879 protein-coding genes, 17 tRNA genes, 4 pseudogenes, 2 riboswitches and 1 other annotated feature (1 of these 903 cut by a window edge) are annotated in these 903,610 nt (G+C 58.7%); of the genes and pseudogenes, 455 read left to right on the top strand and 445 right to left on the bottom strand.

Annotation, left to right across the window (positions count from 1 at the left end):
- The 8 genes from nusG to rpoC all read left to right on the top strand — a co-directional run.
- A protein-coding gene (nusG, locus tag ACQZ6D_RS04500) for a transcription termination/antitermination protein NusG (protein ID WP_003519353.1) crosses the window boundary here: on the top strand, positions 1-47 show its final stretch. Its footprint begins 484 nt before the window's first position; only the last 47 of its 531 coding nucleotides appear in the window; its start codon lies off the left edge, out of view; the stop codon is at positions 45-47.
- Positions 48-191: 144 nt separating this feature from the next.
- On the top strand, positions 192-623 hold the full coding sequence (gene rplK, locus ACQZ6D_RS04495) for a 50S ribosomal protein L11 (RefSeq protein ID WP_003519352.1): 432 nt from the start codon (positions 192-194) through the stop codon (positions 621-623).
- Between the two features lie 2 nt (positions 624-625).
- Entirely contained in the window at positions 626-1,321 is a 696-nt protein-coding gene (gene rplA / locus ACQZ6D_RS04490; RefSeq protein WP_065702391.1) for a 50S ribosomal protein L1, read from the top strand.
- A gap of 357 nt (positions 1,322-1,678) precedes the next feature.
- On the top strand, positions 1,679-2,197 hold the full coding sequence (gene rplJ, locus ACQZ6D_RS04485) for a 50S ribosomal protein L10 (protein ID WP_003519348.1): 519 nt from the start codon (positions 1,679-1,681) through the stop codon (positions 2,195-2,197).
- 59 nt (positions 2,198-2,256) lie between these two features.
- Positions 2,257-2,634, top strand: coding sequence for a 50S ribosomal protein L7/L12 (gene rplL, locus ACQZ6D_RS04480; RefSeq protein WP_003519347.1), 378 nt, complete (start codon positions 2,257-2,259; stop codon positions 2,632-2,634).
- A gap of 29 nt (positions 2,635-2,663) precedes the next feature.
- On the top strand, positions 2,664-2,831 hold the full coding sequence (locus tag ACQZ6D_RS04475) for a hypothetical protein (protein ID WP_153793990.1): 168 nt from the start codon (positions 2,664-2,666) through the stop codon (positions 2,829-2,831).
- 64 nt (positions 2,832-2,895) lie between these two features.
- A complete protein-coding gene (gene rpoB / locus ACQZ6D_RS04470; protein WP_013636439.1) occupies positions 2,896-7,032 on the top strand; it encodes a DNA-directed RNA polymerase subunit beta in 4,137 nt (1,378 codons plus the stop codon).
- Between the two features lie 180 nt (positions 7,033-7,212).
- Entirely contained in the window at positions 7,213-11,418 is a 4,206-nt protein-coding gene (gene rpoC / locus ACQZ6D_RS04465) for a DNA-directed RNA polymerase subunit beta' (protein WP_003519344.1), read from the top strand.
- A 101-nt stretch (positions 11,419-11,519) separates the two neighbouring features.
- Here rpoC and ACQZ6D_RS04460 read toward each other — a convergent pair whose 3' ends face one another.
- On the bottom strand, positions 11,520-12,644 hold the full coding sequence (locus ACQZ6D_RS04460) for a helix-turn-helix transcriptional regulator (protein WP_083211508.1): 1,125 nt from the start codon (positions 12,642-12,644) through the stop codon (positions 11,520-11,522).
- A 264-nt stretch (positions 12,645-12,908) separates the two neighbouring features.
- Positions 12,909-13,202, bottom strand: a complete 294-nt coding sequence (locus ACQZ6D_RS04455; RefSeq protein ID WP_003519341.1) for a hypothetical protein — start codon at positions 13,200-13,202, stop codon at positions 12,909-12,911.
- A 530-nt stretch (positions 13,203-13,732) separates the two neighbouring features.
- On the opposite strand from ACQZ6D_RS04455, the gene rpsL reads away from it, so the two are divergent.
- The 31 genes from rpsL to rplQ all read left to right on the top strand — a co-directional run bounded on the left by rpsL (position 13,733) and on the right by rplQ (position 33,481).
- The gene (rpsL, locus tag ACQZ6D_RS04450; protein WP_003507760.1) at positions 13,733-14,104 is read left to right on the top strand and encodes a 30S ribosomal protein S12; all 372 of its coding nucleotides are present in this window, start codon (positions 13,733-13,735) and stop codon (positions 14,102-14,104) included.
- Between the two features lie 77 nt (positions 14,105-14,181).
- Entirely contained in the window at positions 14,182-14,652 is a 471-nt protein-coding gene (gene rpsG / locus ACQZ6D_RS04445; RefSeq protein WP_003507761.1) for a 30S ribosomal protein S7, read from the top strand.
- Positions 14,653-14,686: 34 nt separating this feature from the next.
- Positions 14,687-16,786 (top strand): elongation factor G, encoded by a 2,100-nt coding sequence (gene fusA, locus ACQZ6D_RS04440; protein WP_003519335.1) that lies wholly within the window; start codon positions 14,687-14,689, stop codon positions 16,784-16,786.
- 66 nt (positions 16,787-16,852) lie between these two features.
- Positions 16,853-18,028: an elongation factor Tu gene (tuf, locus tag ACQZ6D_RS04435; protein WP_013636434.1), complete on the top strand. Its 1,176-nt coding sequence runs from the start codon at positions 16,853-16,855 to the stop codon at positions 18,026-18,028.
- A gap of 313 nt (positions 18,029-18,341) precedes the next feature.
- Entirely contained in the window at positions 18,342-18,650 is a 309-nt protein-coding gene (gene rpsJ, locus ACQZ6D_RS04430; RefSeq protein ID WP_003507767.1) for a 30S ribosomal protein S10, read from the top strand.
- Positions 18,651-18,816: 166 nt separating this feature from the next.
- On the top strand, positions 18,817-19,458 hold the full coding sequence (gene rplC / locus ACQZ6D_RS04425) for a 50S ribosomal protein L3 (protein WP_003516149.1): 642 nt from the start codon (positions 18,817-18,819) through the stop codon (positions 19,456-19,458).
- Positions 19,459-19,470: 12 nt separating this feature from the next.
- Entirely contained in the window at positions 19,471-20,091 is a 621-nt protein-coding gene (gene rplD / locus ACQZ6D_RS04420) for a 50S ribosomal protein L4 (RefSeq protein WP_003516147.1), read from the top strand.
- Positions 20,088-20,381: a 50S ribosomal protein L23 gene (locus ACQZ6D_RS04415; protein ID WP_003495178.1), complete on the top strand. Its 294-nt coding sequence runs from the start codon at positions 20,088-20,090 to the stop codon at positions 20,379-20,381. The genes rplD and ACQZ6D_RS04415 overlap by 4 nt, the downstream gene beginning before the upstream one ends.
- A gap of 43 nt (positions 20,382-20,424) precedes the next feature.
- Positions 20,425-21,261 (top strand): 50S ribosomal protein L2, encoded by an 837-nt coding sequence (rplB, locus tag ACQZ6D_RS04410; protein WP_003516146.1) that lies wholly within the window; start codon positions 20,425-20,427, stop codon positions 21,259-21,261.
- 15 nt (positions 21,262-21,276) lie between these two features.
- Positions 21,277-21,555, top strand: a complete 279-nt coding sequence (gene rpsS / locus ACQZ6D_RS04405; protein ID WP_003507772.1) for a 30S ribosomal protein S19 — start codon at positions 21,277-21,279, stop codon at positions 21,553-21,555.
- A gap of 2 nt (positions 21,556-21,557) precedes the next feature.
- Positions 21,558-21,947, top strand: coding sequence for a 50S ribosomal protein L22 (gene rplV / locus ACQZ6D_RS04400; RefSeq protein WP_003495184.1), 390 nt, complete (start codon positions 21,558-21,560; stop codon positions 21,945-21,947).
- Positions 21,947-22,678 carry a 30S ribosomal protein S3 gene (gene rpsC, locus ACQZ6D_RS04395; RefSeq protein ID WP_003516138.1) on the top strand — a complete coding sequence of 244 codons (732 nt, stop codon included), beginning with the start codon at positions 21,947-21,949 and terminating at the stop codon, positions 22,676-22,678. The genes rplV and rpsC overlap by 1 nt, the downstream gene beginning before the upstream one ends.
- Positions 22,679-22,716: 38 nt before the next feature.
- Positions 22,717-23,130 carry a 50S ribosomal protein L16 gene (gene rplP, locus ACQZ6D_RS04390; protein WP_003516136.1) on the top strand — a complete coding sequence of 138 codons (414 nt, stop codon included), beginning with the start codon at positions 22,717-22,719 and terminating at the stop codon, positions 23,128-23,130.
- A 12-nt stretch (positions 23,131-23,142) separates the two neighbouring features.
- Positions 23,143-23,343 (top strand): 50S ribosomal protein L29, encoded by a 201-nt coding sequence (gene rpmC / locus ACQZ6D_RS04385; RefSeq protein ID WP_003495193.1) that lies wholly within the window; start codon positions 23,143-23,145, stop codon positions 23,341-23,343.
- 11 nt (positions 23,344-23,354) lie between these two features.
- Positions 23,355-23,591, top strand: coding sequence for a 30S ribosomal protein S17 (gene rpsQ, locus ACQZ6D_RS04380; protein WP_003495195.1), 237 nt, complete (start codon positions 23,355-23,357; stop codon positions 23,589-23,591).
- Positions 23,592-23,825: 234 nt separating this feature from the next.
- Positions 23,826-24,194, top strand: a complete 369-nt coding sequence (gene rplN / locus ACQZ6D_RS04375) for a 50S ribosomal protein L14 (protein ID WP_003495199.1) — start codon at positions 23,826-23,828, stop codon at positions 24,192-24,194.
- A 12-nt stretch (positions 24,195-24,206) separates the two neighbouring features.
- A complete protein-coding gene (gene rplX / locus ACQZ6D_RS04370) occupies positions 24,207-24,515 on the top strand; it encodes a 50S ribosomal protein L24 (RefSeq protein ID WP_003516133.1) in 309 nt (102 codons plus the stop codon).
- The gene (gene rplE, locus ACQZ6D_RS04365) at positions 24,508-25,062 is read left to right on the top strand and encodes a 50S ribosomal protein L5 (RefSeq protein ID WP_003495201.1); all 555 of its coding nucleotides are present in this window, start codon (positions 24,508-24,510) and stop codon (positions 25,060-25,062) included. The genes rplX and rplE overlap by 8 nt, the downstream gene beginning before the upstream one ends.
- A 33-nt stretch (positions 25,063-25,095) precedes the next feature.
- On the top strand, positions 25,096-25,401 hold the full coding sequence (rpsN, locus tag ACQZ6D_RS04360) for a 30S ribosomal protein S14 (protein WP_003495202.1): 306 nt from the start codon (positions 25,096-25,098) through the stop codon (positions 25,399-25,401).
- A 12-nt stretch (positions 25,402-25,413) separates the two neighbouring features.
- The gene (gene rpsH, locus ACQZ6D_RS04355) at positions 25,414-25,812 is read left to right on the top strand and encodes a 30S ribosomal protein S8 (protein ID WP_003516131.1); all 399 of its coding nucleotides are present in this window, start codon (positions 25,414-25,416) and stop codon (positions 25,810-25,812) included.
- 43 nt (positions 25,813-25,855) lie between these two features.
- Positions 25,856-26,389: a 50S ribosomal protein L6 gene (gene rplF, locus ACQZ6D_RS04350; protein WP_003516129.1), complete on the top strand. Its 534-nt coding sequence runs from the start codon at positions 25,856-25,858 to the stop codon at positions 26,387-26,389.
- A gap of 12 nt (positions 26,390-26,401) precedes the next feature.
- On the top strand, positions 26,402-26,764 hold the full coding sequence (gene rplR, locus ACQZ6D_RS04345) for a 50S ribosomal protein L18 (protein WP_003516127.1): 363 nt from the start codon (positions 26,402-26,404) through the stop codon (positions 26,762-26,764).
- Positions 26,765-26,982: 218 nt separating this feature from the next.
- Entirely contained in the window at positions 26,983-27,552 is a 570-nt protein-coding gene (gene rpsE / locus ACQZ6D_RS04340) for a 30S ribosomal protein S5 (protein WP_003516126.1), read from the top strand.
- A gap of 11 nt (positions 27,553-27,563) precedes the next feature.
- Positions 27,564-27,770: a 50S ribosomal protein L30 gene (rpmD, locus tag ACQZ6D_RS04335; RefSeq protein WP_003495212.1), complete on the top strand. Its 207-nt coding sequence runs from the start codon at positions 27,564-27,566 to the stop codon at positions 27,768-27,770.
- 16 nt (positions 27,771-27,786) lie between these two features.
- Complete coding sequence (rplO, locus tag ACQZ6D_RS04330) at positions 27,787-28,266, top strand: 50S ribosomal protein L15 (RefSeq protein WP_003516125.1); 480 nt, start codon at positions 27,787-27,789, stop codon at positions 28,264-28,266.
- Positions 28,267-28,599: 333 nt separating this feature from the next.
- On the top strand, positions 28,600-29,940 hold the full coding sequence (gene secY, locus ACQZ6D_RS04325; protein WP_003516124.1) for a preprotein translocase subunit SecY: 1,341 nt from the start codon (positions 28,600-28,602) through the stop codon (positions 29,938-29,940).
- Positions 29,937-30,527, top strand: coding sequence for an adenylate kinase (locus ACQZ6D_RS04320; protein ID WP_003516123.1), 591 nt, complete (start codon positions 29,937-29,939; stop codon positions 30,525-30,527). Before secY ends, ACQZ6D_RS04320 begins: the two co-directional genes overlap by 4 nt.
- Before the next feature lie 307 nt (positions 30,528-30,834).
- Positions 30,835-31,203: a 30S ribosomal protein S13 gene (gene rpsM / locus ACQZ6D_RS04315; RefSeq protein ID WP_003516122.1), complete on the top strand. Its 369-nt coding sequence runs from the start codon at positions 30,835-30,837 to the stop codon at positions 31,201-31,203.
- A gap of 138 nt (positions 31,204-31,341) precedes the next feature.
- Positions 31,342-31,731 carry a 30S ribosomal protein S11 gene (gene rpsK, locus ACQZ6D_RS04310; protein ID WP_003495225.1) on the top strand — a complete coding sequence of 130 codons (390 nt, stop codon included), beginning with the start codon at positions 31,342-31,344 and terminating at the stop codon, positions 31,729-31,731.
- A 195-nt stretch (positions 31,732-31,926) separates the two neighbouring features.
- Complete coding sequence (locus ACQZ6D_RS04305) at positions 31,927-32,937, top strand: DNA-directed RNA polymerase subunit alpha (RefSeq protein ID WP_003516121.1); 1,011 nt, start codon at positions 31,927-31,929, stop codon at positions 32,935-32,937.
- 118 nt (positions 32,938-33,055) lie between these two features.
- Positions 33,056-33,481 carry a 50S ribosomal protein L17 gene (gene rplQ, locus ACQZ6D_RS04300; RefSeq protein ID WP_003495230.1) on the top strand — a complete coding sequence of 142 codons (426 nt, stop codon included), beginning with the start codon at positions 33,056-33,058 and terminating at the stop codon, positions 33,479-33,481.
- Between the two features lie 78 nt (positions 33,482-33,559).
- Here the strand turns inward: rplQ and ACQZ6D_RS04295 are convergent, their stop codons facing one another.
- On the bottom strand, positions 33,560-33,883 hold the full coding sequence (locus ACQZ6D_RS04295) for a hypothetical protein (RefSeq protein WP_003516119.1): 324 nt from the start codon (positions 33,881-33,883) through the stop codon (positions 33,560-33,562).
- A gap of 219 nt (positions 33,884-34,102) precedes the next feature.
- Positions 34,103-34,975, bottom strand: a complete 873-nt coding sequence (locus tag ACQZ6D_RS04290) for a DUF817 domain-containing protein (protein WP_025593944.1) — start codon at positions 34,973-34,975, stop codon at positions 34,103-34,105.
- Between the two features lie 57 nt (positions 34,976-35,032).
- On the opposite strand from ACQZ6D_RS04290, the gene ACQZ6D_RS04285 reads away from it, so the two are divergent.
- Positions 35,033-35,461, top strand: a complete 429-nt coding sequence (locus ACQZ6D_RS04285) for a ribosomal maturation YjgA family protein (protein WP_448729623.1) — start codon at positions 35,033-35,035, stop codon at positions 35,459-35,461.
- Here ACQZ6D_RS04285 and msrQ read toward each other — a convergent pair.
- Positions 35,415-36,062 carry a protein-methionine-sulfoxide reductase heme-binding subunit MsrQ gene (gene msrQ, locus ACQZ6D_RS04280; RefSeq protein ID WP_448729622.1) on the bottom strand — a complete coding sequence of 216 codons (648 nt, stop codon included), beginning with the start codon at positions 36,060-36,062 and terminating at the stop codon, positions 35,415-35,417. The two genes, ACQZ6D_RS04285 and msrQ, sit on opposite strands and share 47 nt — an antisense overlap.
- Positions 36,063-36,064: 2 nt before the next feature.
- Positions 36,065-37,006 carry a protein-methionine-sulfoxide reductase catalytic subunit MsrP gene (gene msrP / locus ACQZ6D_RS04275; protein ID WP_025593942.1) on the bottom strand — a complete coding sequence of 314 codons (942 nt, stop codon included), beginning with the start codon at positions 37,004-37,006 and terminating at the stop codon, positions 36,065-36,067.
- A 312-nt stretch (positions 37,007-37,318) separates the two neighbouring features.
- On the opposite strand from msrP, the gene ilvD reads away from it, so the two are divergent.
- The gene (ilvD, locus tag ACQZ6D_RS04270) at positions 37,319-39,154 is read left to right on the top strand and encodes a dihydroxy-acid dehydratase (RefSeq protein WP_065702537.1); all 1,836 of its coding nucleotides are present in this window, start codon (positions 37,319-37,321) and stop codon (positions 39,152-39,154) included.
- A gap of 264 nt (positions 39,155-39,418) precedes the next feature.
- A complete protein-coding gene (locus ACQZ6D_RS04265; RefSeq protein WP_065702396.1) occupies positions 39,419-40,420 on the top strand; it encodes a serine hydrolase domain-containing protein in 1,002 nt (333 codons plus the stop codon).
- 3 nt (positions 40,421-40,423) lie between these two features.
- Here ACQZ6D_RS04265 and ACQZ6D_RS04260 read toward each other — a convergent pair whose 3' ends face one another.
- The gene (locus ACQZ6D_RS04260) at positions 40,424-40,777 is read right to left on the bottom strand and encodes a lysozyme inhibitor LprI family protein (RefSeq protein ID WP_065702397.1); all 354 of its coding nucleotides are present in this window, start codon (positions 40,775-40,777) and stop codon (positions 40,424-40,426) included.
- A gap of 174 nt (positions 40,778-40,951) precedes the next feature.
- On the opposite strand from ACQZ6D_RS04260, the gene ACQZ6D_RS04255 reads away from it, so the two are divergent.
- The gene (locus ACQZ6D_RS04255; protein ID WP_065702398.1) at positions 40,952-42,358 is read left to right on the top strand and encodes a DegQ family serine endoprotease; all 1,407 of its coding nucleotides are present in this window, start codon (positions 40,952-40,954) and stop codon (positions 42,356-42,358) included.
- Positions 42,355-43,671: a replication-associated recombination protein A gene (locus ACQZ6D_RS04250; RefSeq protein ID WP_013636427.1), complete on the top strand. Its 1,317-nt coding sequence runs from the start codon at positions 42,355-42,357 to the stop codon at positions 43,669-43,671. The genes ACQZ6D_RS04255 and ACQZ6D_RS04250 overlap by 4 nt, the downstream gene beginning before the upstream one ends.
- 81 nt (positions 43,672-43,752) lie before the next feature.
- Here ACQZ6D_RS04250 and ACQZ6D_RS04245 read toward each other — a convergent pair whose 3' ends face one another.
- Complete coding sequence (locus ACQZ6D_RS04245; protein WP_013636426.1) at positions 43,753-44,067, bottom strand: DUF1883 domain-containing protein; 315 nt, start codon at positions 44,065-44,067, stop codon at positions 43,753-43,755.
- 251 nt (positions 44,068-44,318) lie between these two features.
- On the opposite strand from ACQZ6D_RS04245, the gene ACQZ6D_RS04240 reads away from it, so the two are divergent.
- From ACQZ6D_RS04240 to ACQZ6D_RS04220, 5 genes are all read left to right on the top strand, one after another.
- Positions 44,319-46,133: a methyl-accepting chemotaxis protein gene (locus ACQZ6D_RS04240; protein WP_065702399.1), complete on the top strand. Its 1,815-nt coding sequence runs from the start codon at positions 44,319-44,321 to the stop codon at positions 46,131-46,133.
- 304 nt (positions 46,134-46,437) lie between these two features.
- Complete coding sequence (locus ACQZ6D_RS04235) at positions 46,438-47,706, top strand: extensin-like domain-containing protein (protein WP_025593934.1); 1,269 nt, start codon at positions 46,438-46,440, stop codon at positions 47,704-47,706.
- Between the two features lie 400 nt (positions 47,707-48,106).
- On the top strand, positions 48,107-48,928 hold the full coding sequence (locus tag ACQZ6D_RS04230; RefSeq protein WP_013636424.1) for a sulfite exporter TauE/SafE family protein: 822 nt from the start codon (positions 48,107-48,109) through the stop codon (positions 48,926-48,928).
- Between the two features lie 105 nt (positions 48,929-49,033).
- Positions 49,034-49,960 (top strand): ABC transporter ATP-binding protein, encoded by a 927-nt coding sequence (locus ACQZ6D_RS04225; RefSeq protein ID WP_019567066.1) that lies wholly within the window; start codon positions 49,034-49,036, stop codon positions 49,958-49,960.
- Entirely contained in the window at positions 49,957-50,718 is a 762-nt protein-coding gene (locus tag ACQZ6D_RS04220; RefSeq protein ID WP_003516094.1) for an ABC transporter permease, read from the top strand. The genes ACQZ6D_RS04225 and ACQZ6D_RS04220 overlap by 4 nt, the downstream gene beginning before the upstream one ends.
- 115 nt (positions 50,719-50,833) lie before the next feature.
- On the opposite strand, the gene ACQZ6D_RS04215 is transcribed toward ACQZ6D_RS04220, so the two are convergent.
- Genes ACQZ6D_RS04215 through ACQZ6D_RS04205 form a run of 3 tightly spaced genes read right to left on the bottom strand, consistent with a single transcriptional unit; the run spans position 50,834 to position 52,537 of the window.
- Positions 50,834-51,541, bottom strand: coding sequence for a TIGR02281 family clan AA aspartic protease (locus ACQZ6D_RS04215; RefSeq protein WP_111782414.1), 708 nt, complete (start codon positions 51,539-51,541; stop codon positions 50,834-50,836).
- Positions 51,538-51,732, bottom strand: a complete 195-nt coding sequence (locus tag ACQZ6D_RS04210) for a DUF1289 domain-containing protein (RefSeq protein WP_065702401.1) — start codon at positions 51,730-51,732, stop codon at positions 51,538-51,540. The genes ACQZ6D_RS04215 and ACQZ6D_RS04210 overlap by 4 nt, the downstream gene beginning before the upstream one ends.
- A gap of 19 nt (positions 51,733-51,751) precedes the next feature.
- Positions 51,752-52,537, bottom strand: coding sequence for an adenosylcobinamide-GDP ribazoletransferase (locus tag ACQZ6D_RS04205; RefSeq protein WP_083211509.1), 786 nt, complete (start codon positions 52,535-52,537; stop codon positions 51,752-51,754).
- Between the two features lie 131 nt (positions 52,538-52,668).
- Between ACQZ6D_RS04205 and cobT the strand changes: the two genes are divergently transcribed.
- On the top strand, positions 52,669-53,703 hold the full coding sequence (gene cobT, locus ACQZ6D_RS04200) for a nicotinate-nucleotide--dimethylbenzimidazole phosphoribosyltransferase (protein WP_065702403.1): 1,035 nt from the start codon (positions 52,669-52,671) through the stop codon (positions 53,701-53,703).
- Between the two features lie 8 nt (positions 53,704-53,711).
- Positions 53,712-54,116, top strand: a complete 405-nt coding sequence (locus ACQZ6D_RS04195; RefSeq protein WP_065702404.1) for a diacylglycerol kinase — start codon at positions 53,712-53,714, stop codon at positions 54,114-54,116.
- 16 nt (positions 54,117-54,132) lie between these two features.
- On the opposite strand, the gene pdhS2 is transcribed toward ACQZ6D_RS04195, so the two are convergent.
- Entirely contained in the window at positions 54,133-55,668 is a 1,536-nt protein-coding gene (pdhS2, locus tag ACQZ6D_RS04190; protein ID WP_112674091.1) for a two-component system sensor histidine kinase PdhS2, read from the bottom strand.
- 48 nt (positions 55,669-55,716) lie between these two features.
- Positions 55,717-55,902, bottom strand: a complete 186-nt coding sequence (locus tag ACQZ6D_RS04185; protein ID WP_448729763.1) for a hypothetical protein — start codon at positions 55,900-55,902, stop codon at positions 55,717-55,719.
- On the opposite strand from ACQZ6D_RS04185, the pseudogene ACQZ6D_RS04180 reads away from it, so the two are divergent.
- The 4 genes and pseudogenes from ACQZ6D_RS04180 (at position 55,858) to ACQZ6D_RS04165 (ending at position 58,822) form a co-directional block, all read left to right on the top strand.
- Positions 55,858-56,369, top strand: a pseudogene (locus ACQZ6D_RS04180) (thermonuclease family protein). The gene ACQZ6D_RS04185 and the pseudogene ACQZ6D_RS04180 sit on opposite strands and share 45 nt — an antisense overlap.
- On the top strand, positions 56,362-57,006 hold the full coding sequence (locus ACQZ6D_RS04175; protein WP_162719818.1) for a uracil-DNA glycosylase family protein: 645 nt from the start codon (positions 56,362-56,364) through the stop codon (positions 57,004-57,006). Before ACQZ6D_RS04180 ends, ACQZ6D_RS04175 begins: the two are co-directional and overlap by 8 nt.
- Positions 57,007-57,076: 70 nt before the next feature.
- A complete protein-coding gene (locus ACQZ6D_RS04170) occupies positions 57,077-57,565 on the top strand; it encodes an Lrp/AsnC family transcriptional regulator (protein ID WP_003507846.1) in 489 nt (162 codons plus the stop codon).
- A 291-nt stretch (positions 57,566-57,856) separates the two neighbouring features.
- On the top strand, positions 57,857-58,822 hold the full coding sequence (locus ACQZ6D_RS04165) for an aliphatic sulfonate ABC transporter substrate-binding protein (protein WP_448729621.1): 966 nt from the start codon (positions 57,857-57,859) through the stop codon (positions 58,820-58,822).
- A gap of 95 nt (positions 58,823-58,917) precedes the next feature.
- On the opposite strand, the gene ACQZ6D_RS04160 is transcribed toward ACQZ6D_RS04165, so the two are convergent.
- From ACQZ6D_RS04160 to ACQZ6D_RS04140, 5 genes are all read right to left on the bottom strand, one after another.
- Entirely contained in the window at positions 58,918-59,742 is an 825-nt protein-coding gene (locus ACQZ6D_RS04160; RefSeq protein WP_025593927.1) for a class I SAM-dependent DNA methyltransferase, read from the bottom strand.
- A gap of 84 nt (positions 59,743-59,826) precedes the next feature.
- Complete coding sequence (locus ACQZ6D_RS04155) at positions 59,827-60,093, bottom strand: usg protein (RefSeq protein WP_003516070.1); 267 nt, start codon at positions 60,091-60,093, stop codon at positions 59,827-59,829.
- Positions 60,094-60,261: 168 nt separating this feature from the next.
- On the bottom strand, positions 60,262-61,092 hold the full coding sequence (locus ACQZ6D_RS04150; RefSeq protein ID WP_448729620.1) for an ABC transporter permease: 831 nt from the start codon (positions 61,090-61,092) through the stop codon (positions 60,262-60,264).
- Entirely contained in the window at positions 61,089-61,892 is an 804-nt protein-coding gene (locus ACQZ6D_RS04145) for an ABC transporter permease (RefSeq protein WP_003516067.1), read from the bottom strand. Before ACQZ6D_RS04145 ends, ACQZ6D_RS04150 begins: the two co-directional genes overlap by 4 nt.
- A 113-nt stretch (positions 61,893-62,005) precedes the next feature.
- Entirely contained in the window at positions 62,006-62,779 is a 774-nt protein-coding gene (locus ACQZ6D_RS04140) for an ABC transporter substrate-binding protein (RefSeq protein ID WP_065687228.1), read from the bottom strand.
- Between the two features lie 341 nt (positions 62,780-63,120).
- Between ACQZ6D_RS04140 and ACQZ6D_RS04135 the strand changes: the two genes are divergently transcribed.
- Positions 63,121-65,349 carry an OmpA family protein gene (locus ACQZ6D_RS04135; protein ID WP_174047451.1) on the top strand — a complete coding sequence of 743 codons (2,229 nt, stop codon included), beginning with the start codon at positions 63,121-63,123 and terminating at the stop codon, positions 65,347-65,349.
- A 202-nt stretch (positions 65,350-65,551) separates the two neighbouring features.
- Here the strand turns inward: ACQZ6D_RS04135 and ACQZ6D_RS04130 are convergent, their stop codons facing one another.
- Positions 65,552-66,475 carry a pseudouridine-5'-phosphate glycosidase gene (locus ACQZ6D_RS04130; RefSeq protein WP_003516064.1) on the bottom strand — a complete coding sequence of 308 codons (924 nt, stop codon included), beginning with the start codon at positions 66,473-66,475 and terminating at the stop codon, positions 65,552-65,554.
- A gap of 31 nt (positions 66,476-66,506) precedes the next feature.
- Positions 66,507-67,448 (bottom strand): carbohydrate kinase family protein, encoded by a 942-nt coding sequence (locus tag ACQZ6D_RS04125; RefSeq protein WP_065702408.1) that lies wholly within the window; start codon positions 67,446-67,448, stop codon positions 66,507-66,509.
- Positions 67,449-67,694: 246 nt separating this feature from the next.
- Between ACQZ6D_RS04125 and recA the strand changes: the two genes are divergently transcribed.
- The 3 genes from recA (at position 67,695) to ACQZ6D_RS04110 (ending at position 72,140) form a co-directional block, all read left to right on the top strand.
- Positions 67,695-68,786 (top strand): recombinase RecA, encoded by a 1,092-nt coding sequence (recA, locus tag ACQZ6D_RS04120; protein ID WP_003516062.1) that lies wholly within the window; start codon positions 67,695-67,697, stop codon positions 68,784-68,786.
- A 231-nt stretch (positions 68,787-69,017) separates the two neighbouring features.
- Positions 69,018-71,681, top strand: a complete 2,664-nt coding sequence (gene alaS, locus ACQZ6D_RS04115; protein ID WP_065702409.1) for an alanine--tRNA ligase — start codon at positions 69,018-69,020, stop codon at positions 71,679-71,681.
- A gap of 75 nt (positions 71,682-71,756) precedes the next feature.
- Complete coding sequence (locus ACQZ6D_RS04110) at positions 71,757-72,140, top strand: VOC family protein (protein ID WP_026331055.1); 384 nt, start codon at positions 71,757-71,759, stop codon at positions 72,138-72,140.
- 77 nt (positions 72,141-72,217) lie between these two features.
- Here ACQZ6D_RS04110 and ACQZ6D_RS04105 read toward each other — a convergent pair whose 3' ends face one another.
- Together ACQZ6D_RS04105 and ACQZ6D_RS04100 are read right to left on the bottom strand one after the other, a co-directional pair.
- Positions 72,218-72,844 carry a glutathione S-transferase family protein gene (locus tag ACQZ6D_RS04105; protein WP_003516054.1) on the bottom strand — a complete coding sequence of 209 codons (627 nt, stop codon included), beginning with the start codon at positions 72,842-72,844 and terminating at the stop codon, positions 72,218-72,220.
- Positions 72,845-73,179: 335 nt separating this feature from the next.
- Positions 73,180-74,394: an NADP-dependent isocitrate dehydrogenase gene (locus tag ACQZ6D_RS04100; protein WP_003516051.1), complete on the bottom strand. Its 1,215-nt coding sequence runs from the start codon at positions 74,392-74,394 to the stop codon at positions 73,180-73,182.
- A gap of 216 nt (positions 74,395-74,610) precedes the next feature.
- On the opposite strand from ACQZ6D_RS04100, the gene ACQZ6D_RS04095 reads away from it, so the two are divergent.
- From ACQZ6D_RS04095 to ACQZ6D_RS04065, 7 genes are all read left to right on the top strand, one after another.
- Complete coding sequence (locus ACQZ6D_RS04095) at positions 74,611-75,141, top strand: hypothetical protein (RefSeq protein WP_003516050.1); 531 nt, start codon at positions 74,611-74,613, stop codon at positions 75,139-75,141.
- 175 nt (positions 75,142-75,316) lie between these two features.
- Positions 75,317-76,159: an RNA methyltransferase gene (locus tag ACQZ6D_RS04090; protein WP_003516049.1), complete on the top strand. Its 843-nt coding sequence runs from the start codon at positions 75,317-75,319 to the stop codon at positions 76,157-76,159.
- A complete protein-coding gene (murI, locus tag ACQZ6D_RS04085; RefSeq protein ID WP_065702410.1) occupies positions 76,143-76,964 on the top strand; it encodes a glutamate racemase in 822 nt (273 codons plus the stop codon). Before ACQZ6D_RS04090 ends, murI begins: the two co-directional genes overlap by 17 nt.
- 380 nt (positions 76,965-77,344) lie before the next feature.
- Positions 77,345-77,584, top strand: coding sequence for a DUF1127 domain-containing protein (locus ACQZ6D_RS04080; protein WP_013636401.1), 240 nt, complete (start codon positions 77,345-77,347; stop codon positions 77,582-77,584).
- Between the two features lie 445 nt (positions 77,585-78,029).
- Complete coding sequence (locus ACQZ6D_RS04075; RefSeq protein WP_025593915.1) at positions 78,030-78,668, top strand: LysE family translocator; 639 nt, start codon at positions 78,030-78,032, stop codon at positions 78,666-78,668.
- Between the two features lie 37 nt (positions 78,669-78,705).
- A complete protein-coding gene (locus tag ACQZ6D_RS04070; protein ID WP_013636398.1) occupies positions 78,706-79,593 on the top strand; it encodes an O-acetylserine/cysteine exporter in 888 nt (295 codons plus the stop codon).
- Between the two features lie 126 nt (positions 79,594-79,719).
- The gene (locus ACQZ6D_RS04065) at positions 79,720-81,237 is read left to right on the top strand and encodes a helicase HerA domain-containing protein (protein ID WP_065702411.1); all 1,518 of its coding nucleotides are present in this window, start codon (positions 79,720-79,722) and stop codon (positions 81,235-81,237) included.
- Between the two features lie 3 nt (positions 81,238-81,240).
- Here ACQZ6D_RS04065 and ACQZ6D_RS04060 read toward each other — a convergent pair whose 3' ends face one another.
- Positions 81,241-81,759 carry a hypothetical protein gene (locus ACQZ6D_RS04060; protein WP_065702412.1) on the bottom strand — a complete coding sequence of 173 codons (519 nt, stop codon included), beginning with the start codon at positions 81,757-81,759 and terminating at the stop codon, positions 81,241-81,243.
- A gap of 131 nt (positions 81,760-81,890) precedes the next feature.
- On the bottom strand, positions 81,891-82,874 hold the full coding sequence (locus tag ACQZ6D_RS04055; protein WP_003516041.1) for a TerC family protein: 984 nt from the start codon (positions 82,872-82,874) through the stop codon (positions 81,891-81,893).
- Positions 82,875-83,325: 451 nt separating this feature from the next.
- Between ACQZ6D_RS04055 and rpsD the strand changes: the two genes are divergently transcribed.
- The 5 genes from rpsD to ACQZ6D_RS04030 all read left to right on the top strand — a co-directional run bounded on the left by rpsD (position 83,326) and on the right by ACQZ6D_RS04030 (position 87,619).
- Positions 83,326-83,943, top strand: a complete 618-nt coding sequence (gene rpsD, locus ACQZ6D_RS04050) for a 30S ribosomal protein S4 (RefSeq protein WP_003516040.1) — start codon at positions 83,326-83,328, stop codon at positions 83,941-83,943.
- Positions 83,944-84,012: 69 nt separating this feature from the next.
- Entirely contained in the window at positions 84,013-84,942 is a 930-nt protein-coding gene (locus ACQZ6D_RS04045; RefSeq protein WP_003495341.1) for a glutaminase, read from the top strand.
- 63 nt (positions 84,943-85,005) lie between these two features.
- Positions 85,006-85,920 carry a tRNA 2-thiocytidine(32) synthetase TtcA gene (gene ttcA / locus ACQZ6D_RS04040; RefSeq protein WP_003516038.1) on the top strand — a complete coding sequence of 305 codons (915 nt, stop codon included), beginning with the start codon at positions 85,006-85,008 and terminating at the stop codon, positions 85,918-85,920.
- 16 nt (positions 85,921-85,936) lie between these two features.
- On the top strand, positions 85,937-86,764 hold the full coding sequence (locus tag ACQZ6D_RS04035) for an inositol monophosphatase family protein (protein WP_003516037.1): 828 nt from the start codon (positions 85,937-85,939) through the stop codon (positions 86,762-86,764).
- 30 nt (positions 86,765-86,794) lie between these two features.
- A complete protein-coding gene (locus ACQZ6D_RS04030; RefSeq protein ID WP_003516036.1) occupies positions 86,795-87,619 on the top strand; it encodes an inositol monophosphatase family protein in 825 nt (274 codons plus the stop codon).
- Positions 87,620-87,693: 74 nt separating this feature from the next.
- Here the strand turns inward: ACQZ6D_RS04030 and ACQZ6D_RS04025 are convergent, their stop codons facing one another.
- From ACQZ6D_RS04025 to ACQZ6D_RS04015, 3 genes are all read right to left on the bottom strand, one after another.
- Entirely contained in the window at positions 87,694-88,902 is a 1,209-nt protein-coding gene (locus tag ACQZ6D_RS04025) for a multidrug effflux MFS transporter (RefSeq protein ID WP_026331057.1), read from the bottom strand.
- A 138-nt stretch (positions 88,903-89,040) separates the two neighbouring features.
- Positions 89,041-89,376 (bottom strand): Grx4 family monothiol glutaredoxin, encoded by a 336-nt coding sequence (grxD, locus tag ACQZ6D_RS04020; protein WP_003516034.1) that lies wholly within the window; start codon positions 89,374-89,376, stop codon positions 89,041-89,043.
- 170 nt (positions 89,377-89,546) lie between these two features.
- A complete protein-coding gene (locus ACQZ6D_RS04015; RefSeq protein WP_013636391.1) occupies positions 89,547-89,798 on the bottom strand; it encodes a hypothetical protein in 252 nt (83 codons plus the stop codon).
- A 109-nt stretch (positions 89,799-89,907) separates the two neighbouring features.
- Here ACQZ6D_RS04015 and ACQZ6D_RS04010 point away from each other — a divergent pair, with 109 nt between their 5' ends.
- A complete protein-coding gene (locus tag ACQZ6D_RS04010; RefSeq protein ID WP_111782424.1) occupies positions 89,908-91,056 on the top strand; it encodes a hypothetical protein in 1,149 nt (382 codons plus the stop codon).
- Between the two features lie 136 nt (positions 91,057-91,192).
- Here ACQZ6D_RS04010 and ACQZ6D_RS04005 read toward each other — a convergent pair whose 3' ends face one another.
- From ACQZ6D_RS04005 to ACQZ6D_RS03990, 4 genes are all read right to left on the bottom strand, one after another.
- Positions 91,193-91,426, bottom strand: coding sequence for a BolA family protein (locus ACQZ6D_RS04005; RefSeq protein WP_003516012.1), 234 nt, complete (start codon positions 91,424-91,426; stop codon positions 91,193-91,195).
- A 16-nt stretch (positions 91,427-91,442) separates the two neighbouring features.
- Entirely contained in the window at positions 91,443-93,677 is a 2,235-nt protein-coding gene (gene purL, locus ACQZ6D_RS04000; protein WP_003516011.1) for a phosphoribosylformylglycinamidine synthase subunit PurL, read from the bottom strand.
- Between the two features lie 114 nt (positions 93,678-93,791).
- Entirely contained in the window at positions 93,792-94,382 is a 591-nt protein-coding gene (locus tag ACQZ6D_RS03995) for an acyloxyacyl hydrolase (RefSeq protein WP_003516010.1), read from the bottom strand.
- 107 nt (positions 94,383-94,489) lie between these two features.
- Positions 94,490-95,908 (bottom strand): aminotransferase-like domain-containing protein, encoded by a 1,419-nt coding sequence (locus tag ACQZ6D_RS03990; protein ID WP_003516009.1) that lies wholly within the window; start codon positions 95,906-95,908, stop codon positions 94,490-94,492.
- A 93-nt stretch (positions 95,909-96,001) separates the two neighbouring features.
- Between ACQZ6D_RS03990 and ACQZ6D_RS03985 the strand changes: the two genes are divergently transcribed.
- Entirely contained in the window at positions 96,002-96,307 is a 306-nt protein-coding gene (locus tag ACQZ6D_RS03985; RefSeq protein ID WP_003516008.1) for a DUF1127 domain-containing protein, read from the top strand.
- Positions 96,308-96,439: 132 nt separating this feature from the next.
- Here the strand turns inward: ACQZ6D_RS03985 and ACQZ6D_RS03980 are convergent, their stop codons facing one another.
- From ACQZ6D_RS03980 to ACQZ6D_RS03915, 14 genes are all read right to left on the bottom strand, one after another.
- A complete protein-coding gene (locus tag ACQZ6D_RS03980) occupies positions 96,440-96,847 on the bottom strand; it encodes a hypothetical protein (protein ID WP_019567095.1) in 408 nt (135 codons plus the stop codon).
- Between the two features lie 83 nt (positions 96,848-96,930).
- A complete protein-coding gene (purQ, locus tag ACQZ6D_RS03975; protein ID WP_003516005.1) occupies positions 96,931-97,602 on the bottom strand; it encodes a phosphoribosylformylglycinamidine synthase subunit PurQ in 672 nt (223 codons plus the stop codon).
- 20 nt (positions 97,603-97,622) lie between these two features.
- Complete coding sequence (gene purS / locus ACQZ6D_RS03970; protein ID WP_003495372.1) at positions 97,623-97,865, bottom strand: phosphoribosylformylglycinamidine synthase subunit PurS; 243 nt, start codon at positions 97,863-97,865, stop codon at positions 97,623-97,625.
- A 55-nt stretch (positions 97,866-97,920) separates the two neighbouring features.
- Entirely contained in the window at positions 97,921-98,685 is a 765-nt protein-coding gene (purC, locus tag ACQZ6D_RS03965; RefSeq protein ID WP_003516002.1) for a phosphoribosylaminoimidazolesuccinocarboxamide synthase, read from the bottom strand.
- 183 nt (positions 98,686-98,868) lie between these two features.
- A complete protein-coding gene (locus ACQZ6D_RS03960; protein WP_003516000.1) occupies positions 98,869-99,432 on the bottom strand; it encodes an alpha/beta hydrolase in 564 nt (187 codons plus the stop codon).
- A 69-nt stretch (positions 99,433-99,501) separates the two neighbouring features.
- Positions 99,502-100,809 carry an adenylosuccinate lyase gene (gene purB, locus ACQZ6D_RS03955; RefSeq protein ID WP_025593893.1) on the bottom strand — a complete coding sequence of 436 codons (1,308 nt, stop codon included), beginning with the start codon at positions 100,807-100,809 and terminating at the stop codon, positions 99,502-99,504.
- A 107-nt stretch (positions 100,810-100,916) separates the two neighbouring features.
- Positions 100,917-101,453: a hypothetical protein gene (locus ACQZ6D_RS03950; protein WP_013636387.1), complete on the bottom strand. Its 537-nt coding sequence runs from the start codon at positions 101,451-101,453 to the stop codon at positions 100,917-100,919.
- A 61-nt stretch (positions 101,454-101,514) separates the two neighbouring features.
- A complete protein-coding gene (rpe, locus tag ACQZ6D_RS03945; protein WP_003515995.1) occupies positions 101,515-102,192 on the bottom strand; it encodes a ribulose-phosphate 3-epimerase in 678 nt (225 codons plus the stop codon).
- A gap of 132 nt (positions 102,193-102,324) precedes the next feature.
- Complete coding sequence (locus ACQZ6D_RS03940; protein ID WP_065687399.1) at positions 102,325-103,404, bottom strand: ABC transporter substrate-binding protein; 1,080 nt, start codon at positions 103,402-103,404, stop codon at positions 102,325-102,327.
- A gap of 885 nt (positions 103,405-104,289) precedes the next feature.
- Entirely contained in the window at positions 104,290-104,709 is a 420-nt protein-coding gene (locus ACQZ6D_RS03935) for an NUDIX domain-containing protein (RefSeq protein WP_065702415.1), read from the bottom strand.
- Between the two features lie 32 nt (positions 104,710-104,741).
- On the bottom strand, positions 104,742-106,256 hold the full coding sequence (locus ACQZ6D_RS03930) for a DEAD/DEAH box helicase (RefSeq protein WP_019567097.1): 1,515 nt from the start codon (positions 106,254-106,256) through the stop codon (positions 104,742-104,744).
- Positions 106,257-106,475: 219 nt separating this feature from the next.
- Positions 106,476-107,792, bottom strand: a complete 1,317-nt coding sequence (locus ACQZ6D_RS03925) for a peptidoglycan DD-metalloendopeptidase family protein (RefSeq protein WP_038491369.1) — start codon at positions 107,790-107,792, stop codon at positions 106,476-106,478.
- Positions 107,793-107,881: 89 nt separating this feature from the next.
- Positions 107,882-108,712: a ferritin-like domain-containing protein gene (locus ACQZ6D_RS03920; protein ID WP_065702416.1), complete on the bottom strand. Its 831-nt coding sequence runs from the start codon at positions 108,710-108,712 to the stop codon at positions 107,882-107,884.
- A 14-nt stretch (positions 108,713-108,726) separates the two neighbouring features.
- Entirely contained in the window at positions 108,727-109,194 is a 468-nt protein-coding gene (locus tag ACQZ6D_RS03915; RefSeq protein ID WP_065702542.1) for a peroxiredoxin, read from the bottom strand.
- 118 nt (positions 109,195-109,312) lie between these two features.
- On the opposite strand from ACQZ6D_RS03915, the gene ACQZ6D_RS03910 reads away from it, so the two are divergent.
- Complete coding sequence (locus tag ACQZ6D_RS03910) at positions 109,313-112,696, top strand: YhdP family protein (protein ID WP_065702417.1); 3,384 nt, start codon at positions 109,313-109,315, stop codon at positions 112,694-112,696.
- Positions 112,697-112,741: 45 nt separating this feature from the next.
- On the opposite strand, the gene tyrS is transcribed toward ACQZ6D_RS03910, so the two are convergent.
- Positions 112,742-113,995 carry a tyrosine--tRNA ligase gene (gene tyrS, locus ACQZ6D_RS03905; RefSeq protein WP_065702418.1) on the bottom strand — a complete coding sequence of 418 codons (1,254 nt, stop codon included), beginning with the start codon at positions 113,993-113,995 and terminating at the stop codon, positions 112,742-112,744.
- A 150-nt stretch (positions 113,996-114,145) separates the two neighbouring features.
- Here tyrS and ACQZ6D_RS03900 point away from each other — a divergent pair, with 150 nt between their 5' ends.
- Positions 114,146-115,267 carry an anhydro-N-acetylmuramic acid kinase gene (locus ACQZ6D_RS03900; protein ID WP_065702419.1) on the top strand — a complete coding sequence of 374 codons (1,122 nt, stop codon included), beginning with the start codon at positions 114,146-114,148 and terminating at the stop codon, positions 115,265-115,267.
- A 73-nt stretch (positions 115,268-115,340) separates the two neighbouring features.
- Here ACQZ6D_RS03900 and ACQZ6D_RS03895 read toward each other — a convergent pair whose 3' ends face one another.
- The gene (locus tag ACQZ6D_RS03895) at positions 115,341-116,018 is read right to left on the bottom strand and encodes an alpha/beta hydrolase (protein ID WP_003507952.1); all 678 of its coding nucleotides are present in this window, start codon (positions 116,016-116,018) and stop codon (positions 115,341-115,343) included.
- A 211-nt stretch (positions 116,019-116,229) separates the two neighbouring features.
- On the opposite strand from ACQZ6D_RS03895, the gene ACQZ6D_RS03890 reads away from it, so the two are divergent.
- From ACQZ6D_RS03890 to sufA, 7 genes are all read left to right on the top strand, one after another.
- Positions 116,230-117,399 carry a cysteine desulfurase family protein gene (locus ACQZ6D_RS03890; RefSeq protein WP_448729619.1) on the top strand — a complete coding sequence of 390 codons (1,170 nt, stop codon included), beginning with the start codon at positions 116,230-116,232 and terminating at the stop codon, positions 117,397-117,399.
- 200 nt (positions 117,400-117,599) lie between these two features.
- Entirely contained in the window at positions 117,600-119,069 is a 1,470-nt protein-coding gene (sufB, locus tag ACQZ6D_RS03885; protein WP_065702421.1) for a Fe-S cluster assembly protein SufB, read from the top strand.
- Between the two features lie 72 nt (positions 119,070-119,141).
- A complete protein-coding gene (sufC, locus tag ACQZ6D_RS03880; protein WP_003507958.1) occupies positions 119,142-119,897 on the top strand; it encodes a Fe-S cluster assembly ATPase SufC in 756 nt (251 codons plus the stop codon).
- A gap of 24 nt (positions 119,898-119,921) precedes the next feature.
- On the top strand, positions 119,922-121,193 hold the full coding sequence (gene sufD / locus ACQZ6D_RS03875; RefSeq protein WP_065702422.1) for a Fe-S cluster assembly protein SufD: 1,272 nt from the start codon (positions 119,922-119,924) through the stop codon (positions 121,191-121,193).
- Positions 121,186-122,436 (top strand): cysteine desulfurase, encoded by a 1,251-nt coding sequence (locus ACQZ6D_RS03870; RefSeq protein WP_003515973.1) that lies wholly within the window; start codon positions 121,186-121,188, stop codon positions 122,434-122,436. The genes sufD and ACQZ6D_RS03870 overlap by 8 nt, the downstream gene beginning before the upstream one ends.
- 23 nt (positions 122,437-122,459) lie before the next feature.
- Positions 122,460-122,843, top strand: a complete 384-nt coding sequence (locus tag ACQZ6D_RS03865; protein WP_003515972.1) for an SUF system Fe-S cluster assembly protein — start codon at positions 122,460-122,462, stop codon at positions 122,841-122,843.
- 112 nt (positions 122,844-122,955) lie between these two features.
- Entirely contained in the window at positions 122,956-123,345 is a 390-nt protein-coding gene (gene sufA, locus ACQZ6D_RS03860; protein WP_003515971.1) for a Fe-S cluster assembly scaffold SufA, read from the top strand.
- Between the two features lie 21 nt (positions 123,346-123,366).
- On the opposite strand, the gene ACQZ6D_RS03855 is transcribed toward sufA, so the two are convergent.
- The 4 genes from ACQZ6D_RS03855 to ACQZ6D_RS03840 all read right to left on the bottom strand — a co-directional run bounded on the left by ACQZ6D_RS03855 (position 123,367) and on the right by ACQZ6D_RS03840 (position 126,941).
- Positions 123,367-123,648: a hypothetical protein gene (locus tag ACQZ6D_RS03855; RefSeq protein ID WP_065702424.1), complete on the bottom strand. Its 282-nt coding sequence runs from the start codon at positions 123,646-123,648 to the stop codon at positions 123,367-123,369.
- A gap of 62 nt (positions 123,649-123,710) precedes the next feature.
- Positions 123,711-124,919, bottom strand: coding sequence for an ABC transporter permease (locus ACQZ6D_RS03850; protein ID WP_003515968.1), 1,209 nt, complete (start codon positions 124,917-124,919; stop codon positions 123,711-123,713).
- The gene (locus tag ACQZ6D_RS03845; RefSeq protein WP_065702425.1) at positions 124,909-125,628 is read right to left on the bottom strand and encodes an ABC transporter ATP-binding protein; all 720 of its coding nucleotides are present in this window, start codon (positions 125,626-125,628) and stop codon (positions 124,909-124,911) included. Before ACQZ6D_RS03845 ends, ACQZ6D_RS03850 begins: the two co-directional genes overlap by 11 nt.
- 14 nt (positions 125,629-125,642) lie before the next feature.
- Positions 125,643-126,941: an efflux RND transporter periplasmic adaptor subunit gene (locus ACQZ6D_RS03840; RefSeq protein WP_065687401.1), complete on the bottom strand. Its 1,299-nt coding sequence runs from the start codon at positions 126,939-126,941 to the stop codon at positions 125,643-125,645.
- 236 nt (positions 126,942-127,177) lie between these two features.
- Between ACQZ6D_RS03840 and ACQZ6D_RS03835 the strand changes: the two genes are divergently transcribed.
- Together ACQZ6D_RS03835 and ACQZ6D_RS03830 are read left to right on the top strand one after the other, a co-directional pair.
- Positions 127,178-127,333: a hypothetical protein gene (locus ACQZ6D_RS03835; RefSeq protein ID WP_003515963.1), complete on the top strand. Its 156-nt coding sequence runs from the start codon at positions 127,178-127,180 to the stop codon at positions 127,331-127,333.
- A 64-nt stretch (positions 127,334-127,397) separates the two neighbouring features.
- On the top strand, positions 127,398-128,135 hold the full coding sequence (locus ACQZ6D_RS03830) for a DUF429 domain-containing protein (RefSeq protein WP_065702544.1): 738 nt from the start codon (positions 127,398-127,400) through the stop codon (positions 128,133-128,135).
- 7 nt (positions 128,136-128,142) lie between these two features.
- Here ACQZ6D_RS03830 and ACQZ6D_RS03825 read toward each other — a convergent pair.
- Together ACQZ6D_RS03825 and ACQZ6D_RS03820 are read right to left on the bottom strand one after the other, a co-directional pair.
- Positions 128,143-128,219: transfer RNA gene (locus ACQZ6D_RS03825), tRNA-Arg, on the bottom strand.
- A 51-nt stretch (positions 128,220-128,270) separates the two neighbouring features.
- On the bottom strand, positions 128,271-128,576 hold the full coding sequence (locus ACQZ6D_RS03820) for an ETC complex I subunit (RefSeq protein WP_003495468.1): 306 nt from the start codon (positions 128,574-128,576) through the stop codon (positions 128,271-128,273).
- 265 nt (positions 128,577-128,841) lie between these two features.
- Here ACQZ6D_RS03820 and ACQZ6D_RS03815 point away from each other — a divergent pair.
- A tRNA-Pro gene (locus ACQZ6D_RS03815) sits at positions 128,842-128,918 on the top strand.
- 54 nt (positions 128,919-128,972) lie between these two features.
- Here the strand turns inward: ACQZ6D_RS03815 and ACQZ6D_RS03810 are convergent.
- Positions 128,973-130,115, bottom strand: coding sequence for a ceramide glucosyltransferase (locus ACQZ6D_RS03810; protein ID WP_065702426.1), 1,143 nt, complete (start codon positions 130,113-130,115; stop codon positions 128,973-128,975).
- Positions 130,116-130,698: 583 nt separating this feature from the next.
- Positions 130,699-130,968, bottom strand: coding sequence for a DUF982 domain-containing protein (locus ACQZ6D_RS03805; protein WP_003515956.1), 270 nt, complete (start codon positions 130,966-130,968; stop codon positions 130,699-130,701).
- Between the two features lie 211 nt (positions 130,969-131,179).
- Here ACQZ6D_RS03805 and ACQZ6D_RS03800 point away from each other — a divergent pair, with 211 nt between their 5' ends.
- Positions 131,180-131,428 carry a BON domain-containing protein gene (locus tag ACQZ6D_RS03800; RefSeq protein WP_003515953.1) on the top strand — a complete coding sequence of 83 codons (249 nt, stop codon included), beginning with the start codon at positions 131,180-131,182 and terminating at the stop codon, positions 131,426-131,428.
- 59 nt (positions 131,429-131,487) lie between these two features.
- Here ACQZ6D_RS03800 and ACQZ6D_RS03795 read toward each other — a convergent pair whose 3' ends face one another.
- Together ACQZ6D_RS03795 and ACQZ6D_RS03790 are read right to left on the bottom strand one after the other, a co-directional pair.
- Positions 131,488-131,973 (bottom strand): DUF192 domain-containing protein, encoded by a 486-nt coding sequence (locus ACQZ6D_RS03795; protein WP_019567113.1) that lies wholly within the window; start codon positions 131,971-131,973, stop codon positions 131,488-131,490.
- Complete coding sequence (locus ACQZ6D_RS03790) at positions 131,973-132,551, bottom strand: cold-shock protein (protein ID WP_013636345.1); 579 nt, start codon at positions 132,549-132,551, stop codon at positions 131,973-131,975. Before ACQZ6D_RS03790 ends, ACQZ6D_RS03795 begins: the two co-directional genes overlap by 1 nt.
- Positions 132,552-132,741: 190 nt before the next feature.
- Here ACQZ6D_RS03790 and ACQZ6D_RS03785 point away from each other — a divergent pair, with 190 nt between their 5' ends.
- From ACQZ6D_RS03785 to ACQZ6D_RS03775, 3 genes are all read left to right on the top strand, one after another.
- Positions 132,742-133,182, top strand: coding sequence for a VOC family protein (locus ACQZ6D_RS03785; RefSeq protein WP_003515949.1), 441 nt, complete (start codon positions 132,742-132,744; stop codon positions 133,180-133,182).
- A 157-nt stretch (positions 133,183-133,339) separates the two neighbouring features.
- Entirely contained in the window at positions 133,340-134,596 is a 1,257-nt protein-coding gene (locus tag ACQZ6D_RS03780) for a D-Ala-D-Ala carboxypeptidase family metallohydrolase (protein WP_448729618.1), read from the top strand.
- A gap of 143 nt (positions 134,597-134,739) precedes the next feature.
- The gene (locus ACQZ6D_RS03775; RefSeq protein ID WP_065702428.1) at positions 134,740-135,483 is read left to right on the top strand and encodes a glycosyltransferase family 25 protein; all 744 of its coding nucleotides are present in this window, start codon (positions 134,740-134,742) and stop codon (positions 135,481-135,483) included.
- A gap of 11 nt (positions 135,484-135,494) precedes the next feature.
- Here ACQZ6D_RS03775 and ACQZ6D_RS03770 read toward each other — a convergent pair whose 3' ends face one another.
- The 3 genes from ACQZ6D_RS03770 to ACQZ6D_RS03760 all read right to left on the bottom strand — a co-directional run bounded on the left by ACQZ6D_RS03770 (position 135,495) and on the right by ACQZ6D_RS03760 (position 137,499).
- The gene (locus ACQZ6D_RS03770; protein WP_236735813.1) at positions 135,495-136,004 is read right to left on the bottom strand and encodes a pyridoxamine 5'-phosphate oxidase family protein; all 510 of its coding nucleotides are present in this window, start codon (positions 136,002-136,004) and stop codon (positions 135,495-135,497) included.
- 527 nt (positions 136,005-136,531) lie between these two features.
- Positions 136,532-137,113 carry a DUF1003 domain-containing protein gene (locus tag ACQZ6D_RS03765; protein ID WP_065702429.1) on the bottom strand — a complete coding sequence of 194 codons (582 nt, stop codon included), beginning with the start codon at positions 137,111-137,113 and terminating at the stop codon, positions 136,532-136,534.
- Between the two features lie 310 nt (positions 137,114-137,423).
- Positions 137,424-137,499, bottom strand: a tRNA-Lys gene (locus ACQZ6D_RS03760).
- Positions 137,500-137,840: 341 nt separating this feature from the next.
- Here ACQZ6D_RS03760 and ACQZ6D_RS03755 point away from each other — a divergent pair.
- Together ACQZ6D_RS03755 and ACQZ6D_RS03750 are read left to right on the top strand one after the other, a co-directional pair.
- A complete protein-coding gene (locus tag ACQZ6D_RS03755; RefSeq protein ID WP_025593718.1) occupies positions 137,841-138,587 on the top strand; it encodes a cytochrome c biogenesis CcdA family protein in 747 nt (248 codons plus the stop codon).
- A 35-nt stretch (positions 138,588-138,622) separates the two neighbouring features.
- Entirely contained in the window at positions 138,623-139,561 is a 939-nt protein-coding gene (locus ACQZ6D_RS03750) for an AEC family transporter (protein WP_003515770.1), read from the top strand.
- On the opposite strand, the gene ACQZ6D_RS03745 is transcribed toward ACQZ6D_RS03750, so the two are convergent.
- The gene (locus ACQZ6D_RS03745; protein WP_174047448.1) at positions 139,545-140,753 is read right to left on the bottom strand and encodes a UbiH/UbiF family hydroxylase; all 1,209 of its coding nucleotides are present in this window, start codon (positions 140,751-140,753) and stop codon (positions 139,545-139,547) included. The two genes, ACQZ6D_RS03750 and ACQZ6D_RS03745, sit on opposite strands and share 17 nt — an antisense overlap.
- 209 nt (positions 140,754-140,962) lie before the next feature.
- Here ACQZ6D_RS03745 and pcsA point away from each other — a divergent pair, with 209 nt between their 5' ends.
- The 10 genes from pcsA to ACQZ6D_RS03695 all read left to right on the top strand — a co-directional run bounded on the left by pcsA (position 140,963) and on the right by ACQZ6D_RS03695 (position 152,320).
- Positions 140,963-141,688 carry a phosphatidylcholine synthase gene (gene pcsA, locus ACQZ6D_RS03740; RefSeq protein WP_025593712.1) on the top strand — a complete coding sequence of 242 codons (726 nt, stop codon included), beginning with the start codon at positions 140,963-140,965 and terminating at the stop codon, positions 141,686-141,688.
- A 212-nt stretch (positions 141,689-141,900) separates the two neighbouring features.
- Positions 141,901-143,457 (top strand): ABC transporter ATP-binding protein, encoded by a 1,557-nt coding sequence (locus ACQZ6D_RS03735; protein ID WP_003515765.1) that lies wholly within the window; start codon positions 141,901-141,903, stop codon positions 143,455-143,457.
- Positions 143,447-144,538 carry an ABC transporter permease gene (locus tag ACQZ6D_RS03730; protein WP_065702431.1) on the top strand — a complete coding sequence of 364 codons (1,092 nt, stop codon included), beginning with the start codon at positions 143,447-143,449 and terminating at the stop codon, positions 144,536-144,538. The genes ACQZ6D_RS03735 and ACQZ6D_RS03730 overlap by 11 nt, the downstream gene beginning before the upstream one ends.
- Positions 144,538-145,458: an ABC transporter permease gene (locus ACQZ6D_RS03725; RefSeq protein ID WP_019566110.1), complete on the top strand. Its 921-nt coding sequence runs from the start codon at positions 144,538-144,540 to the stop codon at positions 145,456-145,458. The genes ACQZ6D_RS03730 and ACQZ6D_RS03725 overlap by 1 nt, the downstream gene beginning before the upstream one ends.
- Positions 145,459-145,495: 37 nt before the next feature.
- Complete coding sequence (locus ACQZ6D_RS03720) at positions 145,496-146,569, top strand: BMP family ABC transporter substrate-binding protein (protein WP_003515759.1); 1,074 nt, start codon at positions 145,496-145,498, stop codon at positions 146,567-146,569.
- Between the two features lie 232 nt (positions 146,570-146,801).
- On the top strand, positions 146,802-147,539 hold the full coding sequence (locus ACQZ6D_RS03715; protein WP_003515757.1) for a FadR/GntR family transcriptional regulator: 738 nt from the start codon (positions 146,802-146,804) through the stop codon (positions 147,537-147,539).
- Between the two features lie 206 nt (positions 147,540-147,745).
- Positions 147,746-149,107 (top strand): bifunctional UDP-N-acetylglucosamine diphosphorylase/glucosamine-1-phosphate N-acetyltransferase GlmU, encoded by a 1,362-nt coding sequence (gene glmU, locus ACQZ6D_RS03710; protein WP_019566111.1) that lies wholly within the window; start codon positions 147,746-147,748, stop codon positions 149,105-149,107.
- Between the two features lie 204 nt (positions 149,108-149,311).
- Entirely contained in the window at positions 149,312-151,138 is a 1,827-nt protein-coding gene (gene glmS / locus ACQZ6D_RS03705; protein WP_003515753.1) for a glutamine--fructose-6-phosphate transaminase (isomerizing), read from the top strand.
- Positions 151,135-151,638 (top strand): GNAT family N-acetyltransferase, encoded by a 504-nt coding sequence (locus tag ACQZ6D_RS03700; protein ID WP_065702432.1) that lies wholly within the window; start codon positions 151,135-151,137, stop codon positions 151,636-151,638. The genes glmS and ACQZ6D_RS03700 overlap by 4 nt, the downstream gene beginning before the upstream one ends.
- Positions 151,639-151,651: 13 nt before the next feature.
- Positions 151,652-152,320 (top strand): DUF502 domain-containing protein, encoded by a 669-nt coding sequence (locus ACQZ6D_RS03695; protein WP_003515749.1) that lies wholly within the window; start codon positions 151,652-151,654, stop codon positions 152,318-152,320.
- A gap of 3 nt (positions 152,321-152,323) precedes the next feature.
- Here the strand turns inward: ACQZ6D_RS03695 and ACQZ6D_RS03690 are convergent, their stop codons facing one another.
- Genes ACQZ6D_RS03690 through recG form a run of 4 tightly spaced genes read right to left on the bottom strand, consistent with a single transcriptional unit; the run spans position 152,324 to position 155,406 of the window.
- Positions 152,324-152,707 (bottom strand): type II toxin-antitoxin system VapC family toxin, encoded by a 384-nt coding sequence (locus ACQZ6D_RS03690; RefSeq protein ID WP_035198363.1) that lies wholly within the window; start codon positions 152,705-152,707, stop codon positions 152,324-152,326.
- The gene (locus ACQZ6D_RS03685) at positions 152,704-152,961 is read right to left on the bottom strand and encodes a type II toxin-antitoxin system Phd/YefM family antitoxin (protein ID WP_003515745.1); all 258 of its coding nucleotides are present in this window, start codon (positions 152,959-152,961) and stop codon (positions 152,704-152,706) included. Before ACQZ6D_RS03685 ends, ACQZ6D_RS03690 begins: the two co-directional genes overlap by 4 nt.
- A gap of 54 nt (positions 152,962-153,015) precedes the next feature.
- Positions 153,016-153,288, bottom strand: coding sequence for a hypothetical protein (locus tag ACQZ6D_RS03680; protein ID WP_003515743.1), 273 nt, complete (start codon positions 153,286-153,288; stop codon positions 153,016-153,018).
- A 12-nt stretch (positions 153,289-153,300) separates the two neighbouring features.
- On the bottom strand, positions 153,301-155,406 hold the full coding sequence (recG, locus tag ACQZ6D_RS03675; RefSeq protein ID WP_003515741.1) for an ATP-dependent DNA helicase RecG: 2,106 nt from the start codon (positions 155,404-155,406) through the stop codon (positions 153,301-153,303).
- Positions 155,407-155,593: 187 nt separating this feature from the next.
- Between recG and ACQZ6D_RS03670 the strand changes: the two genes are divergently transcribed.
- The 3 genes from ACQZ6D_RS03670 to ACQZ6D_RS03660 all read left to right on the top strand — a co-directional run bounded on the left by ACQZ6D_RS03670 (position 155,594) and on the right by ACQZ6D_RS03660 (position 160,112).
- On the top strand, positions 155,594-155,905 hold the full coding sequence (locus tag ACQZ6D_RS03670) for an FAD assembly factor SdhE (protein WP_003515739.1): 312 nt from the start codon (positions 155,594-155,596) through the stop codon (positions 155,903-155,905).
- Positions 155,906-155,908: 3 nt separating this feature from the next.
- The gene (mfd, locus tag ACQZ6D_RS03665; protein WP_065702434.1) at positions 155,909-159,406 is read left to right on the top strand and encodes a transcription-repair coupling factor; all 3,498 of its coding nucleotides are present in this window, start codon (positions 155,909-155,911) and stop codon (positions 159,404-159,406) included.
- 373 nt (positions 159,407-159,779) lie between these two features.
- Complete coding sequence (locus tag ACQZ6D_RS03660; protein ID WP_448729617.1) at positions 159,780-160,112, top strand: hypothetical protein; 333 nt, start codon at positions 159,780-159,782, stop codon at positions 160,110-160,112.
- A 57-nt stretch (positions 160,113-160,169) separates the two neighbouring features.
- Here ACQZ6D_RS03660 and ACQZ6D_RS03655 read toward each other — a convergent pair whose 3' ends face one another.
- From ACQZ6D_RS03655 to ACQZ6D_RS03645, 3 genes are read right to left on the bottom strand one after another with little or no spacing between them, the layout of a single operon-like run.
- Complete coding sequence (locus ACQZ6D_RS03655) at positions 160,170-161,102, bottom strand: DMT family transporter (protein ID WP_003515734.1); 933 nt, start codon at positions 161,100-161,102, stop codon at positions 160,170-160,172.
- Positions 161,103-161,153: 51 nt separating this feature from the next.
- Positions 161,154-161,822 carry a DsbA family oxidoreductase gene (locus tag ACQZ6D_RS03650; protein WP_003515731.1) on the bottom strand — a complete coding sequence of 223 codons (669 nt, stop codon included), beginning with the start codon at positions 161,820-161,822 and terminating at the stop codon, positions 161,154-161,156.
- Positions 161,823-161,861: 39 nt separating this feature from the next.
- Positions 161,862-163,709, bottom strand: coding sequence for an extracellular solute-binding protein (locus tag ACQZ6D_RS03645; protein WP_065702435.1), 1,848 nt, complete (start codon positions 163,707-163,709; stop codon positions 161,862-161,864).
- Positions 163,710-164,031: 322 nt separating this feature from the next.
- Here ACQZ6D_RS03645 and ACQZ6D_RS03640 point away from each other — a divergent pair, with 322 nt between their 5' ends.
- Positions 164,032-164,685, top strand: a complete 654-nt coding sequence (locus tag ACQZ6D_RS03640; RefSeq protein ID WP_013636323.1) for an invasion associated locus B family protein — start codon at positions 164,032-164,034, stop codon at positions 164,683-164,685.
- 128 nt (positions 164,686-164,813) lie between these two features.
- On the opposite strand, the gene hspQ is transcribed toward ACQZ6D_RS03640, so the two are convergent.
- From hspQ to ACQZ6D_RS03620, 4 genes are all read right to left on the bottom strand, one after another.
- Entirely contained in the window at positions 164,814-165,143 is a 330-nt protein-coding gene (gene hspQ / locus ACQZ6D_RS03635; RefSeq protein ID WP_003515726.1) for a heat shock protein HspQ, read from the bottom strand.
- A gap of 89 nt (positions 165,144-165,232) precedes the next feature.
- Positions 165,233-166,156, bottom strand: a complete 924-nt coding sequence (locus ACQZ6D_RS03630; protein ID WP_075807527.1) for a DMT family transporter — start codon at positions 166,154-166,156, stop codon at positions 165,233-165,235.
- A gap of 98 nt (positions 166,157-166,254) precedes the next feature.
- Entirely contained in the window at positions 166,255-167,664 is a 1,410-nt protein-coding gene (glnA, locus tag ACQZ6D_RS03625) for a type I glutamate--ammonia ligase (protein WP_003515722.1), read from the bottom strand.
- 74 nt (positions 167,665-167,738) lie between these two features.
- Positions 167,739-168,077: a P-II family nitrogen regulator gene (locus ACQZ6D_RS03620; RefSeq protein WP_003515720.1), complete on the bottom strand. Its 339-nt coding sequence runs from the start codon at positions 168,075-168,077 to the stop codon at positions 167,739-167,741.
- A gap of 89 nt (positions 168,078-168,166) precedes the next feature.
- On the opposite strand from ACQZ6D_RS03620, the gene ACQZ6D_RS03615 reads away from it, so the two are divergent.
- Complete coding sequence (locus tag ACQZ6D_RS03615) at positions 168,167-168,322, top strand: hypothetical protein (protein ID WP_003515718.1); 156 nt, start codon at positions 168,167-168,169, stop codon at positions 168,320-168,322.
- A 113-nt stretch (positions 168,323-168,435) separates the two neighbouring features.
- Positions 168,436-169,911, top strand: a complete 1,476-nt coding sequence (locus ACQZ6D_RS03610; RefSeq protein WP_448729616.1) for an NAD(P)H-hydrate dehydratase — start codon at positions 168,436-168,438, stop codon at positions 169,909-169,911.
- 161 nt (positions 169,912-170,072) lie between these two features.
- Here the strand turns inward: ACQZ6D_RS03610 and ACQZ6D_RS03605 are convergent, their stop codons facing one another.
- Complete coding sequence (locus tag ACQZ6D_RS03605) at positions 170,073-171,110, bottom strand: GlxA family transcriptional regulator (RefSeq protein WP_003515714.1); 1,038 nt, start codon at positions 171,108-171,110, stop codon at positions 170,073-170,075.
- Between the two features lie 272 nt (positions 171,111-171,382).
- Positions 171,383-171,601, bottom strand: a complete 219-nt coding sequence (locus ACQZ6D_RS03600; protein ID WP_025593690.1) for a DUF1127 domain-containing protein — start codon at positions 171,599-171,601, stop codon at positions 171,383-171,385.
- 239 nt (positions 171,602-171,840) lie between these two features.
- Here ACQZ6D_RS03600 and ACQZ6D_RS03595 point away from each other — a divergent pair, with 239 nt between their 5' ends.
- Positions 171,841-172,779, top strand: coding sequence for a LysR family transcriptional regulator (locus ACQZ6D_RS03595; RefSeq protein WP_003515711.1), 939 nt, complete (start codon positions 171,841-171,843; stop codon positions 172,777-172,779).
- A 64-nt stretch (positions 172,780-172,843) separates the two neighbouring features.
- Here the strand turns inward: ACQZ6D_RS03595 and ACQZ6D_RS03590 are convergent, their stop codons facing one another.
- Together ACQZ6D_RS03590 and ACQZ6D_RS03585 are read right to left on the bottom strand one after the other, a co-directional pair.
- A complete protein-coding gene (locus ACQZ6D_RS03590) occupies positions 172,844-173,764 on the bottom strand; it encodes a methylenetetrahydrofolate reductase (RefSeq protein WP_448729615.1) in 921 nt (306 codons plus the stop codon).
- 105 nt (positions 173,765-173,869) lie between these two features.
- Positions 173,870-174,646, bottom strand: coding sequence for a formyl transferase (locus ACQZ6D_RS03585; RefSeq protein ID WP_448729760.1), 777 nt, complete (start codon positions 174,644-174,646; stop codon positions 173,870-173,872).
- Between the two features lie 192 nt (positions 174,647-174,838).
- On the opposite strand from ACQZ6D_RS03585, the gene ACQZ6D_RS03580 reads away from it, so the two are divergent.
- Positions 174,839-175,000 (top strand): entericidin domain-containing protein, encoded by a 162-nt coding sequence (locus ACQZ6D_RS03580; RefSeq protein WP_003515706.1) that lies wholly within the window; start codon positions 174,839-174,841, stop codon positions 174,998-175,000.
- A 134-nt stretch (positions 175,001-175,134) separates the two neighbouring features.
- Positions 175,135-175,902: a phosphodiester glycosidase family protein gene (locus tag ACQZ6D_RS03575; protein WP_065702439.1), complete on the top strand. Its 768-nt coding sequence runs from the start codon at positions 175,135-175,137 to the stop codon at positions 175,900-175,902.
- A gap of 1 nt (position 175,903) precedes the next feature.
- On the opposite strand, the gene ACQZ6D_RS03570 is transcribed toward ACQZ6D_RS03575, so the two are convergent.
- Both ACQZ6D_RS03570 and ACQZ6D_RS03565 read right to left on the bottom strand, forming a co-directional pair.
- Positions 175,904-176,254, bottom strand: a complete 351-nt coding sequence (locus ACQZ6D_RS03570) for a hypothetical protein (protein WP_003515702.1) — start codon at positions 176,252-176,254, stop codon at positions 175,904-175,906.
- Positions 176,255-176,644: 390 nt separating this feature from the next.
- Positions 176,645-176,911, bottom strand: coding sequence for a hypothetical protein (locus tag ACQZ6D_RS03565; protein ID WP_162696596.1), 267 nt, complete (start codon positions 176,909-176,911; stop codon positions 176,645-176,647).
- Here ACQZ6D_RS03565 and ACQZ6D_RS03560 point away from each other — a divergent pair.
- The gene (locus tag ACQZ6D_RS03560) at positions 176,910-178,313 is read left to right on the top strand and encodes an L-serine ammonia-lyase (protein WP_448729614.1); all 1,404 of its coding nucleotides are present in this window, start codon (positions 176,910-176,912) and stop codon (positions 178,311-178,313) included. The two genes, ACQZ6D_RS03565 and ACQZ6D_RS03560, sit on opposite strands and share 2 nt — an antisense overlap.
- 65 nt (positions 178,314-178,378) lie before the next feature.
- Entirely contained in the window at positions 178,379-178,816 is a 438-nt protein-coding gene (locus tag ACQZ6D_RS03555) for a DUF1489 family protein (protein ID WP_013636312.1), read from the top strand.
- A 94-nt stretch (positions 178,817-178,910) separates the two neighbouring features.
- Here the strand turns inward: ACQZ6D_RS03555 and ACQZ6D_RS03550 are convergent, their stop codons facing one another.
- The 3 genes from ACQZ6D_RS03550 to ACQZ6D_RS03540 all read right to left on the bottom strand — a co-directional run bounded on the left by ACQZ6D_RS03550 (position 178,911) and on the right by ACQZ6D_RS03540 (position 181,633).
- Complete coding sequence (locus ACQZ6D_RS03550; protein WP_019566128.1) at positions 178,911-179,519, bottom strand: transglutaminase-like cysteine peptidase; 609 nt, start codon at positions 179,517-179,519, stop codon at positions 178,911-178,913.
- A gap of 755 nt (positions 179,520-180,274) precedes the next feature.
- Positions 180,275-180,892 (bottom strand): PilZ domain-containing protein, encoded by a 618-nt coding sequence (locus ACQZ6D_RS03545; protein ID WP_003515693.1) that lies wholly within the window; start codon positions 180,890-180,892, stop codon positions 180,275-180,277.
- 183 nt (positions 180,893-181,075) lie between these two features.
- Entirely contained in the window at positions 181,076-181,633 is a 558-nt protein-coding gene (locus ACQZ6D_RS03540) for a PAS domain-containing protein (protein WP_013636309.1), read from the bottom strand.
- A 359-nt stretch (positions 181,634-181,992) separates the two neighbouring features.
- On the opposite strand from ACQZ6D_RS03540, the gene ACQZ6D_RS03535 reads away from it, so the two are divergent.
- Both ACQZ6D_RS03535 and ACQZ6D_RS03530 read left to right on the top strand, forming a co-directional pair.
- Positions 181,993-182,766: a rhomboid family intramembrane serine protease gene (locus ACQZ6D_RS03535; RefSeq protein ID WP_013636308.1), complete on the top strand. Its 774-nt coding sequence runs from the start codon at positions 181,993-181,995 to the stop codon at positions 182,764-182,766.
- Positions 182,767-182,920: 154 nt separating this feature from the next.
- Positions 182,921-183,355, top strand: coding sequence for a CBS domain-containing protein (locus ACQZ6D_RS03530; RefSeq protein WP_003515681.1), 435 nt, complete (start codon positions 182,921-182,923; stop codon positions 183,353-183,355).
- Between the two features lie 136 nt (positions 183,356-183,491).
- On the opposite strand, the gene ACQZ6D_RS03525 is transcribed toward ACQZ6D_RS03530, so the two are convergent.
- The 3 genes from ACQZ6D_RS03525 to folE all read right to left on the bottom strand — a co-directional run bounded on the left by ACQZ6D_RS03525 (position 183,492) and on the right by folE (position 185,623).
- On the bottom strand, positions 183,492-184,418 hold the full coding sequence (locus ACQZ6D_RS03525) for a patatin-like phospholipase family protein (RefSeq protein WP_013636307.1): 927 nt from the start codon (positions 184,416-184,418) through the stop codon (positions 183,492-183,494).
- A 98-nt stretch (positions 184,419-184,516) separates the two neighbouring features.
- Positions 184,517-184,969 carry a phosphoribosyl-AMP cyclohydrolase gene (gene hisI, locus ACQZ6D_RS03520; protein ID WP_013636306.1) on the bottom strand — a complete coding sequence of 151 codons (453 nt, stop codon included), beginning with the start codon at positions 184,967-184,969 and terminating at the stop codon, positions 184,517-184,519.
- 27 nt (positions 184,970-184,996) lie between these two features.
- The gene (gene folE, locus ACQZ6D_RS03515; protein ID WP_003515674.1) at positions 184,997-185,623 is read right to left on the bottom strand and encodes a GTP cyclohydrolase I FolE; all 627 of its coding nucleotides are present in this window, start codon (positions 185,621-185,623) and stop codon (positions 184,997-184,999) included.
- A gap of 283 nt (positions 185,624-185,906) precedes the next feature.
- Here folE and ACQZ6D_RS03510 point away from each other — a divergent pair, with 283 nt between their 5' ends.
- The 4 genes from ACQZ6D_RS03510 (at position 185,907) to thrS (ending at position 189,369) form a co-directional block, all read left to right on the top strand.
- Positions 185,907-186,353, top strand: coding sequence for an iron-sulfur cluster assembly scaffold protein (locus ACQZ6D_RS03510; RefSeq protein WP_025593674.1), 447 nt, complete (start codon positions 185,907-185,909; stop codon positions 186,351-186,353).
- A 3-nt stretch (positions 186,354-186,356) separates the two neighbouring features.
- Complete coding sequence (yidD, locus tag ACQZ6D_RS03505; RefSeq protein ID WP_065702441.1) at positions 186,357-186,716, top strand: membrane protein insertion efficiency factor YidD; 360 nt, start codon at positions 186,357-186,359, stop codon at positions 186,714-186,716.
- On the top strand, positions 186,713-187,234 hold the full coding sequence (locus ACQZ6D_RS03500; RefSeq protein WP_065702442.1) for a DUF1697 domain-containing protein: 522 nt from the start codon (positions 186,713-186,715) through the stop codon (positions 187,232-187,234). The genes yidD and ACQZ6D_RS03500 overlap by 4 nt, the downstream gene beginning before the upstream one ends.
- A gap of 131 nt (positions 187,235-187,365) precedes the next feature.
- A complete protein-coding gene (thrS, locus tag ACQZ6D_RS03495; protein WP_065702443.1) occupies positions 187,366-189,369 on the top strand; it encodes a threonine--tRNA ligase in 2,004 nt (667 codons plus the stop codon).
- 57 nt (positions 189,370-189,426) lie between these two features.
- Here the strand turns inward: thrS and ACQZ6D_RS03490 are convergent, their stop codons facing one another.
- Positions 189,427-190,407, bottom strand: coding sequence for a hypothetical protein (locus ACQZ6D_RS03490; RefSeq protein ID WP_003515664.1), 981 nt, complete (start codon positions 190,405-190,407; stop codon positions 189,427-189,429).
- A gap of 110 nt (positions 190,408-190,517) precedes the next feature.
- Between ACQZ6D_RS03490 and ACQZ6D_RS03485 the strand changes: the two genes are divergently transcribed.
- From ACQZ6D_RS03485 to ACQZ6D_RS03475, 3 genes are all read left to right on the top strand, one after another.
- Positions 190,518-191,099 (top strand): nitroreductase family protein, encoded by a 582-nt coding sequence (locus tag ACQZ6D_RS03485; RefSeq protein WP_025593669.1) that lies wholly within the window; start codon positions 190,518-190,520, stop codon positions 191,097-191,099.
- Complete coding sequence (locus tag ACQZ6D_RS03480) at positions 191,099-191,710, top strand: flavin reductase family protein (RefSeq protein WP_065660862.1); 612 nt, start codon at positions 191,099-191,101, stop codon at positions 191,708-191,710. Before ACQZ6D_RS03485 ends, ACQZ6D_RS03480 begins: the two co-directional genes overlap by 1 nt.
- 109 nt (positions 191,711-191,819) lie before the next feature.
- Positions 191,820-192,974: a DUF2336 domain-containing protein gene (locus ACQZ6D_RS03475; RefSeq protein ID WP_065702444.1), complete on the top strand. Its 1,155-nt coding sequence runs from the start codon at positions 191,820-191,822 to the stop codon at positions 192,972-192,974.
- Positions 192,975-192,977: 3 nt separating this feature from the next.
- Here ACQZ6D_RS03475 and ACQZ6D_RS03470 read toward each other — a convergent pair whose 3' ends face one another.
- Positions 192,978-193,412, bottom strand: a complete 435-nt coding sequence (locus ACQZ6D_RS03470) for a hypothetical protein (RefSeq protein WP_003515657.1) — start codon at positions 193,410-193,412, stop codon at positions 192,978-192,980.
- 107 nt (positions 193,413-193,519) lie between these two features.
- Between ACQZ6D_RS03470 and ACQZ6D_RS03465 the strand changes: the two genes are divergently transcribed.
- The gene (locus ACQZ6D_RS03465; protein WP_025593662.1) at positions 193,520-193,975 is read left to right on the top strand and encodes a GNAT family N-acetyltransferase; all 456 of its coding nucleotides are present in this window, start codon (positions 193,520-193,522) and stop codon (positions 193,973-193,975) included.
- Between the two features lie 154 nt (positions 193,976-194,129).
- On the opposite strand, the gene ACQZ6D_RS03460 is transcribed toward ACQZ6D_RS03465, so the two are convergent.
- On the bottom strand, positions 194,130-195,368 hold the full coding sequence (locus tag ACQZ6D_RS03460; protein WP_003515654.1) for an AI-2E family transporter: 1,239 nt from the start codon (positions 195,366-195,368) through the stop codon (positions 194,130-194,132).
- A 229-nt stretch (positions 195,369-195,597) separates the two neighbouring features.
- On the opposite strand from ACQZ6D_RS03460, the gene ACQZ6D_RS03455 reads away from it, so the two are divergent.
- Entirely contained in the window at positions 195,598-197,331 is a 1,734-nt protein-coding gene (locus ACQZ6D_RS03455) for an ABC transporter ATP-binding protein (protein WP_019566142.1), read from the top strand.
- Positions 197,332-197,353: 22 nt separating this feature from the next.
- Here the strand turns inward: ACQZ6D_RS03455 and ACQZ6D_RS03450 are convergent, their stop codons facing one another.
- The gene (locus tag ACQZ6D_RS03450; RefSeq protein ID WP_013636298.1) at positions 197,354-197,578 is read right to left on the bottom strand and encodes a hypothetical protein; all 225 of its coding nucleotides are present in this window, start codon (positions 197,576-197,578) and stop codon (positions 197,354-197,356) included.
- A 397-nt stretch (positions 197,579-197,975) separates the two neighbouring features.
- On the opposite strand from ACQZ6D_RS03450, the gene ACQZ6D_RS03445 reads away from it, so the two are divergent.
- Positions 197,976-199,301, top strand: a complete 1,326-nt coding sequence (locus tag ACQZ6D_RS03445; protein WP_019566143.1) for an Nramp family divalent metal transporter — start codon at positions 197,976-197,978, stop codon at positions 199,299-199,301.
- Between the two features lie 9 nt (positions 199,302-199,310).
- Here the strand turns inward: ACQZ6D_RS03445 and ACQZ6D_RS03440 are convergent, their stop codons facing one another.
- The 7 genes from ACQZ6D_RS03440 to ACQZ6D_RS03410 form a co-directional block, all read right to left on the bottom strand.
- Positions 199,311-199,643, bottom strand: a complete 333-nt coding sequence (locus ACQZ6D_RS03440; RefSeq protein WP_019566144.1) for a helix-turn-helix domain-containing protein — start codon at positions 199,641-199,643, stop codon at positions 199,311-199,313.
- 46 nt (positions 199,644-199,689) lie between these two features.
- The gene (locus ACQZ6D_RS03435) at positions 199,690-200,319 is read right to left on the bottom strand and encodes a DUF4145 domain-containing protein (protein ID WP_196811689.1); all 630 of its coding nucleotides are present in this window, start codon (positions 200,317-200,319) and stop codon (positions 199,690-199,692) included.
- Between the two features lie 106 nt (positions 200,320-200,425).
- The gene (locus ACQZ6D_RS03430; protein WP_448729613.1) at positions 200,426-204,244 is read right to left on the bottom strand and encodes a vitamin B12-dependent ribonucleotide reductase; all 3,819 of its coding nucleotides are present in this window, start codon (positions 204,242-204,244) and stop codon (positions 200,426-200,428) included.
- Between the two features lie 382 nt (positions 204,245-204,626).
- Positions 204,627-204,899, bottom strand: coding sequence for a hypothetical protein (locus tag ACQZ6D_RS03425; protein ID WP_153793569.1), 273 nt, complete (start codon positions 204,897-204,899; stop codon positions 204,627-204,629).
- A gap of 22 nt (positions 204,900-204,921) precedes the next feature.
- Complete coding sequence (gene gpt, locus ACQZ6D_RS03420; protein WP_003515641.1) at positions 204,922-205,419, bottom strand: xanthine phosphoribosyltransferase; 498 nt, start codon at positions 205,417-205,419, stop codon at positions 204,922-204,924.
- A gap of 113 nt (positions 205,420-205,532) precedes the next feature.
- On the bottom strand, positions 205,533-206,378 hold the full coding sequence (locus ACQZ6D_RS03415) for a universal stress protein (RefSeq protein ID WP_003515639.1): 846 nt from the start codon (positions 206,376-206,378) through the stop codon (positions 205,533-205,535).
- Between the two features lie 87 nt (positions 206,379-206,465).
- Complete coding sequence (locus tag ACQZ6D_RS03410; RefSeq protein WP_013636292.1) at positions 206,466-207,257, bottom strand: competence/damage-inducible protein A; 792 nt, start codon at positions 207,255-207,257, stop codon at positions 206,466-206,468.
- Between the two features lie 277 nt (positions 207,258-207,534).
- On the opposite strand from ACQZ6D_RS03410, the gene wrbA reads away from it, so the two are divergent.
- The gene (gene wrbA / locus ACQZ6D_RS03405; protein WP_019566148.1) at positions 207,535-208,134 is read left to right on the top strand and encodes an NAD(P)H:quinone oxidoreductase type IV; all 600 of its coding nucleotides are present in this window, start codon (positions 207,535-207,537) and stop codon (positions 208,132-208,134) included.
- Positions 208,135-208,643: 509 nt separating this feature from the next.
- Here wrbA and ACQZ6D_RS03400 read toward each other — a convergent pair.
- Both ACQZ6D_RS03400 and ACQZ6D_RS03395 read right to left on the bottom strand, forming a co-directional pair.
- On the bottom strand, positions 208,644-208,889 hold the full coding sequence (locus ACQZ6D_RS03400; RefSeq protein ID WP_003515635.1) for a DUF982 domain-containing protein: 246 nt from the start codon (positions 208,887-208,889) through the stop codon (positions 208,644-208,646).
- A gap of 83 nt (positions 208,890-208,972) precedes the next feature.
- Positions 208,973-209,254, bottom strand: coding sequence for a hypothetical protein (locus ACQZ6D_RS03395; protein ID WP_003515633.1), 282 nt, complete (start codon positions 209,252-209,254; stop codon positions 208,973-208,975).
- 699 nt (positions 209,255-209,953) lie between these two features.
- Between ACQZ6D_RS03395 and ACQZ6D_RS03390 the strand changes: the two genes are divergently transcribed.
- The 8 genes from ACQZ6D_RS03390 (at position 209,954) to exoR (ending at position 218,787) form a co-directional block, all read left to right on the top strand.
- A complete protein-coding gene (locus ACQZ6D_RS03390) occupies positions 209,954-210,106 on the top strand; it encodes a DUF3309 family protein (RefSeq protein ID WP_003515628.1) in 153 nt (50 codons plus the stop codon).
- A gap of 240 nt (positions 210,107-210,346) precedes the next feature.
- A tRNA-Cys gene (locus ACQZ6D_RS03385) sits at positions 210,347-210,420 on the top strand.
- 245 nt (positions 210,421-210,665) lie between these two features.
- Complete coding sequence (locus ACQZ6D_RS03380; RefSeq protein ID WP_448729612.1) at positions 210,666-211,337, top strand: protein-L-isoaspartate O-methyltransferase family protein; 672 nt, start codon at positions 210,666-210,668, stop codon at positions 211,335-211,337.
- Between the two features lie 355 nt (positions 211,338-211,692).
- Positions 211,693-212,652, top strand: a complete 960-nt coding sequence (popZ, locus tag ACQZ6D_RS03375; RefSeq protein WP_448729611.1) for a cell division protein PopZ — start codon at positions 211,693-211,695, stop codon at positions 212,650-212,652.
- Between the two features lie 193 nt (positions 212,653-212,845).
- Positions 212,846-215,689, top strand: a complete 2,844-nt coding sequence (locus tag ACQZ6D_RS03370; protein ID WP_065702446.1) for a valine--tRNA ligase — start codon at positions 212,846-212,848, stop codon at positions 215,687-215,689.
- Positions 215,690-216,138: 449 nt separating this feature from the next.
- The gene (locus tag ACQZ6D_RS03365; RefSeq protein WP_448729610.1) at positions 216,139-217,428 is read left to right on the top strand and encodes an outer membrane protein transport protein; all 1,290 of its coding nucleotides are present in this window, start codon (positions 216,139-216,141) and stop codon (positions 217,426-217,428) included.
- Positions 217,429-217,697: 269 nt separating this feature from the next.
- Positions 217,698-218,006: a hypothetical protein gene (locus ACQZ6D_RS03360; protein WP_233283652.1), complete on the top strand. Its 309-nt coding sequence runs from the start codon at positions 217,698-217,700 to the stop codon at positions 218,004-218,006.
- Positions 217,993-218,787, top strand: a complete 795-nt coding sequence (gene exoR / locus ACQZ6D_RS03355) for an exopolysaccharide production regulator ExoR (RefSeq protein ID WP_003515620.1) — start codon at positions 217,993-217,995, stop codon at positions 218,785-218,787. The genes ACQZ6D_RS03360 and exoR overlap by 14 nt, the downstream gene beginning before the upstream one ends.
- A 119-nt stretch (positions 218,788-218,906) precedes the next feature.
- Here the strand turns inward: exoR and xth are convergent, their stop codons facing one another.
- On the bottom strand, positions 218,907-219,704 hold the full coding sequence (xth, locus tag ACQZ6D_RS03350; protein ID WP_065702447.1) for an exodeoxyribonuclease III: 798 nt from the start codon (positions 219,702-219,704) through the stop codon (positions 218,907-218,909).
- Positions 219,705-219,926: 222 nt separating this feature from the next.
- Positions 219,927-220,259 carry an iron-sulfur cluster insertion protein ErpA gene (gene erpA, locus ACQZ6D_RS03345; RefSeq protein ID WP_003515615.1) on the bottom strand — a complete coding sequence of 111 codons (333 nt, stop codon included), beginning with the start codon at positions 220,257-220,259 and terminating at the stop codon, positions 219,927-219,929.
- A 229-nt stretch (positions 220,260-220,488) separates the two neighbouring features.
- On the opposite strand from erpA, the gene ACQZ6D_RS03340 reads away from it, so the two are divergent.
- The 13 genes from ACQZ6D_RS03340 to ACQZ6D_RS03280 all read left to right on the top strand — a co-directional run bounded on the left by ACQZ6D_RS03340 (position 220,489) and on the right by ACQZ6D_RS03280 (position 236,310).
- Positions 220,489-221,706 (top strand): deoxyguanosinetriphosphate triphosphohydrolase, encoded by a 1,218-nt coding sequence (locus ACQZ6D_RS03340; RefSeq protein ID WP_065702448.1) that lies wholly within the window; start codon positions 220,489-220,491, stop codon positions 221,704-221,706.
- 76 nt (positions 221,707-221,782) lie between these two features.
- Positions 221,783-223,540 carry an arginine--tRNA ligase gene (gene argS, locus ACQZ6D_RS03335; protein WP_038492845.1) on the top strand — a complete coding sequence of 586 codons (1,758 nt, stop codon included), beginning with the start codon at positions 221,783-221,785 and terminating at the stop codon, positions 223,538-223,540.
- Between the two features lie 66 nt (positions 223,541-223,606).
- Positions 223,607-226,612: an SPOR domain-containing protein gene (locus ACQZ6D_RS03330; protein ID WP_065702449.1), complete on the top strand. Its 3,006-nt coding sequence runs from the start codon at positions 223,607-223,609 to the stop codon at positions 226,610-226,612.
- A 242-nt stretch (positions 226,613-226,854) separates the two neighbouring features.
- Positions 226,855-227,871, top strand: coding sequence for a beta-N-acetylhexosaminidase (gene nagZ, locus ACQZ6D_RS03325; RefSeq protein ID WP_003515605.1), 1,017 nt, complete (start codon positions 226,855-226,857; stop codon positions 227,869-227,871).
- Positions 227,872-227,929: 58 nt separating this feature from the next.
- The gene (locus ACQZ6D_RS03320) at positions 227,930-228,778 is read left to right on the top strand and encodes a segregation and condensation protein A (protein ID WP_013636280.1); all 849 of its coding nucleotides are present in this window, start codon (positions 227,930-227,932) and stop codon (positions 228,776-228,778) included.
- Positions 228,768-229,514 carry an SMC-Scp complex subunit ScpB gene (scpB, locus tag ACQZ6D_RS03315; protein WP_019566157.1) on the top strand — a complete coding sequence of 249 codons (747 nt, stop codon included), beginning with the start codon at positions 228,768-228,770 and terminating at the stop codon, positions 229,512-229,514. The genes ACQZ6D_RS03320 and scpB overlap by 11 nt, the downstream gene beginning before the upstream one ends.
- A gap of 130 nt (positions 229,515-229,644) precedes the next feature.
- Positions 229,645-229,851 (top strand): twin-arginine translocase TatA/TatE family subunit, encoded by a 207-nt coding sequence (locus ACQZ6D_RS03310; protein ID WP_003515599.1) that lies wholly within the window; start codon positions 229,645-229,647, stop codon positions 229,849-229,851.
- A 54-nt stretch (positions 229,852-229,905) separates the two neighbouring features.
- Positions 229,906-230,634: a Sec-independent protein translocase protein TatB gene (gene tatB / locus ACQZ6D_RS03305; RefSeq protein ID WP_065702450.1), complete on the top strand. Its 729-nt coding sequence runs from the start codon at positions 229,906-229,908 to the stop codon at positions 230,632-230,634.
- A complete protein-coding gene (gene tatC / locus ACQZ6D_RS03300) occupies positions 230,631-231,434 on the top strand; it encodes a twin-arginine translocase subunit TatC (RefSeq protein ID WP_003515595.1) in 804 nt (267 codons plus the stop codon). The genes tatB and tatC overlap by 4 nt, the downstream gene beginning before the upstream one ends.
- Positions 231,435-231,538: 104 nt before the next feature.
- Complete coding sequence (gene serS / locus ACQZ6D_RS03295; protein ID WP_065687302.1) at positions 231,539-232,822, top strand: serine--tRNA ligase; 1,284 nt, start codon at positions 231,539-231,541, stop codon at positions 232,820-232,822.
- Positions 232,823-232,978: 156 nt separating this feature from the next.
- Positions 232,979-233,749, top strand: a complete 771-nt coding sequence (gene surE, locus ACQZ6D_RS03290; protein ID WP_013636276.1) for a 5'/3'-nucleotidase SurE — start codon at positions 232,979-232,981, stop codon at positions 233,747-233,749.
- A gap of 8 nt (positions 233,750-233,757) precedes the next feature.
- Positions 233,758-234,399: a protein-L-isoaspartate(D-aspartate) O-methyltransferase gene (locus tag ACQZ6D_RS03285; RefSeq protein ID WP_029658770.1), complete on the top strand. Its 642-nt coding sequence runs from the start codon at positions 233,758-233,760 to the stop codon at positions 234,397-234,399.
- 345 nt (positions 234,400-234,744) lie between these two features.
- A complete protein-coding gene (locus tag ACQZ6D_RS03280) occupies positions 234,745-236,310 on the top strand; it encodes a LysM peptidoglycan-binding domain-containing M23 family metallopeptidase (RefSeq protein ID WP_019566161.1) in 1,566 nt (521 codons plus the stop codon).
- A 190-nt stretch (positions 236,311-236,500) separates the two neighbouring features.
- On the opposite strand, the gene mobB is transcribed toward ACQZ6D_RS03280, so the two are convergent.
- The 5 genes from mobB to moaA form a co-directional block, all read right to left on the bottom strand.
- Positions 236,501-237,016, bottom strand: a complete 516-nt coding sequence (gene mobB / locus ACQZ6D_RS03275) for a molybdopterin-guanine dinucleotide biosynthesis protein B (RefSeq protein ID WP_448729609.1) — start codon at positions 237,014-237,016, stop codon at positions 236,501-236,503.
- Positions 237,013-237,639 (bottom strand): molybdenum cofactor guanylyltransferase MobA, encoded by a 627-nt coding sequence (gene mobA, locus ACQZ6D_RS03270; protein ID WP_065702451.1) that lies wholly within the window; start codon positions 237,637-237,639, stop codon positions 237,013-237,015. The genes mobB and mobA overlap by 4 nt, the downstream gene beginning before the upstream one ends.
- The gene (locus ACQZ6D_RS03265) at positions 237,636-238,835 is read right to left on the bottom strand and encodes a multidrug effflux MFS transporter (protein ID WP_065660876.1); all 1,200 of its coding nucleotides are present in this window, start codon (positions 238,833-238,835) and stop codon (positions 237,636-237,638) included. The genes mobA and ACQZ6D_RS03265 overlap by 4 nt, the downstream gene beginning before the upstream one ends.
- Position 238,836: 1 nt before the next feature.
- On the bottom strand, positions 238,837-239,805 hold the full coding sequence (locus ACQZ6D_RS03260) for a DMT family transporter (RefSeq protein ID WP_065702452.1): 969 nt from the start codon (positions 239,803-239,805) through the stop codon (positions 238,837-238,839).
- A gap of 153 nt (positions 239,806-239,958) precedes the next feature.
- A complete protein-coding gene (gene moaA / locus ACQZ6D_RS03255) occupies positions 239,959-241,056 on the bottom strand; it encodes a GTP 3',8-cyclase MoaA (RefSeq protein ID WP_448729608.1) in 1,098 nt (365 codons plus the stop codon).
- 85 nt (positions 241,057-241,141) lie between these two features.
- Between moaA and ACQZ6D_RS03250 the strand changes: the two genes are divergently transcribed.
- The 3 genes from ACQZ6D_RS03250 to ACQZ6D_RS03240 all read left to right on the top strand — a co-directional run bounded on the left by ACQZ6D_RS03250 (position 241,142) and on the right by ACQZ6D_RS03240 (position 244,205).
- On the top strand, positions 241,142-241,510 hold the full coding sequence (locus ACQZ6D_RS03250) for a gamma-butyrobetaine hydroxylase family protein (RefSeq protein WP_003515573.1): 369 nt from the start codon (positions 241,142-241,144) through the stop codon (positions 241,508-241,510).
- Positions 241,511-241,732: 222 nt separating this feature from the next.
- Positions 241,733-243,544, top strand: coding sequence for a monovalent cation:proton antiporter-2 (CPA2) family protein (locus tag ACQZ6D_RS03245; RefSeq protein WP_019566167.1), 1,812 nt, complete (start codon positions 241,733-241,735; stop codon positions 243,542-243,544).
- Between the two features lie 52 nt (positions 243,545-243,596).
- Positions 243,597-244,205 carry a pyridoxamine 5'-phosphate oxidase family protein gene (locus ACQZ6D_RS03240; protein ID WP_065702453.1) on the top strand — a complete coding sequence of 203 codons (609 nt, stop codon included), beginning with the start codon at positions 243,597-243,599 and terminating at the stop codon, positions 244,203-244,205.
- A gap of 238 nt (positions 244,206-244,443) precedes the next feature.
- On the opposite strand, the gene ACQZ6D_RS03235 is transcribed toward ACQZ6D_RS03240, so the two are convergent.
- The 8 genes from ACQZ6D_RS03235 to ACQZ6D_RS03200 form a co-directional block, all read right to left on the bottom strand.
- The gene (locus tag ACQZ6D_RS03235) at positions 244,444-245,514 is read right to left on the bottom strand and encodes a GGDEF domain-containing protein (protein ID WP_065687305.1); all 1,071 of its coding nucleotides are present in this window, start codon (positions 245,512-245,514) and stop codon (positions 244,444-244,446) included.
- A gap of 500 nt (positions 245,515-246,014) precedes the next feature.
- The gene (locus ACQZ6D_RS03230) at positions 246,015-247,232 is read right to left on the bottom strand and encodes a molybdopterin molybdotransferase MoeA (protein ID WP_065702454.1); all 1,218 of its coding nucleotides are present in this window, start codon (positions 247,230-247,232) and stop codon (positions 246,015-246,017) included.
- On the bottom strand, positions 247,233-247,724 hold the full coding sequence (moaC, locus tag ACQZ6D_RS03225; protein WP_065702455.1) for a cyclic pyranopterin monophosphate synthase MoaC: 492 nt from the start codon (positions 247,722-247,724) through the stop codon (positions 247,233-247,235).
- Positions 247,725-247,731: 7 nt separating this feature from the next.
- Entirely contained in the window at positions 247,732-248,547 is an 816-nt protein-coding gene (gene trpC, locus ACQZ6D_RS03220; protein WP_003515561.1) for an indole-3-glycerol phosphate synthase TrpC, read from the bottom strand.
- Positions 248,548-248,566: 19 nt separating this feature from the next.
- Positions 248,567-249,601 carry an anthranilate phosphoribosyltransferase gene (gene trpD, locus ACQZ6D_RS03215; RefSeq protein WP_013636264.1) on the bottom strand — a complete coding sequence of 345 codons (1,035 nt, stop codon included), beginning with the start codon at positions 249,599-249,601 and terminating at the stop codon, positions 248,567-248,569.
- A gap of 16 nt (positions 249,602-249,617) precedes the next feature.
- Entirely contained in the window at positions 249,618-251,510 is a 1,893-nt protein-coding gene (locus tag ACQZ6D_RS03210) for a peptidylprolyl isomerase (protein WP_013636263.1), read from the bottom strand.
- Positions 251,511-251,780: 270 nt separating this feature from the next.
- Complete coding sequence (locus tag ACQZ6D_RS03205) at positions 251,781-251,915, bottom strand: hypothetical protein (protein ID WP_003515556.1); 135 nt, start codon at positions 251,913-251,915, stop codon at positions 251,781-251,783.
- 41 nt (positions 251,916-251,956) lie between these two features.
- Positions 251,957-252,136, bottom strand: coding sequence for a hypothetical protein (locus ACQZ6D_RS03200; protein ID WP_003515553.1), 180 nt, complete (start codon positions 252,134-252,136; stop codon positions 251,957-251,959).
- Positions 252,137-252,554: 418 nt separating this feature from the next.
- Between ACQZ6D_RS03200 and coaD the strand changes: the two genes are divergently transcribed.
- From coaD to ACQZ6D_RS03170, 6 genes are all read left to right on the top strand, one after another.
- Entirely contained in the window at positions 252,555-253,049 is a 495-nt protein-coding gene (gene coaD / locus ACQZ6D_RS03195) for a pantetheine-phosphate adenylyltransferase (RefSeq protein WP_003515552.1), read from the top strand.
- Between the two features lie 29 nt (positions 253,050-253,078).
- Positions 253,079-253,648 (top strand): peptidylprolyl isomerase, encoded by a 570-nt coding sequence (locus ACQZ6D_RS03190; RefSeq protein WP_019566173.1) that lies wholly within the window; start codon positions 253,079-253,081, stop codon positions 253,646-253,648.
- A 36-nt stretch (positions 253,649-253,684) separates the two neighbouring features.
- Positions 253,685-254,194 (top strand): peptidylprolyl isomerase, encoded by a 510-nt coding sequence (locus tag ACQZ6D_RS03185; protein ID WP_003515547.1) that lies wholly within the window; start codon positions 253,685-253,687, stop codon positions 254,192-254,194.
- 195 nt (positions 254,195-254,389) lie between these two features.
- A complete protein-coding gene (gene queA, locus ACQZ6D_RS03180; RefSeq protein WP_065702456.1) occupies positions 254,390-255,472 on the top strand; it encodes a tRNA preQ1(34) S-adenosylmethionine ribosyltransferase-isomerase QueA in 1,083 nt (360 codons plus the stop codon).
- The gene (gene tgt, locus ACQZ6D_RS03175) at positions 255,472-256,602 is read left to right on the top strand and encodes a tRNA guanosine(34) transglycosylase Tgt (RefSeq protein WP_448729607.1); all 1,131 of its coding nucleotides are present in this window, start codon (positions 255,472-255,474) and stop codon (positions 256,600-256,602) included. The genes queA and tgt overlap by 1 nt, the downstream gene beginning before the upstream one ends.
- 36 nt (positions 256,603-256,638) lie before the next feature.
- Complete coding sequence (locus tag ACQZ6D_RS03170; protein WP_174047444.1) at positions 256,639-257,796, top strand: aminodeoxychorismate synthase component I; 1,158 nt, start codon at positions 256,639-256,641, stop codon at positions 257,794-257,796.
- Between the two features lie 113 nt (positions 257,797-257,909).
- Here the strand turns inward: ACQZ6D_RS03170 and ACQZ6D_RS03165 are convergent, their stop codons facing one another.
- The 5 genes from ACQZ6D_RS03165 to ACQZ6D_RS03145 form a co-directional block, all read right to left on the bottom strand.
- Positions 257,910-259,187 (bottom strand): type III PLP-dependent enzyme, encoded by a 1,278-nt coding sequence (locus ACQZ6D_RS03165; protein WP_065659340.1) that lies wholly within the window; start codon positions 259,185-259,187, stop codon positions 257,910-257,912.
- Positions 259,171-260,703 (bottom strand): AMP-binding protein, encoded by a 1,533-nt coding sequence (locus ACQZ6D_RS03160; protein WP_065702459.1) that lies wholly within the window; start codon positions 260,701-260,703, stop codon positions 259,171-259,173. Before ACQZ6D_RS03160 ends, ACQZ6D_RS03165 begins: the two co-directional genes overlap by 17 nt.
- Positions 260,700-260,963 carry an acyl carrier protein gene (locus tag ACQZ6D_RS03155; protein ID WP_003515534.1) on the bottom strand — a complete coding sequence of 88 codons (264 nt, stop codon included), beginning with the start codon at positions 260,961-260,963 and terminating at the stop codon, positions 260,700-260,702. Before ACQZ6D_RS03155 ends, ACQZ6D_RS03160 begins: the two co-directional genes overlap by 4 nt.
- Positions 260,964-261,051: 88 nt before the next feature.
- Positions 261,052-261,810 (bottom strand): hypothetical protein, encoded by a 759-nt coding sequence (locus ACQZ6D_RS03150; RefSeq protein WP_065702460.1) that lies wholly within the window; start codon positions 261,808-261,810, stop codon positions 261,052-261,054.
- 276 nt (positions 261,811-262,086) lie between these two features.
- Entirely contained in the window at positions 262,087-263,214 is a 1,128-nt protein-coding gene (locus tag ACQZ6D_RS03145) for an S-(hydroxymethyl)glutathione dehydrogenase/class III alcohol dehydrogenase (RefSeq protein WP_065702461.1), read from the bottom strand.
- A 543-nt stretch (positions 263,215-263,757) separates the two neighbouring features.
- Between ACQZ6D_RS03145 and ACQZ6D_RS03140 the strand changes: the two genes are divergently transcribed.
- From ACQZ6D_RS03140 to ACQZ6D_RS03130, 3 genes are read left to right on the top strand one after another with little or no spacing between them, the layout of a single operon-like run.
- Entirely contained in the window at positions 263,758-265,035 is a 1,278-nt protein-coding gene (locus tag ACQZ6D_RS03140) for a pilus assembly protein (protein WP_448729606.1), read from the top strand.
- The gene (locus tag ACQZ6D_RS03135) at positions 265,022-265,555 is read left to right on the top strand and encodes a TadE/TadG family type IV pilus assembly protein (RefSeq protein ID WP_111804527.1); all 534 of its coding nucleotides are present in this window, start codon (positions 265,022-265,024) and stop codon (positions 265,553-265,555) included. The genes ACQZ6D_RS03140 and ACQZ6D_RS03135 overlap by 14 nt, the downstream gene beginning before the upstream one ends.
- A complete protein-coding gene (locus tag ACQZ6D_RS03130; protein WP_448729605.1) occupies positions 265,552-266,130 on the top strand; it encodes a TadE/TadG family type IV pilus assembly protein in 579 nt (192 codons plus the stop codon). The genes ACQZ6D_RS03135 and ACQZ6D_RS03130 overlap by 4 nt, the downstream gene beginning before the upstream one ends.
- 43 nt (positions 266,131-266,173) lie before the next feature.
- Here ACQZ6D_RS03130 and trmFO read toward each other — a convergent pair whose 3' ends face one another.
- The 3 genes from trmFO to ACQZ6D_RS03115 all read right to left on the bottom strand — a co-directional run bounded on the left by trmFO (position 266,174) and on the right by ACQZ6D_RS03115 (position 268,694).
- The gene (trmFO, locus tag ACQZ6D_RS03125) at positions 266,174-267,631 is read right to left on the bottom strand and encodes a methylenetetrahydrofolate--tRNA-(uracil(54)-C(5))-methyltransferase (FADH(2)-oxidizing) TrmFO (RefSeq protein WP_448729604.1); all 1,458 of its coding nucleotides are present in this window, start codon (positions 267,629-267,631) and stop codon (positions 266,174-266,176) included.
- Positions 267,632-267,927: 296 nt separating this feature from the next.
- Positions 267,928-268,071 (bottom strand): DUF1127 domain-containing protein, encoded by a 144-nt coding sequence (locus tag ACQZ6D_RS03120; protein ID WP_003515516.1) that lies wholly within the window; start codon positions 268,069-268,071, stop codon positions 267,928-267,930.
- A gap of 476 nt (positions 268,072-268,547) precedes the next feature.
- Entirely contained in the window at positions 268,548-268,694 is a 147-nt protein-coding gene (locus tag ACQZ6D_RS03115; RefSeq protein ID WP_003502992.1) for a DUF1127 domain-containing protein, read from the bottom strand.
- A gap of 659 nt (positions 268,695-269,353) precedes the next feature.
- On the opposite strand from ACQZ6D_RS03115, the gene ACQZ6D_RS03110 reads away from it, so the two are divergent.
- Positions 269,354-269,436 (top strand) — tRNA-Leu (locus tag ACQZ6D_RS03110).
- 240 nt (positions 269,437-269,676) lie between these two features.
- A complete protein-coding gene (gene tig / locus ACQZ6D_RS03105) occupies positions 269,677-271,155 on the top strand; it encodes a trigger factor (RefSeq protein ID WP_003515514.1) in 1,479 nt (492 codons plus the stop codon).
- A 138-nt stretch (positions 271,156-271,293) separates the two neighbouring features.
- Here tig and ACQZ6D_RS03100 read toward each other — a convergent pair whose 3' ends face one another.
- Positions 271,294-272,283: a carbon-nitrogen hydrolase family protein gene (locus tag ACQZ6D_RS03100; protein WP_083211511.1), complete on the bottom strand. Its 990-nt coding sequence runs from the start codon at positions 272,281-272,283 to the stop codon at positions 271,294-271,296.
- Positions 272,284-272,582: 299 nt separating this feature from the next.
- Between ACQZ6D_RS03100 and ACQZ6D_RS03095 the strand changes: the two genes are divergently transcribed.
- Together ACQZ6D_RS03095 and ACQZ6D_RS03090 are read left to right on the top strand one after the other, a co-directional pair.
- On the top strand, positions 272,583-273,122 hold the full coding sequence (locus ACQZ6D_RS03095) for an AAA family ATPase (protein ID WP_065702546.1): 540 nt from the start codon (positions 272,583-272,585) through the stop codon (positions 273,120-273,122).
- A 254-nt stretch (positions 273,123-273,376) separates the two neighbouring features.
- Positions 273,377-274,027: a hypothetical protein gene (locus ACQZ6D_RS03090; RefSeq protein ID WP_013636246.1), complete on the top strand. Its 651-nt coding sequence runs from the start codon at positions 273,377-273,379 to the stop codon at positions 274,025-274,027.
- A gap of 201 nt (positions 274,028-274,228) precedes the next feature.
- On the opposite strand, the gene sthA is transcribed toward ACQZ6D_RS03090, so the two are convergent.
- From sthA to ACQZ6D_RS03075, 3 genes are all read right to left on the bottom strand, one after another.
- On the bottom strand, positions 274,229-275,632 hold the full coding sequence (sthA, locus tag ACQZ6D_RS03085) for a Si-specific NAD(P)(+) transhydrogenase (RefSeq protein ID WP_003515506.1): 1,404 nt from the start codon (positions 275,630-275,632) through the stop codon (positions 274,229-274,231).
- A 542-nt stretch (positions 275,633-276,174) separates the two neighbouring features.
- Positions 276,175-276,708, bottom strand: coding sequence for a DUF1003 domain-containing protein (locus ACQZ6D_RS03080; RefSeq protein ID WP_003515504.1), 534 nt, complete (start codon positions 276,706-276,708; stop codon positions 276,175-276,177).
- Between the two features lie 109 nt (positions 276,709-276,817).
- Positions 276,818-278,758 (bottom strand): LTA synthase family protein, encoded by a 1,941-nt coding sequence (locus ACQZ6D_RS03075; RefSeq protein WP_162686643.1) that lies wholly within the window; start codon positions 278,756-278,758, stop codon positions 276,818-276,820.
- 231 nt (positions 278,759-278,989) lie between these two features.
- On the opposite strand from ACQZ6D_RS03075, the gene ACQZ6D_RS03070 reads away from it, so the two are divergent.
- Positions 278,990-280,669: an NAD+ synthase gene (locus ACQZ6D_RS03070; RefSeq protein ID WP_448729603.1), complete on the top strand. Its 1,680-nt coding sequence runs from the start codon at positions 278,990-278,992 to the stop codon at positions 280,667-280,669.
- A gap of 149 nt (positions 280,670-280,818) precedes the next feature.
- Here ACQZ6D_RS03070 and ACQZ6D_RS03065 read toward each other — a convergent pair whose 3' ends face one another.
- Positions 280,819-281,196, bottom strand: a complete 378-nt coding sequence (locus tag ACQZ6D_RS03065) for a VOC family protein (RefSeq protein WP_111782479.1) — start codon at positions 281,194-281,196, stop codon at positions 280,819-280,821.
- Between the two features lie 192 nt (positions 281,197-281,388).
- Here ACQZ6D_RS03065 and ACQZ6D_RS03060 point away from each other — a divergent pair, with 192 nt between their 5' ends.
- Positions 281,389-282,219 carry a TolB family protein gene (locus ACQZ6D_RS03060; protein WP_065702470.1) on the top strand — a complete coding sequence of 277 codons (831 nt, stop codon included), beginning with the start codon at positions 281,389-281,391 and terminating at the stop codon, positions 282,217-282,219.
- Positions 282,220-282,346: 127 nt separating this feature from the next.
- Positions 282,347-282,532, top strand: a riboswitch (cobalamin riboswitch).
- 98 nt (positions 282,533-282,630) lie between these two features.
- Positions 282,631-283,347 (top strand): 5,6-dimethylbenzimidazole synthase, encoded by a 717-nt coding sequence (gene bluB, locus ACQZ6D_RS03055; protein ID WP_025593576.1) that lies wholly within the window; start codon positions 282,631-282,633, stop codon positions 283,345-283,347.
- A 69-nt stretch (positions 283,348-283,416) separates the two neighbouring features.
- Here bluB and ACQZ6D_RS03050 read toward each other — a convergent pair whose 3' ends face one another.
- On the bottom strand, positions 283,417-284,517 hold the full coding sequence (locus tag ACQZ6D_RS03050) for a DUF2865 domain-containing protein (protein WP_065658610.1): 1,101 nt from the start codon (positions 284,515-284,517) through the stop codon (positions 283,417-283,419).
- 134 nt (positions 284,518-284,651) lie between these two features.
- The gene (locus ACQZ6D_RS03045) at positions 284,652-286,967 is read right to left on the bottom strand and encodes an NADP-dependent malic enzyme (protein WP_003515491.1); all 2,316 of its coding nucleotides are present in this window, start codon (positions 286,965-286,967) and stop codon (positions 284,652-284,654) included.
- A gap of 229 nt (positions 286,968-287,196) precedes the next feature.
- Here ACQZ6D_RS03045 and ACQZ6D_RS03040 point away from each other — a divergent pair, with 229 nt between their 5' ends.
- Positions 287,197-288,033, top strand: a complete 837-nt coding sequence (locus ACQZ6D_RS03040; protein WP_025593573.1) for a UDP-2,3-diacylglucosamine diphosphatase — start codon at positions 287,197-287,199, stop codon at positions 288,031-288,033.
- A 245-nt stretch (positions 288,034-288,278) separates the two neighbouring features.
- Here the strand turns inward: ACQZ6D_RS03040 and dgcA are convergent, their stop codons facing one another.
- The gene (gene dgcA, locus ACQZ6D_RS03035) at positions 288,279-289,262 is read right to left on the bottom strand and encodes an N-acetyl-D-Glu racemase DgcA (RefSeq protein ID WP_013636238.1); all 984 of its coding nucleotides are present in this window, start codon (positions 289,260-289,262) and stop codon (positions 288,279-288,281) included.
- Between the two features lie 143 nt (positions 289,263-289,405).
- Between dgcA and ACQZ6D_RS03030 the strand changes: the two genes are divergently transcribed.
- From ACQZ6D_RS03030 to ACQZ6D_RS03010, 5 genes are all read left to right on the top strand, one after another.
- Entirely contained in the window at positions 289,406-290,566 is a 1,161-nt protein-coding gene (locus ACQZ6D_RS03030; RefSeq protein ID WP_003515483.1) for an ABC transporter permease, read from the top strand.
- A gap of 10 nt (positions 290,567-290,576) precedes the next feature.
- Entirely contained in the window at positions 290,577-291,413 is an 837-nt protein-coding gene (locus tag ACQZ6D_RS03025) for an ABC transporter ATP-binding protein (RefSeq protein WP_025593570.1), read from the top strand.
- Between the two features lie 8 nt (positions 291,414-291,421).
- Complete coding sequence (locus tag ACQZ6D_RS03020) at positions 291,422-292,792, top strand: MCE family protein (RefSeq protein WP_003515479.1); 1,371 nt, start codon at positions 291,422-291,424, stop codon at positions 292,790-292,792.
- Positions 292,793-292,807: 15 nt separating this feature from the next.
- Complete coding sequence (locus ACQZ6D_RS03015; RefSeq protein WP_019566194.1) at positions 292,808-293,413, top strand: ABC-type transport auxiliary lipoprotein family protein; 606 nt, start codon at positions 292,808-292,810, stop codon at positions 293,411-293,413.
- Between the two features lie 102 nt (positions 293,414-293,515).
- Entirely contained in the window at positions 293,516-294,484 is a 969-nt protein-coding gene (locus ACQZ6D_RS03010; protein WP_111782497.1) for an alpha/beta hydrolase family protein, read from the top strand.
- A gap of 24 nt (positions 294,485-294,508) precedes the next feature.
- Here ACQZ6D_RS03010 and ACQZ6D_RS03005 read toward each other — a convergent pair whose 3' ends face one another.
- On the bottom strand, positions 294,509-294,943 hold the full coding sequence (locus tag ACQZ6D_RS03005; protein ID WP_013636234.1) for a PACE efflux transporter: 435 nt from the start codon (positions 294,941-294,943) through the stop codon (positions 294,509-294,511).
- A gap of 641 nt (positions 294,944-295,584) precedes the next feature.
- On the opposite strand from ACQZ6D_RS03005, the gene ACQZ6D_RS03000 reads away from it, so the two are divergent.
- Positions 295,585-295,836 carry a hypothetical protein gene (locus tag ACQZ6D_RS03000; RefSeq protein ID WP_003515471.1) on the top strand — a complete coding sequence of 84 codons (252 nt, stop codon included), beginning with the start codon at positions 295,585-295,587 and terminating at the stop codon, positions 295,834-295,836.
- Between the two features lie 73 nt (positions 295,837-295,909).
- Here the strand turns inward: ACQZ6D_RS03000 and ACQZ6D_RS02995 are convergent, their stop codons facing one another.
- From ACQZ6D_RS02995 to ACQZ6D_RS02980, 4 genes are all read right to left on the bottom strand, one after another.
- Positions 295,910-296,098, bottom strand: coding sequence for a hypothetical protein (locus tag ACQZ6D_RS02995; RefSeq protein WP_003515469.1), 189 nt, complete (start codon positions 296,096-296,098; stop codon positions 295,910-295,912).
- 296 nt (positions 296,099-296,394) lie between these two features.
- Positions 296,395-296,619, bottom strand: a complete 225-nt coding sequence (locus ACQZ6D_RS02990; RefSeq protein WP_003515467.1) for a hypothetical protein — start codon at positions 296,617-296,619, stop codon at positions 296,395-296,397.
- Positions 296,620-296,814: 195 nt separating this feature from the next.
- Complete coding sequence (locus ACQZ6D_RS02985; protein ID WP_019566197.1) at positions 296,815-297,066, bottom strand: hypothetical protein; 252 nt, start codon at positions 297,064-297,066, stop codon at positions 296,815-296,817.
- Between the two features lie 169 nt (positions 297,067-297,235).
- Entirely contained in the window at positions 297,236-297,568 is a 333-nt protein-coding gene (locus ACQZ6D_RS02980; RefSeq protein WP_003515455.1) for a hypothetical protein, read from the bottom strand.
- Positions 297,569-297,975: 407 nt separating this feature from the next.
- Between ACQZ6D_RS02980 and ACQZ6D_RS02975 the strand changes: the two genes are divergently transcribed.
- Positions 297,976-298,455 (top strand): energy transducer TonB, encoded by a 480-nt coding sequence (locus ACQZ6D_RS02975; RefSeq protein ID WP_236768927.1) that lies wholly within the window; start codon positions 297,976-297,978, stop codon positions 298,453-298,455.
- A 133-nt stretch (positions 298,456-298,588) separates the two neighbouring features.
- Here the strand turns inward: ACQZ6D_RS02975 and ACQZ6D_RS02970 are convergent.
- Together ACQZ6D_RS02970 and ACQZ6D_RS02965 are read right to left on the bottom strand one after the other, a co-directional pair.
- Positions 298,589-298,664, bottom strand: a tRNA-Lys gene (locus ACQZ6D_RS02970).
- Positions 298,665-298,819: 155 nt separating this feature from the next.
- Positions 298,820-299,074, bottom strand: a complete 255-nt coding sequence (locus ACQZ6D_RS02965; RefSeq protein ID WP_003515453.1) for a GlsB/YeaQ/YmgE family stress response membrane protein — start codon at positions 299,072-299,074, stop codon at positions 298,820-298,822.
- A 123-nt stretch (positions 299,075-299,197) separates the two neighbouring features.
- Here ACQZ6D_RS02965 and ACQZ6D_RS02960 point away from each other — a divergent pair, with 123 nt between their 5' ends.
- From ACQZ6D_RS02960 to ACQZ6D_RS02940, 5 genes are all read left to right on the top strand, one after another.
- Positions 299,198-301,867, top strand: a complete 2,670-nt coding sequence (locus tag ACQZ6D_RS02960; RefSeq protein ID WP_065660903.1) for a mechanosensitive ion channel family protein — start codon at positions 299,198-299,200, stop codon at positions 301,865-301,867.
- Between the two features lie 90 nt (positions 301,868-301,957).
- Entirely contained in the window at positions 301,958-302,281 is a 324-nt protein-coding gene (locus tag ACQZ6D_RS02955) for a hypothetical protein (RefSeq protein ID WP_233283645.1), read from the top strand.
- Positions 302,278-302,520 (top strand): hypothetical protein, encoded by a 243-nt coding sequence (locus ACQZ6D_RS02950; RefSeq protein WP_065702474.1) that lies wholly within the window; start codon positions 302,278-302,280, stop codon positions 302,518-302,520. Before ACQZ6D_RS02955 ends, ACQZ6D_RS02950 begins: the two co-directional genes overlap by 4 nt.
- Positions 302,521-302,531: 11 nt before the next feature.
- Positions 302,532-305,045, top strand: coding sequence for a GcvT family protein (locus tag ACQZ6D_RS02945; RefSeq protein ID WP_003515448.1), 2,514 nt, complete (start codon positions 302,532-302,534; stop codon positions 305,043-305,045).
- 162 nt (positions 305,046-305,207) lie between these two features.
- Positions 305,208-306,041 (top strand): response regulator, encoded by an 834-nt coding sequence (locus ACQZ6D_RS02940; protein WP_003515447.1) that lies wholly within the window; start codon positions 305,208-305,210, stop codon positions 306,039-306,041.
- Positions 306,042-306,072: 31 nt separating this feature from the next.
- Here ACQZ6D_RS02940 and ACQZ6D_RS02935 read toward each other — a convergent pair whose 3' ends face one another.
- The 3 genes from ACQZ6D_RS02935 to parE form a co-directional block, all read right to left on the bottom strand.
- Positions 306,073-307,629 (bottom strand): phospholipase D family protein, encoded by a 1,557-nt coding sequence (locus ACQZ6D_RS02935; protein ID WP_065702475.1) that lies wholly within the window; start codon positions 307,627-307,629, stop codon positions 306,073-306,075.
- A 90-nt stretch (positions 307,630-307,719) separates the two neighbouring features.
- Positions 307,720-308,610, bottom strand: a complete 891-nt coding sequence (locus ACQZ6D_RS02930) for an NAD-dependent epimerase/dehydratase family protein (RefSeq protein ID WP_174047441.1) — start codon at positions 308,608-308,610, stop codon at positions 307,720-307,722.
- A 64-nt stretch (positions 308,611-308,674) separates the two neighbouring features.
- Positions 308,675-310,795, bottom strand: a complete 2,121-nt coding sequence (parE, locus tag ACQZ6D_RS02925) for a DNA topoisomerase IV subunit B (RefSeq protein WP_013636223.1) — start codon at positions 310,793-310,795, stop codon at positions 308,675-308,677.
- 209 nt (positions 310,796-311,004) lie between these two features.
- On the opposite strand from parE, the gene ACQZ6D_RS02920 reads away from it, so the two are divergent.
- The 4 genes from ACQZ6D_RS02920 (at position 311,005) to ACQZ6D_RS02905 (ending at position 315,236) form a co-directional block, all read left to right on the top strand.
- Complete coding sequence (locus tag ACQZ6D_RS02920; protein WP_065702477.1) at positions 311,005-311,889, top strand: alpha/beta hydrolase; 885 nt, start codon at positions 311,005-311,007, stop codon at positions 311,887-311,889.
- A gap of 214 nt (positions 311,890-312,103) precedes the next feature.
- Positions 312,104-312,874, top strand: coding sequence for a triose-phosphate isomerase (gene tpiA, locus ACQZ6D_RS02915; protein ID WP_003515430.1), 771 nt, complete (start codon positions 312,104-312,106; stop codon positions 312,872-312,874).
- A gap of 115 nt (positions 312,875-312,989) precedes the next feature.
- Complete coding sequence (gene secG / locus ACQZ6D_RS02910) at positions 312,990-313,448, top strand: preprotein translocase subunit SecG (RefSeq protein ID WP_065702549.1); 459 nt, start codon at positions 312,990-312,992, stop codon at positions 313,446-313,448.
- A gap of 150 nt (positions 313,449-313,598) precedes the next feature.
- Entirely contained in the window at positions 313,599-315,236 is a 1,638-nt protein-coding gene (locus ACQZ6D_RS02905; protein WP_035198927.1) for a CTP synthase, read from the top strand.
- 66 nt (positions 315,237-315,302) lie between these two features.
- Here ACQZ6D_RS02905 and ACQZ6D_RS02900 read toward each other — a convergent pair whose 3' ends face one another.
- A complete protein-coding gene (locus ACQZ6D_RS02900) occupies positions 315,303-316,235 on the bottom strand; it encodes an alpha/beta hydrolase (protein ID WP_065702478.1) in 933 nt (310 codons plus the stop codon).
- A gap of 208 nt (positions 316,236-316,443) precedes the next feature.
- Positions 316,444-317,835 (bottom strand): class II fumarate hydratase, encoded by a 1,392-nt coding sequence (gene fumC / locus ACQZ6D_RS02895; RefSeq protein ID WP_026330925.1) that lies wholly within the window; start codon positions 317,833-317,835, stop codon positions 316,444-316,446.
- Positions 317,836-318,243: 408 nt separating this feature from the next.
- Here fumC and ACQZ6D_RS02890 point away from each other — a divergent pair, with 408 nt between their 5' ends.
- A complete protein-coding gene (locus ACQZ6D_RS02890; RefSeq protein ID WP_083211496.1) occupies positions 318,244-320,181 on the top strand; it encodes a L,D-transpeptidase family protein in 1,938 nt (645 codons plus the stop codon).
- Between the two features lie 235 nt (positions 320,182-320,416).
- On the opposite strand, the gene ACQZ6D_RS02885 is transcribed toward ACQZ6D_RS02890, so the two are convergent.
- Positions 320,417-321,118, bottom strand: a complete 702-nt coding sequence (locus tag ACQZ6D_RS02885; RefSeq protein ID WP_448729602.1) for an HAD family hydrolase — start codon at positions 321,116-321,118, stop codon at positions 320,417-320,419.
- Between the two features lie 192 nt (positions 321,119-321,310).
- Here ACQZ6D_RS02885 and rpiA point away from each other — a divergent pair, with 192 nt between their 5' ends.
- From rpiA to ACQZ6D_RS02865, 4 genes are all read left to right on the top strand, one after another.
- On the top strand, positions 321,311-322,006 hold the full coding sequence (rpiA, locus tag ACQZ6D_RS02880) for a ribose-5-phosphate isomerase RpiA (protein WP_003515412.1): 696 nt from the start codon (positions 321,311-321,313) through the stop codon (positions 322,004-322,006).
- Between the two features lie 16 nt (positions 322,007-322,022).
- The gene (locus ACQZ6D_RS02875) at positions 322,023-322,589 is read left to right on the top strand and encodes a DUF2059 domain-containing protein (protein WP_013636215.1); all 567 of its coding nucleotides are present in this window, start codon (positions 322,023-322,025) and stop codon (positions 322,587-322,589) included.
- Positions 322,590-322,757: 168 nt separating this feature from the next.
- Entirely contained in the window at positions 322,758-324,146 is a 1,389-nt protein-coding gene (gor, locus tag ACQZ6D_RS02870; RefSeq protein WP_065702481.1) for a glutathione-disulfide reductase, read from the top strand.
- 250 nt (positions 324,147-324,396) lie between these two features.
- Positions 324,397-325,773: a class II 3-deoxy-7-phosphoheptulonate synthase gene (locus ACQZ6D_RS02865; protein WP_003515403.1), complete on the top strand. Its 1,377-nt coding sequence runs from the start codon at positions 324,397-324,399 to the stop codon at positions 325,771-325,773.
- 67 nt (positions 325,774-325,840) lie between these two features.
- On the opposite strand, the gene ACQZ6D_RS02860 is transcribed toward ACQZ6D_RS02865, so the two are convergent.
- The 6 genes from ACQZ6D_RS02860 to ACQZ6D_RS02835 all read right to left on the bottom strand — a co-directional run bounded on the left by ACQZ6D_RS02860 (position 325,841) and on the right by ACQZ6D_RS02835 (position 332,483).
- Positions 325,841-327,580, bottom strand: a complete 1,740-nt coding sequence (locus ACQZ6D_RS02860; RefSeq protein ID WP_065702482.1) for a TadG family pilus assembly protein — start codon at positions 327,578-327,580, stop codon at positions 325,841-325,843.
- A gap of 1 nt (position 327,581) precedes the next feature.
- Positions 327,582-328,004: a TadE/TadG family type IV pilus assembly protein gene (locus tag ACQZ6D_RS02855; RefSeq protein ID WP_003515401.1), complete on the bottom strand. Its 423-nt coding sequence runs from the start codon at positions 328,002-328,004 to the stop codon at positions 327,582-327,584.
- Between the two features lie 146 nt (positions 328,005-328,150).
- Entirely contained in the window at positions 328,151-328,996 is an 846-nt protein-coding gene (radC, locus tag ACQZ6D_RS02850; protein WP_013636211.1) for a RadC family protein, read from the bottom strand.
- A gap of 12 nt (positions 328,997-329,008) precedes the next feature.
- Entirely contained in the window at positions 329,009-329,842 is an 834-nt protein-coding gene (map, locus tag ACQZ6D_RS02845) for a type I methionyl aminopeptidase (RefSeq protein WP_025593534.1), read from the bottom strand.
- 31 nt (positions 329,843-329,873) lie between these two features.
- Positions 329,874-330,593, bottom strand: coding sequence for a DNA/RNA nuclease SfsA (gene sfsA, locus ACQZ6D_RS02840; RefSeq protein WP_019566219.1), 720 nt, complete (start codon positions 330,591-330,593; stop codon positions 329,874-329,876).
- 30 nt (positions 330,594-330,623) lie between these two features.
- Positions 330,624-332,483, bottom strand: a complete 1,860-nt coding sequence (locus tag ACQZ6D_RS02835) for a PHA/PHB synthase family protein (RefSeq protein ID WP_019566220.1) — start codon at positions 332,481-332,483, stop codon at positions 330,624-330,626.
- Positions 332,484-332,621: 138 nt separating this feature from the next.
- On the opposite strand from ACQZ6D_RS02835, the gene ACQZ6D_RS02830 reads away from it, so the two are divergent.
- Complete coding sequence (locus ACQZ6D_RS02830) at positions 332,622-333,044, top strand: hypothetical protein (RefSeq protein WP_003515396.1); 423 nt, start codon at positions 332,622-332,624, stop codon at positions 333,042-333,044.
- 384 nt (positions 333,045-333,428) lie between these two features.
- Here the strand turns inward: ACQZ6D_RS02830 and fnrN are convergent, their stop codons facing one another.
- Positions 333,429-334,154 (bottom strand): transcriptional regulator FnrN, encoded by a 726-nt coding sequence (fnrN, locus tag ACQZ6D_RS02825; RefSeq protein ID WP_003515395.1) that lies wholly within the window; start codon positions 334,152-334,154, stop codon positions 333,429-333,431.
- 212 nt (positions 334,155-334,366) lie between these two features.
- Here fnrN and hemN point away from each other — a divergent pair, with 212 nt between their 5' ends.
- The 8 genes from hemN to ACQZ6D_RS02785 all read left to right on the top strand — a co-directional run bounded on the left by hemN (position 334,367) and on the right by ACQZ6D_RS02785 (position 342,479).
- Positions 334,367-335,716, top strand: coding sequence for an oxygen-independent coproporphyrinogen III oxidase (hemN, locus tag ACQZ6D_RS02820; protein ID WP_115063116.1), 1,350 nt, complete (start codon positions 334,367-334,369; stop codon positions 335,714-335,716).
- A gap of 114 nt (positions 335,717-335,830) precedes the next feature.
- Complete coding sequence (locus ACQZ6D_RS02815; RefSeq protein ID WP_019566223.1) at positions 335,831-336,115, top strand: acyl carrier protein; 285 nt, start codon at positions 335,831-335,833, stop codon at positions 336,113-336,115.
- Positions 336,116-336,204: 89 nt separating this feature from the next.
- On the top strand, positions 336,205-336,684 hold the full coding sequence (locus ACQZ6D_RS02810; protein ID WP_003515392.1) for a hotdog family protein: 480 nt from the start codon (positions 336,205-336,207) through the stop codon (positions 336,682-336,684).
- A 209-nt stretch (positions 336,685-336,893) separates the two neighbouring features.
- A complete protein-coding gene (locus ACQZ6D_RS02805; RefSeq protein WP_003515391.1) occupies positions 336,894-338,090 on the top strand; it encodes a beta-ketoacyl-ACP synthase in 1,197 nt (398 codons plus the stop codon).
- Positions 338,091-338,102: 12 nt separating this feature from the next.
- Positions 338,103-339,386 carry a beta-ketoacyl-ACP synthase gene (locus tag ACQZ6D_RS02800; protein ID WP_003515389.1) on the top strand — a complete coding sequence of 428 codons (1,284 nt, stop codon included), beginning with the start codon at positions 338,103-338,105 and terminating at the stop codon, positions 339,384-339,386.
- A gap of 152 nt (positions 339,387-339,538) precedes the next feature.
- Complete coding sequence (locus ACQZ6D_RS02795) at positions 339,539-340,567, top strand: zinc-binding dehydrogenase (RefSeq protein ID WP_065702487.1); 1,029 nt, start codon at positions 339,539-339,541, stop codon at positions 340,565-340,567.
- Positions 340,568-340,571: 4 nt separating this feature from the next.
- Positions 340,572-341,501, top strand: coding sequence for a lipid A biosynthesis lauroyl acyltransferase (locus ACQZ6D_RS02790; protein ID WP_019566226.1), 930 nt, complete (start codon positions 340,572-340,574; stop codon positions 341,499-341,501).
- 279 nt (positions 341,502-341,780) lie between these two features.
- Positions 341,781-342,479 (top strand): hypothetical protein, encoded by a 699-nt coding sequence (locus ACQZ6D_RS02785; RefSeq protein WP_013636202.1) that lies wholly within the window; start codon positions 341,781-341,783, stop codon positions 342,477-342,479.
- A gap of 43 nt (positions 342,480-342,522) precedes the next feature.
- Here ACQZ6D_RS02785 and ACQZ6D_RS02780 read toward each other — a convergent pair whose 3' ends face one another.
- On the bottom strand, positions 342,523-343,326 hold the full coding sequence (locus ACQZ6D_RS02780; protein ID WP_448729601.1) for a TSUP family transporter: 804 nt from the start codon (positions 343,324-343,326) through the stop codon (positions 342,523-342,525).
- Positions 343,327-343,505: 179 nt separating this feature from the next.
- Here ACQZ6D_RS02780 and ACQZ6D_RS02775 point away from each other — a divergent pair, with 179 nt between their 5' ends.
- The 5 genes from ACQZ6D_RS02775 (at position 343,506) to recJ (ending at position 349,682) form a co-directional block, all read left to right on the top strand.
- Positions 343,506-344,465 (top strand): nucleoside hydrolase, encoded by a 960-nt coding sequence (locus tag ACQZ6D_RS02775; RefSeq protein ID WP_019566228.1) that lies wholly within the window; start codon positions 343,506-343,508, stop codon positions 344,463-344,465.
- Positions 344,466-344,765: 300 nt separating this feature from the next.
- Positions 344,766-345,986 carry an LL-diaminopimelate aminotransferase gene (locus ACQZ6D_RS02770; protein ID WP_003515379.1) on the top strand — a complete coding sequence of 407 codons (1,221 nt, stop codon included), beginning with the start codon at positions 344,766-344,768 and terminating at the stop codon, positions 345,984-345,986.
- Positions 345,987-346,047: 61 nt separating this feature from the next.
- Positions 346,048-347,358, top strand: a complete 1,311-nt coding sequence (locus ACQZ6D_RS02765; protein WP_003515377.1) for a homoserine dehydrogenase — start codon at positions 346,048-346,050, stop codon at positions 347,356-347,358.
- Between the two features lie 187 nt (positions 347,359-347,545).
- Positions 347,546-347,770 (top strand): hypothetical protein, encoded by a 225-nt coding sequence (locus ACQZ6D_RS02760; protein WP_448729600.1) that lies wholly within the window; start codon positions 347,546-347,548, stop codon positions 347,768-347,770.
- A gap of 103 nt (positions 347,771-347,873) precedes the next feature.
- A complete protein-coding gene (gene recJ / locus ACQZ6D_RS02755) occupies positions 347,874-349,682 on the top strand; it encodes a single-stranded-DNA-specific exonuclease RecJ (RefSeq protein WP_083211497.1) in 1,809 nt (602 codons plus the stop codon).
- A gap of 129 nt (positions 349,683-349,811) precedes the next feature.
- On the opposite strand, the gene ACQZ6D_RS02750 is transcribed toward recJ, so the two are convergent.
- The 6 genes from ACQZ6D_RS02750 to ACQZ6D_RS02725 form a co-directional block, all read right to left on the bottom strand.
- Positions 349,812-349,886: transfer RNA gene (locus tag ACQZ6D_RS02750), tRNA-Glu, on the bottom strand.
- Between the two features lie 451 nt (positions 349,887-350,337).
- A tRNA-Glu gene (locus ACQZ6D_RS02745) sits at positions 350,338-350,412 on the bottom strand.
- 446 nt (positions 350,413-350,858) lie between these two features.
- Positions 350,859-351,632 carry an amino acid ABC transporter ATP-binding protein gene (locus ACQZ6D_RS02740; RefSeq protein ID WP_003515372.1) on the bottom strand — a complete coding sequence of 258 codons (774 nt, stop codon included), beginning with the start codon at positions 351,630-351,632 and terminating at the stop codon, positions 350,859-350,861.
- Positions 351,633-351,644: 12 nt separating this feature from the next.
- Positions 351,645-352,802 carry an amino acid ABC transporter permease gene (locus tag ACQZ6D_RS02735; RefSeq protein ID WP_111783032.1) on the bottom strand — a complete coding sequence of 386 codons (1,158 nt, stop codon included), beginning with the start codon at positions 352,800-352,802 and terminating at the stop codon, positions 351,645-351,647.
- A 3-nt stretch (positions 352,803-352,805) separates the two neighbouring features.
- Positions 352,806-354,002: an amino acid ABC transporter permease gene (locus tag ACQZ6D_RS02730; RefSeq protein ID WP_003515368.1), complete on the bottom strand. Its 1,197-nt coding sequence runs from the start codon at positions 354,000-354,002 to the stop codon at positions 352,806-352,808.
- A 107-nt stretch (positions 354,003-354,109) separates the two neighbouring features.
- Complete coding sequence (locus ACQZ6D_RS02725; RefSeq protein ID WP_003515366.1) at positions 354,110-355,132, bottom strand: amino acid ABC transporter substrate-binding protein; 1,023 nt, start codon at positions 355,130-355,132, stop codon at positions 354,110-354,112.
- Between the two features lie 376 nt (positions 355,133-355,508).
- Between ACQZ6D_RS02725 and ACQZ6D_RS02720 the strand changes: the two genes are divergently transcribed.
- Positions 355,509-356,696, top strand: a complete 1,188-nt coding sequence (locus ACQZ6D_RS02720) for a cystathionine beta-lyase (protein ID WP_111783033.1) — start codon at positions 355,509-355,511, stop codon at positions 356,694-356,696.
- A 2-nt stretch (positions 356,697-356,698) separates the two neighbouring features.
- Here ACQZ6D_RS02720 and ACQZ6D_RS02715 read toward each other — a convergent pair whose 3' ends face one another.
- Together ACQZ6D_RS02715 and ACQZ6D_RS02710 are read right to left on the bottom strand one after the other, a co-directional pair.
- Positions 356,699-357,868 (bottom strand): FAD-dependent monooxygenase, encoded by a 1,170-nt coding sequence (locus ACQZ6D_RS02715; RefSeq protein WP_448729598.1) that lies wholly within the window; start codon positions 357,866-357,868, stop codon positions 356,699-356,701.
- 29 nt (positions 357,869-357,897) lie between these two features.
- Positions 357,898-358,143 (bottom strand): zinc-finger domain-containing protein, encoded by a 246-nt coding sequence (locus tag ACQZ6D_RS02710; protein WP_003495891.1) that lies wholly within the window; start codon positions 358,141-358,143, stop codon positions 357,898-357,900.
- 170 nt (positions 358,144-358,313) lie between these two features.
- Here ACQZ6D_RS02710 and ACQZ6D_RS02705 point away from each other — a divergent pair, with 170 nt between their 5' ends.
- The 3 genes from ACQZ6D_RS02705 (at position 358,314) to ACQZ6D_RS02695 (ending at position 360,413) form a co-directional block, all read left to right on the top strand.
- On the top strand, positions 358,314-359,090 hold the full coding sequence (locus ACQZ6D_RS02705) for an alpha/beta fold hydrolase (RefSeq protein ID WP_025593509.1): 777 nt from the start codon (positions 358,314-358,316) through the stop codon (positions 359,088-359,090).
- A 143-nt stretch (positions 359,091-359,233) separates the two neighbouring features.
- Positions 359,234-360,058, top strand: coding sequence for a serine O-acetyltransferase (gene cysE, locus ACQZ6D_RS02700; protein WP_003515358.1), 825 nt, complete (start codon positions 359,234-359,236; stop codon positions 360,056-360,058).
- A 151-nt stretch (positions 360,059-360,209) separates the two neighbouring features.
- Entirely contained in the window at positions 360,210-360,413 is a 204-nt protein-coding gene (locus ACQZ6D_RS02695; protein WP_003515356.1) for a DUF3126 family protein, read from the top strand.
- Positions 360,414-360,467: 54 nt separating this feature from the next.
- Here ACQZ6D_RS02695 and ACQZ6D_RS02690 read toward each other — a convergent pair whose 3' ends face one another.
- Entirely contained in the window at positions 360,468-361,862 is a 1,395-nt protein-coding gene (locus tag ACQZ6D_RS02690) for a cytochrome P450 (RefSeq protein WP_065702490.1), read from the bottom strand.
- Between the two features lie 111 nt (positions 361,863-361,973).
- On the opposite strand from ACQZ6D_RS02690, the gene ACQZ6D_RS02685 reads away from it, so the two are divergent.
- Complete coding sequence (locus tag ACQZ6D_RS02685) at positions 361,974-362,639, top strand: TetR/AcrR family transcriptional regulator (RefSeq protein ID WP_065702491.1); 666 nt, start codon at positions 361,974-361,976, stop codon at positions 362,637-362,639.
- Positions 362,640-362,735: 96 nt separating this feature from the next.
- Here the strand turns inward: ACQZ6D_RS02685 and fdhA are convergent, their stop codons facing one another.
- Both fdhA and ACQZ6D_RS02675 read right to left on the bottom strand, forming a co-directional pair.
- Positions 362,736-363,926: a formaldehyde dehydrogenase, glutathione-independent gene (fdhA, locus tag ACQZ6D_RS02680; protein WP_025593503.1), complete on the bottom strand. Its 1,191-nt coding sequence runs from the start codon at positions 363,924-363,926 to the stop codon at positions 362,736-362,738.
- A 304-nt stretch (positions 363,927-364,230) separates the two neighbouring features.
- Positions 364,231-365,103: an ATP-binding protein gene (locus ACQZ6D_RS02675; RefSeq protein ID WP_065702492.1), complete on the bottom strand. Its 873-nt coding sequence runs from the start codon at positions 365,101-365,103 to the stop codon at positions 364,231-364,233.
- Between the two features lie 207 nt (positions 365,104-365,310).
- Here ACQZ6D_RS02675 and yajC point away from each other — a divergent pair, with 207 nt between their 5' ends.
- From yajC to ACQZ6D_RS02650, 5 genes are all read left to right on the top strand, one after another.
- Positions 365,311-365,658 carry a preprotein translocase subunit YajC gene (gene yajC, locus ACQZ6D_RS02670; RefSeq protein WP_003515350.1) on the top strand — a complete coding sequence of 116 codons (348 nt, stop codon included), beginning with the start codon at positions 365,311-365,313 and terminating at the stop codon, positions 365,656-365,658.
- A gap of 79 nt (positions 365,659-365,737) precedes the next feature.
- Entirely contained in the window at positions 365,738-368,302 is a 2,565-nt protein-coding gene (gene secDF, locus ACQZ6D_RS02665) for a protein translocase subunit SecDF (protein ID WP_065702493.1), read from the top strand.
- Positions 368,302-368,694, top strand: a complete 393-nt coding sequence (locus tag ACQZ6D_RS02660; RefSeq protein ID WP_003515346.1) for an Mth938-like domain-containing protein — start codon at positions 368,302-368,304, stop codon at positions 368,692-368,694. The genes secDF and ACQZ6D_RS02660 overlap by 1 nt, the downstream gene beginning before the upstream one ends.
- A gap of 23 nt (positions 368,695-368,717) precedes the next feature.
- Entirely contained in the window at positions 368,718-369,563 is an 846-nt protein-coding gene (locus ACQZ6D_RS02655) for a phytoene/squalene synthase family protein (protein ID WP_019566236.1), read from the top strand.
- Positions 369,564-369,723: 160 nt separating this feature from the next.
- Positions 369,724-370,158, top strand: a complete 435-nt coding sequence (locus ACQZ6D_RS02650) for a hypothetical protein (RefSeq protein ID WP_065702494.1) — start codon at positions 369,724-369,726, stop codon at positions 370,156-370,158.
- A 38-nt stretch (positions 370,159-370,196) separates the two neighbouring features.
- On the opposite strand, the gene ACQZ6D_RS02645 is transcribed toward ACQZ6D_RS02650, so the two are convergent.
- The 3 genes from ACQZ6D_RS02645 to lipB form a co-directional block, all read right to left on the bottom strand.
- Positions 370,197-371,132 (bottom strand): DMT family transporter, encoded by a 936-nt coding sequence (locus ACQZ6D_RS02645; RefSeq protein WP_038491061.1) that lies wholly within the window; start codon positions 371,130-371,132, stop codon positions 370,197-370,199.
- A 75-nt stretch (positions 371,133-371,207) separates the two neighbouring features.
- Positions 371,208-372,275: an NAD(P)-dependent alcohol dehydrogenase gene (locus tag ACQZ6D_RS02640; protein WP_003515339.1), complete on the bottom strand. Its 1,068-nt coding sequence runs from the start codon at positions 372,273-372,275 to the stop codon at positions 371,208-371,210.
- Between the two features lie 69 nt (positions 372,276-372,344).
- A complete protein-coding gene (gene lipB, locus ACQZ6D_RS02635) occupies positions 372,345-373,076 on the bottom strand; it encodes a lipoyl(octanoyl) transferase LipB (RefSeq protein WP_065702552.1) in 732 nt (243 codons plus the stop codon).
- Between the two features lie 189 nt (positions 373,077-373,265).
- Between lipB and ACQZ6D_RS02630 the strand changes: the two genes are divergently transcribed.
- Positions 373,266-373,350 (top strand) — tRNA-Leu (locus tag ACQZ6D_RS02630).
- A 558-nt stretch (positions 373,351-373,908) separates the two neighbouring features.
- A complete protein-coding gene (locus ACQZ6D_RS02625) occupies positions 373,909-374,334 on the top strand; it encodes a PAS domain-containing protein (RefSeq protein WP_003515332.1) in 426 nt (141 codons plus the stop codon).
- Between the two features lie 77 nt (positions 374,335-374,411).
- On the opposite strand, the gene ACQZ6D_RS02620 is transcribed toward ACQZ6D_RS02625, so the two are convergent.
- Positions 374,412-374,579, bottom strand: coding sequence for a Thivi_2564 family membrane protein (locus ACQZ6D_RS02620; protein WP_003502827.1), 168 nt, complete (start codon positions 374,577-374,579; stop codon positions 374,412-374,414).
- Between the two features lie 121 nt (positions 374,580-374,700).
- On the opposite strand from ACQZ6D_RS02620, the gene ACQZ6D_RS02615 reads away from it, so the two are divergent.
- A complete protein-coding gene (locus ACQZ6D_RS02615) occupies positions 374,701-375,129 on the top strand; it encodes an OsmC family protein (protein ID WP_003515329.1) in 429 nt (142 codons plus the stop codon).
- 3 nt (positions 375,130-375,132) lie between these two features.
- Here ACQZ6D_RS02615 and ACQZ6D_RS02610 read toward each other — a convergent pair whose 3' ends face one another.
- From ACQZ6D_RS02610 to ACQZ6D_RS02600, 3 genes are read right to left on the bottom strand one after another with little or no spacing between them, the layout of a single operon-like run.
- Positions 375,133-375,627, bottom strand: coding sequence for a peptide deformylase (locus tag ACQZ6D_RS02610; protein WP_065702495.1), 495 nt, complete (start codon positions 375,625-375,627; stop codon positions 375,133-375,135).
- A gap of 17 nt (positions 375,628-375,644) precedes the next feature.
- Positions 375,645-375,947, bottom strand: coding sequence for a hypothetical protein (locus ACQZ6D_RS02605; RefSeq protein WP_013636181.1), 303 nt, complete (start codon positions 375,945-375,947; stop codon positions 375,645-375,647).
- Positions 375,948-375,960: 13 nt separating this feature from the next.
- Positions 375,961-378,264 carry an FdhF/YdeP family oxidoreductase gene (locus ACQZ6D_RS02600; RefSeq protein ID WP_065702496.1) on the bottom strand — a complete coding sequence of 768 codons (2,304 nt, stop codon included), beginning with the start codon at positions 378,262-378,264 and terminating at the stop codon, positions 375,961-375,963.
- 370 nt (positions 378,265-378,634) lie between these two features.
- Here ACQZ6D_RS02600 and mgtE (ACQZ6D_RS02595) point away from each other — a divergent pair, with 370 nt between their 5' ends.
- The gene (mgtE, locus tag ACQZ6D_RS02595; protein ID WP_111783046.1) at positions 378,635-380,062 is read left to right on the top strand and encodes a magnesium transporter; all 1,428 of its coding nucleotides are present in this window, start codon (positions 378,635-378,637) and stop codon (positions 380,060-380,062) included.
- 85 nt (positions 380,063-380,147) lie between these two features.
- Positions 380,148-380,534: a MerR family transcriptional regulator gene (locus ACQZ6D_RS02590; RefSeq protein ID WP_003515319.1), complete on the top strand. Its 387-nt coding sequence runs from the start codon at positions 380,148-380,150 to the stop codon at positions 380,532-380,534.
- A gap of 159 nt (positions 380,535-380,693) precedes the next feature.
- Here ACQZ6D_RS02590 and ACQZ6D_RS02585 read toward each other — a convergent pair whose 3' ends face one another.
- Together ACQZ6D_RS02585 and ACQZ6D_RS02580 are read right to left on the bottom strand one after the other, a co-directional pair.
- Positions 380,694-381,659, bottom strand: a complete 966-nt coding sequence (locus ACQZ6D_RS02585; RefSeq protein ID WP_003515315.1) for a heparan-alpha-glucosaminide N-acetyltransferase — start codon at positions 381,657-381,659, stop codon at positions 380,694-380,696.
- 69 nt (positions 381,660-381,728) lie between these two features.
- Complete coding sequence (locus tag ACQZ6D_RS02580) at positions 381,729-382,421, bottom strand: DUF599 domain-containing protein (protein ID WP_013636176.1); 693 nt, start codon at positions 382,419-382,421, stop codon at positions 381,729-381,731.
- Between the two features lie 505 nt (positions 382,422-382,926).
- Here ACQZ6D_RS02580 and cobU point away from each other — a divergent pair.
- From cobU to ccoP, 5 genes are all read left to right on the top strand, one after another.
- On the top strand, positions 382,927-383,448 hold the full coding sequence (cobU, locus tag ACQZ6D_RS02575) for a bifunctional adenosylcobinamide kinase/adenosylcobinamide-phosphate guanylyltransferase (protein ID WP_111783047.1): 522 nt from the start codon (positions 382,927-382,929) through the stop codon (positions 383,446-383,448).
- A 243-nt stretch (positions 383,449-383,691) separates the two neighbouring features.
- A complete protein-coding gene (gene ccoN / locus ACQZ6D_RS02570) occupies positions 383,692-385,314 on the top strand; it encodes a cytochrome-c oxidase, cbb3-type subunit I (RefSeq protein WP_003515308.1) in 1,623 nt (540 codons plus the stop codon).
- A gap of 10 nt (positions 385,315-385,324) precedes the next feature.
- Positions 385,325-386,056 carry a cytochrome-c oxidase, cbb3-type subunit II gene (gene ccoO, locus ACQZ6D_RS02565; protein ID WP_003515307.1) on the top strand — a complete coding sequence of 244 codons (732 nt, stop codon included), beginning with the start codon at positions 385,325-385,327 and terminating at the stop codon, positions 386,054-386,056.
- Between the two features lie 12 nt (positions 386,057-386,068).
- Complete coding sequence (locus ACQZ6D_RS02560) at positions 386,069-386,221, top strand: CcoQ/FixQ family Cbb3-type cytochrome c oxidase assembly chaperone (protein ID WP_003502810.1); 153 nt, start codon at positions 386,069-386,071, stop codon at positions 386,219-386,221.
- Between the two features lie 3 nt (positions 386,222-386,224).
- Complete coding sequence (gene ccoP, locus ACQZ6D_RS02555) at positions 386,225-387,088, top strand: cytochrome-c oxidase, cbb3-type subunit III (protein ID WP_003515305.1); 864 nt, start codon at positions 386,225-386,227, stop codon at positions 387,086-387,088.
- A 48-nt stretch (positions 387,089-387,136) separates the two neighbouring features.
- Here ccoP and ACQZ6D_RS02550 read toward each other — a convergent pair whose 3' ends face one another.
- Positions 387,137-387,493 carry a VOC family protein gene (locus ACQZ6D_RS02550; protein ID WP_003515303.1) on the bottom strand — a complete coding sequence of 119 codons (357 nt, stop codon included), beginning with the start codon at positions 387,491-387,493 and terminating at the stop codon, positions 387,137-387,139.
- 11 nt (positions 387,494-387,504) lie between these two features.
- Positions 387,505-387,909 carry an SRPBCC family protein gene (locus ACQZ6D_RS02545; protein WP_065702499.1) on the bottom strand — a complete coding sequence of 135 codons (405 nt, stop codon included), beginning with the start codon at positions 387,907-387,909 and terminating at the stop codon, positions 387,505-387,507.
- 120 nt (positions 387,910-388,029) lie between these two features.
- Here ACQZ6D_RS02545 and ccoG point away from each other — a divergent pair, with 120 nt between their 5' ends.
- The 5 genes from ccoG (at position 388,030) to gndA (ending at position 394,142) form a co-directional block, all read left to right on the top strand.
- A complete protein-coding gene (ccoG, locus tag ACQZ6D_RS02540) occupies positions 388,030-389,613 on the top strand; it encodes a cytochrome c oxidase accessory protein CcoG (protein WP_065702500.1) in 1,584 nt (527 codons plus the stop codon).
- Complete coding sequence (locus ACQZ6D_RS02535) at positions 389,610-390,110, top strand: FixH family protein (RefSeq protein WP_003515295.1); 501 nt, start codon at positions 389,610-389,612, stop codon at positions 390,108-390,110. The genes ccoG and ACQZ6D_RS02535 overlap by 4 nt, the downstream gene beginning before the upstream one ends.
- A complete protein-coding gene (locus tag ACQZ6D_RS02530; protein WP_083211499.1) occupies positions 390,107-392,398 on the top strand; it encodes a cation-translocating P-type ATPase in 2,292 nt (763 codons plus the stop codon). The genes ACQZ6D_RS02535 and ACQZ6D_RS02530 overlap by 4 nt, the downstream gene beginning before the upstream one ends.
- The gene (gene ccoS / locus ACQZ6D_RS02525; protein ID WP_003515291.1) at positions 392,395-392,553 is read left to right on the top strand and encodes a cbb3-type cytochrome oxidase assembly protein CcoS; all 159 of its coding nucleotides are present in this window, start codon (positions 392,395-392,397) and stop codon (positions 392,551-392,553) included. The genes ACQZ6D_RS02530 and ccoS overlap by 4 nt, the downstream gene beginning before the upstream one ends.
- A gap of 158 nt (positions 392,554-392,711) precedes the next feature.
- Positions 392,712-394,142, top strand: a complete 1,431-nt coding sequence (gndA, locus tag ACQZ6D_RS02520; RefSeq protein WP_003515289.1) for an NADP-dependent phosphogluconate dehydrogenase — start codon at positions 392,712-392,714, stop codon at positions 394,140-394,142.
- A gap of 68 nt (positions 394,143-394,210) precedes the next feature.
- On the opposite strand, the gene ACQZ6D_RS02515 is transcribed toward gndA, so the two are convergent.
- From ACQZ6D_RS02515 to ACQZ6D_RS02505, 3 genes are all read right to left on the bottom strand, one after another.
- Positions 394,211-394,537 carry an RcnB family protein gene (locus ACQZ6D_RS02515; protein ID WP_003515287.1) on the bottom strand — a complete coding sequence of 109 codons (327 nt, stop codon included), beginning with the start codon at positions 394,535-394,537 and terminating at the stop codon, positions 394,211-394,213.
- A gap of 192 nt (positions 394,538-394,729) precedes the next feature.
- Complete coding sequence (gene mgrA / locus ACQZ6D_RS02510; protein WP_115063145.1) at positions 394,730-395,761, bottom strand: L-glyceraldehyde 3-phosphate reductase; 1,032 nt, start codon at positions 395,759-395,761, stop codon at positions 394,730-394,732.
- A 123-nt stretch (positions 395,762-395,884) separates the two neighbouring features.
- Positions 395,885-398,350, bottom strand: coding sequence for a beta-mannosidase (locus ACQZ6D_RS02505; protein WP_448729597.1), 2,466 nt, complete (start codon positions 398,348-398,350; stop codon positions 395,885-395,887).
- Positions 398,351-398,849: 499 nt separating this feature from the next.
- Here ACQZ6D_RS02505 and ACQZ6D_RS02500 point away from each other — a divergent pair, with 499 nt between their 5' ends.
- A complete protein-coding gene (locus tag ACQZ6D_RS02500) occupies positions 398,850-399,902 on the top strand; it encodes a LacI family transcriptional regulator (protein WP_448729596.1) in 1,053 nt (350 codons plus the stop codon).
- A 21-nt stretch (positions 399,903-399,923) separates the two neighbouring features.
- Here ACQZ6D_RS02500 and znuA read toward each other — a convergent pair whose 3' ends face one another.
- Positions 399,924-400,910 (bottom strand): zinc ABC transporter substrate-binding protein ZnuA, encoded by a 987-nt coding sequence (znuA, locus tag ACQZ6D_RS02495; RefSeq protein WP_111790240.1) that lies wholly within the window; start codon positions 400,908-400,910, stop codon positions 399,924-399,926.
- A gap of 104 nt (positions 400,911-401,014) precedes the next feature.
- Between znuA and znuC the strand changes: the two genes are divergently transcribed.
- The 3 genes from znuC to zur are packed head-to-tail and all read left to right on the top strand — an operon-like array spanning position 401,015 to position 403,144.
- Positions 401,015-401,932 carry a zinc ABC transporter ATP-binding protein ZnuC gene (gene znuC, locus ACQZ6D_RS02490; protein ID WP_065687360.1) on the top strand — a complete coding sequence of 306 codons (918 nt, stop codon included), beginning with the start codon at positions 401,015-401,017 and terminating at the stop codon, positions 401,930-401,932.
- Positions 401,925-402,743 carry a zinc ABC transporter permease subunit ZnuB gene (znuB, locus tag ACQZ6D_RS02485; RefSeq protein ID WP_013636161.1) on the top strand — a complete coding sequence of 273 codons (819 nt, stop codon included), beginning with the start codon at positions 401,925-401,927 and terminating at the stop codon, positions 402,741-402,743. The genes znuC and znuB overlap by 8 nt, the downstream gene beginning before the upstream one ends.
- Positions 402,740-403,144: a zinc uptake transcriptional repressor Zur gene (zur, locus tag ACQZ6D_RS02480; RefSeq protein ID WP_025593459.1), complete on the top strand. Its 405-nt coding sequence runs from the start codon at positions 402,740-402,742 to the stop codon at positions 403,142-403,144. Before znuB ends, zur begins: the two co-directional genes overlap by 4 nt.
- Positions 403,145-403,183: 39 nt before the next feature.
- Here zur and ACQZ6D_RS02475 read toward each other — a convergent pair whose 3' ends face one another.
- From ACQZ6D_RS02475 to ACQZ6D_RS02460, 4 genes are all read right to left on the bottom strand, one after another.
- A complete protein-coding gene (locus tag ACQZ6D_RS02475) occupies positions 403,184-403,717 on the bottom strand; it encodes a gamma carbonic anhydrase family protein (protein WP_013636159.1) in 534 nt (177 codons plus the stop codon).
- A 37-nt stretch (positions 403,718-403,754) separates the two neighbouring features.
- A complete protein-coding gene (locus ACQZ6D_RS02470; RefSeq protein ID WP_065702504.1) occupies positions 403,755-404,444 on the bottom strand; it encodes a fumarylacetoacetate hydrolase family protein in 690 nt (229 codons plus the stop codon).
- Positions 404,445-404,791: 347 nt separating this feature from the next.
- Positions 404,792-405,286 carry a YciE/YciF ferroxidase family protein gene (locus tag ACQZ6D_RS02465; RefSeq protein WP_003515270.1) on the bottom strand — a complete coding sequence of 165 codons (495 nt, stop codon included), beginning with the start codon at positions 405,284-405,286 and terminating at the stop codon, positions 404,792-404,794.
- 370 nt (positions 405,287-405,656) lie between these two features.
- The gene (locus ACQZ6D_RS02460) at positions 405,657-406,913 is read right to left on the bottom strand and encodes a TylF/MycF/NovP-related O-methyltransferase (protein ID WP_236761502.1); all 1,257 of its coding nucleotides are present in this window, start codon (positions 406,911-406,913) and stop codon (positions 405,657-405,659) included.
- A gap of 560 nt (positions 406,914-407,473) precedes the next feature.
- Here ACQZ6D_RS02460 and dusA point away from each other — a divergent pair.
- On the top strand, positions 407,474-408,490 hold the full coding sequence (gene dusA, locus ACQZ6D_RS02455) for a tRNA dihydrouridine(20/20a) synthase DusA (RefSeq protein WP_083211500.1): 1,017 nt from the start codon (positions 407,474-407,476) through the stop codon (positions 408,488-408,490).
- Between the two features lie 5 nt (positions 408,491-408,495).
- Here the strand turns inward: dusA and ACQZ6D_RS02450 are convergent, their stop codons facing one another.
- Positions 408,496-409,296 (bottom strand): DUF72 domain-containing protein, encoded by an 801-nt coding sequence (locus ACQZ6D_RS02450; protein WP_065702507.1) that lies wholly within the window; start codon positions 409,294-409,296, stop codon positions 408,496-408,498.
- Between the two features lie 55 nt (positions 409,297-409,351).
- Entirely contained in the window at positions 409,352-412,273 is a 2,922-nt protein-coding gene (gene uvrA, locus ACQZ6D_RS02445) for an excinuclease ABC subunit UvrA (protein ID WP_448729595.1), read from the bottom strand.
- 265 nt (positions 412,274-412,538) lie between these two features.
- Between uvrA and ACQZ6D_RS02440 the strand changes: the two genes are divergently transcribed.
- On the top strand, positions 412,539-413,114 hold the full coding sequence (locus ACQZ6D_RS02440; RefSeq protein ID WP_003515262.1) for a single-stranded DNA-binding protein: 576 nt from the start codon (positions 412,539-412,541) through the stop codon (positions 413,112-413,114).
- Between the two features lie 65 nt (positions 413,115-413,179).
- On the opposite strand, the gene ACQZ6D_RS02435 is transcribed toward ACQZ6D_RS02440, so the two are convergent.
- A complete protein-coding gene (locus tag ACQZ6D_RS02435; RefSeq protein ID WP_065702508.1) occupies positions 413,180-414,328 on the bottom strand; it encodes an HPP family protein in 1,149 nt (382 codons plus the stop codon).
- Between the two features lie 123 nt (positions 414,329-414,451).
- Complete coding sequence (locus tag ACQZ6D_RS02430) at positions 414,452-415,081, bottom strand: MarC family protein (protein ID WP_065702509.1); 630 nt, start codon at positions 415,079-415,081, stop codon at positions 414,452-414,454.
- A 217-nt stretch (positions 415,082-415,298) separates the two neighbouring features.
- On the opposite strand from ACQZ6D_RS02430, the gene gyrA reads away from it, so the two are divergent.
- Positions 415,299-418,091 (top strand): DNA gyrase subunit A, encoded by a 2,793-nt coding sequence (gene gyrA, locus ACQZ6D_RS02425; protein ID WP_025593447.1) that lies wholly within the window; start codon positions 415,299-415,301, stop codon positions 418,089-418,091.
- Between the two features lie 94 nt (positions 418,092-418,185).
- Here gyrA and ACQZ6D_RS02420 read toward each other — a convergent pair whose 3' ends face one another.
- The 3 genes from ACQZ6D_RS02420 to ACQZ6D_RS02410 all read right to left on the bottom strand — a co-directional run bounded on the left by ACQZ6D_RS02420 (position 418,186) and on the right by ACQZ6D_RS02410 (position 420,904).
- Entirely contained in the window at positions 418,186-418,446 is a 261-nt protein-coding gene (locus ACQZ6D_RS02420) for a hypothetical protein (protein WP_003515258.1), read from the bottom strand.
- A gap of 84 nt (positions 418,447-418,530) precedes the next feature.
- Positions 418,531-420,045 (bottom strand): D-alanyl-D-alanine carboxypeptidase family protein, encoded by a 1,515-nt coding sequence (locus ACQZ6D_RS02415; protein ID WP_003515257.1) that lies wholly within the window; start codon positions 420,043-420,045, stop codon positions 418,531-418,533.
- A gap of 148 nt (positions 420,046-420,193) precedes the next feature.
- Positions 420,194-420,904, bottom strand: a complete 711-nt coding sequence (locus tag ACQZ6D_RS02410) for a hypothetical protein (RefSeq protein WP_065702510.1) — start codon at positions 420,902-420,904, stop codon at positions 420,194-420,196.
- Between the two features lie 137 nt (positions 420,905-421,041).
- Between ACQZ6D_RS02410 and ACQZ6D_RS02405 the strand changes: the two genes are divergently transcribed.
- The 4 genes from ACQZ6D_RS02405 (at position 421,042) to ACQZ6D_RS02390 (ending at position 422,222) form a co-directional block, all read left to right on the top strand.
- Entirely contained in the window at positions 421,042-421,305 is a 264-nt protein-coding gene (locus ACQZ6D_RS02405; protein ID WP_003515255.1) for a hypothetical protein, read from the top strand.
- 15 nt (positions 421,306-421,320) lie between these two features.
- A complete protein-coding gene (locus ACQZ6D_RS02400) occupies positions 421,321-421,548 on the top strand; it encodes a hypothetical protein (protein WP_065702511.1) in 228 nt (75 codons plus the stop codon).
- Between the two features lie 343 nt (positions 421,549-421,891).
- Positions 421,892-422,044, top strand: coding sequence for a hypothetical protein (locus ACQZ6D_RS02395; RefSeq protein ID WP_034502322.1), 153 nt, complete (start codon positions 421,892-421,894; stop codon positions 422,042-422,044).
- 88 nt (positions 422,045-422,132) lie between these two features.
- Positions 422,133-422,222: transfer RNA gene (locus ACQZ6D_RS02390), tRNA-Ser, on the top strand.
- A 210-nt stretch (positions 422,223-422,432) separates the two neighbouring features.
- Here the strand turns inward: ACQZ6D_RS02390 and ACQZ6D_RS02385 are convergent.
- Complete coding sequence (locus tag ACQZ6D_RS02385; protein ID WP_065702512.1) at positions 422,433-423,488, bottom strand: acyltransferase family protein; 1,056 nt, start codon at positions 423,486-423,488, stop codon at positions 422,433-422,435.
- Between the two features lie 284 nt (positions 423,489-423,772).
- Positions 423,773-424,111 (bottom strand): hypothetical protein, encoded by a 339-nt coding sequence (locus tag ACQZ6D_RS02380; protein WP_065702513.1) that lies wholly within the window; start codon positions 424,109-424,111, stop codon positions 423,773-423,775.
- 319 nt (positions 424,112-424,430) lie between these two features.
- Here ACQZ6D_RS02380 and ACQZ6D_RS02375 point away from each other — a divergent pair, with 319 nt between their 5' ends.
- The 9 genes from ACQZ6D_RS02375 (at position 424,431) to ACQZ6D_RS02335 (ending at position 434,634) form a co-directional block, all read left to right on the top strand.
- A complete protein-coding gene (locus tag ACQZ6D_RS02375; protein ID WP_065702554.1) occupies positions 424,431-425,519 on the top strand; it encodes a septal ring lytic transglycosylase RlpA family protein in 1,089 nt (362 codons plus the stop codon).
- Positions 425,520-425,595: 76 nt separating this feature from the next.
- Positions 425,596-426,768 (top strand): D-alanyl-D-alanine carboxypeptidase family protein, encoded by a 1,173-nt coding sequence (locus tag ACQZ6D_RS02370; RefSeq protein ID WP_003515250.1) that lies wholly within the window; start codon positions 425,596-425,598, stop codon positions 426,766-426,768.
- 137 nt (positions 426,769-426,905) lie between these two features.
- Entirely contained in the window at positions 426,906-427,580 is a 675-nt protein-coding gene (gene tmk / locus ACQZ6D_RS02365; RefSeq protein ID WP_065702514.1) for a dTMP kinase, read from the top strand.
- The gene (locus ACQZ6D_RS02360; RefSeq protein WP_038490997.1) at positions 427,573-428,598 is read left to right on the top strand and encodes a DNA polymerase III subunit delta'; all 1,026 of its coding nucleotides are present in this window, start codon (positions 427,573-427,575) and stop codon (positions 428,596-428,598) included. The genes tmk and ACQZ6D_RS02360 overlap by 8 nt, the downstream gene beginning before the upstream one ends.
- A 104-nt stretch (positions 428,599-428,702) precedes the next feature.
- Positions 428,703-430,253 carry a methionine--tRNA ligase gene (gene metG / locus ACQZ6D_RS02355; RefSeq protein ID WP_003515246.1) on the top strand — a complete coding sequence of 517 codons (1,551 nt, stop codon included), beginning with the start codon at positions 428,703-428,705 and terminating at the stop codon, positions 430,251-430,253.
- An 11-nt stretch (positions 430,254-430,264) separates the two neighbouring features.
- Positions 430,265-431,047 carry a TatD family hydrolase gene (locus tag ACQZ6D_RS02350; RefSeq protein WP_065702555.1) on the top strand — a complete coding sequence of 261 codons (783 nt, stop codon included), beginning with the start codon at positions 430,265-430,267 and terminating at the stop codon, positions 431,045-431,047.
- Between the two features lie 2 nt (positions 431,048-431,049).
- A complete protein-coding gene (locus ACQZ6D_RS02345) occupies positions 431,050-431,880 on the top strand; it encodes an MBL fold metallo-hydrolase (protein ID WP_065702515.1) in 831 nt (276 codons plus the stop codon).
- A gap of 21 nt (positions 431,881-431,901) precedes the next feature.
- Positions 431,902-433,683 carry a chloride channel protein gene (locus ACQZ6D_RS02340; protein WP_013636093.1) on the top strand — a complete coding sequence of 594 codons (1,782 nt, stop codon included), beginning with the start codon at positions 431,902-431,904 and terminating at the stop codon, positions 433,681-433,683.
- Positions 433,684-433,860: 177 nt separating this feature from the next.
- Positions 433,861-434,634, top strand: coding sequence for a class I SAM-dependent methyltransferase (locus ACQZ6D_RS02335; protein WP_065702516.1), 774 nt, complete (start codon positions 433,861-433,863; stop codon positions 434,632-434,634).
- Positions 434,635-434,699: 65 nt separating this feature from the next.
- Here the strand turns inward: ACQZ6D_RS02335 and ACQZ6D_RS02330 are convergent, their stop codons facing one another.
- The gene (locus tag ACQZ6D_RS02330; protein WP_003515241.1) at positions 434,700-435,080 is read right to left on the bottom strand and encodes an RDD family protein; all 381 of its coding nucleotides are present in this window, start codon (positions 435,078-435,080) and stop codon (positions 434,700-434,702) included.
- A 118-nt stretch (positions 435,081-435,198) separates the two neighbouring features.
- Between ACQZ6D_RS02330 and ACQZ6D_RS02325 the strand changes: the two genes are divergently transcribed.
- The 12 genes from ACQZ6D_RS02325 to ACQZ6D_RS02270 all read left to right on the top strand — a co-directional run bounded on the left by ACQZ6D_RS02325 (position 435,199) and on the right by ACQZ6D_RS02270 (position 447,655).
- Entirely contained in the window at positions 435,199-435,672 is a 474-nt protein-coding gene (locus ACQZ6D_RS02325) for a ribonuclease H family protein (RefSeq protein WP_448729594.1), read from the top strand.
- A gap of 300 nt (positions 435,673-435,972) precedes the next feature.
- The gene (locus ACQZ6D_RS02320) at positions 435,973-436,995 is read left to right on the top strand and encodes a substrate-binding domain-containing protein (RefSeq protein ID WP_003515239.1); all 1,023 of its coding nucleotides are present in this window, start codon (positions 435,973-435,975) and stop codon (positions 436,993-436,995) included.
- Between the two features lie 119 nt (positions 436,996-437,114).
- The gene (locus ACQZ6D_RS02315; RefSeq protein ID WP_065702518.1) at positions 437,115-438,608 is read left to right on the top strand and encodes a sugar ABC transporter ATP-binding protein; all 1,494 of its coding nucleotides are present in this window, start codon (positions 437,115-437,117) and stop codon (positions 438,606-438,608) included.
- Entirely contained in the window at positions 438,605-439,549 is a 945-nt protein-coding gene (locus ACQZ6D_RS02310) for an ABC transporter permease (RefSeq protein WP_019566277.1), read from the top strand. The genes ACQZ6D_RS02315 and ACQZ6D_RS02310 overlap by 4 nt, the downstream gene beginning before the upstream one ends.
- A 1-nt stretch (position 439,550) precedes the next feature.
- The gene (locus ACQZ6D_RS02305; protein ID WP_003515236.1) at positions 439,551-440,519 is read left to right on the top strand and encodes an ABC transporter permease; all 969 of its coding nucleotides are present in this window, start codon (positions 439,551-439,553) and stop codon (positions 440,517-440,519) included.
- 3 nt (positions 440,520-440,522) lie between these two features.
- The gene (locus ACQZ6D_RS02300; protein ID WP_003515235.1) at positions 440,523-441,545 is read left to right on the top strand and encodes a LacI family DNA-binding transcriptional regulator; all 1,023 of its coding nucleotides are present in this window, start codon (positions 440,523-440,525) and stop codon (positions 441,543-441,545) included.
- 33 nt (positions 441,546-441,578) lie between these two features.
- Positions 441,579-442,628 carry a sugar phosphate isomerase/epimerase family protein gene (locus tag ACQZ6D_RS02295; protein WP_065702519.1) on the top strand — a complete coding sequence of 350 codons (1,050 nt, stop codon included), beginning with the start codon at positions 441,579-441,581 and terminating at the stop codon, positions 442,626-442,628.
- An 11-nt stretch (positions 442,629-442,639) separates the two neighbouring features.
- Positions 442,640-443,809, top strand: a complete 1,170-nt coding sequence (locus ACQZ6D_RS02290) for a Gfo/Idh/MocA family protein (RefSeq protein WP_065702520.1) — start codon at positions 442,640-442,642, stop codon at positions 443,807-443,809.
- A 128-nt stretch (positions 443,810-443,937) separates the two neighbouring features.
- Complete coding sequence (locus ACQZ6D_RS02285) at positions 443,938-444,792, top strand: sugar phosphate isomerase/epimerase family protein (RefSeq protein ID WP_065702521.1); 855 nt, start codon at positions 443,938-443,940, stop codon at positions 444,790-444,792.
- Between the two features lie 153 nt (positions 444,793-444,945).
- Complete coding sequence (locus ACQZ6D_RS02280; protein ID WP_065702522.1) at positions 444,946-446,631, top strand: GMC oxidoreductase; 1,686 nt, start codon at positions 444,946-444,948, stop codon at positions 446,629-446,631.
- Positions 446,631-447,191 carry a gluconate 2-dehydrogenase subunit 3 family protein gene (locus ACQZ6D_RS02275; protein ID WP_065702523.1) on the top strand — a complete coding sequence of 187 codons (561 nt, stop codon included), beginning with the start codon at positions 446,631-446,633 and terminating at the stop codon, positions 447,189-447,191. The genes ACQZ6D_RS02280 and ACQZ6D_RS02275 overlap by 1 nt, the downstream gene beginning before the upstream one ends.
- 68 nt (positions 447,192-447,259) lie before the next feature.
- Complete coding sequence (locus tag ACQZ6D_RS02270) at positions 447,260-447,655, top strand: c-type cytochrome (protein ID WP_065702524.1); 396 nt, start codon at positions 447,260-447,262, stop codon at positions 447,653-447,655.
- 160 nt (positions 447,656-447,815) lie between these two features.
- On the opposite strand, the gene ACQZ6D_RS02265 is transcribed toward ACQZ6D_RS02270, so the two are convergent.
- The 9 genes from ACQZ6D_RS02265 to ACQZ6D_RS02225 form a co-directional block, all read right to left on the bottom strand.
- On the bottom strand, positions 447,816-448,976 hold the full coding sequence (locus tag ACQZ6D_RS02265; protein ID WP_065702525.1) for a glucoamylase family protein: 1,161 nt from the start codon (positions 448,974-448,976) through the stop codon (positions 447,816-447,818).
- Between the two features lie 224 nt (positions 448,977-449,200).
- Complete coding sequence (locus tag ACQZ6D_RS02260; protein ID WP_013636078.1) at positions 449,201-449,584, bottom strand: response regulator; 384 nt, start codon at positions 449,582-449,584, stop codon at positions 449,201-449,203.
- Positions 449,581-451,893 carry a GAF domain-containing protein gene (locus tag ACQZ6D_RS02255; protein ID WP_065702556.1) on the bottom strand — a complete coding sequence of 771 codons (2,313 nt, stop codon included), beginning with the start codon at positions 451,891-451,893 and terminating at the stop codon, positions 449,581-449,583. The genes ACQZ6D_RS02260 and ACQZ6D_RS02255 overlap by 4 nt, the downstream gene beginning before the upstream one ends.
- A 33-nt stretch (positions 451,894-451,926) precedes the next feature.
- Positions 451,927-452,352, bottom strand: a complete 426-nt coding sequence (locus ACQZ6D_RS02250) for a response regulator (RefSeq protein ID WP_065702526.1) — start codon at positions 452,350-452,352, stop codon at positions 451,927-451,929.
- Between the two features lie 11 nt (positions 452,353-452,363).
- Positions 452,364-453,473 (bottom strand): PAS domain-containing protein, encoded by a 1,110-nt coding sequence (locus ACQZ6D_RS02245; RefSeq protein ID WP_003515223.1) that lies wholly within the window; start codon positions 453,471-453,473, stop codon positions 452,364-452,366.
- 232 nt (positions 453,474-453,705) lie between these two features.
- Positions 453,706-454,482: an ABC transporter permease gene (locus tag ACQZ6D_RS02240; RefSeq protein ID WP_038490962.1), complete on the bottom strand. Its 777-nt coding sequence runs from the start codon at positions 454,480-454,482 to the stop codon at positions 453,706-453,708.
- A complete protein-coding gene (locus ACQZ6D_RS02235) occupies positions 454,469-455,236 on the bottom strand; it encodes an ABC transporter ATP-binding protein (protein WP_034502326.1) in 768 nt (255 codons plus the stop codon). Before ACQZ6D_RS02235 ends, ACQZ6D_RS02240 begins: the two co-directional genes overlap by 14 nt.
- 63 nt (positions 455,237-455,299) lie before the next feature.
- Positions 455,300-456,301 carry an ABC transporter substrate-binding protein gene (locus ACQZ6D_RS02230; RefSeq protein ID WP_003515219.1) on the bottom strand — a complete coding sequence of 334 codons (1,002 nt, stop codon included), beginning with the start codon at positions 456,299-456,301 and terminating at the stop codon, positions 455,300-455,302.
- Positions 456,302-456,349: 48 nt separating this feature from the next.
- Complete coding sequence (locus ACQZ6D_RS02225; protein WP_065702528.1) at positions 456,350-457,432, bottom strand: 4-oxalomesaconate tautomerase; 1,083 nt, start codon at positions 457,430-457,432, stop codon at positions 456,350-456,352.
- Between the two features lie 105 nt (positions 457,433-457,537).
- Here ACQZ6D_RS02225 and ACQZ6D_RS02220 point away from each other — a divergent pair, with 105 nt between their 5' ends.
- From ACQZ6D_RS02220 to ACQZ6D_RS02185, 8 genes and pseudogenes are all read left to right on the top strand, one after another.
- Complete coding sequence (locus ACQZ6D_RS02220; protein ID WP_003515217.1) at positions 457,538-458,434, top strand: LysR family transcriptional regulator; 897 nt, start codon at positions 457,538-457,540, stop codon at positions 458,432-458,434.
- Between the two features lie 817 nt (positions 458,435-459,251).
- Positions 459,252-459,677 (top strand): annotated as a pseudogene (locus tag ACQZ6D_RS02215) (ISNCY family transposase); the annotation flags it as partial.
- Between the two features lie 63 nt (positions 459,678-459,740).
- Positions 459,741-460,028, top strand: coding sequence for a hypothetical protein (locus ACQZ6D_RS02210; RefSeq protein WP_075807477.1), 288 nt, complete (start codon positions 459,741-459,743; stop codon positions 460,026-460,028).
- A 223-nt stretch (positions 460,029-460,251) separates the two neighbouring features.
- On the top strand, positions 460,252-460,818 hold the full coding sequence (locus tag ACQZ6D_RS02205; protein WP_038490955.1) for a YceI family protein: 567 nt from the start codon (positions 460,252-460,254) through the stop codon (positions 460,816-460,818).
- A gap of 111 nt (positions 460,819-460,929) precedes the next feature.
- Positions 460,930-461,319, top strand: coding sequence for a COG4315 family predicted lipoprotein (locus ACQZ6D_RS02200; RefSeq protein ID WP_065704576.1), 390 nt, complete (start codon positions 460,930-460,932; stop codon positions 461,317-461,319).
- Between the two features lie 5 nt (positions 461,320-461,324).
- Entirely contained in the window at positions 461,325-461,831 is a 507-nt protein-coding gene (locus ACQZ6D_RS02195) for a sigma-70 family RNA polymerase sigma factor (protein ID WP_065704579.1), read from the top strand.
- Positions 461,828-462,607 carry an anti-sigma factor family protein gene (locus ACQZ6D_RS02190; RefSeq protein ID WP_065704581.1) on the top strand — a complete coding sequence of 260 codons (780 nt, stop codon included), beginning with the start codon at positions 461,828-461,830 and terminating at the stop codon, positions 462,605-462,607. Before ACQZ6D_RS02195 ends, ACQZ6D_RS02190 begins: the two co-directional genes overlap by 4 nt.
- A gap of 3 nt (positions 462,608-462,610) precedes the next feature.
- Entirely contained in the window at positions 462,611-463,252 is a 642-nt protein-coding gene (locus tag ACQZ6D_RS02185) for a cytochrome b (RefSeq protein WP_153793406.1), read from the top strand.
- On the opposite strand, the gene ACQZ6D_RS02180 is transcribed toward ACQZ6D_RS02185, so the two are convergent.
- Positions 463,253-463,903 (bottom strand): pyridoxamine 5'-phosphate oxidase family protein, encoded by a 651-nt coding sequence (locus tag ACQZ6D_RS02180; protein WP_013636066.1) that lies wholly within the window; start codon positions 463,901-463,903, stop codon positions 463,253-463,255.
- A 298-nt stretch (positions 463,904-464,201) separates the two neighbouring features.
- On the bottom strand, positions 464,202-464,852 hold the full coding sequence (locus ACQZ6D_RS02175) for a glutathione S-transferase family protein (protein ID WP_112681806.1): 651 nt from the start codon (positions 464,850-464,852) through the stop codon (positions 464,202-464,204).
- 268 nt (positions 464,853-465,120) lie between these two features.
- Here ACQZ6D_RS02175 and ACQZ6D_RS02170 point away from each other — a divergent pair, with 268 nt between their 5' ends.
- The gene (locus ACQZ6D_RS02170; RefSeq protein WP_003512980.1) at positions 465,121-465,777 is read left to right on the top strand and encodes a peroxiredoxin; all 657 of its coding nucleotides are present in this window, start codon (positions 465,121-465,123) and stop codon (positions 465,775-465,777) included.
- A gap of 63 nt (positions 465,778-465,840) precedes the next feature.
- On the opposite strand, the gene ACQZ6D_RS02165 is transcribed toward ACQZ6D_RS02170, so the two are convergent.
- The gene (locus tag ACQZ6D_RS02165) at positions 465,841-466,293 is read right to left on the bottom strand and encodes a DUF5680 domain-containing protein (protein WP_065704585.1); all 453 of its coding nucleotides are present in this window, start codon (positions 466,291-466,293) and stop codon (positions 465,841-465,843) included.
- Positions 466,294-466,459: 166 nt separating this feature from the next.
- On the opposite strand from ACQZ6D_RS02165, the gene ACQZ6D_RS02160 reads away from it, so the two are divergent.
- Genes ACQZ6D_RS02160 through fghA form a run of 3 tightly spaced genes read left to right on the top strand, consistent with a single transcriptional unit; the run spans position 466,460 to position 468,467 of the window.
- A complete protein-coding gene (locus tag ACQZ6D_RS02160; RefSeq protein ID WP_003512976.1) occupies positions 466,460-466,915 on the top strand; it encodes a YaiI/YqxD family protein in 456 nt (151 codons plus the stop codon).
- Positions 466,916-466,940: 25 nt separating this feature from the next.
- Complete coding sequence (locus ACQZ6D_RS02155; protein WP_065704588.1) at positions 466,941-467,600, top strand: DUF1345 domain-containing protein; 660 nt, start codon at positions 466,941-466,943, stop codon at positions 467,598-467,600.
- Between the two features lie 33 nt (positions 467,601-467,633).
- A complete protein-coding gene (fghA, locus tag ACQZ6D_RS02150; protein WP_065704590.1) occupies positions 467,634-468,467 on the top strand; it encodes an S-formylglutathione hydrolase in 834 nt (277 codons plus the stop codon).
- 108 nt (positions 468,468-468,575) lie between these two features.
- On the opposite strand, the gene ACQZ6D_RS02145 is transcribed toward fghA, so the two are convergent.
- On the bottom strand, positions 468,576-468,974 hold the full coding sequence (locus ACQZ6D_RS02145) for a RidA family protein (RefSeq protein ID WP_013636059.1): 399 nt from the start codon (positions 468,972-468,974) through the stop codon (positions 468,576-468,578).
- A gap of 165 nt (positions 468,975-469,139) precedes the next feature.
- Here ACQZ6D_RS02145 and ACQZ6D_RS02140 point away from each other — a divergent pair.
- Positions 469,140-469,723: pseudogene (locus ACQZ6D_RS02140) on the top strand (TetR/AcrR family transcriptional regulator).
- 24 nt (positions 469,724-469,747) lie between these two features.
- On the opposite strand, the gene ACQZ6D_RS02135 reads toward ACQZ6D_RS02140, so the two are convergent.
- From ACQZ6D_RS02135 to crcB, 5 genes are all read right to left on the bottom strand, one after another.
- Positions 469,748-470,236 (bottom strand): hypothetical protein, encoded by a 489-nt coding sequence (locus tag ACQZ6D_RS02135; RefSeq protein WP_013636057.1) that lies wholly within the window; start codon positions 470,234-470,236, stop codon positions 469,748-469,750.
- A 60-nt stretch (positions 470,237-470,296) separates the two neighbouring features.
- Positions 470,297-471,091: an ATP12 family chaperone protein gene (locus tag ACQZ6D_RS02130; RefSeq protein WP_003512964.1), complete on the bottom strand. Its 795-nt coding sequence runs from the start codon at positions 471,089-471,091 to the stop codon at positions 470,297-470,299.
- 30 nt (positions 471,092-471,121) lie between these two features.
- Positions 471,122-471,790, bottom strand: coding sequence for an HAD family hydrolase (locus ACQZ6D_RS02125; protein WP_003512962.1), 669 nt, complete (start codon positions 471,788-471,790; stop codon positions 471,122-471,124).
- A 6-nt stretch (positions 471,791-471,796) separates the two neighbouring features.
- Positions 471,797-472,786, bottom strand: coding sequence for an RluA family pseudouridine synthase (locus tag ACQZ6D_RS02120; protein WP_003512960.1), 990 nt, complete (start codon positions 472,784-472,786; stop codon positions 471,797-471,799).
- Between the two features lie 66 nt (positions 472,787-472,852).
- Positions 472,853-473,230, bottom strand: a complete 378-nt coding sequence (crcB, locus tag ACQZ6D_RS02115) for a fluoride efflux transporter CrcB (RefSeq protein WP_013636055.1) — start codon at positions 473,228-473,230, stop codon at positions 472,853-472,855.
- Positions 473,231-473,432: 202 nt separating this feature from the next.
- Between crcB and ACQZ6D_RS02110 the strand changes: the two genes are divergently transcribed.
- The gene (locus tag ACQZ6D_RS02110; protein WP_448729593.1) at positions 473,433-473,723 is read left to right on the top strand and encodes a hypothetical protein; all 291 of its coding nucleotides are present in this window, start codon (positions 473,433-473,435) and stop codon (positions 473,721-473,723) included.
- Between the two features lie 119 nt (positions 473,724-473,842).
- Positions 473,843-474,271, top strand: a complete 429-nt coding sequence (locus ACQZ6D_RS02105; RefSeq protein ID WP_003512955.1) for a plastocyanin/azurin family copper-binding protein — start codon at positions 473,843-473,845, stop codon at positions 474,269-474,271.
- A 62-nt stretch (positions 474,272-474,333) separates the two neighbouring features.
- On the opposite strand, the gene ACQZ6D_RS02100 is transcribed toward ACQZ6D_RS02105, so the two are convergent.
- Positions 474,334-475,317, bottom strand: a complete 984-nt coding sequence (locus ACQZ6D_RS02100) for a copper chaperone PCu(A)C (RefSeq protein ID WP_113157665.1) — start codon at positions 475,315-475,317, stop codon at positions 474,334-474,336.
- A gap of 88 nt (positions 475,318-475,405) precedes the next feature.
- A complete protein-coding gene (locus ACQZ6D_RS02095; RefSeq protein ID WP_111783085.1) occupies positions 475,406-475,786 on the bottom strand; it encodes a hypothetical protein in 381 nt (126 codons plus the stop codon).
- Positions 475,787-475,959: 173 nt separating this feature from the next.
- Between ACQZ6D_RS02095 and ACQZ6D_RS02090 the strand changes: the two genes are divergently transcribed.
- From ACQZ6D_RS02090 to ACQZ6D_RS02070, 5 genes are all read left to right on the top strand, one after another.
- Positions 475,960-476,145: a DUF3008 family protein gene (locus tag ACQZ6D_RS02090; RefSeq protein WP_003496099.1), complete on the top strand. Its 186-nt coding sequence runs from the start codon at positions 475,960-475,962 to the stop codon at positions 476,143-476,145.
- A gap of 124 nt (positions 476,146-476,269) precedes the next feature.
- Positions 476,270-476,357: riboswitch (glycine riboswitch) on the top strand.
- A 154-nt stretch (positions 476,358-476,511) separates the two neighbouring features.
- Positions 476,512-477,651 (top strand): glycine cleavage system aminomethyltransferase GcvT, encoded by a 1,140-nt coding sequence (gene gcvT, locus ACQZ6D_RS02085; protein ID WP_111783086.1) that lies wholly within the window; start codon positions 476,512-476,514, stop codon positions 477,649-477,651.
- Positions 477,652-477,679: 28 nt separating this feature from the next.
- Positions 477,680-478,042, top strand: a complete 363-nt coding sequence (gene gcvH, locus ACQZ6D_RS02080) for a glycine cleavage system protein GcvH (protein WP_003512948.1) — start codon at positions 477,680-477,682, stop codon at positions 478,040-478,042.
- Positions 478,042-480,906 (top strand): aminomethyl-transferring glycine dehydrogenase, encoded by a 2,865-nt coding sequence (gene gcvP / locus ACQZ6D_RS02075; protein ID WP_003512945.1) that lies wholly within the window; start codon positions 478,042-478,044, stop codon positions 480,904-480,906. The genes gcvH and gcvP overlap by 1 nt, the downstream gene beginning before the upstream one ends.
- Before the next feature lie 159 nt (positions 480,907-481,065).
- On the top strand, positions 481,066-481,869 hold the full coding sequence (locus ACQZ6D_RS02070; protein ID WP_065704606.1) for an endonuclease/exonuclease/phosphatase family protein: 804 nt from the start codon (positions 481,066-481,068) through the stop codon (positions 481,867-481,869).
- Between the two features lie 46 nt (positions 481,870-481,915).
- On the opposite strand, the gene ACQZ6D_RS02065 is transcribed toward ACQZ6D_RS02070, so the two are convergent.
- Positions 481,916-482,419, bottom strand: a complete 504-nt coding sequence (locus ACQZ6D_RS02065; protein ID WP_013636046.1) for a hypothetical protein — start codon at positions 482,417-482,419, stop codon at positions 481,916-481,918.
- A 133-nt stretch (positions 482,420-482,552) separates the two neighbouring features.
- On the opposite strand from ACQZ6D_RS02065, the gene ACQZ6D_RS02060 reads away from it, so the two are divergent.
- Positions 482,553-483,893, top strand: a complete 1,341-nt coding sequence (locus ACQZ6D_RS02060; protein ID WP_029658762.1) for an MFS transporter — start codon at positions 482,553-482,555, stop codon at positions 483,891-483,893.
- 60 nt (positions 483,894-483,953) lie between these two features.
- Here ACQZ6D_RS02060 and ACQZ6D_RS02055 read toward each other — a convergent pair whose 3' ends face one another.
- The 5 genes from ACQZ6D_RS02055 to cysG form a co-directional block, all read right to left on the bottom strand.
- On the bottom strand, positions 483,954-484,766 hold the full coding sequence (locus ACQZ6D_RS02055; protein WP_003512938.1) for a ferredoxin--NADP reductase: 813 nt from the start codon (positions 484,764-484,766) through the stop codon (positions 483,954-483,956).
- A gap of 146 nt (positions 484,767-484,912) precedes the next feature.
- Complete coding sequence (locus ACQZ6D_RS02050) at positions 484,913-485,419, bottom strand: DUF934 domain-containing protein (RefSeq protein ID WP_038492802.1); 507 nt, start codon at positions 485,417-485,419, stop codon at positions 484,913-484,915.
- Positions 485,420-485,429: 10 nt separating this feature from the next.
- Positions 485,430-487,100, bottom strand: a complete 1,671-nt coding sequence (locus ACQZ6D_RS02045) for a nitrite/sulfite reductase (protein WP_003512935.1) — start codon at positions 487,098-487,100, stop codon at positions 485,430-485,432.
- Between the two features lie 8 nt (positions 487,101-487,108).
- A complete protein-coding gene (locus ACQZ6D_RS02040) occupies positions 487,109-487,423 on the bottom strand; it encodes a DUF2849 domain-containing protein (RefSeq protein WP_003512933.1) in 315 nt (104 codons plus the stop codon).
- On the bottom strand, positions 487,416-488,879 hold the full coding sequence (gene cysG / locus ACQZ6D_RS02035; protein WP_065704609.1) for a siroheme synthase CysG: 1,464 nt from the start codon (positions 488,877-488,879) through the stop codon (positions 487,416-487,418). Before cysG ends, ACQZ6D_RS02040 begins: the two co-directional genes overlap by 8 nt.
- 262 nt (positions 488,880-489,141) lie before the next feature.
- On the opposite strand from cysG, the gene ACQZ6D_RS02030 reads away from it, so the two are divergent.
- Complete coding sequence (locus ACQZ6D_RS02030) at positions 489,142-489,729, top strand: deaminase (protein ID WP_065661048.1); 588 nt, start codon at positions 489,142-489,144, stop codon at positions 489,727-489,729.
- A gap of 64 nt (positions 489,730-489,793) precedes the next feature.
- Positions 489,794-490,639 (top strand): nucleoside triphosphate pyrophosphohydrolase, encoded by an 846-nt coding sequence (gene mazG / locus ACQZ6D_RS02025; protein ID WP_025593370.1) that lies wholly within the window; start codon positions 489,794-489,796, stop codon positions 490,637-490,639.
- A 202-nt stretch (positions 490,640-490,841) separates the two neighbouring features.
- Here the strand turns inward: mazG and hflX are convergent, their stop codons facing one another.
- From hflX to dusB, 8 genes are all read right to left on the bottom strand, one after another.
- Complete coding sequence (gene hflX, locus ACQZ6D_RS02020; protein WP_236761495.1) at positions 490,842-492,209, bottom strand: GTPase HflX; 1,368 nt, start codon at positions 492,207-492,209, stop codon at positions 490,842-490,844.
- Positions 492,210-492,374: 165 nt separating this feature from the next.
- Positions 492,375-492,617 carry an RNA chaperone Hfq gene (gene hfq / locus ACQZ6D_RS02015; protein ID WP_003496145.1) on the bottom strand — a complete coding sequence of 81 codons (243 nt, stop codon included), beginning with the start codon at positions 492,615-492,617 and terminating at the stop codon, positions 492,375-492,377.
- Between the two features lie 184 nt (positions 492,618-492,801).
- A complete protein-coding gene (gene trkA / locus ACQZ6D_RS02010; RefSeq protein ID WP_003512920.1) occupies positions 492,802-494,178 on the bottom strand; it encodes a Trk system potassium transporter TrkA in 1,377 nt (458 codons plus the stop codon).
- Between the two features lie 50 nt (positions 494,179-494,228).
- Complete coding sequence (gene ntrX, locus ACQZ6D_RS02005) at positions 494,229-495,593, bottom strand: nitrogen assimilation response regulator NtrX (protein WP_448729592.1); 1,365 nt, start codon at positions 495,591-495,593, stop codon at positions 494,229-494,231.
- A complete protein-coding gene (locus ACQZ6D_RS02000) occupies positions 495,583-497,844 on the bottom strand; it encodes a sensor histidine kinase NtrY-like (protein WP_003512916.1) in 2,262 nt (753 codons plus the stop codon). The genes ntrX and ACQZ6D_RS02000 overlap by 11 nt, the downstream gene beginning before the upstream one ends.
- A gap of 149 nt (positions 497,845-497,993) precedes the next feature.
- On the bottom strand, positions 497,994-499,445 hold the full coding sequence (ntrC, locus tag ACQZ6D_RS01995; RefSeq protein WP_003512914.1) for a nitrogen regulation protein NR(I): 1,452 nt from the start codon (positions 499,443-499,445) through the stop codon (positions 497,994-497,996).
- A complete protein-coding gene (locus ACQZ6D_RS01990; protein WP_003512904.1) occupies positions 499,442-500,590 on the bottom strand; it encodes a two-component system sensor histidine kinase NtrB in 1,149 nt (382 codons plus the stop codon). The genes ntrC and ACQZ6D_RS01990 overlap by 4 nt, the downstream gene beginning before the upstream one ends.
- Positions 500,587-501,573 (bottom strand): tRNA dihydrouridine synthase DusB, encoded by a 987-nt coding sequence (dusB, locus tag ACQZ6D_RS01985; RefSeq protein ID WP_255610144.1) that lies wholly within the window; start codon positions 501,571-501,573, stop codon positions 500,587-500,589. The genes ACQZ6D_RS01990 and dusB overlap by 4 nt, the downstream gene beginning before the upstream one ends.
- 305 nt (positions 501,574-501,878) lie before the next feature.
- Here dusB and ACQZ6D_RS01980 point away from each other — a divergent pair, with 305 nt between their 5' ends.
- Both ACQZ6D_RS01980 and ACQZ6D_RS01975 read left to right on the top strand, forming a co-directional pair.
- Positions 501,879-503,066, top strand: coding sequence for a bifunctional 2-C-methyl-D-erythritol 4-phosphate cytidylyltransferase/2-C-methyl-D-erythritol 2,4-cyclodiphosphate synthase (locus ACQZ6D_RS01980; protein ID WP_448729591.1), 1,188 nt, complete (start codon positions 501,879-501,881; stop codon positions 503,064-503,066).
- Positions 503,063-503,572, top strand: coding sequence for a CinA family protein (locus tag ACQZ6D_RS01975; RefSeq protein ID WP_448729590.1), 510 nt, complete (start codon positions 503,063-503,065; stop codon positions 503,570-503,572). The genes ACQZ6D_RS01980 and ACQZ6D_RS01975 overlap by 4 nt, the downstream gene beginning before the upstream one ends.
- Here ACQZ6D_RS01975 and ACQZ6D_RS01970 read toward each other — a convergent pair.
- Together ACQZ6D_RS01970 and ACQZ6D_RS01965 are read right to left on the bottom strand one after the other, a co-directional pair.
- Complete coding sequence (locus tag ACQZ6D_RS01970) at positions 503,554-504,009, bottom strand: type II toxin-antitoxin system RatA family toxin (RefSeq protein ID WP_003512897.1); 456 nt, start codon at positions 504,007-504,009, stop codon at positions 503,554-503,556. The genes ACQZ6D_RS01975 and ACQZ6D_RS01970 overlap by 19 nt on opposite strands.
- A 9-nt stretch (positions 504,010-504,018) precedes the next feature.
- On the bottom strand, positions 504,019-504,588 hold the full coding sequence (locus tag ACQZ6D_RS01965; protein WP_065704613.1) for a P-loop NTPase family protein: 570 nt from the start codon (positions 504,586-504,588) through the stop codon (positions 504,019-504,021).
- Positions 504,589-504,840: 252 nt separating this feature from the next.
- On the opposite strand from ACQZ6D_RS01965, the gene ACQZ6D_RS01960 reads away from it, so the two are divergent.
- From ACQZ6D_RS01960 to ACQZ6D_RS01950, 3 genes are all read left to right on the top strand, one after another.
- Positions 504,841-505,017 (top strand): hypothetical protein, encoded by a 177-nt coding sequence (locus ACQZ6D_RS01960; protein WP_003512893.1) that lies wholly within the window; start codon positions 504,841-504,843, stop codon positions 505,015-505,017.
- 114 nt (positions 505,018-505,131) lie between these two features.
- On the top strand, positions 505,132-505,866 hold the full coding sequence (locus tag ACQZ6D_RS01955) for an AraC family transcriptional regulator (protein ID WP_448729589.1): 735 nt from the start codon (positions 505,132-505,134) through the stop codon (positions 505,864-505,866).
- A gap of 95 nt (positions 505,867-505,961) precedes the next feature.
- Positions 505,962-506,939, top strand: a complete 978-nt coding sequence (locus tag ACQZ6D_RS01950) for a DMT family transporter (RefSeq protein WP_065704616.1) — start codon at positions 505,962-505,964, stop codon at positions 506,937-506,939.
- A 30-nt stretch (positions 506,940-506,969) separates the two neighbouring features.
- Here the strand turns inward: ACQZ6D_RS01950 and lipA are convergent, their stop codons facing one another.
- The 11 genes from lipA to ACQZ6D_RS01895 all read right to left on the bottom strand — a co-directional run bounded on the left by lipA (position 506,970) and on the right by ACQZ6D_RS01895 (position 518,360).
- Positions 506,970-507,941 (bottom strand): lipoyl synthase, encoded by a 972-nt coding sequence (gene lipA / locus ACQZ6D_RS01945; protein WP_065688311.1) that lies wholly within the window; start codon positions 507,939-507,941, stop codon positions 506,970-506,972.
- Between the two features lie 104 nt (positions 507,942-508,045).
- On the bottom strand, positions 508,046-508,294 hold the full coding sequence (locus ACQZ6D_RS01940; protein ID WP_003512885.1) for a GlsB/YeaQ/YmgE family stress response membrane protein: 249 nt from the start codon (positions 508,292-508,294) through the stop codon (positions 508,046-508,048).
- Positions 508,295-508,375: 81 nt separating this feature from the next.
- On the bottom strand, positions 508,376-509,821 hold the full coding sequence (lpdA, locus tag ACQZ6D_RS01935; protein ID WP_013636031.1) for a dihydrolipoyl dehydrogenase: 1,446 nt from the start codon (positions 509,819-509,821) through the stop codon (positions 508,376-508,378).
- Positions 509,822-509,879: 58 nt separating this feature from the next.
- Positions 509,880-510,524: an SGNH/GDSL hydrolase family protein gene (locus ACQZ6D_RS01930; protein ID WP_003512881.1), complete on the bottom strand. Its 645-nt coding sequence runs from the start codon at positions 510,522-510,524 to the stop codon at positions 509,880-509,882.
- A 12-nt stretch (positions 510,525-510,536) separates the two neighbouring features.
- Positions 510,537-511,907: a pyruvate dehydrogenase complex dihydrolipoamide acetyltransferase gene (locus ACQZ6D_RS01925; protein ID WP_013636029.1), complete on the bottom strand. Its 1,371-nt coding sequence runs from the start codon at positions 511,905-511,907 to the stop codon at positions 510,537-510,539.
- Between the two features lie 14 nt (positions 511,908-511,921).
- Positions 511,922-513,343: a pyruvate dehydrogenase complex E1 component subunit beta gene (locus tag ACQZ6D_RS01920; protein WP_003512876.1), complete on the bottom strand. Its 1,422-nt coding sequence runs from the start codon at positions 513,341-513,343 to the stop codon at positions 511,922-511,924.
- 17 nt (positions 513,344-513,360) lie between these two features.
- Positions 513,361-514,404: a pyruvate dehydrogenase (acetyl-transferring) E1 component subunit alpha gene (gene pdhA / locus ACQZ6D_RS01915; protein WP_003512874.1), complete on the bottom strand. Its 1,044-nt coding sequence runs from the start codon at positions 514,402-514,404 to the stop codon at positions 513,361-513,363.
- 153 nt (positions 514,405-514,557) lie between these two features.
- Complete coding sequence (locus ACQZ6D_RS01910) at positions 514,558-514,875, bottom strand: FtsB family cell division protein (protein WP_003512872.1); 318 nt, start codon at positions 514,873-514,875, stop codon at positions 514,558-514,560.
- Between the two features lie 336 nt (positions 514,876-515,211).
- A complete protein-coding gene (gene eno, locus ACQZ6D_RS01905) occupies positions 515,212-516,486 on the bottom strand; it encodes a phosphopyruvate hydratase (protein ID WP_448729588.1) in 1,275 nt (424 codons plus the stop codon).
- A 147-nt stretch (positions 516,487-516,633) separates the two neighbouring features.
- Positions 516,634-517,479 carry a 3-deoxy-8-phosphooctulonate synthase gene (gene kdsA / locus ACQZ6D_RS01900; protein WP_065704620.1) on the bottom strand — a complete coding sequence of 282 codons (846 nt, stop codon included), beginning with the start codon at positions 517,477-517,479 and terminating at the stop codon, positions 516,634-516,636.
- The gene (locus ACQZ6D_RS01895; RefSeq protein ID WP_065704622.1) at positions 517,479-518,360 is read right to left on the bottom strand and encodes a VOC family protein; all 882 of its coding nucleotides are present in this window, start codon (positions 518,358-518,360) and stop codon (positions 517,479-517,481) included. Before ACQZ6D_RS01895 ends, kdsA begins: the two co-directional genes overlap by 1 nt.
- A 210-nt stretch (positions 518,361-518,570) precedes the next feature.
- On the opposite strand from ACQZ6D_RS01895, the gene lexA reads away from it, so the two are divergent.
- Positions 518,571-519,293, top strand: coding sequence for a transcriptional repressor LexA (gene lexA, locus ACQZ6D_RS01890; RefSeq protein ID WP_003512859.1), 723 nt, complete (start codon positions 518,571-518,573; stop codon positions 519,291-519,293).
- Positions 519,294-519,731: 438 nt separating this feature from the next.
- The gene (locus tag ACQZ6D_RS01885) at positions 519,732-520,415 is read left to right on the top strand and encodes a glutathione S-transferase family protein (protein WP_065704624.1); all 684 of its coding nucleotides are present in this window, start codon (positions 519,732-519,734) and stop codon (positions 520,413-520,415) included.
- Between the two features lie 16 nt (positions 520,416-520,431).
- Here the strand turns inward: ACQZ6D_RS01885 and ACQZ6D_RS01880 are convergent, their stop codons facing one another.
- Positions 520,432-522,867, bottom strand: a complete 2,436-nt coding sequence (locus ACQZ6D_RS01880) for a ComEC/Rec2 family competence protein (protein WP_065704626.1) — start codon at positions 522,865-522,867, stop codon at positions 520,432-520,434.
- A 306-nt stretch (positions 522,868-523,173) separates the two neighbouring features.
- On the opposite strand from ACQZ6D_RS01880, the gene gltA reads away from it, so the two are divergent.
- Positions 523,174-524,463 carry a citrate synthase gene (gene gltA / locus ACQZ6D_RS01875; RefSeq protein WP_003496202.1) on the top strand — a complete coding sequence of 430 codons (1,290 nt, stop codon included), beginning with the start codon at positions 523,174-523,176 and terminating at the stop codon, positions 524,461-524,463.
- Between the two features lie 130 nt (positions 524,464-524,593).
- Here the strand turns inward: gltA and lpxB are convergent, their stop codons facing one another.
- The 15 genes from lpxB to ACQZ6D_RS01800 all read right to left on the bottom strand — a co-directional run bounded on the left by lpxB (position 524,594) and on the right by ACQZ6D_RS01800 (position 538,917).
- A complete protein-coding gene (gene lpxB / locus ACQZ6D_RS01870) occupies positions 524,594-525,775 on the bottom strand; it encodes a lipid-A-disaccharide synthase (RefSeq protein ID WP_111828834.1) in 1,182 nt (393 codons plus the stop codon).
- The gene (locus tag ACQZ6D_RS01865; protein ID WP_003512855.1) at positions 525,772-526,653 is read right to left on the bottom strand and encodes an LpxI family protein; all 882 of its coding nucleotides are present in this window, start codon (positions 526,651-526,653) and stop codon (positions 525,772-525,774) included. The genes lpxB and ACQZ6D_RS01865 overlap by 4 nt, the downstream gene beginning before the upstream one ends.
- Positions 526,654-526,656: 3 nt before the next feature.
- The gene (lpxA, locus tag ACQZ6D_RS01860) at positions 526,657-527,472 is read right to left on the bottom strand and encodes an acyl-ACP--UDP-N-acetylglucosamine O-acyltransferase (protein WP_013636021.1); all 816 of its coding nucleotides are present in this window, start codon (positions 527,470-527,472) and stop codon (positions 526,657-526,659) included.
- On the bottom strand, positions 527,469-527,936 hold the full coding sequence (fabZ, locus tag ACQZ6D_RS01855; RefSeq protein ID WP_013636020.1) for a 3-hydroxyacyl-ACP dehydratase FabZ: 468 nt from the start codon (positions 527,934-527,936) through the stop codon (positions 527,469-527,471). Before fabZ ends, lpxA begins: the two co-directional genes overlap by 4 nt.
- Positions 527,929-528,996, bottom strand: a complete 1,068-nt coding sequence (gene lpxD, locus ACQZ6D_RS01850; protein WP_013636019.1) for a UDP-3-O-(3-hydroxymyristoyl)glucosamine N-acyltransferase — start codon at positions 528,994-528,996, stop codon at positions 527,929-527,931. Before lpxD ends, fabZ begins: the two co-directional genes overlap by 8 nt.
- 49 nt (positions 528,997-529,045) lie before the next feature.
- Complete coding sequence (bamA, locus tag ACQZ6D_RS01845) at positions 529,046-531,370, bottom strand: outer membrane protein assembly factor BamA (protein WP_065704631.1); 2,325 nt, start codon at positions 531,368-531,370, stop codon at positions 529,046-529,048.
- 199 nt (positions 531,371-531,569) lie between these two features.
- Positions 531,570-532,691 (bottom strand): RIP metalloprotease RseP, encoded by a 1,122-nt coding sequence (gene rseP, locus ACQZ6D_RS01840; RefSeq protein WP_019565535.1) that lies wholly within the window; start codon positions 532,689-532,691, stop codon positions 531,570-531,572.
- A gap of 49 nt (positions 532,692-532,740) precedes the next feature.
- Positions 532,741-533,574 carry a phosphatidate cytidylyltransferase gene (locus tag ACQZ6D_RS01835; RefSeq protein ID WP_003512845.1) on the bottom strand — a complete coding sequence of 278 codons (834 nt, stop codon included), beginning with the start codon at positions 533,572-533,574 and terminating at the stop codon, positions 532,741-532,743.
- The gene (locus ACQZ6D_RS01830; protein WP_065704633.1) at positions 533,574-534,317 is read right to left on the bottom strand and encodes an isoprenyl transferase; all 744 of its coding nucleotides are present in this window, start codon (positions 534,315-534,317) and stop codon (positions 533,574-533,576) included. The genes ACQZ6D_RS01835 and ACQZ6D_RS01830 overlap by 1 nt, the downstream gene beginning before the upstream one ends.
- Before the next feature lie 64 nt (positions 534,318-534,381).
- Positions 534,382-534,939 carry a ribosome recycling factor gene (frr, locus tag ACQZ6D_RS01825; RefSeq protein WP_003512840.1) on the bottom strand — a complete coding sequence of 186 codons (558 nt, stop codon included), beginning with the start codon at positions 534,937-534,939 and terminating at the stop codon, positions 534,382-534,384.
- 66 nt (positions 534,940-535,005) lie between these two features.
- Positions 535,006-535,728, bottom strand: a complete 723-nt coding sequence (gene pyrH / locus ACQZ6D_RS01820) for a UMP kinase (RefSeq protein WP_035218853.1) — start codon at positions 535,726-535,728, stop codon at positions 535,006-535,008.
- Between the two features lie 97 nt (positions 535,729-535,825).
- Positions 535,826-536,752, bottom strand: a complete 927-nt coding sequence (gene tsf, locus ACQZ6D_RS01815; RefSeq protein WP_003512838.1) for a translation elongation factor Ts — start codon at positions 536,750-536,752, stop codon at positions 535,826-535,828.
- A 361-nt stretch (positions 536,753-537,113) separates the two neighbouring features.
- On the bottom strand, positions 537,114-537,881 hold the full coding sequence (gene rpsB, locus ACQZ6D_RS01810; RefSeq protein ID WP_003512836.1) for a 30S ribosomal protein S2: 768 nt from the start codon (positions 537,879-537,881) through the stop codon (positions 537,114-537,116).
- A 6-nt stretch (positions 537,882-537,887) separates the two neighbouring features.
- Positions 537,888-538,013: a hypothetical protein gene (locus tag ACQZ6D_RS01805; protein WP_003512833.1), complete on the bottom strand. Its 126-nt coding sequence runs from the start codon at positions 538,011-538,013 to the stop codon at positions 537,888-537,890.
- Between the two features lie 61 nt (positions 538,014-538,074).
- Positions 538,075-538,917 carry a cell envelope integrity EipB family protein gene (locus ACQZ6D_RS01800; RefSeq protein ID WP_019565533.1) on the bottom strand — a complete coding sequence of 281 codons (843 nt, stop codon included), beginning with the start codon at positions 538,915-538,917 and terminating at the stop codon, positions 538,075-538,077.
- Between the two features lie 116 nt (positions 538,918-539,033).
- Here ACQZ6D_RS01800 and ACQZ6D_RS01795 point away from each other — a divergent pair, with 116 nt between their 5' ends.
- The 4 genes from ACQZ6D_RS01795 to ACQZ6D_RS01780 all read left to right on the top strand — a co-directional run bounded on the left by ACQZ6D_RS01795 (position 539,034) and on the right by ACQZ6D_RS01780 (position 541,995).
- On the top strand, positions 539,034-539,504 hold the full coding sequence (locus ACQZ6D_RS01795) for a RidA family protein (RefSeq protein ID WP_003512829.1): 471 nt from the start codon (positions 539,034-539,036) through the stop codon (positions 539,502-539,504).
- Entirely contained in the window at positions 539,501-540,241 is a 741-nt protein-coding gene (locus ACQZ6D_RS01790; RefSeq protein ID WP_019565532.1) for a glycerophosphodiester phosphodiesterase, read from the top strand. Before ACQZ6D_RS01795 ends, ACQZ6D_RS01790 begins: the two co-directional genes overlap by 4 nt.
- Complete coding sequence (locus ACQZ6D_RS01785; protein WP_065704634.1) at positions 540,238-541,437, top strand: GNAT family N-acetyltransferase; 1,200 nt, start codon at positions 540,238-540,240, stop codon at positions 541,435-541,437. The genes ACQZ6D_RS01790 and ACQZ6D_RS01785 overlap by 4 nt, the downstream gene beginning before the upstream one ends.
- Before the next feature lie 126 nt (positions 541,438-541,563).
- Positions 541,564-541,995 carry an HIT family protein gene (locus tag ACQZ6D_RS01780; protein ID WP_019565530.1) on the top strand — a complete coding sequence of 144 codons (432 nt, stop codon included), beginning with the start codon at positions 541,564-541,566 and terminating at the stop codon, positions 541,993-541,995.
- Positions 541,996-542,171: 176 nt separating this feature from the next.
- Here ACQZ6D_RS01780 and ACQZ6D_RS01775 read toward each other — a convergent pair whose 3' ends face one another.
- On the bottom strand, positions 542,172-543,023 hold the full coding sequence (locus ACQZ6D_RS01775; RefSeq protein WP_448729587.1) for an urea carboxylase-associated family protein: 852 nt from the start codon (positions 543,021-543,023) through the stop codon (positions 542,172-542,174).
- 110 nt (positions 543,024-543,133) lie between these two features.
- Between ACQZ6D_RS01775 and ACQZ6D_RS01770 the strand changes: the two genes are divergently transcribed.
- A complete protein-coding gene (locus tag ACQZ6D_RS01770) occupies positions 543,134-544,024 on the top strand; it encodes a LysR family transcriptional regulator (protein WP_065704636.1) in 891 nt (296 codons plus the stop codon).
- Here the strand turns inward: ACQZ6D_RS01770 and ACQZ6D_RS01765 are convergent.
- The 7 genes from ACQZ6D_RS01765 to ACQZ6D_RS01735 all read right to left on the bottom strand — a co-directional run bounded on the left by ACQZ6D_RS01765 (position 544,003) and on the right by ACQZ6D_RS01735 (position 552,497).
- Positions 544,003-544,953, bottom strand: coding sequence for a phosphatase PAP2 family protein (locus ACQZ6D_RS01765; RefSeq protein ID WP_065704639.1), 951 nt, complete (start codon positions 544,951-544,953; stop codon positions 544,003-544,005). The genes ACQZ6D_RS01770 and ACQZ6D_RS01765 overlap by 22 nt on opposite strands.
- Positions 544,954-545,023: 70 nt before the next feature.
- Positions 545,024-545,368 carry an AzlD domain-containing protein gene (locus tag ACQZ6D_RS01760; RefSeq protein WP_003512818.1) on the bottom strand — a complete coding sequence of 115 codons (345 nt, stop codon included), beginning with the start codon at positions 545,366-545,368 and terminating at the stop codon, positions 545,024-545,026.
- The gene (locus tag ACQZ6D_RS01755) at positions 545,365-546,123 is read right to left on the bottom strand and encodes an AzlC family ABC transporter permease (protein ID WP_065704642.1); all 759 of its coding nucleotides are present in this window, start codon (positions 546,121-546,123) and stop codon (positions 545,365-545,367) included. Before ACQZ6D_RS01755 ends, ACQZ6D_RS01760 begins: the two co-directional genes overlap by 4 nt.
- A 158-nt stretch (positions 546,124-546,281) precedes the next feature.
- Complete coding sequence (gene clpA, locus ACQZ6D_RS01750; RefSeq protein WP_065704645.1) at positions 546,282-548,798, bottom strand: ATP-dependent Clp protease ATP-binding subunit ClpA; 2,517 nt, start codon at positions 548,796-548,798, stop codon at positions 546,282-546,284.
- Positions 548,799-548,808: 10 nt separating this feature from the next.
- Positions 548,809-549,162, bottom strand: coding sequence for an ATP-dependent Clp protease adapter ClpS (clpS, locus tag ACQZ6D_RS01745; RefSeq protein WP_003512812.1), 354 nt, complete (start codon positions 549,160-549,162; stop codon positions 548,809-548,811).
- 293 nt (positions 549,163-549,455) lie between these two features.
- Complete coding sequence (gene cckA / locus ACQZ6D_RS01740) at positions 549,456-552,044, bottom strand: cell cycle histidine kinase CckA (protein WP_003512808.1); 2,589 nt, start codon at positions 552,042-552,044, stop codon at positions 549,456-549,458.
- 165 nt (positions 552,045-552,209) lie between these two features.
- Positions 552,210-552,497, bottom strand: coding sequence for a hypothetical protein (locus tag ACQZ6D_RS01735; RefSeq protein ID WP_448729586.1), 288 nt, complete (start codon positions 552,495-552,497; stop codon positions 552,210-552,212).
- Between the two features lie 232 nt (positions 552,498-552,729).
- Between ACQZ6D_RS01735 and ACQZ6D_RS01730 the strand changes: the two genes are divergently transcribed.
- On the top strand, positions 552,730-553,968 hold the full coding sequence (locus ACQZ6D_RS01730; RefSeq protein WP_448729585.1) for a flagellar biosynthetic protein FliO: 1,239 nt from the start codon (positions 552,730-552,732) through the stop codon (positions 553,966-553,968).
- Positions 553,969-554,095: 127 nt separating this feature from the next.
- On the opposite strand, the gene dksA is transcribed toward ACQZ6D_RS01730, so the two are convergent.
- Entirely contained in the window at positions 554,096-554,515 is a 420-nt protein-coding gene (gene dksA, locus ACQZ6D_RS01725) for an RNA polymerase-binding protein DksA (protein WP_003512796.1), read from the bottom strand.
- Positions 554,516-554,783: 268 nt separating this feature from the next.
- Here dksA and ACQZ6D_RS01720 point away from each other — a divergent pair.
- The 4 genes and pseudogenes from ACQZ6D_RS01720 (at position 554,784) to ACQZ6D_RS01705 (ending at position 558,671) form a co-directional block, all read left to right on the top strand.
- Positions 554,784-555,295, top strand: a pseudogene (locus ACQZ6D_RS01720) (SixA phosphatase family protein).
- Positions 555,296-555,426: 131 nt separating this feature from the next.
- On the top strand, positions 555,427-556,905 hold the full coding sequence (locus tag ACQZ6D_RS01715) for a YcjX family GTP-binding protein (protein ID WP_019565517.1): 1,479 nt from the start codon (positions 555,427-555,429) through the stop codon (positions 556,903-556,905).
- Entirely contained in the window at positions 556,902-557,981 is a 1,080-nt protein-coding gene (locus tag ACQZ6D_RS01710) for a YcjF family protein (RefSeq protein WP_065661071.1), read from the top strand. Before ACQZ6D_RS01715 ends, ACQZ6D_RS01710 begins: the two co-directional genes overlap by 4 nt.
- Before the next feature lie 129 nt (positions 557,982-558,110).
- Positions 558,111-558,671 (top strand): hypothetical protein, encoded by a 561-nt coding sequence (locus tag ACQZ6D_RS01705; protein WP_003512790.1) that lies wholly within the window; start codon positions 558,111-558,113, stop codon positions 558,669-558,671.
- A 14-nt stretch (positions 558,672-558,685) separates the two neighbouring features.
- Here ACQZ6D_RS01705 and folK read toward each other — a convergent pair whose 3' ends face one another.
- The 3 genes from folK to folP all read right to left on the bottom strand — a co-directional run bounded on the left by folK (position 558,686) and on the right by folP (position 560,434).
- Positions 558,686-559,201 carry a 2-amino-4-hydroxy-6-hydroxymethyldihydropteridine diphosphokinase gene (gene folK / locus ACQZ6D_RS01700; protein ID WP_083211653.1) on the bottom strand — a complete coding sequence of 172 codons (516 nt, stop codon included), beginning with the start codon at positions 559,199-559,201 and terminating at the stop codon, positions 558,686-558,688.
- A 4-nt stretch (positions 559,202-559,205) separates the two neighbouring features.
- Complete coding sequence (gene folB, locus ACQZ6D_RS01695) at positions 559,206-559,571, bottom strand: dihydroneopterin aldolase (RefSeq protein ID WP_013636000.1); 366 nt, start codon at positions 559,569-559,571, stop codon at positions 559,206-559,208.
- A 77-nt stretch (positions 559,572-559,648) separates the two neighbouring features.
- The gene (gene folP / locus ACQZ6D_RS01690) at positions 559,649-560,434 is read right to left on the bottom strand and encodes a dihydropteroate synthase (RefSeq protein ID WP_081308532.1); all 786 of its coding nucleotides are present in this window, start codon (positions 560,432-560,434) and stop codon (positions 559,649-559,651) included.
- A gap of 179 nt (positions 560,435-560,613) precedes the next feature.
- On the opposite strand from folP, the gene ACQZ6D_RS01685 reads away from it, so the two are divergent.
- Positions 560,614-561,240, top strand: a complete 627-nt coding sequence (locus ACQZ6D_RS01685; protein ID WP_003512784.1) for a DUF922 domain-containing Zn-dependent protease — start codon at positions 560,614-560,616, stop codon at positions 561,238-561,240.
- Positions 561,241-561,548: 308 nt separating this feature from the next.
- Here the strand turns inward: ACQZ6D_RS01685 and ACQZ6D_RS01680 are convergent, their stop codons facing one another.
- Positions 561,549-561,869 carry a 2Fe-2S iron-sulfur cluster-binding protein gene (locus ACQZ6D_RS01680; RefSeq protein WP_003512782.1) on the bottom strand — a complete coding sequence of 107 codons (321 nt, stop codon included), beginning with the start codon at positions 561,867-561,869 and terminating at the stop codon, positions 561,549-561,551.
- Between the two features lie 127 nt (positions 561,870-561,996).
- Positions 561,997-562,365 carry an Hpt domain-containing protein gene (locus tag ACQZ6D_RS01675; protein ID WP_003512780.1) on the bottom strand — a complete coding sequence of 123 codons (369 nt, stop codon included), beginning with the start codon at positions 562,363-562,365 and terminating at the stop codon, positions 561,997-561,999.
- Between the two features lie 479 nt (positions 562,366-562,844).
- Here ACQZ6D_RS01675 and ACQZ6D_RS01670 point away from each other — a divergent pair, with 479 nt between their 5' ends.
- On the top strand, positions 562,845-569,396 hold the full coding sequence (locus ACQZ6D_RS01670) for an apolipoprotein A-IV repeat region-like domain-containing protein (RefSeq protein WP_448729584.1): 6,552 nt from the start codon (positions 562,845-562,847) through the stop codon (positions 569,394-569,396).
- A gap of 104 nt (positions 569,397-569,500) precedes the next feature.
- On the opposite strand, the gene ACQZ6D_RS01665 is transcribed toward ACQZ6D_RS01670, so the two are convergent.
- Positions 569,501-570,418: a PhzF family phenazine biosynthesis protein gene (locus ACQZ6D_RS01665; RefSeq protein ID WP_025593313.1), complete on the bottom strand. Its 918-nt coding sequence runs from the start codon at positions 570,416-570,418 to the stop codon at positions 569,501-569,503.
- A 306-nt stretch (positions 570,419-570,724) separates the two neighbouring features.
- On the opposite strand from ACQZ6D_RS01665, the gene ACQZ6D_RS01660 reads away from it, so the two are divergent.
- Together ACQZ6D_RS01660 and ACQZ6D_RS01655 are read left to right on the top strand one after the other, a co-directional pair.
- Positions 570,725-571,498 carry an NAD kinase gene (locus tag ACQZ6D_RS01660; RefSeq protein WP_003512774.1) on the top strand — a complete coding sequence of 258 codons (774 nt, stop codon included), beginning with the start codon at positions 570,725-570,727 and terminating at the stop codon, positions 571,496-571,498.
- Positions 571,499-571,519: 21 nt separating this feature from the next.
- The gene (locus ACQZ6D_RS01655; protein WP_065688310.1) at positions 571,520-572,020 is read left to right on the top strand and encodes a hypothetical protein; all 501 of its coding nucleotides are present in this window, start codon (positions 571,520-571,522) and stop codon (positions 572,018-572,020) included.
- An 80-nt stretch (positions 572,021-572,100) separates the two neighbouring features.
- On the opposite strand, the gene ACQZ6D_RS01650 is transcribed toward ACQZ6D_RS01655, so the two are convergent.
- The 4 genes from ACQZ6D_RS01650 to ACQZ6D_RS01635 all read right to left on the bottom strand — a co-directional run bounded on the left by ACQZ6D_RS01650 (position 572,101) and on the right by ACQZ6D_RS01635 (position 577,917).
- On the bottom strand, positions 572,101-572,571 hold the full coding sequence (locus tag ACQZ6D_RS01650; protein ID WP_111789266.1) for a cysteine hydrolase family protein: 471 nt from the start codon (positions 572,569-572,571) through the stop codon (positions 572,101-572,103).
- Positions 572,572-572,644: 73 nt separating this feature from the next.
- A protein-coding gene (gene prfB, locus ACQZ6D_RS01645) for a peptide chain release factor 2 (RefSeq protein ID WP_097102382.1) occupies positions 572,645-573,776 on the bottom strand; the annotation gives its coding sequence in 2 pieces (ribosomal slippage) (positions 572,645-573,706 and positions 573,708-573,776; 1,131 coding nt in all).
- A 98-nt stretch (positions 573,777-573,874) separates the two neighbouring features.
- Complete coding sequence (locus ACQZ6D_RS01640) at positions 573,875-576,319, bottom strand: penicillin-binding protein 1A (protein WP_003512768.1); 2,445 nt, start codon at positions 576,317-576,319, stop codon at positions 573,875-573,877.
- 326 nt (positions 576,320-576,645) lie between these two features.
- The gene (locus ACQZ6D_RS01635; protein ID WP_065704658.1) at positions 576,646-577,917 is read right to left on the bottom strand and encodes an N-acetylmuramoyl-L-alanine amidase; all 1,272 of its coding nucleotides are present in this window, start codon (positions 577,915-577,917) and stop codon (positions 576,646-576,648) included.
- Positions 577,918-578,562: 645 nt separating this feature from the next.
- Here ACQZ6D_RS01635 and ACQZ6D_RS01630 point away from each other — a divergent pair.
- Entirely contained in the window at positions 578,563-581,520 is a 2,958-nt protein-coding gene (locus ACQZ6D_RS01630) for an Rne/Rng family ribonuclease (protein WP_065704662.1), read from the top strand.
- A 206-nt stretch (positions 581,521-581,726) separates the two neighbouring features.
- On the opposite strand, the gene ACQZ6D_RS01625 is transcribed toward ACQZ6D_RS01630, so the two are convergent.
- The 3 genes from ACQZ6D_RS01625 to ACQZ6D_RS01615 all read right to left on the bottom strand — a co-directional run bounded on the left by ACQZ6D_RS01625 (position 581,727) and on the right by ACQZ6D_RS01615 (position 583,267).
- On the bottom strand, positions 581,727-582,431 hold the full coding sequence (locus tag ACQZ6D_RS01625) for an SDR family oxidoreductase (protein WP_065704664.1): 705 nt from the start codon (positions 582,429-582,431) through the stop codon (positions 581,727-581,729).
- Between the two features lie 147 nt (positions 582,432-582,578).
- Positions 582,579-582,944 (bottom strand): antibiotic biosynthesis monooxygenase family protein, encoded by a 366-nt coding sequence (locus ACQZ6D_RS01620; RefSeq protein WP_065704666.1) that lies wholly within the window; start codon positions 582,942-582,944, stop codon positions 582,579-582,581.
- A complete protein-coding gene (locus tag ACQZ6D_RS01615) occupies positions 582,941-583,267 on the bottom strand; it encodes an NIPSNAP family protein (RefSeq protein ID WP_065704670.1) in 327 nt (108 codons plus the stop codon). Before ACQZ6D_RS01615 ends, ACQZ6D_RS01620 begins: the two co-directional genes overlap by 4 nt.
- 74 nt (positions 583,268-583,341) lie before the next feature.
- On the opposite strand from ACQZ6D_RS01615, the gene ACQZ6D_RS01610 reads away from it, so the two are divergent.
- Positions 583,342-584,025, top strand: coding sequence for an ArsR/SmtB family transcription factor (locus ACQZ6D_RS01610; RefSeq protein ID WP_038490782.1), 684 nt, complete (start codon positions 583,342-583,344; stop codon positions 584,023-584,025).
- Between the two features lie 31 nt (positions 584,026-584,056).
- Here ACQZ6D_RS01610 and ACQZ6D_RS01605 read toward each other — a convergent pair whose 3' ends face one another.
- Complete coding sequence (locus ACQZ6D_RS01605) at positions 584,057-585,214, bottom strand: pyridoxal phosphate-dependent aminotransferase (protein WP_041694532.1); 1,158 nt, start codon at positions 585,212-585,214, stop codon at positions 584,057-584,059.
- Between the two features lie 171 nt (positions 585,215-585,385).
- Between ACQZ6D_RS01605 and ACQZ6D_RS01600 the strand changes: the two genes are divergently transcribed.
- The 5 genes from ACQZ6D_RS01600 (at position 585,386) to aat (ending at position 589,205) form a co-directional block, all read left to right on the top strand.
- The gene (locus ACQZ6D_RS01600) at positions 585,386-586,153 is read left to right on the top strand and encodes a DsbA family protein (protein ID WP_038490779.1); all 768 of its coding nucleotides are present in this window, start codon (positions 585,386-585,388) and stop codon (positions 586,151-586,153) included.
- A 124-nt stretch (positions 586,154-586,277) separates the two neighbouring features.
- Entirely contained in the window at positions 586,278-586,715 is a 438-nt protein-coding gene (gene aroQ, locus ACQZ6D_RS01595) for a type II 3-dehydroquinate dehydratase (protein ID WP_019565501.1), read from the top strand.
- A gap of 25 nt (positions 586,716-586,740) precedes the next feature.
- A complete protein-coding gene (gene accB, locus ACQZ6D_RS01590) occupies positions 586,741-587,226 on the top strand; it encodes an acetyl-CoA carboxylase biotin carboxyl carrier protein (protein ID WP_003512759.1) in 486 nt (161 codons plus the stop codon).
- A gap of 12 nt (positions 587,227-587,238) precedes the next feature.
- Positions 587,239-588,585 (top strand): acetyl-CoA carboxylase biotin carboxylase subunit, encoded by a 1,347-nt coding sequence (gene accC, locus ACQZ6D_RS01585; protein ID WP_013635980.1) that lies wholly within the window; start codon positions 587,239-587,241, stop codon positions 588,583-588,585.
- A gap of 5 nt (positions 588,586-588,590) precedes the next feature.
- Positions 588,591-589,205 (top strand): leucyl/phenylalanyl-tRNA--protein transferase, encoded by a 615-nt coding sequence (gene aat / locus ACQZ6D_RS01580; RefSeq protein WP_003512757.1) that lies wholly within the window; start codon positions 588,591-588,593, stop codon positions 589,203-589,205.
- A 16-nt stretch (positions 589,206-589,221) separates the two neighbouring features.
- On the opposite strand, the gene ACQZ6D_RS01575 is transcribed toward aat, so the two are convergent.
- The 5 genes from ACQZ6D_RS01575 to gatB form a co-directional block, all read right to left on the bottom strand.
- Positions 589,222-589,659: a DUF2155 domain-containing protein gene (locus ACQZ6D_RS01575; RefSeq protein ID WP_013635979.1), complete on the bottom strand. Its 438-nt coding sequence runs from the start codon at positions 589,657-589,659 to the stop codon at positions 589,222-589,224.
- A gap of 145 nt (positions 589,660-589,804) precedes the next feature.
- Entirely contained in the window at positions 589,805-590,203 is a 399-nt protein-coding gene (locus ACQZ6D_RS01570) for an NADH:ubiquinone oxidoreductase subunit NDUFA12 (protein ID WP_013635978.1), read from the bottom strand.
- 109 nt (positions 590,204-590,312) lie between these two features.
- Positions 590,313-590,786, bottom strand: coding sequence for an N-acetyltransferase family protein (locus ACQZ6D_RS01565; RefSeq protein WP_448729583.1), 474 nt, complete (start codon positions 590,784-590,786; stop codon positions 590,313-590,315).
- On the bottom strand, positions 590,783-591,280 hold the full coding sequence (locus ACQZ6D_RS01560; protein WP_013635976.1) for a GNAT family N-acetyltransferase: 498 nt from the start codon (positions 591,278-591,280) through the stop codon (positions 590,783-590,785). Before ACQZ6D_RS01560 ends, ACQZ6D_RS01565 begins: the two co-directional genes overlap by 4 nt.
- 159 nt (positions 591,281-591,439) lie before the next feature.
- The gene (gatB, locus tag ACQZ6D_RS01555) at positions 591,440-592,945 is read right to left on the bottom strand and encodes an Asp-tRNA(Asn)/Glu-tRNA(Gln) amidotransferase subunit GatB (RefSeq protein ID WP_065704674.1); all 1,506 of its coding nucleotides are present in this window, start codon (positions 592,943-592,945) and stop codon (positions 591,440-591,442) included.
- Positions 592,946-593,096: 151 nt separating this feature from the next.
- On the opposite strand from gatB, the gene ACQZ6D_RS01550 reads away from it, so the two are divergent.
- Positions 593,097-593,429, top strand: coding sequence for a DUF1294 domain-containing protein (locus ACQZ6D_RS01550; RefSeq protein ID WP_065704676.1), 333 nt, complete (start codon positions 593,097-593,099; stop codon positions 593,427-593,429).
- On the opposite strand, the gene ACQZ6D_RS01545 is transcribed toward ACQZ6D_RS01550, so the two are convergent.
- On the bottom strand, positions 593,411-593,920 hold the full coding sequence (locus ACQZ6D_RS01545) for a GNAT family N-acetyltransferase (RefSeq protein WP_065704678.1): 510 nt from the start codon (positions 593,918-593,920) through the stop codon (positions 593,411-593,413). The genes ACQZ6D_RS01550 and ACQZ6D_RS01545 overlap by 19 nt on opposite strands.
- A 297-nt stretch (positions 593,921-594,217) precedes the next feature.
- Here ACQZ6D_RS01545 and ACQZ6D_RS01540 point away from each other — a divergent pair, with 297 nt between their 5' ends.
- On the top strand, positions 594,218-594,475 hold the full coding sequence (locus ACQZ6D_RS01540; protein WP_065688241.1) for a YjhX family toxin: 258 nt from the start codon (positions 594,218-594,220) through the stop codon (positions 594,473-594,475).
- Positions 594,476-594,534: 59 nt separating this feature from the next.
- Here ACQZ6D_RS01540 and gatA read toward each other — a convergent pair whose 3' ends face one another.
- The 3 genes from gatA to ACQZ6D_RS01525 form a co-directional block, all read right to left on the bottom strand.
- A complete protein-coding gene (gene gatA / locus ACQZ6D_RS01535; protein WP_003512742.1) occupies positions 594,535-596,016 on the bottom strand; it encodes an Asp-tRNA(Asn)/Glu-tRNA(Gln) amidotransferase subunit GatA in 1,482 nt (493 codons plus the stop codon).
- A gap of 55 nt (positions 596,017-596,071) precedes the next feature.
- The gene (gatC, locus tag ACQZ6D_RS01530) at positions 596,072-596,359 is read right to left on the bottom strand and encodes an Asp-tRNA(Asn)/Glu-tRNA(Gln) amidotransferase subunit GatC (RefSeq protein WP_003512734.1); all 288 of its coding nucleotides are present in this window, start codon (positions 596,357-596,359) and stop codon (positions 596,072-596,074) included.
- A 125-nt stretch (positions 596,360-596,484) separates the two neighbouring features.
- Entirely contained in the window at positions 596,485-597,189 is a 705-nt protein-coding gene (locus tag ACQZ6D_RS01525) for a metal-dependent hydrolase (protein WP_003512733.1), read from the bottom strand.
- Positions 597,190-597,273: 84 nt separating this feature from the next.
- On the opposite strand from ACQZ6D_RS01525, the gene ACQZ6D_RS01520 reads away from it, so the two are divergent.
- Both ACQZ6D_RS01520 and ruvX read left to right on the top strand, forming a co-directional pair.
- Positions 597,274-597,576 carry an alkylphosphonate utilization protein gene (locus tag ACQZ6D_RS01520; protein ID WP_003512732.1) on the top strand — a complete coding sequence of 101 codons (303 nt, stop codon included), beginning with the start codon at positions 597,274-597,276 and terminating at the stop codon, positions 597,574-597,576.
- A 15-nt stretch (positions 597,577-597,591) separates the two neighbouring features.
- Positions 597,592-598,071 carry a Holliday junction resolvase RuvX gene (gene ruvX / locus ACQZ6D_RS01515; RefSeq protein ID WP_003512731.1) on the top strand — a complete coding sequence of 160 codons (480 nt, stop codon included), beginning with the start codon at positions 597,592-597,594 and terminating at the stop codon, positions 598,069-598,071.
- On the opposite strand, the gene ACQZ6D_RS01510 is transcribed toward ruvX, so the two are convergent.
- The 5 genes from ACQZ6D_RS01510 to ACQZ6D_RS01490 form a co-directional block, all read right to left on the bottom strand.
- A complete protein-coding gene (locus tag ACQZ6D_RS01510; RefSeq protein ID WP_003512730.1) occupies positions 598,023-598,340 on the bottom strand; it encodes a DUF6105 family protein in 318 nt (105 codons plus the stop codon). The two genes, ruvX and ACQZ6D_RS01510, sit on opposite strands and share 49 nt — an antisense overlap.
- The gene (locus tag ACQZ6D_RS01505) at positions 598,337-598,498 is read right to left on the bottom strand and encodes a hypothetical protein (protein ID WP_013635969.1); all 162 of its coding nucleotides are present in this window, start codon (positions 598,496-598,498) and stop codon (positions 598,337-598,339) included. Before ACQZ6D_RS01505 ends, ACQZ6D_RS01510 begins: the two co-directional genes overlap by 4 nt.
- 258 nt (positions 598,499-598,756) lie before the next feature.
- Entirely contained in the window at positions 598,757-599,401 is a 645-nt protein-coding gene (locus ACQZ6D_RS01500) for a TetR/AcrR family transcriptional regulator (protein WP_003512728.1), read from the bottom strand.
- A gap of 135 nt (positions 599,402-599,536) precedes the next feature.
- The gene (locus ACQZ6D_RS01495; protein ID WP_065704680.1) at positions 599,537-600,148 is read right to left on the bottom strand and encodes a GNAT family N-acetyltransferase; all 612 of its coding nucleotides are present in this window, start codon (positions 600,146-600,148) and stop codon (positions 599,537-599,539) included.
- Positions 600,149-600,287: 139 nt separating this feature from the next.
- Positions 600,288-601,940 carry an acyl-CoA dehydrogenase family protein gene (locus tag ACQZ6D_RS01490; RefSeq protein WP_025593276.1) on the bottom strand — a complete coding sequence of 551 codons (1,653 nt, stop codon included), beginning with the start codon at positions 601,938-601,940 and terminating at the stop codon, positions 600,288-600,290.
- A gap of 129 nt (positions 601,941-602,069) precedes the next feature.
- On the opposite strand from ACQZ6D_RS01490, the gene ACQZ6D_RS01485 reads away from it, so the two are divergent.
- Genes ACQZ6D_RS01485 through dprA form a run of 4 tightly spaced genes read left to right on the top strand, consistent with a single transcriptional unit; the run spans position 602,070 to position 606,127 of the window.
- Complete coding sequence (locus ACQZ6D_RS01485) at positions 602,070-603,011, top strand: aspartate carbamoyltransferase catalytic subunit (protein WP_003512724.1); 942 nt, start codon at positions 602,070-602,072, stop codon at positions 603,009-603,011.
- Entirely contained in the window at positions 603,008-604,300 is a 1,293-nt protein-coding gene (locus tag ACQZ6D_RS01480; RefSeq protein WP_448729582.1) for a dihydroorotase, read from the top strand. The genes ACQZ6D_RS01485 and ACQZ6D_RS01480 overlap by 4 nt, the downstream gene beginning before the upstream one ends.
- Before the next feature lie 48 nt (positions 604,301-604,348).
- Positions 604,349-604,966, top strand: coding sequence for a glycerol-3-phosphate 1-O-acyltransferase PlsY (gene plsY, locus ACQZ6D_RS01475; RefSeq protein ID WP_003512722.1), 618 nt, complete (start codon positions 604,349-604,351; stop codon positions 604,964-604,966).
- A gap of 21 nt (positions 604,967-604,987) precedes the next feature.
- Positions 604,988-606,127, top strand: a complete 1,140-nt coding sequence (dprA, locus tag ACQZ6D_RS01470; RefSeq protein WP_448729581.1) for a DNA-processing protein DprA — start codon at positions 604,988-604,990, stop codon at positions 606,125-606,127.
- On the opposite strand, the gene ACQZ6D_RS01465 is transcribed toward dprA, so the two are convergent.
- Positions 606,083-606,313: a hypothetical protein gene (locus ACQZ6D_RS01465; protein ID WP_019565491.1), complete on the bottom strand. Its 231-nt coding sequence runs from the start codon at positions 606,311-606,313 to the stop codon at positions 606,083-606,085. The two genes, dprA and ACQZ6D_RS01465, sit on opposite strands and share 45 nt — an antisense overlap.
- A 259-nt stretch (positions 606,314-606,572) precedes the next feature.
- On the opposite strand from ACQZ6D_RS01465, the gene topA reads away from it, so the two are divergent.
- From topA to rpmG, 6 genes are all read left to right on the top strand, one after another.
- On the top strand, positions 606,573-609,257 hold the full coding sequence (topA, locus tag ACQZ6D_RS01460; protein ID WP_111788236.1) for a type I DNA topoisomerase: 2,685 nt from the start codon (positions 606,573-606,575) through the stop codon (positions 609,255-609,257).
- Positions 609,254-611,608: a ribonuclease R gene (gene rnr, locus ACQZ6D_RS01455; protein ID WP_065704686.1), complete on the top strand. Its 2,355-nt coding sequence runs from the start codon at positions 609,254-609,256 to the stop codon at positions 611,606-611,608. Before topA ends, rnr begins: the two co-directional genes overlap by 4 nt.
- A 46-nt stretch (positions 611,609-611,654) precedes the next feature.
- Positions 611,655-612,098: a DUF983 domain-containing protein gene (locus ACQZ6D_RS01450; protein WP_003512717.1), complete on the top strand. Its 444-nt coding sequence runs from the start codon at positions 611,655-611,657 to the stop codon at positions 612,096-612,098.
- Positions 612,099-612,118: 20 nt separating this feature from the next.
- The gene (locus tag ACQZ6D_RS01445; RefSeq protein ID WP_065704967.1) at positions 612,119-612,787 is read left to right on the top strand and encodes an NUDIX domain-containing protein; all 669 of its coding nucleotides are present in this window, start codon (positions 612,119-612,121) and stop codon (positions 612,785-612,787) included.
- Positions 612,788-612,804: 17 nt separating this feature from the next.
- A complete protein-coding gene (locus ACQZ6D_RS01440) occupies positions 612,805-613,968 on the top strand; it encodes an MFS transporter (RefSeq protein WP_019565488.1) in 1,164 nt (387 codons plus the stop codon).
- 89 nt (positions 613,969-614,057) lie between these two features.
- On the top strand, positions 614,058-614,225 hold the full coding sequence (rpmG, locus tag ACQZ6D_RS01435) for a 50S ribosomal protein L33 (RefSeq protein ID WP_003496403.1): 168 nt from the start codon (positions 614,058-614,060) through the stop codon (positions 614,223-614,225).
- An 879-nt stretch (positions 614,226-615,104) separates the two neighbouring features.
- On the opposite strand, the gene ACQZ6D_RS01430 is transcribed toward rpmG, so the two are convergent.
- Positions 615,105-616,475, bottom strand: a complete 1,371-nt coding sequence (locus tag ACQZ6D_RS01430) for a PleD family two-component system response regulator (protein ID WP_019565487.1) — start codon at positions 616,473-616,475, stop codon at positions 615,105-615,107.
- Between the two features lie 18 nt (positions 616,476-616,493).
- Entirely contained in the window at positions 616,494-616,865 is a 372-nt protein-coding gene (locus ACQZ6D_RS01425; protein ID WP_003496409.1) for a response regulator, read from the bottom strand.
- 131 nt (positions 616,866-616,996) lie between these two features.
- Here ACQZ6D_RS01425 and ACQZ6D_RS01420 point away from each other — a divergent pair, with 131 nt between their 5' ends.
- The 3 genes from ACQZ6D_RS01420 to ACQZ6D_RS01410 all read left to right on the top strand — a co-directional run bounded on the left by ACQZ6D_RS01420 (position 616,997) and on the right by ACQZ6D_RS01410 (position 620,062).
- Entirely contained in the window at positions 616,997-617,305 is a 309-nt protein-coding gene (locus tag ACQZ6D_RS01420) for a DUF3572 domain-containing protein (protein ID WP_019565486.1), read from the top strand.
- Positions 617,306-617,374: 69 nt separating this feature from the next.
- Positions 617,375-618,658 carry a DNA polymerase IV gene (locus ACQZ6D_RS01415; RefSeq protein WP_065704689.1) on the top strand — a complete coding sequence of 428 codons (1,284 nt, stop codon included), beginning with the start codon at positions 617,375-617,377 and terminating at the stop codon, positions 618,656-618,658.
- A 165-nt stretch (positions 618,659-618,823) separates the two neighbouring features.
- Positions 618,824-620,062 carry a L,D-transpeptidase family protein gene (locus ACQZ6D_RS01410; RefSeq protein ID WP_065704691.1) on the top strand — a complete coding sequence of 413 codons (1,239 nt, stop codon included), beginning with the start codon at positions 618,824-618,826 and terminating at the stop codon, positions 620,060-620,062.
- A gap of 12 nt (positions 620,063-620,074) precedes the next feature.
- On the opposite strand, the gene dnaE is transcribed toward ACQZ6D_RS01410, so the two are convergent.
- From dnaE to ACQZ6D_RS01280, 26 genes are all read right to left on the bottom strand, one after another.
- Positions 620,075-623,575 (bottom strand): DNA polymerase III subunit alpha, encoded by a 3,501-nt coding sequence (gene dnaE / locus ACQZ6D_RS01405; RefSeq protein WP_019565483.1) that lies wholly within the window; start codon positions 623,573-623,575, stop codon positions 620,075-620,077.
- Positions 623,576-624,058: 483 nt separating this feature from the next.
- Positions 624,059-624,742 (bottom strand): ABC transporter ATP-binding protein, encoded by a 684-nt coding sequence (locus ACQZ6D_RS01400; RefSeq protein WP_013635957.1) that lies wholly within the window; start codon positions 624,740-624,742, stop codon positions 624,059-624,061.
- Between the two features lie 15 nt (positions 624,743-624,757).
- Positions 624,758-626,065, bottom strand: a complete 1,308-nt coding sequence (locus tag ACQZ6D_RS01395) for a lipoprotein-releasing ABC transporter permease subunit (protein WP_003512696.1) — start codon at positions 626,063-626,065, stop codon at positions 624,758-624,760.
- 122 nt (positions 626,066-626,187) lie between these two features.
- Positions 626,188-627,510 (bottom strand): proline--tRNA ligase, encoded by a 1,323-nt coding sequence (gene proS, locus ACQZ6D_RS01390; protein WP_065704693.1) that lies wholly within the window; start codon positions 627,508-627,510, stop codon positions 626,188-626,190.
- Between the two features lie 686 nt (positions 627,511-628,196).
- Positions 628,197-628,502 (bottom strand): DUF1467 family protein, encoded by a 306-nt coding sequence (locus ACQZ6D_RS01385; protein WP_003512694.1) that lies wholly within the window; start codon positions 628,500-628,502, stop codon positions 628,197-628,199.
- Between the two features lie 148 nt (positions 628,503-628,650).
- Positions 628,651-630,318 carry a ribonuclease J gene (locus ACQZ6D_RS01380; protein WP_003512693.1) on the bottom strand — a complete coding sequence of 556 codons (1,668 nt, stop codon included), beginning with the start codon at positions 630,316-630,318 and terminating at the stop codon, positions 628,651-628,653.
- A 207-nt stretch (positions 630,319-630,525) separates the two neighbouring features.
- Positions 630,526-631,266 carry a biotin--[acetyl-CoA-carboxylase] ligase gene (locus ACQZ6D_RS01375; protein WP_065704969.1) on the bottom strand — a complete coding sequence of 247 codons (741 nt, stop codon included), beginning with the start codon at positions 631,264-631,266 and terminating at the stop codon, positions 630,526-630,528.
- A 26-nt stretch (positions 631,267-631,292) separates the two neighbouring features.
- Positions 631,293-632,735 (bottom strand): NADH-quinone oxidoreductase subunit NuoN, encoded by a 1,443-nt coding sequence (gene nuoN, locus ACQZ6D_RS01370; RefSeq protein WP_003512691.1) that lies wholly within the window; start codon positions 632,733-632,735, stop codon positions 631,293-631,295.
- An 18-nt stretch (positions 632,736-632,753) separates the two neighbouring features.
- Positions 632,754-634,265 (bottom strand): NADH-quinone oxidoreductase subunit M, encoded by a 1,512-nt coding sequence (locus tag ACQZ6D_RS01365; RefSeq protein ID WP_013635953.1) that lies wholly within the window; start codon positions 634,263-634,265, stop codon positions 632,754-632,756.
- Positions 634,265-636,262, bottom strand: a complete 1,998-nt coding sequence (gene nuoL, locus ACQZ6D_RS01360) for an NADH-quinone oxidoreductase subunit L (RefSeq protein WP_013635952.1) — start codon at positions 636,260-636,262, stop codon at positions 634,265-634,267. Before nuoL ends, ACQZ6D_RS01365 begins: the two co-directional genes overlap by 1 nt.
- 7 nt (positions 636,263-636,269) lie before the next feature.
- Positions 636,270-636,578: an NADH-quinone oxidoreductase subunit NuoK gene (gene nuoK / locus ACQZ6D_RS01355; protein ID WP_003496445.1), complete on the bottom strand. Its 309-nt coding sequence runs from the start codon at positions 636,576-636,578 to the stop codon at positions 636,270-636,272.
- 29 nt (positions 636,579-636,607) lie between these two features.
- Positions 636,608-637,222, bottom strand: coding sequence for an NADH-quinone oxidoreductase subunit J (locus ACQZ6D_RS01350; protein ID WP_003512680.1), 615 nt, complete (start codon positions 637,220-637,222; stop codon positions 636,608-636,610).
- A gap of 141 nt (positions 637,223-637,363) precedes the next feature.
- Positions 637,364-637,855, bottom strand: a complete 492-nt coding sequence (gene nuoI, locus ACQZ6D_RS01345; RefSeq protein ID WP_003512679.1) for an NADH-quinone oxidoreductase subunit NuoI — start codon at positions 637,853-637,855, stop codon at positions 637,364-637,366.
- Between the two features lie 36 nt (positions 637,856-637,891).
- On the bottom strand, positions 637,892-638,938 hold the full coding sequence (nuoH, locus tag ACQZ6D_RS01340; RefSeq protein ID WP_013635951.1) for an NADH-quinone oxidoreductase subunit NuoH: 1,047 nt from the start codon (positions 638,936-638,938) through the stop codon (positions 637,892-637,894).
- A gap of 12 nt (positions 638,939-638,950) precedes the next feature.
- On the bottom strand, positions 638,951-641,032 hold the full coding sequence (nuoG, locus tag ACQZ6D_RS01335) for an NADH-quinone oxidoreductase subunit NuoG (RefSeq protein ID WP_041694373.1): 2,082 nt from the start codon (positions 641,030-641,032) through the stop codon (positions 638,951-638,953).
- 155 nt (positions 641,033-641,187) lie between these two features.
- Complete coding sequence (gene nuoF / locus ACQZ6D_RS01330) at positions 641,188-642,492, bottom strand: NADH-quinone oxidoreductase subunit NuoF (protein WP_003502381.1); 1,305 nt, start codon at positions 642,490-642,492, stop codon at positions 641,188-641,190.
- Between the two features lie 10 nt (positions 642,493-642,502).
- A complete protein-coding gene (locus tag ACQZ6D_RS01325; protein ID WP_019565474.1) occupies positions 642,503-643,612 on the bottom strand; it encodes an NADH-quinone oxidoreductase subunit E in 1,110 nt (369 codons plus the stop codon).
- A 16-nt stretch (positions 643,613-643,628) separates the two neighbouring features.
- Positions 643,629-643,889 carry a hypothetical protein gene (locus tag ACQZ6D_RS01320; RefSeq protein WP_025593255.1) on the bottom strand — a complete coding sequence of 87 codons (261 nt, stop codon included), beginning with the start codon at positions 643,887-643,889 and terminating at the stop codon, positions 643,629-643,631.
- Positions 643,889-645,079, bottom strand: coding sequence for an NADH-quinone oxidoreductase subunit D (locus ACQZ6D_RS01315; RefSeq protein ID WP_003512668.1), 1,191 nt, complete (start codon positions 645,077-645,079; stop codon positions 643,889-643,891). Before ACQZ6D_RS01315 ends, ACQZ6D_RS01320 begins: the two co-directional genes overlap by 1 nt.
- Position 645,080: 1 nt before the next feature.
- Complete coding sequence (locus tag ACQZ6D_RS01310) at positions 645,081-645,509, bottom strand: GFA family protein (protein WP_038490727.1); 429 nt, start codon at positions 645,507-645,509, stop codon at positions 645,081-645,083.
- On the bottom strand, positions 645,506-646,108 hold the full coding sequence (locus tag ACQZ6D_RS01305; RefSeq protein WP_003512657.1) for an NADH-quinone oxidoreductase subunit C: 603 nt from the start codon (positions 646,106-646,108) through the stop codon (positions 645,506-645,508). Before ACQZ6D_RS01305 ends, ACQZ6D_RS01310 begins: the two co-directional genes overlap by 4 nt.
- Positions 646,109-646,129: 21 nt before the next feature.
- Positions 646,130-646,714 carry a NuoB/complex I 20 kDa subunit family protein gene (locus ACQZ6D_RS01300; protein WP_003512655.1) on the bottom strand — a complete coding sequence of 195 codons (585 nt, stop codon included), beginning with the start codon at positions 646,712-646,714 and terminating at the stop codon, positions 646,130-646,132.
- Positions 646,705-647,070 carry an NADH-quinone oxidoreductase subunit A gene (locus tag ACQZ6D_RS01295; protein ID WP_003512653.1) on the bottom strand — a complete coding sequence of 122 codons (366 nt, stop codon included), beginning with the start codon at positions 647,068-647,070 and terminating at the stop codon, positions 646,705-646,707. Before ACQZ6D_RS01295 ends, ACQZ6D_RS01300 begins: the two co-directional genes overlap by 10 nt.
- A 435-nt stretch (positions 647,071-647,505) precedes the next feature.
- A tRNA-Asp gene (locus tag ACQZ6D_RS01290) sits at positions 647,506-647,582 on the bottom strand.
- A gap of 41 nt (positions 647,583-647,623) precedes the next feature.
- Positions 647,624-647,700: transfer RNA gene (locus tag ACQZ6D_RS01285), tRNA-Asp, on the bottom strand.
- Positions 647,701-647,789: 89 nt separating this feature from the next.
- Positions 647,790-647,921: a hypothetical protein gene (locus tag ACQZ6D_RS01280; protein ID WP_003512651.1), complete on the bottom strand. Its 132-nt coding sequence runs from the start codon at positions 647,919-647,921 to the stop codon at positions 647,790-647,792.
- A 226-nt stretch (positions 647,922-648,147) separates the two neighbouring features.
- Between ACQZ6D_RS01280 and ACQZ6D_RS01275 the strand changes: the two genes are divergently transcribed.
- Together ACQZ6D_RS01275 and ACQZ6D_RS01270 are read left to right on the top strand one after the other, a co-directional pair.
- Positions 648,148-648,223: transfer RNA gene (locus ACQZ6D_RS01275), tRNA-Val, on the top strand.
- Positions 648,224-648,534: 311 nt separating this feature from the next.
- On the top strand, positions 648,535-648,675 hold the full coding sequence (locus ACQZ6D_RS01270) for a hypothetical protein (RefSeq protein ID WP_153793414.1): 141 nt from the start codon (positions 648,535-648,537) through the stop codon (positions 648,673-648,675).
- 208 nt (positions 648,676-648,883) lie between these two features.
- Here the strand turns inward: ACQZ6D_RS01270 and ACQZ6D_RS01265 are convergent, their stop codons facing one another.
- From ACQZ6D_RS01265 to clpP, 5 genes are all read right to left on the bottom strand, one after another.
- Positions 648,884-651,082 (bottom strand): esterase-like activity of phytase family protein, encoded by a 2,199-nt coding sequence (locus tag ACQZ6D_RS01265; protein ID WP_448729580.1) that lies wholly within the window; start codon positions 651,080-651,082, stop codon positions 648,884-648,886.
- Between the two features lie 358 nt (positions 651,083-651,440).
- Entirely contained in the window at positions 651,441-651,734 is a 294-nt protein-coding gene (gene hupB, locus ACQZ6D_RS01260; protein WP_267884607.1) for a DNA-binding protein HupB, read from the bottom strand.
- 270 nt (positions 651,735-652,004) lie between these two features.
- Positions 652,005-654,422 (bottom strand): endopeptidase La, encoded by a 2,418-nt coding sequence (gene lon / locus ACQZ6D_RS01255; RefSeq protein WP_003512645.1) that lies wholly within the window; start codon positions 654,420-654,422, stop codon positions 652,005-652,007.
- Positions 654,423-654,834: 412 nt separating this feature from the next.
- Positions 654,835-656,112, bottom strand: a complete 1,278-nt coding sequence (gene clpX / locus ACQZ6D_RS01250; RefSeq protein WP_003512644.1) for an ATP-dependent Clp protease ATP-binding subunit ClpX — start codon at positions 656,110-656,112, stop codon at positions 654,835-654,837.
- A 291-nt stretch (positions 656,113-656,403) separates the two neighbouring features.
- Positions 656,404-657,036 carry an ATP-dependent Clp endopeptidase proteolytic subunit ClpP gene (clpP, locus tag ACQZ6D_RS01245; protein WP_003496491.1) on the bottom strand — a complete coding sequence of 211 codons (633 nt, stop codon included), beginning with the start codon at positions 657,034-657,036 and terminating at the stop codon, positions 656,404-656,406.
- A 455-nt stretch (positions 657,037-657,491) separates the two neighbouring features.
- Between clpP and ACQZ6D_RS01240 the strand changes: the two genes are divergently transcribed.
- Together ACQZ6D_RS01240 and ACQZ6D_RS01235 are read left to right on the top strand one after the other, a co-directional pair.
- Complete coding sequence (locus ACQZ6D_RS01240; RefSeq protein ID WP_065704702.1) at positions 657,492-658,739, top strand: GGDEF domain-containing protein; 1,248 nt, start codon at positions 657,492-657,494, stop codon at positions 658,737-658,739.
- Between the two features lie 85 nt (positions 658,740-658,824).
- A complete protein-coding gene (locus ACQZ6D_RS01235) occupies positions 658,825-660,078 on the top strand; it encodes a cytochrome P450 (protein ID WP_065704705.1) in 1,254 nt (417 codons plus the stop codon).
- A 58-nt stretch (positions 660,079-660,136) separates the two neighbouring features.
- Here ACQZ6D_RS01235 and ACQZ6D_RS01230 read toward each other — a convergent pair whose 3' ends face one another.
- The 4 genes from ACQZ6D_RS01230 to ACQZ6D_RS01215 all read right to left on the bottom strand — a co-directional run bounded on the left by ACQZ6D_RS01230 (position 660,137) and on the right by ACQZ6D_RS01215 (position 662,956).
- Positions 660,137-660,505: a cupin domain-containing protein gene (locus ACQZ6D_RS01230; RefSeq protein WP_003512641.1), complete on the bottom strand. Its 369-nt coding sequence runs from the start codon at positions 660,503-660,505 to the stop codon at positions 660,137-660,139.
- Positions 660,506-660,520: 15 nt separating this feature from the next.
- Positions 660,521-661,804: an O-acetylhomoserine aminocarboxypropyltransferase gene (locus ACQZ6D_RS01225; RefSeq protein ID WP_003512640.1), complete on the bottom strand. Its 1,284-nt coding sequence runs from the start codon at positions 661,802-661,804 to the stop codon at positions 660,521-660,523.
- A 73-nt stretch (positions 661,805-661,877) separates the two neighbouring features.
- Positions 661,878-662,312, bottom strand: a complete 435-nt coding sequence (locus ACQZ6D_RS01220) for a CoA-binding protein (protein ID WP_025593243.1) — start codon at positions 662,310-662,312, stop codon at positions 661,878-661,880.
- Positions 662,313-662,809: 497 nt separating this feature from the next.
- The gene (locus ACQZ6D_RS01215) at positions 662,810-662,956 is read right to left on the bottom strand and encodes a hypothetical protein (protein ID WP_162163069.1); all 147 of its coding nucleotides are present in this window, start codon (positions 662,954-662,956) and stop codon (positions 662,810-662,812) included.
- Positions 662,957-663,195: 239 nt separating this feature from the next.
- On the opposite strand from ACQZ6D_RS01215, the gene ACQZ6D_RS01210 reads away from it, so the two are divergent.
- From ACQZ6D_RS01210 to ACQZ6D_RS01185, 6 genes are all read left to right on the top strand, one after another.
- Positions 663,196-664,032: an EamA family transporter gene (locus ACQZ6D_RS01210; protein WP_065704708.1), complete on the top strand. Its 837-nt coding sequence runs from the start codon at positions 663,196-663,198 to the stop codon at positions 664,030-664,032.
- 251 nt (positions 664,033-664,283) lie between these two features.
- Positions 664,284-664,748 carry a 50S ribosomal protein L13 gene (gene rplM / locus ACQZ6D_RS01205; protein ID WP_038490710.1) on the top strand — a complete coding sequence of 155 codons (465 nt, stop codon included), beginning with the start codon at positions 664,284-664,286 and terminating at the stop codon, positions 664,746-664,748.
- Between the two features lie 2 nt (positions 664,749-664,750).
- Entirely contained in the window at positions 664,751-665,218 is a 468-nt protein-coding gene (gene rpsI, locus ACQZ6D_RS01200; protein ID WP_003512631.1) for a 30S ribosomal protein S9, read from the top strand.
- A gap of 131 nt (positions 665,219-665,349) precedes the next feature.
- On the top strand, positions 665,350-666,303 hold the full coding sequence (gene speB / locus ACQZ6D_RS01195) for an agmatinase (RefSeq protein WP_003512629.1): 954 nt from the start codon (positions 665,350-665,352) through the stop codon (positions 666,301-666,303).
- Between the two features lie 71 nt (positions 666,304-666,374).
- Positions 666,375-667,307, top strand: a complete 933-nt coding sequence (argC, locus tag ACQZ6D_RS01190) for an N-acetyl-gamma-glutamyl-phosphate reductase (RefSeq protein ID WP_065704711.1) — start codon at positions 666,375-666,377, stop codon at positions 667,305-667,307.
- 10 nt (positions 667,308-667,317) lie between these two features.
- Positions 667,318-668,163 carry an aminoglycoside phosphotransferase family protein gene (locus ACQZ6D_RS01185; protein WP_065704713.1) on the top strand — a complete coding sequence of 282 codons (846 nt, stop codon included), beginning with the start codon at positions 667,318-667,320 and terminating at the stop codon, positions 668,161-668,163.
- A gap of 6 nt (positions 668,164-668,169) precedes the next feature.
- Here ACQZ6D_RS01185 and ACQZ6D_RS01180 read toward each other — a convergent pair whose 3' ends face one another.
- Positions 668,170-669,273, bottom strand: coding sequence for a COX15/CtaA family protein (locus ACQZ6D_RS01180; RefSeq protein WP_025593237.1), 1,104 nt, complete (start codon positions 669,271-669,273; stop codon positions 668,170-668,172).
- A gap of 242 nt (positions 669,274-669,515) precedes the next feature.
- On the opposite strand from ACQZ6D_RS01180, the gene ACQZ6D_RS01175 reads away from it, so the two are divergent.
- Both ACQZ6D_RS01175 and uppA read left to right on the top strand, forming a co-directional pair.
- Positions 669,516-669,728: a DUF2842 domain-containing protein gene (locus ACQZ6D_RS01175; RefSeq protein WP_003512618.1), complete on the top strand. Its 213-nt coding sequence runs from the start codon at positions 669,516-669,518 to the stop codon at positions 669,726-669,728.
- 98 nt (positions 669,729-669,826) lie between these two features.
- Complete coding sequence (gene uppA / locus ACQZ6D_RS01170) at positions 669,827-671,059, top strand: polysaccharide biosynthesis GNAT family N-acetyltransferase UppA (protein ID WP_065704715.1); 1,233 nt, start codon at positions 669,827-669,829, stop codon at positions 671,057-671,059.
- 21 nt (positions 671,060-671,080) lie between these two features.
- Here the strand turns inward: uppA and uppB are convergent, their stop codons facing one another.
- A complete protein-coding gene (uppB, locus tag ACQZ6D_RS01165; protein WP_065704717.1) occupies positions 671,081-673,345 on the bottom strand; it encodes a polysaccharide biosynthesis protein UppB in 2,265 nt (754 codons plus the stop codon).
- A 209-nt stretch (positions 673,346-673,554) separates the two neighbouring features.
- On the opposite strand from uppB, the gene uppC reads away from it, so the two are divergent.
- The 6 genes from uppC to ACQZ6D_RS01135 all read left to right on the top strand — a co-directional run bounded on the left by uppC (position 673,555) and on the right by ACQZ6D_RS01135 (position 679,439).
- A complete protein-coding gene (gene uppC, locus ACQZ6D_RS01160) occupies positions 673,555-674,127 on the top strand; it encodes a polysaccharide export protein UppC (protein WP_448729579.1) in 573 nt (190 codons plus the stop codon).
- 17 nt (positions 674,128-674,144) lie between these two features.
- Positions 674,145-675,287, top strand: a complete 1,143-nt coding sequence (gene uppD, locus ACQZ6D_RS01155; RefSeq protein WP_065704719.1) for a polysaccharide biosynthesis type 4 glycosyltransferase UppD — start codon at positions 674,145-674,147, stop codon at positions 675,285-675,287.
- Positions 675,288-675,508: 221 nt separating this feature from the next.
- Complete coding sequence (gene uppE / locus ACQZ6D_RS01150; RefSeq protein WP_065704721.1) at positions 675,509-677,062, top strand: polysaccharide biosynthesis glycosyltransferase UppE; 1,554 nt, start codon at positions 675,509-675,511, stop codon at positions 677,060-677,062.
- Positions 677,059-678,300, top strand: a complete 1,242-nt coding sequence (gene uppF / locus ACQZ6D_RS01145; protein ID WP_065661100.1) for a polysaccharide biosynthesis O-antigen ligase family protein UppF — start codon at positions 677,059-677,061, stop codon at positions 678,298-678,300. The genes uppE and uppF overlap by 4 nt, the downstream gene beginning before the upstream one ends.
- 78 nt (positions 678,301-678,378) lie before the next feature.
- Positions 678,379-678,528: a hypothetical protein gene (locus ACQZ6D_RS01140; protein ID WP_003512607.1), complete on the top strand. Its 150-nt coding sequence runs from the start codon at positions 678,379-678,381 to the stop codon at positions 678,526-678,528.
- A gap of 269 nt (positions 678,529-678,797) precedes the next feature.
- Positions 678,798-679,439, top strand: a complete 642-nt coding sequence (locus ACQZ6D_RS01135; protein WP_173994991.1) for a hypothetical protein — start codon at positions 678,798-678,800, stop codon at positions 679,437-679,439.
- A 96-nt stretch (positions 679,440-679,535) separates the two neighbouring features.
- On the opposite strand, the gene ACQZ6D_RS01130 is transcribed toward ACQZ6D_RS01135, so the two are convergent.
- Positions 679,536-680,072 carry a DUF1269 domain-containing protein gene (locus tag ACQZ6D_RS01130; protein WP_003512604.1) on the bottom strand — a complete coding sequence of 179 codons (537 nt, stop codon included), beginning with the start codon at positions 680,070-680,072 and terminating at the stop codon, positions 679,536-679,538.
- A gap of 219 nt (positions 680,073-680,291) precedes the next feature.
- Here ACQZ6D_RS01130 and ACQZ6D_RS01125 point away from each other — a divergent pair.
- The 3 genes from ACQZ6D_RS01125 (at position 680,292) to ACQZ6D_RS01115 (ending at position 681,141) form a co-directional block, all read left to right on the top strand.
- A tRNA-Pro gene (locus ACQZ6D_RS01125) sits at positions 680,292-680,368 on the top strand.
- A gap of 138 nt (positions 680,369-680,506) precedes the next feature.
- Positions 680,507-680,767: a hypothetical protein gene (locus tag ACQZ6D_RS01120; protein ID WP_003512603.1), complete on the top strand. Its 261-nt coding sequence runs from the start codon at positions 680,507-680,509 to the stop codon at positions 680,765-680,767.
- 170 nt (positions 680,768-680,937) lie between these two features.
- Positions 680,938-681,141 carry a hypothetical protein gene (locus ACQZ6D_RS01115; RefSeq protein WP_013635930.1) on the top strand — a complete coding sequence of 68 codons (204 nt, stop codon included), beginning with the start codon at positions 680,938-680,940 and terminating at the stop codon, positions 681,139-681,141.
- Between the two features lie 59 nt (positions 681,142-681,200).
- Here the strand turns inward: ACQZ6D_RS01115 and ACQZ6D_RS01110 are convergent, their stop codons facing one another.
- From ACQZ6D_RS01110 to ACQZ6D_RS01080, 7 genes are all read right to left on the bottom strand, one after another.
- Entirely contained in the window at positions 681,201-681,698 is a 498-nt protein-coding gene (locus ACQZ6D_RS01110; protein WP_003512602.1) for a ferritin, read from the bottom strand.
- A gap of 116 nt (positions 681,699-681,814) precedes the next feature.
- Positions 681,815-682,270, bottom strand: a complete 456-nt coding sequence (locus ACQZ6D_RS01105; protein ID WP_065661104.1) for a pseudoazurin — start codon at positions 682,268-682,270, stop codon at positions 681,815-681,817.
- The gene (locus ACQZ6D_RS01100) at positions 682,267-683,088 is read right to left on the bottom strand and encodes an ABC transporter ATP-binding protein (protein ID WP_065704725.1); all 822 of its coding nucleotides are present in this window, start codon (positions 683,086-683,088) and stop codon (positions 682,267-682,269) included. Before ACQZ6D_RS01100 ends, ACQZ6D_RS01105 begins: the two co-directional genes overlap by 4 nt.
- Positions 683,085-684,137, bottom strand: a complete 1,053-nt coding sequence (locus ACQZ6D_RS01095; RefSeq protein WP_065704973.1) for a FecCD family ABC transporter permease — start codon at positions 684,135-684,137, stop codon at positions 683,085-683,087. Before ACQZ6D_RS01095 ends, ACQZ6D_RS01100 begins: the two co-directional genes overlap by 4 nt.
- A 120-nt stretch (positions 684,138-684,257) precedes the next feature.
- Positions 684,258-685,352 carry an ABC transporter substrate-binding protein gene (locus ACQZ6D_RS01090; RefSeq protein WP_035198131.1) on the bottom strand — a complete coding sequence of 365 codons (1,095 nt, stop codon included), beginning with the start codon at positions 685,350-685,352 and terminating at the stop codon, positions 684,258-684,260.
- Positions 685,353-685,664: 312 nt separating this feature from the next.
- The gene (locus tag ACQZ6D_RS01085) at positions 685,665-686,219 is read right to left on the bottom strand and encodes a dual specificity protein phosphatase family protein (RefSeq protein WP_065704727.1); all 555 of its coding nucleotides are present in this window, start codon (positions 686,217-686,219) and stop codon (positions 685,665-685,667) included.
- Positions 686,220-686,357: 138 nt separating this feature from the next.
- Positions 686,358-686,945, bottom strand: coding sequence for a YqaA family protein (locus tag ACQZ6D_RS01080; protein ID WP_003512594.1), 588 nt, complete (start codon positions 686,943-686,945; stop codon positions 686,358-686,360).
- A 515-nt stretch (positions 686,946-687,460) separates the two neighbouring features.
- Between ACQZ6D_RS01080 and ACQZ6D_RS01075 the strand changes: the two genes are divergently transcribed.
- Entirely contained in the window at positions 687,461-688,105 is a 645-nt protein-coding gene (locus tag ACQZ6D_RS01075; protein ID WP_003512591.1) for an exopolysaccharide biosynthesis protein, read from the top strand.
- 3 nt (positions 688,106-688,108) lie between these two features.
- Here ACQZ6D_RS01075 and ACQZ6D_RS01070 read toward each other — a convergent pair whose 3' ends face one another.
- Positions 688,109-688,387, bottom strand: coding sequence for a hypothetical protein (locus ACQZ6D_RS01070; protein ID WP_013635921.1), 279 nt, complete (start codon positions 688,385-688,387; stop codon positions 688,109-688,111).
- Positions 688,388-688,563: 176 nt separating this feature from the next.
- Between ACQZ6D_RS01070 and ACQZ6D_RS01065 the strand changes: the two genes are divergently transcribed.
- Positions 688,564-688,638, top strand: a tRNA-Asn gene (locus tag ACQZ6D_RS01065).
- 90 nt (positions 688,639-688,728) lie between these two features.
- On the opposite strand, the gene ACQZ6D_RS01060 is transcribed toward ACQZ6D_RS01065, so the two are convergent.
- Positions 688,729-689,121, bottom strand: a complete 393-nt coding sequence (locus ACQZ6D_RS01060) for a DUF2934 domain-containing protein (protein ID WP_448729759.1) — start codon at positions 689,119-689,121, stop codon at positions 688,729-688,731.
- Positions 689,122-689,290: 169 nt separating this feature from the next.
- On the opposite strand from ACQZ6D_RS01060, the gene ACQZ6D_RS01055 reads away from it, so the two are divergent.
- Positions 689,291-689,530: a hypothetical protein gene (locus ACQZ6D_RS01055; RefSeq protein ID WP_013635919.1), complete on the top strand. Its 240-nt coding sequence runs from the start codon at positions 689,291-689,293 to the stop codon at positions 689,528-689,530.
- Positions 689,531-689,599: 69 nt separating this feature from the next.
- Here the strand turns inward: ACQZ6D_RS01055 and ACQZ6D_RS01050 are convergent, their stop codons facing one another.
- The 3 genes from ACQZ6D_RS01050 to ACQZ6D_RS01040 all read right to left on the bottom strand — a co-directional run bounded on the left by ACQZ6D_RS01050 (position 689,600) and on the right by ACQZ6D_RS01040 (position 691,133).
- Positions 689,600-690,043 (bottom strand): TIGR02594 family protein, encoded by a 444-nt coding sequence (locus ACQZ6D_RS01050; protein ID WP_025593218.1) that lies wholly within the window; start codon positions 690,041-690,043, stop codon positions 689,600-689,602.
- A 113-nt stretch (positions 690,044-690,156) separates the two neighbouring features.
- Complete coding sequence (locus tag ACQZ6D_RS01045) at positions 690,157-690,714, bottom strand: methylated-DNA--[protein]-cysteine S-methyltransferase (RefSeq protein WP_065704975.1); 558 nt, start codon at positions 690,712-690,714, stop codon at positions 690,157-690,159.
- A 131-nt stretch (positions 690,715-690,845) separates the two neighbouring features.
- Positions 690,846-691,133: a DUF982 domain-containing protein gene (locus ACQZ6D_RS01040; protein ID WP_003512562.1), complete on the bottom strand. Its 288-nt coding sequence runs from the start codon at positions 691,131-691,133 to the stop codon at positions 690,846-690,848.
- Positions 691,134-691,322: 189 nt separating this feature from the next.
- Here ACQZ6D_RS01040 and ACQZ6D_RS01035 point away from each other — a divergent pair, with 189 nt between their 5' ends.
- The 4 genes from ACQZ6D_RS01035 to sseA all read left to right on the top strand — a co-directional run bounded on the left by ACQZ6D_RS01035 (position 691,323) and on the right by sseA (position 696,110).
- Positions 691,323-692,762 (top strand): cryptochrome/photolyase family protein, encoded by a 1,440-nt coding sequence (locus ACQZ6D_RS01035; protein ID WP_448729578.1) that lies wholly within the window; start codon positions 691,323-691,325, stop codon positions 692,760-692,762.
- A 122-nt stretch (positions 692,763-692,884) separates the two neighbouring features.
- A complete protein-coding gene (locus ACQZ6D_RS01030; RefSeq protein ID WP_003512558.1) occupies positions 692,885-693,922 on the top strand; it encodes a cysteine synthase A in 1,038 nt (345 codons plus the stop codon).
- Positions 693,923-693,934: 12 nt separating this feature from the next.
- A complete protein-coding gene (locus tag ACQZ6D_RS01025) occupies positions 693,935-694,672 on the top strand; it encodes an alanyl-tRNA editing protein (RefSeq protein WP_003512557.1) in 738 nt (245 codons plus the stop codon).
- A 16-nt stretch (positions 694,673-694,688) separates the two neighbouring features.
- A complete protein-coding gene (sseA, locus tag ACQZ6D_RS01020) occupies positions 694,689-696,110 on the top strand; it encodes a 3-mercaptopyruvate sulfurtransferase (protein ID WP_025593211.1) in 1,422 nt (473 codons plus the stop codon).
- A 136-nt stretch (positions 696,111-696,246) separates the two neighbouring features.
- On the opposite strand, the gene ACQZ6D_RS01015 is transcribed toward sseA, so the two are convergent.
- Both ACQZ6D_RS01015 and ACQZ6D_RS01010 read right to left on the bottom strand, forming a co-directional pair.
- Positions 696,247-696,891, bottom strand: coding sequence for a dihydrofolate reductase family protein (locus tag ACQZ6D_RS01015; RefSeq protein WP_115064065.1), 645 nt, complete (start codon positions 696,889-696,891; stop codon positions 696,247-696,249).
- A 54-nt stretch (positions 696,892-696,945) separates the two neighbouring features.
- On the bottom strand, positions 696,946-697,830 hold the full coding sequence (locus tag ACQZ6D_RS01010; RefSeq protein ID WP_013635909.1) for a DUF4344 domain-containing metallopeptidase: 885 nt from the start codon (positions 697,828-697,830) through the stop codon (positions 696,946-696,948).
- A gap of 162 nt (positions 697,831-697,992) precedes the next feature.
- Here ACQZ6D_RS01010 and ACQZ6D_RS01005 point away from each other — a divergent pair, with 162 nt between their 5' ends.
- The 3 genes from ACQZ6D_RS01005 (at position 697,993) to ACQZ6D_RS00995 (ending at position 701,097) form a co-directional block, all read left to right on the top strand.
- Complete coding sequence (locus ACQZ6D_RS01005; RefSeq protein ID WP_065704737.1) at positions 697,993-698,460, top strand: DUF1203 domain-containing protein; 468 nt, start codon at positions 697,993-697,995, stop codon at positions 698,458-698,460.
- Between the two features lie 98 nt (positions 698,461-698,558).
- Positions 698,559-698,894, top strand: coding sequence for a PilZ domain-containing protein (locus ACQZ6D_RS01000; RefSeq protein WP_003512551.1), 336 nt, complete (start codon positions 698,559-698,561; stop codon positions 698,892-698,894).
- 214 nt (positions 698,895-699,108) lie between these two features.
- Positions 699,109-701,097, top strand: coding sequence for a bifunctional 2',3'-cyclic-nucleotide 2'-phosphodiesterase/3'-nucleotidase (locus tag ACQZ6D_RS00995; protein ID WP_448729577.1), 1,989 nt, complete (start codon positions 699,109-699,111; stop codon positions 701,095-701,097).
- Positions 701,098-701,142: 45 nt separating this feature from the next.
- Here ACQZ6D_RS00995 and ACQZ6D_RS00990 read toward each other — a convergent pair whose 3' ends face one another.
- Positions 701,143-701,694 (bottom strand): DUF2087 domain-containing protein, encoded by a 552-nt coding sequence (locus tag ACQZ6D_RS00990; RefSeq protein WP_065704740.1) that lies wholly within the window; start codon positions 701,692-701,694, stop codon positions 701,143-701,145.
- A 200-nt stretch (positions 701,695-701,894) separates the two neighbouring features.
- Positions 701,895-702,863 (bottom strand): LysR family transcriptional regulator, encoded by a 969-nt coding sequence (locus tag ACQZ6D_RS00985; RefSeq protein WP_013635904.1) that lies wholly within the window; start codon positions 702,861-702,863, stop codon positions 701,895-701,897.
- 149 nt (positions 702,864-703,012) lie between these two features.
- Between ACQZ6D_RS00985 and ACQZ6D_RS00980 the strand changes: the two genes are divergently transcribed.
- Complete coding sequence (locus ACQZ6D_RS00980; protein WP_003512545.1) at positions 703,013-703,630, top strand: FMN-dependent NADH-azoreductase; 618 nt, start codon at positions 703,013-703,015, stop codon at positions 703,628-703,630.
- A 42-nt stretch (positions 703,631-703,672) separates the two neighbouring features.
- Here the strand turns inward: ACQZ6D_RS00980 and ACQZ6D_RS00975 are convergent, their stop codons facing one another.
- From ACQZ6D_RS00975 to ilvA, 3 genes are all read right to left on the bottom strand, one after another.
- Positions 703,673-704,938 (bottom strand): GGDEF domain-containing protein, encoded by a 1,266-nt coding sequence (locus tag ACQZ6D_RS00975; RefSeq protein ID WP_065704978.1) that lies wholly within the window; start codon positions 704,936-704,938, stop codon positions 703,673-703,675.
- Between the two features lie 117 nt (positions 704,939-705,055).
- A complete protein-coding gene (locus ACQZ6D_RS00970) occupies positions 705,056-705,364 on the bottom strand; it encodes an HlyU family transcriptional regulator (RefSeq protein WP_013635901.1) in 309 nt (102 codons plus the stop codon).
- Positions 705,365-705,440: 76 nt separating this feature from the next.
- Entirely contained in the window at positions 705,441-706,715 is a 1,275-nt protein-coding gene (gene ilvA, locus ACQZ6D_RS00965) for a threonine ammonia-lyase (protein WP_029658759.1), read from the bottom strand.
- A gap of 79 nt (positions 706,716-706,794) precedes the next feature.
- Between ilvA and ACQZ6D_RS00960 the strand changes: the two genes are divergently transcribed.
- Together ACQZ6D_RS00960 and ACQZ6D_RS00955 are read left to right on the top strand one after the other, a co-directional pair.
- The gene (locus tag ACQZ6D_RS00960) at positions 706,795-708,252 is read left to right on the top strand and encodes a TrkH family potassium uptake protein (protein ID WP_003512541.1); all 1,458 of its coding nucleotides are present in this window, start codon (positions 706,795-706,797) and stop codon (positions 708,250-708,252) included.
- 107 nt (positions 708,253-708,359) lie between these two features.
- Complete coding sequence (locus ACQZ6D_RS00955) at positions 708,360-708,614, top strand: heavy-metal-associated domain-containing protein (RefSeq protein WP_003496638.1); 255 nt, start codon at positions 708,360-708,362, stop codon at positions 708,612-708,614.
- Between the two features lie 391 nt (positions 708,615-709,005).
- Here ACQZ6D_RS00955 and ACQZ6D_RS00950 read toward each other — a convergent pair whose 3' ends face one another.
- From ACQZ6D_RS00950 to ACQZ6D_RS00875, 16 genes are all read right to left on the bottom strand, one after another.
- On the bottom strand, positions 709,006-710,499 hold the full coding sequence (locus ACQZ6D_RS00950; protein ID WP_065704742.1) for an ABC transporter substrate-binding protein: 1,494 nt from the start codon (positions 710,497-710,499) through the stop codon (positions 709,006-709,008).
- A gap of 240 nt (positions 710,500-710,739) precedes the next feature.
- Positions 710,740-711,750, bottom strand: a complete 1,011-nt coding sequence (locus ACQZ6D_RS00945; protein WP_065704744.1) for an ABC transporter ATP-binding protein — start codon at positions 711,748-711,750, stop codon at positions 710,740-710,742.
- 12 nt (positions 711,751-711,762) lie between these two features.
- Complete coding sequence (locus ACQZ6D_RS00940) at positions 711,763-712,827, bottom strand: ABC transporter ATP-binding protein (protein ID WP_448729576.1); 1,065 nt, start codon at positions 712,825-712,827, stop codon at positions 711,763-711,765.
- A gap of 141 nt (positions 712,828-712,968) precedes the next feature.
- A complete protein-coding gene (locus tag ACQZ6D_RS00935) occupies positions 712,969-713,874 on the bottom strand; it encodes an ABC transporter permease (RefSeq protein WP_013635895.1) in 906 nt (301 codons plus the stop codon).
- The gene (locus tag ACQZ6D_RS00930) at positions 713,864-714,808 is read right to left on the bottom strand and encodes an ABC transporter permease (protein ID WP_003512536.1); all 945 of its coding nucleotides are present in this window, start codon (positions 714,806-714,808) and stop codon (positions 713,864-713,866) included. The genes ACQZ6D_RS00935 and ACQZ6D_RS00930 overlap by 11 nt, the downstream gene beginning before the upstream one ends.
- A 72-nt stretch (positions 714,809-714,880) precedes the next feature.
- Complete coding sequence (gene cueR, locus ACQZ6D_RS00925; protein WP_013635893.1) at positions 714,881-715,369, bottom strand: Cu(I)-responsive transcriptional regulator; 489 nt, start codon at positions 715,367-715,369, stop codon at positions 714,881-714,883.
- 11 nt (positions 715,370-715,380) lie between these two features.
- Positions 715,381-716,403: a 2Fe-2S iron-sulfur cluster-binding protein gene (locus ACQZ6D_RS00920; RefSeq protein WP_065704746.1), complete on the bottom strand. Its 1,023-nt coding sequence runs from the start codon at positions 716,401-716,403 to the stop codon at positions 715,381-715,383.
- 12 nt (positions 716,404-716,415) lie between these two features.
- Positions 716,416-718,920, bottom strand: coding sequence for a heavy metal translocating P-type ATPase (locus ACQZ6D_RS00915; RefSeq protein WP_065704980.1), 2,505 nt, complete (start codon positions 718,918-718,920; stop codon positions 716,416-716,418).
- A gap of 247 nt (positions 718,921-719,167) precedes the next feature.
- Positions 719,168-719,253, bottom strand: a tRNA-Leu gene (locus ACQZ6D_RS00910).
- 141 nt (positions 719,254-719,394) lie between these two features.
- Entirely contained in the window at positions 719,395-720,123 is a 729-nt protein-coding gene (locus ACQZ6D_RS00905; protein ID WP_013635890.1) for a hypothetical protein, read from the bottom strand.
- Positions 720,124-720,239: 116 nt separating this feature from the next.
- Positions 720,240-720,773, bottom strand: a complete 534-nt coding sequence (locus ACQZ6D_RS00900; protein WP_003512531.1) for a MerR family transcriptional regulator — start codon at positions 720,771-720,773, stop codon at positions 720,240-720,242.
- A gap of 275 nt (positions 720,774-721,048) precedes the next feature.
- Positions 721,049-721,387 (bottom strand): integration host factor subunit alpha, encoded by a 339-nt coding sequence (locus ACQZ6D_RS00895; RefSeq protein WP_003512530.1) that lies wholly within the window; start codon positions 721,385-721,387, stop codon positions 721,049-721,051.
- A 243-nt stretch (positions 721,388-721,630) separates the two neighbouring features.
- Positions 721,631-722,602 (bottom strand): beta-ketoacyl-ACP synthase III, encoded by a 972-nt coding sequence (locus ACQZ6D_RS00890; protein ID WP_003512529.1) that lies wholly within the window; start codon positions 722,600-722,602, stop codon positions 721,631-721,633.
- 4 nt (positions 722,603-722,606) lie between these two features.
- Entirely contained in the window at positions 722,607-723,668 is a 1,062-nt protein-coding gene (gene plsX, locus ACQZ6D_RS00885) for a phosphate acyltransferase PlsX (RefSeq protein WP_003512528.1), read from the bottom strand.
- 99 nt (positions 723,669-723,767) lie between these two features.
- Complete coding sequence (locus ACQZ6D_RS00880) at positions 723,768-724,331, bottom strand: YceD family protein (protein ID WP_003512527.1); 564 nt, start codon at positions 724,329-724,331, stop codon at positions 723,768-723,770.
- Between the two features lie 8 nt (positions 724,332-724,339).
- Positions 724,340-724,879, bottom strand: a complete 540-nt coding sequence (locus tag ACQZ6D_RS00875; protein WP_019565431.1) for a ubiquinol-cytochrome C chaperone family protein — start codon at positions 724,877-724,879, stop codon at positions 724,340-724,342.
- A 270-nt stretch (positions 724,880-725,149) separates the two neighbouring features.
- On the opposite strand from ACQZ6D_RS00875, the gene ACQZ6D_RS00870 reads away from it, so the two are divergent.
- Positions 725,150-725,680 (top strand): outer membrane protein assembly factor BamE, encoded by a 531-nt coding sequence (locus ACQZ6D_RS00870; RefSeq protein WP_065661135.1) that lies wholly within the window; start codon positions 725,150-725,152, stop codon positions 725,678-725,680.
- A 75-nt stretch (positions 725,681-725,755) separates the two neighbouring features.
- On the opposite strand, the gene ACQZ6D_RS00865 is transcribed toward ACQZ6D_RS00870, so the two are convergent.
- The 12 genes from ACQZ6D_RS00865 to ACQZ6D_RS00810 all read right to left on the bottom strand — a co-directional run bounded on the left by ACQZ6D_RS00865 (position 725,756) and on the right by ACQZ6D_RS00810 (position 737,997).
- Positions 725,756-727,894, bottom strand: coding sequence for a sodium-translocating pyrophosphatase (locus ACQZ6D_RS00865; protein ID WP_035251686.1), 2,139 nt, complete (start codon positions 727,892-727,894; stop codon positions 725,756-725,758).
- Between the two features lie 219 nt (positions 727,895-728,113).
- Entirely contained in the window at positions 728,114-729,337 is a 1,224-nt protein-coding gene (locus tag ACQZ6D_RS00860; RefSeq protein WP_025593088.1) for an MFS transporter, read from the bottom strand.
- Positions 729,338-729,358: 21 nt separating this feature from the next.
- Positions 729,359-729,856 (bottom strand): transcription antitermination factor NusB, encoded by a 498-nt coding sequence (gene nusB / locus ACQZ6D_RS00855; protein ID WP_013635887.1) that lies wholly within the window; start codon positions 729,854-729,856, stop codon positions 729,359-729,361.
- A gap of 4 nt (positions 729,857-729,860) precedes the next feature.
- The gene (ribH, locus tag ACQZ6D_RS00850; protein WP_025593086.1) at positions 729,861-730,307 is read right to left on the bottom strand and encodes a 6,7-dimethyl-8-ribityllumazine synthase; all 447 of its coding nucleotides are present in this window, start codon (positions 730,305-730,307) and stop codon (positions 729,861-729,863) included.
- 164 nt (positions 730,308-730,471) lie between these two features.
- The gene (locus tag ACQZ6D_RS00845) at positions 730,472-731,104 is read right to left on the bottom strand and encodes a LysE family translocator (RefSeq protein ID WP_065704748.1); all 633 of its coding nucleotides are present in this window, start codon (positions 731,102-731,104) and stop codon (positions 730,472-730,474) included.
- A 262-nt stretch (positions 731,105-731,366) separates the two neighbouring features.
- The gene (locus ACQZ6D_RS00840; RefSeq protein WP_003512512.1) at positions 731,367-731,978 is read right to left on the bottom strand and encodes a riboflavin synthase; all 612 of its coding nucleotides are present in this window, start codon (positions 731,976-731,978) and stop codon (positions 731,367-731,369) included.
- Positions 731,978-733,114 (bottom strand): bifunctional diaminohydroxyphosphoribosylaminopyrimidine deaminase/5-amino-6-(5-phosphoribosylamino)uracil reductase RibD, encoded by a 1,137-nt coding sequence (gene ribD, locus ACQZ6D_RS00835; RefSeq protein WP_065704751.1) that lies wholly within the window; start codon positions 733,112-733,114, stop codon positions 731,978-731,980. Before ribD ends, ACQZ6D_RS00840 begins: the two co-directional genes overlap by 1 nt.
- A 2-nt stretch (positions 733,115-733,116) precedes the next feature.
- Positions 733,117-733,596 carry a transcriptional regulator NrdR gene (gene nrdR / locus ACQZ6D_RS00830; protein ID WP_003512508.1) on the bottom strand — a complete coding sequence of 160 codons (480 nt, stop codon included), beginning with the start codon at positions 733,594-733,596 and terminating at the stop codon, positions 733,117-733,119.
- 12 nt (positions 733,597-733,608) lie between these two features.
- Entirely contained in the window at positions 733,609-734,898 is a 1,290-nt protein-coding gene (gene glyA / locus ACQZ6D_RS00825; protein ID WP_003512506.1) for a serine hydroxymethyltransferase, read from the bottom strand.
- A gap of 210 nt (positions 734,899-735,108) precedes the next feature.
- Complete coding sequence (locus ACQZ6D_RS00820) at positions 735,109-736,440, bottom strand: L,D-transpeptidase family protein (protein ID WP_003512501.1); 1,332 nt, start codon at positions 736,438-736,440, stop codon at positions 735,109-735,111.
- A 375-nt stretch (positions 736,441-736,815) separates the two neighbouring features.
- Complete coding sequence (gene ldtR, locus ACQZ6D_RS00815; protein ID WP_025593036.1) at positions 736,816-737,325, bottom strand: transcriptional regulator LdtR; 510 nt, start codon at positions 737,323-737,325, stop codon at positions 736,816-736,818.
- Positions 737,326-737,559: 234 nt separating this feature from the next.
- Positions 737,560-737,997, bottom strand: a complete 438-nt coding sequence (locus ACQZ6D_RS00810) for a DUF6163 family protein (protein ID WP_003512497.1) — start codon at positions 737,995-737,997, stop codon at positions 737,560-737,562.
- A gap of 181 nt (positions 737,998-738,178) precedes the next feature.
- On the opposite strand from ACQZ6D_RS00810, the gene hemB reads away from it, so the two are divergent.
- The 5 genes from hemB (at position 738,179) to ACQZ6D_RS00785 (ending at position 741,390) form a co-directional block, all read left to right on the top strand.
- The gene (gene hemB, locus ACQZ6D_RS00805) at positions 738,179-739,192 is read left to right on the top strand and encodes a porphobilinogen synthase (protein WP_003512495.1); all 1,014 of its coding nucleotides are present in this window, start codon (positions 738,179-738,181) and stop codon (positions 739,190-739,192) included.
- A 115-nt stretch (positions 739,193-739,307) separates the two neighbouring features.
- Positions 739,308-739,766: an RDD family protein gene (locus ACQZ6D_RS00800; protein ID WP_003512493.1), complete on the top strand. Its 459-nt coding sequence runs from the start codon at positions 739,308-739,310 to the stop codon at positions 739,764-739,766.
- A gap of 176 nt (positions 739,767-739,942) precedes the next feature.
- On the top strand, positions 739,943-740,710 hold the full coding sequence (locus ACQZ6D_RS00795) for an arginyltransferase (protein WP_065704982.1): 768 nt from the start codon (positions 739,943-739,945) through the stop codon (positions 740,708-740,710).
- Between the two features lie 72 nt (positions 740,711-740,782).
- Positions 740,783-741,004 (top strand): AbrB/MazE/SpoVT family DNA-binding domain-containing protein, encoded by a 222-nt coding sequence (locus ACQZ6D_RS00790; protein ID WP_038490623.1) that lies wholly within the window; start codon positions 740,783-740,785, stop codon positions 741,002-741,004.
- On the top strand, positions 741,001-741,390 hold the full coding sequence (locus ACQZ6D_RS00785; protein ID WP_065688205.1) for a type II toxin-antitoxin system death-on-curing family toxin: 390 nt from the start codon (positions 741,001-741,003) through the stop codon (positions 741,388-741,390). Before ACQZ6D_RS00790 ends, ACQZ6D_RS00785 begins: the two co-directional genes overlap by 4 nt.
- Before the next feature lie 64 nt (positions 741,391-741,454).
- On the opposite strand, the gene parC is transcribed toward ACQZ6D_RS00785, so the two are convergent.
- Positions 741,455-743,707, bottom strand: a complete 2,253-nt coding sequence (gene parC / locus ACQZ6D_RS00780; protein ID WP_013635880.1) for a DNA topoisomerase IV subunit A — start codon at positions 743,705-743,707, stop codon at positions 741,455-741,457.
- Between the two features lie 230 nt (positions 743,708-743,937).
- Here parC and ACQZ6D_RS00775 point away from each other — a divergent pair, with 230 nt between their 5' ends.
- Positions 743,938-745,128 (top strand): hypothetical protein, encoded by a 1,191-nt coding sequence (locus tag ACQZ6D_RS00775; protein WP_003512485.1) that lies wholly within the window; start codon positions 743,938-743,940, stop codon positions 745,126-745,128.
- Positions 745,129-745,171: 43 nt separating this feature from the next.
- Here ACQZ6D_RS00775 and ACQZ6D_RS00770 read toward each other — a convergent pair whose 3' ends face one another.
- The 3 genes from ACQZ6D_RS00770 to aspS all read right to left on the bottom strand — a co-directional run bounded on the left by ACQZ6D_RS00770 (position 745,172) and on the right by aspS (position 750,358).
- Complete coding sequence (locus ACQZ6D_RS00770) at positions 745,172-746,653, bottom strand: SulP family inorganic anion transporter (protein WP_003512483.1); 1,482 nt, start codon at positions 746,651-746,653, stop codon at positions 745,172-745,174.
- Positions 746,654-746,727: 74 nt separating this feature from the next.
- Positions 746,728-746,783: a sequence feature (sul1 is cis-regulatory element that is thought to sense ions involved in sulfur or methionine metabolism; They are found in Alphaproteobacteria), on the bottom strand.
- A gap of 76 nt (positions 746,784-746,859) precedes the next feature.
- The gene (creD, locus tag ACQZ6D_RS00765; protein ID WP_065704984.1) at positions 746,860-748,314 is read right to left on the bottom strand and encodes a cell envelope integrity protein CreD; all 1,455 of its coding nucleotides are present in this window, start codon (positions 748,312-748,314) and stop codon (positions 746,860-746,862) included.
- A 256-nt stretch (positions 748,315-748,570) separates the two neighbouring features.
- Positions 748,571-750,358 (bottom strand): aspartate--tRNA ligase, encoded by a 1,788-nt coding sequence (gene aspS / locus ACQZ6D_RS00760; RefSeq protein WP_003512477.1) that lies wholly within the window; start codon positions 750,356-750,358, stop codon positions 748,571-748,573.
- A gap of 180 nt (positions 750,359-750,538) precedes the next feature.
- On the opposite strand from aspS, the gene ACQZ6D_RS00755 reads away from it, so the two are divergent.
- The 8 genes from ACQZ6D_RS00755 (at position 750,539) to ACQZ6D_RS00720 (ending at position 758,342) form a co-directional block, all read left to right on the top strand.
- Entirely contained in the window at positions 750,539-751,810 is a 1,272-nt protein-coding gene (locus ACQZ6D_RS00755; RefSeq protein WP_065704757.1) for an MFS transporter, read from the top strand.
- 82 nt (positions 751,811-751,892) lie between these two features.
- A complete protein-coding gene (gene rnd, locus ACQZ6D_RS00750) occupies positions 751,893-753,053 on the top strand; it encodes a ribonuclease D (RefSeq protein ID WP_448729575.1) in 1,161 nt (386 codons plus the stop codon).
- A 137-nt stretch (positions 753,054-753,190) separates the two neighbouring features.
- Complete coding sequence (locus tag ACQZ6D_RS00745) at positions 753,191-753,805, top strand: hypothetical protein (protein WP_448729574.1); 615 nt, start codon at positions 753,191-753,193, stop codon at positions 753,803-753,805.
- Between the two features lie 185 nt (positions 753,806-753,990).
- Entirely contained in the window at positions 753,991-755,019 is a 1,029-nt protein-coding gene (locus ACQZ6D_RS00740; protein ID WP_003512469.1) for an adenylate/guanylate cyclase domain-containing protein, read from the top strand.
- A 149-nt stretch (positions 755,020-755,168) separates the two neighbouring features.
- Positions 755,169-756,524, top strand: a complete 1,356-nt coding sequence (locus ACQZ6D_RS00735) for an esterase-like activity of phytase family protein (RefSeq protein WP_065688201.1) — start codon at positions 755,169-755,171, stop codon at positions 756,522-756,524.
- Positions 756,525-756,683: 159 nt separating this feature from the next.
- On the top strand, positions 756,684-757,031 hold the full coding sequence (locus ACQZ6D_RS00730) for a YunG family protein (protein WP_003512467.1): 348 nt from the start codon (positions 756,684-756,686) through the stop codon (positions 757,029-757,031).
- Positions 757,032-757,207: 176 nt separating this feature from the next.
- The gene (locus ACQZ6D_RS00725) at positions 757,208-757,522 is read left to right on the top strand and encodes a hypothetical protein (protein WP_080798841.1); all 315 of its coding nucleotides are present in this window, start codon (positions 757,208-757,210) and stop codon (positions 757,520-757,522) included.
- Between the two features lie 187 nt (positions 757,523-757,709).
- Positions 757,710-758,342: a DapH/DapD/GlmU-related protein gene (locus tag ACQZ6D_RS00720; protein ID WP_025593022.1), complete on the top strand. Its 633-nt coding sequence runs from the start codon at positions 757,710-757,712 to the stop codon at positions 758,340-758,342.
- Positions 758,343-758,389: 47 nt separating this feature from the next.
- Here the strand turns inward: ACQZ6D_RS00720 and ppx are convergent, their stop codons facing one another.
- The 4 genes from ppx to ACQZ6D_RS00700 all read right to left on the bottom strand — a co-directional run bounded on the left by ppx (position 758,390) and on the right by ACQZ6D_RS00700 (position 764,077).
- Positions 758,390-759,913 (bottom strand): exopolyphosphatase, encoded by a 1,524-nt coding sequence (gene ppx, locus ACQZ6D_RS00715; protein WP_003512464.1) that lies wholly within the window; start codon positions 759,911-759,913, stop codon positions 758,390-758,392.
- Complete coding sequence (locus tag ACQZ6D_RS00710; RefSeq protein WP_075807550.1) at positions 759,910-762,108, bottom strand: RNA degradosome polyphosphate kinase; 2,199 nt, start codon at positions 762,106-762,108, stop codon at positions 759,910-759,912. Before ACQZ6D_RS00710 ends, ppx begins: the two co-directional genes overlap by 4 nt.
- A gap of 98 nt (positions 762,109-762,206) precedes the next feature.
- Entirely contained in the window at positions 762,207-762,935 is a 729-nt protein-coding gene (gene hdaA, locus ACQZ6D_RS00705) for a DnaA regulatory inactivator HdaA (protein ID WP_141193673.1), read from the bottom strand.
- A gap of 2 nt (positions 762,936-762,937) precedes the next feature.
- On the bottom strand, positions 762,938-764,077 hold the full coding sequence (locus tag ACQZ6D_RS00700; RefSeq protein ID WP_013635868.1) for an AI-2E family transporter: 1,140 nt from the start codon (positions 764,075-764,077) through the stop codon (positions 762,938-762,940).
- A 296-nt stretch (positions 764,078-764,373) separates the two neighbouring features.
- Between ACQZ6D_RS00700 and purM the strand changes: the two genes are divergently transcribed.
- From purM to ACQZ6D_RS00685, 3 genes are all read left to right on the top strand, one after another.
- Entirely contained in the window at positions 764,374-765,447 is a 1,074-nt protein-coding gene (purM, locus tag ACQZ6D_RS00695) for a phosphoribosylformylglycinamidine cyclo-ligase (RefSeq protein WP_113157610.1), read from the top strand.
- Positions 765,444-766,118, top strand: coding sequence for a phosphoribosylglycinamide formyltransferase (gene purN / locus ACQZ6D_RS00690; RefSeq protein WP_113157609.1), 675 nt, complete (start codon positions 765,444-765,446; stop codon positions 766,116-766,118). The genes purM and purN overlap by 4 nt, the downstream gene beginning before the upstream one ends.
- Positions 766,119-766,251: 133 nt before the next feature.
- Positions 766,252-767,187, top strand: coding sequence for an omptin family outer membrane protease (locus ACQZ6D_RS00685; RefSeq protein WP_448729573.1), 936 nt, complete (start codon positions 766,252-766,254; stop codon positions 767,185-767,187).
- Positions 767,188-767,599: 412 nt separating this feature from the next.
- Here the strand turns inward: ACQZ6D_RS00685 and ACQZ6D_RS00680 are convergent, their stop codons facing one another.
- Together ACQZ6D_RS00680 and ACQZ6D_RS00675 are read right to left on the bottom strand one after the other, a co-directional pair.
- A complete protein-coding gene (locus tag ACQZ6D_RS00680; protein ID WP_025593009.1) occupies positions 767,600-768,226 on the bottom strand; it encodes an NUDIX domain-containing protein in 627 nt (208 codons plus the stop codon).
- A 66-nt stretch (positions 768,227-768,292) separates the two neighbouring features.
- Positions 768,293-770,512: a molybdopterin-containing oxidoreductase family protein gene (locus tag ACQZ6D_RS00675; RefSeq protein WP_448729572.1), complete on the bottom strand. Its 2,220-nt coding sequence runs from the start codon at positions 770,510-770,512 to the stop codon at positions 768,293-768,295.
- Positions 770,513-770,541: 29 nt separating this feature from the next.
- Here ACQZ6D_RS00675 and ACQZ6D_RS00670 point away from each other — a divergent pair, with 29 nt between their 5' ends.
- Positions 770,542-771,405, top strand: a complete 864-nt coding sequence (locus tag ACQZ6D_RS00670) for a 23S rRNA (adenine(2030)-N(6))-methyltransferase RlmJ (protein ID WP_003512446.1) — start codon at positions 770,542-770,544, stop codon at positions 771,403-771,405.
- A 4-nt stretch (positions 771,406-771,409) separates the two neighbouring features.
- Here the strand turns inward: ACQZ6D_RS00670 and ACQZ6D_RS00665 are convergent, their stop codons facing one another.
- Positions 771,410-772,351, bottom strand: coding sequence for a lysylphosphatidylglycerol synthase domain-containing protein (locus ACQZ6D_RS00665; protein WP_448729571.1), 942 nt, complete (start codon positions 772,349-772,351; stop codon positions 771,410-771,412).
- 199 nt (positions 772,352-772,550) lie between these two features.
- Between ACQZ6D_RS00665 and ACQZ6D_RS00660 the strand changes: the two genes are divergently transcribed.
- Together ACQZ6D_RS00660 and ACQZ6D_RS00655 are read left to right on the top strand one after the other, a co-directional pair.
- A complete protein-coding gene (locus ACQZ6D_RS00660; RefSeq protein WP_065704772.1) occupies positions 772,551-773,324 on the top strand; it encodes a ribonuclease T2 family protein in 774 nt (257 codons plus the stop codon).
- A 33-nt stretch (positions 773,325-773,357) separates the two neighbouring features.
- Positions 773,358-773,954, top strand: coding sequence for a glutathione S-transferase (locus ACQZ6D_RS00655; protein ID WP_003512441.1), 597 nt, complete (start codon positions 773,358-773,360; stop codon positions 773,952-773,954).
- A 115-nt stretch (positions 773,955-774,069) separates the two neighbouring features.
- Here the strand turns inward: ACQZ6D_RS00655 and ACQZ6D_RS00650 are convergent, their stop codons facing one another.
- Positions 774,070-774,726: an outer membrane protein gene (locus tag ACQZ6D_RS00650; protein WP_003512439.1), complete on the bottom strand. Its 657-nt coding sequence runs from the start codon at positions 774,724-774,726 to the stop codon at positions 774,070-774,072.
- A 347-nt stretch (positions 774,727-775,073) separates the two neighbouring features.
- Here ACQZ6D_RS00650 and ACQZ6D_RS00645 point away from each other — a divergent pair, with 347 nt between their 5' ends.
- From ACQZ6D_RS00645 to ACQZ6D_RS00625, 5 genes are all read left to right on the top strand, one after another.
- Positions 775,074-775,862, top strand: a complete 789-nt coding sequence (locus ACQZ6D_RS00645) for an SDR family oxidoreductase (protein ID WP_003512437.1) — start codon at positions 775,074-775,076, stop codon at positions 775,860-775,862.
- On the top strand, positions 775,859-777,910 hold the full coding sequence (gene uvrC, locus ACQZ6D_RS00640; protein WP_013635857.1) for an excinuclease ABC subunit UvrC: 2,052 nt from the start codon (positions 775,859-775,861) through the stop codon (positions 777,908-777,910). Before ACQZ6D_RS00645 ends, uvrC begins: the two co-directional genes overlap by 4 nt.
- A 102-nt stretch (positions 777,911-778,012) precedes the next feature.
- Positions 778,013-778,600: a CDP-diacylglycerol--glycerol-3-phosphate 3-phosphatidyltransferase gene (gene pgsA / locus ACQZ6D_RS00635; protein WP_003512433.1), complete on the top strand. Its 588-nt coding sequence runs from the start codon at positions 778,013-778,015 to the stop codon at positions 778,598-778,600.
- Positions 778,600-778,854: a molybdopterin converting factor subunit 1 gene (gene moaD / locus ACQZ6D_RS00630; RefSeq protein WP_019565410.1), complete on the top strand. Its 255-nt coding sequence runs from the start codon at positions 778,600-778,602 to the stop codon at positions 778,852-778,854. Before pgsA ends, moaD begins: the two co-directional genes overlap by 1 nt.
- 4 nt (positions 778,855-778,858) lie before the next feature.
- Positions 778,859-779,314: a molybdenum cofactor biosynthesis protein MoaE gene (locus tag ACQZ6D_RS00625; RefSeq protein ID WP_013635855.1), complete on the top strand. Its 456-nt coding sequence runs from the start codon at positions 778,859-778,861 to the stop codon at positions 779,312-779,314.
- A 60-nt stretch (positions 779,315-779,374) separates the two neighbouring features.
- Here ACQZ6D_RS00625 and ACQZ6D_RS00620 read toward each other — a convergent pair whose 3' ends face one another.
- Positions 779,375-780,271 carry a branched-chain amino acid ABC transporter permease gene (locus ACQZ6D_RS00620; protein ID WP_112959019.1) on the bottom strand — a complete coding sequence of 299 codons (897 nt, stop codon included), beginning with the start codon at positions 780,269-780,271 and terminating at the stop codon, positions 779,375-779,377.
- A gap of 59 nt (positions 780,272-780,330) precedes the next feature.
- Here ACQZ6D_RS00620 and ACQZ6D_RS00615 point away from each other — a divergent pair, with 59 nt between their 5' ends.
- Complete coding sequence (locus ACQZ6D_RS00615) at positions 780,331-780,882, top strand: CGNR zinc finger domain-containing protein (protein WP_113157604.1); 552 nt, start codon at positions 780,331-780,333, stop codon at positions 780,880-780,882.
- The gene (locus ACQZ6D_RS00610; protein ID WP_013635853.1) at positions 780,879-781,391 is read left to right on the top strand and encodes a hypothetical protein; all 513 of its coding nucleotides are present in this window, start codon (positions 780,879-780,881) and stop codon (positions 781,389-781,391) included. The genes ACQZ6D_RS00615 and ACQZ6D_RS00610 overlap by 4 nt, the downstream gene beginning before the upstream one ends.
- Positions 781,392-781,685: 294 nt before the next feature.
- On the opposite strand, the gene ndk is transcribed toward ACQZ6D_RS00610, so the two are convergent.
- Positions 781,686-782,108, bottom strand: a complete 423-nt coding sequence (ndk, locus tag ACQZ6D_RS00605; RefSeq protein ID WP_003502118.1) for a nucleoside-diphosphate kinase — start codon at positions 782,106-782,108, stop codon at positions 781,686-781,688.
- A 103-nt stretch (positions 782,109-782,211) separates the two neighbouring features.
- Complete coding sequence (locus tag ACQZ6D_RS00600) at positions 782,212-782,907, bottom strand: glutathione S-transferase family protein (RefSeq protein ID WP_083211660.1); 696 nt, start codon at positions 782,905-782,907, stop codon at positions 782,212-782,214.
- A gap of 256 nt (positions 782,908-783,163) precedes the next feature.
- Here ACQZ6D_RS00600 and ACQZ6D_RS00595 point away from each other — a divergent pair, with 256 nt between their 5' ends.
- Positions 783,164-784,210 (top strand): GGDEF domain-containing protein, encoded by a 1,047-nt coding sequence (locus ACQZ6D_RS00595; protein WP_065704987.1) that lies wholly within the window; start codon positions 783,164-783,166, stop codon positions 784,208-784,210.
- Positions 784,211-784,280: 70 nt separating this feature from the next.
- Positions 784,281-786,164 carry a ribosomal protection-like ABC-F family protein gene (abc-f, locus tag ACQZ6D_RS00590; protein ID WP_019565405.1) on the top strand — a complete coding sequence of 628 codons (1,884 nt, stop codon included), beginning with the start codon at positions 784,281-784,283 and terminating at the stop codon, positions 786,162-786,164.
- Positions 786,165-786,189: 25 nt separating this feature from the next.
- Here the strand turns inward: abc-f and ACQZ6D_RS00585 are convergent, their stop codons facing one another.
- The gene (locus ACQZ6D_RS00585; protein WP_065704989.1) at positions 786,190-788,127 is read right to left on the bottom strand and encodes an EAL domain-containing protein; all 1,938 of its coding nucleotides are present in this window, start codon (positions 788,125-788,127) and stop codon (positions 786,190-786,192) included.
- Positions 788,128-788,875: 748 nt separating this feature from the next.
- Between ACQZ6D_RS00585 and ACQZ6D_RS00580 the strand changes: the two genes are divergently transcribed.
- A complete protein-coding gene (locus ACQZ6D_RS00580; RefSeq protein WP_003512408.1) occupies positions 788,876-789,802 on the top strand; it encodes a Gfo/Idh/MocA family protein in 927 nt (308 codons plus the stop codon).
- Between the two features lie 42 nt (positions 789,803-789,844).
- On the opposite strand, the gene ACQZ6D_RS00575 is transcribed toward ACQZ6D_RS00580, so the two are convergent.
- The 3 genes from ACQZ6D_RS00575 to ACQZ6D_RS00565 all read right to left on the bottom strand — a co-directional run bounded on the left by ACQZ6D_RS00575 (position 789,845) and on the right by ACQZ6D_RS00565 (position 792,999).
- Complete coding sequence (locus tag ACQZ6D_RS00575; protein WP_003512406.1) at positions 789,845-790,873, bottom strand: sensor domain-containing diguanylate cyclase; 1,029 nt, start codon at positions 790,871-790,873, stop codon at positions 789,845-789,847.
- A gap of 157 nt (positions 790,874-791,030) precedes the next feature.
- The gene (locus ACQZ6D_RS00570) at positions 791,031-791,480 is read right to left on the bottom strand and encodes a DNA polymerase III subunit chi (RefSeq protein WP_003512404.1); all 450 of its coding nucleotides are present in this window, start codon (positions 791,478-791,480) and stop codon (positions 791,031-791,033) included.
- A 25-nt stretch (positions 791,481-791,505) separates the two neighbouring features.
- The gene (locus tag ACQZ6D_RS00565) at positions 791,506-792,999 is read right to left on the bottom strand and encodes a leucyl aminopeptidase (protein WP_065704783.1); all 1,494 of its coding nucleotides are present in this window, start codon (positions 792,997-792,999) and stop codon (positions 791,506-791,508) included.
- A gap of 313 nt (positions 793,000-793,312) precedes the next feature.
- On the opposite strand from ACQZ6D_RS00565, the gene ACQZ6D_RS00560 reads away from it, so the two are divergent.
- The 7 genes from ACQZ6D_RS00560 (at position 793,313) to ACQZ6D_RS00530 (ending at position 801,736) form a co-directional block, all read left to right on the top strand.
- On the top strand, positions 793,313-794,482 hold the full coding sequence (locus tag ACQZ6D_RS00560; protein ID WP_003512402.1) for an LptF/LptG family permease: 1,170 nt from the start codon (positions 793,313-793,315) through the stop codon (positions 794,480-794,482).
- A complete protein-coding gene (gene lptG / locus ACQZ6D_RS00555) occupies positions 794,479-795,567 on the top strand; it encodes an LPS export ABC transporter permease LptG (protein ID WP_003512400.1) in 1,089 nt (362 codons plus the stop codon). The genes ACQZ6D_RS00560 and lptG overlap by 4 nt, the downstream gene beginning before the upstream one ends.
- Positions 795,567-797,948 (top strand): LPS-assembly protein LptD, encoded by a 2,382-nt coding sequence (locus tag ACQZ6D_RS00550; RefSeq protein WP_003512398.1) that lies wholly within the window; start codon positions 795,567-795,569, stop codon positions 797,946-797,948. Before lptG ends, ACQZ6D_RS00550 begins: the two co-directional genes overlap by 1 nt.
- Before the next feature lie 297 nt (positions 797,949-798,245).
- Positions 798,246-799,193 carry a SurA N-terminal domain-containing protein gene (locus tag ACQZ6D_RS00545; protein WP_013635843.1) on the top strand — a complete coding sequence of 316 codons (948 nt, stop codon included), beginning with the start codon at positions 798,246-798,248 and terminating at the stop codon, positions 799,191-799,193.
- A 19-nt stretch (positions 799,194-799,212) separates the two neighbouring features.
- Positions 799,213-800,235: a 4-hydroxythreonine-4-phosphate dehydrogenase PdxA gene (gene pdxA / locus ACQZ6D_RS00540; protein ID WP_448729570.1), complete on the top strand. Its 1,023-nt coding sequence runs from the start codon at positions 799,213-799,215 to the stop codon at positions 800,233-800,235.
- On the top strand, positions 800,235-801,065 hold the full coding sequence (gene rsmA, locus ACQZ6D_RS00535) for a 16S rRNA (adenine(1518)-N(6)/adenine(1519)-N(6))-dimethyltransferase RsmA (protein WP_013635841.1): 831 nt from the start codon (positions 800,235-800,237) through the stop codon (positions 801,063-801,065). Before pdxA ends, rsmA begins: the two co-directional genes overlap by 1 nt.
- 56 nt (positions 801,066-801,121) lie before the next feature.
- Positions 801,122-801,736, top strand: coding sequence for an alpha/beta hydrolase (locus ACQZ6D_RS00530; RefSeq protein WP_448729758.1), 615 nt, complete (start codon positions 801,122-801,124; stop codon positions 801,734-801,736).
- A gap of 27 nt (positions 801,737-801,763) precedes the next feature.
- On the opposite strand, the gene gmk is transcribed toward ACQZ6D_RS00530, so the two are convergent.
- The 7 genes from gmk to fabD all read right to left on the bottom strand — a co-directional run bounded on the left by gmk (position 801,764) and on the right by fabD (position 808,851).
- Entirely contained in the window at positions 801,764-802,426 is a 663-nt protein-coding gene (gene gmk / locus ACQZ6D_RS00525; RefSeq protein ID WP_003512388.1) for a guanylate kinase, read from the bottom strand.
- A 4-nt stretch (positions 802,427-802,430) separates the two neighbouring features.
- On the bottom strand, positions 802,431-803,318 hold the full coding sequence (locus ACQZ6D_RS00520; RefSeq protein WP_065688184.1) for a YicC/YloC family endoribonuclease: 888 nt from the start codon (positions 803,316-803,318) through the stop codon (positions 802,431-802,433).
- A 68-nt stretch (positions 803,319-803,386) separates the two neighbouring features.
- Positions 803,387-804,607, bottom strand: coding sequence for an endolytic transglycosylase MltG (mltG, locus tag ACQZ6D_RS00515; protein ID WP_003512383.1), 1,221 nt, complete (start codon positions 804,605-804,607; stop codon positions 803,387-803,389).
- A 365-nt stretch (positions 804,608-804,972) separates the two neighbouring features.
- Complete coding sequence (gene fabF, locus ACQZ6D_RS00510) at positions 804,973-806,235, bottom strand: beta-ketoacyl-ACP synthase II (protein ID WP_065661575.1); 1,263 nt, start codon at positions 806,233-806,235, stop codon at positions 804,973-804,975.
- A gap of 246 nt (positions 806,236-806,481) precedes the next feature.
- Positions 806,482-806,718 carry an acyl carrier protein gene (locus ACQZ6D_RS00505; protein WP_003502080.1) on the bottom strand — a complete coding sequence of 79 codons (237 nt, stop codon included), beginning with the start codon at positions 806,716-806,718 and terminating at the stop codon, positions 806,482-806,484.
- A gap of 350 nt (positions 806,719-807,068) precedes the next feature.
- Positions 807,069-807,806, bottom strand: a complete 738-nt coding sequence (gene fabG / locus ACQZ6D_RS00500; RefSeq protein WP_003512379.1) for a 3-oxoacyl-[acyl-carrier-protein] reductase — start codon at positions 807,804-807,806, stop codon at positions 807,069-807,071.
- A 100-nt stretch (positions 807,807-807,906) separates the two neighbouring features.
- Entirely contained in the window at positions 807,907-808,851 is a 945-nt protein-coding gene (fabD, locus tag ACQZ6D_RS00495) for an ACP S-malonyltransferase (protein ID WP_065661162.1), read from the bottom strand.
- A 222-nt stretch (positions 808,852-809,073) separates the two neighbouring features.
- Here fabD and ACQZ6D_RS00490 point away from each other — a divergent pair, with 222 nt between their 5' ends.
- The 5 genes from ACQZ6D_RS00490 (at position 809,074) to rplI (ending at position 812,884) form a co-directional block, all read left to right on the top strand.
- Positions 809,074-810,117, top strand: a complete 1,044-nt coding sequence (locus ACQZ6D_RS00490) for an aldo/keto reductase (RefSeq protein WP_025592963.1) — start codon at positions 809,074-809,076, stop codon at positions 810,115-810,117.
- Positions 810,118-810,407: 290 nt separating this feature from the next.
- Complete coding sequence (gene rpsF, locus ACQZ6D_RS00485) at positions 810,408-810,869, top strand: 30S ribosomal protein S6 (protein ID WP_003512373.1); 462 nt, start codon at positions 810,408-810,410, stop codon at positions 810,867-810,869.
- A 13-nt stretch (positions 810,870-810,882) separates the two neighbouring features.
- On the top strand, positions 810,883-811,131 hold the full coding sequence (rpsR, locus tag ACQZ6D_RS00480) for a 30S ribosomal protein S18 (RefSeq protein ID WP_003496832.1): 249 nt from the start codon (positions 810,883-810,885) through the stop codon (positions 811,129-811,131).
- A 188-nt stretch (positions 811,132-811,319) separates the two neighbouring features.
- A complete protein-coding gene (locus tag ACQZ6D_RS00475) occupies positions 811,320-812,294 on the top strand; it encodes a YybS family protein (protein ID WP_025592960.1) in 975 nt (324 codons plus the stop codon).
- Positions 812,295-812,308: 14 nt separating this feature from the next.
- Complete coding sequence (gene rplI, locus ACQZ6D_RS00470; RefSeq protein ID WP_003512362.1) at positions 812,309-812,884, top strand: 50S ribosomal protein L9; 576 nt, start codon at positions 812,309-812,311, stop codon at positions 812,882-812,884.
- Positions 812,885-813,153: 269 nt separating this feature from the next.
- Here the strand turns inward: rplI and ACQZ6D_RS00465 are convergent, their stop codons facing one another.
- From ACQZ6D_RS00465 to ACQZ6D_RS00450, 4 genes are read right to left on the bottom strand one after another with little or no spacing between them, the layout of a single operon-like run.
- On the bottom strand, positions 813,154-814,221 hold the full coding sequence (locus ACQZ6D_RS00465) for an HlyD family secretion protein (protein WP_003512361.1): 1,068 nt from the start codon (positions 814,219-814,221) through the stop codon (positions 813,154-813,156).
- Positions 814,222-814,239: 18 nt separating this feature from the next.
- Positions 814,240-815,940, bottom strand: coding sequence for an MFS transporter (locus ACQZ6D_RS00460; RefSeq protein ID WP_065704792.1), 1,701 nt, complete (start codon positions 815,938-815,940; stop codon positions 814,240-814,242).
- Positions 815,937-816,392, bottom strand: a complete 456-nt coding sequence (locus tag ACQZ6D_RS00455) for a MarR family winged helix-turn-helix transcriptional regulator (protein ID WP_003512359.1) — start codon at positions 816,390-816,392, stop codon at positions 815,937-815,939. The genes ACQZ6D_RS00460 and ACQZ6D_RS00455 overlap by 4 nt, the downstream gene beginning before the upstream one ends.
- 40 nt (positions 816,393-816,432) lie before the next feature.
- Entirely contained in the window at positions 816,433-816,645 is a 213-nt protein-coding gene (locus tag ACQZ6D_RS00450; RefSeq protein WP_127966030.1) for a hypothetical protein, read from the bottom strand.
- A 57-nt stretch (positions 816,646-816,702) separates the two neighbouring features.
- Between ACQZ6D_RS00450 and ACQZ6D_RS00445 the strand changes: the two genes are divergently transcribed.
- Complete coding sequence (locus tag ACQZ6D_RS00445; protein WP_003512358.1) at positions 816,703-818,199, top strand: replicative DNA helicase; 1,497 nt, start codon at positions 816,703-816,705, stop codon at positions 818,197-818,199.
- A 91-nt stretch (positions 818,200-818,290) separates the two neighbouring features.
- On the opposite strand, the gene ACQZ6D_RS00440 is transcribed toward ACQZ6D_RS00445, so the two are convergent.
- From ACQZ6D_RS00440 to ACQZ6D_RS00430, 3 genes are all read right to left on the bottom strand, one after another.
- Entirely contained in the window at positions 818,291-818,593 is a 303-nt protein-coding gene (locus ACQZ6D_RS00440; RefSeq protein ID WP_003512357.1) for an AzlD family protein, read from the bottom strand.
- Positions 818,590-819,294, bottom strand: coding sequence for an AzlC family ABC transporter permease (locus ACQZ6D_RS00435; RefSeq protein ID WP_065704794.1), 705 nt, complete (start codon positions 819,292-819,294; stop codon positions 818,590-818,592). The genes ACQZ6D_RS00440 and ACQZ6D_RS00435 overlap by 4 nt, the downstream gene beginning before the upstream one ends.
- A gap of 92 nt (positions 819,295-819,386) precedes the next feature.
- Positions 819,387-820,244 carry an AraC family transcriptional regulator gene (locus ACQZ6D_RS00430; RefSeq protein ID WP_065704796.1) on the bottom strand — a complete coding sequence of 286 codons (858 nt, stop codon included), beginning with the start codon at positions 820,242-820,244 and terminating at the stop codon, positions 819,387-819,389.
- 86 nt (positions 820,245-820,330) lie between these two features.
- Between ACQZ6D_RS00430 and alr the strand changes: the two genes are divergently transcribed.
- The 13 genes from alr to rarD all read left to right on the top strand — a co-directional run bounded on the left by alr (position 820,331) and on the right by rarD (position 832,375).
- Positions 820,331-821,506, top strand: coding sequence for an alanine racemase (alr, locus tag ACQZ6D_RS00425; protein ID WP_065704798.1), 1,176 nt, complete (start codon positions 820,331-820,333; stop codon positions 821,504-821,506).
- A gap of 65 nt (positions 821,507-821,571) precedes the next feature.
- Positions 821,572-821,838 carry a type II toxin-antitoxin system ParD family antitoxin gene (locus ACQZ6D_RS00420; protein ID WP_448729569.1) on the top strand — a complete coding sequence of 89 codons (267 nt, stop codon included), beginning with the start codon at positions 821,572-821,574 and terminating at the stop codon, positions 821,836-821,838.
- 197 nt (positions 821,839-822,035) lie between these two features.
- Positions 822,036-823,436 carry a DNA repair protein RadA gene (radA, locus tag ACQZ6D_RS00415; RefSeq protein WP_003512347.1) on the top strand — a complete coding sequence of 467 codons (1,401 nt, stop codon included), beginning with the start codon at positions 822,036-822,038 and terminating at the stop codon, positions 823,434-823,436.
- Between the two features lie 95 nt (positions 823,437-823,531).
- Complete coding sequence (locus ACQZ6D_RS00410; protein WP_003512345.1) at positions 823,532-824,119, top strand: CvpA family protein; 588 nt, start codon at positions 823,532-823,534, stop codon at positions 824,117-824,119.
- Positions 824,120-824,257: 138 nt separating this feature from the next.
- Positions 824,258-825,751 carry an amidophosphoribosyltransferase gene (gene purF, locus ACQZ6D_RS00405; RefSeq protein ID WP_003512343.1) on the top strand — a complete coding sequence of 498 codons (1,494 nt, stop codon included), beginning with the start codon at positions 824,258-824,260 and terminating at the stop codon, positions 825,749-825,751.
- Between the two features lie 150 nt (positions 825,752-825,901).
- A complete protein-coding gene (locus ACQZ6D_RS00400; protein ID WP_065704804.1) occupies positions 825,902-826,642 on the top strand; it encodes an SDR family NAD(P)-dependent oxidoreductase in 741 nt (246 codons plus the stop codon).
- A gap of 225 nt (positions 826,643-826,867) precedes the next feature.
- Complete coding sequence (gene cysS, locus ACQZ6D_RS00395; RefSeq protein ID WP_065704806.1) at positions 826,868-828,253, top strand: cysteine--tRNA ligase; 1,386 nt, start codon at positions 826,868-826,870, stop codon at positions 828,251-828,253.
- Between the two features lie 259 nt (positions 828,254-828,512).
- Entirely contained in the window at positions 828,513-828,881 is a 369-nt protein-coding gene (locus tag ACQZ6D_RS00390; protein WP_083211673.1) for an endonuclease domain-containing protein, read from the top strand.
- Positions 828,878-829,354, top strand: coding sequence for a GFA family protein (locus ACQZ6D_RS00385; RefSeq protein WP_065704808.1), 477 nt, complete (start codon positions 828,878-828,880; stop codon positions 829,352-829,354). Before ACQZ6D_RS00390 ends, ACQZ6D_RS00385 begins: the two co-directional genes overlap by 4 nt.
- Complete coding sequence (locus ACQZ6D_RS00380) at positions 829,351-829,815, top strand: GFA family protein (protein ID WP_003512324.1); 465 nt, start codon at positions 829,351-829,353, stop codon at positions 829,813-829,815. The genes ACQZ6D_RS00385 and ACQZ6D_RS00380 overlap by 4 nt, the downstream gene beginning before the upstream one ends.
- Positions 829,812-830,285: a GFA family protein gene (locus ACQZ6D_RS00375; RefSeq protein ID WP_065704810.1), complete on the top strand. Its 474-nt coding sequence runs from the start codon at positions 829,812-829,814 to the stop codon at positions 830,283-830,285. The genes ACQZ6D_RS00380 and ACQZ6D_RS00375 overlap by 4 nt, the downstream gene beginning before the upstream one ends.
- Before the next feature lie 9 nt (positions 830,286-830,294).
- Positions 830,295-831,251 (top strand): prolyl aminopeptidase, encoded by a 957-nt coding sequence (gene pip, locus ACQZ6D_RS00370; RefSeq protein WP_065704813.1) that lies wholly within the window; start codon positions 830,295-830,297, stop codon positions 831,249-831,251.
- A 215-nt stretch (positions 831,252-831,466) separates the two neighbouring features.
- The gene (gene rarD, locus ACQZ6D_RS00365; RefSeq protein WP_003512314.1) at positions 831,467-832,375 is read left to right on the top strand and encodes an EamA family transporter RarD; all 909 of its coding nucleotides are present in this window, start codon (positions 831,467-831,469) and stop codon (positions 832,373-832,375) included.
- Positions 832,376-832,432: 57 nt separating this feature from the next.
- Here rarD and ACQZ6D_RS00360 read toward each other — a convergent pair whose 3' ends face one another.
- Together ACQZ6D_RS00360 and ACQZ6D_RS00355 are read right to left on the bottom strand one after the other, a co-directional pair.
- A complete protein-coding gene (locus ACQZ6D_RS00360) occupies positions 832,433-834,193 on the bottom strand; it encodes a peptidoglycan D,D-transpeptidase FtsI family protein (protein ID WP_038490500.1) in 1,761 nt (586 codons plus the stop codon).
- 194 nt (positions 834,194-834,387) lie between these two features.
- Positions 834,388-835,008, bottom strand: coding sequence for an LOG family protein (locus tag ACQZ6D_RS00355; RefSeq protein ID WP_065704815.1), 621 nt, complete (start codon positions 835,006-835,008; stop codon positions 834,388-834,390).
- 156 nt (positions 835,009-835,164) lie between these two features.
- Between ACQZ6D_RS00355 and ACQZ6D_RS00350 the strand changes: the two genes are divergently transcribed.
- The 6 genes from ACQZ6D_RS00350 (at position 835,165) to ACQZ6D_RS00325 (ending at position 842,919) form a co-directional block, all read left to right on the top strand.
- Positions 835,165-837,168 (top strand): LysM peptidoglycan-binding domain-containing protein, encoded by a 2,004-nt coding sequence (locus ACQZ6D_RS00350; protein WP_065704817.1) that lies wholly within the window; start codon positions 835,165-835,167, stop codon positions 837,166-837,168.
- Positions 837,169-837,277: 109 nt separating this feature from the next.
- Complete coding sequence (locus ACQZ6D_RS00345) at positions 837,278-839,164, top strand: ABCB family ABC transporter ATP-binding protein/permease (protein ID WP_065704819.1); 1,887 nt, start codon at positions 837,278-837,280, stop codon at positions 839,162-839,164.
- A gap of 125 nt (positions 839,165-839,289) precedes the next feature.
- On the top strand, positions 839,290-840,027 hold the full coding sequence (locus ACQZ6D_RS00340; RefSeq protein ID WP_076844018.1) for a phosphatidylserine decarboxylase: 738 nt from the start codon (positions 839,290-839,292) through the stop codon (positions 840,025-840,027).
- A 23-nt stretch (positions 840,028-840,050) separates the two neighbouring features.
- Positions 840,051-840,920, top strand: coding sequence for a CDP-diacylglycerol--serine O-phosphatidyltransferase (pssA, locus tag ACQZ6D_RS00335; RefSeq protein ID WP_003512304.1), 870 nt, complete (start codon positions 840,051-840,053; stop codon positions 840,918-840,920).
- Positions 840,921-841,092: 172 nt separating this feature from the next.
- A complete protein-coding gene (locus tag ACQZ6D_RS00330) occupies positions 841,093-841,224 on the top strand; it encodes a hypothetical protein (RefSeq protein WP_003496883.1) in 132 nt (43 codons plus the stop codon).
- Between the two features lie 402 nt (positions 841,225-841,626).
- Positions 841,627-842,919, top strand: a complete 1,293-nt coding sequence (locus ACQZ6D_RS00325) for a GGDEF domain-containing response regulator (protein ID WP_013635817.1) — start codon at positions 841,627-841,629, stop codon at positions 842,917-842,919.
- A 75-nt stretch (positions 842,920-842,994) separates the two neighbouring features.
- On the opposite strand, the gene ACQZ6D_RS00320 is transcribed toward ACQZ6D_RS00325, so the two are convergent.
- The gene (locus ACQZ6D_RS00320; RefSeq protein ID WP_025592926.1) at positions 842,995-843,756 is read right to left on the bottom strand and encodes an SOS response-associated peptidase; all 762 of its coding nucleotides are present in this window, start codon (positions 843,754-843,756) and stop codon (positions 842,995-842,997) included.
- Between the two features lie 10 nt (positions 843,757-843,766).
- Positions 843,767-844,090 carry a YnfA family protein gene (locus ACQZ6D_RS00315; RefSeq protein WP_065704994.1) on the bottom strand — a complete coding sequence of 108 codons (324 nt, stop codon included), beginning with the start codon at positions 844,088-844,090 and terminating at the stop codon, positions 843,767-843,769.
- 106 nt (positions 844,091-844,196) lie between these two features.
- On the opposite strand from ACQZ6D_RS00315, the gene ACQZ6D_RS00310 reads away from it, so the two are divergent.
- The 9 genes from ACQZ6D_RS00310 to ACQZ6D_RS00270 all read left to right on the top strand — a co-directional run bounded on the left by ACQZ6D_RS00310 (position 844,197) and on the right by ACQZ6D_RS00270 (position 850,339).
- Positions 844,197-844,613, top strand: coding sequence for an NUDIX hydrolase (locus ACQZ6D_RS00310; protein WP_013635814.1), 417 nt, complete (start codon positions 844,197-844,199; stop codon positions 844,611-844,613).
- Between the two features lie 178 nt (positions 844,614-844,791).
- Complete coding sequence (locus tag ACQZ6D_RS00305) at positions 844,792-845,232, top strand: TIGR02301 family protein (RefSeq protein WP_013635813.1); 441 nt, start codon at positions 844,792-844,794, stop codon at positions 845,230-845,232.
- Between the two features lie 105 nt (positions 845,233-845,337).
- Positions 845,338-845,595, top strand: a complete 258-nt coding sequence (locus tag ACQZ6D_RS00300; protein ID WP_003496894.1) for a hypothetical protein — start codon at positions 845,338-845,340, stop codon at positions 845,593-845,595.
- A 14-nt stretch (positions 845,596-845,609) separates the two neighbouring features.
- Entirely contained in the window at positions 845,610-846,377 is a 768-nt protein-coding gene (locus ACQZ6D_RS00295; protein ID WP_026330794.1) for a hypothetical protein, read from the top strand.
- 190 nt (positions 846,378-846,567) lie between these two features.
- Entirely contained in the window at positions 846,568-847,416 is an 849-nt protein-coding gene (gene ygfZ / locus ACQZ6D_RS00290) for a CAF17-like 4Fe-4S cluster assembly/insertion protein YgfZ (RefSeq protein ID WP_065704996.1), read from the top strand.
- A gap of 2 nt (positions 847,417-847,418) precedes the next feature.
- The gene (locus ACQZ6D_RS00285; RefSeq protein WP_065704821.1) at positions 847,419-848,039 is read left to right on the top strand and encodes an HD domain-containing protein; all 621 of its coding nucleotides are present in this window, start codon (positions 847,419-847,421) and stop codon (positions 848,037-848,039) included.
- Positions 848,036-848,554 carry a tyrosine phosphatase family protein gene (locus ACQZ6D_RS00280; protein WP_019565367.1) on the top strand — a complete coding sequence of 173 codons (519 nt, stop codon included), beginning with the start codon at positions 848,036-848,038 and terminating at the stop codon, positions 848,552-848,554. Before ACQZ6D_RS00285 ends, ACQZ6D_RS00280 begins: the two co-directional genes overlap by 4 nt.
- A 79-nt stretch (positions 848,555-848,633) precedes the next feature.
- On the top strand, positions 848,634-849,455 hold the full coding sequence (locus ACQZ6D_RS00275) for a mechanosensitive ion channel family protein (RefSeq protein ID WP_025592915.1): 822 nt from the start codon (positions 848,634-848,636) through the stop codon (positions 849,453-849,455).
- Between the two features lie 200 nt (positions 849,456-849,655).
- Complete coding sequence (locus ACQZ6D_RS00270; protein ID WP_038490476.1) at positions 849,656-850,339, top strand: metal-binding protein ZinT; 684 nt, start codon at positions 849,656-849,658, stop codon at positions 850,337-850,339.
- A gap of 118 nt (positions 850,340-850,457) precedes the next feature.
- Here the strand turns inward: ACQZ6D_RS00270 and ACQZ6D_RS00265 are convergent, their stop codons facing one another.
- The 3 genes from ACQZ6D_RS00265 to ACQZ6D_RS00255 form a co-directional block, all read right to left on the bottom strand.
- On the bottom strand, positions 850,458-851,276 hold the full coding sequence (locus tag ACQZ6D_RS00265; protein WP_003512280.1) for an ABC transporter permease: 819 nt from the start codon (positions 851,274-851,276) through the stop codon (positions 850,458-850,460).
- Positions 851,273-852,061 (bottom strand): ABC transporter ATP-binding protein, encoded by a 789-nt coding sequence (locus ACQZ6D_RS00260; protein ID WP_065704823.1) that lies wholly within the window; start codon positions 852,059-852,061, stop codon positions 851,273-851,275. The genes ACQZ6D_RS00265 and ACQZ6D_RS00260 overlap by 4 nt, the downstream gene beginning before the upstream one ends.
- Positions 852,062-852,149: 88 nt before the next feature.
- Positions 852,150-853,193 carry an ABC transporter substrate-binding protein gene (locus tag ACQZ6D_RS00255; RefSeq protein WP_065704825.1) on the bottom strand — a complete coding sequence of 348 codons (1,044 nt, stop codon included), beginning with the start codon at positions 853,191-853,193 and terminating at the stop codon, positions 852,150-852,152.
- Positions 853,194-853,485: 292 nt separating this feature from the next.
- Here ACQZ6D_RS00255 and ACQZ6D_RS00250 point away from each other — a divergent pair, with 292 nt between their 5' ends.
- The 4 genes from ACQZ6D_RS00250 to ACQZ6D_RS00235 all read left to right on the top strand — a co-directional run bounded on the left by ACQZ6D_RS00250 (position 853,486) and on the right by ACQZ6D_RS00235 (position 859,546).
- Entirely contained in the window at positions 853,486-855,039 is a 1,554-nt protein-coding gene (locus ACQZ6D_RS00250) for a VOC family protein (protein WP_065704998.1), read from the top strand.
- Between the two features lie 241 nt (positions 855,040-855,280).
- Positions 855,281-858,052, top strand: coding sequence for a DUF2339 domain-containing protein (locus ACQZ6D_RS00245; RefSeq protein WP_065704826.1), 2,772 nt, complete (start codon positions 855,281-855,283; stop codon positions 858,050-858,052).
- Positions 858,049-858,693: an HD domain-containing protein gene (locus ACQZ6D_RS00240; protein ID WP_097102068.1), complete on the top strand. Its 645-nt coding sequence runs from the start codon at positions 858,049-858,051 to the stop codon at positions 858,691-858,693. The genes ACQZ6D_RS00245 and ACQZ6D_RS00240 overlap by 4 nt, the downstream gene beginning before the upstream one ends.
- A 10-nt stretch (positions 858,694-858,703) precedes the next feature.
- Positions 858,704-859,546, top strand: a complete 843-nt coding sequence (locus ACQZ6D_RS00235) for an MOSC domain-containing protein (RefSeq protein WP_038490464.1) — start codon at positions 858,704-858,706, stop codon at positions 859,544-859,546.
- Positions 859,547-859,577: 31 nt separating this feature from the next.
- Here ACQZ6D_RS00235 and ACQZ6D_RS00230 read toward each other — a convergent pair whose 3' ends face one another.
- Positions 859,578-860,312: a class I SAM-dependent methyltransferase gene (locus tag ACQZ6D_RS00230; protein WP_065661182.1), complete on the bottom strand. Its 735-nt coding sequence runs from the start codon at positions 860,310-860,312 to the stop codon at positions 859,578-859,580.
- 176 nt (positions 860,313-860,488) lie between these two features.
- Here ACQZ6D_RS00230 and ACQZ6D_RS00225 point away from each other — a divergent pair, with 176 nt between their 5' ends.
- A complete protein-coding gene (locus ACQZ6D_RS00225) occupies positions 860,489-861,703 on the top strand; it encodes an MFS transporter (RefSeq protein WP_111789340.1) in 1,215 nt (404 codons plus the stop codon).
- Between the two features lie 2 nt (positions 861,704-861,705).
- Here ACQZ6D_RS00225 and recO read toward each other — a convergent pair whose 3' ends face one another.
- The 11 genes from recO to rpoZ form a co-directional block, all read right to left on the bottom strand.
- Positions 861,706-862,470 carry a DNA repair protein RecO gene (gene recO / locus ACQZ6D_RS00220; protein WP_003512253.1) on the bottom strand — a complete coding sequence of 255 codons (765 nt, stop codon included), beginning with the start codon at positions 862,468-862,470 and terminating at the stop codon, positions 861,706-861,708.
- A 56-nt stretch (positions 862,471-862,526) separates the two neighbouring features.
- Positions 862,527-862,904, bottom strand: a complete 378-nt coding sequence (locus tag ACQZ6D_RS00215) for a response regulator (RefSeq protein WP_025592901.1) — start codon at positions 862,902-862,904, stop codon at positions 862,527-862,529.
- A 136-nt stretch (positions 862,905-863,040) separates the two neighbouring features.
- Positions 863,041-863,793, bottom strand: coding sequence for a Crp/Fnr family transcriptional regulator (locus ACQZ6D_RS00210; protein ID WP_003512249.1), 753 nt, complete (start codon positions 863,791-863,793; stop codon positions 863,041-863,043).
- A gap of 182 nt (positions 863,794-863,975) precedes the next feature.
- A complete protein-coding gene (gene era / locus ACQZ6D_RS00205; RefSeq protein WP_013635798.1) occupies positions 863,976-864,926 on the bottom strand; it encodes a GTPase Era in 951 nt (316 codons plus the stop codon).
- Positions 864,927-865,009: 83 nt separating this feature from the next.
- A complete protein-coding gene (gene rnc, locus ACQZ6D_RS00200) occupies positions 865,010-865,723 on the bottom strand; it encodes a ribonuclease III (RefSeq protein WP_003512245.1) in 714 nt (237 codons plus the stop codon).
- Positions 865,720-866,466 (bottom strand): signal peptidase I, encoded by a 747-nt coding sequence (gene lepB / locus ACQZ6D_RS00195; protein ID WP_003512243.1) that lies wholly within the window; start codon positions 866,464-866,466, stop codon positions 865,720-865,722. The genes rnc and lepB overlap by 4 nt, the downstream gene beginning before the upstream one ends.
- 211 nt (positions 866,467-866,677) lie before the next feature.
- Complete coding sequence (gene acpS, locus ACQZ6D_RS00190) at positions 866,678-867,082, bottom strand: holo-ACP synthase (RefSeq protein WP_003512241.1); 405 nt, start codon at positions 867,080-867,082, stop codon at positions 866,678-866,680.
- Positions 867,079-867,657, bottom strand: a complete 579-nt coding sequence (locus ACQZ6D_RS00185) for a DUF2062 domain-containing protein (RefSeq protein WP_065704830.1) — start codon at positions 867,655-867,657, stop codon at positions 867,079-867,081. Before ACQZ6D_RS00185 ends, acpS begins: the two co-directional genes overlap by 4 nt.
- Positions 867,658-868,103: 446 nt before the next feature.
- Positions 868,104-868,250 (bottom strand): hypothetical protein, encoded by a 147-nt coding sequence (locus tag ACQZ6D_RS00180; RefSeq protein ID WP_003496944.1) that lies wholly within the window; start codon positions 868,248-868,250, stop codon positions 868,104-868,106.
- A gap of 196 nt (positions 868,251-868,446) precedes the next feature.
- On the bottom strand, positions 868,447-870,681 hold the full coding sequence (locus ACQZ6D_RS00175; protein WP_003512236.1) for a RelA/SpoT family protein: 2,235 nt from the start codon (positions 870,679-870,681) through the stop codon (positions 868,447-868,449).
- A 132-nt stretch (positions 870,682-870,813) separates the two neighbouring features.
- Positions 870,814-871,206, bottom strand: a complete 393-nt coding sequence (rpoZ, locus tag ACQZ6D_RS00170) for a DNA-directed RNA polymerase subunit omega (RefSeq protein WP_003512234.1) — start codon at positions 871,204-871,206, stop codon at positions 870,814-870,816.
- Between the two features lie 391 nt (positions 871,207-871,597).
- On the opposite strand from rpoZ, the gene ACQZ6D_RS00165 reads away from it, so the two are divergent.
- Positions 871,598-872,167, top strand: a complete 570-nt coding sequence (locus tag ACQZ6D_RS00165; RefSeq protein ID WP_013635795.1) for a LabA-like NYN domain-containing protein — start codon at positions 871,598-871,600, stop codon at positions 872,165-872,167.
- A 224-nt stretch (positions 872,168-872,391) separates the two neighbouring features.
- Positions 872,392-873,891, top strand: a complete 1,500-nt coding sequence (locus tag ACQZ6D_RS00160; RefSeq protein ID WP_065704832.1) for a globin-coupled sensor protein — start codon at positions 872,392-872,394, stop codon at positions 873,889-873,891.
- Positions 873,892-874,050: 159 nt separating this feature from the next.
- Here ACQZ6D_RS00160 and smpB read toward each other — a convergent pair whose 3' ends face one another.
- A complete protein-coding gene (gene smpB / locus ACQZ6D_RS00155; RefSeq protein WP_003512228.1) occupies positions 874,051-874,533 on the bottom strand; it encodes an SsrA-binding protein SmpB in 483 nt (160 codons plus the stop codon).
- A 162-nt stretch (positions 874,534-874,695) separates the two neighbouring features.
- Positions 874,696-875,580, bottom strand: a complete 885-nt coding sequence (gene dapA / locus ACQZ6D_RS00150; protein ID WP_003512226.1) for a 4-hydroxy-tetrahydrodipicolinate synthase — start codon at positions 875,578-875,580, stop codon at positions 874,696-874,698.
- A 387-nt stretch (positions 875,581-875,967) separates the two neighbouring features.
- On the opposite strand from dapA, the gene ACQZ6D_RS00145 reads away from it, so the two are divergent.
- Positions 875,968-878,040: a lytic transglycosylase domain-containing protein gene (locus ACQZ6D_RS00145; protein ID WP_065704834.1), complete on the top strand. Its 2,073-nt coding sequence runs from the start codon at positions 875,968-875,970 to the stop codon at positions 878,038-878,040.
- A gap of 163 nt (positions 878,041-878,203) precedes the next feature.
- Here ACQZ6D_RS00145 and ACQZ6D_RS00140 read toward each other — a convergent pair whose 3' ends face one another.
- The 4 genes from ACQZ6D_RS00140 to ACQZ6D_RS00125 all read right to left on the bottom strand — a co-directional run bounded on the left by ACQZ6D_RS00140 (position 878,204) and on the right by ACQZ6D_RS00125 (position 881,778).
- Positions 878,204-879,250, bottom strand: coding sequence for a porin (locus tag ACQZ6D_RS00140; RefSeq protein ID WP_065704838.1), 1,047 nt, complete (start codon positions 879,248-879,250; stop codon positions 878,204-878,206).
- A 264-nt stretch (positions 879,251-879,514) separates the two neighbouring features.
- Entirely contained in the window at positions 879,515-879,805 is a 291-nt protein-coding gene (locus ACQZ6D_RS00135) for a hypothetical protein (protein ID WP_142851133.1), read from the bottom strand.
- A 37-nt stretch (positions 879,806-879,842) separates the two neighbouring features.
- Positions 879,843-880,910: a porin gene (locus ACQZ6D_RS00130; RefSeq protein ID WP_013635790.1), complete on the bottom strand. Its 1,068-nt coding sequence runs from the start codon at positions 880,908-880,910 to the stop codon at positions 879,843-879,845.
- 777 nt (positions 880,911-881,687) lie between these two features.
- Positions 881,688-881,778 (bottom strand) — tRNA-Ser (locus ACQZ6D_RS00125).
- A 163-nt stretch (positions 881,779-881,941) separates the two neighbouring features.
- Here ACQZ6D_RS00125 and ACQZ6D_RS00120 point away from each other — a divergent pair.
- Together ACQZ6D_RS00120 and ACQZ6D_RS00115 are read left to right on the top strand one after the other, a co-directional pair.
- Positions 881,942-882,283 (top strand): hypothetical protein, encoded by a 342-nt coding sequence (locus ACQZ6D_RS00120; protein ID WP_003512218.1) that lies wholly within the window; start codon positions 881,942-881,944, stop codon positions 882,281-882,283.
- 95 nt (positions 882,284-882,378) lie between these two features.
- Positions 882,379-882,555 (top strand): hypothetical protein, encoded by a 177-nt coding sequence (locus tag ACQZ6D_RS00115; protein WP_013635788.1) that lies wholly within the window; start codon positions 882,379-882,381, stop codon positions 882,553-882,555.
- Between the two features lie 3 nt (positions 882,556-882,558).
- On the opposite strand, the gene ACQZ6D_RS00110 is transcribed toward ACQZ6D_RS00115, so the two are convergent.
- Together ACQZ6D_RS00110 and ACQZ6D_RS00105 are read right to left on the bottom strand one after the other, a co-directional pair.
- Positions 882,559-883,359 carry an aldolase/citrate lyase family protein gene (locus ACQZ6D_RS00110; RefSeq protein ID WP_448729568.1) on the bottom strand — a complete coding sequence of 267 codons (801 nt, stop codon included), beginning with the start codon at positions 883,357-883,359 and terminating at the stop codon, positions 882,559-882,561.
- Positions 883,360-883,366: 7 nt separating this feature from the next.
- The gene (locus ACQZ6D_RS00105; RefSeq protein WP_026330594.1) at positions 883,367-884,584 is read right to left on the bottom strand and encodes an NAD(P)/FAD-dependent oxidoreductase; all 1,218 of its coding nucleotides are present in this window, start codon (positions 884,582-884,584) and stop codon (positions 883,367-883,369) included.
- Positions 884,585-884,912: 328 nt separating this feature from the next.
- On the opposite strand from ACQZ6D_RS00105, the gene ACQZ6D_RS00100 reads away from it, so the two are divergent.
- Both ACQZ6D_RS00100 and ACQZ6D_RS00095 read left to right on the top strand, forming a co-directional pair.
- Positions 884,913-885,260 (top strand): hypothetical protein, encoded by a 348-nt coding sequence (locus ACQZ6D_RS00100; RefSeq protein WP_013635784.1) that lies wholly within the window; start codon positions 884,913-884,915, stop codon positions 885,258-885,260.
- A gap of 159 nt (positions 885,261-885,419) precedes the next feature.
- Entirely contained in the window at positions 885,420-886,532 is a 1,113-nt protein-coding gene (locus ACQZ6D_RS00095) for a pyridoxal phosphate-dependent aminotransferase (RefSeq protein WP_448729567.1), read from the top strand.
- A gap of 413 nt (positions 886,533-886,945) precedes the next feature.
- Here ACQZ6D_RS00095 and ACQZ6D_RS00090 read toward each other — a convergent pair whose 3' ends face one another.
- The gene (locus ACQZ6D_RS00090; protein WP_003496982.1) at positions 886,946-887,212 is read right to left on the bottom strand and encodes an SEL1-like repeat protein; all 267 of its coding nucleotides are present in this window, start codon (positions 887,210-887,212) and stop codon (positions 886,946-886,948) included.
- A 481-nt stretch (positions 887,213-887,693) separates the two neighbouring features.
- On the opposite strand from ACQZ6D_RS00090, the gene ACQZ6D_RS00085 reads away from it, so the two are divergent.
- From ACQZ6D_RS00085 to vapC, 7 genes are all read left to right on the top strand, one after another.
- The gene (locus tag ACQZ6D_RS00085) at positions 887,694-888,032 is read left to right on the top strand and encodes a DUF2147 domain-containing protein (RefSeq protein ID WP_013635782.1); all 339 of its coding nucleotides are present in this window, start codon (positions 887,694-887,696) and stop codon (positions 888,030-888,032) included.
- Between the two features lie 121 nt (positions 888,033-888,153).
- Positions 888,154-888,750, top strand: coding sequence for an AAA family ATPase (locus tag ACQZ6D_RS00080; protein WP_448729566.1), 597 nt, complete (start codon positions 888,154-888,156; stop codon positions 888,748-888,750).
- 159 nt (positions 888,751-888,909) lie between these two features.
- Positions 888,910-889,092: a hypothetical protein gene (locus ACQZ6D_RS00075; RefSeq protein WP_013635780.1), complete on the top strand. Its 183-nt coding sequence runs from the start codon at positions 888,910-888,912 to the stop codon at positions 889,090-889,092.
- 10 nt (positions 889,093-889,102) lie between these two features.
- Complete coding sequence (locus tag ACQZ6D_RS00070; RefSeq protein ID WP_003509979.1) at positions 889,103-889,276, top strand: hypothetical protein; 174 nt, start codon at positions 889,103-889,105, stop codon at positions 889,274-889,276.
- A 102-nt stretch (positions 889,277-889,378) separates the two neighbouring features.
- Positions 889,379-890,884 (top strand): AMP nucleosidase, encoded by a 1,506-nt coding sequence (gene amn, locus ACQZ6D_RS00065; RefSeq protein ID WP_003512205.1) that lies wholly within the window; start codon positions 889,379-889,381, stop codon positions 890,882-890,884.
- 66 nt (positions 890,885-890,950) lie between these two features.
- Positions 890,951-891,181, top strand: coding sequence for a type II toxin-antitoxin system VapB family antitoxin (locus tag ACQZ6D_RS00060; RefSeq protein WP_013635779.1), 231 nt, complete (start codon positions 890,951-890,953; stop codon positions 891,179-891,181).
- Positions 891,178-891,567, top strand: a complete 390-nt coding sequence (gene vapC / locus ACQZ6D_RS00055; protein WP_013635778.1) for a type II toxin-antitoxin system VapC family toxin — start codon at positions 891,178-891,180, stop codon at positions 891,565-891,567. Before ACQZ6D_RS00060 ends, vapC begins: the two co-directional genes overlap by 4 nt.
- A 4-nt stretch (positions 891,568-891,571) precedes the next feature.
- On the opposite strand, the gene ACQZ6D_RS00050 is transcribed toward vapC, so the two are convergent.
- The 3 genes from ACQZ6D_RS00050 to ACQZ6D_RS00040 form a co-directional block, all read right to left on the bottom strand.
- Positions 891,572-892,042, bottom strand: coding sequence for an OsmC family protein (locus tag ACQZ6D_RS00050; RefSeq protein ID WP_038490422.1), 471 nt, complete (start codon positions 892,040-892,042; stop codon positions 891,572-891,574).
- A gap of 59 nt (positions 892,043-892,101) precedes the next feature.
- On the bottom strand, positions 892,102-893,478 hold the full coding sequence (locus ACQZ6D_RS00045) for an aspartate aminotransferase family protein (protein WP_013635776.1): 1,377 nt from the start codon (positions 893,476-893,478) through the stop codon (positions 892,102-892,104).
- A 211-nt stretch (positions 893,479-893,689) separates the two neighbouring features.
- Positions 893,690-894,598, bottom strand: coding sequence for a diacylglycerol/lipid kinase family protein (locus ACQZ6D_RS00040; RefSeq protein WP_448729565.1), 909 nt, complete (start codon positions 894,596-894,598; stop codon positions 893,690-893,692).
- A gap of 235 nt (positions 894,599-894,833) precedes the next feature.
- On the opposite strand from ACQZ6D_RS00040, the gene ACQZ6D_RS00035 reads away from it, so the two are divergent.
- Complete coding sequence (locus ACQZ6D_RS00035) at positions 894,834-896,078, top strand: MFS transporter (protein ID WP_013635774.1); 1,245 nt, start codon at positions 894,834-894,836, stop codon at positions 896,076-896,078.
- 286 nt (positions 896,079-896,364) lie between these two features.
- Complete coding sequence (gene mgtE, locus ACQZ6D_RS00030) at positions 896,365-897,738, top strand: magnesium transporter (protein WP_448729564.1); 1,374 nt, start codon at positions 896,365-896,367, stop codon at positions 897,736-897,738.
- Positions 897,739-897,806: 68 nt separating this feature from the next.
- On the opposite strand, the gene ACQZ6D_RS00025 is transcribed toward mgtE (ACQZ6D_RS00030), so the two are convergent.
- Positions 897,807-898,643: an undecaprenyl-diphosphate phosphatase gene (locus ACQZ6D_RS00025; protein WP_003512187.1), complete on the bottom strand. Its 837-nt coding sequence runs from the start codon at positions 898,641-898,643 to the stop codon at positions 897,807-897,809.
- Between the two features lie 120 nt (positions 898,644-898,763).
- Positions 898,764-899,153 (bottom strand): winged helix-turn-helix transcriptional regulator, encoded by a 390-nt coding sequence (locus ACQZ6D_RS00020; protein WP_013635769.1) that lies wholly within the window; start codon positions 899,151-899,153, stop codon positions 898,764-898,766.
- Positions 899,154-899,256: 103 nt separating this feature from the next.
- Here ACQZ6D_RS00020 and ACQZ6D_RS00015 point away from each other — a divergent pair, with 103 nt between their 5' ends.
- Positions 899,257-900,273 carry a zinc-binding alcohol dehydrogenase family protein gene (locus tag ACQZ6D_RS00015; protein WP_013635768.1) on the top strand — a complete coding sequence of 339 codons (1,017 nt, stop codon included), beginning with the start codon at positions 899,257-899,259 and terminating at the stop codon, positions 900,271-900,273.
- 55 nt (positions 900,274-900,328) lie between these two features.
- Here the strand turns inward: ACQZ6D_RS00015 and ACQZ6D_RS00010 are convergent, their stop codons facing one another.
- Positions 900,329-901,069 carry a pentapeptide repeat-containing protein gene (locus ACQZ6D_RS00010; RefSeq protein ID WP_003512182.1) on the bottom strand — a complete coding sequence of 247 codons (741 nt, stop codon included), beginning with the start codon at positions 901,067-901,069 and terminating at the stop codon, positions 900,329-900,331.
- A gap of 300 nt (positions 901,070-901,369) precedes the next feature.
- Positions 901,370-903,034, bottom strand: coding sequence for an electron transfer flavoprotein-ubiquinone oxidoreductase (locus tag ACQZ6D_RS00005; RefSeq protein WP_003512172.1), 1,665 nt, complete (start codon positions 903,032-903,034; stop codon positions 901,370-901,372).
- Positions 903,035-903,610 lie beyond the last annotated feature (576 nt).

Genomic DNA, 903,610 nt, shown 5'->3' with positions numbered 1-903,610 from the left:
GCGCTACGCCGGTCGAGCTGGAATACAGTCAGGTCGAGAAGGTCTGACTGGAGGGGTGAAACCCCAATCGCGTGGAAGGCAAACGGGCTCCCATAGCCGGGGCAGGGCGCCGCACCACGCAACCGCAGCCGCCGGAGCGATCCGGCTAGAGAGAAGCCGGGAGACCGGTTTGAATTGAAAGGCAGAGAGATATGGCTAAGAAAGTTATGGGCCAGCTCAAGCTGCAGGTGAAGGCAGGGTCGGCCAATCCGTCCCCGCCGATCGGTCCTGCACTTGGTCAGCGCGGCATCAACATCATGGAATTCTGCAAGGCGTTCAATGCCGCCACGCAGGAAATGGAAAAGGGTATGCCGATTCCGGTCGTCATCACCTATTACCAGGACAAGTCCTTCACCTTCGTCATGAAGCAGCCGCCGATGACCTATTGGCTGAAGAAGGAAGCGAAGATCACCTCCGGCTCCAAGACGCCTGGTAAGGGCGCCAAGGTTGGCTCCATCACCAAGGCTCAGGTCAAGACGATCGCTGAAGCCAAGATGAAGGATCTGAATGCTGCCGATATCGAAGGCGCAATGGCAATGGTTGAGGGCTCTGCCCGCGCCATGGGCCTGGAAGTAGTAGGTTGATCATGGCCAAGGTAGCAAAGCGTATTCAGAAGATCCGCGAAGGTGTGGATCCTAACAAGCTCTACGTTCTCACCGACGCCATTTCGATGGTCAAGGAACGTGCGATCGCCAAGTTCGACGAAACCGTTGAAGTTTCGATGAACCTCGGCGTTGACCCGCGCCATGCGGACCAGATGGTTCGCGGCGTTGTCAACCTGCCGAACGGCACGGGCCGTGACGTTCGCGTTGCCGTTTTTGCACGTGGCGCCAAGGCTGATGAAGCCACGGCTGCTGGTGCTGACGTTGTTGGCGCAGAAGAGCTGGTTGAAATCGTTCAGAGCGGCAAGATCGACTTCGATCGTTGCATCGCGACCCCGGACATGATGCCGCTCGTCGGCCGTCTCGGCAAGGTACTCGGCCCGCGTGGCATGATGCCGAACCCGAAGGTCGGTACGGTGACGATGGATGTTGCCGGCGCCGTCAAGGCGTCCAAGGGTGGCGCTGTCGAGTTCCGCGTCGAAAAGGCCGGTATCGTACACGCTGGTATTGGCAAGGCTTCGTTCGACGCCAAGGCTCTTGAAGAAAACATCAAGGCTTTTGCCGATGCGGTCATCAAGGCAAAGCCGACGGGTGCCAAGGGCAACTACGTCAAGCGCGTTGCCATCTCCTCGACCATGGGTCCGGGCGTCAAGATCGAACCTTCGTCGGTTACGGCTTAATCAATTCTCGTGCTTCCCTGTCGGGGAGCGTGATTAAAAGAATTTCCGGCTCTCAGGGAGCCGGAGATTTCCGGGGAAACCCGGAACTCCTGTCCGAGATTGCGGGTGGCCATGTCCTTCGGGGTTTGGCCTTAATCATTCAACCTGCATGAGACGGGTGAGGCTGGATTTGAGGCATCGCAGATGCCTGACTGTCCGGTTCGAACCTGGTGTGCCTGTGCCTGAAGCCGTTTGCGGCGACAGAGCGGGGGACAGGATCCTCGAGCGTCGCTCGGGATCTTTGTAAAAAGGTCCCTTGGGGCAAAGGCAAACCCGACGGGTTCACACTTATGTGGCCCCGTCTACTGGAGACAGACAGTGGAAAGAGCGGAAAAACGCGAATTCGTCACGGAGCTGAACGAAGTCTTCAAGGCTTCCGGTTCGGTTGTCGTGGCCCACTATGCTGGTGTCACCGTTGCGCAAATGAACGACTTCCGTTCGAAAATGCGCGCTGCCGGAGGCACCGTCAAGGTCGCGAAGAACCGCCTGGCCAAGATCGCTCTTCAGGGCACGGAGTCGGAAGGGATGACAGATCTCTTCAAGGGCCAGACGCTGATTGCATACAGCGTCGACCCTATGATTGCTCCGAAAGTCGTCATGGATTTCGCAAAGACCAACGATAAAGTCGTTGTTCTCGGCGGTTCCATGGGCGCAACCACGCTCAACGCCGAAGCAGTCAAGTCGCTTGCGACCCTGCCTTCGCTGGACGAGCTGCGCGCAAAGCTGCTGGGCCTACTCAACGCCCCGGCAACTCGCGTCGCCACGGTTGTCGCAGCACCTGCAAGCCAGCTTGCACGGGTGTTCTCGGCTTACGCCAAGAAGGACGAAGCCGCTTAAGGCGGTTTTTCGCTGTAATTATTCAAACTGGTTCGAACTGAACAAAAGGAACTATCAAAATGGCTGATCTCGCAAAGATCGTTGAAGACCTCTCCACCCTGACCGTTCTGGAAGCTGCAGAACTGTCGAAGCTTCTCGAAGAAAAGTGGGGCGTTTCCGCCGCTGCTCCGGTAGCTGTTGCTGCTGCTGGCGGTGCTGGCGCTGCTGCTGTCGTTGAAGAAGAAAAGACCGAATTCGACGTGATCCTGGTTGACGCTGGCGCCAACAAGATCAACGTCATCAAGGAAGTCCGCGCTATCACGGGTCTCGGCCTGAAGGAAGCTAAGGACCTCGTTGAAGGCGCTCCGAAGGCTGTCAAGGAAGCTGTTTCCAAGGCTGAAGCTGCTGACCTCAAGAAGAAGCTTGAAGACGCTGGCGCCAAGGTCGACGTTAAGTAATCTTGCGATTGCTGGCGGGAAGGGGCTTCATGCCCCTTTCCGTCGTCATCGTTTTAAAACTTATTACCCAAAAGCCGCGTGAAAATGGCTTTTGGGTAATGGGTTCTTCAAGAGAATGGTTCCGAACCGGCTCATCTAGGCAATCCGGCCTGATCGATCCGGGATGTGGAACGAGATTGATGACACCCATTGCTTGACGGGATCGACTGGCCATCGGTTCCCGTCCGTTGCAGGCCCGGATGCAATTTTAAAGGAGCGACGATGGCTCAGACCCTTTCGTTTAACGGTCGCAGGCGCGTACGCAAGTTTTTCGGCAAAATTCCAGAAGTAGCGGAAATGCCGAACCTCATCGAGGTTCAGAAGGCTTCGTATGACCAGTTTCTCATGGTTGACGAGCCCAAGGGTGGCCGTCCCGACGAGGGATTGAATGCCGTATTCAAATCCGTATTCCCGATCACCGATTTTTCCGGCGCATCCATGCTCGAATTCGTATCTTACGAATTCGAAGCGCCGAAGTTTGACGTCGAGGAATGCCGTCAGCGCGATCTGACCTACGCAGCGCCGCTGAAAGTGACGCTGCGCCTCATCGTGTTCGATATCGACGAGGATACAGGCGCGAAGTCCATCAAGGACATCAAGGAACAGTCCGTATACATGGGCGACATGCCGCTCATGACCAATAACGGCACTTTCATCGTCAACGGTACAGAGCGCGTCATCGTTTCGCAGATGCACCGTTCGCCGGGCGTATTCTTCGACCACGACAAGGGCAAGAGCCATTCTTCCGGCAAGCTTTTGTTCGCTGCCCGCGTCATCCCGTATCGTGGTTCCTGGCTCGACATCGAGTTCGACGCCAAGGACATCGTCTATGCGCGCATCGACCGTCGCCGCAAGCTGCCCGTGACCTCGCTCCTGATGGCGCTTGGCATGGATGGTGAAGAAATCCTGTCGACCTTCTACAGCAAGGCTTCCTACGAGCGCTCCGGCGATGGCTGGCGCATTCCGTTCCAGCCTGAAACGTTGAAGAATGCCAAGGTCATCACCGACATGATCGACGCCGACACCGGCGAAGTCGTTGTCGAAGGTGGCAAGAAGCTGACTCCGCGTCTTATCCGCCAGCTCGTCGACAAGGGCCTGAAGGCACTTAAGGCGACTGACGAAGACCTCTACGGCAACTTCCTTGCCGAAGACATCGTCAACTACTCGACGGGTGAGATCTATCTCGAAGCCGGCGACGAAATCGACGAAAAGACGCTTGGCCTCATTCTTCAGTCCGGCTTTGACGAGATTCCGGTCCTCAACATCGACCACGTCAATGTTGGCGCCTATATCCGCAACACGCTGCATGCGGACAAGAACCAGAACCGCCAGGAAGCGCTGTTCGACATCTACCGCGTCATGCGTCCGGGTGAGCCGCCGACCATGGATTCGGCAGAAGCGATGTTCAACTCGCTGTTCTTCGATGCAGAACGTTATGATCTCTCGGCTGTTGGCCGCGTGAAGATGAACATGCGTCTCGACCTCGACGCGGAAGACACCGTGCGCACGCTGCGCAAGGAAGACATCCTCGCTGTCGTCAAGATGCTGGTCGAACTGCGCGACGGCAAGGGCGAAATCGACGACATCGACAACCTCGGCAACCGCCGTGTGCGTTCGGTCGGCGAGCTGATGGAAAACCAGTACCGCCTCGGCCTTCTGCGCATGGAACGTGCGATCAAGGAACGTATGTCCTCGATCGAAATCGACACCGTGATGCCGCAGGACCTGATCAATGCGAAGCCGGCAGCTGCCGCCGTTCGCGAATTCTTCGGTTCCTCGCAGCTGTCGCAGTTCATGGACCAGGTGAACCCGCTTTCGGAAATCACCCACAAGCGCCGTCTTTCGGCTCTTGGACCGGGTGGTCTGACCCGTGAGCGCGCCGGCTTCGAAGTCCGCGACGTTCATCCGACCCACTACGGCCGTATTTGCCCGATCGAAACGCCGGAAGGCCCGAACATCGGTCTGATCAACTCGCTTGCCACCTTTGCCCGCGTCAACAAGTACGGCTTCATCGAAAGCCCGTACCGCAAGATCATCGACGGCAAGGTGACGACCGACGTTATCTACCTCTCCGCCATGGAAGAGGCCAAGTACTACGTCGCACAGGCCAATGCCGAGCTCGATGGCGAAGGCGCCTTCACTGAAGAGTTCGTTGTTTGCCGTCACTCGGGCGAAGTTATGCTCGCACCGCGCGACAACATTAACCTGATGGACGTTTCGCCGAAGCAGCTCGTTTCGGTCGCAGCGGCTCTTATTCCGTTCCTGGAAAACGACGACGCCAACCGCGCTCTCATGGGCTCGAACATGCAGCGTCAGGCCGTTCCGCTTCTGCGGGCGGAAGCGCCGTTCGTCGGCACAGGCATGGAACCGATCGTCGCCCGTGACTCCGGCGCTGCCATCGCGGCTCGCCGCGGCGGTGTCGTCGACCAGGTGGATGCGACCCGTATCGTTATCCGCGCTACGGAAGAACTCGATGCCGGCAAGTCGGGCGTCGATATCTACCGTCTGCAGAAGTTCCAGCGTTCGAACCAGAACACCTGCGTCAACCAGCGTCCGCTGGTCGCTGTCGGTGACATCATCTCCAAGGGTGATATCATCGCTGATGGTCCGTCGACCGACCTCGGCGATCTGGCGCTCGGCCGTAACGCGCTCGTCGCGTTCATGCCCTGGAACGGCTACAACTACGAAGACTCGATCCTGATGTCGGAACGTATCGTTTCCGATGACGTGTTCACCTCCATCCACATCGAAGAATTCGAAGTGATGGCGCGTGACACGAAGCTTGGTCCGGAAGAAATCACGCGCGACATTCCGAACGTTTCGGAAGAAGCGCTGAAGAACCTCGACGAAGCCGGTATCGTTTACATCGGTGCGGAAGTTCAGCCGGGCGATATCCTCGTCGGCAAGATCACGCCGAAGGGCGAAAGCCCGATGACGCCGGAAGAAAAGCTTCTGCGCGCCATCTTCGGTGAAAAGGCTTCCGACGTTCGCGACACCTCCATGCGCATGCCTCCGGGCACGTTTGGTACCGTTGTGGAAGTCCGCGTCTTCAACCGTCACGGTGTGGAGAAGGATGAGCGCGCGATGGCAATCGAGCGCGAAGAGATCGAACGTCTGGCAAAGGACCGCGACGACGAACAGGCAATTCTCGACCGTAACGTCTACGGCCGCCTGATCGACATGCTGCGTGGTCACGTTTCCATCGCCGGTCCGAAGGGCTTCAAGAAGGGCGTCGAGCTTTCCAACGCCGTCGTCTCCGAATATCCCCGCTCGCAGTGGTGGATGTTTGCAGTCGAAGACGAGAAGGCCCAGTCCGAACTGGAAGCACTTCGCGGCCAGTACGACGAATCCAAGTCGCGCCTTGAACAGCGCTTCATGGACAAGGTCGAGAAGGTCCAGCGCGGCGATGAAATGCCTCCTGGCGTCATGAAGATGGTCAAGGTCTTTGTCGCTGTGAAGCGCAAGATCCAGCCGGGCGACAAGATGGCCGGCCGTCACGGTAACAAGGGCGTCGTCTCGCGTATCGTTCCTGTCGAGGACATGCCGTTCCTCGAAGACGGCACGCATGTCGACATCTGCTTGAACCCGCTCGGCGTGCCTTCGCGCATGAACGTCGGCCAGATCCTCGAAACCCACCTCGCATGGGCATGCGCTGGTATGGGCAAGAAGATCGGCGAGATGCTCGAAGAGTATCGCAAGACGATGGACATCAGCGAGCTTCGCACGGAGCTTACCGAAATCTATGCGAGTGAATCGCATGACGAGGTAAAGCGCTTCGATGACGAATCGCTGGTCAAGCTTGCCGAAGAAGCCAAGCGCGGTGTTTCCATCGCGACCCCGGTCTTCGACGGTGCGCATGAACCCGACGTTGCCGCGATGCTGAAGAAGGCAGGTCTGCATGAATCCGGTCAGTCCGTTCTTTATGACGGTCGTACCGGCGAGCCGTTCGACCGCAAGGTCACCGTCGGCTACATGTACATGATCAAGCTGAACCACCTTGTTGACGACAAGATCCACGCTCGCTCGATCGGTCCTTACTCGCTCGTTACCCAGCAGCCGCTGGGCGGCAAGGCGCAGTTCGGCGGACAGCGCTTCGGGGAAATGGAAGTCTGGGCTCTGGAAGCATACGGCGCGGCTTACACGCTGCAGGAAATGCTCACCGTCAAGTCGGACGACGTGGCGGGCCGCACCAAGGTCTACGAGGCGATCGTCCGTGGCGACGATACCTTCGAGGCCGGTATCCCCGAGAGCTTCAACGTTCTCGTCAAGGAAATGCGGTCGCTCGGTCTTTCGGTCGAACTGGAGAACTCGAAGGTCGAGACCCAGCCCGAGGATCAGCTGCCCGACGCAGCGGAATAAAGATGAGAGAGGCGGGCGCCGTGTTGGCGCCTGCCGTTTCCCCGGCGACCAATGGTTGCCGCGGGACACTTTCGCCGCATTGTGCGGTTAATCCGTATTTAAAGCTCTGGACGGTGACCCGGGAAGAAGCCGGTCCAGATGCAAACAGGGGCAGCAGCTAGCCTCTCAAGGAGACAAGGCATGAACCAAGAGGTCATGAATCTTTTCAATCCTCAGGTGCCTGCGCAGCATTTCGATTCCATCCGGATTTCGATCGCTTCGCCGGAAAAAATCCTGTCGTGGTCCTACGGCGAGATCAAGAAGCCGGAAACCATCAACTATCGTACGTTCAAGCCGGAACGCGATGGTCTCTTCTGCGCGCGCATTTTCGGACCTATCAAGGACTACGAATGCCTGTGCGGCAAGTACAAGCGCATGAAGTACAAGGGCATCATCTGCGAAAAGTGCGGCGTTGAAGTTACGCTGTCGCGCGTTCGCCGTGAGCGCATGGGCCATATCGAGCTCGCAGCGCCCGTTGCCCATATCTGGTTCCTGAAGTCGCTTCCCTCGCGTATCTCGACCTTGCTCGACATGACGCTGAAGGATGTCGAACGCGTTCTCTATTTCGAGAACTACATCGTCACCGAACCCGGCCTCACCTCGATGAAGCAGAACCAGCTTCTGTCCGAGGAAGAGTACATGATCGCCGTTGACGAGTTCGGCGAAGACCAGTTCACCGCCATGATCGGCGCTGAAGCCATCTACGAGATGCTGGCTTCGATGAACCTCGAAAAGATCGCCGGCGACCTGCGTGCCGAGCTTGCCGAGACCACCTCGGATCTCAAGCAGAAGAAGTTCATGAAGCGTCTCAAGATCGTTGAGAACTTCATGGAATCCGGCAATCGTCCGGAATGGATGATCATGAAGGTCGTTCCGGTTATTCCGCCGGACCTTCGTCCGCTGGTTCCGCTGGATGGTGGCCGTTTCGCGACGTCCGACCTTAATGATCTCTATCGCCGCGTCATCAACCGTAACAACCGTCTGAAGCGCCTGATCGAGCTTCGCGCGCCTGGTATCATCATCCGCAACGAAAAGCGTATGTTGCAGGAATCCGTCGATGCGCTGTTCGATAACGGCCGTCGCGGTCGCGTCATCACGGGTGCGAACAAGCGTCCGCTGAAGTCGCTTTCCGACATGCTCAAGGGCAAGCAGGGCCGCTTCCGCCAGAACCTTCTCGGCAAGCGCGTCGACTATTCAGGCCGTTCGGTCATCGTGACCGGTCCGGAACTGAAGCTGCACCAGTGCGGCCTGCCGAAGAAGATGGCGCTCGAGCTGTTCAAGCCGTTCATCTATGCCCGCCTCGACGCCAAGGGTTACTCCTCGACCGTCAAGCAGGCCAAGAAGCTGGTTGAAAAGGAAAAGCCTGAAGTTTGGGATATCCTCGACGAGGTCATCCGCGAGCATCCGGTCCTTCTGAACCGCGCACCGACGCTGCACCGTCTGGGTATCCAGGCCTTCGAACCCATGCTGGTTGAAGGCAAGGCCATTCAGCTGCATCCGCTCGTCTGCACTGCTTTCAACGCCGACTTCGACGGCGACCAGATGGCCGTTCACGTGCCGCTGTCGCTTGAAGCCCAGCTTGAAGCCCGCGTGCTGATGATGTCGACCAACAACATCCTGCATCCGGCAAACGGCCATCCGATCATCGTTCCTTCGCAGGACATGGTTCTCGGCCTGTATTACCTGTCGATTATGAACCAGAATGAGCCCGGCGAAGGCATGGCCTTCTCGGACATCGGCGAATTGCATCACGCGCTTGAAAACAAGGTCGTGACGCTGCATGCCAAGATCCGTGGTCGTTTCAAGACCGTGGATGCTGACGGCAAGCCGGTTTCCAAGATCCATGAAACGACGCCTGGCCGTATGCTGATCGGCGAACTTCTGCCGAAGAACGTCAACGTGCCGTTCGACGTCTGCAACCAGGAAATGACCAAGAAGAACATCTCCAAGATGATCGACACGGTCTACCGTCATTGCGGCCAGAAAGACACGGTCATCTTCTGCGACCGGATCATGCAGCTCGGCTTTGCTCACGCTTGCCGCGCCGGTATCTCGTTCGGCAAGGACGACATGGTCATTCCGGACAGCAAGGTTAAGATCGTCGGTGACACCGAAGCCTTGGTGAAGGAATACGAACAGCAGTATAACGACGGTCTCATTACCCAGGGCGAAAAGTACAACAAGGTTGTCGACGCCTGGGGTAAGGCAACCGAAAAGGTCGCCGAAGAAATGATGGCGCGCATCAAGGCTGTGGAATTCGACCCGGAAACGGGCCGCCAGAAGCCGATGAACTCCATCTACATGATGAGCCACTCGGGCGCCCGCGGTTCACCGAACCAGATGCGTCAGCTGGGCGGCATGCGCGGCCTGATGGCTAAGCCCTCGGGCGAAATCATCGAGACGCCGATCATCTCGAACTTCAAGGAAGGCCTGACCGTTAACGAGTACTTCAACTCGACCCACGGTGCCCGTAAGGGTCTTGCAGACACCGCCTTGAAGACGGCGAACTCGGGTTACCTTACCCGCCGTCTCGTCGACGTGGCACAGGATTGCATCGTCAACTCCGTGGATTGCGGCACCGACAAGGGCCTCACCATGACCGCCATCGTTGATGCCGGTCAGGTCGTTGCCTCGCTCGGCGCACGTATCCTCGGCCGTACGGCTCTTGATGACATCGACAATCCGGTAACTGGCGAAAACATCGTCAAGGCCAGAACGTTGATCGACGAAGCCGACGTTGCAATCATCGAGAAGGCTGGCATCCAGTCCGTCCGTATCCGCTCGGCACTGACCTGCGAAGTGCAGGTCGGCGTTTGCGGCGTCTGCTACGGTCGTGACCTTGCTCGCGGTACTCCGGTCAACATGGGCGAAGCCGTTGGCGTCATCGCCGCACAGTCGATCGGTGAACCGGGCACGCAGCTCACCATGCGTACCTTCCACCTTGGCGGTACGGCAAACGTGGTCGACCAGTCGTTCCTGGAAGCTTCGTACGAAGGCACGATCCAGATCAAGAACCGCAACATCCTGCGGAACTCCGATGGCGTTCTCATCGCAATGGGCCGTAACATGTCGGTCACCATTCTCGATGAGCGCGGCGTGGAACGTTCCTCGCAGCGTGTCGCTTATGGTTCGAAGATCTTCGTTGATGACGGCGACAAGGTAAAACGCGGCCAGCGTCTTGCAGAGTGGGACCCCTACACCCGTCCGATGATGACGGAAGTGGAAGGTACCGTTCACTTCGAGGACCTCGTCGACGGTCTTTCCGTTCTGGAAGCCACCGACGAATCCACCGGCATCACCAAGCGTCAGGTCATTGACTGGCGTTCGACGCCGCGCGGTTCGGACCTCAAGCCCGCGATCATCATCAAGGATGCTTCCGGCGCTGTCGCAAAGCTTAGCCGCGGTGGCGAAGCCCGCTTCCACCTCTCCGTGGACGCGATCCTGTCGGTTGAGCCTGGTTCGAAGGTCTTCCAGGGTGACGTGCTTGCACGTTCGCCGCTGGAAAGCGCCAAGACCAAGGACATCACCGGTGGTCTGCCGCGCGTTGCCGAACTGTTCGAAGCACGTCGTCCGAAGGATCATGCTGTCATCGCTGAGATCGATGGTACGATCCGCCTCGGTCGCGACTACAAGAACAAGCGTCGCGTGATGATCGAGCCTGCGGAAGATGGCGTCGAGCCGGTCGAATACCTGATCCCGAAGGGCAAGCCCTTCCATCTTCAGGAAGGCGACTACATCGAGAAGGGCGAATACATTCTCGACGGCAATCCGGCACCGCACGACATTCTGGCAATCAAGGGCGTAGAGGCTTTGGCTTCCTACCTCGTGAACGAAATCCAGGAAGTCTACCGACTGCAGGGCGTTGTGATCAACGACAAGCACATCGAGGTGATCGTTCGCCAGATGCTGCAGAAGGTCGAGATCACCGATGCGGGCGACAGCCACTACATCGTTGGCGACAATGTCGATCGTATCGAGCTTGACGACAACAACGACCGCCTGATCGAAGAAGGCAAGAAGCCCGCTTATGGCGATCCGGTTCTTCTCGGTATCACCAAGGCATCGCTGCAGACGCCGTCCTTCATCTCGGCCGCATCGTTCCAGGAAACCACCAAGGTTCTCACGGAAGCTGCGATCGCCGGCAAGACGGACACGCTGCAGGGCCTCAAGGAAAACGTCATCGTCGGCCGCCTCATCCCGGCCGGTACCGGCGGCACCATGACGCAGATCCGCCGCATCGCCACCTCGCGCGACGACCTCATTCTCGAGGAACGCCGCAAGGGTACGGGTGCAGGCTCTGCAACACAGATGCTGCAGGACATGACGGATCCGGCTCCGGCCGAATAAGGTCTGCTCAAGGGCAGGGGCTTTACGAAGCCCCGCCAAAGTTCAGTAAAAAAACGCCCGGAGCAATCCGGGCGTTTTTTTGTTTTGGTCGGGTTAGAAGGTCAGATCTGGTCCTTCATATGGCCAGTCCCGTCTCGGGGTCTTTCTTGCTCACCGATGGTGTAGCGCGTCAAAACGGAAAGCCGGCGAACGAGATCGGTCTGGCCCGTACTGCCGGTCTTTGCATAGATAGACTTGGCGTTGCTGCGAACCGTTTCGTGCGAGATCTGAAGTTGCTTTGCCACGGAGGGAAGTGAAAGGCCCTTCAGGATTTCCAGCGCGACACGGGCCTCGCCCTTGGTGAGATCGTATAACCCTTTCAGAAGCGGCGTGACGTCGGCAACGGTGTCCGATGGTTGCGATATCAGCACGATGGCGCTGCCGTTAGGGGATAAATCCAGCGCGTCCTTGCGCAGCGGTATGACGTGAAGGATGCACACCCCGTCTCCGCCTGTCGGCAGGGGTAGGGAACTGACACTGCCGCCGGCTAGCGCCTTGTAGAGCAGCCGGTTTATTCTCTCGTCCAAGATCAAGATCCTGTCGCGGGCGCGGGTGGAAATACACTTTTTGGTCGCCTCGAACAGGGTGTTTGTGGAAAGAACGCGTCCGCTTGCCTGGAGCACCGCCGCCGGCGCACCGATGGCGTTGAGGCCGAGCGTGATGGCATCTGCTTTCTGGCGTTGCAGCCCTGTTGCGAGGGTGAGGCTGCGGGCGATATGCGGCCTCAGCCGGCCAAGTGCCGCCATGGTTTCCGGACCAATGACTCCTCTGTCGAGCTTGCGTTCGAACAGGAGAGTCATTTCGGGATGATCCGGCGGCGCAACCTGCGTTGCCACCCCATATCCCAGTCCACGCGGCATCAGGAAATCGCGGACGATTGGCAGCCCCGCCCATTCGTCAGGGGTAAAGATATCGAAATCATGCACGAAGGAAAATTGGCCCTCGCGAACAGCGCGTGTGAGGCGATCGTTGCGGTGGTTCCAGCCGCCCTTCATGAAGGCTTGCATGAGTTCCTGGAAATTGGGCGGATAGAGCCATGCTTCATCCTCGCCTTTGCCCCAGGTGAGCGCGCCGCCCCAGAAATCGAGCCGGTGGCAGATTGCGGCTATCACGTTCGCCCAGCGATCGGGAAAAAGTGCTGCCTCGTAAATGTCATCTATAATGTCTGCCGAAGATATATTATCCAACCCGCCACCGAAATCATGCGTCGGGATCAATTTAATCTTATATCTTCGTATATTTCAACGGAAATACAAATAATACTATTATATTTAAAGTATATAATCTATCAGTGACTTAATATATTGGAATTTACCAAGGTCTTTTGCAGCAAAGGGTGGCTGCACGCAAGATTTCGGCCTTGGCATCAAGTCCTGGAAGACAACCGCCCTGGTGTGGGCGGGTGCCGTTTTTATCGGTGGCGGCGCATTTGTCGCGGTGAGGGCGGTCCCTCAGGCGAAACGGATGATGGCGACTTCGCCCTCCAGGGCGCCCTGATAGGCGGAAGCGTGCGGCTCTTCGTCCGGAACTTCAGTCAGCATGCCGATCTGGTCGAGGTCGGCTTCGATGAAACCTTCCTCCGAAAGCGCGTTCAGCGTTTCGCGTACGGCGGTGTCGTCGTCCGGCGCCCGCAGAATGACGTGGATGTCGATGCCTTCGGAATTGTCGTGTTCGTAAGCCTTGCCGATGACGATGAAGACCATCGGCTCGTCGCGTCCGTTGTCGTTGTCGGGGAGGTTGGTCATGACGCGGTTCCTTGATATGTCGTTGTGGAGTATGCGGGCCGGACGGAATCGGTCTTGCGCGCGGCGGTGCCAGCTCCGGCCCGCTTGAGGGAATCAATAGACGGATTTTGTGAAAAGCCAAAGGCCGGAGGTCAAAATCGCTGTTGCCGGCTGTGACTTATGTTAGAAGGAGAGGGCAAAGGGTCTGTCCGCAGGCTTTGTGGCCTCGGGTGCCAGCGCAAAATGCGGATTCGCCCTTGACGAAAGCTGGCTAAAACAGTAGTACGCCCGCCATCGGAGCCTCTATCTGTGCTGGCCGTTCGGAAACGTTTTTCCCGGACATCATCTCAAATGAAGCTTCATTGCACGTAGAAGACACGAATGTTGCACGCAAGACGCCTCATCCGGCGTCCTCTGCTCTTGGTGGTCCATCCGTGAAAACGGATCGGGCCACGTTTTGCGCATGAGGATATATGCGTGCTTCGTCGCCGGAAACGGCATAGCCGCCACCCGTGAGGGTGGCTAAAGTAGTTTTTGCAAGGGATGGTTATATGCCTACCGTAAACCAGCTGATCCGTAAGCCCCGCCAGGCACAGGTAAAGCGCAACAAGGTTCCTGCACTTCAGGAAAACCCGCAGAAGCGTGGTGTTTGCACCCGCGTTTACACGACGACCCCGAAGAAGCCGAACTCGGCTCTGCGTAAGGTTGCCAAGATCCGTCTCACCAACGGCTTCGAAGTCATTGGCTACATTCCCGGCGAAGGTCACAACCTTCAGGAACACTCCGTGGTCATGATCCGCGGCGGCCGCGTAAAGGACTTGCCGGGTGTGCGTTACCACATCATCCGCGGTGTTCTCGATACCCAGGGCGTCAAGAACCGCAAGCAGCGCCGTTCGAAGTACGGTGCGAAGCGTCCGAAGTAATTTTCGGCAACAACAATCAGGCGCTGCGCGAGGTTCTCCGCGTGGTTTAGCGTCAATAACATTGAGAGACAAAGAATATGTCCCGTCGCCATAGTGCAGAAAAGCGTGAGATCAACCCGGACCCGAAGTTCGGCGATCTGGTCGTCACCAAGTTCATGAATGCCATCATGCTTCACGGCAAGAAGTCCGTCGCGGAAAGCATCGTTTACGGCGCGTTCGACGTCGTTCAGGGCAAGACGAAGCAGGAGCCGCTCGGCGTGTTCCACTCCGCCCTCGACAACGTTGCTCCGCACGTTGAAGTGCGTTCGCGTCGCGTTGGCGGTGCTACGTATCAGGTCCCGGTCGACGTTCGTCCGGAGCGCCGTCAGGCTCTCGCCATCCGCTGGCTGATCACTGCTGCTCGCAAGCGTAACGAAACGACCATGGTCGATCGCCTCTCCGGCGAACTCATGGACGCTGCGAACAACCGCGGTTCCGCCGTCAAGAAGCGTGAAGACACGCACAAGATGGCCGACGCAAACCGCGCATTCTCGCATTACCGCTGGTAATCTTAAACGGTCGCATATCGAAAGGCAGTCCATTATGGCTCGCGAATATAAAATCGAAGACTACCGCAATTTCGGTATCATGGCGCATATCGACGCCGGTAAGACGACGACCACCGAGCGTATTCTTTATTACACCGGTAAGTCGCACAAGATCGGCGAAGTTCATGATGGCGCTGCCACGATGGACTGGATGGAACAGGAGCAGGAACGTGGTATCACCATCACGTCCGCTGCGACCACGACCTTCTGGAAGGGTCGCGACGGCAAGATGCGCCGTTTCAACATCATCGACACCCCCGGCCACGTTGACTTCACCATTGAAGTCGAGCGTTCGCTGCGCGTTCTCGACGGTGCCATCGCTCTTCTCGACGCCAACGCCGGTGTAGAGCCGCAGACGGAAACCGTCTGGCGTCAGGCTGAGAAGTACAACGTTCCGCGTATGATCTTCTGCAACAAGATGGACAAGACCGGTGCTGACTTCTACCGCTCGGTAGAAATGATCAAGACCCGTCTCGGCGCTACCGCCGTTGTCATGCAGCTTCCGATCGGCGCTGAGACCGAGTTCAAGGGCGTTATCGACCTGATCGAGATGAACGCACTCATCTGGCGCGACGAATCGCTCGGCGCTCAGTGGGACGTCGTCGAAATTCCTGAAGACATGAAGGCCAAGGCTGAAGAATATCGCGAAAAGCTGATCGAGACCGTTGTCGAGATCGACGAAGAAGCGATGGAAGACTACCTGAACGGCATCATGCCCGACAACGAGAAGATCCGTTCGCTCGTTCGCCGCGGCACCATCGACGTGAAGTTCCACCCGATGTTCTGCGGTACCGCGTTCAAAAACAAGGGCGTTCAGCCGCTTCTCGACGCCGTCGTCGACTACCTGCCTTCGCCGCTGGACATTCCTGCGATCAAGGGCATCGACTTCAAGACGGAAGCCGAAATCGAGCGTCATGCCGATGACAGCGAGCCGCTTTCCATGCTCGCGTTCAAGATCATGAACGACCCCTTCGTCGGTTCTCTGACCTTCGCCCGCATCTACTCCGGCAAGCTCGAAAAGGGCACGTCGGTCATCAACACGGTCAAGGACAAGCGTGAGCGCGTCGGCCGTATGCTGCAGATGCATTCCAACAGCCGTGAAGACATCGAAGAAGCCTTTGCCGGCGACATCGTTGCTCTGGCTGGCCTCAAGGAAACCACCACTGGCGATACGCTCTGCGATCCGCTGAAGCCGGTTATCCTCGAGCGCATGGAATTCCCCGAGCCGGTCATCCAGATCGCCATCGAGCCGAAGACCAAGGGCGACCAGGAAAAGATGGGCCTCGCGCTCAACCGCCTGGCTGCTGAAGATCCTTCGTTCCGCGTCAAGACGGATGAAGAATCCGGTCAGACGATCATTGCAGGCATGGGCGAACTTCACCTCGACATCCTCGTTGACCGTATGCGTCGCGAGTTCAAGGTTGAAGCAACCGTCGGTGCTCCGCAGGTTGCCTACCGCGAAACCATCACGCGTCAGCACGAAGAAGACTACACGCACAAGAAGCAGTCCGGTGGTACCGGTCAGTTTGCTCGCGTGAAGATCATCTTCGAACCGAACCCTGAAGGCGAAGAATTCAAGTTCGAATCCAAGATCGTCGGCGGTGCTGTTCCGAAGGAATACATCCCGGGCGTTCAGAAGGGTATCGAAAGCGTTCTGTCTTCCGGTCCGCTTGCTGGCTTCCCGATGCTAGGCGTCAAGGCGACCCTGATCGACGGCGCATACCACGATGTCGACTCCTCGGTTCTGGCGTTCGAAATCGCATCGCGTGCCTGCTTCCGTGAAGCAGCAAAGAAGGCTGGTGCACAGCTTCTCGAGCCGATGATGAAGGTCGAAGTCGTCACCCCTGAAGATTACGTCGGTGACGTGATCGGCGATCTGAACTCGCGTCGCGGTCAGATCCAGGGTCAGGAATCGCGTGGCATCACCATCGTGATCAGCGCACACGTTCCGCTCGCGAACATGTTCAAGTACGTCGACAACCTGCGCTCCATGTCGCAGGGCCGCGCGCAGTACTCGATGACGTTCGATCACTATTCGCCGGTTCCGTCGAACGTGGCGCAGGAAATCCAGGCAAAGTACTCCGGTCAGAAGTGATCGGGGTACGCCCCATCAGAGATTTGAAGATTATTCCCCTCAAGGGACAAGAATGGAGAGCCACTAATGGCAAAGAGCAAGTTTGAGCGCAATAAGCCGCACGTCAACATTGGCACGATCGGTCACGTCGACCACGGCAAGACGTCGTTGACTGCTGCGATCACGAAGTATTTCGGCGAGTTCAAGGCGTACGACCAGATCGACGCTGCTCCTGAAGAAAAGGCTCGCGGCATCACGATCTCGACGGCGCACGTCGAATACGAAACGCCGAACCGTCACTACGCACACGTCGACTGCCCCGGCCACGCCGACTACGTGAAGAACATGATCACCGGTGCTGCCCAGATGGACGGCGCGATCCTGGTTTGCTCTGCAGCTGACGGCCCGATGCCGCAGACGCGCGAGCACATCCTGCTTGCTCGCCAGGTTGGCGTTCCGGCGATCGTCGTGTTCCTCAACAAGGTTGACCAGGTTGACGACGCCGAGCTTCTCGAGCTCGTCGAACTGGAAGTTCGCGAACTTCTGTCGTCCTACGACTTCCCGGGCGACGATATCCCGATCGTCAAGGGTTCGGCACTTGCTGCTCTTGAAGATTCCGACAAGAAGATCGGTGAAGACGCAATCCGCGAGCTGATGGCTGCTGTTGACGCCTACATCCCGACGCCTGAGCGTCCGATCGACCAGCCGTTCCTGATGCCGATCGAAGACGTGTTCTCGATCTCTGGCCGTGGTACGGTTGTGACGGGTCGCGTTGAGCGCGGTATCGTCAAGGTTGGTGAAGAAGTCGAAATCGTCGGCATTCGTCCGACGTCGAAGACGACGGTTACCGGCGTTGAAATGTTCCGCAAGCTGCTCGACCAGGGCCAGGCTGGCGACAACATCGGTGCTCTCGTTCGCGGCGTTACCCGTGACGGCGTTGAGCGTGGTCAGATCCTGTGCAAGCCGGGTTCGGTCAAGCCGCACAAGAAGTTCATGGCAGAAGCCTACATCCTGACGAAGGAAGAAGGCGGCCGTCATACGCCGTTCTTCACGAACTACCGTCCGCAGTTCTACTTCCGTACGACTGACGTTACCGGTATCGTTTCGCTTCCAGAAGGCACGGAAATGGTTATGCCTGGCGACAACGTCACTGTTGAAGTCGAGCTGATCGTTCCGATCGCGATGGAAGAAAAGCTGCGCTTCGCTATCCGCGAAGGCGGCCGTACCGTCGGCGCCGGCATCGTCGCTTCTATCGTCGAGTAATTTCACGACGTTGAAATTCAGACCGGCGGCGGTGTTACCCACACCGCCGCCGGGCTTTTAGTAAAAAAGCCTGGCGGCGTTGCATTTTTAGTGCTTGAAAAATTCGGTGAAAGCGCGTAAACGCGCATTCACACTCACCCGCTGGATTCGCAAGCAATTGCGGAGCGCGGTGTTTTAGCAATACAGACTACTGAAATGATTGGGGTGCGACGCGCATCCCTCTCGATTTTTGAAAATCTGCGGCGCCACGATCAATAGAAGTTCATGTGTTTCCGCGTGCGGAAACGAATAACAAAGAACAAGGACAAGACGAATGAACGGCCAGAATATCCGTATCCGCCTCAAGGCGTTCGATCACCGGATCCTCGATGCCTCTACCCGTGAAATCGTGTCGACCGCAAAGCGCACCGGCGCCAGCGTTCGCGGCCCGGTTCCGCTCCCCACCCGCATCGAAAAGTTTACCGTCAACCGCTCTCCTCACGTTGATAAGAAGAGCCGTGAACAGTTCGAAATGCGGACGCACAAGCGTCTTCTCGATATCGTTGACCCCACCCCGCAGACCGTCGATGCTCTGATGAAGCTCGACCTGGCTGCCGGCGTTGACGTTGAAATCAAGCTCTAAGACTGGCCTGACCTCATCCAAGTGAGGGCCATATAACAAGGAAGGTACGTGGAGAAATCCAACGGCTTCCAATCCGGAGACCGGAAACATCGTGAGATGTCGAAGGGCACTCCTTAACAAAGGCCAAAAAGGGTTTTCCCTTCAAGGCTCGCAAGAGGATGAACCAATGCGTTCAGGTGTGATTGCACAGAAAGTGGGTATGACCCGCGTCTACAACGACGCTGGTGAACATATTCCAGTAACAGTATTGCGGATGGATAACGTACAAGTCGTTTCCCAGCGCACGGAAGACAAGAATGGCTACACCGCAGTTCAGCTCGGTGCCGGCCAGTCCAAGGTCAAAAACACGACGAAGGCGCTTCGCGGTCATTTTGCCGCTGCCAATGTCGAACCGAAAGCAAAGCTCGTCGAGTTCCGGGTTTCCCCCGAGAACCTGATCGATATCGGTGCAACACTGACCGCAACTCATTTTCAGGCCGGCCAGCTGGTCGACGTAACGGGAACCACGATCGGTAAGGGTTTTGCCGGTGCTATGAAGCGTCACAACTTCGGTGGTGGTCGCGCTTCGCACGGTAACTCCGTATCGCACCGTGCGCACGGTTCGACTGGTAACAACCAGGATCCGGGCCGCGTGTGGAAGGGCAAGCGAATGGCTGGTCATATGGGCCAGACGCGCGTTACGACCCAGAACCTCGAAGTCGTTTCGACCGATGAAGACCGTGGCCTGATCCTCGTTAAGGGTGCAGTTCCCGGTTCCAAGGGCGCCTGGATCATCGTCCGCGACGCCGTCAAGTCGGCCGCGAAGTAAGGGAGCCTTATCATGGAATTGAACGTCAAGACCCTCGAGGGAAAAGACGCCGGCAAGGTTTCTCTGTCGGACGAGATTTTCGGCCTCGATCCCCGTCAGGATATCCTGGCCCGTATGGTTCGCTGGCAGCTTGCAAAGAAGCAGCAGGGAACGCACAAGACCAAGACCCGTGCGGAAGTTTCCCGTACTGGTGCGAAGATGTACAAGCAGAAGGGTACGGGCCGCGCTCGTCACCATTCGGCTCGCGCACCGCAGTTCCGCGGCGGCGGCAAGGCCCACGGCCCGGTCGTTCGCAGCCACGCACACGACCTTCCCAAGAAGGTTCGCGCGCTTGCTCTGCGTCACGCCCTGTCTGCAAAGCTGAAGGCTGAAGATTTGATCATCGTCGATCAGCTCGTCGCGTCCGAAGCAAAGACCAAGGCTCTGCTGGGCAGCTTCGCTTCGCTTGGCCTGACCAACGCTCTCGTTATCGGTGGCGCAGAACTTGATGGCAACTTCAAGCTCGCAGCTCAGAACATCCCGAATGTGGACGTTCTGCCGGTTCAGGGCATCAATGTTTACGACATCCTGCGTCGTGGTAAGCTCGTGCTTTCCAAGGCTGCTGTAGAGGCTCTGGAGGAGCGGTTCAAATGACGGATCTTCGCCACTACGATGTGATCGTATCTCCTTCGATCACGGAAAAGTCGACGCTGGTATCCGAACAGAACCAGGTCGTATTCAACGTCGCCAAAAGCGCTTCCAAGCCTGAAATCAAGGCTGCCGTGGAAGCTCTCTTCGGCGTCAAAGTCACGGCTGTGAACACGCTTATCCGCAAGGGTAAGACCCGTCGTTTCCGTGGGTTCGCCGGTAAGCTGAAAGACGTCAAGAAAGCCGTCGTTACGCTCGCCGAAGGTCAATCCATCGACGTGTCCACCGGACTCTAAAGGTTAGGCCCAAGCGGGCAAAGACCCAAAAGGGAACAAGAATATGGCATTGAAAAGTTTCAATCCGACCACGCCAAGCCAGCGTCAGCTGGTTATCGTGGACCGCGCTTCGCTCTACAAGGGCAAGCCGGTAAAGGCTCTCACCCAGGGCCTCAGCTCCAAGGGTGGCCGCAACAACCAGGGCCGGATCACCGTCCGGTTCCAGGGTGGTGGTCACAAGCGGACCTACCGTCTGGTGGACTTCAAGCGTCGCAAGTTCGACGTTGAAGGCACCGTTGAACGTTTGGAATACGACCCCAACCGCACCGCGTTCATCGCGCTGGTTACGTATACCGACGGCGAACAGGCTTACATTCTCGCGCCACAGCGTCTCGCTGCCGGTGACAAGGTGATCGCCTCCGACAAGGCAGTGGACGTGAAGCCCGGCAACACCATGCCGCTTCAGTACATTCCGGTCGGTTCGATCATCCACAACGTCGAGATGAAGCCAGGTAAAGGCGGTCAGATTGCCCGCTCCGCCGGTACGTACGTCCAGCTCGTCGGCCGCGATGCCGGTATGGCTATCCTGCGTCTCAACTCGGGCGAACAGCGTCTGGTGCACGGCTCCTGCCTCGCATCGATCGGCGCAGTTTCGAACTCCGATCACGGCAACACCAACGACGGCAAGGCCGGTCGTTCGCGTTGGCGTGGCAAGCGTCCGCACGTTCGCGGCGTCGTCATGAACCCGGTCGACCACCCGCACGGTGGTGGTGAAGGTCGCACGTCGGGTGGTCGTCACCCGGTTACTCCGTGGGGTAAACCCACGAAGGGCAAGCGCACCCGTTCGAACAAGTCGACCGACAAGTTCATCATGCGTTCGCGCCATCAGCGCAAGAAGTAAGAGGAGAAGTCTCAAGTGGCTCGTTCAGTTTGGAAAGGTCCGTTTGTTGACGGCTATCTTCTCACTAAGGCTGAGAAGGTGCGCGAAAGCGGACGCAATGAAGTAATCAAGATCTGGAGCCGTCGCTCCACGATCCTGCCGCAGTTCGTCGGATTGACGTTTGGCGTCTACAACGGCAGCAAGCATGTGCCCGTCTCTGTCAATGAAGACATGGTCGGACACAAGTTCGGTGAATTCTCTCCGACCCGTACCTATTACGGTCACGGCGCGGACAAGAAGGCAAAGAGGAAGTAATCATGGCGAAGGCTAAGACCGAACGCCGGCTGAAGGACAATGAGGCTCAGGCCATTGCCCGTACGCTCCGCGTCAGCCCCCAGAAACTGAACCTGGTTGCCGCTCTTATCCGTGGCAAGAAGGTTGATCGCGCTCTCGCCGAGCTCGAATTCTCCCGCAAGCGCATCGCAGGGACCGTCAAGAAGACGCTCGAATCTGCGATTGCCAATGCGGAAAACAACCATGACCTCGACGTCGACGCTCTCGTCGTCGCCGAGGCCTATGTTGGCAAGTCCATCACCATGAAGCGTTTCCACGCTCGTGGCCGTGGTCGTGCATCCCGCATTGAAAAGCCGTTCTCTCACCTCACGATCGTTGTTCGTGAAGTTGAGGAAAAAGGGGAGGCCGCATAATGGGTCAGAAAATCAATCCGATCGGCTTCCGCCTCGGCATCAACCGTACCTGGGATAGCCGCTGGTACGCTGACACCGCTGAATACGGCAAGCTGCTGCATGAAGACCTGAAGATCCGGGCTTACCTGATCAAGGAACTCAAGCAGGCCGGTATCGCCAAGGTGGTCATCGAGCGTCCGCACAAGAAGTGCCGCGTTACGATCCATTCGGCTCGTCCGGGTCTCATCATCGGCAAGAAGGGCGCGGACATCGAGAAGCTTCGCAAGAAGCTTTCCGAGATGACCAACTCCGAAACGCACCTCAACATCGTTGAAGTGCGCAAGCCGGAAATCGACGCGACTCTCGTCGCTCAGTCGATCGCCCAGCAGCTCGAGCGCCGCGTGGCTTTCCGCCGTGCGATGAAGCGTTCGGTTCAGTCCGCAATGCGTCTTGGCGCCGAAGGCATCAAGATCACCTGCGGTGGCCGTCTCGGTGGCGCCGAAATCGCTCGTACCGAATGGTACCGCGAAGGACGCGTTCCGCTGCACACGCTGCGTGCGGACATCGACTACGGCACAGCTGAAGCGGAAACCGCGTTCGGCATCTGCGGCATCAAGGTCTGGATCTTCAAGGGCGAAATCCTTGAGCACGATCCGATGGCTTCTGAGCGTCGTGGTCTCGAAGGCGATGCTCAGGGCCCTGCAAGCCGTGAGCGTGGCGATCGTCCCGATCGTCGTCGCGAAAACGCTTGATTGACGCTGGCGAAAGATAAGCTCGGAGAAGTAAGAAAATGTTGCAGCCAAAGCGTACTAAGTACCGCAAGCAGTTCAAGGGACGCATCAAGGGCGTCGCCAAGGGCGGCTTTGACCTGGCATTCGGTGAATTCGGCTTGAAGTCGCAGGAACCGAACCGCGTGAACGCACGCGAGATCGAAGCGGCCCGCCGCGCGATCACGCGTTACATGAAGCGCGCAGGTCGTGTGTGGATCCGCGTATTCCCAGACGTTCCGGTAACGGCAAAGCCGACCGAAGTTCGTATGGGTAAGGGCAAGGGTTCGGTCGAATACTGGGCATGCAAGGTCAAGCCCGGTCGTATGATGTTCGAGATCGACGGTGTGTCCGAGGAGATCGCCCGCGAGGCGCTTCGTCTCGGCGCTGCCAAGCTCTCGGTCAAGACGCGCTTCGTACAGCGCATCGCAGAGTAAGGAGCAAGGCACATGAAAGCCGATGAAGTTCGCGGCCTCAGCGCCGACCAGCTCAAGGACAAGCTCGCCGATCTGAAGAAGGAGCAGTTCAACCTGCGCTTCCAGAAGGCGACTGGCCAGCTGGAGAAGTCCTCGCGCATCAACGAAGTCCGCAAGGACATCGCCCGCGTTAAAACCATTGCCCGCCAGAAGGCGGCAGAAGCCAAGGCCTAAGGAAAAATAATATGCCGAAACGCATTCTGCAGGGCGTCGTAGTGTCCGACAAGAACGAGAAGACTGTTGTAGTCCGGGTTGAGCGCCGATTCGCTCACCCGCTGCTCCAGAAGACCGTTCGCCGTTCGAAGAAGTACAAGGCACACGACGAAAACAATCAGTATAAGGTCGGCGATGTCGTTTCCATCGAGGAATGCGCACCGATCTCCAAGGACAAGCGCTGGACGGTCGTTTCCGCCCAGGCTTAATTTCATCAGAATCGCGCCAGGTCTCTTGTACTTGGCGCGAAATACTGTATGAAGCACCGCAAGGACGCTCGTGAATCGAGCGTCTTTTGCTTTGATGCGCACGGAAGGTCCTTCGGGAAACCACCCTGTCACGACATTTCCGCGCAAAAAAAGAGACATTCATAAGCTGGGGCAGGGGGCTCACTCGGGAGAGTTTGCCCAACCGTTCCGGTAACAACAAGAAGGCGACCTGACATGATTCAGATGCAAACAAACCTCGACGTGGCGGATAATTCCGGCGCACGTCGTGTCATGTGCATCAAGGTGCTGGGCGGCTCGAAGCGCAAATATGCTTCTGTTGGCGACATTATTGTCGTTTCCATCAAGGAAGCTATTCCGCGCGGCCGCGTCAAGAAGGGCGATGTGATGAAGGCGGTTGTCGTTCGCACCGCCAAGGACATCCGTCGCGCTGACGGCAGCGTCATCCGTTTCGATAACAACGCAGCCGTTCTTATCGACAACAAGAAAGAGCCCATCGGCACCCGTATCTTCGGACCGGTTCCGCGCGAACTTCGCGCCAAGAACCACATGAAGATCATCTCGCTGGCTCCGGAAGTACTGTAAGGAGCGTATGCGATGCAGAAAATTCGTAAAGGCGACAACGTTGTCGTATTGACCGGTAAGGACAAGGGCCGTACCGGCGAAGTAATCCAGGTTTTGCCGAAGGAAGATCGGGCCGTTGTGCGTGGCGTTAACATGGTGAAGCGTCACCAGCGCCAGACCCAGGCTCAGGAAGCTGGCATCATCAACAAGGAAGCGTCCTTGCACATCTCCAACATTGCCATCGTCGATAAGGATGGCAAGCCGACCCGCGTTGGCTTTACTGTTGTAGACGGCAAGAAGGTCCGCGTGGCCAAGCGTTCGGGAGAAGTGATCGATGGCTGATAAGTACGAGCCGCGTCTCAAGACGGAGTACGTTTCCCGTATCCGTGGCGCCATGCAGGAGAAGTTCTCCTACGCCAACGTGATGATGATCCCGAAGCTTGAAAAGATCGTGATCAACATGGGTGTTGGCGAGGCAACTGCCGACTCCAAGAAGCCAACCATTGCTGCCGGTGACCTGGCTGCGATTGCCGGCCAGAAGCCGGTTGTTACCCGCGCTCGCAACTCGATCGCTGGTTTCAAGGTTCGCGAAGGCATGCCGATCGGTGCGAAGGTTACCCTTCGTGGCGCCCGCATGTATGAATTCCTTGATCGCCTGGTCAACATCGCGCTGCCGCGCGTTCGCGACTTCCGGGGTCTGAACCCGAAGAGCTTTGACGGCCGTGGCAACTTCGCCATGGGCATCAAGGAACACATTGTGTTCCCTGAGATCAACTACGATAAGGTTGATCAGATGTGGGGCATGGACATCATCGTTTGCACGACGGCGACGTCGGACGACGAAGCACGGGCTCTGCTTACAGAGTTCAACTTCCCGTTCCGTCACTAACCGTAACGACGAGCGTAGAAAAGGAACTCCGATATGGCGAAAACAAGCGCAGTTGAAAAGAACAAGCGCCGCCGCAAGTCGGTCGCCCAGCAGGCCACCAAGCGGGCTGCACTGAAGGCGATCGTGATGAACCAGTCCCTTCCGATCGAAGACCGGTTCAAGGCCACTCTGAAGCTCGCTTCGCTGCCGCGTGACGGCTCGAAGACGCGTATCCGCAACCGCTGCGAAGTAACGGGCCGTCCGCGCGCGTTCTATCGCAAACTCAAGATGTCGCGTATCGCGCTTCGTGAGCTGGGCAATTCCGGCAAGGTGCCGGGCATTGTCAAGTCGAGCTGGTAAGGAGACGGGCACATGACCATGACTGATCCTTTGGGTGATATGCTCACCCGCATCCGCAATGGTGCTGCTCGCCGTAAGTCTTCGGTAAGCACGCCTGCTTCCAGCCTACGCGCACGCGTTCTCGACGTGCTGCAGGCTGAAGGCTACATTCGCGGTTATTCCAAGGTCGATTTCGAAAACGGCAAGGCCGAATTCACGATCGAACTGAAGTACTACGAAGGCGCGTCCGTGATCCGTGAGATCGGCCGCGTTTCCAAGCCGGGCCGCCGAGTTTATGTCTCGGTTAAGTCCATTCCGCAGGTCGCGAACGGCCTCGGCATCACCATCCTTTCGACCCCGAAGGGCGTGATGGCCGATCACCAAGCTCGCGAACAGAACGTTGGTGGCGAGGTTCTTTGCTCGGTCTTCTAAGACCCGAGCACGGATCTCCATAACGAACAGACAGGATTGAACAATGTCTCGTATCGGTAAAAAGCCCGTTCAGGTTCCAGCAGGTGTTACGGCCAATGTCGACGGCCAGAAGGTCACTGCTAAGGGCCCGAAGGGTGAACTGTTTTTCGTCGCTAATGACGACATCCAGCTGAAACTCGAAGATAATGGCGTTTCCGTAACGCCGGCCAACAACACCAAGGAAGCTCGTTCGAAGTGGGGCATGTCCCGCACGATGATCGAGAACATCTTCAAGGGTGTTAAGGACGGCTACGAACGCAAGCTCGAAATCAACGGCGTCGGTTACCGTGCCGCCCTGCAGGGCAAGAACCTGCAGCTGGCTCTCGGTTTCAGCCACGATGTAGTTTACGAGCCTCCGGTCGGCATCACCATTGCCGTTCCGAAGCCGACGGAAATCATCGTTTCCGGCATCAACAAGCAGCAGGTTGGCCAGGTTGCCGCGGAAATCCGTGAATACCGTGGTCCCGAGCCCTACAAGGGTAAGGGCGTGAAGTACGCTGAAGAGCGTATCGTCCGCAAAGAAGGCAAGAAGAAGTAAGGATCACGCGAAATGGCTAGCAGGAAAGAAGCACTTGCACGTCGCGCGAGCCGTGTGCGCCGCCAGATCAAGGCGGTTGCCAATGGCCGCCCGCGCCTGTCGGTTCATCGCTCGTCGAAGAACATCTACGCTCAGATCATCGATGACGTTGCTGGCAAGACGCTTGCGTCTGCCTCCACGCTCGAAGCCGATCTGCGCGGCTCGCTCAAGACCGGCGCCGACGTTGCAGCAGCAGCTGTCGTAGGCAAGCTGGTGGCAGAGCGTGGCGTCAAGGCTGGCGTCAAGGATGTCGTATTCGACCGTGGCGCATTCATCTATCACGGCCGTATCAAGGCTGTGGCAGAAGCTGCCCGCGAAGGCGGTCTGAACTTCTGAGTGCTTGACCCTTTCGATTGTTCGCAATCGAGAGAAAGGGTCATGCACCACTCAAGATCCTGCAGCGTCCTTTGCGTGTCGGTTTCGACACGCGGCGCTGCAGTTTCCGCCCTGACAACGATCCGGGCGGAATTTCACCGGGCCATGCGGGTCTCTTCATCGAGGCCGGTGGTCTTTTCGTTTGCCGTTCCACCCGTAAAAGAAAAAGGACAAGGACAATGGCACAGGAAAAAAGAGGTTCTCGCGACGACCGCCAGAACCGTGAAGAACGCGATAGCGAATTCGTCGACAAGCTGGTCGCGATCAACCGCGTTGCAAAGGTTGTTAAGGGTGGCCGTCGCTTTGGCTTCGCCGCTCTCGTCGTCGTCGGCGACCAGAAGGGCCGCGTTGGCTTCGGTCACGGCAAGGCTCGCGAAGTTCCGGAAGCCATCCGTAAGGCAACCGAGAGCGCAAAGCGCGATCTGATCTTCGTTCCGCTGCGCGATGGCCGCACGCTGCATCACGACGTCAATGGCCGTCACGGCGCAGGCAAGGTTCTGCTGCGTTCGGCCAAGGCCGGTACCGGTATCATCGCCGGTGGTCCGATGCGCGCTGTTTTCGAAACGCTGGGCGTTCATGACGTTGTTGCCAAGTCGACCGGTTCTTCGAACCCGTACAACATGGTTCGCGCAACGTTCGACGCTCTGAAGCATCAGGTTCATCCTAAGGACATCGCTGCACAGCGTGGTCTCAAGTATGCGACCCTTCAGTCTCGTCGTGCCGCTTCCGGCAACGCTTCTGAAGAATAAGGAGCTGGATCATGGCCAAGAAGACTACTGAAGCCAAAAAGACTGTTACGGTCGAACAGATCGGCAGCCCTATCCGCCGCCCGGCAATCCAGCGTCAGACGCTGGTCGGTCTGGGTCTCAACAAGATGCACCGTCAGCGCACCCTGGAAGATACTCCTGCGGTTCGCGGCATGATCCGTGCGGTCCAGCATCTCGTTCGCGTCGTTGACGAGAAGTGAGACGGAGTAACCTATCATGAAACTCAATGAAATCAGAGACAACGAAGGCTCCACCAAGGACCGTATCCGCGTAGGTCGCGGTATCGGTTCCGGCAAGGGCAAGACCGGTGGTCGCGGTGTGAAGGGTCAGAAGGCTCGTTCGGGCGTCGCCATCAACGGTTTTGAAGGCGGTCAGATGCCAATCTACCGTCGTCTTCCGAAGCGCGGTTTCAACAACATTTTCGCTTCCGAATTTGCTGTTGTATCGCTCGGCCGCATTCAGACCGCCATCGACGCCAAGAAGCTCGACGCTTCCGCAACGATCGATGCTGCTGCTCTCAAGGCTGCTGGCGTTATCCGTCGCACCAAGGACGGCGTTCGCATTCTCGCTGACGGCGAACTGACGAGCAAGGTTGCTTTTGAAGTTGCCGGCGCTTCCAAGCCTGCACTCGAAAAGATTGAGAAGGCCGGCAGCTCTATCAAGCTTCTCGCAGTTGCAGCTGAAGCTTCCGAGTAATATATAGACTTCAGACGCCCGGGGCATAGTCGCTCCGGGCGTTTGCGCTCCCTGGCTTATGGTGCTCTCGATTTAAATCGATTTATTGTGGCATCATGGCAAACTCTTCGCGGTGCAGCTGTTATGCGCGCCACATGCGGCATAAAGTGCCGCAGGGAGAGCCTCACAGTTCTTGAACTTCCTTGAGGGAGGGGATAGGACATAAAAAAACAGGGTGAGGCATGATGGCGGCGCAACGCCGTGTTCGTCCGAAGCCCGTTTTTGAACCGGTATTTTTAGACCTTTCCGCATTGGCCGGTTTCGCTGGCCGGCAAGGGTCATTCGGAGAAATTTATGGCTTCAGCAGCGGAACAACTGGCTTCGAACCTGAATTTTTCGACCTTCGCTAAGGCGGAGGATCTGAAAAAGCGTCTCTGGTTTACTCTTGCCGCACTTCTCGTCTACCGTCTTGGTACCCACATTCCGCTTCCGGGTCTGAACCCAGAAGCCTATGCGCAGGCCTTCCGTGGCCAGGCCAACGGTATTCTCGGTCTTTTCAACATGTTTGCGGGTGGCGCAGTCGAGCGTATGGCGATCTTCGCCCTCGGCATCATGCCTTACATCTCCGCTTCGATCATCGTGCAGCTCATGACCTCGGTCGTGCCTTCGCTCGAAGCGTTGAAGAAGGAAGGCGAAGCCGGACGCAAGATCATCAACCAGTACACGCGCTACGGCACGGTACTGCTTGGCACCCTGCAGGCCTACGGCATCGCTGTCGGCCTTGAGAGTGGCAACGGCCTCGTGGTCGATCCTGGCCTGTTCTTCCGTATTTCCACCGTCATCACGCTGCTCGGCGGCACGATGTTCCTGATGTGGCTTGGCGAACAGATTACCTCGCGCGGCATCGGCAACGGTATTTCGCTCATCATCTTTGCCGGTATTGCCGCAGGTCTGCCCAAGGCGCTTGCCGGCACGCTGGAACTCGGCCGCACCGGTGCGCTGTCGACGACGCTCATCCTCATGGTCGTTATCGTGGCAATCGGCGTCATCGCGCTGATCGTTTTCGTGGAGCGCGCCCAGCGCCGTCTGCTGATACAATATCCGAAACGCCAGGTCGGCAACCGGATGTTCCAGGGCGATACCTCGCATCTGCCGCTGAAGCTCAACACGGCTGGCGTTATTCCCGCGATCTTCGCATCCTCGCTGCTGCTTCTGCCTGCGACGGCTGCCGGTTTTGCCGGAAACACCAACCTGCCGGGCTGGGCAACCTCGATCATCGCGTCGTTGCAGCATGGACAGCCGCTGTTCATGGCGCTCTACGGCCTGCTCATCGCGTTCTTTGCATTTTTCTACACGGCTATCGTCTTCAATCCGAAGGACACGGCCGATAACCTCAAGAAGCATGGCGGCTTTATTCCGGGCATTCGTCCGGGCGAGCGCACCGCGGAGTACATCGATTACGTTCTGACCCGTATCACGGTTGTCGGCGCTGTTTATCTTGTCTTCGTGTGTATCCTTCCTGAGACACTTATCGCACGTACGGGCATTCCATTAGCCCTTGGTGGTACTTCGCTTTTGATCGTTGTCAGTGTAACTCTGGACACGGTTGCGCAAATTCAGGGACACCTGATCGCGCAGCAGTATGAAGGACTGATCAAGAAGTCGAAGTTGCGTGGAGGAAAGAGGGGACGATGAGACTGATATTTTTAGGTCCGCCGGGTGCGGGCAAGGGAACCCAGGCCAAACGCCTGACTGACAAGTACGGGATCCCGCAGCTTTCCACCGGTGACATGCTTCGCGCTGCGGTTAGCGCGGGCACGGAAATAGGCAAGCGCGCCAAGGCCGTCATGGACGCCGGCGGGCTCGTTTCCGACGATATCGTCAATCAGATTGTTTCCGAACGCATCGAAGCTCCGGACTGTGCCAAGGGTTTCATTCTCGATGGCTATCCGCGCACCGTTCCGCAGGCCAAGGCGCTTGCCGAGAACATGCACAAGAAGAATGTCGCCCTCGATGCCGTCATCGAACTGAAGGTGGACGAGGAGGCGCTGATTCGCCGAATCGAAAATCGCGTTGCGGAGACCATCGCTGCCGGTGGCACGGTTCGTTCCGACGACAATCCGGAAGCCTTCCGCAAGCGGTTGACGGAGTATCGCGAGAAGACTGCGCCGCTGTCGCAATATTACAGCGAGCAGGGCGAACTTGTGACACTGGATGGCATGGCTGATGTCGATGCCGTCACTGCGGCCATCGAACGGGTTCTGGAAAAGGCCTCGGCCTGATGGTTGGAGCGGGATGGTGAAAACCGCAGGCGGTTTTCCCGGCAAATCCTGGGCTCCTGATACGGCGTATCCTTTGGATCGCAAAAGAATCTTGGCGGAGCCGGTTGCTTTTTAGCGCTGATTCCGTTAAACACCGCGCCAACTCGCGACATCCCAAGCGACTGGCGCGGATTTCCCTTAAGGGAGGGAAATCCGGGTTCGGTCGTTTTGACTTGTCACGGACATCAATTTTGAACTGGCGGTCGTGTCGGCCGCTCGAATGGAATCACCACTTGCCGGATGGCAACTGGAACCAAGGAGAAAAGACGTGGCACGTATCGCTGGCGTCAACATCCCGACTGCAAAGCGCGTTGTTATTGCGCTGACGTATATTCACGGGATTGGTCCGAAATTCGCGCAGGAAATCATGGACAAGGTCGGTCTTCCGGCTGACAAGCGCGTTCATCAGCTTACGGATGCTGAAGTTCTTCAGATCCGCGAAGCCATCGACCGCGACTATCAGGTCGAAGGCGATCTTCGTCGCGAGACCTCGATGAACATCAAGCGTCTGATGGACCTCGGCTGCTACCGCGGCCTGCGTCACCGTCGTGGCCTTCCGGTCCGCGGTCAGCGCACGCACACCAACGCCCGCACCCGTAAGGGTCCGGCGAAGGCTATCGCTGGTAAGAAGAAGTAATTTTCCGGTTCTCCGGAAAGGAGAGGCTGGTGCGGTCTGCGCCAGCCTTTCTGAGTTTGGCGTGAAGCTCGGAGACGGGTCGATCGCCGGTGTAGCCGCTGGTGTTACGGCGGTGAAGAGATCAATGAAAGGTATAAAATGGCCAAGGAAGCCGCACGCGTTCGCCGTCGCGAACGTAAAAATATCACGTCGGGCGTCGCGCATGTCAACTCGACCTTCAACAACACGATGATCACCATCACCGACGCACAGGGCAATGCTATTGCCTGGTCGTCTGCTGGTGCCAAGGGCTTCAAGGGTTCGCGCAAGTCGACCCCGTTTGCTGCCCAGATCGCTGCTGAAGATTGCGCGAAGAAGGCTCAGGAACACGGCATGAAGTCGCTTGAAGTTGAAGTTTGCGGTCCGGGTTCCGGCCGTGAATCGGCACTTCGCGCTCTGCAGGCTGCCGGTTTCATGATCACTTCCATTCGCGACGTGACGCCGATCCCGCACAACGGTTGCCGTCCGCGCAAGAAGCGCCGCGTCTGACGCGACCGTGGTTCGGAAATTCCGCCTTTCCTTCGGTCTGGCGGAATTTTCGTGTATCTGGCGTGTGCGCGTCGATTTCGATCGACGGACTTGCGCTCAAGAACCCACTGATGAACCGCGGAATTAGGTTCCTCTCAGTGTTTTCATGCTCGGTCCGTCACGATTGGATGGTGGCGGCGAACGGAAGGTTTAAAGATGATTCAGAAGAACTGGCAGGAACTTATCAAGCCGAACAAGGTCGAGTTCACCTCGTCCAGCCGCACCAAGGCAACGCTCGTTGCCGAGCCGCTGGAGCGTGGTTTCGGTCTTACCCTCGGCAACGCGCTGCGTCGCGTTCTGTTGTCTTCTCTGCGTGGTGCCGCTGTTACGGCCGTGCAGATCGACGGTGTCCTGCACGAATTCTCCTCCATCCCCGGCGTTCGGGAAGATGTGACGGATATCGTGCTCAACATCAAGGAAATCGCCATCAAGATGGATGGTGACGATTCCAAGCGCATGGTCGTGCGCAAGCAGGGTCCGGGTTCGGTAACCGCTGGTGACATCCAGACGGTTGGCGACATCGAGATCCTGAACCCCGACCACGTGATCTGCACGCTGGACGAGGGCGCTGAAATCCGGATGGAATTCACCGTCAACAACGGCAAGGGTTACGTACCGGCTGAGCGCAACCGCGCGGAAGATGCCCCGATTGGCCTCATTCCGGTGGACAGCCTGTATTCTCCGGTCAAGAAAGTGTCCTACAAGGTGGAAAACACCCGTGAAGGTCAGGTTCTCGACTATGACAAGCTGATCATGACGATCGAGACCAACGGTTCGGTTTCCGGCGAAGACGCCGTTGCCTTCGCCGCTCGCATTCTTCAGGACCAGCTCGGCGTCTTCGTCAACTTCGACGAGCCGCAGAAGGAAGCAGAAGAAGAATCGGTTACCGAACTCGCGTTCAACCCGGCGCTTCTCAAGAAGGTCGACGAGCTGGAACTGTCCGTTCGTTCGGCAAACTGCCTGAAGAACGACAACATCGTCTATATCGGCGACCTGATCCAGAAGACCGAAGCCGAAATGCTTCGCACGCCGAACTTTGGTCGCAAGTCGCTGAACGAAATCAAGGAAGTTCTCGCTTCCATGGGTCTGCACCTCGGTATGGAAGTACCGGCATGGCCGCCTGAGAACATCGAAGATCTCGCAAAGCGTTACGAAGACCAATACTAACAAACAAGAAGGCAGACCTTAAAGACTGCCTTTCCCCGTCAAACAGCAGATAAGTCATCTGCATGTGCCAGGAAACGGCAGGCCTTAGAGAAGGCACCTGCGTAGAAGGAGAATAGCAATGCGCCACGGTAATTCAGGCCGCAAGCTCAATAGAACCGCCAGCCACCGCAAGGCAATGTTTGCCAACATGGCTGCTTCGCTCATCACCCATGAGCAGATCGTCACCACCCTTCCTAAGGCGAAGGAAATCCGTCCGATCGTCGAGCGTCTCGTGACGCTTGGCAAGCGCGGCGACCTGCACGCTCGTCGTCAGGCGATCTCGCAGATCAAGGATCAGGACGCTGTTCGCAAGCTGTTCGACGCAATCGCTTCGCGTTACGCAACCCGCAACGGCGGCTACCTGCGCATCATGAAGGCTGGCTTCCGCCAGGGCGACAACGCGGCTCTGGCCGTTGTTGAATTCGTCGAGCGTGACGTTGACGCCAAGGGCGCAGCCGACAAGGCTCGCGTTGCTGCGGAAGCTGCTGCTGCCGAAGCCGCGTAAGGTCTGACGCCTTCAGGCGTTGTGAATTAAAAAGCCGGGTGAGAGATCACCCGGCTTTTTTATTTTCCAAAAGAATAGTCATGAACGACGCAGATAGTAACCGTCAGTGCCGTCGTCACCTTCGATCAACTCGACTGTCCGATTGAGAAGCCATCTAATTCCCTTACCTTCGGCACCAAATTCAGCATTGGATGTGTTCCAAAGATCTCCAATCAAGCTATCTGAAACATCAGAGCGCAACAGGGATGCAAGGAATGTATTGAGCTCGTTTCGCTCCTTTTTGGTTAAGTGATACAAACCTAAAAGTAAGACGCCATCCAAGCTTTCGAACATTTCGAAGTCTTGGATCATATAGCCTGTAAATTTCAGGAATACGGGTGCGGGTGTAATGGTCTTTTTCACAATATCGGCGTTCCGAGGGTAAGCTGTATCAACATAGAAGCCATTAGGGCGGCTGGCGTCGTGAACAATAAATACGCCAACTTCGTAATTTTCGCCTGTCTTGTATATCGCCCGATAGATTTTTTGGCAGGATTTACTTAATGATATCTAAGTTATTGCTCTCTATCGGCTCGATGTCCTGCAATCGTCGTTTTTAACGATGCTTGGAAAGCGCTCGCTTCACTCCGGAACGTGGATGCGGGCCTTGATGTGCTTGAGTTGCGCGACAATCGTAAACGTCATGATGACCAGCAGCGACCACGAACTCCACTTGCCGATATGGACGACGGACCATGCGCCGATCTGATCGGGATATTTCCAGATACCGAAGAATGTGGAGATGTTTTCCGCCAGCCAGACGAAAAACCCTATCAGGACGAAGGAGAGAAGCAGCGGCATCTTTCGATCCCGATCATAGGGACGGTAGACCACTGTTGCGCGGGAATAGAGGCCGATCGCGCAGGCGGCGATGTACCAGCGGTAGTCACCGATAAAGTGGTGGGTGAAGAAGTTGGCGTAGATGGCGATGCCGATCAGCGTTGCCATCCAATAGGTGGGATAATTGCGAATGCGCACATCCAGCAGGCGCCACGCCTGGATGATGTAGCTGCCGACGGCGGCGTACATGAAGCCGGAAAAGAGCGGCACGCCGAGGACCTTGCTATAGGCGAAGTCGGGGTAGGACCAGGACTGGATAGCGCTTGACGTCTTGAACACCTCAAGCGCGAAGCCCACGATATGGAACAGCAATATGGCCTTGGCCTCGTCAAGCGTTTCCAGCCTGCTCCAGATCATGAAGAACTGGATGCCGAGCGCGACGATCAGCAGCACGTCATAACGCGGAATGCCAAATACCCCACCATGCGGCACCACGAAGATGGAAATGAAGAACAATCCCGCAAACAGGCAGGCACGGGCTTCCTTGATGCCGAAATAGAGAAATTCGATGACAAAGCGCCTGATGCCCTTGAGTTCGCCCCAAGGATAGGTATCGCACAGAAGATTGTCCAAAACCGAGAGGCGGGTTGCGGCTGGGCCTGTTGCTGTGCTCATGTTCGCGCCTCGATTTGTATCCGTTAAATTTTCATACGAAAACCGGAAGGAACTCGCATGGGTCCGTCACGCCTTTCCCCGCCTTATTTTGCCCGCATCCGGCTTTTGGCGGCGGCCATGATTGTGATCATTGGCGGTCTTTGCTTGCGGGCGTTCGGCTACGAGGTGGGATTGCCGTTCGTGGCGGTAAAATATGGCGGATCCGTGCTCTGGGGGGCGATGGTCTATCTGCTGCTGGCGGCCATCCTTCCGTCCCGCTGGTACGGTTACGAGGTTTACATCGCCGTCATCGCCGTCATCGTCGTGGAATTGATCCGGCTCGTTCATTTCCCGGCGCTGGACGCGTTTCGCGCAACGGCGGCCGGAGCTTTGCTGCTCGGCCGCGTTTTCTCGGTGTGGAATATCGTCTGTTATATCGGCGGGATCGCGGTGGCGTCCTTTACGTTCGGACGGGGCTTGCGCGCCTTGCCCTCTTCGCCGCCATGATCGAGGGCCGCACCAGCCGATACCCGAGCAACACCACCATCGTACTGATATAAAACACCGGCTCGAGCGTGATCGATTTTCGCGCCAACACGAAATGCAGTACGCCGACGATGAGCACGAGATAGACGAGCTTGTGCAGCGTGTTCCAGCGGCTGCCGAGCTTGCGGATCGACCAGCGGTTGGAGGTGAGCGCGAGCGGCAGCAGCATGACGAGCCCCGCCATGCCGAACATGATATAGGGCCGCTTGAGAATATCAGCGGCGATGGAGCTGAAGACCAGGCCGCGGTCCAGAACCAGATAGACGCTGAAATGTGCCAGCACGTAATAGAAGGCGATCAGTCCCAGCGCCCGGCGATAGGCGATGAGGTTGACGTTGAAGAGATCGCGCAGCGGCGTCACCAGCAAGCCGAGGCACAGAAAACGCAGCGCCCAGATGCCGAGCAGGTGCTCGAAATCCTTGACTGGGTTGAAGCCGAGGCCGCCGGTTGCGGCGAGGTAAAAATACCAGAGGCCGGGACAGAGGCCGATGACATAAAGCGACCAGATGGCTGCCGACTGGTAACGCTTCGGCAGTGAGGGAAGCGAAAAGGCGAGGGCCATGATCAGTAATTCGCCTTTAGATCGAGGCCGGTATAGAGGCTTGCCACCTCGTCGTAGCCGTTGAACATCAGGGTAGGGCGGTTCTGGGTGCCGAAAAAGCCGCCTTCGCCGATTCGCTGTTCCGTCGCCTGGCTCCAGCGCGGATGGTCCACATGCGGATTGACGTTGGAATAGAAGCCGTATTCGCGGGCGTTGGAGTTTTTCCACGTCGTTTCCGGCTGTTTCTCGACAAGCGAAATACGGACGATGGATTTGATGCCCTTGAAGCCGTATTTCCAGGGAACGACGAGGCGAATGGGCGCGCCATTCTGGTTCGGCAGGGTTTCGCCGTATAGTCCGACGGCAAGAATGGTCAGAGGATGGCGGGCCTCATCTAGGCGCAGACCCTCGACATAGGGCCAGGACAGAGGCTGGAACAGGCCGCTCTGGCCCGGCATTTCCTCCGGCCGCACCACGGTTTCGAAGGACACGTATTTCGCGCTGCCGAGTGGCTCCACCTTGTCGAGAAGTGCGGCGAGAGGGAAACCGATCCACGGAATGACCATCGACCAGCCCTCGACGCAGCGCATGCGATAGGTGCGCTCCTCTAGCTGATATTTCATCAGCTCTTCGATGCCGAATTCCTGCGGTTTGGAGACAAGGCCATCCACCTTTACCGTCCAGGGGGTGGGCTTGAACTTGCCGGAATTTTCCTTCGGGTCGGATTTGCCCACTCCGAACTCATAGAAATTATTGTAGCTGGTGACGGCATCGAGCGGGGTGAGCTTCTCATCCAGCTTGTAGGCGCCTGCTTTGGCAGCAAGCGGAGTGGCGACAGCCTCGCGGCCGGAAAGCCCGATTGCCGCAAGCCCCGCCGCCGTGCCCAGGAAGCCACGTCTCGAGAGGTAGATATTCTTCGGCGTGATTTCTCGTGCCGGGATGAGGGGCGGACGATAGGCGGGCATTTCAACCTCCACAAAAGCCGGGTGCATCGGCGATAAATCGATTATGATAGGCTATACGGCCGCTGCACAGATATGTTTCAGCACTCTGCGCAAAAACAGCGGCCGGGCGGCGAAAATCGCGCATTTGTGATGACAGGCCGCGCGAATTGCAACATTCAAACCGGGCGTACCGTACCGAACCGTACTGTTTTGCCCGAAGGTGACAGTGACAGGGCTTACGGTTTGCGCTAGAAAAACCGCAAAATAGGGCGAGGGCATTTTGACCGCGGTGCGGGAATGCGCTCTTCTGCCCAAGAGATCGAGGAAAACACCATGCCAGTCTATCGCTCCAGAACGACAACCCACGGCCGCAACATGGCGGGCGCGCGCGGCCTATGGCGCGCCACCGGCATGAAGGACAGCGATTTCGGCAAGCCCATCATCGCGGTGGTCAATTCCTTCACGCAGTTTGTGCCGGGCCATGTGCATCTGAAGGATCTCGGCCAGCTCGTTGCGCGTGAAATCGAAGCGGCCGGTGGCGTTGCCAAGGAATTCAACACCATCGCTGTCGATGACGGCATCGCCATGGGCCATGACGGCATGCTTTATTCGCTGCCGTCGCGCGAAATCATCGCTGACTCGGTCGAATACATGGTCAATGCCCATTGCGCCGACGCGATGGTTTGCATCTCCAACTGCGACAAGATCACCCCCGGCATGCTGAATGCGGCGATGCGCCTCAACATCCCCGCCGTCTTCGTTTCCGGTGGTCCGATGGAAGCGGGCAAGGTCGTTCTGCATGGCAAGACGGTCGCGCTCGATCTGGTTGACGCCATGGTCGCAGCTGCCGATGACAAGATTTCCGATGAGGACGTCAAGATCATCGAGCGTTCCGCTTGCCCGACCTGCGGTTCCTGTTCCGGCATGTTCACTGCCAATTCCATGAACTGTCTGACCGAGGCGCTCGGCCTGTCATTGCCCGGCAACGGTTCGACGCTTGCCACCCATTCGGACCGCAAACGCCTGTTCGTCGAGGCCGGTCACCTGATCGTCGATCTGGCGCGCCGTTATTACGAGCAGGACGACGAGACCGTTCTGCCGCGCACCATTGCCAACAAGGCTGCGTTTGAAAACGCCATGTCGCTGGATATCGCCATGGGCGGTTCCACCAACACGGTGCTGCATATTCTGGCGGCAGCGCATGAGGGCGGTGTCGATTTCGGCATGGAAGACATCGACCGTCTTTCCCGCAAGGTTCCCTGCCTTTCCAAGGTCGCGCCTGCCAAGCAGGACGTGCACATGGAAGACGTTCACCGCGCCGGCGGCATCATGCGCATTCTCGGCGAGCTGGATCGTGGCGGTCTCCTCAATCGCGATACCTACACGGTGCACGAGGCGACGCTGGGCGACGCCATCGACCGTTGGGACATCACCCGCACCAACAGCGAAACCGTGCGGCAGTTCTTCAAGGCTGCCCCTGGCGGCGTGCCGACGCAGGTGGCCTTCAGCCAGTCGTCGCGCTGGGACGATCTGGATACGGACGGTGAAAACGGCGTTATCCGCTCGGTTGAAAAGCCTTTCTCCAAGGATGGCGGTCTGGCCGTGCTTTATGGCAACATCGCTCTTGATGGCTGCATCGTGAAGACGGCGGGTGTCGACGAATCCATCCTGAAATTCAGCGGTCCGGCGGTTGTTTACGAAAGCCAGGACGCGGCGGTGAAGGGTATTCTTTCCAACGAGGTCAAGGCAGGTGATGTCGTCGTCATTCGTTACGAAGGACCGAAGGGCGGACCCGGAATGCAGGAAATGCTCTATCCGACCAGCTACCTCAAGTCCAAGGGCCTCGGCAAAGCCTGCGCGCTGATCACCGACGGACGTTTTTCGGGCGGCACATCCGGCCTGTCCATCGGCCATGCCTCGCCGGAAGCGGCGCAGGGCGGCGCTATCGGCCTCGTGCGTCAAGGCGACTTGATCGAGATCGATATTCCCAACCGCACGATCAACCTCAAAGTTATGGATGCGGAACTGGCAGCCCGCCGCGCCGAGCAGGATCAGCTCGGCTGGAAGCCTGCGGAGTTCCGCAAGCGCAACGTCACGACAGCGCTGAAGGCCTATGCGGCTTTTGCGTCCAGTGCCGACAAGGGTGCTGTTCGGATTTTGCCGGAGTAATCTGGCGGGCAGGGTCCTACATTGCAGGCAGCCTGAGCCGCTCTTCTGAGCGGCTTTTTCTTGTTCTGACCCAGATTACGCGCGTCGTTAAGAAACAGATTCAATTGCCTCAGAGCTTGATTCTCCAAGCTCGCGCAACACGCTGTTTCTGCACCGCAAATTCTAAACCATCCGGCCGTCCACCCTCCATGCCAGCAGTCACATTGGAGTGATGTTCCGTCACTTGCCCTTTTCCAACGCGCCGCGATGCCTAACTTCAGCACCATGAAAAGACGAACCGCACTCGGCCTTATCGCATCCCTGCCTTTCGCCCGCCTTGCCCACGGGCAAACACCCGGCAATGGCGCCCGCTTCAGTCCATTGCTCAACGAGGCGGATGGGCTTTCGAGCCTGAAAGCCGTCATCGTCAGTATTGACGGCGAGGAGGTGGCCAGCCGTGCCTATCACGGCGCCAGCCTTATGGGTTCCACCAACATCAAGTCGGCCTCGAAATCTGTGATTTCCGCGCTGGTCGGCATGGCGATCGACCGCAAGATATTGGCCGGGGCGGATCAGCCGATTGCCACGATCCTGCGCAGCGATTTTCCGCCGAACCCCGATGCGCGTCTGGAAAGGGTAACCATCGGCAACCTGCTTTCCATGCAATCCGGTCTGGAACGAATGTCCGGCCCGAACTACGGCCGCTGGGTCGCCAGCCGCAACTGGGTGCGAATGGCGCTGGGGTCGGGTTTTGCCGGAGAGCCGGGCGGTGGCATGCTTTACTCCACCGGTTCCACGCATCTGCTTTCGGCGATTTTGACCAAGGCATCCGGCCGTTCGACGCTGTCGCTGGCGCGCGACTGGTTCCGGCCGCTGGAGGGCTTCTCAATCGGCGGCTGGGAGCGCGATCCGCAGGGCATCTATCTGGGCGGCAACCAGATGGCGATGACGGCGCGGTCGCTGCTGGCTTTCGGCGAGCTTTACCGGCTGGGCGGGTTAACGCCAGGCGGCGAGCGTTTGATTTCGCAGAGCTGGATCGATCAATCCTGGCAGCAACGCACCAATTCCGTCTTCAACGGCGATGGTTACGGCTATTGCTGGTTCATCAAGGAGATGGCGGGCGAGACGGTTTATTATGCCTGGGGCTACGGCGGGCAGATGCTCTATATCGTCCCCGCCAAACGGCTTTCGGTGGTTATGACGTCCCGCGAGGATGCGCCTTCGGCGAGAACCGGTTATCGCGACCAATTGCATGGGCTGATGGAGAATATCATTCGCGTTGCGTGAAAATCAGAGCGGTCTGTTTATGCTCTGAAAAGCTTCCCCGAGCCGCTTCATGCGCTCCTCATAGGCACTTGTAATGCAGGCGACATCCGCATTGCATTCCTGGCGCTTTTTCAACCATTGGCTCTGTTCTTCGCGCAAGGTGTCGCGTGCGCCCATCGCCATCAGTTGTGTCAGGATGTCGAAGGTGGTGACCATCTTCACGTCCTGATCGTTGAGGGCTCGGTTGTCGCAGATCGCCTTTTCATCCGAGGCCAGATCAGGCTTCGTGCAATCGAAGCTGGCGGCGTTGGCGGGCGAACCCAATGAAGCGCAGGCGAGGAGGATGCCGGAGGCAAGGATTGTCTGTTTCATGTGCATGGGTCGTCTCATTTTGAGGACAGGCTCGTGTGGGTGAAACCGAAATGGGGTGCTGTTGGTTCCACCTGCACAAGCCGGTCATCGCATGAAAAAGATCGGCCATCATCTTGCCGCGCTTTGCTTTATAGGCTTTCACGTTATAACTCCATCATACTGATGAGGATGAGGAATCACATGCAGAGCGTGCTGAAGTATCTGTCCACCGGCTTTCTTGCGGCGCTGCTTCTCGTTCCGGTCGGAGCGCAGGCGCAGGACAACAAGACCGTGCCCGCAAGCCACATGGAAATGCAGCTTTCCTTCGCGCCGCTGGTCAAGCGTACCGCGGGCGCTGTGGTGAATGTCTATGCCGAACGCATCGTGCAGCGGCGCTCGTCGCCCTTTGCCGGCGACCCGTTCTTCGAACAGTTCTTCGGCCAGCAGATGCCGAACCGCACGGAGAAACAGTCCTCGCTTGGATCGGGTGTGATCGTGACGGCCGGCGGCCTCGTGGTGACCAATAATCACGTCATCGATGGCGCCGACGACATCAAGGTGGCGCTGGCGGATGGGCGTGAATTCTCCTCCAAGGTGCTGCTGAAGGACGACCGGGTCGATCTTGCCATTCTGCAGATCGACGCGAAGGAACAGTTTCCGGTGCTTTCGCTTGGCAATTCGGATGCCATTGAAGTCGGCGATCTCGTGCTTGCCATCGGCAACCCCTTCGGTGTCGGCCAGACGGTAACAAGCGGCATCGTCTCGGGGCTGGCGCGCAACCAGGTGACGCAGGGCGATTTCGGCTTCTTCATCCAGACCGACGCCTCCATCAACCCCGGCAATTCCGGCGGCGCGCTGATGAACATGGCGGGTGAGTTGATCGGCATCAATACTGCCATCTTCTCGAAGGGCGGCGGGTCGAACGGCATCGGTTTTGCCATTCCCGCCAATCTGGTCCGCGTTTTCGTTGCCGCCGCCGAGCGTGGCGACGCGAACTTCCAGAGGCCCTATATCGGCGCAACCTTCGATCCTGTCACCTCCGATGTCGCCGAGGCGCTTGGCCTGCACCGCGCGCGCGGTGCGCTCGTCGTCAGCGTCGTCAAGGGCGGCCCGGCGGAGAAAGCTGGCATCGAGCCGGGGCAGGTCGTAACGGCGGTCAACGGTTTGGAGGTGGAGCATCCCGATGCACTCGGTTATCGCCTCACGACTGCTGGCATCGGCAAGTCCGCCGAATTGACGCTGGTGGAGAAGGGTAAAGAGAAGAAGGTGACCATTGCGCTCGACACGGCGCCGGAAACCGCGCCGCGTGACGAACGGCTGCTGGAGGGACGCAATCCCTTGGCGGGCGCGACTGTCGCCAATCTTTCGCCGAAGCTTGCGGATGAACTGCGCATGCCTTCGCAGGTGACCGGCGTCGTCGTCACCGATGTGAAGCGCGGTTCGCCGGCCTATCGGGTCGGTTTCCAGCCGAAGGACGTCATCCTATCGCTGAACGGCTCGGATATCGGCTCCACGGCTGCGGTCGAAAAGGCGCTGGATGACAATCCCGGCTTCTGGCGGGTGGAAATCCTGCGTGACGGTCAACGTATCCGGCAGTTCCTGCGATGAGCGATGACCTCTTTGCCCCACAGGTGCCTGTCGAGGTCGCCAACCGGCGGCCTCTTGCCGACCGCCTGCGTCCGAAGACGCTGGCGGAGGTGACCGGGCAGCCTCATCTGACGGGTGAAGAGGGCGTGCTGCGCCGTATGATCGATAGCGGCTCACTCGGATCGATGATCTTCTGGGGACCGCCCGGCACCGGCAAGACAACGGTCGCCCGTCTGCTTTCGGGCGAGGCCGGGCTGGCTTTCGAACAGATCTCGGCGATCTTTTCCGGTGTCGCCGATCTCAAGAAGGTTTTCGAGGCAGCACGCACACGCCGGATGAACGGCCGGCAGACGCTGCTTTTTGTTGATGAGATCCATCGTTTCAACCGTGCCCAGCAGGACAGCTTCCTGCCGGTCATGGAAGACGGCACCATCATTCTTGTGGGTGCAACCACCGAAAACCCGTCCTTTGAACTGAATGCCGCTCTTTTGTCGCGGGCGCGTGTCCTCACGTTCGGTTCGCATGACGAGGAGAGCCTGGGCGAGCTTTTGAAGCGCGCCGAAGAGGCGGAGGGCAAGCCTCTGCCGCTGACCGAGGAGGCGCGTGCCAGCCTGATCCGGATGGCCGATGGCGATGGCCGCGCCGTGCTGACGCTTGCCGAAGAGGTCTGGCGTGCGGCGCGCAAGGACGAGACTTTCGATACCGAAGGGCTGACGCGCATCGTGCAGCGGCGCGCGCCGGTTTACGACAAGGGACAGGACGGCCACTACAATCTGATTTCCGCGCTGCATAAATCGGTGCGGGGTTCGGACCCGGATGCGGCGCTTTATTATCTCTGCCGCATGTTTGACGCCGGCGAAGACCCGCTCTTTATCGGGAGGCGGCTGGTGCGCATGGCGGTGGAGGATATCGGCCTTGCCGATCCGCAGGCGCTTGCCGTCTGCAATGCCGCCAAGGACGCCTATGATTATCTGGGGTCACCGGAAGGCGAACTGGCGCTGGCGCAGGCCTGCGTCTATCTCGCCACCGCGCCGAAATCGAATGCCGTTTATACAGCCTTCAAATCGGCGATGCGGGCGGCCAAGGAAAACGGCTCGCTGGTGCCGCCAAAACATATTCTGAACGCGCCCACAAAGCTGATGAAGGGCGAGGGTTACGGTGACGGTTACCGTTACGACCATGACGAGCCGGATGCCTTTTCGGGACAGGACTATTTTCCGGAAAAAATGGGTCGCAAGACGTTTTACGATCCGCCCGACAGGGGTTTCGAGCGGGACATCCGCAAGCGTCTCGACTGGTGGGCGAAGCTGCGCCGCGAGCGCGGTTCGCGTTAAAAAGCTTTCTTCACAAAAAGAATCAGGCGCTTGCCAAAGTGAGTCGTAACACCGCGCCATCCAACTGTTTCCAAAGGGAAATCAGGATGCCTTCCGGTGTTGTATGACCTGCGACGGCGCAGGCAGCATCTTGACCGAGGATTCCGCCAGACCACTGTGCCCTTCGGCATCGATCACCAGATGCCAGTGCAAGGTCTCGGGAATGCTGATGCGGATCGGCGATTTTTTCGCGACGCCGCCGAGATATTTGAAATCGAGCAATTCTGTGAAACGCTGGAAATTTGCGCCTGTCATCAGCCGTACATTGTTGACGGCCGAAAGGGACACCTCAATGGTCGTCCCAGCCCGCAATTCCTTCAGGTCATAGTGTGTAAAGCGGAAATTCGGCCGTGACATTGCGCGTCTCCCTGTACCTGTATTTTGGCAAAAGAGGATAGGACGTCAGGGTTAACGAGCTCTTTAAAACGGCAGCACCCTGTAGAATTTCGGGTCGCTGCGCCGGCTTTTAAGGGCCGTGGAGAGTATTGGCGGGTTGGGAGGAGGAGGTCTGGAATAATACTAACGTATAATAAGCGTATTCAGTTATAATAAATTTTTTAACTCTAACATAGGCTGGTCGAAGTGCCGTCAGCGGCGTTGGGGGGAATATGAAAAACGTCACGATATCTATGCGCCTTTATGCGCTCGTTGCATTGTTTCTGGCAATATTGACTGCGGCACTTACATTCAGCCTGTTCGAGACCTTTCATGAGATGGAACGCGAGCGTAAAGCGGGGCTCGCATCCATGAACGAAACGGCTATCGCCATTCTTGAGCAATATTACCGGCTAGAGCAGGGTGGCACCCTGACGCGTGAGGCTGCGCAGCAACAAGCCAAGACCACGATTGCGGCGATGCGCTATGGCAACGGCAGCGGCTATTTTTGGATCAACGACATGCATCCCAAGATGGTGATGCATCCGATCAAGCCCGAGATGAACGGCAGCGATCTCACTGCCAACAAGGATCCGAACGGCAAGGCGCTGTTCGTCGAATTCGTCAATACGGTGAAGGCGGGCGGCCAGGGCTTTGTCGATTATTATTGGCCCAAGCCCGGCGCGCCGGACCCAGTCGAGAAATTTTCCCATGTCGCCGGTTTCGCGCCCTGGGGATGGATTGTCGGCACTGGCGTCTATGTCGACGATCTTGAGGCGGTTTTCTGGAGCAATGCCTATTTCAACATCGCAGTGTGTGTTCTGTCCGGCGTTCTGGTGATCGGCGTGGCTGCAGCCGTCGTGCGCAGCGTGACACGGCCTATCGATCGCATCCGGCAGAGTATGAAGCGGATCGCTGATGGTGACGGCGAGGCGGAAATTGAATTCGCCGACCGTCGCAACGAAATCGGCGCCATTGCCAAGACGTTGCTGGTGCTGCGTGACAGCGTCAACGAGCGCAGCGCCTTGCAGGCCCGCGAGGCGGAGCAGCAGCGGGCGCTGGAGGAGGCGCGGCATGGCAACGAGATGGCGTTGCGCTCCGCATCCGAACGTCAGGCTCATGCCATGAATGAGCTCGGCAGTTCGCTGGAAGCACTCGCCAATGGCGATCTGACCGTCGAGCTTGCCGATATCGGCGGCGAATATGAAAAGCTGCGCATGGATTTCAACCGCGCCGTCGGCGCGCTGCATGGGGCGATCGAGGCGATCGCCAGAACCGGCCATGTCGTCAACGATAGCGCATCTGACATCAGCGGTGCGACCGGCAATCTTTCGCGCCGGACAGAGCAGCAGGCAGCGGCGCTGGAGGAGACGGCGGCGGCTCTTGACGAAATCACCGCGACGGTGCGCACCGCTTCCGAACGGGCGAACGAGGCCCGACAAATGGTGCAGGATACAAAAACGAGCGCAGGCCGCTCGGGCGAGATCGTGCGCAATGCCGTCGATGCGATGGGCCGTATTGAGGAATCTTCGCGGCGCATCGGGCAGATCATTTCCGTCATCGACGAAATCGCGTTCCAGACCAACCTTCTGGCGCTGAATGCCGGTGTCGAGGCCGCAAGGGCAGGCGAAGCGGGACGCGGTTTTGCCGTGGTGGCGCAGGAGGTTCGCGAACTCGCGCAACGCTCTGCCAATGCCGCCAAGGAGATCAAGACCCTTATCAATCGTTCCGCGGAAGAGGTCGGCGGCGGTGTCGCACTCGTTCGCTCCACGGGCGATGCGCTGGATGAGATCGTGACGCTGGTCAACCGGGTCGACGGCCATGTCAATTCCATCGCCACGGCGGCGCGGGAACAGGCCACCGGCCTGCAGGAGATCAACACCTCCGTCAACCACATGGACCAGATGACCCAACAGAACGCCGCCATGGTGGAAGAGACGACGGCGGCCAGCCAGACGCTGGCCGAAGAAAGCCGGCAGCTCCGCGCGCTGCTGTCCCGTTTCGAACTCGGGCATGGGGCAGGGCGCGAGGTTTCGCGGGCGGCTTGATTTTTATCCGCTTGAGATAGTTTACAGGGCGCGGCTTTGGCTGCGCCCTTTCTGTTTCGAGGAAGTGCGACAAGCTCTCCTCCGTCGTGCCGGACCCGTGGTGTGTCTGCATCGTGAGAGGCGTTGGTTTGCAGAGCTTTGCTCACACCTTTGATATGATTTCGGTCGAGGCTCCCGCATTTCCCGCTTCACGGAACAGCCCGGTTCGTTATTTCTCCCAACCAATAAGGATTCGTTTACCCCGTTTCTTTAAAATTTACCTGTATTGCCGCGGGTAGCGGCCGCTGAAGGTACAGGTTCTCGTATGGCGTATGTTTCCCTTCCGCGTCGTCTTGTGACGTTGTTGATGATTTCCACGGTCATGGTGTCGTGTTCGGCGGAGGGGCTTGTGCCGCCGGCCGAGGTTGACGGCACGACACGTGTCGGCGCCATCCGGTCGTCGCGGCAGCAAGGCTACAGCGCGCCGCCGGGTGCGGTCTATCAGGCCGAGCGGACCGGGCAGGCCACCAATTATCCCGCAGCCGTGTCGCAACCGATGCCGGAGCCTTATGCCTCGCAGGATCCCCTGCTGCAATCGCCACAGGGCGGCCAGGGCTATTCCACGCTGGATGGCCAGCATCAGGCGCGGATGGCCGCGAACGGCCAAAGCATGGCCTCCCCAGCCATGCCCAACCAGCAGGGCGCCGCAAATCAGATCGCCGAAGGCGAGGGCGGGGTGAACATGGATTCCATGCTGGGCGTGGAGCCGGTTCGCGGACTTGCGGAAGAGCAGGACGCCGATATTGCCGAAGGCGCTTCCGCCCAGCCGGTGGTGGACGGCATCGGCACCGACAATCCGGTTGCCGTTTCTCCCGCTCGCCGGCAACAAAGTGCGGGTCAGTCGCGGTTGATACCGCCACCGCCGCCGGGGTCTTCTTCCCGCCGCCAGCCGGTGGAGGAGGTCGCCATGCTGATGCCCAATGATCCGATGGCCCGCGACGGATTGCAAAGCAACCGCTCGGCTATGCCGCCCGGCGTCATGCCATCCTCGGAAGTGGCCTGTCGCTCCGAGCTGCGCCGTCTCGGCGTCGCCTTCCGCGATGTTGCGCGCATTGCAGATGGTCCGACCTGCGGTATCGACTATCCGATCGAACTCAGCGGGCTTGCCAGCGGCGTTGCCATCCGCCCGGCAGTGAAGCTCAATTGCCAGGTCACGCTTGCCTTCGCCAAATGGGTAAAGTTCGAACTCGTGCCGTCCTCCCGCTTCCGTTACCTCTCAGGCGTCGGGCGCATCACGCCCATGGGCGGTTATTCCTGCCGCAAGATGAATTCGCGCTCCAGCAATCCATGGTCCGAACATGCGCGCGGCAACGCCATCGATATCGGCACCATAACGCTGAACAACGGGAAGGAGATTGACGTTCGCAGCAAGAACTTCTTCGCCTTCCGGGAAAAGGCGCTGCTGAAGGCAGTGAGGTCCGATAGCTGCAAATATTTCTCAACGGTTCTCGGGCCGGGCAGCGATCCCAACCACTGGAACCATTTCCATTTCGACCTGCGCACCCGCAAGTCCGGTTACAGGCATTGCGACTAGGGGCGGCTAGACGACACGGTGGTGCATGACGATAGGCGTGAGGCATTAGTTGTGGTGCGTTACGTCGACCAGTAACTTCCCGTCCGTCCCGGAGCTACCCGGAATGACGGAGTGGGGGATGTGGCCACATTACAATTTGGGCCTGTTGGGTTTGGTGCTAGCCGCCCAAAAAAAGACCGGCCCTAAGGCCGGTTGAAGAAGACTGCCTAAATCGGGGGATATCGGCGTCTTTGCAAGGGCATGCAATGGGAAGAAATCCCATAAAACGGTCCATCCGGTGCGGATATCCGGCAAAAAACATCGCGCCGTACTGACCTGCGGCCAACATGGCTTGCCGCCCTTTTCTGATACGCTATGAGCGTCACATGTTTGTGACAACGGCCCCCGGGAGCCTGCTTTCATGCCCCCTGTTTCAGAGATACTGATCTTTGCTTCGGCGCTTGCGGCCGCGGGCGTGGTCGCTGGACTTCTGGCGGGGCTGTTCGGCATTGGCGGCGGTGCTGTGCTGGTGCCGGTGTTCTACCATGTGTTCGGGCTTCTGGATGTGCCGGAGGCGGTGCGCATGCATCTGTCGCTTGGGACTTCGCTCGCCATCATCGTGCCGACCTCCATTCGTTCCTTCCTGACGCATCGCCAGAAAGGTGCCGTTGATATCGATCTCCTGAAGGGTTGGATCGTCGCCGTGCCGCTCGGCACCATCCTCGCATCTGTGGTGGCTGCGCATGCCTCGAGCGTCGCCCTGCGGCTGATCTTCGCTTTCATTGCGCTTGCGCTCGCCTTCCGGATGATCTTCAACCGGGCGAGCTGGCATCTCGGTTCAGACCTGCCGAAAAATCCGGTCCGCTTTCTGGTCGGCACCGGCATCGGCCTTCTGTCTGGCCTGATGGGTGTGGGCGGCGGGGTGATGAATAATACTTTCATGACGCTTTACGGACGCACCATCCATCAGGCGGTTGCCACATCCTCCGGTGTCGGAGTGCTTATTTCGCTGCCGGGTCTCCTCGGCTATATCTGGGCCGGCTGGGGTGATGCAGGTCTGCCGCCTTTTTCCACCGGCTTCATCAACTGGATCGCCGTCGCGCTGCTGATCCCCATCACGCTTGTCGTCGCGCCCTATGGCGCGCGGCTGGCGCATGCACTCAGCAAGAAGCAGCTGGAGCGGGCCTTCGGGGTGTTTCTGGTCTTCGTCGCGGCCCAGTTTTTCTACAGCGTCTACAGCTGATTTTCCCTCTCCGCCGAATGCAGTGTTCAGGCCGTTGGGCTGGCAATTGCGGGTTGTACGGCCTATATGGCGTGCATCTTACTCGTTTTTTTCGAAAGATTCGCGATGAATGCCATTGTTTCGATACGGAATCTGACCAAATCCTACTCAAATGGCTTTCAGGCGCTCAAAGGTGTCAGCCTCGATATCAGGGAGGGGGAAATCCTTGCTCTTCTCGGGCCTAACGGAGCCGGCAAGACGACGCTGATCTCTATCATCTGCGGGCTTGTCAATCCGGGTGAAGGCTCGGTTCTCGTTGGCGGATATGATGTGGTGAAGGATTTTCGCCAGACGCGTGCCCTGATCGGCCTTGTGCCACAGGAACTGACGACAGACCAGTTCGAGACCGTGTGGAACACGGTCAGCTTCTCGCGCGGTCTGCATGGGCAGAAGAAGAACCCGGAACTGATCGAGCGCGTCCTGAAATCGCTGTCGCTCTGGGACAAGAAGGACAATATGCTGCGGGAGCTTTCCGGCGGCATGAAGCGACGCGTGCTGATCGCCAAGGCGCTTGCGCACGAACCGAAGGTCCTCTTCCTCGACGAGCCGACGGCGGGTGTGGATGTTACCTTGCGCCGCGACATGTGGAATGTCGTTTCCGAGCTGCGCTCCAAGGGCGTCACAATCATTTTGACCACGCATTACATCGAGGAGGCGGAAGAGATCGCCGATCGAGTGGGCGTTATCAATGGCGGCCAATTGTTGCTGGTGGAAGAAAAGACCGCGCTGATGAAGAAGCTCGGCCGCAAGCAGCTTTTCCTTGAACTTTCGCAGCCGGTGGAGGCGTTGCCGGATAGTCTCTCATCCTTCGGCCTTTCGCTCTCGGATGACCGCAACACCATCACCTACGAGATCGAGGACAACGGCGAGCAGGGGCGCATTGCCGATCTGCTGACTGCGCTTTCCGGTGCCAACATCCATTTCAAGGATATTTCGACACGTCAAAGCTCTCTTGAGGATATTTTCGTCTCGCTGGTAGGAGACCAGAAATGAATTTCGAAGCTGTCAAGTCCATCTACCTGTTCGAAATGGCGCGCACCCGCCGCACCCTGTTGCAGAGTGTCGTGTCGCCGGTCATTTCCACCTCTCTCTATTTCATCGTTTTCGGAACGGCGATCGGTTCAAGGATTCAGGAGGTTGGCGGGGTTTCCTATGGCGCGTTCATAACGCCCGGCCTGATCATGCTGACGCTTTTGACGCAATGCATCAGCAACGGCTCTTTCGGCATCTATTTTCCGAAATTCACCGGCACGGTCTACGAGATATTGTCTGCGCCAGTGGCGATGACGGAAATTGTTGCCGGTTATGTCGGGGCGGCGGCGACCAAGGGGCTGATGATCGGCACGATCATCCTGATAACGGCCTCCTTCTTCGTGGATATCACCATCGCCCATCCGTTCATGATGATCCTGTTCTTTGTGCTGACGGCGGTGAGCTTCAGCCTGTTCGGCTTCATCATCGGCATCTGGGCCACGAATTTCGAGCAGTTGAACCTCATCCCGATGCTGGTGGTGCCGCCTCTGACATTCCTTGGCGGCAGCTTCTACTCCATCGACATGCTGCCGCCCTTCTGGCAGACGGTCAGTCATTTCAACCCGGTGCTCTACCTCATCAGCGGTTTCCGCTGGAGCTTCTACGAGATCGCCGACGTTAATCCCGTCATCAGCCTGGCGATGATCACGCTGTTCCTTGCGCTCTGCCTCGGCGTCGTCGGCTGGATGTTCAAGACCGGTTACCGGCTGCGCAACTGACCGGAAAGAGGTTTGCCGTGAATGTGATACGCCCGGTTTGCACCGGGCGTTTTCGTATTCGGACAGCGAGACGTTATTTTTTGATCTCGAGCAGGAACTGTCTGCCCGGCAGGTTTTACCTGTCTCGCAATCTCAACTCATCGGTCTGCATCTGCATCGAACCAAGCGTCGACAGGAAGCTCATGCCGAGCAGGCTCTGGCCCAGTTGGCCATCCTGCGCGACGAGGGCGGGGATGTTGTTCCGCGCGATCGGGCCGATGCCGATCTCGGACAGGGTGACGGGCGCTGCCGCCGTGCGGCCGTTCGCGGTCATCACCGGCACGGTGTAGCGCAGTTTCGTGGTGTCGATGCCGATGGCGGCGGCATCGGCATTGGCCAGCACCACGGAGCTCGCGCCGGTATCGACCAGCATGTGGATCGTTTTGCCTTCAATGCTGACATTCGCCTCGAAATGGCCGCTCATCGATTTGTGCAGTATGATCTCCTGTTCGCCGCCAGCGGTCGTCACCACCACCGCGCGGCCGGGCATCAGGCCACCCAGCAGCCGGTCGGCGAAGGATTGCAGGTCGTAGCGATAGAGATAGACGGATACGAGGCCGAGGATAATCACGAGCCAGATGGCGAGTTGCCGGACAACGCTTGCGAAGCTGCCGCGGCTTCCCGCCAGAATGCCGACGGATAGCAAGCCCGCAATCGGCAGGAGATAGACGATCTGCCCGAATTTCTCGTTGTCGATGCCGAAGGTGCGGCCGCTGTCGTGATTGACGAGAAGCAGGCCGAGACCCACGGCCAGCAAGAGGAGAACGAAAGTCAGCCTGTTCATGCGGTGTGCGTCTCCCTGAAGGTGTCCTTGCCTGTTTTTGCCAGTCTTTCGGGAAGCGCCTGCATGATCATGCGGCGCTTTTCGTCGCTATAGGTTGCCCAGCCGCCGATCTCGTCCAGCGTGCGTCCGCAACCGATACAGAGGCTGTTTGTGGCGTCGAGGGAGCAGATATGAATGCAGGGTGTTTCCATGGGGATCTATATCAGTCTGTCACGTCGCAAGGGCAAGAGCGACGAGAGTAACGATCTCCGTGATCTGCTGGCTGGCGCCGATGGTGTCGCCGGTGTGGCCGCCGATCTTGCTGACACAGAGCCTGCCGCACAGCATCGTCGCGAGGCAGGCAGCCGCCAGAACGACTACGATCGACACAAAGGGCAGGGCATGCAGCGTGAAAAGCACAAGCAGCAGCAACCCTGTTGCGAGCGCGATGTTGCGCTCGCTTTCCCCGGGTTGGCCGGCGCCGGCGGCGATGCCGGAGGTTTTGGCGGCGGGCAGTGACTGCCAGTGCCATACCATCAGGGCGCGGCTCACCACCAGCGCGGCAATCAGGCAGGCGGCGGCGGTTTTGGCAGGCAGGGTTTCTATAAGCGATGCGAGTGCCGTGGCGCGCAGTGCAAAGGACAGGACCATGGCGATCGTGCCATAGCTGCCAATGCGACTGTCCTTCATGATCTCAAGCGTTTTCGACTTGTCCTTGCCGCTGCCGAAGCCATCGGCCATATCCGCCAAGCCGTCTTCGTGCAACGCACCGGTTATGAGCGCGGTGACGGCGATGGCAAGCCAGCCGGTGAGCTGCGGTGAGGCGTCGAACTTCGCTAATGCCACCACGAGCACAGCAGCGGGCAGGGCGATCAGGAGGCCTGCTGCGGGAAAAGCGCGTGCTGTCCGGCGCATCGATGGACCGTCACCTTCACCGAAAAAGCGCGATGGGACCGGCAGGCGGCTGAGAAAGGCAACGGAATGCATGACATCTGTTATAAAATCCCCGGCCTTCATGCTCTCTCCGCTGCTGTGCTTGCATTTCCGGTTGTTCCGCGGCGCGTCCGCGATTATGAGAGGCGCAACAAAGACCGATTTGCCGGAAAACACAAGTTTCCGCCAACCCGACGACGAGAAAGACAGATACCATGAGCATGAGCGGATTGCCCTTCGACGATTTCCGCGCGCTGCTGCGCGAGCTTCCCGGCCCGGATACGCATGCGCTGGTCGCGGCCAAGGAGCGCAATGCGCAACTGACGAAACCGGCCGGTTCGCTCGGTCGGCTGGAAGAAATCGCCATGTGGCTTGCCGCATGGTCGGGCCGCTCGCCCGCCGTCACCCGTCCGCTGGTGGCGATTTTCGCCGGTAATCATGGCGTCACCCGGCACGGCATCACGCCCTATCCGACATCCGTGACGCAGCAGATGGTGGAGAATTTTGCGGCAGGCGGTGCGGCGATCAACCAGATTTGCGTCACCAACGATCTCGGTCTGAAGATTTTCGATCTGGCACTTGACTACCCGACCGGCGACATCACCTGCGAGCCTGCCCTTTCCGAGCGCGATTGCGCCGCCACCATGGCCTTCGGCATGGAGGCGATTGCTGGCGGTACCGACCTTCTCTGCGTTGGCGAAATGGGCATTGGCAACACCACCATCGCAGCGGCGATCAATCTGGCGCTTTATGGCGGTACGGCGGAAGAGTGGACCGGTCCCGGCACTGGCTCTGAAGGCGAGGTCATGGCCCGCAAGATCGCGGCGGTGAAGGCTGCCGTCGAGTTCCACAGGGACCATCTGTCCGATCCGCTCGAAATCATGCGCCGTCTCGGTGGTCGTGAGATTGCGGCGATTGCCGGCGCCATCCTTGCCGCCCGCGTGCAGCGCATTCCCGTGCTGATCGACGGTTATGTGGCGACTGCCGCTGCCGCGCTGTTGAAGGCTGCCAATCCTTCCGCGCTCGACCATTGCCTGATCGGCCATGTCTCCGGTGAACCGGGCCATCTGGCTGCCGTCGAGAAACTTGGCAAGACGCCGCTTCTGGCGCTGGGCATGCGGCTTGGCGAGGGCACGGGTGCCGCTTTGGCCGCCGGCATCGTCAAGGCTGCCGCCGCCTGCCATTCCGGCATGGCGACTTTCGAAGCTGCCGGTGTCGATACTGGTACCCATTCCCACACTGAGCATTGAGGGCGAAGATGGACGCAACGCCGCATAAGAAGCAACCGGAACCTGCCTTCCGTAAGGAAAAGGGATGGCGGCATCTTTTTGCTGCTGCCCGCTATTCCTTGCAGGGGCTTGGACGGCTGTGGCAGGAAGCGGCGTTCCGGCACGAGGTTCTCGCCTTCGGCGTCGGCCTTGCCCTGCTTCTGGTCGCTGGCACGCCGTTTGCGCATCTTCTCGTCTTTACGGTGCTGATGCTGCTTTTGTTCGCCGTCGAGGCGCTCAATACCGCGATTGAGGAGTTGGTGGATCGCATCTCGCCGGAAATCTCTTCCGTCGGGCGGCACGCCAAGGATCTCGGTTCTTTCGCCGTCTTCTGCCTTTTGACGGCAAACGGATTTTTCGTGCTTTATTCGCTGGTGACGACGCTGTTCTTCTGAACGGCAGATTTGATGCTTAGGCGAAGGACCGGCGGCGTGGCTGGATGGCGTGGGTTTCCTCCACGGCTGGCAGGCTTTGCAGCACACGTTTTGCCGGCAGGATGGCGATGCCTTCGGTGCCTTCACGCAATTTCGATTTCAGGATGAACTGGCCGTCATGCTTGGCAAGGATGGCCTGAACGATGGGCAGGCCGAGCCCGGTTCCCTGTTCGGCGCTCTTGATCGCGATCGATCCCTGACCGAAGGCAGACAACACCACGGGGATTTCTTCCTCTGGAATACCGGGGCCGTTGTCCTTGATCGACACATATTGCCCGCCACCCGCCGTCCAGCCAGCCTTCACGAGGATTTCACCGCCCTGCGGGGTGAATTTGACGGCGTTGGAGAGCAGGTTGAGGATGACCTGGCGGATCGATTTTTCATCCGCCCAGACCTGCGGCAGGCTGCTCTCGAACTGCTGCGAAATCCTGATGGACTTGGCGCGGGCGCGAAGCTGGATCATGCCGATGCAATCTTCGGCGATTTCAAGCATCGAGACCGCTTCCTCATTGAGGTCGTAGCGGCCGGCCTCGATACGCGACAGGTCGAGGATTTCGTTGATGAGGTCGAGCAGATGCTGGCCGGAACGGTGGATGTCGCCGGAATATTCCTTATAGAGCGGATTGTTGAGCGGACCGAGCACCTCTGCTGACATGACTTCGGAGAAGCCGAGAATGGCGTTGAGCGGGGTTCGCAGCTCGTGCGACATGGAGGCGAGAAAGCGCGATTTAGCCAGATTGGCCTCTTCCGCACGCCGCCGCGCCTCATCCGACATTGAGTTGGCGACCTCGAGTTCGGCGATCAGATCATCTTTTTCAGTCTGCGACGACAGCAGCTTGATGCTGGTCTGGTAAAGCCTGCTGGTGATGCGATGACAGAAGAGGATCGCCATGCCGAACATCAGGGCGAGGCCAACATCGAAGGGATCGCGGGAGACGACGGAGGTGACGCACAGCGCCGCCAGCACCGGCAGGAAGGTCATGAAGGTGGCCCGCCGCAGCATGAAATTGGCCATGGCGGTAAGCGAAAGCGCGATCAGCAGCGTCGCGCCCTTGAAGAAAATAACGAGTGTCGGGTTGTTGCGCACCGGTTCGGCCAAGGCGAACATTGCCCAGGCGCAACCGATGAGGATCTGCATGGCAAGGAAGAGATTGCGCCACTTCGGCAGATTTTCGGCCGTTATCCCCTGTTTGGCGGCTCTTTTGGCCAGCACCAGAGACATGGCATGGAAACTCAGTGCAATGAGCGACCAGATGATCAGCCCTATGTCACCCGTGATATACAAACCGATGATAGAGGCGAATACGATGAAAAGCGGCATGATCATCGCGCCCTGAAGGGCTTCTGCGATGTGCATCGTCAGCATTTCACGTTCATAGGCTTCGCTGCCGCCAGCGCCTTGCTGCAAGCGTTCACGCGTCGTCTTCACCGTGTCGAAAACAGCCTTGTTACGGTGCTTTCGTGAACGGTCGACGATGATCTTATCGGTGGACGTGCTGACGCTTTTACTCATTGTTACAACGCAGGTGACATGAACCCTTTGCAGGCTACGCACAAAATCTTAAGAAGATGCTGCCGTGAAAGGATTTGTTTGCCATTTCTGACAAGGGTTTGTTGTGACATGAGACGAAATGGAGGCAGGCGCGGCTTTTTCTCGACGTTTCGCGACGGCGGGCTTTTCCTTGCCACCGTTTTTCTCGGCATTCTGATTGCCGCCAAGCTCGATCAGATCAATAGCGAGACCCATACCGGCCGTTTCTTCGGATCGATGGCGATACGCTTTCAAAGGGCGAGGACCGGTTCAGGCTGCTCGGCATCGATGCGCCGGAGCTTTCGCAGACGTGCCGACGCGGCAGCGAAATCTGGCCATGCGGCGCGGAGGCGCGCCGCGTTCTGCAACAGATGATCGAAGGCACGACCTTTTCCTGTTCCGGCAGTTCCAGGGACCGTTACGGACGGCTGCTGGTCTATTGCTCGGCGGGAGACCGGGATGTGTCCTCGGAAATGGTGGCGTCGGGTTTTGCCATCGCTTCAGGTTATTTCCAGTTCTCCGGCGAACAGGCGCTGGCGCGCAAAGAAGCTCGCGGCATATGGGCCGGAGAATTCGAAAAGCCGGCAGAGTGGCGGCGCGAACATCGCGCAGCGGATTTGCAAACGCCCGCAGCGGGTTTCCTCACCATCATCCGTCATCTTCTGGGATGGAATCATGGCTGAGGCGGATCGAGCCCTGCCGATGAATGACGACGGGTTGGACGGGCTGCGGGGCGCGATTGCCCTCTGTCGCATCTGTCGCGACACCCCAACCTACGGACGCCTGCCGCACGAACCCCGACCGGTCGTGGTGATGTCGACCAAGGCGCGTATCCTGATTGCAGGGCAGGCGCCCGGGCTTCGCGTGCATGAAACGGGTGTGCCTTTCAACGATGCCTCCGGCGACAGGCTGCGCCAGTGGCTGAATGTTGATCGTGAGACATTCTACGATCCGGACCGCTTCGCTATTGTGCCTATGGGGTTCTGTTTCCCCGGCTATGACGACAAGGGCAGTGACCTGCCGCCTCGACGCGAATGTGCGCCGCAGTGGCGGGAGAAGGTGCTGGCGGCGATGCCGCAGGTGGAGCTGGTCCTTGCCATCGGTCAATATGCCCAGGCCTTTCATCTCGGGGAAAGACGGCGGAAAACCATGACCGAGACCGTGCACGACTGGCGCAGCTATTTTCATTCAAATTCGGGACCGGCCATTTTGCCGCTGCCGCATCCAAGCTGGCGCAACACCGGCTGGCTGAAGAAGAATCCGTGGTTTACCGAGGAGCTGCTTCCTGTTCTGCGACAACATGTGGAAATGCGACTTTAGTGAAACAATTTTCTGTTTTTCTCTAAAAATTAGTGTATTGAAAGGAAATTAATTCAGGAGGGTAGACGCATTGGATCGCCTAGACCGTAAGATTTTGCGCATTCTGCAAGAGGATTCCACGCTGGCTGTCGCTGATCTGGCGAAAAAGGTCGGCCTTTCCACGACGCCCTGTTGGCGGCGTATCCAGAAGATGGAAGAGGACGGTGTCATCCGCCGGCGCGTGGCGCTGCTGGATCCGGTCAAGGTCAACACCAAGGTCACCGTTTTCGTCTCCATCCGCACTGCCTCCCATTCCATCGAATGGCTGAAGCGGTTTTCCGAGGTGGTGTCCGAGTTCCCCGAAGTCGTCGAGTTTTACCGCATGAGCGGCGATGTCGATTATCTGCTGCGCGTTGTCGTGCCTGACATCGCGGCCTATGACGCTTTCTACAAGCGCATGATCGCCAAGATCGAAATTCGTGACGTGTCGTCTGCCTTTGCGATGGAACAGATCAAATATACGACGGAACTGCCGCTCGATTACATGCTGCTGGATAATCCCAAATCCGGCGAGGAATGATCCCGGCTGATCAGGCTTTTTGAATAATGCCCTTTCCGGCTGCCGGGGAGGGCATTTTTCGTTGCGCAGTTTGCTTTTCCGCAAGCACTCAAGTCGGCCATCCGGCGGTTGTCCGGGGAATGCACACTCCTGGCGTGCCGAGGCGGACAGGCAATCTTATTCCGCCTGCGACGGCAAATTAGCACATTCAATTCTCTTTGCACTCGCGCCGCGCAAAGTGGGATTTTGATAAAATCACTCGAATATCTACGCTTTGTATATCTGATGATGGCAACAGCGAAGGATATCCACATGCTCACACGACGCGGAACATTGGGACTGATTGCGGGTGCAACGGGGGCGGCGTTCCTGCCGCATATCCGGCGGGCTGGAGCCGCGACCACCACGTTACGGATCGGCTGGCAGAAGAATGGCGTGATCGCTTTGGCAAAGAGCCAGGGCGCGCTTGAAGCGCTGTTGAAGGATCGCGGCATTGAGGTCAAATGGTCGGAGTTCTCCTCCGGGCCGCCGCTTCTTGAAGCGTTGGGCGCAGGTGCGCTGGATATCGGACCGACGGGCGATGTGCCGCCGCTTTTCGCGCAGGCTGCCGGTGGCAATCTGCGCTATGTGGGAACTTACAAGGGCGCTGCCGGCGGATCGGCAATCCTTGTGCAGAAGGATTCGCCGCTGAAGACGCTGGCCGACCTCAAGGGCAAGAAGGTGGCTTTCAAGCGCGGCTCCAGCGCCCATAACGTTACTGTCAAAGCATTGCGAAAGGCCGGTCTGACGCTGAACGACATAACATCCATCGACCTTGCCCCGCCGGATGCGGCGGCCGCTTTCCGAAGCGGCAGCATCGATGCCTGGTCGATCTGGGATCCTTATTTTGCCGTGGCGGAAAAGGAGCCGACGACACGGGTTCTCACGACTGCCGAAGGTATTGTCGATCCCTGGAGCTATTTCCTCGCCAATGGCGACTTCGTGGAAAGCAATCCCGACCTCGTGCCGCTGCTCCTCAAGGAACTCGCAAGCGTCGGCGCAAAGGCTCAGGCCAACATCGATGAGACTGCAAAATTGCTGGCGGCGATAACCGGCGTCCCGCAGGATGTAACCAAGGTGTCGCTCACGCGTCCGGGAGCGGATCTGGGGCGTGTCTCGCTGGTTTCGGATGAGGCCATCAGCTATCAGCAGGCGCTGGCCGACGAGTTCTACGATCTGAAAATCGTGCCGAAGAAACTCAAGGTTACCGATATCGTCTGGCGTTCGAAAGCGAGTTAAGCCGGGCGAAAGCTGAGTCTCTTCAATCGTCTGGCTGTTGTTGCTGAGAGATTGATTCAGGCAAGCGCTCCATTTCAGGAGCGCTTGCCTCTGCCTCAGCCCTTGAGCCTGGCAATCACCAGATGACCGGGTGTGGGGTTGCCGTCCTGCATGCGCACGTTAATGTCGGTGACTTCGACTATGTCGAAACCGGTCGCTGCCAGTCTTTCCCGAACATAGGTTTCCGCGTGGGCGAAACGCTGGTGCGGGCCGACCATATAGGGGCGTCCGGCCATGGTTGCCTCGGGCAGCGTTTCCGACGAGAAGATCAGCAGGCCACCAGGGACGAGGTTTTCAGCGGCGCCGAAAAACAGCGGTTCCAGCGCGCCGAGATAGGGCAGCACATCGGTTGCGGTGATGATGTCGAAGGGCTCGTCGTCATTGTCCTCGAGAAAGTCCTCGGCTTCGGCGACATAAAGCGTCTCGTAGAGGTCCTTCTCATGGGCGATCTCGACCATGTTTTCGGAAATGTCGATGCCGGTGATGTCATCAGCCATGTCGCGCAGCGCTTCGCCGGTGAGGCCGGTGCCGCAGCCGAGATCGAGCAGGCGCTTGAAGGGGCCGAGATCGAGCGTTTGCAGGCGCTGGCGCACCATCATCGGCACTGCATAACCGAGCTGTTCGACAAGAATATCCTCGAAGGCTTCGGCGTGCTGGTCGAACAGGGTTTCGACATAGGCGTCGGGCGCTTTGGAAGGCGGTTCGCCGCGGCCCATGGCGGCGATGCGAACGGCTGCGCCGCCGTGATCGTCCGGATCGATGGCCAGAACCTCTTCATAGGCCTTCACCGCCGCGTCAACATCGCCGGCTTTCTCAAGCGCGAGCGCGCGGTTATAGGCTTCGGCAAGCGCCTCTTCGTCAATTTTCTGGTTCTTCGTCATCGTGCGGTATCCGTCAGCATCTTCAGTTGAAGTCTGCTGTAAGCCGCAAGACGGACGGGCGCAATGCTTATGTGGCGATGGGCCTCAGTGGAGAATGAACTCTCCTTTCAATGCGCGCCATTCCTGCGCCGAGATCACCTGCCGGTGCACATAGCGGACCGAGTGCAACGGACCGTCTAGCTTTTCCTGCCAGAATTTGAGGAAACCGTGCATTTCGGGGAAATCCGGGGCGAGATCATAGTCCTGCCAGACATAGGTCTGGAGAACCAGCGGATGGTCCGGCATGCGATAAAAAATCTGGGCAGTGGTGAGGCCGTAGCCCCTCAGCATCATTTCCATTTCCTTGTTCATGTCGGCTGTTCCCGTTCTCATGATTGCCGATCACAGCGTTGTCGCTGTATCTGATATGGGAACACGACAGGGTTAACCCAACCTTGCCAAAGGTCTGGGTTGTCACAAAATAGTTATATTTTTCAAAATGTTGGCAGTCTTCTCTGTTGAGTGCTGCCAACCGTGCCCCTAGCGCTTGAGATGGCGTGTCAGGCGGGCTTCGAGCCATGCCCAGACATGCCGGAGCGTCTCGACGATCGTCAGGTAGAAGATCGCCGCCCAGAGATAGGCCTGATAATCGAATGTGCGGGAGAAGGCGTAGCGCGTCTGTCCCATCAGGTCGAAGACCGTGACGATGGAGACCACTGCCGAACCTTTGATCATCAGGATGATCTCGTTGCCGTAGGGGCGCAGAGCCACGATGAGGGCCTGCGGCAGAATGACCTTGCGGAAGGTGATGAATTTCGACAGGCCGAGCGAGGCGGCACCTTCAATCTGGCCGCGTGGCACGCTTCGGATCGCGCCCCTCAGAATTTCGGCCTGATAGGCGGCGGTGTTGAGGGTGAGCGACAAGAGGCCGCAATACCAGGCCTCGCGGAAGAACCACCACAGGCCAACGGTTTCCAGCCCCTGACGGAAACTGCCGAGACCGTAATAGATCAGGAAAAGCTGCGCCAGCAGCGGGGTGCTGCGAAAGACGTAGACATAGGCATAGGCCAGCGCGCTGATGACGCGATTTTCCGACATGCGGGCGAAGGCGATCGGCACCGAGAGAAGTGCGCCGAGGATGATCGAACTGCCAACCAGCGTAACGGTGGTGGTGAGGCCATCGATATAACGCGGCCCGTAACGTTCGAATTTCGCCCAGTCCCAGCCTTCGATCATCGCAAAAATCAGCCCGGCGGCCAGCAGCAGCCAGAGCGTTATGACGCCGATGCCGACGACGCGCGATATGTTGAGGGGCTTGTCTGTGGCGACCGGCGCGGGGCGCGGCGGGATGAGTTCCTGAACATGGCTCATCGGCTTGCCTCCGACTTGCGCGACCAGCGATCGATGAAGCCGATGCCGATGGAGGAGAGCAGAGCTAGGATGAGGTAGAGCAGGCAGGCGATGCCGTAGAAGAAGAAGGCTTCCTTGCTGACGCGGGCAGCGATGCCGGTCTGGCGCACGATATCGGCAAGGCCGATGATCGAGACGTAAGAGGTATCCTTGAGCAGGATGACCCAAAGGTTGGTCATGCCGGGCAGGGCGATCCTGACCAGCTGCGGGATGATGACAAGCACCATGGTGTGGCCGCGCGAGAGGCCGAGTGCATGTCCAGCCTCATATTGGCCCTTTGGGATGGCCTTGAAGGCGGATAGCAACACTTCCGAGGAATAGGACGAAAACACCACTGACAGCGCGACCATGCCCGCCACGAAGGCGTTGATCTCTACCGGGCCGGTTATCCCGACATAACCGGCGGCCGATTGCAGCAGCATCTGTATGCCGTAATAGACGATGAACAGGGTCAGGAGTTCCGGCAGGCCGCGGAAGATGGTGGTATAAACACCGGCCGCCAGCCGCAGCGATTTTTCCTCCGATTGCGCGGCGAGCGCAATGAGGAAACCGATCACAAGCCCGACGGGCAGGGTGGCGAGCGCCAGCGAGATCGTGACCTTGACGCCGAAGGCGATTTCGTCGCCCCAGCCGGCATCGCCACAGGTGACGAGGGTGCCGTTTCCGAAAAGCGTGAAGAGACCGACCGGCCCACAGAAAGGGTCGAGAAGTGTCGAGACATAGGTCCAGAACGCACCTATGGCGGAAAATGCTCCGCTCATGCCAGTTTTCCCCCGCGGTCTTAAGCCGCCGTGATTGTTATGATTACGTTTTCAAACAAAAATGGCGGAAGGGCAAGCCTTCCGCCACCAGATTTCAACAGGCGACGCGCCGCTTACTGGCCGTAAACGTCGAAATCGAAGTATTTCTTGTTGATTTCCTGGTACTTGCCGTTGGCGCGGATACCGGCGATGGCAGCCGTGAACTTGTCGGCGAGAGCCGTATCGCCCTTGCGAACGGCTACGCCTGCACCATTGCCGTTGATCTCGACATCCACCGGAAGCGGCGTCAGGATCTTGCAGCACTTGCCTGCATCCGATTTCAGCCACTCCGACAGGACGACGATATCGTCGATGACGGCGTCGATGCGGCCGTTGGCGATGTCGAGCTTATATTCGTCGGCGGTCGGGTACATTTTCAGGTCGGAACCCGGGAAGTGCTTTTCTGCATAGTTGGAGTGGGTCGTGGAACCCTGCGCGCCGAGCGACTTGCCCTTCAGGTCGTCGACGGACTTGATCGGCGAATCCTTCGGTACGGCGATTGCCGGCGGGGTGTTGTAATATTTCTTGGAGAAATCGACCTTCTGGAGACGCTCCGGCGTGATCGACATGGACGCGATGATGGCGTCGAATTTCTTTGCCTGCAGGGCGGGGATGATGCCGTCCCAGTCATTGGTGACGAAGGTGCATTCAGCCTTCATTTCGACGCACAGCGCCTTGGCGATGTCGATGTCGAAGCCGGTCAACGTACCGTCGGCTTCCAGATTGTTGAAGGGCGGGTAGGCGCCTTCCGTGCCGATGACGATCTTGTCCTGCGCGAGGGCCGCGCCGGAAAACAGGGAGATGGCGGCAATCGATGCGGCTGCGAGCAGACGGGTGGAAATAGGCATTTCGATCCTCTCTTTTGGTCGTTCATCCGCAGTCTGTTGTTGTTTTCAGTGCGGACGTCGTGAGCGCAGGCGCAACAGAACGGGTTGCCATTCGTGGCCTTCAGCGCGCGGCAATTATTCGTCCGGTTGGTCAAAAAATGCAACTGCAATATTAGCGCCCTCTTTTTCGTCGCGGAGCTTTCACGAAATGGCCTTGATCTGTTCATTTCCGGTACAGAACGCTTTGGTCATCATGGGAACCGAAGCGTATGCAAGGCGTTGACCAGCGCCTGCACGCGCGGCCGGATTCACAATGTCGCGGCATAAGCGGCGTACAACGATTGGCAGATGAGGAAGCACCGATGCTGAAGAAGAACACATTGCTGACGGGGGTGGTTTTCCCCCTCATGTCGCTGGCGATCGCGGTGGAGCCGGCCGCCGCCGGTTATGCCGGCGCCGCACGGACGCAAACGCAAATGCCCCAGGCAAAGGCCCCGGTGATATTGGCACAGGCGCAGCCGCAGGCGGAGGAGCAGAACCCGGAAGAGCTGCTGCGCAAGCAACGCCAGCAAGCAGAAGAGGCGCAGCCGAAGCCAGAGCCAGAGCCGAAAAAGCAGGAGCAGGCTCCGGAACCGCAGCGCGAACAGCCGAAGGCTGAAGCCGCACCGGCCGAACCGCGTCCTGAACCCAAGCGTGAAGCTCAGCCCGAGCCGCAACGCGAGCCTCAGCCGGAACCGAAACGGCAGCCGCAGCAGCGCGAAGCCCAACCGGAACCGGCGCCAGCTGAACAGCCACCCGCCCGCAAGCAGCGCCCGCAGCCTGAGCCCGAAGCCGCACCTGCACAAGCCGAGCAGCAGCCGCAGGAACGGCCGCGCAAACCGGCTAGAGCCGAGCAGCCGGCAGGTGAGGGCGAGCAACGCCCCGCGCGTCCGCGCAAGCCGGAGCCGGCGGCCGAACAGCCAGCCGCACGCCCTGAAAATACCGAGCAGCCGGCGAAACAGCGCGAGCCCGCCGCCGAGAAAAAGCCGGTAGAGGAAAAGGCGCCCGCTCCAGCACCGGAACCGAAATCGGAACCCGCCGAAAAGGCCGTTCCGGAGAAAAAGCCAGCGGCTCCTGAGCCAGCTGTAAAGGAGGCTCCTGTTCCAACGGAAGCGCCGACACCGGCACGGCCACCGGCTCCGGAAGCTCAGCCCAATCCTGCGCCCGGCCAGCAGCCTTCTGAAAAGCAGCCGGTAGAAGGCCAGGGCAAGACGGAGCCTGCAGCGCCGCTGCCGGGTACTCCGACACCTCCGCCGCCAAGCGGCGCCACGACAGGACAGGCGCCTGCCGGCGAAGCCGTTCCTAATCAGGTCGCCATTCCGCAGACGGAAGCGCCTCCGACGACGAAGCAGGAACTGGACAAGGCCAAGGCTATCGCCAAGGACCCGTCCAAGACTGCCGACACCGTCATTCTGCCCGTCGACAAGGGTGCCGCCGTTCTCGACAGCGACAAGGAAGTGGAGCGCTCCGGTAACAACCAGGCACGCGAGCAACGCCGCCGCGAGCGTGAGCAGGCCGGTGACGTGAAGGTGCCGACTTCCGACGCCGAAGCGCAGCGCGCCGGTGCTGCCGGAGGCAAGGCTCCGCCGCCCGTGAAGATGGAGGCGATTACCTCTCAGCAGGGTGAGCGTGTCGACCGCCGTCCGCAATATGACCGGCCGGAAGGTGCGCGGGAATGGCAGCCGCGCGAAGGTGGCCGGCGCGATCAGGATCGCGATGCGCCGATCATCCTGCAATTCGGTGACCGCGTGGTTGTGCGCGGCGACGACAATCAGCGCTTCATCCGCGATGGCGGCGAGCCCTATTACGAGCGCCTACCCGGCGGACGTGTCCGCGAGACCGTCGAGCGTCGCGACGGCACGCAGGTGGTGACGATCCGCAACCGCTATGGCGACGTCATCCAGCGTTCGCGCATCGACGACCGTGGCCGGGAATATGTTCTGTTCTATGCACCGGAACTGATGGACGAACCGGACCGTGAATATGTCTATCGCGATCCCGGCCTCGACCTGCCGCCGATGCGTCTGCGCATTCCGGTTCGTGACTACATCATCGACACGTCGAGCGATCCGGACCGCGATTACTACCGCTTCCTGGAGCAGCCGCCGGTCGAGCCGGTGGAGCGTGTCTACTCGCTGGATGAAGTGCGTTATTCGGCCCGTATCCGCGACAAGGTGCGCCGTATCGACCTCGATACGATCACATTTGCCACTGGAAGCGCTGACATTCCGATGGCGCAGGCCCGTTCGCTGCGGAAGGTAGCGGATGCGATCAACAAGGCGCTGGCAAAAAACCCGGCGGAAACCTTTCTGATCGAAGGCCACACCGACGCCGTTGGTTCGGATGAAAGCAACCTTGTTCTTTCCGACGAGCGTGCCGCTTCCGTCGCCAATGTCCTGACCGATGTTTACGGCATTCCGCCGGAAAACCTGGCGACGCAAGGCTACGGCGAGCGTTACCTGAAGGTTCAGACACTCGGCCCGGAACAGCAGAACCGCCGCGTCACCATCCGCCGCGTGACACCGCTGGTAAGACCGGTCGCCCAGAACTGATAAGGTTCAGGAACTGAAAAATGAAAGCCCGGAAAGCGCAAAGCTTTCCGGGCTTTTTTATTGGTAGCAAAGTTCCCAGGCCGACACATTATCCGTAACTCCGGACCAGATGCGGGGTCCGGCGTGATCAAATCCGGCATGACTGGGATGCTTCTCACCCTGCCATCATCCTCAAATTTGAGGATAATCCAGCCTCTAACGCTTAGTTAAGCGCCACAGCAATCTCTGCTGCGAGCTGGGCATTGTTGCGTACCAGCGCGATATTGGTCGCGAGGCTGCGGCCGTCGGTCAGGCGGAAGATATCGCCGAGCAGGAAGGGCGTGACGGCCTTGCCGGTGATGTCCTCGCGCTCGGCGTGGGAAATGGCGCGATTGATGTAGATTTCCATCTCCTCGCGCGGAATTTCGTCCTCTTCCGGCACGGGATTGGCAATCAGCATACCGCCATCGATGCCGAGCTGTTCGCGGGTCGTCTGAAAATTGGCGATGGCTGCAGGGCTGTTGAGCGACAGCGGGCTGGGAAGGCCCGAAGAACGCGACCAGAAAGCCGGGAACTCTTCCGAACCGAAAGTCACGACAGGCACGCCGTTGGTTTCGAGAACTTCCAGCGTCTTTGGGATGTCAAGAATGGCCTTGGCGCCGGCGCAGACGACGATCACGCCGGTTTTGGCAAGCTCGGTCAGATCGGCCGAAATATCGAAGGTCTCCTCCGCGCCCTTGTGCACACCGCCGATGCCGCCGGTGGCGAAAACGCGGATGCCGGCGCGGGCAGCGGCAATCATGGTGGCTGCCACTGTCGTGGCACCGGTGCGGCGCTCGGCAATCGCAAAGGCAATATCTGCGCGCGAGACCTTCATGGCGTCGGTGGTCTGGGCGAGCGCTTCGAGCTGCTCCTTCTCGAGGCCGATATGCAGCGTGCCGTGAATGACGGCGATGGTTGCCGGAACGGCTCCCTGATCGCGGATGATCTGTTCGACGCCTTCAGCCATCTCGATATTGCCGGGATAGGGCATGCCGTGGGTGATGATGGTCGATTCCAGCGCGACGATCGGCGCGCCGCGCTGTTTGGCAGCGGCAACCTCTTGCGAATAGACGATGGGCAGGAGCGGGGAGATGGGGCGGGTCATTCTGTTTGTTCCAGACTATAAGAAAACGGGTTCATGCCAGCATTTCGGCCTTGGGGACAAGCCCCAACATGGTCTCGACACTGTCTTTTGACAGGTCTTGGGCGGTGGCGAAAGGCGATTGCACGGTGATGGCGGCCGCAGCGGCACCCAGTCGCAGGGCCTCAGTGATGGTTTTGCCCTCCGCAATCGCCGCGAGATAACCTGACGCCATGGCGTCTCCGGCCCCGGTTACGTCTTTCACCTCGCGGATGATGGGTGGGTGGAGGCTTGCGGTTTGCGTCGCGTTGAAGGCTACCACTTCGCTTGCGCCACGGGTGATGACGCCGCCGGCAAGGCCTGCCCTGCGGAGAATGCCCGGCCAGTCGCGAACATTGTCTGCCGTCTGTCCTGTCAGCGCGCGCGCCTCTGCCTCGTTCATGAAGAGAATGTCGATATCGGCGAGCATGTCCTTCAGCTTCACCGCCTTGGCGGGCGAAATGGCGATGGCCGCAAGCGGCTTTTGGCAGGCGCGGGCAATGAGACCGAGCGCCTTCAACGTATCCTCCGGCAGATTGGCATCGCAAAGCAGAAGGTCGCTCGCGGTAATCGCGTCACGCACCGCGCGAACTTTGAGGCGGCGCGGCGAAAACAGCTTGTAAAGGTCCATATCCGCGAGTGCGATGACAAGATTGCCGTCGCGCTCCAGAATGGCGGTGTAGCTTGGCGTGCGGCGATCGAGGAAAACGAAGGGCGTATCTTCCACGCCCGCCTGCCTTGCTGCCTCGGCCACCGCTTCGCCGGTCACGTCACCGCCGCGCGGCGCGATGATACGGACGGCAAAACCGAGCCGGGAAAGATTGCGCGCCGCATTGAAACCGCCGCCGCCAGCCTCTTCCATCCATGAGCCAGGATTGCTGGCGCCGGGCGCCGTTTCAGTCTCGATCATGCCGCGCCTGTCTATATGCGCGCCGCCCAGAACGAGTATTTTCTTCACGCTTGTGTTTCCCTCTTTCGCGGATGGAAAAGGTGGACGATTCGCCCCAATCTTTTGTTTGTTCCCCTTCACATCCGGTCCGCAGCGATAGGCCGGACACGGAAAAACGAAAGCAGAACAAACCACTTATCGCTATTTGTTTTCAATATGCTGGCTGCGCCTTGCGATATGAGAACAAATAGAGTACATCCTATTTCCATACTGCTTCATTGCCTGTGCGGCTTCAATAACCTAAAGGTGGATCGGATGGCACAAAATTCTTTGCGTCTCGTAGAGGATAAATCGGTGGATAAAAGCAAGGCACTGGAAGCGGCGCTCTCCCAGATCGAACGGTCGTTCGGCAAGGGATCGATCATGAAGCTCGGTTCCAATGAAAACGTGGTTGAAGTAGAGACCATTTCGACGGGTTCTCTCAGCCTGGATATAGCGCTCGGTATCGGCGGTCTGCCGAAGGGGCGTATCGTTGAGATTTACGGCCCGGAAAGCTCCGGTAAGACGACGCTTGCGTTGCAGACGATCGCGGAAGCCCAGAAAAAGGGCGGCATCTGCGCCTTCGTGGATGCAGAACACGCGCTCGATCCGGTCTATGCCCGCAAGCTCGGTGTGGATTTGCAGAACCTTCTGATCTCGCAGCCGGATACGGGCGAGCAGGCGCTTGAAATCACCGATACGCTGGTGCGCTCCGGTGCCGTCGACATTCTGGTGGTGGACTCGGTTGCGGCGCTGACGCCGCGTGCCGAAATCGAAGGTGAGATGGGCGACAGCCTGCCGGGCCTTCAGGCACGTCTGATGAGCCAGGCGCTGCGCAAGCTGACCGCCTCGATCTCCAAGTCGAAGTGCATGGTGATCTTCATCAACCAGATCCGCATGAAGATCGGCGTCATGTTCGGTTCGCCGGAAACGACGACGGGTGGTAATGCGCTTAAATTCTACGCCTCGGTGCGTCTCGACATTCGCCGTATCGGCGCCGTCAAGGAGCGTGAAGAGGTTGTCGGCAACCAGACCCGCGTCAAGGTCGTCAAGAACAAGATGGCACCGCCTTTCAAGCAGGTGGAATTCGACATCATGTATGGCGAAGGTGTTTCCAAGACCGGCGAGCTTGTCGATCTCGGCGTGAAAGCCGGTATCGTCGAGAAATCCGGTGCATGGTTCTCCTATAACAGCCAGCGTTTGGGGCAGGGGCGTGAAAATGCCAAGACCTTCCTGCGCGACAATCCGGAAATGGCAAGCGAGATCGAACTGGCGCTGCGCCAGAACGCCGGTCTGATCGCCGATCGGTTCCTGCAGAATGGCGGCCCGGAAGCCGGCGAAAGCGACGACGGTCCCGACGAGGGCTGATGCATTCGAAGGTCCGGGCGTTCGCGCCCGGTGGCTTTGCCGGCGTGAGCCGGTATGGATCAAAAGGGTCGTGCGATTTTCCTCGCGTGGCCCTTTTTCTTTGCCTAGACGCCTTGGTGCGCCTCCATGGCTGGACAGGGCAGGATGCGGACGATAAAAGCCTTTGATTTTGCAAGATAGCCATCATTCGGGATGGCGGTGATGGACTCCAGCTGTGAGCGGTGTGTGGGCATGAGCGGTGTGAATGAAATTCGGTCGACCTTTCTCGACTACTTCAAGAAGAACGGACACGAGATTGTGCCCTCCAGTCCGCTGGTGCCGCGCAACGATCCGACGCTGATGTTCACCAATGCCGGCATGGTGCAGTTCAAGAACGTCTTCACCGGTCTCGAAAGCCGTCCTTATTCCACGGCCGCTTCCGCGCAGAAATGTGTGCGCGCCGGTGGCAAGCATAACGACCTCGACAATGTCGGTTATACGGCGCGTCACCATACGTTCTTCGAAATGCTCGGCAATTTCTCCTTTGGCGACTATTTCAAGGAAGAGGCGATTACCCATGCCTGGAACCTGATCACCAAGGAATTCGGCATCGATCGCAACCGTCTGCTGGTCACGGTCTATCACACCGACGACGAGGCTTTTAATCTCTGGAAGAAGATCGCCGGTTTCTCTGACGATCGCATCATCCGTATTCCGACCAGCGATAATTTCTGGGCCATGGGCGATACCGGTCCGTGCGGTCCCTGCTCGGAAATCTTCTATGACCACGGCGATCATATCTGGGGCGGACCGCCCGGTTCACCGGAAGAGGATGGCGACCGTTTCATCGAAATCTGGAACCTCGTCTTCATGCAATATGAGCAGCTGACGAAGGAAGAGCGCATCGATCTGCCGCGCCCGTCTATCGACACCGGCATGGGTCTCGAGCGCATTTCGGCGTTGTTGCAGGGCAAACACGACAATTACGACACCGATCTGTTCCGGGCGCTGATTTCGGCCTCCGTCGAAGCGACCGGCGTTCCGGCAGAGGGCGAGAAGCGCGCCAGCCACCGCGTCATTGCCGATCATCTGCGCTCCTCCGCTTTCCTGATCGCCGATGGCGTCCTGCCGTCAAATGAGGGCCGTGGTTACGTTCTGCGCCGCATCATGCGCCGCGCCATGCGCCATGCCGAGCTTCTCGGTTCGCGCGAGCCGCTGATCTACAAGCTGCTGCCGGCGCTGATACAGCAGATGGGCCGCGCCTATCCGGAACTGGTTCGCGCCGAGGCGCTGATCTCCGAGACGCTGAAGCTTGAGGAAACCCGTTTCCGCAAGACGCTGGAACGCGGCCTGTCGCTGCTGTCTGACGCGACCTCGACCCTGCACAAGGGCGACATGCTGGACGGCGAAACCGCCTTCAAGCTTTACGATACCTATGGCTTTCCGCTCGATCTGACGCAGGATGCGCTGCGCGCCCGCGAAATCGGCGTCGATATTTCCGGCTTCACCGATGCCATGCAGCGCCAGAAGGCGGAAGCACGCTCGCACTGGGCTGGTTCTGGCGACAAGGCGACCGAAACGGTGTGGTTCGAACTGAAGGAAAAGCTCGGCGCGACCGAATTCCTTGGTTACGACACTGAAACAGCCGAAGGCGTCATTCAGGCGATCGTCAAGGACGGCAAGTCGGTGGATAGTGCTGCCGAGGGCGAGACGGTGCAGATCGTCGTCAACCAGACGCCATTTTATGGCGAGTCCGGCGGTCAGATGGGCGATACCGGCGTAATCTCAGGCGATAACGGCACCTTTACCGTTTCAGAAACCCAGAAGAAGGGCGAGGGCCTTTTCGTGCATTCCGGCACGGTGTCCAAGGGTGGATTGAAGCTCGATGACGCCGTGCAGCTGACGGTCGATCACGACCGCCGCTCGCGTCTGCGCGCCAACCACTCCGCCACCCACCTGCTGCATGAGGCGCTGCGCGAGGTTCTTGGCACGCACGTTGCTCAGAAGGGTTCGCTGGTCGCACCCGAGCGTCTGCGCTTCGACGTTTCGCATCCGAAGCCGATGTCGGCCGAGGAGCTGAAGGTCGTCGAGGAAATGGCAAACGAGATCGTCTTGCAGAACTCGCCTGTCGTGACGCGTCTGATGAGCGTTGACGACGCCATCGCCGAGGGTGCTATGGCACTGTTTGGCGAAAAATACGGCGATGAAGTCCGCGTTGTCTCCATGGGCACCGGTGTTCACGGTGCGAAGGCCAACCGTCCGTACTCGGTCGAGCTTTGCGGCGGCACCCATGTTGCCGCAACCGGCCAGATCGGCCTTATCCGCATTCTCGGCGAAAGTGCTGTCGGTGCGGGCGTGCGCCGTCTTGAGGCCGTAACGGGTCAGGGCGCGCTTGCCTATCTCTCCGAGCAGGATGAGCGCGTAAAGGCACTGGCCTCGTCGCTGAAGGTTCAGCCGGGCGATGTACTGTCGCGTGTCGAGGGACTTCTCGACGAGCGCAAGAAGCTGGAGCGCGAGCTTGCGGATGCCCGCAAGAAACTCGCAATGGGCGGCGGCTCGTCGGATGCCGGCGCAAACGACGTACAGCAGGTTGCGGGCGTCAATTTCCTCGCAAAATCCCTGTCCGGCATCGATGCCAAGGACCTCAAGGGTCTTGCAGATGAAGCCAAGGCAAATATCGGCTCCGGCGTCGTGCTGCTGATCGCCGTGTCCGCAGACGGCAAGGCAAGTGCTGTTGCTGCCGTGACCGAGGATCTGACTGGCCGTTTCAGCGCCGTCGATATCGTCCGCACGGCCTCTGCGGCCCTCGGCGGCAAGGGCGGCGGTGGACGCCCGGATATGGCGCAGGCCGGCGGCCCCGATGGCGCCAAGGCACAGGACGCCATCAACGCGGTGGCAGCGGCCCTGGCGGCCTGATCTGGATGAATTGAAAAAAGGCGGGGTTCTACCCCGCCTTTTTGATTCTGGATGTTGAAATCCGAAAGGAACGTGATGCGCTTTGTAAATCCCATCCCTTTCGTGTGCGATATCAACCGCTCCAGGGAGTTTTATCGTGACCGGCTCGGCCTGAAGGTTTTGGACGATTTCGGAAATTTCGTCCTCTTTGAAAGCGGCTTTGCAATCCATGAGGGGCGTTCGCTCGAACAGACGGTCTGGCGGACATCGCCGGACACGGACAAACCTTACGGCAGACGGAATCTGCTGCTCTATTTCGAACATGAGGATGTCGATGCGGCATTTCGGAATATTGCGCCGCATGTGGAGTTGATCCATCCCGTTGAACGGCAGGCATGGGGACAGAGAGTGTTCCGTTTTTATGATCCGGACGGGCATGCAGTCGAGATCGGCGAACCACTCGCCCAGTCCAACGAATAAGCCCGCTTCCAAAATCCGTTTTGTAACCCTTGCGAGCGCTGGTGCTCCGCTTTCAGGCGAAATGCCTGTCAGTTTCCTCAACCCGCCGCCTGCATATCCTTCGCTGCCGCTTCGTCAAGCTGGGTGGCCCGCTTGAAGGCGGGGCGGTCGGTCAGATGCGCCATATAGTCCGTGAAGGCCGGACGTTTTTCGATTGTGCCGAACTGCAGGCCCCAGCCGACATGGGCACCTACATAGACATCCGCCGCAGTGAAGTGATCGCCGGCAATGAAGCGGTTTTCGCTGACGGCACGTTCGAGCGTGTTGATCGCATCCGCATAGCTGCCGCAGCCAGCCATACGCAGCTTTTCCTGCGGCACCTCGAAACCCATCGCCTTCATGCTGGTTGTCATTTCCAACGGACCGGCAGCAAAAAACATCCAGCGGTAATAAAGTCCGCGCGCTTTCGGCGTCGGCGCAAGGTTGGCGCCCGGAAAGGCATCCGCCAGATAGGCGCAGATCGCTGCCGCTTCGGTGACAATGGTGTCGCCGTGTTTGATGGCGGGCACCTTGGCCATCGGATTGATCAGCCGATAGGCCGGCGATTTCATCGACGTCGAGAAGCCCAGTATCTCTGTCTTGTAGGGAACGCCCACTTCCTCGAGCATCCATCGCGCAATGCGTCCGCGCGACATGGGATTGGTGTAGAAGATCAATTCACTCATTGCTTTGCCTCCCCAAGCAAAATTGCAAAAGCATCATTGAAAACCCGCGCGCAGTTCGCGCTGACACGGTGCGTTTTTATAGTCCACAGCATTATCTGTTTTCCCGAAGGATCGCGCTGGTAACCACATGAATTTTTGACTGTGCCGGACAAGTTATGTGTCGTTTTATGCTGTTTCAGCTATATATTTTTATTTTTCTGACTGCGGCACGCTGTGGAATCGAAGTCTGCGCCTAGTGCAACATCTAAGCAAGATACTGTGAACAAAAAAAGAAACCCGGCGTTGCGGCCGGGTTTCCTTTTGTCGATATTTCAAACGGGCAGTGCCCCGTTCTTTTAAGCCGCCATCGCCGTCTTGAGGTTTTCATCGATCTTGTCGAGGAAGGCGGTGGTGGAGAGCCAGGGCTGGTCCGGACCGATGAGGAGCGCGAGGTCCTTGGTCATGAAGCCGCTTTCGACGGTGTCGACGCAGACGGTTTCGAGCGTTGCTGCGAACTTTGCGAGTTCTGCATTGTCGTCCAGCTTGGCGCGGTGGGCGAGGCCACGGGTCCAGGCGAAGATCGAAGCGATCGAGTTGGTCGAAGTTTCCTGACCCTTCTGGTGCTGGCGGTAGTGGCGCGTGACCGTGCCGTGTGCCGCTTCAGCTTCAACCGTGCGGCCGTCCGGCGACAGGAGAACGGAGGTCATCAGGCCGAGCGAACCGAAGCCCTGGGCAACCGTATCAGACTGCACGTCGCCATCGTAGTTCTTGCAGGCCCAGACGTAACCGCCGGACCACTTCAGAGCGGAGGCGACCATGTCGTCGATCAGGCGGTGTTCATAGATGATGCCGATTTCATCGAACTTCGCCTTGAACTCGGTCTGGTAGACTTCTTCGAAGATGTCCTTGAAGCGGCCGTCATAGGCCTTCAGGATGGTGTTCTTGGTGGACAGGTAAACCGGCCACTTGCGCATCAGGCCGTACATCATGGATGCGCGGGCGAATTCGCGGATGGATTCGTCAAGGTTGTACATTGCGAGTGCAACGCCAGCGCTCGGAGCGTCGAAGACGTCCTTTTCAATGACCTGACCGTCTTCACCGACGAACTTGATCGTCAGCTTGCCCTTGCCGGGGAACTTGAAATCGGTTGCCTTGTACTGGTCGCCGAAGGCGTGGCGGCCGACGACGATCGGCTTCGTCCAGCCGGGAACGAGGCGGGGAACGTTCTTGCAAATGATCGGCTCGCGGAAGATGACGCCGCCCAGAATGTTGCGGATCGTGCCGTTCGGGCTCTTCCACATCTGCTTCAGGCCGAATTCCTCGACGCGCTGCTCATCCGGCGTGATCGTCGCGCACTTGATGCCGACGCCGTGCTTCTTGATGGCATGTGCCGCATCGACGGTTACCTGGTCGTTGGTAGCATCGCGGTTTTCGACCGAGAGGTCATAATATTCGATGTCGAGATCGAGGTATGGCAGGATCAGCTTGTCCTTGATGAGCTGCCAGATGATACGGGTCATTTCGTCGCCGTCGAGATCGACGACTGGATTGGCTACCTTGATCTTTGCCATGAATTCCTCACCTTCGAAGCTGTGGCGCCTGGTGACGCCGGTATTCGGAAAAATATCCGGTGCGGCTATAGCATCGCGCGCGCCTGAGGCAAAGCCATGGGGGGCGCTTTTTTGGCGCGGTGCAATAACGCTTTGCGCATTGCCAAACCATATTGCCGGAATACAGTCAGGCGAATCGCTTCGCCCGCGCGTCGGGCCTACCTCCGGGATCACATCATGCGGAATATTCTGCTTCTGACTGCCGCCGTCCTCTTTTCCCACAGCGCCCTTGCGGCCGGCCCCGCCGATCCCGTCCAGAAGGTGATGGACATTACCGTCAAGAACTGGTCCGGCGATGCGGAAAACTGGAAATACATCTTCGACGAGGACATGCTGACCAGCCTGTTCAGCAAGGACTTCGTTGCCCAATACCGCGAAGCTTCCAAGAAGCCGGCCTACGAGGCGGAAAGCGGCGAGACCGGCGATCCCTTCGGCTACGATGTGGTGACCAACTCGCAGGATGGCTGTCCGCTGGTGGATGTTTCGGTAACGCCCGGTGAGGTGAAGGACGGCGTGACTGACGTGACGGCGAAGTTCAAGCTCTGGGCCTGCATGGATGAGGCAGAGATGAAGGCAACGGTCGACGAGGTGCATTTCGATGTCATCGAGGAAAACGGCCAGCCTGTCATCAGCGACATTCACCGGGTTGGAGACGAGGGCAGGGATTCGCTGCGCGCAGAGATGGCGGCGATCATCAAGGGCGAATAACAGGGCGTTCTGCCTGCCCCGGCTTTGATTTTGGCGCCGATCTGTGCCAGTGAAGCGCGATTTAGAGCATTTTCAGGAAAAGCGGCGACCGGTTTTCAGTCTGGAAATGCGCGAAAACCATAAAGCGCATCGGCCTGAAAAATCGATGCGGCGCTTCAGAAACTGGAAAACGACGATGGCAGGCACAAACAGCGAGCTTGAACTTGTGGCGGAAGGCCCGGCGATCATTCTGGTCGAACCGCAGCTCGGCGAAAATATCGGCATGGTGGCACGGGCAATGGCCAATTTCGGTCTTGCCGAACTTCGCCTCGTCAAGCCGCGTGACGGCTGGCCGAACGAGAAGGCGCGCGCCGCCGCTTCCAAGGCCGATCATGTCATCGACGGGACGAAGGTGTTCGAGACGCTGGAAGAGGCGATCAAGGATCTCAATTTCGTCTATGCCACGACCGCGCGGGAGCGTTACGGTTTCAAACCGGTTCGTGCCCCCGTCACCGCAGCCGGCACGCTGCGCGCGAAGTTCAAGGCGGGTGAAAGAACCGGCATCCTGTTCGGGCGTGAGCGCTGGGGCCTTACCAATGAAGAAGTGGCGCTGGCCGATGAGATCGTGACATTTCCGGTCAACCCCGCCTTTGCCTCGCTCAACATCGCGCAGGCCGTGCTTTTGATGTCCTATGAGTGGATGAAATCCGGCATGGACGATCTGGACGAGACGCTTTTCCAGCCCATCGAGCAGCGGCCCTCGACCAAGGAACAGGTCTTCGGCCTGTTCGAACACATTGAGGAGGCGCTCGATGCGCGCGGATATTTTCATCCGCCCGAAAAAAAGCCGAAAATGGTGGACAATCTGCGTGCGGTGCTGTCGAGACGCGGCTTTTCCGAGCAGGAAATCAGTGTTTTCCGTGGCGTGATCAGGTCACTCGATCGTTTTCCCCGGCAGTGGCCTAAGCAGGCAGGCCGGGCCGGAACGGCGGAGGGACCATTGTCGGAGAGGGCTGGGGAGAATGCTGAAGACGACTGAGGCTCTGGCCGATGTTCTCAAACCGGTGCTGGTATTCGATTCCGGCATTGGCGGGCTGACGGTACTGCGCGAGGCGCGCGTGCTGATGCCCGAGCGCGGTTTCATCTATGTGGCCGACGACGCCGGTTTCCCCTATGGCGGCTGGGAAGAGGAGGCGCTGAAAGCGCGCATTCTTTCGCTCTTCGAAAAGCTGCTTGAAGACTATAGCCCTGAAGTCTGCATCATTGCCTGCAACACCGCCTTCACACTGGCAGGCGCCGACCTTCGGGCGCGCTTCCCTGATATGACTTTCGTCGGCACCGTTCCAGCTATCAAACCTGCGGCCGAACGTACCCGTTCCGGTCTCGTTTCCGTGCTGGCAACACCCGGCACCGTCAAGCGCGCCTATACGCGCGATCTCATCCAGTCATTCGCCACGCAATGCCATGTTCGCCTCGTGGGGTCGGAAAATCTGGCGCGTATGGCCGAAAGCTGGATCAGGGGCGAACCGATCTCCGATGAAGCCGTGCTGGCGGAAATCGAGCCCTGCTTCATCGATAACGACGGCAAGCGCACCGATATCGTTGTTCTCGCCTGCACTCATTATCCCTTCATGGCCAATGTGTTTCGCCGGCTGGCGCCATGGCCGGTGGACTGGCTCGATCCGGCGGAAGCGATTGCCCGTCGCGCGCGCCACCTGGTGCCACTGCCGCAGGATGCGGAGCATCCAGATGGTTTCGATTTCGCCGTCTTCACTTCCGGCAAGCCGGATTTCGCCACACGGCGGCTGATGCAGGGTTTTGGCCTCAGCGTCTCGCTGAGCTGAACGGCTTGTTGCATTTTTGCATCTATTCTGCCGGACTTTTGCAATTCGAGATTGCGACCTCTTGTCGCGTCCGGCATCTCGTGTAAGATACATCTTGTCTGTAACCGCTATAAAAAGGAGGCGTGGAATGACTGACTATATGAATATGCGCCTTACCGGCATGTCTGGCTTTTCCGGCATGGTCGTCGGCGGTTACATGTCCCGAGGCATCGACCTCCGATAAGGCTTCCTGCCTGATTTCCCTGCCGTTTGGCATCTTCACTTCGTCTGACAGCTGAATTGTGCGTCCGCGCTACCGCGTGTTGCGCCCGCCGTTCCTGCATGTCGTTTTATCATCGATAAAGGACCTGGCTGCTTCGCCGCGCCGGGACGGATTTCCCATGCAGAAAAATCAACCATTGGTAGCATATGCGCTGCCGGATGCGGTCGACCGCCTGTTCGTCACATTCGGCGTCTGGAAAACCCTGAAAGCGGTTCTCGTCGCGGCAATGGTGCCGCGCCCGCCGCCGACCGATCTTTCCGATCTGCCGGAGCGTCTTCTGGATGATATCGGCCTGGAGCCGTCCGACCGCAAAATGCGGCGGGAGTGGGCGCCTCCTTACTGGGCGCCGCGGTTTTGATGGCGACAGTCTCTCCGGCGAGAAAATGCCGGGGAGGCTCCGTCGTCCGTTTCACACTTCTAATGATGTTCGAAATGCGCGCCTCCGTCATGCGGGACTCGACCCGTCGTCCACCCACGGCGCGTCTGCGAGGAGTTCATTGCCGCACTTCAGTTTTCCGTAACGGAAGCTGCGGAAAGGCCTGGCATATAGCGCGTTGCACTATTCTCGGGAACGTCCAGGCGGGCGTTACCCCTGATCTTGCCCTGCGGCTGGAGCGGGCAGGGGGCAGCGCGGCGCGGCATGGCTTGCCGTGCCGTCAAATTACGATCTTGCACAGGCGATGAAGCTGCGGCAGCAGCCTGTCGTCCGCTGGATGACAAAGCGGCATAGTCCCCGAAAATCTGGCTTGATACCGGGCGCTTTTGGTGGCTTGCTCCAAAGACCGAACGGGGGAAATTGCATCATGCCACTGGAGAACTGGCTGGCCTTCGTGGCCGCATCCGCCATCATGCTTGCCATTCCGGGGCCGACGATCCTGCTGGTGATTTCTTATGCTCTGGGGCATGGACGCAAGGCGAGCACCGCGACGGTGACGGGTGTGGCGCTTGGTGATTTCACTGCGATGACGGCCTCCATGCTGGGGCTCGGCGCGCTGCTTGCCACATCGGCGGCCCTTTTTACCGGTCTGAAATGGATAGGCGCGGCTTACCTCATCTATCTCGGCATCAAGCTGTGGCGTTCGCCGGTTGGCGTTGAAGGTGGTGAAGCCGCAGGCGTAACCGGCCGTGAAAGGCCGCTCAAAATCTTCCTGCATGCCTATGTCGTTACGGCGCTGAACCCCAAGAGCATTGTCTTCTTCGTCGCCTTCCTGCCGCAGTTTCTGGTGCCGACGCTGCCTTTCTGGCCGCAGGTGCTGATTTTCGAAGCGACATTCCTTGTGCTTGCCAGCTGCAATGCGGCCCTTTATGGACTTCTGGCAAGTGCCGCCCGCAATACGATCCGCAAACCCAAGGTTCAGCGCATCGTCAACCGCACGGGCGGCGGTCTCCTGATCGGCGCCGGTCTCATTACATTTGGCTGGAAGAGGGCGGTTTCGGCGTAAAACGCCCGTCGATCGCCTGAAATTCGGACATAACAAAATGGCGTTGCCGCATATTCTTCTTGCCCTGATCACCGTGTTTTTGTGGGGCTTCAACTTCGTTGCCATCAAGATCGGCGTCGCCGACATGCCGCCTCTGTTTCTGACGGGGGTGCGCTATCTGTTTGCAGCCGTGCCGTTGGTGTTCTTCCTTCCCAAACCCAATGTGCCGTGGCGGCATATGATCGTTTACGGCATGGCGATGGGTTTCGTGCAATTCGGCCTGCTTTACCCGGCCATCAAGCTCGGCCTGCCGGCTGGGCTTGCTTCGCTCGTCATGCAGTCGCAGGCCTTCTTCACGCTGGCGCTGGCCGTGGTGTTTCTCGGCGAGCGGCCGTTGCCGTCACAGATCGTCGGCGCAATCGTTGCCTTTGGCGGGCTGGCGGTCATCGGCGTGGAGCGCATGACGGCTGCAGCGTTGATACCGCTGCTGATGGGCGTCGGCTCGGCCATTGCCTGGGCCTGCGGCAACATCGTCAATCGCCGCATCGGCCAGGTGAATGCGGTCTCCTTTGTCGCATGGACGAGCCTTGTACCCGTTCTGCCGTTGGTGCTGCTTTCGCTGGTGGTGGAGGGACCTGATGCGATTGCGGAAGGGCTGCACAATGCGACGCCTACGATGGCTCTCGTGGTGATCTACATGGCCTATGGTGCGACCATCGTCGGCGCGGGTATCTGGAGTTACCTGCTTCTGCGTTACCCGGCCGGAACGGTGGCACCGTTTTCGCTGCTGGTGCCGATTGTCGGTTTCGTCAGCGCCTATCTCGCTTTTGCGGAGCATATTACCGTCTTCGAAGTGGTCGGTGCCGCATTGGTCATCATCGGGCTGATGCTGAATGTGTTCGGCAGGCGGCTATCATTTTCGCGCGTCTCGTCCGGGGCCGCATAGATGTGGCGCAATTGCCTGTGCATTATCGGCACGGGGCAGACGCAATTGGTGATTTTTTGGTAAAGAGCATGTTCGGCCGCCGTTACGGGAATCGGCCGGATGACATGCAGCACGAGGAACGGAACATTGCAGGTCGGCATCGACATGGGAACCCTATCGGGCGGGCAGCAGGCCAAGCTCGATATTGAGGAATTGCTTGCAACGCGTTTGCTGGTGCAGGGCAATTCCGGGTCCGGCAAGTCACACCTTCTGCGCCGGCTCCTGGAGCAATCGGCGCAATGGGTGCAGCAGGTCATTATCGATCCCGAGGGTGATTTCGTCACGCTGTCCGACAAGTTCGGCCATGTGGTGGTGGATGGAGAGCGCACGGAAGCCGAGCTTGCGGGCATTGCCAACCGCATCCGCCAGCACCGCGTTTCCTGCGTGCTGACGCTTGAAGGTCTTGATATCGAACAGCAAATGCGGGCCGCTGCCGCTTTCCTCAACGGCCTGTTCGATGCGGATCGCGAATTCTGGTATCCCGTGCTTGTCGTTGTGGATGAGGCGCAGATGTTTGCGCCCTCCGTCGGCGGCGAGGTGACCGAGGATGCGCGCAAGGCGTCGCTGGGCGCCATGACCAATCTGATGTGCCGTGGGCGTAAACGCGGGCTTGCGGGCGTCATCGCCACGCAGCGCCTTGCCAAGCTTGCCAAGAACGTAGCGGCGGAAGCCTCGAACTTTCTGATGGGCCGCACCTTTCTCGATATCGATATGGCGCGCGCTGCCGATCTGCTCGGCATGGACCGGCGGCAGGCGGAAATGTTCCGCGATCTGCAGCGCGGCAATTTCGTGGCGCTTGGACCGGCGCTGTCGCGCCGCCCGTTGCCCATTGTCATCGGTGCGGTGGAAACCTCGGCGCGGTCTTCCTCGCCGAAACTCATGCCGCTGCCGGATGCACCGCAGGATGTGGAGGATCTGATCTTCACGCCGGACCCGGAAGAGTTCACGCGACCCGCCACGCGCCGCACGCCGCCAGCGCCGCGCCCGACAACCGATATTCTCGCTGAACTCTCCCGCTCCACCCCCGCCGCCGCCGGTCCTTCACCGGAGCAGTCGCCGCGTGCAGGTCAGCCGGAGCTGACGCCGGAGGAGCGCGAAGAGAAGATCGCGGCAGTGCTGGTCGAAATTCTCGACGATCCGCAATCGGCCTATCGAACCGACGCCGTGCTGTACCAGGATTTTCTGGTGCGCGCCCGCATGCGCCGTATTCCCGGCACGCCGATGACGCTGGCGGATTTCCGCCGGCAGGTGGCGATTGCCCGCTCCGGCGTGGATACGGCAATGGCGGCCAGCGAAGGTTGGGAGAAGGCGCTGGAATTGTCGATGTCGGTCTCCGACGATCTGCAGGGGGTTTTCCTGCTGTTGGTCAAGGCGGCGCTCAATGAGGAGCCTTGCCCATCCGACGCCCGTATTGCCCGCGCTTACGGTACCCATTCCGCCCGCCGTGCGCGCCGTCTTCTCGGTTATTTCGAGGAGAAGGAGCTTGTGGTGGTACACGCCGATTTCTCCGGCAAGCGTATCGTGGCGTTCCCCGATCTTGACGCGAAGACCGCACCCGGCGATGCGGATGCGGCTGAGGATGATGCGAGGCTGGCGGCGGAGTAATCGCTATTCAGTCAAAGTCCGCACTGCGAAACTGATCGTCGTGTAGAGACCACTGAGGCTCAGAGCCAGTACGCAAACAATAACGGCTATAAACAGTGCCGAGGTCAATCGATGCGGCCGTTGATAGGGGCGGGTGCTGACATGTGTTTGCAAGGGAGCGAGCCGGGAGAGCTGGGTCGCTGTCCATCCGTCACGTTCGAATTCCGGCGAAGCGATAAATTCAGCAAGATGCCGTTGTCGTCTAATGGAAGAAGGCAATTGCGCCAGAAAGCGTTGCGGTTCATGCCTGTTGCTTCTTGACAGGAATATAGTGATCGCTTCCCTGAAACGCTCGTCGCGTGCGCCTGAGCAGAACAACATCCGTCCCGCTTCAATGAGATCGTTCATCTCAAGCAGCACTTCACCGTATTTTTGAAAGAGTGCCAGATCGACGTCAGGATGGCTGAGCCTGCCCTGAAGGATTTCCTTCGCTCGCCAAAGTTTCTTTTCTGAGATTGCCTGATCAACGGTTTCAAAAGTCATTTTTGCGATGAATTGGACGTTTGTTTTAATATTGAGAAAATAGATTTCGCTCTAGCTAACAATAATACAGATTATATATTTCATCATCAAAAAAGAAGGAGGAGGCGTAATCGCCTCCTCCTTGCTCATCATTACTCGATAGCCTTTGTTTCCTTGCGCGTTGCAATCAGCGAACCGATGATGCCTGTTGCGAGGATGGCGACGGTGACGCCGAGCGAGACGGCGGGCGGGATCTTGGCGATGCCGAGCATATCCGCGACGAAAATCTTCGAGCCGACGAAGACCAGAACTGCAGCCAGCGCATATTTCAGATAGGCAAAGCGGTGGATTAGGGCGGCAAGTGCGAAATAGAGGGCGCGCAGGCCGAGGATTGCGAAGATGTTAGAGGTATAGACGATAAACGGATCGGTGGTGATCGCGAAGATCGCCGGGATCGAATCGACCGCGAAGATAAGGTCGGCGATTTCGACCATGATGAGCGCCAGAAACAGCGGCGTCACAAAGGTCTTCAGCTTGCCTGTGGCAGCATCGGTCTCCTTGACGAAGAATTTCTCGCCATGCAGCTTCTCCGTTACCGGAAGGCGGCTGCGCAGGAATTTCAGGATGCGGTTATTGCCGATGTCGTTCTCGTCATGGTCGGATGAAAACAGCATCTTGAGGCCCGTGAAGACGAGGAAGGCCGCAAAGAGATAAAGCACCCAGTGGAAGTTTTCGACAATTGCGGCGCCGCCGGCAATCATGATGCCGCGCAGAACGATCACGCCGAGGATGCCCCATAGCAGCACGCGGTGCTGATATTGGCGGGGAATCGCGAAATAGGAGAAGATCATCGCGATGATGAAGATATTGTCCATGGCGAGGCTTTTTTCGACCACGAAGCCGGTGACATATTCCATCGCTGACTGTTCACCGGACTGGTACCAGATCCATCCGCCGAAGGCCAAGCCGATGGCGATATAAAAGCCGGACATCAGCAAGCTTTCACGGATGCCGATTTCCTTGGAATTCTTGTGCAGCACGCCGAGATCGAGCGCCAAGAGGCCAAGGACGAGAGAAATGAAGACCGCCCACATCCATGTGGGGGTACCGAGAAAATCGTTGAGGAGGAACTCCATCAGTCAACCTTTAGCCGGACGAGGTTGGCTTTGCGGATGGGGACGCGTATCAGGAATAAACATGGGCCCCAACCTTCAAGAGACTCGACATCGCGTGTTGTCCGGTAACACGCCAGAGGGGCCCGAGTCCTGATTACGGCTTAGAAGTGGGTGGGCCTTCCAGCTTTTCAAGGGCTAGTTCGAGAAAAAAGCGGCGGGCTTTGTTTGACAAATTTGTAAAACGTGTTTAGAAGCCGCCCCAACGCCGGGCAGTCATGTCCGGTGTGTTTCGTTGACTGCCTTGCAGTTTATAAGCTGACGTTCGGCGGTCAACATCACCGACATGTCCCGTGGTCTCTCCATTCGCATGTGAGAAACCTGTCAGAGGTCCTGAAACGGGCTTCAGAGGAGGGCGTGTTTCCTCAAACCGGTTTGGCAACAAACCGGCATAACCTATTGAGAAGGAAATACGATGAGCAAGCGCGAATCGGCTAAGTATAAAATTGACCGCCGTATGGGCGAAAACATCTGGGGCCGTCCGAAGTCCCCGGTAAACCGCCGCGAATACGGCCCGGGCCAGCACGGTCAGCGCCGCAAGGGCAAGATGAGCGACTTCGGCACGCAGCTGCGCGCCAAGCAGAAGCTCAAGGGCTACTACGGCGAACTGCGCGAAAAGCAGTTCCGCGCCACCTACGACGAAGCAAACCGTCGCAAGGGCGATACCTCCGAGAACCTGATCGGCCTGCTCGAGTCGCGTCTGGACGCCATCGTCTACCGCGCCAAGTTCGTTCCGACCGTTTTCGCATCGCGTCAGTTCATCAACCATGGCCACGTCACGGTTAACGGCGTTCGCGTCAACATCGGTTCTTACCGTTGCAAGCCGGGCGACGTTATCGAAGTTCGCCAGAAGTCCAAGCAGCTGGTGACCGTTCTCGAAGCTGTTCAGCTCGCAGAACGCGACGTTCCTGATTACATCGAAGTCGATCACAACAAGATGGTTGCGACCTATGCTCGCATCCCGGCTCTGTCTGACGTTCCGTACCCGGTCGTCATGGAACCGCATCTGGTCGTCGAATTCTACTCGCGTTAATCGGCGCGTTTCAGTATTGAGAAAGCCGCCCCTCGGGGCGGCTTTTTTGTTTGCTGGGGAAGGCTTTGCATGCAGGACATTCAGGCGATCGTCGATTCCATTTACGACAGCATGGTGCCGCGCCTGGGCGAGGGCAAGGTTGCGGATTACATTCCGGAACTCGCCAAGGTCGATCCGAACCAGTTCGGTATCGCCATCACCACTGTCGACGGAACCACCTATACGGCTGGCAATGCGCTCACGCCGTTTTCGATCCAGAGCATCTCCAAGGTCTTCATGCTGACGCTGGCGCTCGGCAAGGCGGGCGAGACGGTATGGAACCGGGTGGGGCGTGAGCCGTCGGGGTCGTCCTTCAACTCTATCGTCCAGCTGGAGCACGAGCACGGCATCCCGCGCAATCCCTTCGTCAATGCCGGTGCCATCGTGGTGACGGATATCGTTCTTTCCGGCCACCAGCCGCGCGAGGCGATTGGCGAGCTTCTGCGTTTCGTCCGTTATCTCGCTGATGATGACACGATCAGCATTGATGACACCGTGGCGAAATCCGAGCAGGCGACGGGTTTCCGCAATTTCGCACTTGCCAATTTCATGCGGTCCTTCGGCAATCTGCATCACCCTGTTGAATATACGCTGGGCGTCTATTTTCATCAGTGCGCGCTGTCCATGACCTGCGCGCAGCTTTCACGGGCCGGTCTTTTCCTTGCCAATCGCGGCCGCAATCCGCTGAGTGGTCATACGGTTGTGTCAGACCGACGCGCGCGGCGCATCAATGCGCTGATGCTGACCTGCGGCCATTATGACGGATCGGGCGATTTCGCCTATCATGTCGGCCTGCCGGGCAAGAGCGGCGTGGGCGGCGGCATCATGGCAGTGGCGCCGGGCAAGGCGTCGATTGCGGTCTGGTCGCCGGGTCTGAACAAGGTCGGGAATTCGGCGCTTGGGTCGCATGCGCTGGAAATGCTGGCGACGAAAACCGGCTGGTCGGTATTCGGGGCTTGATATTGCGGGCGGATGCGGGCATTTCCAGCATTGAAAATGGCTGAATGCCAGAGCGGGCTAATCATGAACATTGTCACCAGCATCGCAGATGAGGTCGAGGCCGATCAGGACCTGGCCGGAGAAAATGGCGCTTCGCATCCGCTGTTCGACGCGGCACCCCGTTCTGTCTCCTTCAACAAGCTGCGCAAGCGGCTGTTGCGCAATGTACGTCAGGCCTTCGGGGATTTTGGCATGCTGAACGGCCAGAAGCGTTGGCTGGTAGGCCTTTCCGGCGGCAAGGACAGCTACGGCCTTCTGGCGCTGCTGCTTGATCTGAAGTGGCGCGGCCTTTTGCCCGTGGAACTCATTGCCTGCAATCTGGATCAGGGCCAGCCGAATTTCCCCAAGCACGTCCTGCCGGAATATCTGGCGAAGATCGGCGTCGCACATCGCATCGAATATCGCGACACTTATTCCGTTGTGAAGGAAAAGGTGCCGGCGGGTGGAACCTATTGTTCGCTCTGTTCGCGGCTGCGGCGCGGCAATCTCTACCGTATTGCGCGGGAAGAGGGCTGCGACGCGCTCGTGCTCGGCCATCACCGCGAGGATATTCTCGAGACCTTCTTCATGAACTTCTTCCATGGCGGCCGTCTGGCTGGCATGCCGGCAAAGCTGATGAACGACGAGGGCGACCTGATGGTGCTGCGTCCGCTTGCCTATTGCGCCGAAGAGGATATGGCGAAATTCGCGGCGGCGATGGAATTCCCGATCATTCCCTGTGACCTCTGCGGCTCGCAGGACGGGCTTCAGCGCAATGCCATGAAGGAGATGCTGGCTGACATCGAAAGGCGTATGCCGGGCCGCAAGGACGTGATGCTGCGGGCGCTTGCCCATGTCAATCCATCGCATCTGCTCGACCCGAAGCTTTTTGATTTCTCGGCGCTCTCTGTCACCGGCGCGTCACCTGAAGAGCGTACGGAGGCCAGCCCTCCCTTATGAAGAAGTGCCCTTAGCGATGACCCTTTCCGATAAAGATATCGACTTTCTGATTTCCACCGTTGCCGCTGCCGGCCGCCAGGAAATCATGCCCCGCTTCCGCAATCTCGACGCAGGCGCGATTTCCGAAAAGACCTCTGCGGTCGATCTCGTCACCGAGGCGGATATTCTGACGGAAAAGGCGATAACCGCCGCTCTTCTGCAACGGTTTCCGAAGGCCCATATTGTCGGCGAAGAGGCCTATGACGCGGATCAATCCGTTATTCCTGCCCTTGCCGATGCACCATTTGCCTTCGTGATCGATCCAATCGACGGCACTTTCAACTATGCTTCCGGTTTTCCAGCTTTCGGCACGCTGCTCGCCGTCACCGTCAAGGGTGAGACGGTCGCAGGCATCATCCACGATCCTGTCATGGGTGATACCATCCTTGCTCTCAAAGGCGAGGGCGCTTATCTCCACCGCAAGGACGGCTCACAGGCAAGGCTCAAGGTTGCCGATCCCCTGCCATTGTCCGAAATGGTCGGCATATTTTCCTGGGGTCACAGCCATGAAGATCGCCGCCCGGTGATCGCCGCCAATATGGCCAAGATCAAGATGGCGCTTTCAATCAATTGCTCGGCTCATGAATATTGGCTTGCCTCGACTGGCAAGCTGCACTTCATCGGCCACGAAAAGCTGATGCCCTGGGATCATCTCGCCGGCGTTCTCATTCATCAGGAAGCGGGCGGCTACACGGCCCGTTTCGACAATACGCCCTACCGGCCAGGACAGACGACAGGCGGCATCCTGTCGGCACCCGACAAGGAAAGCTGGAAGATGCTGCGCCGGGAAATCGTGGCCTTATAATATTGATGCTTAAATAGAAGGATACCGCCCATGGCTATCGAACTCGACATCGCCTCTCTCGCCAATGCGCTTCAGGAGGCGGCGGCAGTGGAAATCCTGCCGAGGTTCCGTAATCTGGGTGAGGGCGACGTCAGGATAAAGAGCGAGGCGATAGACCTCGTAACCGAGGCTGACGAGGCTGCTGAGCGGCTGATCCGCGCCCGCGTGCAGGAAATCATGCCGCAGGCGCTGTTCATCGGTGAAGAGGCCGTTGCGGCGGATGCCTCGCTGCTTGGCAAGCTTGCGGATGCGGATCTTGCCGTGGTGGTCGATCCGATCGATGGCACCTACAACTTCGCGTCGGGCCTGCCGCTGTTTGGCGTGATGATGAGCGTCATCTCCAAGGGCGAGACCGTTGCCGGTCTCATTTTCGATCCGATGGGCAATGACTGGGCGATTGCCGAAAAGGGTTCCGGCGCATGGCTTTGTGCCGCCGATGGTTCGCAGACGCAGATGTCCGTCGTGCCCGCACCGGCACTGTCGCAGATGGTCGGCATCGCCAACACCGGTTATTTTGACGTGGAGACCCGCCGCAAGATTCTCATGAACCTCGCGGATGTGCGGCTCTTCACCAGCTACCGTTGTGCTGCGCATGAATACCGCGTGTTCTGCGGCGGCCACATGCATTTCCTGATGTACAACAAGCTTATGCCCTGGGATCATCTCGCTGGCACCCTGCTTTCGCAGGAAGCGGGCGCCTACGCCGCCCGTTTTGACGGCTCGCCTTACCTGCCGCGCCACCTTGAAGGTGGCCTGCTGCTTGCTCCTGATCAGGAGACATGGGAATTGCTGCGCGAGAAGATTTTCACGGTTTGAGTGAAGTTCGGCTTTGATCAACAAAAAAGGGCGCGGAACCGAGTTCCGCGCCCTTTTTATTTGTCTGTCCGCCCTTAGTGCGTCGGCTTGTTGTGGGCCTGAAACAGTACGCCCTTTTCTCCGATAAGCACGAAGACGAGGCCTATAATGGAGACGGCGAAGAAGCCGGCTACCATTGGCAGCGCCGTGCCATCAAAAGCCTGACCGATAACGGCACCGATCAGCGAACCGCCGACGGTTCCCATGAAGCCAATAACGGACGAGGCCGTGCCGGCGACATGGCCGAGCGGCTCCATGGCGAGCGAGTTGAAGTTCGAGCCGATCCAGCCGAACTGGAACATGGCAAGCGCGAAGAACACGATGAAGATCGCAAAGGGCATCGGTTCCGGCCCGACCATCTGTACCACCAGCCACACGAAGGTGATGGCGATGAAGCCGAGCAGCGACCCGTGCGACAGCTTGCGCATGCCAAACCTGCCGACAAGCCTTGCATTGATGAAGGACGAGAAGGCCATGAACAGGGCGACGCCCGCAAAAGCGGCCGCAAACCATGCGCCCAGGCCGTAGATGCCCTTATAGACCTGTTCGGCGGAATTGATGAAGCCGAACAGCGCACCGAAGATGAATGTGCTGGAGAGCGTGTAACAGAGCGCAATACGGTTGGTGAGCACGATCTTGAAGCCACCGAGGATCGAACGAACCGTGAAAGGCCTGACGTCATCGGCATGCAGGGTTTCCGGCAGGCGGAAATACATCCAGGCGGTCACGACGGCGGCAATTCCGGCCATGAAGGCGAAGATAAGGTGCCAGTCACCGAAAAACAGCACGATCTGGCCAGTGCCGGGTGCGATGACCGGAACGACCATGAATACCATCATGATCAGCGACATGACTTCCGCCATCTGACGTCCGCCATAGATGTCGCGCACGATCGAAATGGTGATGACGCGCGTCGCCGCAGAGCCGATGCCCTGAATGAAGCGCAGAACCAGCAGGCCAGTGAATGACGGTACGAAGACGACGGCAATGGCCGAGACGATGTAGATTGCCAGCCCGACGAGCATCGGCTTGCGGCGCCCGAAACGGTCCGAGATCGGTCCGTACAGAAGCTGGGCAATGCCGAAGCCTAGAAGATAGCTGGAAATGACGTATTGACGGTGGTTTTCATTCACGACGCCAAGTGACGCGCCGATTTCCTGAAGGCCGGGAAGCATGATGTCGATGGCAAGCGCATTCAGCGCCATCAGCATCGCGGCAAGCGCGATGAATTCCGTGCGCCCCATCGAAACGGCGCGCGAAGTGGTGGATTGTGAAAGTTCTGTCACAGGATTGCCCCAAAAAGAACGGCAAAGGCGTTGCATGAAGCAACGCCTGGCATAAGTTTTCTGACAATCAGGGTGGGCCGGATGAACCGGCCGAAATCAGGCCGCGCCGCGGACGCTGATACCCTGTTCTTGGAAGTGATTTTGAAGTTCACCGGACTGGAACATCTCTCTTACGATGTCACAGCCGCCGACGAATTCGCCCTTGACGTAGAGCTGCGGGATGGTCGGCCAGTTGGAATAATCCTTGATGCCCTGACGGATGTCGGCATCGGCGAGCACATTGACGCCCTTGTAGTCGACGCCAAGATAGTCGAGAATCTGTACGACCTGACCGGAAAAACCGCACTGCGGGAATTGCGGGGTGCCCTTCATGAAAAGAACGATGTCGTTGCTCTTCACTTCACTGTCGATCATATCGTGAATGCCGCTCATAGGCCTATTCCTTTCACATGCGGTTCAAGGCCGCTGCTTTGACTTTGTCCCTAAATAACATGTCGCGGCGCGATTTCCACCCGGGAAGCGTAAAAAATACGCTGCTGTGTAGTCGCAAAGTGACGGCCGAAACCTTGGCTACCAGGTGGGAAGCACGCTGAGGTGATGCATCATCGAAGCCGCTGTCTGCTGCGCGCGGCGGCGGTGCGTCTTTTGCTCACCTGTTTTTTGGCCGGCTTGGGTTTGACGGCTGCTTTGATTGCCGCTTCCAGCACGGAGCCGACGATGCCGCCTGCGAGGGACGTGTTACTTTTGGTCCGGCGGCGGATGCGGCGGGTTTTGCGAAGGCCTGTCTTGGCGAGGACTTCGGACAGAGCGCCTTTGACGACGCCGTTTAGCAATTGATCGACGATCCCAGACAAAATTCCCTCGCAACAAATAAATCATATTTCCGTCGCGTTTTTTACTATACGTGCATCGCCCACTGTATCAAGCGATCCTTTCGGGTGTCTCCAGCCCGAGGGTTTATGCATGCCGACCGTCAAGTCACGACTTGTTCTTTATTTCCCGGGCTTCGATCCGCTCGATGCGGCTGCGCATCATCTGCGCTATCAGCGGGCGGCAGCGCTTGCTGGCAAGACGTGGGATGTCAATTATGCCGTGGGTGCGCTGGAGAACTCGCCGGCTGGCGAAACATTCTCGGTGGAGGCCTCGGCCGGCGACTGGCGGACGCGTTCCACCATCTTCGTCTACGACCACAATGCTGTGATATCGCGCCTGCGGGATGCGCCACTCTGGCGGCAGATCGCACTAGGCTTTGCGGCTGCGGCCGGTATCGTCGCGGAAGGTGGTGCAGGGCGTTACCTCCGTCATGCCTGGCGTTTCGGCCTGTTCTTCATTTTCCCGTTTCTGCTGATGCTGGTGGGGGGTGCGCTTGCGGCGGGGATCGCGCTCTCGCCATGGCTGTTCGGTTTGCCGCTCTGGTTGCTTGCGATCAGTCTTCCCGCTGCGGCCTTGTTCTTCGTGAAGGCGTTTCTGCCTTTCGCCGAGCGGTTTCATACGTTGCATCTTTATGCCGATTGGCGCTTTGCGCTGGCCGTCGGGCGCGATGAGCCGATTGCCCGCAACTGGATCGAAGAGAAGGCAGCCCTCGTTCTCAAGGCGCTGGAGCAGCCGTCTGAGGAGGTTCTGGTCGTGTCGCATAGCATGGGCGCCAGCCTGGCGCTCGCCGTGATAGGCCGTGTGCTGGAACTGCGGCCAGATGCGCTGGATGGCCGGAAGCTTTCCTTTGCGACGCTCGGTGGCGCTGCGCTGCAATGCGCGCTGCTGTCGAGTGCGGACAGGCTTCGCCAGAGCGTCGGCGTGATTGCGCGTCACCCTGAAGTGACATGGTTCGATATCCAGTGCCTGACGGATCCGATCCACCTCTACCGCTGCAACACCGTGGCGCTGACCGGGCACAAGGATGCGCCGCAGCCGAAGATCGTGCCGATCCGTTTCAAGCACTCGCTTTCACCCGACCGCTACAAAAAGAACAAGCGCAACTTCCTGCGCATGCACCGGCAATATGTTCTGGGGCCGGACCGCAAGTCCGGTTACGATTTTACCCTGCTGACGGCTGGGCCGTTGCCGGCTGCCTCCTTTGCCGATCTGGAATCGCAGCAGCCACCTGTTTTGTAAGCGGCACGCGCCATTTGCCGGAAAAGAAAAGGCCCGCGTGACAGTCTCCCGCGGGCCTTTTTCAATCCATGGCTTCAAGCGTTGCCGCGGCAAGGACAGTGAAACCGTCCTGCCGGAGACGCTTTTCCGGGCGCAGTCATTCGGGAGCCGAGGTCTGCAGGGCAAGGGCGTGCAGAACACCGCCCATATTGCCCTTCAGCGCGTCATAGACCATCTGGTGCTGCTGCACGCGGGTCTTGCCCTTGAAAGCATCCGCGACGACTTCCGCCGCGTAATGATCGCCATCACCGGCCAGATCGCGGATCGTGACCTTTGCCCCGGGAATTCCCGCCTTAATCATGTCTTCAATGTCGCCGGGTTTCATGGGCATGGTGTATCTCCTTAATTCATTCTGCGGCGATTAGAGTTTCGCCATCCATGAATTGAGGGAACCACGATTCATAGGCCAAGTGCAATTCTTTAATCTCGATAGCGCGTGCCGTGCCCAGCTTTACGCTTGAGCCGCCGGTGACGCCGATCGCCGGGCAGGAAACGCCCGCTGCCTTCGCTGCCGCGCGCACTTCATCCAGATCGCTCTTCTTGACGGTCAGCACATAACGGCCCTGATCTTCGCCATAGAAGGTGAGGACGGGATTATGGCCCTCGACCGCGTCGATCGTCGCGCCGATGCCGGAGGAAATTGCCATTTCGGCAACCGCGAGAGCCAGGCCGCCCGAGGAGCAGTCGTGAACCGCTGTGGCAAGACCGTCTGCGATAAGGGCGCGGACGAAATCGCCATTTCTCTTTTCAGCTTCCAGATCGACATGCGGTGCCGGGCCATCGATGCGGCCATGCACGTCGCGCATGTAGACGGACTGGGCAATATGGGTGCCAAGACCGGCAGGCGCGCCCGCCAGCAGCACGACTTCGTCCGCGGCGGCAAAGCGGATGCGCGCCATACGGCCCCAGTCCTTCAGCAGGCCAACGCCGCCGATGGTGGGGGTGGGCAGGATCGCCTGACCGTTGGTCTCGTTGTAGAGCGAGACGTTGCCGGAAACGATCGGGAATTCCAGTACGCGGCAGGCTTCGCCGATGCCCTTGATGGCATGGACGAGCTGGCTCATGATCTCGGGCTTTTCCGGATTGCCGAAATTGAGGTTGTCGGTGGCCGCGAGCGGCAAAGCGCCGGTTGCGGTGATGTTGCGCCAGCATTCGGCCACGGCCTGCTTGCCGCCTTCAAAGGCGTCTGCCTCGACATAACGCGGTGTCACGTCGGAGGAGAAGGCGAGCGCCTTCTTGTCATGGCCTTCAACGCGGACAACGCCGGCATCGCCACCCGGCAGCTGCAGGGAATTGCCCTGGATCAGCGTGTCATACTGTTCGTAGACCCAGCGGCGCGAGGAGTTGTTGGCCGAACCGACCAGTGACACCAATGCGTCGGCAATGTCTGCATCAGGAACGTCGTTCTCCGCAAGCGGAGCCTGAACCTTGGCGGGCGTCCACGGGCGGTCGTATTCCGGAGCCTGATCACCGAGATCCTTGATCGGAAGGTTGGCGACTTCCTCGCCATTGTGCAGCACGCGGAAACGCAGGTCGTCGGTGGTCTTGCCGACGATGGCGAAGTCCAGGCCCCATTTGACGAAGATCGCCTTGGCGACTTCTTCCTTGGAGGGCTCGAGAACCATGAGCATGCGCTCCTGGCTTTCCGACAGCATCATTTCGTAGGCCGTCATGCGCTCTTCGCGCACCGGTACGGCGTTGAGATCAAGTTCGATGCCGAGATCGCCCTTGGCGCCCATTTCGACGGCCGAGCAGGTAAGGCCGGCGGCACCCATGTCCTGAATGGCGATGACTGCGCCTGTTTTCATCAGTTCGAGGCAGGCTTCCAGCAGGCACTTTTCGGTGAAGGGGTCGCCGACCTGAACGGTTGGGCGCTTTTCTTCGATCGACTCATCAAATTCGGCAGAGGCCATGGTCGCGCCGCCGACGCCGTCGCGGCCGGTCTTCGCACCGAGATACACCACCGGCAGGCCGACGCCCTTGGCTTCCGAAAGGAAGATCGCATCGGACTTGGCAAGTCCGGCGGCAAAGGCGTTGACGAGGATGTTGCCGTTATAGCGGGGATCGAATTCCACTTCGCCGCCGACGGTCGGCACGCCGAAGGAGTTGCCGTAACCGCCGACACCGGCGACGACGCCAGCCACGAGGTGGCGGGTCTTCGGATGGTCGGGTGCGCCGAAACGTAGCGCATTCATGGCTGCGATCGGGCGTGCGCCCATGGTGAAGACATCGCGCAGGATGCCGCCGACGCCGGTTGCCGCACCCTGATAGGGCTCGATGTAGGACGGATGGTTGTGGCTTTCCATCTTGAAGACGACGCAGTCGCCATCATCGATATCCACCACGCCGGCATTTTCGCCGGGGCCTTGAATGACACGCGGGCCCGTGGTGGGCAGGGTCTTCAGCCATTTCTTGGAGGACTTGTAGGAGCAGTGCTCGTTCCACATGGCCGAGAAAATGCCAAGCTCGGTAAAGCTCGGCTCCCGTCCGATCAGGTCGAGGATACGCTGGTATTCGTCGGGCTTCAGCCCGTGGGATGCAACGAGTTCCGGGGTGATCTTGATGGAGTTTGGAATCGACATAGGTCTCACGCGGTTCGAGCCGAGGAAAGTTTCCGGTTCTTTAGCGCAAGAGGCCTCTCCGTGCGACAGGAAAATGCGCAGTTTTGCCAGCAAAACGCTGCTTTGTTGGGTTATTCAGAACTTGTAGCCGACCATAAGTCCGACACGCGTCAGCCCGTCATTGGGGCCGTCGCACAGATTGGCATGGGAGGCATGTTCGATCTGGGTCGAAATATTCCAGTTGCTGTTGAAGCGATATCCGATGGCGGCATATTCATGAAAAAGCACGCGGCAACCGAATTCCGCGCCAGTTTCGCCCGGACCATTTCTCAGCCTGCCGTCATGCCACAGGCCGCCAAAGCCGAGGTCGACGAAAATCTTCGGATTGAGATCGAAGGTCCAGTTGATACCGCCGTAAATGGTATTTGCTTCGCCCTCGGTGCCGATTTCCGCACCCAGATGCAGACGCGGTCGGGCAAGTTTTTCGCCAAAGGTGACCGCCGAGGCGCTCGCGAAAGGATCGAAATAGGCAGTGAAAGCCGGGAAGACACCATCTTCGCCGCCACCATTGCGATCGGCGAGCGAGGTTGTGACCCCGAAACGCAATTCATCGAACACCGTGCCGTCTGCGGCGGCGGCCGGCGTCATGTCACTCAACACACATGCTGCGAAAACCATCGCGAGAGCAACAAATGCCCTGGCGGATATGGAACTGAATGCTGCCATCGAATCATTCCCCGCTCCGAAGTAGGGAAAGGATGGCAGATTCGTCGGCGTGGTAAATAATGAGTTACTGAATTAGGGGGCGTGTTGCAGGAAAGACTCGTTCCCGCTCACGCCTCGCTTTCGTAGCCGGCTGAACCATTGTCGAGCAAATGCCGCAGGATACCAAGGGCATGCTTCAGTTCTTCCTGGTTTGACGGCCCGGAAAGGCTGATGCGGACACGGTGGTAAACCTTCTCCGTGCGCCCGGCCTTAAACTCGTCCTCGTCGTCTATCAGCACACCTTCCTTCATGGCAGCGCTGCGGAAGGTTCCAGACAGCCACGGTTCAGGCAGCCTCAGCCACAGAAAGGCGATGTCTGGCAGGGAGTTGAATTCCAGCCCTGCAAAGATGCGTCTGGCGAGGGCCTCGCGCTGGTTGATCTCGGCGATACAGTCCTTGCGGATGTCGTCTGCGTCGCCGCTGTTGACGAGGCGTGCATTCAGTTCGGCCAGCATAAACGGCAGTCCGCCGGTTATCATCGAATGCGAAATGCGAATTCTCGAGGCGAATTGCGCCGGGCAGGCGACCCAGCCACCCCTGACGCCGGCGGAAACGGATTTCGACAGGCCGCCGACAACGAAGGTAAGATCGGGCGCGAATTCCGCAATGAGTGGGATCGCATCCCGCGTCATGGCGCCATAGAGATTGTCCTCCACGATCCATACGCCGTATCTGCGGGCGATATCGGCGATCGCCCGCCGCCGCTCCTCGGGCAGGGTGGCGCAGGTCGGGTTCTGGCCCGCCGACATCAGGAAGATCATTTTTGGATGCTGTTGGGCGCAAACGCGCTCGAAATCATCGGGGATAATGCCTTTCTCATCCACTTCCACCAGTGTCACCCGCCGTCCGGCAAGGGCGGCGCTGCGGCTGATATGGGAATAGGTGAGGGGTTCGAAAACGATACGGTCGCCCGGCGCGGTCATTGCCGTTACCACACTCATCACCGCAGCATGTGCGCCAAGCGTCGAAACGATGTTTTCCGGTTTCGGCGACCAGCCGTTCTGGGAAAGCCAGCGAACGCCCGCCATGCACCAGTTGTCGGGAAAGGAGCGGGTGTAGTTGGAAATTTCGAACGGATGCTCTCTCGTCACGGCCTCGACGTGTTTGCTGACCAGTGCGCTCTGTCCGACATCGGGAGCAGCGGTGGTGTTCAGGCGGAATTCGGCGCTGGTGTCCACCGCGTAGCGCGTGCCGCCGAATGCCGATGCCGTCGGTTCCACGCGTGATAACGGGGCGGCAGCCTTACGCTCGTTGACATAGGTGCCACGGCCGACTTCGCCGCTGACGAGGCCGCGTTCGTGGATGAGGGCATATGCCCGGCTGATTGTACCGATTGTAACGCCCAGATCGAAAGCGAGATTGCGTTGCGGCGGCAATTTCGACCCGGCCTGCAAGATGCCATCCGAAATTGCGCCTTCGATCTTGTCCGCGAGGCGAAGGTAGATGGGGCCGTTGCCCTCGGTGATATCGGGAAGCCAATTTGTCATGGTGACAATTTATGCATTGTATCTATCCGCAAGTCAATTGTATTCATCGGATGCAGTCAATGAGATCAAACGCACGGAGACAATAGGTGCAATATGCGCAAGATGGATCAATACCTTTCGACAGCGGATACGCTTTATCCTGACGGCTACGAACGGGAACGCGTGTTCCGCGATACCGGCGACATGGTCGCACCGTCGCCCTTTCCGGCCCGGATCGCTCACACGCTTATTGGCCGCCTGATTGCGGGATTGTCCAACTGGCATGGCAAACGTCAGGGACGGCTTGCCTTGCGGGAATTGTCCGACGATCTTCTGGACGATATCGGCGTTACGCGGGACGAGGCCTTGAAGGAGGCCGCGAGATCGCAGCTGTTTTCATGGCCGTCGCGGCCGCTTTGATTTTCTGCCGGAGAGCGGCGCCATCTTTCCCCGGTGCCTGAACAGCCATTCGGCAGGCCCGCCACGCCAGTCCCAACCGGCGTCGGCGGGTCTTTTTTGTATTTGGCCGGCTTTTAGCGCAGTTTTGCCCGATCAGCAGCCCTTGCCGCCATTCGCCCAGCGTTTGACGTCGGTTGCGATGCGGCCGGAGATGGCTTCGTTCATAACGGGGCCGAAGGCGTCGAGCTTTGCCGGGTTGCCTTCTGCCTGAATAACCAGCATCGGGCGCGATTCCGGGCTGTTGCGCGGTACGAGCAGAATGCGCGGACGGCCCGAGAAGGAGTTGAGTTCGGGCGCCAGGCGATAGGCCTTGAACGCCGGATCGCCCGATTTGAACCAGCAAGCATTGGCGCCAAGCGCGATTCGCTCCATCGTCGGTAATGCCGCACGGGATGCGGAGGACGATGCCGGTTGCGGCTTGGGCTGGCACGCAGCAAGCGCTGCTGCGGCGAGAAGCAATCCAGCGGCCTTCGGGGCGTGGGAACGGAGCAGGCGTTTCATCGCGTCATCCAAGGTAAGGGCCAAAAACTGGAGCCATAAAAAGCATCATCGGGAAGAGGGCAGGCGCATGGCCCGCCCGCTTGTCAGGCTGCGATAACGCCAAGCGCCGAGGCGAAGAGGCCACGGCCGTCATTGCCGCCATGGGCAGCTTCGATCAGGTTTTCCGGGTGCGGCATCATGCCGAGAACGTTACCCTTGGCGTTGATGACGCCGGCAATGTCGTTCAGCGAACCGTTCGGATTGGTGCCATCTGCATAACGGAAAACGACCTGACCGTTGTCTTCGACGGACTTAAGCTCATCCGTATCGAGGAAATAGTTGCCATCGTGGTGGGCGACGGGGCAGCGCAGAACCTGGCCCTTGTCATAGGCGCGGGTGAATTCGGTGTCGTTGTTGACGACTTCGAGTTTCACTTCGCGGCAGACGAATTTCAGTGAGGCGTTGCGCATCAGCGCGCCCGGCAGCATGCCCGCTTCGACCAAAATCTGGAAGCCGTTGCAGACGCCGAGAACCTTGACGCCCTGCTCAGCCTTTTCGCGAATGGCCTGCATGACCGGCATGCGTGCAGCAATCGCACCGCAACGAAGATAGTCGCCATAGGAAAAACCGCCCGGAATGACGATCAGGTCGACATCCGGGATAGTCGTCTCCGTCTGCCAGATGGTGACGGGCGCCTTGCCGGAGATTTTCGTGAGTGCCGCGATCATGTCGCGATCGCGGTTGAGGCCGGGAAGTTGGACGACAGCGGATTTCATGGTCGGCGGCTCCTGCGGCTTTAGAGAATGGCGATAGAGTAGTTTTCGATAACCGTATTGGCCAAGAGCTTTTCGCACATCGCCTTCAGGTCGGTCTCGGCCTTGGCCTTGTCTGCACCTTCCAGCTCCAGATCGAAGACCTTGCCCTGACGGACATGGCCGACGCCACCGAAACCGAGGCTGCCGAGCGCGCCTTCGATTGCCTTGCCCTGCGGATCGAGAACGCCGTTCTTCAGCGTAACAGTCACCCGTGCCTTGATCACCTGATCTTCTCCTGATTTTACCTTGCTAGGCCGATATTGTTTCACGAGGCCGAAATTACTTTACCAGGACAGGGCCGGTGCCGCGGATCGGTTCGTTTTCATTGATGATGCCGAGACGGCGTGCCACTTCGGAATAGGCTTCCACGAGGCCGCCCATGTCGCGGCGGAAAAGGTCCTTGTCCATTTTTTTCTGGGTCTCGATGTCCCACAGGCGGCAGCTGTCGGGCGAAATCTCGTCGGCGAGGATGATGCGCATCATGTCGCCTTCAAACAGGCGGCCGCATTCGATCTTGAAGTCGACCAGCTGGATGCCGACGCCCAAGAACAGGCCGGACAGGAAGTCGTTGACACGGATTGCCAGTGCCATGATGTCGTCAAGCTCGGCAGGGTTGGCCCAGCCGAAGGCCGTGATGTGCTCTTCGGAGACCATCGGGTCTTCCAGCTCGTCGGACTTGTAGTAGAACTCGATGATGGAGCGCGGCAGAACCACGCCTTCATCGATGCCGAGTCGCTTCGACAGCGAGCCGGCGGCGACATTGCGCACGACGATCTCGAGCGGGATCATCTCGACTTCCTTGATCAACTGCTCGCGCATGTTGAGGCGGCGGATGAAGTGTGTGGGAATGCCGATCTTGTTCAGATGGGTGAAGACATATTCACAAATCCGGTTGTTCAACACACCTTTGCCGTCGATGACTTCGTGTTTTTTCTTGTTGAAGGCAGTCGCATCGTCCTTGAAGAACTGGATAAGCGTGCCTGGCTCCGGACCTTCGTAGAGGATCTTGGCCTTGCCTTCGTAAATACGGCGGCGACGGTTCATAATGGCAGGTCTCTTGGTTCACGCCGATTCTGGTGGCGTTGCGTTTCTGTCTTTGAGCGGTCCCATAAAGGAAAAGAGTGCATTCTACAATGCGGCTCGCATATCTTCCCTTCAATTCTTGTGTCGGGCGGAAGAATGTTGCCCGGCCGAAAATCGACCGGCTTCAGCGGCTGGCCGCGATGGTCAGGGCTCGTTCACCTTGAGGCGGCTCAGGAACTGGGCAAATACCATGCCACCCTCGGGCCAGGGGCCATGGCCAGACTCGGCGTTGATATGGCCGGACATGCCTGCATCCACCAACATGGCACCCCAGGCCGCGGCAATATCGTCGGCATGTTCGTAGGATCCGAAGGGATCGTTGCGGCTGGCAATTGTGATTGCCGGAAACGGCAATGGATCGCGCGGATAGGGACCGAAGGTCATCAGATGTTTCGGCCTGATATCGGGATTGGCGACATCCGGCGGCGCCACCAGAAGCGCGCCTGCAACCTTCTTGCCGATTTCCGGAAGGGCGTGGATGACGGTCGGCACACCCAGCGAATGGGCGACGATGACAACGGGCTTGGTCGAGGCGTTAACTTCTTCCACCAGCCGCGCGATCCAGTCTTCCTTCACCGGTTTTGACCATTCAGCCTGCTCGACGCGGCGCGCTGTCGAAAGCTTGCGCTCCCAGCGTGTCTGCCAGTGGTCAGGACCGGAATTGGTGTAACCCGGTACGATGAGAATATCTGCTTCTGAAACTTTCATGGGCCCATATCTGTGGTTTCATGCCGTCGCGATCAAGGTCGCGATGGCATTAACTTCGGGAGCCTCGCCTCAGGCGTTGCCGAAGACGCGGGCGAAGATCGTGTCGACATGCTTGGTGTGGTAACCGAGGTCGAATTTTTCACGGATGACGCTTTCGGGAAGGGCGGCGCGCACTTCCTCGTCGCCCAGCAGTTCCTCAAGGAAATCCGCACCCTGTTCCCAGACCCTCATGGCGTTGCGCTGCACCAGACGGTAGGCGTCCTCGCGGGAAACGCCGGCCTGCGTCAGCGCCAGAAGAACGCGCTGCGAGTGCACGAGGCCGCGGAACTTGTTCATGTTCTTCAGCATGTTGTCGGGATAGATCACCAGCTTTTCGATGACGCCAGCAAGGCGGTTCAGCGCAAAATCGAGGGTGACTGTGGTGTCGGGGCCGATGGCGCGCTCCACGGAGGAGTGGCTGATGTCACGCTCATGCCAGAGCGCCACGTTTTCAAGCGCGGGAACGACCGACATGCGCACCAGGCGGGCAAGGCCCGTGAGGTTTTCGGTGAGAACCGGGTTACGCTTGTGCGGCATGGCCGACGAACCCTTCTGGCCGGGAGAGAAGAACTCTTCCGCTTCCAGAACCTCGGTGCGCTGCATGTGGCGGATTTCGATGGCGACGTTTTCGATCGACGAGGCGATGACGCCGAGGATGGCGAAGAACATGGCGTGGCGGTCACGCGGGATGACCTGCGTGGAGACCGGCTCGGGCACGAGGCCGAGCTTTGCGCAGACATGTTCCTCGACGCGCGGATCGATATTGGCGAAGGTGCCGACAGCACCGGAGATCGCGCCCGTGGCGATTTCCGCGCGCGCATTGACGAGACGCTCGCGGTTGCGATGCATCTCGGCGTAGAAGCGGGCGAAGGTCAGGCCCATCGTGGTCGGCTCGGCGTGGATGCCGTGGCTGCGGCCGATGCGTACCGTGTTCTTGTGTTCGAAAGCGCGGGTCTTGAGCGCCGCCAGCACGCGGTCCATATCGGCCAGCAGCAGATCGGCGGCGCGGACGAGCTGGATGTTGAGGGTTGTGTCAAGCACGTCGGACGAGGTCATGCCCTGATGGATGAAGCGGCTGTCGGGACCGACGAATTCCGCAAGGTGCGTCAGGAAGGCGATGACGTCGTGTTTGGTGACGGCCTCGATCTCGTCGATGCGGGCGACGTCGAAAGTCGCGCTGCCGCCTTTTTCCCAGATGGTCTGTGCGGCCGATTTCGGAATGACGCCGAGTTCGGCCAGCGCGTCACAGGCATGCGCCTCGATCTCGAACCAGATGCGGAATTTTGTTTCCGGCGACCAGATGGCGACCATTTCCGGCCGGGAGTAACGAGGGATCATGGCAATGACTTTCTTTGTGGAGGAATTTTGCTGCCCGTTTAGCAAAGTGTTCCGCGAATCTCAATCTATCAAGCCTTCGCATCGGCTCGATGCGTACATTCAAAATGCTAGAGCGTCCGGTGTACGTCCGAACGGACGCGTGGCGCTCTGTGCGCACGGCGGCAAAGGATGGCGCCTGCCAGCGCAAGCGGAATGGCGGCAAAAGGAAAATAGAGGCCGAGGCCGAGAATGCAGAACTGGTAGATCGCGCCAAGCGAGGTGAAAAATTGCTGGAAAAACCAGATGCGGGAAAATGCCGGCGCGTGCCATTGCGCATAAAAGATGCGGTACTGGAGCGCGAAAAATGCCGCCGCGACCGCGATCGTGAAAAAAGCGATGGCAAGGCAGCTTGCCGCAAAACGCAGCGGCAGGCTGGTGGATGCGGGCAGGAAGCGCAAGGCAACCATGGCCAGCGGCCAGCCCAGGAGACCGCCGAAGAAGAACAGCACGGCGATATCGGCGGCATGATCGGTTTCCAGCCGGTTGCGGAGATAGAGGCCGAGGGTAGCGGTGGCTGCCGAGATGGCGGCCCAGACAAGCGGAGCGAGGAGCGAAAACAGCGCTGCCGGGATGACGTCGTGGAAATTTCGCCGGTCGCTGTTCATCAAAGCCCCCACCCAAACGCCCTGCCGTCCCGTCTCCGGTGTATCCGGCTGCTGTGGCGGGTCAGGACCGGGCGGCTTCCGACACCGAGCGCAACAACGAAACCGTCTTGCGATAGTCTGCGACACCATCGCCCTTGAAGACGGCCGAACCGGCCACCAGTGCGTTGGCACCGGCTGCGACGATGGCGCCGGCTGTCTCCGCCGTCACGCCGCCGTCCACTTCAAGTTCGATCGGCCGGTCGCCGATCATGGCCTTTGCCGCACGGATCTTGTCGAGCATGGCCGGAATGAATTTCTGTCCGCCGAAACCGGGATTGACGCTCATGATCAGCACGAGATCGACATCGTCAAGCACGTTTTCGATGACCGAAAGCGGCGTGGCGGGGTTGAGCGTCACGCCGGCCTTCCTGCCGAGCGTGCGGATGGTCTGGAGTGAGCGATGGAGATGCGGGCCTGCCTCCGCATGGACGGTAATGCCGTCGCAGCCGGCCTTGGCGAAGGCTTCGAGGTAGGGATCGACGGGGGCAATCATCAGGTGGCAGTCGAAAAAGGCATTGCTGTGCGGGCGGAGCGCCTTGATGACGTCAGGACCGAAGGAGATGTTTGGCACGAAATGGCCGTCCATGACATCGAGGTGGATCCAGTCTGCGCCCGCTTCCGTCACATCGGCGACTTCCTGTCCCAGCTTGGCGAAATTGGACGCCAGAATGGACGGTGCAATCCGGATGGGCAGGGACATGGGGCAAACTCCTCTCGACGCGTTGCGTAAGCTGCCTTTAGCATCAAGTATCAGGGTTTGAAACGGCTTGTCGCGCGGTTGCCGCCGGTTTTCAGCCGCGGATTACTGAATTTCCAGCGATACCGGCTTCACCTATTGTCTTTCGGCCTTGTCCGCCTGTTCGAAACGCTGGCCGTTCCAGCGCTGCAGGCGATAGGGATTGTCTGCAAGCTCATGCGAAGGGTTGAAAGCGATATCGCCGAGCACGGTTTTGAAGACGGTACCGTTCGCCAGTATCTCCGGTGCGGGTTTCCCTTGGGATTGGGCTGCTTCGGCAAGCGCCGCAGTCAGTTCCGCAGCCGCATAGGAGGGAAGGACGTAACCTTCCGGCTCGATATTGGCGGCACGCAATTCGCCGGCGACGGCCTGTGCCGAAGGCAATGTGTCATAGGCCGGGCGCGTGACCGCTAGCACATTTGCCGCAAGTGGCACGGGGTTGTTTGCCGCATTCATGGCGTCGCCGCTCATGATGGTGAGCGGAATGTTTTCGGAGCCGGCGTCTCTGGCGACAATCGCGACGTCGTTGCGTTCCGCGCCGATGAACACATGGGTGATGCCGGTGCGCCCCAGCCGGCGTACAAGCGCCACCTGTTGCTCCTGTGCCGGGCGCAGCGTATCGGTGAGTGTCGGTTTCAGCCCGTTCTCCTCCAGCGCCGAACGGATGCGATCTACCAGATCGCGACTGAAGATCGTGCCATCATCCACGAGCCCAATGGAATGTCCCTTCCAGTCGCGCAGGATGATTTCTGAGGCCCGGTCCGATTCGGCCTTGTCCGATGGCGCTAGGCGGAAAAGCGGCCAGCTATATTTCAGAGCGTCTTCCATCAGGATCGGGGCACGGCTGGAAAGCGTGATTGCTGGAATGGCGGCTGATTTCAGAGGCGGCAGAACGCCCTGAAGCGTTTCCGTGCACAAAAAACCGATTGCCGCGCTGACCTTGGCGGCCACGAGACCATCGGCAATCGCGCCGCCGCTGCCGTCTTCGCAGCTTTCATGGATTTCGACGACATCTAGCCCGAGCTTGGCGGCCGCGGCCTTCGCGCCCTGCCTGACCTGTTGCCCCAGCAGTTCGTATGGGCCGTTCTGTGGGGCAACGATGCCGATCGACGCCGCGCATGCTGAGCCCGCAAAGGCAAAACCGGCGATGATCGTTAGCAGGCGAAGTGAAAGCATGACGTGCGCGAAATCCTGTTGTCCCGGTTTGATGTTTATCGGCAACAACTGGTTTTCCAAAGGAAAAATCGCTGATACCCATCATAATCGCACATCATCGTTCACTGCACGGCGGTTTTGATCGCAACTCATCCAATTTGAAACAACAGTCTGCAATGACGCGTTATGGTTGTATATATTCAATGTGATCGCGCGCGATTATTTTTTGCCGAGATTCATCTTTTTTAAGGTCGGCAATTCACTCTGTAATTTCATAAGAGCGGAAGTACTGCTCGTCATGGTTTAGAGCATTTTTACTTTATAAAACTGTAACATGCAGTGCGTATAAGCACAGTTTTATAAGGGCGGGTTTGCGATTTTGCCTTTTATAGTGCACCCCAATAAAATGCACATTTTATTTCCACTTATCTAATTTATTGATTTAAAAAGAGAATATACATATTTCTCTGCGCTTTATTTGTGCTTTGCCATGTTTTTTTCGCATTTGCGAGAAGATCTGCTTGACGAAAAGTAAATGGTTAGATTAGATATAGGTGTTTCAGGGGACGACTGAAATTGGCTGTAACAAGCCTCGGAAGTGTTCCGAACTTAAGCACTGCCAAACTATATTACATTCTATATTCTATTATTTTCATTACGTATAAACCGCTTCGGGCAACCGGGGCGGTTTTTTATTTGATGCTAATTTAAGCAATTTTAAATTGCATTCAAAACGCTTCCCGAAAAGATATTCTTCCAGCATTGGGTTTTCCGAAAGCAAATCGCGCAGGAGCGTCGCGTCTGTCGCAGGCGAGGCCTGTTTTTAGTGTAGCTCAAGACGCCGTTGAGTGCCGCGAAAAGCCCACGCCGCTCAGCGCTGATGCCGTTTCCGTCCGCTATGCGGCTTTATTTCGTCAGAGCAGCCAGCGCGTCTTTTGCAAAGGCGGAGATGGGTTCGGGAAGGTTATCGGGGTCGAACCAGCCGATATCGGAAAGCTTGTCCGGTTCTGTCAGTACCGGCTCACCCTGCGTGTCGCAGGTGACGAAGATCAGCGAGACCCAATGGTGCCGGTCTGCGACATTGATATATTCGCTATGACAGAGAAATTCGACCTTGCCGATTGTCAGCCCGGTCTCTTCTTCAGCTTCTCGCCGTGCTGCGGCGAGGGATGATTCAAGGTGATCGACTTTGCCGCCCGGAATATTCCAGTATCCGGCTTCCGGCGCTTTCAAGCGCCGGCATAAAAGCAGGCGGCCATCACGCAATATGGCGAGCCCAACGCCGACGCCTGGAAAATCTTGTCCTGGCTTGATCGTCGGCGTCATGCGTATTGTTTCCTGCGTCAGGCCATCGGGGTTCAGCCCTTGGCGTTGGCCACGATCAGCATGAATGCGGGAATGTCATCGCCGAAACCAACAGGCGTCGGGCCATCGTCATGGTCACGGTAATGGCGGCGACGGTCGCGGTTGTCGTCATTGGCGTGCAGCGGGTTCAGGTTGCGGCTGTTGCGCTCGGAATTGCGCGGGGTCTTTTCCGGTCTGCGTTCTGCCTTCACCTTGTCTTCTCCGTGAGCCGCGATGTCCGTATCCACAGTGGTGGATTGTGCACCCTGATTGATGTTTTCTACCGGCGATGCAGGTGCATCGCGACGGTTTCTGTCGCGGCCTCTGCCGCCACGTTCCTTGGTGCCCCGGCGGCCGGTATTGCTTTCAAAGCTTTCCATGGGCGCGGGGAGGGAGGACAGGTCACCGTTCAGCCATTCGACCTTCTCGGTGATCAGCTTTTCGATCGCGTCGAGATATTTCGCATCGCTCTTGGTGACGAGGGTGAAGGCCTTGCCCGAACGGCCAGCACGACCGGTACGGCCAATGCGGTGGACATAGTCTTCGGCATGAATGGGAACGTCGAAGTTGAAGACGTGGCTGACATCGGGAATATCAAGACCGCGGGCTGCAACGTCGGAAGCGACCAGCAGCGTCAGCTGACCGTCCCGGAAGTTCTGCAGCATGGTCGTGCGCGAACGCTGGTCCATGTCGCCATGCAGCGCGCCAACGGAAAAGCCGTGACGATCCAGCGAACGGAAGAGGTCGGCAACGTCCTTTTTGCGATTGCAGAAAATGATCGCGTTCTTGAGTTCGGCTTCTTCGGCACGGACGAGATCGCGCAGGACAGCGCGCTTCTCATAGTCCTTGTTGTGCGAAGCGACGATGCGCTGGGTAACGGTCTTTGCCGTGGAGGAGGGCTTGGCAACCTCGATACGGGTCGGGTTTTGCAGGAACCTGTCGGCAAGCTTCTGGATTTCCGGCGGCATGGTGGCCGAGAAGAACAGGGTTTGCCGGGTAAAGGGAATCATCTTGGCGATGCGTTCGATATCGGGAATGAAGCCCATATCCAGCATGCGATCGGCTTCATCGATCACGAGGATTTCAACGCCGGTCATCAGGAGCTTGCCACGCTCGCAATGGTCGAGAAGGCGGCCGGGCGTGCAGATGAGAACATCGGCACCGCGCTCAAGCTTGCGGTCCTGATCTTCAAAAGAAACGCCACCAATCAGAAGGGCGACGTTCAGCTTGTGATTCTTGCCGTATTTCTCGAAGTTTTCGGCTACCTGTGCCGCCAGTTCGCGGGTCGGCTCGAGGATCAGCGTGCGCGGCATTCTTGCGCGTGCGCGGCCTTTTTCCAGCAGTGTGAGCATCGGCAGAACGAAGGATGCGGTTTTCCCCGTGCCGGTCTGTGCGATACCGCAGATATCACGCTTTTCGAGAGCGGGCGGAATTGCGCCAGCCTGAATGGGTGTCGGCGTCGTGTAGCCGGCATCTGCAATAGCGGAAAGAACTTTTTGGCTCAGGCCAAGATCAGAGAATGTTGTCAAAGGAAGAACTTTTTCCGTTCTGGTTCGGTAAGAATACCTGCGTGCCGCTGCGACACTTGCAAAGACTTGGCGCGGGGATATGCCCAAATTGCCAGAAAGTCAAGGAAACAACCGGAAATGCGCGCGAAACGGCGAGACGTTGGCGAGGCTTTTGAGCCTTGGACGCGGTTTCGGGCGATTTATCGCAAAAAGGGCGAAAAAAGCGTTAAAATCGGACTGCTATTTGAGATAGGTTTTAAGCTCGGCCCCGGCGACCAGAAACCGCATCGGATCAACAGGCGTGTCGTTGCGGCGGACCTCGTAATGTACGTGCGGACCGGTGGAGCGGCCGGTGCTGCCGGCACGGCCAACGATGTCGCCGGCCTCCACCTTGTCGCCGGCTTTGACCAGAATGGTGGAGAGATGGCCGAATCGCGTCGATACGCCCTGGCCGTGATCGATCTCGACCATATTGCCGTAGCCGCCGGAATTTTCCGCAACCGTCACCTTTCCAGCGCCCGTCGCCTTGACGTCGGCGCCTGTTTCGGCGCGAAAATCGATGCCGGTATGTAAGGCAGGCCGTCCAAGGAACGGGTCGAGCCGGTTTCCGAATCGGCTGGTGATCGCCCTGCCGGGGGCCGGATTGCCAAAGGGCAGGGCGGTTGCGGTTTCTTTCACGATATCCAGCCGGTTGAGCGCATTGTCTAGATTGGTCAGAGACATATTGAAGGGATCGGTTTCATTCCCCTGCGGGTCCGCATAGGGGCCGCCGACACCGTCCGTGCCACTTTCGTCGATTTTCAGACCCGCCTGCCGGATGATATCCTGCATCGCGCTCGCCTTGTCCTCGGCGTCGCTGGTCAGTCTGGCGATCCGTGATATCTGCTGGCGTTCGATATCCTTCAACGACAGCGTGACCTTGGAAAACACGCGGTCGGCGCGGTCGGAAGGCGTTTCGCCGTTTTCGGGCACATAGGACGCCCGCTTGTCGGTTCCGGCTGGCTTTTCCGGCTGCGACGGGCGGGGCGCCATCAGATTTTCTATGGCGGAGAGGCCACCTGTCAGATCGGCGCGTTTTTCCGGTGCCATCGCGTTCGAGAGCGAGGAGGGCGCGGTTGGAATGGGGGCCGTGGCCGTGGAGGCGGCGATGCCGGAATTTTCCGCGCGCTCCAGCAATTCGCTCATCCGCCCGTGTCTGGACGTGAGTGCCGCCTGCTGTTGCAGCAGTTTTTCCACTTTCTTTTCAACCACCTGCTGGTCGAGCAATTGTCTTGAGGTAACGCGGTCCACCTGCGCCCTCAGCGCGGCGATACGGTCTTCGTAATCGTGCTGCATGCGGGTCTGGCGCGCCATGGTCGCGCCGATCAGGTCGTCACGCAGGATGAGATAGCCGGTGGCGCCCAGATAACCGAGCGAGAAAAGGCCGATCGTGCAGCCGGCAAGCGCCGTCATCCAAGGCCGGATCGTCATGTGCCGGACCTTGTCACCGCTTGCCAGCACCAGAACGTGCTGCTGCCGCTTTTTGCCGAATACCCGGTTTTCCGCTGTATCAGTCAAAATCTCTCTCCGGACTGGCCGATTTCTCACAGGAAATCATACTTCGTTAAGGTTAACGAAGTTTTGCACCATGCGCCGGGCTGCGGGCGTCAGCCGCTGTTGCTGACAGCGGTGAGGGAGCGGTAAAAGGATGGCGTCAACCCGGCTTCGGCGCGGGCGAGGTCGTTGAAGGGCGGTTTCAGCGGTCCGCGGAAATTGGCACGTACCAGTTGTCTGAAGGTTGCTGCCGGGTCCTTCTTTTCACGGGCGCACAGGAAGCGAAACCATTTGGCGCCGATGGCGACATGGCCCTTTTCGTCATTGTAGATGACATCGAGAACGGCGGCGCTTTCAAGGTCTCCGGTTTCGCGCATCTTCGCCTGCAGGGAGGGCGTCACGTCCAGTCCGCGCGCCTCGAGGATGAGCGGCACGACTGCGAGCCGCGCGGTGAGGTCGTTGCGGGTTGAATGCGCCGCCTGCCAGAGCCCGTCATGGGCGGGCAGATCGCCGTAATCCGCGCCGAGGTTTCGCAGCCTTTCCCGCACCAGCCGGAAATGTTTCGCCTCCTCGAAGGCAACCTGCATCCAGCCGTTGAAAAAGGAATGCGGCACCGGCTCGCTGGCATAACGGGCGGCGATGTCGAGCGCGAGGTCAACGGCGTTCAGCTCGATATGGGCGATGGCGTGCAGCAGCGCTATGCGACCCTTGACGCTGTGGAGGGAGCGGCGCTCCACGGCGGTCGGCGGAACGAGTTCCGGTTTATCCGGCCTGCCCGGACGTTCGGGCAGGGGTGGATCTAGGGGGGAGCGCAGCGACAGGCGGCGCTCGAACCATCGTGTCGCCGTTTCCTGCGCCAGTGCGGTTTTTCTGTCGAGATCGGCGCAGGCAATCGCCTCGGTGGCGCCGCCGCGCAGCGAGATGATCCTGAAGGTGGGCGTCACGACAGGGGCGTCTCTCAGAGCTTCCGTGCGGCGTCGAGAACGGCCTGTGCGTGGCCCGGAACCTTCACCTTGTTCCAGATTTCCGCGATCGTACCGTCAGGTGCTACGAGGACGGTGGTGCGTTCGACACCCATGTATTTTTTGCCATACATGCTTTTTTCCTTCCAGACGCCGTAGGCCTCAAGAGCCTTCTGTTCCTCGTCGGCGGCCAGCATCACCGAAAGCTTGTGCTTTGCAGCAAACTTGTCGTGGCTTTTGACGCTATCAGGGGAAATGCCGATGACGACAGTATTGGCGGCCTCGAATTCCGCGCCAAGGGCACTGAAATCTATCGCTTCGGCGGTGCAGCCGGATGTGTCGTCCTTCGGGTAGAAATAGAGAACGACCGCCTTGCCTCGCAGGCCGGACAATGTCACCGTTCCTTCACCGTTGCGGGGCAAAGTAAAATCCGGGGCAGGGCTGCCAATCGTCAGTTCTGTCATAATCATCTTTCTTTCGCCGGGATGTTGAGTGAAAGTCGCCACATTCGATATATAGCGAAACCGGGCGTCGTCCAGTGTTGAGGCGAAACAAAAGCTATTCAGGGGCAAACACGGGCGTATGGCTGAAGTAAGGGGTGAAAAGGTCAAGTTCAGCAAGCGCGATATCGTTGCGCTGCATGATCTTCCTTCGGCGCAGGCCGAAGATCCTCTCATCGTGCATTGCCCGGCGCCGCGCTCCATGGCGCGTGCTCTCATCAAGATTTTCGCTGCTCTTTTCGTACTGGCCTTCCTGTCCATCGGCGGCATCATTGTCTCCGTCGAAACCGGATCGATCGACAATGCCCTTTCCAGCCAGGCGCAGCAGGCGCTCGAACGGGCGCTCGGACCCCACTACAGCGCGCGAATCGGTTCTTCGGCCATCAGGTTCTCGACCGGGCTGCGGCTTGCGCTGGTGGCCGAGGATGTGGATATCGTCGAGAAGGAATCCGGCCAGCATTTGAGCCGGGCAAGGGCTATCGGCATGGCGCTCGATCCGCTAGCGCTTTTGACCGGACGCGTCTCCGTGCAAAGCCTCGAGGCCGACGGGATGGAACTCGATACGGCCCTTTTGCCCAAGGGTAACGGTTTCGATCTCGCCAGCATCCGGCTGGACGCGGTGCCGCAGCAGTTGCAGGCGGCGTTTTCCCAGCTAGACAAATTGGCGCAGGCGTTTTTAAGCAGCGGAACCGAGGAAATCGATATTTCCAGCGTTTCGATCCACTTGCCACCGAGCGAAGCCGGCAAGCCACGCGTCGTCGAAGTGCGTGAACTTTCGTTGACCCCTGACCAGCAGGGCGGATATTCGCTTGAGGGTGAAACGCTGTTTAACGGCGAAATCGCGAGCCTGTCGCTAAAGACATCGGGATCAGGCGGTGTGATCGACGGTTTCGACGCGCGCATCGACGGTTTCGACATCGGTCCTTTTCTGGAAAAATTCGATCCTGAAGGCAATCTTCATGAGGGGCTGAACGTCAAGACCGGTGTCAGCATCCTCGCCCGGCGTTCCATGCCCGGACATGAGCCGCGGCTGGAAATCTCGCTCGGCATGGGCAATGGAATGCTTCTTATCGGCGGCGAGGCTCAGCCCTTCACGGCCGGCACCGTCAACGCGCGCTACGATTTTCAGAAAAACAGTCTTGTCATTGGGAATTCGCGGATCGACCTTGGGCGAACGGCTATTCCGGTCACTGGGGAAATCACGGATACCCAAGAGGGCTTCGGTCTTTCGCTGCGGATCGACAATGCGGTTGCCTCGGCCGAAGCCTCTGGCGAAGACCCCGTTCCTTTCAGCTTGAAGGCGGACGGGCAATTCAATGTCGCGACCAGGCAGCTCGAGGTTCCCTCGCTATACGTTACCGGCCCGCTTGGAGACATGGCAGGCTCGCTGAAAATCCGCTTCGGCCAGGGCTCGCCTGAAATCAGTTTTGCCGGGCAGATTCCCAAGATGGAGGCCACGGCGGTCAAGCAGCTCTGGCCGTTCTGGATGGCGCACAAGCCGCGCGAGTGGGTGGTCTCCAATCTTTATGGCGGCACGGTCACGAACGGCTCGATTGCGATCTTCATTCCTCAGGGACGGATGTGCGGTCCCGGTTGCCCGCTGGTGCTGGGCGAGAGCGAAATGCAGATCCGCTTCGATATCGACGGTACGCGTCTCAATACTACCGGCGACATTCCGCCGCTGCGCGACGTTGATGCGCATTTCAATCTCGTCGGCGGTCGGATGAATGTCGATCTCAAGAACGCGACATCCTATTTCGCCTCCAATCGGTCGCTTGCGCTGGAGGACAGCCGGTTCTCCATGTCCGACGTCTATGCAAAGCCCCTGCTTGGAAATCTCGAGTTGAACGTTTCGGGCTCGGCAGATGCCGTGGCGGAGCTTGCGACGCTGAAGCCTATCAATGCGCTCAAGGATACGCAGTTCAAACCGGATGACTTCACCGGCGACGTGACGGCGAATGCAAAGCTGACCGTCGGCATGCTTTCCAGCCAAAATCCACCGCCGCCGGTTTGGACGGCCGATCTCGATCTGAAGAACCTGTCGCTGACAAAGCCGTTTGCCGGCCGCAAGGTGACCGCGCTTGACGGTTTCATGTCCATCAACGACCGGCAGCTCAAGCTTGAAGGCAAGGGCCGGGTGGACGATGTGCCGATGTCTATCGAGATGACGGAGCCGGTGCGCAAGAACAGCGACGTTGCTCCAACGCTGTCGCTGAAAGCAACCCTGAACGAGACGCAGGTCGCCAAGCTTGCACCGGAGCTTTCCACGGTTCTTGGCGGCACGACCGTTGTGGAAATCGATGGCGCGGATACGAAAAGTCAGGAGATACAGCTCGATCTGGCGAAGGCGTCTATCATTCTGCCGGGGCTTGGATGGAGCAAGGGCGTCGGTATTCCGGCAAAAGCGACCTTTACCCTGGAAAGCAGCGATGGCCGCACGACGATCAGTGATTTCTCCCTAACCGGGGACGGCTTCGGCGCTGCCGGAGATGTCACCTTCACCAAGAACGGGCTGATTTCGGCCGATCTCAGCCGCGTGCAATTGTCACCTTCCGACAATTACGCCGTCGCCGTCACTGCCTCCAAAAACGGATACAGCATCAACGCTTCGGGAAAATCGGCCGATCTCCGGCCTTTCCTCTCAAAGCTTCGCAGTTCCTCAGGGGCAGGTGACGGCACATCGCGTTCGCAGCCGTCCCTTGCCATCAAGGCGCAACTCGACAAGGTCTACGGCTTCAACGACGAGATCCTTTCCAATGTCAGTGCCGATGTCAGTGTGCGTGACGGCAAGGTCCGTTCGGTTGATTTTCGCGGCGTCACCGGCAGGGGCCAGGCGGTTGTGGCGCAGACGACCAATCGCGGCGCGACGGGAACCGTGACGCTTACCAGCAGCGATGCCGGTTCTCTTGCCCGTTTCACCAATATCTACACCCGCATTCGCGGTGGTCTTCTCAATCTCGCACTCTCGACCGTCAACGGCAGCGACTGGAGCGGTTCGCTCGATCTGCGCAATTTCGCCGTTGTCAACGAAGCGAAGCTTCAGGATATCGTCGCCACGCCGACGGGCGATGACGGCCGGAGCCTCAACACGGCGGTCCGCCGCAATATCGATGTCAGCTCGGAGAAATTCCAGCGCGGTTTTGCCCGGCTCGTTTACGTCAACGGCTCGGTTGCGGTGGAAAACGGCGTGGTGCGCGGCGAACAGATCGGTGCGACCTTCCAGGGCCTGCTGAAAGACCAGAACGGCCGTATGGACATGACAGGCACCTTTATGCCCGCCTATGGCCTGAACCGGCTGTTCGGCGAGTTGCCTTTCATCGGCATCTTCCTCGGCAACGGCCGCGACCGCGGGTTGCTCGGCATTACCTTCAAGCTTTCCGGACAGACGGACCAGCCGAAGCTGACTATAAACCCGCTGTCACTGATAGCGCCGGGCGTCTTCAGGCAGATTTTCGAGTTTCAATAAAAAGGGCCGCTTCCGCGGCCCTTCATCTGATGATTTGCGCGGGTGTTACGCCGGGCGAACGAGAACGTGCTTCTTCTTGCCAACCGAAAGCTTGATGATGCCATCGCCGGTGATCTCGGCGGAACCGATCATCTGGCGATCGTCGGATATGCCCTTGTCGTTGATCTTTACCGCGCCGCCCTGAACGTGACGGCGGGCTTCGCCATTCGAGCCGGCAAGGCCAGCGCGGACGATGAGCGACAGGACGCCGACGCCGGCATCGAGTTCGGATGCCGGAACCTCGATGGAGGGCAGGTTTTCAGCAAGCGCGCCTTCCTCGAAAGTCTTGCGCGCCGTTTCGGCTGCTTCTTCGGCAGCGGCACGGCCATGCAGAATGGCCGTGACTTCGGTTGCGAGGATTTTCTTCGCCTCGTTGATCTCAGATCCGCCAAGGGCGGCGATGCGTGCGATCTCATCCATCGGCAGCGTGGTGAAGAGCTTCGCGAAGCGAACCACGTCCGCGTCTTCCGTGTTGCGCCAGTATTGCCAGAAATCATAGACCGGCAGCAGGTCCTTGTTGAGCCAGACGGCACCGGACGCGGACTTGCCCATCTTCGCACCCGAAGAGGTGGTCAAAAGCGGGGAGGTCAGCGCATAGAGCTGCGGTGTCCCCATGCGGTGACCTAGATCGATGCCGTTGATGATGTTGCCCCACTGGTCAGAGCCGCCCATCTGCAGGCGGCAGCCGGTACGCTGGTTCAGCTCCACGAAATCGTAGGCCTGGAGGATCATGTAATTGAATTCGAGGAAGGACAGCGACTGCTCGCGGTCGAGGCGCGTCTTCACGCTGTCGAAGGACAGCATGCGGTTGACCGAGAAGTGGCGGCCGACGTCGCGCAGGAATTCGAGGTAGTTGAGCCCACGCAGCCAGTCGGCATTGTTGATCATCAGCGCCGGATTTTCCGCGCGATCGTAATCGAGGTAGTTGGCGAAGACGTGCTTGAGCGAGGTGATGTTGTCCTCGATCATGTCGATTGTCATCAGCTTGCGGGCCTCCTCCTTGAAGGAGGGATCGCCAACCATGCCGGTGCCGCCGCCCATCAGCGAAATCGGCTGGTGACCGGTCTTCTGCATCCAGTGCAGCATCATGATCTGGGTGAGGTGGCCGACATGCAGGCTGGAGGCCGTCGGGTCATAGCCGATATAGGCGGTCACGGTTTCCTTGGCGAACAGTTCGTCGAGACCCGACTCGTCGGAGATCTGGTGAATGAAGCCGCGCTCATCGAGCGTGCGGAGGAAATCGGACTTGAACCTGGACATAACCTTTTTCTTTCTGGTTGGACCTTTGCCGTCATTGTCTGTCAATGAACGCGGGGGGCTTTACCATTGTTTTTTGAAAAGTGCACCCGTTTCGGCCATGAATAACGGCGATTCATCTCCGCATGATTCGATATTGAAAGGGAGCAGCGCGTGGGCGAGGTCAAAACGGCAATCGGGCTGATGAGCGGGACGTCGATGGACGGCATCGATATCGCCCTGTTGCGCACGGATGGCGAAAACGTGGTCCGGCATGGGCCGAGCGGTTATTTCCCCTATGATCCGGGCCTGCGCGCCACGTGGCAGAAGGCGCTGGTTACGGCCAAAGCCATTCGCGAACGGCGCGAGCGTCCGGGTGACCTCGCGGATGCGGAACGCAAGCTGACGCTTGCCCATGCGGCGGCAGTCAAATCCTTCCTCCACCGCCACCGGCTTGAAGCCAGCGATATCGACGTGATCGGTTTTCATGGCCAGACGGTGCTGCATCGGCCGGATGAGGCGTTGACCGTGCAGATCGGCGACGGCGCGCTTCTGGCCGAGGAAACCGGTATCGATGTGGTTTACGACATGCGTGCCAACGACATGGTGCATGGCGGGCAGGGCGCACCGCTCATTCCTGCGTACCACATGGCGCTCTCCGCCAATCTGCCTGATGGCTTCGAAACGCCCGCCGTCTTCGTCAATATCGGCGGCATATCCAATCTCACCTATATCGGCGAGGGAGGGCGGCTTGCGGCTTTCGACAGCGGTCCCGGCAATATGCTGATCGACCAGTGGATCGAGGCGCATACGGGCAAAGCCTTCGACAAGGGCGGCAGGACGGCGGCGGGCGGCAGCGTCGTTGCCTCTCTAGTGACGCGCTACATGGAAAGTCCGTTCTTCTCGGCCAATATCCGCCGCTCGCTTGACCGCAGCGATTTCGTGCCGCCGCAAAAGGGCGAGGTTTCGCTGGCGGACGGCGCACGCACGCTGTCGCATCTGACGGGTACCGCGATCCTCAAATCGGCGAGCTATCTGCCGGAGGCGGCTAAGACCTATGTGATCTGCGGCGGCGGGCGGCTCAATCCTGTTATCATGGAAGAGTTTGCGAGCCTTGCTGCCAAGCAGGGTGCGCGGGTAATCGCGGCGGAAGAGGCGGGGTTCGACGGCGGGGCGATGGAGGCGGAGGCCTGGGCGTATCTGGCGGTGCGATCGCTGAAGGGGCTGCCGCTAACATATCCGGGGACGACCGGTGTGAATGAGCCGGTTACGGGTGGGGTTTTGGTCAGGGCGTAATAGACGACGGCGAGCCAAGCCCGCCGTCGATCATTGTAGGTAGATCAACAATGACCTAAGCTGCGCTCCTAAATCACCGAATGCGCTTCGCGGCCGGTTCCGGAACCAGTTCGCCATTCAGGCGGCGGTCGAGGTAGTCCTCGCATTCGCTCATCAGCTCATCAACCTTGCCGTTGAAGAAGTGGTTGGCGCCGGGAAGGGTGCGGTGGGTGATGAGGATGCCCTTCTGGGTCTTCAGCTTTTCGACCAGACCGTTGACGTCCTTCTCAGGCGCGACCTTGTCGGCGTCGCCATTGATGATGAGGCCGGAAGACGGGCAGGGGGCGAGGAAAGAGAAGTCGTAGGTGTTGGGCTGCGGCGCAATCGACATGAAACCTTCGATTTCCGGGCGACGCATCAGAAGCTGCATGCCGATCCAGGCGCCGAAGGAATAACCGGCGACCCAGCAGCTTTTCGAATCGGGATGCAGGCTCTGCACCCAGTCGAGAGCGGATGCGGCATCGGAAAGCTCGCCGGCGCCATGGTCAAACTCGCCCTGGCTGCGGCCGATGGAGCGGAAGTTGAACCGGAGCGTCGTGAAACCGCGCTTCTGGAAAAGATAGAAGAGCTGATAAACGATCTGGTTGTTCATCGTGCCGCCGAACTGCGGGTGCGGATGAAGGATGATCGCTATCGGCGCGCTCTTTTCCTTGGAGGGTTGATAACGGCCTTCGAGGCGACCCGCAGGGCCGTTAAAAATGACTTCGGGCATTGGTACTCCGGTCGTGTTTTTTCATTCTCCAACCGCATTCTTCCGACGAGAAGACTTGACGAACTGTGTCATCTTTTCTAGAACGCAGTTTAGAATAATTCGAAACTTTGCGTGTGCTTAAGCACTCGGACCGTGTCATAAGGCAAGCGCAACTGTAATTTCAAGAAAAATGCGTTTTGGCGCATGGAAGATTGAGCGAAGCTTTTCCGCGATGACGGTTTTGACGCGCACATATATGGACTGGAACGCCACGGCGCCGCTTTTGCCTGCCGTGCGGGATGCTCTTGTCCGCGCTCTCGATATCACGGGTAATCCGTCCTCCGTACATCGGGAAGGGCGCGCAGCCCGTGCGGCCGTCGAGGCCGCGCGTCGTGACGTTGCTGTGGTCTGCGGTGCCCAGGCGTCGCATGTGACCTTTACGAGCGGTGCGACCGAAGCGGCCAATCTGGTGCTTTCGCCTGAATTCAAGATGGGGCGCGCTCCCGTACGCTATGGTCGTCTTTACGTTTCGGCGATCGAACACCCGGCTTTTCGCGAAGGGGGCCGGTTCGACAAGGCTGACGTTACGGAAATTCCCGTTACGTCAGCGGGTGTCATCGATCTTGCGGCCCTTGAGGCGCTGCTGTCAGCGCACGACAAGTCCACTGGTCTGCCGATGGTCGCCTGCATGCTGGTCAATAATGAGACCGGCATTCTTCAGCCGGTGGCTGAAGCGGCGCGGCTTGCACATGCAGCAGGGGGATTGATGGTCGTCGATGCCGTGCAGGCTGCTGGCCGCGTTCCGCTCGATATCAATGCATTGGATGCCGATTTCCTTGTGATCTCGTCCCACAAACTTGGTGGCCCGAAGGGTGCTGGGGCGCTGGTGTCCCGCGGCGAGGTGATGATGCCAAAGCCGCTGATCCATGGTGGTGGCCAGGAAAAGGGACATCGTTCCGGTACTGAAAATACCCTGTCGGTCATCGGTTTCGGTGCCGCCGCCGCTATTGCTGCGCAAAACCTCGAGACCGAAGCGACGCGTCTTGCAGAGCTGCGCGCAAGGCTGGAAGACGGCATGCGGGCAGTCACGCCTGACGTGATCATCTACGGTGAGGATGTCGGCCGTGTCGGCAATACCACGTTTTTCACCTTGCCCGGTTTGAAGGCGGAAACGGGCCAGATTGCATTCGATATCGAAGGCATTGCGCTCTCGGCCGGTTCGGCCTGCTCTTCCGGCAAGGTGGGTGAAAGCCATGTGCTGACGGCGATGGGACGCGATCCCAAGCTTGGCGCACTCAGGATTTCCCTTGGTCATGCGACTGATGAGGCGGATATCGAGCACGCGCTCGCAGCCTTTACGAAAATTGCCGGGCGGCGCAGGCTGACCGGTCAGGCCGCTTAAAATGCGGCAAAGAATTGCGGAATAGCAATTTTCCGCTTGCCGGGATGTGTGAAAAGCGCCATCCCGCACTTACATGGGTATAAGCTCCGCCCCGTTTATACGGGCCCGGATTATTTGCCCGAAGATGGATGAAGGCGGCTATCCGCCTTGATACGTTGACAAGCCACCGGACCTTGGCTCCGGCGAGATTGGAGAACGACATGGCAGCGGTTCAGGAAACGATCGATCAGGTTCGCCAGATCGATGTGGACCAGTATAAATACGGCTTCGAAACCGAAATTGAAGTCGACAAGGCCCCGAAGGGCCTTTCGGAAGAGGTGATCCGCTTCATCTCGGCCAAGAAGCAGGAGCCGGAATGGATGCTGGAATGGCGTCTTGAGGCTTACAAGCGCTGGCTGACGATGGACGAGCCGACATGGGCGCGCGTCAGCTACCCCAAGATCGACTTCAACGATCTCTATTATTATGCCGCACCGAAAAGCACGCCCGGCCCCAAGTCGCTGGACGAAGTCGATCCGGAGCTGCTGAAGGTTTACGAGAAGCTGGGCATTCCGCTGAAGGAACAGGAAATCCTGGCCGGCGTGGAAAACCGTCGTGTGGCCGTGGATGCCGTGTTCGACAGCGTCTCCGTTGTCACCACCTTCAAGGCGGAACTGGCAAAGGCCGGCGTGATCTTCATGTCGATCTCCGAAGCCGTGCGCGAATATCCTGATCTGGTGAAGAAATATCTCGGTTCGGTCGTGCCGCAGACGGACAATTTTTACGCAACGCTGAACTCGGCCGTCTTTACCGATGGTTCATTCGTGTTCGTGCCGAAGGGCGTGCGGTGCCCGATGGAGCTTTCCACCTATTTCCGCATCAATGAAAAGAACACCGGACAGTTCGAGCGCACGCTGATCATCGCTGAAGAGGGCGCCTACGTCTCCTATCTGGAAGGCTGCACCGCGCCGCAGCGCGACGAGAACCAGCTTCACGCCGCCGTGGTCGAACTCGTGGCACTCGACGATGCCGAAATCAAATATTCCACCGTCCAGAACTGGTATCCGGGCGACAAGGACGGCAAGGGCGGCATCTACAACTTCGTGACCAAGCGCGGCGATTGCCGTGGCAACCGTTCGAAGATTTCGTGGACGCAGGTTGAAACCGGCTCGGCCATCACCTGGAAATACCCGTCCTGCATTTTGCGCGGCGACGACAGCCGTGGCGAATTCTATTCGATCGCGGTTTCCAACGGCCATCAGCAGATCGACAGTGGCACCAAGATGATCCATCTCGGCAAGAACACGTCGAGCCGCATCATCGCCAAGGGCATTGCCGCCGGTTTCTCGGAAAACGTCTATCGCGGGCAGGTCTCGGCTCACCGCAAGGCGACCAACACGCGCAACTTCACGCAGTGCGACTCGCTTCTGATCGGCGACAAGTGCGGCGCGCATACCGTGCCCTATATCGAGGCGAAGAACTCGTCTGCTCATTTCGAGCATGAGGCGACCACGTCGAAGATTTCCGAAGACCAGCTGTTCTATTGCCTGCAGCGCGGCATCCCCGAGGAGTCGGCGATCGCACTGATCGTCAATGGCTTTGTGAAGGATGTTATCCAGCAGCTGCCGATGGAGTTTGCGGTTGAAGCGCAGAAGCTGATCGGCATTTCGCTGGAAGGTTCGGTCGGCTGATCGTCATACGAATACGCACTTTGAGTGCGCGGTTTCGCGCACCTTCGCTCACACTATTCTTAGGATAAAACCATGCTTGAAATCATCGACCTGCACGCAAAGATCGCCGATACCGAAACCGAGATCATCAAGGGCCTCAACCTGAAGGTTGCTGCCGGTGAAGTTGCGGCCATCATGGGCCCGAACGGTTCCGGCAAGTCGACGCTGTCCTACATCCTGTCGGGCCGCGAAGACTATGAAGTCACCTCCGGTGACATCCTCTATAACGGCGAAAGCATTCTGGAACTGGATGCCGCCGAGCGCGCTGCCAAGGGTATTTTCCTGGCCTTCCAGTATCCGGTCGAAATTCCGGGTGTTGCCACCATGCAGTTCCTCAAGGTTGCTATGAACGAGCAGCGCAAGGCGCGCGGCGAGGCCGAGCTGACGACACCGGACTTCATCCGTCGCGTCAAGGAAGCTGCCGGCGATCTGAAGATCGACATGGACATGCTGAAGCGTCCGCTTAACGTTGGTTTCTCCGGCGGTGAAAAGAAGCGCGCCGAAATCCTGCAGATGGCGCTGCTGGAGCCGAAGCTCTGCGTTCTCGACGAAACCGATAGCGGCCTCGACATCGACGCGCTGAAGATCGTGGCTGATGGCGTCAACGCGCTGAAGTCGCCGGATCGCGCCACTGTCGTCATCACCCACTACCAGCGCCTGCTCGATTACATCGTGCCTGATAGCGTTCACGTTCTTTACAAGGGCAAGATCATCCGTTCGGGCGACAAGGCCCTGGCGCTGGAGCTGGAAAACAATGGTTACGCCGACATCATCGGTGAAGCGGCCTAAGCCAGAGGCCAGGAGGTGATGTCCATGAACATTCAAACGACCAATCGGCTGACGCCAGCGGAAACCGCGCTGATCGACGCCTATACCGCCAAGTTCAGCGAATTGCCGGGCAATGGTGCGGTTGTCGCCGCCCGTGACGTGCTGTTCGACGATCTGAAGACCGGCGGTCTTCCGACCCGCCGCATCGAGGCGTGGCACTATACCGATCTCAAGAGCCTGTTGCGTGCCATTCCCGAGGACCAGCCCGCACCTGTTATCGACAAGCAGGCGTCTGTTGTCGCCGGCTCGTCCGTCGCCTACGTGCTGCATGGCACGGCCAATGTGGGCAAGATCGAAGACATCAGCGTTTCCAGCTTTGCCGAGAGCCTGCTTGACGGCTCGGCCGCCACAGGCCTTGCGGAAGCCAGCAAGGACGACGTGATCGGCCGTATCAACGGCAGCTTTGTGCGCGACGGCCTGATGCTCGACATTCCCGCTGATGCCGAGATCGAAAAGCCGATCGAATTGCAGGCGATCCATGGCGCAGGTCAGGTTCACAGCCGCTTCCCGGTGCGCTTCGGCAAGGGTTCCAAGGCGACCGTCATCGAGCGTCACCTTTCGGTGACTTCGGATGCCGCCCTGGTTTCCTCCGTCACCGACATCGTTGTCGAAGACGGTGCGGAAGTGACCTGGATCATCCTGCAGCAACAGGGCGCGGCCGATATTCATCTTGGCCAGCTGCGCATGAAAATCGGTGCGGACGCCAAGATTCGTCTATTCGTCATCAATGCCGGCGGTAAGCTGGTGCGGCAGGAACTGCGCATCGACGTGGACGGCGAGGGTACTGACCTCATCGTTCGCGGCGTCAACCTGTTGGGCGGCGAAACCCATACCGACGTGACGATGGTTCTTGGCCACAACGTGCCGAACACGACCTCGACGGAAGTGTTCCGCAACGTGGTCTTCGACCGTGCAAAGGGCATTTTCCAGGGCATGATCCGGGTTGCCCCCGATGCCCAGAAGACCGATGCGAAGATGGCGTGCAATACGCTGCTGATGTCTGACGATGGCGAGTTCTCGGCAAAGCCGGAGCTTGAAATCTTCGCCGACGACGTTCAGTGCGGTCACGGTGCGACGGTTGCCGATATTGACGACAACCATCTCTATTATCTGATGGCGCGCGGCGTGCCGCGGGCAAAAGCGCGGGCGATGCTCGTCAATGCCTTCGTCGCTGAGATCGCCGAGGAACTGGAAGAAGAAAATCTGGTAGAGGCGCTAGAGACTATCATCTCCGGCTGGCTGGAACATCATGCCTGAGAGCGAACGCGCCGCATTGGCGGCCCCTTATGACGTTGAAGCCGTGCGGAAGGATTTCCCGATCCTGTCGCGCGAGGTCTATGGCAAGCCGCTGGTCTATCTTGACAACGGCGCGTCCGCTCAAAAACCGCAGGTGGTGATCGACGCCGTTTCGCATGCCTATTCCAATGAATATGCGAATGTGCATCGTGGCCTGCATTTCCTCTCCAATGCCGCAACCGACGCTTATGAGGCGGCGCGCGAAAAGGTGCGCCGTTTCCTGAATGCCGGTTCGGTGGACGAGATCGTCTTCACCAAATCCTCCACCGAGGCGATCAATACGGTTGCTTACGGTTACGGCATGCCAAAGATCGGCGAGGGCGACGAGATCGTCATCTCGATCATGGAACATCACTCCAACATCGTGCCGTGGCATTTCATTCGCGAGCGGCAGGGCGCCAAGCTTGTCTGGGTGCCTGTCGATGATGACGGCGCGTTCCATATCGAGGCTTTCGAAAAAAGCCTGACGGAGCGCACCAAGCTCGTTGCCATCACCCATATGTCGAATGCGCTGGGCACCATCGTGCCGGTCAAGGAAATCTGCCGCATCGCCCATGAGCGCGGCATTCCGGTGCTTGTCGATGGCTCTCAGGGTGCGGTTCACATGCCGGTTGACGTGCGCGATATCGATTGCGACTGGTACGTCATGACCGGCCACAAGCTTTACGGTCCCTCGGGCATCGGCGTGCTCTATGGCAAGGCTGACCGCCTGAGCGAGATGCGGCCGTTCCAGGGCGGCGGCGAGATGATCCTCGACGTGTCCGAAGACAATGTGACCTATAACGAGCCGCCGCATCGTTTCGAAGCGGGAACGCCGCCCATCGTGCAGGCTATCGGTCTTGGCTATGCGCTTGATTATATGGACAATCTCGGCCGTGCCGCGATTGCAGCCCACGAGGCTGATCTTGCGGCCTATGCTGCCGAGCGGCTGCGCGAGGTCAACTCACTGCGAATCATCGGCAATGCGCCTGATAAGGGCGGTATCTTCTCCTTCGAACTCGAGGGCATCCATGCCCATGACGTGTCGATGGTGATAGACCGGCGCGGCGTTGCCGTGCGTGCCGGCACCCATTGTGCCATGCCGCTCTTGAAACGGTTCGGCGTCACCTCCACATGCCGAGCATCGTTCGGCCTTTACAATACCCGCGCCGAAGTAGATCGTCTTGTCGAGGCGCTTGATTATGCGCGCAAATTTTTCGCCTGATATCAGGATTGAGGTTCAGGACCATGACTGCCGAAGCCACTGCAAAGACCCATGATGTGACCGAAGACGCTGCAAAGCCGTCTTCCATTGCGCCCGACGAACTGGCGCGTCTTAGCGACGACGTGATCGCGGCGCTGAAAACCGTGTACGATCCGGAAATTCCGGCCGATATTTTCGAACTCGGTCTCGTTTACAAGATCGATATCGAGGACGACCGGATGGTCAAGATCGTCATGACGCTGACAGCACCGGGCTGCCCGGTTGCCGGCGAAATGCCGGGCTGGGTGGAAAATGCCGTCGGCGCGGTCGAAGGTGTTTCCGGTGTCGAAGTGTCGATGACCTTCGATCCGCCGTGGACGCCGGACCGCATGTCGGAAGAGGCTCAGGTCGCCGTCGGCTGGTATTGAGACTGACGTGATTTTGACAGGCGTCATCCCTTGATGGCGCCTTCAAGCACTATTAAATTGAAATCCATAAACATCGAGCCTTGAACTCGATTGTCGAAGGAGAATTAAGCCCATGGGCTTTGCGATCATGACCATGACCGGGGCTGCTGCCTCGCGCGTTAAAGCAATCGTCGAGAATTCCGGCCCTGACGCCAAGGGTGTGCGCGTCGGCATCAAGAAGGGCGGCTGCGCGGGCATGGAATATACCATCGACCTCGTGACGGAAGCGGATGCGAAGGACGATCTGGTCGAATTCGATGGAGCCAAGGTGTGGGTTCAGCCCTCCGCCGTGCTCTATCTGCTCGGCACCCAGATGGATTTTGAAGTGACCAAGATGCGCTCCGGCTTCACCTTCAACAACCCGAACCAGACATCCGCTTGCGGCTGCGGTGAGTCGGTGGAACTGAAGCCTGCCGATCTGGCGGCGCTGGCGAAGCAGCGCGAGGCTGAAGCCAGCGTTTGATTGGCTGCGCCATTTTTCCGATCAGAGGGATGTTTGCTGTTTCAGCGTATCGATAAAATCCGCCAGCGGATGAATCGATGGCGTCGTTGTCAAAAGCGGCTCGAGAGCTGCTGCAATCTTCCCGCAATCCTCCTCGGCAAGTGGTCGAAGGCTGGAGCTGACTTTGTTGTAGTCGGGCGTTCCGCGTGACGCGAGGGAGCGATTGATCACAAACAGTTCCGTTTGCCCGTCAATTCGTTCCACGAAGAGCGCAAGCGAACCGCCGTCTGCAGCAGCGGCGCTATCCGATACCGATTTGAACATCGAAACTCTCCGTAAATCATGAACCTTTTCCGTTGAGGCCGTTGCAGCCTCGACGGCTCGTTTCACTCGTGTCGCAGCGCCTCGATCGGGCTCAAACTCGCTGCCCGCCGCGCCGGGAAATAGCCGAAAATCACGCCGATGGCAGCCGAGAAGGCGAAGGCGAGGAAGATGATTGACGGGCTGGTGACGAAGGGCACGTTGAGGAAGCTGACGACGCCATAGGCAAGGCCAAGGCCCGTCAAGATGCCGACCGTGCCGCCCAGGGCAGAGAGCATGACGGCTTCCACCAGAAACTGCGTCAGTACCTGTTTTTCCAGTGCGCCGATGGCGAGGCGAATGCCGATCTCGCGGGTGCGCTCGGTTACCGAAACCAGCATGATGTTCATGATGCCGATGCCGCCGACCAGCAGGCTGACGGCTGCAACCGCACCCAGAAGCCCTGTGAGCAGCGTCGTCGTGCCGGTCATGGCCGAGGCGATCTGCGTCATGTCGTTGACGGTGAAATCATCCTCGCGGCCAATGTTGATGCGCCGCCGTTCCCTTAGCAGGTTCTGCAGGTCGCTTTGCACCTTGGCGGTGGAAACGCCGTCCTGCGCGGAGACCATGATGGAGGAAATGGTGGTGGTGCCGCCGATGCGCCGCTGGTGGATTTTGAGCGGCATGATGATCGTATCATCCTGATCGTCGCCGAGGCCGGATTGGCCTTTTCGGGCGAGAACACCGATGACGGGGCAGGAGATGTTGCTGACGCGGATCGTCTGGCCGACAGGGTTTTCCGCACCGAACAGTTCCTGCCGCACCGTTTCGCCGATGATGCAGCCTATCTGCCCGCCGCGATCTTCGGCCGGCTGGAAGTCACGGCCCAGCGCAAGCGTCCAGTCCTGTGCCACAAGATAATCATTGGTGGTGCCGATGACGCTTGTCTGATGGTTCTTGCCGCCGAAAATGACCGTTGCGGCGGAGCTGCGGTTTTGAGGAGCAACGGCGCGCAGGCCGCTGATCTGGTTGCGGATCGCCTCAACATCGCGATCATCGAAACGTTTGGCTTCCGTGCTGGCGCGGCCGGGCCCGAACTGGCCGGGGCGCACGAACAGCATGTTGGTGCCGAGCCGCGACAATTCCGATTTCACCTGTTCAGTCGTGCCGTTGCCGATGGTTACCATGGCGATGACGGCGGCAACACCGATGACGACGCCGAGCACGGTGAGGAAGGAGCGGAGCAGGTTGCGGCTGATGGCGCGCAGCGCAAGACGCGACGTTTCAAAGAACATCGGAAGTCTCCTTGTTTTCCGCTGCGCTGTCGGAGGCGAGATGGCCGTCCAGGAAACGCAGAAGGCGTCCCGCATGGGCAGCGATATCCTCTTCATGCGTGACCATGACGACCGTAATGCCCTTGTCGCGGTTGAGCGTGGTGATCAGCTCCATGATCTCGGCGCTGGTTTTGGTGTCGAGGTTGCCTGTGGGTTCGTCGGCCAGAAGCAGAGCGGGGCGGGTGACGATGGCCCGCGCAATGGCCACACGCTGCTGCTGACCGCCGGAAAGCTCCTGCGTCGTGTGGTGCTCGCGGCCATTCAAACCCACCTGTGCCAGCGCCTCCATGGCGCGCGCGCGCCGTTCCGAGGCTTTCATGCCCCGGTACACGAGCGGCAGCTCGACATTTTCCACCGCCGAGGTCCGCGACAGGAGGTTGAAGCCCTGAAACACGAAACCCAGCATGTGGCGGCGCAGCAGCGTCAGATGTTCATTGTCGAAACCGCTGGTCGGCACGCCCTGAAACAAATATTCGCCCGATGTCGGCACATCCAGGCAGCCGATGATGTTCATCGAGGTGGATTTGCCGGAGCCGGATGGCCCCATGATGGCGACGAATTCCTTCTCGTGGATCGACAGGCTGACGCCGTCAAGCGCGCGGATCGTCGCTTCGCCCCGGCCATATTGCTTGACGACATCGCGGAATTCTATGAGCGGCGGCTGTTGCATGTGGTTTTCCTCCGTCAGCCGGCGTTGCGGGCTGAGGCGTCGGTAATCACCAGATCGTCGGCCTTCAACTCGCCCGATTTTACCACGGTATGCTGGCCATCGGTGGAGCCGGTTTCGATCGAAACCGAGACTGGTGTGTTGTTACGCAGCACCCACACCGTTCTTTTGCCTGTCGCGGCCGGACCGGCATCGCGGTTCTGCGACCGGCCCATGCGGGGAGGGCGGAACAGGCTCATCAAGCCACCGCCACGGGAGGCGGATTCGCGCGGCGGCGTATATCGGAGCGCGGAATTCGGCACAAGCAGCGTATCCTTGATCTCCTCGACGACGATATTGGCGGTTGCCGTCATGCCGGGGCGCAGCAGCAATTCCTCATTGTCCACCGTCAATATGCCCTTGTAGGTCACTACGTTAGACACGGTCTCGGAGGCGAAACGCACGGTCTCTATTTCAGCCGGGAAGCTACGGTCGGGATAGGCATCGACGTTGAAGGTGGCCTTCTGCCCGGTCTCGACTTTGCCGACATCCGCCTCATCCACCGACACCTGCAATTCCATATGGCGCAGATCGCCAGCAATGGTGAACAGCACGGGAGCGTTGAGCGAGGAGGCAACGGTGGCGCCGGGATCGACACTGCGGGTGAGGATGACACCATCGATGGGCGAGACGATCTTCGCCTTGCCGAGATTGACCTCGGCCAGCCGCAAATCCGCTTCCGCCGAAAGCACGGTCGCCTCGTTGACCTGTAGCGTGGCGCCGGCGGCATCGTGGTTGAACTGCGCGGCATCCAGATCCTGCTGGCTGGAGACCCGGCTCTGGACGAGGGACCGCAGACGCTCCATCGATGTTTTTGCCGAGCCGAGATCGGCGCGCGCCTTCAGCACATTGGCCTTGGCGGAGGCAAGCTTGGCGCGGGCGCTCTGCACGTCGGCCTCCAGCTTGTTGGTGTCCAGTTCCGCCAGAATATCGCCTGATTTGACCGGGCTGTTATAGGTAACGTTGACCTTGCGAATGGTGCCGGACAATTCGCTCGATATGTCGACCTGATCGGTCGGCTGGACTGAGCCGGTGGAGGTTACGATGACGGAAAGGTCGCCCTGTCTCGCCGCTTCCGTGGTGTAGGTATAGGCGACGCCTGCGGCACGCGACTGGTAATAATAACCAAGGCCCCCGCCGATCAGCACCACGGCTGCTGCGGCATAGAGATAGCGGCGCGACTTCTTCTTTCTACCTGACCTGCTGGTACCCAGAATGTCCCGCAGATCGGGCTGGCTGTTTTCCGTGTCGCGGCCATTGGTGTTGGCGTCATTCATTTTCGTCACCCGCAAAATTCAAAATACCACAGAGGATTGTTTCCAACCCCTGTTTCCGGTCCGTCTGTCGCTGTTTGTATTCCTCTGATTGTGGGAAGTGACATAGCTTGCCCAAAGGGGGAAGTGAAAACTTGGTAATATTTATGATAGCTCTGGTCTGCTAGAGATAAATCCGAAAAGGCCGATGCCATTGATGTGGCGCCGGTTTCAGCAGCGACATGCAGGACGATGATATAATGAACGACAATGTGGTGAAGTTCCGCAAACCGGCGCCCCCGAAAAAGCCGCGCCAGCCGCTTGGGCCAAAATCGAAAAAAGCCCTGACGATCGCCGCCATCATCGCTTTTTTCGCCGCCGCCTGGGGGTATTTTACGCTGTTCGGGCAGGGGTGACGCTCTGAAAGCCGTATTGGGTATAGACGCCGCATGGACTGTTACCCAGCCAAGCGGGGTCGCCTTGGTCATCAACGATGGAACAGGCTGGACGCTGCGTGCCGCCGCATCTTCCTACGTAGGCTTCCTTGCTTGTGGAACCGATATCCCGGTTCTCGCTGATCGCCCAAGGGGATCAGTTGCCGAAGCATCGGCGCTTCTGGCGGCCGCAGAAGCCCTTGCGGGATGCAAGATCGATCTCGTTACGATTGATATGCCGCTCTCGCATCAACCGATTACTGCCCGCCGTGCTTCTGACAATCTGGTGTCTTCCGCCTATGGTTCCCGGCAATGCGGCACCCACACCCCAAATGCAATCAGGCCCGGCAAGGTCAGTGATGATCTTAAAATGGGGTTTGAACTTGCGGGATATCCGTTATTAACCAGGGAAATCAGCAGTCCCGGTCTGCTCGAAGTCTACCCGCACCCTGCGCTTGTTGAACTGACCAACGCCGCGAAACGGCTTCCGTATAAGCAGGGAAAAGTCGGCAGCTACTGGCGGTCGGATACGTCCGCAGACCGTCGCGCCAAACTCCTCGAGGTCTGGTCTTCCATCATCGCACATCTGGATCGACGGATAGGTGGGGTTGCCGATGCACTCATCATTCCCGCGACGAACGCAAAGGGATGGGAGATGAAGGCTTTTGAGGACAAGATGGATGCCGTCGTGTGCGCCTGGGTCGGGATTTGTGCTTTGGAGAGTGAGGCAGTGCCGTATGGCGACGACATTTCCGCGATCTGGATCCCGAAAGCGGCAGTTTAGATGGAGATGGCGACCCCTGCAGGATTCGAACCTGCGACATTCGACTTAGAAGGTCGACGCTCTATCCAGCTGAGCTAAGGGGCCGTCGTGCCGGACTATTATTGCTCCGGCTGAAAATCGTTCAGTGCGTCTTCTTCAATGCGTCCAGGGCTGGGTGCGGTTGAAGCGGAAATTATCCGTGTAGGATACAACCTTGCGGGTTGCTTCCTTTGGCTGGATGACGCGGTATTCGATGCCCTTGCGCTGCGCATAGGCTTCGGCCTGTTCCTGCGTCTCGAATGTCAGCTTGACCTGCTGCTTCATGTCGGATGTCGAGGTGTATCCCATGATCGGATCGATCTTGCGCGGGACCTCAGCGTCGAATTCCAGAACCCAGACATTGGTTTTCGCCTTGCCGGATTGCATGGCGGTCTTTGCAGGGCGGTAAATCTTCGCAGACATGTCGAAACTGCTCCGGTTGGGCGGTGGGGCATGCGCCCCGGATTACTATTCACGTACCTGAATAGAATAACCAAATCGTGTCAGGAACGCTGAATTTGAAATGGACCGACTCCATGTGAGAGTCAAGACGATTATCCCTTGCGGCCTCTTCACGGTCCCATCGCGTTGCATGAGTTTTCAACAATCGAGACAATGGGCTCAACAAAGATGAATTTCCCTGTTGCGGACTGCGGGTGAACCGTGTATTCCCCAGCCATCGCCTCGGCGGAGTGTAGCGCAGTCTGGTAGCGCATCTGGTTTGGGACCAGAGGGTCGGGAGTTCGAATCTCTCCACTCCGACCATTTAAAGCGAAACATTCGCTTGTCGGTGTAACCCCTTCAAATAAAAGCTTCCGTTCAGTCCGCTGAAGGTCCGGCCAATGTGCTTTCGGCCGTGCCGATCGTCATGACATTGCCGCGCCATGCAACCGCGCTGCCGATCCAGCTGCGTACCCAGACGAATGGCATGATGACATCCCGCGCGACCATTGCCGGAAGGGTATAGAGGGATACCGGCCACCGGTTGAGAGCTGCGAGCGCCAGTTCCGGGCCATACATGATGGCGAGTACGGCAATCGCGGTGACGGCAAGGTTCACATCCGCGGCAACGGCGGCAGCGAGTGCGAAGAGGAGCGGGGGAAGCGCGCCGGTGAGGATTTCCGGGGCGAAATATTGCGGGAAGGTGACGCGCCGCAGCCGCGCCCAGCGGGTCTGCCGCGACCAGATCTCACCGGCATGGCGCTGTCCGAGCGGCTGCTCGAACGGGGCCGACACCAGGTGTACCTTGCGGCCGGCATTTCTGACCAGCTTCGTGGAAGCGGCATCTTCGGCGATTTCGGCGGCGAGCGCGCGGATGCCGCCGCGCTCTTCCAGGAATGGCTTGTTCCACAACATCGATTTGCCCTGCGCGAAGCCCATGCCGATGGCTTCCGCCGCATATTGCCAGCGGCCTTGCGAGCCGTTGAGGAAGGCGCATTCCACGTGCGCCCAGAAGCCATTCGGCCGGGAGCCGAGCGGTGGCGAGCAGACCAGTCCGCTATCCGGCCGCCAGGCCGACATCATGGTTTCGATATAGGATTGCGGCATCAAAACATTGGAATCGGCCAGAATGACCCATTCGTGCCGGGCAGCACGCCAGCCCTTGACGCAATTGTTCAGTTTGGGATTGGCGCTGATGCGATCATCGCCGATGAGCAATTGCGCTGAAACTGCGGGGAAGGCCGCGCTTGCCTTGCGCACTTCCTCGATCACGGGATCGAACTCGTCGGCGACGCAGAACAGAAGCTCATAGTCCGGCCAGTTGAGCTGGAAGGCGCGCGACAGCGTCAGCGGTGTGAAAGTTTCGATGCCGCGCAGCGGCACCACCAGTGATACCGGCGGTTTCTGCCGGACAAGTGCGTTGTCCGTATCGCATCTTTTCAGCCGCCAGCCTGCCAGAACGACGCCGAGAAGATTGAAGGCGAGGAGCAGAATTGCGCAAAGGGCAAAAACAGTTTCCATGCTGGCCAGTTCCACTCCCAAGCTTTCAGCGGTTTACCCGCCAACCGATTCCATGGAATTCGTCATTGCGGATTATAACGTTTGCATGACAGTTACATGTCATGTTCCGCAGGCAGGATCCGACTTCGGTCGTTCATGCGCCCCTGGCGCACGGGTCGATGCCGCGTTTGTTACCGAGAAAGCGTGAACGGTTTTTGCAGACTACCTCTTCGCTAGGGGAGACGGTCGTTTGCCTGGTTGAATGCCATAACGACGAAGCGGGCGTGTCGCGCTATCAGGAATAGTCACGTCGAAACACCGATTGTAAGACAGAAATCTATCCGAGTATTGACTGCCGGTGCATGGGGAAAATTAAGACGGTGTATCTCACAGCAACCTCCCGATCCCTGTGCGCCCGGCCATTTGAATAGGACGAAGCTCAGGCTTCAATCAAACGGGCGATCCACGCAGGTGGATTGCCCGTTGTTTTGACCTCTGGAGCCATGTTGATGAACGCAGATCGACTTGCCGCTCATCCGGTTGTCATCACCGTAAGTGATTGATATTTAGTCGATAATATTCACAAAGCTTTCCGCTTGACGAGCTAGTGGATGTTCAGAATATGCGCGTGGCTGCTTGCGACCAGAAACGATTCCCGCGCTTTTTCGATGTCGCATTTTCCGGCGATAGCATCGAGACAGTTCCTGCGTGCGTCCTCATATTCCGGTCCGTGTTCGTCCGGCCAGCGGTACATCAACATGTCCAGCGCCACCAGAGGGCTGTAGATTTCCACCGCTGCGGATAGCGGCAGGTGGATCGCCACCGGCTTCATCCACGAGGCGTGGTGACACGGCTCCGTTTTGTTAATCAGCATGTCATTCTCCTCCCTGTTTCATGCGCCTTGACGGCAGATTTCACTCCCATGCGCGAAATGCTCACCTCACAAAATGGTTCCCGATCACCTAAAATGTGATCGGGCAGGGGGTTCCAATTTGCCAAGATGAATGGAAGATGAACGAATTGATGAACCGGAGATGAACAAAACCGTGATTCGGGCGTTGTAACAGCCAAGAAGGAGAACGCACATGTTCAATTTGTCAGGCATTCAGGAAAGCTTTTTTGGAGACCGCATGGCGGGTGTGTGCGAGGCCATCACCTCTGCACTGGCTTTCGAAAACGGTCTCGAGAAGTCGCGGATTTCCGCAACCGTCGAAAATGACGTGATCTATCTTGAAGGGACGGCGGATTCGGTCGAGGCAATCGACATTGCCATCAATCTTGCCGCATCCATTTCCAATTGCCGGATTTTGAGCCATATCGAGCCGGTCTACTGAGATCTTGCCGGCCGGGCGAAACGTCGTCCGGCCTTTTCAGACGCAGTAACGCGGCAATGTCATTTCCGGTTGCCGATTTGTGCACTGCGAACCACATCGCCCGGTTTGATGCCGTAGCGTTTGGCAGTGCCGCCATTCAGTTCAAGCACGAATTTGACCGACCCACGGGAGCTGATGATCGCTTCTGAATGTGGCACGGCGTTTTCGTGGATATGGGTTATGCGCCCGTCCCGTGCGATGAACAGCATGTCGAGCGGAATGAGAGTATTCCTCATCCACATGGCTACATCCCGCTCCTTGCCGAAATCGAACAGCATACCGCTTCCAAGCGGCATGGACTTGCGAAACATAAGGCCCTGTTCGCGCTGGGCGTTGTCCAGCGCCAGTTCCGCAACAAATTCGTGGGTTTCTCCGGAGGCGGTCTCTATCGTCAGCGGTTCGGATTGAAACGTCTGCTGTTGTTGAGCCTGTGCTGCGCTTGAGAGCGTGAAAAAAAGAAGCGCCAGAACGGCGCTCTTCATCAAGTTGCGAAACACAGCGGCCATCAGTGCGACATCCCGATCGGGGCCGGGTTGTCGGGGTGGATTTCCGCCGCCATCAAACCCTTGTCGCCATCGCCGAAGCGCACCAGCACCACTTGGCCCGGACGCAGTTCCGTGAGGCCGAAACGGCGCAGCGTCTCCATATGCACGAAAATATCTTCAGTGCCTTCGCCGCGCGTCAAGAAGCCAAAACCCTTGGTGCGGTTGAACCACTTGACGATTGCACGCTCAAGCCCGCTTGACGGCGTAACCTGCACATGGGTGCGCACCGGCGGCAGCTGCGACGGGTGAACGGCGGTGGACTGATCCATCGACAGGATGCGGAAGGCCTGAAAGCCGCGGTCACGCCGCTGGATGAGGGCAACGATGCGCGTACCCTCGAGAATGGTCTGATACCCATCGCGACGCAGGCAGGAGACATGCAGCAGCACGTCCTGCATGCCATTGTCAGGCACGATAAAGCCGAAACCCTTGGCAACGTCGAACCATTTCACCGCGCCGGTGATTTCGGTCAGGTCCACGGCATCGGCCGAAAGGTCCTCGACATCGACTATCGTTTTCGATGACATCCTATCAGCCATATCCTGCCAACCCCTCGATTACGCGCCACACACCGGTCAACTGATTCCTGTGTACCAGATTAACATCTTGGTAACGGTTCCACGCAAGCCCTAGTTTTTGATTTGCGTAGCTGCTTTTATGTCGCCGTCCTTGTCCGGGGCTTGCGATCATGCGTTTATGGCCCGGAAAAGCGTATTGGAGAGGAAGAAAATGCGGTATCTGCACACGATGGTTCGCGTCAAAGACCTTGGCGAATCAATGAAATTCTATTGCGACCTGATGGGTCTCGAGGAAATACGCCGGATCGAAAACGAAAAAGGCCGTTTCACTCTGGTTTTTCTTGCAGCGCGCGACGATATCTCTGCGGCGCGGGAAAAAAAGGCGCCTTCCCTTGAACTCACCTACAACTGGGACACCGAAGATTACACCGGCGGCCGCAATTTCGGGCACCTGGCCTATGAGGTCGACAATATTTACGACTTCTGTGCCCACCTTCAGCAAAATGGCGTCGTGATCAACCGGCCGCCGCGTGACGGTCACATGGCCTTCGTTCGTTCGCCCGACGGTATTTCCTTCGAAATCTTGCAGAAGGGCGAAAGCCTCGCGCCAGCCGAACCGTGGATATCTATGCAGAATACGGGTTCCTGGTAGGGGTTTTCCCGACCAGAAGCGACGATTTCGGTCACTCTTGCCTTGTCCGGATGGGTTGAGGCATAGTCCGCGAATCGAAACGGCATGTCCTGTTTTGAAAAAGCAGACGATTCCGTTCCCGTGCTGCTGTTGTAAATGCAAGATACGGAGGCCACCCATGAAAGCTGTCGATAGCGCGAAAGGACGCGTTGCCTGTCAGCGTCTTGTTGTCGCGGTTTCGTTGCTCGGGCTTGCCGGATGCGTTTCAGCGGTGACGGATGACGACATGGCTGCCAACAGCAAAAAGCCGGCGATTTCCGCCGAGCAGAAGGCGCAGGCGGCATCGGCGGTTCATAGTCCGGCCGCCAAACAGCAGCAGGGGCATTACGTGGATCCCGCCGTGGCCTCCGCAACCGGCGGGGCCGTTGCGGCCCAGCCGCAGGCGCCCGGTGGCCCCGCACAAGGCTACGGTGCCGCCGCCGATATTGGCGGCCTGACGACGCAGCCGACGGCGATTTCCGCGGGTACATCAAGCATATATTCAAGCAGACCTACCGTTGCGGCGGGAGCTACAGCCGCAGCGGGCGCACCTTCCCAGGGGATCGCGCCCGCCGTCAGCAGCGTCTATTCGGCACCAGTGCAGGCGACACAGCCGCAACCGGTATCCGCAACGGGACAAGTGCCGACTGCCGTGCCGGTACCGGCAGAACAGCACAGCGAAAACCGTCAGGCGGTTCCCGTACCAGCGCCGCAAAATGCGTCGGAACAGCTCGCAGCTGCTTCAGCACAGTCTTCTGGAGCCGCAAAACGGGCAGGCGAGGGGCAGGAAAGTGAGGGCACAGTAGTGCCGCTGGCAGCTTTCTTCGCCGGTGCGGCCAAGAAGCGCCTTCCGAAAATGATCGAAAACGGTACGGCGGAGAATACGCAGGTTGCGGCGCTCTCCGGCGGATCGGACAGGACGATGGGTATAGCGCTTTCCGGCCGTTCGATGATGTCTGACGAATTCGACGATGCGCATCTCGAAGACGAGGATGACCAGCCGGCCGGCCTGATGAAGCTTGCCTCGCTCTCCGGCCTCACCCGAGTTTCTCCGAACGGGCTTTTCCTGCAGACCGATCATGTTGAAGTCGGTTGTTTCAAGCCGGAACTGGTGCGCATGATCAAGGATGTCGAGCGCCACTACAACAGCCCGGCCATCGTCACCTCGGGTTATCGCCCGCCAAAGGGCATAAGGCAGGGTTCCAAGCACTACACCTGCGATGCAGCCGACATCCAGATCAAGGGCGTTTCCAAATGGGAGCTTGCGTCCTATCTGCGCTCGATGCCGCAGCGTGGTGGTGTAGGCACCTATTGCCACACCGAATCGGTTCACATGGATACGGGCGAAGCCAGAGACTGGAACTGGCGCTGCCGCCGCACCGCCCCGCGTAAATAATCTCGCGCCGCATTCTCGAACCATCAAAGCTTGCGCGTTGCTCGCCCGAAATTCTGCCGGCATGGAAATCACGGCATGCAGACAGGGTGCGCCACATGCTGTAGGAGACGGTTTCCCGACCCTATGCGCATGGTGCTTTCCGAATGCTGCCGATATCCGCTTTTCCCGTTTACATCATCTCCATCGCCAGAGCGCGCGCCCGTCTTGAAAAGATGCTGAACGGAGCATCAGGTCTTGGGCTAGATTTGCGCCCGGTGGAAGGTGTTGACGGTAAGACCATTCCCGCTGCCGAATGGACGGATTTTAACAGGCGCGGCTTTGAGCTTCGCAACGGCCGTCATGCCTTGCCTGGGGAGTATGGCTGTTATGCCAGCCATATCAAGGCACTGGAGATATTCCTCGCCACGGATGTGCCGGTTGCCGTGATCGTTGAGGATGATGTTGCCTTCACGCCTGACTTCTCCGATCGGGTCAAGGCAATGATCGCGATCATGCCTGAGAATTCCATCGTAAAGCTGACCAATCACCGCCACAGAGGTTTCAGAGCTAGGAAGACCAGCGCTCTCGGAGACAAGCTGGGGCGCTGCATATACGGGCCACAGGGATCGTCGGCCTGCTATATCATCTCACGCGGTGGAGCGGAGAAGTTTCTGAAAGCGGCAAGGGTGATGACGCTGCCTTTCGACCGGGCGCTGGAATGCGGCTGGGGTTACGGCACGCATGTATACGTCACCGAAAAAGATTTTCTGCCTTTCGGCGATCCGGACACGCTGGTCGGCACGCGCGCGGAATATCGCGGCAGCAAATTTGCCCGGTTGAACCGGGTGCCAGCCTATCTCTCCAGTTTTTATGACAATATTGCGCGGTATGTGTACGCCTATCTGTAGAGGGAGGCCGCTTAACGCACGAAATCTTCCCTCTGGACCGCTTTGCGGCCCGTGAGGCTTTCTTTTTGGATGCTGAAGAAAATCGGCTTGGTGGAGTCTGTTCCATTTTCGTGCGGATGGATCGTTGAGCCTCCCGGCTCCCACCAGTTCGGGTGTTTCTGGATCAGAGACCAGGCGTAGATCCGCTCGCTTTGCCATTGCTCGTTATCTTCAAGCTCCTGATAGAGGCCATGGAGAATTACGCTTGTCCATGTGCTGGTGTTTTTGACCTCATCAACCTGAAGGCAAACATGAGGGTTCAGGCGCATATTCTCTATCTTGGCTCCCATCATCGAGAAGCTGTAGACTCCACCCTCGTGAAACACGAAATGGATCGGCACCACATAGGGCCTGTCATGATCGATACAGGCAAGATGCCCGAAGCTCATCCGGGAAAGGAATGCGATGCATTCCGCCGATGTCATTTCTTCCAGATGGACACTTGACGCCATGATGATCACTCCGTTCTGGGCAGGCGACAACGATCATCTGATCGCGCCGCCTTCATTTTCCCATCTCTCGACAGCCGGGCTTCCGGATTTTTGGGTAGACTGAAATATGTCCCGGTTCTTATGGTGAGGAGCCGACGCAGCCGGGATTGGTTTACGCCTGCCGGAACCACGTCGAATGGCGGCGATCAGAACTGGCCTGCACGCGTCGAATTTCGACGAACCGCATAACGTTGCAGCACCCTTTTCAAGCCTGTCGATCGCCTTGACGAGCAGTGGCGCACGATCTGGATCGACATTTCGTTTTCGATTGGTGGAAGACATTTCGTCCTCCTTTGGTTGGGGCCAAGGCAGATGCACCTTTACATAACAGCGCCCGCTTCAAATGCTGCCATTGATTTATTCTGCGCTCTATATGAGGGATGCGCAAGCACATAGCTTGTCTGGAAACCATCCATGAAGTGCTGCAGCTGCTACTGTACCACCGGCACACAAAGCGCGTTCCGTTGCACATGGAATCGGCGCGCGGGCGCGATTTTCCGTATTTTGTCGTAAATTTTCTAGCCTGGTTGTTTCAGCACGAGTTTTGTCAAAAGGTCGATCTGCTGCTGCTGTTTATCGACGAGGGCTTTCAGCTCGATAGAGCGCATCCGATCGAACTTATCGTGCAGCGCCATTATTTCGATCTCTGCCTTCAGATTGACCTCGTAGTCATGTGCGGCGTCGATCCGATCCTTGGCCGCATGTCGGTTCTGGCTCATCATGATCACCGGCGCCTGAACCGCTGCGAGCATGGATAAGATGAGGTTGAGGAAAATGAACGGGTAGGGATCGAAGGCGTTCGAAGCCGCGATGATGTTTGCGCTCAGCCATATCGCAAGCAAAGCCGCAAATATAAGGATAAAGGTCCAGGAACCACCGAATTTGGCAACCGCATCCGCAAGCCGCTGGCCGGGCGTCAGTCTCTCGTCGAAAACCGCATTCGCGTCCGCCGAGATGGTGCGCCTTGCTGCAAGACGACGAAATATTGCTTTTTCCCTGTCCGGCAGCAGCTCAAGCGGTTTCCCCAGATAACGGCTCGCTCCCTCCGCCAGGTCCTGAGGTATGAGCATGTCACTGTCGTCTTCGATACGGGTTGCCATCGTTCTTTCTCCCTTGGCTCGCGTCACTCCGACGACCGCCTCCGGACCGAAGGTCGCCCCTACACGGATCAGGTATTAGCACACGCCATCGTACCATGCTTTGCATTGAGCTGCCTTATCGGCCGGTTCGCGAGCCAGGGGACGGCGTGTCAGGGAGGGCGGCGATTTGCGTTCTTCTGGGAGGCAGTTTCAGGGACGAGATCTGTCGTAACGCAACTTCAAGTCACGCGGCGCAAGCGCATATCGTTACCGCCAGCGAACATATCGATGGGCATTATGCGTCTTAACTTACTGATATCTTTGATAAAGGTGGTGAGAGCGCAGGGATTCGAACCCTGGACCTACTGATTAAAAGTCAGTTGCTCTACCGGCTGAGCTACGCTCTCCCGTGTCGGGGCTGGGATGCCCTTCGGAAGTGCGCGGAACATAGGTAGAGCGATCCGTTCGGTCAACCCAAAAAAAGCGCTTTCTACAATCAATCCGGTTTTTTTTGTCGCACCCCCGAAAAGGTGATTGGAGAGAGGGGGCGGCTGGGGATAAAAGCGGCTTCAGACATGTCTGGCAAACGGGTGAAATCGTTTTGCGGCAATGGCATGCGCCAAAATGAGAGCGTGAAACGCGGCGAATCTCGGGAATCGCGACGTGCCTTGCTGATCTTTTTGCGCGTGACGTTATCCCAAAACCGATTCCCGCTTTTGGGAGACATGCGTCAATGCGGAGTTCTTTCTTGTCGATTGCCGATATTTCCCTGTTCAGCGCGCTTCTGGCCGGTGCCCTTTCATTTCTGTCGCCCTGCGTCCTGCCGTTGGTGCCGCCTTACCTCTGCTATATGGCCGGTGTTTCGGTGGAGCAGTTCAGGACGGAGAATACCGCGCCGCGGCCTGAAATCCGCAGGGCCGTGCTGTTTTCGGCTTTCTTCTTCACGCTCGGTTTTGCCACGGTCTTCGTGGCGCTGGGTGCCGGTGCTTCGACGATCGGCACGCTGTTGCGCCAGAACCTCGATATTCTCGCCAAGATTGGCGGTTTCATCATCATCCTGATGGGCCTTAACTTTCTCGGTGTTTTCCGCATTGGCCTGTTTTCGCGTGAGGCGCGGTTTCAGGGGGCGGGCAAACCGGCTACGCTTTCCGGCGCCTATGTCATGGGCCTTGCCTTTGCCTTCGGCTGGACGCCCTGCATCGGTCCTGTCCTCGGCGCGATCCTCGGCGTTGCCGCCTCGCGTGACACGGTTGGAGATGGCGCGATGCTGCTTGCGGTCTATTCGCTTGGCCTTGCGGTGCCATTCTGGATTGCTGCAGCCTTTTCCGGTTCCTTCATGCGTTTCCTCGTCCGTTTCCGCCGCCATCTCGGTCTTGTGGAAAAGCTGATGGGTGTGTTGCTGGTGCTCACCGGCCTCGCTTTCATGACCGGTTTCATCACCAATGTGGCGATCTGGTTCCAGGAGACCTTTCCGATCCTGATGAAAATCGGCTAAGCCTCCCCGCGTATTTCATACGCGGGGGAAAGACTGTGGCCGATATCGTCGGATTGCTTTTGCCGTTTTTCGGCCTGATCTTCATCGGCTACGGCGCGGCGCGCATAACGAAACAGCCGGTCGAGGCGATGGGCTGGCTGAACACCTTCATCATCTATGCGGCGCTTCCGGCGCTGTTTTTCAAGCTGGTGTCGAAAACGCCGGTGGAAGAACTGACGCGCATGGATTTCGTTGCCGCCAGTCTTGCCTGCACCTACGGCATTTTCTTGGCTGTGTTCCTGATCGGCCGGTTCGTGAGAAAGAACAATCTCGCCGAAACGACGATCCAGAGTTTCGCGGCAAGCTACGGCAATATTGGCTATATGGGTCCGGGGCTTGCGCTTCTGGCGCTCGGTGAAAAAGCGGCAGTGCCCGTCGCGCTGATCGTCTGTCTCGAAAACGCCGCCCATTTCATCGTCGCACCGGCGATGATGGCGGTTGCGGGCGGTGACAAGCGCTCTGCAGCAAGGCTTGCGCTGGATGTGGCGCGCAAGGTCATTACTCACCCGTTCATCGTGTCGGTAATCGCCGGTTTTCTGGCCGCTTCGCTTTCATGGCAGCCGCCGGAGGCGGTGCAGCGGCTGGTGGATTATCTGGCGCAATCGGCGGCACCCTGCGCTCTGTTTGCCATGGGTGTCACGCTGGCGCTGCGGCCAATGAAGCGGGTGCCGGTCGAAATCAGCTATATCGTCCCGGCAAAGCTTATCCTGCATCCGCTTGCCGCTTATCTTGTGCTCTCGTCGCTCGGGCGGTTCGAACCGGTATGGATCTATTCCGCCGTGCTGCTTGCGGGCTTGCCGACCGCGACAAATGTCTTCGTCATCGGCCAGCAATATCACGTCTGGCAGGAGAGGGCGTCGGCGACGATCCTGATCTCGACGGTGCTTTCGGTCTTCACGCTGACGGGCGTGGTTTATTTCATCCAGCCTTTTTGAAGCTGCCGAACAGCAGCGAGGGCAGGGCCTTCAGCCCGCGCCCCGGCTCGATGCCTTCGCGCATGACCATGCTTCTGAGCGTGCCGATGCCGGATAGCACATGCAGACCAGCCGCACGCGCCATCTGCACCGGCAGTAGATCGGAAAGCAGCGACCGGTTGAGGAGATCGACGCTGAGGGTGCGGGTGTAGACATCCGCCCGCCGCTTGCGGTCGAAGCTACTGCCGGCATCCGCCGCAATCGGGCGGTCGGAGACGGCGCCGAGCAGGTCGGTGAGGGCGATGATGTCGCGCAGGCTGAGGTTCAGACCCTGTGCGCCGATGGGCGGGAAACCATGTGCAGCCTCGCCGATCAGGGCGACGCGGCCCTTGCCGAAGCGATGCGCGGTCATGGAAGACAGTGGCCATGCCTGCACGCTGTCTTCCACCGTAACGGCGCCGAGCATGGATTGCATGCGCTCCTCCACCCTGAGGCTGAGCGCTTCAAGCGGCAGTGCCGTCAGCTCTTCCGCTTGCGCTGGAGTGACAACCCAGACGAGGCTGGAGCGGTCGCCGGGCAGGGGAACCTGCGTGAAAGGTCCCGTGGGCGTATGGAATTCTGTCGAGACATTGCCGTGCGGCCGGCTATGGCTGAAGTTCAAAACGATGGCCGTCTGCGGATAGGACCAGGATTTGACGCCAATTGCGGCTGCATCCCGCACCATCGACTTCCTGCCATCCGCGCCGATCAGAAAATCTGCGGAGAGCGCTTCACCATCGCCAAGTGTTAACGATACACGGTCGTTGCCGATATCAATCGTCTCGGCGGTGGTTTCGAAGCGGGTAATATTGTGTTCCTGTTCGACCGCTTCGCTAAGCACGCCAAGCAGCGCCTCATTGGGAATATTCCAGCCGAATGCATCCAGCCCGATTTCAGAGGAGCGGAACTGCACGGTGGGCGCGCGCAGCAGGCGGTCGGTGCCGTCAATGATCTGCATGGTGGAAAGACGGGCTGCGGCAGGGGCTATGCGCGACCAGAGGCCTAGGCGGTCCATGAAGCGGATCGACTGGTCCATCAGCGCCGTCGTGCGCCGGTCCTTCTTTTCGCTGGGGGGCGCAACAAGCGCCACGTGGCGGCCCGCCCGCGCAAGCGCTATGGCCGCAATCTGGCCCGCAAGTCCCGCACCAGTGATGGCGATATCGAAGTGTCTCATGGTCCTGATCCGTTGTTATTTCCAAGGCATCATAAAGGCTTTGCGCGGGTAAATCCACTTTGACCCCGGAACATCCCGGCGTAAACATTCGTTGGTTGTACCGCTATATTAGTCCTAGGATAAGCCAGATCAGCCGGTTGCAAAGCGTGGTGAATGGCCGCATACCGGAATGAACAGGGCGGATGAAAAGCGGGGCGCAGACGCTGACCATGAAAATTTTCAACTACAAGCGTGTTCCCTACGCGGAAATCCGCGCCTTTTCCGTTCATATTTTGACGGCATCCGGGTCGTTTCTGGCTTTTCTTGGCGTCGTCGCCGCTTCCGAACACCGCTTTGTCGACATGTTCTGGTGGCTGGGGCTTGCGCTGCTGGTGGATGGCATTGACGGGCCCATCGCCCGCAAGGTTCGGGTGAAGGAAGTTCTGCCCAACTGGTCCGGCGATACGCTCGACAATATCATCGACTATGTCACCTATGTGCTCTTGCCCGCCTTTGCGCTTTACCAGAGCGGCATGATCGGCGAGCCGCTATCCTTCGTTGCGGCTGGCATGATCGTGGTGTCGAGCGCCATCTATTACGCCGACATGGGCATGAAGACGGACGAATATTTCTTCTCCGGCTTTCCGGTGGTGTGGAACATGGTGGTGTTCACGCTGTTCGTCATGGATGCCAGCGCCACAACAGCCATGACTGTCGTTACCGTCTCGGTGTTCCTGACATTCCTGCCGATCAATTTCCTGCATCCGGTGCGCGTGAAGCGATTGCGGCCGCTTAATCTGGCAATCGTATTCGTCTGGTGTGCGCTTGGCGGTTATGCGTTGCTGATGCATTTCGAAACGCCGACCTGGGCGGTGATCGGCTTTGTAGCGAGCGGGCTTTATCTCTATTGCATCGGCGGAATATTGCAGTTTTTCCCCGCGCTCGGCGCGAAATAAGAAAAGCGTAAAGCCGTTTATTGCTTGTGCAAATTGCATTTAAGCAACGTCTTTTTCAGTTGTGCGCAGCAGCAAAACAGTTATCAATAAATCATGATCGCGCAGCATTGCATACGTGTTGTAGCCTGATTGGGAACAATGACCACGGTTGCTGAAATGCTTCGAAGAAAGCATGGGTAGCCGGTGTAGAGAGGGAATTCGTGACTGGAACTATGGCGCCGGAGGCCGTGCCTCTCCTGTCCGTTCGCAAGCTGACCAAGCTGTTCGGCAATTTCGCCGCATGCAACGGCATCGACCTCGATATAGCGCCGGGCGAAATCCACGCGCTTCTGGGTGAAAACGGCGCGGGCAAGTCCACGCTCGTCAAGATGCTGTTCGGCGTGCTCTCGCCGAGCGAGGGTGATATCGTCTGGCAGGGTCAGCCGGTTTCCATAGGTTCGCCAAGCGAGGCCCGCAGGCTCGGCATCGGCATGGTCTTCCAGCATTTCTCCCTGTTTGAGGCGTTGACGGTTGCTGAAAACATCGCCCTGTCGCTGGACCCGAAAATTTCATTGAAGGAAATCGCCAAGGAAGCGGAACAGCTTTCGCGCGCCTATGGCCTGCCGCTCGATCCCAATGCGCATGTCGCCGATCTTTCGGTTGGCGAGCGCCAGCGTATCGAGATCGTGCGCGCCCTGTTGCAGAACCCGCGCCTTATCATTCTCGACGAGCCGACTTCGGTTTTGACACCGCAGGAGGCGGACAAACTGTTCGAGACGCTGGCGAAGCTGAAGGCCGAAGGCCGTTCGGTGCTTTATATCAGCCACCGGCTGGAAGAGGTGCAGCGTATCTGCGACCGCGCCACCGTTCTGCGCCATGGCAAGGTTACGGGCGCCTGCGATCCGCGCAAGGAAACACCGGCATCTCTGGCGCGCATGATGGTGGGTAGCGATGTCGCAAGCGTTTCGCGACCGACGGGCGATGCCCTCGGTCAACCGCAGATCGAAGTCATGGGGCTTTCCGTTGCGCCACGCACGCCCTTTGCCGTGGCGTTGAAAGCGGTTTCCATGACTGTGCGCGCCGGCGAAGTGCTGGCGATTGCCGGGGTCGCCGGAAACGGGCAGGGCGAGTTGTTCGATGCGCTTTCGGGCGAATATCCCGTCTATAATAATGATGCGATCCATCTCCGCGGCAAGCCGGTCGGTCGTATCGGCATCAATGGCCGACGGCTGATGGGCGCCGGTTTCGTACCCGAGGAGCGCCACGGCCATGCCGCCGTTCCCGGCATGAGCCTTTCCGACAATCTTCTGCTGGCGCGGGCGCGCTCCGACCGCAAGGCATTTCTGACGGGTGGTTTTCTGCGCATCGTCAGGGGCTCGGCTATCAAGGCGGCGGCGCGGCGCATATCGGAAACCATGGATGTGCGCAAAAGCGGGGCAGATCCGCTGGCGGGATCGCTGTCAGGTGGCAATCTGCAAAAATTCATCGTCGGGCGCGAACTCGATCGTCAACCGGCCGTGCTTGTTGTCAACCAGCCGACATGGGGTGTGGATGCGGGGGCGGCGAGCCGTATCCGGCAGGCGCTTGTCGATCTCGCCAAAGCCGGCTCTGCCGTCATCGTCATCAGCCAGGACCTAGATGAAATCTTCGAGGTCGCCACCAATATCGCGGTCATTTCCGATGGGCAGCTTTCGCAGGCCTATCCGGTGGAAGACATGACGCTTGAAAAGATCGGCCTGCTGATGGGCGGCGTCCACACACAGTCAGGAGCCGCCCAGCATGCGCATTGAGCTTGAAAAACGGGCAGGGATCTCGAAGCTATTTACCCTTCTCTCGCCGCTTCTGGCACTGGTGCTGACGCTGCTCGTCGGCGCCATCATGTTCGCCATACTCGGTAAAAATCCGCTTGATGCGCTTTACGCCTTTTTCATCGAGCCACTGCTGGAGGTCTGGTCGCTGCATGAGCTGGCGATCAAGGCCGCACCGCTGATCCTGATCGCGGTTGGCCTGTCTATCTGTTATCGCTCCAACAACTGGAACATCGGCGCGGAAGGACAATTCACCATCGGCGCGATCACCGGTTCCATCCTGCCGGTGCTTTATCCGGACTGGCATTCGCCACTCATCCTGCCGTTGATGCTGGTTATGGGCGCCATCGGTGGCGCACTCTATGCCGGTATTCCGGCGCTGTTGAAGACGAAGTTCAACACCAACGAAATCCTCGTCAGCCTGATGCTGGTCTATGTCGCGCAGCTTTTTCTCGACTGGCTGACGCGCGGCATCTGGCGCGATCCGGGCGGCTATAACTTCCCGCAGACGAAACCCTTCAACGAGAGCGCAGTGCTGCCGGAAATGCTGGCATCGGGCCGGGCGCATTGGGGTTTCGTGTTTGCCATCGTAGCGGCCATCGCGCTGTGGTTCATGATGCGTTACATGCTGAAAGGCTTCGAGGTTACGGTTCTTGGCCAATCGGCGCGGGCAGGGCGTTTTGCCGGTTTCTCATCGAGCCGCATGGTCTGGTTTTCGATGCTGCTTTCCGGCGCGCTTGCCGGGCTTGCGGGCATTTCGGAAGCCTCCGGCTCCATCGGCCATCTTCAGCCCAGCATTTCTCCGGGTTACGGCTTCACCGCCATCATCGTCGCCTTTCTAGGCCGCCTCAATCCGCTCGGTATCATCCTCTCCGGGCTGGTGCTTGCACTGACCTATCTTGGTGGTGAGGCGGCGCAGCTTTCCATCGGTGTGTCTGACAAGGTGACGCGTGTGTTTCAGGGGCTGATGCTGTTCTTCGTACTCTCCTGCGATACGTTGATCTTCTACCGCATCAAGGTCGTCTTCACCGGCAAGGCGCATAACAGCCAAGGAGCGGCATGATGGATATGCTTCAGGCCATCCTTCTCACGGTCATCACTGCCGCCACACCGCTCGTCCTTGCCGCCTCGGGCGAGCTGGTGGCGGAACGCTCCGGCGTCCTCAATCTCGGCGTCGAGGGCATGATGATCATGGGTGCGGTCTGCGCTTTCGCTGCCGCGCATATGACCGGTTCGCCCTATCTCGGCATTCTGGCCGGTATCGCGTCGGGCGCGGTTTTCTCGCTGCTCTTCGGTTTCCTGACGTTGACGCTCGTTACCAACCAGGTGGCGACGGGCCTTGCGCTGACCATTCTCGGTCTTGGCGTTTCCGGCATGCTGGGCGAAAGCTTCGTTGGCCTGCCGGGCGTCAAGCTGCAGCCCATCGTCTTTCCGGTGCTGTCGGAGATACCATTCATCGGCCCCTTGCTGTTCCGGCAAGACCTGATCTTCTACATGTCCATCGCGCTCGTTGCCGGCATAAGCTGGTTTCTGTTCAAGAGCCGCACGGGTCTCAAGATCCGCGCCATCGGCGACAATCACGGTTCTGCCCATGCGCTTGGCATCAACGTCATCCGCACACGCTATCTGGCTGTCATGTTTGGCGGTGCGTGCGCGGGGCTTGCTGGTGCGCAGCTTTCGTTGGTCTATACGCCGCAATGGGTGGAAAACATGTCGGCCGGGCGTGGCTGGATCGCACTGGCGCTCGTCGTCTTCGCGTCCTGGCGTCCATGGCGGGTGCTGGCAGGCGGTTATCTGTTCGGCGCTGTCACCATCGGGCAGTTGCACGCCCAGGCATTCGGCATTGGCGTGCCGTCGCAACTGCTTTCGGCGCTGCCCTATATCGCAACTATTGTCGTGCTGGTCATCATCTCGCATAATCGCCGCACGACCTTGATCAACACGCCGGCATCACTGGGTAAATCCTTCGTGCCGGACCGGTGAGAAAAACTTCCAGTCTCCAAACCAAACAGGGGTAAAAATGAAAAAACTGGTCATCGCACTTGCTGCTTCCATAGCGGCTCTTGGAGGCGTCGTTTCTTCGGCTGAGGCCGCCGACGCAAAGAAGGTCTGCTTCATCTATGTCGGCAGCCGCACCGATGGCGGCTGGACGCAGGCGCACGAAATCGGTCGCGAAGAGCTGCAGAAGCATTTCGGCGACAAGATCGAAACGCCGTTCCTCGAAAGCGTTCCGGAAGGCCCGGATGCCGAACGCGCCATCGAGCGCATGGCACGTTCCGGCTGTGAGCTGGTCTTCACCACTTCCTTCGGCTTTATGGATGCGACCGTTAAGGTTGCCCAGAAGTTCCCCAAGGTGAAGTTCGAGCACGCCACCGGCTTCAAGACCGCCGAAAACGTCGCGACCTACAATTCGCGTTTCTATGAAGGCCGCTACATTCAGGGCCAGATCGCCGCAAAGATGTCGAAGAAGGGTGTTGCCGGCTACATCGCTTCCTTCCCGATCCCGGAAGTGGTGATGGGCATCGACGCTTTCGTTCTTGGCGCGCAGTCCGTCAATCCTGAGTTCAAGGTCAAGGTTGTCTGGGCCAACACCTGGTTTGACCCCGGCAAGGAAGCCGATGCCGCCAAGGCGCTTATCGACCAGGGCGTCGATATCCTGACGCAGCACACCGATACGACGGCTCCGATGCAGGTTGCAGCCGAGCGCGGCATCAAGGCCTTCGGTCAGGCTTCCGATATGATCAAGGCCGGTCCGGAGACACAGCTGACCGCGATCAAGGACACCTGGGGCGCTTATTACATCAAGCGCACGCAGGCCCTGCTTGACGGCACGTGGAAGTCCGAATCCATCTGGGACGGCCTGAAGGACGGCATCCTGACCATGGCGCCTTACACCAACATGCCTGATGACGTGAAGAAGATGGCTGAGGAAACCGAAGCCAAGATCAAGTCGGGCGAGTTGCACCCCTTTACCGGTCCGGTGAAGAAGCAGGACGGTTCGGAATGGCTGAAGGCGGGTGAGAAGGCTGAAGACGGCGTTCTGCTCGGCCTCAACTTCTACGTTGCCGGCGTGGACGACAAGCTGCCGCAATAATGTGACACGCAGGTACTAGCTGCTAACGGGACCGCGCATGCAATTCATGCGCGGTCTTTGTTATTTTGATGTGTTTTATTGTTCGAACGAAGTTTGGCTTTGCTTTTCACGCGCGTTGATGTTTTTCACTGTATTCTGCGTTGAAAATCGGGCTGCTTTCCTGGATTACACAAGTCAGGCGCGATTTTTACATCTTCAACCGAACGGAAGGACATGGAATTTGCAGCGCGGAATGCTCGATGCGGCGATCGGTTTTCGAAAGTTGCGGACAAATCATGCTCAGGTCGTTCACAAGCTCGGTCTCGATATCGTGTCCGGAGTTTTCAAGACGGGTGACATCCTGCCGGGCGATGCCGAGCTGATGGAGCGGCTGAAAGTCTCTCGAACGGTGCTTCGCGAGGCGATGAAGACGCTCACCGCCAAGGGCATGATCTCCCCCAAGGCGCGCATCGGTACCCGTGTGACGGAGCGCGAAAGCTGGAACATGTTCGACAGCGAGGTGCTGCTCTGGCACTTCGAGGCTGGTGTCAGCGAGGAATTCCTGCTGCATCTCTACGATATCCGCCAGGCGTTCGAACCCTATGGCGCGGGTCTTGCTGCCGCCAGGGCAAAAGACGCCGATATCGCAAGGCTTGTCGCTTACGCCAACGAGATGGGCAACACGGCTTATTCCAAGGAAAAGCGCGCGCTTGCGGATATGAATTTCCACGTTCTCATCACCGAAATGTCCGGCAACCCGTTCATGCGCACCGTCGGTTCGCTGATAAAGGCGGCGCTGGCGGGCATTTTCCGGATGAGCAACCCGGAAGCCGATCCCAACGAGATTTCCGACGTGTCTGCCTCTCACCTGCGACTCGTTGAAGCGTTTCGCCTGCGTGATGAGGGGGCAGCCCGGCGCGAGATGGAAAGGCTGATTGAAAACGGCCGTCAGCAGATACTCGAATTCACGGCCCGTAACTCCCGCCCATAGATCATGCCAGCCTGCCGCTGATCACGTTTGATGAAAATCGGCGTGGAAATTTGGTGGAGATTTGCATGGTTTCTTAAGTGGGGCGCCGTTATAGCAGTGCCGGAAAGAAATCACCCATACGCCCGTCCGCAGTGCTGGCCGGCGTAAAGTCAAACATTGCCCCTGTCCGGGCCGCCTGTGGCCGGTGACGGGGTGTTGGAGGTCTTATGGAGCGCAGCTCTCTAGCCGTTATTCTCGCAGCGGGCGACAGCACGCGCATGAAGTCTTCGAAGTCCAAGGTGCTTCATCCGGTCGCTGGACGCCCGATGATCGGGCATGTGGTGGAGGCTGTTGCTGGAGCGGGCGTCGGCGCGGTGGCGCTGGTGGTCGGGCGCGATGCCGACAATGTCGCTGCTGCGGCAAGTCTCAAGGGCCTGCAGGTCGAGGCTTTCCTGCAAAAGGAACGCAAGGGCACCGGGCATGCGGTTCTTGCCGCACGCGAGGCGATCGAACGCGGTTTTGACGATGTCATCGTCGCTTATGGCGATGTGCCGCTCATCACCTCAGCCACGCTCGACAGGGCGCGCGAGGCGATTGCCGACGGTGCCGATGTCGCCGTTATCGGGTTCCATACTGACCGTCCCACGGGTTACGGGCGGCTTCTGGTCGAGAATGGCGAGCTGGTCGCGATCCGAGAGGAAAAGGACGCCACCGACGAGGAGCGCAAGGTCACCTGGTGCAACAGCGGATTGATGGCCATCAACGGCCGCAATGCGCTGGATCTGCTGGATCGGATCGGCAACAGCAATGTGAAGGGCGAATATTATCTGACTGACATCGTCGAGATCGCCCGTTCTCTCGGCCGCCGCGCCATTGCCATCGATGCGCCGGAAAAGGAATTGACCGGCTGCAACAACCGCGCTGAACTCGCCTTCATCGAGAGGCTCTGGCAGGAGCGCCGCCGTCACGAATTGATGGTCGACGGCGTTTCGATGATCGCGCCTGAGACAGTATTCCTTTCCTTCGATACGAAGATCGGTCAGGATGTCCTGATCGAGCCCAACGTCGTTTTCGGTCCCGGCGTGACGATCGAGCCGGGTGCGATCATTCATGCATTTTCGCATCTGGAAGGGGCCTATCTGGCCCAGGGTGCGGTTGTCGGTCCATTTGCGCGGTTGCGTCCGGGTGCAAACCTGCACGCCAACGCCAAGGTCGGCAATTTCTGTGAGGTCAAGAAGGCCGAGATCGGCGAGGGCGCAAAGGTCAACCATTTGACCTATATCGGCGATGCTTTCGTGGGTGCAGGCAGCAATATCGGCGCGGGTGCCATCACCTGCAATTATGACGGTTACAACAAGTCCGAAACGCGGATCGGAGCCAACAGCTTCATCGGCTCGAATTCGTCGCTGGTTGCTCCCGTCTCCATTGGAGAGCGGGCGTATATCGCCTCCGGCAGCGTGATTACCGATGACGTGCCTGCCGATGCGCTGGCTTTCGGGCGCGCGCGCCAGGAGGTGAAACCGGGCAGGGCGGTCGCGTTGCGCGAGCGGGCGAAAGCGCTGAAGGAAGCGAAGAAAAAATCCTCTTAGATGACGTTACCGAGCGATACTGAAAGTGACCGGCGGGATAATTGCCGATTTCAGAGAAACGGTTAAAGCATTTCCAGTAAAGGTGCGCAGCGGTTTTACGTCCGGAAATGCATCAGAACAAAAAGGTGGTGTATTTTCGCATTTCAGGGAAAGGCGGAAATACTCTGGAAGTTTCGGTGAAGAGATCGCCGTCTGGAGAAATATATGTGCGGAATTGTCGGAATTGTCGGAACGCAGCCCGTTGCTGAACGGCTTGTCGATGCGCTGAAGCGCCTCGAATATCGCGGTTACGATTCGGCGGGTGTCGCCACCATCGACAATGGCGCGATGGACCGTCGCCGGGCGGAAGGCAAGCTGTTCAATCTGGAAAAGCTGGTCTCTGAAAAGCCGCTGCCAGGTGTCGTCGGCATCGCGCATACGCGCTGGGCGACGCATGGCGTGCCGAACGAAACCAACGCCCACCCGCATTTCGTCGAAGGCGTTGCCGTCGTTCATAACGGCATCATCGAAAACTTCTCTGAACTGCGCGAGGAACTGAGCGCCGAGGGTGCAACCTTCACCACCCAGACCGACACCGAAGTGGTGGCGCAGCTTCTGGCAAAATACACCCGCGAAGGGCTTGGCCATCGCGAGGCGATGCTGAAGATGCTGAACCACGTGACCGGTGCCTATGCGTTGGTGGTGATGTTTCAGGACGATCCCAATACGCTGCTTTCGGCGCGCTCCGGCCCGCCGCTTGCCGTCGGTTACGGCAGGGGCGAGATGTTCCTGGGGTCCGACGCAATCGCGCTTTCGCCTTTCACCAATGAGATCACCTATCTGGTGGATGGCGACTGCGCCATTGTGACCCGTGACGGTGCGGAAATCATCGATTTCTCCGGCAAGCCGGTGAAACGCGAGCGCCAGATTTCGCAGGCGACGGCTTTCGTGGTCGACAAGGGCAACCACCGCCATTTCATGGAAAAGGAAATCTATGAGCAGCCGGAAGTCATTTCCCATGCGCTCAGCCACTATGTGGATTTCGCCTCCAAAACCGTGAAGGATGCCGATAAGGCAATCGATTTCGCCAGGCTTTCCGGCCTTGCCATTTCCGCCTGCGGCACGGCCTATCTTTCCGGCCTGATCGGCAAATACTGGTTCGAACGTTACGCGCGCCTGCCGGTGGAAATCGATGTCGCATCGGAATTCCGTTACCGCGAGATCCCGCTCGTTCCCACGCAGGCCGCGCTGTTCATTTCGCAATCGGGCGAAACCGCCGATACGCTGGCGGCCTTGCGTTACTGCCAGCAAGAGGGACTGAAGATCGGCGCAGTGGTCAATACACGTGAATCGACCATGGCGCGCGAATCGGATGCGATCTTTCCGATCCTCGCCGGCCCGGAAATCGGCGTGGCCTCCACCAAGGCCTTCACCTGCCAGCTTGCCGTGCTCGCTTCGCTCGCGGTTGCCGCGGGCAAGGCGCGCGGCACGTTGAAGCCAGGCGAGGAAAAGGAGCTGGTGCAACAGCTTATCGAGATGCCGCGCATCATGAGCAAGGTGCTGAACCTCATCCAGCCGCAGATCGAGGCGCTGTCGCGCGATCTGTCGCGCTTCAAGGATGTACTTTATCTCGGCCGCGGCACCAGCTTCCCGCTGGCGCTGGAAGGCGCACTGAAGCTCAAGGAAATTTCCTATATCCACGCCGAAGGATATGCAGCCGGCGAGCTGAAGCATGGGCCAATCGCACTGATCGACGAGAACATGCCTGTCATCGTCATCGCGCCGCATGACCGCTTCTTTGAAAAGACCGTTTCGAACATGCAGGAAGTGGCCGCGCGCGGTGGCCGCATCATCTTCATCACCGACGAGAAGGGCGCCGCTGCGTCCAAGCTCGACACCATGGCGACGATCACGCTGCCCAATGTCGACGAGCTGATCGCGCCGATGGTCTTCTCGCTGCCGATCCAGCTGCTGGCCTATCACACCGCCGTCTTCATGGGCACGGATGTGGACCAGCCACGCAATCTGGCGAAATCGGTGACGGTGGAATGATCATCCGGCCGGAGCGGCAAGGTGATGAAGAAGCGATTGCTCGCGTTACGGAAGATGCCTTCCGTAACGTCGACTACAGCGACAAGACGGAACATGTGATCGTCGAACGGCTTCGCAAGGCCGGTGCGCTGACTGTTTCTCTGGTTGCCGAGGACAGCGAAGGCATCATCGGCCATATCGGTTTTTCACCGGTAACACTGTCGGGCGGCGAGACCGGCTGGTTCTGTCTTGCGCCCTTATCGGTGGCGCCGGACCGGCAAAGGCAGGGTGTCGGCTCGGGGCTGGTTCGGGAAGGGCTTGCCGCGCTGGACCGTCTGAGTGCTTCTGGCGCAGTTGTCGCTGGCGATCCGGACTATTACGGCCGCTTCGGTTTTCGCCATGTTGAGGGCCTGAGCGGCAAGGGGATTCCTGACGAATATTTCACAGTTCTTCGCTTGCATGGCGGAACTCCATCCGGCATTGTCGGTTTTCATCTGGGTTTCGATAGCGACAACGCTTAATTCCGAACGGTAAATGACCGATATTCCAGTCAAAATTTCATTCGCAGCCCGTCTGCGCAACAGCTTCCTCACGGGCGTCCTCATCCTTGCGCCTGTCACCATCACCATGTGGCTGGTATGGAGCTTCCTGCAATGGGCGGATAGCTGGGTTAAGCCCTATATTCCCGCCCGTTACGATCCCGAGCAATATTTCGATGTGGCGATCCCCGGCTTCGGCCTGCTGATCGCCGTCATCGGCATCACACTCATCGGCTTTCTCGGCAACAACCTCATTGGCAAATGGATCGTCGGCGTCGGCGAATCCGTTCTCAACCGCATGCCGCTGGTGCGGCCGATCTACAAGAGCATCAAGCAGCTGTTCGAATCCGTCCTGAAAGAGCATTCGAACTCTTTCAAGAAGGTCGGCCTGATCGAGTTTCCGTCACCCGGCACTTGGGCGATGGTATTCGTATCCTCGGAGGTCAAGGGAGAGCTTGCCCATCGCTTCAACGAGATGGGCCAGGAGATGGTTGCCGTCTTCCTGCCACCGACTCCGGTGCCGACGGCGGGTTTCCTGCTGTTCGTGCCGAAGGACAAGATCGTGATGCTGGACATGACACCGGAAGACGCGGCGAAACTGCTGATTTCAGGTGGACTGGTGGCTCCGGATTTCACGCCGCCGAAAATGATTGCGCCGGTTTGAGCCTTACAGGAGGCCGCTGATATCTGTTTGCGAAAAGTCGTTGCCGACATAAAGCAAAGGGCAGCCTTCAGCTTTTGCCAGCTCATAGGCAAAGCAGTCTCCGAAATTCAGCCCGGCGGGGTGGATACCCTTTCCCCAGATGCGATAGGCTTCCGAAATGCCACGGATTGATTTAGCAGTAACGGGTTTGATTTCGACGCTCAGCCCTTCGATCAGCATCTCGAGTTCCCGGCTGCGGCCACGTCTTTGCGCTACGATCACAGCTTCGGCAAGCGTACCGGCGGATATCAGCAATGGTTCATCCGTATCGAGAGCCATGGCACATGCATCTGCTGTGGGTTCATCAAGCAGGATTGCAAGCAGAGCAGATGTATCGATGACCATCATTTTGGAAGGCCGTGCTCGTCGTAAAGGAAATCCTGACTATGCGCGGCATCCGGGCCATCGTCGCTCTTGGTCGCGACGGCCGCGCGCACTTTATCAAGCACGGCCCTGCGGGATTTTTTATCCGCCACAACAACCACTGGAACCAGCCGCACTGCTGCATGACCATGCCGGGTGAGAATGATTTCGTCCCCGGCCTCGGCGCGTCGTACCAATTCTGTCAGTTGGCCTTTTGCATCAGTTACGGATATCTGCATGGCTAACCTTAAGCGTTAAATCTCGCTTTAGATTAGTCTATTGAATGGACCAAATCAATCCTCGTCATCGAGATCATCCACCTCTGTTCCCGTCGTGGTCGCATGGAACACGGGGACGAAAAGCCGCATGTAGACCAGCCGCACGCTCCAGCCCTGTTCCAGTGCCTCTGTCCATGCCTTCTTGCGGCCTGGCTTTTTGAAGGCCTTGCCGATCGCTTTCTTCTGGCTTTTGGCGAAGGTGTCGGGTTGCAGGATGTTTTGCGGTGAGCAGAGCGCGTAGCCCTTTCTGAAGGCGGGCGGTGGGCGGCGTGGGTCGATCATGTTCATGGCGGTTCACTTTCAGCCGGCGTGCAGGAAGCGGATAGCTTCGTCGCGGCGGTGCAGATAGAGCAGGGTGCGCAGGCTTTCGCCGCGCGGGCCGGTCAGTTCGGGGTCGCGCTCGATGACATAGGCGGCGTCCTTGCGGGCGATTTCCAGGAGGTCGGCATGGGCTTCGAGGCTGGCGATGCGGAAGCCCGGGGTGCCGGACTGGCGGGTGCCGAGGAGTTCGCCTTCGCCGCGCAGCTTCAAATCCTCTTCCGCAATCAGGAAGCCGTCCTCGCTGTCGCGCAGGATGGAAAGTCGGGCGCGGCCGTTTTCGCTGAGCGGCCCCTTGTAGAGCAGGATGCAGGTGGAGGCCTCGTCACCGCGTCCAACCCGGCCACGCAGCTGGTGAAGCTGAGCCAGGCCGAAACGTTCGGCATGTTCGATGACCATGATCGTGGCGTCCGGAACGTCGACACCCACTTCCACCACTGTCGTTGCCACCAGCAGCCGGGTTTCGCCGTTCTTGAAAGCCAGCATGGCGGCGTCCTTCTCCGGGCCGCTCATGCGCCCATGGATGAGACCGATATTGACACCGAGCATCTGCGAGAGAACCGCATGTCGTTCTTCCGCCGACATCAGGTCGGACTCTTCCGTCTCCTCCACCAGCGGGCAGATCCAGTAGGCCTTCTTGCCCTCCTTCAGCGCGGCGCGCAGCCGCTCGACGATGTCGCCGATGCGCTCTGTGGGGATTGTCACGGTCTGGATGGGTTTTCGGCCAGCCGGTTTTTCGGTGAGTTTTGATACATCCATGTCGCCGAAGGCGGCCAGCACCAGCGTGCGCGGAATGGGCGTGGCGGTCATAACAAGCATATGCGGCGTGATGCCCTTGGCGGTGAGACGCAGGCGCTGGTGTACGCCGAAACGGTGCTGCTCATCCACCACGGCCAGCACGAGGTTCTTGTAACTCACGCTGTCCTGGAACAGCGCGTGCGTGCCGATGACGATCTGTGCCTCACCGGAGGCCACGCGTTCTTCGATCTCGCGACGCTCCTTGCCCTTGGTGCGGCCGGTCAGCACCTCAACCGTGATGCCCGCGGCATTGGCGAGTTTGGAGATGGTGGCGAAATGCTGCCGGGCAAGAATTTCGGTCGGGGCCATCAACACCGCCTGTCCGCCGGCCTCGACGGCGGTTGCCATAGCCATCAGCGCCACCAGCGTCTTGCCCGCGCCGACATCGCCCTGCAACAGCCGCAACATACGGTCCTCGCTGGCCATATCGGTCAGGATATCTTTCACCGAGGCATTCTGGCTCGGCGTCAGGGAGAAGGGGAGTTGCGACAGGATTTTTGCAGCAATGTCCCCCTTGGCGCGGATCGGCTGGCCCGCGACCTTGCGCAGTCTTTGCCGCACCAGCGCCAGTGACAGCTGCCCGGCCAGAAATTCGTCGTAGGCGAGCCGTCTGCGTGCCGGGGCCTGAGGATCGATATCGGCGCTGTCGCGCGGATCGTGCAACTCACGGAAGCTCGATGCCACGTCGCCGAACCCCTGCCGGGTCTTCAGCGTTTCGTCGATCCATTCGGGAAAGACCGGCAGTTTCGAAAGTCCGCCTTCAATTGCCCGCCGCAGCACCTTCGGAGACAGCCCGGCTGTCATTGGATAAACGGCTTCGACCAGCGGCAGGTTCTCGGATTCGGAAAGCTTCACCATGAAATCCGGATGCACCATGGAGGCGCGGCCGTTGAACCAGTCCACCTTGCCGCTGACGAGAACCTCTTCATCGACGGGCAAGGCCTTGGAAAGCCAGTCTCCCTTGGCGCGGAAGAAGGTCAGCGCCAGTTCCCCGGTCTCGTCATGCAGGAAAACACGGTAGGGCGCGGAACGATTGCCTGGTGGAGCTGGCTGATGCCGGTCGACACGTCCCTGAATGGTGACAATGGCGCCGGGAGCGGCAAGCGCGATGCCCGGGCGGTTGCGCCGGTCGATGACGTTTGATGGCGCGTGGAACAGAAGATCGATCACGCGGGTGTCGTCGGCATTTTCCCGGCTCAGCAGTTTGGCCAGAAGGTCGGCAAGCTTCGGCCCCACACCGGCAAGGGTGGAGACGGAAGCAAATAGCGGATCGAGAATGGCGGGACGCATGCTCAGCAAAATCGGGGAAGGGGACGCGTTATGCAAGACGTGGCGCCCGACAAAGGCTGTTTATCACCGGCAGATTTTAGCCGCCGTGGCATTATTTCGATAAAAACCGGTTCCAAGCGTTCGCCTCCTGTTCTATAGGAGGGCGCAATCAACATCCTGTTGAATAGCCAACCGAAAGGTGAATGCGATGACTGGACTGGTGCGCACGAGCGCCGACCTCGATCCGAGGCGCAGGCGGATACTTTACCGCTGCTGGCACCGGGGCATTCGCGAGATGGATCTGGTGCTCGGGCAATTTGCGGAAGACAATATTGCCGGGCTTTCCGACGATCAGCTTGACGAGCTGGAAATCATCATGGCGGAAGAGGATAACGACCTCGTCAAGATGGTGACAGGTGCCCTGCCGGTGCCGGAAAAATTCCAGACCCCGTTGTTCGAGAAGATCGCCTCTTACCGTCCCGATTTCGATCTCGTCACAGCCGAAACCCTGAAGGCCTGAAACATGATAGCCGGATTCGATGCAAAGCTGGTGGCGTCGGCCGATACGCCGCTGACCATCGGAAACGTGCCCTCCGGCATGGAAGCCCTACTGCTCGCCGATATGGCGCGGGCGGGAACATCGGTGGCTTACGTGATGTCGGACGGCCAGCGGGTCGCCGATCTCGAACAGATTCTTGGTTTTGTCGCGCCGGATATTCCGGTGTTGACGCTGCCGGCCTGGGATTGTCTGCCTTATGACCGCGTGTCACCGAGTGCGGACACCTCGGCGCGCCGGCTCGCGGCACTTGCCGGCCTCATCAATCACGCCAAGAAACCGCATCCGGCCATCGTTCTCGTCACCGTCAACGCCATGCTGCAGAAGATGGCGCCGCGCGACGTTATCGAGAGCCTGGGCTTTTCGGCCAAGCCCGGCAACCAGATCCGCATGGAGGACATCGCCGCGCGGCTGGAGCGCAACGGTTTCGACCGGGTGGCGACGGTGCGTGAAGTGGGTGAATTCGCCGTGCGCGGCGGCATTCTCGATGTCTTCGTGCCGGGCACCGAAGAGCCGGTGCGGCTCGATTTCTTCGGCGATACGCTGGAAAGCATCCGCACCTTCGATCCGGCCAGCCAGCGCACCATCGCACAGGCGCGCTCGCTTGATCTCAATCCGATGAGCGAAGTGACGCTGACGCCGGATACGATCGGCCGGTTCCGAAAGAATTACCTGTCGCTATTCGGTGCGGCGACGCGCGACGATGCGCTTTATCAGGCTGTCTCCGAAGGTCGCCGTTATGCCGGTATGGAGCACTGGCTGCCGCTGTTTTACGAGGAGCTGGAAACCGCCTTCGATTATCTCAGCGGTTTCCGTATCGTCACCGACCATACGGCGCGCGAGGCGGCGAAGGAACGCTCCAAGCTGGTCCTCGATTATTACGAGGCGCGGCGGGCTTCCGGCGAGACCAAGGGCTCGACGCAGGGCGCGCCATACAAGCCGGTATCGCCTGGGCAAATCTATCTCGACGGCAAGAGCTTCGAGGCGGCGCTTGCGAGCGTCAATGCGGTGCGGCTGACGCCCTTCAACGAACACGATAGCGAAGGCCGCCCGGTTGCGACGCTTGATGCCCATGTTGGTCCGCGCTGGGCACGTCCACCGACGGAAGGCGACAGCGAAGAGCGGGTCAATGTTTTCGATCTGGCGGTAAAGCACATTGCCGAGCGCCGGGCCAAGGGCTGGAAGGTTTTGATCACCGGCTGGTCGGAAGGTTCGCTCGACCGGCTGTTGCAGGTCTTGAACGAACACGGGCTTGAAAAGATCAAGCCGGTGACATCGCTGAAAGAGGTGGAGAAACTCGGCAAGGGTGAGGCGGCTTCGGCAGTGCTGAGCCTCGAAGCCGGGTTTGAGACCGGAACGCTCGCAGTCATCGGCGAGCAGGATATTCTTGGCGACCGCATGGTGCGCCGTTCCAAGCGCCGCAAGCGCGGCGCGGATTTCATCGCGGAAGTGGCGGGGCTGGACGAAGGCTCGCTCGTGGTTCACGCCGAACACGGCATCGGTCGCTTCGTCGGTCTCCAGACCATCGAGGCAGCGGGCGCGCCGCGCGCCTGCCTGGAACTGCATTATGCCGACGACGCCAAGCTGTTCCTACCGGTCGAAAACATCGATCTTCTCTCGCGTTATGGTTCTGATGCCGCGGAAGCCACGCTCGACAAGCTCGGTGGCGGCGCATGGCAGATGCGCAAGGCCAAGCTCAAGAAGCGCCTGCTCGATATGGCCGACGAGCTTATCCGCATTGCAGCCGCGCGTCTGGTGCGCCACGCGCCGGCGCTTATCGCACCGGACGGGCTTTACGACGAGTTTGCCGCCCGTTTTCCCTATGACGAGACCGAGGACCAGCTGAACGCCATCGACGCTGTTCGCGACGATCTCGGTGCCGGGCGGCCGATGGATCGCCTGATCTGCGGCGATGTCGGTTTCGGCAAGACCGAAGTGGCCTTGCGCGCCGCTTTCCTTGCCGCCATGAATGGCGTTCAGGTGGCGGTGGTGGTGCCGACCACGCTTCTGGCGCGACAGCATTTCCGTACCTTTTCCGAACGGTTTCGCGGTCTGCCGATCCGGGTGCAGCAGGCCTCGCGCCTTGTGGGTTCGAAGGAGCTTGCGCTCACCAAGAAGGAAGTGGCTGATGGAAAGACCGACATTGTCGTCGGCACCCATGCGCTGCTCGGTGCGGGCATCAGCTTCGCCAATCTCGGCCTGCTGATCATCGATGAGGAGCAGCATTTCGGTGTGAAGCACAAGGAGCGGCTGAAGGAGCTGAAAAGCGATGTGCATGTGCTGACGCTGTCGGCAACACCCATTCCGCGCACCTTGCAGCTGGCCATGACCGGCGTGCGCGAGCTGTCGCTCATCACCACGCCGCCAGTGGACCGCATGGCGGTTCGCACCTTCATTTCGCCCTTCGATCCGCTGGTAATCCGTGAAACGCTGATGCGCGAGCATTATCGCGGTGGCCAGAGCTTTTATGTCTGCCCGCGCCTTGCCGATCTCGCTGACATCCATGCATTCCTGCAGTCGGATGTGCCGGAACTGAAAGTGGCGGTGGCGCATGGCCAGATGGCGGCGGGTGAACTCGAAGACATCATGAACGCCTTCTATGACGGCAAATACGATGTGCTGCTTTCGACCACCATCGTCGAATCCGGCCTCGACGTGCCGACCGCCAATACGCTGATCGTGCACCGTGCCGACATGTTCGGTCTCGCCCAGCTTTACCAGCTGCGTGGCCGTGTCGGTCGTTCCAAGGTCCGCGCCTTCGCGCTGTTCACCCTGCCGGTCAACAAGGTGTTGACGACGATGGCGGAGCGGCGGCTGAAAGTGCTGCAATCGCTCGACACACTCGGCGCCGGTTTCCAGCTTGCCAGCCATGATCTCGATATTCGCGGCGCGGGCAATCTGCTTGGCGAAGAACAGTCCGGCCACATCAAGGAAGTCGGTTTCGAGCTTTACCAGCAGATGCTGGAAGAGGCCGTGGCCGAAGTGAAGGGTGACGAAGAGGTGCGCGACAGCGGCTGGTCGCCGCAAATCTCGGTCGGCACCTCGGTCATGATTCCGGAAGATTATGTCCCCGATCTGCATCTGCGCATGGGTCTCTACCGCCGTCTCGGCGAGCTTGCGGATATAGGCGAGATCGACGGTTTCGGCGCAGAAATGATCGACCGTTTCGGCCCGCTGCCGAAGGAAGTGCAGCATCTCCTCAAGATCGTCTACATCAAGTCGCTCTGCCGCACGGCCAATGTCGAGAAGGTGGATGCCGGGCCGAAAGGCGTGGTTGTGCAGTTCCGCAACAAGGAATTCCCCAATCCGGCAGCGCTTGTCGGTTACATCGGCAAGCAGGGATCGATGGCGAAGATCCGCCCGGACCACAGCCTGTTCCTGAACCGCGATCTGCCGACGCCGGAAAAGAGGCTGGCGGGTGCGGCGATGGTCATGACGCAATTGGCGGAGCTGGCTCGGTCGTAGATTTAAGCCTTTGTGGGGGCGGTGGGTGGGGCTTACCCCCCGCTGCCCTGCGGGGCATCTCCCCCACAAGGAGGGAGATCGGCAAGACGCGCTGTCACCACTTCATTCTCTAACGTTGATATAGGCAAAACCTTGCCGCATATCGATCTCCCCACCTGTGTGGGAAATGCCCGGCAGGGCAGAGGGGGGTAAGCCACCCATCGTCGGCTCATTTCCATCAGCCAATCCCTCGAAAACTCCACTCACTGCCTTCAGCGAAAATTACCGCGATGTAACGAAACGGACATGTATCGGTAGTCTTCGCGGGCGTAATCTTTCCTTCATACCCGGTGCGGCGGATCGTAAAGCCGCCGGGTCTTGAAGGAGCAGGACGATGTGGACCAACATCAACAGGTTTGCCACCGCTGGTCTGGTTGCTTTGACAATTGCGGGCACCACAATTGCCACCACCAGTCAGGCGGAAGCGCGCAATAATTTCGGCCGCGGCCTTGCCGCCGGGATCGCAGGAACGATCATTGGCGGAGCGCTCATCGCCGGGGCAAGGCATCCCGGTTACGCTTATTATGCACCGGCCTATGGTCCACCCGTCTACGCCGCGCCAGCTTATGGACCGCCTGTTGTTTACCAGCCGGTTTATCCTCGCTGCCATGTGGCCTGGCGACAGAACGCCTGGGGCGACATGTATCGGGTCAGGGTTTGTGATTGATCGAATGCCATGCCAGCGACGCAAACATGCGTCGCTGGTTCTCATGCATTTTCGACTTTAGCGCTCGTCTTCCGGCGTGATCCCGACAGCCACATTCTGGTCAGTTGCGGCGATGGAGGCGGGAAGCGGCACTTTTCGCTGCTTCTCGCGGATCAGCGTCAGCAGGCCGGAGCCGACGATCAGGGCGATGCCCATCAACATCCAGCCATCAATGCGGTCGCCGAAAATCAGGTAACCGAACAGAATCGCCCAGAGCATCTGGCTATATTGCGTTGGGCCGATCATGGCGGCGGGCGCATATTGGGCAGCATACATGACAAGCACGTTGCCAAGCGCGCCGAGCAGGCCGTATCCCGCCAGCAGCAACCATTGTTCGCCGCCCGGCATGATGAAGGTCGGCACCATGGCGATGCCGCTAATGGTAAGACAGCCCAGTACGCCGGCCCCATACAGCGAGACGTTCTTTTCCGATGGGCCCATGGCGCGGAAGATGACGATGCTGAGTGCGCCGCTGAAGCCACCGATGATGGCGCCGATATGGCCGATGCCGAGTTCACGGAAACCCGGCCGCAGGATGACCAGCACCCCGAGGAAACCGATGATGACCGCAGACCAGCGGCGGATGCCCACCTGTTCCTTCAAAAACACCACCGACATGATGGTGACGAAAGAAGGAAGAAGGAAGATCAACGCGAAGGCTTCGGCCATGGAAAGATGGGTGAAAGCGGTGACGCTGCCGACGGCACCCGTACCGGCGGCAAAAAATCGGATGATCCATAAAGGCCGGTTGGTCGTCTTCACCACATCCACCCAGCGATCATTGCGCTTGCGGATGAAGGGCAGGGCGATGAGGCCGAACAGGGCGCCGAAGAAGGCCGATTCGATCGGCGAAATCTGGCCTTCTATGAGTTTAACGCTCGCGTCGCTCCAAGCGTAGGCAGCGAAGGCGGCAAAGGCAAGCAGAATGCCTTTCAGGGTCTGGTCGGACACGGGAAAACACCAACAGTTTATCGATTACGGCAAGCTGCCGGTGTTCGACCGTCAGTTCATCGACTTATGCTCGTCCGCCTTGATTTTTGCAATATCCCGCAGTGCAGCAATCAATACATCAGGCGTTTGTGCACCGCTGATGGCGTATTTCTGGTCAACGATAAAGAACGGTACGCCGGAAACACCCATTTGCTGCGCCGCGTCAATTTCGGCAATCACCGTGTCCTTGTCCGCATCCGACGCCAGAAGCCGTGTTACCACCTTGGCGTCCATGCCCGCCTTTTCGGCGATATCGGTCAGCACGGCGTGATCGCCGATATTGCGGCCTTCCTCGAAATTCGCCTTGAACAAAGCGGTGACGATCCTCTCCTGAACGTCACGGCCTTCAGCATGGGCCCAGAGCGACAGGCGATGTGCGTCGAGCGTGTTCGGGCCAATCTTGATTGCATCGAAATCGTAGTGGATGCCGACCTGTTTTCCGAGTTCCACCAGCGAGGCATGGGCCTGCTCGAGACGCTCCTTGCCGAGCTTTTCCTCAAGCGCGGCCTTCTGGTCAACGCCTTCAGGCGGGTAATCCGGGTTGAGCCGGTAAGGTCGCCAGTTCACGTCGACGCTGATTTCGTCCTGCACCTCGGCAATGGCAAGATCGAGCCTTGCCTTGCCCAGATAGCACCAGGGGCAGACCATATCCGATACGACGTCGATAACGATGCGTTCCATGGCTTTATCTTCCGTTGTCTTGGACCGAGCAGGGGCGGGTTATTGCGCCCTCGCATCCCACCAGGTCTGTTTCTGATTGCCTGATATCGGGGTCATATCCGGGCGGTCGATATATTTCCAGCGGGCTATCCATTGCGCGCCGATGTAGTAGAGCGGAATGACATAGTGGCCGGCGACGAGAAGACGATCATAACCACGCACTGCCGCCTGAAAATCCTCCGTGGATCGGGCCTGCAACAGGGCCTCGATCATGCGGTCGATGTCGGGGCTGGCCGCACCCGCATAGTTGAAGCTGCCCTGCGCATCCCGCGACAATGAACTCCAGCGGTTGAGCTGCTCGGCGCCCGGCGAGAGCGATGAGGGCAGGGACCGGATGATCATGTCGTAATCGAAGCTGTTGGAGCGTGCCTGATATTGGCCATCGTCAACGGAGCGGATGCCCATGGCGACGCCGATCAGGTTCAGCGAACGCTGATAGGCAAGCGCTATGCGTTCCTGCGCCGGGTTCTGCGTCATGATTTCGAATGCGAGCTGGCGGCCATTGGCATCGGACATCCTGCCGTTCTTGATGCTGTATCCGGCCTCTTTCAGCTTATCGACGGCGAGCTTCAGGACCTTGCGGTCCGCGCCGGTTCCGTCGGTGGTGGGCATGGCGTAGGTTCCCGCCAGAAGTTCCGGCGGCATGCTCTTGGCCGCATCGCCAAGCAGCGCAAGTTCGCGCTCATCTGCGGCATTGCCATAGGCACCGAGCGCGGAGTTCTGCCAGTAGCTTTGCGTACGCTTGAAGGCGCCGCCGAGAATGTTCTTGTTCATCCACTCGAAATCGAGTGCATAGGACAGGCCCTCGCGCACCTTTTCGTCAGCAAAGACCGCGCGGCGGGTATTGAAGACAAGGCCGAACATGCCCGATGGCAGACGTGGCTGGAACACATCCTTGACGATATCTCCGCGATGAACGGCGGGGAAGTTGTAGGCCTGGCCCCAATGGGACGTATCGGAGGTGCCGTTGATGGCGTCGCCTTCGGGATAGATGTCGATATCGCCTTTCTTGAAGGCCTCGAACATGGTGGTGACCTGAAGGAAATAGGTGATGCTGATCTCGTCGTAATTCTCGAAGCCGACCTTGCTCGGGATATCCTTGCCCCAATAGTCCGGGTTTCGCTCCCAGATGATTCGTTCACCCGGCCGCAATGTCTTGATTCGGTATGGACCCGAGCCGACGACAGCGCCGAGGCCCGCCTGTTCGAATTTTTCCGGATCGATCGCGTGTTTAGGCAAAATGGGGGTGGAAGAGGCGAGAATGAGCGGCGTTTCGCGGTTCGCCTTGTCGTTGAAGGTGAAGCGGACGCCGTGTTCGCCGATCTTTTCCAGCTTCGCCACGCCGTCTAGACGGCTGTTGAACGGCGGACGGCCTTTTTCCTTCAGGAGATTGAATGTGAAGATAACATCGTCAGGCGTCACCGGCTCGCCATCCGACCACTTGGCCTTGGGATTGATGTTGAACTGGGTGAAGGTGCGTTCCTCGTCCCACTCCACGGTTTCCGCAAGCAGGCCGTAAAGGCTGAAAGGCTCGTCGCTCGAGCGCTGCATCAGCGGCTCGTAAAGGAGATTGCCGAATTCAGGGTCCCAGACGCCGCGCGCCGTGGTGCGCATTCCCTTGAGAACAAAGGGGTTGAGGCTGTCGAAGGTGCCGACGACACCGTATGATATGCGACCACCTTTTTTCACGTCCGGATTGACATAAGGGAAGTGCCGGAAGTCGGCGGGAAGTGCCGGCGTGCCGTGCATGGAAATGGCGTGAAGCGGCTGCGCCACGGCAATTTCCGGAGAAAGCAGGGCCGTTCCCCAAAGAAACAATGCGGGGATGAGGGCCGCAAGCTTGCGCATGTCACTATCCTGTCTCAACTGTCGGTCCGTTTTGTCGTCGTGGTCGGTTATCGTCATGATTGGTTTTTTGTTATGATTCTGGCGAATATGTAGCACAAGCCCATGGCTGGACCCATGCGAGGGCGGGAAATCTTGGGTTGCCTCAAGAAAAAGTTAAAGAAGTGCTGGATATCGCCGCGAACGGCATGTAACAGGGTGGCCGGAAGAGACGGGTCACGCATTTGCCTCATTTAAACGACAGTTGAACGGGCAGAAGGATACCGCCATCGGCGAGCAGGACCCGCGGTTCTGTTCTGGCAGACATTCAGGAGACGGAACTCTTATGATGCAAAAGGCAAACACATTCACCCGGACAGCTCTGTCCGCTCTCGTTCTTTCCCTGGGCGCGGTTTCCGCTCCGGCCATCTCGCAGGCACAGGATGCTCCCGCCAATCAGGGCGCTGGCGCTCCGCCGCTCGGCTGGTTCAAGACCTGCTCGAAGCAGGAAGACAACGATGTCTGCGTCGTGCAGAACGTGGTTCTTGCCCAGAACGGCCAGATGATCACTGCCGTCGGCCTCATCACTGTCGAGGGCAAGGTCAACCGCAAGCTGCTCCAGGTTTCCGTTCCGACCGCGCGCCTCATTCCCCCGGGTGTGATGATGCAGATCGACGGTGGCAAGGGTCAGAAGCTCGATTACGCTGTTTGCCTTCCCGACAAGTGCACGGCCGAAGTTCCGCTGACGGACGCCATGATTGCGTCGCTGAAAAAGGGCAACGAGATCGTCTTCACCTCGATCAACTTCCGCCGCGCGCCGAACCCCATCAAGATCGCGCTTACCGGCTTTACCGGCGCTTATGACGGCGCGGCTATCACCCAGTCGCAGCTCGCAGAAAGCCAGCGCAGCCTTCAGGAAGGCATGCAGAAAAAGGCTGAAGAGGCTCGCAAGAAGCTGGAAGCTGCTCAGGACGCCGCAAAGGGCGCGCCGAAGCCCTGATCTCTTTACGAGAACACGAAAAAACCGGCCTGTTTTCAGGCCGGTTTTTTTTATGCGCGGTTTTGATCCGACGTATTTTCAGTCAAAGCGCACAGCGCCCTTATGACTGTTGTCAAATCGGGCGTGCGCTAATGCGCGAGCGACATCTTCGGCCGCCACTCGCCGTTGGGCGCCTTGTCGAACATCCGCTCGATATTGCGGTTGCGGAGCGGCGCCTCGTTTTCATCGTGGACGAGGTTCTGTTCGGAAACGTAAGCGACATATTCCGTCTCATCGTTTTCCGCCAGAAGATGGTAGAAGGGCTGGTCGCGCTCCGGGCGAATATCGGCGGGGATGGCGTTCCACCACTCTTCCGTATTGGCATATTCCGGATCCACGTCAATCACCACACCGCGGAACGGAAACACCTTGTGGCGGACGATCTCGCCAAGCGTAAATTTTGCGTCTCTTTGTTTCATGGTATGAACTTCCTTTCCCACTAATAGTTGGGTGCGGATTGGGAAATATCAAGGGCTAGCGGTATCCGGCCCTTTTTCCCGTGATGCTCTTAAGCGACCCTGCGGCCGATCGGTGCGGTGGCGATGACGACGCCGCCGGTAACCAGCACGATGCCGATGGCGTGATATGTTTCAAACGTTTCACCAAGAAAAAGCGTGGCCATGACAATCGAGACGGGTGGCATCATGTAAAGCGTGATGCCTGCCGTGGCGGGGCCGAAAACGCGGACCGTATGGGTGAAGCAATAAAAGGCAAGCAGTGAGGCGAACAGGATGATGCCGCCGATCTTGGCCCAGGCGATGGCCGTGGCCGGCAGCAAGCCACCATGCGCCAGTTCGACCGCTGCCGGCGGGAGCAGGACCAGCGCGCCGGAGAAGGCGATGAGGCCGAAAAGGCTGAACGAGGCCATCTGCCGCGCCGCGGGATCGCGCAATAGCAGCGAATAGACCGCAAAGGCAATCGCTGCCGTCAGAATGGCAAAATCGCCAATGTTGAATTTCATCTGCCAGAGAGCGGACATATCGCCCTTGAGCACGATGGCCGCCACGCCCGCAAAAGCGATGATCATGCCCGCCACTTCGAGCCTGCGGATCGGGCGGCCCTGAAAGATGCGCTGGAACAGGATGATGAATAGCGACGAAGTCGTATAGATCAACGTACCGTTGGCAGCCGTCGTCATTGTGAGGCCCCAATAGACCACGCCACCGCAGACGCCCATGCCGAGAATGCCAAGAACGAGCCAGAGCAGCGTTTTCTGGCGCACGAAGGCGAGGCAGTTCCGCCAGTCGGCGATCATGAACGGAGCGATGATGAGGCTCGATCCGATCCAGCGAATGAAGGCGGCAATGAAGGGCGAGACCTCGCCGATGACGCCGCGGCCGAAAATGATGTTGCTGGAGAAAAAGAACGGTACCGCCAGAAAGATGAGCCAGTCCGTGAGGCGCGTTTGCTGAGAGGCTGGCTTGATCGACATTGTTCGCGACATGGCTGGGCATCAAAAGAAAACGGCGGCTTTCCAGGGGAAAACCGCCGAGCGGGAAGGGACGCCTCTAAAGGCGTCCCAAATGCCGGTCAGGCAGAGTAGTACATGTCGAATTCGACCGGATGCGGGGTCATTTCGAAGCGCATGACTTCCTGCATTTTCAGCTCGATGAACGAGTCGATCTGGTCGTCGTCGAACACGCCGCCGGCGGTCAGGAACTTGCGATCCTTGTCGAGGCTTTCCAGCGCTTCGCGCAGCGAGCCGCAGACGGTCGGGATCTTTTTCAGTTCCTTGGCAGGAAGGTCGTAAAGGTCCTTGTCCATCGGCTTGCCGGGATGGATCTTGTTCTTGATGCCGTCGAGGCCGGCCATCAGCATGGCTGCAAAACCGAGATAGGGGTTCTGGGTCGGGTCCGGGAAGCGGACTTCGACGCGCTTCGCCTTCGGGTTGGAGCCGAAGGGAATACGGCACGATGCGGAGCGGTTGCGGGCGGAATAGGCCAGCAGAACAGGAGCTTCATAACCCGGTACCAGACGCTTGTAGGAGTTGGTGGTGGGGTTGGTAAAGGCGTTGATGGCCTTGGCATGCTTGATGATGCCGCCGATGTAGTACAGGCAGTTTTCAGACAGGCCGGCATATTCGTCGCCAGCAAAGGTCGGCTTGCCGCCCTTCCAGATCGACTGGTGCACGTGCATGCCCGAGCCGTTGTCGCCGAAGATCGGCTTCGGCATGAAGGTTGCCGTCTTGCCATAGGCATTGGCGACCTGGTGCACGACGTACTTGTAGATCTGCATCTTGTCGGCGCTGGATACCATGGTGTCGAACTTCACACCCAGCTCGTGCTGCGCGGAGGCGACTTCGTGGTGGTGCTTTTCGACGACGACGCCCATTTCAGCGAGAACCGTCAGCATTTCGGAACGCATGTCCTGCAGGCTGTCGATCGGGGGAACCGGGAAGTAACCGCCCTTGACGCGCGGACGGTGGCCGAGGTTACCGGTTTCGTAATCCGTGTCGTCGTTGGACGGCAGTTCCGACGAGTCCAGCTTGAAGCCGGTGTTGTAAGGGTCTGCCTTGTACTTCACGTCGTCAAAGACGAAGAATTCCGGCTCGGGGCCAACGAAGATGGTGTCGCCGATACCGGAGGCCTTGAGGTAGGCTTCGGCCTTCTTGGCGGTGCCGCGCGGGTCGCGGTTATAGGCTTCGCCGGAAACCGGGTCGAGAATGTCGCAAAGGATGACGAGGGTCGACTGGGCGAAGAACGGATCGGTATGGGCAGTTGCCGGATCGGGCATCAGCACCATGTCGGATTCGTTGATGGCCTTCCAGCCGGCGATCGAGGAGCCGTCGAACATGACGCCATCGGCGAACATGTCTTCGTCTACGCAGACAACATCCATGGTGACATGCTGCAGCTTGCCCTTGGGGTCGGTAAAGCGCAGGTCCACGAACTTGATGTCGTTATCCTTGATCTGCTTCAAGATATCGTTTGCGGTCGTCATTTAAACGTTTTCCTTGAGTGTGGTGGTGACGAGGTGAAAAACCTGAGCCTCCCCGGCTCAGGACCTGGTTCCGATTATATGGCGTCCACGCCTGTTTCACCGGTACGGATTCGGATGACTTCCTCGACGTTGGAAACGAAAATCTTTCCGTCGCCGATACGTCCGGTCTGTGCCGCATTGCGGATAGCCTCAATGACGGCTTCCGCATTTTCGTCCGCCAGTACGACTTCGACTTTCACTTTCGGCAAAAAGTCCACAACGTACTCTGCTCCGCGGTAGAGTTCCGTGTGGCCCTTCTGACGACCAAAGCCTTTTGCTTCCGTGACCGTGATTCCCTGAAGTCCGACTTCCTGAAGGGCTTCCTTCACTTCATCGAGCTTGAAAGGCTTAATGATCGCTTCGATCTTTTTCATGAGAAAATATCTCTCCGCTTCTCCCGTTAAAGCAGGTTATTCCCGCTCTGCCACAAGAATGCACGTATTGTGCCAGATCGGAAGCGGGCTTGAAGAAAAAACTTCGCTTGCCCGGCTTTCTGGCACAAAATGCATTCGCTTTTTGTGGTTTTCCAGCCAATTTCTCGCCAAAACCCGAAAAATCCGTCATCAATTCTGTCGGTTTTCCTTATTTTAGTTATGTTGAATATTTCGGAATGCACTGACGGCGTTTTGTTGATTTGTTTATATTTTATGCATTTGATTATTATTTCGCCGCAGCCATTTGCTTATTTTTGTATCGATTGCCTTTCCGGCGTTTTGAAGGGAAGATCGCTCCATGAAATCCTTATTGAATCTCTCTCTTATCGACCCTGCTGTGATGGCCCGCATCGATGCGGCCTCAGGCCAATCCGGCATTCCCCTATACGATCTTATGGAGCGGGCAGGGCAGGCGGTCGCTGCTTCGGCCCTTTGCCACTATCCGGACGCGCTGCGTTTCGTCGTGCTCTGCGGAGGCGGCAATAATGGCGGTGATGGTTACGTTGCGGCACGCTCGCTTGTGCAAAGCGGGGCGACAGTTGCGGTTCATCATCTTGGCCACGTCACGGCGATGAAAGGCGATGCCCGCACGGCTTTCGAGGTTAGCGGCGTCACAGCCCTGCCGCTTGGCGACTATGTGCCCATGGCTGGTGACGTGGTGATTGACGCGGTGTTCGGTGCCGGATTGTCCCGCGAGATTCCGTCGGAGCTCCGGCGCGTGATCGATGCGGTGACGCAGGCAGCCGTGCCGGTTCTCGCCGTCGATCTGCCGTCTGGTCTTTGCGGCAGGAGGGGCGTGCCTCTGGGCGCATCGTTCAAGGCGGAGCGGACCGTGACCTTCATGGCGCGAAAACCCGGCCATCTGTTGATGCCGGGGCGGGAACTGTGCGGGACGCTTGAGGTGTTCGATATCGGTATCCCCTCCCGTATTCTCGCCGCTCATGCGGGATCGGTTGCGGAAAACGATCCACTTGTCTGGCGCGACGCCTTGCCCCGCTCCGAAATGGAAACGCATAAATTCCGCCGTGGGCATCTGACCGTCTTTTCCGGACCGCCACATGCGACGGGAGCAAGCCGCATGACGGCAATTGCGGCGCTGAAGGCGGGGGCGGGCATCGTCACCATTGCCGCGCCGAAGCAGGCGCTCGACGTGCTTTCGGTGACATTGACGGCGGTGATGAGCTTTGGTCTGGATGATGCGGACGATCTGCGCCACTGGCTGGACGACAAACGCCACGGCGCTTTCGTCCTCGGTCCCGGTTTCGGCGATCTCGAAAAGGCGCGGCAATTCGTGTCCCTGCTCGGGGACAAGGTGGTGGTGCTGGATGCCGACGCGATCACCGCTTTCAAGGACTGCCCGGAAACCCTCTTCGACCGGGTGATTTCAGGCGCGGGGAAATTCGTATTGACGCCGCATGAGGGCGAGTTTGCTCGGCTCTTTCCCGATCTCGCCGCTGACACGTCACTGAGCAAGATCGAGAAGGCGCAGACCGCATCGGCGCGCAGCGGCGCAGTGCTGGTCTACAAGGGTGCGGATACGGTCATCGCCACGCCGGACGGCCGCGCGCTGGTCAATACCAATGCGCCGTCGAGCCTTGCGACGGCGGGGTCAGGCGATGTGCTGGCTGGCATCATCGGCGCATTGCTTGCGCAGGGAACGCCTGCCTTTGAGGCCGCCGCTGCCGGTGTCTGGCTGCATGGCGTGGCGGGCAGCAGGGCGGGTGCAGGTATGACGGCAGAAGATCTCGCCCACGCGGTGCGGCCTTTTGCGTGACCTTGAGTTGGTGTCCACTCCGTCACCGGACTTGATCGCAGGAGATACCTTTCACTGCGCATACACGCCGTGGCTGGATGCCGGATCTAGTCCGGCATGACGGAGGAGAGGTTTTCATTCCTGAGGCGAGGGCTTTTTCGCCCTAGAGGTTTAAAGCCGCGTCAGTGCGCGGCTTTGCCCTGGCTTGCGGTTGCCATCCGTGAAGCGCTGATCAGCAACTTGCGTTCCGCCCGTTCCTGTTGCGGCGTTCGATTGTAGATTTCGCGATAACACTTGGAGAAATGCGAAGCGGAGACGAAACCGCAGGCAACGGCAACCTCGACCACCGGCATGGCCGATTGCACCAGCAGGTGGCGGGCGCGGTCCAGGCGGATTTCAAGATAGTAGCGGGCGGGTGAGCGGCCCATTTCCTGCCGGAAGAGACGCTCCACCTGTCGGCGCGACAGATCGGCCGCATCGGCGATGTCGAGCAGCGACAGCGGCTCGGACAGATTGCCTTCCATCAATTCGATGATCGACAGGACCTTGCTATTCTGAACGCCGAGGCGCGCACGCAGCGGCAGGCGCTGGCGGTCGTTGGGGCTGCGCACCCGGTCCGTCAATTGCTGCTCGCAGACGCGGTTGACAAGATTTTCGCCGAAATCCTGACCGATCAGGCTCAGCATCATATCGAGCGATGCGGTGCCGCCGGCGCAGGTATAGATGTTGCTGTCCACCTCGAAGAGATCGGCATAGACTTCCACCTGCGGGAAGGCTTCGGAAAAACCAGGCAAGTTCTCCCAGTGGATCGCACAGCGTTTGCCGTTCAAGAGACCAGCCTGCGCGAGGATATGCGCGGCGGTACAGAGGCTGCCGATGGCGATGCCGCGATTATAGGCTTCACGCAGCCAAGCATTGACGGATTTGTTGATGTGCTGGTCGACATCGATGCCCGAACAGATGATTGCCATTTCAACGCGGTTTTCGCCGCTGACATATCGTCGCTCATCGGCAAGACAGGTGTCGACCTCAAGACAGATGCCGCTTGATGACATGACCTTCTGGCCGTCGAGCGAGGCGAGGCGCCATTCGTAAGCCTGATACCCCAGCATGCGATTGGCGATGCGAAGCGTTTCAACCGCTGCGGCGAACGGCAGCATGGTAAATTGCGGAATGAGAAAAAAGACGATTGAGCGTTTCTTCTGGGAGTTCCTGCTCATTTGCCCGTGCTCCGTTGCGAATACGCAATTCCTCCCTTGGAATCGGTCTTCTGGATGTCCTGTTTCCGACATCTTTAACGAAAAATACGCCGTGAAATCCGGGCTGTCAAAAAATAGCTTTTGAAATATGCAAAATTTGCGACAAGCCTTTTTAAAGGGCGTCGTGTCGCATGTAAAACAGGCAGGTCATTTTACGCCTCTGCCGGCGCGTCTCGGGATTGACGGGGATGGCTCGCAAGTCCTGAGACAGTTGCGAGCCATGGGGTTACGCATCATTTGCGGACGACCCTGATGCGGTTGCTGTCGGTTGTCGGCCATCCAATGTCCTTCAATGTTTCAGGCGGCAAACCTTCCAGCGCGCGGAGCATTCTTGCGCGCTTCCATGACGTATGGAGAGCGGAAATCTGGCCGGACAGGCGCTGGAGCCAGCTACCGGTCGAGGGGCGTTGCGATGAACGGCTCGCTGCGGGGTGATAATGTATCATGGCCATGTCTTGATCCTTTCGTGAACCACGATCCTGTTTACGACTTCGGTATGCGCTTACATATCTCATCAAACAAGAGAATGAATTTTATGTCATTCATCAGTTTTAGGAATGACTCGCGCTCGCCGCCTGCCGGAATTCCTGTCGTTCCGTGATGGGCCAGCGCTTCATTCCGACAAGGCGTTAGTTGCCCTGTCATTCGATGTCCCGGATTGTGCGCCTGTGTTGACATTCAATCAAACGAAATGATATCCATCTATAAATCAAAATATTTGAAGGTTCGTGCCATGACCGTAACTTTCCGCCAACCGCTGCCGCTGCTGGATAACGACATTCTGAGAACCTTCGTCGCGATTGCCGAGACCGGGAACTTCTCCACCGCTGCAGAGGTGGTGTTCAGAACGCCGTCCGCCGTTTCCATGCAGATAAAGAAGCTGGAGGAACAGCTGAAGACGACGTTGTTCCTGCGCGATGCCCGCTCGGTTACTTTGACGGCGCATGGCGAAACGCTTCTTACCTATGCGCGCCGCATGATCGCGCTGTCTAACGAGGCCGTGTCGCGTTTCGTCATGCCTGAACTGTCTGGCGTCGTCAGGCTCGGTGCGCCGGAAGATATTGGCGAGCGCGGTTTGCTCCCGGGTATCCTCAAGCGTTTTGCCGAGGTTTTCCCCGGCATCATGATCGATGTCACGATCGATTCCAGTTCCAATCTCTACAAGCGCATGGATGAACGGCGGCTGGATCTGGCACTGGTCAACTGTGCGTCGCATCCGCTGCGGGATACGGGCGAGGTGCTGATGCGCGAACGTCTCGTCTGGGCCGGGGCAAAATGCGGTACGGCCTATCTGCGCGATCCGCTGCCCATATCGATCTGGGAAGAGGGCTGCATCTGGCGTTCGGAAGCGATCAACTCGCTTGAAAAGCGGGGTCGCAATTTCCGCGTGGCCTATCTCAGCGGCCATACCATGGCGCAGCGCGCAGCAATTGCCGCCGATCTCGCCATCGCGCCCCTGCCGCGCTCCTATGTGCAGAACGACATGGTCATTCTGAGCGACAAGGAAGGCCTGCCGGAACTTGGTTATTTCGATATTCGCCTGATCACGGGCGAAAGACCCTCGCGCCCCATCCTTGCGGTCGCGGAAAGCATCCGCAACGCCTTTGTCGAGGTCGCCAAGGCGGCCTGAGGTAGATCTTTATAACGGGAATGCGCGACGGCGAGCGTCCGTCGCGCCATAGGCAAAGGTGGGCCTAGATCGCTACCGTGCCCCGCTTTGCAGAAAAGTCCGCATCGCCGATTTGCCAACTTCCACGACCGGCCAGCCAGTCTGCCGAATTCTGTAGCCCACCAAATGGGAAAACGTGGATTTGCCGGATCGGCCCTGCCGGATTTGCCTGCCAGTGCCGTTCGATAGGGCCGACCACGCTTTCCGGTGAATGCCCCTTGGCCAACGTCGTCAGGGAGAGCGCGTTCTTTTTCAGATAGGCAATGGAATTGCCGACGCCGCAGAGTGCTGCATATTTCAGCAGCGTCGTGATCCTGGCCGGACCGGAGACGCCGATATGCACCGGCAAGTCGATGCCGGAGGCGGCAAGTCCTTCCGCCCAGGCGATGAAGCGCGCGGGGTCGAAGCCGAACTGGGTGACGATGCGCATTGCCGCATCGCTTCTTTCGGCAAAATCATACTTCAACTTCAAGGCGGCCGTCGCCGCCTCTTCGCTGAAATCGGGGCTGCCTTCGGGATGGCCGGCGATTGCAATCTGATTGATCCCGCAGCGATCGAAGATGCCGGTCGACAGCATATCCATGCTGGATGCGAAGGGACCAGCCGGCGTGGCGACGCCACCGCCGACTACCAGCACATCCGACACACCCGCTTCGCCTGCCAGCCGCTTCACCTGCTCCTCGAATTCCACGCCAGACGATATGCGCCGTGCCGCGAGATGCGGCACTGGTGTGTAGCCGAGATCGCGAAGATGTTTTGCAGCGTCGACCAGCCTGTCCTGCGAGGCCTGTCCGGTGTCTGTCAGATAAACACGCACGCCCTGTGGAAAGATACCGGCAAGACTTGCCGGGCCGAGCACCTGTGCGGGTGAGGCTTCAATGGAGGCGGCAATGGCGGGAGAGGTCGAGATATCGTGCAATTTGAATTTGGTCCTTTTCCTTATCATGCACCGCTTTTTTGCCCACGTCTTTGCCTGTTGCGGCAAGACAGCCCTGCATCTGCGACGAAGCTTGATTTCATGCGTTTGGTTGGCGGCAATGGCTGGTTGTTCTCACCAGACACGTTTGGTGAGGCCGTTCCACAGCCATGTCCAGATCGTCGGCGGAAACCGCAGCACCGATTTGCCAGGCAAGGGCGGTTGCGGCGCAAGGCTGCCGGAAAGGGCGTCCTCGATAGCGCTGACCGCAATATCGACCGAGGCGGCGGTCAGAAGCAGGGGGTAGGTGGCAATGGTATCGGAAGGCGAGGGCTTCAGCCGCTTTTCGTAAAGGGTTGCGCCGGTATCCACGCCCTTGTCGACCAGATGCACGGTTGCGCCGAAATTACCCCGGTCCTTTTCCACCAGCGCCCAATAACCGCCCATCTGGCCGCGATAGGCGGGATTGATGCCGGCGTGGAAATTGATGACCGGGCAGCGCAGGGCTTCAAGCGTTGCCGGTGTCAGAAGGCGGCAGGAAATGGTGAAGATCGCCGCCGGTTGCAAGTTGTTGATGGCCTTGTGGCACTCTTCGTCGTTCAGGGAGGCAACGTGTGTAACAGGAACTGCCTGGCCGAGATCGGCAGAGAGGCCATGTTCGGCAATGATCTCAGTGGTGCGCCGAACAGTGAAGCGTTTGCCGAGCCGGGAGGCGATCATCGTCGCCATCTGGCCTGCGGCTGTCATCCAGCCGAGCCGCCGCGCCCGTCTTTTCAGAATGGCCGATTTGCTTTCCGCCTGCTCCACGATGACATGGATATCCGGAAACCGGGCGGCCAGCGCATTGATCATGACATTGGGGTTCAGCCCGCCCGCCGTCATCACCAGTAGCCGATTGTTTATCTCAGTCATGTCATCCACACGATTTTCCCGATCATGATCCCTGCGCTCGAGTTTCCCTAGCGAAGTTCAAAACCATGTTAATTTTCACCGACGGGATTTTTTCAAACGCCGGTGGAACCGATTTCCAATGCTCACGTTATTGTGACGCATATCACATCGGCGCTTGCCTTTGGACGGCAAGTCATAGGGGAGTTATTTCAAATGATCACACGTATTCTTTCGACAGTTTTCGTGGCTTTGTTGACCGTCGTGACCTTGAGTTCCTGCGGTAATACTATTCGCGGCGTTGGCCGGGATACGGCAAATGCAGTGGACGCCACGCAGGACGCAGGTCGTAGCGTAGACCGCGCCGCGCGTCGCTAAGTCTCTCCCCTCCAAGGTCTGGCGTCTCCCTGAATGAAGGGGACGCCTTTTCTTTGACCTGATTTCACCGTCACAGTTCATGTGTAAGAATCGCGCCGTACTAAGATGGGGCGAGAGGGCATGAGCGGGCGTTGATGAAAAGACTGGTGACGAAAAGACTGATTAGCTTGCTGCTGCCATTGCTTTTGCCGTTTTCGGCTAAGGCGGGCGGACAGGTGGATTTCTGCAAAACCATGGAGCATGCGGGCGGACGTTACATCGTCTGCAGTTTCGATCCGGCGAAAAGCATGATCCGGATTTACGACCGCGATCATGTTTCGGGTGAGGGATATCGCTCCTTCTCCGATCTCTCCTCCGCCCTGTGGCGGCAGCACATGTTCAGCGTCTTCGCCATGAATGGCGGCATGTATCATTCCGACTATTCTCCCGTTGGCCTCTTTGTCGAAAACGGCGTCGAACGTTCGCCGATTATTACCGGCGGCGGGTGGGGCAATTTCCATCTTCTGCCGAACGGCGTGTTTTATCTGAAGGGTGCAATGGCGGGCGTTCTGGAAACGCAGGCCTATGTCTCTGCCGGCTTGAAGCCGGATTTTGCCACCCAGTCCGGCCCGATGCTGGTGATCGATGGAAAGCTGCATCCGCGATTTCTGCCCGATAGCGACAGCCTGAAACGCCGCAACGGCGTCGGCGTGTCGCGCGACGGCATGGTGCATTTCGCGATTTCGGAAAACACCGTGCGTTTTTACGACTTCGCGACGTTGTTCAGGGATGCGCTGGATGCGCCAAACGCGCTGTATCTCGACGGGACGATTTCCAGTGTCGACATTCCCGCGATGAAAAGGCGCGATTCCCTGTTTGCCATGGGGCCGATTATCGCTGTCGTCGACAGGGTGCCTGACTAAGTCAGATCGGCGCCTTCGGGTAGGCTTTTTCGAGGCCTGCCGATGCCGTCAGTCCCTTGCGGAAGGCCAGATAGGCAGGATGCTGGCTGGCCTTGGCCGCTTCCGTGATGCGTATCTGCAGGCGGGCAGGGGCGTTACAGCCCAGCCATTCGCCTGATGTCTCCAGTTTCAGACTGTTGAGGAAGCGGGCATTGGCCTGTTGATCGAGATAGAGATTGAGGCCGGCCAGCAGGTTTTCATCCTGCAACACGTTTTCCATCAAAAGCAGCACCCACGCCTTGTCCTCGCTTGCAAGCGAGGCAAGTTTCGATGCGACCGTCTCGCGGTCCGGAAAAGATGATGCTTGCTGCATGTAATGACGAATCCCGTTGCCGTTTTCTGTCGATAAGGCACAGCCGAAAGGCTTTCAAGGCACAACAGTCCGGACACTGAAATTCAACTCTGGAATGCCGATTGCCGCTGGCTTCAACAGGTGTTTGTGCGAAACCTTCATAAACCGGTTACACTTTGGTTCAAATTGAGGCGAACGGCAAAAAGGGGTAACCCGAAAGCCCCGATCTAACGCCTTGTTTTTTCACACACCTATGCAACTGACGAATGGCAGCCCGTCAAAAACGCCTTCATTTAGCCGCTTTTTGCATTTGCGTTCTGCGCCGGATTTTAATAAATGCTTCCCCCAACGGGCCCGGTCTTGAAGATCGCCCGGAGAGTGAATAGCTGGAGTAATCATGGAAGAAACCGCTCAGAAATCCTGTTGGGCCGTCACCTTGCGCGCGCTTGCAGGCTTTGCCGCATTTCTCGCATTGACGTACATTTTTGGCAGCCCATAAACACTTCTCATGAATGACGGGTTTTGAAACGGCGCGGTTTCCTCTGGAAACCGTGCTGTTTTCGTTTCTGCGGCCCGCATGTCGCAGCTGCAAAAGCCGGTGCCGCTCTTTTGTGGCGATCCGTCGCGGCTTTGGATATGATGGCGGTGGAATCCATTCTTATTCAAGGTAAGCCTCATGTTTCTTTCGGTCTTCGACGTCTTCAAGATCGGTATCGGTCCTTCCAGCTCGCATACGATGGGGCCGATGACGGCGGCGAACCGCTTTCTTGCGCTTATCCTCGGTGATGAATGGCCGCGTCCGGCGGGCGCTTCCGTGTCGCGCCTGAAGGTCAGCCTGCACGGTTCGCTTGCCTTTACCGGCATTGGCCACGGCACCGGCCGTGCGGTCATTCTCGGCCTGACGGGCGAGCGGCCGGATCTCGTCGACCCCGACGCCATGGACCCGATCATCGAAAAGGTTGAAAAGGCGGGCACCGTGTCGCCACCCGGCCACCCCTCCTATGAGTTCAACCCAGCCGAGGATCTGGTCTTCGACAAGAAGAACCCGCTGCCCGGCCATGCCAACGGCATGACCTTTTCCGCCTTAGACAATCAGGGCAGGCTGCTTCTCAAGCGCATCTATTATTCCGTCGGCGGCGGTTTCGTCGTGACCGATACGGAACTGGAAGCGATCAAGCAGCGCGGCAAGACCATCGATAATGGTCCGCGTGTGCCTTATCCTTTCGCCACGGCGCGGGAAATGCTTGAGATGGCGGGCCGCTCCGGCCGCACCATCGCCCAGATGAAGCGCGCAAACGAAGAAACGGTAATCTCCCGCGACGAGCTGAACGAGCGCCTCGACCAGATATGGGAGGCGATGAACGGCTGCATCGAGCGCGGGCTGAAGGTGGACGGCATCATGCCCGGTGGCCTGAAGGTCCGCCGCCGTGCCCGCTCCATCTACGAGAAGCTGAATGAGGAATGGCGCAGCAACCGGCTCAATCCTGTCATGGCGAATGACTGGTTGAGCGTCTATGCCATGGCCGTGAACGAGGAAAATGCTGCGGGCGGGCGCGTGGTGACAGCGCCGACCAACGGTGCTGCGGGCGTCGTTCCGGCCACGGTCCGGTATTTCCGGCATTTCCACGAGGATGCGACCGTTGACGATGTTCGCGATTTCCTGCTGACGGCCGCCGCGATCGGCGGCATCATCAAGCATAATGCATCTATTTCAGGTGCCGAGGTCGGCTGTCAGGGCGAGGTTGGGTCCGCTGCCGCCATGGCGGCCGCAGGCCTTGCCGCCGTCATGGGCGGTTCGCCCGAACAGGTGGAGAATGCCGCCGAAATCGCGCTCGAGCATCACCTCGGCATGACCTGCGACCCGATCGCCGGTCTGGTGCAGGTGCCCTGCATCGAGCGCAATGCGCTGGGTGCGGTGAAGGCGGTAACGGCGGCTTCCCTGGCGTTGAAGGGTGACGGCCAGCATTTCGTGCCGCTCGATGCCTGTATCGAAACCATGCGCCAGACCGGCAACGACATGAGCGACAAGTACAAGGAAACTTCCACCGGCGGTCTTGCCGTCAACGTTGTGGAATGCTGAGCGGGCAGGGCGTCAGGCATGGTCCACATGCTTGACGCCCGACGCAAAAAGGCATTGATAAGCATATGCCTCTACATCTTATAAAACTTTGCGTCGGCGCGGATTCACTCCAGGATTTGAGAGACTGGGTCGCGCATCGCTCGCTGACCGCGATCGCCGCTGGCCTTGAGCCGCACAGCGTCCACACCACGCGGATGATCCCGAAACGGCTTGACGAATTGCTGGAAGGCGGTTCGCTCTATTGGGTCATCAAGGGCCAGGTGCAGGCACGGCAGAAACTTCTCGACATACGTTCCTTCAAGGGCGACGACGGCATTACCCGCTGCGATCTCATTCTCGGCCCCGAGGTGATCGAGACGTCGCCTGCGCCGAAGCGGCCGTTTCAGGGCTGGCGCTACCTCAAGGACAACGAGGCCCCACGCGATCTCGGCGGCGGTGATTTCGGCGGCGAGGAGATGCCCTCCGACCTCAAGCGGGAACTGGCCGAACTAGGCCTGCTCTGATCGTCAACGGATGTGATTGAAATGAAAAGCCGGCTTCCTTGCGGAGCCGGCTTTTTCATTTGGGGAGACGGTATTTGCGTGGGTTTGGATGGCTTCAGTTGATGCCGCCAACCGCAGTGGTGGCGCGGCCATCCTGTATTTTCACCCAGCGTCCGGGATTGGCGGTGTCCTGACGCTTCAGGTAGGTATATTCGGTCTCCGACCAGTTCATGACCTTGTTGCGCATGTTGTCGAGGACGAAATCACCGCGATCGGTGCGAACGGTTAGAACTGCATGGCCTTCGCCATTCGGCTGCAGAACAACCGTGATCAGCAGGTTGTTGGCGGAGAAGCCCTTGTTCATCAGCATTTTGCGCTTCAGAAGCACGAAATCTTCGCAATCGCCGACCGTGGTGGGGTAGGCCCAGCGCTCTTCGACGCCGTAGATTTCCATGTCGGTCATCGGCGTGATCGTGGTGTTGGCGGTATAGTTGACGTCCAGCATCGTCTTCCAGCGCTCTTCGGTCAGTTTCATCGGGCCGTTGTCCAGCGATGTCGGCTGGCATTCGCTCTGATAGGTCTGGCAGAACTCGTAGTGGCCGATCGGCGGGTTGGCCTTGCCAATCACGCGCATGGCGGCGGATGGCGAAGCGCTGGCCTGATGGGCGATGGCGCTGACGATGAATGCGATCAGAAAGAAACCGAAACGGTTGTTTTTGTTCATTGCTTGTCTCCCCGTGTTGAGGAGACACTCGCATGTATATTTTGACCCCGCGGAAAGATGCGCGTGTCAATTTGAGCTTATATTTCAGCAAATTAGCGCTTGTTTTGAACTGTATTCGAGTTAGTTTTTACGCGTTTTTGAAGCAAATTTTATTACAATTTTACGCATCTCGACCTTAAGTTTTTGGTAGCCATTTAGGCCGCTGTATTGAAAGCGATTTTCGCCACAGAGATATTTTTGCGATGCTGGGTAGTCAGGCCGCGGAGCGTATCGAAGACGCGCATTTCCCGTTTTGGGATTGGTGTTTCAAGTCGGGACAGGGCAAAAAGGCAGCGAAAAAAACTTCAAGAAAACTGTTTTTTTCTTGGAAAAAATGCCTGGAGCGGGATTTTCCAGTGCGGTTTTGCGCAAGAACTAACGCGAAATGGAGTGCGCCGGGCACTCTGACCGGATAGCACGGAAGTCAGCTTCAACGGAATCCACAATGCGGGAAAGCAGTATTTTAAACTGTCAGCGCAAATGCACGAGCGGCATTTTTGTAGACGAAAGCAGTCTGCTCCCATCATTCCGGCCTTGAGCCGGAATCGGATCGATGTGCGCCTGCGTGGCGGGAAAAGCTCTTTAGGCGCAGAGACCTGTGCTGGCTGTATTTCGGCTCACGGCCGGAGCGCCTGAAAGCGATAGCCGTGACAAGATCTGGCGAATGCCGCACTTGCCGCACGGACATACCGCTCCATGGTATTACGGGAAATGACCTAGAGAAATTCGATCAGGGCGTCGGGCGACTGGACCCGGTCGAATTCGACCGCAACGCCTTCCATGAAGTGGCGTACGATCTTGCCGCTCATGTTCTTGCCAAGCTGGACCCTGGTGCCGAGTGGAGGCCGGTTTTCGATCTCGATGGCTGCGCCCGACAAGGAAAGGTCGATCAGCCGGCAGGCGAGAAGCACGCCGTCTTCCAGCATCAGATGTGCCCGGGTATTGCGTGGTGTCAGGCGGTCGTGGCGGCGGTCTTCCGGCAGGCCGAGCAGCTGGCGCTTGGCGATCCATGCGAGCTGGGCGGCCAGCTTTTCCCGCTTGCGTTCGGGCGCATTGATGGCAATGACGAAGCCTGACGCGGTAAGCGCCGTAACCGTTCCTTCGATGCGACCGATATGCTGCAGATAGGAGATGACGCGATCACCGTTGCGCGCAATGCCCGAGCAGGCGAACAGCGCTCTTTCGGCGGTCATCTCGGTTGCGGTGCAATCATATTCCTGGTGATCGGGCAACATGAGGCGGCCGGTGAAGGACACACGGACGGGATCGTCGAAGTGAACCTCTTCAACCGGACGCAGGGTTTGGGCAGTGTTGACCGAACGTGATGAGAACATGGCAGCGCAATTGTAACCAGTGATGATGACAAATCTCTACGCCGCCCGGGTTAACAGACTGTATTGTTTAACCCTTACAATTTTTGCAATCGTCAAAATCGTTACAGCTTTGACGTATTTCGTACGAAATTCCGGCGCGATCATACGCGATCCACCCTCACCATGCGGGGTGGGATGCGGCAGTCAGCGGGTTACCGCATGCGGCATGACAGCGGTTCGCGCATTCGTAGAATACGTTGTCGGCGCGATATCCATGCGTAGCAGGCGGCTGCTTTTCATGACGAGGCAACTGATCGGTGCTGCGAATTCGTGACGGGGCCGTTCCGGCAGCAGCGCTCCGAGCAATCTCGGGGCTGTGTCATTATCCGAACTTAGTGGCAAGAGCAGCATTTCGAAAGCAAGCGGCGCCGCGCCATGGTCGTCCTCCGCTTCGATATCGAACACCACGGGCAATTGATGTTGCAGGATGCCGCGTGCGACACGGCAGGGGAAGGTGGCACTTGCCGCTGGCCACAGATCCGAGAACGGGCTGTCGCGCAATTCCCGGCCGAACAGGTCGCACAGGTGCGTGCCTGCAAGGCGGAAGAATGGCGTTCTTTCTCCCTTGTCCGTCAGGATAAAGAGGTCGCCGAGATGATGTTTCAGCTTTGCGGGATCGAAGTCTTCTCGGCGGGGCGCAGGTTTATTGCCGCGCAGCGTGTCCCAATAGGCATATATCTCCAGTCCGGCCATGCTCTTCATAGCATCGTTCTCCATGTTCGTTTTTGGGACATCATGTCCATCCGAACGTCTGATACTTGTGGTGTAGCGAATTTCATGCCAACCGATTTTGTTAAGGTTAACAAATGGTTGAGATTGCGCGGCGACCAAGGTCGTGGCATCGCTGCGGCCATGTCGGGGACATGCTCCCAGTCAGCACAATTGATGCTTTCGCCCGTAACTTTACGGCGGGCGCGCAGGCCGGACTGCCCCTGGGTACAGGCGCTTGAACCGATTGCGGTTTTTGCGTCGTGGCTCGAAAGGCAGGACGGCTTTTTTTTCGCCTGGGCTTCCTATATTGCTCGGGGGACGCAAATTTCCACAAAAACAGGGATGGAATCATGTCCAACGGCGACGGCGAACAGCCGCCGGTTTCGGAAAGTCAGGAACTGAAAGAGGACGCACATAATCCCGTCTTCAACCTGCCGCCGCTTCTGGTCGGCATATTGGCGGCGCTGCTCTTGGCCTTCGTGGTTCCGGCCTATCTTCTTTCGGAGGATGGCAACGGCTGGTTCATCTTCACCTTCGGCTTCATTCCGCTGCGTTACGCGGTGCCATTATCCCAGCAGGGGCTGGAATGGCTCTGGACGCCAGTGACATATTCTTTTTTGCACGGCGGCATCGAGCATATTCTTTTTAACGGATTGTGGTTGATGGCCTTTGGCGCGCCGGTTCTGCGCCGGATCGGAACGCTTCGCTTCGTGCTGTTATGGTGCATATCCGCCGCCGTTTCAGCTTTTGGCCACGCGGCGCTGAACTGGGGCGATGTGACGGTTCTGATCGGAGCATCTGGTGTCGTTTCGGCCCTGATGGGAGCCGCATGCCGTTTCGCTTTCCCGTCGCGCGGCGGCTACAGCGCCTCTTTCGGCCATCTGATGCCGAGGCAGAGCATTGTCGCGGCGCTTTCGAACAGGACCGTGCTGATCTTCACGCTGATGTGGCTTTTCGGCAATGTCCTGATCGCGGTCGGCGTGCCGCTGTTTGGCGATGTCGGCGGCGAAGTCGCCTGGGATGCCCATGTCTTCGGCTTTCTGCTCGGCTTCCTGTTCTTCGGCCTGTTTGATCGCCCGATCCGCGGGAACCTTTCCAGTGGAAGTGTGGAACACCCGCTCTAGGGCGATCACGCTCCTTGTCGGCCGTGGCGCAAATTTGCTTGTGCAGGTCCCATCCGGGATTGCATTCGCATAGGCCTCAGCGCACCATGTTCCATGATTTGCAACCGCGGAGAGACTTCGCCGCGTTGCAGATTGCTGACAGGAGGAGGAAGGCATGGCAACATTCGTAAAAGATCTTCTCGACCGCAAGGGCCGGAATGTCGTGACTGTGGGACCGAGCGTAAGCATCGGCGAGGCGGCAGCAACGCTGAATGCGCACAAGATCGGCGCACTCGTCGTGACCGATGCCGACGGCGTTGTTCTCGGTATTTTCACGGAACGCGATCTGGTGAAGGTCGTGGCAGGCGAGGGCGCTGCCTCCCTTCTGCAATCCGTTTCGGTGGCCATGACGAAGAACGTCATCCGCTGTCATCACAATTCCACCACCGACGAATTGATGGAAATCATGACCGGAGGGCGGTTCCGCCATATTCCGGTTGAGGACGACGGTCGTCTGGCCGGCATCATCTCCATCGGTGACGTGGTAAAGGCGCGGATCGGCGAGATCGAGGCGGAAGCCGAACATATCAAGGCCTATATCGCCGGATGAGGTTTCGTTTCCGGCGCGTCCGCAATAGTCATTTCGAAACGACTCCGTCATTCCTGTGACACGCGCAGGAATGACGGACTAGGAGGCTGCGGCTACCGCAAGCTGGAATGCTCAGCACGAATATTTGTAGTGTACGTTAGCGTCGGAACGCCTGCTGCATGCGCTCCAGCTCGGGAACGCGGGCGCGTGTTTCCTCGTATCCCCTGTCGATGGCTTCGCTGGCGCGATGGAATTCTGACAGGCCGATATCGTTGATACGGGGATGCAGCATAAGGTCGGGCGGGTCGCCCGCCAGACGCGAGCGCGAAATCCGGTCCTGAATGATATTGAAGGCCTGCACCATGACACCCGGCAGGCCGGGGCGCGGCGGACCTTCCAGGGAAGGTGCTGCGCCATTCGGGGGCGAAGAGGAATGTTTGACCACGGCAGAGCGGCCGAACAGATCGTAATTGAGATTGACGGCGACGACGAGCGCCTGCTCATAGGCCCTGCAGACCGAAACCGGCACGGGGTTGACGAGAGCGCCGTCGATCAGGGTGCGGCCGTTGCATTGCACGGGCTCGAAAATGCCCGGCAACGCATAGGATGAGCGCAGTGCGGTGACGAGGTCGCCCTGGTGAATCCAGACCTCGTGTCCGGTGCGCAATTCCGTGGCGACGGCGATGAAAGGGTGCTCGAGGTTTTCGACGCGCAAGCCTTCGAGATGCTCCTGCATGCGCTTGGTCAGCCGCATGCCGCCGAAGAGACCGCCGCCGCCAATCGTTAGATCGAGCAGGCCGGCAATGCGCCGCATCGTCAGCGAACGGGCAAATTCCTCCAGCTCGTCGAGCTTTCCGGCGAGATAACAACCGCCGACCAGCGCGCCTATCGAGGTTCCGGCAATCATGCCGATTTTTACACCGGCTTCGTCTAGTGCCCTCAGGACGCCGATATGTGCCCAGCCGCGCGCAGCGCCACCGCCGAGCGCAAGCGCAATCCGGCGCGTATCAACGATCTCGTTGACGATTGTTTCGGTGCTGCCAGCCGCAAGAGCACTATGACGATTGCTTCCCCAGCCCAACATGACCGTACACTCCCTGCCTGCTCCCAGGACCCGGTCTGTTCCTCCCCGAATCCTGAATTATTGGTAGCAAATTGGTGCGGCGGATGGAAGGTGGCCGTTCACGTGCCTGAATAGGTAGTCGCCGGGTCGAAATGGCGGGTATCGTCGGTGATTCTGGTGACGGCATTGCCATCGGCCAACTCGACCGTGCGGTAGAAGCAGGAGCGGCGGCCGGTATGGCAGGTTGCGTCATGACCGGCGACGGAGACCTTCAGCCATACGGCGTCCTGATCGCAATCGGTGCGGAATTCCTTCACCGTCTGCAGGTTGCCGGAGGTTTCACCCTTTTTCCAGATCTTGTCGCGCGAGCGGCTGTAATAGTGGGCGATGCCCGTTTCCAGCGTCAGCGACAGGGCTTGCGCATTCATATGGGCGACCATCAGCAATTCACCATCACGCGCATCGGTGACCACGGCGGTGACAAGGCCGTGGGCATCGAATTTCGGTGAGAAGAGACCTGAATTTTCAAGCACTTCCTTGTCCGCAGGCGCAGACGGAAACGAAATGGACATTGCTACCCCGGGGAAAAAGCGGAACCGTCAGCGGTTCCGCACCATGGTCATGAAGCGCACCTGCTCCGCCGGGTCGTTCTTGAAGGTGCCGGTGAAGCTGGTGGTGAGGGTCGTGGACCCCTGCTTGTTTACGCCGCGCATGGACATGCACATATGTTCGGCGTCGATCATGACGGCCACGCCGCGCGGCTTCAGGGTTTCCTCGATGGATCTTGCGATCTGCGCGGTCATGTTTTCCTGCGTCTGCAGGCGGCGGCCAAAGATTTCAACGACGCGGGCGATCTTCGACAGGCCGAGCACGCGCCCAGCCGGAAGATAGGCGACATGCGCCTTGCCGACGATCGGAACCATGTGGTGTTCGCAATGGGAGAAGAAGGGGATGTCGCGCACCAGCACCACATCGTCATAACCGCCAACTTCCTCGAAGGTCGTGCCGAGAACGTCCTGGACGTTCAGCTCGTAACCGGCGAAGAGTTCGCGATAGGCCTTGGCAACCCGCTTCGGCGTGTCCAGGAGTCCTTCGCGGGCGGGATTTTCTCCTGCCCAGCGCAGAAGAACGCGCACTGCTTCTTCCGCTTCCGTCTGGCTTGGGCGAGCCTCTGCCACATCGGGTTTTGCGCCAGCGCCGGGGAAATTCTTCACGATCGCATCCATTCCGTCTCTCCCGATGCGGGTCAAGGCCGCACCTGAACTTTGTTTTTCGTAGCGGGGACTTCGTCCACCGTTGCTGCTATCTGGTTGTTTTACAGCATTTTGGCAAGGCCGATGCTGATATTTCGGTATCGGAGCCGTTAATTTCATATCGGCTTGATGTCCAGAAAGCTCGTTAGCATATAATGGGAATGAAGGGCAGGAAAGCTCCACTGCGACAAACGCTGTGTTTGAAAAAAATATCCTGTCCCGTTTTTGGGCATTCTTGAACGCCGGATACCTGATGATGGACGATATCTACAACAACCGAATTCTGGAATTTGCCGGAAATATTCCGCTGACCGGCGTGCTTGATGATGCCGATGCCAGCGCTGAAAAACACTCGCGGCTGTGCGGCTCCAAACTCAAGGTCTATCTGAAGGTGGAAGGCGGCATTGTCACGGCTTTTTCACATGAGGTTCGCGCGTGCGCGCTCGGCCAGGCATCCGCCTCGATCATGGCGCATCATGTCGTCGGCGCTTCCAGCGGTGAGATCCGGCAGGCGCGGGAAGACATGCTTGCCATGCTGAAACAGGGCGGCGAGGGGCCGACAGGCCGTTTCGAGGATATGCGGGTGCTTTCACCCGTCCGGGATTTCAAGGCACGCCACGCCTCGACCATGCTGACCTTCGAAGCGGTCGTCGATGCTCTCGACCAGATCGAAGCCCGGCCGGTTCTGAACGCTGCGGGTTAGGCGATGTGCGGTGAACCGGACTGCGGACATCAGAAGACGGGGGATAAGGTCGGGCGATCCCGCAACTGGGGGGGAGTGTTTGCGAAGACCCCAGGCCGTCTTTTCGGCGTTGGCTTCATCCGGCTCTATCAGCTGACTTTGTCGGGTTTCGTCGGCAATTCCTGCCGCCACATTCCTACCTGTTCCGAATATGGGTATGAGGCGATCGCCCGCCACGGCCTTTGGCCGGGCGGGTGGATGACGCTATTTCGCGTCGCGCGTTGCGGTCCGGGCGGCACCAGCGGGCTGGACCCCGTGCCGGAAACGCTGGCCGCTGACAAGCACTGGTGGACGCCCTGGCGGTATTGGATGCTGCATCGATGACCTATGTCGCTCTTCTGCACAGCATCGTGCTCGGGGCGGGCAAGCGGCTCATCATGGCCGATCTGCGTGAAATGGCGCAGGAGCTGGGCTTTGAGGAATGCAGGACGCTGGTTGCGACCGGAAATCTGGTCTTCCGTGCACCGGAGGCGCCTGTCTGCGAAATCGAGGAGGCGTTGGAGCGTGCCTTTGAAAAACGGTTCGGCAAACACGTCGATATTCTCGTTCGCTCAGCGTCTGATTGGCTGGCCCTGACTGCCACAAACCCGTTTCCGGATGGCAATCCACCGGATGTCTGCGTAAGGGTGATGCGCAAGCCGCTTGCCGGGGATTATCTTGGACTCTTGGAGAAGTACCGCCAGAAGGAAAAGATCGCCATTGTCGGCGGTGACCTGTGGATCGACTTTTGCGGCAAGCCAAGCGAAAGCCGGCTTCTCTCTGCGTTGACCACGAAGAAGCTCGGCATCGGCACGACCCGCAACGCCAATACCGTCAATGGAATTGCCGAAATGCTTCGCTGAGCCGCCGTTCACCTTTGACTGGAACGGCAAAATTCTTTATCAGCCTGCCTGCCCATCTGCGAAAGAGGGCGTTCTTTTTATTCCAACACCACCCGCATTCGTTGGCGGGACTGGATCAGGAGCATTCGACGATGTCACAAACCGTTTCCCTTACATTTCCCGATGGTTCCGTACGCAGCTATCCCGCCGGCACGACCGGCCGCGAGGTCGCCGAATCCATCTCCAAATCGCTTGCGAAGAAGGCTGTCGCCATTGCGCTTGATGGCACCGTGCGCGATTTGTCCGAGCCAATCACCGATGGCAAGATAGAAATCGTCACGCGTGAGGACAGCCGCGCGCTGGAACTCATCCGCCACGATGCCGCCCACATCATGGCCGAGGCCGTGCAGGAGTTGTGGCCCGGCACGCAGGTGACGATCGGCCCTGTCATCGAGAATGGCTTCTATTACGACTTTGCCAAGAACGAACCTTTTACGCCGGAAGATCTGCCGAAGATCGAAAAGCGGATGAAGGAGATCATTCAGCGCAACAAGCCGTTTACCCGCGAAGTCTGGTCGCGCGAGAAGGCCAAGGAAGTGTTTGCCGCAAAGGGCGAAAACTACAAGGTTGAGCTGGTCGATGCCATTCCCGAAGGTCAGGATCTGAAGATCTATTATCAGGGCGACTGGTTCGATCTTTGCCGCGGCCCGCATATGGCGTCCACGGGTCAGGTCGGTACGGCCTTTAAGCTGATGAAGGTAGCCGGCGCCTATTGGCGTGGTGACAGCAACAATGCGATGCTGTCGCGCATCTACGGCACCGCCTGGGCGACGCAGGAAGAGCTGGACAATTACCTGCACGTTCTGGCCGAAGCCGAAAAGCGCGACCACCGCCGTCTTGGCCGGGAAATGGACCTGTTCCATTTCCAGGAAGAAGGTCCGGGCGTGGTCTTCTGGCACGGCAAGGGCTGGCGCATGTTCCAGACGCTGACGGCCTATATGCGCCGTCGGCTTGCCAATACCTATCAGGAAGTCAACGCGCCGCAGGTGCTGGACAAGTCGTTGTGGGAAACCTCCGGTCACTGGGGTTGGTATCAGGAAAACATGTTCGCGGTGAAATCCGCCCATGCCTTTACCCATCCCGATGACGAGGATGCGGACCAGCGCGTCTTTGCCTTGAAGCCGATGAACTGCCCCGGCCACGTGCAGATCTTCAAGCATGGCTTGAAGTCTTACCGCGAAATGCCCGTTCGCCTTGCTGAATTTGGCAATGTCCATCGCTACGAGGCTTCAGGTGCACTGCATGGCCTGATGCGCGTTCGCGGCTTCACGCAGGACGATGCGCATGTCTTCTGCACGGAAGAGCAGATGGCTGCGGAATGCCTGCGCATCAACGACCTGATCCTCTCGGTCTATGAGGATTTCGGTTTCAGCGAGATCGTCGTCAAGCTTTCGACCCGCCCGGAAAAGCGTGTCGGTTCCGACGATCTCTGGGACCGTGCCGAAAGCGTCATGATGGAGGTTCTGAAGACCATCGAGGAACAGTCCGGCGGCCGCATCAAGACCGGCATTCTGCCGGGCGAGGGCGCTTTCTACGGGCCAAAGTTCGAATATACGCTGAAGGATGCCATCGGTCGTGAATGGCAGTGCGGCACGACGCAGGTGGACTTCAACCTGCCGGAACGTTTCGGCGCCTTCTATATCGACCAGAACTCCGAAAAGACGCAGCCGGTGATGATCCATCGCGCCATCTGCGGCTCGATGGAGCGCTTCCTTGGTATCCTGATCGAGAACTTTGCCGGTCACATGCCATTGTGGTTCGCGCCGCTTCAGGTCGTGGTCGCGACGATCACTTCGGATGCGGACGATTATGGCCGCGAGGTTGCCGAAGCACTGCGCGAGGCGGGCATGGCTGTCGAAACCGACTTCCGCAACGAGAAGATCAACTACAAGGTCCGCGAGCACTCGGTGACCAAGGTGCCGGTCATCATCGTCTGCGGACGCAAGGAAGCGGAAGAGCGCACTGTCAACATCCGCCGTCTCGGTTCCCAGAACCAGACGCCGATGTCGCTCGAAGACGCGATTACAAGCCTCGTGGAAGAGGCGACGCCGCCGGATGTAAAGCGCAAGCTTGCGGCGAAGAAGCAGGTTGCGTGACAAAAGACAACGGCCCCTTCGGGGGCCGTTTTCGTTACTGGCTGAGGGTAGTGAGGCCTATTCGAAATCGCCGGTCATGTCTTCCGGCGCCTGATCCTTCATCAGCACTTCCACATCGGCGTCCCGGCCGGACGTGACCTTGAAGTTGCGCTGGTAGACCTTGTCCTTGTTTCGGGCCATGGCGGTATATTCGCCTTCCGCCAGAACCATGGTCGAAAACGCGCTGACGCTTTCGTTCACAACGTCGCCGCCGCCGTTCAACACTGACCAGGCCGTATCGGCAATTGCTTCGCCGCCCTGTTCGGAGACGAGCTTGAGCGTGATCTGTGCCGCCTGATGCTGCAGGGTCGCTTCGGTCAGCTTGCCTGCCTCCACCTGAATATCGGCGCGCACCACCGCATTGACGTTGCCGTATTCGGAAACGACATGATAGGTGCCGGCATTGAGGCGAACGACGGTGTTGGGCTTGATGTCGGCCATGACAAGGCCGCGCTCGCCATCCGGTCGGGCGTCGGAGGAATAGACGGAAAATTTGAGCTGGTTAGCGGAGATCTGTTTGTCGGAACCCGCGATCGCATTCAGAACGAAACCGCCAGCATCGAGAATCAGCACCTGTTTCTGGACATTACCGGAGCTCGGAACATTGAGTTTCTTGGTAACACCTGCGCGCCCGAAGGCAACGTTGACGAAATATTCGCCGGGTACCAGATGGAACTGCGCCGAACCACCCTCGGAGCTTGCCAGCATCGGCAATTTGCCGTCAGCGCCCGGAATGGGGCTGAAGACGCGCCAGGAAAGGCCTTCCTTCACCGCTTCGCCTTCACTCGTCAGTTTCGCTTCCATGTCGATATCACGGGCGGTGCTTGCGGGGGCATTCGGGGCAGTAGGAGCGGTGAAAGCATTGAGTTTCGGCATTTTAGGCGTGCCGCCAAGCTGCTTGAAGTCCTTGAAAGCGTCTTGCGAAAAGGCTGCCTGTGATAAAACGCCGATCGCGGCGAACGCAATGGCCAGACGTGCCGCGATTTTGATTGCCGACATTTTCGATACCGATTGACTTCTTGATTTTCCCGCATCACTTCAAAACCAATGCCGTGGCTATTTCAAGGCCCATAATTTCGCGATGACAGCACAATGGAAGAATTTTGATCATGACAAGTGACATCAAGCTCCTCGACTATCTCAAGGTTCGCCGCTCCACCCCCGCCCTGCAACTTGCTGAGCCGGGTCCATCGAAAGCGGAAATCGAGGAAATCCTGCGCCTTGCCGTGCGCGTGCCTGACCATGGCAAACTGGCGCCGTGGCGCTTCATCGTTTATCGCGGCGAAGACCGCGTGCGTCTGGGGGAAGAAGCGCTCCGGATCGCGCTTGAGAAGAACCCGGAACTGGACCTGCAGCAGCAGGACGCGGAGCGCACCCGCTTCACGCGCGCTCCCGTCGTCATCGCCGTCATCAGCACCGCCAAGCCGCATTTCAAGATTCCGGAATGGGAACAGATCATGTCCGCCGGTGCGGTGTGCCTCAATCTCATCTTCGCCGCCAACGCCAATGGTTATGCGGCGAACTGGCTGACGGAATGGCTTGCCTTCGACCCGGCCTTCCTGTCGGAACTGGGGATTGCCGCAGACGAGAAGGTCGCCGGATATATTCACATCGGCTCAACGACATTCCCGCTTGTGGAGCGGCCGCGGCCGGAGCTTGCGGATGTGGTAACCTGGGTTGGGGACGTCTGATGTTCTATACCACCGACACCAACCAGCACGGCCTGCCGCATGATCCGTTCAAGGCTATCGTCGCGCCCCGGCCGATCGGCTGGATTGGTTCTAAAGGCCGGGACGGCTCTTTCAACCTGTCGCCCTATTCGTTTTTCAACGCGATTTCGGACCGGCCGAAGCTGGTGATGTTTTCCTCCAGCGGGCGCAAGGACAGCCTTCGCAATGTCGAGGAGACCGGTGTCTTCACCGCCAACCTCGTCAGCCGCCACCTCGTCGACCGGATGAACGCGTCTTCTGCGCCGGTGAACTATGATGTCGACGAGTTCCGGCTTGCCGGTCTGACTGCCGTTGACGGGCGGGTGGTGGATGCGCCCTTCGTGGGGGAGGCGCTGGCCGTTCTGGAATGCCGCGTGACCGAGATCATCCAGCTGAAGGACATCGACGGCACGCCGGCGGACTCGTGGATGGTGATAGGGCAGGTCATGGCTATTCACATCGACGATACGATCATTCGTGATGGTCGCATCGATATGGGACTGGCACGTCCGGTGGCCCGTATGGGTTACATGGACTACTGCGACGGCGGCAGCGACGTGTTTCAGTTGAAGCGTCCGTCTACTGCGCCGTAGAACTTCTTCGCCGGCAACTGTTAAATTTTATGGTGAACCAAACGTAAACTATTTGCGCCTAGAGTTTTATACATGGCGGCGGCAATGATGCCGTCGTCCATTGTTGCGAATGTGTTTCGAGGCTCAGGTGATCGTACAGGCATTTCTTCGCTGGTCTGAAAAGGCTGGATCGACCGAGCGGGCGAAGGCCGCCAATGCGCTTGGCCGTGCCTATCTGCATTCAGACATGGCGCGGGAGAACCGTGACGCCGCCTATATGGCGATGACCTATCTTCTCGACGACCCTTCTCCGCGCGTGCGGCTGGCACTTGCCGAGGCGCTGGCGGATGATCCCGATGCGCCGCGCGCCATTCTCGTTTCGCTTGCCGAAGACCAGCCGGAGATTGCCTGCACCGTGATTGCCCGCTCGCCGGTTCTTGGCGAGGCCGATCTGGTCGATCTTGCCGGGCGCGGCGAGAGCCTGACACGCGCCTTCATTGCGGCAAGGCGGGGCCTGCCGCGCGGTGTCTGCGCAGCACTTGCCGAAGTCGGTGATCTGCCGGAAACGATGATCCTTCTAGAGAACGACGACGCCTTCATCACACCGTTTTCGCTGCGCCGCATTGCCGAGCGGCATGGCTGCAACGCCGACATTCGCGACCTGCTGCTGTGCCGAGAGGTGCTGCCCGCCGATACCCGCCATCTTCTGATGGCGCGCGTCAGCGAGGCCCTGGCAGGTTCGGCGCTGGTTCATGCCCTGATCGCGCGCAACCGCGCCGACAGTATTTTCCGCGAAGCGGAAGATTCCGCCACCATCCTCATCGCCGCCAATGTTTCGTCGCCGGAGTTGCCGGCGCTGGTGGAGCATCTGCGGCAAAGGCTGGAACTGACACCGGCGCTTCTCATCCATGCCGTCTGTTCGGGCAGGCTGGAGTTTTTCACGGCGGCGATGGTCAATCTCTCAGGTCTCGATGACAGCAAGGTGCGCGCCATTCTGGCGACCGGACGGCCGCACGCGCTGAAGGCGCTGTTCCAGTCCGTCGGTCTTTTGGGCGATGTGGTTGATGTCTTCATTGAGGCGACGCTGATGTGGCGCCGTGCCGCCCGATCGCATCTGTCGCAGGCCGCAGCCTCTGTATCGGCAGAACTGCTTGCGCATTTCCGCAACGTCGATGGTTCCGAAACGCTTTTCGAGCTCTTGCACGCCGTGCGTAAACTGACCATTGCCGAGGAACGGCAGAAAGCGCGGCACTATGCGGAAGCGCTGACGGTCGAGGCGGCCTGAGGCTTACTTCTCGAACCGCTTGGCAATCCACGAATAGCTGTTTTCCACCATTCTGACCGGCGTTCCGAGCAGGTGCTTCACGCCTTCAGTGGAAGGCAGGATGCGGCTGACGCGGCTGATCGCCTGTTTTGTCAGGCTTTCTTCCTCCTTTTGCGTGACCTGTGCCGGTGGCTCCTCTGTTCCGGCCGGGGCCGTTGCGGCGGGAGGCTGCGTTGCGGGCGCGTTGCCCGCAGTCTGGGGCGTCTGCTCGCCCGGTGTCTGGCACACGGCCACCACGACCGGGTAGGACGCATTTGCGAAACGTTCCAGCTCTTTCTCCGACACGGCGTCGCATAGTTCGATGCTCGTCCAGCGCTGCTGCGAGGTGGCGAGGTAATGGCAATCGGTGGCGGTGTCGTCACAGCCTAGGAAGGTCATGAGAACGAGGGCTGTTTTCATGGTGTGTGTTGCCTCTGTCGGGAATTATGCTCTAGAAACTCATCTATCCCGATTGCAGTGACATTACGACGAAATACGCATTTTTTTGAGAGAAAGCAGGCATCGCATTGGCCCCCGAAATCAAGCTTGAAACACCCCGGCAGGAAGCGGTTCTGCGCCTTATCGATCTGTCTAACGTCTATATGGCGTCGCTTTATCCCGCCGAAAGCAATCATCTGGTCGATATCGGCCAGCTGGAAAAGGACAATGTCTCCTTTTTCGTGGCGCGGCATGATGGCCGTGTCGTTGGCTGCGGCGCGCTGGTGGAGGCGGGTGACGGTACGGCGGAGGTCAAGCGCATGTTTGTCGATCCGGAGGCGAGGGGATTGCGGATCGGCAAGCTGATCATGGATACGCTCATTGCGCGCGGCGCCGAGCTCGGGCTTACCGCCATCCGGCTTGAAACCGGCATCAGCCAGCCGGAGGCGATTGGTCTTTACCGCAAGGCGGGGTTTGTCGAGATTGAGGCGTTTGCGCCCTATAAGCCGGACCCGCTCAGCCTGTTCATGGAGAAGACGCTTTAAAGGCGAGGCGGGCGCTATCGGCGCGCTTTGCAGAACACTCGATGCCGCCCTTGGCGATGTCATCCTCGGCCTCGTGCCGGGGATCTGCCGACGTCTGGTAACATCGTTGGGTTGCAGATGCCAGGGACAGGCCCGAGCATGACGAAGACGAGGTTTAAGACGCTGCTTTTCGGAACGCCGTCGCTTCGTTGCTATCCTCTTCACGCGCAACGATGTCGTCGAGCGGGTCATTTTCAGCTGTAGGGGTCGGCGGAACGTCGACGGTGGCGCCAGTGGAGATTTCCACCTCTCGCACCCATTCCCGCCAGATTGCCACCAGCAGCGCCATCAGCACCGGGCCGATGAAGAGGCCGAGGAAGCCCATGGTCTTGACGCCGCCGACGAGGCCGAAAAAGGTCGGCAGGAAAGGCAGCTTGATCGGGCCGCCAACGAGTTTCGGACGGATGGTCTTGTCGACGATGAAAAGCTCTACCGAACCCCAGATGAATAGCCCCAGGCCATAAGCGGGAGAGCCGCTGGCGACCAGATAGATCGATACGAGAGTGAAAGAGAGCGGCGCGCCGCCCGGGATGAGCGCCATGACACCGGTGAGCACGCCGAGTGTGACGGGCGAGGGGACGCCGGCAATCCAGTAGGCGATGCCGAGGATTATGCCTTCGCCGATGGCGATCAATGTCATGCCGGTGACGGTGGAGCTGATGGTGGCTGGCACGACGCGGGAAATGCGCTCCCACCGCGTCGGCAGTATGCGTTCTCCCACAAGATCGACCTGATGGGAGAAGCCGGCACCGTTGCGATAGACAAAGAACAGCGCGATCAACATGAACAGCAGGGTCAGCACCAGGTGGAACGCGCCGTTGCCCGCGGCGAGGATCGCCCGGTAGATATTGCCGATATTGGCACCGCTGACGAGCTGGATCACTTCGCCGATCGCACCCGGTGTGCCGATATATTTCACCCACTGCTCGCCGAGCCAGGAGCCTACGCCGGGGAGCGCCGCGATCCAGTCTGGCACGGGTGCGCCCACCTTGTTGACATGCACCGCCCAGCCGAACCATTCGCGGATTTCGCTGGCCGTATAGGAAGCGGCGATGAAGATAGGCACCACGAGGAAGGTGAGGATGAGGATGATGGCGATGGAGGCGCCGAGCGTGGTGTTGCCGCCCACCTGCCGCAGAAGCCGCGTATAGACCGGCCAGCTGGCGAAGCCGATGACAAGGGCCGCCAGAACCGGAACGAGAAAGCCGTGGAAGAAGTAGATGCCCGCAAGGGCGACGAGAACCAGCAGCCAGCGCGCAGCCGATATTGGCGGGATCAGAGCGATCCGCGTCGGGCTTGCAGGACCAAGCCATCTCGGTTCGCCACTGGGCTTACGGCTGTCAATATTACTCACGGCAGGCTCTTTCTCGCATTCTCCCCGAAGGGTGCATTCACTCTGTCACACCAATACATATAAGTGCAATATAGCCGTATCACATTACCGTTGTGTGTTTATCGCTCAGCCTATTGAACGATTTTGGTAAAAATAGAACATCGGTCTTGGCGCGCGCATTGAAATATGACAATTGAACTCCGTTTTTATTGCGGCCTCCGCTTGCCGCGCCCGCTCTTCAGGTCACGCCATGCTGCGCCGTTTCTTCGCCTATTACCGTCCCTATCGCGGTCTGTTCATTCTCGATTTTTCCTGCGCGGTTCTGTCGGGCGTGCTCGAACTCGGCTTTCCGATGGCGGTGAAGGCCTTTGTGGACGTGCTGTTGCCGGGTGGCGAATGGGGCATCATCCTCGCCGCATCGGTCGGGCTGCTCGTCATCTATGTCCTGAATACGGGTCTGATGGCGACCGTCACCTACTGGGGACATATGCTCGGCATCAATATCGAGACCGACATGCGGCGGCTTGCTTTCGACCACCTGCAGAAGCTCTCCTTCCGCTATTTCGACAACCAGAAGACCGGTCATCTGGTTGGCCGGCTGACGAAGGATCTGGAAGAGATCGGTGAGGTGGCCCATCACGGCCCCGAGGATCTGTTCATCGCCATCATGACCTTCATCGGCGCTTTCCTGCTGATGCTGTCGGTCAATGTGCCGCTGGCGCTTGTCACCGCTGCCGTCGTGCCTGTCACCGCCTGGGTGACGAGCCGTTACGGTGGCCGTATGACGCAGAACTTTCGCGCGCTCTACGGTCGGGTAGGCGATTTCAACGCCCGTATCGAGGAAAATGTCGGTGGCATGCGGGTGGTGCAGGCCTTTGCCAATGAGGACCACGAACGCGCGCTGTTTGAGAAGGACAACCAGAAATACCGCCGCACGAAGCTGGATGCCTACAAGATCATGGCTGCCAGCACTTCGCTCAGCTACATGAGCATGCGGCTGACGCAGATGATCGTGATGATCTGCGGCGCCTGGTTCGTGCTGCATGGCGGCCTGACGGAAGGGGGCTTCGTTGGCTTCCTGCTTCTGGTCGGCGTGTTTTTCCGCCCGGTGGAAAAGATCAACTCGGTCATCGAGACCTATCCGAAGGGCATTGCCGGTTTTCGCCGCTTTACCGAGCTTCTGGACACGGCGCCGGATATCACCGACGCACCGGATGCGATCGAGGCACCGGCGCTTTCCGGCGCCATTGAATATCGCCATGTCGGTTTCGGTTATGCCGAGGGCAAGCAGGTTCTCGACAATATCGACCTGAAGATCAATGCGGGCGAGACGGTGGCTTTCGTCGGGCCTTCGGGGGCGGGCAAAACGACGCTTTGCTCGCTGCTGCCGCGCTTTTATGATGTCACCAGCGGTTCGATCACCATTGACGGCATCGATATCCGCAAGATGAAGCTTGCCTCGCTGCGCAACCAGATCGGAATCGTGCAGCAGGATGTGTTCCTGTTTGGCGGCACGATCCGCGAGAATATCGAATATGGCCGGCTCGGCGCTTCCGATGTCGAGATCATGGATGCGGCTCGGCGTGCCCGGCTCGATGGCGTCATCGAAGCGATGCCGATGGGACTCGACACCGTCATCGGTGAGCGTGGCGTGAAACTTTCCGGTGGACAGAAACAGCGTCTTGCCATCGCCCGCATGTTCCTCAAGAACCCGCCTATCCTCATTCTCGACGAGGCGACCTCGGCGCTGGATACCGAAACCGAGCGGGCCATCCAGCAATCGCTGACGGAGCTTGCCAAGGGCCGCACAACGCTCGTCATCGCTCACCGGCTGGCAACGATCCGCGATGCGTCACGCATCGTGGTAGTAGACCAGACGGGTATTGCCGAAACCGGCGCGCATGCCGAGCTTCTGGCCGCCAAGGGCCATTACAGCCGCCTGCATGAGGCGCAGTTCAGCGGGCATCTTCAGGGTCTGAGTTAAGCGGCGCATCTTGCGCCGCATATCAGGCGTTCTCCGCTGCGTTTTCCTCGATGATGCCGGTATTCGGCTCGGGCTTGCCGGGATGGCTGGTGACGAGATAACCCATGGCGACAGCGGCGGCGACGATGACCAGCAGCACCACGCCGCTGATGGTCATCAGCCAGTCGCGCGGCCTTCGCTGCGCCATGATATATTTCGGCCACCGGTAAGGCTGGTTCGCCACGCTGAATTTATTGCCGTCTCGCATGAACTTCCCCGGACTATCGTTGCTTCGTGACAGACAAACGCGGGCATGCACGCGGCTGTTCCGCAATGGCGGGGCAGAGCGATGACAACGCCGTGAGGTTTCGCGGTAGGATTGGCCGTGGGTTGCCGTTGTTTACTGGCTACTACGCCGCGTAGAAGAGTCTTTTCAGCCCAGAGACCTTGGCTGGCTGGCTTCCGGCTTAAGGCTGGAATGACGGAGGAGGGGTCTCATTTCATTAAATCCATGACGCGCTGCGCCGATGGTTGCGTTCAGGCCGAATGTTACTGCGGCCTCTCGCGCCGGCACACAGCTTCGAAACTCCGCTTGCCAGTCCACACCCTTTTATGCGAATGATTTGCAATTGCATTAATTCAATTTCCATTTGAAAGTTCGCAAGATGGACAAGCCTGTCTTTGGATGGCGGCGGAATGGCGACGATCTCTCGCTGTCCGACGTTCACAGCTCGATCAAGATAAGCCCGAATGCCGGTACGTTTCGCCGGGCGATGGCGTTCTTCGGACCCGGATATCTCGTCGCGGTCGGTTACATGGACCCCGGCAACTGGGCAACGTCGCTCGCCGGTGGCTCCAAGTTCGGCTACACGCTGCTGACGGTGGCACTGATATCGAACATCATGGCCGTCGTTCTACAGGCGCTCTGTGCCCGTCTGGCGATTGCTTCCGGGCGCGATCTGGCGCAGGCCTGTCGCGATGCCTATCCGAAACCGGTGGCGATTGTGCTCTGGCTGCTGGCCGAAATCGCAATCATCGCGACTGATATCGCCGAGGTCATCGGCACGGCGATCGGCCTCAACCTGATTTTCGGCATTCCGCTCGAACTCGGCGTCCTCATCACGGCGCTTGACGTGTTCCTGATCCTTTATCTGCAAAGGCTTGGCTTCCGCTGGGTGGAGGCGCTTGTCATCACGCTTCTCGGCGTCATCGCGGTGTGTTTCGCCATTCAGCTGGCGCTGGCCGATCCCGACTGGAGCCAGGTGATTCGTGGTTTTGCGCCGACGACGGAGATCGTCACCAACCCCGAGATGCTCTATCTGGCGCTTGGCATTCTGGGCGCGACGGTGATGCCGCATAATCTCTATCTGCATTCAGGGATCGTGCAGACGCGCGCCATCGGCGAGACGCTGGCCGAAAAACGCGAGGCGCTCAAATTCGCGACACTCGATTCAACCATCGCCCTGACGTTTGCTCTCGTCATCAATGCCGCGATCCTCATCCTCGCAGCGGCGACCTTCAACAAAACGGGTCAGACGAATGTTGCCGAACTGGGTGAAGCGCATAGTCTGCTCGCGCCGCTGCTCGGCCTTGCGATTGCGCCGACGCTGTTCGGGGTGGCGCTTTTGTGCTGTGGCATCAACTCCACTGTTACGGCAACGCTTGCGGGCCAGATCGTGATGGAAGGTTTCCTCAAGATGCGGCTTGCCCCGTGGCTGCGCCGCCTTATCACCCGCGGCATCGCCATCATCCCCGCCGCCGGCGTCACCATCGCCTTCGGCGAAAGCGGCACGTCTCAACTGCTGATACTGACGCAGGTGGTCTTAAGCCTGCAACTTTCCTTCGCCGTCTTCCCGCTGGTCATGTTCACCGCCGACCGCGCCAAGATGGGCGAACTGTGCGCCCCGCGATGGCTCTCGGCGTTTGCATGGCTTATCGCGGTGGTAATTGCGGCGCTGAATGTGAAGCTGCTGTTTGATTTTGTGGGGTGAGGGAAGGAGTCAGGCCGCGCCTCTACGGAGCGCGGCTGCCGTTCCCTCGGGATCGACGGCGATGGCTTTCAGATAGGCGCGGGCCGGTTGATCCGGCTCGCTGCGGCCCTGTTCCCAATCACGCAAGGTGCCAAGCGGAATATGATAACGGGCGGAAAACTCTTCCTGCGTCAGTTTCAGTGCTCGGCGGATTATCTTGATGCGGAGCATTCTCGAGGCGGAGGCGAGCTGTTCGGCGGAAAGCGGTGGATTGTCGGGGTCAGCAAGCGCGTTGGTTTCCGCTTCTTCGTCGGTCATTGCGTGAAGACGCGCCCAGTCGGTTTGATCGGTTTTACCAGCCATTGTCGTCATATTCCTTGCGCTCTGCGCGCGTCGAATGTGTTGACTGCTACTTCGATGGTGGCTTTCCTGCTGCTGCCAATTTTGCGTCCAACGCGGCTTTTTTCTGAGCTGCGATTGCGGGACGTTCGTAAAAGTGTTCGAACAGCTCTTCTAATATTTCAAGGCACCATTCGGCTTCTTCTGCCTCAACATCAATCACTTGCAAGGTTGTTTTTTCATCTATTGGATGAGCTGAGAAGTTTCCAAAATTACGGATAGCATCGACCGTTTCGTGTAATCCAATCGGTAACGCTTTTTTGGGATCCGTCTCATTAATTAATGCGTCGATCTGTTTTGCTAAATCCGTCGCCTTGTAATCTAGGCTGTTTAGAATGTTTTGCAGGCATCTCCGGGAAAGAGCTGCTGAAGCTTTGGCGCTAATGGGAAGAACATCGCACGCTTCTAGGTAATCTCGAGTAATGTCATCTGGAACAAATTGCGAAATTGAGCCGCGGTTGGGACTCATTGGTTCAACCATCCGTGCGTTACCGGATGGGCTTTCGATAACAATAGTCAATTTTTTGCAGCTTGGACATACAGCCGTTTCGTAGGACCAGTTTGTAACATAACCGTTGCGGCTAAAGCTGCCAGGAACCCAATTTTCATGGAAATTAATATTGCAATGTGGGCAGCGCATATATGCCTCCAATAAAAAGTCCCGCAGTGAACCTTAATCACTGCGGGACATATTCACTTCACCTTCCAAGACTGGAAAGTGGATTCACCACTTATCCATGTATTTCTTAAGAGCAACCGCTCGTCGCACCGCAAGTATCGCACTTCTCGCAGGTGCCGTTGCGCACCATCGTGAAGTTCTGGCATTCCGAGCACATGTTGCCGGTATAGCCTTGCGCGATCGAGCGCATGCGGCGTTCGTTTTCCTTCTTCTTGGCTTCCGCCTTGGCCGATGCCGCGTCGGCGGCGGCCTTGTCGGAGAAGAGGGCGGTGGCGGTCTGCTTGGCTTCCTGAACCACGTCGTCGATTACCTCTTCGGCAATCTCTTCCGCCAGTTCCTTGGCGCGTTCTTCATAATCGCGCTTGAAGGAGACGATTTCCGAGGTGGAGATCGCGACTGTCGGTTCCAGCTTGCGGGCGGCTGAGCCTGCAAAGGAAGTGACGTTGGCCGAGGCGCGGGCGGGGGCTGCCGTTGCCGAGCCCTTGGGTTCGGAAGCAGCACGTTCGCCTTCGTTGTTGGAAACCAGCGTCGGCTTGTAACCGCGTGTCCAGCCGGTGGAGAGCAGATTGGTCTTGCCTTCCTGGATACCCTTGCCGAGTGCGGTATTGGAGAAGTCAGACGTATCGACATGAGCAAGGTCGTGGCGGCCGAGATAGGAGACGGCGAGTTCGCGGAACACGTAGTCAAGGATTGACGTGGCGTTCTTTATCGCGTCGTTGCCCTGCACCATGCCGGCCGGCTCGAACTTGGTAAAGGTGAAGGCCTCCACATATTCTTCCAGCGGCACGCCATATTGCAGGCCAAGCGAAATGGCGATGGCGAAGTTGTTCATCATCGCACGGAAGGCAGCGCCTTCCTTGTGCATGTCGATGAAGATTTCGCCGATGCGGCCGTCACCGAATTCGCCGGTGCGCAGATAGACCTTGTGACCGCCGACCGTTGCCTTCTGGGTGTAACCCTGACGGCGGTTCGGCAGCTTTTCACGCTCGCGCGATACCCGCTCGATGACGCGCTCGACGATCTTTTCGGTGATCGTCACGGCCTGCTGGGCGAGCGGCTGCTGGATCAGTTCTTCAACGAAGTCTTCGTCGTCCTCATCTTCCACCAGCGAAGCGTTGAGCGGCTGGGAAAGCTTGGAGCCATCGCGGTAAAGGGCGTTGGCCTTGAGCGCCAGCTTCCAGGACAGCATGTAGGCTGCGCCGCAATCTTCCACGGTTGCATCATTCGGCATGTTGATCGTCTTGGAGATCGCACCCGAAATGAACGGCTGTGCTGCCGCCATCATGCGGATATGCGATTCGACCGAGAGATAACGCTTGCCGATCTTGCCGCAGGGGTTGGCGCAATCGAATACGGCCAAGTGCTCGTTCTTGAGGAACGGTGCGCCTTCCAGTGTCATCGCACCGCAGACGTGCACGTTGGCCGCTTCGATGTCCTTTTTGCTGAAGCCGAGGTGCTCCAGCAGGTTGAAGCTCATGTTGGACAACTGCTCATCGGAAACCTTGAGCGTGCCTTTGAGGAAATCGGCGCCCAGCGTCCACTGGTTGAAGACGAACTTGATGTCGAAGGCGCTTTTCAGTGCGCCGTTGACGGCTTCGATCTTCTCATCGGTGAAGCCCTTGGCCTTCAGCGACGAGGGATTGATGGCAGGTGCCTGGTTGAGATTGCCGTGGCCAACGGCATAGGCTTCGATTTCGGCGATCTGGCTTTCCGAATAACCGAGCGAACGCAGGGATTCCGGCACGGCGCGGTTGATGATCTTGAAGTAGCCGCCGCCGGCGAGCTTCTTGAATTTCACCAGCGCGAAGTCCGGCTCGATGCCGGTCGTGTCGCAATCCATCACAAGGCCGATCGTACCTGTCGGCGCGATAACGGTGGTCTGGGCGTTGCGGTAGCCGTGCTTTTCGCCAAGCTCCAGCGCCTTGTCCCAGGCGGCGGTAGCGTGGGCCACAAGGTCCTGATCCGTGCAATCGGAATGGATGAGGGCAACCGGGTTCACCGACAGGCCTTCATAACCGTAGGAAAGGCCATGGGCGGCGCGGCGGTGGTTGCGGATGACGCGCAGCATGTTGTCGCGGTTCGGCGCGAAGCCCGGGAAGGGGCCAAGCTCGCCTGCCATTTCAGCCGAGGTGGCATAGGAAACGCCGGTCATGATGGCGGTCAGCGCACCGGCAATGGCGCGGCCTTCGTCGCTGTCATAGGGAATGCCCGAGGACATCAGCAGGCCGCCGATATTGGCGTAACCGAGGCCGAGCGTGCGGTATTCGTAGGAGCGTTCGGCAATCTGGCGCGAGGGGAACTGCGCCATCATGACCGAGACTTCGAGAACGACGGTCCACAGGCGAACCGCATGTTCGTAATCGGCGATGTCGATGCGCTTCGTTGCCTGATCCTTGAACTGAAGCAGGTTCAGCGAAGCAAGGTTGCAGGCCGTGTCGTCGAGGAACATATATTCCGAGCACGGGTTGGAAGCACGGATAGGGCCTTCGGCCGGCGAGGTGTGCCAGTCGTTCATGGTGGTGTTGAAGTGCAGGCCGGGGTCGGCCGATGCCCAGGCGGCGTGGGAGATCTTTTCCCAGAGGTCGCGGGCCTTCAGCGTCTTCATGACCTTGCCGTCCTTGCGGGCGGTCAGGTTCCAGTCACCGTCGTTTTCAACAGCGCGCAGGAAGTCATCCTTCAGCGATACGGAGTTGTTGGAATTCTGGCCTGAAACCGTGAGGTAGGCTTCGGAATCCCAATCCGTGTCGTAGGTTTTGAACTGGATGTCCTTGTAACCCTGCTGCGCGAACTGGATGACGCGCTTGACGTAGTTTTCCGGCACCATGTCCTTCTTGGCAGCGCGGATTTCGCGCTTCAGGGCAGGGTTCTTGGCCGGGTCGAAGCAATCGCCGTTATCTGCCTCGCAATTGACGCAGGCCTTCATGATTGCCTTGAGATGCTTGGCAACGATCTTGGAACCGGTGACGAGAGCGGCAACCTTCTGCTCCTCGTTCACCTTCCAGTCGATATAGGCTTCAATATCGGGATGGTCGGCATCAACGACGACCATCTTGGCCGCACGGCGGGTGGTGCCGCCAGACTTGATTGCGCCGGCTGCCCGGTCGCCGATCTTGAGGAAGCTCATCAGGCCGGAGGACTTGCCGCCGCCGGAAAGCTTTTCGCCTTCGCCGCGCAGGTAGGAGAAGTTGGAGCCGGTACCGGAACCGTATTTGAACAGGCGCGCTTCACGCACCCACAGGTCCATGATGCCGCCTTCGTTGACCAGATCGTCTTCGACAGACTGGATGAAGCAGGCATGCGGCTGCGGATGTTCGTAAGAGGACTTGGACTTGGTCAGCTTGCCGGTGAAGGGGTCGACGTAGAAGTGGCCCTGGCCCGGGCCGTCGATGCCATAGGCCCAGTGCAGGCCGGTGTTGAACCACTGCGGGCTGTTGGGGGCTACACGCTGGGTCGCCAGCATATAGGCAAGCTCGTCGCGGAAGGCGAGTGCGTCTTCCTCGGTGGAGAAATATTTGCCCTTCCAGCCCCAGTAGGTCCAGGTGCCAGCCAGGCGGTCGAAAACCTGACGCGCATCGGTTTCGGAGCCATAACGCTCACCCTCGGGGAGGTCCTTCATGGCCTTCTCATCGGCAACCGAACGCCACAGGAAGGAAGGAACATCGTTTTCCTCAACCTTCTTAAGCACCTTCGGCACGCCGGCCTTGCGGAAGTATTTCTGCGCCAGAACGTCGGTCGCGACCTGGCTGAACTGCGCGGGAACGTCGATATCCGCCAGACGGAACACGATGGAACCGTCCGGGTTCTTGATTTCACTGACGGCCTTGCGGAATTCGATTTCCGCATAAGACGATTGGCCGGGCTTCGTGAAGCGGCGTTCGATGCGCATGGTTTCGTGTCCTCGTCCATTGGGCGCCCGGCAAAGGGCGCAAAAATTCGTTCCAGCCGTGCGAACTATGCGCGCAGCCGGTTTTTGCCGATCTGTAAGGGATGTTCATCCTTGGATGTGATCCCTGTATCTCGTGGCTTATTTGGCTGCAAGAGTCATGTGAGTACTAAATATAGTATCAACAGCTTCCTGCCGCCAGTCCCCGCGTCATGTTTTTGGCGGTATCCGCAAGGCACGCAAAATCCACCGGCGAACCGCCCCCTGATGGTCGGGACGCCCCTTCTGGACTTGCGAACTGAGATTGAAAGGAACCGGCCTCGTTACTTTCCGGTCCGTTGCCGCCGCAACATAACTGTCACTTTCCTCCTGCGGCATAGATTCGTCAAGCCATAGATTGAAACCGTTTTTTAACCACAAGATATTGTGTGCAGCGCCTGTGGAAAACGGGGATAGCAAAAGCGTTCAAAAAAATCAGTGACTTGGCGCGAGACTTTGAAGCTTGCGCGAGGCTGGTTTCCGCAGCGGAAAGCGAAAACCCCGCATTTCCGGGGTGCGGCATAAAGGCGACACTGCGGTTTTTCCGTGTTTTTTTGCCGTTACCAAAAAAGCATTTCCACACAAAAAAACCGCCCCGAAGGGACGGCTTTTCAGGCATGGTTTTGGGTTGCGACAGGCGATCAGCCGCGCGATCCCTTGGCGATCGGTTCCTGATAGGTGAAGCCCATGTCCCAGGGAAAATAAATCCAGGTGTCCTGGCTGACCTCGGTGACAAAGGTGTCAATGGTGGGCACGCCCTTCGGCTTGGCGTAAACGCAGGCAAAATGCGCCTTCGGTAACATTTCGCGCACTTCCAGTGCGGTCTTGCCGGTGTCGGTCAGATCGTCAACGACGAGCACGCCTTCGCCGCCGTCGGACATCAGCTCCGGCGCCACGCCCTTCAGGAGAACCGTGTCGCCCTGGTTGACGTAATCGTGGCGGGTGGCGATGCAGACCGTATCGATCAGGCGGATGTTCAGCTCGCGGGAAATGATCGCTGCCGGCACGAGACCGCCGCGGGTGATACAGACGATCGCCCGGAACTCCCGGCCAAGGCCGGCAAGACGCCACGCAAGCGCGCGGGCGTCGCGGTGAAACTGATCCCAGGTTACGGGAAAGGCTTTATCGGGAAGGGACATGTCGTCTACCATCTGGTCAAAATTGTCGATGGCTTTGGCTAATAGCCGCAAGACCCGCAAAAAGGCAAGCATTGCGCGCAGGCTCTTGCGGCTTCATCCACGGCTACCGGTGTTTAACGCGACAAAAGCGTCATCGCCGTCATGGAATCGAGCAGCGTGCGCGTCACGCCGCCGAACAGCAGTTCCCACCAACGGGAATGGCCGTAGGCGCCCATGACCAGAAGGTCGATGCTGTGGTCTGACAGCCGGTTTTCGATAGCCGCCTGCGGCGAGATGCCGGCGATTTTTTCCTGCGAGGTTACCGTGACGTTGACGCCGTGGCGGGCGAGTGTTGCGGCCAGTTCGGTTCCGGCAAGTCCAGACGATTGCGTTTCGCTCTCGGCCTGATCGACGGAGAAGATCTCGACGCTCTCGGCTGCAATCAGGAAGGGCAGGGCATCGAAGGTGGCGCGTGTTGCCTCGCGGGAGCCGTTCCAGGCGATCAGTACACGCTTGACCGGTTTGGCAACCGTCAGCACATGCGGAACGAGAAGAACAGGGCGGCCGCTTTCATGGAGAAAGCCGTCTATATCCGAGCGGCTGTCGGAGAGTGCGGAGGAGTTGCTCTGGCGGGCGACGATGAGATCGGCGCAGCGCGCGCTATCGATTGCCGATGACGAGGCGTAACCCACCGAGGTTACAAAGCTGCGCCACTCATGCGAGATGCCATTGGCAGACAGCGTGTGTTCGAAGAGGTTTCCAACATCCGTGGTTTCTTTGTGCGCCACGTCCTGAAGCACCTGAACGGTAGCGGGGTCGGGAATTTCCATCGGCGCGACGAGCGGAACGGCGGCCAGCGTTTCCATGTGCAGGCCAATCACATGCGAGGAAAACTGGTTGGCAAGACTTACCACGAAATCGCCGAGCTTTTGCGTGTTCTCCACATTGTCGATCACTGCCAGTATCGTTTTGTAACCCATTTTTTAGCTCCTCGGTGACGCGTCGTTTTGGGGAGAGTGGCTGCCTTTGCCGGGTACCACCTTGATTTTGGTCAATCCGCTTCCGTCTCAGGCGGTTGCATCGCCCTTGCTGGCCGACAGTGTTTTTTCCTGACCAATGGTTTCGATCATCGTCGCCACTGCATCCGCCGCCGCTTTCAGCACGGTGGCATCACGGGCGCGCACGACGATCTCCGTCGAAAAGCGTTGTCCGTCATATTTCGGGTAGGAGCCGATGCTGGTTTCCGGGTGCGCTTTCTGGATTGCGGTCAGCGGCGTGCCGATGTCACCTTCGCCATAGGGAGAGCGCACCGACTGCGACATGACTTTCGCGCCGGTGCGCAGCGTTGGCATGACATTGTCCAGCATGGCCTGAAACACCTGCGGAACGCCGGCCATGACGTGGACGTTGCCGATGACGAAGCCGGGGGCGACCGAGACGGGATTGGCGATGTGGCTTGCCCCCCTTGGCATGCGGGCCATGCGCTTGCGCGCTTCGGTGAATTCCATCTCGCGTACACGGTACATGTCACCCAATATCCGCAAAGCCTCGGCATCGTGCTCGCAGGGCAGGCCGAAAGCCACGGATACCGCATCAGCGGTGATGTCGTCATGGGTCGGGCCGATGCCGCCGGAGGTGAAGACATAATCATAGCGGGCGCGTAGCGCATTCAGCGCTTCGACGATTGCGTGCTCCTCGTCGGCGACGATGCGCACTTCCTTCAAGTCTATTCCGGACATGGTGAGCACATCCGCGAGGTGCCCGATATTCTTGTCCTTGGTGCGTCCCGACAGCAATTCGTCGCCGATGGCGAGCATGGCGGCGGTCACGACGGATGGGGTGGGTGAGGGATTGGACATGGGGGTACTCGTCAGCTGTTTTGTCCGACGTTAGTCCGCCGCCCGGTGAATGCAAAGCGGTTTTGAAAAAATGTCTATCTGTGAAAGGTTGACGTTCCGGCGTTTCGTTCACTGATTGCGAACAGTGCGTATGCGGATGCACCGCTGGTGTGGGACCGGCCTCTGGGCTACCTTTGCATCACATGCTTGTAACTGGTCACCACTAATGATCATCGCGTTCTTAAAAAGGCTTCTGGCTGGTACGCCTGAGACGATTAACCCTAAGGATACAAAGAAAATGACAAAAGTTCTGGTGCTTTATTATTCATCTTACGGCCATATCGAGACGATGGCATATGCCGTTGCCGAAGGCGTGAAGTCTGCCGGCGCGGAAGTTGTCGTCAAGCGCGTTCCGGAACTGGTTCCTGAGGAAGTCGCCAAATCCTCGCACTTCAAGCTCGATCAGGCTGCCCCCATCGCGACTGTTGACGAACTGGCAGAATACGATGCCATCATCGTCGGCGCCGGCACCCGCTTCGGCACGGTTGCCTCACAGATGCGCAATTTCTGGGACCAGACCGGCGGTCTGTGGTTCGGCGGCAAGCTTGTCGGCAAGGTCGGCTCTGCCTTCACCTCGTCGGCCACGCAGCACGGCGGTCAGGAATCGACCATCCTTGGTTTCCTCCCCACCTTCCTGCACCACGGCATGGCCGTTGTCGGTCTGCCCTATGCCTTCCAGGGCCAGATGGGCGTCGATGAAATCAAGGGCGGCTCGCCTTATGGCGCCTCCACCATCACCGATGGCGACGGCTCGCGTCAGCCTTCCGCTATCGAACTGGAAGCCGCACGCTACCAAGGCGCACATGTAGCCAAGCTGGCCGCCAAGCTTTCTGCTTGAGCCTGCATTGCTGGAAAAAGAAATGCGGCCCGAAAGGCCGCATTTTCTTACTCCGGCATCTAACGTCGCCGGTACCGCAGGGAATGATTTTTAAGGCGGGTCAGATCGGCAGGTTGACCATGAAAAGGCAGCTTGCAATCACGACGCCGAGCATGGAAATTTCGAGAAAACCATTCAATCCGTCACGCATTTCAATCCTCCTTGTTGATCGAAGAGAGAACGGAAAAGATTTATCGCGGTTCCATAACAGCAGAATGAAATTTAGGAAATTTTAATGCCCTGCCGCTCCGTCACAATACGGAGTGGACATCGGTGCTTCAGCCGGTAACGACGAAGGCGACCACGAGGTGACCGAGAAGGCCGATGGCGAGGCAGGAGAGGAGAAATATGAACAGGGCTTTTTTCATGTTTCCAGAAGCTTCCATCTGTTTTTACCCTTTAAACCTGTTGTCCTGACTTGTTTCGCCTCAGGACGCCATTTTAATTCTCGACCATGGGTCTTGATGCCGTCAGGCCTTGATGTCGAGGCCAGCCTCGATTGCGGCGGCGATGAAGGCCTTGCGCGCATCCTCCGGCTTTTTCCTGCCGGCATCGACGGCGGCGCAGACCAGCAACGCCGCGTCCAACGCATCGCCGTCCTCTATCGGCCAATCCTCGATCATGGCCCAGGACGCCGCCTGCGTGGTCTCGATGCTCGTATAGTCGCCCGGCGTTTCGAACGCGATCAGGACGGGTTTTTGCCAGCGCGTGTTCATCGCTCATCCGTGTTGGTTATCGTGCCCGGCTCTAAACCAAGCGGGCAGGATGCGCAATTGGTTTCGGTTGGCTCGCGGTGCGGTCAGTCGTCGCGTCCGAACAGCCAATCGCGAATGATGCGGCGGTCTATGAGTTCGAGCGAGCGATCGGGCGCAATGCGATAGGTTTCCACCGCCCTCGTGCTGCCGTCGATGCGGAACTCGTGGCTGAAGGTGCTGCCGATCGGCGATTTCGTCAGCTTGGTGCGCGGCTGGCCCTTATAGGTGATGCTGCCGGGGATCGGTTCGACATAAGCGGCCGGGCCTGAGGTCGTGCAGCCCGCAAGCGTAAGCGCGATTGCGGCCAATGATACGAGCGTTTTCATCCTGTCCTCCGAAGTGCGTCTGCGAAAACGATATGGAGGCGCAACGGTTCCCCGCGAGTGATAAAGGGCAGAGCTATTCGCAACTGCTACTTGCGTCTCGGATTTTGAGTGTCGCGCGCGACCCAGCGGAAGAAAGCGTAGACGAGCAGGCCGAAGATGAAAAGCGGGATGAGGTTCGCAAAACCGGACATATGATTCTCATTTCTCCCTCCCGATCCGGGGTCTAACCGGAGAGAAAGAGGCAAGGCAAGCGTGGCGTGCAGCGCCGCAGGTAAAATGTCCGTGTGCCTGTTTGGGGAACGGTTTGCGTGCGGCGGGAAGATCGCCGGAGAAGAAGGAAACAGGTGAGACCTGGCGCACTGCCAGTGATACCAGGTCTCCCAGTCCCCCGCCAGTTTCAGGGAACGGGTGACTTGATTTAGTATGACGAACGGCACCCGATATACATAGACTGAGAAATTACCTCGAATAAATCGCTACCATGGTCGATCACCCCGGGGCCGGAGCGTGGTGCGTCGCCAATCGCAGCCGCCGTGCGCGCGCACGACCCTCCGCGTTGTCCGCAAATGCCGTTTAACCCGTTGAATCGGCTGGAGATGAATTCTTCGGCCCACGCCATAAGAGGATGGGGGAAAAGGAACTTTTTGCGTGTTTGATCATTAAATACAGCGCATACTTATTATTCATGGAGGGCTAAACATGATCGGCACCATTCTCGTTATTCTCATCATTCTTTTCCTGATCGGTGCTTTGCCAAGCTGGGGTTACCACAATTACGGTTATGGTCCCTCGGGTGGCCTCGGACTGGTTCTGGTCATCGTCCTCGTTCTAGTTCTGCTGGGTCGCATCTGATCGATCCGCATTGAAGATGCAGCGACTGCCCGCACCCGCGCAAAGCGCCGGCTGCGGGCATTGTTTCTTCTGGAATATGAGTGAGATAAAAAAAATGTCGGAATCCGAAGGGCTTAGGACGTGGACGATTGCCCTTTGTTCATCGGATCGGAAAAAACAGCACATTCGGAACGAACCCTCTTGCGCGCATAATGGATTCGTTCTAAATGCCCGCCATCGCTCGAATTCATGAGCGTGTGAGGCCTCGTGGCGGAGTGGTGACGCAGAGGACTGCAAATCCTTGTACCCCGGTTCAATTCCGGGCGAGGCCTCCAAAAACTTCACCGAATAGAACCTGTTTTTTTGAACCTTTGGCCCACCTTGCGGTCATCGGCTGCCCTTGCTGTTCTAAAAAATCCCGGCCATTTCGCTTTTTCCAGCACTTAGGGCTCACCGCGCTTGAAAGCGCAGGCTTGGGCAATTATGAGATTGTTTAAAGGCGAGGGGAGACCCGTGCCGTTTTGAGCTTTTGGGGCCGAGGCTTCCCGACCGGCATCCGCGAAATTGAGGCGATAACGATATGATGGATTTCGAAACCGCACGCGCCAATATGGTCGACAGCCAGTTGCGCACGACCGACGTGACGTCGCATTCGGTGCTGAAGGCGTTTTTGAGCGTGCCGCGCGAAGCTTTCGTGCCGGCGGGTGTGCGGCAGATTGCCTATGTGGACGAGGATCTGCAGATCTGTCCCGCCCGGGATGGTCGCCCGGTCCGTTACGTCATGAAGGCCTCGCCGCTGGCGAAGCTTTTGCAGCTTGCGGCGGTGACCAAGGAAGACGTGGTGCTGGAAGTCGGCGGCGGCGCCGGTTATACCGCGGCCATCCTGTCCCAGCTCGCCGGTTCGGTGGTTTCGCTCGAATGCGACGAAACGCTGGCGGCTGAGGCGACGGAGACGCTGGCCTCGCTCGGATATGACAATGTTGCTGTTGTCACCGGCGATCTCGAAAAGGGTTATGCGGGCGAAGCACCCTATGACCTGATTTTCATCAACGGCTCTGTTGAGGAAGTGCCGGCGGCACTGACCGACCAGCTGCGCGATGGCGGACGTCTGGTTGTCGTTGTCGGATACGGTAACGCTGCCAAGGCAACCGTTTACCGTCGCGATGGCAACAGCACATCGGCTGCAACCTCTTTCAACGCGTCGATCAAGCCTCTGCCCGGTTTTGCCAAGGCGGCCGAATTCGTTTTCTGATCTTTAAAAGCGATCATTGTTTTGGACGCCGGGGTGGACTTTTCGCCCCGGCGTTTGTTTTTGCGGGTGCCGCACCGGCAGACCCGCTTCGCCCACCCAATTGCCCCAAAAGACCATTCTCACAAAGCTGTGCATCACGGCGAAACTTGTCGAATCAGTGATTTAGTTCCTGACTATGCTGCCCTAGACTAAGGGTGATTCGGGGTGTGCGTATTTCTACCCCTTTTCAGGCCATCGGCCCGAAAACCGGAAGCGATTTTCGACAGGAACGGTGTGCAGATTTAAAATGTTGGAGCGTCCTTTGGGCGTCCGTATGGACGCAAGGCGGTCTAGAGAGTGGAAACCGGGGATTGATATGGCTCAGCCAAGCGTAGCGCGTGAACCGTCCATGGAAGAGATCTTGGCGTCCATACGCCGGATCATCGAAAGCAACGAGACCGGGCCTACCGCCGCGTTTTCCGGGCAGTTGCCGCCTGTCTATGACGACGAAGACGATGGCGCAGGCGAAGCGCCCTTCGTGACGGAGGCCATCAGCCCGCCGGCGCGCGTTCCTCCCGCCGCAAACCAGGCATTTGGCGCAAGGCCGGTGCAGGATTTTTCCGCGGTCTCCGAAAAGCAGACGCCAGAACAGCAGGAAATCTCGGCCGAGAAAAGCATGTCGCTTGCCGATGTTGCCGCGCGCGTTCGCGCTGCCGCCGACCGCAACGCTGCCATGGGGCCGCAGGCATTTGCCGCCCAGGCGCAGCGTGAGCCCGCGCAGGCAGCCCCGGCCGCTCATTCCTCCAGCGTACCGCAGCCTTCGGCTGCGCAACAGGTTGAACGCCCTGCGCCGCAGCGCCCGACGGATGTGCGGCCGCTGCTGGCGGCCGCTGCCGCGAGCACCAGTGAACAGCCGGCAGCTTTTGCCGCCGAGGATCGTGCTGCTGCTGCTGCTGTCGAGAGCGCAGCTTTCGAGAACCGCTTCGACCAGCTGACGCTGCGTGGCGCCATCGAAACGCCTGTAGCCCAGGATCATTTTGAGATTTCGGTGCAGGAACCTGCTGTCGAGATGCCTTCATTCGATCTGGCCGAACCCAAGGAAGAGGGCGGTTTGTCGCTCAACCTCATTTCCGAGGCTGCCGGTGCGCAGATCGCCCGTTCCTTCAGCGAACTTGCGGAAATTTTCGATGGCGTCGAACGACGCTCGATCGAGGATATGGCCGCCGAAATGCTGCGTCCGATGCTGCAGGACTGGCTGGAAGACAATCTGCCGACGCTGGTGGAGCGTCTCGTGCGTGAGGAAATCGAACGTGTGGCGCGCGGCTCGCGCCGCTAGGCTCTGTTCGTCCGCATCTTGTAACATGCGCGAGATAATGAAACAGAGGCCGCTCCGGCACCGGGGCGGCTTTTTTGTTGAAGATGAAGGCGCTATGGGGTCATAGTCGCTGACGGGTCGGTTTCTGTTGACTCTCGACCATCCATCCTTATTTAAAAAATCCACACAAGAACTCTAAAATTCAGGTCAGGAAATGCTCGAAAAGACCTACGATTCCGCATCCGTCGAACCGAAAATCGCCAAAGCCTGGGACGAGGCGAACGCTTTTCGTGCCGGCGCCAACGCCAAACCGGGCGCGGAAACCTTCACCATCGTCATCCCGCCGCCGAATGTCACCGGCTCACTGCATATGGGCCATGCGCTCAACAACACGCTTCAGGACATATTGGTCCGCTTCGAGCGCATGCGCGGCAAGGACGTGTTGTGGCAGCCGGGCATGGACCATGCGGGCATCGCCACGCAGATGGTCGTCGAGCGCAAGCTGATGGAACAGCAGCTTCCGGGCCGCCGCGAAATGGGTCGTGAGGCCTTCGTGGACAAGGTCTGGGAATGGAAAGCCGAATCCGGCGGCTTGATCTTCAACCAGCTGAAGCGTCTCGGCGCGTCCTGCGACTGGTCGCGTGAGCGCTTCACCATGGATGAGGGGCTGTCCGAGGCCGTTCTCGAGGTGTTCGTCACCCTTTACAAGCAGAACCTGATCTACAAGGACAAGCGCCTCGTCAACTGGGACCCGAAGCTGCAGACCGCGATTTCCGACATGGAAGTCGAACAGCTGGAAGTGAAGGGCAACCTTTGGCACTTCCGTTATCCGCTGGAAAAGGGTGTGAGCTATCAGCACCCGACCGCATTTGACGAGGAGGGCAAGCCGACCGAGTTCGAAACGCGCGATTACATCGTTGTTGCTACCACGCGGCCAGAGACCATGCTCGGCGATACCGGTGTTGCGGTGAACCCGGAAGACGAGCGTTACAAGGGCATCATTGGCAAGCATGTCATCCTGCCGATCGTTGGCCGCAAGATCCCGATCGTTGCCGATGACTATGCCGATCCGACGGCCGGAACTGGCGCCGTGAAGATCACGCCTGCGCACGACTTCAACGATTTCGAGGTCGGCAAGCGTTGCGGTCTGCGCGCCATCAACGTCATGAATATCGATGGCACGATCTCCATCAAGGAAAACGAGGATTTCCTCGAGGGCCTCAATCATCCGGCGGCGCTGCACGGCGCATGGGACCGCCTGGAAGGACAGGATCGTTTCTTCGCCCGCAAGGTCATCGTCGAAATCTTCGAGGAAGCCGGCCTGCTCGACAAGATCGAGCCGCACAAGCACGTCGTGCCGCATGGCGACCGTGGCGGCGTGCCGATCGAGCCGCGCCTCACCGACCAGTGGTGGGTGGACAACAAGACGCTGGCTCAGCCGGCCATTGCCTCGGTTCGCGAAGGCCGCACCAATTTCGTGCCTAAGAACTGGGAAAACACCTATTTTCAGTGGATGGAGAACATCCAGCCCTGGTGTATCTCGCGGCAATTGTGGTGGGGACACCAGATTCCGGCATGGTACGGCCCTGACGGGCAGGTCTTCGTTGAAAAGACCGAGGAAGAGGCGCTTCAGGCCGCTATCCAGCATTATATTGCCCATGAAGGTCCGTGGAAGGCCTGGGTCGAGGAGAAGCTTGAAAACTTCAAGCCGGGTGAAATTCTGACCCGTGACGAAGACGTTCTCGATACTTGGTTCTCATCGGCGCTGTGGCCGTTCTCGACGCTCGGCTGGCCGGAAAAGACACCGGAACTGGCGCGGTATTATCCAACCAATGTGCTTGTCACCGGTTTCGACATCATCCCGTTCTGGGTCGTCCGCATGATGCAGATGGGTCTGCATTTCATGAAGGACGATGCCGGCAATCCGGTCGAGCCGTTCAGCACCGTCTACATCCATGCGCTCGTTCGCGACAAGAACGGCCAGAAGATGTCCAAGTCCAAGGGCAACGTCATCGATCCCCTGGAACTGATCGACGAATACGGTGCGGATGCGCTGCGCTTCACGCTCGCCATCATGGCGGCGCAGGGTCGTGACGTGAAACTCGATCCGGCACGTATCGCCGGTTATCGCAACTTCGGCACGAAGCTATGGAACGCCACGCGTTTTGCCGAAATGAACGGTGTAAAGCGCGATCCACATTTCCTGGCCGAAACCGCATCGCTGACGATCAACCGGTGGATCCTTACCGAGCTTGCCAACACCGCGCGCGATGTGACGGCGGCTCTTGAGAACTTCCGGTTCAACGATGCATCCGGTATCCTCTACCGTTTCGTCTGGAACCAGTTCTGCGACTGGTACCTGGAACTGCTCAAGCCCGTGTTCGGTGGCGAGGATGAGGCGGCAAAGGCGGAATCGCAGGTCTGCGCGGCCTATGTTCTGGATGAGATCTACAAGCTCCTGCATCCCTTCATGCCTTTCATGACGGAAGAGCTGTGGGCGCATACGGCGGGCGAGGGCGAGGAGCGGGCTGATCTTCTCTGCCTTACCGACTGGCCGACTCCGGAATTCCGCGACGATGCCGCGGCTGCGGAAATCAACTGGCTGATCGATCTGGTTTCGGGCATCCGCTCTACGCGTGCCGAGATGAACGTGCCGCCGGGCGCCACCGCATCGCTGGTGGTGGTCGGTGCCAATACCTCGACAGAAGCGCGGCTGGACCGCCATGCCGCCGCCATCCGGCGCCTGGCGCGTGCCGATGAAATCCGTGGTGCCGATGTGGCGCCAAAAGGTTCCGCGCAGATCATCATCGGTGAGGCCACGGTCTGCCTGCCGCTCGGTAACCTCGTCGATCTCGCGGCCGAAAAGGCCCGTCTCGAAAAGGCGATCGGCAAGGTGGATGCGGAGATGGAACGCATCGACAAGAAGCTGTCGAACGAAAAATTCGTGGCCAATGCCGATCCGGAGGTTGTGGCCGCCGAGCGCGAGCGTAAGGCGGAACTGGAAGTTCAGCTGACAAGTCTTCGAACCGCCCTGCAGCGGGTCAGCGAAGCAGGATAAGGTTCCTGTTGCGTGTAAAATCAAAACGCCCCGTGAAAACGGGGCGTTTTGCGTTCTGTCAGGGCCGGCTCAATTCATTGCTGCGTTGCAATGGCGAATCATGCACTGCGTGATAGCGCGATTATTTCTGCCGCGAGGCGCACAAAACCGCGCGGGAAGACGAAAAAGATCAATAAAAACGGCCTGATAAGCGATTTTCTTCGGAAACGTCCAACTGTGGTTATTTGGCGACATTTCCGGTGTGGATTGGGAGTTTGTTTCGTTTTGTGTCGTTTTTTCTAATTGGATTAGAATAATAGCCTAAAATGATTATGTAAGATGCCAAACATCAAAAACTTACGTAAAAAAATGGCCATCCGGTGGCAACCGCGCCGCGCCACGGCAGATTGTCATTTGCCGCAAAGCATTTCACTCTCTCAATGATCACATTGCCTTGATTGGGGAGAGAGATGGCAAAAACTGCATTTTTTCGCGGCGCAGTATGTTTCGTAGCCAGCATCGCGGCGGTCACGCCTTCACTGGCGGGCGGCCTCGAGCGCGGTGGCTACAATATCGACCTGCTGTTCGACCCGTCGGACTATGTTCTCGACAGTTCCGCTACATTCGTTGCGCCACAGCGCAAGGTTGAGAATGCGCGTGACAATCCGCTGAAGAGCGGTCCGCTGCCTGCGACTTGGTCAAGGAGCGCAGATGACTCTGAAAACTTCTGGTCGACCCGCATCGGCGCCAAGGCGGCAATCGGCGATTTCGGCGACTGCATGTTCGATTATTCGCAGCCTTGGGGCGCGCACCTCAATCCGGGCATCTGGCAGGGATCGAGCTACAATATCGAAACCAAGGTAAAGTCGCACAATTACGCCACCACCTGCCGTGTGAAGTTTGATCTTGGCAAGGGCGACTTCTCGATTATTGGCGGCGGCTTTTACCAGGAGATCAGCGGTTATAAATACCGTCAGGTTCTTGGCCCAGCTGTTCTTGGCCTCAATCCGGCCTGGTCCAGCTTCAGCGGCGTCGGCAAACTTGAGATGGAAGGTGACGGTTGGGGTTGGCGCGCCGGCGTTGCCTACGAAATCCCCGAGGTCGCCTTCCGGGCGAGCCTTGTTTATAACAGCGCCGTCGATCATGACCTGACCGGTTTCGCCGACGTCAGAGGAGTTCCGCAGACGCCGCCGTCCATCTCTCCGACGCTGGCGAAATACGGCGGCAAGCTGGTGCCGATCTATGGCTCCGTTTCGATGCCAGACAGCATCGAACTCAAGGTGCAATCCGGCATAGCGCCGGACTGGCTGGCTTTCGGTTCGGTGAAGTGGACTGACTGGAGCCAGATTGAGGTCATTCCTTTCTGCGCGGTAGGGACGTCTCCCTGCGTTCCGAGCGGTGCTGACACGCTGAACACGCTAGACCTGTTTTATCGTGATGGCTGGACGATTTCCGGCGGCGTTGGTCACAAGTTCAACGAGCAGTGGAGCGGTGCTGTGAGCCTGACCTGGGATCGCGGTACATCGACTGTTATCGGCACCCAGACCGACACCTGGACGCTGGGCACGCAGATCGTCTACTCGCCGAACAAGAATATCGAGTTCAAGGTTGCCGGTGCTCTCGGCCTCCTGACCTCCGGTAGCTCATCCATCAACGGTGGACCTTGCGGTGCGGGCTTCACCTGCGGCAACGAGGCGGGCTACGACTTCGGCAACGATCTCGTGGCTGCGATCTCTACGGGCGTCAAGGTCAAATTCTGACACCATTCGCCACACCTGAACGAAAAGAAAGGTCCGGTTTACCAACCGGACCTTTTTTCATTCCCGACTATGATTCCTGCTCGATAAAAATTTCTAGCCCGAAAGTTTTGTGACGATTTGGCAACACTTTTCTGCAAGCGTGGTGCCGCGTTGGAATGTGGGCATATCTGTCCATTTCCCGCCACAAACAAGGTGCTTGGCTTCTGTTTATGGACGCGGGGATGGAAGAACATGCAGGCGTTTGATGTGGGCCTGCGGAGTTGCGAAGAGTGAAAACGGGTTTGGATTCAGGGTTTAAGCAAGTAATACGGGAATTTGATCCGGGTTTCTTGTTTGGCGCTGACCGGCAGGCGGTCAAACGCCGTTATATTGCCGGAAATTATGCCTATATCTGTCTCACTGAAAATTTGGAGCAATTACCGCATATGACCACCGGCAGTGCGCTGGAAAGTGCTGCCGGAAAGACGCAGTGTGTTCGAAAAATCGCGACCCGGCGGGGTTCAGCTTTGCAGTATTCCGCAAGTATTGGCTATATGCCGGGAAGAGTGAGAGAAGTTCGCCTAAATGCTGAAATGTGAAGCACATGTTCTAAAGCCGCTCATCATGAGCCTTTTGCTTGCGTCGCTCGCAATGCCGGTGCTGGCTTTTGACATCAACGCAGGCGTTACCAAGGAATCCGGGCCCTTCGACCTGTTCAAGTTCGGCTTCAAGGCCTACAAGAACGGTAACAAGGACGAAGCCGTCGAGGCCTATCGCTATGCGGCCGAAAAGGGCCATACCGGCTCGCGCTGGGCGCTTGCCAATATGTATGCCTTCGGCGATGGCGTTGCCAAGAACGACTTCGAAGCTTTCAAGATTTACAGCGAAATTGCCAGCCAGGGCGTCGAGCCGGGCTCCGAGGATACCGGCTTCTTCGTCAACGCGCTGCTTTCTCTTGCCGATTATTACCGCCACGGCATTCCCGGCACTCCGGTAAAGATGGACCTGTCGCAGGCCCGCCAGCTCTATTTTCAGGTGGCTTCCACCTTTGGCGTGGCTGAGGCCCAGTTCCGTCTGGCGGAAATGATCCTTGCGGGTGAGGGCGGCCGGGCGGATGTGCAGCAGGCCAAGAAGTGGCTCAATCAGGCACGCAAGCACGGCCATGCCGGCGCCATGTCGATTTTCGGTAATCTGCTTTTCCAGGAAGGCCAGACGACGCAGGGGCTCGCCTTCATGACGGCCGCGCTCGACAAGTGCACGGCGGTGGATTGCACCTGGATACAGACCCTTCAGGAACAGGCTTTTTCGCTCGCGGGTGAAAACGATCGCCGCGCGGCCATCGCGCTGGCGCAGAACATGCAGATCGACGATCCGAACTGACAATTTTGGCTGAGGCGACTAGAGCACGTCCTGTTTAAACGGAATCGTTTGACGTGCTCTAACTCTTTGTTTCGGCGCACTTTTACCGGAAATTCTCTAACTCGCCCGGCGAGCGCCGTTCAATTGATCGGCGTAAAATTGAAATAACCGCAGACCGGTACGTGGTCGGACGGTTTTTCCCAGGCCCGCACATGTTTTTCGATGCTCACCGATTCCAGCCTGTCGGCCGCTTCCGCCGACAGCATCAGGTGATCGATGCGGATGCCGTTATTCTTAGGCCATGCGCCAGCCTGATAATCCCAGAAGGAATAAAGTCCGGGTTCATCCGTCGTCGCGCGTGCGGCATCGGTAAAGCCGAGATTTTCCAGCCTGCGGAATGCCGAGCGCGTCTTGGGCAGGAACAGCGCATCGCCAGCCCAGACCCGCGGATCGTGGCAATCGAAGGGTTCGGGGATGACGTTGTAGTCACCCGCCAGAATAAGCGGCTCCTCAAGCGCAAGGCGATCTTCGGCAAAGCGGCGCAGCCGCTCCATCCATGCGAGCTTGTAGGGATATTTGACCGGATCGTCAGGCGGATTGCCGTTCGGCAGGTAGAGCGAGCAGACCCGGATCACACCGCCATCAACGGAGAACACGCCCTCGATGAAGCGCGCCTGTTCATCGGCATCGTCGCCCGGCAGGCCGCGATTGATCTCGTCGGGCTTCATCTTCGACAGAAGGGCGACGCCGTTGAAGCCCTTCTGGCCATGGGTCTCGACGTGATAGCCGAGCGCTTCCAGCTCAAGGCGGGGAAAGCCTTCGTCAACCGACTTGATTTCCTGAAGGCAAACGATGTCGGGCGATGAATCCTTCAACCACTGGCAGAGGTTTTCGATACGCGCCTTGACGCCGTTGATGTTCCAGGTGGCAATCTTCATCGGAGTTTCCCTTTTGTGAGGTTACTTTTACCCGATGCAAAAGCGATTGCCACCGTTTTTGGAAACGGCTGGTGAGGATGTGGTGGATAGAAGCCGGGGCAGGGTAGATCAACAGCTATGGATGCACCGCAGCTCCCCAAACCCTCATTCCTGTGACGAGCGCAGGAACGAGGGCGGAGAGAAAGGCGTGAATGATCTCAAGCTTGGCGCTTGATATCACCATCAAATAGAAAAGCTGGTGCCGCAGCCGCAACTTGCGACCGCGTTCGGGTTCTTGATCTGGAAGGACTGGCCGAGCAGATTGTCGACGAAGTCGATTTCAGAGCCGGCCATATAGACAACCGACAGGCTGTCGATCAGCACCTTGGCGTCGCCACGCGCAATCACGATGTCGTCATCGGCGGGGTCTTCCGCCAGATCGAACTTGTAGGAGAAGCCCGAGCAGCCGCCGCCTTCCACCGAAACGCGCAGAGCCTGCTTGCCCGCATCCGCTGCGACGATCTGGGCGATTCGCTTCGCTGCGGCTTCCGAAAGTGTAATGTCGCTGTTTTCCATGTCGTTCCTCGTGCCGGGGTCAAGAACCGGAGAGCAATAGATTTGTCGCCACCATTATAAACCAGTCAAATAAACGGTCTATAGCGATGTCCGCAACGGCCTTTGCAGCGATGATGCTTTGCGCCGACCTTTGCGATAGGTATGAAGGGTGGATGAAAAGGTCAATGGTCAAAGGCCATGGACTTCGGGTCAAAGGAAGTCCCGGCCAGAGAACAGTACAGGTGGATGAATGATTATAGACCAGCGCGCATTGGGTTTCGGAAGTGGCGAGAGGGCGGTTTTCGCCTCTGATCCATGGACCACGCGCGGGCGTCTTTTTGCCGAGGAGGGGAGCCTGACGCGCTCGGAGTTCCAGCGCGACCGGGACCGCATCGTCCACACCACGGCCTTTCGCCGGCTTAAACACAAGACGCAGGTTTTCATCAGCCCTGACGGCGACCATTACCGCACCCGGCTCACCCACACGATTGAGGTTGCGCAGATTGCCCGCGCACTCGCACGTGCTCTGAAGCTGGACGAGGATCTGGCCGAGGGCGTGGCTCTGGTGCATGATTTCGGCCACACGCCGTTCGGCCATACTGGTGAGGATGCGCTGGATGCGGTGTTGTTGCCCTATGGCGGCTTCGATCACAACGCGCAGTCGCTGCGCATCGTCACCAAGCTGGAGCGCCGCTACGCCGAATATGACGGCATCAACCTGACATGGGAGACGCTGGAGGGGCTGGTGAAGCACAATGGCCCGCTGGTCAATGCCGAGGGCGAGGGCGTGAAGGGCCCGGTTCCGCTGCCCATCCTCGAATATTGCGAGCTGCAGGATCTGGAAATCGGCAGCTATGCCAGCCTTGAGGCACAGATGGCGGCTATTGCCGACGACATCGCCTATAATACCCATGATATCGATGACGGCCTGCGTGCCGGTTATCTGAGCTTCGAGATGCTGGAAGAGGTGCCTTTCCTCAGCAAGCTGATGGCTGAGGTACGTGCGAAATATCCCGTGCTCGACAAGGAACGCTTCGCCAATGAAATCATGCGCCGCCAGATCACCCATATGGTCGAGGATGTAATCGGGGTCGCGCAGCAGAATCTTTCCCGGCTGAAACCGGAGAGTGCGGCCGATATCCGCGCCGCTGATTTTACCGTCGCGACTTTCTCGCCGGAAATGGCTGAAACCGACAGGCAGATCAAGAAACTGCTGTTTGCCCATATCTACCGGCATCCGGAAATCATGCGCATCCGCGCCGGCGCTACGCAGATCGTTACCGACCTTTTCCACCGTTATATGGAAGTGCCGGCAGAGATGCAGAGTCACTACTGGGTGGACAGCATTTCCGGTATGAGCAAGGCCGCAAAAGCCCGCCATGTGGGGGATTATCTGGCCGGTATGACCGACAGTTATGCACTGCGCGCCCACCAGCGGCTGTTTGACCACACCCCCGATTTGCGATAGGGCAGCGGGCGATCGCGAAGCCAACCCGGTTATGATGGCCGGACATGAACAGAAGCCCTTCGCGCAGGTTGGAACGATGAACATTTTTGCCGATTTCGATACCAGGATCAAAAACGCGCTCGAGACTCTCGATCTCGTGAAAGAGAACCGCGAAAAGGTCGATTTCAGTCGAATTACGGTCGAATCCCCGCGCGATCTCAGCCATGGCGATGTCGCAACCAATGCCGCTATGGTTTTGGCGAAGCCGCTCGGCACCAATCCGCGGGCGCTGGCCGAACTCATCGTGCCAGCACTTCAGGCCGATGGCGATGTCGATAGCGTCAACGTCGCCGGTCCCGGCTTCATCAATCTCAAGGTCTCTGTCGGTTACTGGCAGCGTCTTCTTGCCGACATGATCGGGCAGGGCATCGATTTCGGCCGCTCGAAGATCGGCGCGGGCCAGAAGATCAACGTCGAATATGTCTCCGCCAACCCCACCGGTCCTATGCATGTCGGCCATTGCCGTGGTGCTGTCGTGGGTGACACGCTGGCGAACCTGCTCGCCTTCGCCGGTTATGGCGTGACCAAGGAATATTACATCAACGACGCCGGCTCGCAGATCGACGTGCTCGCGCGTTCGGTCTTCCTGCGTTACCGCGAGGCGCTTGGCGAAGATATCGGCGCCATTCCGTCGGGCTTCTACCCCGGTGACTATCTCGTTCCAGTCGGCCAGGCGCTGGCGGATGAATATGGCATCAAGCTGCGCGCCATGCCCGAGGAAAAGTGGCTACCTATCGTCAAGGACAAGGCGATCGCCGCAATGATGGTGATGATCCGTGAGGATCTGGAGACGCTGAACGTCAAGCACGACGTGTTCTTCTCGGAGCGCACGCTGCATGAGGGCAATGGCGGACCCATTCTCTCGGCCATCAACGATCTCACCTTCAAGGGCCACGTCTACAAGGGCACCCTGCCGCCGCCGAAGGGCGAGTTGCCGGAAGACTGGGAAGACCGCGAGCAGACGCTGTTCCGGTCCACCGAGGTGGGCGACGACATGGACCGCGCGCTGATGAAGTCGGACGGTTCCTACACCTATTTTGCCGCCGACGTTGCCTATTTCAAGAACAAGTTCGATCGCGGTTTTTCCGAGATGATCTATGTGCTCGGCGCCGACCACGGCGGCTATGTGAAGCGGCTTGAAGCGGTTGCGCGCGCCGTCTCGGAAGGCAAGTCGAAGCTGACGGTTCTTCTGTGCCAGCTCGTGAAGCTGTATCGCGATGGCGAGCCGGTGAAGATGTCGAAACGCTCAGGCGATTTCGTCACGCTGCGCGATGTGGTGGACGAAGTAGGTCGCGATCCCGTGCGATTCATGATGCTCTATCGGAAGAATTCCGAGCCGCTGGACTTCGATTTTGCGAAAGTGACCGAACAATCGAAGGATAATCCGGTCTTTTACGTGCAATATGCGCATGCCCGTTGCATGTCCATCTTCCGCCAGGCGCAGGAAGCGTTTCCGGGTCTTGCGCTCTCGCAGGACGACATGTCGTCTTCCGTTGCTTTGATTAGCGATATCAACGAGTTGCAGCTGGTTGCAAAGCTTGCTGAGTACCCGCGCCTGATCGAATCCGCAGCCCTTGCACACGAGCCGCACAGGCTTGCTTTTTACCTCTATGATCTCGCCAGTTCCTTCCATGGACACTGGAACAAAGGTAAAGACCATCAGGAATTACGTTTTATTAACGATAAAAACCGAGAATTGAGCATTGCCAGACTCGGGCTGGTGAATGCTGTCGCGAATGTTTTGAAGTCTGGTCTTACGCTTTTAGGAGCGGACGCGCCTGACGAGATGCGATAACATATCACCATTATTTGCTCACAATACGCTGGCAAGAGCTGCAATGCGTAGATGGTGGAACACGTAATGGTCGAAAAAAATGTCGCGTATAACCGGGACGCCCGGTCTGAAGGGTTCGCTGACAACGATCCTCTGGCAGAACTGGCGCGTATCGTCGGTTTCGATGAGCGTCCTTCGCATGCGGGTTCCGAAGCTGCGCCACGCGCCGGCTCTGCGGCAACCCGCCGCGAACCCGAATTCAATCTCGAAGACGAGCTGCTTCGAGAGTTCGAGGTTTACGATGCGCCGCATGCCGATCCGGTCGTTCTTGACCCGGCAAACGATGTGCGTGCGGGCATCCACCCCAGCGACTTCATGCAGCGCGTCGAATCGGTTTTCGCCCGGCGCGAGCCTGAGCTTGCGCCAGCGGACGAACCCGTGTTCGAGGCAAGCCCCGCACCCGAAGTGAGCCAGGAGCCACTTCCCGAGGCCGATCAGGCCTACATTCACAATTACGTCGAGACGTCGACGCAGGACATCCGCGCGGATTTCCGTGACGATGCCGGTGCGGTTGCCGAGGTTTTCGATGTGCATTCGCGCCAGTCGCGCCCTGCCGAGCCGGTGGTTTACCAGCAGGCTGCATGGGAAGAGCCGCAGGCTGTCGAGCCGGCTCAAAGCACCTGGCACGCCATGCCTGAGCTTCCGGCCGATGTTTCGAGCAATATTGCGCATTCCGATCAGAGCCATGCGCCTGAGCCGCAGTCTTTCGATCTTGCCGATGAGGTAGAGATCGCCGTCGCCGAAGCGCCGGCGCCGATTTCCGTGCGTCCGCCTTTGCATGGTGGCCGTTCTTCGCTGGAATTTTCCAGCCTGCGTCTGCCGCTTGCCAATTTCGGCGCGCGCCGCGATGTTGCGGCAGGTGATCCCAAGCGGATCGAGCCGAGGGCCGAAGCGCTGCCTGCAGCCCGGATCGAGCCACAGGCCGAACCAGTTCCGGCGCCTGAGCCCGTCTTCGTTCAGGCGGAAGAAACTGCACCTACCTTTGCTCCTTCGGTTGCAGAGAAGCCGGTTGAAACAAATCTTTCGCCGATGGACGAGCTGATCTACGGCGTTGCGAAATATTCCATTCCCGGACGCGGCGAAGAGCCTGTCGTTCAGGATGCCCCCATCGCACAGGCTGCGCCTATCGTTCCGGCTGCAAGAGTGGAGCCGCCTTTGGTTGCCACGGCGCCGGTTGCCGCAGCCCCTGTAAAAGCAGCCCCGGTCGTAGCAGCGCCGCCCGTTCAGGAGCCGGACTTTGGGGATTTCGCAGGTTTCAACGACGATGATTTCGAGCTTGCGCTTGATGATCTCGATCTTGACCTCGACCTTTCCGAAATCGCTGCAGCGGAAGTCGCACCTGCGCCTGTGCCGCAGCCCGTTCGCCAGCAGCCGGTCGCTCCGGTAGCGGTTGCTGCCGCCGCGCCGCAGCCGGTGCGGGAACAGCCAGCACCTCAGCCGCGCCCGGCCCCGGTTGCTGCAATTCCGGTAGCCGCGCCTCCGGTTCAGCCGCGTCCGGTCGCAGCCGCACCGCAGCCGGTTGCACCACAAACGCTTGAAAGCCTGCCTTTCGATCCCTCGCAGATCGGTGAGACGGAAGAACATCCGGAAAATATTACCGAGATGGACGTGCCGGAATTGCCGGTCGGCGTTTTCGAACCCAAGCCTGTCGCCCGTCGTCACGAAGAAGACCTCGATATCGACACCGAGCTCGCAACGCTGTTTGCCCCGGCGGTTGCCGGTGGTCTTGACCGTCACAAACATGCGGAAAACCGGGCTGCTGCCCCGCAGGCGCGTCCTCAGGCACAGGGTCCGGAGGAGGTCGACGAATTTGAGCGGGCGCTGGAAGAAGATTTCCGCCGCTCTATGCAGGAGGCTGCTGCCTCGCGTGGCAATGCGCCGCGCGATGCCGAGAATACCTATGTCGACCATCAGCCGGCCTATCGCGAAGAAGAACGCGGCGGTCGCCGCTGGATCATGCCGGTTGCCGCAGCAATCGGTCTGGTGCTTGTCGGTGGTGGTGTTTACGCGCTGATGTCGGGCGGTTCGTCCGGAGCGGGCTCCAATGGCGCGCCGGTCATCATTTCCGCCGATAACGACCCGATGAAGGTGGTGCCGGAAAATCCGGGTGGCCGCGTCGTGCCCAACCAGGACAAGGCGGTTTACGACCGCGTGGCCGGTGGTAGCGCTGCCGATCCGAAGCAACCGGCGCTGATCTCCAGCAACGAAAAGCCTGTCGATGTGGTCCAGCGTACGCTGATACCCGAACAGCTGCCGCTGGAAGGTGAAAACGACGCGGACATGGAAGCCACCGGCACGCCGGTTGGCGAGACTGAAGATCCGCGCCTGCTTTCGCCGGAAGAAAAGGCCAGCCAGAACGAAGGTGCCGGTGCGACGGGCGTTTCGCCGCGCAAGGTCCGCACCATGATCGTCAAGCCTGATGGTACGCTGGTTGCACAGGAAGTCGATGCGCCTGCTGCCCAGCCACCGAAGGCCGACAAGGTCGCGGAGCTTGCTGCACCGCAGGCAGCCAAGCCGGGTGAGGGCGCTCCCGCCGTCATCGCCGCTTCGCGTGTTCCGGTTGCGCCTGAACACCCGCAGGCCAATACGCCAGCCGCTTCCTCCACACCGGCCTCGCAGTCGGCTGCGCCCGTTCCTTCGGCGCGTCCGTCTGCACAGCCTTCCAATGTGGTGGCAACGGTGACCAATCAGGGCAACGTCCGTCCTGCTGCAACTGCTCCGGCCCAGCCGCAGGCTGCACAGCAGCAGACAGCCGCCGCCATGCCCGCAGCAACGAGCGCGCCGTCTTCGGGTGGTTATTACATCCAGATCGCGTCCCTGCCGAGCCAGGCGGAGGCCCAGAAGTCCTACCAGAACATGTCGGCCAAGTTCGGTTCGGTCATTTCTGGTCGGGGCGTCGACATCAAGGCCGCTGAGATCGCCGGCAAGGGCACGTTCTACCGCGTCCGCATCCCGGCGGGGGACAAGAACGAAGCCGTGGCGCTGTGCGAAAAGTTCCGCGCAGCTGGCGGCAGCTGCCTGGTGGCGCGCTGATCGCGGCTGATCCGGTTGAGTGAAGATTGGGGCTGCCGTCTAAGGCAGCCCTCGCAGTGGGGAAAGGCTTTCCTCACATTCGACGTCATCCTCGGCCCCGTGGCGAGGATCTGCCAACGTTTCGCCAACCGTTCGGTTGCAGATGCTCGGGAAAGGCCCGAGCATGACGGCGGAGGGGTTGTCGACTTATCCCCGACGCCTTGCGGTATAAGGCCATTTCCCCATTCTGTGAGCGTGACATCATGACCGATTGCAAAGCTATGATCCTCGGATGCGGCGGGCTTACGCTTTCCGCTGACGAGATTGCCCTTTACCGCAATGAGCGGCCCTGGGGTTTCATCCTGTTCGGGCGCAATATCGGTGATGCGCAACAGATTACCGATCTCGTCGCCTCAATGCGCGATGCCGTCGCGCGGCCGGATGCGCCGGTTCTGATCGATCAGGAAGGCGGGCGCGTTCAGCGCATCAAGCCGCCGCTTTTGCAAGCCTATCCGAATGCCCGCATTCTTGGCGAGATATACGAGCGTGACCGCGAGGAAGGCCTGCGCGCGGCGTGGTTGATGTCGCGTCTGCATGCCTTCGATCTCATGAAATTCGGCATCAATATCGACTGCCTGCCGGTGCTCGACGTGCCGGTGGAAGGCGCCAGTAACGTCATTGGCAACCGGGCCTATGGCTACAGCCCGACCATGGTGGCGGAGATGGGGCAGGCGGCGGCTGACGGTCTCAAGGCGGGCGGCATGTTGCCTGTCATGAAACACATGCCGGGCCACGGTCGCGGCATGGTGGATTCGCACCATGAATTGCCTGTTGTCGATGTGCCGCTGGACGAGCTGGACGCCCATGATTTTGTGCCATTCCGCGCGCTGAACCGTGAATTGATGGCGATGAGCGCGCATCTGGTGTTCAATGCCGTCGATCGGGAGCGTCCGGCAACGACCTCGCCAAAGGTGATCGAGGAGATCATTCGTGGGCGAATCGGCTTTGACGGTCTGTTGATGTCCGACGACAGTTCCATGAATGCGCTGAAGGGCACGCTTGGCCAGCGTGCCGCGAATATTGTTGCGGGTGGCTGCGATATAGTCTTGCATTGCAACGGCGTGATGGGTGAAATGCTTGAGGTCGTGAAGGAGGTTCCCGTTCTTTCCGGCCGTTCGCTGGAGCGGGTGCGGGCCGTGGAAGCGGGTTTTCCCGCCACTGATGCCTCCGACGAAGCTGAACTGAGAGCCGAATTCAACGCCATGTGGGCCGTTTCCTGACAATCGGGCGGCGGCCCGGTACTCGGGACGACAGGCCGGACGCCCGGCGGATGGAACAATGGCAGCAGACAAGTCTCGCACTTCAACGCCTATGGACAAGCTCTGGCAGGATGTGACGCCGGAGCGGTTGACGGGCGAGGCCGGGCTGGTGATCGATGTCGCGGGTTTCGAAGGCCCGCTCGATCTGTTGCTACACCTTGCTCGCACGCAGAAGGTCGATCTTTCGCGCATTTCGGTGCTGGCGCTTGCCGAGCAATATCTGCAATTCGTGGAAACAGCCCGCCGCGTGCGCATCGAGCTTGCTGCCGACTATCTGGTGATGGCGGCCTGGCTTGCCTTCCTCAAGTCCAAGCTTCTCATTCCGCAGCAGGCGAAGGATGACGGCCCCTCCGGCGAAGAAATGGCCGCGACGCTGGCCTTCCGGCTGAAGCGTCTGGAGGCGATGCGGGAGGCGGCTGAACGCCTCGTCAACCGCGCCCAGCTTGGCCGCGATATTTTCGCCCGTGGCGCGCCGGAGCATATTCCGCATATCAACCGCTCGGCTTACGAGGCGAACCTCTACGATCTCCTGAGTGCGTATGCCAATCTGCGGCAAAGGCAGGCCATCACCCAGGTCACGATTGAAAAGCGGCAGGTCTGGTCGCTTGTGGAAGCCCGGGAACTTCTGACCAGTCTGCTCGGGGATGTCGGCGAGTGGACGGTGCTCGACCAATATCTGCTGCAATATGTGCCTGACCCCGCGATGCGCGTGACGGCAATCGCCAGCGCTTTCGCCGCCTCGCTGGAGCTCGTGCGCGAGGGATCGCTGCAAATCCGGCAGGAGGGCGCGTTCCAGCCCATCTATATGCGCAGGAGCGAGCGAGATGACCGCGCGCCGAATGCGGAAAGGACTGATAATGACGCATGACGACGAGACCGGCGAAGCCGCCATCGTGGCAGATGGGGCGGCGGATGTGGTTGGGGCCGAGCCCGCGGTATTTTCCGAGCGTCAGCTGAAGGAAGCCGAGCGCATTGCCGAGGCGCTGGTCTTTGCCTCGGCCGAACCGGTTTCAGTTGCCTTCATTGCCGAGCGGCTGCCGCGCGGCATGGATGTCGTTGCCATACTCCACGGGCTGAAGGCCGCTTATGGCGAGCGGGGTGTCAATCTGGTGCAGGTGGGCGGGCAATGGGCGTTCCGCACGGCCGGCGATCTCTCCTTCGTCGTCCATTCTGAGGAAAAGGAACCTAAGAAGCTATCGCGTGCGGCGCTGGAGGTTCTGGCGATTGTGGCGTATCATCAGCCGGTGACACGCGCCGAAATCGAGGAAATCCGTGGCGTGCAAACCTCACGCGGTACCCTCGATGTGCTGATGGAAGCGGGTTGGGTGCGTTTCAGGGGCCGCAGGCGCACGCCGGGCAGGCCGGTGACGATCGGCACCACGGTGGAGTTTCTCGACCATTTCGGCCTTGAGGAATTGCGGGACTTGCCGGGCCTTGAGGAACTGAAGGGTGCGGGCCTGCTTTCGGGCCGTATTCCTTCCAATTTCGGCGTGCCTTTGCCGATGATGAGCGACGAATTGCGCGAAGACGAAGACCCGATCACGCAGCTCGATCTGGAAGAGTTGGGCCTGCTTGCACCTGGTGGCGGCGATGGCGACGATTGATATCGTCTTCATGCGGATGACAAGGCACGAAAACTTTATGCCCACAGCCTGTTGAAGCATCGATTTGTTGTTTGAAAAAGCCTTTCAAACGTCTTACATCGTCTGAAAGCGAAATTCAGGAGTTTCAGTTATGGGTTCTTTTAGTGTGTGGCATTGGCTGATCGTGCTGGTGATCGTTCTCGTTCTCTTCGGACGCGGAAAGATCCCGGAACTGATGGGCGATGTCGCCAAGGGCATCAAGAGCTTCAAGAAGGGCATGGCTGACGAAGATCAGACTCCGCCGCCGGCCGATGTCAACGCGAAGACTGTTGACCACAAGGCTGACGAGATCAAGTAAGCGGCTTGAACCTGCTTGTTTTGAGACTGGCGCTAGGGTCTCGGGAGCGTTTTGATGTTTGATATCGGTTGGAGCGAGCTTCTGGTGATCGCGGTCGTTTTGATCGTGGTCGTCGGCCCCAAGGACTTGCCGCCCATGATCCGCGCCTTCGGTAAGACGATGGCCGGCCTTCGCAAGATGGCGGGGGATTTCCGCACGCAGTTCGACGAGGCCTTGAAAGAGGCAGACATGGACGATGTGCGGCAGACGATCTCCGATGTGCGCAATCTCAACCCGACCAACTCGCTGCGCGATGCTATGAACCCGCTTCGCCAGCTCGGCAACGAAATCAAGTCCGATCTCCAGAAGGCGACAGCCGCTCCCGATGCGATGTCGTCGACAGCAGCACCTGCAACAAGTGAGCCGGTGGCTCCTCTTGTCAGTGTGCCGGAGCCCGAGATGAAGCTTCCGGATGTGGCGCCTGCGGTGGTTCCCACGCCTTCTGCGTCTTCGCCGGTTACTGCGGTTGCTGCTGCGGAAGAAAAGCCGAAGCGTGCGCGTGCGAAATCTGTTGCGACCGTTGAAGCCGAAGCGGTTGCCGCCAAGCCGAAGCGCACCACCCGCAGCAAGCCTGCCGCAGCGCCTGTTGAAGAAGCTGCTGTCTTGAAGCCGACCGTGAAGGCTGTCGCCAAAAAGGTTGCTGTCAGGAAAGCGGCAGCGGAGAAGGCGGTTGCCGTTGCGGATGCCAAACCGGCCAAACCGGCAAGAACCAAGGCTGCAAAGCCCAAAAAGGATGAAGCATGAGCGGGGACATCGAGGACAAGCCGCAGCCGCTTATCGAACATCTCATGGAGTTGCGCACGCGGCTGATCTGGTCGCTCGGCGCGTTCTTCGTCGCCTTCATCGCCTGTTTCGCCGTTGCCAAGCATCTCTTCAACCTGCTCGTCATTCCCTATAAGTGGGCGGTCATCTGGGCGGGGCTGGATGTGGCGAAATCATCGCTGATCTATACGGCGCCGCAGGAGTTCTTCTTCACGCAGATCAAGGTTGCCATGTTCGGTGCCATGGTGATCTCCTTTCCGGTGATTGCCTCGCAGCTCTATAAATTCGTGGCGCCGGGCCTCTACAAGAACGAGCGCGCCGCCTTCCTGCCGTTCCTGATCGCGTCGCCGATCCTTTTCCTTATCGGCGCGGCGCTCGTCTATTTCTTCTTTACGCCCATGGTCATGTGGTTCTTCCTCGCCATGCAGCAATTGCCAGTAGATGGCGAGGTGGCGATTTCCCTGATGCCGAAGGTGTCGGAATATCTCAGCCTCATCATGACGCTGGTTTTGTCCTTCGGCCTGGTATTCCAGCTGCCTGTCGTCACCACGCTTCTGGCGCGGGTCGGGATTCTGACCAGCGACTGGCTGCGGGAAAAGCGCAAGTTTGCCATTGTCATGGCCTTCGTGGTTGCGGCCGTGCTGACGCCGCCAGACCCCATGTCCCAGATCGGTCTTGCGCTACCTGCGATCATTCTCTACGAGATTTCCATCTACATGGCTCGACTCGTGGAGAGGAAACGTGCTGCGGAATCCAAAAGCACGGAGCTGGAAGAGACCTGACGCTTCGCCACGGTCTTCCTGCTCATCAAATCTCCTCGCGCCGGGCCTTTCGCCCGGCGTTTTGCTGATAAAACGCGAGCGACCAACAATAGTCTGGAACGACGATGCACGACATTAAATGGATACGCGAAAACCCCGAAGCCTTTGATGCAGCACTTGCACGGCGCGGCGCAGAGCCTGCCGCAAGCAGCCTGATCGCTCTCGACGAAAAGCGCCGTTCCGTCATCCAGTCCCTGCAGGACATGCAGTCGCGTCGCAATGCCGCTTCCAAGGACATCGGCGCCGCCATGGCGCAGAAGAACATGGAGCTGGCGGAAAAGCTGAAAGCGGAAGTCGCCGACATCAAGGAAAACATGCCGCGCGCCGAGGAGGAGGACCGCCAGGTCACCGCCGAGCTTAACGACGCCCTGTCGCGCCTGCCCAACATGCCTTTCGACGATGTTCCTGACGGCAAGGACGAACACGACAATGTGGTGACCCGCGTGGTCGGCCAGAAGCCCGGCTGGAACCATGAAGCAAAGGAGCACTTCGAGATTGGCGAAGCGCTCGGCTACATGGATTTCGAGCGGGCTGCCAAGCTTTCCGGCTCGCGCTTCACCGTGCTGACCAGCCAGCTGGCGCGTCTGGAACGGGCGCTCGGCCAGTTCATGATCGACCTGCACACCTCGGAACATGGCTACACGGAAGTCTCTTCGCCGCTGATGGTGCGTGATGAGGCGATGTTCGGCACCGGCCAATTGCCGAAGTTTTCCGAGGATTTGTTCAAGACCACTGATGGCCGCTGGTTGATCCCGACGGCGGAAGTGACGCTGACCAACCTTGTCTCCGGCGAAATTCTCGAGCAGGAAAAGCTGCCGCTACGCTTCACGGCACTTACGCCGTCCTTCCGTTCGGAAGCGGGCTCTGCCGGCCGCGACACACGCGGCATGCTGCGCCAGCACCAGTTCTGGAAATGCGAACTCGTCTCCATCACCGACGCGGAAAGTGCTGTTGCCGAGCATGAGCGCATGACGGCCTGCGCCGAAGAAGTGCTGAAGCGTCTTGGCCTGCATTTCCGCACCATGACGCTGTGCACCGGCGATATGGGTTTCAGCGCGCGCAAGACCTACGATCTGGAAGTGTGGTTGCCCGGCCAGAACACCTACCGCGAAATTTCGTCCTGCTCCGTCTGCGGCGATTTCCAGGCGCGGCGCATGAATGCGCGTTATCGCGGCAAGGACGACAAGGCGACGAAGTTCGTGCACACGCTGAACGGCTCCGGCACCGCCGTCGGTCGCTGCCTCATCGCGGTCCTCGAAAATTACCTAAACGACGACGGTTCCGTCACAATTCCAGACGTGCTGCTGCCCTATATGGGCGGTCTGACACGAATCGAGAAGGCGGCCTGAGGGAGCGCAGCGTCGTGCTATTGGAAGGAGAATCTCCCAATTACGCCGACGTCATCCTCGGGACAGGTCCGAGGATGACGTTGAGAGAACTGCACACCTCACTGCCGGTGGGGAGGATGCTCCGTCCCGGAAGATATGAAAAGCGGAGAGAGAAACATGCGGATTTTGCTGACCAATGACGACGGTATCCATGCCGAAGGGCTGGCGGTGCTGGAACGTATCGCCCGCACGCTGTCCGATGACGTCTGGATCGTGGCGCCCGAGACCGACCAGAGCGGTCTTGCTCACTCCCTGACTCTCTCCGAGCCGCTGCGGCTGCGCAAGGTTTCCGACAAGCATTTCGCGCTGCGCGGTACGCCGACCGATTGCGTCATCATGGGCATCCGTGAAGTTCTGCCGGAAAAGCCCGATCTCGTACTCTCAGGTGTCAATGCCGGTGCCAATATGGCTGACGATGTCACCTATTCCGGCACGATTGCCGGCGCCATTGAAGGTACGCTGCAAGGGGTACGCTCCTTCGCACTCAGCCAGGCTTTCAGCCATTCCGAAGGCCGCGTCGTGCCGTGGGAGGTGACTGAGACCCATGCGCCGGATCTGCTGCGCAAGCTGATGAATGTGGAATTGCCTGATGGCACCTTCCTCAATCTCAATTTCCCCAATTGCGCACCTGATGATGTGCAGGGTGTCTCCGTTACCGGGCAGGGCAAGCTCGATTTCGGCCTGACGGTAGAAGAACGCCAGGATGGCCGCGGTCTTCCTTATTACTGGCTGCGCTTTGGCGAACGCCTCGGCACCTTCCTCGAGGGCACGGATATCCACGCTTTGAAGCACGGCAAGATTTCGGTCACACCGCTAAAGCTTGACCTTACGGATTACACGGTCAAGGATCGGGTTGCGCAAGCACTTGGATTCGGAGTCGCCGATTGAAATCCGCAATGGTTGAAAAGGAAGGTTTTGCCGCTCTCGTTCTCCGCTTGCGGGGCGAGGGGATTTCCGACCTCGACCTTTTGACGGCGGTCGAACAGACGCCGCGCTCCAGATTCGTGCCGCCGCAATTCGCCGCTGATGCCTATTCCAGCCGTACAATCCCGATCGACTGCGGCGCCTTCATGGAAGGCGCTGACATGGCGGTGAAAATCCTGGCCCGCCTGCAATTGAAGCCGGGCCAGCGCGTGCTGGAAATCGGCACCGGCAGCGGTTTCATGACGGCGATCATCGCGCGCCGGGTGGAGCGGGTCTTTTCGCTGGAGCGATACAAGACGCTAGTGCAGCAGGCGCAGAACTGTCTGGACGATCTTTCCATCCGCAATGTCGTCATCCGCCAGGCGGATGGCAGCAACGGTCTGGTCGGCGAGGGCACCTTCGACCGAATCGTCGCCACCGCCGCCTTTACCACCATGCCCCGCTTTTTCGCCGAGCAGATCGTCTCCGGCGGCATGATGATCGCGCCGATCATTCTGGAAGACGGGCGCTGCGTGATGACGCGCTTCTCCAAGACCGGCAGCCGCTTCGAGAAGGAAGAGCTGTTCGAGACGCCCTATCTGCCGCTTGGCAGCCATATTGCCCGGCATTTGTGACAAAATGAAAATATCGAAGGCGATTAATTTTCGTCTTAGAATATTCTAAATCATCACAACCAACTGATTTTCCATCATAATATTGTTCCGACATGACACATGCCGTTTTCGTCATGGTTATCGAAGTGTCAAAAAAGCGCCGAGCGGCTTAACGTTTTAACGGCGTGGTAACACTAACGCGCTTTAATCATAAACATCGACGCATGGTTTTTCCGGGATCGGGAAATGGGCCTTGCAAGAAGTGAAATTTGTGCCGGATCGACCTCGATGCGGCGGGTTGGCGTCAGTGTAGATCGAGTTATGCGTATGAGACATTCGTCTAAAATCGGAAAATCAGTCGCAAAAATGTTCGCAGCGGCATTGCTGGCAAGCGTCGCAACGGGCTGTAGCTCGGATGCAACGCGGTTCAGCGGCCTCTTTTCCAGTGGACCGGATCGGATGACGACAGCGTCAATTCCAGCCCGCCAGGGCGGCGGTGCTTATGGGCAGGCCCCGGTCCCGCAAGGTGACATGAACGGTGGTTATGCCTCTGCGGCTCCCCAGGGCGGCTACGCCAATCAGAACATGGCGGCCAACTCCTATCCGTCTTCCGGCGGTTACGGCGGTGGCGTTCAGCCTTCGACGGCCCGTTCGGCTTCGGCCTCTCCGGTGCAGCGCTCCGAGCTGTCGGCTCCGCCGGCGGTAGCAAGCCGCGACCCGTCGACCCGCAACGAAGCCATGGCCCAGCCTTTCCCGTCCGCACAACGACCAGCCGCTCCGTCTCTCGCAGCACCTGCACAGCAGGCTGCCGCTCCCGTCGCCGACAATCTCACCACCGCAACCGTCCGTTCCGACAAGAACGGCTGGCATACGGATGGCGCCTCTTCGGTAACGCTGCGTCCGGGTGAAAGCATCGCGACTATCTCCAACCGCTACGGCGTTCCCGAAAAGGAACTGCTGCGGGTCAACGGTCTGAAAACCGCGGCGTCCGCGCAGGCTGGCCAGTCGATCCTTATTCCGAAATTCGGTCAGGTCCGCAATGCCGCCAAGGCTGCGGCTGGTGACATTGCGCTCAACCGCAACGGCGACGAGCCGAACCCGCTGCGTGGTCCAGACCAGAAGGTAGCCGTGCTTCCCTCGCAGAGTGTTGCCCGCGACAAGGTTTCGGCTGAAAACGGCAAGCTCACACCTCCCGGTGGCAAGCCTATGCCGCCAGCCGGTGGTTACAAGGTTCAGCCGGGCGACAGCCTGGCAAAGATCGCCCGTGAAAACGGCGTTTCGGTTGCAGCCCTCAAGGCCGCGAACGGCATTTCCACCGAAAGCATCCGTGTCGGCCAGACACTCGCCATGCCGGGTGCTTCGACCGACGCCATTAAGACAGCCTCCGTACCCGCAAAGGAAGCGGCCAAGGCAGTGGAAACCGCATCCGCCAAGCCGGAACCCTACAAGGCTCCTGCCGCAGCTGCGACCGTACCGTCCGCTCCTGCCGCAACGGCAAGCGTCGGCGATATCGAGAAGAAGTCCGATATGGCCTCGCTCGCTCCGGAATCCACGGGCATCGGCAAATATCGCTGGCCGGTTCGTGGCGCCGTCATCAACAATTTCGGCGACAACGTCGAAGGTAGCCGCAACGATGGCATCAACATCTCCGTTCCGGAAGGCACGCCGATCAAGGCCGCCGAAAATGGTGTGGTCATCTATGCGGGCAATGGCCTTAAGCAGCTCGGCAACACGGTTCTTGTCCGCCACGACGACGGCAAGGTCACCGTTTACGGCAACGCCGCCAATCTTGACGTGCAGCGCGGCCAGAAGGTTCAGCGCGGCCAGACCATCGCCACGTCAGGCATGACCGGCAGCGCCAAACGTCCTCAGGTTCACTTTGAAGTTCGCAAGGATGCGACGCCGGTGAACCCCTCCGGTTTCCTTGAATAGGTATTGCGTCTCAAGGAATGATGAAGCCGGGCCGAACGCCCGGCTTTTTCATTTTTGGGGGTAGGCCAAACGTCCTCACACATTCGACGTCATCCTCGGGCTTGACCCGAGGATCCATGGTACGGTCGGTTTGCGGGCCCCCGGGTCAAGCCCGAGGATGACGGAGGAGAAGAGTTTGCCGAAACGGCAGTTACGCCCTCACCAACCCAACCGTCTTCTCGATGAAGTCCGCAATCGTGGCGGTATCGTCGAGATCGAAGACGGGAAGGGTGGCGTCGGTCACCGCGTGGTCGGCGGCAATTGCGATGATGTGCGGATCGCTTCCGGCAAGCGGTTCGGTCTTGGCAGCTTCCAGTCGGCGCGCCTCGATCTTCGGCACCGGCTCGTATTTGTAACCCTCGATCAGTACGAGATCGCAAGGGGCGAGGCGGGAGAGGATTTCCTCGAAAGACGGTTCGGCTTCGCCGCGCAATTCATGCATGATGGCAAAGCGGGTACCGGAGACGATGGTGACCTCGTGCGCGCCCGCCTGACGGTGACGCCAACTATCGGCGCCAACCTTGTCGATATCGAAATCATGATGGGCATGCTTGATGGTCGAGACCCGATAGCCGCGCGCCGTCAGCTCGGTGACGATGCGGACCGCAAGGCCGGTCTTGCCCGAGTTTTTCCAGCCGGCAATACCGAAGACCTTTTGGCTCATCATGGTTCCATGCTCTCCAGATAGCTTCGAGCGAGCGCCAGTTCATCCGGCGTGTTGATGTTGAAGAACGGATCGAGGCTGCCCTTGGCCGTTTCCAGCGGCGGGAAGGCGATACCGATCGTGACGTGTCGTGCAAGATAGGCGCGGATGCGCCGGTTTGCATCGTTCTTCAGCCATTCCTCCAGATCGTCCGCGAGCGCCACGGGCCATAGCGCGAAAACCGGGTGCAACTGGCCGCTGGAGGCGGCGATGACGATTGCGTCTTCGGCCATGTGTTCGCAGAGGCGGTCGACGAGATCTTCGGGAAAGAACGGGCTGTCGGCGGGCACTGTCAGGAAGTGGCTTTTCCGGGCGCGATGGTTCTGGAAATGCCGCATGCCGGCGAGAACGCCAGCGAGCGGCCCGGCATGGCCGTTCACGGTGTCAGGCAGCAACGGCAGGCCAAAGCTTTCGGCCCAGCCATTCGCGGCATTGATGGCGACATCCGACACCTGTGGCGCGATGCGGCGCACGACATGGGAAAGCAGCGGTTCGTCGCCCAGCATCACGGTCGCCTTGTTGGTGCCCATCCGTCGCGACAGGCCGCCGGCAAGCACAAGACCGGGTATTTCAAATCGCGCCGTCATTGCCGCTTTTCCTGCAGCCTTACGATATAGGTGGTGAGGAGGGCGACAAGGCCGGTCGCCAGCATCACGAGAAGAAGCGGCCAGGTTCCGTCCTCTTTGGACAGAACCGAGGAGGCAAGCACGGAAAGTGCCGCACCGCCGCCGATGGTCATGGCGCCGCCAAGACCGGAGGCGGAGCCTGCCAGATGCGGCTGGACGCTGACCATGCCTGCATTGGCACTTGGCAGGGTCACACCGTTTCCGACACCAATGAGCGCAAGCGGCACGAAAAACGCATAGGGGCTTTCCGCCCCGGTGAATATCAGCGCTATGGCTGCGACAATCCCGGCGATGGCGACGACATTGCCCGACAGCATCATGCGGGTGATGCCGATCTGGCTCGCATAACGGCCGGAGACGAAGTTGCCGAGCATGTAGCCGCTGGCCATGAAGAAGAATTGCAGGCCGAGCATGGCCGGGGCAAGGCCATAAAGCACGCTGCCGACGAAGGGTGCGCCGCCGAGAAACGAAAAGAACATGCCCGACGAGAAGGTCGAGGTCAGCGCATATCCCCAGAAGAGTGGCGAGCGCAGAAGTTCCGGCCAGGCGTGGAACTGCTGCGAGAAGCTTGCCGATCTGTTGTGATTGGTTTCGCCGAGATCAAACCAGGCGAGCACCAGAATGCCGACCCCGAGCAGGGCAAGAAGCGCAAAGCTGGATTGCCAGCCGGAGATATCGTTGAGCAGACCGCCGACCGTTGGGCCGACCATCGGCACCACCGACATGCCCATGGTCACATAGCCGATCATCGAAGCGGCTTGTTCCATCGGCACCATGTCGCGCACGATGGCGCGCGCCAGCACGAAGCCGGAAACGACGGCCGCCTGCGCCACACGCCCGAACATGAAGACGGTGATATCTGGCGCCAGCATGCAGACGAGCGTGGCGACGATCATCATCGCGATGCTGGCAAGCATGACGGGTCGGCGTCCGAAGAGATCGGATAGCGGGCCGATGAGGAGTTGCAGGCAGGCGGTGGCGGCAAGATAGCCGGACACGGCAAATTGCATCACGGCGTAATCGGTCTCGAAATGGAGCGCCATCGCTGCAAGCGAGGGCAGGAACAGGTTCATGCAAAGCGCCGCGACGCCGGCGATAACGACGAGCGTGATGATGTGGGGCGGGGTGGTGCGATCCAGAAAGCGGGCGTTTTTCATGTCATTCTCCCGCTTTTTCCGTAACGGCAGCTTTCGTTACGGACGCTGGCCGCACGGTGGTCGCGGCAGTGGGCGTGGCGGCGGAGCGCTTGGCCATCTGCGAGCGCTTGCGCAGGCTTTCACGGTAGAAGGTGTAGAGGCCCGAGCCGATGACGATCACGGCGCCGACGATCGTGAAGCTGTCGATCTTTTCATTGAAGAAGAACACGCCGATCATGAAACCCCAGAGCAGGCTGGTGTAACGGAATGGCGCGACGAAGGAGATTTCGCCGGTTCGCATTGCCAGAATAATTGCCTGGTAACCGACCAGCACCAGAACGGCAGAACCGGCCAGATGCGACAGGATCATGAAGTTCATGGGCTGCCAGCCGCCGAAGGGCTGGATCAGCAGGCCACCCACCGCCATGTTGACGGAGGCGGTAACGAAGGTGATGGCAAGCGAGGGGACATCCGCATACATCTTGCGGGTCAGAAGATCACGCGCGGCGGTGACCGCCAGCGAGGCGACGACCAGCAGCGCGCCTGAGGTAAAGCCTTCCGGGCCGGGCCGGATGATGACGAGCACCCCAATGAAGCCGACGATGATCGCCGCCCAGCGCCGCCAGCCGACGGGCTCGCGCAGGAACAGTGCCGCACCCAGCGTGACGATCAGCGGCAGGGACTGCAATATGGCCGAGGCGTTGGAAAATTCTATGAGTCCAAGCGCCGTCAGATAGAGAACGGCGGCTGTCACTTCGCAGAGACAGCGCAGGATGATGATGGGGCGCATCAGGGTTTTCAGCGGCCGGAGCGCGCCGAAGTGCCGGGCGGCAATATAGATCAGCACCACCGTCATGATGCCGCGCACGAACATGATCTGGCCGGTATTGATGTAGGGGGTGACGGATTTCGTCAGGGCGTCGTTGGCCGTAAAGCTTGCCATGGCGAGCGCCATCAGAAGGGCGCCGCGCGTATTGTCCGTCAATGCCATTTCATACTGTCCCAGACCATGCACAGCCTAACCCCAAATTCCTCTCAGGGGTCGCCCGCCGGGCGGGACCGCGCATTCCTCCATGCCAAGAGACCTGACACGGCCAAGCCGGCATTTCAACCGCTTAAATGGGTGGGTGGACGAGAAACAGGTTCAGCCGCCGGTCACACTCATATGGCGGGCGACAGCGGGGCGCTTGTGGGTGCGGTCAATGATGAAATCATGCCCTTTCGGCTTGCGCAAAATGGCCTCGTCTATGGCGCCCGAGAGATAGGCGTCGCTGTCGGAAGCGCGCAGCGCCGTGCGAAGGTCGGCGGCATCGTCCTGCCCGAGACACATATAGAGCGTGCCGGTGCAGGTGAGGCGGACGCGGTTGCAGCTTTCGCAGAAATTATGGGTCATGGGTGTGATGAAACCGAGCCTGCCGCCGGTTTCCTTCACCGTCACGTAGCGGGCAGGGCCGCCGGTCTGGTAGTCGTTGTCAACAAGCGTGAAGCTTTGTTCCAGATCGGCGCGCAGCCTGGAAAGCGGCAGGTAGCGATCGGTACGATCTTCCTCGATCTCGCCCATCGGCATGGTCTCGATGACAGTCAGGTCCATACCGCGACCATGGGCGAAACGCATCAGCTCGGGAATTTCAGTCTCGTTGAAGTCCTTCAGCGCGACAGCATTGAGCTTGATCTTGATGCCGGCGGCCTGCGCGGCATCCAGCCCTTCCATCACACGGTCGATATCGCCCCAGCGGGTGATCTCGCGGAATTTCTTCGGGTCCAGCGTATCGAGCGAGACGTTGATGCGCCGCACGCCGCAATCGGCGAGTTCAGCGGCGAATTTCGCAAGCTGCGAACCGTTGGTGGTCAGCGTCAGCTCATCCAGCGCGCCGGTGCCAATATGGCGGCCGAGGTTCCTCACCAGCATCATGATGTTCTTGCGCACCAGCGGCTCGCCGCCGGTCAGCCTCATCTTGCGCACGCCCCTTTGAATGAAGACGGAACAGAGCCGGTCGAGTTCCTCCAGCGTCAGAAGGTCCTTCTTCGGCAGGAAGGTCATGTGTTCGGACATGCAGTAGGTACAGCGGAAATCGCAGCGGTCTGTCACGGAAACGCGCAGATAGGTTATGGACCGGCCGAAAGGGTCCACCATCGGTGCTTTGTTTTCCGTCAGGGACTGCGCTCTTTCGAGCGATCCGGGGAAACTGTTCACGTCTCCGTCCTCACTGCGCGATGCGCCGGGCACAAGATTGCCGGGCATGTGCTTTACAGGTGATGTAGTGACTTGCCTATCGCGAGGCAAGTCCGTAATTCTGACGCATAAGACGAGCTTGCGGAAGTGAAAAATGAGTGATGCCTGGCCGACTGAACTGCTTGTGTCGAAAGACCGGCGGCAACTGACCGTTTCCTTCGATGATGGAAGCGTCTATCGGCTTGGTGCCGAGATGCTGCGCGTGCTTTCACCCTCCGCGGAAGTGCAGGGCCACGGGCCGGGCCAGAAGGTCACTGTTCCCGGCAAGCGCAACGTGACGATCCGCTCCATGATGGCGACGGGCAATTATGCCGTGCGCATCGTCTTCGACGACGGCCATGACAGCGGCATCTTCACCTGGAGATATCTGAAGGAACTGGGAGAGACCGGCGACGCATCGTTTGCCGATTATGAGCGACAGCTCGCCGAAAAGGGCTTGAGCAGGGAACCGCTGTCCCGGTAGGCGGGCGCAAGGCCTGCGGACACTCCCCACCCTCATTCCTGTGACAAGCACGGGAATGAGGGGAGAAGGGCAGCGGCATCTGAAGCCCGCAAGCCTTATGGACAAATAACCCGTTGAATCTGCGCATCGTCCTTCTGTAAAATCATTTTCGATTTTCATACTGATGCGCTAGGAAGTGACGGAGGGAACACCCTCGTTCTATCAATTTAAACGGGGTGATGTGTGGCGGTCGAAGCGAACGGGAATGATCTGGCCCAGGTGGTCGTGCTTTTGGCGGCGGGCGTGGTGGCCGCGCCGATTTTCAAGCGCATAGGCCTCGGTTCGGTGCTGGGTTATCTGGCCGCCGGTCTGGTGATCGGGCCATATGGCTTCGGCTTCTTCTCCGATTCGCAGGCGATCCTTCATATCGCCGAACTCGGCGTGGTGATGTTCCTGTTCATCATCGGCCTTGAAATGCAGCCGTCACGGCTGTGGTCCATGCGGCAGGATATTTTCGGGCTTGGCGCGCTGCAGGTGCTGGTCTGTATGGCGGGTCTGACGATGGTTGGCGTCAGTCTCGGCTTTCCGCTCATCATGTCATTTGTCGCCGGTACCGGCTTCGTGCTGACTTCCACGGCAATCGTCATGCAGATGCTGCAGGAACGCAACAGCATGTCCAGCCTCAAGGGCCAGCGCATCATCGCCATCCTGCTGTTTGAGGATCTCGCCATCGTGCCGCTTCTGGCGCTCGTTGCCTTCCTCGGTGCTGGTGGCGAGCACGTCACACCGTCGGAGCGCTGGATTTCCGTCGGCATCGCGCTTGCCGCCGTCGGCGCGCTCATTCTGGCCGGGCGTTATCTTCTCAACCCGTTCTTCCGCCTGCTGGCGGCGTCCGGTGCGCGCGAGGTAATGACGGCCGCGGCCCTGCTCGTGGTGCTCGGTTCGGCGCTGTTGATGCAGGTCAGTGGTCTTTCCATGGCGATGGGCGCGTTTCTGGCTGGTGTGCTGCTGTCCGAATCGTCGTTCCGCCATCAGCTGGAAGCGGATATCGAGCCGTTTCGCGGCATTCTGCTCGGCCTGTTCTTTCTCGGCGTCGGCATGGCGATCGATCTTGCCGTCATTGCGTCGAACTGGCAGCTCGTGGTCGTCAGCGTCGCAGGTTACATGCTGCTCAAGGCATTCCTGATCTACGGCGTGGCGCGGGCGCTCGGCACTACCAGGCGCGAAAGCCTGGAGCGGGCTGTGTTGATGGCGCAGGGTGGCGAATTTGCCTTCGTGCTCTATTCCGCCGCTGTCAGCGCCGGCATCCTCGACCGCGAAGCCAACGCCATCCTGACGGCGACCATCATCATCTCGATGGTGCTGACGCCGCTGATGGTCATTCTGCACGACCGGCTGGTGCCGGCGGCCGTTCCCAAGACCGATGATCTCGATGTGCCGGAAAATGTCGAGGGCAGCATTCTGCTGATCGGTTTCGGGCGTTTCGGCCAGATTGTCAGCCAGCCGCTTCTCGCGCGTGGCTACACGCTGTCGCTGATCGACAAGGATGCCGACTTTGTGCGCGATGCTGCGGAATTCGGTTTCAAGGTCTATTATGGCGATGGCTCACGCGCGGAAATCCTGCATGCCGCCGGGGCAAGCACCGCGCGTGCGGTGCTGATCTGCGTCGATGACAAGGAAGCCGCTGTGCGGATCGCGGAGATCGTCAAGCATGAGTTTCCGCTGGTTCCCGTTCTTGCCCGTGCCTATGACCGTGGCCACGCAATCGATCTTGTGAAGGCTGGCGTGGATTACCAGATCCGCGAGACTCTGGAATCGGCGATGAATTTCAGCGAGGAAGTGCTTGGCGCCATGGGTGAGGAGCGTGAAGATGCTGCCCGCTTGGTGGAGGAGTTCCGCGACCGCGACGAGGAACGTTTCGCGATGGAAGTCGTCGGCGGTATTTATGCGGGCCGGTCGCTGATCCGCGGCAATTCCCAGCCGGCGGACCTCGTTGCTGCACGCACCGCGCGCGAGCGGGCGGAGCGGGAAAAAGCGGAAGCGGCAGAGGAATAACGCGCCCTGATTTATGGGTGGGGCAGATTGATTGCAGGAGTTGGAGCGCACAATGACGGTCATTCGCACGGTTGAGGAATTGAAGGCCATCTACGATGGCACAAGCGAGGCATCTATCGCGAAGGTGACAGCCACGCTGACCGCCGAATACCGGCAGATGATCGAGGCTTCGCCATTTCTGGCGCTGGCGACTGTCGGGCCGGAAGGCATGGACTGTTCGCCGCGCGGCGACAAGGGCGGTGTGGTAAGGGTGGCCGACGACAGGACGGTGCTTTTGCCCGACTGGCGCGGCAACAACCGCGTCGATTCGCTCTTGAACATCGTCCGCGATCCACGCGTGGCGCTGATGTTCCTGATCCCGGGCTCGAATACAACGATGCGCATCAACGGCCGCGCTGTCGTTTCGGTCGCACCCAATTTGCTGCAGAGCTTCGAGATGGACGGTAAACACCCGCGCACCGTCATTGTGGTCGAAATCGACGAGGTCTATTTCCAGTGCGCGAGGGCCTTGATGCGTTCGGAACTGTGGAACCCCGATAACTTCGTGGAACCCGCGTCACTGCCCACACCCGGCAGCCTGCTCAAAGCCGCCAAGGCGGAGTTCGATCAGGAGACTTATGACCGCGAATGGGCGGTGCGGGCGGCGAAGACCATGTGGTGAGGGGTGGCGGTGCGGCTTTCGTCCTGACGAGACCAGCACATTCGCCCGTGAGCCATTGGCTTCTCTCCGCCCTCATTCCTGTGCTTGTCACAGGAATCTAGCCGACGCGCGTCGGCGCGGCGAGAGAGGCTCTTTTCAGCCCAAGGACTTGGTCTGGCTAGATTCCTGTGACAAGCACAGGAATGAGGGAAGAGGAGAGCGTCCGTTAACTGCGCCCCCGATAAGGACGCACGACGCCCTAGGTACGGTAGATCAGCCAGTTCTTGCCGATATAGTTCTTCTGCATGCCGTCCTCGTAAATGACGGAACGGTTCCTGCCGGTTTCCTTGGCGTGGTAAAGTGCCATATCGGCATGTCCGTAAAGTTCGCCCGGATTGTTTGCCTGCGAGGCGGAGGCGAAGCCTATCGATATCGTCACCGTACCGTAGTCGGCGCCCGATCTTGAATTGCGGAACGGCGTGCTTTCCAGCGACAGGCGGATGCGCTCACAGATCACCATGACTTCTTCCGGCGTGTTGCCATCAAGAATGATGGCGAATTCCTCGCCGCCGCTTCTGGCGACGAAGCCGTCCTTGCGGACATTGGCGCGGATGACGGAGGCGACGGTGGCCAGTATCTTGTCGCCGACCGGGTGGCCGAACGTATCGTTGATCCGCTTGAAATGGTCGATGTCGAGCAGGATGAGCGTCGTATATTGCAGGCCGATGGAGCTGTTGTAGACGGAGGCCAGCCTGTCATCGAAAGCGCGACGGTTGGAAAGGCGCGTCAGCGAGTCGGTATTGGCGATGCGCTTGTATTCATCCAGCTCCAGACGCACCTGTTGCATTTCCTCGGCATGGCGGTTGACGTCGTTGAACGCCTTTTCGCCATCGATGATTTTCGAGCCGGTGGCCTCTGCCAGCAGCGAGACCGCATTTTTCAGGATATTGGTGCTCGATACGGTCTTGTCGTCAATCCGCTGACGGGTTTCGCCGAGAATTCTGTTGTAGTTCTCGATGGAGGACTGTTCGCGCCTCAGCGTTCCGAGAAGCGCCTCCAGTTCACGCCGCAGCTTCTCGTGCGCGTCGTCGATCGAGGCGATGGGATTGCCTTCCCCGTACCGCGCGGACAGTTCGTCCAGATCCTCCTGCGTCACCCGGTTTCCCAGTGCCGCCAGATCCCTCGTCAGCGCCGGGTTCGAGCCGATATAGGCTTCGTAAAAAAGGCTATAGTTGCGCGGGATCGGCGACACACCCATGCTCCGCATGGCGTAGGCAATCTGCCCGGCGATGTCGGGCCCCGTGGATTTGGGCGTGGATGCCGTGTTCATCAAGAAACTCCAGTGAGTCTGCTTATCGACTATGATTATTATTATGTAGGCCGTTTTGAAAAGCTTAATTTATGGGAAACTAATTTTTGTTCCCTGAAATTTGATCTTCGGCAATTTTTATCTTATTTAGCTGATAATTATAAGTAATTCTCATTTCGAGGAAGTTCCGGAGTTTTTTGATTTCTACTGCTCGTCTTGGTGCCAGCTTCGTATTTATTCTGTCAATCCCGATAGTGATTTTAGGGTGATTTATTTCGGCACAACAACGCAGGGTGATAATCGGGAGATGGTTGAGGCACGGAGTTTTTCATCTGGCAAGACGCCGCTTATAAGCAACGAACTTCTTCGCGCATGTCCGGATACAGCAACGTTACATTTTTTATTACGTCGTCTCAACAGGAGTGGCTGCAGCCCGTCTCATTTCTGTGACTACTTGCGGTGGAAATTGCGCAAGATTTTGAAACAATGCGTTGTTTTGTGCGCCGCCGGAATATGTCCCGTCAGGCTCTAAGCCGTATCACCGAGCATTCCGCACCTGCGTCAACTGCCGGCGCATTTGGCGGGCGCACGATCAGGCCGTCTGAATGTGCCAGTATGTTCATCATGGATGAATCCTGTTTGGCATAGGCTTGCGCCACCAGAGCGCCGTTGTCATCGGCGCTGAAACGGGCGCGAAGATAATCCTGCCGGTGATCGTTCGCCTTCAGCGGTGTGGCGGTTCGGGCCGTGGTGACGCGTTGCGGCGGAATGCGGCGGGCGATTCTGTGGAGCAGTGGCTCGAGGAACAGCAGGCCGCAGACGAGGCTCGCGACTGGATTTCCTGGCAGGCCCAAAACCTGCATGGCATCGATGGCACCCACCATCAGCGGTTTTCCAGGACGCATGGCAATGCGCCAGAAATCGAGCTGCATGCCTTCGGCCTTAAGCGCCGCCTGAACGAGATCATGGTCGCCGACAGAGGCGCCGCCGAGCGTCACGAGCACATCGGCCTTTGCCGCGACAGCCTTGCCGATGGCGGCGCGGATCAGCGTGTCGTTGTCGGGTATAATGCCGAGATCGAGAACCTCCGCACCGGCTGCCCGCGCAAGTGCGGCGACACCGAAGGTGTTCGAGGCGATGATCTGGGCGGGAAGGGGCGTGCTTCCGGGCGGCAGCAATTCGTCGCCGGTGGCAAGGATGGCGACCAGTGGCTTGCGATAGACTGCAAGCGTTGCGTGATTCATCGCCGCCGCAACGGTGAGATCGGTGAAGCAGAGTTCGCGGCCGGACTTCAAAACGGTGTCGCCCTCGGCAAAATCCTGTCCGCGCGGGCGAATGTGGCGCCCGGCGGTGATGTCGAAAGCGGTGCGGATTTTGCCCTCGCCGAGAAGCTCGGCATCTTCCTGAATGAGAATGGCATCCGCACCCGCTGGCACCGGTGCGCCGGTAAAGATACGCACGGCCTCGCCTTTACCCACCGTGCCCGCGAAAGCGTGGCCTGCGGCAGCCTGGCCTATGACGGTGAGGACTGACCCGATTTGTGGCGCATCGGTACTGCGCAGCGCATAGCCGTCCATGGCCGAGGCATCGAAAGGCGGCTGGGTAAGACGCGCCGCAAGGTCAGCCGCAAGGACGCGGCCATCGCATTCGGCGAGCGGAAGGGTTTCGCTGTCAACCACAGGAACCGCCGCCTCCAGAAGGCGCGTTACGGCCTCATCCACGGGCAGCAGTGGCTTCATTCAGGTCTCCTGTCGCCGGAAATCGCCCGAATTGCCGCCGCTCTTTTCGAGAAGGCGGATATTGACGATCTCCATCGCCTTGTCGGCGGCTTTGGCCATATCGTAAATGGTCAGGCAGGCGATGGACACGGCGGTCAGCGCCTCCATCTCCACGCCGGTCTTGCCGGAAAGCTTCACCATTGCCTCCACCCGCAGGCCGGGCAGGGCAGCGTCTTCGGTAATGTCCACCGCAACCTTGGTCAGCATCAGCGGGTGGCAGAGCGGGATGAGGTTTGCCGTCTGCTTGGCTGCCATGATGCCCGCGAGCCGGGCTGTGCCGATGACGTCACCCTTCTTGGCATTGCCATCGCGGATGAGCGCCAGCGTTTCCGGCTTCATCTTCACGAAGCCTTCGGCAACGGCGACACGGACGGTCTCGGCTTTGTCGCCGACATCGACCATATGGGCCTCGCCGCTCGCATTGATATGGGTGAGCTTTGTCGCCTCGCTCATCGGCGCATCATTCCGCCGCCAGGACGCCAGATTGGCCGGTTAGCAGGGTTTTGGTAGCTGCCGTCACATCGTCCTTGCGCATCAGGCTTTCGCCGACGAGGAAGGTGCTGATGCCGCTCTTTTCGAGGCGCTGGCAATCCTCATAGGTGAAGATGCCGCTTTCGCCGACAAGCAGCTTATCGGCGGGCACGAGGCCAGCCAGTTTCTCGCTGGTTTCGAGGCTGACCTCGAAAGTGCGCAGATTGCGGTTATTGATGCCGAGAAGCGGCGAGGCGAGCTTCAGCGCCCGTTCGGTTTCTTCCGCATCATGCACCTCGACCAGTACGTCCATGCCGAGTGAAAAAGCCTCGTCTTCAAGGCGTTTCGCCTCATCGTCGGAAAGAGACGCCATGATGAGCAGGATGCAGTCCGCGCCCCAGGCGCGGGCCTCATGCACCTGATAGGTATCGAACATGAAATCCTTGCGCAGCGCAGGCAGCGCGCAGGCATTGCGGGCAGCCGTCAGAAATTCCGGCGCCCCCTGAAAGCTCGGCGTGTCCGTCAGCACGGAAAGACAGGCGGCGCCACCAGCCTCATAGGCGGCGGCCAGTGCCGGCGGATCGAAATCCGGGCGGATCAGCCCCTTGGAGGGGCTGGCCTTCTTGATTTCGGCAATCAGACCGAATTTGCCCTCAGCCTGCTTTGTTCGCAGCGCTTTGTAAAAACCGCGCGGCGCAGTCTGGCCTGCGGCCATCGCCTTGAGATCGGCAAGTGAAACCCTGGCCTTGGCGGCGGCAATTTCCTCGCGCTTGTAGATCTCGATATTTTTCAGAATGTCGCTCATGGTTTCGCTCTCATTCCTTTTAGTGGTCGGCCTGCCCGGAGACTGTTTCATTGGAGACGGCGACCAGGCGGTCGAGCGCTGCTGCCGCCGCGCCGCTGTCGAGCGCTTGGCTCACGGTCGTCATCGCCTCGCCAAGCGTTTCGGCCTTGCCGGCAATGACGAGGGCTGCCGCGGCGTTGCATAGCGATACGTCGCGATAGGCGTTGCGCTTGCCGGACAGAACCTCGCGAAGTGCCGCTGCATTGGCAATGCCGTCGCCACCTTTGAGGTCTGCCATGGAAGCGGGTTCAACACCGAAATCCTTCGGCGTCAGGTCGAAGGTGCGGATCTTGCCGTTTTCAAGCGCCGCCACATGGGTGACGCCTGTCGTCGTGACTTCATCCATGCCGTCGCCATGTACGACCCAGATGCTTTCCGAGCCGAGATCGCGCAGCACTTCGGCAAGCGGCACCAGCCAGCGCGGCGAAAAGACGCCGAGCAATTGGCGCTTCGCGCCCGCCGGGTTGGAAAGCGGGCCGAGCAGGTTGAAGATGGTGCGCGTGCCAAGTTCGACGCGGCTTGGACCGACATGGCGCATGGCGGAATGGTGCAGCTGCGCGAACATGAAGCCGAGTCCCGCCTCACTGATGCAGCGGGCGATAAGGTCAGGGCCGATATCCAGCTTCACGCCGAGTGCGGACAGCGCATCCGCCGTGCCGGATTTGGAGCTTAGCGCCCGGTTACCGTGCTTGGCAACGGGAAGGCCCGTGCCGGCAACGATGATCGAGGCGAGCGTCGAGATATTGTAGGTGCCGATGCCGTCACCGCCGGTTCCGACGATGTCGATCGCGTTTTCGGGGGCCGAAACCGGCAGCATGCGCGCGCGCATGGAGGAGACGGCGCCGACAATCTCGTCCACCGTCTCGCCGCGCACGCGCAGTGCCATGAGGAAACCGCCGATCTGCGACGGGGTTGCTTCGCCCGACATCAGAATGTCGAAAGCGGCCCGCGATTCCTCACGGTTCAGGCTTTCCCCGTTTGCGACCTTTGCGATCAGCGGTTTCAGTTCGGCCATCGTTTCCGCCCCCCGGTTAGAAGCCGACCATCGCCTGATCGGCGAGGGCCTGATTGATGGTCACACCGTAGTCGTTCTGCAGGCGGTTGACCATCTGGTCGAGCATGTCGTCGCCGGCCGCGCGGGCGATGGCGGCGAACTGCTGATCGTCATTGGCAAGCGCATCGGCAGGCGCGTTGGTGTCGACTGCCGTGACCTTGAAGAGGATGCGGCTGGAACCATCGGCGTCTGCCGCTGTGCCCGTCATGCCTTCAGCGCCGGAGAATACCGCCGTAATCGTCTGGCGACCGAAAATCGCGTCCTCGCTGGTGCGGCGCAGGCCGGATTTCTGCTCGACGGCAAGCCCGAGTTCGCCAGCCACCGCTGCCAGTGTCTCGCCCTTTTCAACGCGTGCCTTCAGCTCGTCGGCCTTGGTGGCAAGCGCCGTGCGCTGCTGCTCTGCCGTCCAGTCGGCCACGACATCGTCGCGCACTTCGGCAAGCGTGCGGTCGCGGGCGGGGATGATCTGATCGACGTCGAACCAGATGTAGCCTTCGCGGCCAAGATTGATCGGCAGGGCTTCGGTGCCGGGTTCGGTCTTGAAGACTTCCTGGGCAAGCTGCGGCGAGGGCAGGTCCTGAATGGCGTCGCCCTTTTCATCAAGACCGGCGGCATCGATGGCGTCGATGGTGACGGGCTTGAGGTTCAGCTGCTTTGCCGCATCTGCAAGCGAGGAGCCACCGGCACGCAGGTCTTCGTAACGGTCATGCACATTGGTGACTTCTTCGGCTGCAGCAGCGGTGGCGAGGTCCTTGCGGATGTCCTCTTTCGCTTCTTCCAGCGTGCGGGTGGTTTCCGGCTTGATGCCGGTGATGCGCAGGATGACCGGGCCGAAGGAGCCTGCCACGACCGGAGACACGCCGCCATCCTTCTGGACGGCGAAAGCAGCATCGGCAATCGACTGGTCGGGGATCGTGTCCTTGGTGAATTCGCCAAGCGTCACGTCGGAGGCGGTCTTGCCCTGATCCTTAACCACCTGATCATAGGTGGTGTTGCCGAGGCGGATCTGCTCCGCGGCGGCTTCTGCCATTTCCTTTTCCGGGAAGGTCAGCTGCTCGACGGTGCGGCGACCGGCGGTGCGGAAGCTGTCCTTGTGGCTGTTGTAATAGTCGGCGATCTGCGCATCCGTCACCGAAGCCTGATCGGCAATGTCCGATGGTTCCAGCTTCACATAGGTGAACTTGCGGAACTCGGGCGCGCGATATTTCGCCTTGTTGGTTTCAAACCAGGGTGCAAGCACGTCGTCGCCCGGCGCCTTGACCGGCGCAATGACGGCGTTGGACAGGATGACGTAATCGACCGAGCGCTGTTCGTTGCGGTATTGCTTGAGTGCGTCCACCAGTACCTGCGGTGCCTTGAAACCATCGGAAACGGCCTCAACGATCTGGCTTCTGACCGCGACCTTGCTGCGTTCCTTGATATAGTCGTCTTCGCGCAGGCCGGAATTGCGCAGCCGTTCGGTGAACAGGGTGCGATCGAACTGGCCATTAACCGATTTGAATGCCGGGTCTTCGGCGATGAGATTGGCGAGGCGGTCTTCCGAAAGGCCGAGATTCATCTTCGACGCCAGTTCATCCAGCGAGGCACCCGCCGCAAGCTGGCTGAATACCTGGCGGTCGATACCGAAGGCCTTGGCCTGTTCGGTGGTCAGTCTCGCGCCGAACTGGCGGCTCAGATCGGAAACCTGACGCTGATAGGCGAGGCGGAATTCCTGCGGGCTGACCGTCTGGTCGCCGACGGTCATGACCGCATGCGAATTGGAGGTGACGAGTGATGCGGAGACGCCCCAGACGCCAAACGAAACAACAAGCAGGAGAAGCAGCAGCTTGGCTGCCATGGTTCGAGAAGCATTTCTCAGGGAATCGAGCATCGTTATGCAAACCTCACAGGAACGTCATTGCGGTCGCCAGCCGTCCGGCCCGCAACGTATCGGCGTTCCTTAAATCAATCCAATGGGAAATTGAAGGGAATTTGCCTTGGAAAAACGGGGTTTTGAAAACGCTTATGTGATTGGGGCTAGGTTTTTACGCCTTCATCTTCGCCATACTGGCCGTTAAGGCGGCAAAATAAAACCGCCCGGAGCGTCCAGGCGGTTGCGGAGAATCATATTCTGAAAGACGGCTAAGTCTGATGGTTGCGGTCAGAACGCGCGGTTGCGTCTTACCGAGGCCTTGAATTCCTCGTCTTCCCGTCGCATCTCGGCGACGGCGGAGATCATTGACGTCACGAACATAATGCTGATCAGGGCAAGAAGCAGAGTCAGGAATGTGAACATGATATCATCTCCGTTGGTAGCGAGGAAATCCTAGTTCCTCATCAGTAATAGGTCATGGACTGGTAGCGGGCGGTCATCTGTGGATAGTCCGGTCCCTGGGCGGCAGGCTTCTGATCATAAAGGCTAAACGTTGTTGCTACCATTGCGATGACCAGTACTGTCCAGGCGGTGCTGATGACGCTGATTTTTGCCGAAGTAGACTGTTTTTCTCTTACAAACATCTGTCTGTTCCTTTGGTTTGATATTAACGCGCCACGTCCAATCATGTTCCGCGTCAACCTTAAAAATCGATTAGCATCGCGCCTGTGAAACTTCCTTGAATGGCTTGTTCATCTGGCGTTCAGGAAACCGGCGACTGGCCTCATTCGAGGAAAAGATACTCGGCTGCGAATGATGCGATGACCGAAAAGACGATCATAAAGGCCAGCATTTTCATTTCTCCGGGGGCTTAACGAGGTGAGGGGCATTTCGGTTTCCCGATGCCGTGTATTTATATAAATGAGCCCTGAAACCGCACTGAACGGCGCATTCATCCGTTGTTCAGACCGCACCGGGAGGGCGTCCGGGTTGTAAAAGTCTTGCGCCGCGCCCATCTCCGTGACAAAAGGCGGCACATAACGCCCACCACTTGAGAGCGATATGACGATTGCCTTTTATCCAGGATCCTTCGATCCGATGACCAACGGACATCTGGATGTGCTTATCCAGGCGCTGAACGTGGCGTCCAAAGTCATCGTCGCCGTCGGCATCCATCCCGGAAAAGCACCGCTGTTCAGCTTCGAGGAGCGGGCGACGCTGATAAGCCGGGCGCTTTCTGAAAGCCTGCCCGGTGAGGCGGCGCGCGTTGAGGTCGTTTCCTTCGACAATCTGGTCGTCGATGCAGCCCGTCAACATGGCGCGCGCCTTCTTCTGCGCGGCCTGCGTGACGGCACCGATCTCGATTATGAAATGCAGATGGCCGGCATGAACCGCCAGATGGCACCTGATATACAGACCGTGTTCCTGCCGGCGGGTACGTCGTCGCGACCCATTACAGCCACATTGGTCCGGCAGATCGCCGCCATGGGCGGCAATGTGGATGCCTTCGTTCCCAAAGCCGTGCTTGAAGCCCTCAACGCCAAGCTGAAGCGCTGACTTCAGCCTCAGATTCCGGAGCCAATCCAATGAAACTCGTTCGATTTGCCTTTGCCGGCGCCCTGTTTGCGGGCGCGCTTGCCGCCAGCACCTTCGCTTCGGCTGCCGAATTCCTGACCGTCCAGCTGAAGGACGGCCCCGTCGTCATCGAACTGATGCCGGAAGTCGCGCCCAAGCACGTGGCGCAGATTGAAGCGCTGGCGAAAAAGGGCGCCTATGACAACGTGGCCTTCCACCGCGTCATTGACGGTTTCATGGCGCAGACCGGCGACGTGCAGTACGGCAACATGGAGAAGGGCTTCAACGCCCAGCGTGCCGGCACCGGCGGCTCTGACATGGCCGACATTCCGGCTGAGTTCTCCAAGACACCGTTCACGCGCGGCGTTGTCGGCATGGCCCGTTCCAGCGATCCGAATTCCGCCAATTCGCAGTTCTTCATCATGTTTGCCGACGGTCCGTTCCTGAACGGCCAGTACACCGTGGTCGGCAAGGTCGTGTCCGGCATGGAAGCCGTGGACAAGATCAAGCGTGGCGCCGGCGGCAACGGCGAAGTTTCCAACCCCGACCGGATGATCAAGGTCACCGTCGGCAAGAAGTAAGGTAGGGCAATAGAGCCCGAACAGAGGAGAATAATCATGGCCGAGATCAAGGATCCGGAAAACACCATCATCATGGAAACGACGACCGGCAAGGTCGTGATCCAGCTGCTTCCGGAAGTTGCTCCGGGCCACGTTGCCCGTATCAAGGAACTGGTATCGGAAGGCGCTTACGACGGCGTCGTGTTCCACCGCGTCATCGAAGACTTCATGGCCCAGACGGGCGATGTGAAGTTCGGCAAGAAGGGTTCGGAAAGCTTCAACCCGGCCCGCGCCGGCATGGGCGGCTCCGAGAAGCCTGACCTCAAGGCTGAATTCTCGGCTATTTCCCACGTACGCGGCACCTGCTCGATGGCCCGTTCGCAGAGCCCGAACTCCGCCAACTCGCAGTTCTTCATCTGCTTCACCGATTCGCCGTGGCTGAACAAGCAGTACACCGTATGGGGCCAGGTCATCGAAGGCATGGAAGCCATCGACAAGGTCAAGCGCGGCGAGCCTGTGAAGGACCCCGATTCGATCGTTTCGATGAAGCTTGCATCGGCGGCCTGATAATAGCGTATAAAGTGTTTACCCGCTCCGCAGGAAACTGCGGGGCGTTTCACATTGATGATGGCGTCAACCTCCCAGACCTCATCCTCGCGACAAGCCCGAGGATGAGATCGAGTGTAGTCGGAAGCCTTGTCATCACCCACCACCCGCCCCATGCCATGCAGGGCGGGTTTTGATATTTCGAGAGCCCTTGCAATGCGCGTAGACCTGTTCGATTTCGATCTCCCCGAGGACAATATCGCCCTTCGCCCGGCGAACCCGCGCGATAGTGCGCGTCTTCTCGTGGTCGATCCGAATGCGAACCACATGGAAGACCGCATCGTATCCGACCTGACTTCCTTCCTGAAGCCCGGCGACGCGCTGTTATTCAACGACACCCGCGTTATTCCAGCCCAGCTTGAAGGCGTGCGGCTGCGCGAAGGTGCGCCTGAAACGGCAGTTTCAGCCACGCTGCACATGCGCGCCGACCAGTCGCGCTGGAAGGCTTTCGCGCGGCCGGGCAAGCGCATCAAGCAGGGTGACCGCATTCGTTTCGGTTATGAGCGCGACAATGCCTGCGGCCTTGCCCATCTGGAGGCCACCGTCGAAGAAAAGGGTGAGGAGGGCGAGATCACGCTGCTTTTTGACGTTTCCGGACCTGTTCTGGACGAGGCGATCGCCTCCGTCGGCCATATTCCTTTGCCGCCCTATATCGCCGCGAAGCGCCCGGAAGATGCGCAGGACCAGACCGATTACCAGACAATTTATGCCCGCGAGAAGGGCGCCGTTGCCGCACCCACTGCCGGCCTGCATTTCACGCCCGATCTGTTTGCGGCGCTGGACGAAGCCGGCATCGAGCGACATTTCGTGACACTTCACGTTGGGGCAGGCACCTTCCTTCCAGTTAAGGCCGACGATACCGACGATCACAAGATGCATTTCGAGATCGGCCATGTTTCGCAAGAGACTGCAGCAAAGCTCAATGCCGTCAAGGCGCGCGGCGGACGGATCGTTTCTGTCGGCACCACTTCGCTGCGGCTTATCGAAAGCGCCACTGATGAGAATGGCGTTATTCAGCCATGGTCGGGCGCGACGGGCATCTTCATCACGCCCGGATACCGTTTCCGCGCGGTCGATATTCTGATGACCAATTTCCACCTGCCGAAATCGACGCTGTTCATGCTCGTTTCGGCTTTTTGCGGTCTCGAGACGATGCGTGCCGCTTATGCGCATGCCATCGAAACCGGATACCGTTTTTATTCCTATGGCGATTCAAGCCTGTTGTTCCGGAAGAACTGATGCACGACAAATTCACCTTTACCCTGAAAGCCACGAGCGGCGGCGCCCGCCTTGGCGAAGTCGCCATGCCGCGCGGTGTCATCCGCACACCTGCCTTCATGCCTGTTGGCACTGTCGGTACTGTCAAGGCCATGTATCTCGACCAGGTGCGCGAGCTCGGGGCCGATATCATTCTCGGCAACACCTATCACCTGATGCTGCGGCCCGGCCCGGAGCGCGTGGCAAGGCTTGGCGGGTTGCATGAGCTTATCCGCTGGCCGCATCCGATCCTCACCGACAGCGGTGGCTTCCAGGTCATGTCGCTTTCAGGCCTGCGCAAGCTGGACGAGAAGGGTGTGACCTTCAAGAGCCATGTGGACGGTTCGCTGCACCATATGTCGCCGGAACGCTCGATCGAAATTCAGGGCATGCTTGATTCGGACATCCAGATGCAGCTCGATGAATGCATCGCGCTGCCGGCCGAGCGCAAGGAAATCGAGCGCGCCATGGAAATGTCGCTGCGCTGGGCGGAGCGTTGCCGCGTCGCCTTCGGTGAACAGCCCGGCAAGGCCTTGTTCGGCATTGTGCAGGGCGGCGACCAGCCGGATCTGCGCATTCGCTCCGCCGAAGGGCTGAAGCAGCTTGATCTCAAGGGTTACGCTGTCGGCGGCCTTGCCGTCGGTGAGCCGCAGGATGTGATGTTGGGCATGCTCGACATCACGCTGCCGGTGCTGCCCACCGAAAGGCCGCGTTACCTGATGGGCGTCGGTACGCCTGACGATATTCTGAAATCGGTGGCGCGCGGCATCGACATGTTCGACTGCGTGATGCCGACCCGTTCCGGTCGTCACGGGCTTGCCTTCACCCGTCGCGGCAGGGTCAATATCCGCAATGCCCGCCATGCGGAGGATATGCGGCCGCTCGATGAGCAGTCAAACTGCCCGGCCTCGCGTGATTACTCCCGCGCCTATCTGCATCATCTTACGCGCTCCAACGAGGCGCTGGGCGGTATGCTGCTCTCCTGGCACAATCTTGCCTATTATCAGGAGCTGATGCAGGGTATCCGCAAGTCGATCGAGGAAGGCCGTTTCGCCGATTTTTATGCGGAAACCATAGAGATGTGGGCGCGGGGCGACATAGACCCGATCTGATTTTTCCCGACCCTTTCTCCTGTTCGGACGCTTTCCTTGGCACATGCGCCTTACGTTCTTTTCCGGGATGACACGACCGGCACGGTGACAGCCTTCACCGAGCCGGAGGAGATCATCGTCGCGGATGAGCCAGAGGCGTTTTTCGCGGCGCTGAAACGCATGGAGCAGCTGCGCCGCGCCGGGAAATACCTTGCCGGCTATATGTCCTACGAGGCGGGTTTCCTGTTCGAGCCGAAACTTGCGGACTTTGCTGCCGAGCCTCGCAACGTGCCGTTCCTTCGCTTCGGCGTCTTTTCCGGCCCACAACCGGATGAGGGGCGATTTGCGCGGCCCGAAAGTCTGCCGGATGCCGATGCGTTCCTGGCCGATCCCGCGCCCGCATGGAGCCTTGAAGACTATTGCCAGCGCTTCGAGCGGCTGCACGGGCATCTGCGTCGCGGCGACTGTTATCAGGGTAATCTGACGATGCCCGTTCATGCTCGCTGGAGCGGCGATCCGCTCACGGCTTTCTGGTCATTGGTTGAGCGCCAGCCGGTTAAATATGGCGCGCTGGTCGATCTCGGTGGACCGGTGATCCTGTCGCGCTCACCGGAACTGTTTTTCTCAGTTGACGGGGAAGGTTTCATCGAAACCCATCCGATGAAGGGAACGACGCCGCGCGGTGCGAATGCGCAAGAGGACCGGGCGATCATCGCGGCGATGCTTGAGGATGAAAAGACGCTTGCCGAAAACCGCATGATCGTCGATCTCCTGCGCAACGATATTTCCCGCATCACCGAGGTCGGCAGCCTCCATGTGCCGCGACTGTTCGATATCGAGACCTATCCCACCGTGCACCAGATGGTCAGCCATGTGCGCGCGAAGCTTTTGCCTGATGTGACGGTGGAGGATATTTTCGCGGCGCTTTTTCCCTGCGGTTCGGTGACCGGCGCGCCGAAATTGTGGGCGATGAAGATCCTGCGCGAACTGGAACAGATGCCGCGCGACGCCTATTGCGGTGCTATCGGTTTCATGTCTCCGAATGGAGAAATGCGTTTTTCGGTGGCGATCCGCACGCTGACCCTGTTCGATGGCGGCCGCGCGATCTTCAATGTCGGCGGCGGCATCGTTTTCGATTCGGATGCCGAGGCGGAATATGATGAGTGTCTGCTGAAATCCAAGTTTGCGGTTGGGGACAGGCTGTTACGGGGGTGATCTCCTTTCCTGTGACAAGCACAGGAATGAGGGAGGTTGGAGGAAGCTCCAATGTCAGCAGGCGGATATGCGTCCGTAAGAAAACCGGCTACGGTTTTCGCTGCCAAACGTCCTCAGCGCCCTATCACCTTAAACGCACCATTCTCCACCAGCACTTCCTTCGCCACCGGATGGCTGAGAAAACCCGAAGGGCTGGCGGTGACGCCATAGGCGCCCGATTGCAGGATTGCCAGGAGATCACCAGCCTTCAGCTTCGGCAGGGCCGCATTGCGGGCCAGCGTGTCGAGTGGTGTGCAGAGCGGGCCGACGATGGTTGCCGTTTCCTCATTGTCTGCCTGCATCATGGCCGGTGCGACGATGGGGTAGTTGCGCTTGACGATCTGGCCGAGATTGCCGGAGGCTGCCAGATGGTGATGCATGCCACCATCCGTTACCACGAAGGTGGTGCCGCGCGAGGTCTTTACCGAATTGACTTCCGCCACATAGATGCCGCCGGGACCGGCGAGGAAGCGGCCGGGTTCGACGATGATGTGAGCATTCGCAATCAGCGGATGCGCATGCATCAAGGCCTTGAGATCGGGAATGGCGGCACTGACCGCTGCAAGATCGAGCGGCGTTTCCCCGGCGAAATAGGGGATGCCGAGGCCGCCGCCGAGATCGATGGTTTCAAGTGGCCTGCCGAGCATTTCGGCCATGCGTGCGGCAAGCAAAATGGAGTGTCTCCATTGGGAGACAAGCATGTCGGCATCGAGGATTTGCGTGCCGCCGTAAATATGGACACCGACGAGATTGATATGCCTGATGTCCCTGAACAGCGGCAGGACGTTTTCGAGTTCTTCCTCGTCGAAACCGAAGGCGGTGGCCTTGCCACCCATGCGCATGGCGCCTGCCTGCGCATCCGGCACCGGATTGATGCGGATCGAAGCCTTGACCGGTTTGCCGATGGCTTCGATACGGGCAATTTCCTCGGCGCTCTCGATATGGATTTCGCCGATACCGCCCTCGATCACCTCAAGCAATTCGGCCTGACGCTTGCCGGGGCCGGCGAAGATGATCTTTTCCGGCGGTATGCCCGCCTTGATGGCGGCGCGATATTCACCGACAGAGGCGATTTCCGCGCCAGCGCCTTCTTCGCGGAAAAGCGAGATGATGGCGGGCAGGGGATTGGCTTTCACCGAATAAAAGATATTGGCAAAACCACTGAGCGCGGTTGCGAGATCGCGATAGGCGCGGCGCATGGCGCTCGCGTCATAGAGGAAGCACGGCGTTCCGGTCTCAGCGACGATATCGCGCACGGCAAGGCCGCCGATGACGAGATCGTTTTCGTCGACTGCGAATTGCGCGGCGGCAAGGGCAGGGCCGTGGCTTTGGGGTTTATCCGTGGGCGCCATTGTCCGTCCGTTCGCGCACCAGCGCGCGGTAATCCACCTTGCCATTGGCCGTCACCGGAAGCCGGTCGACCAGTTCGATGGCGCGCGGAATCATGAAGGGGGCAAGCATTTCGGCGGCTTTTTTGAGAGCTGCGGAAACATCGATATTTTCGTTGGCGGCGGTTGCCACGGCATGCACCTTCTCGCCTGCAAAGGGGTCCGGCAGGCCGATGACGGCGACCTGCTGGAAAAGGCCAGTCGACATCAGGCTTTCCTCCACCTCGGTCGGGCTGATGCGATAGCCTGACGATTTGATCATCGCATCGTTGCGGGCAACGAAACTGAAAAAGCCGTCCTCGTCTTCCACCGCCAGATCGCCGGAATAACACACGGTCTCGCCGCCGCGTGCAGCCGGAATGAAAGGGTGAGGGCGCAGCACCTTGGCGGTATCTTCCGGCCGGTTCCAGTAACCCAGCGACACGGTCGGGCCGCGATGGACGAGAATGCCGGGCTCACCCGGTTTTGCCCTCTGTCCCTCGGCGGTGACGATGAAGATTTCACATTCCGGGATTGCCTTGCCGATGGAAGTCGGGCGGCGGTCGATTTCATCAGGCGGCAGGAAGGTGGAGCGGAAGGCCTCGGTCAGGCCATACATCAGATAGATTTTCGTTCCCGGCAGCTTTTCGCGCAACGCCCTCACGGTTTCCTGCGGCACGCGTCCGCCGGAGTTGGTGATGTATCGCAACTGCGGCAGCGGCGTTTTCGCCAGCAACGGCGCGGCCCTCGTCAGGATCGCCCAGACAGTTGGTACGCCGGCAAGCCCGGTGATGGCATGGTCGCGCAAGTCCCTGACAATGTCGTCGCCGAGCCTGAAGGTGGAGATAACAGTGGTCGCACCCTGTTCAACCGCCGTCAGCAACTGGTTCAGGCCGTAATCGAAACTGAAGGGCAAAATGGAGAGAAGGCGGTCTTTTCCGGTGATCTCCAGATAGGTGCGCACGATGCGCGCTCCGGCCAGAAGATTACGGTGCGACAGCATCACGCCCTTGGGCGAGCCGGTGGAGCCGGATGTGTAGAGGATTGCTGCAAGGTCCTCGCCAATTGATGGGGAGACTTTGGCAGGCACGGGCGGGCGGCGGTCGATTTGTTCCGCCAGCAGTACAGTGACCTCGGGCAGGTCTTCCACAGCCGCGTTCAGCTCATCCATCATCGTAGCACTGCTGATAACGATTTTTGCGCCGCAATCCGCGACGATATGGCGGATTTGCTGCGCCTTCAAAAGCGCGTTGACCGGCACGAAGACGCAGGAAGCCATGCTCACGCCGAAGATCGACCAGCATTCCTCGATGCCGCGCGGCAGGAAGATGACGACACGGTCGCCGCGCTCCGTTCCGGCCTCCTGCAATGCCGCCGCACAACGTGCGGCCGCTTCGGAAAATTCGCGATAGCTCAGTGATTTTTCTTTGTAGACAAGCGCCTCATCGCCGCTTTCCGCCCGCGCGGTGAGCAGGTGGTGCAGCAGGATGTGGGTTGTCATCTGCGCCGTTCCTGCGTGACGAAGGCAATCAGATCGGCCGGCGTGCTGAGATTTTCCGGGGTGAAATGTTCATCATTGAGAACGATGCCGAAACCTTCGCCGAGAAAGATCATCAGTTCGAGAAAACCGAGCGAATCGATCACGCCGCCTTCGAGCAATTGCGTATCTGCGGAAAACGGTGCATGAGCCGGGAAACGCTGCGAGAGGTAGGAATAGATGGTCTCGGAGACATCGACTTCCCTGGGTTTCGCTGAAAGCATGCTTATTCTCCGCTCGTTCGCGCAGTCGGGACTAGTCTCGGCCGAAGCGCATTTTCTTCTTTTCAGGCAAGGTTTAAGCGCGCGTCTTTTAAGAGCGTCCCAATACCCAGGGTGGCAATAACACCAATTCTGAATATGTTTCGTTAATAAACCGTGGGTTCCATGCTCCCTTTACTTGTATTGGCGAGGATTTGAGTATGGCAAATCCGCCGGCGTCTCGCTTCTCATCGGAAGCTGCCATGGTCAATGCAAGCCGGCCTTTGCCAAGAAGATGGCGGGCAATTGCCGAAATGTGCCTCTGGGCGACTTGCCTGTCCTCGCAATAGATGAGGCGGGCGGAGGGCAGCCTTTTGGTTATGGTTTTTAAAAACACCAGCGGATAATGGCTTCCATCCGCCTCCATGACTGCCACGATGCAGCCGAAACGCGCATGATCTTCCAGCATGTCGCGCGTGGCGGCAGACAGCGTGCCCTGCGGCACTTCGGCAAGCGGGCGCAGCCGCGCCCTGGCCGGGCCGAATGCCTTTAAAGGCAGGGGATAAAAAAGCGTGCAATTCGTTATCGTTGTGAACCCCAGTCTCTCGTTCAGCTTGCAGGCTTCTGGAGACGGGGTGAGATCGGTGAAGATGTCTTCTTCGGAGGATGTCGCCATTTGCAGCATACGCGGTGCAAACCAGCGGCTGGAAGGTTCGACATACCAGCTGGACAGGTTGACGACTGTCCTGCCGGTCTCGGCCAAGCGGCTTCGGATCGTCAGAAGAACGCCAACGGCATCGTCGCCCTTCATCAGCAATTGCCCGATGGTGCCGAGATCCTGCCGCTGATGATGGTCGCTTATAAGGGACACGCCGAGCGCCCAGAAAGCCTCGCTCTTTTCCGGAAAACCTTTCGTCAGAAGTGCAACGGCAGCGACGCGGTTTCCGTTGTCGATCGGTACGGTTCTCAGAGGTCGCTCCCGCTATCTCGCGTCGTTTCGGGCAGGGAGGGATTTTTCAACTCCACCGCGCAATATCGGCATACGACGATAGATTTACCGTCCCGTTAATCGGCACGGCTGTAAGCGGAAAGGTCGGTCAATTCATATGGCAGACGCGCGGTGCGCGCCTGCCATTTTGTCAGCCGATCAATAGATTACGACGCCGCGGATGCTCTCGCCCTTGTGCATCAGGTCAAAGCCCTTGTTGATGTCTTCGAGCGGCATCGTGTGGGTGATCATCGGATCGATCTGGATCTTGCCTTCCATGTACCAGTCGACGATCTTCGGCACGTCGGTGCGGCCACGCGCGCCGCCGAAGGCCGTGCCCATCCAGTTGCGGCCGGTGACCAGCTGGAACGGACGCGTGGAGATTTCCTGGCCCGCACCGGCAACGCCGATGATGACAGACTTGCCCCAGCCGCGATGCGAAGATTCCAGCGCCTGGCGCATGACCTTGGTATTGCCCGTGCAGTCGAACGTATAATCCGCGCCGCCGATCAGGTCGCCATTGCGCTTCGTCATGTTGACGAGATAGGGCACGATGTCGTCGCCCACTTCCTTCGGGTTGACGAAGTGGGTCATGCCGAACTTCTCGCCCCAGGCCTTGCGGTCATTGTTGATATCGACACCGATGATCATGTCAGCGCCGGCAAGACGCAGGCCTTGCAGAACGTTGAGACCAATGCCGCCGAGACCGAAGACGATTGCCGTCGAGCCGATCTCCACCTTGGCGGTGTTGATGACGGCGCCGATGCCGGTCGTCACGCCACAGCCGATGTAGCAGACCTTGTCGAAGGGCGCATCGGGATTGATCTTGGCAAGAGCGATCTCGGGCAGGACGGTGAAGTTCGAGAAGGTCGAGCAGCCCATATAGTGGTGGATTTTGTCCTTGCCGATCGAGAAGCGCGAGGTGCCGTCAGGCATCACGCCCTGGCCCTGGGTGGCGCGGATGGAGGTGCAGAGATTGGTCTTGCGCGATGTGCAGGAATAGCACTCGCGGCATTCCGGCGTGTAGAGCGGGATGACATGATCGCCCTTCTTGACCGAGGTGACGCCGGGACCGACATCAACGACGATGCCTGCACCCTCATGGCCAAGGATGGCCGGAAACAGACCTTCGGGATCGGCACCGGAGAGGGTGAAATCATCGGTGTGGCAGATACCTGTCGCCTTGACCTCGACCAGCACTTCGCCAGCGCGGGGACCTTCGAGTTGAACGGTCATGACCTCAAGCGGTTTTCCTGCCTGAATGGCAACTGCGGCGCGAACGTCCATATTCTATCTCCTGGCATGGTCTCGTGATTGGATAGGGCTGTTTTGCCCGAGCTTGGCGGCAGGGGCAAGGTACAAATCCGTCTTGCCGTATTCAAAAGACGGCAATGCCCGTCACACCTGTGAGGAATTTGCGCACCGTCGCGGGCCTGCCATCAGGGCAATGTTTCGCGTTGTCTTTATATGGTTTACTTCAGCTATTCTAAATTATGAATACGTGATTTAAGTGTATGTTTTTACATATATTTTTCGGAATAAAGGTGACTATTAATTTACAAATTTGGTGTTTATACCACACTATAGAATTTCGAATGGAGCATAACCCGCAGTCGGCGCTGTATTTCGGCGGCTGTTATTAGTTTTTGCATCTTTTGCTTGCAAGTGGCTCGGCTCATTTGCCGCGTGCCGCCATGATCGCGGTGCATCAGCCTTTGCTGAGTTTGTTTGCTGCCGCCCCAATATTCCCTCCGGCTGTGGCGTTGTGTCTGTCCGGAGGCGTGGAGGGAAACTGGGTGATTTATTTTAAGGCGGGTGATAGCCAATTTCATGAAGCGGCATTTTCAAATGTTGAATTTTAAGACAAAACTGGACGGTCTGGCGGAGATTTTCGGGGCGTTTTTGCACGACCGGAGGGCCAGTTTCGCCATTATGACGGCGTTGCTGTTGCCGGTTTTCCTGCTTTTTTTCGGGTTTCTTTTCGAAGGCGGCCGGGCGTTGGCCTATTATAGCCAGTCGAAGCGGGTGGTTGCACAGGCCTGTGAGCGTTCGACAAAACCGACGCGCACGAACGTACCCCTGGATGAGGTGCGCCGTAAAAACGTGCTCGACACGTTCGACGCACTGATCCGTTCCACCAAACAGAATGTGGTCAGTCGCGATGTTAAAATCGACTGGCTGACGACGGATATAGACGCAAAGTTCAGCTACAAAACCGTGTTCAGTGGCATGTTCGGGGTGAAAAAACTGGACTATCAGCTGTCGTATCGTTGTGGCGGTATACCGCCTTATCCACATGACGGTGAGGTCGTTGTCAACAACACCTTCGAAAAGACGCTGAACGGCACGGAACGTATGCTGAAAAACGGCAGAACCGCCAAAACACCCAACGGTTGCTGGGGTGTTTATACCTATGCCGAACTGGGATGGGATGGCGGTACGGGGCCGGGCATAGAACTTCAGGATTGGAGCAATGCGGATTGCCGGAAGAACCATGGCTGGCAGGGCTACGGGGATCAGGAAAAGGAGAAAGAGACAAGCGCCGGGATGACATGCACCCCAAAGTCACAGGCTACTCTTCCCAAAGAAAACAACGATTCGAAAAACGGCAGCAAGGCGCAAACGGATGGCAAGGACGCCTTGAATTCCGAGCAGGAGCAGCAGTGTACTACAGAAGAGAAGAACAACACGCCCTCGATGCGCAACGGCCAAAATGAGCGAATACCGCCAACCCGCTACGCTGTCGAACTTGACAGTCACTGGGAAGGGCAAAAAAGACGCGACGCCAACAGTTCGATCTTCAAATATGTGGAAATGCATCCCGGCAAATACGAAATCTCGGTCTGGTACAACGGGCGAAACCAAAATTACGAAGGCTCGAACGACATCGATATTTCGCTGCAGGTGTTGCGGCCCCAAATGGGTGTAGAGAAAAAAATTATCCAGATGAGCCAGAAGGCGAATGAAATTCGATGGGAGCGCCGAAGCTACGAGGTCACTGTCGATACTTATTCGCTGTACAAGCTGTCGATCGCCGCCGCTGGAACGAGCGACAGTCTGGGTGGCATCATAACGGCATTCGAGGTCACTTATCTTGACTCGTTTTAAGATATCGCATTGTGACTTCCCCAGTCTCATCCGGTCGCTTGCCACGGATATCCGTGCGGCTACCGCCGTAGAGTTCGGTTTGCTTTTGCCGGTCTATCTCCTGCTGATCTTCGGTATCATCGAAGTTAGTCTCGTGCTTTTCTTCAGCCTCAATATGTCGACGGCGGCCACTGCCGGGACTGAATATCTGCGCAAGGCGGCGGCTGGCCGAACGTCCGTTACCGCGGCGGAGTTCAGGCAGGTTATTGCCTCGAATTTCCTGCTCGCGACAACTGAAGATGACCTGAAAATATCGCTCATTGCCATTGCTGATGCCAACCTTGCTACTACACCGGTGACATTTCCGGTCGAGAACAAATTCGAGGCGCCAAGCAAGGCCGCCGGGCAATATCTTCTGGCGCTGGGGTATGACTGGAAATTCATTCTTCCCACCACCCATCTGCTCGTTCCCAGTTCCGGGGGCAAGCCGCAATTGCAAAATCTCTCTCTGGCGATCACCGCAGTTCGGGTGACGGAATGATTGGTAAGAGATTGAAATATCTATCCATCTCGCTGATAAGTTCGCGCTCTGGCGTTGCCGCGTTGGAATTAGCGCTATTGATGCCTTTGCTCATTCTAGTACTGGCGATGGTGATCGAAATCGGGCGTGGCTGGATGAGCTATGACCGTTTCGTAACAGTAGTGGACAATACGGCCCGTTGGTCGGCCCGATTCCCGGAATTTGAGGAGCGCGTCAGGACTGGCGTCAAATCCTTTGTCATGGCTGCCGGGCGCCCGCTCGAATCTGAAAAGCTTGATCTGACGCTCAGAAGCGCCAAGCTTGTGGGTGGGGTCGCCGTGACCGAGTTCGCCCCATACAATTTTTTTGGCAACGCCGAAAACGTGAAGTGGGACAAGATATTGACGCAAGGAAACTTCAAGACCGAAGAAGCGGTAATCGTAATTTCGGGGCGTTACAAATACCGCCCGCTCATTTCTTTGCTGGGCAATACGGATATCGAGTTCGAATACGTGACGGCGGTAAACCCGTATTTCTCCCGACACTACAAATATCAGAAGGAAAAGTCGGACTGGCTTTTCTGGAATGTTCGCTGACGGCATTGGTCAGGGGCTTCACCCTAGCCAATGCCGTGGCGTTTCAGCGATAATGATCGGTGACGGTTTCTAGGATGACCTCGCCCCCGTTCAACCACGTCGCACAATCCCTCAACGCCCGCGCTGCAACGAGCTGGCGTTTCATGATTGTCTTGTCCTTGCCGCGAAAACGTTTCACGCCTTCCGGCTTGACGATGGAGCCTGGCTCCAGTTCCGGGAAGAGGCCGAAATTGATGTTCATCGGCTGGAAGGAACGTTTGCCCGGCTCATCATTCGAGGAAAGATGCCCGCCGGTGATGTGGTTGAGAAGTGAGCCGAGGGCTGTCGTTGCGGGCGGCAGGCTCGGGGTCTCGCCTTTCCGTTCGGCGGCAGCGAAACGGCCGGCCAGAAGTCCGACGGAGGCGCTTTCCACATACCCTTCGCAGCCGGTGATCTGGCCTGCAAAACGCAGGTCAGGCCGGGATTTCAGCTTCAGCGATGGATCGAGCAGGATGGGGGAATCGATATAGGTGTTGCGGTGCAGGCCGCCCAAACGGGCGAATTCCGCATTTTCGAGACCCGGGATCATGCGAAATACATCCGCCTGCGCGCCGTATTTCAGTTTGGTCTGGAAACCCACCATGTTGTAAAGCGTGCCGAGCGCATTGTCCTGGCGAAGCTGGACCACGGCATAGGCCTTGACGGTGGGGTTGTGGGCGTTGGTCAGGCCCATCGGTTTCATAGGGCCGTGGCGCAGCGTCTGGCGGCCGCGTTCAGCCATGATCTCGATTGGCAGGCAGCCGTCGAAATAGGGTGTGCCTTCCCATTCCTTGAAACCCACCGTGTCGCCGGCGATCAGCGCGTCGATGAAGGCGTTGTATTGCTCCTCGTTCATCGGGCAGTTGATGTAGTCCTTGCCCGTGCCGCCGGGGCCAACCTTGTCGTAACGCGACTGGTACCAGCAGATATCCATGTTGATGCTGTCGCGGTGCACAATGGGGGCAATGGCGTCAAAGAATGCCAGGGCATCCTCACCCGTCTCGGCCTGAACCGCCGCCGCCAGATCCGGCGAGGTGAGCGGGCCGGTGGCGATGATGCTGCTGCCCCATTCCTTCGGCGGCAGGCCGGAAACCTCTTCGCGCAGGATCGTCACCAGTGGGTGACTTTCGAGCCGGTCTGTTACGGCCTGAGAAAATCCGTCGCGATCGACGGCAAGCGCGCCGCCGGCAGGTACCTGATGCCTGTCGGCGCAGGCCATGATCAACGAGCCGGCAAGCCGCATTTCCGCGTGGATGACGCCCACTGCATTGGCGGTCGCATCGTCGGAGCGGAAGGAGTTGGAACAGACCAGTTCCGCCAGAGTATCGCCCTTGTGCGCTTCCGTGCCGCGCACGCCGCGCATTTCGTGCAGGATGACTGGAACGCCGCTTTCACCGATCTGCCAGGCGGCTTCCGAACCGGCCAGTCCGCCGCCCACGACGTGAATGGGAGAATAGGTCTTGTCTTGCATGCTGGCGCCCATAGGCCGCGTGGGGGCAAAAGCTCCCCTCCGGCGGCTGTCTTTCGAGTGATTGTTCCGCGCGGGTCCCGAAGGACGCGTTTTTCAGGGCGATGCACTACCATGCATGGCTGCGACAGCCAAATGTTTTTGCGGGTGGCACGATTGGGGCGGAGGGAATGTGGTCTCTATGCTTGTAAGCCAAAAATCTCCGGCGAATACCGCCAGAATCAAAAACGGCGCCAGAGGCGCCGCTTTCTTTTACCTGTCGCTCAATCGTCGCGCCCTGGAGGTCGGGCAGCGGGACGATCTTTTACGCCTTAGCGGAACGAACGGGAAGCTACGTTACGGATGTCGTAACGTGTCAGGCCGATGTCGCTCAGGGCCTGGTTGGACAGGCTGCCAAGTTCGTTGATCGTGCGACGGTAGGAGATCCAGTTCTTTGCGATGCGGATAGGGTTCATGATCGTTTCCTCAATCTTTCTTTGATTTCGTCGGCCGGCTCAGTGTTTCTGTGCTCTCGGCTGTTGAGGTTTTATATATAGACATTGAGCCATGTTGTGCAGTGCAGAATTTAGGCGACTGCCATGCATTTGTGCACTATGTCGGCTAAATTTGCGGCTTTGACTACCGTATGAGCAAAATATGAGCGGAAATGCCTGTCTTTCGGGCGGTTTTGAAGGGGTTTGCGGCCATTGGCGGTGATAGACCGGCTTTTTGCTCCCCTCAGCGGTGCTTGAAGGGCGTTCGGGCTCTCCAGATATGCCGGATGCAGCCGCCTAATCGATGCATTTTTCATCTGTTTGTCACGCGCACATGCCGGTGGGGCGGCGCGGCTCGATCCCGAGAGGGTGCCAGAACGAAAAAAAGGCCGGAGGTGGGAGCCTCTGGCCTTTTGGGAGGGGCGTCTCGCATCCGCCGCTTCAAGCGGCGAAGCGTATTAGATGCCGACGGCGGTGCGTGCGACGCGACGGATGTCCTGACGGCCAATGCCGAGGTCATTCAGTTCGCGGTCGGTCATGCGGCCTAGTTCGGTTACGGTCTGACGATACTTGCGCCAGTTGGTGAGCGAGCGTGTAATGTTCATTGTCATCTTCCTCTTCGTGCTGTCCAGCGTTTCCGGCCCGTCTTGGGAGGATTAGGCTCGGGGCTGAACTCGATCTCTGTATGACCATGAATATAATCGGTTTAATAAAAACAAAAACAGACAAAGCAAGATGCCACCTATGCATGGAACGCAAAGCAAGCCGGTAAACGACCCCAATTGCGGCGGCTACTGCATAATTTGTGACCAATTTGTGTGCTTTTAGTGAACTTGGCGGCATCTGTCGCTGCCAAGCCGTGCGGTCCGGCTGAATACCAGGGGTCGGGCAGGGCAGAGGCAAGGGTGGAGATGCAAAGGTCGTTCGTATAAGGGATTCGGCTGGAGGCGCGCGTTCTCGTAAAATGACGGGCGGCATGTCCTATATATAATGTCATGTAGCCGCATAAATGTTGCGCGTTTTTCCTGTCGGAACATGTGAAGCCGGACGGGAAAGAGGGAGACGGCGCGCGCAGTTTTGCGGCCCCTCGTGTCATCGTCTGCGGGCGCGCCGTTCCCTTTCATGCGGGCACGAAACGGCAAGAATGTACCGGCCGGCTTTTGCGGCTGGGGCGGGGACCCAAGAAAAGTCCGGGCGAAACGGGACGCGGCGATAAGGCGTGCTTGACCCTTCCAGAACATTGTGACATACCGCCGCCCAACGTGCGGGTATGGCGGAATTGGTAGACGCATTGGTTTTAGGTACCAACGCTTCGGCGTGGGAGTTCGAGTCTCTCTACCCGCACCACAAGTAAAGCATGGCTGTGCCACGCTTGTGCCAGAGTGCATCCTTAGTGATGCAGGGAGCTTTGGGGTTCATCATCCCCTTCGCGCCCTTGTCTCCGGCGCGAGCGCAATTTTGTCCGGCAGGCGCTTGTGTAAAGAAATAATGGAAGCCACGGCCGGGGAACGACGTTTCCGGCGCAGTGCTCGAAAGTAAACCAACGGCTGTCTGAGCACCGCCGCCATGATGTGAAGGTTTGAGAAAATGCAGGTTATCGAAACGCTGGCTGAAGGCCTGAAGCGCGAACTCAAGGTCGTTATCCCGGCTGCCGACATGAAGGCCCGTCTGGACGAGCGCCTGGTTGACGCCAAGGACAAGGTTCGCATCAACGGTTTCCGTCCCGGCAAGGTGCCGATGGGCCATCTGAAGAAGATGTATGGCAAGTCCATCATGGCCGACCTCGTCAACGAGCTGGTTCGTGAAAAGCCTTCCGAAATCCTTTCCAGCCGCGGTGAGAAGTCTGCAACGCAGCCGGCCATCTCCATGACCGAAGACGAGCAGGAAGCCGAAAAGATCCTTTCGGCTGAAACCGATTTCGAATTCACCGTTGCCTACGAAATCATTCCGGCCATCGAACTGAAGGCCAATGACGGCATCAAGGTTACCCGCGAAGTTGTTGAAGTCTCCGAAGACGAAATCAACGAGCAGATCCTCAAGATCGCTGAGAGCGCCCGTACCTTTGAAGCCAAAAAGGGCAAGGCCGCCGAAGGCGACCGCGTCACCATGAACTATCTCGGCAAGGTTGATGGCGAAGCCTTCGATGGCGGCGCTGCTGAAGACGCTGAACTGGTTCTCGGTTCTGGCCGCTTTATCCCCGGCTTCGAAGACCAGCTCGTTGGCGTCAAGGCCGGCGACGAAAAGACCATCACCGTGACTTTCCCGGCTGACTACCCGGCTGCGAACCTTGCAGGCAAGGAAGCCAACTTCGACATCACCGTCAAGGAAGTTGCTGCTGCCGCTGCTGTTGAAATCAACGACGAACTGGCGGAAAAGCTCGGTCTCGAATCGGCTGAAAAGCTGAAGGAAATCGTTCGCGGCCAGATCGAAAGCCAGTACGGCAACGTAACCCGCCAGAAGGTCAAGCGTCAGATTCTCGACCAGCTCGACGAAATGTACAAGTTCGACACGCCGGCTGGCCTCGTCGATGCCGAATTCGACAACATCTGGCGCCAGATCAACACCGATCTTGCCCAGTCCGGCAAGACATTTGCTGACGAAGACACCACGGAAGAAGAAGCCCGCGAAGAATATCGCAAGCTCGCTGAACGCCGCGTTCGTCTCGGCCTCGTTCTCTCCGAAATCGGCGAAAAGGCTGGCGTAGAAGTGACCGAAGAAGAAATGCAGCGCGCGCTGTTCCAGCAGCTGCAGCAGTTCCCCGGCCAGCAGAAAGAAATCCTCGATTTCTTCCGCAACACCCCCGGCGCTTCCGCTTCGCTGCGCGCTCCGATCTTCGAAGAAAAGGTCATCGACAAGCTGCTCACGGAAATCTCGGTAACGGACAAGACCGTTTCCAAGGAAGAGCTTCTGGCTGACGACGGCGAAGAAGCAACGGAAACCAAGAAGAAGGCGCCTGCCAAGAAAAAGGCTGCTGCCAAGGCTGACGACGCCGCTGAAGGCGAAGAAGCCGCTCCGAAGAAGAAGGCTCCGGCCAAGAAGAAGGCCACTGAGGCCGACGCCGAATAATCTTGGCGGGCGAAAGCTGAATGAATGGAAGGGCCGTGGCGAAAGCTGCGGCCTTTTTTGTTTCGTCTGGCGATGCGGTCCATCCGCCTTGGGCGGTGGCCAGCGGACCCAAACCGCGCCGCTGACCGATCTCGCCTGTTAAAATTGCTCCCGGCTATCGCTTCTGGGATCATTATTCACCTGATGAGGCGCATATAGATCGCTGCGGGCTTTTCGCCGCCATGGTCGTGCGGGATTTTCACGATCGATAGCAATGTCTGCTATTGCGATAGCCGGTAAACCGTTCATCGGGCATTGCGCCACCCAACGGCCATCCGGTGCGGCGATTCCCGAGGGAGCAGCTGTACTCTGAGCCGCCAAGGTGGAATAGCTGGCCCAATAGGTGTTGCTCACCGCATGCCCCAATATTTCGGCTGCAAATGCCGGGGCATTGGACGGGCCATCACCTGCGGTGGAAAACAGCACGCAATCGACGTTCAGCTTCTCGTATTCCATGAATATTTCTGGGTAGTGCGCCTCCATGCCGAGCGCGCAACCAAAACGGAAGCCATCGATTTCAAACGTCACCGGTACAGTTCCCGGCGAGTACATGAACGAGATTTTGGTGTTCGACAGCAGGCGCTCATCGTAGCGAGTTATAAGCTTCCCGCGATCGGAGATGACGTACAGGCTGTTATACGGTCGATGTGGCGGAGTAAGCTGATGGACGGAACCGAGAATCGTCCAAAGCTTCAGCCTTCGCGCCAGTTTTCTGGTCGCTTCCAGTTCTCTGCGCAGAGTTTCCCATTCAAAGCGCGTCCAGTCGGAAGGCCCGATTTCTCTCGGCCCAGTTTCGGACATGATGCGTTTATTGGGCCAGCACGTTGCCCCTTCCGGAAAATGGATGAGACGGGCGCCGGCCTTATGGGCATCGCACATGAGGCGACGCATTTCTTGCCCGGCTGCTTTCAGTGCCGAAACCATACGAGGGTCGTCGACCAGCGACGTTTGCGCGACAGCCATTCGTAAAGAAGGGCTAACTGGCATGTCGGGAGTTCGGCGGATATGCTTGAGCGCCGCCGTATAGGACTCGCCGGTTTTCGCTGCACGAGCTCTTACGCGGCGTTTGAAATTATTATTTTGCGTCATGATCAGGCCTTTCACGTCCCGGACGCGATTCCCCAGCAACCCGCCCGAAACGATCGGACCAAGACAGTAGCCTGAGACAACGACAGTCCCTTTGCCTCCGTTCAAGACCATGCTGGGGAAGGTCTGGGAGGTTAGGCGCAGGCTTCGCCTTTTTGTCACTATCAGTGGGAAAACGTTGAGTCGTCAAGCTACCGCAATTCCGCATTACATGAACCGGAGAATTCGACACTCCGACATCTTCACGTCTTTCTCGACTATTATCTTCAGAAGGCATGACAGGGCTTTGGGCAGTCGCGGCGATGGGCAGAAGAAATTATTTGATTGAGGGTATCTCCGGGGCTGGTAAAACCTCGGTTGCAACGGAACTTCAGCAACGCGGCCTTCATGTGATTCACGGCGACCGTGAACTGGCTTACAAAGGCGACCCCGAAACGGGCGAACCCATGGATGTCGCGCTGTTTCAGGGCGACGACACAAAAATCGCCTTCCGTCACCGACATCACATCTGGAATGTCGAAAAAGTTCGGCAGCTTGTGGCTGATCAAGAGCACGCCGTCACCTTCTTCTGTGGCGGATCGAGAAATTTTCGACGCTTTATAGATCTGTTCGATGAGGTCTTCGTTCTGGATGTCGACGCAGCGACCTTACAAAGACGGCTGGCTGCCAGGCCGGAGGATGAGTTCGGTGGCAATCTGGCCGAAAGACAATTTGTCCTGCAACTCCACGCAACGAATGAAGACCTTCCAGTCGGTGCATCTGCCATTGATTCATCGAGGTCTTTGGGAGTGGTGGTGGATGATATTCTGGCTCGTTGCAATGTTCCGAAGGCAGGAAATTAACACGCTGCGGTTCCCGTCACCTTCGTTTTGATCACAATGCGGTGCAGCATGATTTTTTGCTGCATCTGCTCTTGTTCATCTCCCGTTCATCTGGCACCCTGCGCAGCATGATTTGCCTTGGCTGCCGGTGCAGCCGTCAAGGAAACATGGCCGCCAACGCGCGGCTGTCATCGCTGCCAAAACCTTTGGCCTTAAGCTTTTACCGTGCCTGCCGGGTTCACCCGGTGCGCCCTTAATTTGCCAGGGGACAAGATATGTCGCCACGAACGGGCTTCGCCCTGTTGTTTTCTCTGTTCGCCGCGATTGGCACCAACGCCCGTGCCGATGAGCCGGAGTTGATCTGGAAGCCGGTCAAGAATTCCGATCGTTCCTATACGGCGCGTATCGGTGCGAAGCTGCCGGTCGAGACGCCGATCCGGGCGGGGCTGGAAATGGGCATGAATGCCTCCAGGACGGGGCAGGTGGTGGATACGCCAGTAAGGTTGTGGGGCAATGTCACGCTGCTGGCGGAGCAGCTGCCCGGCGTGTCGCTTGCCCGTGATGTCGGTGTCCTCTTCAACGCGTTGACGGGGTCGAGCAGCGTTTCCATGACGTCGCGACAGAAACGCATTGTTACGCCGGAACTGGATATCGAGGCCAACCGCAATTTCACGGTGCGTTATGACGGCACGGCGCAGCAATGGAACGGGCTGGACGTATCGCAGTCGCTGCGCCTTTCCCGCTCGGAAACCGGCACGGCTTTCGTGCTGACGGGGGCAAGCCGCAACAGCTTCAACGAGTTCAGCAGCGGCGTGGCCGTGGAGCAGAAGATCGGCGATCACCTGACAGTGCGCGGAACGCTCGATCAGGGATATGCGGATCATTTTCGGCCGGGTGTGAGTGCGCGGTATAGTATTCGGTGGTGAGGGGCGTCACCGGTTATCGTATGGATGAGCAGAAGGTGATAGACGTTCTTGCGCCGCATTCGGCGTCATCCTTGGGCTAGTCCCATGGATCTAATCACGTCGCATAAAATCGCGACGTTGCAGAGGCTCGGGACAGGCCCGAGCATGACGGAGGAGAGGTTTGCGCACATTGCAAACGATCTCCACCCGCAACAGCCAGCCTCAATCCTTCTTCAGCTCACCCATGCGGTTCCACGCGTCGAGACCGGCAATCTTGTAGGCCTCGGCAAGCGTGGGATAGTTGAAGGTGTTCTCGACAAAATATTCCACCGTACCCTTCAGGTTCAGCACCGCCTGGCCGATATGCACCAGTTCGGTGGCACCTTCGCCGACGATGTGGACGCCGAGCAGACGGCGGGTTTTCAGCGAGAAGATCATCTTCAGCAACCCGCTGTCGAGACCCATGATATGGCCGCGTGAGGTTTCGCGGAAATGGGCGATGCCGCATTCATAGGGAATGTGGCGTTCGGTGACTTCTTCTTCCGTCAGGCCGCAGGTGGAGATTTCCGGAACGGCATAGATGCCGTAAGGGAAGAACTGCGGCGGTTCACCGGCCGGTGCACCGACCGCGTGGCGGGCGGCGATACGGCCCTGTTCCATCGAGGTGGAGGCGAGGCTCGGAAAACCGATGATATCGCCGGCGGCGTAAATGTTCGGCACTGTTGTCTGGAAGGTCTCGGGATTGACCTTCAGGCGGCCGCGGCTGTCGGCTTCCAGCCCACAGGCGGAAAGATTGAGCGTATCGGTTGCGCCGACGCGTCCGGCGGCGAACAACACCGTCTCGGCTTTAAGGACGCGGCCGTTGCTGAGCGAAACGAGGCACTTGCCGCTGTCGTCGCGCTCCACCTTTTCCGCTTTCTGGCCGAAGATCAGCTTCATGTTACGGTCGCGCAACTGATAGGTGAAGTCCTCGACGATTTCCTTGTCGATGAATTCCAGCATGGTTTCGCGCGGTTCCACCACCGTTACCTGCGTGTCGAGCGCACTGAAGATCGTGGCATATTCGATGCCGATGACGCCCGCGCCGACAACGACCATGGAGCGCGGCAGTTCCTTGATCTCGAGTATCTCGTCCGAGTCGAGCACTGCTGCGCCGTCGAAGGGAATATGCGGTGGCCGGTAGGGCCGCGTGCCGATGGCGAGCAGAATGGAAGCGCCGGTGACGTTCATGACTTCACCGTCGTTCTTCACCACCTTCACCGTGTTGGCATCGACGAAGCTTGCCGTGCCGCGAATGTGCTGCACGCGGTTGCGGGCGAACTGGTGTTCCAGCACCTCGACCTCGTGGTCGAGCGTGATCAGCAGGCGGCGGCGCAGATCGTCCGCGTCGATCTCCTGCTTGACGCGGTAGGAGCGGCCGTAAAAACCGCGTTCGCGCCAGCCGGTGAGATTGAGCGCGGTTTCGCGCAATGTTTTGGAAGGGATGGTACCTGTGTGCACCGAAACGCCGCCGACGCGGCTGCCCTTCTCGATGACCAGAACCCTCTTTTCGAGCTTGGCGGCCTGGATGGCGGCGCGTCTTCCCGCCGGACCGCTGCCGATAACAATCAGATCGAACTGGTACATGAAAACCCCGGAACAGAATGTATTGCAATGACCGGATGTCGCATCCGGGATGGCGCTGCCGCGAAATGGTCGTGATGCCATTTTGACCAGGGGAAGTGATTCCCTTGTCAGCCTTGCACACGAGAGTGCAATGCAACAAACGCCTGCGTCAATCTGTAGCGCAATAATCTGACGGATTCGTAACCGTTTTGCCCGCTCGTCGTTTTGCGACGCAAAGATGCGCCTTTGCGCCCGGCACGGCCTTCGCCGTCGGGTTTTCGTAGTTTAAGACGGGTTGTGCCCGGTCACGCTCTGATTGGGGTTGGAGTGGACGGATGCTTGCGCGACCGGGCATTCCAGAAAGCCGTATTTCGCAAGAGGCAGTGCACGGCCTTTTGCGAAATGGTCCTGTCACCATGAACGTGCCACCGTTCCCACCACCAGGACCGTCCTTCGGTTTACGCCACGTCTGGCGTCTACCCGGCAGGACTGCATTCAAGATAACAGGGTAAGGCGGGGCGGGGAAAAGCGGGGATGGATTTTCGCGCGCCGGTTCTTTTTCGTCAGTCTTCTTTCCGGGTCACATGGCGGTGAAGGGCAGCGAGGTCCTGCCTGAGTGCTGCCAGTTCGGCCAGTACCTTCACGTCGATCTTTTCGTGCAGAGACAGCACCTCAAGCTCGGCTTTCAGGTTCACCTCATAATCCTTGGCGGCCTCGAAGCGGTCGCGGGCGGCCTGCCGGTTCTGCGACATCATGATGATCGGCGCCTGAATGGCCGCGAGCATCGATAGCAGAAGATTGAGGAAGATGAAGGGGTAGGGGTCGAAGGCCCGCGTCGTCAGCACGATGGTGTTGATGATTGCCCAGAACACCAGGAAAAAGCAGAAGCTGAGGATAAATCCCCAGGAGCCGCCAACCCTTGCAATGCTGTCGGCCAGCCTGTCGCCCAGGTTTGCCCCGGCGGAAAATTCCGCATTGGTGTCGGTCGAGACCAGCTTTTTCTGGTGCGACAGTTCCAGAATACGACGCTCGACCTCGCCGATTTCCCGGGAGGAGCGCTTGAAGTGCGAAACGATATAGTCGGAGATGTCTGACACGGTGCTTCTCGTGGTGCTGATGGTTCGGTAAGGCCCTGTCGAGATAAACCCGCATGGCAAAGGAATTCAAACGATTTCCGCTGCCATGCCGTTTAGGCGTCCAGACCCATCAGACGGAGGGCGTGGCGTCATTTACCCAGTTGAAGCCGGGGAAGAAGCGCTCTCGGCCATATTGCTCGCCGAACATCATGTCGAATTGCAGCAGGCGGTAATTGCGCACCACGTCCGGAATGGAATTGGGTGAAATCGACCAGTCGGGCAGGGCCTTGCCATCCGTCGCCACGAGCATGTGCCGGTCGACAACGGAAAACGCATCCTGCACTTCACCCAAGGTCCCCGTATAGAAGGGGTCTGAGAAACCGGCTGTTTTCAGTACGTGATAGGGCAGCAGCGCCGGGCTGATGGTGCCGATATTCTTGCGCACGCCCGTCTTCGAGGACCAGACGACAAGCGGCGTCTCGTGTTCCTTTTTCATGACTTCCAGCGGCGCGCGGCGGCTGGCTACCATGCCCGGCATGTAGCCGCTTTCCACGAATGTCTGGCCAAGGGGCGGCAGGTGATCGCCGAAGAGCACGATGATGGTTTCGCGCTCGCGCTTTTTTGCCCAGCGCATCAGCTTCAGAAGGGCGTCGTCGGCCTCCGCCACGCCCTGCGCATAGGTACCAAGCGCCTGCGATGCGGAAGCGGAAAGATCGCCCTCTACGCCGATGGTGTCGCTGGCATAACGGCCCGCCTCGTAAGGTCCGTGTCCCTGGAGGGTGACGGCGAAGAGGAAGAGCGGGTTGCGCGCATCGTCCGCGGCCACCATGATCTGGTCCATCAGCGCGTCGTCGGAGGCGAAGTTGCCGCGCTTTTCCATGGGCGGCAATGTCTCTTCCGAGCGGAACTCCTCGAAGCCGAAATTCCTGTAGACTTCCTTGCGGTTCCAGAACCATTCCTGAAACGGATGCATGGCGATGGCCGAATACCCTTCGCCACGGAAGAAGCTGGCAAGCGAGGGCACCGGGCGGCGGATATATTGCTGGTAAGGAATGCTGCCATAGGGCAGGAAGGCGTTGGAAAAGCCGGTCAGTGCCTCGAATTCCACATTCGCCGTCATGCCGCCGAATTCCGGCGAGAACACGTGGCCGGACTGCTTGGCGCGGATGTTGGGCATCGGATCGGCAGAGAGCTTCACGTTTTCAAGCCGTGTCGGATCCCACAGCGATTCGCTCATCAACATGATGACATCAGGGTAATCGCCCGTGTTGGCGGCAAAGGCGGCGGGTTCCGAGGTCAGGTCCGCAATGCTGTTTTCGCCGTAACCCTGCGGCGCCGAGACGTTGGCCATGGGAATATTGAAGGCAAAGGCCATCAGGAAACCGTTATGGCGGTAATTCTCCTGTTGATCCCACATCATGGGGATGATGTTGAGACGATCGCGCACCCACGAATAATGCGAATAGTCCATGAGCGAGGCGAGGCCGGCCAGAAGCGGCAGCGCCAGCACAAGACCTGCGGCGCGTTCGCGCCAGCTCAAGCCGGGCGAATAACGCCGCGCCAGCAGCCACAGGGTGGAAAGGGCCGCAACCGTGGCGCAAAGGCCAAGGCCGACCAGCACGGCCGTCAGCGGCTGGGCTTTCAGCATGGTGGGCAGAAGCTCGAGGATCTGCCGGCCGAACAGCAGGTCGGAGGGATAAAGCGGATCGGAGAGATAGGTCTGTTTCTGCGCGGAAATCAGCCCTGTCAGCGCGCAAAGCGGCGCAACGGCGATGAGCGACAGGTAACGGCGGCCGAGGATGGAATCCAGCGCTACGAGCAGCAGCAGCACGGCGGCGATGGTGGTCATGCCGGGGCGGGCGGATGAGGTGAGGAAGGTGCCGACATCAACTAGCGAACCGCGGGCGATCCATTCCAGCGCGACGACAAGCACGACCGAGGAAAACGTTAGATTGGCAAGCGTGTAGGCCTTACCCGAAAGCTTGGAAAGGCTCCGCGTCCATGCAGGCGAAAAGACAAAATCAGCCTTTTCGGAAGCCGTTGTTTTTGGCGCCGAATTTCTCAAACTCATACTCCGGTATTACGAGGCAACACCGCGCAATTCGGGGAGGTGAATCGGGGCGTCGCAAAACTGTCATGTAACTGTCACATAAGCGCGATGAACGCGACATGAACTTTGCGGGGTGTGGCCGGTGCGGTGATAACCTTAGCGTGAATGCCGGTTGCGGCTTCATCCTATCAAGGTGGTGCGGCATGCAATTGCCGCGTTGCGGAGCGGGCACGGGCGCGGTATTGAAAAGCCATGAGCGACAGACACGACATCAAAAACCATCTTCGAATTGCCGTCGGGCAGTTCAATCCGACTGTTGGCGACGTGGCGGGCAATCTCGCCAGGGCGCGCGAAGCACGGGCCGATGCGGCGACGCAGGGTGCCGATCTCCTGCTTCTGACCGAGCTGTTCATATCCGGCTATCCGCCGGAAGACCTGGTATTGAAGCCGGCTTTTCTGAAAGCGTGCCTGAAGGCCGTGGAAGAACTGGCGGCGGAAACCGCCGATGGCGGGCCGGGCGTCGTCATCGGTTTTCCGCGTCAGGGCGAAACGGGCCGGCACAATTCGGTTGCGCTTCTGGATGGCGGCAGGATCATCGCGCTGCGTGACAAGATCGACCTGCCGAATTACGGCGAGTTCGATGAAAAGCGTGTTTTCGCCGAAGGTTCGATCTCCGGTCCCTATAATTTCCGCGGTGTCAGGATCGGCATTCCGATCTGCGAGGAAATCTGGAACGATATGGGTGTGTGCGAAACGCTTGCCGAAAGTGGGGCGGAAATCCTGCTGGTGCCGAATGGTTCACCCTATTATCGCGGCAAGCTGGATGTGCGCCATCAGGTGGCGCTGAAACAGGTAATCGAAAGCGGCTTGCCGCTGGTCTTCGCCAATCAGCTTGGCGGGCAGGACGAGCTGGTTTTCGACGGCGCGAGCTTCGGTTTCAATGCCGACAAGACCCTTGCCTTCCAGATGAGCCAGTTCGAGGCGACCCTTGCCGTCACCGATTGGAAACGCACCGCAGAAGGCTGGCGCTGCGAAAGCGGTCCTTTCTCGAAAATCCCTGAAGGCGAGGAGGCGGATTACCGCGCCTGCATGCTGGGCTTTCGCGATTACGTCAACAAGAACGGCTTCAAGAGCGTGGTTCTCGGCCTTTCCGGCGGTATCGATTCGGCGATCTGCGCTGCGCTTGCTGTTGATGTGCTGGGCGAAGAGCGGGTGCGCTGCATCATGCTGCCCTATTGTTACACCTCCGAGGATTCGCTGAAGGACGCAGCCGATTGCGCCAGGGCGCTTGGCTGCCGTTACGATATCGTGCCCATTGCCGAACCGGTGGATGGGTTCCTGTCGGCGCTTTCGGAAATGTTCGAGGGCACGGAGGAAGGCATTACCGAAGAAAACCTGCAGAGCCGTACACGCGGCACCATTCTCATGGCTGTTTCCAACAAGTTCGGCTCGATGGTGGTGACAACAGGCAACAAGTCGGAAATGTCGGTGGGGTATGCGACGCTTTATGGCGACATGAATGGCGGTTTCAATCCCATCAAGGACCTCTACAAGATGCAGGTCTACGCCATCTCCAGTTGGCGCAATTCCCATGTGCCGCCGGGCGCGCTCGGGCCGTCCGGCGAAGTGATCCCCGCCAATATCATCTCCAAGGCGCCATCCGCCGAATTGCGACCCAACCAGACAGACCAGGATTCGCTGCCGCCCTATCCGGTGCTGGACGATATTCTGGAGTGCCTGGTGGAAAAGGAAATGTCGGTCGAGGAAATCCTCGCGCGTGGCCATGATATCGCGACGGTGCACCGGATCGAGCATCTGCTCTATCTCGCCGAATACAAACGCCGCCAATCCGCGCCCGGGGTGAAGATCACCAAGAAGAACTTCGGCCGCGATCGCCGTTATCCGATTACCAACCGGTTCAGGGACAGGTAGTCGAAGGAGGGCATGGAGGGAGCTTGCTGGACCCCGAATCTAGTTCGGGGTGATGGAGTGCGGATGCTGCGGCTTCGCCAAATATCGATGGCGAAGAAGCATCCTTTTCCTCCAACGGCGCGGACACGCCGCGCCGTCTCCCTATCTCGTTAAATAACCTGCCCCACATCGATGCGGTTACCATCCGGGTCTTCGAAAACGAAGGCCCGCAGGCCATAATCCTTGTCCTGCAGACTTTTGATGATGCGAAGCCCGTGGCTTTTGCAAAGCGCGTGCAGCGCGCCGGCGTCGCTGACCAGCATATGCGCCACATTGAAGGGGGCCGGTTTGTGCGTCGACTGCAATGTCAGGTGCAACTCGGCATTACCTTGTTTCAGGATCATGAAACCGACAGGGTTGCCGTTTTCGAAGGTCTTTTCGAAGCCCAGCACACGGACATAAAAGTCATGGGCCTTCTCGATATTCTTGACAGGAAGCATTGCGGCGATCCGACCGAAGCGGATGCCGTGAACGGCGATGGTGTTCATCGCGGAACCTCGGATCTGGGAGAAACGGGCAGGGGAGCGGGCGGTGCCGGAACGCTGCTGTTTTTTCCTATTTGAATTTGCAGGGCGGTGCCTGCGGCAATAGGATCATAATCACGGCGGTGGCGGATGCAAACGGAATGTTTGTGCCATTCAACGCTCCACGCCAGACGATCGACAGGCCCGGGAGGCAGCATGCGCAGTTCCATCGAAATCTTCAACATCCGCACTCGGCAGATGCGGGTGGTCTGGCAGACGCCGGAGCTGTTCGAGGCTCCGAACTGGTCGCCGGACGGGAAATACCTGCTTCTGAACTGCGACGGTCTGCTTTATCGCCTGTCACTTGCCGGCGACCCTTCGCCGGAAAAGGTCGATACCGGCTTTGCGACAATCTGCAACAATGACCACGGCATTTCGCCTGACGGTTCGCTTTATGCCATTTCCGACAAGGTGGAGTTCGGCAAGAGTGCCATCTATCTGCTGCCTTCGACGGGCGGAACGCCGCGTCTGATGACTAAGAACCTTCCGTCCTACTGGCACGGCTGGTCGCCGGACGGGAAAGGTTTCGCCTATTGCGGCATTCGCGATCAGGTTTTCGATATTTATTCCATGGACATAGACAGCGGTGTTGAGACACGCCTTACCCATGGTGAGGGCCGCAATGACGGGCCGGATTATTCGCCGGATGGAGAATGGATCTATTTCAACTCCAGCCGCACCGGCCAGATGCAGATCTGGCGCGTGCGGGTGGATGGCTCGGCCGTCGAGCGTATCACCGACAGCGCCTATGGCGACTGGTTCCCGCATCCGTCCCCCAGCGGTGACAAGGTCGTCTTCGTCTCCTACGACGCCGATGTCTTCGACCATCCGCGCGACCTCAACGTGCGCGTGCGGCTGATGGATATGGATGGCGGCAATGCCGAAACGCTGTTTGACCTTTTCGGCGGGCAGGGAACGATGAATTCCCCCAACTGGTCACCGGACGGGGATGAGTTCGCTTATGTGCGGTATTTTCCCGTTGGGTGATGCGGTAGGGGTGCTTCAGCTGGCGCGCGTCTGCGCGGCGGCTGAAGGCCGCAATACGCCGGTGAGGTGGCCACGGTCACATTGCCGCATCGCTGCGCAAGATACTTGTATTTGCAATCTTTGTTGCTCATAAGCTTCTTCGTCAGGTGCCTGCCCTTTAGGGCGGGAGAATCGGGAATCCGGTGCAAGACCGGAACGTGCCCAGCGCTGTGAGGCGGATGCCCTTTTTCTTGATGCCACTGAATCCATTCGGGAAGGCGAAAGTGGGCGGATGAAGCCGAGTCAGAAGACCGGCCTGACAGGATAGACCAGACCGCGTGGACGGCGGCAGGTTGTTGCAGCAGCGCGTCGTGCAGGCGAAAACCGGAGCCGGTTTTCGTGGCGGCGCGCCAGCATTGTTGGGGATAGACGATGCCGACCGATCCACTCGCGACCAGTTCGCTCGACGCAAATGCATTCGATCACGCGCTTTCGCCCGCCTACCCGTTTTCCGAGGGGGAGCGAGAGGCGATCTACCGTGCCATCGAAACCCGCCGTGATGTGCGCGACCAGTTCCTTCCGGATCCATTGCCGGAAGATGTGGTCGAGCGCCTGCTGAAGGCGGCGCATTCCGCGCCCTCGGTCGGTTTCATGCAGCCGTGGAATTTCACGCTCGTCACTGACGGTGCGGTCAGGCAGGCAGCCTGGGTTGCCTTCAGCCGCGCCAATGGCGAGGCGGCGGCGATGTTCGAGGGGGAGCAGCAGGCGCTTTACCGCAGCCTCAAGCTTGAGGGCATCCGCAAGGCGCCGCTCAGCATCTGCGTCACCTGCGATCCGACGCGTGGCGGCAAGGTGGTGCTGGGCCGCACCCACAATCCGCGCACCGATGTCTATTCCACCGTCTGCGCCATCCAGAACCTCTGGCTTGCAGCGCGCGCCGAAGGCATCGGCGTCGGCTGGGTCAGCATTTTCCACGATAGCGACATTCGGACCATTCTGGAAATCCCGGACCACATCGAGATCGTCGCCTGGCTATGCCTCGGCCGCGTCGATACACTTTATACCGAGCCGGAACTGGCGGTGAAGGGTTGGCGGCAGCGCGTGCCGCTGGAGGAGCTGGTGTTTCGCAATCGCTGGGGCGGGCGGTAAAGAGAACACGCGACCGCCTTGTGAGTGAGATAGAGCGTTGCCAACTCCATACCGCGTGCTTGATGGGAGCTATTGCTGCGGCTGAATGCCCTTCAGCGCCGGGTTCTTCAGGTCGATCCGGCCTGTCTGGTCGGGCAGGAATTTAGGGCCGATGACGCGGACCCTGCTGTTGTTCGGGTCATAGTCGCGTTCCGGAACCGGTTGTTCCGGCGGCTTTGCGGCCTGCTGCAGTTCGGTGGGTTTTTTGGAGGTGTCACCTTGCGGTGATGGAATGGTCGTGATGCTTGAATAGGGTTTCTCAGCTTCCGGCCGCGCAGCCTCCTGCTGCTTCATCTCCTCGTGATAGGCGGCCATGTTGCAGGCGCAGCCTGGGGCTTTGGTTGAGGCATTTCGATAGGCAAAGGCGGTCGGCAGGTCCTTATAGGGCTTTCCTGTTTCAGCCGAGACCATGTCAGCCGTTTCCTGCTCCGTCATGGAGTGGAAATAAAGCTCCGTCTGCGTACCCGGACACATTTTCTGGCATTGTTCGGCCTGCGCACGGAAATCGAGCGGCGAGGCATTGGAAGCGATGGGGAAGAACGAGCCGTCGCAGGTGCGCACGCACAGCGTCCTGAGCCCGCCTTCAGCAGCGGCATTGGGGTAGGGCGAAAGCCCTGCCTGTCCCGGCGGATTGCTCTGTTCGCCGAAGGCGTCGGGGTAACGTGTCACATCGGGTGCCGTCGGCTGGCGCGCTTCCGTTTCCGGAATGGCGCTGCAGCCATTGGCGTCGAGTGCGGCGAGAATGCGCTGGCGTCTGATGTCGCTATCATCGCTGCCCTGGGCCGCCATGGCATAGTCGCGGTCACGGATGATGGCATCGCGTTCGCTCTGCGCATCCGCCATCGCGTCGCTGATCTCTGCGCAGAGTTCGGCATTCGGGCTGCCATAAACGGTGACGCTTGCGGATGAACAGCCGTAACGGCGCAGATCGTTCCTGATCCTGCGGATCTCGATGTTCTGGCGGGTGAGCGCATTGGCGTAACGCCGTACCTCGGCGGTGTTGCCGATGACACGCGGCGGTTCGCGCAGCTGCGCATAAAGCGTATCGCAGACCTGATCCGCGAAAGCAGCGGCCGGGGCGATGAAAACAAGGGGAAGCAGGAGGCCGATAATGCTGCGGCGCCGGGTCAATGGTGCGATCCGTTCGATGTCCCCGGCCGGTGGCGAGGGTGTTATGCTTCGGGAAATCCGTGTTCAGGAAGATAACATAAGCTGTTGCCGCAATGCGGCAACAGCATGTTCAAAACTGCGTTAATACGCCTTCATCACACCGAAGGGTGCGATGCCTGCACGACGGCAAAGGCCGCCATGTTGACAACGCCGCGCGAGGTGACGCTGGGCGACAGGATATGGGCGGGAAGAGCCGTGCCAAGCAGGATGGGGCCGACATGCAGGCCCTCCGTCAGCGTGCGGGTGACGCCGAGCGTGATGTTTGCGGCATCGAGGTTCGGGAAGACCAGCAGGTTCGCTTCGCCGGTAAGCACGCTGTTGGGCATGGCGCGCTTGCGCAGCGCTTCCGAAAGTGCCGAGCCGCCCTGCATTTCGCCGTCCACTTCCAGTTCGGGTGCCGCTGCCTGCACGATCTTCAGGGCGCGGCGCATCTTGCGGGCGCTTTCCGAATCGCGCGACCCGAAATTGGAGTGGCTGGCGAGCGCGATCTTCGGCGTGATGCCGAAGCGGCGGATTTCCTTTGCCGCGAGAATGGCCATTTCGGCCACTTCTTCGGAGGTCGGATCGTTGTTGACGAAGGTGTCGGTGAGGAACAGCGCGCCCTGCTGGGTGATGAGCAGGCTGAGGCCTGCGAAAGAGCGAACGCTTTCCTGCTTGCCGATGATCTGGTTCACGTCGCGCAGGTGCCGGTCGTAACGGCCTTCCAGACCGCAGATCAGCGCATCCGCCTCACCACGCTTCACCGACAGCGCGCCGATGACCGTGGAGTTGGTGCGCACGATGGTGCGGGCCGCCTCCGGGTTGATGCCAGCGCGGCCGACCAGTGCGAAATAATCATCGACGTAGTCGCGGTAACGCGGATCGTCTTCGGGATTGACCACCGCAAAATCGGTATTCGGGCGGATACGCAGGCCGAAGCGCTTCAGGCGCGTTTCGATGATCTGCGGGCGACCGATGAGGATCGGGATGCCGGTGCCTTCTTCCAGAAGCACCTGTGCGGCGCGCAGCACGCGCTCGTCTTCGCCTTCAGCAAAGATGATGCGCTTCTTTTCGGCAACCTTGGCGGCGTTGAAGACCGGTTTCATGATGAAGCCGGAACGCCAGACGAAGCGGTTGAGCTGGTCGAGATAGGCTTCGAAATCGCTGATTGGCCGGGCGGCGACGCCGCTTGCGGCGGCAGCACGGGCAACGGCCGGCGCGATGCGCAGGATGAGGCGCGGATCGAAAGGCGAGGGAATGAGGTAGTTCGGGCCGAAGATCGGCGTTTCGCCGCTATAGGCCTTGGCGGCGACTTCCGAGACTTCTTCGCGGGCAAGCTCGGCAATGGCCTGCACGGCGGCCATCTTCATTTCCTCGTTGATCGTGGTTGCGCCGCAATCCAGCGCGCCGCGGAAGATATAGGGGAAGCACAGCACGTTGTTGACCTGGTTCGGGAAATCCGAACGGCCGGTGCAGATCATCGCATCCGGGCGGGCAGCACGGGCCACTTCCGGCATGATTTCCGGATTGGGGTTGGCAAGTGCCAGGATCAGCGGATTTTCCGCCATGCGCTCCAGAAGTTCCGGCTTCAGCACGCCTGCCGCCGAAAGACCGAGGAAGACATCGGCGCCGTCGATCGAGTCGGCCAGAACCCGCTTGTCGGTCTTTTGCGCGTAAACTTCCTTCCACTCGTCCATCAGCGAGTTGCGGCCGTCATAAACGAGGCCCTCGATATCGTGGACCCAGATGTTTTCTTTCTTTGCGCCCATGGCGACAAGCAGATTGAGGCAGGCAAGGGCTGCCGCACCGGCGCCGGAGGCAACGATCTTGACGCTCGAAAGCGATTTTCCAGCCAGTTCCAGCGCGTTGGTGACGGCGGCGGCGACGATGATCGCCGTGCCGTGCTGATCGTCGTGGAAGACCGGGATGTTCATCTTCTCGCGCAGCTGGCGCTCCACCTCGAAACATTCGGGCGCCTTGATGTCTTCAAGGTTGATGCCGCCGAAGGTGGGTTCCAGCGCTGCGATGGTGGAGACCATGTCGTTGATGCCGGGCGCATCGATCTCGATATCGAAAACGTCGATGCCGGCGAATTTCTTGAAGAGGACGGCCTTGCCCTCCATAACAGGCTTGGACGCAAGCGGGCCGATATTTCCAAGGCCAAGCACTGCCGTACCGTTGGAAATCACTGCAACGAGATTGGCGCGGGCGGTATATTCCGCTGCCATTTCCGGATTTTCATGGATGGCGAGGCAGGGGGCGGCGACACCCGGCGAGTAGGCAAGCGCCAGATCGCGCTGGTTGCCAAGGGGCTTGGTGGCCTGGATTTCCAGCTTGCCGGGGCGCGGGTAGCGGTGGAAAAAGAGCGCCTGTTCCTCGATGTCGGCCTTTGCCGTGTTGGCGGGCGTGTTGTTCTTATCGTGAGAGGTCATGTCTTCCACCGTCATGTCTGGTTCAATTCCGGCCCTCTGAATACAACAAACTTTCCCGTGGTACAGCCGTTATTTGCCGCCCGCTTATGCAAATGCGGGCATGGCTTATTCGCGTTTTCGTGATGCCATCAGTCATATTCCATACAAAAACCGGCCATTGTCATGTTGCTGCAACACGAGTCTGGTTCTGAGAGGGAAGAAAGCCGCAGGGACGCAACCGAACAAGGGGATTAAATCCGTGGCCGGTCAAATTGAAACCAGACAGTTCAGAACGCTTTTCATTTCGGATGTCCATCTCGGTTCCAAGGCGGCCAAGACGGATTTTTTGCTCGACTTCCTGAAACATCACGAGGCCGATACGATCATCCTGGTCGGTGACATCATCGACGGCTGGCGCCTGCGCCGCAGCTGGTACTGGCCGCAGGGCTGCAACGACGTGGTGCAGAAGTTGTTGCGCAAGGCCCGCAAGGGAACACGTATCGTTTACATTCCCGGCAACCACGATGAATTCCTGCGCGAGTTTCCGGGCATGCATTTCGGCGGTATCGAAGTGGCCGAGCGCATGATCCACGAGGCTGCAGACGGCAAGAAATATCTCATCATCCATGGCGACGAGTTCGACGTGGTGGTGCGCAATGCCCGCCTTCTCGCCTATCTCGGTGACTGGGCCTACGACGCGGCGATTGCGATCAACATCGTCCTTGCTGCGGTGCGCCGCCGCATCGGCCTGCCTTACTGGTCGTTCTCGGCCTGGGCGAAATTGCAGGTCAAACACGCCGTCAACTTCATCGGCGAGTTCCAGCGCGTAGTGGCCGACGAGGCGCGCCGCAACAATGTGGATGGTGTGATCTGTGGCCATATCCACCACGCCGTGATGGAAGACATGGACGGCATCCGCTACATCAACACCGGCGACTGGGTGGAAAGCTGCACGGCGATTGCCGAAAATGCCGATGGCACTTTCGAGCTGATCACCTGGATGCAGACGAGCGATGTCCCTTCGCAGACATCGGACGAGATGGAGCCGGTGGATATTCCAGGTCTGATTGGCAAGCACGCGGCCTGATTGGGGTTGGTTCAGCAGGCAGGGCGATCCCTAAGCGCGGGATGGTTCAGCTCTCTGTCGTCATCCTTGGGCTTGTCCCAAGGATTTGCAACCGATTGATTTCGCGCGACGTGGATAGATCCTCGGGACAAGCCCGAGGATGACGTCGAGTGTGAGGCGAGGCTGGTCATACAGTTTACGTGATACTGCAAAGATTATTGCGATGTTCGGCGTAGTGCTTTCACACGAAACCCGAACGACGGCTCTTATCCCCACAACTCCGGCTGCGGCGGATAAACCAGCGACCCCTCGTAAACGAGGCCCGGCTGCCGGTCCTGCCTGAGAATCAGCGGGCCGTCGAGATCGGAGAAGGCGGCTCCCTGGGCGGCCAGAACGGCGGGGGCCATGCCGAGCGAGGTGCCGAGCATGCAGCCGACCATGATGATGAAGCCTAGCCGCTCCGCCTCTGCCTTCATGACAAGTGCTTCCGTGAGACCGCCGGTCTTGTCCAGCTTGATGTTGATCGCATCGTAACGGTCGCGCAGGTCTGCGAGGTCCTTGGTGGAATGCACGCTTTCATCGGCGCAGATGGGGACCGGGTGGTCGATGCGGGCCAGGATGGCGTCCTTGCCGGCGGGAAGCGGCTGTTCGATGAGTGCGATGTTCAGTTCCGCTGCGAGTTTCAGATAATATTCGATATTATCGTCGTTCCAGCCCTCATTGGCGTCGATGATGATGCGCGCGTCAGGTGCTGCGGTGCGCACGGCCCGCAGGCGCGCCTCGTCATCCGCCGTTCCTGTCTTGATCTTCAGCAGCGGGCGGCCAGCGTTTTCCGCCGTTTTAGCCGCCATGGTCTCGGGATCGGCAAGCGAGATGGTATAGGCGGTAACGAGCGGTTTTGCCGCGTGTCCGAGACTATGTTCGGCAGCACTTTTGCCACTCATCTTGGCTTCGAGGTCCCATAGTGCGCAATCCACTGCATTGCGGGCGGCGCCGGGTTTCATCACCTGCTGCAATTCATGCCGTGTCAGGCCGCCGGCAATCTGCTCAGCCATTGCTTCGATATCGGCGATAACGCCTTCGATGCTTTCGCCATAACGCGGGTAGGGCACACATTCACCTCTGCCGGTAAAGGAACCATCGCGGATGGTGCACGTTACGACATCCGCATGTGTGCGAGTGCCGCGTGAAATAGTGAAGCTGCCAGCAACGGCGAAACGTTCTGTTGTGGCTTGAAGGTAACGGGGCATGTTTTTTCACTTCCTGACAGGCGTTAAAAGACACATGACGCCAAATTTATCGCGAATTGTCGGCTGTCACTGTGGCTTGCCGAAGGCCAAACCGTTATGAAACCTTTAAGAATCTCGTGACGGCTGCACTCGCTCGGAGCATTATGCAAGAACAGGATATACGGCAACAGGCGAACCCGGCCGCAATCACCGAAGACGACGCCGTCTCCGGCGGCGGCCAGCGGTATGCCTTGAGCGGTTCCTGGCGTAACAGCAATCTTTCAGGCATTTTTGCACGCCTCGAAAACATCGAGAAAAGCGGCCCTGCCGGTCCGGTGGAGATCGATCTTTCCTCGGTGGAGGCAATCGACACGACCGGCGCCTGGGTCATCCGGCGATTGCGCGAAGATATGGAAGCGAAGGGCGTTACTGTCACGCTTACCGGAAACGAGCGAATCGAGGATCTGATCGGCCAATTGCCGGATAAAGCGGCGATGGAGGGCGAGCCTGCCGCCAAGGTGGGACTTGCCGAACGCTTCTTCTCGCCGATCGGCCAGGCTGTCGTCCAGAATGGTGCGGATTTCCTCGCGGGCATGTATATTCTGGGTTCTGCCGTGCGCGGCGCGCAGATGAAGCTCGGGCGCGGCCGTGGCGTCTCGCCGGCGGCCATCGTCAACCAGATCGACCATATGGGCGTGCGCGCCGTGCCGATCATCATGCTGATGTCGTTTTTGATCGGCGCCATCATCGCCCAGCAGGGCGCTTTCCAGCTGCGGTATTTCGGCGCGGAAGTTTTCGTCGTCGATCTCGTCGGCATCCTGCAATTGCGAGAAATCGGCGTGCTTCTGACCGCAATCATGATCGCCGGTCGCTCCGGCAGTGCGATCACGGCGGAAATCGGCTCGATGAAGATGCGCGAAGAAATCGACGCGCTGAAGGTGATCGGTCTCAACCCTGTCGGCGTGCTGGTGTTTCCGCGTCTCGTGGCGCTGACAATCGCACTGCCGCTTCTGACCATCCTTGCCAATTTCGCCGCACTTTTCGGCGCGGCCATCGTCACACTTCTCTATTCCGGCATCACCTTCGAAGTGTTTCTGTCGCGTCTGCATGGCGCGGTCGAGGAATCGACCATCGCCGCCGGCATGATCAAGGCGCCGTTCATGGCGCTGATCATCGGCATCGTTGCGGCGGTTGAGGGTATGAAGGTCGGCGGTTCGGCGGAATCGCTCGGCAAACACGTCACGTCGTCGGTGGTCAAATCGATCTTCGTCGTCATTCTGGTGGATGGCCTTTTTGCCATCTTCTACGCAGCCATCGATTTTTAAGGAGGGCGCGTTGGAAACTTTGGACCAGAAGCCGCAAGAGACAAAAACTGCAAAGGACGGCCGTGAGACGGTTCTTTCCGTCGAGGGTGTGACTGTCGGTTTCAACGGCAGGAACGTGCTTGAGAATCTCGATCTGGATGTCTATCGCGGTGAAATCCTTGGCTTCATCGGCCCATCCGGCGCGGGTAAATCCGTCCTGATGCGTGCGATCTTGAGGCTTCTGCCACGCCAGGCGGGTGCAATCCGCATTCTCGGCACCGATTACGACAAGGCCAGCGAAGACGACCGCATGATGCTCGACCAGCGGCTCGGCGTGCTGTTCCAGCAGGGGGCGCTGTTTTCCGGCCTGACGGTGAAAGAAAACATCCAGCTGCCCATGCGGGAATATCTGGACTTGCCGAAAAAGCTGATGGACGAGCTTGCCTATCTCAAGATCGAGATGGTGGGCCTGAAGCCCGATGCGGGCGACAAATACCCGTCGGAGCTTTCCGGCGGCATGATCAAGCGTGCCGCGCTTGCGCGCGCGCTGTCGCTCGATCCCGACCTTGTCTTCCTCGATGAGCCGACATCCGGCCTCGATCCCATCGGGGCGGCGGAATTTGATATGCTGATCGCGCGCTTGCGCGATTCGCTCGGTTTGACCGTGTATATGGTGACGCACGACCTCGACAGCCTGTTCTCCGTCTGCGACCGCATTGCGGTGCTAGGGCAGAAGAAGGTGCTGGTGGAAGGGACCTTGCAGGACATGTTTGCCTGTGAAGACCCCTGGGTGCAGTCCTATTTCCGTGGCAAACGGGCGCGCTCTGTCGTTCTTCCGGACGACAGACACGAAAATCCGGTGGAGTAACAAGAAGCATGGAAACCAAGGCGAACTACACCATAGTCGGAATTTTCACGCTGATCGTGATCGCCGCCGCATTCGGCTTCGTTTACTGGATGGCGGAATTCGGCCGGGGTGGACCGACGGCGCAGCTCGTGGTGCGTATTCCCGGCTCGGCAAACGGCCTTTCCGTCGGCTCTCCGGTACGCTTCAACGGCATTCCTGTCGGCACGGTGCGCGGTCTTGCGATCGACCGTGACGATCCGGCCTATTCCATCGCCTTTACTGAAGTGCAGGCGGACGCGCCGGTTTTCCCGTCCACCCGCGCCGTGCTTGAAATTCAGGGCCTGACGGGCGCTGCCTATATCGAGCTTTCCGGCGGCAACAAAGATGGTGAGCGCATTCTGCAGAAATCCGTCGAAAGCGGCGTTCCCGCCGAGCTGACGGCCGATCTTTCCAGCGTCACCAACCTTCTTGCCACCGCCGACAAGATCCTGAAACGCGCCGATGGCGCCATCGGCGAATTGCAGGGTTTCGTGCAGGATGCCCGTGGGCCGCTGACGCAGACGGTGCGTAACGCCGAGAAATTCTCCGATGCGCTGGCCGCAAATTCCGATGGTATCAAGAGTTTCATCGCCAGCCTCAGTTCGCTTTCCACCACCGTTCAATCGGTCTCGGTGCGCCTGGACGGCACGCTGACCGCTGTCGAAGATCTGGTGAAGGCGGTGGATGCCGGCAAGATCGATTCCATCCTGTCTAATGTCGACAAGGTGACGAAGGACGTCGCTTCCGCTTCGAGCGATATTCAGGGCATCATGGAAACGGTGCAGAGCACGGCGCGCAACTTCGAGGCGGCGAGCACGGAAGTGCAGACGGTGGTGAAGCGCGCGGATGAGCTTTTGGCGTCGGTCGATCCCGCAAAGGTCAGCACCGTGGTGGGTGATGTTTCCGCAGCGACTGCCGATGCGCGCGATGCCGTCGCGAACTTCAAGCGGATTGCCGACGATGTCGGTGCGCGCCGGGCCGATATCGACCAGGCGGTCTCCGATTTCACCGACATGGGCCGCAAGCTTAACCTTGCCTCAAGCCGTGTCGATGGCATTCTTGCCAAGGTGGACGGCATGCTTGGAACCGACGATGCCAATTCGCTGTTTGCAAAGGCGCGCGAGACTTTGACCTCGTTCAAGGCCGTGGCCGACAATCTCAATGCCCGAATAGGGCCGATTGCCGACAATCTCACGCGCTTCTCCAGTTCGGGCCTGAAGGATTTCCAGGCGCTTATCGGCAGCACGCGGCAGACGGTCGACAATCTCAACAATGCGATCACCAATATAGACCGCGATCCGCAGCGGTTGATTTTCGGCGGCGAAACCGTGAAACAATATGACGGCAGAACAAGGCGCTAAAAGGGGTATGGGCCAATGACACGATTGATGAACGGCCATAAGCGCCGTGCCCTGCTTTTGGCTCCGCTGCTTGCGGTTGCGATGGCGGGCTGTGCGGGAACCCCATCGAACGATACGTTCGACCTTTCCGTCTCTTCGGCGACTGTAACGCAGGGGCCGTCGCTCAAAGGCCGGCAATTGCTGATCGCCGATCCGACGGCGCTGAAAGCGCTTGATAGCGAAAACATCGTGGTGCGCCTTTCCGGCTCGGAAGTGCAATATCTCGGCAATTCGCAATGGAGCGACCGCCTGCCGCGCATGGTGCAATCCAAGCTGGTGCAAGCATTCGAGGATACCGGCAAGCTCGGTGGCGTCGGCCGGCCGGGGCAGGGGCTGGCGATCGATTACCAGGTGGTCAGCGATATTCGCACCTTCGAAATCGATACGGCAAAAAACACCGCCGATATCGAGATTTCGGTGAAGCTCTTGAACGATCGCAACGGCACGGTAAAGGCGCAGGAAGTATTCCGCGCCAGCGCACGCGTCAGCGGTTCCGGAAATGCCAATTTCGTCAAAGCGCTAGACCAGGCTTTCGCCGCCGCCACCCGCGAAATCGTGGCCTGGACGCTGAAGTCGCTCTAAGTCTGACGACGGTCATTTCCGCTACAAGAGATTGCTCTATGTTGCGGGTGAGGCCTGTTGGTGACGGCCTTGCATTCAATGTTTCCGATCCGCGGGTCGGTCATGCGATTTCTGGTATTGCTTTGCCTTTCCCTTGTTTCCGCCATGTGCGGAACGGGCACCGTTCTGGCAGCCGGTCTTCGGTTGATCGAGATTCCCTCGGCAGGCGGCAAGCCTTTCATGAGGGCGGCGGTGTGGTCGCCCTGCGCGGCGACTCCGGTGGAGACCCGCATCGGCCCCTTCGCTCTGCAGGCGGTGCGTGATTACCCAGTTGCCGATGGGCAATATCCGCTCGTCATCATCTCCCACGGTTTCGGCGGTACGTATTTCAGCCATCGGGATACCGCGGCGGCGCTGGCGGATGCCGGCTTCATCGTCGCGGCGATCAATCATCCCGGCGATAACGCCATCGACATGAAGCGGGCAGGCGATCTTTCCGCGCTGACCGAACGACCGGCCGATATCGTCCGTCTGCTCGACCATATGCTGGCGAACTGGAACGATGCCCGTTTTATCGATGCCGGAAGGATCGGGGTGTTCGGATTTTCGCGCGGCGGTTATACGGCGCTGGTACTTGCCGGCGGCGTTCCGGATTTTCCAAATACCGGATTGCCGTGCCCTGATGGGCAGGCGGCGGTGTGTGCTCAGATGCTGGAAAGGTCTGCTTCGCCTGAGGACCGGGTCTACGATGCGCGGGTGAAGGCTGTGGTTGTTGCAGACCCCCTCAACGCCTTTCCAGGGCGGGCCGATCTGCGAGATATCAAAATCCCCGTTCAGCTCTGGAGTTCAGAGCGCGGCGGCGACGGTGTGGCGCCGGAGGATATTTTAAGGCTGCGCGACGACCTGCCGGCAAAACCGGACTATCAGACGGTGAAAGGGGCAGGGCATTTTTCGTTCATAACACCTTGCCCCGCCGAGATGGAAAAAGCCCTGGCCCAGATATGCGGCGATATTCCGGGGTTTGACCGGGCGGAGTTTCATCGTCGACTGAACAGCGAAGTCATCCGCTTTTTCACGGCTTCGCTACGCTGACGCACACGCCGGTGCCGCCGCCGATCAGACGGCGTCCTGCGACTGCCATTCCGGCAGCGGGAAAAGCCGGTCGTAGCCCCAGTTGAAGACGAAGGCATAGACTACGTAGAACAGCGCAAACGAGATATCCATCACCAGCGCCTGGGCAAGGCTGATGCTGAGATACCAGGCGATGAAGGGCATCAGCACGATCAGCAGACCCAATTCGAACAGCAGGGCATGGGCGACGCGGATAGCGGGCGTCTTCAGCGTCGTGCCTTTCAGGCGCTGCATGGCATGGTCGAAGCCGAGATTGTAAAGATAGTTCCAGGCGGTGGCGAGCGTGGCGCTGACCAGACCGACAATGCCGATATCTTCCATGGGCATGTGAAATACGAATGCACCCAGCGGCACGACCAGCAGAAGGCCGATGATTTCGAAGCTGAGAGCGTGGCGGATACGATCAGGCAGGGAACGCAATTTATTCTCCGGTATGTGACCGGGCCGTCCCGCATGCTGTCGCCATAATGGCCGAGGTCGTCCTCTCGCAAAGCCATATAGCGGTTTCGGGCAAAATTTCAAGCCTTGGGTCATGGTTGGGTTTGGGAGCGCTCTTCTCAGCGGGAGCGGAATGAGGCGGCGAGGCCGGAGCTATGCGGCAAGACTTTGCCCTCATCCGACTATTCGTGTCACCATCTCACCGGCGTGGAGACGAAGCACGCGGCGGTGCCTTATTTTTTCAATTGTCCGCCGTTTCGCCGCTGCGGAACAAGACCGCTGTTTTTTCGTTATCGCTCATGGAAGGAGGCGTGCCATGCAGCATAATTCTCCAGATGGACGAACGATAAAGGCCGCCAACGCGGCACAGGCCACGACTTACAAGCCTAGCCTCATTTCCCTGAAGGGAAGTTATGTGGCGATGATATTCCGCAGGCCGCTTTGCCAAAATCCGCTGGATTTGCGGAAAAAATAAAGCGGCACGCCTGACCCATTGCCCCATGGCCGACCGATGACGACTGCCGCAATGACAGAGAGCTTTAGATGTCTCTAAAGTGTGATTTTCAATCCGGACCGTCTCCCCTTAGATTGGGAGATCGCCACGAAAGCGAAGGGAGAATGACATGAAATCAGTTCTCATTATCGCCGCTGTACTTGGTTTTTCCGCCAGTGCAGCGTTGGCGGAGTGCGCAGGTCATGAAAAGATCAACGCTTCCGTTCCTGCTGTCGACCGTGAATTCAAAACTGCAAGCATCGTTCCGCCGACGGATCCGGTGGACAAGCCCATCGTCATACTGAAAAAGACCGATCGCCTTCCGGCGGCAACGGTTGCGACGACTGGCGAACCCGAAGCCGCAATGCAACGCATGCAATAAGACAAGACAATGATCGTTTCATTCTGAAAATCCCGTGTGTGAGGTAATCCGCACGGGATTTGCTTTTTGCGATCTAGCTGTCGAGTTTTAGCGACAATTGCTTCGGGCCTTCATTCTTTTTCAGCACGTAGAGCGGCCGGGCGATGATTACTTCCGTTCGCCGCTGCAATTCCCGTCGTCTCTCGAGCGCGCGCTCGCGCATATCGCGGGAGCGGGCGACCACGGACAGGGCATTTTCTATGGTTGCGTCTGCTGCGTTCATCGCTGACCTCCATAATGTTCACTTTATGTTCTCATTATCGGTCGCTTATGTCAACACTGTGGCAGCGATAGTTAAAGGGCAGCTGAAATGCCCTGGAGACGGTCTGTGACGGGGACACTACGGGCTGCGTTGAGGGGGCAGGGCTTCGCGTGGAGCGTTTTCTCCCCAAGCGCTTGCGACGGAGCATCGAACGCCCTTGCGGGCGCGACGGGGGATACTCCGGCCTGCTCAATCAATTTTCGGGATGCTTTGGCAATCATGCCGGGTGCTGATCAGCTCCGGCGGGCGGGAGGCTGTCAGGACAGGGGGCGTTGATCGGGTACGGTGAGGCCTGGAAGCAGGTCACTCAGATGTTCACTGGCGAGCGCGACGATGGCAAGCGCGGCCTGCTGACGGTTCCAGCCAGCGTCTTCCGCTTTTTCGATCAGCCCTTGAATGGAGGGCTCCAGCGCGAACTGGCACTCGGCCTGATAGTCCATGGTATCGATAGAAAGCGATGGAGAATTAATTGCGGCCCGCATCGTTTGGTCTCCCTGTTTTCCGCCATGCACGTCGTTAAGCGACGCGCAAATCGGAAACATGCACATTCAGAGGCCTATGATATCGGGCAGGCCCGTATATCAATGGCAGCGAATCCCCCAGCAGGCGGGACGTTAACGGCAAGTCTCGATGGCTGTCAACGAACGTCCGGTAGCGACGGCGCTGTCTTACCTATTTCAGAGCCTTCCGTTCCGGAAAGGTTTTCGTCTCCAGACCAGCAATGCCATGACATAAAGCGCAAAAAGCACGAACCATGTGACGGGCAGCACCATGAAAAGCGCCGCATAGGCACAACTTCCCTCGAAACAGGAACCGAGAAATCCGGAATCGGCAAGCGTCCCCGACAATAGAAACGCACATACGCCGCTTCCGACTGCGCCGAGGGCGAAAAGCAATATGTTGACGATCAATCTCATCACCCCAATCATAGGCATGATTAAGACCGCTTTGCGGAGCGGGTGGCACTGCCGCGCTGATATTTCGTCGTTTCAGTAGCTGTGTTGCAAAACCGGCGTTGCGGGAGCGGCTGATTTTTTTGAAGGCCGCTTGTTGGTGCAGGCCCCGCCATGATCGGGCAGGGCCGTTATTGCCGGATTCTTACTCGGTGATGGTATACTCGCCGAGTTCGCACAGGTTCTGCGTATCCTCGAGGTCTTCCAGCTCATCGCCCTGGAATTCGAAACGCATGTCGTATTTGCACACGCGGCGGCCATCGGCGATGGTGATCTCCATCGTTTCGCCCGGACCAAGCGCCTTCTTCCCGAACACGTCGTCTTCCCAGTCATCGACGCCGACCGGCGAGGTGTAGAAGGCATTGAGAACGGAGTTCGTTCCGTTCTTCAGCGAAAAGACGAGGTCGTCCGCCTGCGCTGCACCCGCAACCGTCAACGTAGCCCCGAAAAATACCGCCGTTACCCATTTTGATGTCATGATATCCCCCTTTTGCGCCATCGTTCTGGCTGGGCAATGCATACAACCAAACCAGTGGCTTGCAATGCAAACTGCGGGTTTTGGTTAAATTGCGAAGGGTTCGTTATGGGTAACTTTTCGAGATATCCAGTCTATTTTAAATATTACAAATACATATAAATAAATATTTCGAATTTTTGCCTTTATTTGTAATTTTATTTCTATGAAACAAATATATTATTCTTCTATTTCGAAAATATTTTTTTATTTTCAATTGTTTTTTCATTTATTTTGATTTTTATTTTGATGTATTTATGATTTTTCTGTGTGTATCGTGGACTTTATTATTTTGTATATATCGATTGCTGAATCAGCGAAGAGTTTTTACTGACAAAAATATTTTTTCAAAAAATGACGTTAATTGGTGGATGGGCTGGCTGATCGCTTTCCGACATAGGATAATGGATTTGATCAAGCGTTCGTTTTTATTCTTCTGCGGCCTCAAGCTGCCGGGTATCGTGGCACTGGCCACCCTGTACGCGGGTTTTCTGACGCAGGCTTTGGGCCAGTCGCGGGTCTGCAACGATCCGACTCCGACCAGCAACCTCAACGAAATGTTCGATGCGATTTACGCATGCTGGGTGCCGCCGGAAGACACGGAGGGGCTTGTCGTGACGCTTCAGTTCATTCTGCATAAGGATGGGCAGATAAGGGGCAAGGTGGTCGTCACAGCCGCGCGCCCGCAGGAAGACAGTCCAAGACGGCAAGCCTTTATCGATTCCGCCATCGACGCGGTGAAGCGGGCAGCGCCTGTTCCTTTCACCGAGGAATTCGCAAGCCGTATTGCCGGGCGGCCCTTGGGGCCACGTTTTATCGGGACAAAAATCATACCCGAAACGAAGTTGTAGGTTGTCTTGGGAGCTAGGTCCGCTGTCGCGGCCGCATGTTTGGGGCGCCGAATGCGAACTGTTTTTTCAGTCCCCGGCGCCGAAGGCGATGCTTTAACTTAGCACCGCAACGTCTTGTCATTTTTGAAGAATTTGGTGGGTGATGTAGGGCTCGAACCTACGACCCGCTGATTAAGAGTCAGCTGCTCTACCAACTGAGCTAATCACCCGACCGACACCGTGTGGCGGTGTGAGGGGGGCTATAAAGGGGAAGTTTCGGCTTGTCCAGCGCGGAAATGAAATTTCTTCGATTTTTGTGACGAAAAAATTTCAGTCGCGCTGGAAAAGGCTGGAAATCCGGGATTTTACGGATTTTTGTCTTTTGCTATCCTCGCCGGAAGGCTCTGCCGATGACGATGAGGATGCAGGCGCCGATGAAGCCGGCGATGAGATAACCGATCCATCCGGTCAAAACGATTCCGAATACCGAGAGAATGGCGTTGGCGACGATCGCGCCGACGATTCCAAGTAGGATGTTCATGAAAACACCCATATTGCTTTTCATGAATTGTTCGGCGAGCCACCCGGCGACACCACCGATGATGATAGCTGCGATCCAGCCAATACCAGCAGATTCCATGATTTCCTCCCATGATTGCTGCACTATTGAAGGTGATGATTCTCCGGGTGAAAAGCAAGGTAAACTCCCGAAAACCTCGCTTTTTGCGGGTGGTTTTCCGCGCGGCAGGCGATAAATAGCCTGATGCTGGGTGAAGATATGAAAGGCATGGATGTGCGGTTGATGTTTGGCGGAATGATTGACGGTAGGCGGATGTTCGGCGGGCCTTTATCCGGCCGGCGGCGAAAGGCCGCCCTGGCTGCAATAATGGTCGCGGTATTCACCCTCCTTGGCAGCTTTCTGTCGTCCGCAACCTTGGCGTCGGCGCAGGATGCGCCAGCGGCCGCACCAGTCGCTATCCAGGCTTCCATCGTCGAGCAGGCGCGCACGGATCTGGAAAAATGGAAGGCCGATATTTCGGCAATCGCCAAACAGGTTGAGGCGGGCGGCAGCGATGACGTGCAGCTGGTGGACCTGAAGGGACGCGCCGATACAATTGCAGCCGATGCTGCCGCCGCCAACACCAAGTTGCGGACCCGCCTGGACCAGATCAAGACGCGTCTCGACGCGCTTGGTGCTGCCCCGGCGGAAGGACAGCCGCCCGAAGCGAGCATGGTGACGGAGGAGCGCTCCCGGCTGACGGCGGAGCGTGCCGAGGTGAATGCCATTGCCGGCGAGGTGGAGAGCACTGCCACCAACGCCGCGCAGATTTCCAACAACATTACGGCGGTTCGGCGGGCGCTTTTTGCCGCGACCTTGTTCAAGCGCACCGAAGTCTCTTCCCAGACGCTGGGCGACGCCTCTTCCGCCTTCGTGAGCGAGCTGACCAATCTCAACAACGCCTTCAGCAGCTGGGCGGGTTTCGTCTGGAACTACAAACGCCTGCCGATGTTCGGGGCGGTGATGCTGTCGATCATGGCGGCGCTGTTGTTTCTGGTGGGCGGTTATCGCTTTTTCGGCAGCCGCATGGAAAGGCGGGCCTTTTCCGGCGAGCCTTCCTATCTGCGGCGGCTTTCGGTGGCCTTCTGGTCAACCATGGTGCAGTCGCTGTCGCTTTTCCTGTTTCTGGTAACCTCGGCGTTTTTCCTCGATAATTTCAACGTTCTTCGTTCTGATATCGCGCCGATCCTGTTCGGGGCCATGGCAGTTACTGGTTTCGTCTATTTCGTGTCGCGGCTGAGCTACGCTATCTTTGCGCCGACGCAGCCGGAATGGCGTCTGTTGCAGGTTTCCAATCGCGGAGCGCACACGCTGTCCTCGGCCGTGCTTTTGATGGCGCTCGTCAACGGTCTCGATTATCTGTTTGGCACGATCAGCGAGACGCTCTATTCGCCGCTGATCGTCACCGTTGCCAAGAGCTTCATTGCCTCCATCATCATTGGCATCATCCTGCTCACCGTGTCGTTCCTGCGCCCGGTGATCGGTGAGGGGCAGGACTACGAGACCGGCAACCAGCGCCTGCCGCGCTGGCTGGTCATTCTGCTCAGGGTCGGCGGGCTTGTTCTGATCGGTGCCTGTCTGACGGGTTATGTGGGGCTGGCGCGGTTCCTTGCCACGCAGATCGTCGCCACCGGTGCGGTGCTCGCAACGATGTATATCGGCATTCTTTCCGGCAAGGCGATTTCGCGACAGGGCGCCTTTTCCGAATCCCTGGCCGGGCGTTATCTCGGGCGGCGCTACGGTCTCGGCCCGGTTGCGCTGGATCAGGCCGGTCTTGCGGCGGGGCTCGGCATCTATGTCATCGCACTCGCCTTCGGCGTGCCGCTCATCCTGTTTTCCTGGGGGTTCCAGCCGGGCGATATCGAAAGCTGGGCCTATCGTCTGCTGACCGGCATCACCGTCGGCAATGCCTCCATCTCACTGATCGGCCTGTTCGGCGGCGTCCTTGTCTTTGCCATCGGCTATATCATCACACGCTGGTTCCAGAAGTGGCTGGACAACAACGTCATGGCGCGCGGGCAGGTGGATGCGGGCGTGCGCAACTCGGTCAAGACCGGCATCGGTTATCTCGGTATCGCGGTTGCGGCCATTTTCGGCGTCTCTTCCGCCGGTCTTAACCTCTCCAGCCTGGCGCTGGTGGCGTCTGCCCTTTCGGTCGGTATCGGTTTCGGCCTTCAGAACATCGTCTCGAACTTCGTCTCCGGCCTCATCCTGCTGGTCGAGCGTCCCTTCAAGGTGGGTGACTGGGTGGTGACAGGCACGACGGAAGGCACCGTCAAGCGGCTTTCGGTGCGCGCGACCGAGATTGAAACCTTCCGCGGTCAGTCGATCATCGTACCGAACTCGGAATTCATCAATTCCTCGGTCGGCAACTGGACACACCGCAACCGTATTATGCGTGCGGAAATTCCGGTCTCCGTTGCCTATGAATCCGATCCGCAGCAGGTGATGGATATTCTGCTGGAACTGGTGCGCACCCAGCCGCCCGTACTGCGCAACCCCGAACCGCACGTGGAATTCCTCCGTTTCGGCGACTTCTCGCTGGATTTCGAATTGCGTTTCCACCTCGCCGATCTTTCGAATGGGCTTGGCGTGAAAAACGCGCTGAGGATCGCGATCCTGAAACGCTTCCGCGAAGAGGGGATCGCCATCCCGTTCCCGCAGCGTAACCTCAACATCCACGTGGAAGGCGATGCAAATCCGCAAATGCTGGCGGCGCTGCTTTCGGAAGAGGGTGACAAGGCGGTGGCGGCGCATACGGGCGCGGCGGCGCCTGCCGCGGCAACTGCACCGGAAAAGGATGCGGGCAAGGCGGGTGACAAAACCGTGGTGGAGCCGAAGGCGACGTTGAAGGCGGCCGGCAAGGACAGTTAATCTGCGGCTACCGCGGCTGCGGCGACGCAGCCGATACGGGCGTTGACGGGCGCGGGGAGTTATCCTCGCGCCCTATTTGCATAGTGGCGGATGAGACGCCCGGGGGGAAACAAAGGCGACGTCCAGAAGACTGTGGATGGCGCGGACGTTGCCGCGACCACAGGCCCGCAGGGCCAGCAGCCGGCGGCCGAAAACATGGCCGGCAATGACAACACCATTCGCAGCACGAACAGTTCCGGCCTTTTTTCCGATAGCCAGTTTGCGAGGCCGCTCGTCATAGGCATCAACAGCGTTTCCATCGGTATGCGCAACAGCACGCCCGCATGGCTGGACGCCACGGCAAAAGCTGCCTCTGGGAAGGACCTAAAAGACCGCGCCAAGATTTGTGCATCTTCGCAGGTGGTTGCGAAATGAGACTGGCTATTTTTCTCTTCGGTATGTTTTTCCGTTTCTGGCAAATGCGCAGGATATGTGCGCCACCGTCGTCTTCAAAAGGCGACGGTGGTTTGAAACCCGCCTCCAGCGACGGCATTTTCTCCCCTGTCGCAGCACCCTATGGCCATGTCGCAATCAGGCGGCTGAACGGCCGCCGGGCGCTTCATATTCCATCCCATCGATTTGGCAGCACGACAGGCAATGCCGGCGCTTTTTAGGGGTTCTGTAAATGAAGACACATGCACGGGCGGTGGTGATCGGTGGCGGCGTCGTCGGCGTTTCGACGCTTTATCATCTTGCCAAGAAGGGCTGGAGCGACAGCGTCCTTATCGAGCGCAAGGAACTGACCTCCGGTTCCACCTGGCACGCAGCCGGTCTTTTGCCGCTGTTCAACATGAGCTACTCGGTCGGCCAGATCCACAAGTATTCGGTGAAGTTCTACGAGGAGCTTCAGGAAGAGACCGGCATGAATGTCGGTTTCTCCAAGGTCTCGAACATTCGTCTCGCCCGCACCAAGGATCGCTGGGACGAATATATGTATTATGCCGGCATTGCCGAGACCATCGGTGTGCGGGTCAACATGCTGACGCCTGAGCAGGTGAAGGAAATCTGGCCGCTTTGCGAGACGGACGGCCTGCTGGGAGCCATCCAGCACCCCGATGATGGATATATCCAGCCCGCCGACCTGACGCAGGCGCTGGCGAAGGGCGCGCGAGACCGTGGCGCCACCATCTATCGCAACACCACCGTCACCGCCATCGAGCAGCTGGAAGACGGTCACTGGAAGGTGACGACGGATAAGGGCGAGATCATCGCCGAACATATCATCTCCTGCACCGGCTCCTTTGCCCGCAAGACCGGCGAGATGGTCGGCATCAATATTCCGGTCATCCCGGTTGAGCACCAATATATCGTCACCGAGCCGCATCCGGCCATTCTGGAGCGCCGCCGTCAGGGTCTGCCGGAAATGGGCGTTCTGCGTGAATCGGATTCGGCCTGGTACATGCGCGAGGAGGCCGGCGGTCTGATCCTCGGCCCTTACGAAGTCGGCGCTCCGGTCTGTTATGTCGACGGTCCCTCTGACGATAGCGAATATGAGCTGTTCCAGGAGGAACTCGACCGGCTTATGCCGCATATCGAAACGGCGATGGTGCGCGTTCCGGCTTTCGGTGAAGTCGGTATCAAGAAGGTCTATAACGGCGCTATCGCCTATACGCCTGATGGCAACCCGATCGTCGGTCCGGCACCGGGCCTGAAGAATTTCTGGCTGAATGAAGGCCACTCGTTCGGCATCACCGCTGCTGGTGGTGCTGGCTGGCAGCTTGCCGAATGGATCGTTGATGGTGAGCCTACACTCGATCTGATGGGTGTCGATCCGCGCCGCTTCGGCCCTCACGCAACGGAAGGTTACCTCATTGCCAAGAATGAGGAAGCCTATGCCAACGTCTTCACCATGCATTACCCTGATGAAGAACGTTCCGCTGCCCGTCCGCTGAAGACGACGCCGGTTTACGACCGTCTGAAGAAGCTTGGCGGCGTGTTCGGTTCCGTTTACGGCTGGGAGCGTGCCAACTGGTATGCGCCGGAAGGTTATGCGCTGCGCGAAGAGGACCTCGGCGTCGGTGCGGATGTCATCACCAGCCACAACTATGCGCCGCCACTGGATGATGGCCGTATCGTTGAGAAGTGGTCGTTCCGCCGCTCGAACTATTTCGAACATGTCGGCAACGAGGTGAAGAACGTCACCCAGAATGTCGGCGTGCTTGACATGTCGGCCTTCGCCAAGATGGAAGTTTCCGGTCCCGGCGCGCGCGCCTGGCTGGACAGCATTCTCGCCAATATCGTGCCGAAGAAGCGCGGCCGTATTGCGCTGACGCACCTTCTGACGCCGAATGGCGGCGTGAAGGTGGAGTTCACCGTCTATGAATGGGCGCCGGGCCGGTTCTATCTGGTGTCCGCCGGTGGTCTTGAAGCGCACGATCATGACGTGCTTCAGCGCCTTGCGCCCACCGACGGTTCCGTCGTGCTGCAGCCCATCACCCAGAAATACGGCGTGCTGGTGCTTGCCGGTCCGAAGTCGCGCGATCTCCTGAAGAAGCTGACCCGTACCAGCCTCGAGAACAAGGATTTCCCGTGGCTGACGGCGAAGCAGATCTCCGTGGGTGTGGCGACGGCGCATGCGTTGCGCGTCAACTTCGTCGGTGAACTGGGTTGGGAGCTGCACCATCCTATCGAAATGCAGAACTACATCTTCGACCGGCTGATGGAAGCGGGCGCCGAATTTGGCATCAAGCCATTCGGTATTCGTGCGATGGTGTCGATGTCGCTTGAAAAGTCGTATCGCAACATGGGCCGCGAGCTTTCGGTCGAATATAACGCCTATGAATCAGGTCTCGACCGTTTCCTGCGTCCGGAGAAAAACTTCATCGGCCGCGATGCGCTGGTGGCATACAAGGAAGCCGGCTTGAAATCGGTGTTCTCGACGCTGACCGTTTCGGGCAATACGGATGTGGATGCGCGTGGTTCTGAAGCCATCTTCGATGCAGATGGCGCACTTGCCGGCCGTGTGACGAGCGGCGGCTTTGGCTGGCGTATCGGCAAATCGATTGCGCTTGCCATGCTGAAACCCGAATATGCCACGATTGGCACAAAGCTGAAAATCCGCATTCTCGGCACGCTTTATGATGCCGAGGTGGTGGAAGAAAGCCCCTTCGATACGGAAAACGCGCTGCTGCGCGCCTGAGGGATTTTCCTGGAAGCATTCGAAACACGGCCCTCCCTCGGGGGCCGTGTTTTCTTTTGGGTAAGCATGTATGCCGACTGTTTTCGGGCAAAAGTGTTATTAATCATTCTGAAAAATACGCCTGCTAATTTCCCGTGAAAGACGACGGGGGACTGGGACAAAATGAATTTTCTGGGCATTACGGGCATGCAATATTCGGGTGTGCCATTTACCAATTGCCGCATTTTGCTTGCGGAAGATACCAATGTGTTCACCCAGATGGTGAGCATGCGCCTGAAGGAATTGCTGGGCGTTTCCGTGGAGGTGTGCCGTAACTTCGAGGAGTTGCAGGCGTGCTACGAACACTCGGCCGAACCCGTGACGCTTGCGATTTCCAACATCAATCTTCCGGGGGCGGAGAACGGCGAGGCGCTGGAATATCTGATCGATCTTTCGATCCCTACCATCGTTTTCACCAGCACGTTTCATGAGGCGACCCGCGAGACGCTGATCGCCAAGAATGTGGTCGACTACATTCTGAAAGACAATATCTTTGCCGTGGACATGCTGACGGAATCCATCTGTCGGTTCCTCACCAACCACCGCCACCATGTGCTGATCGTGGATGACAGCCCAACGGCGCGGGCGCTGCTTTCCAGCCGCCTCAAGCGTTATAATTTCCGCGTCAGCCTTGCCGATAGCGGTGCGAAGGCGCTCGAAATCCTGAAGGCCAATCCCGATATCGGGCTGGTGGTGACCGACTACAATATGCCCGATATTGACGGTTTCGAACTGACACGGCGCATCCGCACCGTGCGCGGTTCGCACGAGTTGCGCATCATCGGCGTTTCCTCTTCCACCAACCGGCTTTTGTCGGCGCGGTTCCTGAAGGCGGGTGGCAACGATTTCATGCTGCGGCCCTTCATCGACGAGGAATTTTATTGCCGCGTCAACCAGAACCTCGACACGCTGGTGCAGATACAGCTGGCCAAGGCTGGCGTGAGACCGGCGGCCTGACCGGACTTTTCGTTATCAAAGCCGCGATAAGTCAAAGCTGAGACTCGAGCGGCAGGAAACGCATGATGCCCGCGACGATCCGGCGGCTGATGGCAGCGTCCGGTTCGCGTCGGTATGTCTTCGGCTGGCCGTGTTCTTCGGTCATCCAGACGATGCGATTGCCGTTGTCTATATCCAGCTCGAAGCTCATCGAGCGGCGGATCTCTTCGCTGAATATCTCGTCCATGCGCGCAACCAGCGGGGCTGAGGTGAAAACGACGCCCATTTCCGTGTTGAGAGAAGCAGAGCGCGGATCGAAATTGAGCGAGCCGATATAGCCGGTCTTGCCGTCGCGGGAGAAAGCCTTGGTGTGGAGGCTCGCCTGTCCTGAACCTCGAAGCGTAAAGCTTGGCTGGTCCGCCTGTGCACGCAGTTCATGCAGTCGCACCCCGCCCAGTAGAAGCGGCTTTCGATACCGTGCGTAACCGGCGTGAACGGCGGCAACATCTGTTGCAGCCAGCGAGTTGGTGAGGATGGCAACCGAGACGCCGCGCTCGGCAAGGTTTGCGAAAATGTCCAAGCCCTGTTTGCCGGGAATGAAATAAGGGGAGGTGATGTGCAGGCTGTCATTTGCCGCCTGCATCAGCGGCAGCAGGCTCTCCATCAGGAAGTTGTGGCCGTTGCGGCGTTTTCCCGCTGCTTTTTCCGGCGGGTCGGCAAGCACGTCGGCTTCATCGACCCAGTGCAGGCGGTCCGACATCAGGAAATGACCGCTGCCATATTGGTTTTCGACGCGCTCGAGATAGGGTTTGGCAGCCTCGCTTTTCGGCAGCGCAGCAAGCTCGCGTCTTAACCTGGCAAGCTTGCTCGGCCTGCGAGCCAAAAGCGAGCGCACGGGAACGGAAACGGCGCTGTTCCAGTAGTCGTCGAAGATTTCGGTGGCATCCGCAACGATCCTGCCGAAACCGAGAATGTCGAAATCATGGAAATTGGCTCGTTCGGCGGCGTCGAAATAGGCGTCGCCAATATTACGGCCGCCAACGATCGCGGCGCGTCCGTCGGCAATCCACGCCTTGTTGTGCATGCGCCGGTTGACGCTTCGGAACCGGAGGACCAGTTCCATGCTTCGATACAGGATGTTTTCCCGCGCCCTGGTTGGGTTGAAGAGCCGCAGTTCGATATTGGGATGGCTGTCGATGGCGTGGAAGATGCGGTCGGACATCGAGACGCCGAGATCGTCCAGAAGCAGCCTCACGCGCACGCCGCGATCAGCCGCTGCAATGACCTCGCGCATCATCAGCCGACCGGTCAGGTCGGCATTCCACATGTAATACATCAGATCAAGGCTGCGGCCGGCCGCCCGCGTCGCCGCCATGCGCACTGCAAAGGCATCCAGATTGGAATGCAGCAGGCAGAGCGCGTTTTTCTCGTTCCAGCCATTCCTTATCGACTGCCAGTGGCGGTCGAGCCCGGTCGCATCCTCGGCAACGGGCAGGGCAGTTGAGGGGCGTTTGGGAATGGCCTTTTCCCGCTGCTTGCCGATCACGACAACCACGCTGGTTCCTATGACCAGGAAAAGGATGATGATGAAGACCCAAAATGCAGTCACTTGTTTTGATCGCTCCCGCCCCGAAGAGTATCAGGCGCCGTGAAAACGCGCGAGGGGGGAAAGCGTTCACGCAGGCCGTGCCTTGGTACGCTATTCGGATTTCCTGTTGATAGCCGCACCCACAGGCAGCACCTCCATGCTGCGGCGGCTAAGTTGGGCGAGCACCTCTTCGAAGCTATAATGGGAGGTCCAGCCGAGCGATTTTTTGGCCTGCAAAGGCGAATAGATGCGGTCGATGGTTGCAGGCAGCGCCCATGCCCTCTGCGCAAAAGCGTCGGCTAGGGCAGGCACCCGCTGCCGCAGGATTGAGGCTGCGTCGCTTGCGAGGTCGCTGCAATCGCAAGCGGAAAACGGCGTTGCACCCGATATGATATAACGCTGGAAATCGTCGCCCGTATTGGTGAGTGCCAGTAGATGGGCGTCGGCCACGTCGCGGATATCGACGCCGCGATGCAGCCTGTAACTTGCCATCACATCAGCAGGCTCCGGGAAGCTTCTGGACATCCGCAGAACGCGTACGGCGAGATGCGGACCAGCGATTTTCTCCAGCGCCTGCTCGGCTTCTAGCTTGCTGCGGTGGTAGATGCTCCTTGGCCGGGGCGGCGTGTCTTCGTTTATGAAGGTGCAGGTTCCGGCAAAAACGGCCTCGCCATAAAGCGCGGTGGTGCTGGTGAAGACGAGACGTGGTACGCCTGCATCTATCGCCGCTGCCGCCAGCAGGCGGGTGCCTTCGACATTGATGCGCCGGAACTCCGCGTCGGGAACGACGCCGACATGCGGCGCGTGCAGCGCTGCGGTATGGATCACCGCATCCGCCCGCGTCATAGCCGAACGCAACAGTCCCATGTCGGCGAAATCGCTGACAATGTGGGTGGTGGAAAAGGGAGAGCGGTCGATACCGATCACCTCATGTCTGCTGGCAAGAGCGCTGAAAATCGCGCGGCCGACCCGACCTGAGCTACCCGTCAGCACGATCCGCACGATGTTGCCTCCACATCACCCCTGAAGGCGGCGCCGGGCGCCGCTTTTCACGGTTCTTTCGAGCTTAGATATCCAAATTATCCGCGAAGGCAGCGCGTTCCTGAATGAAGCGGAAGCGGGCATCCGCCTTGGTGCCCATCAGATTGTCGACCGCCTCGCGGGTGCCTTCGAAATCCACGTCGTCGATCTCGACGCGCAGCAGGGTGCGCTTTTCGGGATCCATGGTGGTTTCCTTCAACTGTGCCGCCATCATTTCGCCAAGGCCTTTGAAGCGGCCGATTTCGACCTTCTTGCCCTTGAAGACGGTTTCCATCAATTCGGCGCGGTGGGCGTCGTCGCGTGCATAGGCGCTCTTGGCACCCTGACGGATGACGTAGAGCGGCGGCACCGCGAGATAGAGGTGGTTGCCACGAATGAGTTCCGGCATTTCCTGATAAAAGAAGGTGATGAGCAGCGAGGCGATGTGAGCGCCATCGACGTCGGCATCCGTCATGATGATGATGCGTTCGTAACGCAGATCCTCTTCGCGGTACTTGGTGCGCGTGCCGCAGCCCAGCGCCTGGATGAGATCGGCGATCTGCTGGTTGGCGGAGAGTTTTTCACGGCTGGCGCTGCCGACGTTGAGGATCTTGCCGCGCAGCGGCAGGATGGCCTGATTGGCGCGGTTGCGCGCCTGCTTGGCCGAGCCGCCAGCCGAGTCACCCTCGACGATGAAAAGCTCGGCATTCTCAGCCGTGTTCTGCGAGCAGTCCGCCAGCTTACCGGGCAGGCGCAGCTTGCGCACCGCGGTCTTGCGGTTGACTTCCTTTTCCTTGCGGCGGCGCAGGCGTTCTTCGGCGCGCTCGATCACCCAGTCCAGCAGCTTCGCCGCTTCGCCCGGATTGCCGGTGAGATAATGGTCGAAGGGGTCGCGTAGCGCGTTTTCGACGATGCGCTGGGCCTCGACGGTCGCGAGCTTGTCCTTGGTCTGGCCGACGAATTCCGGCTCGCGGATGAAGACGGAGAGCATGCCCGCTGCCGAGATCATCACGTCATCGGTGGTGATTTCCCTGGCTCGCTTGTTCTGGGTCAGCTCCGCATAGTTCTTCAGGCCCTTGGTGAGTGCGATGCGGAAACCGGCCTCATGCGTACCGCCTTCAGGCGTCGGGATGGTGTTGCAATAGGAATGGATCTGCGTGTCGCCGCCATACCAGGTCACAGCCCATTCCAGCGCGCCGTGGCCACCGGTCTTTTCGGTGCGGCCGGAGAAAATCTCGCGGGTGACAGTGAATTCCTTGCCGAGCGTGGCGGCCAGATAGTCCTTCAGACCACCGGGGAAATGGAACACGGCCTTTTCGGGGATTTCGCCACCGGCGGGCACCATGCCGGGATCGCAGCTCCAGCGGATCTCGACGCCGCCGAAGAGATAGGCCTTGGAGCGGGCCATGCGGAAAATACGGGCCGGTTCGAATTTTGCGTGATCGCCAAAGATCTGCGGGTCCGGATGGAAACGCACGCGGGTGCCGCGTCGGTTGTGCACGTCACCCAGTTCTTCGAGACCGCCAATCGGCGCGCCGCGCGAAAAGCGCTGGCGGTAAAGCTTGCGGTTACGGGCGACTTCCACTTCCAGAAGATCGGACAGCGCATTGACCACGGAAACGCCGACGCCATGCAGGCCGCCGGAGGTCTCATAGGCCTTGCCATCGAACTTGCCGCCGGCATGCAGCTTGGTCATGATGACTTCGAGCGTCGACTTGCCCGGAACCTGCGGATGGTTTTCCACGGGAATGCCGCGTCCGTTATCGGTGACGGTGAGGAAACCCTCGGTATCGAGATGGACCTCGATGAAATTGGCGTGGCCTGCGACGGCCTCGTCCATGGAGTTGTCGATGACTTCGGCAAAGAGGTGGTGCAGCGCCTTCTCGTCGGTGCCGCCAATATACATGCCGGGCCGCATGCGCACCGGTTCCAGCCCTTCGAGCACGCGGATCGACGAGGCACCGTAATCGTCACCGGACGGGGACACGGGCGCTGGGGGCGGGGGCGTCGTGACGGCCGCAACGGCTGCTGGTTTCGGCTGCACGTTCACGTTCGCGGCTGCGGACACCGGGGCCTTCACGGGTTTTGCCGTGTCCTCGTTCTTTTCCGTTTCGCTGTTTGGTGCCACCGGAAGACCGGAGAAGAGATCGTTGCTATCGTCCATCATGTCCAAGGTTCAAAAAAGCGTGTCGTCAGAATTTCGCCAAGCGAATCAGTATGCCAATAGGGGCGAGTATAGCGCCAAACGTGCAGGGCGTGTGGCCTAACGCGGCGCACCCTATGCCACGACTATGTCAGGGTTTCGCAACAGGAGGATTGCGCTGCCGCCCTGGCAATGGCAAGTCTCGCAGCCACGAATGAACGGTTAACCAAGTCATGTCCACAGCTCATTTCACGTTTTGTACTCTTTTCTGCCTGACTGTTGCGGCGATGCCGGGCGGCGCCGGGGCGGCGGACGGGCCGCTGCGGCCGTTCAAGGACGAGCTGTTTTCCAGCCAGACAGTGCTTTCCACGGCCGATGGCGGCGCATCTGAGGTGATCGATTATCAGGAGATGCGCGATATCAACGGCCGCGACGAGGTACCGGAACGCCGGGTGAAGCGGCAATATGTGGATATGGCGCCCAAGACAGCGCAGGCGATGGAATCCGTGGCGGTTGAGGGCAGGGCGCTTGAGGTGGGCCGCGTCGGGCCATCATCCGGGCAGGCCTTCACCGTGATCTTCATTCACGGGCGCGGCGGCGACCGGCGGCTTGGCATGAACGACTATACGTTCGGTGGCAATTTCAACCGGCTGAAAAATCTGGCTGTCGCCAATGGCGGCACCTATTATGTGCCGAGCGTACGATCCTTCGATGCCAATGGCGTTGCCGACGTTTCCGCGCTGATCGCCTATGCTGCTAGCAAATCCGGCGGCAAGCCGGTGGTGTTGGCCTGCGCCTCCATGGGCAGCTTCATCTGCTACGGCATCAGCCGCGACAAGGCGACGGTCGGCAATCTCAAGGGCATGGCGATCCTTGGCGGCGCGGTCGATCCCGACTTTCCGAAGAGCGCCTTTGCGAAAGCCAAAAAGCCGGTGTGGTTCACCCATGGCAGCGCCGACAAGGTCTATTCCGCCGACAGTCAGGCGACCATCATCTTCCGCACCTTGCTGAAGGCGGGAGAGCCGGCGCGCTTCACGCTTTTTGAGACAGGCACGCATGGAACGCCGGTGCGCATGACCGACTGGCGGGCGGTTTTGAACTGGATTTTGAGCCGATGAGGTCCAGTTTTGGTTCGACAGGCGCGAATTTCGGCAAATTGACCGACGTTTTGAAGCTTATGACTGCTTTTTTGTACCAATTGTCATCAGCTGCGTTTAAGGAAATATTCCGGGATTTCCGGCAGGGTTTCTGTCGCGATTAGGGGCCGCCTGGCGGCTGAGGTAAGGGGTGTTCGCGCAAGCGGCTCTCCGAGACAAAGGGAATGGGATACGCATGACGCCGAATGTTCGACCGCTTGTAGCCGGAAACTGGAAGATGAACGGCACCCGTTCGTCGCTCGATCAGATCAAGGCCATGGCAGAGGGCGTCAAGGGCGCGCTTTCCGAAAAGGTGGATGCGCTGATCTGCCCGCCATCGACGCTTCTTTATGTGGCAACCGCGCTCTGCGACGACAGCCCGCTGATGATTGGCGGACAGGATTGCCACCAGAATGTTTCCGGCGCGCATACGGGTGACATTTCCGCCGAGATGATTGCCGATTGCTTCGGCACCCATGTCATCGTCGGCCACTCCGAGCGCCGCACCGACCATGCCGAGACGGATCATCTGGTCCGTGCCAAGGCCGTTGCCGCCCACCAGGCCGATCTTATCGCGATCGTCTGCATTGGCGAGACGGCGGATGAGCGCAAGGCGGGCCAGACGCTCGATATCCTCAAGCGCCAGCTCGCCGGATCGCTTCCGGACGAGGCAACCGCCGAAAACACCGTCATCGCTTATGAGCCGGTCTGGGCCATCGGCACGGGTCTGACGCCGACCACGCAGGATGTACGCGAGGCCCATGCCTTCATGCGCGACGAGCTGGTCAAGCGCTTTGGCGATGAAGGCAAGACCATGCGGATTCTTTACGGCGGCTCGGTGAAGCCTGCCAATGCGCTGGAACTGATGGGTGTCGAGAATGTCGACGGCGCACTGATTGGCGGCGCGAGCTTGAAAGCCTCCGACTTCCTTTCCATCTATGCGGCATACGAGCAACTGACGGCTTGAGACACGCTTTCCTGCCACAGTGGCGGGAAAGGGACTTGGAATAAGCCTTCGCCTCATGTAAAGAGCCGCGAAACCTTCTTTGTAGTGCTCCGCGCGGGGCATGGAATGGATTGTCATGCAGACCGTTTTGATTGTTATTCACCTCATGATCGTGCTGGCGCTTGTCGGCGTGGTTCTGATCCAGCGTTCCGAAGGCGGCGGCCTCGGCATCGGCGGCGGTTCGGGCTTCATGTCCGCGCGCGGAACGGCCAATGCGCTGACCCGCACGACGGGTATCCTTGCCGCGCTGTTCTTCGTGACGTCGCTCGGACTTGGTCTTCTGACCCGGTACGAATCGCGCCCGACGGATATTCTGAACCGTATTCCGGCCACGCAGGGTCAGGGCAACGGCATTCTCGACACGCTCGGCCCGGCACAGACGCCGGCAACGCCGGCTCCGGCTGAGAATGGCGTTCCGACCAACAGCGGCGCTGCAGCACCTGCGCAGACCGGGCCTGCGCCGGCCACTGCTGGTGAAGCCGCTCCGGCACCGGCCAAGCCCGCCGATCCGAACGCAGTTCCGACCGGTCAATAAGCCCGGTTATGATTTAACGCTCCGGCAGGCCAAAAGCCTGCCGGTTTTCTTTTGTTCGCATTTCGCCACATCCCATTGCCAATTCGTCAACAGCGAATTTGCAACAGCATGAAATTTGGGCTGGCGGAATCAGAGGTAAAAAGGTATCCGGTGAATCCCATGGCGCGATATGTATTCATCACAGGCGGCGTGGTCTCCTCTCTCGGTAAGGGCATCGCAGCTGCGGCACTCGGAGCATTGCTGCAATCCCGTGGTTATCGGGTGCGGCTTCGCAAACTTGACCCCTATTTGAACGTCGATCCCGGCACGATGAGCCCGACACAGCACGGCGAAGTGTTTGTGACGGACGACGGTGCCGAGACGGACCTCGACCTTGGCCACTATGAACGCTTTACGGGGCGTTCGGCGACCAAGACCGACAACATCACCACTGGTCGCATCTACAAGAACATCATCGACAAGGAACGCCGCGGCGACTATCTCGGCGCGACCGTTCAGGTCATTCCGCATGTCACCAACGAGATCAAGGATTTCGTGACCGAAGGTAATGACGAGTACGACTTCGTCATCTGCGAAATCGGCGGCACAGTGGGTGATATCGAGGCGATGCCGTTCATGGAGGCGATCCGCCAGCTCGGCAACGACCTGCCGCGCGGCACCGCAATCTATGTTCACCTGACGCTGATGCCTTACATTCCGGCGGCCGGCGAATTGAAGACCAAGCCGACCCAGCATTCCGTGAAGGAGCTGCAGGCGCTTGGCATTCATCCCGATATCCTGCTGGTGCGCGCCGACCGGGAAATCCCGGAAGCGGAACGCCGCAAGCTTTCGCTGTTCTGCAACGTGCGTCCTTCCGCCGTCATTCAGGCGCTGGATGTTGCCAACATCTATGACGTTCCGATCGCCTACCACAATGAAGGTCTCGATTCGGAAGTGCTGGCCGCTTTCGGTATCGAACCGGCGCCGAAGCCGCGTCTGGAACAGTGGGAAGAGGTCTGCAACCGTATCCGCACGCCGGAAGGCGAGGTAACGATTGCGATCGTCGGCAAATATACCGGCCTCAAGGACGCCTACAAGTCGCTGATCGAGGCGCTGCATCACGGTGGTTTTGCCAACCGCGTCAAGGTCAAGCTGGAGTGGATCGAGTCGGAAGTCTTCGAAAAGGAAGATCCGACGCCCTATCTCGAAAAGGTCAACGGCATTCTGGTGCCGGGCGGTTTCGGCGAGCGCGGTTCGGAAGGCAAGATCATGGCGGCGCAGTTCGCCCGTGAGCGCAACGTGCCCTATTTCGGGATCTGCTTTGGCATGCAGATGGCAGTCGTGGAAGCGGCGCGTCATCTGGCCGGCATCGAGAATGCCTCCTCCACCGAATTCGGTCCGACGGCTGAGCCCGTCGTTGGCCTGATGACCGAGTGGGTAAAGGGCAACGAGCTGGAGAAGCGCTCCACCAAGGGCGATCTAGGCGGCACCATGCGTCTCGGCGCTTACAAGGCAGCGCTGAAGAAGGACACGAAGATCGCCGAAATCTACGGTTCCACGGATATTTCCGAGCGCCACCGCCACCGTTACGAGGTGAATGTGGACTATAAGGACCGGCTGGAAGAGTGCGGCCTCGTCTTCTCGGGCATGTCTCCTGATGGTGTGCTGCCGGAAACGGTGGAATATCCTGACCATCCCTGGTTCATCGGTGTGCAATACCACCCGGAACTCAAGAGCCGCCCGCTCGACCCGCATCCGCTGTTTGCCAGCTTCGTTGAAGCGGCGGTGGAGCAGAGCCGGCTGGTTTGATGGTTTGAATGATACGGAGAGGGCCGCTTTTGCGGCCCTTTTTTATTGGGGTGCGCACAGAAGGCGTCAGGCCAGAAGGTTGTGCTTCCTCAGCCATGCCTCATACCATCCAGGCCATTCTTGCGTGGGGGTTCCGGGCTTGCCCATGCCGAAGCCGTGGCCGCCAGAAATGATTGGGTGAAATTCGACATCCACATCCGCCTTCTCGCACGCCTGCTGCATGATACGGCTATTGGCGGGATTGGAAATCCGGTCGTCATCCGCCTGCGTGAGGAAGACCGGAGGGCAATCTTTGCTCACATGGCTTTCCACTGACCACTCTCGTGTTGCCTCGTCTGTCGGGTGCCTGCCGATAAGTGACCTCCGGGTCGATGTATGGTCATAGGGCGCTGCAAGCGTGATGACCGGATAGATCAGGGCCGCAACATCCGGCCGGGCTGATTGCCTGTCGATGTCATCGACTGCTTCGTAAGACGCAAAAGCCGAGCGGGCGGCGGCCAACCCCATCAAGTGCCCACCCGCAGAAAACCCAAGTGCGCCGATCCTGTACGGATCGATCTGCCGGTCCGAAGCGCGTGCACGCACCAGACGAAATGCGCGCTGCGCATCCTGAAGCGGTGCCAGCGGTCCAGCAGCCCATCCTTCAATCGGCAGACGGTAGGTGAGGACAAAAGCATAAATGCCTCTGGCCGCGAGCCAGCGTGCGGCGGGATAGGACTCCTTGCCTTCCTCGATGCGTTTATATCCACCGCCACCTGCAATGATCATTGCGGAACCATTTGGCTTTGCGGGAGCGAACACCTCCAGGCTCGGTACGGCAATGTTGGTGACAGCGCCTTTTTTGCTTATATCCGGGACGCCGTTCGGACCACTGCCTCCCGGAGGCGGGCCGGGCCAAAGCGAGATCCATTGCCGATCGCCTTGCGCAAACAGACTTGGGACTTTCATGGCCGTGGCGAGGAAGGCACCACCAAGAAGCAGGCTGCGGCGGCAGATCATGATGTCATCCTCAATCGTGCACCTGGTTTCGGCATTCTCTGCGGAAGAACAGCTTACGGGGACGATTTAAAAACACCAAGAGTGGTCAGTACAGGGACATCCCAATGCTTTGACCCTACACCACGGTCTCATCGCTCATCCGTCAATCGAACAAACAAAAAACGGGCCCGAAGGCCCGTTCTCTATGCCAGCGATAATCCCGACCGGCTTACTTCGGGCCGATCATGTTTTCCGGGCGCACATACTGGTCGAATTCCTCGTTCGTGAGGTATCCGCCGCCGACGGCCTCGTCGCGCAGTGTCGTGCCGTTCTTGTGCGCGGTCTTGGCGATCTTGGCGCAGATGTCGTAGCCGAGCTTGCTGTTGAGAGCCGTGACGAGCATCAGCGAGTTCTCGACGCCCTTCCTGATGTTGTCTTCGCGGGCTTCGATGCCGACGACGCAGTTGTCGGTGAAGGAGACGGCGGCATCGCCCAGAAGCTGGACCGACTGCAGGAAGTTGTAGGCCATCATCGGATTATAGACGTTCAGTTCGAAGTGCCCCTGCGAGCCTGCGAAGGAGAGCGCGGCATTGTTGCCGAAGATGTGGGCGCAAACCTGCGTCAGCGCTTCCGACTGCGTCGGGTTGACCTTGCCCGGCATGATCGATGAGCCGGGTTCGTTTTCCGGCAGCGACAATTCGCCAAGACCGGCGCGCGGGCCGGAGCCGAGGAAGCGGATGTCGTTGGCGATCTTGAACAGGGCTGCTGCTGCGGCATTGATCGCGCCATGCGAGAACACCATGGAATCGTGCGAGGCAAGCGCTTCGAACTTGTTCGGCGCCGTCACGAACGGCAGGCCGGTGATCTTGGAAATCTCTTCGGCAACCTTTTCAGCGAAACCGACGGGGGCGTTCAGGCCCGTGCCGACCGCCGTGCCGCCCTGGGCAAGCTTGGAAAGTGCGGGCAGGGTGAGTTCGATATTGGCAATCGCCGAGGCGACCTGCGCGGCATAACCGGAAAACTCCTGGCCGAGCGTCAGCGGCGTGGCATCCTGCGTGTGGGTGCGGCCGATCTTGATGATCTTTTCGAACTGCTTGACCTTGGCTTCCAGCGCCGTGTGCAGGTGCTTGAGGGCCGGCAGCAGGTGGTGAACGATCTCTTCCACGCAGGCGATGTGCATCGCCGTCGGATAGGTGTCGTTCGAGGACTGGCTCATATTGACGTGGTCGTTGGGGTGAACCGGCTTCTTGGTGCCCATTTCGCCGCCGAGCATCTCGATTGCGCGGTTGGAAATCACCTCATTGGCATTCATGTTGGATTGCGTGCCGGAGCCGGTCTGCCAGACGACCAGCGGGAAATGTTCAGTCAGCTTGCCGTCGATGACTTCCTGTGCGGCTGCGATGATGGCGTCGCCTACCTTGGGGTCGAGGCCTGCAAGCGCCATGTTTGCACGGGCGGCGGCCTGCTTGACGATGCCGAGCGCGCGAACGACAGAGGCGGGCTGCTTTTCCCAGCCGATCTTGAAGTTGCCGAGCGAGCGCTGCGCCTGCGCGCCCCAATAGCGATCGGCCTGAACTTCAATGGGTCCAAATGTATCGGTTTCCGTCCGTGTGGCTGTCATCAATCTTGCCTTTTTACTCGTTTTCCTCCGCCAAAACGGCACTTCGCCCGCCTTGCGCGCGCCGATATATAGAATCATCGCGCTGGCAATGAAAGCGTTGCGAGGCATGCCTGGCAGATATTTCCCTTGGGACAGGGCGATTTTGGCGCTCATCCTGCCCGGTTAAGAAAAAGACCTTGGCGTGTCATTTTTACTACGTCGATAAAAGCCCGGAAAACTGGGGTTTCACCGGCTTGGAACGGCTTGGCCAACCACGGCAAAGTGAATGAAATAAATAGAAATTTAACCATTCTCGCCAATTCTGGAAATTACGTTTTTATGGTTTTGGCCGTAATATGAGGTTCATTTCGGGTGCGTTCTGGACTTCGGCGTTTTCTTTTCAACGGGCCGTCTATCGGCTAGACAAGCATGAAACTGGATGCTCCGTCTTCGTTGGCGGCGCTGGGTGCTACGAGGATCAAATTGCAAGTCACATCTGGAAAAACATCGGCAGCGCTGGTGCTGGCTCTCGGTCTTTCCGTTTCCACCGCTCTTCCCGGCAGCGCCGGCGCGGTAACGCTGATGGACCTTTTGCGTGGCGGGCCTGGCAAGGTTGCGCGCGATCGCGGTGAAATGCCGCCAGCCGGTATCGTCACCTCGCCGCCGACGGTCGGACCGAGCGCCGATGCATCCGATCCCGAGCCTCTGCCGCGTGTTTCCGGTCCACGTTATTACGATTACAAGGCCGATACCGCACGCGCTGTGAACACCGCCAATTTCGGCGATGGTCTTGCCAATGTGAAGTTCAGCGCCACCCCCGAAATTGGCAAGGCTCTGGAAGCCTATTACGGTGCCGGCGGCAAGGCGCTCTGGGTTTCGGAAGGCGAGCTGACTGCCCGCGCGAACGCCGTCATGGCGTTTTTGGAGACTGTTGGCGAAAGCGGCCTCGATCCGGCCGATTACAGCATTTCAGTACCCGCAAAGGACGTAACCGCCAGCATCAGCGCAGGCGCGAACGCATCCGGCACGCCGGTGGAAGTGGCTTCCGCATCGACCTCCGACGCCTATCAGCGCGCGCAGATGCAGTTCGAGCTTGCGCTTTCCGCCAAGGTTCTGGCCTATGTGCAGGATACGACGCGTGGCCGTGTCGATCCGAACCGGCTGTCCGGTTACCACGATTTCAAGCGCAAGACGGTGAACCTTGCGCCCGTGCTGAAGCTTGCAGGCCTCAGCCCCGATATCGCAGCCTATCTGCGCAGCCGTGAACCTTCGAACGCCGAATATCTGGCGCTGAAGGCCGAACTGGCCCGGTTGCGCAGCGAGGGTGATGCGGCCAACACGGTCAAGGTTCCCGCCGATCTGGTGCTGAAACCCGGCAACAGCAGCGGCGACATGGCGAGCGTCGTCAAGGCAATCGAACATCGCGCTTCGCCTGCCTTCAAGGCGGAACATGCGGCGATCATTTCCGGCTACCAGCAGACGCCGGGTTATACGCCTGATCTCGTTGATCTGGTGAAGGCATTCCAGAGCGAAAACGGCCTGAAGGCCGACGGCGTCATCGGCCGCGCGACCGTGCGTGCCATGGTCGGCGAAAGCAACGACGCCCGGATTGCCAAGGTGCAGGTGGCGATGGAGCAGATCCGCTGGCTGCCGGCCGATCTCGGCCAGCGCTACGTCTTGATCAACCAGCCCGCCTTCATGGCCTATTACCACAATGACGGACAGGAACAGTTCGGCATGAAGGTGGTAGTCGGCTCCAAGGCCAACCAGACCTACTTCTTCCAGGACGAAATCCAGACCGTCGAATTCAACCCCTATTGGGGCGTTCCGCAGTCGATCATCGTCAACGAGATGCTGCCGAAGCTGCGCCGCGATCCGTCCTATCTCGACCGTCTGGGTTATGAGGTACAGGTGGGTGGCCGTGCGGTTTCTTCCACCAGCGTCAACTGGTTCGGCTCCACCAACGCCATTTCGGTGCGTCAGCCGCCAAGCAGCGACAATGCGCTGGGCGACCTGAAAATCCTGTTCCCGAATGCGCATGCCATTTACATGCATGATACGCCTGCCAAGAGCTTCTTCAACCGCGATATGCGGGCGCTGAGCCACGGCTGTATCCGTCTGGTCGACCCGCGCCGCATGGCGGCCGCTGTTCTTGGCACCAGCGTCGACAAGGTCAACGAGCAGATTGCAGCGGGCAAGAACCGCGCCGTGCAGGTGCCGGTGAAGATACCGGTCTACGTGGCCTATTTTACCGCCTGGCCGGACAAGGCCGGCAAGGTGCAGTTCTTCGACGACGTCTACGACCGTGACAGCTACGTCCAGAAGGCGTTTGCGGTAACGACGAAGGCGCGGGCCGCGTCGATTTGATAGAAATCACATTGAGAAAAAGAAAGCGCCGGAAACGGCGCTTTTTTTGTTTGATGGCAAAGTCGCCACATGAATGGTGGCGTTAAACGGCAGCATCCGCACTCCGCCATCCCGGACTTGGTCAGGGGTCCAGTGCGATCAGGTCTTTGATCGCGAAAGAGTTGTATCACGGCGCAGACGCGCCGTGGCTCGATGCCGGATCAAGCCCGGCATGACGGTGGAGAACAGCTCCGTCTCAAGCCGCAGCGGCGCCCTTTGAGACCAGCTGCTCGAACAGCGCGGGCGTCAACGCAGTGAAGTCATCTATCACGACATCCGGTTCGAGTTCGGCCATCGGCACATCCGAATAACCGAAGGTGACGCCGATCGAGGGGACGGCCGCATTTTTGGCGGCGAGAATGTCGTTGATGCTGTCACCCACCATGACCGAGCGCTGCGGGTCGCCGCCAGCCTTTTCGATGGTGCCGAGAATATGGCGTGCATCAGGCTTGCGGAAAGGGAAGGTGTCGCCACAGGTGATGGCGGCGAAATATCGGGTGAGATCCAGTTTTTCGAGCAGCGGGAGCGTAAGGATTTCGGTCTTGTTGGTGCAGACCGCGAGCGTGATGCCAGCTGACGAAAGCGCATCCAGTACGCTGACGATGCCGGGGTAGGGGCGGCTGTCGCCGGGCATTTCCGCGCGATAATGGTCAATGAAACGCTCGTACAGCGGCTCCAGTTCGGCTTCCGGCAATTCTACCTGACGCAGCGCGAAGGCCCGCTTGATCATCACGCGCGCGCCCTGGCCGACGAGATGCGTCAGGTCGTCATAGGTAACGGGGGCAAGACCAGCTGCGGCGATGGTGTGGTTGAGGCTCGAAACGAGATCGGCGGCGGTGTCGACGAGCGTACCATCGAGGTCGAAGATGGCGAGCGGGGAGAGCGGGCGGGATGTCACGGGAACTGGCCTCTTGAGAGAATGCTTTTGGCGATGATATCGGTGCGTTCGTTGTGGCCAAGCCTAGGCAAACGGCTTTGTCTTTGCAACCGCGCCACAACGTTCTGTTCGTTGCCTGCAAAAATGCTTTCGTTTGGCTTTCGACCCGTGTAAACAGCACGGCGACGACAAAGCTACCGGAGTTTCAGGCACATGGATGCCCGCCAGATGAAGATCAAGGCCGCCGAGGCCGCATTGTCCCATGTGCAAGACGGGATGCGACTTGGTATCGGCACGGGCTCTACAGCTGAGGAATTCGTCAGGCTTCTGGCGGAAAAGGTTGCTGCCGGCCTGAAGGTCGAAGGCGTGCCGACATCCGAGCGTACCGCGCGCCTTTGCGTGGAGCTTGGTGTGCCGCTGAAATCCCTCGATGAGTTGCCGGAACTGGACCTTACCATCGATGGCGCGGACGAAGTGGATCACGGCCTGCGACTCGTCAAGGGTGGTGGCGGTGCGCTTCTGCGCGAAAAGATCGTGGCGGCGGCATCCGCCCGCATGATCGTCATCGCCGACCAGAGCAAGGTTGTGGAGACGCTTGGCGCCTTTCCGCTTCCCATCGAAATCAATCCGTTCGGTCAGGTGGCGACACAGATAGCCATCGAGAAACTGGCGGCGCGGTCCGGCCTGTCGGGCGACCTGACGATGCGTTCGTCGGGCGACGGCGCCTTCATGACGGATGGTGGACACCTCATTCTCGACGCATCTTTTGGCCGTATTCCTGATGCAGAAGCGCTTGCACGCGAGCTGAACACTATCCCCGGTGTTGTCGAGCACGGACTTTTCATAAATTTGGCATCGCTTGCCATCATTGCGGGTCCTGAAGGCGCCCGCGTGATGCAGGCAGTATAACAGGAGCGAGATTTTCATGATCAAACTAGCGGGACTGGGCAAAGCTGCCGCTGCTTCGATCCTCATTTCCGGCATCGTGTTCGGTACTGCCGCACGCGCTCAGGAAATTTCGGAAGCGCATATCGCTGCCGCACGGCAGGCGATCGCCTCTCTTGGCGTTACTGACCGTTTCGATGATATCCTGCCGGGTCTGGCGGAACGTCTGAAGGCCGAACTCATTCAGGCATCGCCGAATGTGCAGGACGCGATCACCGCGACTGTCGACGCCAAGGCACTTGAGCTTGCGCCGCGCCGCGCCGATCTGGAACGCGAGGCAGCACTCACCTACGCGCGCGCCTTCTCCGTCGAAGAGCTGAACGCCATCTCCACCTTCTACAGCAGCGAAGCCGGCAAGAAGCTTCTGAAGGACGGCCCTATCGCCACGCGCGAACTGATGAAGGCTGCCGACATCTGGGCCGCGGGCATCAACCGCGATCTGAACACCTCCAGCATGACCGAATTGCAGAAGGTGGCCGGCGCTGATCTGAAGCCGCTTCCGGCCGATCAGGGCAACACCGGTGGCGCTCCGGCTCACAAGCCCTGAGTGAAATAGATAGAGCGTCGGGTCCCAAAGCTCACGTTCAGAAATATTCAAAGCCCGGCCGCAAGGTCGGGCTTTTCATTTGTGCATCGCAGCACCTATATGTGCCATGAATACGCCACAGCCCGCCTTGAGGCCGATGGCACGTGGTTTTGATCAGGGGTTTTGACTATGACAGCTTATGACTACGATCTTTTCGTTATCGGTGGCGGCTCGGGCGGCGTTCGCAGCGCTCGCGTTGCCGCCTCACTCGGCAAGCGTGTGGGAATTGCCGAGGAATACCGTTACGGCGGAACCTGCGTCATCCGTGGTTGCGTGCCGAAGAAGCTGTTCGTTTATGCCTCGCAATTTCCGGAGCATTTCGAGGATGCCGAAGGTTTCGGCTGGAGCGTTGGCGAGCGTCGTTTCGACTGGAAAAAGCTGATCGAAGCGAAAGACAGGGAAATTACCCGTCTCGAAGGGCTGTACCGCAAGGGTTTGGATAACGCCAAGGCCGATATTTTGGACAGCCGTGCAGAGCTTGTCGATGCGCATACCGTGAAGCTGACGAAGACTGGTGAGACCTTCACGGCCGAGCGTATCGTGATTGCCGTTGGCGGTACGCCGAACGAACACAAGGCGCTGCCCGGCCACGAGCTGACGATCTCCTCCAACGAGGCTTTCGACCTGGAAGAACTGCCGAAATCGATCCTGATCGCTGGCGGTGGTTACATCGCCGTGGAATTCGCCAATATCTTCCACGGACTCGGTGTCGAAACGACGCTGATCTATCGCGGCAAGGAAATCCTTTCGCGCTTCGATCACGATATGCGCAAGGGCCTTCATGAAGCGATGGAAGCCAAGGGCATTCGCATCATTCTTGAAGACGTCATTCAGGAAGTGAGCAAGGACGGTGCGGGCGGCTTTGTGGCACGCACGAAGCAGGGCAACTCGCTGCATGTCGGCCTGGTGATGCTGGCGCTCGGTCGCGATCCGAATACGCATGGTCTAGGCCTTGAAAATGCCGGTGTGAAGGTGGATGCGCGCGGCGCGATCATCGTAGATGAGTATTCGCGCACGAACGTTCCTAGTATCTTCGCACTGGGTGACGTCACCGATCGGGTACAGCTGACGCCGGTGGCGATCCACGAGGCCATGTGCTTCATCGAAACCGAGTACAAGAACAACCCGACCAAGCCGGACCACGAGCTTATTGCCACTGCGGTGTTCTCGCAGCCGGAAATCGGCACGGTTGGACTTTCTGAAGAGGAAGCGGGCAAGAAATACCCGGAACTGGAAGTCTATCGCGCGCAGTTCCGTCCGATGAAGGCAACGCTGTCCGGGCGTCAGGAAAAGACGATCATGAAGCTGATCGTCAATGCCGCCGACCGTAGGGTCGTCGGCGCGCATATTCTCGGCCACGAGGCGGGCGAAATGGCGCAGCTCCTCGGCATCACGCTGAAGGCCGGATGCACCAAGGACGATTTCGATCGCACCATGGCGGTTCATCCGACAGCGGCCGAGGAACTGGTGACGATGTATTCGCCAAGCTACCGCGTGGTGAACGGCGAGCGCGTGTAACGCCGTCGCTTGCGCGACGTGATCACGTCTCCGCCTTGCTCGCCACCACTTGAAAACCGTTGTTTTCCGGGTGGTGGCGGGTTTATTAAATCGTTTGAATTGACTTTTATGCACGTTAAACGCCCAAAACGGGCGGAATGGGCCCGATGGCCCTGACATCGGCTATGCAAAGCCTGTGCTTGGAGCTATAAGCCGCTCAATTTTTCGAGGCGGTCGTGCACAAATGCGCGGGCGAGAAAAGGGTAAGGACATGGCACAGAATTGGACACCCGGCAGTTGGCGGCAGAAACCGATCCAGCAGGTTCCCGAATATCCTGACGCGGCAGCGCTTGCGGCGACGGAAGCCACGCTTGCGACCTATCCGCCGCTCGTTTTTGCCGGTGAAGCCCGCCGCCTGAAAAAGCAGCTTGCCAATGTGGCAGACGGCAACGCCTTTCTGTTGCAGGGTGGCGATTGCGCCGAAAGCTTCCTCGAGCATGGCGCGGATAATATCCGCGACTTCTTCCGCGCTTTCCTGCAGATGGCTGTCGTCCTGACCTATGGTGCGCAGCTGCCGGTGGTGAAAGTCGGTCGTATTGCCGGTCAGTTCGCCAAGCCCCGCTCTTCGAACGTGGAAGTGCTCGATGGCGTGACGCTGCCGTCCTACCGCGGCGACATCATCAACGGCATCGAGTTCAATGAGACCTCGCGTGTGCCGAACCCCGAGCGTCAGCTCGACGCGTACCGCCAGTCGGCGGCGACGCTTAACCTGCTGCGCGCTTTCGCAATGGGCGGCTACGCCAACCTTGAAAACGTCCACCAGTGGATGCTCGGCTTCATCAAGGACAGCCCGCAGGCGGATCGTTACCGCAAGCTGGCTGACCGGATTTCCGAGACCATGAACTTCATGCAGGCAATCGGCATCAGCGCAGAAAACAATCCTAGCCTGCGCGAAACCGATTTCTTCACCAGCCACGAGGCTCTGCTGCTCGGTTACGAAGAGGCGCTGACCCGCGTCGATTCGACCTCCGGTGACTGGTATGCCACGTCGGGCCACATGATCTGGATCGGCGACCGCACGCGTCAGCTCGACCATGCGCATGTGGAATATTTCCGCGGCATCAAGAACCCGATCGGCCTGAAGTGCGGACCGTCGCTGACGCCGGATAATCTGATCGAGCTGATCGACGCGCTGAACCCTGCAAACGAGGCCGGCCGTCTGACGCTGATCTGCCGTTTCGGCCACGACAAGGTGGCGGACAGCCTGCCGAAGCTCATCCGTGCCGTGGAGAAAGAGGGCCGCAAGGTGGTCTGGTCCTGCGATCCGATGCATGGCAACACCATCACGCTCAACCACTACAAGACGCGTCCGTTCGAGCGCATCCTGTCGGAAGTCGAAAGCTTCTTCCAGATCCACCGTGCCGAAGGCACACATCCGGGCGGCATCCACATCGAGATGACCGGCAAGGACGTGACCGAGTGCACCGGCGGCGCCCGCGCCGTAACGGCGGATTCGCTGTCGGATCGTTACCACACCCATTGCGATCCGCGTCTCAACGCCGATCAGGCACTGGAGCTGGCTTTCCTTCTGTCCGAGCGCATGAAGAGCGGCCGGGACGAGAAGCGTCTGGCAATTGCTACTGCCTGACAGAGGCAGATCAAACAAAAAAGCCGCCGGATACTGCCGGCGGCTTTTTTTATGGTTGTCGGCCTGATTACTGGACGAGTGCCGGCTGCTGGCAGCGAACGTCGGTGACGCGCACATCGGCTTCGCCGATCTTGACGCCGAGTACCAGCAGCACGTTGTAGAGCAGCTGATCCACGGGCGCCGTGACTGCCGCGAGCGTGTTGGCAAGCGCTGACTGGATGCCCGCCAGACCTCCCAGATCGATATTAAGGAAGAGAAGCCTGATATCCAGATTGAGGTTCTTCAGCAGTGAACTGACAAGAGTGGTAACGGTATCCTTGGTGGAAACACTCTTGATCTTGGCCTGGGTGATATCCGACTGGGTAAAGGTCAGCTTGGTCTTCGTCATGTTCGTGGCATTGATGAGGGCGCTGCCATTGATGGCGAGCAGGGCCGAATCCACGATCGCCGTCTTGGTGACGCGCGGATCCTTGCCGAAATTGGCAAAGGCCGTGGTATCGACATTGCCAAGCGCGATTTCTGCGACGCCGGGAACGACTTCGACATCGACCGTACCCTGTCCGCCGCCCGTGCAGCGAATGTCGGCGAGCCGCGCTTCGGCATGGGCGACTTCCACATAGAGCGGAATATTGACCTTCAGACCGGCAATCGCCTGAAGCCCGTCAACCACGACACTGACCGCCAGACGGGTTTGTGCGGTGCGCACCACCGTGCCCTGGCCGCCGACGGCAAGCGACGGCGTTTCGACGGGTGGCTCACCGATGGCGAGCGTCGTCTTGACCGAGGCGAGACCGAGAAGATTGGCGTTGAGGTTGAGCGCCAGCTGGTTGCCGCCATTGCCTGCCACGGCAGCGGCGTTGAGAAGATCGAAGACGCCTGCGGTGACCTTGAGGTTTTCGCCGCTACCGATCAGCTTGTCCGAGAACGGGCCGAGATTGAGGATTTCTTCAAGCTTGAGCTTGATGTTGCTCTTGTTAGCGGTTTTTGCCAGCGTCTTCAGAATGTTGGCCACAGCCGGCTGCAGGCCGGTGGTCTTCGTCAGCGCGTCCAGGAATTTGCCGTAGGTGATTTCCGTCTTCAGGACATCCTTGTAGGTGCTGGCTGTCAGGTTGAGATCGACAGCCAGCGCTTCGACGACATGCAGCGCGTTGACATCAGCAGCCACAAGCGCCTGGTAATCCATAACCTTGAGCGAGACCGTGGTGCCGAGCAGGCCGCCGAGCAGGCTGTTCAAAATGCCTTCATCGAGGCTCGCCAGTCGCGAGCCCACCGAAAATGCCGCGATCTTTTGGGATGAGGCCGTTCCGGCCGCGGAAATCTTGGGCGGCGTGGTGAAGGCGGAAGCAAAGAATATCTGACCCTTTTCGACGATATTCACTTTCATCGCATTGGTGGGAAGTGCATTTTCGACGAAACGCTGGCCGACAGGCAGGGTCGCGTCCGGCTCATAGTGACCTTTGACGACTTCGGCATAACCGTTGCTCTTGGCAAATTCGTTCAAGGGGTCGAAAGGTTGAAGACCGTCCACGGTCAAGAGGCCATTCGGTGTCTTGACCCCGAGATTCATGCCGTTGAGGGCGAAATATTGCTGGACCGCCTTTTCGGGATCAGCGGCATTGGCCGCCGCTGATATGGCCGCAAGATCGGCGGTCTGCTGCAATTGCCGCTTCTGCAGGGTCAGATAGCCATAGTCGACGCCAAGCGCCAATATGCCGATGAAAAGCGGTGCGGTAAGCCCGGCCGAGATGGCGATGTTGCCTGTGCGATCCTTCAGGAAACGGGGAAGCAAAGAAGAGATATTTTGCATGTCATGCTCCTCCGATCCGGATTGTGGAAAAACGCCGAATGACCGGCTCTGGCAGGGTGTAGCTGTAGAGGCTCCAGATCGGCAGATCACGGGCGTCATATTCCACCTTGACCGTGAATTGGTTGGCATTGGCGGGATCGGTGGCGACGTTGACCGTGAAACGCGTCTTGTCCATGAAGGCGTAGCTGAGGTCACTTTTGGTGACGAAATCACGGGCCAGCTGCTGGCGCTCGGTCGTATTCAGTCCGGCAACTGCCGTCCTTGCCGCGTCGGCGGCGATCTGCTGCACAGAATAGGCGGCCATCAGGTAGATACCGTAGGCAATCATTGTCAGCAGGACGAGAAAGAAAATCGGCGCGACGATGGCGAACTCGACAGCGGACGAGCCGGATCGATCACGAAGGAAATGCACTCCATTACGCATAAAGCACCCCCGTTTCTTCAGGCACCAAAGTCAGATGCCTTTATTCTTATTTTCGGAAATGCTAATTTATAGGTGTTAATTTTGTATTGATGTCGCTCTTATGGGTTGCAGGCCGGGAAAGGCCTTCGCGTTGATACCCATGGATTTCAGATCAGCCGAAGCCCTTTGAAGCTGGCGTGGCCGTCTTTGCCGATGATGATGTGGTCGTGCACTGCTATCCCCAGCGGCTTTGCCGTATCGATGATGGTTTTGGTCATCTCGATATCGGCACGCGAGGGGGTAGGGTCTCCACTCGGATGATTATGTATTAAAATCAAAGCTGTAGAGGAAAGTTCGAGGGCGCGGCGCACCACTTCGCGCGGGTAAACCGGCGTGTGGTCCACGGTTCCCTGACCCTGCACCTCGTCGGCGATCAGGACGTTGCGCTTGTCGAGGAACAGGATGCGGAATTGTTCGCGGGTTTCATGGGCCATGGCGGCATGGCAATAGTCGATGACGGAAGACCAGGAGCCGAGAATCTGCTTGTTGCGGATTTCGCCCTTCAGCATGCGCTGGGAAACGGAGGCGACGAGCTTCAGATCGAGCGCCACGGCCTCACCCACGCCCTTCACCTCCTGCAACAGCGGCAGCGGCGCGCCGAGCACCCCGCCAAGGGTACCAAAGCGGGCGATCAACGCTTTGGCGATGGGTTTGGTATCACGCCTCGGTATCAGCCGGAAAAGCAGAAGCTCCAGCAGTTCGTAATCGGCAAGGGCGGTATCGCCGCCGTCGCGATAACGCGCCCGCAGCCTGTCCCGATGGCCGTGATAGTGTGCGATCTCCGCTTCCGGCTCCGCAACGGCTGCGGGGTGTTCCGAGGTCTTCTTCACCGCACTTCGCGGTTCGGCAAAGAAGCCGCGCTCATCCGTTCCGTCGAACAGATCGCCGTTTCCCGCCTGAAAGCCGGAGGTCGATGGAAGATCGGCGGAAGGCGGGGCAGGGCGTTTTGCCATGGCGGTCTGGCCTTATGCGAGTGGCGGCAGGCCCGGACGGTCAAAGCCGCCCGGCGACAGTGTGAAGATTTCGCAACCGGTCGCGGTTACGCCGACCGCATGTTCGTATTGTGCGGAAAGGGAGCGGTCGCGCGTGACTGCCGTCCAGCCATCGGAGAGCACCTTCACATGCGGCTTGCCGAGGTTGATCATCGGCTCGATGGTGAAGATCATGCCCTCGCGAATCTCCGGGCCTTCGTCCGGGCGGCCGTAGTGCAGGATATTGGGGGTGTCGTGGAACAGACGTCCAACGCCGTGGCCGCAGAAATCACGCACCACCGAGCAACGTTCCGCCTCGGCATAGGCCTGAATAGCCGCGCCGATCGCGCCGGTGCGCGCACCCGGTTTCACTGCCGCGATGCCGAGCATCAGGCATTCATAGGTCACTTCCATCAGACGTTCAGCCGCGCGCTTGATCGTGCCGACCGGATACATGCGGCTCGAATCGCCGTGCCAGCCGTCCAGAATATAGGTCACGTCGATATTGACGATTTCGCCTTCGCGCAGCGGCTTTGCGTCCGGAATGCCGTGGCAGACCACATGGTTGATAGAGGTGCAGACGGACTTGGTATAACCGCGGTAATTCAGTGTTGCCGGCAAAGCGCCATGGTCGGCGCCGAACTCGAAGACGAAACGGTCGATGGCGTCAGTCGTCACACCCGGCTTGACGATTGCCGCCAGTTCGTCGAGGCAACGCGCCGTCAGCTGGCACGCCTTGCGCATCCCGTCGAAATCCTCAGGGGTATAAAGGCGGATGACGCCGGTATTCTTGAGGGGGGCGGAGGCTGCGTCGATATAGGTGACCATCATAGTGCTTTCTGTCTCTTTACGTCCCTGTTCATAAAACAGCCGGACGCCATTCGTCCATCTTAACCGTTCCCGTGACTGAAATTTGTGCCGGGGAAACGTCGCATTTCACCGCATAGGCCTCCACGCCGCGCGACATGGCCCGCTGAAACGCCAGCGCATAGACCGGATCCAGATCATCGCAGATGCGCATCTGGTCGCAATCGTTGCGCTGAATGAGATAGAGCATCACCGCGCGGTGACCGGCCTCTGCTGCGTCGCCCAGCTCCTCCAGATGTTTGGCGCCGCGTTTGGTGGCGGTATCAGGGAATTCGGCCAGACCTTTTTCGCGCATGAAATGCACGTTTTTTACTTCCACATAGGCATCCGGCCGCCCAATTTCGGAAAGCAGGAAATCGATGCGGGAATTGCGGCCGTATTTCTGCTCGCGCCGGATCGTCGAATAGCCGGCAAGCTGCGGGATGCGGCCATTGAAGATCGCTTCTTCCGCCAGCCGGTTCGGCATGCCGGTATTGATGCCGACCACGGTGCCATCGGCCTCGACCATTTCCAGCATATGCCGGTACTTGCGGGTTGGGCTGTCATGCTCGGACAGCCAGATACGCGAGCCGGGCGTGGTCAATCCGCGCATGGAGCCGGTATTGGGGCAGGAGCCTGTAATCGCCGTGCCGTCCTCCAGAACAGCGTCGAAGAGGAAACGCTTGTAGCGGGCGATCAGCGTGGCGGGAACGAGTGGGGGCGTGAAGAGCATGTGGCCTGAAAGATGAGAGGTGGGGGCTGGTCAGGACAGGACGTAGGTTCCGGGGGCATCGCCGAGCACTGGTCGGTTGCCGTCTCCCGGCGCCCTTGCCTTTACCTTTTCGCCATTCTGGCTTTCGATCCAGTTTTGCCAGTGCACCCACCATGATCCCTTGTGGGCCGTGGCTGCGGCCTGCCAGGCATCGAAGTCTCCGGATGGTGATGCGCCTGTCCAATATTGGTATTTTTCGGATTGCGGCGGATTGACCACACCCGCTATGTGGCCGGAAGCGCCGAGCACGAATTCCACGGGGCCGCCGAACAGTGCCGCCCCCGTGAAGACCGATTTCGCTGGCGCGATATGGTCGTCGCGGGTTGCGAGATCATAGACGGGGATTTTTATGTCGCCGAGGTTGATCCGCTTGTCCGCCACGCGCATCAGCCCGCGGGCGAGATTGTTGTCGAGATAACAATTGCGCAGATAGAAGGAATGGCAGGCAGCGGTCACCCGGGTAGAATCGGAATTCCAGTAGAGGAGATCGAAGGGCAGGGGTTCCGTGCCGCGCAGATAATTATCGACCATATAGGGCCAGATAAGATCGGAGGCGCGCAGCATGTTGAAGACTGTGGCCATGATCGAGCCATCGAGATAACCGACGGCCTGCATGTGCCTGTCGAGCGCGGCGAGCTGGCCTTCGTCGATGAAGACCTTGAGGTCGCCCGCATGGATGAAATCCGTCTGGGCGGCGAGAAGTGTGGCGCTGCGAATGCGCTCATTGCCTTCCTGCGCATGCAATGCCAGAGCCGAAGACAAAAGCGTGCCGCCGACGCAATAGCCGATGGCGTTGATCTCTTTTTCGTCGGTTTGCTCCTCGATCGTGTCGAGGGCGAAATCGATACCTTCGCGGATATAGTCCTCCCAGCCCTTGTCGGCCAGCCTGGCGTCCGGGTTGATCCACGAGACCATGAACACGCTGTGACCCTGATCGAGACACCATTTAACGAAGGATTTCTGTGGGTTGAGATCGAGGATATAAAATTTGTTGATCCATGGCGGCACGATGAGCAGCGGCCGTTTGAGGGCCTTTTTCGTCGTCGGCGCGTAATGGATGATCTCGCAGAGCGGGCTTTTGGCAACCACCTTGCCTGATGTGATGGCGATGTTCTGGCCGATGACGAATTTGCTGTAATCGGTCTGGCGCAGTTTCAGATGGCCGTGGCCGGCCGCGACATCTTCGGCAAGCTGTGCCATGCCCTTGACGAGATTGGCCCCGCTGGACGCGACCGTCTCGCGGAAGACCTGCGGATTGGTGAAGACGAAGTTGGCCGGCGAGAGGGCTTCCGTCATCTGGCGCATGTAAAACAACGCCTTGGTGCGGGTGTGCTCGTCCAGCCCTTCGGCTTCCATAACCATCCGGTCGGCAAAACCGACGGTAGTCTGATAGGCTTTGAGGAGAAAATCGAAAAACGGATTGGCCTGCCAGTCCGCGTCGGCAAAACGCCTGTTCTTTCGCTCTGCCGGGCCGGTCTCCGCGGCCTTTTCCGAGCGGGAATCGGCATCTTCCGAAAACTGTGCCACCGATTTTGTCCACAGATCGAAATAGCTGGAAAGCAGATGGGTCTGGGCTTCGAGTGAGCGCTTCGGTTCAGCCATCCAATATTCGGCGACGTCGGACAGCGTCTTGACGAGGTCGGTCATCGGATCGGCGCTGGTCTGCGGAATTTCACCGCGTTCGCGGGGTGCCAGCCATTCGGACGCGGCTTTGCCGAGGTTTTCCAGCGCGCGGGCGATGTTGACCGCAAAGGCTTCCGGGTCGCGGATCAGGTAAGCCTCGGCGGATGTGGCGTCGAAACCGGGCGTTTTGCCACCCTTTTTCTCTGCCCCGCCGTCAACACCTGCCATGCGCTGTCCTCCACCAAATTTGTGTTTGCACATTCTGCATGAAAACGAATACAAGTTCCACCAGCAAGGGGAGGCCACGAAGAGCCGAACCGCAGTCGAATTCGATATCGGCGATATCCTTACAGGCGGAACATGACGATGGGCAAGCACATGGGTACATGGGGAAGATTTGCGGAAAACGCTGGAAGGATCGCCCTTCTTTCGCTTTCCGGCGCCATGCTCGTTACAGTACTTGCCGCCTGCAAGACCCCGGCACCGATCGTCGCACCGGCCCATATGCCCCACCCGCAAGCCCAAATCGTCGGCCCGCGCCCCGTCAGCGACAATGTGGTGAGCCAGAGACGCGATACCGGCACCTATCCAAGCTTTTCAGCGCCTATTACGGCTGCCGGCAGCCAGATGGGGGATGATGAAGCGTCCAAAATGGAATCGAACCTGTCGCGCCTGGGTGCTGCACGCCGCAACGGCCAGATTTCGGAAGCTGAATACAAACGCCGAGTCGCGGAATTGCGGGCGCTTGGCGAAAACCAGAAGCCGGTTGCGACGCCTGTTACGCAGTAAGGTTCTTCCGTTCGTCGTTCTGGGGCCTTTACCGAGAATCGACAACCTGTGGATCTCGGGATTCGCTCGGCACAAGGCCGAGGATAACGGCAATCCTTGTGCTTCATTCTGTACCAAGCCGCTCTCATAACCCCTTATTTACCCTGCATTTGAACCATCTGCTTACTGAAGATGTTAAGCGGATGGATGCGCTTTGCCGCCTATGATGCGGTCATAACAAACAGGCCGCTGAAAAAGCGGTAGACAGGATGAAATATCATGAGATGCATCGCTGCTTTGCTGGTTCTTGCCGGTTTTGCGCTCGCACCCGCGCAGGCGCGGGCGCCGTACATCAACATCGGAACGTCAGCGCCTCAGGGACGATGAAAAGTTGAAAAACGCCGGTCAGTCGTTTCCGGCGGCTTCGCTGAGCATATCGAGGTCCGGCACTGTAATATGACGGTTGTTCTCGATGCTGATCGTGCCTTCCTTGCGCAGCTTAGTCATTTGCCGGCTAACTGTTTCGATGGTGAGACCAAGGAAATCGGCTATATCTGCGCGCGATAGCGGCAGGTCGAACGTTGATTTATCGTCCTTTTCCGGATCGATATGCGTGGCGATCATATAAAGGAAGCTGGCAACCTTTTCCTGTGCCGATTTTCGGCCAAGTGTCAGCATCCAGTCGCGCGCCTCATCCAGTTCCTTCAGAGACTGGCTGTGAAGCTTGCGTTCCATATCCGGCACTTCGGAAACCATGCGGTCGACGATACGGCGCGGGAACAGGCAGATTTCCACATCGGTTGCGGCTTCCGCCGTCATCTTGCTTTCCGCCATGAACGGGCGGCCGAGAAAATCCGGTGCAAATTGCAGGCCGACGATCTGCTGGCGGCCATCCGACATCATCTTCGAGAGCTTCACCACGCCGTTGAGAATGTTGCCGTAGGAGCTGACGAGCTCCCCCTGGGCAAGCAGCTCGTTGCCCGCTTCCAGCTTCTTACGGCTGGAATGACGGTTGAGGTCGCAGAGCTGCTGCGGCGTCAACGTGCTGCAAAGACCACCGTGACGCGCCTCGCAGGAGCGGCATACGACGGGATATTCCGAATTGTGGATGGTCTTCTGTAGCGTGTCCATCAGCCTTTTCCGATGCTGGCTTTAAGGGACGAATGCGACCGCAGGTGTAAAATCCGGTCTTTTCGAAGGCTTGCGCCGCGTAGTCGTCGCCCCCGCGTCTACTTTAGCAAGAACTTAAGGTGCAATTTGATTGAAGTCAAAGTTGCAAACTGTCGCAGCCGTTACTGAAGGGGAGGAAATCGACATTTTCTTGATAAAAGGCAAATCCGGGGATGAATACCGAACTTCTTCGCAAATATTCGGGCGCCGTGCCGCGTTACACGAGCTATCCTACCGCGCCGCACTTTCACGAGGGAATCGATAATGGCACCTATCGCCGCTGGCTCGGCGAGCTTGGCCACCGGAACCGGATATCGCTTTACCTGCATATTCCCTATTGCGACCGGCTGTGCTGGTTCTGTGCCTGCCACACCAAGCACACGCTGAAATACGAGCCGATTGCCGTTTATCTTGAGGCACTTAGGCGGGAGATAGCAGCCGTCGGCTCGCTTGTTTCCCCCGATGCAGTGGTCAGCGCGGTGCATTTTGGCGGCGGTTCTCCCACTATGCTGAGGCCTGAAGACATGATGGGCCTGATGGACTGTCTAAGACGCCATTTCACCTTTGGTCTGGCGCCCGAAATCAGCGTGGAAATGGACCCGAACGATCTTGACGAAAGTCGCTATGACGCGCTTGCCGTCATCGGCATGACGCGCGCGAGCCTCGGTGTGCAGGACTTTGATGACAAAGTGCAAAAAACCATCAACCGGATTCAGACCTTCGAGCAGACGGAATCGGTGGTAGATGCCGTGCGGGCAAGGGGCGTTCACTCGGTCAATTGCGACATTCTCTATGGCCTGCCGTTCCAGACCTGCGAGACATTGCAACAGACGGTTGACCAGATCATCTCACTCGACCCCGACCGGATCGCGCTGTTCGGTTATGCGCATGTTCCGTGGATGAAAAAACACCAGTCGCTGATCCCTGAGCAGGCATTGCCAGATATTGCCGAGCGCTACCGCCAGATGACGATGGCGGCGGATATGCTCGGCAAGGCGGGTTACAGGGCAATCGGGATCGATCACTTCGCCAAGCCCGCCGACACTCTGAGCCGCGCGGTCGAGACGGGGGAGCTGCGGCGGAATTTTCAGGGCTACACCACTGACACGGCTGATGCCCTGATCGGGCTTGGTGCATCCGCGATCGGCCGGTTGCCCCAGGGCTACGTGCAGAACATGGTGGCGACGGGGGAATATCAGCGGATGGTGGGCGATGGTGGTTTCGCGGTTCTAAAGGGAATAGAATTGTCCGAGGACGATCACCTGCGCTCCTATGTCATCGAGCGGCTGATGTGCGATTTTTTGCTCGATCTGGGCGATTTGAAGCGGCGTTTCGGCAGGGCCAGCCATTCCGTCAGCATGGAGGCGCAGCTTTTCGCTGGCGGCGACAGGGACGGTGTGGTGCGGATGGATGGCGATGTTTTTGCCGTGACAGAGGCGGGAAAACCCTTTGTCCGTCATATTGCGGCAACCTTCGACGCCTATCTCGGCAGCGGACGCGGCCGTCATTCGGTTGCTGTTTAGGCAACAGTTTCAAGGCAAATTTCAAAGTTACGTCACGAAACCATTGGCTTTTTTGTGCGACTTGCCTATGTGGTGCGTCAGACAGGATATTTAATACGAACGACAATAAGGATTATGGGCGTGACAGCTACATTCGACAAGGTTGCCGACATTATCGCCGAAACCAGCGAAATCGACCGCGAAACCATTACGCCGGAAAGCCACACGATCGACGATCTGGGCATCGACAGCCTCGACTTTCTGGATATCGTTTTCGCCATCGACAAGGAATTCGGTATCAAGATTCCGCTCGAGCAGTGGACGCAGGAAGTCAACGAAGGCAAGGTTACCACCGAAGAATATTTCGTGCTGAAGAACCTCTGTGCCAAGATCGACGAATTGCGCGCAGCCAAGGGCTGAGGCGATAATGCCCGCTTCGAGCGGGCATTTCTTTTTCTGGACCTGACCTTCAGGGACGGGTCGTAACCGACCAGAAACGGGCCGGACGGATGCTGCTTGAATATTTTCAGATGATCGACAAGGTCGAAGCCGTGGACATGGCGACGCGCACATTGAAGGCGCGGTCTGTCGTTCCCGACAAAAGCCCGGTTTTCGAGGGACATTTCCCCGGCATGCCGCTGGTTCCGGGCGTGCTTCTGATCGAGACCATGGCGCAGGCTTCCGGCATGATGGTTCTGGCGTTCAGCGATTTTTCCGCCATGCCCTTCCTGATGTCGGTTGACGGCGCCAAGATGCGCACCTTCGTGGAGCCGGGCGCGGTTCTCGATATCGAGGCGGTGCTGGAACATGACGGTTCGGGTTTTGCAGTCACCAAGGCGAAGATCACTTGCGAAGGCAAGAAGGTCTGCGATGCGCAGCTGAAGCTCAGGACAATGCCTTTCAGCGAAATTCCGCTCGCGCCTATCGTCAGGAAGCGGGCCGAGGAAGTCGGCCTGATGGCGGCGATTGTCGCGGATGCGCAAAAATAAGCGCTTCCGCTGATGCCGGGAGACGGCATTTTTCCCCTAGACCCGGTTTTGATTCACGAAAATCGTGGGCTTGTGCTGGCGGATCGGGCCTTCACCATTGCCAATCCGCATCGCGCGCTTTATTCCGCAACGCATGGAGTGGTCGTTTGCGACCGCTGTTGGATAGCCGTGACCGCTTCAATGGGTCAGGCTGCAAAGGATGACAGACGATGAAATCTGACAATGATGTGGTGATAACCGGGGTCGGCATCGTGACCTGTCACGGCGTCGGCAGCCAGGCGCATCTTGCGCTTCTTTCGGGAACTGCGGCGCCGGCAACGGTGATCGAGACCGAAAAGTTCAAACCCTATCCGGTTCATCCCATGCCGGAGATCGACTGGTCCACGCAGATTGCCAAGCGCGGCGACCAGCGCCAGATGGAAAACTGGCAGCGTCTCGGCGTTTTTGCCGCCGGCCTCGCGCTTGATGATGCAGGGCTGAAGGAAAACCCGGAAGCCTGCGCTACCATGGACATGATCGTGGCTGCCGGCGGTGGCGAGCGCGACATCAATGTCGATACGCTGATTGTCGATGAGGCGCTGAAGCGCAACGACCGCGAAGTGCTGCTCAACGAGAAGCTAACGACGGAATTGCGTCCGACCCTGTTTCTCGCCCAGCTTTCCAATCTGATGGCCGGTAACATTTCCATCGTTCACAAGGTCACAGGGTCCTCCCGTACCTTCATGGGCGAGGAAGCAGCCGGCATTTCCGCAGTCGAGACTGCGTTTCACCGTATCCGTTCCGGCGAATCCAGCCACGCCCTGGTGGGCGGCGCCTTCTCGGCCGAGCGCCCGGACATGATCCTGCTGTTTGAAGCGATCGGCGCGCATGCGCAGGGCGATTGGCAGCCGCTTTGGTCGCGTGGCGGCCAGGACGGCGGCGGCATGATTTCCGGTTCGCTGGGAGCCTTCCTGGTGCTGGAATCGCGCAAGCACGCCAGTGAACGCGGCGCACGCATCTATGCCCGCATCGACGCCATCGAGGGCGATCGTGGTAGCCGTGATGACGGCAAGATGGAAAAGCGCATGGAACGGCTGCTTGCCCCTGCAAAGGACAGTGCTGCGACCGTCGTGTTTTCCGGTGCGAGCGGTTACGACGCCGTGACGCAGCGTGAAAAGAATATTCTCGAAAAAGCTTTGCCGCAGGCCGTCATTCGCGGTTTCGGCGGTATCACCGGCCATGGACTTGAAGCACAGTTCCCGCTTGGGCTGGCGCTTGCTGCCCTGACGCTTGAAAGCGGCGCGAAGGTTCCTACTTTCGATGGCGCCGCGGAAAAGCCTATGGGCGAGGCGGCCAGCGAAGCGGTCGTCACCACCGTCGGCCATGTTCGCGGCGAAGGTGTCGCCGTTCTGTCCCGTGACGTGTGAGGAGAAAAGACCATGACTTCCAACTTCAAGGATCATCTCGGTCGCCCGATCGTTGCAGTCACCGGTATGGGCATCATCACATCGCTCGGGCAGGGTCTTGCCGATAACTGGGCGGCTCTGACTGCGGGCAAGTCGGGCATCCACAAGATTACCCGCTTCCCGACGGAGGGGCTTTCTACAAGGATCAGCGGCACCGTCGATTTCATCGACATCCCGGTTCCGAATTCCGTCGAGCGCTCTTATGCCTTTGCACGCGAGACAACCATTGAGGCTTTGGCGCAGGCCGGCATATCGGGCGATTTCGATGGCCCGCTGTTTCTGGCTGCACCACCGATCGAGCCGGAATGGAGCGCGCGTTTCGAGCTTGCCGACCGGTCTCCGCCGGCCGCCCAGCCGGGTGATGCCTATGAACGGTTCCTGACGGCTTTCCGTCAACGTCCGGACCCGGCGTTTCAGGAAGCGGCTCTTTTCGGCGCGATTTCGGAGCGTCTTTCGGACCGCTTTGGTACACGCGGCCTGCCGGTCACGCTCTCGACGGCCTGTGCATCCGGCGCGACCGCAATCCAGCTTGGTGTCGAGGCTATCCGCCAGGGCCGCACTGAGCGCGCGCTGACGGTTGCTACAGACGGTTCGGTCAGCGCCGAAGCGCTGATCCGCTTTTCGCTTCTTTCGGCGCTGTCGACCCAGAATGAGCCGCCGGAAAAGGCATCCAAGCCGTTCAGCAAGGACCGCGACGGTTTCGTGATCGCCGAAGGTGCGGCAACGCTGGTGCTGGAATCGCTGGAATCGGCAATTGCGCGCGGCGCGAAGGTTCTCGGCATCATCAAGGGCGCCGGCGAGAAGGCCGACAGCTTCCACCGCACGCGTTCCTCGCCAGATGGCGGCCCGGCGATCGCGACGATCCGCGCCGCACTTGCGGATGCGGGTGTTGCTGAAAGCGATATCGGCTACATCAACGCCCACGGCACCTCGACGCCGGAAAACGACAAGATGGAATATGGCTCGATGCTTGCCGTCTTCGGCGAAGGCCTGAAAGACATTCCGCTGTCATCCAACAAGTCGATGATCGGCCATACGCTGACGGCGGCCGGTGCTGTGGAGGCGGTGTTCTCGTTACAGACCATGCTGACCGGCACCCTGCCGCCGACGATCAACTACAACAACCCCGATCCGACCATTTCGCTCGATGTGGTGCCAAATGTGAAGCGGGACGCGACGGTCAATGCCGTGCTTTCCAACTCCTTCGGGTTCGGCGGGCAGAATGCCAGCCTTGTCATGACGCGTGAACCGGCTTAACCGGTTCCGCCAGAAGACAGGGGCGTTTCCGGCCTGAACGAAGCCCGGGAACGCTCTCGCTGGTGTGACTACACATTCCGACCGCAAAACCGTTACAGAGTTTTGCTGGAATTACTCTTGAGATAGACGCCTCCGGGCGAAGGACTAAAAACATGCGCGCTCTTCAACTCGTGGACGACCGGAAGCTCGAAAAAGTGGACCTGCCTGAACCCGATGCACCAGGTCCGGGCGAGGTGACGCTGCGCATCAAGGCCGTGGCGCTGAACCACATCGACGTCTGGGGCTGGCGCGGCATGGCTTTTGCCAAGCGCAAGATGCCGCTGACCATCGGTGCTGAGGCTTCGGGCGTAGTGGAGGCCATTGGCCCGGGCGTTTCGAATGTGCTGCCTGGCCAGCTCGTCGCGATCTACGGCGCGCGCACCTGCGGGATCTGCAAGCCGTGCCGTGAAGGCCGTGACAATCTTTGTGAACATGTTCAGGGCGTGCACGGTTTCCATCTCGACGGCTTTGCGCAGGAAAAGATCAATATTCCCGCCCGCCAGCTCGTTCCGGCGCCGCATGGCGTCGATGCCATCGGCGCGGCTCTGGCGCCTGTGACCTTCGGCACGGTCGAGCACATGCTGTTTGACAATGCCAAGCTGGAATCGGCCGAAACGATCCTCGTGCATGCCGGCGGTTCCGGTATCGGCACGGCGGCGATCCAGCTGGCCAAGAAGATGGGCTGCACCGTCATCACCACCGTCGGCTCCGACGACAAGATCGAACGGGCGAAGGCCCTGGGTGCCGATCACGTCATCAACTACCGGACCGACCGTTTCGAAGGCGTCGTGCGAAAGCTGACGAAAAAGAAGGGTGTAGACGTGGTGTTCGAGCATGTCGGCAAAGACACCTGGGCGGGATCGATGTTCTCGCTGAAGCGTGGCGGCCGTCTCGTCACCTGCGGCTCAACCTCAGGCGTATCGACCGATATCAACCTGATGATGCTGTTCCAGCAGCAGCTGAAGCTGCTCGGCTCCTTCGGTTGCCGCATGGAAAACATGGCCAACGCCATGCAGAAGATGGCGCGCGGCATCGTTCATCCTGTTATCGACACAGAAGTCACCTTCGAGGATATCGACCGGGCGCTGGAGCGCATGGAAACGCGCCAGGTATTCGGCAAAATCGTTCTGCGGATGGATTGACGCCTTGAAACTGTTCATTACGCGGATCGTCCTGAAGCTGGACCATTTCCGGCAATGGCTGATTGCGACGTTTGCCTTCGGCCTTCTCAATCTGCTGAAGATATTTCCAGCTGACGCGGGAATTCGCGCTGCAGACAGGCTGGCGCGCTTCGTGGGGCCGAAAACTGGCCGCCACAAGCTGATGCTCTACAATCTGGCGCGCGCCTTTCCGGAGAAATCCGAAGAGGAGCGGCTTACCATCGCAATGGACAGCTGGGGCAGCATGGGGCGGCTTGCGGCGGAATATGTCTTTCTCGACAGGCTGTTCGATTTCGATCCGGAAAATAGCGAGCCGGGCCGTATCCGGGTCGAGGGTATTTCGACCTTTATCGAGCTTCGCGACAACCCGCGGCCCTTCATCGTATTTACTGCCCATAGCGGCAATTTCGAATTGTTGCCGGTGGCCAGTTCTGCCTTCGGTCTGGATGTGACGGTGCTGTTCCGGCCGCCGAATAATCCTTTCGTGGCCGACAAGGTGTTCAAGTTCCGCAAGGAACGCATGGGCAATCTCGTGCCGTCGCATGCCGGCTCTTCCTTCGCGCTTGCGCGGCAGCTGGAAAGGGGCGGCGGTGTCGGCGTGCTCGTCGACCAGAAGTTCGGCAAAGGCTTGACGACGAAGTTCTTTGGCCATGAGGTGCGCACCAACCCGCTTCTTGCCAAGCTGGTGCGGCAGTTCAATTGCGATGTCTATCCCGCCCGTTGCGTGCGTCTGCCTGATAACCGCTACCGGCTGGAAATAGAGCCGAGGGTTGAAATTCCGCGCGATGAAAAAGGAAATGTCGATATTCAGGCGACGGCGCAGCTTTTGAATGACAAGGTGGAAAGCTGGGTCCGCGAATATCCCGAACAATGGCTGTGGTATCACGACCGTTGGGACGTTAAACACCAGATCTGATTATTTGCAGCGCGGCCGAATTTCTAGTGATTTTTTACAGAATTCGGCCGTAAAATTGCGTTTTTAAGTATTTTTACTTATTAGTGGAACCTTATTTTTCGTTCATGGATAATCGAAATTGAAAAAATAGCAGTAGCTATGATATTTTAGAGATTAATCCCTGCGGCGGTCCTGCGTGTCGTTACGTCATTTTTTAATGCACAGACGCTACAATGAGGGGATAAGTGTCTATCCATTCGGATTGGGAGCGGGCTGTTTGCCCGTTCAGGGAGAGTTGGGTTGAAAGATTTGATTGAGCTGTTCTGGCTGCGTTATACGGAACTGCAATCAGCGGTTGGTAAGAACGAGGCCGACAAGATCGCAGTGCTGGAGCGTGAACTGGAGCTGCTGCTTGATCGGGTCATCGGGCGTAAGACCGGCAGTTCCGAGGACATTCGTGAGCAATTCCGTTTCGCCATCGACCTCCTTAATCACGAGGCGGAAGATCTCGGCTGCGTGCAGCGCAATTCCGATCTTTTGAGAACGCTGGTCGACCGCTATGTCGGCATGCCGCTCAAGGCAAAGGTGATCGGCGACGAGGACGAGGACATCCTGGAGTGGCATCACCGCCATCTCATTCTCGATGAGGATATGCTGAACGACCTCGACGAGCCGGTGGTCGTCGTTTCTCCCGGTTATCGGGTGTCATTCTCCAATGGTATCGATGCTTTTCCGCGCAATACGCCGGAAGGGCCTTTGGGATGTCATATCGCCGAGCTTGTCGGAGTGCACCGTTTTCAGAACGATCTGCGGGAGAGGCTCGACAATTGCTTCAAGGGCGGTACGTCGAAATACACCTATGCCGAAGATCATGACGGCCATACGATCGTAAAATCGCTGGAAATGTCGCCCTGCTATTCCTCCAACTACAAGCTGGTTGGCGCAATGGTGGTCATCCGCGAAATCGCCGATCGCAGGCGCCGTCGCGCCACGGCATAAATTCACGGTTCGAACGCAAGCGTCGAGCCGTGTCCTTTTCCTGTCATTTCGGGAAGATGGTTTCCCAGATCGTGGCGATTGACCATGCGGATGATGCATCCGCAAGAAGCTTCGTCGCCATTGCCAGACAGGAAAGAACCAAAAGCGGGCGGATGATCTTCGCGCCGTTTTTCATCGCAAACCGCGATCCGATCTGCGCGCCGACGAACTGGCCGATGCCCATGGCGATGCCAAGCTTCCAGAGAACCGCGCCTCCAGCCGCAAAAACAACAAAGCCGCCGAAGTTCGAACCCAGGTTCAGAAGCTTGGTATGGGCGGTTGCCTTCAGCATGCCGAAGCCGGCAAGCCCCACGAAGGCAAGCATGTAAAAGGAACCCGCGCCGGGGCCGAAAACGCCATCATAGAAACCCACGAGCGGTGCGGCGGTGAGGCCGAACACGAAAGGCGTGATGCGGCGATGGCTGTCGATATCACTGAGCTGCGGCTTGAAGGCGAAATACAGGGCAATCGCGATCAGCAGGAAGGGCATGATGGTACGCAGGAGGTCTGACGGCACGAAGGCGGCGGTGAAAGCACCGAGCCCGCCGCCGATCATCGCCATGATCGCCATCGGCAATTGTTCCCTCAGATCGACATGGCCGCGGCGGGCATAGGCAATGGTGGCCGACGCCGAGCCGAACTGCGATTGCAGCTTGTTGGTGCCGAGCGTATCGAGCGGCGGAATTCCCATGATCAGCATGGCCGGGATGGTGATGAGACCGCCGCCACCGGCGATGGAATCGATAAATCCGGCAAAGATGGCGACGCAGAAAAGAACGAGAAAAACGTTGAGGGCGATGTCTTGCACTTGGCATGTCCAGACGGGCTTAAGGGAGAGGGCCTCTTCTTTCACCGAAAAGATCGCCACGCAATATTTTTCTCTCCGATCCGGGACGGGCAGGGGGATTGCGGTGTTGCCGCTTATGGGTATGTTTCCGTGGCGCACCGCCAGACGCGGCGATGACGAGACATCAGGATGAGGGCATTATGCATAAAGTGATATTCGATACGGACCCCGGTGTAGATGATGCCATGGCGCTTCTTTTCCTGCACCGTCACCCCGATATCGATCTGATCGGCGTCACCACCGTCTTCGGCAACGCGCCCATCGATATCACAACTCGCAATGCGCTCTTCCTGAAACGGGAATGGCAGATGACGGCGCCGGTAGCGAAAGGTGCGGGCGTGACCTTCGATCCGGCCCGCAAGGAAGGCCACTGGCCGACTTTCATCCATGGCGAAAACGGTCTCGGCGATATCGATATTCCAGAGACCATCGATCTGCCGCTCGATCCGCGTCCCGCGCATCGCTTTATTATCGAGACGGTCAAGGCCAATCCCGGCGAGGTGACGCTGATCGCTGTTGGTCGCATGACCAATCTGGCCTTGGCGCTGCGCGAAGAGCCGGATTTTGCGGCGTTGGTGAAGCAGGTGATCGTCATGGGCGGCGCCTTCGATATCAACGGCAATGTGTCGCCGGCGGCCGAGGCCAATATTCACGGTGATCCGGAAGCGGCCGATCTCGTCTTCACCGCGCCCTGGCGCGTGGTCGTCGTCGGCCTGGACGTGACGACGAAAACGGTGATGACCAGCGCCTTCATGGCCGAGATGGCAGAGGCGGGCGGCAAGCCGGTGCAGCTGCTTTCCGATCTGTCGCAATTCTACATCGATTTCTACAAGACCCGCACCGGCGATGGCATGGTGGTGCATGACAGCTGCGCCTGCGTTTACCTTGTTGCGCCCGAACTGTTCGAGACCCGCAGCGGCCCTATACGCGTCGTCTGCGGCGGGCTTGCCGATGGCCAGACCATTCAGAAGCCGGATGGCCGCGCCTTTCCGCCGGGCGACTGGGACGGGCATCCGAGCCAGCTCATCTGCACCGATATCAAGCCGGAGCGGGTGCTTTCCGTCATTCGCGCGGCAATTGTGAAGGGCGAGCGCGACTGAACGGCCGGAATGGCCGTTCTTGAGCATGGTCTGCCTTGCAATTTCCAAGAATCTGGCGTTATGCAGGTTTCCTGATTACATTGCGCAATTCGACATGCCTGTGGTCTGAAAAGGCCGCGCCGGAGCCACAAGGCGGATGATCGCGATGCCGCGTGGACCGAGAAAACCGCTGTAGGTTTTCTTGTGCTTTGCGGTACAATGAATAGCGCCCGCCGGATCGGTTCGTGTCGGCGGCGTTTAACAACAAGAACGAACTTCGTTATGGGCCGGCAGAACCGGTCCATTTCCATGAGGAAAGTGATGGAAGAGTTTCATAAGGTCCGGCGTCTGCCGCAATACGTCTTCGAACAGGTCAACCGTTTGAAAGCGAGCGCGCGAGCGGCCGGGGCCGATATCATCGATCTCGGCATGGGCAATCCCGACCTTCCGACCCCCAAGGCGATCGTCGACAAGCTGTGCGAAGTCGTTCAGGACCCTCGCACCCATCGCTATTCCTCGTCCAAGGGCATTCCCGGCCTTCGCCGCGCGCAGGCTGGTTATTATGCCCGCCGGTTCGGCGTGAAGCTGAACCCCGATACGCAGGTCGTCGCGACCCTTGGTTCCAAGGAAGGTTTCGCCAATATGGCGCAGGCCATCACCGCGCCTGGTGACGTGATCCTGTGTCCGAACCCCACCTATCCGATCCACGCTTTCGGCTTCCTGATGGCGGGCGGCGTTATCCGTTCCATGAATGTGGAGCCGGACGAGAGCTTCTTCGGGCCTCTGGAGCGGGCGGTGCGCCACTCCATTCCGAAGCCGCTGGCGCTGATCGTCAACTATCCGTCGAACCCGACGGCGCACGTTGCCTCGCTCGATTTCTACAAGGACGTGATCGCATTTGCGAAGAAGCACGAAATCATCGTGCTTTCCGACCTTGCCTATTCGGAAATCTATTTCGACGACAACAATCCGCCGCCTTCGGTTCTCGAAGTTCCCGGTGCAATCGACGTTGCGGTGGAATTCACCTCCATGTCGAAGACCTTCTCCATGCCCGGCTGGCGCATGGGCTTTGCCGTTGGAAACGAGCGGCTGATCGCGGCGCTGACCCGCGTGAAGTCCTATCTCGATTACGGTGCCTTCACGCCGATCCAGGTTGCGGCGACGCACGCGCTGAACGGCGACGGCTCCGACATCGCGGAAGTACGCAGCGTTTATCGCCGCCGTCGCGACGTCATGGTCGATACGTTCGGCAAGGCGGGCTTCGAAGTTCCACCGCCGGCGGCAACGATGTTCGCCTGGGCGAAGATCCCGGAAAAGTTCCGCCATCTCGGCAGCCTGGAGTTTTCCAAGCTTCTGGTTGAGAAGGCAGACATTGCCGTTGCTCCCGGCATCGGCTTCGGCGAAATGGGCGATGATTACGTCCGCCTCGCGCTCGTTGAAAACGAGCATCGAATTCGTCAGGCAGCGCGCAATCTGAAGCGTTTCCTGTCGAGTGCTGACGAAACGATGCACAATGTCGTTTCGCTCAATGCCCACAGATAAGGGCAACCGAAGGCGGCCGGGCCCCGGCCGTCACCATCACCAGCAAATCAGGAACATACCCATGGCAGATTCATTGAGAATCGGCATAGCGGGGCTCGGCACTGTCGGCGCTTCGCTCGTGCGCATCCTCCAGCAGAGAAGCAACGAACTTGCGATTACCTGCGGACGCGCGATTGAGATTATTGCAGTGAGCGCGCGCGACCGTTCGCGTGACCGCGGCATCGATCTCAAGGGTATTACCTGGTTCGATACGCCGGAGCAGCTTGCCAACGAAGCCGATATCGACGTGTTGGTGGAGCTGGTCGGCGGTGCTTCCGGCCAGGCGGAAAAAGCTGTGCGCGCGGCACTTTCGCGCGGTCTCCATGTGGTGACAGCCAACAAGGCGCTGCTTGCCAAGCACGGCGTCGAGCTGGCGACGATTGCCGAAGACAAGGGTGCGCTTCTCAATTTCGAAGCGGCTGTGGCCGGCGGTATTCCCGTCATCAAGGCGCTGCGTGAATCTCTCACCGGCAACAATGTGTCGCGCATCTACGGTATCATGAACGGCACCTGCAACTACATCCTGACCAAGATGGAGAAGGAAGGGCTGTCGTTCGAGGTTTGTTTGAAAGAAGCGCAGCGGCTGGGTTATGCCGAAGCCGATCCGGCCTTCGATATCGAGGGTAACGACACCGCCCACAAGCTCGCCATTCTGACGACGCTTGCCTTCGGCAACAAGATTTCGGCCGACGACATCTATCTCGAAGGCATCACCAACATCTCCAGCGAGGACATTCAGGCGGCCGCCGAGCTCGGTTATCGCATCAAGCTTCTCGGCGTTGCGCAGGTGACCGAATCCGGTATCGAGCAGCGGGTGCATCCGACCATGGTGCCGCTCGATTCCGTTATTGCGCAGGTTGATGGCGTCACCAATGCGGTGGCGATCGAGTCCGATATTCTTGGCGAACTTCTAATGGTTGGCCCAGGTGCGGGTGGCAACGCCACGGCGTCTGCCGTGCTCGGTGACATCGCCGATATCGCCAAGAGCCGTCCCGGTGCCCAGCAGGTTCCGGTGCTCGGCCGTCCAGCGAAGTCGCTGACCGATTATCGTCGCGCCAAGATGAAGAGCCATGAAGGCGGCTATTTCATCCGGCTGACGGTGAAGGACCAGGCGGGCGTCTTCGCTTCCATCGCTACCCGCATGGCGGATAACAACATCTCGCTGGAATCCATCGTGCAGCGCCAGCGCGTGCATGTGGAAGGCGCGCCGCAGACGATTATCCTCGTGACCCACGCGACGATGGAAGATGCGATCCGCAAGGCCGTCAAGGCGATCAAGAACGAGAAATATCTGGTCAGCGAACCGCAGGTTATCCGCATCGAGCGGACCTGAGACGCTTTACGATTTTTCTGAATTTGAGGGCCGCGCCACCACATGGAGGCGCGGTCTTTTTTCTCCCGAAACCCGTTTTGGCGACCACCGGATAAGCCGCCATAAAATTTGAGGGGATCGCCTCAGAACCGCTGGAAAACAACGCGATTCGGCTCTATGGTTAATCATGTTACCAAGCGAGGGAGGCGTGGCTGTGACATCGATTATCCTTTTCAAGGACAGTAAGCGCGAAAGCTTTCTGGCCGCCCATCATCGGGCGCGGCCTCACAATGCCAACGACAATATTCGAGGCATGGAATTCGATATTGCCGAATATGAGCGCAACTGGTGTTCACTTGCGGTGTTTTCCCTGTTGCTGCTGGTCGGCGCGGTATCGATCGTCAGCCCGTTTTTCTCGATTTTCTCGGTGTGAAACCTCATACGGGCGTTTTTGCTTGAAAAAGGCGCCATCGCCATTTAGCCCGTTGTCATGACAAGGCGCGGATACGCATTCGCATGACAGGACGATGGACAGGATGGCAATGATGGAGCCGGCCGATACGGTGGTCCGCGCATTTCTAAGCGTGGAGCGGTCGGCGACAGACCAACGTTGGGTTTCGCGGCTGGATCAGGCCGCACAGAACCGTGCGCTGGCCATGTCCCAGATCCATGCTATTCCCGAACTGATTGCCCGGGTGCTGGCCGGGCGAGGGGTGGGGGTGGATGAGGCTCTCGCTTTCCTCGATCCGACCATTCGCTCATTGATGCCCGACCCGCATGTGCTGACAGATTGCGAAAAGGCTGCCGAAAGGCTGGTCCATGCCATCGAGACCGGCGAGAAGGTGGCGATCTTCGGCGATTATGACGTCGATGGCGCCGCGTCTTCCGCGCTGATGTATCGGTTTCTCGCGCATTTCGGGCTGACGCCGGAAATCTATATTCCAGATCGTATTTTCGAGGGTTATGGGCCGAACCCGGCGGCGATGCAGCAGCTTGCCGCCAATGGCGCGACCCTGATCGTGACGGTCGATTGCGGCTCCACCAGCCATGAATCTCTGAATGCCGCAAAGGATGCGGGAACAGATGTGGTGGTGATCGATCACCACCAGGTCGGTTCGGAACTGCCGCCGGCGGTGGCGCTGGTCAATCCCAACCGCGAAGACGATCTTTCGGGGCAGGGGCATCTCTGCGCCGCAGGCGTGGTGTTTCTGGTTCTGGTCGCCACCCTCAGGCTGTTGAAGGACAGGCGCAACAGACAGGCGTTCACGATCGATCTGCTGGCGCTGCTGGATATAGTCGCACTCGCAACCGTATGCGACGTGGTGCCCTTGAAGGGGCTGAACCGCGCCTATGTGGTAAAGGGGTTGATTGCCGCGCGCCATATGAACAATGCCGGGCTGGCGGCGCTGTTCAGAAAGGCGGGGTTGGGCGGGCCGGTGACACCTTATCATTTCGGTTTCCTGATCGGGCCACGAATAAATGCCGGTGGCCGTATTGGCGATGCCGCACTGGGTAGCCGTCTGCTTACACTCGACGACTCGTCACAGGCGGACGTGATTGCCGAAAAGCTGGATGAGCTGAACCGCGAGCGACAGGCGATGGAAGCCGTGATGCTGGCGGAAGCCGAAGCGGAAGCGCTTTATGAGTATGGCGACGGGTCTGGCGCTGGCGTCATCGTTACCGCACGGGAAAACTGGCATCCTGGCATCGTTGGACTGCTCGCCTCACGCCTCAAGGACCGTTTCCGCCGCCCGGCCTTTGCCATCGCTTTCGATCCCTCTGGCAAGGGTACAGGCTCCGGCCGCTCGATCAATGGTTTCGATATGGGCAGAATGGTCCGCGCCGCTGTGGATGCCGGCCTGCTGGTCAAGGGTGGCGGTCACGCCATGGCCGCGGGCCTGACGGTGGAACGCGCCAATCTCGGCAAACTCCGAACCTTCTTCGAAGAAGCTGCCGCAAAGACGGTGAGCGAGCTGGTGGAAAGCAGCGTGCTGAAGATCGACGGTGCGATTGGCGCGTCTGGCGCGACCCTGCAGCTTGTCGATCAGCTGGAACAGGCTGGTCCTTATGGCTCCGGCCATTCTCAGCCCATTTTTGCCGTACCTGCCCACCGGCTGCGTGATGTGCGTCTGGTCGGCACCTCACACGTCAAGATCACGCTGGAGGCCATGGATGGTTCACGGCTGGACGGCATCGCATTCCGCGCCGCAGAGGCCCCTCTGGGGCAGATGCTGCTGAATGCGCGTGGCAGGTCCATCCACGTGGCAGGCACCGTGGGTGCCGATCTCTGGCAGGGCCAGAGGCGTGTGCAGCTGCGTGTTCTGGACGCGGCTTTCGCGCCCTGACAGTCGGCACAGATCGAGACTTGATTTTACGGGAAAAGCTGAAGGACGGCCGGAAACGGCATGCATTCTCTATCTCACACATCACGTGAAGACTTGAACGCATAATACTGATTTTCAAGGAGAAGCAAGTGGCACGCCCTAGGGGAGTCGAACCCCTCTTTTCAGAATGAAAATCTGACGTCCTAACCGATAGACGAAGGGCGCGTGCGCTTGTGGTGTGGCGCCCTTATAGTCAGGCTCCCTTTGCTCCGCAAGCGGAAAAATTGATTTTTTCCGCTTCGTGACGAGTTTTTTTATGGAGGCCGGACCGGCTGTGGAAAACTGCGCCGGGACTGGCCAAGGCCTTGAAATTTCGCCGCTATCACGGCGCGCCGGCAATGCCTTCATTACTCGTGGAAGGCCTCGGGACGTGGTTTTCCAACCCTTAGCTGGCATCTGCTGCCCGCCAGAATGAACCGACACTGTGATTTGGCTGGAAGGGGAAAGGCAAGCCGGTCGATTTGCCCGCTGGCGATTCATCCGGCTTGCCTTCCATCGGGGGGACAGCACTCAAACGTATCGCCCGGGAATCGGTTCCGGCGCATCGATCACGCGTGACGAATTCGCTGTCTGCGAAGCTGCTTTATATTTTCGAAGGTGGAAACACGAAGGCAAGTGGCACGCCCTAGGGGAGTCGAACCCCTCTTTTCAGAATGAAAATCTGACGTCCTAACCGATAGACGAAGGGCGCGTGCGCTTGTGGTGTGGCGCCCTTATAGTCAGGCTCCCCGTGGTCCGCAAGCGGAAAAATGCATGATTTGACAAAAAAATGACATTGGCTGTCAGAACCCTTGGAAAACAAGGATTTCCGTTTCGTAACAAATGGTTAAACCGAGGTCGGCTTGGCAGTTTCAGTGCTTCTCGCGGATGAAGAACAGTGTGAAACGACGATTTGCCGGGGCCGGTGATTCACTCAACGGGGCTTATGGTGCGAAAGAAGCCATCAAAATGAATGGCGAACCTTGCCAAACATTCCGGCGTCACCCTTGGGTTTTTCCCGAGATCTGCAACCGCTCGATTTTGTTACTTAGATCCTTAGGACAAGCCCATGGATGAGGTCGAGCGTGGAGAGGTTGTCGTCAAATGAAAACGGGGCCGAAATGGCCCCGTTCCATGATGTTAGCTGATTGCAGCGTCTCAGTGCAGGATCTGGCTGAGGAACAGCCTCGTGCGCTCGTGCTGGGGATTGTCGAAGAATTCGGCGGGCGAATTCTGTTCGACGATCTGGCCCTGGTCCATGAAGATGACGCGGTTTGCGACCTGGCGGGCAAAGCCCATTTCGTGGGTCACGCACAGCATCGTCATGCCGTCTTCGGCAAGGCTGACCATGGTATCAAGCACTTCCTTGACCATTTCCGGGTCAAGCGCCGAGGTCGGCTCGTCAAACAGCATGATCTTCGGCTTCATGCACAGCGAGCGGGCGATTGCCACGCGCTGCTGCTGACCGCCGGAGAGCTGGCCAGGGTATTTATGCGCCTGTTCGGGGATCTTGACGCGCTTCAGATAGTGCATCGCCACTTCTTCGGCTTCCTTTTTGGGCATCTTGCGAACCCAGATTGGCGCCAGCGTGCAGTTTTCCAGAATCGTCAAATGCGGGAAGAGGTTGAAGTGCTGGAACACCATGCCGACTTCACGACGCACCTCATCGATCTTCTTCAGATCGTTGGTGAGTTCGATACCGTCGACGTTGATCGTGCCCGACTGATGTTCTTCCAGCCGGTTGATGCAGCGGATCATGGTCGATTTGCCTGATCCCGAAGGACCGGCGATGACGATACGCTCGCCCTTCATCACCTTCAGGTTGATGTCGCGCAGGACGTGGAAGTCGCCATACCACTTGTTCATGCCGACGAGTTCGATTGCCACGTCCGTTGTCGAAACGGCCAGTTTTTTTGTTTGGGTTTCTGCCATTTTGAGCGTCCCTTATCGTTTATGCCCGGTGTCGAGGTGCCGTTCCATGAACAGCGAATAACGCGACATGCCGAAGCAGAATATCCAGAATATGAACCCGGCGAAAATATAGCCCGTCATTGCGGTGACAGGTGTCGCCCAGTTCGCATCCGATTGGTTGAGTGTGACAATGCCAAGCAGGTCAAACATGCCGATGATCGAGACCAGCGACGTGTCCTTGAAAAGACCGATGAAGGTGTTGACGATGCCCGGAATGACGAGCTTCAGCGCCTGCGGCAGCACGATCAGCCGGGTTTTCTGCCAATAGTTCAGGCCGAGCGAGTCTGCCCCTTCATATTGCCCCTTCGGGATGGCCTGCAAGCCGCCACGGATCACCTCCGCCATATAGGCGGACGAGAAGAGCGACACGCCGACCAGAGCGCGCAGGAACTTGTCGAAGGTCCAGCCGTCGGGAAGGAACAGCGGCAGCATGATGCTGGCGAAGAACAGGACGGTGATCAGAGGAATACCTCTGATAACTTCGATGAAAAGCACGCACAGCATTTTTATTACCGGCAGGTTCGACCGGCGGCCAAGCGCCAGAAGAATGCCGAAGGGCAGGGACACTGCAATTCCGAAGAAAGACAGGATCAGGGTGACCATCAGGCCGCCCCAGAGCTGCGTTTCCACCACCGGCAGGCCGAAGACGCCGCCGATGAGGAGGAAAAACGCAATGACTGGCAGGATGATGAAAAGCGCCAGCGCATTGAGCCGCTTGAACGGCGCTTTCGGAATGAGCATTGGCACCAGGAGGATGGTGAACATGACCATCACAAGGATAGGACGCCAGCGCTCATCGATCGGGTAACGGCCGAACATGATCTGGCCGAACTTCGCCGAAACGAAGGCCCAGCATGCGCCGGACTGGTCATCGGCCAGCGCACCGCCCTGGGAGGCGGTGAGGCAGGCGATGCGATCCGTACCGGTCCATACCGCGTCTACGAACAGCCACTTGAAGATTGGTGGCAAAAGATAGGCGAGGAACGCGATGGCAAGAACCGTAAGGACGGTGTCCTTCGGCGTGGCGAAAAGTTTAGTGCGCAGCCAATGGCTGATACCAACCGCGCTTGAAGGCGCGGGTTTGGCTTCTTCAATGGTGTGGCGCACGAACGCGTGATTGCTGATCGTCATCTATTATCTCTCCACCAGGGCCATTTTCGCGTTCAACCAGTTCATGACCACGGCCGTGAGAATGGACAGCGAGAGATAGAGAACGAGCCAGATAGCGACAACTTCGACCGCCTGTCCCGTCTGGTTCAGAATCGTGCCGCCAACGGAGACGATGTCGGCGAAACCGACCGCGACCGCAAGCGATGAGTTCTTGGTCAGGTTGAGATACTGGCTTGTCAGTGGCGGGATGATGATGCGCATCGCCTGAGGAACGACAATCAGACGTGTCGTCGTGCTGGCGCGAAGCCCCAATGCCTCCGCTGCCTCGGTCTGCCCTTTTGCCACGGCCTTGATGCCGCCGCGAACGATCTCGGCGATAAAGGAAGCGGTGTAGAAGGAGAGCGCCAGAAACAGCGACATGAATTCAGGTGCGACGACCGAACCGCCCGCAAGGTTGAACCGCCCGGCAATCGGGTAATCGAATGTCAGGGGTGAGCCGAGCGCGAGGAATGTCGCAGCCGGAAGGCCGATGATGAGAAGTGTTGCGGTGATGCCGGTGCGGAACTGCTCGCCGGTTCTTTCCTGCCTGGCCTTCGCCCAGCGATAAATGAACACGCTGATGACGATGGCGACCACAAAAGCGAGCGGTATCAGCCACGTCCCTTCGCCCCAGAGAGGCTTTGGAAAGAAGAAGCCGCGATTGTTGAGGTAGGTCCCAAGTGGAAGCTGCAGCGAATCGCGGGCCTGCGGCAGAACGGAGATGACGCCCTTGTACCAGAAGAAGATGACGAGCAGGGGCGGGATGTTGCGGAAGATTTCCACATAGGCCTGCGCCAGCTTCGAGATCAGCCAGTTGTTGGACAGCCGGGCGATACCGACGATGAAACCGATGATCGACGCGGCGATGATGCCGAAAAATGCGACCTGAATTGTGTTGAGAATACCAACGAGCAATGCCCGGCCATAGGTCGCATCGCTGGTGTAAGCGATCAGCGACTGGCCGATATCGAAGCCGGCTCTTCCATTGAGGAAGCCGAAGCCGGACGAAATGTTTGACCGTTGAAGATTTGTGATCGTATTCGTCACGATGATCCAGACGAAGGCGGTCAGGATGACGACTGTCAGAACCTGATAAAAAATTCCGCGTATGCGTGGATCGTAAATGAGTGACGACGCGCTTTGCGCGCGCGATCGTTGCGAACTGACCGCGTTGCCTGCCATAGGCACCTTTCCCTTTTATATGCTCTTTGCGAGCTTATTCTATAATTTCAAGTGGAGGCCGGGCATTGCCCAGCCTCCCTTCAGTCCTTAGCCAACGATAGTGCCGATCAACGAACCGGCGGTGCGTATTGCAGGCCGCCCTTGGTCCAAAGCGCGTTCTGGCCACGCTCGATCTTCAGCGGCGAGCCGGCGCCAACGTTACGGTCGAAGACTTCGCCGTAGTTGCCGACCTTCTTGACGATGTTGTAGGCCCAGTCGTTCGTCACGCCGAGATCGGTACCGATCTTGGTGCCTTCTTCAGTGCCAAGCAGACGCTTGATATCAGGGTTGGCGCTGTTCTTCTGCTCGTCGACGTTTTTCGACGTGATGCCCAGCTCTTCGGCGTTGACCATCGCGTAGTGAACCCACGTGACGATGTCGAACCACTGGTCGTCGCCCTGGCGAACGGCCGGTCCAAGCGGCTCCTTGGAGATCACTTCAGGCAGAACGATGTTGTCATCGGGGTTCTTCAGCTTGAGACGGATAGCGTACAGACCGGACTGGTCGGTGGTGTAAACGTCGCAACGGCCGGAATCATAAGCCGAAGTCGCATCGGATTCCTTTTCGAAAACAACCGGGTTGTACTGCAGGTTGTTGGTCTTGAAGTAGTCGGCAAGGTTGAGCTCGGTGGTCGTGCCGGTCTGAACGCAGACGGCGGCGCCGGAAAGCTCAAGCGCGGACTTCACGTTGAGGCCCTTCTTGGCGATGAAGCCCTGGCCGTCATAATAGTTGACGGTACGGAAGTTGAAGCCGAGCGATGTGTCGCGGCTGATCGTCCAGGTGGTGTTACGGGTCAGAACGTCGACCTCGCCAGACTGGAGAGCCGGAAAACGGTCCTTGCTCGAAAGAGCGACAAATTTAGCCTTTGTAGGATCGCCGAAAACCGCAGTGGCAATACCGCGGCAATAGTCCACGTCGATGCCGGACCATTCGCCCTTGTCATCGGGATTGGAAAATCCCGGAATGCCAGCGCTCACGCCGCAGGTGACGAAACCTTTCGACTTCACGTCCTGAAGCGTCGCAGCCGAAGCGACCGAGGCTCCTCCCAAAACTGCTGCGCCGATAACGGCCGACAGAATTGCCTTTTTCATTTTTCCCAACCTTTGTTTGTTATCGTCAATCGGAAGAGGACCGGCATATTGTTTTTGCCCCAGCTCCCCCCTTCAGCAGATCTTTTCGATCCGCTTTTTCTATCACAATCGTAATTGGCAGCGGGGTCAAGACATGCTGACAATAATTGTGCCTATAAAACGGAATTTTCCAAATTTTGGTCGGGAAGTGTGCAAAGGGTGAAAATATAAGCATATTTTTGCGGAAAAATACACTTGCACGAATTTTGTATACTTCTTGTATGCTGTTGACGGGTGGATCAATCCTCTCATCTACGAATGTTCTGCGGGACTTGACCTTGCCTCCGGCTCTCCGCATTGTCGCTCGCGTCAATATCCCTTCGAAAGCTGATCTGAAATGACCAAGACCAATGACCTGCTTTCCACCGCAGGTATGAATACGCGCCTGACCCATGGCGGCAACGATCCCGCCGACTGTTTCGGTTTCGTCAATCCGCCCATCGTGCGCGGTTCTACCGTGCTTTTCCCCGATGCCGAGACGCTTTCGACCGAAAACCAGAAATACACCTATGGCACCCACGGCACGCCGACGACCGATGCGCTATGCAATCTCGTCAATGAGCTGGAGGGTTCTTTCGGAACCATTCTCGTGCCATCGGGCCTTGCGGCGATCACCGTGCCGTTCCTCGCCTATCTTGGCGCCGGCGATCATGCGCTGATCGTCGATTCGGTTTATTTTCCCACACGCCGCTTTTGCAACACGATGCTGAAGAAGCTTGGTGTGGAGGTGGAGTATTACGACCCGGCGATCGGGACGGGTATCGAAGCGCTGATCCGCCCGAATACCAAGCTGGTGCATCTTGAAGCGCCGGGTTCCAATACCTTCGAGATTCAGGACGTTCGGCTGATCACCGAGATTGCCCATAGGCACGATTGCGTCGTGACGATGGACAATACCTGGGCGACACCGCTTTATTTCAAGCCGCTCGATTTCGGTGTCGATGTTTCCATCCATGCCGCCACCAAATATCCGTCAGGTCATTCCGATGTCCTGATGGGCTTTGTTTCCGCCAATGAAAAGCACTGGAAGACGCTTTATCAGGCGAACACCAATCTTGGCATCTGCGTGACGCCTGATGACGCCTATCAGATACTGCGCGGCATGCGCTCCATGGGCATTCGACTTGCGCACCACCAGAAAAGCGCCCTCGACATCGCCACCTGGCTGGAAAGCCGCGACGACGTCGTGAGCGTTCTGCATCCGGCCCTGCCGAGCTTTGCCGGGCATGAACTCTGGAAGCGCGATTTCAAGGGCGCGAGCGGCGTATTTTCCTTCGTGCTGAAGGCCGAAGAGGGCAAATACAAGCAGACTGCGGCGGCATTCCTGAATGCGCTGACCTTCTTCGGGCTCGGCTATTCCTGGGGTGGATACGAATCGCTTGCCGTGTCGGTGTCGCTTGTCGACAGGACGATTGCCAAAGGCCCGTCGGAAGGTCCGGTCATCCGTCTGCAGATAGGGCTTGAAGATATCGCCGACCTCAAGAAGGATCTCGAGGCCGGGTTTGCGGCGGCAGCCGGGGTTTGACCTCAGCCTTTGGCGCGGTAGCCGTATAGCCAGTCGAAGTCCTTCAGGAAGGCTTCCCTCGGACGTGTCGAAAAGACGAAGTTCCGGGCAAGCCGAACCGGGCCTGTGGCGTGATAGGCGAAACGATTGAGAGAGGCCCGCTTGCGGGCCTTTTCTATGCGCGGCAGACGCAGGGCTTCGAAGGCGGCAAGGGCCTGTGGTACGGGCAGGGATGTTCCGGTCAATGTGCCCGCCAGTTCAAAAGCATCCTCGATGGCCATCGCCGCCCCCTGTGCGGCAAAGGGCATCATCGCGTGGGCAGCGTCGCCGATCAGCACCGTATCGCGACCATTGTGCCAGCGTCCGGCACCGGCCTGATAAAGCGGCCAGAAGGTCGGATTTTCCGACGATGCCAGCAGCCGAACGATATCCGGGCTCCACCCGCGAAACTGCGCAAGCAGCATGGCTTTCTGTTGGCCGCTCGATTCCGCCCGCCATGTTGCGCCGGGATCGGCGCCGAGTGCGATGGCCACAATGTTGAAGCCGCCGACTTCCTTCAGCGGGTAGGCGACGATATGGCCACCCGAACCGAGATAGGCGGTGACGGCGCTTTTGTTGATGGCTGATGGCACATCTTTTGCCGCGACCGTGAAGCGCCAGGCAATATTGCCGGAGAAGGTGGCAGTGGGGGCGGAGGGGACAGCGAAACGGGCCGCGGACCAGACACCGTCTGCGCCGACGATCAGGTCGTGATCGCGGAACGTGGTTGCAGCGATGACGTCTGTCGTCGCGTTTTCGATACGTTTGCCAAGATGCAGGCGGCAGAGCGGATTGCGCGTTACCGCATTGAGAAGCGCGTTTTGCAACGTCGAGCGATGCAGCACGCCGTAAGGTGCGCCCCAGCGTGTGCGGGCCGTCGCACCCACGGGTAAGGACAGCAACGTGGCAAGCGATTTGCCATCGGCCAGATCGACACTGACCGGCTCGGTCCAACGCGCCTCTACCTCAGTCATCACGCCGAGTTCGGCAAGGATGCGGGCGGCATTGGGCGATACTTGCAGGCCCGCACCGACTTCCGTCAGTTCGCCGGCCTGTTCAACGATGTCAGAGCTGACGCCCTGGCGGGCAAAAGAAAGCGCTGCGGTGAGACCGGCGATGCCGGCACCGACGATGGCTACGGATTTGATGGGCATGTCGCGCCCCGATCAGGAAAGGTGGAAGGTCAGGCGGCCTTCACATGGAAGACGCAGCCTGGAGGATTGGTCTGCTCGGCCTTCAGCGACGGATTGTAGCGGTAAAGGGTGGAGCAATAGGAACAGACCTTCTCGTTGTCGTCGCCCATGTCGATGAAGATGTGGGGATGATCGAAAGGCACCGAAGCGCCGGTGCACATGAATTCCTTGACGCCGATCTCGATCACGCTGTGTCCGCCATCGTTCTGGAAGTGGGGAATGGAATGCCCGGCCATGTTCGTCTCCAAATGCAATATCGTGGTTAAGCCGCAGGTCGTCATCGAGCATGGGCTTATTGCTGCGGATATGTAGCCTCAAACGCATTGCATCTCCATAAAAATCGTCAGGAAAACATGTTCAAAATTTCGATTTCCTGCCATATGGTCCGGCAAAAAGGATGTCCTTGATGAATCTCAACATGCCGCAATTTTCCGATTTTTCCCATGACGGCCTTCGCCTTGCCTATTTCGATGAAGGTGATCCGGCGGGCGATCCGGTTCTGTTGATTCACGGCTTTGCCTCCAGCGCCAACGTCAACTGGGTGCATCCAGGCTGGCTGAAAACGCTTGGTGACGCCGGTTACCGGGTGATTGCTATCGACAATCGCGGCCATGGCGCAAGCGACAAGCCGCATGATCCGCAAGCCTATTATCCGCCCGTCATGGCCGGCGATGCGGTGGCGCTGCTTAATCATCTCGGCATCGCGGAGGCTCATGTGATGGGCTATTCCATGGGCGCACGCATTTCGGCCTTTCTGGCGATGGCACATCCGGAGCGTGTCCGCTCACTGGTTTTCGGCGGACTTGGCATCGGCATGGTGGAAGGTGTGGGCGACTGGGATCCGATCGCTGAAGCGCTGCTGGCCCCCTCGCTCGATGTCGTCACGCATGAGCGCGGCCGCATGTTCCGCGCCTTTGCCGACCAGACGAAAAGCGACCGGCTGGCACTCGCCGCCTGTATCGAGACGTCGCGTGTCCTCGTCAGCCGCGAACAGGCCGCAAAGATAGATGCGCCGACGCTGATCGCGGTCGGAACCAATGACGATATCGCCGGATCGGGTGCCGAACTTGCGGCGATCATGCCGCATGCGCGCGCTATCGACATTCCCGGCCGTGACCACATGCTGGCCGTTGGCGACCGGGTGTTCAAGGCGGCGGTTCTGGAATTTTACCGCAGCCTTTGATGGGTGGCGGCAAGAAACGGTTTTTCATGCTGCATGAAGAAAAACTGAAGCCTTGCCGCCTTTAAAGTCGTCATTCGAATCCCATTTCTTATGCACGTCTTTTTCTGTATAAAGAACGACTACTGCAAACGAGGAGACCATTCATGGTCGCACGTACCGAGGCCCGTCAGCCGGAACAGCTGGCGATCGTCGATCCGATCTGGGGCAGCTTGCTGCATGAAGCGCGAAGCGCCGTGGCGCAGGACCCGCTGCTTTCGGCTTTCCTTTATTCGACAATCCTCAATCACCGGTCTCTGGAAGAATGCGTGATTTATCGCATCTGTGAACTCCTCGATCATCCCGATATGCAGGCCGTTCTTCTGCGCCAGACCTTTCAGGACATGCTGGATGACTGGCCCGAATGGGGCAGCGTGCTGCGCGTCGATATTCAGGCGGTTTACGATCGCGATCCGGCCTGCACGCGCTTCATGGAGCCGCTCCTTTATTTCAAGGGGTTTCAGGCCATCCAGACGCATCGCCTTGCCCATTGGCTGCTGCAAAAGGGCCGCAGGGATCTGGCGCTTTATCTGCAAAGCCGCTCGTCCAGCATTTTCCAGACGGATATCAATCCGGCAGCACGCATCGGCAAGGGTATCTTCCTCGATCATGCCACCGGGCTTGTGGTCGGCGAGACGGCCGTTATCGGCGACAACGTTTCCATCCTGCATGGCGTGACGCTTGGCGGCACCGGCAAGGAGGGGGCGGACCGTCATCCGAAGATCGCCAATGGCGTGATGATCGGAGCGGGCGCGAAAATCCTCGGTAATATCGAGATCGGCAGCTGCTCGCGCATCGCCGCCGGTTCTGTGGTGCTGAAGCCGGTCCCGCCGAAGACCACCGTTGCCGGTGTGCCGGCGCGGGTGGTGGGAGAGGCAGGGTGTTCCGAACCCTCGCGCCTGATGGATCAGGTCATCGGAGCCGATATCTGACGGGTCCGATATTTTCTCAATTGTCCGTGTGGAAGGCTCCGCGTGAAAGACATGGCCTGTGAAAGACATTGGCGATGTGCCGCTTTCACTTTACTTTCGCCTTTGTCCCATGCCAAAAGCGGCGCAACCCGAACCGCACAGGAGAATAGTGGTGAAAGCCGACGAAATCAAAAAACTCGACGCCTATTTCAAGCGCACCTTCAATGAAAAGATGGTTGTGAAGGCGCGTCCCCGTAAGGACGATTCCGCCGAAGTGTATCTTGGCGAAGAGTTCCTTGGCGTTGTCTACATCGATGACGAGGACGGCGACCGCTCGTACAACTTCTCCATGGCAATCCTCGACGTCGATCTTTGATCGTCACTGCCCGGTGACGGGTGTTTTCCCGGATTAATGGTCGCCCGCGGTGGTTCACGCCGCGGGCGATTTGTTTTTGCGGTCGGTGATACGCATCATCAAGCGGCTTTGCGGCCGCAACGTCACCCTCATCAGTGGCTCTGCCGGACTTGCCGATCTGTTTTCGAGATGGACGTTCTGCAACAGCACCGCCAGGATCGACACGGCCTCCATCATCGCAAATGCGTTGCCGATGCAGACACGCGGACCTGCACCGAAGGGCATATAGGCGTAACGGTGGCGCGCCTTGGTCTTTTCCGGCTCGAAGCGGGAGGGGTCGAAACGTTCCGGTTCGTCCCACAGCGCCGTGTGCCGGTGGACAGCGTAGATCGGCACATAAAGAACGGTTCCGGCAGGAATATCATGGTCGCCGAGCTTGAAATCCTGCAACGCCGTGCGGGTGACCACCGGGGCAGGTGGGTAAAGCCGCATCGCCTCGGAAAATACCTGTCTGGTATAGGTCAGTTGGGCGATGTGCTCTGCGGCGACGGGATTTGCACCCGTGACGGCTGCGATTTCCTCAACGACTTTCCGCTCCACGTCGCTGTGTTGCGACAGCAGATTGAACGTCCATGCCAGACCGAGCGCAGTCGTTTCGTGACCGGCGGTGATGAAGGTGAGCAGATTGTCGATGATTTCCTTGTCGCTCATCATGCGTCCCGTCTCGGGGTCCTTGGCCTGAAGTAGCATGGACACCAGATCGTTTCTCTCGACAGGGTTCTGCCGCCGGTCCGCAATCACCGTCGACAGGCTGGAGCGCAGATAACCGACAGCGGCCCGGGCCTTGCGCCGACCGGGGTGAGGGAGCCATTCCGGTGCGCCCAGCATGGCGAGCGCGAAGGTCCAGCCTGTCGGTTTCAGATAGTCGGTGATGCTTTGCTCCACGCGCCCGATATCGATCCCGTGGCCGCCGGACATCATGGTCTCAACGATGATGTCGAAGGTTGTCCGCATCATTTCATGGCCGATATCGATGTCACCGAAAGGAGATGCGCGCCAGCGCCTGCCGGTTCGCTCCGCCGCCTCGATCATGACGGGCAGCAGTTCCAGCAGCTTTTCGTGCCGGAAGGCGGCGGCAACGGATTGCCGTTGCCATTTCCAGTGATCGCCATCGGCGGTCAGAAGGCCCTGTCCGAGAGCGGGGCCAAGCGCGCGGCGCACGTCCTCACCCTTGCCGAGCAGATGGGCGTTCTTGACGAGGGCCTCATGAATAAGGACAGGATCGGCAAGATGGACGCGCATCGTACCGCCGACACGGATAAACACCGCCGGTTCGTTGAAAATCTCCGGTGGCAATGCGTTCAGCGGATTGCGGATGAGTGAGAGGGCCAAACGTGCTGTGGCGAATTTCGATACGGGTGCCGCAGCGGATGTATCCGGGGGCGGGGTGCGAAGGTCGGTTCCGGGCATGGACAGGTCCTTTATTCGCGTTGAACACTCAAATTTATTTGTTAAGGTGTGTACCTTATTTTATTCATTTAAGGTGTGCACCTTAGGTTTCAATAGCGGGGTCCGATATCAATGAATAAAAGCGAGGCCGGACGATCGACGGGGCGTCCTTCCCCCACACGACAGAGAATAATCGCTGCCACACTCCAACTATTTAACGAGAGGGGGCCTGATCACGTAACCACAGCCGAGATCGCGAGGGCAGTAAATATCAACGAGGGTAATCTTTATTATCATTTCCGCACCAAGGAGGCATTGGTGCTGGCGCTGTTTGCCCTGTTCGAGACCGACGCGCTGGCGGTTGTCGCAAAGATTGACGAAGAGGACGAAGTTGCCGCATCGACATATGCTGGCGTTCTGCGGCTCTGGTTTTCGCTGGTGTGGAACTACCGCTTTCTGTTTCGTGATTTTGTCGGCCTTCTTTCCTCCGCGCCTGCGCTGGTGGAGCCGGTTCGCGGCATAAGCGCGGCAATGCGACTTGCCGTTGATGATATCGTCAGCCGGATGGAGAGGGCAGGGCTTGCAGAGATTCCAGAAACCGAGCGGGCGGCGCTGCTTACAAATCTCTGGATCGTCTCGACCTATTGGGCGGCTTATCTCAACCTTCAGGAAGGGGTCACCGAATTCGGGCCGCAGCAACTGGACTGGGGACTTCGGCAGGTGTCCAGCCTGTTTCGACCCTATCTCTCACCATTGGCCACCTCCGAGCTGGAGGCGATGCTTGAAGTTGATCCATGATTTCACCTGATGGTGATAATGTGGATGCGGGCAAAAACGCCCGCGACAATATCTGTCGCGGGCGTTTCCCATCTCGGGGGTCTTAAGCCGCCGATATCAGGCCGACTTCAGCAGATCGCCGTGCGGATCGAGCACGAACTTGGTTGCGGCACCCTGGTCGAAGCTTTCATATCCCTGTACGGCGTCGTCGAGTGCGATGATCTTGGCATTGACGATGTCGGCAATGGGCAGGCGGTCGTGCAGGATCGACTGCATGAGCTGGCGATTGTATTTCAGCACCGGCGTCTGGCCGGTATGGAAAGATTGTGCCTTGGCCCAACCGAGACCGAAGCGAAGCGACAGGCTGCCCTGTTTTGCTGCGGCATCGACCGCACCTGGGTCTTCGGTGACGTAAAGGCCGGGAATGCCGATCGAGCCGGCGGCACGGGTGATTTCCATCATCTGGTTAAGAACGATGGCCGGCTGTTCGCCGCCCGAATGGCCACGCGCTTCGAAACCGACGGCATCGATGGCGCTATCGACCTCGTTGGTGCCGACGATCTCGGCAATCATGTCGCCCAGCCGGTCACCCTTGGAAAGATCGACGGGCTCGAAGCCGACCTTGGCGGCGTGCGCGAGGCGATCCTTGTTGAAATCACCGATCATGACGACGGCGGCACCGAGAATACGGGCAGACGCGGCAGCCGCCAGACCGACCGGACCGGCGCCCGCGACATAGACCGTGGAGCCGACACCGACGCCGGCCTTGACCGCGCCATGAAAGCCGGTCGGCAGGATGTCCGAGAGCATGGTAAGGTCGCGGATCTTGGACATCGCCCTGTCGCGGTCGGGAAATTTCAGAAGGTTGAAGTCGGCATAGGGAATGGTGACGTATCTGGCCTGTCCGCCGATCCAGCCGCCCATGTCAACATAACCGTAGGCGCCGCCGGCACGGGCGGGGTTCACCGTCAGGCACACACCGGTATCCTGCGACTTGCAGCAGCGGCAGCGACCGCAGGCGACGTTGAACGGCACCGAGACGATATCGCCGATATCAAGCATCTCGACGTCGACGCCTTTTTCAATGACTTCGCCGGTGATCTCATGGCCAAGGACCAGGCCGGGCATCGCCGAGGTGCGGCCGCGCACCATATGCTGGTCCGAACCGCAGATATTCGTGGAAATAACCTTGAGAATGACACCGTGCTCGATACGGCGGCCATCCGGCGCCTCCAGCTTCGGATCATCGATGTCGCGGACCTCGACCTGGCCGGGGCGCAAATAGACGACGCCTCTGTTTTTGCTCATATCCATCTCCTCCTTGGGTTGAACACCAATACCGGCCCGCTCCTCCGCGGACAGGATATCGTCAAAACTCATGCGCGGACCCGTATGCGGCTCGCGTGGAATCTCAATCGGCGAAGGGATGGAAAGAAGAACAATCGGCGCGTCTGGACAAACTTCGCCTGCCTCTTGATCACCGCCCGCCGCAGATACCCGGCATTACGCCGAATATGTGCAGCAAACCATTTGGCGGGCGATGTGGCGGTCGGGAATACGACAACGCCTATATCCGCAACGACACCGGCTCTCGCCAGATGTCACGGTGGCGTTATCTGTCGATTGATTTTCTCAGGCGCCCGGCGGCATCCTGAATATATTGCCAGGCGACGCGACCGGAGCGGCCGCCGCGCGTGGTCGCCCATTCCAGCGCCTCGTGATGCAGGGTTTCGCGATCAAGGCCGAGATCGAAATGTTCGGCATAGCTGTCAATCATCGTCAGATAGTCTTCCTGGCCGCATTTGTGGAAGCCGAGCCACAGGCCGAAGCGGTCCGACAACGAGACCTTTTCCTCAACAGCTTCCGAAGGGTTGATGGCGGTCGATTGCTCGTTCTCCATCATGTGGCGCGGCAGAAGATGACGGCGATTGGACGTGGCATAGAACAGCACATTGTCCGGACGCCCCTCTATGCCGCCATCGAGGGCTGCCTTCAGCGACTTGTAGGCCGTGTCGTCGTGATCGAAGGAGAGGTCGTCGCAGAAGACGATGACGCGTTCGCCGGAAGCTTTCAATATATCCAGCAAGGCGGGCAGGGTGTGGATATCTTCGCGATGCACCTCGACCAGCTTAAAGGGAACGCCGCTTGCGGCGCGCACATCTTCGTGAACGGCCTTGACCAGCGAGGATTTGCCCATGCCGCGTGCGCCCCAGAGCAGCACGTTGTTGGCGGGAAAACCATCGGCAAAACGCAGCGTGTTCTCGTGCAGGATATCGCGCACATGATCGACGCCGCGAATGAGTTTCAGCGCAATGCGGTTCGGACGCGAGACCGGCTGCAGAAAGGAATTGACCGGCGTCCAGACAAAGCAATCCGCCGCATTCCAGTCGTTCACGGCAGGTGCCGGGCCTGCCAACCGTTCCATGGCGACGTTAAGCCGGCGCAGTTCGGCAAGAAGCAGGGTGGCCGTCTCTTCTCGAATCATGGTGTTTCTTCCGCTTATCCGATGTTCATAACGATGTTTTCAACCCGGCCTAGCATGGCGTTTCAGGCCCATAAAGGTTAAGAGGTCCGGAATCGGTACGGCGTGGCTTCTGCATCTGTTGCATTCCCGGCGTTCCCCACTATATTCCGGCGGCTTGAAAGCTGGGGCGGCATACGAGGTCGTGCTGTAATCGTTGAGGAGTTTTATATGTTCATTAGTCAAGCTTTTGCCCAGGACACGGCGGGCGGCGCGTCTGCATTCGGTTCCGGCCTTGAGATGCTTTTCCTGTTTGCACCGCTTATGGTGGTCTGGTACTTTTTCCTCATTCGCCCGCAGCGCGCGCAGATGAAGAAGCGTCAGGAAACGTTGACCAATATTCGCCGTGGCGATCAGGTCGTTCTTGGTGGCGGCATCGTTGGCAAGGTGACCAAGGTCATCGACGACAATGAACTCGAAGTCGAAATCGCCGAAGGCGTGAAAATCCGTGCCGCTCGTGCTTACATTGCCGAAGTGCGCGTGAAGGGCGAAGTGGTCAAGACGGAAGCCGCTTCCTGATCCTGCCGGATAATTGAACGTCCGCTTCCGAATTTGACGGGTTGCGCATCGCGCAACCCCAACCCTGACCGAGATCGAAATGCTTCATTTTTCCCGTTGGAAAACAGTCTTTATCTGGTTGCTTGTGCTGGCAAGCGTCTTCATCGCATCTCCCAACCTGTTTTCGGACAAGCAGCTGGAGGGCATGCCTGCCTGGTACAAGGACAACAAGGTAACGCTCGGTCTCGACCTTCAGGGCGGCTCGCACATCATGCTCAAGATCGAGCGTTCCGACATCGTCAAGGAACGGCTTGAAACGATCGTGGGTGACGTGCGCACGCAGCTTCGCGACGCCAACATCCGCTATTCGGGGCTTACCGGCAACGGCCAGCAGATCCAGGTTCGCATCAGCGATCCCGCTCAATATGAAGCGGCGAAAACCGCGCTTCGCGACCTGACGCAGCCGGTGTCCGCCGGAACGCTGGTCGGCGGTTCCATCACAGAAGTGACGATGAACGACGGCGGCGACAATCTGCTGCGGCTCAACCTGACCGATGAAGGCGTGGATTATCGCCTGTCCTCGGCCGTATCGCAGTCCATCGAAGTCGTGCGCCGCCGCGTTGACGAAGTCGGCACCACCGAACCTCTCATCCAGCGTCAAGGTTCCGACCGCATCATCGTACAGGTGCCGGGCCTCCAGGATCCGCAGCGCCTGAAATCGCTTCTCAACCAGACGGCAAAGCTGTCCTTCCGCATGGTCGATACCACCATGCCGGTGCAGGAAGCGATGAATGGCCGTCCGCCCGCGACCTCAGAGGTTCTTTATTCGCAGGACGATCCGCCGGTTCCCTATCTGGTGGAACGCCGCGCGCTCGTTTCCGGCGACAACCTCGTCGATGCGCAGGCAAGCTTCAACCAGCAGACCAACGAACCCGTCGTCACCTTCCGTTTCGACAGCCGCGGTGCGCAGCGCTTTGCGCAGGCGACGCAGCAGAATGTCGGCAAGCCTTTCGCCATCGTGCTCGACAATCAGGTCATTTCCGCACCTGTCATCCGTGAGCCGATCATCGGCGGTTCGGGACAGATTTCCGGCAGTTTCTCGGTTCAGGGCGCCAACGACCTTGCAGTCCTGTTGCGTGCGGGCGCACTTCCGGCCACGCTGACCGTGGTTGAGGAACGCACCGTCGGTCCGAGCCTTGGTAACGACTCCATTACCGCCGGCCTCACGGCAAGCGCCATCGGCGCCGTCGGCGTCCTCATCTTCATGTTCGTCTTTTATGGCTTCTTCGGCCTGCTTGCGAACATCGCCCTCATCGTCAACGTGGTCATGCTGATCGCCGTCCTCAGTGTGATCGGATCTACGCTCACCTTGCCCGGTATTGCGGGTATCGTCTTGACGATCGGTATGGCGGTGGACTCCAACGTTCTGATCTACGAGCGAATACGCGAAGAGGTGAAGAGCGGAAAACCGCTGATCCAGTCACTGGATAATGGTTTCACGCGCGCCTTTGCGACCATTATCGACGCCAACCTGACGACGCTGATCGTTGCAAGCGTGCTGTTCTACATGGGCACGGGTCCGGTCAAGGGCTTTGCCGTCACGCTTGCGGTCGGTATCATCACCACCGTCTTCACGGCCTATACGCTGACGGCCTGGATGTTTGGCTACTGGGTTCGCCGCAGCCGTCCGAAACATCTGCCGAAGGGTGTACGCACCGCCATGTTCGACGGTCGCGACATTCCGTTCATGCGTTATCGCCGTGTGGTTTTCATGATCACCGGTGTGATCATGCTCGCCTGCGTCGGCGGCTTCATCGCCAAGGGCCTGAACCTCGGCATCGATTTCCAGGGCGGCTCGGTTATCGAAGTGCGCGCCAAGCAGGGTGAGGCCGATCTTGCAGATATTCGCGAGCGTCTGAACCAGCTGAACCTCGGTGAAATCCAGGCACAGAATTTCGGCACGCCGCAGGACGTTCTCATACGCATTCAGGCGCAGGACGGCGGCGAAAATGCCGAGCAGTCGGCAATCACCCTGGTGCGCGGCGAGTTGCAGGACAAGTATGATTTCCGTCGCGTGGAAGTCGTTGGTCCGGCCGTGTCCGGTGACCTGACCGTGACCTCCACGATCGGCGTTGTGCTCGCCATGGCGGCGATCATGATCTACATATGGGTTCGCTTCGAGTGGCAGTTTGCACTGGGTGCGGTCATTTCGATGGTGCACGACGTGGTCTTCACCATCGGCCTGTTCGTCTTCCTGGGTATAGAGTTCAACCTGACCAGTATCGCGGCGATCCTGACGATCATCGGTTATTCGCTGAACGATACGGTGGTCATCTACGACCGTGTCCGTGAAAACCTCCGGCGATACAAGAAGATGCCACTTTCGATGATCATCGACGTATCGCTGAACCAGACCCTTTCGCGCACGATCCTTACCGGTCTGACCGTGCTTCTGGCACTGCTGGCCCTGTATCTGTTCGGTGGCGAGGTCATTCGTTCCTTCACCTTCGCAATGTTGTTCGGCGTCGGTATCGGCGTTTTCTCCTCGGTCTATATCGCGGCTCCGGTGCTGATCGCCTTCAAGCTGCGTCCCGACAGCAAGGATGCGGAAGACGAGAAGGATGAGAAGTCCGGCAATGCCATCGGCGGCAAGCCTGCCGTCTGATGGCCGGCGGGATTGAAATACGCCCGGCCCATTTTCCCGGCCGGGCGCCCATCGATGCCTATGGCAATGGCGGTTTCCGTTTCGCAGACATGTCGCACCGCGGCTCTCTCCTGTTGTTGCCTTCCGGCATTCACGGCTGGAGCCCGGTTGATGTGAAAGAATTGACGCTTGAGCATTTCGACAAGGTTCTGGCTGATGCGCAGGATATCGAAGTTCTTTTGATCGGCACGGGTGATGGCATGCGGGTCTTGCCGAAGGAATTGCGCGAAGCCTTCAGGCAAGCGGGCATTTCGGTCGATCCGATGAGCACGGGTGCTGCCGTTCGCACCTATAATATCATGCTTTCGGAATCGCGCGCCGTGGCTGCGGCGCTGATTGCCGTCGAAGGCTGACAGGACGTTTCGCGCGGGGAAACATGGCACCCACAGAGAATCTAGACGTCTGCCTCGCGACGCTGCGCGACACCGATCGCGACCGCTATCTCGCGTGCCTTCTGTCTCCGGCCGACAAGCGCGCAGCGCTTGCCGCGCTTTACGCCTTCAATGCCGAAATTGCCCGAATCCGCGATTCCGTGCGCGAGGCGCTGCCTGGCGAAGTTCGTATGCAATGGTGGCGCGATCTCCTTGATGGCAATGCGCATGGGGACAGCCAGTCTCACCCCGTTGCTGCCGCTCTTTCGTTGGCGATCGAGCAACATCGCCTGCCGCGACCGGTTCTTGCCAATATGATCGAGGCGCGCATCTTCGATCTTTATGACGATCTGTTCGTGGATCGTAACGCGCTCGAAGGCTATGCGGGGGAGACCGCCTCGGCACTGATCCAGCTGGCGAGCCTTGTGCTTTCGCCGGAAGACACTCCAGCAAGTGCGGAAGCTGCGGGACATGCGGGGGTTGCGCAGGCCATGGCCGGCATTCTAATGCTGATGCCGCTGCACCGTCGTCGTGGGCAGGTCTACATTCCCGCGGATATGCTTGCAGCTGCCGGGCTTGATCGCGAGACGTTTCTAGAAGGCGACGACAAACAACGCATCGGCATCGCCATCGAGATTTTTGCAACGCACGCGCTTGATCACATCGAGAAGGCGAGACGCGCCAAGATGTCCCGGAATGTCTTTGCGGCCTATCTTCCCGTTGCCTTGTCCGGCCCGGTCATCGCCGCTGCCAGAAAGGCGGGAGCGGGCGTGTTTGAAGGCGAAGTGCAACTGTCGCAGCTTCGCCGGCAATGGCTGCTGGCAAAGGCGTCTTTCCTCAAGCGTTTCTGATCGCTCGAACTGCACATCGCGCAGACAGATCGGAGCAATTTTCGCGTCGAGGCCGAAGAGCCACACTTCACGCAAGCCTCGGTGTTTAAGAGCTTGAGCCGGGTTCGCATCGTTTCGATTCGCGAATCGCGATGTTTCGGTGCTGAGGGAGCCTTCCCGCATGAATATGGCGGTCTGGATAATCGTTTTCGTGCTGCTTGCGGTCTTCGCTGTTTATGCCTGGCGCATGACACGGGCAACGGATGAGGACAATAACCACGATGTGGGGCAGGCGATCATGGATTTTGCCCGCGCGTTTCCCACCGAGGCGATCAGAAGCCTGCATATGACGGTGGATGGCGGCGCAGCCTTCGTGCGGTTGCACGACAACAAGGCCGGCTTCATGCGCAATATGGGATCCCATTATGTGTGCCTGATGATCGATCCCGAGCGGATAAGGGTCGAAAGTCTGGAAAGCGGTGACGGTTTCGTCGTTACGTTTTTCGATACGCCGAAATATAGCGGCTCATACCGCTTCAAATCCGCCGGAGAGGCCGCCGAGGTTTCGCTGTGGCTGCTCGGTAGCCTTGTGGAGGCGCAGGACCATCACGACTAAGGACCGCAGCCCTCGGGCGCCTGAAAGCGTTCTGGGTGTCATTGTCCGTCGAGCGGCGGGTTCGCTTCCGTCTGTACACGCTCGCGCCAGATGATGAAAAGGCCGGATGCAACGATGATAAGGATGCCGAGCCATTTCGATGGCGTCGGAAAATCCGAAAACAGCGCATAACCGAGAACCGTCGCCGAGATGATTTCGAAATACTGGAATGGTGCCAGAAGCGACAGCGGCGCCAGCCTGAAGGCCCTGACGATCAGGAGATGCATATAGCCGGATATCGACCCTAACACGATGAGCAGGGTGAGGGTGAAGCCGGATTGCGGAAGCGAGATCGCGAAATCCTTGTCACCGTAGGCGTCGCCGGCCAGAAGGGCTGCCGCCATGAACACCGTGCCGGCAATGCCGGACATGGTCTGCATGACAAGCGGACTGTCGGCATCGCCGATAGCGCGGTTAAGGAACAGGTAGAGCGTGTAGAGAAATGCGCAGGCGACCGGCAGGAGCGATGTCCAGCCGAAAATCTCAAAACTCGGCTGAATGACGATCAGAGCGCCGCCGAAACCCACCGCAATCGCTGTCCAGCGTTTCCAGCCGACCCTGTCGCCGAGGAAAAGGGCCGACATCATCGTCAGCATGAATGGCTCGACGAAATAGATGGCAAAGACATCGGCGAGTGGCATGTATTTGACGGCGGCGAAGAACATCAGGCTGGCACTGGCATGCAGCACGCCGCGCAGGCAGTTCATCCACGGTCGTCTGGCGCTGAACAGCGCTTTGGGTGAGACCAGCAGCAGCAGGGGCAGGGTGCACAGAAGCTGGAAAAAGAAGCGGTAGAAAGTGACCTGCGCCGGTGACATTCCGCCGCTCACCGCCATGTATTTGGCGATGGCATCCATGACGGGCAGCACGAACATGCAGCCCGCCATGATCATCATGCCCTTGGCGACATCGTTCAAACCGGTCTGGCTGGTCATGGGTAGGGCTGCGCTTTCAACCAAAAGGTCTGACGAGGAAACAGGAGCGCCAGAGGGCGCTCCCCCTCGACGAGGTCAGGCGGCCTTCTGGCGTGGCAGGCTCTTCATATCAATGACGAAGCGATAACGCACATCGCTTTTTATCATGCGTTCATAAGCCTCATTGATCTGATCGATATTGATCATCTCGATTTCGGCGGCGATGCCTTTTTCGGCGCAGAAATCCAGCATTTCCTGGGTTTCGGGAATGCCGCCAATCATCGAGCCGGCGAAGGTCTTGCGGCCGGGGATGAGGCTGAATGCGTGCACCGATAGCGGCTTCTCAGGCGCTCCGACCTGCACCAGTGCGCCATCCCGCTTCAGCAACGCAAGATAGGCGTTGATGTCGTGATCGGCGGCAACCGCGTCGATGATAAGATCGAGGCTGGAAGCCGCTTTCTTCATCTGGTCGGCATCGCGTGAAACGATCACCTCATGGGCACCGAGCTTTTTCGCGTCTTCTGCCTTGCCGGGGGAGGTGGTGATCATCACGACCGTAGCGCCCATGGCATTGGCGATCTTGACTGCCATATGGCCGAGGCCACCGAGACCGACGACGCCGATACGCTTGCCGGGACCTGCATTCCAGTGCCGCAGCGGCGAATAGGTGGTTATGCCGGCGCAGAGCAGGGGTGCTGCGGCTGCTGGATCGAGCCCTTCGGGGATCCGCAGCACATAGCGATCATCGACGACCACATGGGCGGAATAACCACCAAGCGTATGTGCGCCGCCGCCCATGGCCTTGTCAGGCGAGTTATAGGTGCCGGTCATGCCGTTTTCGCAATATTGCTCCAGCCCTTCGGCGCAGCTTGCGCATTCACGGCAGCTGTCGACGATACAGCCGACGCCGACGCGGTCACCCGCCTTGAATTTCGTGACCTGCGCGCCCACCCGACCGACGCGGCCGATGATTTCGTGGCCGGGGACGCAGGGGTAGAGAGAACCCGGCCATTCGCTGCGGGCCGTATGGATATCGGAGTGGCAGACGCCACAGAACTCGATTTCGATTTCGACATCGCGCGGGCCGGGATCGCGACGCTTGATGGTCGCGAGCTTCATCGGCGAAGAACCGTCATCGCAGGCATAGGCTGACGTTGTGAACATTGTCGTTCCTCCTCTTGTGGTGATCGATATTGCATGCACTGGCAGGCGATAAAAAAGTTGCGGCGGGTTTCAGCCGCCGGAGCCGGCTTCGGGCACTGCCGGGCCAAAGACCTCCTCAAAGGCTTCTCGCAGCAGAACATCGACATCGCCGATCATAACCGGCAATCCAAGATCGACAAGGCTGGTCACGCCATAGGCGCTGATGCCGCAGGGAACGATGCCGGAAAAATGCGCGAGGTCGGGATCGACATTGATCGACAGCCCGTGAAAGCTCACCCATTTGCGCAACCGGATGCCGAGCGCGGCGATCTTGTCCTCGGCCATGCTACCATCGGGAAGCAGGGGTTTTTCCGGACGCCTGACCCAGACACCAACCCGGTCTTCGCGCCGTTCGCCATGGACATTCATCTTGTCGAGCGTGCGGATGATGACATTCTCCAGCGCGGCAACATAGGCGCGGACATCCTGGCGCCGGCGTTTCAGGTCGAGCATGACGTAAACGACGCGCTGTCCCGGCCCGTGATAGGTATATTCGCCGCCGCGACCGGTGGCGAAGACCGGAAAACGCTCCGGCTCGATGAGGTCGGCAACATCGGCGCTGGTGCCTGCCGTGTAGAGTGGCGGGTGCTCCAGAAGCCACACGAGTTCGTCGGCCACGCCATTGGCTATGGCGGCAACTTCGCGTTCCATCTCTTCTATTGCCAGTTCGTAAGGCACGAGACCTTCCGAGATTCGCCAGCGAACAGGCGGCGAGCCGGGAACGGGCAGCATATTTGTCTCGATATCCGTGCGTGTGAGCATGAAAAAGTCCTTTCCACAGCCTTCTCGCAAAATGATGAGAAGGCTGCAACCCCAGCATTTCCGGGCTTCCTGCATATAGGGTGGGCCAGGCCGATTTTTAATTTCAAAAAACTGTCACGACGCTCTTGTGCACCCAAAATCCTTTTGCTACATGCACCCCCGTCGGCGCAAGTCGACGCCTACCACGATGCGGTCGTGGCGGAATTGGTAGACGCGCAGCGTTGAGGTCGCTGTGGGGCAACCCGTGGAAGTTCGAGTCTTCTCGACCGCACCAAAGAAACCCGCTTCGGCGGGTTTTTTCTTTTTCTGCCAATTGTTTGGCTTTGCTCCTCCCAAAAAAGAAGAAGCAGTTACGTCGATTAAATACGCCTCGGGCGACTTCGACTTGTTTCGTCTCGGCAGCCCGGGCTGTAAAATTTCAGGGCGTCAGACTATCGATCTTGCCGCCATTCGGATGAGATGTTTGCGGCTTAGCGTCTCCCCGCGCGATTGCCGTCACCGACCCGGTAGGGGTCGCCATCCATGACCTGGTCCATCCGCCATTCGTTTCCGCGATAAGGGCTTTGCCACGTCTGGCAGCCAGCTAGAAAGACAGTTGCCGACAGCAACCCAAAAGTAAGAGCGGTTCGCAGCATATGAGCATCCTTCGACATTTCATCTTGCAGTCATGTAGGTGCAAGCGGTTGGCTTTGCGACGCTTTTTTTTGAAATTGTCGTGCTTTCGAAACCGGCATCCGGATCAGGCGCCATTAAATTTCGGTGGATATCGATACACGTTGTAGTAGCCGGTTAAATACCCCCTCAAAACAAGGGGTGGAATATTAGAGGTCTGATGTTAGCGTTTGTCAGAAAAAAAGGTCTGGAGGTTTTCGTGCAGGGGGACAAGGCGGATTCAGACAATGCGCTCGGCTATTATATGTGGAGCATTTCCGACAATAGGTTGATCATGGACACCGTCACTGCGGAGTGTCATGGCTTTTCCGAAGCGGTGGCATCGCGAGGTGTGTCGATTGAGGATATTCTCGAAAGAATAGATGTGGAAATGCGCGATCAGGTGGCGCGGGCAATTTTCGAAAGCATCACTACCGGCGTGTTTTTCGACCAGCGTTACAAGGTGCATCTGCCAGATGGTTCCATCCGCTGGATCGTGGCGAAGGGCAGGGCGATTTTCGATGCTGAAAATACGCCGTTTCTTGGTCTCGGCAGCGTTCGCGATATCACTCTCAAAAAAACCTACCAGTTCGAGCCGCGCCAATAGCTATCGAGTGTCATGAAAAATGGCGCAAAAAAGAGGCGGCTTTCGCCGCCTTTTTCTGTTCGCACGCTACCGGGATATCAGAAGACGGCGAGATATTTCAGCAGCGAAATAATGCCGATGATGATGACGATGACTTGCGCGATCTGTTTCGCGCCGCCGCCGACGGGCAGTCGTGCGATGAGCCACAAGACGAGCACGATCACCAGGAAGGTGATCAGAATGCTGACGAGCGTAGATGTAACCATAGGTCCCAGCTCCCTGTATAATAAAGGTTCAACGGTCGTTCACCGTTGTGTGAGTAAAAAGCGCCAGACAGGTTTTGGTTCCATGCGATTGGTTGCACGCGATTAAATTAGGAATATTAGAATGATAGATGGTGGAAAGGTGAAGTTAAGGCCGGTTGGCGCCACCGCCAAGGTCGGGCGGCTTGGTCGCCCACTGATTTCGACAGTGACCGGCGGCGCCCTGGAAATTGTTACGGGTGTCTCTGAGCCGGGCTTCAATCCGATCGACCTCCTTTATTCGTCGCTTGCGGCATGCCTGGCGCTCAGCGCCCGCATTGCGGCGAGCCGCATGGGGTTGCTGGACGGCTTCGAGAGCGTGCTCGTTGACGTTTCCGGTGAGAAATCCGCGCAGGAGCCCTATCGCATCATCCGTTTCGATATCAGGATGGAGATTGCCGGGAGTTTCGATGAGGCGACGCGCGCCGCAATTGCCCATGCGGCCGAAGATATCTGCACCGTCAGCAACACTTTGAAGGGCGACGCGGACTTTGCTCTTTCGATCGCTAGCTGATCGTCACGGCTTTCGGGATTTTTCCCATTTCTTCACAAGCCGGTCGCGTTTCAGCTTCGACAGGCGCTTCAGCCAGAACACACCATCCAGCTGGTCGATCTCGTGCTGGATGCAGATGGCGTGAAATCCCTTGGCGCTCTCTCGATGTTCCACGCCCGCTACGTCCTGAAACCTCACCTCGACCTCAGACGGACGTTCCACCTCCTCGGTGAAGCCCGGCATTGAGACGCTGCCTTCCACATGCCGCATGGTCTGCGCGGAGTGACTGACGATTTCGGGATTGATGTATGTCAACACGGTTCCCGGCGTCAGCTCAAGCACGAAGACGCGCTGTTTTACACCGATGTGAGCCGCGGTGATGCCGACGCCGGGGGCGGCGCGCATGGTGTCGATCAGGTCCGTGACCAGATTTTGCAGGTGGTCGTCAAAAACAGTGACCGGCGCGCAAATCTCGGAAAGGCCGGCATGGGGGTAGGACAGGATCGGCCTGATTGCCAAGGAATGCTCCGTTCGTTTCAGGTTTGAGAGGATAGCGCGGCGAGCGCCTGTCCTTCCGCTGTGACCTCCAGCCAACTGCGCTGGGTGCGGGCGTCGCGTTTCGTCACCCGCACAAAGCGCGGTGACAGGGCGGAGATTTCGCGCAGGACGAGGGCATGCGCAAGTCCCAGCCGATTGGCGATGCTGCGGCTGTCGGTGGCGATATCCATATTGATGGCAAGAAGGATCGCCGCGCACGTGGCCGAAAGCGCCTGCGACGATCCTTGCACGATCTGCTCCACCGCTGCCATGAAAGCCGCTGCAGATTGTTCCTCACCCATCAAGCCATCCTGTTCAAGAGGCGGAACCGGCAAGCAGGCGGAAGGAGACGAGTACCGATTTCGACGTTGGCGTGAAGCTGCCTTCGCCATAGCTTGACAGCGGCACCAGCACGTTCAGTTCGGGATAATATCCGCCGACACTGCCGCGCGGAATATTGTAGGGGACCAACCGGAAATTTTGGGCGATCCGCTCCACGCCATCGCCATATTCGCCGATGACATCGACCCGCTGGCGGGAGTGGGCGCCCAGCGCCTCCATATCCGCAGGATTCATGAAGATGACCTGGCGTTCGCCATAAACGCCGCGATAACGGTCGTCCATGCCGTAAATCGTGGTGTTGTATTGGTCGTGGCTGCGGAATGTCTGCAGCACGAAAAGATTGTCGCCCGTGAGCGCCTGCTGATGCTCAGTCTGTTCGGGAAGCGGGCCGCTATAAAAGACGGCCTTTTTTGCCGGCGTGTTCCATTCCCGTTCGGAGGCCGTGTTGCGCAGGCGAAAACCGCGCGGCACGCGGACGCGTTCGTTGAAATTGTCGAAACAGGGGATGACCCGCTCGATCATGTCTCGGATGAGATCGTAATCCTCGGCAAGCGCTTTCCAGTCGACCTGCGCATTGCCAAGGGTCGCTTGCGCAATGCCGGCAACGATGGCGACTTCGGAGCGTAGTTCCTCCGAGGCAGGCGGATTGATGCCGCCGGAACCATGCACCATGCTCATGGAATCCTCGACCGTGACGATCTGCGGCTTGCCCGCAGAATTACGGTCGATTTCCGTTCGGCCAAGGCAGGGCAGCACGAAGGAGATTTCGCCCGGCACCAGATGCGAATGGTTGAGCTTGGTGGCGATATTGACCGTCAGTTTCTGATTTTCAAAAGCCTTGACGATCAGCGGACTGTCGGGCGTTGCCCGCATGAAGTTGCCGCCGAGCGCGATGAAGGTTTGCGCCTCGCCAGCCAGCATGGCGGCTACTGCTTCGACGGTGTTGTGGCCGGGTTTGCGCGGCATGGCGACGCCGAGTTCTTTTTCCAGTGCGTCTAGCAGCGCCGGCGGCGCTTTTTCATCGATACCGACCGTGCGATCACCCTGAACGTTGGAATGGCCGCGTACCGGGCAAAGACCGGCACCGGGGCGGCCGATATTGCCGCGCAGCAACATGAAGTTGGTGATTTCGCGAACCATGATGACAGAGTGGCGATGCTGGGTGACGCCCATGGCCCAGGTGGCGATGACGGAGCCGGCATTCATGTAGATGCAGGCGGCTTCTTCGATTTCTGCGCGGGTGAGGCCGGACTGGTCGAGAATGCTTTCCCAGCTGGTTGCCTCGACGGCATCACGATAAGCCTCGAACTCGACCGCATGTTCGGCGATGAAGTCGTAATCGATGATGGCAGATTCTCCGGCAGTCCTTGCGGCGTCGTCGGCTGCAAAGATCGCCTTGCTCATGCCGCGCACCACCGCCATGTCGCCGCCTTGCCGGGGCTGGTAATAATTCGTGGCGATCTTGGTGTTGCCGCCGGTGATCATCTCGATCTTGTCCTGCGGATCGGCGAAGCGCTCCAGACCCTTTTCCTTGATCGGATTGAGGACGACGATTTTCGCGCCGCGAAGCGCTGCCCGGCGCAGGTCGCCCAGCATGCGCGGGTGGTTCGTGCCGGGATTTTGGCCGATTACGAAGATCGCGTCTGCCTGCTCGAAGTCTTCCAGGAGCACCGTGCCCTTGCCGACGCCGATCGAGGCTTTCAGGCCGACACCGCTTGCCTCGTGGCACATGTTGGAGCAGTCGGGAAAATTGTTCGTGCCGTAAAGCCGAACCATCAATTGATAGATGAAGGCTGCCTCGTTGGAGGCGCGGCCGGATGTGTAGAATTCCGCCCGGTCCGGGCTGTCGAGGCTGTTGAGAACGCCGCCGATTTCGGCAAAGGCGTCGTCCCAGGAGACCGGTAGATATTTGTCGCTCGCCCGGTCGTAACGCATCGGGTGGGTGAGGCGGCCCTGTTTTTCCAGATCGTAGTCAGACCAGCCGCGCAGTTCGGAGACGGTGCGGGTGGCGAAAAAATCCGGCGGCACCCGGGCTTCCGTCGCTTCCCAAGCGACCGCCTTGACGCCGTTTTCGCAGAATTCGAAGGAAGAGCCATGCTCCGGATCGCCCCATGCACAGCCCGGGCAATCGAATCCATCCGGCTGGTTTGCCTTCAGCAGCGTGCGTGCGCCGGAAATCGGCGCGCCGGATTCCATCAGCCGTTTGCCAACGCTTTTAAGCGCGCCCCAGCCACCTGCGGCGGCGGAAGCCTTGCCGATGAAATCTGTCTTGCTCATTGTCGTGATTTTCCTGAAATTTTCCTGGCCGCCCAGGGATACTTACCGTTTGGCAACGGCCAATCATATATAAAAAAAGCTCTTTCAGAATCGTCTATGGGCGACATATGTCAATCTCTATCTTACCGGTTCCGACGGAACGGCAAGGGCGTTCCGGACGTTGTGCGGATTGAGGTGCACTGCCTGCCGCTGCATCATCATGGAGTGCTGCGCTCTTCGATCATGGTCTTGCGAAAGGGCGCTCCATGCCATTTTCGTCGCAGTTCCGAAGCCCGTTGTTTTTCACCTATCCGGTTGTTGACAATATACTTTTTAACGCCATTCTGCCTGCAAATTCGTGCACTGCGGCATTTAAAGAAGGGGACGCCAGATGACAGACCGTGACGACGATCTTCTCGCGCCCGAAGAGTCGAAACCGACAGAGGCACCCTCCGATATCTACGCCGAGGACGGCTCTGTCCGCTCCGACTTTCTGGCGATGGTGGGGGCAGCGATTGCCGACCGCGATCTGCTTTTCCTGCGCAAGAATGTGGCGCGACTGCATGAGTCTGAACTCGGCGACGTGCTGGAGTCGATCATGCCGGAGCAGCGCCACGCGCTCGTGCGGTTGCTGGGTTCCGATTTTGACATGACGGCGCTGACCGAGGTGGATGAAGGCATCCGTCTCGATATCGTCGACCAGATGTCGAATGAGCAGATCGCTGCCGGTATCGGCGAACTGGATTCGGACGACGCTGTCTACATTCTCGAGGATCTCGACGACGAGGACCGCGAGGACATCCTCTCGCAACTCCCGTTCACCGAACGGGTGCGGCTGATGCGGGCGCTGGATTATCCGGAAAGCTCTGCCGGCCGTCGCATGCAGACGGAATTCGTTGCCGTGCCGCCGTTCTGGACCGTGGGACAGACCATTGATTATTTGCGTGAGGAGGAGGAGTTACCGGATTCCTTCACGCAGATCTTCGTCATCGACCCCACGTTCAAGCTAGTCGGCGCTCTCGATCTCGACAAGGTGCTGCGCGCCAAGCGTCAGGTGAAGATCGAAACGATCATGCACGAGACCAACCACTCCATTCCGGCCGAAATGGACCAGGAAGAAGCGGCGCAACTTTTCGAACAATACGACCTTCTATCCGCCGCCGTGGTGGACAATAACGGCCGTCTGGTTGGCGTGCTCACCATCGATGACGTGGTCGACGTCATTCAGGAAGAAGCCGAAGAGGATTTGCTGCGCCTTGGCGGTGTGGGCGACGAAGAACTGTCTGACAGCATCACCAGCACCTCGCGCTCGCGTGTGCCGTGGCTTGCGGTCAACCTCCTTACCGCCTTTCTGTCTGCCTCCGTCATCAGCCTTTTCGATGCGACGATCCAGCAGATCATTGCGCTGGCGATTTTGATGCCGACGGTTGCCGGGATGGGCGGCAATGCCGGATCGCAGACCATGACCGTGTCCGTGCGGGCGCTGGCTACCAAAAGCCTAGATATTCACAACGCTGCCCGCATTATCAGGCGTGAAGCGGGCGTTGGCATCCTGAACGGGTTGTTGTTCGGCTGTGCCATCGGCATCGTTGCAGGCGTGTGGTTCCAGGATGTCCATATCGGTGGAATCATTGCTGCCGCCATGTGTCTCAACATGCTGGCGGCGGCGCTGGCAGGCATTCTCATTCCGCTGGTTCTCGACAGGTTCGGGGCAGACCCCGCCGTTTCCTCTGCTGTCTTCGTGACGGCGGTAACGGACATTGTCGGCTTTTTTTCGTTTCTGGGCATCGCGACCTGGTGGTACGGTATTTCGGGATAGGCCAGAACAGGCGAAAGCGGCAGGAAAAATTGACTTTTACGTGAAGGTCAAATAATAATTGTCCGGTTATGAATCGGATAGGCCCTTGGACAAGTATTATAGCATAACCGAACTGACGCGCGAATTCGGTGTTTCCACCCGCACCTTGCGATTTTACGAGGATGAGGGCCTCATTCACCCTGAGCGACGCGGGCGTACGAGGCTTTTCAGGTCTGCGGATCGGCGTCTCATTCAGGAAATCCTGCGCGGCCGCCGTATCGGTTTCACGATCGCAGAAATTCGCGAGATCATTCACGTCTACAAGGAGCCGCCGGGCGAATCAGGCCAGCTTGTGCTTCTGATGAAGAAGGTCGATGAGAAGCGCGCCGATCTCAGGCAAAAGCGCAAGGACATCGAAGAGACGCTGGCTGAACTCGACAATGTCGAAGAGGCCTGCCTTACGCGCCTTGCCGAAATCGGCGTAGGGACCTGATGCAGGTTTCCCGCCGTCGCGCTTGACGTGATGGCCCTGGATTTCCCGCGGAGAGGAAAACCTCTCACTCCGTCATGCTTTTGATTTTACGCGACGTGGATAGATACTCGGGTCAAGCCCGAGAATGACGCCGAGCGTAGATTGGGCGTGTGTCGTTCTTTACTGCGCCTCAACCGTGCACTGTTGCGCCACGTCGCTGACTTTCGTCTGCTGCTCCGCACTGAGCTTGCCTTCCATCATGATGTCAAACAGGCTTTCCGCTTGCAGCTTTTCAAGCGTGCAGCCGCAGAAACGTTGGCACAATTCCTGCCCGTTAGCCTGCTGGACGCAGCTTTTTTCACAGCTCGATTTGTAAAGCTCCACCTGGTCGACAGGAGGAGGCGGTGCCACAAGTGATACCGCGTAGACGAGGCCAATCAGCGCCGGCTGATGAATGAGGTAAAAGGCAAGGCTGTGACGGCCCGCTGTTGCTATCAGATTGCGGGGGGAGCTTGGGTTGCGAAAACGGTCCAGCCAGCTGCGCGGTGTGACGAATTGCGAAACCGCAAGTCCGGCAAGAAAGGGCGCGAGCCACGGCAAGAGCGGCACATAATCGTTCGAGCGCGGCGGCATGGTGGAGAAACCGACCCATGCCAGCCATTTGCTGTTGAAAAAATCCGACTGGACGTATTGCGGCAGCGCAAAGGCAAGAGCCGCGAAAAGCAGCGTCACCAGCGGGGGGGCCCGCAGGAACAGCAGCCCGACAAGGCTTGCAGCGGCTATGTTGTGCAGGATTCCGAAAAAGATGAAGCTATCCGGAAAGGCGACATAGGTAGCGATGGTGATGAGCAGCGCCGAGCCCGCCACCATTGCAAAACGCTTGCCGAAGGACGGCCAGTTTATGGCTTTGCCATGGGCGAGAAACAGGCTGAAACCGGCGAGGAACAGGAACGAGCTGGCAATGGCGCGCGCATAAAGCTTCCACAGGCCGGTGGTTGCCGTACCCGGCTCCAGATAGCCGAAATACTCCAGATTCCATGTGAAGTGGTAAGACGCCATGGCGATGAGCGCCAGCCCGCGCAGTGTATCGAGACCGCCCATGCGGCCTTTGCGGCGGGTGTCGATTGCAGCTGTTTCTGTTTCCATAATTCCTGCTGTTTCAGCTGTCTGAAGCCGTTGTCTACACAAGGGCTTGGCCCGTGAAGTAAGGCTATTTCAAGGCCCGGGCCTGTCCATGATGGCGCGGCGGGCCTCGGAGAAGAACTGGCGGCGCAACAGCGCCACTATGATGATGACCGTGCTTGCGATGAAGACATAGGGGCTGATGAACCAGCCGAGATAACCGATCGACAGGAAGATCGTCCGCAGCCCATCATTGAAGTTCTTAGCAGCGATGATGTTCATCTTTATGACGTTTTCAGCGGCACGCTCGGCAGCGTCGCGATCCGCGTTGACATCATGGACCATGGGTATGGCACCGAACAGGATCGTGCAATAATTGAACAGGCGGTAGGACCAGCCGAACTTGAAAAACGAGTAGCCGAAAAGGCAGGTTAGCCCCATGACCTTCAGTTCGAAGGCCGTGCGCCCGGCATACTGCACGAAGGGCAGGTCGCGAAACACGGTTTCGACCCGATCTGTCGCCCCCAGAAGAGCAAAGCAGCCGCCGATAGCAAAGATCGAGGTAGACGCGAAAAAAGCGGTACCATTCTGCAAACCCGCCATGATCTGTGTGTCGATCATCTTCAAGTCGCGTTTGAGAGAATTGTAAATCCAGTCGCGTCGACGCTCCGCCATGGCCTGATTGAGGCTGGTTCGCGAAAACAGCGTCGTTCCCGTCGTGAGGTGGGTATAGGTGGCCCATAACACGATAAAAACGACGATCGAGATATAGTCCATGACGGTCATCACGGGCAGGTCACCTTGCTGTTTGCGAATCTTCGCGGCCATATTGATTTGAAGGCCATGGCAAGGCAATGGCAGCGGCCTCCATGGGCGAACATTCTCCCGCCGCGTTGCAGCTTCGTCATTTCGTTTTCTGCTAACGTTCCGGTAACCAAGTGGCTTTATCAATCCCGTCGCGGACGGAAAGGTCTGCCGGTTCCGGGTCAAGGTTTTGCGTACCGGTTCCGCTTGATTTTTCGTAGACACCGCTCGCCGATTGACAGAATGACCGTTCGCACCTAGCTTTTTGTCAGGACCGGTGTTTCCGGCATCCGGAGTTGCCAAGGCTGTCAATGTCCCGCATCGTGCGGACAGGTTTTGTCGTCTCCGACCCGGTATCATCGGCAGTCCGGCATGAGTAACCGGGGGACGCCTTTTTCTACGAATCGTTCCCTTCATGTACGGCTGTCTCTGGCTTGCGACACCGCAATGATGCCGGTCCGTCTTATTCTTTTCTTCCAGGTTCTTCATGACAGATAAAAACCGCTCCGTTTTCATTCTAGGCGGCGCGCGCTCCGGCAAGTCCCGTTTTGCCGAGGACCTTGCGGGCAAAGCCGACGGGCACCTGCATTATCTGGCCACCGGCCGGGCATGGGATGACGAGATGCGCGATCGCATCGACCATCATCAGGCCCGGCGCGGCGAGGAGTGGACGACACACGAGGCGCCCGTTGATATCGCTGCCGTGCTCGCGCGGCTGGATGCGCCGGACAATGTTATCCTTATCGACTGCCTGACATTGTGGCTCACCAATCTTATGATGGAGAACGCCGATATCGAGACGGCGTTCGCCACCCTGGCAGCGGCAATCGCGTCCACCAAGGCGAAACTGATTCTCGTCTCTAACGAGGTCGGCCTTGGCATCGTGCCGGAAAACCGCATGGCGCGCGAATTTCGCGATCACGCCGGAAGGTTACACCAGCGCGTCGCGGCCATCGTCGATGAAGTCTATTTCGTCGCAGCCGGGCTGCCGCTGAAAATGAAGGGCTGACGCAAGCCCTATAAAGCCGGTGTCGCGCGTCGGCGTCCGTTCTTTCAGTTTCTATGTACTTTTTATCGCCAAATCCCGGCTCGGTTTTGCCGGTGCTGCGACAGCTTCTCTTTCTTGATCTGGATCAAGGTGGCTTCCCCACGCCGGTGGCAATGCTCCAACCGACGCAAAGGCCCGTTTCCGCTTCGTAAAGCGCGCGCCAAGCCTTTCGTCGGTCTGCTTGCACGTTGGGGGAAACCAACAATGAATTACACGTTAGAAACCGCGATCGTGGCCCTTGGGGCTTTTCTCGCGCTGCTCGGGGCTGCTTTCGCTCACGACAGTCTTTTCGCCGCCCATATGTGGGTGCTGTTCTTTACGCTTCTGGTCAGCACGGTGCTTCTGCTGCGCCGTGTTTCTTTCGCGCCTGTCGATCAGGCCGCGCGCGCCCGGCTGAAATCCGAATATTTCGATGAGGTCGTGAAATACGGCGTCGTCGCTACCGTGTTCTGGGGCGTGGTCGGGTTTCTGGTCGGGGTCGTGGTGGCGCTTCAGCTTGCCTTTCCCGATCTCAACATCGCGCCCTATTTCAATTTCGGCCGGATGCGGCCGCTGCACACCTCCGCGGTGATCTTCGCTTTCGGGGGAAATGCGCTGATTGCCACGTCATTTTACGTGGTGCAGAGAACCTGTCGCGCACGCCTGTTCGGCGGCAATCTCGGCTGGTTCGTCTTCTGGGGCTACAACCTCTTCATCGTCATGGCTGCCACTGGCTATCTGCTTGGTATCACGCAGGGCCGTGAATATGCCGAGCCGGAATGGTATGTCGATATCTGGCTGACGATCGTCTGGGTCGCCTATCTCCTCGCATTTCTCGGCACGATCCTGACGCGCAAGGAGCCGCATATCTATGTGGCAAACTGGTTCTATCTGAGCTTCATCGTGACGATCGCCATGCTGCATATCGTCAACAACCTCGCCATTCCGGTGTCGTTCCTCGGCGTCAAGAGCTACTCCGCTTTCTCGGGCGTGCAGGATGCGCTGACGCAATGGTGGTACGGCCATAACGCCGTCGGCTTTTTCCTTACCGCCGGCTTCCTCGGCATGATGTATTATTTCATTCCCAAGCAGGTGAACCGCCCGGTCTATTCCTACCGCCTGTCGATCATCCACTTCTGGGCTTTGATCTTCATGTATATCTGGGCCGGTCCGCACCATCTGCACTATACGGCGTTGCCGGACTGGGCGCAGACGCTCGGTATGGTGTTCTCGATCATGCTGTGGATGCCCTCGTGGGGCGGCATGATCAACGGCCTGATGACGCTTTCGGGCGCCTGGGACAAGATCCGCACCGATCCCATCGTGCGTATGATGGTAATGGCGGTGGCCTTCTACGGCATGGCGACCTTCGAGGGTCCGATGATGTCGATCAAGGCCGTCAACTCGCTCAGTCACTATACCGACTGGACCATCGGCCACGTGCATTCCGGCGCTCTCGGCTGGAACGGCATGATCACCTTCGGTGCCATCTATTATCTGACGCCGAAACTGTGGGGCAGGGATCGTCTCTACAGCCTGCAACTGGTCAACTGGCACTTCTGGCTCGCCACGATCGGCATTGTCATCTACGCCGCCGTGATGTGGGTGGCCGGCATCCAGCAAGCCTTGATGTGGCGCGAATACGATACGCAGGGCTTCCTCGTCTATTCCTTCGCGGAATCGGTCGCAGCGCTGTTCCCCTATTACGTGATGCGTGCGCTGGGTGGCCTGATGTTCCTCAGTGGCGCGCTGATCATGGCCTACAACGTCACGATGACCATCCTCGGTCGTCAACGCGAGGAGGGCGTCCGCAATGACGCCGCACCTTCGCTGCAGCCCGCTGAATAAGGAGAGGCCGATGTCCATACTCGACAAACACGGCGTCATCGAACGCAACGCCACACTGCTTTTGGTCGGCTCGCTGCTCGTCGTCTCAATCGGCGGTATTGTGGAAATCGCGCCGCTTTTCTATCTCGAAAACACCATCGAGAAGGTGGAGGGCATGCGGCCCTACTCGCCGCTCGAACTGGCCGGGCGCAACATCTACATCCGCGAGGGATGTTATGTCTGCCACAGCCAGATGATCCGGCCGTTCCGCGACGAGGTGGAGCGTTACGGGCATTACAGCCTGGCGGCGGAATCCATGTACGACCACCCGTTCCAGTGGGGTTCCAAGCGCACGGGGCCGGACCTCGCACGCGTAGGCGACCGCTATTCGAATGAATGGCACGTGCAGCATCTGGCCGATCCGCGCTCCGTCGTGCCGGAATCGATCATGCCGTCCTACGCGTTCCTCAAAACCACGCCGTTGAAGATTACGGATATCTCGATGGAGCTGAAGGCTAACCGCGCCGTTGGCGTGCCCTATAGCGACGAGATGATCGAGAAATCAGCGGCTGATCTTCACGCGCAGGCCGATCCGAACGCCGATACGACCGAGCTTCTGGCGCGCTATCCGAAGGCGAAAGTCGGCGATTTCGATGGCGATCCAGCCAAGCTTACCGAAATGGATGCGCTGGTTGCCTATTTGCAGATGCTCGGCACGCTGGTCGATTTCTCGACCTATGACGATGCCGCCGGATATCGGTGAGGAGGCGATACGATGGAAACCTACACGGCCATGCGCCACTTCGCCGATAGCTGGGGCCTGCTTGCCATGACCCTGTTCTTCGCCGGCGTCGTCGTTTTCACCCTTCGTCCCGGATCGAAAAAAGCTGCGGACGACGCCGCCAGCATTCCGCTTAAGGAGGACTAGGATATGTCCGAAAAACACATTGATGACATCAGCGGCGTCGAAACCACCGGCCATGAATGGGACGGTATTCGCGAGCTTAACAATCCGATGCCGCGCTGGTGGGTCTGGACCTTCTACTTCACGATCCTCTGGGCCATCGGCTACACCATCGCCTATCCGGCATGGCCGCTGATCAATGGCGCAACGCAAGGGTTGCTCGGCTGGAGCAGCCGTTCCGAGATCGCTGCCGATATGGCGGACGCCAAACAGGCGCAGAGCGTCTATTCCGACAGAATCGCCAGTTCCTCGCTCGCCGAGATTGAGGCCGATCCGACGCTAAGGCAATTTGCGCTTTCCGGCGGTGCCGCCGCCTTCAAGGTCAATTGCATCCAGTGTCACGGTTCGGGTGCGGAAGGCGGGCAGGGATATCCCAACCTCAACGACGATGACTGGATGTGGGGAGGCAGCGTCGAGGATATCTATACGACGGTAAAGCACGGCATTCGTTTTGCCGACGATCCCGATACGCGCCTGTCGGAAATGCCGGCCTTCGGCGATATCCTCAAGTCCGAGGAAATCCGCGAGGTCGCCGCCTATGTCGTCAGCCTGACAGGAACGCCTTCCAACCCGGCACTCGTAGAACCCGGTAAACAGATTTTCGCCGACAATTGCGCCTCGTGCCACGGTGAGAACGCCAAGGGCAACCGCGAGTTCGGCGCGCCCAACCTGGCCGACGCGATCTGGCTGAAGGCCAGTGGCGAGCAGGGGATAGTTGCGCAGATACGGTCGCCAAAACACGGGGTCATGCCCGCCTGGGGTGAACGGCTTGGTGATACCACGGTCAAGCAGCTTGCGATCTTCGTGCACTCGCTGGGCGGTGGCGAGTGAACGTCACAGCCAACAAATGGAAAGGGCCGCCCGATGCGGCCCTTTTTCTTAGCGATCAGACCAGACGGCCAGTTCGTATCCATCCGGATCGGTGAAATGAAAACGGCGTCCGCCGGGAAAGGCGAATATGGCGACGCTGATCTGCCCACCGGCTGCCTCGACACGCCGGTGCGCATTCTCGATATCGGCGGCGTAAAGAATGACAAGCGGTCCACCCTTGGCTGACACGGGTGCCGTGGTGGTGAAACCGCCGGTCAGCCGGCCGTCGGAAAACTCGCAATATTGCGGGCCGTAATCCTTAAAGGACCAGCCGAAAGCGCCGCCGTAAAATTCCTTGCTGCGCTCGATATCGGCGACGTTGAATTCGACATAGTCGATGCGCCGATCATTCGTATTCGTGGTCATCGTTTTATCCTTCAATCCGTTTCGAGCAGCGACTTCAGTGTTTCCAGATCGACCCGGACCATCTCCGCATCCCGTTCGAAATCCTCGTCCGTCATGTCCGGCAGGCGAAGCAGGGTAAAGCTGACTTCGGCACCGCTGCCATTCGGTGTTACCCGCAGCGCGTTATACACCTTCATGCCATCCGGCAATGTCACGACGTGGTCTATCACGCCGAATTCGTTTAAGGGCGCGAAATTGACGCGGACCTCACCCAGCGGGCCGCCATCGGCGATCCAGTCCTCGCCGTCTGGTTTAAGACCGCCTGCTAGACCGGCGGCCCAGTGCGGCATGTTTTGCGGGTCGGAGGTGAAATCAAAGACATGGCTCCATGGTTTTTCCACCGACAGATGAATGATTTTTGACTGCATGACTGGCATCTCATCCTCCCTGTTTAATGCAGGCCGCAGGCTGCGCCACTTTGTCCGCGCTTGATGTAAGTCAAGGATGTTTCGCCGGTGAGATGGGAGAAAGCAAGGAGATAAAAACGGACTGCAATCATGAACATCTATCCCGTCGGACAGGACCGCCCGCAACAGCCCGTCGAAAGGCTGGAAGCGGAGGCTGTCAATTCCGCAAAAACGCGTAAACCCCTTTATGAAGCGCGCAAGAAAATTTTCCCGAAGCGCGCGGAGGGCCGGTTCCGGCGGTTCAAGTGGCTGGTCATGCTGGTCACGCTCGGCATTTATTATCTGACGCCGTTTCTGCGCTGGGATCGCGGTCCCTATGCGCCCGACCAGGCGGTGCTGATCGATATTGCCAACCGGCGCTTTTATTTCTTCTTCATCGAAATCTGGCCGCAGGAGTTCTTTTTCGTCGCGGGATTGCTGGTCATGGCGGGTCTGGGGTTGTTTCTCATCACCTCCGCCGTGGGACGCGCGTGGTGTGGTTATACCTGTCCGCAGACCGTCTGGGTGGACCTGTTTCTGGTCGTCGAGCGGGCGATCGAGGGCGACAGGAATGCCCGCATGAAGCTCGATGCAGCACCTTTCACTTTCGGCAAGCTGCGCAAGCGGGTGATGAAACATGCAATCTGGCTGGTGATCGGCGTTCTGACCGGCGGGGCATGGATCTTCTATTTTGCCGATGCACCGACGCTGGCGAGAGAGTTCATGACGGGGCAGGCACCGATGATCGCCTATACGACCGTCGCGATACTCACCGCCACGACCTATGTTTTCGGCGGGCTGATGCGGGAGCAGGTCTGTACTTATATGTGTCCCTGGCCGCGCATTCAGGCGGCGATGCTGGATGAGAACTCGCTGGTCGTGACCTATAATGACTGGCGCGGTGAACCTCGCACGAGGCACGCCAAAAAGGCTGCGGCCACAGGGGAGAGCGTCGGCGATTGCGTCGATTGCAATGCTTGTGTCGCAGTCTGTCCCATGGGCATCGACATCAGGGACGGGCAGCAGCTGGAATGTATCACCTGCGCGCTCTGTATCGATGCCTGCGATGGGGTGATGGACAAGATTGGTAAGCCACGCGGGCTGATCGCCTATGCGACGCTGTCCGAATATCAGTCCAACATGGCGCTTGCGACCGGCAACGGTCAGCACGCAATCCGGCCTGCGAATGTGCGCGACGAGGACGGCGGGTTCAAAAACAGCATTCGCCATTTCGACTGGCGCATCGTCTTTCGCCCGCGCACGCTTCTTTACACGGCAATATGGGCTGCAGTCGGCATCGGCTTGCTGTTTGCGCTGGTGACGCGCGAGCGGCTGGCTCTGAACGTGCTGCACGACCGCAACCCGCAATATGTGCTCGAATCGAACGGGTCCATCCGCAACGGCTATACCGTTCGCATTCTCAACATGGTGCCGCAACCGCGCATAATGAGCCTGACGATAGAGGGCATTCCAAGTGCGGTGATGAAGATAAACGGCGTGCCGGATGCAGCCTCTCGCAGCTTCGAGGTGATGGTGGAACCTGACGAGGCGACAACGCTGAAGGTGTTCGTCACCCTGCCGGGCAGTCACGTCGCGCGGGCTGCTGAAAATTTCGAATTCATCGTCAGCGATACGGGCGGCCATGAGACGGCCCGTTACGACGCCGTCTTCAACGCTCCGGGAGTGAAAAAATGACAACGACCAATCGCCAGACGTCCGGTTTCATTTTCACCGGCTGGCATATGCTGGGTGTTATGGTGATGTTTTTCGGCATCGTCATCACCGTCAACATGGTGATGGCCTGGAACGCTGTCACCAGCTGGAGCGGGCTGGTGGTGCCCAATACCTATGTTGCCAGCCAGCAGTTCAACGCCAAGGCCGAGGCCGCCAAGGCAAGGGCCGCCACCGGCATCAAGGGCAGGCTGGTGGTGGATGAAAAGACCGTGCGCTACGAGGTGTTTCATCCAGATACCGGCCCTGTGGATACGGATTCGGTAACGGCGCGTTTTCGCCGGCCGGTCGGCGAGCACCAGAATTTCGACATGGAGCTGACCCCGGTGTCTACCGGGGTCTTCACCGGCCCGCATGACATGCTGCCCGGCCAATGGATCGTCGAGGTCACTGCCGTAAAAGACGGCAGGATCATCGTGCATGAAGGCACGCGGATCGCGGTGATCAGGGGGCGTCAATGAGCTGCTGTGCACCGGGAACGGAAGGGTCGCTTCAACTCGGCGAACCGGTCAACCCACCATCATCAGAGGAGCTGATGCTGGCAAGCCGCGATCTGGGGCAGGGGCTGCGCCAGACAGATCTCAGCGTGCCCGGCGTTTATTGCGGCGCCTGCATCACCACCATCGAAACGGCGCTGCGCCGTCTCCGCCAGGTGGAGCAGGCGCGCGTGAACCTGTCCTCCAAACGGGTGGCGATTGTCTGGAAAGAGGATGTCGATGGCATCAGGACAGATCCCGCCGAACTTGCCCGCGCAATCCTTGCAACCGGATACCGGACGCATCTTTTCGCGAGCGGACAGGATGCTTCGGACGTGTTGCGCTCGCAACTGATCAGGGCGGTGGCGCTCTGCGGCTTTGCTTCCGCCAATATCATGCTGCTGTCCGTGTCCGTCTGGTCCGGGGCCGATGCCGCGACGCGTGACATGTTCCACTGGATTTCGGCGATGATTGCCGCGCCGGCGCTGATCTATGGCGGCCGGTTCTTCTATCAGTCGGCCTGGAATGCGCTGAAGCATGGCCGCACCAATATGGATGTGCCGATCGCGCTCGCCATCACGCTATCCTACGCAATCTCGCTGTGGGAGACGATTCATCATGGCGAACATGCGTGGTTTGACGCGACCGTGTCGCTGCTGTTCTTCCTGCTGATCGGCCGCACGCTTGACCATATCATGCGTGACAGGGCGCGCTCGGCAATTGCAGGCCTGGCCCGGCTTTCACCACGCGGCGCAACCGTTATCGGTGAGGACGGAACGCGGGAATATCGCCCGCTTGGCGATGTGCTACCCGGTATGACGATTGTGATTGCTGCCGGTGACCGGGTGGCGGTGGATGCGATGGTCATTAGCGGAAGCAGCGATCTCGACATGTCCATTGTCAACGGCGAAAGCGCGCCGCGTCGGGTGGAGGCGGGTGATCTGCTTCAGGCAGGCACGCTCAATCTCACCGGTTCGCTCGCCGCGCGGGTGACCGCATCGGCAAAGGATTCGTTTCTGTCGGAAGTGATCGGGCTGATGGAGGCGGCGGAAGGGGGGCGGGCGCGCTATCGGCGGATTGCCGACCGTGCCGCGAGCTATTATTCGCCCGTCGTACATCTTCTTGCTCTCATGACCTTTCTCGGTTGGGGCGTTTTGGGCGGTGACTGGAAGCAGGCGATGCTGATCGCGATTGCGGTTCTCATCATCACCTGCCCCTGTGCGCTTGGCCTTGCTGTTCCGGTGGTGCAGGTGGTGGCGGCAGGCCGGCTCTTTCGGCATGGCATCATGGTCAAGGAAGGCTCGGCGATGGAGCGACTGGCCGAAATCGACACCGTGCTGTTCGACAAGACAGGCACCCTGACGGTCGGGAAGCCGCGACTGGTGGAAACCGGCGATGTGAACCCCGCCACGGTGGCGATTGCGGCTGGCCTTGCCGCCCATTCACGCCATCCGCTGTCCAAAGCCCTGCATGCAGCCTATGGCGGAATTTTATCGGTCTACGAAGCGGTGCGTGAAATTCCCGGCTCCGGTGTTGAGGCTCTCACGCCGGCGGGAACCTACCGGCTTGGCAACCGCCGTTTTGCCTGCCCGGATGAATCGCAAATGGAAAACGGCGACGCGCGATCGGAAGTGGTGCTTTCGCTTGACGGCGGGTATCTGGCGAGTTTCGGTTTCGAGGACAATCCGCGTCCTGGCGCCGTACAGGCACTGCGCAGCCTTTCTGTACAAGGACTGGTGCTGGAAATCGTGTCCGGTGACCGGGTCCCGGCCGTGAAGGCCATGGCGCAGCGTCTGGGCATTGCGAAATGGAACGCCGACCTGTCGCCGAAAGACAAGGCGGGGCGCTGTGGGGCACTGGCAGGCGAGGGACGCAAGGTTCTGATGGTGGGCGACGGTATCAATGATGCGCCTGCGCTGGCTGCAGCACATGTTTCGATGGCACCGGCAACAGCCGCCGATATCGGCCGGCAGGCCGCCGACTTCGTGTTCATGCACGAGAATCTGGATGCCGTTCCTGTCGCCATCGAGACATCGCGGCGGGCCGGACGGCTTATCCGGCAGAACTTCGCGCTTGCCATCGGCTACAATGTCATTGCCGTGCCGATTGCGATTGCCGGTTATGCGACGCCGATGATCGCGGCCATCGCCATGTCGACATCGTCGCTCATCGTTGTTGCAAATGCGCTGCGTCTTGCCGGAACGGCTGAAGCCGTTTCTGCGCAACAGAGCGTGCCGACCGGATTTGCGGGCGAGGGGGCGCAACCGGCATGAACATGTTGATCTATCTCATCCCCGTCGCCCTGTTTCTCGGAGCGCTCGGGCTTTTCGCCTTCCTCTGGTCGGTGCGATCAGGGCAATATGAGGATATGGACGGCGCTGCCTGGCGAGCGCTGGACGATGGCGACGACCGGCCACGACCTTCCTAGGGGAGGCGCGTTGGTTACGACCTTCCCCCGACCTGTCGCAAATATGCAAAGCTGATTTGCGTCATCAAAATTTAATCGTTTCAGTCGCCCCTAGCCTTGCCGTTTGTTCATTACAGTGCCACAACACGACCACCTAAAAGCAAGATGGAGGCACATCCGTGGAACAGGCAGAAATCGGTTTGATCGGTCTCGGCGTCATGGGCTCGAACCTGGCGTTGAACATCGCGGAAAAGGGCAACAAGATTGCCGTATTCAACCGAACCCCTGAAGCGACGAAAAAATTCTACGCCGAGGCTGGGGACTTGCAGGGGCAGTTGATCCCTTGCGAAACCATCGAGGAATTCGTCGCCGCCATTCGTCCTCCGCGCCCGATCATTATCATGATCAAGGCCGGCGATCCGGTTGACCAGCAGATGGAAATCCTGAAGCCGCATCTCTCGAACGGCGACATCATGATCGACGCCGGCAATGCGAATTTCCGCGATACGATCCGCCGTTTCGACAATCTGAAGGATAGCGGTCTGACCTTTATCGGTATGGGCGTTTCCGGCGGTGAAGAAGGTGCGCGTCACGGACCGTCGATCATGGTCGGCGGTACCGAAGATAGCTGGAAGCGCGTCGAGAAGGTTCTGACCTCCATTTCCGCCAAGTATAATGACGATCCGTGCGTGGCATGGCTCGGCAATGACGGTGCCGGTCATTTCGTCAAGACGATCCATAACGGCATCGAATATGCCGACATGCAGATGATCGCCGAAATCTACGGCATCCTGCGTGACGGCCTGAAGATGAGTGCGTCTGAAATCGCCGATGTATTCGGTGAATGGAACAAGGGCCGTCTCAACTCCTACCTGATCGAAATCACCGAGAAGGTTCTGCGCGCTGCCGATCCGATCACCGGCAAGCCGATGGTCGATCTGATCCTCGACAAGGCCGGCCAGAAGGGCACAGGCAAGTGGTCGGTTATCGAGGCGCAGAACATGGGCGTCGCCGCAACTGCCATCGAGGCCGCCGTGGCTGCCCGTATCCTGTCGTCGCAGAAGGACGAGCGCGAAGCTGCCGAGAAGATCTTCGGCCTGCCGACCGTTGCAGCTGCACCGGCTGACAAAAAGGCCTTTATCGCCGATCTGGAAAGCGCGCTTCTGGCCGCCAAGGTCGGTGCTTACGCACAGGGCTTTGCCGTCATGTCGGCCGCATCGAAGGAGTTCAACTGGAACCTGCCGATGCCGACGATCGCCCGCATCTGGCGCGCCGGCTGCATCATCCGCTCAGAATTCCTCGATGAGATCACCTCGGCCTTCACCAAGGATCCGCATGTGGCAAACCTCATCGTGACGCCTGCCTTCTCCGGCATCGTCAAGGACACCGACGCCGCCCTGCGCCGTGTCGTTTCCTACGCGGTTCTCTCCGGTCTGCCGGTTTCGGCACTCGCTTCCGCGCTTGGTTATTTCGACGCCTATCGTCGCGCCCGCGGCAGCGCAAACCTTATTCAGGCGCAGCGCGATTTCTTCGGGGCGCATGGCTTCGAACGCACCGACGGTGTCGACAAGCCGCATGGCCCGTGGGGCAGCGGCGCCGACATTTTCTGATCGGCTATAACGATAAACGACAAAAGGCCCGCGCAAGCGGGCCTTTTTCATATCATCCGTCGATTTACTCAGCGTGCCGCAGAAAGGCCGACGATCAGGCCGGTGACGGCGTTGATGAGCAGGAACTGGTTGTCGACGCGTACCCAGCGCTGGTCGCGACGCGGCTCTGCCAGACGGTAACGGCGATAGTCGCGGCGGTCGACGAAATGACGACGCTCTGCCGGGGAGAGGCGCTGACCGCGATCCCAACGGTGCTTTTTGACGATGACCTTTTTGGTGGTCGTGTGACGCTCGACGGTTACACCGCGATGACGATCGTCGTGGCGGCTTTGTGCCTGGGCCATTGGAGCAGCAAGAACAGTTGCAGCCAGAAGAATGGTGACGAACTTTTTCATGAATGTTTCCTCTCGTGTTTCGATAAGGAGAACTTACGAATAAACGAATGAACGGAAACTGAATTTAAAATTACATTTATGTAATGGTTGTTAATGGTTAGACGGGGACGTTAATCTTTCTGTTGGAGATTTCAGTCCAGTTTTTGCGTCGATCAGGCTGCCCGTTGGAAACCGGGCAGCCTGTTTCAAGTATTAGACGCGTTCAGCGGATTTTGCCCAAAGGTTGATATCCGCGTCCTTTGCGTAACCGTCGATTTCCGCAAGCTCCTCTGTGGAGAAGTCGGCATTGTCGAGTGCCTTCACGCAATCCTCGACCTGTTCGACACGGCTCGCACCGATGAGCGCCGACGTGATGCGACCACCGCGCAGCACCCAGGCGATTGCCATCTGCGCGAGCGTTTGGCCACGCCGCTCGGCAATGCGATTGAGCGCGCGGATGTTTTCGACATTGCGCTCGTTGAGGAAGGCGGGGTTGAGTGACTTGCTCTGCGATGCACGGCTGCCATCAGGCACGCCACCCAGATATTTCGTCGTCAGCATGCCCTGCGCCAGCGGCGAAAAGACGATGGAGCCAATGCCAAGATCTTCCAGCGTATCGACCAGACCGTCTTCCTCGATCCAGCGATTGATCATGGAGTAGCTCGGTTGGTGGATGATGCAGGGCGTGCCAAGATCTTTCAGGATCGCGGCGGCCTCACGGGTGCGTTTCGAGTTGTAGGAAGAGATGCCGACATAGAGCGCCTTGCCCGAGCGCACGATCTGGTCCAGTGCGCCGCAGGTTTCCTCAAGCGGCGTGTTGGGATCGAAACGGTGGGAGTAGAAGATATCGACGTAGTCCAGCCCCATGCGCTTCAGGCTCTGGTCGCAGGACGATATCAGATATTTGCGGCTGCCCCATTCACCGTAAGGACCGGGCCACATGTTGTAGCCCGCCTTGGACGAGATGACCATTTCATCGCGGTAGCCTCTAAAATCCGTCTTCAGAATTTCGCCGAAGGCAGTTTCGGCGCTGCCGGGTGGTGGGCCGTAATTATTGGCGAGATCGAAATGGGTAATGCCGAGGTCAAAGGCGCGGCGGCAAATGGCCTGTTTGGTCTGGTGCGGTGTGTCGTTGCCGAAATTGTGCCACAGCCCGAGCGAGATCGCCGGCAGCTTCAGGCCAGTCTTTCCGCAATGATTGTATTTCATGGATGTATATCGGTTTTCGGCCGGTTGCCAAACCATGGGTCTTCCTCCACTTGCTGATGAATGGTTGCCGGAGAAGCCGGCAAACCTTTGAAAGATGAGGGCAGGCGCAACGTTGCCTGCCGTTCCGCTAAGGATGGTTAAGCCTTTCGCCGCGTGGTTTCAATGCGAGGATTGGCAGGTATAAAGATCGAAGATACGGAACTGCGGCTGCCCGCTGCCCGCCTTCGGGGTGAAGATGATCCGGCGTGTTTCGCCCGCTGCGAGATCGAACAGATTGTCGGAATAACGCCCGGGCTGATCGGCCTCCAGCATGACGAAGAGGGCAAGACCGGCTGCGGTGACATCGATTTCGAGCTGGCCGTTTTTCAATGTGGCGGTGGAGAACGTCAGTCCAGCGCGCTGGAGCTCCAGAGACTTGTAGGTGTCGCGCACATGATGGCCTTCGCCTGTCATGCCGTTGGATGCTATGAAGTTCCAGGCAAGGATGGAACCATCAGGCAGGCTGTCCATGTCGATTTCTGTCAGCGTCGCAGCCTTGTCCGTTGCGCACGTGCCGTTGGCGGATTTCAGCGGCACGCGGTTACCCTCCATCGTGAGGGCGACAATATTCATGTCGATCTCGACATCTTCCGCCGTGTCGTTGACCATGGAGAAACTTAACCGGCGTCCGTCTTCCGAGGGAATGGCGGAAACCGAGACCGGCTGGAAGAACCGGCGGGCAGCATAATGCAGCGCCTTCCAGCCGCCGCCGTAATCCAGGCTCGACCATGAGGCAACCGGCCAGGTGTCGTTGAGCTGCCAATAGAGCGTTCCCATGCAATGGGGTTTCAGCGAGCGCCAGTAGTCGACCGCGGTTCGGATGGCCAGCGCCTGCTGTACCTGGCTCAGATACACGAAATTTTCGAAATCCTTCGGAAAGCGGAAATAGCGGAACATGGTGCCAGCGATGCGCTCATTGCCGCCGACATTCTTCTGGTGCAGTTCGATCACCGGGGAGGCGATGTTCATGTCTTTCTCTTCCGCATAGGTGCGGATGACAGGCATGGAGGTGTAGGACTGAAAACCGAATTCGGAGCAGAAGCGCGGCTTGACCGAGCGGTAATTGTCGAACGATTTGTTTTCGTGCCAGACGGACCAGTAATGCATGTCGCCGGAACCATCCGCATGCCAGGCATCACCATAATCGAGGTAGCCTGAAGCCGGGCTGGAGGGCCACCAGAGTGCTTCGGGGGCGGCTTTTTTCAGCGCCTTTTCGATAGTGCGGTTGAGGCGGTCGTAAGCCACGAGATAACGGTCGCGGTTGTTGCGGGGCTCCTCGAACCAGGTGAGGGCACCCACCAATTCGTTGTCGCCGCACCAGAGCGCGATGGACGGATGGGAGGACAGGCGTTTTACCTGATAGTCGACCTCGTGTTCGACATTGTCGAGAAAGTCTTCGCTGCAGGGGTAAAGGTTGCAGGCGAACATGAAATCCTGCCAGACCAGAAGACCGAGACGGTCACAGAGATCGTAGAACCAGTCTTCCTCGTAAAACCCGCCGCCCCAGACGCGGATCATGTTCATATTGGCCTCGACGGCCGAACACAGAAGGTCTTCGGTTTTTTCGTGGCTGGTCAGCGAATAAAGCGCATCGGATGGAATCCAGTTCGCGCCACGGCAGAAGATTTCCCGGCCGTTGATGCGGAAGGCAAATCGGCTACCGGCCTCATCCTTGTCCGTCAGAAGTTCAATGGTCCTGAAGCCGATCCTGCGGGTGAGGGTTTCATCCGGCAACTCCACCGTCAGCGTGTAGAGCGTCTGTTCGCCGCTGCCCGCCGGCCACCAGAGCGCGGGATCTTCCACGAAGAAGACGTGGCGCACCACCGTCTCACCCGCACCCACGCCGCAATCAAGCCGCAGTCTTTCGTCGTTGAGGGAAAGGTAGAGCGGAAGGCTCGCCGGACCTTCGGCAAACAGCGTGATTGCCACATGCAGCTCGACGCCGCCCTCGACATGATGTTGTGAGGTGACGACGTGTTCGACCCGTGCCGTATCGAGGCGCTTCAGCAGGATTTTGCCGTAAAGGCCGAGCGGAGCAATCGCGATATTCCAGTCCCAGCCGAAATGGCACTGTGGCTTGCGCAACATGTTGCCGTTGGCAATCGGCGAGTTGCCCTCATGATAGGGAATGTAAAAAGGTTGTCGCGCCTGCCGTTTCGCCCCGGCTGCGATGTTGGAGTGGAAATGGATACGAATGGTGTTTTCACCGGGCCGCACGGCGCGAGACACATCGGGACGGTAACGTCGGAAGCAATTGTCCGAACTCAAGACCGGGACATCGTTGACGAAGACGATCGCGACGGTGTCGAGATAATCGATATCGAGATACCAGCTGGCATCGGCGTCATCGAGGATGAAGGTCCGCTCTATGATCCAGTCCCGATGCGCGACCCATTGCACCGCATTTTCATTGGCACCGTGATAGGGGTCTGGAATGATGCCCGCGTTTTTGAGTGCGCTGTGAACGTCTCCCGGCACGGTAAGGTCGGTCGTGTAGTCTCCTTCCAGCGAGGTCAGGCGCCAGAGCCCGGCCAGATCGATGACGGTTTCGGGCGTGGAGGAAGAAATCATGATGGGACCCTGCATGGACGAATTCAAATAGGATAAGCTGGCCATTATGACGCAGGCTTGTGTCGGAATCTGGGGAAGATGCATGCCCGCCAGCCAGCCGTTATCCAGCTCGCTCAGCTCGGCAATCTCCTCCCTCCGGCAACGTTACCGTAAAATGATCGTTCCGTCATGTCTTCGGAGTGAAACTTCATGCGCGAAAAATGCCCGTTGGTACTATTGGAAAACCACGCGTACGGGTGCCTTGATATTTATTGACTTTTATTTATATATATCAAATAATTATTGTTACTATTTAATCTAGTTTATTGGCATTGTTTCTCTCTTGAGCGGAAGTTTCGCGAGCGCGTAAGGTCGGTAATCAGGGATAATCCCGTTCGATATTTTCCACGCCCTACATCGTTATAGCCAAAGGCCCGAAGACCGGATCGGGTGTGATGGCGACCGGCGACGTTTGCCTTTGCAAGAAACGAAAAGCTATCTATGATTATTGTTCTGCAAAGCGTGGCGAAATGACATGAACGATACTGGTAATTCTGGCAGGGACGAAGCGAAGGCGACGACAGGTGAGCGCCCGACCTTGAAGACCATCGCCTACATGACGGGTCTTGGCATCACCACCGTGTCACGCGCGCTGAAGGATGCGCCTGACATCGGCGCGGAAACCAAGGAGCGCGTGCGGCTGATTGCCCAGCAGATCGGTTACCAGCCGAACCGAGCTGGTGTGCGCCTTCGCACCGGCAAGACCAATGTGATCGCGCTGGTGCTGAGCGTCGACGAGGAATTGATGGGCTTCACCAGCCAGATGGTATTCGGCATCACCGAGGTCCTGGCGACGACGCAATATCACCTCGTCGTTACCCCTCACACCCACGCCAAGGATTCCATGGTGCCGATCCGCTACATTCTCGAAACCGGTTCGGCGGACGGGGTCATTATCTCCAAAATCGAGCCGAACGATCCGCGCGTCCGTTTCATGACGGAGCGCAAAATGCCCTTCGTTACCCATGGGCGGTCCGACATGGGCATTGAGCACGCCTATCACGATTTCGATAACGAGGCTTATGCCTATGAGGCCGTGGAGCGGCTGGCGCAATGTGGGCGAAAGAGGATCGCCATCATCGTGCCGCCATCGCGGTTTGCGTTCCACGACCACGCCCGCAAGGGGTTCACCCGCGGTATCAGGGATTTCGGCGTTTCCGAATTCCCGTTGGATGCCATCACCATCGAGACGCCGCTCGACAAGATCCGCGATTTCGGCAAGCGCCTGATGCAATCAGACGATCGCCCTGACGGCATTGTCTCCATCAGCGGCAGCAGCACTATTGCGCTTGTGGCGGGGTTTGAGGCAGCCGGTGTCAGGATCGGCAAGGATATCGATATCGTGTCGAAACAGTCCGCCGAATTCCTGAACTGGATCCAGCCACAAATCCACACAGTCAACGAGGACATCAAGCTTGCGGGCAGGGAGCTTGCCAAGGCTCTGCTGGCACGCATCAACGGTGCGCCGCCAGAAACGCTGCAAAGCATCAGCTGCCCGGTCTGGTCCTCAATGGCGCCGAAGCCTTGATAGAAGGAACGCATGTCCGGATCAGGACAGGCAATCCTTCAGCGAGCCGGCGATGCCGCGCATCATCTTGAAGTATAGATCGGGACCCGGTTCAAGCGTGGCCGCTTCGGGATCGAGCGTCGCAGACTTTGCCGCCGTGCCTTCGGTTATGACGGAGATCAGTTTCGGCTCGAATTGCGGTTCGGCAAAAACGCAGGTCGCGCCAAGTTGGCGAACCTTTTCCTGCATCTCCCTGACGCGATCGGCACCGGGCAGGGTTTCGGGGCTAACGGTGATCGATCCCGCCGTTTTTACGCCGTAGCGATGCTCGAAATATTGATAGGCATCGTGGAAGACGATGAAGGGCTTGTCCTTCACAGGCTTGACCGTTTCCGCAATTTCGCTGTCGAGCGCATCGAGATCGTCGATCAGTTTTTTCGTATTGGCTTGATAGGTTTCCGCATTGCCGGCATCGGCGGCAATCAGTGCGGTTTCTATCGTCTGGGCCATGGCCTTGGCGTTGGCCGGATCGAGCCACAGATGAGTGTCGTACGCGCCGTGTTCATGGTCGCCGTCATCGTGCGCATGATCATGAGCATGAGCGTCTTCGCTGTCCGAATGGCCTGCATGTTCTCCATGGGCCTCTTCGCCATCGTCATGCGCCTCGAAAGGGCCGCCTTCGCGGAAGGGAAGCTTTTCCAGCCCCTTGGCGTCTTCCAGTTCGACCACTGTTGCCTTGCTGGTCAACGCCTCCAGCGGCTTCTGCAGAAATGCCTCCAGTCCAGGCCCGACCCAAAAGACCAGATCTGCCTTTTCCAGCGTGCGGGCATTGGAAGGCCGCAGATTATAGGTGTGCGGTGAGGCTGCGCCGTCGACAATGAGTTGCGGTTCGCCCACGCCACGCATGATTGCCGCGACGAGGGAATGGACAGGCTTGATCGAGACCACGACATTTGGGGCGGCGGTGGCGCCGGAGGCGGCCGCCGCTATTGCTACCGATGCCATGAGCGGGATCACGAACGATCTCATGAAATGCACTCCACTTGAAGAAGTATAGTTATGTTATTACATTTATTGCGTAACTCTATAACGTATGCGATAGCGGTAAGCAACATCGCCGATCGGACAATCCCATGCTTCATTCCGCCCATGAGGGCAAAGAGATACTGGTGTCACTTTCCAATGCCGGCGTGCAGCGCAACGGTCGCTGGCTCGTGCGCGGCGTGGAGTTTTCCGTCAGCAAGGGTGAGATCGTCACGTTGATCGGGCCGAACGGTTCGGGCAAATCAACCAGCGCGAAAATGGCGATCGGTGTCTTGAAGCCGAGCGAAGGCGCGGTATCGCGCATTGCCGGTCTGAGGGTCGGGTATGTGCCGCAGAAGCTTTCGGTCGACTGGACCATGCCGCTTTCTGTGCGCCGGTTGATGACGCTGACCGGGCCGCTTCCCGCGCGCGAAATCGACGCCGCGCTGAACGCCACGGGTATCGCGCATCTGGCAAACGCGGAGGTGCAGCATCTTTCTGGCGGAGAGTTCCAGCGGGCGCTTCTTGCCCGCGCCATTGCGCGCAAGCCCGATCTGCTGGTTCTCGACGAGCCCGTGCAGGGCGTTGATTTCTCCGGGGAGATCGCGCTTTATGATTTGATAAAAAATATCAGGAATTCAAACAATTGTGGAATTCTGTTAATCTCGCATGACCTGCATGTGGTCATGGCGGAAACCGATACCGTGATATGTCTGAACGGCCATGTCTGCTGCCGGGGAACGCCGCAGGCGGTGAGCCAGAGCCCGGAATATATGCGGCTTTTTGGTGGGTCGGCCGCCAAGGCGCTTGCTGTTTACAGCCACCATCACGACCACACCCATCTGCCCGATGGCCGGGTGCAGCACGCGGATGGTTCGGTGACCGAACATTGCCACCCCGATGATGGCCATCATCATGCGCATGAGCAGCATCACGACCATAATCATGACCACGGGGACTGCGGCTGCGGCCACGAGCATGACGGACACGCCACTTCAAGCCACCAGCAGGGAGAGCGGCATGTTTGACGATTTCTTCGTTCGCGCCATGATCGCCGGCATCGGTGTTGCGCTCACCGCCGGGCCTCTTGGCTGCTTCGTTGTGTGGCGGCGCATGGCCTATTTCGGCGATACGATGGCCCATTCGGCACTACTTGGCGTTGCGCTGTCGCTGCTGTTGCAGATCAACCTCATCGTCAGCGTCTTTCTTGTAGCCTCGGCGGTTTCGATCCTGCTGATTTTTCTGCAACGGCGGCAGGCGCTTTCCGCCGATGCGCTCCTCGGCATACTCTCTCATTCGGCGCTGGCGATCGGCCTCGTCATCGTTGCCTTCATGAGCTGGGTGCGCATCGATCTCGTCTCCTTCCTGTTCGGGGATATTCTGGCCGTTACCCGCAGCGATATCGCGCTGATCTGGGGCGGCGGGCTGGTGGTGCTGGTTTCCATGGTGTTCCTGTGGCGGTCTCTGCTGGCCTCCACAGTCAATACCGAGTTGGCCGAGGCCGAGGGGTTGAACCCGGAACGCGCCAAGCTCATCTTCACGCTGTTGATGGCGCTGGTGATCGCCATCGCCATGAAGGTGGTCGGCATCATGTTGATCACATCGCTGCTCATCATACCGGCGGCGACAGCCAGACGTTTTTCTTCCACGCCTGAGGTGATGGCTGTGGTCGCGTCTCTGATCGGAGCGGTTGCCGTCGTTGGCGGTCTGTTCGGATCGCTGAGTTACGACACGCCATCAGGACCGTCCATCGTGGTTGCCGCCGTGATCCTGTTCGTTATAAGCCTGTTGCCGGCACCGGGTTTTTCCCGCTCCGCAGATGAAGGAGGCAAGTCATGAATGCGCAGAACCTTACCAAAAACCAGTCGCTGGTCATGAATGCCCTGTCGAATGCGCATGCGCCGCTCAGCGCCTATGTGATCCTCGACAAGCTGCGCGATGATGGTTTTCGCGCGCCGCTGCAGGTCTACCGGGCGTTGGAAAAGCTGGTGGAATATGGTCTCGTGCACCGGCTTGAAAGCCTCAACGCCTTTGTTGCCTGCACCCACACGCAGGCAGAATGCTGCTCGCATCATCATGGCACCGTCGCCTTTGCCATTTGCGAATCCTGCGGCCAGGTGAACGAGTTCCACGATCACGAGATCGACCATCGCCTCGAGCGCTGGGTCAAGGACAGCAAGTTCAAGGCGGAAAAGACCACTATCGAAATTCGTGGTCTGTGTGCCGCCTGCGCGGGGTAACTCCGTTTGGCGACAGCGGGCGTTCTTGCCCGCCATCCGTCATTCTTCGATGACTTCCAGATCCTTCGAAAAACGCTTCCAGTTTTCGATGTAATTTTCCGCCGAGCGGCGGATGCTGGCGACGGCCTCGTCATCCAGCGTTCGGACGGCACGCGCCGGCGATCCGACGATCAGGGAATTGTCGGGAAACTCCTTGCCCTCCGTCACCAGCGCATTGGCGCCGACCAGGCAGTTGCGGCCGATCTTTGCGCCGTTCAGGATCGTTGCGCCCATGCCGACGAGCGAATTGTCGCCGATGGTGCAGCCGTGGATGATGGCGTGGTGGCCGATAGTGCACATTTCGCCGATCGTGGCGGCAAAACCGAGATCGCTGTGCACCATCACGCCGTCCTGAATATTGGTGCCGCGACCGATGCTGATTGGATCATTATCGCCGCGCAGCGTCGCGCCGAACCAGATGCCGACATCCTCGGCAAGTATCACCGAGCCAATGACATTCGCATCGGGTGCGACCCAGTAGCGATCCGTGGCAGGGGTCTGCGGCACCCGATCTGCGAGGCGATAAAGCGGCATGGCGGTTCTCTCCCTTTCGATTATGCGCCGATAGTGATCAGGCGACCGTTACGGACAGAGTGCCGACACCGTCTACACCACACTCGATCCGATCGCCGCGCACGATAGGGCCGACGCCCGCGGGCGTGCCGGTCATGATGACATCGCCAGCGGCAAGCGTGAACAGCTTGGAAAGCTCGGCAATCACTTCCGGCACTTTCCAGATCATCTGCGCAAGATCGCCTGTCTGCTTGCGCTCACCATTGACATCGAGCCAGATCGCACCGGTCGACGGATGGCCGATCTTGTCTGCGGGAACGATGGCGGAGACCGGCGCGGAATATTCGAACGCTTTTGCGCCCTCCCACGAGCGTCCCATCTTCTTCAAACCATCCTGAAGGTCGCGGCGTGTCATATCGATGCCAACCGCGTAACCCCAGACGTGGCCCAGCGCATCGCTTGCCAGAATATCCGTACCGCCGCTTTTCAACACCACGACGCATTCGACTTCGTAATGCACGTTCGACGACAGCGAAGGGTAGGGGAAATCCTGACCCGCAGGCAGAAGGTTGTCCGGATTTTTCTGGAAATAAAACGGCGGTTCCCTTGAAGGATCGTGGCCCATCTCGATGGCGTGATCGGCATAATTGCGGCCGACACAATAGACCCGCCGCACGGGGAACATCTCGTTTGTGCCCTCTACAGGCAGAAGAACGGGTTCTGGAACTGGAATGACGGTGGCGGCCATGGGATTTCCTGTCGTCTTTTTTAGAACTGCAAGTCTTGTCCCGCGATTCCTGGGCGATTTCCAGTTCAAAATGACCGCAGCCGTAAAGAGGTAGTTCCGGTACAGACAAGCGCTTGCAAACGGCGAAAAAATCTTAGCCTTGGCACCCGATGATCGAATTTGGTCAGTGAAAATAGCAGCTCTTACAGGTCTCTCGATTCGGGGGTAACAAGTTGTGAAATGTAGGCTCGCGTCGAGGATGCAGTAAGGTGGGCTCAAGATGAGACTTGAAGGAGGGGTAGGGCTCGCGTTTTAAGTGTTCATAAAAGTAAGGTCTCCCAAATTGGGGAGACCTTCGCAAACGCGAGTTACGCAGCTTTCTTGGCGGCGGACGTCTTATTGATGGCCGTCACCGCAAGGTTAGTCAGCTTGTTGTTGGTTGCTTTCTCCTGGTCGAGGATTTCGCTTAGAATTTTGTGGGCTTCATCGTGGCCGAGATCCTTCGCCCATTCGCGGAGCGAACCATAGCGGGCGATCTCGTAGTGCTCGACTGCCTGGCAGGCCGCCAAGAGGCCAGCGTCGAGCGCAGTTCCTTCTGCCTCCTCCATGAGACCTTCGGCCTCCTTGATCAAGCCCTCAATGGCGTCGCACTTTTCCCCGGAGGCTTTCTTGCCAATGGATTTAAAGACCTGGTCAAGCTTCTTGATCTGATCCCTGGTCTCTGCAAGGTGATCCTCGGCGGCCTTCTTTAGTTCGGCACTTTTGGCTGCCTTCGCGACTTTGGGCAACGCTTTCGTTATAGCGTTCTCCGCGTAGTAGACGTCCTGCAATGTGTGCTCGAAAATGTCCGCAAGTGTTTTCATGGGATTCCTCCGGTTTGTTGATTACCATTTAGACAACGCGCAGTTGCGGGCTTAGTTCCCTTCCCGTCACTACCTGGTAGCCGAAACACAAAGACAATCACATATTCGCGCCCGACCTCCTTGTTAGACGAATTCCCGGCTGGCCGACCGAACTTAATCTTCTTTTGCGGCAGGAGCAGGTGGGTACCGCCAGCGACCAGACGATCGTTCAGAGGCCGAGTTCTCCGCCCTGATATATGTGCGAGTTTGCAAGACGATCGCTCGGAAAACTCAATCGTTGATCATTGCTTGCCGGTAGCGTACCCCGTCAGAAAAGCCAGCGGCAAAAAAGACCCGAGACCTTCTCGAAATGGGGCAATGGCCAGTTTCTCTACTCAACCTCTATCTTCAATTTGTGAATCGCAAGTCCAAGTGGACGCGTATCCTCACTAGATGGCTTCAGGGAATGTGGAGATGTAAAAAACTCGGGTCTAAATTCGAAGAAGATTGTCGGGGGAGATTCATCATTCTGGTCCCTTTGCAGCAAGTGTAAAGGAATGATCAATTCCCGATCGCCACGTTTATTTTTGGATGTAAATTTCCACTCGGCAACATTGGTACCATCGACCAGAACGGCAACAGTCTGCTCTATCTGTCTGCCAAGTAAGAGAGCATCGACATCAAATATTAGTCTAATGGCCGTTTCCGGTACGAATGGAATTATCAAGGACATCGTATGGCGTTCGCCCAGGCCCCAGACGCCCCAGTCTTCAACGTCCGCCCATCCGTCTTTCAAATAAGTCTTTAAAAGTCGGGGGGGAACCCAGGCTCCTACCGACAAATCATGAAGTCGCTTAATTCGCCAATTGTTGAATTTATCGGAGGATGCCCGTGCCTTTCGCACTATCGCACTGCCGCCGCTGTCCGCTAATGGTATCAAACATTCAGGCTTGTCTGAAAAGAACTCGTCAGCTGCATTCTCGGCGCCGTCCCAGTGCAAGCTCGAATAATCATGGACAATGATAAACCCACCTTCGACCATTCTTGGGTAGAAATAGTTCAGCGCACTCATCATCGGATTGTAAAGGTCGCAATCAAGATGAACGACGGAAAACGTTAGGTTGTCCGGAATTTGCGTAGCCGACTCTGGAAAATACCCTTTTACGTAGACGACATTGTCCTCGCCTACAAATTCCCGCACCGTTTCAAGACTGGTATCGGAAAACTGCAAAGGGATCGATGAATCAATGCCCTGGATATCTTTCGGATCGAAGCCTTCGAACGTATCAAACAGATATGCAGTACGCCCCAGCGCCCTTGCGAAATTCGCTAATATATACGAAGTGTTTCCCTTATATACTCCAAGTTCAGCGATATCACCCGATATATTTTCTTTTTTTATTTGATCATATATGAGGCAAAACGTGAAGAAGCGGTTCATGTCACGTTTATGATGCTCTTCATTGTGAGTAAAGCCGCTCGACAATTCTTTGGGATCGAGCTGATCCTCTATCTTTTTGTACCTGTGAAGATTTACGGAATAGCGATGTGGAACAGTTGAGTAAAAATCAGTCGGCCATGATTTTTCAAGCTCCCCCTCACGAGAACTTTGAAACAAACTTTTCAAAAATTTCGAACCAAAACTCATCCGCGCCCCACAAAAATTAATATTACGTCGATCAGAGAATACTGGTCAGGCGATTATATAATTTCTCATTTCGGAACCGAACTTCGGTCCGACTCTATGAGCCCGAAAAGTAATCTGCATTAAGAATTGGACGACGCCCGCGCTGCTTGGCGTATTGGTACGTGTTTAGTGCCGTCTACGACCACTAATGCGCGACCTTGGGAATTGTTCCCAGAACGAGCTGAGGCTCGTGACGAGCGGCAGCATCGCCCACAATTTTTGACCTAGCGGTCGCTCGCATCGGATAGCGATAAGCGATCCGAATTCAACCGTTCAAGCCCACCAGCCTCATCGATTTCGGTCTAGAGAAACCGTGTGTGCTTCAGCATTAGGGTTGTGGTCGAATTTCTTCGCCTTGTTAAAAACTACACGCTCGCCTTTTTTTCAAAGGATCTGCGCGGTATAATCAATCGAGACGTCTATTATCTTCTCGCCGTGATAGTGACCGACAGTCATGAACATTGGTGCTGCTCAATGAAAAACTATCACAGAATTTTACCCTAGTAAGCGAGCGTAAATAGTTGAATTTCTATAAAAAAGCGGTGACATCAGGGTCTCGCATCTTTGCCGTGGCCCCGATGATCGATTGGACGGACACGAGGTGCAGATTTCTGCACCGGCAATTGTCGAAGCGTGCGCTGCTTTATACGGAAATGATCGTTGCCGACGCCATCATCCATGGCCAGCGCGACAGGTTGCTCAACTATCATACTCAGGAACATCCGGTTGCACTGCAACTCGGTGGGTCGGATCCGGTAAAGCTTTCGGAGGCGGTGCGGATCGCCAGCGATTATGGCTATGACGAGATCAACCTCAATGTCGGCTGTCCTTCGGACCGGGTGCAATCCGGCACTTTCGGCGCATGTCTGATGCGCGAGCCCGAGATTGTCGCGCAATGCGTGACGGCGATGAAGGCCGTTGCGAAGGTGCCAGTCACGGTCAAATGCCGCATCGGCGTGGACGATCAGGAGCCGGAAGCCGTGCTGCCGGATTTTCTTTCGCGGGTTGTGGCGGCGGGCGCGGATGCGGTCTGGATCCATGCGCGCAAGGCTTGGTTGCAAGGTCTTTCGCCGAAGGAAAACCGTGAAGTGCCGCCGCTCGATTACGATCTCGTCTATCGCATGAAGCGGGAAAATCCTGACATCTTCATCGGCATCAACGGCGGTATCTCCGATCTCGATCAGGCAAGCCTCCATCTGCACCATATGGACGGCGTGATGCTGGGCCGTGCGGCCTATCACAATACGTCCATCCTTGCTGATGTCGACCATCGCATTTATGGCGAAGAGGCCCGGCAAGCTGACTGGATGGGGCTGCGTGATGCGATGATGGCCTACGCCACCGACTACATCGCCGCGGGCGGGCGTCTCAACCACGTTACCCGCCACATGGTCGGCCTGTTTCAGGGCATGCCTGGCGCGCGCCGTTTCCGGCAGATCCTTTCCAGCGACGCCACACGGCCGGGCGCTGGAACCGAGGTGATCGAGGCGGCGTTCGCGGCAGTCGATTTCAATCCGGCGAAAGAAATGGCTGGCTGAGCCAGTCAGACCAATTTCTGCAATACCTGTGCGCCGTTTGGTGCATTGACCTTGCCGCCGGTGATGAAGAAAGCGAAGACATCGCGAGGGGTCTTCTCTACTTTTCTATCGGGAGCGATCAGCGGCAGGTCATCCGGAACACCGCCCGCCGCATAGGTCTTGACCCGTTTTGCCCAATGGTCAATCTCGGCCTTCGGATAACAGGTCTCGATATCATCTTCGCCCTTTTGCAGGCGGCAATAGACGAAATCGGCAGTTACGTCAGGCAGCATCGGATAATCGTAATGGTCGGCGCAGACGACCGCGACCCTGTGTTTGGCGAGAAGATCGATGAATTCCGGCACCTGAAATGTCGGGTTTCGCACTTCGACCACGTGGCGAAGGCTGATGCCGTCCTGTTTGTCGGGCAGCAATGCCAGAAACGCGCCGAAATCCTCCGCGTCGAATTTTTTAGTCGGCGCGAATTGCCAGAGAATCGGGCCGAGATGGTGGCCGAGTTCCGTCAATCCCTGCGTCAGGAACTTCGTCATGGATTCACCCGCCTCGGCCAGGACCTTGCGGTTGGTGACGAAACGGCTTGCCTTCAGGGAGAAAACGAAGTCCTCAGGCACGTCCGCCGCCCATTTGGCGAAGGTCTCGGGTTTCTGGCTACTATAATAGGTGCCGTTCACCTCGATCGCCGTCAATTGCCGGCTGGCATGTTCCAGCTGGCGTTTCTTCGGCAGTTTTTCCGGATAAAACGTGCCTTCCCACGGCTCGAAAGTCCAGCCGCCGATACCGGTGCGGATCGTGCCTGATGTCGACATATACTGTTCCTCCTCGGGCTATCGGCCTTACGTACCTTGCTGCGAAGGGCGCGGATTACTCCGCAGCCTCGCGTTTTCCGGCTGGCCGGCGTTCCAGAAGTTCCTTCAGGAAATGGCCGGTATAGGAGCGCTCGTTCTTGACGATGTCTTCCGGCGTTCCGGTTGCCACCACTTCGCCGCCGCCCGTGCCGCCTTCGGGGCCAATATCGATGATCCAGTCGGCCGTCTTGATGACTTCGAGATTGTGCTCGATTACCACGACGGAATTGCCCTGATCCACCAGCGCCTGCAGCATTTCCAGAAGCTTGTTGACGTCGTGGAAATGGAGACCCGTCGTCGGTTCATCGAGGATGTAGAGCGTGCGGCCGGTGGAGCGTTTTGACAGTTCCTTGGCGAGCTTGACGCGCTGCGCCTCGCCGCCGGAGAGCGTATTGGCCTGCTGGCCGACCTTGATGTAACCAAGGCCGACATCGAACAGCGCTTGCAGCTTGTCACGCACGGCCGGAACGGCGGCGAAGAATTCAACGCCTTCTTCCACCGTCATATCAAGCACGTCGGCAATGGACTTGCCCTTGAAGGTCACATCCAGCGTCTCGCGATTGTAACGCTTGCCGTGGCAGACGTCGCAGGTGACATAGACATCAGGCAGGAAGTGCATCTCGATCTTGATGACGCCGTCGCCCTGGCAGGCTTCGCAGCGGCCGCCCTTGACGTTGAAGGAGAAACGGCCAGGTGCATAACCGCGCGCCTTCGCCTCCGGCAGACCGGCGAACCAGTCACGGATCGGCGTGAATGCGCCGGTGTAGGTGGCGGGGTTTGATCGTGGCGTGCGGCCGATTGGCGACTGGTCGATATCGATCACCTTGTCGATGAATTCGAAACCATCGATGCGATCATGCTCGGCCGGAATTTCGCGCGCGCCCATCACGCGGCGTGCTGCCGACTTATAGAGCGTCTCGATCAGGAATGTGGATTTGCCACCACCCGACACGCCGGTAACGGCGGTGAAAACACCAAGGGGAACGGCCGCAGTCACATTCTTCAGGTTGTTGCCGCGTGCGCCAAAAACCTTGATTTCGCGGCCCTTCTTCGGCTTGCGGCGTTCTGCCGGCACGGCGACGCCGAGTTCGCCGGATAGATATTTGCCGGTCAGCGATTTCGGATTGGCCATCACCTCCTGCGGCGTGCCTTCGGCGATGACCTGACCACCGTGAATGCCGGCGGCGGGGCCGATATCGACAACGTAATCCGCCGTCAGAATGGCATCCTCGTCGTGTTCGACCACGATCACCGTATTGCCGATGTCGCGCAGGTGCTTCAGCGTATCGAGCAGGCGGGCATTGTCACGCTGATGAAGGCCGATGGACGGCTCATCCAGAACATAGAGAACGCCGGTGAGGCCGGAGCCGATCTGCGACGCAAGCCGGATGCGCTGGCTTTCTCCGCCGGAAAGCGTGCCGGAGTTGCGTGACAGGCTGAGATAATCCAGCCCGACATCGTTGAGGAATCGCAGACGTTCGCGGATTTCCTTGAGGATGCGAACCGCGATCTCGTTCTGTTTGGCGTTCAGATTTTCCGGCAGCGTCTCGAACCAGTCGCGTGCCATACGGATCGACATCTGGGTGACTTCGCCGATGTGCATTCTGTTGATCTTGACGGCGAGCGCTTCCGGCTTCAGGCGATAGCCGGCGCAGGCCGGGCAGGGGGCCGCCGACATATAACGCTCGATTTCCTCGCGCGCCCAGGCGCTGTCGGTCTCTTTCCAGCGACGCTCCAGATTGGGAACGATGCCTTCGAAATTCTTCACCGTCTTGTAGGAGCGCGCGCCGTCCTGATAGTTGAACTCGATCTTGTCGTCAGTGCCCTGAAGAATGGCGTGCTGCGCCTCTTTCGAAAGGTCCGTCCATTTGCTCGACAGCTTGAAACCGAAGGCCTTGCCCAGCGCCTCCAGCGTCTGGTTGTAATAGGGGGAAGACGACTTGGCCCAGGGGGCGATCGCGCCATCCCGCAGGGTGCGTGCAGGTTCGGGCACGATCAGGTTTTCGTCCACCTTCTGCTGCGAGCCGAGACCGTCACAGGTGGGGCAGGCGCCGAAGGGATTGTTGAAGGAGAAAAGCCGGGGCTCGATTTCCGGGATGGTGAAGCCGGAGACCGGGCAGGCGAATTTTTCCGAAAACAGCATACGCTCGTGGGTCTCATTGAGCGATTTGTTTGCGGAGCCGCCAGCCGAGGTTTCTTCCGGCGGCAGGGGCTTGTCGGCAAATTCGGCCACTGCCAACCCGTCGGCGAGCTTGAGGCAGGTCTCGAGACTGTCGGCAAGGCGTGCTGCCATATCCGGGCGCACGACGGCGCGGTCCACCACCACATCGATATCGTGTTTGTACTTCTTGTCGAGGACGGGAACGTCAGCGATCTCGTAGAACTGGCCATCCACCTTGACGCGCTGGAAGCCCTTCTTCATCAGCTCGGCGAGTTCCTTTTTATATTCGCCTTTGCGGCCGCGCACGATCGGCGCGAGAATATAAAGGCGCGTGCCTTCCTCGAAGGCAAGGATACGGTCGACTATCTGGCTGACCGTCTGGCTCTCGATCGGCAGGCCCGTCGCCGGCGAGTAGGGCACACCGACACGCGCAAACAGCAGGCGCATATAGTCGTAGATTTCCGTGACCGTGCCGACCGTGGAGCGCGGGTTCTTCGAGGTGGTTTTCTGCTCGATGGAAATCGCCGGAGAAAGCCCCTCGATGCGGTCTACATCCGGCTTCTGCATCATTTCGAGGAACTGGCGCGCATAGGCCGAGAGGCTCTCGACATAACGGCGCTGGCCCTCGGCATAGATTGTGTCGAAGGCGAGCGACGACTTGCCCGAGCCGGAGAGCCCGGTCATGACGATCAGCTTATTGCGCGGTAGATCCAGATCGATACCCTTGAGGTTATGCTCACGGGCACCACGGATGGAAATCGTCTTCAGTTCACTCATGATAAAGCTCGGACAAAATTAACAGGCCTGATGGCGGCGCGTCCTTATGTAGTGACGCAACCGGACGTGTCGAGGTTTATTCCCTATCGATCGATGGCTTTTCGGCTCACTTGACTCGAATTTCGTGATTTAATAGAACAAAAAAGGAACAAATTGCAAGTGCGAATATACTCTCTGAGAAAGTCGGGATTATTCGCTGTGGATTGTTCCCCGTTGCGGTGCCCTTTGCGGGCGGCGATGGTTATTGTGTGCGGGATTTTTTGAAATGCAATTGCCGGTCACGATGGCTGGCGGACAGGATGACGAGATGGCTGGTAGCGTAAACAAGGTAATTCTGATTGGGAACGTTGGCGCCGATCCCGAAATTCGCCGGACGCAGGACGGCCGTCCGATCGCCAATCTGCGCATCGCCACCTCAGAGACGTGGCGGGACCGCAACAGCGGCGAGCGCAAGGAAAAGACAGAATGGCACACGGTCGTCGTTTTCAACGAAGGCCTGTGCAAGGTTGTCGAACAATATGTGAAAAAGGGCGCCAAGCTCTATATCGAAGGCCAGCTGCAGACGCGCAAGTGGCAGGACCAGACCGGTAACGACCGTTACTCAACCGAAGTGGTACTGCAGGGCTTCAACTCCACGCTGACGATGCTCGACGGTCGCGGCGAAGGTGGCGGCGGCAGCCGCAGCGGTGGCGACATCGGCGGTGGAGATTATGGCAGCGGCGGCGGTAACTACGGTGGCGGTTACGACCAGCAGCCGGCGGCCCGCGGCGGTGCCTCGCGTGGCGGCAGCCAGCCTTCCGGCGGCTTCTCCAGTGACATGGACGACGATATCCCGTTCTGATCGGGACCGTGATTGACGGGGCGGGGGCCGGTCGAACCGGTTGCCCGCTTCAAGGTCGCGACGACCTATGCCGCGGCTTTGTCCGCCAGCATCGCAACCATGACATCGGACTGCGAAAGAATACCCACCATTTTGCCGTTGGCGTCGATCACCGGCAGGTAATGCAGGCCTTCCTCCGCAAAGCGGATGATTGCTTCCTCGATCGCCGTTTCCGGCTGCACGGTTCTAACAGGCGATGTCATGATATCCTTGACGGTATCGTTGGGTGCGCTTGTGCCTGAGAGAATAAGGCGCAGGCGCTGCAGGAAACCGATGGAAGGGCGGCCGTTTCTCCAGCTAGCCTTTTCAAGAAAATCCGTCTGAGTGACGATGCCAAGGATTTCGGCCCTGTCGTTGGTCACGGGCAGAGCCTTGAAATGGCGGTTGCGCATCAGTGAATGGGCGTGGCGCAGACTATCATCCGGGGCGACGCCGACCACATCGCGCGACATGACGCTGGCGCAATCGAGATGGAGGGCGCGGCGGCGCCAGGAGCGCAATTCCGTCTTGCGCAAAATCATCTCCAGCACATCGCGATCAATATCGAGAACCTCGTCATATTCCTTCAGCACCTCGTCCAGATCGGCTGAGGAAAAGCCGATTTTCTGTATCGGCGTCGGGTCTGCCGTGCCGTGGCTGGCCTTTCCCAACCTCAGGCCGTGCGGATAGGCGCGGCCGGTGGCATTGTTATAAACGAGCGCGAGGATGAGAAGGATGAGCGAGTTTCCGGCGACCGGCCAGAGAATAAAGCCATAGCCGAGACCATGCACGGCGGGACCGCCGAGAACGGCCGTCAGCGCCACCGCGCCGCTGGGCGGGTGCAGGCAGCGCAGCGCCATCATGGCAGCAATGGCAAGGCTTATGGCAAGCGCGCTGGCAAGGAAAATATCCGGAACGAGTAGAGCCACCGTCACGCCCACGAAAGCCGACACGATGTTGCCGCAGAGGATCGACCAGGGCTGCGCAAGGGGGCTGGATGGCACGGCGAATAAAAGCACCGCCGAGGCGCCCATCGGCGCGATCATGGCGGGCAGGCTAGGGTCTAAGCGGAAAGCAAGGCTGCCCAGAAGTCCGGTCAGCGAAATGCCGACGAAGGCGCCCGCCGCAGCGCGCAGCCTTTCCCGGTTACTGACGGGAGCGGCATCCGGGATGAGGCGGCGCAGCGTGGATCGCATGGAGAGAGCTTTCTGATGCGGAAAAAAGATGCGCGTCTTTTAACCGAGGCAGGAGCCGGATTCAAAGGGCGGATTTTTCGCAAATCCGGCCGGTTGCGGCATTTTGTTGTGAACCGATGGTCGTCAGAATGCGAAGGCCGATTTTATGCCGTCCACTACGAACTGCACGGAAAGCGCGGCAAGAAGGACGCCGAGCAGCCTTGTCAGGATCGCGCGGCCGGTATTGCCGAGAAAACGGTCCATGCGTTCCGAGACGATCAGGGTGGCGTAGACGAGGGCCATGGCGAAGGCGAGGATGAGAATAAGCACGACCATTTCGAGCGTCGTCTTCATCGTTCCCGCCAGGAGCACGGTCGCGGAAATGGCGCCAGGCCCGGCGATCAACGGCAAGGCGAGCGGAAAGACCGCCAGATTATGCAGATGGTCCTTTGTGATGGCGATCTCCGAGGTCTTTTCCTTGCGCTCCTGGCGTTTCTCGAAAATCATCTCGAAGGAAATCCAGAACAGCAGCAGGCCACCGGCGATGCGAAAGGCACCCAGCGAAATGCCGAGAAGGTTGAGGATGGTGAGACCGAACAGGGCGAAGATGGCGAGAATGCCGAAGGCGATGATCGAACCGCGCAGGGCCACCTGGGCGCGCTGGTCGCGCGTCACTCCAACCGTGAGTGCGAGAAATACGGGCGCGAGACCGGGCGGATCGAGCGTGACCAGAAGTGTTGTAAGCGCGTTGATGAGCGTTTCGCTGCTGGCCATTCTTTCCCCACCTGTTTTGTTTTTAGGCCGGAGCCTACGCAAGTCGTACTCGCTTTGAAAGGGAGCGGCGTCGCTTTTGCCAACCTAAATGGCGAAAAGCGGGGTATGTCTTGCAAATGACGCAAAAGACTGTTCAAAACTCGCCGGGAAATTGGCTTAACGTGGCTGTTTCCGCTATAAAAATCCATCCGATTCTTAACAGAGAATGTGATCCGTTTTGACTGACCAGAGCCCCCCCGGCGGCGGAAAACTTCCGCCAGGCATTGAACCGATTTCCATCATTGAGGAAATGCAGCGGTCCTATCTCGATTACGCCATGAGCGTTATCGTTTCCCGCGCGCTTCCCGATGTCCGTGACGGTCTGAAGCCGGTTCATCGCCGTATTCTTTACGGCATGTCCGAACTCGGCATCGACTGGAACAAGAAATACGTCAAATGCGCCCGCGTCACCGGTGACGTGATGGGTAAATTCCATCCGCACGGCAATGCGGCGATTTACGATGCGCTGGCGCGCATGGCGCAGGACTGGTCTCTGCGCCTGCCGCTGATCGACGGACAGGGTAACTTCGGCTCCATCGACGGCGATCCGCCGGCGGCCGAACGTTACACCGAGTGCCGTCTCGAAAAGGCAGCGCATTCGCTTCTCGACGATCTCGACAAGGAAACGGTGGATTTCCGCGATAACTATGACGGCACCTTGCATGAGCCGGTCGTCATTCCCGCGAAATTCCCGAACCTTCTGGTCAACGGGGCGGGCGGCATCGCCGTCGGCATGGCGACGAACATTCCGCCGCACAATCTTTCCGAAGTCATCGACGGCTGTATCGCCCTCATCGACAATCCGGCGATCGAGCTGCTTGAACTGATGCAGATCATTCCTGGCCCGGACTTCCCGACCGGCGCGCTCATCATGGGCCGTTCCGGTATTCGCTCTGCCTATGAGACGGGTCGCGGATCGGTCATCATGCGCGGCCGTGCAACCATCGAGCCGATGCGCGGCGACCGCGAGCAGATCATCATCACTGAGGTTCCCTATCAGGTGAACAAGGCGACGATGATCGAGAAGATGGCCGAACTGGTCAAGGAAAAGCGCATCGAGGGTATTTCCGATCTGCGCGACGAGTCCGACCGCCAGGGTTATCGCGTCGTCGTCGAGCTGAAGCGCGACGCCAATGCCGAAGTCATCCTGAACCAGATCTATCGCTACACGCCGCTGCAGACCTCCTTCGGCTGCAACATGGTGGCGCTGAACGGCGGCAAGCCTGAACAGATGACGTTGCTGGACATGCTGCGCGCCTTCGTGTCCTTCCGTGAGGATGTCGTCAGCCGCCGCACCAAGTATCTGCTGCGCAAGGCGCGCGACCGCGCGCATGTGTTGGTCGGTCTGGCGATCTCGGTTGCCAATATCGACGAAGTCATCCGCGTCATTCGTCATGCTCCCGATCCGGCTTCGGCCCGTGAGGAGCTGATGACGCGGCGCTGGCCGGCGCAGGATGTGGAAAGCCTGATCCGTCTCATCGACGATCCGCGCCACCGCATCAATGAAGACGGCACCTACAATCTCTCCGAAGAGCAGGCACGCGCCATTCTCGAATTGCGCCTTGCCCGCCTGACGGCGCTTGGCCGCGACGAAATCGGCGACGAGCTGAACAAGATCGGCGCGGAAATCAGCGAATATCTCGAAATCCTGTCTTCACGGCTGCGCATCATGCAGATCGTCAAGGATGAGCTTATTGCCATTCGCGACGAGTTCGGCACGCCACGCCGATCCGAGATCGTCGAAGGCGGTCCTGACATGGATGATGAAGACCTCATCTCCCGCGAAGATATGGTCGTCACCGTTTCGCATCTCGGCTACATCAAGCGCGTGCCGCTGACCACCTACCGGGCACAGCGTCGCGGCGGCAAGGGCCGTTCCGGCATGGCGACGCGCGACGAAGATTTCGTCAACCGTCTCTTTGTCGCCAATACCCATACGCCGGTGCTGTTCTTCTCCTCGCGCGGCATCGTGTACAAGGAAAAGGTCTGGCGCCTTCCGATCGGTACGCCGCAGTCGAAGGGCAAGGCCCTCATCAACATGCTGCCGCTGGAACCCGGCGAGCGCATCACCACCATCATGCCGTTGCCCGAGGACGAAACGACCTGGGAAACGCTCGATGTGATGTTCTCGACGACGCGCGGCACGGTTCGCCGCAACAAGCTCGGCGATTTCGTGCAGGTCAACCGCAACGGCAAGATCGCCATGAAGCTGGAGGAGGAGGGCGATGAAATCCTCTCCGTCGAAACCTGTACCGACCAGGATGACGTATTGCTGACGACGGCACTCGGCCAGTGCATCCGCTTCCCGGTGGACGATGTCCGCGTCTTTGCCGGCCGCAACTCGGTTGGCGTGCGCGGCATCAACATGGCCGATGGCGACCGCATCATCTCCATGACCATTGTGGGCCATGTGGAAGCTGAACCGTGGGAGCGTGCGGCCTACCTCAAGCGTTCGGCCACCGAGCGGCGTGCCGCCGGGGTCGATGAGGAAGATATCGCACTGGTTGGTGAGGAAGTCGCGGAAGAAGGCGAACTCAGCGAAGAGCGTTATCAGGAACTGAAGGCACGCGAAGAATTCGTGCTGACCGTCTCTGAAAAAGGCTACGGCAAGCGTTCTTCGTCTTACGACTTCCGCACATCGGGTCGTGGCGGCAAGGGCATCCGCGCCACCGATACCTCGAAGACGACGGAAATCGGCGAACTCGTTGCGGCTTTCCCGGTGGATGAAGGCGACCAGATCATGCTGGTTTCCGATGGCGGCCAGCTGATCCGTGTGCCGGTAAACGGCATCCGTATCGCAAGCCGCGCCACCAAGGGCGTGACGATCTTCTCCACCGCCAAGGATGAGAAGGTGGTTTCCGTGGAACGTATCAACGAGCCTGAAGGCGACGAAGAGGCGGAAAACGGCAATGGCGAAGATGTGGCAGACACTCTGCCGGATACGCCAGAGGCACCGGAGAGCGAGGCGTAAGCCGCCTCGTTTCTTCATCGTCAATCAACAAAAACCCCGCGGTGCACAGGCTCCGCGGGGTTTTTCTTTGTCTCGTCCGGTTATGTTCGGTTTGTCAGCGGATCCGGATATGGACCGGTGCACGCCCGGAGCGGCGGCCGACATGAAGGTGGATATTGGCTTCCGGCTGATTGGCACGCCAGGCGCGGGCGCCGTGCGACAGAAGCAGGCTGACGAGATCACGCGTCTTTGCCTTGGAGCGGTTAAGACCGAGATCGGCAATGCGCATTGCCGCCTCGTGAATGGGATGCAGAACCGACAGACTGCCTTGCCCGTTGCCAGACGCAATGTCCGAATAGTTCTCGTTAACTGCCATCTTGGAAAGCCTCGCTACACATTACACAATTCGAGGAGACAGGCGATGTTTCAACAAATAAGCCACCGCCTGCGCGAACGTCGATTACTGGAGTGACGCCCAGCAGCTGACGCCTTTCTTTTTCAATGCATTGCATGCATTTACCGCGGCGGCCTGGCCGTCGAAGCCGCCGAAGCGGGCGCGGTATACCTGGGAGCCTTCTCTGCTGAAGGCCACCGTGAAGGGTTTTGCGGACCGAAGGGCGGCGCCGCCTTTTTCCTGCGCATTCTGCAACAGGCCACGTGCCGAGTTTTCATCCGGCGATGCGCCAATCTGGATCACCCAACCGCCCTGCGGAGCTTCAGCCTTTGCCGAAACGGAAGGGGTGGAGGGTACAGATGCCGGCGTGGACGCGGTGACGATATTGTCCACCTTGGTCGAGTTGGTAATCAACTTGCGGTCAGGCGCGACGGCTACCTGAGAAATAGGATCCTTGCCCTTCTGCCAGGTGGCGGCTTCCATGGCCTTTACGGCCGCATTGGAAGAGGAGCCTGCAAAGGCGGTAACCGGCGCGTCCTCGTAACGGGTCTGCGGTACGGGGCCGGCATGCGGCAGGCCGGAATCTGTCGCAGCGACAGCTGCGGACGGAGCCGCGACTGCCACAGGTGGAGCAGCAACAGCCACAGCGACCGGCTCTTCGACAGGTGCCGATCTCGTCTGCGCAATCAGGTTGCTGTTGCCGCTGCGGGAGGCCTGCGGCAGGTAGGTCGCAACAAGCTTGCGCATGGTCGCGTCACGGGCAGCGCTCGAGCGGCCGCCAAGAACGACGGCGACGATGGAGCGACCGTCTAGCTGTGCCGATGTTGCAAGATTGCTTCCGGCAGCACGGGTATAACCGGTCTTGATGCCATCTACGCCGCGCACGGTTCCCACTAGACGATTGTGGTTGCCGATGACCTGCTTGCCGAAATTGAAGGTGCGCGTGGAGAAGTAGCCGTAATATTGCGGGAAATGCTGGCGAAGGGCGATGCCAAGGCGTGCCTGGTCACGCGCCGTCGTCATCTGCGCCGTGTTAGGCAGGCCGTTGGCGTTACGATAGGTCGTGCGGGTCATGCCGAGCGCACGGGCCTTGGCGGTCATCATTCTGGCAAAACGGTCTTCGGAGCCGCCGATATATTCACCGAGTGCGGTGGCCATGTCGTTGGCGGAACGGGTGACGAGCGCAAGAATTGCCTGCTCGACTGTGATGCTGCCGCCGGCGCGCACGCCGAGCTTGGAAGGAGGCTCCTTGGCGGCGTTGGCCGAAACCGGCACCTTGGAATCGAGCGAAATGCGCCCGGAATTGAGCGCCTCGAACGTAAGATAAAGCGTCATCATCTTCGTCAGCGAGGCAGGATAGCGCAGGCCATCCGGATCCTCGCCATAGAGAACCTTGCCGGTCTTGGCATCAATGACGATGCCCGCATATTTCGGGTCCGCCTGTGCGGTGCCAACGGATGTTGCGGTTATGAACGCCGCAGCAAGGGTCAACGCAACGAACCTTACCAAAGACGTCGCACCCGCTTTGCGCGAATCTGCCCCAAATAGACTTTTCAACACTGCTGAACTCTTCAATCGCATATTTCTGTTCCGCTCGGACGCGCCCCGCCCGAGTGCTCCGGGAAGAAACTTTATCGGGATGGCGTTACCAAGTGGTTTATGAAAGGTATCCACGCTCCATAAAATGCGACTTTTCGGGCGCAATCTGTCTCACGCCTTTTCACGGATTTCAGTCTTTTACGAGGCGCTGCTCGATGTAGCGTTTCACGCCTGCGTCGAGTTCTTTCCATTGTGGCAGCAAGGTTGCGGAGAATCGGTAGAACAGGCTGAGGTCCTGGCCGGCGTGGATATCCCTCTGGCAGTCGCTGCCCGTCGACGCCTGCTGGGTTTGCGGCAGAAGGCAGCGCACGACATAGTCGCTTTCGCCCTCTCGCTGCCCGGTCAATATGACTTCCTTGCCGTAACCTGCGTCGGCACGCAGGCGGTGCAGTGTGAGGCCGTGTTTCAGCGGCACAGGCTCTCCTTCCGTCAACCGGGCATAGATCGGCCCGAAACGGCCGGACATGTCCTCAGACATCGTGCTTTGCGATAGCTGGATGAAAATAAGCCCTGCTGCCTGCGCCGGATCATCGAAAACAGCGCGATTGGAGTCTTCATATCCCTTGAGATCCGGCCAGGTGAGATAAAGATCGGCCCGCTCTCGCTCTCCATCATGGCGGTCGGAAGGTACACGCAGCGTGTTTTTCGCAAGTTTCAGCCGGTCATTGCCGATTGTGATCTCCACCGCGTCGGTTGCTGTCGTGTGGCCCGCCTGAAGGATCCGCTCGCCGTACCATTTAACGCCGATATTGAGGGCAGCAACAAAGCATATAATAATGACGGCAATGATGATTGCGCGCCGTATCAGGGAGGATGAAAGCAGGGGGGCTTCGTTGTGCATGAGCTTCCGACTTGTTCTTGCCACTGGACGCGTTTTCCACACTGAAAACAGACGGGCAAAGCTTTAACCTGCGGCGATCGCCATTGAAATGCTGTTTTGCCGCTGCTACTTGATAGGGTGCAAGCAAAGGACGGCATATGGCAGCGCGCGACAGATATTCCCGGAAACTCGAATGTTCCAAATGCGGTCATCAGGGTTTTGCCGAGGTGTCGGAATCGGATGAGAAAGACCGCCGTAACCTTGATTTTCGCGTTGATGAAATGCCGCGTGGCTTCCGCACCGAGCGTGCCTCGGTCGATCCAACGGAATTCATGATCCGCTGCGGTCAGTGCGGTAACATATTCCGTTTCCTGCAAAAAACCGCCTATGCGCCGGGAGGCGAACCGCGCGTCAAGGCCTGAACGGAAGGTGCCGGGATGACTGTACCGCAACAACCCAATGGGGCGCCGCCTAGGCGCAAGCCAATCTGGCCGTGGATCATGCTGCTGGTGCTGACACTTTGCGCCATCTATTCCTACAATCGCGCCAACGAGATCATACTAGAGCTGTCCGACACGTTGCCGCCGGCGCTGCTGAACCTTTTCGAGGATATTTTCCGGGGCGGTTTTCGGCACGGCGATGGCGGACCGAGCATCGGTGTCTAAACCATAAAGCAGGTAACTCACCCCCAGCCTTTATCCGACGGTCGCAGTTTTTCGGTAGTATAAAAGAAAAAAGCCCCGCAAACGGGCGGGGCAGGTTGATCGCTCGGGGAAAGTTGGGCAATGCCCGGGAGCGATGCGGCTATATAAATGACAATATTACTGACGCGATAGGCCACTTCCGTCCCAAACAGTACGCCGACGCATAAAATTTGCTCAAGCAGGAAGAATTTAGGAATATCAACTGTCCAAATCTGTCAGGCAACTTGACAGGAGGTCGTTTTATTCTTCGATTGCCTCGAATTGCACATATTCGCGCCTAACATAACGGGACATGAGCAGACGCATGGATAAATCCGGAATCTTCTTCGTGGCGCTTTTATTGGTGCTTGTGGCAATCGTGCTGAGTCTGGCGCTATTCCACTCGCCTCAGCAAAGTCCGGCACTTCCTTCGGGCGAGGGGTCTCTGCTGCCGCCGGCAACGACACAAGGACAATGAGTTGCTGACGGATGCGAAGAGGCTGTGCGCGCGTGCGCCATCGGGATTGACGGCCTTTTTCAAAACGCTATAAAGCCTCACCACCGATGGATGGGTGTCCGAGTGGTTTAAGGAACCGGTCTTGAAAACCGGCGTGCGTGAGAGCGTACCGTGGGTTCGAATCCCACCCCATCTGCCACTTTTGTTTCGCATATGTTCTCATTGGCCCTTGCGCGGCTCCCGTCGCAGCAGGTTCCAAACCCTGCGACCACGATCCTCTTATCGTCCAGCGCGTGCTTATCACTGAGGGATTGCCGCCGAAGGGACTGCTTGCGGTCTGAGATGGCATCCTCATTTCGCGATATTGTCACAGTTCCACCCGTTGTCGATCGACATCGCTACGTGTGGCCTAAGCGGTGGCACTTATTGTCCGATGCTCCTGTGCCGCCGGCTTGAGACGCTTGGCCAAAGGCCGCTCGACAAATCTCTCGAAGACATAAGCCGCGGCAACGACTATCAGGGGGAAAGTCAGCCAAAGCGTTAAGTACGCGCCATCCGTCCTATCTAGACCAGCAATTCTTCTGATGATTGGGAAATAGACGTAGATCATCGGAACGTGCAGCAAATAGATTGCGAAAGATAGACGCCCGAGGGCATGCATGAGCCTCCCACTGCGTAGATCAGAACATAGTAACACTAGCCCCGACGTCAGCAGCAAGATGATAGTGTCTGCTATGGCTCCTGACGATGAATGCGCGACGATTAACGCAAAGATTACCAAGAAAATGGCGCGCGTGCCCCGATTTTTTATGTGCAGCGATCCAATCGCCAGTGAAAAATGGCCTAATATCGCCCCGTAGAAAAAAAGCGGTATGGCGCGAACAAGAGCCAAGTGCTCATGTAAGTGCGCAATCGACTTTCCTAATAAAACAAAAACGACGATCGCCGCTGCAGACAACCAAAAAGTAGCTCCCACCAAGATATGGTGCGGACTGCCAACCTTTGGGAAATAGGGAATGGAAAAGGCATAGATCGCGTAGCAGACTAAGAGTGCAGACAGCGTCCACGTGGGTACGTTCCAAGCCTGATCCGTAAAAATAAAACTATTAGTCAGGAATAGTTGCGACACGAATGCGGAGGGCGCAAAAAATGAAGGGTCGTTAGTTGTAAATCCAGCCGCCTTTGTGAGCAGAAAGTAACATAGAAAGAGCATCATGATTATTGCGTGTGGTGGCCACAAGCGAAGTAATCGACCCCTCATGAAATCACCGGGAGAAAGTTTTTTCGATTGGAGTTTTTCTTTATATGCTATTGCTATGATGAAACCCGACAAGATTATAAAGAAGTCGGTTCCGATCCAGCCTTTGTGGAAAATTGGAGAGACCACCCGCAAATCCCACGGTGAAACCACCAGCATGTGATAGACAACAATATACAATGAAACCAAAAATCTAAGTGCTGACATAATAATTACCTCAAATATAAGTAATATATTAAATCAGCATTTTCTTACGGGTCAACATCTTTCACTAGGCGCTTGATCGCATCGCAATATTCTTCGCATGGACGATTTCAACGCGGTAGGGGCTTAAACGTGACAGACACCCTATCTGCCATAAATTCCAAACAGACAGTTTGAAATCAACAGAACCGGCAGCGTTAGCGACGCGTGGTGCTTTTAGCTTGGAAATTTCTTGTATCACCGAAATGAAGAAACCCGCCTGTCGGCGGGTTCCGTTGATTAATGTATTAGAGTTCTGGACAGCCGCGTTCGTTCGCGAATGTGATGCGCTCCGGTCCTCGGCGGGTGAAGCCTTGGACGACGACGCGACCGGGGGTGACGCGCACGATTTCGGGGTCGCGCAGGCCTGCCTCGCGGGCGGCGGCGCGGGCTTCGCGTTCGCCGCAGCCACGCATGCGCGGAGGTCCTCGTCGGTCCATGTCGCGGTCGCGATCACGTATAACCGGGCGAACGCCGTCGGGGCCGATCCGCAGCTCCATGTCCTGCGCACTTGCGTGAATAGGCGCGGCAATGGACACCAACGCGATGCCGAGTGCCAGGCCGGCGGTTTTCATTGACTTGATCATGTTCCCTCACTCAGCCGAAAACCGGCGGAAGCTCGTGTGTTTGCGAGGGGAAAACGCGGTCGGGCTTCGTTTGTTCCTTGAGCAGGAGACATCTCGAGACCGCGCGTTTACAGGCGCGTCGGGCTTCCCGCGCTGCGGAAAAGACATAAATCGTTAACCACGTTCATTACAATTTTATCGAATTTGCAGAAGTCGTTCGCATTTTTGCCACGTTATGCACAAGATTAAGCGACTGTTAGGTGCTTCGATGGCAGGGGCATGCATCGAGGCAAATGAGGGTGCGGTTCTCCGAGCCTGCAAGCAGCGTGGGGCAGACGATTTGAAATCTACGGTCAAGAAACTCGGCATCAACGCCAGATCGGGCGTGAAGTGGCTTGCAATTTCCGTGCTTTGCGCCGCGACAGCCTCGTGTTCCACCACCTCTGAGACCAAACCGAAGCAGAAGCGCAGCAAGGAATATTTCTCCGAATCGGAATATGGCGTCAAAGCCAGCCCGCGCGTGGCCGACGGCCAGAACATTCCCAAGGGCGGCGGGCGTGAGCTTCTCGGCAATGCATATACCGTCAAGGGCCGACGTTATTTTCCGAAGGAAGAGCCGGGTTACAACAAGACCGGTCTTGCCTCCTGGTATGGTTCCGCCTTCCACGGCCGCCTGACGGCAAATGGCGAGGTCTATGACAAGGAACATCTTTCCGCTGCGCATCCGACATTTCCCCTACCGAGCTATGCGCGCATCACCAATATGGAAAACGGTGCATCGGTTCTGGTGCGCGTCAACGATCGCGGACCCTTCCATGAAGGTCGCCTGATCGACGTTTCCAGCAAGACCGCAGATCTTCTCGACATGAAGGGCACTGGAACGGCGAATGTGCGGGTGCAATATGCAGGCCGCGCGCCGCTTGATGGGCACGACATGCCTTATCTGATGGCGTCCTATGTTCCGAAGGGCTCTCGTTCTCCGGGTGTTGCGCCGGAAGGGCAGATCGCGACTGGTGTCATGGTGGCTTCGGCTTCGCCGAATTTCGTGCCGGCCCCGACATCAAACCCGAATTACGGTGCTTCGACGCAGACGGCGCTGGTTGGTACCAAAAAGAATGCAGCGCTCCAGGCCATGCCGCTGGTCAACGGCCCCGCACCGGCCTTCGAACAATTTGCAATCCTGCCGGAAATCGGTCCGTTCCTGGCGGAACGCCCGGAAGGCAATTTCACGCGTGAGCCGGCAGCACCTGGCGGCAACTATCTGCGCGTGCCAACGCCGTCGTCCAAATATGCAGCGGCTTATTCCGAGGAGTCCTCTGCGGTTTCGAGAACCTCACGTGCGTTCGACAGCGTGCTCGTCGATCGCGGAGCGCTCAACGAGGATTCCATACTTGCCCATGCGAAGCGTCAGCAGGCGAAGACGCGCTGACGGGTTGAAGAGTTTATGGCTGACTTGCGTTTTCGTCGCGAGCGGCGGGTTGCGGCAGGGAAAGCTGGGCGGTTTCATGCACAAGGCCATTCATCGTTCTTTTCTCCCGGTCGCGGCAGCGCTCGCATTTGCGTTTTTTGGTAACGGTCCGGCGCAAGCGCAAACGCAAACAGCACCTTTCATCGCCAAGGCCGAACAGGCCTATATGATCGATGCCGAAACCGGCACGGTGCTGCTTTCCCAGAATGAAAATCAATCCTTTCCGCCCGCTTCGCTTGCCAAGCTGATGACTGTTGAGGTGATGCTGGATGCGCTGGCCAAAGGGCAGGTAACGCCCGAGACAGCTTATCCCGTTTCTGAATATGCCTGGCGCACGGGTGGTGCGCCGTCGCGGACCTCGACCATGTTTGCAGCGCTGAAATCTTCCGTCAGCGTCAACGATCTTCTGACTGGAATTATTGTGCAGAACGCGAATGATGGCTGCATCATTGTCGCCGAAGGCATGGCAGGGTCCGACTCCGCTTTCGCCAAGCGCATGACGGTGAGAGCCGGCGAACTCGGCATGAACCGCAGTGTCTTTGCCAATTCGACGGGTCTTCCCGATCCGGGCAACCAGACGACCGCGAAGGATATGGTGCTTCTCGCCCAGCATCTGCGCGATACCTATCCCGATCGCTATGGGCTTTTCACCAAGCCGGATTTCGAATGGAACCGGATTTTCCAGCGCAACAAGAACTCTCTGCTGGGTAACGGCATAGACGGTCTCGGGCTTGGTTTTGCGGAAGGCAGCGGTTTCGCAGCTGTCGTTTCGGCCGAGCGGGAAGGGCGCCGGGTCTATCTGGCGCTTGGCGGCATCGCCGACGACAAGACGCGCCAGGACGAAGCACGCCGGGTGGTTGACTGGGGGCTGACGGCCTTCGAAAAACGCCATCTTTTTGCAAAGGACGAAGCTGTAGGTTCGGTCAGCGTCTACGGTGGCGATGTCTCGCATATAGACCTGTCGCCCCGGGAAGATGTCAGCGTGCTGGTACCGGTCAATAATCCCGAGCGTATTTCCGGGCGGATCGTCTATCGCTGGCCGCTCAATGCACCGCTCGACACTGGTGCGAATGTCGGCACACTCAAGGTTTTTTCGGGCGAAAGGCTGTTGCGGGAAGTGCCGCTTTACACGAGAACGGCAGTCGGCAAGGGCACGTTGACGCAGAATGCAGCCGGGGCGCTCAAGGAATTGCTGCTGTTCTGGCTCTGATGCCTATCCCGCAAGCCGCAACTTTCCCTATGCTTTTGTTCAGACATCGGATTTTCTGAAAAGCGCTTCACACTTTTCGGTTCGATGCTGTAAACAGGCATTTCGATATTTCTGAGAATTCCTCACAGGACGTGACATTGGACGAAAAGACCGGATTGTTCATCAGCTTCGAGGGCGGCGAAGGCGCTGGCAAGTCGACGCAGATTCGCACGCTTGCCGAGGCGCTTCGCGACCGTGGTTTCGATGTGATCGTAACCCGTGAGCCGGGTGGTTCGCCGGGGGCGGAGGCCGTTCGCCATGTTCTGCTGTCGGGTGCTGCCGAATCCTTCGGCGTGCGCATGGAGGCAATCCTGTTTGCGGCAGCGCGCAACGACCATGTCGAGGAGGTCATTCGCCCGGCACTGGAACGTGGCGCAATCGTGCTTTGTGACCGGTTTCTTGACTCCTCACGTGTCTATCAGGGTACGACCGGCAATCTGGAGCCGGATTTCATCGAGACGCTGCAACGCGTTGCTATTGATGGCGTTGTACCGGAACTGACGTTGATCTTCGATATCGCCGCCGAAAAGGGCCTTGCCCGGGCCAGAAAGCGTGCGGATGAGGGTGCCGCACCGGACCGTTTCGAAAAAGAGCAAATCGAGACCCACGAGAAGCGGCGTGAAGCCTATCTGGATATTGCGCTTGCCGAGCCGCGTCGTTGTCGGATCGTCAATGCCGATCAGCCGGAAGACAAGGTGACGGAAGACGTCATGTCATTTGTCGAGCCTTTGCTCGAGCGGCTGGAGACTGCGGCGGGCACGGCGCATGAGTGAGGTTCAGGGCGTTCTCGACGGCGCAATTGCGCCGCAGCAGAACACGAAGCTTTTCGGCCATGGCGAAGCGGAGGCGTTTCTTGCGCAGTCCTATCGCTCCGGCAAGGGCCACCATGCGATCCTGATCGAAGGCCCTGAAGGCATTGGTAAGGCAACACTCGCTTTCCGTTTCGCCAACCACGTACTTACCCATCCCGATCCAGCCACAGCACCGGATTTCCTGGCCGATCCCGATACGGAATCGCTTGTCAGCCGGCAGATAACGTCGGGTGCGTCGCATAATCTGCTGCATCTGACCCGCCCGGCGGATGAAAAGACCGGCCGCGTGAAATCCGCCATCACGGTGGATGAGGTGCGGCGGGCAGGGCACTTCTTCTCGCAGACCTCGGGCACCGGCAATTGGCGTATCGTCATCATCGATCCGGCTGACGATCTCAATCGCAATGCCGCAAACGCCATTCTGAAAATACTGGAAGAGCCGCCAAAGCGGGCGATGTTCCTCGTTTTGTCGCATGCGCCGGGCAAATTGCTGCCGACCATCCGCTCGCGCTGCATGCCGCTCCGGCTGCTGCCGCTTTCGGATGCGGATATGGTGCAGTCGCTCGATCATCTCGGTATCAGCCCGGCTGGCGAAAAGCGGGATGCGTTGCTTTCCGCCTCCAAGGGCAGCGTCGCGCAGGCGTTAAAACTGATGAATTACGGCGGCTCCGACATTGTGGAGGCGCTCGCCTCCGTCATGACGGCCGAAGGGCCCGGTGCACGCAAGCAGATGCACAAGCTTGCCGAAGTTCTGGCACAGAAGGATGGCGATATCGTTCTCGGCTTCTTCATGGAGCACGTGACGGAGGAGTTGATGGCGCGTGCGAGAGCGGCGGCGATGGCCGGTGATATCGCGGCGGCAGAGAAACATGCGCGCCTTTCGTCGACGCTTTCGGAACGCATTACCGTGGCGCAGGCCTATAATCTCGACAAGAAGCAGATGGTGCTTTCCATTCTGGAAGATGTTCGCGGCGTGTGAGACCCAAGAGATCGAACGGGACGTACGCTTTTGCTTTCGCTGTTGCGAACAATCGTTTAAGAGCGGTCTATCCAAAAAACAGCCTGTAAAGTCGATAGACCGTCATGACAGACAAGACACCCTTCTACATCACCACCGCAATCTCCTATCCTAACGGCAAGCCGCATATCGGCCATGCCTACGAACTGATTGCGACGGATGCCATGGCACGCTTTCAGCGCCTGGACGGAATGGATGTTTTCTTCCTGACCGGCACCGACGAACACGGCCAGAAGATGCAGCAGACAGCGCGGGCGGAAGGCATTTCGCCGGAAGAGCTGGCGCAGCGCAATTCCGACCAGTTCCGCGAGATGGGCAAGCTGCTCAACGCCTCGAACGACGATTTCATCCGCACCACGGAAGAACGTCACCACGAGACCTCGCGCAATATCTGGAACCTGATGGCCGACAGCGGCGACATCTACAAGGACAGTTATGCCGGCTGGTATTCAGTGCGCGACGAGGCCTATTACGGCGAGGACGAGACGGAAGTGCGCGCCGACGGCGTTCGCTATGGGCCGCAGGGCACGCCCGTCGAATGGGTCGAGGAGGAGAGCTATTTCTTCAAGCTCTCGGAATATCAGGACAAGCTGCTGAAGCTCTACGAGGAGAACCCGGATTTCATCGGTCCCGCTGAGCGTCGCAACGAGATCATCTCCTTCGTCAAATCCGGCCTCAAGGACCTGTCGATTTCCCGCACGACATTCGACTGGGGCATCAAGGTTCCTGATGATCCGAAGCACGTCATGTATGTCTGGGTCGATGCGTTGACCAACTACATTACCGCTACGGGTTACATCGAAGACAAGAACGGTCCGCGCGCAAAATATTGGCCGGCCGACGTGCATATCATCGGCAAGGACATCATTCGCTTCCACGCGGTCTATTGGCCGGCCTTCCTGATGAGCGCCAAGCTGCCGCTGCCCAAGCGGGTTTATGCGCACGGCTTCCTGCTCAACAAGGGCGAGAAGATGTCTAAGTCGCTTGGTAACGTCGTCGATCCGGTCAATCTGGTCAACCATTTCGGTCTCGATCAGGTCCGCTATTTCTTCATGCGCGAAGTCTCCTTCGGCCAGGACGGCAGCTATAGCGAAGAGGGCATCGCCACCCGCATCAACGCAGATCTTGCCAATGGCATCGGCAATCTGGCCAGCCGCTCGCTGTCGATGATCGTCAAGAATTGTGACGGACAGATCCCGACGCCCGGGCCGTTGACCGATGAAGACAAGGCGATGCTCGCCTCCGCCGACGGGCTTCTGGCACTCTGCCGTGAGGAAATGGGCAAGCAGCTCATCCATCGCGCGCTTGCGGCCATCATCGCCGTCGTTTCGGAAACCGACCGCTATTTCGCGTCGCAGGAGCCGTGGGCTCTGAAGAAGACCGACCCAGAACGAATGGGCACCGTTCTTTATGTGACGGCGGAAGTCGTCCGCCAGATCGGCATTCTGTTGCAGCCCTTCATGCCGGGATCCTGCGAGAAGCTGCTCGATCTCGTTGCTGCCCCTGCCGACAAACGGGATTTTGCCGCACTCGGCGAAGCCGGACGTCTGGTTCCGGGAACGCCGCTTGAGGCACCGAAGCCGGTCTTCCCGCGTTACGTCGCACCGGAAGCGTGAAGGCGACGACCATGCTGATCGATACGCATTGCCATCTGGATTTTCCCGATTTCGAGGCTGAGCGCGACGATATCATCGCCCGCGCCCATGCTTCCGGCGTTGCCCAGATGGTGACGATCTCGACCCGGGTGCGCCGTCTGCCCGAGCTTCTAAAGATTGCGGAAAAATATCCGTCGGTTTTCTGCTCGGTCGGCACGCATCCAAACAATGCCGACGAAGAACTCGACATTTCGGCCGACGAGCTTGTGCGGCTTGCCGAGAGCCACGACAAGATCGTGGCGATCGGCGAGGCGGGGCTGGATTATTTCTACGACACGCAAAAGCCGGAAGACCAGAAGACCGGCCTCGTTCGCCACATCGAGGCGGCAAGGAGAACCAAGCTTCCGCTCGTCATCCACAGCCGCAGCGCTGATGAGGACATGGCTGCGATTCTGCGTGAAGAAAGCGACAAGAGTGCTTTTCCCTTTATTCTGCATTGCTTTTCCGCAGGTCCCGATCTCGCCAAAACCGGCGTCGAACTTGGCGGTTACGTATCCTTTTCCGGCATTCTGACGTTCCCGAAATCGCAGGATATCCGCGATATTGCAGCCACCGTGCCGCTCAACCGTCTGCTGGTGGAAACGGATGCGCCTTATCTCGCGCCCAAGCGTTGGCGCGGCAAGCGCAATGAGCCTTCTTATGTGGTGAACACGGCGGAAGTGCTGGCCGAGGTACATGGCATCTCGTTCGAGCGCATGGCCGAAATCAGCACCGAGAATGCTTTCCGCTGCTTTTCGAAGATGACAAGGGTGTAGGCGTGGCAATCTACCGTCGCCGCTTTACGGTTCTCGGATGTGCGTCGTCTCCCGGCGTGCCGCGCATCAACGGCGACTGGGGCGCCTGCGATCCTGAAAACCCCAGGAATCGGCGTACTCGTGCGGCCTTCATGGTGGAGCAGATCGGACCCGATGGCGGTAAGACCACCGTCGTCATCGACACCGGGCCTGATTTTCGCGAGCAGATGATTGCCGCCAAAGTGGAGGCAGTCGATGCGGTTCTATACACTCATGCCCATGCCGACCATTTGCACGGTATTGACGATCTGCGCATCTATTTCGCCATTCAGCAGAGCCGCATTCCGATCTATGCCGATCCAGTCACCATGGCGCGCATCTGGGATGGTTTTGCCTATTGCCTGGAAACGCCTCCGGGCAGCAATTATCCGCCGATCGTCGAGCCGCGGATCATCGCCGATATCGACGCGACCCTGATCATCGACGGGGCAGGCGGGTCGATACCTTTCAACGTGCACATGCAGCAGCATGGTGACGTGCACTCGCTCGGCTTTCGGATTGGCAATGTCGCCTATTGCACCGATGTCAGCGATTTTCCGACCGAAAGCGTGCCCAAGCTTGCCGGTCTCGACGTCCTCGTCATCGATGCGCTGCAGCACCGTTATCACCCCAGCCATCTCTCGCTCGAACAGGCGCTCGGCTGGATCGATAGATTTGCACCCAAAAGGGCGATCTTGACCCATATGCACATTCCGCTCGATTATGACACGGTGATGCGCGAAACGCCTGATCATGTTGAACCGGCTTACGACCAGATGCGTTTCGAAGTCGAACTTGAGATTGAAGCGCCCTAATACCGCCTGAAAAGGAACAGCATGTCGACCCGGCCTTTCCGTGCACCCAGTATGGCGAGCTTCTTCGACAATCTGCGCTCCAGTCGCCTGCGGGCGATGTTCCGGCGCGGCGAGCTGGGGCTGGTGGCTCTCGCCGTCCTCATCGGCATTGCGGCCGGCCTTCTGGTGGCGCTGATCGGTGGATTGAGTACGGCCCTTCATGTGCTGGTCTTCGGTGTCGAGCGGCTGAGCAGCAGTGAACTCTCCGGCTGGATCGTGCTTGCCGGGCCAGTCATTGGCGGCATCGTACTCGGCCTGATCCTCTTCATTCTTTCGAAAACCCGCAAAAAGCCAATGGTCGACCCCATCGAGGCAAATGCGCTGCATGGCGGCCGCCTGTCGCTGACGGACAGCATCATCGTCTGCGTGCAGAACATCGTCTCAAACGGTTTCGGCGCATCTGTCGGGCTTGAGGCAGGCTATACGCAGATCGCCAGCGGTGTCGCTTCCAAGATCGGCATCAAGCTAAAGCTGAGACGAGGAGACATGCGCATCCTCGTCGGCTGTGGTGCTGCTGGTGCCATTGCCGCTGCCTTCAACGCGCCTCTGACCGGGGCATTCTATGCCATAGAACTCATCATCGGCACCTATACCGTCGTGACACTCGCGCCGCTCATTGTCTCGGCGCTGGTGGCCAGCATCGTGGCAGGGCTCATCGGCGGACATGGCCTGTCCATCGATATCTATGATGCCAGCCGTGTGACGCCGCCGGATTATGTACCGGCCATCTTTCTCGGCGTGGTATGTGCGTTTATCGGCATCGTGCTGATGCAGACGGTCTCCCTTATCGAGGAAACGGCCCGCAAAAGCGCCATTCCCGGCTGGCTGCGTCCAACAATCGGTGGCGTGGCGGTGGGCGCACTTGCGCTGATTTCACCGCAGGTCCTGTCGAGCGGCCACGGTGCGCTCCATCTCAACATCGATGCCGATCTGACGATTTACGGGCTGGCCGGGCTTTTCCTGCTGAAGGCTGCGGCGAGCGCGATTTCCATCGGCTCGAATTTCCGCGGCGGTCTGTTTTTTGCCTCGCTGTTCATGGGCTCGCTGGTCGGCAAGATTTTCGCACTCTGCGCACCCTATATCGGCTATGGCTCGACAGCACCCGTGGTCTACGCCGTGGTCGGCATGAGTGCTTTTGCCGCCGCCATTATCGGCGGTCCTCTGACGATGACGTTTCTGGCGCTGGAACTGACCGGAGACTTCCAGATCACGGCTTTGGTGCTGGCGGCCGTTATCACGACATCGCTCGTGGTACGCACCACCTTCGGTTACTCCTTCGCCACCTGGCGTTTTCATCTGCGGGGCGAAAGCATTCGCAGCGCCCACGATATCGGCTGGATCCGCGACCTGACGGTGGGCAAGATGATGCGCGCCGATATTCGCAAGGCCAATGTCAGCATGGGTCTTCCCGCCTTCAAGGAGAAGTTTCCGCTAGGCTCGACGCAGCGGGTTATCATGACACATGACGACGGGCGTTATGCCGGCATGGTCCTGGTGCCGGAAATCTACGCCGATCCGATGGATCGCGATCCCTCCAAGATCAGCCTCGAGACCTACCTAAATTACAAGAACGACGTGCTGCTGCCGGCGATGAACGCACGTCAGGCGGCGGCAGCCTTCGATGCTACCGAAAGCGAAGCTCTGGTTGTCGTCAACGACAAGATCGAAAACCGACCCGTGGGCCTGCTGACGGAAAGCCATACGCTGAGGCGGTATAGCGAAGAGCTCGAGCAAAGGCGCCGGGAGGCATCAGGAGAGTTATAAATCACATCAGGAAACTGCGCTTATATGTTGAAATAAATAGTTTTATCGCGGTTTATATCTTGGGAAACAGACTTGTGATTTTCCAGTGATGTCGCATGGGCTAACTTGGCATCACATTGTGAAGCAAGCTGTCATTCGCCGCAGCGGATGCGATTTGAGTAGTCAAAGGAATAGACCATGGATGGCGGCAACTTCGATCTCAAGGAGGAAATCCGCGATTATTGGTCGAAAAGATCAGAGACTTTCGATCTGGCCTTTGGACACAAGATAGCAGCCGGCGCCGAGGCCAATGCATGGCAGAAGCCGATCCGCGACCTGGTGGGATCTGAGCCGAAACATATCCTTGAACTGGCCTGTGGCACCGGCGAGGTGACGCGGCTTATTCATGATCTCGGCCACGAGGTCACGGCACTCGACTTTTCAGAAGCGATGTTATCCGTAGCGCGCGCCAAACATGCGGGAAAACCAAGGCTACGTTTCGTGATGGCGGATGCCGAAAACACCATGGAGCCGGATGCGTCCTATGATGCGATCATCTGCAGGCATCTGGTCTGGACACTGACGCAGCCTGAGGAGACCTTCCGCGAGTGGTTCAGGCTGCTTCGTCCGGGCGGTCGGCTCTTGTTTTTCGATGGTGACTGGGCAACGCCAAAACCGGCAGGGCGTCTCGCCAGCCTTTTGATCCGGCTCATCGATCTTTCGGTGGGGGCCGACAAGAATTACGATGGTGCCCAAAGCAGCCATCATGCCGCAATCATGAAGGCGCTTCCGTTCGGGCAGGGGTTGCGCCCGCAGATGCTGACGCCGCTCCTGATCGCCGCCGGCTTTACCGGCATCGAACTGCACTCACATGCCCCGATTGCGAGAGCGCAGCGGAAAAACACCAACCTGCGCAACAGGCTGCGAACTTTCGTCTACCGTCGTTTCATCCTGACCTGCCGCCGTCCTTGAAACGGGACTGGTAATGGGAAACGGGAAAGGTGAGGGGCCGAATGTGAAATCACACAACCACAAACTCAGCGGTCCTTTACAATAGCACCACCCGAGAAATGGTCGCGGTACCAGGGCAGAAACCATATTGCGAGCGGGCCGAAGACCATGCGATAGAGCGCTTGCGTAAAAGTCAGTCTTTCGCCGGTGCGCCGGACGACCTTTAATCGCATTAGCAGTTTTCCGGGAGTTGCCATGAAGGCGCTGCTTTCGAAGGCCGGGAAATAGCAAAACAACACGGATGCCAGCCATAAAAGCGTTACGCCCATCAGAGGTGTCGGCGGTTGCCCCGCTGGAGCGTCCATATATTGCGGTAGCCACTCTGCGGCGATGAATGTCGGTGCAAACGCCACACTGATGAGCAAGATGAGATCGACTATTCCTGCGACGATGCGTTTGAAGACCATGTTTCATCCCTGGACGTGAATCTGACTCGAATAAGATGATTGTACAAGCTATCTACAGAAAACACCCGAAAGCGCTGTCATTCTTTCCAAGCGCCTTTGACGCAAGGAAACGAGCTCCATGACTGCTCCACTCGTCATCTACGCGGATGGTTCGTACGACCCCGTTGCATTATCGGGAAGCTGGGCGTTCATCGTGTTTGAAACCGAGCGGCAGATCCATGCTGCGCGAGGAACGGAAATCGGACTTACGAACAATTCGTTTGAAGTCATGGCGGTCATGAATGCACTTTTATGGCTCGATGCACAGGCTCCAGGCCGGCCAGCCAAGCTCTGGACAGACTCCGCTCACGTGATGGAAGGTTGCCATCGCTGGCGCGAAATCTGGCGGAGCAACGGGTGGAAACGCATCAATCCAGATTCGCGAAAACGCAAACGACAGATACCAGATGACGGTCTGTGGCAGAATGTGGATCGTTTGCTCCTTTGTAATCCGAACGTCGAGATAGCGTGGTGCAAGGGACATTCCGGTATAGCCGGGAACGATCTCGCGGATGCTTTGGCCCGTGCCAAGATGGTGGATGGGGGCAATTAGTCTCACGCCAACCGGTCTATAGACGCCCGCCAGCAGCTTGTTCTTGTTGAAGTAGCGGAGCTTCAAGCTGTCCGTGCATGAACAAAATTGGGGCGTTATCAGCCCTGCAATCCACGCCAGTATGGTGCCGCTGTTCCTCCTTAAATTGCCGTCCCATCTCTCCGCCAAGGCTCGGCAATTCGTTGTGGCAACGAGAGCATAAAAAATCCCAGCTGGGTTGACTCATTTATGAAACCGGTTACATTTCCTCATGTAAACGGTTTCATCGGTTAAAAACCGTGCTTGGAGGAGCAAATTTTCATGTTTAAACATTTGATGGCTGCTGCCGCTATGGTGCTGGCGGCGGGCACGTCCGTGCATGCTCAGGAACAGAGCTTCAAGATCGGTCTTTCCAATTCTTTCGTCGGCAGCGAGTGGCGCACGCAGATGATCGAGGAAGCTCAGGCTGCCGCAAAGGCGTGGGGCGAAAAGGGCGTGAAGGTCGAAGTCGTCGTTCAGAGCGGTAATGTCGATGTGCAGGGGCAGATCGGCCATATCCGCAATTTCATGAACCAGGGCGTTGATGCGATCCTCATCAATCCGGGCAGCCCGACTGCCTTTGATCCGATCTTCGCTCAGGCGAAGGCACGCAACATTCTCGTCATCGCAACCGACGCGGAAGTGTCTTCTAAGGACGCGATCTATGTCGGCATCGACCAGAAGGCCTGGGCGGCACAGTCCGCACAGTGGCTTGCGGATTCGCTGAAGGGCAAGGGAAGCGTCGTCGCGATCAACGGTATCGCCGGCAATCCCGCCAACGAAGCCCGCGTCGCCGGTTACCGCGAAGTGTTCAAGAAATATCCTGATATCAAGGTGCTGAACGAAGCCAATGCGAGCTGGGATCAGGCGCAGGGCCAGCAGGCGATGCAAAACCTTCTCGCCACGTATCCCGATATCAGCGGTGTGTGGGTGCAGGACGGCATGGCCGACGGCGCATGGCGCGCAATCGAAGCCGCCGGCAAGACCAAGGACATCGCCGCGACAGGTGAAATCCGCAAGGACTTCATGACGCGCTGGGAGAAGGAAAAGTTCAACTCCGGCGCCTCCGTCAATCCTCCGGGTGTCATGGCCAGCGCGCTCAACGTTGCGGTTCTGAAGCTGCAGGGCAAGGAATTCAAGGACGGCATTTTCGGCGGTACCTACGGCAACGCCATCTATATTCCGATCCCCTTCGTCAGCAACGACAACCTCGCGGACAACATCAAGTCCGCCGAAGGTAAGCCGGGCTATTGGTCCGTCACGGCAACCGTGACGCCGGAACAGGCTGGCGAGTTCTTCAAGTAAGATCAGTCTCGGGCTGGCCGCAAACGCCAGCCCGAAACCTGAAATTCGAATGTGGACCGCGTATTGCGCGCGTCCGCCAGTGACGAAGCACAATGACAAGTAAAATTCGGGGACATGCGATGGCGAACGCTCTGGAAGCGGCCGGCATACAGAAGAATTTTGGCGCCGTGCGTGCGCTTTCCGACGGCAGGCTGACCGTTGGTCGCGGTGAAATTCACGCGCTGCTCGGTGCGAATGGTTGCGGCAAGAGCACGCTGTGCAAGATCGTTGCAGGTGCGGTCGCGCCGACCAGCGGCACCATCCGGTTCAAGGGCGAAAACGTGCGCTTCAAAAGCCCGCGTGACGCCGAAAATGCCGGCATTGCGCTGTTTTATCAGGAGCTAAGCCTCATTCCGCAGCTTTCCGTCGCTGACAATATTTTTCTCGGTCGCGAACCGAAGCGCGGCGTTTTTGTCGACAGCAAGGCCCTGAAAGCCGAGGTGCGCAGGCTGATCGCGCTGTTTGACGGTGTTGCCGGCACCGGTCTGGAGCCGGATGCGATCGTCGGCAATCTGCCGCCCGATCAGCGCCAGCTCGTCGAAATCCTGAAAGTTTTCGCCCAGAATGCCAGCCTCATGATCATGGATGAGGCAACGGCGGCACTTGATGGCCGCCAGTCCGAGCGTTTTTTTGAGATACTCAGAGCCAAGAAGGCGGACGGTATCTCCACCATCATGATTTCCCACCGGCTCGATGAGGTTTTTGCTGTCTGCGACCGCATCACCGTCATGCGTAACGGTGCGACCATTTCGGAACTCGACACCGCCGCTACCACCCGCGAGGCCGTGGTACATGACATGGTCGGCGATGTCCGCGCCGCGCCTGCCCGCCAGCAGGGACGCGCAGGTGCAGCGCCCAGCCTGAAGGTGACGGACGTTGCGGGCGAGGGTGTTCGCGGTGTCAGTCTTGAAGCCTATCCGGGTGAAATCGTCGGTTTGGCGGGATTGCAGGGGCAGGGCCAGTCGGCCTTGCTGAAGGGCCTGTTCGGCGCAAGCCCCTTTGCCGCCGGGCAAATCCAGTTCGAGAGCCGTGATGTCGCCATCGGCAAGCCTTCGCAGGCGGTTCATAACGGTTTTGCCTATGTATCGGGCGACCGCGGGCGTGATGCCTCGCTTCAGGGCCGGTCGATCTTCGAAAATCTTGTTGCAGCTCTGATGGTGCGCGAAAAGATGAGACTGGTCCGGCCCGCGACGCTGAAGCCGCGAGTGCAGAAGGTCGCGGACGACATGAAGACGAAGTTTGCCGGCATGGATATGCCTATCGGCACGCTCTCAGGCGGCAACCAGCAGAAAATCTTCATTTCCCGCTGGCTTGCCACCGCGCCGAAACTGCTGCTGCTCGATGATCCGACCAAGGGTATCGATCTTGGCGCCAAGGCCGATCTCTTCGCGCTGATGCGCCAGCAGGCTGACGCGGGCGCGACCATTCTTCTTTATTCCTCGGAAGATGCGGAAATCCTCGAATATGCCGACCGCATTCTCGTGTTCAACGGCGGACGCATTTCTGCGGAGCTGACCGGAGCCGACATGACATCCGTCAACATGACCCGCGCCGCCTATGGAGACGCCGCATGAATTCCCTCGGTTTTGTGCGCAAGCAACCCTGGATCATAACTCTTGTGGTTCTGGCCGTTCTCATCGGCGTCAACACGTTTCTGCAGCCGTCTTTCGTGCAGCCGGCCGTATTGCAGTCGAACCTGACGACATTTCTTCCCCTGATCCTGGTCGCCATCGGCCAGACCTATGTCATTCTGGCGGGGGATATAGATCTGTCGGTCGGAAGCATCGTAGCGCTCGCCAATGTCGTTACCGTCAGCGTCATCGCTGCACTTGGCGGAACGGCAGGTGCCGTCGTTGCAGGTATGGGAGCGGGTGTTGCGGTCGGACTGATCTGTGGGCTGGTCAACGGCCTGTTCATATCCGGCCTGCGTTTCCAGCCCATCGTCACCACCTTCGCGACGGGCATCATCTTCGCCGGTCTGGCGATCTGGGTTCTGCCGCAGGCCGGTCTTCCCGTGCCCGAAGCCTATTGGCAGACCTATTCCGGCAGCTTCATCGGTTTGCCTTTCGTGCTGTGGATGCTGTTGGCTGGTATTGCCTTTACGCTCGTTGTGTCGCGCATTCCGTTTCACGTGCATTTGTTGGCCGTGGGCGGCAATCGCACGGGCGCTTTCCAGACGGGCCTGCGCCTCTCCGGCATTCGCATTGGCGCCTACATGATTTCCGGTCTGTTTTCAGCGCTCGCAGCGCTGTGCCTGACGGGCGAGACCGCCTCCGGCGACCCCTTGCTCGGTGCAAGCCTGGCGCTCTCCTCCATTTCGGCGGTCGTTCTTGGCGGCACAGCACTTTCCGGCGGCTTCGGCAGCTCGACAGGATCGATCGCCGGCGCGCTGGTGCTGGGCATGATCGGCAATGTGATTTTCTTTGCGGGCTTGCCCTTCGAGTACCAGACATTGGTGCAGGGGTTGATCGTGCTGACGGCACTTGCCGGCGGCGTTCTGGTGACGAGGCGTTGAGATGACAAATTCCGGTTTGAAAATCAAATCCATCATCACCGATCCGCTGACCATTGCGATTGGCGCGTCAGTCTTCCTGCTGCTGGTCGGCGAACTGTTGTCGCCCGGCTTCGCACAGGGGTCGCAGATCGTGCGGCTGCTGACGATCGCCGCCATTCTCGGCATCGTCGCGGCGGGCCAAAATCTTGTGATCCTCGGCGGACGCGAAGGCATCGATCTTTCCGTCGGCGCGATGATCTCGCTCGGCGCGGTCCTTGCCGGCAACATGATGAACGGACAGAATGTCGGAATACCGCTCGCCATACTGGTCGCAGGTGGCATTCCCTTCCTGATCGGCCTCATCAATGGCCTCGGCATCACCTTCGTTCGCATTCCGCCGCTGGTCATGACACTGGGCATGACAGCGGTGATCCAGGGCGGGCTTGTGGTCTATTCGCAGGGCGTTCCATCAGGTGCGGCGGCGCCGCTTCTGGCGGGTTTCATCAACCGGCCTCTCGTTTTCGGTATTCCCGGCGTCCTCTTCGTCTGGCTTGGCATTGCCGCGATCATGCTGTTCGTGCTGCGCCGCACGGCCTTCGGCTTCTCCATTTACGCCATCGGCTCCAACGAGCGGGCGGCGACCTTGGTCGGATTGCCCGTGTCTTTGATCCGCACGCTGCTTTACGGCCTGTCCGGCCTGTTTGCCGGTCTGACCGGGGTCTGCGTGATCGGTTATACCGGCACCTCCTTCATTTCTGTCGGCGACCAATATGTCCTTCCATCGATCATCGCTGTTGTCATCGGCGGCACTTCGCTTGCCGGTGGTGCGGGCGGATATATCGGAACCATGGCCGGGGCAGTTGCGCTCACCATTCTGCAAAGCGTACTGATAACGCTCAACCTCGATGTATGGGCCCGGCAGATCATATTCGGTGTCACGTTACTTGCGCTGATGCTGCTTTATGGCCGCCAAAAGCAGTTGCGTGTGTGACAGATGAGCAAAGACCAAGGTTCGAATATCAGGGAAGTTGCAGCTCTCGCGGGCGTTTCAATTGCGACCGTGTCACGGGCGCTGCAACAACCCGACAAAGTCCGCCCGGAAACGAGGAAGAAGGTTTTCGATGCCGTCAGGCAGGCAAACTTTGTTCCCAACGCCCAGGCCGCAAGCTTCAGGCGTCAATCCAACAATACCGTCATTCTTCTCGTTCGCGATATCGGCAACCCGTTTTATCTCGAGATCTACAAGGGCGTGGAGGAAGCGGCGGGGGAGGCGGGCTTCAAGGTGCTCATGGGCGACGCCCGTAACGACGAAAACCGCGTGGCGACACATATCGACATGGTCAGGCAGAAACATGCTGACGGCCTCATCCTGATGACCGGCCAGTTTCCTTCAGAGCTTCTCGGTCAGGGTGACGCGCTGCCGCCGATCGTCATCGCTTCGGAAACCGTGCCAGGCATCGCGCTGCCCACCGTCAAGGTCGATAACCGCGCCGCGTCCAAAAACGCCGTGCATCATCTGATCGAAGCAGGGCACACGAAGATCGCACATCTCGCCGGACCTTTTCCGGAAAGTCTGGCACAGGAGCGTTTCGAGGGCTACCGCGACGCGCTTGAGGAAGCGGGTATCGGTTACGCGGATGAACTCGTCGTGACAGGCGATTACAGCATCGAAGCCGGTAGACAGGCGATTGCCGGACTTCTCGAAAACGGCATTTCCTTCACCGCCATCTTCGCCTCGAGCGACCAGATGGCGATTGGCGCGATCAGCGAGCTGCGCGGGCGCGGGCTGTCCGTGCCGACCGATGTCTCGGTTATTGGCTTCGACGATATAATTTTCGCCAATGCTTTCGAACCACCGCTAACTACAGTGCGCCAGCCCCGGCAGGAAATGGGCCGCAAAGCCATGGCGCTGATGGTCGACCGGCTTAATGGCAAACGCACGGCCGAAACCATCGTGCTGGATACGGAACTGGTGGTGCGCGGCTCGGTCGCGCCCTGCCGTTCGCCGCACCGGTAGCGGCCAGACTGTGAATGCAAGGAGTGTAAGGACATGAAGACGATCAAAGGCCCGGCGATTTTCCTCGCGCAATTTGTCGGGGACAAGGCACCCTTCGACACGCTCGACAATCTCGGCCAATGGGCGGCTTCCCTTGGTTACAAGGGCATTCAGGTGCCGACCGATCCCAAGCTCTTCGATCTTGAGAAAGCTGCCGCTTCCAAGGCTTATTGCGATGATATCAAGGGACGTCTGGCCGAGACAGGCATCGAGATCACCGAGCTTTCAACCCATATTCAGGGTCAGCTCGTCGCTGTTCATCCTGCCTATGACGAGATGTTCGACGGTTTTGCGCCCGCCGAACTGCGCGGCAAACCGCAGGCGCGTCAGGAATGGGCGGTCAACCAGCTGAAGTGCGCGGCGAAAGCCTCGCAGCATCTGGGCCTCAAGAGCCATGCGAGTTTTTCCGGCGCGCTGGCGTGGCCTTTCGTTTATCCGTGGCCGCAGCGCCCCGCAGGTCTTGTCGAAATGGCCTTTGCTGAACTCGGCAAGCGCTGGACGCCCATTCTCGATACATTCGAGGAGAATGGCGTCGATCTCTGCTACGAGCTGCATCCCGGCGAAGACCTGCATGACGGCATTACCTTCGAGCGTTTTCTCGAAGCCACCGGCAATCATTCGCGCGCCAACATCCTTTATGATCCCTCGCACTTCGTGCTTCAGGCGATGGATTATCTTGATTTCATCGATATCTACCACGAGCGCATCCGGGCCTTTCACGTCAAGGATGCCGAGTTCAATCCGACCGGCCGGTCCGGCGTCTATGGCGGTTATCAAGGCTGGGTCGACCGGCCGGGGCGCTTTCGCTCACTCGGCGACGGGCATGTCGATTTCGGCGCGGTGTTTTCCAAGCTCACCCAATACGACTTCGAAGGATGGGCCGTGCTGGAATGGGAATGCGCGCTGAAACACCCGGAGGACGGGGCGCGTGAAGGTGTTGGCTTCATTGAAAATCACATCATCCGCGTGACTGAGCGGGCTTTCGACGATTTCGCCAAAAGCGGCGTCGATGATGCCGCCAACCGTCGCCTTCTCGGGCTTTGAAAGGGATAGACATGTCCTCCGCAACAGCAAGATTTAATAGCCGCCGCATTCGTCTCGGCATGGTGGGTGGCGGTCAGGGTGCCTTTATCGGCGCGGTGCATCGTATCGCCGCGCGGCTCGACGACCGTTACGAATTGGTCGCCGGTGCGCTTTCCTCCGACCCGGCACGCGCCAGCGCTTCGGCAACCCTGCTCGGCATTGCGCCCGAGCGGTCCTACGCTTCTTTTGAGGAGATGGCGTCGGCCGAGGCCGGTCGTGAAGACGGTATCGAGGCGGTCGCCATCGTCACTCCCAATCACCTGCATTTCGCCCCGTCCAAGGTCTTTCTCGAATCTGGCATCCACGTCATCTGCGACAAGCCCGTCACAGCGACGCTGGAGGAGGCCAAGGAGCTGGCGAATATCGTGAGGGCATCCGACAGGCTGTTCATCCTCACGCATAATTACACCGGCTATGCCATGTTGCGGCAGATGCGGGAGATGGTTGCCAACGGTGCCATAGGCAAGCTGCGCCATGTCCAGGCCGAATATGCGCAGGACTGGCTGACCGAAGCGGTTGAAAAGACCGGCGCAAAGGGAGCGGAATGGCGCACCGATCCGAGCCGCTCGGGCGCGGGCGGGGCAATCGGCGACATCGGCACCCACGCTTTCAACGCCGCCGCCTTCGTGACCGGTGAAATTCCCGCGAGCCTCTACGCAGATCTCACTTCCTTCGTTCCGGGCAGGCAGCTGGATGACAGCGCCAATATTCTGCTGCGTTACGAAAGCGGCGCGAAGGGCATGCTCTGGGCAAGCCAGATCGCTGTCGGCAATGAAAACGCCCTGTCGCTCAGGGTCTATGGCGATAAGGGCGGCCTTGAATGGCACCACCGCGTGCCGGACGAGCTGTGGTTCACACCTTACGGCGAGCCCAAGCGGCTGATTACGCGCAATGGCGCGGGCGCAGGCGCTGCCGCCAACCGCGTCAGCCGTGTGCCATCAGGGCACCCGGAGGGATATCTCGAGGGTTTTGCGACGATCTACCGTGAAGCCGCAGACGCAATCATCGCAAAAAGGGAGGGAAAAGCAGCCGCCGGGGATGTGATTTATCCCGGCATAGAGGACGGCCTTGCGGGTCTCGCATTCATCGATGCGGCCGTGCGGTCCAGCCTGACCTCGTCCTGGGTAGAGATCGACATATAGATCACTGGATATCGGGGACTGACGACGCAGGGCATCGGAGGTTGTGCCCAGCATTACCCGACTGATTGTTCGGAAGAGCACGGGCAGGCGTGTCGTCATATTGATCAAACGGAAAGGGAGTCACGCGTTTGAAAACGTTCAAGTCAAAATTCGCAAAGATGGCATTCGTCGTCGGACTGGCGGCCGGTATCGCAAATCCGGTTTTTGCCGATGACAGCAAGACGCTGCCGATTGCCGCGCAGATGTACACACTGCGCAACGCCGGAACGCTTGAGGAGCAGCTTGCCATCCTCAACCGCGCGGGCGTTTCCGCCGTGGAAACGGTGGATATGCAGAAGGTCAGCGCCAGCGAGCTGAACGCGCTTCTGGAAAAGCACAAGATCAAGGTCATTTCCTCGCATGTGCCGATCGACAAGCTTCGCGGCAATCTCGACGATGTCATCACCGAGCAGAAGGCTGTCGGCAATCCGGTCGTGACCGTGCCGTTCCTCAAGCCCGAAGACCGCCCCAAGGACGCCGCAGGCTGGACAGCCTTCGGCAAGGAACTTGGCGGATATGCCGACAAGCTTTCCGCGGCTGGCCTCTCCATGGCCTATCACAACCATGATTTTGAAATGGTCAAGTTCGACGGCAAGACGGCGCTTGAACTGCTGCTCGATGCCGCGGGCCCGAAACTGCAGAGCGAACTCGACGTCGCCTGGGTGGCGCGCAGCGGCAATGATCCGGCTGAGTTCCTCGGCACTCTGAACGGTCGGGTTTTTGCAATCCACGCCAAGGACAATGCACCGGCCGGCACGGCCGAAAACGAGCGCGGCTTTGCAACGATTGGCACCGGCGTTCTCGACTGGAAGACGATCCTGCCGGCGGCCAAACATGCCGGTGCACAATGGTTCATCCTTGAACACGACCTTCCGCTCGATGCCGAAGCGGTCGTGACCAAGGGCAACGCGTTCCTGAGCGAGCGCCTGCCGACCATTCAGTAAACACTACCAGTAAAACCAGAACCGCACCCCGGCGGCCGGTTTCGCCGGGGCGCATAAGGTTCGACAGACGCATGATGAAGTTTCCGCCGCGTTGCGACGGGGAGCGCATTGTCTCGTCGACTTTTTACCCAAGTACCAATCGGAGGAGTTATCATGGCGGACAATCATTATGATGCGATTGTTGTCGGTTCAGGCATAAGTGGAGGCTGGGCTGCAAAGGAACTCACGGAAAAAGGCCTGAAGGTTCTGCTGCTGGAGCGCGGCAGAAACATCGAGCACATTACCGACTATCAGAATGCCGACAAGGAAGCCTGGGACTATCCCCATCGCAACCGCGCCACGCAGGAGATGAAGGCGAAGTATCCGGTGCTCAGCCGCGACTATCTGCTGGAAGAGGCCACGCTCGGCATGTGGGCCGACGAGCAGGAAACGCCCTATGTCGAAGAAAAGCGTTTCGACTGGTTCCGTGGTTATCACGTCGGCGGCCGTTCGCTGCTGTGGGGACGCCAGACCTACCGCTGGTCGCAGACCGATTTCGAGGCCAATGCCAAAGAAGGGATCGCCGTTGACTGGCCGATCCGTTATCAGGACATTGCTCCCTGGTATGATTACGTCGAGCGTTTCGCCGGCATTTCCGGCAGCCGCGAAGGCCTGGACATTCTTCCTGATGGTGAATTCCTGCCGCCTATTCCGCTGAATTGCGTTGAAGAGGATGTGGCACGCCGGTTGAAAACCGCCTTTAAAGGCACGCGACACCTCATCAATTCGCGCTGCGCCAACATCACCCAGGAACTTCCCGATCAGGAGCGCACGCGCTGCCAGTTCCGCAACAAGTGCCGGTTGGGCTGTCCTTTCGGCGGCTATTTCAGCACGCAGTCATCGACCCTGCCGGCGGCAGTCGCCACCGGAAATCTTACGCTCCGGCCTTTCTCCATCGTCAAGGAAATCCTTTACGACAAGGACAAGAAGAAGGCGCGCGGTGTCGAAATCATCGATGCCGAAACGAACCTGACCTATGAATACACCGCCGATGTGATCTTCCTCAACGCTTCGACGCTCAACTCGACCTGGGTTCTGATGAACTCGGCCACAGACGTGTGGGAGGGAGGGCTCGGCAGCAGCTCGGGCGAACTCGGCCACAATGTGATGGACCACCATTTCCGCATGGGCGCCACCGGCGAGGTGGAAGGTTTCGAAGAGTTTTATTTCAAGGGCCGCCGCCCGGCGGGATTCTATATTCCCCGTTTCCGCAACACCGGCGACGACAAGCGGAGCTATCTGCGCGGTTTCGGTTATCAGGGATCCGCCAGCCGTTCGCGCTGGGAACGGGAAATCGCCGAACTCAACATCGGAGCCGACTACAAGGAAGCGCTGACCCAGCCGGGCGCCTGGACTATCGGCATGACTGCCTTCGGTGAAATGCTGCCTTATCACGAGAACCGCGTGAAGCTGGACCACGACAAGAAGGACAAATGGGGCCTGCCGGTCCTGTCGATGAATGTCGAGATGAAGCAGAACGAACTCGATATGCGCGAAGACATGGTCAATGACGCAGTCGAGATGTTCGAAGCGGTCGGCATCAAGAACGTCAAACCGTCGAGGGGCAGCTATGCGCCGGGCATGGGCATCCATGAAATGGGTACGGCTCGCATGGGACGCGACCCCAAAACTTCCGTGCTCAATGGCAACAACCAGGTCTGGGATGCGCCGAACGTCTTTGTTACTGACGGTGCCTGCATGACTTCGGCCTCCTGCGTCAACCCGTCGCTTACCTACATGGCGCTGACGGCGCGTGCCGCGGAATTTGCCGTTTCCGAACGCAAGAAGGGGAATCTGTGATGAACAGACGTGAACTGCTGAAACTGATAGCCATTGCCTCCGGTCTTCCGCTGATCGGCGCTGACGTGGTCACTGCGGCGGAAAACGCCGCCAAGCCCTCCGGCGACGTCCACGTGTTCAGCCCGGAGGAAATCCGGCTTCTGGACGAGGTGGCTGAAACGATTATCCCTCGCACATCCACCCCGGGTGCGAAGGACGCTGCCGTTGGCGCATTCATGGCAGTCTATGCGGCGGATTGTTACACGGGCGAACAGCGGAAACTCTTCCTCTCCGCTATGGCTGACATCGAAAACCGCAGCCGGACGGAATACAAGAAGGCGTTTCTGGAGCTGACGTCGCAGGAGCGGCAGACGCTGATTTCTGCGCTGGACAAACACGCCCGGGCGGAACAGACACCGACCGCACCGCATCCCTTCACACTCGTCAAGCAGCTGACGCTGCTCGGTTTCTTCACCTCGAAGATCGGCGCCACCGAGGTTCTCGTTTACGACGAAATCCCCGGCGGCTTTGAGACCTGCGTTCCCTACAAGAAGGGTACGCCCGCCTGGGGCACGACCTGAATTGAGAACAAGCCGCCCGCCTGCATTCGCAGGCGGGCGCGTTCATACGGCAGAACAAGGATGACACGATGCGCAAGAGAATGATCATCACGGCGGCAATGCTGGCAGCAAGCGCCATTCCCGCTTTTTCAGAGGGCGATGTTGCCAAGGGGGAGGCGGCCTTCAAGCGCTGTTCCGCCTGTCACGCCATCGGCGAGGGCGCGAAAAACAAGGTCGGCCCGCAGCTTAACGGGATCATCGGCCGCACTGCGGGCGGCGATCCGGACTATAATTACTCGAATGCGATGAAAAAAGCAGGCGGGGAAGGGATGGTGTGGACACCGGAGGAACTGCGAGACTTTCTCAGCGCTCCCAAGAAGAAAATCCCCGGAAACAAGATGGCCTTGGCGGGCATCAGCAAACCGGAAGAACTGGATAATCTTATCGCCTATATCGAAAGCGCGTCTTCGAAACCAGCCGAATGACAGCACGCCGTTTATCGAACATCAAAACTCCTGCAGTTTTGAGACGATGACCACGACTTTACCCCAGCATATCCTGCGCGCCGAAGGCCTTGCCAAGGAATTGCCAAGGCCTTCCGGCGTTGTCTTCAAGGATGCATTTGCGCTACTCAAACACCGGTTCTCAGGGGTCGGTCCGTCCTTCCTGCAGGCCAGACTTTTCGAAAGACCTGTCCTGATGGAAGCCCAGTTTGGCCAAGCCGTTTTTCACCTCCGGTGCGTTCATGAATAAATCCCAGATCAGGCCGCTGCGATAGTTTTCCATCATCGCAACAACAGGCCCTTGATTGATCGCAAGATGCGTTCCGGACACCCAGCCGGTTGAGGGCTGGAATGAATCCATGAGGCCAAAGCGGCCGATGAGTGCACCATTGTTCCATTGCAGAAAACGCAACGCCGCCTCGCGTGAGCGATGAGAAAAGAAGGGCATGCTAGAGAGGGCTGCCGTTGTCGCAATGATGCCGTCATCGTCGGTCGGAGAATTTACGACATAGCCCTTTGGCCCATCACACGCAGACAGACCCCACCCGGCCTCACTTGGGTAGCGCGTGTGGCAGTAGCGGTAATTGATCATGCAATGCGCGTGAACCTGATCGAGATAGTCGTGACAATAAACATCGCCGAGACCGCGCGGATCGAGTGTGCAGAAGGAATAGTGCGAAAGGAAAAGCGGTCCTCCATACGGCTGGCCAAGCGGCAGCCGAACACCGAGATACATCGATCCGTTCCGGATTTCGCCATCGCTTGCCCATCCGGAATGATAAGACTCGGCGCTGATTGCATGCGTCGTTGATCCTGCCGCGAGCACATAACAGACAAGGGCCTCGTTCCAGCCCACAATCGGCAAGTTTTTCGCCCAGGCATACCGACGGCTCCAATGCCAGAACAGCGGCCCGGGCTTTCCCCTGGTAAACCAGCCCCACTCCACCGTCTCGACGATTTCATTTATGGACCGGCGTAAATCGATTTGGGAGGATGTCTGCGCGCCAAAAAACTGCCTGACGCAGATCAGCGCCTGAACCAGAAGAGCGGTTTCAACGAGATCTCCGCCGTCGTCGAATTTCGCGAAGGGTATCGTTCTTCCGCTGGACGCGTCGATAAAGTGAGGGAAGGCGCCATGAAAACGCTTCACACTTGCCAGCGATCTCAACATCCGGCTCGCCCGGGCGATGGCTTCCTGTTCGGTTATCCAAGAACGGCGGACACCAACAATGAGCGAAAGAAAACCAAACCCGATCCCGGAGACCGACGCGATCTCATGGATCGCAAGACCATCGGATCGCATACGATCCCGCGGTAGGCCACTCTCCGGATGGCTCCCGGACCAGAAATATTCAAAGGTATTGCGATGCAAACCATCAAGTTCAGCAGGTAATTTATCCGTCAATTCCAACCTCAGGGACCAGCGGCAATCAGTCGGCAGATCGACTGCCAAGCCTTATCCGACTCTGTCACCATCTCCAAATTTCAAGCGGAGCGGTGAATGCCGGTAGCCGCAAAAATTCTCGGCTACCGCAGCATCTGTCTTATCGTCTCCACGATCTGCTCTTCGCAGTAAGGTTTCGTAAAGAAAGCCGTATCAGCCGCGATCATATGACCGGGATCTTCGAGATGGCCGGAAACCAGGATAACTTTAATAGGGGGCCACCTGTCACGAATAATGGCTGCCAGTTGCAGGCCGTCGACGCCGCGTGGCATATCGATATCAGTGAAGACGATCCGAATGTCTGCGCGTGCCTCAAGGATATTAACCGCCTCCGTAGCATCTGCCGCAGCAAGCGCTGTGTATCCTGCGGTTTCAACCAGATCCACGGCGGCAAGGCGTAGCAGCGGCTCATCCTCGACGACGAGTATTGTTGCCACATCGGCAGCATTCGAGGTCACGGTCATCATGACTGTCTCAAATGGGAAACCAGTCCCTGCATCGTTACCCGCAGGCCGTCAGGGTCAAAATTGACCTCGACACCGCCTGTACCCATCAGACCAAGCTGGATGAGCTTCGATCCGAAACCTTTACCCGATGGAGCGGTCACCGGCGGGCCGTCCTGCTCCTTCCATTCCAGAACAAGCGCGTTCTCGCCGCCTGCATCTTCTATCGTCCATGAAATAACGACGGTTCCGGCATCAGAAGACCAGGCTCCATATTTCAAGGCGTTTGTGCCAAGCTCGTGCATCAGGAGAGCCAGCGACAGTGCAGTCCTGGGCCCGATTTCCATGTCGGTGCCCGATATGCGGTATCGCTCGGGAAGAGAAAGTTGGCGAAGCACGGAATCGATCACTGCCACCATGCGCGCCGACGACCAGTCCTGGTTCAGGAGAACCTCATGCGCATTGGAAAGCGCGCGCAATCTGCTCGTGAAGGCTTCGACAGGGGCTCTGTCGGTGACGGGGCGAAGCGTCTGTGTCGCAATCGCCTGAACCATGGCCATCGTGTTCTTGAGCCGGTGGCTGATCTCGTGATTGAGAACCTGCTGTTCCTGCTCGGCCCGAATCCTGGAGATCGCCTCACGCGTACGGTCCGCTATCGCACGCACAAAATCACGCTCCTCGGACGAGAATTCATGCGGCTTGTCGTAGTGTACGAACATGACCCCCGCGAATGCACCTCTTTCGATGATTGGCACATTCACGAGGACGGAGATGCCTAATGAGTGTAGAAGCTCGGCTGAAGCGGAGGTTCTCGGATCTGTCGCCACATCGGGTATGATGACCGTCTCGCCGCGCTTCAAATCCTGGATGTAGGATCCGTAATTCCTGAAATGATGGAGCCCCGCGACGGTGAACATTCCCTCCGCACACCAGTCGGGAAGCATCTGCACCGTCTCGGCGATAGGGTCAACGATGCCGTAGCCCGCCCGCGTCGCGCCTCTCAGACTCCGTGCCAAAATCTCGGCGGCGGCAAATGCCACTTCCGCAACAGTATCCAGCTCGCGGATCTTTTCGCCGAGTTCCAGGAATGCAAGCTGCCTGTCCTCCGACAGTTTTTGAGCGGTGGCGTTGCGTGCGACCTTGATATATCCCGGGACCTTGGGCGACGAATGGTTGGACATCGGCCGGATCGTGCCGTCCAAAAAGATGCTGGAGCCATCGGCAGCGAGGTGCCATCGGCGGTCGGGTGCAACCCCTTCGGACGTGGCTCTGCTCACTTCAGCCGCAGGAACGCCCGCTGCCCGGTCCTCCTCAGTAAAAATCGACTCAAACGGCCGTCCGAGCATCTCGGCTTCCGACCAGCCAAATGTCTCCTGCGCTCCACCGAACCAGCTTGTAATGCGCTGGTCTTCATCGATCGTCATGATAATATAGTCTTTGGCGCCTTCGACGATCAGGCGAAGCTTCGTTTCGCTGTCGCGTAAAGCCTCCTGGGCTTGCATACGGTCAGTGACTTCAACGAACATGATGACGAACGTATCTTCACCAGTGGCTTGAACATAGCCGTCAAACCACCGGTCCATCGATCCGATCTTGCGGGTGAAACGCTTGCTTTGTTGGGTCTCGACGGCCTCCACCACATCGGAAACCCACTCATTCTCGAATTCTGGAAAGAGTTCGCGCATGGTTCGACCAGGCACATCATCGCCTGGTAATCCAAGAAGAGTGCTCCATGCGGGATTGACCGTCTCGTACCGCCAATCGACAATCGTTCCGTCGACGTCACGGATCACCGAGCCTACGACGATGCCTTCCTCCAATTGCTGGAAAAGCGCACCCCAGCGCCGCTCGGAAAGGAAGGTCGCAATCTGGTTCGAGGCGACCCTTCCGATCTGGTTCAGTAACTGCAGCTCGCTTTCCGTCCATGTGCGTGGTTCGCCATCGATTGCTGCGAGCGCGCCGATCACCATGCCATCAGGGAGTGTTACAGGCACTCCCATGTAGGAGATCACGCCCAGATCGGTTATGGCCAGATTATTTCTAACGAGATCATGAACCGTCGCATCCCCGATAATCAAAGGCTGTCTGTCGCGAACCACATGCTGACAGAATGAATGCGTGAGTGGCGTTTCCGCTGCTTCAGCCCATTTGGGTGGCAACCCGACATGAGCGATGAAAACCTGCCGGTGCTCGTCCAGAATGGAGATCAAAGCCACTGGGCATTTCAGGCCGGTTTTGACGACCTCGATAATATCCTGGAATTCGGGTGGGCTCTGGACATCAAGCAGCCCAGAGTTTCGAACTGCGTCAATGCGTTCCGACGGTGAATTCAAGGTCAATCCTTATCCGCACAGGGGCGGCGTTGGTCAAGACGACAAGGCGGCAAGCAGTTTGGGCGAAACAACAAGGCTGGGAGGAGGGGTAGCGGAGCGCTCTGCGCCAATAACGATGCCTTCAATGAACTGCAAGGCATTTTGCAAACCGTTCATCGTGTAGGGTTTCTCGATCGCTCCAAGTGCGCCTGCAAAGTCCTCAGGTATTCTCTTCAGGTTACCCGAAACAAAAACATAGGGGATGGAGCTCGAGGAAAGATATCGGCCGACTTCTATGCCCGTTGGACCATCCAGCAATTGAATGTCTACAAATGCGAATTGCGGCAGTGCCTTATTGGCAAGCTCGATAGCTTCCTTGCTGTCGGCAGCGATCCCCACAATCTCGTGTCCGGCATCTTCCACTTCGCTTTCAAGTTCCATCGCCAGCAGAGCTTCGTCCTCTACGATCAAGATTTTCACAGGAGATCCTTTCAGTCTTTTACAGAAAGCGTGACACGAACATCCGAGAGGCAACCTTCAACCGTCCGAACTATCGTAGCACGCAATTGTTTTACGCACGCTTCCAGCATCTTTTTGCTAAAGGCTGCTTCTTCCTTGTCCACTTCGCCCGGCGTGACGGTATCGGCAACCCTGACAAGGAAGTGGCCGTTGAGGCGCTTGACCTCCAGGTGCAATTGCCCGCCACGGTCCTTCAATCCTCTGCGAATGGCGTCGCCGATGAGTTCGTTGATGATCAACGCAAGGGGGGAGGCCTTGGTCGCCGGAACCACAACCTCGTGAAGATCGGTGGTGAGGATGATGTCGGTTCGCTTCAAGGCGCCGATCTTATCGAGCATCAATGTATTGGCAAAATCTGCGACATCGAAATGCCCTACATCTTCATCGTTCAGAAGCTTGCGCTGAACGGTGCTGAGTGCTTCGACCCTGTTCAGCACAGACATCAATGTCCGCTCCACAACATCGTTATCAGTCATCCGCGCCTGAAGCTTCACGATTGAGGCGATTGTCAGGAGGTTGTTTTTTACGCGATGATCAACTTCGTGGACGAGGGTTGTTTTTGCCCGCAATGCCTCAGTCAAATCCGCCGTTCGCAGCGCCACCTCTCCCTCCGCGATGTGGCGGGCGCGAGCGAGTTCGGCTTCCTTGCTCTTGATATCGGTGAAGTCGAGTTGCGAGGCGAAAAAATAGATGACGGTTCCGGCAGCATCGCGAACAGGACTTACGAAGAGAGCATTCCAAAACTCTGATCCGTCCTTGCGATAATTAAGGATGTCGATCGCCAAATCCTGCTCGGCTGCGATTGCCTCACGCAGCTTCGTAACTGAGCCAGGATCCGTGTCTGGACCTTGGAGCAGACGACAATTTTGACCAACCAGCTCTTCGGCGGAATAGCCCGTCAATCTGCTGAAAGCAGCATTGCAGAAGATGATTGGATTGTCGTTGAGGAGTGGATTTGTGATGATCATGGGCATGCGGGTGGCCTTGAAGGCTGCCGCAAACGGATCTTCAGAAGCGTGGCCAGATACTAGACGCTCTCCAGCGTCTTGGGCATCCTGCCGGAGGAGATCATTATCTTTCATGCAAGGTCCTGAAGGTAACGGTCCCCTAAAATGTTTGAATGGGAATTTGGTTCCAACGACAAAGTGAATTATTCCTGTTTTACAGGGTAGGGGATCCACCATCTTTTTGCATATTGTCCGTGAGCAGGTCTGTCGGCGTCCGATAGCCGAGAGATCGGCCTGATGACGTCAGTAGAACAAAAACGGGGCGACCAACTGGCCGCCCCGCTTGATGTGAGACTGGGTCGAAACCTCAAGCAGGCCGTTCTTCGCCCGCGTTCGGCCTCCAGGTGATCAGCTTTCTTTCGGCGACATCGAGAATGAGATCGATGACGAGAACAAAAATGGCGAGAATGATGATACCGGCGAAAACGCCGACCGCGTCGAAGTTACCTTCAGAACGGGCGATCAGGTAACCGAGGCCTGCGGAAGACCCGAGATATTCGCCGATGATCGCGCCAACCACCGCAAATCCGACGGATGTGCGCAGCGACGACAGAATCCAGCTGGCTGCCGCCGGAAAATAAACATGACGCAAGAGATCAGAGCGCTTTGCACCGAGAATGCGCGTGTTGGAAAGCACGACGGGGTTCACTTCGCGAACACCTTGCATGGCGTTGAAGAACGTCACGAAGAAGACGAGGGTGACCGCAAGAGCGACCTTTGACCAGAGGCCAAGCCCCAGCCAAAGGACGAAAATTGGCGCGAGGACCACACGCGGGATGGCATTCACGGCCTTGATGAACGGATCCAACACACGGGCCACAAAGGGACTGAGGCCCAGCCAGACACCGGCGCCGACGCCGAGACCTGTACCGATGAGGTAACCGAGAACCGTTTCACTCAAGGTGATACCGACATGTTTGTAAAAGCCGGCATCGGCAACCCAGGTGGTGACCTGCTTAACGATGTCGATGGGTGCCGGGAAGAAGAAGCGGTCGATCGCCCCGGAGCTTACCCCGAGTTGCCACCCACCCAGGAGCACGACCAGAAGCACGATCTGGATGATGCGAACATTAACGGCTTGCATAGCTTTTCTCCACTTCGCCGCGCAAAGACGCCCATATATCGCGATATAGGGTCATGAATTTCGGATCGAGCTTGATTTCGGCCACGTTGCGGGGCCGTTCCAGATCAACCGGGAAGCTCTCGATAACCCGGCTCTTGGGGCCGGCCGCAAGGACGACAACCCGGTCCCCGAGTGCAATCGCCTCTTCGAGATCGTGCGTGATCATGACCACTGCACGGCGATCCTCTTGCCACAATCTCAGGAGTTCATTCTGCATGAGGTGGCGCGTGTGAATGTCGAGTGCGGAGAAGGGCTCGTCCATCAGGATAACCTTCGGCTCGGTTATAAGCGCCTGCGCCATCTGGACACGTTTGCGCTGTCCGCCTGAAAGTTGATGCGGAAAGCGCTCTTCAAACCCCTTCAGGCCAACTTTTTCCAGCCAGGCCAGAACTTTGGTACGGCGCTCATGTTCGGATACGCCGCGGAACAGCAGGCCAAGCTCGACATTCTGATAGGCCGTTTTCCAGGGAAGCAGCGCATCCTGCTGGAAGAGATATCCAATGTTGTTCTGCACGCCCTGCACGGCCGAACCATCGATGGAGACCTTTCCCTGCGCCGGTTTCAGCAAGCCCGCGATGGCATTGAGAATGGTGGACTTGCCGCATCCGGTTGGGCCGACAATCGAGAGAAACTCACCATCTCCAACTTTCAGGTTCACATCCTGGACCGCAACGAACGCGCCAAAGGCCATTGTTACGTTCTCGATTGCCACCATTGGCTGAAGATTGAGTTCCGCCACGGGTTCTAACTTTCTAATTGGCAAAGACATTGAAGACCCTCAGTTTACGCCCTTCGAAGCCGCAGCCTCGACGAACTTGTTGGTGTAGGTCGTGTTGAGATCGATCGTGGCCTTCGCGACTGCGTCGTTGAAGCTTTTCAAAACCGCCAACGGGGTTTCCAGATCGGCCTGGTTGAAGGTTCCATCTTCGGAGAAGATCGCCTTGGCGGCTTCGACGGCCTTGATGTAGGTCTGTTTGTCGCCGGACACGAAATCATCAGGAAGCTTTGCAACAATTTCCTCGGCCGAATGCTCCTTCATCCAATGCAGCGCCTTTACCGTGGCATTGGTAACCTTCTGGATCACCTCGGGATGTGCATCGATGTATTCCTGCGTCGCATACAAGACGGAGGTGGGGTAGATCCCGCCGTAGACGTCCTTGGCGCCCTGATCGCTACGGGCATCGATCAAGATCTTGCCAAGACCACGCTCAACCACGATCGTCGCAGCCGGATCGTAATTGACCAACAGGTCAATCTTGCCCTGCTGCAGAGCGGCAACAGCAGCAGCGCCAGAGCCAACGCCGATGATGGCGATGTCGTTGTCGCTCAGATTGTGCTGCTTCATGTAATAACGAATGAAGAAATCGGACGAAGACCCGGGCGAGGTGATCCCGACCTTTTTGCCCTTGATGGTTTCAGGTTTTGCCGGATCGAAGTCTGTATCGTTCTTTCCTGCGAGAACCAGCCCGGAATTGCGGGCAAGCTGAACGAAGCCAACCACGTGCTTGTTCTGGGACTGCATCTGGATCGTGTGATCGTAGAAACCGACGGCTACATCCGTGGACCCTGCGACGAGCGCCTGCAGGACTTTCGAACCGCCTTGGGCAAAGTTCTCGGTCGTCACCTCAAGGCCCTCGTCCTTGTAGAAGCCGAGGCTGGCCGCCACCGGAAAAGGCAGGTTGTTGAGGTTGTACGAACCAACACTCATTCTGACAGATTCTGCATTTGCCGACGCTGCCAGCGCACAGAGCGCCGCTGTTGCAAGCAAGTATTTACGCATGAGGGTCTCCTCCCAGTTTTGCTATGTTTTGAGCCAGTATGGCTTTGTCTAGGCTGCGTCTTCAATCGCAGCGTTTGGCTTGGCGAAGGCAAAGCCTTCGAAAAGTCTGCGGGCCGTTCTCACAAGCCCGGCTGTTATTGCTCCGTTCCGCATCTCAAGTTGCACGTCCAGCCGACCGGCGGGATGCTCGATGCAGATCTGGGTCGGAACAGATCGATTTCCCGCTTGTTCAAATGCCACGGAGCCTTCCGTGATCGCTGCGGTTGCTATGCCAACGGCGCCGGTCGTTGCCAGGGCAGGGTGGCACTCATTGGGCATGAAGTATCGGACAGACAGAGTGCCTCCCTTGCGGGCCGGCGCTACGATCACGGGTTTTGGTATGACCATATCCGTTACATCCCCCATCCCCATCAATTTGCCTGCCTGAATGCGAATGCGGGTCAATCGTTCGATGAGATCGCTATCGGAAGTCAGGGTCTGCGGATCTTCATATCCCGTGACGCCGAGGTCCGCTGCACGCATTAGGACCATCGGAATTGCGCAGTCTATCGCTGTCACATCTATTCCCTCAACCGTGTCGACAGGGTTTCCGGTCGGCAACAGTTTTCCGGTTTTCGCACCCGCCGCATCCACGAAAGTCAGGGCGATCGGTGCAGCCAGACCCGGAACGCCGTCGATGGATGCGTCTCCGAGATAAATTACTTCGCGACCACGCGTCGGCACCTTTGCCTCGATCAATTTTCCGGTGTTCACGTTGTGGATGCGAACCACGGTATCGCTTCCCCGAGCCTCTACAAGTCCAGCTTCGATCGCAAAGGGACCGACCGCGGCCAGCATATTTCCGCAATTGGGCGAATAGTCGACATACTGCCTGTCGGTACGAACCTGTGCGAACAGATAGTCGATGTCTGCACCTTCGACGGTGGAAGGACCTATGATCGCCACTTTCGAGGTGACCGGATTGCCGCCTCCAATCCCGTCTATCTGCAGCGGATGACCGGAACCCATGATGGACAAAAGTGCCGCATCCCGTTCCGCTCGATTACGCGGAAGGTCAGACGCCAGGAAGAACGGTCCACGAGATGTTCCGCCGCGCATCAGCACACAGGGTATCTTAAGCAGGTCGTTCATTTATCGCCTCAATCTTGCATTTGGTGGATCAATCCGCCTTGTTGTTGCAATATGAGCAAAAGAATCTAATCTGTTAAATGCAATGTTCGGAGGTATTATTGCAATATGAGCATCAATTGCGAAATTCTGGATCTAAGAGCATTTCAAGCAGTAGTTGAGCTTGAAAGTTTTCATAGGGCTGCCGACGCGTTGCATATTTCGCAACCGGCGCTTACCCGGCGCATCCAGAAACTGGAACAGGCCATTGGCGCGCCACTCCTGGAAAGGACCACACGCCACGTTGCCCCGACAGCGATGGGTCAGGAGGTAATGCCGCTTGTCCGGCGCATGCTGGAAGAGTTCGACGGATCGCTTTTTGCGATGAAAGATGGTGCACATCGGCGCGGCCTCATCACGATGGCCTGCGTTCCAACCGCAGCGTTTTATTTTCTACCCACCGTGATCAAAACATTTAGCAAGCAATATCCGCATATTAGGCTGCGTATCAGAGACCTTACGGCAAACGAGGGGCTGCAGGCGGTTGCGCGGGGCGAGGTGGAGTTCGGGATAAACCTCATGGGTAATTCTGATCCAGACCTGGCATTCGAACCTCTTATCGATGACCCATTTGTGCTGGCGATGCGGAAAGACCACCCTCTGGCGGCTTTCGAAACGATCCAATGGAATCAACTGGAGCCTTACCCGCTGGTTGTCGTCGATCGCTCCAGCGGCAATAGAACGCTTCTGGATGGCGCACTCGCGCGGCACAATCTAAAGCTGAACTGGTTTTATGAGGTGACCCATCTCAATACCTCGCTTGGCCTGGTGGAGGCTGGGTTGGGGATTTCCGTGTTGCCGCGACTGGCTACCCCACAGGATGACCATCCTTTCCTCGTCACGCGGCCGATCGTTAATCCCGTGGTCTCCCGAACCATCGGTATCGTGCAAAGAAGAAGCAGTGCCTTATCTCCCGCCGCGGAGAAATTCGTGGAAATGCTGTTGAAGACCTGGAAAACGCCTTAGGGTTTGCAGCCGTTCATATCACCGTAAAGGGTTGGGTCTGACGCCACTCGGTGTAAGGTCGAGAAACGGGCGAGGGTGACGACGTCTTCTCAGAGATGGTTGCGTCGTCACGCCGCCTTACCGGCTCTTCTAATAGCGGACCGCCTTGGCGTTCTGGGTCATAGATATGGGTTTTACTGTTGCCATTTTCGCTGTTGAAGGAAACGGCGATGTGCGCCGCGCCGATTGACGTCAGCAAGCTCAATACTGATCAACCGTACAATGTAGATGTGGTTGAAGATCATAGCCTGCTTATCGACTGACAAGGCATACTCGCAGCAAGAGCGACCTCCATCAGTATCGCTTGAGGCAATAATGTGAGGCGGAAATTGAGTGGTGTTTTGTTTAGAGAGAAAGGATTCGTTACGCTTCGACTCAGCGCGATAACGCGACAACCAGATAAGGTTCAAAACGAGTTCTGAAGGTTGCCTAAAGAGTCATTTGGACTGAAAACGCAAGACATTTAAACCAGAAAAAGTTCCATAATCTATCTTATGCGATTATCGTATGTAGCGGCTATTTAGTAATGCGACAGTTGGGCCAGTTAGAGATGCGACAGTCTCGCCTCTCGATGTTCTGGTCAATGCCAACGTTGGGAGCAAGGATGACGACCTTCAACCTGGTCGAGACCATGTGCGGTCGGAGTCGTCATGTCCTGTTTGATCACCATGTCGCAGAAAGAATTGCATCGCCTCGAAGTTATTCAGAAGATCCGTGATCAGCGCCTGTGCGTCGTCCAGGCCGCTGAGCTGCTTGGCCTCAGCCGAAGTCAGGTGCACAGTACGACGTGTTATTTATCCTCGATCCAACAGAACAGGCCAATGCGCTGGCGGGAAAGAAGGTCGTCGTCTGCGACTATCCGGACGGTCGCCTCGAGATCATGCACGAGAGCTTCACCCTACCCTACAGAACCTTTGATAAGTTGCGATCAGTGCACCGATCCGAAGTGGTCGAGAACAAGCGGCTGGACGACATGCTGTTGATCGTGGCCGAGATGCAGGCCGGGCGGGAACAGCAGCGCAGCAAGAGCGGCCCTCGCCGCACCGGCCAGACGGATCATATGTTCGGCATTCGCGATGGCAGCCAGAGCAACGGTTATCAGAAGCGCGGCCGCAAGCCCGGCCGGCGGACGGACTTCATGAACGACCAGGAGGTGATTGCCAAAAGGCAGAAGGCGCTGGCGCGGATAGAAGCGGCGGAATGAACTGGCGACGTTGAATGCCAGCGGTCTATTGCAGACGTCAGCGGCGCATGCGAGTTTCGCGTTATGAAAGACGAACAACAAACTTCTTCCGATCATACACAAATCCACCTTGCTCCAGACGAAGCTCTGGTTCTTTTTGAGCTTCTTTCTCGTTGGTGCAAAGAGAGCAGCGCTCCCACGCCAAGCGCGTCCTGTTTCGAGAGCCCTGCCGAATGCGCTGTGCTGCACGGACTGCTTGCCGGTCTCGAAAAGCAGCTGGTTGCACCCTTCAGGGCAGACTACCTTGACCTTGTAAAAGAGGCCCGTCGCCGTTTGCAGTCATCGTGGGATTATCCTGCACTTAGGGTTTGATCTCATACCCGGAATGCCTGTTGATTGCCAAGGCAGATTATGCACCCTGCTGAGGAAGCTAAAGCCGAATAGGCATTCCCTCACCCGCCCCCCGCTGACGAAATGCCCATGCATTGGCTGATGCGGCAAAGATTTTGATGATCTGTCGGAACTGATGGGGATTAAATAGTGGCCAGCGGTGTTCTCACGGGTACGACCACGTACTCATGAAGGAGCCTGCGCCGTGAAGCACCTCTACTCCATCACGCTCGTTATTGCCACATTGGCCTGCACGCCTGTATCTGCAAGCCCGTTTTCGTCCGCCGCCGGACGTTACCGTATCGATCCCGCCTCGCACATCGGATTTTCGATTGCACAGGTTGCCGGTCCGGGCATCAACGGCACTATTCCCGATATATCCGGCCGCTTCGATATCGATCCGGACCAACCGTCCAAGTCCTATGTGGAAATCAGTTTGAACCCTTCCAGCGTGAAGACAGGCCAAGAGCGGGTGGAAAATTTCCTGCGGTCCAGCGCAGTTTTCAACATCGCCGCCTATCCGCAGATCGTGTTTCGCTCCAACCGCGTTACGCAAGACGGGCCGCGCAGCGCGGTGGTTGAAGGTGTGCTCACGGCCCGAGGCGTCTCCAGAGCCGAGACGTTTCACGCAACATTCGTTGAGCAGCAAAAGGGTTCCGTCACCTTCCATGTCACCGGAAATATCCCCCGCCTGCCCTATGGCATGGGCGTTGGCGTGCCGCTCTATTCGAACACGGTTGCCTTCGACATAGATTTGAAGGGCGTCAGATAAAAACGACGGAACGTCAAAAAAATCGGCGGGACGGGATTAATTGCCGCTGGCCGGTGTTCTGTCTTGTATCGGACATGGTGTCCGCACCGTTACCTCTCAAAGGACGATCTCATGCGTGAACATCATTTCATTCTGGCAGGCGCTCTCGCGCTCGCCTCCACTGCCGCGCTTGCCGAACCATACGCCGGTGGCGCGGTGGTTGAAACGGCGACGGCAAAGGGCACGATCCTGACTGACACCAAGGGCATGACCCTTTATACGTTCGACAATGATGGCGATGGCTCGTCAGCCTGCTATGACGGCTGCGCGAAGAAATGGCCGCCGCTTGCGGCTGCCAAAACCGAAAAGGCGGATGGCGACTACAGACCACTCGCCCGCAGGGATGGCACGATGCAGTGGTCGCATGATGGAAAGCCGCTGTATCATTGGCAGATGGACAAGAAGCCCGGCGATGTCACGGGTGATGGTATTGGTGGCGTCTGGCACGTTGCCAAGGAATAGCACCCATGCCTGATTTTCTTGACGAGATCACAAGTTGCATACCGGCGCTTCGACGTTACGCGAATGCGCTCACGCACGACCGTGACACGGCTGACGATCTCGTTCAGGACTGTCTGGAAAGAGCGATCCGCAAAAAGGCGCTGTGGCGGCCGCAGGGGCCGTTACGTCCATGGTTGTACCGGGTGCTGGTCAACGTTTACCGCAACAATCTGCGCGGCAGAAACCGCCGGCCCTCGCAAATCCCGATTGATGATGTTGCCGAACAGATGTTTGTGCCGGCGCCGCAGACGGGCCGGATCGCGCTTGCCGAAATGGCCCGTGCCATCGAAAAGCTGTCATGCGAGCACCGTGAGGCCCTCCTCCTCGTCGTCGTCGAAGGCCTGAGCTATGCGGAAGCGGCAAAGGTTCTGGAAATTCCGTTGGGTACTTTGATGTCCCGTCTGGGGCGCGCCCGAACAGCCTTGGCCCGCATGACCCAGGAAGACCAGCCAAATCTCAAGGTGATAAAATGACTGGCAACGAGCCGCAGATAACCGAAGCCGATCTGATATCCTATGTCGACGGGCAGCTCGAAGACCAGCGACGTGATGCCGTTCGCTCCCACCTCGCCTCCAATCCAGCCGATGCGCGCAAGGTCGAGATATGGCAGCGGCAGAATGCGACACTTACGGCTCTCTATCGCCCTGCTGATGTCGATGTTTTACCCGAGCGCCTCGATGTTTATCGGATGGAGCGGCGCTTGCGATCGGAGCGTGCAAATTGGCGCAATCTGGCAGCGGCATCCGTTCTCGTTCTGGCAGTTGGACTGACAGGTGGCTGGTTCGGGCGCGGACTTGTGTTGGAGGTCGAGGCACCTGCCCATTCCATCGTGGCGGATGCGACACAGGCGCACAAGTTGTTTGCAAGCGAGGTTCTGCACCCTGTCGAAGTTCGGGCTGATGCCGAGAACGCCTCCAGTCTGCCGAAATGGCTGTCAAAACGGCTCGACCGTAAACTGAACGTGCCGGACCTCACCCGCCATGGCTTGTCCCTTGTCGGCGGCCGGGTGCTGCCCAGCTCCGAAGGCGCCGCAGCTCAGCTGATGTATGAAGACAAAAGTGGGCAGCGTGTCACTCTTTACATCGTGGCTGCGGCTGAAACGAGCGATACCGCCATGCGGCGCTCCAATGTCGACGCGCTGGAAACAGTGTCCTGGGATGACGAAACAATCCGCTGCGCTCTGGTCGGCAGCCTGCCGTCCGACCGCATGGACGCTATTGCCAAAGACACCTATCAACAGCTGAGTTAGCCGATGCAATATCTCAAGGGGCATTCCGATAGAGCGACGAGCGGCGTAAGGAGATGGCGAAACACGTCCGCCTCCTTTGGTTTGGTGGCGATCGTTTTCCATTGGACGATCGCGCTCCTATTCCTCGCGCAGCTTGCGCTGGGATATCTCATGAGCCGCGACATCGATCCGGTGCTTCAGTTCAATCTTTTTCAGTATCACAAGTCGATTGGGTTTCTGGTTCTGGCCCTCGCCCCCCCCCGCTTCATCTGGTCGGTTTTCAGCAGGAAACCGCGGGCTCTGGATGGTGAAGGGATGGCTTCGAGGTTGGCCGCACGGGCGGCTCACGCCGCACTGCTGTTCCTTACTCTTGCCGTTCCCCTTGCCGGTTGGGCCGTCGCGTCGACGTCTCCTCTGCAGATCCCCAGTTACGTCTTCGATCTTGTCGTCGTGCCGGGACTACCCATGGCGATCTCCGACCAAGCCGAGGCCTTCTGGACTAAGGTTCACGCCACTCTGGCCTATCTTGCCGCAGTTATCGTCGTTCTTCATGTGGCAGCGGCGCTGTGGCACCATTTCGTCCGCAAAGATCCAACGCTTCGGCGCATGATCGCTTTCAGGGCTGCTGCAGACAACAGGAGCCGCACCGCCTCCCCTCGAAAATAGCTAATAAAGTGTTCTCTGGTAGTCCTTTTCCAGATCGTCATCCAATTTCCGCATCTCATCCTTGTTGCTGGGCGCCCCCGTCGTTTCGTCAAGGATGATTTTGATGAGCGACGGCATCTCGGAGCGATCCTGAAAATGATCCGGGCTCCACAAATGAGACCGCCGAAACGCCTTGGCGCAATGCATGAAAACCTCACTCACCCTGACGACAATCGCGAGTTTGGGCGCACGATCATTGATGCTCATGCTTCTCAGAAGTTCCGGGTCGGTTGCGAGCTTTGCCTGCCCGTTCACACGCAACGTGTCGTCAAATCCCGGTATGACAAACAACAGCCCGACGCTTGGATTGGCAATGATATTGGTCAACGTATCCAGACGATTGTTACCCGGCCGATCCGGTATCGCGAGTGTGCGTTCATCAAGAATCTTGACGAACCCCGCAGGGTCGCCACGAGGGCTTACGTCAGCACTTCCCGCCAGATTCTGCGTTCCTATGCACAGGAACGGAGAGCGTCTGATAAATTCCCGCGCATGCTCGCCAATGGTGTCCTGACACTTCAATATCGCCAGCGCGTGGGTCGCCTCGAACAATCCTCGAAGCGATGGCTCATCTGTTATTGCAAATTCCGGATCAAGTTCAAACGCCGTCATCATCCTCACCCTTGTGACGTTGCCCCGTTGTTCCCATCAGCTTCACCAGACGAAAACGCCTGGATATTGCTGACATATCGATTGTTCTTCTCTGTCCGCATTTGAGCTGCTTCAAAGTTTGAGGTACGTACCTCAATATTAGCACTATCGCAGATTTCAATTTCAATCAAGAAGTAGAACCGGCGCCGATAGAGGCACAACAATCACCGAAACGGCTGCGGGAGCCTTTGAGGGCGGGCAATCCTGTACAGACCGTGTAGTTTGTTCTTACCTTAAGGCCCTCGCTATTCACCGACGTTCAGCCGGTCGAAGCGGCCTTGAAGACGGCAAGCTGGTCGGCAAAGGCGCGTTGATAGGCCGGACGCGCCTCACCGCGAGCCACATAGGCTGAAAGGTTTGGATATTCGTCGAGGATGCCTGAGCTTTTTATCCTTTGCAGCACCGATATCATCAACAGATCTCCAGCGCTGAACGCACCGTCGAGCCAGTAGTCGTCACCGAGGCAGCGGGAGAGTTCGCCGAGCCGCTTGCGGATATTTTTATCGATCATCGCTAAGCGCTCTTCGTACCAGCTCTTGTCGCCCTCCAGAAATCGGGCAATCGAGCGGTCAACTATTGGCGGCTCCACCGTGTTGAGCGCGGCGAACATCCAGGTTATCGCCCGTGCCCGCGCATTCACATCCCGCGGCAACAGGCCGGCATTGCGCTCCGCGATGTGGAAAATGATCGCGCCGGATTCGAACAGTACAAGGTCGCCCTCCTCATAGGTCGGGATTTGTCCGAATGGCTGAAGTGCCAGATGCGCAGGTTCCCGCATCGCCTTGAAGGAAAGAAGGCGAACATCGTAGGACAGTCCCGCTTCCTCCAGCGCCCAGCGGACGCGCATGTCGCGTGCCAGACCCTTGCCGCCATCAGGCGAGCGTTCAAAAGCGGTGATCGTGATCGTCATTGCTGTTCCCCATCGCGTCTGTTTGGAGACTATTGGCTCATTTTGGTCGAGCATCAGCTTTTTGCGCCGGCCGGAAAAGGCAGCGCGTCAGAATAGGCGTTTGCCAGAACGAAAACAATCCTTGTACGTTTCAATGACAGGTCATTAGCGTGCCGTTTGCCGTGGAAAGGGCTGGCCATTTCACGCAAAAACTCTAAGCTCCTGCGCCGGACGCGGATTGCCAAAACCTTCAGGATTTCAATTTAAATCATTAGGGAGAAACCATCAGATGAGCCTGCGTATAAACGACATCGCACCCGATTTCACCGCCGAGACCACACACGGTCCGGTGAGCTTTCACGAATGGATCGGCGACGGCTGGGCGGTCCTGTTTTCGCATCCGAAGAATTTCACGCCGGTCTGCACCACGGAACTCGGCGCGATGGGCGGCCTGCAGCCGGAATTCGAAAAGCGCGGCGTCAAGATCATCGGCATTTCGGTCGATCCGGTCGAAAGCCATGAGAAATGGAAAAACGACATCCGCACCGCGACCGGCTTTAATGTCGATTATCCGCTGATCGGCGACAAGGACCTGAAAGTCGCGAAGCTCTATGACATGCTGCCGGCGGGCGCTGGAGACAGTTCCGAAGGCCGCACGCCGGCCGACAACGCCACCGTGCGCTCCGTCTTCGTTGTCGGTCCCGACAAGAAGATCAAGCTGGTCCTCACCTACCCGATGACCACCGGGCGGAACTTCGACGAAATTCTTCGCGCGATCGATTCCATCCAGCTGACTTCTAAACATCAGGTGGCGACACCGGCAAACTGGAAACAGGGCGAAGACGTCATTATCACCGCCGCCGTCTCCAACGAGGATGCGATTGCCCGTTTCGGCTCTTATGACACTGTTCTTCCATACCTGCGCAAGACGAAGCAGCCCGGCTGATTTGAAATCGATAAAGGGGCGATGGATCTCCATCGTCCCTGTTTGATCTTACTCGCGGCGCGGCTACGGCTTTATCACGCCGCCGTGGTAGTCGAGCCGGTACACCTCAACGCTGTCCCGATATATGCGCTCCACGCCGGTAAAAGACCGGAATTCGCCCTCATTGGTATCGACATAGATCATGTCTTCGACCTCGTGGGTGAAGCCGCCGAGGAAGCGCCCTTCCCTGTATAGCGTGGAAAGCGATCGCTGGATCACCCTGCCCGCCACCGTGCCGTCGATTAGCTCAGGGCGGATGATGCGGCCGTAATAATTCATGGCCCAAAGTGGAATTCCCTGATGCCAGACGACCTCCTGACCGATGAAGTCGGTTCCGCCGAAATAGCTATCGATATAGTTCCAGTCGCCACTTCGAAAGCCGAGGTCGTGTGAGCCGATGCGGGTGGGTGTCGAGGATTTGTTGCCGCCGCCCACATAAGTGGCGGACTTGGCCTGCACGATGAATTCTTCCAGCATCGGGAATACCTCACATCAGGAACATAAAGTGAACATACTGGACTTGTGTGAAGGTCGCAAGCGTATTCCTTACCCTGCCTGTCGCCATATTTTCACAGATGGCGGGCTTGGTAATCGCAGCGTTTGCCCTTAAAAGCGATGCATAAATGATCCTCGAAGAGTGCCCATGTCGCAGACCCCGCAAATCTATGTCGATGCCGACGCTTGCCCCGTGAAACCCGAGATTCTCAAGGTGGCGGAACGGCATGGGCTGGAGGTGACTTTCGTTGCGAATTCCGGTTTGCGCCCGTCGCGCGATCCGATGGTAAAAAACGTGATCGTATCGGCCGGCTTCGATGCGGCGGATGACTGGATTGCGGAGCGTGCGGGCGAAAACGATATCGTCATTACCGCCGATGTGCCGCTCGCCGGGCGTTGCGTTGCCAGGGGCGCGCTGGTGACGGGACCGACCGGCCGCGTTTTCGACCAAACCAACATCGGCATGGCAACTGCGATGCGCGACCTTGGCGCACACCTGCGCGAAACCGGTGAGAGCAAGGGATATAACGCGGCTTTCTCGCCGCGCGACCGGTCTGCTTTTCTGGAGACGCTTGACCGTTTCTGCCGCCGTGTCAAAAAATGACCGCGTAAACAGGAAGGCGCAGCCCATGACCCCGGCCAATCCGCAGAGCAACACCTATAGCCGCCATAAGCCTTTCTTCGTCGCTCTTTTTGTTGGCGCCTTCGGCCTTGGCTTGGCGCTGGCATTCGCACGGCCGCTCGCCATCGAAATTGCAGCCATTCTGTTTTTCCTGACCTATCTCGGGCTGGTGGCCTTTCGGCTTCCGAAATTAACGGCCCAGCACCTGAAAGCGCATGCCGATAGTGATGACCTGCCGGCAATGGCCATCATCGCCATTACGCTGATCGCTGCCACCGTCGCCGTCGTTTCACTTTTCCAAGCACTCAACCATTCCGGCGAAACCGTCTGGACGCTGCTGCTCGCCTTCGGCTCCGTGATTTTCGGGTGGCTGACAATCCACACCATGACCGCCTTGCACTACGCACATCTTTACTGGCGTCCGGAAATCGTTGATGGCAAGCGCAAGCATCGCGGCGGCATGGATTTCCCGGCAACGAAGGAACCCTGCGGTTACGACTTCCTCTATTTCGCTGTTGTCATCGGCATGACGGCGCAGACCTCGGATGTTGCTGTAACCACGACACCGATGCGCAAGGTCACCCTGTTGCACTCCATCGTCTCCTTCTTCTTCAACACGGTTCTGGTAGCAGCGGCGGTCAATGCTGCGGTCGCGCTTGCGGGCTGAACCGGAAAAAACTCTTCATAAAGGAATGGCTTCATGAATATCATCTCGCAAAATACGGCCTTTGGCGGCATGCAGGGCGTATTTTCGCACCCATCCGAAACCCTGAAATGCGAGATGACCTTTGCAGTCTATGTGCCGCCGAAGGCGATCAGCGAGCCGTGCCCGGTTCTGTGGTATCTTTCCGGCCTCACTTGCACCCACGCCAATGTCATGGAAAAAGGCGAATATCGCCGCATGGCATCCGAACTCGGGCTGATCATCGTTTGCCCGGATACCAGCCCGCGTGGCAACGATGTGCCTGATGAAGTGACCAACTGGCAAATGGGCAAGGGCGCGGGCTTTTATCTCGACGCCACGCAGGAGCCTTGGTCGGAGCACTACCATATGTACAGCTACGTGACGGAAGAGCTGCCAGCCTTCATTGGCCAGCATTTCCGCGCGGATATGAGCCGTCAGGGCATTTTCGGCCATTCGATGGGCGGCCATGGTGCCATGACGATTGCGCTTAAGAACCCAGACCGCTTCAAGAGCTGCTCCGCCTTCGCCCCAATCGTCGCCCCCTCCTCTGCCGACTGGTCCGAACCGGCGCTGGAAAAATATCTCGGAACGGATCGTGCCGCATGGCGGCAATACGACGCCTGCTCGCTGGTCGAAGACGGCGCCCGTTTTCCGGAATTCCTGATCGACCAGGGCAAGGCCGACAGTTTCCTCGAAAAAGGCCTGCGTCCCTGGCTGTTCGAAGAGGCGATCAAAGGAACCGATATCGGCCTGACGCTGCGCATGCACGAGCGTTACGACCACTCCTATTATTTCATCTCCAGCTTCATGGATGACCATCTGAAATGGCATGCCGAGCGACTTGGCTAAGGCTGCGAAAGGGGAAGCTTAACCTGCGCGGTTTGGATTCGTCCGACATCTTGAACAGCGACGTGACGGCGTTTTTAGTACGCCGTCTTCGCTATGGCTTTCGGAGATTTATGCATCCAAAGGAATGCGGGCGATGACCTTGATCTCGAAATCGAAGCCCGCGAGCCAGTTCACGCCTATTGCAGTCCAGTTCGGGTAAGGCTTCGTGCTGAAAATCTGCTGCTTGACGGCCATGATGGTTCCGAACTGTTTTTCGGGGTCCGTATGGAATGTCGTCACGTCGACAATATCATCAAATGTACAGCCCGCTGCATGCAGCGTGGCTTTGAGATTTTCGAAAGCCAATTGTACCTGACGTTCAAAATCGGGTTCTGGCGTTCCATCGGAAAGGCTGCCCACCTGCCCGGAAACGAACAGAAGGTCCCCGGATCGGATAGCCGCCGAATAGCCGTGCTCCTCGTAAAGAGCATGTCTGTTTGCGGGAAAGATTGCTTCGCGCTTCGCCATTTTTAAATCTCTCTTCTTTGTAATCAAGTGCACTCTCTGGGCGGAACGTTACGCTTCGAGCGCTTCACACAACGCCTTATTTGATATACGGTGCGTATTTGAATTTGGTGGCATACGTTCCGTATGTCAACCCGTATACGTCACGTATGTGAAATTGAGGAGAGTATGGCGAAAAGACGCGCGGAAACGATGGAGGAAAATCGCGTAAAACTGATCGCGGCTGCACGAAAGATTTTCGCCGAAAAGGGATACTCTTCCGCATCAATGGACGAGTTGACTGCTGAGGTTGGTCTGACGCGTGGGGCGCTTTATCACAATTTCGGAGATAAGCGTGGGCTGCTGGCGGCGGTGGTCGATCAGATCGATTCTGAAATGGCGTCTCGCGCTCAAGAGATCGGGGCATTGGCCGAGGACGATTGGCAAGGTTTGCTCGCCGAGGGCGCCGCCTATATCGAAATGGCGCTTGATCCGGAAGTACAACGCATCGTTCTGCTCGACGGGCCTGCGGTCCGTCGCAGTGGCCTAGCCAGAGCAGTTGTCTGCATGCGACCAAGCGAACGGTTCAGAGCCTCATCGAACAAGGGGTCATCAAGTCAGTCGATGCGGAAGCTGCTGCCCGGCTTCTAAGCGGCGCTGCACTTAATGCTGCGCTATGGATCGCCGCCAGTGACGATCCCGTGAGGGTGCTGCCGAAGGCTGTCGAGGCTTTCCAGTCCATGGCCACCGGCCTTCTTGTGAAACCAGTTTAAACTCTATCTGGAAACCATATTTGTTCACGGAAACAACGCCGTCGCGAGCGTTGTCGGTCCGGGTCGGCTCAGCCGGAACTCGCGGATCACGCGCTCCGCGACGCCGTAAGCGAGATCCTGCTCGATCGACTGATTGTCGAAGCTGACGACGGTGGCTGTGAATTTGGCCTCGGCGATCACCTCGCCCGTCGCCACGGCGGCCGCACGAACGATGACACGGGCCGATGCCCGTTCTCCAAACAGGAAGGGGCCGCGGGTGACGGATGCGAGGCGAATGGTCAGCACAACGCGCGGTCTGATTTCGCCGCGTGCCGTCGTTTTGATGGCATTCTGTAGTTGCGCATGAATGGATTGCATCAATGCCGGCGCTACATCCGGCCGTGCCGCTACAAAGGCGCCGCGCACATCATAAAGCAGCCGGTCGGCATTGGTCGCCTCCGGTTCCAGCCTGAAAGACATGAGCGTGAAACACGCCAGCACAACAATGCCAAGGCGTTTCAATCGAGTGTTCATGATCTGCGGCTCCCCTAACGTGAGGTAACCGCATATTCGGTCATCAGGGTTAGAAAAGCGTTAAGGCGCGCTCTTCAACGCCTCCAGAACGTTGAGTGCTGCACGCATGTCGATGAGCCTGGTGGCGCGGCGCTCCAGCGCCTCCTCGTCCTCGCCCCAATGTTCGGCGGTCCAGTCCTCGTCAAGATGGGCCAGCGCCCAGGTTTCCTCCAGCGTCAGCTGCCCTTCCGCCAGTGCCAGCGCCAGAATGGCGGAGCCGGTCAGCGACGTCATGGTGTGCAGGGCGGCAAGCGCGATCGGCGTATCGTATTTTTTGAGCGTCACGGCAAAGGCTGCAACGGCTTCCCGAGGCTGATCGCGATGCATGACGCCTTCGACGAGAATGAAGCGTGCGCCGAGAACATTGGCCGCCCAGTCGATCACCGGATCCCAATGGTCCGCCTGCCGCGCCACAAGCGCTTCCGGTTGACCTGCGCGGTAGCACAGGAGATCGGAAGAGGAAAAGCGCAGTATGTCCTCGAAAACCGCCTGGGTGTCGCTGGCGATGCCGTCGATGGCGGTGTTCACATGCCGCGAGACCGGCATGACGACCGGGTTCACCACTTCTTTCTGCGCATCCCATTCATCGCGAAGCAGGTCCGCAAGCGCCTTCGAGGGCAAGACAAGCGGCTTCTTGGCGGGCGTTCGCAAAGGTTTGCCATCGAGATGGATGGTGAAGCCGCCGTCTTCCACGTCAGCAACGGTAACGTCCTTATAGAAACGTTTCGGCAGGGGCCGCTGCATCTGGATTTGGGCGCGAAGGATCGGATCGGGGTGGCTGAGGCCTTCCGAAAGGTCGTTCAGGAGATCACGCATGGCACGTCCTCATCAGTCGAATAGAAAGGATCATTCAAGAATATCGGCGGGAACATGGGCCGGAATTTCGCTCGGATGGCTGACGACGGCGTCTGCGCCGGCCTTCCAGAGATCATCGACCGAGGCGTAGCCCCAGGCAACGCCGATGGCCTTTGCGCCGGCGGCCTTTGCCATCTGCATGTCATAGATAGCATCGCCGATGACGACAGTGTCGGCCGGAACCATGCCGGTTTCATGGCAACATTCCATCACCATGGCCGGATGCGGCTTGGAAGGGCAATCATCCGCCGTGCGCGACACGATGAAATGCTCGGCAAAACCATGCGTTTCGAGAATATGGGTCAACCCGCGACGGCCCTTGCCGGTGACCGCGCCGATCAACACCTCATCCCGCCTGGCGAGCGTGTCGATCAAGGGCGCGATACCGTCGAACAGCGGCTCGATCATGCCAGGTCGGGCGCGGATCGGGTGATAGATTTCCCGATAGCGCTCAGTCATCGCGCGCGCCTCGTCATCCACATGCGCCTTACCGAGCATGCGGGCGATGGCGATGTCGAGCGTCAGGCCGATAATTGCCTTGGTCTGTGCAATATCAGGCCGTGGCTTTCCGAAATCGGCGAAGGTATCCACCATGACGGCATGGATAAGGCCGGCGCTGTCGACCAGCGTGCCGTCACAATCGAAAAGAACGAGTTTCATCTGATATCAGCCTTCCCTGTCGCCATCGGCCACGTCGAGGCCGAGCAGGTTCCAAGTCTGTACCATATGCGGTGGCAAAGGCGCGCTGACGCGAAGCCGGCCGCCATTCGGGTGCGGAATGTCGATATGGCGTGCATGCAGGTGCAGACGCTTTTGTACACCGCCCGGAAAATCCCAGTTCGGATCATCGATGTAATATTTCGGATCGCCGATAATCGGGTGCCCCATATGCAGTGCGTGAACGCGCAGCTGGTGGGTACGGCCGGTATAGGGCTCCATTTCCAGCCAGGCGAGGTTCTGCGCGGCGGTATCGATGACACGGTAATAGGAAATGGCGTGATCTGCCCCCTCTTCGCCGTGCTTGGCAATGCGCATGCGGTCGCCGTCGGGGGTCTGCTCCTTGACCAGCCAGGTGGAAATCTTGTCCTGATGCTTGCGTGGTACGCCGCGAACCAGCGCCCAATAGGTCTTCTTGGTATCGCGCTCGCGGAAAGCGGCCGTCAGCTTTTGTGCAGCACCTCGGGTGCGGGCCACCACCAGCACGCCCGACGTGTCACGGTCCAGACGGTGCACCAGACGCGGCTTTTCGCCCTTCGGGCTGGTCCATGCTTCCAGAAGCCCGTCGATGTGACGGTTGACGCCCGAGCCGCCCTGCACGGCAATGCCGGCCGGCTTGTTGAACACCAGAACCTTGTCGTCCTCATGCAGCAGCATGCGCGCCAGAAGTTCACCGTCTGCCGAATGTTTGAGGTCCCTGGATCCGATCGGTCCGCTTTTGACCTTGAGGTCGGAATCAACAGGCGGCACACGCACCATCTGTCCCGGCTGCACCCGTGCGTCCGTCTTCACCCGGCCGCCGTCCACACGCACCTGTCCGGAGCGCAGAAGCTTTTGCAGCTGCCCGAACCCCAGACCCGGATAGTGAATCTTGAACCAGCGATCGAGGCGCATACCGGCCTCGTCGGCCTCGACCTTGATATGCTCGATACCTGCCATGAAATTTCCAGTCTCTCTGTCTTGATCGCGCGCCCTGTTATCCGGCGCACCGTTTGGAGCAAGCCTTTAGAACAAACTGCGGCCCAAGGCCAGCCCGGCGAAAACCGCCGCGATGGAAACCACCAGGCTTGCCGTGATGTAAACCGCCGAAAGGCCGAGCGCGCCGCGTTCGAAAAGCGCTACCGCATCCAGCGAGAAGGACGAAAAGGTGGTGAAGCCACCGAGAACGCCGGTGACCAGAAACAGGCGCATCTCCATGGACGCGTTCAGCCGCCTTGCAACAAGCTCAACCAGGAAACCGATGAGAAAGGATCCGACCACATTCACCGCCAGCGTTCCCCAAGGGAAAGTCATACCCACAAGGCGCACACTCAACAGACCCACGAGATAGCGGAAAACCGAACCGATTGCGCCGCCTGCTGCGACAAGAGCGATATTCAGCATTTGGGGAATGTCTCCGGAGAAATACCCGACGGGTCTGTTGAAGACGTTTTCTAGAACATAGCCACGGGTGGTGAAACCCCCTCGTCCCGACCTTTTTTCGATTAAAACTCGATTAAATTGCACGTCCGCGATTTAGGCTTCCAACAAGACGCAGCTGCTAATCTGCGGTTTTACGGGTCGGCGAAGGATGGCCGGAGGTTGGATGACACAGGTTCTTTCCGTTTCTGCAAACACTGCGGCCTACGCACTGGAGGCCGTGAAGCCGTCGCAGCGTGTATCGCGCAGAAGCGAGGTTGAGGAAGCCATTCACGAATTGGCGCGCAAGGCCGAACAGGGAGACGATTTCCAGTTGAGAGCCTTGCTCACCGCCATCAAGCCGCCGGCCTTGACCCTCTATTTCCTGACAAGCGCCAGCCATCGCAACGCCCCCCAGACAACACTCGATCAGGCCGTGCAGGCCTACAAGGAAAACCAATCCAATAAAAACTTATAATATCAATCTGATATCCATACTTATTAAATCGATTTATAAGTTTTTTAGTGCGCATTTCGCCCGTTCAGGTTGTTGTCAGATTCAAATTTTAGTCCTTCGGTACCAACTGGAGGAAGATCATGATTTCTATTGCCCGTCACGTCACAGCCACCACGATCGCGCTCCTTGTTTCGGCGCCGGCTTTCGCGGCCACGACCATCAAGGTCACCGAAGGCGGTGAAGGTGGCGGACCAATGACACTCGTGATGGACCAGACGACGGTCAAAGCCGGTGAAGCCGTGTTTCATGTGCATAACGATGCCATGAGCGAGCAGCACGAAATGGTGCTCGTCAAGCTGAAGTCTGCAGACGAAAAAATACCGCTCAATACCGCGAAACACCGTGTCGATGAAAAACAGCTTAAAAGTCTTGGCGAAGTGGCCGACCTGAAGCCCGGCGGCGATGGTCAGCTCAAGGCAAAGCTTACGCCCGGCACATATCTCCTCTTATGCAACATAAAAGGTCACTACGAAGCGGGTATGCAGGCCAAGCTGACTGTTACAAAATAATATTGGTCGAACAAGCTGAGGCTGCCGGATGAGTATTGCGTTCCGGCAGCCTCTTTTTTGCGTCAGTTGTGCTGGTGAGCGTTCTTGTCGTCACCACCCTTGGCCGAGCCTGCGGAAAGCACAATCTCGACCTTGCCAGCCTTTTCAAAGATCAGCGTCACCGGTACCTTGTCGCCTTCGGCGAACGGCTTCTTCACGTTGAAGAACATCATGTGCAGGCCGCCGGGCTTCAGCTCCACTGTCTCGCCGGCGGGAATGACGATGCCGTCATCCAGCTTGCGCATCTTCATGACGTCGTTGACCATGGCCATTTCGTGAATTTCCGCACGGCCGGCGGCGGAGGATTCGACGCCGATCAGCTTGTCGTCGCTGGAACCGGTATTCTTGATCGTCACATAACCGCCGCCCACAGGCTGACCGGGCAGCATGGCCTTTGTCGCGCCAGCCGAAAGCTCGAGACTGCCAGCCTTCACCACGTCCATATCCATGGCCATAGCGGAATGGTCATGCCCGCCGGCATGGGCTTTTGCGGTAACGCGGATGGTCGGCGCCGGGCTTTTCAAGGAATGCGGATCGACGCCTGCGGCCGCCACCTCGTCCCAGGAAACCTTGCCTTTGTCGCCGCAAAGCTGCGTTACCTTGAAGGGAAGGTCCTGCCCGGCCTCTATGCCGGAGATTTTTCCCTGAACGGCAAAGGTGTCATAGAATTCATCCGGCAGATTGCCGCCCTTCCAGCGGATTTCGACCGCGCCGCTTTTGATGTCCTTTCCGTGGTTCTTGTAGGCTTTCTGATAGTCGCCCTTGATGACCTCAAGGTCCCAACCGGCCTTGGGCTGCGGCTTGGCAGTGATGAAGCCTTCCGGCAGCTTGATCTGCACTTCTGTGGTGGCAAGTCCGCCATCGCAGCCATGCGGCACCTGAAGTGCGGCAACGATGGTGCTTTCCTGTTCGGCCGAACCGTCAACGAAGGTCGTATGGGCCAAGGCCTGCGCCGTGGAGACGGAGGCGACGAACAGGGTGCAGGTGATGATCTTGGTGGTTTTCATTTGTTTGTCCTTGCGACTGCGGCGCCATTGGCCCGGGCAGCTGCTCCGTGCCGCCACCCGGCGGCGATGATCCTGTGAAACGAAGAGGTCAGGCGGACAGGGATGGCGGGCCGCGTGCGGACGGTTTGCGGATCGTCTGGACCGAGTGAAAGCCCCATTCCGCGGTCAGGCGATTGTCGAGCCAGGCGAATTCCGTCCTCAGCCAGCCGGCCGCATCGGGCACCGGCAAGAGAATGGACGAGGCCAGCAGGCAGGCCTCGCAAAACAGGATCGCATCGCTTGAATGGGCGGGGCCGTCATTGGGGTGCGAGGCATTTACCCCGCCGCTGTGGCCAAGGCAGATTTCGGCAAAGGTGCCGTCCGGCAGCCGGTAACTCTCATCCAGAAGAACGGCAGGTGCCGCGGCGAGCGCGGGCTTGTGGGCAAAACCAAGCGACAACATCAAAAGCGCGCAGAAAATGCGAAGCATTTTCTCCACCCTTGTCAGCGGTCGTTTTCGATTTGCGTCCATCTTCTGGCGATACCCCTCTTTCCTTCCGATTTCAAAGGGGAAATTTGCCGCAGGCCCAATCGCTCAAAGGAACAATCGATACAGGGCGGCATTTCCTTTCCAATACGGATCGTTTCGGAAGGAGTACCGACATGCCAGCCAAATCGAAAGCCCAGCAGAAAGCCGCAGGTGCGGCGCTGGCCGCCAAACGCGGTGAAGTCAAGAAATCCAGTTTACAAGGTGCTTCAAAAAGCATGGAGAAGTCCATGACAGAAAAGGAACTTGATGAACTGGCGTCGACAAAGCGCAAGGGTCTGCCGGAGAAAAAATCAGACTGACGGCACGCTTCGTGCATGGAACTCGCCGTGTATCTAGCCAGCGATGGCGCAGATGGAGCAAAAATCTGTTCAGATGCGTCATTTCGTCCTTGCCAATGACCGGGCTTCGAAGATAATGAGCCTCGCATCATCGTTGGGAGAAACCGCTTCATTGCGGTGCCGAAGGAGCAACCGCCCCGGAAACTCTCAGGCAAAAGGACCACCGGTGACGACGGAACTCTGGAGAGAAGCCACCTTTCATAAGGACGGCTCGCCGAAGGGATAACAATCTCAGGCGACAAGGACAGAGGGGGCTCTTGAACCCGGCGCGTTTTTCGCGTCATGACCTGAGCCCGCGCGATCTTTCGCGCAACCCTGGAGGCGTCCTTGGACGATACCGCCGAGCTTAAAATCACGCCGCTCCATTCCCTGCATGTTTCCCTTGGCGCCCGCATGGTGCCTTTCGCCGGTTACGACATGCCGGTACAATATCCGGCGGGCGTGCTGAAGGAACATCTTCAGACCCGTACCTCTGCTGGCCTCTTCGACGTGTCCCACATGGGCCAGGTTATCGTGAAGGCGAAGTCGGGCAACAATGCCGACGCTGCAATCGCGCTTGAAAAACTGGTGCCGGTTGACATTCTCGGCCTAAAGGAAGGCCGCCAGCGTTACGGTTTCTTCACCGATGAAAACGGCTGCATCCTCGATGATCTGATGATCACGAATCGTGGCGATCACCTTTTCGTCGTCGTCAACGCGGCGTGCAAGGACGCTGATGTCGCCCATATGAAGGCGCATCTTTCTGACACTTGCGACATTACCCTTCTCGATGATCGAGCGCTGATTGCGCTTCAGGGGCCACGCGCGGAAGCGGTTCTGGCCGAGCTTTGGGCCGGTGTTTCCGAAATGAAGTTCATGGACGTGCTGGAAGTTCCGCTGCACGACGTTCCCTGCATCGTTTCCCGTTCCGGTTATTCCGGCGAGGATGGTTTTGAAATCTCCGTGCCTGCCGAAAAGGCGGAAGAGATCGCCAAGGCCCTGCTTGAGCACCCTGATTGCGAGCCGATCGGGCTTGGAGCGCGCGATAGCCTGCGTCTTGAAGCTGGCCTTTGTCTCTACGGCAACGATATCGATACAACGACCTCCCCCATCGAAGCCTCGCTTGAATGGGCGATCCAGAAGGCGCGCCGCGCCGGTGGTGATCGCGAAGGCGGTTTCCCTGGGGCAGAGCGTATTCTCGGTGAACTCAAGGACGGCACATCGCGTCGTCGCGTCGGCCTGAAGCCAGAGGGCAAGGCACCGGTGCGCGGTCATTCCAAGCTTTTCGCGGATGCCGAAGGCAAGACGGAAATCGGCGAAGTGACTTCCGGCGGCTTCGGTCCGTCGGTCGAAGGTCCCGTTGCCATGGGTTACGTCCCTGCGGCCCATACTGCTCCCGGCACGGCGATCTTTGCGGAAGTGCGCGGCAAATATCTGCCCGTCACCGTCGCTGCCCTGCCCTTCATCAAGCCTACCTACAAACGATAATCTTCATCCCATCTCCGGAGAGAATACGATGCTGAAATTTACCGCAGAACACGAATGGCTGAAGTTCGAAGGCGATATCGCCACCGTTGGCATTACCAGCCACGCCGCTGAACAGCTTGGCGACCTCGTCTTCGTCGAATTGCCGGAAGTGGGCGCCACCTTCTCCAAGAATGGCGACGCGGCGACCGTTGAATCCGTCAAGGCGGCTTCCGATGTCTATTGTCCGCTGGATGGCGAAGTGGTGGAAATCAACCAGGCCATCGTCGACGATCCCTCGCTGGTCAATTCCGATCCGCAGGGTGCCGGCTGGTTCTTCAAGCTGAAGCTCTCCAACGCCGCGGATGCCGATACGCTGCTCGACGAGGCAGCCTACAAGGAGCTGATCGCGTAATGACGACGCCCACGGAATTCCATTTCACCGACTATCAGCCCTATGATTTCGCCAACCGGCGTCACATCGGGCCGTCGCCGTCGGAAATGGCGGAGATGCTGAAGGTCATCGGCTACAAGAGCCTCGATGCCCTGATCGACGCCACCGTTCCCTCCTCCATCCGCCAGAAGGTGCCGCTGACCTGGGGTGCAGCGCTGACCGAACGCGAGGCGCTCGACCGCCTGCGCGAAACGGCCAACAAGAACCAGGTGCTGACCTCGCTGATCGGCCAGGGCTATTACGGTACAATCACCCCGCCCGTGATCCAGCGCAACATTCTGGAAAACCCGGCCTGGTACACCGCCTATACGCCTTACCAGCCAGAAATCAGCCAGGGCCGTCTTGAGGCGCTGCTGAACTACCAGACCATGGTCTGCGATCTGACCGGCCTCGATGTCGCCAATGCATCGCTGCTTGATGAAGCGACCGCCGCTGCCGAAGCCATGGCGATGTGCCAGCGCGTCGCGAAGTCCAAGGCAACCGCCTTCTTCGTCGATGCCAATTGCCATCCGCAGACCATCGCGCTGATCGAGACACGTGCGGCGCCACTCGGCTGGAAGGTGATCGTTGGTAATCCCTTTACCGATCTCGATCCTGTCGACGTGTTCGGCGCGATCTTCCAGTATCCGGGCACCCACGGTCATGTCAGCGATTTCTCGGGCCTGATTTCCCGCCTGCACCAGACGGGTGCCATCGCTGCCGTTGCCGCCGATCTTCTGGCGCTGACGCTGTTGAAGTCACCCGGTGAAATGGGTGCGGATATCGCCATCGGCACCTCGCAGCGTTTCGGCGTTCCGGTCGGCTATGGTGGTCCGCATGCGGCTTACATGTCCGTCAAGGATGCACATAAGCGCTCCATGCCTGGCCGTCTGGTCGGCGTCTCAGTCGATGCGCGCGGCAATCGCGCCTATCGTCTGTCGCTGCAGACCCGCGAGCAGCATATCCGCCGCGAGAAGGCTACCTCCAACATCTGCACCGCGCAGGTGCTGCTTGCAGTCATGGCGTCGATGTATGGCGTCTTCCATGGCCCGCAGGGCATCAAGGCGATTGCCCAGCAGACCCACCAGAAAGCCGTTTTGATGGCCAAGGGCTTGGAGAAGCTTGGCTACGTCATCGAGCCGGAAACCTTCTTCGACACCATCACCGTCGAAGTCGGCCATATGCAGGGCGTCATCCTGCGCTCGGCCGTTGCGGAAGGTGTGAACCTGCGCAAGGTCGGCGCGACCAAGATCGGCATGAGCCTTGACGAGCGCACGCGTCCCGCGACGCTTGAGGCGGTCTGGCGCGCATTCGGCGGCAATTTCTCGATCTCGGATTTCGAGTTGGAATATCGCCTGCCGAAGGAACTGCTGCGCACCAGCCAGTACATGACGCATCCGATCTTCCACATGAACCGTGCCGAAAGCGAGATGACCCGTTACATCCGCCGTCTTTCGGACCGTGATCTCGCGCTCGACCGCTCGATGATCCCGCTCGGTTCCTGCACCATGAAACTGAACGCAACTGCGGAAATGCTGCCCATAACGTGGCCGGAATTTTCCGACATCCATCCCTTCGTGCCGGCCAATCAGGCGCTCGGCTACAAGGAAATGATCGATGACCTCTCGGAAAAGCTGTGCTCGGTCACCGGTTACGACGCCTTCTCCATGCAGCCGAATTCCGGCGCGCAGGGTGAATATGCGGGGCTCCTGACCATCCGCAACTACCACATCGCCAATGGCGGTGCACATCGCGACGTTTGCCTCATTCCAACCTCGGCGCATGGCACCAATCCAGCGTCCGCGCAGATGGTTGGCATGAAAGTGGTGCCGGTGAAAGTGCGGGAAAATGGCGACATCGATATCGACGATTTTCGAGCAAAAGCAGAGCAGTATGCGGAAAACCTCTCGTGCTGCATGATCACCTATCCGTCCACCCATGGCGTGTTTGAGGAGACGGTTCGCGAGATTTGCGAGATCACCCATAAACACGGTGGTCAGGTCTATCTCGACGGCGCCAACATGAACGCCATGGTCGGTCTTGCCCGTCCCGGCGATATCGGTTCCGACGTCAGCCACCTCAACCTGCACAAGACCTTCTGCATCCCGCATGGCGGCGGCGGTCCGGGCATGGGGCCGATCGGCGTCAAGGCGCATCTTGCTCCCTATCTTCCCGGCCATCCGACGACGGACGGTCGTGAAGGTGCGGTTTCGGCTGCCCCCTTCGGCTCGCCGTCGATCCTGCCGATTTCCTGGAGCTACTGCCTGATGATGGGCGGCGAAGGGCTGACGCAGGCGACCAAGGTTGCGATCCTCAACGCCAACTACATCGCCGAACGGCTGAAGGGCGCTTACGACGTGCTCTACAAGTCCGAAACGGGACGTGTGGCGCATGAGTGCATCATCGACACCCGCCCGCTGGCAGACAGTTGCGGCGTGACGGTGGACGACGTTGCAAAGCGCCTCGTCGACTGCGGTTTCCATGCGCCGACCATGAGCTGGCCGGTTGCCGGCACGCTGATGATCGAGCCAACGGAATCCGAGACCAAAGCGGAAATCGACCGTTTCTGCGATGCCATGCTGGCGATCCGCGAGGAAGCCCGCGACATCGAGGAAGGCCGTGCGGACAAGACCAACAATCCGCTGAAGAACGCGCCGCACACGGTGGAAGATCTCGTCGGCGAGTGGGATCGTCCCTACAGCCGCGAACAGGGTTGCTTCCCGCCCGGCGCCTTCCGCATCGACAAATACTGGTCGCCGGTAAACCGCATTGACAATGTCTATGGCGACCGCAACCTCATCTGCACCTGCCCGCCGATGGAGGCTTATGCCGAGGCCGCCGAATAAAGGCATCGGTACGAACGAACTTATGAAGGCCCGGAGCGATCCGGGCCTTTTTCGTTCCGGACACAAGCCCCAAGACCGGGCGACCACGTCACATGCGATTGATCGTAACCCGTTCCATGCTAAACCGGATGCTGCAATTTAAGCGGTGATGGAGTTTGAATGCGTTTGATTTGCCTGAATGGTTGGGGCGGAAAGCTCCATGACGAGCTTGTTCCCTATATCTCCGCGTCCGATCCCGACATTCTATGTTTGCAGGAAGTGGTGCATACACCGGCAGCCGAAGAGGACTGGCTGAGCTATCGCGATGACGGTAGGGATCTGCCGCAAAGGGCGAACTTTCTTCGCGATGTCGAAGAAGCCCTACCCGATCATCTGGCAATCTTTTGCCCGGCGTCACAGGGGGACCTCTGGCACGGGGAGACACGATATCCCTCTCAATGGGGGCTGGCGACTTTCGTGCGTAAATCCATCGCGATTGTTGCGCAGGCTCAAGGTTTTGTGCACGGCTGCTTTTCTGCGAATGGATACGGAGATCACCCGCGTTCGCGCACGGGCCATGCTGTCAGGGTTTTCGACTTCACGACCGGCCAGCCAGCCGTCATCGCCCATATGCATGGGCTGCGTGACCCCAACGGTAAACACGATATTCCCGCCCGTCTGATGCAGGCAAAACGCCTCGTGAAACTCGTCAAAGACATCGCGGAGGATGGTGACCGGATCATCGTGTGCGGCGATTTTAATGTTCTGCCTGAGAGCGACACCTTCACGGTATTGAAGGAACTGGATCTCATCGAACTCGTCACGACACGTGGTTTCACAGACACGCGCACCTCGCATTATGCCAAACAAAACCGTTTTGCAGATTACATGCTGGTCAACCCAGTTGTGCAGGTCGATCATTTCGATGTGGTGAGACAGCCAGAAGTCTCGGATCATTGCCCCTTGCTGCTCGAATTCAGCTAGAGGCTTAAGCCGCCTTATCGGTCGTTGTCTTCATCTCACAGTTTGGTCAGCGCACGAGCCGGATATCGCTCGTCACCACCGTCTTGCCGGTCCTGCCGTCCTTGTCGGTGGTGCGAAGCCGCAGGCCGTTTTGCCCGACTTTTTCGATTGTCATGGCTGCGACGCGGTCGCCGTTGATGTCGCGGTTCCAGCGAACCGTCAGATTGATTGCATTTCCCTGCCGCGTACCGGAAAGGGCAGACGGTCGGCCGGAGGGTCCGGTGTAAGCGCCGCTGTAACGTCCACCTTTCTCCGACAGGTCGGCTGCAATTGCGCGCCTGACCACTAGAAGGCCACGGCATGTGCCGGACATATTGAGCGACGAGGTCCCCGCTTTGGAATTCAGCGTACAATTGACGTTGATTGGCGGCGTGCCAATGCGGGTGATCACGGTTCCCTTACCCGCCCATGTGCCTTTCAGCGACGAGAGGAATTCGCGTTCGTCCGCTAATGCCGGCTGCACACCGAGCAGCCCTGCAAAAAATAAACTCGTGATAGCCGTCGTTTTCATGGCGCGTATCCAATTTTTCACGAAGACTAACTCGCTTGCACCGTCAAACGTTCCTCCGGTTTATTTAGCAACTGTCAAAAAATTCGAGAGGCTCATGTTTCTATCGTGCCGATGCAACCAAATGCAGGCATAGATGTTTCTCGCCAGCGTCGATCAATTTCTGATCACCTACCGCATATTTTTCGGAGCATATTTCATGACGACGATCGGCGTTTTGGCACCGCGCGGCAGCCTCCCCTCCGGCGGTCTGCCTCGCAGCGGTGGTATGTCAGACCGCACGCTTTTTGCCCTTGCGGCGCTTAATTTCTTTCTGGCCGATGCCCGCGACGGGCTAGGGCCGTTCCTGGACGCATTTTTGGCGACACAGGGCTGGTCATCGCTTTCGCTGGGGATGATTGCCACGGTCGGTGGCCTTGTCGGTCTGCTTGCCACACCGCTCTGCGGCGCGTTGGTGGACGGCACGACGTGGAAAAGAACGTTGATTGCCATCCCCGTCGTTCTCGTCACCGTCGGCGCGCTGATTACGCTGATCTTTCCCGATGCGTGGATCGTCTGGACCGGCCAGATCATGACTGCGGTTGTCGGCGCCGTCGTTGGACCGGCTCTGGCCGGACTGACGCTTGGTCTGGTCGGTGAACGCCTGTTCTCCCGTCAGATATCGCGAAACGAATTCTGGAACCATGGCGGCAATTTCGCATCGCTCTTCGCCACTTACGTTGCCGTTTCCTTCTTCGGCCTGCATGGCGTCATCGGACTGATGCTTCTGACGGCTGCCGGCGCACTTGTTGCCGCCGCCGCCATCGACCCCGACAGGATCGACCACAAGGTGGCGCGAGGCCTTGGCGAGGACAAGGGCGAACCGGGGCCTTCAGGCATCAACGTGCTGCTTCACGAACGCGGTCTGATATTCCTCGCGATCATTCTTCTTATCTTCCACTTCGGCAACGCGCCGATGGGGCGGCTTATCGCGCAGAATTTTGCCATCGAACTGCAGACACCATTCCGCACGACAGCGATCATTACTGGCGTCGCGCAATTTGCCATGATCTTCGTTGCGGCCCTGGCGCCGTGGCTGATCCGTCGCTTCGGTCTTGCGACGGTGTTCCTGATCGCGCTTGCGGCCCTGCCGATCCGCGGTCTGCTGGCTTCCGCCTTCACCGATTTCTGGGTAATCTTTCCGGTACAGTTGCTTGACGGTATCGGTGCCGGCCTTCTGGGCATCGTGACGCCTGTGGCCGCCGAACGCATTCTCAAGGGAACAGGCCGGTTCAATGTCGGCCTTGCAAGCGTCATGATGGTGCAGGGCATTGGTGCGTCCCTCAGCAACGTCGTTGCCGGCTGGCTGGTCACCAAAGGCGGTTACGCCCTTTCGCACTTGGTCGGCGGCGGGATATCGGCCATCGCCATCGCTCTCTTCTTCATCTACCGAAACGAGATCGCCCCGAAGCAGGCCGACGAAGCGCTGCCTCAGTAAACCGTACAAATAAAAAAGGAGGCCTCGGGGCCTCCTTCATCCAACTTGCGCAAATGTCGGTTATCCGACGAAAGCGCGCTCGATGACGAACTCGGCAGGCTTGTTGTTCGCACCCTCGTTAAGCCCGGCCTTTTCAAGAAGCTCCTTCGTGTCCTTCAGCATGGCCGAAGAACCGCAGATCATGCCGCGATCGATCGCGGGATCGAGTGCGGGAACACCCAGATCCGCAAACAGCTTGCCGTTCTCAATCAGCGAGGTGATGCGGCCCTTGAAGGGATAATCCTCGCGCGTGACAGTCGCATAATGCTTGAGCTTGTCGCCGACGATCTCGTTCAGGAATTCATGGTTCCTGATTTCCTCGACCAGATCGAAACCGTATTTCAGTTCGGCCACATCGCGGCAGGTATGGGTGAGGATGACCTCTTCAAACTTTTCATAGGTCTCGGGATCGCGGATCAGGCTTGCGAAAGGTGCAATGCCGGTGCCGGTCGAGAACATATAGAGCCGTCTGCCTGGTGTCAGCGCATCCAGAACCAGAGTGCCTGTCGGCTTCTTGCGCATAAGCACGGTATCGCCGGGCTTGATCGCCTGAAGATGCGAGGTCAGCGGGCCATCCGGAACCTTGATCGAGAAGAATTCAAGTTCCTCGTCCCAAGCAGGGCTGGCGATGGAATAAGCGCGGTAGATCGGCTTTTCGCCGACCATCAGGCCGATCATGGCGAATTCGCCGGAACGGAAGCGGAAGCCGGCCGGACGCGTCATGCGGAAACGGAACAGGTGATCCGTATAGTGCTCCACCGACAAAACTGTCTCGGCGTAAACACCATCAGGTATCTTGATCGCGAAATCTTCCGTCTTGGCTGGCGCGTTCATTTCAGGTTCCGTCCATTCATTCGATAAGCGACATTCTTCGACCGGGCAATTATACCATTTTTGCCGCGGTTTGAAGGCATGAGAATATCAATACTGCCATGCGCGCAGAAAATATGCATATAAAACTCATATTTCCGCGCAACGCGTCATTGGGCCGCACGGCGGCGCCAGCTATAGGCCTCTCCACCGTTGGCCGGAAGGGCCGTCGGCTGGTAATAGACCGGGATTTCCGGCAGGCGATTTTCGGACAGGCGGCGGATCGCCGTCTCGTTCGTCACCGCAAAGCTGGTGAAGCCGGTGCGCAGCATCAGCGGCACCTGGTCGATCAAAACATCGCCAACCGCCCTCACCTCGCCGGCAAAATCAAGACGGCTGCGCAGCAACGAGGCATGGCTGAAACCCCGCCCGTCATTGAAGGCCGGGAAGCTGACGGCGACAAGGTCGATACGGTCGAGATAGGGCTCGAGCCGGGTGACATCGTCGGCAGGCGCAATCAGAACGCCGAGGCCGACATCATTGCTTTCAGCCGCACGGACAAGGAAATCAGCAAGCGACAGCACCGGTTTCTGCTCGGCAGTTGCCTTCACTTCTTCCGTTTCGATCACCCAGGGATCATTTTCCACGAAGCCGTCGCGGTTCCAGATTTTCGTCATGGCAATCTCCTCAGGCGGCTTCAGCGGCGGAACCGTAGAGCGCATCCTTGAACGGCTGCGGTCCAACGCGGCGATAGGCTTCGAGGAAGGTTTCTTCCTTCGAAAGACGCAAGCCCAGATAGGTGTCGACGATGGTTTCCACCGCGTCGGTCACTTTTTCCGGCTCGAAACCACGGCCAATGATCTCACCAATCGACGTGTTTTCATCACCCGATCCGCCAAGCGTGATCTGGTAGAGTTCCGCCCCCTTCTTCTCAACACCCAGAAGGCCGATATGGCCGACATGGTGATGGCCGCAGGCATTGATGCAGCCGGAAATCTTGATCTTAAGCTCGCCGATTTCCGCCTGACGTTCCGGCGCGCCAAAACGGGTAGAGATTTCCTGCGCCACCGGAATGGAGCGCGCATTGGCAAGCGCGCAATAGTCCAGCCCGGGACAGGCAATGATATCGGTGATCAACCCGGCATTGGCAGTCGCCAGTCCGGCTCCTACAAGTGCGCGATAGACCGGCTCGAGATCGGCCAGTGCCACATGCGGCAGGATGATGTTCTGCTCGTGGCTGATGCGGATTTCGTCAAACGCGTATTCGGCGGCGATATCGGCGACGAGTTCCATCTGCTCGTCGGTCGCATCGCCGGGAATGCCGCCAATCGGCTTCAGGGAAATCGTCACCATGCCGTAGTCCGGATGCTTATGCGGCTGGACGTTCTGCTCGACAAAACGGGCAAAACCCTCATCCGCCCGCTTCCAGCGCGCCAGGCTCTCCCAGCCTTCAGGACGGTCCTTAAGTGCTGGCGGTGCGAAATAGGCGGTAATGGCCGCAATGTCGGCATCCGGCAGCTTCAATTCCGTGTTTTTCAGCTCCGCGAATTCAACCTCGACCTGGCGGGCCAGTTCTTCTGCGCCGGTTTCATGCACGAGGATCTTGATACGCGCCTTGTACTTGTTGTCGCGGCGGCCGTGCAGGTTGTAAACGCGCATGACGGCCGTGGTATAGGACAGCAGGTCTTCTTCCGGCAGGAAGTCGCGGATCTTCTTGGCGATCATCGGCGTACGGCCCTGCCCGCCGCCGACATAGACGGCAAAACCGATCTCGCCCTTGTCGTTCTTTTTCAGATGCAGGCCGATATCGTGAACCTGAATCGCGGCGCGGTCGCGCTCGGCGCCCGTTACAGCGATCTTGAACTTGCGCGGCAGGAACGAGAACTCCGGATGCACGGAAGACCATTGACGCAGGATTTCCGCATAAGGACGCGGATCGGCGACCTCGTCTGCGGCGGCGCCCGCGAAATGGTCGGCGGTCACGTTGCGAATGCAGTTACCCGAGGTCTGCAGCGCATGCATTTCCACGCTTGCCAGTTCGGAGAGTATATCGGGCGTGTCGGACAGGCGCGGCCAGTTGTACTGAATGTTCTGGCGGGTTGTGAAGTGGCCGTAACCCCGGTCATATTTGCGGGCGATATGGGCCAGCATCCGCATCTGCTGCGAATTCAGCGTGCCGTAGGGAATGGCGACGCGCAGCATATAGGCGTGGAGCTGGAGATAGACACCGTTCATAAGGCGCAGCGGCTTGAACGCGTCCTCGGCAAGCTCGCCGGACAAGCGGCGCTCGACCTGATCGCGAAACTGTGCCACGCGGCCTTCAACAAATGCGTGATCGAACTCGTCGTAACGGTACATATTCTTCCTCAGACTGCGATGAATGCTGCATCGGCCGGCTTGAAGCCGTTGGCATAGTGCATGGTCGGGCCAGCGGCGCGAATGCGCTCACGAAGCCGCGTCGGCCAAAGCTTGCCATTCTCCTCCACCACGTCGATGACATTCACGTCAACGACCTTGTTGGCGGAAAAATCCCGCTTGCCGATTTCCTCGAACGAAGCGACGGCCTCTGCGTGGCGGGCGACGATTGCGTCCTGCAGGTTCTCCGTCCATTCGCCATTGGCATCGAGCCATACAGCGATCCCATCGCCCAGGCGGTTGGCGGTCAAAACCTTGTCAGCCATTTGCATACTCCCTTTTAAGGTTCGCTGGCCGCGCAACAAGCGCGAGCGCCTCGGACCTGTCAAAATTGGCGCCCGCCACCGCATCGCCGATGATGACCATGACCGGACCGGTCAGTTCGTCGCGATGTTCGAGGTCGGGCAGATCGTTCAAAGTGCCATGCAGCAGGCGGCGATCCGCGCGGCTGGCATTTTCGATGACGGCTACGGTCGTTTCCACGCCGAGACCTGCCTCTATCAGCCTCGTCGCGACCGACGCGGCAACGCTGCGGCCCATATAGACAGCAATGGTAGCGCCGGAGACGGCAAGCCGCGCCCAATCCGGCAGGACATCGCCGGTCAGATCGTGGCCGGTGGTGAAAATCAGCGACGAAGCGACACCGCGCAGCGTCAAGGGCAATTCGAAATCCGCAGCAGCGGCGAAGGCGGAGGTAATGCCCGGAACGATCTCGTAACCTATACCGGCATCGCGCAGCGCCGCCATCTCCTCTCCCGCCCGGCCATAGACCAGCGGATCACCGGATTTGAGGCGCACGACGCGCTTGCCGTCTTTACCAAGACGCACCAGCAGGCGGTTGATCTCATCCTGCGACTTGCTGTGGCAGCCCTTGCGTTTGCCGACGGACAGCCGCTCGGCGTCGCGGCGCCCCATGTCAACGATTGCCTGCGGCACTAGCGCATCGTAGACGATCACATCCGCTTCCATCAGCACGCGCTGCGCGCGCAGCGTCAGCAAATCTTCGGCACCGGGACCAGCGCCCACAAGCCAGACGCGGCCTTCGCTGCGCTCGGGCGATTGCAGCAAACGGTCAGCGGCATGGCGGGCGGATGATGTATCGCCGAGAGCGACGGCATCTGCGACAGCACCGGAAAAGAACCGGCGCCAGAAATTGCGCCGCAACGCGCCCTTGGGAACATTCTGCTCGGCGGCGTCACGATATTGCACGGCGAGGCGCGCAAGCTTGCCCAGCGACGGAGACAGCATCTGGTCGATGCGTGCACGGATCATCTGGGCAAGAACCGGGCCTGCGCCTTCGGTGCCAATGGCGATGGCGACGGGTGCGCGGGCGACGAGTGCCGGCGTGAAGAAATCGCAGAACTCCGGCTGATCCACCGCATTGGCAGGGATTTTCTTGGCGCGCGCAGCCAAAACGATCTCACGGTCCAGTGCCTCGTCTCCAGTGGCGGCAAAAACCAGCGTTGCGCCTTCAATCAACTGGCTTGCGAAACCCATGGCCCGATGATCGATGCCGTTTTCGCTGATATAGCGCGCAAAATCCGCTTCCGGCTGGTCGGCATAAGCAATGATATGTGCATTGGTATTGGCAAGCAGCCTTACCTTCGCAAAGGCCTCGTCACCATTGCCGAAAACAGCGACCCGCCGTCCTTCAACCCGGAAGAACGCGGGGAAGGTCGAAAGGCGATCGCCAGAAGCGGAAAAATCGTGTTCCTTGTGCATCGGGCATTTATCCCGCATTGCGGCGCAAGATTGAAGAAACAGAAATTCAAGCCTTTCCGACACCTGGATTTTTATTTCTCGAACACCCCTGTTTTTGAGGAAAACTAACCGGCGCACCTTTATCAACCCTGTCGAACGCCTCTAAATCCCATGAGAATCCCTTGACAAACCAGGCCCTCGCGCCGAACAAGAAGGGACTATTTTCGTCGATATCTCCATGCAAAAACCGCTTCGCCCTGAGGCGGTACGAAGGATCAGACCCTTGACCAGCTCGACAATTGCCGCCCGTCTTCTCGATGTTATCGAACAAGATATCCTGCCCCTGACGGCGCGCGGCGTCAGCCTCGGCAACAAGGTTTTCGGTGCGGCGATCCTGCGTAAATCCGATCTGTCGCTGGTGATCGCAGAGACGAATAACGAGTTGGAAAACCCGCTCTGGCATGGTGAAGTGCACGCGCTGAAGCGGTTTTACGAGCTGGGTGAGAAGCCGAACACCAAGGAATTGATTTTCCTTTCCACCCATGAACCCTGCACCATGTGCATGTCCGCCATCACCTGGGCCGGCTTCGACAATTTCTACTCCTTTTTCAGCCACGAGGATTCGCGCGACGCTTTCGCCATTCCGCACGACCTGAAAATCCTCAAGGAAGTTTTCGGGCTGGAGCCGGGCGGGTACCGCCGCAGCAACGCCTTCTGGAACTCTTTCTTCATTGCCGATCTGGTGGAGAGCGAAGACGATCCGCTGAAGACCGAGCTGAAGGCGCAGACGGCCCGCATCAAGGCTGCCTATGACGAGCTTTCCACCAGCTATCAGTCATCGAAGAGCGGCAACGATATTCCGCTGAACTAGAGCATTTCTAGACGGTTTTCCGCCTGGATATGTATGAAAATAAAGAACGAAGGTTTGAAAGACTATGGAAGCCTCGAAGGATATTTCCCGCCTGATCGAGATCATGGAAGCCCTGCGCCAGCCGGAAACCGGCTGCCCCTGGGATGTCGTCCAGACCTTCGAGACGATCAAGCCTTACACCATCGAAGAGGCTTATGAGGTTGCCGACGCCATCGAGCGCAAGGATATGGACGATCTTTGCGAAGAACTGGGCGACCTCTTGCTGCAGGTGGTTTTCCATGCCCGCATCGCCGAGGAACGGGGCGAATTCGCCTTTGGCGACGTGGTTGAGGCCGTGACGTCCAAAATGATCCGCCGCCATCCGCACGTCTTTGCCGTTTCCGCCGCCAATACGCCTGACAGCGTCAAGCTGCAATGGGACCAGATTAAAGCCGAGGAAAAGCGCGAGCGCGCGGAACGGCGCGCCCGCCGCGGTATCACCGAGGATTTCAAGGCCGGCTTTTTAGGCGGTGTGCAGCGTAGCCAGCCGGCTCTGACCGAGGCTCTCAAGTTGCAGGAACAGGCTGCGCGCGTCGGTTTCGATTGGTCGGATCCAGCCCCCATTCTCGACAAGATCGAGGAGGAAATCGCCGAACTGCGTGAAGCGCTGGCGGAGGGAAAGCCGGAGAAGGTCTCTGATGAACTTGGCGATCTCATCTTCGCGCTGGTCAATATCGGCCGCCATGTCAAAGCCGATCCGGAAGACGCGCTGCGCGGCACCAATACGAAATTCCGCAGACGTTTCAATCACATCGAGACGTCGCTCACCGAAAATGGCGAAACGCTTCAGGAAGCGAGCCTTGAGAGAATGGAAGACCTGTGGCAGGCGGCAAAACGCATAGAACGCTCGCTGGATATGATTTCGTCCTGATCACCCGGATATGCTGAAAAACTCAGAGCGCCCGGTGCTTTCGACAGTGGTGACGAAAACCTAGAACCTCTCCTGCGTCACGCTCGGGCCTGCCCCGAGCATATGCGACGTCCTGATTGTATCTTGTGTGTCTAGATCCTTGGGACAAGCCCAAGGATGACGTTGAGTATAAGGGAACATACCGCAATCGTTCTCGGAGCGCTTACTGCTCCCAGTCTTCCCGCTCGCGGATGGTTGCCTTTCCAAGCTTCCGTTCCAGCTCGGTGGCCTGCGCTTCCGACAGGCGTACATCAAGGGAAACCGAACCGTCCTCATTGTCTTCGCGGCTATCCACGATGGAGTTGCTATAGACCCATGAGATCAGCGGCAATTGCTCGACGGAGAGGACTACAGTCGTTTCCGTCAGGACACCTGACAGACGGCCGGAAATCTCGTCCATCAGGGCATCGACGCCCTCGCCCGTGACCGCCGAAACGGCACGAATATCGGAGCGGCCCTCGGCACGTTCAATGATGGCGTCATGCGCTTCGGGTTCGAGACGATCGACCTTGTTCCAGACCTCGATGATGCGCTTTTCGGCTTCCTTTTCGTCGATGCCGAGATCGCCAAGAATGCGCAGCACATCGGCCGACTGGGCGGCATTATCCGGATCGGACATGTCGCGCACGTGCAAAATAAGATCGGCTTCCAGCACCTCTTCCAGCGTTGCGCGGAAAGCGGCGACGAGATGTGTCGGCAGATCGGAGATGAAACCGACGGTATCGGACAGGATAACCGTGCGGCCATGCGGCAGCTTCATGCGGCGCAAGGTTGGATCGAGCGTTGCGAACAGCATGTCTTCCGCCAGAACGCCAGCGCCGGTAATACGATTGAACAGGGTGGACTTGCCGGCATTGGTATAACCGACCAGCGCCACGATCGGATGCGGCACCTTTCGGCGCTTGGCGCGGTGAAGCTGGCGGGTGCGCACGACCTGCTCCAGCTCGCGCTCGAGCTTGACGATGCGATCCTGCAGCAGCCGACGGTCGGCCTCGATCTGCGTTTCACCCGGACCGCCCATGAAGCCCGCGCCACCGCGCTGGCGTTCAAGGTGGGTCCAGCTTCTGACGAGGCGGCCCTTCTGATAGTTCAGATGCGCAAGATCGACCTGCAACGTGCCTTCCTTGGTGGAGGCACGGCGGCCGAAGATTTCGAGGATCAGGCCCGTCCTGTCGATGACCTTGGCATTCCACTGCTTTTCAAGATTGCGCTGCTGCACCGGGGTCAAAGGATGATCGACGATCACCAGACCGGAATTGGTTTCATCCAGAAGATGGCCGATTTCCTCGATCTTGCCGGTTCCAAACAAAGTCGCCGGACGCGGCTGGTTGACCGGCACGACAAGACCTTGCGTCACCTCAAGATCAATGGCGAGCGCCAGCCCCTTTGCTTCCTCAAGCTTGGCCTCAACAGACCGTACAGGAGAAACCGGACCCGCCACCGCATCACGGCTTTCGCGCTGCTGCTTGAGGACAGGCACGATGACCACCGCACGCATGTCGTCGCGGTGCTTTTCCTGTTCGGGGATCATCGATTCGTTCGAGGTGTCGCGCGTCGTAATGGGTTCAGCCTTATCAAGAAATGAATTTGCAGCCGACCGCATCCGTGCGGACGACTATGTGGATTAACCTGATTGAACCGGAAATGTTCCCGGTTCAGGTCAGCTTATATCGAAGATACCGTTGAGGGAGCCTGATCAGGCTGCGCCTTCTTCGCTCTCGAACATCTGCATCGGCTGGCCGGGCATGATGGTGGAGATCGCATGCTTGTAAACAAGCTGCGAGTGACCGTCACGGCGCAGAAGCACGCAGAAATTATCGAAGGAAGTGACAACGCCCGTCAGCTTGACGCCGTTGATCAGGAAAATCGTGAGCGAAATCTTTTGCTTACGAACGGTATTGAGGAAAAGATCCTGAAGGTTTTGAGAACGTTCCGCCATGGCGCCGCTTCTTTCTTTTTTGCCGGCAGGGATACCGGAAAATAATCAATCAATAATAAGCCGGCCGAGTCTAGTCCCCCGCTTGGCCGACCTGCAACTCTGGTATCAAATCGTGTCCTGTTCCGCAACGGCGAAAACAGCCGAATGAGTACGAGTATTGACCTGCTTTTTCGATTCGAAACAGTCAGAAATATTGTATCGAAACCCGGAAAAGCTGTTCCACGTCGCGCACCGCATCGGCAGATGCAAACAGCACGACGCGGTCCTTCGCCTTGATCTTCGTGCTGCCGTCCGGGCGGATCACCACACCGTCGCGATAGATCGCGCCGATGCGCACGCCATCAGGCATATCGATGTCACGGAAGGACTGGCCGACCAGCGGCGAAGTCTCCAGCGCCTCTGCCTCGATTACCTCCGCCGAGCCGCGCTGAACGGCATAAACCGACCGGATACGGCCCTTGCGCACATGCTGGAGAACGCGCGAAATGGTAACGGCCCGGGGATTAATATAGGCGTCGAGACCGAGTGAATCCGCAACCTCGTGAAAGGACGAGCTGTTCAACAATGCAAGGTTGGATTTGCAGCCGAGCTGCTTGGCCATCACCGCCGCCAGTATATTGGTCTGATCGCTGTTGGTCAGCGTCACGATCAGATCCGCATCCTGAATATCGGCCTGCAGCAAAATCTTCTGGTCCAGCGCCGAACCATGCATGACAATGGTGTTGCTGAGCTGTTCCGATGCGGCAATAGCCCTGTCGCGATCCGCCTCGATGATCTTTACCCGCGTCTTAGGCTGCAACTCCTCGATCTTCTGCGCGACGAAGTGGCCAATATTGCCGGCGCCCGCAATGACGATGCGCTGCGCCTCCTGCTCCTCATGGCCGAAGAGGCCAAGGGTGCGGCGTGCGTGCTGGCGCTGACAGATGACATAAGCGAGGTCGCCGACGCGCAGCTGCTCGGAGGAGTGCGCGACCTTGAGGATGCCGTTCCGGTAGACACCCACCACGGTTGCGATAAGGTCCGGAAAGAGGTTGGAAAGCTGCTGGAGCGGCGTATTGATGACCGGGCAGTCCTCCATGCACTCGATTGCCAGCATGAAGACCGTGTCGTCGGCGAAACGCACGACATCGGTGGCACCCGGAAAGGCGATGCGCCTGAGTACCATCTTGCCGACTTCGACTTCAGGCGAAATCGTCACGTCGATCGACATGTTTTCGCGGCTGAACAGATCGGCATATTCCGGTTTCAGATAGCTTTGGTCGCGGATGCGGGCGATCTTGGTCGGAACGCTGAACAGCGCATGCGCAACCTCGCAGGCGACGATATTGATCTCGTCATGCAGGGTCACGGCGATGATCATGTCGGCCTGGTCCGCACCCGCCTTTGCCAGCATGTCGGGATGGGCGCCATGGCCGACATAACCGCGCACATCCAGCGTCTCTGTAATGGCGGTAATGAGGGTCGCGGAGGTATCGATGACCGATACCTCATTATCCTCGCGCGACAGTTGTTCGGCAATGCCGTAACCCACCTGCCCTGCGCCGCAAATGATGACTTTCATGCTGTCTCTCTGACGGAATAATCGATTACGACGACTTGGGCCTTCGTCTCTTATACGCCGAGAGATTTCAGTTTGCGATGCAGTGCCGATCTTTCCATGCCGACAAATTCCGCCGTTCGTGAAATATTGCCGCCGAAGCGGTTGATCTGGGCGACCAGATAGTCCCGCTCGAACATTTCACGTGCTTCGCGCAGCGGCAGGGTCATGATGTGCTGATCGCCTTGCGCCGAAATCTTCGGCAGCATGTCGCCAATATCCGCCGGCAACATGTCTGCCGAGATTGGTGCCTCACCGCCTTCGGGGCGTGCCAGAATCATCAGCCGCTCGATATTGTTGCGGAGCTGGCGAATGTTACCCGGCCAGTCATGCGTCTGGAGAACGGCCATGGCGTCATCGCCGATCTTGCGCGGGCGGATGCCGGCCTGTTCGGAAATCTGCCGCATGAACATGTCTACGAGGAAAGGAATATCCTCACGCCGCTCGGACAGCGCCGGCACCTTCACCGGCACCACGGCGAGGCGATGGTAGAGATCTTCGCGGAACTGGCCTTCGGCGATCAGGCCTTCGAGGTGATGGGCGGTTGAGGAGATGATGCGCACATCCACCTTTACCCGCTTGCCGCCACCGACACGCTCGAACTGCTGATCGACCAGCACGCGCAGGATCTTGTTCTGCGTTTCGCGCGGCATCTCGCCGACTTCATCGAGATAGAGAACACCGCGATGGGCCTCTTCCAGAGCGCCCACCTTGCGCGGCTGCCCGGGCAGGCCTTCCGTGCCGAACAAGGCGATTTCCATGCGGTCCGGCGTGATGGTCGCAGCGTTCAGCGCAACGAAAGGTCCTGTAGCACGCGAGGATTTCTTGTGCACCATGCGCGCCACCAGCTCCTTTCCGGAACCGGAGGGGCCGAGAATCATGATGCGGCTGTTGGTGGGCGCCACGCGGTCAATGGTCTGGCGAAGTTGGGAAACCGCAAGCGACGCGCCGACGAGTTCAACCGCATCGCCAGTGCGCTTCTTGAGTTCCTGCACCTCCCGCTTCAGCTTGGAGTTCTCCAGCGCGCGTTCGGCAATCAGGATCAGGCGGTCTGCCTTGAACGGCTTCTCAATGAAATCGAACGCGCCGCGCTTGATGGCGTTGACGGCGGTTTCGATGTTGCCGTGACCGGAAATCATCACAACAGGGATATCGGGATGGCGGCTCTTGATCTCGTCCAGCAGGGCCAGACCGTCGAGCTTCGACCCCTGCATCCAGATGTCGAGAAAGATGAGACGCGGAACGCGTTCGGAAATGGCGGCCAGCGCGCTGTCGCTGTCGAACGCCATGCGCGTCTCGTGGCCTTCATCGGAAAGAATACCCGCTACGATTTCGCGAATGTCCGCCTCGTCATCCACGACCAGAATATCAGACGCCATATGCTGCTTCCTTGTTATTTTTGCCGCCGACCGCCTCGATATAGGGCAGCAGCACTCTGATCATGGCACCGTGGCCATGGTCGAACTCCGGCGGGGCATCGTGGAGTTCCAGATACCCGCCATGCTCTTCGATGATTTTCTTGACGATGGCGAGGCCGAGGCCCGTACCCTTGTCCCGCATCGTCATATAGGGTTCGAGAATGCGGTGACGGTTCTCGACGGGCAAGCCTCTGCCATTGTCGATGATGTCAGCCACGAACCGCGAATTGGCCTCGTCGAAGGATGCGCGCACCAGGATTTTACCTGGCCGCTTTTCGCCTTCCACCGCTTCGATCGCTTCCGTTGCATTCTTGATGAGATTGCCGAACGCCTGTCCCAGCATGCGGGCATCGAACATGCCCTCCAGCGGGACATCGCCAAATTCCGTCGAGAATTTCGTGTCTGCGGCGCTTATTTCGCGCAGGAATGCCGCGTCCTTCAAGATCGAACGCAGGTCCGACTTTTCCTTCGTGGGCTTCGGCATGCGCGCAAAGGCCGAGAATTCATCCACCATCCGGCCGATGTCACCAACCTGCCGGACGATGGTGTCCGTACACTGGTCAAAGATGGCGCGATCGTTCTCGTCGATCTGCTTGCCGAAGCGGCGTTTGATGCGCTCGGCAGAAAGCTGGATAGGTGTCAGAGGATTCTTGATCTCATGCGCAATACGCCGCGCGACGTCGGACCAGGCGGTCGAGCGCTGGGCAATGACGAGATCGGTGATATCGTCGAGCGTGATGACGTAGCTGTCGCGGCTGTCGCGCGCATCCTCACGGGTCACCTGCACATTGAGCGTCCGTTCCGTGCCGCGCCGCATGATGTTGATCTGCTTGCGGAAATTGCCGCGCGACCAGGTGTTGGCCTCGGTCACGACCTCTTCGATTTCAGGCGCGATATCAGATAGTTGCGCACCGATAAGCTGGTCGGAGGAAAGCGCCACGAATTCTTCAGCCGAAGGATTGACGATGGTGATCCTGCGGTTTTCATCAATGCCGATAACGGCGGCGGTAACGCCCGACAACACGGCCTCGATGAAGCGGCGGCGATCATCGATGTCGTCTTTCGCTTCAATGATCTGTTCCTGTTGGCTGCGCAGTTCCGAGACCATCTTGTTGAAGGTGCGCGACAGGCGGCCAACGTCGCCATCGATGGCGCGAACGGGAACCAGCACATGCATGTTTCCGGTGGCGACACTGTCTGCGGCGCTGATGAGGAGACGGATAGGACGCACGATACGGTCGGCCACCGCAATCGCGGTCCAGATCGCCGCCAGAAGCACGATCAGCGCGAAACCGAGATAAAGGATTGCAAACGCAATCTGCAACGGCGCACGGCCGGCCTCCATCGCCTTGTATTCGGCGCGGTTCTCTTCCATCAGCCGCATCGCGCCCATCACCTTGGGATCGACGGCACGCACGGTATAAAGAAACGTACCGCTGATGCCCTCGAGCTTGATGATGGCGCCGACGAGATTGGTGATGCCAGGCGGAATAAGGGTTGGCTGACCAGCGGCGGCCTTTTCAAGCGCATCGTGCGGAATGGCCGGAAGCGGCTTTTCCGTCTTGATATCGGCTTGCGCGACGGCGTCGCCGTCTTCCTGCACCAGGAATGCGCCGAGAAGACCACGGCCCTTGGCCTGACGGGTCATGAGATCGACGAAGCCGGTGCGGTCGAGATAAAAGAGCGCGCGATTGCGGTCGAGGTCGGTGGCCATCGACAGGGTCTGTCCCTGAAGATAACCGGCATTCTCCATCATATAGGCCTGGGCGATATTGCTGGAGGAATCGACGATCGACTGGGTACGTAGCGCAAACCAGCGGTCGAGACCGACATTCAGCGTCAGACTGGCGAAGATGGCGACAAGAACGGCCGGTGTAATCGCAACGATGGAAAACAGCACGACGATGCGCACATGCAATCGTGCCGCCGCCCTGCCCTTTTTCCGCGCTTTCAGCAGGCGGTTGATTTCCCGACCGATGAGAAAGATCAGTCCGATCACAAAGACCGAATTGATGACGACCGAGGCGATGACGACATTCGATGTCGGCGCAATCGGTGTTACGCCCAGAAGCACGAAAAGTGTCAGTATGGCGCAAACAAGGGCGACACCGGCAAGCACCAGCCCCGGCAGAGCGAAAGACATCCTGCGATCGGCTACCACCATTCCCGCTGCGTCTTCGGCAACGGCTTTTTCGGCGGCGGGTTTCCGCATGCATTTCTCCCAATCGCTGGCTAGCCAGCACCACATTCATGAAAATGGGCGAATCCGCCTCGTGCCGGCGAATCTCTCTCCATCCTAGTGTTTTCCAAGCAACACAATGTGGCGAAAATGCAACGACAACCGCGGCCTTGTCAACATTCTCAGCTGGGGCGGGAGCTGCGATACACGGAAACGCCAAGCTCGCGAATCTTCTTGCGCAGCGTATTGCGGTTGAGGCCAAGAAGATCGGCGGCCTTGATCTGGTTACCGCGCGTCGCCGTCAGGGCGGCAAGAATAAGCGGATATTCCAGTTCGCGCAGAACACGGTCGTAGAGACCCGGCGGCGGCAGGCCTTCGCCGAAACTTGCGAAATAATCCCGCATGTTTTCCTCGACCGCCTGCGAAATGGTCAATGAGCCGGTGCGAACCGCCATCTTGTCGAGCGGGCTGTCTGGAACATCCGACTGCAATTCCTGCTCGATGATCTCGCGGGTGATGACTTCCTGCGGATAAAGCGCCATCAGGCGACGGATCAGGTTTTCGAGTTCGCGCACGTTGCCGGGCCAGGCATAGGCCTTCATGACTTCCAGCGCCTCGGTCTCGAAGCGCTTTCCTTCCAGCCCCTCCTTCTCACCCGTCTGGATGAAATGGCGAACCAGATCGGGAATATCCTCAGCGCGGTCGCGCAGCGGCGGTAGGCGCAGCGGCACGACGTTTAGGCGGTAATAGAGGTCTTCGCGGAAAAGGCCCTGGTTGATCGACTGCTTCAAGTCCTTGTTGGTGGCGGCGACGATACGAACATCGGTCCTGATCGGCGTGCGTCCACCGACCGTCGTATATTCGCCCTGCTGCAATACGCGCAGCAGCCGCGTCTGGGCGTCCATTGGCATATCGCCGATTTCGTCGAGAAACAGCGTGCCGCCCTCGGCCTGTTCGAAACGGCCGGTCGAGCGGTTCTGCGCGCCGGTGAAGGCGCCCTTCTCATGGCCGAACAGTTCGGATTCGATCAGATCACGCGGGATTGCCGCCATGTTGATGGCGACGAAGGGGCCGTTGCGGCGCTTGCCGTAATCATGCAGCGCGCGCGCCACCAGTTCCTTGCCGGTGCCGGATTCGCCGGTAATCATTAGCGTCAGGTCGGTTTGCATCAGGCGGGCGAGAACCCGGTAGATTTCCTGCATGGCGGCCGAGCGGCCGACGAGCGGCATGCCGTCCTGCATATCGTCGTCCAGTTTGGCGGGCTTGCGCTTCGGCTCCGACAAGGCGCGGCCGATGATGGCAATCAGCTCCGTCAGGTCGAAGGGCTTGGGCAGGTAATCGTAAGCGCCCTTTTCCGAAGCCTTGATCGCGGTCATGAAAGTGTTTTGGGCACTCATCACCAGAACCGGCAGGTCCGGGCGAGCCTTCTTGATGCGCGGAAGCAGATCGAAGGCATTTTCATCGGGCATCACGACATCGGTAACGACCAGATCGCCCTCGCCGGCAGAAACCCAGCGCCAGAGCGTTGCGGCATTGGACGTGATGCGCACATCGTAACCGGCACGGCTGAGCGCCTGATTAAGCACGGTGCGGATTGCGGCATCATCATCGGCGACGAGGATAGTAGCTGTCATCTGTCATTTCCTGTCGAGTTCGGCAAGATGCGGTCGTCCAACGCCACTTCAGGCGAGACGGGCATCAATACGCGGAAAGTCGTGCGATGGTTCTGGCTGTCGCATTCGACGATGCCGCCATGGGCGCCGATCAGTTTGGCGACAAGCGCCAGACCCAGGCCCGAACCATTCGTCTTGGTGGTAATGAAGGGGTCGAAGAGATGCGGCAGGAGATCGGCCGGCACTCCCGGCCCATTGTCATGGACGCAAAACTCAAGCGGCAGCGAGATGCGTTCGCGGCTGCCCGCCACGGACATGCGCATGCCGGGACGATATGCCGTCGTCAGCACGATCTCGCCCTCCGACTGATTCCCGACGGCTTCCGCCGCGTTTTTCACCAGATTGAGAAAGACCTGAACCAGCTGGTCGCGATTGGCATAAACCGCCGGCAACGATGGATCATAATTCTCGGAAATCTTGATGTTGCGGGCAAAGCCAGCCTTGGCTATGGCCTTCACATGGTCGAGCACCGAATGGATGTTGACTGGCACGCGGTCCACCGGACGCTCGTCGGAGAACACTTCCATGCGGTCAACCAGCGAGACGATACGATCGGTCTCGTCGCAGATCAGCCGCGTCAGCGCACGGTCCTCATCGGCAACCGATGTCTCGAGAAGCTGCGCGGCACCACGAATGCCCGAAAGCGGGTTCTTGATCTCATGCGCCAGCATCGAGGCAAGGCCGGTGACAGAGCGTGCAGCAGCCCGATGGGTCAATTGCCGGTCGATCTTGTCAGCCATCGACCGTTCCTGGAAGACGACGACAACAGACCCCGGCTCGCTGACAACAGGCGCGACATAGAGATCGACGAGCTTGTCCTGTCCAAGCCGGGGGGAGCTCAGATCGACCCGATATTCATTTACCGGCGCGCGGCGTTCCCGCACCTGATCGATCAGCGCAAGCAGCGGACTGCCGAAGGGAATGAAGGTGGAGACGCGGTAGCGGGCGAGATGGGAGGCGCTGGCCCCGAAAAAAGCTTCTGCTTCCCAATTGGCAAAAGCGATGAAACCTTCGGCATCCACCAGAATAACGGGATTCTGCACCGCGTTCAGAACCGCCATGGCGAGCGGGTTCGCATCTGCCGGGCTGTGTTTATCAGCGCTCATGCGGCCTTCCTTGCGGCTTCTTCGCCCGCATTGTCGCAAAGGGCGGAGCGCAGCAGATCAGCCACTTCCCCCGTATCACGCGATGTCATGATTTTAGCCTTGTCGGTGGTGGCGATCTCCGTCGCGAAACGGTCGAGATACCAGCCCAGATGTTTGCGGGCATGCCGAAGACCGGCTTCCCTTCCATAAAATTCGAGCATCATGTCGTAATGTTCGACGGCGATATCGGCAATATCGGCGCGTTGCGGCGCTGCATGTCCGGCCAGTACCGCCGGCAGCCAGGGTTGACCCTGTGCACCGCGACCGACCATAACGGCATCCGCGCCGGAACGGCTGAGGATTTCACGCGCATCTTCGGCGGTCTCGACATCGCCATTGGCGATCAGCGGCACGGAAATCACCTCGCGCACGGCGCGAATGGCATCCCAGTTCGCCCGTCCTTCGTAAAACTGCATGCGGGTGCGGCCGTGAATGGTGATGAGCTGGACGCCAGCGGCTTGAGCGCGGCGAGCAATTTCGGGTGCATTGATGGTGTTTTCATCCCAGCCGAGCCGCATCTTCAGCGTCACGGGCACATCGACCGCGCCGACGGTCGCCTCGATCAACGACAGCGCATGGTCAGGATCCCGCATCAAGGCTGAACCGGAGTACCCGCCCGTCACCTTCTTGGCCGGACAACCCATATTGATGTCGATGATGCCAGCGCCATTGTCAGCCGCAATTTTTGCCGCTTCCGCCATAAAATGCGCTTCGCGCCCGGCGAGCTGCACCATATGCGGAACCATCCCGGCATTTTTCAGCCGCGCCCAGGATTCCCCACGATTGGCGACAAGTTCCCGGCTTGCGACCATTTCAGTCACCACAAGGCCCGCGCCGTAACGCCAGGCGAGCTGACGGAAAGGCAAATCTGTCACGCCCGACATAGGCGCCAGCACTGCGCGATTACGGATCGCGACTGAGCCGATGCTGAACGGGACTGACAACTCCGGAAGGGGCAAGTGATGATCTTTCGTGCAGAAGAGTTATATGCATTATTTTTAGACAGTGTTTGCGCAGTTGCCAAGCACTTTTACAGGGTTGCACCTTTTATTTGCGCGTGGCCTGCCTGCCTGTTTTGCTGGCGGCGGCAATTTGTGCAGGTTTGAACAAACGGGATGACCGATCCTGCGGCATGTGGGTGCGGGTGGGCGGCTTATCGGGCTGGCCATTCGGGTTTTGAAACGCTAGAGCAGGACTGTCAACCATTAAGGGTTGCGCACAAAGCATAAGACCAATGCAGGAAAGTACTATGAAACTCGGCATCGTCGTTGTCGCCGCAGGACGCGGAGAAAGAGCCGGCTCCCCCGAGGAAGGGCCGAAACAATATCGCCCGATCGGTGGCAAGGCCGTGATCGAGCATACATTGTCGACCTTTCTTGCCTGGGCAGACACATCCCCTATCGTGGTCGTTATCCATGCCGACGATGCGGCGCTCCTGTCACCAATCCTTGAACGGCTGAATGCCGGGGAGCGGATCGTCACCGTCACGGGCGGCGCAACCCGGCAGCAATCGGTGCTCGCTGGTCTGGAAGCGCTGGCCGCGCAAGACCTCACACATGTGATGATCCACGATGCCGTGCGGCCTTTCATCGCCGTGGACATGCTGGAACGCATCGTGGCGCTGCACAAGGCGGGCGCTGTCGGCGTTCTGCCTGCCCTGCCCGTCACTGATACGCTGAAGCGTGGCGCAGGCGATTCTGTCGCGGAAACGGTTTCAAGGCAGGGTCTTTATGCGGCGCAGACACCGCAAAGCTTCGGCTATGGCGAAATCCTCGCCGCGCATCGCGCTGCTGCCACATCTGGAAAAGCCGACTTTACCGATGACGCCTCGATCGCCGAGTGGGCAAGTCTACCTGTGACGCTGACCGAAGGCTCGGTCGACAATGTGAAACTCACTCTCAAGCGGGATATCGCCATGGCCGATGAAAAGCTCTCCTACGGACTGCCTGACGTGCGCACCGGCAATGGTTACGACGTGCACCAGCTAGAAGCCGGAGACGGCGTGACGCTGTGCGGCGTCTTCATCGAACACGACCAGAAACTCAAAGGCCATTCGGATGCCGATGTGGCGCTGCATGCGCTGACGGATGCCCTGCTCGCCACCTGCGGCGCTGGCGACATAGGCGATCACTTCCCGCCTTCCGATCCGCAATGGAAGGGTGCTGCTTCGCGCATCTTCCTCGAACACGCGGCCAAGGTAGTCCGCGGCAGTGGCGGCACGATCATGAATGCCGATGTCTCGCTGATTGCCGAAGCGCCGCGCATCGGACCGCATCGGCAGGCCATGCGTGAGGCGCTTTCCGACATGCTCGGCATCGCGCTGGAGCGCTGCTCGGTCAAGGCGACCACCAACGAGACGATCGGCTTCGTCGGCCGCCGCGAAGGTATTGCTGCGATTGCCACTGCCACTGTGGTCTACAAGGGCAGACCGCTATGAGCCTGTTTCCTGCGGATATAGAAGAACTGGCGCGGCGGGTCATTTCTGACTTTACCGCCGGCGGCTTCATGGTCTCGACGGCGGAAAGCTGTACGGGCGGCCTGATTGCTGGTTCGCTGACGGAAATCGCCGGCTCTTCTGCCGTCGTCGATCGCGGCTTCGTCACCTACACGAACCAAGCCAAGATGGACATGCTTGGGGTTGGAACTGAGACGCTGGCGAATTTCGGCGCCGTATCCCGACAGACCGCGCTGCAAATGGCGCATGGCGCGCTATTTCGTTCCCGGGCGGATTTTGCCGTAGCCGTGACCGGCATTGCCGGTCCGGGCGGAGGTTCGGCTGAAAAACCGGTGGGGCTGGTGCATCTGGCCGCCAGGTCGCGCAGCGGTAAAATCCTGCACCATGAAATGCACTACGGAGAGATCGGGCGCACGGAAATCCGTCTTGCGACCGTCAGGACGGCGCTCGAGATGCTGATTACCCTCAATCAGGCTGGGTCCGCGTAGATTTTATCGGCGCGGGTCTCGAAGGCTTCGGCGAACATGCGGAAGGCCCTGTCGAACATCGATCCCATGACCGCACCGAGCAGCCGGTTCTTGAATTCATACTCGATGAAAAAATGAATGGCCGAGCCGCCCTCTGCGGAGGCTTCAAAACGCCAGCGATTGTCGAGATATTTGAACGGGCCGTCGATATATTTCACGTCGATAGCGCGCTCTGCCGGGTTCAGCAGCACCTGCGTGGTGAAGGTCTCGCGAATGGCCTTGTAGCCCACCGTCATATCTGCCACCAGCAGGGTCTTGCCGTCCCGCTCCTTGCGCGAGCGGATGACCAGCGCTTCGCAAAGCGGCAGAAACTGCGGATACTTCTCCACATCGGCGACGAGGTCGTACATGCGGTCGGGCGAGTGTTTTACAAGGCGATGCGTTTCGAACTGTGGCATGAGCGGGAGTTAATCCTCGATAACAAGAAGATCAAGAAGGCGGCGAAGCTGTTTTCGGCTTTTAAGCTGGAATACCGGCACGTTGGGACCATAAAGCGCGAAATTCTGCTCGAAGATCGGAGCGTGGCGGCGTTCGAAATTCCAGATATAGCGCAGGAAATCGAGATCCAGTCTTTCGGGGCACCCTTCAGCCATTTCAGGACGCGCCTTGCCATACCCCTTGGCAATCCGGGTGATGGCGCCCCAAAGGCAAAGCCAGCGCGGCATGCGCACCCAAAGGACGATGTCGGATCTCGGCAGACGCATGTCGAAAGACGATGGATTGCTGCCGTCCATCAGCCACCGGTCTTTGGCGACGATAGCGGCAATCCTTTGTCGCTGTTCTTGGCGCGGGCGTGCCTGCCAGCCAGGCAACCAGAAAATATCGCGATCCATGGAAATGTATTCAAATCCAAAACGCCTTACGAGCTTCCGGGAAAGCGTCGATTTTCCGCCTCCGGAGCAACCGACGACCGAAATACGCTGTGCAGATGCGATAATCGCAGCCGCGTCCTCCACGTTTTCAAGATAGTTCGGCATCGAATAAACCTCGTCTTCGCCACCATGCCATTTTTAAATAGCGCGGCTATTATTCTGCGGCGGCATGGCCGCGGCGTCCGATGTTACGGAAATTTAACTATTGCAACCCCCTCGCAGGGATTGCTATTTATTTGCGACTAATATTACACCCATGGGATGCAACGGCGCTGGAACCTCCCATTTTCACCGCGCTTATTCATCCCTGGGTTCACACCCACACACATAACCCGCTTTGAGCCACTGAGTGAGCCGATGGACGATTTTTCCAACATCATCAACCTTCTCGAATCCGCCAAGCAACTTGCATCGATGAACGAAATGCCGATGCTTGCCTATCTCATCGACGTTGCGAAATGCGAGGCGAGAGAGAACAAGCCGGTTTTGCGCAAGCGCAAACGCGGCGAATCGACCGCCAAGGAAGAATGTTAGACGCCGGCTCGATAAAGCCGGCTGGCCCAATCTTCAAGACGATGTCATAATCAGGACTGAAACCGGCCGCTTTTCGAGGCGGCCGTTTCTTTTCACGATGGAAATGACAATCTCATGATCGCCGCATCCGCCGATATCAGGACCTATACGCAGGAAAGACCGAAGGAACGGCACGGCTTCGTGCAGATCGTTCTTCCGGTCTCGGGATGTCTGCGGATCGATGTAGCAGGGCTACAGGACGAATTGTCCACCGGGCGCGCGGTCTTCATTCATCCCAACACATCGCACACACAGGAAGCGACGACGATCAACCGGTCGCTGGTGGTCGATATCGACGAAACTGCTGTTCCCGAACAGGTGCTGGAGAGATTTGTCCACAAGCCGTTTCTCGATATCGCACGGGATACACGGCAGCTGATCGCTTACATGCGCGGCGTCATCGGATCGGATGGGCCGCGTGCGGATATTGCCAACCTCTGGGCACCGCTCCTGATCGACAGCCTTGCGACTGAAAAGACCGATATCCGCCACCGCCTGCATGCGCTGGGCGAGATCGTCAGAGCGGAGCCATTTTTCCCCTGGACCATCGAGACGCTCGCATCCTGCGCCGCGATCAGCGATAGCCGCCTGCATGCGCTGTTTCTGGAAGAGTTTAGCCTCCCTCCTCACCGCTGGCTTGCAGAGCTGCGCATGGACAAGGTCTGCGCATTGCTGCGCCACTCCACATTGCCGATTGCGGAAATTGCCTTGCGGGCCGGCTTTTCCGACCAGACGGCACTGACGCGCGCCATGCGCAACGCGATGGGCAAAACGCCTGCTGCTTATCGCCGGGCCTTCGGAATTCACTGAAAGCACAGCACCTCTCCTCTCAGGAGTTTTTGTCAAGACAGCCGTACTTGGCTGTGGCACATCGCGGGCAATCGTGAATGCGGATGTGACATGACATGAACAAGACAAGCCTAGGTGTTATCTACGGCATGATGGCGGGCGCTCTCTGGGGTGCGATCTTTCTCGCCCCGAAACTCGTACCGGATTTTTCCGCCCTGCAACTGTCGACGGCCCGTTACCTGACCTACGGGCTAATTTCGCTCGTCATCATAGGACCGCGCCTGAAACGGGTATCTGCCCATTTCGGTGCGCGCGAATGGATCGCGCTCGGCTGGCTGAGCATGATCGGCAACATCGCCTATTATGTCTTCATATCAACGGCGGTGAAACTGAGCGGCGTTGCCTTCACGTCCATCATCATCGGCTTCCTGCCGGTTGCCGTCACCATCATCGGCACGCGCGATCATGGCGCGGTATCGCTCAAGCGTCTGTGGCCGTCGCTCGCCTTTGGCGCAATCGGCATTATCGGCATATCCTGGCAGTCGTTGACGGAAAGCGATACGGGGCTGGATGTCTCCCGCCTGATCGGGCTGGCCTGTGCGCTTGGCGCGCTCGCCTCATGGACGGCCTTTGCGGTTGGCAATGCCCGCTGGCTGTCACGCCTTCACGATGTCAGCGCCGACGACTGGAACATGATGACGGGTGTGGTGACCGGAGGGCTGGCGCTGGCGCTCGCCATACCGGCCTTTGCTTTCGGCGGGGAAGGCCATAGCTCCGAGGACTGGCTGCATTTTGCGGCCATCGCCGCCGGTCTCGGTTTCACCGCATCCATTCTCGGAAATGCTCTCTGGAACCGCATGAGCCGCCTGCTGCCGCTCACCATGGTTGGGCAGATGATCCTGTTCGAGACGCTCTTTGCCTTGCTCTATGGTTTCCTCTGGGAAGGTCGTGGGCCAACAATCGTAGAGGTCCTGGCGATTTCCTCAGTCGTGCTGAGCGTCATCCTGTGCATGCGCGCGCATCGGCCGGAGAAGGTTGTGGCCGGACTTCAGGTGAAAGCAGCAACGTCATCCTCGGGACAAGCCCAAGGATGACGCGTGAGAGAAATTGCCCGCCCCGCCCACTTACTCCGCAGCGGCCAGAATCTTCTTCTCGCGGGCTGCGCGCAGGCGTGCAAAATCGTCGCCCGCATGGTGGGAAGAACGCGTCAGCGGGCTGGAGGAGACCATCAGGAAGCCCTTGGTATAGGCGACCGTCTCATAGGACTTGAATTCCTCCGGCGTGACGTAAGCCTCGACCTTGTGGTGCTTGCGGGTCGGCTGCAGATACTGGCCGATAGTCAGGAAGTCCACGTCAGCACTGCGCAGATCGTCCATCAACTGCAGCACTTCGTTGCGCTCTTCGCCAAGGCCGACCATGATACCTGATTTGGTGAACATGGTGGGGTCCAGTTCCTTGACGCGCTGCAACAGGCGCACGGAATGAAAATAACGCGCACCGGGGCGAACCGTGAGGTAATTGCCGGGAACGGTTTCCATATTGTGGTTGAAGACATCGGGCTTCGCCGCGACGACACGCTCCAGCGCGCCGGGCTTCTTCAGGAAGTCCGGGGTCAGAATTTCGATGGTGGTGTTGGGAGACGCAGCGCGGATCGCCCAGATCACCTTTTCGAAGTGCTCCGCGCCGCCATCGGCGAGATCATCGCGGTCGACCGAGGTAATGACGACGTGGCTGAGGCCCATCTGCTTGACGGCCTTGGCGACGTTTTCCGGCTCGTCCATGTCAAGCGCATTGGGCTTGCCGGTCGCGACGTTGCAGAAGGCGCAGGCGCGGGTGCAGATCTCACCCATGATCATGAAGGTCGCGTGTTTCTTGTCCCAGCATTCGCCGATATTTGGACAGCCGGCTTCCTCGCACACCGTCACCAGCTTGTGACTGCGCACCAGTTCGCGCGTCTCGTGGTAGCCTTTGGATGTCGGCGCCTTGACGCGGATCCATTCCGGCTTGCGCATGACTTCGGTATCGGGCCGATGGGCCTTTTCCGGGTGGCGGATACGCTTTTCTTCGGACGAAGTCCTGTCGAGAATAGTGACCATAAGAAACCTGTTTCTATCGCTTGCCGCGATCATCACATTTATTGACGCGATGCTTTAGAACAATTCCAGAAAAAGCGTAAGCCCCTTCCGTGCACGAAGCCTAGTCAGCGCCGTACCAGCTTAGCCATGAACAACAACAGGCTGGCGCCGATGAAGGACGTTACGAAATAACCGAGCCTGCTGTCCTGCACGAAAACGTCGAAGGTTCTCAGCACCGCAACGGCAACCACCGAACCGACGATGCCGAGAACTATATTCATGAAGATGCCGAAACGCATATCCATGAGTTTGCCGGCGAGCCAGCCGGCAAGACCGCCGATGATGATTGCCGCAATCCAGCCGATATTTTCCATTCCCGCGCTCCCTTATAGAACCAGCGTTGAGACATATGGGACACCCGGCATGGTTAGACAATGCCGGGCATCACGGGGCACTCATGCGTTCAGCACACGTCCGTAGGCGTCGAGCACGCTTTCCTTCATCGACTCGGAAATGGTCGGATGCGGGAAGATCGTGTGCATCAGTTCTTCTTCGGTGGTTTCGAGGTTCATGGCGACCACGAAGCCCTGAATGAGTTCGGTGACTTCCGCACCAACCATGTGCGCGCCGATCAACTCGCCCGTCTTCTTGTCGAAGATGGTCTTGACCATGCCCTGATCTTCACCGAGCGCCACGGCCTTGCCGTTGGCCGCAAAGGAGAAGCGGCCGACGCGAATATCGCGGCCCAGTTCCTTCGCCTTGGCTTCGGTGAGACCAACAGAGGCGACCTGCGGGTTGCAATAGGTGCAGCCGGGGATCTTGAGCTTGTCCATCGGGTGAACATTCGGCAGACCGGCGATCTTTTCAACGCAGATCACGGCCTCATGCTCGGCCTTGTGGGCGAGCAGCGGCGGGCCGGCGACATCGCCGATGGCGTAGACGCCAGGCACGTTGGTCTTGCCGTAACCGTCGATGACGATGAAGCCGCGATCGGTCTTCACGCCGACGGCCTCAAGGCCGATGCCTTCGATGTTGGCGACGACGCCGACAGCCGAAATCATCCGGTCAGCGGTGATCTTCTCGGACGAACCGTCCTTCTTCTCGAGCGTCGCAGTAACCGAATTCGCAGCCTTCTCGACCTTCGCAACCTTGGTTTCCAGATGGAACTTGATGCCCTGCTTCTCCAGCTGCTTCTTGGCGAAGGCAGAGATCTCCGCATCTTCGACCGGCATCACCTGGCTCATGATTTCAACGACGGTAACGTCGACACCCATGGTGCGGTAGAAGCTGGCGAATTCGATGCCGATGGCGCCGGAACCCATGACGAGCAGCGACTTCGGCAGTTCTTCCGGCTTCATTGCCTCGAAATAGGTCCAGATCAGCTTGCCATCCGGTTCGATGCCTGGAAGCGCGCGCGGGCGGGCGCCTGTGGCGACGATGATGTGCTTGGCGGTATAGGTGCCCTCGCCCAGCGTGTTCTTCGGAACCGGGCCCATCGGTTCGACGGGCTTCTTCTGGGTCTTGGAAACCACGATTTCACCGGGCTTGGTGATCTTGGCCTCGCCCCAGATGATATCGACCTTGTTCTTCTTGAACAGGAAACCGACGCCGTTGTTCATGCGGTGCGCGATGCCGCGCGAACGATCAACGATCGCCTTGACATCAGGCTTGATCGAGCCTTCGAGCGTCAGGCCGTAATCCTTGGCGTGCTGAGCCGTATGCAAGACATCGGCAGTACGCAGCAGCGCCTTGGTAGGAATGCAGCCCCAGTTGGAGCAGATGCCTGCAAGGTGCTCGCGCTCGACCACGGCAACCTTCATGCCGAGCTGGGCTGCGCGAATCGCGGCAATATAACCGCCCGGTCCCGAACCGATGATGATGACGTCATAAGATTGAGCCATAGGTATCCTGCCTTGTCCTATCGGGTCACGGCATGCCGTTCCGAAACGAGAATTGTTGTCAAAGTCCGAGCATCATGCGAACGACGGGCTCCAGCCCGCGCCCGATGGCCCGCGTGTTTTCAGCATCGAGATGAACGCCGTCCACGGGCGTCGTGCGGGCAACTGACCCCGCATCGAAAAATCCGCAATCGAGATCGTCGGCCAAATCCCGGTAGACCGGGGCGAGCATCGCCGATTCATCGATCGCATCGCGAAAGATAGCGCCCATCACGGGGTTGGCCGTTTCGCACAGTTGCGGCGGCGCGACGATCAGAACATCCGGCGCTTCCCAGTCCGGCACCTGCCAGACATGGTTGCGCACCAGTTTGACCAGCCGCTCCACACCCTTCATCGCGACGATGGCCGAGCCATGAATCGACGGTTTCAAGTCGTTGGTGCCGAGCATGATGATGACCAGATCAAGCGGCGCGTGGCTGTGCAGAAGCGTCGGCAAGAGCCTTGCGCCGTTGCGATCGCAATCAGCGGTATGGTCATCATAGGCGGTGGTTCGTCCACCCAGCCCTTCGTGGATCACCTTCACATCAGGCCCGAGCGCCTTTTGCAAGACGCTCGGCCAAAGATCGTCATGGCTGTGCCGGCCACCCGTTTCCGCATCTGATCCCCATGTGAGGGAATCGCCAAAGCAGAGGACCGACTTCACCATCTCACTCTCCGATCAAACCAGCATGCCCATCGGGTTTTCGATATAGCGCTTGAAGGCGCCGATCAGTTCGGCTCCGAGCGCGCCATCGACGCAACGGTGGTCGGTAGAGAGCGTAACCGTCATGACATTGGCGATCTTGATCTCGCCGTTCTTCACGACAGCACGCTGTTCGCCCGCGCCGACTGCCAGAATGGTGGCATGCGGCGGGTTGATGACGGCGGAGAAGCTCTTGACGCCCATCATGCCCATGTTGGACACGGCCGTCGTGCCGCCCTGATACTCCTCGGGCTTCAGCTTGCGCTCCTTGGCGCGCTTGCCGTAGTCCTTCATCTCGTTTGAGATGGTGGAGAGCGACTTCTCTTCCGCCTTGCGGATGATCGGCGTGATCAGGCCACCCGGAATGGAAACGGCAACGCCGACATCCGAATGCTTGTGCTTGACCATGTTGCTTTCCGTCCAGGAGACGTTGGCATCAGGCACATCGCGCAGCGCGAGAGCCAGCGCCTTGATGACCATGTCGTTGACCGAAAGCTTGTAGGCGGGCTTGCCGTCCTTTTCGGGAGCGGCGGCGTTGAGCTGGGCGCGCAGCGCCAGAAGCGTATCCAGTTCGCAATCCACCGAAACGTAGAAATGCGGAACGGTCTGCTTGGATTCGACCAGACGCTTGGCGATGACCTTGCGCATGCCGTCATGCGGCACCAGTTCGTAAGAACCGGGTTCGAACAGCTTGAGAACAGCTTCTTCGGACGGGCCCTTGGCAAGTGCGGCAGCCGGTGCGCCTGCGGATGCTGCGGCGGCAGGAGCTGCCTTCGCACCACCGGAAGCGGCGGCCTTTTCCACGTCTGTCTTGACGATACGGCCATGCGGGCCTGAACCGGACACGGCCGTGAGGTCGAGACCGGCTTCCTTGGCGAGACGACGGGCAAGCGGCGAAGCGAAGATGCGCTCGCCGGACTTTGCAACCGGGGCCGGGGTGGAAGGTGCGGAGGCCTGGTCGGCAGCTGGCTTTTCAGCCTTGGCCGGAACAGCTTCTTCCTTTGGCGCTTCAGCCTTCGCAGCTTCCTGCTTCGGAGCCTCGGCTTTGGCCTGGGACGCGGCAGGAGCAGCATTGCCGCCCTTTGCTGCCTCAGCCACATCCTCGCCATCGGCGGCGAGGATAGCGATCAGGGCGTTGACCTTGACCGCTTCCGTGCCTGCGGGAACCACGAGCTTAGCGACCGTGCCCTCATCGACGGCTTCCACTTCCATGGTTGCCTTGTCGGTCTCGATCTCGGCGATCACGTCACCGGGTGCGACCTTGTCGCCTTCCTTGACCAGCCACTTGGCCAGATTGCCCTCTTCCATGGTGGGAGAAAGGGCAGGCATGGTGATGTTTATCGGCATCGAAACGCCTCCCCTTACTTGTAGCAGACGGTTTTGACGGCCTGAACGACTTCATCGACGTTCGGCAAAGCCAGCTTTTCGAGGTTTGCCGCGTAAGGCATCGGAACGTCTTTGCCGGCAATCGTCAGGATCGGCGCATCGAGATAGTCGAAAGCGGCACGCATGACCTGGTTGGCGATGAAGTCACCAACCGATGACTGCGGGAAGCCTTCCTCGACGGTGACCAGACGACCGGTCTTCTTGACCGATTCGATGACGGTGGGCAGATCCATCGGGCGGATGGTGCGCAGGTCGATCAGTTCGACGTCGATGCCGAGCTTTTCGAGTTCCGCAACAGCCTTGATTGCGTAGGTCATGCCGATGCCGAAGGAAACGATCGTCGCATCCTTGCCCTTGCGGTGAATGCGCGCCTTGCCGATCGGCAGCACGAAATCGTCGAGCTTCGGCACTTCGAAGCTCTGGCCGTAGAGAATTTCATTCTCAAGGAAGATGACCGGGTTCGGGTCACGGATGGCTGCCTTCAGGAGACCCTTGGCGTCCGCTGCCGTGTAGGGCATGACGACCTTGAGGCCCGGAATATGGCTGTACCATGCGGCGTAACATTGCGAATGCTGAGCGCCAACGCGGGCAGCAGCACCCGAGGGGCCACGGAACACCATCGGCGCACCCATCTGGCCGCCCGACATGTAAAGCGTCTTCGCCGCCGAGTTGACGATCTGGTCGATCGCCTGCATGGCGAAGTTGAAGGTCATGAATTCGACGATGGGCCGCAGGCCCGTCATTGCCGCACCGACGCCGATACCGGCAAAACCGTGCTCGGTGATCGGGGTGTCGATGACGCGGCGTTCGCCGAATTCCTGCAACAGGCCTTGGGTAATCTTGTAGGCGCCCTGATATTCGGCGACTTCCTCACCCATGACGAAGACTTTTTCGTCGGCGCGCATTTCTTCGGCCATCGCGTCGCGCAGCGCTTCACGCACCGTCGTCATCACCATTTCGGTGCCTTCAGGAATATCCGGATCGGCAGCGACTTCGATCTTAGGTGCTGCCGGAACCTTTGCAGCTTCCTTGGCAGCGCTCGGCTCCTCGGATGCTTCGCGGGTCTTGCCGCCTGCGGCATCCGAATCGGAATTTGCAGCTTCAGCCTTCGGCTCTTCTTTCTTGGCGGAAGAAGAAATGTCGGCAGCGCTTTCGCCTTCCTGGATGAGAACGGCGATCGGCGTGTTGACCTTGACGCCTTCGGTGCCGGCGTCGATCAGCAGCTTGCCGATAACACCTTCATCCACAGCTTCCACTTCCATGGTCGCCTTGTCGGTCTCGATCTCGGCAATCACGTCGCCGGAAGTGACCTTGTCGCCTTCCTTTTTAAGCCATTTGGAAAGCGTGCCTTCCTCCATGGTCGGGGAAAGGGCGGGCATAAGAATTTCTACTGGCATGGGTTTCCCTTTCCCGATCAGAGCAGAATGTCGGTGTAGAGCTCGGATACATCCGGCTCTGGGTCGTTCTGGGCGAAGTCTGCGCTATCGGCGACGATATCACGGACATCCTTGTCGATGGCCTTGAGTTCGTCTTCGCTTGCCCAGCCCTGCTCCAGAAGCCGTGCCTTGACCTGCTCAATCGGGTCATGTTCGGAGCGCATCTTCTGCACTTCGTCTTTCGAACGGTATTTCGCCGGGTCGGACATGGAGTGACCGCGGTAACGGTAGGTCAGCATTTCCAGAATGATCGGACCCTTGCCAGAGCGGCAATGTTCCAGCGCCTGATCGGCGGCGGCCTTTACGGCGCGCACATCCATGCCATCCACCTGAATGCCGGGAATGCCGAAGGACTGGCCACGCAGCGAATAGTTCGACTGTGCGGTGGCGCGGGCGGTCGAGGTGCCCATGGCGTAACGGTTGTTTTCAACGATATAGATGATCGGCAGTTTCCAGAGAGCGGCCATATTGAAGCTCTCGTAGACCTGACCCTGGTTGGCGGCGCCGTCACCGAAATAGGTCACGGAGACATTGTCGTTGCCGCGATATTTATTGGCGAAGGCAAGACCGGTTCCGAGCGAAACCTGCGCACCGACGATGCCGTGGCCGCCGTAGAAATGCTTCTCCTTGGAGAACATGTGCATCGAGCCGCCCTTGCCTTTCGACAGGCCGCCCTTGCGGCCGGTCAACTCAGCCATGACGCCACGCGCGCTCATGCCCAGAGCCAACATATGGCCGTGGTCACGGTAAGCGGTGATGACCTGATCGCCTTCCTTCTGAGACATCTGCATGCCGACAACAACGGCTTCCTGACCGATGTAGAGGTGACAGAAACCACCGATGAAGCCCATGCCGTAAAGCTGGCCGGCTTTTTCCTCGAAGCGACGGATGAGAAGCATCTCACGATAGGCGTGAAGCTCTTCTTCCTTCGAAAAGTCCGGGCTGTTCTTACCGGTGAATTCGCCTGCAGCCTTTGCCGTTGTCTTTCGGCCGGATACGGACGCGGTTTTTCGCGGCGCCATTCATCCCTCCCTGAGTTGCCGTTTGAATGGATAGATTGGCGCGTACCATATGCAAGAAAATGCCATGCAGCAATGCTTTAAACGCATGGCACATATTCACGCTAAAGTGCTGTGAATAAATCACAAATCATTAATTAACTTGATTTCGGTTAATTAGAAGTAGGTATTCATGATGACAATTTCGTCCGTACGGGACATATTCAACTGATAACGGGAAATCTCGTCAATCATGTCACGTTCGAGAGAACCGTCGCTCAATAATTCGACCTGCCGCTCCAGCGCAACGCGCGCCTGCGTCAGCTTGGCAAGCTCTGCCGTTCTGGCAATACGCTGCCGCTCCAGCCGCTCCGTCGCCTGAAGGCCGAAGTCGCCGTGGATGGAATGATACCCGAAATAGGAAAGAAAAGCGATCGTAATGGCCGGAACGATCAAACGGCCGAATCGTCTCTTTTTATGATGTCTGGTCCACATGCCGGAGAGAAGCCTTAAAACGCATAATGTGAGTCTCGAGACTAATGCGGATTGTTTAACTATCCGTTGACCTTAAATTCCGCGCGACTGATAGACACAAAAAAGCCCGCCAGAGGCGGGCTAATAATGACGACGATATCAGAGAGAGTTCGTTATGCCGAGCGTGATCCGGCATCAAGCCACAGCGCGTCTTCGCCGTGAAAAGAGTCCTTTCAACCCAGGGACCTGGGCTGACTAAACCCCGGATCAACTCGGGAGTGAGCAGTGCGGATAAACCGCCCATCCCTGAGACTGGCCCGCCAGGCGGCGGGCCATATCGCGAAACCCGAACGCGAATTATCCGCGCAGGATCGAACGGCCGGCGTAAGCAGCCTGTGGGCCCAGCATCTCTTCAATGCGGATAAGCTGGTTGTACTTTGCGAGCCGGTCGGAACGGGCAAGCGAGCCGGTCTTGATCTGACCGCAGTTGGTTGCGACCGCGAGATCGGCGATGGTGGAATCTTCCGTTTCGCCCGAACGGTGCGACATGACGGCGGTGTAACCTGCCTTGTGCGCGGTTTCGACTGCGTCCAGCGTCTCGGAAAGCGAACCGATCTGGTTGACCTTGACGAGGATGGAGTTGGCGACACCCATCTTGATACCGTCGCGAAGGCGGGCGGAGTTGGTGACGAAAAGATCGTCGCCCACCAGCTGGCACTTGTTGCCAATGAGATCGGTCAGCGCCTTCCAGCCATCCCAGTCGTCTTCAGCCATGCCGTCTTCGACGGAGATGATCGGATATTTCGCCACGAGTTCGGCCAGGTATTCGGCCTGCTCGACCGGCGAACGGGTCTTGCCTTCGCCTTCATAAACGTAATTGCCGTTCTTGAAGAACTCGGTCGCCGCACAGTCGAGACCGATGAACATGTCGTCGCCCGGACGGTAGCCAGCCTTTTCGATCGACTTCATGATGAAATCGAGTGCTGCCGGCGCGCTTTCGAGACCCGGTGCAAAACCGCCCTCATCGCCGACATTGGTGTTGTGGCCCTGTGCGGACAGTTCTTTTTTCAGCGTATGGAAGACTTCGGAGCCCATGCGCACGGCTTCGCGAATATTTTCTGCGCCGACCGGCAGGATCATGAATTCCTGGAAGTCGATGGGGTTATCGGCATGCGCGCCGCCGTTGATGATGTTCATCATCGGAACCGGCAGCAGATGCGCGTTCGGGCCGCCGACATAGCGGTAAAGCGGCAGGCCGGAGGCTTCAGCGGCAGCCTTCGCAACGGCGAGCGACACGCCGAGGATGGCGTTGGCGCCGATGCGCGACTTGTTCGGCGTGCCGTCGAGCGCGATCATCATCTGGTCGATCTGGATCTGGTTTTCAGCGTCGAAACCGCCAATCGCGTCGAAGATTTCTGTATTGACGGCTTCGACCGCCTTTTCCACGCCCTTGCCGAGATAACGCTTGCCGCCATCGCGCAGCTCAACCGCCTCATGCGCGCCGGTGGAGGCGCCGGAGGGAACGGCGGCACGGCCCATGGAGCCGTCTTCGAGATAAACGTCGACTTCAACGGTCGGATTGCCGCGGCTGTCGAGAATTTCGCGCGCGATGATATCGGTAATGGCAGTCATGGTCTCTCCCTTGGGAATGGAACAGATATTTTCCGTCGCCTGTCTTAGACGATGGCGAAGAAATTACAATGACGGTGGGCAGCGGAAACGGCCCGCCCGCCATTAAAATCGATTGGCACAAAAGTGCCCGCCGTCACGGTCAGCCGATCAGGCTTTCGTAATCGCGTCGAAAGCCAGAAGCTTTTCGAGCATTTTCGGCATGTCCTTCAGATGGACCATGTTAGGGCCGTCTGACGGCGCATTGTCCGGATCCTCATGCGTCTCGATGAAGAGGCCGGCCACGCCAACCGCAACGGCCGCACGCGCCAACGTCTCGACGAATTCGCGCTGGCCACCTGTGGAGCCGCCCTGCCCGCCCGGCTGCTGCACCGAATGGGTGGCATCGAACACGACAGGTGCGCCGAGCGCTGCCATGATCGGCAAAGAGCGCATGTCGGAAACCAGCGTGTTGTAACCGAAGGACGCGCCGCGCTCGCACAACATCACATTCGGATTGCCGCTCTCATTGAGCTTGGCAAGCACGTTCTTCATGTCCCAGGGCGCCAGAAACTGGCCTTTCTTGACGTTGATGACGCGGCCGGTTTTGGCGGCAGCAACGAGAAGATCGGTCTGGCGGCTGAGGAACGCCGGGATCTGCAGCACGTCCACTACCTCGGAAACGATGGCGCATTGCTCTTCCGTGTGGATGTCGGTCAGAACAGGAAAACCGAATTCCTTTTTGAGATCGGTAAAAACCTGCATCGCGTTATCCAGGCCGATGCCGCGTTTTCCGGAAAGCGAAGTGCGGTTCGCCTTGTCGAAAGAGGACTTGTAGACAAGCCCTATTCCCAGCTTGTCGCAAAGCTCCTTCAGGACGCCAGCGATCATGAAGGCATGTTCGCGGCTTTCCATCTGGCAGGGACCGGCAATCAGCGAAAACCGCTCAGTATTCGAGAAGGAAACCTTGCTGGCGCCGTCGCCGGCAGTGACTTTAAGATTGTTCGTAACGCTCATCATTTTTCCTCGAAGGCGAAGGCAACGCCCTGACCGGGTGCTGCGGGCACCACCAGACGGCCGTCCGCTTTTGCGCAGGACACGCCATTAGCAGCAAGCACCGCCTCTGTCACGGCAAGATCGTGTGACGAAAAGACGATGCCCGCGCCGCGCAATCCGCCTTCGTTGCCATCCTGAGCACTCAGGGCCTGCCCGCCGAAAGGCGGTTTTCCGGTCAATCTGATGCTGGCATTGCCGGTCGCGAAAACCATATCACCGCGCGGAGACCATTTACCTTCACAGCCAAACACCGTCTCGATCAGGCCCGCCACCTTCGCATCGCCGCCGGTAAACAGGACGATTTCACTCAGGCCGGTGACACCATTGGCGTGGCGCTCAAGCATGGTGCGATCGCCCGGAAGGGCTTGAAGCCGTTGACAACTGAACAAAAAGAAATCCGCGGCCGCCCCGCTTGCCGCAAAAGCCAGCCGGAACGCCGCCTCGCCTTGCGAGCCATCCGGCATCCGAACAGGCCGCGAAAACTCGAAAACATCGCCCGCCGAAAGGCCGGCTGCCCGAAACCGCTCATGGTCAACCAAGGCGTCTTTAGTCCTGGCGACAAGAGCCGAAAAACCCTCCTGCCCGTCCCGTTGCCGGAAGGCCACATCCCTGCCGGTGAACACATCACCCCCCTCTATTGACGCATTATATTTAGCCGGATCAGCAATTGCGAGCGGCTCCAGATAGGTGCCATCGGCGAAAAATACGCAGGCATTTTGGGTGCCGAAAGGGTGCAGAGCCTCCGGCGCAACCGTAAAGCCAAGACTGACGAGGCGCTTCACGGCGACGCCTATGACTTCCACGGGCAAAACGAGATGGTCAACGCTATAGGGTTTCGTCATGACATGTATCCTGCTGGCCTTCCGCCCGGAGCATGCCGGGACGGTTTTGACCGCACAAAAGCACAATTGCGTGCTATGAGGCAAATCATCACAGCAATAAATGGCACCTTCACGAAATTTTAGGGGATTGCAGAACACATATGGAACATATAGTGTTCGTTCTGTATTTGTTTCGCGACTTCCACTACGATTCTAAAGGGTGTTTTCCTCATGCTCACGCGCAAACAGCAGGAATTGCTTCTCTTCATTCATGAACGAATGAAAGAGTCCGGCGTGCCGCCCTCCTTCGATGAAATGAAGGACGCACTCGATCTTGCTTCGAAATCCGGCATCCACCGCCTGATAACCGCTCTCGAAGAGCGCGGGTTCATTCGTCGGCTACCGAATAGAGCTCGGGCGCTGGAAGTCATCAAGCTGCCCGAGGCTTATACGCCGGGCGCAAGGCCGCAGCGCGGCTTTTCGCCAAGCGTTATCGAAGGCAGCCTTGGCAAACCCAAAACGCCGGAACCGGCCCCTGCCCCCAAGACGCCGGCCAACGATCTGGGCGGGGCTGTCACCGTGCCGGTCATGGGCCGCATCGCTGCGGGCGTGCCGATTTCCGCCATTCAGAACAACACCCATGATGTGGCCGTGCCAGTAGACATGCTTGGCACGGGCGAACATTACGCTCTTGAGGTCAAGGGTGATTCGATGATCGAGGCCGGCATTTTCGACGGCGACACAGTCATCATCCGCAACGGCAACACCGCCAATCCCGGGGATATCGTTGTGGCTCTGGTGGATGACGAGGAAGCCACGCTGAAGCGCTTCCGCCGCAAGGGTGCCTCCATTGCGCTCGAGGCGGCAAACCCAGCCTATGAGACCCGTATTTTCGGGCCCGACCGGGTGAAAATTCAGGGCAAGCTGGTGGGGCTGATCCGCCGCTACCATTGATCTTATCGAACCGAACGTGCTCACTTTACATTAGGCGTCATCGTGAAGATGGCGCCTATATATGGTTTGGCTGTTTCCAAACGTGGCGTGCTTTAGCGGGTGCACGAGGATATGCGCCATTCAGCCTATGCGCGTTGCCCTTTCCAAACTAAGTTCCTGCTCCATAAAGATGCTTCGGTTTCGCTACAGGCGTGGTGGCGAATGGGCTGTTCGCTGTAATTGTCGAAGCGATCCCATCCGCTGTTTTTTAGCGACGTTGTTCTGTCGTGTTGCGCAGTCAGTTTAGTGGTCACCAAAGGGTGACTTATCGCAAGGCGCGCTCTCAGTGACCCCACATCACCATTCATCAACGGCGTTTATGGGAGCCATGGATAATTTTCGATATTCCGTGAACGCTTGGCAGGTGTAGAAATACGCGTCATATCCGGGAGATACGCCATGTACGATCTTTATATAGCCAACAAGAACTATTCTTCATGGTCGCTGCGGCCGTGGGTATTGATGCGCACGCTCGGTATCGCCTTTGATGAAAAGCTCATTCCGTTCGGCGAAGGCGTCTCCTTCTCCTCCTTTTCGCCGACGGGCAAGGTGCCCTGCCTGGTCGACGAGGGTATGACGGTTTGGGAAACGCTTTCGATCGTCGAATATCTTGCTGAAAGACACCAGAGCGTCTGGGCAAGCGACAAGCATGCGAGGGCCTGGTCGCGTTCGGCCGCAAGTGAGATGCATGCCGGCTTTTCCTCGCTGCGCAATCTCTATCCCATGTCGGTGGGCATTCGGGTCAAACCCAGGGGCGGCGATTCCGGGCTTAAAGCCGATATAAAGCGGATCGATGCGTTGTGGAGCGAGGGTCTCACAAAATTCGGCGGGCCATATCTTGCCGGTCAAAAGTTCACGGCGGTCGATGCTTTCTTCTGCCCGGTTGCATTCCGTTTCCAGACCTATGGCAGCGCGGATCTTTCGCCAGCAGCGAAAGCCTATTGCGACCGGCTGCTCGCCCTACCTGCCATGCAAGAATGGTACGAGGCCGGTTTGAAGGAGAGCTGGCGCGACGCTGGTCATGAAGAGGAAGTTGGCGGGATCGGCGAATTGACTGAAGATTTGCGCGCCAAGGCCCGATGATCCATGCTGACGGCGGTCATTGCGACGCCGCCAGCAGCCGGACGATGGGCTGCGGCAGATCACGGTCGAAACGTCCGCTTTTCCAGTCGTAATAACGGTGCTGGCTCCAGGGCCTGTCCGTTCCGGCGATTGCGGCGCGCAACCCGCTCGCCACACCCTCCTCCCTCTTGTCGGCAAAATCTATTTCCACAGAACCGAGACGCCGCAAGATGTCACGGCTGAGCAGGAGTGCACCCGAGCGGCACTTAGAAAAAGAGGTTCTGCGGGAAACAACGACGATATCGGCAATATCGCAGGCTTTTCCCGCGAAGCGGCCATCTTCCAGAACGACGATCCACTCTCCGCTTGCGGCGCTCGCTACGCACCATATGTCTTTCCTGCAGGTGAAGACGCCAGCTTTGGCGTCTTTGAGCGCCGCCGTCATCTCGCGTACCACGACAGCCATGTCTTCCGGCGACAGTTTCGATCTCGAGTCAGAACCAGCAGTATTTGCCATGCTCTCACCATTTATAAAATCTGGCGGCACGGTTTTTTCCGGCAGCAGCAGCGCCCTTTGCCACTGGCCGTAAACGAAGCCCTGCGGACGGGCTTTTGTGGTTGAGACCTTGCCGTCCTCCAGGAGTGCCACCAAGTCGCCGTCCTCGTGAATCAATAGATCCGGCAGATCACGATAGGCCGTAACTGCCGACACACCGAAGGCGAAGAGCAGAAACGGGATGCCAAGAAGCGCAAGCCGGCTGCGCAGCAATGTCAGCAGCAGGAAACCCACCGAAGCCAAACCGATAAACCAGCCGTGCGGACGCCCAGTCGCTGCGCTGCCGCCCCAGGAGGCCACCTCGTTTGCAACCTCGATGACGAGTGCCATGCCATAACCCATGATCTTCAGGAACGGCGCATCGAGCCCGAAGGGCATCAGCAGCATGGCGATAAGAGCGAATGGCATGACGATCAGCGACATGAGCGGCATTGCAGCCAGATTGGCGAACAGTCCATAGGTGGTGACACGGTGAAAATGTTCGGCCGAATAGATCGCCGTAGAAAGGCCCCCGATCAGCGACGTCGTGATAACGCCGCCAATGACCGCGCCCATCATTTCCGCCACCTTCAGCCATGCGGGCTTGCGCCCGATGAACAGCCGCTCGCGATCCGTGCGCCAACGGCTCCAGAAGGCATAGGCCGAAACAAGCGCTATGGTGGCCGCAAATGACATCTGAAAACTCGGACCCATGATTTCCGAGGGCGAGAAAGCCAGAATGATCAGGGCGGAAATGGCAACGTTTCTGAGGCTGAGTGATGGCTGATCGAAAAGGACCGCGATCAGCATCACAGACATCATCAGCCAGGCACGCTCGGCGGAAACGGCGAAACCGGAAATCAGATAATAGGCAAGCGTCATCAGCAGTGCCGCGAAAGCCGCGATCTTCTTGACCGGCCAGCGCTGCGCAAAGGCGGGAAACAGGCTGAAAGCCAGTCTCAGGCCAACAAAGAATATGCCGGAGGCCAGTGCCATGTTGAGCCCGGATATGGCAACGATATGGGCAAGGCCGGAGAGCCGCAACGCCTCCATCGTCTCCGCCGATATGGCCTGTCTCTCATCGGTGATGATGGAGGCGGCGAAGGCTCCGGCATCACCGCCGATGGTGGTGCGGATGCGTTCGGCAATTGCGCTGCGAAGGCCGTAAAGCCGCATATCGGCCCATTCCAACCAACCCTTGTCAGGCCTTGCGTCACCAACGGGTGATACAAGCGCCTGCGGTGATTTATAAAAGAAACCGGTCGCGCCTATGCCTTTGAAATAGGACGTGAAGGCGAAGTCGTTCAGTCCCGGTAAGGCCGGGCCGGATGGCGGCGAGAGGCGGACCTTGCCGCGAAGGGTTGCGCCGAGTGCGATCGGCTCGCCTCCGCCACGCGAAAGCACCGATATCCTCTGCGGCGGACGCGACAATGTCGGGTCCGCTGTTGCGGTCAGATCGACGACATATCGCCAGTAGCCGCGTGCATCGACCTCCCGGCGCGCCACGGTGCCGGTGATGGTGGTGGTGACGGGGGTATCCAGCACCACGGTCCCTGCCCTTCGGGTTTCGAAATCTGCCAGAAGCATGCCCAGCAATAGAAAAGCGAAAGGGCCGCAAACCGCCGCCGCAATGCCAGCTTTATATCTCACAAAGAGCGCCAGAACGGCGACAAAAAGAAATGTGGCAATCAAAACGACCGGGGAAGGCGTGGCATCTAGAGAAAACCAGAGTACCGCGCCGCAGCCGATGGAAACGGGAATGAAAAGAAAATCGTGGCCGAATGCGCGCTCCTCGGCCAGGCACATGGCGATTTTTTCGGCCACGGTAGTGTTGCGGTTAATCTCGGGAATAATGGCGGGAGTGTCATATGTTGCCGCATCACTGCTTCGGCGGAGAGGAAACAGAATTTCCCGTGTGCCGGGCAAGTCTCCCTGCATCGTTTTAGCATATTCGAAATGCTGTTTTTCCCCTTGACCGAGCAATCCCCACCGCCCCTTGCCGCACCAAAAACAGGTTTGCAGACCAGCGCTGGGGATTGCAATCCTTTACTTTAACGATGCGTTGACCGAGATTGAATTGCTGCTGCCGGGAAAGCCTGAAGCAACGCGATTGCGTTTGCCGCAATGCACAATTTGACCTTTGGATAGCTTGGCATCCGCGCAAGGATCATATAGCTAATCGGTAGACGCTTAACCGCGGGGCGTATCTCAACGCCCCCACCCGCATGTTTTCGGAGGATCAGTATGACGGAAAAAAGCGCTACAGTGACACTTGGCGAAAAACAGGTCGAACTCCCGGTCAGGGAAGGCACGATTGGACCAAGCGTCGTCGATATCGCCACGCTGTACAAGCACACGGGCTCCTTCACCTACGACCCCGGCTTCACCTCGACAGCCTCCTGCGAATCCAAGATCACCTATATCGATGGTGACGAAGGCGTTCTTCTGCACCGCGGCTTCCCCATTGAGCAGCTTGCCGAACAGGGCGACTTCCTGGAAACCTGCTATCTGCTGCTTTACGGAGAATTGCCGACAGCTGCGCAGAAGAAGGACTTCGACACCCGCGTAACGCGCCACACCATGGTGCACGAGCAGATGAGCCGCTTCTTCACCGGCTACCGTCGCGACGCACATCCGATGGCTGTCATGTGCGGCACGGTCGGCGCTCTGTCGGCCTTCTATCACGACTCGACGGACATTACGGATCCGCACCAGCGCATGGTCGCTTCGCTGCGGATGATCGCGAAAATGCCGACGATCGCCGCCATGGCCTACAAGTACCATATCGGCCAGCCCTTCGTTTACCCGAAGAACGACCTCGATTACGCTTCCAACTTCCTGCACATGTGCTTTGCCGTGCCTTGCGAAGAGTACAAGGTCGATCCGGTTCTGGCTCGCGCCATGGACCGCATCTTCATCCTGCATGCGGATCACGAACAGAACGCTTCCACCTCCACGGTGCGTCTTGCCGGTTCGTCGGGTGCAAACCCGTTCGCCTGTATTGCAGCGGGCATCGCCTGCCTCTGGGGTCCGGCACATGGCGGCGCCAACGAAGCGGCGCTCAACATGCTCAACGAAATCGGCACGGTTGACCGCATTCCGGAGTACATTGCCCGCGCCAAGGACAAGAACGATCCGTTCCGCCTGATGGGCTTTGGCCACCGCGTGTACAAGAACTACGACCCGCGCGCCAAGATCATGCAGAAGACGATGTACGAAGTGCTGGAAGCCACCGGCAACTCCGACGATCCGATCATGCAGGTCGCGCTCGAACTCGAAAAGATCGCTCTTTCCGATCCTTATTTCGTCGAGAAGAAGCTGTACCCGAACGTCGACTTCTATTCGGGTATCACGCTGAAGGCGCTTGGCTTCCCCACGACCATGTTTACCGTGCTGTTCGCACTGGCCCGCACCGTCGGCTGGATCGCGCAGTGGAACGAAATGATCGAGGATCCGCAGCAGCGCATCGGCCGTCCGCGCCAGCTCTACACGGGCGCCGGCAAGCGTGACTACGTTCCGGTTTCCAAGCGTTAAGCCGGGAAACCAACCAACATAAAAAAGCCGGCGGGTTTTATCCGCCGGCTTTTTTGTTGGATATGATCATCGATAAGAATAGCGAAACCTGCCCTGCCGACCCCAGGAAGCAGACAGGATCGCTACCGGTTCAGCCTTGCCGTTTGCGGCTGTTCAGCACATCGAGAAGGATAAGGGCGCCGGTTTCGCCAGGAGGCACTTCTGTGTGCAAACGCTCCTGCACAAGAGCATAGCCTTCCAGCATCGCCCGCCGTTCGGTGGTGTCGGATGAGAGCCGCTCGGCCCAACGCAACATCGACCCTGCCCGTACCACCTCGTTGAAATATTCCGGCACCACGACATAGTCGGCAATCAGGTTCGGAAGCGCACCTGTCCAGGTTTTCACCCGCTTGCTCAGCATCGTGAAAATCCAGTCGGTCTTGTAGACCGATATGGTTGGTACGCCGACGAGCGCGAGCTCGAGAATAACGGTGCCGGACGCGGCAATCGCCGCATCGGCGCGCGCAAATGCATTCCACTTGAAGGCGGGATCGATGCCGATTTCAGGCCTGATATCCTGCGGCCATGTTGCCGCCAGTTCGCGGATGCGGTTTTCCTGGCGCGGCACTGTCGGCAGCAGAAACTTCGTCGGGCCGTTGCGCTCGACATATGCTTTTGCCGCTTCCTGAAACGGCTCCATCAACCGGGTCGTTTCGGTGGAACGTGACCCCGGCAGGAGCAGAATAGTTTTCGGTTCGCCGTTGGCAGGCAGGGGCCGCTCAGCCCGCCTCTGCCGCACGGAGAGCACGTCTTGATCGACGCTGAGGCGATGGCCGACAAAGGTTGTCGGTGGGCCGCCGAGACGCCGCATCGCCTCCGGCTCGAATGGAAGCAGGGCCAGAACGTGATCGACATAGGACAACATCGCAGTGGCGCGATATTCCTTCCACGCCCAGACGCTGGGGCAGACATAATTGACGACCGGCAGATGCGGCAATTGTTTGCGGACTTTTTTCGCAACACGATGGGTGAAATCCGGGCTGTCGATGATCAGCAGAATATCCGGCTTTGCGACAATGATTGCCTGCGCAGTCTGGTTGATCCGCGAAATCAGCTTCGGCAGCTTCTTCAGAACCTGCGTGAAGCCCATGATGGAGAGTTCGGAATAATCGAACAGCGAAACCAGCCCCTGCGCCTCCAGAGCCTCACCGCCGACGCCCATCAGCTCGACAGAACCCGAATAATGGCCTTTCAGGGACCGGATGAGATCGGCACCCAGAAGATCGCCGGATACCTCGCCGGCTATAACCGCCACCTTCAATGTTGCCGTCATCCCACCATGTCTCCGCCCATCATGTCTTCACCGAGTGACGTATCGATACCGCACACGAATATGCCGGCCTGATCTGCCGCCTTCAACATCTCATCGCGATCAAGTACCAGCGCGCGCCCGGCTTCAACGGCGATCCCCGCCAGCCCGGCCTTATGCGCGTTCTCCACCGTTTCCACGCCGATGGTCGGCAAGTCAGCGCGGATATCCTGCTGCGGCTTGCAGAGCTTCACCAAAACACCCTTGCGACGGGTCGAGATGCGGCCCTCAGCGCGTAATGCCGCGACACGCGCCAGCATCGCGTCTGTGCCCTCGACGCCCTCCAGTGCAACGATACGGCCGCCAACGGCGACTGCACCCTGCCCGACATCAAGCGTGCCGAGTGCCAGTGCGGCCTGCGCGGCCTTGCGTATGTCGCGCAGATCGTCTTCAGCAGGTTTATGCGCACCGAAAGGGCCGGTCGTAGCAAGCAGACCGGGTGCGATCTCGTGGGCGCCAATGACTTTTGCCCCAAGCGTGCCGATGACCTTGATGACCATCTGTAAAACGGCGTCATCGCCGCTCGACAGCAGGGTGCGGACGATGGATGGCAGTTTCAGCAATATGCCGATCGTGGGGCGGATTTCCCGCCATTCAGGGCGCCGCGCCACGGCGCCGGAAAGCACGACGCGGTCCACCTGGTTTTCGCGCAGCAGGCGACCAAGCCCGGCGACATCGCCGACGCTAATCACCGCATTGTCGAAACCGCTCCAGTCAAACTGGGAATCATCGCGTAGCTGTACAATGAAGGGGTTCTCCCCCATCTCGCGCGCGGCCGCCGCGACATGCAGCGGCAGCTGGCCGCTGCCGGCCACGATGGCGAGACGCCCGCCGCCTGTCACGGCTCACTTGCCCCGGTTTGGCGAAGAAAGCGCGCGGTCGCTGTCCGCACCGATGAAATCGAGGATTTCGATGACCTGGGGGCAATCGAGATATTCTGCGCGGTCAATCGCAGCCGCATTGCTGCGGATGGCGCCTTCGCCTTCGAATATCTGCTTGAAGACACGCCTGACCTTGTGAATATCCGCGCGGTCGATACCGGAACGCGTCATGCCAACGACATTCAGCCCGCCGAGAATGCCGGGATTACCGTTCAGCATGCCATAGGGAATGACGTCATAATTGACCGCCGACAACCCGCCGATAAAGGCCTGACGACCGATTCGAGTGAACTGGTGCACGGCACAGCCGCCGCCCAGGATAGCGCGGTCCTCAATGGTGACATGTCCCGCCAGCATCACATTGTTCGACAGGATGATATGGCTGCCGAGGCGACAATCATGCGCCACATGCGAATTGGCGAGGAACAGGTTGTCATCGCCGACAATCGTCTTGCCGCTGCCGTCGGAGCTGCCCGCATTCATCGTAACGCCTTCGCGCATGATGCAGCGCGCACCGATCTCGAGCGTCGTTTCCGAGCCATCGTGGCGAATTGCCTGCGGTGTACCGCCAATAACGGCCATTGGATGGATGACCGAACCACGGCCAATGACGGTGAGACCGGAGACGACGGCATGATTGTGCAGCGTGACCTCGTCTTGCAGAGTAACTTTCGCGCCGACATAGCTCAGGGCACCGATGACGACATTTTCACCGATAACCGCGCCGTCTTCTACAACGGCGGTCGGGTGAATTTTTGCCGAAGCCGCAATAGTGCTCATTGCTGGTCCTCGGGGATCATCATCGCACCGACGTCAGCTTCCGCCACCAGCGCGCCTTCGACCTTGGCCTCGCAATGAAATTTGAAGACATTGCCCCGCTGGCGCTGCTTGACCACGTGAATTTCCAGACGATCGCCGGGAACGACGGGTCTGCGGAAGCGCGCGTTGTCGATTGTCATGAAATAGACGAGATAACCGCCCTCACCCTGGCTGCGGGCGCAGATCGCACCTGCCGTCTGGGCCATGGCCTCGACGATCAAAACGCCCGGCATGATCGGGCGATCCGGGAAATGACCGGTGAAATGCGGTTCGTTGACCGTCACGTTCTTGATGCCAATCGCCGAATTATTACCATCGATCTCGATGATCTTGTCGATGAGCAAGAACGGGTAACGATGCGGCAAAAGCTTCATGACTTCCAGAATGTCAGCCGCGCCGAGCGTCGTCTTGGTTTCTTCAGTCATCGTTTTTTTCTCCTGTTTTTTTATCACGCCCTTCAGCGCGTGCCAGAATATCGGCCATGTCGCGCAGGAAATACTTCATCGGACGCGCTGGCGTCCCACCATAACGGGCGCCGGCCGGAACGTCGGCGACAACACCGCTCATCGCCGCAATCTGCACGCCGTCACCAATAGTGATATGGCCGTTGATACCCGCCGCGCCGCCGATCATCACACCATCGCCGATGCGGGTGCTGCCCGCAATGCCGACCTTGCTGACGATGCCGCAATGGCGGCCGATGCGGACGTTGTGGCCGATCTGAACCTGATTGTCGATCTTGGTACCTTCGCCGATGACCGTATCGTCCATCGTGCCACGGTCGATCGTCGTATTAGCGCCGATCTCAACATTATCCTGAATGATAACCCGGCCGATCTGCACGATTTTCAGCATGCCGCGCGGACCGGGCGCATAACCGAACCCGTCCTGACCGATGCGCGCTCCGTTGTGAATAATCACATTGTTGCCGATGAGAGCGGCAAGAATGCTCGCGCCGCCGGCAATCGTGCAATCACGCCCCACCTGAACATCCGCGCCGATGATGACACCAGGCCCGATCCGCGTACCGGCGCCGATATGGGCACCAGCGCCAATCACGGCGAGCGGCTCGACAATCACGCCAGCTTCCAGCTTTGCAGACGGATCGACATGCGCGGTATGGGAAACTTCAGCTTCCATCACCACAATCGTACCGGGACGCATCGCGGCGGGATGCAACAAGGCACCTACCTGCGCAAAAAGCGTGTGCGGGTTTTTCGATATCAGCGCCGGGATGTGAGACGGCAGCATATCCGCAAGTGCGGCGTCACAAATGACGGCGCCAGCCTCACAGGTCGGCAACTCATCGCGGTTCTTGCGAGAAAGAATATAGCAGAGCTGGTCGGGTTTTGCCCGGTAGACCGGCGCAACGGATCTGATGATCCGTTCTCCCGCCGCCTCATCAGACAGTTCCGCCCCAAAACGGTCTGCGATGTCTTTCAATCGCAGTCCCTCGTGGGGCGGAAAAAACGCGTTGTATTCCATTAGCCGGACACTCCAGAACGTTCAAAGTTGCAGTTCTGGACTGCCGATATCAGAAAGTGTTGGACATGCCAAACCGGAAACGCTGTTCCTCGTCGTAGTCTTCCTTGGCGATCGGAACCGCATAGTCGACGCGGATCGGGCCGAAGGGCGATGCCCACATCACGCCGATACCGGCGGATGCGCGGATGGAGTTGTCATCCTTCACGCCTGCGCTGTTTGCAACCTTGTTGCCGTACAGCGTACCGGCATCGACGAAACCGGCGAGACGGAGGCCGAAATCTTCCGGAACACCTGGCATCGGAGCCGTGACTTCAGCAGAAGCCGCGAAGTAGGTCGTGCCACCGATGGAGTCGGAACCGATACGCGGGCCAATACCATCGTTCTTGAAGCCACGAACCTGACGACCACCGAACTTGAACTGATCGAACACCAGCAGATTGTCGCCCGTCGGAACGACGTGACCCGCCTGACCGGTGAGCGAGCCGATAACATCGTACTCGTCCGAAAGCGTGTAGTAGAAGCGCGCCTTGGCGTAGATCTTGTAATATTCGGAATCGCCGCCGAGGCCTGCAAATTCGTTCGTCAAGGCAGCCTGCCAGCCTTCGCGCGGCATGTTGCGGTCGTCGAGCGTATTGTAGTTCAGCGTGTTGGAGATGATGGACTGTGTCCAGTCACCGCCACGGATCAGAGCCTTATAGGGCTCGGCAAGATTGCTGCCGGTTTCCCAATCGCCCTCACCGTCGTAGTTGAGCTGCTTGTAGGTGTACTTGAACGTCGTCGAGAGGTTCTCGGTGATCGGCGCAGTCACGCGCAGTGCGAAGCCCTGCTCGTCGTAATCGTAATAGTCTTCGCTGCGGCTCTGGCTCTTGAACAGGTCGAAACCTGCGGCCAGACGGTAACCAAGGAAATACGGCTCGGTGAAGGACAGCGTGTAGCTGCGTGCATCGTCTTCACCCGCACCGGCGGCGAGACGAATGTACTGGCCACGACCGAGGAAGTTCTTCTCTTCGATCGATGCTTCAAGCAGCACACCGTCGTTCTGCGAGTAACCCGCACCGATACCGAACGAACCTGTCGACTGATCTTCAACGTCGACAACGATGACGACGCGATCAGGCGCGCTACCGCCGGCAGTCGAGACATTGACCTTCGAGAAGTAACCGAGCGCTTCAAGACGGCGCTTGGCAGCCGTGATGACCGTCTGGTTGAAAGCATCGCCTTCGGAAATATCGAACTCGCGGCGAATGACGTAGTCACGCGTACGCGTGTTGCCACGGATTTCGATACGCTCGACATAGGCGCGCTCGCCCTGATCGACGATATAGGTCACACCGATGGTGTTACCGGACATATCGCGGTCGCCGCGCGGCGTTACACGGGCGAAAGGATACCCCTCACCGGCAACGCGCTTGGAAATCGCTTCCATGCTCTGCTGGACTTCCTTGGCGCTGTAGCTAGCGCCCTGGCGGGTTTCCACGAGACCCTGAAGCTCGGAGCCGTCAATACCCGGAACAGTCGATTCGACTGCGACGTTGCCGAAGTCGTACTTCTTGCCTTCGTCGACCGTGATGGAGATGGTGTATTCGTTCTTGGACTCATCAAGCACAGCGTCGGACGACACGACCCGGAAGTCGGCATAACCACGGTTGTAGTAGAACTGGCGCAGCGCCTCTTCGTCGGCGCGCAGCTTGTCCTCGTTATAGACGTCCTTGCGTGTCAGGAACGACAGCATGTTGGACTTCTTGGTATTGATGACAGCGGCCAGACGACCGTCGCTATAGGAATTGTTGCCGACAAAATCGATGCGGCCGATCTTCGTGCGCTCGCCTTCGTTAATGACGAAAGCGATGTTCACACGGCCCTGACCAACGGAAACGGTCTGGGTGGTGATTTCGACGTCGCTGCGGCCGATCGCGGAATAGGCTTCCTTGATGCGCGCGATATCGGCAGTAACGATTGCCTGATTGAACGGGCCGAGCGGCTGGGTCTGCACGACGCCAGCGAGCTTGTCGTCCTTGATCTTGCGGTTACCGTTGAAAACCACCTGATTGACGAGCTGGTTTTCGTTGACCGTTACAACCAGCGTGCTGCCGGAAACGCGCATGGAGACATTCGAGAAGTAACCGGTGGCGTAAAGACGCTTCACCGATTCATCGATGTCCGAATTGGAAAAGTTCTTACCCGGCGCAATGGTGATGTTGGAGCGTACGGAGTCCGCACCGGATCTCTCAGCGCCACGAACATCAATCTTGCTGATGACGGCTGCATTCGCAGCACCAGCAGAGGCAAGCACGCCGAGGCCCGCAACCGAAGAAACACCAGCAGACAGCGCAACCGCCGACACCGCGTTCAAAAATCTTGAACCAGCCTTCATTTCAATTCTTACCTTTTTACGTTGTCCCTCAGCGGGCGGAACCCGACTCCGGCCATGTGCGTCGTTTTACCTGCTTTTCCCCTACAAGCAAGTCAGAACGTTAAATTCTGTTTACTTCGTGATCCAGAGTGGCGCATTCGCCACTTCGGGATAAAAACAGGGTAAACAATCGACTAACAAAACCGTTAAAACACTATCCTCAGCCAATCAAGCTGCTGATATCATTCCATGTTGCAAAAACCATAAGACCCAAAATCATTGCCATGCCGATACGGAACGCAACCTCCTGCGCACCGGCACCAAGCGGTCTGCCGCGGATGGCCTCGATTGCATAAAACACCAGATGTCCGCCGTCCAGAACCGGCACAGGCATCAGGTTCAAAAGACCGATCGATACGGAAAGAACCGCTGCAAGCTGGATGACAGCCGAAATACCGAGCGTCGCCATCTGACCGGAAGCCTGTGCTACGCGGACTGGACCGCCCAGTTGATCGGCGTTCATGCGCCCGGTCACGAGGTTACCGATGTAGTTGAAAGTACCGGTGATGACGTGGCCAGTTTCACGCACGCCCTCAAGCAGCGCCTCAGACGGCGAATACTCGATGTGGCGGAAATTGCCGCTGTTCTGGTCGGTGACAATGCCGATGATGCCCATTTCCAGTTTGTTGCCGAACTGGTCCGTGGTTTCGGTGCGGGTCGGAACCATCGGAAGCTTCAGCTCCTCGCCTGCCCTTTCGACGGTCACGGTGATCGGCGTGCCCGGACGGATGCCGACATAACGGCGTACGTCCTCGAACGTCTTGACCTTTTCACCGTCGATCGCAACGAGGCGGTCACCGGGGTGCACGCCGGCGGCCGCAGCCGCGCTGTTTTCACGCACTTCCGCCACGACCGGATCGGCGATCATACGGCCATAGACACCGAACAGGACCGCGAAGATGAGAATGGCGAGAATGAAATTGGCAATAGGTCCGGCGGCAACCGTCGCCGCCCTTTTCCACAGCTTAGCGCCGGAAAGCGTCTGCGCCCTCTCCTCAAGCGACATGTGCGACAGGCCGGAACTATCCGGCTTGCTGGATGCATCCTCGTCGCCGAAGAATTTTACATAGCCGCCGAGCGGTATGGCGGAAATCTTCCACCGCGTGCCGTGCCTGTCGGTAAAGCCAATCAGCTCCGGGCCGAAACCGATGGAAAAGGCCGTGGAGCGAATGCCGCTCCAGCGGCCGACAAGGTAGTGGCCCATTTCATGGACGAAAACGAGCAGGGAAAGTACGAGGACGAAGGGCACGATATAGCCGGTCAGAAAACCGGTCGCCGCCATTACTGTGTTCATGACAATCTGCCCTTTATTTCATGACCTTGCGTGCCGCTTAAAAGCCCGGCAACAGGCCGCCGCCCGATCCGGGCACGTCGCCGGTTGCCGCCGCATGCACGAAAGCAATGAGGAATACCGTAAAGCAGGCGAAAACAAGACCGTCAACCCGGTCCATGAAGCCGCCATGGCCGGGAATGAGATGGCTCGAATCCTTGACCTGAAAACGCCGTTTCACGAAGGATTCGAAGAGATCGCCTATCTGGCTGAACACCGAAAGAATGAGAGCGAGCCCAAGCAGCAGCAGGCTGATCCTGCCGTGATAGGCAAGAGACACCGCGCCGCCGCCGATCAATGCGGCGACCGCTCCGCCGATTGCGCCTGACCAAGTCTTGCCCGGTGAAATCGACGGCGCAAGCTTTGGCCCGCCGATGGCGCGCCCGACGAAATAAGCGAGAATATCCGTTGACCAGACGACAGCGAAAATGAACAGGATGGCGACGAAACCGGTCAGCTCATCGCCGCGAATGGCGGCCAGCGATATGCCGCTCAGACCCGCATAAACGATGCCGCCCACCAGCCACCAGTTTCTGCCACGCAACACGGGAAAAAGTGCCGCCGTCAGCGTGAAGCCGGAGAGTAGAGGCAGATCGAGCGAAGGTTCGCCGAAAATCGTGTTGCCGGCGATGACGGCAACCGCAAACCAGCCCCAGGCATTGCCGGTGGAATTGGTTTCCGACATGCGGGTGATTGTCGCCCATTCATAATAGATGAGGATCGCCAGCAGACCGGCCACGATGCGGAACAGAATGCCGCCATACCAGGTCGCAGCCAAAATGACCGCCGCCATGACGATTGCGGATATGATCCGCAGTCTGAGTTCACGGCTCATCAGGCGCCTGCCACGGCAACCTGCTCGGCCAGAGCGCCAAAACGGCGATCACGCGTTGCATATTGCTCGATTGCGGAAAAAAACCGCTGCCGGTCGAAGTCGGGCCAATATTCGGGAACGAACAGGAACTCGGAATAGGCGGCCTGCCAGAGCAGGAAGTTCGACAGCCGTTCCTCGCCGCTGGTGCGGATGATCAGATCAGGATCCGGTATGCCTGATGTATCAAGTCTTGTCGAAATAATCTCCGGCGTGATCGATTCTGCATCCAGCCGGCCTTCGGCGACATCGCGGGCAATCGCCATTGTCGCGCGGGCAATCTCGTCGCGGCTGCCGTAATTGAAGGCAATCACCAGCGTCAGCCTGGTGTTATCAGCCGTCATATGTTCCGCTTCTTCGAGAAGACTGCGGATATCGTTTTTCAGCCCCTGCCTATCGCCGATGATGCGCACACGCACGTTTTCGCGGTGCAGTTCCGCAAGGTCGCGCCTAATGAAAGCCTTCAAGAGCCCCATCAGGTCGCTGACCTCGGATTCGGGCCTGCGCCAGTTTTCCGACGAGAACGCGAAAAGTGTGAGATAGCGGACACCGCAGTCGCCGGCCGCGCGCACCGTTTCGCGCACAGCCTCGACCCCGCGGCGATGCCCCATCACGCGCGGGAGACCGCGCTGTTTTGCCCACCGCCCATTTCCATCCATGATGATGGCGACGTGCTCGGGTATTGAGGAACGTGTCGTCGTCGGCATATCGATCCAGTAACAGGCAGCGCGGAATTAAAACGAATAAAATACAGGTCTATCGCAAGCGATACTAGACCTGCATGATTTCCTTTTCCTTCTCGCCAAGCAAGCGCTCAATTTCCGAAATCGTGTCGTCGGTGATTTTCTGCACTTTTTCCGACTGTCCACGGCTTTCGTCCTGACCGATATCACCGTCTTTTTCGGCTTTTTTCAGACCATCCATGCCATCGCGACGCACGTGACGAATCGCTACCTTGGACTTCTCGGCGTAGTCATGAGCTACCTTGACGAGCGATTTGCGGCGCTCCTCGTTGAGTTCTGGCAGCGGGATACGCAGGTTCTGACCATCAACGATCGGGTTGAGGCCGAGATTGGATTCGCGGATGGCACGGTCGACGGCGTTCACCATCGACTTGTCCCAGATGTTGACGCCGAGCATGCGCGGCTCCGGAACCGTGATGTTTGCGACCTGGTTTAGCGGAACGCGCGAGCCATAGGCCTCGATGGTCACCGGATCGAGAATGTTGGCCGAAGCGCGGCCAGTGCGCAGCGATGCGATATCGCTTTTGAATGCATTGATGGCACCATCCATGCGGCGCTTGATATCGTTGAGGTCAATACCACTCATCTTGATACTCCATCTCTATCGGCCGTGGCGGCCGGAATACGCCACAGGGGCGACATCGTTTTTTGATTATTTGTCGTGCACGATGGTCTTGCGGCCGCCGCCGGTCAATATCTGCGCGAAACCGCCCTTCTCGTGGATCGAGAAAACAATGATCGGGATGTGATTCTCGCGGGCAAGCGCGACAGCTGCAATATCCATGACCGCCAGTCCCTTGCCTAGCACTTCGCTGTGGGTCAGCTCGTCGAAACGGGTGGCTGCCGGGTCCTTTTTCGGATCGGCGGAATAGATGCCGTCCACCTGGGTGCCCTTGAAGATTGCTTCCGCACCCATTTCCGCGGCGCGCAGCGCTGCAGCGGAATCGGTTGTAAAGAAGGGGTTGCCCGTGCCGCCGGCAAAAATCACCACGCGGCCCTGCGCCAGATGGTGGAGCGCTGCACGCTGCGAGAAGCTCTCACAGATTTCCGGCATCGCGATTGCGGACAGAACGACGGTGTCAATGCTGAGCTTGCGCAGGGAGGTTGCGAGCGCCAGCGCGTTGATGACGGTGGCCAGCATGCCCATATGGTCGCCGGTAACGCGATCACCGCCCTTGGACGCCACGGCAACGCCGCGGAAAATATTGCCACCGCCGACGACAACGCCGACTTCAACGCCCATCGCCCTCGCCTCGGCAATATCGGAGGCGATACGGTCTGCAACCGCCACATCGATACCGAAACCCTGATCGCCCATAAGGGCTTCGCCGGAAGCCTTGAGAAGAACACGTTTGTAGATCGGCTTGGAAGACATCATGACTCCTCGGAAATGTAACCGAAACGCGGATACACGAAGGGCACCGCGTTGTCACGCGATGCCCTCCCGTTTTCCCAAGATTGGGTAAATATAATCAGCCCTTGGCGACTGCGGCGACTTCTGCTGCGAAATCGCTTTCTTCCTTTTCGACGCCTTCGCCGAGCAGCAGGCGAACCATGCCCGTCACTTCGATGGCAGCACCGGCTTCCTTTTCAGCTTCCTTGACGGCAGCGCCGACAGTGATGTCGGGATTGATGACGAAAGCCTGCGACAGAAGAGCGACTTCTTCGAAGAACTTGCGCATACGGCCATCAACCATCTTTTCGATGATGGCTTCCGGCTTGCCGGATTCGCGGGCCTGCTCGATGAAGACGTTGCGTTCGCGCTCGGCCACGGCTGCGTCAACTTCCTCGGCGCGGATGGCGAGCGGGTTGGTTGCAGCGATGTGCATGGCGACCTGGCGGCCGATGGAGCTCAGAACGGCCTTGTCGCCGACCGACTTCAGGGCAACGAGAACGCCAAGCTTGCCGATGCCTTCGCCGGCAGCATTGTGGATGTAGGTCGCGACAACGCCGTGCTCGACTTCGAGTGCTGCCGAACGGCGCAGCGTCATGTTCTCGCCGATGGTGGCGATCGCGTCCTTGATGCTGTCGGAAACGGACTTGCCGGTTGCCGGATAGGTGGCGGCGCTGACGGCTTCAACGGTGCCGTCGGTGGAGAGCGCTACCTGGGCAATGCCGCGAATGAGATCCTGGAACGCGTCGTTGCGAGCAACGAAGTCGGTTTCGGAGTTGAGTTCGACAACAACAGCCTTGTGACCCATGGTGGCGACGCCGATCAGACCTTCGGCAGCCGTACGGCCAGACTTCTTGTCGGCCTTTGCGATGCCCTTGGCGCGCAGCCAGTCGATCGCCGCTTCCATGTCGCCATTGGTTTCAGCAAGAGCCTTCTTGCAGTCCATCATGCCTGCGCCGGATTTCTCGCGCAGTTCCTTCACCATTGCGGCTGTGATTTCGGTCATTGTTTGCCTCTTATCGGTTCGATCGGTCAGCCGGCTGAATTCGCCGTGCCGAAGTTCTGGGTGATGAGTGTACCCGGCCGCACACCCTTTGAAACCGGGACGATTTCGGAAAGGGGCATGCGCATTCCCAAGTGCTGCGGCGTCTCCATACATCGAAACGATGGGTGCCGCTCAAGTGTGACAGCGTTATGAAGGCTGCCACCGGATTTCATCCGCATCAAAACGCCAGAGACTTCACCGAAGCCCCGACGGAGCGGTTTGAAACGAACAAGGCCGTCAACCCATTTAAGGTCTTTGACGGCCTTGTCATATCCTGGTCGAGGAGACGGCGACAAGAAATCGCCGCCAGACAGGGCCTATATCAGGCGCCAGCCTCGTCTTCGAGCGCGGGCTCGATCGGAGCTTCTTCCGAAGCGCCGATGTCACGGCCGGACGAACCCTGCTGACGCAGGATGCCGTCGATGGCGGCGCGGGCGATCAGGTCGCAATAGAGCGAGATGGCGCGCGATGCGTCGTCGTTACCCGGGATCGGATAGTCGATGTGATCCGGATCGCAGTTGGAGTCGATGATCGCAACGACCGGAATGCCAAGACGCTTGGCTTCTTCGATCGCGATCTTTTCCTTGTTGGTGTCGATGATGAACATCAGGTCCGGAACGCCGCCCATATCGCGGATACCGCCGAGAGCCTTTTCAAGCTTTTCGCGTTCGCGCTCGAGGGTCAGACGCTCTTTCTTGGAATAGCCGGTGCCTTCCGAGTTCAGGATCTCGTCAACCTTGCGCAGACGCTGGATCGAGTTGGAGATCGTCTTCCAGTTGGTCATCATGCCGCCGAGCCAGCGGGAGTTGACGTAATACTGGGCCGAACGCTTTGCGCTGTCGGCGATGATTTCAGACGCCTGACGCTTGGTGCCGACGAACAGAACGCGGCCGCCACGAGCAACGGTGTCGGACACGACCTGAAGGGCGCGCGACAGCATCGGAACGGTCTGAGCCAGGTCGATGATGTGGATGTTGTTACGGTCGCCGAAGATGTACGGCTTCATCTTCGGGTTCCAGCGATGCGTCTGGTGACCAAAGTGAACACCAGCTTCCAGAAGCTGACGCATAGAAAAATCGGGCAATGCCATGCCTAGTTACTCCTTTTCCGGTTTAACCCCCGCGAAGCGAACAGCGCCGATTTTCATCGACACCACCGGGCGGAACGGACCGGATTTCTCCCGGAACATCCCAAGCTTCGCGTGTGGAATGGTGAGGCGCATACAGTCGCCTCAGATAAAAAGCAAGCATTTCTGCGAAAAAACCACGCAAACGGTCCGTCTTTTAGCGAACCGGCTTGTTTTCGCAGGTTTCCGGCTTGAGGATATCAAGCTTCGCGAGCTTGCCGGTCAGAACGAAATCGCCGTAATCCATCGTCAGATCGCGGGTGATTCCGTTATCGTAAAGCTTGAACGACATGCGGTAGATCGGCAGGGCGTCGGTGCCGGTCTTGTCGTTGTAATAAGCGATCGTCACCGGCCAGAACGCGGCTTTGCCGAATTCGCCCGCCTTGCCGGCCTCGGCATCGCCGTCCTTCGGCATCTGCGCCTTTCCGACCAGCGTCGAAGTGATCAGGCTTTCATCGCCGTCATCCGAGCCGTCGAAAATACGGGATTCGAAGATGCGCTTTCCCTGCTTGGCGTTTTCAATGACCTGAAACATGTGCTCGGTCGGAAATTCGCTGGCGACGAGATCGATCTGACGGGGGTCCGGGCGGGTCAGATCAACCTTCACACCCTCTTTGTTGTCGATTGCAGCGCCCTGCACTTCCTTGTCCAGCTTGTCGTCGGTGTAGGACTTGGTCTCGAAGGTGAACTTCCTGGCCGCCAGGTCCTCGAAGGTCGTCGTCTGCTGGTCGGTCATGCGGACCGCGTCGCCGGTGTTGATCTGTGTCACGAAACGGAAATCCGTCTTGTAACCCTGACACGCAGAGCCAGTGAATTCATAGACCATTCGGCCCGTCATGCCCTCGATACCGGAACGATCCGTCGCGTCCTTGAGTTCGAGATCGTAGACGGCGCGATGGGCGATGAGGTCCGGAACCGTGACGGGCAAGGCATTGGCACCGTTCGACAGGCCGGTCATGAGCCCTGTGGCGGCAACGAAACCAAGCGTCCTGACAAACATTCAATATCTCCTGTTGGACTCGCTGCTCATATTGTACAAGCAACCGCCCGGCTTTTGGATCAACATCTTCTGAATGCCGGATTCTTGAAGGATTTACAACAAAACCGGAGACGAAAATGTCTGATGTCATCGAAGGCCGCCTCAAGGAACTGGGCTTTACTCTTCCCGTAGCGGCAGCACCTGCCGCAAACTACGTTCCGTTCACCATCAGCGGCAATCTTCTTTATGTATCGGGTCAACTGCCGATGGAATCAGGCAAGATTGCGGTGACGGGCCTCGTTGGCCGCGATGTTGACGTTGCAACCGCCCAGCGCGCCGCCGAATTGTGCGCCGTCAACATTCTCGCACAGGTCAAGGCTGCCTTGAACGGCGACCTCTCGAAAATCCGTCGTATCCTCAAGCTGAACGGCTTCGTTGCCTCGGTTCCGGAGTTCGTTGAACAGCATCTCGTCATTAACGGCGCCTCCAATCTGCTCGCCAACGTTCTGGGTGATGCCGGCAAGCATGCCCGCGCCGCCGTCGGCATGGCCTGCCTGCCCTTCAATGCCGCCGTCGAGATCGACGCGATCGTGGAAATCGACGTATGACCCTTAAACTTTCCTGGCTTACCGCCCAGCCCGTCGCCCATCGCGGTTATCATGACCTGAACAAGGCGGTATGGGAAAACACGCTATCCGCATTTTCGCGCGCCATCGACGCTGGTTTTGCCATCGAATGCGACGTGCAGCTGGCCGCCGATAGCGTGCCTGTGATTTTTCACGACGACGACATGGCCCGGCTGACGGGTATCAAGGGCGACGTGCGAGAACATACCGCCAGTGAATTGTCTCTGCTTTCGGTCGGTCAGACCAAGGACCGCATACCGACGCTGAAACAGCTTCTGACGCTATGCGCCGGCAAGGTGCCGCTGGTGATCGAACTGAAAGGACGCCAGGGCGAAGGCGTCGATGACGGGTTTGCCGAAGCGGTGCTGGAAGATCTCGAGGGCTACAAGGGCCAGGTGGCGCTGATGAGCTTCGACCATCACCTGCTAAGAGACCTGAAGGCTGCAGGCTCGCCCTGGCCGCTCGGCCTTACCGCCGAAGGCGCCAAGCCGGAAGACTTCTTCAAACACGACGAGGCGATGCAGATCGGTGTTGATTTCATCTCCTATCATTGGGGTCATTTGCCCAACAGTTTCATCGAGGCGCAAAGAAAACTTGGGCTTCCCGTGATTACCTGGACTGTCAGGGATGAAAATGCGCGCGAGACTACCTATAAATATGCGGACCAGATGACATTCGAAGGTTTCGACCCGAGAGAGAACCCCTCCGCCACGGCATGACAGAAGACTATTCCATACGCGTTGCGCAATCCCTGAGGGATATTGATCCGGACAGCTGGAAACGGCTTTCCGGAACATCACGCAATGTGTCAGGAAAACCGTACAATCCTTTCATTTCCCACGCATTTCTATCCTCGATGGAAGATTCTGGATCGGCCACTGCCAAGACCGGCTGGCTTGGGCACCATCTGCTTCTCGAAAACGCGTCGGGTGAACTCGTCGGAGCCGTTCCGGCCTATCTGAAGAACCACAGCAAGGGCGAATATGTCTTCGACCATGGCTGGGCGGATGCCTTTGAGCGAGCCGGCGGCCATTATTATCCGAAGCTGCAATGTTCGGTGCCGTTTACGCCGGCGAGCGGGCCGCGGCTGCTGGTATCCGAAACCGAAGACGAGACGCGCTTCAAACCGCTTCTGGCATCCGGCCTTGTCCAGGTGACGGAAAAGATCGGCGTTTCTTCCGCGCATGTCACGTTTCTGGAAGACGCCGACCTATCCGCGCTTCTGCCCCGGGACTTCCTGCACAGGACCGATCAGCAATTCCACTTCATCAATGACGGCTATCGCGATCACGACGATTTTCTCGATGCCCTTTCATCGCGCAAGCGCAAGGGGCTGAAAAAGGAACGTCGGGCAGCGCTGGAAAACGGCATCGAGATCGACTGGTTGACCGGAAGCGACCTGACAGAGGAGATCTGGGACCAGTTCTTCGCCTTCTACATGGATACCGGCAGCCGCAAATGGGGACGGCCCTATCTGACGCGGGAATTCTATTCGCTGATCGGCGAGCGCATGCCTGACGACGTTCTGCTGGTCATGGCCAGACGCGAGGGACGCTATATCGCCGGTGCAATCAATTTCATTGGCTCGGATGCGCTTTACGGCCGACACTGGGGATGTATCGAGGACCATCCCTTCCTGCATTTCGAGGTCTGTTACCATCAGGCGATCGATTTCGCGCTGTCGAAGGGTTTGAAGCGGGTGGAGGCGGGTGCGCAGGGTGAGCACAAGCTGGCGCGCGGTTACGTGCCGGTCACCACCCATTCAGCGCATTTCATCGTTCATCCGGGTCTGCGCCGCGCGATTGCCGATTATCTTCAGCGCGAGCGTGAAGAGGTCGAACATATTGGCGACTATCTGGAAGACCACACGCCCTTCCGCAAGGGTGAGCGACAGGAACACGAGCCGGATGCATAAAGCTGTCGCGATCTTTCAGATTCGCTGCCTACGCTTTATGCCTTTGTTTTGTCGCATGTCGTTATCGCAAAACCGCTACACGCTTTTAGGCGACATGCTTTAGTCCGTTACGAGGAGAGACCACCGATGACCGCCAGCGCCTATGATGACAACAATATCTTCGCGAAAATCCTGCGCGGCGAAATTCCGAGCCACAAGCTCTATGAAGACGAGCATACGCTGGCTTTCATGGATGTGATGCCGCAGGCACCCGGCCATCTTCTGGTCGTTCCGAAAACCGGCTCGCGCAATCTGCTCGATGCCGACCCGCAAGTGCTGGCAAAGACCATTGCCGTGGTGCAGAAACTGGCAGTCGCAGCAAAGGAAGCCTTCGACGCTGATGGCGTCTTTATCGCCCAGTTCAACGAACCGGCAGCCGGCCAGACCGTGTTCCACCTGCATTTCCACGTCATTCCGCGCAAGGAAGGCGAACCGCTGAAGCCACATTCCGGCGCTATGGCCGATGGCGAAGTGCTGAAGGCCCATGCGGAAAAGATAAAGGCAGCGCTTGCCTCGTGATGTTTGCCAAGACGCCCACGCGTTTGGCAGAATGGCGGCATCCGCACACCGTCACCCCGGAGCTTATCCGGGGTGCGGCGCGATCCAGTCCTTGATCGCGCGATATTCCTCTCGGCGCAGACGCGCCTTGGCTGGTTGCCTGATCTAGTCCGGCATGACGACCGTGGTGTTTATTATCATTCCACGGGACGGTAGGCATTCCTCTCCGGCCAGGGCCAGCCTTCAAGCACCGCCATATCCGGCCGGAATATCTCCACCTTCAGGGGATAGCACGGGACCGCGTCGCTCGAATGGCTGGCGCCACAATCGCCGCCGGGGCAAGCGGAGAGCGCGCCGATGAGATCAATTTCCGCGAAGAGTTCCAGATAGTCGCCCGGCCGCACCGGGCTTGCCTTCATGAAATACTGATGCGTATCGCGGGTGAAACCCGTGCACATAAAGACGTTCAGAACATCGTGCACATGCGGTTCCGCCTCGCCGAATGACAGGCCTTTGGCCGCGGCGAGCGCATTGGTGAGGTTCGAATGGCAGCAATGGTGATAGTCGCCGCCGCTCAACAGCTTGTTGGTGTAGGGATCGCACCGGGTGCCGATCACATCATGCACGCCACCGCCATCTTCATCCCAGCCATACCATGACAAAGTATCATGGGTGATGGTCGCCATCGGCCGCAGGGACGGCAGATTGCTCCACAGCCGGTTGCCTACGGAAACATGGGTCGCATGCAGGGCGCGGGTTTTGCCGCTGAAAAAGCGCTCCGTAAGATCATGGGCATTCCAGAGGTTCAAATCCCCCACCTGTGGGCCTTCGGTGCTGACGATGCGGAAAAAGTGTCCCTTCGGAACATTGAAAGTGCCGCCCTCGCGCGGTGGCACGATGACTTCGTCTATCTTCACCATGGCTTTTTTAGCCTGTTCAAGACGCGCAAGGCCCGGTGTCTGAAGTGTGCCGTTCGGATAAACGACGACGGGACGGACGGCGCGGCGCGCGGTGGCATCAATGGGTTCGGCGGCGGACACGGGGGTCATGAAATCCTCGGATGGATGAAAATGTGAAGCGAAATTGCGGTATGAATGGCGTGATGACAAGACGGGTTTTTCTTGCGCTCAGACCAAGTCTGACTTAGCCTCGCAGCATCATGAAACTGCCACCGCTCGCCACCCTCCGCGCGTTTGAAGCTGCGGCCAGAAGGACAAGTTTTTCCCTGGCCGCGCAGGAACTCGGCATGACGGCGACGGCCGTAAGCCAGCATGTGCGCAATCTGGAAACATGGCTCGGCGCGCCGCTTTTCGAGCGCCATGCAAGAGGCGTGAGACTGACGCCGGCGGGTCAGGAATTCGGCATGACGGTTTCGTCCGGCTTGGGGCAGATCGCTTCCGGTGCGGAACGGATCAGCCGGGGCCGAAACCGCATCACCGTTAGTCTGGCCAGCCTGCCTTCAGTGGTTGCGCATTTTCTGACACCCCGCCTGCCCCGTTTCCGCGCGCTCTATCCAGACATACAGGTGTCAATCAGCTATTCCGGCAGGAATGAGACCACGCAGCCCGATCTCAGCATCACCCACGGCCCACGCCCTGCGCAAAAAGCCGTGGCGCTTTTCAGTGCCGAGACGCGCCCGACATGCGCACCCGCTTACGCCACGAAGTCCGGTCCCTTCAACGATGTCTCAAGCCTGCTGCGGGCCGAATTGCTGCATGACGCCACCGAGACGGCATGGCGGGACTGGCTGGCGACTGCTGGCCTATCCCTGTTCCAGGGCACGGGCCCAATCTTTGCGGACTTCAATCTGCTCGTGACCGCTCTCAAGGCGGGACACGGCATCGGCCTTTGCCCAACAGCGCTTCTTCGCGACGAAATCGCCGACGGTCAATTGACCGTGCTTTTCGATCGGGCGGCCGATGCGGACAAATATTACTGGTTGATTGAAGCAGAAGAGATGACCGCATCAGCCCGGCTCCTGTCGGACTGGCTTGTCGATGAGGCGCGCGAGAGCGGAAACCGGGGCGATTACTCCGCCGCGATGACTTGAGTCGAAGCGCGAGCCTTCTCTTCGTTTCTTTCCCTTACCGAAAGCCACTTGAGCAGCCAGGCTGAGGCTGCACAGACGATTGCAAACGCGACGAGACCGCCGAAAACATCAGACAGATGATGACCGCCCTGAACGAGAACGGCGGGCAACATCAAGAGATTGATCGGTAAGATTACCGCCATCACCAACCAGTGACGCGGAACAAACCAGACGGACATCGCCGCCATGAAGGTGTGGAACGATGGGAAACTGATTAAACCTAGAACGTTTCGCGGAGATATATACGCTACTCCCTCCTGACCCAGCCTTATGGTCTCACGACCGTACGCAGGATCAAGTGCGATGGGAATGGTTTCCGAAACCCATTGTGGGAGTTCGTTATATGCTGCGGCTCCGTAGGTTGGAAAAAAAATCCAGAAGATGATGCTCGCAAAGGCCCCAAGCACCCCTGTTACCAGAAACTGGTGCAGCATCCGGTCCTTGCCGGTAAAGCCCAGAATTATGATTATTGCCAAAAGCTGTGGCAACGACGTCGCGTAGACCAAAAACAGGATTTTTCCGATCCATGGGTATGTTGCAGCCCATATGACAATGCCTGTCCAGCTATAACCGAAGGCCGCGTCCACGCGGAAAAGCAAGTGATCGATTGCCGGGAAAGAGACGGGCAGAAACATGTAATTAAAGACGGACGCGACAAGCGTAAACAGAATGAACAGTCCACCAGAAATCAGAGCGGCGGCTATGCGCAGATCGCGGCCGCTTGTGCGATAGAACTGACCGAGGATAAAAATGCCGGCACCCGCGAGTCCGCATAAAAAATATCCGGCGTAATCGACATGAATATCTTTGGCAAAGATCAATACTGTATCTGTTAAGAACAAGATGGCGACAAAGCCAAGTACAAAACGTTCTGCCGCAAATAGTCGCATTGAATTGACGCCCCGGTTCAAGCCAGCAGTAAACTAGAGTAGAGCGCTTAATATTCGGATAAGACGAGTACTAAAAGCCAAGCACAAATAACCCGGCTGCCAAAAGTGCGATAGGCACGGCTACGCCGACAATGACGCGTTGGCCGGCCGCCAGGAACGCTGTGAAACCGAGTGCTGCCGCGCCGATGCGTAGCCATAGCGGTGAAGCTTCAAGCGTTCCGGTTGGAAAGACGATCAGCTTGGCGGTGACGGCCATCACGAGCGCGGTGGCGACTGCCCTCACCCAGTATAGCGCCTCGGAATCCTCCTTCAGCCGGTTGCCGGCGAGCACGCCGAGCCAGCGCCAGAGATCGGTCGCCAGCCAGCCGGCAATGGCGATGAAGAGGTAGGGCGCCCACCACTGTTCGGTCATCATGGTTCGCTCTCCGGTGAGACGGGAATGATCTTTCGACGAAAGACGAAACGGTCGATCAGATAAGCCACCGTCCCGCCACCGATCCCGGCATAGAGAATGTCGAATTCCGGCGCGATTACCGCAAAGACCGGCCCCGCGATCACACCGATGATGAAGGCGACCTTGACGACGGAATGGCGGGCGGTCGCCCAGATCGACGCTATGAAATAGACAGGCGTCAGAAAAAACAGCACGCCTGCGACAAGGGGTGGAAAAGCCGCGACGACGCCGTAACAAAGGCCGACAATGATAGCGTTGACGACGGTAAGGGTAATGCCGAAACCGGCAAACCACGCAGCCCGTGCTTCGCGCGGTATTTTGGAAAGGTTTTGCGTGGCGAAGACCCAGGCGGTGATCGCCACGAAGTGGGAGAGGAACAACAAAATCCATGTCGGCGTTTTTGCGCCACGCATCTCCGGAACGATGGAGGCAACCATGGGCATCATTCGCACCGATGACAGCGTCACCGCCAGAAAACACGCGGCAAGATTGGCGCCGCCGACCATCGAGCCGATCAGGATCATCTTGGCCGGCAAAGCCCAGATAACCAGCGTCATAAACACCGCTTCCCCACGTTGAACGCCCGATTCCAGCGCGAAGGCGCTGAAACCGACGAAGGATGTCATGAGAATAAGCGAGGGCAGCGAGAATATGCCCCGCATTCCCCTCAAAAACCAGCCGCGCAGGGGGATGGTATCGCTGTCTGCTGATCGCATTGCTGGTCCACTAATGCATGTCGTCCGAAAGTGCGCAGCGGTTTCGGAATGACGAGAAAAATAAAGCGCGTTTCACGAATCCGGTAAAATGCGAGGCACTTCAGGCATGAAAATGCCGGGCTTTCGCCCGGCACCGTTTGTCGGTCGGAAGACCGTTATCATTTCTTCTTCGGCACCTTCGGCACCGTATTCGCCTTGCGGCGCGGCTTGCTATCCTCGTCGGGCTTGCTCGCCTCGGCAACCAGAACATCCGCTTCCTCATTGGCAATCGCTGCCTTCGAGGCGGGCTTCGCCTTGGTCTTAGACGCCTTGCCCGGAGACTTGGCAGCATTGAGCTCTGCTTCCGGCTTCGGCTTTACCGGCGCTGTTTCCGGCAGAACCTCGAGCTTGAGGCCGTCGGAACCATCGTCCTTCTTGCCGACGGTGACGCTGACGACACCGCCCTTCTTGAGCTTGCCAAAGAGGATTTCGTTGGCGAGCGGCTTCTTGATGTGCTCCTGGATCACGCGCGACAGCGGGCGAGCGCCCATCTTTTCGTCGTAACCCTTTTCCGCCAGCCAGGAGATCGCGTCTTCGTGCAGATCGAAGGTGACATTCCGCTCGGAGAGCTGGGTCTCGAGCTGCATGACGAACTTCTGTACCACCTTGTGGATAACGGCAGTCGGCAGCGGCGAGAACGGAATGATCGCATCCAGACGGTTGCGGAATTCCGGTGTGAACAGGCGATTGATCGCCTCTTCATCCTCGCCCGTGCGTCGCGAAGAACCGAAACCGATGGCCGATTTCGCCATTTCGGAAGCACCCGCATTGGTCGTCATGATGAGAATGACGTTGCGGAAGTCGATCTTCTTGCCGTTATGGTCGGTCAGCGAGCCATGGTCCATCACCTGCAACAGGATGTTGTAGATGTCCGGATGGGCCTTCTCGATCTCGTCCAGCAACACCACGGAATGCGGATGCTGATCGACGCCATCGGTCAAGAGACCGCCCTGATCGAAGCCGACATAACCGGGAGGTGCACCGAGCAGACGCGAAACGGTATGGCGCTCCATATATTCCGACATGTCGAACCGCAGCATCTCGACACCGAGTGAGGCGGCGAGCTGCTTGGCCACTTCGGTCTTGCCCACGCCTGTCGGGCCGGAGAAGACATATGAGCCGATCGGCTTGTTCGGTTCGCGCAGACCGGCGCGTGCCAGCTTGATGGCGGTGGCCAGCGCCTCGATGGCGATGTCCTGACCATAAACGACCGAGCGCAGTTCCTTTTCGAGGTTGGCGAGAACCATCTCGTCATCCTTGGAAACGGTCTTCGGGGGAATGCGGGCCATCGTCGCGATGGTTGCTTCGATTTCCCGTTCCGTGATCAGCTTGCGGCGCTTGGACGCCGGCAGCAACATCTGCGCCGCACCGGTCTCGTCGATTACGTCGATCGCCTTGTCCGGCAGCTTACGGTCGGAAATGTAGCGGGCCGACAATTCGACCGCAGCCTTGATCGCTTCGTTGGAATATCTGAGGTGATGATAATCCTCGAAGTAAGGCTTCAGGCCTTTCATGATCGCGATAGCATCATCGATCGACGGCTCGTTGACGTCGATTTTCTGGAAGCGACGCACCAGCGCGCGGTCCTTCTCGAAGAACTGGCGATATTCCTTGTAGGTGGTTGAACCGATGCAGCGGATCGCGCCTGACGACAGCGCCGGCTTCAACAGGTTCGATGCATCCATTGCGCCGCCAGACGTCGCACCCGCACCGATGACGGTGTGGATTTCGTCGATAAACAGGACTGCGCCGGGATATTCCTCGAGCTCCTTGACGACCTGCTTCAGGCGTTCCTCAAAATCACCACGATAGCGGGTTCCGGCCAGAAGCGTGCCCATGTCGAGCGAGAAGATCGTGTCATTGGCCAGCGCTTCAGGCACCTTGCCTTCAACGATACGCTTGGCCAAACCTTCGGCGATCGCCGTCTTGCCCACGCCCGGATCGCCCACATACAGCGGGTTGTTCTTGGAGCGGCGGCAGAGGATCTGGATGGTGCGGTTGACTTCCTCATGACGGCCGATCAACGGGTCGATCTTGCCGTTTTTCGCCTTTTCATTGAGGTTGACGCAATAGGCCTTCAGCGCATCCTGCTGTTTCTTGGCGGATGAGCCTTCTTCCTCGGGATTGCTGCGTGCAGCCTTGGGGTCTGCTTCCGGCTCGTCTGCGCCACGCGGAGCGCGGGTCTGCGACGTGCCCGGACGCTTGCCGATGCCGTGGGAGATATAATTGACCGCATCGTAACGGGTCATTTCCTGCTCCTGCAGGAAATAGGCAGCGTGGCTTTCGCGCTCGGCGAAAATGGCCACAAGCACGTTCGCTCCGGTCACTTCCTCGCGGCCGGACGACTGAACATGAATGACAGCCCGCTGGATAACCCGCTGGAAGCCGGATGTGGGCTTGGAATCCTCGTCATAACCGGTCACGAGGTTGGTCAGTTCGTTGTCGACGTAATCGCTGACAGTCTTGCGAAGCGCATCGAGATCGACATTACAGGCGCCCATCACGGCAGCGGCATCCGCGTCGTCGATCAGCGCCAGAAGGAGATGTTCCAGCGTCGCATATTCGTGGTGACGCTCATTTGCAAAGGTCAGTGCCTGGTGCAGCGCCTTCTCGAGACTTGGGGAAAAAGTTGGCACGTTGCGATCCTCATTTCTTTTCCATGACGCATTGCAGCGGATGCTGGTGCTGTCGGGCGAAATCCATGACCTGGCTTACTTTCGTCTCTGCGACCTCATATGTAAACACCCCACATTCTCCTACGCCGTGCTGGTGCACGTGCAGCATGATGCGGGTCGCCGCTTCGCGATCCTTCTGGAAAAAACGCTCCAGAATATGAATGACGAACTCCATTGGAGTGTAATCGTCATTCAGTAAAAGAACACGGTACAAATTCGGTCTTTTCGTCTTTGGCTTGACGCGGGTTATAACGGACGTTCCGCGGTTCGTACCGCCGTCTTCCCCGTCGCCCTCGCCCTGCATGTAGATCGGCTCAGCGATCATCTTTCATCATTCTCCAAACCGTTCTCAAACCGGCAGTCATCACCAGGAGGGAGAACTTCGCCTCTACATATCTAGGTCGTTAAGATCGGATTTTAAGCCCCCTGTGAAACGGTGCAATCACTATTGCGTTTGCGAAGAGGCAAACCTTGGGAAAAACAGGGGGCTTGCGATAGCACTGCGGGAAAGCGCGGTGCTATCCGCCTTTCCTGACGTGGTTTGAGCCTTGACGCGAAGCGCCTGCAAGGGAATCGCGAGCAACAGCGGACCTAATCTCACGCCCGCGCCATCCGCCGTCATTCCTTGTTGTCGAGCATTTCGCGAACGGCGATCGCCAACTGTTTCAGCGAGAAGGGTTTTGGCAGGAAGCCGAACTTGGCATCCGCCGGAAGGTTTTTCGCAAACGCGTCCTCGGCATAACCAGAAACGAAGATGAATTTCAGGTCGGGATAGGATTTGCGCAATTCCCTCAGGAGTGAAGGACCGTCCATCTCGGGCATAACGACGTCCGACACGACGATATCGACCTTGCCTTCCAGCTCTTCCATCACCTCCAGCGCCTCGACACCCGAACCCGCCTCATGAACGGTGTAACCACGGGTTTCCAGCATGCGTTTGCCGCCGCGCCGCACTGCTTCCTCGTCCTCCACCAGAAGGACGACGGCGGAGTTGCCGGTCAGATCCAGCGGCTCTTCCTTCACCGGTTCGGGCAGAGCCACAGGGGCGAGTGCCGCTTCACCGGGCTGCTGGCCCGGAACGTGCACCACTTCCACCACGTGGCGCGGCAAATAGATGCGGAACGCAGTGCCTTTGCCCACTTCCGATTCGGGATAGATGTAACCGCCGGACTGCTTCACGATGCCATAGACCATCGACAGGCCGAGACCGGTGCCCTTGCCGACATCCTTGGTGGTGAAGAAAGGCTCGAAGATCTTGTCCATGATCTCCGGGGGAATGCCGGTTCCGTTATCGGCGACCTCCACCATAACCATGTCTTCCGCCGGGACTTCCGGCCGACCGAGCGCTGCGGCTTCATCCGCATCCACATTGCGCGTGCGGATGGTGATCTTGCCGCCATCGGGCATGGCATCGCGCGCGTTGACGCAAAGATTGATCAGCACCTGCTCAAATTGCGACAGGTCGGTCTTCACCGGCCAGAGATCGCGGCCGTAATCCACTTCCAACTTGACATTGGTGCCGGAAATCAACCGGTCTACCAGCATGCGCAGGTCGCCGATAACGTCGGTCAGGTTGAGGATCGCCGGGCGCATCGTCTGTTTGCGCGAGAAAGCGAGAAGCTGTCGCACCAGCACCGCCGCGCGGTTGGCGTTGCGCTTGATCTCCATCAGGTCGGCGAAGCTCGGGTCTGCGGGCCGGGCCTGCAACAGCAGATGGTCTGATGACAACAGGATCGCAGTCAGCACATTGTTGAAATCGTGGGCGATGCCGCCTGCCAGCGTGCCGACGGCGTTCATCTTCTGCGTCTGCGCCATCTGGGTTTCGAGCGCCTTCTGCTCCGTCACCTCGATCGCATAAACGATTGCAACCTCTTCGGGCGCCTCGTCGTCCTGATCGATGACGGCATTGACGTAGAAACGGAAATGGCGGCCCTCGTCGCTCGGATGGCGGGAATCGAACGGGGCGATATCGCCCTGCCGGTCTTTCGCCTCGGCCAGCGCCTGCTCAAGCCTGGGTTTCTCATTGTCGTGGATGATGGCTTCGAGGGCAACGCCGCGATCGATATCGTCACGCCCGACGACGCCGGAGAACAGCTTGAGGAATGGCGCGTTGATACGAAGAATGCGGCCTTCGCCGTCGAGCGAGGCAATGGCCATCGGCGTATTGTTGAAGAAACGCGTGAAGCGCATGGCGGACGAGGATTCCGTATCCTCCTGCCCTTTCGGACGCATCAGAACAATTGTCCGGCTTTCGCCGGGCGCGCCGTCCTTCGAGGTAACCTGATGCACGAGGCGGGCCGGCATGCTCTGGCCGTTGACCCGGCGCATGTCGAGATCGAGAATCTCGGTGCGCTTGGCTGAACCCTGCGGATGGACGGATTCGATCAGCGCCATACCCTCGCCGGCGACGATGTCCGACACAGTCATCGAACCGGGCGAAAATTGCGCGAGATCGATGCCGAGCCATTCGGACAGGGTGGCGTTCAGATAAACGATCTCACCCTTGCGACCTGCGGAAAAGAAACCGGCCGGCGCATGGTCGAGATAATCGATGGCGTTCTGCAATTCGCGGAAGAAGCGTTCCTGATCTTCCCGCTCAGGCGTGATGTCGGCGATCTGGAAGACGTGCAGCGCCTCGCCGCCCGCATCCTTCAGCACCCGACCTTTCAGCCGGTACCAGTGCGGCCCGCCGGAAGTGGCCTCCCCGAGCGGCTTGAGCAGACGGAACTCCTCGTAACCGTCACGCCCCTCCCGCAAAACATTGATGAGGCGATAGAGCGCCTCGGTCGATTCCCGGCTGCGCGAGAGCAGCGTCTCCAGGCTCTGGATATCGCTCGCCTTCGTGGTGCCGCTCATCCGGCAATAGGTGGCGTTGGCGTAGACCATATGCCCCTTGGCATCGGTAATCAGTGTGCCGTCCGGGTGTGCCGACAGGAAACGGCGGGCCAGCCCGTCCGATTGCGACTGCGGCATGACCTCGATGAAACCGATGATCGACGACACCAGAAAAAAGATACCCATCATCGCCAGCACGCCGAGAATGCCGAGCACGATTTCGTTTTCCAGCGAATCCTTGAAATAGACGAAAGCAGCAGCGGCAGCGATGAGCACCAGCGCCAGCAGCAGAATCCGCAAAACCGTGCCGGAACGGGCACGCCTGTCCACCAGCGGAAGGTCGTTGTCGCTTGTCTCGCGCACCCGTGTCATCTTGGCCTCGCAGTCCTGCAGGTCGTCATTCGGTCAGCCCTATTTCCTCAACGGAATCGGGCAGTAGAATTTCTTGTAGCAACTCGCTTGACCGTCAAAAAGCTCCGCTGCACCACAAAGGCTTAAAATCGCACAGAGAAACGGCCCTAAAGAGGCGCAAATGCCTCAGAAGTCTATTTTGCGGCTGCAGGTCAGCGCTTTAACCTGGCATTGAATGCGCGGCGCGGAGCAGACGATATTGCCATCCGCAACCGTGCAAACCGAGCATCCATCCGTGAAATCGATACAGGATGGATTGTCTCTTACGAACTCAATCATGTTCGCAGGATTTTCGGACGCCTTGTCATCCGCCGTCGCGGCCTGAGCGGGAAAAACAAATCCCGGCAATCCAAATAAAACACCAAAAATGAAAACTCTTACCGGAAACCCGTCAACCAGCAATTTCGCAAGCATTTACAATCGCTCCTTCGAAGAGAGAATTGCAACCTTCATTGCTCCCCGGCATTGAAGGGAAAGATATGGCGCTTTGGAGGCGCACGGCCGGCTGACGAGACGATCCTATGAAGCGATCCTGGGGACGAAATGAATAAACCTTGTATCACGCTTTAAAAAATCGTCTTTTCCTGCTTGACGTTCACATTATAAGAACCACGGCAATATTAATTGCACGAAAAAATCTGAAGGGATGATCTCCATGATGGAAGATTTTATCGGCACCTATGGAAACAATCTCATCGTCGCCGTCGTCGGTGTCGGTCTCGCCCTGCTTGTTCTGGCAATTGTTCTCTGGATACTGCGCAGGCGCGGCGGGGCGGCCCCGTTTATCCGTGGCGGTCGCAACCGGCAGCCGCGCTTGCAGGTTCTCGATGCGACGGCGGTGGACGCCCGGCGCCGTCTGGTGCTGGTGCGCCGCGACAATGTCGAGCATCTTGTCATGATTGGAGGTCCAACCGATATCGTCATCGAGAGTGGTATCGGCGCGATCCCAATCGTCAGGGAAGTGCGCGAACCGCAGGAAGCGGAACTCAAGGCGCTGCCGCGTCAGGACAGCGAACCTAAAAGGGCTGAACCGCCGATCCCTCGCGAAAGCCGCCCAGCTTTGCCACAGCAGCCAATCGCAGCGGCATCTCCAGCCTCCTTGCCGGAAGAACCCGTAAAGCAGCCGCAGCGGCCGGAACCGCCTGCCCCGGCTGCTCGTGCAGCACCCACCCCTGCATCGGCCGCATCGCTGCCACCACGTCCGTCTACGCCGCCGCAACCCGTATCCACGCCCACGACGGCACGCGAGCCCGTTGCACCGATAAGACCAGCCGCTCCGGAAAGGGATATTACCCGTCCTGCGCCACCACCGGCATCGGTCATTGCGGCACCGGCCGCCGCTGTTCTGCCTCTCGCCGCCGCATCACTCGACATGCCCGCCGAGCGACCGGAACAGCGTCGCCCTGATCCCTTCGCGCCGGCTCCTCTACCCTCGGCGCCGCCCGCACCGCCTGTCCAGGCAACGGTTCCTGAAGAACGGCCGACGGTCGTTGCGCCGCCGGTTTTTGCCGCGCGCGAACCGGTCATCGACCAAACGAATGCCGCAGATTTTCTGGATGCCGCGCGCGAGCGCGTTCTACCCGGCCTGAAACCAGGGCAAGATGCGCCTGCGCCCTTTGCGCCAAAGCCCGAAAATCCGCCCGTCGTCTCCGCTAATGCCGAGCCGAAATTTTCCGATGACCTTGCCAGCGATTTCGAAAGCTTTCTTGAGGCGGAGATCGCCAAGAGCAAGGATGCGGATAGCGAACAGGCAGTCGCCGCTGCTGCGGAAAAGCCAAAAACCGAACCCGTCTCGCCGCCTGTTACCGGTGCAACGCCGGATGGCGACATGCAGAAGGAAATGGCGCGTATTTTCGGCGAACTTTCCGTTACCCGCGACCGCTGACAGGTTCACATCTGTCGGCAGACAGACATTCAAAACAAAAAAAGGGCGCGGAAACAAATCCGTGCCCTTTGTCATTTTGGTTTTGTTCATTGGCCGGCTCGCCGAAGCGCCCGGAACAACGCTGGCTTTATTCGTCGCGGTAGACTTTTTCACGACGCTCGTGACGTTCCTGCGCCTCGATGGACAGGGTCGCTATCGGTCGTGCGTCGAGGCGCTTGAGGCCAATAGGCTCACCCGTTTCTTCACAGTAACCGTAAGTGCCGTCATCAATCCGCTGAAGGGCAGAGTCGATCTTGGAGATCAACTTGCGCTGGCGGTCACGGGCGCGAAGTTCGATCGCCCGGTCAGTTTCCGAAGATGCCCGATCGGCTAGGTCGGGATGGTTGGCGCTTTCTTCGGCGAGATGTCCGAGGGTCTCGCGCGCTTCTCTCAGGATGTCGTTTCTCCAGGCCACCAGCTTCGCGCGGAAGTAGGCACGCTGGTTTGCATTCATGAACTCGTCGTCTTCCGAGAGCACATATTTGCTAAGATCGATCTTCTCACTCAACGCGATTCTCCTCGAAGAACATCTCAATGCGGCGGTGTATACTCCAATGATATAGGCTGATTCAAGTCTACAGATCAGTTTTCAGGCATTTTTAAAACTGACACAAAAATCATCTAAATGACTAATTTTTATCCTTTATTCGTATTCAAGCGATCTCTTCTTAAATCACTTAAACGCGACTTACCAACAGGAAAGAGGACTTGCGGTCATGCAACCCTATCCTGTAGCATTCCTCCATTGCCTCCCAATCGAACGTCGGTCCCCGCCCTTGACAGCATCTTCTCCGAGCCGAGTGTATCTTTTGCGCCACGCCAAGGCCGCCTGGGCGGCACCGGGAGAACGCGATTTCGACCGGGGATTGAACGAGGCCGGTTTTGCCGAGGCGGAGATCATCGCCGACCTTGCCGCAGACCGGCGCTACCGCCCGGACGTGCTCTTGTCTTCCACGGCCACGCGCTGCCGGCAGACCACGCAGGCCTGGCAGCGGGGGCCTTCAACGAGGGCATCGACATCGTCTATATCGACGAAATGTACAATGCGCGCAGCGAAACCTATCTTTCTCTCATCGCCGCGCAAACGGACGCACAGTCCGTGATGCTGGTCGGGCACAACCCCACAATGGAGGCGACGCTGGAGGCGATGATTGGCGAGGACCTGCTGCATGCCGCCCTGCCCTCCGGTTTTCCGACATCCGGTCTTGCGGTTCTCGATCACGACGACAGTGCCGGGAATGGTAAAAATCGCTGGCGGCTGGTCGATTTTCTCTCGCCCGGCAAATAGCCGCAGCAGCGTGTGACCAATGCGTTGCCGACGCCGGACTCGTTGAAAATCCATTGGCGCGCTTCTTTTTTGGGCAACCGCCCCTTCCTATATTGCAGCTGTGACCGTGAAAAATAGCTGGGAAACTGCCATTGCCGCCTTCTCTTACGTCCCTGACAGACAGTGCGCTCATCGCATTCGACAATCTGGCCGACCGTGCGAGCACCCTTACAAATCCGACATTGCGGCTTGGCGTCACCGGTCTTTCGCGGGCGGGCAAGACGGTTTTCATCTCCTCGCTCGTCCACAATCTTCTGAATGGCGGTCGTCTGCCGCTGTTTGAGGCCATGCGTTCCGGGCGCGTCTCGAATGTGCGTCTGGAGCCGCAACCGGACGATGCCATTCCCCGGTTTCAGTATGAGGATCATATTCAGGCTCTGGTACGCGACAGGCTCTGGCCGGATTCGACACGGGCAATCTCTGAACTGCGGATCACGCTCGACTACCAGAGCGCAAGCGGTTGGGGCCGTTGGTTTTCCGCGGGCAAGCTCTCCATCGATATCGTCGATTATCCCGGCGAATGGCTGCTCGACCTGCCGCTGCTTTCGCAGGACTACAAGAGCTTCAGCGACAGTACCGTCGCGCTGGCGCAAAATGGCATCCGCGCCGAACTCGCGCAGGAATGGTTGGCAATAGCCTCCTCGCTCGACATCAATGCGCCCGCCGACGAGATGACGGCGCGACGCCTCGCGGAAAGCTTCGCCGCCTATCTGAAGGCCTGCAAATCCGATGAGCGGTCGCTCTCCACCTTGCCGCCGGGCCGTCTGCTGATGCCGGGGGATCTCGAAGGATCACCGGCGCTGACCTTTGCGCCCCTGCCGGGCCTGACAGACGACAAGGCACCAAAGGGGTCGCTGCGCGCCATGATGGAGCGGCGCTACGACGCCTACAAGGCAATCGTGGTGAAACCCTTCTTCCGCGAACATTTCGCCCGCCTCGACCGGCAGATCGTGCTGATCGACACTCTTCAGGCGGTCAATCGCGGCCCCGAGGCGGTGCAGGATCTGGAACGGGCGCTGGGCGATGTTCTCGCCTGTTTCCGCCCTGGCACCAACAGTCTTTTGTCATCACTGCTGGGCCGGCGTATCGACAAGGTGTTGATTGCCGCTACCAAGGCCGACCACCTGCATCATGAAAGCCACGACCGGCTGGAACGGCTAACCCGCCGTCTGGTGGACCGCGCCATTACCACCATCGGCATGAATGGCGCCGGCATCGAGGTCATGGCGCTGGCTTCCGTGCGCGCTACGCGGGAAGCAAGCGTGAGACAGGACGGTCACGAGCTTCCGGTCATCGTCGGCACGCCGATGGCGGGTGAAACCATCAACGGCGAGATATTTGACGGCAACCGTAAGACGGCGATCTTTCCCGGCGACCTGCCCGAAGACCCGGAGCCGCTTTTCCGCAGCATCGACAGGGATGGCGACAAGGCGACGTTGCCGGACGTCAATGTCGTGCGTTTCCGCCCGCCCAATATCGATGAACCGGGCAGCGGCGGCATCCGGCTTTCCGTTCCCCACATAAGGCTCGACCGCGCCATGCAGTTCCTGTTTGGAGACAAGCTCGCATGAAGGCTCCCACACCAAACGATCCGCAGGCACGCCGCCCGGCGGCTTTCACGCTCGAAACCGAAGAAACGGCACGGCCAACCGTCGCGCAAAAACGCGCACCGCGCAGCTTCGACACCGAGATTTCCCTCACGCCCGATGAGGATGATCCATTTTTAGCACCTGAAGAGACGGATGCCGCCGCATTGCCGGTGGCCGTGCCAAAGAAAGGCCGCTTCTCCTTCGGCAAGCTCGCGCTTGGTGCACTCGGCGTGCTGTTCTCGCTGGCCTTCGGGCTCTGGGCGGATCAGCTTATCCGCAATCTCTTTTCCCGCTCCGACTGGCTGGGTTACACGGCGAGCATTGCGCTCCTTGTTGCGCTTTTTGCCGTCCTCGTTCTGGTCGGACGAGAAGTGTTCGGCATCATGAGGCTCAACGCCGTTCAATCGCTGAAAGCCGATGCGGAGACAGCCAGCCTCGACAAGAGCTCGAAACCCGCCCGCGCCATCGTTACCCGCCTCAATGCAGTTCTCTCCCACCGCGCGGAAACTGCCAAGGGGCGCGCCGCACTCAAGGACACCGAAAACGACGTGATCGACGGGCCGCATCTGATCGAGCTTGCCGAACGCGAATTGCTGGTGCCGCTCGACCGGCAGGCTCGCGCGCTGATCCTCAACTCCTCCAAACGCGTCTCCGTCGTTACCGCCGTCAGCCCACGCGCCGTGGTCGATCTCGCCTATGTGCTGTTCGAGGTGACAAGGCTGGTGCGCGCCATGGCGGAACTTTACGGCGGCCGGCCGGGCACGCTCGGCATGCTGAGGCTTTTGCGTGACGTCGTCGCTCATCTCGCGGTCACAGGTTCGATCGCCGTCGGTGATGGGCTTGCCCAGCAGGTTCTCGGTCACGGGCTTGCCTCAAAACTCTCTGCACGCCTGGGTGAAGGTGTCATCAACGGTCTGATGACGGCGCGAATCGGCATTGCGGCGATGGATCTGTGCCGCCCGCTACCCTTCAAGGCGGTAAAGCGACCCGGCATAGGTGATTTCATGTCTGACCTCACGCCCGATCTTGGTGGCGGAAAAACCGGTCAAAAAGCCTGATCAGCCGGACTTGTACGGCTCAAAAGGTTACGGACAAAGCTGTAAATAAAGCCGAAATAAACCAAGCATTAACCATTCCGCCGGTAGATTGCCGATTATCGAACAGGCTTCTTCGCCGGGGAAAGTATCATGTATTCGCGCTTCTTTTCGCTTGTGGGCGGACTTGCCGCCATATTGTCCGTCAGCGGCAGCTTCGGCCTGTCTGACGTCCATGCCGCATCGCGCGATCGCGACGACGTGTTTTTCCGTTCCGTTGCGGGAAGCTGGAAAGGTCCGGGCGAAATCGTCGCCGGCAAGTACAAGGGTACCAAGTTCACCTGCGACCTGACGGGCGAACCGCTCGACGACAAGCAGACGGGCATCAAGCTCGCCGGCACCTGCCGCGTCGGCGTCTTCAGCCAGCCCATGTCCGCGGTCATCAGCCAAAAGGGCGGCTCTTACGAGGGCAAGTTCCTAGACGGCGCCGAAGGCAAGGGACTGGACATCATTTCCGGGCAGGTCAGCGGCGACAAGGTCGTTGTGGGCATCAATCGCGCCAAGCTCAACGGTGCCATGGTCGCCCGCGTCTCGAACGATAATTCGATGAACATCACCATTTCCGTCAAGGTCGCCGACCAGATGATCCCGGTTATCGGCGTCACACTCGCGCGCGACATCGACCAGATCGCCGTCGGTTCGATCAAGCCGTAAAACCCGCGACTTCTTCAGCCATCGCCAAGCGGGAGTGTCCACCACTCCCGTTTTTCGTTTGCGCTGATGATGCCGGTTTTATCCGCCTGCCGCAGCCATTCCCGCACGGGCTTGCCCCGGACATCGAGATCGGGTGCGATATCGGCTAGCGGCATCAGCACGAAGGCACGCTCCGTCATGCGCGGATGCGGCACTTCAATGCTTTCCGTAACGACAACATCATTACCATAGGTCAGCACGTCGATATCGATGGTGCGTGGCCCCCAGCGCTCCGTTCTGACCCGTTTCATGCCCTTTTCGATATCGAGGCACAATTGCAGCAGTGCGGGTGCTGAAAGCGAGGTTTCGACCAGCGCACAGCAATTGAAAAAATCCGCCTGGTCCGTCTTACCCCAGGGCGGCGTGCGATAAAGCCCGGAGACAGACAGCACCCGGCAATCGCCGTGTGCATCCAGTTCGCGCAAGGCTCTGGCCATTGCAGCGGCGGGGTCACCGATATTCCCGCCAAGGCCTAGTGCGGCAACTGTCATCCTGTCAGGCACGGTGTTCAACACTCACCTGCGCATAGTCGAGAATGCCGGGAACCGGCGCAGAGGGCTTGCGAACCGTGATACGCAGCCAGACAATCTGCGGATAACGCGCGCGCAGGGCCTTGGCGATATCGTTCGCGAGGGCCTCGATCAGGTAACGGCGCTGGCCGACGACGATCTTTTCGATAACGGCGAAGGCGACGCCATAATCGACGGTATTTTCGATATCGTCGGTCTCGAGCGCGTTACCCGCTTCAACCTCCATCTCGGCATCGACGAAAAAGCGCTGGCCCAGCACCTCCTCCTGCTCGAGAAGGCCATGACGGGCGAAAAAGGAACAGTTTTTCAGAATAATGGTGTAGCGGCTCATCGCATCGCCTCCATGGCGGGGTTATACCGGAATAGCCGGCCTCTTTTAAGGCATGCGGCACTCCGGCATCTATTGATCTATGCATCGGGCCTTGCCGACGCTTTGGCAAGAACCGCGTCGGCAATTGCCAGCGCATCGCGTGTTACGGCGACATTGTGCACGCGAAAAATCGCGGCACCCGCCAGCCTGAGGATCACTGTCGTCGCTGCTGTTCCGATATCGCGTTCGTGGGCCGCATCCCTGCCCGTCAGCGACCCGATGAACCGCTTGCGCGACGTCCCGGCCAGAACAGGCAGGTCAAACGCGGCAAGTTCGCCAAAGCGCGCCATCAGCTCGACATTTTCACGCTCGTCCTTGGCAAAACCGAAACCGGGATCGAGCACGATGGCGTCGCGGGCGATTCCCGCAGCTTCCGCCATCTCAAGCGAACGATTGAGGAATTCGAACTGATCCTCGATAACATCGGCGCGCTTCTGCCTGTCGCGCCCGGTATGCATGATGCAGACGCCCGCGCGCGCGGCGGCAACCACGCCCGCCATGTTCCCGTCCTTCTGCAGGCCGAAAACATCGTTGACGATATGGGCGCCCGCCTCGATCGCCAGCCTTGCTGTGGATGCGCGGTAGGTGTCGACGGAAATCAGAACATCAGTCTCGCGACGGAGCCGTTCGATAACCGGCAGCACGCGATCCTGTTCCTCACCCTCGGTCACCTCGGCCGCGCCAGGGCGGGTGGATTCGCCGCCGATATCAATGATATCCGCCCCCTCCTCAACACATGTCAGAGCATGGGAAAAAGCCGCATCAACGGCAAGATAACGGCCGCCATCCGAAAAGGAATCGGGCGTCGCATTGACGATGGCCATAATACGGCCACGTCCATCAAGTTTCAGGGAGCGACCATGGGCCGCTTGCCACACATTGCTGCCGGCTGTTATCACGTAACACGCGCCTTTCGGGAATAACGGAGTGTTATGCCAATTCTTATAAGTTCCGCTCCGCCTATGCAGCAAACGTTTTTCAAGTTCAACCGGAAGGCCGGGTTATGACCATATCTTCACGTGCTCTTTGCGCCGTTTTCGCTGGCGCATTAGCCCTTTCCATGCCCGGATCGGCCTTTTCCGAAACCATCGTCAGCAAGACCTATTCCTATTTTTCGATCAGCGGTAAAACCGCCGCTGACCTCGACAAGCAGCTTTCCAAGCATGGCCCGCTGACGCGCAACACCGGCGCACGCCATCCCGGAGCCACCGAGATCAAATTCGGCGGCGAACTCACCTATGTCGAGAAAAACGGCATGTGCAGCGTTGGAAGCACCAAGGTGTTGCTGAACACCCGTATTCTCCTGCCGCAATGGAAAAACCGCCGCCGCACCACGGCGGAACTGGCCTTCATCTGGGATACGTTGCTTGCAGATATCAAGCGCCACGAGGAACGGCACGCGGAAATCGCCCGCACCCATGCCCGCTCGCTCGAAAGGCAACTGACGGCGCTTCGTCCGCAAAAAGACTGTGAAACGCTACAGGCAATGGTCGGCAAGATCACCCAGACCGTCATGGACGAGCACGACAAGGATCAGTTGAGGTTCGATATCGTGGAATCCAAAAACTTCGACGCGCGCATGACCCGGCTTTTGAAGAACCGGATCGAACAGGGCCAGAACCGGCGCTGAGCCGCCTTTCCGCCCATACTCCCCTGGACGCGAAACGCAACGCTAACATGACGTTACGTCATGTTCGATATCACCCGTGACTTCTCGTCATGGTGCGGTCAACGAGACTCATTGTAGCTTGTTCACATGGTTTTTAACGGTGGTGATCCGCAGGGGTCCGGCGTTCGAAACCACCTCCGGTTCTCCCGGTGCGCACTTGAGGCTCGCAGGTGTTTCCTCCCTCGCTTGCATGCTGCGTACCCGCCTCGCCCCGCTCCCCGCTAACAGGTGAGCGGGGCTTTTTCTGTGCCGTATAATTCGGCTTGCCGTCAGCCCTGACGTTCGGGAACGTGAACGACTAGGCCGTCAAGCTCGTCCTTCATCTTGATCTGACAGGAAAGACGCGAGGTAGGGCGTACTTCGAAGGCGAAGTCCAGCATGTCCTCTTCCATCGGCTCGGGTCCGCCGACACGTTCCGCCCATGCGTCATCCACATAGACATGACAGGTCGCACAGGCACAGGCGCCGCCGCATTCCGCATCGATGCCGGGTATGGAGTTGCGCACGGCATTCTCCATGACGGTGGAACCGTTGCTTACGTCGAGTTCATGGGGCGTGCCGTCAAAGGCAACAATGGTCAGTTTTGTCATGCCGGAGATCCAAAATGGTGTCTAAGAACTGTTCTAAACAAACACATAGAAAGGCCGGTTCGCCTTGGCAACCCGCTTCTCGCAGGCGCCAAGCGCAACCGGCCCTGTAAAACAGACTGGATTCGCCTTAGCGGCAGAGCTTGAGGATGAAATTTTCCGCTTCGACAATCGCTGCCGCAAGTCTGGCTACGGCCGCGCTATCGTTGCCCTTGTCCTCCACTGCCGCCGCCGCCGTGGAAACGGTGGAGGCACCAACCGCCTGCGCGGCCCCCTTCAGACGATGGGCAGTTGCCTTGACGGTCTTGTCGTCAGCGCCGGCCATTTCATGCAGAGCAGCACGGGCGTTACGGCTGAAGAGTTGCAGCACCTCGATTTCAAGTTCCTTGTCGCCCATCGTCTGGCGCGCGAGATGTTCGAAATCGATTGGTCTTGTCGCGGCGGCCGGCGCACCACCAAAATTATCCGGAGCTTCGAAAGCAATACTGACGGCTGCCATATCTGAAATTCCTTTGTCTCGCCGTTTCCTGTTTCGTGTCACATCTGTGTCGTATTTACGCATTGAAGCCGGTGCTATCAGCTTAAATTACGGCGTGACGCGGGCGAAAATCTTCTGCTATGGTTAATTTATGCTAAACTTATGCGAAACAAGGCGTTCAGCGTGAAACTCAGGTTTAAAAACTGTTAAAAAGCCGACACTTCGCTGCTGCGGCAAACCCGCATTAATTGTTTCGAACACCTAAATGTGTCACTACGGTACTGCCGTTCCGACGAGGCTTATGCTCAAGCTTTGTTATTCCGGCACAGTGATGTAATTTCGCCCGAAAGCTGGACCACCAGCAATTCGGGATTGGTAATGGCGGAATTGTTCTCTTTAACGGGATAATGTTCCGCTGGCATGATGGCGGCAGTCCATTTGCGGGTCGCAGATGGTCAAACGGCATGAAGCCGGGCGTATGTGTAACGAGGCGTAACCGCATGGCGAATAACAAGATCAGCGACTCTGTCGACGAGACTGCATTTCAGGCGTTGGAAGACGCCCTGCAGCTTGGTGCTTTCGAAGACAAGCCGGAATCGCGGAAGACGACAGCGCCAAAGCAGCCGGAGGCCAGATTGAAGGAAGCAAGCAGACAGCCCCCTGCTCCCGAGGCCGCGCGCGCGCCTGCCGAACAGGCGCCCAGATCCCCCAATCTGGAAGCTGCCAACGACGGCTCCAAGCGCAGCCCGGCCATGATCCTGAAATCGCTCGAAGGCGGCTCCATCGGCGGCGCGCTCAGAAACGCGACGATCATGTCGGTGATCTGGGCGCTCGGCGGCCTCGGCATCGCGCATCTTATCTACGGCAGTGCACTCTGGAACATCGGCTCGGTTGCCGATCTCGCCGCAATACCTGGGCTGATGGCGATCGTCGTCGGCATCGTCGTTCCGATCATGCTGTTCTTCGCCTTCGCGATCATGATGGCGCGTGCCCGCGATCTGCGCAACGCTGCCCGGTCGATGGCAGAAGTCGCCCTTCGTCTTGCCGAACCCGAAACTGTCGCCTCCGACCGGATCATGTCCGTCGGCCAGGCGGTTCGCCGAGAAGTCTCGGCCATGAACGACGGCATCGAGCGCACCATTGCCCGCGCGACCGAACTCGAAACGCTCGTCCATTCTGAAGTCAACGCGCTTGAGCGCAGCTATGCAGACAATGAACTGCGCGTGCGCAGCCTCGTGCAGGAACTGAGCGCCGAGCGTGACGCTATCGTCAACCATGCGGAGCGCATCCGCTCCTCCATTGTAGGCGCGCAAGAACAGATCAAGGAAGAGCTTTCCATCGTCGGCGAAGAGCTTTCGATGCGGCTTTCCACGACCGGTGAGGCCTTCGCCTCGATGATCGACACACGCTCGGCCGCGCTGCTCGAAAAATCGCGCGCCTCGACCGAGGCGATGGGCAGCCTGATTGCCGCCAAGACCGAAAACCTGCTTCAGGCACTGAATTCCTCGGGCGCAACGCTATCGAGCGAATTCGACATGCGTCTGCACAACCTCACCTCGACGCTGGACGAGCGCGGCGAAGTGCTGCTGGAACGCTTCGCGATCCACGCCTCGACGCTGGACAGCGGCGCGGAAAGCCTCAACAGCGCACTCGAGGAACGCACCCGCCAGCTCAACGAGACCCTTTCCACCCGCACGCTCGAACTCAACCGCAATATCGATCGCGGCCAGCAGATCATCGGCGGTTCGCTGGATAACGTGCTCGACAAGCTGTCCACGACGCTTGAAGAAAAAGGCCTGTCTTTCCGCCAGAGCCTGCAAAGCACGGCTGATGACGCGATCATGGATCTCGATCTTCGCTCGGGCCTCTATGAAGAACGCCTGCAGGCGACGGTCGGCCAGGTCAACTCCGCCTTCGACGAACATGTGGCGGATTTCGCCAGTGCCTTCGACCAGCGCGCCGGCAGCCTCGACAGTAAGCTGATGGAGAGCCTCGCCCGGATCAACGAAACCGTTGCTGGCGGCTCCGAAGCCCTCGACACCATGCTGACCAGCGGACTTGAGCGCATCGGCAACACCATGACCGACCAGTCGCTTGCTCTTGCAACCGCACTGGGCACCGGCCAGGAAATGCTCGAAAGCGCGCTTGAGACCCGTACCCGCGCGTTCAGCGACGCAATCGGCCAGCGCACCGCTGAAATCACCGATGCCTTCGCCAATTCGCACGAGAAGATCGACGGCGTGCTGGCGGAGCGCAGCAATGCCCTGTTTGGCGCGCTTTCGGCAAGCCAGGACCGTTTCGACGAGGCGCTCGCCAGCCGTTCGCTGGCCATTACCGGCTCGGTCTCCGGCACGGCGGAACGTCTAGCCGCGATGCTTGAGGAGCGTGCAGCCGCAATCAACAGCGTCGTTGCCGATGTCGAGCGCCGTCTTTCGGAAACGCTCGAAACCCGCGCCGCCGCCATCACCGGCACCGTTTCCGGCATTGAGGACCGCATTTCCGATACGCTGGAAAGCCGCACGGCTGCCCTGCACGACGTCGTATCCGGTGCGGAAAACCGTATTGCCGAGACGCTGGATGGCCGCACGGCCGCTCTTTCCAGCGCCATTTCCGGCGTCGAGGAACGCATCGCCGACACGATGGACAGCCGCACGCTGTCGCTCGACATGACCTTCGCCAATGTCGAGGAGAGGCTGTCGGAAACGCTCGACAACCGTACCTCCGCTCTGTCCGGCATTGTGGCAAGTGCCGAAGAGAGGATTGCGGGCGCACTCGACAGCCGCACGTCCACCTTCGGCGACGTGGTTGCCGGTGCCGAGAGCCGTATCGCGGAAACGCTTGATGGTCGCACGGCAGCACTCAACGCCGTCGTTTCGGGGGCTGAAGAACGCATTGCGGATGCACTCGACAGCCGCACCATGGCACTCGACATGGCGTTTTCCGGCGCCGAGGAAAAAATTACCGAAGCACTCGATACCCGCACCGCCGTCCTTGGCGAATTGGTGGCCGGTGCAGAGACCCGTATCGCAGAAACGCTTGATGGCCGCACGGCGGCGCTTAACGCCGTCGTCTCCGGCGTTGAAGAACGCATTGCAGATGCACTCGACAGCCGCACCATGGCATTTGACATGGCGTTTTCCGGCGCCGAGGAAAAAATTACCGAAGCGCTCGATACCCGCACCGCCGTTCTTGGCGAATTGGTGGCCGGTGCCGAGACCCGCATTGCCAGCGCACTCGACAGCCGCACGGCTTCGCTCAAAAACGTCGTATCCGGCGCGGAAGAGCGGATCACGGACGTGCTCGACAGCCGCACCATGGCGCTCGACCTGAGCTTCTCCGGTGTCGAGGAAAAGATCGCCGACATCCTCGACGGACGCACTGCTGCGCTTCACTCGGCGGTTTCCGGGGTCGAAGATCGTATTGCCGATGCCCTGGACAGCCGCACTGCCACCCTTTCCGGCATTGTCTCCAGTGCGGAAGAACGCATCGCGGACGCTCTCGACAGCCGCACCATGGCGCTCGACATGACGATTTCTGGCGTTGAGGAGCGTATCTCCGAGGCGATGGATGCCAGAACCGCATCACTGTCGCTCGCGGCCGCAGGCGTCGGCCAGCGACTGGAATCGACGGCTTTCACGCTTGAAAACGCACTCGCCAGCGGCCACGAGCGGCTGGAGACCATGCTCGGTTCGCAGGCCGAACGCATTGCCGGCTCGCTTGAGCGCAATAGCGGCCTGATCGAGCAGAGCGTCTCCGGCGCGGCCAGCCGCATCGAAAGCGTCGTGGAAGACGGCAGCAGCCGTTTTGCGCAGACGGTGGAAGAAGGCGTCTCCCGCCTCGAAAACAACCTCTCGCAATCGCATGAAGACATCCGTACCGCGCTCGAGCAGCGCCAGGCGGATATCGCCGCGACGTTGAGCTCAGCCACGACCCAGATGGGCGACATGCTCTCCGAGCAGGCGATGATGATCGGCACCACCGTTGCATCCAGCGCCAGCATGCTCGAACTCTCGCTCGAAACCCAGCAGGAGACGTTACAGAAGGCCATAGACGGCAGTGCAGCCACGCTGGAACAGCGTCTTCGCAACAGCGCCGGTGATATTGCCGTCAAGATCGGTGAGGCCGCCCGCGAAATTGGCGGTGCGACCGATGCTCTCTCCTCGCGGATCGAAACCTCGATCGGAAGCGTCACGGGCAGGCTCGACGAGACCGGCACCCGCATCGAGACCTCGCTCGGAGCGCTGCAGGAGCGTGTGTCGAGCGATCTCGGCAACGTCAACACGTCGATCGAGGATGCCGGACGTCGCTTTGCCGACGCGCTGGAAGACAAGACAGCCGCCTTCGCCCGCACCAGCGACGATGCTGCTCAACGTATCACCGGCATTCTGGACGAGCAGACGATACGGGTTGCCGACACCTTCGAAAGCCGCACCAGCCGTCTGGCGGAAACCTTCGATGCCGGTTCGGCCCGCATCGATGAACGCCTCGGCACCATGGACCGCGCGCTGACGATCGGCCTCGAAAACGTCAACCGAACCATCGAAGGCAAGGCGAGTGAGCTTGCGGTCGGCCTGCGTGGGGCGGTCATTTCCGCCACCCAGAGCATCGACGAGGAAGCCGTTCGCTCCACTGCCCTGCTTGCGAAAACCGGCTCGGAATTCGCCGAACAGGTGCAGGCGCAGAACGACGCCTTCACCAAGGCGATCGAAGAACGCTCCGGCGAGATCGTCAATCGCATCTCGGATGCACAGACGCGCCTGTCCGGCCAGGCGGCAGCCGTCGCCCAGACCTTCTCCGAGGCGGGCAACATCATCGTCAACAAGGTTGCCGAGGCCGAAGCGGTCGTGCGCTCGCAGGTGGGCGTCATTTCCGAGACCCTGACCGGTGTCGAATCCGCTCTCGATGCGCGCGGCGAATCCATCCGCTCGGCGCTGGACAACCGCACTCGCGAACTCAACTCGATGCTGGCCAGCCGTTCTGCTGAACTGTCGCGCCTGATCGAAGAGAAGGCAAAGCCTGTCGTCGACGAATACGCCACCATCGGTCGCGAAGCCGCCGAAAAGATCGTCTCCGCCGCCCAGCAGAGCGCCGAACTTCTGTCGCAGAGCAACAGCGGCATGGTCGGCATGGTGGAACAGGCGATCAGCGATTATGCCAACGCCGGAAGCGAGGCAGCAAGCAAGCTTGTCGCGGCAACCCGCCAGAGCACGGACATGCTGTCGCAGACGCATACGGCCATGGCCGACGCCGTCGAAGAAGGTATCGACAAATACACCCGCACGGGCAGCGATGTGGCAAACAAGCTTGTCGCCGCCACGCGCCAGAGCACGGATATGCTGTCGCAGACCCATAACAGCATGGCCGAAATCGTCGAAAAGTCGGCAAACAACTTCAACTCTGCGGTTGAGCGCGCCGCGCAGGAATTCGGCACGGCCGACGAAGCGTTGAACGCATCGGCCACCCGCTTCTCCGAATCCGCCTCGCAGGCCGCCGACATGGTGTCCAGCTCCAGCCGTCTGCTGGAAGGAAAGATCGATCGTCTGTCGAATATTTCCGGCCAGACACTGGCGCAGGTTGCCGGCATCGTCGGACGTTTCGAGGAACATTCGAAGGTTCTCAGCCAGGCGTCCGAACTGCTCAATGCCGCGCAGTCGAGCCTTGTCGGTACGCTGGAAGAGCGTCAGGATGCACTTCGCAGCCTGTCTGTCGGACTAGTCAAGCGTTCCGAGGAAATCGAAACCGCCATGCGCGGCGTCGTCAGCGTGGTGGAAACCACGCTCAACGAGGCCGAGGAGCGTTCGCAGAACGTCGCCGGCAACCTGCGTGACAATCTGCAGGCATCCTTCTCCGATATCGGCCGTTCGCTCGACGAGACGGAACAGCGCGCCCGCTCGGCAGCACAGACCATGCGGGGTGCCCTCCTCGCCGCTGGTCAGGATGCCAGCCGTTCGATCGAGAGCACGCTTTCCGACGCGCAGAAATATTCCGACGAGCTGGTCAACCGCCTGCGTGGCGGTGTCGAATCCTCGCTTTCGGAAGTCGACAACTTGCTCGGCAGTGCCTCGGAAAAATCCAATGCCGCCGCCGCCAACCTCAAGGAAACGCTGCGTCAGGCAGTTGAGGAAGCTGTCAGCCGTTTTGCCGGCGCGACGGACGAAATCCGCCGCTCCAGCCACGATATCCGCCGCGAGCTGGATGCGACCCGTGCCGAACTGAAGCGTGGCGCGTTCGACCTGCCGGAAGAGGCCAAGGAAAGCGCCGCAGCGATGCGCCGCGCCGTTTCCGAGCAGATCAAGGCCCTGCAGGATATTTCCCAGCTTGTCGGTCGCTCGACCCAACAGATGGAAGTTTCCGAACCCGTCGCCCGCGCCATTGCCGCGACCCAGCCTGCCGCTGAACGCCGTGTCGAAGCGCGTCCGCAGCCGGCAGCAGCCACGCCGGCACAGCCACCACGCCCGGCTCAGCCGCAGCCGGCAGCCGCACCCGCCTTGCGTGGCACCCTGCCGCTTGAGAACCGCCAGGTCGAAAACCGTCAGGCGCCTGCCCCGTCCCAGGCAACTGCGGCTCCTGCCGCACGCCGCGAAGAAGGCGGTGGCTGGATCAGCGATCTTCTGCGCGGCGCCTCGCAGGAATCGGCCGCCGCTTCCGCACCCCGCGCAAGCGGCGATCAGCAGCCGACCCGTGCTGCCGATACCCGCAATCCGCGTCACATGGTGGAATCGCTGAACTCGCTGTCCGTCGACATCGCCCGCGCGATCGACCACGATGCCTCGGTGGAACTGTGGCGCCGGTACCAGCGCGGCGAACGTGACGTCTTCACCCGTCGCCTCTATACGCTGAAGGGCCAGACGACGTTTGACGAGATCAAGCGCAAATACGAGCGGGAGGCCGAATTCCGCACCGCCGTGGACCGCTACATCACCGATTTCGAAAAGCTGCTCGCTGATGTCGCCCGCACGGACCGTGACCGGACAGTCACCCAGTCCTACCTCACCTCCGATACCGGCAAGGTCTACACGATGCTTGCCCATGCGGCGGGTCGGTTCAACTGATCTCTGGTTAAGACCAGAAACAATAAAACCCCGGTCATGGCCGGGGTTTTTCTTTTTGGTCGGCAGGTAGCTTTTTGACTGTAGTTCAGTCGCTCACGTTGAAATCAGATCTCGAACGTACCCGATGCTACACGGACCGCGTGGCCACCGATGCGGGCGCGGGCGATTTCGTTGTCCTTGATGTCCATGCGCAGATGGATGTGGGAAGGACGTTCCATCTCCACGCCCTGCTCTATCAAGAGCGGATAGTGACCGTCTGTCAGGCCGTCGAAATGATGGATTGCACCGGAAAGGGCGGCGGCGGCGGAACCGGTGGCGGGGTCTTCCGAAATCCCCATTTCCGGGGAAAACATACGGGCATGGAACTTTGCCGCGTGATTGACGCCGCCGCGACAGTAGATATAGGCCGCCGTCAGGCGCCCCTCCACCAGCGGTGCGGTGCGCAGCCAGAGATTGGCGTCGAAATCCATTTCGCTGATAGCGGCAATATTGTGCAGCGGCACGAGCAGGAACGGCACACCGGCCGTCCAGATCGACGGTACGTGGTTCTCAAAGCCTAGATGGCCTTCGCTCACGCCCAGCGCATCGGCAAGTGCGGCATGATCGAGCGGCAGGGTGACGCGGGACGATTTGCGCGGCAGGTCGAATTCGGCGAAGCTGACCGCACCGGCGCGCATTTTCACCGCACAGCGGACCGGACCCACCTTTTCCTCCAGCACACAGACCATATCGATATCGTCGTCACCTTCATTGCGATTGCGCTCGGCAATAGCGATCGCTGCGCCAACAGTCGGGTGGCCCGCGAAAGGCAACTCGCCCGAAGGCGTGAAGATACGCAGCGAAGCCGCGTGGGCCGGGTTGCCCGAGCGGTTGACGAAAACGGTCTCGGAGAGGTTCATTTCTCTGGCTATCGCCTGCATCGTCACTTGGTCGAGGCCATCCGCGTCATACATGACCGCCAGCGGATTTCCCGCCATTTTGGTCTCGGTAAAGACATCGTAGATATTGTAATTCAGCACCACGCCCGTCTCCTGCCACTCGCCGTTCCGCTTGTTTCGCGCAAGTTGCCTCACGTCGCGCCGCATCGCAACCCTTGTCGAAGGCCGGAAACCAAGAAGCTGTGGACCGCACGCGGGTAAACCCGCCTGCTGCGAACGCCTGTCCGCTGGAAAGGCCTTGTCGCCTGCTGCCGTCTTCATGTACCAAGGATGCGTCTTGTGGCTTGCGATCGACCGTTTTATCGACGTTTGGAGATTATGAGCTGCTTCAACAGGTTACAGCATCGTCCGCATATCGATTCCGGTATGCGTCTTTGCCGAGGGAAGCGAATGTCGCATTCTAACTGTTCACTATCCTTCGTCGCCTCCGCAACCGAGGAGGCGCAGAGGGCGCTGGAGGAGCTGAAAGGCGCTTACGGCAACACGCCCTTCGACGAGGCGGAAGTGATCGTGGCGCTCGGCGGCGATGGCTTCATGCTGCAAATTCTCAACGAAACGATGAATTCCGGCAAGCGGGTCTATGGCATGAACCGGGGATCGGTCGGCTTTCTGATGAACGACTACCGGGTAGACGGCCTGGTCGAGCGTATTGCGGTGGCGACCGGCAATGATTTTCATCCGCTGCGCATGACGACGACGGATTCCGACGGCGATGAATTTACGGCGCTTGCCATGAACGAGGTCAGCCTGTTCCGGCAATCGCATCAGGCCGCCAAGCTTCGTGTCGAGGTGGACGGCAAGACGAGGCTTGAAGAGTTGATTTGCGACGGCATGATGGTTGCGACACCGGCAGGATCGACAGCTTATAACTTCTCAGCCCATGGACCGATCCTGCCGTTGGAATCACCGCTTCTGGCGCTCACACCCGTCAGCGCCTTCCGGCCAAGGCGTTGGCGCGGCGCACTTTTGCCCAACAAGGTGACGGTCGATATTCACGTTCTGGAGCGCGACAAGCGTCCGGTGAACGCGGTCGCCGACCATACGGAGGTGAAATCCGTACGGCATGTGCGGATTGCGCAATCGCAGGACAGGACGGCCAGAATTCTCTCGGACCCGGACCGTTCATGGTCAGACCGCGTACTCGCCGAACAATTCAACAATTGACGCCAACCACTGATGATGGCCATGCCCCTGAAAAAACCTCTTCTTGCCGCCCTCATTTTCGCCGCCACAGCGCTTCCCGTGCGGGCGCAAACGGAGGCCATCGACAACTTGCCGGTATCGGCGATCTTCGTTGTCAGCAGCGGCATGTGGGAAGAGCATAATCTTGAGCCGGTGAAAGGTCCTGATGGCCAGTTGCGGCCGCCGCCAGCGACACCCTCGCGCGGTTATTACAAGGTGGTTGCAATCCGCCAGGGCGATGGCACCGCTAAAGTCTATCTGCAGCGCATCGCCACTACCGCAAACGGACCGAACCTTCTCGAAAACATCGAGCTGGAAGAGTTCAGCCAGATGAAGTCCTACGTCACGGATATTCGCCCCGAAAGCTCAAACGGTGCATCGGCCTCGCCCGGCCTGTTTGTGACCGTCTATCTGAAAACCGATCCGCAGATCAGGGAAGCGGAAAGCTGGACGATCCTGATCGACGAACTCGGCGAGATGAAGATCGAAAAGGCCTCGAACTGAGGGCGAGAGAACGTCGGTTTGAACGGAATCGTTGGAGGTTCTCTACCTCCTGGATTATATGCAGTTTTACTGGAAACTCTCTACGCGTTAAGCTCATGCGGCCCGGCCAGAACCGCACCGAAATGATGTTTCCATAGTCTGGCGCCGAGTTCGCCGCTGCGATCGAGGCTGGAGCCCACCGTCAGCCATGGCAGAAGCGTGGGATGAAGCCCCGCATCGAACAGGGCAAAACCCGCAGCCAGCACGCAGGTATCGGCCTGAATGCCGCAGACCAGCACCCTGTCGAGCTTTAGAGACAGGAGGTGGTCGATGGCCGCCCTTGGCGGCGCGTAGCCGTGCTTTATGAAAATCCAGTCTGCCGCAACCAGCGAGCAGTCGTCCCTGCCCGGCTTCCAGCCGAGTTGCCGCTCGAAAGGCGTGACGCTTTCATCATGGCGCTCGACGCTGGCAACGCTTGGCATGGTGGCGGCCAGCGCGGATATGTCCGCCACAAGCGCAGCCGGCGGATTGAAGCTCCGCTGAACGTCGACGATGTAAAGCGCCTGTTTCATCCATCTCCTCCAACGAAAAACCCCTCGCAATGGGTTTGCGAGGGGTGATTTTTTCAAGCGACGCTGTGACGCGTCAGTCGATATCAGCCACTTCCACGTCTGCGCCGCCGCTGATGCGGTGCGCGAGGGCCGCTTCCATGAACTGGTTCAGATCGCCATCCAGCACGTTGCCGGGTGCGGTGCTTTCCACGCCGGTGCGCAGGTCCTTGATCAACTGGTAGGGTTGCAGAACGTAGGAGCGGATCTGGTGGCCCCAGCCGATATCCGTCTTGGATGCGGCCTGGGCGTTTGCCGCATCTTCCCGCTTTTGCAGTTCCACCTCGTAAAGGCGGGCGCGCAGCATGTCCCACGCCTTGGCGCGGTTCTTGTGCTGGGAACGCTCCTGCTGGCAGGCCACGGCAATACCGGTCGGTATGTGGGTAATACGCACGGCCGAATCGGTGGTGTTGACGTGCTGGCCGCCTGCACCGGACGAACGATAGGTATCGATGCGGCAATCGCTCTCATTGATGTCGATCTGGATCGAATCATCGACCACCGGGTAAACCCAGACGGAGGAGAACGATGTGTGGCGACGCGCATTGCTGTCATAAGGCGAGATGCGGACGAGGCGGTGTACGCCCGATTCCGTCTTCAGCCAGCCGAAGGCATTGTGGCCCTTGACGAGGATCGTCGCGGACTTGATGCCAGCCTCTTCGCCGTCATGAACTTCCAGCACTTCAACCTTGAAGCCTTCGCGGTCAGCCCAGCGGGTATACATGCGCAGCAGCATGTTGGCCCAGTCCTGGCTTTCCGTACCGCCGGCGCCGGAATGAACTTCGAGATAGGTATCGTTGCTATCAGCTTCACCGGAAAGCATGGCTTCCACCTGACGGCGGTTCGCCTCGCTCCTCAGCGCCTTCAGCGCATCTTCGGCGTCCTTGACGATCTCGTCGTCGCCTTCCATCTCGCCGAGTTCGATCAGCTCGACATTGTCCTTGAGCTGCTGCTCAAGCGCCTTCACGCCATTGATGCTGTCATCCAGCTGCTGGCGCTCGCGCATCAGTTTCTGCGCTTCGGTGGCATCGTTCCAGAGGGTCGGGTCCTCTGCCTTGTTATTCAACCAGTCCAGTCGTCTTATCGCCTGGTCCCAGTCAAAGATGCCTCCTCAGCAGGCTTATGGCCTGCTTGATTTCGTCGACTACGTTCACAATTTCATTGCGCATTTCGCTGGTTCTTCGCCTTCATTTAAACTGGTAGCTCAAATAAATGCGGGGGGCGCGGATGTAAAGACCCGCGCCCCCCGCCAAACATAAGACTGGTATCAATAAAGACCGCCGCCACCGCCGGTGATGGCCTGCTGGGCCTGTGGCGAGGTCTTCAGAATATCCTCCTGCGACATGCCTTCCGCGCCGATCACCGAGAAGGTATCGGCCGGGCCGGTGCCCGGCTTGAAGGCTTCCATGATCGTATCAGGTTCGCCTTCCGAAGCGGCCATGCCGGTCTTGCGGTTGACGGCGATGAACTTCATGCCTTCAGGCACGATGAACTTGCTCGGTTCCAGGTGCTTGGCCGCATCGGCGATGAACTCGCCGAAGATCGGTGCCGACAGCGAACCACCGGTGCCGCCGCGCCCAAGCGGTGCGGGCGAATCGAAGCCGATATAAAGACCGGCAACCATGTCCGGCGTGTAACCGACGAACCAGGCGTCCTTTTCATCGTTGGTGGTGCCCGTCTTGCCAGCAACCGGCAGATCGACCTTGATCTTGCCCGCCGCCGTGCCGCGCTGCACGACACCTTCAAGCATGGAGGTCGTCTGGTAAGCGGTCATCGGGTCGAGAACCTGCTCGCGGTTATCAACGATGACCGGCTCGTCCTGATTTTGCCAGCTGGTGGCGTTGCAGCCCTCGCAGGCACGCTCCTCATGCCGGAAGATCGTCTTGCCGTAACGGTCCTGGATGCGGTCGATCAGCGTCGGCTTGATCTGCTTGCCGCCATTGGCGATCACAGAATAGGCCGAGACCATGCGCATGATGGTTGTTTCACCCGAACCGAGCGACATTGCCAGAAGCGGCGGCATCTTGTCGTAGATGCCGAAGCGTTCGGCATATTCAGCGACCAGATTCATGCCCATGTCCTGCGCCAGACGCACTGTCATGAGGTTACGGGATTTTTCGATGCCGAGACGCAGGGTCGAAGGACCGGCGGAACCCCCGCCGTAATTCTGCGGCTTCCAGACCTGGCCGCCCGAAACAACCTCGATTGGCGCGTCGAGAATGACCGAGGCCGGGGTATAGCCGTTGTCGAGTGCAGCCGCATAGATGAACGGCTTGAAGGAGGAGCCGGGCTGGCGCATCGCCTGCGTGGCGCGGTTGAATTCCGATTGCGCATAGGAGAAGCCGCCGACCATGGCCAGAACGCGGCCAGTGTGCGGATCCATCACCATCATGCCGCCCTGCACCTTCGGGGGCTGGCGCAGACGATATTCGTTGCCGGAACCGGACAGCGGCTGTGCGTAAACGACGTCACCAACAGCCAGAACGCCAACCGGCGACTTAGCCGTCGGCTTTTTGCCTGTGGCATCGCGATAGGCCCAACGCATGTTTTCAGCGGAGATATGGCCGCGTGTGCGCTTGTCGCCATCCTCGGCATCAGGATCGACCTGCACGCCAATATCAATGCCATCTGCAGCAACGGCGAGGACAACTGCGATCTTCCATTCGGGAACGTCGCGAAGGCCCTTTACCTTGGCGAGCGCCGCAGTCCAGTCACCGGTTGTCTCGATCTTTTCGACGGGTCCGCGGAAACCGCGACGCTCGTCATATTGCACCAGACCGTCCTGAAGCGCCTTGCGCGCCTCCATCTGGATCTGCGGATCGAAAGAGGTGCGAACCGAAAGGCCGCCTTCAAGAAGCGCCTGCTCGCCGTATTTCTCGACGATCTGGCGGCGGACTTCCTCGGCGAAATAGTCAGACGCGAAGATATGCGCGCCGCCACGGCGCAGATTGACGCCAAGCGGCTGCTTCTTTGCATCCTCGGCATCGCCGACCGTGATGTAGCCGTTCTCGGCCATGCGGTCGATCACCCAGTTGCGGCGTTCCAGCGCAGCCTTCTCGCGGCGGATCGGATGGTAGTTGGCCGGGCCCTTCGGCAGCGATGCGAGATAGGCGGTTTCCGCGATCGTCAGTTCCGTGACCGATTTGTTGAAATAGGTGAGTGCCGCACCGGCGATACCGTAGGAATTCAGGCCGAAAAAAATCTCGTTGAGATAAAGCTCGAGGATCTTGTCCTTGGAATAGGTCTGCTCAATGCGGAAGGACAGAAGCGCTTCCTTGAGCTTGCGGTCGAAGGTCTGGTCGTTGGTGAGCAGGAAGTTCTTTGCCACCTGCTGGGTGATTGTGGACGCGCCGACCGGACGACGGCCGGAGCCGATATTCTGGAGGTTGACGAGAACGGCACGGCCGAGACCCCAGATGTCCACACCCGGATGGTTGTAGAAATTCTTGTCTTCCGCCGAAAGGAAAGCTGCCTTCACACGGTCCGGGATAGCCTGGATCGGCAGGAACAGGCGTTTTTCATGGGCGTATTCCGCCATTAGCGCGCCGTTGCCGGCGTGCACTCGGGTCGTCACCGGCGGCTCATAAGTGCTCAGAACTGCGTAATCCGGCAGGTCCTTCGTCACGCCGTGCAAATAAATCGCACCGGCGGCGGCGGCGCACAGGAAGAGCACGCTGGCCAAGCCGAAAAAATATCCAATCAGTCTGATCATACCAAGCTACCGATAATTCGAATCGTAACCATCAACGCCCGATGATACGGGCGCATCCTTGCATATCGCGTGCCGTTTTGCACACCATACCTTCGATGACAAGCCGGAACGACAGCATTCGCTGATATGTTACCGGGCCGACTGCCGCAATTGCGGTTCCAGCCGCAATGGCGGATCACCACAGAATCCGCTTCCGCAATAACGCGGCGAATGTGAGTAAAATAGGGCTTCGCCAACGTAATCGTCCGCAAGGCCCAAGAATTGAACAGCTTTTCGGCAGCAAGGGGCACGGCGACAACGGGGGCGCCGCTCGCCCGCCCGGCCCTTTAGCCGCCGTTCGCCATGGCCTTGGTGCGGTATCGTCCGACCGCAGTTGCAAGCGTATCGGCGACCTTCTTGCGCCATTCCGCATCAAGAAGGAGTTTTTCATCTTCCGGATTGGAGAGAAAGCCGAGTTCCAGCAACACCGATGGCACGTCATGGGCGCGCAGCACCATGAAACCGGCATAACGATGCGGATTGTTGATGAGGCCGACCTGTCCCTCGAAGGACGACACGATATTTTCTGCCAGCGTCACAGAGAAGGCCTGTGTTTCGCGCCGGGTGAAATCGAGAAGGATATCGGCCACCTCAGGCGGCTCGCTGGAGGCTGCCACACCGGCAATCTGGTCGGACTTGTTTTCGCGCTCGGCCAGCTCCTGCGCCCTGCGGTCTGAGGCGCGGTCTGACAATGTATAGACGGTCGCGCCCCGGATGCCCTTCTGCTTCAGTGTATCGGCGTGCAATGAAATAAACAGGTTGGCATTGTTCTGCCGGGCGATCGTCACCCGCTCGGACAAAGCGAGAAACGTGTCGGAATCACGCGTCAGGAACGCCTTGATGCCGGGCTCCCGGTTCATCCGCTCCACAAGTTCCTTGGCAAAGGTCAGCGTGATGACCTTTTCCTCCGTGCCGGTTACGCCGCCGGAAGCGCCGGCATCGATGCCCCCATGGCCGGCATCAACAGCGATGACGAAATCCGTCTGCCGCGATGTCTTGTCGTCAGGTGTGATCGCCGCTGTCGAGACCGGCGCCGGCGCGCGCCATTGCTGCTCTTTCACCAGTTCGGCGAATTTGGCTTTGGTGGTGATCTCCGCATCCAGGACGAAACGGAACGATGTGCCGTCCTCGCTCTTCTTGGTTTCGGCAACCGCCACCTGAACCGGTTTTTTTGCCGTCAGCACGATGCGGGCGCTGTCTTGCCCCATGCTACCGAAGCGAATGTCCGAGAAAAGGCCGGTTGGCGCCAGAGCCGATGCGGGGAACGCAAAATTCACCGCCGGAAAGTCCACGACGATGCGGGCGGGCGAATCGAGATAGTGAATGTCGAATTCCGGCTCCTCGGCAAAATCGAGAACGATGCGCGTACGCGCCTCGTCGCCGATGATGCGTGCCTGATTGGCGATGAGCGGCTCCACGGCGAAGGCCTGTGGAACGCAGGAGACGAATGCGGCGACCGAAAAGACAACCGGCAAGACAAGGGCACCCGCAAGCCGCGCGATTCGCGCGCCAAGCGGCACTGCCCCATCGAATATCGCTGCGCTGCGCGTGAAATTCATGGTCTTCAAGAAATTCCGTATTTCAGTCATTTTTCATAAATGGTGCGGCAAAGTGCCGGGAACGTCGTAATTTCGGCCACGCCGGACGCGTGTTTGTGCGTTTGCGCCCCACAATCGCAGGCGTTGGTGAACCAATTGTTAACCCGGAAATTCCACCAACAATATGGCATATTTAGCCAGCCTATTGCTATTATGACAGAGAAAACATACAACAAGGATGAGGGTTAAAAGTGTTGACGGGATAGATGCCCGCCGGCTGCCAATCGAAAAAGACGCTGGCGCTGCAAAACGGGCAATCATCTGCCGTCGTTACATTTATCCTGAAACTGGATCAATTCCGGCCGTGGTCGGAGACCTACCCGGTGGCAATGCCACCGCTGCTCTGAGGAGAGCAAATTCATCGGACCCCAAGGGGTCTATATATTATTGTCGTTCCGCCTGGCCAATGATGTCGCAGCAGTTTTCATATGAACCGGATACCAGGAGCAGGCCAAGCGCCTCGCCGTCGGTCCGGATGCTGCCAGTTTACAGAGGCCCGGCTGGAGACTTCATTTCCGGCACATCCTTGCACTCATATGAAAGGCTCGTCCGTGTGGCGGGCCTGTTCTCGTATAAAACAAGGCTGCGCCGAGGAGCACAGCTTACATGGCAGACAAAATGCTTATCGACGCCTCCCACGAAGAGGAGACACGCGTAGTCGTTGTCCGTGGGAACCGGATCGAGGAATTCGACTTCGAATCGGAGCACAAGAAACAGATCCGCGGCAATATCTACCTTGCCAAGGTCACGAGGGTTGAGCCCTCCCTTCAGGCGGCGTTCGTCGATTACGGTGGAAATCGCCACGGGTTTCTCGCTTTTGCGGAAATCCACCCTGACTATTACCAGATCCCGCTCGCCGACCGTCAGGCGCTCCTCAAGGCGGAAGCCGAGGATCATCGCCGCAGCGACGACTTTGAATCGGCTGACGCCCCCGAGCCCGGCGCACCGGCTGTCGATCTATCGCAGGCGGACCAGCCGGATGTCGGCATCGTTGCCGTCAGCGAGACGACTGACGCCGTGGTCGTGGACGAAACCGTTGCCGCTGCCGCTGCCGAAGAGGTATCCGAAGACGTGACTGCTGTGGCCGTCGAGGCCGTTGCGGAAGAAGCACCGAAGAAGCGTACCCGCCGCCCCCGCGCCAAGAAGAAGGTCGCGGAAGAAGAAGCCGTTTCCGACACTACTGCTGAGGCCTCTTCCGAAGAAGACGGCAGCACGGGCGGCGAAATGGCTGCCATGGTCGATACAGATACGATTTCCGAGGAAGTCGAGGGTCTTCGCCGTGGCAATGACGATGATGACGACGACGATGATGACGATCATCACGAAAAGGAAGTGATCGAATCCGTCGGCGCCGAAGACGCCATGGAAGAGGTTCCCGATCGCGTTGCCCGCAAGCCGCGCAAGCAGTATCGCATTCAGGAAGTCATCAAGCGCCGCCAGATCCTTCTCGTGCAGGTTGCCAAGGAAGAACGCGGCAATAAGGGTGCCGCACTCACCACCTATCTGTCGCTTGCCGGCCGTTATTCCGTGCTGATGCCGAATACCGCACGCGGCGGTGGCATTTCCCGCAAGATCACCCAGCCGACCGACCGCAAGCGCCTGAAGGAAATCGCGCGCGATCTGGAAGTTCCGCAGGGCATGGGCGTCATTCTGCGTACCGCAGGCGCCAACCGCACCCGCGTCGAGATCAAGCGCGACTTCGAATATCTGATGCGCCTGTGGGAAAACGTCCGCACGCTGACGCTGAACTCCACGGCCCCCTGCCTCGTTTACGAGGAAGGCTCCCTCATCAAGCGTTCGATCCGCGATCTCTACAACAAGGATATCAGCGAGATCATCGTTTCGGGCGAAGAAGGCTACCGTGAAGCAAAAGACTTCATGAAGATGCTGATGCCGAGCCATGCCAAGGTGGTTCAGCCTTACCGCGACATCCACCCGATCTTCTCGCGCTCGGGCATCGAAGCCCAGCTCGACCGCATGCTGCAGCCGCAGGTTACGCTGAAATCGGGCGGTTACCTCATCATCAACCAGACGGAAGCTCTGGTTGCCATCGACGTGAACTCCGGTCGTTCGACCCGCGAGCATTCCATTGAAGAAACGGCGCTGACGACCAATCTGGAAGCGGCGGAAGAAGTGGCTCGCCAGCTGCGTCTTCGCGACCTTGCCGGTCTTGTTGTCATCGACTTCATCGACATGGAAGAAAAGCGCAACAACCGCTCCGTCGAGAAGAAGCTCAAGGACTGCCTGAAAAACGACCGGGCGCGCATCCAGGTCGGCCGTATCTCGCATTTCGGTCTTCTGGAAATGTCGCGCCAGCGCATCCGCGCTTCGGTGCTGGAATCGACCACGCAGGTCTGCCAGCATTGCGGCGGCACGGGTCACGTTCGCTCGGAATCCTCCATCGCGCTGCACGTGCTGCGCGGCGTTGAGGAATATCTGCTGCGCAACACGACCCACAATATCACCGTGCGCTGCACGCCGGAAACGGCTCTCTATCTGCTCAACCACAAGCGCGGCACGATTGTCGATTATGAAGGCCGCTTCGGTGTGGCGATCATCATTGCGGCCGATGCCGGCGTCGGCGCGCAGCATTTCGCCATCGATCGTGGTGAAGCGGTTGAAAATCCGGTGAAGATCGAAAGCCTTATCCAGATGCTCCCGAGCTTCGTGGAAGAGGAAGACGATTTCGTTGTTGAGGTGGAAGAGGACGAAGAAGAGGAAGAAATCGTCAAGGCGCAGGCTAGCGAGCCGCGCCAGCAACAGCAGCAGGGCGACAATGGTGAAGACGGCAAGCGCAAGCGCAAGCGTCGTCGTCGCCGTCGTGGCAAGGGCGGACAGAACGACCAGAACGGTGCAGTTGATGCGCAGGCTGGCGATGACACCGGCGCTGATGATGCGGACGACGAAGATGGCGTCGAAACCGATGAAGCCGCAGACGACGCTGATGAAAACGGTGTGAACGAAGCTGCAAGCTCTGATGAAGAGGGTAAGCGCAAGCGTCGCCGTCGTGGCAAGCGTGGCGGCCGTCGCAACCGTGCTGAAGACGAGGCTCTCGATGCCGCAGGCACTGAGTCCGGCGAAGAAGGCGAAACGGAAGGCGAAAGCGAAGAGGTTTCCGCCGCAGCATCCGTAACCGAAGAGCCTACCGCTGCCGAAGTGGTGGAAGGTGTGGTTGCCGACGTCGTGGAAGCGGAAGCCCCGAAGAAACCGCGCCGCACCCGCAAGGCGAAGGCCAAGAACGAAGACGTACCGCCGGCTGAAGCGGCACCGCAGGCTGAAGTCGCAGCCAAAACCGTTGAAACGGTCGAGCCGGTGATCGTCGAGCCCGCAGTCGTTGTGGAAACCGTCGTCGATGTCGCCCTCGACGAAGTGGGTGAAGCCTCGGCCGATCTGGGTTCGGAAGCGGTAGCACCGGCGACGGAAGAAAAGGTTCGCGCGAACCGGGGCAGCAATGTTTCGAGTTCGGAGCCGGTCGTGACCTCGTCGGGCACGCCCGCCAACCCTGACGGCGACGAGCCGAAGCCGCGCAAGGGCGGCTGGTGGCAGCGCAAAGGCTTCTTTTGATAGAAGACACTGAAACAAAAAACGCCCGCAACCATGTTGCGGGCGTTTTGCCTTGTTGGCGGATGTTAGGTTTATCTCATGCCGTAATCGATCCGGCATCCAGCCACGGCGCGTCTGCGCCGTGAAAGAAATATCTCGCGATCAAGGATTTGACCGCGTTGGCAAAGGACCAAGTCCGGGGTGACGGAAGCCCGATATGCCAATCGTCAAACAGACCGTGTCAGACCACCATCGACGCGGATGTTCTGGCCAGTGATGTAACCCGCACCTTCCGAGGCGAGGAAGGCAACGGTTGCGGCTATCTCCTCGCTCGTTCCGTAACGCTGCATCGGCACACCCTGGCGGCGCTCTTCCGTGGCTGGCAGGCTATCGATCCAACCGGGCAGAACATTGTTCATGCGCACATTGTCGGCCGCATAGGTATCGGAAAAAATCTTGGTGTAGGAAGCAAGGCCGGCGCGGAACACTGCAGAAGTCGGGAACATGCTGCTCGGCTCGAAAGCCCAGGCAGTCGAGATGTTGATGATCGACCCGGCTTTCTGTTTCACCATGAATGGAGCCACAATCCGTGTCGGGCGGATGACGTTCATCAGGTAGACATCGAGACCCGTGTGCCATTGCTCATCGGTGATATCGAGGATGGAGGCGCGCGGGCCATGGCCTGCACTGTTCACGAGAACGTCGATACGGCCGAATTTTTCGAGCGTCAGCTCCACCAGTCGATTGAGATCGTCGTTGGACTGGTTGGAGCCGGTGACGCCGATGCCGCCCAGTTCCTTCGCCAGCGCCTCTCCCTTGCCGGAGGACGACAGGATCGCGAGCTTGTAACCATCAGCGCTTAGACGTTTCGCCACGGCCGCGCCCATGCCGCTGCCGCCTGCCGTCACAATCGCCACTTTTTCTGCCGACATCGTTCTTCTCTCCATGTCCAATCGGGCGGACCGCCGCGTGGCAGCCCTTCTCCATCCATAACCCGCTCCTTCTATAGCGGGTTTTGGCAGCGAGTTCGAACCAGAAAGCCTTGGACCGGCTTGAAGAAAAACTGATCTGAAGGCCCGTCAACGCCGCACTTGATCATCCGCCGCATGGGCCTGTCTGCTGTCGATCGGGGCCTCCTCCCTCTCCTTCAAACCATAGTCCCGCATCACGGTGGCGATACGCAGGCGATAATTGCAAAAGACGCCGGACCGTCCCAGCGACTGTGCTGCGCGATGCGACGCGGTGTTGCGCCATGCCTTCACCGCCTCCTCATCCCTGAAGAATGACAGCGAAAGCATCTTGTCGGGATTGCCGATGCTCTGAAAGCGTTCGACGGACAGGAAGCCGTCGATGGTTTCGAGCTCGGCGCGCAGGCTGGCGGCAATATCGAGATAATGCTGTTTTTCGCCCTCAGCCGGCCATACCTCGAATATGACGGCGATCATCGTTCGCCTCCGCCGTGCGGCGCAGATGCCAGCCTCAGGAACAGCCGGTCCTCACGGCGGATGAATTGCTCGCGCCGGGCGAATTCATAATTTTCCCGCCCTGCCGGGTCGGCGGCAAGTCGCGCCCGGTAGGCTTCGTACGCGGCAAGGTTTTCGATGTTATAGACGCCGTAGGCAATAGTGCTCGATCCCTCTTTCGGCGCGTAATAGCCGATCAGATCGGCGCCGCAGCGCGGTATCGCCTCACCCCAGTTGCGGGCATATTGATCGAAAGAATCGGCCTTGAAGGGGTCGATCTCGTAACGGATGAAACAGGTCAGCATCGGCAGTCTCCTCGTGTTCTGCCTTCCCTGTCTACGCCATTGCCTCACATCAATGCTTCGGCTATCATCGAACTATGAAAGACGGACCCTTGATCGCAAATGTCGCCGCCCTGATCGGCGACCCCGCACGCGCCAACATATTGACGGCGCTGATGGACGGACGCGCGCTGACGGCAAGCGAGCTTGCCGAAGCCGCCGGCGTGACACTGCAGACCGCTAGCGGGCATCTGTCAAAACTCTCCGACGCCCAATTGCTCAAAGCGGAAAAACAGGGGCGGCATCGCTATTTCCGGCTTTCCGACGCGGATGTGGCGCAGGTTCTTGAAGCGCTGATGGGACTTGCGCAGCGCACCGGGGCCGTGCGCGTGCGTACCGGACCAAAGGACACCGCGCTTCGCGAGGCGCGCATCTGTTACGATCATCTGGCCGGAGAAAGTGGCGTGGCACTGCTTTCGACTATCACCGCAAAAGGTCTCGTCACGTCAGGCGACGATCCCGCACTTACGGATAGCGGGCGGGATTTCTTCTCAAGCTTCGGCATTGATCTTTCGCCGCTGGAAAAGGCAAGGCGCCCGGTTTGCCTGCATTGCCTGGACTGGAGCGAACGTCGTCACCACCTCGGGGGCGGGCTCGGCGCATCGCTTCTGAAAGCCATGCAGCAGCGCGACTGGCTGCGGCAAGGAAACGGGCGTGTGCTGACCTTCACCACAAAGGGTGAAAAGGCCTTTGCCAGCACCTTCGGTTGCTCGCCCGCCTGATCCCCGCCAAAGGGGAGAAAAACCCAAGGGCTTATTTCAGCCAACCAGCAATGCGCCCAACGGCCTCGGCAATATCCGACACCGAACCCGCATAGGAAATGCGCAGCGCCCTGTGGCCCTCCTCTGGATCGAAATCCATGCCGGGCGTCGCCGCAACGTCGATTTCCGCCAGCATGCGTTTGGCGAAATCCATGCTGTCATTAGAGAAGCGGCTGGTATCGACATAGGCGTAAAATGCGCCATCCATGGGAGACGCCAGCGGCAGGCCTATTTCCGGAAGGCGCGTCATCAGGAAATCGCGGTTCGTGCGGTAGCTTTCCCGGTAGACGTCGAGTTCCTCCGCCGCCGAAAAGGCTGCGGTTGCCGCCAGCTGGGATAGTTCCGGCGGTGAAATATACAGGCTCTGAGCAAGACATTCGACCGGACGGACGAGTTTTTCCGGCAGGACCATCCAGCCGATGCGCCAGCCGGTCATGCAATAATATTTCGAGAAGGAATTGATGACGACGGCATTGTCGGTGAGTTCGAGCGCGCTCGTTTCCTCGCCGACGAAAGTCAGGCCGTGGTATATCTCGTCGGAAATGAAGGCGATATCCCGGCTTTCACAATAGTTTGCCAGCCGTTTCAGCGCTTCGCGACCGGTGACCGTGCCGGTTGGGTTGGCCGGGCTTGCCAGGAGCACGCCCTTCAACTTGCAGCCCGCCCTGGTTTCAGCCCGCTCGAGGCTGGCAGGCGTCAGAGTATAGCCGGTTTCCGCTGTTACCGGCACTTCCACGACATTGAGGCCAAGAGCTTTCAAGATATTGCGATAGGCGGGATAACCGGGCCTTGCGATCGCGACATGATCACCGGCATCGAAAAGGCTGAGGAAGGCGAGGTTGAAAGCGGCAGAAGACCCGGTGGTGACGGCAATGCGCGCCGGATCGACGATAACCTGGTGGCGCAGCCGGTAGTGGCCGGCAATCGCTTCGCGCAGTTCACGCAGGCCCAGCGCATCGGTATAGCCGATCCGCCCATGCTTCAGCGCCTCCTGCGCGGCCGCCAGAGAGGCTTTCGGTGCGGGATGGGAAGGCTGCCCGACAGCCATGGAAATGACGGGGCGTCCCGCCTGCCGTCGCCGGTTCGCCTCCGCCAGAATATCCATGGCGTGAAAGGGTTCGACTGCGCTCCGCTTCGACATCGTTATCAAGGGCATGCTCTTTCCTGAACCGTATTTCAGAGACTTGCCCCAGAATCACACGCTTCACAATCGTGCGACCATAATGCGGACAACTATTTTTGGCGTATGGCATTTGGCTTAAAGTAAGGTAATTGCATCATAACATTCATGAGGCATTGGCCGCACAGTATGAGGACCGATATGGCGCATCTTCTCCGTTCAACCCTTCTCGCCAGCGTAACGGCCCTTTCCATGGCTTTCGCTTCTCTGCCCGCCCATGCCCTCGATGACAAGCAGAAGAAGGAATTGGGTGAGTTCATCAAGCAATATCTGATCGAGAACCCCGAGATCATGCTTGAAGTTCAGGACGCGCTTGAACGCAAGCAATATGCGACCCGCAACGCCAAGGCGGCGGAAGCCGTGGCCGACAACCAGAAGACCATCTTCGAATCGAAATACGATCTGGCGCTCGGCAATCCGGACGGCGACGTCACGCTGGTCGAGTTCTTCGATTACAATTGCGGTTATTGCAAACGCGCCATGGGCGACATGGACAATATTCTGAAGACGGACAAGAAAGTACGCGTCGTGCTCAAGGAATTCCCGATCCTCGGGCCGGAATCGGTCGCAGCGCATCGGGTCTCCAACGCCGTCAAGCTGCTTGCACCTGCCAAATATCCCGAATTCCAGCGCGCCTTGCTGGGCGGCCGCGGACGGGCGAATGAAGACAGCGCCATGGAAGTCGCGACGTCGCTCGGTCTCAAGGAGGCCGATATCCGCAAATCGATGGCAGAAAACCCCAACGACGCGCAGGTGCAGGAAACCTACAAGCTCGCCAACAGCCTCGGCATAACAGGAACACCGTCCTATATCGTCGGCAACGAGGCCGTTTTCGGCGCTGTTGGTGCGGACCCGTTGAAGGAAAAAATCGCCAATATGCGCAGCTGCGGAAAAGCCACCTGCTCCTGATTCCGCAAAAAGCCGCTGCATTCCCTGTGGATGCCGGGCCTGCCGGCTGTTTACGGCTTTCGGGGGCTTTTCCTTGAAGGCTGCGCAGTCTATAGGTGTCGCTGATTTTCTTATGGAAACACGAATGGGCAACATCATCATCGTCATCAACGGCCCCAATCTCAACATGCTGGGAAAAAGGGAACCGGGTATCTATGGTGGCAAGACGCTGAAAGACATCGAGAATGATTGTCTCGCTGCTGGTGCAGATCTCGGGTTCGCTGTGGAATTCCGCCAGTCCAACCACGAAGGCGTGCTCGTGGACTGGTTGCATGAGGCGGGAGAGAGAGCGGCAGGTGTCGTCATCAATCCCGGCGCCTACAGCCACACCTCGATCGCGCTGCATGACGCCATTCGTGCGATTTCCACGCCCGTCGTGGAAGTGCATATTTCCAACATCCACGCGCGGGAAGAGTTCCGTCACAAATCGATGGTATCGCCCGCCGCGAAGGGCATGGTCTGCGGTTTCGGACCATATGGCTACATCATGGCGCTTCACGCGCTGAAGAACATCACGGCATAAAAAGAAACAAAGAATAGGGTTTGTCATGTCTGAAAAGAAACAGGGTATCGACAAGGAACTGATCCGCGAGCTCGCGAATATCCTCAACGATACCGACCTTTCGGAAATCGAAGTGGAGCAGGAAGACCTGCGCATCCGCGTTTCCCGCGCCGCTCCGCCCACCACGGTATATGCCGCAGCGCCCACCGGTTACGCAGCACCGGCACCAGCCCCTGCAGCGGCGGCAGTTGCCGCTCCGGCAGCACCTGCGGTCGCCGCAGCACCTGCCCGCAACCCGGCCAATACCGTTACCTCGCCAATGGTCGGCACGGTTTACCTGTCGCCTGCTCCGGGCGCACGTCCGTTCGTCGAAGTGGGCGCGACCGTCAAGGAAGGCCAGACCATCCTCATCGTCGAAGCCATGAAGACCATGAACCAGATCCCGGCTCCGAAGTCCGGCAAGGTCGTGGAAATCGTCGTCAACGACTCACAGCCCGTGGAGTATGGTGAAGCTCTCGTGGTCATCGAATAAAGGCGGTTCAGCATGGTTTCGAAGATCCTCATAGCCAACCGCGGCGAGATTGCGCTGCGCGTCCTGCGCGCTGCCAAGGAGCTTGGCATTCCGACAGTCGCCGTGCATTCCACCGCAGACGCGGACGCCATGCATGTGCGCCTTGCCGACGAAAGTGTGTGCATCGGCCCGCCGCCTTCGCGTGACAGCTACCTCAACATCCACCAGATCGTTGCGGCCTGCGAAATCACCGGTGCGGACGCCGTTCACCCCGGTTACGGCTTCCTGTCGGAAAACGCCAAGTTCGCCGATATCCTCGACGCGCACGGCATTACCTTCATCGGACCGACCGCAGAGCATATCCGCCTCATGGGCGACAAGATCACCGCCAAGCAGACGGCGCAGGAACTCGGTATTCCCGTGGTTCCCGGCTCCGACGGCGAAGTGAAGCCCGAGAATGCGCTCGAAATCGCCCGGACGATCGGCTTCCCGGTCCTGATCAAGGCGACGGCAGGCGGCGGCGGTCGCGGCATGAAGGTGGCGAAGACGGAAGCGGATCTCGACGAGGCGGTCTCGACGGCCCGCTCCGAAGCGGCAGCTGCCTTCGGCAACGACGCCGTTTATATGGAAAAATACCTCGGCAAGCCGCGCCATATCGAAGTGCAGGTTTTCGGCGACGGCGAAGGCAACGCCATTCATCTTGGCGAACGCGACTGCTCGCTGCAGCGCCGTCACCAGAAGGTGCTGGAAGAGGCGAACTCCCCGGCCCTCACCGTTGAACAGCGCATGAAGATCGGCGAAATTTGTGCAAGCGCCATGCGCAAGCTGAAATATCGCGGTGCCGGCACCATCGAGTTCCTTTACGAAAACGGCGAGTTCTATTTCATTGAAATGAACACGCGTCTTCAGGTGGAACATCCAGTCACGGAAGCGATCACCGGCATGGACCTCGTGCAGGAACAGATCAGGGTTGCTTCGGGACAGGGCCTGTCGGTCACGCAGGCGGATATCGAATTCCATGGCCATGCCATCGAATGCCGTATCAATGCCGAGGACCCGCGCACATTCGTTCCCTCCCCCGGCACGTTGACCTATTTCCATACGCCGGGCGGCCTTGGCGTGCGCGTCGATTCGGGTGCCTATCAGGGCTACAAGATCCCGCCTTATTACGACAGCATGATCGGCAAGCTTATCGTTCACGGTCGCGACCGTGACGAATGCATCCGCCGTCTACGCCGGGCACTGGACGAGTTCGTCGTCGACGGCATCAAGACCACGCTCCCGCTTTTCCAGGATCTTCTTCAGAACGAAGATATCCTCAGCGGCAATTACGACATTCACTGGCTGGAAAAATACCTGGCCGGTGATGCGTCTCACTAAGAGATATGGTTGGGCGGCGCAGCAAAAATAACGGCATAACCGTCGATATATTGCTGCGCGCCTATTCCGCCGGCCTGTTCCCGATGGCCGATTCGGCTGATGATCCCGAGCTTTTCTGGGTCGAGCCGGAAATACGCGGAATCATTCCGCTCAACGATTTCCACATTTCCAAAAGCCTCGCCAAGGCGATGCGCAAGAAGCCGTTCGAGATACGCTTCAATACCGCTTTCGAAGCGGTGATGGCAGGATGTGCGGCTGAAGCGCCGGACAGGCCGAGCACCTGGATCAACGCCACAATTCGCAAACTCTACACCGAACTGCACCAGATCGGCCATGCCCATAGTGTCGAGGCGTGGGATGGCAAGGAACTTGTCGGCGGACTTTACGGCGTATCGCTTGGGGCCGCATTCTTCGGCGAGAGCATGTTTTCCCGCCGCACCAACGCCTCGAAAATTTGCCTCGTGCATCTGGTGGAGCGGCTGAGAGCAAGCGGTTTCGTGTTGCTCGACACTCAATTCACCACCGAGCATCTGAAGACATTCGGCGCGATCGACGTGCCGAAGCAGCAATACGCGAAAATGCTCGATCAGGCCGTCAACCAGCCAGACCTGCAATTCTAAAAATCATAACGTAACGTTATTTGCTTGCCGTTGAGGGAGCGGGAACTTCGGAGTCCTGCTTGCAGCCCGTCAGCCATACGTCGTAGATCGGGTGCTCGACGGCATTGAGGCCGGGGCTGTCGGCGAACATCCAGCCAGTGAAAATCCGCTTTATCTTGCGGTCGAGAGTGATTTCATCCACCTCGATGAAAGCATCGATCTTCTGGGCTTCCGTCTGGTCGCGCGAGTAACAGACCTTAGGCGTCACCTGGAGCGCGCCGAACTGAACCGTTTCGTCGATATAGACATCGAAAGACGTAATGCGGCCGGTGATCTTGTCGATGCCGGAAAACACTGCCACGCGGTTTTCAAGACGGGCGGCGGAGACGGGCGATACGAGGATGACAGCAGAGACCGCTGCAAACAGCGAGACTGTCAGCGCACGCAAAGAACGATCCCGCGTGAATATCCTCATACGATATGTCTCCAAAAAATTGCCTGTGTCGGGACGACTACCGGATCAACGCGTAAGGGCGGAATGTGGCAAAAACCGGTGAGGTCGGGTGCCAAGCGCGGCGTTTTGCACAACACCGCGCATCGCAATGCTCATTTTGCTCTGCTCAGTTGCCGGGGGTCCAGGCGTCGTAGTCGCCGGTTACGCGTGGACGCTCGCCTGCGACCGCCAGCGATCCCTGTGGGCGATAGGCCTTGGATGTGCCGGTAAGGTTGGCCTGATGCGCCTTCTGCCATTCCCGCGGAACATATGTTTCCTGGCTCGGCGGCACGTCGGTGCGGTAGTGCATCCAGCCATGCCAGCCGGGCGGAATGGCCGAAGCTTCGGCATAACCGTTATAGATCACCCAACGGCGCGGCATACCCCAGGAGGTGGTGCCGCCTTCGTAATAGGTGTTGCCCAACTCGTCCTGTCCGACCTTCTTGCCGAAACGCCAGGTGTGAAACCGCGTTCCGATCGTCTGGCCATTCCACCAGGTGAAGATTTGCGTCAGGAGAGTCTTCATTATGCGTTCCTCGGGCTTGAATGCGCCGCAGCGATTTTCCGTGCACGGCACAAGACAAGCTTATGCCGCCCCTCACGGCGATTGTCCAGTATTTCCCGATATATCCGCGCTATTTCAGCTTCATCCTGAAACCGAAATGCCGCTTCTCGAAACCCAGCCGCTCGTAAAAGCGATGGGCATCGAGCCTCGCCACGTTGGAGGTGAGCTGCACGGCTTTCATGCCCCTGGCGCGCGCTTCATCAAGGCAATAGTTGATCATGACCGCACCTATGCCACGGCCGCGCATGTCGGGCCGCGTCTGCACCGCTTCAATCACCATGGATTTGGCGCCGCGCCCGATAAGCTTGGTCAGGATGGCCGTCTGGAAAGTGCCGACGATCTCGCCGTCCAGTCCCGCCACGTAAAGCGTCTCGGTGGGTGACGCCTCGATTTCGCGGAAGGCCGCGAGATAGTCCGGCAGCGCCGATTCGTCGGCCGTATCGCCGTGGCCTCCGATTTCGTCAGCGGCATAGATGGCCGCGAGTGCGGGAACATCCTCTTGCCGTGCCGCGCGGATTACCAGCGTATCTAATGTCGCATTCATCGTTTCAGGCTCTTTTCCATGACGATACCGGGAAAACCATCGATACCCGCCATGCGCTCGATTCGGTCAACCTCGGTAAATCCGACGCCTTCATAAAAGGCTATTGCGACAGTATTTTTGGGCTCCACTTCCAGACGCATGATTTCCGCATCCGGAAAGCAGGTTTCAAGCTCGGCGAAGAGATCGCGGCCGACGCCCTGACGCTGGAATTCAGGTGCAACATAAAGCTGGTGCAACAGGGCTGTCTTGCTCATCTTCGCAGACATGGAAGCATAAGCCATACCGCCGATCTGCCGGCCATTATCGGCCACCAGAAATTCGCCGCCCTTTTTCTCGATGCGGTCCTTCATGGCCTGTGGCGAATGCCATGCGGCAATCAGCTCCTTCACCTTGTCTGCGCCGTAGATCGCGTCGTAGGTCGCATGCCAGGTGGTAGCCAGAAGCGCCCGGACCGGCTCGATATCGCGCTGGCTTGCCGTGCGTATGAAAAACATGATGTTTGCTCCGTCTCGAAACAGAAATGCCGGGCGTGATCCCGGCATAAATCAATGTCAGTACCAGTGCTCGACGTCATCCTCGGGCTTATGCCGAGAATGACGGATGAGAACTTGCTACTTCAATGCCATTGTACCGGCACGGGAAGCAGCGTCCGCTTACTCGTCCTCGATGCCGAGCTTGGCCTTCACCAGCGCCTGCACGGCCTGCGGGTTGGCCTTGCCGCCCGTCGCCTTCATGACCTGGCCGACGAACCAACCGGCAAGCGCCGGCTTCGCCTTCACCTTCTCGACCTGATCTGGGTTGGCGGCGATGATCTCGTCCACGGCCTTTTCGATGGCGCCGGTATCCGTCACCTGCTTCATGCCGCGCGTCTCGACGATTTCGGCCGGGTTGCCACCCTCGTTCCAGACGATTTCGAACACATCCTTGGCGATCTTGCCCGAAATGGTCTCGGACTTGATGAGATCGATAATGCCGCCCAGCTGGTCGGGAGAAACCGGCGTCGTCTCGATGTCCTTGCCTGACTTGTTCAGCGCACCGAGAAGATCGTTGATGATCCAGTTGGCGGCGGCCTTAGGGTCGCGGCCGGCAGCAACAGACTCGTAGTAATCGGCGATCGCCTTTTCCGAAACGAGGATCGAGGCGTCGTAGACCGACAGGCCAAGATCGGCGACGAAACGGGCCTTCTTGTCATCAGGCAGTTCCGGCAGATCGACCTTCAGCGCATCGACGAAAGCATCGTCGAATTCGAGCGGCAGCAGGTCCGGATCAGGGAAATAGCGATAGTCATGCGCGTCTTCCTTGGAGCGCATGGAACGCGTCTCACCCTTGCCGGGATCGAACAGGCGAGTTTCCTGATCGATGACACCGCCGTCTTCGAGAATGGCGATCTGGCGGCGCGCCTCATATTCGATGGCCTGGCCGACGAAGCGGATGGAGTTGACGTTCTTGATCTCGCAGCGCGTGCCGAAACCTTCGCCGGGACGGCGCACGGAGACGTTGACGTCGGCGCGCATTGAGCCTTCGTCCATGTTGCCGTCGCAGGTGCCGAGATAACGCACGATGGACCGCAGCTTGGTGAGATAGGCCTTTGCCTCATCCGACGAGCGCATGTCGGGCTTGGAGACGATTTCCATCAGCGCCACGCCCGAACGGTTCAGGTCCACGAAGGACATGGTCGGGTGCTGGTCGTGCATGGACTTGCCGGCGTCCTGCTCCAGATGCAGGCGCTCGATGCCGATCTCGATGTCCTCGAAATTGCCCTGACGATCCGGACCGAGTGAAATCGTGATGATGCCCTCGCCGACGATCGGGTCCTTGAACTGCGAAATCTGGTAGCCCTGCGGCAAATCCGGATAGAAATAGTTCTTGCGGTCGAAGATCGAACGGTTGTTGATCTTGGCCTTCAGGCCGAGACCGGTGCGCACCGCCTGCTTGACGCATTCCTCGTTGATGACGGGAAGCATGCCGGGCATGGCGGCGTCCACCAGCGACACGTTGGAGTTCGGCGCATTGCCGAAAGTGGTCGAAGCGCCGGAAAACAGCTTGGAATTGGAGAGAACCTGCGCATGCACCTCCAGGCCGATCACGATTTCCCAATCGCCGGTGGCGCCGGGAATGAAGCGTTTCGGGTCGGGGGTGCGCACGTCTACAAGGGTCATATGAAGCTCACGATATACGGGTTCTTTGGCCTTGGTGGGTAGAACAAATGGAGCGCGGGCGCAAGACATCTTGCACCCTGTCGCGCCAGGCGCCGGATTTTCGCCGGAACCTGATACGCGTTTTTTACGGTTCTCAGTTTCAATTCACGTCATGACCATGATCGCTCTCTGCTTCATGACCTATATGGCCTTCAATCTTTTCGTCTTTCTTGTCTATTGGTGGGACAAGGAGGCGGCAAGAAACGGTGGCTGGCGCATTCGGGAAAGTACTCTGTTATTGCTTGCTTTCATTGGCGGCAGCTTGGGCGCAGTCTCGGCTCAACAACTGCTGCGCCACAAAACCCGCAAGGAACCCTTCCGCAGCATCCTGATATCCATCGTAATTCTACAGGTGGGCCTTGTCGCGTCCCTCGCCATCATGCCGGACTGGCCGATACGGCTTGTAACCGGCTTGCAGACGCTCTCTCAGAACCCCGGCCCATAAAGGCCGCTCTCGACCTCGACCAGCTGCTTTTGCAGGCCGACGGATTGCACGTCGCGATCAAGCTTCGGCGCATAGGAGACGGAGAGCCAGTGGACGCTGTAACCGTGATGACGGAAAAAGGCGACCGCCGGTTCGTTCTGCGCATGGGTTTCAAGCCGGATGGTTTCGAAATCACGTTGCAATATCTGCCGTTCGATATCCGCAAGCAGGAGGCTGCCTATACCCCTGCGCTGAAAATCCGGATCGATCCAGAAATCGGAAATCGCCTCGTTGAAATGTTCCCGTGCCGCCCATCCGGCAACCGCGCCGCCGAACTCGGCCACGCGGATGGCAAGCCAGGACGAGCGGGTGAAATTGGAAAAGGCACTGGCTGCGTTATCGTAAAGCGTCGTGGTAATGCCGAGCGCCGTTGTGGCCTGCCGCCATGCCCTGAGGCCGATGGCTGCCAGAACCTCCGCTTCCTGCTCCTGCGCATTGCGAATGACGATCAAGCCGCGCCCTCCATGGCCCAACGAAGTAAAGCACCGGCGGCGCGATTCGGCCAGTGCGGTTTCCACACGCCCTGCCCGCCCGGTCGGGTGATGCCCGTGGGACTTGACCGCACACGTCTCCCCCGCTAACCAAAAAGAGCAAACAAGGAGCTTTTATGTTCGCTCAATCGGAGTCCCGGTAACGGCCCTGCCCGCAAGTTTCTTGCGCGCCGGGCCATGATGAAACCGACCTGGATGCCTTAACGGCACCCGGACATGTTTTCATGCGTCTAGAAGACGCCGACCGGATTTCCGACAATGGACATTTCCCGCGCCGAACAGCGCATTCTTCACCTGCTCGCCCAGGGCGGCAGCATCGAACTCGTTCGAGACGACCATCACAAAATCGAAAAACTCGCGCTCTATACGCGCGACGGCTGGATTTTCAGCGGCCTCGATCTCCTCACCTTCCGCAAACTGAAGCAGAAGAGAGCCATCGCCTCCTCGGGCGGCAAGCCTTACCGCATCACGACGCGTGGTTTGGAACTCGTACGGGGTGAGCTGGACAATCGATAAAAACAAACGGGCGGCACTTGATGCCGCCCGTGACAATTATAGAGCTTTTGTTCAGCCGCTTACCACCACTTGGCGGGGGTGAACTTGCCGGCAGCCTGCTCGATGGCATGCGCCGTCTTGAAGAGCGTCTCTTCTTCGAAAGGCTTGCCGATGAGCTGCAAGCCGAGCGGCAGGCCCTTGCCGTCCAGGCCGGCAGGCACCGAGAGGCCGGGAAGACCGGCCATGTTGACCGTGATGGTGAAGACGTCCTGGAGGTACATCTTCACGGGATCGGAAGCGAGTTCCTCATCACCGACAGCGAAGGCGGAAGACGGGGTAATCGGCGCCAGAATGGCGTCGACGCCCTCATGGAAGACGTTTTCGAAATCGCGCTTGATCAGCGTGCGGACCTTTTGCGCCTTCAGGTAATAGGCGTCGTAATAACCGGCTGAAAGCACGTAGGTGCCGACCATGATACGGCGCTGCACTTCCTTGCCGAAACCGGCTGCACGGCTCTTCTCGTACATATCGGCAATGTCCTTGCCGTCGACGCGCAGGCCGTAACGTACGCCGTCATAACGAGCGAGGTTGGACGAAGCTTCCGCGGGCGCGACGATGTAATAGGCAGGAAGCGCGTATTTGGTGTGCGGCAGCGAGATATCGACCACTTCGGCACCGGCATCGCGCAGCCATTCGACGCCCTTTGCCCAGAGCTTTTCGATTTCTTCCGGCATGCCATCGACGCGATATTCCCTGGGGATACCGATCTTCAGGCCCTTGAGCGACTGGCCGATGGCCTTTTCGTAATCCGGCACCGGCAGGTCGACGGAGGTCGTATCCTTTGCGTCAACGCTCGCCATCGTCTTCAACAGGATAGCGGCGTCGCGCACGTCACGTGCGATCGGGCCGGCCTGATCGAGCGAGGAAGCATAAGCAACGATGCCGTAACGCGAGCAACGGCCATAAGTAGGCTTGATGCCGACGGTGCCGGTAAAGGCCGCCGGCTGGCGGATGGAGCCGCCGGTGTCGGTTGCCGTGGCGCCGGCGCACAGATGCGCGGCAACGGCTGCGGCCGAACCGCCGGAGGAGCCACCGGGCACGAGCTTCTGCTCCGAGCCGTTGGCGCGCCAGGGGTTGATGGCCGGACCGTACCAGGAGCTTTCGTTGGACGAGCCCATGGCGAACTCGTCCATGTTGAGCTTGCCGAGCATGACGGCGCCCTGGTCCCAAAGGTTCTGGGTGACGGTCGATTCGTATTTCGGCTTGAAGCCATCGAGAACATGCGAACACGCCTGCGTGTGCACGTCACGGGTGGCGAAAAGGTCTTTCACGCCAAGCGGAACGCCTTCCAGCTCGCCCGCCGCGCCTGCGGCGATGCGGCCATCGGAGGCTTTCGCCATGTCGCGCGCCTTTTCAGGCGTCAAGGCAACATAGGCGTTCAGCGCGCCGTTGGCGGCGTCGATGGCGGCAATATAGGCGTCGGTCAGCTCGAGGGCGGAAAACTCTTTCGCCTTGAGCTTTTCGCGGGCTTCGGCAATGGTCAGGCTCGTCAGGTCGGTCATGGTCGGCAACGGCTTTCGAAATCTTGGAAAAATCGGGCGGCAAACGGCGGTCGGATTACTCGACCACTTTCGGAACCATGAAGAAGTCCCGGTCGGTCGCAGGCGCATTGGCGACGATGTCTTCCGCCTTGTTGCCGTCGGTGACGACGTCGGCACGCTTTTTCATATCCACGGGGGTAACGGAGGTCATCGGCTCGACGCCGTCAACATTCACTTCCGAAAGCTGCTCCACAAAACCGAGTATGCCGTTCAACTGGCCAAGCATATTTTGTGCTTCGTCTTCAGTAACAGCGATACGGGCAAGGCGCGCAACGCGCTTTACGGTGGCGAGATCGACGGACATGGTTCTACTCCGGTCAGAATTTTCCTAACCGCTATAATCACCATGTCCGCCATTCGCAACGGTAGAAAGCATGTCGCGTAAAACTGTGTAGCGGTTTTGCTGTAGCGACATGCGTCAGCAAAATGTCAGAAGGACAGTATTTCGCCCGGCTTCGGCGTGTGGACGCGCGCATCCGAGCCTTCCATGCCGGCCACGAACTTCTCCGGCGTCTGGTCAACGATCGGGAAGGAACCATAGTGGCAGGGAATGACGTTGGCGAATTTGAAAAAGCGCTGGCAGGCGAGTGCAGCCACCGCACCACCCATCGTGAAGCGGTCGCCGATTGGCACGAGACCGATATCCGGCTGGTGCAATTCGTTGATGAGCTTCATGTCGGAGAAAATATCCGTATCGCCCATATGATAGACGGCCGGACCGTCTTCGAAATGCAGCATCAGTCCATTGGCGTTGCCGAGTGAATGGGAAACGCCATCCTCAGTGATCTGGGCGGATGAATGCAGCGCATTGGTAAAGGTTACGGAAAAACCGTCGAAATGTACCGTGCCGCCAGTATTACCCATATCGACCTTCGCCACGCCCTTGGTGGAAAGCCAGGCGGCGAGATCGGCATTGGCAAGCACCGTCGCGCCCGTTTCGCGAGCAAGCTGGACGGTATCCCCCACATGATCGCCGTGGCCGTGGGTCAGGAGAATATGGGTGATGCCTTCAGCCGCGCTTTTCGCATCCTGTCCGGCAAAACCGGGATTGCCGGTGAAAAACGGATCGATAAGGATCTTCGCGCTGCCGTTTTCAAGGCGGAAGGCGGAATGGCCGAGCCAGGTGATTTTCATGGGAAGTTCTCCTTTGTATTGCCCGTATATTATGACATAGGACGGCTTGAACAACCGCACTACCGATATTTCAGAGAGGCGACAATGGCCGCGGATAATGACGATTACGTGTATGACGAGGCGACCGGCGAATGGCGGCCTGCGTCCGAGCTGGCCGCAGAAGCTTTGCGCGCGAACGAAGTGCGCGATGCGGCAGGCAACGTGCTTGCGGATGGTGACCAGGTAACGCTGATCAAGGATCTGAAGGTCAAAGGCACCAATACGGTCATCAAGCAGGGCACTGTCATCAAATCGATCCGCCTGACCGGAAATCCGGAAGAAATCGATTGCAGGCACGAGACGGTCAAGGGTCTGGTGCTGCGCACCGAATTCGTCCGAAAAAGATAAAGGACAGCGTACGACATGGCGATACTTACCATCGAGGAGCTCGCGGAAACGCTTCAGCCGGCGCAGGCGATTGCGGGCCTCGACCTTGGGACGAAAACCATCGGACTTGCCATGTCGGACCTGTCGCGGCGCTTCGCCACGCCGCGCCCCGTCATCAAACGGGTCAAATTCACTCGGGATGCCGAGGTGCTGCTGGCCTTTGCCGAAAAGGAAAAGGTATCAGCTTTCATCATCGGCCTGCCCATAAACATGGATGGATCGGCCGGACCACGCGCGCAGGCAACACGCGCCTTCGTTCGTACCATGGGGGAAAAAACCGCCCTGCCCTTCATTTTCTGGGATGAACGGCTTTCAACGGTCGCCGCCGAACGTGTGCTTCTGGAAATGGATGTCTCACGCGCCAAACGGGCCGAACGCATCGATTCGGCAGCCGCAAGCTTCATTCTTCAGGGCGCGCTGGACAGGCTTTCGGCACTCGCCCGCGCAACGGGCTGACGTCCCTGCCACCAATTGGCAATCTGTTTTCGCTTGCGGAAAGCAAGGATCGCAAAAACGATCAGGCTGTCGACCGCTATGGCGCGCGCGACCAGCGGCGGCAGGCTTTCCGGCGGCAGGCCGAGGATATTGCCGTAAATCTGGAATACCAGATCATGCGTCTGGCGCGTCAGCATGAAGAAGCCGAAGCTCAAGTCGTAATAGGATAGCCAGTACCAGCTGCCGAGCAATGCGACGGGACCGGCCCAGAGGATCAAAAACCACTTCATGCAGTCTGCTCCCGCGTGAAAATCGTATCGGGAATGCCAGCAAGCACCGCCCAGCGCACCAGAGCCATCAGGCAAAGGTTAAACGCTGGCGCGTCAATATCCAACGGCAGCATAGCAAAAAACGTCATCATGACGCCCAAAGCTGTCCAGCGGCTCACTTGCGGCTCCCTTATACGCAGTCATTGCGCATGGTTAACATTTTGTTAATGCACACTGGACCGGTAACCATGGCTAAGCAAATGAAAGCTGTCGGTATGGTTAACGGTGGCGGGTTCGGCTGTGGAAAACACCCCTCACGAAGCCAACGGCATGCGATGCCGCAAGGTTGCCGGACCACTGAAAACATGGTTGATTTTTCGTCAAATAACGGCCGATTTTGTTAAGGCGACCGTCTCGCCCGGCTCGTTACGCCGCGCTCAGCCGTAAACGCCGCGCACCAGTCTTTTGACGGCGGTTGCAATCTTGTCCCAGTCCTTGTCCGACTTCAACGGCACGCCGGCGAACTGGCCGCTGGTGGCGGCGGAAATCACGAGATGCTGGATGGCGGCGAACAACACGGCATTGACGGCTGCGGTATCTACGCCCTTGGGTGCTGCCAGCGATCCGCGCATGCGCTCCAGCCATTTGCCGAGCGATTTGGCACGGGCTTCGGCAAGCTGCCTGACCTGCGGCGAGCCATCCGACACTTCCCAGGCAATGATCTTGCAGACGAGAGGATCGCTGCGCAGCGCATCCATGAAATAAAGCGCCAGCTTTTCCATGAGATCGCCATAGGTCAACAGGAACATGCCGCCGGTATCTTCAGGAATACGGTCCTTCACCCAGGATCCGAGATCCTCGCCGATCGCCTCGATCAACCCTTCCAGACCGCCGAAATAACGGTAGATCAGCTGCTTGTCGCATCCGGCGCGGCGGGCAACGGCATTGATGCCAAAACCCTGAAAGCCCTCTTCGGCCAGAAGCGACCGGGCCGCCTCAAAAATCGCCTTCTCGGTCGCAGCGCGATCCTTGATGCGCTTTTCCGGCTTGTCGGCTGAAATCACCTCTGCGGTCGCCAGCATGCTTCCCTACCCGTCTTTTAAAAGGCCTGACCCAACGGGTTAACAAAGCATGAAGACGAGGACAATGCAGCGCAGCAGCTGGGGAGAAGGTTCCTGTGGATGAATGAAGATCGAGGACCCGTACCCCGCAAATAATCACTCCAGCGCCATTCCAAACCACACGGTGCCTGTTGTGTCGTGAGTTTCGAGACGTTTGAAGCCGCGGGTTTCCCAAAAGCGGATACCCGCCTGGTTGCGCTCGCTGGCGCCGAGGTGGATGCCATAGACGTTGTTTTGTCTCGCCATATCCAGCCAGCGCGACAAAAGCCGCGTGCCGCCGCCCTTGCCCTGTGTGCGTGGCAGAAGGTTCAGGTGGATATGGGCCGGAAACGGATCGGTCAGCCAGGTTGGCGTGTGGCGCGGGTGGTGGATGAAATGTGCACGGCGCTGATCGGCGTCCCATGTTTGCTGGTCGCCAACGGGGTCGGGATAAAGGGCGCGCAGATGCGGCCACCACTCACGCTCCAGCCGCTCATCATGCAAGGCGGTATCGAGCGCGCCGGCGATGTAACCGCAGACACCCTCTTCGTCTTCCGCCACAAAAACGGCATCGGGCCACAGATGCAGATAAGGCACGGAATAAATATGCCCCACCATGCGGCCATCGCGATAAAGCGGGGTGGCATCCTGCCCGGCATCGCCGGTGGCAAGACTGATGGCGTAGAGCGCCTCTTCATCTTCAGGACGGGCGGAGCGGAAGGTCAGCATCTGCTATCGACCTCCATCTTCATGCGCGCGCACGTGCCCAACGACTTAAAGACAGAAATACGCCCCACGCCAACGCCTTTTCTCAAATCCGATACCCCTCCCACAGGGACTGCAACAACAGCTTTCCACCCTTTATCGGTCAGGACGCGGGCGGATACAATAAATCGATTATATAATTCGGATCAAAGCGAGAATCGAGCATGCCGTAAGTATGTCGCCAACCACCCGCCAGACGGGTTTCGAGGAAGGCGTCTGCGATCTTGCCGGCGCCGAGCCGGCAAAGCTCTGCGGCAGCGGCAGCAAGTGCGAATTGCTCCACCAGCAGGCGGGCAGCACCCTCATCGCGTTCGGCAAGCGCGATTGCGGCGCGCAGCACATCCGTGGTCTTTTTTCCGGCGGGTCCGAGGTCGCGCTCCAGCGTCTGGAAAACGAGATCGAACAGATCCTTGCCGCGCTGAAGAACACGCAGCACATCCAGCGCCATGACGTTGCCGGAGCCTTCCCAGATGGCATTGACCGGCGCTTCGCGGTAGTGGCGGGCAATCGGCCGTTCTTCCACATATCCGTTGCCGCCAAGGCACTCCATCGCCTCGTAGATCAACGCCGGCGCGATCTTGCAGCACCAGTATTTCACAATCGGCGTCATCACCCGCGCATAGGCCGCCTCGGCGGCATTGTTGCGGGCGGCATCGAATGCCGATGCCAGCCGGAAGGAGAGTGCCGTCGCGGCTGCGACATCCAGCGCCATATCGGCGAGAACGCGCGTCATGATCGGCTGGCTGACCAGCGTCTTGCCGAAGACGGAACGGCCGCGTGCGAAATGCACGGCTTCGGCGAGCGAAGCGCGCATCATGCCTGATGATGCCAAAGCGCAGTCGAGCCGCGTCAGCGTCACCATGTCGAGAATGGTGCGCACACCGCTGCCGGGTTCACCCAGAAGATAACCGAAAGCATCGGTGAACTCGACTTCGGCGGAGGCATTGGAGCGGTTGCCGAGCTTGTCCTTCAGGCGCTGGAAATGCAGGCCGTTGGCGGAACCGTCTTCCAGATAACGCGGCACCAGGAAACAGCCCATGCCGTCGCCCATCTGCGCCAGCATGACGAAACCGTCGCTCATCGGCGCGGACAAGAACCATTTGTGGCCGGACAGGCGATAGATGCCCTCGCCCACCCGCTCCGCCGTGCTGCGGTTGGCGCGCACATCCGTGCCGCCCTGTTTTTCCGTCATGCCCATGCCGACGGTGACGGCGGTTTTCTGCAAGGCCGGCTTCTGCGAGGAATCATATTTCCGCGACAGTATCTTCGGCACCCATTCCTTCTGCACACGCGACGAGGTCATGATGGCGGCAACGGAGGCGCTGGTCATGGTCAAGGGGCAGAGATGCCCGGCCTCGAGCTGCGAGGTCAGATAAAATTTGGTGGCGCGCGCCTTGTGTTCATTGCCGCGCGTTTCGGCTGCATTTTCCCAGACGCTGGAATGAAGACCCGATGACATGGAACGGCGCATCAGTGCGTGCCATGCGGGATGGAACTCAACCTGATCGAGACGTTCCCCGCGCGGGCCATGCGTGTGCAGCTGCGGCACGCCCTGATTGGCCATGCGCGCCAGTTCCTGCGCTTCGTGCGAGGTTACGTAACGGCCGAGCTGGTCGAACTCGTCCCTCAGATTGCGTGACAGGCCGGATGTGAGGTCGACGATCAGCGGATCGGAACGATAGGCATTGATACCGGACCATAGGCTAGGCTGGTTTAGTTCGGCGAGCGATTCTTCTGTCCGGTTCATGCCTGTCATTCGCATCCTTCTATCGGGATTCGTGCTTTATTGCGTGTATATGCCAAAACCCGGCTTATCGCATGCTTGCCCGCAAAGCCACCTGTCTTTATAGACCCGTTGACTATTGCGACCCGGAGGACAATTTCCATGGTCTATTTTCCCCACCGCCATCTCCTCGGCATAAAGGGGCTTTCCCATCAGGATATAACCCTGCTTCTCGACAAGGCCGACGAAGCGGTGAAAATCAGCCGTCAGCGCGAGAAAAAAACCTCGACGCTTCGGGGCCTCACGCAGATCAACCTGTTCTTCGAAGCTTCGACCCGGACACAATCCTCCTTCGAACTTGCCGGAAAACGGCTTGGCGCCGATGTGATGAACATGTCGGTCAGCAATTCCTCGGTGAAGAAGGGCGAAACTCTGATCGACACGGCGATGACGCTGAACGCCATGCGCCCCGATGTGCTGATCGTGCGTCACTCCTCGGCCGGTGCCGCAGCCCTTCTCGCGCAGAAGGTTGCCTGCTCTGTGGTCAATGCCGGCGACGGCCAGCATGAACACCCGACGCAGGCCCTTCTCGACGCGCTGACCATTCGCCGCGCCAAGGGTGATCTTTCGGGAATAACGGTGGCGATCTGCGGCGACGTACTGCATTCGCGCGTTGCCCGCTCCAACATCATCCTGCTCAACCAGATGGGCGCGCGCGTGCGCGTCGTGGCTCCCGCGACGCTTCTTCCCTCCGGTATCCGCGACATGAGCGTCGAGGTCTTCCATGACATGAAGGAAGGCTTGAAGAACGCCGATGTTGTGATGATGCTGCGCCTGCAGCGCGAGCGCATGTCCGGCTCCTTCGTGCCTTCGGTGCGCGAATATTTCCACTATTACGGTCTCGATGCCGAAAAGTTGAAGGCAGCGAAAGAAGATGCGCTGGTCATGCATCCCGGCCCGATGAACCGTGGCGTGGAAATCTCATCCGAAGTGGCTGATGGTCCGCAGAGCGTCATCGAAAGCCAGGTGGAAATGGGGGTTGCCGTGCGCATGGCTGTCATGGAAACCCTGCTTGTCTCGCAAAATCAGGGTGAGCGCGTATGAGTGCCGTGACCGTTCTCAAAAACCTTCGCATCGTTGATCCCTCCCGCAATCTGGACGAGGTGGGCAGCATCGTCATCGGTGCCGACGGCACGATCCTCGCCTCCGGCGGGCAGGCACACAACCAGGGTGTGCCCGAGGGTGCGACGGTTCGCGACTGCAAGGGGCTGCTGGCCGTTCCCGGTCTGGTGGATGCCCGCGTCTTTGTCGGTGAGCCGGGTGGCGAACACCGTGAAACCATCGAATCCGCATCGCGCGCGGCAGCGGCCGGCGGCGTCACCAGCATCATCGTCATGCCGGACACCGACCCCGTTATCGACGACATTGCGCTGGTCGAATATGTGAAAAAGGCGGCACGCGACAAGGCGCTCGTCAATGTGCATCCCGCCGCAGCCCTGACCAAGGGCCTCAACGGCGAGGAAATGACCGAGATCGGTATGCTGAAGGAAGCCGGTGCGGTTACCTTCACCAATGGCCGCAGGGCGCTTTCCGACACGCTGGTGCTGCGCCGCGCCATGACCTATGCGCGCGAATTGGGTGCGGTGATTGCACTTGAGACCCGCGACAAATATATCGGCGGCGGCGACATGAACGAGGGGCTTTTCGCAAGCTGGCTCGGTCTGTCCGGAATCCCCAAGGAAGCCGAGATCATTCCGCTGGAGCGCGACCTGCGCATTGCCGGTCTGACGCAAGCGATCTATCACGCCGCCAAGATTTCCGTGCCGGAATCGGCAGAAGCGATCCGTCTTGCCCGGCAGCGGGGCGTCAAGGCGACCTGCGGCATCTCGATCAACCATCTGACGCTGAACGAGAACGATATCGGCGAATACCGTACGTTCTTCAAGCTCTCACCTCCCTTGCGCGCAGAAGACGACCGCAAGGCCATGGTCGAGGCGCTGAAGGATGGCACGATCGACATAATCGTGTCCTCGCACGACCCGCAGGACGTGGACACCAAGCGCCTGCCCTTTTCGGATGCGGCAAGCGGTGCGGTGGGGCTGGAAACCATGCTGGCGGCGGCGCTTCGCCTTCACCATAGCGGCGAGGTTCCGCTGATGCGGCTGATCGATGCGCTTTCCACCCGCCCGGCGAAAATCTTCGGACTGGATGCGGGAACGCTTAAAGCCGGCGCGAAGGCTGATATCACGCTGATCGACCTGGACGAGCCTTGGCTGGTTGCGAGAGATCAACTGGTGTCGAAATCCAAGAATACGCCGTTTGAGGATGCCCGTTTCAGCGGCCGCGCTGTCGCCACTTATGTGGCTGGCAAAGCGGTTCATTCCTTGGCATAAGATCACGGGCATGGGATCACGCGGGCGCGCGACGAGAGGGAACGTTGAATGAGTGCTTTGACTGACTGGCAGACGGCGCCTGCCCTTCTCGCGCTTGCGGCGCTGATTGGCTATCTATTCGGCTCGATACCCTTCGGCCTGCTTCTCACCCGCATGGCGGGGCTGGGCGATGTGCGCAAGATTGGTTCCGGCAATATTGGCGCCACCAATGTGCTGCGCACCGGCAACAAGAAGCTCGCCGCAGCGACATTGCTGCTCGATGCGCTGAAGGGCACCGCCGCAGTGCTCGTCGCCAATGCGCTCTGGGGTTACGAGGCGTCGCTGGTTGCCGGTTTCTTTGCCTTTCTCGGCCATCTGTTTCCGGTGTGGCTCGGTTTCAAGGGCGGCAAGGGCGTGGCGACCTATATCGGCGTGCTTTTAGGCGCTGCCCCCCTGATGATGCTGGCTTTTGCGCTGATCTGGCTCGCAACCGCGTTCATCACCCGGTATTCCTCGCTGTCGGCGCTGGTTGCCATGCTTGTGATCCCGGTCGCCCTCTGGATAGTCGGGCCTGAAAAGACGGCGCTTCTGGTAACGTTGCTGAGCGTGATTTCCTGGTGGAAACACCGGGAAAACATCGCACGGCTTCTGGCCGGCACGGAAAGCAGGATCGGGCAAAAGGGCTAAGGCGAGCTTTAAGGATAAGTCATGCCGCATGAGGAAACGACACGGCAGGGCATAGAGCTTTCCGCGCGGCAGCGGGTCGCATGGCTTCGGCTGATCCGCAGCGACAATATCGGCCCCGTCACCTTCCGCGAACTCATCAATCATTTTGGCAGCGCTGAAAAAGCGCTCTCTGCCCTGCCCGAGCTTTCAAGGCGCGGCGGTTCATTGCGCAGCCCGCGCATTGCCACACAGGCGGAAGCGGAAGGCGAAATCGAAACGGCTGAAAGATTCGGCGCTCGCTTCGTCGGCATCGGTGAGCCGGACTACCCGCCTGCCCTGCGACAGCTCGACGGCGCGCCGCCACTGATCGCCATGAAGGGCTCGGCTTCCACCGCAACAAGACCTTGCGTCGGCATCGTCGGATCACGCAACGCCTCCATCAACGGCGCGAAATTCGCCGCGATGCTGGCGCGCGATTGCGGTCGTGCGGGCTATACGATCGCTTCCGGGCTGGCGCGCGGCATCGATGCGGCGGCGCACCGGGCGAGCCTTGCAACCGGTACGGTGGCCATGCTGGCGGGCGGTCTCGACCGTCCCTACCCGCAGGAAAATTTCGGGCTCTTGCAGGACATCTACGAACAGGGCGGCGCGACGATCAGCGAAATGCCCTTCGGCTGGGAACCACGCGCTCGGGATTTCCCCCGCCGCAACCGGCTGATATCGGGCGTCTCACTCGGCGTCGTCATAGTGGAAGCGGCGGAACGATCCGGTTCGCTGATCACGGCGCGGCTTGCCGGCGAAGCGGGCCGGCTGGTTTTCGCCGTGCCAGGCTCCCCACTCGATGCGCGCTGCGAAGGCACCAACCGGCTGATCAAGGAAGGCGCGACGCTGACCACGGGGGCGGCCGATATTCTCGATGCGCTACGACCGCTGATGGAACCGCAATTGCCCTATGACCGCAAGGTCGAGGAACCACGATCCGATGAGGAAATGTCACCACCCGGAGATGACGAGCGTAGCATCGTTGCCGCCGCTCTCGGGCACTCACCCGTCGAAACGGACGATATCATTCGCCACACGGGTTTTTCCGCGGCCACGGTTCACATGGTGCTGCTGGAACTCGATATTGCCGGGCGGTTAAACCGGCACGCCGGGGGGCGGGTTTCGCTCCTCGCGGATTGATAGCTTGCGCCGCCCGCTCTGGATATCGCCGACTTCCACATAGGCCATTTCAATCAGATAGCACAGCATGTCGGCGCCCTCGCGATTGGCGACGAGCCTCAGTTCCGCGAGCATCTGGCGAATGTAAGCCAAGTTCTCTCTGGTCCCTTCATTATCGGCATTATTGTTTGTTGCGTTCGGGACCATATATCTATCCTGGAATTTCAACCTGAAACAAAGATCATTACGTCAATTCAAATCATGTTGGTCACTATAACAAATTTACCAAAGATTGCAATACAACGACAGATTATCCATAGGTTGCAATTGCCTTGGAGCGATAAAATCGGGCTTGCCTCTTGACCCGCGCGCATTACCTGTCCATGTCGAATTATAAAGAAGGCGAATTGCGGCATTATGCCGTGATCCGGCTATGTTAACGGACCAGTTCCAGAGAAAAAACAATATGAATGTCGTCGTCGTAGAATCTCCTGCCAAAGCCAAGACGATCAACAAGTATCTTGGTCCGGGCTACAAGGTTCTTGCATCCTTTGGCCACGTCCGGGACCTTCCTGCCAAGGACGGATCTGTGCTGCCCGACCAGGACTTCGAAATGTCCTGGGAGGTCGATAGCGCATCCGCCAAGCGCATGAAGGACATTGCCGACGCGGTGAAATCCTCCGACGGCCTGTTTCTCGCAACCGACCCGGATCGCGAGGGTGAAGCGATTTCCTGGCATGTGCTTGATCTCTTGAAGAAGAAGCGCGTTCTCGGCGACAAGCCGGTGAAGCGCGTGGTCTTCAACGCCATCACCAAAAAGGCGGTACTGGACGCGATGGCGAACCCGCGCGACATCGACGTGCCGCTGGTCGATGCCTATCTTGCCCGCCGTGCGCTGGATTATCTCGTCGGTTTCAACCTGTCGCCGGTTTTGTGGCGCAAGCTGCCGGGCGCCCGTTCCGCCGGCCGCGTGCAGTCCGTTTCGCTGCGTCTCGTCTGCGACCGCGAAGCCGAGATCGAGCGTTTCGTCTCCGAGGAATACTGGAACATCAGCGCGCTGTTGAAGACACCGCGCGGTGACGAGTTCGAGGCGAAGCTGGTTTCCGCCGATGGCAAGAAGCTGCAAGGCCGTTCGATCAAGACAGGAGATGACGCCAACCGCCTGAAGGCGCTCCTGGAAGGCGCGACCTATATTGTCGATACGGTCGAGGCGAAACCCGTCAAGCGCAATCCCGGCCCGCCCTTCACCACCTCGACGCTGCAGCAGGCTGCCTCCTCGCGCATGGGCTTTTCGGCCTCGCGTACCATGCAGGTGGCCCAGAAGCTTTATGAAGGTATCGACATCGGCGGCGAAACCGTTGGTTTGATCACCTATATGCGTACCGACGGCGTGCAGATGGCGCCGGAAGCGATCGATGCCGCACGCCGCGCCATCGGCGAGCAATTCGGCGACCGCTATGTGCCGGAAAAGGCGCGCTTATACTCGACCAAGGCGAAGAACGCGCAGGAAGCGCACGAAGCTATCCGTCCGACCGATTTTAACCGCACGCCGGATCAGGTGAAGCGTTACCTCGATGCCGACCAGTTGCGTCTTTACGACCTGATCTGGAAGCGCGGCATTGCGAGCCAGATGGCATCTGCCGAAATCGAACGTACCACGGTGGAAATCCTTGCCGACAAGGACGGTGAAAAGGCCGGGCTTCGTGCTGTCGGTTCCGTCATCCGCTTCGACGGCTTCATCGCCGCCTATACCGACCAGAAAGAAGATGGCGAGCAGAGCGACGACGGTGACGATGAAGGCCGCCTGCCACAGATCAATGCGCGCGAGAACCTCGCCAAGCAGAAGATCAACGCCAGCCAGCACTTCACCGAGCCGCCGCCGCGTTATTCGGAAGCATCGCTCATCAAGAAGATGGAAGAACTCGGCATCGGCCGTCCTTCCACCTATGCGGCGACACTGAAGACGCTAAGCGACCGCGAATATATCATCATCGACAAGCGCAAGCTCATTCCCCATTCGCGCGGACGGCTGGTGACGGCTTTCCTCGAAAGCTTCTTTGCCAAATATGTCGAATACGACTTCACCGCCGATCTGGAAGAAAAGCTCGACCGCATTTCCGCGGGCGAACTGGACTGGAAGCAGGTGCTGCGCGATTTCTGGAAGGATTTCTTCGCGCAGATCGAAGATACCAAGGAATTGCGCGTTACCAACGTGCTGGATGCGCTCAATGAAGTTCTGGCCCCGCTGGTCTTCCCCAAGCGTGAGGACGGTTCCGATCCGCGCATCTGTCAGGTTTGCGGCACCGGCAACCTTTCGCTGAAGCTCGGCAAATATGGCGCTTTCGTCGGTTGCTCCAATTATCCGGAGTGCAACTTTACCCGCCAGCTCACGTCCGATGGCTCGGAAGCCGAAGCTTCCGTGTCCAATGAGCCGAAAGCGCTGGGTGCCGATCCGATGACCGGCGAGGAGTTGACGCTTCGGTCTGGCCGTTTCGGCCCGTACATCCAGCGCGGCGATGGCAAGGAGGCCAAGCGCTCCTCGCTGCCCAAGGGCTGGAAGCCTGAGGACATCGACCACGAAAAGGCGCTGGCGCTCATCAACCTGCCGCGCGATATCGGCAAGCATCCCGAAACCGGCAAGATGATTTCCGCCGGGCTTGGCCGCTACGGACCCTTCCTGTTGCATGACGGTTCCTATGCGAACCTCGAAAGCATCGAAGATGTGTTCTCGATCGGCCTCAACCGTGCCGTTACCGTTATTGCCGAGAAGCAGAGCAAGGGACCGGGGCGCGGCCGCAACGGCACGCCTGCGGCGCTGAAGGAACTGGGTGATCACCCAGATGGCGGCCCGATCACCGTCCGCGACGGGCGTTACGGCGCTTACGTCAACTGGGGCAAAGTTAACGCCACCATTCCAAAGGGGCAGGATCCGACCTCCGTGACGCTGGACGAATCGCTGGTGCTGATTGCCGAGCGTATCGCCAAGACAGGAACCGGCGGCAAGCCCGCCAAGGCCAAGAAACCTGCTGCCAAGAAGGCCGATGGCGACACAGCCGCAAAGCCGAAGGCGACAAAAGCCAAGGCCGCAACGAAAAGCAAGACGGCTGCCAAGCCGAAGGCCGCAGCCAAACCCAAGAAGGCAGAATCGTGAGCAAGGCGCCGCGTCAGAGACAGGGTTCCGCCAGCGACGGCTTCGGACGTACCGGGCGCGGCAAGCGGGCAAATGAAGGTGAAGGCATCATCCATGGCGAGGTGCCTTCCCGCGAAGTGCTGCTGAAATTCATCGCCGAGCATCCGCAGCAGGCCTCCAAGCGCGAAATCGCCAAGGCTTTCGGGCTGAAGGGCGACGACCGCGTTGTGCTCAAGGCACTGCTGAAGGAGCTTGAAACCGATGGCATGGTGCAGAAGAGCCGCAAGACGCTGACGCGACCGGGTGGCCTGCCGCCGGTGACGGTTCTCGACATCACCACCCGCGACAAGGACGGCGAATTGATCGGCCGGCCTGCCGAATGGCCTGAAGATCAGGGCGCGGCCCCCGCCGTGCTCATCCGCCAGTCCTCGCAGGATCGCAGTAAGAAAGCCCCTGCCGCCGGTCTCGGCGATCGCATTCTGGCAAAAATATTCCCGTCCAAGGACAGCGTCGGCCCGGCCTACACGGCCCGCGTCGTCAAGCTGATCGACCGCCGTCAGAACGCACTGCTTGGCGTGTTCAAGGAAACGGAAGGCGGCGGCGGACGCCTGATGCCGATCGACCGGCGCGGCGAGGAAATGGTCATCGACCCCGAGAGTGTGGGCGATGCCAAGGACGGCGACCTGATCGAGGTGGAAACCTCGCGCAACAGCGGTCGTTACGGCCTGACGCGCGCAAAGGTTCTTTCGGTCGTCGGCTCAGTCGCCTCGGAAAAGGCGATCTCGATGATCGCGATCCATGCCCACGGTATTCCGCACATCTTCCCGCCGAATGTTCTGGCCGAGGCGGATGCCGCAAAACCCGCGACCATGTCGCACCGTGAAGACTGGCGCGACCTGCCGCTGATCACGATCGATCCGGCCGACGCCAAGGACCATGACGACGCGGTCTATGCCGAACTCGACCCCTCGCCCGACAATCCTGATGGAGTGATCGTCACCGTCGCTATCGCCGACGTGTCCTGGTATGTGCGATCAGGCGCACCGCTCGACCGCGAGGCGCTGAAGCGTGGTAACTCCGTCTATTTCCCTGATCGTGTCGTGCCGATGCTGCCGGAACGCATCTCCAACGACCTCTGCTCGCTGAAGGAAGGCGTCGACCGCCCTGCCCTTGCTGTGCGGATGACGTTCTCGAAGGAAGGCCGCAAGGCGAGCCACACTTTCCATCGCATCATGATGAAGAGTGCCGCCAAGCTCTCCTACCAGCAGGCGCAGGCCGCAATCGACGGCCGCCCGGACGACAAGACCGGCACGCTGCTGGAGCCGATCCTGAAGCCGCTGTGGCACGCCTATGCCGTGATGAAGCGCGGCCGCGATCGCCGCCAGCCGCTGGAACTCGACATGCCGGAGCGCAAGATCCAGCTCAGGCCCGACGGCACTGTGGACAAGGTCATCATTCCCGAACGCCTCGACGCGCACAAGCTGATCGAGGAAATGATGATTCAGGCGAACGTCGCCGCCGCAGAGACCCTGGAAAAGAAAAAGCAGCGGCTGGTCTACCGCGTGCATGACGCCCCCACACTTACCAAGCAGGAAGTGCTGCGCGAATTCCTCGGCACCATCGGCATTTCCATGGCCAAGGGTGTCGCGATGCGCGCCAATTCCTTCAACGGCATTCTGGCGCGCGCACTCGACACGCCGCACCAGATCATGGTCAACGAGATGGTGCTGCGCAGCCAGAGCCAGGCGATCTACAGCCCGGAAAATATCGGCCATTTCGGCCTCAACCTGATGAAGTACGCGCATTTCACCTCACCGATCCGCCGTTATGCCGACCTGATCGTGCATCGGGCGCTGGTCGGATCGCTAGGCCTCGGCGAAGGCGGCATCACCCCGCATGAAGAGGCGACGCTGGACGATATAGCCGCCGAAATCTCGACCTTCGAGCGCCGCGCCATGGCCGCAGAGCGCGACACCATCAACCGGCTGATCGCGCACCATCTTTCCGAGCGCGTCGGTGAGGAGTTCGATGGCCGCGTCGCGGGTGTCACCAAGGCGGGACTATTTGTCGCGCTGCCGCAGTTTGGCGCCGACGGGTTTGTTCCTATATCTACACTTGGAACCGACTATTTCCTCTACGACGAAGCCCATCAGGCTCTGACGGGGGAAAAGACGGGTCTCGGTTATCAACTCGGCGATACGGTTCAGGTGCGGCTTGCAGAAGCGGTACCCTTGGCTGGTGCGCTGCGGTTTGAAATGCTGAGCCCGGGGCGCAAGATGCCGGTCGGCTCGCGGTCGTTCCACAAGGCAGGCCGGCGGACATCACGTCCTTCCGCCAAGCCGGGAACAAGGCCGCCGAGAGGACGTCGGTAACAAGACCGCGTCAAGCGGTTAAGACAAACGGGAGAAGGACTTCAGGATGAGTGCAAATCAGGGCTCGGAAACGGTTACCTTCGGAGATGGAAGCGCGGAGCGTCCGCTTGGCCGCTCGATCATGCGGGGCATGGCCAATCGCTGCCCGGCCTGTGGCAGCGGTCGCCTGTTTCGGGCCTTCCTGAAGCCGGTGGACAATTGCGCGGCCTGCGGCGAGGAAATGCATCATCACCGCTCCGACGACCTGCCGCCCTATATTTCCATCGTCATCATCGGCCATATCGCCGTTGGCGGCTTCATGATGACCGATCTCGTGCTTTCCGTTCCCATGTGGGTACACTTCGCCATCTGGGTGCCTATCACCATTCTGGCCGCGCTTCTGACGCTGCAACCGATCAAGGGTGGCGTCATCGGCCTGCAATGGGCACTTAGAATGCACGGCTTCGACGGAAAACAGCCAAAAGTGCAGATAGACGGCTCCTCCCACTGACGGCGGACGGGAATTTGAACGTGTCCGAGCTTCCCTCGAGCACCCAGGCGGCGAGCGGCCCGTTGCGGCCGCGCGATGCCGCCTCGATCATCCTGTTTGATCGTTCCGGCCCTGCTATTCGCGTGCTGATGGGCCGGCGCAGTAACGCCCACATATTCATGCCCGGCGCTTACGTGTTTCCCGGCGGCAAACGCGATCCACGCGACCACGCTCTGCCCTTCTCCGGCGATCTGCACCCCGCCGTGCTGCGCAGCCTCACCTCGTCTGCCGCGCGCCGCCTGAGCGCTGCCGGGGCACGGGCGCTGGCGCTTGCCGCCGCGCGCGAGCTCGTGGAGGAAACCGGCGTCGATATGGGCATGGACGCTGATGGTCCGGATCTTTCGCGTTTTCGATATGTGGCGCGCGCAATCACCCCGCCCGGCAATATCAGGCGTTACGACACGCGATTCTTTTGCTGTTACGCCGACGAGTTACGGCTGGATACCCGGCTAATCAGGGATTCAGATGAGCTGCACAATGTGCAATGGCTTGACATGACAGCGCTTTCCAGTCTGAACATGCCGAAAATCACACGCACGGTTCTCGAAGATGTCACAAAACTCATGATAGGTGATCCGTCACTGCCCTTTGAAAGCCCCGCGCGGCTCTATGTCACGCGCCACGGCCGATTCATTCGAGACTTTGTATAAAGGCCGTCATGTCACAAATGAAATGCGAAGCGGACGCCATTCACTGGCCCTCACTGATCGCCGCCATCTCCGCCATCAGTGCGGTCGGTGTCGCCATCGGCCTGGGCCTGCCGCTCCTGTCGATCATCCTTGAGAAGCGCGGCATCTCCTCCACCATGATCGGGGTAAATTCGGCAATGGCCGGCGTTGCGGCGATGATGGCAGCGCCGGTGACCACCAAGATCGCCCATGATTTCGGCGTGGCGCGAACGATGCTATTTGCCGTTGTCGTGTCGGCCCTGAGTGCGCTCTGTTTCTATTTCGCCGACGCCTTCTGGATGTGGTTTCCGCTGCGAATCGTCTTCCATGGCGCAACCACCACGCTGTTCATCCTCTCCGAATACTGGATCAACATGACCGCGCCACCGAAAAAACGCGGCATGGTTCTCGGCATCTACGCCACCGGACTTGCGGTTGGGTTTGCGGTTGGCCCGTTATTGTTTTCCGTGGTCGGCAGCGATGGCATCCTGCCGTTTCTGGTCGGGGCAGCAATCATACTGCTTGCCGCGATCCCGATCTTCCTTGCGCGCGGCGAAAGCCCGGAGCTGAGCGAAAGGCCGAACCACCATTTCGCCCGTTATATATGGCTGGTGCCGATGGCTTCTGCGGCGGCCTTCGTGTTCGGCGCCGTGCAAGCGGGCGGTCTGTCGCTCTTTCCCATCTATGCGACCCGCGAAGGCTTCAACGAATCGCAGGCGGCACTTCTGCTGACCGTGATGGGCATCGGCAACATGGTCTTCCAGATACCGATCGGCCTGCTTTCGGACCGAATGAAGGACCGGCGCACAATGCTGGCGCTGATGGCCTTTGCGGGCGTTTGCGGCACGCTGGCGCTGCCCTTGCTGGTGGATAGATGGATTCTCGTCGCGGCCCTGCTGCTGTTCTGGGGCGGCCTCGTATCCGGCATGTATACCGTCGGCCTTACCCATCTGGGATCGCGTCTCAAAGGGGCCGATCTGGTGGCCGCCAACGCCGCCTTCATCTTCTGCTATGCCATGGGCACAATAGCCGGACCACAGGCCGTCGGCATTTCCATGGATGTTGCGGGTACCGATGGTTTCGCCTGGGCGCTTGCCGTGTTTTTCGGGCTTTACGTGGTGCTTTATGCCTTCCGTTTTGTTTTCAGGGCAAAACAGACTTGACTTTTCAGGCGCGATACGTAGTTTCGCGCCAGATTTAGCCGAGGTGAGAAGCGCCTGCGGCTTCTCTTTTGTTTAAAGGCAGGACGACCATGGCGAAAGCTACAACAATCAAGATCAAGCTGCTGTCGACAGCCGACACCGGTACCTTCTACGTGACCACCAAGAACAGCCGTACGTTCACGGACAAGATGACGAAGACGAAGTATGACCCGGTTGTACGCAAGCACGTTGAATTCAAGGAAACCAAGATCAAGTAATTCTTGATCGGGTTCTCCGGCAAAAGCGCGCCCAACGGGCGCGTTTTTTGTTTGTACGGAAAGGATTGCCGCCAACGGCATTCTTTGCGCCAGCGCCCTCGCAAGGCCCGCCACGGGCCAACGAATCGTAACCTTCCTAGTTGCGGTTCTTGAGTTTGGAACCCAGTCGGCGCTATTGGCACGGCGGGAAAACTCTTTATCACCGTCTCGCCTAATCAGCGCCTCTCCTAATCAGCGTCTCATCGGCCAAATGCGCCAATCGCTGCGACAGCGCGCTGCCTGCGCGCGCAGCCGGATGTTCTGCGCTATAAGCGGCAGCACAAGCACAGAATATTTTCGGAGATAAGGCGGTCGGCCAACGATGTGATCACGGCACGAGGAACCGATTCGGACATCGTCAGCCGACCGACCCCACGATCCAGGAGATGCGGCGGACCTGAGCATCATGGGGCATTCAAACTACGCAATACCAGCCCCTGACGACCGAAACATCAGCGGTGTAAACCGCCATCGTTTCTTCATCACTAGACGGAAAAACCGCCGGAAGAACTGTTATTCTCGATTGGGAGTGTGCGCAGAAGTAAAATAAAAATCAACAAATTCTTAAGCCAGAGATACATCACCTGGAAAACATGGTTAAATATACAACGCTGGCACACTATAGTTCCGTGAGCGATTGAATTCAACGTATTTTTCAACTTGAACTCTATTAACCCTGTTAGACTTCACCCCCTCATTGTAAGAAGATAAAATACTGGCAAGGTCAGGGACTTCGCGCTTGCCACAGCTTGCCGTCAGGTCTTTGGGCGGCTATCGATAACGGTAAACGTCGAAAGTCTCAAAAGGCGGCACGGATTGTCAGCGTCATGGTCTGCGCCTTTAGGCGGCGGCCGCCACGACGCGGTTGCGTCCTGTGTGTTTCGCCTCGTAGAGCGCCCTGTCGGCCTGCTTCAGAAGCTCGTCCGGCGCGCCGAATGCTCCACTGCTGGTGGCGATGCCGAGCGAAGCCGTGATACTCAACTCGCGGTCGATGGAACGAACGTGAAACGGCTTGTCCTCGATGATTGCCCGCAGGCGTTCGGCAACGCTTGTGGCAAGCTCCATCGGCGTGTCGGGCATCACGACCACGAATTCCTCCCCGCCATACCGGCAGGCAAGATCGGCGCCGCGCACCGTGCTGCGGATGCGGGCTGCAAACTCGCGCAGAACCTCATCGCCGACATCGTGGCCATAGGTATCGTTGACCAGCTTGAAGCGGTCGATATCGGTCATGCAAATGGAAATCGGGCGGCCACGCACGGCGGCGCGGTCGAAAAGTATCTTCAGATGATTGTCGAGATAACGGCGATTGTTAAGACCAGTCAGCCCATCGACGATAGCAAGCTCCATCGTGTGCTGGAGATTGAGCCGCAGATGCTCGTTATAGCGCTTGCGCCGGATCTGCGTCAGAGACCGGGCGACAAGTTCGTTGGGATCGATCGGGCGGAGAATATAATCGTTCACGCCAAGATCGAGCGCCCGCGCCACCATGTCGTCCGCCCCCTGTTCCGCTACCAGAAGCAACGGCAGGAACCGGGTACGCTCCAGCGAACGAAGCTGCGAACACAGTCTCAGCGGATCGTAATCCTCAAAATTGGAATTGACGATGACAAGCTCGAAGGGGTTGCTCGCGGCCTTCAACAGGGCCGCCTGAGGCTCCGTGACGGCATCGACCTCGGCAACCGGCTTCAGCGCCCTGACGATGCGTTCCTGCGAGCTGGCGCGGCCATCCGCCACCAGAACGCGGCCAGGCGTCTGCATGAGGCCATCGCTGCGCAGCATCTCCTCGATGCCGATCTCGCGCGCGGTCTCGGCCCGCAGCCGCAATTCGTCACTGACGGCCTTGAGGCGCACGAGGCTTTTGACACGGGCGATCAATTGAAGGTCGTTAACGGGCTTGGTCAGAAAATCATCGGCGCCGGCTTTCAGGCCGCGCACGCGATCTGAGGGCTGATCGAGTGCGGTGACCATGACAACAGGAATATGCGCCGTTTTCGGATTGGCCTTCAGTCGTTCGCAGACCTCGAAACCGTCCATGCCAGGCATCATGATGTCCAGCAGGATGATATCGACCTGTTCCTGGTCGCAAATATCAAGCGCCTTGAAACCATCCTCGGCGGTTACGACGTCGAAATATTCCGCGACAAGCCGGGCTTCGAGAAGCTTTACGTTTGCGGGTATGTCGTCAACAACCAGAACTCTCGCCGTCATAACAGTTCCCCAACCGCCTTACGCATCGCCTAGATAGGTCTTGATGATTTCGATGAATTTCGGAACGGAGATCGGCTTGGACACATAGGCCTCGCATCCGCCCTGACGAATGCGCTCCTCATCCCCCTTCATGGCGAAGGCGGTTACCGCGATGACCGGAATGACGTGCAGCTCGTCATCTTCCTTCAGCCATTTCGTCACCTCCAGCCCGGAAACCTCCGGCAGCTGAATATCCATGAGAATGAGGTCGGGGCGATGCTTGCGGGCTAGATCCAGCGCTTCCATGCCATTGCGCGTCTGGATCGTCGTATAGCCAGACGCCTCGATCAGGTCACGAAAGAGCTTCATGTTCAGCTCGTTGTCTTCGACTATCATGACCTGCTTGGGCATGGTGGGCAGTCCCCGTTTCGCTTTGAAACCTTCTCCCAGACATATAGGGTGCCAGAGAACCGATTCCATCGTCCATTTGTTGCGCAACGCTAGAACGATTTGGTTTCAAAATAGGTAACTTCGGTAGAGAAATGCTGAGAGATACAAAAAACAAAGACAATGCCGGAAAAGATCCGCAAGAAACGGCAGCCGCCATACTTGGCTGGCTGGCAAACGAGCCGGAAATGCTCGGGCGTTTTCTGGCGCTGAGCGGATTGCAGGCCAATATGCTGCGCCATGCCGCCCACGATCCCGGCTTTCTGGCGGGGCTCACCGATTTTCTGATGAGCCACGAACCAGACCTCATGGCCTTCTGCGCGGCGACCGACACATCCCCCGAAACGGTTGCCGCTGCCTGGCACCATTTTTCCGGCCCGGGGCTGGATTCGGGTGAGTATTGACAGGCCACCCCTTGAGCCACCGTCACGGCCGGAGTATGGTTAGCGACGTTCTGGTTTTGTTTTCGGCCCATGTCCACGTCGCATCTTTATGATCCCGGTTTTTGCCGCGACTGTCTGACCGGCCAGCCAGCGGACCTGAGGCGTTGTCGCGCCTGTGGCAGTCCCCGCCTCGTCTACCATGACGAACTCTACGACCTCAGCATCGCCCATATCGATTGCGACGCCTTTTACGCCTCCGTTGAAAAACGGGACAATCCCGATCTTGCCGACAAGCCGTTGATCATCGGCGGCGGAAAACGCGGCGTGGTTTCCACTGCCTGCTACATTGCCCGCATCCAGGGCGTGCGTTCCGCCATGCCGATGTTCAAGGCGCTGGAAGCTTGTCCGGACGCCGTGGTCATAAAGCCCGACATGGAAAAATACAGCCGCGTCGGCCGTCAGATCCGAACAATGATGCAGGATTTGACGCCGCTCGTGCAGCCGCTTTCCATAGACGAGGCGTTTCTCGATCTTTCCGGAACGGAGAGGCTGCATCACGATCCACCTGCCCGGGTTCTGGCGAAATTTGTGAAACGGGTGGAAAAAGAAGTGGGCGTGACCGTCTCGGCCGGTCTGTCCTACTGCAAATTTCTGGCCAAGGTCGCGTCTGACCTTAAAAAACCGCGCGGCTTTTCGGTGATCGGCGAAGCGGAAGCGCTTTCCTTTCTGGCAGCACGGCCCGTCACGACGATATGGGGCGTTGGAAAGGCGTTTGCGGCGACGCTGGAGGCGGACGGCATCCGCATGATCGCGCAGTTGCAGGAGATGGAGGAAGGCGACCTGATGCGCCGCTATGGCGTGATGGGACAACGGCTGTTCCGGCTTTCGCGCGGCATCGATGAACGGCACGTGCACAATAACGACCCCGTGAAAAGCGTGTCTTCCGAGACCACCTTCTTCAACGATATTTCCCGGCACGAGGACCTCGTACCGATCCTGCGGTCGCTTTCCGAAAAAGTTGCCTGGCGCCTGAAGAAGAGCGGCATTTCCGGCCAGACGGTTGTACTGAAAATGAAGACGGCCGATTTCAAACTCCGCACCCGCAACCGCAAGCTTGATGACCCTACCCAGCTTGCCGACCGCATATTCCGTACCGGCCTTTCGCTGCTTGCGAAAGAAACCGACGGCACCAAGTTTCGCCTGATCGGCATAGGCGTCAGTGATCTGCGCGATGCGGACCTTGCCGATCCTCCCGATCTCGTCGACAGGCAGGCGGAACGGCGGGCGGCGGCGGAAGCGGCAATGGACAAGCTGCGCGACAAGTTCGGCAAGGGCAGCGTCGAGACCGGCTACACTTTCGGCACACGCAAATAGCGGCCATGCCGCTTGCAAACGCCGTGAAACCCTGCGGCCTGCAACACCCCGCCCCTATTTTAGATATTACACAAATTAGTGATGTGGCAGACGCCCTATCCTTAAACTTCATTAAACTTCGCGTGGTTGAGTAAACGAAGTTTTGTGCATGTGGTGTATTGCGTCATGTCCCTTCGCTTCCGTCTTCTGACCGGCATGCTGTCGGCCAGCATTCTTGCCTTTCCGGCGCTTGCCGCCGACAACAAGTCCCTGCAGATCGTCGTTTCGAAAAGCGATCAATCGCTGGCGCTTTACGAGAACGGCGAGATCGTTGCTACATCCAAAGTCTCAACCGGCAAGGCCGGGCATGAGACGCCGAGCGGCATTTTTTCGATTCTGGAAAAACGCAAATACCACGAATCGAACATCTACTCGGCCGCGCCCATGCCTTTCATGCAGCGACTGACATGGTCGGGCATCGCGTTGCACGAAGGCAAGGTGCCGAATTACCCGGCCTCGCATGGCTGCGTGCGCCTGCCTTCGAAATTCGCGCAGTCGCTGTTCGGCGAGACCCGCTACGGCGTGCATGTCATCATCACCGACCGGCCGGTTTCTCTGCGCTCCGTACAACATTCAGCCCTGTTTGAGCCGCGGGACGATGCCGATGACGGCAAGCTGCTTTTATCCGACGTCGAGCTGCGCCCCGCGACCTTCGACGCCGCATTGGGCACCGTTGAGGTGGCCGTGAATGAAAAAACGCAAGCCATCAAACCGATGGCCAAAGGCAAGGAGCCCTCGCCCTTGCGCATCCTCATCACCCGGCGCGGCGAGCGCGAAAAGGTGATGGATATTCAGGCCGTGCTGACGCGCCTTGGCTTCGATGCCGGCGCACCGGACGGCTATACCGGAGAAATGACGATCAGCGCCGTCAACGGTTTCAAGCGCTGGAAGGGGCTGAAAACTACCGGGCCGCTACTGACCGACGATTTCGTTGCTGCACTTTACGCATCCGCCGACGAAGATCATCCACCGAATGGCCAGATCATGGTGCGACAGGATTTCAAGCCGCTATTCGAGGCTGCGATCGACATCAAGGATCCCGAGGTGGCACTCGGAACGCATTTCTTCGAAGCCGTTGCCGTCAACCGCGCAGCCGGAACCGCCGAATGGAATGGCGTAACACTGGAAAACCGTCTGCCGGCCGCAGCCCGCAAACGGCTCGGCATCACCGTTACCGAAGCGCCCGGTGGCTTTGACCAGCTAAGCGCCGTACTAGGCCGCCTTGAAATACCGGCCGAAATTCGCTCCCGAATCGAGAAAGAGCTTTCAACCGGCAGTTCGATTACCGTTTCCGACCTCAGTCACCAGATGGAGACAGGGATGGGAACGGACTTCATTACCGTGACAAAGGAAGGGCCGGTTTGAGGGCTTGAGGCCTCACACCAGCTCCACATCAACAACGCCGGGGGCAGAGCGAAGTGCGGCGGCGATCTCAGGGGAAATACGGTATTTCTCCGTCAGCTCCACCTCGATCTCACGGCTCCCCTCGTCCTTGATGACGATGAAATAAACCGATCCGTCGCCTTTGGTATTGAGGTGGCGGGCGACGGTTTTCAGCGGGCCTGAATCGCGCACATAAACCCGCAACGCCTTTTGCATTTGGACGGATTTTTCCTCGAGCGATTGCGCCGTCTGGATGCGAAGACCGATGCCTTCCGGGCGCTCTTCCGCCTGCACGGTGATAACAAGGGATTTGCCAACCTCGAGCAGATCGCGAAACTGGGCAAGCCCTTCGGAAAACAACACCGCCTCATATTGACCGGAGGCATCGGAGAAGGTGACGATACCCATCTTGTTTCCGGTCCGGGTCTTGCGCTCCTGCTTGCCGGTGACGGTGCCGGCCAGACGCCCGGCGGTCGCACCCTGTTTCACTGCGGCGGAAAAATCGGCGAAATTCTGCACCCTCAACTTTTCCAATACAGGGCGGTAGGTATCGAGCGGATGTGCGGTCAGGTAAAAACCGAGCACCTGATATTCGCGCAGCAGTTTCTCCGAGGCGAGCCAGGGCTGGAAAGCAGGCAGGATGAGCTTTTCCGGGCCGCTTGCGCCGCCGGAGCCGAACATGTCCGACTGGCCGGTAACGCGGCTTTCCTGCGCGCGTTGCGAATAACCGATAATGCGGTCCAGCCCGCCGATCATCTCGGCGCGGTCGCGGCCAAAACAATCGAAACCGCCAGCGTTGATGAGGCTTTCGAGCACACGCCGGTTGATCTGCTTCGGATCGATGCGCAGGCAGAAATCCTCCAGGCTCGCAAATGGCTTGCCGTCGCGCACGGTAACGATGTGTTCCACCGCGCCCTCGCCCACGCCCTTGATGGCGGCCAGCGAATAATAGATGCGGTTCTCACCCGTCTCGAACTGCCGGAAGGACGTCTGCACCGAAGGTGCCACGACCTCTATACCGAGACGGCTGGCATCCTGGCGGAAATCATTGAGTTTTTCCGTGTTGGCCATATCCAGCGTCATGGAGGCCGCAAGGAACTCCACCGGATAATGCGCCTTCATATAGGCGGTCTGATAGGACACGATGGCGTAAGCGGCGGCGTGGCTCTTGTTGAAGCCGTAATTGGCGAATTTCGCCAGAAGGTCGAAGATGGTGTTGGCCTGCGGCTTCGACACGCTGTTTCTGATCGCGCCGTCCACGAAGCGCTCGCGCTGCTGGTCCATCTCCTCCTTGATCTTCTTGCCCATGGCGCGGCGCAGAAGATCGGCTTCGCCGAGCGAATAACCTGACAGAACCTGGGCGATCTGCATCACCTGTTCCTGATAGACGATAACGCCCTGCGTTTCCTTCAGAAGATGGTCGATGGTGGGGTGGATCGACTCCAGCTCCTCCTCGCCATGCTTGCGGGCATTGTAGACCGGAATGTTTTCCATCGGACCCGGACGATAAAGCGCCACCAGCGCAATGATGTCCTCGATGCAGTCCGGGCGCATGCCGATAAGCGCCTTGCGCATGCCGGCACTTTCCACCTGGAACACGCCGATGGTTTCGCCGCGTGACAACATCTCGTAGGTTTTGGCGTCGTCCAGCGGAATTGCGGCGAGATCGACCTTGATGCCGCGTTTGGCAACGAAATCGACAGCAACCTTCAGCACCGTCAGGGTCTTCAGACCGAGAAAGTCGAATTTGACGAGGCCGGCGCTTTCCACCCACTTCATGTTGAACTGGGTAACCGGCATGTCGGAGCGCGGATCGCGATACATCGGCACCAGCTTCGACAGCGGCCGGTCACCGATGACGATACCGGCAGCATGGGTGGAGGCGTGACGGTAAAGCCCCTCGATCTTCTGGGCGATATCCAGAAGTCGGGCAACGACGGGTTCCTTGTCCGCCTCTTCCTGCAGACGCGGCTCTTCCTCGATCGCTTTTGACAGCGGCGTCGGATTGGCCGGGTTGTTGGGGACCAGCTTGCAGATCTTGTCCACCTGTCCATAGGGCATTTCCAGCACGCGGCCGACGTCGCGCAATGCCGCGCGCGCCTGCAACGAACCGAAGGTAATGATCTGCGCCACCTGCTCGCGGCCATATTTGCGCTGCACGTAGCGGATCACCTCTTCGCGGCGGTCCTGGCAGAAGTCGATATCGAAGTCGGGCATCGACACGCGTTCGGGATTGAGGAAGCGTTCGAACAGCAGCGAGAAGCGCAGAGGATCGACATCGGTGATGGTCAGCGCATAGGCCACGAGCGAGCCTGCACCCGAACCGCGGCCGGGGCCGACTGGAATATCCTGCTGCTTGGCCCATTTGATGAAGTCCGCAACGATCAGGAAGTAACCGGGAAAACCCATGCGTTCGATGACGCCAAGCTCGAAATCCAGCCTGTCGCGATATTCCTGCTCTGTGTAGCCTGGTGCCATGCCGAGGGCCGCAAGGCGAAGATCAAGACCTTCGACGGCCTGACGGCGAAGCTCTTCGGCCTCTGCCCGTTGCGCCGCTTCGGGATCGTCGCTGGCACCGGTGAAGCGCGGCAGGATCGGCCCACGCTTCTTCAGCACGTACGAGCAACGCATTGCGATTTCGACGGTGTTTTCCAGTGCCTCCGGAAGGTCGGCAAACAGCTCCGCCATCTCCTCACGGCTTTTCATATAATGGTCGGGGGTCAGGCGGAACCGGCTGTCATCCGAAACGATGGCGTTATGCGCCACCGCCATCAATGCATCATGCGCCTCATAATCGGCCCTCGAAGGGAAGAACGCCTCGTTGGTGGCGACCAGCGGAATATCATGTTCATAAGCAAGCCCGATCATACGCCGCTCATGGGCGCGGTCGAAACCGGACTGACGCTGCAATTCGATATAAAGCTTGTCACCGAAGAGTGATTTCAGCGCCAGCAGGCGTTCTCTCGCCTGCGCCGTATGCCCTTCCTTCAGAGCCATATCCACCGGACCACCGGAGGCACCCGTCAGCACGATCAGCCCGGCATTGGAGGCTTCCTCCAGCCATGCACGGGTAATATGCACGGACTGGCCACCGCTTTCGCCTTCCAGATAGGCGCGGCTGATAAGGTCCACCAGCCGCTCGTACCCTCCGGCATCAGCCGCGAGCAGCACGATGGCTGGAAGCTTGGCAAGGTGGCTGTTGTGGTTGCGGCGATCATCCACCGCATCCTGCATGTCGATCGACACCTGACAGCCGATAATAGGCTGCAAGCCCTCATCACGCGCCTTTTCGGAAAACTCCAGCGCGACGAAAAGATTGTTGGTGTCGGTAATGGCTATGGCCGGCTGGCCGTCTGCAACGGCCTTGGACATGATTTTCTTGAGGGGTAAAGCCCCCTCAAGCAGGGAGTAAGCGGAGTGAACCCGCAGATGGACGAAACCGGGTGTTTTCAGCGTTTCGCCAGAGGTCTCTCCACGCGTAACCGTCTCGCCCATATCGTCATCCTGTCATTCTGAATCGAGGGGGCGATTTTCCGATTTTCGGCCTTCAAAGTCCACCGCCTTTCGGCGTCTATACAGGCTTCTGCGCCGGTGTGCCCTTCACAGGGCAGTGAGGATCACCGAAAAGCTGGCGACAAACACAGCGATGGAGGCGAAAGCGGCAACGTCACGGATGAAATCAGTCATTGGTCTCTCCTTACTCGTTATGTTCTAACTTTGTTCTCATTTTGTTCGATTGTCAACAGGCTTTTATTGATAGTCTCCTTGCTAACGCGGCAGAATCGGCCGCGGTTCCACCTTCGTGAATGGCAAGCCACTGACTCCAAAGCAAAAAAACCCGGAGGCAAAAACACCTCCGGGTTCGTGAAAATTCAATTGTGGAAGGACGAGTGGCCTTGCGGGAAACGTGAACGTAGACAGACTCAGCCGCAGAAAAGATCTCAAAGGCGGCGTTATGGTCGCCTTACTGCATCACGATCAGAAGTCTACGATCTTGCCGTCTGCAAGCGTCACGCGGCGGTCCATGCGGTTGGCGAGCTCGTGATTATGGGTGGCGATCAGTGCGGCAAGGCCGGACTGGCGCACCAGCGCCTCCAGCGCATCGAACACGTAATGCGCGGTCTCGGGATCGAGATTGCCGGTCGGCTCGTCGGCGAGAAGCAGGAGCGGTGCGTTGGCAACGGCGCGCGCAATCGCCACACGTTGCTGTTCACCGCCGGAAAGCTCAGCCGGGCGATGTTCGCCGCGATGGCCGACGCGCATGTAATCGAGTAGCGCGCTCGCACGCTTGCGAGCCTCGCCCTGCGTCAGACCGGCGATGAGCTGCGGCATCATCACGTTCTCCACCGCCGTGAACTCCGGCAGCAGATGATGGAACTGGTAGACGAAACCGATGTCGCTGCGGCGGATCGCCGTGCGCTTTTCATCCGGCAGACCATTGCAGGGCGCGTCATTGATGAAAACCTCGCCAGCATCCGGATGTTCGAGAAGCCCGGCGAGATGCAACAGCGTGGATTTGCCGGTGCCCGAGGGGGCAACAAGCGCCACCATCTCACCGCTCTTCAACTCGAAATCGGCCTTGCGCAGAATGGAGAGCGACGTCTCGCCCTGACCATAGGTCCTCTCGACGCCGGTAAGCCGCAGCACTGATTTTTTTGCCATATTGTGAAGCGGTCCTTATTCGTAACGCAGGGCCTGCACCGGATCGAGCTTGGAAGCCCGCCATGCCGGAAAGATGGTTGCCAGGAAAGAAAGCGTCAGCGCCATGATGACGACGGTAATGGTCTCGCTGATATCCATTTCGGCCGGAAGCTGGCTGAGGAAATAGAGCTGCGGATCAAACAGCACCGTGCCTGATACCCAGGAGAAGAACTGCCGGATCGATTCCACATTGAGGCAGACGATGACGCCGAGTGCCACACCGGCGAATGTGCCGACCGTGCCGATGGCAGCTCCCGTCATGAAGAAGATACGCATGACGGCGCCGGAACTGGCGCCCATGGTGCGCAGAATGGCGATATCGCTGCCCTTGTCCTTCACCAGCATGATGAGGCCGGAAATGATGTTGAGCGCCGCTACCAGAACGATGAGCGTCAGTATCATGAACATCACGTTTCTTTCCACCTGCAGGGCGGAAAAGAAGGTCTGGTTACGCTGTCTCCAGTCGGTGATATATATCTGCCGTTCAGCTGCCTGCTCCACCAGGGGGCGGATGCCGTCGACATTGTCTGGGCGACTGACGTAAAGCTCGATGGATTGCACCAGGCCTTCGGCATTGAAATAAAGCTGGGCTTCGGACAGCGGCATATAGATCATCGACGCGTCATATTCCGACATGCCGATCTCGAAGACGCCCGAAATCTTGTAGGATTTGACGCGGGGGTTGACACCCATCGGCGTCACATCGCCTTCAGGCGAAATGAGGGTGATATCGTCGCCCGCCGTCACGCCAAGCTGTGCGGCAAGCCTTGAGCCAACCAGAACCCCGTCGCCCGCCATGAAGCCGACGAGATCGCCGGTCTTGACGTTGGTGGCGACTTCCTTGATCTTGTCGATATCGTCCTGGCGAACGCCGCGCACGAGCGCACCCGAGCCGGCGCCACCGCGACCGGAGGCCAATGTCTGCCCCTCTACCAGCGGCAGGGCCATCGTCACGCCCGGAATGGCGGAGAACTTCTTCGCCAGCTCATCGTAATTGTTGAAGGGCTGGTCGATCGGCTGGACGATCATATGGCCGTTGATGCCGAGAATTCGCGAAATCAGCTCGGTGCGAAAACCGTTCATGACAGCCATGACGATGATAAGCGTCGCGACGCCCAGCATGATGCCGACGAAGGAAAAGCCGGCGATGACGGAAATGAACGCTTCCTTGCGCCGCGACCGCAGATAGCGCCAGGCCACCATGCGCTCGAAAGCAGAAAACGGCCGGGCGGTCCTTTCCCGGGCGGAAGGAGCCGCACCCTTGTCAGCCTCGGCTTTTGCCATGTCGTCTCCCTGATCTGAACTTGAAAGGCCGGTTTTCACAAAAAACCGACCCCTGATCTTGATCTCATAAAGCTGGAGCGGATTTCAGGCGAAAACCGCTCGTCACTTTCACCATTTCGCGCTTAGCCAAGCACCCTGTTCATTGCCGCTTCGATTGTGACGGTTTCACGGTCGCCGGTCTTGCGATCCTTCACCTCGACTTCACCGTTCGCTGCCGAACGTGGGCCGACGATGATCTGCATCGGCACGCCGATCAGGTCAGCAGTCGCGAACTTCTGGCCCGCGCGGTCGTCCGTATCGTCATAAAGAACATCCTTGCCGGCATTGGAGAGCGAGTAATACAGCTTTTCGCACGCCGCATCACAGGCTGCGTCACCTGCCTTCATGTTGATAATCACGACATCGAAAGGAGCGACCGAAGCCGGCCAGATGATTCCGTTTTCGTCATGCGATGCTTCAATGATGGCGGGAACAAGGCGTGTCGGGCCAATGCCGTAGGACCCCATGTGAACGGGGTGTTCCTTGCCATCAGCACCCTGCACCTTGGCGCCCATCGGCTCGGAATATTTGGTGCCGAAATAGAAGATGTGGCCGACTTCGATGCCGCGCGCCGAAAGGCGCTCGCCATCGGGAATGGCCTCATAAGCAGATTCGTCGTGCATTTCCGAGGTGGCAGCATAGTCGGCCGTCCATTCGTTGAAAACGCCTTGAAGGGCTGCGACGTCGTCGAAGTTGGTATCGTCGGCGGGGATGGCGCGGTCGAGGAAGCTCTTGTGGCAGAAGACTTCGGATTCGCCGGTATCGGCCAGAATGATGAATTCGTGGCTGTGATTGCCGCCGATAGGGCCGGTATCGGCACGCATGGGAATGGCGCGCAGGCCAAGGCGCTCAAAGGTGCGCAGGTAAGCCACGAACATCTTGTTATAGGAGTGGATCGCGTCTTCCTTGGTCAGATCGAAGGAATAAGCATCCTTCATCAAAAACTCGCGCGAGCGCATGGTGCCGAAACGGGGGCGCACCTCGTCGCGGAACTTCAGCTGAATATGATAGAGGTTCAGCGGCAGGTTCTTGTAGGATTTCACATAGGACCGGAAGATGTCAGTGATCATCTCCTCGTTAGTGGGGCCATACAGCATCTGGCGGTCCTGACGGTCCTTGATGCGCAGCATTTCCTTGCCGTAATCGTCATAACGGCCGCTCTCCTGCCACAGCTCAGCGGTCTGCAGCGTCGGCATCAGAAGCTCGATCGCGCCTGAGCGATCCTGCTCTTCGCGGATGATCCTGTTGACCTTGTCCAGAACGCGCTTGCCGAGCGGTAGCCAGGAATAGATGCCAGCCGATTGCTGCCGGATCATGCCCGCACGCAGCATGAGGCGATGGGAGACAATCTCCGCTTCCTTGGGGTTTTCCTTCAGGATGGGCATGAAATAACGGCTGAGACGCATGACGACTTCCATTGGTATGGGCAACAACACGCAAAGGCGCGGGAATCGCCCCGAATAGAGGGATATTGGCGCCGTACATAGCTGTTTCTGACCAAGAAGAAAACCCGCCATGCAAAGACCTGCCCAGGCGATTTCGTGGCATTTTCGCGATAGCTAATTCGCGTCAAAACGCTTTGGCCGGAATATTATTCTTGATCCGGTGCGACAAATTGCACCACAGGGAATTTTTTGCCGACTGTAACAAATATGCAAAAAATGAGATGACAAGCATGGGTGATTGGGCTAACTTTAGCTCACAAAAGAGGCAGGAAGTCTAAATTCTTGCCGTTTTCGCGGTCAGTCTTGGGAGGATTCGATCTTAGGCGCGCTTGTCGCTGCCCCGGTAACGGTTACAGATCACGCGAAACCTGAAAAACAAGGCTGAAATGCCTTGTTTTTTTTTGATTCCGGCGAAGTTCACAACCCCGAATGCTTATTCCGGTAAAATTGTGACAGCGAATTGCCCGCCAGACACGCTCATGGTGTGTGCACGACTGATATGACATCCATGTGACAACACTGGCGCATCTTGTGGCGACCGTTCATAAAGCGGCAGCACAGCTTATGTTGCCTTAAATCGCATCACGAAGCCCGCCACGCTGCAAAATTCTGCGGCGCGCTTAATCCTGGCGCGTGGGTGAAGTGCTTCAGTCGAAAACCGGGATAATTCTCGGAAGGTCGTCCATGCTGACGCCGAACCACCAGGTTACGCCGTACCAGAGCCCGCAGATCAAAGCCGATATCAGCGTTGTCCACAAGACGATGCGCCCGCCCCTGAACCTTGACGGGGCGCTTGCAACCGTGCCGATCGCCACATCGCCGTCTTCCTCCTGAGTGCGAAGGCCAATCGGCAGCACAACGAAAAGCACCGTCCACCAGACGATGAAATAAATGGCGAAGACCGAAAGAAGCGGCATGACGTCCTCCTGCGTGATGCGCCCCTTGTAACGCATTCATCCGCGAACCGGAATCACTTCCCTGCAAGATGTGTAAAAAGCTGCAAGAGAGGAGAAGGAACGATCGCGGACGGCGATTGCGTCATGTCCGAGATGGCCCGGACATGACGGGGCGTGACGGTTTGAAAACCCGGGATTTTCCGGTTCAGACCTTGGTGACGAAAACCGTCACGATCGGCTTCTTGCCCCATGCCTGATTGGCAGCGGCGCGTACGGCGCGGCGCACTGACTCGCGCAGCAGCGCAAGATCCTTGCGGCGGGCCCGGGGGATGCTTTCCACGGCGCCGAGTACGGCGTCATAGAGCGTATCTTCCATATCCTCGCCCTCATCATCGAATTCCGGCAGGCCGAAAGGTACGACATCGGGATCTCCGAGGAAGTCGTAGCGGCTGTCCAGCAGCACATTGACGGAGACATGGCCGGCGAAGGAAAGCTTGCGGCGGTTGCTGATCCCCATCTCGTCGAGGTCACCGATGAGGTTGCCGTCCTTGAAGACGCGGCCGTGCGGTGCGTCGTTGATGACTTCCGCAGGACCAGGCGCCAGACGCAGAATGTTGCCGTTACGAACCTTCGGCACCTGAGAAATGCCGGCCTGTTCGGCCAGTTCCTTCTGCGCCACCAGATGCGCCGCCTCGCCATGCACCGGCACCAGGATTTGCGGCTTGGTCCATTCGTACATCCTCAGAAGTTCGTTACGGCGGGGATGGCCGGAGACATGCACCAAAGCCTCATTGTCGGTAACGATATGGATGCCCTGCTCTATCAGGCCGTTCTTGATCTCGATGATCGCCTTTTCGTTGCCGGGAATGGCGCGCGAGGAAAATACCACCGTATCACCGGCAGCCAGCGCCACATTACGCATCTCATCGCGCGAAAGCTTGGCAAGGGCTGCCCGCGGCTCACCCTGCGAACCGGTGAGAATGACGACCACCTTGTTGCGCGGAATATAGCCGTATTCGTCTTCAGCCAGGAACGGCTTGATACCTTCCATGATGCCGAGATCCTGCGAAACGTTGACGACGCGCTTCAGCGACGAGCCGAGCAGCAGCACTTCGCGTCCGGCAGCTTCCGCAGCCTGCGCGATGGAGCGGATACGGCCGACATTGGAGGAGAAGGTGGTGATGGCCACGCGACCCTCGGCATTTTCAATGATCTGGCGCAGCCCCTCAGACACTTCGTGCTCCGAAGGCGATACGCCGTCACGCAGCGAGTTGGTGCTGTCGCACATCAACGCCAGCACGCCCTCCTCGCCGATGGCGCGGAAACGCGCCTCATCCGTCAACGGACCGAGAGACGGCGCCTCGTCAATCTTCCAGTCGCCCGTGTGGATGACATTGCCAAGCGGCGTGCGGATGACCAGCGACATTGGCTCGGGGATCGAATGGTTGACGCCGACGGCCTCGATTTCGAAAGGGCCGACATTGATGCGATCACCCGCCTTGAACGGGGTGATTGGAATTTCGGCACGACTGCCCTCGTAGGCGCGCTTTGCCTCCAGCATGCCGGCGGTGAAACCCGAGGCATAGACGGGCACGTTGAGGCCCGGCCACAGATCGTTCAGCGCGCCGTAGTGATCCTCATGGGCGTGGGTGATGATGATGCCTTTGAGGTTCTTCTTCTGCTCGGCGATATAGCTGATATCGGGCAGAACCAGATCGACACCAGGCAGATCGAGACCGGCAAAGGTAACGCCGCAATCCACCATGATCCATTGGCGCTTGCTTTCCGGACCGTAGCCGTACAGCGCCAGATTCATGCCGATTTCACCGACGCCGCCAAGCGGCAGAAATACCAGTTCGTCCTGTTTAGTCATTGTTCTTCTTATCCATTCACAAGAGCGCGCTGGCGACGGCAATATGCCGCGCCCAGCCGCCCGTTTAACAGCATCGGACCTGAAACATCATCTGATCGACCGGGCCGATGCGGAGCCGGTTTGTCACCCTGCTTTTCATGAGCAGCAGGAAAGCTCCAACCTGTGGGAAGAGGTTCGGCGCGGGTCTTTGAAGACACGCCGTCCACCTCATCCAAAAAACACGTCGCCGGCGGCGATGGAGCGCCTTGTGCCCTCATCCTCATCCAGCAGCAGATAACCATTATCATCAATTCCAACGAAACGCCCGCCGATCGAGCGATCCGGAAAATTGACGGTGATATGTTCGCCGATACCGCAGGCAGCCGCCCGCCATCCGGCCATGACACCGGAAACGCCCCTGCCCTCATCCCAGCTTTGCAGCACATCCGCTGTCTCGCGGAAGAGATGCGCGAACAGCTCGTCGGGGGAGCACGACGCCCCGTGTTCGGACAGCATAGTGACGGGATAAAGCGGATTTTCAGGCTTGTGGGCGATATTGATGCCGATGCCGATGACGATGGCGCGGCGTCCATCCGGCAGAAGTTCGGCTTCCATCAGAATGCCGCAGGTCTTCCGGCGCCCGATCAGCACGTCATTCGGCCATTTTATCTCTAGCGGTTCGCCACCCGTCGGCAGCACAGCGCGAATGGCGCGGTAGACGGCGAGCGCAAAGGCAAGCGGCAATGAACCGATGCGGTCCATTGGCGCGGGATCGATGAGAAGAAGCGAAGCGTAGAGATTGCCTGGTTCAGACACCCAAGGCCGGCCGCGGCGACCGCGCCCGCCAGTCTGGCGGATGGCGGTGATCCACAGATTGCCGCCATCGGCTGCCCTTGCCCGGGCGAAACATTCTATGTTGGTCGATGGCGTTTCCGCCATCGCCTCGTGCCGGAAGTCATCGATGGACATCCGGCCCGTATGCTTGTGCGTATTGCTCAAAAGAACGTCTTTGCCGCAACCGTGACTGCATTGCCGAGCGCACCACCGAAGACGATGAAAGCGACGACGAACAGTCCAGAGAGCGCATAAACGATTTTCAGTTCGCCAGCCGGACGCTCGAAGCTGCCCTTGGCTTCATCGAACCACATGACCTTGACGACGCGGATATAATAATACGCACCGACAACCGAGCCGATCACACCGATGACGGCAAGCGGATAGAGTTTGGCTTCAATGGCAGCAAGGAAGACGTAGTACTTGCCGAAGAATCCGGCAAGCGGCGGAATGCCGGCAAGCGAGAACATCAGGATCGTCAGAACAACTGCCATGAAGGGGTTGGTGGACGAAAGCCCGGCCAGATCCTCGACATTTTCGACATTGCCGATTTCCTTGCGACGCATGGAGAGAATGCAGGCGAAGGTGCCGAGCGTCATGACCATGTAGATGGTCATGTAGAGAATGACGCCCGAGATACCCGCCTCGGTGCCCGCCGCAAGACCAACCAGCGCGTAACCCATGTGACCGATGGAAGAATAGGCCATCAGGCGCTTGATGTTCTTCTGGCCGATTGCCGCGAACGAGCCGAGCAGCATGGAGGCGATGGAAATGAAGACGACGATCTGCTGCCAGTCGGCAAAGACCGGCTGGAAAGCGTCAACAACGATGCGAACGAAGATCGCCATGGCGCCGATCTTGGGGGCGGCAGACAGGAAGGCCGTGACCGGTGTCGGCGCACCCTCATAAACATCCGGCGTCCACATGTGGAACGGCACGGCGGAAATCTTGAATGCCAGACCGGCAAGAACGAAAACCAGACCGAAGACGAGGCCGAGCGAACGGGTCTCCGCCGTCAGAACCTGGGCGATTTCGGTAAAGCCGGTATTGCCGGTAAAGCCGTAAACCAGCGACATGCCGTAAAGCAGCATGCCCGAGGAGAGCGCACCGAGAACAAAATATTTCAGGCCCGCTTCGGTGGAGCGCAGGCTTTCCCGGTTGATGGCGCAGACGACGTAGAGCGCAAGCGACTGCAGCTCCAGCGCCATATAGAGCGAGATCAGGTTGTTGGCCGAAATCATCAGCAGGATGCCGAGAGTCGCCAGAACCAGAAGCACCGGATACTCGAACCGGCCGACCGGCTCAAAACGGCTCTGGCCGACAGAAAGGATCATGGCGGTGATCGACCCGATCAGCGCCAGCACCTTCATGAAGTTGCCGAAGGCATCGGCGACGTAAACGCCGCCGAAAGCCACACCCGAAGCGGGCGCAAAGACGATCCAGAGACCGACGACGAGCAGCAAGGCCACGGAGAGGCCCGTGACCGTCGTTGTCGACTTGTCGCCCGAGAAGACGCCAATCATGAGCAGCGCCAGCGCGCCGACCGCAAGGATCAGCTCGGGCGTCGCGATGTGCAGACTGGCAAAAAGAATTTCAGCGGTCATGTCCAACGGGTCCTGTCGTCAATTCATAGAAAGCGCAACATTTTGCGCCGCCTGCAATGCAGCCGTATAGTTGTTTACCAGAAGATCGACCGAAGCGGCTGTCGCATCGAAAACCGGAGCCGGATAGACGCCGAAGAAGATCGTCAGCGCAACCAGCGGATAAAGGATGACCTTTTCGCGGGTTGACAGATCGAGCATCGATTTCAGGCTTTCCTTCTCAAGCGCACCGAAAATCACGCGGCGGTAGAGCCACAGCGCGTAAGCGGCCGAGAGGATGACGCCGGTTGCCGCAAACAGCGCGACCAGCGTGTTGGCGCGGAATACGCCGATCAGCGTCAGGAATTCACCAACGAAGCCGGAGGTGCCGGGCAGACCGACATTGGCCATGGTGAAGATCATGAAGGCGACGGCATATTTCGGCATGTTGTTCACGAGACCGCCGTAGGCAGAGATCTCACGGGTATGCAGCCGATCGTAAACGACGCCGACGCAGAGGAAGAGCGCGCCCGACACGATGCCGTGCGACAGCATCTGGAAGATTGCGCCCTGCACGCCCTGCACATTGGCCGCGAAGATGCCCATGGTCACGTAACCCATGTGGGCAACGGAGGAATAGGCGATCAGCTTCTTGATGTCGTCTTGCATCATCGCCACCAGCGAGGTGTAGATAATGGCGAGAACCGACAGCGTGAAGACGAAGGGTGCGAAATAGTCCGACGCCAAGGGGAACATCGACAGCGAGAAACGGATGAAACCGTAACCGCCAAGCTTCAGCATGACGCCTGCCAGAATGACGGAACCTGCGGTCGGCGCCTGCACGTGGGCATCCGGAAGCCAGGTATGTACCGGCCACATCGGCATCTTGACCGAGAATGCCGCGAAACAGGCAAGCCATAGCCACGTCTGCATGCCGGCCGGGAAGCCGTATTTCAGAAGTTCGGTCATATCGGTCGTGCCGGACTGCCAGTACATCGCCATGATGGCGAGCATGGTCAGAACCGAGCCAAGCAGCGTGTAGAGGAAGAACTTGTAGGATGCGTAGACGCGATCCTTGCCGCCCCAGACGCCGATGATGATGAACATCGGGATCAGCGTTGCTTCGAAGAAGACGTAGAAAAGAACCGTATCCAGCGCCACGAAGACGCCGATCATGACGACTTCCAGAAGCAGGAAGGCGATCATGTATTCCTTGATGCGCTTTTCAACCGACTGCCAGCTTGCCAGCACGCAGAAAGGCATGAGGAAGGTGGTGAGGATGACGAACAGCATGGAGATGCCGTCGACGCCCAGATGATAGGCGGCGATGTTGCCGAACCATGCGTGTTTTTCCACCATCTGGAAACCGGGGTTCGAATTATCGAAGCCGATCCAGACGAACAGCGAAACCAGGAAGGTGAAAACGGTCGTCAGCAGCGAGACGTTGAGAATGTTGCGGCGACCGTAAGGGCCGTTCTCATTGGTCAGCAGCAAGAGCACCACGCCGACGAGCGGCAGAAAGGTGACCGTTGAAAGAATTGGCCAATCGGTCATCAAAACGCACTCCCGAGCATCATCCAGGTGACAAGCGCCGCGATGCCGATCAGCATCGCAAAGGCATAGTGATAAAGGTAACCGGATTGCAGGCGGACCATGCGGTTGGTCACGTCAACCACACGCGCTGCAATGCCGTTCGGTCCATAGTGGTCGATGACGGCCACGTCGCCCTTCTTCCACAGGAAGCGGCCAAGCGCCTTTGCGGAACGCACGAACAGGAAGTCGTAAAGCTCGTCGAAATACCACTTGTTCAAGAGGAACTGATAGAGGCCGCGATGGGTCGCTGCCAGACGCTTCGGCGTCTCTGGCGACTTGATATACATGTACCATGCGGTGACAAAACCAAGCGCCATGGCGAAGAACGGGCTCCACTTGACCCACAGCGGAACATGGTGGAACTCGTCAAGGATTTCATTTTCCGGAAGCGTGAAGAGAGCACCCTTCCAGAACTCGGCATATTCATGGCCGAAGAAATAACCTTCGAAGACAACACCGGCGAAAATCGCGCCGACGGTGAGGATGAAGAGCGGGATCAGCATGACCATCGGCGATTCATGCACATGGTGCATCACGTCAGCCGAAGCGCGCGGCTTTCCGAAGAAGGTCATGAACGCCAGACGCCAGGAATAGAAGCTGGTGAACAGCGCTGCGATGACCAGCAGCGTGAAGGCGAAACCCGACAGTACCGAATGGGACGCATAAGCGGATTCGATGATGACGTCCTTCGAGAAGAAGCCGGCAAAGCCGATCATCGTGCCCGGAATGCCTACACCTGTCAGCGCAAGCGTGCCGACGGTCATCGTCCAGAAGGTGATGGGGATATGCTTGCGCAGGCCGCCCATGTAACGCATGTCCTGCTCGCCATCGACGGCATGGATAACCGAACCGGCGCACAAGAACAGCAGTGCCTTGAAGAAGGCATGCGTGAAGAGGTGGAACACGGCCGCGCCATAAGCGCCAACGCCAAGTGCCACGAACATGTAACCGAGCTGCGAGCAGGTCGAATAGGCAATCACGCGCTTGATATCATTCTGCACGAGACCGACGGTCGCTGCGAAGAAGGCGGTGATGGCGCCGACCAGCGTCACGACGGTGAGCGCATCATGCGACAATTCGAACAGCGGCGACATGCGGGCAACCAGGAAGACACCGGCGGTGACCATGGTTGCGGCGTGAATGAGGGCGGACACAGGGGTCGGGCCTTCCATCGCGTCCGGCAGCCAGGTGTGCAGCAGGAACTGCGCCGACTTACCCATGGCGCCCATAAAAAGCAGCAGGCAGACGCCCGTCATCGCATTGGCCTTGTCCAGCTGCATGCCGAACAGGTTGATGACGGTTTCGGTGGAAGCTGCACCTTCAGCCGGCAGATAGGTGCTGGCGGCAGCGAAGATGGTCTCAAAATTGATCGAGCCGAACAGCACGAAGACGCCTGATATGCCGAGAATGAAGCCGAAGTCGCCAACACGGTTGACGATGAACGCCTTCATGGCAGCAGCAGACGCCGAAGGCTTCTTGAACCAGAAACCGATCAGCAGGTACGACGCCAGACCAACGCCTTCCCAGCCGAAGAACATCTGCAGCAGGTTGTCGGAGGTCACCAGCATCAGCATCGCGAAGGTGAACAGCGAAAGATAGGCAAAGAAGCGCGGACGATGCGGATCGTGGTGCATGTATCCGATCGAATAGAGGTGCACCAGCGTCGAGACGGTGTTGACGACGACGAACATGACGGCCGTCAGGGTATCGATGCGGAACGCCCACTCGACGTCGATGCCGCCGGACTGGATCCAGCGCAGCACGGTGACCTTGATCACCTCGCCCGGCTCGCCATGGGCAAGCGCGACGGAGAAGAAGACGATCCACGACAGGACGGCGACCACGATCATCAGACCGGTGGTGACATATTCCGAAGCCTTGGCGCCGATCGACCGGCCAAACAGGCCGGCAATCAGGAAGCCGATCAGGGGAAGAAAGACGATAGCCTTGTAGATCATAGCCTTATCAGCCCTTCATCATATTGACGTCTTCGACAGCGATCGATCCGCGGTTGCGGTAGAAGACAACGAGTATTGCAAGACCGATGGCCGCTTCGGCGGCTGCGACGGTCAGAATGAACAGTGCGAAGACCTGGCCGACGATGTCGTTCAGGAAAGCCGAGAACGCCACCATGTTGATGTTCACCGCCAACAGGATGAGTTCGATCGACATGAGGATGACGATGACGTTCTTCCGGTTGAGGAAGATACCGAAGATGCCGATCGTGAAGAGGATCGCGCTGACCGTCAGGTAGTGGGAAAGACCGATTTCCATATTCTGTTTCCTTGGATCCGTTCGCGCCTTCAGATGCCCTGGCCCGGCTTGACCTTGACCGTGGTGACGGCGGTCTTCGGGTCACGGCCGACCTGCGTGGATATGTTCTGCCGCTTGATGTCGGTGCGGTGACGCAGCGTCAGCACGATGGCGCCGATCATGGCCACCAGCAGCACGAGACCTGCAAGCTGGAAGAAGTAGACGTAATTGGTATAGAGCACGTCGCCCAGCGCGGCCGTATTGGTGCGCACGGCCGGTGACGGGATCGGCATGGTAATCGATTTGGCGGCCTGCGGGTTAAGCACGCTGCCGCCGACCACGACGATCAGTTCAGCCGCGAGGATGATACCGATCAGCGCACCGATCGGCGCATATTGCAGCACGCCGGAGCGCAGCTCCGCAAAATCCACATCCAGCATCATGACGACGAAGAGGAAGAGCACCGCCACCGCACCGACATAAACGACGAGCAGGATCATGGCGAGGAATTCGGCCCCCGTCAGCAGGAACAGCGCGGCTGCGTTGAAGAAGGTCAAAATCAGAAACAGCACCGAATGAACAGGGTTCTTCGATGCGATGACCATGAACGCAGACGCCACGGCGACGAAAGCGAATATATAAAAGAATACAGCGTGCAGACCCATGTTGGTGCCTTCTTGTCCTCATCCGGGCAAAGACCGCGCAATCGCGCGCTCTACCCGTTTCGTCCCCGCCGGCGATAACCGTGCAGGCTCTTTTACTCTTTCTTCGCTTTCCGGGGTCTCCCCCGGAAAGACGGTTGCGCCTTAACGGTAAGGCGCATCCAGTGCGAGGTTGCGCGCAATTTCACGCTCCCAGCGGTCGCCATTGTCGAGAAGCCTTTGCTTGTCGAAATAAAGCTCCTCGCGGGTTTCCGTCGCGAATTCGAAGTTCGGACCTTCGACGATGGCATCCACCGGGCAGGCTTCCTGGCAGAAACCGCAATAGATGCATTTCACCATGTCGATGTCGTAACGCACCGTGCGGCGGGTGCCGTCATTGCGGCGCGGACCGGCTTCGATGGTGATCGCCTGAGCGGGACAGATCGCCTCACACAGCTTGCAGGCGATGCAGCGCTCTTCACCGTTCGGATAACGGCGCAGCGCATGCTCGCCGCGGAAGCGCGGAGACACCGGGCCCTTTTCGAAAGGATAATTCACCGTGGCCTTCTGCTTGAAGAAGTGGCGCATCGTCAGGAAGATCGCACCGACGAACTCCTTGAGGAACAGTGAATTGACGGCTTGGGAAAGGCTTGCCATCTCAAACTCCAGATTTCTGAGCGAGGCGTACGGACATCAACCGGCCCACCCCGTCAGCTTCAATACGAATGCAACAATAACGACCATGGCGAGCGACAGCGGCAGGAACACCTTCCAGCCAAGGCGCATGAGCTGGTCATAGCGGTAACGCGGAACGAAGGCCTTCACCAGAGCGATCATGAAGAAAACCATGCAGCCCTTGAGCGCGAACCAGACAATACCCGGAATCCAGTTCAGGAACCACACATCCACGATCGGCAGCCAGCCACCAAGGAACAGGATCGTCGTCAGGCAGCAGATCAGAACGATCGCAGCATATTCGCCGAGCATGAACATCATGTAAGGCGTCGAGCCATATTCGACCATGTGACCGGCAACCAGTTCCGATTCCGCTTCCGGAAGGTCGAAGGGCGGACGGTTGGTTTCGGCAAGGCCCGAGATGAAGAACACGATGAACATCGGGAACAGCGACAGCCAGTGCCAGTCGAGGAACGAGGCCGGCAGACCGATCATCGTGCCGAGGCCGGTGCGCTGCGCCAGAACGATATCCGTGAGGTTGAGCGAGCCGACGCACAGAAGCACGGTGACGATGACGAGGCCGATCGACACTTCGTAGGACACCATCTGCGCCGCCGAACGAAGCGCGCCGAGGAACGGGTACTTCGAGTTCGAAGCCCAGCCGCCCATGATGATGCCGTACACTTCAAGCGAGGAAATCGCGAAAATGTAGAGAATGCCGACATTGATATTGGCAACGACCCAGCCATCGGCAAAGGGGATGACCGCGTAGGTGGCGAGCGCCAGCGTTACGGCAACCAGCGGCGCCAGAAGGAAGACCGCCTTGTTGGCGCCCGCCGGAATGACGGGCTCCTTCAGGATGAATTTCAAAAGGTCGGCGAAGGACTGGAACAGACCAAAGGGGCCGACGACGTTGGGACCACGGCGCAACTGCACGGCTGCCCATACCTTACGGTCGGCAAGCAGAAGGAAGGCGATGGCCACCAGAAGGCAAACGAGAAGCAGCAGGGACTGGCCGACCATGATCAGCGCGGGCCAGACGTAGCTCCAGAAAAACGATTCCATAATCCCCTACCCTTACTCTGCCGCAGCCTGGAAATTGTTGCGGGCCAATGCGGAACACTCGGCCATGACGGCGGATGCGCGCGCAATCGGGTTCGTCAAATAAAAGTCTTTTACCGGCGAGGCAAACGCAGACTTATTGAGGCTGCCCGCGCGAGCGGCAAGTGCCTCGACATCCGCGCCGTTGCCGGCAACGATCTCATCGGTTTCCGCCAGATGCGGATGCGCGACATAAAGCTGGCCGCGCAGCGCAGACAGCGAATCGAACGGCAGCTTCTTGCCGAGCACGTCGGAAAGCGCACGCAGGATCGCCCAGTCTTCACGGGCCTCGCCCGGTGCGAAACCGGCGCGGTTGCCCACCTGAACGCGGCCTTCGGTGTTGACCCAGATACCGGATTTTTCGGTATAGGCCGCACCCGGAAGGATGACGTCGGCGTTCATCGCGCCATGATCGCCGTGGCTGCCGATGTAGACGGTGAACTTGGCGCCCTTGTTCGACAGGTCGATTTCATCGGCGCCGAGCAGGAAGAGAACGTCCATGGACGTTACCATTTCGGCAGCAGCAACACCGCCCTCGCCCGGCACGAAGCCGATGTCGAGACCACCGACGCGGGCAGCTGCGGTGTGAAGCACCGAGAAACCGTTCCACTCTTCGCTGATTGCGCCAACCGAAACGGCAAGCTTCGCAGCGGCCGCGAGAACGGCTGCACCATCGGCGCGTGCCAGAGCGCCCTGGCCGATGATGATCAGCGGGTTCTTGGCGGACTTCAACTTTTCAACGAAGCTGTGAGAGCCATTGGCGAGATCGGAAAGCGTTTCAGCGCCGGAGCCTAGATATTCGTAGTTGTACCGCAGCTCACCGGCTTCGCCGATCACGCCGATCGGGAAACCACCGCGACGCCAGCGCTTGCGGATACGTGCATTGAGCACGGCCGCTTCATAACGCGGGTTGGCGCCGACGATCAGCAGCGCATCCGCGTGCTCAATGCCTTCGATTGTGGAATTGAACAGGTAGCTGGCGCGACCCAAAGACGGATCAAGCGCTGCGCCATCCTGACGGCAATCGACATTGGCCGAGCCGAGCGACGCCAGAAGCGACTTCAGCGCGAACATTTCCTCGACGGAAGCAAGGTCACCGGCAATCGCGCCGATCTTGCTGCCGCTGGTCGCGGCAACCGCCTGCTTGATAGCGCCGAAGGCTTCGCCCCAGCTTGCGGGCTGCAAGCGGCCATCCTTGCGGACGTAAGGGCGGTCGAGACGCTGCGTCTTCAGGCCGTCCCAGATGAAGCGGCTCTTGTCGGAAATCCACTCTTCGTTGATTGCCTCGTTGACACGCGGCATGACGCGCATGACTTCGCGGCCACGGGTATCGACGCGGATTGCCGAACCGAGAGCGTCCATCACGTCGATGGTTTCGGTCTTGTTCAGTTCCCACGGACGGGCAGTGAAAGCGAAAGGCTTGGAGGTCAGCGCACCGACCGGGCAAAGATCGACGACGTTGCCCTGAAGCTCGGAGGTCATCGCCTGCTCGAGATAGGTGGTGATTTCAGCGTCCTCGCCGCGGCCGATGAGGCCGAGTTCGGCGATGCCAGCAACTTCCGTTGTGAAACGGACGCAGCGGGTGCAGTGGATGCAGCGGTTCATTACCGTCTTGACGAGCGGGCCGATATATTTGTCTTCAACCGCACGCTTGTTTTCCGCGTAACGCGAACCGGCAATACCGAAGGCCATAGCTTGGTCCTGCAGGTCGCATTCGCCGCCCTGGTCGCAGATCGGGCAATCGAGCGGGTGGTTGATGAGAAGGAACTCCATCACGCCTTCGCGGGCCTTCTTGACCATCGGCGTGTTGGTGAAAACTTCAGGCAATTCGCCATTCGGGCCGCCGCGAACGTCGCGCACGCCCATGGCGCAGGATGCGGCGGGCTTGGGCGGTCCGCCCTTCACCTCAATCAGACACATGCGGCAGTTACCCGCGACCGACAAGCGCTCATGAAAACAAAAGCGCGGAACTTCAGCACCAGCCTCCTCGCACGCCTGCAACAGCGTGAAATGATCCGGAACCTCGATCTCTTTACCGTCAACCTTGAGCTTTGCCATGGTTCTACTTACGTCCTGTTGCCTGTTCGTCCCGTGTCTCTCACACGGTCCGCAACAAATCCTTAATCGCGCCCGAGACTTCATCTCGTCGGTCAGGCGCTTCATGGTTTTCCGGCGCCGGGATCATCCCCGCGCCGCATGCAAACTGCGAAAGCTTATTCGGCAGCTTCCAGAACAGCGCCATCATCCATGGCCCTGTAGGTATATTGGTCGATGCGCTTTTCGATTTCCGGACGGAAATTGCGGATCAGCGCCTGTACCGGCCATGCGGCGGCGTCGCCGAGCGCACAGATGGTGTGGCCTTCGATCTGCTTCGTCACTTCGAACAGCATGTCGATTTCGCGCTTCTGCGCGTTGCCCTTCACCATGCGTTCCAGCACGCGCCACATCCAGCCGGTGCCTTCACGGCACGGCGTGCACTGGCCGCAGCTTTCATGCTTGAAGAAGGCCGCGATGCGGGCGATCGCCTTGATGACGTCGGTGGACTTGTCCATGACGATCATGCCGCCGGTGCCGAAGGACGACTTCACTTCGCGCATGCCGTCGAAGTCCATGATGGCGTCCTTCATGTCCTCACCGCGCACGATGGGGCAGGATGCGCCGCCGGGAATGACGCCAAGCAGATTGTCCCAGCCGCCGCGAATGCCACCGCAATGGTGTTCGATCAGCTCACGGAAGGACAGGCCCAGCGCATCTTCGAAGGTGCATGGACGCTCGACATGGCCGGAGACCATGAACAGCTTGGTGCCGACATTGTTCGGACGGCCGATAGACGAGAACCATGCCGCACCTCGGCGCAGAATGGTCGGAGCAACGGCGATGGATTCGACGTTGTTGACGGTCGTCGGGCAACCGTAAAGACCCATATTGGCCGGGAACGGCGGCTTCAGGCGCGGCTGGCCCTTCTTGCCCTCGAGGCTTTCAAGCAGTGCCGTCTCTTCGCCGCAGATATAGGCACCTGCGCCGTGATGGACGTAGATGTCGAAATCCCAGCCGTTCTTGTTGTTCTTGCCGAGCAGGCCCGCATCGTAACATTCGTCGATGGCCGCCTGAAGCGCCTCACGTTCGCGCATATATTCGCCGCGCACGTAGATATAGGCGGTGTGCGCACCCATGGCGAAACCGGCGATAACGCAGCCTTCGATCAGCGTATGCGGATCGTTGCGCAGGATTTCGCGGTCCTTGCAGGTGCCGGGCTCGGATTCGTCGGCGTTGACCACGAGATAATGCGGACGGCCGTCGCTTTCCTTGGGCATGAAGGACCACTTGAGACCCGTCGGGAAGCCTGCGCCGCCGCGACCGCGAAGGCCGGAAGCCTTCATCTCGTTGATGATCCAGTCACGACCCTTTTCGATGATCTGTTTGGTGCCATCCCAATGGCCGCGCGCCATCACGCCCTTCAGGGACTTGTCCTTGAGGCCGTAGAGATTGGTAAAGATGCGATCCTGATCTTTTAACATGCTTCACCCTTTACCGCGGCTTCTTGCCGAAGACCCTGATATACTCGGCTTCGCCACCCTTGGCGAGCGCCTCGGCCTGCTTGATCCACTCATCGCGTTCGATGCGGCCCTTGAAATTCAGATAACCATCCACCCAGTCGCACTCGGCCTTCTTCCAGCCGGCAATCTGCGCATAGGTGAAGATGCCGAGCTCGTTAAGCGTGCCTTCGATCTTCGGGCCGACGCCTGAAATGAGTTTCAGGTCATCGGGCGCAGCGGGCTTTTCAATGCCTGCCGGACGGTCGGCTGACTCAAGCGACGGTCTGGATGCTGTCGCTTCCTTGCCTGCCGATTGCTGTTCCCCTGCCTTTGCGTTTTCCGCAGCAGCCTTGGGCTCGTTCGCAGGCGTCTTCAGCTTCGGATCGGTTTCCGGTGCGTCCGTCTTCGGCTTGGCGGCATTCGAAGGAAGAACGGGGGCTGCTTCCGCCGGAGCTTCCGCAGGCTTGTCGAGATTGGAGCGATCTGGCTTGATCTCTTCCGTCAGCGTCGTCAGGCCGCCAACGGGCACCGACTGGTGACGGTCGATCTGGGGACCTGTCTTGACCGTGTCGCCCTTGCCTGCCTCGAACGTGTCGATGATCTCTTCCAGGCGCTCGGGCGTCAGATCCTCATAGGCATCCTTGAAGATGATGACCATCGGCGCGTTGACGCAGGCGCCCTGACATTCCACTTCTTCCCAGGACAGCGTGCCGCTCTCGTTGGTGTGCAGCGGATCGTGATGGATTTTCTTGCGGCAGACATCCATCAGCGCTTCGGAGCCGCGCAGCATGCAGGGCGTGGTGCCGCAAACCTGAACATGGGCGCGTGTGCCGACCGGCTTCAGCTGGAACTGGGTGTAGAAGGTCGCCACTTCCATGACGCGGATATAGGCCATATCCAGCATATCGGCGATTTTTTCGATGGCGGCGCGGGTAACCCAGCCGTCCTGCTCCTGCGCACGCATAAGCAGCGGGATAACCGCCGATTGCTGGCGTCCCTCCGGATATTTCTGGATCGTCTTTTCCGCCCATGCGGTATTATCCGCGTTAAAGGCAAATGCCACGGGCTGGAACTGATCTTCGGCTAGTCGACGAACGGACATACTTCCTCACGCCTTTTCAGTTTAACGTCTCACAACGCGATCTCGCCACCGTGACGAATTCGCAGGCATAAGCCGCCTTGTCTTTCTGCATGAACACGATGAACTTGCTGCCATTGGGAACCGAGGCCTTGATCTCGTATCCCGAAGACAGAAGCTGCTTGATGGTGGAACCGCCGCTGCTTGATAGCGACACGCCCCCCTCGTCCGTCGCCGTCTGGGCGAGAACGGAGGTCGACATCGCAGCAAGAAAAGCCAAGATGGCCAGCGGCAGACGCATCAGCGGTCGACCTCCCCGAACACGATGTCGAGGGAGCCGAGCACGGCTGTAACGTCGGCAAGCTGATGGCCCTTGCACAGGAAATCCATCGCCTGCAAATGTGCATAACCCGGCGCGCGGATCTTGCAGCGGTAGGGCTTGTTCGAACCATCGGCGACCACGTAGACGCCGAACTCACCCTTCGGCGCTTCGACGGCGGCGTAAACTTCGCCGGCCGGAACGTGATAGCCTTCGGTATAGAGCTTGAAGTGATGGATAAGAGCTTCCATCGAACGCTTCATCTCGCCGCGCTTGGGCGGAACCACCTTGCCATCCAACGAGGAGACCGGGCCGATGCGGTGCTTGCCGGAGAGAAGATCGACGCACTGCTTCATGATCTTCACCGATTCGCGCATTTCCTGCATGCGGATCAGGTAACGGTCATAGCAGTCGCCGTTCTTGCCGACGGGGATATCGAACTCCAGATCGGAATAGCACTCGTAGGGCTGCGCGCGACGCAAATCCCAGGCAGCACCCGAACCGCGCACCATGACGCCCGTGAAACCCCAGGCAAAGGCGTCTTCAAGCGAGACGACGCCGATATCGACGTTACGCTGCTTGTAGATGCGGTTGTCGGTCAACAGGCCTTCGATATTGTCGAGAACGGTAATGAAGGGATCGCACCATTTGCCGATATCTTCCACCAGCTCCGGCGGCAGATCCTGATGCACGCCGCCCGGACGGACATAGGCCGAGTGCATGCGGGCGCCACAGGCGCGCTCGTAGAAGACCATCAGCTTTTCACGTTCCTCGAAGCCCCAGACAGGCGGCGTCATTGCGCCGACGTCCATGGCCTGAGTCGTCACGTTCATGATGTGCGACAGGATGCGGCCGATTTCCGAATAAAGCACGCGGATCAGCTGGCCGCGCATCGGGATTTCGAGACCCAGCAGCTTTTCGACGGCGAGCGCGAAAGCGTGTTCCTGGTTCATCGGCGCGACGTAGTCGAGACGGTCGAAATAAGGCACCGCCTGAAGGTAGGTCTTGGTCTCGATCAGCTTTTCGGTGCCGCGATGCAGAAGACCGATATGCGGATCGACGCGCTCGACGATTTCGCCGTCCAGTTCCAGAACCAGGCGCAGCACGCCGTGCGCGGAAGGATGTTCCGGACCGAAGTTGATCGTGAAATTGCGGACGTTATGCTCAGTCATTCTAGTGCTCCGCCGAGGTGATCATGGCGATGAATTCGGGGCCGGTCATGTTCTGCGTGGTTTGCGCGAAAGAATAGCTCGAAGGCTTCTCATCCGTGAAAATCTGCGACGCAAAATGGAAACTGGAAGGGTTGTCGAAAGCCTGCAACGAGACGGCAAAATGCTTGCCATCCTTGGAGCGCCACATCAGCGTGCTGCCGCAATTCTTGCAGAAGCAGCGCTCGCCCCATTCCGACGAGGTATAAACACCGAAATGTTCCTCGTTCTCGATGGCGACGTCAGCGCATTCGACAGCCAGAAATGTTCCGCCGGACCAGCGGCGGCACATCGAGCAATGGCAAACGCCGAATTCGCGGGCGCCGATGCTGGCATTGAAGCCAACGGCGCCGCAAAGACATTGTCCGTGCTCTGTCGCGGGGGCTTCGCTCATTGCTTGGCCTTTTCGTCACCCGGGAGAACATAGTCAGTCCCCTCCCAGGGAGAGAGGAAATCGAAATTGCGGAATTCCTGCTTCAGTTCGACCGGCTCATAGAGAACCCGCTTCAGAACGTCATCGTAGCGTACTTCCACAAAGCCGGTAACCGGAAAATCCTTGCGCAGCGGATGACCTTCGAAACCGTAATCGGTGAGGATTCGGCGAAGATCCGCATGGCCTTCGAAAGGAATGCCGTACATATCCCAGGCTTCACGCTCGAACCAGTCTGCACCCATGTAAACGGAGGTTGCCGAGGGAACGCCCTCGTCTTCCGCCACCTGCAGCTTGATGCGCACGCGCAGATTCTGGCGCGGCGACAAGAGGTGATAGACAACGTCGAAACGCTTCTCGCGCTGCGGCCAGTCGACGCCGCAGATATCGATGATGTTGACGAAACCGCACTGCACATCGTCACGCAGGAACGTCAAAAGCGCGATAACGCTTTCCGTCGTCGTGTTCAGCGTCAGCTCGCCATAGGCGATATCGGCCGAAACCACGAGGGAACCACGCGCTTCCTTAACGTAAGCAGCAAGATCGTTTAGAGCTTCGCTCATTCCTTAATCCGTCCTTTGCCCTTAGCGCTCGATGGTACCGGTACGCCGGATCTTCTTCTGCAGCAGAAGCACGCCGTAAAGCAGCGCCTCCGCCGTGGGGGGACAGCCCGGAACGTAGATATCCACCGGGACGACTCGGTCGCAGCCGCGCACGACGGCGTAGGAATAATGGTAATAGCCGCCGCCATTGGCGCAGGAGCCCATGGAGATGACGTAACGCGGCTCAGGCATCTGGTCATAGACCTTGCGCAGTGCCGGCGCCATCTTGTTGGTCAGCGTTCCCGCGACGATCATGACGTCCGACTGGCGCGGCGAGGCGCGCGGGGCGACACCGAAGCGCTCCATGTCGTAACGCGGGCCGGAAGCCTGCATCAGACCCTCGACGGCGCAGCAGGCAAGACCGAACTGCATCCACATCAGGGAGCCGGTACGCGCCCACGTGATCAGCTCGTCGGTCGAGGTGACGAGAAAGCCCTTGTCGGCCAGCTCGTCGTTGATTTCCGTGAAGTAGGCATCGTTGCTGCCGACAGGCTTGCCGGTCGCGGGATCGATGATCCCCTTCGGCTGCGGTGCAACGAGCGTGCTGTTGTTCTGGCTCATGCCCATTCCAGCGCTCCCTTCTTCCACTCATAGATAAAGCCGATGGTGAGAACGGCGAGGAACACCATCATAGACCAGAAACCGAACCAGCCCATATCACCGAAGGACACAGCCCAGGGGAACAGGAAGGCGACTTCCAGGTCGAAGATGATGAAGAGAATGGACACCAGATAAAACCGGATATCGAACTTCATGCGGGCGTCGTCGAAGGCATTGAAACCGCACTCGAAAGCGGAGAGCTTTTCCGGGTCCGGCGCCTTATAAGCGACAGCGAAAGGCGCGATGAGAAGCGCCAGGCCAATGACAAGAGCGATACCGATAAAGATTGCGATCGGAATATAGGAACTGAGGAGTTCAGTCATGGTCTCTTCCCTGTCCGGCCGGGTGCCGGACCTGCCTTTGCGACTGAAAGTCTAAAGGCGCACAAATATGTTGCAACGCCAAAGTGGTTAGCGCAGCCGCGCTCTCTCTGCAAGAGTTTAGGCACCATTTCAAGACACCTGCCGCATTGATTGGCAACAATATTGCCGGAATTGACGCAAATTTGGGCCACAATTCCGGGCTAAGCCCCTCAAATACAATAATAATCGATTGAACGACGCAACCGCAAAAAAGTCACACGAATTTTACGTCAAAATGGCAGCGAAGTGACGATCTCTCGATATCGAAACTTGACTAAAAACAGCAGGAAAAACCGCGCTCGCGAATGCCGGAAACAGGCGCTGAAATCGCCATTGCCGATATGGCAGGACGATGCCTGCTTGCTTCGTTTGGGAGTGTCATTTCGGTGAAAGAAATGGCGCGAGTGACGGGGCTCGAACCCGCGACCTCCGGCGTGACAGGCCGGCACTCTAACCGACTGAGCTACACCCGCGCTCCACAGACATTCGTCTGCGTTTTTTCCGAGGAACAGGATGGCGCGAGTGACGGGGCTCGAACCCGCGACCTCCGGCGTGACAGGCCGGCACTCTAACCAACTGAGCTACACCCGCTTATCCTGACCGACAAGACCTTAGTCTCGCCGTACGAACCAGCCTCGGCTGTTCGTTGAGCGGCTAACTACGGCGTTCGTGCGGGGGTGTCAAGCAGGTTTCACGACAAAAGAATAAGCTTCTTCATTTTGATCGGAAAAAACTGAAAGGCCTTTGACCGGCATTGCGGCGAATGCCTTGTTTTCCGGGCTTTTCCCAACAAAAACAAAAAACTTGTCCACAGCCGGGGCGTCCGTAACGCGATTCCAGCATACCGCCAAAGGTAAAGGCCGGGCGTTGTTTTTATCGAAAAGCCCGCAGTTCCCGGCTTTTTGCCGATCACCTCTGCCAATGGGCAAAGCTGTCCGGAAAAAAAACAAAAAAACTTCACAAAAGCCCTTGCGGTTTTTTTCCGATCCGAATACATCACGGCCACCGACGCGGCAGACACGATCTGCAGGACGCGAAGGGCGATTAGCTCAGTTGGTAGAGCGCCTCGTTTACACCGAGGATGTCGGGAGTTCGAGTCTCTCATCGCCCACCATTTTCCAGCTTCTTCAAATTGTGCGCATTACCAAGCCGAAGCTCTTTCGGATGTCGGTGCGTTTTACCGTAAACTTCCTGCATCGGGAATCACGGCCCCTGCCCCCGATTCTGTAGACGGCCGCGGCCTTGGGCTGGGGGAGCGGCTTTTCCGGCGTGAGTCTATGCCAGATCGGCACTCCTGTTCCACATTCATACAGGCCGGCTCCTATAGGTGTGCCACCCCGCAACATCCCGAAAAATAAGCAGATTCAGACTTTTTAAAGAGATTTCATGCATTGTTTTCGAGCCGTTTCATGATGAACGGTATAAATGATGGATGAAACCATGTCGGTCGACGCGTTTGTAACACTCGCGCTTATTGCGCTGCCTGTTTATATTTTTTTCCGCTGGGTCCAGCAGGACTCGGAAAAAGACAGCACTCCCAGAAGCAAGAATTCCATGGGGCGGTGATCTCTAGCGATCTGGTCCACTGCACATTCATGGAAATCCTCCGGATAACACCCTCGATTATGCGATAGCGACGCGACCATGCCGGTTTTAACGGCTGGTGTGCGACTCATCGTGGGGAATCGGCATTCCCCAGATCGGGGTTTCTTCCGCCGCACAAAAAAGCCGGGCTATGCCCGGCTTTTCTCATTTGCGATTCTATTCGGACCGATCAGTTGATCGCCTTTAGATCGACGGTAAAGAACAGCGTTTCGCCGGAAGATCCGTCGACGCCGTCATTGTCAGTGACGATATAGGCCGTTCCTGCCTTGTCGAAGGTGAAGCCTTCCAGCTTGTCAACGGTATAGCCATTCGTCTGGGCCTTGAGGTCCGGCAGGAAATCATGTGCTTCCTGCTTGGCCACCAGCGGCAGTTCGCCACCGATTTTGCCCGGCTTCAGGTCAGCGATCGCGACGCGGTAAAGCTTCTTGATCTTTGCCTTGTCACCGACCTGATTGTCGCGCTCGACGATATAGACATAGTCGCCCTGTGCGGTGATTTCAGAAAGGCCGACCCAGCCTGCCTCGGTCTTGTCGAGCGGGTAACGCACGGCGCCCCATTCCTTGGACTTCGGATTGTAGGAGACGAGCTTGACGAAACCCTTCTCGTCCGTGCCCCATTCGCGCTGTACGGCCATCCACAGCGTCGCGTCGTCGCCCTTGCCGATCATGGTCACGCCTTCGAAACCGAAGCGGGTTTCGCCAGCCAGCAATTCCTTCGGCAGAGCGATCTCAGCCTTGATCTCGCCCTTGGCGCTGACATTGTAGAGTGCGTGGGGCACTAGCTTGGCACTGTCACCTTCCGAGGCCAGCCAGAAGCCGCCCTTACCGTCAAGCGTAATGCCTTCGATGTCGAGTTTCTGGGCTGCGATACCGTCGCGCTTGATGCGCAGGGCGCTGGTTATGGTGGCGGGCTTCTTCGTTGCGTCGATGGTGTAGATCGACGGCTGGTTTCCATAGACCGAGTCGGACACGGCATAGAGGATGCCAGGCTTTTCAGCATCGCCCACCAGACCGGAGAGAGCGCCCCAGCCGATCGGTGTGCCGTCAACGGTGGCGGAAGCGAGCTGCGGGTAGGCAATCTGGCCTTCTGCACGTTCATAGATCATGACATGCGAGCGAGCGCCGCCATCTTCGACGAGATCGGCTTCGTTGGCAGTGACGAGGAGATTGCGCGACGGAATGGCGACGGCGCCTTCAGGCGAAATGCCCGAGGGCAGAAGCTGGACCAGTTCCGGTGTGCCGCCCGTATCCTTGTAGACCGCAGCGAGAGACGCGCGCTCGGCAAGAACGAAGAAGTACTTCTGGCCATCGAAGGTTGCCGCCTCCAGACCTTCCGGCTCGATGCCCTTGGCCTTTGAACGCTTTTCCGGATAGTGGCCGATGCTGGCGGCGGCGTGCTCAAGGGTGGCACCGGCTTCATAAAGAAGCTTGCCGGTCTTGTCGAAAATGGTGAAGCCGCGCGCGCCGCCCTGCCAGTCACCCTCATTGGCGATGACGATTCGGTCATTGTCCAGCCACTTCACGGCATCTGGCTCACGCTTGCGGCCTTCCTGCTTGTCGGTGAACTTGATCTGGCCGTCCGTCTTCGTGTCGACGCCTTCCAGATCAACCGTGCCAGCGGAGAAATGCGTCTTTACCGTACCGGTCTTGCCGTCGATGATGACGATGTGGTTGTTTTCCTGCAGCGTGAGCGCGATCTCGCCATTGGCATTGATCGAGACGAATTCCGGCTCCGGATCTTCCGGGGAGATTTCGGCAAGGCCGGTCACGTCGATCTTCTTCAGCGTCGCGCAGTCGGCAACGCCGTTTTTCAGACCGACCGTCACCAGATAACCGGCCGGCATCTGTGGCAGGGCGCCCTCGTTCACCTCTTCATCGCGTTCGTTTTCGATCGCGATGGCGGCGAAGGTCTTGTCCGGGGAAATTGCGACAGAATCGGGCTGGCCGCCGAGATCGCAGCTCGCTTCGATCTTCTTGGTGGCGATATCGACCGTCACCAGCTTGCCGGACGGCTTGGCTCGGTTTTCGGACGTGTTGACACCGGCCAGAACCTTGGCGCCAGCAACGGCAACAGAGGTCGGTTCGCCTTCCAGCAGCAACGCGCCGCCAGCCTTGGGTGCCTTCGCATCGGTGATGTCAACGAAACCAATGCCGCCAAGCGGGCTGTCCGAATAGATCAGCGTCTTACCGTCTTCGCTGGCGGTTACGATTTCAGCTGAAGTGACGGCCTTCGCGTCCTTGTCCGCTGGCAAGTTCTTTACGACCGGGAAAGATGCGATGCGGTTGAAAACCGGCTCGGCAGCAGCCGGAAAGGCCGCGGACGCGAGCAGAGCAGCAGTCAAAGCCATCTGAGAAAGTCGGAACGCCATTATAAATCCCCCTTGGATCCAAAAAAACACCCTATGGCTTCTGCGTCAGAGACATGACAGCGGCATGACATTTCCTGTCGGAGGAATCAAAAAGCCCGACCATGAAGGCCGGGCTTTCCTGTTCGTGCGCACATTCCGCGTATCAGAGCGCCGTGTGACCGGATGGAGGCTACACAGGCGCGCTCTCCTACTTTCAAGTACATCTTGCCGGTTCGAAAAAAGGGCTATCCGAAAAAGCATTTCGAAAAGCCGCCCGGTTTACGTGCCGGCATGATGGCGTCAGGGCGTCAAAACATGTTTCCTCGTGAACCTGAAAAGCCGCCCGCCCGCCGCCGGACGTCACGGCCTTTCGGAAACCTTACGAGTTGACGGCGTCCTTCAGGCCCTTGCCTGCGGAAAACTTCGGTACGTTGCGAGCCGGGATATCGACTTCAGCACCCGTGGAAGGGTTACGACCCTTGGAGGCTTCACGACGGCTTACGGAGAAGCTGCCGAAGCCAGCGAGACGGATGTCGCCACCGCTCTTCAGTTCGTTCTGTACGGTTTCGAATACGGCATCAACAGCGGAAGCAGCATCTGCCTTCGTGAGACCAGCCTTTTCGGCAACAGCAGAGACGAGCTCGTTCTTGTTCATGTTTCCACCCCTTTCAATGGTTTGAAACGACTCAAATTAAGCCGGCGCAGAATACGTCTGTATCCGCGCGCAGCAACTCAAAAGCGCTGGAATCGCCTGAAAAACAAGGGGTCTGCGGGGTTTTTCACAAAAAAGGCCGACATTTCTGCCGGCCTTTCCCTTAAACGTGCCAATTTCGCACCAGTTCTGCGAGCATCAAAGAAGCATCGCGCCTTTCGGCATCTAACACATTGAATCTACGCACAGGTGTCGCGAAAACCGATTCTGGCTTTCACAACCACTTGGCAATCAATGTGCGATCGTCTGTCCGCCCTCGTCGACACCGTCGACAGTTGCGATAACAGGCGTTTCGATGCTGCCGTCCCACTCGATTGGCTCGGGCATGCGAAGCAGCGCGTGCTTGATGACCTCACCCATGCGAGAAACCGGGATGATCTCCATCTCGTTCTTCACATTATCAGGAATATCCGCCAGGTCCTTGGCGTTTTCTTCCGGGATGAGCACCTTCTTGATGCCGCCGCGAAGCGCCGCAAGCAGCTTTTCCTTCAGGCCGCCGATTGGCAGCACGCGACCACGAAGTGTGATCTCGCCCGTCATCGCCACATCCTTGGAGACCGGGATACCGGTCATGATGGAGACGATGGCGGTTGCCATGGCGACACCGGCAGACGGTCCATCCTTCGGGGTAGCCCCTTCCGGAACGTGAACGTGGATGTCGCTCTTGTCGAAACGCGGCGGTTCGATGCCGAAGTCCACGGCGCGCGAGCGGACATAGGATGCCGCTGCCGAAATGGATTCCTTCATCACTTCCTTGAGGTTGCCGGTGACCGTCATGCGGCCCTTGCCCGGCATCATCACGCCTTCGATGGTGAGCAACTCACCGCCGACTTCCGTCCATGCCAGACCGGTGACGACACCAACCTGATCCTCACGCTCGGCCTCGCCGTGGCGGAACCGCGGAACGCCCAGATAATCCGGGACATTGGCTGCGGTGACTTCCACGGACTTGACCTTGCCCTTGATGATCTCGGTCACGGCCTTTCGCGCAAGCTTCATCAACTCGCGCTCGAAGCTGCGCACGCCCGCCTCGCGGGTGTACTGCTGGATCACGATCATCAGAGCGTCGTCGCTCACCGAGAACTCTTCCGGACGCAGGGCATGTTCCTTGATCGCCTTCGGCAGCAGGTGACGCTTGGCGATTTCGCGCTTTTCGTCCTCCGTGTAACCGGCGATGCGGATCACTTCCATACGGTCCATCAGGGGACCTGGAATATTCAGCGTGTTGGCCGTGGTCACGAACATCACGTCGGACAGGTCGTATTCCACTTCAAGATAGTGGTCCATGAAGGTGGAGTTCTGTTCCGGATCGAGCACCTCCAGCAGTGCGGAAGACGGATCGCCACGGAAATCCATGCCCATCTTGTCGATCTCGTCGAGCAGGAAGAGCGGATTGGACTTCTTGGCCTTCTTCATCGACTGAACGATCTTGCCCGGCATGGAGCCGATATAGGTACGGCGATGACCGCGGATTTCCGCCTCATCACGCACACCACCCAGCGCCATACGCACATATTCGCGGCCGGTCGCCTTGGCGATCGACTTGGCGAGCGAAGTCTTGCCGACGCCGGGAGGACCGACGAGGCACAGGATCGGGCCACGGATCTTCGAAGCGCGAGCCTGCACGGCCAGATATTCAACGATGCGTTCCTTGACTTTGTCCAGACCGAAATGATCCTGATCGAGGACCGCCTCGGCGCTGTTGAGATCAACCTTGACCTTCGACTTCTTGCCCCAGGGCAGGCTGAGCAGCCAGTCCAGATAGTTGCGCACGACAGTCGCTTCCGCAGACATCGGGCTCATCTGGCGAAGCTTCTTCATTTCCGCCTCGGCCTTATCCTTGGCCTCCTTGGAAAGCTTGGTCTTGGCAATGCGCTCTTCCAGTTCGGCCATCTCGTCACGGCCATCCTCGCCGTCGCCGAGCTCCTTCTGGATCGCCTTCATCTGTTCGTTCAGATAATATTCGCGCTGCGTCTTCTCCATCTGGCGCTTGACGCGCGAGCGGATACGCTTCTCGACCTGAAGCACGGAAATTTCGCCTTCCATGAAGCCGAGCGCTTTTTCAAGCCGCTGCTTCACGCTGACGGTTTCCAGCATTTCCTGCTTTTCGGTGATCTTGATCGACAGGTGCGACGCAACAGTGTCGGCCAGCTTCGAATAATCGTCGATCTGGCCGGCAGCGCCGACAACCTCGGGCGAAATCTTCTTGTTGAGCTTCACATAGCTCTCGAACTCCGAAACAACGGAACGCGACAGCGCCTCGATCTCAACCGGGTCTTCCGCAGGCTCCTGCAGCGGCGTCGCAGACGCTTCGTAGAAATCCTCGCGGTCTGTATAGGCCTCGATCTGGGCGCGACCCTTGCCTTCCACAAGCACCTTCACGGTGCCGTCAGGCAGCTTCAGCAGCTGGAGAACGTTAGCGACCGTGCCGACCTTGTGGATGGCTTCCGGGGACGGATCGTCATCGCTGGCGTTGATCTGGGTAACAAGCATGATCTGCTTGTCCGAGCCCATGACCTCTTCGAGAGCGCGAATGGATTTTTCCCGCCCGACGAACAGGGGAACGATCATATGCGGGAAAACGACAATGTCGCGCAGGGGAAGTACCGGATAGATACCGCCGGATGCCGCAGACGTGATGTTCGTCATATCATTTCCTTTCATGGTCCCTTTCAGGACACTTTGCCTGACGTCTTGGGGCGTCCGGCATATTCATTTCTCGAGACTGAAAGTGGAGTTTCGGAACGCCGATTTCAAGTCACCGGAAGAGACGACCCCGCGCAACGGCACGGCCGTAAAATTCAAACAAATACAGCGCCGGCTATTACTCCCGACATTTCCGGTTATCCCACAGGATCAGGAACCGGGTCGCCGACGGTAATTCACATTTCCGTCATATCGCGCTGCAAATCAGTTTTAAGACTTTATCAGCAAAGCGCAATCCGCTCCAAACGCAAAATCGGGTTACTCCAAGTTAGCGGCAAGTTTCGCACCTGCCACAACAGAAAAGGCCCACACGAGTGCGGGCCTTTTGAATTCATCAAAGCGTCGGATCGGTCAATCAAGCCGAAACATTGGCCTTTTCTTCCTGACGATCCGCATAGATGTAGAGCGGGCGAGCGATGCCGCTGACGACATCGTTGGAGATCACCACTTCGCGCACGCCTTCCAGCGTCGGCAGTTCGAACATGGTATCCAGAAGGATCTTTTCCATGATCGAGCGCAGACCGCGGGCACCCGTCTTGCGGGTAATCGCCCGGCGGGCAATCTCGCGCAACGCGTCCTCGTGGAAGGTCAGTTCCACATCTTCCATCTCGAACAGACGCTGATACTGCTTGACCAGCGCGTTCTTCGGCTCGGACAGGATCTGGATCAGCGCATCCTCATCAAGGTCCTCCAGCGTCGCCAGAACCGGCAGACGGCCGATGAATTCCGGAATAAGACCGAATTTCACCAGATCTTCCGGCTCCAGTTCGCGCAACACCTCGCCAACGCGGCGATCGTCTTCCGCCTTGACGGTCGCACCGAAGCCAATCGAGGTCTTTTCGCCCCTGGCCGAGATGATCTTGTCCAGGCCGGCAAACGCGCCGCCGCAGATGAACAGGATGTTGGTCGTATCCACCTGCAGGAATTCCTGCTGCGGATGCTTGCGGCCGCCCTGCGGCGGAACGGAAGCGACCGTGCCTTCCATGATCTTCAGAAGCGCCTGCTGAACGCCCTCGCCCGACACGTCACGCGTGATCGACGGGTTATCCGACTTGCGGGAGATCTTGTCGACTTCGTCGATATAGACGATGCCGCGCTGGGCGCGCTCAACATTGTAATCCGCAGCCTGCAACAGCTTGAGGATGATGTTTTCCACGTCCTCGCCGACATAACCGGCTTCGGTCAGCGTCGTTGCGTCTGCCATCGTGAAGGGAACGTCGATGATGCGGGCGAGCGTCTGGGCAAGATAGGTCTTGCCGCAACCCGTCGGACCGACGAGCATGATGTTCGACTTCGCAAGCTCGACATCGCCATTCTTGGAGGCGTGCGCGAGGCGCTTGTAATGGTTGTGAACGGCCACCGACAGGATCTTTTTCGCCTGCTTCTGGCCGATGACGTATTCGTCGAGGATCTTGATGATGTCCTGCGGGGTTGGAACACCCTCGCGCGACTTCACCATCGACGTCTTGTTCTCCTCGCGGATGATGTCCATGCACAATTCGACGCATTCATCGCAGATGAATACCGTCGGTCCGGCAATGAGTTTCCGGACTTCGTGCTGGCTCTTGCCGCAGAATGAACAATAGAGTGTATTCTTAGAGTCGCCGCCGTTGCTGCCGCTGACTTTGCTCATATCACTTTCCTTCCAGCACGCCGCAGGTCCGCCAAACGGATCGCGGTCAACTTACCGCCCGCCGATACGGCCGCCCTTGGGTGCATCGCCGTATCCGCCTCGTTTCCCGGGGTACTAACCGGTATCAGATACATGAGCTGACAACCGGCTGCAACGAATTCCCCATCAAACCAAAGGCCACGTCATAAAAATTCAACACAGCCTTTATATATACTAATATCGCTTTCTGTTGCGGTTGAAAGCCCCGAAATTACTTTGCGGGGTTAAACAACCGTCAAAAAGCGTCGCGCCTTAATTCGCGGCGGCGCCTTCCATTTCCTGGCGCGAGGTGAGGATCTTGTCGATCACACCCCAGTCCTTGGCCTCGTCGGCATCCATGAAGTGGTCGCGATCAAGGGTTTTTTCAACCTCTTCCAGCGTACGGCCGGTGTGCTTCACGTAGACTTCATTAAGGCGACGCTTCATTTTGATGATGTCGCGGGCGTGACGCTCGATATCCGAAGCCTGCCCCTGGAAGCCGCCGGAGGGCTGATGCACCATGATGCGGGCGTTCGGAGTTGCGAAACGCATTCCCTTTTCGCCAGCGGCCAGAAGCAGCGAGCCCATGGATGCGGCCTGGCCGACGCAAAGCGTAGAAACGGCAGGGCGGATGAACTGCATCGTATCGTAGATCGCCATGCCGGCGGTCACGACGCCACCCGGCGAATTGATGTAGAGCGCGATTTCCTTCTTCGGGTTTTCAGCCTCGAGGAAAAGCAGCTGCGCGCAGACGAGCGAGGCCATCTGGTCTTCCACCGGTCCGGTGAGGAAAATGATGCGTTCCTTGAGAAGACGGGAAAATATGTCATAGGAGCGTTCGCCGCGATTGGTCTGCTCTACGACCATCGGCACCAGAGCCATGGCGGTATCAACTGGATTTTTCATGTCCGTCCTTTGTCAAACTCTGCCCTTCGCGGAAAACCGCTCCGGAATCACTTCTAACCTTCGTTCTCCCTACATAGAGTGTCCCTGCCCGGTACTTCAAGACACGAAGCCGCATATCCTTAACGGCTCAACAGCGTTTACGGGCGTTTTCCACCCGCGGGGTAACGGCTATGGACAAGCCGATGCCAACCGGACCATTCTCTGTCGCCCGCATTATTTTTTAACAGGAGCAAACCGCAAACGCAAAAACCGGTGTGTTGCCCAGATATAACTTCTCACTGGCAAGAACTCGTTAGGTATTTGCGGCTGATACTACGCCCGCGAATTTCCGGTTTCCCGTCAGGGGGCGGGAGCCTCTTTTGAGGCGAAATGGCATCTCCACCAATTCGGCGGGCATTGCGCACATCGTGCCGCGAACCGCTTTTACGGCATGATAGCGCAGATAGGATTTTGCAATGCTGGATGCAAAGACGGGCATGCTGCTTTGGGCGTCGGAAACGCTGACCCTTGCCCTGCTGCTGGGAACCCTGTGGCTGCACCGCCCTGCCCGCCGGCACAATATCTATTTCGCCGCCGGTTTTGCCGCAACGAGCGCCGGCACGGTGATGGTGGCGCTGCGCGGCGATATTCCCAACTTCCTGTCGATCGAAGTCGGCAATACGCTTGCCCTTTCGGCCTTCAGTTTCTGGCTCGCCGGTCTCCTGTCCTTCGAACAGCGCAAGACCGCCGGCTGGATCGCCATTCCGGCGCTGTTATGGGTGGCGGGCATGCTGATCGGCCCCGTACGCGAAAACATGGTCCCGCGCATCCTGCTCTATCACATCTGTGCCGCCACCGGTTATTTCATGCTGGCCGGCATTCTTCTGGCCAGCAAGGCACGCGCGTCATTCAGCCGCAAGGTGCTGGCGGCCACCTTCATCGTGCAGGCGTTTTGCGGGGCGCTCGTGGCGTCCATCGTCATTCCCGTCAACGCCGCCGCCCCCAACGCCATTCCGCTGACGGCAGCGCTCGCCTTTTCAGGCATTCTCGGCTTTACCATCATCGTCATGATGAGCGCCAAGATCATCATGGAAGACACGGAAACCCGCCTGCACCGGCTGGCCATGACCGACCACCTGACCGGCGTCCTCAACCGGCGAGGGCTGCTTGAAGAGTTCGAACACATCAAAAAAAGGTCGCCCGGCTCCAGCCGTTACGTGGCGCTGGCGCTGTTTGACATCGACCATTTCAAGAAGATCAACGACAAATACGGCCATCAGTCGGGAGACGCGGTGCTTGTGCATTTTTGCAATATGGCGCAGCGGGTCATCGGTGAGCGCGGCCTGTTCGTCAGGATGGGCGGAGAAGAATTCGCGCTCGTCGCCGAAGTGGAAAGCCCCTCCAGCACCGTGACGCTTGCGGAAGCCATCCGCAGCAACCTGCGCCTTTCGAAGATCAGCGCACGCGGCGAAAACATCGAGGTCACGACCAGCGTCGGCATATCCGAAGCCATGATCAAGGATGCGGATCTGAGCGTGATGATGACGGAGGCCGACCGCGCGCTTTACGCGGCCAAGAAGGCCGGCCGCAACCGCACCGTGATCCACGTCAATTCAGCCAATGTTGTCGTCCCCTCTCCGGACCGGGACGAAAACCCGATGGACAACAATGCCAACCGGCAGGTTGCGGCGCTGAACCGGATAGCGGCCATCGCCAACCGGTGACAAAGTAACCGCACAGTGACATGCGGATAAACACACGAAACGGCATTTTCACGCCCTTCCCAAAGTGCGGCGCGCGGAATAAACCATGGACATGACAGCGACATTTCCCTTTCTCAAAATCGATCCCGCCACGCGTCGTGTTTCACTCGATGCCCGCAATCCGGCTTTCTACAACGATCCGAACCCGGTTTATGCTGCCCTGCATGCCCAATGTCCCACTTTCTATTGGGAAGAGCAGCGGCAGTGGTTTTTCACCGAATACGACCATGTCAGCGCCCTCCTGCGCGACCGCCGGTTCGGACGGCAGATCCTGCATGTTGCGAGCCGCGAGGAGATCGGTCTGGCAGAGCCGCTCGAGCATGTGAAGCATTTCGACGCCGCAGAGCAGCACTCGCTTCTGGAGCTGGAGCCGCCGGAACACACACGGCTGCGCACCCTCATCAACCGCGCTTTCGTTTCGCGGCATGTCGACAAGATGAAGCCAGAAATAGAGGAACTCGCCAACCGGCTGATCGACGCCTTCGAAAGAAACGGCGAGACGGAACTGCTTTCTTCCTATGCCGATATCATCCCGGTCACGATGATCGCGCGCATGATCGGCATTCCCGAGGAAATGGGACCGCAGCTTTTGAAATGGTCACATGCCTATGTCGGCATGTACATGTTCAAGCGCACGCCCGAGGACGAGCTTCTGGCCGACAGGGCCGCACATGAGTTTTCAGACTATGTGCGCAGTGTGATCGCGGAGCGCCGGGCGGAGCCGAAAGACGATCTGCTGAGCCACATGATCCATACGGAGCACAAGGGCCAGTATCTGACCGACGACGAGCTGATCTCGACCACCATCGTTCTGTTGAACGCCGGGCACGAGGCGACGGTGCACCAGATCGGCAATTCCGTGCGCATCATTCTGGAAAGCGGCATCTCGCCCGACACACTTTTCCACGACGAGACGGCAACGGAACGCACGGTGGAAGAAACGCTGCGTATCTGCGCGCCCGTCCATATTTTCCAGCGCTGGGTTCTGGAGCCGGTCGAGATCGATGGCGTGGAATTCAAACGCGGCGACAAGGTCAGCCTCATTCTGGCGGCCGCCAATCTCGATCCGGCCAAGTTTTCCGATCCCCTGGCATTCAGGCCGGACCGAAACGAAGGCGCCAACGTCTCCTTCGGCGCCGGCATCCATTTCTGCATTGGCGCGCCGCTGGCAAGGCTGGAGCTGAACCTAGCCTTGCCTCTGCTTTTCAAGCGACTGCCGGGACTGAAGATTGCCGAGCCACCCAGGGTCAAGGACGTCTATCACTTCCATGGTCTGGAACGGCTCGATCTCAGCTGGTGACAGCCACGCCGGGAACAACCTTTATCCCGGCGATGGACCAATAGAAATCATCCGGCCCCTACAACCGGATGACATAATCCTTGCGGGTCGTTTCGACGACCTCCCAGGTTCCCTTGAAGCCCGGCCGCAGGACCAGCCTGTCGCCCGGTTTCAGGTCGCGCGGGGATCCGCCATCCTCCGTCAGGATCGAGTGACCCTCGAGAATGTTGAAATATTCCCATTCGTCATAGACCACCCGCCATTTGCCGGGTGTCGACTGCCAGATGCCGGCATAGATGCCACCGGGCGCTTCCTCCAGATTCCACGTGGTGAATTTGGGGTCGCCGGAAATCAGCCTTTCCGGTGCGGGTGCACTGTGCTCCACCTCCGCCTCGACATCACTGGCCGTAGCGGTTCGTGTATCTTCGAATGCGAGAAAATTCGTCATGACGACCCCGGTCTCTCAGAGCTTCGCAAGCGATTGTTCGAGATCGGCGATGATGTCCTTGACATCCTCGATGCCGATCGAGAGGCGCACCACATCCGGTCCGGCACCCGCCGCCGTCTGCTGTTCCGGTGTCAGCTGCGCATGTGTCGTGGAAGCCGGGTGGATGACGAGAGAGCGTGTATCGCCGATATTGGCGAGATGGGAGAAGAGTTGCAGACCTTCCACCAGCGCCTTGCCGGCGGCATAACCGCCCTTGATGCCGAAGGTGAAGACGGAACCAGCGCCCTTTGGCGAATAATGCTGCTGGATTGCGTAGTTGTCGCTGTCCTCCAGCCCGGCATAATGCACCCAGCCCACCTTGGGGTGCGCTTTCAGCCATTTGGCGACGGCCAGCGCATTATCGGAGTGGCGCTGAACGCGCAGCGGCAGGGTCTCTATGCCCGTGAGGATGAGGAAGGCATTGAAGGGCGAGATCGCAGGGCCGAGATCGCGTAAGCCAAGAACGCGGCAGGCAATCGCGAAGGCGAAATTGCCGAAGGTCTGGTGCAGCACGACGCCGGAATATTCTGGGCGGGGCTGCGACAGCGACGGATATTTATCCGTGGCCGACCAGTCGAAAGTGCCGCCATCGACGATGATGCCACCCATGGAATTGCCATGGCCGCCGAGGAATTTCGTCAACGAATGCAATACGATATCCGCGCCATGTTCCAGCGGCCGCAACAAATAGGGGCTTGCCATGGTGTTATCGACGATGAGCGGCAGGCCGTGACGATGGGCGACATCTGCAATCGCGGCGATATCCACGAATGTGCCGCCCGGGTTGGCGAGGCTTTCGATGAAGATGGCGCGTGTGCGGTCGTCGATCTGCCGTTCGAAAGTGGCCGGATCAGCCGCATCGGCCCAGCGCACCTGCCAGTCGAAACCCTTGAAGGCGTGGCCGAACTGATTGATGGAGCCGCCATAAAGTTGGCGTGCCGCGACGAAATTGTCGCCGTGTTGCAGCAATGTGTGGAAAACCAGCAATTGCGCGGCGTGACCGGATGCAACGGCAAGTGCCGCCGTGCCGCCTTCAAGCGCTGCGACACGCTCCTCCAGAACCGCCTGGGTTGGGTTCATGATGCGCGTGTAGATATTGCCGAACTCTTTTAATCCGAACAGCGCGGCTGCGTGATCGGCGTCACGGAAGGCATAGGCCGTTGTCTGGTAGATCGGCGTCGCGCGCGCACCGGTGGTCGGATCGGGCTGTGCGCCCGCGTGCACGGCCAACGTTGAGAACCCGGGATTGCTGCTCGGCATGATGTTTCCTCCAATGATATTTTGGAGGGATCATAATGCCTTGCCGCCAAATGATAAGTCCAATCCGTACCAACTATCGCACAATATTGAGACGCGGATACTCAATTGCGGGGCAACGGTCCATCACCACGTTCATGCCGTAGGCCTCGGCCTTGGCCGCCGCATTGTCGTCTCTGACCGACAGCTGGCCCCAGATCACCGATGGCCGCTGCGGCAGCAATATCGCCTCTTCGACAATTGCCGACAAATATTCCGGCGCCCGGAACACATCGACCATATCAACGGGTTCCGGAATGTCGGCAAGCCGCGCATACACTTTCTGCCCCAATATCTCCTTGCCCGCCTGACCGGGATTGACCGGAAACACGCGGTAACCCTTGGACAGCAGAAAGCGCATGACGCCGTGGCTCGGCCGATCCGGATTGGGAGAGGCGCCAAGCAGGGCGATGGTCCTGACATCCGTCAGAATTTTTCTGAGGTAATCCGGTTCATAGGTATCATGCTGCATGTCAACTTTTCCCTCTGCCATATCGCGCGGTTCAAGGACCTCATGCGCCGGCTCGACGCTCAATGGCCCAGCGAGAATTGCCTCTCCCGCATAAATCCGCGGACGAGCTTTTCGCACCGCTTTTTTGCGGCCGCTTTCCTAAATCTAGGAACCCTCATCCTTCTCTTGAACCCCTGCCCGAATGAAAATATTGAACAAGCCGGACTCGTGGTGTCACGAAAGTACACCTAGTTTGCGCAAAATGATTTCACAAAAACACCTTAAGCGGCGTTGTGCTGAGTATTTTTATCCAGTTTTTCAAAAGCATACATTTCGATGAATATTTGCTGAAACAACATTTGCGTGCATCTTATGCGCCCTTCGTCTCCTGTTTGTTTTCATTCCGTTCACCGATGCATTAGGCGTATCTAATTTTCAGAAAGTTATTCTGTAAATCAAGTTATAGGTAAAACTGTAACGTTGTAGCGAGCCATTCAGTAATGAATTGAAACTTCTTTTCATTTTGAGCCTGCATGTGCTCGCTTGATTGATACAGTTTTATCTTCTGGATATGGGCAATTTTGAGCAGGAATAATCGCCGCAATCGGTCGCATTTTTGCAAAAAACACGTTCCACAGCAAAACCATAAGCTGTGCATCCGGCATCGGCGCGTATGTCCTGCTGATGAAATCGTGAGCACGGCCGCATATCGCCTCTCGCACAGTTACCCACTCCATCCCGCAACACGCACAAACCCGAAACTTGACACGCGTCATAATCTGCAAAGAAGCAACCGCTTACGACAGGAGGATTTGCGTCTCCCACAGCCACCACGGAAAATGGATTCCGGTTTTCAAGCCGATGCTGTAGGTTGCCTGGAATAGCCCATGAGCGAGTCTCTATCGTGACATTTGACATTCTAATTCTGGTGCTTCTGGGCGCGATATTGCATGCCGGATGGAATGCGCTGGTAAAATCCGGATCCGACAAGTCGCTGGACGCCTCGCTGATCGCGGCGGGCGCCGCAGCTTGTTCTTTACCCTTCCTGCCCTTCCTGCCGTTTCCTGCGCCGGTGGCCATTCCCTTTCTCATCGCCTCGGCCGTTCTGCAATTTGCCTATTTCCGCCTAGTCGCCGCCGCCTATACGATCGGCGATATCGGCCTCGTCTATCCCGTCATGCGTGGCGTGGCGCCGCTGATCGTCGCAGCGACGAGCAGCCTTTTCCTCGGCGAGATTTTAAGCCCGCTTGCGCTTGCCGGGATTGCCATCATTTCCGGCGGCATCCTGACGCTTGCCTTCGAGGCGCGGCGCGGCGGCGGAAAGGCGATCATTGTCGCGCTCATCAACGCCTTCGTGATTGCCTCCTACACCTTCGTTGATGGTGTCGGCGCAAGGCTTTCCGGCAATGCGATTTCCTATACGCTGTGGATGTCGCTTCTGCCGCCCGTCCTCCTCTTTGGTTTCGCCTTTTACCAGCGCGGCGTAAGCGCCGTTACGCAGCATGTGCGGCGAAACTGGTGGCGCGGCCTGATCGGCGGCGGCGGCTCCATCCTCTCCTACGGGCTGGCGCTCTACGCCATGACCAAGGCCCCCGTCGCCGTCGTCGCGGCGCTGCGCGAAACCTCAATTCTGTTTGCGCTGGTGATCTCCGTCGTCATCCTCAAAGAACGCGCCAGCGTCTGGCGTTATCTCGCTGGCGGCATCATCGCAGCGGGTGTTCTGGTCATGCGGCTGGGATGAAACAGGTGAATCTATGGGGTAAAATAATACCACATAAATAAACCATTGTTTTTATTGATTTATTTTTACAGTCAGCAAAATCCGTCATATTGACGCTTCATCCAGCACACCGTATAAGCGCGCCAGATCGGATTCCAAAGGGAATATGGTCATTTGCGGTCGCCTTCGGGTGACCAAACCAAGCAACAAGAAACGCCCGTATGCTCTTACTTTAAAAGAGGATGACGGGTCCACGTTAGAAAGTGAAATCCATGTCTACTTTCGTTCAGAAGCCTGCTGAGGTGGAGAAGAAGTGGGTCATCATCGACGCCGAAGGCCTCGTTGTTGGTCGCCTCGCCACCATCATTGCAACCCGCCTGCGCGGCAAGCACAAGGCCACCTACACCCCCCACGTCGATGATGGCGACAACGTCATCGTCATCAACGCGGAAAAGATTGCCTTCACCGGCAACAAGTACTCCGACAAGAAGTACTACTGGCACACCGGTCACCCGGGTGGCATCAAGGAGCGTACGGCTCGCCAGATCATCGAAGGTCGCTTCCCGGAGCGCGTCGTTGAAAAGGCCGTCGAGCGCATGATCCCGCGCGGCCCGCTCGGCCGTCGTCAGATGAAGAACCTGCGCGTTTACGCCGGCTCGAACCACCCGCACGAAGCACAGCAGCCCGTCGTTCTCGACGTAGCCGTGCTCAACAAGAAGAACGTAAGGAGCGCCTGATAATGGCCGATCTTTCCTCTCTGAAAGACCTCGCCCCTGCATCGGAAGCTTCTGCTCCCGTGCACGTCCGCAAGGTTGACACTCTCGGCCGCTCCTACGCGACCGGCAAGCGCAAGAACGCCGTTGCCCGCGTATGGGTAAAGCCGGGTTCTGGCAAGATCATCATCAACGGCCGCGATTTCACCACGTATTTCGCACGTCCGGTTCTGCAGATGATCCTTCAGCAGCCGATCGTTGCCGTTGCACGCACGGGCCAGTTCGACATCATCGCTACCGTTGCCGGTGGTGGTCTGTCCGGTCAGGCCGGTGCCGTTCGTCACGGTCTGTCCAAGGCCCTCACCTACTTCGAACCGGGCCTGCGCGCCGTTCTGAAGAAGGGTGGCTTCCTGACCCGCGACAGCCGCGTTGTCGAACGTAAGAAGTACGGTAAGGCCAAGGCCCGCCGTTCGTTCCAGTTCTCCAAGCGCTAATCGCTTCTCGGAACCGTTCGTTCAAAACTTCGAAAAGGCGGGGCTTCGGCTCCGCCTTTTTTCATTGCCATCCTCCTTGTTTTTTCGGCGAGAAGACAGCACCCTCAGCGCAAACCGCAATGGGGTGATCAATGCCATCAAAAACCATCGACCATGCCTTCACCGCAGCAACGCTGACATCGGCTGCGACCGACCCGACCCATGCGGGCGTCCTCTCCTTCATGCGGCGCAAATATACCAAGATCCTCAAGGGCGTATCGACGGCCGTCTGGGGTGTCCCCTTTGATGCAGCGACATCCAACAGGCCGGGTGCACGCTTCGGGCCGCAGGCGATCCGCCGCGCCTCCGCGATTTTCGACAACGACCCGCAATATCCCTTTGCCCGCGATCTTTTCGCCCATATGCCGACCATCGATTATGGCGACTGCCTGCTCGACTACGGCAATCACTGGAAAACGCCTGATACGATCGAAAAGGAAGCGCGCAAGATCATCTCCAAGACGGATTATCTGCTGACGCTTGGCGGCGACCATTTCATCACCTGGCCGCTGCTGAAGGCGCATGTGGCAAAGCACGGCCCGCTGGCGCTGGTGCATTTCGATGCGCATCAGGATACCTGGTTCGACGACGGCAAACGCATTGACCATGGTTCCTTCGTGGCCCGCGCCGTGCGCGATGGTCTGATCGATGCCGATCGTTCCATCCAGATCGGCATTCGCACCCATGCGCCTGAGGATTTCGGCATCCGCATTCTCCACGGTTACGAGGTGGAGGAGATGCGGGCGAGCGACATCGCCTCGCTGATCATCAAGCACACGGCAGGCATGCCCACCTATCTGACCTTCGATATCGATTGCCTCGATCCAGCCTTCGCGCCCGGAACCGGTACGCCTGTGGCCGGTGGGCCGACAAGCGCCAAGATATTGTCCGTCCTTCGCGGACTCGGGCAGCTCGATATTCGCGGCTCCGATGTGGTGGAGGTCGCGCCCGCTTACGACCATGCTGATATCACTGCCATTGCCGGAGCGACCGTTGCAATGTATATGCTTGGCCTGCGCGCCGAACGGCTGGCGAAGGCCGGCTGAACCGACGCCCGGGCGCTTAGCAAACTGAATCCGATTACACTCGCAACCCTCTGAAAAGTCAGGACAAGGACATGACAGCGAAGATCTTCATCGATGGCGAACACGGCACAACGGGTCTGCAGATCCGCACGCGCCTTGCTGGTCGCCGCGATATCGAGTTGCTGTCCATTCCCGAAGCCGAGCGCCGCAACGCCGCTATCCGCGAGGACATGCTCAACAACGCCGACATTTCGATTCTCTGCCTGCCGGATGATGCTTCCAGAGAAGCTGTCACCATGGTGGCGGGCAACAACAATGTCCGCATCATCGACACCTCGACCGCCTATCGTATCCATAAGGACTGGGCTTACGGCTTTGCCGAAATGGACAAGGAACAGGGCGAAAAGGTTCGTTCCGCCCGCTTCGTCGCCAATCCGGGCTGCTACCCGACCGGCGCGATCGGCCTTCTTCGTCCGCTGCGCGCCGCCGGCATTCTGCCCGATGGTTATCCCGTCAGCGTCAACGCCGTGTCCGGATATACCGGCGGCGGCAAGCAGATGATCGCGCAGATGGAAGATCAGAGCAGGGAAGATGCGATCAGTGCCAACAACTTCCTCTATGGCCTGACGCTTGCACACAAGCACGTGCCGGAAATGACCATTCACGGCCAGCTGGACCGCGCGCCGCTGTTTGCACCCTCCGTCGGGCGCTTCCCGCAGGGCATGATCGTGCAGGTTCCGCTGTTTGCCGCCGACCTCAAGGACGGCGCGACCATCGAGACCGTGCATGCCGCGCTCACCGCCCATTATGCCGGACAGGACATCGTCAGCGTCGTTCCACTTGCCGAAAGCAAGGGGCTGTCCCGCATCGATGCCGAGGAACTGGCGGGCAAGGACACGATGAAGCTGTTCGTCTTCGGCACGCCGGGCGGCGAACACATCAATCTCGTCGCGCTGCTCGACAATCTCGGCAAGGGCGCATCGGGTGCGGCTGTCCAGAACATGGAGCTGATGCTCTCGGCATGAGGCTTTTTGCGTGAGCCGAGCTATCCCCTTTTTTCCGGCCTCGTGGAATATCGAGGCCGCAAAACAGATTGCCGATACGCCGGCCGGGGTGGTTTACGAAGTCAGACTTGGCAATGGTTCCCTTGCCATCGCCAAGGTACTTAAACACAAGGTTCTGAAAGACAGCCTTCGCGGGGCGGATTTCATCGAATGGCGGGCAGGTGTCGGCTGCGTGAAGCTGCTCGATCGCTCCGACGACATATTGCTCATGGAACATGCCGGCAATGAGACATTGCGCGACGTGCTTTTCCGCGACGGCGACGATGATGCCACGACCGCAATCGCCGCTGACGTTCTCCTTCACTATCACCAGCCTTCAACGCAGACGCCACCAGCAAGCCTGCTGACGCTGCCGCAATATTTCGAAAGTCTGTTCCGTAAAGCCGAGCACGATCGCAGCGAAGGCACGAACAGCCCCTATATCGAAGCCGCTTCGCTTGCCGAGGAGCTTATCGGGCACCAAAGCAATATTCGACCGCTGCACGGCGATCTGCATCACGAAAACATCATGCGCAGTGCGCGTGGCTGGATCATCATCGACCCGGCAGGCCTGATCGGCGATGAAGCACTCGACGTCGCCAACATGTTCTCCAATCCGCTCGACCGCTTCGATCTGACACGCAGCGAGGCACGCATCGCCTCCATGGCGTCGATTTTTGCGAAAGCGCTCAAACGGGACGAACGGGTGCTTCTGCAATATGCCTTCGCCTACGGCTGCCTTTCGGCAGCATGGCACGAGGAAGATGGCAACACGCGCGAACGCGACGACGAACTGGCCGTCGCGACAACCATCAAGTCTGTCCTGAAGCAATTTTAAGGGTTTTCAGTCCCTGATCTCAACCGCGACAGGTGCCGGGTATTCGCCGAGGAAGCCTCGCCAATGGGCGACTGCAAAACCAAGTACCAGCAGCGCCATGCCCTGATGGGCGAGCGCCACATGAATGTCCACATGCATCAGAAGCGTGGTGATGCCGAGCGCCGCCTGAATGGAGATCAACACGAAGAACAGCACGGCGCGGCGGGCATGCGGCGTGCCGGGCAAGGCGCGAGCCAAGGACACCATATGCCACAGCGTGGCGGCAAACAGCGTATAGGCGCCGAGGCGGTGGACGAACTGCACCGTCTTCGGGTTTTCGAACAAGTTGATCCACCAGGGCTGTTGCAGGAAAAGATCGCCGGGCACCAGGGAGCCGTCCATCAGCGGCCACGTGTTGTAGGACAGGCCGGCATTCAACCCCGCCACCAGCGCGCCGAGATAAATCTGGAACAGACAGAGGAAGGTCAGCAGCGCGGCAAAACGGCGGCCGGTCGTTTCATTGGCAGCATCGGGCGAATGGTGCGACAGGCCGCGCAATATCCACATGCAGCCCGCAAAGATGAGGCACGCGATCGTCAGATGCGTTGCCAGGCGATATTGCGAGACATCTGTACGGTTGACGAGGCCGGAAGACACCATCCACCAGCCGACGAAGCCCTGAAAGCCGCCAAGTCCCAGAAGGCCGATGAGCGGCAGGCGCAAGCGCTTTTCGATGCGGCCGGTCAGCCAGAAGAAGGCGAGTGGCAGGGCGAAGATGAGACCGATGGCGCGGGCAAGCAGTCGATGCGCCCACTCCCACCAGAAGATCGTCTTGAACTCATCGAGCGACATGCCCCGGTTGATTTCCTGATATTGGGGAATACGCTTGTAGAGCTGGAATTCCTCTTCCCATTCGGCAACTGAAAGCGGCGGAATGGCGCCGTGGATGGGCTTCCATTCGGTAATTGACAGGCCAGACTCGGTCAGCCGCGTGGCGCCGCCGACAAGCACGAGACAGAACAGCGTGAAGAGAACGACGCGCAGCCAGATGCGCAGCAGGCGGCGATCCTTCTCCTGCTTCTGCAGGGCAGCCTCCACCACCATTTCCGCAGAACCATTTGCCATCGTCATGCCGCTCGAATGCATCTTTGAGGTCTCCATCATACAGTCATGTTGATTAGCCCCAACCGGCACCACAAAACAAGGCCTCAGGGTTTGCGGCATCCGGTCGCGGCGGTATAGTTGCGCCAGACACTAGATCGTCCTGTCTCTGCTTCGAATCACCACGACGATCTAGATTTTTTGTTTTACGCATGTCTTTTCCCCAAAACCGATGACACTTTTGGGATACATGCTCGGTTACGGAAGATTTCATGCACCCTCGCCTCAGATCGCTCATCGGCACCATCGTCATCATCTGCCTCGTCGTCATCTACGCCGTAGCGGCGACGGCCATCGCGTCGGCGACGCTGGCGCAATCTCCATGGTGGGTGCATCTTGCCTACTTCGTGCTGAGTGGGCTTTTGTGGATACTGCCCGCCATGCTGGTCATCAAATGGATGGCCGGCTCCAAAAAACAGGAATAGGCACCTGCCTTCTACGGGACATCCAGAGGTCGCAATTTTATAAACCTCTTGTTTGCCGCTCAACGATATAGTCTCACCGAAACAACCGGAGAGCGTGGATGGCGGCTGAAGCGCCGGTCATAGTCAGCGAGGGTGAAGGACCAGCCGCCGTGCAAAACGAGCGGCGGGGCGCCGATCGCCTGGCTATCGATCTCGTCGACGATGCCTCCACTATCCGCGCCGACTGGGAACAGCTGGAGAGCGACCCGCTCAATTCGCTGCATCAGGGTTATGGCTGGTGCTCCATCTGGGCGCAAACGCAGGACAGACCCCTCCTCATCATTCGCGGCAGGCAAAGCGGAAAGACCGTGTTCCTGCTGCCGCTCGAAATCGTTCTGGAAGGCGGCATCCGCAAGGCACGTTTTCCCGGCGGCCGTTTCAACAATATCAATACCGGGCTTTTCGACCGGTCCTTCGCCGAAGCAGCCAGCCACAAAACGGCAGCAGCCATTGCCCGCGAAGCGCGAAAGCTGCTGCGTGGCCAGGCGGATATTCTTGCCTTGCAGAACATACCGCTGATCTGGCGCGGCAGGACCAACCCGCTCTCGCATCTGGCATCAGTCGAAAACCAGAACCCGGCCTTCCAGATTCCCTTACTGGCAAATTTTGAGAGCACGCTTCGGCAGATCAACGCCAAGAGGCGCCGGAAGAAATTCCGCATCCAGAGCCGGAGAGCCGAGGAAATGGGTGGTTACAGCCATGTGATCGCGCGTTCGCCACAGGAAAAGTGCGAATTATTGCAGACGTTTTTCCGGCAGAAGGCAGCCCGGTTCGCATCGCAGGGCATTCCGGATGTTTTTCGCGATCAATCGGTAAAAGACTTTTTCTATGACCTCGCAAATTTTCCGGAGATCGGCACAGACAGTCTTCTGGAAATACACGCCATTCGTCTGCATGGTCAAAATGAAGGTTTCATCGCTGCCATATCCGGCCTTTCGCGCAAGCAGGATCACATCATCTGCCAGTTCGGTTCTATCGATGAGACCTTCGCGGAAATCAGCCCCGGTGAGCTGCTGTTCTGGCTGATGATCGAACGGGCTTGCAGTGAAAATGCGGCGATCTTCGATTTCGGCGTCGGTGACCAGCCCTACAAGCGCAGCTGGTGTCCGCTTTTCACCGTGCAGCATGATATTTTCCTGCCGGTGACGTTGAAGGGCCGCGCGGCAGCCTCTGCCTACGTTGCCATTGCCCGGACAAAGAGCCTGATCAAATCCAATCCGGCACTCTATGCGTTCATTCAGCGTTTCCGCGCCGGTCGGCCGAGCATGGACGCAACGCCCGCTGCCGACTGACCGGTTATCGGCCACAGCATCTCAGGCGGCGCTCAGACGGTCCGGTTTGCGCATGCCGGTCATCGGCAATGCCTGCTCGTAGCCGTGGGCAACCAGTTCTCCGAGGGTCTTTTCCAGCAATTCGCTATCATTACCGGGAACGGACACGACGATTTCCGCCGGCAGATTGCGCAGCATTTTCTCAAGGCTCGATATCTGCACCGCGCCGCATTCCACGAGAACCGTGTCATAGGCGTCGGAAAGCGCGCTGAGGATCATGGTCAACCGGTCGATCGCGCGCATGGCCTCACGCGGCTGCGCATTGCCGCGCGGCACGATATGGGCATCGGAAAGCCGGTCGCCGTGAATGGTTTCGCCAAAGGCGGCGGCACCCGCCAAAAGGTCCATGACGCCCGGCAGTCCGGTCTCAGGCGCCATCAGGCGCGTCGGACAGGCCGATGCCGTCATATCGACGAGAACGACCGAACGGCCCATTTCGGACAGGGCGCGCGCCAGCATGACGGTGGTGGTCGAACCACTATCACCAGCTGGAGACACGACCGCTGCGACGGATTTGGCAAGACGGGTGGCGAGGAAAGACGCGACGGCGTCGATCGAGAAATTGTCGGCGTTGTCGATCTCTTCTTCCGCAGCGTCCACTTTCGCAGCCGCAGCGTCTGCAACCGGCAGGGCCGATTTGGCAGCAACGGCTGCGACCGGTATCTGCGCTTCCTGTTCGACAATGGACTGGCGGGCAGCGGCAGGCATGGAACGAACCGCAGGCGGCGCATCCTCTTCACGTGCGGGAAGCGGTTGCTCCGGCGTATCCGGTGTCTCATCCGTGTCAGCACGCGCTCTCGCGGGCGGTGGTGGATCGGACAGCGGCGGGACATGGGTCTTGCCAACCGGCTTCAACGCCCGCCCGGTGAACAGTTCCACGAGCATGACGACGATGCAGGAGAGAAGGAAGGCCGCCAGCGTGACGACAATGGTGATGGCGCCGGTCTTCGGGAAGTAGGGTTCGCGCGGCTCCACTGCCGTTGAAATCACGCGGGCATCGGCGGGCGTGGATTCGGCTGAACCGGCGCGCGACGTCGCCTCGCGGTAACGGGCGAGATAGGTTTCAAGAAGCTGGCGCTGGGCCGAAGCCTCGCGCTCCAGGTCGTTTAGGCCAACCTGCTGCTCACCGGCGCGTACGCTTTCCGTTTTCAGCACATTCAATTGCTGAACCAGTTGCCGCTCCCGCAGGCGGGACACATTGGCCTCGTTTTCGAGACTTGCGAGCACCTTGCGGGTCTCTTCCTGAATCTGCCGTTGTATGCCGTCAATTTGGCTGCGCAGCGCCTTGATACGCGGATGGCCTTCCAGCAGCGAGGAAGACAGATCGGAAATCTGGCTGCGCATGGCAGCCTCGCTTTCCTTCAGTCTCTGGATCATCGGCGAGGCGACGACGTCGGGGAAAGTATCCAGCGGGCGGCCGCTCGAAAGCGCGTTGCGCACGCCTTCTGCCCGCGCCTCCGCATTCGCCCGCTCGCCGCGGATACGGCCAAGTTCGGTCGAGATATCGCTGAGTTGCCGGGTGGCGAGCGTTTCGCCCTGCCCTGCCGACAGAATATCGGACGAGGCGCGGTAGTCCGCGACCTTCCTGTCCGCATCGCGAACCTTCTCACGCAGACTGGCGATTTCCGGCTCCAGCCAGCGTGCCGCCTCCGTGCTTGTGTCCAGTTTCGCGCCGCTCTGCAGCGCGATATAGGCCTTCATCATCGCGTTGGGGACTGCTGCCGCAAGCATGGGGTCCTCGGACGAGAACTCGACCGTGATGACGCGCGAGCTTTCTACCTGGTAGACCTGCAACCTCTCCTGGAACGCCTTCAGTATCCGTTCCTCTGGCGGCACCTGCTGCGGATCTTTCTTGACGCCGACAGCAACCAGCAGCTTCGAGACGAGAGAAGGACGCGCGGCCGGGTCAAGCTCCTGCCGCTCATAAAGCTTCATATCTTTCGCGACCTGCTTGATGAGGTCAACAGATTGCAGGATCTGCACCTGGCTGGAGATGGTCAATTCATCGAGCACGGGTTCGGCGGGCGCATTCGACTGCTGCGACGCACCGAAGGAGGCCGCGCGCGATTCGATGAGGACGCGCGCCTCGCCCTTGTAAGCGGGCGACATCATGCTTGCGACAACGAAGGCGGCGCCCCCGGCAAGCAGCGTGATCGCCGCTATCCTGCCCTTGCGCTGCCATATGGCAGCGACGAGCCGCGCGAGATCGATATCCACATCCCTGTCATCAATGCGATCGCCGTTCATACGGGCTCCGTAACCGAGATACACCTCGGGCGCTCAAATATAGAGGCCAATTTTCGCGAAGTTTAAGTCTTTCCGGTAACACAACAGTTAATTGTGACGAAGCCGATGAAATAAAGCCGATATTACCATCCTTGCGACTGGCTGTTTACCGCCCATTAACCCTAACAGAACGATAAGAATGCTCATAGTTCGACTCGGAGCCAGATGAGATGCCGCTCGCCGGATCACGACATGTCACCGCACTGACGCTTGCCGTTCTAACGGCCCTTTCCGGTTGCGCGGCATATCAACCTGCGCCCAAGGCGTTTCACGAGGGCGCCCTGCAGCCCTATCATGTCGATAGCGGTGACAGGCTGCGCATCAACGTGTTCGAACAGACCGAGCTGACAAATACCTATACTGTCGATCAGGCCGGTTATGTCGCCTTCCCGCTTGTCGGTCAGGTTCCCGCCCGAGGCAAGACGCTGCCGCAGCTCGAAGCCGCCATTGCCGCCAAGTTGCGTCAGGGTTATCTGCGCGATCCCGATGTGACGATCGAGATCGATCGTTATCGCCCCGTCTTCATCATGGGCGAAGTCGGCCGTCCCGGCCAATATTCCTACGTGCCGGGCATGACGGCGCAGAACGCCATCGCCATCGCCGGCGGCTTCACGCCACGCGCCAATCAGGCCGATGTCGATATCACCCGCAAGATCAATACCGAGGTGATGACCGGCAGGATCGGGATCACCGCACCAATTCTTGCGGGCGATACGGTCTATGTGCGTGAACGCTTCTTCTGAAAAACGGAGCGGCTGACATGGCGGATGACGGTCCTCCCCTGCGCATCATTCACTGTTTCCGCTCTCCCGTCGGTGGCGTGTTCCGCCATGTCCGCGACCTGATCGAAGAACACGTCAAGCAGGGCCACAAGGTCGGCATCGTCTGTGACAGCTCGACCGGCGGCGCGCATGAGGAACGGCTTTTCGCGCAGATCGCCCCGATGCTGGAGCTAGGGTTGACCCGCCTGCCGATCAAGCGCTCGATCAGCCCCGGTGACCTGTGGGCGCTCGTTAAGTCCTACAACCATATCAAAAGTTTGCGGCCGGATATTTTGCATGGGCACAGCGCCAAGGGTGGCGCTCTGGCCCGGCTGATCGGCTCACTGTTGCGGGTGAACAAGTATCGCGTAGCCCGCCTCTATTCGCCGCACGGCGGCAGCCTGCATTACGATCGCAAAAGCCTTAAAGGGCAGCTGTTCCTGCGTATCGAGCGGTTTCAGGAGCATTTCACGGACGCCCTGTGTTTCGTTTGCAATTTCGAACAGGAAACCTACGAAAACAAGGTCGGCAAACCACGCACCCGCACGGCGATGATCTATAACGGCGTGCAGGAAAGCGAGTTTGAAACCGTGCCCGCCCGCGAAGGGGCAGCGCGCTTTCTCTATATCGGCATGCTGCGTGACCTGAAGGGCCCCGACATCTTCATCAAGGCATTCGCCAAGATGGAACGCAGCATCGGCCAGCCCATGTCCGGCGTCATTGTGGGCGATGGGCCGGACAGGGACAAATATGCTGATATGATCGTCAAGGCCGGACTTTCGCAGCGCATTTCCATGCACGCCGCCATGCCAGCGAGACAGGCGTTCGCGCTAGCGACGACTGTTGTCGTCCCCTCACGCGCCGAGGCGATGCCTTACATCGTGCTGGAAGCGCTTGCTGCGGGCAAAACCGTCATCGCCTCGCATGTTGGAGGCATAGCTGAGGTTCTGGGAGAAGACAGCGAGGCGCTCGTTCCGGCTGGAGACGCTGATGCGCTGGCAAAGATAATGGTCAAGGATGCAGAGAGCCCGGACTGGGGAAAACGGGTGATGCCCCGCCCCGACAGCTTCAAGGCGAAATTTTCAACGCCTGTCATGGCCGACGACATGATGAAGCTCTATCGTCACCTGCTTTCGCTGTAGAAACATTTCAAAAACACGATTTTTAATTGTATATTCCGCCGTCCTGTAGAAACTCATCATAAACGTTTCTTAGCATGTTTCGGCTAGTTTCCTGCTCGTAGAGCGCACGTATCCGCACGGATGCGAAAACTGTGCTCTACCACTTTGAAGTTGCGCATCGTTCCCTTCGAAAATCGATTCCGATTTTCGGGCCGATGGGCTGGAGGGTGCGGACCAAAGCAATGACCAAGGCTGACAAGGGAAGACTTGAATTCGATCTGGCGACGTTGCGCCAGCAAATCTCCGGGCGGGATGCGGGTGAGCCTTCCGCATCGGAAAGCGTTGTTCTCAATCCACTTGCACGGCAGATCGCCAACCAGCTTCGCGCCGGCAACCATTCGCCAAACATGGTCATCGGCCAATTGCGTCTTCTCGAATTTTCGATGCTTGCGATCATCGCGGCCATCGTCAACGGCATCGCTGCGCGGCAGGGGCTTGAAACCTTTCTTGCGGTTTTCGGCATTGGGGTGCTGGGCGCGGCGGTTTGCGTGTTTCTTTTGCAGGCCGGCGACTGTTACCAGTTGCCGACGCTGCGCGCGCCGCTGAAAATGTTTGCCCGCATTCAGGGCGCCGTCTGCCTGTCCTTCGTCACCGTCGCCGGCATCCTTCTCCTGTTTTTGCCGGAAGCGCTGCATTCCTGGCAGACTTTTGCCATCTGGTACGCCACCGGCGCAATCGCCATTTTCACCGGACGGCTGATCCTCGGCTTCGCCATTCGCCACTGGGGCCGCAACGGCGTGATGGAGCGTCGCGCCGTGATCGTCGGTGGCGGCGATGCCGCCAAGGACCTCATCCGCTCGCTCGAACAGCAAACGGACAATGATATCCGCATCTGCGGCATTTTCGACGACCGGAAAAGCGAGCGTTCGCCCGATGTGGTTGCCGGCTACCCCAAGCTCGGCACCTTCGCGGAACTGGTGGAATTCGCCCGCCTGACGAAGCTCGACATGCTGATCATCGCCCTGCCGCTCAGTGCCGAGGCGCGTATCCTCCAGCTCCTGCGCAAGCTGTGGGTGCTACCCGTCGATATCCGTATCGCGGCGCATGCCAACAAATTGCGTTTCCGCCCCCGCGCCTATTCCCATGTCGGCGCAGTGCCGATGCTCGACGTGTTCGACAAGCCGATACGCGACTGGGATTCGGTGGGGAAAAGGGTGTTCGACATCGTCTTCAGCATTATCGGCATCGTTCTGTTGTGGCCGGTGATGCTTGGCGCGGCGATTGCCGTCAAGACGACATCCAAAGGCCCGGTGTTCTTCAAGCAGAAGCGTCATGGCTTCAACAATGAAACGATCAATGTCTGGAAGTTCCGTTCCATGTATACGGAACTCAGCGATCCCACGGCAAAAAAGGCCGTCACGAAAAACGATCCGCGTGTCACGCCGGTCGGGCGGTTCCTGCGAAAATCCTCGATGGACGAGCTGCCACAGCTTTTCAACGTTCTTTACGGCGATCTTTCACTGGTCGGGCCGCGTCCGCACGCCGTGCACGCCCAGACGGGCGACCTGAAATATACCGAGGTGGTGGAGCATTATTTTGCCCGGCACAAGGTCAAGCCCGGTGTTACCGGCTGGGCGCAGATCAATGGCTGGCGTGGTGAGATTGACCACGGCGACAAGATCAAGTTCCGCACCGAATACGATCTCTATTATATCGAGAACTGGTCGCTGCTTCTCGATCTCAAGATCCTGTTCCTGACGCCGATCCGGCTGCTCAAATCGGAAAATGCCTATTGACCCACACCGGTTACCAGCACGCACCGGATTTTGACGCACCGCTTGCTGCCATGCGGCTGGTCGGCGCGTTCTTCATTGCCTTCGGCGTCTTTCTTTCCGGCTTCGTGATTTCCGAACCGGCGCCCTATGAGCTGATGATGGTGGGGCAAGTAGCCATCTGGTTCCTGCTGGGATTGCGCCTTTCGCGCACCGTCGTCCTGCTTTTGTGCCTGCTGCTTGCCTTCAATGTCGGCGGTTATCTTTCGCTGACCACCATGGCCAATCTCGACGAGGGGCCGCTTTATCTCGCCGTGTCGACCTTTCTGGCGCTGACCTCGGTTTTTTATGCTGCGATCATCGAGGACAAGCACCAGCGGCTGCTGCTGATTTTCCGGGCCTGGCTCGCCGCAGCGTTGATTACCTCCCTGCTCGGCATCATCGGATATTTTCACGCCATTCCCGGTTTCGAGGTCTTTACCCTTTACGATCGCGCCAAGGGCGCCTTTCAGGACCCGAACGTCTTCGGTCCCTTCCTGGTGACGCCGTCGCTGTACCTGATTTACGGCCTGCTCTCCGGCAAGGCGATGCATGCGCCATGGCGGATCCTTGGCCTGCTCATTCTGTCTCTTGCCGTGTTCCTGTCGTTTTCACGCGCCGCATGGGGCCTTTTCCTGTTTTCGGCAGTGCTTCTGGTTTTCGTCATGCTGCTGAAAGAGCGTACGGCGGCATTCCGGCTGAAAATCCTCGTTCTGTTTCTCGTCGCCGTGGCATTGATGGTGGCAGCCGTCATCATCGCCCTGCAATTCAAGCAGGTAGCAGACCTGTTCTCCAGCCGCGCCTCGGCGGTGCAATCCTATGATGGCGGCCATCTCGGACGTTTTGCCCGCCACTATCTCGGTTTCCTGATGGCGATGGAACATCCGCTCGGCATCGGCCCCATGGTGTTCGACGACATCTTTCCCGCCGCGGAACATAATATCTGGCTGAAGAGCCTGACCACGCATGGCTGGTTCGGCTTCGTCATCTATCTCACGCTGATCTGCTGGACCATTGCCGCCTGCTTCAAACTGCTGCTGCGCCAGCGGCCCTGGCAGCCGTTTCTCATCATTTCCTGGGTAACCTTTGTCGGGCATGTGATGATCGGCAACGTCATTGACACCGACCACTGGCGGCATTTCTTCCTGCTGCTCGGCATATTGTGGGGATGCATGGCTCTGGAAAAGCGCGAAAGCCTGCGCCAAAGCAGAAGTGCCACCTAAAGTCCTTCCCCTTACGGAACCTTACATTATTTCATGCGTTTAGCCCGCGATCATGATTGTCAAACGGGGAGACATCCTATGACGCAGACGAATAATCTCTATTTTATCATTGGCGCACTTCTGGTGGTTCTTGTCGGGCTTGGAGCCTATGTCTGGCACGAAGAAAGCAAACCGAAGGGGATCGAGATGAATATCGGCCCGAACGGTGTTTCCGTGCAGGAAAACTGAGCACTTCCAGTAAAAAATGCGTAGCGGTTTCATGACTGAAACCAAGGCATTGAGTGCGTCCAACGCTTCCGTTCATTAGAGACGCACTATATGTCCGCAAGCGTCGCGCAAAGTTCGGCTATTAGACCGGGTGCATCCCAAGCTTGAGACGGCTGGGGATACACCCGGTCTTCTTATGAGAGGAGACGAAAGGCGGGATCGAGGATCTTCGCCGAGCCGGTTCGGTATGCATGACGTGTATCGGCCTGATCATGGAAACAGTGAGCGCAATGGTCTCCTCCGTCGACCTGTCCACACGCATCAACTCCACCAAACTCGCACTCAAGGCCATCAAGGAGCAGGAGGACAATTCCGCTTCGACCTCCTCGCCACGAACTGCGATCCTCGACTCCTACGGGATCGACACCTCGCCCTCCTCCACCAATACGCGGCTGACACAGCTTCTGGCGCAATATGCGCAAGTCTCCGGCCCTGACGCGGAGACCGACGACACCAGCACACAGGCGCCATCCGGCGACATTACACAGGCCAGTTTCATGACAAGCCTGAAGGCGACGCTGGAAGAACTCTCCAAGGACCCAAGCAAGGCTACGCAAGCCAAGGCAATGCTGGAAGCGCTGGCCGCTGGAACGCTGACAGTCTCCGATCCGACCGAAGGCGCAAAGATAAAAGCCTGGGACGTGGAGGCCGACAAGACAACCACCTCAAAACCGGCAACCGAGATCACCACGACCGGCTGGAGCGATTTTCTGAAGGACCACCTCAAGCGCGACGGTTCCGCTTATGCCAAGACCACCGGTGGCGCCTATGTCGACAGTATTTCCGGCGACAATGCATTTTTTGGCAATGTCGGTAGTCGGTATTATTATCTGACCTGGCCGCAGCCTAAAACCGGAACGCTGACGGTTTAAGCCAACGTTTCCGGCGAGGGTCGCAAAGAGCGCCACCGCACTTTTATAGATCTGCTGCGACATAAAACATGCCGCAGCATCTTCTCCTTGCCTCGTTCAGACGGCAGGCGCTGCGGCTTGTTCCGTTCCGCCGGAAAGCGCCTTTTGCAGTTGCGCTTCCTGCTCTGGCGAAAGCGAGGTTTTGATGACCCGCCCACGAAGACCCTCCAGTTCCGCCATCACCTTTTCCGGCTGCACCTTGCGGATCAGCACGAACAACGCCGAAGAGCCATTCGGGATGGTTTCACCCAGAGATTTGATGAAATCGTCGTCGATGCCGTAATCCGTCAGCGACCCCGCAAGCGCACCCGTTCCCGCACCGATCGCGCCGCCAATCGCAAATCCCGCGAGCGGATTGAGGAACAGCAGGCCAACGAGGCCGCCCCAGAGACCACCGGAGAGAAAACCGGAGCTTGCACCGATCGCCGTCAGATTGACGCTCTGCTTCAGGTGCACCTTGCCGTTTTCATCGCGAACGACGACGACGGCATCTTCCAGATCGACCAGATATTCTTTTTTCATTCCAGCAAGTTTCAGAAGGACCCGGTCGGCCTCTTCCGTTCCGTCAAAACCGACAACGACGAGTTCGGACATGTTTCATCTCCCTGAATTTCAGTTTCGCTTAGATTGGAACGCCAAAGAACACGGCAGGTTCCCGCCATGATGGAAGGATGATGTGTCACGCGTTTGACGGGCAACATCTTCGGGAAGAAAGTCCCCTGCTCACCGTCCACAGCCTTTATTCCTTTTTTCAAGAAAAGGCTATTTTCCGCTTGCGCCCTAACAGGCTTATATATAAACGGCTTTCAGGTTCGGAGCGTAGCGCAGCCCGGTAGCGCACTTGACTGGGGGTCAAGGGGTCGTGGGTTCGAATCCCGCCGCTCCGACCATTAAAAACAGATAGATAGCCAGTTCCCCCAGAGCTGGCTATAATTTTTTCAGCCACATTCTCGCCGGCGCCATGCGCGAATTGACAAGATGCGGTCTGGGTGTGCGTTTATCCAAGCCTGAGAACGAGGTGTGCTGTGATGGTCAAAAAAACAAAAATTGAACACTCGGAATTCTCAGGCGAATTTGAAGACGACGGTATCACGGTTCTGGTTGATATCTACCGGCCGGCCGGCACCCAGCAGGATTGGACGCTCGAGGTTATCAGCGAGCATGATGATGTCACCACCTGGGAAGAACCTTTCACGACAGACAAGGACGCCTGGGAAGAATTCCTGGCCACCTGTGAGAAAGATGGAATTCGCAGCTTCCTGGACGGCGAAGATCCATCCGTTCATTGACGCTTGACACTGCGGTGCGAGGCCGTGGCAGGCGCGAGTGCATTCAACGATAATTCCAGAAATATACTCTTATTGCAAAGCCTGTGACCGTCCAGAGACGGCACGCATTTGCCTTGTTGACTCTCTGCTAAAATTAGAACATTTAGTGAACAAACGAGAGGTCAACCGATATGCCCGATGCGGAAAAAATCACCCCTGTACGGCCTGACGACATAGCTGGATATGTCATCCAGTGTCATGATGGCGATGCGAAGGCGGCTGTTGAAACGCTGCTGGGCGAAATCGAACATTTGCAGGAACAGCTTTCCCTTGCGGTTGCCATCATGGGAAAAGGCTATACGCGTGGATGGACGCCGGATTTGGGAAGTGACTGAACCAGCCACAAGCTGCGTTTGATGCAGCTTGTGGAATATCAGTGAATGCTGCGCAGCCTTCAGGCCTTTTCAGCCAGTTCGCCGATTTCGCGGTCAATCAGATAAAGCGCATTGGGACCGTCACCGATCAGCTCGATCTTGCCCATTATCGTGCGGCACAGGCTGTCCTCCTCATGCTGTTCGTTCACGAACCATTGCAGGAAGGATGTGGTCGCATGGTCTTTTTCAGACCGCGCGAGATCAACCGCCGCGTTGATGGCGGCGGTGACACGCGATTCGTGTTGCGCGACAATTGCAAACAACCCCTTGATATCGTTTGCGGTAACCTGTGGGGCAGGTAGCTCGGTGAAAATAACTGGAGCTCCGAGATCGTTCAGAAAGCTGAAGATACGGTGCATATGCTCCAGCTCTTCGGCAGCATGGCCAAGCAGAAACTTGTAGCAACCATCGAGATTGCGCTCAGCCGCCCAGGCGGCCGCCTGAAGATAGGCGTGGTGGGCGCGCAATTCGCCGTTGAGCAGGTCGTTCAATGTCGTTTCGACTAGTTTATTTGCCATTGGTTTATCCTTGTTATGGTGATTGCAGCCAATTTTTTCGTGTGGGCTGCTTCACACACCCGGCGAGCGAGATAAGAGGGATCGAGCGTCCCATCCGGTCGAGCACGGAGATGGCGTCATTGCGCCGGCGTTACCTGTGCCAGAGCCGCGTCCAGCCTTTCGCCCTTCATGACCAGTTTGGGGCGCAGCTTCTCCGCCTTTTGCCTGACCGCTTCCAGATTGACGGGCTTGCCGACCTGGATCACACCGATCATCGCCATCATCAGATGCGGTGGGCAATAATAGAGATAGACGCCTTCCTTCTCGACGGTAACGGTGAAGGCCTCATCGAGCTTGCCTTTCCACGGCGTTACGCCTTCCGGAACGGCATAGGACTGCACGTAATGGCTGGAATTTTGCGGCACGAAGGTGATGGTGTCGCCGGGCTCTGCCTTTACATAGGAAGGCTCAAACACCATGCTGCCGTCCGTGCCGTAATTGAGCATCAGCACCTTGTGTTCGGCAGCAAAGGACGGCGCGACAGAAAAGGTTACGGCCAAAGCCGCGGCAAACGTCATCAAAAATCGTTTCATGCAATTATTCCTTCAAGGGTTTTCAAATGTTCGGGCAGCGGGTCGCCAGCCGGCTGAATGACGGGATTGCCGCGCCTGTCCCGCAAAACTTCCACCGCCACCCCGTAGGTCTCGGAAATGAGCTTCGGCGTGACGATATCTCCCGGCGCGCCGGTCGCCTTCAATGCGCCATCGGAAATCACCAGCAGGTTGTCGGCATATTGGCAGGCGAGGTTGAGATCATGCAGCACGACCAGCGTTACCCAGCCATTGGCGCGGGTTTCCTGCCGCACCAGATCGAGAAGCGCCACCTGATGCTTGAGGTCCAGCGCGCTGACCGGCTCGTCCAGCAGCATCGCCTGCGGCTCGCGCATCAGAACCTGCGCGAAAAGCGCCATCTGCCGCTGCCCGCCGCTGAGGGAGGCGATCTCCCTGCCCGCCAGATGCGCTATTCCCGCCTGATGCAGGCGTGTCATGGCCAGGTCGAGCGTCTCGTCGTCAATATGCAACGACAGACGCCCGAACCGGCCGAGTGCCACCACCTCCAGCACGCTGAGCGCAATATCGGCCGTGGTGTCCTGCGGCATGTAGGCAAAGCCATCGCGCCACTGCCTTATATACCGCCCCGCCCGCTCCCCGGCCCGAAGACGGCGGTCGCCGAGGCTGATCGAACCGGCAGCAAGTGGCAGATCGCCGAAGATCGCTCTCAGAAGGGTCGTCTTGCCCGTTCCGTTTGGGCCGATGACGGCATGAATATGCCCCGCCTCCAGACGCGCCGACAGCCCTTTCACAACAGTCTGTCCGCCGCGCTCGGCGGAAATCGAATCGAGAACCATCATCGGCCGCGCCTCTTCGGAGCGAAAATCAGCCACATCAGAAACGGCACGCCGACAATGGCCGTGACGATGCCAACCGGGAACAGCGCACCGGGAACGATCGATTTGGAGAGGATCGAGGCAGCCGACAGCATCAGCGCGCCGCTCAGCACCGACATGGGCAGGAAGAAGCGCTGATCCTCGCCCACGGTCATGCGGGCGATATGCGGCGCGACCAGCCCGATAAAACCGATGACGCCGACGAAGCTGGTGGCCGTCGCGGTCATGATGGCGACGATGACGAGAACCTTCATGCGCAGCCAGCGGACATTGATGCCGAGGCTTGCCGCCCGCATCTCCCCCATTCTGAGCGCGGTCAGCTTCCAGCAATCCGCCATCAGCAGGGCGCAGCAGAGGGCGGTCACGGCAGCGGTCAGGCCAAGCGTCGGCCAGGTCGCCTTGGTCAGGCTGCCGAACAGCCAGAAAAGGATCTGCTGGGACAGCTCCGGTGAGGACAGGAACTGGATGAGCGACAGCAGCGACTGAAACAGGAAAAGAAGCGCGATGCCGCCGAGAATGATGGTTTCGGTCGTCATCTGCCGCATGGAGGCCAGCGTGAAGAGAAAAAGTGCTGCGAGCATGGAAAAGACGAACGCGCCCAGCGGAACGGCAATCATGGCATCCAGCCCAAGACCGCCAAGCGCCAGTACCAGCGCCGCACCGAAACCGGCCGCTGCGGCCATACCGAGCGTATAGGGGCTCGCCATGGGATTATTGAGCAGGGTCTGCATTTGCGCGCCGCCTGCCCCGAGTGCCGCACCGACGGCAAGCGCCATCAACGCCATGGGCAGGCGAAGGCCGCGCACGATGGAATCGGTCATGGCGGCCCGTTCGCCAAGGCCGGTCAGCGACTTCACCACTTCGGCGGGCGACAGCAGCGAAGGACCAGTGGCGATATCGAGAACGAGGCTCACCGCCATCAACACGAAGAAGATAGAGACGACACGCCAGCGACGGCGCTCGCGCAGCCGGTGCGCACCGATGGCCTCGGCGTTGCGGGCAGCAATTGTCATGAAAACCTGCCTGAAAGGACTGTCTGGAAAAGCGGACGCCGCAACGGCGGCGTTCGCGAGATTTCGCCACTGTGGCGGCGAAGAAAGCACGTTTCCGTGCCGCCACAGGCAAGCGCGATATCAATCCTTGACGGCGATGGCGAAAGTGCCTTGAGGCGTTACCGGAAGGTACTTCTTGTAATAGCCGAGATAGTTGGCGATCGGATCGACATCCTTGAACTGCTCGGGATATAGCTGCTTTGCGATGTACTGAACCATGGCGAAATCGGAGAGCGTGCGCGACGCACCCTGGTAGACACCGAACAGCTGGCCGTTCTTGATGGCGGGCAATTCGCTCCAGCCCTGGCGGGCCTCAAATGCCTTGAGTTTCTCGCCTGCGTCTGCCGCCTTCACCGCCTGTCCCATGGGCAGCGCTGCCGGGTTCTTGTTGTTTTCGCGACCGGAAATGAAGATGGCGTCAGGCTTGGACGCCAGAACCTGTTCTGGATTGATCGGTCCCCACCATTCGACGAAGGGAGCGGCAATGTTGTCGCCGCCAGCCGCCGTGGACATGGCGCCCCACATGTTCTTGCCGTAGGTGAAAGAATATTCGGCCGGGCCCTTGTTGCCGAACTCGACGTAGACCTTCGGTTTCGGCTTTCCGGACTTGGCGACCCGGTCAGCGACCTCTTTCAGCGAACCGGCATAGAAGTCGGCAATTTCCTTGCCACGCTTCTCCTGGCCGGTCAGGTCGCCAAAAAGCCGGGTCGAGGCGACGTGCCGCTCGACCGTCTGGGCGTTGTAGTCGACGACGACGACGGGAATGCCTTCTTCTTCCAGACGATCGGCATCGAGACCAAGCGCTTTGTATTGCCAGTCCGCCAGAATCACCAGATCGGGATTGAGGCTCAACACTTTTTCGACCGAGAAAGTCTGCGCTTCCACTTCACCGACATCGGCAATGTCGGCAAGCGAGGCGCGATGCGCGAGGTGCATCTTCCAGTTGGCGGGTACCCAGCCTTCCCAGGCTTCGCGAGAAATGCCGACGACGGAATCATAGGCTTTCTCGCCGCCGACCGCCATGTAGTCCTCGAAGTAGAAACCGAGAACAACGCGCTTTGCTGGAAGGTCAACCTTCACTTCGCGTCCGATGACATCTGTGATGGTCTTTTGTTCAGCCATTACATACGGGGCGGTAAAGAGAATAGACAAGAGCGATGCGGCAAGGCCGCTCATAAATGATTTTGGTGTCATGATGCGATCCAGAAGTTGAAACAACGTCGCTCTATAAAAGATGATTAAAGGAGTCAACTTAATTGTTGGATCGCATAAGTTACTAATATATAGACAGAAAATGTGATTTCCGACGAACCTTGAGAGGGAGAAATCGGGTCGCCTGATGAAAGACAGGCTGCGTCGTTGAGAACTCAACAGTTAAGAAACCAAGCGTTTGGGTCCCGTCCCGACCGTTGCGCGATCAGAACAGAACGCAAAATCCCGCTTCAGGAGATCGATCAGCAATTTTGCGGATGTTATGCCCGACCGTTTTCAAAACTCGTTTGAAGCAATTGTGAAGTCGTCGGCGATCGACATGTGTTCGACATTTTCCCAGGTCTGGTCCATGGCATAGGTCTCAGACAGATAGGGGATGCCGATATGGCCGTAGCGGACGGAAAGCTGACTCTCAGCCGCCTTTTCACCGAGATACGCGACGCGGCCGAGATAAAGCGCGGTCGCAAGGCCTGTCCTGTCCGCACCGGACTTGCAATGGATGAGGATGGGTTTCGGCGCATCACGCATGATCGCGACCAACTGGTTCACCTTGGTCATGTCGAGTTCGTGGCGGGCTGACATGCCAAAATCGATATGGGTCAACCCAAGCTCGCGCGAGGTTTTGATCTCATCCTTGTACCAGTCCTCGGATTCATTCTCTCCGCGCAGATTGATGACCGTCTTGATGCCATTGTCCCTGGTATAGCGGACCAGCTGCTCACTGCTTGGCTGGTTGGAGCGGTAAAGCTGCCCTGCCACCACCTCGTGAAAGTTGCCGAGAAGCTGGATGGCCAGGAGATAACCGCCTGCGGCAAGCACAGCAATACCCATGCCCCCCAAGGAGCACTTCCATAATCTTCGCATAATAAATCGGTTCTCTCATTGGACGAGACAACCGATACAGCTGGATTCTGACAGTAGGCTGAAAGTTATGCGACAGTATTGTAAGAGTAGAAAAACTGCGTTTCGTCAGCGCACGAAAACGTAGACCGCATAGATGGCGATGAGCGCTGCGGCCACAGCGGCGGCAATAACACCAAGGCGTTTTTCGATGAAGTGGCGCACCGGTTCACCGTATCTTTGCAGCAACCCGGCGAGGATGAAAAAGCGCGCGCCGCGCGTGACGACAGCCGAGAGAATGAAAAGGCCTAGGCTGATATTGGCCGCACCGGAGAGGATGGTGACAACCTTGATCGGCGGCAGATGCGCAAAGCCAGATGTCACCAGCAGGAGAATGATGGTCTCGTAATTTACCGAATTCTTGAGCTGCTCGAAGCTGTCCAGCTTGCCATAAAATTCCAGAATTGGCCGCGCGATACTCTCGAAAGCATAGTGGCCGAGAAACCAGCCGGCAATGCCACCGAGAACGGAAGCGACCGTTGCGACGAGCGCATAAAACATCGCCTTTTTTGGCTTTGCCAGCACCATGGGCAGGAAAAGCACATCCGCCGGCACAACGAAGACGGAGCTTTCGACGAAGGCCACGATCGCCAGCCACCACACGGCGCTTTTGCGCGCGGCAAGCGCCATCGTCCAGGCATAGATGTTTTTCAGCATTTAATGTCCTCGGGAAGATCGTTTTAGACCGAAGGCAAGGCGGGAGCCTAGACATCTCAGTGGCGGTTTGTCAGCGGCGGACGTTCTGACTATCGACCGCCGCCAAATCAGGATTAGAGACAACGCAAGAGAATGGCAAATGTTGGAAGATTTATTTTTTGCGTTGCGGCAAATGAGAAAAACAAACAATTCCAGACCGCAGCGGCGAATGGTTGCTGCGATGCGAAATTTCATCCTCAGGTAGATAAACCGGCCTTTTTGCGGTAGAATAAGGTGTGGCGGAAAGAGGAGGAAGTTATCATGGACTATGTAAGCTTCATTACGTCGATCAATCCGGTCATACTGGTCATCCTGCTGATTGTTCTTCTCGCAGGCGCCTACAGCAGCTGGGTTTCCCACTGACAAAGGCGGGCGGCAGCACCGGTCCGAAAAGACGCTGATTTTCCATCGGCGGTAGGCATTCGGCCGGATGAATGTTATCAAACCCGGAGTTAAAGCAACTTCCGGGAAGCCTGATGTCGAACGAATTCGCATTCACTGATACGTCTGAAAAGCTCAGCACCACGCTCGAAAAGCTGATTGGGAAACTGCAAGGTCAGACGATCACATTGCGCGAGCTGATGGAGGCAATCGGCGAACAGGGCCTGCTGCTCATCTGTGCCATAGCTTCCCTGCCCTTCCTCATTCCGGTCTCCATTCCAGGCGTCAGCACCGTGTTTGGCGCAGCGATCATTCTCGTCAGTCTGGCCATCACCCTCAACCGTCTGCCATGGCTGCCGGCCAGGATTCTCGACCGGCAGATGGAAACGGCAAAGCTGGTGCCGGCACTGCAGAAAGGCGTCGCCATCGTCTCCAGGCTCGATCGCTTCATCCGCCCGCGCCTTCCGGCGCTGACGGCGGGCATCGTCGCCAATAGAGTGAACGGACTTGCGCTGATGACCGCTGGCGTGTTGCTGATGATGCCGCTCGGCTTCATTCCCTTCTCCAACACCCTGCCGGGCGTCGCCATCCTGCTTTTTTCGGCGGGTATGATCCAGAGGGACGGCGTGACCGTTCTCGGCGGGTATCTGTTTCTCATCCTGACGGCGATTTATTTTGCAGCACTCGCCTATGCCGCCTTCTGGGCCGGACAGGGCCTCAGCAGCTCGATGGGCGGCTGAGCCTTATTGTCCACCTCTATTGCGGGTGTTGCGACCATTGCGTCGCGATGCCCACCACACTGCCAGCCGCCGCCGCCTGCGGCGAACCGCCGGCAAATCGTGGGAAAGCACGATAAGACCAAGCGGGACCATCCAGAAACCGAGGATGGGCAAAAACCCGAGCGTTCCGCCCACCACCAGCGCCGAGCCGGTGGCGATCCTACCGACGCGCGAACGCGGCATGGCAACGCTCCATTTTCCGAGATTGAGACGACCCGTTCTGTGGTCCATTCCAAATTTCATTCCATACTGCCCTTTAACATCTGGCCTGTGGATAATTTTTTCACCGTCGATAAGCCCGGAAAATCGGGACTCCGGCGAGATAAAACAAGATGAATGCGTTTTTTTTGAAAAAAGCGCTTGGCAAATCGGAAAAGCATTTGTATTACCCCGCTCACACCGCGCCAAGCAGCGCACGTTCCCTGGTAGCTCAGCGGTAGAGCATTCGACTGTTAATCGACAGGTCGCCGGTTCGAATCCGGCCCGGGGAGCCATTTTTCCAAAATATGGCATGATGAGCGAGATGCCGCAGCATTCGCTCTATATCGATCTTGGCATAGGCGCGAAGCTGGGCGTTATTGACCTCAGGTCTTCTTCGCCACACGCTTCGTCGAAGTAGACGCGTTGGTGAGTGCCGGCGGATCGCTTGCCGGGAAACTTTCCTCCAGGCTTTCGGTCAGGTCGTCGTCTCTTCGGCTGGTCTCCGCTTTTTGCTCTTTCTGAAGAGATTTTACCGCTGGTGATTTGGCATTTTTTGCCGAAGCCTTATCCGCAGTCACCTTCTTCTGGACCAAGGGCTTGGCGGCAGCGGGTTTCTTCGCGCCATTTTTGCCATTGGTCTTTCCGGTTTCCGTGCTTGCCGAGACCTCCCGTTCCGCCTCCATCCAGTGGCGTTCGTGATGTCCCTCCGGCCTGCCTTCCCTCTCCCATATTGCGCGGGCTTTTTCGCGGATTGCTGCTTCGCGATCATGGTTCATAACGTCCTCCTCTTTGCGTCGCATCGGCTTTGACTGTGCCAATTGAAAAACAGAAATGGCCGGAAATTGTTCCGCGTCCGGAGATTGCGCATGCGCATTTCCCTGAAAAAAGGGAACCCTACTCACTGCAGGATCGTTTGTCCGGCAGGAACCCGCAGGAGGACCATCCATGAGCGATCCGAAACAGAAGAAAAACGAACCTCTCGATATCAAAGACGAAGATTTGCCGCGTTTTGAAACCGACAGCGAACTCAAATCGAAAGAAAGTGAGATTTACCCCGATGAATCCATAAGCCTGCGCGCACGCCGGCAGGCAGCGCGGCAACACGAGGATGCCTTCATCGTCGCCACAGACCTTGAGGACGATGACCAGCGCGATGCGGCACCCGGCACAAGGGAACAGCCATAGTGGCCTTAAAACGCATAAGGCGGGCCACAGCCCGCCTTTATAAGGATCGTCGTAAAGTTGGTCCGGGCTTCAGCGACGCACGGAAACGATGGCCTTGCGGTTGAAGTTCGACACCTGCACCCGGCCGGACTGATTGCCACCGAGAATTTGCGCTGTCTTGCCGCTCATGCTCTTCAATATTCCGGCGTGATAACCGCGGCCGTTGCGAATGACGACAACATCGCCCGGTTTGGCGGCGGCGACGGGAACGGCATAACCGAATGACGTCCAGGATTTTGCAAATCCGTAGGATTTGGGCGATGCGCGCCCGGCCTTGCTGGCAACGGCATGCAGGAACAGGCCACACCACGGTGTGCTGCGGGGATTTGCCCCAAGAATATTCTTCAGGCTCTTGTTGTTTTTGGATTCATGCAGTCCGGTGTATTTTTCAGCCTGGTTCAGCATGCCAGCCGACGCGGGTGCCACGACTGTAAAAGCCAAGGCAGCGGATAGAATTAACGCGGATACTCTCAAACGTCTCGCCCTTATGTTAGAGGGCGTCCGTGTATTGTGACAATTTAGCGACAATTTGACGAGAAAAGGGCAGAAATCAGACGGCTATTCATGTGGACTGATCTGTCATTGCTTTAAAACAGGCTGCCCTGTGCATCGTCAGCACGGCTGCGGCCGGCATTTTCGAGATCCAGCATGCGTAATTTGGTGTTCGTACCGCCCGGCGCGGAAAAGCCACCCAGCCGACCGCCAGCCGCCAGAACACGGTGGCAGGGAATGATCAGCGGCACGGGATTTTTCGCCATGGCCTGCCCGACGTCGCGGGCCTTTTCCATGGAGAGGCCCAGCGTTTTTACGATACCGCCATAGGTCGTCGTGCGGCCCCAGCCGATATGCCGTGCCACCTCATAGACATCTAGAAAGAACCGCTCCTGCCCGGCAAGATCGAGTTCCACGGGCGTAAAATCAATCTCTTCACCATCGAAATAGCGGGTAACCATCGCAATCGCCTCACGGGCGCGTGTGTCGGGTACAGCAATGGAAGATGACGGCAGGCGTTTCTGGATAAGTTTCTCGGTTTCACCGGCATCTGTGCTGGGCAATTGCAGACGGGCGATACCGCGCTCTGCCCATGCGAGGCCGCAATGGCCGAGAGCTGTCGGGAAAACAATATAGCCGTAGTGGTTGGTCATTGCCGTATTCATCCGCTTTGCACGCGCACGATGCCATATCCTGCGTTCGACACAACCCGTTTCTGGCGGCGGATAAAACAAGGCCACCCGGCTTTACGGGTGGCCTTTCACATCTCAATCCGGCAACGCTGTCAGGATGCAAGTTTACCCTGATCTTCCACCTTGTTTCCGGCCTCCAAGAGGCATTGCGCCTGCCGGCTTGCGGTAACGAAGGCGGCGCGCGCAATCTCTCCAGCCACGTCCCCCATCAGCGAGGCGCGGCACAGACGCAGGGCCTGCTCATGCGCCTTGTCACCGCGTTGTGGCCATTCGTGCTGGAGAAAATCGAAGGCCTCGTAAACGCCGTTGAAAATCCGGGGAGCACCGTTTTCCAAGGATATGGTAACAGGCTTTTCCCACTTAACGTCTTTCAGCAACATTGATTGTACTTCCATGCTCTATTAACCAGCGAAAAACGCCGGCTCCTCCAGTTGGTTCCCTTCACTTTCGGTTTCAAGGTCGAAAAAATAGCCCTCGAAAAACCATGTGCCTCCAGCTTTCCATTCTACGCGATTTGAGGAACAAAGCGTTTCAACACTCGTTCAAGCGGAAGTGAACCGGATCCCTTCATGCCAACAAAATCCTCTCCTGTTATCGTCTGGCTCCGCAAGGACTTGCGTCTTGCGGACAATCTCGCCCTTCTTGCAGCGGTGGAGCATGGCGGCCCCGTCATACCGCTCTATATCCGTGAGACATCCAGCGGCCCGCTGGGCGGCGCGCAGGAATGGTGGCTTCACCATTCGCTTGCCTCTCTTTCCGCGGCGCTGGAAAAATGCGGCAGCCGTCTACTGCTCAGAAGCGGCAACGCAGAGGAGACGCTGCGCCGGCTTATAGCCGAAACCGGCGCGAATGCAGTCCTCTGGAACCGTCGCTATGAGCCGACCGGCATGGCAACGGACAAGGCACTAAAAGAGGCGCTTGGGGACGACGGACTGACAGTTCGCAGCTTTGCCGGACACCTGCTGCATGAACCGTCCCGCGTGCAGACCAAATCCGGCGGTCCTTACCGGGTCTACACGCCCTTCTGGCGGGCTCTGGAGGGCGGCGAGGAGCCACATACGCCGGCGGATGCACCGCAGAGCCTGAAGGCACCTGAGACATGGCCAAAATCGGAGAAACTCGATGATTGGAAGCTTCTGCCGGTCAAACCGGACTGGGCCAAGGGTTTCAGCGAGATATGGACACCCGGTGAAAATGCAGCGCGGGAAAAACTCGATGATTTCATCGATGGTGCCTTGAAAGGTTATGAGGAAGGCCGCGATTTTCCGGCGAAGGACGCCACGTCGCTTCTTGCGCCGCATCTGGCGCTCGGCGAAATATCGCCCGCCGCCGTGTGGCATGCGACGAAGGGGCTATCACGCCATATCCCGTCCAACGATATCAGCCGTTTCCGCAAGGAACTCGTCTGGCGGGAATTCTGCTACCATCTGCTGTTCCACTTTCCCGAGCTGGACGAGAAAAACTGGAACGACAGTTTCGACGCCTTCGGCTGGCGGGACGATGACACATCCTTCAACGCCTGGACGCGTGGCATGACGGGTTATCCGATCGTGGATGCCGGCATGCGGCAATTGTGGAAACATGGCACCATGCACAACCGGGTGCGCATGATAGTGGCATCCTTCCTCATCAAACATCTACTTATCGACTGGCGCAAAGGCGAGAAGTGGTTTCGCGATACGCTTGTTGATGCCGATCCGGCCTCCAACGCTGCCAACTGGCAGTGGGTGGCGGGTTCGGGCGCGGACGCCTCGCCGTTCTTCCGCATTTTCAACCCCATATTGCAGGGGGAGAAATTCGATGCCGAGCGAGACTACGTGCGCCGCTTCGTGCCGGAGCTTGAAAAGCTTGAGCGAAAATACATCCACAAGCCGTTTGCAGCACCGAAAGAGGTGCTTAAAAAGGCGGGTATCGAGCTGGGCAAGACCTATCCCCTGCCGATCGTCGACCATGGGAAGGCACGGGAAAGAGCACTTGCAGCCTATGCCGCAGTGAAGAACAACGCATAAAATTGGGTATCGGCAAAATTTTGCGTGGCGAAGCCTAAGGCGGGAAGATAATTTCTTGCCTTGAGGCGGTTGTAACGGGACATAACGGCACCTAATTTCCGCTCAGACAAGAAGGCTCAATCATGACCATTCATCCCTCTGCGCTCAGTGCTATCGGCAACACGCCGCTTATCCGTCTGAAAGCTGCCTCTGAAGCGACGGGGTGTGAAATCCTCGGCAAGGCGGAGTTTCTCAATCCCGGCCAATCGGTGAAAGATCGCGCCGCGCTTTACATCATCCGCGATGCGGAACGGCGCGGACAGCTGCGGCCGGGCGGCACGATCGTGGAAGGCACGGCAGGCAATACCGGCATCGGCCTGTCGCTGGTGGCCAATGCGCTCGGCTACAAGACTGTCATCGTCATTCCCGAGACGCAAAGCCAGGAAAAGAAGGATGCGCTGAAGCTTCTCGGCGCAAAGCTGGTCGAGGTTCCGGCGGCACCCTATTCCAACCCGAACAATTACGTGAAGGTTTCCGGCCGTCTGGCAAAACAGCTGGCCGCGACGGATGAAAACGGCGCGATCTGGGCCAACCAGTTCGACAATATCGCCAACCGTCAGGCCCATATTGAGACAACGGCACCGGAAATATGGGACCAGACGGACGGCAAGGTCGATGGTTTCATTTGCTCCGTCGGTTCCGGCGGAACGCTTGCGGGCGTGGCTGACGGCCTGCGCGATTTCAATCCCGACATCAAGATCGGCCTTGCCGACCCTGAGGGCGCCGCCCTCTACGAATTTTACAAGCATGGCGTCCTGAAGTCGGAAGGCTCCTCTATCACCGAGGGCATCGGACAGGGGCGCATCACCGCCAATCTGGAAGGCTTCGCGCCGGATTTCTCTTATCGTATTTCGGATGCGGAAGCCCTGCCGGTGCTGTTCGATCTGGTCACGAAAGAGGGTCTTTGCCTCGGTGGCTCCTCCGGCATCAACATTGCCGGCGCAATCCGCCTTGCCCGCGAGCTTGGTCCGGGGCATACAATCGTGACGATACTTTGCGACTACGGTAATCGTTATCAGTCGAAGCTGTTCAATCCGGATTTCCTGCGCTCCAAGGGGCTTCCGGTTCCGCAGTGGCTGGCAACGAAAAGCGAGATTGCGGTTCCGTACGAAACCGTTTGAGGACATGCCGAAATGCCTGTGAATGCCCTGTTCCGTGACGATTTTTATCTTTCCACCGCAGAAGCGATCGTCACGGCGGTGCATGAGGATGGCGGCATCGAGCTCGACCAGACCTGCTTTTACGCCACGTCCGGCGGCCAGCCGGGCGACAGCGGTTTTCTCGAGCGGGCCGATGGTTCGCGCATCGAACTCGGCATTACCAAAAATGGCGCCGACAAGAGCGTTATCATCCATGTGCCGCTGGAAGGTCAGCCTTCCCCCGAGGTCGGTGAAAAACTGACCCTGCATGTAGACTGGCCGCGCCGTTACAAGCTGATGCGCATGCACACGGCCTGCCATCTGCTATCCGTCGTCTGCCAGTGGCCAATCACCGGTGCTGCCGTCGGCGAAGACGAATCGCGCGTCGATTTCGACATGTCGGAAACCATCGACAAAGATGAAGTGACGGCAAAGCTGATGGAACTGGTGAAAGCCAACCATCCCGTTTTCCTGCAATGGATTACCGACGAAGAACTTCAGGCCAATCCGGGCATCGTCAAATCCAAGAATGTGCGCCCGCCAATCGGCCTTGGCCGGGTCAGCCTTGTCTGCATCGGCGAAAATTCCACCATCGACAGCCAGCCCTGCGGCGGCACCCATGTTTCCGAAACGCAGGAAGTGGGCGATATTCACATTGCCAAGATAGAAAAGAAGGGCAAGGAGAACAGGCGGTTCCGCATTCGTTTCGGCACGCCTGAAGCTGCTGCCTGAAATCAGGAGAGACATCGTGAGCACGGATAAGAGCCGTTTCGTCGTTTCGGCGGACTGGGTAGAAAAGCAGCTCGGCACGGCCGGGTTTCGTCTCGTTGATGCCTCGTGGTATCTGCCGGCGCATAAACGCAACGGTGCGGAAGAATTTGCGGCGGGTCACCTGCCCGGTGCTGTGTTTTTCGATCAGGACAAGATCGCCGATCATGCAACCGGATTGCCGCATTCCCTGCCCTCGCCAGAGTTCTTTGCGGAACAGGCGGGAGAGCTTGGCCTCAGCGACACCGATACCATCGTGGTCTATGATGGCCCCGGTTTCTTTTCCGCACCGCGCGTGTGGTGGATGCTGCGGGTGATGGGCGTGCGCAAGGCCTACGTGCTGGATGGCGGTCTTGACGGCTGGAAGCGCGAAGGCCGGCCGCTAGAAACCGGCACGCCGGAGATCGAACCCGCCACCTTCACACCCGATTTCAACGAAAAGCGCGTGACCTCGCTATCGACCATGCGCGGCATCGTTGACAGTGGTGAAAAGCAGATTGCCGATGCCCGCGGCGCGGGACGTTTCACCGGCGACGAGGCCGAGCCGCGTGCCGGCATGCGTTCAGGCCATATGCCTGGTGCTCGCAGCCTGCCCGCCACCGCATTTTCCGAGAACGGCCACTTCAAGGACCTCACCGCCATCCGCAAGATGGTGGCGGATGCCGGTATCGATCTTGGCAAGCCAGTGGTGACGAGCTGCGGCTCGGGTGTTACCGCCGCCGTCATTACGCTGGCGCTGGAATCGCTCGGCCACCAGGATAATTCGCTATATGACGGTTCGTGGTCGGAATGGGGTGGACTGGAAGACACGCCTGTTGTCACCGGCCCTGCCGAACCTCTTCCCGTGGTGTCACATGGGCCGTTGAAGGCGCATGTCACGCAGCTTGAAATGACGGCGCCGCCGAAGGTCAGCCTTGCTATCCCCGTCAACATCCAGACGGCACTGATGCGGGTCACCGATATTCCCTTGCACTTCTACCGCTACATGTACTGGCGGGTGGGAAAACGTTGGCACTGGCAGAAACGCATGCGCATGAGCGATGCGGAACTGTCCGCCGTCCTCAAGGACCCGAAGAACAGCGTCACCGTCCTTTATATGAATGGTGCACCCGCCGGTTTCTTCGAGCTGAACAAGGCAAGCGACGAGGTAACCGAGCTTTCCTATTTCGGGCTTCTCGAAGAGGCAATCGGTGCTGGCGTCGGCAAGTGGTTCCTGTTGCAGGCGCTTTACGCCGCCTGGCAGGACAATCCGAAGCGCGTGACGGTGACCACCAACACGCTTGACCATCCCCGCGCGCTGCAACTCTACCAGATGATGGGATTTTCGCCTGTTGGTACCTATGAGGCCTGGGTAGAGCCGCTGTCCGATACGGAGCTTCTGGAAATCTCGCTGCGCAACTGAGTTCGTCACGTCGGGGATGGCCCGCTATTCCCCGACTATAGAGCAGATCCGACTACTCCTCCCTCATTCCTTTGCTTGTCACAGGAATGAGGGAGTGGGAGGCAACCGCACATGAAACCATTGTGTAGTTTGCGACTCAGGCTTTATCGATAATCAAATGGGTCGCGCCCTCGCCGGCCACTGTTGCGGTGCAGCGATAACCAAGCGCAGGCAAATCCAGCCCGTCGAAGAGGTTTTCGCCCTTGCCGAGAAACACCGGGGCCAGCGCCAGATGCAGTTCGTCGATCATGCTTCCGGCCATATATTGCCGAATGGTCGAAACGCCGCCGCCGATCCGGACGTCCCTGCCGTTTGCCGCCTCCAACGCGATGTCGAGGGCGGCCTTGATGCCCGTGTTGACGAAATGAAACACGGTGCCGCCCTTCATCGCAAAGGAGGCGCGCGCATGGTGCGTGAGCACGAAAACCGGCACGTGATAGGGCGGCTCTTCCCCCCACCAGCCCTTCCAGTGTTCATCCGGCCAGGCACCACGGATAGGGCCGAACATGTTGCGGCCCAAGATCCAGGCGCCGATATTTTCGAAACTCTTCTCGGAAAACTGCTCGTCCGTGCCGGTCGAGCCGCCTTGCTTGCCGAACATGCGGTGAAAGGTACGAGTCTTGAACGCCCATTGATGCAGCGTTTCGCCATTCACACCCAGCGGGTTCTGAAGACTTTGATCCGGCCCGGCACCGTATCCGTCAATCGAAATGGCGAAATTTCGAACGACAACCTTCGGCATGGCAATATCCTCCCGTTTCAAGAGGACAGGTTGCCGTGCATCCGGTAACTGGCCTCAGATTTCTCTTTCCAGAGTAACGGCCGTCGGGGTATGCCCGCCGGCGGAACCTTTGTCTTCGGTAACGCTGTTGAGGAGATGATCGGCAATCAGCTCCGCCTGGAATTTACCCAGCTCGTAGCAATAGGTGATCTCACGTTTTTCGGCCGACCAGTAGACATCGGGACGCCCGCAGGACTTCGCCGTCAACTTGACCTCGCCTTTCAAGCCGTAAACGCCGAAACTGCGGCTGATAAGATCGAGAACCTTCGATTCCTTGACCATGATGGCGTAAGGTTCCAGCTCAGGATCGCGCGGCGGCACGTAGCTAACGGTAAATCTGGATGGTGTCTGCGCGCGGTGGGGCGTCAGAAAATCTTCCCACGCCGATGCGATACGCGGATAGGCGGCGCCACATTTGGCAAATTCGTCATTGGCGAGCCCCATCATGGTGGCAAGATCACCATAGCCGTCTTTGTCGCGGCCGACCATCAGGCAGGCCATGTTGCGATCGCGGCTCCTGTCGGGAACAAGTGCCGAAAACACCGGTGCTTCGTGCTGGGGCAAAGCCTCCGTCTCGCGCGCCAGATACCAGCTGTCGGTAGCGTTGACGAGTGCGGTATCAAGCCATTCCTCGTTGGCCTGAAGGATGAGCGTGCCCGCCAGCTGATCGGCAGGTGCTTGCGCGCTGCCGGTCTCCGGCGCGCCGAAATCCGAGATCAGCATGCGTGCACCTTCGTGATAAAGCGAGAAGATCGCATTGCCGATGACGAAATTGACCGCTTGCTGGAGCTGATCGTCGGACAGGCCATCGAGACCGGAGGCGACCTGCGCCTGCGTGTCGATCGGAACCGTCAAAGAAACGAAAGCCAGCGGAACGGCGGCCAGAAAACGACGGAACATAAAATCAGACCTTCCGGGATCGAGGAGCGCCACTGATTCCCGATGCTAACGAGTCACGCAATGGGCTGGTTGCATCACCCGTCAAGAATCGGGTGGATAGAGGTCTGTTTCGGGATCATAGCTGCAAAGAAGCAACGCCGATCCCAACAGAAGGACCTCGCCATGACCGATCTCGTCTTTACAGCAATGCCGGCTAAGGAAGCTGAAGCTTTCCGGGCGGGAGCCGCCGACGCCTATGGCAACCCGCCGGAAAAGGCCGTTTCTCCAGGCGGCATGCCGTGCCGCCATTGCCTTTCCCAGATTAATGAAGGCGAAGGAATGCTGATCCTCGCCTACCGGCCCTTCCCTTCGCTCCAGCCCTATGCGGAAACGGGGCCAGTCTTTCTTCACGCTGAGGCCTGTGAGCACTATCCGCAGACGGATGCCCTTCCCCCGATGCTTAACAGCCCCGATTATATCGTTCGCGGCTATGGCACTGACGACCGCATCGTCTACGGCACCGGAGCGGTGACGGCGACGGACGAAATCCTTTCACGCGCAGCGCATCTTCTGGAGCGGGCAGACGTCGCTTATGTGCATGTGCGCTCCGCCCGCAACAATTGCTATCAGTGCCGTATCGACAAAGCATAATCGCGCGATTACTTGCAATTTTAAGCAAACGGCTAAACGGCTCTCAAACTTTCTACGTCATGATGAAAGCATCGGAAACAATTGATTTGAGTAGCGAAATGACAAACAACCTCAATATGGCGACCCGCACTGCGACCCGTAGCAAGACCCGGATCTACGCGACCGTGCACTATTTCAGCCAGTCGACCCGAGGCCGCGTGGTGGACCTGTCCGCCACCGGCATGGCGCTCGAACTGGACGGACCTTTCGCTGCCGCCAAGGGAAGCCGAGTGAAGGTGCAGAGTGAAGATCTGGGTTTCATCGAGGGTGTCGTGCAATGGCAGCACATGAACCGGCTCGGCCTGCAACTCAAACTTTCCACCAACACGCTGGCACAGCTGTCGTCTTATTTCCGCTTCTTCCACGAAGAAGTAAAACCGACTCTCGCCCGCTAAGCAGACGTTTCCGACAAGGGGAATGCGCAGGCCGGACAAAGCGCATTCCCGAAGCGCACCATGCGCGCGCGGCCACCTTGTGACAAAAAATTTATCAAACGGTTGAAAACTGGCCCGTCCGTCACGGGCTTGTCATTTTGATGATGGACTCCTCGGGGATTGCTTCTACCTTGTCGTTTTCCTGACAGAGCAAGCTTCATACGAAGGAGTTCCCATGTCGTCGCTTCTCGCTCTCCACCCCATCACTCGCCGTTCGCTTCTGGGTGGCATCGCCGCCTCTTCGGCTCTGGTGCTGTTGCATCCCTTCGCCGCGCGCGCCGCAGCCAACCAGGCGCATCTGCGCATCATGGAAACGACTGACATCCACGTTCACGTCTTTCCCTATGATTATTACGCCGACAAACCGAACGACACGATGGGTCTGGCGCGCACCGCTTCGATCATCGGCGCCATCCGTGCCGAGGCCGGAAACTCGATGCTGGTGGACAATGGCGACTTCCTGCAGGGCAATCCGCTCGGCGACTACATAGCCTATGAGCGCGGCATGAAGGCCGGCGACAAACATCCCGTCATCAACGCCATGAATGTCCTTGGCTATGATTGCGGCACGCTTGGCAACCACGAATTCAATTACGGCCTCGACTATATGTCCAATACGCTGGCGGGCGCCGGTTTCCCTTATGTCTGCGCCAACCTCACCAAGGGTCATCTGGCTTCCGATCCCAAGCAGGATGAGCTGTTCTTCAAGCCTTACGTCATCCTCGAGAAACAGATCCGCGATGGTGCAGGCGTAACCAGCCCGGTCAAGGTCGGTATCATCGGTTTCGTGCCGCCGCAGATCATGATGTGGGATTCCAAGAATCTGGAGGGCAAGGCCCAGACGCGCGATATCGTCGAGGCGGCTAAAGCCTGGGTTCCGGTCATGAAGGAAGAAGGTGCCGATATCGTCATCGCCCTTTCCCATTCCGGCATCGATGGCAAGGGCCAGACCGATCGCATGGAAAACGCCTCGCTTTATCTGGCGGGCGTGGAAGGTATTGACGCCATCTTCACTGGTCACCAGCATCTGGTCTTCCCCGGTCCAAAGACATGGGACGGCATCGAGGGTGCGGATGCGGTCAAGGGTACGCTGATGGGCAAGCCGGCCGTGATGGCCGGTTTCTGGGGCTCGCATATGGGCCTCATTGACCTTCTGCTCGAAAAGGACGGCAAAAGCTGGAAGATCGTCGATTTCACCTCGGAGGCCCGGCCGATCTACCACCGCGACGACAATCGCAAGGTCGTTGCAGATGTCACGGACAAACCGGAGGTCATAGCCGCCGCCAAGGCAGATCACGAAGCGGCGCTCGCCTATGTGCGTCGTCCGGTCGGCAAGACGTCGGCGCCACTCTATTCCTACTTCGCGCTGGTGGCCGACGACCCGTCCGTGCAGATCGTCTCCAATGCCCAGACGTGGTACATCAAGGACATGCTGAAGGAAGGGCAATATAAGGATCTGCCCGTGCTTTCGGCAGCAGCGCCCTTCAAGTCTGGCGGTCGCGGTGGTGCGGATTATTACACCGATGTCCCTGCCGGTGACATCGCCATCAAGAACGTCGCCGATCTCTACCTCTACCCCAACACGGTGCAGGCGGTGCTGATCAACGGTGCGCAGGTGAAGAACTGGCTGGAAATGTCCGCCGGCATGTTCAACACGGTCGAGGCCGGCGCAAAGGATGCGCCGCTCCTAAACGCGGATTTTCCGTCCTATAATTTCGACGTCATCGACGGTGTCACCTACCAGATCGACATTTCCAAACCGGCAAAGTTCGACAAGGACGGCAAGGCCGTCAATCCCGACAGCAACCGCATCGTCAACCTGCAATTCGACGGCAAGCCGATCGACCCCGAGCAGAAATTCGTGGTGGCGACCAACAATTACCGTGCAAGCGGCGGCGGAAAATTCCCCGATATCGCCGCCGACAAGGTGATCTTCGTGGCGCCCGACACCAACCGCGACGTGATCGTGCGCTATATCATCGATCAGGGCACCATTAACCCGTCGGCGGATGCCAACTGGTCCTTCGCCCCAGTTGCCAATACGACCGCCATCTTCGAGACTGGCCCGAAGGGTCGCAATTACGCGGCTGACATCAAGGGCGCAAAAATCGAGGATGCCGGCGACGGCGCCGAAGGTTTCGCAAAGTTCCGCCTCGTTCTCTAGAGCTTGCAGCCCTCCCGGCGTTTCATCGGCCGGGAGGGCATTTACTCAATTGCGGTCACTGACGATACGCAACAACAGTGGCAGTTCCGGCGGTGGCTTCTGCTCGATGCGTTGATAGTCGCTGCCATCGCGATTACGGCGAATGAGCCGGAGACCCGCCATGTCACGCCGCAGCATCGCGGCATCTCCAAACAGGTGCAGACCATCGAGAAAGCTGCTGAATTCGCGCTCTGAGAAACTGCGACCGGCTGGTATTCTTGCCCACAGATACCAGAGGCACAGTTCCTGCTGGGAGCGGCGGGCCGGCCACTGCACCAATCTACCGGCAGCGTCGAAAGTCCGCGCGGTCTTCAGCACCCTGCCCTCATTGGCAGGCATTGTCTCCGGTCGTGTCTGCGGTAGCGGCAAGCCACTTGTTACGGGTGGCGTGCGCGCGGCGCGCAGATGCTGAAAGTTGCGAAACCCGGCAGCCCGGCTCAGGAGATTGAGCATCTCCACATGGCTTGGCTGGCGGTCCAGCCTGCCGATTTGTTCGCGTAGCGATTTGGCAAATGTGGAGAGGTCGGCGATATCAATGGAAAAGATCGAACGTGGCATGACTTACCCTCGAGTGCCATTCCGAAGAGGTGTCGCTGATCGCCGGCTTCCGACTAGGCACGGGATAAGTGCTGTCAATCTTTCAAAATGCAGGTTTAGCTTCCCTTGCGGGACGGCGATGCCTCGGTGAACTGCTGACCGTGTTTCCTGTATAAGGCAGGCCATTCACCTTCGTCAATTGGTCACTCAGTCAACCCATGTCACTCGGCGGCGACAGAAATAGTCCGCTGTTTGCCTCCGGCAATTATCCTGTTGAAATCCTTCTGGTTCGGGCATGCCGACAGACGCTGCTGAAAGGCCGTGGCAAGCCACTGGCCAGCGGGACCGGCGGGTGAATCCACCCGGCGCAGCGCAAAGATTGGATATTCGCCCTGCTCATAAGCTTCGAGATCAAGTGCCTTCAGGCTGCCATTGGTCAGGTCGTTGCGCACGATCGATGCGGGCAGACCGCCCCAGCCGAGACCGCCTTTGATGAGCTGGTATTTCGTGGCAATGTCGCTGACCCGCCATGTCTTGTAAGACAGCACGTTGAAATCACGCCCCTTGGTCAGCCCCGACGCATCGGTGACGACGAGCTGGACCTCCTCGCGGACATCGCCCAGAACCAGCGGCCTCTCGATCTGTGCCAGTGGATGATCAGCGGCGACGACCGGCAGCATGAAGGAATGGCCGACCTTTTCGACGACGAGTTCGTCATCCTGGCGCAACAGCGCCCCGCCGATGCCAATCCCAGCCTTGCGGGAGAGCACCATATCCATAACCATGCCCAACTCACCCACATTAAGACTGAGGGTAACGGTGGGGAATTCCTTTCGAAAATCGCGAAGCACCGCAACGACGGCTTCCGCCGGCACCATGGTGCTGATGGCGACAGAAAGCTCGGCCTCCAGCCCCTGCTTCAAACCCTTGGCGCGCGCACGCATTTCCTGCAGACCGGCCACGATGCGCCTTGCATCTTCCAGCATGGCGCGACCCTCGTCCGTCAATCGAGGCTGGCGTACGCCATTGCGCTCGAACAGGCTGACTTCAAGCTGCGCCTCGAGATTGGCGATGGTGTAGCTGACAACAGACTGGGCGCGATTGAGCGCCCGTGACGCGGCAGAGAAACTTCCGGTTTCGGCAACCGTCAAAAACACCTGCAATTGGTCGAGCGTCGGGTTCGCGTCCATGTTCCATCCATTTCATCGATAGGTCGCTTCCACATTATCACAGTTTTCTTGATGGCATCAATTGGTCATATAGGGGGCAAAGGAAGGGCATCGTGCTCTCCCGCCCTCCCAAGGCGCCCGTCAATTCATCGCTTATGCAAGGAAAGACCATGTCCAACATTCTGCTCATCACCTCCAGCCCGCGTGGCGACGAGTCGGTTTCCAACAAGTTTTCCGGCGAACTCGCAAACAAGCTGAAGGCCAAGTCGGCTTCCAATACCCTTGTCCACCGCGATCTTGCTGCCGACCCCATTCCGCATCTCGACACCGTCAAGACCGCTGCGATCCGCAAGGCTCCAGACCAGCGCACGGCTGAAGAAGCGGTTGCAGCCGATTATTCCGACAAGCTGGTTGCAGAGCTTATGGCCGCCGACACTGTCGTCATCGGCACCGGCCTCATCAACTTCAATATCTATTCCGGCCTGAAGTCGTGGATCGACAACGTCGCCCGCGCTGGCCAGACCTTCAAGTACACCGAAACCGGCCCGGTTGGTCTTGCCACCGGCAAGAAGGTCTACATCGTGCTGGCCGCCGCCGGCGTTTATTCCGAAGGCCCGGCTGTGTCGATGAACCACGCCGTTCCCTACCTCAAGACCGTTCTTGGCTTCATGGGCATGACGGATGTGGAAGTGATCTATGTCGAAGGTCTGGCATTCGGACCGGAAGCCGTTGAGAAGGCCGTTGCGGCAGCCGAAGCAAAGGTTGCCGAACTGGCGCAGGCCGCCTGAGGCGCCATTTGACACATGGTGATGCCGGCTCGATTGCCGGTATCAGCCGACCCACATTCCGTAACGGCCGTGCACCTGATCGCGGCCGTTATTTTTTGCCGCATAGAGCCGCGCATCGGCTTCCGATAGCAGCGCGCGGAAAAGCTGCCCGTCCTCGAAAGCCGTGGCGACGCCGATGCTGACAGTCAGCGGCGAACCGTCTGGCCGTTGCAGATCCTTCAATATCGCCGTCCGCAGACCTGCTGAAAAGGCAAGTGCCCCCTCATGGGTCATCGTCGGCAACAGGGCCACGAACTCCTCGCCGCCGAACCGGTAGAGATGGCCGTGCGGTTGCACGATGCGTTTCAGAACGGCGGCGAATTCCCGCAACATCTCATCGCCCTGCAAATGCCCAAAGGTATCGTTGACGGTCTTGAAGTGATCGATATCGACGATCAGCACGCTGACGGGACGTTTCTTTTCCAGACATTCCACGACGACGGACGGCGCATCGAGTTCCATGCGGGCGCGGTCAGACACACCGGTCAGCATGTCGCGGCCGGAACGGGACAAAAGCTCCTCGTAGCGTTCCCTGAAGGTGAGGTCGTTGAAGACATCGGCAACGCTGCGGCGCGTCAGGAAGCGGCCTTTCGCCGCCGTCAGCTTCAGATAAATGGCAAAGAGCAGAGCATAGATGGCAACGGCCACCATCTTCGCTTTCCAGCCATCGTAAAAGACATCGACAGGCGCGTTCAGCATATATCGCAACGCCGCGTAAAAGCCTGCCTGATCCAGGCTCAAAATCACCACGCCACAGATTGCGAAGCGCAGGACAATATGGCGCTGCAAATAGCGTCCCAGCTTTTCGTAAAACAGGATGATGGCGATGGCGTCGATATAAAGCAGGCTGGTTCCCCAGACCATCAGCACGCCCATCTCATCCAGAAATCCGGTATCTACCGACTGTCCGGGGACAATTGCCAACGTCGGATGGAAGCGGATGATCTGCACCATGATGATGGTGAGTATATTGCCGAGAAACAGGCCGTAGATCGGCTGGCGGACGACTGCCGCATCCTCGCGCATATAGAGCATGAGGATCATCATCAGTTTGCCGGCAAAAAGGATCGAGGAGCCGGGTGATACCACGCCAAAGGGCAGCTCGACGTAAAAGACCGCCGCCAGGTAGGTTTCCAGGAAATGCATGACGCCAAGCGCGGTGAGAAAAACACCGATGCCGAGAATATGCCGGTAATGAAGGAATGCCGTCATTACCGAAAAATAGACTATGGCTTCCGCCACGAAGAGGGCCAGATTTGCCCATTGCATCGGCATACGCCCTATCGATCCACATCGCGCCGGTTCATCGGCGCGACTTCATGCCCTCTGAAGACGATAGGCCGAAGCAACCAACGGAATCTTAATGTCCAGCAGAAGAAACCGCCGTCATTTTCCTGGGAAGAGCGATGCACCGTTCTGGTCGATGATCAGCTTTGCCTTACGGATGGTGAACTCAACCGCATCGTCCATGCTGGTGAAGACATCGGCGCGCACGAATTCATGCACGAGCGTTTCCTCGCCGTCCTTTTTCTCGATGCGGCCCGCCAAACGGAACTGGCCGCCTTCCTTCAGCGGCGTCGCATAGATCAGATAGTCTCCATGCACATGCGGTTCCGACTGCGCTGCCTTCTGCGGCGCATCCGCGGACTGGCCGGAGCCGAAGGCCGAAAGGATTTTGGAAAAAAACGATGCCATGGCTTTCACTCCCTTAATCTGTCTCGCATTTCGAAGGGCGGATATGCTCCGCCCTTCCCCGTCGCTCTTATCCCGATCAGATGATCAGGTTCGACAGGATCTCGTTTTCGGTAATATCCTCATAGCCGAGGCCCGCAGCCTCGAAACGTTCAAGAAGCCCTGCGAAGTTTTCCTGCGCGTTGGTTTCGATGCCGATCAGGATCGAACCGAAATTGCGGGCCGATTTCTTCAGATACTCGAAACGGGCGATATCGTCGTCCGGGCCAAGCAGATTGAGGAAATCGCGTAGCGCGCCGGGGCGCTGCGGCAGGCGCAGAATGAAGTATTTCTTCACGCCGGTGTAACGCATGGCGCGTTCCTTGACGTCAGGCAGGCGCTCGAAATCGAAATTGCCGCCGGAGACGACGACGATAACCGTCTTGCCTTCCAGTTTCTCGCGGCCGAGCTTCTCCAGCGCGGCAATGGACAGCGCACCCGCTGGCTCCAGCACCACGCCTTCGAGGTTCAGCATCTCGATGATGGTCACGCAGATGGCGTTTTCGGGGATGAGCAAAACCTGCTCGGCCGGAAAATCCTTCAGCGCCTGGAAGTTGAGATCGCCGATGCGGGCAACGGCGGCGCCGTCGACGAAATTGTCGACCTTGGGGAGCGTTACCGCTTCGCCGCGCTCGAGGCTCCTTTTCAGGCTCGGCGCGCCTTCCGGCTCGCAGAACACGAAGTTGCCCTTTTCAACGGTGCCCGCCAGAAAGCCGGTAAGGCCTGCCGAAAGCCCGCCGCCGCCAACCGGCATGACAACCATATCCGGTTTGGTGCCTTCGGGAAGCTGGTCCATGATTTCGGCAGCAACCGTCGCCTGGCCTTCGATGATATCCTGATGGTCGAAGGGCGGCACCATGTAGGCGTCATTGTCTTCGACGTATTTGCGCGCGGCGGCGTAACATTGGTCGAAAATATCGCCCACCAGACGGATGCTGATGAATTCGCCACCGAAGATACGGGTCTTGTCGATCTTCTGCTGCGGCGTGGTCACCGGCATGAAAACAACACCGTGAACGCCGAAATGGCGGCAGGCGAAAGCAAAGCCCTGCGCATGGTTGCCGGCCGAAGCACAGACGAAAACCTTGTCCTTGCCAGCCTTCGCGACAGCCTTGCGGAGAAAGTTGAATGCGCCTCTAATCTTGTAGGAACGAACCGGAGACAGATCCTCACGCTTCAGCCAAATCGACGCGCCATACCGACGGCTGAGATGTTCATTCAACTGCAACGGCGTTTCCGGGAATATCTCCCGCACTTCCCGCCGCGCTGCCTCCACAAGCTGCTTGTCCACGATTGTCAATCCATTGAAATTCATAATGGCACCCGCTATGCCATAGGAAGGCGTCAGAGACAAAGACTCATTTCACGCTGCCACGAACCCTGGGTTTCATTTCTTGAACAGCAATCTTCTGCGCTCGGTCATATATGTGGCGTCCATCTTCGGGCTCTATCTCGCGACGGCCATGTTCCTGCCCGCGCTGACGGACCTTTATTACGGCAATGACGACTGGACGGTGTTTGCGCTTTCAGGCTTCATGTGCGGCGGCTTTGCACTTGCCTGTGCGCTGGCCACGCGCGCACCGATCGCGTCCTTCAATAAACGTTTCGGCTTCCTGCTCGTCAACGTGCTCTGGCTTGTATTTTCCATTGTCGGAGCGGTTCCGCTCTATCTGTCCGAGCTTGACCTGACGCCCGGTCAGGCCCTTTTCGAATCGGTCTCGGCCATCACAACGACGGGATCGACCGCCATATCCGGCCTCGATAATGCGCCGCAGGGCATACTTCTGTGGCGGTCGTTGCTCTGTTGGCTCGGCGGCATCGGTATTGTCGCGCTTGGCCTCTTCATCCTGCCGCTTTTGCGCGTTGGCGGCATGACCTTCTTCCGCATGGAATCATCCGACACCGGCAATGACCGGCCCTTCGCGCGGCTGGCAAGCTTCACCCGCGCTTTCGTGGCGATCTACATCATCATGACCATCGCCTGCACGGTGGCTTTCGATTTTGCTGGCATGTCGCATTTCGATGCCCTCAACCATGCCATGTCGACGGTTGCGACCGGCGGTTTTTCCACCCACGACGCCTCGTTTGCCTATTTCAACAACACGGCGCTGCTTTGGATTGCCACCATCTTCCTGATCTTCGGCAGCCTGCCCTTCTCGGTGATGATCCTGCTTGCGGTGCGCCGCAGGTTGGAGACGCTGCGCGACCCGCAGATAGCGGTCTTCCTTGGCTATCTCTGCGCGATTTCCATCGCAGTCGGCGTTTATCACCACCTTAGAAACGGCGTACCGCTGGATACTGCGCTCAGCCACTCCTTCTTCAACATGACATCAATCCTCTCGACCGGTGGCTTTGCGAGCGACGACTACACGCTGTGGGGTCCGTTCGTTGTCGTCGTTGCATTTTTCGCAACCTTCATGGGCGGCTGCTCCGGCTCGACGGCGGGTGGTATCAAGGCCTATCGTTTTCTGATCATGTTCAATGTCGTTCGGGCGGGCCTCAAAAAGCTGATCTATCCGAACGCCGTTTATTCGGTCCGTTACGGGCAGCAGGTGGTCGATCCCGACACGATCCGGACGATCTTCCTTTTCGTCAGCTGTTTCATCGCGCTCTGGATCGCCGGCAGCCTTGCCATGAGCCTGATGGGTTACGATTTCCTGACTGCGACCTCGGGCGTTGCGACCGCACTTGCCAATGTCGGCCCTGGCATCGGCCCGATCATCGGGCCTGTCGGCAATTTCTCCACGATCAGTGATCCGGCGCTCTATCTCCTGTCTGTCCTGATGCTGCTTGGACGTCTTGAAATCCTCACCGTTCTCGTGCTGCTGATGCCGATTTTCTGGCGCAACTAAAATGCCGGTGCGCTTATTTTGGCTGCCTTAATAAAGCGCTTGACCTTCCCACGTTGGAATAGTCCAGGCTCCTGCTGTTACGAGTTCCAACCCAAGGAGAACCGCCTATGTGCACCGCCCACCAGCATCACCCCGAAACCGCTGCCGCACCTGTTGATGCCGACCTTTCTTTCCACGTTGAAGACATGACCTGCGGTCACTGCGCCGGTGTGATCAAGGGCGCAATCGAAAAGACCGTCCCCGGCGCCGCCGTTCATGCTGATCCGGCAAGCCGCACGGTTGTGGTTGGCGGCGTCTCCGACGCGGCACGTATTGCTGAAATCATCACCGCTGCAGGCTATACGCCAGAGGCGCGCGCCTGATTTGACGAGATGCCGGCGGCGGCCTTCATCCCTGCCGCCGGATCGACCTGCCTGCCCCCGCTTCACGCCGAGCTTGCGTGACAGCCGCTGGACGATACCAACGTTCGTCCTTCTCCATACCTCCCGCGGCAAGTGCCTCTCCCTTTCGACCGGGGATGACAGTGGAGGTTTTCCCGGTTCCTGAAATTCATATTTTCAACGGCTGACAAGGTCTGAAAACCTGTCCTTCATCATGCTTGGGCCTGTCCGGGCATCTGATACCTATTGATCTTACGATAGGTGGAAAGATCCTTAGGACGAGGATGACGTTGAGTGTGGGCGATGGCCTGTCAACAGGCAAAACCCGGCTCTTTCGAGCCGGGCCATATCTCGTCAGCAATGTCACATTGGCCTATTTCACTGCCAGATCCTTGGTCATGATAAAGTAGTTGATCGGATGCGGCTTGAAGTTTTCGACCTTGTCCGAATAGGCATCGAAAGCGGTCTCATGGACGAGGTAGACGGTGACGGCTTCGTCGTAAATCCGCTTCGCCGCCTCGGCATAGATGGCGTAACGTTTGGCCGGCTCAGCCGCCATATAGGCCGATTTGATCAGCTTGTCCGTCTCCTCACTGCAATAATGGGAGATGTTGTAGCCGCCTCCGCAGGTATAGTCGGCGTTGAGGAACCCGACCGGTTCTGCAACATCGGTGGCATAACCGCGTGACAGAAGGACCATGTCGAAATTGCCGGACAGGAGATCGGGCTCGATCGCAGTGTAATCAGCAACGCGAACATCGACCTTGATGCCGATTTCCTGCAATTGGGCCTGAATAACGGCGGCAACATCCTTGAGTTCGGTTCTTTCAGTATAGGCCAGAAGTGTCAGCTTCAGGCTGCCGGGGGCAATGCCCGCCTCTTTCAGCAGAGCCTTTGCCTTCTCTATGTCATAAGCGGGCGTGACGTTTTGCGGCGCCCACGGCTCTCCCGGTGCGAAGGGCATCGTTGCGGGCTTTACCATGCCTTCATAGATGCTGTCGGCAATACCGGCGGTGTCGATGGCGGCCCGGATCGCCTGCCGAACCTTGATGTCCTTGAACGGCGGCTTCGAATTATTGAGCAGCATTTCCGTAATCCGGGGCACGGTAATTGGCGCAACCTTGACACCCTTCGTGGCTACAATGGTCTTTACCGCCCAAGGTGGAATCACGCGCGAAATCTGCACTTCACCGCTTCTTATCTGGGTGGCGCGGGTATCGGCATCCGGAATAAAGTTCACACGGCCGCCCGAGAGCTTCGGCATACCGTTCCAATAGTCATGGTTCGCCGTCAGTTCCATATATTGGCTGGCATCGAGCTTGGTGATCTTGAACGGTCCGGTGCAGGTTCCGATCGGATCGACCTTGCCGTCCTTATAGGCGGATGGCGCGAGGATCGAAGTCGCCGGGCTTGCCATTTGCGCCGGCAGCAGCACCGATGGCTCGATGGTCGTGATCTTCACGATATCGTCGCCACCAACCTCGACGGCAGCGACCAGCTTAGGCGAAAAGGCCCGGGCCGGAACGGGCGCTTTCAGAAGATTGGTGAGCGCATTGACCGCGGCTTTTGCATTAAGCGGCTCGCCGTTCTGGAACTTCACGCCCTTGCGTAACTTGAACTCCCAAACCTTCGGTGAGGTTTGTGTCCAGGATTCGGCCAAGCCCGGCTCCAGTGCGGTGTCATAGCCGACGCGGACCATGCTTTCGAAACACCCTGCGCGCGAACCGAGATAGGCATCGTCGGAAGCCATCTGCCAGCCGGTCTTGACGCCGGTATAATCGTCATAGGTGATCGTTCCGGCCGTCGCCGCTTGCGTTCCAAAAGAGACCACAATGGCGCTTGTCGCCAAAAGTACGTGCTTTATCATTGAATATTCCCCTTTTATTTTTGATGACAACGCTCAAAAGTCAGTCGTCTTACGAGATTTAAGATCTTCGTAAAAATAGATCTCGAAAGACACAAGAATATCCTTCGGACGCTCCACGAACATCCGCTTGAATATCATTCATTTTATGTTTTTATACTCGGAATTTAATTCCGATATTAATTCATAAACGCACGATTCATCTGTTTTTACAGAACCAGAAGAATGTAACCGCGCTGCTTCTCAACCCCATTCGCGCCAGTGATGGCAACGAGCGAAATGCTCCCCGGCGACGTCTTCCAGAACCGGTTCCTGTTCGCTGCAAATCTGCGTCGCATATTTGCAGCGGGTGTGAAACTTGCAGCCACTTGGAGGATTGAGCGGGCTTGGCAAATCACCATCCAGAAGCATTTCCGGTGCATATAGTCCGGTTTCATCAAGCATCGACGAGGCAATAAGAGCCTTCGTATAGGGATGCTTAGGCGCCCGGAAAAGCTCATCCCGGTCGGCGATTTCAACGATCCGCCCGAGATACATCACCGCGATACGGTCGCAGAGATAACGCACTACGCGCAGGTCATGGGAAATCATCAGCACCGTCAAACCATGACGACGCTTCATGTCCATCAGCAGGTTCAGGATCTGCGTACGCATGGAGGCGTCGAGCGCCGATGTCGGTTCGTCGCACACAAGGAAGCTTGGATTGAGAAGAAGCGCGCGTCCTATGACCACGCGTTGCAACTGCCCGCCGGAGCACTGGCTCGGATAACGGTCATAATAGGAGGCATCGAGGCCGACCTCCTCCAGCATCTTGAACACGCGCGCGATGCGTTCTTCGCGCGTGCCGATGCCGTGCTGGGCAAGCGGCGCTTCCATGCTTTGCCCTATGCGCATGCGCGGGTCGAGCGCGGAATAAGGATCCTGGAACACTAGTTGCACGACACGGCGCATGCGCCGCAGCGTCTCGCCCTGCATGTGCAGAATATCGTGGTCTCCGATGCTGACCTCGCCTTTCGTCGCGTTGGTCAACCGCGTTATCAGCCCGGCGACAGTGCTTTTGCCGCAGCCGGATTCGCCAACGAGACCAAGAACCTCGCCCTCGCCGATCGTGAGGGAAACATCGTCCACGGATTTGACCACGCGATTGCCGAAACCCGATATCGGATAATATTTGCACAGGTTGTTTGCGACCACATAGGGCTTGATCTTGCCATCCGCCTGAGGCTGGTTCGGTGTTTTCACTGTCGATAGCATCGCAACCCTCCTTCAGCAGACTGTGTGACTGGCATGGCTGCCGGCATGGTCGTCGTCGACCGCCCAGCACCGCGCCTTGCGGCCTTCCGGCAAGGCATTCAGATCCGGCTCCGTTGCCATGCAACGGCCGCCCATGCCGGCCGACTGTGCAAGCGCGCAGCGGGGATGGAAACGGCAACCGCAGGACATGTCATGGGCCTGCGAGCTGGAGCCGGGGATCGTCAGCAGCTGCCCCTCGCTGTCGGTCGTCAGAAGCGAGCAGCTGATGAGCGCCTTGGTATAGGGATGTTGCGGCGCCTTGAGGATTGCCTGCGTCGGCCCCTCCTCGACAATGCGCCCAGCATACATCACCGCAATCCGGTCCGCGAAAGCGGCAACGACCGAGAGGTCATGGGTGATGAGCAGCGTGGCAAGCCGCCGCTTCCGACGCTCATCGTCGAGCAGGCGCAATATTTGTGCCTGGACGGTGACATCGAGTGCCGTCGTCGGTTCATCGGCGATCAGCAGTTGCGGATTGCCGGAGAGTGCCGCAGCAATCATGACGCGCTGCGCCATGCCGCCGGAGAGTTCATGTGCGAAGCATTGCGCCCGCGCCGACGGATCGGGAATTCCGACATCCGACAGCATGCCGACAACCCGGCCCAGTGCCGCATGCCGGCTCATCTTGCGGTGGACCCACAGTGGCTCGGCGACCTGCGTCCTGACCCGGCTGGTCGGATCGAGCATGGCCTGCGGTTGCTGAAAAAGCATTCCGATATCGGCGCCGCGCAACGCATCAAGCTCGGAGGGCGAGAGAGTAAGAATGTCGCGCCCGGCAAAGGAAATGCGGCCGGAGTTGATTTCCGCGCCGTGCGGCAACAGCCGCATCAGCGACAGAGCCGTCATGCTCTTGCCGGATCCGGATTCGCCGACCAGTGCAACGACCTCTCCGGCATCGACGGAGAGCGTCAGACCGGAGATAACAAACTTGCGGCCATTTGCAGACGGCACCGAAACGTGCAGATCCTCGATTTCCAGAAGCGGTGTCCGCTCCGGGGCGATGGCCGTATTGGCATGCGTGTGTCCTTCGATATTCATAAGAGTTCCCCTTATTATTATTGCATCGGAGGCATGGGCGTATTTTCAAGCGGCTTCAGACGATAATACTCTCCTTGGGGCTATCGTGCCCTGTGTATGTTTGATCGGCGCGGGTGCCGGTCATTGCTCTAACCGCAGGCGTCAATGGCCGTTCGGTTTCCTGGTATCCATGTTCAGGCCGTGGCCGATCCATGTCACGCTCAACGCCGACAGGAAAATCGCCAGACCCGGTGCGATCACGAGAATGGGCATACGTTCCGCATAGGCCTGCGCATCGGCCAGCATCAGCGCCCAGTCTGCGGCAGGCGGCTGCACGCCGAGGCCGAGAAACGACAGTCCGCCCACCGTGATCAGCTTGTGGCCGAAGCGCAGGAAGGCAACTGCTGCGATGGGCCAGATCGTGTTGGGAATGACATGCCGGAAAATAATGAAGCGGCGTGTGCATCCAAGCACCTCGGCGGCGCGCATATATTCTCGGGAATTGATCGAAAGCGTCAGTCCGCGTGCCAGTCGCGCAAAAGGTGTCCAGCCGACGATCGTCAGCGACGCGATCAACGTTCCATATCCCGGGCCGAAGATGGCGACGAGGAAAATGGCGATCACCACGTCAGGGATGGCGATGAGCAGATCCACCACCCGCATCAGGACTTCATCGACAACGCCGCGGCTGCGACCGCTGATGATGCCGATAAATGTTCCGATGGCGACCGACAGGATGACGGTGATGGCGGCAATCGTGACCGTGAAGCGTCCGCCGATAAGCAACCGGCTCAAAACATCACGCCCAAGATGGTCAGTGCCCAGCCAGTAGGCGGCGCTTGGCGCATTCAATCGCAGGCGAAGGCTTTGCTGCGCGGGATTATAGGGCGAAATCCACGGCGCGATGACGAGCAGCACGATGATGACGAGAAAAATCGCCGAACCCGCGTAGAACGTCCAGTGCCGCCGGCGGATGAAATCCGTGAACCGGAAAAGTGTCGACGGGCGCTTGGGCAAGGTCATTGGCATGGCGGCTACCGGCGCGCTCGGGAAGTGACTAATGGTCATGTTGACCTCGCATTGCTGGATTGATCAGGACATAGAGGCCATCGGCCAGGGTATTGATCAGGATGGAAAGGGCGACGATGCAGATGAAACCGCCCTGCAGCATGGGGATGTCCCGATTGACCACGGCGTCGTAAAGAAGCCGGCCCATTCCGGGGATGGCGAATATCACCTCCACGACCACCGATCCGCCAAGCAGGCCCGCAAGCCACAGGGCAAAGAAGGTGACGATCGGAAGCGAACCGTTGCGAATGCCGTGGCGCATGACCGTGCCATGCATGCCGAGACCGCGGCTGCGGGCCGCCGTGATGTAAGGCGCGCGCAGAACCTCAGCCATGGCGGCGCGCGTCACCTGCGTGAAATAGGCCAGTGGGCGCAGCGTCAATGTCAAAGCGGGAAGCACCAGCGAGCGCCAGCTATCCCAGCCCGCGGACGGCAACCAGCCGAGATAAAGCGCAAAGACGAGCGCCGACATCGGCGCAAACCAGTATTCCGGCGTGGCAACGAAGGTCTGGATCATCAGCGTTGCGAAATTGTCCAGCCGGCCACCCGGACGCATCGCCGCCAACGTGCCGAGCGGCAGGGCGACGGCGACCGCAATCGCCAGCGCCGTCAGTGCTAATGTCACGGACACGCCGAGAGAGCGCAAAAGCTCACCCGCCACCGGCTGGCTGCTGGTGAAGGAAAAGCCCAGATCACCGCGCAGCGCGCCCGACAGCCATGCGAAATATTGGACGTAAAGCGGCCGGTCGAGCCCGAGGCTTAACCGAAGGGCCTCGACTGCATGCGGATCGAGCGCCGTATCGCGCATGCGCGAAAACAGAATGGTGCGGGCAGGATCGCCACCGGCCATGTAGGGCAAAAGAAACGCGATGACGGAGACGATCATCAGCATAAGGCACAGAATAAGGAAGCGTTGTATTATCTGTATCCACATTGCCTGTTCTCCTTCGCCGAAAATGGCCATTGCACTGCAATTGATGATCGGTCCCCGCCGGGGAAATGCGGTTTATTTCATGAGGCGCGGCAAATCCGTCACCACACCGGACGTGCCCTTCAGCATGCCGGAACGCTTGGGCAGGATCGCCACCGGCGTAAAATCGGGGTCTTCAGATTGGGCAAGATCCTGAATGATCGGGCAATCCGGTTCACCATTGTCAGGGCAATAGGTCGCGATATTTCGCAGCGTGTCGGCCATCTCCCGAAGAGCATGCATCTTGGCCTCGAGATCTACGACATGTTCCATGACGATGCGCTTGACGTCGCAGGATGCACCGCCGGGATCGCGCCACAGGGTCATGAGCTGCCTGATCTTTTCGATCGAGAAACCGAGGTCGCGGCCGCGGCGGATGAAACGCAGCGTCTCCAGATCGTTGGTCGTGTAGACCCGATAACCGGATTCCGTGCGGTTTGCGGATTTGATCAGCCCGATCGTCTCGTAGTGGCGGATCATCTTTGCGGAAACACCGGATGCGGTGGCGGCTGTACCAATGTTCATCGATCCTGCTCCTATCTTTCCGGGGTGAAAAACACGTCTGCATGAATGTCGGCGGTGCGGATGCCCCTTGCCAGGAGCTGCGGCACCGTTGCCTCGATCATCGCCGGCGGTCCGGCCAGATAGGCTTTCCAGCCATCGAGATCGTCGAAGTCGTCTGCCACGGCGGAACCGACATAACCGCGCCGTATCTGCGCATGGTCTTCATTCGAGAGAACCGGAACGAAGCTCAGATTGCCGTGGCTTACGGCAAGTTCTTCGAAACGGTCGACCATATAGAGGTCACGCTCGGCGCGGGCGCCGAAATAGACATGGATCGGGCGTTCCCGGCCCGTGGTGCGATCAGTGGCAAGCGCTGCCTCTACCACCGCCTTCACCGGCGCCAGCCCCGAACCGCCGGCAATGCCGAGGATCGGTCCGCAATGCTTTTCCCGCAAATACGAAGCCCCGAAGGGACCGACCAGCACGACAGGGTCACCCGCCTTGGCGTTCGCGAAAATATGGCCACTCGTGACGCCGCCGGGGACATGCCGGATATGGAATTCGATCAGGTCCTCATCGATGCGGCTGGCAATGGAATAGTCACGCGGCGAACAGTCCGGATAAAGCAGGCGCACATATTGGCCGGCCTTGAAGGTAAACAGTTCGCGATCGTCGAGCCTGATGCGGATGAGCTTGATATCATGCGTCGCATCCACCGCTTCCGCGATGACGCCATCAAAGCGGCCGGCCGGAATATCGGCAAACTCATCCTCACCGTCGAGCCAGCCGATCGTCACGTCGCTCAACGGCACGGCGCGGCACGCGAGTGTCAGTCCTTCCGCCTTTTCCTCTTCTGTCAACGAAAAGGGCGTATGCTTGAGAAGGTCGATCTCGCCTGAGACGAGGTGCGATTTGCACGCCCCGCACCGGCCCATGCGACAGCCGTGCGGATAGGAAATTCTGGCGGCAAGGGCGGCCTGAAGGACGGTCTCGCCCTGCGCTGCCACAATGCTGCGTCCGATACGTGGCAAATAGACTGTGTTTCCAGGCGTCATCACATCCGCCCCCTATTCTGCCGCTGCGAGTTGCATGCCGGACGATCTGTCAAGCAGCGGCGGGCGGAAGCTTTTGAGACGCAGCGCGTTGGTCAAGACAAACACGCTGGAAAGCGCCATGGCTCCGGCTGCAAGGACAGGCGACAGCAGAACACCGTTGGCAGGATACAATATTCCGGCCGCCACGGGAACGAGTGCGGCATTATAGGCAAAGGCCCAGAACAGGTTCTGGCGGATGTTGCGGATCGTCGCCTTGGACAACGCAATGGCATTCGCGACACCGCGCAAATCGCCAGACATCAATACCACATCGGCGCTTTCTATGGCGACATCCGTACCCGTGCCGATTGCCAGACCGACATCGGCCGCCGCAAGGGCCGGCGCATCGTTGATGCCATCACCGACGAAGGCCACCCGCCGGCCATCGGCCGCAAGTCTTTTAACGGCCTCGACCTTGCCGTCAGGCAGCACTTCCGCCACCACTTCGTCGATACCAAGACGGCGGGCAATGGCTTCGGCCGTGCGGCGGTTATCGCCTGTTATCATCGTGACCTTGAGACCAAGCGCATGCAGCGCTGCTATCGCCTCCGGGGTCGTCGGCTTGATCGGATCGGCAACAGCGATGATGGCGGCCAGCCGGCCATCGACAGCGGCATAAAGCGGCGACTGCCCTTCCCTGCCCAGCCGGTCGGCATCGTCGGCGAACTTCGCAATATCGTAACCGAGCTTCACCATGAAGCGGTCGGCGCCCGCCTCGACCTTGCGGCCGTCAACCGTTGCCGCAACGCCGAAACCGGGGGTCGCCTCAAAGCCGGCCGCGTCGGCAAGCGTCAGGCCACCATGTTTCGCCGCCTCGACGATCGCTTCGGCTATGGGATGCTCGGAACGGCTCTCAAGCGAGGCGACAAGGCGCAACACCTCATCCTGATCGAAGCCTTCTGTCGTGGTGAAATGCACCAGTGTCGGCTTGCCGAGCGTCAGCGTGCCGGTCTTGTCGACGGCGATGACATCGGCGTCACGCAAAGTCTGGAGAGCATCGCCGCGCCGGAACAGCACGCCCATTTCGGCTGCACGGCCGGTTCCGACCATGATCGAGGTCGGGGTGGCAAGGCCCATGGCGCAGGGGCAAGCGATGATGAGGACAGCGACGGCGTTAACCAGCGCAAAGGTCAAGGCCGGGTCCGGTCCGAGAATGAACCAGACGATGAAGGTGACGAGTGCAGCGAGCATGACTGCAGGCACGAACCAGTTGGTCACCTTGTCCACCAGCGCCTGTATCGGCAGTTTGTCGGCCTGCGCTTCCTCGACCATGCGGATGATCTGCGCGATCAGCGTGTCGGCGCCGACCTTCGTGGCGCGGAACGTGAAGGAGCCGTTTCTGTTGACCGTACCGCCCACGACTTCGGACCCAGCCGTCTTGGTCACCGGCACTGGTTCGCCTGTAATCATCGATTCGTCGACATAGGAAGAACCATCAAGCACCAGACCATCGACTGGCACTTTCTCGCCGGGACGGACGACGATGACATCGCCGGTCGCAACATCCTGCAGCGGCACATCGATGATTTCACCATTGCGCATCACGCGGGCGGACTTGGCCTGCAGGCCGACGAGCCGCTTTATCGCCTCGCTGGTGCGGCCCTTGGCGCGCGCCTCGAGGAAACGGCCGAGCAGGATAAGCGTGACGATCACCGCTGCGGCCTCATAATAGACATTGGCCGTGCCTCTCGGCAGGATTTCGGGCACGAAGGTGGCGACGACCGAGAACCCCCAGGCGGCGGCAGTGCCCAGCACCACCAGCGAATTCATATCTGGCGCCAGCCGCAGAAGTGCGGGGATGCCTTTTTTGAAGAACCGCAGGCCCGGCCCGAAGAGGACAAGCGTGGTCAGCGCGAATTGCAGATACCAGCTTTCCCGCATGCCGACGGTTTCCATCACGAAATCATGGATGGCGGGCACAAGATGCGAGCCCATCTCCAGAATGAAGACCGGCAGCGTCAGGGCAACAGCGGTGGCCAGGCTGATTTTCAAACCGCGCAATTCGGCTTCGCGCCGGTCCGGCTCGTCACCCTTGGCCTTGTCGGCGACGATCTCGTTTGCCTTGTAACCGGCTTGGCTGATTGCTTCGGCCAGCCTGGCGGCAGAGACGGCATTGCCGGCGACGCGGACGGTGGCGCGCTCCGTTGCGAGATTGACACTCGCGTCGGAGACACCGGAAACGGCCTTCAGCGCCTTTTCGACACGGCCGACACAGGACGCGCAAGTCATGCCCTCGATATCGAGTTCGATGGTTTTCTCGTCGACGCTATAGCCTGCATTTCGCACGGCATCGACAACGGCCGAAACGTTGGGCGCTCCTGAAAAAGCAATATCGGCGCGCTCCGTCGCAAGATTGACCGAAGCCTTGACGACCCCCGGCACCTTGGCAATAGCCTTCTCGACACGACCGACGCAGGAGGCACATGTCATTCCCTCGATGGCTATCGAATGGTTCGCCTGTATCTGGATTTGTGACATGCGCATGACCTCTTTTTCTCTTTACAAAAAAAAGATAGGGCTTCCCATCGTGGCAAGGTCAATAGGCTCTTTTGGATGATTTTCACGGAGAAATGCCGCGAGCGTGAACAAGCCCATTTTTTAGGCTGACTCATCCGTCATGATGCAATCGATTGCCCGGATATCGACTATCCTGGCGCAGAATCCATCCCGAATGCCCGCATGTCGCAGGAAAACGGCAGAGAAATCTTTTAATTGGAGATGGAAATGGTGCGGACGGCGGGACTTGAACCCGCAAGACCAATGGTCGGCAGATTTTAAGTCTGCTGCGTCTACCGATTTCGCCACGTCCGCATTGTCGCGCCGCGTGCCAACAGGCCCCGGCGCTACAAAATTGCCTTGTCATTCCTCAGGCGCAGGATCGAACGAAACCCTGACCCCAAGCACCGACAGCGCCACATCTACACAGGCCGCACCGTTTCGGTCAACCGGGCCTTAGCCACACCAGGACTGATTTTTTGCCGAGACCGGATGAGCCAGGCCTTCCCGCACGAGTTGATCGGCAAAGGATACGCCCGAACGTGAAATCCGTTTGCGTTCCATGGCTTGCCCGCCGGCTGTTGCCGACGACGCCACATCGAATGCGCCGGCATTCAACATATCCCGCAACCGCACCTTGGCAATGAAACCGCGCTGACGCTCTTCCATGCATCGCGCCCGGTCGATCTGCGGGACCTCAATGCCGGCGAGCTGCATTTTCACGCCCTTCATCCAGAAGGTATTGCCATCGGCCACGCAATTTGTGAGACCTGAGCGACCACAAAAGGCAAAGGCGCCGCTTTTTTCTCCCAGCGAGACTTTTTCGACCGAAGGGCGTGTTTCCGGCAGGATAGCGGCAACCTGGCTCTGCTGTGCCGCAGGCGGCATGGCAATCGAGCGTGGCGGCACCGGACCATTGATCGGTGAAACCGGCGATGCGGGGCGGATGGCCGCCACCTTCTCCGGTGCGGCCGTCTCGCGTTTGGCGGCTACGGCGATCTTGGGGGAATTTGTCGTCGTGGATGTTGCCTTCGCGACATGCCGCTGCGGCATAAGACTGTCGCGATGTTCGTAAGCCTGAATGCCGCCGGCCACGACGCCCAGCATTAGCACCCAGGGCCAAACGCTGCCACCGGCCGATTTCTTCGCCGTACGGCGTCGCGTTGTCGGTTTTCGATTGCTCACGATCAGACTCCTTTTTACGGAGCCGCATTATCGGTCAAGAGAGTTTCTGAAAGGTTGGCATTCCAGAGCGCCTTCGCTTTTCCTGAAAATGCTCGAACAGAGTTGTGGAAAAACGATCAGCGAACCTGATCAAGCAGCCGCTTGCATTCGAGAAGATCGAACAGCGCCTCCTGCAACAGCGCTTGGTCATCCTTGCCGATGCCAGATTTGCCGACCGATATCTCGGTATCGCTGTTACCGCCGCCGAAGCCGAAAAATCGGCCGCTCGGCTTGGCTTTCGGGCGGCCGACGACCTCGTCTCCGTCCGGATCCAGCACGCGCGGTTCGGCAACTTCCTTTTCGCCGCTCGCTGCCATGATGGCTTCCATGGTAGCAAGATCGCCCGACGCGATTGCCGCCACGAAACGGTTTCCGTTGGTTTTCAGAAGTTTCTGCACACCTTTGATGGTGTAGCCGTGGTCATAAAGAAGATGACGAATGCCCTTGAGGAGATCGATATCATCAGGGCGGTAATAACGGCGGCCCCCGCCCCGTTTCATCGGCTTGATCTGCGGAAAGCGCGTTTCCCAGAAACGCAGCACGTGCTGCGGCAGGTTCAGCTCATCCGCCACTTCACTGATCGTCCGAAACGCGTCGGGGCTTTTGTCCAAACTTCCACTCCCATCCGGACCTTGAGCGCCATGCACCCAGCCGGACACTGAACAAGAACGCTTTTCACCAGCCGATACCGTGCATCATGTCTTGCGAAAAATCGAACCCGATCCTCGCACCGATGCCCGTGGCGGCAAGATACCATTTATCTAAAATTGATTATGATGTGAGTCGACCAGATTTCAACGGCTTGCACGTCGAAATTCAAGCATGTTCACAAGAAGAATGGGGATAAAGGCTTGCCATGCGGCAAAAAACCCGTGTTACAGCCGGCTTACGCCCCGGCTTTCTGACCCTTTTGCTTGGTCTTGCGAGCCGTATGCGCCTTCAGGATTCGCTGTTTCAGCACGTTTGACGCCTTGAAGGTCATGACGCGGCGTGGCGAAATCGGAACTTCCTCACCCGTTTTCGGGTTGCGGCCGATACGCTCGTTCTTTTCCCTGATCTGAAATGTCGCGAAGGACGAGAGCTTGACGACCTCGCCGCGCGTGATCGCATTACAAATCTCGTCGATGATCGTTTCGACCAGTTCGGCGGATTCGGTGCGGGACAGCCCGACTTTACGAAACACAGATTCTGCAAGATCTGCGCGTGTCACTGTCTTCCCGGCCATTTTTCCCCACAAACCGTGTCTGAATTTTTCTCTAGGAGCCGCCGAGATTATTTCCCTTGTGGCGACCGGTCAAGGGATTGTTCCAGATTCATTTGAGGCTTTCGGCAATCAGTGCAATGGCTTAGAGCGACTGACGCGGTTTTGCCGCACGCGGGGGTCGCTTCAGCGCGTTTGAACGGGGTACTGCCGCAAAAATCACAACCGATTTTGTGCCAACGCCCCGGTAAACGCTAAAATTTGCCGTTACCAGCGCAGCAGCACTGCGCCCCAGGTGAAACCGCCGCCCATCGCCTCCAGCATGACCAGATCGCCTTTCTTGATGCGTCCGTCACTGGCCGCAACGGCAAGCGCCAGCGGAATGGATGCGGCCGACGTATTGCCATGCTTATCGACGGTGATGACGACTTTTTCCGGATCGATATTGAGCTTTTTTGCCGATCCGTCGATGATGCGCTTGTTGGCCTGATGCGGGACGAGCCAGTCGAGATCATCAGCCGTCGTGCCTGTCGCCTCGAAAGCCTGTTCGATGACGTCGGTGATCATGCCGACAGCGTGCTTGAACACTTCCCGGCCTTCCATGCGCAGATGGCCGACCGTGCCGGTCGTGGAAGGTCCACCATCGACGTAAAGCTTGTCCTTGTGCGAACCGTCGGAGCGCAGCTGCGAGGTGAGGATGCCACGATCGCTGGAAGTACCTTCGCCTTCGCCTGCCTCGATTACGAGTGCGCCTGCACCATCACCGAACAGAACGCAGGTGGTGCGGTCCTTCCAGTCGAGAATGCGCGAGAATGTTTCGGCGCCGATCACCAGCACGCGCTTGGCCATGCCGCCGCGAATGTAAAGATCGGCGGTGGCCACGGCATAGACGAAGCCGGAGCAGACGGCCTGCATGTCGAAGGCGAAACCGTGGGTCATGCCGAGACGGTTCTGGATGTTTACCGCCGTTGCCGGAAATGTATTGTCCGGTGTCGAAGTTGCCAGAATGATGAGGTCGATATCATCGGGCGTCAGGCCGGCATTGTCGAGCGCCGCACGCGCCGCAGCCTCGCCGAGCGAAGCGGTGGTCTCACCTTCTCCCGCTATGTAGCGCTGACGAATGCCCGTGCGCTGCACGATCCATTCATCGGAAGTCTCTACGACCCCTTCGATTTCACTATTGGTCATGACACGCTTCGGAAGCGCTGCCCCGAAACCACGTACGATAGAGCGGATCATTCCCTTATTCCTCGTCAGCCACGAGAGCTTCGGGCGCCGGGGGCGGAAGCCGTCTTGCGTGGTAAATCTTCAGATCGTTTTCAATTTTTGCTGTAAGACCGTTATGGACCATGTCGTAGCCGACATCGACCGCGGAGGCAAAACCGATGGCATCCGTGCCGCCATGGCTTTTGATGACAATGCCGTTCAGGCCGAGAAACACGCCGCCATTGACCTTGCGCGGGTCCATTTTTTCTCGCAGCACATCGAAAGCGCTTTTCGCGAGAATATAACCGATCTTGGCAAAGAAGCTGCGGGAGATCGCCTCACGCAGAAGCGTGGTGATCTGGCGCGCCGTGCCTTCGGCGGCTTTGAGCGCAATGTTGCCGGTGAAACCTTCGGTCACCACCACATCCACCGTGCCCTTGCCAATGTCGTCACCCTCGACGAAACCGCGGTAATCGATGGTGCCTAGATCGGCCTCGCGGATCAGCCGTCCGGCTTCACGGACCTCTTCCTGACCCTTCACCTCCTCGACGCCGACATTCAGCAAACCGACGGTCGGACGGTCGATATCGAAAAGCGCACGCGCCATGGCGCCGCCCATCAGGGCAAAATCGAGCAATTGCTGGGAATCGGCGCCAATCGTGGCACCAACATCGAGCACGATGCTTTCGCCTTTCAGCGTCGGCCATATGCCGGCGATGGCCGGGCGTTCCACCCGCGCCATGGTGCGCAAACAGAATTTGGCCATGGCCATCAGCGCGCCAGTATTGCCGGCGGATACGACGACGTCCGCTTCACCGAGCTTCACGGCCTCGATGGCGCGCCACATGCTGGAGACATAGCGGCCACGACGAAGCGCCTGACTTGGCTTTTCGTCCATGGCGACCGAGATTTCACAATCGTGAAAGACCGATTTTTCCCGAAGTGCGGGATATTGTGCCAGAATGGGGTCGCACTTGCTTTTCTGCCCGTAGAGCAGAAAAGTCACATCGTTGTGCCGTTCAAGCGCCTTGGCGGCACCGGGTATGGCAACATCAGGGCCGAAATCGCCACCCATGACGTCAATCGCTATTCTGATCACTCGTCCCTTATCCTTTTTGCCGCCACTCAAGCGGATTTTGCGCGAAAATACCTGTTCCGGCCTGTGTTACAATAAAATTATTTCAGCCCGGCGGCGCATTCAGTCTTTTTTCCAGTCTTTCAACACGGCGAAAGGCGACGGACGCTTTTCTTCTTCAGGCTCATTTTCGGTCGTATCGGTAAATTCGATATCCGATTTGCGCGGATAGGGATCGATCGCAAGGGCTGCGAATTCCGCAACAGTCGCGCCAACATCAATGCTGTCGCCGGTGAACTGGTCGGGAATGTCAGGGCCATTGGGATCGAGTACGATCTCCCCTTCCTCATTGGTGACCATCCTCGCCAGCTTCGATCCTTCCGGAACGAAAATATGCTCGACGCTCTCGTCGATCTTGCTGGAAACCGGCTCCAGCGTCACGACGCAGGACTGGGTCACGGCCGCATGCACCTCGCCCTTGATCTTCACGCCATCCCTCTTCCAGCGGGTAACCTGCAGTTCCGCCTTCAGATATTCGACGGAAACCACATCCCAGAATTTCGCCAGCGCCTTCAGTTCCTCGGCATTGGCTTCAAGACCAATCCTCACCGGATTGGCGGAAATATGGCCTACCTTTACGGGGTAGGAAAAAGGCAGATCGTCATTTGCGGCGTGTCGCGCGTTCATCGTAAACCTCATAGTCCAGGCAAAGGCAGCTTCAGGCTTCCGGTTGCTATCGTTTCTTCGGAGCCTGCGGAAAGGGTGGAAGACGCCTCCATCATCCAGTCCGCAAGCCCGTCCAGTTCCGGTGCCTTCTCATCTGTCTGGGGGTATATATTGCGCCGGAGCGCTGCGGCAAGGGCAACGGGGTCGGATGCATCCAGCGCCGCCGCATAGGATTCGAGCCGCCCGTAGAACATACCGGCAAATTTCTTCATGCGCTTCGGCACGCCCTGGTCGCCAATGCCGAGCTCACGGATGGAATGGTCGATATCCTGAAAAAAGGCGTCGACGATCTCCTGGGCGATTTCCTGCCCGCTCACACCGGAGGATTTGGTGCGGCGGAAATAGAGAATCATGATGATCGACAGCATCTCGAAGCGGCCCATCACCGTGTCCGGAACGCCGAGATCAAGATAAAAAGCGGGCGTGCGGGCCGCAGCCGTCAGGATCGCATATTGCCGGTCTACTATGGCGCGGTTGTTGTTTTTCTGTCTGAACAGCCCGAATATCATCGTTTTTTTCCGAACGGGGCTGGTGAATTCGCTCACCCGCCTATCGCACTTGTTGCATGATCGCCAAAGCTGGTTTACCGAAGCATCCACGAATTGCAATGCTGTCGCGGTCACGTTCGTCTTTCGGCTGAAACAGTCTAAGAGACCGGAAGAGTTTCCAAAGGCCGTGAAAGCGTTGAATTTGGGGGGTGATCGGGATTTTCCGTCCCCGGATTGACACAATCATGTGCACAGACACTGTGCACCACGCAATGCCGGAAGGTGCCATTCATGATCGCAGTCGGGGAAAAGCAGTTGAGCAAGCAGAAATCCGCAAGTCACGGTAAAATTCTGGGCAAGACCGCCATCGCAATCGTCGTCGCGTCCACCCTGCTTTCCGCCTGCACCAGCACCACCGATGTGTTCCACAACGGCTACGTCATGGACGAGCAGTCGCTTCAGCTGATCCCGGAAGGTTCCAGCCGCGAGCAGGTTCTGCTGACCATGGGCACGCCCTCCACCACGGCGACGTTCGGCAACGAGGTTTTCTATTACATCTCGCAGAAGCGTGTGCGCCGCGCCGCTTTCATGAAGCCGACGTTGGTCGAACAGAACATTCTCGCGATCTATTTCAACAAGGACGGCGTAATCGAGCGTAAGGCCAATTACGCGCTGCAGGACGGCAAGGTCTTCGACACGATTTCGCGTACCACCCCGACAGGCGGCAAGGATCTCACCTTCCTGCAGCAGCTGCTGTCCGGCGGCACCTCGGGCGCCAACATCGCCAAGAGCATTCTTGGCCAGAGCGGCAACACCCCCTGATCGGAAGACGGAACGAAAATTCAAAGGCCCGGAGATCGCTCCCCGGGCCTTTTTCTTTGTCGATGCTGCAACTCCTTAGTGGGCGAGAACCGCCAATAGCAGTAGCGCCACGATATTGGTGATCTTGATAGCCGGGTTGACCGCCGGACCGGCGGTATCCTTGTAGGGATCGCCCACCGTATCGCCCGTAACCGACGCCTTGTGGGCGTCCGAACCCTTGACGTGGCGCACGCCGTCCTTGTCGATGAAGCCATCCTCGAAGCTTTTCTTGGCGTTATCCCACGCACCACCACCGGAGGTCATGGAAATCGCCACGAACAGGCCGTTGATGATGACGCCAAGCAACGATGCACCGAGTGCGGCAAAGGCAGAGGCCTTGGAACCTGATATAAGCAGCACGCCGAAATAAACGACGAGCGGCGCCAGAACCGGCAACAGCGACGGAATGATCATCTCCTTGATCGCCGCCTTGGTCAAAAGATCGACCGCCCTGCCGTAGTCCGGTTTTTCCGTTCCTGCCATGATGCCAGGCTTTTCGCGGAACTGGCGGCGAACTTCCTCGACGATCGAGCTTGCCGCCTTGCCCACCGCCGTCATGGCGATACCGCCAAAGAGATACGGAATGAGGCCGCCGAACAGCAGACCGGCAACGACGTAAGGATTGGCAAGGCTGAAGGATATTTCGCCGATATCCTTGAAGTAAGGATAGGTATCGCCATTGGCAGCGAAATAGGACAGGTCGTTGGAATAGGCGGCAAACAGCACCAGCGCGCCGAGACCGGCAGAGCCGATGGCGTAACCCTTGGTCACCGCCTTGGTGGTGTTGCCGACGGCATCCAGCGCGTCGGTCGCCTTACGCACATCCGGGTCGAGACCGGCCATTTCGGCAATGCCGCCGGCATTGTCAGTCACCGGACCGAAGGCGTCGAGCGCCACGATCATGCCCGCCAGACCAAGCATGGCGGTGACCGCGATGCCCGTGCCGAACAGGCCACCGAGCTGGTAGGTGCCGATGATGCCGCCAACGATGACAAGCGCCGGCAGCGCCGTCGATTCCAGCGAGACTGCAAGACCCTGGATGACGTTGGTGCCGTGGCCCGTGACCGAAGCCTGCGCGATGGAATTGACCGGGCGTTTGTTGGTGCCGGTATAATATTCGGTGATGACGACGATCAGCGCTGTTACCACAAGGCCGACCAGCCCGCACAGGAAGAGGTTTGTGCCGGTAATCTCCATTCCGGCAACCGTGCCGATGGTACCCCAGCCCACGGTCGCGTAAGTTGCCACGGCAAGCCCCGCAATCGAGAAGACACCGGTGGCAATCAGCCCTTTATAGAGAGCGCCCATGATGGAGTTGTTGGTGCCCAGCTTGACGAAGAAGGTGCCGGCAATCGAGGTCAGGATGCAGGCGCCGCAAATGGCCAGCGGGTAGACCATCGCGCTTTCCAGTATCGGCGTTCCGGCAAAGAAGATCGCCGCAAGCACCATGGTTGCGACCACCGAGACGGCATAGGTCTCGAAAAGGTCGGCCGCCATTCCGGCGCAATCGCCGACGTTGTCGCCGACATTGTCGGCGATGGTTGCCGGGTTGCGGGGGTCGTCCTCGGGAATGCCTGCTTCGACCTTGCCGACGAGATCGCCGCCGACATCTGCACCCTTGGTGAAGATGCCACCGCCGAGACGGGCGAAGATGGAGATAAGCGAAGCGCCGAAACCGAGCGACACCAGCGCGTCAATCACCTCACGCGATCCGGGCGCATGGCCGAGCACCGAGGTGAGGATGAAATAATAGATGGATACGCCAAGCAGCGCGAGGCCAGCCACCAGCATGCCCGTGATGGCGCCTGATTTGAACGCGATGTCGAGACCGGCGGCAAGGCTGTGGGATGCGGCTTGTGCGGTGCGCAGATTGGCACGGACGGAGACATGCATGCCGATGAAACCGGCAGCACCCGAAAGCACGGCGCCGATGATAAACCCGATGGCCGCGAGAGCCGACAGCAGATACCAGGCGAGAACGGCGACAATCAATCCGACGATGGCGATGGTGAGATATTGACGGGTGAGATAAGCCTGCGCACCTTCACGGATAAAACCTGCTATTTCACGCATACGCTCGTTGCCCTGATCGGCAGCGAGAACGCTCCTGGTCGTCCATGCCGCGTAAACCACGGACAGGACCCCACATAAAATCACTATGGGTATTACGGTCATGCGCACTTACCTCCCAAAAGGCCGGGTCTCACTCCCTCCCCGGCGTGGCGAACCATGTGCAAGGACAGGAGCGATCAAATGCGCGGCCTGTCCTGTCGTGGCCATTCTTCCCCTCCCAAGGAAAAATGACCTGCGCGGCAAGATTGCGTTGGCGAAAGGCGTGGCGTCAAGCCCACAAATTTGCCTGAAACATGAAAGGGGTAGAGATCGAAGGCGATCTTACGCGGCGTTTCTGCGCGGGGTCAGCAACAGCGACGCCACCAGCACGAGGCATAGCCCCGCAACCGGCCAGATAACGAGGTTCATGACCGACCAGCCCCAGGCTGTAAACACCTTGCCGGAAGAGAAGGACGACAGCGCTACCGTGCCGAACAGCACGATATCGTGAAAGCCCTGTACCTTGTCTGCCTCATGCGGGCGGTAGCTGGAGGTGATGATGGCGGTAGCGCCGATGAAGCCGAAGTTCCAGCCGAGACCGAGGAGAATGAGCGCCGCCCAGAAGTTCCACAATTCGATGCCCATATGGGCGACGACGGCGCAGGCCATCAGCACGACGAGACCGGCTGCAACGATTTTTTCCGCGCCGAATCGCGCAATCAACATACCGGTGAAGAAACTTGGGCCGAACATGGCGAGAACGTGCCACTGGATGCCGAGCGTCGCAAGTTCGGTGGGAAACCCGCAGCCGACCACCATGGCGAGCGGCGCGCCGGTCATCATGAAGGTCATCAACGCATAGGAACCGATGCCGCAGACCATGCCGGTGACAAACCGGTGCGTGCGCACGATTTCCGACAAAGGCCGTGCCGCCTGCGCGTGGATAGAGGCGGCCTTCGGGTCCGGCAATTTCAGGAATGCCAGAATGGCAATCGCGATGATGCCGAGCGGCACCAGCGCGATGAAAGCACCGGCGAAGGTGACCGGTGCGAAGACATCCTTGCCGAAAATGGCAAGCTGCGGCCCGATGATCGCCGAGACGATGCCACCCGCCAATATCCAGGAAATGGCTTTCGGCTTGTAGAAAGAGGGGGATGCGTCGGCAGCAGCGAAGCGGATTTTCTGCGTGAAGCCGCCGGAAATGCCGATCAGCAGCAGGCCGATCGCAAATAGCCAGAAGTCGGAGCGGAAGAGTGCCACGGCAGCAATGCCGCCGCCGATGGAGCACATCAGCGCGCCGACCATGAAGCCCGCCTTGCGGCCGAGAAAACGCGATGCTGCGGCAACGCAGATGGCGCCCAGCGCCACGCCGATGTTGAAACCGGTAAGCGGCGCCGTTGCCAGCGACTTGTCAGCCCCGAGCAACTGGTAACCGGCAAGCGCGCCAACCGAGAAGCTCATAGGTGCTGCCGAGCCCATGATCGCCTGTGCGGCGGTCAGGAGGAAGACGTTGCGCTTCGCCTCGTCCAGTTGAACTTCAAGTCCGGGGACGGAAACGGCGCTCATATCTTCCTCACCTAACGTATTTTAGCGTTTTGCCTCGCCGCGTACCTGCTTGGCAATGCGGTCCAGAACCGCGTTCACCAGCTTCGGCTCGTCATGCTCGAAGAAAGCACGGGCGATTTCGACATATTCCGTAACGATGACGGCGACCGGAACGTCCTTGCGCTCCAGAATCTCGAAAGCGCCGGCACGCAAGATAGCGCGAACGGTGGCATCAAGACGCGACAGCGGCCAGTCTTCCAGAAGTGCGGAGCGCACCAGTGGGTCGATCTTCGTCTGATCGCGGACGACGCCGGACACGATGGAACGGAACCAGGAAGGATCGGCCTTCAGATAGGTATCGCCATCGACTTCCTGACCGAGACGATGTGCCTCGTATTCCGCCACGACTTCCATCACGCCGGTGCCGCCGACATCCATCTGATAAAGTGCCTGCACGGCCGCGAGGCGCGCAGCGCCACGCTGGTTGGCGGGCTTTACCGAAGGCTGGCGCGGTTCGCCGCCATTTTCAACATCCGACATGCGTTCAGCCACCCAGTTTTTTCTTGAGCTCGATCATCGTCAGCGCGGCGCGGGCCGCAAAACCGCCCTTATCCTTGTCAGAACGGCGAACACGTGCCCATGCCTGATCGTCGTTTTCGACGGTGAGGATGCCGTTGCCGATGGCCAGCGATTCGCTGACGGCGAGATCCATCAGGGCGCGGGAGGATTCGTTGGAAACGATGTCGAAGTGGTAGGTCTCGCCACGAATGACCATGCCGAGCGCTACGAAACCATCATATTCCGTGCCTTCGTTGTCGCCGCCATCCAGCGCCATGGCAATGGCAGCGGGGATTTCGAGCGCGCCGGGAACGGTGATGACGTCATAGGTTGCGCCAGCCTCATCCAGCGCGAACTTCGCGCCTTCGAGAAGAGCGTCTGCCATATCGTCGTAAAAGCGTGCTTCCACGATAAGAAGATGGGGTTTGGACATGGGATTTTCCTGAAAAGGTTCGGGCCGGATCATACCGGCTTTTGCGGCGGTCAAACCACGGCTGGCCGTTTTTGGCAAGTAATTTCATGTGTCACCCGCGCAAGAGGCCCCGTTTGCAAGACAATTGCGCAGGTTTTCGCCGTATCAGGCGCGGCTTACGAAAATCAGGTTTTCTGGAAAGCCAGATGTACGCCAAGCCCCATCAGCAACGTTCCCGCAGTGCGACGGGCAAGCACCTGCACCCTGCTGGAGCGCTTGAGCCGCCCGACCATCGCGCCCGCCAGAAGCACGCCAACGAGATCGGCGGAGGAAAAAATGAAATTGACAGCGATACCGAGGATCAGCAATTGCAGCCAGATCGGAAAGGCCGCCGCCGGATCAACGAATTGCGGCAGAAACGCCAGAAAGAACAGCGCCGTCTTCGGATTGAGCACGTCGACGATGATGCTGTCGATGAAGGCGCGCCTTGCCGATTTCGGTTCGATGGTCAGATTGACGGTCTCACCTTCAAGCTTGCTGCGCAGCATCGAGAAGCCGAGCCAGATGAGATAAAGCGCGCCACACAGCTTCACGGCCAGATAAAGCCACGGCACCGCCTGGAACAGCACCGAAAGCCCCGCCGCAGAGGCGACGATATGGAAATAGCAGCCGACATGGATGCCAAGCACCGCCATCAGCCCGGCAAACCGGCCGCGCGCCATGGTCTGCGCCGCCGCATAAAGCATGGCCGGGCCGGGAATATAGGCAAACAGGGCGGTGGTGATGAAAAAGGCTGTCAGCAGTTCGAAAGACGGCATGTCGTAATCCCCCTACCCCGTTTGGGCCTAAAGACGTCTTTATAGTGTTTGCGCGTCAATCGAAAGCGGAGTGCGGGACAACAACTGATCTGTCGCGATGGCGGAGGACGGTAAAGTCTATCCGGCATTCTGGCCTTGAGAGGTAATTCAGTCAACGCGCGTCTGCGCGGCGGCAAGAGTCTTTTCAGCCCAAGGATTTGGGCTGGCTGGATACCGGCTCAAGGCCGGGAGTGTATTTCAGCACAATAGATGCCGAACGTTGTTACGCCGAGGGGAACTCCGCAAGCCTTGCGGCATATCGCGCCATGGTGTCGACTTCGAAATTGACGAAATCACCCGGTTGGCGCTCACCCCATGTGGTGACTGTGAGCGTATGGCGGATCAGGAGCACGTCGAAATCCGTTCCGTCGACCGCATTGACGGTCAGAGAAGTGCCATCGAGTGCAATGGAACCCTTGGGCGCCACGAATTTCGCCAGATGGTCGGGCGCGCGCAGGCGGATACGGACCGCCTCACCTTCCGGCTCGACAGACAGAATCTCCGCCTTGCCGTCGACATGGCCGGAAACGATGTGACCGCCAAGCTCGTCGCCAATCTTCAGGGCGCGCTCCAGATTGACGTGCGTGCCCTTCTGCCAGCCCGCAATCGTCGTCAGGCGCAATGCCTCTTCCCAGGCTTCGACCTCGTACCAGCGCTCGTTGCTGCCGTCTTCGGGCAGTTTGGTCACCGTCAGGCAGACGCCGCCATGGGAGATCGATGCGCCCATATCGATGGTCTTGGGATCGTAATTGGTCGCCACCCGCAGACGAATGCCTTCCGCCAGAGCTTCCAACTCGGACACGGTTCCAACATCGGTGACAATTCCGGTAAACATCAAAGCGGCCTTTCATAATCGAAGCAGCGATCCGGCCCGTAGGCGGTTTCGCTGACCAAAACATAATCGCCCGGAATATCGGCACGGCTGAGCGGCGTTTCAATCCCGCCTTCACCAACCACGACCGGGCTTTCAAACAGCATGATACGGTCCACGAGATCGGCTTCAAGGAACGATTTTGCGGCAAAAGCGCCGCCTTCGACCAGAAGTTCCGACATGCCGCGTTCAGCGAGAATGTGAAGGAGGTTCTCGAGGGTTGGTGCTTCAAGGATTTCGACGCCCGCGTCGGTCAGTTGTTGGCGTCGGCGGTCGGGGCTACCCCCCTCTGCCCTGCCGGGCACCTCCCCCCTTGAGGGCAAGATACCCGGCAGGTCAGAGGGGGATAACGCCGCGACGATTACCGGCACCTCGCGTGCACTTCCCGCCAGCTTAGACGTCGACGGTAGTTCAAACTTGCGATCAAGCACGATTCGGACCGGAGAACGATCTTCGAGACCTGCAATTCGAACGGTCAGTTCCGGATCGTCCGCTATCGCGGTACGGATGCCCACGAGGATGCAATCGCAGCGCGCTCTCAGTTCATGCACGGCGTGCCTGGCCTGCGGACCGGTGATCGCTACCTGCCCCTCCCCTTGTCTGCCGATCATGCCATCGGAAGAAATGGCAAGTTTCAGAATCACATGCGGGCGTTTTTTAACCTGGCGTGTGAGGTAACCCGCAAGCGCTCTCTTGCCTTGTTCGCGCAGCAGGCCGGTTTCCACGACAATGCCCGCCTCCCGCAGGATGGAGTAACCGCGACCGGAAACACGCTCGTCCGGGTCGTCTACCGCCACAACGACACGGGCCACGCCGTATTCGACCAGCGCGTTGGCGCAGGGCGGCGTCTTGCCCCAGTGCGAGCAGGGTTCAAGGGTGACATAGGCTGTTGCGCCGCGCGCCGCTTCGCCGGCGATTTCCAGCGCCTGGCGTTCGGCATGGGGGCGGCCGCCAATTGCGGTCACCGCTTCGGCGATGATTTTTCCGTCCTTTACGAGAACGCAACCGACGGAGGGATTGGTCTCGGTTTGACCCTGATGACGCAGGGAAACCTCGATTGCCCGGGCCATGAATTTTTCGTCATCGGCGCGGCTCGTCACGTCTATGCTCCGGCGTCTGTATCTCGGGCGATCTTGGCGTTGATTTCGGCAATCACGTTCTCGAAGTCCTCGGCATGACTGAAATCGCGATAGACCGAGGCGTAGCGTACGAAGGCCACGTCATCGAGGCTCTTCAGCGCTTCAAGCACCTGGAGGCCGATTTCTTCCGAGGGGATTTCCGTCTCACCGGAACTTTCCAGACGGCGAGCGATGCCCGAGACGGCCCGCTCGATCCGGTCCCGGTCAACCGGGCGTTTGCGTAGCGCGATCTCAAAGGATCGCACCAGCTTTTCCCGGTCGAAGGGCAGCTTGCGGCCGCTTTTCTTGATGACCATCAGCTCGCGCAGTTGCACGCGCTCATAGGTTGTGAAGCGGCCGCCGCAATCGGGGCAGATGCGCCGCCGGCGGATGGAGGTGTTATCCTCCGCCGGACGCGAGTCCTTGACCTGTGTGTCTTCGGAACCGCAGAATGGGCAGCGCATCTCTTTACGTCCTTACATGTACGGATACATCGGGAAACGGTCAGTCAGGCCGACGACCTTTTCGCGCACCGCAGCTTCAACAGCAGCGTTGCCCTCATCCGAATTGGCGACCTTCAGACCATCGAGAACCTCGACGATCAGCTTGCCGATTTCGCGGAATTCCGCTTCCTTGAAACCGCGCGTCGTGCCGGCCGGCGTGCCGAGACGCACACCCGAGGTGACGAAGGGCTTTTCCGGATCGAAAGGAATGCCGTTCTTGTTGCAGGTGACGTAGGCGCGACCGAGAGCTGCTTCAGCACGCTTGCCGGTGGCGTTCTTCTTGCGAAGGTCAACCAGCATCAGGTGGTTGTCGGTGCCGCCGGAGACGACATCAAGACCACCTTCGATCAGCGTTTCGGCAAGCGCCTTGGCGTTCTTGACGACCTGTGCGGCGTAATCCTTGAATTCCGGCTGCAAAGCTTCACCGAAGGCAACTGCCTTTGCGGCGATGACGTGCATCAGCGGACCGCCCTGCAGGCCGGGGAAAACGGCGGAGTTGAACTTCTTGGCCAGATCCTCGTCATTGGTGAGGATCATGCCGCCACGCGGGCCGCGCAACGACTTGTGCGTCGTCGTGGTGGCAACGTGGCAATGCGGGAACGGCGACGGATGCTGGCCACCGGCAACGAGACCAGCGATGTGGGCCATATCGACCATCAGATAGGCGCCGACTTCATCGGCGATCTCGCGGAAGCGCTTCCAGTCCCAGATACGGGAATAGGCGGTGCCGCCGGCAAGGATAAGCTTCGGCCGGGTTTCCTTGGCCTTGCGCTCCACCTCGTCCATGTCGAGCAGGTTGTCACCTTCGCGCACGCCGTAAGACACGACGTTGAACCACTTGCCGGACATGTTGACCGGCGAACCGTGCGTCAGATGGCCTCCGGAGTTCAGGTCGAGACCCATGAAGGTGTCGCCCGGCTGGAGCAGCGCGAGGAACACGGCCTGGTTCATCTGCGAACCGGAATTTGGCTGGACGTTGGCGAAGTTGACGCCGAACAGCTTCTTGGCGCGCTCGATGGCAAGCTCTTCAGCAATGTCTACGAACTGGCAGCCGCCGTAATAACGCTTGCCCGGATAACCTTCGGCATATTTGTTGGTCATGATCGAACCCTGCGCTTCAAGCACAGCGCGGGAAACGATGTTTTCCGAGGCGATCAGTTCGATCTCGTGGCGCTGGCGACCCAGTTCCTTCTCGATCGCGCCGAAAATATCCGGATCGACTTCGGCAAGCGGACGGGAGAAGAAAGCATCTGTGTTCGACATGGTGAAGGCTCCTGAAACAGTAATGCGATGGCGTCTTAGCGCCCTGCCCGAACAAGAGCAATACGGGCAGCGAGATTTGCCCGTCAAACTGCGACGTTGCGACAAAAAACGGCAGCTGTTTTTTCAAAACCAGCAGCGAAAATGAAAAAAGCCGCACCCGACGGGGTGCGGCCTTTCACTTAAATATAAAAACCTGATGGCAGCGCCGGATCAGTTGCGCGGCAACAGGTCGTCGTCGACAGGTCCAGCCGGCTGTTCGATGCCGGTGGTGGTGTTGAGCGCCAGTTCGGCGTTGCCGTCCTTTTCATAGATGTCGTCGCGGAACTGTACCACGCCGTCCTTCGCCGACCATGCGGTGATATAGACGAAATAGACAGGCACTTCCTGCGCCAGCTTGATCGGTGTGTTGACGCGGGTGGCGATGACGCGTTCCATTTCCTGACGCGACCAGCCGGGCGTGTCGCGCAGCAGCCAGCTTGTGAGGTCTCGCACGTTCTGTACGCGCACGCAGCCGGACGATTCGAACCGCATCAGCTTGTTGAACAGACCCTGCTGCGGCGTGTCGTGCATATATTCGTTGTTCGGATTGTGGAAGTTGATCTTCGTCGAGGACATGGCGTTGATCTTGCCGGGGTCCTGGCGGAACATCAGGTTCGGTGCCTTTGGCGCAAACCAGTCGACCGCCGTCGGCGAAACTTCCTGTCCCTTGCCGTCGATGAGGCGGATGTTGTTCCGCTCCAGATAGGTCGGGTCCTTCTGCATCAGCGGCACGATGTCCTTTTCGACGATCGAGCGCGGCGCTGTCCAGTAAGGGTTGAGGATGACTTCGTAAATCTTGGAATTGATGACGTGCGTCGGGCGGCTGGCGCGACCGACGACGGCGGTGTTGCGCAGGACGACGCGCTCATTCTCAACCGCTTCGATGGCAGCGGCCGGAATGTTCACCATCAGGTGACGCTGGCCGAGATCGCCGGACATGGACTGAATGCGCACGAGGTTGGTCTGCAACTGCGCCAGACGGATCTGGGCCGAAACATTGAGCGCCTTGGTCGTATATTCGCCGCTGACACCATCGGCGGGAAGGCCGTGGCGGGCCTGGAAGCGCTTCAACGCACCATCGACGTAAGAGTCGAAGGCGCTGGAAATGCCAGCTTCGCGCGGCAGGTCGCCGGAGACCATCAGTCGCTGGCGAAGCGCCTGAACGGAAGGATCGGAAACGCCGATCTGGAGACGCTGCTGGGTGACGGGCACGTCCGGCCAGCCGCCATTCTGCACGATCTGCTGATATTGCATGATTGCCTGCTGCATGTAGACAGGCGCTTCCCGTCCGAGAACCGGGTTGTTGGAAACGACACCAACGGCGGAACGCGACGAATTCGCGTCGAACTGGTCATCCCAGTTGCCGCGGCGCGATGAGCCCATGAGATCGTTGAGCGCATTCTGCGCCAGGGCGGGCGCGGCAAGCGCGGCAACACCAACGGAAACAGCCGAGCGCAGAAGCGCACGGCGCGATACGGATTCGGAAACGGATTTTTTTGTCATTCTACCTACCAGCCACTCTCTTCGGCATTCTCAACAATGCCTAAATCAATATGATTAACAAACACGTACAACGTGTCTGCCGGCCGGTAATGCTCAATACCCATGGTCTGGGCGCTATTGTCTGGCAGAACAGTCGGGACTTGCCACGACAGCAGGAGAAACCGCCGGCTCCTTCACCTTTGCGGGTCCCATATCAATATGGCCAATTCGTGTCACGGACCTTTTCTCACGAAGCTGTGTATGCCTGCAAAACAGGGCGAAAACGCACCTGAGAGACCGGGCTTGACACGCACAGGTGAACGGCGCCTCCAACACGAATCCGCAAACCGGAGGCAAACCGATGCCCCCGGCTCTAACAGTGAAACCGCCGCGGAATTAGAGACGATAAGCGATCGAGTCGTTCCAGAAGCGATCGAGGCGCTGCAGCAGCTTGTTCATTTCGGAGAATTCGCCGGTGCCGATGCCGCCGACCTTTTCGATCGAGCCGACGTGGCGCTCGTAGAGGTGAGCAACCGTTTCTGCGATTTCCTGGCCTTTTTCAGTCAGGCTGATGCGGACCGAGCGGCGGTCGACACGCGAGCGCTGGTGGTTGATGAGACCGAGGTCTACCAGCTTCTTGACGTTGTAGGAGACGTTCGATCCGAGGTAATAACCACGCGAACGAAGCTCGCCGGCCGTCAGTTCGGAATTGCCGATGTTGAACAGCAGGAGCGCCTGAACGGCGTTGACATCATCGCGACCCTGACGATCGAACTCGTCCTTGATGACATCGAGGAGGCGGCGGTGGAGACGTTCCACCAGGTGCAGCGACTCCATGTAGAGCGAACGGATGGTATCTTCATGTGCGTCGGCAACAACGGCCTGCGGCTTTGCTTTGCTATTGATCATGACTGCCTCACTGTTTTGTTTGGCGGTGTGTTTGTTTGTCTCCCGCCTTGAGTGAGAACCTAATCAATGCGCATAAAATTCTACTTAAAAGCTACGATTAACAAATGCTTACCTGCATTTTCCCAAGTGGGTCAAACTTGTGGCGAAGCGGGACTGGCTTATCGCCATGCATTACAAATCAAAGACTTAGCAATAAAATTCGACCGAAAACCAGGCTGAATTGCTTTATTCTTATGGTAAATCAATTCTTGCGCGCTCTTCATTCTGGCGCTGATCGAGCCAAAAAGCGACCAAGAATAGTATATAAATGGTTGCCACGAGACCGTGCATGACGGGTACAAGCGTGTTGGCGCCGAAGATATATGGCCACACCTTATACATGGCGATCTGGGTGCCGGCACCCAAGACCCACATGACCGCCCCCCAGGAGGCGCCGAGCCAGAGACCGAGCGCCGCGACCGGGAAAATCACCGCAAGCGCACTGCCCGCCACCCGCCATGGCAGGTTAAGCATATCGAACCGCCCATGCCCGCCGAGAGAATATCCCGTCAGCATCGCCCAATATTGCAGGCCGAACCAGAAACAGGAAACCGCGACCAGCCTCATGAAGACCAGAAAGAGGATTTCCGTCAGCGGACGTTTGGGCAGAGGTTGAGAATCAGGTTCCATGGCCGGAAGATACGGTTTCGACGGGCGGGCGACCAGCCCATATTGAATTCGGCGGCTTGCCTTGTCAAAGCACCCTCGCCCACCGGGGAAGTCCAGGGGGAAACATTGTCGCATTCGCACGGCGCTTGCTTCGTGTTATGCAGCTTTCCTGACTTGGGTGGGATACGAAGGACATTCTTACATGCAGGACAAAACGCATCTGGTCGACGCGATCACCGGCCATCGCCGCATGCGCCGCAATCGCAAGGCCGACTGGACTCGCCGTCTGGTTCAGGAAAGCCGCCTGACCGTCGATGATCTCATCTGGCCGGTCTTCATCGTACCGGGCAGCAATATCCTCGATCCCATACCGGCGATGCCCGGCGTAAACCGCATGAGCGTCGACAAGCTGGTCGAAGCGGCGAAGGAAGCCGCCGATCTCGGCATTCCGGCGATTGCGACCTTCCCGAATATCGAGATGGACTTGCGCGACGAGACCGGCTCGAATGCGCTCGAGGCCAACAACCTCATCAATCAGGCGACCATCGCGGTCAAAAAAGCGGTTCCGAATATCGGCATGATCACCGATGTTGCGCTCGATCCCTTCACCAGCCATGGGCATGACGGCATTCTGCGCGGCGATGAAATCGTCAATGACGAGACCGTGGATCAGGTCGTTCGTGCTGCAATCCTTCAGGCCGATGCCGGTTCGGACATTATTTCTCCGTCCGAGATGATGGATGGCCGCATCGGCGCCATCCGCCGCGGCCTGGATGCGGCCGGGCACCAGAACGTCGGCATCATGGCCTATGCCACAAAATTCTCCTCCGGCTATTACGGTCCGTATCGCGAGGCCATTTCGACGGCCGGACTGCTGAAGGGGGACAAGAACAGCTATTACATCAGCCCCGCCAACGGCATGGAGGCAATCCGCGACGCAGCGCTCGACGTGGAAGAAGGTGCTGACATGCTGATGGTCAAACCGGGCTTGCCCTATCTCGACATCTGTTGGCGGCTGAAAGAGAATTTCGGGCTGCCCACATTCGCCTATCAGGTGTCCGGTGAATATACCCAGATCAAGGCAGCGGCCATGCATGGCTGGATCGACGGCGAGCGCGTGATGATGGAAACGCTTCTCTGTTTCAAGCGTGCAGGCTGTGATGGCATTCTGAGCTATTTCGCAGTGGAAGCCGCGCGCAAACTCGCGAAGGGCTGACAGCCGACGCTTATTGTATTCGGTCGTTTTCTTCCCATATTGTTTGCTGACACGGAATGCTGCCTGACGAAAAGCGCGTTTCGAGCTGTCATGTCTTCTCAGGAGAAAACGACCGATGAACCTCGACCAGAACCCTACCTATGTCGCACCGGACGACTGGCGCGCCTATAGCGGCGTCCTGAGCCGACGCATCTTCGCTTTCCTGATCGATTACGCGATCGTTCTCCTGCTGTGCATTCCGGCGGCCGTGATCGTCTTCTTTCTCGGCGTGATTACGCTGGGTCTCGGCTTCTTCCTCTATCCGGCCCTGTTCGTCATCGTCGCGGTACTTTATTTCGGCGTAACGCTCAGCGGCCCGTCGCAGGCCTCACCTGGCATGCGGGCGATGGGCATCGCGATGGCGCGCATGGACGGACGGCGAATCGATTTCCTTCTGGCCACCGTGCACATTGCGCTTTTCTGGATCATCAACTCGGTTTTGACGCCGCTTATCCTGCTTGCAGGCCTTTTTACGGAGCGCTCTCGCCTCGTTCACGACTTCCTGCTCGGCACCGTCATGGTCAGAACCTACTGATATAAGGGAAAGCCACGAAAACGTGGCTTGCATATCAGGCAAATAGCGCATGGTGCAGTTGACGTTTTCCGTCATTTTGCCATTCTGTGACATTATGCATGTCGCTTGAAGCGTCGCCGCACCCCGTGAAATCGCGGCGCGCTTTCACAACAGACGCAGGAGGCGATCACGGTTCGATGAACACGCAGGCGACGCCCTCTCCCCAATTCTATCTTACGGCACCGGCCACCTGCCCCTACTTGCCGAACCAGATGGAGCGGAAGGTTTTCACGCATCTGGTCGGCCCGCGTGCGTCGGAAATGAACGACCTTCTGACCCAGGGCGGCTTCAGGCGTTCACAGAACATCGCCTATCGCCCGGCGTGCGAAACCTGTCGAGCTTGCGTTTCCGTGCGCATCCTTGCCGAACAGTTCCAGCCGACGAAATCGATGCGGCGCGTTCTCTCCATCAACAAGGATGTCGTCGCCACCGTTCATGCCGCTGAGCCATCCACCGAACAGTTCTCACTGTTTCGCCGCTATCTCGACCATCGGCACCAGTCAGGCGGCATGTCCGACATGTCGGCGCTCGACTATGCGATCATGATCGAAGACACGCACGTCAACACCCGCATCATCGAATACCGTGTGCGAGAGCCCGGCTCCGGCATCGATTCCAGCAAACGAGGTGAACTTCTCGCCGTAGCGCTGAGCGATGTGATGAGCGACGGGCTGTCGATGGTCTATTCCTTCTTCAACCCCGATCTAGAAAAGCGCTCGCTCGGCACTTTCATGATCATGGATCACATCACCCGCACACGCGCGCTCGGCCTGCCGCACGTCTATCTCGGCTACTGGGTCGATGGTTCTGAAAAGATGGGCTACAAGACGCGCTACCACCCGCAGGAGCATCTGACACCGCGTGGGTGGGAGGTTTATTTGCCTGCGGTAGAGACAGCCGAATAGATCCAGTCCAACACCGGCATTGTCTCACCGTGACGACCATGTTATAACTTGGTTATAACAGGAGTTGGCGTCATGAACATCACAATCCGGAAAATCGGTAATTCCGAAGGCATTATCATCCCAAAAGAAGTCCTGGATCGCATGGGTCTCAAGACGGGTGATACCCTTGAACTAAGGGAAGTCTCCGGGAACATCGAACTCGTCCCTGAACAAGCGGATTTGAGCGAGCAGCTTGAAGCTGCCCGGCGCGGCATGAAGAAATACCATGTGGCGCTGAGAGAACTCGCAAAATGAAAAAAATTAAGTGGCTGTCCCGAACTTCCATTGAAATAATACATCGGGAACAACTTGTTGAACATGGTGGCCTGCAAGGTCTAAAAGACGAGAACGCACTTGAGGCAGCTTTGGCACGCCCCCTTCACAAAGCCGCCTACGGTGAGGAAGACGCTCTAAGGCTTGCATCCGCCTATCTTTACGGGATAGCCCGCAACCACCCATTTTCAGATGGAAACAAACGAACCGCGTTTCTAGCGGCCTACACCTTCTTGTTCATCAACGGCCATGAAATCCACGCCGAGCAAGCTGATGTCATCGCTTTTGTTCTCGACGTCGCTGCCGGCAACATTGATGAGGACGGCGTTTATCTTTTTCTACGCGACCACGTCGTCCCACTCGATTAAACGGAAGCGCCGCACGTCTTTCGATATGCGGCGCTTCTTCTGTTTATATCGAGAGAGGACGGATTTACCCGCCAAATTTCCCGCTACGCGGAAAGCCCTTCGGTACGGTGCGGCCAACGGTGGCGCGGTCTGCCAGCCATTCGCGCAATTCCTCACCGACCTTGGTGAAGAGGCGCCCGGCCGTGTCGGACCAGCTCAAGCCGTCTGCGAGCGCGAAACATTTCACATCAACCACGCCGCCGTCCTTGTAGCGTTGCAGGCGCACGCCCTTGCCGCGTGACATTTCCGGCACCTGCGACAGCGGGAAGGCCAGAAGCTTGCGGTTTTCGCCAACGACGGCGACATGGTCGCCAGTAACAGGTACGGCGAGCTTGGCTTCGTCAGGCATGGCGACATTCATGATCTGCTTGCCCTTGCGGGTATTTGCGACCATTTCGCTTTCGGCCACGATGAAGCCGTTGCCGCCAGTCGAGACGAGCAGAAGCTTGCGCGACGGATCGTGAACGAAGGCCGTCAGGATGTCCTGATCGTTCTCCATATCGACCATGATGCGGATCGGCTCGCCATGGCCGCGACCGCCCGGCAGCTTGTCTGCGCCGAGCGTGTAGGCCTTGCCGCCGGTGGTCAACAGCAGCAACTTGTCGGTCGTCTGCGCCGGGAAGGCGAGCTTCGGGCCATCGCCCTCCTTGAAGGTGAGAGCCGACGTATCGGACATATGCCCCTTCAGCGCCCTGATCCACCCCTTCTGCGAGATGACGATGGTGACCGGTTCCTTTTCGATCATCGCCTGCTGGATGGCCTCGATGTCGGCATCCGGCGCATCCGCAAACTGCGTGCGGCGACGGCCGATCTCGGTTGCCTTGGCATATTTCTTTTTGACCTCGCCGATTTCCCAGGCGACGGTCTGCCATTGCTTTTCATCGGAGGCGAGCAGACCCTCGATTTCAGCCTTCTCGCTGCTGAGTTCGTCGAACTCCTTGCGGATTTCGAATTCCTCAAGCTTGCGCAGATTGCGCAGACGCATGTTGAGGATGGCTTCGGCCTGATTATCGGTGAGCGACCACTTGGCCATCATCACCTGTTTCGGCTCGTCCTCCTCGCGGATAATACGGATCACCTCATCGAGATTGAGATAGGCGACCAGCAGGCCGCCCAGAATCTCGAGCCTGCGATCGATGGCCGCGAGACGATGGCGGGAACGGCGGACCAGCACGTCCTTGCGGTGTGCCAGCCATTCGCTCAGCACCTCGTTCAGCGCCATGACCTTCGGCACCCTGCCAAGCGACAGTACGTTCATGTTGAGCGGCAGGCGGCTTTCAAGGTCGGACAGACGGAACAGCGATTCCATCAGCAGCGTCGCGTCGACAGTGCGGTTTTTCGGAACCAGCACGATACGCACGTCTTCGGCCGATTCGTCGCGGACATCCTCAAGCAGCGGCAGTTTGCGGGCAAGCAGCAGCTCGGCGATCTTTTCGATCAGCCGCGATTTCTGCACCTGGAACGGGATTTCGGTGATGACTATCTGATAGCCGCCACGTCCGAGGTCTTCCGTTTCCCATTTGGCGCGCACGCGGAAACCACCGCGCCCGGTCTTATAGGCTTCGAGAATATTCTCGCGGCTTTCGATGATCACGCCGCCGGTCGGCAGGTCGGGGCCGGGAATGAATTCCACCAGCTTTTCAACCGTCGCATCCGGATGCTTGATGAGATGCAGAGCTGCGTCGCACAGTTCATGGGCGTTGTGCGGCGGGATGGACGTCGCCATGCCGACGGCGATGCCGGAGGCACCGTTGGCAAGCAGATTGGGGAACGCGCCCGGCAGGACGACCGGCTCCTCGTCTTCCTCATTATAGGTAGCGCGGAAGTCAACCGCGTCCTCGCCGATGCCTTCGAGCAGCAGCGCTGCCACATCGGTCATGCGTGCTTCGGTATAACGATAGGCGGCGGCGCCGTCGCCATCGATATTGCCGAAATTGCCCTGCCCGTCCACGATCGGATAACGCTGCGAGAAATCCTGCGCGAGACGGACCAGCGCATCGTAGACCGACTGGTCGCCATGCGGATGGAACTTACCGATAACGTCACCGACGATACGGGCGCATTTCTTGAAAGCCGAGTTGGGGCGGATGCCCATTTCGCTCATGGCGTGGATGATGCGGCGGTGAACCGGCTTCAGTCCATCGCGTACATCCGGCAGCGCACGATGCATGATCGTGGACAAGGCGTAAGCGAGGTAGCGCTCTTCAAGCGCCGCCTTCAAATCGACCGGATGAATGTTATCGTCTCCGCCTGACGGAGGTACAAGATTTTTTCCCATGGTGCTTGACTAGCCGAAATGCCGATTCCCGGCAAGGAATTCGGGGGTCTCGGCTGTGGACGAAACGACGCCTTTTGTGAGGATTTTTATTAACTGCGTTGCGAATGCCGCAATGCCGCCGTCATACGAATCGATCTAAATCCTGTAGACCTTTGAATAATCGCGAATATAAATGTCACCATTCACATTTAGAACACGGTGCACATCCGCACATTGAGGGAAGAAACACTATGAGACTGAAATCCACCCGGCAGATTCTTTTCGCAAGTGCCGCGCTTCTCGCGCTTTCCGCACCGGCATTCGCACTGGATGGCAACGACGTTCTGAAAAAGATCAATGCCGCCTACGCCGCGCAGGGCGGTGAAATTGCCGCCGGATCCGTCGCCGTCAACGGCGACACGGTGACGCTGAACGGCGTGACCTTCAATGCGGCTGCCGATCCGGCCAAAAAAATTCCGGTCGGCAACGTCACCCTTGAAGGCGTCGAGGAAAACAACGGCGGCTACAAGATCAAGAACGCGCGCTTCGACAATGTCGATTACAAGCAGGAAAACGTGGAGATCAAGGCTAACGACATCTACATGTCAGGTCTCACCATCCCTGCCGATGCGACGACGGGCACGATTGACGCGCTGATGTTCTACGACGAGGCGCATAGCGGTCCGATTTCCGTCTCCATCGACGGCAAGCAGGCTTTCTCGCTCGAGGAAAGCAGCGCAACGATGTCTGTCAGCGACGACAAGGCCTCGATCGGCTTCGATCTCGACGCATCCGGCTTCAAAGCCGATCTCAGTGAAGTCAACGATCCGGCCACGAAGGACGCAATTGAAAAGCTCAATCTGCAGGCCCTTTCCGGCAACATGACCATGAGCGGAAGCTGGGAAGTTGCCTCCGGCACCGTAGACGTCGAGGAATATGCCATCGACCTCGACAAGGTCGGCCGTCTCAACATGTCGTTCGGTTTCTCCGGTTACACACTCGCCTTCATCAAATCGATGCAGGAGACGGTGAAGGCGCAGGCTGCAAATCCGAACAAGGAACAGGCGGAACAGGCAGCGGGCCTTGCCATGCTCGGCCTGATGCAGCAGCTTTCCTTCGTTAATGCCGAAATCAGCTTCGAAGATGCCAGCATCACCAAGCGCGCCATCGACTACGCTGCAAGCCAGCAGGGTATGACCAGCGATCAGCTTTCCCAGACCATCAAGGGCATGGCGCCCATCATGATGGCTTCGCTCAACGTTCCGGAATTGCAGAACATGGTGTCGGCTGCGATCAACGCCTATATCGACAATCCGAAGAGCTTCTCCATCTCGGCCGAACCGGAAAAGCCGGTTCCCTTCCCGATGATCATGGGCGCCGCAATGGGCGCGCCGAACACCCTGCCGACAATGCTCGGCGTCACGGTGACGGCAAACGAATAGCACAACAAAAAGCCCCGGTTACGCCGGGGCTTTTTACTTCTGGTCAGTGGAGTGGGGCTGTCGCTCCATCCTGCTTGTCGTGCAGGGCGAAACGGTCGATCATATGGGCGCTCGCTTCGTTGACGCCGATCACCTCGACCGTCTTGCCGGTCTTGCGGAATTTCAGCACGACCTTGTCCAGCGCACCGACAGCCGAAATGTCCCACAGATGCGCCTGTGTGACGTCGATGGTGACCGTTTCCACGTCTTCGGCAAAATCGAAGGCGGCAATGAAGCTTTCCGTCGAGGCGAAGAAAATCTGCCCATCGACGCGGTAGATGCGGTGCCGACCATCCGCGACAAGCTCTGGACGAACGTGGAAGAGTTTTGAAACCTTCCCCGCGAAAAACACGCCTGAGAGAAGCACGCCTGCGAGCACGCCTTTTGCGAGATCATGGGTCGCCAGCACGGTCCCGACCGTTACCAGCATGACGATGCTGGAAGACGGTGGATTGCGGCTGAGATCGAGAATCGAACGCCACGAGAAGGTGCCGATCGAAACCATGATCATGACAGCCACAAGAGCGGCCATTGGAATGATGCGGACAAGATCATCCAACACCAGAATGAGGAACAGCAGGAAGGCGCCCGCCACAAAGGTGGAGAGCCTGCCCCTGCCGCCGGATCTGACGTTGATGACCGACTGGCCGATCATGGCGCAGCCGCCCATCCCGCCGATCAGCGCGGAGGCGATGTTGCCTGTCCCCTGCCCGATGCATTCCCGGCTCTTGTTGCTGCCGGTATCTGTCATGTCGTCAACGATCTGTGCCGTCAGCAGGGATTCCAGGAGACCGACGGCAGCCAGCGCTGCGGAATACGGAAAGATGATCTGCAGCGTTTCGAAAGTCAGCGGCACCTGTGGCAGGGCGAAGACCGGCAGCGTCGAGGGCAGCTCGCCGAGATTGCCGACGGTGCGGATATCCATGCCGAAAAACACCGCCACGCAGGTCAAAACGACGATGGCGACCAGCGGCGACGGGATGATTTTCGTGACCAGCGGGAAGAGATAGATGATCGCAAGACCAGCCGCGATCATGACGTAGGTTGCGACAGGCACGCCTATCAACTCGGGCAATTGCGCCATGAAGATCAGGATCGCCAGCGCATTGACGAAGCCGGTCATGACCGAGCGCGAGACGAAGCGCATCACCCGCCCGAGCCTTGCAAAGCCCGCAGCGATCTGCAGCACACCCATGAGGATGGTCGCCGCAAAGAGATATTGCAGGCCGTGTTCCTTCACCAGCGTCACCATCAGGACGGCTGTGGCGGCGGTTGCCGCGGAAATCATGCCCGGACGGCCACCGGTGAAGGCGCAGACGCAGGCAATGGCGAAAGAAGCGAACAACCCCACCTTCGGATCGACGCCGGCGATGACGGAAAAGCCGATTGCTTCGGGAATGAGCGCGAGTGCGACGACGATGCCGGAAAGCACATCGCCGCGAATATTGGAAAACCACTCACGTCTGTAAGTCTGAAATCTGTTCATTTGATTTTTTCGCAAAGTATGACGCACCGGCCGGAAACGTGTCCGGTAGATTGAAAAAGAATGTCGGTGCTTTGCGTTGTCTGGCGGATCGGCGGCCAGAAGAGCCACCCGGAATTTCACCGGGTCCGTGGTGAATGCTCCACCTATAGACGGCAAAAAAGCGGGCAGCAAGTTGTCTGCCCGCCTTTCGATGCTGGCGATGCGCCTTACGAGGCTTCGCTGCGACCAATATTGGTGTTGTGCTGGGTTGGGCCGGTTCCCGACCAGTCGACCCTGCGGGTTGCGAACATGGTGGCAGCAATGGCGATGAAAGATATCAACGCGCCGGCCAGCAGCGCATATTCATCCTCATTCAGAACCAGATACATGACCCCATAAGCCACCGCCAGAACCGTGAACAGGGCTACCCCGTTCTTGCGGCTACGGGTTGCGCTTCCGAGATAGGAAGAGATCAGGAGCGCGGTCAGAAGCGACGCCGCAGCGTAGGCGATGGTGAAGCCCGTATGTTCCGCAAGTGCGAGCAGCAGCACGTAGAAAACGATCAGCGCCAGCCCCGTCAGCACGTACTGGATCCAGTGCACGCTGCTGCCGCCCCTCAGTTCGACGATGAAGACGGCCAGGAACACCAGAGAGATGAAGCCTATCGAATATTTGAGTGTCCGGGCGATGATCTGGTAGAATTTCACGGGCTCGACGAGGTTGATCCTCATCAGGCTGTCGGTCAGCGGCAGGCGCGAACTCTCGACCACGCGGTCTATGCCCCTTGCGAGATAGGGGATTGTCCAGTTGGCCGTGAAATCCGAGGCTGTGACGGTCTTTTCCTCCGGCAGGAACAGGCCTTCAAAGCCGGGATGCGGCCAGTTGGCCTTGGCCGCCAAACTGGTGGTCTGGCCGGCGGGCGCGACGGCAAAGCTGCCGGAACCATTCAGGGAGAAGGCTATATCGAAATCGAAGCCTTTCTCGACAAGGCCTCTTTCGATCGATCTGTGCACGCCGGCATCGGACCTGATGGACATGTCCTGCGCGCCCGTGCGGGGCGCTATGACAGAGATATCACGCATGCCGGGATCGAACGGCAATACGGAACCGCCATCGATCCTGACACCGGCGCTCGAGCGAATGCCGGTCATATCCTGTATGCTGAGAACGAGAATGGCGCTGTCGAGGCGGGGCGTGCCGGAGAAGCGGGCGAGATCCTGAAGGATGCCGGCACCGAACCGGCCTTTGAGGACAAGGTCGCCATTATAGACCGGCAGGCTGTAGATCGACAGCCGCTTCTCCTCGGTCTTCAGATCGGCCGTGACATCAAGCGTTTCCGGCATGACCAGCGCCCATTCGGTCGTGCGATCGACGATGCTCTGGCCGTTCACCTCGCGGCGTCTTTCCACGTCGAAAGGCACGGCGAGATAAGGGCCGTTCACCACCTGATCGCCACCCCAGCCGCTGGCGATACGGCCCGAAACATCCTCGGCCCGCGAGGCGCGCTCTTCCGTCAGCGCCCAGACGAGAAGCAGCGGTACGAGCAGAACCATCGATATGAAACCGATCATCAGAAACTTGGCGCCCGGTGAGCGCAGGCTGACGCCGAAGCCGTTGCGAGGCGGGGCTGGCGGCATCTGCCCACCGGCCGGGGCGAGGTCTTTTTCCGATACATGTGCCATTCTGAAATCCTTATAAATATGATCGCGCCGCAACCCCAAGCGAAGTTCGGCCGGCGCTGTCCCAAGTTTAAAATCCCCGATAGTCTTTGCGTCCCCAAAATGAGCGCAAAACTATACTGGGATCGGATTCCGGCTGATTACGTTCGGAATTCCGTTAAACTCGCGGTAAAATTGTGACTTTCCCACGTTCGTTGCAGAAACAGAAAGGGCCGGCGTCGCCGCCAGCCCTTTTGTTCAAAACCCGTGGCGGTTGAGATCAGTCCTTCTTGGACGGAACCACGCGCAGCGCCAGCTCGCGAAGCTGGGTCGGCGTTGCCGGGGACGGCGCGTTCATCAGCAGGTCCTGCGCCTGCTGGTTCATCGGGAACAGCGTGATTTCGCGCAGGTTCTTCGCACCAACCAGAAGCATGACCACGCGGTCGATACCGAAGGCGCAACCGCCATGCGGAGGCGCACCGTACTGGAAGGCGCGGTAGAGACCGCCGAAGCGCTCTTCCACGTCGCTCTGCGACAGGCCGACCTTTTCAAAAGCCTTGACCATCAGCTCGGGCGACTGGTTACGGATAGAGCCGGAGGCGATTTCGAAGCCGTTGCAGACCGCGTCATACTGGAAAGCCTTGATGGAGAGCGGATCCTGCCCTTCCAGCGCTTCCATGCCACCCTGCGGCATGGAGAATGGGTTGTGGGCGAAATCGATCTTCTTTTCTTCGTCGTTGTATTCGAAGAAGGGGAAATCGACGATCCAGCACATTTCGAAACGGTCGCGGTCAATCAGGTTCAGCTCGTCGGCGGCACGGGTGCGCGCCTCGCCGGCAAACTTGTAGAACTTGGCGGGATCGCCCGCGACGAAGAAGCAGGCGTCGCCCGCCTCAAGGCCGAGCTGCTGGCGCAGCGCCTCGGTGCGTTCCTCGCCGATGTTCTTGGCAAGCGGACCGGAGCCGGCAACCTTGCCTTCTTCTTCCTTCCAGAAGATGTAGCCGAGGCCCGGCTGGCCCTGGCTCTGCGCCCAGGCGTTCATGCGATCGCAGAATGCACGCGAACCACCGGTCTTGGCCGGGATAGCCCAGACCTGCACCTTGGGGTTGGAGGCGATCATGTTGGCGAAAACCTTGAAGCCCGAGCCATCGAAATGTTCGGTCACGGCTTCCATGACAATCGGGTTGCGCAGGTCCGGCTTGTCGGAGCCGTATTTACGGATCGATTCGTCATAGGGAATGCGCGGCCATTCTTTCGTCACCGGCTTGCCTTCGGCAAACTGTTCGAAAACGGCCGTCATCATCGGCTCCATCGTGGTCCAGACGTCTTCCTGGGTCACGAAGCTCATTTCGACGTCGAGCTGGTAGAATTCGCCCGGCAGACGGTCTGCACGCGGGTCTTCATCGCGGAAGCATGGAGCGATCTGGAAGTAGCGGTCGAAACCGGCCACCATCAGAAGCTGCTTGTACTGCTGCGGGGCCTGCGGCAGCGCGAAGAACTGGCCTTCGTGGATGCGCGAGGGAACGAGGAAGTCGCGCGCGCCTTCCGGCGAGGATGCGGTGAGGATCGGCGTCGTATATTCGGCAAAGCCCAGATCGCCCATACCCTTGCGCATGGAGGAGATGATCTGCGTGCGCTTGACGATGTTCTTGTGCAGGGTTTCGCGGCGCAGGTCGAGGAAGCGATACTTCAGGCGAACATCTTCGGGATATTCAGGCTCACCGAAGACGGGCAGCGGCAGTTCCTTAGCAACGCCCAGAACCTCGATCTCCTGCGCATAAAGCTCGATCTCGCCAGTGGCCATGCCCTTGTTGATGGTGTCCTCGGACCGCGCCTTGACGAGACCGTCAATGCGGATCACCCATTCACCGCGCACCGTCTCGGCAACCTTGAAGGCCGGGCTATCGGGGTCGGCCACGACCTGGGTAATGCCGTAGTGGTCGCGAAGGTCGATGAAGAGAACGCCGCCATGATCTCGCACGCGATGAACCCAACCGGAAAGGCGAACGGTTTCGCCGACGTCGGACTTGCGGAGAGCGGCACAGGTGTGGCTGCGGTAACGATGCATTTTAATATCCTGGAGCGTGTCGTGGGCCAGATGGGCGGCACTGTCGAAATTTGCCGGAAAAGCGCATGACCAGCCCGATTTGTCAAGGCAAAGCACAACAATGTCGCGTTCAGCCTGTCCTTTCGCGCACCTTCGCTTTAGATAGTGCTTATTCAGCCCGCCAAACCGAGTCGGCCCGCAATGAGCCAGATCAGACCTCTTATCCCGCTTCTCGTCACCGCCGGCATTCTGATTGGCGGCAACGGTCTGCAGGGAACCTATATCGCGCTGCGGGGCCTGTCCGAAGGGTTTTCGGCCAGCACCATCGGCCTCATCAGCGCCGCCTACAGTATCGGATTCGCGCTCGGCTGCATTTCGGTGACGCGCCTTCTGCGCAAGATTGGCCATATCCGCACCTTCGCCACCATGGCGGCGGTCGCATCGGCCGCCTCGATCGCCATGCCGCTTGTCCTTCATCCCTTGTTCTGGATGTTGATGCGCTTCGTCATCGGTATTGCTGTCGCCTGCCTTTTCGCCGCGATCGAAAGCTGGATCAATGCGCAGGTGACGAATTCCAACCGTGCGCGCACGCTGTCCATCTATCGTTTCGTCGATCTCGGTTCCGTAACGCTCGCCCAATATATCATTCCCGTCGCCGGCATTGACGGGCCCGTGGTGTTTTCGCTGATCGCCATGGCGCTCACGCTGTCGCTGGTGCCGATCTCGATTGCCGACAAATCCAACCCCGCGCCGCCGAAACAGATCCCGTTCAATCTTTTCGCGGTGTGGCGCATCTCACCGCTTGCCGTCGTCGGCTGCGTGGCTGTCGGCCTCAGCATGGCGGCTTTTCGCAACATCGGGCCAATCTATGCCGAACAGATCGGCCTTTCCGTCACCGCCATCGCCACCTTCATGAGTGCGGGCATCATCGGCGGCGTGGTCTTGCAATATCCGCTCGGCGTCTATTCCGACCGTTACGACCGCCGCATCATCATTCTCGCTACCACGGCCTGCTCCGTGATTGTCGGTCTGTTTCTCGCCCTGTTCGCCGGCTCGGACGAATGGAGCAACATCATCGGCGTCTTCGTTTTCGGCGCCTTTGCCCTGCCGCTCTATTCACTGAGTTCCGCCCATGGCAACGACCATGCCAAAGAGGGCGAACATGCGATGGTGTCTGCCGGGCTGCTGTTCTTCTGGTCGGTGGGTGCAACCGTCGGGCCGCTGCTCGCCTCCGTCCTGATCGACCAGTTCGGTCCCAAAGCGCTGTTCAGCTACACGGCCGCGATCCAGATCGTTTTCATCGCCTACACCATATACCGGCTACGGGTGCGCGAGGGAGTACCCGTCGAGGCGCGGAACTGGCGGTTCCGCCCGCTTTTGCGCACCTCGGCCTATTTTCAGAAGCTGGCCGCCCCTGCACCACCCAAAAACGACGGGCCGACGCCAAAACCACCTGAGAAAAACGATCCTTGAGCCTTCAAAAGCGGGCTTTGTATTGACATGCGCCCGGCAAAGGGAAAGTAAGACGGATAATTTTCACGAGTGGCCATTTGCAATGATTGAAACGACTGCCGCCCTCGCCGAAGCCTGCACGGAACTGGCGAAATCGGAATTCATTACCATCGACACCGAGTTTCTGCGTGAGACGACCTTCTGGCCCGAGCTTTGTCTCGTGCAGATGGCGAGCCCTACCCTTGAGGTACTGGTCGACCCGCTCGCCAAGGGCCTCGACCTTACGCCGCTGTTCGAACTCATGGCCAATCCCGATGTCGTGAAGGTTTTCCATGCGGCGCGTCAGGATATCGAAATCATCTATCATCTTGGCGGGCTTATTCCGCACCCGATCTTCGATACGCAGGTCGCGGCCATGGTGTGCGGTTTCGGCGATTCGATCTCTTACGACCAGCTGGTCCAGAGGATCAAGAATGTGCAGATCGACAAATCCTCACGTTTCACAGACTGGAGCCGCCGCCCGCTGACGGAAAAACAGCTGGATTATGCGCTGGCCGACGTCACCCATCTGCGCGATGTCTATCTGGCGCTCAAGGCGCAGCTGGAGCGTGAAGGCCGCTCGCTTTGGCTGACCGAAGAGATGGACATTCTGGAATCGCGCGAAACCTATGACATGCATCCCGACGATGCCTGGCTGCGGTTGAAATCGCGCCTGCGCAAGCCGACTGAACTCGCCATCCTCAAATTTGTAGCAGCATGGCGTGAACGTGAGGCGCGGTCGCGCAACGTGCCGCGCTCACGCGTGCTGAAAGACGATGCGATCTTCGAAATTGCCCAACAGCAGCCGAAGGACACCGAGGCGCTGTCGCGGCTTCGCACCATCCCGAAGGGCTGGGAGCGCTCTTCCTCCGGCACGGCCATCATCGAGACCGTGAATGCGGCGCTGGCACTTCCGAAAGAGGAAATGCCGAAGGCGCCACGTCACAGCCACGCACCGGAAGGCTCCGGCGCTGCCGTGGAGCTGTTGAAAGTTCTCCTGAAGCTGACGGCAGACAAGCACGGCGTCGCAGCAAAGGTCATCGCCAACAGCGAAGATCTGGACAAGATCGCTTCCGAGGGCGAGGCTGCCACCGTGGCAGCGCTGACCGGCTGGCGGCGCGAACTGTTTGGCGATGTGGCGCTGAAGCTCATCAATGGCGAAGTGGCATTGCGTTTCGCCGGCAAGAAGGTCGAGGCGGTTGATGTGGCGGTGAGCGAGGTCTGATCGCCCGCGCCTCGTGCAGTTTTGCGCGTTGTGCGGACGCGAAAGCGCTTCTGCTTTTACCGGACCTGCGCCAACCCAAATTTTGCCCGCATCGCGGTCCATCTCTTTGCAGATGGTCTCGCTTTGAGGGTATTTCCATGAAACCTGCCCGTGCTCTGCTGTTGGCCGCATCTATCGCGGCCGCAGGCATTTTCCCTACTTTTTCATCCACGTCAGCGCGCGCCGATGACGGCAAGGTCGATCTTCAGGGCGACTGGACGACCGATTGCCTTAAGATCGGCAAGAACGATCGTCACGGCATCGTCACGCGCATCACCATACGCGGTGGCCGCATGCATGCTGTCTCACAGATTTACGCCCGCAGCAGCTGCCAGCAGCCCACGGTGCAGGTGCGTTACGAAGGCACGCTGGACGGTGGCCTGAAGGACAACGACAGCCTGCTCTTTGCCCATACCGTCACCTCGATCGCCATGACACCCAACGGCCCCGCGGTTGTCGAGCATTTTAATGGCGACCCGAAGGGTACCGGCTGCGGGTTGACTGGCTGGAAAGAGAATATTCCCTTCGATGTCGATGGCCGGACCTGCGCGGCCATCACCTTTGCCGCCAAGGGAGTAACCCTGTTCGACCGGGCATGGATAGACGGCAACCGGCTGCGTTTTGCCGCCTTCCCCGTCACATGGTCGAACCGCTCGCCGGACGACCGTCCGCAATCCCCGCTTGAAACGGTCTATTACAGAACATCCTATTAAGTAGTAGAGCCGGGTTCACAGCCCTTTTGCGGCAACGGGGCAACAGCCTTTCCAATCCTTCATGTGACCTTACCGAATGGTCACTTTTTGCAGCGCATTTTCCACATTAATGTCGCATATGACCTGAACAGAAGCTTCGCCTGACGGGGGCACGACGCTTCCCTTCCCCGAGATCAAGAACCGACATGAGAAAATTGCTGCCCATTCTGGATTACGTGGTGCTCTTCGTTGCCGTGGCCGGCAGCGGCGTGGCCTACGCGTTTCTGGAATATGGCGGCGGCGCGCTCATTGGCGCCACCTATGCGCTGTTCGCCTGTGCGCCAATCCTCGCCTTCGAGCGTGGTTACGTGCTGCCCGGTCTGTCGCGGCAGGTAAGCGCATTGCCGACACCGGCCTATATTGCCGTCGGCCTCATCATCTACGCCGTCCTCGTCTTCTGTGGCTTCGGGCTTGGCGGTACCATTCTGTGGGTTAGCGGCATATTTCCCGGCACCTGGAAACGGGCGGTGCATGCCGAGGTGCAGACACTGATCTTCACCCTCATCGTCTGCGGCATCATAGTTTTCATCATGCGCGTGCGCGAACTGCTGGGCCGTGACATCTTCATCGATCTCATCCTTGGGCGCTATCGCCGTCCAGTCAGCGAAGACCGCGTCTTCATCTTCATCGACCTCGTCGGCTCCACTTCGTTTGCCGAAACCCATGGCGACCTGAAGGCGCAGGAGTTTCTGGGCGAAATCTTCGCGAGCTACGCAGCCCCCGTCAGAAGACATGGCGGCGTCATTGACGACTACATCGGCGACGCGGCCATCATCACCTGGCCCTATCACATGGCGATAAGACGGGCAGCCTGCGTGCGCTGTGTTTTCGATATCCAGGCGACCATCGAGGACAAGCGCGACATGTGGCTCGCCCGTTTCGGTGAAGTGCCGCGCCTTCGCTTTGCGATTCATGGCGGGCCGGTCATAACAGCCGAAATCGGCGTCGATCACCACAAGATCACCTATTTTGGCGACACGGTGAACACCACTTCGCGGCTCGAATCACTGAGCAAGATGCTCGGCCATCCCGTGCTGATTTCTGCCGATCTCGCCCATCAGCTGGTGCTACCCAAAGGTGTTCGCAGCGAATATCTCGGCGAACATGCTGTCAAGGGACGCGGGCAGACGCTCGGCGTGTGTACGCTCAGCCAATATCAGGCCCCAGCCGCCTGAAAAACCCCTGAAAACAAACGGGTAGCTTCGTTTTCCGAGGCCGCCCGCCATCAAAATTCATCAAAGCTTCAAACTGCAATCACCTGCCTGTCATGTGGCACCCCTATCGCCTCAGTCCTGTCTTCAACAGGCATTGAGGGGTCTCCACCATGAAGCATATTCTTTTCGCACCTTTCGCCGTTCTTGCGCTCGCAACCGCATCCCATGCAGAGCAGGAGTTTTCGGCAAAGCTGGTCTCGCACGCCATTCTGCCCGCCAACACCATCATCGCAGCACCTGCCGATGCGCCGGAATACCTCAAGACATCCGCCAAGTTCACGACGGCCGACCGCAAGCGCGCCGAGGGTCTCGGCACCGTGCCCGGCAAGGATGGCGTTCGCCCGACCGGCCTCTCCATGCCGTTCAACGGCCAGGCCATGCAGGGCTTTTCCGGCATCAAGGCCATGGAGGACGGCAGCTTCTGGAGCCTTTCCGATAATGGTTTCGGCTCGAAGCTCAACTCCAGCGATGCCATGCTGATGCTCCACCACATCAAATTCGACTGGGATGCCGGCAAGGTCAACGCGCTGGAGACGGTGTTCCTTTCCGACCCGGACAAGAAAGCTCCCTTCCCCATCGTCATGGAAGGTTCGACCAAACGTTACCTGACGGGCGCCGACTTCGATGTCGAATCCATTCAGCCCGTTGCCGACGGCTTCTGGGTGGGCGAAGAGTTCGGTCCCTACATCCTGAAATTCACCCGCGACGGCAAGCTGACCGACGTCATCGCCACCAAGGCCGGCGATATCGAGGTGAAGTCCCCGGATCATCCGACCCTGGCACTGCCCGGCAACCCCACGCAGAAAATGCCCGCCTTCAACCTGAAACGATCAGGTGGTTATGAAGGCATGGCGCTCTCCAAGGACGGCTCGAAGCTTTACGGCCTTCTCGAAGGCCCGCTCTACACCGCCGAAGGTCAGGTCGAAAAGACCGAAGACGGCTCAACCGCCCTTCGCATCATCGAGCTCGATACCGCCAAGAAGGAATGGACAGGCCGCACCTGGCTCTACCCGCTGGCGCAAGGTGGCGAAGCCATCGGCGATTTCAACATGCTGGACGAGAGCACCGCGCTGGTCATCGAGCGTGACAATGGCGCCGGCACCGCCGACAAGGCCTGCGCCGACCCGAAGAAGCCGGACGTAAACTGCTTTGCCGTACCTTCCAAGGTCAAGCGCATCTACAAGATCGAATTCAACGACGCCAATGCCGGCAAGGCGGCGCGCAAGATCGGCTATATCGATCTGCTGAAGATCTCCGATCCTGATAACAGGAAGCGTCAGGGCGGCGGCAACGGTTTCTACGACATGCCGTTCGTGACCATCGAGAATGTCGACCGTGTCGACGCCACCCATATTATCGTCGGCAACGACAACAACCTGCCCTTCTCGGCCGGTCGTGCGCTGGACAAGGCCGACGACAACGAGTTCGTCCTGCTGGAAGTCAAGGACCTTCTCGACGCGAAGTGAGGAAAAGGGTGCCGGAATTCGTTCCGGCACCGTCAGCGCATCGGCGCAATCTCAACTGAACGGAGCGTTCCTGCGGCCTGAAAAAGGAAGCGAGGCGCTCCGTTACTGTACCGACCCAACCTGACCCGGAACCCGGTTCCGAAACAGGAAAGACCCGTCATGCAGGACAATGCCGAACGACTGTATTACGCCCTGAGGAAAAGCTGGTCGCTCGAAACCAGCAGCCTGTGGTCGAGAGAAAACCCAGCCAGGGGGCAAGGCGGCGTTACAGCTCTTGTGGTGCAGGATATTTTCGGTGGCGACCTCGCCAAAACCGTCGTTAGCGGCGCCGACCATTTCTACAATATCGTCAACGGCACCCGCTGGGATTTCACCTTCACCCAGTTCGATATTCCGGTCGGTTACGAGGACAGGCCCGCCACCCGCACGGAGGCGATGGCAAGGGCCACGCCCCTGCAATATGCCTATCTCAGCGCCTGTATCAGGAAGGCGCTGGGGCACGGTTGAATAATAACGGCTTGTAGCGAGGCGACCGGTTTGTCTCGGCGACAAACCGATTTCGGTCTGTCGTGTTTTTCGTTTGCGGTTTCAAATCCACAACTTCAGCTTCTCCTCCCAAAGCAGACACAATCCATGGCATAGTACCGCAGGTAAACGAGGCGTGCCGAGAGGAGAGTTGTGCGATGAGTGAGAGCTGCCCGGTCCTGACGCCCGCCGAACGGCAGGTTCAGGATATATTGCAACGGACAGAATCGGCGATGGTGTCCACTATTTTCGCAGCGCTTGAGCGTGCAAGCAAACAGGCTGCTGACGAACTCCAGTCAATCGGGTCTGAAATACAGCCACCGCCTCGTGACTATTTTGCCGCTGTCGCACACCAGCAGCTTTTCCTGCTGCTATGCGGAGCCGACCTGGAAACATTCGAGGGCGGAGATCCCGAAGTCGCGCGTCACATCATTCAGAATGCCCAAAACATATCCGATCATTACTGGAAGTAAAAAAGCTGCGACCGCGGATGGTTCCGGCGGCTGACGGCGCTGTGTGAAGCCTGATTTCGTTTCACGCAAAGCGCGTACACGATCTGCATTTCAAAAGGATATCTGGCCTAATCGGCTTGCCTTCGCAATTTCACGTCATACGCCGTTCATAGTCCCCGGTTACGCAGGCCGAAATCCGGAGACAGGCATGCACTCAACCGCACAACTCAATCGCCCCAAGCTCGCAGAGACAGTTATCCATTCGACGGCAAGCATAAGGGACTCGAACATAGGTAGCTGCTGCGAAATTTTGGCCGATACCTCTCTGCACAACGTCGAACTCGGGAATTACTCCTACCTCGGACCCCGTTGTATTGTCGGTGATGCGACAATCGGGAAATTCTGCGCTATTGCCGCGGACGTCAGGATTGGCGCACCGAACCATCCAATGGACCGACCGTCCATGCACCGTTTCAGCTACTGCCCGGAATATTACGCTACAGAGGCGGTGCGCGACCACGCTTTTTTCGATCGCCGCAAGGAGGATCGCGCCGTCATCGGTCACGATGTCTGGATCGGTCATGGGGTCATCGTGTTGCCGGGCGTGAAGGTTGGAGACGGCGCCGTGCTCGCAGCAGGCGCGGTCGTCACCAAGGACGTGCCGCCCTACACCATCGTCGGCGGTGTTCCCGCGAAAATCATTCGCGAGCGGTTTTCGCAAACCGTGGCGGGGAAGCTTGCCAAAATCGCCTGGTGGGACTGGCCCTTCGAGACGATCATGGCGCGGCTAGCCGACTTTCAATCAAGCGATATCGACGCCTTTTGTCAGCGCTGGTCCTAGTATAGCCCCACAACTGCCTGCGGTGCCAAATGGCCGGCGTCTGCCCGTTACTCGAACACAAACGCCAACCGCTTGCCCGTCAGCTTCGCCAGTTGCTGCAGGCGTCCGTCCAGACGCTCGCCGGCAAAATCGCAATAGGCGTGTGGTACGACGAATTCCAGATCCAGATCCGGATTGGTGGATTTGCGGAATTTCAGGTGATCGACGACACCGGGCATGGAGGCTGAGAAGAGGTAAACGACGCGCAGCAGGCCGCCCAGCAACTTGCCGAGTTCCAGCAGGCGGTCACCCGCCATGGCGGCAAGCGGCTGTGTGGTACCGTTGTCGTTCAACCCTTCGAAGCGGTAATAATTGGCAAGCGCAATATAGGCGCGGCCCGGATGGGTGATCGCCACGAAGGAGGAGTGGGCGATGATGTTGAGCGCCTGCAGACCGCGATAGTCCGGATGTGCACGCCAGCTGATATCGGCCAGAAGGCAGGCCGCCTGCCGGTAACGGCTTTCCTCTTCCGTCTCCTCGATGCCGAAGACCGGAAAGGTGCGGCCGCTCCAGTCGGCCAGTTCGCGCGCATGTTCGGGCGAACGGGCACGCAGAATGGCAAGCTCGTCGGCCGTGACCAGCAGCGGGTCGGTATCCCGCTCCGCTTCCGTCAGCAGCGAATAAAGATAACCTTCGCGCACGCCCTGCGCCGAGAAGGCGATCGTTGCCGGCTTCATCGCCTTTAGAACTTCACGCATGGCGATGGCGCCGAACGGCAGAAGCGAACGGCGGTTCTTGGAGACCGCCTGCCAGGCCGGGTCCTTGCTGTCCCTGGAGACGATGACTTCTTCCAGAAAATTCAGCATTTCCGCCAGCGGCAATTCATATCCCTGCATCATGTGCAGCGGATAACCCGTGATCTCCATGTGCAGCTTTGCAATGTTTCGCCACGTGCCGCCCACGGCATAAAAGGTACGCCCCTCGCCGGCCGCCAGCAGCTTTGCGAAAGATTTGACGTGCTTGCGGGCAATTGTCGTCGCCTTCTCCAGCGAGCCATCCGATTGTTCCGACAACCGAAGGCCGCCGAGCGGCAGGGTGATGCCCTCGCCGCAGTTCTTGCCCTTGATGTCGATGAGTTCCAGCGAACCGCCGCCCAGGTCGCCTGCAATGCCATCCGGGTCGTGGAAACCGCTGATCACGCCATAGGCGGAATAAAGCGCTTCCTTTTCGCCGGACAGGACCTCGATCTCGCAACCAAGTATGGCTTCGGCTTCACGGATGAAATCCGGGCCGTTTTCCGCTTCACGCGCTGCCGCTGTCGCCAGTACGTAGAGTTGCTGCGCCTGCGCCTGTTCGGAAAGCGCATGGAAGCGACGCAGTGCCATCAAAGCCCGGCTAACGCCTTCCTCATGCATCCGGCCCGTGAGGGCCAGTCCCTTGCCGAGACCGCAAAGGACCTTTTCGTTGAACAGCACGGCGGGCGCGCGGGAAAGACCTTCATATACGACGAGACGAACGGAGTTCGAACCAATATCTATGACGGAAACGGGGGCAAGGCCGGTCAGCCGCCCCTGTGCTTCTGATCGAGTCATTCAGCCTGTTTCTTGCGGGAAGAAATCAACCCGGCAATCAATTTGGGCGCACTTGATTTCAGGGCTTCACCACGTCCGGAAAGGCTGGGATTGGTCATGAAATAGTGCTGCGCGTTGAACGGTTCTTCGCCTTTACGCACCTCGATGCGCCTCGACGTTCCGTCCGCAAGTATCTCGTAGCTCTGCTGGTTGTCAATGAGATTGCCCAGCATAATCTGTGAAAGAACCTGCTCGTGCACGGTAGGGTTGGTGAGCGGCACCAGCGTTTCAACCCGGCGATCAAGGTTGCGCGGCATCATGTCGGCGGAGCCGATATAGACCAGCGCCTTGTCGGACGGCAGGCCGAAACCATTGCCGAAGCAGAAGATTCGGCTGTGCTCGAGGAAGCGGCCGACAATCGACTTGACGCGGATATTGTCCGACAGACCCGCAACCTGTGGGCGCAGGCAGCAAATGCCGCGCACGACGAGATCGATCTCCACGCCAGCCGCGCTGGCGCGGTAAAGCGTATCGATAATCTCGGGATCGACCAGCGAGTTCATCTTCATCCAGATCGCCGCCGGCGCACCGCGCTTGGCGTGCTCGATCTCTTCGTTGATGTGCTTCACGATGCGCGCACGCAGCGTATAGGGCGAAATGGCGAGCTTCATGCCCTCTTCCGGTTCGCCGTAACCCGTGATGAAGTTGAAGATATTCGCCATGTCATGGGCGATCTTCGGGTTGCAGGTGAAGAAGGACAGGTCGGTATAGATCTTGGCCGTGATCGGGTGGTAGTTGCCGGTGCCGAGGTGGCAATAGGTTCTGAGCTTGCCGTCCTCGCGGCGCACCACCATCGACATCTTGGCATGCGTCTTGAGTTCGATGAAGCCGAACACCACCTGCACGCCGGCCCGCTCCAGATCGCGCGCCCAGCGGATGTTCGCCTCTTCGTCGAAACGCGCCTTCAATTCGACCAGCGCGGTCACGGATTTGCCGGCTTCCGCCGCGTCGATCAGCGCGCGAACGATCGGGCTGTCGTTGGAGGTGCGGTAAAGCGTCTGCTTGATGGCGAGCACTTCGGGGTCGCGCGCAGCCTGCAACAGGAACTGCACAACCACGTCGAAGCTTTCATAGGGGTGGTGAACCACCATGTCTTTTTCGCGGATGGCGGCAAGGCAATCGCCGGCATGTTCACGCACGCGCTCGGGGAAACGGGCGTTGTAAGGCTCGAACTTCAGATCGTCGCGCGGTGCGCGCACGATTTCCGAGATGGTGTTGAGGGCGAGCAAGCCGGGTAGAACGGCAACGCGATTATCAGGCACGCCAAGCTCGTGCACCACGAACTGGCGGAGCGACTGCGGCATTTCGCTGTCGGTCTCAATGCGGATAACCGAACCGCGGCGGCGGCGCTTCAGCGCGCTTTCGAAGAAGCGGACCAGATCTTCCGCCTCTTCCTCCACCTCGATATCGCTGTCACGGATGATGCGGAACGTGCCGAATCCCCGGACGGTATAGCCCGGATAAAGACGGTGAATGAACAGGCCGACCACATCTTCAAGCGTGATGTAGCGGATGGCGTTTTTCTCATCCGGCAAACGAACGAAGCGGTCGAGCGCCGTCGGGAGACGCAACAGCGCTGTCATCGGCTCGCGGCCGTTGACGCTGTCGAGCTGCAGGCCCATCGAGAAACCGAGGTTCGGAATGAAGGGGAACGGGTGCGCAGGGTCGATGGACAGCGGCGTCAGCACCGGGAAAATACGTTCCTCGAACTCGGTGCCCAGCCAGGTACGATCCGCTTCGGAAAGTGCGGCAGGCCGCACGATGAAGATTTCTTCCTTGGCGAGATATTGCTGCAGAACGGCAAGCGAAGCCTGCTGCTCCATCTGCAGGTTGTCGATTTCCTTCAAAATGTCTTCCAGCTGCTCGGCCGGTGTCTTGCCGTCAGGTGTCTTGACCGTAATCTTCTGGCGCACCTGGCCTTCGAGGCCGGCGACGCGGACCATGAAGAATTCATCGAGGTTGGCGGCGGAGATGGACAGGAAACGCAGCCGCTCCAACAGCGGATGATCCGTGTTCAGCGTTTCTTCCAGAACACGCCGATTGAACTGGAGCCAGGAGAATTCGCGGTTGATGAAGCGCGCGGGGCTGTCCCAGAGGTTCTCGCCCTCGGTCATCGGCTGAACCTTGTTGAAGTCGTCCTGCACAATAGCGTCCATGTCCTGTACCATCCCCTGACTTTCCGTCCCGTGATCCTGCTGCATCCCGCGATCGTCCCTCTTGCCCGTATAACAGTTTGACGACGGAACTGTGACAGTCAATCGACCTCCAGCCCGCTGCCCCTTGTCCCTTCGCCCATCGCGTTAAGGACTTCCGCCGCCAAGGGACGGGTTATCCTTGTTCCACGCGAAAGCGCCAGCCTGTCGATACGGTCCACAATCGTCTGCGCCGTATCGAGTGAACGCTCCATTCTGTTGACGATGTAGCCTATGAGTTTGTCATCCATATAAAGCTGCCGGTCGGCGAAGAGTTTCACCAGAACCTGTGCCAGAAGACCCTCGTCGGGCTCGCCTGTCTCCACCACAGTCACGGCTTTCAGGCGTGAGCGCAGGTCCGGCAAGGTCACCGGCCATGCGGCCGGCCATTGCCGGCTGGTCATCAAAAGCGTGGTGCCGTGCTGGCGCACGCTGTTGATGACATGGAAAAGTTCGGTGTCGTCAAAACCGCGGCGATCGGCATCCTCAAACAGAACCGGTCCGGTTTCGGCAATACGCGCAGCGCCAACACCGGCTTGCGGGTGGATATCCTGCGCGCTGCTGATATTTTTCCAGATATTGGCGAGATGCGATTTTCCCGAACCCGGAGGCCCGGCCAGCACCACTACGGGCGAAGGCCAGTTCGGCCATTCGTCCACAAGGCTGACGGCAGCCTTGAGCGAGTCGGACACGAGAAGATCGTCCCTTCCAGAAGCGGACTGGTGTGAGAATGCGAGCGGCAGCTGCTCGGCCTTCGACCGGGCGTTGTCGTTTTTGATTTGGTCAGTCATCGTTAGCCCTGAGAGTCAACCTTGCCGGAGGACGTTTCCTGTTCTTCCCAGGGAAGGTTGGCGGCGTGTCCATGGTAAAGATCGCTTTCAAGATATCGCGACAATGCAAAGCGGACAAGCACGCCAACGGCTGCCGCCGCCGGCACGGCGACCAGAAGGCCGACGAAACCGAAAAGCGCACCGAAGGCGAACAATGCGAACATCAGCCACACCGGATGCAGGCCGACGCTGCTGCCGACGAGCTTCGGCTGCAGGATGTTGCCTTCGATGAACTGGCCGGAAAAGAACACGGCAAGTGTCAGAAATACATAGATATAATCAGGCCAGAACTGCACGATGGCGACGCCGACGGCAAGGATGAGGCCGACCATCGAACCAATATAGGGAATGAAGCTGATAAGGCCGGAGAAAAGGCCGATCAGCAGGCCGAAATTCAGGCCCACCAACGACAGGCCGACAGCGTAATAAACGCCGAGGATGAGGCAGAGCGACCCCTGCCCGCGCACGAAGCCGGCAATCGTCCTGTCCATGTCGCGGGCGATCTGGCGGACCGTATGCACGTAGTCGCGCGGTATCCAGCTATCGACCTTGTCGATCATCCGGTCCCAGTCGAGCAGCAGGTAGAAGGCGACGACGGGTGTGACGACCAGCAGCGACATGACATCGACCAGCGATTTACCGGAATTCCAGATCTGCGTCAGCAGGGTGCCGATGAAGCCCGCGCCTTCGGTCAGCAGCTTGGAAAAATTCTCCTTCACTGCATTGATCTGGTTGCTCACCCAGTCAGGCAGCAGATTGGCGTCCGCACCGGCGATCAACTGCTGCAGGGACGAGATATATTGCGGGATGCGCGTGATGAATTCGGATGCCTGGGCGGCAATCAGCGGAATGATGATAATGAGCGACAGCGCGAAAATCAGCACGAAGGTGACGAGGATAACGACGGTGGCCATCAACCGGCTCAGGCCTCGGCGCTCCAGCCAGTCGGCAACCGGATCGAGAAAATAGGCAAGTGCCATGCCCGCCACGAAAGGCAGGAGGATGGAGCTGAAGACCATCAGGAAAAAGATAAAGACGGCAAGCACGCCAATCCAGAAAAAAACCTGCCGGCGCAGGCTCGTACCGCTCACATGGGGTTGCATCCGTTCATCCTCTTGTCGCCGTGCCGTCATTGCCCATGATGGAGATAGGATGCGCATATGCACATGGTCAAGGCCGGTGGCCCGGTAGCGATAGACACGGCGGTTACCAGGTCTGTGCAACGACGACGGGTTTTCAAGTATGCGCTGCGCATATCGCTGTCGAGAGGCCCGAGGCACACAAAACGTCAAACCGTCGCAAAGCCGTTAAAAACCGGAGCTTTTGCCACTCAAACCCTTGCATCAGGCCCCGTCCCGTGCGAATGGCGACGCCAAAGGAACCAGCGGAGACGAGAGCGATGAGCCAGTCGGGCAAGAACGGTCTTACCTATAGTGACGCAGGTGTGGATATCGACGCCGGCAACCTGATGGTCGAAAAGATCAAACCGGCGGTGCGCTCGACGCGGCGTCCCGGCGCGGATGGCGAAATCGGCGGCTTCGGCGGCCTGTTCGATCTGAAGGCCGCAGGCTTTAACGATCCGGTTCTGGTGGCCGCCAATGACGGCGTCGGCACCAAGTTGAAGATCGCCATCGACGCGAATTTCCATGACACCGTCGGCATCGACCTCGTAGCCATGTGCGTCAACGATCTCGTCGTGCAGGGCGCAGAACCACTGTTCTTCCTCGACTATTTCGCGACCGGCAAGCTCGACCCGGATCAGGGCGCTGCCATCGTGTCCGGCATTGCTGCCGGCTGCCGCGAATCCGGCTGTGCGCTGATCGGTGGTGAAACCGCTGAAATGCCCGGCATGTATTCCGATGGCGACTACGATCTCGCGGGCTTTGCCGTGGGTGCTGCCGAACGTGGCCAGCTTCTGCCCGCCGGCGATATTTCCGAAGGCGACGTCATTCTCGGACTTTCGTCCTCCGGCGTTCATTCCAACGGTTTTTCGCTGGTGCGCAAGATCGTTTCGATCTCCGGCCTTGACTGGGACGCCCCGGCACCCTTCGCAGATGGCAAGAAGCTTGGCGAAGCGCTGCTGACGCCGACGCGCATCTATGTAAAGCCGCTTTTGAAGGCAATTCGCGAGACCGGCGCGCTGAAGGCGCTGGCGCATATTACCGGCGGCGGCTTCCCGGAAAATATTCCGCGCGTTCTGCCCAAGCATCTCGCCGCCGAGATCGATCTCGACGCGATCGAGGTTCCGGCTGTGTTCTCGTGGCTTGCAAAAACCGGTGGCGTTGAAGCCAAAGAAATGCTGCGCACGTTTAACTGCGGTGTCGGCATGATCGTGGTCGTTTCGGCTGAAAATGCCGCCAAGGTCACCGATGCTCTGACGGCGGAAGGCGAGACCGTGTTCCCGCTCGGCCGCATGGTCGCCCGCGAAGAGGGTGCGCAAGGCACGATCTACAAGGGCGCCCTCAGCCTATGATGAGCGCCGCCTCTCGATCTGGCCGCGCACGTGTCGTCGTTTTCATTTCCGGCAGCGGCTCCAACATGGTGTCGCTTGCCAAGGCCTGTCAGGAGACGGATTTTCCGGCCGAGATCGCCTGTGTAATTTCGGACAAGGCGTCGGCAGGCGGGCTGGAAAAGGCGCGGGCGTTCGGTATTCCCACGCTCGTTTTCGAGCGCAAGACCTATGCCAGCAAAGCCGAGCATGAGGGCGCCATTCTGGCCGCACTTGGCGAGATTGCGCCTGATATCATCTGTCTTGCCGGTTACATGCGGCTGATCTCCGGGGATTTCATCGCCCCCTACGAAGGCCGCATCATCAATATCCACCCTTCCCTGCTGCCGCTTTTCCCCGGCCTGCACACCCACCAGCGCGCCATCGACAGCGGCATGAAGATTTCCGGCTGCACCGTACATTTTGTAACCGAAGGCATGGACGAAGGCCCGACGATCGCGCAGGGCGCGGTGCCGGTTCTTTCCGACGACACGGCCGAGACGCTGGCGGCGCGGATACTCACCGTCGAACACCAGCTTTATCCACTTGCCCTGAAGCAGCTTGCGGAAGGCAAGGTGCGGATGGAAGGTGGAAAAGCCATTTCCAGCGGCGACGCAAGTAAATCCGAGTATCCCAGCCTGATTTCTGTTAACTGATAAATATTTCACTAAAGTACAAAGATACTTAAAGTGGTATTTCCTATAAAATAAACCGAACGTTTACCATAATCACCTCTAATGCCCGCAACGGCCCCGCATTTTGGAGCCCTCCGGTCATTCAGGAGCGATTATGCTATTTTCGAGGTTTTCCCTGCCGCTTTCGGCCGTTTTACTGTTGGGCACGAGCCTGCCGCTCGCCGCCGAGCAAAGCGGCATCACCGCTTCGCTCGATGCCGGTGTTCTAAACATCAAGGCCACCGAGACCTTTTACAACGGAAGCCACAAAAACAGTCAACTTGACTGGAAAACAACAAATGCCATGGCGTTACGCGGATCGCTTGGACTTGAGCTGTCACCCGAGTGGCGCATAAAAACGGAAGGTCGAATCGGCTTTGCTGGCGATGGCTACATGACCGACTACGATTGGCTGCCTCCTTATTACAGGGATACATCGAAAACTGGATGGAGCGACCGCTCACAGCACAGCGACACCCGCCTCGACCACTACCTGACCGGAAGCATCGAAATCAACAGAACACTGCTGGAAGACCCGCTGCAGCACCTCAGTGCCGGTATCGGCTTTCGCTATACCGACGTGCAGTGGTCCGCCTATGGCGGTGACTACATCTACAGTTGGAGAGGATTTCGCAATAATGTCGGTGAGTTCAACAATAGCGAAAAAGCCATCACCTACCGGCAGCAAATCCCCGTATTTTACGGCAATGTGACCGGTGGGCGCAAATTAGGGAACTGGTCGCTGAATGCCGGCCTCGAAGGCGGCGCAATGATCTATGCGAAAGCTACGGACGATCACTGGATGCGTTCGATCCGCTTCACCGACAAATTCCATGTTGGCGGCATGTTCGGAGCAAAAGCGGGCATCGCCTATGCCCTGACTGAGAATGCCTCCCTCTACCTGGATGGCGCATACGAATATACGAGCTTCGGTCGCGGTGACAAAACCCTCACACCGACTGGCGGAACTACCGGCCTGTTTTATAAAGATTCGGCGGGCGGCGATATGCAGTCGCTTTTCGTTGGGGCCGGCGTAAAGGGCAGATTCTGAGTTGAAGGCTTCCGGTTGAGGCGGGGGAAGATGTTATTATCGCACGCAGAACGAAGCTGTGGCATGCCTCGTAAAAGCGATCGATCCTCAATCTCGTCGACACCTCATCTCTGCGACGCGGACAGAACGGTCGCAACGAAAAAAGACAACTCCGGATGAGGTCAAGGCGTGGAAAGAAGAAGGCCGCAAGTAATGGCCTTTGTCATGGACGCCTCGGTAGTCGCGGCTTGGTTCCTGCCTTACGAGGACGGCACAATCGCCGATCACGTCTCCATCATCCGCCTGGCACGAAACATGCGCTTCCCGCCTATGATGCTGCCTACCTCTCGCTTGCGATTTCGCACAATGTGCCTTTAGCAACACATGATAGGAAGCTTGCGGCTGCGGCAAAGTTGGAAAACGTTGCGTTCGCTTAAGGTTTGCGTAGAGCCGCTCGATTCAACATGGCCCACTGCAACAGAATAATCGTCTTGGAATCGGTGATTTCGCCGGACGCGATCATCGCGAAGGCTTCGTCGAGGCCGTAGGTCAGAACCTCCAGATCCTCGCCTTCGGTTTCCAGACCGCCACCGCTGCCGGCCTGCACGTCGAGATCGATGCGGGCGACGAAGAGGCTGACTTTTTCGGTGAGCGTTCCCGGGCTGGCATACATGTCGAACAGGTATTCGACCTTTTCCACCGCGTAGCCAGATTCTTCCATGGCCTCGCGGCGAATGGCGTCGGCCGCATTGTCGTCATCGAGGAGCCCCGCTGGCACTTCGATCATGAAGCTTGGATCGCCGTTCACGAAGACGGCAGGGCGGAACTGGCGCACCATCACCACGCTGTCGCGTTTGGCATCGTATAGAAGGATGGCGGCGGCGCTGCCGTGATCGTGGACTTCCCTGATGATGCGGATTGTCTTGCCATCCGGCATGCGCTGATCGAAAATGAGCTTCTGCATATGCACGAAGCCCTTCCACACCGTTTCCTTTTCCACCAGCCGGACCCTGCCGGAATCAGTGTCGGCCGGAACGTTTTTCGCTTGCGTCTGTGTCACCGGATATTCCCTTGCCTGTCGCGGAAGTGTTCAGCTTGGCCCTGTTGCGGTGCAATATCAAGCCTTTCAGGCTTCGTCGTCGCGGTGGAGCCACACCTTATTGTCGTGGAAAGCCGCGCCGCCATAGGGGGCGACGGCATCGGCGCCCGTCAGAACATTGATACCCTCGCCGTCCAGATGCGCCTTGTTGGGCCACAACCCTTCGGCAACCAGAACGCCGGGCCTCGCACCCTCCACGATTTTCGCGTGAAGACGCACTTCGCCGCGGCCATTGCCGATACGCACGATGTCGCCATCGGCTATACCGTTGCGGGTGGCGTCCTCGGAACAGATCATCACTTCCGGACGGCCTTCCTTCTGCACGGAGGTTTTCGTTTCCGCGAAGGTGGAGTTGAGGAAGTTGCGCGCTGGCGATGTCGCCAGTCGGAAAGGATGCTCTCCGTCGGCGGTTTCGATGACATCTACCTGATCCGGGAATTTCGGAAATTGCGCAACCGGCCCCATCACGCCGATGTTTTTCGGCGGTTTGTTTGGAGACGGCCCTGTCGCCCATTCGGGGCTGAAACGGAATTTTCCGTCACCATAACCAAAGCCCTCGAGATAATGCGCCACCTCGAAAGCGGGCTGCGCATCGATCCATTTTTCTTCCGCCAACGTATCGAAATCGCCCCAGCCGCTGACTTTCAGCATATGATCGACATGGTCGCGGGCTGAAAGACCGAAGCCCGGCATGTGGTCGATACCAAGACGTTTCGCCAGTTCTTCGATGACGAAGAGATTGGTGCGCACGGTTTCCGGCGGCTCCACCAGCTTGGGGCCAAGCAGAATGTGGTTCTGGCCACCGGCGCGGTAGATGTCGTCATGTTCAAGGAACATGGTGGCCGGCAGCACGATATCGGCCAACTCGGCCGTCTCCGTCATGAATTGCTCATGCACGGCAACAAAAAGATCGTCGCGCAGGAAACCCTGTTTCACCAACCGCTGCTCGGGTGCGACATTGACGGGGTTGGTGTTCTGGATGAGCAGCGCCGTCACCGGGCCACCATGTCGCAGCGCTTCCGCATCCCCCGTCAGCACGCGACCGATCTGCGACTGGTCGAGCTGGCGCACGTTGGGGTCGGCATAGGCTGTGCCCATCAGTTCCGCCTTGTTGAGCCGGAAGATATCGCCGTTATTGTGGAAGGCGCCGCCGCCTTCATATTTCCACGAGCCAAGAACGGTGGCGATCGAAAGGGCGGCATGCATGGCGACCGCGCCGTTGCGCTGGCGGGCGAAACCATAACCGAGCCGGAAGAACGTCTTTTTCGTCGTGCCCACGAGCCTTGCGAAATCCTCGATTTCCTCCACGGAAAGACCGGTGATTTCGGACGCCCATTGCGGCGTCTTCGATTTCAGATGCTTTTCAAGTCCCGCCGGATCGTCAGCGAAGCGCGCCATGTAATCGCGGTCGGCATAACCATCGCGGAAGGCAATGTGCATGATGGCGCAGGCGAGCGCCGCATCGGTGCCGGGACGCAGGACGATGCGCATATCGGCCTGTTTCATGGTCGGATTGTCATAGATATCGACGACGACGATCTTCGCGCCACGTTCCTTGCGGGCTTTTACCGCATGGGTCATGACGTTGACCTGCGTGGCGACAGCATTCGTACCCCAGATGACAACGACATCGGCCTTGCCGATTTCGCGCGGATCGGGCCCGCGCAGCGCGCCTGTACCCATCACATAACCCGTCCAGGCCATGTTGGTGCAGATCGATCCGAAAAAGCCGGAATATTTCTTGGCGTGACGCAGGCGCTCGATGGAATCGCGCTGAACCTGTCCCATGGTTCCGGCATAGAAATAAGGCCAGACGGCCTCGGCGCCGTGCTTTGCCTCGGCTTTGACGAAGGCGTCGGCAACCTCGTCCAATGCCGCTTCCCAGGATATCTCCTGCCAGTCGCCGGCACCCTTCGCACCCTTGCGGCGCTTCGGGGTCAAAAGACGGCCGGGATGATAGATACGCTCGGAGTAACGCGCCACCTTGGCGCAGATGACGCCGGCAGTGTATGTATTGGCATTGGCGCCGCGAACGCGGCCGATGCGGCCATCGGCAGTGATGTCCACTTCCAGCGCGCAGGCGCTCGGACAGTCGTGCGGACAGACTGTGTGGCCGATGCGCATGGCACTTTCGGCTTTCGGGGTGGCGTTTTTAGCGGAAATCGGGGTCGCAAGGTTCATGTCTTTTCTATATTGCATCAGCGACGCGGCAAAAAGGCCGAAGTGACGTCCATCAAGAATATTCATCATCCCCATCGGGAAGCGAGACACATCCCATGAACTATCGCCACATCTACCACGCCGGCAATTTCGCGGATGTTCTCAAACACGCCGTTCTCGCCCGTCTCGTCCGTTACCTGCAGAACAAGGACAAGGCGTTTCGGGTGCTGGATACTCATGCCGGCATCGGCCTCTACGACCTGTCATCGGAAGAGGCGCAGAAGACAGGCGAGTGGCAGACCGGCATCGGCAAGCTGATGGACGCCGATCTGCCGGCCCCTGTCGCCGAATTGCTGGAACCCTATCTTTCCACCGTCAGGGAACTCAACCCCGAAGGCGGCATGCAGTTCTACCCCGGCTCGCCAAAGCTCGCGCGCATGCTGTTCCGCCCGCAGGACAGGCTTTCGGCCATGGAACTGCACCCGGACGACGCACGCGCGCTGGCGCGTCTGTTCGAGGGAGATTATCAAGTTCGGGTGACGGAGCTCGATGGCTGGCTGTCGCTTGGCGCGCATCTGCCGCCGAAGGAAAAACGCGGCCTCATCCTCGTCGATCCGCCTTTCGAGCTTGAAAATGAATATCAGCGGCTGGCGGATGGGTTGAACAAGGCATATCGGCGTTTCTCCACCGGCACCTATTGCCTGTGGTATCCGCTCAAAAAAGGCGCACCGATCAAGGATTTCCACGAGCGGCTGCAATCCTTCGATATTCCGAAGATGCTGTGCGCGGAACTTTCCGTGAAAAGCGACCGGCTGGAAGGCTTGAGCGGCTCAGGCCTCATCGTCGTCAACCCGCCCTACACGCTGAAGGATGAGCTGCACACGCTGCTGCCATTCCTGAAGACGGTGATGGCGCAGGACAGATACGCCTCGCACCGCGCCTTCTGGCTGCGCGGCGAGGAAAAGCCGGAAGAGGATTGAGAGCTTACCCTAACCCCTTCCGCGCCTGTGCAAGCTGCGATCGCTCAAAGAACAGGATCACGAACAGCGCCATGACGAACGGGATGATGAGGTAGAACAGCCGGAACACCAGCAGCGCCGCAATCACGTCAGCCGGGTTCATATCAGGCAGGCCGGTGACGAACACCAGCTCCAGCACGCCAAGCCCGCCCGGCGCGTGCGAGATGAGCGCCGCGGAAAAGGAAATCAGGAAAATCCCGAGAATGACCATGAAACCGGGATTTCCGGCTTCCGGCAGCGCGAAATAGATGATGCCTGCAGCTCCGATCAGTTCGATCGGACCGATGACCAGCTGTTGCGCCACCAGTTTCGGCACGGGATATGGCAGAAAAAACGAACCGATTTTCAGCGGCCGCAGCTTCAAAAGACTGCCGAGCACATAAAGTGCGACGATGGCGAGCAGCAGGACGCCGGTTGTCGTTGACGCTTCCACGGGCAGGATGCCGGTAAAGCGCTCGGTAATGTCCGGTTCATAGACCAGCACCAGTCCGATGAGCATCATCGTTCCGATGATGAAGGTGAAGGAACAAAGGCCGACGAGAATGCCGACTTCGGCAGCGCTCAACCCCTTGGAAGTATAGGCCCGGTATCGGACGACGGCACCGGAAAACACGGATGCTCCGACATTGTGGGAAAGCGCGTAGGTGGTGAAGGAGGTGAGCGTGATGAAGAACCAGTTTACCTTCCGGCCGAGATGCTGGAGAGCGATGCGGTCGTAACCGGCAAGGGCGGCATAGGCGACAAGCGTCGACAGGCCGGAGCACACCCAGTCCCGCGCGCGAATGGCCGTGAGGCTTTCCCATAGATCATCGAGTGAAAGACCGCGCAGCTCGTGATAGAGCAGCCAGGCCGAAAAACCGATCGTTGCCAGACCAATGACGGGCCAGATGTATTTCTTCAATGTCATGCGGTCATGCCCGCCTATTTCCCCCAGCTTCACCCCAACCCGATTTCCGCACTCCGCAGAAGATTCGTTCGACTCTATTCGTTATGCGGCGAAGCTTTCAACCTTTTTGCCCGTTTGCCTCGTTCACAAATTTATGTAAGACCGCTTTGTCGTCTGCGGGCGATACGAGGTCGTCCATTTTCCGGAGAACGTGCACGAAATGAAGCGTTATGCCGGTTTCATCGCCCTCGGTCTTCTGTCGCTTGCGGCCCTTTGGTTTTCGCGGGAAAATCCGGCCCCGACCGGTTCTGCAACCAACCGGCAGACCCAATCCCAAACGCAGCCCGCCGGCACTTCCAGGCCCGAAACATCCCAGCCGGAAATTGCCCGACGAGACACGGGCAAAAACCCTGTGCCCGCCGGAACAGGCTTCGATTTTTATGTGCTTTCGCTCTCCTGGTCGCCGGCGTTCTGCGCCAGCTCCGAAGGTTCCGGCAATCGCCAGCAATGCGGCAGCAACAGGCGGTACGGTTTCGTCGTGCACGGGCTCTGGCCGCAAAACGAAACCGGATACCCCGAATTCTGCACGAGCAGCGAGCCGGACCGTGTGCCCGACGCAATCGGCCGCACGATGTTCGACATCATGCCCTCCATGGGCTTGATCGGCCACCAGTGGCGCAAGCACGGCGCCTGCTCCGGCCTTTCGCAGAAAGATTATTTTTCGGCAACACGAACCGCCTTCGAGGCGGTCAAGCTGCCGGAGACGATTGCCTCGGGCGCTAAAGGCGCCTCTCTTTCCGCCGACGCCATCGAAACCGCCTTCACCGACGCCAACCCCGGCATGTCGAAACGCGGCGTCTCGATCAGCTGCGACGGAAAACGCCTTGAGGAAGTCCGTATCTGCCTCAACAAGGACATGACATTCCGCGATTGCCCTGAGCTTGACCGCAAGGGCTGCCGCGTCAGCGCTACCGAAATCGTCCCCATTCGCTAATACCCACACATCAACATATGTCAGGACCCGACTATGGAACTGCTTTATTCCGTCACTTCTCCCTACTCCGCCAAGGTGCGCATGGCCGCCCGCCATCTCGGCATCGACATTACCAACGTCGCCGTCGACACCAATGCCGAGCCCGCGACGCTGGTTGACAACAATCCGCTCGGCAAAATTCCGGTCCTGCTTCTAGACGATGGCGGCTCGGTCTATGACAGCGTCGCGATCATGCACTATCTAGACCGCCTTTCGGGCGGCAAGCTCTACCCGAAAAAGAACGGCAAGCGCACCGAAGCGGAAATTCTGGAAGCGCTCTGCGACGGCATCATGGATTGCCTGCTGGCCATCGTTTACGAGCGCCGTTCCCGCCCGGAGGACAGAGTTCACCAGCCATGGATCGACAAGCAGTGGAAAAAGGCGGTGAAGGGTCTGGATCATCTCAACGCCAACCTGCCGAAAACCGGTAAGAAGCTGCATGGCGGACATTTCGCCCTTGCGGCGTTGATCGGTTATCTCGATCTGCGTTTTGCAGGTGAATGGGCCGAAGGGCACGAGGCGCTGGCGCAATGGCCGGAAACATTCGGCAAGCGTTTCGAAGCCTATAAGGACATGAGGGCTGCCGCCTGACGCCAATGTGAGCGCCATGCCTGGCCTGATCGCCGGGCATGGATGCTGTAACTGATGGCAAAAACGAAAAAGCCGGGGCGTAAACCCCGGCTTTTCTTTACCGATCCTTGAAGGATCAGAACTTGACGCCGATACCGGCCTTGACGGAGTGGTCGTCGAAGCCGCGCGAGAACGCGCCGGAGTCCAGGCTGTAGTCCTTCTTCTGGTAGTCGCTGTAGCGATATTCCAGACGGGCAGTGATGTTGTCCGTAACCATGGCTTCAACGCCGGCACCAACGGTGTAGCCGAGGGCGGTTGCGCTGTCCTTGGAGGTCGCGTCACGTACCTTGTTGTCGGAGGCTGCGAGACCAGCCGTACCGTACAGCAGGAACGGGTTCATGTCGTAACCGACGCGAGCACGCAGCGAGCCGTTGACGCCCTGCTTGCCTTCGACGGCGTTGCCACCAACCGTACCAGCGGAACCGCGCTCGCGGCCGAGGTTAACGTCTGCTTCGGCACCGTAAACGATCTGGCCGTTCTGCATGTTGTAACCGCCGTAGATGCCGCCGCCGGCGCCCTTGGCGTCACGGCCGTCGTTGCTGGAGCTGAAACGGCCCCAATCGTAGTTGGCGGTACCACCGAGGTAAGCGCCGGTCCAGTTCTTGACCGGAGCGGGCTGGTCGTAGGCTACCGGTGCCTGCGGCACGTCGTTTACGGCGTCAGCGGCGTGAGCAGCCGAGAAACCGGCGGCTGCAATGGTCGAAGCCATAATGGTTGCTACGAAAATACGCATGTTATTCTCCTTTCAGGACCGCGCCGTACTCAAAACATTGTTTTTAGACGCGGTAAATTCGTCGGGTTAATCGCCCCTCTGAAAATTGAATTTGATGGGAGAATGCGGAGATCAAAGAGCCAAAATGTGAATTGTTTGGGGCAGACACGTGACTAGAATTAGACGTTGCCTAATTGCCACAAGGGTTTTATTAACCCTACTGGAAACTTAATTTCCAATATATCGAATTTAAACTTAGTTATATTCAAATTAAATTTAAATTACATTACCAATAAAAATCCACACAATTCTTTTACGGCCCACGGACAGCTTGCGATTTGCGATTATATCCAGCAAATAGGGCGTGTATGAGCAAATGCAGGTCCGCTGTGAAAGAAAATATACCGAAGACAGTCTTGATAACGGGTGCCGCCCGGCGGCTCGGGCGGGCGATCGCCACGGATTTGGCCTCGCATGGCTTTGCGATTGCCGTCCACGCCAATGCCTCTATGGGGCAAGCCGAGGAATTCGCTAACGAAATAAGGCAAAAAGGCGGCAAGGCCGTTGCCGTTCAGGCGGATCTGACACAATCATCGCCAACAATGGCGCTTGTCGAACAGGCATCTTCGGCGCTCGGCCCGATAGGCGTCGTCGTCAACAATGCATCCATTTTTCTGGACGATTCGGCAGAAACGCCCGATCCGGCAATCTTCGACGCGCATTTTTCCGTGCATGTGCGGGCGCCTTCCCTCATCGCGGCCGCATTCGTTCAGCAATTGCCTCAGGATAAATCCGGACTGATCGTCAACATCATCGATCAGCGCGTACTTGCGCTAACGCCGCGTTTTTACTCCTATACGCTTTCGAAATCGGCCCTTTGGACAGCCACACGGACGATGGCGCAGAGTTTTGCGCCGCGGGTGCGCGTCAACGCCATCGGGCCGGGTCCCTCCTTCAAAAGCGAAAGACAGGCGCCGGAGGACTTTCAGGCGCAGATCGACGGCCTTATATTAAAGCGCGGTCCGGAACCCGACGAGTTCGGGCGGACGATTCGCTTTCTTTTTGATACGCCGTCGATCACCGGACAAATGATCGCGCTCGATGGCGGCCAGCATCTTGGCTGGGAAACCCCTGATGTGGCGGAGATACCTGAATGAACGGAAAGAAGCTGCCTGACGGCGGTATTCTCTTCGATGAAACCGATGACGAAGACGACGATGCAAACCTTGCCGCGACAGACGCGGCCGAGGCACCGCGCGACGTTGCCGGCATGGACTGGAATGCCGGCTGGAAAAACGAATCCGGCCTGAAGGGCATGGATCTGATCGGCGAATTCGTCAAACACCTGCCGAACTCGCCGGGTGTCTACCGCATGTTCAACGAGGCGAACGACGTTCTTTACGTCGGCAAGGCGCGCTCGCTGAAGAAGCGCGTCGGCAACTATGCCCAGGGTCGCGTGCATTCCAACCGCATTGCGCAGATGGTGCGGCTGACCGCCCATATGGAATTCGTCACCACCCGCACGGAAACCGAGGCGCTTCTCCTGGAAGCTAACCTCATCAAACGCTTGCGGCCGCGCTTTAACGTGCTTTTGCGCGACGACAAGTCATTTCCCTATATCCTGATCACAGCAGACAATCGTGCACCGGCGATTTTCAAGCACCGGGGTGCGCGGGCGCGCAAGGGCGACTACTTCGGGCCCTTCGCCTCTGCCGGAGCCGTTGGACGCACGATCAATTCACTGCAACGCGCGTTCTTGATCCGCACCTGCACCGACAGCGTTTTCGAAACCCGCACGCGTCCCTGTCTTCTTTACCAGATCAAGCGCTGTTCCGGCCCCTGCACACATGAGGTGAGCGATGAGGGGTATGCGGAACTCGTCAAGGAAGCCAAGGATTTCCTGTCCGGCAAGAGCCAGAGCGTCAAGACCGCGATTGCCCGGCAGATGAACGAGGCGGCCGAGGATCTCGACTTCGAGCGCGCCGCCGTCTATCGCGACCGGCTGGCGGCGCTCTCGCACGTCCAGAGCCATCAGGGCATCAATCCGGCCGGCATCGAGGAGGCGGATGTTTTCGCCATCCATCACGAGGGCGGCATATCCTGCATCCAGGTGTTCTTTTTCCGCACCGGCCAGAACTGGGGCAACCGCGCTTATTTCCCTAAGGCCGACCCGTCCCTGCCCGGCTCGGAAATCCTCAATGCGTTCCTGGCGCAGTTTTACGACGACAAACCGGTGCCGAAGCAGATCCTGCTTTCCGAAACCGTGGAGGAACAGGAATTGCTGGCCGCTGCTCTCGGCGAAAAAGCCGGACACAAGGTCACGATCAGCGTGCCGCAGCGCGGCGAGAAGAAGGACATCACCGACCATGTTCTTGCCAATGCCCGCGAGGCGCATGGCCGCAAGCTGGCGGAAACCTCGTCTCAGGCGCGATTGCTGAAGGGGTTCGCGGAAACCTTCAACCTTCCCTACGTGCCGCGCCGGATCGAGATTTACGACAACTCGCACATCATGGGCACCAATGCCGTGGGCGGCATGGTGGTGGCGGGGCCGGAAGGCTTCGTGAAAAACCAGTATCGCAAGTTCAACATCAAATCGACCGACATCACTCCCGGTGACGACTTCGGCATGATGCGTGAGGTCATGACCCGCCGCTTCTCGCGCCTGTTGAAGGAAGAGGGCAAGCCCGACCGCGCGCAGACGCTGACGCCCACACCCGAGGAAGCCGCGGACATGCCCTTCCCCGCCTGGCCGGACGTTATCCTGATCGATGGTGGTCAGGGACAGATGACGGCGGTGCGTGCCATCCTCGATGAGCTCGACATTCGCGACAGCGTGATTGCCATCGGCGTCGCCAAGGGTGTGGACCGCGAGGCGGGCCGCGAGCGCTTCTTTGCGGATGGCCGCAGCGATTTTTCCCTCCCGCCGCGCGATCCCGTGCTTTACTTCATCCAGCGCATGCGCGACGAGGCCCACCGTTTTGCCATCGGCTCACACCGGGCGCGGCGCAAGAAGGAAATGGTGCGCAATCCGCTGGATGAAATTTCGGGGATCGGCCCAGGACGCAAGCGCTCGCTGCTGCAGCATTTCGGTACGGCCAAGGCGGTTTCACGCGCAGGCCTCAACGATCTGATGAATGTCACCGGCATTTCAGAAGCCGTAGCGCGGCAAATCTACAATCACTTCCATGAGAGCAGTGGCGATTGAAGGCGCACTGTCGCAACGAACTGCTAAAAAAACATAATAACGTGTTGACCCTATGCGTCAGGGGCGGCATCAAGGCAGCTTATCCAGACTGACAGGTTTCCCATGGCTTCGCGCGCATACAGCATTCCCAACCTTCTCACCTATGCCCGCATTCTGGCGGTTCCCGTCATCGTTTTGTGTTTTTACATCGAAGGAAAGCTGGAAAGCTCGGATTTTGCGCGCTGGACGGCACTCTGGCTGTTCATCGTCGCCTCGCTGACCGATTTTCTGGATGGTTATCTGGCGCGTATCTGGAACCAGACCTCCAATATCGGCCGCATGCTGGACCCGATCGCCGACAAGCTGCTGGTCGCCTCAGTGCTGCTCTTGATGGCAGCGGACGGCACCATTGCCGGCTGGTCGCTCTGGGCCGCCATCACCATTCTCTGCCGCGAAATTCTGGTCTCGGGCCTGCGTGAATATCTGGCGGCGCTGAAGGTCAGCGTTCCCGTCACCCGTATCGCGAAGTGGAAGACCACCATCCAGATGGTGGCCATCGCCTTTCTTCTTGCCGGTCCCGCAGGAGACAAAGTTCTGCCCTACACGACCGAGATGGGAATTACGCTTCTCTGGCTTGCAGCAGCGCTTACCATGTACACCGGCTACGACTACTTCAAGGCGGGTCTCAAGCACATCGTGGACGAAGAATGATGGCGCGGATCGTTTATTTCGCCTGGGTTCGCGAAAAGATCGGCACGGCGGAAGAGGAGCTGGATATCCCCTCCTCCGTTACCACGGCCGGTGAGCTGATCGCCTATCTCTCAACCCTTGGTGAAAACTACGAAGCCGCCTTCGAATTTCCAGATGTGATCCGCGTTGCGGTGAATCAGGAACATGTTGAACATGACGAAAGCATTGCCGGTGCGCGCGAGATCGGCATTTTCCCGCCCATGACGGGGGGATAACCGGATGCAGCCGACGGTCCGCGTGCAGGCACAGGATTTCGACGCTGCGGAAGAAACCCGCAGGCTGACGGAAGGCGACAAGAGCATCGGCGCGGTGGTGGCCTTCACCGGGCTTTGTCGCGATGATGGCGGCACGCTCGCGGCGCTGGAACTCGAGCATTATCCCGGCATGGCCGAAGCGGAAATGACCCGCATCGCGCAACTCGCCATCGAACGCTTCGACCTCCTCGGCCTCACCGCCATTCATCGCCATGGCAAGATCGCCACCGGCGAGAATATCGTCCTCGTCATTGCCGCTTCCCGGCACCGGCAGGCCGCCTTCGACGGCGCAAATTTCGTGATGGACTACCTCAAGACGTCCGCCCCGTTCTGGAAAAAGGAACATGGCAAGGATGGCACGAAGGGCGACTGGGTTGCCGCAAAGACGACCGACGACACGGCCAAGGACAAATGGCGGTAACGCTTTGTGTTTTCCCGCACTTCCGGACGAAAACCGGACGCCACCCCTCCTGGAAATGCTCTAGGGCGCTTCCACCCTGCTACGCATGACGATCAGCCAGCCCACCAGAAGTGCCAGAACCGCCGCATCCCGCCAGATAACCGGGCCGTAACCGACCCATAGCGTTTCCGCGAACCCGACGGCAGCAGCCCCGAGCGCGCAGACGAGCGGGCTTGCATAACCGCCCGCTGCCGAAATCAGCACGACCTTCAGGCCGAACACCAGACCGGCACCGAAATCCATGGTGCCGTAATAAAACGTGGCGAGGACGCCGGCGATGGCGGCAAGCAGACCCGCTGCACAGTAGGACAGCAGGAACACCCTGCCTGCATTTACCCCGCACAGTGACGCGGCGAAAGCATCGTCCGACACCGCCTTCCAGCGTCTGCCAAAGCCGGAACGCTGGAGGTAGAAAGTGCCTGCGAGAACGAGCAGGCAGAAGACAGCCGTGTTCAGCATCTGCATCGACGTCAGGGTGACAGCGAAGCTTCCATCGGCCCAGAATCGCACCGGTTCCGACAAAAGCGGCGGCAGCCATAATTGCCGCGTGCCGGCGGCAAGTCTGGCACTTTCGGTGAGCGCGATCAGCACGCCAATGGAGGCGACCGTCACCGCATTGGGGGAGGCTTTAGCCAGGGGCCGCATCACCGCCCTGCCGATGAAAGCCGCCGCCCACAGACCGCCGAAAAGACCGGCCCCTGCCCCAAGCGCGAGTGTCGCAGGCAAGATCAGCCACAGCCGGTTCCAGCCAAAATCGGCAAACAGCAGACAGGTCTGACCGGCAAAAGCGAAGATCGCGCCATAGGTGACATCGGCCCTTTTCGTGACCGAAAAGGCGATGGCATAGCCGAACGCCAGAACCGCATAAAGCGAGGCGACCGGTACGGCATTCAGCAATTGTTGCAGGAAATAAGCCAATCCGTCCTCCCCATCGCATTATAACTGTTAAAATCCATTTTGATAGTTATAATGTCGCCATGACATTTCGCTGGACAGAACATCGTTTCGCAGGCGGCGCATTGGCCCTCGATGTCGCCAATAGCGTCATCCTGCGCGCGGACGCGGCAAAATCGGTCGACCGTTTTGCTGTGCCTGAGCAGATCGCCACTTTTGCCGAGGCGTCGACCCGACTCGGAGCGGAGCGCGACAGGTTTCCCACACTCATCGCGCCCGAAGCGGACATGAGGCAGGTATTTCTCGATCTTCGCGAGGCGATCGACGATTATTTCCGCTCTTCGATGACGAGTGGCGACGATGACGACGGTCGGCTGGCCGGGCTTCTCTTCGCATGCGGCACGGCACTACGGTTCTTTCCCCTGCGAGAGAGCCTTGCCAATGCGACCGCCCATTCAGCTCTGTCGCTGCTTGCGTCGGAGACGCGGAAACGGCTGCGGATTTGCGGCAATTGCGGTTGGCTTTTCATCGACCGCAGCAAGAACAGAAGCCGCATCTGGTGCGACATGACGGTGTGTGGCAACCGGCAGAAAGCCAGCCGGCATTATCACCGCAAGAAGGAAGCGCAGGCATGAAAGGAATAACCATTCCGTTGCTGGCGATCACTATGGTGCTCGGTCTTTCCGGTTGTCAGCGGGACGAGCCGCGCGATGTCGCGAAGGTTTCCGGCCGCATGTTCGTCTTTAACTACCGTGTGGCGATTGCCACCTATCTCGTGACCTTGCAGCGCATCGCCCCCATCCGCGACGGCAGCACGCTGGAAGCGACCTTCGAAAATCCCCGCGGTGGCACCGAGCTGACGACCAGGGAGAAGATTTTCCCGGCAGATGAAAAGATCGCCGTTCAAAGTCCGCCGGTCGAATGCGTGAAGCAGGACCGCCCCTACAAGGTCACGATCCGCATCAAAGGGCCGGAAGGCGATGTACTGCAGACGATAGAGACCACCATCCGCTCCGACACAGACCAATCGCTCCTTCCCGCCAAACCGCTGACGGTAGGGCCGCTCTACACGCCCAACCCGGACGTGTTCAAAGCGGACGGCACGACGGATATGCGGCCAGTCGAGGGGTGTCCGGCGTCGTGACGATCGTCGGAGTAGACGAAGCGAAAATTGAACCTCCCCTCATTCCTGTGCTTGTCACAGGAATCTAGCCAGCCCACGTCCTTGGGCTGGACAGACTCTTTCGCCGCGCGGACGCGCGTCGGCTGGATTCCTGTGACAAGCACAGGAATGAGGGGGGCGGGTGCTCGGCACAGGAAACAATCTACCTGCAAATAATACAAAAAAAACGGAGCCTTTCGGCTCCGTTTCATCGAGTCTTTTCAGCGGCTTCATGCCATCGCCTGAGATGGCGATTCAAGCCGTTGATATTTTGAATCAGCCGACGATTTCGGTTTCGGCGAACCAGTAGGCGATTTCCTGTGCGGCGGTTTCAGGAGCGTCCGAACCGTGAACGGAGTTTTCGCCGATGGAAAGCGCGAAGCTCTTGCGGATGGTGCCTTCAGCAGCCTGGGCCGGGTTGGTTGCGCCCATGATTTCGCGGTTCTTGAGGATGGCGTTTTCGCCTTCCAGAACCTGAACGATGGTCGGGCCGGAGGTCATGCCTTCAACGAGTTCGCCGAAGAAGGGACGCTCTTTGTGAACGGCGTAGAAGCCTTCGGCTTCGCGCTTGCTCATCCAGACGCGCTTGGAGGCGACGATGCGCAGACCGTTGTCTTCAAATACCTTGGTGATCGCGCCAGTCAGGTTACGCTTGGTTGCGTCCGGCTTGATCATCGAAAATGTGCGTTCAATCGCCATGTGTCCGTTTCCTTTTCCTATAGAGAAAGTGGGCGGTCTTTACCCGCCCAAAGGCCCGAAAACAAGGGGGATCAACCACATTGCGACGATGGCTGCAGACATTTCACGCCGCTGTCACACTGCGGCCTCTGGCGTCGTGGAGGTCTAGGCAACCTTCGAACCAGTCACGGACGGGGTCGTTTTCGGAAAACAGATCCGCTCCGGTGGTGATCCTTGCCCATTGCAGCGCACCGAAAACGATGTAATCCGCAAACAGCGGCGATGAGCCGCCGATGAAAGGCTGGAAGCCCAGCATGCGGCGGATCGGCGCCAGGAGCGATGGGAAGGCCGCGATTTCCGCCTCACGGTTCGCCACCACATCCTCGAGCGTCCGGCCGAGCGCCTTCGTCCTGCTGTCGCGGAAATAAAGGCGGTCAGGCTCATCAAGCATATTGTGGATATCGAGCACGGCAATGCGGGTGATGGCCGGGTGCAGTACCGTCTGCGACCAGCTTTCAACGAAACGCGCCATCGCCTTGCCGCCTTCCCCGTTAAACAGCGACGGCCGCTCCGGATAGGCCTCATCCAGATAAAGGGCGATCTCGAAACTGTCGCTCACCAGCTGGTCGCCATCACGAAGGATCGGCACGGTCCTCGAAAAACCGTCCTCCACCGTCGGGATGACCGTGAAGGGCAAGGGACGCTCCTCGAAATCCAGCCCCTTATGCGCCAGCGAAAGCACGGTTTTCCAGCAATGGGGAGAAAACGGCCGTGCGCTATCGCTTCCGCAAAGTGAATATAAGGTTCTGGAGGTCGTCATAGGCTGCACCCTCTTCTGCTACATCGATTATGCGATATAAAAACGACCGCCGCCTGAAATCAAATCAGGATTTGTCATACTACTGATCAACAAACGCATCCGGCGCTCCACCGTCCCCTCCACGAGAATTGGGGTCTCACGGCAATGAAAACCTCGTCAGGTTTAGCCTATTTTAAACCGTTGCTTGTAAGAATAATCGTGTTCAACAATCGGTTATCACCGGTGCATTCATAATTTATTGGTATTGGGGCTGTCAGTGACGTCAACGACGGGCGATAAAAAACGCGAGAAGGCAAGGAACGGTCTCGTCTTTACAAAAATTGCTCAGTTCATCGACAAGATGAATATTGCACCGCTGCCGCGAAACTACGAACTGATCTACGAAATATTGTCGGGGCATAACCCGGCGATGGGACGTGATATTCTCGCCCTTGGCAACGCGCCGCAACAGCATGAAATCGATATTGTCGGCCAGAGACACAATCTGCCGGGTTTTTCGAAGATCGAGGCCGAGCAGATGGCAGCGACGGCCTTCGAGACGCTGAAGCAGATTTCCGCGCGACTGGAAGCCGGCCTGCAACGCACCGAAACATTTATTGCCAGTCTTTCCGGGCAAGATCACTCCGAGCTGCCTGCAACGGAGCGGCTTGCGCAGTTGATGGGCGATATTCACGAGGAACAAACGAGTCTCCGGCATTTCGTTTCCATGGGGCTGATGAAAATCCGCGAGGTTGAGAAAAGCCGGACCGATCTTCAGGCGAATTCCCTGCGTGATGCCTTGACGGCGCTTCCCAACCGGGCGGCTTTCCTCGAGAAGCTCGGCGACCTGTTTTCGGGCGCTCAGGGGGCATCAGCCACATCGCTTGTGCTGCTCAACATCGACCATTTCCGCGAAATCAACGGCAAATACGGCCCCACCGCCGGCAACAAGGCGCTGCGCCGGCTGGCAGCGCTTTTCCGCAAGACGATCAAGAAGGACGATTTCGTAGCCCGCATCGGCGGAAACGAGTTCGCTTTTCTGTTCGCCGACGTCTCGCAAAATACAGCTGAAGCAATTGCAGAGCGGTTGCGGCAGAACGTCGAGGCGCTGCGTTTCGTCACCAGTGAGGGCGACGGCGAGCATCTGACCGTCTCGATCGGCGTTGCGGCAGTGGACTGCACCGCGACATCAGCCGAATTTTTCAGCCATGCCGAGCTCGCCCTGCTGTCCGCACGCTGCGGCACGCGCAATTGCGTCATAGGCTACTCCCGGGACGTGGCTCAACGCAGCCGCAGCAGCTATCTGGCGCAGCTCGGCTGTTGAAGCTGCATATCTGATCTGGTGTGGCGCGCGCGCTCTTGCCTTGGCCACGCAGTTCGGCCAAAACGGCGCCATGATTACGATTACCGATCTCTCCGCCCGCATCGCCGGGCGCCTGCTTCTCGACCACGCCAGCGTGACGCTTCCGGCTGGCGTGAAGGTGGGCCTCGTTGGCCGCAACGGCGCCGGCAAATCCACTCTTTTCCGGGTCATCACCGGTGACTTTTCAGCGGAAAGCGGTTCGGTAACGATCCCGAAACTGGCGCGCATCGGCCAGGTTGCGCAGGAAGCGCCGGGAACGGAAGAATCGCTGATTTCCATCGTGCTTTCCGCCGACAAGGAGCGCAGCGCGCTGCTGGCCGAGGCGGAAACCGCAACAGACCCGCACCGGATCGCGGAAATTCAGGTGCGGTTGGTCGATATCGACGCGCATTCGGCCGAAGCCCGTGCCTCCAGCATTCTCGCCGGTCTTGGCTTCGATCACGAGGCGCAGCTTCGCCCCGCCTCTTCGTTCTCCGGCGGCTGGCGCATGCGCGTGGCGCTCGCGTCCGTGCTGTTTGCCGAACCCGACCTCCTGCTGCTCGACGAGCCGACCAACTATCTCGACCTTGAAGGCACGCTCTGGCTGGAAGACTATATCCGGCGTTATCCGCATACCGTCATCATCATCAGCCACGACCGCGATCTGCTGAACAATGCCGTCAATTCCATCGTGCATCTGGACCAGAAGAAACTGACCTTCTATCGGGGCGGATACGACCAGTTCGAGCGCCAGAAAGCCGAAGCAGACGAATTGCAGATGAAGGCGAAGGTGAAAAACGACGCCGCGCGCAAACATCTGCAAAGCTTCATCGACCGTTTTCGCGCCAAGGCCACCAAGGCGCGCCAGGCGCAGAGCCGTATCAAGGCGCTGGAGCGCATGGGCACCGTCGCCGCCGTGATCGAGGACCACGTCCAGCCGATCACGTTCCCGGAGCCGGAAAAGCAGCCCGCCTCACCCATCGTAGCCATCAATGGCGGTGCCGTGGGTTACGAGCCGGGCAAATCCATTCTGAAGCAGCTCAATCTTCGCATCGACAATGACGACCGCATCGCTCTGCTCGGTTCCAACGGCAACGGCAAATCGACCTTTGCGAAATTCATCTCCGGTCGGCTTGCGCCGCAAGCGGGCGATCTTCGCATCGCCCCGGGCCTGAAGATCGGCTTCTTTGCGCAGCATCAGCTGGACGATCTCGTGCCGGACCAGACACCGGTCGAACATGTGCGCAAGCTGATGCCGCTGGCGTCTGAAGCGCAGGTGCGGGCGCGGGTAGCGCAGATGGGCCTTGCGACGGAGAAGATGGCGACGGCGGCGAAAGACCTGTCCGGCGGTGAAAAGGCCCGGCTGCTGATGGGACTTGCGGCCTTCCATGCGCCAAATCTGCTCATCCTCGACGAACCGACCAACCATCTCGACATCGACAGTCGCCGGGCGCTGATCGAGGCGCTGAACGACTATAACGGCGCCGTCATCCTCATCTCGCACGACCGGCATCTCATCGAGGCAACTGTCGACCGCCTATGGCTGGTGGCCGACGGCACGGTGAAGACCTTTGAAGGCGACATGGAGGAATATCGCGACCTCGTCGTCTCTTCCGGAAAAAAGAAGGAAGAGAAGACAGAAGCCGCCGCCGACCAGACATCGAAAGCCGACCAGCGCAAGGCCAATGCCGAAAAACGCGCCCAGCTTGCGCCGCTGAAGAAAAAGATCAATGAAATCGAATCTTTGACGGCGAAGCTTGAGAAAGTGATTCAGTCGCTCGACAAGGAACTGGCGGACCCTGCTTTGTACGAAAAGGCACCTGCCAAGGCCGCGCAGAAAGTCAAAGAGCGTGGCGAAGCCGCGAGTAAGCTTTCAGACGCCGAGGAGCAGTGGCTGATGCTTTCGAGCGAATATGAGGATGCAATGACGCAGTGATGCGTCATGATGCTGGTGCGAAAATCTAAGCGCACTCCCTGCGAGGCTGTAGCCGCTCGAGCGGCACGGCCGGCGAATAAAGATAGCCCTGACCGAAACGGATTCCCATCTGCATGAGCAGCCTGCTCTGCTCTTCCGTTTCTATACCTTCCGTCACCAGCGTGGCGCCGTAACGTTCGGCGCTTTCGAAGGCGAGCGCGATGGCCTCCCGGAACCGCGACTGTTCAAGCCGGGACGTCATCCAGTGATCGATCTTGACCTCCTCGAAGGGGAACCGCGCAAGCAGGGTGAGTGCCGCATAACCGGTGCCAAAATCATCGAGCGCCAGCCGCACGCACGCTTCGCTCAGCCTGTCGAAATTCTGCTGCACGATGTCGATGGCCGGTATCCTGCTCATCTCCGTCACTTCGATCGACAGACGGTGCGCCGGGACCCCCATCTCGTTCAAAAAGGCCACAACCCGCTCTCCGAAGCCCGCAGTGGCAAAAGACGATGCTGAAATGTTCACCGCCAGATGAAAGTCCGGGTCGAGACCCCGCAGGTCGATGAGGTCGCGGACGACGGCTTCGATCGTCGACCATTCAAACTCCACCAGCAGCCGGTGACGCTCGGCAATCTCCAGCACATAATAGGGCGAAAGCGGCTGTCCGCATGCATCCACCGCCCGTAAAAGAGCCTCCGCGCCAATCATGCGGCGATTGTGCATTTCGAATTTCGGCTGATAAAATATCGGCGGCTTGCCGGATCTGATCCAGTTGACCAGCATCTGGCGCACCCCCTCGTCCCGCGTGGCCTTATCGGCAAAGGAAAAGGGGAATATCTGCACCGGATTTTCGCTTCCTCGCAGCGCAAGACTAAGCTGCCGGAGGAAGGAAGCCACGTTCTGCCGGGAGAGCTTATCCAGATTAGCGGCACCGATTTTCAGATGCGGCACCGGTTCTGGATCCGCAGACCGTGAAAATGTACTTAACCCGTCGTGGAGACGCATTATCAGCCTTGTGCTTTCCGACTTCTCGAGCGAAATCCCCGACATGACGACTGCAAGCGTGGTATCGCCGAACATGAAGCTGCGCGGTGCATTGGAACTCGACAGCAGGCCGTTGTCATCGTTACAGATTTCCTGTGCCAGCCTCGGCCAGAAAAGATCGCCCCAATCCTCGCCCTGGCAGGCGGCGACATCGGCCATATTGACGATTTCTATGAGAAGGAGAGCGTGCGGAACGGCCGGCTCCTGCCGCATCACGACTTCGATATGGTCTTTGAGGGCACGCCTGTTGGGCAGGCCCGTCAACGAATCCGTCCGCGCCGCAGCATCGCGTTTCCTTGCCTCTTCACGCGCCCGCGCCTCGCTGCGCAGTAACAGAAACAGACAGGCGATCATCGGCAACCCGACAAACGAGCCGAAGATGCGCCGTCCGACGTTACTGAGAAAAACGTCCTGATTTATCATGCTGAGACTATAGGTCACGCAAACAGCGAACAACGCCGCGAAAATCCTGACCGCGAATACGCCGAAGACCTCGCGGACGCCGAGTTCAGTGAGACTGCGCCGGCGCATCCAGCCATACATTGCCATCCCGAAAGCCGAGATAATGCTCATATCCAGAAAAGCGGCCCCAAAGAGTGCCGGACCACCAAACAAAAATCGCCCTGCGGAGACGAGCGCCAGGCTTATCAAGCCGCCTTGCCAGGACCCCAACACGCCAGCCAGGAACAGCAGGTCAGAGCGGATATAGGGCTTGGAAGGCAGCTTGATAAACTCGGATACCAGTAGCGTCAGCAAGAAACCGGTAACCCCGAAGATGATGCCGTAGTAGATTTTATAACGAGCGTCATCGAGAGCGATGTTTCGCTGCAGAAGGATCAGCACCGACACCATGCCGACAAGGGCCGCAGCCTGGAGCAGCAGGAACGGCAACTCGGCGGCTGACGCGGCCGCCTGGGCGGCGATCAATTCCATCATCTCTGCATGTCCCCCGGTCATTACTATTCTTTTGCCGTGGTTCCGGCGTTTGACCTTCACAAATCCCGCGTTTACGCAGGAAAATCAGTACATATAGCCAATCGCTCCACACGACCTGTCGCTCCACCGCGGGCTGCCCCCGGCGAAATCGCCGGACACGTGCCAACAGCAAGCGGCTGACAAGACACGAGTTCGAGTACCTCCTCACCGCCGGCGTCGCACAATGCCGAGCAGGAAAATCAAGCAACGAAGCGAAGCGCCAACCAACAACCGAACGAGAAAACCATCGAGACAGTCTAACGAACGAATTTTACGTCGAAACTAAAGAACTTAGCGTAGATAAATATGCAAGAATTATGCTGTATGTATTTAGTTGACAATTGCATTCGTCTAACTACTTACAAAATCCATATAAATATGTATTTTAAATTCTGACTATAATACATTTAATAATGAAATTGAAATTGATTTACATATAAAATATACGTTAATATTTCGGAACTTAACTTCGAATTCGAATTTTAAAAGCATTAAGTTATAAAAATCAATACTTTTAAATTTGAAACAATATTTTCACATTTCAAATATTAGGCAACATAAAATATGCATACCGATTTTTGCCATGCCGTTACGCACGGAAAAAAGACGAGACCTGTAAGGACGATCGCCTTGCTCCTTTGATCGTTTCTGTTAAAAAACTCGTAAAGTCACACTTTATCCCACGCATCATACAAATGGGTCCCACTTCATGTCAGCCACCAAGCTTGCCATCGTCGGCGTCGGCAAAATCGTTCGCGACCAGCACCTTCCCGCCATCGCAGGCAATCCGGATTTTGAATTGATCTGCACGGCCAGCCGCCACGGTACCGTGGATGGCGTCGCTTCTTACGGCACCATCGAGACCATGCTGGAGGCCGTCGAGGATATCGAGGCCGTATCGCTCTGCATGCCGCCGCAGTACCGTTACGAGGCTGCATATGCGGCGCTGAATGCCGGCAAGCACGTTTTCCTCGAAAAGCCGCCGGGCGCAACGCTTTCGGAAGTTCAGGATCTCGTTCGTCTTGCGGATTCGAAGGGTCTTTCGCTATTTGCAAGCTGGCACTCGCGTTATGCGCCGGGCGTTGAAGCTGCAAAGGCGTTTCTCGCCTCGACAAAAATCGACAGCGTGCATGTCATCTGGAAAGAGGATGTGCGCCACTGGCACCCCAACCAGGCATGGATCTGGCAGGCGGGCGGTCTCGGTGTGTTCGATCCCGGCATCAATGCGCTGTCGATCATCACCCACATCCTGCCCCGCGCGCTGTTCCTGACCAAGGCAACGCTTGAGTTCCCGGAAAACCGCGACGCGCCCATCGCTGCCGAGCTGCATTTTTCCGACGTTACGAAAATGCCCGTGCGCGCCGAGTTCGACTGGCGCCAGACCGGCAAGCAGAGCTGGGATATCGTTGCCGAAACGGCGGCCGGGCAGATGGTGCTTTCGGAAGGCGGCGCGAAGCTCTCCATCAATGGCGAGCAGGCAGTGTCGGAACCCGAGCGGGAATATCCGGCGCTCTACGAGCGTTTTGCGGAAATCATCAAGGCCGGACGCTCTGATGTCGATCTTGCGCCATTGACTCATGTGGCCGATGCCTTCCTGCTCGGCCGCCACAAATTCGTGGATTCCTTCTACGACTGAGGAGCCGAAAGGCTTTTGGAAGCCTTCCGTAAGACAGGTGCATCAAAGGGCGCGGCTGACGAAACGGTCGCGCCCTGACTTTTTTGCCTGATACAGTGCCTCGTCAACGCTGCGCAAAAGCGTGGCGCGGTCAGCACCGGCCTGAGGGGCGATGGCGCCGCCAATGCTGAGACGCGCACCGACCGCCTGCCCGTCAACATCAAAGGGTTCACGGAAGGCTGCCAGAAGCCTGTCTGCCAGTCCGTTCATCACCTCAGACCTGCTGGGACGGGGTATGAAAATGGCGAATTCGTCGCCTCCCATGCGCACCACCGTATCTTCGCTGCGGATCGAATTGCGAATGCGGTCGGCGGCAGCGGTCAGCACCCTGTCACCCGCCGGGTGGCCGAACGTGTCATTGATCGCCTTGAAACCGTCCAGATCGAGATAGAGCACGCCGAAGGCCTCGTTCTCACGCAGAGCCGCGCCAAGCTGGCCATCGACAATCGCCTCCAGCGCCTTGCGATTGTAAAAGCCGGTCAACGGATCAGTCATCACCGCATCCCGCAATTCACGCTCCGCCAGACTCATTGTGAAATTGGCCTTCTGTAAACGCAGGAGTGCGGCCGCCAGCAGCGCAAAGTGCTTCAGATTGTCAATTTCGCTTTGAGAGAATTTTCTCGGCACCGTATCGACAAGGCAAAAGGCGCCGACCACAAGACCCGGTTCCAGCTCGATCGGCGCGCCAGCATAGGAACGCAATCCGGGACCGCCCTTCACATAGGACATGAAGCGGAAATCCGGATGCTGGGTCAGATCGGAAATGACCACGACATCCTGCCTGGCAATTACTCGGTTGCATATCGACAGATCGCGCGGGCATTCCGAAAGTTGCATTCCCGCCTGTTCGGCAATATGGAGCCAGTCCTCATCGACGATATGGACGGCCGCACGCGGGACGTCAAAGACGCCCTGCCCCAATCGAGACAGCACTTCCAGTTCCGGCATCTCGGCATTCTTGACGGACATGATTGACCGCACCGCGACCAGACGCTCTATTTCCCCGTCGGGCCGTGAAATCGCCTGTCCCATGATGATGTCCTTCTGCTGTTTGGTCTGTGGCAGCCGCCACCGTCCGTCACCTGTCGGCCGGATCAGACAGCTATGTCTGATTCGGCTCATAATGCGAAAACCGGCAGGCTGCGCCACATGCGAATTTTTGCCAGTCTTTTTGTGTGGGAAACTGTGATCAGGCTTTCTTCTGCCAGCGGCCTTCCGGCGATTGCTGCCAATAGGTCAGCGCATGACCTTCGGTCTTCAGCCTTTTCCAGTGGTTCCGCGCCATTTCCAGCTGGTAGGCATCATATCCGTCGAACATGAACACTATCCGCTCATAGCCCTCCACCGCCGGCGGTTCGGCACCGTCGACGAGAAACCGCACACTCGCCTCGTTACCGTTCGCATTCGACGCCGTCAAAAGAATCGGCTGGTTTTGCGGCGCGGCAGAGCTATCCGTTGCGTGCGGCAGAAAACTGTCGTCACGAAAGGTCCACAGATGCGTGTCGAGGAAATCGCGGCGCTCCTCGTCCACCGTCTGGATCGCGACCTTCCAGCCGCGTTCCAGCGATTTTTCGAGCAAGGGCGGCAATGCATCCTCCAGCTTCGATTCCGTCAGATGGTAGAACAGGATTTCAGTCATCTGCGGACTTGCAGCTCCGGTCGCATCAATCTTCGTAGTGGGCGCGAACGAGTTCGTTCAGCAACCGCACACCGTAGCCGGATCCCCAGGACTGGTTGATCTCGGTCAACGGCGAACCCATGGCGGTGCCGGCGATATCGAGATGCGCCCAGGGTGTTTCGCCCACGAAACGCTTGAGGAACTGAGCGGCGGTGACAGAGCCCGCCAGACGGCCAGAGCTGTTCTTCATGTCGGCGAATTTGGAATCAATAATCTTGTCGTAATCCTTGCCCAGCGGCATGCGCCACAGCTTTTCCGCCGTAACATCGCCTGCCTGCGAAAGACGTGCAGCCAACTCGTCATCATTCGAGAAAAGGCCAGCCTGAAGATTGCCGAGTGCAACCGTGATCGCTCCCGTCAAGGTGGCGAGGTTGATCATGAATTTCGGGTTGAAACGCTCCTTGGCGTACCAGAGCGCATCGGCGAGAACCAGCCGGCCTTCGGCGTCGGTGTTTATGATCTCAATGGTCTGGCCGGACATGGAGGTGACGATATCGCCGGGACGCTGGGCGTTACCATCAGGCATGTTCTCCACCAGACCGATGACGCCGATCACATTGGCTTTCGCCTTGCGGGCCGCGAGCGTGTGCATGAGGCCGGTCACGGCGGCAGCGCCACCCATGTCGCCCTTCATGTCTTCCATGTTAAGGCCGGGCTTCAGCGAGATACCGCCGGTATCGAACACAACGCCCTTGCCGACGAAGGCGATAGGCTCGTCCTTCTTGGAGCCGCCGTTCCACTGCATGACCGCAAGCCGGGGCGGACGCGCCGAACCCTGCGCCACACCGAGAAGCGCGTTCATGCCAAGCTTCTTCAGCTCCTTCTCGCCGAGAATTTCGACCTCGACACCGAGCTTCTTTAACTCTTCCGCCTTTTCAGCGAACTCGACAGGACCGAGAACATTCGGCGGCAGGTTGACGAGATCACGCGCCAGGACAACGCCGCCCGCGACGGCCTCCGACACGGCAAAGGCCTTTTCCGCCTCCTGATGGACTGCCGTCACGATGACGATTTCTACTTTCTTCGGCGACTTCTCATCATCGGATTTCTTCTTGGTCTTATAGGCATCGAAGCTATAGGCACGCAGCAGCAGGCCAAGCGCAAAATCCGCAGCCGCCTGCGCACCGACATCGACGCCCGGGGCATCTAGATAGACGGCAACCTTGTCCGCCTTCCTGAAATTGGCGGCAGCGGTGCCGCCGGCACGCAACCAATCATGGGCGACAAGTTTCGCCGGCTTGCCGAGGCCAATGACGAGAAGCCGGTCGGCGCCCGAACCCTGCGGCGCAATCACGTCGAGTGTGGTCATGGACTTTGCGGAAAAGCCCGAAATCTTTGCCGCCCGTTCAAGCACGCCACCCGGATCGGCTTCCGATGCGCCGGCAGCTGCCTGCGCCTCACCCGAGGCTTGCAGCACAACGGCAAGGGTATTTTCAAGCGAGGCGGAATTGGCGAAAGAAATATCGAATTTGGCGGACATGTTTTCCTGCTCTTCGTGGATAACTTGCGTGTGCGCCCGATCATGGCCTTTTCGGCCCCCGGCGCAACCCTGCATTTTTAAAGGCTCACATTCTTTAAAGGCCGACATTCGCTAAAGGAAAGGCATTTTTGTGGAATGGCCGATCGCGTCATGAAACCGACAGCTTGTTCCACAAAAAGACACAGGCGGTGGAAAAATCATCGTGCAAAACATTTTTGTGAGCGTGCCGGAATAGCCAATTGCAAACGATGCGATTAGATAGGCGGAAATCCGGCGAGCGATCGCGCAGAAAAACAATGTCGACAAGGGCAGTATGAAGCTTCTCGAGAACTATATCCTGCGACGGACAACGCAGATGTTTCTGGTCGCGCTGCTGCCGGTGCTGGCCATCATCTGGACCATCCAGGTTCTCCAGAGAATCAACCTCGTCACCGATACCGGCCAGTCGATGGGCTCCTTCATGGCGCTGGCGACGATGATCCTGCCGACGCTGATTCCCGTCGTGTTGCCTTTCGCCCTCGTCATTGGCATCACCCAGACATTCACGGCGATGAACAACGATTCCGAGCTTGCCATCATCGATGCGGCCGGATCGTCGCGCTCTGTGATGTTTCGCCCGGTTATCATTCTGGCTGCCGTTCTAAGTGCGCTTTCCTTCACCATCACCAACTTCATCGAGCCGCCTGCCCGAAATTCGGCCAGGCAGATGGTGGCGGCTGCCTATGCCGACCTCCTCTCGTCGGTGATCGAGGAAAAGACCTTCCGCGCTGTTCAGGACGGCCTCTATGTGCAGATCGCCCAACGTCAGGGCCGTATCCTCAAGGGCCTGTTCGTCGCCGATCGCCGCGATCCGAATTTCGATCTTATCTATTACGCCAAGGAAGGCATGATCGATGAAAGCGGCACGTCGCTGACGATGCGCGACGGCGAAGTCCAGCAGAAAACACCTGATGGCAAGGTCTCCATCGTCAAGTTCCTGTCCTATGCCTTCGACCTTTCGACCATGTCGGAAAAGCAGACTTCCGAACCGTCGCTTTCTCCGGGCGATGCGAGCCTCGGTTTCCTTCTCTCGCCAGACGAGAACAACGCGAGTTACAAGCGGTCTCCCGAAAGCTTCCGCAGTGAGTTGCACAAGCGCCTGTCGGACTGGATGTTCGCCTTCGCCTTCGCACTGATATCGCTGGTCATAGCCGCTGATGCGCGCTCGCATCGTGAAGCGCGGATGCATCCGATGGTCGCTGCGCTGGTGACGGCCTTCATGCTGCGCTGGCTCGGTTTTTACGTCACCAACCAGGTCAAGCAGAGCGCGGCCTTCATTCCGCTGGTCTATGCCGTGCCGGGCCTCAGCGGTGCCGCCGCCGCCTTTATTCTCATCACGGGTCGCAAGCCGAGAATGCCGAAGATCATCGCGGATACGGCCAGCCGGCTGCGCCGTCTTTTCTCCAGCCGGCTGGCGCGAAGCTCGGGGAGCGGTAACGCATGATTTTCAGCACCCTCGCCCGGTATTTCCTCAAACGGTATCTGATCACGGCCATCTGGTTCCTGCTCGGCGTATCGGCAATTATCTATCTTGCCGATTTCAGCGAAACGGCGCGGCGCATGTCCAGCGTGCCAGGCTATTCTGTTCCAGGCGCACTTGGCCTCACCGCGCTTCGCCTGCCGCTGATCCTGCAGCAGACTATTCCCTTCATTGCACTCTTCGTCGGCATGACGACGCTGATCTCGCTCAACCGGCGTTACGAGCTCGTCGTCACGCGTGCGGCAGGCGTCTCCGCCTGGCAATTCATCCTTCCTTTTGTCCTTGGTGCGGTCTTTCTTGGAATCCTGTCCGTCCTCGTCCTCAACCCTATCGCCGCCTGGGGGCAAAACCAGTCGCTGTCGATGGAGGCGGGCTGGCGCAACGAAGGCAGCGGCGGACGCCAGCAGGACATCATTCCCTGGATGCGCCAGTCGAGCGGCGGCCAGGATACGATCATCGGCGCTAAGAGCTTCGAAGACAACGGGACCATGCTTCTCGACGTGGTTCTGATACACCTCGACAAGGCCGGCAACATCGTCTCCCGGCAGGACGCGAAGTCGGCAAAGTTGGAAGATGGTTACTGGCTTCTTAACGGCGTCGCGGAAACCCGTGCGGGACATGTGCCAGTTCGGCAAGAGAGCACGCGGATCAGTACCAATCTGAGACGAGAATTCGTTCAGGAACGTATGACGCAGACGGAAACCGTTGCTTTCTTTGATCTTTCTCACAAGATCGAAGTTGCAAAGTCTTTTGGACTGTCTTCGAAAGCGCTTGAGACGCAGTATCATTTCCTGCTATCGACGCCCCTGCTTCTGGTTGCGATGACCTTGATCGCCGCGACAGTTTCATTAAAGTTCAGCCGCTTCGCCCAGTCGCGCTCCGTGATTCTGGGTGGAATCGTTTCCGGCTTCGTGCTTTATGTAGTAACCGTGCTCGTAAGGGCATTCGGGAGTGGTGGCGTTGTCCCTCCCACCGTCGCGGTCTGGGTTCCAGTCATCGTGGCGTTGGCTTTGGGGGCAACCATTCTGCTTCATCAGGAGGACGGCTAGTGGCGGTATATGACCGCGGGAATATCAGGCGGCTTTGGACGGCCCTTCTGACAGGTGCCGCTGTGTGCGCATATTTGGCATCCAGCCCGGTCGCTTTCGGCCAGGGTGGTTTGCTTGCGCCCGGAAGCCAAGACGATTCGAAACTCCTGCTTACGGCAAATGAACTGACCTATAATCGCGATTCCCAGCGGGTCATCGCGAAGGGTGTGGTTCGCATGCATTATTCGGGCTACCGTATGGTGGCCCAGCAAGTGGAATATAATCAGCAGACGGGCCGCGTGATTGCGCACGGCAACATCGAGCTGATCGAGCCCGGCGGCAACAAGATCTATGCCGACGAGATGGATGTCACTGACGATTTCGGTCAGGGCTTTGTCAATGCGCTGCGCGTCGAGACCCCGGACAATACCCGCATCGCGGGTGAAAGCGCCGAACGGCTCGAAGGCGACCGCATGGTCCTCAATAACGGCGTCTATACCGCCTGTTTGCCCTGCGCCGAACGGCCCGAAAAGGCGCCGTTGTGGCAGGTCAAGGCTGAACGTGTCATTCAGGACGGCAAGACCCATACGATCCGGCTGGAAAAAGCCCGCTTGCAGCTTTTCGGCCATTCGATCGCATACGTCCCGTTCCTGACGGTTCCGGACAATACGGTGAAGCGGAAGTCCGGATTCCTGTTTCCGCAGATGAGCATTACCGACAACCTCGGTTTCGGCATCGGCGTGCCCTATTTCCAGGTTCTGTCCGACACCTCGGATGTGACCGTTACCCCGACCTATTACACGACGCAGGGTCTGCTTCTGCAGGCGGAACTGCGCCAGCGTTTCGAAACCGGCATGCACACCGTGACCGTCGCCGGCATCAGCCAGCTGAAGTCCGATACATTTACTGCCGGAACCAGTGACGCCCTCAACGACAATCGCGGCATGATTGCCAGCAAGGGTAACTTCTCCATCAATCCGCGCTGGGCGTTCGGTTGGGATGCCATGGTGCAGACCGACAACAACTTTTCGCGTACCTATGGGCTGAAGGGTTACAAGAACGACGTCCAGACCAATCAGATCTATTTGGCTGGCGCAGGCGAGCGGAACAGCTTCGATGCCCGCGGCTATTATTTCAACGTTCAGGATACGGACAACAACGAATCCAACGAACGCAAGCAGGCCATCGTTCATCCGGTTGTCGACTACCGTTATTTCGTACCGGATCCGATCTATGGCGGCGAACTTTCGCTGACCACCAACCTGACCAGCATCACCCGCCAGAAACAGGATGCCTACGCGCTTGGAGGCTATTCGCGGTTCAACGGGCTTGAAGGAAACTATACGCGCCTTTCCACCGAAGCCGAATGGAAGCGCACCTTCACGATGGATAGCGGCCTGCAGATCACGCCGATCCTTGCCGCCCGTGGTGATGCGCTGTGGACGGATATGTCGGCGGCAAGCTTTACATCGGGTGGCACGTCCTATGCCTATCAGGGCATGATGCAGGACGATGCGGCGTTGCGAGGCATGGTAACCGGCGGTCTGGAAGTGCGTTACCCCTGGCTGTTCACGGCGCTTAACAGCAACCACGTGATCGAGCCGATTGCGCAGATTTTCGTGCGTCCGAACGAACAATATGCCGGCCGCTTCCCCAACGAAGATTCGCAGGCTTTCGTGTTCGACGCGACCAACCTGTTCGAACGTGATAAGTTCTCCGGTTTCGACCGGATCGAAGGCGGCACGCGCGCAAACATCGGTCTGCGCTACAACGGCACATTCGACAATGGCTACGGCATTCGCGCCATTGCCGGTCAGTCTTTCCACCTGGCGGGCGACAATTCTTTCGCCTCCTACGATCTCGTCAATGTCGGCGCGAATTCCGGTCTCGAATCCGACCGCTCGGACTACGTCGCCATGGCAGCCTTCGATGCGCCAATCGGCCTATCGCTGTCATCGAGCCTGCGCTTCGACAAGGACAATCTCGAAATCAACCGTTCCGAGACAGGCGTCAGCTATTCGGACCGCCGCCTCACCGGCAAGCTCAGCTATACGCAGGTCAAGGCGCAGCCGCAGTACGGCTACAATGAAGACCGCGATATCGTTCAGGCGTCCGGTACGCTGCGCATGGACGACAACTGGTCGCTGTTCGGCTCGATCAACTACGATCTGAACGGAAAATTTGCCGCCGAGCGCCGTATTGGCATCGCCTATCAGGATGAATGCACGATCTTGACGGTCAGCTACTCCGACGAGGGCAATATCAATTCCAGCCGGCAGGCCGCCAATGACTGGTCGATCAATGCCCGTCTGGCATTCCGCACGCTCGGCGATGTCAGCATCGGCTCCGCAAACGAGGACTGGGCCGATATGGATATCGGCTGGAAACCGAACAATTACTGAGTTTAAAGGCAGGCCATACAGCATCGTGGCCTGCCTTTTTGCCATCCAGCCAGTAAAAGTCACGGTTTTGCCGCAACAACGCGCCAGGGTTCGTCCGGTATAGAACCATCGGGTTTCTTTCAACAAACCGACACATTGCCGTCTTGCAGATCGCGATGATATATACGTGGCAAATTCGCGGTGCGGATGCACAGGTGCAGATCTGAAAAGCCGGGGTAAGGAATATTCCCCATTGGCAGACAGAACAGATTGGCGGGACGGGGAAACAGACCCCCGCCCGACGAAAGGGAGAAGGATATGATGAATTTCGGAAAGACGGCTTTGCGTGGCGCTGCTTTCGCCTTTGCGATATTCGCCGTTCCCATGGCCGTTGCGCCCTTTGCCAGCCAGGCCTTCGCCGACAGCACGGTCAAGATCGTCGTCAACAAGACCCCCATCACCAACGACGATATTGCCAGGCGTGTCGCCTTTCTGAAGTTGCAGCGTCAATCCGGCAATCTCGCCGAAAAGGCACGCGAGCAGCTGGTTGATGAGGCGCTAAAGCGCGAAGAAATCGGCCGTGTGAAAATGTCGGTCAGCACCCAAGAAGTCGATGCGGCTTTTGCGCGCTTTGCTGCAAACAACAAGATGAACCCGCAACAGCTGACGCAGATCCTCTCCAAGGCCGGTGTCGGCGCCGACCACTTCAAAGCCTTCATTGCCGTGCAGATGAGCTGGCCGCGCCTTGTGAACGCCCGTTATGGTGCGCGTGGCAAGATGTCTAACCAGGACCTCGTCACCCGCCTGAGGGAACGCGGCGACAAGCCGGTAACGACGGAATATTTCCTGCAACAGGTGATCTTTGTCATTCCGGAATCGAAGCGTAATGCCATCACCGGCAAGCGCAAGGCCGAGGCTGAAGCCTCGCGCAAGCGTTATCCCGGCTGCGACCAGGCCATGACTTTCGCGGCCACCATGCGGGACGTGGCGATCAAGGATCTTGGACGGATTCTGGCGCCCGAACTGCCGGAAGAGTGGAAGCCTCTCGTGGAAAAGACCAAGGAAGGCGGCACCACAGGAACACGCGTGACCGAAAAGGGCGTCGAATATCTGGCAATCTGCAAGCAGCGTCAGGTTTCCGACGATTACGCAGCGGAAATGGTGTTCAAGTCCGAAGACCTGATGAAGGCCAAGGGTGGCGAAAACCCGAACGAGAAGAAATATATGGATGAGCTGCGCAAGAAGGCGCAGATCGTCAACACCTGATACGAGAGCCGGCCTTTCCGTGACACATGCATCCCTGCCGCTTGCCCTGACACAGGGAGATCCAGCCGGTATCGGCCCTGATATCGCCATTGCCGCCTGGGCCAAGCGCCGGGAGAACGGCGTGGCGCCCTTCATCTTCATCGGCGATCCCGATGTGGTGGCGAGCCGTGCGGCGCTGCTTGGCATACCGGTCAATATCGAGAACTGCGAAGCGGCGGATGCCGTCGGCGTGTTTGACCGTGCTTTTCCCGTTCTTCCTCTTCCCGTCGGTTTCGAGGTTCAGGCCGGCCAGCCGCATGTCGGAGCCGCTCATGCCACGATCAAGGCGATCGAGCTTGCCGTTGCCTTGACGGTCGAGGGCAAGGCTTCCGCCGTCGTCACCAATCCGATTGCGAAATCCGTGCTTTACGAAGCAGGCTTCGGTTTTCCCGGTCACACGGAATTTCTCGCCGATCTGGCTTTGCGCCTGACCGGCAAACAGGTGATGCCGGTGATGATGATTGCCGGACCCAAGGTCCGCGTCGTGCCAGTAACGATCCATATCCCAGTAAAAGACGTGCCTTCGGCACTGACGGAAGAGCTGATCGTTACGACCTGCCGCATTATCGATGCTGATCTGCGGCAGAAACTCGGCATCGAGGCACCACGACTGGCGGTCGCCGGTCTCAATCCACACGCGGGTGAAGATGGGGCATTGGGCACGGAGGACCGCGATGTGGTTCACCCTGCGACCATACGGTTGCGGAAAGACGGGATCGACGCTTTCGGCCCCCTGCCCGCCGATACGATGTTCCACGATGCTGCCCGCAGGCGCTATGATGTCGCCGTCTGCATGTATCACGATCAGGCCCTTATCCCGGCCAAGGCGCTTGGCTTTGACGATTCCGTCAATGTCACGCTCGGCCTGCCCTTCATCCGGACCTCGCCCGACCACGGCACCGCCTTCGGCATCGCCGGCCAGGGCATTGCCAGCGAAACGAGCCTTGTCGCAGCGCTGAAGATGGCGGCGGAGATTTCTCTTCGCAGCCGGGTCGGCGCATAATGGCCGCCATTGACGGATTGCCGCCGCTACGCGATGTCATTCAGCGCCATGGGCTAGACGCTAAGAAGTCGCTCGGGCAGAACTTCCTGTTCGATCTCAACCTCACCCAGAAGATCGCCCGAACCGCTGGGCCGCTTGACGGCGTGACGGTCATCGAGGTTGGCCCCGGGCCTGGCGGCCTCACCCGCGCCATTCTATCGCTCGGTGCCAAAAAGGTTATCGCCATTGAGCGGGACAGCCGCTGCCTGCCGGCACTTGCGGAGATCGAAGCGCATTATCCCGGACGTCTTGAGGTCATCGAGGGTGATGCGCTGAAGACCGATTTCGAGGCTTTGGTTCCCGCTGGCGAACCGGTGCGGATCATTGCCAACCTGCCTTACAATGTCGGCACGCAATTGCTGGTCAACTGGCTGCTGCCGAAAGAATGGCCGCCTTTCTGGCTCTCCATGACGCTGATGTTCCAGAAGGAAGTCGGCCAGCGCATCGTGGCAGAAGAAGGCGACAACCATTACGGCCGCCTTGGCGTTCTCGCCGGCTGGCGCACGGTTTCGGAAATGGCCTTCGACGTCCCGCCGCAGGCCTTCAGCCCACCGCCTAAGGTTACCTCGACGGTCGTGCATCTGCTGCCAAAGGAAAAGCCGCTGCCCTGCGATGTCGCGAAGCTCGAAAAGGTAACGGAAGCCGCCTTCGGCCAACGCCGCAAGATGCTGCGCCAGAGCGTGAAAAGCCTTGGCGGTGAAGTTCTGCTGGAAAAGGCAGGCATTGACGCGACACGACGGGCTGAAACGCTGTCGGTCGAGGAATTTGTGACGCTAGCGAACTGCCTCTAATTGAAGGCTACGTTTCGGCACTTCTAACGCGGGTGACAGAATTAGAGGACAAGCGCGTGGAGAGTGCCGGTTTTCACTACAAGCTCCACATGCCCGTCGGATCGCCTGATTGCGCGGTCGTGTTGCTACACGGTTCGGGAAGAACGGAGGAAGATCTCGCTTCGTTTGGCCGTACCGTTTTTCCCAACGGCATTCTGTATGCTCCGAGAGGCATTGTGCCATGGGAAAATGGCTTTGCGTTTTTTCGCAGAAAGCCCGACAGACAACTCGATATCGACGACCTGAAACATCAAGCCGCCCGGCTTTGTCGGTTTATCGAATTCGTATTTCAGCAGACGGGGCAAAGACCCTTTCTCGCAGGATATTCAAACGGTGCGATCATCGCGGCTGAAACAATCTACCAGGATCGTCATCTGTCGAGGGGTGCCATTCTGCTTCGGCCACTATCCCCCCGCAATAACGAGCATTTTCCGAAGCTCACCGGATATCCTGCGCTCCTGCTGGCAGGTGCACATGATGAGCGGCGGCATCGCGATGATGCGCCCCATTTGGCCGATCAATTTTCGACTGCGGGCGCGGATGTGGTACTGGAGACACTCGACACAGGCCACGGCTGGGCAGCAGACGCGGCAGACGAGCGCCTGTCCCGGCAATGGCTACGTCAGCATTAGAGATAACACGCCGCTTTAACTGCCAAATCAGAGCTGCGGTTCTTCCGCAAGCAGTCCGCGCACGAAATCGAACATGCCGTGGCGGCGGTCGCGGCGCACACGTTCGGCCTTCACTATCGCTTCTACGGCCTCGAAGGCCGCCTGCAGGTCGTCGTTGAGGATGACGTAGTCGTAATCGCGCCAGTGCTCGATCTCGGCGCGGGAATTGAGAAGCCGGGTCTGGATCACCGCTTCGGTGTCTTCGGCGCGGCGGTGCAGGCGCGATTGCAGCTCGGTCATGGTTGGCGGCAGGATGAAGATCGACACGACGTCGGCCTTCATCTTGTCCTGAAGCTGTTCGGCGCCCTGCCAGTCGATGTCGAACAGCATGTCGCGTCCGGCCGCCATCGCCACTTCCACCGGCTCGCGCGGCGTGCCGTAAAAATTGCCGTGAACCTCGGCCCATTCCAGAAGCTCATCGCTGTCACGCAGGCGCTCGAAGTCGCGCTTGGAGATGAAGTGGTAGTGGATGCCTTCAATCTCGCTCTGGCGGCGCGGGCGCGTCGTCACGCTGACGGACAGGCTGATGTTCTTGTCCTTGTCGAGCAGGTTGCGCGCTATCGTGGATTTACCAGCGCCCGATGGCGATGAAATCACCAGCATCAGCCCTCTGCGGGCAATCGTAACAGGGGAATTGTTCACCGGAACCATGGGTCTACTCCAGATTTTGGACCTGCTCGCGGAACTGGTCGATAACCACTTTCAGCTCTATGCCTGCTGCGGTTACCGCACTGGCGTTCGATTTGGAACAGATTGTATTCGACTCGCGGTTAAATTCCTGTGCAAGAAAATCGAGCTTGCGGCCAACTGGCCCGCCATGAGCCAAAAGTTCGCGCGATGCCTGGACATGTGCGTGTAGCCGGTCGACCTCTTCGCGCAGATCCGCCTTGGTAGCGATCAATGCGGCCTCGGCGTGCAGACGGTCGCGATCGAGCCCGTGCATGCCATCGCCAATAAGGGCAATCTGCTGGGCAAGCCTTGCAGCGATCTGTTCCGGCTGGCGGGAAGGATCGTTTTCGATGAGGTTCACGAGTTGCTCGATCCTGTCGATCTGCCCGGACAGGATGGCAAACAGGGACGCCCCTTCCCGCTCGCGCATGTCCTTCAGCTTCTCGACGGCGGCGGCAAAGCCCGCAAGCACGTCGGCGTTGCGCGCGGCCTGCGCCTCGGCATCATCTTCCGCCTCGCGAAAATCGACGAGCCCGCGCAGCGACAGTAGCGTATCGAAGCTCAGCGGCTTGTCGTCGACGACGTCGCCCAGTTCTTTCTTGAGAGCGAGAACTGCGGCAAGAGCATCGCGGTTGATCACCGCCTCCAGCCGGTTTTCCGCAATCGCCAGCGTCAATCCGGCCTGAATATTGCCGCGGGAAAGATGCTGTGCCGCGATTTCCCGCAGGCCCGTTTCCAGCGCCTCCAGACCGTTTGGCAGGCGCAGGCGCACATCGAGCCCCTTGCCGTTCACCGAGCGCAATTCCCACGCCCAGCGGTAACGGCCGGAGGTTCCTTCGCTGCGCGCGAACCCGGTCATCGATTGCAATGTCATATTCAGAAAGCCCCCATCATGCCGTGCAAAAAACCGGGCCTTGCGATGACAAGGCCCGGTCAGAACTATCAGTTATTGGCCGGTTTTTCCGCCTCGGTGCCGCCGGGCTGACCATCCACGACAACATCGGGATTGGCGCCGGAAGCCGCTTTTTCGGCCTCGATCTTGCGCCAGCGGCGCACATTGGCGTTATGTTCGTCCAGCGTCTTTGCAAACACATGGCCGCCGGTGCCATCGGCAACAAAGTAGATGTCATCGGTGCGCCACGGGTTGGCAACCGCCTCGAGTGCGGCCCGGCCCGGATTGGCGATGGGAGACGGTGGCAGGCCCTTGATGACATAGGTGTTGAAGGGCGTCTGCTTTTGCAGGTCCGACTGGTAGATCGGACGGTCGGACGGTTTGCCGTCGCCGCCGAAGAGACCGTAGATGATCGTCGGGTCGGATTGCAGGCGCATGCCCTTCTTCAGCCGGTTGTAGAACACCGAAGCGACATGGGCGCGCTCGTCGTCCTTGCCGGTTTCCTTCTCCACGATCGAGGCGAGCGTCACGAATTCCTCGACCGTCTTGATTGGCAGGTCTGGGTCACGACGTTCCCAGATCATGTCGATCAGCTTCTCCTGCGCCGCACTCATCTGGTTGATGATTTCCTCACGCTTCGTACCACGGGTAAAGCGATAGGTATCGGGGCGAAGGCTGCCTTCCGGCGGCAGGGTGGCGGGCAATTCGCCATCCAGCACCTCGTCGGCGGCAAGCCGCGCGAACATCTGCTTGACGGTCAGACCTTCCGGCAACGATACGGAATAAAGGATCGATTTGCCCGACTCCAAGAGCATCATGATATCCTTCATCGATGCGCCGGCCTTGATTTCGTATTCGCCCGCCTTCAGCGTCTGGTCCTTCTGCAGGTAGCTGCCCGTCATCAGGCGGAAGACACGGGCATTGGATACGACGTCATTGCGCTCGAGATTATTGGCGATCTCGATGAGGCCTGCGCCGTTGCGCACCGTGAAATGTGTGTTCGTCTGAAGCGGACCGGGCTCCTGGAACGCATTGATCATGTAATAGAAGGCTGCGACAGCAAGCACACAGACGGCAACCGCAAGCGTCATCAGAAAATTCAGGAAGATCACCAGCTGGCCATGGGCCTTGCGGGAGCGCTTCGGTGGAGCCGGCACTTTTTCCGGCCGAAGCGCTTCGGTCGGGGATTTCGGGATGATCGGGCCGCGATTGCCCTCACCCGCGCCGTCTCGTCCGTATGGTCCCTGGCTGTTCTGGTTCGTGTCGCTCACCGTCGGTCCTTTTCAGTTCGGCGTTGTCAGCGCTTTTTGCGCAGGTAATGCGGCAAAAACAGGTTCGGAATGCCTTCCTGCACCACATAGAGACATCGTGAAGACCTCATTGTCCTCCTTCACGAATCGTCGTTTCCGGCAAAGCCGGTCAAGGAAAGCCATCTGCGGCGGGAAATTCACCCGCAGCAGGAAATCATTCCGAAACCGGCAAACCGTCTTCCGTAAACGACTACAATATCGGCGCGAAAATCGAAATGGCTTTCGCAAGCCGCAATGCGTTCTTCAAAGAAGAGCGCTCTCAGGCACCCGGCGGGAGGGAGCCGCACCGCTTTAGGCGGTTTGCGGCACCGGGTTTTCGTCGTGATTTACGCTTCGTAGCGACGCAGTACGAGGGAGGCGTTGGTGCCGCCAAACCCGAAGGAGTTCGACAAGGCGACGTTGACCTGCCTCTTGCGCGCCTTGTGCGGCACCAGATCGATCTTCGTCTCCACGTCGGGATTGTCGAGGTTCAGCGTCGGCGGAACGATATTGTCGCGGATCGCAAGCGTGGCGAAAATCGCCTCGATAGCGCCAGCTGCTCCGAGAAGATGGCCGGTGGCCGACTTTGTGGAAGACATGGAAATCTTCGACGCCGCGTCACCAACCAGCCGCTCGACCGCACCAAGCTCGATCGTATCGGCCATGGTGGACGTGCCGTGGGCGTTGATGTAGTCGATATCGTCAGGCGTGAGGCCGGCGCGCTTCAGCGCCATCGCCATGCAGCGATACGCGCCATCGCCATCTTCTGACGGTGCGGTGATGTGATAGGCATCACCGGAAAGGCCGTAACCGACGACTTCGGCATAAATCTTTGCGCCGCGCGCCTTGGCATGTTCCAGCTCTTCCAGAACGACGATACCGGCACCTTCGCCCATGACGAAACCGTCACGGTCGCGGTCATAGGGACGCGATGCCTTCTGCGGATCGTCGTTATGCTGGGTGGAAAGCGCCTTGCAGGCGGCAAAGCCGGCAAGCGCGATGCGGCAGACCGGCGATTCGGCGCCACCTGCGACCATGACCTCGGCATCGCCGAACGCAATCATCCGGGCAGCATCGCCGATGGCATGCGCGCCGGTCGAGCAAGCCGTCACTACGGCGTGGTTCGGACCGCGCAGCTTGTGACGGATTGAGACGTGGCCGGAAACCAGGTTGATCAGACGGCCGGGAATGAAAAATGGAGAAATGCGGCGGGGCCCCTTGTCGCGCAGCGTATAACCCGCCTCGACAATACCTTCCAGACCGCCGATGCCGGAGCCGATCAGAACGCCCGTGGCGATCTGGTCCTCGTCCGTTTCGGGATGCCAGCCGGCGTCCGCAAGCGCCATGTCGGCGGCGGCCACACCGTAAAGGATGAACGGATCGATCTTGCGCTGCTCTTTGAGTTCCATCCAGTCATCGGCATTGAACGTGCCGTTGGAGCCATCGCCGACGGGAATGCGACAGGCAATCTTTGCGGGCAAGTCTTCGACTTCGAACTCAGTCACGAGACGGGCACCGTTCTGGCCGGCAAGCAGCCGTTCCCAGGTGATTTCCGTTCCGCATCCAAGAGGAGATACCATGCCGGTACCGGTGATAACGACACGCCTCATCGCCAACGCTCCGCCCTTATCCAAATCATCGGTCTTTTTGCAACGCCACACACCATGGAATGGCGGGAACAGGCGCTGCACCATTTTGAATGTCCGCATAATCTTCCGCAGGCCGGAGCCGGTTCGGAAACTTATGCATTCGTCAGGACGCACGTCTTTCGGGCGCGTTCTGTTTCACGATAAAATATTGGCCCGGACAAGCCGGGCCAAGACGGGAGGTTGTTACACCTCCCCAATACAGGTCGATCAGGCCTGGGCCTTCTCGATGAACTTGACAGCGTCGCCAACAGTCAGGATCGAGTCAGCTGCGTCGTCTGGGATCTCGACGCCGAATTCTTCTTCGAAAGCCATGACCAGTTCAACGGTATCGAGCGAATCAGCGCCCAGATCGTCAATGAAGCTTGCGCCTTCAACAACTTTGTCGGCGTCGACGCCCAGATGATCAATTACAATTTTCTTTACGCGTTCTGCGATATCGCTCATGTCGGTTTCCTCGACCTTTATTTTGAAGGGAATGCCTTACGGCACCCTGCCCTGTTAGAAGCCCTCATGCGCCGTTCAAATCCGGCACTGCTGGCAAACCCGTTCAACCCGGTCCAAGCTAGACATCGTCGCGCAAAATCGCAACGGCTTCCTGTCTCTCCGGGACGACTGTTCACAGTCTTGGCCCGATTAACACGGTTTCAACCGGTCGAAAAGCCTGAAAACGCGCTAAGCACAACGTATGACAGGCAATTTCGCCGGAAACCGGCATGGAGGGTCTTGCGGCGCCCGACACCAAACAAGGTGCAGAAACAGCGCCGCAATCGTTTCAAGACGCCTTTCAGGTGGCGTCAGATCATCGCCATGCCGCCATTGACGTGCAAGGTCTGGCCGGTCATGTAGGCAGCTTCATTGGAAGCAAGATAAAGTACGGCCGAAGCGACTTCGGCGCCCGTTCCCATGCGCTTCATGGGAATGGCACCCATGATGGCGTCTTTCTGCTTGTCGTTCAGCTTGCCGGTCATCGCGCTTTCGATGAAGCCGGGCGCCACGCAGTTGACGGTGACGTTGCGGGTGGCGATTTCCTGTGCCAGCGACTTCGAAAAACCGATCATGCCGGCCTTGGAGGCGCAATAGTTCGCCTGGCCGGGATTGCCGGTGACGCCGACGATGGAGGTGATGTTGATAATGCGGCCGAAACGGCGGCGCATCATCGGATGCGTCAGTTCACGCGTCAGACGGAACATCGCGGTCAGGTTCACCTCGATGACGTTGTCCCAGTCCTCGTCGCTCATGCGCACGAACAGGCCGTCCTTGGTAATCCCGGCATTGTTGACGAGAATGTCCACGCCTTCCAGCTCGGCCTCGGCCTTTTCGCCCAGCGCCTTGACCTCGGCACGATCGGCAAGGTTGGCCGGGAAAATCTTGACGCGGTCGCCAAGTTCCGCCGCCAGGGCTTCGAGCTTTTCAACGCGCGTGCCGTGCAGGCCGACGGTTGCGCCCTGGCTGTGCAGAAGGCGGGCGATTTCCTCGCCAATGCCGCCGGTCGCGCCGGTTACGAGAGCCTTGCGGCCTGTCAGATCAAACATGTTCCGTTCCTTCTTTAGAGCAATTCCGCAAAAAGCCTTTTAGCGGAATTGCATCGGGAATTACCGTAAAACAAAAAGCCGATGCGGGGCGAAGCCCGTCTCAGCCGATAAGAGTGGCGAGAAGCTGGTCGATATCGGCAGCGCCGTTGACGGCAACGCCGTTCACCGTCTTGTCGATGCGACGGGCAAGACCCGTCAGCACCTTGCCCGAGCCGATCTCGTAAAGCTGCGTCACATTGTTGGCGGCGAACCATTCCACCGTCTCGCGCCAGCGCACCTGGCCCGTCACCTGCTCGACCAGCAAAGCGGCGATCTCATTGGCGTCGGAAACGGGGGCGGCACGCACATTGGCTATAACAGGCACAACCGGGTTATTCTTTTCGACAGCCGCCAGTGCCTCGCGCATGGCTTCCGCCGCCGGCGCCATCAGCGCGGAGTGGAAGGGCGCGGAAACCGGCAGCATGATGGCGCGCTTGGCGCCCTTTTCGGAAGCGATCGCAGCCGCCTTCTCGACAGCCGCCTTGCCGCCGGAAATGACCAGCTGGCCGCCGCCATTGTCGTTGGCGATCTGGCAGACGCCGAGAATGGCAGCCTCTTCACAAATTGCCGAAACAGCATCGTGCTCCAGCCCGATGATCGCTGCCATCGCGCCCTCGCCCACCGGCACGGCAGCCTGCATGGCATTGCCGCGGATGCGGAGAAGCCGTGCGGTATCGGCAACCGAGAAGGTGCCGGCAGCACAGAGCGCGGAATATTCACCGAGCGAATGGCCAGCGACATAAGAGACGGCGTCGGAGAGCTTCAGACCCCGCGCTTCCAGAACCCGCATGACCGCCATGGACACCGCCATGAGCGCCGGCTGGGCGTTGGCCGTCAGCGTCAGCGTTTCTTCCGGGCCATTCCACATGATGTCGGAAAGCTTCTGGCCGAGCGCGTCATCGACCTCCTGGAACACAGCCCGTGCTTCCGGATAGGTATCGGCGAGTTCCTTGCCCATGCCGATGGCTTGGCTTCCCTGACCGGGAAATGTGAATGCAATACCCATGGGATGTGGTCCTTCTTGTCTGGCCTTGCCTTTATTCTTTTCGACTTCCATTCACATTCCGGCCTGCGGAGTCAAGGCTTGAAGCCCTTCGGCACCCCATCGACGCGGTTTTGCCGATCTATTTTCCCCTTTCTTTTCATCATATTTTTTCTTGCACTGCGGCAATTCCCCATTACTTTCATGCCACCTTTCAAATATCTGGCCAAGCACCGGGACATTTCCATGAAACAGAGACTATTGGGCCGCACGGGCATTTCCGTGTCCGAAATTTGCCTTGGCACAATGACGTGGGGCACGCAGAACACTGAAGCCGAAGCGCATGCGCAGATGGATTACGCGCTGGAGAACGGCGTCAATTTCTTCGATACGGCCGAGCTTTACCCCACCACCCCCGTTTCCGCCGAAACGCAGGGACGGACGGAAGACTATATCGGCACATGGTTCGAAAAGACCGGCAAGCGCGACCAGGTCGTGCTCGCCACCAAGGTCGCCGGTTCCGGGCGTGACTATATTCGCGGCGGGCGCGATATTGATGCGAGCGCCATCCGCGAGGCAGTAGATACCAGCCTCACGCGCCTGAAGACGGATTACATCGACCTCTATCAGATCCACTGGCCGAACCGCGGCACCTATCACTTCCGCGGCGCCTGGAGCTTTGATGCTTCCGGTCAGGAAAAGGAGCGCACGCTTGCCGAGATAACCGAAAAGCTCGACACGCTCGGCGAGCTGGTAAAGGCCGGCAAGATCCGCGCTATCGGCCTTTCCAACGAAAGCGCATGGGGTACACAGAAATATATCGATATTGCCGAGGCCCGTGGCCTGCCGCGCGTCGCAACCATCCAGAACGAATATAACCTGCTCTATCGCAGCTTCGATCTCGACATGGCGGAAGTCGCGCATCACGAAGATGTCGGCCTGCTGGCCTACTCGCCGCTGGCGGCGGGGCTGCTCACCGGCAAGTATCAGAACGGCGCACGCCCTGCGGGCTCGCGCGGCACCATCAACAAGGACCTCGGCGGTCGCCTGCAGCCGCATCAGGAAGCGCCGGTCAAGGCCTATCTGGAGCTAGCCGCACAACACGGCCTCGATCCGGCACAGCTCGCCATCGCCTTCTGCCTGACACGCCCCTTCATGGCCTCCGCCATCATCGGCGCAACGACCATGGAGCAGCTGAAGGTGGATATCGCAGCAGCCGATGTGGCGCTATCGGAAGAGGTCCTGAAGGGTATTGCGGCGATCCATCGGCAATATCCGATGCCGATCTGACGACAGCGCAGCGCGCTTTTTCGCCTCCGGTCCTTGCATTCCGGGCAAAAATGGATATAAGCGCGCTGTTCACAACATCCGGTCCAATTGGCTGGTGGCTGAACGGAGGGCTGGTTTCGGTAACGAAACAGCAGGAACCATAAGGTTTTTCCGGCCTCCCGTGTCTCCGCTCTCGACCGTCTCGAACAACGCTTTTCTTGCTTTAAGGCTTCGCAGCCTAACCAGGAGCAGTCGTTGAGGCTTAGCGCCGTTGCCGGGTGAAGGACGAAACGCAAGAAAGGCAAAGCTAAATGGCTCTTTACGAACACATCTTCCTTGCCCGGCAGGATATTTCTGCCCAGCAGGTCGACGCACTTGTCGAGCAGTACAAGGGCGTTATCGAATCGTTCGGCGGTAAAGTCGGACGCGTCGAGAACTGGGGTCTGAAGTCCCTCACCTACCGCATCAAGAAGAACCGCAAGGCTCACTACGCTCTTATGGACATCGACGCTCCGGCGCCTGCGATCCACGAAATCGAGCGCCAGATGCGCATCAACGAAGACGTTCTTCGCTACATGACCATCGCCGTCGAAGCCCACGAAGAAGGCCCGTCCGCGATGATGCAGAAGCGCGACCGTGACGACCGTCCGCGCCGCGATGGCGACCGTCCGGATCGTGGCCCGCGTGAAGATCGTGGTCCCCGCGCACCGCGCGAAGGTGGCTTCGGCGACCGCGAAGACCGTCCGCGCCGTCCGCGCGAAGACCGTGCATAAGGAGAATTGACCAATGGCTGATACATCCTCTTCCCAGGCACGCCGCCCGTTCCACCGTCGTCGCAAGACGTGCCCCTTCTCCGGCGCAAACGCTCCGAAGATCGACTACAAGGACGTTCGTCTCCTGCAGCGCTACATTTCCGAGCGCGGCAAGATCGTTCCTTCCCGCATCACGGCCGTTTCCCAGAAGAAGCAGCGCGAACTCGCCCAGGCGATCAAGCGCGCCCGTTTCCTCGGCCTGCTGCCTTACGTCGTAGCGTAATGATTTGAAGCGAGGCCGCGCTTTGGCGCGGCCTCGTCTTCCACGATGCAACTGACTTTTAATTAGTAGGTTGCGAGTTCAAATCCTTCCGCGTTGGGCGCGGATCGATACCATAAAACCCATGTTGGGGACGACGATCCTGATTGGACCGGTCCTCTAACTGCTCAAGTTTCCAGCAGGACAGCGAAGTGCAAAAGTTGAACCAGACAGTGCTGATCACCGGCGTTCTCGCCGGCATATGCGCCGCGTTTCTAACGCTTGGCGCAACGGCACAGTCGTCCTTTTCCTTCCTGCTTTACGCCGGTTCCGCCATGCCCATCTTCATCGCCGGCATGGGCTGGGGCAATCGCGCAGCCGTCGTTGCGATCATCACCACGGCTATCATCGGCGCGCTCGTCATATCGCCGCTTTTCTCGCTGACCATTGCGATCTTCACGCTGATCCCGGCGGGCTGGCTTTCGCATCTTGCCAATCTGGCGCGCCCGGCCTCGGAACTCGGCGGCCCGGATGACCTGCTTGCCTGGTATCCGCTGTCCGGCATTGTCCTGCATCTCTGCCTTCTGGTTTCGGTTGCCGTCGTCATTCTCGGCTGGATGATCGGTTACGGTCCCGATCTCGTCGCGCGCATGGTCGATCTGATGATGACCTCCGTGCAGAGCCGCGAACCGCTGTTCGAACCCAATGTCGAGGCACTGGCGCAGACGAAGTCGCTGCTGGTTCTGATGCTGCCGATCGTTCAGGGCGGCCTGTGGGTCATCCTTTTGTTTGCTGCCTATTATTTCGCGGCCCGGCTGGTCGGTTCCTTCGGCAAGGGTCTTCGCCCACGCGAGGACATTCCTTCCGCGCTGCGCATGCACCGCAACGCCATCTTCGTTTTTCTCTGCGGCATCGTCGCCATGTTCTTCGGTGGCGTCGCCGCGATGGTCGGCGCAGTCGTCTGCGGCACCTTCGGCGCGGGCTTCCTGATGGCAGGTTACGCCTCGCTGCACAAACGCGCGCGTGGAAAGGACTGGCGTCTGCCGGTTCTCATCCTCGCCTATCTCTCGGCGGTCTTTGTCTTCCCGCTGCTTATCATTCTCGTTTTGGGATTGAGCGACGTGCGCAGCACGATCTCCCTCACCCCAACGCGGAAAACTGACAATACGAACGAAACCAACACATAGAAAGGATCAAGAAGATGGACGTTATTCTTCTCGAACGCATCAACAAGCTCGGCCAGATGGGCGAAACCGTAAAGGTTCGCGACGGTTACGCACGTAACTTCCTGCTGCCGCAGGGCAAGGCGCTGCGCGCCAACGCCGCCAACAAGACCCGTTTCGAAACCGAGCGCGCAACGCTTGAAGCCCGTAACCTGGAGCGCAAGTCGGAAGCCCAGAAGGTTGCCGAAGCACTCGAAGGCAAGTCCTTCATCGTCGTTCGCTCGGCTGGCGAAACCGGTCAGCTTTACGGTTCTGTTGCTGCTCGCGACGTCGTTGAAATCCTCGGCGCCGAAGGCTTCAACATCGGCCGCAACCAGGTTGAACTGAACACGCCGATCAAGACCATCGGCCTGCACAACGTTACCCTGCACCTGCACGCCGAAGTCGAGCTTCAGGTCGAGCTGAACGTTGCCCGTTCTGCCGAAGAAGCCGAGCGTCAGTCCAAGGGCGAAAGCCTCACCTCCGCCGACGCCATCTACGGCGTTGACGAAGACGCCCTGCGTCCGGAAGACTTCTTCGATCCGGAAGCTGACGGCAACGACGACGACGAATAAGATTTGGCCTTGTGGTCATAAGGAAAACCCCGGATGGCGACATCCGGGGTTTTTTTGGTTTTGTGACTGGAGTGTGCGGAGAGGTTACCCCCCCTCTGCCCTGCCGGGCATCTCCCCCACAAGGAGGGAGATCAGCAGGGCGATCCCACATCGCTAATAGCCGCAACGTTGAGGTTGTCGAGCGCAAGCCACAATTCGATCTCCACCCTTGTGGGGGAGATGTCCGGGAGGACAGAGGGGGCGCCTCTCGGCATACTCCAATAGCCAGACTACCTCGCCGCCGTCTCCGCCCCCTCAGGCGCCACGCTCTTGTCCACATGCACGACCACCGACATGCCCGGCGACAGATCCGCTGCCAGCGGCTGATCGGCGTCGATTGCGATACGCACGCCGAGACGCTGGGCGATCTTCACGAAATTGCCGGTGGCATTGTCGGGCTTGATGACAGCGAATTCCGATCCCGTGGCGGGCGAGAACCGCTCGACGCGGCCGTTGAGCTTGCGGCGATGCAGGGCATCCACCGAGATCGTCACCGGCTGGCCGACCTGCATGCCCGCGAGCTGGGTTTCCTTGAAATTGGCGATGACCCAGACATCGTGCGGCACAACCGCCATCAACTGCGTTCCGGCCGTCACATACTGACCGGTGCGCACGCCGATTTCGCCGAGCCTGCCGTCCACCGGCGCGTGAATTTCGGTATTGTCGAGATCGATCCTGGCGAGTTCGACCGCAGCCTCAGCATTGGCGACAGCGGCCTGCAGGGAACTGCGGTTAACGATGATCGTCTGCAAATCCTGCCGCGAGACCTCAAGTGCCGCTTTCGCCTGCGAGAGCGATGCCCTCGCCTTTTCAAGCGCGGCATGCGCCTCCTCCTGCAGGCTGGAGGTGCCGGCACCGCTTTTGATGAGGTTGTCCTGACGGTCTGATGCCAGTTGCGCCTGTTTCAGAGATGCCTGCGCGCTATCGACCGCCGCCTCGCTGGAACGGATATTGGCGTTGGCGGCGTTTTCCTGCTGGCGGGAATTGTCCAGTGCCGCTTTTTGCGTATCCAGCGCGGCTCCCGCCTGCGCCTGCTTCTGGCGGTAGATGCGGTCGTCGATCTTCGCCAGCAATGTGCCCTGTTTGACCTCCTGATAGTCCTTCACCGGCACATCCACGACATAACCGCTCACCTGCGGGCTCATCGTCGTCACGTAACCACGCACGAAGGCGTTGTCGGTCATTTCGACGGTGGAAAGGAATGGCGGCAGGCGCCATGCATAGAGCACCAGCGCGACGCCGGCGAGGCCACCGAGCAGAACGAGAATGGAAACGGGGGTAAAAATCTTCTTCAGCATATTATCACTCTTGGAGGTTCAAGACTGTGGCGCCGGCGCGGCATCGACATTGTCCCGGAAAAAGCGGGGACGGATGCGCAGCCATGCAAGGTGGAGCAAAAGCGCCATGAGCGCCAGCGCCGCAACGGTGGAAATCAACAGGAACGTATCGTTATAGGCGAGCACATAGGCTTCCTTGGTAACCTGCTGGCCAAGGAGGGAAAGCCCCTCGGCCTTCAGCAGCGCCGGATCGGTGATGACGTGGCTGTAGGCGCCGGAAAGTTGCGACACGCGCTGGGCGACCAATGGGTTGGTGAGCAGGATATTTTCCACCAGAATATTGGAATGGAATTTTTCGCGCAGCGTCACGAAACTGCCGAGCAGCCCGGTCATCAACATCGATCCGGTGATCTGGGTGAACAGGAAGATGGTGATGAAATTCACCAGATAGGGCGCTCCGCGCGCAAGTGCGGCAGCGAACCCCTTTGCCATAACGGGCGGCAGGAACATGGCCGCACCGAAGGCGATCATCATCTGGCTCAGATACATCTGCGCTGGCCGCGTCAGGTTGTTGGACTGGCTGTCCAGAAAAGCGCCGGCCGCAATCAGGGTAAGCGCAATCACATGAGCGGTATCGACATATTTCGTCAGCATCAGCCAGGCACAGGCCGCACCGCCGAGAACCGTCGCCAAAAGCACCAGAGCATAAAGCGTGATCGTCTGGTCGTTCAAAAGGCCAAGCTGCTGGTAGAAACTCACCGCCGTCGAGGATTGCTCGGAGGAAACTGCACGGTAGATGAGAAGGACCGCTATGACATGCAGGTTGGTTTTCGAAAAAATCCAGCGCAGGTCAAGCAGCGGGTTCTTGCGCGGCAACTCGATGACGACCATCAGCGTGAGAAGCGTGATCGACGTGGCCAGGAGCACGCCCAGCCACCATGTTTCGAACCACCAGTAAAACCGGCCAAGCGTGAGCATGACCGCGAGACAGCCAAGGCCACCCGCGAACAGAAGGTAGCTCAGAATATCCGTGCGCTCGATGACTTTCGCCCGCGGCGGCGGCGTGACTTTCAACAGGTAGATCAAGGCGAGCGAGATCAGCGCGAAGCCCATTTCCATCGTGTAAAGGGCATTCCAGCCGCCTATTTGCAGCAAGGAAGGCGAGACGATGCGCGCGAGCGGTGCAGACAGCAAGGTTCCGGTGAGCGCGATGCTGAAGCCCAGCGAGAATTTCCGCGCCGGCGGAAAGGCCTCCAGAATGTAGAGAAAGCCGAGCGAAGAAAGAGGTGCCGCCGCCATGCCGCTGAGGAAGCGGATGACGATCGCCGAATGCAAATCTGTCACGAACAGGTTGAGGCAGGAGGCAACCACGAAGACGATGATCGAAAGTTCGGCAAAGGGACGCAGGCCATATTGCGTTCGCACCTTGAACAGCGCGATGGAAAACGTGGCATAGGGGGCCATATAGGCGGCGGAGAGCCAGGCGACCTCAGCCACCGTGGCGGAAAATTCGCCCTGCAACTGGTATAGATTGGCCATGACGAGGTTCATGCCCAACCCTTGCGTGATGAAGAACGCCAGGCCCGCGAAGATGAAACACAGCCGCAGCCACACTGGCCGCTCCACCGGTTGCGGCGCGGCGGCCGCAGCAGCAGATTCCGGCACGTTCGCCGGCTTTACCGTAACGTCGACATTTTCAGAGGCGTTCTCGTCTGCCGTTTGCGGCACCACGGTACTCACGATTGCGCCCTCCCGCTTGCCAGATTTTGCAGATTAGCCGAAAGCCTGCGCATGACATCCAGCGCCATCGCCAGATCCTGCGAGGAAACATCGGCGGCGATTTCAGAACGGAGCGATTTTGCCACCGCCTGCACCGTTTCGGAGGTTTTCTCGCCCTCCTCCGTCATGTGGATGCGTTTGGCACGGCGGTCGGTTTCGTCGGAGCGTCGCTCGATGAGGTTCTGTTTCTCCATGCCGTCAAGCACGCGCACCAGCGTCGGCGTTTCGATTTCCATTTCCTCGGCAAGCTCCGTCTGGGTCAGCGGCCCACGTCGCGACAGCGCGAAAAGCGCACGCGCACGCGCCAAAGTCAGGCCGCTTTCCCCTACCCGCGCGTCAAAAAATGCGCGCAGCTTGCGGGTGAAGGCGGACACCTCGTCCAGAAGCTGTTCCTTGTCGGTTTCGCGGGACATGTCAGCAAGCCTTATAATTAGCACACTACTTATTTTCTGCCTATTTATTTGGAAGCCTGCCGATTTTCAAGTTTCTTTCACGTCGGGTCTGCCATGCGATAAACTCATGGCAGCGAATCACGTTGCCGGGAATTTCCCGCACCTTGTCCCCACCCGCCTGTGGATTGCTGGGGACAACTGAAGATGTGATCCAGCTTCGCAGACAGGACGTCAGGCTGCCATAGAGTGTTGCAACAATATCATTGACTGCCATGGCCAAGGAAGCCAAACCCGAAGTGTAGTGGCAAGGCAAAGGGAGATCGTGCAAACCATGAACGACGCTGTGAGAAAGATCACCCCCGCGCAACCGGCGGAACCGCATTACCGCGAGGCGCCGAACAATATCGAGGCCGAACAGGCGCTGCTGGGCGCCATCCTCGTTAACAACGACGCCTATTACCGCGTGTCGGACTTCTTGAAGCCCGTGCATCTTTACGAACCGCTGCACCGCAAGATTTTCGAAGTGGCGGGCGACATCATCCGCATGGGCAAGACCGCCAATCCGGTGACCATCAAGACCTTCCTGCCCGCAGACGACAAGGTCGGCGACCTGACGGTGGCGCAATATCTGGCGCGTCTGGCGGCAGAAGCCGTTTCGATCATCAATGCGGAAGATTACGGTCGGGCGATCTATGATCTGGCGCTGCGCCGCGCGCTGATCCAGATCGGCGAGGATGTCGTCAACATCGCCTATGATGCGCCGCTGGACATGCCGCCGCAGGCGCAGATCGAAGACACCGAGCGCCGCCTGTTCGAACTGGCGGAAACCGGTCGCTACGATGGCGGCTTCCAGTCGTTCAACGATGCGGTGGCGCTGGCGATCGACATGGCGGGCGCCGCCTTCGAGCGTGACGGCAATCTTTCCGGCATTTCCACCGGCATCCACTCGCTCGACGCCCGCATGGGCGGCCTGCAGCGTTCCGACCTTATCGTACTTGCCGGTCGTCCGGGTATGGGCAAGACCTCGCTTGCCACCAACATCGCCTATAACATCGCGGCGACCTACGATCAGGAAGTACAGCCTGATGGTTCGTTCAAGGCGAAAAACGGCGGCGTCGTCGGCTTCTACTCGCTCGAAATGTCGTCCGAACAGCTGGCAACCCGTATCATTTCAGAGCAGACGGAAGTGTCTTCCTCGAAAATCCGCCGCGGTGACATTACCGAGGCCGATTTCGAGAAGCTCGTCGCCTGCTCCCAGATGATGCAGAAGGTGCCGCTTTACATCGACCAGACCGGTGGTATCTCCATCGCCCAGCTTTCCGCCCGTGCACGTCGACTGAAGCGCCAGCGTGGTCTTGACGTCCTGGTGGTCGACTATATTCAGCTGATGACCGGCGCCGGCAAAAGCGGTGAGAACCGCGTGCAGGAAATCACCCAGATCACCACGGGCCTTAAGGCGCTCGGCAAGGAACTCAATGTTCCCATCATCGCGCTTTCACAGCTCTCCCGTGCGGTGGAAAGCCGTGAAGACAAGCGCCCGCAGCTTTCCGACCTGCGTGAATCGGGCTCGATCGAGCAGGACGCCGACGTGGTGCTGTTCGTGTTCCGTGAGGAGTATTACGTCAAGAACATGGAGCCGCGCGATATTTCCGATCCGAAATATGCCGAGTGGGAGGCCCTGTTCGACAAGGTGAAAGGCACCGCGGACGTCATCATCGCCAAGCAGCGTCACGGACCCACCGGCACAGTGAAACTCGCGTTCCAGTCCGAATTCACCCGCTTCGCGGATCTGGCCGACCCGAGCTTCAGCCAGTACGAAGAGCATTGATCTGAACCGAGGGCGGAAACAGGTCAGCGTTTCGCCCTGCCTGCTCTAAATCGAAACTGGGGAATCTCTTCAGAACTTTGGCGGGATTGCCTCACAATCCGATTCCGCGCAAAAGCGCCACGGTGACGACGCCGAGCGTTGCGGCTGGCAGCAGGCTGAGGCGGAGCGCCGCGACTGCCGTCACCGCGCAGGCGATTGTTTCCGCCATTCCGCTTGAGAATGCCGTTGGCGTCACCACAGCCATCAAGACCGCAGGCGGAACCACGCCGAGCGCTTTTTTCAGACGCGGCGTCAGGGTGAAATGGTTGACCAGCAGCAGACCCCCAAGACGCGTAGCGACGGTGGCCGCCATCATGGCGAGAATCGCCAGCAGGGTGTTCGTATCAAGCGTCATGCCGGCTGCTCCACCTTGTCCTCGCGGCCGAAGGCTGCGACGGAAAGCCCCGCAAGCGCACCGGCGGCTATGTACCAGGCGCCTGGGACCAGCGCGTGCGTGACAAAGGCGGCGGCAGCGCTTGCCAGCAGCACCAGGCCGGTTTCCCTGCCCTTCCAGAACCCCATCAGCAGCACGATGAACACGGCCGGAAAAGCGAAGTCCAGACCGATAACCGTCATGTCCCCCATCACCGAGCCTAAAAGCGCGCCCGTGAGCGTGGCGATGTTCCAGACGAGGTAGATTGACAGCGCAGCGCCGGTGAAAAATGCGGCCGTCAGCCTGCCGGCAACTGCCCTGAATTCCGATAGCGCCCAGGATTCGTCCGTCAGCACCAGCATGGCCGCATATTTTCGCCAGCCGGTAAAATCATCGAGCTTGCCAGCGATGGAAGCGCTCATCAGCACATGGCGAAGATTGACCAGCAGCGCGGCAAAACCGAGCGCGCTCCAGCTTGCCGGATGCGTCCACAGATCCAGGGCGACGAATTGCGAGCCACCTGCAAAGACGAGAATCGACATCAGCGAGGCTTCCAGCGTCGACAATCCCTTGCCGACCGCGACTGCACCGAACACGGCGCCGATCGGCACCATGGCGACCAACAGTGGTGCCGCAGCTCTCAGGCCTGCGCCAAGCTCTGCACGTTTTTCCAGTACGGACATTGCATTCTCCTTTTCAGAGACATGCGATTACGCCTGCAAGTTTTTCCAGTCTTGAATGAAAGTGACGTTGCGCTTCGGAATGGCCACCAAAATCACGCCGTCCGGAATTGTCCCGGCGTGACGCCGGTGCGCGTCTTGAAATGCCGCGTAAAATGCGCCTGATCGGCAAAACCGCACAGCGCAGCCACCTCGGCCGGCATTTCGCCGGAACGCAGAAGACGGCGCGCCCGCCTTATGCGCACATCCGTCAGATAGGCATGCGGGGTGATGTGGAACTCCTTGCGGAAGGCCCGGATGAGATGCGCGCGGCTGAGACCAGCGATGGACGCCAATTCCTCAAGGCCGATATCGGTCTCGTAATTATCGGAGAGATAGTCGCGGGCGGTATGGACCGCCGTCTTCTCGCGGGTTTCAACGGCCAGGATAATGGCGCTGCCATGCCTGCCGAACAGTGCCGCCAGAACCGAGAACATGCCCTCGTCTGCCTCAAGAGCGCCGGACTTGGCCTCCAGCCTGCGATGCGCCATCTGAAAAGCGGCGGCCATCTGCGGATCACGCGGGAGAAACCTTGGAAAGGACGGCATTCCGTGGAAAGCCCTGCCCGTCACATCCTCGATAATATCACGCAGCAGCGATGCGTCGGGATAGATCATCCGATAACGATAACCGCCGCCACCCGGCGCACCATCGTGAATCTCGTCCGGATTGATGAGATAGAGATGCCCCGGCCCGGTCTGTTCCCTGGTGCCCTGAATGGTGGAAATCTGCGAGCCGCTTTCGATCGCGCCGATCGAGAAGGTATCATGCGCGTGCGGCGAATATTCATGTGTCAGGAACGTCGCGCTCAGACATTCCATGCCGCTAAAACGTGGGTCGCGCCAGAAACGCGTCGTTTCCGTCGCTGCAACCGGCATGACGTCTATGGCCTGTTCCTGCGAAACATTGTGCATAGAACGACTTTAAACCAATCGGTCATTACCGTCTTGAACAAAAGTGCTAGGGTCCGAACCGGTTCCAAATCAACCGGACGCATGGCATGACAGACGACTTCGAAGACACATTTCCCGAACACGAAACCGACGCTTTCGAACATGCGCCGCTGAGGCTGACCGTCGATCTCGGCGCGCTTGCCGACAATTGGCGCGACATGAAAAAGCGGTCCGGCAAGGCGCGGACGGCGGCTGTCGTGAAAGCAGATGCCTACGGGCTCGGTATCGAGGATTGCGGCGCGACGCTCTACCATGCCGGCGCACGCGACTTCTTCGTGGCAACGGTGTCCGAAGGTGCGACCTTGCGATCCTATGCACCGGAAGCGCGCATCTTCGTGCTGTCAGGCATCTGGCAGGGCCAGGAGCGTCAGGTCTTCGACAATGATCTCGTGCCGGTTCTGGCCTCGGAGGAACAGCTTTCCTTCTGGATGGCGACAGTTGCCGAACGCGGCGAACACCCCTGCGCGCTGCATGTGGATACCGGCTTCAACCGGCTTGGCCTGCCGCTGGACGACGCGCTGTTTCTGGCAGACGACGTGACCCGGCCTGCGAGTTTCGATCCGGTTCTGGTGCTCTCCCACCTCGCCTGCGCCGACACGCCGTCTTCGCCCATGAATAAGGTCCAGCTCGAATCATTCCGCAAGGTTAGCGCCGCTTTCGAAGGAATCGAATCAAGCCTTTCCGCCTCTGCCGGGATCTTTCTGGGACCGGATTATCATTTCGATCTCACCCGCCCCGGCATTGCCCTTTACGGCGGCGAGGCAATCAACGATGTGGCAAACCCGATGCGGCCCGTCGCAAGGGCCGAAGCGCGGATCATCCAGATTCGCGAGGCCGGCGAAGGCCAGACAGTCAGCTATGGCGGCACCTATTTGCTGAAACGGGCGAGCCGCCTTGCCATCGCTTCCGTTGGTTACGCGGACGGATACCAGCGGTCGCTTTCCGGTTCCGGCATTCCATTGCGCGAAATGGGCCATGGCGGTGCTTACGGCGTAGTCAACGGCCACAAGGCGCCGGTCGCCGGTCGTGTAACCATGGATCTCACTATTTTCGATATCACGGACATACCGGCAAACGCTGTCCGCACCGGCGATTATATCGAGCTTTTCGGCCCGAAAGTGCCGCTCGATGAGGTGGCGCGCGCCGCCGGCACCATCGGTTACGAAATGCTGACGGGGCTTGGTTTGCGCTACGAGCGGCAATATCTGATGGCTGACGACTGAACCACGTCTTTAGCTCTTGGAAAGCGGAAGCGACCTGTGCTAAAAGAGAACAAAAGGAGATCGAAATGCCCGAAATCCATTTGAGCGAACAGGACGAAAAGTTCATCGAAGAGCAGGTGGCTGCGGGTGTCTATAGCGATGCGGACGCCCTTATTCATGCGAGCCTGCAATTACTGAGCAGCGATGAAAGAAAAAGAGTCGCGCTTAAATTGCTGATACAGGGCATTGACGACGCTGAAGCAGGCCGGGTTCACCGCTATGCCTCACAAGACGTCTTCCTGAGCGATATCAAACGCGTTTCCGTGCAGCAAAAAACGGGGACCGGTCATTAAAATCCGGACCCCAATCTGGACCACGCGGGCAAGGCGCGATCTTGCCGAAGACCATGGGCCGGGCTTCGCAGTATTGCCTATCGTGGGCGCGTCATCTTCTTTCGTGTTGACGAGGCCGATCTAACCGTTCTGCGCTTGCTGCACCGCCACCAGGACAATTCCGCCAAAGATTTCAAACAAGAAGAAAACTGACATAGATGGCCAAAGCCAAGACCCAATTCGTGTGCCAGAACTGCGGCACGGTTCATACCCGCTGGGCGGGAAAATGCGAAGGCTGCGGCGAATGGAATACCATCGTCGAAGAAGACCCGATGGGCGGCATCGGTTCCGGCCCCGGCAAGACGCCGAAAAAAGGCCGGGCGGTCGCGCTTACGGCGCTTTCGGGCGAGATCGAGGAGGCGCCGCGCATTCCGACCGGCATCAGCGAACTGGACCGGGCAACCGGTGGCGGTTTCGTGCGCGGTTCGGCGGTGTTGATCGGCGGCGATCCCGGCATCGGCAAATCGACCCTGCTGATGCAGGCGGCAGCTGCCCTTTCACGGCGCGGACATCGCGTCATCTATGTTTCTGGCGAAGAAGCGGTAGCGCAGGTGCGTCTGCGCGCCCAGCGGCTGGGTGCGGCGGAAACCGACGTGCTGCTGGCGGCAGAAACCAATGTCGAGGATATTCTGGCGACGATTTCCGAGGGCAAGCGCCCCGATCTCGTCATCATCGATTCCATCCAGACGCTATGGAGCGACACGGCCGATTCCGCTCCCGGCACGGTAACGCAGGTGCGCACCGGCGTGCAGGCAATGATCCGTTACGCCAAGCAGACGGGCGCGACCATGGTGCTGGTGGGCCATGTGACCAAGGAAGGCCAGATCGCCGGTCCCCGCGTGGTGGAGCACATGGTCGACGCCGTGCTTTATTTCGAAGGCGACCGCGGCCACCATTACCGCATTCTGCGCACCGTCAAGAACCGCTTCGGGCCGACGGACGAGATCGGCGTGTTTGAAATGTCCGATCGCGGATTGCGCGAGGTCTCAAACCCGTCCGAACTGTTCCTTGGCGAGCGCAACGAGAAATCTCCCGGTGCCGCAGTCTTTGCCGGCATGGAGGGCACCCGTCCCATTCTGGTCGAGGTGCAGGCGCTGGTCGCGGCCACCTCGCTCGGCACGCCGCGCCGCGCCGTGGTCGGCTGGGACAGTTCGCGGCTCGCCATGATCCTTGCCGTGCTTGAAGCCCATTGCGGCGTGAAGCTCGGTCAGCACGACGTTTATCTGAACGTCGCCGGCGGATACCGCATTTCCGAACCGGCTGCGGATATGGCGATAGCTTCTGCGCTGGTTTCCTCGCTTGCCGGTCTTGCCCTGCCCGCCGATTGCGTCTATTTCGGCGAGATCAGCCTGTCGGGCGCGGTACGGCCAGTCTCGCATACGGGCCAGCGTTTGAAAGAAGCTGAAAAACTCGGTTTCTCCGCCGCACTTCTGCCGTCTGCTTCGGCTGAATTGCCGAAAGCGGGCAAGGGGCGCTGGACGGAAATAGAAAGCCTGCCGGACCTCGTGGCGCGCATCGCCGGTTCCGGCAACCGGTTCAAACAGGTTGAGGACGACTAAGATTGATCCTTTCGCCAAGGGAAACAGTGGTGTAAGAGGATCGCACAATTGGCAAGGCAGCGCCTGACAGGGCGTCGCACCTCCGGAGTTGGTATATGCCCATTACAATTTTCGACGGCATCGTCATCGCCGTTGTTCTTTTCTCCGCCATTCTCGCGATGGTGCGCGGTTTTTCCCGCGAGATTCTGTCCATCGCGAGCTGGGCCGGTTCGGTCGCCGCCGCCTATTATCTTTTCCCGATCCTGCTGCCCTATGCACGCAACTATACCGATGACGATAAGATCGCCATCGCCGGTTCGGCAGGCGTCGTCTTCCTCATCTCCCTTGTCGTCATTTCCTTCATCACCTCGCGCATTGCCGATTTCATCATCGACAGCCGCATTGGTGCGCTGGATCGCACGCTGGGTTTCCTGTTCGGCGCAGCGCGCGGCATTCTCTTGCTGGTCGTCGCGGTTGCCTTCTGGAACTGGCTGGTGGATGTGAAGACGCAGCCGCAATGGGTAACCCAGGCCAAGTCCAAGCCTTTCCTCGACGGGCTGGTGGGCAAGCTGGAAGCGGTTCTGCCTGACGATATCGAGCCGCAGATCCGCGCCCGTATCCTCGGAAAACCGCAGGAACCGGCAGCCGCGCAGACGCCTGCGGAAGATGTACCGGCGACAAATCCGCCGGCAACGAATAATTGACACAGTGTCGCGCCTTGCAATGCATGCAAGGCGCGCTATTTGTGCTAAATATCAAGCACGACACAGACTGGCCGACCGGGAGACAAGCTCACCGGAGAGGTCTTTCGTTTTTCTCGGTAGAGAGCAAGGGCAAGCCGGATGATTGAGCCGCTTTCGCATTCCACTTTCAATGAAGAGATCGACGGCGACACGCTGCACGAAGAGTGCGGCGTGTTCGGCATTCTCGGCCACGCCGATGCCTCCGCCCTGACTGCACTCGGCCTGCATGCGCTTCAGCATCGCGGCCAGGAGGCAGCAGGCATCGTCTCCTTCGATGGCAAGCGCTTCCATCAGGAACGCCATATGGGCCTCGTCGGCGATCATTATACCGATCCGGCAACCCTTGCCCGCCTGCCCGGCTCCATCGCTATTGGCCATACCCGCTACTCCACAACAGGCGAAGTGGCGATGCGCAACGTGCAGCCACTGTTTGCCGAGCTGGAAGAAGGCGGCATTTCGATTGCCCATAACGGCAATTTCACCAATGGCCTGACGCTTCGCCGACAGATCATCGCCACCGGCGCCATCTGTCAGTCGACATCGGATACCGAAGTCGTGCTGCACCTCATCGCCCGTTCGCGTCACAGCTCCACTGCCGACCGTTTCATCGACGCCATCCGCCAGATGGAAGGCGGCTATTCGATGCTGGCGATGACCCGCACCAAGCTGATCGCAGCCCGCGACCCGATCGGCATCCGCCCGCTCGTCATGGGTGAGCTGGACGGCAAGCCGATCTTCTGCTCGGAGACCTGCGCTCTCGATATCATCGGCGCGAAATTCGTGCGTGACGTCGAAAACGGCGAAGTCATCATCTGCGAAATTCAGCCGGATGGTTCGATCACCATCGATGCGCGCAAGCCTTCGAAGCCGCAGCCGGAGCGTCTCTGCCTGTTCGAATATGTTTATTTCGCTCGCCCCGATTCCGTCGTCGGCGGCCGCAACGTCTATACGACGCGTAAGAACATGGGCATGAACCTTGCCAAGGAAGCGCCGCTGGAAGCTGACGTTGTCGTTCCGGTTCCCGATGGCGGCACGCCGGCAGCGCTCGGTTTTGCGCAGGAAAGCGGTATTCCGTTCGAATACGGAATCATCCGCAACCACTATGTCGGCCGTACCTTCATCGAGCCGACGCAGCAGATCCGCGCTTTTGGCGTCAAGCTCAAGCATTCCGCCAACCGGGCGATGATTGAAGGCAAGCGCGTGGTGCTGGTGGATGATTCGATCGTGCGCGGCACGACTTCATTGAAGATCGTGCAGATGATCCGCGAAGCGGGCGCGAAAGAAGTGCATATCCGCGTTGCCAGCCCGATGATCTTCCATCCGGATTTCTACGGCATAGACACGCCTGATGCCGACAAGCTGCTCGCCAACCAGTATGCCGATGTGGACGCCATGGCGAAATTCATTGGCGCCGATTCGCTTGCCTTCCTGTCGATCGACGGTCTTTACCGCGCCGTCGGTGGCGAGAACCGCAACAATGCGCGTCCGCAATTCACGGACCATTATTTTACCGGCGACTACCCTACGCGCCTTCTCGACCAGAACGGCGAGGCGATGGGCAGCAAGATTTCCGTGCTGGCCAGCAACGGCTGATAATCTCGAAATAACAAGCGGCCACCGGCTTCCGGTGGCCGCTTTTTTGTGGCGGGCGATTAAAACAGTACCCGCTGCGGCGTTTTGATCGCTTGCGGTTGGCGTCAGGGGCTTCATAAAACAAGCGGAATGAATTTCGGAGGGGGCAAAATGACCATCAATCTCAGGGGCAGGATCGCGCTCGTCACCGGCGCGTCGCGCGGTATCGGCTATTTCACGGCGCTGGAGCTTGCCAAGGCCGGTGCGCACGTCATTGCCTGCGCCCGCACGGTCGGCGGCCTCGAGGATCTGGACGACGCCATCAAGGCCGTCGGCGGCACCGCGACGCTGGTTCCCTTCGATCTCGCCGACATGAACGCCATCGATGCGCTGGGCGCCAATATCTTCGAGCGCTGGGGCAAGCTCGATATTCTGGTCGCGAATGCCGGTGTTCTCGGCGTCATCTCGCCGGTCGGCCATATCGAAGCGAAAGTCTTCGAAAGGGTCATGACCATCAATGTCACCGCTACATGGCGGCTGATCCGCTCTGTCGAACCGTTGCTCCTGCGATCGGATGCCGGGCGCGCGTTGATCCTGTCTTCGGGTGCTGCCCATAGCTGTCGTCCCTTCTGGGGCGTCTATTCCACCTCCAAGGCCGCCGTTGAGGCACTTGCCCGGACCTGGGCTGCGGAAACCGATAAAACCGCGCTGCGCATCAACAGCATCAATCCCGGCGCGACACGCACCGCCATGCGCGCCCAGGCCATGCCCGGTGAAGACCCCGCAGACGTGCCACACCCTTCTGAAGTTGCCGCCGCCATTGTTCAACTCGCCTCGCCTGAGCTTACCGAAACCGGCAAGCTCTTCGTGGCGCGTGAAGGCAAATTCCTGGATTACCGCCAGCCGGAATAGGCTTTTGGTCAAGGCGGTCTCTTAAGGTGCTTCTGGCGCCTGCGAGAAACGCTTGACCGCGAAACACCGGCACGCCATAAGGCAAGGCATGAAAACAACGATCTGCACCTGCTGCTGAATAATTTTTGCTGGTTCACCACCGGCCAGATCGTTTTCGTCTCCCCGCAAGGTCCAACAGACAAACGGTCCGGCCAGGACAATTGACTGCCTTTAGGGAACGCCCGCATGTCCTTGCGCCTGAAACTCCACAACACCCTGACACGCGAAAAGACGGAATTTGCGCCGATCGACGCCGACAATGTGCGCATGTATGTCTGCGGACCAACGGTTTACGATTTCGCCCATATCGGCAATGCGCGCCCGGTCATCGTTTTCGATGTTCTTTACCGGCTGCTGCGCCACGTCTATGGCGAAAGCCATGTGACCTACGCCCGCAACATCACCGATCTCGACGACAAGATCAACGCAAGGGCGTTGCGCGACTATCCGCATCTGCCGCTGAATGACGCCATCCACGCGGTGACGAAAAAGACCGCCGACCAGTTCCATGAGGATGTGGCAGCACTCGGCTGCCTACAGCCGACCGTTGAACCGCGCGCCACCGACTACATCGCCGAGATGATCGACATCATCGAGAAGCTGATCGCGCGCGGCCATGCCTATGCGGCGGGCGGCGAAGTGCTGTTCGACACCCGCTCGATGGCCGATTACGGCCAGTTGTCCAAACGCCCGCTGGACGAACAGCAGGCCGGCGCGCGCGTGGCGGTGGAAGCACACAAGAAGACCCCCGGCGATTTCGTGCTGTGGAAACTTTCCTCTGATAATGAGCCCGGCTGGGAAAGCCCCTGGGGCCGCGGCCGTCCGGGCTGGCACATCGAATGCTCGGCCATGGCCGGTCGCTACCTCGGCGAAGTGTTCGACATTCACGGCGGCGGGCTCGATCTCATCTTCCCGCATCACGAGAACGAAATCGCGCAATCCCGCTGCGCCCACGGCACGCAGGTGATGGCCAATGTTTGGATGCATAATGGCTTCGTGCAGGTGGAAGGCCGCAAGATGTCGAAGTCCGAGGGCAACTTCGTGACCATCTATGAATTGCTGCACACCGAAAAATTCGGCGGCCGCCAATGGCCGGGCGAGGTTCTTCGCCTTGCCATGCTGATGACGCATTACCGCGAGCCAATCGATTTTTCGGTAAAGCGTCTCGAAGAGGCCGAACGTCTTCTCGCCAAGTGGCCGGCGGCCGAAGCCTCCGACGCGGCACCGGATGAAACCGTGCTTGATGCGCTTGCCGACGACCTGAACACGGTTGCCGCCGTGCAGGCGCTTCACGCGCTGGCACATGCCGCCAACACCGATCCTGCCCGCCTGCCCGCCTTTGCGGCCAGCGCCGCCCTGCTCGGCGTTTTGCCGAAGAAAGCGGAAGTGGACGAGGCCATCGTTTCAGCCGTCGATGCTCTGGTGCAACTACGTCTGGAAATGCTGAAGGTGAAGAACTTTGCAGAGGCGGATCGTTTGCGCGACGAGCTTTCCGAGAAGGGCATTCAGTTGAAGGATGGCAAGGATAAGGAAACCGGGGAACGGACGACGACCTGGGAGTTGAAGCGGTAATTTGCTGCTGCGGCTTGGGACTTACCCCCCCTCTGCCCTGCCGGGCATCTCCCCCTCAAGGGGGGAGATCAGATGCCGCGCGCTAGTGCGATAAGGCCCCGCGCATTCCATAGGCAGGGTGCTAGCCGCTTGTCGATCTCCCCCCTTGAGGGGGAGATGCCCGGCAGGGCAGAGGGGGGTGATGCCCCACGACAGGCCCTTGATTTCGTCCACACCATGCTACAATCTCGCGGCAACAGTTCAAGTCGCGAGCATCCCAATGCCCCATGCCAAGGTCAGCCCCCGACATCGGAAACATGCTCGGCAGATGCGCAAGGTCATGACAGGCGCCGAACTCAAGTTCTGGAACGCCGTCCGTGCCCATCGTCTTGCAGGTCTGTCTTTCAGACGCCAGCTGCCTGTCGCAGGATACATCGTTGATTTCACCTTCCCGTCGCATAAGATCATTGTCGAGTTAGACAGGTTTCAGCATGCGGAAGATGCTGCGGCAGACTATGATCGGCAACGAACGGAGACGCTGGAGCAGTGTGGCTGGCGGGTTCTGCGTTTCTGGAACGAAGATGTTGTGAAAGACATCGACAATGTCTGTCTCCACATTATCCGAACGGTGAAGGAGAGCCAACCATGACCACCTACACCGGCGGATGCCAGTGCGGCGCGATCCGGTTCCGCGCGACCGGCGATCTCAAGGACAGTTCCATCTGTCATTGCCGCATGTGCCAGAAGGCTTTTGGGGCCTATTATGCGCCGCTGGTTTCGGTGCGTGAGGTCGAATTCGAATGGACACGTGGCGAACCCAAGCGCTTCCAGTCATCCAGCGTCGTCAAGCGCGGCTTCTGCCCCGAATGCGGCACGCCGCTGACCTATGAGGCGCCGGATGGCATGGCGGTTGCGGCCGGTGCTTTCGACGATCCCGCCGCCTTGCCGCCCACCATTCAGTGGGGCGTGGAACGCAAAATCGATTTCGTCGACAGCATCCACACGCTACCCGCCGTCCCAACGGAAGACGATCTGACCTCGGTCGACTATCTGACCCATCTCGTTTCCTACCAGCACCCCGACCATGACACCGAGAGCTGGCCCCCGGAGAACAAACGATGAGCGAAACAGGCTTTTCCGGCGGCTGCCAGTGCGGCGCCGTGCGGTTTCATGCGGGCAAGATCGGTCGCCCCTCCATTTGCCATTGCCGCATGTGCCAGAAGCATTTCGGCAATTTCTTCGGTGCACTCGTCACCGCCGATCAGGCGCATCTGACATGGACGCGCGGCCAGCCTTCCCTCTTCCGTTCATCTGCGAAAATCCATCGGGGCTTCTGCAACAAATGCGGCACGCCGCTGACCTATCATTATCCTGGCGGCGTAGAGATCGCGATCGGTGCTTTCGATCATCCGGAGCGGATCGAACCGCAGGTGCAGGTCAATATCCACAAGCGCATGCCCTGGATCGAGCAGCTGTTTTCAAAACCTGCAATCGAGCAGAGCGTCGATGAGGCTGATATCACCTCCTTCCAACACCCGGACCACGACACCAAGGTCTGGCCGCCGGAAGACGACCGCGCATGAACGGTTCAGAAATCTTCAGCGGCGGATGCCAGTGTGGCGCCGTGCGTTACCGGATCGATGGCGGGTTGCGCTATCCGCATCTGTGTCATTGCCGCATGTGCCAGAAGGCATCGGGCAACTATTTCATGCCGCTTGCAGCAAGTACCCGCGCGAAGTTTGAAATGACCCGTGGCGAGGCTTCGTGGTTCCAGTCGTCCGATCACGTGCGGCGCGGTTTTTGCGGACGGTGCGGCACGCCGCTTTTCTATGTCATGCCGGACGCCGATTTCATCAACATCACGCTTGGTTCGCTGGACGAGCCGGAGCTGATAAAGCCCGAGGCGCAATCAAATCTCGACAGCAAAATGCATTGGTTCGGTGACCTTGACGGCTTGCCGGTCGAGCCGGAAGCCGCGCCGGATGAAAACCGGCTACCGGTCAACAACCGGCAACACCCGGATCGTGACACGGCCGAATGGCCACCCGAATGAAAGTAAGACATGACCGAAGAATTGCGCAGCTTTTACCCCGAGATCGAACCCTTCGAGAGCGGCATGCTCGATGTCGGCGATGGGCACACGATCTATTGGGAGCGGGTTGGTACACGCGGTGCGAAACCGGCGGTTTTCCTGCATGGCGGTCCGGGCGGCGGGGTAAATCCCACGCATCGCCGCGTTTTCGACCCGGCACTTTACGACGTCATCCTGTTCGATCAGCGCGGCTGCGGTCGCTCCACGCCGCATGCGGAACTGGAAGCCAACACCACCTGGCATCTGGTTGCCGACATTGAGAGGCTCCGCGCGCTGTGCGGCTTTGAAAAATGGCTGGTTTTCGGCGGCTCCTGGGGCTCGACGCTGGCACTCGCCTATGCCGAGACTCATCCCGAACGCGTGAGCGAACTGGTGCTGCGCGGCATCTACACGGTCACCAGGCCGGAACTGGACTGGTATTACCAGTTCGGCGTTTCTGAAATGTATCCCGATCGCTGGGAAAACTTCATAGCGCCAATTCCTGAAGCCGAGCGCGGCGAGATGATGCAGGCCTATAATCGCTATCTCACCGGTACGGACGAAGCCAAGAAACTCGAATGCGCGCGAGCATGGAGCCAGTGGGAAGGCGCAACCATCGCCCTTGTTACCGATCCGGCGCGCGTCGAGGATTTCGGCGAGGATAAATACGCCATCGCCTTCGCACGCATCGAGAACCACTTCTTCGTCAATGGCGGCTGGCTGGAGGAAGGGCAATTGCTGCGCGATGCCGGCAAGCTTCGCGATATTCCGGGCGTCATCGTGCACGGGCGTTACGATATGCCCTGCCCGCTGAAATATGCCTGGCGGCTTGCCAAGGCCTGGCCGAAGGCGGATTTCCATATTGTCGAGGCAGCCGGGCATGCGCTGAGCGAACCCGGTATTCTTGACCAGCTGATCCGCGCAACCGATCGTTTCGGGGGGAAATAGGCAGGCCTTTCAGATGCTTGAAGCGGCCTGATGAGATAACGATTCACGCAGATTTTTGTGCGTGGATCATCCGTTCGGTCGCAAAGTCGCCTGTTTCAAGAGCAAATCGCCTTTTATTCATGCAGTTTTTCTCATGAACGCTTCACGGAAATGAATTGGCCCGCGCTACGCCGATCCGTTATGAAGGGCAATCCCTAATAATTGGCGGTACTCCCATGGCACTCGATAAAACGCTTCCGGCCCAAGAGGGCGGCGATAGCGCACGCGGTTTTGCTTTCGCGCTCTCCGCATATCTGCTGTGGGGATTCCTTCCCATCTACATGAAGGCGGTTGCGCATATTTCGCCGATAGAGGTCATCGTGCACCGCGTCATCTGGTCAGTGCCGATCGGCGCCGCCGTCCTCATCGCTCTCGGTCGCACGGCGGAAATCCGCACTGCGCTGAAAACCCCTAAAATGCTCGCCATGGCAAGCCTCACGGCCGCGCTCATCAGCATCAACTGGGGCATCTATATCTGGGCGATCGGCGCGGGCCGCGCACTCGATGCCGCGCTCGGCTATTTTATCAATCCGCTGTTCAGCATCTTCCTCGGCGCGGTACTGCTCAAGGAAAAGCTTTATCCGGCGCAGATCGCCGCCATCGGCCTCGTGGGGCTGGCCGTTGCGATCCTCACCTGGCATGCGGGCAGCCTGCCATGGGTTTCCATTGCGCTCACCGTGTCCTGGGGTTTTTACGCCTTCTTCCGCAAGACGCTGCCAATCGGCGCCACACAGGGCTTCCTGCTTGAAGTCATGCTTCTTTCCGTTCCGGCCGTGCTGGTGCTGGCCTGGCTTGCCATTAGCGGACAGGCGCATTTCATGGCCGGCAATGCGACCGACACCTGGCTGCTTGCGGCCAGCGGCATCGTCACCGCCGTTCCGCTTATTCTTTACGGCAATGGTGCAAAGCTTCTGCGGCTGTCGACTATCGGTATCATGCAATATATCGCTCCGACGATGATCTTCCTCATCGCCATCTTCATCTTCAAGGAACCGTTCGACATGGTGCGGATGGCGGCCTTTGCAATGATCTGGGTGGCGCTGGCGATCTATACCGCATCTAGCCTGATGCGGCTGAAGCGATAACCTTCCGCGTCATGCCAGCTCTCCACATTCCCGTATCTGTAACGGGAATGCGGGTCTTCAATAATCGACCAGCAATTGCGGTGTCGCGTCATAACCGAAGCGCGGCTTGACGCCGAGAAGTCCAGCCGTCTGGGTGATGATTTCACGGGTCATGGGTGCGGCCGTCGAGGCAGCCGTGCGTCCTCCGTTCACGCCGGTCCTGGGGGCGTCGATCATCGTCAGCACGACATATTTCGGCTTGTGCATCGGAAAACCGGCAACGAAGGCGTTGAAATTGATATCCTTGGCATAACGGCCATTGATGACCTTGTCGGCGGTTCCGGTCTTGCCGCCAACGTGAAATCCTTCCACCTGCGCACCCCTGCCCGACCCTTTGATGCCGTTCCAGTTGAAAAGGTAACGCATATCGGCGCTCGTCTTTCCGTTGATGACGGTGCGGGAAAGCACTGCCGCATCCTCTCGGGAACGCGGCAGGAAGGTCGGCGAAATAAGGCTGCCGCCATTGATGAGCGCAGCTGCTGCCACCGCCGTCTGCAAAGGCGTAGTGGCAACGCCATGACCGAAGGAAATAGTGACGGAATTGATCTTCTTCCATGTTCTCGGCTGGGTTGGCGTGGCAACGCCAGGCATTTCCGTATCCATTCTGGAAAGAAGTCCCAGTTTCGTCAGGAACTGCTGGTGGCCTTCGACCCCGACCTTGTCGGCAACAGCCGCCGTGCCGATATTCGATGAATATTGAAACACTTCCGGGATCGACAGCGGGCGGTTCCGACCCTTGAAATCCTTGATGGTGAAGCCACCCATGCGGATGGGCCGCGACGCGTCAACCACCGAGTTGAGCGTTATGGCACCTGCATCCAGTCCCATTGCAAGTGTGAAGCTCTTGAAGGTGGATCCCATCTCGAAGGTCGCATTGCTCATGCGGTTGAACCAGCCCTTTTCATACTCCCTGTCGATGCTGCCATCGGCAAGGGTGCGGGAAGGCTCGTTCGGGTCGTAATCCGGCACCGATGCCATGGCCAGCACCTCGCCCGTCTCCACATCCAGTATCACTGAACCGGCAGCCTCCGCCTGATAGGCGGTTTTCGCCTTGAGCACGACCTCACGCACGATGTTCTGCACCCGCAGATCGATCGACAACCTCACCGGCTCCAGCGGTGCACCGCTGGCAAGGCCGGTCGCGCGCAAGTCGGCCAGTCCCTGCTGGTCGAGATAACGTTCCATCCCCGCAAGGCCCTGATTGTCGACATTGACGTGGCCGATGATATGCGAGGCTGCGGGGCCACCCGGATAAAAGCGCCGTTTCTCCGGCCGGAAACCGATGCCGGGGATGCCGAGGTTGAGAATATCGGCCTGCTGGCGCGGCGTCAGCTGGCGCCGCAGCCATTGAAAGCCGGTGTCCGAGCGCAATCTGCGGTGCGTCTCGCGCCAGTCGAGATTGGGGATGACGGTTGCGAGCTTCTCGACAACCTCATCCGCGTCCACGACCCGGCGCGGATCCGCATAAAGCGACACCATGTTGAGATCGGTCGCGAGCAGCGTGCCGTTGCGGTCGAGGATATCGGGACGGGAGGCGACTGCTGTAGCGCCGGTATTGATCCATGCGGTCGCGATGGGTTCGGCAAGGCCGTATTGGACAAGCCGTGCTGCAACGACGCCATAGATAACGGCAAAGACGGCGATCAATATTCCGAGTCGCTTTTTCGCGTCCACCCGGCGGCGGGCAGCGGAACCGAGGATCGCATCCCTGCCCTGAAACGGACTTCTCTGAATAATAAAATGCGTCCGGCTTTTCAGCCGCACCAAAAAAGCAATCATTCCCCAATGAGCCCCGCTATCATGGCGGCGAAAATCAAATTCCGCGCTCAGCCTACGCCTTGTAGACGCTGGCACAGGATCGGGCGCGGAGCCATGAAAACAGCGGGCAGGGCGATGCCGCAGTCAAATCTCTATTAATATACACTTAAAATTGTAACGAACCGCGTGGCGGCCCGTTAACATTTATTCGATGCCTAGAGACGGGAGATTACCGAGGGGTCGCCTTCCGGGTTCTGCTGCGCAAGCGCCCGGTCGATGATGGCGGGCACGATGTCCTTGACCTCATCGATGACCAGCGGGTTCAGAAGATGGGCGCGATGGATGAAACCCTGATCGCGCATATGCTGCACAAGTTCCAGCATCGGGTTCCAGAAGCCGTTGATATTGGCGAAGACAATCGGCTTGGCGTGACGACCGAGCTGCGCCCAGGTCATGATTTCGACGATCTCTTCCAGCGTGCCGACGCCCCCCGGCAGCGTTACGAAAGCATCCGAGCGCTCAAACATCATATGTTTGCGCTCATGCATGTCCTTGGTGACGATAAGCTCGTCCAATTGTCCGAGAGAATGGCGTGTAGCCTCCATATCGACCAGAAATTCCGGTATGATACCCGTTACTTCGCCGCCGTTGGAAAGAACGCCGCTGGCGACCGCGCCCATGATGCCCTTGGTGCCACCGCCATAGACCAGCCGAATGCCGTTTTCGGCAATGGATTTCCCAAGCGCGCGGCCTGCTTCCATGTGAGCCGGGTCACGTCCGGGCTGGGAGCCGCAATAAACGCAGATGGATCGAATCGCTGTATTTTTGTCCGTCATGATGGGAAGGAACTATGCCGGATGCGACACGTCAAGAAAATTTGGGAAATCCCTTGCAAATATGGCCTTTTACGGCCACGCCGCTTGTCTGGGGCAAGGTAAGACGCTAGCAATCTCAACTCGTGTAGAAAGCTTACAATACCCGGAGATTCCAGGATGAAAAACAATAAAGCCGGTTTGCTGGCACTGATCGTGCTGGGCATCGCGTCCCTGCTCATGATCTTTTTCGTCCTGCCGAGAATTTCCAATGACGGCAAACCGATCGGCGATGCCATCAACGAAGCGGGCAACGCGGTGAAGAACAGCGTTGAAATGGGCAGCGACAAGGCGGGAGACATCCTGTCCGACGCTGCTCAGGAGACCGCCAATATCGCCGACAAGGTCGGGCGCCTCGCGGCTTCCGCAACCCAGTCGATCAAGGATCTGACCACGCTTTTCGCCGATAGCAAGGTTCCGTCCGACGCCGACTTTGCGGCAGCACGCAAGAAGGTCGAGGCATCGCTCAAGGAACTGACCAATATCGAAATTCCCGAGACGCTCGATGAAACGACGTCGCGCCTCATCACCACGGCGCGCACTGCGGCCGAACGCACCACCGCTTTCCTGCGCGGTCTGCCGGATAGTGCAGCGGCGGCGGCAGCACAGGTCCGCCGTCTGGCGGGCGTCTTCACCGGCACCGACGATGGCGCTGCACAGCAGACCCAACCCGCCGCTCCTGCCGCCGATGCAGCGCAGTCCACATCGGGCGCACCGACCTTTGACGTGCTTCGCGTCGAGCCCGATGGTTCGGCTGTGGTCGCAGGCAAGGCACAGCCCGGCTCTAAACTGGAAATTCTCAGCAACGGCAAGGTGATCGCGCAGACGACCATCGACGGATCGGGCGATTTCGCCGCCGTTTTTGACAATCCGCTACCACCGGGCGACCATGAGCTGGTGCTGCGCTCGACCGACGCCAGCGGCAAGGCTACACAATCCGAAGAAGTCGCAACCGTTTCCGTGCCCAACGGCAAGGCGGGCGAACTCTTGGCGATGGTGTCCAAGCCCGGTGAAGCAAGCCGCGTGCTAGCAATGCCGGAGGCGGCACCTTCAGCACTCCAGCCCCCGCAAGCCGCGCAACCGGGTCAGTCGGCAACAGCTGCCGCCACCACGACGCCCGCGCCTGCCGCTGGTACCCCGGCCCCGTCCGCTGCCGCCGCTCCTCTGACTTCGACAGTTCAGGTAACCGCCGTCGAATTCGAAGGCTCGAAGATTTTCGTTGCGGGTTCCGCGCCTGCCGCTTCGAGCGTGCGCGCGCTGGTCGACGACAAGGAAATCGGCAAAAGCACCACGGAGGCCTCCGGCCATTTCGTCATCGAGGGCAATGTCGATCTTTCCGTCGGCAGCCATATCATCACTGTCGAAGAGCTGAATGCCGATGGCACGGTGAAGGTGCGCGTGCGCGTTCCTTTCGAGCGCCCGCAGACCGACCAGGCAACCGTCGCCATGCAGGCACCGGCCGCAACGCCATCCGCCGCCACGACGACCGCGCCCGCTGAAAACCAGAGCACGGCAAGCGACCGCGCTGCATTCGAAAAGCTGCGCACGGATGTCGCCAAGGCCTTCGGCATTCTGTCCAATCTCTACAAGGATCAGGCCACACCGGCGCTCGACCAGGCCATTGCCGGCCGCTCCGCCGTGGTGATCGGCCTCAAGTCGCTCTCCGAGTTCCGCACTGCCGCCGGCACCGAGCCGTCCTTTACCGCCTTTGCCGGCGATATCGCCGCCAAGGCACGTCAGCTGCTGACATCGGTAGAGGCATGGCCGAACGACGTTGCCGGGATCGGCAAGGGCATCGCCACGCTGGCAAGCCGCCTTGCCGACCTCCACATCATCGCGCCGCCCGCACCTGCACCGCAGGCGCCCGCCGGTCCGCAGACCTTCGAGCAGCCGCCGCTTGCCGAAAGCCAGAACAGCGTCATCATCCGCCGCGGCGATACGCTGTGGCAGATTTCCCGCCGCGTTTACGGACAGGGCGTGCGTTACACCACGATCTACCTCGCCAACGAGGATCAGATCAAAAATCCTGACCTGATCGAGCCCGGCCAGATTTTCGGTGTGCCGGAGAAGGCCCTGCCGAATGCGGAAGAACTTCATCGCAAGCGTCTGAAGAGCGGTTCCTGATCGTTCAAGACATTGCGGTGACCCCGCAACAACCCTACCTGTGACAAGCACGGCGGCTTTCCAGAGCCGCCGCCCTGCTGTCGGCTTCCGGCAGTGCCCGGAGCAAATGATGGCCACTAAGAAAAAAACCATTTCGGCGGATTCCAGCAATCCCACGCAGACCCTCATCAACCTCTGGCCCTACATGTGGCCGGAAGGCCGCCTTGACCTGAAAATGCGGGTAATCTGGGCGACGGCATTTCTCGTTATCGCCAAGCTGGTGCTGATCCTCGTTCCCTATTTCTTCAAATGGGCAACGGATGCGCTGAACGGCAAGCTGGACATGGTCGGGCTGGTTCCGGCCTTCCTGCTCGGTGCTGTCGCGCTTGTCATCGCCTATAATCTGACGCGGCTGATACAGGTCGGGCTCAACCAGCTGCGCGATTCGCTGTTTGCCAGCGTCGGCCAGCATGCCGTGCGCCAGCTCGCCTACCGAACCTTCGTGCACATGCACCGGCTTTCCCTGCGCTTCCATCTGGAGCGCAAGACCGGCGGGCTTTCACGGGTTATCGAGCGTGGGACCAAGGGCATCGAAACCATTGTCCGTTTCACCATTCTCAACACCGCACCGACCTTCATCGAATTCCTGCTGACGGCGATCATTTTCTGGACCTCCTACGGCTTTTCCTATGTGCTGGCCACGGTTGTCACCGTCTGGGCCTATATCTGGTTCACCGTGCGGGCCAGCAACTGGCGCATCTCCATTCGCCGCGCCATGAACGACAGCGATACCGACGCCAACACCAAGGCGATCGATTCACTGTTGAACTTCGAAACCGTCAAATATTTCGGCAATGAGGAGATGGAGGCGAAGCGCTTTGACGTCGCCATGGAGCGTTACGAAAAATCGGCGATCTCGATCTGGACGTCGCTCGGCTGGCTGAACTTCGGCCAGGGCGTGATCTTCGGCATCGGCTCCACTGTCATGATGGTGATGTCGGCGATGGCCGTGCAGCGCGGCGAGCAGACCATCGGCGATTTCGTGTTCATCAACGCGCTTCTGCTGCAGCTTTCGGTACCGCTGAACTTCATCGGTTTCGTCTATCGTGAAATTCGCCAGGGATTGACCGACATCGAACAGATGTTCGAACTTCTCGAGGTCGAGGCCGAGGTTACCGACAGGGCGGATGCGAAGCCGCTTGTGGCCGGACCGGGTGCCATTTCCTTCCGCGACGTGTATTTCGCCTACGATCCGGAAAGACCGATCCTGAAGGGCATTTCCTTCGATGTGCCTGCGGGCAAGACGGTGGCGATCGTCGGTCCTTCGGGTGCCGGAAAATCGACGATCTCGCGGTTGCTTTATCGTTTCTACGATATTCAGGAAGGCGCCGTCACCATCGACGGGCAGGACATTCGCGACGTGACGCAAAAGAGCCTGCGCTCGATGATCGGCATGGTGCCGCAGGATACCGTGCTGTTCAACGATACGCTCGCCTACAACATCCGTTACGGACGCCCTTCGGCAACGACCGAGGAGGTCACGGCAGCGGCGGATGCGGCCCAGATCAGCGCTTTCATCGGCAAACTGCCGGAGGGTTACGCCACCATGGTTGGCGAACGGGGCTTGAAACTTTCCGGCGGCGAAAAGCAGCGCGTGGCGATTGCCCGAACCATTCTGAAAGCGCCGCCGATCCTCATTCTCGATGAAGCGACCTCTGCGCTGGACACCCATACGGAACAGGAAATCCAGAGCGCGCTTGATATCGTTTCGAAAAACCGCACGACGCTGGTCATCGCCCACCGCCTCTCCACCGTCATCGGCGCTGATGAAATCATCGTGCTGAAGGAAGGTTTGATCGCCGAGCGAGGAACCCACGCCTCGCTGATGGCACAGAACGGGCTTTATGCCTCGATGTGGAGCCGCCAGCGCGAAGCCATTCGCGCAGAGGAAATGCTGCGCCATGTTCGCGAAACCGACGATCTTGGCGTTGTGGACCGCGGCGAACCCGCGCATTGACGGGCATAAACACCTGACAACAGGGCGGCACACCAACCGGACCATTGCCGGGCGGGGAGTTTGGCTGTAACCAGCTAAGCGAACTTTGTCGCATGCCCGTATGGATGATGTCGTATCACGACCATATGCAGACGCGGCAGGCGGAAACCGGAGCAAGGAAACTTATGAATCTGTTCGACACCATTCGCAACACCATCGTACCGATCCACAAGGAAGGCTACGTCTTCGTGGCCGCCTTCTTCGTGGCATCGCTGGTGCTCGGCTGGATATCCGAACCGCTGTTCTGGGTCGGTCTGGTGCTGACGGCCTGGTGCGCCTACTTCTTCCGCGACCCCGAGCGCGTGACGCCGCAGGATGACGACCTGATCATCAGCCCTGCCGATGGCAAGGTGTCCGCCATCCAGACCGTCGTTCCGCCGCTGGAGCTGGAACTCGGCAAGGAGCCGATGGTGCGCATTTCGGTGTTCATGAACGTGTTCAACTGCCATGTGAACCGCGCGCCCGTGCGCGGTCGTATCGTCAATGTCGCCTACCGCCCCGGCCTCTTCCTCAATGCGGAAGTGGACAAGGCCTCAGAAGACAATGAGCGCAACGGCCTCGTCATCGAGACAGCGCATGGCAAGGTTGGCGTGGTGCAGATTGCCGGCATGGTCGCCCGCCGTATCGTCTGCTGGGTCAAGCCGAATGAACCAGTTGATGCCGGCGAGCGTTTCGGTCTTATCCGTTTCGGTTCGCGCCTCGATATCTTCCTTCCCGAAGGTTTTCAGCCGCGCGTTTCGGTGGGCCAGACGGCAATTGCCGGCGAAACGGTTCTGGCCGAGTTCGGCTCCGCCAAGGGTCCGGTCCTTAGCCGTCGCGGCTGACGAAAACAGGAAGGGCATGCGCCATGGAAACGCCGATCTCGGAGCCGCAACAGAACGGAAAACATGAGGGCCGCAACGACAGCGGCCGTGGGCCGCGCCTGAGGGAAATTCCCTTTCGCCTCGTGATACCCAACCTCATCACCGTTCTGGCCATCTGCGCGGGCTTGAGCGGCGTGCGCCTTGCCATTGAAGGCCGGTTCGAGCTGGCCGTGGGCATGGTGCTCCTTGCCGCCTTCCTCGACGGCATCGACGGGCGCATCGCCCGGATGATGAAGGCGACATCCAAATTCGGCGAACAGATGGATAGTCTGGCCGACATCGTCAATTTCGGCGTCGCCCCTGCCCTCGTCGTCTATATCTATATGCTCGATCAGGCGCGTTCGATCGGCTGGATCGCCGCCCTCATCTACGTGATTGCCGCAGGCCTTCGTCTGGCGCGCTTCAATGTCATGATCGAGCGCCCGGTGAAGGCGCCGTGGCAGAACGAATTTTTCGTGGGCGTTCCGGCGCCGATGGGCGCCATGCTGGTGCTTCTGCCTGTTTATCTCGGCTTCCTTGGTGTCGAGCCGGGCAAGCCCTTCGCCTATATCGCCGCCGCCTACACCGTGTTGATCGGTTATCTTCTCATCAGCCGCCTGCCGGTCTGGTCGGGGAAGTCAGGTACCAGCCGCATTCGCCGCGATCTGGTGCTGCCGATGATCCTCGTCGTCGTTCTTTACGTCGCGATGCTGATGAGCTTCACCTGGGAGGTACTGGTTCTGACGGTTGCTGCCTATCTCGTGTTCATCCCCATCAGCGCTCGCCTCTGGCACCGCCGTTATGGCACGCTGACGATTGAGGAAGACGCGCATGACGACGCCAATGGCGGCAACGGCCTAGATCGCGGTATTTGAAACCGCAGGTATTATTTTTCTCCCCCGAGCCGTCGTTTGACGTGACACAAAATGTCGCAGCCCGAAAAGCGGGCTTCGCTTTCTTTCGCCTCGAATCCGTCAAGATTACCCACGAGAGAAGTAGCTCACACGTATCGAAACGGCGATTGACGTGAATTGTGGAGAAAGAGAAATGACGAACGAGACGAAGGCACAGCCGCAGGCGAAGCCCGACCTCAACAGCCACTACCGACCGCTCGGACTGAAGGCCGTTGCGGCCGCAGCCCTGATGCTGAAGCGCAAGCCCGCCGCCAAAACCGCTTGAAAAAATTCGCTTTTCTTGAAAGAACAGCATCCAAGGCCTCGCAGACTTTGCGATGGTAACGGTCAATCCGAAAAAACATCCGGATAAATGTGCGGCGCTAATATTAGCGCCGTCTCCATTTGTGCGGCCCCCATCGAGAACCGCAAAACCGGCCTGTTTTATAAAACTTCCCGATCTGTAACGAAGCTGCAACCAAAACGAAGTAAAGTATTCGACTTCCACGGGACGACTGTACGGATAGTCTCGCATCGACTACTGAGCATCAAAAAAATTTCTACTTTAGCGATTCTTCCTGCTACAGCGAACAAGGCCGATTTTCGATGCCGTTGACAGGCGGTATCGGACCAATTCGGATGTTGCGGGAAAACCAACGAAGACGGGCCATGGGGGGCTTCATACGGCATGCAGGATAAAATCCTTCTGATTGAAGATTCCGTTGCTCTTTCCATGCTGCTGAAGTCGCGGCTTTCGGAGGAAACGCCAGCCGAAGTGATCCATTGTGACAGCATGGCGCAGGCCGATATTCTGCTGCGCGCCCATGATTTCACGCTGGCACTCACCGGTCTCAATCTTCCCGATGCGCCGAAGGGTGAAATTCTCGCACTTCTTGCCGACCACAAGGTGCCGGCGATCGTCTTCACCGCCACGGTGGATGAGGAGGCGCGCAAGCGCTACGCCGAAAAGAAGATCATCGACTACATCGTCAAGGATGGCCATCGCACCGTTGATGCCGTGGTGAAAACGGTCGACCGGATTTTGACCAACAGACTGTTTTCCGTGCTGGTAGTGGATGACGTGCGGACGGCGCGTTCCGGCCTCGTGGAAATCCTCGAACGGCAGAATTTCAGGGTCAGCGAAGCCCATTCGGGCAAGCAGGCGCTGGAAATCCTGTCGCAGGATCCATCGATTCAGCTTGTCATCACCGATTACCATATGCCTGACATGGACGGCTACGAGCTGACGCGCCGCATCCGCGACAGCCGTTCCTCGGAAGACCTGCGGGTCATCGGCATCTCGTCCTCCACGGACCGGCTGCTTTCGGCAAGCTTCCTCAAGGCCGGGGCATCGGATTTCGTCTACCGTCCCTTCGTGCCGGAAGAATTGCAGTGCCGCATCGACAACAATATCGAAACGCTGAAACAGCTGAAACGGCTGCGTGAACTGGCAGAGCGGGATCATCTCACCGGTCTGCCGAACCGCCGCTCCTTCTTCGAGCGTACGCGGGCGCTGATGGACGTCATCAACGACAATGACGAGAACGGCGCAGTCGCCATTCTCGACATCGACCATTTCAAGAAGATCAACGACACGCTGGGGCATGATGCCGGCGACAGGGCGCTGAAGAAGCTTGCCGAACTGCTGCACGACATGTGCCATGAGCAGCGCCACATTCCCGCGCGCCTTGGCGGCGAGGAATTCGCCGTGTTCCTGCGCGGGCTCAATGCGCATGCTGCCTATCAATTCTGCGAGGAGCTGCGCGGCGCCGTCGAAAAGAACGGCCGCCAGCTGAGCGGCAGCAGCCTGGCGCTGACGATTTCGCTCGGCGTCGTGGAAATCGAAAAGGGCGAACCCTTCGACAATCAGCTCAATGCCGCAGACCAGCTGCTCTACCTCGCCAAGGCGAACGGCCGCAACCGCGTCTATTCCGACATCATGATCCAGGAAGGCCTGCAGAAAATCGGGCGGAACGGGTAAGACGGGCGCAGGATGGGCAACTGTGGAGTGACCGGGTCGATCCGCGATGACCAGCCTCGAATGCCAGCAAGCACATCAGAACAATGACATCTGGCCATCATCCTTAGGTAGCCTTATTTTCGCGAGCGGCGCGCTTTCCGGCACCGGCTCGATAAGGTCAGCGCCGACATTGGCGACCTTGTTGACCTTGTCCGATACCGGGATCATCTCGAAAAAATCATCTTGAACCGGGCGCATCAGGTCAGCCACCTCGCGCGGCTCCTGCGTCTTGCAATCCAGCCAGCGGCTGAAATCCTCCGGCGCGATTACCACCGGCATACGGTCGTGAATGCGGCCGATCGCGGCGTTGGCAGCGGTGGTTAGGATGGCGCCGGTATCGACCTCGGACCCGTCAGCGGAAGACCACGTCTCCATGAGGCCGGCAAAGGCGACGATGCCGCCGTTCTTCGGGCGGATGAAATAGGGCTGCGGCTTGCCGCCCTCCTCCTTCGGCGGGCGGCGCCATTCGTAAAAGCCGGTGGCAGGCACCAGCACTCGGCGATGGCGCATGGCAGCTCGAAAGGATGCCTTGCCGATGGCCGTTTCCGAACGCGCATTGATGAGGAGGGGAAAATCCTTCGGGTCCTTGACCCAGCCGGGCAGAAAACCCCAGCGCACCAGCATGGCCCGACGGTTGGGCAGGTTACTGCCGCGCTCCTGCCGTTCACCCTCCAGCACGATCAGGATCGGCTGTGTGGGCGCGATGTTGAAACGGGCAGGAAAATCTTCAAGGCCGATCAGGTCAAGATAATCGGCAATCTCTTCCGGTGTCGCTTTGAGCACGAAACGTCCGCACATCGTCTGCTCCTCAGGCCCGGGGACCGAATAAAATGATAGCCGTGCCCGCGAGGCAGACGGCACCGCCAGCGATATCCCATCTATCCGGTACTTGCCCCTCGACGCCCCAGAGCCAGAGAAGCGATGCGGCAATGTAAATCCCGCCATAGGCGGCATAGGCCCTGCCCGCGGTCTCGGTCGGCACCAGCGTCAAAGCCCAGGCGAAAGCGGCGAGCGCCAGCATGCCTGGCAGCAATATCCAGCCCGTCTTGCCAAGCTTCAGCCAGACCCAGAAGGAAAAGCAACCGGCGATTTCCGCAACAGCCGCCAGGGCATAAATAAGATAGACCTTCATTCCACCGTCTTCTGCGTGCACAATCGATCCGATTCTCGAATATACCATCGGTATTCCCGGACCAATATAGACAGGCCCAAGACGGCTGAAACAAGCGAAACCATTCATGACCCTTCGTATCAAGCCCCGCCCCGCCTCCTCCGCCATCGTCCGGAATGGAGATCGGCTGCTGCTCGTGCGCCGTATAAATCCGCCGTCGAAAGACATGTTCGCATTTCCGGGCGGGCGCGGCGAAGAGGGTGAAACGCCAGCCGAGACGGCGCTGCGCGAACTTCAGGAGGAAACCGGTATCGTCGCGCGTAAACCGCAGCTGTTTGCGACCTATGACCTGCCGTCGCACGACCCCGAGGGTGCGCTGACGAGCCACTATTTCCTCTCCGTCTTTACCGTGGAAACGGATGCGGACCCGGCGGTGACGGCGGCCGACGACGCGGCGGATGCGGGCTGGTTCACATTGTCGGAAATCCGCCGGTTGCCGGCACCGGAAAGCGTCGTCGAATGCGCCGAACGGCTGCTTGCATGATTGCCAGCCAGCCAGAATCGCTATTATCTAGAGGATGTCGCGCAACACTGTGCAGCAGTTTTGCGATAACGAGATGATATAGACCTAAAGCTGACGGGGCGGTCTGAAAGGCCGCGATGGCTTCAGGACCAATCCGCCCGCCGGGTGTTCACGAGTATGTGTGGGGCAGAATAAAATTTTGATACGGCCAACCATTTTCCTGTCTTTTTTCCTGACCATGCTTGCACCCGCCGGGCAAGACGGCGTCGCTCATGCGCAGTCTTCGAAGGCTGCTTCCAGTGAGGTTCGCCCGCCGGAAGCACAACCGCCCAAACCCGCTCCCTATGACGACAGGCTGGCACGGCTGTCGGAGATATTGGGGGCGGTGCAATATCTGAGAACCCTGTGCCCTTCCTCCGGTCCGGAGGACTGGCGCAAATCGATGAGCGATCTTCTGGCGGCCGATACGGCCAACGAACCTGAAAGGCGCCAGCGCATGACGGCTGCATTCAACCGTGGATATCGTTCCTTTGCGGCCATCCACAGCAGTTGCACACGCGCCGCCGTCATGGCAGAAGAGGGCTACCGTAACGAAGGGGCAACACTCGCCCAGGAAATTGCGTCCAGGTTCGGAAATTAGCGGATTGTTAACCTCTTTTCGCCGCAGCCCGTGCCGTTTTGATAAAAGGCTGCTAGTGTTGTTAACAGGGTGGTAAGGACTTGCCCGCCCTGTCGAGGATGAAAAATGCAGACGAGCCGTAACGAAATCGACGACATGATCGTGCATGAAAAGATGCAGGTCGCTCTGGAACACCAGAACGAGGCATGGGCTGACGGCATGGCCGACGGCATCGAGCCGGAGATCATCGCCGATGCCGCAATCGCTCTGGCCATGCGCGAAACCATCCGTATGCACGGCGAAGCCGGTGCTGAAGCAATGCTGGAATCGCTGCGCCAGCGCATGCTTGAAGGCGAATTTTCCCCGCAGCGCGTGATACAGTAAAGTCGGGGTCTGTCATGTCTTGCCTGAGCAAGGGGCTTTTGCGCTCTTCCGCCATGCTGTCCATCTTGGCTGCCTTGACCGCCGGGTCCATTGGCTTGCCCAGCCGCGCCTTTGCGCTTTCCGAGCTGAAACCCGCACAAAATACCGAAGGCGAGCCGCAAGCCCAAAGTGGCGAACAGCCGCAACGGCCCCAGGCTCCTGAGCCCGACGAGATCGAAGGTGATTCGGACGGCATTCCCCTGCCCGACCCTCTGGTCGACCGTTCCGCCGGTCAATCGACCCAGCAACCCGCCAAGCCGGGCAATACGCCGGAAATGTCGGTCGTTATCGAGCATGATATTTCAAAGGCGCCGGAAGCTGTACGCAAGCTTCGCCAGCAGATCATCGACGCCGCCTCGTCGGGCGATATCGAAAAACTGCGGCCTTTCATCGCCGCCAGCGACAAGCAGTTCCGTATCGACGGCAATGACAGCGACGACCCGATCGCAGCGCTGAAAAGCTATTCCGGCGATCCGGACGGTCTGGAAGTGCTGGCGATCATCATCGATCTGCTTTCCACGGGTTATGCCCATGTCGACGCCGGCACCCCGGATGAAGCCTATGTTTTCCCCTATTTCTCCGGAAAGCCGCTCAATACGCTGACCGCGCCGGAAAAGGTCGAGCTGCTGCGCATCATCACGGCGGGCGATCTGGCTGATATGCAGGAATACGGTAATTACAGCTTTTACCGCATCGGCATTTCGCCCGATGGCAAGTGGAAGTTCTTCACCGCCGGCGATTGATCGCGCGGCGGTGCTTGCCGTTCTTTTGCAAAAATCCTAACTGTGCGGCATGAGCAATTCAGCAGAAGCGCATCGCGGTTCTGCAAATGGAACTGCGCGAAAACAAAAAGAGAGCATTTCTGCAGATTGCCTCGGGCAGCCCTCAGCGACCCTGGCCGGAAATGCTTTCGATGAACCGAACGGTGATGCCATGCCTTCCGCCTTTCTTGCCGACCGCCGCCTGATTAGAGTTTCCGGCACGGGTGCCGAAGAGTTTCTGAACAATCTGATCACGGCCGATGTTGAAAACCTGCCGCAAGGCGAGGCGCGCGCCTCGGCACTTCTGACGCCGCAGGGCAAGATCCTGTTCGATTTCCTGATCGCGCGCGATGGGCCGGATTATCTGATCGAATCGGGCGCTGCCGAACAGGATGCGCTGCTGCGCCGCCTGACCATGTACAAGCTGCGCGCGCCCGTTGATCTCAAGGCCGAACCGATAGAAGGCGTCAGCGTTTTCTGGAGCGAAAGCGTGCCGGAGGCGGGCGCGAAGGACGGCCGTTTCGCCAAGGCCGGCATCAATCTGTTCCGCGTGCCGGGTGCTTCAGCCTCTGGCGACATAACGGCATATGATGCCCTGCGCATTGAGCACGGAATTGCCGAATCCGGCCGGGATTACGCGTTGCAGGATGCTTTTCCGCATGATGTGCTGATGGATGTGAATGACGGCGTCTCGTTCAAGAAGGGTTGCTTCGTCGGTCAGGAAGTCGTCTCGCGCATGAAACATCGCGGCACGGCAAGACGGCGGGTCGTCACCGTTTCGGCTGAAAGCGCGCTTCCCGCAACCGGAACCGAAATCACCGCCAATGGAAAACCGGTCGGGGCGCTTGGAACCGTTTGCGGCAACACGGGACTTGCCATCGTGCGGACAGACCGCGTTGCCGATGCGCTCGCCTCCACCACGCCGCTCATTGCCGAGAATGTTCCCGTGACTGTGGCCTTGCCGGCCTGGAGCGGCATCTCCTTCCCCGTCGTCGATCCTGCGGTACAGGCGGAGGAATAGGCGTGGCGCCCGCTAAAAGTCCGCGCGCCTGGCAGCGCATGCTTTCTGGACGGCGGCTCGACCTGCTCGACCCCTCACCGCTCGACGTAGAAATCGCCGATATCGCCCATGGTCTTGCCCGCGTCGCCCGCTGGAACGGCCAGACGCGCGGCGATCACGCCTTCTCCGTCGCCCAGCATAGCCTCATCGTCGAAAACATTTTCTGCCGCATATGTGCGAATGCGACGCCCGACGATATGCAGATGGCGCTTTTGCACGACGCCCCGGAATATGTCATCGGCGACATGATCTCGCCGTTCAAATCCGTGGTTGGCGGCGGTTATAAAACCGTGGAGAAAAGGCTGGAAGCGGCCGTGCATCTGCGCTTTGGCCTGCCGCCGCATGCCTCGCGCGAACTGAAAGACCGCATCAAGAAAGCCGATACGGTTGCCGCCTTTTTCGAGGCGACGGAGCTTGCCGGTTTTTCCATTGCCGAGGCACAGAAATTCTTCGGCCTGCCGCGCGGCATCACCCGCGATATGTTCGACATTATCCCGCTTCCCTCGACCGAGGCGCAGAAGCGGTTCGTTGAACGCTTCGAGGCGATCGAGGCAATGCGCGTGGCGGCTGGAGGGGTGAAATGACTTCCATCGTCGTATCGCCGCTGTCGCGGATTGCGGAAATGGCCGTGAAGCACAAAGCCCGTGAAATGGTGACGCTGATAGCAAAGGAGCAGACCTTTCACCGCCCGGCGGTGATCTCAGCCGAAAGGCACCTGACTCTTGCGATGAACGACATCAGCTTCAAGGGCACCGGCGATCTCATCGCGCCTGACGATGCGCATGTGCTGCGGCTGATCGATTTCGCCCGCGAATGGGACCAGTCCGCACCGCTTCTCATCCATTGCTGGATGGGCGTGTCGCGCTCTCCTGCCGCAGCCGTCATTGCAGCACTCAGCCTTTATCCGGATCAGGACGAGATGGCGCTTGCGCTCAGCCTGCGCACCGCCTCACCTTACGCCACCCCCAATGCCCGCATCATCGCAATCGGGGACCGGTTGCTTGGGCGGGATGGCAGGCTGGTGGCGGCAATCAAGACGATCGGCAGGGGCGCGGATACGGACGGCAACGTACCCTTCGTGCTGCCTCTCTCCAACTGACGGCTCCGTTTTTGGCGGAACCCCTGCGGCATCCAGTCGTTACCAAAGTAGAACAGCAATAAGAATCACGGGATAATTCATGGAACAACAGGCAACGGATATCATCGTCGCATCGCAGGCAGCGGTACGGCAGGCGAGCACGCTGGCGGTGCAATATTCCTTTTCGATCATCGGTGCGCTTCTGCTTCTGATCATCGGCTGGCTGGCCGCGACTTTCCTGCAGCGCTGGGCTTTTCAGGGTCTGTCCCGCATCCGCGGCTTCGATGCGACGCTTGCCGGTTTCTTTGCGGGTGCCATCCGTTACGTGGTGCTTATTCTGGTGCTGGTCATGGTGCTTGGCCAGTTTGGTGTACAGACGGCCTCCATTCTTGCGGCACTCGGCGCTGCCGGCCTCGCCATCGGCCTGGCGCTTCAGGGCACATTGCAGAACATCGCCGCCGGTATCATGCTTCTGGTGCTGCGTCCCTTCCGGGTTGGCGAATATATCGAGACTGGCGCCGTGAGCGGCACGGTGATCGAAATCGGCCTGTTTGCGACCGAGCTTAAAACCAGCGATGGGCTTTACCGCCTTGCGCCAAATTCCACCCTGTGGAACGTACCAATCACCAATTATAGCCGCTTTCCCTCACGCCGCCACGAATTGAGCCTGACGGTTAAGAGCGACGAGGATCTGGCTGCGGCACAGGACATGCTGATGCGTGTGGTGCGCTCGGAAAGCCGGGTACTGCTGGACCCCGCCCCCGTTACCTTCGTCGATTCGGTCAGCGCCGACAGCGCCACCGTGAAATTGCGCTACTGGGCGCGTAGCGACAATTACTTCGCAACCACGCGTGACGTGACGAAGGCAATGAAGCTCGCTTTCGATGAGCGCAAGTCGGAATTAACCGGGCAAACCGCGTGAATTAAGAGCGTCCCAGCCGCTCCCTTCTCCATGCAACTTTTTCCCATATGAAAGCAGGCCCTGAGCCGGCTTTCACCATTTTTCGCGCAAGGGTGGCGGCAGGCGCTCTTGCGTCTGGCGAAGGACGTGTTTATACGACTTATGCGTAATGTTATTACATAACTTACCCTTCGATTTATAACCACATAAGGGCCAGAAGAATGCAAAAAACCATCACCCGCGTCACCGGCGCGCTTGCAATCGGTTCCATGCTGCTGATGACAGCCCCGGCACTGGCGGCCGGAAAAGACAAGACGTCCACCGCGCATAGTCACAGCCACGATCACAGCCATGGCCAGACCGAAGCCGAGAAACAGATCTACAAGGGTTACTTCGAGGATGCGCAGGTGAAGCCACGCATGCTTTCAGACTGGGAAGGTGACTGGCAGTCAGTCTATCCCTATCTGCTGAACGGTTCTCTCGATGGGATCATGGCGGAGAAGGCAGCCCACGGCGACAAGACAGCAGCCGAATATCGTGCCTATTACGAAATTGGCTACAAAACGGATGTCAATCGCATCACCATCAAGGGCGACAACGTGGCGTTTTATAAGGAAGGCAAACCAACGCAAGGCACTTATGTCAGCGACGGCCAAGAAATCCTGACCTACAAGAAGGGTAATCGCGGCGTGCGGTACATCTTCAAAAAGACCGGCGGCGATGCGGATGCACCACAATTCATTCAGTTCAGCGATCACACCATCGCGCCTAAAAAAGCCGGCCATTACCACCTCTACTGGGGCAATGACCGCAAGGCACTTTTGGACGAGGTGACCAATTGGCCAACCTATTACCCGTTCCAGATGGATGGCCCTGAGATCGTCGAGGAAATGGCGGCGCATTAGGACCGCACTCTTCCTGGTTTTCCGCAGCCTGTGGTCAAACCTTGACTTGTCACGATTTCGCCTTCCCCCCAAGTGGGGAGAAGGCAACCAATGCGAGTTGATACGGCCCTTTCCCCGCTTACTGCCCCATGGTCGAGCGATGCGCCCAGCCGGTCATGCGCTTTTCGAGCCAGGCCATGATCGCATACATGACGATACCTTCCACGGCGAGCATCAACAGACCGGCAAAGACCAGTGGGACGTTGAATTGGCTTTGCGCCGAACTCATCATATTACCGAGGCCATAATTGGAGGCGACGGTTTCCGATACGACCGAGCCGACGAAGGCGAGCGTGATGGCGATTTTCAGCGAGCCGAAGAAGTAAGGCATGGAGCGCGGAATGCCGACCTTCAGCATGATATCCATCTTCCTGGCGCCAAGTGCGCGCAGCACGTCCTCCGTTTCCGGCTCGATGGTGGCCAGACCGGTCGCGACGTTGACGACGATGGGGAAGAAGGAAATCAGGAACGCAGTCAGAACCGCAGGAACAGTGCCGATGCCGAACCAGATGACGAGGATCGGCACCAGCGCCACTTTGGGGATGGCATTAAAACCGATCATCAGCGGATAAAGCCCGGCATAGATGGTTTTCGACCAGCCGATAAAGAGGCCGATGGCGAGACCCGCCGCGACGGCAATCGCAAAACCGAGCGTGGTGGTATAGAGCGTCTGCAGTGAGTTCTTCCAGATCGGCGACCAATATTGCACGATGGCCTGCCCCACACGCACGGGCGACGGCAGAATGGTTGGCGGCATTTTCAGCGCGTAAACCAGCAATTCCCACATTGCAAACAGCGCCAGCGTATAGAGCCAGGGGGCGGCCTTCACCCAGTTGACCCGGGCGATCAGCGGTTTCGACGGCGCGGTTGCCATGCTGCTTTCCACAAACGCACTCATGCCGCCACCCTCGCCTGCGCTATCTCGCCATGCAGTTCCTGCACCATGTCGTTGAAACCCTTGTCATACATGATATCCAGCTGGCGCGGCCGCGCAAAAGGCACGCGGTGCTCCGCCAGAACGCGGCCCGGCCTTGCACTCATCACGAAAATCTTGTCGGCGAGAAAGGTCGCTTCGCGCAGATCGTGCGTCACCAGAATGATGGTAACCCGCTGCGCCGTATGCAGATCGCGGATGACGCACCACAGTTCCTCACGGGTAAAGGCATCGAGCGCGCCGAAGGGCTCATCCAGCATGAGAAGGTCCGGCTCGTGGATCAATGCGCGGCAGAGATTGGCGCGCTGCTGCATGCCGCCGGAAAGCTGCCAGGGGAATTTCGAGCCGAAGCCTTTGAGGCCGACGATTTCCAGCAGGCGTTCGGCTTTGGCGACATATTCGGCCTTATGCGCGCGCAGACGCCGGCGGTGTTTCTCGACGATCTCCAGCGGCAGCAGGATATTTTCGAGCGTCGTGCGCCAGGGCAGCATCGTCGGGTTCTGAAACGCCATGCCGACAATGGACACGGGTTCCGTGACCTGCCGACCGGCCACGATAACATTGCCCTTTTGCGGAATGTGCAGCCCCGTTACCAGCTTCATCAGGGTCGACTTGCCGCAACCCGACGGGCCGACGACAGCAGCGAATTCCCCCTTGTCGACCGCCAGGTTGAGGCCGGATACAGCCAGCGTTCCGGCCGCCCCGCCGTAACGCATGTCGACATTGTCTATTTCCACGAGATGTGACATCGCAGTCCCCTTTTCAGCCCCCCATGCTATTTAAAAATTGCAAACCGCCCGGACCGGCAAGCGATCCGGGCGGTCGCCGTGACATCAATCAGGGAAGCATGCGCTCTTCCTTGGGCGGCAGGTAAGCCGCGTCGAAGACCTGCTCTGCCTTGACGTTACCTTTCAGACCCATGGAAACTTTCAGGGTCTCGAGGGAGGCAGCAAGCCGGGCCGGATCGACGCCGCCCATGCCATTTTCCACCACATAGGGCGTCTTGATGTTCATGCTGTTGGCCATGTTGAGGCGTTCCAGCTCAATCGCGCTGTCGAGCGTCTCGTTACGCTTGAGCACGGCCGCCACACCCTCTTCAGGGGTCTTGACGGAATCGGCGAAGCCCTTGGCCAGCGCCTTGAGGAAACCCTTGACGGCATCAGGGTTTTTCTCAGCAAAATCAGTGTTTACCAGCACGGCATTGCCATAAAGATTCAAGCCATGCTCGGCCATCAGGATGGTCGAGATATCGTCATCGGCAATGCCCTGTTTTTTCAGGTTGAGGATCACCGAAAAGGCAAAACCGAAGACGCCGTCGACATCGCCCTTGGCGAGCATTGGCTCACGCACCGGAAAGCCGATCGATTCGATCTTTATCTTGCTGTCATCCAGCCCCGCGACCTGCTTGAAGGCTGGCCATTGCGCAAAAGCGCCATCCGGCGGTGGCGCGCCGAGCTTCTTGCCTTCCAGCGACTTCGGGTCGCCAGTCACACCAAGCGACTTGCGGCCGACGACGGCAAATGTCGGGCGTTCATAGACCATGTAAACGGCCTTGACCTTCTGGCTCGGATCCTCATCGAGGAACTTGATCACCGAATTGATGTCGCCGAAACCCATCTGGTAAGCGCCGGTTGCCACGCGCGGAATAGCCTCCACCGAGCCGTTGCCGCTGTCGATCGTCACGTCGAGGCCTTCGGCCTTGAAGTATCCCTTGTCCAGCGCCAGGAGGAAACCTGCGGCAGGTCCCTCGAATTTCCAGTCGAGCGTGAATTTCACCGGCGTTTCGGCATGGGCGCTCGTTACCGGCAGCGACAGCCCGGCAGCGGCACCGACTGCAGCAATGGCCAGAGCTCTCGACAACAACCTACGCGTTAATATCATCTGTTCCCCCTGATGGTTATGGTTGGATTGGTTGCATAAGACCCAATTCCAGCCATCAAGGCAAGATAAAATTGCATACAAAATAGCCGTTATTTTGTATGCTTATTTTAAAGGCATTCCTGGTCAGCCGGCGGGCAAAAAGCCCGATTTTTGCCCATCCCGCATGCAACGAAGCGACAGCAATATCGTTCACGCAGCGAACACAGCGTTCTCACTTGCCGGGGTTGCGGATCAGGCGCAGCGTGGGACAAATAGGGCCACAAACAGCAGGCAAAACGGCGGGGACGGCAAGATGAATTCTGCACTGGGCATACACCACATCACGATGATCACCCGGAAGGTGCAGGCGAATGTCGATTTTTACGCCGGCTTTCTGGGCTTAAGGCTCGTCAAACGCACTGCCGGTTTTGAAGATGCCATGCAGCTTCACCTGCTTTACGGCGATGGAAACGCCTCGCCCGGCTCGCTTTTGACCTTCCTCGTCTGGGAAGACGGTGGGCAGGGCCGCGTGGGTTATGGCCAGACGCTGGAAGTTTCACTGGCGATCGACCCTGCCAGCATTGGTTTCTGGCTGACGCGCGCGCTGAAATTCGGCATCCGCGCGGAGGGCCCATCCGACGAATTCGGAACCCCTGTCATCCGGTTGAAAGACCCTGACGGCCTGATCGTCAAGCTGGTCGGCACGAACGCCTTCGCCGATGCCACGCCGCATGTGACAAACGACATCCCGGCAGAAGACGCCATTCGCCGGATTTATGGCGCGACGATGCTGAGCGAGGTGCCGGAAGAAACCGTGGCGTTCCTCACAAGATATTTCGGATACCGGCAGGAAAGCCAGACGGGCGCGATCCGCCGGCTCGTATCGCAAAGCGGCGACATCATCGACGTGCGCGACGCGACCGGCTTTTGGTCCAGCGCCCCGGGCACCGGCACTGTTGACCACATCGCTTTCCGCGCGAAGGATCTGGAGGAGTTGAACGCGGTTCTGGCCGAGCTGAAATCGCTGAACTCCAGCACGACGAATGCCCACGACCGAAAATATTTCCACTCGCTTTATGTCCGCGAACCGGGCGGCGTGCTGATTGAAATGGCGACCGACGCTCCCGGCATGACCGTGGACGAACCGCTGGAGGCACTCGGCGAAAATTTGTTCATCCCGCCACTCTTCATGAAGGACGAAGCGGATGTGCGCGTTGCGCTGCCGCAATTTTCGATGCCGGGCGAAGAACGTATCGTCTATCGCGACCTGCCCTTCGTGCATCGCTTCTATACGCCCGAAAAGCCGGATGGCAGCACCATCATCCTGCTGCACGGTTCCGGCGGCAGTGAAACCAGCCTGATGCCGCTGGCGCACCGGGCTGCTCCGGGCGCCACGCTTCTCGGCGTCCGTGGCCGCAGCACGGAGGAAGACATCGCCCGTTGGTTCCGGCGTCTGCCCGATTTCAGCTTCGACCAGAAGGATATCGTCTCGGAAGCGGAAGCCTTTGCCGCCTTCATTGACGGCGCCATTCGGTCCTATGGTCTGGATCGTTCGAAACTGCGCTTCATCGGCCATTCCAACGGCGCGAATTTCTATGCGGCCTTTGCGGCACTCTACCCGGAGCTTGCCGGGGATGCGCTGCTTTACCGCCCGTTGCCGATTCTCGATAGATGGCCGGAAAGTGATCTTACCGGACGCAACTTCCTGCTCGTAGCCGGAGAACGCGACAAATATCGCGACAGAGCGGCAGATGTGCAAGGCAGGCTTGTGGCCGGCGGCGCGCGGGCAGAAGTGCAAATGATCGATGACGGTCACGATCTTGGGTTTGCCGATATCGAAGCGGCACGGCACTGGCTTGCGACGTGACATCTGACGATACTGCGTTGCCTCGTGGTTTGTTCTCCCCCGCCGGGCAGAAAGCCACGGCAGCGGTATAAGGGGCAAAGGCCGTGAGATTGGGCAACGTTTTCCCCTCATCCGACCCTTCGGGCCACCGTCTCCCCGGCGGGCAGAAGAAACAAACGGCAACCTCCCGCATCCCTCAACCAAGCCTTGCATAAATTCGCCAAAACGGCTTTAAAAACAGCTTAGTAATTGGAGAGTCTGTTTGGAAATCCCGTTTCTCATCCTCGCCGTCATCGCAGCCTTCATCTATACGCTGGTCGCAAGCATCCGCAATTCAAGCCGCATCAAGTCGCTGGAGCGTGAGGTTAACGGCCTGAAGCGGCTGATGGCCACCGGGGCGGCCTCTCCTCTTGCCGCACAGACGGAGGCGGATGCAGCCGCGGAAAACCCGGATTTCAGGGCGGAAGAAGAAGATCGGGCTTTGCCGGAAGACGAGTTCGTCGAAACGGAATATCCGTCCGAAACCGAAGTGGCCGCGGCCATGGCGCCGGCGGAGAACCTTGCCAGCGCGGAAGAGACAAGTGCGCTTTCCACTGAGGCCGCATCCGCGTCAGCCCCGAAGGAAAGCTTCGAAAGTCTGCTGGGCGCACGCTGGGCAGTGTGGGCAGGTGGGCTGGCGCTGGCGCTCGGCGGCATTTTCCTGATCAAATATTCGATCGAGTCTGGGCTCCTGAGCCCGGCCGTGCGGCTTTCGCTCGCCGCCATTTTCGGCCTCGGTCTCGGTCTTGCCGGCGAGGCGATCCGCCGCAGGGCCGTACCTGGTATCGCCACCACCTATTCCAACGCCATGATACCTGGCGTGCTGACGGCAGCAGGTGCACTGACGCTGTTCGGCGTTATCTATGCCGCCTACGGCATTTACGACTACATAAGCCCCACCACCGCTTTCATCCTGCTCGGGCTTGTCGCCTTCGCCACTATTGGCCTTTCACTTCTGCACGGGCAGGCGCTCGCCGGTCTTGGCCTTTTGGGCTCTATGCTGACGCCTGCGCTGATCGCCACCGAAACGCCTGATGTATGGGCGCTGTTCATCTTCCTGACGATCTCCTGGCTCGCGACAGCAGCTGCTGCGCGCAGGCAGCGCTGGACCGTGGCTCCCTCGCTTGCCAATGCCGGTCTCGGCCTCTGGGCGCTCGGCTATATCGCCATCGCCGACACGATCAGTGCCGCACCTCCGGTCCTTGCGCTGCTCGTCATGCTGGCGGGTACGATCTTCCTCTGGCCCGGACGCTATTTCGACGCAGCACCTGCCGAAACGGGAGAAACCGTAACTTCCGGGCGGCGCGCCGTTCGCGCCATGCGGCTTTTGCTGCGCCCGTCGCTTGCCATCAATCTCACCGTCTCAATGGCCGTGATCCTGCCGGCATTCAGCTTTCTCGTCATCGGCGCCGGCATCGACCTTCATCCGGCCGTGATTGTCTCAGCGCTCATCGCAGGGCTGGCTGCCCTTGGTGCTTCCCGCCGCAACGCGGTCTGGCCCGCCATTATCGCAGCACTTGGCGCGCAGGCTGCGGTCTCGGTGATGTCTCGCTCCGGGCTCGATTTCATTGGCATCATCAACGATACCTCGATTGCGCTGCCGCCGGTGCGAACCGGCTACATGGCTGAAATCGCCATGGCGCTTGGTCTTGGCGCCATTCTTTTGCTCTGCGGTTTTTCCTTCCTGAAACGCAAGGGCGCGGACGATCCGGATTTCGCCCAGCTCTGGGCGGGGATTGCAGCTCTCTTCCCGGTCTGGCTCGGAACCGCGAGCTTCGTCGAATATGGAAATCTCGGTCGTGACTGGCTGCATGCAGCCTATGGCCTCGGCCTCGGTTTCCTGCTGATCGCCGCTGCCGAATGGCTGCACCGACAAAACAACGAGGCCTATCGCAAGCCGCTCAACATCCTCGTGCTCGGCTCCTTTGCCGCATTCGCGCTAAGCCTGCACACGCTGACTGAGGGGCTTACGACAACCATACTGCTTTCCGTCATCGGTTTCGGTTATGTGCTGGCAACCCGACAGCGCAACTGGGATGTGCTGCCCTGGGTCATGGCGATTGCAAGCGTCGCCGTTCTCGGCCGCATCGCTTGGGAGCCGACCATCGTCGGGCCGCAAAATCTTGGGCTCACGCCGGTCTTCAACGCGCTTCTGCCGGGTTACGGCATTCCGGCGCTGCTAGCTATCGTCTCCGCCTGGATGCTGCGCGACTGGCCGGGCTTCCGGGCAAAGAACTTCCTGCAGGCCATCGCCAGCCTGATGGGCCTGCTGGCGGTCGCAATCCTCATCCGCCATGCGATGAATGGCGGCACACTGGACGAAAGCGTGCCGACGCTTGGCGAACAGTCGATCTATACGCTGCTGACCATCGGTTTTTCAGGCGTACTGATGACGCTCGATTTGAAGAGCCCCAGCCCCGTGTTCCGTTACGGCTCGATGATTGCAGGCGTTATCGCCGTCATCAACGTGCTGGTGATGCATTTCTTCACGCTGAACCCCTATTTCACCGGCGAAAATACCGGCCGCATCCCGTTCCTCAACCTGCTGCTGATCGGTTACCTGCTGCCGGCGCTTGCCTATGGCGGCCTTGCCTACTACGCACGCGGCAAGCGGCCTGCAGCCTATGTCAGCCTGCTGGCCGTGGCGGGTGCCGCACTCGGCTTTGCCTGGGCCACGCTTTCGGTCCGCCGTTTCTGGCAGGGTGAAAACATTGCCAACTGGAAAGGCTTCCTGCAGGGCGAGACCTACAGCTACTCGGTGGTCTGGCTGTTGATCGGCGTATTGCTGCTCATCGTCGGTTCGCGCTTCAATGCCCGCAGTCTGCGTCTGGCATCCGCCGCCTTCGTGCTGATCTCCGTCGCCAAGGCATTCCTGATCGACATGAGCAATCTTGAGGGCGTGCTGCGGGCGCTGTCCTTCATCGGGCTTGGCGCCGTGCTGATCGGCATCGGTCTGTTCTATCAGAAAATCCTCACCCGGCAGCCGAAGACATGATCCCGGCTGAGGCTTTTGCGCCCTATGCGGCGCTTGCGCAGGACCTTATCCCGCATGCCGCCGATGCGGGCGACGGCTCGCACGATCTTGCCCATATCCACCGCGTCTTCCGCAACGCCATGCGCATCCATGCGGGCGAAGGCGGCGATGGCACGGTGCTTGCGGCCAGCGTGCTTTTGCATGATTGCGTGGCGGTGGAGAAGAACTCGCCGCTTCGCGCGCAGGCCTCACGCCTTGCGGCGGAAAAAGCCTCCGGCATTCTGGCCGGGCTTGGCTGGCGTCAGGCCGATATTGACGCCGCCGCGCATGCCATCACCACACATAGTTTTTCCGCCAATATCGAGCCGCAGACGCTGGAGGCAAAGATCCTTCAGGATGCCGACCGGCTGGACGCCATCGGCATGGTGGGTGCTGCGCGTTGCTTTTATATTGCCGGGCGCATGGGTTCTGCGCTCTACGACCCGGCCGATCCGCTGGCAAAGGACCGTCCGCTTGATGATCGCGCCTTTGCCATCGACCATTTCGAAACCAAGCTGTTCAAGCTTGCGGATGGTTTCCGCACCGAAACCGGGCGAGAACTGGCAAAGGCCCGCCATGAGCGGCTGAAACAGGTGCTGGACCTGTTTCTCGACGAAATCTGAGGAGACCTGAATGCGTGTGACCGAACTCAACATCTACCCGCTGAAAAGCGCGCGCGGCATTGTCCTCTCGAAAAGCGATGTTTCGGCGGAAGGCCTGCCGGGCGACCGGCGCGCCATGCTGACCGACCCTTCGGGCCACTTCATCACCCAGCGCGAATTGCCTGATATTGCCACGGTTCTGGCACAGCACGCGGATGGCGGCATGGTGCTTTCGCGGGAAGCAGGTGGCGAGATTTTCGCCAGGCCTTCCGGGCAGCGCATGGATGTGGCTGTGTGGAAATCGATCGTCAGCGCCAATATCGCCGATAGCGAAACCAACGACACATTGTCTGAGTGGCTTGGGCGCGAGGTGAAGCTGGTGTTCTTCGATGACATCGCAAAACGCATCGCGAGCCTTGAATGGACCGGCAACGAAACGCCCGTCACCTTTGCGGACGGTTACCAGATCCTCGTCACCACCACCGCTTCACTTGCAGCCCTAAACGACAATATGCGTGCAAATGGCGAGGACGCCGTTGGCATGGAGCGGTTCCGGCCCAATATCGTGCTGGAAACGGACGAGCCGTGGGCGGAGGATCGCTGGGCGGCGATCGAGATCGGCGGCATCCGTTTCGACCTCGTCAAGCCCTGCGCCCGCTGCATCATGACGACACAGGACCAGATCACCGGCTCGCGCGATGTACCTTCCCCCATGAAGGCCATGGGCCGCATCCGCATGTCCGGCGACCGGCGCGTGCCCGGCCCGCTCTTCGGCTGGAATGTCACACCGCGCGGCAAAGGCAGGCTAGCTGTTGGCGATGTGGCAAAGGTAGTCGAGGAACGGCCGGACGGCTGGGCGATCAAGAGGCGTTAAGCTGCCGGGCGATGCATCTCACGATCTCGTATCAAGGCTTCTTCGCACCGACGATCAGGAAAATCGGACGGCGGTCTTCGTGTTTCATCTCCGGCCGCTCCGCCAGCAGGGCGGGATCGGGCCTCGGTTCCGCGAGCCGCGTGATCGCAAAGCCTGAAGTCAGCAGGGCGTTGAGAATGCCTGACACCGTGCGGTGATATTTGACGACATCATCCGCCATCCAGTTGGAATGGCGCACGCCCTCGTTCTGATAGTTATCGAGCGGCCAGTGCAGTATTTCGCCATCTTCGCCGTAGAACCAGTCCTGTTTGTCCAGCGCCGTGAACACGGGATGCTCGATGGAAAAGACAAAGTCGCCGCCGGATTTCAACACGGAGAAAACTCTCGCGAATACCGTATCGAGGTCGCGGACGTAGTGCAGAGCGAGTGAGCTCAGTACCAGATCGAAGCTTTCAGGCGCAAAATCGATGTCCTCGATCGCGGCGCGGCGATATTCGATGCCGGGGCCGCCGTTTATCTCGGCGGCGCGGCGCAGCATATTTTCCGACAGATCGACCCCGACGACATGCGCCGCGCCCTGCTCTACGGCGTGGCGGCAATGCCAGCCAAAACCGCAACCGAGATCAAGAACGGTCTTGTCTTTCAGCGTTGGCAACATGGCGCGCAGCTCATGCCATTCGCCCGCCTGACGCAGCCCCTCCAGAGAGCGTGGCATGGCGCTGTAGCGCTCGAAAAACTGCGGGTCGTCGTAAATATTCTGCTTCATCGTTGCCTCACCTTGCCCGATGGCATTTCACCTGAGTGTCTCATCAATCGCACGAATAGTGCCGTCAAGAAAAGTTGCTAGTGGGGCAGCCTTGCAAAAGATAATATTCCTCTCATCAAAGGGGAATTTTGCGGCACAGCGTCCCACGGGGCGAGGTGCTGCATCGGGAGAGTTTCATGTCGCAAGCCACACGCCAAACCATGCCCTGGGCGATCATCGTCGCCGGGTCGCTGATCGCGGTCATGACCTTCGGGCCACGCTCGGCGATGGGCTTTTTCCAGCTACCCATGCTGGCCGATACCGGCTGGGACCGCTCCACCTTCGGGCTTGCCATGGCGTTGCAGAACCTGTTCTGGGGTCTAGGCCAGCCATTCTTCGGCGCCATCGCCGATAAATTCGGCACCGGCCGTGTGCTCGTGCTTTCCGGCATTCTCTATGCGGCTGGCCTCATCTGCATGTCCTTCGGCACTTCGCCCTTCTGGCTGCATTTCGGTGGTGGCGTGCTTGTCGGGCTTGGCATTGCAGCTGGTTCGTTCAGCGTCATTCTTTCGGCCTTCGCGCGGCATGTTACGCCGCAGCAACGCTCGCTTGCCTTCGGCATCGGCACCGCGGCGGGATCGGCGGGCATGTTCCTGTTTGCGCCAATCAGCCAGGGCCTGATTTCCACCTATGGCTGGTCGGACAGTCTCGTCTGGCTTGCCGTAATGATGATGCTGGTGCCACTGCTGGCCTATCCGATGCGTGGCAATTCCTCGTCCGGCAGCCAGTCGCAGACGCAATTCAAGCAGACGGCAGGCGAGGCGCTAAGAGAAGCGCTCGGCCACAAGAGCTATCTGCTTTTGACCACCGGCTTTTTCGTCTGCGGTTTTCAGGTGGCCTTCATCACCGCGCATTTTCCGGCCTATCTCGGCGATATCGGCATCGAACCCCGCTATGCGGTCATCGCCATGGCGCTGATCGGCTTCTTTAACATCATCGGATCGCTGGCCGCCGGCGTCATTGCCCAGCGTTACTCGAAACCCTATCTGCTGGCCTATATCTATATCGCCCGCTCAATCGCCGTCACGGCTTTCCTGCTTCTGCCGCAAACGCCGCTTTCGGTCATCATCTTCGCAGCCGTGATGGGCATCCTGTGGCTTTCCACCGTGCCGCCGACCAATGCGCTGGTGGCGATCATGTTCGGCACGCGCCATCTCGGCATGCTGGGTGGCGTCGTATTCCTGTCGCATCAGATTGGCTCGTTCCTCGGCGTCTGGCTCGGCGGCTTCCTTTACGACAAGCTCGGCTCCTACGATCTCGTCTGGTGGCTCGGCGTCGGCATGGGTATTTTTGCGGCCATCGTGCATTGGCCTATTCAGGAACGACCCGCACCTCGGCCAGCAATGGCCTGAGGCTATACCGCCTTATCGAGCGCAGGCAGCACCGCCTTGCGCTCCAGTGCCTTCAACGCCGCCTGCACGAAACCGTCGCGGGCGGCGTTTTCATTGAGGCCGCGCGGATCATAGACATGCCGGTGGAGAAAATGGCCGGTCAGGCGAAAGGCTGCCGCGAGGCTGTCGCGGTCGGCCGCCTTCGACTGACCTTCGCTCAGGAAAGCGGGAAGCGAAAGCATACGCGCCGCATAGGGCGCCCCCGCCGTACTACAGACCGCCCTGCCCGTTTTGGGCGATACATAGATAAGATCGGTGCGCAGGCCCGTTGCCGCGCATTCCGTGAGATCGAGACCGAAACCAAGATCGTTCAGCACCGCCAGCTCGAAACGCACGAACAGTTCCCCGGCATCAACAGGATCGTGGAGATTGTCGAGAATGACGTCGAGCGCCTGATAGAGATGCGGATGCGGGTCACGCTCCGGCAGAAGTCGCAGCAGCGCGCCCATGGCCTGCACGCCATAAACGGCGGTTGCCGTTTCCATCAATTGCGCTGCCCGCAACTGCAAAGGCTCAATGCGGAATTCGCCGAGATGGTCGTCAAGCCGCGCCCGCCAGATCACATCCACCCGGTTTCCCGCCTGCAGCACCGGCTGCATGCTGCGGGAGCGCCCGCCGCGCACCATACCCAGATGGCGGCCGCGCAAACGGGTCATCACCTCGGCGATGACGCTGGTCTCGCCATGACGCTTTACGCCGAGAATGATTGCCTCGTCCTGCCACTGCATGAAATCTGTCCGAATTCCGATTCAAGCCCGATCATAACCGATCTGACGGCGAAACGTTATTCTTTTACGGTGTCGCGCGCCGCAGCAACGAGCGTCGTCACGAAATCGGCGATTTCGTTTTCACCGAAAGGCTTGCCCAGCAGGGGCGCATGCACGAGATCTTCGGGGAAACCACTCGTGTCGCCATAACCGCTGACGAAACCGAAGGGAATTCCGTGATCGCGCAGGTGGCGGGCAAAATCGTAACTCTTGCCGTCGGAAAGGCTGACGTCGAGAAGCACGCAATCGGCGCCATCCCGCCCTAATGCGTCCTGTGCCTGCGCAAGTGTCGTCGCAATCGTGATGGTTTCAACGCCGATGGACTGGAGAACCGCCTCGACGTCAAGCGCCACCAGATATTCATCTTCAACGATGATGCAGCGTTGTGGCACCATGTTTCTTCTTCTTTCAACGTGAAGGGAACCAGACGGATTTGCGCCGCTGTCGCCAATGTGATTTTCAAGCGCCATGTCGACAGAGTTCGCAAATTACGGACCCAACGTCATTTAAAAAAGACATGTCGAAAAAAGATCAGATGAAGGGTCTTGGCCGCTTTTCATCGTTTTGCCAACCGGCAACATGGCTCAGTCCGGCATCGTCCAGCACCAGACAGCCCTTGTCCGTCCAGCGAATCAGACCGCGATCGACAAGCTTTCTCAAGGTCTTGTTGGTGTGGACGATGGAGAGGCCGAGCGTATCGGCAACGTGCTGCTGGGTTACCGGGATCGGCGTTTCACCCTGCACGAGATTAACCGCCTTTGCCTTGCTGTAAAGGAACGCGATGAGGTAGGCAGCACGCTCGATTGCTGTGCGTCGGCCGATGCTGAGCAAGTGGTTGTCGAGCATGCGCTCCTCGCTTGCTGCAATCCACGTCAGGTCATAGGCAAGGGTCGGATGATCGGTGAAGAGGTTGTTGAGTCGCGAGCGCTCGAAGACACACAATGTCACCGGCGACAGCGCCTCCACCGAATGCTGCATTTCCCCCATGACCGTGCCCTGCAGGCCGACTAGATCGCCTGGCATGACATAATTGAGGATCTGCCGCCTGCCGTCTTCCAGTGTTTTATAACGGAAAGCCCAGCCTTGAAGGACAGTGTAGAGATGGGCGCTGTGCGACCCTTCCATCAAAATGACGGAACCGCTTTCGACCGCCAGTTCCCCTGTCTTGAAACGGGAGACGAAATCCAGTTCGGAAGAGGAAAAGTCCCTGAAATGCGGCAGGTCGCGCAAGGGACAGTGCTGACACGGGGTGGTGGAAATTCCGTTCGGTTTTTTTGGCGACATGAATATCCATCATCGAAAAAAAGGTTGCGCCCAATCGTTTTGGAACAACCCACCCGAATGCATTCGGTTCCCGATAAAAGGTTGAAGATATTCAGAATGTTCGTTGTGTGTCGTTCCGTTTCCGGCCGGCACATCCACATTCCTGTGCCTGTCACAGGAATGTGGGAGGAACCGGATGTGCCTTATCCCCGCGGAAATTCCAGGCCCATTTCGCGGAAACGTTCGGGGTCGTCGCCCCAGTTTTCGCGAACCTTGACGAACAGGAAGAGGTGGACCGGCTGTTCGAGGATTTCAGACAGTTCCTTGCGCGAGGCGGTGGAGATCGCCTTGATCGCGTCGCCGTTCTTGCCGAGAGCGATCTTCTTCTGGCTGTCGCGCTCGACATAGATCACCTGCTCGATGCGCACGGAGCCGTCCTTGCGCTCTTCCCACTTCTCCGTCTCAACATGCGAGGCGTAGGGAAGCTCCTGATGCAGACGCAGGAACAGCTTCTCGCGGGTGATTTCGGCGGCGAGCTGGCGCATCGGCAGATCGGAAATCTGGTCTTCCGGATAATACCACGGACCTTCCGGCAGGGTATCGACCAGATAATCCATAAGGTCTTCGCAGCCCGAGCCGTTGGTGGCCGAAATCATGAAGGTCCGGTCGAAGGTCACGTGCTCATTGGCGGCGGCAGCAAGCTTCAGCAGGTCTTCGCGCTTCACCTGGTCGATCTTGTTGAGGCAGAGGATTTTCTTCTGCGGAACATCCTTCAGCCCCTCGAGAATCGCTTCCGCGTCACCCTTCAGGCCGCGTTCGCTGTCGATCAGCAGCAGGATGAGATCCGCATCCTTCGCTCCGCCCCAGGCCGAAGTGACCATGGCGCGGTCGAGCCTGCGGCGCGGCTTGAAGATGCCGGGCGTGTCCATGAAAACAATCTGCGCATTTTTGTGAATGGCGATGCCGCGCATCACCGCGCGCGTCGTCTGTACCTTGTGGCTGACGATCGAAACTTTTGCACCCACCAGCCTGTTGACCAGCGTCGACTTGCCGGCATTGGTCGGGCCGATGAGGGCCACGAAGCCGGAGCGGGTCGGAAGGGCGATGTCTTCGCCGGCAACGGCGGGGTTTTCGTGATCGGTCATGATATCCATTCAAGGTCTGAGGTATTCAACATGCGGCCACAAGGTTCGCCATGCGCTCGATTTTAGCGCCACTATCTTTCGGGCGCTCAGTTCTAGGTGGAGCTTTTCTGCCAGACGCCTTCGCGTTCCAGCAATCTGGTTGCTGCCACCTGTTCGGCTGCGCGCTTGGAACGCTCGACGCCGGTTTCCGGCTTCACGCCGGGAATTTCCACCGTCACGGTGAAGCTAGGATCGTGATCCGGTCCGGAGCGATCGTCAACCCGATAAGCGGGCGTAACCGCAAATCTGGCATGCGCCCATTCCTGCAATTCAGTCTTGGCATCGCGCCGTCCGGCATCCACGCGCGTTGCGCGGCCCTGCCAGTATTTCAGAATGAACTTGCGGGATGCTTCCAGACCACCATCCAGATAGAGAGTGGCGATCAGGCTTTCGACCACATCGGCGCGCACGTTCAGCATCGCCTTGCCGGTCAGCTTCTTCACATCCGATCCGGTGCGAATGAAATTATGCAGGCCCATTTCGTCGCCGATAGCGGCGCAGGATTCGGCGCTGACAAGCTGGTTGAGGCGAACCGAAAGCTCCCCTTCGCTGGCGTTGCGGAAGGTGGAGAACAACAGCTCGGCAACACAAAGGCCGAGAACGCGGTCGCCCAAAAACTCCAGCCGCTCGTAATTGCCCGCCGCAGCGGAACGGGCACTCGCATGGGTCAAGGCCCGGTCGAGCCGGGCCTTTTCCTTGAATTCATATCCGATCAACGCTTCGAGACGGGAAATCTCCGCAATCGACAGCGGCTTGGTCTTGCTCATCCCACAACCTTGAAGAGACGGTCCCAGCGCATGTTGGACGGCCAGTCCCAAATGCGGCTGAACGGCGTGTCATTGCCCAGCGAGAAGAAGATGACGCTGGCGCGGCCGATCAGGTTTTCTTCCGGCACGAAACCGACATCGAAACGGCTGTCGAGCGAGTTGTCGCGATTATCGCCCATCATGAAATAATGGCCTTCCGGCACCAGGAATTCGCGGGTGTTGTCGCCGCGCGAATCGGGCGACTGGTCGAGCGTGTCGAAGGTGACGCCATTATCGAGCGTTTCGCGGAACACCGGTACATTGGCGCCCGGATCGGCACGGTAATCGGAGGTGAAGGTGCCATCAGGCTGCTTCGGAACCGGCTGGCCGTTGATGAACAGCACGCCGTTCGTCACCTGGATGCGGTCACCGGGCAAGCCGACGAGACGCTTGATGTAATCGACTTCAGGATTGGGCGGCAGGCGGAAGACCACGACATCGCCACGCTTGGGCTTGCTGAATTCGAGGATACGGCCGGAAAACAGGTTCGGCGAAAAGGGCAGCGAATATTTCGAATAGCCGTAGGAGAACTTGTTGACGAAAAGATAGTCGCCTACCAGCAGCGTCGGCATCATCGAACCTGAAGGGATCGTGAAGGGCTGAAACAGCACGGTGCGGATGACCATGGCCAGCAGCAGCGCCTGAATGATGACCTTGACGTTTTCCCAGAGGGCGTTCTGCTTCTTTTCAGCTTTTTCGGACACTTAAAGACCTGCCTGATTGTTTACCGGTTCCTGCGATTTGACGGAGGCGTCCGGGCCGTTGTTGCTCGCGACTGCGGCGGGGTGAAGCAATTTTTCACGCAGCCAGCGACGCTTTCATATTTCTGCGACTTCTCTAGAACCTTTCCAGCCGGAAGGGAAGCGCTTCTGTCATACGCCTGCAAATAGGCCGCCAATGCGGCAGCCGCCGGTCTCAGTCGCTCACGGGAAGCGCCTCGATAATCACAAATGCCTGAGCGTAAGGGTAATCGTCCGTGATGGTCAGATGGATATTGGCGCGGTGACCGGCGGGCAGCATCGCCGCCAGCCTTTCTGCGGCACCGTTGGTGAGCGCCATGGTCGGCTTGCCGCCCGGCAGATTGACGACCCCCATGTCCTTCCAGAAAACGCCGTTCGCAAGGCCGGTTCCGAGCGCCTTTGAACAGGCTTCCTTGGCGGCGAAACGCTTGGCGTAGGATGCCGCGCGGTTCTTGCGGCCATCGGACTTGGCGCGCTCGATATCGGTGAAACAGCGGTGCGTGAAACGTTCACCGAAACGGGTGAGCGAATGTTCGACGCGGCGGATATCGATCAGGTCGCTGCCCAATCCAAGGATCATTTCAACATCTCCAGAGACGCGTTTTTATTGGCGGCGCGATGCGCGAGATTTTCCATCTTGCGGCGCTGGAAACCGCTGATGAGGCTATAGACGGTGATATAGGCGATGACCGCGCTCACGGCCGCGGGCAGAAGCGCACCTACGGTCATGGGTTCCAGCACCGGCCTCCATATCTGCCGGAATTCGAGGTGGCTGAACAGCGCAACGAAATCCACATGCGCACCCCCCGCCTCCTTCTGTCGTCCGAGCAGGAAATGCCCGAGTTCCCAGGTGGACGCCCAGATGAACGGAAATGTCAGGGGATTGGCGAAGGTGGTGCCGAGTGCTGCCGCGACGAGATTGACGCGCATGAGGAAACCGAGCGCCATGGCGATAATGATATGCACGCCGAGAAACGGTGTCCACGCCACGCCGATACCGAGCGCGACACCGGCGGCAATCGAATGCGGAGACGCAGACAACCGCAGGAGACGCAGCTTCATATAGCGCAGCGAACGGGTAAAACCCGTGCGCGGCCAAAAGAGGTCACGAATCTTATCTGAAAAACCAACGGGTTCACGGCGGCGAAACGGCATGAGGGCAGTCTATTTCATCGCCCCGGCTGAGCCAAGAGCATCGTATACGACACGGGGATTTCTTTTGCAGGCATATTTTCCCCGTCATTCCGACCTTTAGCTGGAATTCCGCCCACACCCCGTGGCATCACCGAGTATACGAACCTTGCCGAACACTCTGACGTCATCCTCAGGCTTGTCCCGAGGATTTGCAAACGATTGATTGAATGCGAGGTTATCAGATCCCTGGGACCAGCCAAGGATGACGTCAAGGAAACAACCACCTCTCGCCGTCAAATTCGTTTCAAAAGCAGCATGTCCTATCATTTAGACCGGACAGCGGTGCACGCCCGTTCGTAACGCGCGTTCACACAGCCTTACGAGACACGAGAAGGAGCTGACCGATAACGGCCACCCACCTTCCAAGTCCCATACGCATGGCGAACGGCTGCCATGCGCTGAGTGCATTACCGGCGGAACAGGCCGCGGTCGATTTCGCGCTGGCGGAACTCGAGGTCGACATTCGACACGGAGCCGCTGAGATATTCGAATTCGCGTTCCTGGGTCGTCTTGCCACGAACTGCACGGGCGATCTTGCGAAGCGGAGTAAACATGATTTCATGTCCTTTCAGTTTGGAAATGGCGTTTCTCATCGGGGTAGGACCACCGGCACGCCGCGTTTTCCGTTTTCAATTTCTGAAAGGAAGATAGTCGCAAACCACATGCGCGACCAGAGACAGTAAAAGGCCGCTGCCATGCATCCAATGCATAACAGCGGCCTTTTGGAATGTGCGAATGATCAAAAATGCCTCAATCGAAGGCACGTTTGACAGTGGATACGCAATCGAGGTCTTTCAGCTGCGACAGCAGCTGGTTGAGTTGCCGCAAATCCCAGACTTCGACATCCAGCGCCAGTTCGGAAAAATCCGTGCCGATGCGGACCATATTCAGGGCGCGTATGTTGACATCCAGCGTCGCGATCGATTGCGCCACGGAGGCGAGCGTGCCGGGTTCGTTCAGCGCGTTGATCATCACCCGCGCCATGAAGCGCGACTTGTTCGCCTCATCAAGATCCCAGCGGACATCAATCCAGCGCTCCGGCTCATCGTCGAAACGCTGCAGCGCCGGCGCCTGAATGGGATAGATGGTGATGCCCTTGCCTTTTTCCATGATGCCGACGATGCGATCACCCGGAACGGCGCCGGCGGCACCGAAATGCACATCGACATTGCCGGAAAGGCCACGGATGGGCAGCGGGTCCGGTCCATCGAGCATTTCGGCTGCGCCATCGTCTTCCAGAACGGAGCGCGACTTTCCGGGGATCTTGAAGACCATACCGGAAGCGCTGCGCATGTTGAACCAGCCGTCGTCGCCGGTCATCTTCACCGTCACGCGCTCGTCCTGATAATCCGGATAGACTGCACGCAGCACATCGAGCGAGGAGACCTCGCCGCGCCCGACGGCGGCGATAGCGTCTTCCACATCCTTCTGCGCCAGACGATGCAGCACAGGTTTCAGCGCGTCACGCGAGAAGGCCTTGCCGGCACGTTCGAAAGTGCGCTCCAGAATACGGTAACCGAGACCCGAATATTGCTTGCGAATGGCCATGCGCGTGGCGCGGCGGATGGCCGAGCGGGCTTTACCCGTCACCACCACCTCTTCCCATGCGGCGGGCGGAACCTGCACGCCGGAGCGGATGATCTCCACCTCGTCGCCATTGTTGAGCCGGGTCACAAGCGGCATGATCCGGCCGTTGATCTTGGCGCCAACTGTGGTGTCGCCGATATTGGTGTGCACCGCATAGGCGAAATCGATGGGCGTCGCGCCACGCGGCAGCGCAATCAGCTTGCCCTTGGGCGTGAAGCAGAACACCTGATCCTGGAACAGTTCCAGCTTGGTGTGTTCGAGGAATTCTTCCGGGCTGTCGCCTTCTGCCAGCGATTCGATGGTGTGGCGCAGCCAGGAATAGGCGTTGCTCTCCGGCGAGAGCAGATCGCCCTCCCCGTTTTCGCCGTCCTTATAAAGCGCATGGGCGGCAATGCCGAATTCGGCGATTTCGTGCATGCGCTTGGTGCGCAGCTGCAACTCGATACGCTGGCGCGAAGGGCCAACGATCGTGGTGTGGATGGAACGATAGTCGTTCTGCTTCGGCGTGGAGATATAGTCCTTGAAGCGGCCGGGTACCACGCGCCAGCGGGTGTGGACAATGCCGAGCGCCCGGTAGCAGGAAGGAATATCGTCCACCAGAATGCGGAAGCCGTAGACGTCGGACAACTGCTCGAAAGAGAGCGATTTCGACTGCATCTTGCGGAACACCGAATAGGGCTTCTTCTGACGCCCCTTGACGCTGGCGCCGAGAAGGCCATTCGCCACGAGTAGCTCGCGCAATTCGTCCTCGATCTTCTTGATGAGCCCTTCGTTGCGCGTTTCCAGTTCCTGAAGGCGGTTGGTCACCGTCTCATAGGCTTCCGGATTGAGGTAACGGAAGGACAGGTCCTCCAGCTCGTCGCGCATGTCCTGCATGCCCATGCGGCCGGCCAGCGGCGCATAGATTTCCATGGTTTCTTCGGAAATGCGGCTGCGTTTGTCCGCCGGCATATATTCCATGGTGCGCATGTTGTGCAGGCGGTCGGCCAGCTTCACCAGAAGAACGCGCACGTCGTCGGAAATGGCAAGCAGCAGCTTGCGCAGGTTTTCGGCCTGCTTGGCCTTGCGCGTGACGAGATCGAGTTTCTTGAGCTTGGTCAGCCCCTCCACCAGTCTGCCGATATCCTCGCCGAACAGCTCGTCGATTTCAGCGCGGGTAGCGGTGGTATCCTCGATCGTATCGTGAAGCAGCGCCACCGCGATGGTCGATTCGTCGAGATGCATTTCCGTCAGGATGGCGGCAACTTCCAGCGGATGCGAGATATAGGGGTCGCCATTGGCCCGCTTTTGCTGGCCATGTTTCTGCATTGCATAAACATAGGCCTTGTTCAGCAGGGCCTCATTCGCATCCGGTTTATATTTTTGAACCCGCTCAACGAGTTCGTATTGCCGCATCATGCGATATTCCACAAAAAGAAAGCGCGCCAACCTTGGGGTCGGCGCACAATGCTGCATCAATAGGGATCAGATTATGACGGCAAATATTGACAGACGGTAACCACCGCCTGCCAATGGCGTCATAAAGTCAGATCAATAGTCGTCATTTTTTTCCGGCGGCACAAGGCCTTCGATACCGGCCAGCAGTTCTTCTTCCGACATCTGGTCGAAAGTAACGGTTTCCGGCTGGTCGTCCTCTTCGCCATCGGCAGTAGCGGAGGCTGCCAGCGTAACCGGATCGGGCTCGGGCTCGTCCACTTCCACATGCTTCTGCAGCGAATGGATGAGATCTTCCTTGAGGTCGTCGGGCGAGAGCATCTCGTCGGCGATTTCGCGCAGAGCGACGACCGGGTTCTTGTCGTTATCGCGGTCAACCGTGATGGACGAGCCCTGGGAAATCTGGCGCGCACGGTGGCTGGCGAGAAGGACCAGCTCGAAACGGTTGTCTACTTTATCAATGCAATCTTCAACTGTGACGCGGGCCATTGCCTGTCCTTTGCGAGTCGTAATGTCGTGGATCAGAGCGCCGTGCTTTCTTGAGGATGCACAAGGGATGCTCTAACCTATTGAATCTGCGCTTCGTGCCTTGCGAAAAACGCTTTGGATTCCTCGCGACGAAGCCTTCCAGCTTCCGATACAGCCATTGGCCGCGGAATTCAAGTTTTTCCTGTCTTTGGCGTCTTTTGGCACCTTATTGCCCTTGTTTGGCGTCTGATGAACAAAATGTCTAGAAGAATTGTCTTGGAATACGGGTGAAGTTACCTTACTTAAAACGCAACGGCGCTACGCAAAATTCGTTGATACGACATGATTTTTCGCATTTGCGACCGGAAATAAAAGCCAGATAATGGCCTTTCCAAAAAAGGAATGGGATGGAATGTTCGATCCACGGGAGAAAATTGCGCTCTTTATAGATGGAGCCAATCTTTATGCAGCATCTAAAAGCCTGGGGTTCGATATCGACTATCGCAAGCTTCTTAAGGCGTTTCAGAAGCGCGGATACCTGCTGCGCGCCTACTATTACACCGCATTGATCGAGGATCAGGAATATTCCTCGATCCGCCCTCTGATCGACTGGCTGGATTATAACGGCTACAAGGTCGTGACGAAGCCGGCGAAGGAATTCACCGACGCGCTCGGTCGCCGCAAGATCAAAGGCAACATGGATATCGAACTTGCTGTCGATGCCATGGAACAGTCAGAGACCGTCGATCATCTGGTTCTGTTTTCCGGTGACGGCGACTTCACAAAGCTGGTGGACGCGCTTCAGCGCAAGGGCCGCAAGGTTTCCGTGGTGTCCACCATGGCAACGCAGCCCGCAATGATCGCCGACGATCTGCGCAGGCAGGCAGATCACTTCATTGATCTCATGACCTTGAAGGCCGAAATCGGGCGTGATCCGAACGAGCGCCCTGCCCGGCACGTCGAAAGCCCCGAAACGATCTGATCCCGGTTTTTAAGCCGCCGACCTAATGAGAACGCGTCCGTCTGCAAGGCGGGCGCGTTTTTGTTTGGCGCCACAACCGTGTATTCCTGCCGGAAAATTCCTCTTAAAATTAACAAACATCAAATTCGGCCAGTCAAAATTATATCTTGGTTAATTTTAGACGTGTCTAAATCACCCAACGGCACCAACGACATGATTTCGGTGTCAAATCAGGATGTTCAGACATGCATGGCCAAGTAAAAACCAATCAACAACTCGACGAAAGACTTAATTTTCTGGGGCTTGGCCAGGAGCAACGGCAAAACCTTTCGGACATGAAGGGCGTCATTACAGGCTCGCTCGACGCCTCTCTCGACCGGTTTTATGCGAAGGCGCGCTCCGTGCCGGAAACGGCGAAATTCTTTGCAAGCGACGCGCATGTCCAGCATGCCAAAGGCATGCAGATGAAACACTGGGCAAGAATTGCCTCCGGCACCTTCAACTCGGACTATACCGATGCCGTGACGGCCATCGGCCGTACCCATGCAAGGCTGGGGCTGGAGCCGAGATGGTATATTGGCGGTTACGCGCTGATGCTTGATGGCATCGTCAAAGCCGTCGTCAATTCGGAACTGAAGGGCCTTTTCCAGGAAAAGAAGGCCAAGAAGCTGAACGACGCCCTGACGGTAACGATCAAGGCCGCCCTTCTCGACATGGACTATTCGATCTCCGTATACCTCGACGTGCTTGCCGCCGAGCGGCTGAAGGTCGAGGAGGAACAGGCGCAGATGAAGAAGGAGCAGGAGCACGTTCTCGAACTGCTCAACAACGCCCTGAACAAGCTGGCGAATGGCGACCTTACCTCCAGCATCAATGAAAAGACTGCACCACAATTCGAGGGGCTGATTGCCAATTTCAACGCTGCGGTCGGCAATCTCGCGGGTGCATTCTCGCAGATCGTCGAGGAAGCCAACAAGATATCAGGCAATACGCGCGAACTGACATCGGCGACCGACGACATGGCCCGCAGAACGGAGCAGCAGGCAGCAGCCCTTGAGGAAACCGCCGCCGCCGTGGAGGAAATCACCACCATTTCCAAGCTTTCGGCGCAGCGCTCCGAAGAAGCCAAGGCCATCGTCGAAAGCTCGGCCGCCGAAGCGGCGCGGTCACGGGATGTGGTGACGGAAGCGGTAAAAGCGATGGGCGCCATCGAGGAATCGTCGCAGAAGATCACCCAGATCATTTCCGTCATCGACGAGATTTCGTTCCAGACGAACCTTCTGGCGCTGAATGCCGGTGTGGAAGCCGCGCGTGCCGGTGAAGCTGGCAAGGGTTTTGCCGTCGTCGCCCAGGAAGTGCGCGAGCTGGCACAGCGTTCAGCCAACGCCGCCAAGGAGATCAAGACCCTCATCACCAAATCCTCGGAGGATGTGATGCAGGGCGTATCGCTGGTCAATAAAACCGGGCAATCGCTGAATACGATCGGCAACAAGGTGGATCATATTCAGGAACATATCACCTCACTGACCAAGGCGGCCCAGGAGCAGTCCGTCGGCATTCAGGAAATCAGCGCCGCCATCAACAGCATGGACAATCTGACCCAGAAGAATGCGGCCATGGTGGAAGAAACCAACGCGGCCACGCACAATCTGAGCGATGTGAGCGCCAATCTGGCGGCACTGGTCAGCCGGTTCAGCGTTTCGGCGTCCACCTCCTATGTGGAGCGGACTTACAGGGCGGCGTGAGAGCTGTCTATTCAAGAGGCGAAAGCATCCCCGCTCTCATTTCTGTGCTTGTCACAACAATCTAGCCAGACCAAATCCTTGGGCTGAAAAGAACTCGCTCGCCGCGCAGACGCGCGGCGGCTTGATTCCTGCGACAAGTGCAGGAATGAGGGATGAGCTCTAGGCGTTGTTGCCCTTCAGCAGCCGCGACTTCTGCCGGTTCCAGTCGCGTTCCTTCTCCGTCTCGCGCTTGTCGTGCAGCTTCTTGCCCTTGGCCAGTGCCAGTTCCAGCTTCGCACGGCCCTTTTCGTTGAAATAGACCTTCAGCGGCACCAGCGTCATGCCTTCACGGTTGATGCCGGCGCGTAGACGGTTGATCTCGCGCTTGTTCAGCAGCAACTTGCGACGGCGGCGCGGCTCGTGGTTGAAGCGGTTGGCCTGCAGATATTCCGGCAGGTGGGAATTGATGAGCCAGATTTCATCGCCCTCGTCCGATGCGTAGGACTCGGCGATATTAGCCTTGCCTTCGCGCAGCGCCTTGACCTCGGTGCCGGTCAGCACCAAACCCGCCTCATAGGTGTCGATGATTTCGTAGTTGAAACGAGCCTTGCGGTTTTCCGCAACGATCTTGTTCACCACGCGCTGGCTGCCTTTGGGGGCCATGATATTTCAATCCCTTGTTTTTCTTATTGCGCCTGCGGCTTGTCCGCCACGAGCGGTTTTCACGTTTCTATTTAGTATCGTCGTTACGAAAAGAAAAGGCGCGCGAAACGGCTTCTGTCGCGAAGCAGTCCCATTGCGCGCCTTTCGGGTTTCAGGTGTCCGTCAGTTCATCAGGCCGGCATGCTTCAGCGCCGCGTCGATTGCCGCTTCCGTTGCCGGTTCCAGCGTGCTCATCAACGGCGAGCGGACCTTGCGGTTGCCGCCACGGGTCTTCGAAAGCGCATATTTTGTGCCGCAGACACCAGGTTCCATGAAGATGGCCCGGTGCAGAGGCATCAGGCGGTCCTGATACTCCAGCGCCTTGGCGTAGTCGCCTGCAAGCATGGCCGCCTGGAATTCGGAACAGAGGCGTGGCGCAACATTGGCGCTGACCGAAATGCAGCCGACGCCGCCATGGGCGTTGAAGCCGAGTGCCGTGCCATCTTCGCCGGACAGCTGGATGAAATCCTTGCCGCAGGAAATCCGCTGTTCGGAGACGCGGTCGAGCTTGCCAGTCGCATCCTTGACGCCGACGATGTTCTTGTGCGCCTTCACAAGCGCACCCATGGTTTCCGGCGACATATCCACCACCGAACGCGGCGGGATGTTATAGATGACGATCGGCAGTTTCACCGCTTCCGCAACTGCGGAAAAATGGGCGAAAAGCCCCTTCTGCGTCGGCTTGTTGTAATAGGGGGTGACCACCAGCAGCGCATCCGCGCCGGCATCCTGCGCGTGCAGGGCAAGTTCGATCGCTTCATCGGTATTGTTGGAGCCAGCGCCCGCGATGACCGGAACCCGTTTCGCCGCTACCTCGATGCACAGCTCGACCACACGTTTGTGCTCGTCATGGGACAGGGTTGGAGATTCCCCCGTCGTGCCCACAGGCACAAGTCCGTTGCTGCCTTCGGCAATCTGCCATTCCACATGGGCGGCAAATGCCTGTTCGTCCACGGCACCATTGTCCGTAAACGGGGTAATGAGGGCGGGAATTGATCCCTTGAACATACAAAGCTCCTGGCGCCGAGCCGGTTCATGCTTCGGCCGCATTCGATGGTTAAAACCGGCACACATTAGTGCCAGCCCTTGGCGCCGACAAGCGCAAAGGCAGCCTATTTTGTCCGAAATTGTCGGAAGTGTGACAGTCGCGGAAGCTCACGCGGCAGGCAAAAAACGAGGCGGTGGAATTTTACGCCGCTCGCAGACCGGTGAATAAAAGTTGATTGGAGTGCCGAGCGGAAAGTAAGGTTTCGTTAAGCACAGTCTCCGTAGATTCCAGAGCGGGATCTGAGGCGAAACTCATAGGTGCAACGCACTGGCGCATTTCGCAATCCCGCTGCAATGAAACGACAATACAAGAAGGTCGATTGTTTCCGTCCAGTGATGAAGAGCGGTATGAAAAAGACAGTTTGGGGATTGATGGCGGCAGGTCTTGCCGCGACCGTTTGGAACGCGCTGGCCGGCCCCGTGCCGGAAGCTGCCGTGCCGCTTCCCTATGTGAAGCCGAATGCGCCTGCTGTTCCCGCCTTCATGCCGGCCTCACCCGAAATTACCGGCGCCATACCACGCCTTAACCGGCCTGACGATGCGAGCCAGCTTAAAGCCGGACTGGATGCGCTTTCCAGCCGCGACACGACACGCGCCATCGCCCTTCGCAACGCCATGCAGACAGGCAGTCTCGACCGGCATATTCTTACCTGGGCGATTGCCATTTCCGGCCAGAAGGACGTGCCTTCCGCCGAAATCACTACAGCCCAGAGCGAACTGGCGGGGTGGCCGGGTGCGGCGACGCTGCGCGCCAATTCCGAAAAGGCGCTTTACCGCGAAAATCCACCGGCGCCCCAGGTGCTTGCCGCTTTTGGCAGCGGCCGGCCGGAAACAGCCGAGGGCACCGTTGTGCTGGCCAAGGCCCTCACCTCTTCCGGCAAGGCTTTGGAAGCACAACGCCTCATTCGCCAGCTCTGGGTGAGCGAAGGCATGGACAAGGACATGGAAGACCGTGTTCTTGCCGAGTTCCCCACTTATCTGACGCCCGCCGACCACAAGGCGCGGATGGATTATCTGATGTATCGCAGCCGAATCGGCCAGGCGAAACGTTTCGGTGATCTCGGCAAGGCGCAGTCGCTCTACAATGCCTGGGCCGCCGTGCTGCAGCGCTCAGGCAATGCCGTGGCGCTGCTGGGCAAGGTTGACGCCAACTTGCGCAGCGACCCTGCTTTTCTCTTCGCGCGCATCGAAAATCTCCGCAACCAGCAGAAATATCCGGAAGCCGCAGCACTTTTAAAGCAGGCGCCGAAGGACACGGCAAAACTCGTCAATCCCGGCGAATGGTGGAACGAGCGGCGAATCATCGCGCGCGGCGTCGCCGATCGCGGCGATTTTGCCGAAGCCTATCGCATCGTTGCCAATCATTCGGCCACATCAGCCGTCGATGTTGCCGATGCGGAATTCCATGCCGGCTGGTATGCGTTGCGGGCGCTGCGCGATCCCGCCACGGCCTCACGCCACTTCAACACCCTTTTGCAGACCTCGAACCGGCCACTGTCCGCCTCGCGGGCCTATTATTGGCTGGGGCGGGCGGCGGAAGTGGGCGGGCCGGGCAATGCCCGCGATTTCTTCACCAAGGCGGCTGCCCATTCCGGCACCTTTTACGGCCAGCTTGCCGCCGCACGAATCGATGCAAAGACGCTGAACGTCACATACCCTGCCCCGAGCGCTGCCGACCGTGAACGATTTGCCGGCCGCGAAGCCGTGCGGGCCATCGACAGGCTGGAAGCCGCAGGCTACGGCTGGCGGGCCGACAGCCTCTACAGGTCATTGGCAGATCAGCTCGACAGCCCGGGCGAGCTTGCCATTCTGGCAGCAAGGGCGGAGGGCAACGGCAACCATCAGGTATCACTGCAAATCGGCAAGACGGCCTTCAGCCGCGGCATCGATGCGGCCGCCCTTGCCTACCCGCTCGGTGTCATTCCCGCCAGTGCCAATATTGCCGGCTCCGGCAAGGCGCTTGCCTATGCCATCGCCCGGCAGGAAAGCGCCTTCAACCCGGCCGCCGTCTCCGCTGCCAATGCCCGCGGACTGCTGCAATTATTGCCCGGAACCGCCAAGGGCGTGGCCGGGCGCCACGGCTTGCCCTACACGCAGGCGATGCTGACCAGCGACGCCGGATATAACGCCACGCTCGGCGCACATTATCTCGGCGAACAGATCGACAGTTTCGGCGGCTCCTACATCCTCACCTTCATCGCCTATAATGCCGGCCCGAAACGCGTGCCGGAATGGATCGCCCGCTACGGCGACCCGCGTGGCAAGCCTATCGACGATGTCGTGGACTGGATCGAGCGCATCCCCTTCCCCGAAACACGCAATTACGTGCAGCGGGTGATGGAGAATTATCAGGTCTACAAGACGAGGCTTGGACAACAGGCCGATATCGTCGATGACCTGCGTCATGGCCGGGCGGGGTAACAATCGAGGTTATCGGTTGATGACTGTGACAATATCGAAGCACCGGCTGGCCCGGTGCTTTTTTGTTTTCAGGATGCACCGGGCAGTTACGCTTTCACGGCACTCAAACGAAAAAGCCCGGCTCGAGAGCCGGGCTTTCCATCACTGACAATGTCAGATCAGATTAGAACGTGCGCTGAAGGCGAACGAAGCCGGTCCAGCTGTCGCCGGTCGGACCATCGACGTCCTGGTAGTTTGCAGCGATCTTGGCATCGAGACCCTGGGTGATCTTGTAATCAACCGTCAGGCCAGCGCGCCATGCATCGTTGTCGCCGGTGAAGTCACCATCAGGAGCGATATCGATCGTGCCGAGGTACTGAGCGCCGGGGGTGATGGTCAGCTTGTCAGTTGCCTTGATTGCGTATTCAGCAGCAACTGCCCACTCGGACTCTTCGTAGTAGTAGTTTGCGCCAGAAGCCCAAACGCCAGAGAGACCGAAGGTGCCGGGACCGATGTCAGCATACAGGATAGCGCGGATTGCGCCGTTTTCCTGGTCCGTGTCGTAAGAGCCGAGCAGGTTGGCGGTGACAGCACCGAACTTAACACCAACGATACCGCTGACGCCAACGTTGTTCGGGCCTTCAAAGACGCCACCCTTGGCAACGCCGAGGTTGGAATTGCCATCACGTACCGAGTCGAGTTCTTCAACGCTGATACCAGCATAGAACGAACCAGCATCGTAGGTGTAACGCAGAGCGTTGCCACGGGTGGTGTTCGAAGACAGGATATCGGTTTCGCCGGAGAGATCGTCATCCCACCAGGTGTACATGTAACCGACCTTCAGGCCGCCGAGCTCGATGAAAGCCTGGTCGACGTTTACGCCGCGGCTCGAGTCGTTGTCAGCCTGGCCACGAAGACCGATGTAACCACGCAGAGCGCCGAGTTCGGTGTCGGTGCGGGTGTCGATGTTGAACTGGGCGCGCGTGAACGAGTTCCAGTCAGACGTACCGGACTGGTTACGACCGAAGTCCGTCTGGAAACGGATGTAACCGTCGAACTTAAGGCAGGTTTCGGTGCCGGGGATGTAGAAGAAGCCGGTGCCGAAAGCGTCGCAAACGCGAACGTATTCCAGGGGCTCAGGCTCAGCAGCGACGATAGCGTCGGCAGCGTGAGCGCCGGATACTGCTGCGAGAGCCGCAGCGGAGCCGATCAAAAGGCTCTTGATGTTCATGGTTGACCTCCAGTCAAACGCTTAAATTTCTAAGCAGCGGGTGGGGAAACACAACTAAATGCGTGCCGCTTATGGAGGTGATTAGAGCCAAAACCGGCCGGGGAGGCAATCCCAATGATGACAAAAGGAAGACAGTAAGGGGACCTTAGTTTTGCATTGTTGCGAAATAGCTACAATTCTAACCGACGGGCAGCACTTCCTAACAAAACGTTAATAATTCATGCTTTTCAGCGACTTAAGCGAAATGCCGATAAATGAGATAAGTCATTCCTCATCCCACCGCCAGAATTCTGACATCGCTGCGCCATGGGAAATCGTCTGAAACGCGGTGCCATTGGTGGGAAATCGGGCTGTCGGCAGCAATGCTTCCATCCGCAGCAGGAGAGAATCAGTTCCCAGTTCGACAGGCCCAAAACAGTTGAGTGGCAGACGAATCGGCAACGATACAAACCGACTTAAGCCGTAACGGAAAGTCGCCGGGATATCGAAACGCCGGCCAATCGACGCTTTGCCTGCCCCTCGCCAATGTGCATCAAACGAAAAAGCCCGGCTCAAGAGCCGGGCTTTCCATCACTGACGATGTCAGATCAGATTAGAACGTGCGCTGAAGGCGAACGAAACCAACCCAGCTGTCGCCGGCACCCGTATCAACACCTTCGGTGCCGTCTACGTCCTGGTAGTTAACCGAAACGAGCGTGGAGAGGCCCTGGGTGATCTTGTAGCCAACAGCTACGCCAGCTTTCCATGCATCGCGATCGCCAACCCAGTCGTTGTTAGCGCCGAGGTCGATCGTGTTGAAGTACTGGAAGCCGGGGGTGATGGTCAGCTTGTCAGTTGCCTTGATGGCGTATTCAGCAGCAACGGTCCACTCGGACTCTTCGTAGTAGCGGTTTGCGCCAGAAGCCCAAACGCCAGAGAGACCAAGAGTGCCTGGGCCGATGTCAGCCGTTACGATAGCACGGACTGCGCCTTCTTCAGCATCGGTGTCGTAGCCGCCGAGCAGGTTGGCAGAAACTGCGCCGAACTTCGCGCCGATGATAGCGTCGATACCTACGTTGTTCGCACGCTCAAACGAACCGCCCTTTAGGAAGTCGTCGGAGATGTTGGAACCGCCGCGAGCAGCTTCCAGCTCTTCAACAGCAACACCAACGTAGAACGAGCCAGCGTCGTAGGTGTAGCGGACAGCGTTCAGACGGGTCTGGTTAGAGCTGAGTACGTCAACTTCGCCAGAGAGACCATCATCCCACCAGTTGTAGTAGTAACCGACCTTCAGACCGCCGAGTTCGATGAAAGCCTGGTCAACAACAACGCCACGGTTGCTGTCGTTGTCAGCCTGGCCACGAAGACCGATGTAACCACGCAGAGCGCCGAGCTCGGTGTCGGTGCGGGTGTCGATGTTGAACTGAGCGCGCGTGAACGAATCCCAGTCAGACGTGCCGGACTTGTTACGGCCGAAGTCGGTCTGGAAACGGATGTAACCATCGAACTTCAGGCAGGTTTCGGTGCCGGGGATGTAGAAGAAGCCGGTGCCGAAAGCGTCGCAAACGCGAACGTATTCCAGGGGCTCAGGCTCAGCAGCGACGATAGCGTCGGCAGCGTGAGCGCCGGATACTGCTGCGAGAGCCGCAGCGGAGCCGATGAGAAGGCTCTTGATGTTCATGATTGACCTCCAGTCAAAGTTTTTAAGTGGGTCTGGGTACTTTTGCCGAAGGACAGCATTCCCTGCCCCATTCCCGTGTTCTTAGAAGCCAAACGATCCACCGCCTCGCTTCTGGTCGTGAAAATACAAAAGGTTTCGCCGCTTGCAATCGCCAACATCCGATAAAGCGCATTTACGTACATGCTTCATTTCGGTTTGTTGCGGAAACAGCACACAGTGGGCACACGGCCCATAGGCGGCTTTACCATGCGTTAAGAAATGACTTGAAAATCCGTTAGTTAGCGCGGTTAACAAGGTCTTTCTAAACTATAGGCCTTTTCGGAGATCCCTTGCCCCGCAGGGGAAGGGCGACGGAAACTTTTGCCCCGCTCCGGCGCCACACTTAGTATGGCTCCCCGGTGCGCACATAGAAACAACAGTGAAACCCGAGCGGTTCGCCACCGATTCCCCATCAACGATTCGGCTCGCAGGCTCCGGCACTTCAATTGTTTGGCCGATTGCGTCCGCAAGCGTTATGGGACGAGTCGCGAAAACGGCGCGGGATACGAGTGTGTGTCACTTGGGTACAGAGTGCTTTGTAACTGCCTGCAAGAAACGAGGGGCAGAATCGCGTCGGCGCATTAGCTCTCTCCACTATCATCCGGTTTATCGCAGGGGTCCGGCGTTTCGCGAAACGTGCTGAAGAACGAACTGGCATGCGGAAACGCATGCTTTGGGTGCCTGCTGGGAAGAAGTAGCTGTTTAGGGAGATTTATAATTTCAGGCTTCGTGCCGAAATGGCGGAGAGGATGGGATTCGAACCCACGATACGCTTTTGACGTATACTCCCTTAGCAGGGGAGCGCCTTCGACCACTCGGCCACCTCTCCGGTGCGGCCTGATTATTGCTTTAAAAAAATGAATGCAAGGGTTTTTCGCCAAGAAGCCGAAAAACCTGTTGGCCGAACACCCGCCAGCGAAACTTTGCGGGCCATTGGGGAACTTCTTCTCTTCCGGCACGTTCTGGCTTCGGTAACAAAAAGAGGTGTTCTAATGGCTCAGACCAAACTGAATGTTGTCGAAGATACGATCGAAAACCAGATTGCGGAGTTGCGTTCGCAGATTTCGTCTCTCTCCAAGTCCGTTTCCGCTCGTGCGGAAGGCGTTGGTGAAGATGCATCCGAATTTCTGGATGAGGCTCGTGGCCGCGTTCGCAAGGCGGCAAGCAATGTGCGCGCCCAGGGCCAGAACGTTGTGGAAGCAGTCAAGGAAAACCCCGGCACTGCAACCTCGCTGCTGACGATCGTCGGCGCACTCGGCTTTGCGATCGGTTATGCGGTCGGCGCTGGTACTCAGCAGAGTTCTTCGAACAGCAGCCTTTATCGCTGGCGCTGATTGCCGCACTAGAGGCTAGAATTCAGGCAAGGCGGGATACGTTCCGCCTTGCCTGTTTGCATTTATTTCAGAGAATTGACGAACAGGGGGCGGAAATGGTGTTCAGCAGCGATCTTGAAGAAGCATTGTCGGATTTCGCGAGAGATCACGGCATTGACAGGGATGAGGCTATCCAGCGCATCGTCCGCGCGGCACTCATCAATAACGGTTATCTCGCTTCCGGCGAAGAAGGCATTCCGCCGGAAAAGCTGAACGCCAGCAACGATGACTAAGACTCAATATCCGGATTTGGATGGCGCAGGCGCTGAGCCGCCCTTGTAGCGGCTGGAGAGCGCTCGCAGTGTATTGGAAAACTCCGTGACATCTGCGCCAACAGCCACGAAAGATGCGCCGAGTTCCAGATAACGGCGATTGAAGGTCTCGTTGAAGGTGAGAATGCCGGCAGCTTTGCCGGCCGCGACGATCTTGACGATCGCTGCCTCGATTACGGCCTGCACTTCCGGCTCGTCCAGCCTGCCGAGATAGCCCATATCCGCAGCAAGATCGGCCGGGCCGATGAAGATGCCGTCCACACCTTCCACCGCAAGAATATTGTCGAGGTCATTGATCGCGGCGCGCGTTTCCGCCTGCACCAGCAGGCACACGCTGTCGGACGCACTGTCGGCATAATCGGCTATGGTGTTGAAGGCTGAGGCGCGGGCAACCGCCGCCCCCATGCCGCGAATGCCGCGCGGCGGATAGTGCATCGCACTGACCAAATCTTCAGCCTGCGCCGCCGAATCGACCATGGGCACCAGAAGCGTGCGGGCGCCTGCGTCCAGCAGCTGCTTGATCATCCAGCTTTCGCCAACGGGCACACGCACCACCGGTTCGGCGGGCGATGTGGCGAGAGCGCGCAATTGGTCGATGATGCTGCGAAGATCGTTCGGGCCATGCTCACCATCGATGACCAGCCAGTCAAAACCCGCTGTTCCGGCAATTTCCGCCGTGATGGCCTCACCCATATCGAGCCAGAGGCCGATTTGCGGCCTGCCGGCGTGGATGGATGTTTTAAAACGATTTTCGGGAGCGGGCATGATGTCCTCAGGAAAGCAGTAATTTCAGATCGGCGGACGGGTCCGCCAGGATGGCGCGATCCGGCTCAGCGCCGGTATCGAGCAGTTTTTTGCCGGAAACATAGGCCTTGGCATCGTTGACGGCATCAACCGCCACGAATCGCCCGTCGCGGAAATACCAGACTGACCAGCTGCCTTCGCGCGCGCCGGGCCGCAGCACCGTCTCGTCATAACCGAGGTTGAAGCCGGCGATCTGCAGCTTTACCTCGTATTGATCCGACCAGAACCAGGGTTTGGCATCATAGGCGACTTCGGCGCCTGCCAGTACGTGAGCGGCGGCCTCGGCCTGATCAACCGCGTTCTGGACTGATTCGAGACGCACAAGCTGGCCCCGCCACGGCAGCAACGCGCAATCGCCCACCGCGTGGATATCCTTGTCCGAGCTGCGGGTGTGTTCATCCACCACGATGCCATTGCCGACATCGAGGCCCGATTCGCGGGCAAGGCGATCGTTCGGGGTTACGCCAATGCCGACGATGACGAAATCCACGTCAAGCACCGAACCATCGGAAAGCTCGGCAGCGGCTACTCGGCCATCCATGCCGACGAGCCGCACGAGGCCGGTCTTTTCGCGGATGGAGACGCCGTGCTCCTGATGGATGCCGCGCATGATATCGGCGGTTTCCTTTGCCGCCACGCGCTGGAGAATGCGGTCGGCCATTTCGATCAGCGTGACCTCGAGACCGAGCTTGCGGGCGACGGCTGCCGCTTCCAGACCGATATAACCACCGCCAATAACCAGCAGCCTGCGGCCGGGTTTCATTTCCTCAAACAGCCGGTCAGCATCGCGCTTGTCGCGGACGGTCAGAACCCCTTCGAGATCGCCGCCGATGCTGGCGGGCAGCTCGCGTGGTGCAGCACCGGTCGCCAGGACCAGCTTGTCGTAGGAAAGCGTGCTGCCATCCTGCATGCGAACGGATTTGGCAGCGCGGTCTATCTCCTCCACGAAGGTGGAGAGCCGGATATCGACATTGTTTTCCGCGTACCACTCCTCAGGCCGAAACATCAGCCGGTCGAAGCTCATCTCGCCTAAAAGGTATTTTTTCGACAGTGGCGGCCGTTGATAAGGATAGGCATCCTCCGAGCCGATGATGGTGATGGGGCGCTCATCCTTCAGCGCCCTGAGCTTTGCCGCCAGCGCGAAAGCGGCCTGCCCCGCCCCGACGATTACCAGCCTTCCCGCCACATTTCACTCCCAGAACAATCGCCAATGGGCAGATTTGCCGCACCCTGCGAAGCCATATTGCGGGATCAGGCGTAACGCCAAGTACGGCCCGCGTCAACCGTACAGCGCCACCAGCCCGGTGCAAGCATGACACATTATCACCCCATACTGCGACACCCTTGCAACCGGAAGGAGCCGGATGCATTTCCTCAAGGGAAACATCGGCTTCCGACAGGCGGTCTGGCCCATGTCGAGACGCACAACAGACAATTGCGCGGATTTCCTTCACGCACTGGCAAGGAAGCCGCGTTAAAATCGGCATCAGGAAAAGGCAATCCGGGAGGTTGTCATGGCTTTACATATTGATCACCGTCAAAGCGTCCCGCAGGACGAGCAATACGAGAAGTTTCAGATCGACCGGCCCGGAAAGATCACCTTCATCGGGCATCACCTCAGCGCCAAGGATACCATGCGCTGCCTGGTGCGCAGCATCTCGCTTTATGGCGCAGAGATTGAGGTCAGCCCGCATCTGGAGATGCCCACCAATTTCTATCTGGAAATTCTCGGCATTCGCGATGAGATCGGCTGCAACCTGATCCGCAGGGAAGAGGAAAAGGTCACCATCGGATTCAACATGTTGATCGACGCGGAATTCCTGCACCATGTGCGCAGGCTGAGTTTCGAGACCAGTGTCTGAGCCGCATCGACCGATTCGCGTCGGAGTTTTTCTCTCACGGCGCGACGGTGGAAAAAACTGTTCCAAAACAGCCATCCGGCAACCGGGCGCGACTTGCGTCCGGTTTTTTTGCACCTATTGTGTGCCGGGTTTTCAAACAGGTACTGGAAATCTCAGCCAATGTCCGCTTTCTCACGTCTTACGCCGCTTGCCGTCTCTCTTCCTTCAACCGTTCCCTTCGTCGGCCCGGAAGCCATCGAGCGGGGCCGCGGCCTGAAGGTGGAAGCGCGGATAGGCGCCAATGAAAGCGGGTTCGGTCCTGCTCCATCCGTGCTTATGGCCATGCGGGATGCTGCGGCCGAGACCTGGATGTACAGCGATCCGGAAAATTTCGAACTGAAGGAAGCACTCGCCATCCACTACGGCGTTTCGCGTGGCAATATCGCCATTGGCGGCGGTGTCGATGGTTTGCTGGGTGAGATCGCCAGGCTGATCGTTGAGCCGGGAACGCCGGTGGTCACCTCGCTCGGCGGTTATCCTACCTTCAACTACCATGTGAACGGCTTTGGCGGAAAACTCGTGACCACGCCATATGTCGACGATCACGAGAACCTCGACGGGCTTCTCGATCTTGTCATCCGGGAAAATGCACCGCTGGTCTATTTCGCCAATCCCGACAATCCGATGGGAAGCTGGTGGGAGGCAAGCGAGGTCGTGGCCTTTGCCCGTGCGCTGCCGGAAACCTGCCTGCTCATTCTGGACGAGGCCTATTGCGAGACCGCACCTGCCAGCGCCGTGCCAAGCATCGACGCCCTTATCGGCCAGCCGAACATCCTGCGCATGCGGACTTTCTCGAAAGCCTATGGGCTTGCCGGCGCCCGCGTGGGGTATGCCATCGGCACGCTCGGCAATGTCGAAGCCTTCGACAAGATCCGCAATCATTTCGGCATGGCACGCGTCTCGGTCGCCGGCGCATTGGCGGCGCTGAAGGATCAGGCCTATCTGCATGACGTCGTTGGAAAAATTGCGGTGGCTCGAGATCGCATTTCCGCGATTGCCCGCAGTAACGGCCTCTCGCCCCTGCCGTCGGCAACCAATTTCGTCACCATCGATTGCCAGCGCGACGGCACTTACGCCCGCGCCATCGTCGACGGCTTGATGGAACATGGCGTGTTCATCCGCATGCCGGGCGTGGCGCCGCTCAACCGCTGCATTCGTGTGAGTGTGGGACCTGATGACAAGCTTGATCTTTTTGAACAGGCATTGCCGAAGGTCATCAAGGCGATTGGGTGAGGCGGACGACGCCTCCCTCATTCCTGTGCTTGTCACAGGAATCTAGCCAGCCCAAGTCTTTGGGCTGAAAAGAGTCTTTCGCCGCACGGACGTGCTTCTGCTGGATCCCTGTGACAAGCACAGGGATGAGGGCGGAGGGCTCCGGCAAGCATGTAATCCGCTGCTGCGCACTGCGCGTATCGCTTCAAAACCAGCCCCCAAACCACTGTTCGCGAATCGTTTTCCATCAACCGACATCGCCAGACATAAGAAAACCGCGCCGGCCTTGTTCCTGCCGGTCGCGGTTTGATGTGTCAGCGCAAAAGCTCCTTTTCAAAGCCCTCGCCGCATTCCCCTTCGGGTTTACTTTCGTTTGTACCGGTCATCGGGACTGGAGGGAACCGGACCGGAAATTCTGTCGCGGATAAGGTGCGTCAGTGCATCGTCATCCAGTCGCGTGCGGCACGCAGCGCTTCGGCCAGTTCCGCCTTGGTCATGTTGCGGGCAAGATCTGCTCGCAGCGAAGCGGCTCTTTCCGATCCGCGGATCGCGGCGATGTTGAGCCATTTGTGGGCCGCGACCAGATCCACCTTGCATCCCCGGCCGGTCGCATAGACCAGGCCGAGATTGCAAAGGGTGTCGGCGCGGGTTTCGCCACCGGCAACTGCCATTTCGATATCGCGAATTTCAAAGCGTGCCATCGTTTTAATCCCTGTCTTCTCGCCTGTTTCATCAAGTGCCTTCTTGTCGAGGCTAACCTTTGGAACTGCCGTCTTTTGCGGCTTTTTTGTTCTTCCGGCCGGCAGGTTTTCCCTGCGCTTCTGATGACCCCAATATGTCATGAGGCTTTCAACGGGCGCTTAAAAGGCATGATTAATGGGCCGCAAACAAACTGCAAACGATTGGTAAAATTGGGTTTTTGTTAAATATCACGAGGTGCGGAAATTAAGGACTTTCGAGCGAATTTTACGAAAACTTTAGAATTGGATTTCAACCCTTCATTCACCACGATCCAAACAACGGTTTTTCGAATTGCCCCTCTCCCACTCTCCTGACCGACGCAAATGCCGTCTCGCAGCTGGAATTTTCTGTTTCCTTTTACGTGAACGTCAAATACTATCCGCATGCCCGTGCGGAGGACGAAACGGGCAAAGAAAGCGCGACATGGACGGAGGAGTTTTTATGAAGCGTGTGATGATGATTGCCGCAGGCCTGCTGATCGGCAGCAACCTTGCTTTTGCTGCTGAGCCCATTGAAGGCAACTGGAAGACGGCGAGCGGCGAGACAGCCGTAATCGGCCCCTGCGGCGCAGCTTTCTGCGTGACGCTGAAGACAGGCAAACATGCGGGAAAACAGATCGGCAAGCTTTCCGGCAAGGGAAACAGCTATTCGGGCGATATTACCGATCCCGCCAATGACAAGACCTATAGCGGCTCCGGCACCGTTTCCGGCAATTCGCTGAGCATGAAGGGCTGCGTGCTGAAAATCCTGTGCAAATCGCAGACCTGGACGCGGTTGTGAGATAAGATGCGGCGGACAGGCTTGTAACAGCCTGTCCGTCGTCGCAGACGGACGTCGTGTGTAACGCATATATCCGTTGATGTATCGTCGCGGCCCGAACGAACACTCTTAAGAGCGACGCATGCCTGCCACCCTTTCCATAATCCTGATTTCGGGTACGTCCCATGTCGGCAAAAGCACCCTAGCCGGCCTGTTAAGCGAAAAGCTCCACTGCGAGTCAATTTCAACCGACAGCCTGGCACGCCACCCCGGAAGGCCATGGCCGGGCATACCCGCGCCTGTGGAGGAATATTACAGGCAGCTGTCGGCAGAAACGATCCATTGGTTTCTGAAGGTGCATCACCAGAATATCTGGCCGCTTGTGCGCGGGCTGATCGACAGCAAGACAGACACCGGCAATATCGTCGTCTTCGAGGGCGCGGCCTTGCGGCCGGAATTTATAGCGCCCCTGCTGGGCAGAACGGTTGCCGGGGTCTTTCTTCACGCACAGAACAACTTTCTCTCCGACAGAATGCGCGCTTATGCAGGATATAAAGATGCGACAGCGGGCCAGCGCCGGACCATGGACGCCTTCATTGAGCGGTCCTTGCGCGAAAATACCGAAATGCTGGCATCCGCGCGACACCATCACGTCCCTATCGTCGACATCGCCAATCCCGAAGCATTCGATGGCCTCGTCAACGAACTCACAGCCCGTGCGGTAGCCTCTCCGGCGTGATGCAAAAGCAGGCGATTTGAGGCCGCTGAAGCCAGCCACCGCCCTAATTCACACTGGAAGTATCCCGTTAATCTCCCTGAACACCATATGAACCGGGGTCTCAGGGTCCGTTCAGTCCGAGTGTGGCAAAACTCTGTCCATGAACTCCAATAAAGGGGAATGGACATGACAAAGTTGATCAGCCGGCTGGCAATCTTCGCGTTTCTCATGGCGATCTTCGCCATGTCCTTCGCCTCGCTCGTCGTTAATCCCAACCGCAGCTTTCAGCGGGTGAATGCAGGTGCGGCGCTTGCCTGCCAGCATAGCCCGGCACCCGCCGCCAATTGCCCCGTCGTGCTGTGAGGACCGGCCGATGACGACGAGCTTTTCCAACGGCCTGTTTTCCGCACTGAGACTGGTGCTGATGGCATCGATCTTTCTAGGCCCGGTGGCGGGACTTGCAGTTTACAAGGCAGATCCCCGCCCGGCATCCAAAGGCGCGGGTTTCGTGCTGCTGATGAGCCTGCAACGCGGCGCGCTCGGCTGAGATTTCACCGCCCGCCCTTTGCCGCAGCCATTTTTCCGTTTCTTTTCAGTTTCTTCGTATTTCTGTCGCTTGCCTGTCGAAATAGGCCTCCTATAATGGGCCATGACAATAGCAAAACGAACGATTCCGCCCTTCTCCTTCATCAGCCCCGAGCCTTTCGCGCCGCAGACGTTCACGGACCCGAAAGAAGCTGTTGAGGCTTTGACCGCGCTTTACGAACGCAATACGGCGTTCCTCATCAACTCCTTCACCGAACTTGCCAAGGGTGCGCCGATTACCGGCCGCTACCGCGCCTGTTATCCGCAGGTCAGCCTCGAGACATCCACTTTCGGTCATGTTGATTCGCGCCTTTCCTATGGCCATGTCACCTCCCCCGGCGTCTACACGACGACGATCACCCGGCCGGAGCTTTTCCGCCACTACCTGAAAGAGCAGCTGGGGCTTCTGATCAAGAACCACGGCGTTCCGGTGACGGTTGCCGAATCGGCCACGCCCATTCCGCTGCATTTCGCCTTCGGCGAAGGCGCTTATGTCGAGGCGGCGGCGGCATCCTCGCTGTCCGACGTGCCGTTGCGCGATCTTTTCGACACGCCCGATCTCAACAACACCGACGATCTCATCGCCAATGGCGAATATGATCAGGTGCCCGGCGAACCCGCGCCGCTTGCGCCGTTCACCGCGCAGCGCATCGATTATTCGCTGGCCCGCCTCAGCCATTATACGGCAACGAGCGCCAGCCATTTCCAGAACTTCGTGCTGTTCACCAACTACCAGTTCTATATCGACGAATTCGCCGCATGGGCGCGGCAATTGATGAAGAATGGTGGCGAAGGCTACACGGCCTTCGTGGAGCCGGGTAACATCATCACCCCCGCCGGTTCCGACAGGCCGGACACGGATGCGGTGCTTGGCCGCCTGCCGCAGATGCCAGCCTATCACCTTAAGAAAAAGGGCCATGCCGGCATTACGCTGGTCAATATCGGCGTCGGCCCTTCCAACGCCAAGACGATCACCGACCATATCGCCGTGCTGCGCCCGCATGCCTGGCTGATGGTTGGCCATTGCGCCGGCCTGCGCAACAGCCAGCGCCTTGGCGATTATGTGCTGGCACACGCCTATGTGCGTGAGGACCACGTTCTGGACGACGACCTGCCGGTCTGGGTGCCGATCCCGGCTCTGGCGGAAGTGCAGCTGGCGCTGGAAGGTGCGGTTGCGGAAGTCACCGGTTACGAGGGCTTCGAGCTGAAGCGCATCATGCGTACCGGCACCGTCGCCACGATCGACAACCGCAACTGGGAGCTTCGCGACCAGGCGGGCCCGGTCAAGCGTCTGTCGCAATCGCGCGCCATCGCACTCGACATGGAATCGGCCACCATCGCGGCCAACGGCTTCCGGTTCCGCGTGCCCTACGGCACCCTCCTCTGCGTCTCCGACAAGCCGCTGCACGGCGAATTGAAGCTGCCGGGCATGGCGACGGAGTTCTACCGCACGCAGGTTGCCCAGCATCTGCAGATCGGCATCCGCGCCGTGCAGAAACTCGCCGCCATGCCAACGGAAACGCTGCATTCGCGCAAGCTCAGAAGCTTCTACGAGACGGCGTTCCAGTAAAAATAGATATCGCTAGAAACGTCCTTGGTGTATTGTTTCGAAAATCGATACACCAAGGTTTTCCCAATGCGCACCAACATTGAACTTGATGACGCCTTGATCGCCGAGGCGATGGAAATAACCGGTCTCTCCACCAAAAAAGCGACGGTAGAAAAGGCATTGCGGGATCTCGTGCGCATTCACCGTCAAATGCGTGCGCTTGATGCATTAGAGGGCATGGGCTGGGAAGGCAATCTGGATGAGATGCGGACGGACTGGGATGCGGAAACGGATTGGGACATAGAGGATTCCAAATGATCGTCGCAGATACGTCTGCATGGATTTCGCTCATTCGAAAAGATTCACCCGCCCTCGCTTTAAAGCTTCGCACCGCCATAACGCAGAGTAACATCCTTGTCGGAGACATTGTTCTCCTGGAGGTTCTTCAGGGTGCACGCGACGGCCAACATGCTCGCCGTCTGGAGCAAATGTTAAGCGAATTTCCCTGCGTCGCGATGATGTCTCCCCAACTCGCTATCAAGGCTGCCTCGAATTACCGCTTCCTACGGGGGCGCGGTTATACGATCCGTAAAAACAACGACCTCATCATCGGCACTTACTGCATCGAAAACGGATACGAACTGCTGCACAACGACCGAGACTTTCAGCCTATGGCCGATCATCTCGGTCTGCGACTGGCCTGATCTTTCAAACCACCTTCACTGTCCCCTCCACACGCACGGGAAAATTCACCGACCGGGCGATGAAGCATTTGTCGTGGGCATCGTGGTGCAACTCATCAGCCCGCGCAAGATCACCCTTCGAGATGGTGATGACCGGCTTCAGCACCACCTCGCTGAATTGCCCGGCGCCGTCCTTTTCCATAACCAGCGTGCCTTCGGCATTATCGACATAGTCTTCAACGATGATGCCGTTGACGGAGCAGAAATGCAGGTACCATAGCTTGTGGCAGGCCGAGAGCGAGGCAACCAGAAGGTCTTCCGGGTTCCAGCGGGAGGCATCGCCGCGAAAGGCGGGATCTGAAGAGCCGACGATATCCGCTTTCCCGGACGTGGAAATCGTGTAGTCGCGTTCATAGTCACGGTAGCCCGAGGTACCCTTGCCGCGATTGCCGGTCCACTTCACCTGAACGGCATAGTGATGTTCCTGTCCTGCCATTTCATTTCTCCCTTAGAGTTTTTTGTCGCATTTCCCGGACGTAAAACAACTACGCGCTTTTATTGGAAATGCTCCGGTGTATCGCGCAGGTGATCGAGCCCCTTGCGCAGAGTCTCGATGATCTGGTCCACCTCCGAGCGGCTGATCGTCAGCGCCGGTGAGGCCAGCATGCGGTCGCCGGTGGCACGCATGACGAGGCCGTTTGCCAGGCAGTGGTTGCGCACGGCGGTGCCGATGTCATCCGGCTTGGCAAAACGCCTGCGGGTCGCCTTGTCGGCCGCAAGCTGCAGGCCACCCATGAGGCCGACATTCACTGCCTCACCCACCAACTCGTGGTCGGTGAGGCTTTTCCAGCCTTGCGAAAAATAAGGGCCGATATCATCCCGCACCCGTTCCACCAGCCCCTCATCCTCGATGATACGAATATTTTCCAGAGCAGCCGCGGCGCAGACGGGGTGGCCGGAATAGGTGAAGCCATGGTTGAAATCACCGACCTCGGACAACATCACATCCGCCACGCGGTCGGAAACGAGGACGCCGCCAATCGGCAGATAACCGGATGACAGGCCCTTGGCGACAGGCGCGAGGTCCGGCTCCACGCCGAAACGCTGGTAGCCGAACCAGGAACCGAGGCGGCCGAAACCGCAGATCACCTCGTCGGACACCAGCAGAATGTTGCGCGCCTTGCAGATGCGGGCGATTTCCGGCCAGTAGGTTTCCGGTGGCACAATGACCCCACCGGCGCCTTGAATGGGTTCCGCCACGAAAGCCGCGACATTCTCTTCACCGAGCTCGTCTATCTTCGCTTCCAGTTCGCGGGCCACCTTCAGGCCGAATTCCGCGGGTGAGAGATCGCCGCCTTCCGCATACCAATAGGGTTGGCCGATATGGGCGATACCCTCGATCGGCAGATTGCCCTGCTCGTGCATCCACTTCATGCCGCCGAGCGAAGCGCCGGCGACCGTAGAGCCGTGATAGCCGTTGCGGCGAGCGATCACCTTGGTCTTCGTCGGATGGCCGAGCGCCTTCCAGTAGACCCGCGCCATGCGGAACCAGGTGTCGGTGGCTTCCGAACCGGAATTGGTGAAGAACACATGGTTCATCTTCGGCCCGGCACGGGAAGCGATCTTCTGAGCCAGAAGTGTGGCTGATGGTGTCGTAGTGCCGAAAAAGGCGTTGTAATAGGGCAGTTCATTCATCTGGCGCTGCACGACATCGGCGATCTCGCGGCGTCCGTAACCGATATTGACGCACCATAGTCCGGCAAAGGCGTCGAGATACTTCTTGCCGGTGCTGTCATAGATGAAGACGCCTTCTGCACGCTCGATGATGCGGGTGCCGCTCGCGTTCAGCTTACCCATATCGGAAAAGGGATGCAGGTGATGGGCGGCATCGATGGCGGCAAGGTTGGACACCGGCTTGGAGACTTCATTCATGACAGATCGCACTCCCGCAAAGACGACGGCGCCTTCCGGAGCCGCACCCGACCGAACATGGCCGGGCGGCTTCGATTTGGCAAGACTGGCGTTTTTTGGGGGATCGAGACGATGAGTCGGCCTTGCCGCTTGTTTCTTCTCCCCCGCCGGGGAGAAGAAATGCGCCGCCACCTTTAAGCAGGTTCGATTGCAGCGTTATGGAGGTGGTGCGCTACGCCAAGACCCCTCGCCCCACCAGCACCTTCAATTCGCCGGCATGGACTTCAAGTGCCACGTCGCGCTCCATAGGCAGCAATTCGCCATCGATGACGCAGCGCACGTCATGGCGCTTTTTGGGGAAATGAAGTTCCACACCCGTGACGGTCGTGGCCGTTACAGCAGCGTTTTCCTTCAGCTTGCCGCGCAGGATGTCGAAAGCGAGCCTTGCCACGCCCGAGGGGCGCAGGGGATCGGTGAGATAGAAGCCGAGATGGCCGCCCGAGACATTATCCGCGACCAGAAGCGAGTTCTGCCCGAATTCATTGTTGGAGACGGAAATTGCTGACACCTTGCGGCGCTGCGTCTTGCCATTGACCGTATATTCCACCTCGAAGACCGGCGGATTGAGAATGACGCTGATGGCGGCGCGGACGCTTGCCTTGATCTTGCCAAGGCGGGAGGCGAAGGCGAGATTGTTGCGATAGCGCACCATGCGCGAATGCAGGCCTGCGGAAAACTGGTGGACGAAAAGACGGCCGTTGGCGCTGGCGATATCGACATTGGCGATCTCGCCATTCGCCAGTGTCTCCAGGACCTGGCGGATATCGAGCGGCAGCTTCAGCGAGCGGGCGAACAGGTTCATGGTGCCGGCCGGTACGATACCGAGCGCGATGCCGTGTTTCCAGGCGATACCGGCAGCGGCCGAAATCGTTCCATCACCACCGCCGGCAATGATGCCTTCGATATCAGGCTCATCGGCGGCGCGTTCCATCTCCTCGACGACTTCACTGCCGGAGACCACGCGGCAGTCGATTGTGTGGCCGGCGCGGGAAAAGACCTCGCGGGCGTGGTCGCAATAGGCATCCATATCCGTGGTGCGGAAGGTGCCGCCGTCACGATTGAAAATTGCAATGAGCTTCATATTTCCAACCTGATCCTGTGAGGCAGCCGCGCGTAAATGCTTGGGGTTATATAGGGTTCCAAACACCATCGCGTGAAGATGCTCTTTTGCCGAGAATCGCTCTACCGCAATGCATCATTTCATGTTAGATATCACTTAAGGTCATTTTCATGACCGCGCATCTCCAGTCAGGGCAGGCCGTTCCCATACGGTCTTGCCCTTTTTTCTGTGGGGTCCTCCCCCTTTTCAGGTCGCAATGAGCCATTCGAATTTGTCGGAAGCCCGCCTCGAGGCGGAGAGTGAAACCGTTGTTGCGGCAAGGCCTGCCGTGGCACTGACGCCGTTTGCCGTCGCACTTATCGAACTGGCGCTTGCGGCCGGCGGTTTCGGCATCGGTACCGGCGAATTCGCCATCATGGGCCTGCTGCCTGACGTCGCAACGACCTATGGCGTCACAGTGCCCCAGGCAGGTTACGTCATCACGGCCTATGCACTGGGTGTCGTCATCGGCGCGCCCATCATCGCGGTGCTGGCTGCGCGCATGACGCGGCGCACCCTGCTTCTCGGCCTCATGGGACTTTTCGCACTCGGCAATATCTTGAGCGCCGTCGCACCTGATTTCCTGAGCTTCACCGTGCTGCGCTTCATCACCGGCCTGCCGCACGGCGCCTATTTCGGCGTTGCAGCGCTGGTGGCCGCCTCCATGGCGCCAATCCACAAACGTGCCCGCGCCGTTGGCCGCGTCATGCTCGGCCTCACCATCGCCACGCTGCTTGGAACGCCGCTTGCCACTTTCTTCGGACAGATGCTCTCCTGGCGCGCGGCCTTCATGCTGGTCGGCGGCATCGGGCTGTTGACCGTCGCCCTGTTGTGGCTATTCCAGCCGCGCGACAGGGTAGAGGAAGGTGCCAGCGTTTGGCGTGAACTCGGGGCTTTCCGCCGCGTGCAGGTGTGGCTGACGCTCGCCATCGCATCGGTCGGTTTCGGCGGCATGTTCTCGGTCTTCAGCTATATCGCCAAGACCACCACCGATGTCGCGATGATGCCGGTTTCCACCGTCTCCATGGTGCTCGCCCTCTTCGGCATCGGCATGAATGTCGGCAATGTGGTCGGCTCGCGGCTGGCCGATATCTCGCTCAACGGCACGATCGGCGGCATGCTCGCCTTTAACGTGGTGGTCATGGCCGTGTTCGGCATGACGGCGCATGACCCGTTCATGATGTGTCTCTGCGTCTTCCTGATCGGCTGCGGTTTTGCCGCCTGCCCCGCCGTGCAGACGCGGCTGATGGATGTGGCAGCGGATGCGCAGACGCTTGCGGCTGCCTCCAACCACTCCGCCTTCAACATCGCCAACGCGCTCGGCGCATGGCTTGGCGGCATGGTCATCGCCATGGGCTATGGATATGCCTCCACCGGTTATGTGGGCGCTGTTCTTTCGCTTCTCGGGCTTGGCGTTTTCCTTGTGTCCGTCACCGTCGAACGGCGCGCAAAAGCCGGTTGAAAGCCGGTTTTTCAGCGGCCGGAACACCCGTTCCGGCACCTGCAATAAACCTTACGGAAATTTCACGATCGGCTCGCTTGACTCTTTTTGGTTTCGGGCGCAACACGGCGTTACGCGCAGGCTGTGACCCGGCACAGCGCGGATTTTAACGGAGCATCATTTGATGTCTAGCGACAGTAGTAGTCGATTGCCTTTGCCGAAAGCGGCGAACGGGAACTGATCCGGCACCTGTCGGCTCACCACCGCGTTCGTCGTAATCGGCGAATCGACGGAAAGGTGAGCAATCATGAACTTCCACACCCTCTCCCAGAGAGCCAGCAAGGCCGCACGTCTTCTCCGCAGCGGAAATGCCGGTTCCACCACCATTGCAGAACGCGTCGAGCACCTCAACACACTCGATACGCATGAGGCAGTCGCTGCCCTGCTCGCCATGCCGCAGGCAAAGGCCGTCGCCATTCTCGACCGGCCGGAACTGCATGACGCAGCCGCCATCATTGCCGGCATTCCGCTTGACCAGGCCGCCCGCTTCGTCAACCTGATGTCAGACGACCGCGTTGCCGACGTCATGGCGGAAATGGACGAAGAGCCGCGCGCAAAGCTGTTTTCCCGGCTGGATCGCACAACCGCGCTCTCCATCAAACATCTGATGGGTTATCCGCCGCGCACCGCCGGCTCGATCATGACCACGGAATTCGTCAGCGTACCGGATAGCTGGACGGTGGAACAGACCCTTTCGCACATCCGCGTCGTCGAGCGGTCGCGTGAAACGGTCTATGCCATCTATGTTCTGGCGCAGGACGGAACGCTGTCCACCGTCGTGACGCTGCGTCGCCTGCTGACCGGCGAGGCCGGCGCCTCCATTCTCTCCGTTGCATCGAAGGAAGGCATCGTCTGTGCCAGCCCCTTGATGTCGCAGGAGGATGTTGCCCGGCTCATCCGCAAGCACGACCTTCTGGCGCTTCCCGTCGTTGACTATCATTCGCATATCCTCGGCATCGTCACGGTCGACGACGTGATCGACACCATGATCGCCGACACCACGGAAGACGCCCACAAGTTCGGTGGTATGGAAGCACTCGGCAAGCCCTATATGGCAATGGGTTTTCCGGACATGATCCGCAAGCGCGCAGGCTGGCTGGCTGCCCTGTTCCTGGGTGAAATGCTGACGGCAAGCGCCATGCAGCATTTTGAAGGCGAGCTGGAAAAAGCCGTCGTGCTGACGCTGTTCATTCCGCTTATCATGTCATCAGGCGGCAACTCCGGTTCGCAGGCCACCTCGCTCATCATCCGGGCGCTGGCGCTCGGCGAACTGAAGCTTTCGGACTGGTGGCGGGTGCTGCTGCGGGAAATCCCGACGGGCCTGACGCTCGGCTGCATTCTCGGCGCCATCGGCTTCCTGCGTCTGACCATCTGGCAGCAGGCAGGCTTTTATGATTATGGCGACCACTGGCTGCTGGTGGGCGCTACCGTCTTTGCCGCACTCGTCGGCATCGTCACCTTCGGCTCGCTGGCCGGCTCCATGCTGCCATTCCTGCTGCAGCGTCTGCGGCTGGATCCAGCCAGCGCATCTGCGCCGTTCGTCGCCACGCTGGTGGATGTCAGCGGCCTCGTCATCTACTTCTCGGTAGCGCTGGTGATCCTCAGCGGCACGCTGCTCTGAAACACAAAAGGCCCGCTCGAAAGAGCGGGCCTTTTCATTTGCAGCGTTTTCAACAGGGCAAATGCCCCTCAACCGCCAGCGCTGATAACGCCCGTTCCGAGAAGTCCCAAAAGAATGACGCCGATGACCACCCGGTACCAGACGAAGGGCATGTAGCTCTTGGTGGAGACCAGCTTGAGGAAGACAACGATCACGGCGTAACCGACGACGAAGGCGATCAGGGTTGCAAGCCCCGTCTGGCCCCAGCCTACAGGGTTCTCCTCGCCGATGCTTTTGAAAAGCTGGTAGAAACCGGAACCGAACACGGCGGGAACGGCGAGCAGGAAGGAATATCGTGCGGCCGCCTCGCGCGTGTAGCCTAAGAGCAGGCCGGCGCTGATGGTGCCGCCCGAGCGCGAGACGCCGGGGATGAGCGCCATAGCCTGTGCGAAACCGAACAGGATGCCATCACGCCAGATCAGCTGGTTCAGCTTGTAGCGCTTCTTGCCGATCCTGTCGGCGACGCCGAGAATGATGCCGAAGACAATCAGCATTACGGCGGTGATATAGAGATTGCGCAGCGAATGCTCGATGGCATCCTTGAAGAACAGGCCGAGCAGCACGATCGGCACCGAGCCGACGATGATCAGCCAGCCAAGCCGCGCATCGGACTTGTCATAGGGTCCGAGGCGAAGGTTCTGCCGGAGCCAGGCGGCGGCGATCCGCATGATATCGGACCAGAAATAGACCAGCACCGCCGCTTCCGTGCCGATCTGCGTAATCGCCGTGAAGGCGGCGCCCGGATCCGCACCGGAGGGCAGAAACTCCCCGGCTATCCTCAGATGCGCGCTTGAAGAAACCGGAAGAAATTCCGTAAGTCCTTGCAAAAGGCCGAGAAATCCGGCCTCCAACCAACCGATGCTCATGTGATTTGATGTCCCTGCTGCGAATCGAATTCGCAGCATTATGCATCAAACCGGGCAAATCCGTGTTGCATCGCACCATGAAAAAGAAGTGCGGGAGGGCTTGGTTTTACCCGTTATTTTTCAGGCTGCTTTCTCCGCAGGCTCAGGATGAAGGGTGTATTTCGCGCCGTTCTTGCACACAACATGGGCGTCGCCCCAGCTTTTCAGCGCCGAGATCACCGGCTTCATGGTTTCGCCAAGTGGCGTCAGCGCATAGTCCACGCGCGGCGGCACCACCGGGAAGACGGTGCGCGAAATCAGGCCCGCCTCTTCCAGTTCCCGCAGCTGCTTGGTGAGCATGCGCTGGGTGACGCTTGGGATGTGGCGGCGCAACTCGTTGAAGCGCAGGGTGCCCTCGTTGATGAGGTGATAGAGGATCACGCCTTTCCATTTGCCGTCGAGAAAACTCAAGGCAGACTCCACCGGGCAGCCCGGAAAATTGCCGGTAAGCTTGGCGCGCGGTCGCGACATCACAGTATCCTTTTTGTATGTATCATCACAAAATGTGCATTCTTGCGATCGATGTTCATATGTATCAAGTAAGAGGCACGCAAACAAGCAAAGGAGACTGTTCATGCGCGCCATCGGTTACAAGACGAGCCAGCCCATCACCGCAACGGATGCCCTTATCGACCTCGACCTGCCGCAGCCGGAAGCGACGGGGCATGATATTCTGGTGGAGGTGAAGGCCGTTTCGGTCAATCCTGTTGACACCAAGGTTCGCCGCAACCAGGCGCCGGAAAACGGTGCAGCCCGCGTGCTGGGCTTTGATGCGGCGGGCGTGGTGAAAGCCGTCGGCGACAAGGTATCGCTGTTCAAGCCCGGCGACGAGGTGTTTTACGCTGGTGTCATCAACCGCCCCGGCTCCAACAGCGAATTCCATCTGGTCGATGAGCGCATCGTCGGCGCCAAACCGAAGTCGCTGAATTTCGAGGAAGCAGCGGCACTGCCGCTGACCGCGATCACGGCCTACGAGACGCTGTTCGACCGGCTGCGGGTGACAGAGCCCGTTCCGGGGGCGGCAAATGCCGTTCTGGTGATCGGTGGCGCCGGCGGCGTCGGCTCGATTGCCATCCAGCTTCTGCGCGCACTGACCGATCTTACCGTCATTGCCACGGCTTCGCGGCCGGAAACGATGCAATGGGCCAAAGACCTCGGCGCGCATCATGTCGTCGATCACAGCAAGCCGATTGCCCCGCAGGTGGAAGCGCTTGGCCTTGGTGCACCGGGCTTCGTATTCTCGACCACCCATAGCGACATTCACGCCGCAGACAGCGTGGCGACCATTGCGCCGCAGGGCCGTTTTGCGCTGATCGACGATCCGGCCGGCGGTTTCGACGCCATGGCGTTCAAGCGCAAATGCGTTTCAATCCATTGGGAAATGATGTTCGCCCGCGCGGTTTTCCAGACGCCTGACATGATCGAACAGCACAAGCTGCTCAATCACGTTGCGGAACTGGTCGATGCCGGCAAGATCAAGACGACGTTGACCGAGGTTTTCGGCACCATCAACGCCGCAAACCTCATCAAGGCCCACGCCTTGATTGAAAGCAACACGGCCAAGGGCAAGATCGTGCTTTCGGGCTTTTGATCTTCACGTCACACGAAGTGGGAGGTGCGCGCCTGATAAAGCGCGCCCTTCCCGGTCAATCGTCTTCCGGATCTTCCGGGCATGGCCATGCGGCAGGCGTCGTCAGGCCGCTCGGCAGTTTTGTCTTGGCGTCGCCACAGGCTATGTCGATCTGTTTCTGCTCAAGGCCGGTGGCGGCGGAAAGATCGACCCCCTCTATGCGGGTCAACAGCAGGAAGGCGTTGGCAAAATCCACCGCGCCGCCGAGCTTTGCGCCCTGGAAGCTGGCACGCGACAGATTGGTCAGCGAAAATTTCGAGCCGGACAGGCTGGCATCTTCAAACTCGGCACGCCCGAGTTCAGCCTTGGTAAAATCCGCGCCGTCCAGTTTGGCCTTGTTGAAATTGGTCCGCTGCATTTCCGCATTGATGAATTTTGCGCTGGTGGCGTCGGCGGCGGAAAAGTCACTGCGGTAGGCTTCCACCTTCGTCAGGTTGGCGCCCTGCAGGTTCGCCTCTCCAAGAGCCGTCCGGATGAGTTTCGCCTTTTCAAGATTGGCGCCCTTCAGCGAGGAGCCGCGCAAATCCGTATAGGTGAAATCCGTGCCGTAAAGCATCGCCGAATCGAGGTTGCTGCCGCCCAGCATCAGGAGGCGCTTGTTGCATTCGCGCCAGTCGATGCCGGCCATGGCGTCGGCGCGGCAGCTGGCGGCCATCAGCGGGCTGCCACTGAGCGAAACGGCAACTACCATACCTGCCGCCAGACCGGCGACGATCCTTGTATTCCGCACGATATTCAGCCTCTGAAAGCCGGACATTCCATCACTCCTGCCGCCGGGCGACGGCCCAAACGCAACATATGCACATTCAAGGCGTTACCGCATTCCTGGCCCACAATCCATGGACCACGCAAAGCTACAACACCCCAACATCCTATATGTAAGAAATCGAAGGGCAATCCACAAATACTAGGGGGGACGAGACTTTCGATGCCTCGCGCACGCGACGTCATCCTTTCGCTTGTCGCGAGGATCCAACCGTATCGTGAAATCAATCGGTTGCAGATGCCCGGGGCAAGCCCGGGCAAGACGAAGGTTGCCGGCAGGCCGGCATCACCATCACATATTGGCGTAAACCGGCCCTTCGCCACCCTGCGGCGGCACCCAGTTGATGTTCTGGTTCGGATCCTTGATATCGCAGGTCTTACAGTGCACGCAGTTCTGCGCGTTGATCACGTAGACCTCCTCACCGTCCTTCTCCACCCACTCATAAACGCCGGCAGGACAATAACGCGTCGAGGGACCGGCATAGACGTCGTGTTCGGAACGCTTCTGCAAGTCCATATCCTTCACCTGAAGATGCACCGGCTGGTCTTCCTCATGGTTGGTGGAGGACAGGAACACCGATGACAGCCGGTCGAAGGTCAAAACGCCGTCCGGTTTCGGATAGGCGATCGGCTTGTGTTTGGAGGCCGGCTCAAGGCTCTGCGCATCCGTCTTGCCGTGTTTCAGCGTGCCGAAAACGGAGAAACCGAACAGCTGGTTGGTCCACATGTCGAGACCGCCAAGGCCGACGCCAACAAGCGTGCCGAACTTCGACCACAGCGGCTTGACGTTGCGCACACGCTTCAGGTCCTTGCCGATATCGCCGTCGCGCCATTCCGCCTCGATCTCGGCCACTTCATCATGGGCGCGACCGGCGGAAATAGCCGCGGCGATTTTTTCCGCCGCCAGCATGCCCGACAACACCGCATTGTGGCTACCCTTGATGCGCGGCACATTGACGAAACCGGCCGAACAGCCGATCAGCGCGCCGCCGGGGAAAGTCAGCTTCGGCACCGACTGGTAACCGCCCTCGGTAATCGCGCGCGCGCCATAGGAAATGCGCTTGCCGCCCTCGAAAGTATCGCGGATGGCCGGATGCGTCTTGAAGCGCTGGAATTCCTCGAAAGGATAAAGATAGGGGTTCTTGTAATTGAGATGCACCACGAAGCCGACGGCAACGAGATTGTCCTCCAGATGATAGAGGAACGAGCCGCCGCCGGTCTTGAAACCGAGCGGCCAGCCGAAGGAGTGCTGCACGAGGCCCTGTTTGTGGTGTTCCGGCTTGACCTGCCAGAGTTCCTTGATGCCGATGCCAAATTTCTGCGGTTCGCGATCTTTCGAAAGGTCAAACCTGGAAATCAGCTGCTTGGCGAGCGAACCGCGCACGCCCTCGCCGATCAGCACATATTTGCCATGCAGCTCCATGCCGCGCGTGAAGGCGGGCCCGGGTTCACCGTTCTTCTCGATGCCCATATCGCCGGTGGCGACACCGATCACTGCGCCTTCTTCATTATAAAGCACTTCGGTGGCGGCAAAGCCCGGATAGATCTCGACGCCGAGCGCTTCCGCCTTTTCCGCCAGCCAGCGACAGACCAGCCCAAGCGAGACGATGTAATTGCCGTGATTGTTCATGAGCGGCGGCATCATGAAGTTCGGCAGACGGATGGAGCCGGCCGGGCCTAAGAACATGAACTGGTCGTCCTTGACCTCGGTCTTGAAGGGATGCCCCTCTTCCTCACGCCAGCCGGGCAGAAGCCGGTCGATGCCGATGGGATCAACCACGGCACCTGAGAGAATATGCGCGCCGACTTCAGCACCCTTTTCCAGAACGACGACCGAAAGCTCCGGCTCGACCTGCTTCAGACGGATCGCGGCGGCAAGGCCCGCAGGACCCGCACCGACGATCACAACGTCGAATTCCATCGCTTCGCGTTCCGGCAGTTCCATCGCTTCCGTCATCTTGTCCTCTCACCTCGCCGGTCCCATCCGGCTGTTGTTATATCCGCTTCCGGCATTCGCACCGTGTTGCCTGCACTGGCCGAAAAGCCAGTCTGCGACAACACATTCGCCCTAGCCTGTCTTCGCAAAGCACGACGGCTTTGTCGAGCTTCCATAGCGGCAAAACATGTCGCACGCCACTCAATTGTCAGACAACCTGATGAGTATTTTATTACTTTTACGTGCACGTAAGATTGAGAATAGGAGTTGCTTGGGTGGGCGTCAAGGGTAGTCAGCACTTGCGCCGCTCTTGCGTTTATCGCCGCAACTGAAACGCCCATTCAGCTAGCTTCATCAATGGCGACGCTTCAGTTTTGCGCCAATTGCGGACATATAGCGTGCTGGAAAGAATGATGAACTCAGCTCAGCGATAAACCTTCTTCAAGTATAGACTGCTTCACCGCATCCCGTTCTTTTACGCGTTCATACCAGCCTCTAAGGTTGAGAAGATCGTCGAAATGGATATCTGCACCATAGTATGACTTCAGCCATGACGCTTGTCCCCAGCTTGTGAGAGCGAACAGATATGCATCGGCG

Source organism: Agrobacterium sp. 22-3639C2, assembly GCF_053522105.1.
This window is presented reverse-complemented; position numbering and strand designations above follow the sequence as displayed.

Excerpts from the sequence above, each read along its gene's own strand:
- rplK (WP_003519352.1), top strand. The coding sequence starts at position 192 with ATGGCTAAGAAAGTTATGGGCCAGCTCAAGCTGCAGGTGAAGGCAGGG.
- rplA (WP_065702391.1), top strand. The coding sequence starts at position 626 with ATGGCCAAGGTAGCAAAGCGTATTCAGAAGATCCGCGAAGGTGTGGAT.
- rplL (WP_003519347.1), top strand. The coding sequence starts at position 2,257 with ATGGCTGATCTCGCAAAGATCGTTGAAGACCTCTCCACCCTGACCGTT.
- ACQZ6D_RS04475 (WP_153793990.1), top strand. The coding sequence starts at position 2,664 with ATGCCCCTTTCCGTCGTCATCGTTTTAAAACTTATTACCCAAAAGCCG.
- rpoB (WP_013636439.1), top strand. The coding sequence starts at position 2,896 with ATGGCTCAGACCCTTTCGTTTAACGGTCGCAGGCGCGTACGCAAGTTT.
- rpoC (WP_003519344.1), top strand. The coding sequence starts at position 7,213 with ATGAACCAAGAGGTCATGAATCTTTTCAATCCTCAGGTGCCTGCGCAG.
- ACQZ6D_RS04455 (WP_003519341.1), bottom strand. The coding sequence starts at position 13,202 with ATGACCAACCTCCCCGACAACGACAACGGACGCGACGAGCCGATGGTC.
- rpsL (WP_003507760.1), top strand. The coding sequence starts at position 13,733 with ATGCCTACCGTAAACCAGCTGATCCGTAAGCCCCGCCAGGCACAGGTA.
- rpsG (WP_003507761.1), top strand. The coding sequence starts at position 14,182 with ATGTCCCGTCGCCATAGTGCAGAAAAGCGTGAGATCAACCCGGACCCG.
- fusA (WP_003519335.1), top strand. The coding sequence starts at position 14,687 with ATGGCTCGCGAATATAAAATCGAAGACTACCGCAATTTCGGTATCATG.
- tuf (WP_013636434.1), top strand. The coding sequence starts at position 16,853 with ATGGCAAAGAGCAAGTTTGAGCGCAATAAGCCGCACGTCAACATTGGC.
- rpsJ (WP_003507767.1), top strand. The coding sequence starts at position 18,342 with ATGAACGGCCAGAATATCCGTATCCGCCTCAAGGCGTTCGATCACCGG.
- rplC (WP_003516149.1), top strand. The coding sequence starts at position 18,817 with ATGCGTTCAGGTGTGATTGCACAGAAAGTGGGTATGACCCGCGTCTAC.
- rplD (WP_003516147.1), top strand. The coding sequence starts at position 19,471 with ATGGAATTGAACGTCAAGACCCTCGAGGGAAAAGACGCCGGCAAGGTT.
- ACQZ6D_RS04415 (WP_003495178.1), top strand. The coding sequence starts at position 20,088 with ATGACGGATCTTCGCCACTACGATGTGATCGTATCTCCTTCGATCACG.
- rplB (WP_003516146.1), top strand. The coding sequence starts at position 20,425 with ATGGCATTGAAAAGTTTCAATCCGACCACGCCAAGCCAGCGTCAGCTG.
- rplV (WP_003495184.1), top strand. The coding sequence starts at position 21,558 with ATGGCGAAGGCTAAGACCGAACGCCGGCTGAAGGACAATGAGGCTCAG.
- rpsC (WP_003516138.1), top strand. The coding sequence starts at position 21,947 with ATGGGTCAGAAAATCAATCCGATCGGCTTCCGCCTCGGCATCAACCGT.
- rplP (WP_003516136.1), top strand. The coding sequence starts at position 22,717 with ATGTTGCAGCCAAAGCGTACTAAGTACCGCAAGCAGTTCAAGGGACGC.
- rpmC (WP_003495193.1), top strand. The coding sequence starts at position 23,143 with ATGAAAGCCGATGAAGTTCGCGGCCTCAGCGCCGACCAGCTCAAGGAC.
- rpsQ (WP_003495195.1), top strand. The coding sequence starts at position 23,355 with ATGCCGAAACGCATTCTGCAGGGCGTCGTAGTGTCCGACAAGAACGAG.
- rplN (WP_003495199.1), top strand. The coding sequence starts at position 23,826 with ATGATTCAGATGCAAACAAACCTCGACGTGGCGGATAATTCCGGCGCA.
- rplX (WP_003516133.1), top strand. The coding sequence starts at position 24,207 with ATGCAGAAAATTCGTAAAGGCGACAACGTTGTCGTATTGACCGGTAAG.
- rplE (WP_003495201.1), top strand. The coding sequence starts at position 24,508 with ATGGCTGATAAGTACGAGCCGCGTCTCAAGACGGAGTACGTTTCCCGT.
- rpsN (WP_003495202.1), top strand. The coding sequence starts at position 25,096 with ATGGCGAAAACAAGCGCAGTTGAAAAGAACAAGCGCCGCCGCAAGTCG.
- rpsH (WP_003516131.1), top strand. The coding sequence starts at position 25,414 with ATGACCATGACTGATCCTTTGGGTGATATGCTCACCCGCATCCGCAAT.
- rplF (WP_003516129.1), top strand. The coding sequence starts at position 25,856 with ATGTCTCGTATCGGTAAAAAGCCCGTTCAGGTTCCAGCAGGTGTTACG.
- rplR (WP_003516127.1), top strand. The coding sequence starts at position 26,402 with ATGGCTAGCAGGAAAGAAGCACTTGCACGTCGCGCGAGCCGTGTGCGC.
- rpsE (WP_003516126.1), top strand. The coding sequence starts at position 26,983 with ATGGCACAGGAAAAAAGAGGTTCTCGCGACGACCGCCAGAACCGTGAA.
- rpmD (WP_003495212.1), top strand. The coding sequence starts at position 27,564 with ATGGCCAAGAAGACTACTGAAGCCAAAAAGACTGTTACGGTCGAACAG.
- rplO (WP_003516125.1), top strand. The coding sequence starts at position 27,787 with ATGAAACTCAATGAAATCAGAGACAACGAAGGCTCCACCAAGGACCGT.
- secY (WP_003516124.1), top strand. The coding sequence starts at position 28,600 with ATGGCTTCAGCAGCGGAACAACTGGCTTCGAACCTGAATTTTTCGACC.
- ACQZ6D_RS04320 (WP_003516123.1), top strand. The coding sequence starts at position 29,937 with ATGAGACTGATATTTTTAGGTCCGCCGGGTGCGGGCAAGGGAACCCAG.
- rpsK (WP_003495225.1), top strand. The coding sequence starts at position 31,342 with ATGGCCAAGGAAGCCGCACGCGTTCGCCGTCGCGAACGTAAAAATATC.
- ACQZ6D_RS04305 (WP_003516121.1), top strand. The coding sequence starts at position 31,927 with ATGATTCAGAAGAACTGGCAGGAACTTATCAAGCCGAACAAGGTCGAG.
- rplQ (WP_003495230.1), top strand. The coding sequence starts at position 33,056 with ATGCGCCACGGTAATTCAGGCCGCAAGCTCAATAGAACCGCCAGCCAC.
- ACQZ6D_RS04290 (WP_025593944.1), bottom strand. The coding sequence starts at position 34,975 with ATGAGCACAGCAACAGGCCCAGCCGCAACCCGCCTCTCGGTTTTGGAC.
- ACQZ6D_RS04285 (WP_448729623.1), top strand. The coding sequence starts at position 35,033 with ATGGGTCCGTCACGCCTTTCCCCGCCTTATTTTGCCCGCATCCGGCTT.
- msrQ (WP_448729622.1), bottom strand. The coding sequence starts at position 36,062 with ATGGCCCTCGCCTTTTCGCTTCCCTCACTGCCGAAGCGTTACCAGTCG.
- msrP (WP_025593942.1), bottom strand. The coding sequence starts at position 37,006 with ATGCCCGCCTATCGTCCGCCCCTCATCCCGGCACGAGAAATCACGCCG.
- ilvD (WP_065702537.1), top strand. The coding sequence starts at position 37,319 with ATGCCAGTCTATCGCTCCAGAACGACAACCCACGGCCGCAACATGGCG.
- ACQZ6D_RS04265 (WP_065702396.1), top strand. The coding sequence starts at position 39,419 with ATGAAAAGACGAACCGCACTCGGCCTTATCGCATCCCTGCCTTTCGCC.
- ACQZ6D_RS04260 (WP_065702397.1), bottom strand. The coding sequence starts at position 40,777 with ATGCACATGAAACAGACAATCCTTGCCTCCGGCATCCTCCTCGCCTGC.
- ACQZ6D_RS04255 (WP_065702398.1), top strand. The coding sequence starts at position 40,952 with ATGCAGAGCGTGCTGAAGTATCTGTCCACCGGCTTTCTTGCGGCGCTG.
- ACQZ6D_RS04250 (WP_013636427.1), top strand. The coding sequence starts at position 42,355 with ATGAGCGATGACCTCTTTGCCCCACAGGTGCCTGTCGAGGTCGCCAAC.
- ACQZ6D_RS04245 (WP_013636426.1), bottom strand. The coding sequence starts at position 44,067 with ATGTCACGGCCGAATTTCCGCTTTACACACTATGACCTGAAGGAATTG.
- ACQZ6D_RS04240 (WP_065702399.1), top strand. The coding sequence starts at position 44,319 with ATGAAAAACGTCACGATATCTATGCGCCTTTATGCGCTCGTTGCATTG.
- ACQZ6D_RS04235 (WP_025593934.1), top strand. The coding sequence starts at position 46,438 with ATGGCGTATGTTTCCCTTCCGCGTCGTCTTGTGACGTTGTTGATGATT.
- ACQZ6D_RS04230 (WP_013636424.1), top strand. The coding sequence starts at position 48,107 with ATGCCCCCTGTTTCAGAGATACTGATCTTTGCTTCGGCGCTTGCGGCC.
- ACQZ6D_RS04225 (WP_019567066.1), top strand. The coding sequence starts at position 49,034 with ATGAATGCCATTGTTTCGATACGGAATCTGACCAAATCCTACTCAAAT.
- ACQZ6D_RS04220 (WP_003516094.1), top strand. The coding sequence starts at position 49,957 with ATGAATTTCGAAGCTGTCAAGTCCATCTACCTGTTCGAAATGGCGCGC.
- ACQZ6D_RS04215 (WP_111782414.1), bottom strand. The coding sequence starts at position 51,541 with ATGAACAGGCTGACTTTCGTTCTCCTCTTGCTGGCCGTGGGTCTCGGC.
- ACQZ6D_RS04210 (WP_065702401.1), bottom strand. The coding sequence starts at position 51,732 with ATGGAAACACCCTGCATTCATATCTGCTCCCTCGACGCCACAAACAGC.
- ACQZ6D_RS04205 (WP_083211509.1), bottom strand. The coding sequence starts at position 52,537 with ATGAAGGCCGGGGATTTTATAACAGATGTCATGCATTCCGTTGCCTTT.
- cobT (WP_065702403.1), top strand. The coding sequence starts at position 52,669 with ATGAGCATGAGCGGATTGCCCTTCGACGATTTCCGCGCGCTGCTGCGC.
- ACQZ6D_RS04195 (WP_065702404.1), top strand. The coding sequence starts at position 53,712 with ATGGACGCAACGCCGCATAAGAAGCAACCGGAACCTGCCTTCCGTAAG.
- pdhS2 (WP_112674091.1), bottom strand. The coding sequence starts at position 55,668 with ATGAGTAAAAGCGTCAGCACGTCCACCGATAAGATCATCGTCGACCGT.
- ACQZ6D_RS04185 (WP_448729763.1), bottom strand. The coding sequence starts at position 55,902 with ATGGGTCTCGCTATTGATCTGATCGAGCTTGGCGGCAATCAGAATGCC.
- ACQZ6D_RS04175 (WP_162719818.1), top strand. The coding sequence starts at position 56,362 with ATGGCTGAGGCGGATCGAGCCCTGCCGATGAATGACGACGGGTTGGAC.
- ACQZ6D_RS04165 (WP_448729621.1), top strand. The coding sequence starts at position 57,857 with ATGCTCACACGACGCGGAACATTGGGACTGATTGCGGGTGCAACGGGG.
- ACQZ6D_RS04160 (WP_025593927.1), bottom strand. The coding sequence starts at position 59,742 with ATGACGAAGAACCAGAAAATTGACGAAGAGGCGCTTGCCGAAGCCTAT.
- ACQZ6D_RS04155 (WP_003516070.1), bottom strand. The coding sequence starts at position 60,093 with ATGAACAAGGAAATGGAAATGATGCTGAGGGGCTACGGCCTCACCACT.
- ACQZ6D_RS04150 (WP_448729620.1), bottom strand. The coding sequence starts at position 61,092 with ATGAGCCATGTTCAGGAACTCATCCCGCCGCGCCCCGCGCCGGTCGCC.
- ACQZ6D_RS04145 (WP_003516067.1), bottom strand. The coding sequence starts at position 61,892 with ATGAGCGGAGCATTTTCCGCCATAGGTGCGTTCTGGACCTATGTCTCG.
- ACQZ6D_RS04140 (WP_065687228.1), bottom strand. The coding sequence starts at position 62,779 with ATGCCTATTTCCACCCGTCTGCTCGCAGCCGCATCGATTGCCGCCATC.
- ACQZ6D_RS04135 (WP_174047451.1), top strand. The coding sequence starts at position 63,121 with ATGCTGAAGAAGAACACATTGCTGACGGGGGTGGTTTTCCCCCTCATG.
- ACQZ6D_RS04130 (WP_003516064.1), bottom strand. The coding sequence starts at position 66,475 with ATGACCCGCCCCATCTCCCCGCTCCTGCCCATCGTCTATTCGCAAGAG.
- recA (WP_003516062.1), top strand. The coding sequence starts at position 67,695 with ATGGCACAAAATTCTTTGCGTCTCGTAGAGGATAAATCGGTGGATAAA.
- alaS (WP_065702409.1), top strand. The coding sequence starts at position 69,018 with ATGAGCGGTGTGAATGAAATTCGGTCGACCTTTCTCGACTACTTCAAG.
- ACQZ6D_RS04110 (WP_026331055.1), top strand. The coding sequence starts at position 71,757 with ATGCGCTTTGTAAATCCCATCCCTTTCGTGTGCGATATCAACCGCTCC.
- ACQZ6D_RS04105 (WP_003516054.1), bottom strand. The coding sequence starts at position 72,844 with ATGAGTGAATTGATCTTCTACACCAATCCCATGTCGCGCGGACGCATT.
- ACQZ6D_RS04100 (WP_003516051.1), bottom strand. The coding sequence starts at position 74,394 with ATGGCAAAGATCAAGGTAGCCAATCCAGTCGTCGATCTCGACGGCGAC.
- ACQZ6D_RS04095 (WP_003516050.1), top strand. The coding sequence starts at position 74,611 with ATGCGGAATATTCTGCTTCTGACTGCCGCCGTCCTCTTTTCCCACAGC.
- ACQZ6D_RS04090 (WP_003516049.1), top strand. The coding sequence starts at position 75,317 with ATGGCAGGCACAAACAGCGAGCTTGAACTTGTGGCGGAAGGCCCGGCG.
- murI (WP_065702410.1), top strand. The coding sequence starts at position 76,143 with ATGCTGAAGACGACTGAGGCTCTGGCCGATGTTCTCAAACCGGTGCTG.
- ACQZ6D_RS04080 (WP_013636401.1), top strand. The coding sequence starts at position 77,345 with ATGCAGAAAAATCAACCATTGGTAGCATATGCGCTGCCGGATGCGGTC.
- ACQZ6D_RS04075 (WP_025593915.1), top strand. The coding sequence starts at position 78,030 with ATGCCACTGGAGAACTGGCTGGCCTTCGTGGCCGCATCCGCCATCATG.
- ACQZ6D_RS04070 (WP_013636398.1), top strand. The coding sequence starts at position 78,706 with ATGGCGTTGCCGCATATTCTTCTTGCCCTGATCACCGTGTTTTTGTGG.
- ACQZ6D_RS04060 (WP_065702412.1), bottom strand. The coding sequence starts at position 81,759 with ATGACTTTTGAAACCGTTGATCAGGCAATCTCAGAAAAGAAACTTTGG.
- ACQZ6D_RS04055 (WP_003516041.1), bottom strand. The coding sequence starts at position 82,874 with ATGGAGTTCCTCCTCAACGATTTTCTCGGTACCCCCACATGGATGTGG.
- rpsD (WP_003516040.1), top strand. The coding sequence starts at position 83,326 with ATGAGCAAGCGCGAATCGGCTAAGTATAAAATTGACCGCCGTATGGGC.
- ACQZ6D_RS04045 (WP_003495341.1), top strand. The coding sequence starts at position 84,013 with ATGCAGGACATTCAGGCGATCGTCGATTCCATTTACGACAGCATGGTG.
- ttcA (WP_003516038.1), top strand. The coding sequence starts at position 85,006 with ATGAACATTGTCACCAGCATCGCAGATGAGGTCGAGGCCGATCAGGAC.
- ACQZ6D_RS04035 (WP_003516037.1), top strand. The coding sequence starts at position 85,937 with ATGACCCTTTCCGATAAAGATATCGACTTTCTGATTTCCACCGTTGCC.
- ACQZ6D_RS04030 (WP_003516036.1), top strand. The coding sequence starts at position 86,795 with ATGGCTATCGAACTCGACATCGCCTCTCTCGCCAATGCGCTTCAGGAG.
- ACQZ6D_RS04025 (WP_026331057.1), bottom strand. The coding sequence starts at position 88,902 with ATGGGGCGCACGGAATTCATCGCGCTTGCCGCGATGCTGATGGCGCTG.
- grxD (WP_003516034.1), bottom strand. The coding sequence starts at position 89,376 with ATGAGCGGCATTCACGATATGATCGACAGTGAAGTGAAGAGCAACGAC.
- ACQZ6D_RS04010 (WP_111782424.1), top strand. The coding sequence starts at position 89,908 with ATGCCGACCGTCAAGTCACGACTTGTTCTTTATTTCCCGGGCTTCGAT.
- ACQZ6D_RS04005 (WP_003516012.1), bottom strand. The coding sequence starts at position 91,426 with ATGCCCATGAAACCCGGCGACATTGAAGACATGATTAAGGCGGGAATT.
- purL (WP_003516011.1), bottom strand. The coding sequence starts at position 93,677 with ATGTCGATTCCAAACTCCATCAAGATCACCCCGGAACTCGTTGCATCC.
- ACQZ6D_RS03995 (WP_003516010.1), bottom strand. The coding sequence starts at position 94,382 with ATGGCAGCATTCAGTTCCATATCCGCCAGGGCATTTGTTGCTCTCGCG.
- ACQZ6D_RS03990 (WP_003516009.1), bottom strand. The coding sequence starts at position 95,908 with ATGACAAATTGGCTTCCCGATATCACCGAGGGCAACGGCCCCATCTAC.
- ACQZ6D_RS03985 (WP_003516008.1), top strand. The coding sequence starts at position 96,002 with ATGCGCAAGATGGATCAATACCTTTCGACAGCGGATACGCTTTATCCT.
- ACQZ6D_RS03980 (WP_019567095.1), bottom strand. The coding sequence starts at position 96,847 with ATGAAACGCCTGCTCCGTTCCCACGCCCCGAAGGCCGCTGGATTGCTT.
- purQ (WP_003516005.1), bottom strand. The coding sequence starts at position 97,602 with ATGAAATCCGCTGTCGTCCAACTTCCCGGCCTCAACCGCGATCGCGAC.
- purC (WP_003516002.1), bottom strand. The coding sequence starts at position 98,685 with ATGAACCGTCGCCGCCGTATTTACGAAGGCAAGGCCAAGATCCTCTAC.
- ACQZ6D_RS03960 (WP_003516000.1), bottom strand. The coding sequence starts at position 99,432 with ATGAAAGTTTCAGAAGCAGATATTCTCATCGTACCGGGTTACACCAAT.
- purB (WP_025593893.1), bottom strand. The coding sequence starts at position 100,809 with ATGATCCCTCGTTACTCCCGGCCGGAAATGGTCGCCATCTGGTCGCCG.
- ACQZ6D_RS03950 (WP_013636387.1), bottom strand. The coding sequence starts at position 101,453 with ATGAACAGCGACCGGCGAAATTTCCACGACGTCATCCCGGCAGCGCTG.
- rpe (WP_003515995.1), bottom strand. The coding sequence starts at position 102,192 with ATGTCCCTGCCCATCCGGATTGCACCGTCCATTCTGGCGTCCAATTTC.
- ACQZ6D_RS03940 (WP_065687399.1), bottom strand. The coding sequence starts at position 103,404 with ATGCTTTCACTTCGCCTGCTAACGATCATCGCCGGTTTTGCCTTTGCG.
- ACQZ6D_RS03935 (WP_065702415.1), bottom strand. The coding sequence starts at position 104,709 with ATGACGCCGACGATCAAGCCAGGACAAGATTTTCCAGGCGTCGGCGTT.
- ACQZ6D_RS03915 (WP_065702542.1), bottom strand. The coding sequence starts at position 109,194 with ATGACAGAACTGACGATTGGCAGCCCTGCCCCGGATTTTACTTTGCCC.
- ACQZ6D_RS03910 (WP_065702417.1), top strand. The coding sequence starts at position 109,313 with ATGGCTGAAGTAAGGGGTGAAAAGGTCAAGTTCAGCAAGCGCGATATC.
- tyrS (WP_065702418.1), bottom strand. The coding sequence starts at position 113,995 with ATGTCCAGGTTCAAGTCCGATTTCCTCCGCACGCTCGATGAGCGCGGC.
- ACQZ6D_RS03895 (WP_003507952.1), bottom strand. The coding sequence starts at position 116,018 with ATGCCCGAAGTCATTTTTAACGGCCCTGCGGGTCGCCTCGAAGGCCGT.
- ACQZ6D_RS03890 (WP_448729619.1), top strand. The coding sequence starts at position 116,230 with ATGACGGTTTTGACGCGCACATATATGGACTGGAACGCCACGGCGCCG.
- sufB (WP_065702421.1), top strand. The coding sequence starts at position 117,600 with ATGGCAGCGGTTCAGGAAACGATCGATCAGGTTCGCCAGATCGATGTG.
- sufC (WP_003507958.1), top strand. The coding sequence starts at position 119,142 with ATGCTTGAAATCATCGACCTGCACGCAAAGATCGCCGATACCGAAACC.
- sufD (WP_065702422.1), top strand. The coding sequence starts at position 119,922 with ATGAACATTCAAACGACCAATCGGCTGACGCCAGCGGAAACCGCGCTG.
- ACQZ6D_RS03870 (WP_003515973.1), top strand. The coding sequence starts at position 121,186 with ATGCCTGAGAGCGAACGCGCCGCATTGGCGGCCCCTTATGACGTTGAA.
- ACQZ6D_RS03865 (WP_003515972.1), top strand. The coding sequence starts at position 122,460 with ATGACTGCCGAAGCCACTGCAAAGACCCATGATGTGACCGAAGACGCT.
- sufA (WP_003515971.1), top strand. The coding sequence starts at position 122,956 with ATGGGCTTTGCGATCATGACCATGACCGGGGCTGCTGCCTCGCGCGTT.
- ACQZ6D_RS03855 (WP_065702424.1), bottom strand. The coding sequence starts at position 123,648 with ATGTTCAAATCGGTATCGGATAGCGCCGCTGCTGCAGACGGCGGTTCG.
- ACQZ6D_RS03850 (WP_003515968.1), bottom strand. The coding sequence starts at position 124,919 with ATGTTCTTTGAAACGTCGCGTCTTGCGCTGCGCGCCATCAGCCGCAAC.
- ACQZ6D_RS03845 (WP_065702425.1), bottom strand. The coding sequence starts at position 125,628 with ATGCAACAGCCGCCGCTCATAGAATTCCGCGATGTCGTCAAGCAATAT.
- ACQZ6D_RS03840 (WP_065687401.1), bottom strand. The coding sequence starts at position 126,941 with ATGAATGACGCCAACACCAATGGCCGCGACACGGAAAACAGCCAGCCC.
- ACQZ6D_RS03835 (WP_003515963.1), top strand. The coding sequence starts at position 127,178 with ATGAACGACAATGTGGTGAAGTTCCGCAAACCGGCGCCCCCGAAAAAG.
- ACQZ6D_RS03820 (WP_003495468.1), bottom strand. The coding sequence starts at position 128,576 with ATGTCTGCGAAGATTTACCGCCCTGCAAAGACCGCCATGCAATCCGGC.
- ACQZ6D_RS03810 (WP_065702426.1), bottom strand. The coding sequence starts at position 130,115 with ATGGAAACTGTTTTTGCCCTTTGCGCAATTCTGCTCCTCGCCTTCAAT.
- ACQZ6D_RS03805 (WP_003515956.1), bottom strand. The coding sequence starts at position 130,968 with ATGCTGATTAACAAAACGGAGCCGTGTCACCACGCCTCGTGGATGAAG.
- ACQZ6D_RS03800 (WP_003515953.1), top strand. The coding sequence starts at position 131,180 with ATGTTCAATTTGTCAGGCATTCAGGAAAGCTTTTTTGGAGACCGCATG.
- ACQZ6D_RS03795 (WP_019567113.1), bottom strand. The coding sequence starts at position 131,973 with ATGGCCGCTGTGTTTCGCAACTTGATGAAGAGCGCCGTTCTGGCGCTT.
- ACQZ6D_RS03790 (WP_013636345.1), bottom strand. The coding sequence starts at position 132,551 with ATGGCTGATAGGATGTCATCGAAAACGATAGTCGATGTCGAGGACCTT.
- ACQZ6D_RS03785 (WP_003515949.1), top strand. The coding sequence starts at position 132,742 with ATGCGGTATCTGCACACGATGGTTCGCGTCAAAGACCTTGGCGAATCA.
- ACQZ6D_RS03780 (WP_448729618.1), top strand. The coding sequence starts at position 133,340 with ATGAAAGCTGTCGATAGCGCGAAAGGACGCGTTGCCTGTCAGCGTCTT.
- ACQZ6D_RS03775 (WP_065702428.1), top strand. The coding sequence starts at position 134,740 with ATGCTGCCGATATCCGCTTTTCCCGTTTACATCATCTCCATCGCCAGA.
- ACQZ6D_RS03765 (WP_065702429.1), bottom strand. The coding sequence starts at position 137,113 with ATGGCAACCCGTATCGAAGACGACAGTGACATGCTCATACCTCAGGAC.
- ACQZ6D_RS03745 (WP_174047448.1), bottom strand. The coding sequence starts at position 140,753 with ATGAGACACTTCGATATCGCCATCACTGGTGCGGGACTTGCGGGCCAG.
- pcsA (WP_025593712.1), top strand. The coding sequence starts at position 140,963 with ATGAAAATTTTCAACTACAAGCGTGTTCCCTACGCGGAAATCCGCGCC.
- ACQZ6D_RS03735 (WP_003515765.1), top strand. The coding sequence starts at position 141,901 with ATGGCGCCGGAGGCCGTGCCTCTCCTGTCCGTTCGCAAGCTGACCAAG.
- ACQZ6D_RS03730 (WP_065702431.1), top strand. The coding sequence starts at position 143,447 with ATGCGCATTGAGCTTGAAAAACGGGCAGGGATCTCGAAGCTATTTACC.
- ACQZ6D_RS03725 (WP_019566110.1), top strand. The coding sequence starts at position 144,538 with ATGGATATGCTTCAGGCCATCCTTCTCACGGTCATCACTGCCGCCACA.
- ACQZ6D_RS03720 (WP_003515759.1), top strand. The coding sequence starts at position 145,496 with ATGAAAAAACTGGTCATCGCACTTGCTGCTTCCATAGCGGCTCTTGGA.
- ACQZ6D_RS03715 (WP_003515757.1), top strand. The coding sequence starts at position 146,802 with ATGCTCGATGCGGCGATCGGTTTTCGAAAGTTGCGGACAAATCATGCT.
- glmU (WP_019566111.1), top strand. The coding sequence starts at position 147,746 with ATGGAGCGCAGCTCTCTAGCCGTTATTCTCGCAGCGGGCGACAGCACG.
- glmS (WP_003515753.1), top strand. The coding sequence starts at position 149,312 with ATGTGCGGAATTGTCGGAATTGTCGGAACGCAGCCCGTTGCTGAACGG.
- ACQZ6D_RS03700 (WP_065702432.1), top strand. The coding sequence starts at position 151,135 with ATGATCATCCGGCCGGAGCGGCAAGGTGATGAAGAAGCGATTGCTCGC.
- ACQZ6D_RS03695 (WP_003515749.1), top strand. The coding sequence starts at position 151,652 with ATGACCGATATTCCAGTCAAAATTTCATTCGCAGCCCGTCTGCGCAAC.
- ACQZ6D_RS03690 (WP_035198363.1), bottom strand. The coding sequence starts at position 152,707 with ATGATGGTCATCGATACATCTGCTCTGCTTGCAATCCTGCTTGATGAA.
- ACQZ6D_RS03685 (WP_003515745.1), bottom strand. The coding sequence starts at position 152,961 with ATGCAGATATCCGTAACTGATGCAAAAGGCCAACTGACAGAATTGGTA.
- ACQZ6D_RS03680 (WP_003515743.1), bottom strand. The coding sequence starts at position 153,288 with ATGAACATGATCGACCCACGCCGCCCACCGCCCGCCTTCAGAAAGGGC.
- recG (WP_003515741.1), bottom strand. The coding sequence starts at position 155,406 with ATGCGTCCCGCCATTCTCGATCCGCTATTTGCTTCCGTCTCCACCCTT.
- ACQZ6D_RS03670 (WP_003515739.1), top strand. The coding sequence starts at position 155,594 with ATGACTGGACTGGTGCGCACGAGCGCCGACCTCGATCCGAGGCGCAGG.
- mfd (WP_065702434.1), top strand. The coding sequence starts at position 155,909 with ATGATAGCCGGATTCGATGCAAAGCTGGTGGCGTCGGCCGATACGCCG.
- ACQZ6D_RS03660 (WP_448729617.1), top strand. The coding sequence starts at position 159,780 with ATGTGGACCAACATCAACAGGTTTGCCACCGCTGGTCTGGTTGCTTTG.
- ACQZ6D_RS03650 (WP_003515731.1), bottom strand. The coding sequence starts at position 161,822 with ATGGAACGCATCGTTATCGACGTCGTATCGGATATGGTCTGCCCCTGG.
- ACQZ6D_RS03645 (WP_065702435.1), bottom strand. The coding sequence starts at position 163,709 with ATGCGCAAGCTTGCGGCCCTCATCCCCGCATTGTTTCTTTGGGGAACG.
- ACQZ6D_RS03640 (WP_013636323.1), top strand. The coding sequence starts at position 164,032 with ATGATGCAAAAGGCAAACACATTCACCCGGACAGCTCTGTCCGCTCTC.
- hspQ (WP_003515726.1), bottom strand. The coding sequence starts at position 165,143 with ATGAAACAAAGAGACGCAAAATTTACGCTTGGCGAGATCGTCCGCCAC.
- ACQZ6D_RS03630 (WP_075807527.1), bottom strand. The coding sequence starts at position 166,156 with ATGTCGATCAAGCCAGCCTCTCAGCAAACGCGCCTCACGGACTGGCTC.
- glnA (WP_003515722.1), bottom strand. The coding sequence starts at position 167,664 with ATGACGACCGCAAACGATATCTTGAAGCAGATCAAGGATAACGACATC.
- ACQZ6D_RS03620 (WP_003515720.1), bottom strand. The coding sequence starts at position 168,077 with ATGAAAAAGATCGAAGCGATCATTAAGCCTTTCAAGCTCGATGAAGTG.
- ACQZ6D_RS03610 (WP_448729616.1), top strand. The coding sequence starts at position 168,436 with ATGAAATCCTTATTGAATCTCTCTCTTATCGACCCTGCTGTGATGGCC.
- ACQZ6D_RS03605 (WP_003515714.1), bottom strand. The coding sequence starts at position 171,110 with ATGAGCAGGAACTCCCAGAAGAAACGCTCAATCGTCTTTTTTCTCATT.
- ACQZ6D_RS03600 (WP_025593690.1), bottom strand. The coding sequence starts at position 171,601 with ATGGCCATGATACATTATCACCCCGCAGCGAGCCGTTCATCGCAACGC.
- ACQZ6D_RS03595 (WP_003515711.1), top strand. The coding sequence starts at position 171,841 with ATGATATCCATCTATAAATCAAAATATTTGAAGGTTCGTGCCATGACC.
- ACQZ6D_RS03590 (WP_448729615.1), bottom strand. The coding sequence starts at position 173,764 with ATGATAAGGAAAAGGACCAAATTCAAATTGCACGATATCTCGACCTCT.
- ACQZ6D_RS03585 (WP_448729760.1), bottom strand. The coding sequence starts at position 174,646 with ATGACTGAGATAAACAATCGGCTACTGGTGATGACGGCGGGCGGGCTG.
- ACQZ6D_RS03580 (WP_003515706.1), top strand. The coding sequence starts at position 174,839 with ATGATCACACGTATTCTTTCGACAGTTTTCGTGGCTTTGTTGACCGTC.
- ACQZ6D_RS03575 (WP_065702439.1), top strand. The coding sequence starts at position 175,135 with ATGAAAAGACTGGTGACGAAAAGACTGATTAGCTTGCTGCTGCCATTG.
- ACQZ6D_RS03570 (WP_003515702.1), bottom strand. The coding sequence starts at position 176,254 with ATGCAGCAAGCATCATCTTTTCCGGACCGCGAGACGGTCGCATCGAAA.
- ACQZ6D_RS03560 (WP_448729614.1), top strand. The coding sequence starts at position 176,910 with ATGTTTCTTTCGGTCTTCGACGTCTTCAAGATCGGTATCGGTCCTTCC.
- ACQZ6D_RS03565 (WP_162696596.1), bottom strand. The coding sequence starts at position 176,911 with ATGAGGCTTACCTTGAATAAGAATGGATTCCACCGCCATCATATCCAA.
- ACQZ6D_RS03555 (WP_013636312.1), top strand. The coding sequence starts at position 178,379 with ATGCCTCTACATCTTATAAAACTTTGCGTCGGCGCGGATTCACTCCAG.
- ACQZ6D_RS03550 (WP_019566128.1), bottom strand. The coding sequence starts at position 179,519 with ATGAACAAAAACAACCGTTTCGGTTTCTTTCTGATCGCATTCATCGTC.
- ACQZ6D_RS03545 (WP_003515693.1), bottom strand. The coding sequence starts at position 180,892 with ATGTTCTCATCACGTTCGGTCAACACTGCCCAAACCCTGCGTCCGGTT.
- ACQZ6D_RS03540 (WP_013636309.1), bottom strand. The coding sequence starts at position 181,633 with ATGAAGAGCATGGCCGGACTGGAGATATATGCCTATTGGGACACGCTG.
- ACQZ6D_RS03535 (WP_013636308.1), top strand. The coding sequence starts at position 181,993 with ATGTCCAACGGCGACGGCGAACAGCCGCCGGTTTCGGAAAGTCAGGAA.
- ACQZ6D_RS03530 (WP_003515681.1), top strand. The coding sequence starts at position 182,921 with ATGGCAACATTCGTAAAAGATCTTCTCGACCGCAAGGGCCGGAATGTC.
- ACQZ6D_RS03525 (WP_013636307.1), bottom strand. The coding sequence starts at position 184,418 with ATGTTGGGCTGGGGAAGCAATCGTCATAGTGCTCTTGCGGCTGGCAGC.
- hisI (WP_013636306.1), bottom strand. The coding sequence starts at position 184,969 with ATGTCCATTTCGTTTCCGTCTGCGCCTGCGGACAAGGAAGTGCTTGAA.
- folE (WP_003515674.1), bottom strand. The coding sequence starts at position 185,623 with ATGGATGCGATCGTGAAGAATTTCCCCGGCGCTGGCGCAAAACCCGAT.
- ACQZ6D_RS03510 (WP_025593674.1), top strand. The coding sequence starts at position 185,907 with ATGGACGATATCTACAACAACCGAATTCTGGAATTTGCCGGAAATATT.
- yidD (WP_065702441.1), top strand. The coding sequence starts at position 186,357 with ATGTGCGGTGAACCGGACTGCGGACATCAGAAGACGGGGGATAAGGTC.
- ACQZ6D_RS03500 (WP_065702442.1), top strand. The coding sequence starts at position 186,713 with ATGACCTATGTCGCTCTTCTGCACAGCATCGTGCTCGGGGCGGGCAAG.
- thrS (WP_065702443.1), top strand. The coding sequence starts at position 187,366 with ATGTCACAAACCGTTTCCCTTACATTTCCCGATGGTTCCGTACGCAGC.
- ACQZ6D_RS03490 (WP_003515664.1), bottom strand. The coding sequence starts at position 190,407 with ATGTCGGCAATCAAAATCGCGGCACGTCTGGCCATTGCGTTCGCCGCG.
- ACQZ6D_RS03485 (WP_025593669.1), top strand. The coding sequence starts at position 190,518 with ATGACAAGTGACATCAAGCTCCTCGACTATCTCAAGGTTCGCCGCTCC.
- ACQZ6D_RS03480 (WP_065660862.1), top strand. The coding sequence starts at position 191,099 with ATGTTCTATACCACCGACACCAACCAGCACGGCCTGCCGCATGATCCG.
- ACQZ6D_RS03475 (WP_065702444.1), top strand. The coding sequence starts at position 191,820 with ATGTGTTTCGAGGCTCAGGTGATCGTACAGGCATTTCTTCGCTGGTCT.
- ACQZ6D_RS03470 (WP_003515657.1), bottom strand. The coding sequence starts at position 193,412 with ATGAAAACAGCCCTCGTTCTCATGACCTTCCTAGGCTGTGACGACACC.
- ACQZ6D_RS03455 (WP_019566142.1), top strand. The coding sequence starts at position 195,598 with ATGCTGCGCCGTTTCTTCGCCTATTACCGTCCCTATCGCGGTCTGTTC.
- ACQZ6D_RS03450 (WP_013636298.1), bottom strand. The coding sequence starts at position 197,578 with ATGCGAGACGGCAATAAATTCAGCGTGGCGAACCAGCCTTACCGGTGG.
- ACQZ6D_RS03445 (WP_019566143.1), top strand. The coding sequence starts at position 197,976 with ATGGACAAGCCTGTCTTTGGATGGCGGCGGAATGGCGACGATCTCTCG.
- ACQZ6D_RS03440 (WP_019566144.1), bottom strand. The coding sequence starts at position 199,643 with ATGGCTGGTAAAACCGATCAAACCGACTGGGCGCGTCTTCACGCAATG.
- ACQZ6D_RS03435 (WP_196811689.1), bottom strand. The coding sequence starts at position 200,319 with ATGCGCTGCCCACATTGCAATATTAATTTCCATGAAAATTGGGTTCCT.
- ACQZ6D_RS03430 (WP_448729613.1), bottom strand. The coding sequence starts at position 204,244 with ATGCGCATCGAACGCCGCTTCACGAAGCCCGGCCAATCGTCTTATGCG.
- ACQZ6D_RS03425 (WP_153793569.1), bottom strand. The coding sequence starts at position 204,899 with ATGCCTGAAAAGCCGTCCCTTCGGGGCGGTTTTTTTGTGTGGAAATGC.
- gpt (WP_003515641.1), bottom strand. The coding sequence starts at position 205,419 with ATGTCCCTTCCCGATAAAGCCTTTCCCGTAACCTGGGATCAGTTTCAC.
- ACQZ6D_RS03415 (WP_003515639.1), bottom strand. The coding sequence starts at position 206,378 with ATGGGTTACAAAACGATACTGGCAGTGATCGACAATGTGGAGAACACG.
- ACQZ6D_RS03410 (WP_013636292.1), bottom strand. The coding sequence starts at position 207,257 with ATGTCCAATCCCTCACCCACCCCATCCGTCGTGACCGCCGCCATGCTC.
- wrbA (WP_019566148.1), top strand. The coding sequence starts at position 207,535 with ATGACAAAAGTTCTGGTGCTTTATTATTCATCTTACGGCCATATCGAG.
- ACQZ6D_RS03400 (WP_003515635.1), bottom strand. The coding sequence starts at position 208,889 with ATGAACACGCGCTGGCAAAAACCCGTCCTGATCGCGTTCGAAACGCCG.
- ACQZ6D_RS03395 (WP_003515633.1), bottom strand. The coding sequence starts at position 209,254 with ATGAAAACGCTCGTATCATTGGCCGCAATCGCGCTTACGCTTGCGGGC.
- ACQZ6D_RS03390 (WP_003515628.1), top strand. The coding sequence starts at position 209,954 with ATGATCGGCACCATTCTCGTTATTCTCATCATTCTTTTCCTGATCGGT.
- ACQZ6D_RS03380 (WP_448729612.1), top strand. The coding sequence starts at position 210,666 with ATGATGGATTTCGAAACCGCACGCGCCAATATGGTCGACAGCCAGTTG.
- popZ (WP_448729611.1), top strand. The coding sequence starts at position 211,693 with ATGGCTCAGCCAAGCGTAGCGCGTGAACCGTCCATGGAAGAGATCTTG.
- ACQZ6D_RS03370 (WP_065702446.1), top strand. The coding sequence starts at position 212,846 with ATGCTCGAAAAGACCTACGATTCCGCATCCGTCGAACCGAAAATCGCC.
- ACQZ6D_RS03365 (WP_448729610.1), top strand. The coding sequence starts at position 216,139 with ATGGCAAAAACTGCATTTTTTCGCGGCGCAGTATGTTTCGTAGCCAGC.
- exoR (WP_003515620.1), top strand. The coding sequence starts at position 217,993 with ATGCTGAAATGTGAAGCACATGTTCTAAAGCCGCTCATCATGAGCCTT.
- xth (WP_065702447.1), bottom strand. The coding sequence starts at position 219,704 with ATGAAGATTGCCACCTGGAACATCAACGGCGTCAAGGCGCGTATCGAA.
- erpA (WP_003515615.1), bottom strand. The coding sequence starts at position 220,259 with ATGGAAAACAGCGACATTACACTTTCGGAAGCCGCAGCGAAGCGAATC.
- ACQZ6D_RS03340 (WP_065702448.1), top strand. The coding sequence starts at position 220,489 with ATGATTATAGACCAGCGCGCATTGGGTTTCGGAAGTGGCGAGAGGGCG.
- argS (WP_038492845.1), top strand. The coding sequence starts at position 221,783 with ATGAACATTTTTGCCGATTTCGATACCAGGATCAAAAACGCGCTCGAG.
- ACQZ6D_RS03330 (WP_065702449.1), top strand. The coding sequence starts at position 223,607 with ATGGTCGAAAAAAATGTCGCGTATAACCGGGACGCCCGGTCTGAAGGG.
- nagZ (WP_003515605.1), top strand. The coding sequence starts at position 226,855 with ATGACCGATTGCAAAGCTATGATCCTCGGATGCGGCGGGCTTACGCTT.
- ACQZ6D_RS03320 (WP_013636280.1), top strand. The coding sequence starts at position 227,930 with ATGGCAGCAGACAAGTCTCGCACTTCAACGCCTATGGACAAGCTCTGG.
- scpB (WP_019566157.1), top strand. The coding sequence starts at position 228,768 with ATGACGCATGACGACGAGACCGGCGAAGCCGCCATCGTGGCAGATGGG.
- ACQZ6D_RS03310 (WP_003515599.1), top strand. The coding sequence starts at position 229,645 with ATGGGTTCTTTTAGTGTGTGGCATTGGCTGATCGTGCTGGTGATCGTT.
- tatB (WP_065702450.1), top strand. The coding sequence starts at position 229,906 with ATGTTTGATATCGGTTGGAGCGAGCTTCTGGTGATCGCGGTCGTTTTG.
- tatC (WP_003515595.1), top strand. The coding sequence starts at position 230,631 with ATGAGCGGGGACATCGAGGACAAGCCGCAGCCGCTTATCGAACATCTC.
- serS (WP_065687302.1), top strand. The coding sequence starts at position 231,539 with ATGCACGACATTAAATGGATACGCGAAAACCCCGAAGCCTTTGATGCA.
- surE (WP_013636276.1), top strand. The coding sequence starts at position 232,979 with ATGCGGATTTTGCTGACCAATGACGACGGTATCCATGCCGAAGGGCTG.
- ACQZ6D_RS03285 (WP_029658770.1), top strand. The coding sequence starts at position 233,758 with ATGGTTGAAAAGGAAGGTTTTGCCGCTCTCGTTCTCCGCTTGCGGGGC.
- ACQZ6D_RS03280 (WP_019566161.1), top strand. The coding sequence starts at position 234,745 with ATGTTCGCAGCGGCATTGCTGGCAAGCGTCGCAACGGGCTGTAGCTCG.
- mobB (WP_448729609.1), bottom strand. The coding sequence starts at position 237,016 with ATGATGAGCCAAAAGGTCTTCGGTATTGCCGGCTGGAAAAACTCGGGC.
- mobA (WP_065702451.1), bottom strand. The coding sequence starts at position 237,639 with ATGACGGCGCGATTTGAAATACCCGGTCTTGTGCTTGCCGGCGGCCTG.
- ACQZ6D_RS03265 (WP_065660876.1), bottom strand. The coding sequence starts at position 238,835 with ATGAAAAACGCCCGCTTTCTGGATCGCACCACCCCGCCCCACATCATC.
- ACQZ6D_RS03260 (WP_065702452.1), bottom strand. The coding sequence starts at position 239,805 with ATGGCATTGACGGACAATACGCGCGGCGCCCTTCTGATGGCGCTCGCC.
- moaA (WP_448729608.1), bottom strand. The coding sequence starts at position 241,056 with ATGCCCGGCAATCTTGTGCCCGGCGCATCGCGCAGTGAGGACGGAGAC.
- ACQZ6D_RS03250 (WP_003515573.1), top strand. The coding sequence starts at position 241,142 with ATGAGTGATGCCTGGCCGACTGAACTGCTTGTGTCGAAAGACCGGCGG.
- ACQZ6D_RS03240 (WP_065702453.1), top strand. The coding sequence starts at position 243,597 with ATGACGGTCATTCGCACGGTTGAGGAATTGAAGGCCATCTACGATGGC.
- ACQZ6D_RS03235 (WP_065687305.1), bottom strand. The coding sequence starts at position 245,514 with ATGAACACGGCATCCACGCCCAAATCCACGGGGCCCGACATCGCCGGG.
- ACQZ6D_RS03230 (WP_065702454.1), bottom strand. The coding sequence starts at position 247,232 with ATGAAGCCACTGCTGCCCGTGGATGAGGCCGTAACGCGCCTTCTGGAG.
- moaC (WP_065702455.1), bottom strand. The coding sequence starts at position 247,724 with ATGAGCGAGGCGACAAAGCTCACCCATATCAATGCGAGCGGCGAGGCC.
- trpC (WP_003515561.1), bottom strand. The coding sequence starts at position 248,547 with ATGAGCGACATTCTGAAAAATATCGAGATCTACAAGCGCGAGGAAATT.
- trpD (WP_013636264.1), bottom strand. The coding sequence starts at position 249,601 with ATGGCCGAACTGAAACCGCTGATCGCAAAGGTCGCAAACGGGGAAAGC.
- ACQZ6D_RS03210 (WP_013636263.1), bottom strand. The coding sequence starts at position 251,510 with ATGCTCGATTCCCTGAGAAATGCTTCTCGAACCATGGCAGCCAAGCTG.
- ACQZ6D_RS03205 (WP_003515556.1), bottom strand. The coding sequence starts at position 251,915 with ATGTTCACATTCCTGACTCTGCTTCTTGCCCTGATCAGCATTATGTTC.
- ACQZ6D_RS03200 (WP_003515553.1), bottom strand. The coding sequence starts at position 252,136 with ATGTTTGTAAGAGAAAAACAGTCTACTTCGGCAAAAATCAGCGTCATC.
- coaD (WP_003515552.1), top strand. The coding sequence starts at position 252,555 with ATGACGATTGCCTTTTATCCAGGATCCTTCGATCCGATGACCAACGGA.
- ACQZ6D_RS03190 (WP_019566173.1), top strand. The coding sequence starts at position 253,079 with ATGAAACTCGTTCGATTTGCCTTTGCCGGCGCCCTGTTTGCGGGCGCG.
- ACQZ6D_RS03185 (WP_003515547.1), top strand. The coding sequence starts at position 253,685 with ATGGCCGAGATCAAGGATCCGGAAAACACCATCATCATGGAAACGACG.
- queA (WP_065702456.1), top strand. The coding sequence starts at position 254,390 with ATGCGCGTAGACCTGTTCGATTTCGATCTCCCCGAGGACAATATCGCC.
- tgt (WP_448729607.1), top strand. The coding sequence starts at position 255,472 with ATGCACGACAAATTCACCTTTACCCTGAAAGCCACGAGCGGCGGCGCC.
- ACQZ6D_RS03165 (WP_065659340.1), bottom strand. The coding sequence starts at position 259,187 with ATGGCGCCCACGGATAAACCCCAAAGCCACGGCCCTGCCCTTGCCGCC.
- ACQZ6D_RS03160 (WP_065702459.1), bottom strand. The coding sequence starts at position 260,703 with ATGACAACCCACATCCTGCTGCACCACCTGCTCACCGCGCGGGCGGAA.
- ACQZ6D_RS03155 (WP_003515534.1), bottom strand. The coding sequence starts at position 260,963 with ATGCTTTCAGCGAAACCCAGGGAAGTCGATGTCTCCGAGACCATCTAT.
- ACQZ6D_RS03145 (WP_065702461.1), bottom strand. The coding sequence starts at position 263,214 with ATGGACGTTCGCGCCGCAGTTGCCATTCAGGCAGGAAAACCGCTTGAG.
- ACQZ6D_RS03140 (WP_448729606.1), top strand. The coding sequence starts at position 263,758 with ATGAAGCGGCATTTTCAAATGTTGAATTTTAAGACAAAACTGGACGGT.
- ACQZ6D_RS03130 (WP_448729605.1), top strand. The coding sequence starts at position 265,552 with ATGATTGGTAAGAGATTGAAATATCTATCCATCTCGCTGATAAGTTCG.
- trmFO (WP_448729604.1), bottom strand. The coding sequence starts at position 267,631 with ATGGGCGCCAGCATGCAAGACAAGACCTATTCTCCCATTCACGTCGTG.
- ACQZ6D_RS03120 (WP_003515516.1), bottom strand. The coding sequence starts at position 268,071 with ATGAACCCTATCCGCATCGCAAAGAACTGGATCTCCTACCGTCGCACG.
- ACQZ6D_RS03115 (WP_003502992.1), bottom strand. The coding sequence starts at position 268,694 with ATGAACATTACACGCTCGCTCACCAACTGGCGCAAGTATCGTCAGACC.
- tig (WP_003515514.1), top strand. The coding sequence starts at position 269,677 with ATGCAGGTTATCGAAACGCTGGCTGAAGGCCTGAAGCGCGAACTCAAG.
- ACQZ6D_RS03100 (WP_083211511.1), bottom strand. The coding sequence starts at position 272,283 with ATGACGCAAAATAATAATTTCAAACGCCGCGTAAGAGCTCGTGCAGCG.
- ACQZ6D_RS03095 (WP_065702546.1), top strand. The coding sequence starts at position 272,583 with ATGGGCAGAAGAAATTATTTGATTGAGGGTATCTCCGGGGCTGGTAAA.
- ACQZ6D_RS03090 (WP_013636246.1), top strand. The coding sequence starts at position 273,377 with ATGTCGCCACGAACGGGCTTCGCCCTGTTGTTTTCTCTGTTCGCCGCG.
- sthA (WP_003515506.1), bottom strand. The coding sequence starts at position 275,632 with ATGTACCAGTTCGATCTGATTGTTATCGGCAGCGGTCCGGCGGGAAGA.
- ACQZ6D_RS03075 (WP_162686643.1), bottom strand. The coding sequence starts at position 278,758 with ATGAGTTTGAGAAATTCGGCGCCAAAAACAACGGCTTCCGAAAAGGCT.
- ACQZ6D_RS03070 (WP_448729603.1), top strand. The coding sequence starts at position 278,990 with ATGAGCGACAGACACGACATCAAAAACCATCTTCGAATTGCCGTCGGG.
- ACQZ6D_RS03065 (WP_111782479.1), bottom strand. The coding sequence starts at position 281,196 with ATGAACACCATCGCCGTTCACGGCATCCGCTTCGGTCGGATCGCCGCA.
- ACQZ6D_RS03060 (WP_065702470.1), top strand. The coding sequence starts at position 281,389 with ATGCGCAGTTCCATCGAAATCTTCAACATCCGCACTCGGCAGATGCGG.
- bluB (WP_025593576.1), top strand. The coding sequence starts at position 282,631 with ATGCCGACCGATCCACTCGCGACCAGTTCGCTCGACGCAAATGCATTC.
- ACQZ6D_RS03045 (WP_003515491.1), bottom strand. The coding sequence starts at position 286,967 with ATGACCTCTCACGATAAGAACAACACGCCCGCCAACACGGCAAAGGCC.
- dgcA (WP_013636238.1), bottom strand. The coding sequence starts at position 289,262 with ATGCCCCGTTACCTTCAAGCCACAACAGAACGTTTCGCCGTTGCTGGC.
- ACQZ6D_RS03030 (WP_003515483.1), top strand. The coding sequence starts at position 289,406 with ATGCAAGAACAGGATATACGGCAACAGGCGAACCCGGCCGCAATCACC.
- ACQZ6D_RS03020 (WP_003515479.1), top strand. The coding sequence starts at position 291,422 with ATGGAAACCAAGGCGAACTACACCATAGTCGGAATTTTCACGCTGATC.
- ACQZ6D_RS03015 (WP_019566194.1), top strand. The coding sequence starts at position 292,808 with ATGACACGATTGATGAACGGCCATAAGCGCCGTGCCCTGCTTTTGGCT.
- ACQZ6D_RS03010 (WP_111782497.1), top strand. The coding sequence starts at position 293,516 with ATGCGATTTCTGGTATTGCTTTGCCTTTCCCTTGTTTCCGCCATGTGC.
- ACQZ6D_RS03000 (WP_003515471.1), top strand. The coding sequence starts at position 295,585 with ATGAAATCAGTTCTCATTATCGCCGCTGTACTTGGTTTTTCCGCCAGT.
- ACQZ6D_RS02995 (WP_003515469.1), bottom strand. The coding sequence starts at position 296,098 with ATGAACGCAGCAGACGCAACCATAGAAAATGCCCTGTCCGTGGTCGCC.
- ACQZ6D_RS02990 (WP_003515467.1), bottom strand. The coding sequence starts at position 296,619 with ATGCGGGCCGCAATTAATTCTCCATCGCTTTCTATCGATACCATGGAC.
- ACQZ6D_RS02985 (WP_019566197.1), bottom strand. The coding sequence starts at position 297,066 with ATGATTGGGGTGATGAGATTGATCGTCAACATATTGCTTTTCGCCCTC.
- ACQZ6D_RS02980 (WP_003515455.1), bottom strand. The coding sequence starts at position 297,568 with ATGACATCAAAATGGGTAACGGCGGTATTTTTCGGGGCTACGTTGACG.
- ACQZ6D_RS02975 (WP_236768927.1), top strand. The coding sequence starts at position 297,976 with ATGGGCTGGCTGATCGCTTTCCGACATAGGATAATGGATTTGATCAAG.
- ACQZ6D_RS02965 (WP_003515453.1), bottom strand. The coding sequence starts at position 299,074 with ATGGAATCTGCTGGTATTGGCTGGATCGCAGCTATCATCATCGGTGGT.
- ACQZ6D_RS02960 (WP_065660903.1), top strand. The coding sequence starts at position 299,198 with ATGCTGGGTGAAGATATGAAAGGCATGGATGTGCGGTTGATGTTTGGC.
- ACQZ6D_RS02955 (WP_233283645.1), top strand. The coding sequence starts at position 301,958 with ATGAGACGCCCGGGGGGAAACAAAGGCGACGTCCAGAAGACTGTGGAT.
- ACQZ6D_RS02950 (WP_065702474.1), top strand. The coding sequence starts at position 302,278 with ATGAGACTGGCTATTTTTCTCTTCGGTATGTTTTTCCGTTTCTGGCAA.
- ACQZ6D_RS02945 (WP_003515448.1), top strand. The coding sequence starts at position 302,532 with ATGAAGACACATGCACGGGCGGTGGTGATCGGTGGCGGCGTCGTCGGC.
- ACQZ6D_RS02940 (WP_003515447.1), top strand. The coding sequence starts at position 305,208 with ATGAATTTTCTGGGCATTACGGGCATGCAATATTCGGGTGTGCCATTT.
- parE (WP_013636223.1), bottom strand. The coding sequence starts at position 310,795 with ATGATGGACGATAGCAACGATCTCTTCTCCGGTCTTCCGGTGGCACCA.
- ACQZ6D_RS02920 (WP_065702477.1), top strand. The coding sequence starts at position 311,005 with ATGTCCACAGCTCATTTCACGTTTTGTACTCTTTTCTGCCTGACTGTT.
- tpiA (WP_003515430.1), top strand. The coding sequence starts at position 312,104 with ATGACGCCGAATGTTCGACCGCTTGTAGCCGGAAACTGGAAGATGAAC.
- secG (WP_065702549.1), top strand. The coding sequence starts at position 312,990 with ATGCAGACCGTTTTGATTGTTATTCACCTCATGATCGTGCTGGCGCTT.
- ACQZ6D_RS02900 (WP_065702478.1), bottom strand. The coding sequence starts at position 316,235 with ATGATCTGCCGCCGCAGCCTGCTTCTTGGTGGTGCCTTCCTCGCCACG.
- fumC (WP_026330925.1), bottom strand. The coding sequence starts at position 317,835 with ATGACAGCCACACGGACGGAAACCGATACATTTGGACCCATTGAAGTT.
- ACQZ6D_RS02890 (WP_083211496.1), top strand. The coding sequence starts at position 318,244 with ATGAAACTGGATGCTCCGTCTTCGTTGGCGGCGCTGGGTGCTACGAGG.
- rpiA (WP_003515412.1), top strand. The coding sequence starts at position 321,311 with ATGGATGCCCGCCAGATGAAGATCAAGGCCGCCGAGGCCGCATTGTCC.
- ACQZ6D_RS02875 (WP_013636215.1), top strand. The coding sequence starts at position 322,023 with ATGATCAAACTAGCGGGACTGGGCAAAGCTGCCGCTGCTTCGATCCTC.
- gor (WP_065702481.1), top strand. The coding sequence starts at position 322,758 with ATGACAGCTTATGACTACGATCTTTTCGTTATCGGTGGCGGCTCGGGC.
- ACQZ6D_RS02865 (WP_003515403.1), top strand. The coding sequence starts at position 324,397 with ATGGCACAGAATTGGACACCCGGCAGTTGGCGGCAGAAACCGATCCAG.
- ACQZ6D_RS02860 (WP_065702482.1), bottom strand. The coding sequence starts at position 327,580 with ATGCAAAATATCTCTTCTTTGCTTCCCCGTTTCCTGAAGGATCGCACA.
- ACQZ6D_RS02855 (WP_003515401.1), bottom strand. The coding sequence starts at position 328,004 with ATGCGTAATGGAGTGCATTTCCTTCGTGATCGATCCGGCTCGTCCGCT.
- radC (WP_013636211.1), bottom strand. The coding sequence starts at position 328,996 with ATGGCAAAACGCCCTGCCCCGCCTTCCGCCGATCTTCCATCGACCTCC.
- map (WP_025593534.1), bottom strand. The coding sequence starts at position 329,842 with ATGGTCACCTATATCGACGCAGCCTCCGCCCCCCTCAAGAATACCGGC.
- sfsA (WP_019566219.1), bottom strand. The coding sequence starts at position 330,593 with ATGCTCTTCACGCCCCCACTCGTTCCCGCCACGCTGATCGCCCGCTAC.
- ACQZ6D_RS02835 (WP_019566220.1), bottom strand. The coding sequence starts at position 332,483 with ATGGCAGGTGTTGACGGCGGGGCAGAGAAAAAGGGTGGCAAAACGCCC.
- ACQZ6D_RS02830 (WP_003515396.1), top strand. The coding sequence starts at position 332,622 with ATGGGCAAGCACATGGGTACATGGGGAAGATTTGCGGAAAACGCTGGA.
- fnrN (WP_003515395.1), bottom strand. The coding sequence starts at position 334,154 with ATGGACACGCTACAGAAGACCATCCACAATTCGGAATATCCCGTCGTA.
- hemN (WP_115063116.1), top strand. The coding sequence starts at position 334,367 with ATGAATACCGAACTTCTTCGCAAATATTCGGGCGCCGTGCCGCGTTAC.
- ACQZ6D_RS02815 (WP_019566223.1), top strand. The coding sequence starts at position 335,831 with ATGGGCGTGACAGCTACATTCGACAAGGTTGCCGACATTATCGCCGAA.
- ACQZ6D_RS02810 (WP_003515392.1), top strand. The coding sequence starts at position 336,205 with ATGCTGCTTGAATATTTTCAGATGATCGACAAGGTCGAAGCCGTGGAC.
- ACQZ6D_RS02805 (WP_003515391.1), top strand. The coding sequence starts at position 336,894 with ATGAAATCTGACAATGATGTGGTGATAACCGGGGTCGGCATCGTGACC.
- ACQZ6D_RS02800 (WP_003515389.1), top strand. The coding sequence starts at position 338,103 with ATGACTTCCAACTTCAAGGATCATCTCGGTCGCCCGATCGTTGCAGTC.
- ACQZ6D_RS02795 (WP_065702487.1), top strand. The coding sequence starts at position 339,539 with ATGCGCGCTCTTCAACTCGTGGACGACCGGAAGCTCGAAAAAGTGGAC.
- ACQZ6D_RS02775 (WP_019566228.1), top strand. The coding sequence starts at position 343,506 with ATGCATAAAGTGATATTCGATACGGACCCCGGTGTAGATGATGCCATG.
- ACQZ6D_RS02770 (WP_003515379.1), top strand. The coding sequence starts at position 344,766 with ATGGAAGAGTTTCATAAGGTCCGGCGTCTGCCGCAATACGTCTTCGAA.
- ACQZ6D_RS02765 (WP_003515377.1), top strand. The coding sequence starts at position 346,048 with ATGGCAGATTCATTGAGAATCGGCATAGCGGGGCTCGGCACTGTCGGC.
- recJ (WP_083211497.1), top strand. The coding sequence starts at position 347,874 with ATGGCAATGATGGAGCCGGCCGATACGGTGGTCCGCGCATTTCTAAGC.
- ACQZ6D_RS02740 (WP_003515372.1), bottom strand. The coding sequence starts at position 351,632 with ATGGCAGAAACCCAAACAAAAAAACTGGCCGTTTCGACAACGGACGTG.
- ACQZ6D_RS02735 (WP_111783032.1), bottom strand. The coding sequence starts at position 352,802 with ATGACGATCAGCAATCACGCGTTCGTGCGCCACACCATTGAAGAAGCC.
- ACQZ6D_RS02730 (WP_003515368.1), bottom strand. The coding sequence starts at position 354,002 with ATGGCAGGCAACGCGGTCAGTTCGCAACGATCGCGCGCGCAAAGCGCG.
- ACQZ6D_RS02725 (WP_003515366.1), bottom strand. The coding sequence starts at position 355,132 with ATGAAAAAGGCAATTCTGTCGGCCGTTATCGGCGCAGCAGTTTTGGGA.
- ACQZ6D_RS02720 (WP_111783033.1), top strand. The coding sequence starts at position 355,509 with ATGACCAAGACCAATGACCTGCTTTCCACCGCAGGTATGAATACGCGC.
- ACQZ6D_RS02715 (WP_448729598.1), bottom strand. The coding sequence starts at position 357,868 with ATGCCCATCAAATCCGTAGCCATCGTCGGTGCCGGCATCGCCGGTCTC.
- ACQZ6D_RS02710 (WP_003495891.1), bottom strand. The coding sequence starts at position 358,143 with ATGGCCGGGCATTCCATTCCCCACTTCCAGAACGATGGCGGACACAGC.
- ACQZ6D_RS02705 (WP_025593509.1), top strand. The coding sequence starts at position 358,314 with ATGAATCTCAACATGCCGCAATTTTCCGATTTTTCCCATGACGGCCTT.
- cysE (WP_003515358.1), top strand. The coding sequence starts at position 359,234 with ATGGTCGCACGTACCGAGGCCCGTCAGCCGGAACAGCTGGCGATCGTC.
- ACQZ6D_RS02690 (WP_065702490.1), bottom strand. The coding sequence starts at position 361,862 with ATGCCCGGAACCGACCTTCGCACCCCGCCCCCGGATACATCCGCTGCG.
- ACQZ6D_RS02685 (WP_065702491.1), top strand. The coding sequence starts at position 361,974 with ATGAATAAAAGCGAGGCCGGACGATCGACGGGGCGTCCTTCCCCCACA.
- fdhA (WP_025593503.1), bottom strand. The coding sequence starts at position 363,926 with ATGAGCAAAAACAGAGGCGTCGTCTATTTGCGCCCCGGCCAGGTCGAG.
- ACQZ6D_RS02675 (WP_065702492.1), bottom strand. The coding sequence starts at position 365,103 with ATGATTCGAGAAGAGACGGCCACCCTGCTTCTTGCCGAACTGCGCCGG.
- yajC (WP_003515350.1), top strand. The coding sequence starts at position 365,311 with ATGTTCATTAGTCAAGCTTTTGCCCAGGACACGGCGGGCGGCGCGTCT.
- secDF (WP_065702493.1), top strand. The coding sequence starts at position 365,738 with ATGCTTCATTTTTCCCGTTGGAAAACAGTCTTTATCTGGTTGCTTGTG.
- ACQZ6D_RS02660 (WP_003515346.1), top strand. The coding sequence starts at position 368,302 with ATGGCCGGCGGGATTGAAATACGCCCGGCCCATTTTCCCGGCCGGGCG.
- ACQZ6D_RS02655 (WP_019566236.1), top strand. The coding sequence starts at position 368,718 with ATGGCACCCACAGAGAATCTAGACGTCTGCCTCGCGACGCTGCGCGAC.
- ACQZ6D_RS02650 (WP_065702494.1), top strand. The coding sequence starts at position 369,724 with ATGAATATGGCGGTCTGGATAATCGTTTTCGTGCTGCTTGCGGTCTTC.
- ACQZ6D_RS02645 (WP_038491061.1), bottom strand. The coding sequence starts at position 371,132 with ATGACCAGCCAGACCGGTTTGAACGATGTCGCCAAGGGCATGATGATC.
- ACQZ6D_RS02640 (WP_003515339.1), bottom strand. The coding sequence starts at position 372,275 with ATGTTCACAACGTCAGCCTATGCCTGCGATGACGGTTCTTCGCCGATG.
- lipB (WP_065702552.1), bottom strand. The coding sequence starts at position 373,076 with ATGCTCACACGCACGGATATCGAGACAAATATGCTGCCCGTTCCCGGC.
- ACQZ6D_RS02625 (WP_003515332.1), top strand. The coding sequence starts at position 373,909 with ATGTTAGCGTTTGTCAGAAAAAAAGGTCTGGAGGTTTTCGTGCAGGGG.
- ACQZ6D_RS02620 (WP_003502827.1), bottom strand. The coding sequence starts at position 374,579 with ATGGTTACATCTACGCTCGTCAGCATTCTGATCACCTTCCTGGTGATC.
- ACQZ6D_RS02615 (WP_003515329.1), top strand. The coding sequence starts at position 374,701 with ATGATAGATGGTGGAAAGGTGAAGTTAAGGCCGGTTGGCGCCACCGCC.
- ACQZ6D_RS02605 (WP_013636181.1), bottom strand. The coding sequence starts at position 375,947 with ATGGGTGAGGAACAATCTGCAGCGGCTTTCATGGCAGCGGTGGAGCAG.
- ACQZ6D_RS02600 (WP_065702496.1), bottom strand. The coding sequence starts at position 378,264 with ATGAGCAAGACAGATTTCATCGGCAAGGCTTCCGCCGCCGCAGGTGGC.
- mgtE (WP_111783046.1), top strand. The coding sequence starts at position 378,635 with ATGACAGACCGTGACGACGATCTTCTCGCGCCCGAAGAGTCGAAACCG.
- ACQZ6D_RS02585 (WP_003515315.1), bottom strand. The coding sequence starts at position 381,659 with ATGGAAACAGAAACAGCTGCAATCGACACCCGCCGCAAAGGCCGCATG.
- ACQZ6D_RS02580 (WP_013636176.1), bottom strand. The coding sequence starts at position 382,421 with ATGACCGTCATGGACTATATCTCGATCGTCGTTTTTATCGTGTTATGG.
- cobU (WP_111783047.1), top strand. The coding sequence starts at position 382,927 with ATGACAGATAAAAACCGCTCCGTTTTCATTCTAGGCGGCGCGCGCTCC.
- ccoN (WP_003515308.1), top strand. The coding sequence starts at position 383,692 with ATGAATTACACGTTAGAAACCGCGATCGTGGCCCTTGGGGCTTTTCTC.
- ccoO (WP_003515307.1), top strand. The coding sequence starts at position 385,325 with ATGTCCATACTCGACAAACACGGCGTCATCGAACGCAACGCCACACTG.
- ACQZ6D_RS02560 (WP_003502810.1), top strand. The coding sequence starts at position 386,069 with ATGGAAACCTACACGGCCATGCGCCACTTCGCCGATAGCTGGGGCCTG.
- ccoP (WP_003515305.1), top strand. The coding sequence starts at position 386,225 with ATGTCCGAAAAACACATTGATGACATCAGCGGCGTCGAAACCACCGGC.
- ACQZ6D_RS02550 (WP_003515303.1), bottom strand. The coding sequence starts at position 387,493 with ATGACCACGAATACGAATGATCGGCGCATCGACTATGTCGAATTCAAC.
- ACQZ6D_RS02545 (WP_065702499.1), bottom strand. The coding sequence starts at position 387,909 with ATGCCAGTCATGCAGTCAAAAATCATTCATCTGTCGGTGGAAAAACCA.
- ccoG (WP_065702500.1), top strand. The coding sequence starts at position 388,030 with ATGAACATCTATCCCGTCGGACAGGACCGCCCGCAACAGCCCGTCGAA.
- ACQZ6D_RS02535 (WP_003515295.1), top strand. The coding sequence starts at position 389,610 with ATGACAACGACCAATCGCCAGACGTCCGGTTTCATTTTCACCGGCTGG.
- ACQZ6D_RS02530 (WP_083211499.1), top strand. The coding sequence starts at position 390,107 with ATGAGCTGCTGTGCACCGGGAACGGAAGGGTCGCTTCAACTCGGCGAA.
- ccoS (WP_003515291.1), top strand. The coding sequence starts at position 392,395 with ATGAACATGTTGATCTATCTCATCCCCGTCGCCCTGTTTCTCGGAGCG.
- ACQZ6D_RS02515 (WP_003515287.1), bottom strand. The coding sequence starts at position 394,537 with ATGAAAAAGTTCGTCACCATTCTTCTGGCTGCAACTGTTCTTGCTGCT.
- mgrA (WP_115063145.1), bottom strand. The coding sequence starts at position 395,761 with ATGGTTTGGCAACCGGCCGAAAACCGATATACATCCATGAAATACAAT.
- ACQZ6D_RS02505 (WP_448729597.1), bottom strand. The coding sequence starts at position 398,350 with ATGCAGGGTCCCATCATGATTTCTTCCTCCACGCCCGAAACCGTCATC.
- ACQZ6D_RS02500 (WP_448729596.1), top strand. The coding sequence starts at position 398,850 with ATGAACGATACTGGTAATTCTGGCAGGGACGAAGCGAAGGCGACGACA.
- znuA (WP_111790240.1), bottom strand. The coding sequence starts at position 400,910 with ATGAGATCGTTCGTGATCCCGCTCATGGCATCGGTAGCAATAGCGGCG.
- znuC (WP_065687360.1), top strand. The coding sequence starts at position 401,015 with ATGCTTCATTCCGCCCATGAGGGCAAAGAGATACTGGTGTCACTTTCC.
- znuB (WP_013636161.1), top strand. The coding sequence starts at position 401,925 with ATGTTTGACGATTTCTTCGTTCGCGCCATGATCGCCGGCATCGGTGTT.
- zur (WP_025593459.1), top strand. The coding sequence starts at position 402,740 with ATGAATGCGCAGAACCTTACCAAAAACCAGTCGCTGGTCATGAATGCC.
- ACQZ6D_RS02475 (WP_013636159.1), bottom strand. The coding sequence starts at position 403,717 with ATGCCGCTTTATCGCCTCGCAGATCGGGTGCCGCAGACCCCTGCCACG.
- ACQZ6D_RS02470 (WP_065702504.1), bottom strand. The coding sequence starts at position 404,444 with ATGGCCGCCACCGTCATTCCAGTTCCAGAACCCGTTCTTCTGCCTGTA.
- ACQZ6D_RS02465 (WP_003515270.1), bottom strand. The coding sequence starts at position 405,286 with ATGAAAACACTTGCGGACATTTTCGAGCACACATTGCAGGACGTCTAC.
- ACQZ6D_RS02460 (WP_236761502.1), bottom strand. The coding sequence starts at position 406,913 with ATGAGTTTTGGTTCGAAATTTTTGAAAAGTTTGTTTCAAAGTTCTCGT.
- ACQZ6D_RS02450 (WP_065702507.1), bottom strand. The coding sequence starts at position 409,296 with ATGTCGACATCAGGCACGATCCGCACCGGTATCGGCGGCTGGACTTTC.
- uvrA (WP_448729595.1), bottom strand. The coding sequence starts at position 412,273 with ATGAGTGAACTGAAGACGATTTCCATCCGTGGTGCCCGTGAGCATAAC.
- ACQZ6D_RS02440 (WP_003515262.1), top strand. The coding sequence starts at position 412,539 with ATGCAATTGCCGGTCACGATGGCTGGCGGACAGGATGACGAGATGGCT.
- ACQZ6D_RS02435 (WP_065702508.1), bottom strand. The coding sequence starts at position 414,328 with ATGCGATCCACGCTGCGCCGCCTCATCCCGGATGCCGCTCCCGTCAGT.
- ACQZ6D_RS02430 (WP_065702509.1), bottom strand. The coding sequence starts at position 415,081 with ATGGCCAGCAGCGAAACGCTCATCAACGCGCTTACAACACTTCTGGTC.
- ACQZ6D_RS02420 (WP_003515258.1), bottom strand. The coding sequence starts at position 418,446 with ATGGCAGTTAACGAGAACTATTCGGACATTGCGTCTGGCAACGGGCAA.
- ACQZ6D_RS02415 (WP_003515257.1), bottom strand. The coding sequence starts at position 420,045 with ATGCGATTGAAGAGTTCAGCAGTGTTGAAAAGTCTATTTGGGGCAGAT.
- ACQZ6D_RS02410 (WP_065702510.1), bottom strand. The coding sequence starts at position 420,904 with ATGCACAACGAAGCCCCCCTGCTTTCATCCTCCCTGATACGGCGCGCA.
- ACQZ6D_RS02405 (WP_003515255.1), top strand. The coding sequence starts at position 421,042 with ATGGCAGCGCGCGACAGATATTCCCGGAAACTCGAATGTTCCAAATGC.
- ACQZ6D_RS02400 (WP_065702511.1), top strand. The coding sequence starts at position 421,321 with ATGACTGTACCGCAACAACCCAATGGGGCGCCGCCTAGGCGCAAGCCA.
- ACQZ6D_RS02395 (WP_034502322.1), top strand. The coding sequence starts at position 421,892 with ATGGATAAATCCGGAATCTTCTTCGTGGCGCTTTTATTGGTGCTTGTG.
- ACQZ6D_RS02385 (WP_065702512.1), bottom strand. The coding sequence starts at position 423,488 with ATGTCAGCACTTAGATTTTTGGTTTCATTGTATATTGTTGTCTATCAC.
- ACQZ6D_RS02380 (WP_065702513.1), bottom strand. The coding sequence starts at position 424,111 with ATGATCAAGTCAATGAAAACCGCCGGCCTGGCACTCGGCATCGCGTTG.
- ACQZ6D_RS02370 (WP_003515250.1), top strand. The coding sequence starts at position 425,596 with ATGCACAAGGCCATTCATCGTTCTTTTCTCCCGGTCGCGGCAGCGCTC.
- ACQZ6D_RS02360 (WP_038490997.1), top strand. The coding sequence starts at position 427,573 with ATGAGTGAGGTTCAGGGCGTTCTCGACGGCGCAATTGCGCCGCAGCAG.
- metG (WP_003515246.1), top strand. The coding sequence starts at position 428,703 with ATGACAGACAAGACACCCTTCTACATCACCACCGCAATCTCCTATCCT.
- ACQZ6D_RS02350 (WP_065702555.1), top strand. The coding sequence starts at position 430,265 with ATGCTGATCGATACGCATTGCCATCTGGATTTTCCCGATTTCGAGGCT.
- ACQZ6D_RS02340 (WP_013636093.1), top strand. The coding sequence starts at position 431,902 with ATGTCGACCCGGCCTTTCCGTGCACCCAGTATGGCGAGCTTCTTCGAC.
- ACQZ6D_RS02335 (WP_065702516.1), top strand. The coding sequence starts at position 433,861 with ATGGATGGCGGCAACTTCGATCTCAAGGAGGAAATCCGCGATTATTGG.
- ACQZ6D_RS02330 (WP_003515241.1), bottom strand. The coding sequence starts at position 435,080 with ATGGTCTTCAAACGCATCGTCGCAGGAATAGTCGATCTCATCTTGCTC.
- ACQZ6D_RS02325 (WP_448729594.1), top strand. The coding sequence starts at position 435,199 with ATGACTGCTCCACTCGTCATCTACGCGGATGGTTCGTACGACCCCGTT.
- ACQZ6D_RS02320 (WP_003515239.1), top strand. The coding sequence starts at position 435,973 with ATGTTTAAACATTTGATGGCTGCTGCCGCTATGGTGCTGGCGGCGGGC.
- ACQZ6D_RS02315 (WP_065702518.1), top strand. The coding sequence starts at position 437,115 with ATGGCGAACGCTCTGGAAGCGGCCGGCATACAGAAGAATTTTGGCGCC.
- ACQZ6D_RS02310 (WP_019566277.1), top strand. The coding sequence starts at position 438,605 with ATGAATTCCCTCGGTTTTGTGCGCAAGCAACCCTGGATCATAACTCTT.
- ACQZ6D_RS02305 (WP_003515236.1), top strand. The coding sequence starts at position 439,551 with ATGACAAATTCCGGTTTGAAAATCAAATCCATCATCACCGATCCGCTG.
- ACQZ6D_RS02300 (WP_003515235.1), top strand. The coding sequence starts at position 440,523 with ATGAGCAAAGACCAAGGTTCGAATATCAGGGAAGTTGCAGCTCTCGCG.
- ACQZ6D_RS02295 (WP_065702519.1), top strand. The coding sequence starts at position 441,579 with ATGAAGACGATCAAAGGCCCGGCGATTTTCCTCGCGCAATTTGTCGGG.
- ACQZ6D_RS02290 (WP_065702520.1), top strand. The coding sequence starts at position 442,640 with ATGTCCTCCGCAACAGCAAGATTTAATAGCCGCCGCATTCGTCTCGGC.
- ACQZ6D_RS02280 (WP_065702522.1), top strand. The coding sequence starts at position 444,946 with ATGGCGGACAATCATTATGATGCGATTGTTGTCGGTTCAGGCATAAGT.
- ACQZ6D_RS02275 (WP_065702523.1), top strand. The coding sequence starts at position 446,631 with ATGAACAGACGTGAACTGCTGAAACTGATAGCCATTGCCTCCGGTCTT.
- ACQZ6D_RS02270 (WP_065702524.1), top strand. The coding sequence starts at position 447,260 with ATGCGCAAGAGAATGATCATCACGGCGGCAATGCTGGCAGCAAGCGCC.
- ACQZ6D_RS02265 (WP_065702525.1), bottom strand. The coding sequence starts at position 448,976 with ATGCGATCCGATGGTCTTGCGATCCATGAGATCGCGTCGGTCTCCGGG.
- ACQZ6D_RS02260 (WP_013636078.1), bottom strand. The coding sequence starts at position 449,584 with ATGATGACCGTGACCTCGAATGCTGCCGATGTGGCAACAATACTCGTC.
- ACQZ6D_RS02245 (WP_003515223.1), bottom strand. The coding sequence starts at position 453,473 with ATGAAAGATAATGATCTCCTCCGGCAGGATGCCCAAGACGCTGGAGAG.
- ACQZ6D_RS02240 (WP_038490962.1), bottom strand. The coding sequence starts at position 454,482 with ATGCAAGCCGTTAATGTTCGCATCATCCAGATCGTGCTTCTGGTCGTG.
- ACQZ6D_RS02235 (WP_034502326.1), bottom strand. The coding sequence starts at position 455,236 with ATGGTGGCAATCGAGAACGTAACAATGGCCTTTGGCGCGTTCGTTGCG.
- ACQZ6D_RS02230 (WP_003515219.1), bottom strand. The coding sequence starts at position 456,301 with ATGCGTAAATACTTGCTTGCAACAGCGGCGCTCTGTGCGCTGGCAGCG.
- ACQZ6D_RS02225 (WP_065702528.1), bottom strand. The coding sequence starts at position 457,432 with ATGAACGACCTGCTTAAGATACCCTGTGTGCTGATGCGCGGCGGAACA.
- ACQZ6D_RS02220 (WP_003515217.1), top strand. The coding sequence starts at position 457,538 with ATGAGCATCAATTGCGAAATTCTGGATCTAAGAGCATTTCAAGCAGTA.
- ACQZ6D_RS02210 (WP_075807477.1), top strand. The coding sequence starts at position 459,741 with ATGAAAGACGAACAACAAACTTCTTCCGATCATACACAAATCCACCTT.
- ACQZ6D_RS02200 (WP_065704576.1), top strand. The coding sequence starts at position 460,930 with ATGCGTGAACATCATTTCATTCTGGCAGGCGCTCTCGCGCTCGCCTCC.
- ACQZ6D_RS02195 (WP_065704579.1), top strand. The coding sequence starts at position 461,325 with ATGCCTGATTTTCTTGACGAGATCACAAGTTGCATACCGGCGCTTCGA.
- ACQZ6D_RS02190 (WP_065704581.1), top strand. The coding sequence starts at position 461,828 with ATGACTGGCAACGAGCCGCAGATAACCGAAGCCGATCTGATATCCTAT.
- ACQZ6D_RS02185 (WP_153793406.1), top strand. The coding sequence starts at position 462,611 with ATGCAATATCTCAAGGGGCATTCCGATAGAGCGACGAGCGGCGTAAGG.
- ACQZ6D_RS02180 (WP_013636066.1), bottom strand. The coding sequence starts at position 463,903 with ATGACGGCGTTTGAACTTGATCCGGAATTTGCAATAACAGATGAGCCA.
- ACQZ6D_RS02175 (WP_112681806.1), bottom strand. The coding sequence starts at position 464,852 with ATGACGATCACGATCACCGCTTTTGAACGCTCGCCTGATGGCGGCAAG.
- ACQZ6D_RS02170 (WP_003512980.1), top strand. The coding sequence starts at position 465,121 with ATGAGCCTGCGTATAAACGACATCGCACCCGATTTCACCGCCGAGACC.
- ACQZ6D_RS02165 (WP_065704585.1), bottom strand. The coding sequence starts at position 466,293 with ATGCTGGAAGAATTCATCGTGCAGGCCAAGTCCGCCACTTATGTGGGC.
- ACQZ6D_RS02160 (WP_003512976.1), top strand. The coding sequence starts at position 466,460 with ATGTCGCAGACCCCGCAAATCTATGTCGATGCCGACGCTTGCCCCGTG.
- ACQZ6D_RS02155 (WP_065704588.1), top strand. The coding sequence starts at position 466,941 with ATGACCCCGGCCAATCCGCAGAGCAACACCTATAGCCGCCATAAGCCT.
- fghA (WP_065704590.1), top strand. The coding sequence starts at position 467,634 with ATGAATATCATCTCGCAAAATACGGCCTTTGGCGGCATGCAGGGCGTA.
- ACQZ6D_RS02145 (WP_013636059.1), bottom strand. The coding sequence starts at position 468,974 with ATGGCGAAGCGCGAAGCAATCTTTCCCGCAAACAGACATGCTCTTTAC.
- ACQZ6D_RS02135 (WP_013636057.1), bottom strand. The coding sequence starts at position 470,236 with ATGAACACTCGATTGAAACGCCTTGGCATTGTTGTGCTGGCGTGTTTC.
- ACQZ6D_RS02130 (WP_003512964.1), bottom strand. The coding sequence starts at position 471,091 with ATGCGTGATCTCCTGAACGACCTTTCGGAAGGCCTCAGCCACCCCGAT.
- ACQZ6D_RS02125 (WP_003512962.1), bottom strand. The coding sequence starts at position 471,790 with ATGAAACTCGTTCTTTTCGATTGTGACGGCACGCTGGTCGACAGCGCC.
- ACQZ6D_RS02120 (WP_003512960.1), bottom strand. The coding sequence starts at position 472,786 with ATGGCAGGTATCGAGCATATCAAGGTCGAGGCCGACGAGGCCGGTATG.
- crcB (WP_013636055.1), bottom strand. The coding sequence starts at position 473,230 with ATGCTGAATATCGCTCTTGTCGCAGCAGGCGGCGCAATCGGTTCGGTT.
- ACQZ6D_RS02110 (WP_448729593.1), top strand. The coding sequence starts at position 473,433 with ATGACACAGGTTCTTTCCGTTTCTGCAAACACTGCGGCCTACGCACTG.
- ACQZ6D_RS02105 (WP_003512955.1), top strand. The coding sequence starts at position 473,843 with ATGATTTCTATTGCCCGTCACGTCACAGCCACCACGATCGCGCTCCTT.
- ACQZ6D_RS02100 (WP_113157665.1), bottom strand. The coding sequence starts at position 475,317 with ATGAAAACCACCAAGATCATCACCTGCACCCTGTTCGTCGCCTCCGTC.
- ACQZ6D_RS02095 (WP_111783085.1), bottom strand. The coding sequence starts at position 475,786 with ATGCTTCGCATTTTCTGCGCGCTTTTGATGTTGTCGCTTGGTTTTGCC.
- ACQZ6D_RS02090 (WP_003496099.1), top strand. The coding sequence starts at position 475,960 with ATGCCAGCCAAATCGAAAGCCCAGCAGAAAGCCGCAGGTGCGGCGCTG.
- gcvH (WP_003512948.1), top strand. The coding sequence starts at position 477,680 with ATGCTGAAATTTACCGCAGAACACGAATGGCTGAAGTTCGAAGGCGAT.
- gcvP (WP_003512945.1), top strand. The coding sequence starts at position 478,042 with ATGACGACGCCCACGGAATTCCATTTCACCGACTATCAGCCCTATGAT.
- ACQZ6D_RS02070 (WP_065704606.1), top strand. The coding sequence starts at position 481,066 with ATGCGTTTGATTTGCCTGAATGGTTGGGGCGGAAAGCTCCATGACGAG.
- ACQZ6D_RS02065 (WP_013636046.1), bottom strand. The coding sequence starts at position 482,419 with ATGAAAACGACGGCTATCACGAGTTTATTTTTTGCAGGGCTGCTCGGT.
- ACQZ6D_RS02060 (WP_029658762.1), top strand. The coding sequence starts at position 482,553 with ATGTTTCTCGCCAGCGTCGATCAATTTCTGATCACCTACCGCATATTT.
- ACQZ6D_RS02055 (WP_003512938.1), bottom strand. The coding sequence starts at position 484,766 with ATGAACGCGCCAGCCAAGACGGAAGATTTCGCGATCAAGATACCTGAT.
- ACQZ6D_RS02050 (WP_038492802.1), bottom strand. The coding sequence starts at position 485,419 with ATGACGAAAATCTGGAACCGCGACGGCTTCGTGGAAAATGATCCCTGG.
- ACQZ6D_RS02045 (WP_003512935.1), bottom strand. The coding sequence starts at position 487,100 with ATGTACCGTTACGACGAGTTCGATCACGCATTTGTTGAAGGCCGCGTG.
- ACQZ6D_RS02040 (WP_003512933.1), bottom strand. The coding sequence starts at position 487,423 with ATGGCTGACAAGGTTTTGACCGCCAACCGCCTGGGCGATGGGATCGCT.
- cysG (WP_065704609.1), bottom strand. The coding sequence starts at position 488,879 with ATGCACAAGGAACACGATTTTTCCGCTTCTGGCGATCGCCTTTCGACC.
- mazG (WP_025593370.1), top strand. The coding sequence starts at position 489,794 with ATGGAAGCCTCGAAGGATATTTCCCGCCTGATCGAGATCATGGAAGCC.
- hflX (WP_236761495.1), bottom strand. The coding sequence starts at position 492,209 with ATGATCCCCGAACAGGAAAAGCACCGCGACGACATGCGTGCGGTGGTC.
- hfq (WP_003496145.1), bottom strand. The coding sequence starts at position 492,617 with ATGGCGGAACGTTCTCAAAACCTTCAGGATCTTTTCCTCAATACCGTT.
- trkA (WP_003512920.1), bottom strand. The coding sequence starts at position 494,178 with ATGAAAGTCATCATTTGCGGCGCAGGGCAGGTGGGTTACGGCATTGCC.
- ntrX (WP_448729592.1), bottom strand. The coding sequence starts at position 495,593 with ATGGCGTCTGATATTCTGGTCGTGGATGACGAGGCGGACATTCGCGAA.
- ACQZ6D_RS02000 (WP_003512916.1), bottom strand. The coding sequence starts at position 497,844 with ATGCGGAAACCCGCCGCCGAAAAAGCCGTTGCCGAAGACGCAGCGGGA.
- ntrC (WP_003512914.1), bottom strand. The coding sequence starts at position 499,445 with ATGACAGCTACTATCCTCGTCGCCGATGATGATGCCGCAATCCGCACC.
- ACQZ6D_RS01990 (WP_003512904.1), bottom strand. The coding sequence starts at position 500,590 with ATGAGCGCTGATAAACACAGCCCGGCAGATGCGAACCCGCTCGCCATG.
- ACQZ6D_RS01980 (WP_448729591.1), top strand. The coding sequence starts at position 501,879 with ATGAAACTCGGCATCGTCGTTGTCGCCGCAGGACGCGGAGAAAGAGCC.
- ACQZ6D_RS01975 (WP_448729590.1), top strand. The coding sequence starts at position 503,063 with ATGAGCCTGTTTCCTGCGGATATAGAAGAACTGGCGCGGCGGGTCATT.
- ACQZ6D_RS01970 (WP_003512897.1), bottom strand. The coding sequence starts at position 504,009 with ATGCCACAGTTCGAAACGCATCGCCTTGTAAAACACTCGCCCGACCGC.
- ACQZ6D_RS01965 (WP_065704613.1), bottom strand. The coding sequence starts at position 504,588 with ATGCCGAACTATCTTGAAAACGTGGAGGACGCGGCTGCGATTATCGCA.
- ACQZ6D_RS01960 (WP_003512893.1), top strand. The coding sequence starts at position 504,841 with ATGGACGATTTTTCCAACATCATCAACCTTCTCGAATCCGCCAAGCAA.
- ACQZ6D_RS01955 (WP_448729589.1), top strand. The coding sequence starts at position 505,132 with ATGATCGCCGCATCCGCCGATATCAGGACCTATACGCAGGAAAGACCG.
- ACQZ6D_RS01950 (WP_065704616.1), top strand. The coding sequence starts at position 505,962 with ATGAACAAGACAAGCCTAGGTGTTATCTACGGCATGATGGCGGGCGCT.
- lipA (WP_065688311.1), bottom strand. The coding sequence starts at position 507,941 with ATGGTCACTATTCTCGACAGGACTTCGTCCGAAGAAAAGCGTATCCGC.
- ACQZ6D_RS01940 (WP_003512885.1), bottom strand. The coding sequence starts at position 508,294 with ATGGAAAATATCGGCTGGATTGCGGCAATCATCATCGGCGGTCTTGCC.
- lpdA (WP_013636031.1), bottom strand. The coding sequence starts at position 509,821 with ATGGCTCAATCTTATGACGTCATCATCATCGGTTCGGGACCGGGCGGT.
- ACQZ6D_RS01930 (WP_003512881.1), bottom strand. The coding sequence starts at position 510,524 with ATGGTGAAGTCGGTCCTCTGCTTTGGCGATTCCCTCACATGGGGATCA.
- ACQZ6D_RS01925 (WP_013636029.1), bottom strand. The coding sequence starts at position 511,907 with ATGCCGATAAACATCACCATGCCTGCCCTTTCTCCCACCATGGAAGAG.
- ACQZ6D_RS01920 (WP_003512876.1), bottom strand. The coding sequence starts at position 513,343 with ATGCCAGTAGAAATTCTTATGCCCGCCCTTTCCCCGACCATGGAGGAA.
- pdhA (WP_003512874.1), bottom strand. The coding sequence starts at position 514,404 with ATGGCGCCGCGAAAAACCGCGTCCGTATCCGGCCGAAAGACAACGGCA.
- ACQZ6D_RS01910 (WP_003512872.1), bottom strand. The coding sequence starts at position 514,875 with ATGTGGACCAGACATCATAAAAAGAGACGATTCGGCCGTTTGATCGTT.
- eno (WP_448729588.1), bottom strand. The coding sequence starts at position 516,486 with ATGACTGCCATTACCGATATCATCGCGCGCGAAATTCTCGACAGCCGC.
- kdsA (WP_065704620.1), bottom strand. The coding sequence starts at position 517,479 with ATGAGCGTTACGAACAATCTTAAAGTCACTGCCGGCGACGGCGCCAGC.
- ACQZ6D_RS01895 (WP_065704622.1), bottom strand. The coding sequence starts at position 518,360 with ATGACGAAACCCTATAGCGTTGACCATCTCGTTTTGCCCGTGGAAGTC.
- lexA (WP_003512859.1), top strand. The coding sequence starts at position 518,571 with ATGCTCACGCGCAAACAGCAGGAATTGCTTCTCTTCATTCATGAACGA.
- ACQZ6D_RS01885 (WP_065704624.1), top strand. The coding sequence starts at position 519,732 with ATGTACGATCTTTATATAGCCAACAAGAACTATTCTTCATGGTCGCTG.
- ACQZ6D_RS01880 (WP_065704626.1), bottom strand. The coding sequence starts at position 522,867 with ATGCAGGGAGACTTGCCCGGCACACGGGAAATTCTGTTTCCTCTCCGC.
- gltA (WP_003496202.1), top strand. The coding sequence starts at position 523,174 with ATGACGGAAAAAAGCGCTACAGTGACACTTGGCGAAAAACAGGTCGAA.
- lpxB (WP_111828834.1), bottom strand. The coding sequence starts at position 525,775 with ATGACGGCAACATTGAAGGTGGCGGTTATAGCCGGCGAGGTATCCGGC.
- lpxA (WP_013636021.1), bottom strand. The coding sequence starts at position 527,472 with ATGAGCACTATTGCGGCTTCGGCAAAAATTCACCCGACCGCCGTTGTA.
- fabZ (WP_013636020.1), bottom strand. The coding sequence starts at position 527,936 with ATGACTGAAGAAACCAAGACGACGCTCGGCGCGGCTGACATTCTGGAA.
- lpxD (WP_013636019.1), bottom strand. The coding sequence starts at position 528,996 with ATGGAATACAACGCGTTTTTTCCGCCCCACGAGGGACTGCGATTGAAA.
- bamA (WP_065704631.1), bottom strand. The coding sequence starts at position 531,370 with ATGAAGGCTGGTTCAAGATTTTTGAACGCGGTGTCGGCGGTTGCGCTG.
- rseP (WP_019565535.1), bottom strand. The coding sequence starts at position 532,691 with ATGGCGGCGACCGGTTTTCTGACCGGCTATATCGTGCCCTTCGTCCTC.
- ACQZ6D_RS01835 (WP_003512845.1), bottom strand. The coding sequence starts at position 533,574 with ATGAGCCGTGAACTCAGACTGCGGATCATATCCGCAATCGTCATGGCG.
- ACQZ6D_RS01830 (WP_065704633.1), bottom strand. The coding sequence starts at position 534,317 with ATGCCGACGACGACACGTTCCTCAATACCCGAGCACGTCGCCATCATC.
- frr (WP_003512840.1), bottom strand. The coding sequence starts at position 534,939 with ATGAGTGGTATTGACCTCAACGATATCAAGCGCCGCATGGATGGTGCC.
- pyrH (WP_035218853.1), bottom strand. The coding sequence starts at position 535,728 with ATGTCTTCCAAGCCGATCTACAAACGTGTTCTTCTCAAGGCTTCCGGC.
- tsf (WP_003512838.1), bottom strand. The coding sequence starts at position 536,752 with ATGACCGAAATCACAGCCGCAATGGTGAAGGAACTGCGCGAGAAATCC.
- rpsB (WP_003512836.1), bottom strand. The coding sequence starts at position 537,881 with ATGGCATTGCCCGATTTTTCTATGCGTCAGCTTCTGGAAGCTGGTGTT.
- ACQZ6D_RS01805 (WP_003512833.1), bottom strand. The coding sequence starts at position 538,013 with ATGCGCCTCACCATTCCACACGCGAAGCTTGGGATGTTCCGGGAGAAA.
- ACQZ6D_RS01800 (WP_019565533.1), bottom strand. The coding sequence starts at position 538,917 with ATGTTTGTCAGGACGCTTGGTTTCGTTGCCGCCACAGGGCTCATGACC.
- ACQZ6D_RS01795 (WP_003512829.1), top strand. The coding sequence starts at position 539,034 with ATGTCTGATGTCATCGAAGGCCGCCTCAAGGAACTGGGCTTTACTCTT.
- ACQZ6D_RS01790 (WP_019565532.1), top strand. The coding sequence starts at position 539,501 with ATGACCCTTAAACTTTCCTGGCTTACCGCCCAGCCCGTCGCCCATCGC.
- ACQZ6D_RS01785 (WP_065704634.1), top strand. The coding sequence starts at position 540,238 with ATGACAGAAGACTATTCCATACGCGTTGCGCAATCCCTGAGGGATATT.
- ACQZ6D_RS01780 (WP_019565530.1), top strand. The coding sequence starts at position 541,564 with ATGACCGCCAGCGCCTATGATGACAACAATATCTTCGCGAAAATCCTG.
- ACQZ6D_RS01775 (WP_448729587.1), bottom strand. The coding sequence starts at position 543,023 with ATGACCCCCGTGTCCGCCGCCGAACCCATTGATGCCACCGCGCGCCGC.
- ACQZ6D_RS01770 (WP_065704636.1), top strand. The coding sequence starts at position 543,134 with ATGAAACTGCCACCGCTCGCCACCCTCCGCGCGTTTGAAGCTGCGGCC.
- ACQZ6D_RS01765 (WP_065704639.1), bottom strand. The coding sequence starts at position 544,953 with ATGCGACTATTTGCGGCAGAACGTTTTGTACTTGGCTTTGTCGCCATC.
- ACQZ6D_RS01760 (WP_003512818.1), bottom strand. The coding sequence starts at position 545,368 with ATGATGACCGAACAGTGGTGGGCGCCCTACCTCTTCATCGCCATTGCC.
- ACQZ6D_RS01755 (WP_065704642.1), bottom strand. The coding sequence starts at position 546,123 with ATGCGATCAGCAGACAGCGATACCATCCCCCTGCGCGGCTGGTTTTTG.
- clpS (WP_003512812.1), bottom strand. The coding sequence starts at position 549,162 with ATGATCGCTGAGCCGATCTACATGCAGGGCGAGGGCGACGGGGAAGAC.
- cckA (WP_003512808.1), bottom strand. The coding sequence starts at position 552,044 with ATGACACGGGTGCGCGAGACAAGCGACAACGACCTTCCGCTGGTGGAC.
- ACQZ6D_RS01735 (WP_448729586.1), bottom strand. The coding sequence starts at position 552,497 with ATGCTTGCGAAATTGCTGGTTGACGGGTTTCCGGTAAGAGTTTTCATT.
- ACQZ6D_RS01730 (WP_448729585.1), top strand. The coding sequence starts at position 552,730 with ATGATCTCCATGATGGAAGATTTTATCGGCACCTATGGAAACAATCTC.
- ACQZ6D_RS01710 (WP_065661071.1), top strand. The coding sequence starts at position 556,902 with ATGAAGGCTCCCACACCAAACGATCCGCAGGCACGCCGCCCGGCGGCT.
- ACQZ6D_RS01705 (WP_003512790.1), top strand. The coding sequence starts at position 558,111 with ATGTATTCGCGCTTCTTTTCGCTTGTGGGCGGACTTGCCGCCATATTG.
- folK (WP_083211653.1), bottom strand. The coding sequence starts at position 559,201 with ATGACAGTTGCCGCACTAGGCCTTGGCGGGAATATCGGTGACCCCGCC.
- folB (WP_013636000.1), bottom strand. The coding sequence starts at position 559,571 with ATGAGCCGCTACACCATTATTCTGAAAAACTGTTCCTTTTTCGCCCGT.
- folP (WP_081308532.1), bottom strand. The coding sequence starts at position 560,434 with ATGGCCATCGTCAATGCGACGCCCGATTCCTTTTCGGATGGCGGCCGT.
- ACQZ6D_RS01685 (WP_003512784.1), top strand. The coding sequence starts at position 560,614 with ATGACCATATCTTCACGTGCTCTTTGCGCCGTTTTCGCTGGCGCATTA.
- ACQZ6D_RS01680 (WP_003512782.1), bottom strand. The coding sequence starts at position 561,869 with ATGACAAAACTGACCATTGTTGCCTTTGACGGCACGCCCCATGAACTC.
- ACQZ6D_RS01675 (WP_003512780.1), bottom strand. The coding sequence starts at position 562,365 with ATGGCAGCCGTCAGTATTGCTTTCGAAGCTCCGGATAATTTTGGTGGT.
- ACQZ6D_RS01670 (WP_448729584.1), top strand. The coding sequence starts at position 562,845 with ATGGCGAATAACAAGATCAGCGACTCTGTCGACGAGACTGCATTTCAG.
- ACQZ6D_RS01660 (WP_003512774.1), top strand. The coding sequence starts at position 570,725 with ATGTCGCATTCTAACTGTTCACTATCCTTCGTCGCCTCCGCAACCGAG.
- ACQZ6D_RS01655 (WP_065688310.1), top strand. The coding sequence starts at position 571,520 with ATGCCCCTGAAAAAACCTCTTCTTGCCGCCCTCATTTTCGCCGCCACA.
- ACQZ6D_RS01650 (WP_111789266.1), bottom strand. The coding sequence starts at position 572,571 with ATGAAACAGGCGCTTTACATCGTCGACGTTCAGCGGAGCTTCAATCCG.
- ACQZ6D_RS01640 (WP_003512768.1), bottom strand. The coding sequence starts at position 576,319 with ATGATCAGACTGATTGGATATTTTTTCGGCTTGGCCAGCGTGCTCTTC.
- ACQZ6D_RS01635 (WP_065704658.1), bottom strand. The coding sequence starts at position 577,917 with ATGAATTTCACGCGCAGCGCAGCGATATTCGATGGGGCAGTGCCGCTT.
- ACQZ6D_RS01630 (WP_065704662.1), top strand. The coding sequence starts at position 578,563 with ATGGCAGACAAAATGCTTATCGACGCCTCCCACGAAGAGGAGACACGC.
- ACQZ6D_RS01625 (WP_065704664.1), bottom strand. The coding sequence starts at position 582,431 with ATGTCGGCAGAAAAAGTGGCGATTGTGACGGCAGGCGGCAGCGGCATG.
- ACQZ6D_RS01620 (WP_065704666.1), bottom strand. The coding sequence starts at position 582,944 with ATGATCGCCGTCATATTCGAGGTATGGCCGGCTGAGGGCGAAAAACAG.
- ACQZ6D_RS01615 (WP_065704670.1), bottom strand. The coding sequence starts at position 583,267 with ATGCTGACCTGTTTCATCCGTTACGAGATCGACCCCTTCAAGGCCGAT.
- ACQZ6D_RS01610 (WP_038490782.1), top strand. The coding sequence starts at position 583,342 with ATGAAAGACGGACCCTTGATCGCAAATGTCGCCGCCCTGATCGGCGAC.
- ACQZ6D_RS01600 (WP_038490779.1), top strand. The coding sequence starts at position 585,386 with ATGGCGCATCTTCTCCGTTCAACCCTTCTCGCCAGCGTAACGGCCCTT.
- aroQ (WP_019565501.1), top strand. The coding sequence starts at position 586,278 with ATGGGCAACATCATCATCGTCATCAACGGCCCCAATCTCAACATGCTG.
- accB (WP_003512759.1), top strand. The coding sequence starts at position 586,741 with ATGTCTGAAAAGAAACAGGGTATCGACAAGGAACTGATCCGCGAGCTC.
- accC (WP_013635980.1), top strand. The coding sequence starts at position 587,239 with ATGGTTTCGAAGATCCTCATAGCCAACCGCGGCGAGATTGCGCTGCGC.
- aat (WP_003512757.1), top strand. The coding sequence starts at position 588,591 with ATGGTTGGGCGGCGCAGCAAAAATAACGGCATAACCGTCGATATATTG.
- ACQZ6D_RS01575 (WP_013635979.1), bottom strand. The coding sequence starts at position 589,659 with ATGAGGATATTCACGCGGGATCGTTCTTTGCGTGCGCTGACAGTCTCG.
- ACQZ6D_RS01570 (WP_013635978.1), bottom strand. The coding sequence starts at position 590,203 with ATGAAGACTCTCCTGACGCAAATCTTCACCTGGTGGAATGGCCAGACG.
- ACQZ6D_RS01565 (WP_448729583.1), bottom strand. The coding sequence starts at position 590,786 with ATGAATGCGACATTAGATACGCTGGTAATCCGCGCGGCACGGCAAGAG.
- ACQZ6D_RS01560 (WP_013635976.1), bottom strand. The coding sequence starts at position 591,280 with ATGTTTTTCATACGCACGGCAAGCCAGCGCGATATCGAGCCGGTCCGG.
- gatB (WP_065704674.1), bottom strand. The coding sequence starts at position 592,945 with ATGACCCTTGTAGACGTGCGCACCCCCGACCCGAAACGCTTCATTCCC.
- ACQZ6D_RS01550 (WP_065704676.1), top strand. The coding sequence starts at position 593,097 with ATGACCATGATCGCTCTCTGCTTCATGACCTATATGGCCTTCAATCTT.
- ACQZ6D_RS01540 (WP_065688241.1), top strand. The coding sequence starts at position 594,218 with ATGGACATTTCCCGCGCCGAACAGCGCATTCTTCACCTGCTCGCCCAG.
- gatA (WP_003512742.1), bottom strand. The coding sequence starts at position 596,016 with ATGACCGACCTGACGAGCCTGACCATTGCCGAAGCCCGCGAAAAGCTC.
- gatC (WP_003512734.1), bottom strand. The coding sequence starts at position 596,359 with ATGTCCGTCGATCTCGCCACCGTAAAGCGCGTTGCGCGCCTTGCCCGT.
- ACQZ6D_RS01525 (WP_003512733.1), bottom strand. The coding sequence starts at position 597,189 with ATGAAAATCACCTGGCTCGGCCATTCCGCCTTCCGCCTTGAAAACGGC.
- ACQZ6D_RS01520 (WP_003512732.1), top strand. The coding sequence starts at position 597,274 with ATGGCCGCGGATAATGACGATTACGTGTATGACGAGGCGACCGGCGAA.
- ruvX (WP_003512731.1), top strand. The coding sequence starts at position 597,592 with ATGGCGATACTTACCATCGAGGAGCTCGCGGAAACGCTTCAGCCGGCG.
- ACQZ6D_RS01510 (WP_003512730.1), bottom strand. The coding sequence starts at position 598,340 with ATGAAGTGGTTTTTGATCCTCTGGGCCGGTCCCGTCGCATTGCTCGGC.
- ACQZ6D_RS01500 (WP_003512728.1), bottom strand. The coding sequence starts at position 599,401 with ATGCTGGCGACCGCAGAGGTGATTTCAGCCGACAAGCCGGAAAAGCGC.
- ACQZ6D_RS01495 (WP_065704680.1), bottom strand. The coding sequence starts at position 600,148 with ATGCTGACCTTCCGCTCCGCCCGTCCTGAAGATGAAGAGGCGCTCTAC.
- ACQZ6D_RS01490 (WP_025593276.1), bottom strand. The coding sequence starts at position 601,940 with ATGACAGGCATGAACCGGACAGAAGAATCGCTCGCCGAACTAAACCAG.
- ACQZ6D_RS01485 (WP_003512724.1), top strand. The coding sequence starts at position 602,070 with ATGGTCTATTTTCCCCACCGCCATCTCCTCGGCATAAAGGGGCTTTCC.
- ACQZ6D_RS01480 (WP_448729582.1), top strand. The coding sequence starts at position 603,008 with ATGAGTGCCGTGACCGTTCTCAAAAACCTTCGCATCGTTGATCCCTCC.
- plsY (WP_003512722.1), top strand. The coding sequence starts at position 604,349 with ATGAGTGCTTTGACTGACTGGCAGACGGCGCCTGCCCTTCTCGCGCTT.
- dprA (WP_448729581.1), top strand. The coding sequence starts at position 604,988 with ATGCCGCATGAGGAAACGACACGGCAGGGCATAGAGCTTTCCGCGCGG.
- ACQZ6D_RS01465 (WP_019565491.1), bottom strand. The coding sequence starts at position 606,313 with ATGGTCCCGAACGCAACAAACAATAATGCCGATAATGAAGGGACCAGA.
- topA (WP_111788236.1), top strand. The coding sequence starts at position 606,573 with ATGAATGTCGTCGTCGTAGAATCTCCTGCCAAAGCCAAGACGATCAAC.
- ACQZ6D_RS01450 (WP_003512717.1), top strand. The coding sequence starts at position 611,655 with ATGAGTGCAAATCAGGGCTCGGAAACGGTTACCTTCGGAGATGGAAGC.
- ACQZ6D_RS01440 (WP_019565488.1), top strand. The coding sequence starts at position 612,805 with ATGAAATGCGAAGCGGACGCCATTCACTGGCCCTCACTGATCGCCGCC.
- rpmG (WP_003496403.1), top strand. The coding sequence starts at position 614,058 with ATGGCGAAAGCTACAACAATCAAGATCAAGCTGCTGTCGACAGCCGAC.
- ACQZ6D_RS01430 (WP_019565487.1), bottom strand. The coding sequence starts at position 616,475 with ATGACGGCGAGAGTTCTGGTTGTTGACGACATACCCGCAAACGTAAAG.
- ACQZ6D_RS01425 (WP_003496409.1), bottom strand. The coding sequence starts at position 616,865 with ATGCCCAAGCAGGTCATGATAGTCGAAGACAACGAGCTGAACATGAAG.
- ACQZ6D_RS01420 (WP_019565486.1), top strand. The coding sequence starts at position 616,997 with ATGCTGAGAGATACAAAAAACAAAGACAATGCCGGAAAAGATCCGCAA.
- ACQZ6D_RS01415 (WP_065704689.1), top strand. The coding sequence starts at position 617,375 with ATGTCCACGTCGCATCTTTATGATCCCGGTTTTTGCCGCGACTGTCTG.
- ACQZ6D_RS01410 (WP_065704691.1), top strand. The coding sequence starts at position 618,824 with ATGTCCCTTCGCTTCCGTCTTCTGACCGGCATGCTGTCGGCCAGCATT.
- dnaE (WP_019565483.1), bottom strand. The coding sequence starts at position 623,575 with ATGGGCGAGACGGTTACGCGTGGAGAGACCTCTGGCGAAACGCTGAAA.
- ACQZ6D_RS01400 (WP_013635957.1), bottom strand. The coding sequence starts at position 624,742 with ATGGCAAAAAAATCAGTGCTGCGGCTTACCGGCGTCGAGAGGACCTAT.
- ACQZ6D_RS01395 (WP_003512696.1), bottom strand. The coding sequence starts at position 626,065 with ATGGCAAAAGCCGAGGCTGACAAGGGTGCGGCTCCTTCCGCCCGGGAA.
- proS (WP_065704693.1), bottom strand. The coding sequence starts at position 627,510 with ATGCGTCTCAGCCGTTATTTCATGCCCATCCTGAAGGAAAACCCCAAG.
- ACQZ6D_RS01385 (WP_003512694.1), bottom strand. The coding sequence starts at position 628,502 with ATGCGTTACAAGGGGCGCATCACGCAGGAGGACGTCATGCCGCTTCTT.
- ACQZ6D_RS01380 (WP_003512693.1), bottom strand. The coding sequence starts at position 630,318 with ATGACTAAACAGGACGAACTGGTATTTCTGCCGCTTGGCGGCGTCGGT.
- ACQZ6D_RS01375 (WP_065704969.1), bottom strand. The coding sequence starts at position 631,266 with ATGTCCATCGATGACTTCCGGCACGAGGCGATGGCGGAAACGCCATCG.
- nuoN (WP_003512691.1), bottom strand. The coding sequence starts at position 632,735 with ATGACCGCTGAAATTCTTTTTGCCAGTCTGCACATCGCGACGCCCGAG.
- ACQZ6D_RS01365 (WP_013635953.1), bottom strand. The coding sequence starts at position 634,265 with ATGACCGATTGGCCAATTCTTTCAACGGTCACCTTTCTGCCGCTCGTC.
- nuoL (WP_013635952.1), bottom strand. The coding sequence starts at position 636,262 with ATGATCTACAAGGCTATCGTCTTTCTTCCCCTGATCGGCTTCCTGATT.
- nuoK (WP_003496445.1), bottom strand. The coding sequence starts at position 636,578 with ATGGAAATCGGTCTTTCCCACTACCTGACGGTCAGCGCGATCCTCTTC.
- ACQZ6D_RS01350 (WP_003512680.1), bottom strand. The coding sequence starts at position 637,222 with ATGGGTCTGCACGCTGTATTCTTTTATATATTCGCTTTCGTCGCCGTG.
- nuoI (WP_003512679.1), bottom strand. The coding sequence starts at position 637,855 with ATGGCAAGCCTTTCCCAAGCCGTCAATTCACTGTTCCTCAAGGAGTTC.
- nuoH (WP_013635951.1), bottom strand. The coding sequence starts at position 638,938 with ATGGAATCGTTTTTCTGGAGCTACGTCTGGCCCGCGCTGATCATGGTC.
- nuoG (WP_041694373.1), bottom strand. The coding sequence starts at position 641,032 with ATGGCAAAGCTCAAGGTTGACGGTAAAGAGATCGAGGTTCCGGATCAT.
- nuoF (WP_003502381.1), bottom strand. The coding sequence starts at position 642,492 with ATGTTAAAAGATCAGGATCGCATCTTTACCAATCTCTACGGCCTCAAG.
- ACQZ6D_RS01325 (WP_019565474.1), bottom strand. The coding sequence starts at position 643,612 with ATGTCCGTTCGTCGACTAGCCGAAGATCAGTTCCAGCCCGTGGCATTT.
- ACQZ6D_RS01320 (WP_025593255.1), bottom strand. The coding sequence starts at position 643,889 with ATGCGTCTGCCGCTGGCCATCTTGGCTTTTCTTGCTGCGATGTCGACC.
- ACQZ6D_RS01315 (WP_003512668.1), bottom strand. The coding sequence starts at position 645,079 with ATGACTGAGCATAACGTCCGCAATTTCACGATCAACTTCGGTCCGGAA.
- ACQZ6D_RS01310 (WP_038490727.1), bottom strand. The coding sequence starts at position 645,509 with ATGAGCGAAGCCCCCGCGACAGAGCACGGACAATGTCTTTGCGGCGCC.
- ACQZ6D_RS01305 (WP_003512657.1), bottom strand. The coding sequence starts at position 646,108 with ATGAGCGAAGCTCTAAACGATCTTGCTGCTTACGTTAAGGAAGCGCGT.
- ACQZ6D_RS01300 (WP_003512655.1), bottom strand. The coding sequence starts at position 646,714 with ATGGGCATGAGCCAGAACAACAGCACGCTCGTTGCACCGCAGCCGAAG.
- ACQZ6D_RS01295 (WP_003512653.1), bottom strand. The coding sequence starts at position 647,070 with ATGACTGAACTCCTCAGTTCCTATATTCCGATCGCAATCTTTATCGGT.
- ACQZ6D_RS01270 (WP_153793414.1), top strand. The coding sequence starts at position 648,535 with ATGATGGATGAAACCATGTCGGTCGACGCGTTTGTAACACTCGCGCTT.
- ACQZ6D_RS01265 (WP_448729580.1), bottom strand. The coding sequence starts at position 651,082 with ATGGCGTTCCGACTTTCTCAGATGGCTTTGACTGCTGCTCTGCTCGCG.
- lon (WP_003512645.1), bottom strand. The coding sequence starts at position 654,422 with ATGACGAACATCACGTCTGCGGCATCCGGCGGTATCTATCCGGTACTT.
- clpX (WP_003512644.1), bottom strand. The coding sequence starts at position 656,112 with ATGAGCAAAGTCAGCGGCAGCAACGGCGGCGACTCTAAGAATACACTC.
- clpP (WP_003496491.1), bottom strand. The coding sequence starts at position 657,036 with ATGAAAAATCCAGTTGATACCGCCATGGCTCTGGTGCCGATGGTCGTA.
- ACQZ6D_RS01240 (WP_065704702.1), top strand. The coding sequence starts at position 657,492 with ATGCTGGATGCAAAGACGGGCATGCTGCTTTGGGCGTCGGAAACGCTG.
- ACQZ6D_RS01235 (WP_065704705.1), top strand. The coding sequence starts at position 658,825 with ATGGACATGACAGCGACATTTCCCTTTCTCAAAATCGATCCCGCCACG.
- ACQZ6D_RS01230 (WP_003512641.1), bottom strand. The coding sequence starts at position 660,505 with ATGACGAATTTTCTCGCATTCGAAGATACACGAACCGCTACGGCCAGT.
- ACQZ6D_RS01225 (WP_003512640.1), bottom strand. The coding sequence starts at position 661,804 with ATGCCGAGCAGCAATCCCGGGTTCTCAACGTTGGCCGTGCACGCGGGC.
- ACQZ6D_RS01220 (WP_025593243.1), bottom strand. The coding sequence starts at position 662,312 with ATGCAGCATGATACCTATGAACCGGATTACCTCAGAAAAATTCTGACG.
- ACQZ6D_RS01215 (WP_162163069.1), bottom strand. The coding sequence starts at position 662,956 with ATGCCGGATGCACAGCTTATGGTTTTGCTGTGGAACGTGTTTTTTGCA.
- rplM (WP_038490710.1), top strand. The coding sequence starts at position 664,284 with ATGTCTACTTTCGTTCAGAAGCCTGCTGAGGTGGAGAAGAAGTGGGTC.
- rpsI (WP_003512631.1), top strand. The coding sequence starts at position 664,751 with ATGGCCGATCTTTCCTCTCTGAAAGACCTCGCCCCTGCATCGGAAGCT.
- speB (WP_003512629.1), top strand. The coding sequence starts at position 665,350 with ATGCCATCAAAAACCATCGACCATGCCTTCACCGCAGCAACGCTGACA.
- argC (WP_065704711.1), top strand. The coding sequence starts at position 666,375 with ATGACAGCGAAGATCTTCATCGATGGCGAACACGGCACAACGGGTCTG.
- ACQZ6D_RS01180 (WP_025593237.1), bottom strand. The coding sequence starts at position 669,273 with ATGACGATGGCAAATGGTTCTGCGGAAATGGTGGTGGAGGCTGCCCTG.
- ACQZ6D_RS01175 (WP_003512618.1), top strand. The coding sequence starts at position 669,516 with ATGCACCCTCGCCTCAGATCGCTCATCGGCACCATCGTCATCATCTGC.
- uppA (WP_065704715.1), top strand. The coding sequence starts at position 669,827 with ATGGCGGCTGAAGCGCCGGTCATAGTCAGCGAGGGTGAAGGACCAGCC.
- uppB (WP_065704717.1), bottom strand. The coding sequence starts at position 673,345 with ATGAACGGCGATCGCATTGATGACAGGGATGTGGATATCGATCTCGCG.
- uppC (WP_448729579.1), top strand. The coding sequence starts at position 673,555 with ATGCCGCTCGCCGGATCACGACATGTCACCGCACTGACGCTTGCCGTT.
- uppD (WP_065704719.1), top strand. The coding sequence starts at position 674,145 with ATGGCGGATGACGGTCCTCCCCTGCGCATCATTCACTGTTTCCGCTCT.
- uppE (WP_065704721.1), top strand. The coding sequence starts at position 675,509 with ATGACCAAGGCTGACAAGGGAAGACTTGAATTCGATCTGGCGACGTTG.
- ACQZ6D_RS01140 (WP_003512607.1), top strand. The coding sequence starts at position 678,379 with ATGACGCAGACGAATAATCTCTATTTTATCATTGGCGCACTTCTGGTG.
- ACQZ6D_RS01135 (WP_173994991.1), top strand. The coding sequence starts at position 678,798 with ATGGTCTCCTCCGTCGACCTGTCCACACGCATCAACTCCACCAAACTC.
- ACQZ6D_RS01130 (WP_003512604.1), bottom strand. The coding sequence starts at position 680,072 with ATGTCCGAACTCGTCGTTGTCGGTTTTGACGGAACGGAAGAGGCCGAC.
- ACQZ6D_RS01120 (WP_003512603.1), top strand. The coding sequence starts at position 680,507 with ATGGTCAAAAAAACAAAAATTGAACACTCGGAATTCTCAGGCGAATTT.
- ACQZ6D_RS01115 (WP_013635930.1), top strand. The coding sequence starts at position 680,938 with ATGCCCGATGCGGAAAAAATCACCCCTGTACGGCCTGACGACATAGCT.
- ACQZ6D_RS01110 (WP_003512602.1), bottom strand. The coding sequence starts at position 681,698 with ATGGCAAATAAACTAGTCGAAACGACATTGAACGACCTGCTCAACGGC.
- ACQZ6D_RS01105 (WP_065661104.1), bottom strand. The coding sequence starts at position 682,270 with ATGAAACGATTTTTGATGACGTTTGCCGCGGCTTTGGCCGTAACCTTT.
- ACQZ6D_RS01100 (WP_065704725.1), bottom strand. The coding sequence starts at position 683,088 with ATGATGGTTCTCGATTCGATTTCCGCCGAGCGCGGCGGACAGACTGTT.
- ACQZ6D_RS01095 (WP_065704973.1), bottom strand. The coding sequence starts at position 684,137 with ATGACAATTGCTGCCCGCAACGCCGAGGCCATCGGTGCGCACCGGCTG.
- ACQZ6D_RS01090 (WP_035198131.1), bottom strand. The coding sequence starts at position 685,352 with ATGAGCGGCCTTGCCGCATCGCTCTTGTCTATTCTCTTTACCGCCCCG.
- ACQZ6D_RS01085 (WP_065704727.1), bottom strand. The coding sequence starts at position 686,219 with ATGGGTATTGCTGTGCTTGCCGCAGGCGGTTATCTCCTGGCCATCCAG.
- ACQZ6D_RS01080 (WP_003512594.1), bottom strand. The coding sequence starts at position 686,945 with ATGCTGAAAAACATCTATGCCTGGACGATGGCGCTTGCCGCGCGCAAA.
- ACQZ6D_RS01075 (WP_003512591.1), top strand. The coding sequence starts at position 687,461 with ATGTCGAACGAATTCGCATTCACTGATACGTCTGAAAAGCTCAGCACC.
- ACQZ6D_RS01070 (WP_013635921.1), bottom strand. The coding sequence starts at position 688,387 with ATGAAATTTGGAATGGACCACAGAACGGGTCGTCTCAATCTCGGAAAA.
- ACQZ6D_RS01060 (WP_448729759.1), bottom strand. The coding sequence starts at position 689,121 with ATGAACCATGATCGCGAAGCAGCAATCCGCGAAAAAGCCCGCGCAATA.
- ACQZ6D_RS01055 (WP_013635919.1), top strand. The coding sequence starts at position 689,291 with ATGAGCGATCCGAAACAGAAGAAAAACGAACCTCTCGATATCAAAGAC.
- ACQZ6D_RS01045 (WP_065704975.1), bottom strand. The coding sequence starts at position 690,714 with ATGACCAACCACTACGGCTATATTGTTTTCCCGACAGCTCTCGGCCAT.
- ACQZ6D_RS01040 (WP_003512562.1), bottom strand. The coding sequence starts at position 691,133 with ATGTTGCTGAAAGACGTTAAGTGGGAAAAGCCTGTTACCATATCCTTG.
- ACQZ6D_RS01035 (WP_448729578.1), top strand. The coding sequence starts at position 691,323 with ATGCCAACAAAATCCTCTCCTGTTATCGTCTGGCTCCGCAAGGACTTG.
- ACQZ6D_RS01030 (WP_003512558.1), top strand. The coding sequence starts at position 692,885 with ATGACCATTCATCCCTCTGCGCTCAGTGCTATCGGCAACACGCCGCTT.
- ACQZ6D_RS01025 (WP_003512557.1), top strand. The coding sequence starts at position 693,935 with ATGCCTGTGAATGCCCTGTTCCGTGACGATTTTTATCTTTCCACCGCA.
- ACQZ6D_RS01015 (WP_115064065.1), bottom strand. The coding sequence starts at position 696,891 with ATGCCGAAGGTTGTCGTTCGAAATTTCGCCATTTCGATTGACGGATAC.
- ACQZ6D_RS01010 (WP_013635909.1), bottom strand. The coding sequence starts at position 697,830 with ATGTTCCGTCGTTTTCTGGCCGCCGTTCCGCTGGCTTTCGTTTCTTTG.
- ACQZ6D_RS01005 (WP_065704737.1), top strand. The coding sequence starts at position 697,993 with ATGACCGATCTCGTCTTTACAGCAATGCCGGCTAAGGAAGCTGAAGCT.
- ACQZ6D_RS01000 (WP_003512551.1), top strand. The coding sequence starts at position 698,559 with ATGACAAACAACCTCAATATGGCGACCCGCACTGCGACCCGTAGCAAG.
- ACQZ6D_RS00995 (WP_448729577.1), top strand. The coding sequence starts at position 699,109 with ATGTCGTCGCTTCTCGCTCTCCACCCCATCACTCGCCGTTCGCTTCTG.
- ACQZ6D_RS00990 (WP_065704740.1), bottom strand. The coding sequence starts at position 701,694 with ATGCCACGTTCGATCTTTTCCATTGATATCGCCGACCTCTCCACATTT.
- ACQZ6D_RS00985 (WP_013635904.1), bottom strand. The coding sequence starts at position 702,863 with ATGGACGCGAACCCGACGCTCGACCAATTGCAGGTGTTTTTGACGGTT.
- ACQZ6D_RS00980 (WP_003512545.1), top strand. The coding sequence starts at position 703,013 with ATGTCCAACATTCTGCTCATCACCTCCAGCCCGCGTGGCGACGAGTCG.
- ACQZ6D_RS00975 (WP_065704978.1), bottom strand. The coding sequence starts at position 704,938 with ATGCAATGGGCAAATCTGGCCCTCTTCGTGGCGGAAGCCATAGTCTAT.
- ACQZ6D_RS00970 (WP_013635901.1), bottom strand. The coding sequence starts at position 705,364 with ATGGCATCGTTTTTTTCCAAAATCCTTTCGGCCTTCGGCTCCGGCCAG.
- ilvA (WP_029658759.1), bottom strand. The coding sequence starts at position 706,715 with ATGAATTTCAATGGATTGACAATCGTGGACAAGCAGCTTGTGGAGGCA.
- ACQZ6D_RS00955 (WP_003496638.1), top strand. The coding sequence starts at position 708,360 with ATGTGCACCGCCCACCAGCATCACCCCGAAACCGCTGCCGCACCTGTT.
- ACQZ6D_RS00950 (WP_065704742.1), bottom strand. The coding sequence starts at position 710,499 with ATGATAAAGCACGTACTTTTGGCGACAAGCGCCATTGTGGTCTCTTTT.
- ACQZ6D_RS00945 (WP_065704744.1), bottom strand. The coding sequence starts at position 711,750 with ATGCTATCGACAGTGAAAACACCGAACCAGCCTCAGGCGGATGGCAAG.
- ACQZ6D_RS00940 (WP_448729576.1), bottom strand. The coding sequence starts at position 712,827 with ATGAATATCGAAGGACACACGCATGCCAATACGGCCATCGCCCCGGAG.
- ACQZ6D_RS00935 (WP_013635895.1), bottom strand. The coding sequence starts at position 713,874 with ATGACCATTAGTCACTTCCCGAGCGCGCCGGTAGCCGCCATGCCAATG.
- ACQZ6D_RS00930 (WP_003512536.1), bottom strand. The coding sequence starts at position 714,808 with ATGTGGATACAGATAATACAACGCTTCCTTATTCTGTGCCTTATGCTG.
- cueR (WP_013635893.1), bottom strand. The coding sequence starts at position 715,369 with ATGAACATTGGTACAGCCGCCACCGCATCCGGTGTTTCCGCAAAGATG.
- ACQZ6D_RS00920 (WP_065704746.1), bottom strand. The coding sequence starts at position 716,403 with ATGACGCCTGGAAACACAGTCTATTTGCCACGTATCGGACGCAGCATT.
- ACQZ6D_RS00915 (WP_065704980.1), bottom strand. The coding sequence starts at position 718,920 with ATGTCACAAATCCAGATACAGGCGAACCATTCGATAGCCATCGAGGGA.
- ACQZ6D_RS00895 (WP_003512530.1), bottom strand. The coding sequence starts at position 721,387 with ATGGCCGGGAAGACAGTGACACGCGCAGATCTTGCAGAATCTGTGTTT.
- ACQZ6D_RS00890 (WP_003512529.1), bottom strand. The coding sequence starts at position 722,602 with ATGATCCGCTCTATCGTACGTGGTTTCGGGGCAGCGCTTCCGAAGCGT.
- ACQZ6D_RS00880 (WP_003512527.1), bottom strand. The coding sequence starts at position 724,331 with ATGAACGCGCGACACGCCGCAAATGACGATCTGCCTTTTTCCTACCCC.
- ACQZ6D_RS00875 (WP_019565431.1), bottom strand. The coding sequence starts at position 724,879 with ATGATATTCGGGCTGTTCAGACAGAAAAACAACAACCGCGCCATAGTA.
- ACQZ6D_RS00870 (WP_065661135.1), top strand. The coding sequence starts at position 725,150 with ATGATCGCAGTCGGGGAAAAGCAGTTGAGCAAGCAGAAATCCGCAAGT.
- ACQZ6D_RS00865 (WP_035251686.1), bottom strand. The coding sequence starts at position 727,894 with ATGACCGTAATACCCATAGTGATTTTATGTGGGGTCCTGTCCGTGGTT.
- ACQZ6D_RS00860 (WP_025593088.1), bottom strand. The coding sequence starts at position 729,337 with ATGAGCGCCGTTTCCGTCCCCGGACTTGAAGTTCAACTGGACGAGGCG.
- nusB (WP_013635887.1), bottom strand. The coding sequence starts at position 729,856 with ATGTCGGATGTTGAAAATGGCGGCGAACCGCGCCAGCCTTCGGTAAAG.
- ribH (WP_025593086.1), bottom strand. The coding sequence starts at position 730,307 with ATGTCCAAACCCCATCTTCTTATCGTGGAAGCACGCTTTTACGACGAT.
- ACQZ6D_RS00845 (WP_065704748.1), bottom strand. The coding sequence starts at position 731,104 with ATGCCGTCTTTCGAACTGCTGACAGCCTTTTTCATCACCACCGCCCTG.
- ACQZ6D_RS00840 (WP_003512512.1), bottom strand. The coding sequence starts at position 731,978 with ATGTTTACCGGAATTGTCACCGATGTTGGAACCGTGTCCGAGTTGGAA.
- nrdR (WP_003512508.1), bottom strand. The coding sequence starts at position 733,596 with ATGCGCTGCCCATTCTGCGGTTCCGAAGACACACAGGTCAAGGACTCG.
- glyA (WP_003512506.1), bottom strand. The coding sequence starts at position 734,898 with ATGTCGAACACAGATGCTTTCTTCTCCCGTCCGCTTGCCGAAGTCGAT.
- ACQZ6D_RS00820 (WP_003512501.1), bottom strand. The coding sequence starts at position 736,440 with ATGACAAAAAAATCCGTTTCCGAATCCGTATCGCGCCGTGCGCTTCTG.
- ACQZ6D_RS00810 (WP_003512497.1), bottom strand. The coding sequence starts at position 737,997 with ATGGAACCTGATTCTCAACCTCTGCCCAAACGTCCGCTGACGGAAATC.
- hemB (WP_003512495.1), top strand. The coding sequence starts at position 738,179 with ATGCAGGACAAAACGCATCTGGTCGACGCGATCACCGGCCATCGCCGC.
- ACQZ6D_RS00800 (WP_003512493.1), top strand. The coding sequence starts at position 739,308 with ATGAACCTCGACCAGAACCCTACCTATGTCGCACCGGACGACTGGCGC.
- ACQZ6D_RS00795 (WP_065704982.1), top strand. The coding sequence starts at position 739,943 with ATGAACACGCAGGCGACGCCCTCTCCCCAATTCTATCTTACGGCACCG.
- ACQZ6D_RS00790 (WP_038490623.1), top strand. The coding sequence starts at position 740,783 with ATGAACATCACAATCCGGAAAATCGGTAATTCCGAAGGCATTATCATC.
- ACQZ6D_RS00785 (WP_065688205.1), top strand. The coding sequence starts at position 741,001 with ATGAAAAAAATTAAGTGGCTGTCCCGAACTTCCATTGAAATAATACAT.
- parC (WP_013635880.1), bottom strand. The coding sequence starts at position 743,707 with ATGGGAAAAAATCTTGTACCTCCGTCAGGCGGAGACGATAACATTCAT.
- ACQZ6D_RS00775 (WP_003512485.1), top strand. The coding sequence starts at position 743,938 with ATGAGACTGAAATCCACCCGGCAGATTCTTTTCGCAAGTGCCGCGCTT.
- ACQZ6D_RS00770 (WP_003512483.1), bottom strand. The coding sequence starts at position 746,653 with ATGAACAGATTTCAGACTTACAGACGTGAGTGGTTTTCCAATATTCGC.
- creD (WP_065704984.1), bottom strand. The coding sequence starts at position 748,314 with ATGGCACATGTATCGGAAAAAGACCTCGCCCCGGCCGGTGGGCAGATG.
- aspS (WP_003512477.1), bottom strand. The coding sequence starts at position 750,358 with ATGCATCGTTACCGCAGCCACACCTGTGCCGCTCTCCGCAAGTCCGAC.
- ACQZ6D_RS00755 (WP_065704757.1), top strand. The coding sequence starts at position 750,539 with ATGAGCCAGATCAGACCTCTTATCCCGCTTCTCGTCACCGCCGGCATT.
- rnd (WP_448729575.1), top strand. The coding sequence starts at position 751,893 with ATGATTGAAACGACTGCCGCCCTCGCCGAAGCCTGCACGGAACTGGCG.
- ACQZ6D_RS00745 (WP_448729574.1), top strand. The coding sequence starts at position 753,191 with ATGAAACCTGCCCGTGCTCTGCTGTTGGCCGCATCTATCGCGGCCGCA.
- ACQZ6D_RS00740 (WP_003512469.1), top strand. The coding sequence starts at position 753,991 with ATGAGAAAATTGCTGCCCATTCTGGATTACGTGGTGCTCTTCGTTGCC.
- ACQZ6D_RS00735 (WP_065688201.1), top strand. The coding sequence starts at position 755,169 with ATGAAGCATATTCTTTTCGCACCTTTCGCCGTTCTTGCGCTCGCAACC.
- ACQZ6D_RS00730 (WP_003512467.1), top strand. The coding sequence starts at position 756,684 with ATGCAGGACAATGCCGAACGACTGTATTACGCCCTGAGGAAAAGCTGG.
- ACQZ6D_RS00725 (WP_080798841.1), top strand. The coding sequence starts at position 757,208 with ATGAGTGAGAGCTGCCCGGTCCTGACGCCCGCCGAACGGCAGGTTCAG.
- ACQZ6D_RS00720 (WP_025593022.1), top strand. The coding sequence starts at position 757,710 with ATGCACTCAACCGCACAACTCAATCGCCCCAAGCTCGCAGAGACAGTT.
- ppx (WP_003512464.1), bottom strand. The coding sequence starts at position 759,913 with ATGACTCGATCAGAAGCACAGGGGCGGCTGACCGGCCTTGCCCCCGTT.
- ACQZ6D_RS00710 (WP_075807550.1), bottom strand. The coding sequence starts at position 762,108 with ATGGACGCTATTGTGCAGGACGACTTCAACAAGGTTCAGCCGATGACC.
- hdaA (WP_141193673.1), bottom strand. The coding sequence starts at position 762,935 with ATGACTGACCAAATCAAAAACGACAACGCCCGGTCGAAGGCCGAGCAG.
- ACQZ6D_RS00700 (WP_013635868.1), bottom strand. The coding sequence starts at position 764,077 with ATGCAACCCCATGTGAGCGGTACGAGCCTGCGCCGGCAGGTTTTTTTC.
- purM (WP_113157610.1), top strand. The coding sequence starts at position 764,374 with ATGAGCCAGTCGGGCAAGAACGGTCTTACCTATAGTGACGCAGGTGTG.
- purN (WP_113157609.1), top strand. The coding sequence starts at position 765,444 with ATGATGAGCGCCGCCTCTCGATCTGGCCGCGCACGTGTCGTCGTTTTC.
- ACQZ6D_RS00685 (WP_448729573.1), top strand. The coding sequence starts at position 766,252 with ATGCTATTTTCGAGGTTTTCCCTGCCGCTTTCGGCCGTTTTACTGTTG.
- ACQZ6D_RS00675 (WP_448729572.1), bottom strand. The coding sequence starts at position 770,512 with ATGAATATTCTTGATGGACGTCACTTCGGCCTTTTTGCCGCGTCGCTG.
- ACQZ6D_RS00670 (WP_003512446.1), top strand. The coding sequence starts at position 770,542 with ATGAACTATCGCCACATCTACCACGCCGGCAATTTCGCGGATGTTCTC.
- ACQZ6D_RS00665 (WP_448729571.1), bottom strand. The coding sequence starts at position 772,351 with ATGACATTGAAGAAATACATCTGGCCCGTCATTGGTCTGGCAACGATC.
- ACQZ6D_RS00660 (WP_065704772.1), top strand. The coding sequence starts at position 772,551 with ATGAAGCGTTATGCCGGTTTCATCGCCCTCGGTCTTCTGTCGCTTGCG.
- ACQZ6D_RS00655 (WP_003512441.1), top strand. The coding sequence starts at position 773,358 with ATGGAACTGCTTTATTCCGTCACTTCTCCCTACTCCGCCAAGGTGCGC.
- ACQZ6D_RS00650 (WP_003512439.1), bottom strand. The coding sequence starts at position 774,726 with ATGCGTATTTTCGTAGCAACCATTATGGCTTCGACCATTGCAGCCGCC.
- ACQZ6D_RS00645 (WP_003512437.1), top strand. The coding sequence starts at position 775,074 with ATGAGCAAATGCAGGTCCGCTGTGAAAGAAAATATACCGAAGACAGTC.
- uvrC (WP_013635857.1), top strand. The coding sequence starts at position 775,859 with ATGAACGGAAAGAAGCTGCCTGACGGCGGTATTCTCTTCGATGAAACC.
- pgsA (WP_003512433.1), top strand. The coding sequence starts at position 778,013 with ATGGCTTCGCGCGCATACAGCATTCCCAACCTTCTCACCTATGCCCGC.
- moaD (WP_019565410.1), top strand. The coding sequence starts at position 778,600 with ATGGCGCGGATCGTTTATTTCGCCTGGGTTCGCGAAAAGATCGGCACG.
- ACQZ6D_RS00625 (WP_013635855.1), top strand. The coding sequence starts at position 778,859 with ATGCAGCCGACGGTCCGCGTGCAGGCACAGGATTTCGACGCTGCGGAA.
- ACQZ6D_RS00615 (WP_113157604.1), top strand. The coding sequence starts at position 780,331 with ATGACATTTCGCTGGACAGAACATCGTTTCGCAGGCGGCGCATTGGCC.
- ACQZ6D_RS00610 (WP_013635853.1), top strand. The coding sequence starts at position 780,879 with ATGAAAGGAATAACCATTCCGTTGCTGGCGATCACTATGGTGCTCGGT.
- ndk (WP_003502118.1), bottom strand. The coding sequence starts at position 782,108 with ATGGCGATTGAACGCACATTTTCGATGATCAAGCCGGACGCAACCAAG.
- ACQZ6D_RS00600 (WP_083211660.1), bottom strand. The coding sequence starts at position 782,907 with ATGACGACCTCCAGAACCTTATATTCACTTTGCGGAAGCGATAGCGCA.
- abc-f (WP_019565405.1), top strand. The coding sequence starts at position 784,281 with ATGATTACGATTACCGATCTCTCCGCCCGCATCGCCGGGCGCCTGCTT.
- ACQZ6D_RS00585 (WP_065704989.1), bottom strand. The coding sequence starts at position 788,127 with ATGATGGAATTGATCGCCGCCCAGGCGGCCGCGTCAGCCGCCGAGTTG.
- ACQZ6D_RS00580 (WP_003512408.1), top strand. The coding sequence starts at position 788,876 with ATGTCAGCCACCAAGCTTGCCATCGTCGGCGTCGGCAAAATCGTTCGC.
- ACQZ6D_RS00575 (WP_003512406.1), bottom strand. The coding sequence starts at position 790,873 with ATGGGACAGGCGATTTCACGGCCCGACGGGGAAATAGAGCGTCTGGTC.
- ACQZ6D_RS00570 (WP_003512404.1), bottom strand. The coding sequence starts at position 791,480 with ATGACTGAAATCCTGTTCTACCATCTGACGGAATCGAAGCTGGAGGAT.
- ACQZ6D_RS00565 (WP_065704783.1), bottom strand. The coding sequence starts at position 792,999 with ATGTCCGCCAAATTCGATATTTCTTTCGCCAATTCCGCCTCGCTTGAA.
- ACQZ6D_RS00560 (WP_003512402.1), top strand. The coding sequence starts at position 793,313 with ATGAAGCTTCTCGAGAACTATATCCTGCGACGGACAACGCAGATGTTT.
- lptG (WP_003512400.1), top strand. The coding sequence starts at position 794,479 with ATGATTTTCAGCACCCTCGCCCGGTATTTCCTCAAACGGTATCTGATC.
- ACQZ6D_RS00545 (WP_013635843.1), top strand. The coding sequence starts at position 798,246 with ATGATGAATTTCGGAAAGACGGCTTTGCGTGGCGCTGCTTTCGCCTTT.
- rsmA (WP_013635841.1), top strand. The coding sequence starts at position 800,235 with ATGGCCGCCATTGACGGATTGCCGCCGCTACGCGATGTCATTCAGCGC.
- gmk (WP_003512388.1), bottom strand. The coding sequence starts at position 802,426 with ATGGTTCCGGTGAACAATTCCCCTGTTACGATTGCCCGCAGAGGGCTG.
- ACQZ6D_RS00520 (WP_065688184.1), bottom strand. The coding sequence starts at position 803,318 with ATGACATTGCAATCGATGACCGGGTTCGCGCGCAGCGAAGGAACCTCC.
- fabF (WP_065661575.1), bottom strand. The coding sequence starts at position 806,235 with ATGAGGCGTGTCGTTATCACCGGTACCGGCATGGTATCTCCTCTTGGA.
- ACQZ6D_RS00505 (WP_003502080.1), bottom strand. The coding sequence starts at position 806,718 with ATGAGCGATATCGCAGAACGCGTAAAGAAAATTGTAATTGATCATCTG.
- fabG (WP_003512379.1), bottom strand. The coding sequence starts at position 807,806 with ATGTTTGATCTGACAGGCCGCAAGGCTCTCGTAACCGGCGCGACCGGC.
- fabD (WP_065661162.1), bottom strand. The coding sequence starts at position 808,851 with ATGGGTATTGCATTCACATTTCCCGGTCAGGGAAGCCAAGCCATCGGC.
- ACQZ6D_RS00490 (WP_025592963.1), top strand. The coding sequence starts at position 809,074 with ATGAAACAGAGACTATTGGGCCGCACGGGCATTTCCGTGTCCGAAATT.
- rpsF (WP_003512373.1), top strand. The coding sequence starts at position 810,408 with ATGGCTCTTTACGAACACATCTTCCTTGCCCGGCAGGATATTTCTGCC.
- rpsR (WP_003496832.1), top strand. The coding sequence starts at position 810,883 with ATGGCTGATACATCCTCTTCCCAGGCACGCCGCCCGTTCCACCGTCGT.
- rplI (WP_003512362.1), top strand. The coding sequence starts at position 812,309 with ATGGACGTTATTCTTCTCGAACGCATCAACAAGCTCGGCCAGATGGGC.
- ACQZ6D_RS00465 (WP_003512361.1), bottom strand. The coding sequence starts at position 814,221 with ATGCTGAAGAAGATTTTTACCCCCGTTTCCATTCTCGTTCTGCTCGGT.
- ACQZ6D_RS00455 (WP_003512359.1), bottom strand. The coding sequence starts at position 816,392 with ATGTCCCGCGAAACCGACAAGGAACAGCTTCTGGACGAGGTGTCCGCC.
- ACQZ6D_RS00450 (WP_127966030.1), bottom strand. The coding sequence starts at position 816,645 with ATGGCAGTCAATGATATTGTTGCAACACTCTATGGCAGCCTGACGTCC.
- ACQZ6D_RS00445 (WP_003512358.1), top strand. The coding sequence starts at position 816,703 with ATGAACGACGCTGTGAGAAAGATCACCCCCGCGCAACCGGCGGAACCG.
- ACQZ6D_RS00440 (WP_003512357.1), bottom strand. The coding sequence starts at position 818,593 with ATGACGCTTGATACGAACACCCTGCTGGCGATTCTCGCCATGATGGCG.
- ACQZ6D_RS00435 (WP_065704794.1), bottom strand. The coding sequence starts at position 819,294 with ATGTCCGTACTGGAAAAACGTGCAGAGCTTGGCGCAGGCCTGAGAGCT.
- ACQZ6D_RS00430 (WP_065704796.1), bottom strand. The coding sequence starts at position 820,244 with ATGCACAATGTTTCGCAGGAACAGGCCATAGACGTCATGCCGGTTGCA.
- alr (WP_065704798.1), top strand. The coding sequence starts at position 820,331 with ATGACAGACGACTTCGAAGACACATTTCCCGAACACGAAACCGACGCT.
- ACQZ6D_RS00420 (WP_448729569.1), top strand. The coding sequence starts at position 821,572 with ATGCCCGAAATCCATTTGAGCGAACAGGACGAAAAGTTCATCGAAGAG.
- radA (WP_003512347.1), top strand. The coding sequence starts at position 822,036 with ATGGCCAAAGCCAAGACCCAATTCGTGTGCCAGAACTGCGGCACGGTT.
- ACQZ6D_RS00410 (WP_003512345.1), top strand. The coding sequence starts at position 823,532 with ATGCCCATTACAATTTTCGACGGCATCGTCATCGCCGTTGTTCTTTTC.
- purF (WP_003512343.1), top strand. The coding sequence starts at position 824,258 with ATGATTGAGCCGCTTTCGCATTCCACTTTCAATGAAGAGATCGACGGC.
- ACQZ6D_RS00400 (WP_065704804.1), top strand. The coding sequence starts at position 825,902 with ATGACCATCAATCTCAGGGGCAGGATCGCGCTCGTCACCGGCGCGTCG.
- cysS (WP_065704806.1), top strand. The coding sequence starts at position 826,868 with ATGTCCTTGCGCCTGAAACTCCACAACACCCTGACACGCGAAAAGACG.
- ACQZ6D_RS00390 (WP_083211673.1), top strand. The coding sequence starts at position 828,513 with ATGCCCCATGCCAAGGTCAGCCCCCGACATCGGAAACATGCTCGGCAG.
- ACQZ6D_RS00385 (WP_065704808.1), top strand. The coding sequence starts at position 828,878 with ATGACCACCTACACCGGCGGATGCCAGTGCGGCGCGATCCGGTTCCGC.
- ACQZ6D_RS00380 (WP_003512324.1), top strand. The coding sequence starts at position 829,351 with ATGAGCGAAACAGGCTTTTCCGGCGGCTGCCAGTGCGGCGCCGTGCGG.
- ACQZ6D_RS00375 (WP_065704810.1), top strand. The coding sequence starts at position 829,812 with ATGAACGGTTCAGAAATCTTCAGCGGCGGATGCCAGTGTGGCGCCGTG.
- pip (WP_065704813.1), top strand. The coding sequence starts at position 830,295 with ATGACCGAAGAATTGCGCAGCTTTTACCCCGAGATCGAACCCTTCGAG.
- rarD (WP_003512314.1), top strand. The coding sequence starts at position 831,467 with ATGGCACTCGATAAAACGCTTCCGGCCCAAGAGGGCGGCGATAGCGCA.
- ACQZ6D_RS00360 (WP_038490500.1), bottom strand. The coding sequence starts at position 834,193 with ATGATTGCTTTTTTGGTGCGGCTGAAAAGCCGGACGCATTTTATTATT.
- ACQZ6D_RS00355 (WP_065704815.1), bottom strand. The coding sequence starts at position 835,008 with ATGACGGACAAAAATACAGCGATTCGATCCATCTGCGTTTATTGCGGC.
- ACQZ6D_RS00350 (WP_065704817.1), top strand. The coding sequence starts at position 835,165 with ATGAAAAACAATAAAGCCGGTTTGCTGGCACTGATCGTGCTGGGCATC.
- ACQZ6D_RS00345 (WP_065704819.1), top strand. The coding sequence starts at position 837,278 with ATGGCCACTAAGAAAAAAACCATTTCGGCGGATTCCAGCAATCCCACG.
- ACQZ6D_RS00340 (WP_076844018.1), top strand. The coding sequence starts at position 839,290 with ATGCAGACGCGGCAGGCGGAAACCGGAGCAAGGAAACTTATGAATCTG.
- pssA (WP_003512304.1), top strand. The coding sequence starts at position 840,051 with ATGGAAACGCCGATCTCGGAGCCGCAACAGAACGGAAAACATGAGGGC.
- ACQZ6D_RS00330 (WP_003496883.1), top strand. The coding sequence starts at position 841,093 with ATGACGAACGAGACGAAGGCACAGCCGCAGGCGAAGCCCGACCTCAAC.
- ACQZ6D_RS00325 (WP_013635817.1), top strand. The coding sequence starts at position 841,627 with ATGCAGGATAAAATCCTTCTGATTGAAGATTCCGTTGCTCTTTCCATG.
- ACQZ6D_RS00320 (WP_025592926.1), bottom strand. The coding sequence starts at position 843,756 with ATGTGCGGACGTTTCGTGCTCAAAGCGACACCGGAAGAGATTGCCGAT.
- ACQZ6D_RS00315 (WP_065704994.1), bottom strand. The coding sequence starts at position 844,090 with ATGAAGGTCTATCTTATTTATGCCCTGGCGGCTGTTGCGGAAATCGCC.
- ACQZ6D_RS00310 (WP_013635814.1), top strand. The coding sequence starts at position 844,197 with ATGACCCTTCGTATCAAGCCCCGCCCCGCCTCCTCCGCCATCGTCCGG.
- ACQZ6D_RS00300 (WP_003496894.1), top strand. The coding sequence starts at position 845,338 with ATGCAGACGAGCCGTAACGAAATCGACGACATGATCGTGCATGAAAAG.
- ACQZ6D_RS00295 (WP_026330794.1), top strand. The coding sequence starts at position 845,610 with ATGTCTTGCCTGAGCAAGGGGCTTTTGCGCTCTTCCGCCATGCTGTCC.
- ygfZ (WP_065704996.1), top strand. The coding sequence starts at position 846,568 with ATGCCTTCCGCCTTTCTTGCCGACCGCCGCCTGATTAGAGTTTCCGGC.
- ACQZ6D_RS00280 (WP_019565367.1), top strand. The coding sequence starts at position 848,036 with ATGACTTCCATCGTCGTATCGCCGCTGTCGCGGATTGCGGAAATGGCC.
- ACQZ6D_RS00275 (WP_025592915.1), top strand. The coding sequence starts at position 848,634 with ATGGAACAACAGGCAACGGATATCATCGTCGCATCGCAGGCAGCGGTA.
- ACQZ6D_RS00270 (WP_038490476.1), top strand. The coding sequence starts at position 849,656 with ATGCAAAAAACCATCACCCGCGTCACCGGCGCGCTTGCAATCGGTTCC.
- ACQZ6D_RS00265 (WP_003512280.1), bottom strand. The coding sequence starts at position 851,276 with ATGAGTGCGTTTGTGGAAAGCAGCATGGCAACCGCGCCGTCGAAACCG.
- ACQZ6D_RS00260 (WP_065704823.1), bottom strand. The coding sequence starts at position 852,061 with ATGTCACATCTCGTGGAAATAGACAATGTCGACATGCGTTACGGCGGG.
- ACQZ6D_RS00255 (WP_065704825.1), bottom strand. The coding sequence starts at position 853,193 with ATGATATTAACGCGTAGGTTGTTGTCGAGAGCTCTGGCCATTGCTGCA.
- ACQZ6D_RS00250 (WP_065704998.1), top strand. The coding sequence starts at position 853,486 with ATGAATTCTGCACTGGGCATACACCACATCACGATGATCACCCGGAAG.
- ACQZ6D_RS00240 (WP_097102068.1), top strand. The coding sequence starts at position 858,049 with ATGATCCCGGCTGAGGCTTTTGCGCCCTATGCGGCGCTTGCGCAGGAC.
- ACQZ6D_RS00235 (WP_038490464.1), top strand. The coding sequence starts at position 858,704 with ATGCGTGTGACCGAACTCAACATCTACCCGCTGAAAAGCGCGCGCGGC.
- ACQZ6D_RS00230 (WP_065661182.1), bottom strand. The coding sequence starts at position 860,312 with ATGAAGCAGAATATTTACGACGACCCGCAGTTTTTCGAGCGCTACAGC.
- ACQZ6D_RS00225 (WP_111789340.1), top strand. The coding sequence starts at position 860,489 with ATGTCGCAAGCCACACGCCAAACCATGCCCTGGGCGATCATCGTCGCC.
- recO (WP_003512253.1), bottom strand. The coding sequence starts at position 862,470 with ATGCAGTGGCAGGACGAGGCAATCATTCTCGGCGTAAAGCGTCATGGC.
- ACQZ6D_RS00215 (WP_025592901.1), bottom strand. The coding sequence starts at position 862,904 with ATGGTGCCACAACGCTGCATCATCGTTGAAGATGAATATCTGGTGGCG.
- ACQZ6D_RS00210 (WP_003512249.1), bottom strand. The coding sequence starts at position 863,793 with ATGTCGCCAAAAAAACCGAACGGAATTTCCACCACCCCGTGTCAGCAC.
- era (WP_013635798.1), bottom strand. The coding sequence starts at position 864,926 with ATGGATATCATGACCGATCACGAAAACCCCGCCGTTGCCGGCGAAGAC.
- rnc (WP_003512245.1), bottom strand. The coding sequence starts at position 865,723 with ATGAGCAAGACCAAGCCGCTGTCGATTGCGGAGATTTCCCGTCTCGAA.
- acpS (WP_003512241.1), bottom strand. The coding sequence starts at position 867,082 with ATGATCCTTGGATTGGGCAGCGACCTGATCGATATCCGCCGCGTCGAA.
- ACQZ6D_RS00185 (WP_065704830.1), bottom strand. The coding sequence starts at position 867,657 with ATGCCGTTTCGCCGCCGTGAACCCGTTGGTTTTTCAGATAAGATTCGT.
- ACQZ6D_RS00180 (WP_003496944.1), bottom strand. The coding sequence starts at position 868,250 with ATGTTTACTCCGCTTCGCAAGATCGCCCGTGCAGTTCGTGGCAAGACG.
- ACQZ6D_RS00175 (WP_003512236.1), bottom strand. The coding sequence starts at position 870,681 with ATGATGCGGCAATACGAACTCGTTGAGCGGGTTCAAAAATATAAACCG.
- rpoZ (WP_003512234.1), bottom strand. The coding sequence starts at position 871,206 with ATGGCCCGCGTCACAGTTGAAGATTGCATTGATAAAGTAGACAACCGT.
- ACQZ6D_RS00165 (WP_013635795.1), top strand. The coding sequence starts at position 871,598 with ATGTTCGATCCACGGGAGAAAATTGCGCTCTTTATAGATGGAGCCAAT.
- ACQZ6D_RS00160 (WP_065704832.1), top strand. The coding sequence starts at position 872,392 with ATGCATGGCCAAGTAAAAACCAATCAACAACTCGACGAAAGACTTAAT.
- smpB (WP_003512228.1), bottom strand. The coding sequence starts at position 874,533 with ATGGCCCCCAAAGGCAGCCAGCGCGTGGTGAACAAGATCGTTGCGGAA.
- dapA (WP_003512226.1), bottom strand. The coding sequence starts at position 875,580 with ATGTTCAAGGGATCAATTCCCGCCCTCATTACCCCGTTTACGGACAAT.
- ACQZ6D_RS00145 (WP_065704834.1), top strand. The coding sequence starts at position 875,968 with ATGAAAAAGACAGTTTGGGGATTGATGGCGGCAGGTCTTGCCGCGACC.
- ACQZ6D_RS00140 (WP_065704838.1), bottom strand. The coding sequence starts at position 879,250 with ATGAACATCAAGAGCCTTTTGATCGGCTCCGCTGCGGCTCTCGCAGCA.
- ACQZ6D_RS00130 (WP_013635790.1), bottom strand. The coding sequence starts at position 880,910 with ATGAACATCAAGAGCCTTCTCATCGGCTCCGCTGCGGCTCTCGCAGCA.
- ACQZ6D_RS00120 (WP_003512218.1), top strand. The coding sequence starts at position 881,942 with ATGGCTCAGACCAAACTGAATGTTGTCGAAGATACGATCGAAAACCAG.
- ACQZ6D_RS00115 (WP_013635788.1), top strand. The coding sequence starts at position 882,379 with ATGGTGTTCAGCAGCGATCTTGAAGAAGCATTGTCGGATTTCGCGAGA.
- ACQZ6D_RS00110 (WP_448729568.1), bottom strand. The coding sequence starts at position 883,359 with ATGCCCGCTCCCGAAAATCGTTTTAAAACATCCATCCACGCCGGCAGG.
- ACQZ6D_RS00100 (WP_013635784.1), top strand. The coding sequence starts at position 884,913 with ATGGCTTTACATATTGATCACCGTCAAAGCGTCCCGCAGGACGAGCAA.
- ACQZ6D_RS00095 (WP_448729567.1), top strand. The coding sequence starts at position 885,420 with ATGTCCGCTTTCTCACGTCTTACGCCGCTTGCCGTCTCTCTTCCTTCA.
- ACQZ6D_RS00090 (WP_003496982.1), bottom strand. The coding sequence starts at position 887,212 with ATGGCACGCTTTGAAATTCGCGATATCGAAATGGCAGTTGCCGGTGGC.
- ACQZ6D_RS00085 (WP_013635782.1), top strand. The coding sequence starts at position 887,694 with ATGAAGCGTGTGATGATGATTGCCGCAGGCCTGCTGATCGGCAGCAAC.
- ACQZ6D_RS00080 (WP_448729566.1), top strand. The coding sequence starts at position 888,154 with ATGCCTGCCACCCTTTCCATAATCCTGATTTCGGGTACGTCCCATGTC.
- ACQZ6D_RS00075 (WP_013635780.1), top strand. The coding sequence starts at position 888,910 with ATGGACATGACAAAGTTGATCAGCCGGCTGGCAATCTTCGCGTTTCTC.
- ACQZ6D_RS00070 (WP_003509979.1), top strand. The coding sequence starts at position 889,103 with ATGACGACGAGCTTTTCCAACGGCCTGTTTTCCGCACTGAGACTGGTG.
- amn (WP_003512205.1), top strand. The coding sequence starts at position 889,379 with ATGACAATAGCAAAACGAACGATTCCGCCCTTCTCCTTCATCAGCCCC.
- ACQZ6D_RS00060 (WP_013635779.1), top strand. The coding sequence starts at position 890,951 with ATGCGCACCAACATTGAACTTGATGACGCCTTGATCGCCGAGGCGATG.
- vapC (WP_013635778.1), top strand. The coding sequence starts at position 891,178 with ATGATCGTCGCAGATACGTCTGCATGGATTTCGCTCATTCGAAAAGAT.
- ACQZ6D_RS00050 (WP_038490422.1), bottom strand. The coding sequence starts at position 892,042 with ATGGCAGGACAGGAACATCACTATGCCGTTCAGGTGAAGTGGACCGGC.
- ACQZ6D_RS00045 (WP_013635776.1), bottom strand. The coding sequence starts at position 893,478 with ATGAATGAAGTCTCCAAGCCGGTGTCCAACCTTGCCGCCATCGATGCC.
- ACQZ6D_RS00040 (WP_448729565.1), bottom strand. The coding sequence starts at position 894,598 with ATGAAGCTCATTGCAATTTTCAATCGTGACGGCGGCACCTTCCGCACC.
- ACQZ6D_RS00035 (WP_013635774.1), top strand. The coding sequence starts at position 894,834 with ATGAGCCATTCGAATTTGTCGGAAGCCCGCCTCGAGGCGGAGAGTGAA.
- mgtE (WP_448729564.1), top strand. The coding sequence starts at position 896,365 with ATGAACTTCCACACCCTCTCCCAGAGAGCCAGCAAGGCCGCACGTCTT.
- ACQZ6D_RS00025 (WP_003512187.1), bottom strand. The coding sequence starts at position 898,643 with ATGAGCATCGGTTGGTTGGAGGCCGGATTTCTCGGCCTTTTGCAAGGA.
- ACQZ6D_RS00020 (WP_013635769.1), bottom strand. The coding sequence starts at position 899,153 with ATGTCGCGACCGCGCGCCAAGCTTACCGGCAATTTTCCGGGCTGCCCG.
- ACQZ6D_RS00015 (WP_013635768.1), top strand. The coding sequence starts at position 899,257 with ATGCGCGCCATCGGTTACAAGACGAGCCAGCCCATCACCGCAACGGAT.
- ACQZ6D_RS00010 (WP_003512182.1), bottom strand. The coding sequence starts at position 901,069 with ATGTCCGGCTTTCAGAGGCTGAATATCGTGCGGAATACAAGGATCGTC.
- ACQZ6D_RS00005 (WP_003512172.1), bottom strand. The coding sequence starts at position 903,034 with ATGACGGAAGCGATGGAACTGCCGGAACGCGAAGCGATGGAATTCGAC.